The 899,734-nt window shown below is 48.9% G+C and carries 957 protein-coding genes, 12 tRNA genes, 30 pseudogenes and 4 riboswitches (1 of these 1003 running past the window's edge); of the genes and pseudogenes, 502 read left to right on the plus strand and 497 right to left on the minus strand.

Going from position 1 to position 899,734, the window contains the following annotated elements; all coding sequences use genetic code 11:
* Positions 1-50: 50 nt before the first annotated feature.
* Positions 51-413, minus strand: coding sequence for a Spy/CpxP family protein refolding chaperone (locus JVX88_RS44030; RefSeq protein ID WP_225931544.1), 363 nt, complete (start codon positions 411-413; stop codon positions 51-53).
* Between the two features lie 30 nt (positions 414-443).
* On the opposite strand from JVX88_RS44030, the gene JVX88_RS12010 reads away from it, so the two are divergent.
* From JVX88_RS12010 to JVX88_RS12020, 3 genes are all read left to right on the plus strand, one after another.
* Complete coding sequence (locus JVX88_RS12010) at positions 444-623, plus strand: hypothetical protein (protein ID WP_211629135.1); 180 nt, start codon at positions 444-446, stop codon at positions 621-623.
* Between the two features lie 98 nt (positions 624-721).
* Positions 722-1,417 (plus strand): response regulator transcription factor, encoded by a 696-nt coding sequence (locus tag JVX88_RS12015; RefSeq protein WP_211627514.1) that lies wholly within the window; start codon positions 722-724, stop codon positions 1,415-1,417.
* Positions 1,414-2,784 carry an ATP-binding protein gene (locus JVX88_RS12020; RefSeq protein WP_211627515.1) on the plus strand — a complete coding sequence of 457 codons (1,371 nt, stop codon included), beginning with the start codon at positions 1,414-1,416 and terminating at the stop codon, positions 2,782-2,784. The genes JVX88_RS12015 and JVX88_RS12020 overlap by 4 nt, the downstream gene beginning before the upstream one ends.
* Here the strand turns inward: JVX88_RS12020 and JVX88_RS12025 are convergent.
* The gene (locus tag JVX88_RS12025; RefSeq protein WP_211627516.1) at positions 2,781-3,149 is read right to left on the minus strand and encodes a hypothetical protein; all 369 of its coding nucleotides are present in this window, start codon (positions 3,147-3,149) and stop codon (positions 2,781-2,783) included. The genes JVX88_RS12020 and JVX88_RS12025 overlap by 4 nt on opposite strands.
* A 101-nt stretch (positions 3,150-3,250) precedes the next feature.
* On the minus strand, positions 3,251-3,892 hold the full coding sequence (locus JVX88_RS12030; protein WP_225931545.1) for a lysophospholipid acyltransferase family protein: 642 nt from the start codon (positions 3,890-3,892) through the stop codon (positions 3,251-3,253).
* A gap of 337 nt (positions 3,893-4,229) precedes the next feature.
* Between JVX88_RS12030 and lepB the strand changes: the two genes are divergently transcribed.
* The gene (gene lepB / locus JVX88_RS12035; RefSeq protein ID WP_211627518.1) at positions 4,230-5,099 is read left to right on the plus strand and encodes a signal peptidase I; all 870 of its coding nucleotides are present in this window, start codon (positions 4,230-4,232) and stop codon (positions 5,097-5,099) included.
* Between the two features lie 16 nt (positions 5,100-5,115).
* Complete coding sequence (locus tag JVX88_RS12040; protein WP_211627519.1) at positions 5,116-6,009, plus strand: pseudouridine-5'-phosphate glycosidase; 894 nt, start codon at positions 5,116-5,118, stop codon at positions 6,007-6,009.
* 17 nt (positions 6,010-6,026) lie between these two features.
* On the opposite strand, the gene JVX88_RS12045 is transcribed toward JVX88_RS12040, so the two are convergent.
* Both JVX88_RS12045 and ruvC read right to left on the minus strand, forming a co-directional pair.
* Entirely contained in the window at positions 6,027-6,782 is a 756-nt protein-coding gene (locus tag JVX88_RS12045; RefSeq protein WP_211627520.1) for a hypothetical protein, read from the minus strand.
* Positions 6,783-6,789: 7 nt separating this feature from the next.
* Positions 6,790-7,296, minus strand: coding sequence for a crossover junction endodeoxyribonuclease RuvC (gene ruvC / locus JVX88_RS12050; RefSeq protein WP_211627521.1), 507 nt, complete (start codon positions 7,294-7,296; stop codon positions 6,790-6,792).
* A gap of 40 nt (positions 7,297-7,336) precedes the next feature.
* Between ruvC and JVX88_RS38290 the strand changes: the two genes are divergently transcribed.
* The gene (locus tag JVX88_RS38290) at positions 7,337-8,368 is read left to right on the plus strand and encodes a hypothetical protein (protein WP_225931878.1); all 1,032 of its coding nucleotides are present in this window, start codon (positions 7,337-7,339) and stop codon (positions 8,366-8,368) included.
* A gap of 14 nt (positions 8,369-8,382) precedes the next feature.
* On the opposite strand, the pseudogene JVX88_RS44035 reads toward JVX88_RS38290, so the two are convergent.
* A pseudogene (locus tag JVX88_RS44035) lies at positions 8,383-8,466 on the minus strand (glutaredoxin domain-containing protein); the annotation flags it as partial.
* A gap of 103 nt (positions 8,467-8,569) precedes the next feature.
* Here JVX88_RS44035 and JVX88_RS44040 point away from each other — a divergent pair.
* On the plus strand, positions 8,570-8,899 hold the full coding sequence (locus tag JVX88_RS44040; protein WP_211627524.1) for a 2Fe-2S iron-sulfur cluster-binding protein: 330 nt from the start codon (positions 8,570-8,572) through the stop codon (positions 8,897-8,899).
* 18 nt (positions 8,900-8,917) lie between these two features.
* Here the strand turns inward: JVX88_RS44040 and JVX88_RS12070 are convergent.
* The 3 genes from JVX88_RS12070 to JVX88_RS12080 all read right to left on the minus strand — a co-directional run bounded on the left by JVX88_RS12070 (position 8,918) and on the right by JVX88_RS12080 (position 10,292).
* Positions 8,918-8,993, minus strand: a tRNA-Ala gene (locus JVX88_RS12070).
* An 85-nt stretch (positions 8,994-9,078) separates the two neighbouring features.
* Positions 9,079-9,861 (minus strand): enoyl-CoA hydratase/isomerase family protein, encoded by a 783-nt coding sequence (locus tag JVX88_RS12075; protein ID WP_211627525.1) that lies wholly within the window; start codon positions 9,859-9,861, stop codon positions 9,079-9,081.
* 53 nt (positions 9,862-9,914) lie between these two features.
* Entirely contained in the window at positions 9,915-10,292 is a 378-nt protein-coding gene (locus tag JVX88_RS12080) for a PilZ domain-containing protein (protein ID WP_211627526.1), read from the minus strand.
* A gap of 217 nt (positions 10,293-10,509) precedes the next feature.
* Here JVX88_RS12080 and trxB point away from each other — a divergent pair, with 217 nt between their 5' ends.
* On the plus strand, positions 10,510-11,514 hold the full coding sequence (gene trxB, locus JVX88_RS12085; RefSeq protein WP_211627527.1) for a thioredoxin-disulfide reductase: 1,005 nt from the start codon (positions 10,510-10,512) through the stop codon (positions 11,512-11,514).
* 73 nt (positions 11,515-11,587) lie between these two features.
* On the opposite strand, the gene JVX88_RS12090 is transcribed toward trxB, so the two are convergent.
* The gene (locus JVX88_RS12090) at positions 11,588-12,226 is read right to left on the minus strand and encodes a lipocalin family protein (protein WP_211627528.1); all 639 of its coding nucleotides are present in this window, start codon (positions 12,224-12,226) and stop codon (positions 11,588-11,590) included.
* Positions 12,227-12,271: 45 nt separating this feature from the next.
* Here JVX88_RS12090 and JVX88_RS44045 point away from each other — a divergent pair.
* Positions 12,272-12,412: pseudogene (locus JVX88_RS44045) on the plus strand (FmdB family zinc ribbon protein); the annotation flags it as partial.
* A gap of 26 nt (positions 12,413-12,438) precedes the next feature.
* Here JVX88_RS44045 and JVX88_RS12095 read toward each other — a convergent pair.
* Complete coding sequence (locus JVX88_RS12095; protein ID WP_211627529.1) at positions 12,439-14,010, minus strand: glycosyltransferase; 1,572 nt, start codon at positions 14,008-14,010, stop codon at positions 12,439-12,441.
* 76 nt (positions 14,011-14,086) lie between these two features.
* Positions 14,087-16,717 carry a glycosyltransferase gene (locus tag JVX88_RS12100; protein ID WP_211627530.1) on the minus strand — a complete coding sequence of 877 codons (2,631 nt, stop codon included), beginning with the start codon at positions 16,715-16,717 and terminating at the stop codon, positions 14,087-14,089.
* A 67-nt stretch (positions 16,718-16,784) separates the two neighbouring features.
* On the opposite strand from JVX88_RS12100, the gene JVX88_RS12105 reads away from it, so the two are divergent.
* The 8 genes from JVX88_RS12105 (at position 16,785) to JVX88_RS12140 (ending at position 23,316) form a co-directional block, all read left to right on the plus strand.
* Positions 16,785-17,399, plus strand: coding sequence for an iron-siderophore ABC transporter substrate-binding protein (locus tag JVX88_RS12105; protein WP_211627531.1), 615 nt, complete (start codon positions 16,785-16,787; stop codon positions 17,397-17,399).
* Between the two features lie 45 nt (positions 17,400-17,444).
* Positions 17,445-17,813, plus strand: a complete 369-nt coding sequence (locus JVX88_RS12110) for a DUF1636 family protein (protein ID WP_211627532.1) — start codon at positions 17,445-17,447, stop codon at positions 17,811-17,813.
* A gap of 53 nt (positions 17,814-17,866) precedes the next feature.
* The gene (locus tag JVX88_RS12115) at positions 17,867-18,148 is read left to right on the plus strand and encodes a hypothetical protein (RefSeq protein WP_211627533.1); all 282 of its coding nucleotides are present in this window, start codon (positions 17,867-17,869) and stop codon (positions 18,146-18,148) included.
* Positions 18,149-18,366: 218 nt separating this feature from the next.
* Entirely contained in the window at positions 18,367-18,687 is a 321-nt protein-coding gene (locus tag JVX88_RS12120) for a type II toxin-antitoxin system VapC family toxin (protein ID WP_263975588.1), read from the plus strand.
* 238 nt (positions 18,688-18,925) lie between these two features.
* Positions 18,926-19,819, plus strand: coding sequence for an ABC transporter transmembrane domain-containing protein (locus tag JVX88_RS40600; RefSeq protein ID WP_211627534.1), 894 nt, complete (start codon positions 18,926-18,928; stop codon positions 19,817-19,819).
* 1,002 nt (positions 19,820-20,821) lie between these two features.
* A complete protein-coding gene (locus tag JVX88_RS12130) occupies positions 20,822-21,004 on the plus strand; it encodes a hypothetical protein (RefSeq protein WP_211627535.1) in 183 nt (60 codons plus the stop codon).
* Positions 20,955-22,085 carry a class I adenylate-forming enzyme family protein gene (locus JVX88_RS12135; protein ID WP_211627536.1) on the plus strand — a complete coding sequence of 377 codons (1,131 nt, stop codon included), beginning with the start codon at positions 20,955-20,957 and terminating at the stop codon, positions 22,083-22,085. Before JVX88_RS12130 ends, JVX88_RS12135 begins: the two co-directional genes overlap by 50 nt.
* A 64-nt stretch (positions 22,086-22,149) precedes the next feature.
* Positions 22,150-23,316, plus strand: a complete 1,167-nt coding sequence (locus JVX88_RS12140; RefSeq protein WP_211627537.1) for an inositol-3-phosphate synthase — start codon at positions 22,150-22,152, stop codon at positions 23,314-23,316.
* On the opposite strand, the gene JVX88_RS12145 is transcribed toward JVX88_RS12140, so the two are convergent.
* The gene (locus tag JVX88_RS12145) at positions 23,305-24,207 is read right to left on the minus strand and encodes a tetratricopeptide repeat protein (protein WP_211627538.1); all 903 of its coding nucleotides are present in this window, start codon (positions 24,205-24,207) and stop codon (positions 23,305-23,307) included. The genes JVX88_RS12140 and JVX88_RS12145 overlap by 12 nt on opposite strands.
* Positions 24,208-24,301: 94 nt before the next feature.
* Here JVX88_RS12145 and JVX88_RS12150 point away from each other — a divergent pair, with 94 nt between their 5' ends.
* Entirely contained in the window at positions 24,302-25,183 is an 882-nt protein-coding gene (locus tag JVX88_RS12150) for a hypothetical protein (protein WP_211627539.1), read from the plus strand.
* 1,479 nt (positions 25,184-26,662) lie between these two features.
* On the opposite strand, the gene JVX88_RS12155 is transcribed toward JVX88_RS12150, so the two are convergent.
* Both JVX88_RS12155 and JVX88_RS12160 read right to left on the minus strand, forming a co-directional pair.
* Positions 26,663-27,613, minus strand: a complete 951-nt coding sequence (locus tag JVX88_RS12155) for a hypothetical protein (RefSeq protein WP_211627540.1) — start codon at positions 27,611-27,613, stop codon at positions 26,663-26,665.
* Positions 27,614-27,628: 15 nt separating this feature from the next.
* On the minus strand, positions 27,629-28,498 hold the full coding sequence (locus JVX88_RS12160) for a S8 family serine peptidase (protein ID WP_211627541.1): 870 nt from the start codon (positions 28,496-28,498) through the stop codon (positions 27,629-27,631).
* 564 nt (positions 28,499-29,062) lie between these two features.
* On the opposite strand from JVX88_RS12160, the gene JVX88_RS38315 reads away from it, so the two are divergent.
* The 5 genes from JVX88_RS38315 (at position 29,063) to cofH (ending at position 35,280) form a co-directional block, all read left to right on the plus strand.
* Positions 29,063-29,281, plus strand: a complete 219-nt coding sequence (locus JVX88_RS38315) for a phage integrase N-terminal SAM-like domain-containing protein (protein ID WP_263975589.1) — start codon at positions 29,063-29,065, stop codon at positions 29,279-29,281.
* A 142-nt stretch (positions 29,282-29,423) separates the two neighbouring features.
* Positions 29,424-32,459 (plus strand): SDR family NAD(P)-dependent oxidoreductase, encoded by a 3,036-nt coding sequence (locus JVX88_RS12170; protein ID WP_211627543.1) that lies wholly within the window; start codon positions 29,424-29,426, stop codon positions 32,457-32,459.
* Between the two features lie 71 nt (positions 32,460-32,530).
* The gene (locus JVX88_RS12175; RefSeq protein WP_211627544.1) at positions 32,531-33,544 is read left to right on the plus strand and encodes a hypothetical protein; all 1,014 of its coding nucleotides are present in this window, start codon (positions 32,531-32,533) and stop codon (positions 33,542-33,544) included.
* A 70-nt stretch (positions 33,545-33,614) separates the two neighbouring features.
* On the plus strand, positions 33,615-33,881 hold the full coding sequence (locus tag JVX88_RS12180) for a hypothetical protein (protein WP_211627545.1): 267 nt from the start codon (positions 33,615-33,617) through the stop codon (positions 33,879-33,881).
* A 211-nt stretch (positions 33,882-34,092) separates the two neighbouring features.
* Positions 34,093-35,280, plus strand: coding sequence for a 7,8-didemethyl-8-hydroxy-5-deazariboflavin synthase subunit CofH (cofH, locus tag JVX88_RS12185; RefSeq protein WP_211627546.1), 1,188 nt, complete (start codon positions 34,093-34,095; stop codon positions 35,278-35,280).
* Between the two features lie 625 nt (positions 35,281-35,905).
* On the opposite strand, the gene JVX88_RS12190 is transcribed toward cofH, so the two are convergent.
* The 3 genes from JVX88_RS12190 to JVX88_RS12200 form a co-directional block, all read right to left on the minus strand.
* The gene (locus JVX88_RS12190) at positions 35,906-36,352 is read right to left on the minus strand and encodes a GNAT family N-acetyltransferase (protein ID WP_225931392.1); all 447 of its coding nucleotides are present in this window, start codon (positions 36,350-36,352) and stop codon (positions 35,906-35,908) included.
* A 306-nt stretch (positions 36,353-36,658) separates the two neighbouring features.
* The gene (locus JVX88_RS12195) at positions 36,659-37,177 is read right to left on the minus strand and encodes a hypothetical protein (RefSeq protein ID WP_211627547.1); all 519 of its coding nucleotides are present in this window, start codon (positions 37,175-37,177) and stop codon (positions 36,659-36,661) included.
* A 532-nt stretch (positions 37,178-37,709) separates the two neighbouring features.
* Positions 37,710-38,006, minus strand: a complete 297-nt coding sequence (locus tag JVX88_RS12200) for a hypothetical protein (RefSeq protein ID WP_211627548.1) — start codon at positions 38,004-38,006, stop codon at positions 37,710-37,712.
* Between the two features lie 162 nt (positions 38,007-38,168).
* On the opposite strand from JVX88_RS12200, the gene lpxC reads away from it, so the two are divergent.
* The 6 genes from lpxC (at position 38,169) to JVX88_RS12230 (ending at position 46,048) form a co-directional block, all read left to right on the plus strand.
* Complete coding sequence (gene lpxC, locus JVX88_RS12205; RefSeq protein ID WP_211627549.1) at positions 38,169-39,020, plus strand: UDP-3-O-acyl-N-acetylglucosamine deacetylase; 852 nt, start codon at positions 38,169-38,171, stop codon at positions 39,018-39,020.
* A 131-nt stretch (positions 39,021-39,151) separates the two neighbouring features.
* A complete protein-coding gene (locus JVX88_RS12210) occupies positions 39,152-39,694 on the plus strand; it encodes an SRPBCC family protein (RefSeq protein WP_211627550.1) in 543 nt (180 codons plus the stop codon).
* A 127-nt stretch (positions 39,695-39,821) separates the two neighbouring features.
* A complete protein-coding gene (locus JVX88_RS12215) occupies positions 39,822-40,259 on the plus strand; it encodes a hypothetical protein (RefSeq protein WP_211627551.1) in 438 nt (145 codons plus the stop codon).
* Between the two features lie 86 nt (positions 40,260-40,345).
* Complete coding sequence (locus tag JVX88_RS12220) at positions 40,346-41,992, plus strand: Re/Si-specific NAD(P)(+) transhydrogenase subunit alpha (RefSeq protein ID WP_225931393.1); 1,647 nt, start codon at positions 40,346-40,348, stop codon at positions 41,990-41,992.
* Positions 41,959-42,270, plus strand: coding sequence for an exo-beta-N-acetylmuramidase NamZ domain-containing protein (locus JVX88_RS12225; protein ID WP_263975507.1), 312 nt, complete (start codon positions 41,959-41,961; stop codon positions 42,268-42,270). The genes JVX88_RS12220 and JVX88_RS12225 overlap by 34 nt, the downstream gene beginning before the upstream one ends.
* 211 nt (positions 42,271-42,481) lie before the next feature.
* Positions 42,482-46,048 (plus strand): TonB-dependent receptor, encoded by a 3,567-nt coding sequence (locus JVX88_RS12230; protein WP_211627552.1) that lies wholly within the window; start codon positions 42,482-42,484, stop codon positions 46,046-46,048.
* Positions 46,049-46,059: 11 nt separating this feature from the next.
* Here the strand turns inward: JVX88_RS12230 and JVX88_RS12235 are convergent, their stop codons facing one another.
* Positions 46,060-46,911, minus strand: coding sequence for a M48 family metallopeptidase (locus JVX88_RS12235; RefSeq protein WP_211627553.1), 852 nt, complete (start codon positions 46,909-46,911; stop codon positions 46,060-46,062).
* A gap of 747 nt (positions 46,912-47,658) precedes the next feature.
* Between JVX88_RS12235 and pstS the strand changes: the two genes are divergently transcribed.
* From pstS to JVX88_RS12255, 4 genes are read left to right on the plus strand one after another with little or no spacing between them, the layout of a single operon-like run.
* Positions 47,659-48,681, plus strand: coding sequence for a phosphate ABC transporter substrate-binding protein PstS (pstS, locus tag JVX88_RS12240; RefSeq protein ID WP_211627554.1), 1,023 nt, complete (start codon positions 47,659-47,661; stop codon positions 48,679-48,681).
* A gap of 24 nt (positions 48,682-48,705) precedes the next feature.
* Positions 48,706-49,635, plus strand: coding sequence for a phosphate ABC transporter permease subunit PstC (pstC, locus tag JVX88_RS12245; protein ID WP_211627555.1), 930 nt, complete (start codon positions 48,706-48,708; stop codon positions 49,633-49,635).
* A gap of 11 nt (positions 49,636-49,646) precedes the next feature.
* The gene (gene pstA / locus JVX88_RS12250) at positions 49,647-50,318 is read left to right on the plus strand and encodes a phosphate ABC transporter permease PstA (RefSeq protein ID WP_211627556.1); all 672 of its coding nucleotides are present in this window, start codon (positions 49,647-49,649) and stop codon (positions 50,316-50,318) included.
* Complete coding sequence (locus tag JVX88_RS12255; RefSeq protein ID WP_211627557.1) at positions 50,315-51,037, plus strand: S46 family peptidase; 723 nt, start codon at positions 50,315-50,317, stop codon at positions 51,035-51,037. The genes pstA and JVX88_RS12255 overlap by 4 nt, the downstream gene beginning before the upstream one ends.
* A gap of 98 nt (positions 51,038-51,135) precedes the next feature.
* On the opposite strand, the gene JVX88_RS12260 is transcribed toward JVX88_RS12255, so the two are convergent.
* The 3 genes from JVX88_RS12260 to JVX88_RS12270 form a co-directional block, all read right to left on the minus strand.
* A complete protein-coding gene (locus JVX88_RS12260) occupies positions 51,136-51,591 on the minus strand; it encodes a bacterioferritin (protein ID WP_211627558.1) in 456 nt (151 codons plus the stop codon).
* Between the two features lie 21 nt (positions 51,592-51,612).
* Positions 51,613-53,595: a hypothetical protein gene (locus JVX88_RS12265; RefSeq protein WP_211627559.1), complete on the minus strand. Its 1,983-nt coding sequence runs from the start codon at positions 53,593-53,595 to the stop codon at positions 51,613-51,615.
* A gap of 105 nt (positions 53,596-53,700) precedes the next feature.
* Positions 53,701-54,405 (minus strand): lipoyl synthase, encoded by a 705-nt coding sequence (locus tag JVX88_RS12270; RefSeq protein WP_211627560.1) that lies wholly within the window; start codon positions 54,403-54,405, stop codon positions 53,701-53,703.
* Here JVX88_RS12270 and JVX88_RS12275 point away from each other — a divergent pair.
* A complete protein-coding gene (locus JVX88_RS12275) occupies positions 54,376-55,374 on the plus strand; it encodes an ABC transporter permease (protein WP_211627561.1) in 999 nt (332 codons plus the stop codon). The genes JVX88_RS12270 and JVX88_RS12275 overlap by 30 nt on opposite strands.
* Here the strand turns inward: JVX88_RS12275 and JVX88_RS12280 are convergent.
* The gene (locus tag JVX88_RS12280) at positions 55,365-56,225 is read right to left on the minus strand and encodes a lysophospholipid acyltransferase family protein (RefSeq protein WP_211627562.1); all 861 of its coding nucleotides are present in this window, start codon (positions 56,223-56,225) and stop codon (positions 55,365-55,367) included. The genes JVX88_RS12275 and JVX88_RS12280 overlap by 10 nt on opposite strands.
* A 329-nt stretch (positions 56,226-56,554) precedes the next feature.
* Here JVX88_RS12280 and JVX88_RS12285 point away from each other — a divergent pair, with 329 nt between their 5' ends.
* From JVX88_RS12285 to aroF, 3 genes are read left to right on the plus strand one after another with little or no spacing between them, the layout of a single operon-like run.
* Positions 56,555-56,848, plus strand: a complete 294-nt coding sequence (locus JVX88_RS12285; RefSeq protein ID WP_211627563.1) for a chorismate mutase — start codon at positions 56,555-56,557, stop codon at positions 56,846-56,848.
* Positions 56,845-57,408: a prephenate dehydratase domain-containing protein gene (locus JVX88_RS12290; protein WP_211627564.1), complete on the plus strand. Its 564-nt coding sequence runs from the start codon at positions 56,845-56,847 to the stop codon at positions 57,406-57,408. The genes JVX88_RS12285 and JVX88_RS12290 overlap by 4 nt, the downstream gene beginning before the upstream one ends.
* Positions 57,398-58,279, plus strand: coding sequence for a 3-deoxy-7-phosphoheptulonate synthase (aroF, locus tag JVX88_RS12295; RefSeq protein ID WP_211627565.1), 882 nt, complete (start codon positions 57,398-57,400; stop codon positions 58,277-58,279). Before JVX88_RS12290 ends, aroF begins: the two co-directional genes overlap by 11 nt.
* Positions 58,280-58,357: 78 nt before the next feature.
* Here the strand turns inward: aroF and JVX88_RS12300 are convergent, their stop codons facing one another.
* Entirely contained in the window at positions 58,358-58,621 is a 264-nt protein-coding gene (locus tag JVX88_RS12300) for a biotin/lipoyl-containing protein (RefSeq protein ID WP_211627566.1), read from the minus strand.
* Positions 58,622-58,657: 36 nt separating this feature from the next.
* Between JVX88_RS12300 and JVX88_RS12305 the strand changes: the two genes are divergently transcribed.
* A complete protein-coding gene (locus tag JVX88_RS12305; protein ID WP_211627567.1) occupies positions 58,658-59,059 on the plus strand; it encodes a hypothetical protein in 402 nt (133 codons plus the stop codon).
* Positions 59,060-59,178: 119 nt separating this feature from the next.
* Here the strand turns inward: JVX88_RS12305 and JVX88_RS12310 are convergent, their stop codons facing one another.
* Positions 59,179-60,066, minus strand: coding sequence for a pirin family protein (locus tag JVX88_RS12310; protein ID WP_211627568.1), 888 nt, complete (start codon positions 60,064-60,066; stop codon positions 59,179-59,181).
* A 400-nt stretch (positions 60,067-60,466) separates the two neighbouring features.
* Here JVX88_RS12310 and JVX88_RS12315 point away from each other — a divergent pair, with 400 nt between their 5' ends.
* Positions 60,467-60,667: a hypothetical protein gene (locus tag JVX88_RS12315; RefSeq protein WP_211627569.1), complete on the plus strand. Its 201-nt coding sequence runs from the start codon at positions 60,467-60,469 to the stop codon at positions 60,665-60,667.
* A gap of 292 nt (positions 60,668-60,959) precedes the next feature.
* Here the strand turns inward: JVX88_RS12315 and JVX88_RS12320 are convergent, their stop codons facing one another.
* A complete protein-coding gene (locus JVX88_RS12320; RefSeq protein ID WP_263975508.1) occupies positions 60,960-62,669 on the minus strand; it encodes a dynamin family protein in 1,710 nt (569 codons plus the stop codon).
* Positions 62,670-62,693: 24 nt separating this feature from the next.
* On the opposite strand from JVX88_RS12320, the gene JVX88_RS40605 reads away from it, so the two are divergent.
* Positions 62,694-62,819, plus strand: coding sequence for a hypothetical protein (locus JVX88_RS40605; RefSeq protein WP_263975509.1), 126 nt, complete (start codon positions 62,694-62,696; stop codon positions 62,817-62,819).
* A gap of 22 nt (positions 62,820-62,841) precedes the next feature.
* Here JVX88_RS40605 and JVX88_RS12325 read toward each other — a convergent pair whose 3' ends face one another.
* Both JVX88_RS12325 and JVX88_RS12330 read right to left on the minus strand, forming a co-directional pair.
* A complete protein-coding gene (locus JVX88_RS12325; protein WP_211627570.1) occupies positions 62,842-63,543 on the minus strand; it encodes a glycoside hydrolase family protein in 702 nt (233 codons plus the stop codon).
* A 23-nt stretch (positions 63,544-63,566) separates the two neighbouring features.
* The gene (locus JVX88_RS12330; RefSeq protein ID WP_211627571.1) at positions 63,567-64,226 is read right to left on the minus strand and encodes an SDR family oxidoreductase; all 660 of its coding nucleotides are present in this window, start codon (positions 64,224-64,226) and stop codon (positions 63,567-63,569) included.
* Positions 64,227-64,659: 433 nt separating this feature from the next.
* On the opposite strand from JVX88_RS12330, the gene JVX88_RS12335 reads away from it, so the two are divergent.
* Entirely contained in the window at positions 64,660-65,421 is a 762-nt protein-coding gene (locus JVX88_RS12335; protein ID WP_211627572.1) for a DUF1997 domain-containing protein, read from the plus strand.
* 199 nt (positions 65,422-65,620) lie between these two features.
* Here the strand turns inward: JVX88_RS12335 and JVX88_RS12340 are convergent, their stop codons facing one another.
* On the minus strand, positions 65,621-66,181 hold the full coding sequence (locus JVX88_RS12340) for a CAP domain-containing protein (RefSeq protein ID WP_225931394.1): 561 nt from the start codon (positions 66,179-66,181) through the stop codon (positions 65,621-65,623).
* A gap of 517 nt (positions 66,182-66,698) precedes the next feature.
* Positions 66,699-66,905 (minus strand): SBBP repeat-containing protein, encoded by a 207-nt coding sequence (locus JVX88_RS12345; protein ID WP_211627573.1) that lies wholly within the window; start codon positions 66,903-66,905, stop codon positions 66,699-66,701.
* Here JVX88_RS12345 and JVX88_RS12350 point away from each other — a divergent pair.
* A complete protein-coding gene (locus JVX88_RS12350; RefSeq protein ID WP_211627574.1) occupies positions 66,890-67,483 on the plus strand; it encodes a hypothetical protein in 594 nt (197 codons plus the stop codon). The two genes, JVX88_RS12345 and JVX88_RS12350, sit on opposite strands and share 16 nt — an antisense overlap.
* Positions 67,484-67,591: 108 nt before the next feature.
* Here the strand turns inward: JVX88_RS12350 and JVX88_RS12355 are convergent, their stop codons facing one another.
* Entirely contained in the window at positions 67,592-67,798 is a 207-nt protein-coding gene (locus JVX88_RS12355) for a type II toxin-antitoxin system RelE family toxin (protein WP_211627575.1), read from the minus strand.
* A gap of 50 nt (positions 67,799-67,848) precedes the next feature.
* Positions 67,849-68,106 (minus strand): hypothetical protein, encoded by a 258-nt coding sequence (locus JVX88_RS12360; protein ID WP_211627576.1) that lies wholly within the window; start codon positions 68,104-68,106, stop codon positions 67,849-67,851.
* Between the two features lie 37 nt (positions 68,107-68,143).
* Here JVX88_RS12360 and JVX88_RS12365 point away from each other — a divergent pair, with 37 nt between their 5' ends.
* Together JVX88_RS12365 and JVX88_RS12370 are read left to right on the plus strand one after the other, a co-directional pair.
* Entirely contained in the window at positions 68,144-68,611 is a 468-nt protein-coding gene (locus JVX88_RS12365; protein WP_211627577.1) for a tyrosine-type recombinase/integrase, read from the plus strand.
* A gap of 308 nt (positions 68,612-68,919) precedes the next feature.
* Positions 68,920-69,228, plus strand: coding sequence for a DUF4031 domain-containing protein (locus tag JVX88_RS12370; protein ID WP_211627578.1), 309 nt, complete (start codon positions 68,920-68,922; stop codon positions 69,226-69,228).
* Positions 69,229-69,274: 46 nt separating this feature from the next.
* Here the strand turns inward: JVX88_RS12370 and JVX88_RS12375 are convergent, their stop codons facing one another.
* The gene (locus JVX88_RS12375; protein WP_211627579.1) at positions 69,275-69,502 is read right to left on the minus strand and encodes a hypothetical protein; all 228 of its coding nucleotides are present in this window, start codon (positions 69,500-69,502) and stop codon (positions 69,275-69,277) included.
* Positions 69,503-69,740: 238 nt separating this feature from the next.
* On the opposite strand from JVX88_RS12375, the gene JVX88_RS12380 reads away from it, so the two are divergent.
* Both JVX88_RS12380 and JVX88_RS12385 read left to right on the plus strand, forming a co-directional pair.
* Complete coding sequence (locus JVX88_RS12380; protein ID WP_211627580.1) at positions 69,741-70,511, plus strand: tryptophan-rich sensory protein; 771 nt, start codon at positions 69,741-69,743, stop codon at positions 70,509-70,511.
* Between the two features lie 24 nt (positions 70,512-70,535).
* On the plus strand, positions 70,536-71,105 hold the full coding sequence (locus JVX88_RS12385; RefSeq protein ID WP_211627581.1) for a type I 3-dehydroquinate dehydratase: 570 nt from the start codon (positions 70,536-70,538) through the stop codon (positions 71,103-71,105).
* Between the two features lie 143 nt (positions 71,106-71,248).
* Here JVX88_RS12385 and JVX88_RS12390 read toward each other — a convergent pair whose 3' ends face one another.
* The 3 genes from JVX88_RS12390 to JVX88_RS12400 all read right to left on the minus strand — a co-directional run bounded on the left by JVX88_RS12390 (position 71,249) and on the right by JVX88_RS12400 (position 73,107).
* On the minus strand, positions 71,249-71,779 hold the full coding sequence (locus tag JVX88_RS12390; protein WP_211627582.1) for a peptidoglycan-binding domain-containing protein: 531 nt from the start codon (positions 71,777-71,779) through the stop codon (positions 71,249-71,251).
* Between the two features lie 241 nt (positions 71,780-72,020).
* Positions 72,021-72,413 carry a tetratricopeptide repeat protein gene (locus tag JVX88_RS12395; RefSeq protein ID WP_211627583.1) on the minus strand — a complete coding sequence of 131 codons (393 nt, stop codon included), beginning with the start codon at positions 72,411-72,413 and terminating at the stop codon, positions 72,021-72,023.
* A gap of 277 nt (positions 72,414-72,690) precedes the next feature.
* Positions 72,691-73,107, minus strand: coding sequence for a phage holin family protein (locus JVX88_RS12400; RefSeq protein WP_211627584.1), 417 nt, complete (start codon positions 73,105-73,107; stop codon positions 72,691-72,693).
* An 825-nt stretch (positions 73,108-73,932) separates the two neighbouring features.
* Between JVX88_RS12400 and JVX88_RS12405 the strand changes: the two genes are divergently transcribed.
* Complete coding sequence (locus JVX88_RS12405; protein WP_211627585.1) at positions 73,933-74,118, plus strand: YqaE/Pmp3 family membrane protein; 186 nt, start codon at positions 73,933-73,935, stop codon at positions 74,116-74,118.
* Positions 74,119-74,277: 159 nt separating this feature from the next.
* Here JVX88_RS12405 and JVX88_RS12410 read toward each other — a convergent pair whose 3' ends face one another.
* A complete protein-coding gene (locus JVX88_RS12410; RefSeq protein ID WP_211627586.1) occupies positions 74,278-75,021 on the minus strand; it encodes a hypothetical protein in 744 nt (247 codons plus the stop codon).
* A 13-nt stretch (positions 75,022-75,034) separates the two neighbouring features.
* Here JVX88_RS12410 and JVX88_RS12415 point away from each other — a divergent pair, with 13 nt between their 5' ends.
* From JVX88_RS12415 to JVX88_RS12435, 5 genes are all read left to right on the plus strand, one after another.
* Positions 75,035-75,922 (plus strand): hypothetical protein, encoded by an 888-nt coding sequence (locus JVX88_RS12415; protein ID WP_211627587.1) that lies wholly within the window; start codon positions 75,035-75,037, stop codon positions 75,920-75,922.
* A 467-nt stretch (positions 75,923-76,389) separates the two neighbouring features.
* Positions 76,390-76,953, plus strand: coding sequence for a hypothetical protein (locus tag JVX88_RS12420; RefSeq protein ID WP_211627588.1), 564 nt, complete (start codon positions 76,390-76,392; stop codon positions 76,951-76,953).
* Between the two features lie 7 nt (positions 76,954-76,960).
* Complete coding sequence (locus JVX88_RS12425; RefSeq protein ID WP_211627589.1) at positions 76,961-77,608, plus strand: cupin domain-containing protein; 648 nt, start codon at positions 76,961-76,963, stop codon at positions 77,606-77,608.
* Between the two features lie 23 nt (positions 77,609-77,631).
* Positions 77,632-78,432, plus strand: coding sequence for an SDR family oxidoreductase (locus tag JVX88_RS12430; RefSeq protein ID WP_211627590.1), 801 nt, complete (start codon positions 77,632-77,634; stop codon positions 78,430-78,432).
* 21 nt (positions 78,433-78,453) lie between these two features.
* Positions 78,454-79,155 (plus strand): fatty acid desaturase, encoded by a 702-nt coding sequence (locus tag JVX88_RS12435; RefSeq protein WP_211627591.1) that lies wholly within the window; start codon positions 78,454-78,456, stop codon positions 79,153-79,155.
* A 64-nt stretch (positions 79,156-79,219) separates the two neighbouring features.
* On the opposite strand, the gene JVX88_RS12440 is transcribed toward JVX88_RS12435, so the two are convergent.
* Positions 79,220-80,131, minus strand: a complete 912-nt coding sequence (locus tag JVX88_RS12440; protein WP_211627592.1) for an RNA-guided endonuclease InsQ/TnpB family protein — start codon at positions 80,129-80,131, stop codon at positions 79,220-79,222.
* Between the two features lie 13 nt (positions 80,132-80,144).
* Here JVX88_RS12440 and JVX88_RS12445 point away from each other — a divergent pair, with 13 nt between their 5' ends.
* The 8 genes from JVX88_RS12445 to JVX88_RS12480 all read left to right on the plus strand — a co-directional run bounded on the left by JVX88_RS12445 (position 80,145) and on the right by JVX88_RS12480 (position 87,615).
* Positions 80,145-80,429 carry a hypothetical protein gene (locus JVX88_RS12445; RefSeq protein ID WP_211627593.1) on the plus strand — a complete coding sequence of 95 codons (285 nt, stop codon included), beginning with the start codon at positions 80,145-80,147 and terminating at the stop codon, positions 80,427-80,429.
* Positions 80,430-80,510: 81 nt separating this feature from the next.
* Entirely contained in the window at positions 80,511-81,623 is a 1,113-nt protein-coding gene (locus JVX88_RS12450) for a GUN4 domain-containing protein (RefSeq protein WP_211627594.1), read from the plus strand.
* Positions 81,624-82,660: 1,037 nt separating this feature from the next.
* The gene (locus tag JVX88_RS12455; RefSeq protein ID WP_211627595.1) at positions 82,661-82,987 is read left to right on the plus strand and encodes a hypothetical protein; all 327 of its coding nucleotides are present in this window, start codon (positions 82,661-82,663) and stop codon (positions 82,985-82,987) included.
* Positions 82,988-84,309: 1,322 nt separating this feature from the next.
* A complete protein-coding gene (locus tag JVX88_RS12460) occupies positions 84,310-85,413 on the plus strand; it encodes a response regulator (protein ID WP_211627596.1) in 1,104 nt (367 codons plus the stop codon).
* A gap of 169 nt (positions 85,414-85,582) precedes the next feature.
* Positions 85,583-85,945 (plus strand): response regulator transcription factor, encoded by a 363-nt coding sequence (locus JVX88_RS12465; protein WP_211627597.1) that lies wholly within the window; start codon positions 85,583-85,585, stop codon positions 85,943-85,945.
* Positions 85,946-86,041: 96 nt separating this feature from the next.
* Complete coding sequence (locus tag JVX88_RS12470; protein ID WP_036000632.1) at positions 86,042-86,554, plus strand: chemotaxis protein CheW; 513 nt, start codon at positions 86,042-86,044, stop codon at positions 86,552-86,554.
* Between the two features lie 60 nt (positions 86,555-86,614).
* Complete coding sequence (locus JVX88_RS12475) at positions 86,615-87,364, plus strand: hypothetical protein (protein ID WP_211627598.1); 750 nt, start codon at positions 86,615-86,617, stop codon at positions 87,362-87,364.
* Positions 87,364-87,615 carry a hypothetical protein gene (locus JVX88_RS12480; RefSeq protein WP_263975510.1) on the plus strand — a complete coding sequence of 84 codons (252 nt, stop codon included), beginning with the start codon at positions 87,364-87,366 and terminating at the stop codon, positions 87,613-87,615. Before JVX88_RS12475 ends, JVX88_RS12480 begins: the two co-directional genes overlap by 1 nt.
* Before the next feature lie 23 nt (positions 87,616-87,638).
* On the opposite strand, the gene JVX88_RS12485 is transcribed toward JVX88_RS12480, so the two are convergent.
* On the minus strand, positions 87,639-88,925 hold the full coding sequence (locus JVX88_RS12485; protein WP_211627599.1) for a calcium-binding protein: 1,287 nt from the start codon (positions 88,923-88,925) through the stop codon (positions 87,639-87,641).
* 551 nt (positions 88,926-89,476) lie between these two features.
* Between JVX88_RS12485 and JVX88_RS12490 the strand changes: the two genes are divergently transcribed.
* The 4 genes and pseudogenes from JVX88_RS12490 to JVX88_RS44050 all read left to right on the plus strand — a co-directional run bounded on the left by JVX88_RS12490 (position 89,477) and on the right by JVX88_RS44050 (position 95,582).
* Entirely contained in the window at positions 89,477-90,082 is a 606-nt protein-coding gene (locus JVX88_RS12490) for a hypothetical protein (protein WP_211627600.1), read from the plus strand.
* Positions 90,083-90,311: 229 nt separating this feature from the next.
* Entirely contained in the window at positions 90,312-90,686 is a 375-nt protein-coding gene (locus tag JVX88_RS12495) for a radical SAM protein (RefSeq protein WP_211627601.1), read from the plus strand.
* Positions 90,687-91,170: 484 nt separating this feature from the next.
* Positions 91,171-91,416, plus strand: a pseudogene (locus JVX88_RS12500) (phycocyanin subunit beta); the annotation flags it as partial.
* On the plus strand, positions 91,413-95,582 hold the full coding sequence (locus tag JVX88_RS44050) for a GAF domain-containing protein (protein ID WP_211627602.1): 4,170 nt from the start codon (positions 91,413-91,415) through the stop codon (positions 95,580-95,582). The pseudogene JVX88_RS12500 and the gene JVX88_RS44050, both read left to right, overlap by 4 nt.
* Here the strand turns inward: JVX88_RS44050 and JVX88_RS12510 are convergent.
* A complete protein-coding gene (locus tag JVX88_RS12510; RefSeq protein WP_211627603.1) occupies positions 95,479-96,099 on the minus strand; it encodes a DUF5118 domain-containing protein in 621 nt (206 codons plus the stop codon). The genes JVX88_RS44050 and JVX88_RS12510 overlap by 104 nt on opposite strands.
* Before the next feature lie 237 nt (positions 96,100-96,336).
* Complete coding sequence (gene xth, locus JVX88_RS12515; protein WP_211627604.1) at positions 96,337-97,107, minus strand: exodeoxyribonuclease III; 771 nt, start codon at positions 97,105-97,107, stop codon at positions 96,337-96,339.
* A 225-nt stretch (positions 97,108-97,332) separates the two neighbouring features.
* Between xth and preA the strand changes: the two genes are divergently transcribed.
* From preA to JVX88_RS12530, 3 genes are all read left to right on the plus strand, one after another.
* On the plus strand, positions 97,333-98,580 hold the full coding sequence (gene preA / locus JVX88_RS12520; protein WP_211627605.1) for an NAD-dependent dihydropyrimidine dehydrogenase subunit PreA: 1,248 nt from the start codon (positions 97,333-97,335) through the stop codon (positions 98,578-98,580).
* Complete coding sequence (locus JVX88_RS12525; RefSeq protein ID WP_211627606.1) at positions 98,577-98,774, plus strand: hypothetical protein; 198 nt, start codon at positions 98,577-98,579, stop codon at positions 98,772-98,774. The genes preA and JVX88_RS12525 overlap by 4 nt, the downstream gene beginning before the upstream one ends.
* A 102-nt stretch (positions 98,775-98,876) precedes the next feature.
* On the plus strand, positions 98,877-99,074 hold the full coding sequence (locus JVX88_RS12530) for a hypothetical protein (RefSeq protein ID WP_211627607.1): 198 nt from the start codon (positions 98,877-98,879) through the stop codon (positions 99,072-99,074).
* 1 nt (position 99,075) lies between these two features.
* Here the strand turns inward: JVX88_RS12530 and JVX88_RS12535 are convergent.
* Positions 99,076-99,558: pseudogene (locus tag JVX88_RS12535) on the minus strand (phosphotransferase); the annotation flags it as partial.
* 48 nt (positions 99,559-99,606) lie between these two features.
* On the opposite strand from JVX88_RS12535, the gene JVX88_RS12540 reads away from it, so the two are divergent.
* From JVX88_RS12540 to JVX88_RS12550, 3 genes and pseudogenes are all read left to right on the plus strand, one after another.
* Entirely contained in the window at positions 99,607-101,820 is a 2,214-nt protein-coding gene (locus JVX88_RS12540) for a hypothetical protein (protein WP_211627609.1), read from the plus strand.
* 67 nt (positions 101,821-101,887) lie between these two features.
* Positions 101,888-102,397 (plus strand): hypothetical protein, encoded by a 510-nt coding sequence (locus JVX88_RS12545; RefSeq protein ID WP_211627610.1) that lies wholly within the window; start codon positions 101,888-101,890, stop codon positions 102,395-102,397.
* Positions 102,398-102,507: 110 nt separating this feature from the next.
* Positions 102,508-103,241, plus strand: a pseudogene (locus JVX88_RS12550) (IS1 family transposase).
* A 110-nt stretch (positions 103,242-103,351) separates the two neighbouring features.
* Here JVX88_RS12550 and JVX88_RS12555 read toward each other — a convergent pair.
* On the minus strand, positions 103,352-103,651 hold the full coding sequence (locus JVX88_RS12555) for a hypothetical protein (RefSeq protein WP_211627611.1): 300 nt from the start codon (positions 103,649-103,651) through the stop codon (positions 103,352-103,354).
* On the minus strand, positions 103,651-104,637 hold the full coding sequence (locus tag JVX88_RS12560) for a FecR domain-containing protein (protein ID WP_211627612.1): 987 nt from the start codon (positions 104,635-104,637) through the stop codon (positions 103,651-103,653). Before JVX88_RS12560 ends, JVX88_RS12555 begins: the two co-directional genes overlap by 1 nt.
* A gap of 189 nt (positions 104,638-104,826) precedes the next feature.
* On the opposite strand from JVX88_RS12560, the gene JVX88_RS12565 reads away from it, so the two are divergent.
* Positions 104,827-105,084, plus strand: a complete 258-nt coding sequence (locus JVX88_RS12565) for a hypothetical protein (RefSeq protein WP_211627613.1) — start codon at positions 104,827-104,829, stop codon at positions 105,082-105,084.
* 77 nt (positions 105,085-105,161) lie between these two features.
* Here the strand turns inward: JVX88_RS12565 and JVX88_RS12570 are convergent, their stop codons facing one another.
* From JVX88_RS12570 to JVX88_RS12605, 8 genes are all read right to left on the minus strand, one after another.
* A complete protein-coding gene (locus JVX88_RS12570; RefSeq protein ID WP_211627614.1) occupies positions 105,162-106,454 on the minus strand; it encodes a PP2C family protein-serine/threonine phosphatase in 1,293 nt (430 codons plus the stop codon).
* Entirely contained in the window at positions 106,454-107,065 is a 612-nt protein-coding gene (locus JVX88_RS12575; RefSeq protein WP_211627615.1) for an ImmA/IrrE family metallo-endopeptidase, read from the minus strand. Before JVX88_RS12575 ends, JVX88_RS12570 begins: the two co-directional genes overlap by 1 nt.
* 72 nt (positions 107,066-107,137) lie before the next feature.
* Positions 107,138-107,659 carry a NuoI/complex I 23 kDa subunit family protein gene (locus tag JVX88_RS12580; protein WP_211627616.1) on the minus strand — a complete coding sequence of 174 codons (522 nt, stop codon included), beginning with the start codon at positions 107,657-107,659 and terminating at the stop codon, positions 107,138-107,140.
* 146 nt (positions 107,660-107,805) lie between these two features.
* Positions 107,806-108,087 (minus strand): phycobilisome linker polypeptide, encoded by a 282-nt coding sequence (locus JVX88_RS12585; protein ID WP_035998680.1) that lies wholly within the window; start codon positions 108,085-108,087, stop codon positions 107,806-107,808.
* Positions 108,088-108,313: 226 nt separating this feature from the next.
* Complete coding sequence (locus JVX88_RS12590) at positions 108,314-109,183, minus strand: phycobilisome linker polypeptide (protein WP_211627617.1); 870 nt, start codon at positions 109,181-109,183, stop codon at positions 108,314-108,316.
* A gap of 47 nt (positions 109,184-109,230) precedes the next feature.
* Positions 109,231-110,049, minus strand: coding sequence for a phycobilisome linker polypeptide (locus JVX88_RS12595; RefSeq protein WP_035998686.1), 819 nt, complete (start codon positions 110,047-110,049; stop codon positions 109,231-109,233).
* Positions 110,050-110,174: 125 nt separating this feature from the next.
* Entirely contained in the window at positions 110,175-110,663 is a 489-nt protein-coding gene (gene cpcA, locus JVX88_RS12600) for a phycocyanin subunit alpha (RefSeq protein ID WP_035998689.1), read from the minus strand.
* Between the two features lie 131 nt (positions 110,664-110,794).
* Positions 110,795-111,313 (minus strand): phycocyanin subunit beta, encoded by a 519-nt coding sequence (locus tag JVX88_RS12605; protein WP_035998691.1) that lies wholly within the window; start codon positions 111,311-111,313, stop codon positions 110,795-110,797.
* Between the two features lie 674 nt (positions 111,314-111,987).
* Here JVX88_RS12605 and JVX88_RS12610 point away from each other — a divergent pair.
* The 7 genes from JVX88_RS12610 (at position 111,988) to JVX88_RS12640 (ending at position 119,906) form a co-directional block, all read left to right on the plus strand.
* Positions 111,988-113,955, plus strand: a complete 1,968-nt coding sequence (locus JVX88_RS12610; RefSeq protein ID WP_211627618.1) for a polysaccharide biosynthesis protein — start codon at positions 111,988-111,990, stop codon at positions 113,953-113,955.
* A gap of 30 nt (positions 113,956-113,985) precedes the next feature.
* Complete coding sequence (locus JVX88_RS12615) at positions 113,986-115,188, plus strand: pyridoxal phosphate-dependent aminotransferase (protein ID WP_211627619.1); 1,203 nt, start codon at positions 113,986-113,988, stop codon at positions 115,186-115,188.
* Between the two features lie 142 nt (positions 115,189-115,330).
* Positions 115,331-115,867 carry a S1C family serine protease gene (locus tag JVX88_RS12620; protein WP_211627620.1) on the plus strand — a complete coding sequence of 179 codons (537 nt, stop codon included), beginning with the start codon at positions 115,331-115,333 and terminating at the stop codon, positions 115,865-115,867.
* Positions 115,839-117,119, plus strand: a complete 1,281-nt coding sequence (locus JVX88_RS12625; protein WP_211627621.1) for a hypothetical protein — start codon at positions 115,839-115,841, stop codon at positions 117,117-117,119. The genes JVX88_RS12620 and JVX88_RS12625 overlap by 29 nt, the downstream gene beginning before the upstream one ends.
* 15 nt (positions 117,120-117,134) lie before the next feature.
* Positions 117,135-117,593, plus strand: a complete 459-nt coding sequence (locus JVX88_RS12630; protein ID WP_211627622.1) for a hypothetical protein — start codon at positions 117,135-117,137, stop codon at positions 117,591-117,593.
* Positions 117,594-117,677: 84 nt separating this feature from the next.
* A complete protein-coding gene (locus tag JVX88_RS12635) occupies positions 117,678-118,715 on the plus strand; it encodes a DUF6745 domain-containing protein (RefSeq protein WP_211627623.1) in 1,038 nt (345 codons plus the stop codon).
* A 72-nt stretch (positions 118,716-118,787) separates the two neighbouring features.
* Complete coding sequence (locus JVX88_RS12640) at positions 118,788-119,906, plus strand: hypothetical protein (RefSeq protein ID WP_211627624.1); 1,119 nt, start codon at positions 118,788-118,790, stop codon at positions 119,904-119,906.
* Here JVX88_RS12640 and lptC read toward each other — a convergent pair.
* The 11 genes from lptC to JVX88_RS12695 form a co-directional block, all read right to left on the minus strand.
* Complete coding sequence (gene lptC / locus JVX88_RS12645; protein ID WP_211627625.1) at positions 119,824-121,479, minus strand: LPS export ABC transporter periplasmic protein LptC; 1,656 nt, start codon at positions 121,477-121,479, stop codon at positions 119,824-119,826. The two genes, JVX88_RS12640 and lptC, sit on opposite strands and share 83 nt — an antisense overlap.
* A 60-nt stretch (positions 121,480-121,539) precedes the next feature.
* Positions 121,540-123,243: a single-stranded-DNA-specific exonuclease RecJ gene (gene recJ, locus JVX88_RS12650; protein WP_211627626.1), complete on the minus strand. Its 1,704-nt coding sequence runs from the start codon at positions 123,241-123,243 to the stop codon at positions 121,540-121,542.
* A gap of 10 nt (positions 123,244-123,253) precedes the next feature.
* The gene (locus JVX88_RS12655) at positions 123,254-124,198 is read right to left on the minus strand and encodes an undecaprenyl-diphosphate phosphatase (protein WP_211627627.1); all 945 of its coding nucleotides are present in this window, start codon (positions 124,196-124,198) and stop codon (positions 123,254-123,256) included.
* Positions 124,198-125,913, minus strand: a complete 1,716-nt coding sequence (locus JVX88_RS12660; protein WP_211627628.1) for a carbamoyltransferase — start codon at positions 125,911-125,913, stop codon at positions 124,198-124,200. Before JVX88_RS12660 ends, JVX88_RS12655 begins: the two co-directional genes overlap by 1 nt.
* Positions 125,914-125,925: 12 nt before the next feature.
* The gene (locus JVX88_RS12665) at positions 125,926-127,038 is read right to left on the minus strand and encodes an SDR family NAD(P)-dependent oxidoreductase (protein ID WP_211627629.1); all 1,113 of its coding nucleotides are present in this window, start codon (positions 127,036-127,038) and stop codon (positions 125,926-125,928) included.
* 34 nt (positions 127,039-127,072) lie between these two features.
* Positions 127,073-127,894, minus strand: coding sequence for a glycosyltransferase family 4 protein (locus JVX88_RS12670; protein WP_211627630.1), 822 nt, complete (start codon positions 127,892-127,894; stop codon positions 127,073-127,075).
* Positions 127,872-128,834: a cytosine permease gene (gene codB / locus JVX88_RS12675; protein WP_211627631.1), complete on the minus strand. Its 963-nt coding sequence runs from the start codon at positions 128,832-128,834 to the stop codon at positions 127,872-127,874. The genes JVX88_RS12670 and codB overlap by 23 nt, the downstream gene beginning before the upstream one ends.
* Before the next feature lie 293 nt (positions 128,835-129,127).
* A complete protein-coding gene (locus JVX88_RS12680; protein WP_211627632.1) occupies positions 129,128-129,496 on the minus strand; it encodes a PleD family two-component system response regulator in 369 nt (122 codons plus the stop codon).
* Between the two features lie 186 nt (positions 129,497-129,682).
* Complete coding sequence (locus JVX88_RS12685; protein WP_211627633.1) at positions 129,683-130,606, minus strand: SPFH domain-containing protein; 924 nt, start codon at positions 130,604-130,606, stop codon at positions 129,683-129,685.
* 57 nt (positions 130,607-130,663) lie between these two features.
* Positions 130,664-131,137, minus strand: a complete 474-nt coding sequence (locus tag JVX88_RS12690; RefSeq protein WP_211627634.1) for an NfeD family protein — start codon at positions 131,135-131,137, stop codon at positions 130,664-130,666.
* Positions 131,138-131,314: 177 nt separating this feature from the next.
* A complete protein-coding gene (locus JVX88_RS12695) occupies positions 131,315-132,352 on the minus strand; it encodes an SDR family NAD(P)-dependent oxidoreductase (protein ID WP_211627635.1) in 1,038 nt (345 codons plus the stop codon).
* A 41-nt stretch (positions 132,353-132,393) separates the two neighbouring features.
* Between JVX88_RS12695 and JVX88_RS12700 the strand changes: the two genes are divergently transcribed.
* The 3 genes from JVX88_RS12700 (at position 132,394) to speB (ending at position 135,747) form a co-directional block, all read left to right on the plus strand.
* Positions 132,394-134,397 (plus strand): AMP-binding protein, encoded by a 2,004-nt coding sequence (locus tag JVX88_RS12700; protein ID WP_211627636.1) that lies wholly within the window; start codon positions 132,394-132,396, stop codon positions 134,395-134,397.
* Between the two features lie 20 nt (positions 134,398-134,417).
* Positions 134,418-134,717 carry a hypothetical protein gene (locus tag JVX88_RS12705; protein ID WP_211627637.1) on the plus strand — a complete coding sequence of 100 codons (300 nt, stop codon included), beginning with the start codon at positions 134,418-134,420 and terminating at the stop codon, positions 134,715-134,717.
* A 121-nt stretch (positions 134,718-134,838) separates the two neighbouring features.
* Positions 134,839-135,747, plus strand: coding sequence for an agmatinase (gene speB / locus JVX88_RS12710; protein WP_211627638.1), 909 nt, complete (start codon positions 134,839-134,841; stop codon positions 135,745-135,747).
* 463 nt (positions 135,748-136,210) lie between these two features.
* On the opposite strand, the gene JVX88_RS12715 is transcribed toward speB, so the two are convergent.
* The 13 genes from JVX88_RS12715 to JVX88_RS12775 all read right to left on the minus strand — a co-directional run bounded on the left by JVX88_RS12715 (position 136,211) and on the right by JVX88_RS12775 (position 143,825).
* Complete coding sequence (locus JVX88_RS12715) at positions 136,211-136,438, minus strand: type II toxin-antitoxin system HicA family toxin (protein WP_211627639.1); 228 nt, start codon at positions 136,436-136,438, stop codon at positions 136,211-136,213.
* Entirely contained in the window at positions 136,431-136,640 is a 210-nt protein-coding gene (locus tag JVX88_RS12720; RefSeq protein WP_211627640.1) for a type II toxin-antitoxin system HicB family antitoxin, read from the minus strand. Before JVX88_RS12720 ends, JVX88_RS12715 begins: the two co-directional genes overlap by 8 nt.
* A gap of 177 nt (positions 136,641-136,817) precedes the next feature.
* Positions 136,818-136,925, minus strand: a complete 108-nt coding sequence (locus JVX88_RS44055; RefSeq protein ID WP_211627641.1) for a PTPA-CTERM sorting domain-containing protein — start codon at positions 136,923-136,925, stop codon at positions 136,818-136,820.
* Between the two features lie 68 nt (positions 136,926-136,993).
* Positions 136,994-137,392, minus strand: a complete 399-nt coding sequence (locus JVX88_RS12730) for a clan AA aspartic protease (RefSeq protein WP_263975511.1) — start codon at positions 137,390-137,392, stop codon at positions 136,994-136,996.
* Positions 137,365-137,640, minus strand: a complete 276-nt coding sequence (locus JVX88_RS12735) for a hypothetical protein (RefSeq protein WP_211627642.1) — start codon at positions 137,638-137,640, stop codon at positions 137,365-137,367. The genes JVX88_RS12730 and JVX88_RS12735 overlap by 28 nt, the downstream gene beginning before the upstream one ends.
* A gap of 143 nt (positions 137,641-137,783) precedes the next feature.
* Complete coding sequence (locus tag JVX88_RS12740) at positions 137,784-138,842, minus strand: catalase family protein (RefSeq protein WP_211627643.1); 1,059 nt, start codon at positions 138,840-138,842, stop codon at positions 137,784-137,786.
* Between the two features lie 11 nt (positions 138,843-138,853).
* On the minus strand, positions 138,854-139,414 hold the full coding sequence (locus tag JVX88_RS12745) for a hypothetical protein (RefSeq protein ID WP_211627644.1): 561 nt from the start codon (positions 139,412-139,414) through the stop codon (positions 138,854-138,856).
* 12 nt (positions 139,415-139,426) lie between these two features.
* Complete coding sequence (locus JVX88_RS12750) at positions 139,427-139,897, minus strand: hypothetical protein (RefSeq protein WP_211627645.1); 471 nt, start codon at positions 139,895-139,897, stop codon at positions 139,427-139,429.
* Positions 139,854-140,900, minus strand: a complete 1,047-nt coding sequence (locus JVX88_RS12755; protein WP_211627646.1) for a DNA topoisomerase — start codon at positions 140,898-140,900, stop codon at positions 139,854-139,856. The genes JVX88_RS12750 and JVX88_RS12755 overlap by 44 nt, the downstream gene beginning before the upstream one ends.
* Before the next feature lie 4 nt (positions 140,901-140,904).
* Complete coding sequence (locus JVX88_RS12760) at positions 140,905-141,672, minus strand: YkgJ family cysteine cluster protein (protein ID WP_211627647.1); 768 nt, start codon at positions 141,670-141,672, stop codon at positions 140,905-140,907.
* A 141-nt stretch (positions 141,673-141,813) separates the two neighbouring features.
* Positions 141,814-142,941 carry a DNA-processing protein DprA gene (dprA, locus tag JVX88_RS12765; protein WP_211627648.1) on the minus strand — a complete coding sequence of 376 codons (1,128 nt, stop codon included), beginning with the start codon at positions 142,939-142,941 and terminating at the stop codon, positions 141,814-141,816.
* 7 nt (positions 142,942-142,948) lie between these two features.
* A tRNA-Sec gene (locus tag JVX88_RS12770) sits at positions 142,949-143,048 on the minus strand.
* Positions 143,049-143,054: 6 nt separating this feature from the next.
* Positions 143,055-143,825 carry a M20/M25/M40 family metallo-hydrolase gene (locus tag JVX88_RS12775; RefSeq protein ID WP_211627649.1) on the minus strand — a complete coding sequence of 257 codons (771 nt, stop codon included), beginning with the start codon at positions 143,823-143,825 and terminating at the stop codon, positions 143,055-143,057.
* Here JVX88_RS12775 and JVX88_RS44060 point away from each other — a divergent pair.
* The gene (locus tag JVX88_RS44060) at positions 143,805-144,002 is read left to right on the plus strand and encodes a universal stress protein (protein ID WP_225931558.1); all 198 of its coding nucleotides are present in this window, start codon (positions 143,805-143,807) and stop codon (positions 144,000-144,002) included. The genes JVX88_RS12775 and JVX88_RS44060 overlap by 21 nt on opposite strands.
* Before the next feature lie 69 nt (positions 144,003-144,071).
* Here the strand turns inward: JVX88_RS44060 and mnmE are convergent, their stop codons facing one another.
* The 3 genes from mnmE to yidC all read right to left on the minus strand — a co-directional run bounded on the left by mnmE (position 144,072) and on the right by yidC (position 148,369).
* Positions 144,072-145,478, minus strand: coding sequence for a tRNA uridine-5-carboxymethylaminomethyl(34) synthesis GTPase MnmE (gene mnmE, locus JVX88_RS12785; protein ID WP_211627650.1), 1,407 nt, complete (start codon positions 145,476-145,478; stop codon positions 144,072-144,074).
* Between the two features lie 86 nt (positions 145,479-145,564).
* On the minus strand, positions 145,565-146,014 hold the full coding sequence (locus JVX88_RS12790) for a protein jag (RefSeq protein ID WP_211627651.1): 450 nt from the start codon (positions 146,012-146,014) through the stop codon (positions 145,565-145,567).
* A 42-nt stretch (positions 146,015-146,056) separates the two neighbouring features.
* Complete coding sequence (gene yidC, locus JVX88_RS12795) at positions 146,057-148,369, minus strand: membrane protein insertase YidC (RefSeq protein ID WP_211627652.1); 2,313 nt, start codon at positions 148,367-148,369, stop codon at positions 146,057-146,059.
* A 192-nt stretch (positions 148,370-148,561) separates the two neighbouring features.
* Here yidC and prmC point away from each other — a divergent pair, with 192 nt between their 5' ends.
* Positions 148,562-149,482, plus strand: coding sequence for a peptide chain release factor N(5)-glutamine methyltransferase (gene prmC, locus JVX88_RS12800; protein ID WP_211627653.1), 921 nt, complete (start codon positions 148,562-148,564; stop codon positions 149,480-149,482).
* Between the two features lie 13 nt (positions 149,483-149,495).
* On the opposite strand, the gene JVX88_RS12805 is transcribed toward prmC, so the two are convergent.
* The 4 genes from JVX88_RS12805 to JVX88_RS12820 all read right to left on the minus strand — a co-directional run bounded on the left by JVX88_RS12805 (position 149,496) and on the right by JVX88_RS12820 (position 153,732).
* Positions 149,496-150,248, minus strand: a complete 753-nt coding sequence (locus JVX88_RS12805; protein WP_211627654.1) for a phycocyanobilin:ferredoxin oxidoreductase — start codon at positions 150,246-150,248, stop codon at positions 149,496-149,498.
* Positions 150,249-150,342: 94 nt separating this feature from the next.
* Positions 150,343-151,779: a response regulator gene (locus JVX88_RS12810; RefSeq protein WP_225931397.1), complete on the minus strand. Its 1,437-nt coding sequence runs from the start codon at positions 151,777-151,779 to the stop codon at positions 150,343-150,345.
* Complete coding sequence (locus JVX88_RS12815) at positions 151,754-152,344, minus strand: hypothetical protein (protein ID WP_211627656.1); 591 nt, start codon at positions 152,342-152,344, stop codon at positions 151,754-151,756. The genes JVX88_RS12810 and JVX88_RS12815 overlap by 26 nt, the downstream gene beginning before the upstream one ends.
* Complete coding sequence (locus tag JVX88_RS12820; protein ID WP_211627657.1) at positions 152,308-153,732, minus strand: tetratricopeptide repeat protein; 1,425 nt, start codon at positions 153,730-153,732, stop codon at positions 152,308-152,310. The genes JVX88_RS12815 and JVX88_RS12820 overlap by 37 nt, the downstream gene beginning before the upstream one ends.
* Before the next feature lie 132 nt (positions 153,733-153,864).
* Here JVX88_RS12820 and JVX88_RS12825 point away from each other — a divergent pair, with 132 nt between their 5' ends.
* Positions 153,865-154,131, plus strand: coding sequence for a hypothetical protein (locus tag JVX88_RS12825; RefSeq protein ID WP_211627658.1), 267 nt, complete (start codon positions 153,865-153,867; stop codon positions 154,129-154,131).
* Entirely contained in the window at positions 154,128-154,526 is a 399-nt protein-coding gene (locus tag JVX88_RS12830; protein WP_211627659.1) for a type II toxin-antitoxin system VapC family toxin, read from the plus strand. The genes JVX88_RS12825 and JVX88_RS12830 overlap by 4 nt, the downstream gene beginning before the upstream one ends.
* A gap of 182 nt (positions 154,527-154,708) precedes the next feature.
* Here JVX88_RS12830 and JVX88_RS12835 read toward each other — a convergent pair whose 3' ends face one another.
* The 3 genes from JVX88_RS12835 to JVX88_RS12840 form a co-directional block, all read right to left on the minus strand.
* Positions 154,709-154,915: a hypothetical protein gene (locus JVX88_RS12835; RefSeq protein ID WP_211627660.1), complete on the minus strand. Its 207-nt coding sequence runs from the start codon at positions 154,913-154,915 to the stop codon at positions 154,709-154,711.
* Positions 154,912-155,043, minus strand: coding sequence for a hypothetical protein (locus tag JVX88_RS40610; RefSeq protein ID WP_263975513.1), 132 nt, complete (start codon positions 155,041-155,043; stop codon positions 154,912-154,914). Before JVX88_RS40610 ends, JVX88_RS12835 begins: the two co-directional genes overlap by 4 nt.
* Positions 155,044-155,494: 451 nt before the next feature.
* Positions 155,495-155,788: a Uma2 family endonuclease gene (locus JVX88_RS12840; protein ID WP_211627661.1), complete on the minus strand. Its 294-nt coding sequence runs from the start codon at positions 155,786-155,788 to the stop codon at positions 155,495-155,497.
* On the opposite strand from JVX88_RS12840, the gene JVX88_RS12845 reads away from it, so the two are divergent.
* The 6 genes from JVX88_RS12845 to JVX88_RS12870 all read left to right on the plus strand — a co-directional run bounded on the left by JVX88_RS12845 (position 155,758) and on the right by JVX88_RS12870 (position 161,253).
* A complete protein-coding gene (locus JVX88_RS12845) occupies positions 155,758-156,423 on the plus strand; it encodes a glycosyltransferase family 9 protein (RefSeq protein WP_263975514.1) in 666 nt (221 codons plus the stop codon). The genes JVX88_RS12840 and JVX88_RS12845 overlap by 31 nt on opposite strands.
* Positions 156,424-156,425: 2 nt before the next feature.
* Entirely contained in the window at positions 156,426-156,974 is a 549-nt protein-coding gene (locus tag JVX88_RS12850; protein WP_211627662.1) for a methyltransferase family protein, read from the plus strand.
* A gap of 1 nt (position 156,975) precedes the next feature.
* Positions 156,976-157,800: a DUF3108 domain-containing protein gene (locus JVX88_RS12855; protein WP_211627663.1), complete on the plus strand. Its 825-nt coding sequence runs from the start codon at positions 156,976-156,978 to the stop codon at positions 157,798-157,800.
* A gap of 101 nt (positions 157,801-157,901) precedes the next feature.
* Positions 157,902-158,942: a DUF4912 domain-containing protein gene (locus JVX88_RS12860; RefSeq protein WP_211627664.1), complete on the plus strand. Its 1,041-nt coding sequence runs from the start codon at positions 157,902-157,904 to the stop codon at positions 158,940-158,942.
* Between the two features lie 91 nt (positions 158,943-159,033).
* Positions 159,034-160,572: a hypothetical protein gene (locus JVX88_RS12865; RefSeq protein WP_211627665.1), complete on the plus strand. Its 1,539-nt coding sequence runs from the start codon at positions 159,034-159,036 to the stop codon at positions 160,570-160,572.
* 6 nt (positions 160,573-160,578) lie between these two features.
* The gene (locus tag JVX88_RS12870) at positions 160,579-161,253 is read left to right on the plus strand and encodes a phytanoyl-CoA dioxygenase family protein (RefSeq protein WP_211627666.1); all 675 of its coding nucleotides are present in this window, start codon (positions 160,579-160,581) and stop codon (positions 161,251-161,253) included.
* Between the two features lie 5 nt (positions 161,254-161,258).
* Here JVX88_RS12870 and lysA read toward each other — a convergent pair whose 3' ends face one another.
* Both lysA and JVX88_RS12880 read right to left on the minus strand, forming a co-directional pair.
* Positions 161,259-162,662, minus strand: a complete 1,404-nt coding sequence (lysA, locus tag JVX88_RS12875; RefSeq protein ID WP_211627667.1) for a diaminopimelate decarboxylase — start codon at positions 162,660-162,662, stop codon at positions 161,259-161,261.
* Complete coding sequence (locus tag JVX88_RS12880) at positions 162,662-163,591, minus strand: glycoside hydrolase family 3 C-terminal domain-containing protein (protein ID WP_315875340.1); 930 nt, start codon at positions 163,589-163,591, stop codon at positions 162,662-162,664. Before JVX88_RS12880 ends, lysA begins: the two co-directional genes overlap by 1 nt.
* Here JVX88_RS12880 and JVX88_RS44065 point away from each other — a divergent pair.
* Positions 163,547-163,780, plus strand: coding sequence for an ATP-binding protein (locus tag JVX88_RS44065; RefSeq protein WP_211627669.1), 234 nt, complete (start codon positions 163,547-163,549; stop codon positions 163,778-163,780). The two genes, JVX88_RS12880 and JVX88_RS44065, sit on opposite strands and share 45 nt — an antisense overlap.
* 39 nt (positions 163,781-163,819) lie before the next feature.
* A complete protein-coding gene (locus tag JVX88_RS12890; RefSeq protein ID WP_225931398.1) occupies positions 163,820-164,344 on the plus strand; it encodes a DsbA family protein in 525 nt (174 codons plus the stop codon).
* 525 nt (positions 164,345-164,869) lie between these two features.
* On the opposite strand, the gene JVX88_RS12895 is transcribed toward JVX88_RS12890, so the two are convergent.
* The 3 genes from JVX88_RS12895 to JVX88_RS12905 form a co-directional block, all read right to left on the minus strand.
* Positions 164,870-165,307, minus strand: coding sequence for a hypothetical protein (locus JVX88_RS12895; protein WP_211627670.1), 438 nt, complete (start codon positions 165,305-165,307; stop codon positions 164,870-164,872).
* Positions 165,308-165,510: 203 nt separating this feature from the next.
* Complete coding sequence (locus JVX88_RS12900) at positions 165,511-166,272, minus strand: DUF928 domain-containing protein (RefSeq protein WP_211627671.1); 762 nt, start codon at positions 166,270-166,272, stop codon at positions 165,511-165,513.
* Between the two features lie 197 nt (positions 166,273-166,469).
* Positions 166,470-167,000 (minus strand): hypothetical protein, encoded by a 531-nt coding sequence (locus JVX88_RS12905; protein WP_317134628.1) that lies wholly within the window; start codon positions 166,998-167,000, stop codon positions 166,470-166,472.
* Between the two features lie 682 nt (positions 167,001-167,682).
* Between JVX88_RS12905 and JVX88_RS12910 the strand changes: the two genes are divergently transcribed.
* The 4 genes from JVX88_RS12910 to JVX88_RS12925 all read left to right on the plus strand — a co-directional run bounded on the left by JVX88_RS12910 (position 167,683) and on the right by JVX88_RS12925 (position 170,634).
* Positions 167,683-168,672, plus strand: coding sequence for an LOG family protein (locus JVX88_RS12910; protein ID WP_263975515.1), 990 nt, complete (start codon positions 167,683-167,685; stop codon positions 168,670-168,672).
* A gap of 162 nt (positions 168,673-168,834) precedes the next feature.
* A complete protein-coding gene (locus tag JVX88_RS12915; protein ID WP_211627673.1) occupies positions 168,835-169,848 on the plus strand; it encodes an ATP-binding cassette domain-containing protein in 1,014 nt (337 codons plus the stop codon).
* 163 nt (positions 169,849-170,011) lie between these two features.
* Positions 170,012-170,254, plus strand: a complete 243-nt coding sequence (locus JVX88_RS12920; RefSeq protein ID WP_211627674.1) for a hypothetical protein — start codon at positions 170,012-170,014, stop codon at positions 170,252-170,254.
* A gap of 239 nt (positions 170,255-170,493) precedes the next feature.
* Entirely contained in the window at positions 170,494-170,634 is a 141-nt protein-coding gene (locus JVX88_RS12925; RefSeq protein ID WP_211627675.1) for a hypothetical protein, read from the plus strand.
* A 186-nt stretch (positions 170,635-170,820) separates the two neighbouring features.
* Here JVX88_RS12925 and JVX88_RS12930 read toward each other — a convergent pair whose 3' ends face one another.
* The 9 genes from JVX88_RS12930 to JVX88_RS12970 all read right to left on the minus strand — a co-directional run bounded on the left by JVX88_RS12930 (position 170,821) and on the right by JVX88_RS12970 (position 175,103).
* Positions 170,821-171,360 carry an HAD-IA family hydrolase gene (locus tag JVX88_RS12930; RefSeq protein ID WP_263975516.1) on the minus strand — a complete coding sequence of 180 codons (540 nt, stop codon included), beginning with the start codon at positions 171,358-171,360 and terminating at the stop codon, positions 170,821-170,823.
* A 65-nt stretch (positions 171,361-171,425) separates the two neighbouring features.
* A complete protein-coding gene (locus JVX88_RS12935) occupies positions 171,426-171,878 on the minus strand; it encodes an FG-GAP repeat domain-containing protein (RefSeq protein ID WP_211627676.1) in 453 nt (150 codons plus the stop codon).
* Between the two features lie 253 nt (positions 171,879-172,131).
* Complete coding sequence (locus JVX88_RS12940; RefSeq protein WP_211627677.1) at positions 172,132-172,536, minus strand: hypothetical protein; 405 nt, start codon at positions 172,534-172,536, stop codon at positions 172,132-172,134.
* A gap of 89 nt (positions 172,537-172,625) precedes the next feature.
* Positions 172,626-173,297 (minus strand): alpha/beta fold hydrolase, encoded by a 672-nt coding sequence (locus JVX88_RS12945; protein WP_211627678.1) that lies wholly within the window; start codon positions 173,295-173,297, stop codon positions 172,626-172,628.
* A gap of 153 nt (positions 173,298-173,450) precedes the next feature.
* The gene (locus tag JVX88_RS40615) at positions 173,451-173,639 is read right to left on the minus strand and encodes a hypothetical protein (protein WP_211627679.1); all 189 of its coding nucleotides are present in this window, start codon (positions 173,637-173,639) and stop codon (positions 173,451-173,453) included.
* Between the two features lie 63 nt (positions 173,640-173,702).
* On the minus strand, positions 173,703-174,077 hold the full coding sequence (locus JVX88_RS12955) for a type II toxin-antitoxin system VapC family toxin (protein WP_211627680.1): 375 nt from the start codon (positions 174,075-174,077) through the stop codon (positions 173,703-173,705).
* Positions 174,068-174,271, minus strand: a complete 204-nt coding sequence (locus tag JVX88_RS12960) for a hypothetical protein (RefSeq protein WP_211627681.1) — start codon at positions 174,269-174,271, stop codon at positions 174,068-174,070. The genes JVX88_RS12955 and JVX88_RS12960 overlap by 10 nt, the downstream gene beginning before the upstream one ends.
* Before the next feature lie 131 nt (positions 174,272-174,402).
* Complete coding sequence (locus JVX88_RS12965) at positions 174,403-174,762, minus strand: PTPA-CTERM sorting domain-containing protein (protein WP_211627682.1); 360 nt, start codon at positions 174,760-174,762, stop codon at positions 174,403-174,405.
* Positions 174,723-175,103 carry a hypothetical protein gene (locus JVX88_RS12970; RefSeq protein WP_211627683.1) on the minus strand — a complete coding sequence of 127 codons (381 nt, stop codon included), beginning with the start codon at positions 175,101-175,103 and terminating at the stop codon, positions 174,723-174,725. Before JVX88_RS12970 ends, JVX88_RS12965 begins: the two co-directional genes overlap by 40 nt.
* Positions 175,104-175,355: 252 nt before the next feature.
* Between JVX88_RS12970 and JVX88_RS12975 the strand changes: the two genes are divergently transcribed.
* The 5 genes from JVX88_RS12975 to JVX88_RS12995 all read left to right on the plus strand — a co-directional run bounded on the left by JVX88_RS12975 (position 175,356) and on the right by JVX88_RS12995 (position 179,838).
* Positions 175,356-175,904, plus strand: coding sequence for an SDR family NAD(P)-dependent oxidoreductase (locus tag JVX88_RS12975; protein ID WP_263975517.1), 549 nt, complete (start codon positions 175,356-175,358; stop codon positions 175,902-175,904).
* Between the two features lie 117 nt (positions 175,905-176,021).
* Positions 176,022-176,525, plus strand: coding sequence for a DM13 domain-containing protein (locus JVX88_RS12980; protein ID WP_225931399.1), 504 nt, complete (start codon positions 176,022-176,024; stop codon positions 176,523-176,525).
* Between the two features lie 50 nt (positions 176,526-176,575).
* Positions 176,576-177,874, plus strand: coding sequence for an ergothioneine biosynthesis protein EgtB (gene egtB, locus JVX88_RS12985; protein WP_263975518.1), 1,299 nt, complete (start codon positions 176,576-176,578; stop codon positions 177,872-177,874).
* 19 nt (positions 177,875-177,893) lie between these two features.
* Positions 177,894-178,880: an L-histidine N(alpha)-methyltransferase gene (egtD, locus tag JVX88_RS12990; RefSeq protein ID WP_211627684.1), complete on the plus strand. Its 987-nt coding sequence runs from the start codon at positions 177,894-177,896 to the stop codon at positions 178,878-178,880.
* Between the two features lie 127 nt (positions 178,881-179,007).
* Positions 179,008-179,838: a Uma2 family endonuclease gene (locus tag JVX88_RS12995; protein ID WP_315875328.1), complete on the plus strand. Its 831-nt coding sequence runs from the start codon at positions 179,008-179,010 to the stop codon at positions 179,836-179,838.
* A gap of 89 nt (positions 179,839-179,927) precedes the next feature.
* Here the strand turns inward: JVX88_RS12995 and JVX88_RS13000 are convergent, their stop codons facing one another.
* Entirely contained in the window at positions 179,928-181,373 is a 1,446-nt protein-coding gene (locus JVX88_RS13000; protein ID WP_211627685.1) for an amidohydrolase, read from the minus strand.
* A gap of 780 nt (positions 181,374-182,153) precedes the next feature.
* On the opposite strand from JVX88_RS13000, the gene JVX88_RS13005 reads away from it, so the two are divergent.
* A complete protein-coding gene (locus JVX88_RS13005; RefSeq protein WP_211627686.1) occupies positions 182,154-183,167 on the plus strand; it encodes a linear amide C-N hydrolase in 1,014 nt (337 codons plus the stop codon).
* On the opposite strand, the gene JVX88_RS13010 is transcribed toward JVX88_RS13005, so the two are convergent.
* A complete protein-coding gene (locus JVX88_RS13010; protein WP_211627687.1) occupies positions 183,054-183,566 on the minus strand; it encodes a response regulator in 513 nt (170 codons plus the stop codon). The genes JVX88_RS13005 and JVX88_RS13010 overlap by 114 nt on opposite strands.
* Positions 183,567-183,602: 36 nt before the next feature.
* Entirely contained in the window at positions 183,603-187,007 is a 3,405-nt protein-coding gene (locus tag JVX88_RS13015; protein ID WP_211627688.1) for a PAS domain S-box protein, read from the minus strand.
* 62 nt (positions 187,008-187,069) lie between these two features.
* Here JVX88_RS13015 and JVX88_RS13020 point away from each other — a divergent pair, with 62 nt between their 5' ends.
* On the plus strand, positions 187,070-188,788 hold the full coding sequence (locus tag JVX88_RS13020) for an AAA family ATPase (RefSeq protein WP_211627689.1): 1,719 nt from the start codon (positions 187,070-187,072) through the stop codon (positions 188,786-188,788).
* A 76-nt stretch (positions 188,789-188,864) separates the two neighbouring features.
* Here JVX88_RS13020 and JVX88_RS13025 read toward each other — a convergent pair whose 3' ends face one another.
* From JVX88_RS13025 to JVX88_RS13035, 3 genes are all read right to left on the minus strand, one after another.
* Positions 188,865-189,161, minus strand: a complete 297-nt coding sequence (locus JVX88_RS13025) for a hypothetical protein (RefSeq protein WP_211627690.1) — start codon at positions 189,159-189,161, stop codon at positions 188,865-188,867.
* Between the two features lie 211 nt (positions 189,162-189,372).
* Positions 189,373-190,782, minus strand: coding sequence for a serine hydrolase domain-containing protein (locus tag JVX88_RS13030; protein ID WP_211627691.1), 1,410 nt, complete (start codon positions 190,780-190,782; stop codon positions 189,373-189,375).
* Positions 190,783-190,941: 159 nt separating this feature from the next.
* On the minus strand, positions 190,942-192,108 hold the full coding sequence (locus tag JVX88_RS13035) for an ABC transporter substrate-binding protein (protein ID WP_211627692.1): 1,167 nt from the start codon (positions 192,106-192,108) through the stop codon (positions 190,942-190,944).
* A 142-nt stretch (positions 192,109-192,250) separates the two neighbouring features.
* Here JVX88_RS13035 and JVX88_RS13040 point away from each other — a divergent pair, with 142 nt between their 5' ends.
* Positions 192,251-193,177, plus strand: coding sequence for an ABC transporter permease (locus JVX88_RS13040; protein WP_211627693.1), 927 nt, complete (start codon positions 192,251-192,253; stop codon positions 193,175-193,177).
* A 19-nt stretch (positions 193,178-193,196) separates the two neighbouring features.
* Positions 193,197-194,252, plus strand: coding sequence for an ABC transporter permease (locus JVX88_RS13045; RefSeq protein ID WP_211627694.1), 1,056 nt, complete (start codon positions 193,197-193,199; stop codon positions 194,250-194,252).
* A gap of 22 nt (positions 194,253-194,274) precedes the next feature.
* Here JVX88_RS13045 and JVX88_RS13050 read toward each other — a convergent pair whose 3' ends face one another.
* Complete coding sequence (locus JVX88_RS13050) at positions 194,275-194,787, minus strand: hypothetical protein (protein ID WP_211627695.1); 513 nt, start codon at positions 194,785-194,787, stop codon at positions 194,275-194,277.
* A gap of 50 nt (positions 194,788-194,837) precedes the next feature.
* Between JVX88_RS13050 and JVX88_RS13055 the strand changes: the two genes are divergently transcribed.
* The 3 genes from JVX88_RS13055 to JVX88_RS13065 all read left to right on the plus strand — a co-directional run bounded on the left by JVX88_RS13055 (position 194,838) and on the right by JVX88_RS13065 (position 198,721).
* Positions 194,838-196,718, plus strand: coding sequence for a WD40/YVTN/BNR-like repeat-containing protein (locus JVX88_RS13055; protein WP_211627696.1), 1,881 nt, complete (start codon positions 194,838-194,840; stop codon positions 196,716-196,718).
* A 114-nt stretch (positions 196,719-196,832) separates the two neighbouring features.
* Positions 196,833-198,512, plus strand: coding sequence for a bacillithiol biosynthesis cysteine-adding enzyme BshC (gene bshC / locus JVX88_RS13060; RefSeq protein ID WP_211627697.1), 1,680 nt, complete (start codon positions 196,833-196,835; stop codon positions 198,510-198,512).
* Positions 198,513-198,514: 2 nt separating this feature from the next.
* Positions 198,515-198,721, plus strand: coding sequence for an ATP-binding protein (locus JVX88_RS13065; protein WP_211627698.1), 207 nt, complete (start codon positions 198,515-198,517; stop codon positions 198,719-198,721).
* Between the two features lie 352 nt (positions 198,722-199,073).
* Here the strand turns inward: JVX88_RS13065 and JVX88_RS13070 are convergent, their stop codons facing one another.
* The 5 genes and pseudogenes from JVX88_RS13070 to JVX88_RS44075 form a co-directional block, all read right to left on the minus strand.
* Positions 199,074-199,514 (minus strand): type II toxin-antitoxin system VapC family toxin, encoded by a 441-nt coding sequence (locus JVX88_RS13070; protein ID WP_211627699.1) that lies wholly within the window; start codon positions 199,512-199,514, stop codon positions 199,074-199,076.
* Entirely contained in the window at positions 199,502-199,741 is a 240-nt protein-coding gene (locus JVX88_RS13075; RefSeq protein WP_211627700.1) for a hypothetical protein, read from the minus strand. Before JVX88_RS13075 ends, JVX88_RS13070 begins: the two co-directional genes overlap by 13 nt.
* 30 nt (positions 199,742-199,771) lie before the next feature.
* Positions 199,772-200,137 carry a WD40 repeat domain-containing protein gene (locus JVX88_RS13080; RefSeq protein WP_211628689.1) on the minus strand — a complete coding sequence of 122 codons (366 nt, stop codon included), beginning with the start codon at positions 200,135-200,137 and terminating at the stop codon, positions 199,772-199,774.
* A gap of 33 nt (positions 200,138-200,170) precedes the next feature.
* Positions 200,171-200,284 (minus strand): annotated as a pseudogene (locus tag JVX88_RS44070) (hypothetical protein); the annotation flags it as partial.
* The gene (locus tag JVX88_RS44075; protein ID WP_410503760.1) at positions 200,251-200,376 is read right to left on the minus strand and encodes a WD40 repeat domain-containing protein; all 126 of its coding nucleotides are present in this window, start codon (positions 200,374-200,376) and stop codon (positions 200,251-200,253) included. The pseudogene JVX88_RS44070 and the gene JVX88_RS44075, both read right to left, overlap by 34 nt.
* A 68-nt stretch (positions 200,377-200,444) precedes the next feature.
* Between JVX88_RS44075 and JVX88_RS13090 the strand changes: the two genes are divergently transcribed.
* Both JVX88_RS13090 and JVX88_RS13095 read left to right on the plus strand, forming a co-directional pair.
* Positions 200,445-201,506 carry an IS4 family transposase gene (locus JVX88_RS13090; RefSeq protein WP_211628690.1) on the plus strand — a complete coding sequence of 354 codons (1,062 nt, stop codon included), beginning with the start codon at positions 200,445-200,447 and terminating at the stop codon, positions 201,504-201,506.
* Between the two features lie 103 nt (positions 201,507-201,609).
* The gene (locus JVX88_RS13095; protein ID WP_225931400.1) at positions 201,610-202,617 is read left to right on the plus strand and encodes a YeiH family protein; all 1,008 of its coding nucleotides are present in this window, start codon (positions 201,610-201,612) and stop codon (positions 202,615-202,617) included.
* On the opposite strand, the gene JVX88_RS13100 is transcribed toward JVX88_RS13095, so the two are convergent.
* The 6 genes from JVX88_RS13100 to JVX88_RS13125 all read right to left on the minus strand — a co-directional run bounded on the left by JVX88_RS13100 (position 202,549) and on the right by JVX88_RS13125 (position 213,312).
* A complete protein-coding gene (locus tag JVX88_RS13100; RefSeq protein ID WP_317134629.1) occupies positions 202,549-203,028 on the minus strand; it encodes a hypothetical protein in 480 nt (159 codons plus the stop codon). The genes JVX88_RS13095 and JVX88_RS13100 overlap by 69 nt on opposite strands.
* Positions 203,029-203,097: 69 nt before the next feature.
* Positions 203,098-204,828 carry an ABC-F family ATP-binding cassette domain-containing protein gene (locus tag JVX88_RS13105; RefSeq protein ID WP_211627702.1) on the minus strand — a complete coding sequence of 577 codons (1,731 nt, stop codon included), beginning with the start codon at positions 204,826-204,828 and terminating at the stop codon, positions 203,098-203,100.
* A 1,494-nt stretch (positions 204,829-206,322) separates the two neighbouring features.
* Positions 206,323-209,907 carry a HEAT repeat domain-containing protein gene (locus tag JVX88_RS13110; protein WP_211627703.1) on the minus strand — a complete coding sequence of 1,195 codons (3,585 nt, stop codon included), beginning with the start codon at positions 209,905-209,907 and terminating at the stop codon, positions 206,323-206,325.
* A 390-nt stretch (positions 209,908-210,297) separates the two neighbouring features.
* Positions 210,298-211,434 (minus strand): hypothetical protein, encoded by a 1,137-nt coding sequence (locus tag JVX88_RS13115; protein WP_211627704.1) that lies wholly within the window; start codon positions 211,432-211,434, stop codon positions 210,298-210,300.
* Positions 211,435-211,466: 32 nt separating this feature from the next.
* Complete coding sequence (locus tag JVX88_RS13120; protein ID WP_211627705.1) at positions 211,467-212,261, minus strand: hypothetical protein; 795 nt, start codon at positions 212,259-212,261, stop codon at positions 211,467-211,469.
* A gap of 184 nt (positions 212,262-212,445) precedes the next feature.
* Positions 212,446-213,312, minus strand: a complete 867-nt coding sequence (locus JVX88_RS13125) for a lytic transglycosylase domain-containing protein (RefSeq protein WP_211627706.1) — start codon at positions 213,310-213,312, stop codon at positions 212,446-212,448.
* A 140-nt stretch (positions 213,313-213,452) separates the two neighbouring features.
* Here JVX88_RS13125 and JVX88_RS13130 point away from each other — a divergent pair, with 140 nt between their 5' ends.
* The 3 genes from JVX88_RS13130 (at position 213,453) to JVX88_RS13140 (ending at position 215,169) form a co-directional block, all read left to right on the plus strand.
* A complete protein-coding gene (locus tag JVX88_RS13130; RefSeq protein ID WP_211627707.1) occupies positions 213,453-213,794 on the plus strand; it encodes a hypothetical protein in 342 nt (113 codons plus the stop codon).
* A gap of 10 nt (positions 213,795-213,804) precedes the next feature.
* The gene (locus JVX88_RS13135) at positions 213,805-214,131 is read left to right on the plus strand and encodes a hypothetical protein (RefSeq protein ID WP_211627708.1); all 327 of its coding nucleotides are present in this window, start codon (positions 213,805-213,807) and stop codon (positions 214,129-214,131) included.
* A gap of 96 nt (positions 214,132-214,227) precedes the next feature.
* Complete coding sequence (locus tag JVX88_RS13140) at positions 214,228-215,169, plus strand: response regulator (protein WP_211627709.1); 942 nt, start codon at positions 214,228-214,230, stop codon at positions 215,167-215,169.
* 6 nt (positions 215,170-215,175) lie between these two features.
* Here the strand turns inward: JVX88_RS13140 and JVX88_RS13145 are convergent, their stop codons facing one another.
* From JVX88_RS13145 to gatB, 3 genes are read right to left on the minus strand one after another with little or no spacing between them, the layout of a single operon-like run.
* Positions 215,176-215,925 carry an SDR family oxidoreductase gene (locus tag JVX88_RS13145; protein ID WP_211627710.1) on the minus strand — a complete coding sequence of 250 codons (750 nt, stop codon included), beginning with the start codon at positions 215,923-215,925 and terminating at the stop codon, positions 215,176-215,178.
* Between the two features lie 14 nt (positions 215,926-215,939).
* Positions 215,940-216,914, minus strand: coding sequence for a hypothetical protein (locus tag JVX88_RS13150; RefSeq protein WP_211627711.1), 975 nt, complete (start codon positions 216,912-216,914; stop codon positions 215,940-215,942).
* A 13-nt stretch (positions 216,915-216,927) separates the two neighbouring features.
* Positions 216,928-218,097 carry an Asp-tRNA(Asn)/Glu-tRNA(Gln) amidotransferase subunit GatB gene (gene gatB, locus JVX88_RS13155; protein WP_211627712.1) on the minus strand — a complete coding sequence of 390 codons (1,170 nt, stop codon included), beginning with the start codon at positions 218,095-218,097 and terminating at the stop codon, positions 216,928-216,930.
* 142 nt (positions 218,098-218,239) lie between these two features.
* Here gatB and ychF point away from each other — a divergent pair, with 142 nt between their 5' ends.
* The 6 genes from ychF to JVX88_RS13185 all read left to right on the plus strand — a co-directional run bounded on the left by ychF (position 218,240) and on the right by JVX88_RS13185 (position 224,377).
* On the plus strand, positions 218,240-219,343 hold the full coding sequence (gene ychF, locus JVX88_RS13160; RefSeq protein WP_410503784.1) for a redox-regulated ATPase YchF: 1,104 nt from the start codon (positions 218,240-218,242) through the stop codon (positions 219,341-219,343).
* A 68-nt stretch (positions 219,344-219,411) separates the two neighbouring features.
* Positions 219,412-219,849, plus strand: a complete 438-nt coding sequence (locus JVX88_RS13165) for a hypothetical protein (RefSeq protein ID WP_211627714.1) — start codon at positions 219,412-219,414, stop codon at positions 219,847-219,849.
* Between the two features lie 100 nt (positions 219,850-219,949).
* Entirely contained in the window at positions 219,950-220,345 is a 396-nt protein-coding gene (locus JVX88_RS13170) for a hypothetical protein (protein ID WP_211627715.1), read from the plus strand.
* Between the two features lie 67 nt (positions 220,346-220,412).
* A complete protein-coding gene (locus tag JVX88_RS13175) occupies positions 220,413-221,312 on the plus strand; it encodes a TlpA family protein disulfide reductase (protein WP_211627716.1) in 900 nt (299 codons plus the stop codon).
* Positions 221,313-221,483: 171 nt separating this feature from the next.
* Complete coding sequence (locus JVX88_RS13180; protein WP_211627717.1) at positions 221,484-221,870, plus strand: hypothetical protein; 387 nt, start codon at positions 221,484-221,486, stop codon at positions 221,868-221,870.
* Positions 221,871-221,935: 65 nt separating this feature from the next.
* The gene (locus JVX88_RS13185) at positions 221,936-224,377 is read left to right on the plus strand and encodes a right-handed parallel beta-helix repeat-containing protein (RefSeq protein ID WP_211627718.1); all 2,442 of its coding nucleotides are present in this window, start codon (positions 221,936-221,938) and stop codon (positions 224,375-224,377) included.
* 194 nt (positions 224,378-224,571) lie between these two features.
* On the opposite strand, the gene JVX88_RS13190 is transcribed toward JVX88_RS13185, so the two are convergent.
* Complete coding sequence (locus JVX88_RS13190; RefSeq protein WP_211627719.1) at positions 224,572-224,766, minus strand: hypothetical protein; 195 nt, start codon at positions 224,764-224,766, stop codon at positions 224,572-224,574.
* Positions 224,767-224,951: 185 nt separating this feature from the next.
* On the opposite strand from JVX88_RS13190, the gene JVX88_RS13195 reads away from it, so the two are divergent.
* The 5 genes from JVX88_RS13195 to JVX88_RS13215 all read left to right on the plus strand — a co-directional run bounded on the left by JVX88_RS13195 (position 224,952) and on the right by JVX88_RS13215 (position 228,635).
* Complete coding sequence (locus JVX88_RS13195; protein WP_211627720.1) at positions 224,952-225,110, plus strand: hypothetical protein; 159 nt, start codon at positions 224,952-224,954, stop codon at positions 225,108-225,110.
* A gap of 27 nt (positions 225,111-225,137) precedes the next feature.
* Positions 225,138-225,662 (plus strand): carboxypeptidase-like regulatory domain-containing protein, encoded by a 525-nt coding sequence (locus tag JVX88_RS13200; protein ID WP_211627721.1) that lies wholly within the window; start codon positions 225,138-225,140, stop codon positions 225,660-225,662.
* 119 nt (positions 225,663-225,781) lie between these two features.
* Positions 225,782-226,714, plus strand: coding sequence for an SLC13 family permease (locus JVX88_RS13205; RefSeq protein ID WP_211627722.1), 933 nt, complete (start codon positions 225,782-225,784; stop codon positions 226,712-226,714).
* A 124-nt stretch (positions 226,715-226,838) separates the two neighbouring features.
* On the plus strand, positions 226,839-227,903 hold the full coding sequence (locus tag JVX88_RS13210; RefSeq protein ID WP_211627723.1) for a ParA family protein: 1,065 nt from the start codon (positions 226,839-226,841) through the stop codon (positions 227,901-227,903).
* Between the two features lie 120 nt (positions 227,904-228,023).
* Positions 228,024-228,635, plus strand: coding sequence for a HEPN domain-containing protein (locus tag JVX88_RS13215; protein ID WP_263975519.1), 612 nt, complete (start codon positions 228,024-228,026; stop codon positions 228,633-228,635).
* Positions 228,636-228,711: 76 nt separating this feature from the next.
* On the opposite strand, the gene JVX88_RS43035 is transcribed toward JVX88_RS13215, so the two are convergent.
* The 3 genes from JVX88_RS43035 to JVX88_RS13230 form a co-directional block, all read right to left on the minus strand.
* Positions 228,712-230,187 (minus strand): DUF4335 domain-containing protein, encoded by a 1,476-nt coding sequence (locus tag JVX88_RS43035; RefSeq protein WP_225931401.1) that lies wholly within the window; start codon positions 230,185-230,187, stop codon positions 228,712-228,714.
* Entirely contained in the window at positions 230,184-230,816 is a 633-nt protein-coding gene (locus JVX88_RS13225) for a DUF3038 domain-containing protein (RefSeq protein ID WP_317134630.1), read from the minus strand. Before JVX88_RS13225 ends, JVX88_RS43035 begins: the two co-directional genes overlap by 4 nt.
* Positions 230,817-231,068: 252 nt before the next feature.
* Positions 231,069-231,353: a DUF427 domain-containing protein gene (locus tag JVX88_RS13230; RefSeq protein ID WP_211627724.1), complete on the minus strand. Its 285-nt coding sequence runs from the start codon at positions 231,351-231,353 to the stop codon at positions 231,069-231,071.
* Positions 231,354-231,821: 468 nt separating this feature from the next.
* Between JVX88_RS13230 and JVX88_RS13235 the strand changes: the two genes are divergently transcribed.
* The 6 genes from JVX88_RS13235 (at position 231,822) to JVX88_RS13260 (ending at position 237,350) form a co-directional block, all read left to right on the plus strand.
* Positions 231,822-233,537: an AMP-binding protein gene (locus tag JVX88_RS13235; protein WP_211627725.1), complete on the plus strand. Its 1,716-nt coding sequence runs from the start codon at positions 231,822-231,824 to the stop codon at positions 233,535-233,537.
* A 34-nt stretch (positions 233,538-233,571) separates the two neighbouring features.
* Positions 233,572-233,886: a hypothetical protein gene (locus JVX88_RS13240; RefSeq protein WP_263975520.1), complete on the plus strand. Its 315-nt coding sequence runs from the start codon at positions 233,572-233,574 to the stop codon at positions 233,884-233,886.
* 19 nt (positions 233,887-233,905) lie between these two features.
* Entirely contained in the window at positions 233,906-234,640 is a 735-nt protein-coding gene (murQ, locus tag JVX88_RS13245) for an N-acetylmuramic acid 6-phosphate etherase (RefSeq protein ID WP_211627726.1), read from the plus strand.
* 114 nt (positions 234,641-234,754) lie between these two features.
* Positions 234,755-234,976: a hypothetical protein gene (locus tag JVX88_RS13250; protein WP_211627727.1), complete on the plus strand. Its 222-nt coding sequence runs from the start codon at positions 234,755-234,757 to the stop codon at positions 234,974-234,976.
* 6 nt (positions 234,977-234,982) lie between these two features.
* A complete protein-coding gene (locus JVX88_RS13255; RefSeq protein WP_211627728.1) occupies positions 234,983-236,473 on the plus strand; it encodes a sodium:solute symporter in 1,491 nt (496 codons plus the stop codon).
* Positions 236,457-237,350: a glycoside hydrolase family 3 protein gene (locus JVX88_RS13260; protein WP_211627729.1), complete on the plus strand. Its 894-nt coding sequence runs from the start codon at positions 236,457-236,459 to the stop codon at positions 237,348-237,350. Before JVX88_RS13255 ends, JVX88_RS13260 begins: the two co-directional genes overlap by 17 nt.
* Here JVX88_RS13260 and selA read toward each other — a convergent pair.
* Positions 237,297-238,454 (minus strand): L-seryl-tRNA(Sec) selenium transferase, encoded by a 1,158-nt coding sequence (gene selA, locus JVX88_RS13265; protein WP_211627730.1) that lies wholly within the window; start codon positions 238,452-238,454, stop codon positions 237,297-237,299. The two genes, JVX88_RS13260 and selA, sit on opposite strands and share 54 nt — an antisense overlap.
* A 137-nt stretch (positions 238,455-238,591) precedes the next feature.
* Here selA and JVX88_RS13270 point away from each other — a divergent pair, with 137 nt between their 5' ends.
* Complete coding sequence (locus tag JVX88_RS13270; RefSeq protein ID WP_211627731.1) at positions 238,592-238,912, plus strand: hypothetical protein; 321 nt, start codon at positions 238,592-238,594, stop codon at positions 238,910-238,912.
* Positions 238,913-239,028: 116 nt separating this feature from the next.
* On the opposite strand, the gene JVX88_RS13275 is transcribed toward JVX88_RS13270, so the two are convergent.
* Positions 239,029-239,241: a cold shock domain-containing protein gene (locus tag JVX88_RS13275; protein WP_211627732.1), complete on the minus strand. Its 213-nt coding sequence runs from the start codon at positions 239,239-239,241 to the stop codon at positions 239,029-239,031.
* Between the two features lie 346 nt (positions 239,242-239,587).
* Between JVX88_RS13275 and JVX88_RS13280 the strand changes: the two genes are divergently transcribed.
* Together JVX88_RS13280 and JVX88_RS13285 are read left to right on the plus strand one after the other, a co-directional pair.
* On the plus strand, positions 239,588-240,370 hold the full coding sequence (locus JVX88_RS13280) for a tryptophan 2,3-dioxygenase (protein ID WP_211627733.1): 783 nt from the start codon (positions 239,588-239,590) through the stop codon (positions 240,368-240,370).
* A 46-nt stretch (positions 240,371-240,416) separates the two neighbouring features.
* Positions 240,417-241,244, plus strand: coding sequence for a metallophosphoesterase (locus JVX88_RS13285; RefSeq protein ID WP_211627734.1), 828 nt, complete (start codon positions 240,417-240,419; stop codon positions 241,242-241,244).
* A 130-nt stretch (positions 241,245-241,374) separates the two neighbouring features.
* On the opposite strand, the gene JVX88_RS13290 is transcribed toward JVX88_RS13285, so the two are convergent.
* The 3 genes from JVX88_RS13290 to JVX88_RS13300 form a co-directional block, all read right to left on the minus strand.
* Complete coding sequence (locus tag JVX88_RS13290; protein ID WP_211627735.1) at positions 241,375-243,300, minus strand: S8 family serine peptidase; 1,926 nt, start codon at positions 243,298-243,300, stop codon at positions 241,375-241,377.
* An 82-nt stretch (positions 243,301-243,382) separates the two neighbouring features.
* Positions 243,383-244,975: a peptidase domain-containing ABC transporter gene (locus JVX88_RS13295; protein ID WP_263975521.1), complete on the minus strand. Its 1,593-nt coding sequence runs from the start codon at positions 244,973-244,975 to the stop codon at positions 243,383-243,385.
* Entirely contained in the window at positions 244,899-248,516 is a 3,618-nt protein-coding gene (locus JVX88_RS13300; RefSeq protein WP_211627737.1) for an ATP-binding protein, read from the minus strand. Before JVX88_RS13300 ends, JVX88_RS13295 begins: the two co-directional genes overlap by 77 nt.
* A gap of 202 nt (positions 248,517-248,718) precedes the next feature.
* Between JVX88_RS13300 and cas6 the strand changes: the two genes are divergently transcribed.
* Positions 248,719-249,762: a CRISPR-associated endoribonuclease Cas6 gene (gene cas6, locus JVX88_RS13305; RefSeq protein WP_211627738.1), complete on the plus strand. Its 1,044-nt coding sequence runs from the start codon at positions 248,719-248,721 to the stop codon at positions 249,760-249,762.
* A 110-nt stretch (positions 249,763-249,872) separates the two neighbouring features.
* On the opposite strand, the gene JVX88_RS13310 is transcribed toward cas6, so the two are convergent.
* The 6 genes from JVX88_RS13310 to JVX88_RS13335 are packed head-to-tail and all read right to left on the minus strand — an operon-like array spanning position 249,873 to position 252,514.
* A complete protein-coding gene (locus JVX88_RS13310; protein WP_211627739.1) occupies positions 249,873-250,835 on the minus strand; it encodes an MFS transporter in 963 nt (320 codons plus the stop codon).
* Positions 250,836-250,845: 10 nt separating this feature from the next.
* Positions 250,846-251,250, minus strand: a complete 405-nt coding sequence (locus JVX88_RS13315; RefSeq protein ID WP_211627740.1) for an IucA/IucC family C-terminal-domain containing protein — start codon at positions 251,248-251,250, stop codon at positions 250,846-250,848.
* Complete coding sequence (locus JVX88_RS13320) at positions 251,211-251,705, minus strand: hypothetical protein (RefSeq protein WP_211627741.1); 495 nt, start codon at positions 251,703-251,705, stop codon at positions 251,211-251,213. Before JVX88_RS13320 ends, JVX88_RS13315 begins: the two co-directional genes overlap by 40 nt.
* A 21-nt stretch (positions 251,706-251,726) precedes the next feature.
* Positions 251,727-251,885, minus strand: coding sequence for a hypothetical protein (locus tag JVX88_RS13325; RefSeq protein ID WP_211627742.1), 159 nt, complete (start codon positions 251,883-251,885; stop codon positions 251,727-251,729).
* Positions 251,830-252,051 carry a TonB-dependent receptor domain-containing protein gene (locus tag JVX88_RS44080; protein WP_211628695.1) on the minus strand — a complete coding sequence of 74 codons (222 nt, stop codon included), beginning with the start codon at positions 252,049-252,051 and terminating at the stop codon, positions 251,830-251,832. The genes JVX88_RS13325 and JVX88_RS44080 overlap by 56 nt, the downstream gene beginning before the upstream one ends.
* Positions 252,038-252,514: a TonB-dependent siderophore receptor gene (locus JVX88_RS13335; protein ID WP_225931403.1), complete on the minus strand. Its 477-nt coding sequence runs from the start codon at positions 252,512-252,514 to the stop codon at positions 252,038-252,040. Before JVX88_RS13335 ends, JVX88_RS44080 begins: the two co-directional genes overlap by 14 nt.
* 5 nt (positions 252,515-252,519) lie before the next feature.
* Here JVX88_RS13335 and JVX88_RS13340 point away from each other — a divergent pair, with 5 nt between their 5' ends.
* The 3 genes from JVX88_RS13340 to hemW are packed head-to-tail and all read left to right on the plus strand — an operon-like array spanning position 252,520 to position 256,117.
* Entirely contained in the window at positions 252,520-253,317 is a 798-nt protein-coding gene (locus JVX88_RS13340) for an AIR synthase related protein (protein ID WP_211627744.1), read from the plus strand.
* A 34-nt stretch (positions 253,318-253,351) separates the two neighbouring features.
* On the plus strand, positions 253,352-254,917 hold the full coding sequence (locus tag JVX88_RS13345) for an AbgT family transporter (protein WP_211627745.1): 1,566 nt from the start codon (positions 253,352-253,354) through the stop codon (positions 254,915-254,917).
* 27 nt (positions 254,918-254,944) lie between these two features.
* Positions 254,945-256,117 carry a radical SAM family heme chaperone HemW gene (hemW, locus tag JVX88_RS13350; protein ID WP_211627746.1) on the plus strand — a complete coding sequence of 391 codons (1,173 nt, stop codon included), beginning with the start codon at positions 254,945-254,947 and terminating at the stop codon, positions 256,115-256,117.
* On the opposite strand, the gene JVX88_RS13355 is transcribed toward hemW, so the two are convergent.
* From JVX88_RS13355 to hetZ, 3 genes are read right to left on the minus strand one after another with little or no spacing between them, the layout of a single operon-like run.
* Positions 256,114-256,251 carry a hypothetical protein gene (locus JVX88_RS13355; protein WP_211627747.1) on the minus strand — a complete coding sequence of 46 codons (138 nt, stop codon included), beginning with the start codon at positions 256,249-256,251 and terminating at the stop codon, positions 256,114-256,116. The genes hemW and JVX88_RS13355 overlap by 4 nt on opposite strands.
* Positions 256,227-256,802: a hypothetical protein gene (locus tag JVX88_RS13360; RefSeq protein ID WP_211627748.1), complete on the minus strand. Its 576-nt coding sequence runs from the start codon at positions 256,800-256,802 to the stop codon at positions 256,227-256,229. Before JVX88_RS13360 ends, JVX88_RS13355 begins: the two co-directional genes overlap by 25 nt.
* Positions 256,795-257,931, minus strand: a complete 1,137-nt coding sequence (gene hetZ / locus JVX88_RS13365; RefSeq protein ID WP_211627749.1) for a heterocyst differentiation protein HetZ — start codon at positions 257,929-257,931, stop codon at positions 256,795-256,797. Before hetZ ends, JVX88_RS13360 begins: the two co-directional genes overlap by 8 nt.
* A gap of 785 nt (positions 257,932-258,716) precedes the next feature.
* Between hetZ and JVX88_RS13370 the strand changes: the two genes are divergently transcribed.
* The gene (locus tag JVX88_RS13370; protein WP_211627750.1) at positions 258,717-259,184 is read left to right on the plus strand and encodes a hypothetical protein; all 468 of its coding nucleotides are present in this window, start codon (positions 258,717-258,719) and stop codon (positions 259,182-259,184) included.
* 28 nt (positions 259,185-259,212) lie between these two features.
* Here the strand turns inward: JVX88_RS13370 and sds are convergent, their stop codons facing one another.
* From sds to rpsR, 12 genes and pseudogenes are all read right to left on the minus strand, one after another.
* Positions 259,213-260,343, minus strand: a complete 1,131-nt coding sequence (gene sds, locus JVX88_RS43040; protein WP_225931563.1) for a solanesyl diphosphate synthase — start codon at positions 260,341-260,343, stop codon at positions 259,213-259,215.
* A 54-nt stretch (positions 260,344-260,397) separates the two neighbouring features.
* Positions 260,398-260,616 (minus strand): annotated as a pseudogene (locus tag JVX88_RS44085) (ACT domain-containing protein); the annotation flags it as partial.
* Positions 260,617-260,726: 110 nt separating this feature from the next.
* Complete coding sequence (locus JVX88_RS13380; RefSeq protein WP_211627752.1) at positions 260,727-262,256, minus strand: fused MFS/spermidine synthase; 1,530 nt, start codon at positions 262,254-262,256, stop codon at positions 260,727-260,729.
* Positions 262,257-262,328: 72 nt separating this feature from the next.
* Positions 262,329-263,318: a branched-chain amino acid transaminase gene (locus tag JVX88_RS13385; protein WP_225931405.1), complete on the minus strand. Its 990-nt coding sequence runs from the start codon at positions 263,316-263,318 to the stop codon at positions 262,329-262,331.
* A 223-nt stretch (positions 263,319-263,541) separates the two neighbouring features.
* Positions 263,542-263,832, minus strand: a complete 291-nt coding sequence (locus JVX88_RS13390; protein ID WP_211627753.1) for a hypothetical protein — start codon at positions 263,830-263,832, stop codon at positions 263,542-263,544.
* A 148-nt stretch (positions 263,833-263,980) separates the two neighbouring features.
* The gene (locus JVX88_RS13395; protein WP_211627754.1) at positions 263,981-264,517 is read right to left on the minus strand and encodes a cofactor assembly of complex C subunit B; all 537 of its coding nucleotides are present in this window, start codon (positions 264,515-264,517) and stop codon (positions 263,981-263,983) included.
* Between the two features lie 98 nt (positions 264,518-264,615).
* Positions 264,616-264,978, minus strand: a complete 363-nt coding sequence (locus tag JVX88_RS13400) for a PadR family transcriptional regulator (RefSeq protein WP_036005564.1) — start codon at positions 264,976-264,978, stop codon at positions 264,616-264,618.
* A gap of 685 nt (positions 264,979-265,663) precedes the next feature.
* Entirely contained in the window at positions 265,664-266,320 is a 657-nt protein-coding gene (locus tag JVX88_RS13405) for a response regulator (RefSeq protein ID WP_211627755.1), read from the minus strand.
* 124 nt (positions 266,321-266,444) lie between these two features.
* Positions 266,445-267,185, minus strand: a complete 741-nt coding sequence (locus JVX88_RS13410; protein ID WP_211627756.1) for a DUF554 domain-containing protein — start codon at positions 267,183-267,185, stop codon at positions 266,445-266,447.
* A 202-nt stretch (positions 267,186-267,387) separates the two neighbouring features.
* Positions 267,388-267,630, minus strand: a complete 243-nt coding sequence (psaC, locus tag JVX88_RS13415; protein ID WP_211627757.1) for a photosystem I iron-sulfur center protein PsaC — start codon at positions 267,628-267,630, stop codon at positions 267,388-267,390.
* Between the two features lie 46 nt (positions 267,631-267,676).
* On the minus strand, positions 267,677-269,719 hold the full coding sequence (locus JVX88_RS13420) for a ribonuclease catalytic domain-containing protein (protein WP_211627758.1): 2,043 nt from the start codon (positions 269,717-269,719) through the stop codon (positions 267,677-267,679).
* Positions 269,720-269,858: 139 nt separating this feature from the next.
* The gene (rpsR, locus tag JVX88_RS13425; protein ID WP_036006058.1) at positions 269,859-270,074 is read right to left on the minus strand and encodes a 30S ribosomal protein S18; all 216 of its coding nucleotides are present in this window, start codon (positions 270,072-270,074) and stop codon (positions 269,859-269,861) included.
* Between the two features lie 95 nt (positions 270,075-270,169).
* Here rpsR and JVX88_RS40625 point away from each other — a divergent pair, with 95 nt between their 5' ends.
* A complete protein-coding gene (locus JVX88_RS40625) occupies positions 270,170-270,295 on the plus strand; it encodes a hypothetical protein (protein ID WP_263975706.1) in 126 nt (41 codons plus the stop codon).
* Here JVX88_RS40625 and rpmG read toward each other — a convergent pair.
* Positions 270,233-270,421, minus strand: coding sequence for a 50S ribosomal protein L33 (rpmG, locus tag JVX88_RS13430; protein ID WP_072009781.1), 189 nt, complete (start codon positions 270,419-270,421; stop codon positions 270,233-270,235). The two genes, JVX88_RS40625 and rpmG, sit on opposite strands and share 63 nt — an antisense overlap.
* 251 nt (positions 270,422-270,672) lie before the next feature.
* Between rpmG and JVX88_RS13435 the strand changes: the two genes are divergently transcribed.
* A tRNA-Val gene (locus JVX88_RS13435) sits at positions 270,673-270,745 on the plus strand.
* A 301-nt stretch (positions 270,746-271,046) separates the two neighbouring features.
* On the opposite strand, the gene JVX88_RS13440 is transcribed toward JVX88_RS13435, so the two are convergent.
* Positions 271,047-271,316, minus strand: a complete 270-nt coding sequence (locus JVX88_RS13440; protein WP_211627759.1) for a hypothetical protein — start codon at positions 271,314-271,316, stop codon at positions 271,047-271,049.
* Positions 271,317-271,337: 21 nt separating this feature from the next.
* Between JVX88_RS13440 and JVX88_RS13445 the strand changes: the two genes are divergently transcribed.
* Positions 271,338-271,868 carry a prolyl oligopeptidase family serine peptidase gene (locus tag JVX88_RS13445; RefSeq protein ID WP_317134631.1) on the plus strand — a complete coding sequence of 177 codons (531 nt, stop codon included), beginning with the start codon at positions 271,338-271,340 and terminating at the stop codon, positions 271,866-271,868.
* Between the two features lie 66 nt (positions 271,869-271,934).
* Here JVX88_RS13445 and JVX88_RS13450 read toward each other — a convergent pair whose 3' ends face one another.
* From JVX88_RS13450 to JVX88_RS13475, 6 genes are all read right to left on the minus strand, one after another.
* A complete protein-coding gene (locus tag JVX88_RS13450; protein WP_211627760.1) occupies positions 271,935-273,458 on the minus strand; it encodes a DUF3108 domain-containing protein in 1,524 nt (507 codons plus the stop codon).
* Entirely contained in the window at positions 273,458-274,204 is a 747-nt protein-coding gene (pyrF, locus tag JVX88_RS13455) for an orotidine-5'-phosphate decarboxylase (protein ID WP_211627761.1), read from the minus strand. Before pyrF ends, JVX88_RS13450 begins: the two co-directional genes overlap by 1 nt.
* A gap of 31 nt (positions 274,205-274,235) precedes the next feature.
* Complete coding sequence (locus JVX88_RS13460) at positions 274,236-274,523, minus strand: hypothetical protein (RefSeq protein ID WP_211627762.1); 288 nt, start codon at positions 274,521-274,523, stop codon at positions 274,236-274,238.
* A 15-nt stretch (positions 274,524-274,538) separates the two neighbouring features.
* Complete coding sequence (locus JVX88_RS13465) at positions 274,539-275,003, minus strand: hypothetical protein (RefSeq protein WP_211627763.1); 465 nt, start codon at positions 275,001-275,003, stop codon at positions 274,539-274,541.
* Positions 275,004-275,050: 47 nt separating this feature from the next.
* Entirely contained in the window at positions 275,051-275,461 is a 411-nt protein-coding gene (locus tag JVX88_RS13470) for an adenosine-specific kinase (RefSeq protein ID WP_211627764.1), read from the minus strand.
* Between the two features lie 371 nt (positions 275,462-275,832).
* On the minus strand, positions 275,833-276,198 hold the full coding sequence (locus JVX88_RS13475) for a hypothetical protein (RefSeq protein WP_211627765.1): 366 nt from the start codon (positions 276,196-276,198) through the stop codon (positions 275,833-275,835).
* A 768-nt stretch (positions 276,199-276,966) separates the two neighbouring features.
* Here JVX88_RS13475 and JVX88_RS13480 point away from each other — a divergent pair.
* Positions 276,967-278,601: pseudogene (locus JVX88_RS13480) on the plus strand (DUF4347 domain-containing protein); the annotation flags it as partial.
* A 149-nt stretch (positions 278,602-278,750) separates the two neighbouring features.
* On the opposite strand, the gene JVX88_RS38340 reads toward JVX88_RS13480, so the two are convergent.
* From JVX88_RS38340 to JVX88_RS13495, 3 genes are read right to left on the minus strand one after another with little or no spacing between them, the layout of a single operon-like run.
* Positions 278,751-279,335, minus strand: a complete 585-nt coding sequence (locus tag JVX88_RS38340) for an LpxD N-terminal domain-containing protein (protein ID WP_225931406.1) — start codon at positions 279,333-279,335, stop codon at positions 278,751-278,753.
* 48 nt (positions 279,336-279,383) lie between these two features.
* Positions 279,384-279,662 carry a hypothetical protein gene (locus JVX88_RS13490; protein WP_211627767.1) on the minus strand — a complete coding sequence of 93 codons (279 nt, stop codon included), beginning with the start codon at positions 279,660-279,662 and terminating at the stop codon, positions 279,384-279,386.
* A 58-nt stretch (positions 279,663-279,720) separates the two neighbouring features.
* Complete coding sequence (locus JVX88_RS13495) at positions 279,721-280,626, minus strand: DMT family transporter (RefSeq protein WP_211627768.1); 906 nt, start codon at positions 280,624-280,626, stop codon at positions 279,721-279,723.
* An 87-nt stretch (positions 280,627-280,713) separates the two neighbouring features.
* Here JVX88_RS13495 and JVX88_RS13500 point away from each other — a divergent pair, with 87 nt between their 5' ends.
* Together JVX88_RS13500 and JVX88_RS13505 are read left to right on the plus strand one after the other, a co-directional pair.
* Positions 280,714-282,219 (plus strand): tetratricopeptide repeat protein, encoded by a 1,506-nt coding sequence (locus JVX88_RS13500; protein WP_211627769.1) that lies wholly within the window; start codon positions 280,714-280,716, stop codon positions 282,217-282,219.
* Between the two features lie 185 nt (positions 282,220-282,404).
* Positions 282,405-283,007 carry an RNA-guided endonuclease InsQ/TnpB family protein gene (locus JVX88_RS13505; protein WP_211627770.1) on the plus strand — a complete coding sequence of 201 codons (603 nt, stop codon included), beginning with the start codon at positions 282,405-282,407 and terminating at the stop codon, positions 283,005-283,007.
* A 53-nt stretch (positions 283,008-283,060) separates the two neighbouring features.
* On the opposite strand, the gene JVX88_RS41890 is transcribed toward JVX88_RS13505, so the two are convergent.
* On the minus strand, positions 283,061-284,545 hold the full coding sequence (locus JVX88_RS41890; RefSeq protein ID WP_211627771.1) for a calcium-binding protein: 1,485 nt from the start codon (positions 284,543-284,545) through the stop codon (positions 283,061-283,063).
* Positions 284,546-284,841: 296 nt separating this feature from the next.
* On the minus strand, positions 284,842-286,389 hold the full coding sequence (locus JVX88_RS13515; RefSeq protein WP_211627772.1) for a hypothetical protein: 1,548 nt from the start codon (positions 286,387-286,389) through the stop codon (positions 284,842-284,844).
* 34 nt (positions 286,390-286,423) lie between these two features.
* Here JVX88_RS13515 and JVX88_RS13520 point away from each other — a divergent pair, with 34 nt between their 5' ends.
* The 7 genes from JVX88_RS13520 to JVX88_RS13550 all read left to right on the plus strand — a co-directional run bounded on the left by JVX88_RS13520 (position 286,424) and on the right by JVX88_RS13550 (position 293,740).
* Positions 286,424-286,582, plus strand: coding sequence for a hypothetical protein (locus tag JVX88_RS13520; RefSeq protein ID WP_211627773.1), 159 nt, complete (start codon positions 286,424-286,426; stop codon positions 286,580-286,582).
* Positions 286,579-287,664, plus strand: coding sequence for an AAA family ATPase (locus JVX88_RS13525; protein ID WP_211627774.1), 1,086 nt, complete (start codon positions 286,579-286,581; stop codon positions 287,662-287,664). Before JVX88_RS13520 ends, JVX88_RS13525 begins: the two co-directional genes overlap by 4 nt.
* Positions 287,661-288,425 (plus strand): hypothetical protein, encoded by a 765-nt coding sequence (locus JVX88_RS13530; RefSeq protein ID WP_211627775.1) that lies wholly within the window; start codon positions 287,661-287,663, stop codon positions 288,423-288,425. The genes JVX88_RS13525 and JVX88_RS13530 overlap by 4 nt, the downstream gene beginning before the upstream one ends.
* Positions 288,426-288,445: 20 nt before the next feature.
* Positions 288,446-290,050, plus strand: coding sequence for a type IV secretory system conjugative DNA transfer family protein (locus JVX88_RS13535; protein WP_211627776.1), 1,605 nt, complete (start codon positions 288,446-288,448; stop codon positions 290,048-290,050).
* Complete coding sequence (locus tag JVX88_RS13540) at positions 289,972-291,450, plus strand: TonB-dependent siderophore receptor (RefSeq protein ID WP_211628698.1); 1,479 nt, start codon at positions 289,972-289,974, stop codon at positions 291,448-291,450. Before JVX88_RS13535 ends, JVX88_RS13540 begins: the two co-directional genes overlap by 79 nt.
* A 23-nt stretch (positions 291,451-291,473) precedes the next feature.
* Entirely contained in the window at positions 291,474-292,538 is a 1,065-nt protein-coding gene (locus JVX88_RS13545; protein WP_211627777.1) for an ABC transporter substrate-binding protein, read from the plus strand.
* A 224-nt stretch (positions 292,539-292,762) separates the two neighbouring features.
* On the plus strand, positions 292,763-293,740 hold the full coding sequence (locus tag JVX88_RS13550; RefSeq protein ID WP_211627778.1) for an ABC transporter ATP-binding protein: 978 nt from the start codon (positions 292,763-292,765) through the stop codon (positions 293,738-293,740).
* Here JVX88_RS13550 and JVX88_RS13555 read toward each other — a convergent pair.
* The 5 genes from JVX88_RS13555 to JVX88_RS13575 are packed head-to-tail and all read right to left on the minus strand — an operon-like array spanning position 293,676 to position 296,717.
* On the minus strand, positions 293,676-294,002 hold the full coding sequence (locus JVX88_RS13555; RefSeq protein ID WP_211627779.1) for an MBL fold metallo-hydrolase: 327 nt from the start codon (positions 294,000-294,002) through the stop codon (positions 293,676-293,678). The genes JVX88_RS13550 and JVX88_RS13555 overlap by 65 nt on opposite strands.
* The gene (locus JVX88_RS13560) at positions 293,999-294,784 is read right to left on the minus strand and encodes an SDR family NAD(P)-dependent oxidoreductase (RefSeq protein ID WP_211627780.1); all 786 of its coding nucleotides are present in this window, start codon (positions 294,782-294,784) and stop codon (positions 293,999-294,001) included. Before JVX88_RS13560 ends, JVX88_RS13555 begins: the two co-directional genes overlap by 4 nt.
* Positions 294,781-295,320 carry a hypothetical protein gene (locus tag JVX88_RS13565; protein ID WP_211627781.1) on the minus strand — a complete coding sequence of 180 codons (540 nt, stop codon included), beginning with the start codon at positions 295,318-295,320 and terminating at the stop codon, positions 294,781-294,783. Before JVX88_RS13565 ends, JVX88_RS13560 begins: the two co-directional genes overlap by 4 nt.
* Before the next feature lie 6 nt (positions 295,321-295,326).
* The gene (locus tag JVX88_RS13570) at positions 295,327-296,181 is read right to left on the minus strand and encodes an alpha/beta fold hydrolase (protein WP_211627782.1); all 855 of its coding nucleotides are present in this window, start codon (positions 296,179-296,181) and stop codon (positions 295,327-295,329) included.
* The gene (locus tag JVX88_RS13575) at positions 296,178-296,717 is read right to left on the minus strand and encodes a GNAT family N-acetyltransferase (protein WP_211627783.1); all 540 of its coding nucleotides are present in this window, start codon (positions 296,715-296,717) and stop codon (positions 296,178-296,180) included. Before JVX88_RS13575 ends, JVX88_RS13570 begins: the two co-directional genes overlap by 4 nt.
* A 117-nt stretch (positions 296,718-296,834) precedes the next feature.
* Between JVX88_RS13575 and JVX88_RS13580 the strand changes: the two genes are divergently transcribed.
* Positions 296,835-297,584 (plus strand): Kelch repeat-containing protein, encoded by a 750-nt coding sequence (locus JVX88_RS13580; RefSeq protein ID WP_211627784.1) that lies wholly within the window; start codon positions 296,835-296,837, stop codon positions 297,582-297,584.
* Positions 297,585-297,825: 241 nt separating this feature from the next.
* On the opposite strand, the gene JVX88_RS13585 is transcribed toward JVX88_RS13580, so the two are convergent.
* The 3 genes from JVX88_RS13585 to nikA all read right to left on the minus strand — a co-directional run bounded on the left by JVX88_RS13585 (position 297,826) and on the right by nikA (position 302,306).
* On the minus strand, positions 297,826-299,502 hold the full coding sequence (locus tag JVX88_RS13585; RefSeq protein WP_211627785.1) for a GspE/PulE family protein: 1,677 nt from the start codon (positions 299,500-299,502) through the stop codon (positions 297,826-297,828).
* A gap of 16 nt (positions 299,503-299,518) precedes the next feature.
* Positions 299,519-300,760, minus strand: a complete 1,242-nt coding sequence (locus tag JVX88_RS13590) for a type II secretion system F family protein (protein WP_211627786.1) — start codon at positions 300,758-300,760, stop codon at positions 299,519-299,521.
* Positions 300,761-301,046: 286 nt separating this feature from the next.
* The gene (gene nikA / locus JVX88_RS13595) at positions 301,047-302,306 is read right to left on the minus strand and encodes a nickel ABC transporter substrate-binding protein (protein WP_211627787.1); all 1,260 of its coding nucleotides are present in this window, start codon (positions 302,304-302,306) and stop codon (positions 301,047-301,049) included.
* 490 nt (positions 302,307-302,796) lie between these two features.
* Between nikA and JVX88_RS13600 the strand changes: the two genes are divergently transcribed.
* Positions 302,797-303,753, plus strand: a complete 957-nt coding sequence (locus tag JVX88_RS13600; RefSeq protein ID WP_211627788.1) for a ribulose bisphosphate carboxylase small subunit — start codon at positions 302,797-302,799, stop codon at positions 303,751-303,753.
* On the opposite strand, the gene JVX88_RS13605 is transcribed toward JVX88_RS13600, so the two are convergent.
* On the minus strand, positions 303,745-304,749 hold the full coding sequence (locus JVX88_RS13605; protein ID WP_317134632.1) for an ABC transporter ATP-binding protein: 1,005 nt from the start codon (positions 304,747-304,749) through the stop codon (positions 303,745-303,747). The two genes, JVX88_RS13600 and JVX88_RS13605, sit on opposite strands and share 9 nt — an antisense overlap.
* Positions 304,750-304,822: 73 nt before the next feature.
* On the opposite strand from JVX88_RS13605, the gene JVX88_RS13610 reads away from it, so the two are divergent.
* Complete coding sequence (locus tag JVX88_RS13610) at positions 304,823-305,125, plus strand: hypothetical protein (RefSeq protein WP_317134659.1); 303 nt, start codon at positions 304,823-304,825, stop codon at positions 305,123-305,125.
* 15 nt (positions 305,126-305,140) lie between these two features.
* Here JVX88_RS13610 and JVX88_RS13615 read toward each other — a convergent pair whose 3' ends face one another.
* Positions 305,141-306,043 (minus strand): cell division protein FtsX, encoded by a 903-nt coding sequence (locus JVX88_RS13615; RefSeq protein ID WP_211627789.1) that lies wholly within the window; start codon positions 306,041-306,043, stop codon positions 305,141-305,143.
* Positions 306,044-306,453: 410 nt separating this feature from the next.
* Here JVX88_RS13615 and JVX88_RS13620 point away from each other — a divergent pair, with 410 nt between their 5' ends.
* The 4 genes from JVX88_RS13620 (at position 306,454) to JVX88_RS13640 (ending at position 312,214) form a co-directional block, all read left to right on the plus strand.
* On the plus strand, positions 306,454-307,344 hold the full coding sequence (locus JVX88_RS13620; protein WP_211627790.1) for a PEP-CTERM sorting domain-containing protein: 891 nt from the start codon (positions 306,454-306,456) through the stop codon (positions 307,342-307,344).
* Between the two features lie 475 nt (positions 307,345-307,819).
* Positions 307,820-308,581, plus strand: a complete 762-nt coding sequence (locus tag JVX88_RS13625; RefSeq protein WP_211627791.1) for a class I SAM-dependent rRNA methyltransferase — start codon at positions 307,820-307,822, stop codon at positions 308,579-308,581.
* Positions 308,582-308,732: 151 nt separating this feature from the next.
* The gene (locus tag JVX88_RS13635; protein WP_211627793.1) at positions 308,733-309,848 is read left to right on the plus strand and encodes an FtsW/RodA/SpoVE family cell cycle protein; all 1,116 of its coding nucleotides are present in this window, start codon (positions 308,733-308,735) and stop codon (positions 309,846-309,848) included.
* A gap of 8 nt (positions 309,849-309,856) precedes the next feature.
* Positions 309,857-312,214 carry a penicillin-binding protein 1A gene (locus tag JVX88_RS13640; RefSeq protein WP_211627794.1) on the plus strand — a complete coding sequence of 786 codons (2,358 nt, stop codon included), beginning with the start codon at positions 309,857-309,859 and terminating at the stop codon, positions 312,212-312,214.
* 122 nt (positions 312,215-312,336) lie between these two features.
* Here JVX88_RS13640 and JVX88_RS13645 read toward each other — a convergent pair whose 3' ends face one another.
* Positions 312,337-313,374: a hemerythrin domain-containing protein gene (locus JVX88_RS13645; RefSeq protein WP_211627795.1), complete on the minus strand. Its 1,038-nt coding sequence runs from the start codon at positions 313,372-313,374 to the stop codon at positions 312,337-312,339.
* Between the two features lie 224 nt (positions 313,375-313,598).
* On the opposite strand from JVX88_RS13645, the gene JVX88_RS38355 reads away from it, so the two are divergent.
* The 3 genes from JVX88_RS38355 (at position 313,599) to JVX88_RS13660 (ending at position 317,187) form a co-directional block, all read left to right on the plus strand.
* A complete protein-coding gene (locus JVX88_RS38355) occupies positions 313,599-313,907 on the plus strand; it encodes a chlorophyll a/b-binding protein (protein ID WP_225931407.1) in 309 nt (102 codons plus the stop codon).
* 65 nt (positions 313,908-313,972) lie between these two features.
* Complete coding sequence (crtO, locus tag JVX88_RS13655; protein WP_211627796.1) at positions 313,973-315,676, plus strand: beta-carotene ketolase CrtO; 1,704 nt, start codon at positions 313,973-313,975, stop codon at positions 315,674-315,676.
* 152 nt (positions 315,677-315,828) lie between these two features.
* The gene (locus JVX88_RS13660) at positions 315,829-317,187 is read left to right on the plus strand and encodes an AAA-like domain-containing protein (protein ID WP_211627797.1); all 1,359 of its coding nucleotides are present in this window, start codon (positions 315,829-315,831) and stop codon (positions 317,185-317,187) included.
* A 26-nt stretch (positions 317,188-317,213) separates the two neighbouring features.
* Here the strand turns inward: JVX88_RS13660 and JVX88_RS13665 are convergent, their stop codons facing one another.
* The 3 genes from JVX88_RS13665 to cyoE all read right to left on the minus strand — a co-directional run bounded on the left by JVX88_RS13665 (position 317,214) and on the right by cyoE (position 320,852).
* Positions 317,214-318,071, minus strand: a complete 858-nt coding sequence (locus JVX88_RS13665) for an SDH family Clp fold serine proteinase (protein ID WP_211627798.1) — start codon at positions 318,069-318,071, stop codon at positions 317,214-317,216.
* A 1,414-nt stretch (positions 318,072-319,485) separates the two neighbouring features.
* A complete protein-coding gene (locus JVX88_RS13670; RefSeq protein ID WP_211627799.1) occupies positions 319,486-319,947 on the minus strand; it encodes a hypothetical protein in 462 nt (153 codons plus the stop codon).
* A 5-nt stretch (positions 319,948-319,952) separates the two neighbouring features.
* Positions 319,953-320,852, minus strand: coding sequence for a heme o synthase (cyoE, locus tag JVX88_RS13675; protein WP_211627800.1), 900 nt, complete (start codon positions 320,850-320,852; stop codon positions 319,953-319,955).
* Positions 320,853-321,058: 206 nt separating this feature from the next.
* Between cyoE and JVX88_RS13680 the strand changes: the two genes are divergently transcribed.
* Both JVX88_RS13680 and JVX88_RS13685 read left to right on the plus strand, forming a co-directional pair.
* Complete coding sequence (locus tag JVX88_RS13680; protein ID WP_211627801.1) at positions 321,059-322,588, plus strand: cytochrome c biogenesis protein ResB; 1,530 nt, start codon at positions 321,059-321,061, stop codon at positions 322,586-322,588.
* Positions 322,589-322,602: 14 nt separating this feature from the next.
* Positions 322,603-323,202: a hypothetical protein gene (locus JVX88_RS13685; RefSeq protein WP_211627802.1), complete on the plus strand. Its 600-nt coding sequence runs from the start codon at positions 322,603-322,605 to the stop codon at positions 323,200-323,202.
* Here JVX88_RS13685 and JVX88_RS13690 read toward each other — a convergent pair.
* Positions 323,132-323,986, minus strand: coding sequence for an aldehyde dehydrogenase family protein (locus tag JVX88_RS13690; protein ID WP_263975522.1), 855 nt, complete (start codon positions 323,984-323,986; stop codon positions 323,132-323,134). The genes JVX88_RS13685 and JVX88_RS13690 overlap by 71 nt on opposite strands.
* A gap of 1,036 nt (positions 323,987-325,022) precedes the next feature.
* On the opposite strand from JVX88_RS13690, the gene JVX88_RS13695 reads away from it, so the two are divergent.
* The 3 genes from JVX88_RS13695 (at position 325,023) to JVX88_RS13705 (ending at position 329,162) form a co-directional block, all read left to right on the plus strand.
* The gene (locus JVX88_RS13695) at positions 325,023-326,720 is read left to right on the plus strand and encodes a SulP family inorganic anion transporter (protein ID WP_211627803.1); all 1,698 of its coding nucleotides are present in this window, start codon (positions 325,023-325,025) and stop codon (positions 326,718-326,720) included.
* A gap of 75 nt (positions 326,721-326,795) precedes the next feature.
* A complete protein-coding gene (locus JVX88_RS13700; protein ID WP_211627804.1) occupies positions 326,796-328,253 on the plus strand; it encodes a family 10 glycosylhydrolase in 1,458 nt (485 codons plus the stop codon).
* 120 nt (positions 328,254-328,373) lie between these two features.
* Positions 328,374-329,162, plus strand: a complete 789-nt coding sequence (locus tag JVX88_RS13705; protein WP_211627805.1) for an HpsJ family protein — start codon at positions 328,374-328,376, stop codon at positions 329,160-329,162.
* Between the two features lie 44 nt (positions 329,163-329,206).
* On the opposite strand, the gene JVX88_RS13710 is transcribed toward JVX88_RS13705, so the two are convergent.
* Complete coding sequence (locus JVX88_RS13710) at positions 329,207-331,069, minus strand: RelA/SpoT family protein (RefSeq protein ID WP_211627806.1); 1,863 nt, start codon at positions 331,067-331,069, stop codon at positions 329,207-329,209.
* A gap of 892 nt (positions 331,070-331,961) precedes the next feature.
* Here JVX88_RS13710 and JVX88_RS13715 point away from each other — a divergent pair.
* Positions 331,962-333,632 carry a hypothetical protein gene (locus tag JVX88_RS13715; protein WP_211627807.1) on the plus strand — a complete coding sequence of 557 codons (1,671 nt, stop codon included), beginning with the start codon at positions 331,962-331,964 and terminating at the stop codon, positions 333,630-333,632.
* Between the two features lie 40 nt (positions 333,633-333,672).
* On the opposite strand, the gene JVX88_RS13720 is transcribed toward JVX88_RS13715, so the two are convergent.
* The 4 genes from JVX88_RS13720 to JVX88_RS13735 all read right to left on the minus strand — a co-directional run bounded on the left by JVX88_RS13720 (position 333,673) and on the right by JVX88_RS13735 (position 338,609).
* Positions 333,673-334,134, minus strand: a complete 462-nt coding sequence (locus JVX88_RS13720) for a S1C family serine protease (RefSeq protein WP_211627808.1) — start codon at positions 334,132-334,134, stop codon at positions 333,673-333,675.
* 20 nt (positions 334,135-334,154) lie between these two features.
* On the minus strand, positions 334,155-335,105 hold the full coding sequence (locus JVX88_RS13725) for a diguanylate cyclase domain-containing protein (RefSeq protein ID WP_211627809.1): 951 nt from the start codon (positions 335,103-335,105) through the stop codon (positions 334,155-334,157).
* A gap of 80 nt (positions 335,106-335,185) precedes the next feature.
* On the minus strand, positions 335,186-337,786 hold the full coding sequence (locus tag JVX88_RS13730; RefSeq protein ID WP_211627810.1) for an ATP-binding protein: 2,601 nt from the start codon (positions 337,784-337,786) through the stop codon (positions 335,186-335,188).
* Complete coding sequence (locus JVX88_RS13735; RefSeq protein WP_211627811.1) at positions 337,773-338,609, minus strand: biotin--[acetyl-CoA-carboxylase] ligase; 837 nt, start codon at positions 338,607-338,609, stop codon at positions 337,773-337,775. Before JVX88_RS13735 ends, JVX88_RS13730 begins: the two co-directional genes overlap by 14 nt.
* Before the next feature lie 220 nt (positions 338,610-338,829).
* Here JVX88_RS13735 and pgeF point away from each other — a divergent pair, with 220 nt between their 5' ends.
* Entirely contained in the window at positions 338,830-339,711 is an 882-nt protein-coding gene (gene pgeF, locus JVX88_RS13740; RefSeq protein ID WP_211627812.1) for a peptidoglycan editing factor PgeF, read from the plus strand.
* A 16-nt stretch (positions 339,712-339,727) separates the two neighbouring features.
* Here the strand turns inward: pgeF and JVX88_RS13745 are convergent, their stop codons facing one another.
* A complete protein-coding gene (locus tag JVX88_RS13745) occupies positions 339,728-340,771 on the minus strand; it encodes a dihydroorotase (protein ID WP_263975523.1) in 1,044 nt (347 codons plus the stop codon).
* Complete coding sequence (locus tag JVX88_RS43045; protein ID WP_263975524.1) at positions 340,744-341,055, minus strand: hypothetical protein; 312 nt, start codon at positions 341,053-341,055, stop codon at positions 340,744-340,746. The genes JVX88_RS13745 and JVX88_RS43045 overlap by 28 nt, the downstream gene beginning before the upstream one ends.
* Before the next feature lie 484 nt (positions 341,056-341,539).
* Between JVX88_RS43045 and JVX88_RS13750 the strand changes: the two genes are divergently transcribed.
* Together JVX88_RS13750 and JVX88_RS13755 are read left to right on the plus strand one after the other, a co-directional pair.
* Positions 341,540-341,719, plus strand: coding sequence for a hypothetical protein (locus JVX88_RS13750; protein WP_211627813.1), 180 nt, complete (start codon positions 341,540-341,542; stop codon positions 341,717-341,719).
* A 28-nt stretch (positions 341,720-341,747) separates the two neighbouring features.
* A complete protein-coding gene (locus tag JVX88_RS13755; RefSeq protein WP_211627814.1) occupies positions 341,748-342,332 on the plus strand; it encodes a GTP-binding protein in 585 nt (194 codons plus the stop codon).
* Between the two features lie 218 nt (positions 342,333-342,550).
* Here the strand turns inward: JVX88_RS13755 and JVX88_RS13760 are convergent, their stop codons facing one another.
* Positions 342,551-343,147, minus strand: a complete 597-nt coding sequence (locus JVX88_RS13760) for an OsmC family protein (RefSeq protein WP_211627815.1) — start codon at positions 343,145-343,147, stop codon at positions 342,551-342,553.
* Positions 343,148-343,168: 21 nt separating this feature from the next.
* On the opposite strand from JVX88_RS13760, the gene JVX88_RS13765 reads away from it, so the two are divergent.
* Positions 343,169-343,624 carry a PD40 domain-containing protein gene (locus JVX88_RS13765; RefSeq protein ID WP_211627816.1) on the plus strand — a complete coding sequence of 152 codons (456 nt, stop codon included), beginning with the start codon at positions 343,169-343,171 and terminating at the stop codon, positions 343,622-343,624.
* Between the two features lie 92 nt (positions 343,625-343,716).
* Complete coding sequence (locus JVX88_RS13770; RefSeq protein WP_211627817.1) at positions 343,717-344,268, plus strand: PD40 domain-containing protein; 552 nt, start codon at positions 343,717-343,719, stop codon at positions 344,266-344,268.
* A 146-nt stretch (positions 344,269-344,414) separates the two neighbouring features.
* Here JVX88_RS13770 and JVX88_RS13775 read toward each other — a convergent pair.
* The 12 genes and pseudogenes from JVX88_RS13775 to JVX88_RS13825 all read right to left on the minus strand — a co-directional run bounded on the left by JVX88_RS13775 (position 344,415) and on the right by JVX88_RS13825 (position 349,221).
* Positions 344,415-344,491, minus strand: a tRNA-Asp gene (locus JVX88_RS13775).
* Positions 344,492-344,580: 89 nt separating this feature from the next.
* Positions 344,581-344,656: transfer RNA gene (locus tag JVX88_RS13780), tRNA-Val, on the minus strand.
* Between the two features lie 178 nt (positions 344,657-344,834).
* Positions 344,835-345,122 (minus strand): FG-GAP repeat domain-containing protein, encoded by a 288-nt coding sequence (locus tag JVX88_RS44090; protein ID WP_410503762.1) that lies wholly within the window; start codon positions 345,120-345,122, stop codon positions 344,835-344,837.
* A gap of 149 nt (positions 345,123-345,271) precedes the next feature.
* Positions 345,272-345,721 (minus strand): hypothetical protein, encoded by a 450-nt coding sequence (locus JVX88_RS13790; protein ID WP_211627819.1) that lies wholly within the window; start codon positions 345,719-345,721, stop codon positions 345,272-345,274.
* A 195-nt stretch (positions 345,722-345,916) separates the two neighbouring features.
* Positions 345,917-346,216 carry a hypothetical protein gene (locus JVX88_RS13795; protein ID WP_211627820.1) on the minus strand — a complete coding sequence of 100 codons (300 nt, stop codon included), beginning with the start codon at positions 346,214-346,216 and terminating at the stop codon, positions 345,917-345,919.
* Positions 346,217-346,413: 197 nt separating this feature from the next.
* Positions 346,414-346,824, minus strand: coding sequence for a hypothetical protein (locus tag JVX88_RS13800; protein WP_211627821.1), 411 nt, complete (start codon positions 346,822-346,824; stop codon positions 346,414-346,416).
* Between the two features lie 56 nt (positions 346,825-346,880).
* Positions 346,881-347,363 (minus strand): hypothetical protein, encoded by a 483-nt coding sequence (locus tag JVX88_RS13805; RefSeq protein WP_211627822.1) that lies wholly within the window; start codon positions 347,361-347,363, stop codon positions 346,881-346,883.
* Positions 347,364-347,387: 24 nt separating this feature from the next.
* Positions 347,388-347,696, minus strand: coding sequence for a hypothetical protein (locus JVX88_RS13810; RefSeq protein ID WP_225931408.1), 309 nt, complete (start codon positions 347,694-347,696; stop codon positions 347,388-347,390).
* Positions 347,697-347,816: 120 nt separating this feature from the next.
* Positions 347,817-347,939: pseudogene (locus tag JVX88_RS44095) on the minus strand (hypothetical protein); the annotation flags it as partial.
* Entirely contained in the window at positions 347,940-348,281 is a 342-nt protein-coding gene (locus JVX88_RS13815; RefSeq protein WP_211627825.1) for a hypothetical protein, read from the minus strand. It lies immediately after the preceding pseudogene.
* A gap of 18 nt (positions 348,282-348,299) precedes the next feature.
* Entirely contained in the window at positions 348,300-348,572 is a 273-nt protein-coding gene (locus JVX88_RS13820) for a hypothetical protein (RefSeq protein ID WP_211627827.1), read from the minus strand.
* 139 nt (positions 348,573-348,711) lie between these two features.
* The gene (locus JVX88_RS13825) at positions 348,712-349,221 is read right to left on the minus strand and encodes a hypothetical protein (RefSeq protein ID WP_211627829.1); all 510 of its coding nucleotides are present in this window, start codon (positions 349,219-349,221) and stop codon (positions 348,712-348,714) included.
* 40 nt (positions 349,222-349,261) lie between these two features.
* Here JVX88_RS13825 and JVX88_RS13830 point away from each other — a divergent pair, with 40 nt between their 5' ends.
* Positions 349,262-349,732 carry a DoxX family membrane protein gene (locus JVX88_RS13830; protein ID WP_211627831.1) on the plus strand — a complete coding sequence of 157 codons (471 nt, stop codon included), beginning with the start codon at positions 349,262-349,264 and terminating at the stop codon, positions 349,730-349,732.
* On the opposite strand, the gene JVX88_RS13835 is transcribed toward JVX88_RS13830, so the two are convergent.
* Entirely contained in the window at positions 349,710-350,768 is a 1,059-nt protein-coding gene (locus JVX88_RS13835; RefSeq protein ID WP_211627833.1) for a TolB family protein, read from the minus strand. The two genes, JVX88_RS13830 and JVX88_RS13835, sit on opposite strands and share 23 nt — an antisense overlap.
* 133 nt (positions 350,769-350,901) lie before the next feature.
* Between JVX88_RS13835 and JVX88_RS13840 the strand changes: the two genes are divergently transcribed.
* Both JVX88_RS13840 and JVX88_RS13845 read left to right on the plus strand, forming a co-directional pair.
* A complete protein-coding gene (locus JVX88_RS13840) occupies positions 350,902-351,741 on the plus strand; it encodes a ferritin-like domain-containing protein (protein WP_211627835.1) in 840 nt (279 codons plus the stop codon).
* A gap of 131 nt (positions 351,742-351,872) precedes the next feature.
* Entirely contained in the window at positions 351,873-352,307 is a 435-nt protein-coding gene (locus tag JVX88_RS13845; protein ID WP_211627837.1) for a Fur family transcriptional regulator, read from the plus strand.
* Positions 352,308-352,348: 41 nt separating this feature from the next.
* Here JVX88_RS13845 and JVX88_RS38365 read toward each other — a convergent pair whose 3' ends face one another.
* Positions 352,349-352,495 (minus strand): hypothetical protein, encoded by a 147-nt coding sequence (locus JVX88_RS38365; protein ID WP_225931879.1) that lies wholly within the window; start codon positions 352,493-352,495, stop codon positions 352,349-352,351.
* Here JVX88_RS38365 and JVX88_RS13850 point away from each other — a divergent pair.
* Positions 352,481-352,648, plus strand: a complete 168-nt coding sequence (locus tag JVX88_RS13850; protein ID WP_263975525.1) for an Lrp/AsnC ligand binding domain-containing protein — start codon at positions 352,481-352,483, stop codon at positions 352,646-352,648. The genes JVX88_RS38365 and JVX88_RS13850 overlap by 15 nt on opposite strands.
* Positions 352,649-352,773: 125 nt before the next feature.
* Here JVX88_RS13850 and JVX88_RS13855 read toward each other — a convergent pair whose 3' ends face one another.
* The 4 genes from JVX88_RS13855 to JVX88_RS13870 form a co-directional block, all read right to left on the minus strand.
* Complete coding sequence (locus JVX88_RS13855; RefSeq protein ID WP_211627840.1) at positions 352,774-354,012, minus strand: site-specific DNA-methyltransferase; 1,239 nt, start codon at positions 354,010-354,012, stop codon at positions 352,774-352,776.
* The gene (locus tag JVX88_RS13860; protein WP_211627841.1) at positions 353,990-354,772 is read right to left on the minus strand and encodes a hypothetical protein; all 783 of its coding nucleotides are present in this window, start codon (positions 354,770-354,772) and stop codon (positions 353,990-353,992) included. The genes JVX88_RS13855 and JVX88_RS13860 overlap by 23 nt, the downstream gene beginning before the upstream one ends.
* Positions 354,773-355,080: 308 nt before the next feature.
* Positions 355,081-355,476, minus strand: a complete 396-nt coding sequence (locus tag JVX88_RS13865) for a DUF1801 domain-containing protein (RefSeq protein ID WP_211627842.1) — start codon at positions 355,474-355,476, stop codon at positions 355,081-355,083.
* Complete coding sequence (locus JVX88_RS13870) at positions 355,463-355,894, minus strand: cupin domain-containing protein (RefSeq protein WP_211627844.1); 432 nt, start codon at positions 355,892-355,894, stop codon at positions 355,463-355,465. The genes JVX88_RS13865 and JVX88_RS13870 overlap by 14 nt, the downstream gene beginning before the upstream one ends.
* 495 nt (positions 355,895-356,389) lie before the next feature.
* Between JVX88_RS13870 and JVX88_RS13875 the strand changes: the two genes are divergently transcribed.
* From JVX88_RS13875 to JVX88_RS13895, 5 genes are all read left to right on the plus strand, one after another.
* Positions 356,390-357,007: a hypothetical protein gene (locus JVX88_RS13875; protein ID WP_211627845.1), complete on the plus strand. Its 618-nt coding sequence runs from the start codon at positions 356,390-356,392 to the stop codon at positions 357,005-357,007.
* 203 nt (positions 357,008-357,210) lie between these two features.
* Positions 357,211-357,891: a NucA/NucB deoxyribonuclease domain-containing protein gene (locus JVX88_RS13880; RefSeq protein WP_211627846.1), complete on the plus strand. Its 681-nt coding sequence runs from the start codon at positions 357,211-357,213 to the stop codon at positions 357,889-357,891.
* A 73-nt stretch (positions 357,892-357,964) separates the two neighbouring features.
* Entirely contained in the window at positions 357,965-358,489 is a 525-nt protein-coding gene (gene comJ / locus JVX88_RS13885) for a competence protein ComJ (protein WP_211627848.1), read from the plus strand.
* Between the two features lie 37 nt (positions 358,490-358,526).
* A complete protein-coding gene (locus tag JVX88_RS13890; protein WP_211627849.1) occupies positions 358,527-359,366 on the plus strand; it encodes a hypothetical protein in 840 nt (279 codons plus the stop codon).
* A 53-nt stretch (positions 359,367-359,419) separates the two neighbouring features.
* Positions 359,420-359,626, plus strand: coding sequence for a hypothetical protein (locus JVX88_RS13895; protein ID WP_211627851.1), 207 nt, complete (start codon positions 359,420-359,422; stop codon positions 359,624-359,626).
* On the opposite strand, the gene JVX88_RS13900 is transcribed toward JVX88_RS13895, so the two are convergent.
* A complete protein-coding gene (locus tag JVX88_RS13900) occupies positions 359,604-360,674 on the minus strand; it encodes an NCS2 family permease (RefSeq protein WP_263975526.1) in 1,071 nt (356 codons plus the stop codon). The two genes, JVX88_RS13895 and JVX88_RS13900, sit on opposite strands and share 23 nt — an antisense overlap.
* Before the next feature lie 471 nt (positions 360,675-361,145).
* On the opposite strand from JVX88_RS13900, the gene JVX88_RS13905 reads away from it, so the two are divergent.
* A complete protein-coding gene (locus JVX88_RS13905; protein WP_225931410.1) occupies positions 361,146-361,934 on the plus strand; it encodes a hypothetical protein in 789 nt (262 codons plus the stop codon).
* A gap of 219 nt (positions 361,935-362,153) precedes the next feature.
* Here the strand turns inward: JVX88_RS13905 and JVX88_RS13910 are convergent.
* From JVX88_RS13910 to JVX88_RS13920, 3 genes are all read right to left on the minus strand, one after another.
* Positions 362,154-362,245, minus strand: a tRNA-Ser gene (locus JVX88_RS13910).
* A 128-nt stretch (positions 362,246-362,373) separates the two neighbouring features.
* Positions 362,374-362,844 carry a response regulator gene (locus JVX88_RS13915; RefSeq protein ID WP_211627853.1) on the minus strand — a complete coding sequence of 157 codons (471 nt, stop codon included), beginning with the start codon at positions 362,842-362,844 and terminating at the stop codon, positions 362,374-362,376.
* Between the two features lie 73 nt (positions 362,845-362,917).
* On the minus strand, positions 362,918-363,238 hold the full coding sequence (locus JVX88_RS13920; RefSeq protein ID WP_211627854.1) for a hypothetical protein: 321 nt from the start codon (positions 363,236-363,238) through the stop codon (positions 362,918-362,920).
* Here JVX88_RS13920 and JVX88_RS13925 point away from each other — a divergent pair.
* Together JVX88_RS13925 and JVX88_RS13930 are read left to right on the plus strand one after the other, a co-directional pair.
* Complete coding sequence (locus JVX88_RS13925; protein WP_211627856.1) at positions 363,237-363,419, plus strand: DUF4278 domain-containing protein; 183 nt, start codon at positions 363,237-363,239, stop codon at positions 363,417-363,419. The two genes, JVX88_RS13920 and JVX88_RS13925, sit on opposite strands and share 2 nt — an antisense overlap.
* A 258-nt stretch (positions 363,420-363,677) precedes the next feature.
* Positions 363,678-364,124 (plus strand): hypothetical protein, encoded by a 447-nt coding sequence (locus tag JVX88_RS13930; protein ID WP_211627858.1) that lies wholly within the window; start codon positions 363,678-363,680, stop codon positions 364,122-364,124.
* A 33-nt stretch (positions 364,125-364,157) separates the two neighbouring features.
* Here JVX88_RS13930 and JVX88_RS13935 read toward each other — a convergent pair whose 3' ends face one another.
* The gene (locus tag JVX88_RS13935) at positions 364,158-364,427 is read right to left on the minus strand and encodes an HNH endonuclease (RefSeq protein ID WP_211627859.1); all 270 of its coding nucleotides are present in this window, start codon (positions 364,425-364,427) and stop codon (positions 364,158-364,160) included.
* Positions 364,428-364,965: 538 nt separating this feature from the next.
* Between JVX88_RS13935 and JVX88_RS13940 the strand changes: the two genes are divergently transcribed.
* The 3 genes and pseudogenes from JVX88_RS13940 to JVX88_RS13950 all read left to right on the plus strand — a co-directional run.
* Complete coding sequence (locus tag JVX88_RS13940) at positions 364,966-365,091, plus strand: DUF29 family protein (RefSeq protein WP_317134633.1); 126 nt, start codon at positions 364,966-364,968, stop codon at positions 365,089-365,091.
* A gap of 141 nt (positions 365,092-365,232) precedes the next feature.
* Positions 365,233-366,213, plus strand: a complete 981-nt coding sequence (gene hemB / locus JVX88_RS13945; protein ID WP_211627861.1) for a porphobilinogen synthase — start codon at positions 365,233-365,235, stop codon at positions 366,211-366,213.
* A 336-nt stretch (positions 366,214-366,549) separates the two neighbouring features.
* Positions 366,550-366,840 (plus strand): annotated as a pseudogene (locus JVX88_RS13950) (ATP-binding cassette domain-containing protein); the annotation flags it as partial.
* On the opposite strand, the gene JVX88_RS38370 reads toward JVX88_RS13950, so the two are convergent.
* On the minus strand, positions 366,807-367,325 hold the full coding sequence (locus JVX88_RS38370) for an FKBP-type peptidyl-prolyl cis-trans isomerase (RefSeq protein ID WP_225931411.1): 519 nt from the start codon (positions 367,323-367,325) through the stop codon (positions 366,807-366,809). The pseudogene JVX88_RS13950 and the gene JVX88_RS38370 sit on opposite strands and share 34 nt — an antisense overlap.
* A gap of 134 nt (positions 367,326-367,459) precedes the next feature.
* Complete coding sequence (locus JVX88_RS13955) at positions 367,460-367,783, minus strand: phasin family protein (RefSeq protein WP_211627865.1); 324 nt, start codon at positions 367,781-367,783, stop codon at positions 367,460-367,462.
* 266 nt (positions 367,784-368,049) lie between these two features.
* Between JVX88_RS13955 and JVX88_RS13960 the strand changes: the two genes are divergently transcribed.
* Both JVX88_RS13960 and JVX88_RS13965 read left to right on the plus strand, forming a co-directional pair.
* Positions 368,050-368,364, plus strand: a complete 315-nt coding sequence (locus JVX88_RS13960) for a TIGR03792 family protein (RefSeq protein ID WP_211627867.1) — start codon at positions 368,050-368,052, stop codon at positions 368,362-368,364.
* 66 nt (positions 368,365-368,430) lie between these two features.
* The gene (locus JVX88_RS13965) at positions 368,431-368,790 is read left to right on the plus strand and encodes a zinc ribbon domain-containing protein (RefSeq protein ID WP_211627869.1); all 360 of its coding nucleotides are present in this window, start codon (positions 368,431-368,433) and stop codon (positions 368,788-368,790) included.
* Here JVX88_RS13965 and JVX88_RS13970 read toward each other — a convergent pair.
* Positions 368,759-370,300, minus strand: coding sequence for an alpha/beta hydrolase (locus JVX88_RS13970; RefSeq protein WP_211627870.1), 1,542 nt, complete (start codon positions 370,298-370,300; stop codon positions 368,759-368,761). The genes JVX88_RS13965 and JVX88_RS13970 overlap by 32 nt on opposite strands.
* Before the next feature lie 20 nt (positions 370,301-370,320).
* Positions 370,321-370,425 (minus strand): annotated as a pseudogene (locus JVX88_RS44100) (helix-turn-helix domain-containing protein); the annotation flags it as partial.
* 71 nt (positions 370,426-370,496) lie between these two features.
* Here JVX88_RS44100 and JVX88_RS13980 point away from each other — a divergent pair.
* From JVX88_RS13980 to JVX88_RS14055, 16 genes are all read left to right on the plus strand, one after another.
* Entirely contained in the window at positions 370,497-370,733 is a 237-nt protein-coding gene (locus tag JVX88_RS13980) for a hypothetical protein (protein ID WP_211627873.1), read from the plus strand.
* Between the two features lie 98 nt (positions 370,734-370,831).
* Positions 370,832-371,917 (plus strand): 6-phosphofructokinase, encoded by a 1,086-nt coding sequence (locus JVX88_RS13985; protein WP_211627875.1) that lies wholly within the window; start codon positions 370,832-370,834, stop codon positions 371,915-371,917.
* Between the two features lie 10 nt (positions 371,918-371,927).
* A complete protein-coding gene (gene greA, locus JVX88_RS13990) occupies positions 371,928-372,398 on the plus strand; it encodes a transcription elongation factor GreA (RefSeq protein WP_211627877.1) in 471 nt (156 codons plus the stop codon).
* A gap of 180 nt (positions 372,399-372,578) precedes the next feature.
* Positions 372,579-373,232, plus strand: coding sequence for a CDP-alcohol phosphatidyltransferase family protein (locus JVX88_RS13995; protein WP_211627878.1), 654 nt, complete (start codon positions 372,579-372,581; stop codon positions 373,230-373,232).
* Positions 373,229-373,657, plus strand: a complete 429-nt coding sequence (locus JVX88_RS14000; RefSeq protein WP_211627880.1) for a hypothetical protein — start codon at positions 373,229-373,231, stop codon at positions 373,655-373,657. Before JVX88_RS13995 ends, JVX88_RS14000 begins: the two co-directional genes overlap by 4 nt.
* 2 nt (positions 373,658-373,659) lie before the next feature.
* Positions 373,660-373,950 (plus strand): DUF3592 domain-containing protein, encoded by a 291-nt coding sequence (locus JVX88_RS14005; protein ID WP_211627881.1) that lies wholly within the window; start codon positions 373,660-373,662, stop codon positions 373,948-373,950.
* A 149-nt stretch (positions 373,951-374,099) separates the two neighbouring features.
* On the plus strand, positions 374,100-374,762 hold the full coding sequence (locus tag JVX88_RS14010) for an AtpZ/AtpI family protein (RefSeq protein WP_211627883.1): 663 nt from the start codon (positions 374,100-374,102) through the stop codon (positions 374,760-374,762).
* Positions 374,763-374,798: 36 nt separating this feature from the next.
* Positions 374,799-375,218 carry an ATP synthase subunit I gene (locus JVX88_RS14015; protein ID WP_211627884.1) on the plus strand — a complete coding sequence of 140 codons (420 nt, stop codon included), beginning with the start codon at positions 374,799-374,801 and terminating at the stop codon, positions 375,216-375,218.
* Between the two features lie 38 nt (positions 375,219-375,256).
* Positions 375,257-376,159 (plus strand): F0F1 ATP synthase subunit A, encoded by a 903-nt coding sequence (locus tag JVX88_RS14020; protein WP_211627886.1) that lies wholly within the window; start codon positions 375,257-375,259, stop codon positions 376,157-376,159.
* A 232-nt stretch (positions 376,160-376,391) separates the two neighbouring features.
* A complete protein-coding gene (locus tag JVX88_RS14025; protein ID WP_315875329.1) occupies positions 376,392-376,703 on the plus strand; it encodes an ATP synthase F0 subunit C in 312 nt (103 codons plus the stop codon).
* Positions 376,704-376,840: 137 nt separating this feature from the next.
* Positions 376,841-377,656: a serine/threonine protein kinase gene (locus tag JVX88_RS14030; RefSeq protein ID WP_211627887.1), complete on the plus strand. Its 816-nt coding sequence runs from the start codon at positions 376,841-376,843 to the stop codon at positions 377,654-377,656.
* A gap of 1 nt (position 377,657) precedes the next feature.
* Complete coding sequence (gene sigJ / locus JVX88_RS14035) at positions 377,658-378,407, plus strand: RNA polymerase sigma factor SigJ (protein ID WP_211627889.1); 750 nt, start codon at positions 377,658-377,660, stop codon at positions 378,405-378,407.
* Positions 378,400-379,278: a helix-turn-helix transcriptional regulator gene (locus JVX88_RS14040; RefSeq protein ID WP_211627891.1), complete on the plus strand. Its 879-nt coding sequence runs from the start codon at positions 378,400-378,402 to the stop codon at positions 379,276-379,278. The genes sigJ and JVX88_RS14040 overlap by 8 nt, the downstream gene beginning before the upstream one ends.
* 100 nt (positions 379,279-379,378) lie before the next feature.
* Entirely contained in the window at positions 379,379-379,990 is a 612-nt protein-coding gene (locus JVX88_RS14045) for an FMN-dependent NADH-azoreductase (protein WP_211627893.1), read from the plus strand.
* Between the two features lie 17 nt (positions 379,991-380,007).
* Positions 380,008-380,424 (plus strand): nuclear transport factor 2 family protein, encoded by a 417-nt coding sequence (locus JVX88_RS14050; RefSeq protein ID WP_211627895.1) that lies wholly within the window; start codon positions 380,008-380,010, stop codon positions 380,422-380,424.
* A gap of 154 nt (positions 380,425-380,578) precedes the next feature.
* Positions 380,579-381,319: an SDR family oxidoreductase gene (locus tag JVX88_RS14055; protein WP_225931412.1), complete on the plus strand. Its 741-nt coding sequence runs from the start codon at positions 380,579-380,581 to the stop codon at positions 381,317-381,319.
* On the opposite strand, the gene JVX88_RS14060 is transcribed toward JVX88_RS14055, so the two are convergent.
* Positions 381,202-381,831 (minus strand): M14 family zinc carboxypeptidase, encoded by a 630-nt coding sequence (locus JVX88_RS14060; RefSeq protein WP_225931413.1) that lies wholly within the window; start codon positions 381,829-381,831, stop codon positions 381,202-381,204. The two genes, JVX88_RS14055 and JVX88_RS14060, sit on opposite strands and share 118 nt — an antisense overlap.
* Positions 381,832-382,367: 536 nt before the next feature.
* Between JVX88_RS14060 and JVX88_RS14065 the strand changes: the two genes are divergently transcribed.
* From JVX88_RS14065 to JVX88_RS14075, 3 genes are all read left to right on the plus strand, one after another.
* Entirely contained in the window at positions 382,368-383,075 is a 708-nt protein-coding gene (locus tag JVX88_RS14065; RefSeq protein ID WP_036002687.1) for a response regulator transcription factor, read from the plus strand.
* A gap of 41 nt (positions 383,076-383,116) precedes the next feature.
* The gene (locus tag JVX88_RS14070) at positions 383,117-383,761 is read left to right on the plus strand and encodes an ABC transporter permease (RefSeq protein WP_211627897.1); all 645 of its coding nucleotides are present in this window, start codon (positions 383,117-383,119) and stop codon (positions 383,759-383,761) included.
* Positions 383,762-383,897: 136 nt separating this feature from the next.
* Positions 383,898-384,812 carry a GAF domain-containing protein gene (locus JVX88_RS14075; protein ID WP_211627898.1) on the plus strand — a complete coding sequence of 305 codons (915 nt, stop codon included), beginning with the start codon at positions 383,898-383,900 and terminating at the stop codon, positions 384,810-384,812.
* A gap of 105 nt (positions 384,813-384,917) precedes the next feature.
* Here the strand turns inward: JVX88_RS14075 and JVX88_RS14080 are convergent, their stop codons facing one another.
* Together JVX88_RS14080 and JVX88_RS40635 are read right to left on the minus strand one after the other, a co-directional pair.
* Complete coding sequence (locus JVX88_RS14080; RefSeq protein WP_211627900.1) at positions 384,918-385,340, minus strand: hypothetical protein; 423 nt, start codon at positions 385,338-385,340, stop codon at positions 384,918-384,920.
* Positions 385,341-385,399: 59 nt separating this feature from the next.
* Entirely contained in the window at positions 385,400-385,528 is a 129-nt protein-coding gene (locus tag JVX88_RS40635) for a hypothetical protein (protein WP_263975527.1), read from the minus strand.
* A 187-nt stretch (positions 385,529-385,715) separates the two neighbouring features.
* Between JVX88_RS40635 and JVX88_RS14085 the strand changes: the two genes are divergently transcribed.
* From JVX88_RS14085 to JVX88_RS14130, 9 genes and pseudogenes are all read left to right on the plus strand, one after another.
* Positions 385,716-386,756 carry a class I fructose-bisphosphate aldolase gene (locus JVX88_RS14085; protein ID WP_211627902.1) on the plus strand — a complete coding sequence of 347 codons (1,041 nt, stop codon included), beginning with the start codon at positions 385,716-385,718 and terminating at the stop codon, positions 386,754-386,756.
* A gap of 268 nt (positions 386,757-387,024) precedes the next feature.
* Positions 387,025-387,351 carry a hypothetical protein gene (locus JVX88_RS14090; RefSeq protein WP_211627904.1) on the plus strand — a complete coding sequence of 109 codons (327 nt, stop codon included), beginning with the start codon at positions 387,025-387,027 and terminating at the stop codon, positions 387,349-387,351.
* Between the two features lie 12 nt (positions 387,352-387,363).
* Positions 387,364-387,897, plus strand: coding sequence for a tetratricopeptide repeat protein (locus tag JVX88_RS14095; RefSeq protein ID WP_211627905.1), 534 nt, complete (start codon positions 387,364-387,366; stop codon positions 387,895-387,897).
* Positions 387,898-387,943: 46 nt separating this feature from the next.
* The gene (locus tag JVX88_RS14100) at positions 387,944-388,441 is read left to right on the plus strand and encodes a superoxide dismutase (protein ID WP_211627907.1); all 498 of its coding nucleotides are present in this window, start codon (positions 387,944-387,946) and stop codon (positions 388,439-388,441) included.
* A gap of 530 nt (positions 388,442-388,971) precedes the next feature.
* Entirely contained in the window at positions 388,972-391,968 is a 2,997-nt protein-coding gene (locus JVX88_RS14105; RefSeq protein WP_211627908.1) for a PAS domain S-box protein, read from the plus strand.
* Positions 391,962-392,543: pseudogene (locus JVX88_RS14110) on the plus strand (IS1 family transposase); the annotation flags it as partial. The gene JVX88_RS14105 and the pseudogene JVX88_RS14110, both read left to right, overlap by 7 nt.
* 97 nt (positions 392,544-392,640) lie before the next feature.
* Positions 392,641-393,132: a M24 family metallopeptidase gene (locus JVX88_RS14120; RefSeq protein ID WP_263975590.1), complete on the plus strand. Its 492-nt coding sequence runs from the start codon at positions 392,641-392,643 to the stop codon at positions 393,130-393,132.
* Between the two features lie 2 nt (positions 393,133-393,134).
* On the plus strand, positions 393,135-394,211 hold the full coding sequence (gene galK / locus JVX88_RS14125; protein ID WP_211627913.1) for a galactokinase: 1,077 nt from the start codon (positions 393,135-393,137) through the stop codon (positions 394,209-394,211).
* Positions 394,212-394,321: 110 nt separating this feature from the next.
* Positions 394,322-395,218 (plus strand): hypothetical protein, encoded by an 897-nt coding sequence (locus JVX88_RS14130; protein ID WP_211627915.1) that lies wholly within the window; start codon positions 394,322-394,324, stop codon positions 395,216-395,218.
* Between the two features lie 54 nt (positions 395,219-395,272).
* Here the strand turns inward: JVX88_RS14130 and JVX88_RS14135 are convergent, their stop codons facing one another.
* A complete protein-coding gene (locus JVX88_RS14135; RefSeq protein ID WP_263975528.1) occupies positions 395,273-395,536 on the minus strand; it encodes a Crp/Fnr family transcriptional regulator in 264 nt (87 codons plus the stop codon).
* A gap of 7 nt (positions 395,537-395,543) precedes the next feature.
* On the opposite strand from JVX88_RS14135, the gene JVX88_RS14140 reads away from it, so the two are divergent.
* Entirely contained in the window at positions 395,544-395,957 is a 414-nt protein-coding gene (locus tag JVX88_RS14140) for a zinc-binding dehydrogenase (protein WP_225931568.1), read from the plus strand.
* Positions 395,958-395,971: 14 nt separating this feature from the next.
* A complete protein-coding gene (locus JVX88_RS14145) occupies positions 395,972-396,274 on the plus strand; it encodes an AraC family transcriptional regulator ligand-binding domain-containing protein (protein ID WP_211627917.1) in 303 nt (100 codons plus the stop codon).
* A 267-nt stretch (positions 396,275-396,541) separates the two neighbouring features.
* Here the strand turns inward: JVX88_RS14145 and JVX88_RS14150 are convergent, their stop codons facing one another.
* From JVX88_RS14150 to JVX88_RS14170, 5 genes are all read right to left on the minus strand, one after another.
* A complete protein-coding gene (locus JVX88_RS14150) occupies positions 396,542-397,051 on the minus strand; it encodes an IS110 family transposase (protein ID WP_211627919.1) in 510 nt (169 codons plus the stop codon).
* 203 nt (positions 397,052-397,254) lie between these two features.
* Positions 397,255-397,413: a hypothetical protein gene (locus JVX88_RS14155; RefSeq protein WP_211627920.1), complete on the minus strand. Its 159-nt coding sequence runs from the start codon at positions 397,411-397,413 to the stop codon at positions 397,255-397,257.
* Positions 397,362-397,484, minus strand: coding sequence for a hypothetical protein (locus JVX88_RS44105; RefSeq protein ID WP_410503763.1), 123 nt, complete (start codon positions 397,482-397,484; stop codon positions 397,362-397,364). Before JVX88_RS44105 ends, JVX88_RS14155 begins: the two co-directional genes overlap by 52 nt.
* Positions 397,485-397,560: 76 nt before the next feature.
* Positions 397,561-398,703 (minus strand): Tc toxin subunit A, encoded by a 1,143-nt coding sequence (locus tag JVX88_RS14165; RefSeq protein WP_211627921.1) that lies wholly within the window; start codon positions 398,701-398,703, stop codon positions 397,561-397,563.
* Positions 398,700-399,143 carry a peptidoglycan-binding domain-containing protein gene (locus tag JVX88_RS14170; protein ID WP_211627923.1) on the minus strand — a complete coding sequence of 148 codons (444 nt, stop codon included), beginning with the start codon at positions 399,141-399,143 and terminating at the stop codon, positions 398,700-398,702. The genes JVX88_RS14165 and JVX88_RS14170 overlap by 4 nt, the downstream gene beginning before the upstream one ends.
* 152 nt (positions 399,144-399,295) lie before the next feature.
* Between JVX88_RS14170 and cpeB the strand changes: the two genes are divergently transcribed.
* The 7 genes from cpeB (at position 399,296) to JVX88_RS14205 (ending at position 407,778) form a co-directional block, all read left to right on the plus strand.
* The gene (cpeB, locus tag JVX88_RS14175) at positions 399,296-399,850 is read left to right on the plus strand and encodes a C-phycoerythrin subunit beta (protein ID WP_211628708.1); all 555 of its coding nucleotides are present in this window, start codon (positions 399,296-399,298) and stop codon (positions 399,848-399,850) included.
* A 64-nt stretch (positions 399,851-399,914) separates the two neighbouring features.
* Positions 399,915-400,409, plus strand: a complete 495-nt coding sequence (cpeA, locus tag JVX88_RS14180) for a C-phycoerythrin subunit alpha (RefSeq protein WP_036009800.1) — start codon at positions 399,915-399,917, stop codon at positions 400,407-400,409.
* A 273-nt stretch (positions 400,410-400,682) separates the two neighbouring features.
* Positions 400,683-401,981: a HEAT repeat domain-containing protein gene (locus tag JVX88_RS14185; RefSeq protein WP_211627924.1), complete on the plus strand. Its 1,299-nt coding sequence runs from the start codon at positions 400,683-400,685 to the stop codon at positions 401,979-401,981.
* Positions 401,982-402,083: 102 nt separating this feature from the next.
* The gene (locus tag JVX88_RS14190) at positions 402,084-402,731 is read left to right on the plus strand and encodes a HEAT repeat domain-containing protein (protein ID WP_211627926.1); all 648 of its coding nucleotides are present in this window, start codon (positions 402,084-402,086) and stop codon (positions 402,729-402,731) included.
* Positions 402,689-405,730: a hypothetical protein gene (locus tag JVX88_RS14195; RefSeq protein ID WP_410503785.1), complete on the plus strand. Its 3,042-nt coding sequence runs from the start codon at positions 402,689-402,691 to the stop codon at positions 405,728-405,730. The genes JVX88_RS14190 and JVX88_RS14195 overlap by 43 nt, the downstream gene beginning before the upstream one ends.
* A 126-nt stretch (positions 405,731-405,856) precedes the next feature.
* Positions 405,857-406,294 carry a glycosyltransferase family 4 protein gene (locus JVX88_RS14200; protein ID WP_211627930.1) on the plus strand — a complete coding sequence of 146 codons (438 nt, stop codon included), beginning with the start codon at positions 405,857-405,859 and terminating at the stop codon, positions 406,292-406,294.
* Positions 406,270-407,778 (plus strand): glycosyltransferase, encoded by a 1,509-nt coding sequence (locus JVX88_RS14205; protein WP_211627932.1) that lies wholly within the window; start codon positions 406,270-406,272, stop codon positions 407,776-407,778. Before JVX88_RS14200 ends, JVX88_RS14205 begins: the two co-directional genes overlap by 25 nt.
* Before the next feature lie 234 nt (positions 407,779-408,012).
* Here JVX88_RS14205 and JVX88_RS14210 read toward each other — a convergent pair whose 3' ends face one another.
* A complete protein-coding gene (locus JVX88_RS14210; RefSeq protein ID WP_211627934.1) occupies positions 408,013-408,900 on the minus strand; it encodes a sulfotransferase in 888 nt (295 codons plus the stop codon).
* A gap of 45 nt (positions 408,901-408,945) precedes the next feature.
* Between JVX88_RS14210 and JVX88_RS14215 the strand changes: the two genes are divergently transcribed.
* The gene (locus tag JVX88_RS14215; protein ID WP_211627935.1) at positions 408,946-409,533 is read left to right on the plus strand and encodes a L,D-transpeptidase; all 588 of its coding nucleotides are present in this window, start codon (positions 408,946-408,948) and stop codon (positions 409,531-409,533) included.
* Between the two features lie 237 nt (positions 409,534-409,770).
* Here JVX88_RS14215 and JVX88_RS14220 read toward each other — a convergent pair whose 3' ends face one another.
* The 5 genes and pseudogenes from JVX88_RS14220 to metE form a co-directional block, all read right to left on the minus strand.
* Positions 409,771-410,112, minus strand: coding sequence for a hypothetical protein (locus tag JVX88_RS14220; protein WP_211627937.1), 342 nt, complete (start codon positions 410,110-410,112; stop codon positions 409,771-409,773).
* On the minus strand, positions 410,109-411,263 hold the full coding sequence (locus tag JVX88_RS14225; protein ID WP_263975591.1) for a fatty acid desaturase: 1,155 nt from the start codon (positions 411,261-411,263) through the stop codon (positions 410,109-410,111). The genes JVX88_RS14220 and JVX88_RS14225 overlap by 4 nt, the downstream gene beginning before the upstream one ends.
* 201 nt (positions 411,264-411,464) lie before the next feature.
* Positions 411,465-411,920, minus strand: a complete 456-nt coding sequence (locus JVX88_RS14230) for a hypothetical protein (RefSeq protein WP_211627941.1) — start codon at positions 411,918-411,920, stop codon at positions 411,465-411,467.
* Positions 411,913-412,371 carry a hypothetical protein gene (locus tag JVX88_RS14235; RefSeq protein WP_211627942.1) on the minus strand — a complete coding sequence of 153 codons (459 nt, stop codon included), beginning with the start codon at positions 412,369-412,371 and terminating at the stop codon, positions 411,913-411,915. The genes JVX88_RS14230 and JVX88_RS14235 overlap by 8 nt, the downstream gene beginning before the upstream one ends.
* Positions 412,358-413,326 (minus strand): annotated as a pseudogene (gene metE, locus JVX88_RS14240) (5-methyltetrahydropteroyltriglutamate--homocysteine S-methyltransferase); the annotation flags it as partial. The gene JVX88_RS14235 and the pseudogene metE, both read right to left, overlap by 14 nt.
* A 229-nt stretch (positions 413,327-413,555) precedes the next feature.
* Here metE and JVX88_RS14245 point away from each other — a divergent pair.
* The 4 genes from JVX88_RS14245 (at position 413,556) to JVX88_RS14260 (ending at position 416,124) form a co-directional block, all read left to right on the plus strand.
* A complete protein-coding gene (locus JVX88_RS14245; protein WP_211627944.1) occupies positions 413,556-414,173 on the plus strand; it encodes a type I restriction endonuclease in 618 nt (205 codons plus the stop codon).
* Between the two features lie 45 nt (positions 414,174-414,218).
* Positions 414,219-414,788, plus strand: a complete 570-nt coding sequence (locus JVX88_RS14250) for a Uma2 family endonuclease (protein ID WP_211627946.1) — start codon at positions 414,219-414,221, stop codon at positions 414,786-414,788.
* Between the two features lie 27 nt (positions 414,789-414,815).
* Complete coding sequence (locus JVX88_RS14255; protein ID WP_211627948.1) at positions 414,816-415,253, plus strand: hypothetical protein; 438 nt, start codon at positions 414,816-414,818, stop codon at positions 415,251-415,253.
* Positions 415,254-415,644: 391 nt separating this feature from the next.
* A complete protein-coding gene (locus JVX88_RS14260) occupies positions 415,645-416,124 on the plus strand; it encodes a restriction endonuclease subunit R (RefSeq protein WP_263975530.1) in 480 nt (159 codons plus the stop codon).
* Positions 416,125-416,257: 133 nt separating this feature from the next.
* On the opposite strand, the gene JVX88_RS14265 is transcribed toward JVX88_RS14260, so the two are convergent.
* From JVX88_RS14265 to JVX88_RS14275, 3 genes are all read right to left on the minus strand, one after another.
* Positions 416,258-416,755, minus strand: coding sequence for a molybdenum cofactor biosynthesis protein MoaE (locus JVX88_RS14265; RefSeq protein ID WP_211627952.1), 498 nt, complete (start codon positions 416,753-416,755; stop codon positions 416,258-416,260).
* A 126-nt stretch (positions 416,756-416,881) separates the two neighbouring features.
* Positions 416,882-417,928 (minus strand): lipopolysaccharide heptosyltransferase II, encoded by a 1,047-nt coding sequence (waaF, locus tag JVX88_RS14270; protein WP_211627954.1) that lies wholly within the window; start codon positions 417,926-417,928, stop codon positions 416,882-416,884.
* Between the two features lie 343 nt (positions 417,929-418,271).
* Positions 418,272-419,321, minus strand: coding sequence for a RimK family alpha-L-glutamate ligase (locus tag JVX88_RS14275; RefSeq protein ID WP_211627956.1), 1,050 nt, complete (start codon positions 419,319-419,321; stop codon positions 418,272-418,274).
* 280 nt (positions 419,322-419,601) lie between these two features.
* On the opposite strand from JVX88_RS14275, the gene JVX88_RS14280 reads away from it, so the two are divergent.
* Positions 419,602-420,462 (plus strand): type IV pilus twitching motility protein PilT, encoded by an 861-nt coding sequence (locus tag JVX88_RS14280; RefSeq protein WP_211627958.1) that lies wholly within the window; start codon positions 419,602-419,604, stop codon positions 420,460-420,462.
* Positions 420,463-420,525: 63 nt separating this feature from the next.
* Positions 420,526-421,020 (plus strand): GNAT family N-acetyltransferase, encoded by a 495-nt coding sequence (locus JVX88_RS14285; RefSeq protein ID WP_211627959.1) that lies wholly within the window; start codon positions 420,526-420,528, stop codon positions 421,018-421,020.
* Here the strand turns inward: JVX88_RS14285 and JVX88_RS14290 are convergent.
* From JVX88_RS14290 to JVX88_RS14325, 8 genes are all read right to left on the minus strand, one after another.
* The gene (locus tag JVX88_RS14290) at positions 421,010-421,204 is read right to left on the minus strand and encodes a hypothetical protein (protein ID WP_211627961.1); all 195 of its coding nucleotides are present in this window, start codon (positions 421,202-421,204) and stop codon (positions 421,010-421,012) included. The genes JVX88_RS14285 and JVX88_RS14290 overlap by 11 nt on opposite strands.
* Positions 421,205-421,218: 14 nt before the next feature.
* On the minus strand, positions 421,219-422,013 hold the full coding sequence (locus JVX88_RS14295; RefSeq protein WP_211627962.1) for a hypothetical protein: 795 nt from the start codon (positions 422,011-422,013) through the stop codon (positions 421,219-421,221).
* A gap of 111 nt (positions 422,014-422,124) precedes the next feature.
* Positions 422,125-422,715, minus strand: a complete 591-nt coding sequence (locus tag JVX88_RS14300; RefSeq protein WP_211627963.1) for a class I SAM-dependent methyltransferase — start codon at positions 422,713-422,715, stop codon at positions 422,125-422,127.
* Between the two features lie 6 nt (positions 422,716-422,721).
* Complete coding sequence (locus tag JVX88_RS14305; RefSeq protein WP_211627965.1) at positions 422,722-424,215, minus strand: topoisomerase DNA-binding C4 zinc finger domain-containing protein; 1,494 nt, start codon at positions 424,213-424,215, stop codon at positions 422,722-422,724.
* On the minus strand, positions 424,212-424,733 hold the full coding sequence (locus JVX88_RS14310) for a hypothetical protein (RefSeq protein WP_211627966.1): 522 nt from the start codon (positions 424,731-424,733) through the stop codon (positions 424,212-424,214). The genes JVX88_RS14305 and JVX88_RS14310 overlap by 4 nt, the downstream gene beginning before the upstream one ends.
* Before the next feature lie 123 nt (positions 424,734-424,856).
* Positions 424,857-425,348, minus strand: a complete 492-nt coding sequence (locus JVX88_RS14315) for a hypothetical protein (RefSeq protein WP_211627968.1) — start codon at positions 425,346-425,348, stop codon at positions 424,857-424,859.
* A gap of 246 nt (positions 425,349-425,594) precedes the next feature.
* Positions 425,595-426,812 carry a cytochrome P450 gene (locus JVX88_RS14320; RefSeq protein WP_211627970.1) on the minus strand — a complete coding sequence of 406 codons (1,218 nt, stop codon included), beginning with the start codon at positions 426,810-426,812 and terminating at the stop codon, positions 425,595-425,597.
* Positions 426,813-427,037: 225 nt separating this feature from the next.
* Complete coding sequence (locus JVX88_RS14325) at positions 427,038-427,538, minus strand: amidohydrolase family protein (RefSeq protein ID WP_211627972.1); 501 nt, start codon at positions 427,536-427,538, stop codon at positions 427,038-427,040.
* 458 nt (positions 427,539-427,996) lie between these two features.
* Between JVX88_RS14325 and JVX88_RS14330 the strand changes: the two genes are divergently transcribed.
* From JVX88_RS14330 to JVX88_RS14340, 3 genes are read left to right on the plus strand one after another with little or no spacing between them, the layout of a single operon-like run.
* Entirely contained in the window at positions 427,997-429,217 is a 1,221-nt protein-coding gene (locus JVX88_RS14330) for a M16 family metallopeptidase (RefSeq protein ID WP_211627973.1), read from the plus strand.
* Positions 429,214-429,942 (plus strand): bifunctional demethylmenaquinone methyltransferase/2-methoxy-6-polyprenyl-1,4-benzoquinol methylase UbiE, encoded by a 729-nt coding sequence (ubiE, locus tag JVX88_RS14335; RefSeq protein ID WP_211627975.1) that lies wholly within the window; start codon positions 429,214-429,216, stop codon positions 429,940-429,942. Before JVX88_RS14330 ends, ubiE begins: the two co-directional genes overlap by 4 nt.
* Before the next feature lie 60 nt (positions 429,943-430,002).
* Positions 430,003-430,983, plus strand: a complete 981-nt coding sequence (locus JVX88_RS14340; protein ID WP_211627977.1) for an ABC transporter permease — start codon at positions 430,003-430,005, stop codon at positions 430,981-430,983.
* 89 nt (positions 430,984-431,072) lie between these two features.
* On the opposite strand, the gene JVX88_RS14345 is transcribed toward JVX88_RS14340, so the two are convergent.
* On the minus strand, positions 431,073-431,570 hold the full coding sequence (locus JVX88_RS14345; protein WP_211627979.1) for a precorrin-6A/cobalt-precorrin-6A reductase: 498 nt from the start codon (positions 431,568-431,570) through the stop codon (positions 431,073-431,075).
* A gap of 197 nt (positions 431,571-431,767) precedes the next feature.
* On the opposite strand from JVX88_RS14345, the gene JVX88_RS14350 reads away from it, so the two are divergent.
* Complete coding sequence (locus JVX88_RS14350; RefSeq protein ID WP_211627980.1) at positions 431,768-432,400, plus strand: Uma2 family endonuclease; 633 nt, start codon at positions 431,768-431,770, stop codon at positions 432,398-432,400.
* 108 nt (positions 432,401-432,508) lie between these two features.
* Here JVX88_RS14350 and JVX88_RS14355 read toward each other — a convergent pair whose 3' ends face one another.
* From JVX88_RS14355 to JVX88_RS40640, 4 genes are all read right to left on the minus strand, one after another.
* On the minus strand, positions 432,509-434,590 hold the full coding sequence (locus JVX88_RS14355) for a cobaltochelatase subunit CobN (protein ID WP_317134634.1): 2,082 nt from the start codon (positions 434,588-434,590) through the stop codon (positions 432,509-432,511).
* Entirely contained in the window at positions 434,574-434,960 is a 387-nt protein-coding gene (locus JVX88_RS14360; protein WP_410503765.1) for a sigma-70 family RNA polymerase sigma factor, read from the minus strand. The genes JVX88_RS14355 and JVX88_RS14360 overlap by 17 nt, the downstream gene beginning before the upstream one ends.
* Positions 434,961-435,519: 559 nt before the next feature.
* Positions 435,520-436,344 carry a photosystem II manganese-stabilizing polypeptide gene (locus tag JVX88_RS14365; protein WP_211627982.1) on the minus strand — a complete coding sequence of 275 codons (825 nt, stop codon included), beginning with the start codon at positions 436,342-436,344 and terminating at the stop codon, positions 435,520-435,522.
* 483 nt (positions 436,345-436,827) lie between these two features.
* Entirely contained in the window at positions 436,828-437,079 is a 252-nt protein-coding gene (locus JVX88_RS40640; RefSeq protein WP_211627984.1) for a hypothetical protein, read from the minus strand.
* A gap of 151 nt (positions 437,080-437,230) precedes the next feature.
* Between JVX88_RS40640 and clpP the strand changes: the two genes are divergently transcribed.
* Complete coding sequence (gene clpP / locus JVX88_RS14375; protein ID WP_035997205.1) at positions 437,231-437,842, plus strand: ATP-dependent Clp endopeptidase proteolytic subunit ClpP; 612 nt, start codon at positions 437,231-437,233, stop codon at positions 437,840-437,842.
* A 112-nt stretch (positions 437,843-437,954) separates the two neighbouring features.
* Here the strand turns inward: clpP and JVX88_RS43050 are convergent, their stop codons facing one another.
* The 4 genes from JVX88_RS43050 to JVX88_RS14395 all read right to left on the minus strand — a co-directional run bounded on the left by JVX88_RS43050 (position 437,955) and on the right by JVX88_RS14395 (position 440,031).
* The gene (locus JVX88_RS43050; RefSeq protein ID WP_211627986.1) at positions 437,955-438,401 is read right to left on the minus strand and encodes a hypothetical protein; all 447 of its coding nucleotides are present in this window, start codon (positions 438,399-438,401) and stop codon (positions 437,955-437,957) included.
* A 33-nt stretch (positions 438,402-438,434) separates the two neighbouring features.
* Positions 438,435-438,779, minus strand: coding sequence for a hypothetical protein (locus JVX88_RS14385; protein ID WP_211627988.1), 345 nt, complete (start codon positions 438,777-438,779; stop codon positions 438,435-438,437).
* A 186-nt stretch (positions 438,780-438,965) separates the two neighbouring features.
* Positions 438,966-439,038: transfer RNA gene (locus JVX88_RS14390), tRNA-Ala, on the minus strand.
* Positions 439,039-439,053: 15 nt separating this feature from the next.
* Positions 439,054-440,031 (minus strand): alpha/beta fold hydrolase, encoded by a 978-nt coding sequence (locus JVX88_RS14395; protein WP_263975531.1) that lies wholly within the window; start codon positions 440,029-440,031, stop codon positions 439,054-439,056.
* 1,117 nt (positions 440,032-441,148) lie between these two features.
* Between JVX88_RS14395 and JVX88_RS14400 the strand changes: the two genes are divergently transcribed.
* Positions 441,149-441,922 carry a hypothetical protein gene (locus JVX88_RS14400; RefSeq protein ID WP_211627989.1) on the plus strand — a complete coding sequence of 258 codons (774 nt, stop codon included), beginning with the start codon at positions 441,149-441,151 and terminating at the stop codon, positions 441,920-441,922.
* Here JVX88_RS14400 and JVX88_RS14405 read toward each other — a convergent pair.
* On the minus strand, positions 441,912-442,586 hold the full coding sequence (locus JVX88_RS14405) for an ABC transporter ATP-binding protein (RefSeq protein WP_211627991.1): 675 nt from the start codon (positions 442,584-442,586) through the stop codon (positions 441,912-441,914). The genes JVX88_RS14400 and JVX88_RS14405 overlap by 11 nt on opposite strands.
* A 161-nt stretch (positions 442,587-442,747) precedes the next feature.
* On the opposite strand from JVX88_RS14405, the gene JVX88_RS14410 reads away from it, so the two are divergent.
* From JVX88_RS14410 to JVX88_RS14420, 3 genes are all read left to right on the plus strand, one after another.
* Entirely contained in the window at positions 442,748-443,449 is a 702-nt protein-coding gene (locus JVX88_RS14410) for an arylesterase (RefSeq protein ID WP_211627993.1), read from the plus strand.
* A gap of 22 nt (positions 443,450-443,471) precedes the next feature.
* Positions 443,472-444,179, plus strand: a complete 708-nt coding sequence (locus tag JVX88_RS14415; protein WP_211627994.1) for a hypothetical protein — start codon at positions 443,472-443,474, stop codon at positions 444,177-444,179.
* A gap of 68 nt (positions 444,180-444,247) precedes the next feature.
* Positions 444,248-445,252, plus strand: a complete 1,005-nt coding sequence (locus JVX88_RS14420) for a threonine synthase (RefSeq protein ID WP_211627996.1) — start codon at positions 444,248-444,250, stop codon at positions 445,250-445,252.
* A 336-nt stretch (positions 445,253-445,588) separates the two neighbouring features.
* On the opposite strand, the gene JVX88_RS14425 is transcribed toward JVX88_RS14420, so the two are convergent.
* Positions 445,589-446,635 carry a rod shape-determining protein gene (locus JVX88_RS14425; RefSeq protein WP_263975532.1) on the minus strand — a complete coding sequence of 349 codons (1,047 nt, stop codon included), beginning with the start codon at positions 446,633-446,635 and terminating at the stop codon, positions 445,589-445,591.
* A gap of 976 nt (positions 446,636-447,611) precedes the next feature.
* Between JVX88_RS14425 and JVX88_RS14430 the strand changes: the two genes are divergently transcribed.
* On the plus strand, positions 447,612-448,409 hold the full coding sequence (locus tag JVX88_RS14430; RefSeq protein WP_211627998.1) for a RecB family exonuclease: 798 nt from the start codon (positions 447,612-447,614) through the stop codon (positions 448,407-448,409).
* Between the two features lie 115 nt (positions 448,410-448,524).
* Here JVX88_RS14430 and JVX88_RS14435 read toward each other — a convergent pair whose 3' ends face one another.
* The 5 genes from JVX88_RS14435 to JVX88_RS14455 form a co-directional block, all read right to left on the minus strand.
* Complete coding sequence (locus JVX88_RS14435; RefSeq protein ID WP_317134635.1) at positions 448,525-449,829, minus strand: Ppx/GppA phosphatase family protein; 1,305 nt, start codon at positions 449,827-449,829, stop codon at positions 448,525-448,527.
* A gap of 349 nt (positions 449,830-450,178) precedes the next feature.
* Entirely contained in the window at positions 450,179-450,700 is a 522-nt protein-coding gene (locus JVX88_RS14440) for a hypothetical protein (protein WP_211628000.1), read from the minus strand.
* A gap of 14 nt (positions 450,701-450,714) precedes the next feature.
* Positions 450,715-450,972 (minus strand): hypothetical protein, encoded by a 258-nt coding sequence (locus JVX88_RS14445; protein ID WP_211628001.1) that lies wholly within the window; start codon positions 450,970-450,972, stop codon positions 450,715-450,717.
* 227 nt (positions 450,973-451,199) lie between these two features.
* Positions 451,200-451,391, minus strand: coding sequence for a hypothetical protein (locus tag JVX88_RS14450; RefSeq protein ID WP_035996814.1), 192 nt, complete (start codon positions 451,389-451,391; stop codon positions 451,200-451,202).
* A 265-nt stretch (positions 451,392-451,656) separates the two neighbouring features.
* Positions 451,657-452,082, minus strand: a complete 426-nt coding sequence (locus JVX88_RS14455; protein ID WP_211628003.1) for a tetratricopeptide repeat protein — start codon at positions 452,080-452,082, stop codon at positions 451,657-451,659.
* Positions 452,083-452,219: 137 nt separating this feature from the next.
* On the opposite strand from JVX88_RS14455, the gene JVX88_RS14460 reads away from it, so the two are divergent.
* The 6 genes and pseudogenes from JVX88_RS14460 to JVX88_RS14480 all read left to right on the plus strand — a co-directional run.
* A complete protein-coding gene (locus JVX88_RS14460; RefSeq protein WP_211628005.1) occupies positions 452,220-452,867 on the plus strand; it encodes a cupredoxin domain-containing protein in 648 nt (215 codons plus the stop codon).
* Between the two features lie 97 nt (positions 452,868-452,964).
* Positions 452,965-453,381, plus strand: coding sequence for a heavy metal-responsive transcriptional regulator (locus tag JVX88_RS14465; RefSeq protein ID WP_263975533.1), 417 nt, complete (start codon positions 452,965-452,967; stop codon positions 453,379-453,381).
* Between the two features lie 395 nt (positions 453,382-453,776).
* Positions 453,777-454,292, plus strand: a complete 516-nt coding sequence (gene fldA, locus JVX88_RS14470; RefSeq protein ID WP_211628712.1) for a flavodoxin FldA — start codon at positions 453,777-453,779, stop codon at positions 454,290-454,292.
* A gap of 99 nt (positions 454,293-454,391) precedes the next feature.
* Entirely contained in the window at positions 454,392-454,763 is a 372-nt protein-coding gene (locus tag JVX88_RS43055) for a glutaredoxin family protein (RefSeq protein ID WP_263975534.1), read from the plus strand.
* 2 nt (positions 454,764-454,765) lie between these two features.
* On the plus strand, positions 454,766-454,966 hold the full coding sequence (locus JVX88_RS43060; protein WP_263975535.1) for a hypothetical protein: 201 nt from the start codon (positions 454,766-454,768) through the stop codon (positions 454,964-454,966).
* A 269-nt stretch (positions 454,967-455,235) separates the two neighbouring features.
* Positions 455,236-455,745: pseudogene (locus JVX88_RS14480) on the plus strand (efflux RND transporter permease subunit); the annotation flags it as partial.
* Here JVX88_RS14480 and lepA read toward each other — a convergent pair.
* Entirely contained in the window at positions 455,744-457,408 is a 1,665-nt protein-coding gene (gene lepA / locus JVX88_RS14485; RefSeq protein WP_211628006.1) for a translation elongation factor 4, read from the minus strand. The pseudogene JVX88_RS14480 and the gene lepA overlap by 2 nt on opposite strands.
* Positions 457,409-457,643: 235 nt before the next feature.
* On the opposite strand from lepA, the gene JVX88_RS14490 reads away from it, so the two are divergent.
* The 3 genes from JVX88_RS14490 to JVX88_RS14500 all read left to right on the plus strand — a co-directional run bounded on the left by JVX88_RS14490 (position 457,644) and on the right by JVX88_RS14500 (position 459,367).
* On the plus strand, positions 457,644-458,078 hold the full coding sequence (locus JVX88_RS14490) for a YtxH domain-containing protein (RefSeq protein ID WP_211628008.1): 435 nt from the start codon (positions 457,644-457,646) through the stop codon (positions 458,076-458,078).
* A gap of 12 nt (positions 458,079-458,090) precedes the next feature.
* Positions 458,091-458,630 (plus strand): hypothetical protein, encoded by a 540-nt coding sequence (locus JVX88_RS14495; RefSeq protein WP_211628010.1) that lies wholly within the window; start codon positions 458,091-458,093, stop codon positions 458,628-458,630.
* A 173-nt stretch (positions 458,631-458,803) separates the two neighbouring features.
* A complete protein-coding gene (locus JVX88_RS14500) occupies positions 458,804-459,367 on the plus strand; it encodes a thiamine pyrophosphate-dependent enzyme (protein ID WP_211628012.1) in 564 nt (187 codons plus the stop codon).
* Positions 459,368-459,378: 11 nt separating this feature from the next.
* On the opposite strand, the pseudogene JVX88_RS44110 reads toward JVX88_RS14500, so the two are convergent.
* Positions 459,379-459,450: pseudogene (locus JVX88_RS44110) on the minus strand (thiol-disulfide oxidoreductase); the annotation flags it as partial.
* Between the two features lie 62 nt (positions 459,451-459,512).
* Between JVX88_RS44110 and ada the strand changes: the two are divergent.
* The 4 genes from ada (at position 459,513) to JVX88_RS14525 (ending at position 464,254) form a co-directional block, all read left to right on the plus strand.
* Positions 459,513-460,550 carry a bifunctional DNA-binding transcriptional regulator/O6-methylguanine-DNA methyltransferase Ada gene (ada, locus tag JVX88_RS14510; RefSeq protein ID WP_211628016.1) on the plus strand — a complete coding sequence of 346 codons (1,038 nt, stop codon included), beginning with the start codon at positions 459,513-459,515 and terminating at the stop codon, positions 460,548-460,550.
* 2 nt (positions 460,551-460,552) lie between these two features.
* Positions 460,553-461,032, plus strand: coding sequence for a DUF1203 domain-containing protein (locus tag JVX88_RS14515; protein WP_225931415.1), 480 nt, complete (start codon positions 460,553-460,555; stop codon positions 461,030-461,032).
* A gap of 156 nt (positions 461,033-461,188) precedes the next feature.
* Positions 461,189-462,922 carry an amidohydrolase family protein gene (locus JVX88_RS43065; RefSeq protein WP_211628020.1) on the plus strand — a complete coding sequence of 578 codons (1,734 nt, stop codon included), beginning with the start codon at positions 461,189-461,191 and terminating at the stop codon, positions 462,920-462,922.
* Positions 462,923-464,071: 1,149 nt separating this feature from the next.
* Positions 464,072-464,254, plus strand: coding sequence for a CsbD family protein (locus JVX88_RS14525; protein ID WP_211628022.1), 183 nt, complete (start codon positions 464,072-464,074; stop codon positions 464,252-464,254).
* Between the two features lie 139 nt (positions 464,255-464,393).
* On the opposite strand, the gene JVX88_RS14530 is transcribed toward JVX88_RS14525, so the two are convergent.
* Positions 464,394-464,576 (minus strand): hypothetical protein, encoded by a 183-nt coding sequence (locus JVX88_RS14530; protein WP_211628024.1) that lies wholly within the window; start codon positions 464,574-464,576, stop codon positions 464,394-464,396.
* Between the two features lie 86 nt (positions 464,577-464,662).
* On the opposite strand from JVX88_RS14530, the gene JVX88_RS14535 reads away from it, so the two are divergent.
* Positions 464,663-465,013 (plus strand): hypothetical protein, encoded by a 351-nt coding sequence (locus JVX88_RS14535; protein ID WP_211628026.1) that lies wholly within the window; start codon positions 464,663-464,665, stop codon positions 465,011-465,013.
* A 341-nt stretch (positions 465,014-465,354) separates the two neighbouring features.
* On the opposite strand, the gene JVX88_RS14540 is transcribed toward JVX88_RS14535, so the two are convergent.
* Positions 465,355-465,549, minus strand: coding sequence for a YqaE/Pmp3 family membrane protein (locus JVX88_RS14540; RefSeq protein ID WP_317134636.1), 195 nt, complete (start codon positions 465,547-465,549; stop codon positions 465,355-465,357).
* 87 nt (positions 465,550-465,636) lie between these two features.
* Complete coding sequence (locus tag JVX88_RS14545; protein WP_211628028.1) at positions 465,637-466,212, minus strand: hypothetical protein; 576 nt, start codon at positions 466,210-466,212, stop codon at positions 465,637-465,639.
* 199 nt (positions 466,213-466,411) lie between these two features.
* Between JVX88_RS14545 and JVX88_RS14550 the strand changes: the two genes are divergently transcribed.
* From JVX88_RS14550 to JVX88_RS14565, 4 genes are all read left to right on the plus strand, one after another.
* Positions 466,412-468,955 carry a TonB-dependent siderophore receptor gene (locus tag JVX88_RS14550; protein ID WP_211628030.1) on the plus strand — a complete coding sequence of 848 codons (2,544 nt, stop codon included), beginning with the start codon at positions 466,412-466,414 and terminating at the stop codon, positions 468,953-468,955.
* Positions 468,956-468,969: 14 nt separating this feature from the next.
* Positions 468,970-469,929, plus strand: coding sequence for an iron-siderophore ABC transporter substrate-binding protein (locus JVX88_RS14555; RefSeq protein WP_211628031.1), 960 nt, complete (start codon positions 468,970-468,972; stop codon positions 469,927-469,929).
* Positions 469,930-470,075: 146 nt separating this feature from the next.
* Entirely contained in the window at positions 470,076-471,374 is a 1,299-nt protein-coding gene (locus JVX88_RS14560; RefSeq protein WP_211628033.1) for a UDP-glucose dehydrogenase family protein, read from the plus strand.
* 48 nt (positions 471,375-471,422) lie between these two features.
* Entirely contained in the window at positions 471,423-472,367 is a 945-nt protein-coding gene (locus JVX88_RS14565) for an SDR family oxidoreductase (protein ID WP_211628035.1), read from the plus strand.
* Positions 472,368-472,378: 11 nt separating this feature from the next.
* Here the strand turns inward: JVX88_RS14565 and JVX88_RS14570 are convergent, their stop codons facing one another.
* The 4 genes from JVX88_RS14570 to JVX88_RS14585 all read right to left on the minus strand — a co-directional run bounded on the left by JVX88_RS14570 (position 472,379) and on the right by JVX88_RS14585 (position 476,096).
* The gene (locus tag JVX88_RS14570; RefSeq protein ID WP_211628037.1) at positions 472,379-473,098 is read right to left on the minus strand and encodes a hypothetical protein; all 720 of its coding nucleotides are present in this window, start codon (positions 473,096-473,098) and stop codon (positions 472,379-472,381) included.
* 81 nt (positions 473,099-473,179) lie between these two features.
* Positions 473,180-473,605, minus strand: coding sequence for a hypothetical protein (locus JVX88_RS14575; RefSeq protein ID WP_211628039.1), 426 nt, complete (start codon positions 473,603-473,605; stop codon positions 473,180-473,182).
* Positions 473,606-473,679: 74 nt separating this feature from the next.
* Entirely contained in the window at positions 473,680-474,717 is a 1,038-nt protein-coding gene (locus tag JVX88_RS14580; protein ID WP_211628041.1) for an AraC family transcriptional regulator, read from the minus strand.
* Between the two features lie 368 nt (positions 474,718-475,085).
* Entirely contained in the window at positions 475,086-476,096 is a 1,011-nt protein-coding gene (locus tag JVX88_RS14585; RefSeq protein ID WP_211628043.1) for an AraC family transcriptional regulator, read from the minus strand.
* 631 nt (positions 476,097-476,727) lie between these two features.
* Between JVX88_RS14585 and JVX88_RS14590 the strand changes: the two genes are divergently transcribed.
* The 9 genes and pseudogenes from JVX88_RS14590 to JVX88_RS14625 all read left to right on the plus strand — a co-directional run.
* Positions 476,728-476,919, plus strand: coding sequence for a hypothetical protein (locus JVX88_RS14590; RefSeq protein ID WP_211628045.1), 192 nt, complete (start codon positions 476,728-476,730; stop codon positions 476,917-476,919).
* Positions 476,889-477,494: a LytR/AlgR family response regulator transcription factor gene (locus tag JVX88_RS14595; RefSeq protein ID WP_211628047.1), complete on the plus strand. Its 606-nt coding sequence runs from the start codon at positions 476,889-476,891 to the stop codon at positions 477,492-477,494. Before JVX88_RS14590 ends, JVX88_RS14595 begins: the two co-directional genes overlap by 31 nt.
* Before the next feature lie 125 nt (positions 477,495-477,619).
* Entirely contained in the window at positions 477,620-479,866 is a 2,247-nt protein-coding gene (locus tag JVX88_RS14600; RefSeq protein WP_211628049.1) for a TonB-dependent receptor, read from the plus strand.
* Positions 479,867-480,017: 151 nt separating this feature from the next.
* A complete protein-coding gene (locus JVX88_RS38420) occupies positions 480,018-480,464 on the plus strand; it encodes a dienelactone hydrolase family protein (RefSeq protein WP_225931416.1) in 447 nt (148 codons plus the stop codon).
* Positions 480,392-481,042: a magnesium/cobalt transporter CorA gene (corA, locus tag JVX88_RS14605; RefSeq protein WP_317134637.1), complete on the plus strand. Its 651-nt coding sequence runs from the start codon at positions 480,392-480,394 to the stop codon at positions 481,040-481,042. Before JVX88_RS38420 ends, corA begins: the two co-directional genes overlap by 73 nt.
* Positions 481,043-481,122: 80 nt before the next feature.
* Entirely contained in the window at positions 481,123-481,635 is a 513-nt protein-coding gene (locus JVX88_RS14610; RefSeq protein WP_211628051.1) for an adenine phosphoribosyltransferase, read from the plus strand.
* 67 nt (positions 481,636-481,702) lie between these two features.
* Positions 481,703-482,767, plus strand: a complete 1,065-nt coding sequence (locus JVX88_RS14615) for an ABC transporter permease (RefSeq protein ID WP_211628052.1) — start codon at positions 481,703-481,705, stop codon at positions 482,765-482,767.
* A gap of 280 nt (positions 482,768-483,047) precedes the next feature.
* On the plus strand, positions 483,048-483,293 hold the full coding sequence (acpP, locus tag JVX88_RS14620) for an acyl carrier protein (protein ID WP_035999303.1): 246 nt from the start codon (positions 483,048-483,050) through the stop codon (positions 483,291-483,293).
* Between the two features lie 161 nt (positions 483,294-483,454).
* A pseudogene (locus tag JVX88_RS14625) lies at positions 483,455-483,802 on the plus strand (beta-ketoacyl synthase N-terminal-like domain-containing protein); the annotation flags it as partial.
* 41 nt (positions 483,803-483,843) lie between these two features.
* Here JVX88_RS14625 and JVX88_RS43070 read toward each other — a convergent pair.
* Both JVX88_RS43070 and psbD read right to left on the minus strand, forming a co-directional pair.
* A pseudogene (locus JVX88_RS43070) lies at positions 483,844-484,206 on the minus strand (iron uptake porin); the annotation flags it as partial.
* Between the two features lie 1,072 nt (positions 484,207-485,278).
* Complete coding sequence (psbD, locus tag JVX88_RS14635; RefSeq protein ID WP_211628055.1) at positions 485,279-486,337, minus strand: photosystem II D2 protein (photosystem q(a) protein); 1,059 nt, start codon at positions 486,335-486,337, stop codon at positions 485,279-485,281.
* Positions 486,338-486,749: 412 nt separating this feature from the next.
* On the opposite strand from psbD, the gene JVX88_RS14640 reads away from it, so the two are divergent.
* Both JVX88_RS14640 and JVX88_RS14645 read left to right on the plus strand, forming a co-directional pair.
* On the plus strand, positions 486,750-487,322 hold the full coding sequence (locus JVX88_RS14640; RefSeq protein ID WP_211628057.1) for a photosystem I assembly protein Ycf4: 573 nt from the start codon (positions 486,750-486,752) through the stop codon (positions 487,320-487,322).
* 22 nt (positions 487,323-487,344) lie between these two features.
* Positions 487,345-487,818 (plus strand): hypothetical protein, encoded by a 474-nt coding sequence (locus tag JVX88_RS14645; protein ID WP_211628059.1) that lies wholly within the window; start codon positions 487,345-487,347, stop codon positions 487,816-487,818.
* Positions 487,819-487,956: 138 nt separating this feature from the next.
* Here JVX88_RS14645 and JVX88_RS14650 read toward each other — a convergent pair whose 3' ends face one another.
* The 4 genes from JVX88_RS14650 to JVX88_RS14665 form a co-directional block, all read right to left on the minus strand.
* A complete protein-coding gene (locus JVX88_RS14650) occupies positions 487,957-490,077 on the minus strand; it encodes a sodium-translocating pyrophosphatase (protein ID WP_211628060.1) in 2,121 nt (706 codons plus the stop codon).
* 334 nt (positions 490,078-490,411) lie between these two features.
* Positions 490,412-490,780, minus strand: a complete 369-nt coding sequence (locus JVX88_RS14655; RefSeq protein WP_211628061.1) for a hypothetical protein — start codon at positions 490,778-490,780, stop codon at positions 490,412-490,414.
* Positions 490,781-490,782: 2 nt separating this feature from the next.
* The gene (locus JVX88_RS14660; RefSeq protein ID WP_211629136.1) at positions 490,783-490,962 is read right to left on the minus strand and encodes a hypothetical protein; all 180 of its coding nucleotides are present in this window, start codon (positions 490,960-490,962) and stop codon (positions 490,783-490,785) included.
* Positions 490,963-491,290: 328 nt separating this feature from the next.
* Positions 491,291-492,571 (minus strand): LuxR C-terminal-related transcriptional regulator, encoded by a 1,281-nt coding sequence (locus JVX88_RS14665; RefSeq protein ID WP_263975537.1) that lies wholly within the window; start codon positions 492,569-492,571, stop codon positions 491,291-491,293.
* A 575-nt stretch (positions 492,572-493,146) separates the two neighbouring features.
* On the opposite strand from JVX88_RS14665, the gene JVX88_RS14670 reads away from it, so the two are divergent.
* Entirely contained in the window at positions 493,147-494,391 is a 1,245-nt protein-coding gene (locus JVX88_RS14670) for a response regulator (RefSeq protein ID WP_211628062.1), read from the plus strand.
* On the opposite strand, the gene JVX88_RS14675 is transcribed toward JVX88_RS14670, so the two are convergent.
* Positions 494,381-495,394, minus strand: coding sequence for a phosphoribulokinase (locus tag JVX88_RS14675; RefSeq protein WP_211628063.1), 1,014 nt, complete (start codon positions 495,392-495,394; stop codon positions 494,381-494,383). The genes JVX88_RS14670 and JVX88_RS14675 overlap by 11 nt on opposite strands.
* A gap of 775 nt (positions 495,395-496,169) precedes the next feature.
* Here JVX88_RS14675 and petH point away from each other — a divergent pair.
* Positions 496,170-497,393: a ferredoxin--NADP reductase gene (gene petH / locus JVX88_RS14680; protein ID WP_211628064.1), complete on the plus strand. Its 1,224-nt coding sequence runs from the start codon at positions 496,170-496,172 to the stop codon at positions 497,391-497,393.
* Positions 497,394-497,455: 62 nt separating this feature from the next.
* Here petH and JVX88_RS14685 read toward each other — a convergent pair whose 3' ends face one another.
* The 5 genes from JVX88_RS14685 to JVX88_RS14705 form a co-directional block, all read right to left on the minus strand.
* Positions 497,456-497,671: a histidine phosphatase family protein gene (locus JVX88_RS14685; protein WP_211628065.1), complete on the minus strand. Its 216-nt coding sequence runs from the start codon at positions 497,669-497,671 to the stop codon at positions 497,456-497,458.
* 34 nt (positions 497,672-497,705) lie between these two features.
* Positions 497,706-498,584: a glycosyltransferase gene (locus JVX88_RS14690; RefSeq protein ID WP_211628066.1), complete on the minus strand. Its 879-nt coding sequence runs from the start codon at positions 498,582-498,584 to the stop codon at positions 497,706-497,708.
* A gap of 129 nt (positions 498,585-498,713) precedes the next feature.
* A complete protein-coding gene (locus tag JVX88_RS14695; RefSeq protein ID WP_211628067.1) occupies positions 498,714-499,691 on the minus strand; it encodes a glycosyltransferase in 978 nt (325 codons plus the stop codon).
* Positions 499,654-500,241, minus strand: coding sequence for a hypothetical protein (locus tag JVX88_RS14700; protein ID WP_211628068.1), 588 nt, complete (start codon positions 500,239-500,241; stop codon positions 499,654-499,656). Before JVX88_RS14700 ends, JVX88_RS14695 begins: the two co-directional genes overlap by 38 nt.
* Complete coding sequence (locus JVX88_RS14705; RefSeq protein ID WP_211628069.1) at positions 500,231-501,172, minus strand: glycosyltransferase family 9 protein; 942 nt, start codon at positions 501,170-501,172, stop codon at positions 500,231-500,233. Before JVX88_RS14705 ends, JVX88_RS14700 begins: the two co-directional genes overlap by 11 nt.
* Positions 501,173-501,189: 17 nt before the next feature.
* Here JVX88_RS14705 and JVX88_RS44115 point away from each other — a divergent pair, with 17 nt between their 5' ends.
* Positions 501,190-501,648 (plus strand): VanZ family protein, encoded by a 459-nt coding sequence (locus JVX88_RS44115; protein WP_410503786.1) that lies wholly within the window; start codon positions 501,190-501,192, stop codon positions 501,646-501,648.
* On the opposite strand, the gene JVX88_RS14710 is transcribed toward JVX88_RS44115, so the two are convergent.
* Complete coding sequence (locus tag JVX88_RS14710; RefSeq protein WP_211628070.1) at positions 501,593-502,351, minus strand: TIGR03915 family putative DNA repair protein; 759 nt, start codon at positions 502,349-502,351, stop codon at positions 501,593-501,595. The genes JVX88_RS44115 and JVX88_RS14710 overlap by 56 nt on opposite strands.
* A gap of 2 nt (positions 502,352-502,353) precedes the next feature.
* Positions 502,354-503,628, minus strand: coding sequence for a putative DNA modification/repair radical SAM protein (locus JVX88_RS14715; RefSeq protein WP_211628071.1), 1,275 nt, complete (start codon positions 503,626-503,628; stop codon positions 502,354-502,356).
* Between the two features lie 168 nt (positions 503,629-503,796).
* Here JVX88_RS14715 and JVX88_RS14720 point away from each other — a divergent pair, with 168 nt between their 5' ends.
* A complete protein-coding gene (locus JVX88_RS14720; protein WP_211628072.1) occupies positions 503,797-505,077 on the plus strand; it encodes an SPFH domain-containing protein in 1,281 nt (426 codons plus the stop codon).
* Positions 505,078-505,159: 82 nt separating this feature from the next.
* On the opposite strand, the gene JVX88_RS14725 is transcribed toward JVX88_RS14720, so the two are convergent.
* From JVX88_RS14725 to JVX88_RS14750, 6 genes are all read right to left on the minus strand, one after another.
* Entirely contained in the window at positions 505,160-505,615 is a 456-nt protein-coding gene (locus JVX88_RS14725) for a hypothetical protein (RefSeq protein WP_211628073.1), read from the minus strand.
* Positions 505,616-506,113: 498 nt separating this feature from the next.
* On the minus strand, positions 506,114-507,610 hold the full coding sequence (locus tag JVX88_RS14730; protein WP_211628074.1) for an FHA domain-containing protein: 1,497 nt from the start codon (positions 507,608-507,610) through the stop codon (positions 506,114-506,116).
* Positions 507,611-507,676: 66 nt separating this feature from the next.
* Positions 507,677-508,225: a hypothetical protein gene (locus JVX88_RS43075; protein ID WP_211629137.1), complete on the minus strand. Its 549-nt coding sequence runs from the start codon at positions 508,223-508,225 to the stop codon at positions 507,677-507,679.
* 36 nt (positions 508,226-508,261) lie between these two features.
* Positions 508,262-508,765, minus strand: coding sequence for a DNA recombination-mediator protein A (locus JVX88_RS14740; RefSeq protein WP_035997154.1), 504 nt, complete (start codon positions 508,763-508,765; stop codon positions 508,262-508,264).
* Positions 508,766-508,858: 93 nt separating this feature from the next.
* Positions 508,859-509,575: an FHA domain-containing protein gene (locus tag JVX88_RS14745; RefSeq protein WP_211628075.1), complete on the minus strand. Its 717-nt coding sequence runs from the start codon at positions 509,573-509,575 to the stop codon at positions 508,859-508,861.
* A 570-nt stretch (positions 509,576-510,145) separates the two neighbouring features.
* Positions 510,146-511,021 carry an alpha/beta fold hydrolase gene (locus JVX88_RS14750; protein WP_211628076.1) on the minus strand — a complete coding sequence of 292 codons (876 nt, stop codon included), beginning with the start codon at positions 511,019-511,021 and terminating at the stop codon, positions 510,146-510,148.
* Between the two features lie 263 nt (positions 511,022-511,284).
* Between JVX88_RS14750 and JVX88_RS14755 the strand changes: the two genes are divergently transcribed.
* The 3 genes from JVX88_RS14755 to JVX88_RS14765 all read left to right on the plus strand — a co-directional run bounded on the left by JVX88_RS14755 (position 511,285) and on the right by JVX88_RS14765 (position 515,202).
* Complete coding sequence (locus JVX88_RS14755) at positions 511,285-511,527, plus strand: FAD-dependent oxidoreductase (protein WP_317134638.1); 243 nt, start codon at positions 511,285-511,287, stop codon at positions 511,525-511,527.
* On the plus strand, positions 511,524-513,050 hold the full coding sequence (locus JVX88_RS14760) for a TonB-dependent receptor (protein ID WP_211628077.1): 1,527 nt from the start codon (positions 511,524-511,526) through the stop codon (positions 513,048-513,050). Before JVX88_RS14755 ends, JVX88_RS14760 begins: the two co-directional genes overlap by 4 nt.
* Positions 513,051-513,303: 253 nt before the next feature.
* Positions 513,304-515,202, plus strand: a complete 1,899-nt coding sequence (locus JVX88_RS14765; protein ID WP_211628078.1) for a hypothetical protein — start codon at positions 513,304-513,306, stop codon at positions 515,200-515,202.
* Positions 515,203-515,280: 78 nt separating this feature from the next.
* Here JVX88_RS14765 and JVX88_RS14770 read toward each other — a convergent pair whose 3' ends face one another.
* The 4 genes from JVX88_RS14770 to JVX88_RS14785 all read right to left on the minus strand — a co-directional run bounded on the left by JVX88_RS14770 (position 515,281) and on the right by JVX88_RS14785 (position 518,589).
* On the minus strand, positions 515,281-516,879 hold the full coding sequence (locus JVX88_RS14770) for a hypothetical protein (protein ID WP_211628079.1): 1,599 nt from the start codon (positions 516,877-516,879) through the stop codon (positions 515,281-515,283).
* Between the two features lie 237 nt (positions 516,880-517,116).
* Complete coding sequence (egtD, locus tag JVX88_RS14775; protein WP_211628080.1) at positions 517,117-518,085, minus strand: L-histidine N(alpha)-methyltransferase; 969 nt, start codon at positions 518,083-518,085, stop codon at positions 517,117-517,119.
* Between the two features lie 62 nt (positions 518,086-518,147).
* A complete protein-coding gene (locus tag JVX88_RS14780) occupies positions 518,148-518,372 on the minus strand; it encodes an SUMF1/EgtB/PvdO family nonheme iron enzyme (RefSeq protein ID WP_211628081.1) in 225 nt (74 codons plus the stop codon).
* On the minus strand, positions 518,317-518,589 hold the full coding sequence (locus JVX88_RS14785) for a hypothetical protein (RefSeq protein ID WP_211629138.1): 273 nt from the start codon (positions 518,587-518,589) through the stop codon (positions 518,317-518,319). Before JVX88_RS14785 ends, JVX88_RS14780 begins: the two co-directional genes overlap by 56 nt.
* A gap of 37 nt (positions 518,590-518,626) precedes the next feature.
* On the opposite strand from JVX88_RS14785, the gene JVX88_RS14790 reads away from it, so the two are divergent.
* Complete coding sequence (locus tag JVX88_RS14790; RefSeq protein WP_263975538.1) at positions 518,627-519,859, plus strand: glycosyltransferase family 4 protein; 1,233 nt, start codon at positions 518,627-518,629, stop codon at positions 519,857-519,859.
* Positions 519,860-520,100: 241 nt separating this feature from the next.
* Here JVX88_RS14790 and JVX88_RS14795 read toward each other — a convergent pair whose 3' ends face one another.
* Together JVX88_RS14795 and JVX88_RS14800 are read right to left on the minus strand one after the other, a co-directional pair.
* A complete protein-coding gene (locus JVX88_RS14795; protein ID WP_211628082.1) occupies positions 520,101-520,322 on the minus strand; it encodes a DUF4327 family protein in 222 nt (73 codons plus the stop codon).
* 106 nt (positions 520,323-520,428) lie between these two features.
* Entirely contained in the window at positions 520,429-520,971 is a 543-nt protein-coding gene (locus tag JVX88_RS14800; RefSeq protein ID WP_211628083.1) for a PadR family transcriptional regulator, read from the minus strand.
* Positions 520,972-521,337: 366 nt separating this feature from the next.
* Here JVX88_RS14800 and JVX88_RS14805 point away from each other — a divergent pair, with 366 nt between their 5' ends.
* The 5 genes from JVX88_RS14805 (at position 521,338) to JVX88_RS14825 (ending at position 525,292) form a co-directional block, all read left to right on the plus strand.
* Entirely contained in the window at positions 521,338-521,751 is a 414-nt protein-coding gene (locus tag JVX88_RS14805) for a hypothetical protein (protein ID WP_211628084.1), read from the plus strand.
* Positions 521,752-521,811: 60 nt separating this feature from the next.
* Positions 521,812-524,133 (plus strand): 3-hydroxyacyl-CoA dehydrogenase/enoyl-CoA hydratase family protein, encoded by a 2,322-nt coding sequence (locus tag JVX88_RS14810; protein WP_211628085.1) that lies wholly within the window; start codon positions 521,812-521,814, stop codon positions 524,131-524,133.
* A gap of 77 nt (positions 524,134-524,210) precedes the next feature.
* Entirely contained in the window at positions 524,211-524,387 is a 177-nt protein-coding gene (locus JVX88_RS14815) for a hypothetical protein (protein ID WP_211628086.1), read from the plus strand.
* Entirely contained in the window at positions 524,380-524,928 is a 549-nt protein-coding gene (locus JVX88_RS14820) for a DinB family protein (protein WP_211628087.1), read from the plus strand. Before JVX88_RS14815 ends, JVX88_RS14820 begins: the two co-directional genes overlap by 8 nt.
* A 4-nt stretch (positions 524,929-524,932) precedes the next feature.
* Complete coding sequence (locus tag JVX88_RS14825; protein WP_211628088.1) at positions 524,933-525,292, plus strand: DNA-3-methyladenine glycosylase I; 360 nt, start codon at positions 524,933-524,935, stop codon at positions 525,290-525,292.
* On the opposite strand, the gene JVX88_RS14830 is transcribed toward JVX88_RS14825, so the two are convergent.
* From JVX88_RS14830 to JVX88_RS14845, 4 genes are all read right to left on the minus strand, one after another.
* Positions 525,198-526,673, minus strand: a complete 1,476-nt coding sequence (locus JVX88_RS14830; RefSeq protein WP_211628089.1) for an AAA family ATPase — start codon at positions 526,671-526,673, stop codon at positions 525,198-525,200. The two genes, JVX88_RS14825 and JVX88_RS14830, sit on opposite strands and share 95 nt — an antisense overlap.
* Positions 526,674-526,954: 281 nt before the next feature.
* Positions 526,955-527,305 (minus strand): hypothetical protein, encoded by a 351-nt coding sequence (locus tag JVX88_RS14835; protein ID WP_211628090.1) that lies wholly within the window; start codon positions 527,303-527,305, stop codon positions 526,955-526,957.
* 612 nt (positions 527,306-527,917) lie between these two features.
* The gene (locus JVX88_RS14840) at positions 527,918-528,622 is read right to left on the minus strand and encodes a glycosyltransferase family 4 protein (protein ID WP_211628091.1); all 705 of its coding nucleotides are present in this window, start codon (positions 528,620-528,622) and stop codon (positions 527,918-527,920) included.
* Between the two features lie 14 nt (positions 528,623-528,636).
* Positions 528,637-529,314 (minus strand): alcohol dehydrogenase catalytic domain-containing protein, encoded by a 678-nt coding sequence (locus JVX88_RS14845; protein ID WP_211628092.1) that lies wholly within the window; start codon positions 529,312-529,314, stop codon positions 528,637-528,639.
* Positions 529,315-529,417: 103 nt separating this feature from the next.
* On the opposite strand from JVX88_RS14845, the gene JVX88_RS14850 reads away from it, so the two are divergent.
* The 3 genes from JVX88_RS14850 to JVX88_RS14860 all read left to right on the plus strand — a co-directional run bounded on the left by JVX88_RS14850 (position 529,418) and on the right by JVX88_RS14860 (position 531,054).
* Positions 529,418-529,972: a hypothetical protein gene (locus JVX88_RS14850; protein WP_211628093.1), complete on the plus strand. Its 555-nt coding sequence runs from the start codon at positions 529,418-529,420 to the stop codon at positions 529,970-529,972.
* 14 nt (positions 529,973-529,986) lie between these two features.
* A complete protein-coding gene (locus JVX88_RS14855) occupies positions 529,987-530,355 on the plus strand; it encodes a hypothetical protein (RefSeq protein WP_211628094.1) in 369 nt (122 codons plus the stop codon).
* Between the two features lie 78 nt (positions 530,356-530,433).
* Entirely contained in the window at positions 530,434-531,054 is a 621-nt protein-coding gene (locus JVX88_RS14860; RefSeq protein WP_211628095.1) for a hypothetical protein, read from the plus strand.
* Between the two features lie 90 nt (positions 531,055-531,144).
* Here the strand turns inward: JVX88_RS14860 and JVX88_RS43080 are convergent, their stop codons facing one another.
* The 4 genes from JVX88_RS43080 to JVX88_RS14880 all read right to left on the minus strand — a co-directional run bounded on the left by JVX88_RS43080 (position 531,145) and on the right by JVX88_RS14880 (position 534,392).
* On the minus strand, positions 531,145-532,788 hold the full coding sequence (locus tag JVX88_RS43080; protein ID WP_211628096.1) for a serine hydroxymethyltransferase: 1,644 nt from the start codon (positions 532,786-532,788) through the stop codon (positions 531,145-531,147).
* Between the two features lie 80 nt (positions 532,789-532,868).
* Entirely contained in the window at positions 532,869-533,300 is a 432-nt protein-coding gene (locus tag JVX88_RS14870) for a VOC family protein (protein ID WP_211628097.1), read from the minus strand.
* 53 nt (positions 533,301-533,353) lie between these two features.
* Entirely contained in the window at positions 533,354-533,956 is a 603-nt protein-coding gene (locus JVX88_RS14875) for a YdeI/OmpD-associated family protein (RefSeq protein WP_211628098.1), read from the minus strand.
* Positions 533,957-533,996: 40 nt separating this feature from the next.
* Positions 533,997-534,392, minus strand: coding sequence for a secondary thiamine-phosphate synthase enzyme YjbQ (locus JVX88_RS14880; protein WP_211628099.1), 396 nt, complete (start codon positions 534,390-534,392; stop codon positions 533,997-533,999).
* Positions 534,393-534,489: 97 nt separating this feature from the next.
* Here JVX88_RS14880 and JVX88_RS14885 point away from each other — a divergent pair, with 97 nt between their 5' ends.
* From JVX88_RS14885 to JVX88_RS14905, 5 genes are all read left to right on the plus strand, one after another.
* On the plus strand, positions 534,490-535,497 hold the full coding sequence (locus tag JVX88_RS14885) for a hypothetical protein (RefSeq protein ID WP_211628100.1): 1,008 nt from the start codon (positions 534,490-534,492) through the stop codon (positions 535,495-535,497).
* Between the two features lie 57 nt (positions 535,498-535,554).
* A riboswitch (guanidine-I (ykkC/yxkD leader) is annotated at positions 535,555-535,696 on the minus strand.
* 354 nt (positions 535,697-536,050) lie between these two features.
* The gene (locus JVX88_RS14890; protein WP_211628101.1) at positions 536,051-536,725 is read left to right on the plus strand and encodes a type I restriction endonuclease subunit R; all 675 of its coding nucleotides are present in this window, start codon (positions 536,051-536,053) and stop codon (positions 536,723-536,725) included.
* 100 nt (positions 536,726-536,825) lie between these two features.
* Positions 536,826-537,458 carry an acetoacetate decarboxylase family protein gene (locus JVX88_RS14895; protein ID WP_211628102.1) on the plus strand — a complete coding sequence of 211 codons (633 nt, stop codon included), beginning with the start codon at positions 536,826-536,828 and terminating at the stop codon, positions 537,456-537,458.
* Between the two features lie 125 nt (positions 537,459-537,583).
* A complete protein-coding gene (gene hpxZ / locus JVX88_RS14900) occupies positions 537,584-537,958 on the plus strand; it encodes an oxalurate catabolism protein HpxZ (RefSeq protein WP_211628103.1) in 375 nt (124 codons plus the stop codon).
* A 228-nt stretch (positions 537,959-538,186) separates the two neighbouring features.
* On the plus strand, positions 538,187-538,903 hold the full coding sequence (locus JVX88_RS14905; protein ID WP_211628104.1) for a hypothetical protein: 717 nt from the start codon (positions 538,187-538,189) through the stop codon (positions 538,901-538,903).
* 52 nt (positions 538,904-538,955) lie between these two features.
* Here the strand turns inward: JVX88_RS14905 and JVX88_RS14910 are convergent, their stop codons facing one another.
* Positions 538,956-540,680: a lysine--tRNA ligase gene (locus JVX88_RS14910; protein ID WP_225931417.1), complete on the minus strand. Its 1,725-nt coding sequence runs from the start codon at positions 540,678-540,680 to the stop codon at positions 538,956-538,958.
* Positions 540,681-540,707: 27 nt separating this feature from the next.
* Between JVX88_RS14910 and JVX88_RS14915 the strand changes: the two genes are divergently transcribed.
* Positions 540,708-542,309: a CarD family transcriptional regulator gene (locus JVX88_RS14915; RefSeq protein ID WP_211628105.1), complete on the plus strand. Its 1,602-nt coding sequence runs from the start codon at positions 540,708-540,710 to the stop codon at positions 542,307-542,309.
* Between the two features lie 96 nt (positions 542,310-542,405).
* On the opposite strand, the gene JVX88_RS14920 is transcribed toward JVX88_RS14915, so the two are convergent.
* Both JVX88_RS14920 and JVX88_RS14925 read right to left on the minus strand, forming a co-directional pair.
* Positions 542,406-542,479: transfer RNA gene (locus JVX88_RS14920), tRNA-Arg, on the minus strand.
* Positions 542,480-542,549: 70 nt separating this feature from the next.
* Positions 542,550-543,560, minus strand: a complete 1,011-nt coding sequence (locus JVX88_RS14925) for a glycosyltransferase family 8 protein (RefSeq protein WP_211628106.1) — start codon at positions 543,558-543,560, stop codon at positions 542,550-542,552.
* 535 nt (positions 543,561-544,095) lie between these two features.
* Here JVX88_RS14925 and JVX88_RS14930 point away from each other — a divergent pair.
* Together JVX88_RS14930 and JVX88_RS14935 are read left to right on the plus strand one after the other, a co-directional pair.
* Positions 544,096-545,112, plus strand: a complete 1,017-nt coding sequence (locus JVX88_RS14930) for a glycosyltransferase family 2 protein (RefSeq protein WP_211628107.1) — start codon at positions 544,096-544,098, stop codon at positions 545,110-545,112.
* Positions 545,113-545,134: 22 nt separating this feature from the next.
* Positions 545,135-545,725 carry a hypothetical protein gene (locus JVX88_RS14935; protein WP_211628108.1) on the plus strand — a complete coding sequence of 197 codons (591 nt, stop codon included), beginning with the start codon at positions 545,135-545,137 and terminating at the stop codon, positions 545,723-545,725.
* Here the strand turns inward: JVX88_RS14935 and JVX88_RS14940 are convergent.
* Positions 545,649-545,960, minus strand: coding sequence for a hypothetical protein (locus JVX88_RS14940; RefSeq protein ID WP_211628109.1), 312 nt, complete (start codon positions 545,958-545,960; stop codon positions 545,649-545,651). The two genes, JVX88_RS14935 and JVX88_RS14940, sit on opposite strands and share 77 nt — an antisense overlap.
* Before the next feature lie 281 nt (positions 545,961-546,241).
* On the opposite strand from JVX88_RS14940, the gene htpG reads away from it, so the two are divergent.
* From htpG to JVX88_RS14955, 3 genes are all read left to right on the plus strand, one after another.
* The gene (gene htpG, locus JVX88_RS14945) at positions 546,242-548,239 is read left to right on the plus strand and encodes a molecular chaperone HtpG (RefSeq protein WP_211628110.1); all 1,998 of its coding nucleotides are present in this window, start codon (positions 546,242-546,244) and stop codon (positions 548,237-548,239) included.
* 610 nt (positions 548,240-548,849) lie between these two features.
* Positions 548,850-549,122 (plus strand): calcium-binding protein, encoded by a 273-nt coding sequence (locus JVX88_RS14950; RefSeq protein WP_211628111.1) that lies wholly within the window; start codon positions 548,850-548,852, stop codon positions 549,120-549,122.
* Positions 549,119-549,442: a hypothetical protein gene (locus tag JVX88_RS14955; protein ID WP_263975539.1), complete on the plus strand. Its 324-nt coding sequence runs from the start codon at positions 549,119-549,121 to the stop codon at positions 549,440-549,442. Before JVX88_RS14950 ends, JVX88_RS14955 begins: the two co-directional genes overlap by 4 nt.
* Positions 549,443-549,529: 87 nt before the next feature.
* Here the strand turns inward: JVX88_RS14955 and JVX88_RS14960 are convergent, their stop codons facing one another.
* Both JVX88_RS14960 and JVX88_RS14965 read right to left on the minus strand, forming a co-directional pair.
* The gene (locus JVX88_RS14960) at positions 549,530-549,694 is read right to left on the minus strand and encodes a hypothetical protein (RefSeq protein WP_211628112.1); all 165 of its coding nucleotides are present in this window, start codon (positions 549,692-549,694) and stop codon (positions 549,530-549,532) included.
* A gap of 537 nt (positions 549,695-550,231) precedes the next feature.
* Positions 550,232-551,215, minus strand: coding sequence for a homogentisate phytyltransferase (locus JVX88_RS14965; RefSeq protein ID WP_211628113.1), 984 nt, complete (start codon positions 551,213-551,215; stop codon positions 550,232-550,234).
* A gap of 237 nt (positions 551,216-551,452) precedes the next feature.
* On the opposite strand from JVX88_RS14965, the gene JVX88_RS14970 reads away from it, so the two are divergent.
* Positions 551,453-551,833, plus strand: a complete 381-nt coding sequence (locus JVX88_RS14970) for a hypothetical protein (RefSeq protein WP_317134639.1) — start codon at positions 551,453-551,455, stop codon at positions 551,831-551,833.
* 42 nt (positions 551,834-551,875) lie between these two features.
* Here JVX88_RS14970 and JVX88_RS14975 read toward each other — a convergent pair whose 3' ends face one another.
* Positions 551,876-552,490, minus strand: a complete 615-nt coding sequence (locus JVX88_RS14975) for a methyltransferase domain-containing protein (protein WP_410503766.1) — start codon at positions 552,488-552,490, stop codon at positions 551,876-551,878.
* 54 nt (positions 552,491-552,544) lie between these two features.
* Between JVX88_RS14975 and JVX88_RS41945 the strand changes: the two genes are divergently transcribed.
* Genes JVX88_RS41945 through JVX88_RS43085 form a run of 4 tightly spaced genes read left to right on the plus strand, consistent with a single transcriptional unit; the run spans position 552,545 to position 553,552 of the window.
* Entirely contained in the window at positions 552,545-552,682 is a 138-nt protein-coding gene (locus JVX88_RS41945; RefSeq protein ID WP_225931418.1) for a GTP-binding protein, read from the plus strand.
* Positions 552,679-553,197 (plus strand): CobW family GTP-binding protein, encoded by a 519-nt coding sequence (locus tag JVX88_RS14980; RefSeq protein WP_225931419.1) that lies wholly within the window; start codon positions 552,679-552,681, stop codon positions 553,195-553,197. Before JVX88_RS41945 ends, JVX88_RS14980 begins: the two co-directional genes overlap by 4 nt.
* Positions 553,198-553,202: 5 nt before the next feature.
* Positions 553,203-553,460: a phosphoribosyl-AMP cyclohydrolase gene (locus JVX88_RS14985; RefSeq protein ID WP_317134640.1), complete on the plus strand. Its 258-nt coding sequence runs from the start codon at positions 553,203-553,205 to the stop codon at positions 553,458-553,460.
* Positions 553,439-553,552 carry a phosphoribosyl-AMP cyclohydrolase gene (locus JVX88_RS43085; RefSeq protein ID WP_317134641.1) on the plus strand — a complete coding sequence of 38 codons (114 nt, stop codon included), beginning with the start codon at positions 553,439-553,441 and terminating at the stop codon, positions 553,550-553,552. Before JVX88_RS14985 ends, JVX88_RS43085 begins: the two co-directional genes overlap by 22 nt.
* Positions 553,553-553,595: 43 nt before the next feature.
* Here the strand turns inward: JVX88_RS43085 and JVX88_RS44120 are convergent, their stop codons facing one another.
* The 3 genes from JVX88_RS44120 to JVX88_RS15000 form a co-directional block, all read right to left on the minus strand.
* Positions 553,596-553,835 (minus strand): ABC transporter substrate-binding protein, encoded by a 240-nt coding sequence (locus JVX88_RS44120; protein ID WP_410503767.1) that lies wholly within the window; start codon positions 553,833-553,835, stop codon positions 553,596-553,598.
* A complete protein-coding gene (locus tag JVX88_RS14995) occupies positions 553,819-554,028 on the minus strand; it encodes a hypothetical protein (protein WP_211628117.1) in 210 nt (69 codons plus the stop codon). The genes JVX88_RS44120 and JVX88_RS14995 overlap by 17 nt, the downstream gene beginning before the upstream one ends.
* Positions 554,029-554,121: 93 nt before the next feature.
* Complete coding sequence (locus JVX88_RS15000) at positions 554,122-554,964, minus strand: class I SAM-dependent methyltransferase (protein WP_211628118.1); 843 nt, start codon at positions 554,962-554,964, stop codon at positions 554,122-554,124.
* Between the two features lie 89 nt (positions 554,965-555,053).
* Between JVX88_RS15000 and JVX88_RS38440 the strand changes: the two genes are divergently transcribed.
* Together JVX88_RS38440 and JVX88_RS38445 are read left to right on the plus strand one after the other, a co-directional pair.
* Positions 555,054-555,929: an AraC family transcriptional regulator gene (locus JVX88_RS38440; RefSeq protein WP_225931420.1), complete on the plus strand. Its 876-nt coding sequence runs from the start codon at positions 555,054-555,056 to the stop codon at positions 555,927-555,929.
* Positions 555,845-556,114 carry a cupin domain-containing protein gene (locus JVX88_RS38445; protein WP_225931584.1) on the plus strand — a complete coding sequence of 90 codons (270 nt, stop codon included), beginning with the start codon at positions 555,845-555,847 and terminating at the stop codon, positions 556,112-556,114. Before JVX88_RS38440 ends, JVX88_RS38445 begins: the two co-directional genes overlap by 85 nt.
* 115 nt (positions 556,115-556,229) lie before the next feature.
* Here JVX88_RS38445 and JVX88_RS15010 read toward each other — a convergent pair whose 3' ends face one another.
* A complete protein-coding gene (locus tag JVX88_RS15010) occupies positions 556,230-556,706 on the minus strand; it encodes an acyl-CoA thioesterase (RefSeq protein ID WP_263975540.1) in 477 nt (158 codons plus the stop codon).
* A 289-nt stretch (positions 556,707-556,995) separates the two neighbouring features.
* Between JVX88_RS15010 and JVX88_RS15015 the strand changes: the two genes are divergently transcribed.
* Positions 556,996-557,835: a universal stress protein gene (locus JVX88_RS15015; protein ID WP_211628119.1), complete on the plus strand. Its 840-nt coding sequence runs from the start codon at positions 556,996-556,998 to the stop codon at positions 557,833-557,835.
* 149 nt (positions 557,836-557,984) lie between these two features.
* On the opposite strand, the gene psbM is transcribed toward JVX88_RS15015, so the two are convergent.
* Positions 557,985-558,092 (minus strand): photosystem II reaction center protein PsbM, encoded by a 108-nt coding sequence (gene psbM / locus JVX88_RS15020; RefSeq protein WP_036002266.1) that lies wholly within the window; start codon positions 558,090-558,092, stop codon positions 557,985-557,987.
* Positions 558,093-558,174: 82 nt separating this feature from the next.
* Positions 558,175-558,600 (minus strand): 2Fe-2S iron-sulfur cluster-binding protein, encoded by a 426-nt coding sequence (locus JVX88_RS15025; RefSeq protein ID WP_211628120.1) that lies wholly within the window; start codon positions 558,598-558,600, stop codon positions 558,175-558,177.
* Positions 558,601-558,844: 244 nt separating this feature from the next.
* On the opposite strand from JVX88_RS15025, the pseudogene JVX88_RS15030 reads away from it, so the two are divergent.
* A pseudogene (locus JVX88_RS15030) lies at positions 558,845-559,201 on the plus strand (photosystem II chlorophyll-binding protein CP47); the annotation flags it as partial.
* On the opposite strand, the gene JVX88_RS15035 reads toward JVX88_RS15030, so the two are convergent.
* The gene (locus JVX88_RS15035) at positions 559,163-559,636 is read right to left on the minus strand and encodes a PD40 domain-containing protein (RefSeq protein WP_211628121.1); all 474 of its coding nucleotides are present in this window, start codon (positions 559,634-559,636) and stop codon (positions 559,163-559,165) included. The pseudogene JVX88_RS15030 and the gene JVX88_RS15035 sit on opposite strands and share 39 nt — an antisense overlap.
* Before the next feature lie 182 nt (positions 559,637-559,818).
* Between JVX88_RS15035 and JVX88_RS15040 the strand changes: the two genes are divergently transcribed.
* Positions 559,819-561,552, plus strand: coding sequence for a S41 family peptidase (locus JVX88_RS15040; protein WP_211628122.1), 1,734 nt, complete (start codon positions 559,819-559,821; stop codon positions 561,550-561,552).
* A 100-nt stretch (positions 561,553-561,652) separates the two neighbouring features.
* Here JVX88_RS15040 and JVX88_RS15045 read toward each other — a convergent pair whose 3' ends face one another.
* Entirely contained in the window at positions 561,653-561,817 is a 165-nt protein-coding gene (locus JVX88_RS15045) for a hypothetical protein (RefSeq protein ID WP_211628123.1), read from the minus strand.
* 54 nt (positions 561,818-561,871) lie between these two features.
* Positions 561,872-562,612: a M28 family peptidase gene (locus JVX88_RS15050; RefSeq protein WP_211628124.1), complete on the minus strand. Its 741-nt coding sequence runs from the start codon at positions 562,610-562,612 to the stop codon at positions 561,872-561,874.
* On the opposite strand from JVX88_RS15050, the gene JVX88_RS15055 reads away from it, so the two are divergent.
* The gene (locus JVX88_RS15055; protein ID WP_211628125.1) at positions 562,613-562,750 is read left to right on the plus strand and encodes a hypothetical protein; all 138 of its coding nucleotides are present in this window, start codon (positions 562,613-562,615) and stop codon (positions 562,748-562,750) included.
* A gap of 530 nt (positions 562,751-563,280) precedes the next feature.
* Entirely contained in the window at positions 563,281-564,618 is a 1,338-nt protein-coding gene (locus tag JVX88_RS15060; protein WP_211628126.1) for a ferric reductase-like transmembrane domain-containing protein, read from the plus strand.
* A gap of 554 nt (positions 564,619-565,172) precedes the next feature.
* Here JVX88_RS15060 and JVX88_RS15065 read toward each other — a convergent pair.
* Entirely contained in the window at positions 565,173-565,376 is a 204-nt protein-coding gene (locus tag JVX88_RS15065) for a hypothetical protein (RefSeq protein WP_211628127.1), read from the minus strand.
* 168 nt (positions 565,377-565,544) lie between these two features.
* Between JVX88_RS15065 and JVX88_RS15070 the strand changes: the two genes are divergently transcribed.
* The 3 genes from JVX88_RS15070 to JVX88_RS15080 all read left to right on the plus strand — a co-directional run bounded on the left by JVX88_RS15070 (position 565,545) and on the right by JVX88_RS15080 (position 568,149).
* Complete coding sequence (locus tag JVX88_RS15070; RefSeq protein WP_211628128.1) at positions 565,545-565,988, plus strand: magnesium transporter MgtE N-terminal domain-containing protein; 444 nt, start codon at positions 565,545-565,547, stop codon at positions 565,986-565,988.
* Between the two features lie 190 nt (positions 565,989-566,178).
* Positions 566,179-567,234, plus strand: a complete 1,056-nt coding sequence (locus JVX88_RS15075) for an ABC transporter substrate-binding protein (RefSeq protein ID WP_211628129.1) — start codon at positions 566,179-566,181, stop codon at positions 567,232-567,234.
* 42 nt (positions 567,235-567,276) lie between these two features.
* On the plus strand, positions 567,277-568,149 hold the full coding sequence (locus JVX88_RS15080) for an ABC transporter permease (protein ID WP_211628130.1): 873 nt from the start codon (positions 567,277-567,279) through the stop codon (positions 568,147-568,149).
* Positions 568,150-568,408: 259 nt separating this feature from the next.
* Here the strand turns inward: JVX88_RS15080 and JVX88_RS15085 are convergent, their stop codons facing one another.
* Complete coding sequence (locus JVX88_RS15085; RefSeq protein WP_211628131.1) at positions 568,409-568,798, minus strand: hypothetical protein; 390 nt, start codon at positions 568,796-568,798, stop codon at positions 568,409-568,411.
* Between the two features lie 332 nt (positions 568,799-569,130).
* Between JVX88_RS15085 and JVX88_RS15090 the strand changes: the two genes are divergently transcribed.
* The 4 genes from JVX88_RS15090 to JVX88_RS15105 all read left to right on the plus strand — a co-directional run bounded on the left by JVX88_RS15090 (position 569,131) and on the right by JVX88_RS15105 (position 573,085).
* The gene (locus JVX88_RS15090) at positions 569,131-569,313 is read left to right on the plus strand and encodes a hypothetical protein (protein ID WP_211628132.1); all 183 of its coding nucleotides are present in this window, start codon (positions 569,131-569,133) and stop codon (positions 569,311-569,313) included.
* Between the two features lie 579 nt (positions 569,314-569,892).
* Positions 569,893-571,422: a sensor histidine kinase gene (locus JVX88_RS15095; protein ID WP_211628133.1), complete on the plus strand. Its 1,530-nt coding sequence runs from the start codon at positions 569,893-569,895 to the stop codon at positions 571,420-571,422.
* 53 nt (positions 571,423-571,475) lie between these two features.
* Positions 571,476-572,717, plus strand: coding sequence for a histidine kinase dimerization/phospho-acceptor domain-containing protein (locus JVX88_RS15100; RefSeq protein ID WP_211628134.1), 1,242 nt, complete (start codon positions 571,476-571,478; stop codon positions 572,715-572,717).
* Positions 572,718-573,008: 291 nt separating this feature from the next.
* Positions 573,009-573,085 (plus strand) — tRNA-Met (locus JVX88_RS15105).
* Positions 573,086-573,276: 191 nt separating this feature from the next.
* Here JVX88_RS15105 and JVX88_RS15110 read toward each other — a convergent pair.
* Entirely contained in the window at positions 573,277-574,260 is a 984-nt protein-coding gene (locus JVX88_RS15110) for a glycosyltransferase family A protein (RefSeq protein ID WP_211628135.1), read from the minus strand.
* 341 nt (positions 574,261-574,601) lie between these two features.
* On the opposite strand from JVX88_RS15110, the gene JVX88_RS15115 reads away from it, so the two are divergent.
* The 8 genes and pseudogenes from JVX88_RS15115 to JVX88_RS15150 all read left to right on the plus strand — a co-directional run bounded on the left by JVX88_RS15115 (position 574,602) and on the right by JVX88_RS15150 (position 582,080).
* The gene (locus JVX88_RS15115; protein WP_211628136.1) at positions 574,602-576,068 is read left to right on the plus strand and encodes a YcjF family protein; all 1,467 of its coding nucleotides are present in this window, start codon (positions 574,602-574,604) and stop codon (positions 576,066-576,068) included.
* Positions 576,017-577,405, plus strand: a complete 1,389-nt coding sequence (locus tag JVX88_RS15120; protein ID WP_211628137.1) for an alpha/beta fold hydrolase — start codon at positions 576,017-576,019, stop codon at positions 577,403-577,405. The genes JVX88_RS15115 and JVX88_RS15120 overlap by 52 nt, the downstream gene beginning before the upstream one ends.
* A gap of 72 nt (positions 577,406-577,477) precedes the next feature.
* Positions 577,478-579,277, plus strand: a complete 1,800-nt coding sequence (locus tag JVX88_RS15125) for an ABC transporter ATP-binding protein (RefSeq protein ID WP_211628138.1) — start codon at positions 577,478-577,480, stop codon at positions 579,275-579,277.
* 45 nt (positions 579,278-579,322) lie between these two features.
* Positions 579,323-580,042, plus strand: a pseudogene (psaB, locus tag JVX88_RS15130) (photosystem I chlorophyll a apoprotein A2); the annotation flags it as partial.
* Between the two features lie 232 nt (positions 580,043-580,274).
* The gene (locus tag JVX88_RS15135; protein ID WP_211628139.1) at positions 580,275-580,844 is read left to right on the plus strand and encodes a photosystem I reaction center subunit XI; all 570 of its coding nucleotides are present in this window, start codon (positions 580,275-580,277) and stop codon (positions 580,842-580,844) included.
* A 277-nt stretch (positions 580,845-581,121) separates the two neighbouring features.
* Complete coding sequence (psaI, locus tag JVX88_RS15140; protein ID WP_211628140.1) at positions 581,122-581,289, plus strand: photosystem I reaction center subunit VIII; 168 nt, start codon at positions 581,122-581,124, stop codon at positions 581,287-581,289.
* Between the two features lie 38 nt (positions 581,290-581,327).
* Positions 581,328-581,822, plus strand: a complete 495-nt coding sequence (locus tag JVX88_RS15145) for a Photosystem I reaction center subunit III (protein WP_263975542.1) — start codon at positions 581,328-581,330, stop codon at positions 581,820-581,822.
* Between the two features lie 117 nt (positions 581,823-581,939).
* Positions 581,940-582,080 (plus strand): photosystem I reaction center subunit IX, encoded by a 141-nt coding sequence (locus JVX88_RS15150; RefSeq protein ID WP_211628141.1) that lies wholly within the window; start codon positions 581,940-581,942, stop codon positions 582,078-582,080.
* A 118-nt stretch (positions 582,081-582,198) separates the two neighbouring features.
* Here the strand turns inward: JVX88_RS15150 and JVX88_RS15155 are convergent.
* Positions 582,199-582,672: pseudogene (locus JVX88_RS15155) on the minus strand (oligopeptide/dipeptide ABC transporter ATP-binding protein); the annotation flags it as partial.
* A gap of 629 nt (positions 582,673-583,301) precedes the next feature.
* Here JVX88_RS15155 and JVX88_RS15160 point away from each other — a divergent pair.
* The 3 genes from JVX88_RS15160 to JVX88_RS15170 all read left to right on the plus strand — a co-directional run bounded on the left by JVX88_RS15160 (position 583,302) and on the right by JVX88_RS15170 (position 585,942).
* Positions 583,302-584,624, plus strand: coding sequence for a HEAT repeat domain-containing protein (locus JVX88_RS15160; protein WP_211628142.1), 1,323 nt, complete (start codon positions 583,302-583,304; stop codon positions 584,622-584,624).
* Between the two features lie 284 nt (positions 584,625-584,908).
* Positions 584,909-585,199: a heme-dependent oxidative N-demethylase subunit alpha family protein gene (locus JVX88_RS15165; RefSeq protein WP_211628143.1), complete on the plus strand. Its 291-nt coding sequence runs from the start codon at positions 584,909-584,911 to the stop codon at positions 585,197-585,199.
* 80 nt (positions 585,200-585,279) lie between these two features.
* The gene (locus tag JVX88_RS15170; protein WP_211628144.1) at positions 585,280-585,942 is read left to right on the plus strand and encodes a DUF938 domain-containing protein; all 663 of its coding nucleotides are present in this window, start codon (positions 585,280-585,282) and stop codon (positions 585,940-585,942) included.
* A 51-nt stretch (positions 585,943-585,993) separates the two neighbouring features.
* Here the strand turns inward: JVX88_RS15170 and rnc are convergent, their stop codons facing one another.
* The 4 genes from rnc to JVX88_RS15190 form a co-directional block, all read right to left on the minus strand.
* Entirely contained in the window at positions 585,994-586,503 is a 510-nt protein-coding gene (gene rnc / locus JVX88_RS15175) for a ribonuclease III (protein WP_211628145.1), read from the minus strand.
* Positions 586,504-586,617: 114 nt separating this feature from the next.
* A complete protein-coding gene (locus JVX88_RS15180) occupies positions 586,618-587,799 on the minus strand; it encodes a hypothetical protein (RefSeq protein ID WP_211628146.1) in 1,182 nt (393 codons plus the stop codon).
* A gap of 298 nt (positions 587,800-588,097) precedes the next feature.
* On the minus strand, positions 588,098-589,243 hold the full coding sequence (locus JVX88_RS15185; protein ID WP_211628147.1) for a penicillin-binding transpeptidase domain-containing protein: 1,146 nt from the start codon (positions 589,241-589,243) through the stop codon (positions 588,098-588,100).
* A 91-nt stretch (positions 589,244-589,334) separates the two neighbouring features.
* A complete protein-coding gene (locus JVX88_RS15190; protein ID WP_211628148.1) occupies positions 589,335-590,810 on the minus strand; it encodes a M14 metallopeptidase family protein in 1,476 nt (491 codons plus the stop codon).
* Between JVX88_RS15190 and JVX88_RS15195 the strand changes: the two genes are divergently transcribed.
* On the plus strand, positions 590,799-591,596 hold the full coding sequence (locus JVX88_RS15195; protein WP_211628149.1) for a lysophospholipid acyltransferase family protein: 798 nt from the start codon (positions 590,799-590,801) through the stop codon (positions 591,594-591,596). The two genes, JVX88_RS15190 and JVX88_RS15195, sit on opposite strands and share 12 nt — an antisense overlap.
* Before the next feature lie 47 nt (positions 591,597-591,643).
* Here JVX88_RS15195 and JVX88_RS15200 read toward each other — a convergent pair whose 3' ends face one another.
* The 4 genes from JVX88_RS15200 to JVX88_RS15215 all read right to left on the minus strand — a co-directional run bounded on the left by JVX88_RS15200 (position 591,644) and on the right by JVX88_RS15215 (position 595,674).
* Positions 591,644-592,591, minus strand: a complete 948-nt coding sequence (locus JVX88_RS15200; protein WP_211628150.1) for a hypothetical protein — start codon at positions 592,589-592,591, stop codon at positions 591,644-591,646.
* Positions 592,581-593,216, minus strand: coding sequence for a GTP cyclohydrolase I FolE (gene folE, locus JVX88_RS15205; RefSeq protein WP_263975543.1), 636 nt, complete (start codon positions 593,214-593,216; stop codon positions 592,581-592,583). The genes JVX88_RS15200 and folE overlap by 11 nt, the downstream gene beginning before the upstream one ends.
* Positions 593,217-593,317: 101 nt before the next feature.
* The gene (locus tag JVX88_RS15210; RefSeq protein WP_211628151.1) at positions 593,318-594,040 is read right to left on the minus strand and encodes an SDR family oxidoreductase; all 723 of its coding nucleotides are present in this window, start codon (positions 594,038-594,040) and stop codon (positions 593,318-593,320) included.
* Positions 594,041-594,690: 650 nt separating this feature from the next.
* A complete protein-coding gene (locus JVX88_RS15215; protein ID WP_036004328.1) occupies positions 594,691-595,674 on the minus strand; it encodes an acetyl-CoA carboxylase carboxyltransferase subunit alpha in 984 nt (327 codons plus the stop codon).
* A gap of 333 nt (positions 595,675-596,007) precedes the next feature.
* Between JVX88_RS15215 and JVX88_RS15220 the strand changes: the two genes are divergently transcribed.
* The 11 genes from JVX88_RS15220 to JVX88_RS15270 all read left to right on the plus strand — a co-directional run bounded on the left by JVX88_RS15220 (position 596,008) and on the right by JVX88_RS15270 (position 602,906).
* Positions 596,008-597,375, plus strand: coding sequence for an RHS repeat domain-containing protein (locus tag JVX88_RS15220; protein WP_211628152.1), 1,368 nt, complete (start codon positions 596,008-596,010; stop codon positions 597,373-597,375).
* 61 nt (positions 597,376-597,436) lie between these two features.
* On the plus strand, positions 597,437-598,006 hold the full coding sequence (locus JVX88_RS15225; RefSeq protein WP_211628153.1) for a hypothetical protein: 570 nt from the start codon (positions 597,437-597,439) through the stop codon (positions 598,004-598,006).
* A 63-nt stretch (positions 598,007-598,069) separates the two neighbouring features.
* Positions 598,070-598,321 carry a hypothetical protein gene (locus JVX88_RS15230; RefSeq protein WP_211628154.1) on the plus strand — a complete coding sequence of 84 codons (252 nt, stop codon included), beginning with the start codon at positions 598,070-598,072 and terminating at the stop codon, positions 598,319-598,321.
* Between the two features lie 200 nt (positions 598,322-598,521).
* Complete coding sequence (locus tag JVX88_RS43090; RefSeq protein WP_211628155.1) at positions 598,522-598,653, plus strand: type II toxin-antitoxin system RelE/ParE family toxin; 132 nt, start codon at positions 598,522-598,524, stop codon at positions 598,651-598,653.
* 16 nt (positions 598,654-598,669) lie between these two features.
* Entirely contained in the window at positions 598,670-598,981 is a 312-nt protein-coding gene (locus JVX88_RS15240) for a HigA family addiction module antitoxin (RefSeq protein WP_211628156.1), read from the plus strand.
* 79 nt (positions 598,982-599,060) lie between these two features.
* Positions 599,061-599,366: a hypothetical protein gene (locus JVX88_RS15245; RefSeq protein ID WP_211628157.1), complete on the plus strand. Its 306-nt coding sequence runs from the start codon at positions 599,061-599,063 to the stop codon at positions 599,364-599,366.
* 338 nt (positions 599,367-599,704) lie between these two features.
* Positions 599,705-600,082, plus strand: a complete 378-nt coding sequence (locus tag JVX88_RS15250) for a hypothetical protein (protein ID WP_211628158.1) — start codon at positions 599,705-599,707, stop codon at positions 600,080-600,082.
* Between the two features lie 246 nt (positions 600,083-600,328).
* Positions 600,329-600,601, plus strand: coding sequence for a hypothetical protein (locus tag JVX88_RS15255; RefSeq protein ID WP_211628159.1), 273 nt, complete (start codon positions 600,329-600,331; stop codon positions 600,599-600,601).
* A 105-nt stretch (positions 600,602-600,706) separates the two neighbouring features.
* On the plus strand, positions 600,707-601,189 hold the full coding sequence (locus JVX88_RS15260) for a hypothetical protein (protein ID WP_211628160.1): 483 nt from the start codon (positions 600,707-600,709) through the stop codon (positions 601,187-601,189).
* A 160-nt stretch (positions 601,190-601,349) separates the two neighbouring features.
* Positions 601,350-602,357, plus strand: a complete 1,008-nt coding sequence (locus JVX88_RS15265) for a CHAT domain-containing protein (protein ID WP_211628161.1) — start codon at positions 601,350-601,352, stop codon at positions 602,355-602,357.
* 261 nt (positions 602,358-602,618) lie between these two features.
* Complete coding sequence (locus JVX88_RS15270) at positions 602,619-602,906, plus strand: hypothetical protein (protein ID WP_211628162.1); 288 nt, start codon at positions 602,619-602,621, stop codon at positions 602,904-602,906.
* A 43-nt stretch (positions 602,907-602,949) separates the two neighbouring features.
* On the opposite strand, the gene JVX88_RS15275 is transcribed toward JVX88_RS15270, so the two are convergent.
* Positions 602,950-603,195, minus strand: coding sequence for a hypothetical protein (locus JVX88_RS15275; protein ID WP_211628163.1), 246 nt, complete (start codon positions 603,193-603,195; stop codon positions 602,950-602,952).
* A 170-nt stretch (positions 603,196-603,365) separates the two neighbouring features.
* Positions 603,366-605,990 (minus strand): ATP-binding protein, encoded by a 2,625-nt coding sequence (locus JVX88_RS15280; RefSeq protein ID WP_211628164.1) that lies wholly within the window; start codon positions 605,988-605,990, stop codon positions 603,366-603,368.
* Between the two features lie 143 nt (positions 605,991-606,133).
* Positions 606,134-606,326, plus strand: a riboswitch (cobalamin riboswitch).
* Between the two features lie 36 nt (positions 606,327-606,362).
* Between JVX88_RS15280 and JVX88_RS15285 the strand changes: the two genes are divergently transcribed.
* From JVX88_RS15285 to JVX88_RS15295, 3 genes are all read left to right on the plus strand, one after another.
* The gene (locus JVX88_RS15285; protein WP_317134643.1) at positions 606,363-607,484 is read left to right on the plus strand and encodes a sirohydrochlorin chelatase; all 1,122 of its coding nucleotides are present in this window, start codon (positions 606,363-606,365) and stop codon (positions 607,482-607,484) included.
* A gap of 174 nt (positions 607,485-607,658) precedes the next feature.
* The gene (gene sipA, locus JVX88_RS15290; protein ID WP_211628165.1) at positions 607,659-607,886 is read left to right on the plus strand and encodes a regulatory protein SipA; all 228 of its coding nucleotides are present in this window, start codon (positions 607,659-607,661) and stop codon (positions 607,884-607,886) included.
* A gap of 201 nt (positions 607,887-608,087) precedes the next feature.
* Positions 608,088-608,942: a M48 family metalloprotease gene (locus tag JVX88_RS15295; RefSeq protein WP_211628166.1), complete on the plus strand. Its 855-nt coding sequence runs from the start codon at positions 608,088-608,090 to the stop codon at positions 608,940-608,942.
* 14 nt (positions 608,943-608,956) lie between these two features.
* Here JVX88_RS15295 and JVX88_RS15300 read toward each other — a convergent pair whose 3' ends face one another.
* Together JVX88_RS15300 and JVX88_RS15305 are read right to left on the minus strand one after the other, a co-directional pair.
* Positions 608,957-609,319 carry a carotenoid oxygenase family protein gene (locus JVX88_RS15300; RefSeq protein ID WP_211628167.1) on the minus strand — a complete coding sequence of 121 codons (363 nt, stop codon included), beginning with the start codon at positions 609,317-609,319 and terminating at the stop codon, positions 608,957-608,959.
* Positions 609,249-609,545: a cupin domain-containing protein gene (locus tag JVX88_RS15305; RefSeq protein ID WP_211628168.1), complete on the minus strand. Its 297-nt coding sequence runs from the start codon at positions 609,543-609,545 to the stop codon at positions 609,249-609,251. The genes JVX88_RS15300 and JVX88_RS15305 overlap by 71 nt, the downstream gene beginning before the upstream one ends.
* Before the next feature lie 104 nt (positions 609,546-609,649).
* Here JVX88_RS15305 and JVX88_RS15310 point away from each other — a divergent pair, with 104 nt between their 5' ends.
* Both JVX88_RS15310 and JVX88_RS38460 read left to right on the plus strand, forming a co-directional pair.
* Positions 609,650-612,643, plus strand: a complete 2,994-nt coding sequence (locus tag JVX88_RS15310) for a sensor histidine kinase (protein WP_211628169.1) — start codon at positions 609,650-609,652, stop codon at positions 612,641-612,643.
* Positions 612,549-615,998, plus strand: coding sequence for a type I polyketide synthase (locus JVX88_RS38460; protein ID WP_225931589.1), 3,450 nt, complete (start codon positions 612,549-612,551; stop codon positions 615,996-615,998). Before JVX88_RS15310 ends, JVX88_RS38460 begins: the two co-directional genes overlap by 95 nt.
* Here the strand turns inward: JVX88_RS38460 and JVX88_RS15330 are convergent.
* The 4 genes from JVX88_RS15330 to JVX88_RS15345 all read right to left on the minus strand — a co-directional run bounded on the left by JVX88_RS15330 (position 615,892) and on the right by JVX88_RS15345 (position 620,254).
* Positions 615,892-616,317, minus strand: a complete 426-nt coding sequence (locus JVX88_RS15330; protein ID WP_211628170.1) for a glycosyltransferase family 2 protein — start codon at positions 616,315-616,317, stop codon at positions 615,892-615,894. The two genes, JVX88_RS38460 and JVX88_RS15330, sit on opposite strands and share 107 nt — an antisense overlap.
* Before the next feature lie 231 nt (positions 616,318-616,548).
* Entirely contained in the window at positions 616,549-617,766 is a 1,218-nt protein-coding gene (locus JVX88_RS15335) for a glycosyltransferase (RefSeq protein WP_211628171.1), read from the minus strand.
* Positions 617,767-617,939: 173 nt separating this feature from the next.
* A complete protein-coding gene (gene argC / locus JVX88_RS15340; protein WP_211628172.1) occupies positions 617,940-618,998 on the minus strand; it encodes an N-acetyl-gamma-glutamyl-phosphate reductase in 1,059 nt (352 codons plus the stop codon).
* A gap of 506 nt (positions 618,999-619,504) precedes the next feature.
* Entirely contained in the window at positions 619,505-620,254 is a 750-nt protein-coding gene (locus JVX88_RS15345; RefSeq protein ID WP_211628173.1) for an aspartate/glutamate racemase family protein, read from the minus strand.
* A gap of 1,064 nt (positions 620,255-621,318) precedes the next feature.
* Here JVX88_RS15345 and JVX88_RS15350 point away from each other — a divergent pair.
* From JVX88_RS15350 to JVX88_RS15360, 3 genes are all read left to right on the plus strand, one after another.
* The gene (locus tag JVX88_RS15350; protein WP_211628174.1) at positions 621,319-622,557 is read left to right on the plus strand and encodes an FG-GAP repeat domain-containing protein; all 1,239 of its coding nucleotides are present in this window, start codon (positions 621,319-621,321) and stop codon (positions 622,555-622,557) included.
* 179 nt (positions 622,558-622,736) lie between these two features.
* Positions 622,737-623,825 (plus strand): acyltransferase family protein, encoded by a 1,089-nt coding sequence (locus JVX88_RS15355; RefSeq protein WP_211628175.1) that lies wholly within the window; start codon positions 622,737-622,739, stop codon positions 623,823-623,825.
* Positions 623,826-623,832: 7 nt separating this feature from the next.
* Entirely contained in the window at positions 623,833-625,272 is a 1,440-nt protein-coding gene (locus JVX88_RS15360) for a 2-succinylbenzoate--CoA ligase (protein WP_211628176.1), read from the plus strand.
* On the opposite strand, the gene JVX88_RS15365 is transcribed toward JVX88_RS15360, so the two are convergent.
* Together JVX88_RS15365 and JVX88_RS15370 are read right to left on the minus strand one after the other, a co-directional pair.
* The gene (locus JVX88_RS15365; protein WP_211628177.1) at positions 625,205-625,726 is read right to left on the minus strand and encodes an OsmC family protein; all 522 of its coding nucleotides are present in this window, start codon (positions 625,724-625,726) and stop codon (positions 625,205-625,207) included. The two genes, JVX88_RS15360 and JVX88_RS15365, sit on opposite strands and share 68 nt — an antisense overlap.
* Positions 625,723-625,956: a hypothetical protein gene (locus JVX88_RS15370; protein WP_211628178.1), complete on the minus strand. Its 234-nt coding sequence runs from the start codon at positions 625,954-625,956 to the stop codon at positions 625,723-625,725. Before JVX88_RS15370 ends, JVX88_RS15365 begins: the two co-directional genes overlap by 4 nt.
* 53 nt (positions 625,957-626,009) lie before the next feature.
* On the opposite strand from JVX88_RS15370, the gene JVX88_RS15375 reads away from it, so the two are divergent.
* Genes JVX88_RS15375 through JVX88_RS15385 form a run of 3 tightly spaced genes read left to right on the plus strand, consistent with a single transcriptional unit; the run spans position 626,010 to position 628,907 of the window.
* Complete coding sequence (locus JVX88_RS15375; protein ID WP_211628179.1) at positions 626,010-626,537, plus strand: hypothetical protein; 528 nt, start codon at positions 626,010-626,012, stop codon at positions 626,535-626,537.
* A 47-nt stretch (positions 626,538-626,584) separates the two neighbouring features.
* A complete protein-coding gene (locus JVX88_RS15380; protein WP_211628180.1) occupies positions 626,585-627,397 on the plus strand; it encodes a hypothetical protein in 813 nt (270 codons plus the stop codon).
* Between the two features lie 4 nt (positions 627,398-627,401).
* Positions 627,402-628,907, plus strand: coding sequence for a hypothetical protein (locus JVX88_RS15385; RefSeq protein WP_211628181.1), 1,506 nt, complete (start codon positions 627,402-627,404; stop codon positions 628,905-628,907).
* On the opposite strand, the gene JVX88_RS15390 is transcribed toward JVX88_RS15385, so the two are convergent.
* Complete coding sequence (locus JVX88_RS15390) at positions 628,908-629,201, minus strand: PDZ domain-containing protein (RefSeq protein WP_211629139.1); 294 nt, start codon at positions 629,199-629,201, stop codon at positions 628,908-628,910. It abuts the gene before it with no gap.
* Here JVX88_RS15390 and JVX88_RS15395 point away from each other — a divergent pair.
* Positions 629,145-630,059, plus strand: coding sequence for an inorganic phosphate transporter (locus JVX88_RS15395; protein WP_211628182.1), 915 nt, complete (start codon positions 629,145-629,147; stop codon positions 630,057-630,059). The genes JVX88_RS15390 and JVX88_RS15395 overlap by 57 nt on opposite strands.
* Before the next feature lie 42 nt (positions 630,060-630,101).
* Here the strand turns inward: JVX88_RS15395 and JVX88_RS15400 are convergent, their stop codons facing one another.
* Entirely contained in the window at positions 630,102-630,743 is a 642-nt protein-coding gene (locus JVX88_RS15400; protein ID WP_211628183.1) for a GUN4 domain-containing protein, read from the minus strand.
* A 513-nt stretch (positions 630,744-631,256) separates the two neighbouring features.
* Between JVX88_RS15400 and JVX88_RS40685 the strand changes: the two genes are divergently transcribed.
* Together JVX88_RS40685 and JVX88_RS15410 are read left to right on the plus strand one after the other, a co-directional pair.
* On the plus strand, positions 631,257-633,275 hold the full coding sequence (locus JVX88_RS40685) for a GAF domain-containing protein (protein ID WP_211628184.1): 2,019 nt from the start codon (positions 631,257-631,259) through the stop codon (positions 633,273-633,275).
* Between the two features lie 229 nt (positions 633,276-633,504).
* The gene (locus JVX88_RS15410) at positions 633,505-633,690 is read left to right on the plus strand and encodes a hypothetical protein (protein ID WP_211628185.1); all 186 of its coding nucleotides are present in this window, start codon (positions 633,505-633,507) and stop codon (positions 633,688-633,690) included.
* 64 nt (positions 633,691-633,754) lie between these two features.
* On the opposite strand, the gene JVX88_RS15415 is transcribed toward JVX88_RS15410, so the two are convergent.
* Positions 633,755-634,219 (minus strand): CYTH domain-containing protein, encoded by a 465-nt coding sequence (locus JVX88_RS15415; protein WP_211628186.1) that lies wholly within the window; start codon positions 634,217-634,219, stop codon positions 633,755-633,757.
* Positions 634,220-634,268: 49 nt separating this feature from the next.
* On the opposite strand from JVX88_RS15415, the gene JVX88_RS15420 reads away from it, so the two are divergent.
* Positions 634,269-634,451: a hypothetical protein gene (locus tag JVX88_RS15420; RefSeq protein WP_211628187.1), complete on the plus strand. Its 183-nt coding sequence runs from the start codon at positions 634,269-634,271 to the stop codon at positions 634,449-634,451.
* On the opposite strand, the gene JVX88_RS15425 is transcribed toward JVX88_RS15420, so the two are convergent.
* Both JVX88_RS15425 and JVX88_RS15430 read right to left on the minus strand, forming a co-directional pair.
* Positions 634,421-634,738: a hypothetical protein gene (locus JVX88_RS15425; RefSeq protein ID WP_035997605.1), complete on the minus strand. Its 318-nt coding sequence runs from the start codon at positions 634,736-634,738 to the stop codon at positions 634,421-634,423. The genes JVX88_RS15420 and JVX88_RS15425 overlap by 31 nt on opposite strands.
* A gap of 226 nt (positions 634,739-634,964) precedes the next feature.
* Entirely contained in the window at positions 634,965-635,699 is a 735-nt protein-coding gene (locus JVX88_RS15430) for a PhzF family phenazine biosynthesis protein (RefSeq protein ID WP_263975544.1), read from the minus strand.
* Here JVX88_RS15430 and JVX88_RS15435 point away from each other — a divergent pair.
* Positions 635,698-636,270, plus strand: coding sequence for a WD40 repeat domain-containing protein (locus JVX88_RS15435; protein WP_211628189.1), 573 nt, complete (start codon positions 635,698-635,700; stop codon positions 636,268-636,270). The genes JVX88_RS15430 and JVX88_RS15435 overlap by 2 nt on opposite strands.
* A gap of 46 nt (positions 636,271-636,316) precedes the next feature.
* On the opposite strand, the gene JVX88_RS15440 is transcribed toward JVX88_RS15435, so the two are convergent.
* The gene (locus tag JVX88_RS15440) at positions 636,317-636,565 is read right to left on the minus strand and encodes a hypothetical protein (RefSeq protein ID WP_211628190.1); all 249 of its coding nucleotides are present in this window, start codon (positions 636,563-636,565) and stop codon (positions 636,317-636,319) included.
* A gap of 302 nt (positions 636,566-636,867) precedes the next feature.
* Here JVX88_RS15440 and JVX88_RS15445 point away from each other — a divergent pair, with 302 nt between their 5' ends.
* Positions 636,868-637,782, plus strand: coding sequence for a transposase (locus tag JVX88_RS15445; protein ID WP_225931423.1), 915 nt, complete (start codon positions 636,868-636,870; stop codon positions 637,780-637,782).
* Between the two features lie 216 nt (positions 637,783-637,998).
* On the opposite strand, the gene JVX88_RS15450 is transcribed toward JVX88_RS15445, so the two are convergent.
* The 7 genes from JVX88_RS15450 to JVX88_RS15480 all read right to left on the minus strand — a co-directional run bounded on the left by JVX88_RS15450 (position 637,999) and on the right by JVX88_RS15480 (position 642,296).
* A complete protein-coding gene (locus tag JVX88_RS15450; protein ID WP_211628191.1) occupies positions 637,999-638,880 on the minus strand; it encodes an aspartoacylase in 882 nt (293 codons plus the stop codon).
* Positions 638,881-638,999: 119 nt separating this feature from the next.
* Complete coding sequence (locus JVX88_RS15455; RefSeq protein WP_211628192.1) at positions 639,000-639,710, minus strand: S8 family serine peptidase; 711 nt, start codon at positions 639,708-639,710, stop codon at positions 639,000-639,002.
* Between the two features lie 175 nt (positions 639,711-639,885).
* Positions 639,886-639,961 (minus strand) — tRNA-His (locus JVX88_RS15460).
* 61 nt (positions 639,962-640,022) lie between these two features.
* Positions 640,023-640,096: transfer RNA gene (locus tag JVX88_RS15465), tRNA-Arg, on the minus strand.
* Positions 640,097-640,245: 149 nt separating this feature from the next.
* A complete protein-coding gene (gene cmk / locus JVX88_RS15470) occupies positions 640,246-640,923 on the minus strand; it encodes a (d)CMP kinase (protein WP_211628193.1) in 678 nt (225 codons plus the stop codon).
* A gap of 60 nt (positions 640,924-640,983) precedes the next feature.
* The gene (locus JVX88_RS15475) at positions 640,984-641,331 is read right to left on the minus strand and encodes an MmcQ/YjbR family DNA-binding protein (protein ID WP_211628194.1); all 348 of its coding nucleotides are present in this window, start codon (positions 641,329-641,331) and stop codon (positions 640,984-640,986) included.
* 68 nt (positions 641,332-641,399) lie between these two features.
* Positions 641,400-642,296 carry a threonine aldolase family protein gene (locus JVX88_RS15480; protein WP_211628195.1) on the minus strand — a complete coding sequence of 299 codons (897 nt, stop codon included), beginning with the start codon at positions 642,294-642,296 and terminating at the stop codon, positions 641,400-641,402.
* Between JVX88_RS15480 and JVX88_RS15485 the strand changes: the two genes are divergently transcribed.
* On the plus strand, positions 642,275-642,433 hold the full coding sequence (locus tag JVX88_RS15485) for a S16 family serine protease (protein ID WP_211628196.1): 159 nt from the start codon (positions 642,275-642,277) through the stop codon (positions 642,431-642,433). The genes JVX88_RS15480 and JVX88_RS15485 overlap by 22 nt on opposite strands.
* 76 nt (positions 642,434-642,509) lie before the next feature.
* Here JVX88_RS15485 and JVX88_RS15490 read toward each other — a convergent pair whose 3' ends face one another.
* Positions 642,510-645,029 (minus strand): LPS-assembly protein LptD, encoded by a 2,520-nt coding sequence (locus tag JVX88_RS15490; RefSeq protein ID WP_211628197.1) that lies wholly within the window; start codon positions 645,027-645,029, stop codon positions 642,510-642,512.
* Between the two features lie 100 nt (positions 645,030-645,129).
* Between JVX88_RS15490 and JVX88_RS15495 the strand changes: the two genes are divergently transcribed.
* The gene (locus tag JVX88_RS15495) at positions 645,130-645,714 is read left to right on the plus strand and encodes a sigma-54-dependent transcriptional regulator (RefSeq protein WP_211628198.1); all 585 of its coding nucleotides are present in this window, start codon (positions 645,130-645,132) and stop codon (positions 645,712-645,714) included.
* On the opposite strand, the gene JVX88_RS15500 is transcribed toward JVX88_RS15495, so the two are convergent.
* The 8 genes from JVX88_RS15500 to JVX88_RS15535 all read right to left on the minus strand — a co-directional run bounded on the left by JVX88_RS15500 (position 645,672) and on the right by JVX88_RS15535 (position 649,294).
* The gene (locus tag JVX88_RS15500) at positions 645,672-646,037 is read right to left on the minus strand and encodes a clan AA aspartic protease (protein ID WP_211628199.1); all 366 of its coding nucleotides are present in this window, start codon (positions 646,035-646,037) and stop codon (positions 645,672-645,674) included. The two genes, JVX88_RS15495 and JVX88_RS15500, sit on opposite strands and share 43 nt — an antisense overlap.
* Positions 646,015-646,305, minus strand: coding sequence for a hypothetical protein (locus JVX88_RS15505; RefSeq protein WP_211628200.1), 291 nt, complete (start codon positions 646,303-646,305; stop codon positions 646,015-646,017). Before JVX88_RS15505 ends, JVX88_RS15500 begins: the two co-directional genes overlap by 23 nt.
* A 386-nt stretch (positions 646,306-646,691) precedes the next feature.
* Positions 646,692-647,006 carry a hypothetical protein gene (locus tag JVX88_RS15510; RefSeq protein WP_211628201.1) on the minus strand — a complete coding sequence of 105 codons (315 nt, stop codon included), beginning with the start codon at positions 647,004-647,006 and terminating at the stop codon, positions 646,692-646,694.
* A gap of 175 nt (positions 647,007-647,181) precedes the next feature.
* Positions 647,182-647,589: a hypothetical protein gene (locus JVX88_RS15515; RefSeq protein WP_211628202.1), complete on the minus strand. Its 408-nt coding sequence runs from the start codon at positions 647,587-647,589 to the stop codon at positions 647,182-647,184.
* Positions 647,590-647,592: 3 nt separating this feature from the next.
* The gene (locus JVX88_RS15520) at positions 647,593-647,808 is read right to left on the minus strand and encodes a hypothetical protein (protein WP_211628203.1); all 216 of its coding nucleotides are present in this window, start codon (positions 647,806-647,808) and stop codon (positions 647,593-647,595) included.
* Between the two features lie 106 nt (positions 647,809-647,914).
* Entirely contained in the window at positions 647,915-648,427 is a 513-nt protein-coding gene (locus tag JVX88_RS15525) for a DUF4145 domain-containing protein (RefSeq protein WP_211628204.1), read from the minus strand.
* A complete protein-coding gene (locus tag JVX88_RS15530) occupies positions 648,420-648,800 on the minus strand; it encodes a hypothetical protein (protein ID WP_211628205.1) in 381 nt (126 codons plus the stop codon). The genes JVX88_RS15525 and JVX88_RS15530 overlap by 8 nt, the downstream gene beginning before the upstream one ends.
* Positions 648,788-649,294 carry a hypothetical protein gene (locus JVX88_RS15535; RefSeq protein WP_211628206.1) on the minus strand — a complete coding sequence of 169 codons (507 nt, stop codon included), beginning with the start codon at positions 649,292-649,294 and terminating at the stop codon, positions 648,788-648,790. The genes JVX88_RS15530 and JVX88_RS15535 overlap by 13 nt, the downstream gene beginning before the upstream one ends.
* Positions 649,295-649,791: 497 nt before the next feature.
* Here JVX88_RS15535 and JVX88_RS15540 point away from each other — a divergent pair, with 497 nt between their 5' ends.
* The 3 genes from JVX88_RS15540 (at position 649,792) to JVX88_RS15550 (ending at position 651,176) form a co-directional block, all read left to right on the plus strand.
* A complete protein-coding gene (locus JVX88_RS15540) occupies positions 649,792-650,136 on the plus strand; it encodes a DUF2493 domain-containing protein (RefSeq protein WP_211628207.1) in 345 nt (114 codons plus the stop codon).
* A gap of 122 nt (positions 650,137-650,258) precedes the next feature.
* Positions 650,259-650,669, plus strand: coding sequence for a single-stranded DNA-binding protein (locus JVX88_RS15545; protein ID WP_211628208.1), 411 nt, complete (start codon positions 650,259-650,261; stop codon positions 650,667-650,669).
* 12 nt (positions 650,670-650,681) lie between these two features.
* A complete protein-coding gene (locus JVX88_RS15550; RefSeq protein ID WP_211628209.1) occupies positions 650,682-651,176 on the plus strand; it encodes a hypothetical protein in 495 nt (164 codons plus the stop codon).
* An 807-nt stretch (positions 651,177-651,983) separates the two neighbouring features.
* Here JVX88_RS15550 and JVX88_RS15555 read toward each other — a convergent pair.
* From JVX88_RS15555 to JVX88_RS40700, 5 genes and pseudogenes are all read right to left on the minus strand, one after another.
* Positions 651,984-653,885: a M14 family zinc carboxypeptidase gene (locus JVX88_RS15555; RefSeq protein ID WP_211628210.1), complete on the minus strand. Its 1,902-nt coding sequence runs from the start codon at positions 653,883-653,885 to the stop codon at positions 651,984-651,986.
* A gap of 202 nt (positions 653,886-654,087) precedes the next feature.
* A complete protein-coding gene (locus JVX88_RS40690; protein WP_263975545.1) occupies positions 654,088-654,213 on the minus strand; it encodes a hypothetical protein in 126 nt (41 codons plus the stop codon).
* 16 nt (positions 654,214-654,229) lie between these two features.
* On the minus strand, positions 654,230-654,652 hold the full coding sequence (locus JVX88_RS15560; RefSeq protein ID WP_211628211.1) for a hypothetical protein: 423 nt from the start codon (positions 654,650-654,652) through the stop codon (positions 654,230-654,232).
* A 438-nt stretch (positions 654,653-655,090) separates the two neighbouring features.
* A complete protein-coding gene (locus JVX88_RS40695) occupies positions 655,091-655,357 on the minus strand; it encodes a hypothetical protein (RefSeq protein ID WP_263975592.1) in 267 nt (88 codons plus the stop codon).
* Positions 655,349-655,738 (minus strand): annotated as a pseudogene (locus JVX88_RS40700) (serine--tRNA ligase); the annotation flags it as partial. The pseudogene JVX88_RS40700 and the gene JVX88_RS40695, both read right to left, overlap by 9 nt.
* Before the next feature lie 547 nt (positions 655,739-656,285).
* Between JVX88_RS40700 and JVX88_RS15570 the strand changes: the two are divergent.
* On the plus strand, positions 656,286-657,158 hold the full coding sequence (locus JVX88_RS15570) for a PEP-CTERM sorting domain-containing protein (RefSeq protein WP_211628213.1): 873 nt from the start codon (positions 656,286-656,288) through the stop codon (positions 657,156-657,158).
* A 150-nt stretch (positions 657,159-657,308) separates the two neighbouring features.
* Positions 657,309-657,974, plus strand: a complete 666-nt coding sequence (locus tag JVX88_RS15575) for a class I SAM-dependent methyltransferase (protein ID WP_211628214.1) — start codon at positions 657,309-657,311, stop codon at positions 657,972-657,974.
* A 25-nt stretch (positions 657,975-657,999) separates the two neighbouring features.
* On the opposite strand, the gene JVX88_RS15580 is transcribed toward JVX88_RS15575, so the two are convergent.
* The 6 genes and pseudogenes from JVX88_RS15580 to JVX88_RS15605 form a co-directional block, all read right to left on the minus strand.
* Positions 658,000-658,557, minus strand: coding sequence for a transporter associated domain-containing protein (locus tag JVX88_RS15580; protein ID WP_263975546.1), 558 nt, complete (start codon positions 658,555-658,557; stop codon positions 658,000-658,002).
* 5 nt (positions 658,558-658,562) lie between these two features.
* A complete protein-coding gene (locus JVX88_RS15585; protein WP_211628215.1) occupies positions 658,563-659,555 on the minus strand; it encodes a class I SAM-dependent methyltransferase in 993 nt (330 codons plus the stop codon).
* Positions 659,556-659,560: 5 nt separating this feature from the next.
* Positions 659,561-661,006: an oligosaccharide flippase family protein gene (locus tag JVX88_RS15590; protein WP_211628216.1), complete on the minus strand. Its 1,446-nt coding sequence runs from the start codon at positions 661,004-661,006 to the stop codon at positions 659,561-659,563.
* 93 nt (positions 661,007-661,099) lie between these two features.
* Positions 661,100-661,792: pseudogene (locus JVX88_RS15595) on the minus strand (hypothetical protein); the annotation flags it as partial.
* A 47-nt stretch (positions 661,793-661,839) separates the two neighbouring features.
* Positions 661,840-662,076, minus strand: coding sequence for an inositol monophosphatase family protein (locus JVX88_RS15600; RefSeq protein ID WP_211628217.1), 237 nt, complete (start codon positions 662,074-662,076; stop codon positions 661,840-661,842).
* Positions 662,077-662,093: 17 nt separating this feature from the next.
* Positions 662,094-662,462, minus strand: coding sequence for a 2Fe-2S iron-sulfur cluster-binding protein (locus JVX88_RS15605; protein WP_035999470.1), 369 nt, complete (start codon positions 662,460-662,462; stop codon positions 662,094-662,096).
* 206 nt (positions 662,463-662,668) lie between these two features.
* Here JVX88_RS15605 and JVX88_RS15610 point away from each other — a divergent pair.
* The 3 genes from JVX88_RS15610 to JVX88_RS15620 all read left to right on the plus strand — a co-directional run bounded on the left by JVX88_RS15610 (position 662,669) and on the right by JVX88_RS15620 (position 663,854).
* A tRNA-Cys gene (locus tag JVX88_RS15610) sits at positions 662,669-662,740 on the plus strand.
* Between the two features lie 471 nt (positions 662,741-663,211).
* Positions 663,212-663,517, plus strand: coding sequence for a hypothetical protein (locus JVX88_RS15615; protein WP_211628218.1), 306 nt, complete (start codon positions 663,212-663,214; stop codon positions 663,515-663,517).
* 70 nt (positions 663,518-663,587) lie between these two features.
* Positions 663,588-663,854: a DUF4926 domain-containing protein gene (locus JVX88_RS15620; RefSeq protein WP_211628219.1), complete on the plus strand. Its 267-nt coding sequence runs from the start codon at positions 663,588-663,590 to the stop codon at positions 663,852-663,854.
* Positions 663,855-663,907: 53 nt separating this feature from the next.
* On the opposite strand, the gene JVX88_RS15625 is transcribed toward JVX88_RS15620, so the two are convergent.
* From JVX88_RS15625 to JVX88_RS15640, 4 genes are all read right to left on the minus strand, one after another.
* On the minus strand, positions 663,908-664,576 hold the full coding sequence (locus tag JVX88_RS15625) for a Uma2 family endonuclease (RefSeq protein ID WP_211628220.1): 669 nt from the start codon (positions 664,574-664,576) through the stop codon (positions 663,908-663,910).
* A 53-nt stretch (positions 664,577-664,629) separates the two neighbouring features.
* The gene (locus JVX88_RS15630) at positions 664,630-665,085 is read right to left on the minus strand and encodes a Uma2 family endonuclease (protein ID WP_225931425.1); all 456 of its coding nucleotides are present in this window, start codon (positions 665,083-665,085) and stop codon (positions 664,630-664,632) included.
* Positions 665,039-666,160 (minus strand): alpha-amylase, encoded by a 1,122-nt coding sequence (locus tag JVX88_RS15635; RefSeq protein WP_263975547.1) that lies wholly within the window; start codon positions 666,158-666,160, stop codon positions 665,039-665,041. The genes JVX88_RS15630 and JVX88_RS15635 overlap by 47 nt, the downstream gene beginning before the upstream one ends.
* A gap of 294 nt (positions 666,161-666,454) precedes the next feature.
* Positions 666,455-667,165, minus strand: a complete 711-nt coding sequence (locus JVX88_RS15640) for a DUF1003 domain-containing protein (RefSeq protein ID WP_211628221.1) — start codon at positions 667,163-667,165, stop codon at positions 666,455-666,457.
* A gap of 291 nt (positions 667,166-667,456) precedes the next feature.
* On the opposite strand from JVX88_RS15640, the gene JVX88_RS15645 reads away from it, so the two are divergent.
* The gene (locus JVX88_RS15645; protein ID WP_211628222.1) at positions 667,457-668,440 is read left to right on the plus strand and encodes a tetratricopeptide repeat protein; all 984 of its coding nucleotides are present in this window, start codon (positions 667,457-667,459) and stop codon (positions 668,438-668,440) included.
* On the opposite strand, the gene JVX88_RS15650 is transcribed toward JVX88_RS15645, so the two are convergent.
* The 5 genes from JVX88_RS15650 to JVX88_RS15670 form a co-directional block, all read right to left on the minus strand.
* The gene (locus JVX88_RS15650; protein WP_211628223.1) at positions 668,417-669,883 is read right to left on the minus strand and encodes a basic amino acid/polyamine antiporter; all 1,467 of its coding nucleotides are present in this window, start codon (positions 669,881-669,883) and stop codon (positions 668,417-668,419) included. The genes JVX88_RS15645 and JVX88_RS15650 overlap by 24 nt on opposite strands.
* Positions 669,884-669,951: 68 nt before the next feature.
* Complete coding sequence (locus JVX88_RS15655; protein WP_211628224.1) at positions 669,952-670,446, minus strand: DUF1269 domain-containing protein; 495 nt, start codon at positions 670,444-670,446, stop codon at positions 669,952-669,954.
* Positions 670,447-670,527: 81 nt separating this feature from the next.
* Positions 670,528-670,917, minus strand: a complete 390-nt coding sequence (locus tag JVX88_RS15660; RefSeq protein ID WP_211628225.1) for a response regulator — start codon at positions 670,915-670,917, stop codon at positions 670,528-670,530.
* Between the two features lie 444 nt (positions 670,918-671,361).
* Positions 671,362-672,156, minus strand: a complete 795-nt coding sequence (locus tag JVX88_RS43095) for an ATP-binding protein (RefSeq protein ID WP_263975548.1) — start codon at positions 672,154-672,156, stop codon at positions 671,362-671,364.
* A gap of 12 nt (positions 672,157-672,168) precedes the next feature.
* Positions 672,169-672,660 carry a hypothetical protein gene (locus tag JVX88_RS15670; RefSeq protein ID WP_211628226.1) on the minus strand — a complete coding sequence of 164 codons (492 nt, stop codon included), beginning with the start codon at positions 672,658-672,660 and terminating at the stop codon, positions 672,169-672,171.
* Between the two features lie 164 nt (positions 672,661-672,824).
* Here JVX88_RS15670 and JVX88_RS15675 point away from each other — a divergent pair, with 164 nt between their 5' ends.
* The 6 genes from JVX88_RS15675 (at position 672,825) to JVX88_RS15700 (ending at position 680,363) form a co-directional block, all read left to right on the plus strand.
* Positions 672,825-674,501 (plus strand): alpha-amylase, encoded by a 1,677-nt coding sequence (locus tag JVX88_RS15675; RefSeq protein ID WP_211628227.1) that lies wholly within the window; start codon positions 672,825-672,827, stop codon positions 674,499-674,501.
* 814 nt (positions 674,502-675,315) lie between these two features.
* Positions 675,316-675,942 carry a hypothetical protein gene (locus JVX88_RS15680; protein WP_211628228.1) on the plus strand — a complete coding sequence of 209 codons (627 nt, stop codon included), beginning with the start codon at positions 675,316-675,318 and terminating at the stop codon, positions 675,940-675,942.
* Positions 675,943-676,134: 192 nt separating this feature from the next.
* Entirely contained in the window at positions 676,135-677,220 is a 1,086-nt protein-coding gene (locus tag JVX88_RS15685; protein WP_211628229.1) for a hypothetical protein, read from the plus strand.
* A gap of 819 nt (positions 677,221-678,039) precedes the next feature.
* Positions 678,040-678,285, plus strand: a complete 246-nt coding sequence (locus JVX88_RS15690) for a hypothetical protein (RefSeq protein WP_211628230.1) — start codon at positions 678,040-678,042, stop codon at positions 678,283-678,285.
* 248 nt (positions 678,286-678,533) lie between these two features.
* A complete protein-coding gene (locus tag JVX88_RS15695; protein WP_211628231.1) occupies positions 678,534-679,430 on the plus strand; it encodes a carbohydrate ABC transporter permease in 897 nt (298 codons plus the stop codon).
* Positions 679,431-679,532: 102 nt separating this feature from the next.
* Positions 679,533-680,363: a carbohydrate ABC transporter permease gene (locus tag JVX88_RS15700; protein WP_211628232.1), complete on the plus strand. Its 831-nt coding sequence runs from the start codon at positions 679,533-679,535 to the stop codon at positions 680,361-680,363.
* Positions 680,364-680,396: 33 nt separating this feature from the next.
* Here JVX88_RS15700 and JVX88_RS15705 read toward each other — a convergent pair whose 3' ends face one another.
* Both JVX88_RS15705 and JVX88_RS15710 read right to left on the minus strand, forming a co-directional pair.
* Positions 680,397-681,260, minus strand: a complete 864-nt coding sequence (locus JVX88_RS15705) for an extracellular solute-binding protein (RefSeq protein WP_211628728.1) — start codon at positions 681,258-681,260, stop codon at positions 680,397-680,399.
* On the minus strand, positions 681,149-682,024 hold the full coding sequence (locus JVX88_RS15710; RefSeq protein WP_211628233.1) for a calcium-binding protein: 876 nt from the start codon (positions 682,022-682,024) through the stop codon (positions 681,149-681,151). The genes JVX88_RS15705 and JVX88_RS15710 overlap by 112 nt, the downstream gene beginning before the upstream one ends.
* Between JVX88_RS15710 and JVX88_RS15715 the strand changes: the two genes are divergently transcribed.
* Both JVX88_RS15715 and JVX88_RS15720 read left to right on the plus strand, forming a co-directional pair.
* The gene (locus tag JVX88_RS15715) at positions 682,005-682,382 is read left to right on the plus strand and encodes a hypothetical protein (RefSeq protein WP_211628234.1); all 378 of its coding nucleotides are present in this window, start codon (positions 682,005-682,007) and stop codon (positions 682,380-682,382) included. The two genes, JVX88_RS15710 and JVX88_RS15715, sit on opposite strands and share 20 nt — an antisense overlap.
* A gap of 336 nt (positions 682,383-682,718) precedes the next feature.
* Positions 682,719-684,497, plus strand: a complete 1,779-nt coding sequence (locus JVX88_RS15720; protein WP_211628235.1) for a beta-propeller fold lactonase family protein — start codon at positions 682,719-682,721, stop codon at positions 684,495-684,497.
* Between the two features lie 65 nt (positions 684,498-684,562).
* Here the strand turns inward: JVX88_RS15720 and JVX88_RS15725 are convergent, their stop codons facing one another.
* Both JVX88_RS15725 and JVX88_RS15730 read right to left on the minus strand, forming a co-directional pair.
* Positions 684,563-685,717, minus strand: coding sequence for an IscS subfamily cysteine desulfurase (locus JVX88_RS15725; protein WP_211628236.1), 1,155 nt, complete (start codon positions 685,715-685,717; stop codon positions 684,563-684,565).
* 45 nt (positions 685,718-685,762) lie between these two features.
* Complete coding sequence (locus JVX88_RS15730) at positions 685,763-686,254, minus strand: hypothetical protein (RefSeq protein WP_211628237.1); 492 nt, start codon at positions 686,252-686,254, stop codon at positions 685,763-685,765.
* Positions 686,255-686,560: 306 nt separating this feature from the next.
* Between JVX88_RS15730 and JVX88_RS15735 the strand changes: the two genes are divergently transcribed.
* The 4 genes from JVX88_RS15735 (at position 686,561) to JVX88_RS15750 (ending at position 690,105) form a co-directional block, all read left to right on the plus strand.
* Positions 686,561-687,583 carry a FecR domain-containing protein gene (locus JVX88_RS15735; RefSeq protein WP_225931426.1) on the plus strand — a complete coding sequence of 341 codons (1,023 nt, stop codon included), beginning with the start codon at positions 686,561-686,563 and terminating at the stop codon, positions 687,581-687,583.
* Positions 687,564-688,862, plus strand: coding sequence for a histidine--tRNA ligase (gene hisS / locus JVX88_RS15740; protein WP_211628238.1), 1,299 nt, complete (start codon positions 687,564-687,566; stop codon positions 688,860-688,862). The genes JVX88_RS15735 and hisS overlap by 20 nt, the downstream gene beginning before the upstream one ends.
* Before the next feature lie 130 nt (positions 688,863-688,992).
* Positions 688,993-689,265, plus strand: a complete 273-nt coding sequence (locus JVX88_RS15745) for a hypothetical protein (RefSeq protein WP_211628239.1) — start codon at positions 688,993-688,995, stop codon at positions 689,263-689,265.
* Between the two features lie 642 nt (positions 689,266-689,907).
* On the plus strand, positions 689,908-690,105 hold the full coding sequence (locus tag JVX88_RS15750) for an NblA/ycf18 family protein (RefSeq protein ID WP_035999342.1): 198 nt from the start codon (positions 689,908-689,910) through the stop codon (positions 690,103-690,105).
* 660 nt (positions 690,106-690,765) lie between these two features.
* Here JVX88_RS15750 and JVX88_RS15755 read toward each other — a convergent pair.
* The 8 genes from JVX88_RS15755 to cimA all read right to left on the minus strand — a co-directional run bounded on the left by JVX88_RS15755 (position 690,766) and on the right by cimA (position 697,380).
* Positions 690,766-691,830 carry a hypothetical protein gene (locus JVX88_RS15755; RefSeq protein WP_211628240.1) on the minus strand — a complete coding sequence of 355 codons (1,065 nt, stop codon included), beginning with the start codon at positions 691,828-691,830 and terminating at the stop codon, positions 690,766-690,768.
* Between the two features lie 18 nt (positions 691,831-691,848).
* Positions 691,849-692,343, minus strand: a complete 495-nt coding sequence (locus tag JVX88_RS15760; protein ID WP_315875331.1) for a type II secretion system protein — start codon at positions 692,341-692,343, stop codon at positions 691,849-691,851.
* Positions 692,344-693,030 (minus strand): type II secretion system protein, encoded by a 687-nt coding sequence (locus JVX88_RS15765; RefSeq protein WP_211628242.1) that lies wholly within the window; start codon positions 693,028-693,030, stop codon positions 692,344-692,346. It abuts the gene before it with no gap.
* Positions 693,031-694,086 (minus strand): hypothetical protein, encoded by a 1,056-nt coding sequence (locus JVX88_RS15770; RefSeq protein ID WP_263975549.1) that lies wholly within the window; start codon positions 694,084-694,086, stop codon positions 693,031-693,033.
* Positions 694,070-694,270 carry a hypothetical protein gene (locus JVX88_RS15775; protein WP_211628243.1) on the minus strand — a complete coding sequence of 67 codons (201 nt, stop codon included), beginning with the start codon at positions 694,268-694,270 and terminating at the stop codon, positions 694,070-694,072. Before JVX88_RS15775 ends, JVX88_RS15770 begins: the two co-directional genes overlap by 17 nt.
* Before the next feature lie 126 nt (positions 694,271-694,396).
* Positions 694,397-695,023 carry a Uma2 family endonuclease gene (locus JVX88_RS15780; protein WP_211628244.1) on the minus strand — a complete coding sequence of 209 codons (627 nt, stop codon included), beginning with the start codon at positions 695,021-695,023 and terminating at the stop codon, positions 694,397-694,399.
* Between the two features lie 423 nt (positions 695,024-695,446).
* On the minus strand, positions 695,447-695,995 hold the full coding sequence (locus JVX88_RS15785) for a KGG domain-containing protein (protein ID WP_211628245.1): 549 nt from the start codon (positions 695,993-695,995) through the stop codon (positions 695,447-695,449).
* Between the two features lie 212 nt (positions 695,996-696,207).
* A complete protein-coding gene (gene cimA / locus JVX88_RS15790) occupies positions 696,208-697,380 on the minus strand; it encodes a citramalate synthase (protein ID WP_211628246.1) in 1,173 nt (390 codons plus the stop codon).
* Between cimA and JVX88_RS15795 the strand changes: the two genes are divergently transcribed.
* On the plus strand, positions 697,368-698,651 hold the full coding sequence (locus tag JVX88_RS15795) for a hypothetical protein (protein ID WP_263975550.1): 1,284 nt from the start codon (positions 697,368-697,370) through the stop codon (positions 698,649-698,651). The genes cimA and JVX88_RS15795 overlap by 13 nt on opposite strands.
* Before the next feature lie 27 nt (positions 698,652-698,678).
* On the opposite strand, the gene JVX88_RS15800 is transcribed toward JVX88_RS15795, so the two are convergent.
* From JVX88_RS15800 to JVX88_RS15810, 3 genes are all read right to left on the minus strand, one after another.
* Positions 698,679-699,482: a Uma2 family endonuclease gene (locus JVX88_RS15800; protein WP_211628247.1), complete on the minus strand. Its 804-nt coding sequence runs from the start codon at positions 699,480-699,482 to the stop codon at positions 698,679-698,681.
* A 107-nt stretch (positions 699,483-699,589) separates the two neighbouring features.
* Entirely contained in the window at positions 699,590-699,832 is a 243-nt protein-coding gene (locus JVX88_RS15805) for a hypothetical protein (protein WP_211628248.1), read from the minus strand.
* A gap of 135 nt (positions 699,833-699,967) precedes the next feature.
* On the minus strand, positions 699,968-700,561 hold the full coding sequence (locus JVX88_RS15810) for a ribonuclease H-like domain-containing protein (protein WP_263975551.1): 594 nt from the start codon (positions 700,559-700,561) through the stop codon (positions 699,968-699,970).
* A 348-nt stretch (positions 700,562-700,909) separates the two neighbouring features.
* Here JVX88_RS15810 and JVX88_RS15815 point away from each other — a divergent pair, with 348 nt between their 5' ends.
* Complete coding sequence (locus tag JVX88_RS15815; protein ID WP_211628250.1) at positions 700,910-701,560, plus strand: DUF924 family protein; 651 nt, start codon at positions 700,910-700,912, stop codon at positions 701,558-701,560.
* A 723-nt stretch (positions 701,561-702,283) separates the two neighbouring features.
* On the plus strand, positions 702,284-703,414 hold the full coding sequence (locus JVX88_RS15820) for a glycoside hydrolase family 5 protein (RefSeq protein WP_211628251.1): 1,131 nt from the start codon (positions 702,284-702,286) through the stop codon (positions 703,412-703,414).
* Between the two features lie 235 nt (positions 703,415-703,649).
* On the opposite strand, the gene JVX88_RS41965 is transcribed toward JVX88_RS15820, so the two are convergent.
* On the minus strand, positions 703,650-703,787 hold the full coding sequence (locus JVX88_RS41965) for a carbohydrate porin (protein WP_211628732.1): 138 nt from the start codon (positions 703,785-703,787) through the stop codon (positions 703,650-703,652).
* On the opposite strand from JVX88_RS41965, the gene JVX88_RS15830 reads away from it, so the two are divergent.
* Positions 703,786-704,112, plus strand: coding sequence for a CAP domain-containing protein (locus JVX88_RS15830; protein WP_211628252.1), 327 nt, complete (start codon positions 703,786-703,788; stop codon positions 704,110-704,112). The two genes, JVX88_RS41965 and JVX88_RS15830, sit on opposite strands and share 2 nt — an antisense overlap.
* Positions 704,113-704,434: 322 nt before the next feature.
* On the opposite strand, the gene JVX88_RS15835 is transcribed toward JVX88_RS15830, so the two are convergent.
* The 4 genes from JVX88_RS15835 to JVX88_RS15850 form a co-directional block, all read right to left on the minus strand.
* On the minus strand, positions 704,435-704,686 hold the full coding sequence (locus tag JVX88_RS15835; protein ID WP_211628253.1) for a hypothetical protein: 252 nt from the start codon (positions 704,684-704,686) through the stop codon (positions 704,435-704,437).
* A gap of 129 nt (positions 704,687-704,815) precedes the next feature.
* The gene (locus JVX88_RS15840) at positions 704,816-705,685 is read right to left on the minus strand and encodes a DUF2911 domain-containing protein (protein ID WP_211628254.1); all 870 of its coding nucleotides are present in this window, start codon (positions 705,683-705,685) and stop codon (positions 704,816-704,818) included.
* Complete coding sequence (locus tag JVX88_RS15845; RefSeq protein ID WP_211628255.1) at positions 705,682-706,167, minus strand: hypothetical protein; 486 nt, start codon at positions 706,165-706,167, stop codon at positions 705,682-705,684. Before JVX88_RS15845 ends, JVX88_RS15840 begins: the two co-directional genes overlap by 4 nt.
* 7 nt (positions 706,168-706,174) lie before the next feature.
* Positions 706,175-706,987, minus strand: a complete 813-nt coding sequence (locus JVX88_RS15850) for a hypothetical protein (RefSeq protein WP_211628256.1) — start codon at positions 706,985-706,987, stop codon at positions 706,175-706,177.
* Here JVX88_RS15850 and glgP point away from each other — a divergent pair.
* From glgP to JVX88_RS44125, 6 genes and pseudogenes are all read left to right on the plus strand, one after another.
* Entirely contained in the window at positions 706,962-708,074 is a 1,113-nt protein-coding gene (gene glgP, locus JVX88_RS15855; protein WP_211628257.1) for an alpha-glucan family phosphorylase, read from the plus strand. The two genes, JVX88_RS15850 and glgP, sit on opposite strands and share 26 nt — an antisense overlap.
* Positions 708,067-708,816, plus strand: coding sequence for a hypothetical protein (locus JVX88_RS15860; protein ID WP_211628258.1), 750 nt, complete (start codon positions 708,067-708,069; stop codon positions 708,814-708,816). The genes glgP and JVX88_RS15860 overlap by 8 nt, the downstream gene beginning before the upstream one ends.
* A complete protein-coding gene (locus JVX88_RS15865) occupies positions 708,809-709,192 on the plus strand; it encodes a monothiol bacilliredoxin BrxC family protein (RefSeq protein WP_211628259.1) in 384 nt (127 codons plus the stop codon). The genes JVX88_RS15860 and JVX88_RS15865 overlap by 8 nt, the downstream gene beginning before the upstream one ends.
* Complete coding sequence (locus tag JVX88_RS15870) at positions 709,189-709,485, plus strand: DUF971 domain-containing protein (protein WP_211628260.1); 297 nt, start codon at positions 709,189-709,191, stop codon at positions 709,483-709,485. Before JVX88_RS15865 ends, JVX88_RS15870 begins: the two co-directional genes overlap by 4 nt.
* Before the next feature lie 37 nt (positions 709,486-709,522).
* Positions 709,523-709,795 (plus strand): hypothetical protein, encoded by a 273-nt coding sequence (locus JVX88_RS15875; RefSeq protein ID WP_211628261.1) that lies wholly within the window; start codon positions 709,523-709,525, stop codon positions 709,793-709,795.
* 56 nt (positions 709,796-709,851) lie between these two features.
* A pseudogene (locus JVX88_RS44125) lies at positions 709,852-710,142 on the plus strand (DUF6335 family protein); the annotation flags it as partial.
* Between the two features lie 16 nt (positions 710,143-710,158).
* On the opposite strand, the gene JVX88_RS15880 reads toward JVX88_RS44125, so the two are convergent.
* Together JVX88_RS15880 and JVX88_RS15885 are read right to left on the minus strand one after the other, a co-directional pair.
* The gene (locus JVX88_RS15880) at positions 710,159-711,640 is read right to left on the minus strand and encodes a hypothetical protein (protein WP_211628262.1); all 1,482 of its coding nucleotides are present in this window, start codon (positions 711,638-711,640) and stop codon (positions 710,159-710,161) included.
* Between the two features lie 9 nt (positions 711,641-711,649).
* Positions 711,650-713,335 carry a GGDEF domain-containing protein gene (locus tag JVX88_RS15885; RefSeq protein ID WP_211628263.1) on the minus strand — a complete coding sequence of 562 codons (1,686 nt, stop codon included), beginning with the start codon at positions 713,333-713,335 and terminating at the stop codon, positions 711,650-711,652.
* A 136-nt stretch (positions 713,336-713,471) separates the two neighbouring features.
* Here JVX88_RS15885 and JVX88_RS15890 point away from each other — a divergent pair, with 136 nt between their 5' ends.
* Genes JVX88_RS15890 through JVX88_RS15900 form a run of 3 tightly spaced genes read left to right on the plus strand, consistent with a single transcriptional unit; the run spans position 713,472 to position 715,816 of the window.
* Complete coding sequence (locus tag JVX88_RS15890) at positions 713,472-713,921, plus strand: hypothetical protein (protein WP_211628264.1); 450 nt, start codon at positions 713,472-713,474, stop codon at positions 713,919-713,921.
* An 11-nt stretch (positions 713,922-713,932) separates the two neighbouring features.
* Positions 713,933-714,454 (plus strand): DUF4190 domain-containing protein, encoded by a 522-nt coding sequence (locus JVX88_RS15895; RefSeq protein WP_211628265.1) that lies wholly within the window; start codon positions 713,933-713,935, stop codon positions 714,452-714,454.
* A gap of 48 nt (positions 714,455-714,502) precedes the next feature.
* Positions 714,503-715,816: an FHA domain-containing serine/threonine-protein kinase gene (locus JVX88_RS15900; RefSeq protein ID WP_211628266.1), complete on the plus strand. Its 1,314-nt coding sequence runs from the start codon at positions 714,503-714,505 to the stop codon at positions 715,814-715,816.
* On the opposite strand, the gene JVX88_RS44130 is transcribed toward JVX88_RS15900, so the two are convergent.
* From JVX88_RS44130 to JVX88_RS15915, 3 genes are read right to left on the minus strand one after another with little or no spacing between them, the layout of a single operon-like run.
* On the minus strand, positions 715,790-717,379 hold the full coding sequence (locus tag JVX88_RS44130; RefSeq protein WP_211628267.1) for a GTP-binding protein: 1,590 nt from the start codon (positions 717,377-717,379) through the stop codon (positions 715,790-715,792). The genes JVX88_RS15900 and JVX88_RS44130 overlap by 27 nt on opposite strands.
* A 15-nt stretch (positions 717,380-717,394) precedes the next feature.
* Complete coding sequence (locus JVX88_RS15910) at positions 717,395-718,441, minus strand: CobW family GTP-binding protein (protein ID WP_211628268.1); 1,047 nt, start codon at positions 718,439-718,441, stop codon at positions 717,395-717,397.
* A gap of 9 nt (positions 718,442-718,450) precedes the next feature.
* Positions 718,451-718,900, minus strand: coding sequence for a SufE family protein (locus tag JVX88_RS15915; RefSeq protein WP_211628269.1), 450 nt, complete (start codon positions 718,898-718,900; stop codon positions 718,451-718,453).
* Positions 718,901-719,108: 208 nt separating this feature from the next.
* Positions 719,109-719,254: riboswitch (cobalamin riboswitch) on the plus strand.
* Positions 719,255-719,505: 251 nt separating this feature from the next.
* Here JVX88_RS15915 and JVX88_RS15920 point away from each other — a divergent pair.
* Positions 719,506-720,468: a sensor histidine kinase gene (locus JVX88_RS15920; RefSeq protein ID WP_211628270.1), complete on the plus strand. Its 963-nt coding sequence runs from the start codon at positions 719,506-719,508 to the stop codon at positions 720,466-720,468.
* Here the strand turns inward: JVX88_RS15920 and hpsP are convergent.
* On the minus strand, positions 720,465-721,670 hold the full coding sequence (hpsP, locus tag JVX88_RS15925; RefSeq protein WP_211628271.1) for a hormogonium polysaccharide biosynthesis glycosyltransferase HpsP: 1,206 nt from the start codon (positions 721,668-721,670) through the stop codon (positions 720,465-720,467). The genes JVX88_RS15920 and hpsP overlap by 4 nt on opposite strands.
* Before the next feature lie 343 nt (positions 721,671-722,013).
* Here hpsP and JVX88_RS15930 point away from each other — a divergent pair, with 343 nt between their 5' ends.
* Entirely contained in the window at positions 722,014-722,352 is a 339-nt protein-coding gene (locus tag JVX88_RS15930) for a PRC-barrel domain-containing protein (protein WP_211628272.1), read from the plus strand.
* Positions 722,353-722,374: 22 nt separating this feature from the next.
* On the opposite strand, the gene JVX88_RS15935 is transcribed toward JVX88_RS15930, so the two are convergent.
* Positions 722,375-722,929: a hypothetical protein gene (locus JVX88_RS15935; protein WP_263975552.1), complete on the minus strand. Its 555-nt coding sequence runs from the start codon at positions 722,927-722,929 to the stop codon at positions 722,375-722,377.
* A gap of 175 nt (positions 722,930-723,104) precedes the next feature.
* On the opposite strand from JVX88_RS15935, the gene JVX88_RS15940 reads away from it, so the two are divergent.
* From JVX88_RS15940 to JVX88_RS15960, 5 genes are all read left to right on the plus strand, one after another.
* On the plus strand, positions 723,105-723,746 hold the full coding sequence (locus tag JVX88_RS15940) for an acyltransferase (protein WP_211628273.1): 642 nt from the start codon (positions 723,105-723,107) through the stop codon (positions 723,744-723,746).
* Positions 723,697-724,461, plus strand: coding sequence for a hypothetical protein (locus JVX88_RS15945; RefSeq protein ID WP_211628274.1), 765 nt, complete (start codon positions 723,697-723,699; stop codon positions 724,459-724,461). The genes JVX88_RS15940 and JVX88_RS15945 overlap by 50 nt, the downstream gene beginning before the upstream one ends.
* A 329-nt stretch (positions 724,462-724,790) precedes the next feature.
* Complete coding sequence (locus JVX88_RS15950; RefSeq protein WP_211628275.1) at positions 724,791-726,212, plus strand: polysaccharide pyruvyl transferase family protein; 1,422 nt, start codon at positions 724,791-724,793, stop codon at positions 726,210-726,212.
* Between the two features lie 25 nt (positions 726,213-726,237).
* Positions 726,238-727,041: a hypothetical protein gene (locus JVX88_RS15955; RefSeq protein ID WP_211628276.1), complete on the plus strand. Its 804-nt coding sequence runs from the start codon at positions 726,238-726,240 to the stop codon at positions 727,039-727,041.
* Between the two features lie 9 nt (positions 727,042-727,050).
* Positions 727,051-729,078 carry an ATP-binding protein gene (locus JVX88_RS15960; RefSeq protein ID WP_211628277.1) on the plus strand — a complete coding sequence of 676 codons (2,028 nt, stop codon included), beginning with the start codon at positions 727,051-727,053 and terminating at the stop codon, positions 729,076-729,078.
* A gap of 8 nt (positions 729,079-729,086) precedes the next feature.
* Here the strand turns inward: JVX88_RS15960 and JVX88_RS15965 are convergent, their stop codons facing one another.
* Entirely contained in the window at positions 729,087-729,308 is a 222-nt protein-coding gene (locus JVX88_RS15965) for a hypothetical protein (RefSeq protein WP_263975553.1), read from the minus strand.
* Positions 729,309-729,340: 32 nt separating this feature from the next.
* Here JVX88_RS15965 and JVX88_RS15970 point away from each other — a divergent pair, with 32 nt between their 5' ends.
* The gene (locus JVX88_RS15970) at positions 729,341-729,445 is read left to right on the plus strand and encodes a 4Fe-4S binding protein (RefSeq protein ID WP_263975554.1); all 105 of its coding nucleotides are present in this window, start codon (positions 729,341-729,343) and stop codon (positions 729,443-729,445) included.
* Positions 729,406-730,077, plus strand: a complete 672-nt coding sequence (locus JVX88_RS15975; RefSeq protein ID WP_263975555.1) for a class I SAM-dependent methyltransferase — start codon at positions 729,406-729,408, stop codon at positions 730,075-730,077. Before JVX88_RS15970 ends, JVX88_RS15975 begins: the two co-directional genes overlap by 40 nt.
* Before the next feature lie 206 nt (positions 730,078-730,283).
* On the opposite strand, the gene JVX88_RS15980 is transcribed toward JVX88_RS15975, so the two are convergent.
* Positions 730,284-730,499 (minus strand): molybdopterin-binding protein, encoded by a 216-nt coding sequence (locus tag JVX88_RS15980; protein WP_211628278.1) that lies wholly within the window; start codon positions 730,497-730,499, stop codon positions 730,284-730,286.
* 674 nt (positions 730,500-731,173) lie between these two features.
* Here JVX88_RS15980 and modA point away from each other — a divergent pair.
* The 4 genes from modA (at position 731,174) to JVX88_RS16000 (ending at position 735,058) form a co-directional block, all read left to right on the plus strand.
* The gene (modA, locus tag JVX88_RS15985) at positions 731,174-731,980 is read left to right on the plus strand and encodes a molybdate ABC transporter substrate-binding protein (RefSeq protein WP_211628279.1); all 807 of its coding nucleotides are present in this window, start codon (positions 731,174-731,176) and stop codon (positions 731,978-731,980) included.
* A gap of 10 nt (positions 731,981-731,990) precedes the next feature.
* The gene (modB, locus tag JVX88_RS15990) at positions 731,991-732,524 is read left to right on the plus strand and encodes a molybdate ABC transporter permease subunit (protein WP_211628280.1); all 534 of its coding nucleotides are present in this window, start codon (positions 731,991-731,993) and stop codon (positions 732,522-732,524) included.
* Entirely contained in the window at positions 732,503-733,420 is a 918-nt protein-coding gene (locus tag JVX88_RS15995; RefSeq protein WP_410503769.1) for a hypothetical protein, read from the plus strand. Before modB ends, JVX88_RS15995 begins: the two co-directional genes overlap by 22 nt.
* A 153-nt stretch (positions 733,421-733,573) precedes the next feature.
* Positions 733,574-735,058, plus strand: coding sequence for a Fic family protein (locus JVX88_RS16000; protein WP_225931429.1), 1,485 nt, complete (start codon positions 733,574-733,576; stop codon positions 735,056-735,058).
* A gap of 163 nt (positions 735,059-735,221) precedes the next feature.
* Here JVX88_RS16000 and JVX88_RS16005 read toward each other — a convergent pair whose 3' ends face one another.
* Both JVX88_RS16005 and JVX88_RS16010 read right to left on the minus strand, forming a co-directional pair.
* Positions 735,222-735,683: a hypothetical protein gene (locus tag JVX88_RS16005; RefSeq protein WP_211629140.1), complete on the minus strand. Its 462-nt coding sequence runs from the start codon at positions 735,681-735,683 to the stop codon at positions 735,222-735,224.
* A complete protein-coding gene (locus JVX88_RS16010; protein WP_263975556.1) occupies positions 735,634-736,332 on the minus strand; it encodes a hypothetical protein in 699 nt (232 codons plus the stop codon). Before JVX88_RS16010 ends, JVX88_RS16005 begins: the two co-directional genes overlap by 50 nt.
* 236 nt (positions 736,333-736,568) lie before the next feature.
* Between JVX88_RS16010 and JVX88_RS16015 the strand changes: the two genes are divergently transcribed.
* From JVX88_RS16015 to JVX88_RS16040, 6 genes are all read left to right on the plus strand, one after another.
* Positions 736,569-737,411, plus strand: a complete 843-nt coding sequence (locus JVX88_RS16015; protein ID WP_263975557.1) for a Crp/Fnr family transcriptional regulator — start codon at positions 736,569-736,571, stop codon at positions 737,409-737,411.
* A 173-nt stretch (positions 737,412-737,584) separates the two neighbouring features.
* Positions 737,585-738,151, plus strand: a complete 567-nt coding sequence (locus tag JVX88_RS16020) for a Uma2 family endonuclease (protein WP_211628281.1) — start codon at positions 737,585-737,587, stop codon at positions 738,149-738,151.
* 473 nt (positions 738,152-738,624) lie between these two features.
* Entirely contained in the window at positions 738,625-738,867 is a 243-nt protein-coding gene (locus tag JVX88_RS16025) for a hypothetical protein (protein WP_211628282.1), read from the plus strand.
* A 310-nt stretch (positions 738,868-739,177) separates the two neighbouring features.
* Positions 739,178-741,004 carry a type IV-A pilus assembly ATPase PilB gene (pilB, locus tag JVX88_RS16030; RefSeq protein WP_211628283.1) on the plus strand — a complete coding sequence of 609 codons (1,827 nt, stop codon included), beginning with the start codon at positions 739,178-739,180 and terminating at the stop codon, positions 741,002-741,004.
* A 16-nt stretch (positions 741,005-741,020) separates the two neighbouring features.
* Positions 741,021-741,848, plus strand: a complete 828-nt coding sequence (locus JVX88_RS16035; protein WP_211628284.1) for a hypothetical protein — start codon at positions 741,021-741,023, stop codon at positions 741,846-741,848.
* A gap of 224 nt (positions 741,849-742,072) precedes the next feature.
* On the plus strand, positions 742,073-743,044 hold the full coding sequence (locus JVX88_RS16040) for an NAD-dependent epimerase/dehydratase family protein (protein ID WP_211628285.1): 972 nt from the start codon (positions 742,073-742,075) through the stop codon (positions 743,042-743,044).
* On the opposite strand, the gene JVX88_RS16045 is transcribed toward JVX88_RS16040, so the two are convergent.
* From JVX88_RS16045 to JVX88_RS16055, 3 genes are all read right to left on the minus strand, one after another.
* Complete coding sequence (locus JVX88_RS16045; protein ID WP_225931430.1) at positions 743,041-743,841, minus strand: ABC transporter ATP-binding protein; 801 nt, start codon at positions 743,839-743,841, stop codon at positions 743,041-743,043. The two genes, JVX88_RS16040 and JVX88_RS16045, sit on opposite strands and share 4 nt — an antisense overlap.
* Positions 743,842-744,267: 426 nt before the next feature.
* Positions 744,268-745,092, minus strand: coding sequence for an FtsX-like permease family protein (locus tag JVX88_RS16050; protein ID WP_211628286.1), 825 nt, complete (start codon positions 745,090-745,092; stop codon positions 744,268-744,270).
* Positions 745,093-745,117: 25 nt separating this feature from the next.
* A complete protein-coding gene (locus JVX88_RS16055) occupies positions 745,118-746,119 on the minus strand; it encodes a CCA tRNA nucleotidyltransferase (RefSeq protein ID WP_225931431.1) in 1,002 nt (333 codons plus the stop codon).
* A gap of 508 nt (positions 746,120-746,627) precedes the next feature.
* On the opposite strand from JVX88_RS16055, the gene JVX88_RS16060 reads away from it, so the two are divergent.
* The 5 genes from JVX88_RS16060 to JVX88_RS16080 all read left to right on the plus strand — a co-directional run bounded on the left by JVX88_RS16060 (position 746,628) and on the right by JVX88_RS16080 (position 751,517).
* Positions 746,628-746,876: a Ycf34 family protein gene (locus tag JVX88_RS16060; RefSeq protein WP_036004406.1), complete on the plus strand. Its 249-nt coding sequence runs from the start codon at positions 746,628-746,630 to the stop codon at positions 746,874-746,876.
* Between the two features lie 239 nt (positions 746,877-747,115).
* The gene (locus JVX88_RS16065; RefSeq protein WP_211628287.1) at positions 747,116-748,888 is read left to right on the plus strand and encodes a protein kinase domain-containing protein; all 1,773 of its coding nucleotides are present in this window, start codon (positions 747,116-747,118) and stop codon (positions 748,886-748,888) included.
* A gap of 110 nt (positions 748,889-748,998) precedes the next feature.
* Positions 748,999-749,922: a class I SAM-dependent methyltransferase gene (locus tag JVX88_RS16070; RefSeq protein WP_211628288.1), complete on the plus strand. Its 924-nt coding sequence runs from the start codon at positions 748,999-749,001 to the stop codon at positions 749,920-749,922.
* A 28-nt stretch (positions 749,923-749,950) separates the two neighbouring features.
* Positions 749,951-750,538 (plus strand): YdcF family protein, encoded by a 588-nt coding sequence (locus JVX88_RS16075; RefSeq protein ID WP_225931432.1) that lies wholly within the window; start codon positions 749,951-749,953, stop codon positions 750,536-750,538.
* A 415-nt stretch (positions 750,539-750,953) separates the two neighbouring features.
* Entirely contained in the window at positions 750,954-751,517 is a 564-nt protein-coding gene (locus JVX88_RS16080) for a hypothetical protein (protein ID WP_211628290.1), read from the plus strand.
* Here JVX88_RS16080 and JVX88_RS16085 read toward each other — a convergent pair.
* The 7 genes and pseudogenes from JVX88_RS16085 to psbB all read right to left on the minus strand — a co-directional run.
* Positions 751,419-753,932 carry a PAS domain S-box protein gene (locus JVX88_RS16085; RefSeq protein ID WP_211628291.1) on the minus strand — a complete coding sequence of 838 codons (2,514 nt, stop codon included), beginning with the start codon at positions 753,930-753,932 and terminating at the stop codon, positions 751,419-751,421. The two genes, JVX88_RS16080 and JVX88_RS16085, sit on opposite strands and share 99 nt — an antisense overlap.
* 33 nt (positions 753,933-753,965) lie before the next feature.
* A complete protein-coding gene (locus JVX88_RS16090) occupies positions 753,966-754,124 on the minus strand; it encodes a hypothetical protein (RefSeq protein WP_211628292.1) in 159 nt (52 codons plus the stop codon).
* Positions 754,125-754,300: 176 nt separating this feature from the next.
* The gene (locus JVX88_RS16095) at positions 754,301-754,552 is read right to left on the minus strand and encodes a L,D-transpeptidase (RefSeq protein WP_225931433.1); all 252 of its coding nucleotides are present in this window, start codon (positions 754,550-754,552) and stop codon (positions 754,301-754,303) included.
* The gene (locus tag JVX88_RS16100; protein ID WP_317134644.1) at positions 754,512-755,255 is read right to left on the minus strand and encodes a S1 RNA-binding domain-containing protein; all 744 of its coding nucleotides are present in this window, start codon (positions 755,253-755,255) and stop codon (positions 754,512-754,514) included. Before JVX88_RS16100 ends, JVX88_RS16095 begins: the two co-directional genes overlap by 41 nt.
* A 309-nt stretch (positions 755,256-755,564) precedes the next feature.
* The gene (nrdR, locus tag JVX88_RS16105) at positions 755,565-756,137 is read right to left on the minus strand and encodes a transcriptional regulator NrdR (protein WP_211628294.1); all 573 of its coding nucleotides are present in this window, start codon (positions 756,135-756,137) and stop codon (positions 755,565-755,567) included.
* A 271-nt stretch (positions 756,138-756,408) separates the two neighbouring features.
* Positions 756,409-756,507, minus strand: a complete 99-nt coding sequence (locus JVX88_RS16110) for a photosystem II reaction center protein T (protein WP_036002272.1) — start codon at positions 756,505-756,507, stop codon at positions 756,409-756,411.
* A gap of 119 nt (positions 756,508-756,626) precedes the next feature.
* Positions 756,627-757,703: pseudogene (psbB, locus tag JVX88_RS16115) on the minus strand (photosystem II chlorophyll-binding protein CP47); the annotation flags it as partial.
* A 4-nt stretch (positions 757,704-757,707) separates the two neighbouring features.
* Here psbB and JVX88_RS16120 point away from each other — a divergent pair.
* Positions 757,708-757,953 (plus strand): annotated as a pseudogene (locus JVX88_RS16120) (transposase); the annotation flags it as partial.
* A gap of 68 nt (positions 757,954-758,021) precedes the next feature.
* On the opposite strand, the gene JVX88_RS16125 reads toward JVX88_RS16120, so the two are convergent.
* The 3 genes from JVX88_RS16125 to JVX88_RS16135 all read right to left on the minus strand — a co-directional run bounded on the left by JVX88_RS16125 (position 758,022) and on the right by JVX88_RS16135 (position 763,841).
* Positions 758,022-759,542, minus strand: coding sequence for a DUF1802 family protein (locus tag JVX88_RS16125; RefSeq protein WP_211628296.1), 1,521 nt, complete (start codon positions 759,540-759,542; stop codon positions 758,022-758,024).
* Entirely contained in the window at positions 759,535-761,586 is a 2,052-nt protein-coding gene (locus JVX88_RS43100; RefSeq protein WP_211628297.1) for a phosphoenolpyruvate carboxykinase (ATP), read from the minus strand. Before JVX88_RS43100 ends, JVX88_RS16125 begins: the two co-directional genes overlap by 8 nt.
* A 587-nt stretch (positions 761,587-762,173) precedes the next feature.
* Complete coding sequence (locus JVX88_RS16135; protein WP_211628298.1) at positions 762,174-763,841, minus strand: LCP family protein; 1,668 nt, start codon at positions 763,839-763,841, stop codon at positions 762,174-762,176.
* An 872-nt stretch (positions 763,842-764,713) separates the two neighbouring features.
* Between JVX88_RS16135 and JVX88_RS16140 the strand changes: the two genes are divergently transcribed.
* The 7 genes from JVX88_RS16140 to JVX88_RS16170 all read left to right on the plus strand — a co-directional run bounded on the left by JVX88_RS16140 (position 764,714) and on the right by JVX88_RS16170 (position 770,365).
* The gene (locus JVX88_RS16140; protein WP_211628299.1) at positions 764,714-765,418 is read left to right on the plus strand and encodes a rhomboid family intramembrane serine protease; all 705 of its coding nucleotides are present in this window, start codon (positions 764,714-764,716) and stop codon (positions 765,416-765,418) included.
* Between the two features lie 273 nt (positions 765,419-765,691).
* Positions 765,692-766,360 carry a hypothetical protein gene (locus tag JVX88_RS16145; protein WP_211628300.1) on the plus strand — a complete coding sequence of 223 codons (669 nt, stop codon included), beginning with the start codon at positions 765,692-765,694 and terminating at the stop codon, positions 766,358-766,360.
* A gap of 108 nt (positions 766,361-766,468) precedes the next feature.
* Positions 766,469-767,101, plus strand: coding sequence for an alpha/beta fold hydrolase (locus JVX88_RS16150; protein ID WP_211628301.1), 633 nt, complete (start codon positions 766,469-766,471; stop codon positions 767,099-767,101).
* A gap of 127 nt (positions 767,102-767,228) precedes the next feature.
* A complete protein-coding gene (locus JVX88_RS16155; RefSeq protein ID WP_211628302.1) occupies positions 767,229-768,236 on the plus strand; it encodes an RAMP superfamily CRISPR-associated protein in 1,008 nt (335 codons plus the stop codon).
* A complete protein-coding gene (locus JVX88_RS16160) occupies positions 768,233-768,718 on the plus strand; it encodes a hypothetical protein (RefSeq protein ID WP_211628303.1) in 486 nt (161 codons plus the stop codon). Before JVX88_RS16155 ends, JVX88_RS16160 begins: the two co-directional genes overlap by 4 nt.
* Entirely contained in the window at positions 768,711-769,784 is a 1,074-nt protein-coding gene (locus JVX88_RS16165; protein ID WP_211628304.1) for an RAMP superfamily CRISPR-associated protein, read from the plus strand. The genes JVX88_RS16160 and JVX88_RS16165 overlap by 8 nt, the downstream gene beginning before the upstream one ends.
* A gap of 2 nt (positions 769,785-769,786) precedes the next feature.
* Positions 769,787-770,365: a dienelactone hydrolase family protein gene (locus JVX88_RS16170; protein WP_211628305.1), complete on the plus strand. Its 579-nt coding sequence runs from the start codon at positions 769,787-769,789 to the stop codon at positions 770,363-770,365.
* Positions 770,366-770,391: 26 nt separating this feature from the next.
* On the opposite strand, the gene JVX88_RS16175 is transcribed toward JVX88_RS16170, so the two are convergent.
* Positions 770,392-771,327, minus strand: coding sequence for a carbohydrate kinase family protein (locus JVX88_RS16175; RefSeq protein ID WP_211628306.1), 936 nt, complete (start codon positions 771,325-771,327; stop codon positions 770,392-770,394).
* A gap of 144 nt (positions 771,328-771,471) precedes the next feature.
* On the opposite strand from JVX88_RS16175, the gene JVX88_RS16180 reads away from it, so the two are divergent.
* Complete coding sequence (locus tag JVX88_RS16180; protein WP_211628307.1) at positions 771,472-771,669, plus strand: hypothetical protein; 198 nt, start codon at positions 771,472-771,474, stop codon at positions 771,667-771,669.
* Positions 771,670-771,722: 53 nt separating this feature from the next.
* Here JVX88_RS16180 and queF read toward each other — a convergent pair whose 3' ends face one another.
* Positions 771,723-772,133, minus strand: coding sequence for a preQ(1) synthase (queF, locus tag JVX88_RS16185; protein WP_211628308.1), 411 nt, complete (start codon positions 772,131-772,133; stop codon positions 771,723-771,725).
* A gap of 1 nt (position 772,134) precedes the next feature.
* Positions 772,135-772,962, minus strand: a complete 828-nt coding sequence (locus tag JVX88_RS16190) for a PolC-type DNA polymerase III (RefSeq protein ID WP_211628309.1) — start codon at positions 772,960-772,962, stop codon at positions 772,135-772,137.
* Positions 772,963-773,099: 137 nt separating this feature from the next.
* Between JVX88_RS16190 and JVX88_RS44135 the strand changes: the two genes are divergently transcribed.
* Entirely contained in the window at positions 773,100-773,342 is a 243-nt protein-coding gene (locus JVX88_RS44135; RefSeq protein WP_211628310.1) for a GatB/YqeY domain-containing protein, read from the plus strand.
* Here the strand turns inward: JVX88_RS44135 and JVX88_RS16200 are convergent.
* Positions 773,262-774,341 (minus strand): hypothetical protein, encoded by a 1,080-nt coding sequence (locus tag JVX88_RS16200; RefSeq protein ID WP_211628311.1) that lies wholly within the window; start codon positions 774,339-774,341, stop codon positions 773,262-773,264. The two genes, JVX88_RS44135 and JVX88_RS16200, sit on opposite strands and share 81 nt — an antisense overlap.
* A 712-nt stretch (positions 774,342-775,053) precedes the next feature.
* Here JVX88_RS16200 and JVX88_RS16205 point away from each other — a divergent pair.
* The 3 genes from JVX88_RS16205 (at position 775,054) to JVX88_RS16215 (ending at position 776,416) form a co-directional block, all read left to right on the plus strand.
* Complete coding sequence (locus tag JVX88_RS16205; RefSeq protein ID WP_211628312.1) at positions 775,054-775,398, plus strand: hypothetical protein; 345 nt, start codon at positions 775,054-775,056, stop codon at positions 775,396-775,398.
* A gap of 309 nt (positions 775,399-775,707) precedes the next feature.
* Positions 775,708-776,013 (plus strand): hypothetical protein, encoded by a 306-nt coding sequence (locus JVX88_RS16210; RefSeq protein ID WP_211628313.1) that lies wholly within the window; start codon positions 775,708-775,710, stop codon positions 776,011-776,013.
* A gap of 43 nt (positions 776,014-776,056) precedes the next feature.
* Positions 776,057-776,416, plus strand: coding sequence for a DUF4359 domain-containing protein (locus tag JVX88_RS16215; RefSeq protein WP_211628314.1), 360 nt, complete (start codon positions 776,057-776,059; stop codon positions 776,414-776,416).
* Between the two features lie 25 nt (positions 776,417-776,441).
* Here JVX88_RS16215 and JVX88_RS16220 read toward each other — a convergent pair whose 3' ends face one another.
* The gene (locus JVX88_RS16220; protein WP_211628315.1) at positions 776,442-777,431 is read right to left on the minus strand and encodes a D-alanyl-D-alanine carboxypeptidase; all 990 of its coding nucleotides are present in this window, start codon (positions 777,429-777,431) and stop codon (positions 776,442-776,444) included.
* Positions 777,432-777,738: 307 nt separating this feature from the next.
* Here JVX88_RS16220 and JVX88_RS16225 point away from each other — a divergent pair, with 307 nt between their 5' ends.
* Positions 777,739-778,404 carry a hypothetical protein gene (locus JVX88_RS16225; protein ID WP_211628316.1) on the plus strand — a complete coding sequence of 222 codons (666 nt, stop codon included), beginning with the start codon at positions 777,739-777,741 and terminating at the stop codon, positions 778,402-778,404.
* A gap of 48 nt (positions 778,405-778,452) precedes the next feature.
* Positions 778,453-779,577 (plus strand): retropepsin-like aspartic protease, encoded by a 1,125-nt coding sequence (locus JVX88_RS16230; protein WP_211628317.1) that lies wholly within the window; start codon positions 778,453-778,455, stop codon positions 779,575-779,577.
* Between the two features lie 319 nt (positions 779,578-779,896).
* On the opposite strand, the gene JVX88_RS16235 is transcribed toward JVX88_RS16230, so the two are convergent.
* From JVX88_RS16235 to JVX88_RS40725, 3 genes are all read right to left on the minus strand, one after another.
* Positions 779,897-781,525, minus strand: coding sequence for a GWxTD domain-containing protein (locus JVX88_RS16235; RefSeq protein WP_211628318.1), 1,629 nt, complete (start codon positions 781,523-781,525; stop codon positions 779,897-779,899).
* A gap of 128 nt (positions 781,526-781,653) precedes the next feature.
* Positions 781,654-782,667: a twin-arginine translocase subunit TatC gene (tatC, locus tag JVX88_RS40720; RefSeq protein ID WP_211628319.1), complete on the minus strand. Its 1,014-nt coding sequence runs from the start codon at positions 782,665-782,667 to the stop codon at positions 781,654-781,656.
* Positions 782,654-783,337 carry an MFS transporter gene (locus JVX88_RS40725; RefSeq protein ID WP_211628320.1) on the minus strand — a complete coding sequence of 228 codons (684 nt, stop codon included), beginning with the start codon at positions 783,335-783,337 and terminating at the stop codon, positions 782,654-782,656. The genes tatC and JVX88_RS40725 overlap by 14 nt, the downstream gene beginning before the upstream one ends.
* Positions 783,338-783,476: 139 nt before the next feature.
* On the opposite strand from JVX88_RS40725, the gene JVX88_RS44140 reads away from it, so the two are divergent.
* On the plus strand, positions 783,477-783,596 hold the full coding sequence (locus JVX88_RS44140) for a VOC family protein (protein ID WP_410503770.1): 120 nt from the start codon (positions 783,477-783,479) through the stop codon (positions 783,594-783,596).
* Positions 783,574-783,894, plus strand: a complete 321-nt coding sequence (locus JVX88_RS16250; protein WP_410503771.1) for a VOC family protein — start codon at positions 783,574-783,576, stop codon at positions 783,892-783,894. Before JVX88_RS44140 ends, JVX88_RS16250 begins: the two co-directional genes overlap by 23 nt.
* Positions 783,895-783,914: 20 nt before the next feature.
* Here JVX88_RS16250 and JVX88_RS16255 read toward each other — a convergent pair whose 3' ends face one another.
* The 7 genes from JVX88_RS16255 to JVX88_RS16285 form a co-directional block, all read right to left on the minus strand.
* Positions 783,915-785,723, minus strand: a complete 1,809-nt coding sequence (locus tag JVX88_RS16255; RefSeq protein WP_211628322.1) for a calcium-binding protein — start codon at positions 785,721-785,723, stop codon at positions 783,915-783,917.
* On the minus strand, positions 785,702-787,405 hold the full coding sequence (gene pta, locus JVX88_RS16260; RefSeq protein ID WP_211628323.1) for a phosphate acetyltransferase: 1,704 nt from the start codon (positions 787,403-787,405) through the stop codon (positions 785,702-785,704). Before pta ends, JVX88_RS16255 begins: the two co-directional genes overlap by 22 nt.
* 116 nt (positions 787,406-787,521) lie before the next feature.
* Positions 787,522-787,989 carry a rhodanese-like domain-containing protein gene (locus JVX88_RS16265; RefSeq protein ID WP_211628324.1) on the minus strand — a complete coding sequence of 156 codons (468 nt, stop codon included), beginning with the start codon at positions 787,987-787,989 and terminating at the stop codon, positions 787,522-787,524.
* Positions 787,990-788,111: 122 nt separating this feature from the next.
* On the minus strand, positions 788,112-788,633 hold the full coding sequence (locus JVX88_RS16270) for a type IV pilin-like G/H family protein (RefSeq protein ID WP_211628325.1): 522 nt from the start codon (positions 788,631-788,633) through the stop codon (positions 788,112-788,114).
* A gap of 200 nt (positions 788,634-788,833) precedes the next feature.
* A complete protein-coding gene (locus JVX88_RS16275; RefSeq protein WP_211628326.1) occupies positions 788,834-789,604 on the minus strand; it encodes a hypothetical protein in 771 nt (256 codons plus the stop codon).
* A 788-nt stretch (positions 789,605-790,392) separates the two neighbouring features.
* A complete protein-coding gene (locus JVX88_RS16280) occupies positions 790,393-791,130 on the minus strand; it encodes a peptidoglycan-binding domain-containing protein (RefSeq protein ID WP_211628327.1) in 738 nt (245 codons plus the stop codon).
* Between the two features lie 806 nt (positions 791,131-791,936).
* Positions 791,937-793,031, minus strand: a complete 1,095-nt coding sequence (locus tag JVX88_RS16285; protein ID WP_211628328.1) for a PQQ-binding-like beta-propeller repeat protein — start codon at positions 793,029-793,031, stop codon at positions 791,937-791,939.
* On the opposite strand from JVX88_RS16285, the gene JVX88_RS16290 reads away from it, so the two are divergent.
* Both JVX88_RS16290 and JVX88_RS16295 read left to right on the plus strand, forming a co-directional pair.
* Complete coding sequence (locus tag JVX88_RS16290; RefSeq protein ID WP_211628329.1) at positions 793,020-793,892, plus strand: helix-turn-helix transcriptional regulator; 873 nt, start codon at positions 793,020-793,022, stop codon at positions 793,890-793,892. The genes JVX88_RS16285 and JVX88_RS16290 overlap by 12 nt on opposite strands.
* A 353-nt stretch (positions 793,893-794,245) precedes the next feature.
* Positions 794,246-794,917 carry a GAP family protein gene (locus tag JVX88_RS16295; RefSeq protein WP_211628330.1) on the plus strand — a complete coding sequence of 224 codons (672 nt, stop codon included), beginning with the start codon at positions 794,246-794,248 and terminating at the stop codon, positions 794,915-794,917.
* 64 nt (positions 794,918-794,981) lie between these two features.
* On the opposite strand, the gene JVX88_RS16300 is transcribed toward JVX88_RS16295, so the two are convergent.
* Positions 794,982-795,419 (minus strand): toprim domain-containing protein, encoded by a 438-nt coding sequence (locus tag JVX88_RS16300; protein ID WP_317134645.1) that lies wholly within the window; start codon positions 795,417-795,419, stop codon positions 794,982-794,984.
* A 421-nt stretch (positions 795,420-795,840) separates the two neighbouring features.
* On the opposite strand from JVX88_RS16300, the gene JVX88_RS16305 reads away from it, so the two are divergent.
* Entirely contained in the window at positions 795,841-797,421 is a 1,581-nt protein-coding gene (locus JVX88_RS16305) for an NAD(P)H-quinone oxidoreductase subunit N (RefSeq protein WP_036000437.1), read from the plus strand.
* A 118-nt stretch (positions 797,422-797,539) separates the two neighbouring features.
* Here JVX88_RS16305 and JVX88_RS16310 read toward each other — a convergent pair.
* Positions 797,540-798,136 (minus strand): annotated as a pseudogene (locus tag JVX88_RS16310) (thiazole synthase); the annotation flags it as partial.
* A 2,393-nt stretch (positions 798,137-800,529) separates the two neighbouring features.
* Between JVX88_RS16310 and JVX88_RS16315 the strand changes: the two are divergent.
* Positions 800,530-801,321, plus strand: a complete 792-nt coding sequence (locus JVX88_RS16315) for a beta-ketoacyl synthase N-terminal-like domain-containing protein (RefSeq protein ID WP_211628331.1) — start codon at positions 800,530-800,532, stop codon at positions 801,319-801,321.
* A 139-nt stretch (positions 801,322-801,460) separates the two neighbouring features.
* On the opposite strand, the gene JVX88_RS16320 is transcribed toward JVX88_RS16315, so the two are convergent.
* The 4 genes from JVX88_RS16320 to JVX88_RS16335 all read right to left on the minus strand — a co-directional run bounded on the left by JVX88_RS16320 (position 801,461) and on the right by JVX88_RS16335 (position 804,087).
* On the minus strand, positions 801,461-801,820 hold the full coding sequence (locus tag JVX88_RS16320) for a slr1659 superfamily regulator (protein WP_211628332.1): 360 nt from the start codon (positions 801,818-801,820) through the stop codon (positions 801,461-801,463).
* A 64-nt stretch (positions 801,821-801,884) separates the two neighbouring features.
* The gene (locus JVX88_RS16325) at positions 801,885-802,478 is read right to left on the minus strand and encodes a slr1658 superfamily regulator (RefSeq protein ID WP_211628333.1); all 594 of its coding nucleotides are present in this window, start codon (positions 802,476-802,478) and stop codon (positions 801,885-801,887) included.
* 17 nt (positions 802,479-802,495) lie between these two features.
* Positions 802,496-803,713, minus strand: a complete 1,218-nt coding sequence (locus JVX88_RS16330; protein ID WP_211628334.1) for a PP2C family protein-serine/threonine phosphatase — start codon at positions 803,711-803,713, stop codon at positions 802,496-802,498.
* Between the two features lie 23 nt (positions 803,714-803,736).
* Positions 803,737-804,087 carry a PAS domain S-box protein gene (locus JVX88_RS16335; protein WP_211628335.1) on the minus strand — a complete coding sequence of 117 codons (351 nt, stop codon included), beginning with the start codon at positions 804,085-804,087 and terminating at the stop codon, positions 803,737-803,739.
* Positions 804,088-804,292: 205 nt separating this feature from the next.
* Here JVX88_RS16335 and JVX88_RS16340 point away from each other — a divergent pair, with 205 nt between their 5' ends.
* The 3 genes from JVX88_RS16340 (at position 804,293) to JVX88_RS16350 (ending at position 805,827) form a co-directional block, all read left to right on the plus strand.
* A complete protein-coding gene (locus JVX88_RS16340; protein ID WP_317134647.1) occupies positions 804,293-804,601 on the plus strand; it encodes an ATP-binding protein in 309 nt (102 codons plus the stop codon).
* Positions 804,598-805,266 (plus strand): response regulator transcription factor, encoded by a 669-nt coding sequence (locus JVX88_RS16345; protein ID WP_036000604.1) that lies wholly within the window; start codon positions 804,598-804,600, stop codon positions 805,264-805,266. The genes JVX88_RS16340 and JVX88_RS16345 overlap by 4 nt, the downstream gene beginning before the upstream one ends.
* A 192-nt stretch (positions 805,267-805,458) precedes the next feature.
* Positions 805,459-805,827, plus strand: a complete 369-nt coding sequence (locus tag JVX88_RS16350; RefSeq protein ID WP_211628336.1) for a response regulator transcription factor — start codon at positions 805,459-805,461, stop codon at positions 805,825-805,827.
* 15 nt (positions 805,828-805,842) lie between these two features.
* On the opposite strand, the gene JVX88_RS16355 is transcribed toward JVX88_RS16350, so the two are convergent.
* A complete protein-coding gene (locus tag JVX88_RS16355; protein WP_263975558.1) occupies positions 805,843-807,405 on the minus strand; it encodes a response regulator in 1,563 nt (520 codons plus the stop codon).
* Positions 807,406-807,415: 10 nt separating this feature from the next.
* On the opposite strand from JVX88_RS16355, the gene JVX88_RS16360 reads away from it, so the two are divergent.
* The gene (locus JVX88_RS16360; protein ID WP_211628741.1) at positions 807,416-808,342 is read left to right on the plus strand and encodes a 5-(carboxyamino)imidazole ribonucleotide synthase; all 927 of its coding nucleotides are present in this window, start codon (positions 807,416-807,418) and stop codon (positions 808,340-808,342) included.
* A gap of 2 nt (positions 808,343-808,344) precedes the next feature.
* Here the strand turns inward: JVX88_RS16360 and JVX88_RS16365 are convergent, their stop codons facing one another.
* Genes JVX88_RS16365 through JVX88_RS16375 form a run of 3 tightly spaced genes read right to left on the minus strand, consistent with a single transcriptional unit; the run spans position 808,345 to position 812,827 of the window.
* Entirely contained in the window at positions 808,345-810,048 is a 1,704-nt protein-coding gene (locus JVX88_RS16365) for a M1 family metallopeptidase (protein ID WP_211628337.1), read from the minus strand.
* Positions 810,049-810,078: 30 nt separating this feature from the next.
* A complete protein-coding gene (locus JVX88_RS16370) occupies positions 810,079-812,223 on the minus strand; it encodes a protein kinase domain-containing protein (protein ID WP_211628338.1) in 2,145 nt (714 codons plus the stop codon).
* Positions 812,224-812,245: 22 nt separating this feature from the next.
* Entirely contained in the window at positions 812,246-812,827 is a 582-nt protein-coding gene (locus tag JVX88_RS16375; protein WP_211628743.1) for an FHA domain-containing protein, read from the minus strand.
* Between the two features lie 448 nt (positions 812,828-813,275).
* Between JVX88_RS16375 and JVX88_RS44145 the strand changes: the two are divergent.
* Positions 813,276-813,374, plus strand: a pseudogene (locus JVX88_RS44145) (biotin/lipoyl-binding protein); the annotation flags it as partial.
* Between the two features lie 92 nt (positions 813,375-813,466).
* Here the strand turns inward: JVX88_RS44145 and JVX88_RS44150 are convergent.
* From JVX88_RS44150 to JVX88_RS16400, 5 genes are all read right to left on the minus strand, one after another.
* Entirely contained in the window at positions 813,467-813,778 is a 312-nt protein-coding gene (locus JVX88_RS44150) for a prolipoprotein diacylglyceryl transferase family protein (protein WP_211628744.1), read from the minus strand.
* 3 nt (positions 813,779-813,781) lie between these two features.
* Positions 813,782-814,255, minus strand: a complete 474-nt coding sequence (gene lspA / locus JVX88_RS44155; RefSeq protein ID WP_225931597.1) for a signal peptidase II — start codon at positions 814,253-814,255, stop codon at positions 813,782-813,784.
* 59 nt (positions 814,256-814,314) lie between these two features.
* Positions 814,315-814,758 carry a nuclear transport factor 2 family protein gene (locus JVX88_RS16390; RefSeq protein ID WP_211628340.1) on the minus strand — a complete coding sequence of 148 codons (444 nt, stop codon included), beginning with the start codon at positions 814,756-814,758 and terminating at the stop codon, positions 814,315-814,317.
* A gap of 189 nt (positions 814,759-814,947) precedes the next feature.
* Positions 814,948-815,376, minus strand: coding sequence for a hypothetical protein (locus JVX88_RS16395; protein WP_211628341.1), 429 nt, complete (start codon positions 815,374-815,376; stop codon positions 814,948-814,950).
* Positions 815,377-815,478: 102 nt separating this feature from the next.
* Complete coding sequence (locus JVX88_RS16400) at positions 815,479-816,393, minus strand: phenylalanine 4-monooxygenase (protein WP_211628342.1); 915 nt, start codon at positions 816,391-816,393, stop codon at positions 815,479-815,481.
* Between the two features lie 114 nt (positions 816,394-816,507).
* On the opposite strand from JVX88_RS16400, the gene JVX88_RS44160 reads away from it, so the two are divergent.
* Complete coding sequence (locus tag JVX88_RS44160; protein ID WP_211628343.1) at positions 816,508-816,642, plus strand: AsnC family protein; 135 nt, start codon at positions 816,508-816,510, stop codon at positions 816,640-816,642.
* Here the strand turns inward: JVX88_RS44160 and JVX88_RS40735 are convergent.
* Positions 816,598-817,593 carry a GumC family protein gene (locus tag JVX88_RS40735; RefSeq protein ID WP_211628344.1) on the minus strand — a complete coding sequence of 332 codons (996 nt, stop codon included), beginning with the start codon at positions 817,591-817,593 and terminating at the stop codon, positions 816,598-816,600. The two genes, JVX88_RS44160 and JVX88_RS40735, sit on opposite strands and share 45 nt — an antisense overlap.
* A gap of 50 nt (positions 817,594-817,643) precedes the next feature.
* Positions 817,644-818,747 carry a glycosyltransferase gene (locus JVX88_RS16415; protein ID WP_211628345.1) on the minus strand — a complete coding sequence of 368 codons (1,104 nt, stop codon included), beginning with the start codon at positions 818,745-818,747 and terminating at the stop codon, positions 817,644-817,646.
* A gap of 1,076 nt (positions 818,748-819,823) precedes the next feature.
* Between JVX88_RS16415 and JVX88_RS16420 the strand changes: the two genes are divergently transcribed.
* From JVX88_RS16420 to JVX88_RS16455, 9 genes are all read left to right on the plus strand, one after another.
* Complete coding sequence (locus JVX88_RS16420) at positions 819,824-820,849, plus strand: hypothetical protein (RefSeq protein WP_211628346.1); 1,026 nt, start codon at positions 819,824-819,826, stop codon at positions 820,847-820,849.
* A gap of 2 nt (positions 820,850-820,851) precedes the next feature.
* Complete coding sequence (locus JVX88_RS16425; protein WP_211628347.1) at positions 820,852-821,052, plus strand: hypothetical protein; 201 nt, start codon at positions 820,852-820,854, stop codon at positions 821,050-821,052.
* A 113-nt stretch (positions 821,053-821,165) separates the two neighbouring features.
* Complete coding sequence (locus JVX88_RS16430) at positions 821,166-821,414, plus strand: hypothetical protein (protein ID WP_211628348.1); 249 nt, start codon at positions 821,166-821,168, stop codon at positions 821,412-821,414.
* A 50-nt stretch (positions 821,415-821,464) separates the two neighbouring features.
* Positions 821,465-821,776, plus strand: coding sequence for a hypothetical protein (locus tag JVX88_RS16435; protein ID WP_211628349.1), 312 nt, complete (start codon positions 821,465-821,467; stop codon positions 821,774-821,776).
* A 6-nt stretch (positions 821,777-821,782) separates the two neighbouring features.
* Entirely contained in the window at positions 821,783-822,112 is a 330-nt protein-coding gene (locus JVX88_RS16440; protein ID WP_211628350.1) for a hypothetical protein, read from the plus strand.
* Positions 822,109-822,885, plus strand: coding sequence for a hypothetical protein (locus tag JVX88_RS16445; RefSeq protein ID WP_211628351.1), 777 nt, complete (start codon positions 822,109-822,111; stop codon positions 822,883-822,885). Before JVX88_RS16440 ends, JVX88_RS16445 begins: the two co-directional genes overlap by 4 nt.
* 37 nt (positions 822,886-822,922) lie before the next feature.
* Positions 822,923-824,965, plus strand: coding sequence for a CRISPR-associated helicase Cas3' (cas3, locus tag JVX88_RS16450; protein WP_225931599.1), 2,043 nt, complete (start codon positions 822,923-822,925; stop codon positions 824,963-824,965).
* Positions 824,966-825,880 (plus strand): type I-E CRISPR-associated protein Cse1/CasA, encoded by a 915-nt coding sequence (gene casA / locus JVX88_RS38525; protein WP_225931434.1) that lies wholly within the window; start codon positions 824,966-824,968, stop codon positions 825,878-825,880.
* Positions 825,867-826,160, plus strand: a complete 294-nt coding sequence (locus JVX88_RS16455; RefSeq protein ID WP_263975560.1) for a HEAT repeat domain-containing protein — start codon at positions 825,867-825,869, stop codon at positions 826,158-826,160. The genes casA and JVX88_RS16455 overlap by 14 nt, the downstream gene beginning before the upstream one ends.
* A 14-nt stretch (positions 826,161-826,174) precedes the next feature.
* On the opposite strand, the gene JVX88_RS16460 is transcribed toward JVX88_RS16455, so the two are convergent.
* Positions 826,175-826,576, minus strand: a complete 402-nt coding sequence (locus tag JVX88_RS16460; protein ID WP_211628354.1) for a fasciclin domain-containing protein — start codon at positions 826,574-826,576, stop codon at positions 826,175-826,177.
* A 544-nt stretch (positions 826,577-827,120) separates the two neighbouring features.
* On the opposite strand from JVX88_RS16460, the gene JVX88_RS16465 reads away from it, so the two are divergent.
* The 3 genes from JVX88_RS16465 to arsH are packed head-to-tail and all read left to right on the plus strand — an operon-like array spanning position 827,121 to position 829,804.
* Positions 827,121-828,128: a LysR family transcriptional regulator gene (locus tag JVX88_RS16465; protein ID WP_211628355.1), complete on the plus strand. Its 1,008-nt coding sequence runs from the start codon at positions 827,121-827,123 to the stop codon at positions 828,126-828,128.
* Between the two features lie 7 nt (positions 828,129-828,135).
* A complete protein-coding gene (locus tag JVX88_RS16470; RefSeq protein WP_211628356.1) occupies positions 828,136-829,131 on the plus strand; it encodes a glycosyltransferase in 996 nt (331 codons plus the stop codon).
* A gap of 4 nt (positions 829,132-829,135) precedes the next feature.
* The gene (gene arsH, locus JVX88_RS16475) at positions 829,136-829,804 is read left to right on the plus strand and encodes an arsenical resistance protein ArsH (RefSeq protein ID WP_211628357.1); all 669 of its coding nucleotides are present in this window, start codon (positions 829,136-829,138) and stop codon (positions 829,802-829,804) included.
* Positions 829,805-829,873: 69 nt separating this feature from the next.
* Here arsH and JVX88_RS16480 read toward each other — a convergent pair whose 3' ends face one another.
* Positions 829,874-830,521, minus strand: a complete 648-nt coding sequence (locus tag JVX88_RS16480) for a Uma2 family endonuclease (protein WP_211628358.1) — start codon at positions 830,519-830,521, stop codon at positions 829,874-829,876.
* A gap of 115 nt (positions 830,522-830,636) precedes the next feature.
* The gene (locus JVX88_RS16485; protein WP_211628359.1) at positions 830,637-831,908 is read right to left on the minus strand and encodes a URC4/urg3 family protein; all 1,272 of its coding nucleotides are present in this window, start codon (positions 831,906-831,908) and stop codon (positions 830,637-830,639) included.
* 195 nt (positions 831,909-832,103) lie between these two features.
* Between JVX88_RS16485 and JVX88_RS16490 the strand changes: the two genes are divergently transcribed.
* Positions 832,104-832,982 (plus strand): metallophosphoesterase, encoded by an 879-nt coding sequence (locus tag JVX88_RS16490; protein ID WP_211628360.1) that lies wholly within the window; start codon positions 832,104-832,106, stop codon positions 832,980-832,982.
* A gap of 49 nt (positions 832,983-833,031) precedes the next feature.
* Here JVX88_RS16490 and JVX88_RS16495 read toward each other — a convergent pair whose 3' ends face one another.
* The gene (locus JVX88_RS16495) at positions 833,032-834,312 is read right to left on the minus strand and encodes an ectonucleotide pyrophosphatase/phosphodiesterase (protein ID WP_211628361.1); all 1,281 of its coding nucleotides are present in this window, start codon (positions 834,310-834,312) and stop codon (positions 833,032-833,034) included.
* Between the two features lie 22 nt (positions 834,313-834,334).
* Complete coding sequence (locus JVX88_RS16500) at positions 834,335-834,955, minus strand: SOS response-associated peptidase (RefSeq protein ID WP_211628362.1); 621 nt, start codon at positions 834,953-834,955, stop codon at positions 834,335-834,337.
* 140 nt (positions 834,956-835,095) lie between these two features.
* Here JVX88_RS16500 and JVX88_RS16505 point away from each other — a divergent pair, with 140 nt between their 5' ends.
* The 4 genes from JVX88_RS16505 to JVX88_RS16520 all read left to right on the plus strand — a co-directional run bounded on the left by JVX88_RS16505 (position 835,096) and on the right by JVX88_RS16520 (position 839,152).
* Entirely contained in the window at positions 835,096-835,725 is a 630-nt protein-coding gene (locus JVX88_RS16505; RefSeq protein WP_211628363.1) for a hypothetical protein, read from the plus strand.
* A gap of 924 nt (positions 835,726-836,649) precedes the next feature.
* Entirely contained in the window at positions 836,650-838,146 is a 1,497-nt protein-coding gene (locus JVX88_RS16510) for a hypothetical protein (protein ID WP_211628364.1), read from the plus strand.
* Complete coding sequence (locus JVX88_RS16515) at positions 838,121-838,444, plus strand: hypothetical protein (RefSeq protein ID WP_211628365.1); 324 nt, start codon at positions 838,121-838,123, stop codon at positions 838,442-838,444. Before JVX88_RS16510 ends, JVX88_RS16515 begins: the two co-directional genes overlap by 26 nt.
* Before the next feature lie 69 nt (positions 838,445-838,513).
* Entirely contained in the window at positions 838,514-839,152 is a 639-nt protein-coding gene (locus JVX88_RS16520) for a ribonuclease HII (protein ID WP_211628366.1), read from the plus strand.
* Between the two features lie 167 nt (positions 839,153-839,319).
* Here JVX88_RS16520 and JVX88_RS16525 read toward each other — a convergent pair whose 3' ends face one another.
* Complete coding sequence (locus tag JVX88_RS16525) at positions 839,320-839,925, minus strand: DUF1997 domain-containing protein (RefSeq protein ID WP_211628367.1); 606 nt, start codon at positions 839,923-839,925, stop codon at positions 839,320-839,322.
* A gap of 277 nt (positions 839,926-840,202) precedes the next feature.
* On the opposite strand from JVX88_RS16525, the gene pheA reads away from it, so the two are divergent.
* The 3 genes from pheA (at position 840,203) to JVX88_RS16540 (ending at position 842,835) form a co-directional block, all read left to right on the plus strand.
* A complete protein-coding gene (gene pheA / locus JVX88_RS16530) occupies positions 840,203-841,093 on the plus strand; it encodes a prephenate dehydratase (RefSeq protein WP_211628368.1) in 891 nt (296 codons plus the stop codon).
* A gap of 101 nt (positions 841,094-841,194) precedes the next feature.
* Positions 841,195-841,974 (plus strand): ABC transporter permease, encoded by a 780-nt coding sequence (locus tag JVX88_RS16535; protein WP_317134648.1) that lies wholly within the window; start codon positions 841,195-841,197, stop codon positions 841,972-841,974.
* 42 nt (positions 841,975-842,016) lie between these two features.
* Positions 842,017-842,835 (plus strand): ABC transporter permease, encoded by an 819-nt coding sequence (locus JVX88_RS16540; RefSeq protein WP_317134649.1) that lies wholly within the window; start codon positions 842,017-842,019, stop codon positions 842,833-842,835.
* Positions 842,836-842,946: 111 nt separating this feature from the next.
* Here JVX88_RS16540 and JVX88_RS16545 read toward each other — a convergent pair whose 3' ends face one another.
* From JVX88_RS16545 to JVX88_RS16555, 3 genes are all read right to left on the minus strand, one after another.
* Positions 842,947-843,465 (minus strand): photosystem I reaction center subunit XI, encoded by a 519-nt coding sequence (locus tag JVX88_RS16545; protein ID WP_036003610.1) that lies wholly within the window; start codon positions 843,463-843,465, stop codon positions 842,947-842,949.
* A 63-nt stretch (positions 843,466-843,528) separates the two neighbouring features.
* On the minus strand, positions 843,529-843,645 hold the full coding sequence (psaI, locus tag JVX88_RS16550; RefSeq protein ID WP_036003613.1) for a photosystem I reaction center subunit VIII: 117 nt from the start codon (positions 843,643-843,645) through the stop codon (positions 843,529-843,531).
* Positions 843,646-843,766: 121 nt separating this feature from the next.
* Positions 843,767-844,219, minus strand: coding sequence for a hypothetical protein (locus tag JVX88_RS16555; RefSeq protein ID WP_211628370.1), 453 nt, complete (start codon positions 844,217-844,219; stop codon positions 843,767-843,769).
* 198 nt (positions 844,220-844,417) lie between these two features.
* On the opposite strand from JVX88_RS16555, the gene JVX88_RS16560 reads away from it, so the two are divergent.
* The 6 genes from JVX88_RS16560 (at position 844,418) to purN (ending at position 848,220) form a co-directional block, all read left to right on the plus strand.
* Positions 844,418-844,747 carry a hypothetical protein gene (locus JVX88_RS16560; RefSeq protein ID WP_211628371.1) on the plus strand — a complete coding sequence of 110 codons (330 nt, stop codon included), beginning with the start codon at positions 844,418-844,420 and terminating at the stop codon, positions 844,745-844,747.
* 142 nt (positions 844,748-844,889) lie between these two features.
* Entirely contained in the window at positions 844,890-845,699 is an 810-nt protein-coding gene (locus JVX88_RS16565) for a Uma2 family endonuclease (RefSeq protein WP_211628372.1), read from the plus strand.
* A 254-nt stretch (positions 845,700-845,953) separates the two neighbouring features.
* Positions 845,954-846,721 (plus strand): sterol desaturase family protein, encoded by a 768-nt coding sequence (locus tag JVX88_RS16570; RefSeq protein ID WP_211628373.1) that lies wholly within the window; start codon positions 845,954-845,956, stop codon positions 846,719-846,721.
* A gap of 205 nt (positions 846,722-846,926) precedes the next feature.
* Positions 846,927-847,169: a hypothetical protein gene (locus tag JVX88_RS16575; protein WP_211628374.1), complete on the plus strand. Its 243-nt coding sequence runs from the start codon at positions 846,927-846,929 to the stop codon at positions 847,167-847,169.
* Positions 847,170-847,291: 122 nt separating this feature from the next.
* Positions 847,292-847,624, plus strand: coding sequence for an AIR synthase-related protein (locus JVX88_RS16580; protein WP_225931435.1), 333 nt, complete (start codon positions 847,292-847,294; stop codon positions 847,622-847,624).
* Between the two features lie 14 nt (positions 847,625-847,638).
* The gene (purN, locus tag JVX88_RS16585) at positions 847,639-848,220 is read left to right on the plus strand and encodes a phosphoribosylglycinamide formyltransferase (RefSeq protein ID WP_211628375.1); all 582 of its coding nucleotides are present in this window, start codon (positions 847,639-847,641) and stop codon (positions 848,218-848,220) included.
* Positions 848,221-848,286: 66 nt separating this feature from the next.
* Here purN and JVX88_RS16590 read toward each other — a convergent pair whose 3' ends face one another.
* On the minus strand, positions 848,287-849,126 hold the full coding sequence (locus tag JVX88_RS16590) for a DUF5694 domain-containing protein (protein ID WP_211628376.1): 840 nt from the start codon (positions 849,124-849,126) through the stop codon (positions 848,287-848,289).
* Between the two features lie 250 nt (positions 849,127-849,376).
* Here JVX88_RS16590 and rpmH point away from each other — a divergent pair, with 250 nt between their 5' ends.
* From rpmH to yidD, 3 genes and pseudogenes are all read left to right on the plus strand, one after another.
* Positions 849,377-849,523 (plus strand): 50S ribosomal protein L34, encoded by a 147-nt coding sequence (gene rpmH, locus JVX88_RS16595; protein WP_211628747.1) that lies wholly within the window; start codon positions 849,377-849,379, stop codon positions 849,521-849,523.
* Between the two features lie 20 nt (positions 849,524-849,543).
* Positions 849,544-849,885, plus strand: a pseudogene (gene rnpA, locus JVX88_RS38535) (ribonuclease P protein component); the annotation flags it as partial.
* A gap of 89 nt (positions 849,886-849,974) precedes the next feature.
* Positions 849,975-850,184 carry a membrane protein insertion efficiency factor YidD gene (yidD, locus tag JVX88_RS16600; RefSeq protein WP_211628377.1) on the plus strand — a complete coding sequence of 70 codons (210 nt, stop codon included), beginning with the start codon at positions 849,975-849,977 and terminating at the stop codon, positions 850,182-850,184.
* On the opposite strand, the gene JVX88_RS16605 is transcribed toward yidD, so the two are convergent.
* On the minus strand, positions 850,177-850,716 hold the full coding sequence (locus JVX88_RS16605; RefSeq protein ID WP_211628378.1) for a hypothetical protein: 540 nt from the start codon (positions 850,714-850,716) through the stop codon (positions 850,177-850,179). The two genes, yidD and JVX88_RS16605, sit on opposite strands and share 8 nt — an antisense overlap.
* 123 nt (positions 850,717-850,839) lie before the next feature.
* Positions 850,840-851,304 carry a hypothetical protein gene (locus tag JVX88_RS16610; protein ID WP_211628379.1) on the minus strand — a complete coding sequence of 155 codons (465 nt, stop codon included), beginning with the start codon at positions 851,302-851,304 and terminating at the stop codon, positions 850,840-850,842.
* Between the two features lie 427 nt (positions 851,305-851,731).
* On the opposite strand from JVX88_RS16610, the gene JVX88_RS16615 reads away from it, so the two are divergent.
* The 5 genes from JVX88_RS16615 (at position 851,732) to JVX88_RS16635 (ending at position 856,107) form a co-directional block, all read left to right on the plus strand.
* The gene (locus JVX88_RS16615; RefSeq protein WP_211628380.1) at positions 851,732-852,553 is read left to right on the plus strand and encodes an ABC transporter ATP-binding protein; all 822 of its coding nucleotides are present in this window, start codon (positions 851,732-851,734) and stop codon (positions 852,551-852,553) included.
* A 105-nt stretch (positions 852,554-852,658) separates the two neighbouring features.
* Entirely contained in the window at positions 852,659-853,390 is a 732-nt protein-coding gene (locus tag JVX88_RS16620; protein WP_211628381.1) for an ABC transporter permease, read from the plus strand.
* On the plus strand, positions 853,323-854,345 hold the full coding sequence (locus JVX88_RS16625) for an ABC transporter ATP-binding protein (protein WP_211628382.1): 1,023 nt from the start codon (positions 853,323-853,325) through the stop codon (positions 854,343-854,345). Before JVX88_RS16620 ends, JVX88_RS16625 begins: the two co-directional genes overlap by 68 nt.
* Positions 854,338-855,102: a TylF/MycF/NovP-related O-methyltransferase gene (locus tag JVX88_RS16630; protein WP_211628383.1), complete on the plus strand. Its 765-nt coding sequence runs from the start codon at positions 854,338-854,340 to the stop codon at positions 855,100-855,102. Before JVX88_RS16625 ends, JVX88_RS16630 begins: the two co-directional genes overlap by 8 nt.
* Before the next feature lie 57 nt (positions 855,103-855,159).
* On the plus strand, positions 855,160-856,107 hold the full coding sequence (locus tag JVX88_RS16635; protein WP_211628384.1) for a class I SAM-dependent methyltransferase: 948 nt from the start codon (positions 855,160-855,162) through the stop codon (positions 856,105-856,107).
* 18 nt (positions 856,108-856,125) lie between these two features.
* Here JVX88_RS16635 and JVX88_RS16640 read toward each other — a convergent pair whose 3' ends face one another.
* Positions 856,126-856,440 (minus strand): hypothetical protein, encoded by a 315-nt coding sequence (locus tag JVX88_RS16640; protein WP_211628385.1) that lies wholly within the window; start codon positions 856,438-856,440, stop codon positions 856,126-856,128.
* On the opposite strand from JVX88_RS16640, the gene devC reads away from it, so the two are divergent.
* Together devC and JVX88_RS16650 are read left to right on the plus strand one after the other, a co-directional pair.
* On the plus strand, positions 856,423-857,496 hold the full coding sequence (gene devC / locus JVX88_RS16645; RefSeq protein ID WP_211628386.1) for an ABC transporter permease DevC: 1,074 nt from the start codon (positions 856,423-856,425) through the stop codon (positions 857,494-857,496). The genes JVX88_RS16640 and devC overlap by 18 nt on opposite strands.
* A 9-nt stretch (positions 857,497-857,505) precedes the next feature.
* The gene (locus JVX88_RS16650) at positions 857,506-858,204 is read left to right on the plus strand and encodes a DevA family ABC transporter ATP-binding protein (RefSeq protein WP_211628387.1); all 699 of its coding nucleotides are present in this window, start codon (positions 857,506-857,508) and stop codon (positions 858,202-858,204) included.
* A gap of 23 nt (positions 858,205-858,227) precedes the next feature.
* Here JVX88_RS16650 and JVX88_RS16655 read toward each other — a convergent pair whose 3' ends face one another.
* Entirely contained in the window at positions 858,228-859,445 is a 1,218-nt protein-coding gene (locus JVX88_RS16655) for an ABC1 kinase family protein (protein ID WP_225931602.1), read from the minus strand.
* A gap of 14 nt (positions 859,446-859,459) precedes the next feature.
* Here JVX88_RS16655 and JVX88_RS16660 point away from each other — a divergent pair, with 14 nt between their 5' ends.
* Positions 859,460-859,891 carry a serine hydrolase domain-containing protein gene (locus JVX88_RS16660; protein WP_410503788.1) on the plus strand — a complete coding sequence of 144 codons (432 nt, stop codon included), beginning with the start codon at positions 859,460-859,462 and terminating at the stop codon, positions 859,889-859,891.
* A 121-nt stretch (positions 859,892-860,012) separates the two neighbouring features.
* Positions 860,013-860,429 carry a hypothetical protein gene (locus JVX88_RS16665; RefSeq protein ID WP_211628389.1) on the plus strand — a complete coding sequence of 139 codons (417 nt, stop codon included), beginning with the start codon at positions 860,013-860,015 and terminating at the stop codon, positions 860,427-860,429.
* A gap of 94 nt (positions 860,430-860,523) precedes the next feature.
* On the opposite strand, the gene JVX88_RS16670 is transcribed toward JVX88_RS16665, so the two are convergent.
* From JVX88_RS16670 to JVX88_RS16680, 3 genes are all read right to left on the minus strand, one after another.
* A complete protein-coding gene (locus tag JVX88_RS16670; protein ID WP_211628390.1) occupies positions 860,524-861,222 on the minus strand; it encodes a response regulator transcription factor in 699 nt (232 codons plus the stop codon).
* Positions 861,203-862,108, minus strand: a complete 906-nt coding sequence (locus JVX88_RS16675; RefSeq protein WP_211628391.1) for a sensor histidine kinase — start codon at positions 862,106-862,108, stop codon at positions 861,203-861,205. Before JVX88_RS16675 ends, JVX88_RS16670 begins: the two co-directional genes overlap by 20 nt.
* Before the next feature lie 86 nt (positions 862,109-862,194).
* A complete protein-coding gene (locus JVX88_RS16680; RefSeq protein ID WP_211628392.1) occupies positions 862,195-862,494 on the minus strand; it encodes a fatty acid desaturase in 300 nt (99 codons plus the stop codon).
* Between the two features lie 111 nt (positions 862,495-862,605).
* On the opposite strand from JVX88_RS16680, the pseudogene JVX88_RS16685 reads away from it, so the two are divergent.
* The 4 genes and pseudogenes from JVX88_RS16685 to JVX88_RS16700 form a co-directional block, all read left to right on the plus strand.
* Positions 862,606-862,878: pseudogene (locus JVX88_RS16685) on the plus strand (BMC domain-containing protein); the annotation flags it as partial.
* Between the two features lie 177 nt (positions 862,879-863,055).
* Complete coding sequence (locus tag JVX88_RS16690; RefSeq protein ID WP_211628394.1) at positions 863,056-864,801, plus strand: aldehyde dehydrogenase family protein; 1,746 nt, start codon at positions 863,056-863,058, stop codon at positions 864,799-864,801.
* A gap of 3 nt (positions 864,802-864,804) precedes the next feature.
* Entirely contained in the window at positions 864,805-865,449 is a 645-nt protein-coding gene (locus tag JVX88_RS16695; protein ID WP_211628395.1) for a vWA domain-containing protein, read from the plus strand.
* 44 nt (positions 865,450-865,493) lie between these two features.
* On the plus strand, positions 865,494-866,096 hold the full coding sequence (locus JVX88_RS16700) for a tetraacyldisaccharide 4'-kinase (RefSeq protein WP_211628396.1): 603 nt from the start codon (positions 865,494-865,496) through the stop codon (positions 866,094-866,096).
* A 114-nt stretch (positions 866,097-866,210) separates the two neighbouring features.
* Here the strand turns inward: JVX88_RS16700 and JVX88_RS16705 are convergent, their stop codons facing one another.
* The 9 genes from JVX88_RS16705 to JVX88_RS16745 all read right to left on the minus strand — a co-directional run bounded on the left by JVX88_RS16705 (position 866,211) and on the right by JVX88_RS16745 (position 875,204).
* Positions 866,211-867,431 carry an AI-2E family transporter gene (locus JVX88_RS16705; protein ID WP_211628397.1) on the minus strand — a complete coding sequence of 407 codons (1,221 nt, stop codon included), beginning with the start codon at positions 867,429-867,431 and terminating at the stop codon, positions 866,211-866,213.
* Between the two features lie 33 nt (positions 867,432-867,464).
* Positions 867,465-867,911, minus strand: coding sequence for a hypothetical protein (locus JVX88_RS16710; RefSeq protein WP_211628398.1), 447 nt, complete (start codon positions 867,909-867,911; stop codon positions 867,465-867,467).
* Positions 867,908-868,504 carry a hypothetical protein gene (locus tag JVX88_RS16715; RefSeq protein WP_211628399.1) on the minus strand — a complete coding sequence of 199 codons (597 nt, stop codon included), beginning with the start codon at positions 868,502-868,504 and terminating at the stop codon, positions 867,908-867,910. Before JVX88_RS16715 ends, JVX88_RS16710 begins: the two co-directional genes overlap by 4 nt.
* Positions 868,505-868,764: 260 nt before the next feature.
* Positions 868,765-869,160, minus strand: a complete 396-nt coding sequence (locus JVX88_RS16720) for a DUF1636 family protein (protein WP_211628400.1) — start codon at positions 869,158-869,160, stop codon at positions 868,765-868,767.
* A 498-nt stretch (positions 869,161-869,658) separates the two neighbouring features.
* Positions 869,659-869,808: riboswitch (cobalamin riboswitch) on the minus strand.
* A gap of 91 nt (positions 869,809-869,899) precedes the next feature.
* Positions 869,900-870,619 (minus strand): EcsC family protein, encoded by a 720-nt coding sequence (locus JVX88_RS16725; protein ID WP_211628401.1) that lies wholly within the window; start codon positions 870,617-870,619, stop codon positions 869,900-869,902.
* Positions 870,620-870,752: 133 nt separating this feature from the next.
* The gene (locus JVX88_RS16730) at positions 870,753-871,364 is read right to left on the minus strand and encodes a hypothetical protein (protein ID WP_211628402.1); all 612 of its coding nucleotides are present in this window, start codon (positions 871,362-871,364) and stop codon (positions 870,753-870,755) included.
* A gap of 62 nt (positions 871,365-871,426) precedes the next feature.
* Complete coding sequence (locus tag JVX88_RS16735; RefSeq protein WP_211629141.1) at positions 871,427-872,326, minus strand: HAD family hydrolase; 900 nt, start codon at positions 872,324-872,326, stop codon at positions 871,427-871,429.
* Positions 872,327-872,698: 372 nt separating this feature from the next.
* On the minus strand, positions 872,699-874,420 hold the full coding sequence (locus tag JVX88_RS16740) for a GspE/PulE family protein (protein ID WP_225931436.1): 1,722 nt from the start codon (positions 874,418-874,420) through the stop codon (positions 872,699-872,701).
* 205 nt (positions 874,421-874,625) lie between these two features.
* Positions 874,626-875,204 (minus strand): hypothetical protein, encoded by a 579-nt coding sequence (locus JVX88_RS16745; RefSeq protein ID WP_211628403.1) that lies wholly within the window; start codon positions 875,202-875,204, stop codon positions 874,626-874,628.
* A 1,026-nt stretch (positions 875,205-876,230) separates the two neighbouring features.
* On the opposite strand from JVX88_RS16745, the gene hetR reads away from it, so the two are divergent.
* Positions 876,231-877,130, plus strand: coding sequence for a heterocyst differentiation master regulator HetR (gene hetR / locus JVX88_RS16750; RefSeq protein ID WP_211628404.1), 900 nt, complete (start codon positions 876,231-876,233; stop codon positions 877,128-877,130).
* Between the two features lie 540 nt (positions 877,131-877,670).
* Here the strand turns inward: hetR and JVX88_RS16755 are convergent.
* Together JVX88_RS16755 and JVX88_RS16760 are read right to left on the minus strand one after the other, a co-directional pair.
* The gene (locus tag JVX88_RS16755; RefSeq protein WP_225931437.1) at positions 877,671-877,985 is read right to left on the minus strand and encodes a hypothetical protein; all 315 of its coding nucleotides are present in this window, start codon (positions 877,983-877,985) and stop codon (positions 877,671-877,673) included.
* A gap of 48 nt (positions 877,986-878,033) precedes the next feature.
* Positions 878,034-878,618 carry a hypothetical protein gene (locus JVX88_RS16760; RefSeq protein ID WP_211628406.1) on the minus strand — a complete coding sequence of 195 codons (585 nt, stop codon included), beginning with the start codon at positions 878,616-878,618 and terminating at the stop codon, positions 878,034-878,036.
* Positions 878,619-878,952: 334 nt separating this feature from the next.
* Between JVX88_RS16760 and JVX88_RS16765 the strand changes: the two genes are divergently transcribed.
* Positions 878,953-879,237, plus strand: a complete 285-nt coding sequence (locus JVX88_RS16765) for a hypothetical protein (protein WP_211628407.1) — start codon at positions 878,953-878,955, stop codon at positions 879,235-879,237.
* Between the two features lie 79 nt (positions 879,238-879,316).
* On the opposite strand, the gene JVX88_RS16770 is transcribed toward JVX88_RS16765, so the two are convergent.
* Both JVX88_RS16770 and JVX88_RS16775 read right to left on the minus strand, forming a co-directional pair.
* Positions 879,317-880,120, minus strand: a complete 804-nt coding sequence (locus JVX88_RS16770) for a hypothetical protein (RefSeq protein ID WP_211628408.1) — start codon at positions 880,118-880,120, stop codon at positions 879,317-879,319.
* A complete protein-coding gene (locus JVX88_RS16775; RefSeq protein WP_211628409.1) occupies positions 880,117-880,683 on the minus strand; it encodes an AAA family ATPase in 567 nt (188 codons plus the stop codon). Before JVX88_RS16775 ends, JVX88_RS16770 begins: the two co-directional genes overlap by 4 nt.
* Before the next feature lie 14 nt (positions 880,684-880,697).
* Between JVX88_RS16775 and rho the strand changes: the two are divergent.
* Positions 880,698-881,801: pseudogene (rho, locus tag JVX88_RS16780) on the plus strand (transcription termination factor Rho); the annotation flags it as partial.
* An 85-nt stretch (positions 881,802-881,886) separates the two neighbouring features.
* Positions 881,887-883,311, plus strand: a complete 1,425-nt coding sequence (locus JVX88_RS16785) for a glycogen synthase (protein WP_211628411.1) — start codon at positions 881,887-881,889, stop codon at positions 883,309-883,311.
* A 288-nt stretch (positions 883,312-883,599) separates the two neighbouring features.
* On the opposite strand, the gene JVX88_RS16790 is transcribed toward JVX88_RS16785, so the two are convergent.
* A complete protein-coding gene (locus JVX88_RS16790; protein ID WP_211628412.1) occupies positions 883,600-883,749 on the minus strand; it encodes a hypothetical protein in 150 nt (49 codons plus the stop codon).
* The gene (locus tag JVX88_RS16795; protein WP_211628413.1) at positions 883,746-884,456 is read right to left on the minus strand and encodes an NYN domain-containing protein; all 711 of its coding nucleotides are present in this window, start codon (positions 884,454-884,456) and stop codon (positions 883,746-883,748) included. The genes JVX88_RS16790 and JVX88_RS16795 overlap by 4 nt, the downstream gene beginning before the upstream one ends.
* A gap of 268 nt (positions 884,457-884,724) precedes the next feature.
* Between JVX88_RS16795 and JVX88_RS16800 the strand changes: the two genes are divergently transcribed.
* The 5 genes from JVX88_RS16800 to JVX88_RS16820 are packed head-to-tail and all read left to right on the plus strand — an operon-like array spanning position 884,725 to position 887,412.
* Positions 884,725-885,738: a hypothetical protein gene (locus tag JVX88_RS16800; protein WP_211628414.1), complete on the plus strand. Its 1,014-nt coding sequence runs from the start codon at positions 884,725-884,727 to the stop codon at positions 885,736-885,738.
* Positions 885,735-886,604, plus strand: coding sequence for a 23S rRNA (guanosine(2251)-2'-O)-methyltransferase RlmB (gene rlmB / locus JVX88_RS16805; protein WP_211628415.1), 870 nt, complete (start codon positions 885,735-885,737; stop codon positions 886,602-886,604). Before JVX88_RS16800 ends, rlmB begins: the two co-directional genes overlap by 4 nt.
* A gap of 2 nt (positions 886,605-886,606) precedes the next feature.
* Positions 886,607-886,750, plus strand: a complete 144-nt coding sequence (locus JVX88_RS44165) for a zinc-ribbon domain-containing protein (RefSeq protein ID WP_211628416.1) — start codon at positions 886,607-886,609, stop codon at positions 886,748-886,750.
* A 50-nt stretch (positions 886,751-886,800) separates the two neighbouring features.
* The gene (locus JVX88_RS16815) at positions 886,801-887,031 is read left to right on the plus strand and encodes a hypothetical protein (RefSeq protein WP_211628417.1); all 231 of its coding nucleotides are present in this window, start codon (positions 886,801-886,803) and stop codon (positions 887,029-887,031) included.
* 3 nt (positions 887,032-887,034) lie between these two features.
* Positions 887,035-887,412 carry a DUF1636 family protein gene (locus JVX88_RS16820; RefSeq protein WP_211628418.1) on the plus strand — a complete coding sequence of 126 codons (378 nt, stop codon included), beginning with the start codon at positions 887,035-887,037 and terminating at the stop codon, positions 887,410-887,412.
* A 184-nt stretch (positions 887,413-887,596) separates the two neighbouring features.
* Here the strand turns inward: JVX88_RS16820 and JVX88_RS16825 are convergent, their stop codons facing one another.
* From JVX88_RS16825 to JVX88_RS16840, 4 genes are read right to left on the minus strand one after another with little or no spacing between them, the layout of a single operon-like run.
* Positions 887,597-887,875: a type II toxin-antitoxin system VapC family toxin gene (locus JVX88_RS16825; RefSeq protein ID WP_211628419.1), complete on the minus strand. Its 279-nt coding sequence runs from the start codon at positions 887,873-887,875 to the stop codon at positions 887,597-887,599.
* A gap of 3 nt (positions 887,876-887,878) precedes the next feature.
* Complete coding sequence (locus JVX88_RS16830) at positions 887,879-888,253, minus strand: DUF2281 domain-containing protein (RefSeq protein WP_211628420.1); 375 nt, start codon at positions 888,251-888,253, stop codon at positions 887,879-887,881.
* Between the two features lie 60 nt (positions 888,254-888,313).
* On the minus strand, positions 888,314-888,544 hold the full coding sequence (locus tag JVX88_RS16835) for a hypothetical protein (RefSeq protein WP_211628421.1): 231 nt from the start codon (positions 888,542-888,544) through the stop codon (positions 888,314-888,316).
* Positions 888,541-888,741 carry a type II toxin-antitoxin system VapB family antitoxin gene (locus JVX88_RS16840; RefSeq protein WP_211628422.1) on the minus strand — a complete coding sequence of 67 codons (201 nt, stop codon included), beginning with the start codon at positions 888,739-888,741 and terminating at the stop codon, positions 888,541-888,543. Before JVX88_RS16840 ends, JVX88_RS16835 begins: the two co-directional genes overlap by 4 nt.
* Positions 888,742-889,122: 381 nt before the next feature.
* Here JVX88_RS16840 and JVX88_RS16845 point away from each other — a divergent pair, with 381 nt between their 5' ends.
* The 3 genes from JVX88_RS16845 (at position 889,123) to JVX88_RS16855 (ending at position 891,160) form a co-directional block, all read left to right on the plus strand.
* Positions 889,123-889,965, plus strand: a complete 843-nt coding sequence (locus tag JVX88_RS16845; RefSeq protein WP_211628423.1) for an ABC transporter transmembrane domain-containing protein — start codon at positions 889,123-889,125, stop codon at positions 889,963-889,965.
* Positions 889,871-890,611, plus strand: coding sequence for an AraC family transcriptional regulator (locus JVX88_RS16850; protein WP_211628424.1), 741 nt, complete (start codon positions 889,871-889,873; stop codon positions 890,609-890,611). The genes JVX88_RS16845 and JVX88_RS16850 overlap by 95 nt, the downstream gene beginning before the upstream one ends.
* 84 nt (positions 890,612-890,695) lie before the next feature.
* A complete protein-coding gene (locus JVX88_RS16855) occupies positions 890,696-891,160 on the plus strand; it encodes a VOC family protein (protein WP_211628425.1) in 465 nt (154 codons plus the stop codon).
* A gap of 87 nt (positions 891,161-891,247) precedes the next feature.
* On the opposite strand, the gene JVX88_RS16860 is transcribed toward JVX88_RS16855, so the two are convergent.
* Both JVX88_RS16860 and JVX88_RS16865 read right to left on the minus strand, forming a co-directional pair.
* Positions 891,248-892,336, minus strand: a complete 1,089-nt coding sequence (locus JVX88_RS16860) for a VWA domain-containing protein (protein WP_211628426.1) — start codon at positions 892,334-892,336, stop codon at positions 891,248-891,250.
* Between the two features lie 22 nt (positions 892,337-892,358).
* Positions 892,359-892,832, minus strand: coding sequence for a hypothetical protein (locus tag JVX88_RS16865; protein WP_211628427.1), 474 nt, complete (start codon positions 892,830-892,832; stop codon positions 892,359-892,361).
* Positions 892,833-894,382: 1,550 nt separating this feature from the next.
* Here JVX88_RS16865 and JVX88_RS16870 point away from each other — a divergent pair.
* Entirely contained in the window at positions 894,383-895,474 is a 1,092-nt protein-coding gene (locus JVX88_RS16870; RefSeq protein ID WP_211628428.1) for an ABC exporter membrane fusion protein, read from the plus strand.
* Positions 895,475-895,573: 99 nt separating this feature from the next.
* Positions 895,574-895,777 (plus strand): hypothetical protein, encoded by a 204-nt coding sequence (locus JVX88_RS16875; protein ID WP_211628429.1) that lies wholly within the window; start codon positions 895,574-895,576, stop codon positions 895,775-895,777.
* Positions 895,778-896,418: 641 nt separating this feature from the next.
* On the opposite strand, the gene JVX88_RS16880 is transcribed toward JVX88_RS16875, so the two are convergent.
* From JVX88_RS16880 to JVX88_RS16895, 4 genes are all read right to left on the minus strand, one after another.
* Positions 896,419-897,138 carry a dienelactone hydrolase family protein gene (locus JVX88_RS16880; RefSeq protein ID WP_211628430.1) on the minus strand — a complete coding sequence of 240 codons (720 nt, stop codon included), beginning with the start codon at positions 897,136-897,138 and terminating at the stop codon, positions 896,419-896,421.
* 65 nt (positions 897,139-897,203) lie between these two features.
* Positions 897,204-897,938, minus strand: a complete 735-nt coding sequence (locus tag JVX88_RS16885; protein ID WP_211628431.1) for a hypothetical protein — start codon at positions 897,936-897,938, stop codon at positions 897,204-897,206.
* 203 nt (positions 897,939-898,141) lie between these two features.
* Positions 898,142-898,621: a DUF3291 domain-containing protein gene (locus tag JVX88_RS16890; protein ID WP_225931438.1), complete on the minus strand. Its 480-nt coding sequence runs from the start codon at positions 898,619-898,621 to the stop codon at positions 898,142-898,144.
* Positions 898,622-898,764: 143 nt separating this feature from the next.
* A protein-coding gene (locus JVX88_RS16895; RefSeq protein ID WP_211628433.1) for an AAA-like domain-containing protein crosses the window boundary here: on the minus strand, positions 898,765-899,734 show its 3' portion. Its footprint extends 575 nt past the window's final position; only the last 970 of its 1,545 coding nucleotides appear in the window; the start codon falls outside the window, past its right edge; its stop codon occupies positions 898,765-898,767.

The following is an 899,734-nucleotide window of genomic DNA, read 5'->3' on the forward strand; positions in this document are numbered from 1 at the left end:
GCCCGGTGAAGCTGCTCACCGGACCATTTCCCCCTTGTTTTGTGCCGAACTTAAAGCTCGCCACCACTCTCGGACTTGAAGCCCGATCGCTTTCCTCGACGTTCTTTCATTCGCTCCTGTCTTTTCTCTTTCATTGCAGCAAGCTTAGTTTTTTGCTCATCAGTAAGGATCGACATCATCTGGGTCATCGATGCTTCACGATGAGCTTTCATCTGTTCGCGTATCGGAGCTGCTTCAGCGCGGATAGCGGCAAGCGTTGCCTCGTCAGCTCCGGCTTTACGTGCCTCCATAAATTTCTGGCGATTTTGTTTCATCGCTTCCATCAATGGCTGAATTGTGGGCTTTGATCCTTCGCTCATTGCCTTTATCTGTGCTTTCTGATCTTCCGTCAGATCAAGTCCGCGGAATATCATCCCGCCTTTTCGGTGCTTCTTTCCTAAGCGGTGTTTACCCTCTTTGTCCCATCTCTTTCCTGTTTCATCGTCTGTGGTTTGGGCGATCGCTACGAACGCACCGATCCACACAACGGCCACAGCAAGTATCGCTACAACGAATTTTTTCATCTTTTTCTCCTATTGCTCTATCAAATATTCTACGGACTTGTCCGCTATCGTATACTTTGACGCTGCGGACTTTGAACCAGCCCTATTTGTTTTGTGAAGTTCTGTAAAGAAATGTAAAACACAGCGCGCCTCATCTCGATCTGACGTAGAATGATATTGTGAGCGACACGAAAGTATTGATCATTGATGATGACGAGGAGCTTTGCGAGCTCGTGTCCGAATATTTAAGCGTTGAAGGTTTCGAGGTAAGTGCAGTTCATGATGGTGAGGCGGGGCTTTCAAAAGCAAGAACAGGGAATTATGATCTTGCGATTCTAGATGTAATGATGCCGAAGCTCAATGGTTTTGATGTTTTGAGAAATCTTCGTGAAACATCAATGCTGCCCGTTTTGATGTTAACAGCCCGCGGTGATGATATGGAACGGATCGTCGGACTCGAGATCGGCGCGGATGATTACCTGCCGAAGCCATTCAATCCGCGTGAGCTGGTTGCCAGGATCCGTGCGATACTTCGACGCGCCAACGGTGAGGGGACTGATACTGGTCTTCCTGAAAAGCTCATCGTTGATGATCTTGAGATCTCGGCCTCATCTCGGTCAGTAAAACTTGACGGACGTGATGTTGTGCTTACGTCGCTTGAGTTTGACCTGTTGGCAGCTCTTGCTCGTCAAGCCGGAAATGTTGTGAAGAAAGAAGACCTCAGCGAAACCGTACTGGAGCGCGAACTGTCGCCTTATGATCGCTCATTGGATATGCATATCTCCAATTTGAGAAAGAAGCTAGGCCTGCATGAAGACGGCAGCGAACGTATTAAAACGGTCAGGTCGGTCGGATATATTTACACTGTGAAATGAACCTTTTTTTAAAGATATTCCTTTGGTTTCTTGCCGCGATCGGCCTAATGATCGGGGTAATGTTATTTCTGAACTGGACCGTCCAAACGGAGCCGGTGGTAAGCCGCTGGAGGGTTTCAATTACGAATCAAACCGTTACTTATGCCGAGACTGCGACCCAGATCTATCGTGCGGAAGGCGAAGCCGGATTGAACGAGTTCCTGGAACGTATTAGACGCCCCGCCACTATCGGCGAAGTCGATCTTATCGGCGAGAACGGAAAGGTTTATCTCTCGCAGGGGGTCAATGCTGATAATTACAAAGATCTGGTAGTAAAGGCTCTTGCAACCGATGCGGTTGTCATAGAAACCCTTCAGGAGACTGCGCTATCAGCTCGCCAGCTAACGCTTTCTGATGGAAATCGGTATGTGTTGATAATTCGTTGGGAGCGTCCTCGGATCACACCATTCTTCGGAGAATCGCCGCTTAGATACTTGAGATATGCAGGGCTGCTATTGACCGCTCTTTTGCTATGTTGGCTGCTGGCTCGATACCTGTCGTCGCCGATAGGTAAACTGCGCCAAGCAACTCAAAGACTTGCCGACGGGGACCTTTCGACGCGCGTTGCTTCGAAGGTTGGAAATCGAAGAGATGAGATCTCCGCCCTTGCAGAGGACTTTGACGTAATGGCGGAACGGATCGAGGGATTGATCGATTCTCAAAAACGACTTTCGCGTGATATATCCCACGAATTGCGCTCACCGCTATCGCGTTTGGGTGTTGCCCTGGAGATAGCAAAGAAAAAGGCAGGCGCGGACGCAAAACCTCTTCTGGACAGGATAGAGAATGAATCGGTGCGGTTGAACGAAATGATCTCGCGGCTCTTGACCCTTTCAAAGCTTGAAACAGGAACACGAGATTTCGATCGGGGCGAGATGAACCTCAGATCGCTTGTCGAGCAGGTGGTTGCGGACGCGGATTTCGAGGCTAACGCCAAAGGAAGGTCTGTAAAGCTGGTTCATGCGGACGATTGCCGCATGGTTGGCAGCGAAGGACTTATACAAAGCGCCGTAGAGAATGTTCTTCGAAATGCGGTTCGCTATACGCGGGAGGGAACATCGGTAACAGTCTCGCTAATAAGAAACAATGGAAATGCTACCGTTCGAATACAAGACCACGGGGGCGGAGTGCCGGAAAATGAACTAGCGAATCTATTCCGCCCTTTCTATCGAGTTGGTGAGGCCCGTGACCGTAGCAGCGGTGGAACAGGTCTTGGTCTTGCGATCGCTGAACAGGCTATCCGAGCCCATGAGGGCAGCATAACAGCTAGGAATGAAGGCGACGGACTATTGGTCGATATTAGTTTAGCCTGTAAAGACAATAATTAATCGGATCGGCCACGGCGTGCATCTGCGAATGATTTGACGCCTAACAGAACGAATGCAAGGCAAATAACTCCCATCAAGAGTTGGGAAAGAAATGCCGCTCCGAATTCAATTGTCCCAAGTCTTGGGCCAAGCCGCACTGCTACTGCAATAAACCCGAGCAATGCGACCGCAACCGCAGCGTGCATAAGGTGCTTACGCAGTCCTTCGTTAGAATTTGCAACATGGCCGAGGACCATCAGCACGAGCCCGAAGAATGCCGGGATCAGAGCCGTTATGCTGGCATTTCCCGAATACATTCCGAAACCATATCCGATGATCCCGAGCAAGATCAGGATCCTTCCAAATAAGATCGCTGTAGATGGCATATGCCAATTCTATTTTCATTCGAATGATATCTGCAAGCACTGATCAAGACTTTACATCAATAAATAAAAATCTAAGTGGTCTTTGAACTAAGGTACCTATGTCAGGACCGGAGTTCAGTGACCATTCTTGCAATGTGATCGCGCAGCTCTTTGGTTATCTGAGCATATCTTTCATCTTCAGATGTCGCCGTGGATGAGGTGCTACTCGGGTAGATCGGCTCGCCGAAGCGGATCTTTACTTTGCCGGGACGGATGCGCCAACTTTTGCGCGCCCAAATTTTGTGAAGTCCATCGATCGCGACTGGAAGTATAGGAAGATCGAGTTCACTTGCGAGAATGGCGGCTCCTTTCTTGAACTCGTGGAGATTTCCGTCAAATGCACGCTCGCCTTCGGGATATATATTGAGGATCTTGCCAGACTTGAGTCCGATGGAGCCGGCTTTCATGGCACGCATCAGCTGTGTGTCCTGGTCGATCGGGACAACCCGAAGCATTTTAGCGACGAATCCCATCACACGGCCCTCAAAGAACATCTTTGCCCCTACGTGGAAGAAATTGTGAAAGATTGGCCATGGATAGGTAGTACAAAGCACGAATGGATCAAGAAAACTCTGGTGATTCGGACAAATAAGGAATGGTTTTGTCTGATTTCCTTCAGCAAATGCCACCGCCGTGAGGTTCTCCTGCCCACTTACCTCAAGTCGCATAAAGGGCTTGCAAAACAGCAGACCAAAGCTCTTCATCACTGCGAACGAAAAGGCCTCAAAGAGCGGTCTATGTTTGATTATCGCGTCCATCTCTGGGATCCCGTCGGCATTACGGACTATCTTCGACCAATTAAGGTCAGCAGTCGGGACAAAGGCATCACCTTTATCTGAGGTCAGGCTCCGTCCGATGACTGTCGCATTGACGAGGTTGATCGCATCTCGAATAGTAAGAGTCGATGCCGCTTGTTCGTGCCGAAGGATGCGGACGCTCGCTTAAATCCGCTGAAATGGATGCGGCGGAGCTAGCATTGAAGATACTAGCGAACGCGCCAATTCGCGCCGCAAAACCCTAATCTGTTATATTTATCCACTTATGGGCAATGATGCCGCGGAAAAGGTTCCGCAGGAAGAGACAACTTCGAAAGTTGCTGACGAGCAAGAGAAAAAGCCGAAAGGTCCGCCGAAATCGGTTTTTCGTGAGTACTTCGAATCGTTCACAGTTACGTTGGTGATGGCTATTTTCGGGATGACATTCATCATCCAAGCCGTTACCGTACCGACCGGTTCGATGCAGAATACTATCTTGGTTGGTGATTACCTCTTAGTTAATAAGTTCATATTTTCTCCGGGCGGCAATCCACTGCCATTTCTACCGATGCGCGATATCGAACGCGGCGACATCATCGTTTTCAAATATCCGGGAAATGCGGTCGATCCGGAATCAGACCGCGATCGTGGGCTTGTCAAATATCAGATAAATTATGTAAAGCGGGTGATCGGCCTGCCGGGAGAAAAGGTCGAGTTCCGCGACAATCAGGTGTTCATCAACGATCAACCGCTGCCGGAACACCGTGTTATCGGAGACCCTCCGCGTGGTGACCGCGGGCAATCGGCACTAACTACCACAGAGTTTGAAGAGCGCACGCCGGAAGACAAATGGACGGTTTACTATTCGCGTTCAACGATGCGGACTGTCGAATCGGGCGGCAAGCTGAGATTGGATCATCTGAACTTTGGTGTTGAGGGCAAACCTATGATCGTTCCGCCTAATAGCTTTTTCGTGATGGGCGATAGCCGAGACCAGAGCGATGATGGTCGCGGATGGGGATTCGTCCCGCGCGACTTGATAATTGGAAGGGCCATGTTTGTTTACTGGTCGTGTGATCGCGGAGCCTCTAATGGCAGCATGGTTGGCTGTATCACGCATCCTCGGCTTGACCGCATCGGAAAGTTTGTTAAATAGCGCACGATCAGCTTTGATGAAGATCACTTTCAGTGAAGAGGTATCAGGAGCGATCCATTTCGATTCACCGATCGTCGCTCTTGAATCGACCGTGATCGCCCACGGACTTCCTTATCCTCAGAACATAGAAACGGCCTACAAGATGGAGCGGATCGTCCGTGAACTCGGAGCGGTGCCTGCAATGACGGCGATCTTCGATGGGGAAATATATGTTGGGCTTGGCGAATCGCAGATCGAGCGGCTCGCAACTGGCAAAGATATCTCAAAGGTCTCTGTCCGCGACCTTCCAGTGGTTACAGCAAGAAGAATGACCGGGGCTACAACCGTAGCTTCAACGTCTTTGATCGCCTTTAGAGCCGGCATCAGGGTCTTTGCGACTGGAGGGATTGGCGGAGTTCATCGTGGCAATGGCAACGATATTTCGGCAGATCTTCCTATACTTGCGTCAACTCCGATCGCTGTAGTTTGCTCAGGAGCCAAGTCTGTGTTAGATCTTCCTGCTACGCGCGAATGGCTTGAAACGTACGGAATAACAGTGCTTGGATATAGATGCGATGAGATGCCGGCTTTCTATACTCAAAAAAGTGGATTGCCTGTCGATCAGCGTGTTGAAACCTCAAAGGAGGTAGTAAAGATCGTTGAAGCACGCAGTGAGATGGGTATGAACCAAGCTGTATTGGTCACCGTTCCGGTGCCTGAAAAACATGCACTCTCTGCAGCCGAGGTTGATCGGGCTCTAGCCGAGGCGCTCCAATCTGCTGATCAAAACGGTCTATGGGGCCGCGACGTAACTCCGTTTCTTCTTGCGGAACTGGCCGAGCGAACCGAAGGTCGTACCCTTCAGGCAAATATATCGCTTCTGGAAAATAATGCCCGCGTCGCTGCTGAGATAGCAAAAAAATTAGATTGAATCTCGCCTTTTCACTTTTATTTTTCTGCTAAGGCCGACATCTTCTGGCTAAGTGTTCCGAGACGTTCAGCAGCCTCCGATGCTTCAGGAGCGGAAGAATATTTCTCGGTGATCTCTCTCCATGCTGTGCCATTGTAGTGAAATCTTCGAGTTGATGGGTTGAAAAGAAAAGTGATCCCGAGACGGCGGTAACGATCAAGGCTTACAAAGTTCAGAAAATAACTATGCGGCGGAGCCCCGCTCGCGGCCATTTGCCGGCGATCCAGTCTATTATTCGCATCTCGCGAGAGACGCGATGCGGTGTCCTCGAGAGCATCGCCAAACAATAGCAGAATTGCAGGCTTCAAACGGGAGTTCGGATACATCCGGAAAAAATGTACGGCGGCTTCTATTTGTTCGAAACCGCTTAATGCCTGTACCAGCCGAGCCAAGCGTTCCTCATCTTCAGGTCTCCGTTCGCTGAAAACCGCGTCTGCCTGGACCCAGCCCTCGGCTGGCGGAACGGCAACAACCCTAAAGAATCGAACCCCGTCTGCTTCCTTTACGCCTACGATGCGCACTTTTCGGCCGCGACGCATTCTCTGTATCGCATCTGCATAAAGGCTTGGTTCGCGTCGCAGCAATGAGATGGTCTCGTCCATTACGATAGCTGTATGCGAACTATTCTGCACAAGAGCAGTTCGACCTGTCGGGACTTTTACTGCTCGGCGCTGGGATTCTGCTTCGACTACAAAGAGAGCCAAGAGTAGGAGAACAAAAGTGATGGATTTCATATAGAGATCAAGATCCGCCAATGGCATTTTTGATGCGCTCGGCTGTCCCCGCATGGTGAAAATGGCAAATAGCGATCGCAAGAGCATCGGCGGCATCGTGAGGCTTTGGCACCGAAGAAAGACGTAAGAGTATCTTTACCATCTCTCCAACCTGATGCTTTTCGGCGTTGCCATAACCGACAACGGTCTGCTTTATCAACCGGGGCGAATATTCTGCGATATCAATAAGGCTTAGCTCTGCCGCGAGCAAGACAACACCGCGAACTTGCCCGAGCTTCAAGGCAACCTGTGCATTCGCGGCATAAAAGGCTTCTTCCAACGAAAGAAAATCAGGCCGATATGTATCAATAACTTCCGTAACACCATTGAATACTCGGGCTAGGCGCTTAGAGAAAACGTCTTTAGGGCTTGAACGCACGACTCCAAATTCGACGGCCTGATATCGAGATCCGTCGCCTTCTACAATACCCCAACCGAGCGTCTCGCTGCCGGGATCGATTCCTAAAACACGCATCGTCAATCACTTAGGAACGGAACGCCAAGAAAGATAACCGATGATCGGACAAGAACGCAAGTGTATACCCTATCAAGAGCTGAAATTTGTAAAAAGCTCCCTCAACGCTTATGATTTTGTATTTGCTGACCCGACAGCGCGCTTTGCAATGAACGTTCAACCCACGGCAGCCCAACCGCTCGAATCAGTACGCATCCTGATGGAGGAAGTGATCGATTACGCTGGTCTCTTTCCGCCTTCGCAGCTTTCAATGCAGGAAGCAGTTCTAAATTTTGCTACATATCGGATGAGCAATCATGGTTGGATGCTTGGACGCTTTGTTGTACAGGCAGCAAGGCTTGAGGAATTTATGGATCATGCCGGAGATTTTATTTCTCGTGACGGCAAGAGCGATTGGCGGCTAAGCGTTATCGCAGGCGAGGATATAAACCAGACGGTTCGCCAGATACGTGAATTCTCCCGAGTCCACACCAAAGGTGTAAAAATAGATATGCTTGAGGTTAAGGCCTCGACCGCCTCAAAGATTGAGAATACCATTAGCGGCGTGCCTGATGGAATAACAACCTATTTTGAGATCGCTGCCGGAGCATCGTTCGTAGATCTAGTAACAACGCTTGCGATGAAGCGACAGCGTGCAAAGATCCGTACCGGAGGCGTAGTCGCCGAGGATTTCCCGAAAAGCCGTGAGGTCATCAGGTTCGTAAGGACGTGTCTTGCGGCAAATGTTCCGTTTAAGGCGACTGCGGGTCTGCATCATCCCATCCGCTGCTATAAACCGCTGACCTATGCTGCAGATGCTCCGCAAGGTACGATGCATGGCTTTCTGAACGTACTTTTGATGACTGCATTTGCACGTGAAAGCTATCGTGCGTCTCTTCTGGAAGAGTTGATGGAAGAAGAGTTTGAAGAGGCGTTTACATTTGACGAACGTGGTGTGAAATGGCGTTCAGACCACTTTCTTTCAAGTTCCCAACTTGCCTTGGTCAGGCATAAAGGTATGAACTCATTTGGCTCCTGCTCGTCGCCTCCCGTCATCGCAAGCATCTCTCGCTGTCTGGCTAGGTCGTTCTGAGCATCATATTCCACGAACGTGATCCCATTCGCGTTATAATGGTCGCGTGCCTGCTGACAATAAGGACAGCCGGGTTTTACATACATCACGATAGCCATCTTTGGTCTGCCCCCCCTTTTTTCCTCTTGAGTTTAACGATTATCGCCGATACTTTAAACTTAGCACATAGGTCGGCCAATTCCCGCGCCGCTTCGGCAAACTATGGAACACCACGAGATCTTCGAGCCATATCAAAAACTGGTCAGCATTATTATCGATGATAAGGAATGTCTGGTACCTGAGAATAACTCGATCCTAAGATGTTTACAGTATTTAGATATGGAAGGCGTATCCGACGCGGAGCTTTGCTGGAACGGCGATTGTATGGATTGTATGGTATCCATAACTGACGGCAATTCAACAAAACAGACTCTCGCATGCCGTACTGAGATCCGGCCGGGCTCCATCCTTACAAACATTAGTGAAAAGATCTGCTTTAGATCAGGGAAAACTCGAGTAAAGATCTTATCTGATGATATCGAAACAAAGTGAAGTGCTTTACGTGAAGTTTGGTGGAGACGAGGGGGATCGAACCCCTGACCTCATGAATGCCATTCATGCGCTCTCCCAGCTGAGCTACGTCCCCATCTTGACGGGTGGCCGCCTCGGAAATGGCATATTGCCATTCATCCGAAACTAAGTATTATCCATTTTCAAATATGCCTTGTCCACTAACGGCCCTTGAATTCAGGCTTTCTTTTTTCAAGGAATGCGGAAACGCCCTCTTTCTTGTCTTCGGTCGAAAAACATATCGCAAAAAGGTCCACCTCGCGCCGCAAACCTTCATCAAGATCAGAACGCGATGCGAATTTGACCGCTTCCTTGCATAACTGAAGTGCTATAGGTGCTTTGTCTGCTATCTTTTCGGCGAGCTTCATCGTTTCAGCTTCGAGTTGGTCGGCAGGATAAACGTGGTTCACAAGCCCGAACCGAAGAGCGTCTTCAGCGCCGATCATATCACCTAACAAGATCATTTCCATCGCCCGCCCCTCGCCGATAAGCCGCGTCAAACGCTGCGTGCCGCCGCCGCCGGGCATAATGCCGAGATTAATCTCAGGTTGTGAGAATCTTGCATTCTCGCTGCATATCCGCAGGTCACAGGCCAATGCCAGTTCATTTCCGCCGCCAAGGCAAAATCCATTGACCATTGCGATGACCGGCTTGGGGAAAGAATCGATGGAATTAAAAAGCGTTCTGTCGAAAAAGGTCGCACGTTGGCTTACCGGCGTTTTGCCCTCAAATTCAGATATATCCGCACCCGCTATGAATGCTTTTTCACCTGAGCCGGTTATTACGAGAACACGAACACTTTCGTCATTCTTCAACATATCAAGAGCAGCCACGCCCTCGCGATGTACGGCGCTGTTCAGAGCATTCAGTTTTTCAGGCCGGTCGATCGTAAGTATCGCCACCCGACCGCGCTTTTCAATGCTTATCGTTTCAAATTCGGACATATTTATAGGCAAGGCGTTCTGGGCCGCCGATACACTTATTGTAGATAGATTGATTATTCTGAGTGTCCTTCCGCAACGTTGTCATCAGCGATCCAGGCGACGAACAGCCGAAGCCAATTGTCCTTTGATTCGACTATCGAAACACCTACACGCGACGTCCCATAGCTCGCCGGCGAGATTCGGACAACACGCGCTTTTGCCTCGACCGGAACACCATCCGGCCGATGTGAGCGGATATACAACGTCTCGCCGACCTCGATCGACTGATTCAGTTGAAAAAGCGCGCCAAGCGTTGAGATATCGTCCGTCTCCGTCGGTTCGCTCCATGCGGCACCGTCATCGGTCCTACCTGAAACAACTATCGGCAAGCGCAATGCCATACGCAAGGCAAATCGCTTTTCCTCGAATTGAGGTTGTGTAGAGGGCAACATTTTGTCTTCAGAGACGTGAGCGCAAAAATTCTCCGCATATTCTAGCACGGAGTTTTACCGGAAAGCCAAGCGATATTTGCTCAAGTTTAATGAATAAAAGCTCTTCTCCGCGGGATCATACAAAAGCCGAGCCACCTTGATCTTGCCCGCAGATTGGTAGGAAGGCTATTAGGCTATACAATTAAGAGCATAGGCAAAATGAATGCCGAACATGGTAATGAAAGAGATAAAAAGACGCGTAGTGATCCTGGGTTCAGGCCCCGCCGGCTTGACCGCCGCTATTTATGCATCGCGAGCACAGCTCGAACCGCTGGTTATTGATGGGCCACAGCCTGGTGGTCAATTGACGATCACGACCGATGTAGAGAATTATCCAGGCTTTGCCGAGGGAATAATGGGCCCGGCACTTATGGATCAATTCCGCGCTCAGGCTCTCAGATTCGGGACTGAGATCATAAATGTGTGGATCGACCGCGTCGATCTTTCCAAACGGCCATTTACGCTTTTTGGAAAAGAGAGCGAGGTTTCTGAAGAAATATCAACGGTCATCTATTGCGACGCATTGATAATATCCACCGGAGCCTCGGCCAAATGGCTGGGTATTCCGGGCGAAGCTCCTATGCCCGAAGGGCTCGGCGGCAACGGTGTATCAGCATGTGCCACGTGTGATGGATTCTTCTTTCGCGGCAAACCGATCGTCGTTGTCGGCGGCGGTGATACGGCGATGGAAGAAGCTCTTTTCCTGACCAAGTTTGCATCAAAGGTCGATCTTGTTCATCGCCGCGACGAGTTCCGGGCGTCAAAGATAATGGCCGAGCGCGTGTTGGCTCACGAAAAGATCAATGTCATCTGGAACACTGAAGTAAAGGCGATAAACGGCACCGCGGAAGAAGGGGTTACCAGCGTTTCGCTTTATAACAATCTAAGCGGTGAAACCTTCGAGCATCCGACAAACGGTGTGTTTGTGGCGATCGGACATAAACCGAACACCGATCTTTTCAAAGGATTGCTTGAGATGGATGATGTTGGTTATCTGATCACCGAAGGCCGCACGATGAAGACCAACATTCCCGGCGTGTTCGCCTGCGGCGATGCCCAGGACTCCTATTACCGCCAGGCAGTTACAGCGGCAGGCACAGGCTGTATGGCTGCTATTGACGCAGAGCGTTTTCTTGCAGAACACAGTGATGAGGCCGAACTCAAGACCGCGACAAATTACTAGAATTTGATGTTGTTCGGCACGAGATAGGCCCTGCGGTAAGAGGCAGGGCCATTTCAGTTTCTGTTTCTATTCGTTATTCGCCGGAGGCCATACCTTGGGGCGTACGTACAACCCTATCCGGTTCAAAACCCATACCTCTCGCACGTTCAAGCAGCCCATTGTAGAGACTCTCGTCCATTGTTGGCGTTCTACTTAGGATCCAGAAATAATCACGCCCCGGTTCACCGATCATCGAATATTCATAGTTCGGGCCTAACTCCAAAACCCAATAGTCGCCCCAAACGAATGGGAAAAAGGAAATAACGGCCGGAGCGAACCTAACTTTAAGCTTCGCGTTCGTCTGTTTATCCGCGATCTTTGCCTTCCCCTTTGCACGGTCCGTCTTACCATTACTCTTTAGACATTCGTTTATGACAGTTATTCCGCCGCCGCTCGTCAACGTGTAATTGGCCGTTACGTTTCCCACACACTGCTTCTGAAACCGGTTCGGATATCTTGCGATCTCGTACCACTTGCCCGCATAACGCTGCAGGTCCAGCGACGGGACCGTCGGAAGGTTGTTGTTCCGGGACTGTGCATTCAAGCCCATCGAAAAGCCTGCCATCACGATAATCATCAAAATTATTCGGGTAGTTATGCTCATCATATATACAGATCGAACGCTCAAAACTTGCGGAACTCGATCGCTAATGAGTTCGAAAAGCGGTTGCATACGGTTTCGCCTAGAAGGTAAAATTCTGTAAAGAGACAGGAAATTATGCCTATCTACGAATATAAATGCGCCGATTGCGGCACACATTTAGAAAAACGTCAGAACGTGTCTGACGAACCGCTGAAGGTCTGCGAAAGCTGCGGCGGCAGGCTGGAAAAACAGTGGTCATTATCGGGATTTCAGTTCAAGGGCGCCGGCTGGTACGTTACAGATTATTCCAACAAGTCATCGTCCGAGAGATCGACTCCGTCTGCCGACACTTCGAAAAATGGCAGCAGCGAATCAACCTCTTCGACCGAAACCGCTACCTCATACAGCGCATCAGGAGTGATGATATCGTCGTGATCTAAGAAGGTTACAAATTCTCCTGTTGCCAAGGTAAGGGCAGAATTAGAGCAGGCTGAAATATGTCCATTCGTTGAGCGAAACAGAAGTTTAATTCGAGAATCTTGGGCTGCGTACTCCTCTAAAATCGAGCGAACATGCGCCTGTGTTGATTGATCATCGGCAATACAAAGTTCCCAGTAGGGATAAATTTGATTCAAAACTGACTGAAGCGCCTCGCGTAGATAAGGTTCTGGGGTGTTGTAAACAGGTAAGATGATGCTAATCAGCGGCTTGTAACTGAAATCTGCAACAGCTTTTGCCATTTGCCACAAATCGTTGGCGTTAGGTGAATTTTCCCTCAACCACTGGGCATAAACATCATCGTCGCATGGATAAATACTACAGTTGTGTTGATAGAACTGTTCACCATAATTGACAATACCATTCAGTCGCGTAACAACTTCGGCAGAACCGGGTTGCAACTGTAGCGCTAGGCGATAAAAAACGACTGCTTCAACCAAACATTGCAGTTCTTTATTCAACAGATGATAATTTTCTATATTTTTTTGAATCAAGTGAATTAAACAATTGCTGCTTGGCTTATCACTTGAAGAACATTGTTGTAGATAATGATGAGGATTGAATAAAGCAGAGTATAATTCTATCGTTTTCTGTTGAATTGACTGTGAGGCGGGACTTTCAGTAGCCAAAAGGCAATCATAGCTATAGTGTCTTCCGGAGAGCTTACCTTGATTTAGAAAATGTTCGGTCGCTTTATACTGCTTGTACTTGTGGTCAGAAAACTTTATTTGTAGATCAGGATTCAAACTCAGGTAGACGTTGAAATCGAATTTGCTGGGTAAGTCGATTTGTTTTTGCTGTAGAAAGCGAACTAACTCTGCTTCAGACGCAAATCGCCCTTCTAGCTGACCAACTGTCAACCAATGCTCATAGGCTATTTCAGAAGTTGTTAAATAAGTCAAGTCGTCGTTGTACTCTAAGTAAAACTTCCAATCAAAATAAGTTTGATATGGTCTTCCTTCGGCTTTCCCATACTGTAAGAAATGCTCGATTAGTTTAAATTCCGTGTACTGATTCTTCGCAAATTGCTTTTGTAGATCAGGGTTGAGAATCCAATATTTTTCAGCATCAAAGTCCTCAGGTAAGGATAATTTTTTCAATTTGAACTGAGCTTCCAATGCTTCTTGATTCGGTAGTCGTCCCTCAAACTGTCCGAAGACGATCCAGTGCTCAAGCGCTTCCTTGGAATTGGATAGATGGCTTAGATCGTCATAGTAGCCACAATAGAATTGCCAATCGAATTTATCTGCAAGTTGCTCGACCTGTTTCCAGAAGTTCTCCAGATCAGCTAAATCTAAAAAATTGACAGTCGTTCTCAGCGAAGCAACACTAGCTCGAAGTTTGTTCATTATCTGAGAATCAAAGCCTAAGCTCATAGGATGCTCCCCTACTTCATCAGTGGCAGATAATTTGGCTAAATTGTTTTATCTGTTGCATCGAATCATTGCTTAACTACTCAAGCCTCAAGCTATAATCTTCTCGCTTCAAAGTTAGATGGGGACTATAGCATGGGTCTTGCAATAGCAGATGCTTCCATCGTTTGTGCATTGTCGCTATTTCTTGCCTGAAACGGTGCTGTTTTTCTAATGTATCCTCTAGCCCTCGGCTTTTAGATTCATGATGATAAAGCTGAACATGGGGAAGATAGATATTTTGGTATCCCAACTGTTTAATTCGTAGGCACAAATCAACATCATTGAAGGCAACAGCCAGCGTTTCATCAAATCCTTCAACTTGCTCGAAGAGGCTGCGACGGCACATAATACAAGCAGCAGTCAGAGCGGAATAATTGTTAACAGAGGCAATCTGGGAGAAATAGCCGGGATGATCGGCAGAGAAATATTTATGACTATGTCCTGCAATCCCACCAATACCAAGAATCACCCCTGCATGTTGAATCGTATGATCTGGATAGAGTAGTTGCGTTCCAACTACACCGATTGATGGCCGTTGCACCTGTTCTACCATTGCTTCGATCCAGTCATCAGTAATTACTTCAGTGTCATTATTCAAAAATAAGAGATAGTCTCCTCTAGCTTTAGAGAATGCATAATTGTTGAGCTTGGAGTAGTTGAACGGAATATTAAGAGAATAGCAGACGAATCGTTCTGGTTCATATCGTTTCCATCGATTAATAACGTTGAACGTAGACAATTCATCACTGCCATTGTCAATCAAAATCACTTCATAATTTGGATAATTGCTCTTTTGAAAAATCGATTGTAGGCAGCGATCGAGCATTTCTGCATGATTACGAGTTGGAATAATGATGCTGACAGGTCTGTAGTCGGTAATTTGATATCTAACAATATACACACCTGGAAACTCTGGCTGGGTAATTACTGCTCTGGCCAGCTCTCCTCTTCGGCTACAGGCATTCAAGATGGCGCGTTTCGCGGCAAGCTCTGCATAGGATTTAACCGTTTGATCGCTGGCTGTTGAAGATGAGTGCATCCGCCAGTGATATAGCACTTTAGGAATATGAAAGATATGATTCGTTTGTTCAGTCAGACGCAACACCAGATCATAATCCTGGCTGCCTTCATAACCAACCCGGAATCCACCTACACGCTCTACCAAATGGCGGCGATACAGCCCCAAATGGCAGGTATACATGCGGGAAAGGAAGGAATCGGGACACCAATCAGGTTTGAAGAACGGATGGGTACGATGGCCTTGCGAATCTAGTTTGTCCTCATCCGAGTAGATCATATCTGCCTCAGGATGTTGATTCAACAAAGCAACCATTTCGTAAAGTGCTTCCGGCGCTAATACATCATCGTGATCGAGGAGGGCAATATATTCGCCTTCTGCTTGAGATAGGGCCGTGTTAGAAGCAGCAGAGATATGGCCGTTCTGATCCCGAAAAGCGACTTTGATGCGCGAATCCTGGGAGGCATAGCTGTTGAGGATAGCCCGGACATGCGATTCGGATGAGGCGTCATCAGCAATGCACAATTCCCAATTCTGATAAACCTGATCAAGCACCGATTGTATGGCAGCCTGCAAAAATGGCTCTGGCGTGTTGTAGACCGGCATTAGAATGCTGATCAGCGGCTGGTAGGTGAAAGTGACCGCGACCTCTGCCATGCGCCGCAGATCTGCTGCAGTGGGGTTGTGCTGCTCTAACCAACGCTCATAGTCGGCATCATTACTAATTCGAGGCTGGCGGACCTGTTCCTGCTGCTGCAAAATTTGCTTGAGCTTAGCGATAATTTCGGCATTATCAGGCTGGAGTTGGCGAGCAATTTGACAGCAAACCAGCGCCTCATCCAAACGGTCATGAATTAGCAAGGACTCCGTTAAGCCCAAGTACAATTCGACAGCATCGGGTTGCAGCTCCAACGCTTTGTGATAGTTTTCTGGCTCATGGGGCTGTTGCTGAATCGCCTGCCGATAAAACCTGAGGGCACTGGCGCGATCGTCAGCAGCACGTTGTTGCAGCGCATGGGCTAGCCGGGCTGGAACATGGGGTAAGTCGGGCTGTAGTTTCAGGGCCATGCGGTAGCTTTCAATGGCAGCATCCCACGCTTCTAGGTGCGACCAAGCCTCGCCCAAGTTAAAATGCGACCAAGCAAAATTGGGATTGAGGGTAATAGCCGTGGTATAAGCGTTTGCGGCTTGCTGCCACTGTTCCAACTGAAGTAAGACATCTCCCAAGTTGTTGTGTGACCAAGCAAAATTTGGATCCAACACAATCGCTTGTTGATAGGCATCTACAGCGTCAAACCAACGGTGTAGCCGACTGAAAACATCGCCTAACTGGTGCCAGTTCTGGGCTGAAGGCTGGAGTGACACGAGTCGTTGGCTATACTCCGAAGCATCTTGCCATTGTTCGAGTTGGATGCAGCATTGCTGTAACCCAGCCATTGCTTCAACGTGATCAGAAACGGTCTGCACCACATGCTGATAACACAGCAGCGCATCTTGCCATTGTTCAAGATCGCTGAAGGCATCTCCTAGCTGAAGGCAGAGTTGGTGATTCTGCGTCTGGTGCAGCGCTTGGCGGTAGTAGCTAAGGGCAATTTTAGTGTGCCCTTGCTGAGACAGAACCTGACCCAGGCCAAAAGCGGCCTCAGCCAAGGTTGGTTGCGTTTGGAGGGAACCAAAAAAGATTCTATCTTAAAGTTTGACTAAAACTGTCTAGACAATGGGGTACACCTCACAACCCAACTTGGAAAAAATTCTCTCCCTCAAACCTGACCTCATTTTGGGGCTTACTGAAGCTGAGAGAGTTTACCAGCAGCTTACGCAAATTGCTCCTACTATTCTATTTAACTTTGAAAGCAGCAGGCAGTGGAAAGATATCCTGATGCATAATGCAGAAACGTTGGGTAGGACAGATCCCGCAACTGGGCTAATGGCGGCTTATAGCGATCGTTTGGAAAACCTCAAAACGCAAATAAATTCTCGATCTCAACCGCTTGAAGTTTCTGTGATTCGGATTTATCCCAATACTATCTCAATTTATACCAGCGACAGCTTTATCGGTTCGATCCTGGATGATGCTGGATTGGCTCGTCCATCCGTACAAAATCAGCTTGGACAGCTAGATGTTTCCAAAGAAACTCTCCACCTTGCCGATGGCGACGTTATTTTTCTGTGGAGCAGTGAGTTGGGGCAAGTTCAGCAAGAGGTGCAAACTAAATTGCCAAACTTAAAGCCGATCCACTTTGGCAGCGGCTTAATGCTTTTCAGCAAGGACAGGTTTATGAAGTGCCCAGTTATTGGATTGGCTCCAGCATCCTTACGGCTAATGCTGTGATTGGTGACTTGTTCAAATATTTAGTAGAGAGATAGTTTAATACTCATGTCAAGACACATCTTATTCGTCTGTAAATCCTGCAACTCCGTCCACTCAGATGACATTGATTACGAGAAAGCTGACGGAGCTAATTTACTCAATCAATTGCTGAATTTACATCAAGATTGGATGCATCGAGATGCGTTAGAGATTCGCGAAGTTGGTTGTTTCTGGACTTGCTCACGTCCTTGTTCAATTGCCTTTTCTGCCCCAGACAAAGCCACCTACCTGTTCACCAAAGTTCCTGCTACTGAGGCAGAAGCCTTGCTTCAGTTTGGTCAACTCTACCTCGCCAGCAAAGACGGCAATATTCCCTGGAAACAGTTTCCAGAGAGTTTACAATCAATGGAGGTAGCTAAAGTTCCGCCAGTATAGAAAGCCGCGAGTATTGTGTCAGGTTAACTTTCAGGAATAGGAGAAACTTAAGGATGAGAACCATAGAAACCATCGCTACAGTTAACCCTGAAGGCAAGCTAACAATTGAATTGGCATCAGACTTGCCACCCGGCACTCATCAGGTCGTCATCGTGATTGATGAGAAATTAACAGCTCAAACAGAACAGGCTACTGAGGAACCTGGAGGACAACCAGAGATACTCAAAAATGCTTGGACGGTTTTACGTGCCCAGGCTGGTAGCATAGAGATGCCAGAAGACTGGTCAAAAGAGCATGATCACTACCTTTACGGGACTCCGAAGCGAGAGCCTTGATCAATGAATAAAGTACGTTTGTTCCTTGATACAGTCTTTATTCAAGCTCTCTATAATTCCCGAGACCAGTACCATGCTAAGGCACTAGCTCTATTGCCTAATACCAATTACATGTGAAGCTGCATAGAATTTACCCCACCGCCTACGGCACCTCCCCTTGGTAAGGGGAGGTTGGGAGGGGTCTGATAATAAGCCGCTTCACAAAAAATTGGTATAAGATTGAAGCCGCAACTGAAGTTTGGGTTACAGAAGCTATTTTGATTGAAGTAGGCAATGGGCTGAGCGCAGTCAATCGAGCAGGAGCCGTTGAATTCATTCAGTCGTGTTATCAAACTCCCAATATTCATGTAGTACCGGTCAATACAGCATTGTTAGAGCGAGCATTACGACTTTACGGTACTCGTGCTGACAAAACTTGGGGTTTAACAGACTGTATTTCGTTTGTAGTCATGCAAGAGCAAAATCTAACTGAAGCAGTCACTGCTGATGAACACTTCGTGCAGGCAGGCTATCGGGCATTGTTACTCATAAATAATTAACCAGTACTCAACCTTCATTTTGCTGCCAGCTTACGCCTTCTAAGACCACGCGCTGTTCTGCTGGTAAGGGATGCGCTAAAACTTGAGGTGCCATAAGCATTGAGCGATTCAAATAGCTACAGGCTTTGATTCTACATCCTGCAATTAGAAGAACTGAAATCTTAAAACAAACTCGATTCGCTTGAAAATCCTGCTGCAAACGTAGCCCTGTTCCAATTTGGCAAATATTATCTCAGCCATGAATATCCCTTTCAAACAGTATGGCTATCTGCTAGCAAATTATCTCAAACCTCAAACAGTCCGCGTCGCTTGGCTCACTATTACCTTGCTCGGCAGCATTGGGTTGCAAGTCCTCAGCCCCCAAATTCTCGGTTACTTTGTTGACACCGCGACTGCCGGAGGTTCCCAGTCAGCTTTGTTTGGAGCAGCCTTTCTATTTATGATCGTCGCATTGGCGACTCAGGGCTTAGCCGTTGCCGCCACTTACTTTAGTGAAAACGTTGCTTGGACTGCCACCAATGAACTACGGGCTGACCTAGCTGAACACTGTCTCAATCTTGATTTATCCTTTCACAAATCCATTACTCCGGGTGAATTAGTGGAGCGAATCGACGGGGATGTGAACGCCCTTTCGCGGTTCTTCTCCCAATTTATGATCGACGTACTGGGCAATATGATTCTGCTGTTCGGTGTACTGGTTGCTCTGTTCTGGGAAAACTGGCTCGCAGGTTTTAGCATGACCCTGTATGCCCTGACCGCCCTAATGGTCTTGATGCGGCTGATTGAACATGCTGTAGATAAGTTGCTGGAGGGACGCACGGGAATCATTATCGCTCATCGTTTAGAAACAGTACAGCGAACTGATCAAATCATGATTTTAGAAAACGGTCAGACGATTGAATATAACAAGCGCGAGAACCTATCTAAGAACCCTGATTCCTATTTCTCTCAGTTGTTAAAAACTGCTTTATCGAAAGAACAAATGACAAATGACCAATACAAAAACAAAAGAAATCTCTGTCTGGAAACTACTCTGGCAGATGCTGCTCTATGGCACCCCCCGCCGCTTTCCAGACCGCCCTCCATCAAGCTGTTTTTGAGCAAGACTTGGTTGCCATTCCGGATAGATTAGAGACTGTCATTCTTGCAGTGAAAGAAAGCAGGGAAAGTGGGGGAGGGGGAGTAGACAAGGAAACGTCATCCCCTACTACCCGTCGTAACTGGATGCCAACCTGCTTAATTGTGTCTCACCGTTGTTCAGTTTTGCAGCAAGCCGACCATATCATTGTGCTAGAAAACGGCAGAGTTGAGGCTGAAGGAAGATTTGATGAACTAATTCAGACTTATACCGATATACAGTTGTGATGATAAAACCTTGACCTCATAGTTTGTGAATCAAAAGATAAATCTTCTCTGTATTAAAGATAATTAGGCGATAAGCTGAAGATCTGGCCATCGGCAAGCTGGTAGCGTTGGCGAAGCCTCTCGAAACGAGAATCGCCGTTAAAACAATAACTCAACTGCCGTAAGCGATCGCCCTCGATCTGTAGCACCTTCAGACAAGGTAAAGGTTGTCCCCAATCTTCTCCCACCTGAATCAAGGGTTTATTCGTTGAAGGGAAAACTAGAGTAAATAAGTTAGAGAATGGCTGAAAAGACAGAAAAGACCTCAAACAGATCCTGCCTCCTAAGTTTGAAGAGTTCTGGAATGGAAGTCCTAGAATAAACCCTAACGGGTATCCCAGAAAAGCTAGCTAATCCAGTAGCTTTATCACTTCTCAGTCATCCTCTTATTTACATCTTTATTTAACTTTTGAGCGTTCTCAGCCGAAAACTTATCCTGATTGTAAATACCTCGGCATAATTAAAAACCAGATTCAAAACCCTGCGCCGCGGGCGGCGCAGGGTTTTGGGTTTTATGTTTAATTATGCTCACCTACTTATCTAACTTAAGATCAGCTAGAAATGCTGCTGATTCTCGATCATCCATGCAGTATTTCCTGAATTCCTCTTGTTGATTATGAGGAACAACTATAGTTCTACAGCTATAGTTCTGCAGGAAGATGTATTAGCAGCCGCAATAGTGTAATAAAAGTTAAATTAATTCTAATAGCAGCTTATTGTAGGTAAACCTATGCAAATCGGTTCTCGCTACCTCGGCAATCGTCAGTGCGCGTTTACGGTTTGGGCACCCCAGCTCAAGCAGGTTGCAGTTCGTCTTGTGGCTCCCGAAGACAAGCTGATTCCGCTCCAGCAGGATGCTTTCCTTGCCACCCTCCGGTTCGGACGGTTTTCACGCCGACGTTTCAACAGATGACGACGCCATCATCATTTACACATCGGGAACCACCGGAAAACCGAAAGGTTGCCTGCTCACGCACGGGAACATCATCGCGAACGCACGCCAGATCGCGGACTGGATGGGCTTTGGCCCCACTGACCGCTTATTGACAATGATGCCTCTGTTTCACATGAACGCAGTTTCCGTAACGACGATGTCCGCTCTGTATGCGGGCGGCTCGACCGTCGTGTCGCCGAAATTCTCCGCCTCGCGGTTTTGGAGCATTATTGAAAAATACCAGATAACCTCGTTTGGCTCGGTCGCTACGATGCTTTCTATGTTGCTGAGCGGTCAGCAGTCAGCAAGCATAGATCAGCCGGCGGCTCCATCACCTGCCTCTCGGCCCTCGTCCCTTCGTTTTGCTATGTGCGGCTCTGCTCCGGTGCCGGTCGAGGTCCTGAGAAAATTCGAAGAAACTTTCGGCGTGCTCGTTATCGAAGGCTACGGCCTTTCTGAATCGACTTGCCGCTCGACTTTCAATCCGCCAAACAAGAACCGCCGCCCCGGCTCTTGCGGGCTGCCGATCGGAAATGAGATGAAGATTGTCGATGATGATGATAACGAAGTCGCGACGGGCGAGCTCGGCGAGATCGTGCTTCGCGGCCCGAATATATTCAAGGGCTATTTCAAAAACCCCGAGGCAACCGCAGAAGCGTTTCGCGGCGGTTGGTTTCACACCGGCGACATCGGTTATCGCGATGCGGACGGCTTCTATTACATCGCTGACAGAAAATCAGACATGATAATCCGCGGCGGAGAAAACATCTATCCCCGCGAGATCGACGACGTGCTGTATCGTCATCCCGCGGTCGAACACGCGGCGGTCATCGGCATACCTGATGAACTGTACGGCGAAGAGGTCGCGGCCTTCATCGTCCTGAAAGCCGGATCTACTGCTGAAAAAGGTGAGATGATCGATTTCTGCAAACAGCATCTGGCGGACTACAAATGCCCCAAAAGTGTTTACTTTGTTGAAAGCATTCCGAAGGGCCCGACAGGCAAGCTCCTGAAACGAGAATTGGCAAGATCCGTAAGACCCAATTTGCCAGATGTGTAAATAAAGCTTATAGCTTTAAGCAAGCTATAAACTAGAGTGTAAAATTGTCTTGTAATTAACAAGAATGAACAGAAAATTAGGTATAGCAGTCGTGGGGATAGGCGGAGCGGTCGGAACGACGATGGCCGCAGGGATCGAACTGCTTAAAAAGGGACTAATCGGGGCGGATGGGCTTCCGCTTGGCGGGAGTTCCGACATTGGGTTAGCGGAATACACCGACATTAGCTTTGCCGGCTGGGATCTATTCCCTGATGACCTCGCTAGAGCTGCGGAGGGCCACGGGGTTCTCAGCTACAAACAACATCGTGCCGTTGAAGAGGAACTATCAAGTATCAAACCCTGGCGGGCTATCGGCGATGAGCGTTATCTCTCGCTTATCGAAGGATATAACAAGATAGACTGGAAAGGTCACCGTGCAACGATCGAACAGCTCCGGCGGGATCTTGCAGGTTTCAAAGAAAACTGTGACTCAGTTGTCGTCATAAACCTCGCCTCAACAGAGAAACTGATCGCCGACAGCAAGGACGACTTTGATACTCTCGCCGAATTTGAAAAGGCATTGGACGAGAATTCGCCAACCATTTCTCCGGCAATGTTATATGCGTATGCCGCGATCTCTGAAGGCGTACCCTATGGCAACTTTACGCCGTCGGTTTCTGCCGACATTCCGGCTTTGATCGAATTCGCAGAGCAGCAAAATGTTCCAATCGCCGGTAAGGACGGCAAGACCGGACAAACATTTATCAAGACAGTGCTCGCACCGGCACTCAGGAGCCGTGCGCTTCATATCGATGGATGGTACTCGACGAATATTCTTGGGAACCGCGACGGCCTCGCGCTTTCAAATGAAGAATCGCTTGCCTCGAAGGTAAAGACAAAGAGTTCTGTGCTTGATGATATGTTGGGTTATGAGGTCGAAGACCACATCGTTGATATACGCTATTACCGGCCCCGCGGCGATAACAAAGAAGCTTGGGATAATATTGACATCCGCGGATTTCTCGGGCAGACGATGCAGATAAAGGTGAATTTCCTATGTAAGGATTCGATCCTTGCAGCACCGCTCGCCATCGAGATCGCGCGTTGTTTGGATTTTGCAAAGGCAGGCGGGGAGGGTGGCATTCAGGAGCAGCTATCCATTTTCTTTAAGCTTCCAATGACCAAAAGAGAAAAACCCGAACATGCCTTTCACAAGCAGGAAGAACTGCTGCTCGAATGGTTATCTCGCTAGGTCGGTTTCGGCCGCGATATAGCCAAAGCTCGCCCATTGATCTCCTTGAAGGATCTTGCGAAATGTGGCAATAGCCTTTTCCCGATCACCGTTATACAGGAAATAGTTTCCGATGCCATAGCCAAGCGATGCTGAACCAAGTGTGTTAGCATCACCGCGAATGGTTGCGAGCAGATATTCGGCTTTAACTTCGCCTTTGTTTAGTTTCAGGAGTTTCAAATAATCCGTATTCTCGATCAATTCGAGATTGGTGTTGAATGATTTCAGCATCTTTTCCGCGTCCTTTTTCTTGCCGGCGCGCCGAAGCGTCATATAGTGCCAGTAGGTCGTTGCAACGCGCATATCATTGTTCTTTGAGACCTTTTGGCATTCCTCGTACGCTCTTATCGCGTTCGAAAGGTCGCCTTTCAGATAATACGCCAGCCCAATGTGATACCAGATATTTGATTGCAGCGTGCTGGTTGGTATATTCTTCGCGTTCGGCAAGCCGTCCGGCTCCACCTCATCCGGTTTGCCCTTTACCAGAGCCGCGGCCTTTTCAAAGTCTTTGATCGCATCGTCGAAACATCGAATGGTTATGTAGCGATGCCCCCGATGCCGATAAAGCCTTGCATCATTGGGATGCAAGACGATCCCGCTCGAAAATATCCGGATCGCGTTCTTGTACTCACCGAGATACGCAGTTCGGCGGCCAAGCCAGATAATCGAATCGGCATCGTTAGGCTTATCTAGATGAACTTTCTCGGCCTCGGCAAGCTTTGTTAAGTAAACCTTTCGCGTTTCTTCCGACATCGTCGGAGGGACGACCTTTGCGGCGTCCAAACAAGGCTGGGCCGCGGCCGATGAGAAAAAACAGAGCGCAACAAAGGCGAAAGAAATGATGATCTTCATATTCGACCATTCTACTTTGAATCTACGTCAGGCACGAATCCACTACAGGCGTACGAGCCGTAACTTATGCTAATTTATCCCAATGCAGAATTCGATGACTTATTCGCTTCCTATTGACCTCGAAAATGAGTTGAATGCCACTTCCGAACAATGGCATTCCGATAATCGCACGGCACGCATCTGGCAAAAAGATGCGACCATCTGGACCAATCGTGGTGAGGACAAATGGCTTGGTTGGCTAGATATCATCGGCCGCGAGATAGAAGAGATCGATAAATATATCGCACTGCGGAACGACATTGAACAGTCGGGTTTCAAAGATATCTTGTTAATGGGAATGGGCGGCTCTTCGCTTTGTCCGGAGGTCTTGGCGAAGACGTTCGAGATCAAGAATTTCCACATTCTTGATTCGACGGTCCCCGCACAGGTCAAAGCGGTAGAAGATCGGCTAGATCTTACAGAGACTCTCTTTATCGTAGCCAGCAAGTCCGGATCAACGCTCGAGCCTAATTGTTTCAAGCAGTATTTCTTCGATCGTGTTGCGCAGATAAGCGATAAGCCGGGCAGACAATTCATAGCGATAACAGATCCGAGATCGAAGATGGAACAGGTCGCTCGCGAAGACGGCTTCAGGCATATCATTTTTGGCGAGCCAACAGTTGGCGGTCGTTTTTCTGCTTTGTCGCCGTTCGGAATGACGGCCGCGGCCGTTATGGGTTTGGATGTACGACAGCTTCTTGAGCGTGCGAACATGATGGCGGAACTATGCCGCAACGAAGCTCCGTTTAATAATCCCGGAGCTTTGCTTGGTCTAATACTCGGTCTTTGCCACAAAGCCGGTCGCGACAAATTGACCATACTGGCTTCGCCGTCGGTTTATGATCTTGGCTCATGGATGGAACAGCTTGTCGCAGAATCGACCGGCAAGAACGGTGTTGCAATAGCATTAAAAGCAAATTCAGTTTTGGTGGCTTGATAGAGCTTTCAGCTTTATAGGATGCATCGTTCCCAGCAATCCGAGCAATTTTGCGGTAAAGACACTTGACCAAGATACGTTCTACTAGCGAGTGCAGGATTCACCTTAATCACATCACAAGTAACTCTAGAATCTGAGTAACGAATGCAAGGGGAGCAATTTTCGAGACTGAGATAGGATGGGTTCGGAACTACCCCTCCACTCAATTGTTGCCCAATAACCAGCCCGCTTCCTGAAAATGCGTCCTTCGTCGTCATTGCATAGTGTCTTCTCAATTCATTAAGAGACACTTCAGCGGTAAATCCTGGCATGTTCATAATTTATACCTTCAATTATTTTCAGATTTAATAAAGGAGTCACACAATCCCTGTACACTCGCAATGGAGAAAATCATCTGAGCAGCAACAAACCGACACCTCACCACCGAACTCGTAATACTCGCAGGATACTGACAACACTACTTGCCTATTTACAAGCAAATTGCTTTGTGTACAGTAGTAACGCTCATTAGTTCTATAAAGCGATTCTTCAGCGGTAAATCCTGGCATAGCCATAGGGCAATCTTCTTCCATGTATTAAATTCAAGGGTCATGCTAGGGCGATACCTTCTTGACCAAATACGGAAAATCTTTAGTTACATCCGCATCTATTCATTTCATTTGCATACGCATGTGCCACTTTCATCTACATCCATTAGCATTCGAGGTGGGCAAGTAAACATAGCATTACAGTTATCCACACCTCCTAAACCAGGATAATATGTTGGAGGCTCTGGAGAACCACCCCCTCCCGGAGGAGGATTAGGCTGATCTGGGTATTTACACGCACATTCCGGCCAAGAGCCATACCCAACTAAGCCAGGAGGGCATATAGCTTCGCTCTCACAAGTAGGACTTACGGGTATTTCTGGGGGAGGACAATGGCAGTCTGGAAAATTTCCTGTGCTTTGACTTCCATCAGGACACGTAATGCTTTCGCACACATCCTGCTGAAGCCTTATGTTCCCGTGAATGACCACAACGCTGCTTGAAATTGTGTGGCGATAATGTGATCGAGTCCTATATAGTGATGATGCGGCAGTAAACTCTGGTATTCGGTTCATTTTACGATCTCGTTTTTAATTCGTGCAAAACGCGTCATTGTTAATTTTGATTGGACTTGAATCTAGTGACAATACCCTTCTTATCTCGCTAGAAACAGCTTGGATATATAAGGCTGTGACTAGCAAATTTTAAACCAGCCGCATTTCCAGCTTATTCCGCCATTCACCCCGATCATGGGGTAACATCTATATCGCCAGCACAATGGAATGAAAGGTGTGTTCGAGAACAGAACTTGTGCTGGATATACAAAATCATTAGCATGGGCGCTCTGAATAGCTGCGCTGTAAAGATTGCTCATCTCATAAAAAGATGATTCTGCGGTGAATCCTGGCATGTTCATGTTAATTACCTCCCTATTTCTTTAGAGTTAGATAGGTTAACGATCGTAGTAAGGCGACATCTTGGTAACGAGGAATGGGAACTCCTCAGTCACATCTACGCGAACAAAATGTTTCTCAGTTACATCAGTGCTGCGGTTAGTGTAGACAAAGATGACATCGACGATTTTGCGTGTACTGCTGAGACGTGAGGGACGTGCCTCTACTCGTGTTAATGAACAACTCCGCCCATGAGCTTCGGCTGTCATATCGTAGATTCTGGGGTAGCGAACTGCTAAATAATTCAAAGCGCGATGCTCATCTGTAGCACCTGCGTTATCAGCCATTTGCATAATGCGATTGAATACTTCATCACAGGTTTGTGTGAACTGTGCTTCATCAGTCGTCTCTGCGCGAGGGATGGAACTGATTAGAGCATTACGATCGAAGGAATAAATCTGATCGAACACTACGATCGGTAACATCAAACCGTTGCACAGTTCTGGTGGCGCGATAGGTCCTCGCATCCCAATAACAATGTCCACATCTAAAGGACTGGGTGCAGGACGAACCGCTTCCACCAGTAGATCTAAGTCCGCAGAATCGCGTGGAACCAGAATGTAAGTCTCCAGTCCTTCAATAGTCAGTACCCAGCACAGTTGACGCACAAGATAGCGGTTTCGTCGCTCAGACAGGACTGTGTGAAGCGCCTCTCGGTCGGTCTGCCCAGCAGTTTCTGATCTTCCCGTAGCCTGGGCAAATTCCTTCTCCACCGATTGCTTGGGAAAGCGCCAATCAATTTTACCCAGTGCATAGACATAGAAAGGTGGGGAATGAGAATTTGAAGCCCCCCCGCACGTAGGACATGGTTCAGCCCCTGATTGAGGAACAAGCGTTGCTTTTGTGAAACGTTCGATAGGTGGGGCATACACCGAGGATGTCTGCGAAGCGATCGCGGGTGGGTCGCTAACCTCTATAGACTGGTTAATCGAAGATTCTGTTTGCTCCATACAATTATTTCTCCTTCAAGATTTTTTACCGCAAGAACTGGACTTAGCCATAACCTGATATGCTGCCCAAGCATCCAACAAAGGGGGAACAACGGTAGCTCGTCGAAGTCCATTGCTTTGAGTGACAGCGAGTTTTATCTCAGCCGCCGCTGCGGTTGGAAATTCTGACCACAACAGCGCGATCGCACCCGTGACGAAAGGAACAGCAAAGCTTGTCCCACTTAACGTTAGTGTTTTATCTTGAGTTCCCAGGCTGGTAATCTGATCTCCGGGAGCACTGAGTCCCCTTCTACCGATGGAGTTTCCTAAGTTGGAGTAATGAATCGGTTTTCCTTTCAAATCACAAGCTACAACTGGAATCACCCAGGGATGGCGGGTAATGGCAGAACTGCCCAGCGTTCCCTGATTTCCTGATGCAGCAACAGCAATAACACCACGTTGTAAAGCATAGTCCAATGCTTCCTGTAGCTCTCGCTCACCTTGCAAGGAGGGTTGGGCGATCGCCACGCTCATATTGAGTACCCGTGCGCCTGCATCAACGCTCTCAATGATTGCTGTGGCTAAGTCTGTCGGAGATGCACTGGGCATCTGCTCATTTCCAAGAGTCGTCTCGGCAAAAATAGGACGCACTAACAAGGTGCAATTGGAACAGATTGCTGGAGCTAGGGAAGTTCTCTTCCCACACAAGATACCTGCTACAAATGTTCCATGTATACAGGCAGCACTGCTAGCTTGCACGCATTGACTGTTTCGTCCCCCAGAAATCTCACGAATATTTGACTCTGCGAGTTCGCCATGTGTCTGAAGAACAGCACCATCAATTAACCCCACTACGACTTCAGGTCTACCACTAGTGAGTTTCATCAAGGGTGTGAGCTTGGTCAAATCTAGGGGATTCATTTCATGATTCTACAGATGTGCTTTTCAGTAATTATTTCTTGGCATCAAATATTAATGATCTCAACAGCTTGCCTTTGGAAAACTAAATCCGAACAGAGGGACTAAAGCTACTGCCTCACAGATAACCTAGAGGGTTAACTATTACTTAGACTGCTTTCTCCCCCCTTACTCTGCCTAACACCCCCAAATGAGGTGATTAGCCAGATCTTGAGTTGAATATCGCCTCCACTGAGGGTGTTAGGCTGAAGATTGCCTGTATAACGACCCTAAATGGGATGTTATCCAGACCTGAATCAGGCTATCTCCCTCTATCGGGGTGTTATGCAACACCGAGGCTGCCTATCTTGCCCAAATCGGCTAGTTAGCCAGATCTTAGTCTGCATAATAGCCCTGTTGCAGGGTGTTATGCAGACGGTTTCAGAAAATCTTCATTATTTCCACGGAGTGTTGAATGTAATTTTAGTACATATGCTCTAGCTTTACATCTTTACACTGGCCCTGGACTCCCGCCCCAAACAGCTGCTTGACCAAGTTCGAGACGCCATCCGACTGAAGCATTATTCCTATCGAACGGAGCCATCCTACCTGAGCTGGACTCGACGGTATATCCTCTTCCACAACAGAAGACACCCCAACGAAATGGGCGCTGAAGACATTGCAGCCGTTCTCACGTCCTTGGCAGGGGAGAGAAACGTTGCCGCTTCTACTCAAAACCAGGCGCTTAGTGCTTTGCTGTTTTTGTACCGCCATGTGCTGCATCAAGACTGAGAATTCTCATCAAACACAGTACGGGCAAAACGTTCCCGCTACTTGCCAACTGTGCTCACCGTGAGATCTGCCCCAGGTCGAACTCGAAACCCTAGCGGAACTCCGCACCTTCAACCAGGTGATCGCGCTGCTCGAATCTCAAATGCAAACGCAGCTCGTGAATGGGTCGGCTTCGGTGGCTGCGCAGATTGCCGCTCCCAATCATCCTGCGAGTGTGGCAGTGAATTTGAAATCGAAGGCTGTCTACCGGGACGATACTTCAACCCCTAACCTACCAAATGAGGCTGACCTGCGCCAGTCGTTGCTAAGAATCATCAGCGAGAAAACCGGGTATCCGCTGAATGCAGTCAACCTGGACATGGACATCGAAGCGGATTTAGGCATCGACTCAATCAAGCGAGTCGAGATTTTGGGAGCGGTCCAGGACTTGTATCCCGATCTGCCCCAGGTCGAACTCGAAACCCTAGCGGAACTCCGCACCTTCAACCAGGCAATTACCTTACTCAGACCAGCGGATTCCATACCTGAGCAATCTGCGCCCGCAGAATCTGGGCCTGACCAATCCGCAGCCAAACCAGCTAAGGTAGGAATTCAGGCAGAAGCGCAAGTAGAAACCGCGCCAAAAGCCAAAATGGACCCTCTTCAGAGAGAAGCAAACCATAGTATTAAACGTCGAGCCGTCCAGCTGCAATTTCTGCCAAAACCAGATTGGATCGAGCGAACACCACCGCCGGGTGCAGTCACCTTATTGACCGATAATGGCTCGCCTCTGACGGTTCAATTAGCCGAAGCGCTACAGGCGAAGGGTTGGAAGGTAGTAGTTCTGCGTTTTCCTAATTCGTTGGTTAAACGCCAGGTGATGTTGCCTAAAGCGATTGAGCGGGTTTCCTTGTCGAGTTTGACGGCAGATCATCTCTGCCAGCAGGTGAAGAAGATCGAGGCACGTTACGGTGCCATTGCTGTCTTGATTCACCTTGATCCCAGTGCTAATCTGGCCAATATCAACCAGGATAACCAGGCAAAGCAGCCGTGTACCATTCGAATAACGACTTGCCTACAGCAGGTTTTCCTGCTTGCCAAATATTTGCAGCCCTCACTGACCCAAGCTGCTGCTGCAGGCTTTGCTGGCTTCTTTACGGTGACGCATCTGGATGGAGAACTAGGACTATCCCCAACCGCTGAATTCCACCCCGTGAATGCTGGCTTGCTGGGTTTAACCAAATCCCTCAGCCGTGAATGGGACCAAGTGATGTGCCGCAGCATTGACCTTAGCCCTGAATTAACAACTGAGCAAATGACCGCAGCCATCCTGGCTGAGCTACATGATCCCAACCGGCTGTTAGCAGAAGTAGGCTATAGCATCCAGGGACGGTCAACTCTAGTTTGTCAACAGCTGGATTCACTTGACTTAACTGACTCAACTATCGAGTGGAACAATCGCTCAAATACTGGCTGCAATCTTGACCCAGATACAATTTTTCTGGTTAGCGGCGGTGCAAAAGGGATTACGGCTGAATGTGTGATTAAGCTAGCCCAAACCTATAGCTGCCAATTTGTTTTGCTAGGCCGCTCACCCCTGACTGCTGAGCCAGACTGGGCTAAAGGGTATACGGGGGCTGCGCTGAAGCAGCAAATTATGCAGCACCTGACCATTGCTGGAAAAGCTGCCACGCCAGTTGAAATTCAGCCTATTTTCCAGCAGATTGAAGCTCAGCGAGCAATCACCGAAACACTGCAAGCTATTGAGCAAGCTGGAGGACGAGCAGAGTACATCAGTGTAGATATTACCGACTCAGTAGCTCTACAAAATGAATTACAAGCGGCGCTAGGGGCGAAAATCAACGCAGTAAAAGGTGTCATTCACGGTGCTGGGAACCTAGCCGATAAACGAATTGAAAAGAAGACATTGCAGGATTTTACAACTGTCTTTGATGTCAAAGTTCAAGGGTTAGAGAATTTATTGCGGTGTGTCCCGGTTGAGCAATTGGAGTATCTCGTCTTATTTTCCTCAGTAGTTGGCTTCTATGGCAACGCTGGCCAAACCGACTATGCCGCCGCTAATGAAGTTCTAAACAAAACTGCCCATTTGGTTCAACAAAACCACCCCGGCTGCCATGTAGTGGCGTTCAACTGGGGACCGTGGGAAAACGGCATGGTGACACCAGAACTAAAGCGGTTATTTGCACAGCACAAGGTTAAAACCATCTCAGTTGAGCAGGGTACAGCGCACTTCATTGCGGAATTGACCCATAATCAAACAGCCGCTAAAGCGACTCAGATAGTAATCGGGGGGCCACTCCCACGACCGCCCCAGCAACCCAATTCTGGTCTCAAAACCTATCAAATTCAGCGCCGTTTAGCTGTAGCTGATAACCCCTTCTTGCTGGATCACATGATCCAGCAGCACCCGGTTCTACCAGCCACCTGCGCTATGGCTTGGATGGCAAACGCCTGTGAACAGCTCTACCCAGGCTACAAATTCTTCAAACAAACTGATTTCAAGGTGTTAAAGGGCATCATTTTGGACCCAGTAGAAGTAGGTAACTACACGCTTGAACTAGAAGAGGTAGAAAAACAGCCAGAGGCTATTCAGTGCCTTGCCAAAATCCGCAGCCACCAGAACGGCAGAGAACGATATCATTTTCGGACCCATTTAACTCTGGTGCGGCAATTACCCGATGCTCCTCTACACCGCTGCTTCAACCTGAGTCTAGGTGCGGCAATGCTGCCAGATACCGCTATCTACAGCAGCACTTCCGGCCTATTTCACGGACCCGCATTTCAAGGTATCCAACGGGTGTTAAACTTCAGTCCAGATCACATCACCGTTGAATGTAGATTGCCCAACTTCAGTAATCACTACTATGGTCAATTCCCCGTTCAATCACTCAATCCTTACATCGCCGATGTTCAATTACAGCCACTGCTACTCTGGACCCAACATTTTCACCAACAGGGGTGTCTTCCTTCTGAAGCAGCCGACTATGAACAATTTGCTGAAATTGTATTCGATCAGCCGTTTTATGTTTCAGCCCAGATTATCAGTAAAAATCGGACTGCTGTAATTGCTAACATGGTCACTCATGATCGGGATGGACGAGTTTATTCCCGTTTGTTTGGGGCCAAAGGCGTGATTCTGCCTCTAGCTAAACTGCTGGCCCTGTCTGAGCATCAGTAACAGCCAAGGAGGTTCAGACTGTTTAATCAGGTTTCACTACCGTTTAATACCGTGAAGGATGGATGTGAAGAGTGCAGTACATTAGACAGAACTTAAAACAGGATCAATCTTTCGGCTCACTGGCCATCATCGGTATGGGTATTAGCTGGCGTGGATGCAGCTTAGATGAATTTGAGCATAGGATTTACCAAGGGCGGCTCAGCTCAAATCTTGCCGATGGTGATTTGTGCTTGCCCAGTAGTGACTTGAGCCATCTACCTTCAGGGTTGATCGAGGCGTTATGCAACGCCCAACTGCCACCCAGCACACCCGTTGCGATAGTATCCAATCTCGGCGATACCAGCTGGATCAAACAGGTCAATTCGTCGATCATACTTCAGCAAACTCTTCCTGCCACTACCCTGTTGGAGCAGCTAGAAATAGCCCAGGTGCTGTTGTCTGAGGCTATCGAGGTGGTGCTATTGGGAGCGGTTGGCAACGGCAGTGCTGCGATTGTACTTACAACACTAGAGACAGCTCAACGGATACAAAGCCGGATTTACGCCACCATTAACGCAGCTAGTTTAGTTCAATTTACGTCTGCATCCAAATTGGCTCTATCTGAGGCGATCACTCAATCCTGTCAACAATCTCTGGCACAAGCAAACATTACAGCCGCAGCGGTGGGCTACCTTGAACTGTGGCATAGCGGTCTACCTGACGAAGCCGCAGCAGAAACCGCCAGCTTACTGGATGTCTACAAAGCCAATGAAGGCGATCTAACCTGCGCAGTTGGTACAGTTCGCGTCAACCCAGAAGCATCGCCGATCACACCGATTGCTAGCCTGATTAAAACTGCGCTCTGTTTGTATTACCGTTACATTCCGGCCATGCCGCAGTTGGCTTCCTCCTATCTAGACGCTTGGCAAGCTAGCTGCTTCTACACGCCTGTGTACTCGCGACCTTGGTTTGTGACTGTTGGTGCTAAACGGCGCTATGCGGCAATCAACCTTCTGGAAGCCAATCAAGCTGGACATCTGATTCTTACAGAGGCTCCCTCACCAGAATCTCTAGAATTATCGTCTTTTCCCCCTACTCCCAAATGAACCTTGCTGAAGTTTTATCAGCAGAACCAACCAGAGCGGCTTTTGTTTAGGGCGGAAGGCATGCACGATTGTGTCCGCTGGTGTGCCAGCTCGTCGAGCCACTAAGCGGTTGCGATACGGCTCCGCTGCTAGTGGTTCCGGGCCGGGCATCTGGCTAAGGGATTTGACTGGACGACTAACTGGCTGGTTGACTGGCTGGCTGACTGAATGCCTAGCCAGAGACGTGGGTTTGGATGAAGCAGGTCGGTTTGGATCACCAAATCGGGAGGCAGCCATAGATTGGGACTCTCACAAAGTCTGTTGTTCGTTTGGTAGTCTTGCCGCTGGGGGCCGCTAGGGATAGTACCCACGCAAATCTTACTGCTTTTTTGAAATTGCAGCTTCAATCCTTCCGCAGGAGTATAAGCAGTATAAAGGGGATGCACCGAATTGACACAGCTACCGCCAAAAAGTTCTTGTCGAATTCATGCTCTGAGCTTCTTATCAGCCAATGGAATTCGCGTCATCATAATGAGAGACATTGAGAAACATCAAGTGAGGCTGGGGCTGTGACCCAATCAACCATTCGTTCGCTAGCTTCTGTTGATAGGGTACTCAATCGTGCCCTAGCTGGAGAGGACTTATCTGAGGCCGAAGGAGAGCTGCTGCTTCAGCAACAGGATCCAGGCGCGATTGCTGCCATTCGAGCTGTCGCAGACCAACTACGCCAACGGCAAGTCGGTGAGGTCGTCACTTATGTGATCAACCGCAACATCAATTTCACCAACATTTGCGAACAGCATTGCAGCTTTTGTGCCTTTCGGCGGGATGCAGGACAGGCAGGTGCTTACTGGCTCGATGAATCTACGATTTTGGCAAAAACGGCTGAAGCGGTCCAGCAAGCAGCCACAGAAATTTGTATGCAGGGTGGGTTAAACCCCCAGGCTAAGCGGAATGGCAGTACGTTAGCCTATTATGCTCAGCTCGTGCAAACGATCAAATCTGCCTTTCCTCAGCTTCATCTACACGCCTTTTCGCCCCAGGAAGTGCAGTTTATCGCCAGAGAAGATCAGCTCAGCTATGCCGAAGTAATTGCGGCGTTACAACAGGCGGGTGTTGGGTCGATGCCGGGAACGGCTGCCGAGGTGCTGGATGATCAGGTGCGCAAAATCCTTTGCCCTGAGAAAATCAATACGGCAACCTGGCTAGAGATTGTTAGCACGGCTCATCGGTTGGGCATGCCCAGCACTAGCACACTGCTCTCTGGCCACATCGAAACATCAGCTCAGCAGATGCGGCACCTTGGTTGGTTGCGCACGCTTCAACAACAGGCGATCGAGCAGCAATATCCGGCACGCTTCACCGAATTTATTGTGTTGCCGTTTGTGGGACAGGACGCTCCCAAACCGCTGCGGCATCGGGTGGGCAGAGACCAGCCCGTGTTGGCAGATGCCCTACTGCTGATGGCTGTCGCCCGCATTTTTCTAGGCAATTGGATTGTCAACCATCAGCCTAGCTGGGTGAAGTTGGGCCTAGCAGGAGCAACCACGGCGCTGACCTGGGGCTGTAATGACATTGGCGGCACCTTAATGGAAGAACACATTACAACGATGGCTGGGGCGCAAGGGGGAACCTGTCGTACAGTTGGTGAACTCCGGTCTGCCATTCAGTCCCTGGGACGACCAGCTCAGCAGCGGGACACGCTTTATCAATGGGTTAATCAAAATGGGTTAATCAATGGGTTGGATAGACAGTAATACCCAGACGCTACACCAAACCTACTTCACCAGATATTCGAGTGAGTGGCACGCCTTCCTATCTGCTAATTCGGAAAGCAGGTTGGGCATTTCCTGCCAGCAATGCGGACAAAACCAGTAGATAGACCCACCGTGCCTAGTATGACGCAACATCGGCTCGGAACAGCAGGGGCAACAATTGTCAATGTTCATACGGGTTTTAAAGGTAAATTTCTCGAAATCGTTCTCAAGCGAATTTCTCAAGCAATTTGTTCCTGTTTCGATTAAGTATTGAACTGCCGCTTCTCGCGATTCTAGGAATCAGCCGTCTTCCTAAGCTGTGATCCTGAACTATGAAAAACTTTAATAAAAGTTGAGTTTCTAATAAACAGAATACAAAAATAATTATTAAAATCAATCCGCACTGATACCTATCTCTAAAGGTGTAGATGAAGCCAAACGACATAAGGTGAAGGGCAAAAAACTTTGCAGAGGGAAATTTTAAATCGCCTTTATTGGCTTTAATCGCTTGCGTTGGTTAGCTTTAAAGCCATTAGCCTTATTTTTTTAAGGTAGCCAGCAAAAAGTAATCTAGACAACAGCAAAAACGTCGTGAATCAGGTGCGGTTGACTATTCTTTGTAAACTCATTGCAACGCAGGATGGGATCTTCTCATTTCAATGTGCAAAATGTCGGCTTCATAAAAAGCTTCACCCTGCTGCTGAAAGCCCAGCTTTTGATAAAACGCCGCTGCATGGCTTTGGGCATGAACTTTACTCTCTGGCATATTCTGCTGATCTAGAAAACCAATGGCAGTTGCCATAATCTGCTTGCCGATTCCCTGCCCTCGATAGGCCGATAACACCGCAACTCGTTCAATCTTGGCAAGCTGGTCTGTTAAGTAGCGAATCCGAGCAGTGCCGATTGGCTTTTGGTCAAGATAGGCAACAATATGCTGGGACGTTTCATCGAGTCCATCAAAGTCAAGGGTTGGATCAACGCCCTGCTCAACCTGAAACACAACTTGACGAATGGCTTTAATATCAGTCGCTGCTTCAGAGTAGGACAGTACTTTGAGAACAATTGAAGACATTAACGGAATAAGAATCAGAAATAGATCCAATAAGAGCTAGAAATAAACTGTGGCAAATGGAAGAGCAGGCTGATTTACGCAACTCTAAATATGAAATTCTAAGCGCTGTGGCTCGCAAAGCAGCAACTGCTTGAATAGTAGCCGCGTTCTACATAGATAAAACCCGCCTGAGCGGGCTACTCAACCAACATAATAGTGGACGAAGCTCGACTGGATTACAGTGTGGTGATTATTTCAGAAACATAGCCTCGCGTCTATAATCACCATCAACAAATAGTTCAACAAATAGTTCGTCAGACTGTCTCACTAGCGACTGTGATCAGCCTTACAGGTAGAGAGTACACGCTGATCAATTTCGCTGAGTTGAGGTAACCGCTGATAGCCTTCCAAACCGACTGGTGCAGCAGTTTCGTTGCCGGCAGACGCCACATCGCCTGTAGATGCTAGTGCCACAGCGTAGGGATGGCGAGTTTGCTCGTAGCTGTCGATCACGGTCAGCGCCAGTTGGTCAGCCTGTACGGTGCCATAGAAACAATCAAACGAGGAGTTGGGCATATAAAAGCCACCTACGACTTCGCCTTGGCTTACCTCAAACACAATATACTCAGAGCCAACTGTGTTAGGTTCGGCTGATTGCCCATACAGATAAACACCGTCTGCCAGACTGGGGCGCTCGGCCGAATTGGCGGCTTCTGAACTTTGAACGGGGGCAGGGACGCCAACGGCGACCAAACCCGCGGCGACAAATAGCCCTGCAATCGGCTTGTGAAGCTGCTTGACTAGAGTACGCCACGGCAGGGATGCACGCTGATTAGATTTCAACACCGTAGTTTCCTCCTTTTTCTAGTAATTTTGCTAAAAATTAATTGATTAAACCGTTAAACAGACAAAAACTGCTGATATCTACCTTCACTCTACCGGAGAGGTTGTTTCCACCTATCCCTTGCAGGAAAGACTTTACACTCCCGTGTAATATATCGTTGCAATCATGTTTGTTGTCTCGGCGTTGCTGGTACTTGGTCGGGAACTAGTCGGGGAACCACAGGGCGACAATCTAGGACTACAAAAGCAATTCACCTGATTCCAGAAAGTTGTTGATTTTTTGCAACTCTTCGAGAAAAGAAACTTACTCAAACTAGAGTGCCGTCCACACTTCGCTCAGAGTACTGGATTTAGCCATCGGTGCGCATCACCCCTTAGTCTCACCCAATCGGTTGACCCTCAGACAGATACCAGCCTCGGCAAACGAGTAGAGCTTTCTATCAAAAAGGGGGGGACAGAGCAATACCAAAACTAAAAAAGCGGGGCATGGTCTTCCACGCCCCACCCATCGTGCTTTCGGCTAATCATTGGTTAATCAGCAGAATTTGCCTACTCGGGAAACTTCCATCCATGCACTTTGGTTCATAACTTTTGGGTGATAAAGCCCCGGCAGGTCGCCCTTGATCGGGACATCAAGATTCTTCAGACGCGGATCATTGATAAAATCCACAAGTTTGAGCCGCTCGAGACCTCGAAGGTGCTCGATCGGCACATAATCGAGAACCTTCTGAATATGCTCTTCAGCACCTTTCGGAAGGTCGATTGTCGAGTTGTTCTCGATCCTAATCTTTGTAGATCTTGCGGTCTTCTGTCCCGCGGTTTGAATTGCCATATCGTCTTTTAATTGTAAAGCGTAAATAGCGAATAGTAAATTATGCGACATTTCGGTGGCAGTAATGCAACAGCCAAGCTAAATAACCTCCCTGGATCGCCTTTTTTTATTTACTTTTTGCCGCTAATGTTTCGGCATATCTTTTGATATGGATGCTGTTCGATGAACCAAACTACGATCGCGAACCCCGTAGATGTGAAAGGTGTTGGCCTGCATACTGGCGTAGAGGTCAATCTACAACTCAAACCTGCGCCGGAGAATACCGGCTATATCTTTGTCCGCACCGATCTTGATGATTTCGAGATCCCGGCATCGGTAGAGTATGTTTCCCATTGCAGTTACGCGACCACACTGATGCGACGCGGCGTTGTACTTTCGACTTGCGAACATTTGCTTTCGGCTCTTCGTGGATTCGGGATCGACAACTGTTTTATCGAGCTAGACAACATTGAGATCCCGATCCTCGATGGCTCCAGCGAAAACTGGGTGGAACTTCTTGCAAATTCAGGCCTCCAGGAACTGCATGCCCCGAGACGTATCTTGAAAGTAGTCGAACGTGTCGAATACGAGGATAATGGCCGTAAAATGTCAGTTGAACCTTCTGAGAAATTCGAGATCGAATGCGTAATTGATTTTCCGCATCCATTCATTAAAAGGCAGGCATTCCATTTTGTGCTGGAAAATGGGTCGTTCGGCCAACAGATCGCGTCAGCACGGACGTTCGGTTTTGAGCATGAGATAGAAATGCTGCGAAAGGCAAATCTTGCTCTGGGTGGCTCGCTGGATAATGCAATTGTTTTGACAAAAGAGGGTATGCTGAACGAAACCCCGCTACGGTTTGATGATGAATTCGTTCGCCATAAGATACTCGATATTATCGGTGATGTCGCACTTCTCGGGATGCCGCTCAAGGGAAAGATCATTGCTGAGAAAAGCGGGCACGCCGTCCACGCCGCATGGATGAGTAAGCTATTAAAAACCGAATCTGCGTGGGAAATAGTCGAGGCTCCATAGGCAGCGGTATATTACTGTAAGATAATCAGTACGCACATTTTGATAAAAATACTCGCCTTCTCCCTCATATTGCCTGTATCGTTCTTTTATCATAATATTCCCGTTGAAATATTTCCCGCCGGAGAATTCTAATGTTTAAGAAGATCTTGATCGCACTTGGCGGCCTCTTATTACTCTTCGTCGTTGGTCTGACATTTGCAATTCTTTTGGCACCGACAGAGTTTGCAGTCGAACGAGAGATCGTCATCAATAAACCGCGTTCAGAGGTTTTCGAATACGTGCGAAAACTAAGAAATCAGAATGAGTGGGGGCCGTGGTTCAAGCGAGAGCCGACAATGCATCAAGAATTTCGCGGAACTGATGGAGAGCCGGGCTTTACTGTAGGGTGGAAGAGCGAACTTGAATCTGGCGTCGGGGAACAAGAGATCAAACATATTGTAGAAAACGAACGAATTGAGACAGAACTTCGATTCAAAGATCCATTTGAATCTAATTCCGATTCGTACATCATCACAGAAGCAGTCGATGAGGATCGGACCAAGGTCAAATGGGGTATGAAAGGATCAATGCCGCGCCCTTTTAACGTATTCGGGCTGGTAATGAACATCGAATCGGCAATCGGTAAAGACTATGAAGAAGGACTTGCCAGCTTAAAGTCAATTCTTGAAAAATAAATTGAGTTGGAATATGATTTGCTCGATATTGCTGTAATTCGCCCCTGATATTTTCGACAATTTATCTGACCCGATCTTTGGGCATTGCACTAATAAAATGCTCTCACAGGCAGGAGGTGATATGGCAATGTTAGTCAAAATTGGTTTCTTGACCGCTTTGTTGCTTCTGTCCGCAACGGCCAGTTCCTTTGCACAGGACAAGCCGGTATTCACGGATTATAGAGGCGTTACGATCGGAATGTCCGCCGCGGATGCAAGGGCAAAGCTCGGAAAAGCAAAAGATCAATCCGATACCGAAGACTACTTTGAGTTCGCAAATGATGAATCGGCACGTCTGCTTTATGATGGCGCAAAGAAGGTAAGGGCGATCTCCATCACATACGATGCTAAAGATGCCGCCACGCCAACCCCGATGGCAATTTTCGGAAAGGACGCCGAGCGACGGGCTGACGGTGGCATCATGAAGCGGGTGGAATATCCGAAAAGCGGTGTTTGGATCAGTTATGTGAGGACCGGTGGGAATGAGCCAATAGTCATTGTTACTGTCCAGAAAATGCTGGAATAGCTCTGATCGGTTTCCGCCCAAAAAACATATGAGCCTATCGATAAGTTAGATTGAAGGGCCATGCAGTGCGCGGCCTTTCATTTTTTATGTCCAAATATATGGAAGAAACAAACGGCCTGCAGGTAGGCGTACCAAAGGAGATATTTCCCGGCGAGAAGCGTGTGGCGGCAACACCCGCAACGGTATTGAAGCTTAAGAAGCTTGGTTTCAATGTTGCTGTAGAATCTGGAGCTGGAGCCGCGATCGATGCTTCAGATGCTGAATATAAAGAGGCCGGGGCTAAAATAACGCCGACCGCCGCCGAGCTCTGGTCTGGTTCGGACATCGTAGTAAAGGTGCGTCCCCCTGAGTCCTCAGAGACTGAACTGATCCGTGAAGAAGGCTGGCTGATAGGTTTTATCTGGCCGGCACAAAATCGCGACATCCTGGACAAGCTTGCAAAGAAAAAAGCTACGGTCTTTGCAATGGACTCAGTACCGCGGATCACCCGTGCTCAGAAAATGGACACGCTCTCAGCAATGGCAAACATTGCAGGCTATCGTGCCGTTGTTGAGGCAGCGAACCATTTTCCCCGCTTCTTTACCGGGCAAATAACTGCCGCCGGCAAGATCGATCCTGCCAAGGTTCTCGTGATCGGTGCGGGGGTTGCGGGGCTTTCGGCCATCGGAGCCGCAAGGGGCTTGGGAGCGATCGTTCGTGCCTTTGACCCGCGTTCGGCGACGAAAGACCAGGTTGCTTCAATGGGGGCCGAGTTTCTTGAGTTAGACATTAAAGAAGAAGGCGAGGGCAAGGGCGGCTATGCAAAAGAAATGTCCGATGCATTTCTGAAAGCCGAAATGGCTCTTTTTGCTCAACAGGCAATGCAGGTAGATATAATCATCACCACTGCTCTTATCCCCGGAAAACCTGCACCAAAGCTCATCACACAGGGAATGGTCGAATCGATGAAGCCGGGCTCGGTGATCGTAGATCTTGCAGCCGAGCAAGGTGGGAATTGCGTACTGACCGAACCCGGTAAAGTTGTTACGCACAAGGGCGTTACCATAATCGGATATACCGATCTGCCATCGCGAATGGCGTCGATGTCGTCGCAGCTGTACGGTGCATGCATAACGGCATTTCTTGAGGAACTTAGTATTGGCAACGGAGCAGAAAAAGAAAATGGAGCTGCACACTTCGATCTCGATCTCGAAAATGAGGTGATCCGTGGCGCTATCGTTTTGGATAAAGGTAAGATGCTCTGGCCCGCGCCGGTCAAGGAACAGCCGCCGCCACCCGAACCGGGTGGGAGTGTGAAGGAAGCTGCGATTGTTAAGACTGCTTCTGCGAGTCACGGAGCCGATGACGGAAAGGGCGTTAGCCCGTGGGTACTGATTGCGATAGGTTTAGTTCTTCTCGGGCTCGGATATTTCGTCCCGGATTCTAAACTCTCACATTTTACTGTATTTATGCTTGCTGTGTTCGTCGGTTGGCAGGTGATCTGGAACGTAAAACCAGCTCTTCATACGCCGCTTATGTCCGTCACCAACGCAATCAGCGGAATTATCCTCGTTGGCGGAATGCTCCAGCTTTCAGGCGAGTTTAACATTACAACAATACTCGGAGCCATCGCCGTACTCATTGCCACGATCAATATTTCGGGTGGATTTCTTGTGGACAGCGGCTGGCGAAACATCTCAACGAGCGAAATCTGCCGGGCGTGCGGTTCGTGCCGATCAGGTTCAAGCCAGTAGCCTCTGTTTTTAAGGACGAACAGCTCGGCGGAGTAAACATAGTGATCACCGACCGCAGGGCGTTCCGGTCTGTCCGAACAGGAATCGAGATCGCAACTGCATTACGACTTCTTTATCCTAATGAATGGCAGTCGGATCGTTATGCGCGCTTGTTGGTCAATCAGGATGTGCTTGGCCGTCTTAAGGCCGGTCTGAGTGCTGAACTGATAGAGGCTTCATGGCAGAAGGAGCTGGAGAATTTCAAAGATCGCTGGGCATTATATTTGCTTTACAAGTAGTTCAAAGCTTTTAACACTACAAAGACATTAAACATAGCTGTAGCAAGATATTCATTTTCAAGAAGTTATAAGAAGATGCAGCTTTTTTGCGAGAGAATCGATAATGAAAATTTGGAAAAAATTCCAAAAACGTAAATATTTCTTATGGCAATTTAAGGATTCTTGGAGATTTAAATGCTAAAAGCTACTAGCTAATAAAGGAAGGACGAAGATGAAAACCTCAACGCTTAGATTCATTTTTACGGGCATTTCATTTCTATCACTGCTGGTTCTTTCGGTGACCGGTCAGGAGATCACGGGAACTATCGTTGGATCCGTTCGGGATGCCACAGGAGCTGCCGTCGCTGGAGCGACAGTCACTATAAGTGATCCATCAAAGAACAACATTGTTGTTCGCACGGTGTCAACCAACAGCAATGGTGAGTTTACGGCTCCGAATTTAACCGTAAGTACATACGCAGTAACGGTAGAGGCTCCGAATTTCAAAAAGCTCGTCAAAACGGACATCAAATTAGATGTCGGTCAGCGTCGTTCGGTCGATGTAACACTCGAAGCGGGGAACATCGATGAGGTCGTAACCGTTGAAGCAGATCCTATAGCTGTAGATCTTACATCATCGACCAGCGGCACGGTTATCAGCGGCGATCAGGTTCGGGAACTTTCAATCAATAATCGCAACTTCGTTCAGCTTGTGACGCTTGCTCCAGGTGTAACAAATGATCTTTCAGACCAAGTTTATGTTGGAACTACTAATCCAAGCGGCCAGGCGAACATTGTCCAGATCGCCGTCAACGGGGCACGTTCCAGCCAAAACACCTTCACTGTCGATGGTGCGGACGTGACCGACCGAGGCTCGAACCTGACCATACAGGCATATCCGAGCGTAGATTCTATAGGAGAATTCAGGGTTCTGCGCTCGCTTTATCCGGCTGAGTCAGGTCGTAGTGGCGGTGGTCAGGTCAACATAGTCACCCGTAGTGGGACGGCGAAGTTTAGAGGCAGTATCTTCGAGTTCATTCGTAATGAGGCTTTCAATGCGAATAACGTTGAGATAAATAACCTGACGAATCCCCCGCTCGGACGTGATTCGAATGGTAAAGCTAAGAGGACTCCTTTTCGATATAACAACTATGGCTGGACGATCGGCGGACCGGTATACTTCCTGAGATTCGGTGATGTTGAACCTGGAGCGAGTGTTTTCAAAAGATACGACCGGACATTTTTCTTCTTCTCACAGGAGTGGCGTGACGATCGCCGATCTTCGACGTTGCAGTCAACTGTCCCAAACCAGAATCAGCGGAATGCGTTTTTCACAGTTCCGATATGTCTTCAGGCAACTGGCACTACCTGTACTCAGGTGCTCCCGGCTAATAGCACGCTTCAGAACATCAACCCGGTTGCTCAGCAATACCTGACATTCATTTACAATAAGCTTCCGCTTCCTAATTCCGGTACCAATACACTCTTTGCCCCTGCTGCCGGTATAGCGGAATTTCGTCAGGAGGTAATAAAAGTAGACCACTCATTCAACGACAAGGTCTCGATGTATTACCGGTTTCAGCGAGACAGTATCCCTACGGTTGATGCTAATGCTCTATTTTCATCAGGTTCTGGGTTGCCTGGAGTTTCAACCACCGCGACTGATTCACCTGGTCGTACACACACGGCCCAAGTGACGTGGGCAGCTACTCCTAAATTCATAATCGAGGGACGCTATACCTTTGGATACGGGGGAATCCTTAGCAAGAATGTAGGTCTGATAGCCCTTGCTAACTCGCCGATCACGCCGCCGCTCGCATATCAAAATGAACGTGACCGCGTTCCTACCATAAGTGGTAATGGGTTTAGCGCCCTTCAAGGCTTTGGGCCATATGATAATTTTTCATGGAAAGGCAATCTTTCCGGTTCCATCACTTGGGTCGTCGGCGACCATACGATGAAGTTCGGAGCGGTATACTCTAAGTATCGTAAAAATGAGAATGCCCTTGCAGGTAATAACGAGGGTATTTTCTCAGGCTTTAACACGCCCGGCGGCACAGCCAATGTGATAGCTCCAGGAGGCAATGCAACTCAGCAATTGTGGGCAAATTTCCTTATGGGGACCAACGTTACCTTCACACAGGCCAGCTTCGATTACACCGCAGATCTTAGACAGAAGACCTTTGAGGCTTTTGCACAGGATGAATGGCGTATTCGCCGTAATCTTACTTTCTATTACGGTGTTCGCTATTCATTTTTCGGGGCTCCGTGGGATAAAAATGGCAGATTGAGTAACTTCATTCCTGAACTCTATAATAGAGCTAATGCACCGCTTGTAACGGGTGCCGGTAACAGAGTGCCAGGAACTGGCAATTTCTGTGAAGGACTTATCGTTAATTCACAAAACACAGTTCCTTTCCCTAACTGTAATCCTACCACCTCTCCATATGGGAAGTTTGTTGTTGACGTCCCCAAAACTGATTTTGCACCACGTGTAGGACTTGCGTGGGATCCATTTGGTGATGGCCGGACAGCGGTTCGCACCGGATACGGAATTTATCACGAACAGATCCTTAACGGTATATTCCTGCAGAATATTGGCACGAACCCGCCATATCAGCAGACCTGTCAAGTAGTAGGCACACGTCTGGATAATCCGGTTCCTAATGGATGTGCGGTTATAGCTACTAATACGGTCGCAAGCGTGCGTGCCGTACAGGACGATTGGATGACGCCATATATGCAGCATTGGTCCTTTGACATCCAACGTCAGCTTATGCGGAGAACATTCCTTTCAGTTGGTTATTATGGGTCAAAGGGCACCCACTTGATTGGGGGCTACGGAGCAAACTCTTTACGTCCAGGGCAAGCCCTTAACAGTCTTTGTGCTCAAGGGGCCTCGACAACTCCTACCGTTCCTTGCCAGAATCCAGGGCAGGCATTTCTTTCGACTGCGGACTCATTGATCCTTGACCAGATACGTCCCTATCGAGGATACCGATCAGTAACTATTATTGAACCGCGATATAACTCGAATTACCACAGTATGCAAGTTTCTGCGCAGCATCGCCTAAGCGGTTCTTCCCAGATCAATCTTGCTTACACGTGGGGAAAGAATCTTTCGGATAACCGAACTGACCGGTCAAATGCTCCACAAAATTCCTATGACACCGCATCAGAAAAAGGACGGGCTAACCTTGATCGCCGCCATGTGTTGACGATCAACTACGTTTACGAACTCCCGTTCTATCGAGCTCAGCGTGGCTTCACAGGAAAGGTGTTGGGCGGATGGCAGATCTCAGGCATTATGACCTATCAAACAGGTCTTGGGTTTACGCCAACGGTCTCTAATTTTGACCCTGCTGGTCTGGGGATCATTCCAACCGCTCTTACCGTTGGGCGGCCGAATCTTTTATGCAATCCGAATCAAGGTGGTCCAAAGAACCAATTGCAGTGGTTCAATACCTCCTGTTTTCAGGTCACGCCGATAAACAACAATTCCCCTCACGTTAACGTGCCGGGAACCGCGGGTATTAACATAATTGAAGGCCCTTCAACAAAGCGTGTTGATTTCACGCTGTCGAAGATGATCAGTTTTTCGGAGCGGTTCCGACTTCAACTTCGAGGAGAGGCCTTTAATGTTTTCAATACCACGAATCCTCGGGGTCTCAGCACCGTAGTATGGAGCGCTACAACTCAGCCGGTTTCACAGGGTGGGAATGGAAGCTCCACATTCGGCCAGGTTATTTCCTGGCGCGATCCACGAATAATGCAATTTGGGGCAAAGTTCTTCTTCTAGGCTGGTCGCACTCAGGACTGCCCGCGTTTGCTCTGTAGCGACGCGGGCACACTCTGAAACTCTCGCGTAATTTTGATCGGCTCCGGCGAGACCCTGAGGCGGGCTGCTTCCTGATTTATACGCTGAAAGCGGTTTCCAGGATCGGGATGGCTGCTCAGCCATTCAGGTGCACGTCCTCCACCCTGTGCTGCGATGGTCTGGAACATATTCGCGAGATCGCGCGGATCATAACCTGCCGCCGCCATTATCTGAGCACCCAAGATGTCTGCTTGTGTCTCGTACTCGCGGCTGTACTTTGTCTGCCAGGCAGTCGCAGCTATTGCTCCGGCCTGTGCTCCCGCTTGTCCGCCGAGGATCGCTCCTCCAAGGATCAGACCAATGGTCCCAAGTTGGTTCTGCCAACTGCCTTGCTTCGTTGCCTGTGCCGTGGCGTGCCTAAGCGCAACGTGGCTGATCTCGTGCGCCATAACACCTGCCATCTCACCCTCATTCCGGGCGGCCTCTATCATTCCGCGGTTCACGTACATCGGACCGCCGGGCAATGCAAAGGCATTTATGTCGCTTGCATTGACCACCTTGAAATTGTATCGAAACTGAGGCTGCCGAAATCTGACCGGGATGTTCGCAACTAAGCGAGCCCCGACGTCCTGCACATAATCATTCGAAATCCGGTCGTTAAGGACCGGGAATACCTTTTCGATCTCCGTTGAATACTGCTGTCCTATCTGAACATCTCTCTGAACCTCATATCGGTTCCTAGGCATGTTTACAGTTGTTTGGCTCAGTGCGAGCGTAGGCACCAAAGCCATCGAAACAGCCACCAACGAGGCGTAAAATTTCTTTTTAAGACAAAACTCTCCCATCTGTCCCTCCTTATATGTTTTGATCGTTATAAATAGCAGGATGCGGGCATATGATAGCCGACATCGCGGCCAAGGGGAAGGGCGAAATTAAGATGAGACCGAAAGCTAAGCAGTTCGCTCAAAAGTAAGGTTGCGTAGGGGCAAACGATCACATCGCGCAAGTATCTCTAGCAAAATAACAACCTAATGAGATGTTTGGTGAACAGATGAATGGGAGTACAGTTCTTCTTCCAAGTGAACTGATTCGGTGAGTGATTCCAGCGAGGTTTGTATACGCCCGATAAGTTCTACTATTTCCGATCTCGCTAGTCGATCGCGAAACCCCCCATTCATTACTAGTGCAACCGCAAGGTCGCTACCAAGGTCATTGATGACGTCCATAAACAGATCAGGATCCAGAATGGTCCAGTAAACCGAGTTAGAGAACCTACATCTTTGGCGAAACAAATAGCCTATTACTGCTGTGTTACCTTGATGTTAACGATATGTTAATTTTTTCGAGCGTATGATTTTTCCGTTCCGAGTTTTAAGTATAATTTAATCCCAAATGTGCACCATTTTACTATAATCACGGAGATAGGCAGCCAGTACGGTAACGGATTCAAATAGATACCAACAAGGTGCGGATCAGGCTATCGACATGCCGCCGGAGAACAATTAATGAAATATCACTTTAATATTAGAATCGCGGGTCTAATCCTGACCTGTATTTTTGTTTTCGTTTCCTTTTCATGTAGCGGCCAGAAAATGGGTTCTGATGCGAACGGGGTTGCAGGCGGCGGTGTTAAACTTCAAGGCTCAGGCTCAACATTCGTTAAGCCATTAATGGACAAATGGACAAGTGAATACGGAAAGATCAACCAATCTATACGGATCGATTACACTGGCACCGGCTCAGGTGCAGGTATCAAGGCGATCCAGAGTCAGACTGCTGACTTCGGTGGTACTGACGCAGCTATGACCGACGACGAGCTTAAACAAGCTGTCGGCGGAGAGATAGTTCATGTTCCCGTCGTTCTCGGGGCCGTTGTTCTGACCTATAATCTCCCGGATCTAAAAGAACCTTTGAAACTCACACCCCAACTCATATCGGATATTTATCTTGGCAAGGTCAAGCGTTGGGACGCAGAAGAGATAAAGAAAGAGAATCCTGAGCTTTCATTACCCGCTTCTGCCATAACTCCGGTATTCCGTGCCGATGGCAGCGGCACTTCTGATGTGTTCACGGATTTTCTTTCTAAGACCGTTCCTGAGTGGAAGGAAAAGGTTGGAAGAACCAAAAATCCCCAGTTGCCGCAAGGCATCGGGATCGGAGGCAAAGGTAACGAAGGTGTAATGGGACAGGTCAAGAATACTCCGAACACGATCGGATACGTAGAATTGACCTTTGCGAAAGCTAATAATCTCCCGACCGCACTAGTTAGGAACTCTGCTGGAAAGTTCATCGAACCGAATAGCGACACCGTCTCATATGCAGCGGAGGGAATGACCGCGAAAATGCCGGAGGATCTGCGGTTTGAGATAACTAATGCGGATGGCGAAGAAGCATATCCGATCTCTGGCATCGTTTACATTCTTGCTTATAAAGACCAGAAAGATATGGCGAAAGGCAAGGCTCTGGCCGATTTTCTTTGGTGGGCTATCCATGACGGGGAGCGGTACGTCCGCGATCTGCACTACGCACCTATTCCGAAAGCTTTGGTTGCAAAGACCGAAGCGAAGATCGGCTTGCTAAACCATAACGGAACTCCGCTGAGACAGCAGCAGTGATCCACGGAAATCTATTACAAACGCGTGGCACAAACAGGAGCCCTAGGCGATAAAATATTCCGCACCGGCCTTTTGGTTGCAGCGACCAGCATTTTGCTATTGGTCGCGGCGATCCTGTTCATGATGGTCCAGAATTCAATGCCGACGATCAGGAAGTTTGGTATCGGTTTTCTTTTCGGGACCGAGTGGGTGCCTGCCCAGGAGGTGTTCGGTGCTCTTCCTTTTATTTACGGGACGGTGGTCTCATCGCTCATCGCGCTTCTGATCGCCGTACCCATTTCACTCGGGATCGCTGTATTTCTTACCGAACAAGCCCCCAAGAAAGTGGCTCGCCCTATAGCTTTTATGGTCGAGCTTCTTGCGGCGATCCCGTCAGTAGTTTATGGGCTCTGGGGCATTTTTGTACTTGCGCCTTTCATTAGGAATTATCTCGGGCCGCCGCTTCAGGAATATCTTGGCTGGTTGCCGTTGTTTCAGGGAAGGTTGACCGGAATTGGAATGCTTACCGGTGGAATTATTCTCGCAATAATGGTTACACCGATCATTACCGCGGTTGTTCGCGACGTTCTGGAAGCGGTCCCGACAACTCAACGCGAAGCCGCACTTGCCCTCGGAGCAACAAAGTGGGAAACAACGATGATCGTACTAGGAAATGCTGCCTCCGGCATCGCTGGAGCTGTAGTTTTGGGGCTTGGCCGGGCTATTGGGGAAACGATGGCGGTAACAATGGTTATCGGCAATTCGCCGCAGATATCGGCCTCGCTTTTCGAGCCTGCATATACGATCGCATCGGTTTTGGCAGCGAATTTCGCTGATGCTACGGATGAGATCTATCTAAGTTCGCTTGTTGAAATGGGACTGGTCTTATTTTTGGTTACGATCGTTATCAACGCGCTGGCGAAGTTGATGATAATGAGCGTTGCGCGAAAGACGAACGCGGCGAAGCACGTATAGAATTTGGCTTTATGGAGACAACTCAGGGAAATATTCACAGGAAGCGTGTGGTTATAAACGCCGTGATGACGTCGCTGACGGCGATATGCGCATTGGCTGCGACCGCGATCCTGCTTGTTATTCTGGGTTATATCGCGACTAAAGGAATAACCTCGATAAACCTTGAGTTTTTGATAGACACACCGAAGCCGGTTGGCGAGGGGGGCGGGATCGGTAACGCGATCGTCGGGTCAGCAATGATGACGCTTCTGGCATCTATCATCGGTTTGCCGATCGGGATCGCCGCTGGTGTTTATCTAGCCGAGTATGGGAATAATTGGTATGGAAATACCATTCGTTTTGTTGCCGATACCCTCATCGGTGTCCCCTCGATAATCGTCGGGATCTTTATCTACACGCTCGTAGTTGTTCCGATGGGACGACAATCGGGCCTCGCGGGTGGTTTGGCATTGGCTGTAATAATGATACCGATCGTGGCGAGAACTACTGAGGAGATGATCAAGCTCGTGCCAAATTCGATGCGGGAAGGTGCACTTGCTTTAGGTGCTCCGCAGTGGCGAGTTTCCTGGAACATCGTATTACCCGCTGCGGCTTCGGGTATCGCAACTGGTGCGATGTTGGCTATCGCAAGCTTCCCACAGATCAGAAATTCGATGGGGCGGAGAATCTTTTTGGCTCAATGAGCGGTGCACAGCGCAGGGCAGCAGAGGCCGCATTTGCAGAAAATATAGCTGAAGGGAATTATTGGAAAGCGGAAACCGTCGCGGCGCTTTATGGTCCGCAGACGATGGATTTCCGCCCGGAACGCGATAATGTCCGGGCATTTGCTGCGGCCCTAGCCAAGGCTAAGGCAGAGGCAAATCTGCGTGCTTCGGAGTTTGCTTCAAAGATCGATCGGCTCAGGTTGCTCTATATGCAGGGAATGGCGGAGATGAAAGGGAAGCGGCCCTATCCCGATGCAAACTCAAGTCTTCGCTTCTCATACGGCAACATCAAGGGATATAGCCCAAGAGAAGCAGAGTACCGCTCGCCGTTTACGACGATCAAAGGGATGATCGAAAAAGATACAGGCGTGAATCCATTTGATATGCCGCAGAAGTTGAAGGATCTTCAGGCCGCGAAGGATTTTGGCCGCTTCGGGTCAGGGGACAGCGTGGTCGTCAACTTCATTTCCACCAATGACATCATCGGCGGTAATTCCGGAAGCCCCGTGCTTAACGGAAACGGCGAACAGGTCGGGCTGGTGTTCGACGGTAATTATGAGGGACTCGGGAATGATTTTTACTACGATCCTGATATGAACCGTTCGATCTCTGTCGATATTCGGTTCGTTCTTTTTGTCACGGAAAAGTTCGGCAATGCCGGCTGGATATTGAACGAGCTAAAATTGGTCGGTAAATGATTTGCCGTAAACGTAGGAGAAAAATGCTGTCCAAGAGTTGGGTCTTGGACAGCATTTTTAACTTAATTCATAAGGCGGTCTTAAAATTTTCAAGCCGATCATTCACTGAATGGCTCTATCTCACCAGGTTTTCGAAGCATCTTGTTCACTTCGTCAAGGTGTGTTTCTTCAAGCAGGATCATCTCGCGGGCATACTCTTCGAGAGTAACATTCTTGCCTTCGACGAGCTTCAGCAGGTCATAATATGCGGCTAGTGTTGTCGATTCCTGTTCCAGGCTTTCGCGAAGAATGTCGCCGATGTCGTGCTTTTCGGTCTCGAGCAAAGCTCCGATCTTCAAGGAAGGATGCCCGCCGAGCATCGTTACGAACTCACCCGCCCGTTTCGCGTGAGCAAGGCTTTCGTTCGCATTACCGTCAAGCCACGAAACGATCGGTATGCGGTTGTAACCAAAAACCATCAGGCTGTAATGCGTGTAACGAACCACTCCGGCCAATTCCAATTCCAAAATGTTGTTAAGGATCTTAATTACACCTTCTTTTTCGGTTTCGTTCATATGCTAGATCTTATTCAATATCTATTTGTTGAAGGCAGGCCCCAGGATCTCCCTTAATTTCCGTAAATTCATATCAGCCATTGCAGCATGTCCCATTGCAGTAGGATGCATCACACTTGAACGATCATCTTTGAACAAAAAATCAATTGTGAATCTCCAGAGTTTTTCACGTTGATCTGATATAAGTTTTGAATCGAGCGGTAATCTTACCCAGCGTGCCCTGGATCCATATGGCTTGTAATCATATGGCATATATTTACCCAAAGCGAATTCAACATTACCTTTTGGTCGAAAGGCATTCCACTCATATTCTTTTCGCTGCGGCATTATCATTCTATCATTTTGATTGGTGTTCGGCCCCTGACTGGAGCAAAATCCGTGGCGGTTGAATACATTTTCTGTATCTTTAGCAATTGACCATCCCAGCTTGTTACCGTCTTCCCTCAATATGTCTCCAGCTTTTTGTTGAAATCTAATTAGTGGGATAAAAAGATCATTGTAAATTTTCTCCGTTCGACTACCGCGACGTTGGTCGCGATTAAATGGCATCGTAAACTCATCACGATCAACTTTGCAGACTTTCCCATCTTCGTTCATTAAGATATTGGGGTATGCCATCAAAACAATCCGATCACAAGGTGAGCCCTTTTCACAGCCGGAGATATTTAATGAGTATTCTTCGAAAATGGCTTGGTGAAGAGAGGAATAATTCTTTTTCAACATCGGTTGATATTTAGTTTCAAAGGTTGCCACTCCTGGTTTTTTTGTCTGACTCAGCTTGTGAGCAAGCCATCGGGTTTTTCCTGAAAGCACAATATCTGCCACATACTTGGAGAATTCAAGATCATTGCCTCCTGTGCTGAGCAATAACACATCTATTTGTCTATCACCAATTGCTTCTTTAACTGCCTTTAATTGGAGTGTAATTTTTTTTGTCCTATTAATATCTGTGGCCAGCATTTGCTCTTGAGCAGACTGTTCATTGTTTTTTAGATGGATGTTATCTGTGGTGGCACCCGAACAAGCGTAGGAGACAAAGGTGACGGCTTGTTTAGGATTGATCAAGGCCATATGCAATGCTGTTTTGAATTGATATGAATACATTGATCTGTGACATCGCCGGTCTAACCACTCTACGTTTGCAGGCTTGCCGTGATTGTCCGGGTCGAACAAGTCACGTCTTGGTAAGCGACGCCATTTCCAGAACCAGAAAAAATCACGATCTGATTGATTTAACATAAACTGTGCTGGGCGATCTGGATTGCCTTCTCCTGAGGCAAATGAATCCCCAATGCCGACTACAAGTTTCTCTGACGATCTAATTGGTCCGGTTTCCAAACGGCCTAAGTCTGGGTGATCGAAAACCAGGGTGAAATCGACTTCAGGGGTTTGTTCAAACTCTATGCACGGAACTCCCGCATATTCATGGGGACATTTCATATATGAGTCCTGAGGGAGCTGCAATCGATTTCTGATCCAGATACCGGACGAGGGGTCAATATTACTGACCCCTTGTACCCACGCACGTATAGCCCTCGTAGGGGGAACTTGGGGATAACCTAAACATTTATCAGTACTGATAAAGTTTAGCGAGGAGGAGTCCCAGCAGGTGTTATTCTTATAAGAATTGATGGAAAGATCCGCGAACCAACCAAGATATGGCAATTTCTTCTTTAACTCACAAATATTTTTAGACTTAGGAGCCTCAACTGTATTAATGCAGTCAGTGTATTCAAGGTTTCGTCTTTGATCTACCCTCTCTTCGTGTATTCTCTGTAATTCTTGCTCCAATGCCAATGCGGTTCTTTCTCCGGGTATTGCCCTGAATGTCTTGAGTAATTCAAGAATTTTTTCATCATTGGTAATAAAAGGAAAAGGGTTGACTAGCTCCCACTCAATCTGAGGCTGTGCTAAAGCAGATGAGGAGCAGAGCAATGTAATGGCGACTACGGGATAAAGAAGATAAAAGGAGAGTGCATGATTGTAAGATCTATGGGAGTTCATAAGCAATCACGTGACACCAGGAGCTTAAACCACAATGATGTAAATGTCTATAAGAATCTTGGTTGAGAGATCCGAGCCGCTCACCGCGAATCTAAACAACATTTTCTAATCAATTATTGCTTGCTCTCTGGCGTGATATGACGAGCGTGTCAGCGGCGATGATTCCACGTGTTTGAAGCCCATCGCCTCGCCGATCTTCTTCCATTCGGCAAACTCTTCGGGCGTTACATACCGTTCAACGGGAAGACGCTTTTCGTAGGGCTGCAAGTACTGACCGATGGTCATAATATCGCACGAGACCTTGCGAAGGTCGCGCATGAGATCGACAACTTCCTCAAAGGTCTCGCCAAGCCCGGCCATGATGCCGCTCTTTGTCAACATTGTCGGCATTTGAGAATCGCGAAACCTAGCCGCCCGCTCCAGCAGTTCCATTGATTGATCGTATTTCGCATCGGGCCTCACGCGACGATAGAGCCGGGCTATGGTCTCTGTGTTGTGATTCAGAACATCCGGCCGGGCATTAAGGACGTTATTTAACGCGGTCTCGTCGCCGTTGAAATCCGGTATAAGCACCTCTACCTTGCAGCCGGGATTAAGCTCGCGGACCTTCAGGATCGTCTCAGCCCAGTGCATTGAGCCGCCGTCGGGCAGGTCGTCACGGTTCACAGATGTGATAACCGCATGAGCAAGCTCCAAATGTCGAACCGCCTCCGCCACATGTGTCGGCTCCATCGGATCCAGATCCATAGGCTTGCCTTTGTTGACCGCGCAGAAACCGCAATGGCGCGTACAGGTATCGCCGCCGAGCATAAAAGTGGCGGTCTTGTCCGTCCAGAACTATTTATGCGGGCTGCCGGTTCTATCGGAATGGGGGGAAGCGAACCTTTTCGTCTGCCGGTAGAGGTTGCCAAGGAAGTGGCCAAGGTTGAAGGAGTTCGCCTCGCTGTCGGCATTGGGCAAAACTCGGTCGATGCCTCGGATAACAATACAGGAAAGCGTTTGATCGACGGTGTGGACTTCCCTCAATACTCAGCGATAGCCGGCCTGCGGCTTATTGAAGGCAGGATCTTTGCTGAGAATAGCGATGAGATCCTGATAGATACCGCCTTCCAGCGACAGAAGGACCTTAAGCTCGGCGATACGATCAACATTTACGATCGCCCTTTTACCGTTGTCGGCACATATGAGCCCGCCTCCGGTGCTCGAATAAAATTGCCGCTGTCAACTATGCAGACCCAGCTCGGCAGCGATGGGAAAATATCATCTATCCTTATCGCATTGGAACCAGGCGTATCTACCGACCAGATCGGGCCGCTGCTCCAAGAGAGATTTCCTGATACACAATTGATAAGAACCGAAGATCTTGAAGAGCTGTATATGGCGGGTTTCCCTGCTTTGAATGTTTTCCTAAATGTCTTCATTGGCATCGCTGCCGTGGTTAGTGCTCTCGTTATATTGCTGACGATGTACACGACAGTAACCGAACGGACCCGGCAGATCGGAATAATGAAATCACTTGGGATGAGCAACCCAGCGATAGGTTTGGTCATTACGAAGGAAGCCCTCTTGATCAGTTTCTTCGGGATCATTGTTGGTGTTCTTCTGACCTTAGCGGCGCGTTACGGATTGAACCTTATAACCACTCTCGAGGTTGAAATCAGTCTGACGGTATTGTTGATCGTACTTGTCGTTGGGCTGATCGGTGGTGCATTGGGTGCTCTTTACCCTGCGCTGCGAGCGGCAAGATTAGACGCGGTGGAAGCCCTAAGCTATGAATGATTACTGCCAAATTCGGCACGGTCCTCTTCAGCAAGTTCTTTTATCTTTTCCATCAAATGATCTGCTATCTCTTTATGCGTACGGATCCTGTCAGGCCGTTCGAAATGATCTGAAAGATCAAGCATTTTCCCAAAGCGAATGCGGATCTTTTCTCCGCCTGTCCAGTTCCCTAGCACCTGCTTCGGTAAATGATTCCCGAGCCCGGCGATGAATACCGGCACCACCTGAGGTCGTGCAGAATAGACGATCTTCCCGATACCCGGCTGAGCTGGGAGAAGCGAATACACGTCATCATCGAGATTCCGTTTTCCTTCAGGGTGAAATCCAATAATATGTCCACTTCCCTCTGAGCAAATGCGTATCACTTCACGAAGAGAGAACTTGTCGAACTCGCGCTTATCAGCCTGTTTCTCTTCTCTAAAGAACGGCGGATACATTGACCACCATCCCATTATAAAATTGACAAACCAACCTGCCGGATTTGTATAGAAGAACTTTGCCCGTACCGGGAAAAAGAGTCTCATCGGACGTTTTGTTCTGCGAAAAAGAACACTCGAAACCGTGTACATATCGAAGAACGAACGATGATTCGCAACCAGAAGCAAGGGACGTTCAGGATCGGTGCTCTCAACATTCTCTATCCCATACACATTCATTAAATTGTAGGTGGCGAGATAGATCCAGAGCGAACCGATGTACCGCTGACAGGCAGTCCAAATCGATTTCCAGGCACCGGAATTCATCGAACGAGTGAGGCTGAATCCGATCCGCTCAGTTGTATTGAGCACCAAAAATTCATTTGGTAATGGCCGAAGTAACTCCTTATTTTTAGGCAGTTCTAGCTTTTGCATCTTGATCAAAAAATCGACGTTCTGAGATCACGCACCAGCGAAAAAGAGATGGTAACATCTGCTACACGAATGAATAAAATCATTCCGTGATAGAAAGCCGTGAAATTAGGGGTTGACAAATTAGCGCCAGTAATGTTTCTCTATTAGCGGCGAGTTCATTAGCCAAATGCAATAATGCAGTCAAACACTTTTCGCAACTTTAGCTTCTATTTCTTTACCTTTCCGGTGAAGCGGCTAAAGTTCGGTCTGTAACCTTTTAACAGAACAATAACGAATCTTGAAAGCCGCGACACGCACATTGTCGCGGCTTTCTTCTTTTACCGGGGTTTATGAATTTAGATCATTGCAGGAGATCGATCGACGATATCGACGTACAATTGCTTGCTTTACTTAATCGACGGGCGGACCTCTCAAAACAGATCGGTCGGTTGAAGCTTGACCTTGGGCTCCCGATCGTTGACCTTGATCGAGAGGACCAGATCATCTCCGCCGTCAGGCGAGACAATCCCGGTGATATCTCGGACGAGGCAGCGGTGCGAATATTTCGCTCGATACTTAACGAATCACGTCTGCTTCAGTTGACCGAGGTGGGAGACACTAACGTCACGGAGGTCTTGTTGTGAGCAAGGTTGCAATACAGGGGATTCGCGGCTCGTATAGCCACGAAGCAAAAGACCTCCTTGTAGACAAAGCCTCCGAGCTGATCGAGTGCGTAGGTTTCGAGTCGGTATTTGATTCTCTACTTAACGGTGATGCAGATCTTGCGGTAATTCCGGTCGAGAACAAGATAATCGGAAAGATCGAGCCTCCTTCGAGCTTGATCCATTTCGGAAAGTTTCGCGTTCTCAACGCTCTGTTCCTGCGGGTCGATCATGTTCTTGTTGGAGTACCTGGTTCGGACCTTAACAACATCAACACGGTTTGTTCGCATATTGCGGCTTTGGAGCAATGCCGACGTTTTCTTACTCATCATTCCGGTTGGACGAGTGTTGCCTGTGCTGACACTGCGCTCAGCATACACGATGTGGTCAAAAGCAAAGATTTTAAAAAAGCCGCCATTGGAAGCCGGAGAGCCGCGGCGATGTACGGAGCAGAAATACTCGCCGAAAACATCTCCGATGACAACGATAACTGGACAAAATTCTATTTGATAAAAACCGAGGAACTACGAAATGCACGATAGCAGAGCACCTGAAAAGATCAAGGACGGAATAATATCTTTGACCAGAACAATGGAACACGACCACTCACCGACGAAGACGGTTTGGGTTCGCGATGTTCCGATCGGTGGTGAGCTTGCTGTTATCATTGCCGGCCCCTGTTCTGTGGAATCCGAGGAACAGATCGTTTCGACCGCACAAGCAGTGAAGCGATTCGGAGCTGCAATTCTTCGGGGTGGAGCGTTCAAGCCCCGAACTTCGCCGCATGATTTCCAAGGTCTTGGCGAAGATGGTTTGATCCTTTTGAAAAAAGCGGGTGATATATGTGGCCTGCCGATCGTTACTGAGGTAATGAGTGAAAGCGATATCGAACTGATCGCTGCGACGGCAGATATGGTCCAGATCGGCGCACGCAATATGCAAAACTTTGCTTTACTCAAAAAAGTTGCAAAGATCGATCGTCCGGTGCTGTTGAAACGGGGCCTCGCAGCAACTGTCAATGAATGGCTACTGGCGGCAGAGTATCTGTTGAACGGCGGCAATGAAAATGTTGTCTTGTGCGAACGCGGTATCAGGACGTTCGACACTTCTCTGCGAAATACTTTGGATATTGCGGCGGTCGCGTTGGCAAAAGAATTAACCCATCTACCGATAATCGTTGACCCGTCTCATGCTACCGGTAAACGCTCTTTGATAGGTGCGTGTGCGCGGGCCGCCATTGCAGTCGGTGCGGACGGCATTGTCGTCGAAGTCCATCCAGAACCCGAAAAGGCTTTTTCAGATGGGCCGCAGTCTGTTACATTCGATGGATTCGCAGAAATGATGTCCGGCCTGGCCCGCCCTTTGAAAGGCCTTTTCACACATTCACAAGCTCAAAGTTTTCCTACGGGTTAGTGATTAAGGCGAACTGACGAGCGATCGGCAGTTCTGGAATTTGCCATATGTTCTTCTGAAATAACAGCCTGGCAAAGTTCACTCGATGACAGCGAGAATATCGCCGGCAGCAACGGTGGAGCCTTCGGCGACGCTAATAGTCTTTACAGTGCCGTTTTTTGGCGACCTCATCTCGTTCTGCATTTTCATTGCCTCAACCACCAAAATGCCGTCGCCTTTTTTTACTTCGTCACCTTCGGCAACTATAACGCGAACGACCTTTCCGGGCATCGCGGTCTTTAGCTCTACAACACCGTCGGCGACGGCTGCCATGCACCCGCCCGCCTGATCGTAGTCGGCCATGCCGCATGTTTGCTCAATCCCACCTATGGTCAAGCCATGACGGTAGCAGCTCTGGAAGCCAAAATCGTCGATCAATTTTTCCAGCGCCATTCAATCGATAGCCTCGCTCAGCAGACCCATGCGCTGCAAAAGCGGCTAGCAACCGCCCATCAAGAGGCTTGGTCAGCAGCAACCAATATGGACTACCGGTACCACAGTGTCCCCAATAAACCAACCGATACAGTCACGCGGTTTGCGAACTGGTACTGGGACCAGCTGCTGGAATTAGTTGTCGATCGGGCCGGAGTGCATCACACCTTTCTGGAAGTGTTGCACCTGCTCAAACCCTCGATAGCGCTGTTTCACCCGGCGATTTTGGCTCAAGTCCTGTGGCATGATTTTCGCAAGCGATGGCAACGGTCAGTACCCCAGCAAGAATCCACCATCTCTACTTTGTAGCGGATAGTAACGGATAGTAGCGGATAGAGGGATAGCCCATTATTGGTTGAATATCAAATTAGCTATGTCAGATTACCGCAGTGTCCAGCAGTGCGGTTAAACCGAATCATTGATGCGACTTAAGGAAAATAAGGATTGGCTTCAGTGACCGTTTCCGGCAGGGGAATGAATTCGGTTTCGCCTGGAACAGCAGCAAAGTGGCCATTGCGCCAGTCCGCTTTAGCTTGGGCAATCCGTTCGGGGCGGCTGGAAACAAAATTCCACCATTTATAGCGAGGCCCTAAGGGTTCCCCACCAATCACCACGCAGCGAGCCGAGGAGGACGACGCAAGCACCACTTCACCGGGTTCAAGAATGGCAAGCCGATATGGCTCCAGTGGTTCACCATCGACACTCAATCCGGGCGTAACTCCATATACAGCTCGTTCTGAATAGTCAGCAGGAATCGTAAACTGAGCATTAGCAGATAGCACAATATCAAGGTAAATAATCGATGAAAATACCTTTACCGGTGACGTGTAGCCTGACATTCGCCCAGCGATTAGCTTAACCGTTACGCCATTCTCTTCCCAAGTAGGCATCGTCTCCGCCGGATAGTGCGTAAACCAGGGAGCGGTTTCTTCATGCTCAGCCGGCAGAGCTACCCAGGTCTGGATGCCGTGAATTGTGGCTTCATTGTGCCGATCTGCGTCGGGCGAGCGTTCAGAGTGGACAATTCCGCTGCCCGCTGTCATCCAGTTCACGGCACCGGGTCGAATTTCCTGCACCGTACCCAAACTATCCCGATGCATCAGCGCTCCCTCAAACAGGTACGTTACTGTGGCCAAATTGATGTGAGGATGCGGTCGCACATCGATTCCTTGGCCAGCGGGCAGATGCGATGGTCCCAACTGATCAAAAAAGATAAACGGACCCACCATCTGGCGATTGGGATAGGGTAAACTGCGGCGGGCAACGAACCCACCCAAGTCTTTAATTTCGGGTTCGATCAGCTGGAGGATAGGCATAGCGTTAAGAACAACTGCTAAGAAGTAATATACACGGGTCGCAGTCATTTCAGACCTATGTGGCTTTGTTGCATTGCAGTTTTCAACAATTGCTCACAATTGCCTTCAGTACGCTTGTGTTTCCCAGAGCTTTGATTTATGCTTTGCTGTACTAGTTCTTCTCGGTCCCGGCAGAAGGCTAGGCTGCCCGCTCAAGGCGACTAACCGGGGCGCTGACCCAGAAGTGCTACCAACACTTAAGGATCAGCTCACCTGACTTCCTGTCACCAGCAGGAAGCAAGGCTGTGTTGATTGTACTGTAAAGTGCAGCTTCCAGCCTCGCTTGATGCAAACAGCAGTCAGGGCATTCTGCCTTGAGCGATTTCTTCAACGAAATCTAATCAAGCGAGGCTAAACCAAAATGACTACTGAGTTTAACGAACTGCTCGACGCAGGTGATTGTGCTGGTGTGCAAATTTGGATTATCGGCACCAGAGAGCAGCTGATCCACCAGATCAACGAGTTCTACGTCAAGCGGATTGCCACCGACCGCAGCCGCTTCACACCCCTGATTCCCGCTCCCTTTGGCCGAGACAAATACATGACGATGTTGATCAGGTAGGAGAAGAAGTCGGGGGTCAGGAGTCAGGGGCAGAGGGGTGTTTCCTCGTTCCTGCGGTGCAGGCGCGGCTGGAATCTTCGACTGCCGGCTTCTGGCTAACGATGATGGCAAAATCGATTGAAATGATCGCGATACGTTCGCGATACGTTGGGGACAAAGTTGGGGACAAAGCATTTGCTGATAGATCGATATACTTGCGCTCTAGATGATTTAGCAAATGCTTTGTCCCTACGGCCCTGCTGGTCAATCAACCAGATTTAACAAATATTCTGACTCCTGACTCCTACATCTATTACGCCGCACTCACCAACGGCATCGGTTGCCCGATTAAATAATCGTAGGCATCCTCTACTTCATGTAGTTGAGTTAGCACCGTGTTATCCAGCAGATTTAGACGACGCTCTTCCGCCTGTTGGTTAATTTCGTGGTCTTCTTTCTGCCGCACCAGTTCATCCAGTTCCGCCTTACGGGATTGAATATCTTCATTCATCCGCTTGACGACTTCTTGCTGATAGGTGTCAAAACATTCCTTGACGGCTTGGTACACCTGGAATGACTGCTCTTGAGCAATTTGGGGCAGTAGCTTGATCAGTTCTGCCTTCATGGTTTCCACTACCTTGCGGCGAGCCATTTCAGCTGAGAAACTGCCCAGGCTCAGACCGGCTAAGGCCATGCCTACAGGTCCCAGAAACACGCCCGTTACAGCATACAGCATCGAGGTCAGCAGCACCGCACCGCTAAAGTTAAGCAGAATTTGCTTCCAGTTAAACACACCCGTACCCGCCATCGCGATCGTCCCCACATCGCCGGTGGTGAGCGCGTACAGACCCACCGCCCACTTGGCCCAGCGAGGCGAGGTATCTTCGGCACTCAGGTTGGCGTTGGGAATCACCTTCTGGCCGGTGAGTTTTTCGGTGATCCGATCAGTGACTTGGGTATAGGATTCGCCATACTGGGTCGCGCTTTTGGCTAAGTCGAGAAAACTGGCATCCAACTGCTGCTGGGCGGTCAGACTCCAGGCGGCAATTTTGTCCAACAAATATTTCTCAAACGCTAGACGCAGAGATGCCTCGAACTCTTGCCGTTTGCCCTTTTGCAAAAAGTCGAAGAACTTTAGCTCTGGCTGATAGCGGCTAAAATCGACTTCAAAGCTAGAGGCTAACTCTGGTAGGTAGGTGCGGAACGAGTTGGAAATAGCGCTTGCCTGCCGCTCACCCACAATCCGAATCTCGTCCTTGAACTGGTCGCGGATGGTGACGAGCTGATCAAATTCGGGCTGCACCGAGCGAATTTTTTGCCGCAGGTCTTGAACGCTTTCGCTCAGCAGGGGAATACGGCGATCGCAAGCTTCATGCACAGTACGGTAGGCTTGGCGAGCCATCAACTTGGCCTGCCGCAATTCAGAAATGGCTCGCTCCTTGGTTAAAAAGTGATTCAGCGCGGTGATGAATTCCGAGAAGCCTGTACCATCCAGTGACTCATGCTTTAATCGTTGCCGCAACGCATTCAGCGAAGAAATTTCAAACACGCGATCGTCATAGCGGTCTTCTCCTTCTACCTGACAGTAAGGTGTCAGATTCGTTCTGAAGACTTGTCGCACCCGTTCTTCTGCTTCATGCAAAGCAGCATAGTCATTTGGATCAATCAAGCGATTCTGGATTTCGTCCCAGTGGTTAATCAAGAAGAATACGGACAAGCCCCGATCTTTAATATAGTTCTCTAGATAGCGCTGTTCGCCTAACGTATACGGTTGCGTAGCGCTGAGCACAAACAGAATCGCATGGCAGTTGTTGATATACCCCAGCGTCAACTGATTGCGCTGTTCGGTGTCGTTCAATCCTGGACTGTCGATGATCTGCACGCCCTTTTCCAGTAGGGTGAGCGGATATTGCACCTCGGCATAGGCCACATCGGGAAAGGCAGAAATTCCTTGCTCTTGCAGCGTTTTGGCCACTTCTGGCGGAATCGTGTACCGTTGCTTGAAGCTGTCAAAATCCAGCAATTCGGGTGCTCGCCCATCTTTGAAATGAACGGTGACCTGCTTGTCTTGCCCATAGATCCGGGTGAAGTGCTGGAAAATCTAGCTGAGGTAATGGCCACTGCCGAAAGCCGAGCTGAGAAAGCCCGCGATTCCCTAGAGAAATCAGTTTAAGCCGGTTTAAGCCGGTTGGTACCTAGCCTGTCCGCAGTTCTTCTTCCAGAATTTGGTGATAGATTTGCGGCAGTAAGTCGGTCATGCTGTTCGGTTCAATCCCATAGCCAAGACTGGTCCAGGTGGGAGATAAAATTGCCAACACCTCCTCTAACTGGCCTTGTCGCAGCAATGCAGCCAGATCCACTCCCCAAGCCTGCGAATCACTGAGCCAGCGATACACGACTTGATCCTGAAATTCTGGTGCAAAACTAAACTGCCGCGAGAACCAAAATCCAGACGGTTGGGGATGATACTTGGCGGCTTGTTCTAGCCAAGTGGTGGTGATGAACTGATAGCGTCCAGCTGCCGTAGTGCAGTTGCCAATATTAGGACCAGCCACAATGGGTATACACAGATCAGGATGGCGGCTGAGGTCGCTGATATGGTCACCACCGTACAGGATCGAGTAGGGACGGGGACTATTGGATTCTGCCGCCGAAATCGTTCGCATTAAGGCTCGGATGTGGGGGTCGCCTCCCTGCATCACCAATGGAGCTGGCTGAAAATCCCAAACCGGATCGGTGGGCGGAGTTGGTTTAGAAAGCAAGAGATGTCCAACCGTGAGGGTGACGCCAATTGCCAGTAGGGTTGGAATCAGGCGCTGATAGGTTGGCTTCGGAGTCTTTAACGGCTGGCTGACCTCAGTTGAGGCTTGGGTTGGAGGATGCGCGTCGAAATTCACTCGTGCAAGGGTAAAACAGAAACTTATGCCACATTAGCAAATAGCGTCTCAAATGGTTGGACTGTGGCATCAGGTTTAGCAATGATTTCCACAATTTTGTTGCGCGCTGCCGGTTGAAACAAGCTCTCAACGCAAACTTGCGCCACTTTGGTGCGTGGAATACTGCCATCAAATAAACTATCTGCTTTTGCCATCACAATTGCATCCGAGTTGTCTTCATTTTTCAAGCCGCCAGGACGCACAATCGTGTAGGTGAGGCCGCTGTTTTGCAGATACTCTTCAGCTCGCTTCTTCCAAACCAAAATCAACCAAAACAGATTTAACGGATGGAAAAGCTGGGAGGTACAGAGAGAAGAAACCATGACGAAATGCTCAAGGCCGTTTGCTTTCGCTGCATCTACCAGATTTTTCGTGCCTTCGTAATCCACCTTGTAGGGGCCGGTTGGGTCAAAGCTAGGGGCCGCTCCAGTGGCCGAGATCAGCACTGTACTATCGCCCATAGCGGCTCGGAGACTGTCTGGCTGCAACACATCTCCCACCACCAAATTGACCCCGGGCGGCAACACCTGGGCAGCTTTTTCTCGATCCCGCACCAAGGCAGACACCGGAATACCCCGTTGGACTAGTTCTTTGACAATCCGTCGTCCGGTTTCGCCTGTAGCTCCTGCAACAAATGCTTTCATCGTGATTTCCCCTGAACTCAAAACGATTTGATCATTTTCATTATTGGGCCACATCGTTCTAAGGCCCACTCTTCAGCTTACATCGCAGACAAAGCGCTCTAATCTGGCTACAGCCGGATCTCCGTGAATCGACCGGCTTCGAGGCAAGCTTCGGTAGACCTTCGATTCGACTTTCCGTAGATTAATCATGGCTAGCTTCACGACAATAAGGCTATGCTGAGCAAGTTGAGCACCATACTGCTATTTACACTCTCACGCTTGGGCACTTATAACTATCGATAGCAGTCTAAGGGTTTCGGCGTATCCATTTCTTCAAATGAGAATGGCTAGAATTAAGTGTTCCTTTTTGGATGTTCGGTTAGGATATCCATAAGGTGAGTCGCTGAGCAACCATTGCAGAAACCATTGCAGGAAATTGCAGGAAAGTCTATTTATGCAGGCAAATTCGGCTGAACAGTACTCCCCTGAAACCACTCCCGCCATTTTGGGCGCGTCTTCTGGTGTGATTGAAAGTGCTGCTTTGGAAGGATATACCCACGACAACATTCACGGCGAGCAGAAACCTTTCTGCTTTCACGGCTCGTTTGCGAGCTGTATGGAAATGTATGCAGATGCTGCAAAGGTAGCTAGCTATTTAGATGCGCATCGGGCTTGGTTCCCTCGCTGTGCCCAACCCATGAGCACCGAATCGATTGGGGAAAACGGCTATGCTTTAACCATTGGTCGCTATGGCTCTTTTGGCTACGAAGTCGAACCCAAAATTGGGTTGCACCTGTTGCCGCAAGACCACGGTGTTTATCGGATCCAGACCATTCCTGTTCCCAATTACCATCCGCCTGGCTATGAGGTTGATTTTCAAGCGGCCCTGCAACTGGTGGAAACTGCACCGGATGCTGCTCTGATCTCAAGTTTTAAACGGGCTAACTTGGTTCAACCTGAGCACATTACCCATGTTGAATGGGAACTAGATCTAAAGGTTGTAATTCAGTTTCCCCGCTTCATTCACGCCTTGCCCAAATCACTAGTGCAAAATACGGGTGATCGGTTGCTGAATCAAATTGTGCGGCAAGTTTCGCGGCGTCTCACCCAAAAGGTTCAGGAAGATTTCCATACCACGACTGGGGCCGCTTTTCCCAAAAAACATCGCCGTTTACACTGGCAGCGAGATCAGGAAACACCCCTAGAGGATACCTAAACGATCTCTAAGAGATACCTAAAGTGATATCTAAAATGACGTTATAACTGACCTGAGCGCCGTTAATCGGTGAAGCTGATGCCAGTAAGATCAAAATAATATTCAAAATAAAGGGTGGAGTGGTCCACCCTCTTTTTGTTGGAAAGTTTGTTGAAAAGCTTGTTGAAAAGCATTAAACTTCCTGCATGAATTTCTGATTCTAAACAGGCGCACCGAGCACCTGAGTCCAGTAGTAGTTCCAATTTTCATTACCGCTGTCGCTGGCCAAGAAGTAGTAGCCAATTCCGATTTCCGTTACATCTGGATTAAGCAAGTTAGCGCGATGCCCGTTGCTATTGATCCAGCCCTGCACCACCTCAGTAGCGGTTTGATAGCCAGCGGCAATATTCTCAGCGACAACAGACCAACCGTAGCCCGTAGCAGTCACTCGTTGAGCAACCGACGAGCCATCAACTCCAGTGTGGCTGACAAAATCCTGGAAAGCCATATTCTCCGAATGGGTTTGGGCAGCCCTACTTAACCGACTATTTAGAGTAACAGGCGCGAGGCCGTTTTGCTGCCGAAAGTTATTTGTTAGGCTAACAATCTGATTAATGATGCTGGCAATAGAAACTGTTGCAGGAGAGGAAATGCTGGTTGTGCTGCCAGTTGGAATGCTTGGAGTCGTTGTCAGGTTGAACCGGTAATTGCTTGCTCCTGATCCTGTTTTGCCGACCTGAACAAAATAGGTTCCAGCGACTGCATTGGGAACGTTGATCAAATTATTATTTCCAGATCGAATTTTAGTTCGCTTGAGAATTTCATTGTTATCTATAATGCCATTCTGGTTCTGATCGCGAATCAGATTAATCTCAACACCACGACCTGTACTTCTAAATCTGAGATTCAAATGCTGTGGACTATTTAGCTTAAAACTAAACAAATCGATTCGGTTACTGGCACTGACTCGGTTGCGGATCGGTTGATTGCTAGAAATCGCTGTTGCTCCACTGAGACTGCGGCCTAGTAAATGATTTGGCATGTTTCTCTATGATTAAGGGCTGGTTAGAGGACGTGTTGTAGTTCTAGTAAGCAAAAGTGACCTTCCAACAGTCATCCTAGAATCTACTGAGATTGACTCAGACATAAAACCGATACGGACAGAGAACAGTATCGAGCACAAAATTTCTCAGGGATAGCTACTTGGCAAGCACTGTAGCTCCAAGGTTTGATCAACACTTGATCGACAGGAATCGCACAGAGCCATATTGATTGCCTTATAGGGCTAGCTTCAACTGCTAGCTGTATTTCGCTAACCAAACATCGTAGTTTCCTTGATTTTGACTGCCGCTAGTTGGGAAGGTTCCCTGGGTTTGGCCACTGACATACAGCGTACCAGAACTGTCAGTAACAATTGCATAAGCTTCATCGTCTTGGGGTGTGCCCAGTTGAGCCGTGCACTCAAGCCGGAACTCCGCTCGGAGTTCGTGTGCTGTCGAATTCACGCATCGATCCCAGCTTGCTTGCTCCGATCGACGCCGGATTAACGAAAGCATTTAACATAGCTCGGGCCGCTCCGAATAATTACTTGAACGTTCAAACTCACACGCAGTTTACGGTCGGGTTATGGCCGCGGTCGGGTAAGTGTATAAATCCTGGATTTCTTATTCGTGCTGACGGGTCGCCGTGGGACGGTACGGAATTTGATAAAGATCCTAAGCCGAACAAAGTTCTTCTTTGCATTGCCGGGATTGCCGGGCAGTACGGTGCAAACTCCGGCGGCGATCCAACCGGAACTTACGGAATGCTGGTTGTTGACGATCTTTCGATAATGGACACGATCATCTGGTTTGAAGCCGAGCACGAAATTCTTCTTGGCGTTGATCTCAACCGCTGGCTCGCAACTGCCGGTGTGCATTCTCATCCGATCATGGGCTACGGCAACGAAGCGGCAGCTTTGAGAACGGCTAGTGACCTGCGGGAGGCGATTACTTTTGTTGCGGTGGATCTGCCAGTGGCGATCGACGTGAGCGACGGACTGCTAATCTCAAAACAAAAGTTCTGCATCGCTCTAACAAAATAGTTCTTCTTAATCCCCTCAAAATCCTGCAAATACAAAAACGGGCGAATATAATTGCCCGTTTCCTCTTGAATTAGTTCGGCAAAACAACGGCAAAACTAAAAGCGGTATTTAATATGTAGATTCGTTCCGTCTTTTCACTTCAAGTATGGTTACAACTAAAAGTTTGTCGGCGATCTGGTAGATGATTCGATAGTCGCCGACGCGAACTCGGTAGAAGTTAGGAAAGCCGGTAAGCTGCAAATATCCGTGCGGTCGAGGATTGGTCGCGAGGCCGTCAATAGTTTTTTGAATTCGCTTCTGCTGGGTACGTGGCAACTTCTTGAATTACCTGCGGGTCAGCGGAGCTAACTTGATCGTGTATGTGCTCATAGGCCAAGTTCAGCCTTTACGTCTTCCCACTTATAGGATTTGCCGGTTCGCCGCATCTCGGCTAATGCACGTTGAGCGGAAAGTCCGTCCTGGATATCTTCCATTTGCTGACGTGTTATTTTCTTTGGCGGATTCTTTCTTACGCGAACGGCGGCGGTTTCAAGGGCCGAGATCAATAGCTCGGCCTGCTCCGCGTCTTCGATTATAAAGCGGCGTGTCTTGCGATTTGGAATGTCAATAATTATTTGTCCCATAACAATCAAATTATAGCATCGGGCGTGTCGAGAATTTATGTTTCCCCGAACGTACACGCCGGATTGTTCTCTCACTGCAAATAAGGTCTCTGGCGATGTCGCTGATCTCTTTGCCCTCGCGAAGCATATCTTCGGCCGCTTTCTAAAAATCGAGTCCGCGAACTCCAAAACTCTGAAAAGCCGATTGGTTCCATTGTCCGAACGTGCCGCTGAAACGCTGGCAGAACTTTGGCAAAACTCAAGGCGGCGTGAATCTGATCTTGTATTTGGCGGGTCACTTTTCAAGAAAGCGTTCAACGGTGCGTGTGTTCAGGCAAAGCTGAAAGATGTTCACTTTCACGATCTCCGGCACACAGCGATAACACGCTGGCTCGAAAAAGGAATCTCACCGGCTCTCGCAATGAAAGCCTCGGGCCATTCACAAATGAAAACGTTCCTTCGATATGTTAATCAGTCCGAAACGTCCGTCGCAGAGTTCGCTCGGGCTATCTCAAAGGCCGCATGATGTGTGCTATCATATTCCTTAAAAATCACGCCAAGTCTCTCCACGATGCTTAAACGTGCGGCCTTTTTCTTCAAATTCGTGGCCTCTTAAATGGCCTCATCGTTTCGGAAATCCCTGCGACGCGTCGTATAGTGTTGCAAGCAACACGCCCGGCGACCATAAATATACGCCGCTTTTACCGGGGTTTGAACAATTCTGCCTCGCCGCGAATCCCACGGCTCATTATTCATACGCGTGGGGTCAGAAGTTCGGATCTTCTAGTTGGCACCACCTTCCGGCACCGTGTTTTGCGGTGCTTGTGATTTTAAATGGCTGTTTATGTTGACAAACTAAGCGACTGGGGCTGGCGGCACGGTCTTTCTTGCCACATGATCGCTGATTCGGTCAGCGAACTGATGGAGTTCGCTGTAATGATCGGTCTCAGGCCCGAATGGTTCCAGCCCAAAAGCTCCCCCCATTTTGACCTTACTCAGGAAGCTCGCGAAGAAGCGGTGCGAAGAGGAGCGGTAGAACTGGAAAGAAGGGAATTTGTCGGCAAACTGCGTGAAATTAGGCGGAGAAGACTGGAACTGCCTTCCATTGCTTCGGATTTACGATCGAATAAAAAAACGGTCTGATAGATCAGACCATTTTTTATTTGCTAAAGTTGCCTTTAAGGCCTTATTAACCAAGATCTTCCATTCTTACAACGATCGCTGCTGCCACATCAGGCCTCTTTGGCCTATCATCGCCTTTTGGAGGTTTAGGCTGCGGTTTCCCCGGTTCGACCTTTGGCGGCTCCTGCTTCGGAGGCCTATCCTGGCCCGGTGGTTTATCGCGCTGCGCAGAAGCCGATAGGCTTAGGCCAGCGACCAATAACATCATAAATATCAATTTCTTTAACACGTTCATCTCAATAATTCCTCTTCCAAAAAACTAACGCATCTGGGGAAGAGGGAAAGTGCGTCGCTTTTAGTCAAGCAATCAGGGTGCCATTGCCGAGATTTTGACGCTACCTAAGCAGTTCTGGTTGTTTTGGTTCCTTCGGGCGAAAAGATTGGCTTACAATTCTTTACGATTTACGTAATTGTTATACGAAATGGTGAATTTTACAAGTTTTTGCACCGGGATGCTGTTAAAATGATTTAACATGGATGCAAATACATCTGGGCAAGAAAGGACCGTAGCCATACTCGTCGCCGCTGCGGCAATAATAACCATCGGTTTCAACTGGCTTGCAACCACAGGCAGGGTTGGCGGAGTTACGCCTGCGGAGATCTCCGACAAATACCAAACCCTCGTTACGCCGGCCGGTTATGCGTTCTCCATCTGGAGCCTGATCTATCTGGGGATCATTGCATTCAGCATCTATCAGTTTGGTTCGAACATCAACGAACGTGTCCGTTCGATTCGATGGCTGTTTATTGCTAGCTGTCTTTTAAATTGTGGCTGGATCTACTTTTGGCACCACGATCAGATCGCGGTGTGTCTTGTCCTGATCGCGACCCTTGCCGTTTGCTTATTTCTCATTGCCCTCAGACTCCGCGAAACCGATAACCTGAAGGAGTTCTGGTTTGCGAAAGCTCCATTCAGCATTTATTTCGGTTGGGTCACCGCAGCGACCCTCGTCAACTTCGCCATATTGCTTGTAAGTCGCCAGATCGAGGTCGGGATTTGGTTGTCGGTTGCATTGATCGCTATCGCCGGTGCATTTGGCCTGATAATTCGCGTCAGCCTACGCAATTATATCTATCCGCTTGCGATCGCCTGGGCCGTAACAGCCATTGCCGTAAAACAAAGCGGTGAAACCGCGATCGTGGTTACTGCGGCGATCGTGGTGGTCGCATGCCTTATTGCTGCTTTAAGTTTTGTCGTGGGTCTTCCGTCATCTTCGGATCAAAATCAACGAGCATCAAGCTGATCATATTACTATCTTTTAAAACGTATGAAAGAGGGAAAGCTCTGCATCTCTATTTGTGCTAATTCAGCCGAGGAACTGCACGAGAAGATCCGGCGAGCAGACATTCTTGCCGACGTGGTCGAAGTTCGGTTTGATTGCCTGAGGCCTGATGAGGTTACGCATGCCCTGAGATCTCTTCCGAGTATCCCAGGCCGTTACCTGATAACCTATCGGCCGAGCGAGGAAGGCGGGAAACGCGCTCTTTCAAAGTCAGAACGGATAAAGTTTTGGACATTGGCCGGTCAAATTTTGGAAGGAACTGATGTACTTGTCGATCTAGAGTTCGATCTCAATTCTGCCTTTGGATTCCCGTCTGATCGAATTATTAGATCCGAACATTATTTTCAGGGTTTGCCGGAGCAAGCTCTGATCCGCAATGAGGCTCTCACAGATCCGTCGGCAGCGATCTTGAAGGTTTTCTGCCAGGTCAATACGGTCGATTACAGTTTTATAAACGGTCGAAAAGTTGTGGATCGGGGACGAATAACCACAATTGAACTAGAACCGTTGGTGGAAGAACACAATAAATTAGCAGCTCAACTGATCCATAGTTGATCCACCTAAAGTTAATCCACCTAAAGTTAATCCACCTACAGCGTTCATAAATAGGTTGTGAACAAGGGGGTGTGGGGGCTTCGGCAGGGGTGGACCTGCACCCCGTTCAAACTCAAGAAAGGATGGCTGTAAAGTTAATCCATCTAACGCTTAGGTTTGGCAACTCTAGAAAATAGGGAATTGGACTTGGGTCGGACCGGAACTTTTTTATTACACAGCAATGCCCATGTGACAGCATCCACGATGCCGTCGTCTCGCAAATGGTGCTGACGCTGAAACGCAAGCACAGCGGCCTTCGTTTCTGCGTCATACATGCCGTTCCGCTGCACCCGATAGCCATTCACCTGCAGCAGGCCCTGTAGCTCATAAACATCTGCTCCTGCATAGCCTTGACGCAGGGTTCGTGCTCCAGGCTTAACTGTTGCCATCAGGGTGCTCCAGGTCTCAGGTCCCACTACTCCATCAATCCGCAACCTATGCCGTCGTTGGAAGGTTTTAACGGCTACTTCGGTACGCCAACCAAAATCGCCATCCACTCGTAGGCTGAAGCCATGGGCGTTGAGCAGTTCTTGCATCCGCGCCACGTTGGGTCCCACATCCCAGGGATAAAGAACGGGTGGGGCAGAAGGAGCACCACTGGACTGGTGAGGTAAATCGGAGAGATGGCTGTCCATAATCGGCAGAGGAGCACCACAATACTGCTTCTTTTAGCATAATCCTAAGCAGTCAACCGCTAAGCAAAGCACTTCTTCTGTCTTTTGCCAATTACCTTTTGCCAATCGTCTTTTGTCAATCAGGGTACTTCCTAGAACCCGTTACCCCTTGCCTGAAACCCATAGTGCGGACATCTGGTTCGCTGATAGGCGAGATGCCTACCCTGTGTTTGATGCTAATTTGACTTATCTACTCAGATTCTCAAACTGAGACTAGCTTTTGCTTCAACCAAATGTCTTCTCTGGCGTGCAAATAGCGCGGATCAGGATGGATGGTGATAGCCCGCTCATAGGATTCCAACGCGTTGCCGTAGGCCATCATTTCAGCCAGCAGCAGTCCTCGGTTAAACCAGGCTTGGTGGTAGTCAGGCCGCAGGGCTACGGCTTTATCATAGGAGGCCAAAGCCTCGGCATAGCGCTTCAGGCCGCACAGAGCGTTACCACGATTATTCCAAGCAGAACAATAGGTAGGGTCGAGAGCAATGGCTTGATCAAAGGCTGCTACTGCATCGGCAAATTGCTCTGCTTCACAAAGGCTGCACCCTTTACCATGCCAAAAGTCTGAAGAATTCGGATCGTGATCGAGAGCCATCATTGTATTAATCCTCGGTAATCGATGAAATTGGTTGGTACAACTCCATTGTGAATTGCTTCAAACTAAAGCAGGGGGCGGATTTTCACCCCATGAAAGTTCGGTTGAATACCGGGAAGAAATTTAGATGGAAACTAGTTGAATATAGAGTATATAAAATCACCATGCTGTAGGACAATCACAAGCAAAAAAACGATCCCCGTAGGAATCGTCTAACACAAGTCTCTTGAACTGAAGAATTTGCTGAAGTATCTGCTGAAGTATCTGCTGAAACTATCACTCAGCTTGCCTTTTCCACGTTTTGCTCAGGCTCCAGCGTTGTGCTAGCTGTGCCACCGCCCAAAATGCCAAATCCTTTTTCAGTGAAATACTTGTTGAGCAGTGTACTGACAAGAGAGAGCACAATGGGACCAAGCAAAATCGCCACAATACCTCGGACCGCAAATCCGGGCACCAAAACTGAAGCCAGCCAGAAGCAGATTCCGTTGACGACCAGAGAAAACAAACCCAGCGTCAGGATAGTGATAGGGAGCGACAAGAAAGCCAAAACGGGTCTAATCAACCCATTCACCAAGCCGATCGAAACGCCCGCCAGCATAGCCGCCACAAATGAATTAATGTCAACACCTGGAACAATCAGATCGACAATCAGAAGGCTTAGAGCCGTCACCAAAATTGTTAAAAAATATCCGAGCATTGTAATCTCCTTTACTGAATTGAATACTGAATTGAAGCACGGACCGAAACCATCAGGTTGTGAATTTGACCAAATGATCGGATCAGAGCAAGCCGTTTATATCCAGTTCCAAGTTCTTTCGATAGTGTGTGTAGCTGCTTAGCAGATGATTGGGCGTTTTGCCTACTAATCTATCAATTGGTTTATCCGAGTCGTTAGTTGGCCTATCGATAGTCTTGACTACAGATCCAACTACTGCTCTAACCACAGATCTAATTATTATTTGATCTACTCATTCAGCTACCGATTGCTCTGTTTACAATCTATGCCACTAATCTATTTGATTTAGTAAAAAATTACCAGAAAAATTTAGGATTGAGTGTTTACGCCAACTGTAGAGGCATGGTACTTTAATTTTGACAAAGGCAATTGGTACGAGTACTTTTGTACGAACTTGACGAAAGTTTGTGCAACGTTTTAGCACTGGCTGCCTTTAAGGTGAGTTGATAGATTTGGTTCTGTGTCGATCGATTTGTATCGATCTGTATCAATAGCTTGGTGTAGGTAAAAACGGTTTTTCCGGTCTGCTGGAGGCTCAACAAGCGAGTAGTTGAGCAGCTATCAAGCTCTAGCGTTTTGGAAGTTAAAGCGCTCTCTCGGCAGTTTTTTCGGTTACTTTGCTTGCTATCGATCCAAAAGCTCGTCAGAGTTTTTGAATTTCAAGACCCTGAGGGGATTTCTGGATAGGCTTTTAGTTGAACGGCTGTAGAAATATCAGCAAGATTGTTGAGAAATGAACGATTAGTAGGTAAAAGTGGTTAATAGGTGAATAGCTAGGTGATTCATATGAAATTTACACGAATTCTACTCGGTATTCTCTTGCCACCCGTTGGGGTTTATTTGACCTTTGGATTCGGCACCACATTGCTGATCAATATTCTGTTAACCCTACTGGGTTGGCTGCCTGGTAGCATTCACGCGCTATGGGCGATTCTGAAGCACGAAGAGCAAGCCAATCAAGCTTCTGGCTGATCTGGAGCTTCATCGGAGCAGGCCATTCCGGGCTTGCTCGCGCAGTCCTCAACCAATGAAAAAAGCTGCCCTAGGGCAGCCGATAGAATTATTGCGCTAGTTCAAGCAGGCGTTAGGTGTCCGATCAGCAAAGCCTGCTGAGGTTCCTTCAGCGTCAGCCTAATTTCTGGCCGTTTGCCACAGGTCTTTCAGAGATTGCTTGATCTTTTGCTCCTTCTGAGCAATGCTAGCGCCTGTTTCGCCCATTTTGATTTGCAGCTCAGATTGCTTCTGCTCTACCCAGCTTGTTCCGCGTTCTGCATCTTGGGCTTTGGTGTTTTCGTACCAAACCTTGGCCTTAGCCATGTCCTGCTGAAACTCTTGCTTAAATGTTTCGTAGCGTACACCATAGCGGCCTGTCAGTTTTGCATCCAGCATCGCCAGCTTTTGTTTCACTGAAGCACTGACAGAGGCATAGGTTTCACTCTCCTGAATCGTCCGCAACAGCCGCTCGGCCAGTGTTTTTAGTGAATCAGCAAAGGAACCGACTTGATGTTGGGTGGTTTCTTCGTTTGCAACTGCAGTCGGTACAATCGGCGCTTCGTTCATCTGAGCTGCTGACTCAACGATTTCAACGACTGGTTCAGCAACTGGTTCAACAACTGGTTCAACAACTGGCTCAACAGATTGAGCAAAGCTTACAGGGGTCGTCTTCAGGCTCGGCTCTACCGAGAGTGGTTCCATTGTGGCTTCTAGGCTGGGCGATACCTGATTGATTGACGGCTGAACCTCTACAACCACGTCGGCGGCATTTGCTTCCGGCGTTGCTACCAGGTTCTCGTCATCATCATCGATTTTTACTTCTACCGGTGCAGAAACTGGCTGCATCGTCTCGTTTTGCTCAGCTTGGTGCTTTTCTTTCAAATTGCTAATTACAGTGCCGGTTGATTCTTTAGCAGCCGAGGCTAAGCAACTCCAGGCTAACCACAACACCATTGCTGGCGTCTATAGCTCGCTGACTGACTCTGGCTATCTGACGGCGCAACGTGGCAAGGGTACCTTTGTGGCCGATACACTCTGTGTGCAAAACCTGATTAAAAATAACCAACATTATGTGCTGCTGCGGCAAGCGTTTACTGCCGCTCAAGAAATCAACGTATCGCCTGCTGAATTTGCGGGGGCGGCCTATGCTCAGGCGGTGCTGATTTCCAGTTCTCAGTCTAATTCGCTGCAATTAGTGTTTGTTGAAGAGCAATCTCCCTCTGGGCTTGAGCTTTATCAGATGGTTCAAGCCGAGGTAGGTTTACCCATTGCCTTTGCTGGCTGGGCTGATGTCATTGCCCAACAGCCTGAAGTGATGAGTCAATTACGCTCAGCCGATCTGGTGATTACAACCACCACCTACGCGGCGTCAATGACTCAGATGAGCGGGTTGGGTCAGCCTCAGGAAATTGTGGCCTTAGCAGTCCGTCCCAGTGTTGAATTGCTTACTCAAGCTTCGTCCTTACCCCAGGATGCTCAACTGCTGATCATCGGTTGTGATCAGGCTGAAGCTAAGCGGCTCAAGCACATGCTACAAGAAGCGGGCATTGCTCATATTCAGATACAAACGGCGGACCTTGAACAGAGCCAGCGACATCCCAAACAGCTAGACCAGTTTGATGCCCTTTGTTGTTCTCCAGCAGTTCAGTTGCAACTCCAAACGACAAAGAGGAAGATGACAAAAAGGATACGTCATCCCCATCTAAGTGTATTCAGTTTCAGGGTTGATCCAACTCATCTACTGGTTTTGAAAGCTAGGCTTAACTCAATTCGGTCGAATTGACCGATGACTTGAGGTTTGCAGTCAGCAGTTCTACGAGTGATCGCTCATTTAGATTGAAGACTCGGTAGCGTTGTCTACAGCAAAAACTGGTGGGATTCCTTGCTGGATTGCTCAATGGTCCGTCATAATCCAATTTCAGAGGTTTGCTCAGTAATAGCAGCAATCATAATATTGGAGATTTCATCTCTACTGGTGAATGGAAACAAAAGTTCCCATTCAAATTTACTATCGTATAATTTTTTACTCTTGCCTTACACACCCTTCTTTCTACGCTCCATAGCAAATTAGACAACAGCCATCAAAAAAATTGAAACCAGTTGACTAATATTAAAATACCAATATACTAGTATTAGATAGATCACTTGTAATGAAGTCCAAAGAAGCTGCGCCTATTGTAAGTGAAACCAATCATTTGCAATGTAGTTCTTCAAGCGGTTTCTAAAATTGAACTCCATTGAGGTCATCCAATGCAAAATTCAACTTGTCCATTAGTTGTAGTAGGCGGTACTTTAGGTCCAAGAGGAAGTAGTAGTGAAGAAGCTCTAAACTTTGCTAGCAAGCATTTCCTTCAGGAGTCGATCGTAAAGATTGAACTTTACGATACCTTCGAAGCATTGAAAGAAGCTCTTTTGAAATATGAGGTTCAAGTGGCAGTAGTACCGCATGCCTATGAAAAAATAAACTATTTCTACATGAATCCATACATAAGAATGATTGATGTCTTCAAGTTTCCAACTCCTGTCTATGGGCTAGCAAAGAAAAAGGGCGCTGAATTCTCGCTCAAACAAGCTAGGATTGTTACACATCCTGCACCTTTCCCTTTACTACCAAGGCTTTTACCTAAATACAACTGTGATGAACTAGACGTTAATTTTGTTAGCTCTACTAGTGCAGCAGCTTTGATGGTGAAAACAGGTTTAGCTGATCTAGCTCTTACTAACGAAAACGCCGTTAAAGAATACGGGTTGGAGTTTGTGTCAATCTACGGACCAATTGCTATGAGTTGGACTATTTTTGAGCGAAAGAACTAATAAATCTATGTCAATTTTTTTTCCTACTCCGCGAAAAGAAGAGTTAAGTCCTGGTGTGAACTCGTTGATTTTCGACTGTGGAAGCACAACTGTTTTAGTCTCCTCAATTGCTCCTGGAGCTAAACTAGATTCGCATCAACATCAGCAATGTCAAATTGGAATGTCTCTTAATGGCCAGTTTGAAATTGATATTGCTGGACAAAGAAAACTTCTAAAACCTCTTCAAGATGCATATATTGCTGGTTCAAATGTCCTACATGGTGCTATTAATCTTTCAAATCAGGAAGTCTTAGGACTAGACATAAAATGCTTTCATTCTAAAGTAGATGGAAGTAAGTTTCTTGAACTATGCGATGAGAAAGACTTGAAAACTGGAATTTCTTTTTCATTCTTCAACGGACTTTGGTTTGAAATAATGATTGCCAAAATTCCACCAGGAGGGGTAATGCATAAACATCATCATAGACAAACACAAATTGGTGTAGCTTGTCGAGGAAAATACATAATGTCTGTGGGTGGAGAGGAAGAGGAGTTTGAATTTGGCAAGGTTTATTATTCTCCTCCCAATGTTCCTCATGGAGCATACAATCCCTTTTCGCAAGAAGCTCTTTCAGTCAATATCTTCTTTCCACCTCGTTATCATAGGTTTTCCTAACACCAATTGCTTAAAAGGTTAAAATGGACTTATTTTTGACTAACAAAGTTGCTTTAGTTACAGGTGCAAGTGCCGGTATTGGTAAAGCTGTAGCCCAAGAATTAGCAAGGGAAGGCTGCCGTCTAGTTCTCTGTGCTCGTAACCAAAAACCACTTGAAGAAGTATCTCAGCTTATCTCGACGAAATTTCATAATAGTGAAGTAATTACGGTTTGTGCCGATGCCCAAAATGGGCAGGACTCCTTTAGGATTGTAGAGGGGGCTCTTAGAAGATTTGGCGAAATTAATATACTAATCAATAATACGGAAGGATCTCCTTTTTATTTAGCTGATCCAGAAAATATTTCAGAAGATGAGTGGCATAATATCCTGACAGGAAAACTGCTTGGTTATATCAGAATGACCAACCTTGTCTTACCTATAATGAAGAAAAAAAATTGGGGAAGAATTATCAATTTAGTTGGTTTATCAGGGAAAGAACCTTCTGTAGAACTCTTAAAGACAGGCGTCGTCAATGCTGGTTTGATGAACTTTACAAAAGCCGTCGCAAAGTACTCCGCCGAATACAACATTTTGATTAATTCCATTAACCCAGGATTTATTGAAACATCTAGGTTTAAGCAATTTGTTGAAATTCAAGCTGAGCAGTTGAAGGAGCCATCAAGTATAGTCGAGAAAAAGCTTGCAAACAAAATTCCTGCACGTCGTCCTGGTTGTGCAAGTGAAGTGGCTAGTCTAATAGCGTTCCTTGCTTCAGAGCGAGCGAGCTATATTACCGGTACAACAATTCCAGTCGATGGTGGGCTATCGACCTCTGTATTTTAACGAAATCTACCAGAGAAAATAATGATGTTGATGGATTTTTCAGAGACAGAAAAATTTAAAAATCACAATGAGTTAGTAGGAGCGACGAACTCTATCTTTTCAGATCCTGACGGCAGTCGTCTTAATATCCGGGAAAAGCTTTGGCTCCTAACTAATTCATTGCCTTCCCCTATACACAGCCTAATCCAGTCGTATTTAGATTGGCTAACAGGAAAGCCTTGTCAAAAACCTTTATGGAGTAGTAATCCATGCTTAGAGCTTTTTTTTGGTATTTTAGAACTTTTTCTAGGTATAACTCTTTGGTTATTTGTAAGCTTTTATGAGCGTGGTTTATTTCTAATGCCACTCTCCTGGTTTCTAACTGTCGCGAGCTATGCGCAATTCCGTGAAATAGCTCATCATTGTGCTCATAACCGCTTTAGTCAGCAGAAGAAAGTGAATTACTGGATAGGAACTTTGATTACATCTGTAATTCAGATTACAGAGTTCAATTTATTTAGGGATTACCACAATACTCAACACCACCATCCTGAGAAACTGGCAACAATGGAACATGATCCTGCAAACAAACCTTATCTGGTATACACCCTTCAGTTCAAGCTTGGAATGGAAAAAGAAGCATATTGGAGCCGACTTTGGCTAACTATGGCTTCGCCGAAATTTCACATTCAAACTCTGCTTGAGCGCCTAAAAGGCAGTTTAATGGAATCTTCCCATATTTAGTCTCAGTTTACAAGAAGTGTCAGATTAAGTCTTGACTATTACATTAATTCGTGGGATTCTTGGTTCAGCGAGCCAACTTGTCTGTACCAGTTTCCTGATTCAGATAGAGGTCGTTCTCTCCCCAAGCGTTAATTCCGGTATGCCCTACCGTACTCAATCCCTTCTTTAAGATATTGATAGCTGCATTGTGATCTCGGTCTTGCACATGTCTGCATTGAAGACAAATATGCGTCCGAGTCGAGAGCGACTTCTTCACAACTGCGCCACAGTTTGAGCAGTTTTGGCTGGTATAGTGCGGCTTAACCGCAACGGTTGCCACGCCAAACACTTTGCCAAAATACTCAATCCAGCGACGGAACTCGCCCCAAGCTGCATCCGAAATGGACTTAGCCAGATGCCGATTCTTGACCATATTGCGAATCTGCAAGTCTTCCAACACCACGAGGTCTGCCGACTTCACCACGCACCTTGCTGTCTTCACAGCAAAGTCTCTACGCTGGCGTTGCACTTTCAGATGCGCCCTACCCAACTGTTTTACTGCTTTCCTCCTGTTTTTAGACCGTTTTTGTTTTTTGCTGACTTTGCGCTGCATCCGTTTGAGGCGCTTTTCCGACTTCCGCAAGTGGCGCGGATTCTCAACGGTACTGCCATCAGAATCAGTCAAAAAGTAGTTCAGTCCGACATCCAAACCCACTGTCCGTTTGGTGGGTTCCTGCTGCTCAGAACGCTCTACGTCCAAGACAAACTGGACATAGTAGCCATCAGAGCGCCGTACCACCCGTACCCTGTTTATCTGTGCAACCTGATAAAAGTTGAGGTCACGGGTTCCCTTAAGCTTGAAACTGCCAGCCTTAAACCCGTCCGTGAAACTGATTCGCTGACGGTCACTGGAAAGCTTCCAACCTGTGGTTTTGTACTCGACACTGGCGCGGGTCTGGTACTTCTTAAACTTGGGATACCCCTTCTTTCCGGGCATAGGCTTCTTACAGTTGTCAAAGAATCTATATCCCAGGGCTAAAGCACCTGGGCTTTACGCTCAACCTTGTAACGATCGGTTAACGGGTGGTCGAGGCAAAGACGTGCTGAGGGGAGGCGCAGATGCCGACATCTTTGTGATCAACTCGTTCAGAGGCGCAGATAAGATTCTGGACTATAAAGACGGCACAGATAAGTTCTCATTGGATGGCGTTCGGTTTGGCAGTCTCAGCTTTACTCAACGGAACAACAATGTCTTAATTAGCCAGGGTAACAAAGTCCTGGTTGAACTCATTTAACTATGCTCACCTACTTAGACGAATTTAGAGATTAAACTTTTTCCACTTTTCAGTTACGCGCCAGTTTGGAGGTGCTTGCTCATGCCTAAGTTGCGAATCCTGAAGCCAATCCTGAAGCCGTTAAGCTGTGCCTTAACGATCGCCCTAGTCACAACGACGATGCCGCCCGTGGCTGCCCAAACTAATTCCTACCATATCAACTGCCAAACGATGATTTCTCTAAGCCAGGGAGCCAGGTTAACCTACCGAATTTCAGGTAGCCTGCCAGAGACCACTGCGGCGGAAACACCTCAAAACCCGATTGGAACATCTATGACGCTAACGGTACAGTGGCGAGATCAGAATGGTCGTGTTCAAACGTTGCTCAATGGGTCTTTGCTGAGGAATTACGAGCAGTTGGCTCCCGATGCTGACTATTCTCAATTACCCTTTGAAGGAACGTTTCGCGGTCAGCCCAACAATGGCGATCGCCTATACGGAACACCCGCTTCAGTACATGGACTCTACGTCAGTTTGCGTTCCACTAGCAGACAGGCCCAGCAGATGCAGATTGTCCACTACGTGCGCCCTAATGAGTACGTGCGCTCAACGATAGGCACTTGCCAGACTGAGAATGACGATCTCGATGCAGCGATTGACGAGCAGTTGGCAGTGTTACAAGAACAACTTCAAGCTGGAGACTGGGCTGCTGCCGATCGAGAAACCCGGCGATTGCTTGCCCCAGAGTCGGCCTTACTGCCACCGTTTGATCCAGCATTGGTGCAGCCAGAGCTGATTCGTGCCGTTGATCAGATGTGGCTAACGGCCAGCAACAGACGATTTGGACTCAGTGTTCAGTTGCGTTTTTGGCAAGAAGCACTGGCCGCTCACCCTAATAATAGGGAAGCAGCTGTCAATGTCTTTCGCGATCGCGTAGGTTGGAAACTCGCTTCTCCCCGCACTGGGGTCGACTTCATCAGCAGTGACTGGCTGAATGAATCAGAGCTGACCTACTCCTTACAGGCCCCAGAGGGACATTTGCCCTGGGCTGGTGTGTCGGATGAGGTGGTGCGATCGGTTGCTGTTCCACCGCCAGAGGTTCATTGTGGCAGTTGCACTGTCGATGCCATGCAGCTACGAAACGAACGCTTCTATACCTACATTCCTCAATTGATGGAACGGGTGGAGTCGTCCTTAAGCTTACCAACATACTAAACTTCAAGATCGTTCCAGATGCTGCGCCAGAGGATAACTGTTGAGCAGCAGATCGGGTTACTCAAGTTTTTGACTGCATGATAGCGGACGGAAGAAAGCTTCGTGCGATCGCAGTTTTTGTTTCAGATTCAACGGCTAACGATATGATACGTGAAGAAGTGATAGCAAAGGTTGCGCGAGCAGCATGGGATGCATGGAGCAAATAGGCACAGAACAGTACTTTAATCTGTTTCGGGTTGAATTCCCCGCCCCTTGGGGCGTTCGTATTTGATCACGTGAACCTGAATACCCCACTGCAAGCAGCGAGGTGAGTTTATTTCGTCTGGCATCGTCTCGGTCAATGCTTATGCCCTAGTAAACGGGCTGACTTATCCATTGTTGTTCAAAGTCTTTAAGCCTCGTCATCGACTGGCATGGCTACCAGCAAGGACTATCGCATCGTCAAAGCGAGCAACGCTGGATTCGCGAAATCCTCTTCGGCAAATCTCGTAAGGTGCGGTTGTTCCAAATTACCAAAGGGGAAATTCCAGACCCTTATGGCAGTAGTTGGTATATCATGAGCAACCTCAGAGGTAAGGTGCAGCGAGAACTAGCTGGTCTATACAGTCTACGAAATTGGGTTGAGTATGGTTTCAAGCAAGTCAAAAATGAGTTAGGGTGGGCAGATTTCCGCCTGGAAGAGTGCGCTCAACAACTTACGTTTGGTCATCCAGCCTTACATCTTCTATTGTTTGCTTGTCCCTTGGTTAGAGGCATTTTCGATTCCAGGATTGAAGCGTGGTTTCTTCCGATTAAGGATACACGTGAATTGTTTTCGAGGTTCTCCAAAGCTTTCTCAGACCATTGCAGCCTAATAATCAAGGAAATTTTTCTACTGCTAGATTAACAAAAGAAGGATTAGCTGTGTTTTCCATCCCTGCGTTAGAAGCTGGATTTGAGCAACTGACGCACAAGATGAATCAGTTTGTTTGTCCACTGGTACATCGGTTGAATCGACCACTCATTTTCTCATCTGCTTAGAGTGATAAAAGAGGGTTATGCTGGGTGTTCAGCCTACAGAATTAATGCAAAAGTTGCTGCTTACCGTTGAACAAGCATTTACGCTCACAGGTCGTGGTGTCATTGTTGCACCTGAAATTCCTGTTGACCAGGCTCCAGCAACACTACCAAGCTCAGTGACGCTCAAACGACCTGATGGTACAACTGTCACTACCAAGGCTGCTTTTCATATTGCACATATTCAAACTCGATCCGTTGAACACACTTTAGAAATCCTCAGAAACCCATGTTACACCTGCCTATTAAAGGATATTGATGAAGCTGCTGTTCCGGTTGGAACAGAAATATGGATTGACATAATATAAAACGCTAAGAGTACAAGGAATAGCTCTCAACAGACAAAGCGTTATGTTTCAAGCAACCGAACATTTTCACATTGTCAGAAACAGCGAGATTTTGAGCTAATTGATCCACGAGTTCGGTAAGCATGAAATTAGATTTGCTTGATGAGTACTTATGCTTGCTGAAAATCTAATTGCTCAGGAGCTGGCTCCGCACACATCTCTCGTACTTGTGGATGGGGGCGATGGACTTGAACCGGGAAGTTCCAGAGGCAATCTTTTGTACTTCATTAGCCTGGAAAAGGCTGTAAATCCTCAATTTACTTTTCAATAGCTGTCGTTCCTTTTTCTGAGAGCCTGCTGCGGAAAGACCGCGTCTAGAGTAACCTTGGTGCAGTTGATTCGCTGTTTCCGTGCGGCAAGCAGAATGAGGGGTGATTTCATCAAGTCAGGAGTGCTGAATTAACGATACGAGGAAGTAATATGTATAAAATCAAACTCAAATTCTAATTGCTTCTAATTGTTTTGCACACAAATGCGATTGTTTGATGGTTTTTTAAAACTTCAATGTATTTCTTTTTACAGCTTAACTGGGCACGTAAAGCGATAATTATTTTATGTATCAACTTTATCGGTTTACTGAGTGTCCGCCTTGTCCTGCTTCGCACTTTAGTGAAAATCATCTCATCTTTATGGTTTAAGGGTTGATCTTTAACGAATAGGGGATCATTTGGTTAACCCATCTGATAGGCTTATTTATAGATAGAAAAGTAACTGCTCAAAACTGACCGATCGAAAACCGATCGAGACTTCAATCCCGGCCACTGGGGATGCACTACTCAACGATGATTCAACCTATCCTTGCAACTTAATTCTGTCAATAACTGGGTGAATTAGGGGCGTCTTGGTAATCTATAAATTGTGGTTTGGTTTCTCCAATCTTTTCTACTTTGCTTGTTTCCTGCTTTGCTTACGATCTGTTTAGGCTAATTGCCTAGATAGTTTGGCCAACCCATTCTGCCCGGTAATGCTAAAAGTTGCTGATTCCCTGCTTAAAAAGATTCTAAATGCATTTCTCGTAGGGAACTTAAAGATAAACTTTAGGTCTTCTAATGTGTTGTAACTTTTCTTCAAGCATTCTCGCTTTGCTAGAGTTTGTTTGTCAAGAATAGTGAAGCAAAGTTCTTGATTTCATTCTTAACTCTAGGAAGCTTGATTCCTGCTTCTATCAACAGGGTGCACTACTGACTCACTATACTTGCTAGGCCACTACTGAATTTCAAAGCAGAGGTTAGCTTGATAGCAGTTTTCAAACGGGATCGAGTCGTGTGCATACGGAGTACTCAATGAATACAATTCCTAAGGTGACTTACAGACCTGTACAAAAATTGCATCCACTCAGTTTGTTAGCTCAATTTATTAGCCGTGCATCTGACGGTTGTTTGCAGATTACCAGTGGCGGCAGTTCCTGGTTTATCTATTTAGAACAAGGCAAGCTCGTTTATGCTTCCGATTTGCTGGATCCGTTTGGACGCTTGGATCGCCATCTGCGACGGATGAGTTTACAAGCCCCCAGTTTGGTAAGCGCGGTACGAGTTCAGGTGCGTCTGATGTTTGAGACTCTCACGACTGAACAGCCTACCCCAAACAACGATTACCGTGCAATTTGTTGGTTGGTGGAACAGCAGCATCTCACCCCTGAGCAAGCCGCCGCTCTGATTGAAACCATGGCCCGCGAAGTGATTGAAGCATTTTTGCCAGTCCAGTCGGGCAGTTACGAATTTGTGGAAGAGGATCTGTTAGCCGAATTTCCCAAGTTTTGCCAACTCGATCTGCGGGCGCTAGTAGAGGAGTGTCAATCCCAGATTCGGCGGCGGCAAGCTTCGGTGGCTATTCCGATTTCAGAGCGACCTCTATCCGACCGTCTGAATCTGACAGCCAATATGGCGGCAAACATGACACCATTGCCTAAGCCATTTCAGCAGCCAGCGGAAACAAACTCCATCGAGTTGCCTGCTGCCCCGGCTCCAACGAATCAGGCTCCATCTCCGCAACCATCCCACTCCGTTTCAACATCTCACGCTAAAACCTACACGATTGCTTGCATTGATGATAGCCCCACAGTTCTACAAGCCATTAACTCCTTTTTAGATGACAAGAGCTTTTCGGTGGTGTTGATTAGCGATCCGGTCAAGGCATTGATGCAAATTATCCGCAGCAAGCCCGATTTGATTCTGCTGGATGTGACCATGCCCAACCTGGATGGCTATGAATTGTGCTCCCTTCTGCGTAAACATCCCAGCTTTAGAGGTACGCCAATCATCATGGTCACTGGCAATACGGGCTTTATCGATCGAGCCAAGGCTAGGTTGGTTGGGGCTTCAGGTTATCTCACCAAGCCGTTCACTCAGTCTGATTTGATCAAGATGGTCTTTAAGCACTTGAGTTAGGTTGCTGGTTTGAGTCTACTTTCACGTTGTCGCCTACTATTAGCAGAACGAAGCTAGACCAGAAATGTTAGCACAATGGCGCTAATGGAACACCAATTGCGGTGACTATAAAGGTGACTACAAAATCAATGTGTTCATTTACCAAGTGCGAAAAGGACAATAGAGATTCATGGGAACTGTTCTGATTGTTGAAGACACACCTTCGGAAATGGAACTGATGAGCTACTATCTGCGTGAGGGTGGATATGTAGTGATTAGCGCTGGAACAGGAAAAGAGGCAATCAATAAAGCAATTGCCCAAAAACCAGATGTGATTTTGACCGATGTGGTTATGCCTGGGATGAGTGGCTTTGAGCTGTGTCGTAGCTTAAAAAAACATCCTGAGACTGAAAACGTTCCCATTGTGATTTGTACTTCTAAGAATCTAGAGATTGATCGGCTTTGGGGCATGAAGCAAGGAGCAGATGCCTACATCACAAACCCTTTCACTCGCGAACAGTTGATCCGTGTCGTGAAATCGGTGGCTGGCTAGAGAACAGGTTAGAGAAATCAGGCTCAAAATTAGGCTCAAAATTAGGCTCAAAATTAGGCTCAAAATCAAGCTCAAAATTAGGCTAGTAGGCAGCATATGGATGCAGCAATTGCTTTACCCGATCGATTGACTAAACCTATTGGAGACGCCTACCTAAAGTTTCACTTAAATGGGCAAACTCCGGCTGTGTTCCCGATGCGCTCAGTGCAAGAGGCAGTTGTGTTGCCAACTCGCCGCTTATCGCCGATGCCCAATATGCCCCCGGCCATGATGGGGCTGATGAATCGCCGCAGCCGGGTACTTTGGGTGGTGGATCTAGCTCAGTTGCTGGGAATATCTGCGCTTGATTTAAATGCCCAGCATTACACGCTGATCTTGATTCAAATTGGCGCTGTACCTCTGGCGCTGGCCGTACAGCAAGTAGACGGAATGATTCGACTAGCCACCGATGAGATTCAATCGCCGGTTGGGCAAGTGAGTGCGGCACTCGTGCCCTATTTGCGAGGCTGTGCCCTTCAGCAGCAGGAGCAAAAATCTGAAATTCTGCTGGTTTTAGATGCAGAGGCCGTCGTGCAAGCGCCGATTCTTCGTCATCCTTCAACTATTTAATTTTCATTTGCCTACGCAGTTCTATTTGATTCTGTTTTTCGCGCAGCAAGGATTCTCTCGATGACTATTCAACCTTCTCGCTCTGTATCTAGCCAATCTACCCCGCGCCAATTGCCACTGGACACACAGACTATCACAACCGACTCAATCTCTGATGCACCATTGCATTCTTCTAGTCAGGCTGTAGAACCAACAGAAAATGCAGTGTTACCTGTGCGGAGTACTCATCCCGAACCGGGGCAAACTCCTCAACCTATCCTGTCGGCAAGTTCGTCCCCCCTGTTGCATTGGTTTCATAATCTGCCGATTCGGCGGAAGCAGTTGCTAGCCTTGTTTGCATCTGAAGCTATTTCAGTGGTGGGGCTAGTGGGCGTGGGTTCCTGGCTAATCGTCAATGCAGGACGGGCGCAGTTGGTCGATCAGTCCAGATCCGAGGTTGCAGTCAACGAAATCGCTTACAACGTCAAGATCAACCAAATGGGCTTTGGCTTCCGCGGCCAATCTGAAAATGCGGCTATTATTCAAGCTGCGAAGGAATATGCAGAGTCTCGCTCGGTTAATTCAACGCTACAAGCTCAGGTGAGAGAAATCCTCAACAATGAAGTGTCCGCTCGTAATATTGAATACGCCACGCTGGTCGGAACCGATCTACGCATTATTGCTAATGCCAACGCCAATCGAGCCGGACAAAAATTTGATCCGCAAGGGTTAGTTGGAACGGTCATGAACAACCCGCGCCAGATCAAAACTAGCGCCATTGTGAGCTGGGCAGAGCCTTTTTGTGGACGCGACCGAAAGCCACGAGTGTAGTGGAAACCCAGGTATTTGCGGCCTTTCAAGAGTATCTGAATGCCTATTTAGACTTGGTGGAGCAGGCCGAACCGGTGAGTGATCCGGTGCAGTTGCAGGCGATTGAGGCGGCGCAGTTGCGTTATTTACGCTATCGGGCTGAGAAAGATCCGGCGCGCGGTATGTTCACCCGCTTTTATGGCCCCGACTGGACCGAGGAATATATTCACGGGTTTTTGTTTGATTTAGAGCGGCAGTTGGTAAGGCGCTGAAGCGGTCAGAGGGTCGGCGGCGGTTAGGCGATCATGACAATCTGGGTCGGATCGAGGCTAGGTTTGGTGGTGAGGGTGGCCAGTGAGAAATTAATCGTAGCCCGCACGGTGTCGGTGCCTTCACCCGCATTCTCGATAATCCGGTCGGTGACGGCATCGAGGATGTAGATATCATTGTCGTTGCCGCCGCTCAGTTCATCGGTTCCTGTGCCGCCATCGAGCGTGTCGTTGCCGCTGCCACCTTCAAGGCGGTCGGTGCCGGCTGCGCCTGAGAGTGTGTTGTCTTGAGCGTTGCCGGTGATGCGATTGGCGAGGGCATTGCCGCTGCCGCTGATGGCAGTTCCGGTCAGGACGAGATGCTCAACCTGTGCCAATGGGCTGAGTGAGAAATTGAGACTGGCAAAGATGGAATCGATGCCTTCATTGGCGTCCTCGATAACGATATCACCAGTTTCCTCAACATAATAATTATCGTTGCCTGCACCACCCCTCAAAGTATCGTTGCCATTATTACCATTGAGAGTATCATCACCCGCACCGCCATTGAGCGCATCGTTCCCAGCGCCGCCGTTGAGGATATCATGGTCGTCGTTGCCTGAGAGTGTATCGTTTCCTAATCCACCTACTAGAACATCATGACCTGCTTCACCTATCAGTAAGTTATCAAACTCGTTTCCTATCAGTTGATTATCAAACTCATTTCCTGTTCCACTCAGAGCAGCACTTTTTCCTGCTTGAAGCACCAGGTTCTCAACACCTGGTAATAAATCGAGAGAGTAGCTAATAGAAGCGAAGACTTGGTCTGTTCCTTCTTCAATCGCCTCATTTACCTCGTCATCTAAATGATCTATATAGTAGATGTCATCTCTTGTTCCTCCACTTAGAGAATCAGCCTCTAATCCCCCAATCAAAGTATCATTTCCTTCTCCTCCAAGGATTGTGTCGTTTCCTATATCGCCGCTTAAAACGTCATCACCGGTACCTCCCTCTATATAGTCATCCCCCTCATTTCCATAAATCTCATCATTTCCGTCATCGCCGAATAAAAAGTCATTACTGCTTGTAGTAGTAGAAGTAGTTGTACCATTCTGTCCATAGAGGATGTCATTTTCAGACCCACCAAGAACTAAATCGTCGCCATCTCCACCATACAATTCATCATTTCCATTGTTGCCTTCAAGAGAATCATCCCCTGAATATCCATAAAGGCGATCATTTCCATTCGTGCCTCCAGATAGAGAATCATCATCAGTTGCTCCGTGTAAATCGTCGTCAGCGTCGGTACCAAAAAGATAGATTCCTTCAGCCATAGATGAATCAGTAGTTATCAATTAGCAAAAGACTGGATGTTTAATTTAGAGCAGCAATCTCTACAGATGATTGCTAAAGAGACGTTGCTCGATGAGGAAGAAACGTTGTAAATCCTTGTAGCTCTAGCTCCAGAACTTGTAGAACTTACAGAACATAAGCCTAGGACGGCAAAGTTGTAGTCATCTGCAAATACTAGATAAATAACAATTTAAACTTGAAAAGATTTGGATGAAAACTACATTCGGTGAATGGATGAATAACTCATTGAAACATGTGTATTTTATGAAATCCTATTGAATTAGTAAAATATGCTGTTGTTCAGTAATGTTCAGTGATATCGGCTTAAATTTAAAGTAAAAGTAATCAACAGAATTTCAGTTCTTGGATTTGGAACCCTGTTGTATTTGCAGAATCGACTTGTTAAAATTTTGTTAAGGTGATAAGAGCTGAATAGAAACTTGGTGATTAAAAGGTGAAAAAATACGTAGATTTTCTGGGCCAATAAACAAGTTTTTCACTTACAAATTTTCAATAGGAGTAAACTCAACCAATGACATTGAACGGAACCAATCAAGCCAATTTTGTGGATGTCAACGGCATTCATTTTGAAACCGTAGTGCCGCAGCGAAACATAACGCTGCCAGCGAGGGGTTCCAAGACGCAGGTGCGATTTGACTTTGGCATTCGCATTACTAACCATACCCCTGAGATGCAGCGGTTTCTATTATTCTTTATCCGTCCCCAATTTCTGTACGCGGATGGAACTCCAGTGTGGGCACCGATGGGCGCCAACTATAATCAGGTTTGTGTGCCTAGCTTGCTAGATTTCCAGGCATTAGAGCCTGGACAGCATCTCATCGTCTCCATGCATGGCAGTTTTCATCGCCGCCGCAATCAGGTGTGGTTTTACTTCTTGGCTAAGGATGGTGGTAGTCGAGATTGGGGCAGTTTTGATTCAGGTGAATACTTGATTCAAGTGCTATATGAAAATCGCTATGCTACTTGGGAGGGTGTTGTATTCTCAAACGAGCATGGTGAATTTGCGCCTAGTGAAAAGTGTCCAGACTCGCTGCGTTCCAGGGTGGATTTTATGAGCATTGAGAATGTGTGGGTGGGTGAAGTGGCGACTCCACTGGTTGAATTCAATCTCAATTGAGCTGAACTGAAATTCACGTAAGTTGATGATTTGTTTAAACAATAGTCCGGACAGTTTTTTGGACGGTTCCACAAGGCTTTCAGGGCTTACCTTGCCGGGATTGAGCTATTTTTTCAAAGTTAGCTTTACTCCTGACTTTGAAAATAAAACTCCATCCACGATGGAATCAGGGTTTGAGCCTCGAAATCTGCTCAAAATCTATCCGGAGTATTGTTTAACGTGTGAAGTTATGCAATCGTTACCTCGAAACCTATGGTTTGAGCCAACCAATACCTGTAATGCTAAATGCCCACTTTGTCCCACTGGATCTGGACCGTTATCTCGTTCTCCGGCATGTCTTGATATTGGGTTCTATAAACGAGTGATTGATGAGGTTCAACCTAGAACGGTTCATTTTTGGAATTATGGCGAACCGTTTCTACATCCTCATATCTTTGAAATGTTTCGCTATGCCGCTGATTGCGGGGCCGTGACCTATGCCAGTACCAATGGGTTTGTTTTTTATAAACTCGATCCGGCCTTGCGCGCCATTCTAGCCGTCAGCCAACCCGGTCAACTCTGGATGCCACAGCGGCTTGGCCCGTTTGTTGTGATTGTGCGCTGAGACCCATGCCTTCCAGCTCGACTGAATGCGGCGTGCGGCAACGCTGGCTCGATGACCAATTTGATGCCTGGGTGCAGACCTAACTGCGCGACCTGATCAGCAAAGCAGCCATCCACCTGATTTGAACGATGGCACATTTGTCAAAATTCGTAACAAACAATTGATCCAACTACATAGTATAAAAAAGAAGGTGGAAGGCACCCAATGCCAGGATTCATTTGCGTGAACCGGCGTTGAGTGGCCAATCCAGTCCTCATAAGAAACCGAATGCGGCTCCCCTGTTTTTCAGAAAACCTGGCTTGTTGCAATGATTTGTAACAAACTGGGCTGAAAAATGAGGTTGTGAGACGCAGGCTGATGGGGAAACGTGTTCGTGCGTAGAGGCCCCTCAGTAGTACTCATCAGGTTAGAACCCAACCGTAACTGAGCTTGATTCAGTTTTCAATTGGACCTCACTCAACCAAACAGATAGGAGATTGAGTTTATGTTAGATGCGTTTGCTAAGGTTGTTTCCCAGGCTGATGCACGGGGTGAATACCTCAGTTCTTCTCAATTAGATGCCCTCAGCGCGATGGTTGCCGATGGTAACAAGCGGATGGACATCGTGAACCGCATCACCAGCAATGCCTCCACGATTGTGGCGAATGCGGCGCGCAGCCTGTTTGATGAGCAGCCTCAGCTGATTGCTCCGGGTGGCAATGCCTACACCAACCGGCGGATGGCGGCGTGTCACCAGCTCATCCCTTAATATTGACGCTGAAGGACCTGAAGCAAGCTGGGGCAACCATCAACACAATTACGCTAACACCGCTGACAATTCAGGATACCAATCGCTTAGTTGCAGATACACTTCATTGTTCCACAGAGCGTGCCCAGCCCTTAACCGAATTGATTGATCGCAAAACCCAAGGTAATCCTTTTTTTACAACCCAGTTTCTTAAGGCGTTATATGAAGAAGGACACATTACCTTTAATCGCGAGCAACGCTACTGGGAATGCGATATGACCCAGGTGAATGCGCTATCCCTCACCGACGACGTGGTGGAGTTTATGGCGCAGCGCTTGCAGAAATTGGCCCCCGAAACTCAACAAGTTCTGCAATTAGCGGCTTGTATTGGCAATCAGTTCGACTTAGCGACGCTAGCCATTGTCTCAGAACAGTCGCCAACCCAGATTGTTGCCCTATTGTGGGAAGCATTGCAGGACGGCTTGATTGTGCCAACCAGTCAGCTCTACAAGTTTTTTCAGGCGGAAGATCCGGATCTGGCTAACCCCCAGAGTTCGATCAATCCCACCTATCGGTTTTTGCACGACCGCGTTCAGCAGGCGGCCTATTCCCTGATTCCAGAACCACAAAAGCAGACCACTCATCTCAGAATTGGCCAGCGATTGCTGCGTGATACGCCTGAAGCCAAACGAGAGGAGCGGGTATTTGTAATTGTCAATCAGCTCAACATTGGGCGTGACTTGATTGACCAACCCAATGAACGTACCAACTTAGCTCGATTGAACCTCATGGCAGGTCGAAAAGCGAAGATTTCTACGGCCTATCATGCGGCATTCACCTATTTGTCGGTTGGGATTGATTTACTGGCACCGGATCAATGGCAAACCGAGTATCCACTGCTGTTAGCCCTGCATCAGTTAGCAACAGAAGTTGCCTTTCTCAAAACAGAGTTTACCCAGATGGAACAATGGGCAGCAACGGTGCTGCAACAGGCAAAAACGCTGCTAGAAACCATCAAAATTCGTGAAATTCAAATCCAGTTCTATCAGGCCAATCACCAATTAGAGCAGGCGGTTTGGCTAGCACTAGAGGTGCTGCAACAATTGGGCGTAACGCTTCCTAAACAACCCGACGCAGCAGCGATTCAATCGGCTTCAGCAGCGCTCCAGGCACGTTTGGCAGGCCAATCGATCGAGGGTTTGATCGATCTGCCGCAGATGACCAAGCCAGAAATTCTCGCAGCGATGCGTCTGCTCTCCTGCATGAGTTCATCGGCCTACATTGCGGTTCCCCAACTCTTTCCCCTGATCATTCTCAAAGCAATTGAATTGTCGATTACCTACGGAAATGCACCAGCCTCTGCTCTAGCCTATGCCGACTATGGCGTTACCCTCTGTGGGGTGGTGGGCGATATTGCCACAGGGTATGAATTCGGTAATTTAGCGCTGCAACTTTTGCAGAAAAGCTCTGATCCGACCTATAAAGCGAGTACCCTGACCGTCGTGAATGGCAGCATTCGCCATTGGCAAGACCCGCTAGCCGCAACCCTGACTCCGTTGATCGAGGCTTATACCAGCGGCTTGGAAACCGGAGATGTGGAATTTGCCGCCTTAGCCGCCCACATGTATTGCTATCACGCCTATCTGGTTGGGCGGGAATTGCCAGAGGTGGCCCAGGATTTGCAGACCTACAGCGAGGCGATTGCTCACCTGCAACAAAAAACCATTCTTTACTTTAATCAGATCTACTGGCAAACGGTGCTCAACCTGATGGGGCAAGCCGAGAATCCCTGCTGCTTAGTGGGTAGCGCTTACGATGAACATCAGATGCTGCCACTGCATCTCCAGGGAAACAATCACACTCTGTTGTTCTATTTCTATTTCAACAAGGCGAATCTACTGTATTTGTTTCAGGACTATACCCAAGCGATTGCCCAGATAGCCCGCGCTCGGCAGTCTCTGCATGGTGTAACCTCAAGGCCGCTGGTGCCGCTGTTTTATGTCTACGAGTCACTGATTTTATTAGCCGACTATGCGGAACAACCGGAGATAGACCAACAGCAACGGTTGGCCCAAGTCGTTGCTAACCAGGAACAAATCCAGCGTCACGCCCAGTATGCTCCGGTCAATTATTTGCACAAGCTACATCTGGTCAAGGCAGAACAGGCCAGAGTTTTGGGTCATAGGGCAGCAGCGATTGACCTCTATGATTGCGCCATTGCCGCTGCTAAAGCAAATGGCTACCTGCAAGAGGAAGCGCTAGCCAACGAACTGGCAGCCAAATTCTATCTGGACTGGGGTAAAGTTGGCCTTGCGGCTGACTATATGCAAGCGGCCTACTATGGCTATGCCCGCTGGGGTGCCAAAGCCAAAATTCAAGACCTGGAGCACCGCCATCCCCATCTGCTCGCGCCGATTTTGCAGCAGCAGCGCATGCCGCTATCAGCCACTGAAACCATGTTTGCCGCAGAAACGCTGTCTCGCCTGACGCTTGCCGGGACTCAATCTGCGTCCTCTGGCGGTATCAGTGATTCCGATAGCCTCGACTTGGCAAGCGTTCTGAAAGCCTCGCAAACCCTCTCTAGCGAAATTGAACTCGCTCAACTGCTGACCACATTGCTGCACACTGCTCTGGAAAACGCTGGAGCTGACAAAGGAGCCTTGATATTGCCACGGGAAGACCAATGGTACGTAGAAGCCGTCGCTAGCCTCAATCATTCAGCCCAAGTGCAATCCACTCTCCTACCGGACAGCCACGAGGTTCCTCAGTCCCTGATCAACAGCGTAAAGCGGAGCCTCAAGCCCGTTATCGTCATCGATGCGGTTATCCATCCCACCCTGGCAACCGATGCCTATGTCGTGCGGCAGCAGCCCAAAAGTATGCTTTGTACGCCAATTTTGCAGCGGGGCGAACTAGTTGCGATTTTGTATCTAGAGAACCAGGCTACGGTTGGAGCCTTTACCAACAATCGGGTGGAAGTGCTGAATGTCCTCTGTGCCCAAGCTGCCATCTCCCTCGAAAATGCTAGGCTCTATTCTCGGGTCCAAGACAGCCAACGCCAGCTAGCGACCCTGTTAAGCAACCTACCCGGCATGGCCTACTCCTGTGCTAACGATGCCGACTGGACGATGAAATTTGTTAGTGAAGGATGCTTCACTCTCACAGGCTACCGGCCAGATGAACTGATCCATAATCGCTGTATATCTTATGGGGCATTGATTTGTTCCGATTATGTAAAACTTGTGAATACAGCGGTGCAAACTGCTTTGGCGCAACGCTGCCCATTCCAGATCACCTACCAGATACGCACTAAGACAGGATCAGAGAAATGGGTATGGGAACAGGGATGTGGAGTCTTTGACGCCAATGGCAATTTCTTGAGTATTGAAGGGTTAGTTCTGGATATTAGCGATCGGAAAGCGGCTGAGGCTATCAGCCTACAAAAATCGCAAGCTCTAGAGCAGGCACTTCAGGATTTGCAAAGCACTCAGCTTCAGCTAGTGCAAAACGAAAAGATGGCCTCGCTGGGAAACTTAGTTGCTGGGGTGGCTCATGAGATTAACAATCCGGTTGGCTTCCTCAACGGCAGCATCAACAATGCCAAAGACTATGTACAAGATTTACTTTCCCATCTGCAACTGTATCAGCAGCACTATCCCCAAGCTGTAGCCTCCATTCAAGACCACGCCGAACAGATTGACCTGGACTTTTTGGCCGCAGATCTGCCCAAGCTTCTAGATTCCATGCAGGCAGCGATTGATCGGATTAAAACGATCAGCACCAGTCTGCGCACCTTTTCCCGTGCCGATACCGAACACAAAGTCGCAGCTAACTTGCATGAAGGGATCGATAGCGCTTTGCTGATTCTCAAATATCGCCTCAAAGCCAACGAGCAGCGCCCAGCGATTCAGATCATTCAAGATTATGGAGAGTTGCCGCTAATTGAATGCTTCCCTGGTCAACTGAATCAGGTATTCATGAACGTTATAGCAAACGCCATTGATATGTTTGATGAACTGGCGCAACAATCCTCGTTTGCCGAACTAGCAGCCAAACCCCAAGCCATCACGATCCAAACCGCGCTATCCTCTCGATGTAGGAGCGCGATGCATCGAGCGTGTTTGCATTCAATCGCTGACGCGCGCTTATCTCAAGCAGATCGGTCGTGAATAATCTTCCGATATCGATAACGGCTGAGGCATTGTCAGGCCCCCAAGCCGCTACCGGGAAAGACATCAGGATAGTGTCGTTGTTTGCGTTGCTTACTGCTTCAGCAATAGGAAGGTTCGGATCCGCAACGATGCTGTAATTCACATTTCGCAACAGCACGCGGTTATCTATCAATTCCCATCTGACGACTCTGCGTCCGAGTGCCTGGCCGCCATGCCCGACGCCAAGTGTGGTCCGAGCGATCTGTGAGACCCAGAGAAACTCTTTGCCAAATTCGGACTTAGGTATCTCGTAATAATATCGGTCCTTTATCTGGTGGACCGTAAAGATCCCTTTTTTCGTTTTTGCGTCTTTTGTTATCACCCTATCGTAAGGCTGCGGGTCTTGTGATCCTCCCGGCATTCCCGGACGCTGCGGAGTCCCGGCTGGATCAGGTGTGGGGTCCTGCGCAAACGACGCCGCGCCCATTGCGATCGAAAACGCGATGGCCATGAAAAGAACTATCGTCTTTCTCATTCTTTATCTCCTGATTATTTTTGCTTTAGATCGAGGGCCGAGATCTCGCGGTGAGAGTTCACTTGATCCGGTGTAATGTCGATTTGAGAACGATTATCATTCAGAAATCCCGAGTTGGCAATGGAAAATGCCCGAAAAAGCGGGCGTTTGCTTGTAAGGTTTTGTAAAGAAAAACAAGAGCAAACTTTAATGGAAGAATTCTCCAGGGTTAATGATCAATCTTTTAACTGCGATGTATCAATACGAAAAATCAGCAATTACCGGTGCGTGATCGCTAGGTTTTTCAAGATCGCGGGTTGATCTGTCGATAACGCAGTCGGTACATTTTTCGGCAAGTGATGGTGATGTCCAAATATAGTCGATCCGAAGGCCGCGGTTTCGCTGCCAGGCTCCCTCGCGGTAATTCCACCACGAGAATTCCTGCGAATCGGGATGAAGTTCGCGGAAAAGGTCGCGAAAGCCCCATTGCTTTACGTAATACATCGCTGCTCGCTCGGTCTTGGTAAAGTGCAATTTACCTTCCCAATGCGGGACGCTCCAAACGTCTATCTCGTCCATCGCAACGTTGAAATCGCCGCATAGAAGTACGTCTTTGTTCGTCTCGCAGGTTTCGTCAAAGAAATGTCTTAGCCGCTGCAGCCATTCCAGTTTGAATGTGAATTTGTCGGTGCCGAGTTCAGTGCCATTTGGCACATAGGTATTCACTATCCGGACGCCGTTGATCGTTGCGGCGATCAATCGTTTCGGCGATTCGTCATCGTCGTCTGCAAAGCCCTTCTGCACTTCCGCGATCGGAAACTTCGAAAGTATGGCAACGCCGTTGTAGGATTTCTGCCCGAAGAAGGCCGTTTCATAACCTGCCTCATTCAACGCGGCAAAAGGAAAATTTTCATCAACGCATTTCGTTTCCTGCAGGCAAACAACATCTGGGCGGGCACGCTCAAGCCAGTTTAGCAACTGAGGCATTCGGACGTTTATCGAATTTACGTTCCAAGTTACAACTTTCATAATGATATTTAATATTATCTACAAACCTCAGGTAACCACTTGTTTCAAACGTAATGTTCTAAAATTATACTGATGGAAATCAAGTATGTATTAAGATCATGTAAAAAGACTTGTATCCTTGCAATCATCATATTTTAATGGGCAACGTATATAATCTCTAAACTAAGTTGTGAACTGTGTTTGGTCTTCCCTGGCTTTATGCTTTGTTCTGTGTAGAATTTCCTTGTGGCTGATCTAGGTATCAATTTTGCTGGTATTGAGTCGCCAAATCCGTTCTGGTTGGCGAGTGCACCGCCGACGAACATGGGTTCGATGATCGAGCGCGCGTTTGACGCGGGCTGGGGTGGTGCTGTTTGGAAGACGCTCGGCGAGCCGATCGTGAACGTCTCGTCGAGGCTTGCATCTATCGACCACGGTGCGATGCGGATGATCGGACTCAATAACATTGAGCTGATCACCGACAGGCCGCTTGAGGTAAACCTGAAAGAGGTTTACCAGTGTAAGAAAAAATATCCGAACAATGCCGTGATAGTCTCGCTGATGGTGGAATCGAAGCGGGAAGCTTGGCATGAGATCGTCAAACGCACACAGGACACGGGCTGCGATGGATTTGAGCTTAACTTCGGATGCCCGCACGGAATGAGCGAACGCGGCATGGGCTCGGCAATGGGCCAGGTACCGGAATATACGTGCATGGTAACCGAGTGGGTAAAAGAGGTTGCAGAGATTCCTGTAATAGTGAAGCTCACCCCGAATGTTACGAACATCGTTCCGCCGGCAAAGGCAGCGATGAAAGGCGGAGCCGACGCAGTTTCGCTGATCAACACGATCAATTCGATAATGGGCGTCGATCTGGAGACAATGATCCCGCATCCGAACGTCAACGGTAAGGCTGCGCACGGTGGCTATTGCGGACCTGCGGTCAAACCGATCGCTCTCAATATGGTGTCGGAACTCGCCCGTGATCCGGAGTTCAATATTCCGATCAGCGGCATCGGCGGCATATCAACGTGGCGTGATGCGGTCGAGTTTATGCTGCTCGGTGCAGGCAATGTACAGGTTTGCACGGCCGTGATGCACTACGGTTACCGTATCGTAGAGGACATGATCGATGGGCTGAACTCATACCTAGATGAGAAAGGCTTCGCATCGGTCAACGACATCATTGGGAAGTCGGTCGATCGCGTGACCGATTGGGGCGACCTCGACCTCAACTACGTCGTAAAGGCCCACGTTAACGAAGAGCACTGTATCCGCTGCAACCTCTGTTACATTGCTTGCGAGGACGGCGCTCATCAATCATTCGAATTCGTCGAATCTAATGGACACCGATATCCGCGTGTGATAGAGGAAGAATGTGTCGGTTGCAACCTCTGCGCACTTGTTTGCCCGTCACCCGGCGCCATAGAGATGCAACGCCGCGACGATGGAACGAATCCGCAAACTTGGCGGGAACGGACAAGCGGGCAATGAACGATAAGCGGGCAATGTTGGTCCATTTTCTCGCAGCTTTGGCGTATAGAACGCAGAAGGCGGTTCGCGATGCTCCGTCAGATTTTGGTGATCTTGCCTTAGGAAATCTCGCTCGAACACCGAAAGAGCTTGTATGCCATATGACAAGCGTCGTGGGCTATGCCGCCACGTTCTTTACGGGCGGAACATTTTAGCCCGAGCCGCTCGCGACTCTAGATGAAGAAGTTGTTCGATTTCATTCGACCCTCGAACGCTTATCTAAACACATCTCAGACGGCGACGCCTTTCTCGATATAATGACCGAGGAAAAAATGCTGCAGGGTCCGCTTGCCGATGCAATGACGCACGCCGGGCAACTCGCGATGCTGCGCCGGATTCACGGTGCTCCGGTCCCGCCTGAGAATTTCATTTACGCTGAAATCGACGCTGCAAATCTTACTACCGACCAGCCTGAGCCTGTTCGTCCGGATGAGGAATGGAAGGAGCGACTTTAGATCAGATGGCTCCGCGTTCGAGTGCAGAATTTGAGATCCGGCCAAGTACGGCGACGAACCGATTAAAATTTGCGAAGCGTTGATCTTTGGTCATGCCTTTAACGAATCGGGCATATATTTGCTGAGCTATCACGGCGATCTTGAATGTTCCAAAGACGTAGTAGAAAAGCATATCCGGCACGGCGATGTTGCGTGCCGCTGAATACATCTCGACCAATTGCCGGCGCGTGACGTTTTCCATCAGCACTCGCGGATTGAACGGCATGTTCATCATCTCTTCGCCAAACTCGGGTGACATCCAATAGCCTAGCGTAGTCCCGAGGTCCATCAATGGGTCGCCAATCGTTACCATTTCCCAATCAAGAACGGCAATAATGCGGGTCAGGTCGTCCGGGTCGAGCATGATGTTGTCAAACTTATAATCGTTGTGAATTAGCGACGCACCAGATTCCGCGGGAATGTTCTCGCCGAGCCAAGACATCGCTGCCTCAAGTTCGGTGTGGTAGCTAGCTCATCAACTTCAGAAGAACTCTTGCAAACCAGTATTGACTGGGCTAAAGAGATTCACGCGCGGTTATGTCCAGAGTCGCCGGTTGCGGTGCTGCGGTTCCGCGAGATTCGCCGCTTAGCTAGCGAGACAGATCCATTTGCTGCACCCATTATCACAAGCTACAGCTATCAAATTATCAGCAACTTGGCTACCACCGAACTGCCTCTAAAGCGCGTGTTCCAACTGCGATCCCAGCTACCCCAGTTGCGGTTTAGTGAAGGCCAATGGGGGGGCACTAGCTTACCGTCCCAGCTCCAACCGTTTGAGGTGGCGCCGCCCCAAACCATTGGAGTGCAACCCATCTACTTGACGGAAAGACCGGGTCAGGGAACCTGGCCGTGGGGACTGAGCAGCTTAAGGGTCAGCGTTCGCCATGCGGCGCAAGGAGTGACGGGTGGGTTAGATGCCACGAGCAACCGCACCCTCTGGTGGCAGGCTCCCCAATATACCGTGCAGTACCGTACCAACGCGAATGGAGTAACCGCAGGACTTCCCAATCTGTTCAGAGCCAGAGCCATCAGCAGCCTGCTCCCCACTGCCCTGAAACCCCAACTGCCGGCTATGGATATGACGGAAATTTTCGCGATCAGGACAGAAACAGTTGATCAGAAGACTGTGGTAAAGTCTAAGGCTGAGAGCCATTGGCAGGCCGTTTTACCCAGCATGATGCGCTATTTGCTGATCGCCGATCGCCCTGGTGTTTTCTTCAACCTTCGCAATCAACTCTTACGTCAAGGTGATCTCAATCCTGTCGGCACAACGCCAGATTCTTTACAAAATTCTGCTGAAAATTTCTCAAATCATTCTGTCTTTGTCTCAGGCAGTGTTCCTGTACAGCACCGCATGCCCCGTCCGGTACTTCTGCCTCCTAACCCTGAACGAGGTCGTCCAGACTCCTTGGCGCTACAGCCCTGGGCAAGTTACTTTCAACCCACACAGACAGTATGGGTTGAAGCTTCTCCCGCCGATGAAGCCTTCCTTGCAGCAGATTTAATTCAGAACAAACCAGCTCGCGGGTTGCGGCTGCGGCTGACAGAGCCTAGCAGTGGTGTAATTCCTGCCAACTGGGACGGATACGTGAAGTTCAAATTAGCCAGCTATCGCGGAGCCGGAAATCAACCAACTCAGCTTGTAGACTGGGAGGTCAGCGAAATGTCTGCGGTGGTTGGGAACCAAACCTTTACCTTTGCGCTCGTACAAACTATCGTGACTCGCCTGAACTGGGAACTGGAATTCAGGACCAGCAATCTGCCAGCCTTAAAAGATCAGTTAGCGCTGCTGGCGGCTGGCTCTACGCTCTCCATCCAAGCTCGCGTTAGGCCAAAACCTGACGCAAATGGTTTAGACGATGGGTTCCAACAATCCCTTTCCTTTGCTTTGAGGCTGACCAGCGACCGCACCCTCCCCCTGCCGCTAAGACCTCAGTTTCTTCAGTTTGAAGACCCTGAATATAATCGTCAGCTCGCTTCCCCTACGGCTCATAGCTCCACCCAAATCACGGTCCCTAGCCAAGGAGGATTGACCAAACTGATCAGCCTGCGGCTCGCCACGGACCGCAGAGAATATAATCCCGACACTCTGCTGACTTGGCGTTACGACTGGGCCGATCCGGAACCGAATCCAGCGTTCAAGCCTGAGCAAATCGATGCTATGTTTCAAGCGCGAACGTTGCAGATTAAACGCATTCGCAAGGGCGTCGAGGCTTTGTTATCCCTCCCCAGCGGTTTGCCAACTAATCTGAATACTGGCCTGAATACTGGCGTGCCTTACCAGCTTTCCCTATCCCAGTTAACCCAGAGCACTTCGGGAACAACGCCCGCTGCCTCCGCGGTTCTGCAACCAAACGATATACTCCAACTGACGCTACAACTTTTTCAAGATGCGAACGCAACGCAACTCAGCCATGTCTTGGTCCTAGCGGTCAACATTGTGGCAAACCCGGTGCAGCCAGTGCCCAATGCTGCCTACGGTCTCCTGCGTCAGAATCTTGATGGGTCAGTAGAATGTGTTCGCTTCGCTTGGGGCGTAATGCCCGACCGTGTTGATTTAGTGAACCCGAATGATCTCAAAACTGAGGTAGTAAGACGGCGTGCCCTTTTCCGCTGGATCGACACTAAACGCCCCCAGCACAATATTAAATACGAAGTTCAAAAGATCACCCAAACTGGTTCAACAGACTGTAAACTATCCTTCTAATGGCTCATTTACTGAGCTGTTCCTGGTGTGACTCCTTAGATCCGGCAAGATTCGCTCATCAAGGCAAATGAACGAAACAACGAGACGATTCCTATTTGTGCTTCTGTTCGCTGTGGTTTTCTTTCAAACTGGAGCGCATATTAGTCAGGCATTTGTAAACTATCCCGCCTGGGAATTCATCAGTGCTGAAAGTTTTCCAGCCTATCATCGGGTGATGACTAGTGGAGCACTCCGAGTTTTGTTGTTGCCCCGGGTGATCGAATTGGCGCTAGCGGTTGTCGTTCTCTGGTTCTGTCCCCGTGTGCTCAAACGCTGGATGCTGGTATTGGCGATTGCGCTGGCCCTATGGGCATTTCTCTCCACTGTATTCATTCAGCTGCCGATTCATCGCCAGCTTGGTGCGCTAGGCAATCAACCAGAGCTGCTGGCCCAACTGAGAGCCACCGATTGGCTGCGCCAGATCCCAGAGTTACTGAGAGCGGCTCTCTATGTTTGGATGATGTCCTTTGTTGTGCGTCCACAGGTGAAAGCTGGAGTCACAGAGCCTGAAACCTATGACTACAAAGAAACTGCCTAACATAATCCCTGGGACGGAAGTAATGGTGTTAAGTACCTCGGCATAATTAAAAACCAGGTAGTGCTCAAGATGTAATGATGGAGAGGTAGAGACTTTGCTGTTTTCTCACTATGCCTACCTGCCCCATCTGTGCATCCGCTAAAACGGTCAAGAACGGTCGCATCCACAATGGTAAACAACGATTCAAATGCCACGACTGTGGACGACAGTTCATTGAACAACCCACTAAAAAAGTCGTTGAGCAAGCCACACGGGACCTGTACGCCTTCGGCGGGGCGTAGCCCTATGACCGATTACTGTTAGAACGCATCTCTTTAGCTGGTATTGCCCGTGCAGTCCAAGTTTCTGAACAATGGCTGCAAACCTACGTCAACGAGAAATAGGCGAAGGTGCCCCGGCAAGTGCAGGTGACACCTAAAAAAAGGGGAGGTTAACGATTCAATGCGATGAGTTGTGGTCGTTTGTGGACAACAAGGGGAACAAGCAGTGGGTCTGGTTAGCGCTTGATGCCAATACTGGTGAGATTGTGGGTGTTTACATTGGCGCACGCAATGAAGCTGCTGCTCGCAAATTATGGCAATCTTTGCCTCCCCTCTATCGGCAATGTGCGATTGCCTACACCGATTTTTGGGCAGCGTACGCAGCAGTTCTACCCAGCAAGCGGCATCGAGCCGTGGGTAAAGAGACTGGAAGAACCAGCTATATTGAGCGATTCAACAACACATTGAGACAACGGGTATCTCGCCTCGTGCGCAAAACCTTGTCCTTCTCCAAATCCTTAGAGAATCACATTGGTGCGATTTGGTATTTCATCCATCACTACAATGCATCATTACTTGTGTAGCACTACCGTTTCTCCTTAGTTGGTGAGTAGTTGATAAGCAAAAAAACTAAAACCAATCGGTCTAAGTTGAGCCAAAAATGAGCTGTCTTTGAGCAGTGCAATTGTAGAATCTACTGCACTTTGCGGGTTTTGAGAGTGATTAGAGCTGCATTCTGTTCGCCAATCTGTTGCTCTAGCTGCGTGATCCGATCTCGCAGAGGAGCCATCATGGTCTCCACTTCGGTTTCTGAATAGCGAATCGGAATATGTTGTGGACAGTTTTCACTGATTGCGTCCACATGAAAGAGAATAACCCGCTCCACTTTGGCCGCATAACCTGGAACTTGCAGTTGTTGACTCAGCTCAGATGCACCTTCAATCAATTCGGCTCTGCCCCAAATTTTGATCCGTTTGCGATGGCGGTAGTCCATCAGAATGGCTGACGATTTACCGTACGTCCGCGATAACGCGGCTCCTCTATCGTCTCGCCGGGGCCGGTCGGAGTTGTAGGCCGTGGGCCGCCCGCTACCGGCGGATAGTAAACTATCGGCGGAAGCCTATACCAACCTATGTAACGGCCGTATCCAAAACCGTAAGGCGATGACCAGCCCCAACCAAACGGCAAGAAACAATATGAATTGCGGAATGGATCGAAAACCCAAAGGCCGAACGAGGAATACATATCCCACACGCCATAATTGAACGAACTCAGAAGCGAAGTGCGCATCCCGTTTCGGTCAAGCGAGGCCACCATTCTTGCAAGCTCCCTCGATCGGGATCTGCTCCAATTATCGAGGTCATCCGTATCGTCGCGGTCAAACTTAGCAACCACGAACTCATTTCCATTACTGCTCGATTCCCTTCCGCCCTTTAGTTTTTGGCCATCGACGTGTCCGGCCCGTGCCTGTCCACGCCGCACCGAGAACGTACTCTTACCTTCAACAACATCGATCCGATAAACACCCGAATCGACGATAACAAAAGAGGCATCCGGGCCGTTCACGTTCACCAAAAAATCATTGCTCGCAAAAACCTCAAATACCGCACTGCCCTTGTGGACGTTTACGGTCAGGTTCTCCAGCGAAGTGGATTCGAACTCAAAAGATGTGTTACCGCCGACTCGAAGATAGGAGCCAGGATTCAGCAATATCTCTGCCTTTCCATCGGCTGAGGTAGTTACCTTTTGCCCGACCTTAATATCATCTCCCTTGACAAGTCGCCCGACCCGACCTGCATCAGATTCAAAAATGACCTCACCTTCAACGACGTTCACTGCTCCGGCTTCAGCAGAAACGACGTATTTCGTCGTTCCGGCAGAAGGAGCCTTGGACCTATCTTGGGCAAAATTAGGAATTGCTGCTCCAAAGAGAAGAAGTGCGGTCAGGGCGACTACACGATTTAATATTGAAGATCTCATATTCTGGCTCCTCGGGAAGAGTAAGGTAACTAAATCTTAATCGAAGTCCGCAAATAACACAATTTATTTACGTCTTTCAGATGGATAGGACAACGCAAATGGTTGTCAAAAATTTCCGAACAACCAATTGTCGATCCCTCTAATCAAAGAGTTTGAGTTTGGCTACGCAGTTAGTCGGTAATATCAGAAATGGCCACTTACAGAGACCCAAATAAATGTTTCGCACCGCTTGAGGTAATCGAACGGCTGTTGGAGATCAGGAAAGAATTGGGGTTCTCGGAAAAACTTTATCTCCTCCACTCTAACGAGCTGACCGACCATCTGGATTCATTCGGATTTGATATTTATGCTTTTTCGACTCGAAATGATCGCCTAAATTATGGTGACTATCGGGCTCCTGTGGTGCCGGGCGGGGACACGCACCATCTTTCCGACATCGCCCATTAGATTACCGACAAAAGTTTCACAATCAACTGAAGGAATGCGGAAGGTGATCGAGTTTTGATACCTTCCGTTTTTTACATCTATTTCGCTTTGACAATGAATATCGTACCGTCATCGTCGAGGTATTTTCTTTGAGTGAACTCAGATACATCGTTTCGGATCTCAGAGATCATTTCCTTTGCTGTCAGGTCTTTCGCCGCCAAAACACATTGAGCAAAACGCTCTCGTCCGTATTCTTCGCCAGCCTCGTTGGTCGATTCTGTAATGCCGTCCGTATAGATCACGAGAATCTCGCCTGAATTGCGAAATCTTGCAAAATGCTGATGGTAACGTGCGTCGCGAAACATCCCGAGCGGAAGATCACCGAACTCGATTATCTCTACCGAGCCGTCAGCACGGATCATCATTAGCGGATTATGCCCGGCATTTGAGAACACGAATGTCCGATTGCTGCAATCTAAGATGCCGTAAACAGCCGTGATGAATTGGTGATCCTCGACCGAATCCCAGAGAAGATTATTTACCTTTGACATCGCTATGTGCGGCGCATAGCCCTCCTGAACACCGGCACGCAGAGACGCTCGTAGGAATGACATCAAGAGAGCAGCCGGGATCCCCTTTCCGACCGCGTCAGCCACTACGATACCGAGCTGATCGTCGAATATCTTTACCCAATCATAGTAATCACCTGAAACTTCTTCCGTGGGAAAGATATAGGCGCTTATATCAAAACCATCGACATTCGGGTCATGATCGGGCAATAGTTCCAGTTGGACCTGACGCGCGATCTCCAGCTGGGCCTCGATGCGTTTTTTCTCGACCGCCTGCTGATGCAGTTCTACCTTTTCGATAATGATCGCGACCTGCGAGGTCAACAGTTGAAGTACTGAAAGGTCATCTTCGGTATAGGCCGCCAGGTCGTCGCTTTCAAGGTCAAATGCACCTATCACGCGGTCATTCGATATTATCGGTGCGACCATTTCTGAACGCGTCCGTGCGCGGGCCTTGAAATATCTCGGATCCTTGCTAACATCATCGGAAATTATTGGCTTCCCGGTCTGTGCGACCCGGCCGAGAAAACCTTCGCCAAGCTTTAACCGCGGTTCGATCAACTCAAAGCTGATATCGTATCCGCGTATCACCCGCGATTTGAAGATATAAGGATCGCCTTCATTATTAGTTTCGATGAGATATATACCCGCAGCATCGTAAGGCAAGAGCGTACCAAGCGTATCCATCACCTGATTCAGCACTTCGTCCAGATCAAGCGAACGGCTGATCTTCTTGGTGATGTCCAACAACATCCGGAGCTTATCAACCGTCGAAAGCTCTGGACGATGGATTGTAAGATTTGGTTGGACCTGGTCGTTCATTATTGTGGTCGTAGTACGTTTTCCTGATAGGCCGGCCAAAGCCGGGAGATCTTGATACGATATTCTACAAGAGCCCGGCTGACACGGTAATGACGCGCTATCTCATTAACCGTTTTACCAGACAAAACAAACCTTCGAAGGGCTGAATAGGGCACAAGGGCCGCAGCCCCCGTTCCGTATGCTTCGTCTTCTATTTCTCGATCATATTCCCGGGCAACTATCTTGCCTTCTTTGTTCGGAACCTTCACATCCAAGCGGCTAGGCTTGTGACCGAGAAAAACGTGGGCAACCTCTTCCATTAACGTCGCATTTTGCCGATTTCGGCCATGCGTCGGGTTAAGAATTATCAGCTTGCGTCCATCCGGAAGCTTCATGGAAGCGGCCCCGCCGGACCAGTCATCTTTGCCGATGCCAAGCAAATGACCCCGAGTTTCATCGGAAAGCTGATCGATAGCCTCGAACGGAACAACAAGCAGCTTTGCGTAGAATGCGAGCCTGAAAGGGTCTAGCCGCTCTGTATCGTTCTTAAGTCCGGCGAATTCTCTCAACCCCTGAGCCCGGATCTCACGGGAACGCCCTTTCTGAGTCGGCGGGACCTCGTCTGAATCCATCACTAATGCAAAAACCCGCAATGTTGCGGGCCTATAGGAAAAATCATTTCTGCCCGGTCAAAAAGCGACCGCTTAGACGACCTTGAATTCAGAATCGACATCTTCATCCGAGAGAGCCACTCTGTAGTTCTTAGATTGCTTCTGTTTCGTGATCAAAAGATCATCCTTTGTCTTGAGAAGGTCAGCCCGATTATAAACAGAGATCTCAAAATTATAGCCGTGGGTAATGGCGTCTTTTGGGCAGGCCTCAACACAGAATCCGCAAAAGATGCAGCGTCCGTAATCGATGTTATAGACCTTTGCGTAACGCTCGTCGCGGCCGATCCGGTCGGCATAGGGACGCGGATCAGTCTCAGCCTCAATGTAAATGCAATCCGACGGACACGCAGCGGCGCACAAATAACACGCCACGCATTTTTCCTTCCCTGCCTCGTCGACATGAAGCAAATGTTGGCCGCGATAACGCGGTTGGACCGTAACCGGAACATCAGGATATTGAACCGTCCATTTCTCACGCGGGATCTCAGAAAGTGTGCGCTTCATCCCTTTTAGGACGGCCGTGGTAGAACGAATTACTTCAGAGATTATAGACATCTATCAACGAGAAAATGATCAAACTAGGAAAAACGGTAGGCTAACAGACCGATATTCATATTCTACGCCGAAGGCGCATCCCCGTAAGGGTTATGGGGATTTAGGGGGAGCAAACCCAAGCCTAGAGAGTCAAACGAATTCAACTTCTACTGCTCCCCTTCCGGGTTGCTGCTAGACGCGGTATCTACCCCGCTCGTTGCATCAGCCGGACGAATCGCAACAATTTTGCCGCCCATCCGTGTAATCCGCTGCATTTCCTGATTCATGCGATTGTAAGGAACTTGAATAAAAATACTGCTGCTGGTACGCATTGCATAGTTATTTTTATCGGTCTGATCGTTTTGGCGTAAGCCAGTCACCTCATAGACAAAAACGCGATTCTCAGCTGACGAGGAAGACGGGTTTGTTAATACGGATTGTCCCAACATGGTGATCAGTCTCCATCAAGAATTCATCCAGGTTGATACGAAATTGGCGTTGCTGGCAGGAGATTGGAACTGTGGGGTCACGAGCAAGATACCCTTATGAATCTTTAGCTGATTCAGCTCAGGAAAACATCCAGCCTCTATCCTCAAAAGCACCAATATCTTCAGCAACGCCCTATGTTTGATTACAGCTTAAGCCGAAGCTCAATATACGCAGAACTGTCCCTGCCTAGTGGGCCAGCGTTACACTCGCAACCTTGCCTCCCATCTTGTTAATCTGCTGGAGGGTGCTGGAGAGCTGCTCATAAGGCACAATAAATTCCCGGTTGCTGCGGCGCACCTTGGGATATCTCGGCAGACTGATGCCAGCCCACTCAATGCGGTACAACCGCTCTGAAGTGCCCGGTACGGCGCTACCAAACACCCGATTGGGTACGACACTTCGCTTAGATGGCAGATAGGCAAAGCCCTCACTGCCACCCGAAGGCGCAACCACGGCTGAAGCACTATTGCGAGCCAGTTCTGCGGCCAACCGAGGTGACGTACCCCCGATCTGCGCCCGGTCGCTATTGGCATAGCCGCGATAAAGGCGGAACATGCGGGTAAAGCCGACGGTTTTTTGCCCGGTTTGGGTTGCAAAACCGCGATAGTAGGGCACGATGGAATCGCCAAAATTCATCTCGTACTCTTCCGAGTCGATGTAGGAATCGATGTCGGCCTCGAAGCCTTCGTTTTGGTAACGGTCGAGGTGCTCGATCACTTCCGCTTCGTCGTAAGGAGCACGACCCAACAAGTGCTTAATGTTTAGCTCGATCACCCGCGTCTGGAAGTGAGGATAGAGGAATTTGCGCTTATAGAGTTCCGATTTAGCAACGGCTCGCACAAATTCCCGCACGGTTAGCTGCCCATTCTTGAGCAGCGACTCCAGACTCGTCAGGCGTTCTGATTCCATCAGGTAATCGTTGCCTAGCACCTGCCGATAAACAGCATTAATGACAGTCTTAGCATCCTCCGGCGACCAGTTTGGCCGCAGCTCAACTGGCCTCGTTTCAGTGAAGCCACTTGTTCCCAAACGGGATGCTCCGGTTGTAATTGCCACAGATGATTCTCCTTCAATAGAGTCCGATCAATCAGATTCGATGAGTATTAGGCTGGGGAGATGTCAACCACGCGGCTGCCTCGTTGGTTCAAGCGCTGGAGCGTAGGAGAAAGCTGCTCGTAGCTCACCAGAAACTCACTGGTACTGCGCCGAATTTGAGGGGTGCGTCCGCTAGCGGCTTGAGTGACTCGCACCCGGAAGAGTTGACCGCGATTGCCCCGATTTGTGCTCGCCAACCCTTTGCCAAACCCAGGGGTTCTAACCGGCGTTGCCGAATTCAGAGCTAGTTCCTGAGTCAGTGCGCCAGCCTTGTTTTTACCCTGGGAGCGGTCACTGTTGGCATAGCCCCGGTAGAGCTGGAACATGCGGTTGAAACCAACCGTTTTTTGGCCGCGCTGGGTTTCAAAGCCGCGATAGTGGGGCACAATCGATTCGCCAAAATTTTCTTGATATTCGATGGAATCAATGTAGGAATCAATTTCAGCTTCGTATCCCTGCTGCTGATACAGATTGACATGGGCAGCAATTTCCGCCTCGTCGTAAGGGGCACGGCCCAGCAGATGTTTATAGTTCAACTCAATAAAACGAACTTGGGGAGTCGAATAGAAAAACTTTTTCCGATAGAGTTCAGATTGAGCCAAAGCCCGAACAAAATCCCGCACGCTGATACTGCCCCGACGCAGCAGTGACTCTGCACTCGTCAACCGCTCCGACTCCATCACATGATCATTGCCAAACACCTGCCGATAGGCAGCATTGATCACGGTTTGGACATCATCTTCGCTCCAATTTGCCCGCAGTTCTACTGGTGGAGTGTCAATAAACGGCTCCACGCCAAGCTGCCGAGCTGCCATAGTACTTGTCATCGCTCAGATCCTCAATTGCAATTAGAGAAACAGGAGAAAACAATGCCAGGACAACAGCCTAATACACGCCGCACGCGCTACACGCCGCACGCGCATTATGCCGCTGTCCTGGAGGCAAAAGAGCCTTAGCTCAGAGCATTGATGGCATAGTCAATGTAGGAATTGGCTTCTACCGCTGGGTCGCCAGACAAGCCGTGGTTCGCTTTGATGTACTTCAGAGCTTCCACATACCAGCTCGGAGACAGATCAAAGGTGCGGTTGATTTCAGCCAAACCGGAGATCAGGTAATCATCCATTGGACCCGTGCTGCCTGCAACTAGACAGTAGGTGATCATGCGGATGTAGTAGCCGATGTCCCGCACACACTTGGCACGGCCCGTGTTGCTGGATGCATAGTTGGAGCCTTGCATTTGCGTGGTGTAGGGGAACTTCTGATACACCGCGTTAGCAGCGCCTTCAGCCAAGCTTTGCGCTTTAGAGCTGAGAGATTTTGCAGCATCTAGGCTAGCCGTAGCTTGACGCATGCGACCAAACGCGACCTGAAGTTCAGCCGAGCTGAGGAAACGGCCTTGAGAATCTGCGGTTGCGACTGCCTCTGTTAAAGGAGTTTTCATACTGGATGACCTCTCAATAAGTGTGGAAAAGTGTGCAAAGTGTAAGCGTTGATGCTTGATTAGATAGAGTCGCCCTATTCACAATTAGGCAAACCCTAAACAAGTAAGCGACAAAACGAGCAACGAGCGCATTAAGCAACAGCCGCAGCAGCCCGATCAAAGTAGCCGCCCAGCTCAGACATTAGGGAGCTGCAATCGCCACGAGTTACACCATTGGGGTCGTTAGCAATCGCAATGGCTGCATCCTTCATTTTTTGTACGCCAACAGCCACCGAAGCACCGGGCACACCTAGAGCCAGGTAGGTCTCGCGCAACCCATTCAGGCAGCGATCATCGAGGACGCTAGCATCGCCAGTAAAGGCCGCGTAGGTGACATAGCGCAAAATGATTTCCATGTCGCGCAAGCAAGCCGCCATCCGCCGGTTGGTGTAAGCATTACCGCCCGGAGCGATCAGCTGAGATTGCTCAGCAAACAGAGCACGAGCTGCATCGGCCACGATCTTGGAGGAATTGGAGGTGATACGGTTAACCACATCCAAGCGCTTGCTGCCTTCAGCAACCATGTTCTTCAGGGCATCAATTTGCGAATCACTGATGAATTCGCCGCGAGCATCCGCTTGAGCAACCACTTTAGTGAAAGCGTCTAGCATTCTAGTTATCTCCTAATCATTGACTTGAGTTTGGATTGGCTCAAAGCCTACGTGATTGATTTCGTTTGTCCGCCATCATTTCGACCAGAGATTGACACACGAATCTGTGCGATTTAATAAACCGTCGCAGTATCGGCGTCAGGAACAGATTCATTGAGCTATGTTCGTTTAGCTACATCTGAACTATCTCTGATCAGTCAAACTATTTGGCGAGGCAAACAATCCCAACGAGTGTCCGGACCTCACCCTACGGTCATCTCAATGGAGTATTTCAAATCGATCATCTTAATGGCGTTCGAGTGAGTTTTTAAGAATCCTGACCCCCGACCTAAACAGCCCGGAGGCCAGTTGCTTTTGGACCACCATCGATTAAAGCAACCTGTTTGTGCAAACTTTGTGCAATTTTAGCAGCATTAAATCACAATCTGGTTAAGAAATGTTGAGAGCGCCGCAAACTCTCTCAGCGTCGACAAAATTGTCGCGAGCGTTAATAATGAAATGGAGCGGAAAAACATCTTAAAATACCTCTTTGAAACCGTAACCTTTAGAATAAACCACAAACAATTCTGATTCAATCACTTATTGATTTCGTTGCACGCGTGCGATAATTTGAGGGAAAGCCCCATTCGTACACGATTTCCAGAAGCGAGGCCCGAGCCGGGGCATTGTCCTGAATGAAAGAACGAGAATCGATCAGCGAATTTTTCTGGTTCCTGCGAAGGCCTGCGCAGTTTCTGGCCGATGTGTGCGTACTTTCGGCGGCCTTCTTGCTCTCCTATCTGCCCGCGATCAATGTTCAATTGGGCGAATACTATATCGAGAACGCAGTTCGGCAGCTTCCTTTCGTTGTTCTGGTGCAGTTCTCCGCGCTTTTTCTAGTCGGCGGCTATTCCATCTTATGGCGATACGTGAGCATCGAGGACATAAAGGTCTTCATAAAGGCGGCGGCGGTAGCGACAACCGTGCTCGTAGCGGTGCGGTTCTTGCCGATACTGGTCGAATACAACATTTGGCAGGTGCCTGTTTCGGTTATCTTTATAGACGCCGTTCTGGGATTTGGTGGGATGCTGGCGATCCGCGTTCTGCGCCGTTTTGTTTATGAGCTCGGCGATGACCGCCGCATTCTTCGCGGCAGGCGAATGCCCGAACGCAAGGCTGCTTTGCTTGTGGGAGCCGGGCGGATCGGGGCCACGATAGCAAAGGAGGTAAGCGGACGGCGTGATGCTGAGTTGGACATACGCGGTTTTGTTGATGATGATCCTAGAAAAAAGGGCGGGAGCGTAAGCGGCATAAAGGTTCTCGGCTCGACCAATCTGTTACCCAAGTTTGTCGATGAACTGGACATAAAGCAGGTGGTTATCGCGATCGATGATGCTCGCGGCAAGGATATTCGCCGGATAGTAAATATTTGCGGTTCGATCCCAGTGCGTGCTCAGATAGTTCCGAGCCTTAATGAAATCGCCCATGGGCGCGTATCTGTTAGCAGAATTCGTGACGTTGAGATAGATGACCTTCTCGGCAGAGAACCGGTAAAGCTCGACACCGGAAATCTCGAAACATTCCTTTCCGACAAGACAATAATGGTAACAGGTGCGGGCGGTTCGATCGGGTCGGAACTTATCCGGCAGATAGCCACCTACCAACCTCGAAAGCTTTTGCTGATCGAGCGAGCCGAGTTCCTGCTTTTTCAGATCGAGCGCGAGATACGCAAGAAACATCACTCTATGGAGATCATTCCGCTGATCGCTGATATTTGCGATAGGCCGCGGATGAGGGAAATATTCGCTCGGTACCGCCCGGATGTGGTGTTCCACGCAGCTGCGCATAAGCACGTCCCGCTCATGGAAACCAATGTCTGTGAAGCGATCAAGAATAATGTTTTCGGTACAAAACTGACTGCGGAACTTGCGGGAGAATTCGACGCGTCCAAGTTTGTGCTCGTTTCAACGGACAAGGCGGTAAACCCAACTTCCGTAATGGGCTCATCGAAACGGCTTGCGGAGATCGTTGCTCAACAGCTCAATGGGCGATACAACACCGCGTTCGTTGCGGTGCGATTCGGCAATGTGCTGGGTTCGGCGGGTTCGGTCGTACCGATCTTCAAAGAACAGATCGAAGCAGGCGGGCCGGTCACGGTTACCGATCCGAAGATGACCCGCTATTTTATGACCATTCCTGAAGCCTCGCAGCTTGTGATGCAGGCCGGAGCGCTTGGGCTCGGCGGTGAGATCTTCATACTTGATATGGGTCAGCCGGTAAAGATACTTGACCTGGCCGAAGATATGATCAGACTTTCAGGCCTTGTGCCGTATGATGATATAGACATCGTATTTACAGGCATCAGGCCTGGCGAAAAGCTGTTTGAAGAGTTAGAGATAACAGGTGAGGACCTTGAAAAGACACGTCACCCGCAGATATTCATCGGTAAGATCGCAACGTATTCTGACAAAAAGGTCTCAGCAATGATCGAGCGGCTGTCGGCATCATTAGAAAATGGGAATGATGATGATCTGCGAGATGTGATCAGGGAGTTTGTGCCCGAATCACAGATATCGGTAAGAAAGACGGGAAAACACTCTGAACAAATTGCTAAAACACAAAAGCCGCTCACCCGTTCGGCTGACCTCCAAACGGCTGAATAGTAAGTCAAGGAAATGCGGCACTGAAGATCTATGTTTCACCCAAAATTCTCAAAAAGCCGGATCTCATCAAAGGCCGGTTCGTTCACGGAATCGGTTATTCGGGAAATGTCTCGGGAAGCAGCGAAATACGGCGCAGTAAATCTGGGCCAGGGCTTTCCGGATTGGTCAGCACCTGAAGAAATAAAGCAGCGTGCGATAGAGGCTATCGCTGATGATCATAATCAATACGCTATAACATGGGGCGTAAAGAGCTTTCGCGAGGCCATCGCAGCGAAGACGAAATGGTTTCTGGGAATGGAGGTCGATCCGGAAGCTGAGATCACTGTAACGTGCGGTTCGACCGAAGGAATGATCGCCGCGATGTTGGCGACCGTTGACCGCGAAGAAGAGGTCATCGTGTTTGAACCGTTCTATGAGAATTATGCGCCGGACGCTATCTTGTCAGACGCAAAACCAGTGCATGTGCCGCTTTACCGCACAGATAAAGGATTTGTATTTGACCGCGAGGAGCTCCGCAAGGCATTCAATGAACGAACAAAGGCAATAATCATCTGCAACCCGAACAACCCGACAGGCAAGGTCTTCACGCGCGAGGAATTGGAGTTCATCGCCGGGCTGTGCCAGGAGTTTGATGCGATTTGCTTTACCGACGAGATCTACGAGCATATAACGTTTGACGATGCCGAAGGTAACGCAAGGGAGCATGTCTGCATGGCAACGCTGCCAGGAATGCGTGAGCGGACCGTCGTGGTCAATTCGCTTTCAAAAACCTATTCGGTCACCGGCTGGCGAGTCGGCTGGTGTATTGCCCCGCCGGATATAACCTCCGCTATACGTAAGGTTCACGATTTTCTGACCGTCGGCGCGGCAAATCCGCTGCAGCATGCCGGCGCATTCGCTTTGCAATTTCCCGAGAGCTATTACGAAGAGGTCCGTTTGGAGTATCAGCGTAAACGAGACTACATCGTCCCCGTCTTACAGAATGCTGGCTTTAAATGCGATATGCCCGAAGGCGCATATTACGTTATGACCGATATTTCAGATTTCGGGTTTGCGAACGACATCGAATTTACAAAACACCTGATCCGTGAGGTCGGAGTTGCAGTGGTTCCCGGGTCTTCCTTTTATCATCGTCCGGAGATGGGCTCTCACATGGTAAGATTTTGTTTTTGCAAGAAGGATGAGACGCTCGAAGCCGCGGCGGAGAGATTAGATCGGCTGCGATATCAATGATCGACCGATGGTATTTTCAGCGCCAGAGCCCACGACGTCTAAAATTGGCAACCAAAATACTCCCCTTGCGCAACCAAATATCTGACCCAAACGTCATTGATACATAGGCGAAGGCCAATAATATCTTATTTGGAGGTATTTTATGATGGCTAAGGCATTAGCTTTTGTTTTATCAATTTCTGTTTTTGGCATTGCGGCGATCGCACAGACACCGGAACCGAGGCAGCGGATAGAGCCGCGTGTGTTCTCATGGACGTTCGGTTCGACGGGCGGCTATCTGGGTATCGAAATGGCAGAGATCTCGAATGAGAACTTAGGCAAATTCGGTCTTTCGGCGGTTCGCGGTGTCGGTGTTGAGAAAGTTTCAGCGGATTCGCCGGCCGAACGTGCCGGTATCCTTGCCGGTGACGTGATCGTGCGCGTAAATGGGGAAGAAGTTACAAGCACCCAAAAGCTTAGTAGGATGATCGGCGAGATCGCTCCGGACCATACGGCAAGAATAACCGTGCTTCGCGGAGGATCGGAGCGCGAGCTCAGTGTAACGATCGGCAAACGTCCGGCACCGAAATTTGATGAAGCCGGAGCCTTTGGTCGGCTTGAGGACCTTTGGAAGAACGAAGGCCGCCCGGAGGCAGCCCCACCAAGCTCAAGTGCTCAGTGCGCTGCTGGAGTTGGGTAAAGCCTATGCCCTGCTTGACCCGATTGCTACGACCACTGAAGCCGATGAACCACTCAATTTCTTCCTCGACACCCTCTGGCAGAACCAGAATGAGGCGGCCATCGTGAAGGGAACCGCAGAACTTAAGAATTTTTTGGAGGAATCGGCATCACTGAGTAGCTTCGAGGAACCACTGCAATTGTTAAAATTTCAAAAACAGTTATTAAAGGCAGTTGGATCAGGTGTAGAACTACAACAGGAAAAGCAAGATGTCAGGTTTCTCAATGCTTTGATGAACTTAGGAAGTGCTTATGCTGATTTGAATCCAGATGAAACAATAGCAGGAGCAGAATCGCTCAATTTCTTCCTTGATACACTAGGGAATGCTCAAGACGAAGTTGAAATACAGCAGGGAATTGGAGAATTTACAACGTTCTTTGCAGGATTGGACAATTTTGATCGTTCTATAGGCTGGTTAGAAGATGGCTACAAACTCCTGAATAGCATTAAGCAGGCAAATCTTTCTCAAAGCGAATTCAATTTACCTCAATGGCAAGTTGGACCACAAGATGACCCATTTCGTTATCAAAGCCCAGTTCTCAGTGCATTCGCTCAACTTTTCCCAAATCGTATCGATACAGCAGGCTATCAGCTTCTGTGCCATTGGTTATATGGAAAGGGCGAACCCGTATATATAAGCAACAACCCTTTTTGGACGGACTACATGACACGTGAAAATCAATATACAAACCCAGCAGGTGAACGACAACCTTTTCTACCTACTGTTAGAGAAAGAGTAATGGAGCTTGCCATGATTCATGCCTCTAATTCAATCAGTGCCATCTCTGATACGATTCGCCCACTTAATCTTGCAAATGGCTTTGCGCCAATTGGATACATGTATCTACACGGTGTTGCACCCGAACTACGCATTTTTGGAACTGCTGTAAAAGAACAGTACAGTGAGATAGATCCTGAAAACAACTTCAAAGTTACACTCAATCTTTCATTCACCTGGGTAGATGATATCGATCCTAATAGCCAGTACGGCTTTAAAGAATGGTTTGCTTCACAAGTTGTTGGACGTGCGCTTGCAGCAATTGATTCAGGACCCGCTTTAGATCGAGGACAACCAGTTCCTCCAACTATTAATCCTCAGGATTATCACATAGAGATCCAGTGGACATCTGAAATAATTTATGAAAAGAGAGGTGGAGTAGAGGCATTTTATGGATGGCCTTTCACTACAAACGAAGGCTTTACTCCTTTATAAGTCAGAAGGTTGGGCATGATGAGAAAATCAACAAAATCTGTTTTGACAGTGATCACATTACTCGTACTTTCAATAGGAGCAGGGGTTGTAATAGGGTATTTAGAGTCTGAGGACGAAATCACCAAAATTCTTGGAGTACAGCTTCCTGAATCGGCAACTGAAGTAGACTACAAAATCTCTCGTGGATGGGATGGTCCTAGTTTGTTTTTATGTGCAAGAATGTCTAAACCAGAGTTTTTGGGATACATTGAGGAAATTCGTGCCAAAAAACAATCTGAAGGGAAACTTGTAAAACAGCAGTATCGACAATCTGCAACATCAGAATTTTCACATTCAAAGTTTTTGGGTTTAAGTTGTTGGTTTGCCACACCTGCCAGGAATCAGGATACATATATACTGTTTTCACCTAAGAATTATTTCATGGTGATCAGATATCAGAATGGAACCATGTTTGTTGCATTCAGCAGTCAGTAAATTGCTTGACAAACGCATGGAGCAGACTCATTTGAGTTGAGGTTAGAGTAGTGCAGACAGAAATAAATGTGTAGTTGCTGACATATGAAGTACCTACTAAGAGCACTTCAAAGATTTGGTATGAATCAGAATAGTCCCTCAAGAAAACTTACTCCTGAACAAGAAGCTTTGTCTATCGCCTATCACAAAAAGTGGTTTGATCTAGAGTATTCAACTGAACCAACTCACTTCAAGGAAATTGAAGAATCAGTTAATCTAGCTTATAGGGCTTTAGATAAACAGAATCCCAAAATTGTCTTCTGTAAAAGTCCATATCAAGCTATCAGAGAATTGGATGAATGGAAAAATCAACCCATGATTCCACTGATGAGCTTAGGATGGCAACTGAGAAGCCAACTCCCACGAGCCGGACAAATGGGGGTAAAACGGAGGGAAAGAGCAGTACATCCAGAAGGACATTTGGGTGCTCAGTTAAGATTTGCTTTAATCAGACGACTTGGTGATCAAATGGCAGATGCAATTACTACCAGTGCTTGGTTTGGGTATACGAGCTGGTTTGATTTTTGCATTTCTGTTCTAAACTACCCTTGCGACTTACAAGCATGGAAAGCAATTCGGTCAATAGTCAGATATTGTGGCTTCATATTTCCGTTTGAAACTGCTTGTCTTATTATCGATCGTCCTACAAGCTTTTCACTTGATGAATTAGAACGTTTCCATGCCGATTCCAAACCTGCTGTCACTTATGCTGATGGGTTTAGTTTATATTTCTATCACGGTATAGGATTACCAGAAGAATACGGACAGTTGCCTACCCAAGAATGGAGAACACAGTGGCTATTTCAGGAACATGATCCTCAAGTTCGACGGGCATTACTACACGTAATCGGTTATGAGAAAATCTCTAAAGATTTACAAGTTATTGAAATAGACACCTTCAATGAATACAGCTTGCTAAAACTTGAGAATACTAATGATGTTCCTGTCCCTTTGCCAATTCTTTTGCTTAAGTACATTAATTCTGATACAGAAAAGATTCAAATTGTTGAAGCTCCATTACATAGTAGAACTGTTCATGAAGCTATAATTTGGGTGAACAAAAACTGGTTCGTTGAAACTTAGAAGTAGTTACATAGAGGCTACTCTCCTTTAGGTTAATGCTGTTCGCCTTCATTCAAGTTCATCCACAACCTGGTGCAAGCAGCCACGAATGTCGAATCACTGTCCGATGAGGCAGTGCTGGATGCCCAATTCCTGAGAGAACTGGCAGCGTTTGGCTTTGAATATGCCAAGCTCAATCCTACTGTCCTTGAGTCAGCAACTGAGAACGGAACTGAGGCATTCCTGGCCACCCTATGGCAGAGTGACTCCACACAGGCTGAGTCAGTAGCCATGCGACAAGCGACGGGAAAACTGAGTGGATTCTTTGAAACACTGGACACGAACCAGCAACGAGTGAAACTACTGGAGTTTAAGAAGCAGGTACTCCAGTTCGCCAAACAACTCCCTCCCGATTTCCAGTTGCCCACCAACGATTCTAAAGTGGTCAGTGCACTGGTCGAGCTAGGCGGGGCTTATGCTGCTTTGCAACTTGTAACAGAAGCGCCTTCAGCAGAGGATTCCGGTTTCTTCCTCAATACCCTCTTTTTAGCAGGCAACATTGAACAGGCAACTCAAGAGTTTAGAGATTTTCTCAAGGCTGCTAATGAATTTACGGGATACCGGCCAAGTATTACCTTCTCAGCCGTAAATGGAGAAATCTTTTGGAACCACACACTTGACCAGTTTGACAGATATGTGCCTAATGACTATCCAACCAATTTTGTGGTGTACCGAAATGGAGTAGCAACGGACGATCGCTTCGCTTCAATTAAGATTCAACGTGCTGATGGCAGAGAAGAAATTTATCCAGGCGACCAACTCTTTCGGCTTTACATCAAGCCTGAACCTCAAATCACGGATGCGGATCAGGTTCATCTCCAAGCCAATGAGGTAGCTCTCTATGTTGGAGATACTGTCTTCGTTGAGGATCGCACAATTCTTGGACCACTAGAGCAAATTGTTCCCGTTCGGCGAATTTTTGAAGTATTCAAACTTGTAGACCGTGCAATTGTAGGACAAACAAAAGCCCTATGGGAGCAAATTAACAATAACAAGTGGTTGACAGGAGTTTTGTTCACCACTTTTGCAGGAGCACAGTTGACACCTGCGGGTCCTGTGCTCAATGCGCTCATGGTTCTAATAGGCGGGTTTCAGGCTGGCTATGGCGTTCTACGGCTATCGTGGGCGTCCTTATGGTTCGCGTTTTTGTGAATGCATCGCAAACCTTAACGTTGTTCCCTGTTTGAAAGAACTCACAATCGAATCTTGGGGCATATGTGATCGACTTGTAGTTCTCGCGAGCGGCGTTCAATGGCTCAACAAGCAACTCGGCATTACCGACAGCCTCGGCACGGGCAATGAATTTCCCGTCCGGATGAAATATGGTTTTTACGCTATCTGCAGCAACCGTCTTTGCGGAGGCTGAAGGAGAACTATTCGGCACATCAAGCCGCAGCGTCGTTCTGCCGTCGGTATTCGCTCCTTCGATACCGCCAGATGCCTTCATTGTCAAACTGATCGCTCGAAGGGCAGAGATGGTCGCTTTCGAATAACTCGTCGAAGCCGTCGGCACCAAGACCGCAACCGGAGACCCGGACGCTTTCGCTGTGGAGATCGCACCGGTCCTCCCGAAATCTGCCGTCAGCTCTGCTCCCCTAACTGTTGCCGTCCGCTCATCACTAACATCGGTCAGTTCCGCTGAACCAACAGCTTTTGCATTCCTTAATTTTCTATCAGGGAAAAATTCAGCCGTGAGCGTGTTACCGCGAACTGAAGAAACACCGTTCTTCACCGAGGCATTACCTTCGGAAATTGCCTTACCGGCAGTACGAAGATAATCGACCCTATCGCCCGCGATCTGAGTCTTAGCATCGGTCGAGAATCTTTCGACGAGAGCACTGGTTCTCAAATAAAAACCATCGTGAACAACGTCATGCTTGGCGTATTCAGCTCGGACATTCGCCTCAGGCTTTCCGTTCCGAACCAGATCGATCGATACGTTCTGAAATAGCTCGATCATTCTTACATCTCGCTTTGAGTTCTCAAGCGGTGTTAATTGAATATTTACAAGCCCAGCCTTTATGGTCGAGGTTTCCAGCTCTGAGCCATTCCGGTTAATGAAACTACCGGCAACAGAACCATTCAGTTTTATAACTTCGTTCGCCTGATCGTAACCACCCGCTTCGGATGTTACTTTTGAGATCGTGATCTTCCCATTTGGGCTCTGATCCACCATAGATAGAGCAACGTCGCCAAGAAGATCGATCTTTCTTTCGGAAAGTTTAACAATCGCACTTGCCGCGCTTCCCTCAATATTGCCGCGGTTGAACCTTATCTTCTCTTCCGCTTCAGCAGTATCGATCCCACGTTTGTATGTGAACTGTTCCGTGTTTGCCTTCAGCCCATCCCGAGAGGTCATTTCAACATTACCGGCAAAATAAACTGTGAAGTCCTTGCTCTCGTGCGGTACATAAACACTCTTCTGCGCAGTTATTGAATCGAACGTGCCGTCGGGCGCAAAGACCTGAAGAAAGATATTCTCAAATTCTTGATGTTGGTCGTCGAAAGTCGTGGCCTTGTCCGCCTTTATATAAAATTTGACGACGTCACCTTCTATTTCTTTGCGTTCATAACCTTCGACAACGGCTGTTACTTTGTCGGAAAGATTCGCGGGAAATCCCCTCATTCGAAATTCCGGCTCCTTTTGCGAAAGGAAAGAGATACCAATAATTAGAATAACTGCGATACCGATCGCGACCGTACCGTATCGAAAAAACTTAGGCAACCATAGCTGCCAAGGTTTGATTGTTCTTTTGTCGGTGCTGGTTTCGGCCATTTAACTAGACTAATTATCTGCTCTTAGATCACTTACAACAAGTTGTAACCGTGTATTACCCTGCCATGAATTCGCTTCAAGCGTGTACGCGACTTCGATGCCGACACCCTCGGTTAAAGTTTGCCCCTCTGATCGTTCGACGCCGTCCCACCAAACAGCTTCCAATCGTCTGTTATCGGCATCTATCAGATTCAAGCGCAGATGCTTCTGTTTCATCACAAATGGCTCACTACGGAGACGAAGTCCTTTGGTAACAAAGACCGGTCTCGGATTACCGGCACCAAATGGTTCCAGACGTGATAATTCCTGAACAATCTCAAGCCCCAGTGTCCCGGAGCTGACTGGGGCGTCAATTGTCAGCTTTGGTAAGAGTTGTTGTGAGGACAAAGAATTTAAGGCGTGGCGATTAAGCTCTGTCCGAAGTTTGCCTATATTTTCGGTCGGCAACTGCATCCCGGCAGCCATAGAGTGGCCACCAAACTGATCAAATATCCCCGAACAGGATACCAATGCTTCAACGATATTATATTCGGGTATGCTCCGCGCACTGCCATATGCAACCCCGTTCTCCGCAGAGAGAACAATTGTCGGACGATAGAACTTCTCGGCAAGTTTCGAGGCGGCCAGACCGATCACACCACGATGCCAGCCCTCGCCCGCAACAACTATTACGTTGCGCTCGGTTGTTCTTTCGTATTCATCGATCGCCTGCTCTGTGATTCTCTGCTGCATTTGCTGCCGCTCACGATTGCGTGAATCCAACACTCGCGCTATTCTCCTTGCCTCATTGAAATCTTCTGATTCAAATAGCTCCACAACGTGGCTGGCAACGTCCATTCTCCCTGCGGCATTTATTCGCGGAGCAATTCGAAAGCCTATATGGTTCGCCGTCATTTCCGACGTGCAATCAGTGATCTCCATTAAGGCTCGCAGTCCTTGATTCTTGGTGTTCAGGATCTCACGAAGACCGAGCGATACGATAACTCGATTTTCACCCTTGAGCCGCATTATATCCGCGATCGTTCCCATCGCTGCGATCTCCATTAGCGAAGGGATCATTTCGGTGCGCCCAAACTCAGCCAGCAGTGCATGCGCGAGTTTTAGTGCAACGCCGACGCCCGCGAGGTCTTTATCGGGATATTTGCAATCTGCTTGGTTCGGATTCACCACTGCGACCGCTTTCGGAATACCAGCCGGGTCTGAAAGATGATGATCCGTGATAATGAAATCAAATCCATTCGCTGCGGCCCATTCCATCGGCTCAAAACTTCTGATGCCGCAGTCAACGGAGATCCCTAAAGTACAGCCTCTCGCCTTAGCTGATTCCAGCGCGGGAATATTGATCCCATAACCTTCTGTAAAGCGATTCGGTATGTGATATTCGCTTGGAATACCGAGTTCTCGAAAGACCCTTCGAAGCAGTACCGTACCTGTCGTCCCGTCAACATCGTAGTCACCCCACACCAATACTTTTTCACCATGTTCGCGTGCCTTCATCAACCTGGCCACGGCCTGGCGCATTCCTGTAAGTCGATAGGGGTCGTGCATTTGCTCGATCGATGGATTCAAAAATTGAAACGCTTCCTCAGCCGATGAAAAGCCTCTGGATATAAGCAATGCCGCTGTTAGCGGTTGAATTTTTAGATCACACGAGAGCCGATCCACGGCCTCGCGATCATGCTTAAGTCTTACCCAATGCTTTTGGATCGGCATTAATATTTAGTTAGACATTAACAACAGGATCAAGGACACCGCGCCAAAGCAGAAGCAGGAGCGCGATACCTAGAATAACGCGGTAGATAATAAATATCGCCGTAGAGTTTTTCCGAAGAAATGCAAGAAGAAACCAGATCGAAAGATAACCGACAATACCCGACACGATCGTGGATACCAAAAGTGGTAATGCACTTTCAGCAGGAATTATCCTCCATGCTTCACGCAACTGAAGCAGCCCGGCGGCCGTGATCGCCGGTATCGATAAGAGAAAAGAGAATCGCGCCGCCGCCTCGCGTTTCTGACCCGCAAACAACCCACCCATTATTGTCGATCCGGAACGACTCGCTCCCGGCATCAGTGCCAATACCTGAGCAAAACCTACGACAATGGCGTCAAGAATCCCAAAATTCTCAATTTCTCGGGTGCCTCTGCCCGAACGCTCGTACCATTTGCTTACCATTTCCGCGAGTGCAAGTAACAAACCTACCCCGATGAGCATTAGTGAGATTATCCAAAGATTCTTTGTGCCGGGACCTTCGATCTGCTCCTTAAGGACAAGGCCGACTGTGCCGATGGGTATCGACCCCAAAATGATCAGCCAACCTAACCAGGTTTCGGTTGACATCCATTGCTCATACCAATTCTTCGCCATTCCCCAGCCGCCAAGATAGCCTGAAGCGTCTTCATCGCCGAAGAGGTCCTTAAGACCCCAGCCGTAAAGAATTATCCCCATCCAGATCCGCAAAGAATAAGCCCAGAAGAAAATATTCACCTGAAATTCACTGTCCGGATCGTCAGTTCGCCGACCCAGTGCAAACCCGGCAATTCCCCCAAGCAACAACATCAACGGAACTGCGATCAATTCTGTCGCTTCGTAGGCGAAGAAATAGGCGCTCTGCAATAGCATCGCAAAGAACGTAAGCAGAAACACCAATTTACCAAGGCCGATCATTAGGAGTTTGCTTCGCGAAGAACTAAATTATTCTCCATAACCAACGCATCAAAGTTTGCGTTATTGAAAGTCTTTATTGCGTCCTGCGGTGTACAAACGATGGGTTCCTGAACATTGAAAGAAGTGTTCAATAGCATCGGGATCCCGGTGATCTTTTTGAACTCATTTATCAAGCTCCAATAGCGCGGGTTTGTTTCGCGACTTACCATCTGCGGGCGTGCAGTTCCGTCAACATGAACTACTGCCGGTATCTTTGCTTTATATTCGTCCGCGACCTCGATCACCGTTATCATAAATGGGTCGTGGTGCTCAACACCAAAAACCTCGAGGCCGTGCTCTTCATGCATTGACGGGGCCAGCGGACGGAACCATTCGCGGAGTTTCACCTTGTGGTTCAAGATCTCGCGCATATCGCCGCGTCGCGGATCGGCGAGAAAGCTGCGTGCGCCCAACGCTCGCGGACCAAGTTCCATCCGACCATTGAACCAGCCGATTATCGCACCCTCTGAGATCATCTTAGCAACACGCGGCAAAAGCTCTTCATCCGGCAATGTTTCGTACTTCAAACCGGCTTTATTCAAAGCTGTCTGGCATTCTCCATTCGTAAAGCCGGGGCCGTAATAGGCGTGATTCATTACGAAATCGCGTGGCTTCCCAAGCAATTGATGCCAGACATAATATGCCGCACCGAGCGAACAGCCCGCATCGCCCGCAGCGGGCTGGACAAAAAATCGCTTGAACGGGGTCTCGTGAAAGATCCGTCCGTTCATCACCGAATTGAAAGCAACGCCGCCGGCCATACAAAGGTTTTCTTCGCCGGTCATCTCGTAGATCTTGTTAACAAGATAAATTGCCGTGTCCTCAAGCGCCTTTTGTGCAGAGCAGGCGATGTCCCAGTGGTGCTCGGTCAGCTCCTCACCGGGTTTTCGTCCGGGCCCAAGCTCTTTAACGATCGCTTCGGGGAATTGATAATGCTTTGCCAGGTGATGATCCAGAACCTTTATGTTGAACTTAAAGTCGCCCCTGCCGTTCGTCGTCAGCACTTTCTCACGAAAAAAATCGTAATACTTCGGCTTGCCATAAGCGGCAAGCCCCATTACCTTCCATTCGTCTCCGGCAAACATATCAAAGCCGATGAAGTTGGTTACGGCCGAATAGAATTGACCGAGACTGTGCGGCAGTTTTATGCGCTTCAGGATCTGAAGCTTATTGCCCTTGCCTTGGCAAAAGAGCGTGGTCGTATCCTCGCCGGTTCCGTCCCACGTCAGTATTGCGGCGGAATCAAATGGCGAAACGAAAAATGCCGAGGCGGCATGGGTCTGGTGATGCTCCAGATAGTGAAACTTGAAATCGCCGGGGCCAAAATGCTCGCGTAATCGTTTCGGATGCTTGAACATTCCAAGATAGCTGTCACTTACCTGAGCAATCCCTCGGTCCGCGCGAGCCTTGAACATCGCCGGCGAGATCAGCCCGGCCTTTAGCGCCTGCATAGCCTTATGCCGAAGTATCCACGGCTTCCAATAATGCCCGACATGCTCAACCTTGGCGAGCGTTATTCCCGCCTGTTTCAAACAAAATTCGATCGCCTTGTAAGGGAAACCTGCGTGATGTTTTTTTCGCGAGAAGCGCTCCTCTTCGACCGACGCGATCAATTGTCCGTCCTTAATGATCGCCGCCGCAGAATCGCCAAGAGTTGTAAGCCCTAATATGTACATAAATCCAGACTGCTACTTCACCAAACTATGTGCGGCGAGTTCAGCAGTTGCGGCCTGCACCTTGTCATCTGCTTCCTGTTCGGAGACCCACGCCAGCAATTCCTCCAGACCGGTTTCGAGCGTAACCTTCGGCTCGTAGCCAAGTAAAGCCTTTGCCTTCGAGATATCAGAAACGCAATGTCGGATGTCGCCTTCCCGGTATTTGCCGACGATCTCCGGTTTGATATCTTTACCGAGCCCCTTTGCAAGCAATTCTGCTATCTCTTTGACAGAGGTCGCGCGTCCCGTGCCGACATTGACGGCCTGATAATCTGCATCGTCGCTTTCAAGTGCGAGTAGATTCGCCTGAACTATATCCGAGACGTGAACAAAGTCACGCGATTGAAGGCCATCCTCAAAGATCATCGGCGCTTGATCGTTCATCAGCCGCGACGAGAATATCGCACAAACGCCGGTGTATGGGTTCGAAAGAGCCTGCCGCGTGCCATAGACATTAAAATATCTAAACGCCACGGTGGGTATTTTGTAGGCTCTGCCGACCGCCAGACAATACTGTTCCTGGTCTTGCTTAGAAACGGCGTAAACCGATGTCGGGAAAAGCGGCTTTTCTTCGGTAGTGCCGATCGGTTCCAATTCGATGTCTCCGGCACGTAACTCCCATTCGTGCGCCGCAAGCTGTTCATCCGAGCGAAGCTGCGGGTTGACGGTTTCGCCGGTCGCTGGATTCCGATACGCACCTTCGCCATAGATCGACATCGACGAGGCAACGATCAGTTTTTGAAACTGATCTTTTCGGTTGATCATCTCTTCAAGCAAAACCGCTGTACCAAGATCGTTCGCCTTTACATACCGCACGATCTCATACATAGATTGCCCAACCCCGACCTCGGCCGCTTGATGATAGACCACTTCGATACCGTCCAGAGCCTTCGCCACTGCATCTGCATCACAAACGTCGGCACGAATAAACTCCGCTTCAGGGTTCAGGTGCTCCGGAATCTTGCCGCCTATATGCACCTGCTCAACGATTGAATCTAAGATCCGAACTGTATGCCCGCGCTCGACCAGCGCATCAACCAAATGCGACCCAATAAACCCGGCCCCGCCGGTTACTAATATTTTCATCGAATTCATAAGTGGACAAAAGGGTATGATAACGCTAATTGCGGGTGTTTTCCTCTATAGCTGTGCGAAAAACTTTAAGTACGCGGGGAACCTGTGAAATAGCGGAATATCCGGTTTCGACCGTCCACCGCCCGGCCATGCCAATTTTCTGCCGGAGTTCGGGTGAATGGAGCAGAAGTTTAAGCTTTTCTATCCATTCATCTTTTGAATCTGCCAGATAACCGTTCTCGCCATCTTGAATGATCGTAGAGTTTACACCTACGGGTGAGCAGATCGTAGGAATTCCCAGCGCCATATATTGCAAAGCTTTCAGTCCGCATTTTCCGCGGCTCCAATCTTCATCGGGTAATGGCATCAGGCCAATATCAATTTTCTGAAGATCTTCTATCTCTGAATCAGACCGCCATTGGATCGCCTCAGTTTCAACACCGGGCAGATCGTATTCAGGCGTTCCAATTACGCGAAGCTTGAACTTTTCGGTCTTCACAAGCTCCTGCAAGACACCGCGGATAGTGTCCAGATGCTGGACCGTGCTAAAGCTTCCGCTCCAGCCTATGGTCAGAGTTTCAGGTTCAACATCGCGAACAGGTGGCAGGTATGTTTCGGTATCGATCGTGGTCGGGATTATGGTAACGTTCCGATTTTCTTTAAGGGCATAGTCCGCCAGATACTGATTCCCGGCAATCACATGTGTCGAAAGACGGCAGATCGTGGCAGTTTTTCCGGGAAATTTCAGATAGCTCAAGTAACCGTTCGAAGGGCTTTTGTACGCCACAAAGACCGCATCGTCAAAATCAAAGACCATCGGCACGCCGGAGGCCGCGATACGCCGCTCAAACCATGCAGGCCCGAGCAAAGGCGTGACGCTTGGTGGTGCGGAAGAAGTTTGTTCCGGCAACCGAAAAAGCGTAGATGGTATTGTCCTGGGTGGTCCAGACGTTCAGAATTAGCAAAACCAGACCGAGGAATAGCAAGCCTTGCTGCGCCATCGCCTGAATCAGGTCATTGGTGCCGTAGACCAGGGTGCAAAATGCGCCAGTAAAAACCAGCAGACCATTGATAAAGAAAAAGGCCAGCAGCGTACTCCAAACGGCATTCTTGCCCGAATCAGCAAAGCGGCTCCAGTTGGTCGATTGGGTGCCGCCCGAGATAAATGTCCCGATCACAATTGCCAAAGCCGCACCAAAGGACAGCTCTTGAGTGGGTTGAAGCGCAGTCAAATCGCCCGCATCTCGAAACCCTATTGACAGACTAATCACAATCAGCACCAGCATCGCTGGGACGGCCAAACGGCTGAGCCAATCCATTGCAGTGTAGCCAATGTAGGCTGTAACGCAAAATCCATAGGTGGCCAGCACAATCAGCAGCCACGACCAGTTTTGGGGCAGGCCCAACAGATTGATCAAGGCGTCTGCTACAAATGCATTGGTCACCGCATACCAGCCGATTTGGGTAAAGCCCAGGATAAAGTCCACCCAGCGCGAGCCGATGTTGCCAAAACTAAACCGCGACATCAGTACCGTCGTCAGGCCGCTCTTGTAGGCGATGTAGCCCAGCATGGCGCAATAGGCACCCAGTAGGCCATTACCAATCAAAACGATCCAAAGCAGATTGGTGAAATTAAACGCTGGACCGATTTTGCCGCCCGCGATTAGTGTAGTCGAAACTAGCGCGAACCCCATCAGCAAAGGAGCCAGCGACCAGATCGGCTTACGAGCTGTCAAGGGAACGGCAGAAAGGGGAAAGTCTTGAGACGCTTGGGTAGAATCTATCGTCTCCAGCTTTGTCACGCTCATAGGGGATTTGCCCTCACCACACTAGTTAAGTAAATGGATAAATAACGCAGATACAGCGTTCATAAATAGGTTGTGAACAAGGGGGTGTGTGGGCGAAGCCCCCACGCAGGGGTGGAACCCCTGCACCCCGTTCAAACTCAAGAAAGGATGGCTGTAGTAACGAAGCCAACATAGTCTCAAGTTGAGACAGTATCAAATAAGTATCAAATAAGGGGCAGCTGAAGGTGAATCGCCAACAGTTGCCCCTTTTTTAACCGAGTTTTTTATGAGCTTTGTTGAACATGGCTGGGAAATCATTTGGTATGCAAAAGCTGCTTCACAGTCTTCAGCATTTCCCCAGGTTGAAACGGCTTTGTAATATAGGCATCAGCTCCCTGCTTCATACCCCAGTAACGATCAAACTCTTGGTCCTTGGTAGAACAAATCAAAATAGGAATATTTTGAGCAACCGGATCATTCTTAATCCAGCGGCATAATTCATAGCCGTTCATTTCCGGCATTACTAAGTCAGTGATAACGAGATCAGGGGCCTTGGTCTGAATTTTGACTTTGGCTTCCAAACCATTGGCTGCTTCAACTACGGTCAACCCTCCCTGCTTCAACAGCTCTGAGAGCATTTGTCGGACGGTTTGACTGTCATCGACCACCAAAACTGTACTCATAGCATTTTGCTCATCTCAGAAATTCTGAAACAGGGAAGCGGGAAATTAGCTTGGCAAGAGATCACAGACAGGAGTTGCAATAGCCGCAAAGCGGAGTACGGATAGGCTGTAATCTAGCTGCTTGATCTACATTCTTTCTTTAGCAGTATTCCCAGAACTCAATCCATTTGCCGCAATTGGCAAGGACTATTCGGCTTGACCATTGGTATCACCAGTTTCTTCAGCTTTGGGGGTTTGTCTAAAGGCAGCAGGCGGATAATCAACCAATCGATCGCGCAGCAGCGCATCAATGTTTTCTGTAATGTCGCGCGGGTTCATGAAAATCACTTTAGAGTTGTCGCTTTGCCCCAACTGCAAGTTGGCATCAACGTAGCGCTGCATGACCAAATAGCGCAAAATATCTTGGGGATCGGCTTGGGTTGGCATCGCGTCAGCAATTCGCCTGACTGACTCAGCCATCGCTTCTGCCTGCTTAATCGCCGCTTGACGATCACCTTCTGCCTCAGCAATCGCTGCTTCCCGTTTGCCTTCTGCCTCAGCAATCGCCGCTCGTTTTTTACTCAGGGCAGCCCGCTCACTCTCAAGCGACTTTTGTAAGTCCTCGTTTTTGATTTTGATGTCTTGAATTTCAACGCGAGTCACCTTAACTCCCCACGGCTCTGTGGCATCATCCAGACTTTCCAACAAGGCTCTGTTGATTTCTTCACGAGAGGAATAGGTTCTTTGCAGATCCATCTCGCCAATTTTAGAACGCAAAGTTGTCCCCACCAGGTTCTTTAACGCTGTGCTGACATCATCGATTTCGTAGTAAGCAGAGTACAGATCAATGATGCGCCAGAAAATTACCGTATCAATAGTCAGGGTTACACTATCGTTAGTGATCACATCGCTCGGTTCAATGTCCAAGATCCGTTCTCGCGTGTTGGCTTCGATAACTACTTCATCGATGATAGGCAGAACACCAAAATTCAAACCTGGCGTTAATTTGCGGTGATAGCGGCCCAATCGTTCGACCAATGCCTCATTGCCCTGGTTCACCCGTCTCACAGAACCAACGGTTGCACCAACGACGGTTAACACAACTGCAAAAACCCATACCAATGTATTCATTGTCTTGTTTCCCTCTCCAGGCGGCGGCTATTTGAGTAGTTTCTAGAGATTAGCCAGTTAAGTCACTGTGTCGTAAGGTTCGTCCGTAAAATCAAGCGGTAAAACAATTAGCGTTAGCCCATGCCTACCCACTACCTGCACAGTCTGCCCACTGGCAATGCTGACGTCTGATACTTGACAGCGAGCCTTCCAGAGCGCGCCTTCATAGGACACCCAGCCCACACCGCCTTTGGGGATCATTTCGGAGACAACGGCTTCTGTATCGGGCAGTTCCTCTTTTGTGGGCAAAGGCACCATTCCCCGCAACACGATAGTTAAAGCAATTGAGAGAATACCCCAAAGCACAATTTGTAAAGCCACTGAAGAAACCGAAAGGGCCGCAATCGCCGTAATGATTGCCGCAATCCCCAACGATGCCACCGTTGGCTCTCCAACCACTACTCCGAGCAAGATAAAAATAAAACCAAGAATAATCCAGAGATTGAAACTGGGCGGACTGGGAACATTAGCAGCAACTTGTAGCAAATTCACGGCAGATCCCACCCTTAGATAAGCTATTAAATGTTAAGTTAAATGACGTTAAATAGACGGAGAAACCGATGTTGGGTTCTGTTTCAAATTTAGCGAAAGAAAGCAAAAATATGCCTCCTTGATGTGAGGCTAGTAGACAAAAATCTTCTCTTTGAAATATGGCTACAGCAATTCTGCCTAGTGATCAACTGAATCTCTTACTGCTGCCTTACGCCGCCATCTGAAGAATTGATTTGCGGCTAGTGGGACTCCACCCGGTAGGATAAACATGACCAGCGGCAACCCACCTAGCAAACAATTGAGCTTGTTGTAGCAAACGCCCTGCTGAGACTCGGCTTTGCCTTTGGCAAGGGTGCTAGAAATGAGCTGTTCCATTGGTAGAGCCGCCATTCTCAAACGTTGGGGAAAGTTGGGCGGCAGTTGGGAATTTAGCCTCAGCTTCAGCTCTGTTGACGAAAAGGACTGAGCATAAGCAGCCGTTAGAAAAGGAGCATAGCGATTAGCTTCGGGCGTTAGCTGCTGCACGAATGCCAAGCTAACTCCTCGTAAAAGTTGTCTGAGTGCTTCTGTTTCCTGTTCTGGACGTTCCCGAATAAAAAGGCTCTGGGTAAAGACATGGTTGAGATTGGCTGGATCACCTACACTTAGGTGGGTTCCGCCAATCGCTGTTAGCAAAAACTTGGAACCTTTGAGTTGTGTGAACGGCAAAAATTGCTGACTGACAGCGGGCGTAATGGTGTCATCAGTGCCTGCCAGCACCGACTTCAAATTCGTATTGAGCACGCGGTTCCACGTATCTTCGGTCATCTCCTCGATCGGCGCACCTTCCCAGATACCGGCGTTAAGCACGAGCAGATCGATGCCGCCGAATTCTTCAACCGTGCGTTTCGCCACCTCCGCCGCGGCCGAATACTGCGAGACATCGCCTTGCACTGCTATCGCCCGCACGCCTTTTTCTCCACAAAGCCGCACGGTCTCATCTGCCTCGGAGTGGTTCTGCAAATAATTGACAACGACATTTGCACCGCCCTCCGCAAGCCGAATCGCCGTCGCCCGCCCGACGCCCCGTGAAGCACCTGTAACAATAGCGGTTTTTCCGGCGAAAATCTCGCTTGGCAGATTTATGTGTGGTTCCGGCACGGTCATTGTACACATTTTGCCACGAATTGCAGGATCAACACGAATGTAAGAGAATTTTACATCGTATCTCGGCATTTCATTCGCCTTTTTTGTGTGATTCGCGAGCGTCACCTATTATGAACGACCAAAACCTCCTTGAAAACCAGCCCATCGCTTGGACGCCGACGCCGGACGTCATAGAACGAGCGCAGCTCACGAAGTTCATGCGCCAAGTCGGCGTGTCAACGTGGGACCAGCTTTACGAATTCTCGATCCGCGACGTGGAGCGGTTTACGGAAGAGGTCCTGAAATTCCTCGACATCAAATTCGACCCGCCTTACGAAAAGCTGATCGACACATCAAACGGCGTCGAGATGCCGTCGTGGCTCTCCGGTGCCGGTCTCAACATCACCGAGATGTGCCTCGACCGCTGGCAGACGGACGATATGAAAGATCAGCCCGCGGTGATCTGGGAGGGTGAATCGGGGCTATCAGAGAGTGTGACATACGCAGATCTCCATGACTACGTCGTTCAAGTCTCTGAAAGTTTGACAAAAGCTGGTTTCGGAAAAGGCGATGCGATCGGGATCCATATGCCGATGATACCTGAGACGATAAACGCACTGCTTGCCATCAATCGAATAGGTGCAATAGCAGTTCCTGTCTTCTCCGGATATGGTGTTGAAGCTATATCAAGCAGGCTCAAGGCCGTTGGAGCAAAAGCACTTTTTACCACTGAGGCATTCCCGAGACGTGGGCGAATGGTGAATGCCATTCAAACGGCAATAGAAGCAGTGTCACATTGTCAAACCATTCAAAAAGTTTACGTCACAAGCTGCTCAGAAAATTTCGACATCAAGGCAATTACAAACGATGAAAGATTTACGTCGTTTTACGACCTATTTTCTGGCCTAACCGAGCCTTCGCTTTCTAAAACCTCCGCCGAAGCCCCGCTCATCATCCTCTACACCTCCGGCACGACCGGTAAGCCGAAAGGCATTGCGCACACACATGCAAGTTTTCCGATCAAGGCGGCGCAGGATATGGCGTTTGGGACGGATGTCGGACGCGGCACGCGCATCTGCTGGTACACGGACATCGGCTGGATGATGGGGCCGTGGCTGATCTACGGTGCGCTAATAAATGGCGCGACTATCTGCATCTACGACGGTGCACCCGATTACCCAACGCCGGATCGTATGTGGGAATTCTGCGCGAAACATAAGGTAGAGGTGCTCGGCATTTCCCCGACGCTTGTTCGTTCGCTTGCAACGCACGGCGAAGATCTGCCGAAAAAGCACGATCTCTCGTCCCTAAGAGCGTTCGCATCCACCGGCGAACCTTGGAATCCGGCGCCATGGTGGTGGCTGTTTGAAAAGGTCGGAAATTCAAAGCTGCCGATCATCAATTATTCAGGCGGGACCGAGATCGCCGGCGGCATTCTGATGGGCAATCCGCTGCTGCCGCAAAAGCCGTGTTCGTTCCCCGCTCCGTGTCCGGGAATGGATGTAGATATTCTCGACGAGGACGGTAATTCTGTCGAGGCCTGCAAGGTCGGCGAGCTTGTAATAAAACAGCCGTGGATCGGAATGGCACGCGGATTTTGGCAGGAAAAAGAACGCTATCTCGACACATACTGGCGGCGTTTCAAAGACATCTGGGTTCACGGCGATTTTGCGATGCGCGACAAAGACGGCCACTGGTTCATCCTCGGTCGGTCGGACGACACGCTAAAGGTCGCCGGCAAACGCGTCGGCCCCGCCGAGGTCGAATCGCTGCTCGTCGCTCATCCTCTGGTCACCGAAGCCGCTGTGATCGGCGTTCCCGACGAGGTAAAAGGCACAGCGATGGTTGCTTTTGTCGTCGGATCGCAGGGAGCCTTGCCGGCAGATGAGAAAGATGCGGACAAGCTGTCTGCGTTCCGGCAGGAACTGAAAGCCCTTGTCGCGAAAGATATGGGCAAACCGCTGGCGCCGTCGAAAATTCATTTTGTCTTTGCATTACCAAAGACACGAAACGCGAAAGTGATGCGACGCGTTATCCGAGCGGCTTACCTCGGTGAAGATCCCGGAGATCTATCGGCACTCGAAGACCCAAAAGCCGTTGAGGCAATTTCTAAAGCTGCAGAGAATAACAATTAGAACCCAAAAGGAGAACGACAATGCAGTTCTCATTTACAATTCCCGGCGAACCACAGACCAACGTTGTTATCGACCGCGACGGATTTACCGGCCGATTCACCTGCACAGAAAATGGTCGAATCCATGACATAGCCAGCGTTTTGAATCCATTCACTCATTTCAATCTAAAACTTGAAAAGGTTTACGAGCTAGCCGTCGGAGACAATGCTCAACATCGGCTTACGATCAAGCATACTCGCCCGCTGCTGTTTGCGGGTTTTCGGCCGCATCGTTTTCAGGTTTGGGTTGATGGACAATTCTTCATCGATCACACTGGATAAGTCTCCAATCGGTCACAACCAGCTCGGTGAATATCAAAGTAGCCAGCCAAGCCCCGGGATTCCTCCAAGCTCTCCCTTTAAAAACTTGAAAATCTCCGAACAAACGGCAACACTTAACATTATGAGTGAATCAGCAAACTTGCCGATGAATTTCGGCGGTATAGATGAGGACAAATTCTCTTCCTTTGATGCTTCCCAAGTATTGATCTGGCCTGTTTCATACGAAGGAACGGTCTCGTATGGCACTGGTACGGAACAAGGAGCAATGGCGATCATTGACGCCTCACGCAACATGGAACTATATGACGAGGAGACGGACACGGAAACCTATAAGATAGGCATCCACACGCTTGAAGAATTCACACCTCGTGAAACGCCGGAAGCGATGATGACCGGACTCTATGAACGAACAAAGGAATTACTGGATCACAACAAATTCATCTGTATGATTGGAGGCGAACATTCGGTCTCCGGCCCGGTGATAAAAGCTCACGCGGAAAAATATCACGACCTTTCGGTGCTTCAGATCGATGCACATGCCGACCTTCGTGACACCTACGATGGGACCCCGCATTCTCACGCCTCCATAATGGCCCGCGTCGTAAAGGATCTTCGCATTCCATCGGTGCAGGTGGGAATACGCTCGATATCGGCAGAGGAAGCACGCCTTATCAAGTCCGGGATCCCCACCCGTATCTTCTGGGCTCGGGATATCGCCGGCAAGACGGATTGGATCGATGACGCTATTGACGGACTCTCTGACAGCGTTTATCTGACCATCGATATTGACGGACTGGATCCGAGTATCGTCCCAACGACCGGAACACCCGAACCGGGCGGGCTTGGTTGGTACGAAACCCTAACGTTGATCAGGAAACTCGCGGAGAAGAAACGGATCGTTGGAATGGATCTTGTTGAATATTCATATTCAGAGAATTTTGATTCTCCGGCATTTCTATGTGCGAAATTGATCTACCGATCGCTTTCATATATTTTCGGCGGAACGCTTCCTAAAGTCGCAGAGTCGTAATAGGCGTAACGAACTTTAGCCCCGATCAAAACGTATGAAATGAAGATTTAAATCGCTTTTTTGTTGCGATAGAATCACGATTAAAGTATTTCTGGAGTTATGACGATGTTTTCGAGAGCTTCTTTGACCTTGGTAAATGAGCAACGTCTGTTCTGTTCGATGGCATAGCTGTGTAATCGCCTCTCGTTGAGGAGTGAGGCTGATAGAAAATCTGATTTTAGGGCTTTGTGCAAAAGTAAAATACCTTGGGGTGTATCGCAATCGTCGCCCAATATATCCGCTGGGATTTAACAATATCTTTCTATTTGGGTTTCCATACAATTTGCGATCGCTTTGCTAGTAAACCCGCTAACCGTTCAGATTTGCAAGGACAGCCAAATTGTCCTGAACACAACCAGAGATTGAGGCATGACGCCTTTCTTAAGCCACTTGAATTGAGCAGCAGCGATTGCAAGACATAAAATTACAAATTCTCGATGAATTCTTCTGGTGTAACTTGAGCTTGTTTGAGGATGCCGCTCAATGTGCCAACCTTCAACTCGCGATGCACTGGAACAACGCACCCAACCTCACCATCCGGCGTTCTCTTTTTCATCACAACATGACTACCTGTTTGGCGAACCTGCTCAAAGCCCAGACGTTCCAATACCCGAATTGCTTCTCTGCTAGAGATTCGGGGCAACTTAGGCATAGTTGACCTCAATACTGGTGACAAATCTAGGGGAGGTTTCTGGCACAGGAAATTCCTCCAGATATAGCCGCGTTGCTTCTTTCAAGCCTGCAATCGCCTGCTCGATTGTTTCCCCTTGATCGACGGTGCCAATCTCTGGGCATTCAGCGATGTAAAGGTCATCTTCCTTGTAAAGAATGACTGTAACGCTACGGCTTTTCATCGTGATTGAACCCTAAAGTTTCTTCTACTCAGCATAGCATCCTTGTTCTTTGATGGTGAAGAAGGCAGAGGTGGGAGATACACCCTTGAGGAACGGTTTTGTCAGCAAATAGATGTTCAATCGCTCGTTTGCCAAATGAGCTAAATCAGACAGAGCAATCGAACCTAACCAGTAGTTCTAACCTTCTGCCGTTTCCACAGTCTCTTGTCTCTGATTTTGTTTTCGCTTCCGCAGTGCCGCCATGCCTAGACCGACTAAGCCTGGAAGTACAGTGGGTGTTGGCATGGGTGTTCCAGAAGGTGGAATAGATCCATTAATGATTACGCTAGTTTGATGTTAGACTGCACCGCTCATTATCTGGGCAAGGCTTTGATTGTTACAGTGCCATTGCTGATTGTTTGAATACAAACCTCGTACCCGTACAATAGCCCTACACCAAGCAATGAGCCTGCGTCTGATTCATTGATTTTGATTGTTCTAAATTCCCCATCCCAAATTATGGTGGCTGAGTATACATCAAACGTTTGGGTGCTTCCATCGCCAAGAACGCCCTCTTCGCTACCACGCCAAGGAAGGTTTAGCGCTGCAATTGTAGATGGTGGTAAAGTTAGATACCCTGTATACCCTGTATCAATCACTGCATCAACAACAATCCGTTGCGTTGCCAAATTACCCACAACGACACGAAGCATTGCTTCACCGTTTACATTCACAACTCCAGTCATCATGCTTTTTCTGACAGCCCACGCCATCCGAAACGATGGACTCCACGGTGTCCAATGCGAATGAACCAAGTTTGGGCATCAGGGCATCTCTCTAACAGGCGATCGGAGGCAACTAAGGTATCATCAGCGACTTCAAATGCCCCTGTTTCGACGTCAATTGCCACAATTTTCCCAAAGTTGTTTGGCTCGACCTGTTGGCGAATCTGAGACTCATAGAGTTCTTTGCCGCGTCGGGCTAATTCTTCTTTAGGATACCGTCGTTGACGAATTGCCATAGAGTAGCCTTGTTAAGATTTGAACTGTTCCATTTTAGCTTGAAGAGAGGATCGACGGCTGTTTCTCCTTTGCTTCATGCCTTTATGGTGAAGGATTGGTGGTTCTGTTTGCACCTTTTCTGCATCAAATTGAACGAACTGGTTTACGGATCTAACAAACGCGGTGTAAACGAATCAGGAGACGGTTCTTTAGTAATCATCTCCATATCCTGATGTCGCTGCTCAGCAGTCGCTTGATAGACTGCTTTGCGAGCGCGGTTGATGCTCCCCAAAGGCTGATGTTCTGGCAACGAATGCCAGGGTGTAAACGACAGCCCTTCGCCAAACGCAAACTGCTCCGGTGTATCGAAAACTTGACGAGGAATCCGAATCGTGGCGACTTTTTGTAGTGGCGTATCCTGCTCAAGCCATTCCACAGTTGGATCTTCAATTGGCATTTTGTCAGGATCGGTTTGAAGCTGAATCAAAAAGTCAAACGTTGCATCCTGTGCCATCAGAGCATCTGCCATCGCTGCCCGCAGATAATCAGGTGTAGTGCCGACTGCTCCAGCAATTTGACTCGTTGGTCTAGCTGAAAACTTAATCGCAGTTTCGCCAAACCGATAGGGCGTGGTACTCCAATATTGTGTGGCTAACAGATTCTGGATCTGCTTCTTCTGAAACGACTGTGTGATCTTTGCTGCCTGCGGATGAGTCGCGAAAAACGCAGCCTGTTTCCCTGTTGCCACAGCCGCGAAGAACGCAGCAAAATCTGAGGCGTTGCGAATGAAAAACACTGGATGGTCTACCATTAAAAAATCCTGCGTCTGGGCAGTTTTCTCAGTTTCCAAAACTTTATCACCTGCAATATTCATCAGCTTGATCGCCATGCCGTGCAAGCCTGGTTGGGTATCATCTGATCCTCTGGCATTTGAGAAGCGAATCCAGGCTGGATAGGTTTTTCCAGGTTCTTTGAACAAACCCACTCGCAAACTCTCTGGCAAATCTGGTGCAACCGTAAACTCTGCCCATACCGTTCCATGCCCTTTCGGATGCTGGCCCCGCAGTTTTGGCGGCTGCAATTGTTTACTGATCTCGACGATTTTGGCAATGGCTACTGACTGGTCTGGCTCAACTACAGAATTTGCTTCTGCAAAAGCTGGTTGGATAAACAGCAAGCTGATATGTAAAACTATAACGAATGCAGCTAGCAAGTTAGTCATTATCTGCATATTTAATTTCCTTCATCTTTTGGGATAGGTTGCTTCACCTGCTCTTTCAGCTTCTCATACTCGCTCAAAACTTTTTCGAGGCTAGCAATCGATTGCTCAATCCTTTCTAAGTGCTCTGGTGCTGTTCCTTCTGGCTCTTCGGTGGACGCTCTCAACCGCAGCGATTTGACGCGTTCCAGAAGCTTTAGCTCTTGTTCAGGAAGCTTATCGATATTCAGATCGAGTAGCAAATTCTGCCCATCGGCAACGAGCTTGCGATAGAATTTTGACCGACTTTCCAAGGGATAGGCAAACAGAATTGCTTGAACTGTAGCGGAGGCTGCGGCAAATCCGGCGGCTAGTTTGACTCTGTCGTTAATCCCATACAAGGTAGAGATTAAACCCAGCAAGATTCCTGTTAGAGCCAAAGTGCTGCCCAGAATTTGGTTGAAGTATTTTAAGCGACGATATTCAGTAATGGCGGCTTGAAGTTGCTCGCTGAGTTTTAGAGATTCAGTATGTGATGCCGTGGAAACTTGTATTCGATCGCTAGGGTTTTGCGAGTGAGTAGAAGATAGGGTCATGTTAGTCATTCTCTAAGCCCTAACTTGCTCAATCAGCCTGATGAGATGTGTTGCCAGCTTATCTTTACGGTACAGTTCTTGCATAATCGAAATTGGTTCTCGATAAAGATCGTCACTCTCAAAAATTCGCTCCCATTTGAGTGCTTGCACAGGCTGCACGCCTGCCGTCTGCATAACCTGCAAAAACTCGTGAGCAATCAATCCTTGCGTAATTGCAGAAGGATGTACTCCGTCCAAGCTAAAAATTCCGCCCTGCTTGAGTTGCCCGCGCTGATCAGCGTGATAGTATTTTGTGTTGACGCTCGGATAACGGAACTTAAAATAGTCTGGGAACCGATAAGTGGGTTTACCGTTGTTGCGCTTATACGCCAGTTCGGAAAAGCGTTGAGAGACATCTACCAAGTGATAGCGCTGTTGTCCATGCTGGCTGTTCTTCTGCTCAATACTTTTCGCCGTATTCTTTCCCGATAAACCCGCGGACATTTTCCAGCGCGGCATCGGAAACGCGTGTTGAGTCGGTCCGCATATAAGTTATCAAACCGACGGCTCCTTCGCTGCCAAGCTCTATTCCTTCATACAAACGTTGAGCTGTGGCCATCGTCTTCTTGACGGAGAACCCCAGTTTCCGAGCTGCGTCCTGCTGAAGTTTTGAGGTGATGAAGGGCGGCGTAGCATTTCGTTTTCGCTCTTTTGTGGCAACTGATCCTACGATGAACTTTTCTTTTTCGGCCTCGGCAAGTATCGCATCGGAATCCTCTTTAGTTTTTACATGGATCTCAGACGGTTTCAGATCCTCATCAAATTTTCCGAGCTTTACCGTCTTGTCGTCGATCTTGTTCAGCTTTGCATCAAAATTGGGTGGCAAAGCCGCCGAAAGATTAGCTACCAAAGACCAATACTCCGTTTTAACAAACGCCTCGATCTCGCGTTCGCGCTCAACGACAAGCCTAACGGCCACAGTCTGCACGCGACCCGCCGAAAGCCTACCGCCAATTGTTTTCCAAAGTATCGGCGAGACTTTGTAACCCACTAATCGATCGAGCACACGTCGGGCTTGCTGTGCATTTACAAGATTTTCATCAACCTGTTTTGGCTCTTTGAAGGCGTCCTTTATCGCATTCTTCGTTATCTCATTGAACATCACGCGAAATACCTGCTGCTTTCCGTTCTTCGGAACGATCTCCTCAGCTAAATGCTGGCAGATCGCTTCGCCTTCACGATCAGGATCGGCGGCAAGATAGATCGCCTCGCTGGACTTGGCGGCTTTCTTCAGTTCGGAAACTATTTTCTTGTTTCCACGCTTCTTGGTATCAGGTATCACCTCATAGGTCGTCGCGAAATTGTTCTCAACGTCAACCCCAAGATCCTTTGGAGGCAGGTCCTTTATGTGGCCGATTGAGGCCATAACCTTATATTCTGAACCTAAATATTTATTGATCGTCTTTGCCTTTGCCGGCGATTCTACGATCACAAGATTTTTCGACATATAATTACCAACCCGCTTGTTCTTCTATCCTTTTCCTTGCCTCATCCATCGTTAGTCCCAGCAGATCGCCTTCGAACCATTTCTCTTTTCCGTACTCGAATGTATGTATCTCGATGGGGGTCTCATCGTTCAAGAAACACCATATCGTAAGCAACTCTCCAAATGTTTGCTCCGCTTCACCTTCGGCAGAAATAGACATTCGCTCAACATGACCACTTGAGACTATCGAAACATCCTCGATCACCATAGGGTGCGGTCTTGATAGCAGCTTTTCCCGGAACACCTTTGCTTCTTCCTCAGAAAGCTGGCCTTCGATCCCGTACATCCGACGATATTCGTGGCATCGGTCGCTCCCCGCATCGAAATCATGGCACAGCGACGGACGATCATTATAGATCCTGCATCCGATCGGTCCCCCAAGCTCACCCTCCAAATTTGCACAACGCCCATTTTCTGCCCTCGGCAAGACCCGGTCGATCACTATCTCTTCATCCGCATCGTCGAGGAGAATATCGACATAAGCCGGGACACTCTCAGATTCTGAGTAGGTTATCGGTACGATCAGAGCAAACGCACAACAAACTCCGCACGATGTGCAATCAGGAATCTGATGAGCGAGTTCGATCGTTACGCTTTCCTCCAGCTTTTTCGACAAAAGCTCCAACGGAAGCTGCGGAGGCAGGATCGCCTTCTTCTTGCCTGCGTCCATTTCGAGTATCCGCGAATTGAAATCACGCTTTCTGATACGTTCGATCTGTACAAGCTCCGCCATCTGAAATTTTAAAGATCCGAAAAAAATAGCCAGACGCATTCGAGCGGCTGACATTTACGACTTCTAACACCAATTATCGGGCGCTGTCAATGCGAGGCTAGAACATACATTATTTCGTCAAAATTGCAAAATTGGATATAGCTACGCTCGGCGAGCGTAGAATTTTCCCGGAAGAACGCGGATAAGGTCTCGGATGTCCAGGCTGACCAAAGCCGCATTCAGATCACCGAACGAAAGTCCGCTTTTTTCAAGCAGAGTATCAATATGAGTTTCTTCATCGGTTGAAAGCAGGCCCCACAGATGGCCCTCATTGGTGTTCAATCCGGCAGGCATGAGTTCAGGCTGTTTCACTTTTTTGGAAGTGGATTCTTCGTCTATCTTCGGCGGAAGAATTTCGGCCGCTACCTCGCTGGGAAGTTCCGCCACAACATCCTGCCATTGCTGCACGAGCTTTGCACCGGCCTTGATTAAATAATTTGTTCCAAAGGACTTGCCAGATGTGATGTTTCCGGGAACGGCCATCACCTCACGGTTCTGTTCCATTGCAAGCCGTGCTGTTATAAGAGATCCGCTTCGCTCGGAGGCTTCAACGATCAGCACGCCGTAACTCAAGCCGCTGATGATACGATTTCGATACGGGAAATTCTCCGGTATTGGCGGCGTTCCTAGCGGGAACTGTGAGACCACCGCACCTCCTTTTTCAACTATCTCATCCACCAGCTTTTTGTTCTCTTTGGGATACACGGAATCTATCCCGGTTCCCATTACAGCAATCGTCCTTCCGCCGGCTTCGAGAGCTCCGCGGTGAGCAGCAGTGTCAATACCGCGTGCGAGCCCAGAAACAATACAGATACCGCGCGACGCAAGGTCTCGTGCAAGCATTTCTGAGGCATTTTTGCCATACGTCGAACACATACGCGAACCGATAACACCAACACACGGTGCATCGAAGCACGCCCGCCAATCTCCTTTTACATAAAGAGTTATAGGTGGATCAGCGATCTCTCTTAAAAGGGTTGGATAGCTTCCGTCATCAAGGACCAAAATGTCGCCGCCAAGACGCTTTACATTCTCATACTCCTCAAGAGCCTTCTCGGCAAACTCTCGCCTCATCAGACTCTCTATCGTTTCCGGTTTTATCCGCAATGACTCAAGCTCAGCTCTTCGCGCCTGAAATACACCGTCAGGCGAACCGAAACGTGCAATCAGCTTTGCAGCAACCGCAGGCCCGACACCGGGAGTCATATTGAGCGCGATCCAAGTCTTCATATCGATTTGGCGGAGGCGTGTGGGAGTCGAACCCACCTGAGCGTCACTTTCGCGCGCTCACAAACGGTTTTGAAGACCGCGCCCATCACCGGACAGGATGCGCCTCCGGATCATTATGTTTTAAGGAACAGTGTTATCAGCGTTGCCCGCTTTGCGATGTCACTAATAAGAATATGCTCATCTAAGGTATGTGCGCCGTCCCCGGCGATGCCGAGTCCATCCAGCACTGGAATGCCGAGTGCTCCGACGAAGTTTCCATCCGACGCACCGCCCACTTGTGTTTCGCCTAATTCGTAGTCGAACGATTCGGCGATGCCGAGAGCTTTTTCATAGAGAGCGACAACAGCTGTTGTTCGCTCCATCGGCGGGCGGTTTATTCCGCCTGTAACCTCTATCGAAACGCGTTCATCCACAGACTTGAGAGACCTTATCACTAGGTCAATACGTTCAGCTTCGGCCATCGAACCGAAACGAACATCGACGGTGCATTCAGCGTGTTCCGGAATAACGTTAGTTGTTGTGCCGCCGCTTGCGGTACAGACATTGACGGTCGTGCCAATAGCAGTATCGTTCAATGATTGAAGACGCTCGATCTGGCGGGCAATTTCGAGGATAGCGCTCGCCCCTTTTTCCGGTTCCAGGCCGGCATGTGCTGGAACGCCATGCGCGCGTATCGTGTACATTCCGGTACCTTTGCGACCGGTCTTAACGCTGCCGTTCGCTGACGGCTCAAAAACAAGACACGCTTCTGCTAACGCCGCTTCGCGTTCAACATATTCGCGTCCTGTGTAGCTTCCAACCTCCTCATCGCAGGAAAGCAGAATATTGATCGGCCGAGCGGGCTGAATACCGTTCAACGCAAAATAGCGAAATGCCTCGATCATCAAAATGACGCAAAGAGCTCACTTGTCGAACATGCGGAGACCTGGAATGCCGATTCTATCTTCGTTGGAGCGAATGCGTTTGCGGGAAGATTGGAAAGATTCATTGTCGGCAGCACCTCTGCAGCGGTTGCCGCACGCGCGCACTGCTCAGTAGAGGTTGTCCGGTCACAGCACTGACTATGGGGATCTATTGCTTGGTGAGTTTCCCCTTCACTCTGAACCGAACGTTCATACGTCTCTTTCTGCTTACTTTCCGATGCAGAAGGTCGAGAAGATCCGCGTCAGCATATCTTCCGTCGTTGTTTCGCCGGTTATCTCGCCAAGATACCGCAGAGCATTGTGCAGGCCAACAAGAATGATCTCCTCGCTATGGGCCGAATTTAGTGCGTCCATCGCGTCTCCGATCTCTGCTGCGGCGCGCATCAAAAGATCGTGATGACGCGCGTCAGTAACCAGAAACCCGTCCGTTCCAGATGATCCAACAAGAAACGGGTCGACGATCGAATCCATTAGTTCGTCCAATCCAGAGCCAGTCTTCGCTGAGATGCCAAGGATAAGGACTTCTACCGCTGGGGCTGTAATTCCCGAGGCAACATGAAGTATTGATCGGGTGGATCCCATCAGCTCTCGGAGTGTTTCGTTTTCTATCTTGTCGATCTTATTGATCAGCACTTGATAATTCTGCTCTTTAACGCTTAACAGTAATTCCCTATCATCATCGGTCAATCCTTCCGCGGCATCGAACATTACCAGAATAAGGTCTGAATCTGCCAGCGTTCGGCGGGCACGCTCAACGCCGATCTTCTCCACCGCATCTTCTGTCTCTCGTAATCCAGCAGTATCAATAAGTGATATCGGGACATTTTTTATCACCAGACGTTCGTGAAGCTGATCACGCGTTGTGCCCGGAATATCCGTAACGATCGCTCTTTCTGAACCAAGCAGGGCATTGAAAAGGCTGGATTTCCCGACGTTCGGGCGACCTACCAGTGCGACTTTCAATCCATCGCGTATCAAGCGCCCCGCGCGAAAAGTACCTGCAAGCGATGATATTCGTGTTCTCAAGCTGCCAAGCCGCCCGCGCATCTCATCAGTTTCCGTTTCGGGCAGATCGTCTTCAACAAACTCCAGCGACGATTCAAGAACCACTATCACATCCAGCAGTTCATCCTTTACCGGCTGTAGCTGAAATGAGAATTCGCCCCGCATCTGCCGGACAGAGGTCCTTGCCGCTGCCAAGGTTTGTGCGTTGATCAGGTCTCTTACCGCCTCTGCTTCAGAAAGATCGAGCTTGCCGTTGGCGACAGCGCGAAGGGAGAATTCTCCCGGTGTGGCAAGTCTGGCTCCGAGCTCAAGACAGGTGTCAAGTACCTGGCGAAGAACCACTGGCGAACCATGGCAGCTTATCTCCACCACATCTTCGCCGGTAAATGACGCAGGGGCTTTGAAATAGGTAATTACCGCTTCGTCTAAGATTCCGCCGCTTTTTGGATCGAACAACTCCATTAGCTGCGCTGTACGAGGCCGGATCTCGATCGCTTGCTTGCTTGTAAGGCCTGCGAGCATCAAAAGCGCATCTGCTCCGCTGATCCGTACGACGCCGATACCACTCCGCCCGACCGGTGTTGCAAGTGCTGCGATGGTATCTGCCATAGTTATATTTCACCACAGAGCGCAAAAAGAGCACATAGCCATCTCGGCTGCTCTGTGCTCTGTGCTTTGTGTTTATTCCGGAAAACCTACTTTAAACGAACCTGTAATCGGCGTTCGCGTCCCATTCCTACCGATTCGGTATCAAGATCTTCTTCTTTCTGGATGGTCAGATGGATTATCCGACGCTCTGTCGAATTTAGGACGCCGAACGTAAATGGCCGACCTGTCTTTCTTACTTGGTCGCCGGCAAATCTTGCCATTGCCTGAAGTTCCGATTTACGTGTTTGCCTAAATCCATCCGCGTCGCAGATAAACCTATGCTCTCTTTCCAGTCCGCGACCGAATGCCTGGAAAAGAATTGTTTCAAACGCATCTAGCATCTCGCCGTTCTCGGCAAGCGCATAAGCAGTGTCCTTACCGCTGAGGTTGAGGAGACAGCCCTCCTCGATCCAGCGGGAGGTAACCTCAAGATCAAAGCCTGCTTGGGCGATGATCTCGGTCAAAAGCTCTTCTGCATTTTTACATACTTCGTTCATACCATTACGATAGGTCAGTCATTGATCCTATAAGGCACCGATCTATGACGCGCTTTGCTTTGCCTTGCCTTTAACTTTTTTGGCGTTCTTCGGTACTGTGTCAACAACCTCAGCTGCTGGCGGCTCATCGGTCTTATTTAATCTGTTTATCACCATTTGTTGAGCAAAGCTGACTATATTTCCGAAGAACCAATATAGCAAGAGGCCTGACGGTGCCGTCCACATTATCCAAAGCATCATTATCGGCATCAGCCAGGTCATCATCTTCTGCTGCATTTGCTGCTCAGGCGTAACGGCCGGACCGGTCGGCGTGAACTTCATCGCCAGGACCATCGATATGGCAAATCCGAATTCAAGCAGGTGCCAGGGGTCTGCCGCCGAAAGATCGGGCAGCCAAAGAAATGATGCCTGTCGAGCGTCAAGCGAAATGGTGATCGCAGTGTAAAACGCTATGAGAAGTGGGAATTGCAGCAACATAGGAAGAAACCCGCCGATAGGTAGCGCATCCTTGGTCATCCTAAGCTGTTCCATCTGCAATTCGCGCATTCGTGGATCATCCATCGGAATGCCTTTCTTCTGCAGGGCTTTTATCTTGTCCTGCAGTTCCTTCATCTTCGGTGCGTTAGACGCAGCCTTTTTGAAGGATTTTGATTGCTTCCATCTGAGCGGGAAAAGCAGCGAATAGAAAAGGAACGTAAAGACGATGATCGCAACTCCGTAATTATTGAACACGGTGTTCAAATAATGCAGTGCGTGGAGTATCGGGATAGATATCGGCTTTATGAACCATCGTAGGAACCAATAATTGCTGAAATTTATCAGGTTTACGAAGTTCAGTTCGCGGCCCGTTTCTTTGTTTAGCTCGGCAGAAAGTGCGTTGAGCGTATTGTAATCCTTCGTGCCGGTATATATCTTTGTTAACGAACCGTCCGCGGTGATCGGGACTAGGGCCGTAACCAAATGTCGCGTTTCTTTCGTCTCGGGACTGCGCAACACCCAACTGAAGATGCTTTTGTAATACGGCTGGGTCTCTACCTCATATTTTTCGGCAACCAGCTCAAGCCCCTGGCCCTGGACGGCTGGGATCGCAGTCATCGCAAAATATGAGTCGCTTACACCGGCCCAATCTACCGTACCCGGAACGCTTATCGACGCTTTCTCCCCGTTCTTATATTCGAATGAATAATATCCCTGCTTACGAACGATGTCGCCGTTGATAGCGGCAACTGCTTCCGATTCGATCTGATAGAACGTGTGATGATTTATCGCGTGGTCGCCAATGCTGGCTCCGATAGCAAGCCGAGCGTTCGGGAGCGGTTGTCCGTTTTGCCTCAGATCGATCGCCAGGTCAGCCAGATAACTATTTCCGCGGAACAAAAACTTTTTCTTTACTTCGAGCCCATTCTCGCCCACTAAAACAAACTCGATCTCGCGCGTTTCGTTGGCATTCAGTATGATCTCGTCTTCCTGAGCAGATACCTGATAATTCCGTTCGTTAGCAAAATTATTGGTATTAGCATCCGGGGTGATCAGCCGGAACGGAACATCTCTCGGCGTTTGTTCAAGTGCTTTCTTTGAGATGAGCTGAAGCGGCTTCTTCTCCGATGCAGTCGAGCCATCGGCATAGATCGGATAATCTGCACTCGGCGAAACGTTTCTTAAAAGTATCCAGCTGACAGCGACCGCACCTTTCGAATCCAAGGTTACCTCATACAGTGGAGACTTTATGGTTATCTGCCGGTTCGGGGTCGTGTCCGGTGTTGCCGCCGTCTGTTCTGTCCGCTGAAACCGGGCTGGGGTGGTGTGGCTCAAAATAGCCCAATCGCTGGCTAAGTAGACGCCGCACTCGGTCAAGGCCGCATTCAGCAATTTTTGTTGGAGCACAAGCCGCTTTGTCCAGGTGCTCAAATTACTTTGCCTGGGATCAAAGCTCTGGACTATCTTGACAGCCAACGGCTGATGGCGTAGCGTGGCAGGGGCAGGGGAACCTAGCGCATCATTGCAAGGTTGGAGCGGATCGACATCGTCCAGGACATAGGGCAGTAGATCCTGGCAGCTAAACTGGCCTTGGGTGGCAAAGCGACGTTCTAAATTCAAACAAATTTGCGGAATCTGCTGCGAGACAAAGCAGCGCAGACAGGCTGTGGCTAATCGAGCGGATTGGTCCCGTTCACCACCTTCCCGCATGATTGCAACGAGCTGACGTTGGATCAGCAGATCGGGCAACTCCTCAGCTTCTAGCAAGTCGGGAAACTGCTGGTGAAAAAACGCCTGGGCAACCAGAATTTCCTGCCGTTTCAGCTTCCCAGACCCCTCTAGCCGCACATGGGTCCAGTATCTCCAAGCCGTTCCCATCCTTACCTCCAACCCCTCGTTTGAAGTACGATAGCGCTAGCGCGCCAGACAATCATGATCTTGTTGATCCTACGGCTCATACGCAACTCTAGCCCTATTCTCAAGCATCGTTTTGACTTAGCTGCAACGAATGCAGCAGGTATGCAGTTGACGCTCAAGCCGCCCCTTCCGCCCTCAACCTAGTCCGCACTCATGGCTGATTCTCCTTCCAGACCGACCCACACCATCTCTGGGCCAGTGCTCTATCACTGGCGCAAACAGGCTCAAGCTCAGGCGATTGCAGCCGAGGTTCCGGTAGTAGAAGTGGATTGGTTGCTACAAGCCCTAACTGACCTAGATCGGCTGACCCTGCGGCTAGAAACCTTCCAGACCAAACCCGAAATCATCCTGGCTTGCTCCCCTACCGATCTAGACCAGCTCTGGCAACGCCGACTTCAGCAGCGAATTCCTGTGCAATATTTGGCTGGTTGTGTTCCCTGGCGACAGTTCTCCCTTACCGTTTCGCCAGCAGTGCTGATTCCCCGTCCCGAAACCGAGCTGTTGATTGATTTAGCACTGGCAGCGGTTGAGCAGTCTGCATGGGCTGAGCCGCGACAGGGGCACTGGGCTGATTTAGGAACTGGCAGCGGGGCGATTGCGCTGGGTTTGGCCGATGCCTTTCCCCAGGCTAGGATTCATGCCGTCGAGACCAGTGCTGCGGCGCTAGCGATTGCCCAACAGAATGCCGATCAGTTCGGTATGGCATCCCGCATTCAGTTTTATCAAGGCTCCTGGTTTGCCCCGCTCCAGCCCCTGCGCGGCCAACTCAGCGGTGTGGTTTCCAATCCGCCCTACATCCCCCGTGGCCAAATTGCTGACCTCCAGCCGGAAGTCACCCGGCATGAACCGCATCTCGCCCTTGACGGCGGCGAAGATGGCCTAGATTGCGTCCGCCAGTTGATTACTGATGCACCAACTTACCTGCAATCGGGTGGAATTTGGCTCGTTGAACTGATGGCGGGCCAAGCCAAAACCGTAGCGACGCTGCTGCAAGCCCAGGGCGACTACCAATCCATTGCTATTCACCCTGATTTGGCAGGGGTGGAGCGATTCGTGCTCGCCTACCGGCGCTGAAGGATTGGGTTCATCAAACCGCAACGCAGTCAAACAGCATGGTTGTCATATAGCGCTCGGCCCATTCGGTACCAAAGGATTTCTCCAGCACGCGGCGCGTTTTATCATTCTGCCGCTGCATGGTGCAATAGCGCTGCTGGCCAGCTAGAACCTTAGATACCTCAGTCGAAGCCTGCAACGGGGTGGCGGTGCTAGCAATTTGGCAGTGAATCGTCAAAAAAGTCAGCACCCGGTCCAGAAACGCCGCTTCTTCCTCGGCTGTCACCGGACGCACAAACAAACAAAACTCCGAGAAAATATCGCCCCAGGCCGGCAAGCCACGCGGTTGAGAAAACTGGAGCGGCGATAGCTCAGCCAACTGAGCCTGGTAGACCGCTGGCAAAGAGCGATCGGCACTCACCGGAGATAGATCCGCAATGGCGGCGCTAATGGCGGCCTTTTCTCCCCGACTGCCGACAATATCTGCCCCAAAAATCGGCAGGGCATAGGCTGGGTTGGGAAACATAACGCAGTGGAGAATATCCAATCCCTTGCCCACTTGAGCTAGCTCTAGATGCAATTTGCGAAACTGAGGCGTTTGGTAGCAGTGGTTTTCAATCACCAACCGCTCGCCTTCTAGATATCCTTCAACGTATCCCAGATCGTCGGGCACCTGGTAAGGAGATAAATCTAAATACTGTTGCCAAATTCGTTCAATTCCATTCGCCAGCTTTTGAATCAAAGCATGCTGTTGATTGCGCAGAGGGGGATTGAGAGAATTTGACATAGCGTCCTACCAGGCTAAATATTCCTTATCTTAAGATTCGCCTATGGCTCGTGCAAAATGTGTGCACATCCTATTCTACGATCCCGAGGTCAGATCAACTGGCCCAAGCTCGCATTCGTCGCAGTCGATTCAGAATTCGGTTGGCTAAGTCAGTCGCCCGCACAGGCTTGCACAAATAGTCATCAGCCCCTACCGTAAAGGCTTGATTTTGAGTCGCCGCATCGTCAAAAACGCTGACAAACACTACGGGTAGCCGCTGCCAGTGGGGATCATCCCTTAGCATTTGGCAAAGCTCCAAACCATTGAACTGGGGCATGTTCACATCCAGCACCAAAACATCTGGGCAAACTGTCCGCAGTACCGTCCAAAATTGCTGCACATCCGCCAAGGTCGTCACTTTAAACCCCCAGGGATTTAGGAGTTTGGGCAGGGTACATAACCAGTCCTGGTCATCATCAACGATCATGACTTTGGTGGCGGAGGCGGTGTGAGATTTTTCGTTAGCAGGAGATTTGGGCGACTGGGCGGGAGACTGCTTTGAGGATGGTTGAGAGAGAATTGCATCAGTGTTCTGGATAGCCTGCTGGAGACTGACAATCAAGGTTTCTGCCTGAGCCACTTGAGCAGGGGCGAGGTCAGCACTGAATAGAGATTCCAACTGACGTGCCCTATCTACCGTGTCCTTGAGGCCAAAAATTCCCAATGTGCCGATCAGCTTGTGAGCCACTTGATAGGCCTGCTGTTGCTCCGCTTGACTCAGGAATTTGGCTCTAGCAAGGGGAGGGGCTGACGTTAGCGCCTGCACCATCTGCAACAGATCTGCTAGCTGGCTGAGGCATTTGGGCTTGGTGGTGAGCCAGGTACGATTTAAAAATTCTGCATACTGGGCCTGCTGTTGGATCTGCTCTACTTCTTGATTTGAGTCAGTGCTGGGCAGGTTCGCAGCGGCAGGTTCGGTCTGGGATGAGCCTGTGTTTTGCGAGCGGAGCGGCAGTTTCGATTCAGGTAAAGCATCTAGCGCCTTCAGGTAATAGCCGCGTCCGTGCATCGTGCTGATGAAATCAGATGGAGCGCCCGCTGCCACCAGTTTATGCCGCAATCGTCGAATATGGGAGCGCACCGTGGCTTCAGCCGGGAACTCTTCCGACGACCAGAGTCGATCCAAAATTTCGTCGCTACAGAGCACCTGCTGACTATGGCGCAGCAACAGTTCCAACAAGTCATATTCTTTAGTCGTGAGGGTGAGGGGCTGATTGTTGTAGGTGACTTCGCAGGTGCTAGGATTGAGCAGCAAATCGCCCCAGGCTAGGATGGGTAGTGGGTTAGCGCTGCCTCGTCGCAGTAGGGCACGGATGCGGGCGATCAGCTCTGCCGGATCAAACGGTTTCACCACATAGTCATCGGCTCCGGCATTCAGTCCTTCCACTTTGGCGGTGCTACTGTCTTGGGAGGTCAACAGCAAAATCAGCATGGTGTAGCCCTCGGCCCGAAACCGCTGGCAACTATTACAATTTAGCCTCTTCCGGTTCACTACCAGGACGGATTCCAGAACGCTCAACCTCGCTCAGAAATTGCTTGGCGGCTGGTTCAATTACCTTTCGTCCGGGAAGGGTATAGGTTGTCATTTCTCCTTGGTGAGGCACGACCCAAAGGTAACTTTGCTGTTCGCCGATCGCGTATTGCAACAATACGGTGTCATCATCAAGAACGTCTCGCTGAATTTGATCGAGCGTTAGGGGCGTTGGATAGCGGATCGCTGCGTATGCCGGATCTTTTGCTTTGATTTGTGGTTCAACGTTGTCTTTGAGTTCTCGTTCGAGCTGTTGATATTCCTGTTGATGTTGTTCTCGAATCTCGTCAGTTTGAGTAGTCTGAATTAGATTTTCGCGTGCAAAAAGTTGTGCTTCTAGTTCTCGCTTTCGTTCATACAATGCTTTCAGTTCAGGATCTTCAGTTGCTTGAGTTGAATCAATGTTGGATTCTGCGAGGAGTTCGATCAGGGTGCGGGCGCGGGATTGTTCGCTGGTTTCAAAAGCTTCCTTTTCTCGTCCTAACTGCATCAGCAGGTCGGTTTTGAATTTGTATGGATTTTGCACTGTAGCAAAATACGAAGTGCGAAGGTTTTCACTGCTGACTTTAGTGCGAAGATCTTCAAAAATCGTGATAGCTGCGTTGATGTATTCGAGTGCTGCATGAGCTTGTCGAGATAATAGTAGATAATACCAATGCTGTTGAGCGTGATAGCTTCCCCAGCTCGATTACTCACTGCACGTCTCAATGACAGTGATCGGTTAAGATGGTCTAGGGCTTTCTGCCCATCTCCTAACTCAATGTAAATGTCGCCAATACCAGTGAGTGCGGCAGCTTCTCCATCTCGATCATCCAAAGCTTGGAACATTCGTAGTGCTTGGTTGTAGTAAGTTAAAGATTGCTGATTGTCTTTCAAATCACTATAAACAGCACCAATATTATTCAATGTCCTGGCTTCTTCATTTTGGTTGTTCATAATGCGGTGCAATCGCAATGCTTGATTAAAATAGTTCAGCGCCTGCTCGTTGTTTCTCAAGCTACCGTAGACCGAGCCAATATTGTTAAGTGTAATAGCTTCTCCACCTTGATCTCCTGTAGCACGGCGCAATGACAGTGCCTCATAGTAGTAATCTAATGCTCGCTCACTGTCCCCTAGATCGTTGTAAACCATACCAATATTGTTAAGTGTGGCAGCTTCTCTGCGACGATTACCCGTAGCACGAATTGAAGCTAATGCTTGATCGAAATAGTTTAGAGCGTTCTGCTTATCTCCTAAGCTAATATATAGAGCTGCAACATTATTGAATATTGCAGCTTTAATGCCATTGTCACTTATGTCGGGAATCAAAGATAATGCTTCGTTGAGAGACTCTAAAGCATTCTGCTTGTCTCCTAATTCAGTATAGATGTTGCCAATATTGCCAAGTATTAAAGCTTCTAGAAAACTCTCAGCACGAGATAGTGGCAGAGCTCGTCCGTAGTAGCTTAGAGCTTGATATTTGTTACCCAAGTTACTATAGATGCTGCCAATACTATTGAGCGTAAAAGCTTCTAGGGACTGCTCATTCATAGCATGAAACAATGGCAGTACTCGATTGTAGTAATCCAAAGCTTCCTGCCACGCGCCCAAGTCATAGTAGACTATGCCAATCATGAAGAGAGACAAAGCTTCTAATCCTGGGTTTTCTGCATTCTTAAACAACTCCTGCGCCTGCTGAAATACATCAACTGCAAGCTTTAAAGATTCTTCACTTCCTTGTTTATGTAGTTGTACACCTTCTCTAAATAATCGCTCGGCTTCAGCATCACTCTGCTCCACGATCGCTCCATTCTCCGCCGCCTGATCACCCTGCGCCTGCACCACGCCCGCTTCAGCAAACAGAATGACTCCCAGCAGCAACGCCAAAATTCGCTTCAGCCATTTTCGCCACCGCTTTAGCTTACGATTGCCCATTACTCCAGCCCCAGAACGCCAACTGAGAGCATTCTAAATCGAGCGACTAGCTTAGAAAAGCGGGTTCTCAAAAGCGTAACGATGGGGCAAGATGGATAAGCTACAATCGGGATCAAAGCATTAAACTCATCCATGTCATCCCTCAACCTTTCACTGCCAGAACCCATTGCAGAAGCGCTAGTTGCCTACGGCCGCGATCGAGGTATTGAATCTCCTGCTGAGGTCGTGCAGGCTGCACTAGAAGCCTTTTTGCTACAGCAAGGATATCTGGCATCTAGTCCGCCCAAAAGAGTGCGCCTCACACCATGCTCTCAAGGCAGTGGCTTCAAAGATACCTCAGCTAATCATGACGCGATTTTGGCTGAAGCAATCTTTGTCCAAAGTTTTCCGCAGGAATGAGAAAAATTCTGGCTGATACAGGTCCACTCTACGCCGCCCTTGACCCTGATGATCAGTACCACGAACGGGCGCAAGCAGAATACAACCAGTTTGAGATCGAGCAAATTGCCATCATTATTCCAATTCCAGTCTATCTAGAAACCTACAGCTTGCTGCTCTATCGACTCGGTAATGCTCAGGCGATCGCGTTTGCTAGAGAATGCCTTGAAGCAGATTGCTTGCTCAACCCTTCACTTAACGATTACCAGACGGCTTTGAATCAAGCCAGTCAATTTACAGATCAAAGAATCACTTTGACCGATGCGACAACCGCCATATTGTCCAAAGCGCTTAATTTATCCGTTTGGACTTACGATTTCCATTTCGATGTTATGCGTGTTCCTGTATGGCGATAAGTGGATATTCTGACCATCAAAACCCACTAGCATTCCAGAGTTTAGGATGTCTGAACAAACAGAAATACGATCGATTCAGAAATGGTAATACTCGTAGGAATAAGCAGGATACGTGAAACTATCCTGAACCGATCGATTAGGAATATTGTGTTTGAATGATTGATTGAAGGCATCCAGAAGCATTAGCTTTGTTGGTTCATCAGCCTGACAATCTCTTGGGCAAGATTTTTACTCCACAAGCTGTCAAAGGGACAAAGGATCTGTCGGTTCTCTGGAGAAATCCACATCAAAGCATCCTCTACGTCGGAGATACGATAAGCCTCATTCAGGAGAATGGACGTCAGCAAGCGATTGACGACAATGGCCTGTTCATCGGTGAGCACAATCATAGGTGACCTCTTTTCTCAGCTTTAGACAAAATCACCAGCGCTTTATCGATATCTCGGATTTTGATGCTACGCAAGGCGGTAAGGATTGCCTTCAAGATCACCACCTCATCATCGGACAAAGTAACCATAGATATTACCTCAAATAGTACAAATGTTTACCGGAGTACATCACATATTCCGGTTGCAGTCTCTATGATATGCGAAAATTTACCGGATTACTCCGGTAAGTTCAAAAATGTCTCCTACAAGCAAAGATAAGCAGGAAATCAGAGTAACGATTGATAAAGACACCTATAGGCTATTGAAGAAGCTTGCGGGTGTCATGGAGAGCAGTATGAATAGACTTATGAATCATGCTTTAGATAGATTTCTAGAAAGCGATGATATTCAAGAGGTGATCAATCGCCACAGTCTAGAAGATAGAGAGGACTAAGGCGAGTGAAGTTGATCGGTTAGATGCTGCGAAAATTCTCGCTTTCCACTACTTCAACCTCAGAACGCTATTTTTCAACATTCTAGAGCTATCGATCAAATTAGAGAGAATTCTAGAATTGATGAACGCGATTGGCTTGTTGCGCTTCAAAAATCCAGTTCAGCAAACAATTCAGCAACGGGTAGTTCAAAGCCCGGAATTACTTCTTCACCGGATAGGGTATCGGTCACTTTCAACAAGCGATCGGGTTGGGGCTGACGATAAACCAAAATCGACTGCTCATCTGGATTAATCACCCACGCCAAGCGACAGCCGCTAGCAAAATATTCCACTAATTTTTCATGAATTTCCTCGAAAGCGTTGGGGCTTCTCACGACCTCATCTTCGAGAACCGGCAAGCCGTATCTTTTTGAATCGTACAGTAAAGATACAAGAAACATCTCACGTGATAACGAAGAATCTCGTACTAGCAGAAGGCGTTTTCGGGCCGTTCCCGAAGGATGGGACAATCGAATTCCCGATCTTTACAGACAAAGAACACAAAGCCGAGGCCGATCGCCTTTTTGAGAACTGCGGTGGTGATATCGCCCTGCTGAACCCTGCAGGTGGTTGGGTGACAAAGCTCTGGCATGCTGAAAAGTACGGGCTATTGGCTGACCGCATCTGGGAAGACCTTGGCTTACGTCCGGTAATAGTTACAGGCCCGGCAGAAACGGAAATAGCCAAACGCGTGCTAGCGGCAAGCCGTTCGGGAAAGGTTATAGCAGCCGAACCAACGCTAAAGGGTTTTTACGAACTTGCGAAGCGTGCACGGATCTACATTGGTGGAGATACCGGTCCGACTCACATAGCGGTCGCTGCCGGAACGCCGATCGTGGGTATCTTTGGCCCAACTGAATGGTGGAGAAACGGAAGTCCCAACAAAGCAGATATTTGTGTTGAAAGACTTGATATCGAATGCCGGATCGACTGCCATCGAAGGACGTGTTCAAATTGGATTTGTATGGACATCACGCCGGAGACGGTTCTTAGAGCGGTTGCTGAGAGGCTCCGACCGACCAGCACTGTGGCTTGAAGATGGCTTCAAAAGGAAAGAAATTTTTACAGCGTTATCGCGTTTTTGCGGGCTTCGTCTTCGCGTTTCTATACATTTGGTTCGCGCGGCCAACCTGGACGACGCTTGCCGTTGGCATTTCAGTCGCCGTTATTGGCTTGGCGATCCGGGCTTGGGCTTGCGGACATATACAAAAGGTTCGCGAATTGGACACAAGCGGGCCATACGCTCATACGAGGAATCCGCTATATCTGGGGACGTTCTTCATAGTTACAGGGTTTGGCATCGTATCGGCGGTCTGGTGGATCGCCCTGCTTTCGGTCATCTTTTATCTGAGCATCTATTTTCCCGTAATGAACGTCGAAGCAGAAGAGCTTGAATCATGGTTGGGAGAGGAATACCGGGAATATGCACAGAATGTCCCGCTTTTTGTTCCTCGCTTATCTGCCTGGAAAAAGCAGGCGCGCAAGTTTGATTTTAAGTTATACTTGAAACACCGCGAGTACAATGCCGCAATTGGCACAATGCTGGTCGCGATATTGTTAGCCACTAAGATGGTCTATTTTGATTGATATGCTTTTTCGTTCGTTTTTTATCGGCGTTCTTGGCTTATATATTGCGGTAGCCGCTGTACCCACATCGGCTCAGCCTAGTGCTTCACCAAAGCTTCCGTTTGAGGTTGGAGAAACGCTCACTTACGAAGGAAAGCTTAGCAAGGTAATACAGGGTATTTCCGTCGCCGAAATGACCTTCACGGTAAAAGAAAGATCGCCGGAAGGGCAATTCCGTATTCGTGCAGACGCCCGTTCGAAAGGAACGTTGGTCAGGCTTTTTGGATTCAGCTTTCTTCAGACGTTCGATTCCACGATGCTTGCTTCCGATCTTCGTGCTCTAAAGACGGTGAAGCACGATGTCCAGCGTAAACGTATTCGTAACAGCGAGGCGATATTTGATTACTCCGATCGACGGGTAGTTTATACAGAGACTGACCCTGATGACCCAATGCGGCCGCCGCGTATGATCGCCTCCGAATTGAATGGCGGTACATACGATATTGTCTCCGGTATCTATCACCTTAGGACGCTGCCGCTTGCTGTCGGCAAGACGTTCGAGATACCCGTAAGCGATTCGGGATTGGTTTACAAGGTTCCCGTACGTGTAACGGGACGCGATCGGCAGAAGACTGAGATCGGGCGTATTTGGTGCTATAGGGTCGAGCCGATGGTTTTCGGGGACGGACGAATGCTTGAGCGAAAGGGCTCGATGATCATCTGGATCAGCGACGATGAGCGCCGTATCCCGGTTCGCTCGCAAGTCAAAACCTCATTTGGCAAGATCGAGATAAAGATACAATCGGTTGCCGGCAACGGGAAAACATCAAATGTTGCAAAGAATTGACAGCATTCTTTGCATACTTTTCACTCACAAGCCTTTGTAACTTCCCATAAAACCCCGCATAATTAATCTTTATTTAATTTTCTTGATTTAAGCTTGTGATCATGACAACGCGTATTAGAAAAGACATTTTGGATGCAGATGTACTGACCGTCTCGTCGGGTGAGGCAGTCCATACCGGTGCTGAGATAGAAGAGATCACCGAACGGATCGCAGCGGCGCTAAACGAGAACGAGCCTGTGATGGAAGCGGATCCGCTCGCAGGGATGACGCCCGTCTTTCGGGAACTTGCGTTGCCGAAATTGCCGCAGCTTAAGCGCGAGAACCGCGCTCGACTGCAGATGCAGACCCCGAACCGTCTTTATTTTTATTGGTCGCTAAAGAACAATCCGTATCAGATATTACATCGGGTATTTGGGCAGAATACTGGTAGCTATACTTTGATCTTAAAGCTGATAAATACTACTCGCGACCGCGAAGAACTTCACGCTATCGATGCCGAAGGTAATTGGTGGTTTAACGTCGAACCGGATTCAACCTATCGGGCTGAGATCGGCTTTTATGCACCGAACCGGCCATATTTCCGGGCACTTTATTCCAACGAGGTAACGACACCAAGAAAAGGGCCCAGTTCGCGTGTTGCGACCGAAGCAGATTGGCGGATACCATCTCAGAAATTCGCCGAGGTGTTGGACGTTTCGGGATTCAAGCAGGACGCATTCAATGTAGCGATAGCAGGAGACAATGCGGAAACGGCGCGTGATGCATCATTTTTTGCGGTCGCACGACTCGTTGACAGGCCGGCAAGTGAATTCGAAGACTTCGATGCTAATGATATTCTCAATGCGCTTACCCTGCTTGCCGGTGGTGCCACGCTCGAAGACCTCCGCTTTCACATCAGCGAACAGCTATTTGCCGTGTTGCAAAGTGCCATCGATCGTATCACACGGGAGAACGCCCTTGCGGCCTTGAAGAGCGAGTTTGACATCGACGATGAAGATCTGGTCGAAGAGCAGGAAGAAGTTGGCCCGGCAGTATTTGGTTCAAGCCTGGTCAATTTCCCAAAGCGATCGCGAACGCGTGAGCGCAGATATGATCGGATTGATAAGTTTGGTCCGATCAGTTCATCTGCGGTCGTAAGGTAGTTTCTTCCGTATATTGAGAAGGATGTGCGGGATGAATAGGATATTTCCGATGTCTTGTTTATCCTGAACATCCTGTTTTCTTTTTTTGCCTATGCCAGTTGGATATTTCAGCCTGATCCTGCATGCTCACCTGCCGTTTGTCAGGCATCCGGAATACCCTGAGTTCTTGGAGGAAGACTGGCTTTACGAAGCGATAACCGAGGTCTATCTTCCGCTCATATTTATTTTTCAGAACCTTCATGATGCAGATGCTAAACCACGGCTGGCGATGAATGTCTCGCCGCCGCTATGCGAAATGCTTGCAGACCCGCTTTTGCAAGAACGCTATACACGGCACATCGAGAATCTGCTCGAACTTGCCCGCAAAGAGCTTCACCGTGTGCAAAAGGAAGCTCCGGATTTCATCGAAGCCGCTGAAATGTATGTAAATAACTTATCGGCATCACTGGATCTTTGGAATAACCGATATGGACGCAATCTTATAAATGCTTTTCGTGAGCTGCAGGACGAAGGTGTGTTAGAGATAATTACCTGCTGCGCGACGCATGGGTTTTTGCCGCTCATCTCGACAGTGGAGGCTCGCCGTGCGCAAATTGCCATCGCGGTCACAAATTACAAGAAGCACTTTGGGCGGCAGCCGCGGGGAATTTGGCTGGCGGAATGTGCGTATGAACCCGGCATCGAAGACTTTCTGAAAGAATACGAAATTGAATATTTAGAACACGATGAGGAACAGATTCGTTCGTATATTGAGATCGGGAACCTGTATCTTCGCGCCGAACGTAAAGACCGCGCGATCGAAACTTTTTCAAAGGCGCAAGATCTGACCGAGGTTTTGGACAATGTTCACCGCGATGCATTTTTCGGCGGGATCTCGGTCGGGTTTCTGATCGCCGGAAGCCAAGATCTTTCCGACCGGGCATTAGACCTTGTTGCCGATAAGACTCAGATCGCAAACGCGCTGTTCGGCCACGCACGTCATTTTTGGCAAAGCGAACAAAAAGAAGATGCCTTTGAAGCGCTCGATGAGGCTTATGATGTGCTTCGTTCGCAAAAGGATACTGAGACGCGCAACAGCCGCGAACGGTACGCTCTGTTTGGTTCGATTGCCGCGCAATTTGCGGGTTTTGGAAAAGGTGAACGGGGCATAGAGATCGCCGAGCGCATCGAGGACGATGAATATTCGATGACCGCTCTGACGCAGGTTGCACAGGTTCTGATGCAGCAGGATTCGCAAGAACTCGCACGGCAAGCCTTAAGCGCGATCGCCGATGAAGGCCAGCGGGTTTTTGCTTTGATAGAAATGTCCGACGCCGCGAAACGCGAAGGCCGCACCGAACAGGCCGTCGAGCTTTTGAATGAAGCCGCCGCCCACACTGAAGATATTCCGCAACTTTCTCTTCGTGCTAACGCTCTGAACGGCATCGCAGACAGGGCGGCATCGACCGAGCAGGACGATCTGCTTGAAAGTTCCGTCGAGCAGCTCTTTAAAACTATCTCGCAAATGAAAGGCCGCCTGTTGCAGTCCAAAGCACTTGTTCTGATGGCGGCCCTTGTCAAGAAGCATGAGCTTGAGCTAAGCGAATCCGAATTCGAAAGGCTTCGTGGAATCATTTCTACAGCGACTTAACAGGGAATGAAGGAACAGTTTGAACGGGACGGGTTTTCTATTGTCGAAGGCATAATTGAGTCTCAAGAATGCGGTGATTTGATCAAGCAGTTGAATCGGTTGGCCAAAAACAGGAGCCGGGCCGGGATCCGTAACCTAATGGCTGTTCCTCAAGTTGCCATGTTGGCCCACGACCGCAGATTGATCGAACTTACAGAGAAGATCTTCGGGCAGGAAATGACTCCATTCAAGGCCACTTTGTTTGAAAAATCAGGGAAAGCGAATTGGCTTGTGGCGTGGCATCAGGATACTGCGATTCCAGTCGAGAAATCGATAACTGGAAACGGCTGGGGACCTGCATCGATCAAGGAAGGAATCACATTCGTCCACGCTCCCGAATCAGTCCTTTCGAAGATCATTGCCATTCGTATTCATCTGGATGCCTCAACCGATATTAATGGCCCTCTACGAGTAATCCCAGGATCGCATAAACTTCGGCATTCTGATGACGAACTTGGCCGTATCTCAGCAACAAGAAACCAAGAGATATGTACGGTAGGCAAGGGTGGAGTCATAGCAATGAGCCCGCTGTTGGTTCACGCTTCGTCCAAATGCAATACCGACGTGCCGCGAAGAGTTTTGCACATTGAATATGCCGCGTCGCTGGTTATTGCAAGGGATGTAAATCTTGCGATAGCTTGAGTAGATCACAGGTCGTTACCGATGAGGTCTTCGAAGGTGTCGCGGCGGCGGATGAGTTCGGCGGTACCATCCGTTTTCGTCAGGACGACCGGCGGAAGAAACCGGGCATTGTATTGCGAAGCCTGTGCAAGCGAATAGGCACCACAATTGAGCAACGCGAGCACCTCGCCGGGTTCGACATTTTCGGGCAAGAGCCGGTGGTCCGGAAGCCTTCCTTCTCCTTCAATATCAAAATATACATCGCCGCCATCGCAGAGCGGGCCGGCAAGTTTGTAGGGCGTCTCGTGCGGCTCGCCGGCACGCTCGGCGGAGATGAGATGGTAATACCATTTGTATGTCTCCATTGAGAGCAGGATGTTGAAGCCTGCGTCGGTCAGGAGCCAACGGTCGCTCGTCAGTCGCCGGTCGTCAGTTGGCCGTTGCTTTGCATTACGAACGGTTGTAAGACAGATGGCGGCGTCGGCGATGATCGAGCGGCCGGGTTCGAGAAGGAGTGTTATGCCTTCGAGCAATTCGATCGCGTTTTCGGCTTCGGCCTTTTTGCGGACCTCGGCCCATGCGGTTCGCATTGCCTCGGCGGGTTCGAAATCGGCGGCAAACATCTTGCGTTGTTCGGCAGGGAATTCACTTGTATGAGAGCCATCGCGGAGATAATTTACCGGAAACCCGCCGCCGAGATTGATATGCCGCAGGCGGATGCCGGTTTCGCGATGAATGCGGAGCAGGGACTCGAACATCTCATCAAATGCCTGTGTGTAAACCATAGGCGAAGGGTTTTGCGACCCAACGTGAAGATGAATACCGTTGAGATTTATGTATTCGGAATCCTTATACTTCGCAAAGGCTCCGAAGGCTTCGTCGGGCATCATCCCGAATTTCGAGGTTAGCAATGCAGTTTGCAGGCCGGAGTGCGTCGCAGACTCGATCTCGGGCACGAGCCGCAGGCTAACGTTGGCTTTTTTGCCGAGCCGCTTGGCCGTTTCATCGATCAGCGAAAGCTCGTAAAGCGAATCGACCTGGATCGCATAAACGCCATTTTCGATCGCGAGTTCGATCTCCCAGCCCTCTTTGCTCAGGCCGTTGAAGTTCAGTTGGTCGCCGCGGAAACCGGCCTTCAATGCTTTCCAAAGTTCGCCGCCTGAATTGACCTCAAGGTCGCATCCCGCGTCCCGCACCGCACGGAGCACACCGAGCGTGGACATCGCCTTTGCCGCATAGCAGAGCTTGAACGCACAGCCGACATTCTCGCCGACCTTTTGCAGACGCTCGATGTTGTGCCTAATGCGTGGTTCGCTGTAAACAAAAAGCGGCGTGCCGTATTCGTATGCCAATGCGACAGCATCATGGCCGTCAATATGAAGCCGGTCTTCGCAGACCGAAAGGAAATCTTTTATTTGCCAGGAAGACATTAAGGGGTACCTCCCTGAGCTATTCGGATGTCGGGGGCAGTTATCGTAACCAAGTAAGGAAACCCTTCACAGCATGGTGAGTCAGCCGTGCCTTCATCAGCAAAGCGATAAATGATGGTTAGTGTTTTGGATCCACTTCGATCGTCGATCTGAAATGTGGAGCCCTTAGCGGCATTCACTGCTGCCTGTCGCAACAGCGGGTGACCTGAGATCGCGGTAGCGTCGCTGACCATGCCGCTTTCATCGATCAAGACGTTTACCGTAACGTCACTCCTCGCCCGAACAGCTAAGGCCGCAGGCGGAAAATTGGGCTTTGGAAGGGCAATCGGTTTAGGTAAGTTGAGCGATGCATTGAAGCCGCGTGGGTGTAGGCCCGGGAGCGAGATGGGTAGTTTTCCGGTGAACTGCTGTTGTCCAAGCAGGCCGCGGGCCGCTGCTCTCTGTAGGCTTGGCATATCGCCGTAAGCGACGACGTACGTTTTCATCTCGGGGAACGAAGAGAGTATGTATGGATTCCCGAACGCGATGCCGACCACTTTCTTACCCGAGGCAAGTGCCTCTCGAAGAATTGCGGCACCGTTCTCAGGTATGCCAACGCTGTTGGCGGCACCCGAGCGAACGCGACCGTAGAGCCCGACTATGACCGTATCGGCTTCGTTAACCGCTTTGCGTGCGGCATCGGTCTGCTGCTGAAGCGAATTTTCCTGCAAATAGCTTTGTGAAAAACGCAGGCCGCCGGACCGGAGTGCACCGGCAAAAGGTGCCATCGTGCCCGGCCCATCAAAACCATTCGAAATGCCAAGCACGGCGATCTTCTTTGACCGATCGAGTGGCAACACGCTCGCTTCGTGCCTTACTAACGTTATGGCTTTTTCGGCTATCTCGTGGCTGAGCTTTGTCGATTCAGGGCTGCTGACGATGCGATCTATTTGGTCGTAATCGCGGCTTTAGGGCATCATCCAGTTACAACCAAATCTTCTGGTCATGGATTAGGACTGATGATTGTGAGAGAAATTATTGCTGCCCATGCTGGAACAGTCGAGATCCAATCTTCCAAACAACAAGGTACTACTGTTTGTGTCAGGTTGCCGCTTGTTCAAACGGTCAGTAAGCAGTGATTTTTGCATTTCCCTTTTATCAATAGTTTCGGAGTTCTAGTGAATATACTTATTTTCCCTGTGAGCAGCCGCGATCATATGCAGGGATCGTTAACGGCACCGATCACACTCGTCCAATATGGGGACTATCAATGTCCCCACTGCGCTGAAGCTTACCTAATTATTCAAGCATTGCAGCAGCAGTTAGGCGAACAATTATGCTTTGTGTATCGGCATTTTCCCTGCCATGATATTCATCCAGATGCTCAACATGCAGCAGAAGCGGCAGAAGCAGCAGGGAGCCAAGATAGGTTTTGGCAGATGCATGACTGTCTGTATAGAAATTACCAGGCGCTCAGTAATGGTCACTTAGTTGAATATGCGAGTGGACTCGATTTAGATATTAATCAATTCCTCAGAGAAGTTACAGGAGATATGCATGTGAATCGGATCCAGCATGACCTGCAAAGCGGTAAGGCAAGCGGCGTGTCAACAACTCCTGCTTTCTTTATTAATAACTATCGCTACAATGGCTCATTGACTCAAGATGCTCTCTTAACTGCAATCGAACTGGTTAAACAATGACGTTTGTGAATTATGTAACGCACGACAAATAGATACACTTACCACTCTCATGTTGACTTCATCGTTTAGCCAGGTACAGCCATCCTTTCTTGAGTTTGAACGGGGTGCAGGGGTGGAACCCCTGCGTGGGGGCTTCGCCCCCACACCCCCTTGTTCACAACCTATTTATGAACGCTGTAGATGTGATGTCAAATAGATGGCAGTGGCTAAAGCAGGTATTTGAGATGGTCAAAATAAAGTGATGAGGATTTTATATCTTTGTATATAAGGATCTGTAAACTTTAGGTGCCGTTTTGCTGCTGAGGTTGTCCGCGCTCACATGCGGGGCAAGTCTGTAAATTTTTTGTGTTTGTCTACGGCAGTGCCTATTGCTGAAGCACAAGCTAATTAAGAACGTACACTCAAGTGTACTAAAATTTGGAGTAGATTCAGGACTAGGAAGCGTCGAGTAATGCGGTTGACTGCATTCACGCAACCTAGTCCAATGCTTATCTACTAATCTGGATCACAGGTAGAGCGACATCATTAGCTGCCGAAGGCATCCTTGATATTATCAACTGCGCTTTCAACTGCGTTCTTGCTTTTGTCTACAGCCCTTTGAGTCCGAGCGGCATCTTCTTCAGCCCGCTTCTGAATGAGAGCGGCATCTTTCCTAGCTCTACGCTCAAAGAAACCACCTTCTTCATCGGCTTGATCCACACGCCGAGCGTTTTGCTTGGCAGTTCGTTCAACCTTGTCGGCAGTATCGCGAATAAAGCCTTTGGCTCGTCCAGCATCTTCTCTGACTTTGCCCTGCACTTGATCGCCCGCGTTTGCTGCGATTAAGGTTGCTGATGGTGCAGCGATTGCGGTAGGGGTGAAAGCTCCCTGCCAAACAAAACCTAGCGTAATTACAAATAGCATTAAGATTGCCATCCACCGCCCTACAACCGCAAGCCGCTTTCTAAAGTGATTCAGTTTCATAGAATACAATCTCCATCGGATTTAACATCCTATTTCTACTTCATCTGATACAACGGCTAAATCGTACCTGGGACGGAGGTTTGTCCTGGTTATCACATCAATTGAATTCTGACCCAAGACAGATTACGCATGAGGCATTAGTTGCTGAATAGATATATTTCTGGGTGAACGAATGCTAAGAAATTATTGGGAGCATTGGCAACCTATTGGAAGTGCTGTTGGGCATCAACTACCTGTCGGAGGCGATCACTATGCTCACGATTGGTGGTAGCTTCTGCCTGAATCAAATCGTTTAATAGCGCTCGCTGGAGTTCTTGTGCGGCGGATGTGTTGATATTGATGGCTGTGCTAATGGCGTCGTACCATAACCCTGCTTCGGCATAGAGCCTGGCTTGCGCTAGTGGATCGGCAGTGCCGGTGAGAGCTGAATTAGGGGTAGGAGCAGCATCGGCGACTTTCAGAAAAGCACTGGTAACGATAGCACTAGAAGGATGATTGGGGTTGCATAGCAGAGCCACAATCCAGGTGTAGGTCTGTCCTGGTCGCAGCCCTGGCTGATCGGTTGGCAAGGACAAGGACATCATTCCAGGCTGGCTTTCTAGAACGGTGCTGTAAACTAAACGAGAATTGTTACCAGTACCGTATTCGTATAGGTAAAACTCGATGGGTCGCGGTTCAGAATTGGGAACGAACCAGGATACAGTTGGATGAGTAGATTGGGTTTGACCTACATGACCCTGAGGTGCAAGGGCCGTTAGAGTGACAGTTTCGTCTCCGCTACAGCCACCTCGATGACCTGTAGTTGTGGTGTTGTCGGGCGGTCGTTCATCTTGAGGAGGTGTGTATTGCGCCAAGGTAGGAGAGGCCAGCAGCAACGATAAACCAATCAGTACAAGCTGACCAGCTCTGACTTTGAAAAACTGAGTAGGGCAAACTCTAACCGAACAGAATTTGGCAGGATGCATGATTACCTTCTAGATTGGGGGATATTCTCTATTTTCTAGCCTACCGGAAAGACAGTGCCAAGCTTTTAGAGAGCCTATAGGCTTATCCTTGCCTCAATCTAAGGCATCTACTGGTGTATGGGTTTGCTTAATTCTGCTGATTTGCTTGCCGAAATCAGCTCGATCGATTGCAGAATCCTGCAACTTGGCCGCAGGTGCTATACCGAGGTTACTTTTGTTTCACTCGGTTCAGCATAGCCTTGCAGGTTCTCTGGTTCAAACTGACGCAGCACGCGAGTCGCTCGCTCAGTTAGTTCTTCGCTGCCTTTCACCACAATCAAATACTTGCCAGCATTGAGTCGATTGCGATAGGACAATGCATCACCACTGCCGACGAGCAGCCCGGTGCCCCCGCCAACAAAGTAGGCTCCCAGACCACCTGCAATTGCTCCTAGAATGCCGCCGAGCAAATGATTGCCAAAAGCACCAATCGCTGGTAACAATTTGATACCCGTTAAAACATTAAAGGCATATCCTGCCACAAATCCAAATGGGATGAGCCAGGAAAAGCGAGCTTGACCAGTTTTGATTTGTTGGTTGGGGTTGATCAGGCCATATTCATCAGCACTTTTGTAGCCATTGCCTAGAATGTCAATTTGATTGTTTGACATACCTTCGTTCTCTAAGGCTGAGTAAGCAGCTTCTGCCTGGATGCGATCGGGTAAAACAGCGACTAGATAATGCATCATTTCACCTCAGTTAATAATTGGGATTGATAATTGCGATTAGTGAATTAGAATCGAGTGAGGGTTGCAGGAGTAGCATGATCACTCCAACAACGATGAACGATAAAGTGACCCAAACTAGAACCAAACTTAATTGCATATGTATCCCCTGTTGATGGCTAATCGTGTCTTCCTAAGCAAACTGGGAGAGGCTATGGAACTCATTGAAACGGTTTTCCTCTTGACCTTAGATTGACTATCTCTATCTGTCCTCTTGCTAAAGACAGCTTTTGAATGCAATTAAGAGGTCGTTAATCTGATTAAACGGTAGATGCAGTGCGAGCATCTTGCCCGCGCCAGCGAGACTTGGCACTGCGGAGCACCATCGCCCTCCGGGCGGTGCGGAGCACCATCGAGATGTGTACACGGTAGCCCAGCATTGGGGGCCTAGGGGGCCTATCATAGCCGAATTCAGCAACGCTTCTTTGTTAATTCGTTAATTCGGTAAAAAACTGTTGGCACTAACCCAGCCCTAAACCCAGGTTTAAGCAGTGGATTGGCACTTCAGCCCCTCTCAACTGGCCCCAAATCTCGATAGAATATACTACTGCCCATCGATAGAAAATTCATGACCCTATTCCCTTCCTCCTCTTCCTTGTCATCTCTTCAGGCAGAGATTAGCGAGTTGTTGAGTCAGTTGCCCACGATGAAACATGGAGCGCTGATCCAGCAGGCATTAACAACTCTGGTTCGTATGGCCGAGGTGGAGGGAGATCGACTTGACTGGAAGATTCTAGCCTCTTCCTTGCAGGATATGGAGCAAGCCTTTCGGGTTTTCTATCCCTACCGGCATGTCCGCAAAATCGCGATTTTTGGCTCGGCCCGGATTCGACGCGATACGCTGGAATATCAAATGGCCGTGGACTTCGCCAAATGCGTCACCGCCCAAGGGTTTATGGTGATTACGGGGGGTGGTCCTGGCATTATGCAGGCCGGAAATGAAGGGGCTGGCATCGACAAATCCTTTGGCTTAAATATTCGGTTACCGTTTGAGCAAGGCTCCAACCCATTTATTGAAGGCGATCCCAAGCTGATCAATTTCAAATATTTCTTCACCCGCAAGCTGTTTTTCTTGCGAGAGAGCGATGCGCTGGCTCTATTTCCCGGTGGCTTTGGCACCCAGGATGAGGCGTTTGAGTGCTTGACGCTGATGCAAACCGGCAAATCCGACCTCCTGCCCCTAGTATTAATCGATCCGCCCGGTACCAGCTACTGGCAAGGCTGGGAATCCCATGTGCGGGAACATTTGCTCAAGCCCGGCCTGATCAGCGCTGATGATCTGCACCTCTATACGATTACTGACCGGGTGGATGTTGCCTGTGAAGCCATCGCTGGCTTCTATCGTGTGTTTCACTCTAGTCGCTATGTCGGCAATCGCTTGGTGATTCGCCTCAACTTAGAACTGTCCGATGCCGATGTCGAGTATTTAAATCAAAACTTTAGCGACATTTTGATCCAGGGCCGGATTGAAAAAACTACTGCTCTGCCCCAAGAAGTTGGTAGCGAAACCGAACACCTGCCCCGTCTTGTCATGTATTTTAACCAGCGCGACCTAGGCCGACTCTATCAAATGCTGCGCGTGATCAATCAATTCGGTTTAGATGCCCCCGAAAGCAAGCATCCGGAACAGAAGTAACCCTAAGTAAGAGGTTAAAGACACAACAAGTGAGATATGTAGGGTGTGTGTTGATATTGAGTCCGGTTAGTCAGCCATCGCTTTGTAGGGGCAATTTGCCAACCGCCTTTGTGGTGTGAATGATTTTAATGCAGGGCATTTAGTTGGGTTTGATATTTCCCCATGTCTATCATCACGGTCGAAAACCTTAGCAAAATCTATCCTGTAGCGGTGAAAGAGCCAGGGCTGGCGGGAACTCTACTGCATTTTTTTAAGCGTACTTACCGTGCAGTACCGGCAGTGCAGTCAGTTTCGTTTCAAATTGAAGCAGGAGAAGTGGTCGGTTTTCTAGGACCGAATGGGGCAGGCAAAACTACAACGCTGAAAATGTTGACTGGATTGATCCATCCCTCAACGGGGCAAGTGCAGGTGGCAGGGCATGTGCCGTTTCGACGAGAGGCCGCCTTTCTGCAAAAGATCACGCTGGTGATGGGGCAAAAGCAGCAGTTGCTCTGGGATTTACCAGCGCTCGATTCTCTGCGGATCAATGCTGCTGTGTATGACATTCCCGACAGTGAGTTTCGCCAGCGGGTTGGGGAGTTGAGCGACATGCTGGCCCTCAGCGATAAATTGAATCAGCCGGTGCGCAAGCTGTCATTGGGAGAACGGATGAAGGCAGAGCTATTGGCCGCGCTGATTCATCGCCCCAAAGTGCTGTTTTTGGACGAGCCGACTTTGGGCTTAGATGTCAATGCTCAGGTCAGCGTGCGGGAATTTCTGAGGCAGTATAACCAGCTCTATGGCGCTACGGTTTTGTTAACGAGTCACTACATGGCGGACATTACGGCTCTCTGTAAGCGGGTTTTGGTCATCTATGCCGGTCAACTGATTTACGATGGCAGCCTGGATGGGCTGTTAGAGCGCTTTGCCCCTTGCCGCGAAATCACCGTTGAGCTAGCCGAAGACCAACCCATCGCCGATCTGCAATCCTTTGGAGAAGTGAAAGAAGCTGCTGGCCGAATGGTGCGTTTTATCGTACCTCAGGAGGATTTGACCCAGACCATTGCGCGGCTGCTGGCAAAGTTAGAAATTGTTGACCTGACGGTGACTGATCCACCCATTGAAGAGGTGATTGGTCAGGTATTCCGAGCTGGCACAGCCTTAGATAGCTCAGGATTCAGCGGGTCTACACATTGAGATAGAGGATTTTCGAAAAAAACATCTATCTTAAGATGGTGTTCATAATCTTTTTAAAGTTTTCCGGTTAGGGACCGATCCAGCGTGTAAAGTTGAAAGACAGTTGGCCATGTCACTAACTGATCAAACCGATAGCAAAAATCGACGGCAAAGGACTTGAGCAATGCAAACGAATTTCGTTTCTTTCTATTTGCTGACAGCCGGGCTGTTCTTCGGAATTCTGCTCGCCGCCTTTTGGCTAGATGGTTCGACATCAAAGCGACACAAACTGTCGTGGATGATCGTTTTAGTGGGTGCCCTTTTCTGGGGAGTTGTTTTACCGTTAGCTGTGCTTGAGCGTTCCCGCAAGCTGTTCAGACACCAAGTCGTAGCGGCAAGACCGAGCCAGGTAGGTCGCCTCAGTTAAAAGCTTCTAAAGTTCTCACAATAAAAAATAGCAGGAAAAATAGCAGACAGAAGGGGGGTGTGAACAGGCAGCCCCTTTCTTGTTGAAAGCTATGGCGATAATCAGAAAGCACGAATCCGCGAAACTACGGCAGGGTTTCTACCTATCTTCATCGGAACTTTATATCGCTCCCAGAAGTCTCTTGATATAGTTTCCAGTAATCTAAAGCTAGAGAGAAATACCCCATCAAGGAGGCTTCGATGAAATCCCAGCTTACTGACGCTCTAGCACCCCGGCCCTATTCGGATGAAATGCCCGCTTGGGTGAGCGAAATGGGTTTGGAGTGGCTGTACGAACTGCTGTCTTCCTTCAGCCGCAGCAAAACGGCCCATCTGATTTAGCTGGCTTCGTGTAGGAATGGCAGAGATGGAGCTGTGCTCTACTGATTTGTAGCCATTTTCTAGCCATGATTTGTAGTCTGTCTGTATTTTGTTTGTATAAAGTTATTTTTGCGATTATTCTTCTAATCTCCCAACTATGCTGCATTCAAGTGTCCGCTTATTAAAGGCTATGTGCTTAGATGCTGCCTAATTGATTAACTGCTGAATCTGGTTTAAATCAAGCTGCTCTACATTATTCAGGACTATTTTTGCTTCTACTCGCTTTAGATTCGCGGCATAGGTCTGGGCATAGTCTGCCGACTGCTGAGCATGGGGAGGGAGAATACCAACGCCAATCCAAGTCCGCTCTGGCTGTAGGTCTCTAGCTCGCTGTACTGTTTGTAAATCCGCAACCGTGTCTCCGGCATAGATCACTGGAACTGCTGCTTCAAGCTGGTTTTGCTTTTCTATTTGTTCCACAGTCATAAAAAGCCCGGTTGGATCCGGCTTGCCGGGTGCATCTTCCATTGCTACTAGAATCGGCTCCTGTAGGCCCAAACGACGCTGCAAGATGTAGGCAGCCGATCCCTTTGTTGCGCCGCTAAAGAAACCCCAGCGAACATTGGCCTGAGTCAATTGGTCCAGGTAAGAGGGCTGGATCAGCAGCGGCTCATGGCAAATATAGCCAGTCCAGTGGTCTGGATTATCGGGGTCAGGGCCACGGTAGCGGCTCTGAAAAAACGCCACAATTGCGTTGTAGTCGAGGGCGAGGTGGGAGCGAGTTTGGCCTTGTGCTTCAAAGTAGCGATAGATCAGCTCTTGAGAGGCTTCCCAATCAAATCTAGCTTCCCGTCACGATTCACATCTGCGCTGGCGATGGTTCGTACCGTGACTGGGTTAATTAGGGTTGGAGAATGAGGATTGGGAGGAGGACTGAAAGGCAGCACAAAAGTCCCAGGTGGTAGTCTTTGGACAAACTGTTGATACTGCCGAGTCTGTTCCTCTATAGTTTGCTGAAACTGTTGATAAAGCGGATTTGGTGCAGTTTGCTCTAATGCATAATTTTGCGCTGCTCCAAATTGGCCGGTCCCATTGCCCAACAGTACCGAAACACCTGTTTTGCCACTAGTGTTGGGTGAAGCGCTGAAATTATCAAAGTTTGTCACCAAATCTAGATTGCCGTCTCCATTTAGATCAGCAGTGATGACAGTAGTTGGATTGTTTCCGGTTGGAAGATTAGTGGAAGGGCTGAATTCAACAGGCATAAAGACCTTTATAAGATTGATAACAAAGCAGGATATGAGGACAGTTCTTGAGCATGTTATTTGAAAGTTGCTCAGTCATACCCCATGAAAACTGATTTACAAGAAATAAATTCAGTCATACTCCAGGTCAACCGGAGGATAATATAAAAAGTTACAGAACCTTTAAACCAATCGTTTCAAATTCAGTTTATTGGTTTCTCAGCTTATGATTGTTGACCGTTTGCATTCTCATTCTGAATCAAAACAGCATCATTCAAATAGTTTCTGTCAGCACACCAACAATAATCTTCCAGCTGCCGTCTACCTTACGCATCGTATAGTTTAGATTAAAACATTCAAGAAGTGTTTCTTCGGTATCATTTTTGCACTGCTTGAGCCGAATCACCTTTCCAGTTACAATTGCGGTATCGTCGCTAAGCTGTTGAACAGCTAATGATTCGGCATAACTGCGAGTAAAACAACGCCGTTTCAAGTCTTTCATTGCCTGCTTAAAGCCAAAGCAACCGACGACTGGATTACTAATTACAGCAACTTTCCCAGGTGAAATTAGCATAGCTGGAAAATGAAAGAAAGGTAGAACCTTCCTGGGTTGAAGCGCTTGAAACGCCTCTGCATATTGCTCAAAGGTCTTTTGAATCAAAGCTGTTTCGTCTATCATGATTAATGCTCCAAAAAATTGATGAGGGTGGTTGCTACGACATCCGGATGGCTAAAACAAAAAGCATGAGCGGCATCTTTGACGATTTCCTATTTAGCACCTGGAATTTTTTCAGTCAAAATATCGCTGTTCTGCGGGAGAATGACGCGATCGCGATCTCCAGTGATCACGAGTGTCGGAGCGGTGATTTTGCTCAACAAATCGCAGGTATCGTGACTGTTCATAGCAGAGAATTGACGGATTAACCCTCCTCCTTTGCTGTGAAATGGCATCGTCGTTTGTAGAAATGCTGCCAATTCAGTTTGATGCTGCTGAATAAACTCTGGCATAAATAACAGCTCTAGAACGTTACCGTTAAATAAGTCGCTGAACGCTCCTGGTTGGCTACAGGCTCCTCCCGCCATTGTGCAGCCGAGAATCAGCTTGTTCAATTTATTAGGATAATTAAGGGCAAAATGTTGAGCAATCATGCCGCCCATGCTGATTCCAAACACATGCGCCTTAGATTCACCTAAAGCATCGAGCAATCCTGCGGCATCGGCGGCCATTTGAGCCAACGTATAGGCGCAGGATGATTGACTGGTTTCTCCTGCATCGCGGTTGTCGAACAAAATCACTTTGTAGTGCTGCGCGAGGAGTTCGGGGAGTTGGGTGCCCCAATCTAGCAGGCTGAAGCTGAGACCCATGATCAGCAGCAGGGGTTCGCCTGTGCCTTGGATTTGGTAGTTGATGTCTATATCGCCGACGGTGATTTTAGGCATATTGCTTCACAGTAAGTACAAACAACTATTTTCAAATACAACTTAAAACTTACGGGATCACTTCCGGTGCTCCGTTTCCGCAGAGCAGTTATTCCTAGGTCGGCTAAGCTTGGGCGCTAGCACTCTCTTTTGTTACGCTAAATAGAAAGCAGTTCAGCCGTTGTAACGTTTATCAAAGGAAAAATCCTCTATGAAGTGGCGAGTCGTGCTGGAGCCAGAGCCGGAGACTGAAGATTGGGCAGTGTGGTGTCCAGAGCTACCAGGTTGCTCTTCAGCCGGAGAAACCGAGAAGAAGCGCTCAGGAACATTCAGAGGCAATCGCACTTTATCTTGAACCTGCACCCGGACAATTGCTGCATTTTGGAAACCTTGGATTCTAGAGATTCTCTGTTTCTTGAACCTGATTTATTGAATCTGAACAGCATTCACACTAATTTCTGTGATTCTATTCAATTGGACGTCGTTACTCAATAAAATGGCGTTGACTGATAATACCGAGGCACAAACTATTGCATCCGGTAACTTTAATCGATATTTTTTGCGGAGCGCAATTGTCATTTGTTTCACCGCTTCGTCAATACCAATGACCGTAACTTGAGATAGGAACTGATGAATCGCCAACGTCTCCGCTTCAGGGATTGTTGGGTAGGAAAGCATCTCTATTTCGCTGATAACGGACAAATAAACCTCACCCACAGGCAAAGGATTTGCAAGTCGTCCACCCAAAAGATACAAAGCCACATTAGTATCGAGGACATACCGCATTATCTCTATGTCCATTCATCGCGAATTCGCTGCTGAAACTCAAGCGGATCTTCTTGCAGTTGCAGGATGCCGCTGAATGGGTTAAGGTCAACCACTTGAGCCGACTGACGATTACTTTCTTCGGTTAATTGCGCCTTTAACCAAAGCTGTTCCTCTTGCGGAAGTGCCAAGATCAATTGTTTGATTGATTCGACAAGCTGAATATTCATCGCGATCGCTGGTTTGAGAGCAATAGCTTGATCATACTTCTTCCACAGAGTGTTGTCGCCTAATTGCCCTTGATGAGATCCGATCGCCCTTTCTCAAAACAAGTCAGAGCGATCGAACACAACCAACCGTTCTAAACTTCTGCCGTTTCTGCCACCTCTTGCCCCTGATTCTCTTTCCGCTTCCGCAGTGCCGCCATGCCTAGACCGACTAAGCCTGGAAGGAGAGCGGGTGTGGGAACCGCTGTCGGTGCAGGTGTTGCGCCAGAGAACCTGACAGGGCTGTAGCTGTACGCATCAAATGAGGAGATGCTAGTGTTGGAGTCGTAGCCGCCGTAAATTCGTGAGTAGTTGGAGTCAAAGGAAGTGCCGTAGTAGTCAACCCCTGAATTGTTGTAGGTGTAGAAGTAGTTGCCTGGGTCGTAGGCATAGAGGTGTGTTTGCTCATAATCGGTTAGCCCATATCTGCCGAAGTGGATTGCCAGCGATACCACTGGATATGACCGTGACCATTGCTCAAATAGCTGGGATCAAACGTGTGGCTGTAGCTGCCAGAGTTTAACACCAGACTGAGCAGGGATGTCTGTCTAGTCTTAGAGTTGTAGTAACCAGAATATGAATAGTCAGACTCAGTGATACTATCGCTGTCGTAGGTGTAATCAGCGGTGAAGGTATCCCCCACGTTCAATCCACCTGCGCCATCGTAGTCCCAGTCCCAAATGCCGCTAACCGAGCCACTGACAATGTTTAGGGCTTGAGCGGGGGTTGCACTAGCTCCAATTGCCAGAACTGCACCAAAAGCAGCGAAAAGTGAAGCCTGTTTGAGATTGAACATGAATTGAAACTCCTAAAGAGGTGAATGTGTTGTTATAGGTAGGCAACACCTGTTCTGCCCGTTGGCATAGCTGTGTAGTCGCCTCTGGTTGAGGTGTGAGGCTGACGGTAGTTTCGAGAAATCTAATCACTATTAGCTGTTGTCCCGCCCGCGAATAAATTGTGGGCTAGTAGGGGAAGTACGCTAAAGCGCACTGAAGACTGGAGAAATGCATTGAGTTTGCTTTTGCGTTGAGCGGGCTTTGTTCGTAGTATGGCGGAGAGCATTGCGCATTTTGGTCAGTTGGATATCCTGGTAAACAATGCTGGAATCGAAAAACATGCGCCGTTTGAAACCGTCACGGAAGCGGATTACGAGGCGGTGATGAATGTAAACCTGAAAGGCGTGTTCTTTGCAACGCAGGCGTTTGTTAACCATCTGGTGGCGACGCAGCGAACGGGCAAAGTGATCAATATTAGTTCGGTGCATGAGGAACTGCCTTTTCCTAATTTCACAGCCTATTGCGCTAGTAAGGGCGGGATGAAAATGTTGACTCGCAATCTCGCGGTGGAACTGGGACCGCTGGGCATCACGATCAACAATGTGGCACCGGGGGCAATTGAAACACCAATTAATACGAAGCTGTTGAACGATCCGGAAAAGCTGGGTGCCTTGCTGCATAACATTCCGCTGGGGCGGTTGGGGCAGCCTCAGGATGTGGCGGCTCTGGTGGAGTTTCTGGCGTCATCGGATGCGGATTACATCACGGGTTCCACTTTCTTTGTGGATGGTGGGCTGCTCTGGAATTATCAGGAACAGTAGAAGGAAGAAATATGAGCTATCTGGGTTTGATCAGCTAGCCCGCGAATAATAGCTTTCATGTGCAGTTTTGGGTTTACGAGTCGGTAATCACTGAGTTGAATGAATAAGGTAATGATCATGAAGCGGAACCTTTTTGGCATGCTGGCAATTACAGCTTTTCTGATGGTTAGCTGTGCTGAGCCAAGGTCTACTAACGTTGAATCACCCGCTGTTGAATCACCTGCGCCATCGGTCGGGGATGTCGGTCAAGCATCTCCTGCAACCGAACTAACTACGAAATCGGGCACCTTTGTGGCTGGAGAACACCCGACGACGGGAACGGTTCGGGTTGGGGCTGAGAATGGGCAGCAATTTATTGAACTGGGGGAGGATTTCAAAACGTCTGAGATGGGTCCTGATCTGGTGGTGATTCTGCATCAGGATGCGGATGTGCTCGGTTCAACTCAGCCACCGGCCTATGCGCTGACGGCAGATAGCTATGTGGTGATCGCGCCACTGCAACAGTTTCAGGGAGCGCAGCGGTATGAAATTCCTGCCAACGTCAACTTGTCTGACTATGCTTCGGCGGCGATCTGGTGCCGTAGATTTAATGCAACGTTTGGTGCGGCTACGCTCCGCTAGATGTATAGTAGACACGGCAGTCCTTACGTTTTTTGGAAGGAATCGCGAATATGAATGGTCGTCCTACTGAGGATAAGACTCAATCTATGATTTTGTCGAATTTCGCATTGCAGCAAGAAACACGGCTGCTGATTGAGCAGTATCAACAGGTGCGACAGTTGAGTGAACAAATTTGCCAACCTCTGGCCATCGAGGATTATGTGATCCAGAGTATGGCGGATGTGAGTCCGCCGAAATGGCATTTGGCCCATACTAGCTGGTTTTTTGAAACTTTTTTGCTGGTGCCCTATCTGCCGGGTTATCAGGTTTTTCACCCTCAGTATGGCTATTTGTTTAATTCCTATTACGAGGCGGTGGGACAGCGGCATCCTCGACCGCAGCGGGGGTTACTGTCGCGGCCAACGGTAGCAGAGGTTTATCGGTATCGAGCCTATGTGGATGATGGGATGCGAGTGCTGCTTTCCTCGTCTTTGGATCCGACGTTAGAGGCTTTGATCCAGTTGGGGCTGCATCATGAGCAGCAACATCAGGAATTGTTAGTCACAGACATTAAGCATATCCTAGCGCTGAATCCGCTGCGTTCTGCCTACCGTTTAGATTTGCCTGCGTCGCCTGTTCCTGGCTCTACTAAAGAGCATTGGCTAGACTATCCGGGTGGGTTGTATTCTATTGGTTACGCGGGCAACGAATTTGCCTTTGATAATGAATCTCCCCAGCATTCGGTTTATCTGCAAGATTACTGGCTGGCAGCGCAGCTGGTGACGAATGGTGAGTACCTGGAATTTATGCAGGCAGGAGGTTACAGCAAGCCGGAACACTGGCTCTCGGAGGGTTGGGCGACGGTGCAGGCGGCTCAGTGGCAGGCTCCGTTGTATTGGGAGCCGATCGACGGTGAGTGGTGGATGATGACGCTGGCGGGAATGCGTCCAGTTAATCTGGATGAGCCGGTGTGTCACGTCAGTTTTTATGAGGCGGATGCCTTTGCGCGCTGGCGGGGGAAACGCTTGCCAACCGAAGCGGAGTGGGAAGTGGCAACGGCGGGAGTTGCGGTGCAGGGTAACTTTCTGGAAACCGGATATCTGCATCCGATTGCGGCTCAGGGACTGACTCGACCTGACCAATTGTTTGGCGATGTTTGGGAGTGGACGCAGAGTGCCTATTTGCCCTATCCGGGATTTCAGCCGGCGGCGGGCGCGGTTGGGGAGTATAACGGCAAGTTTATGTGCAATCAAATGGTGCTGCGGGGCGGCTCCTGTGCCACGCCTCCTAACCACATTCGTTCAACCTATCGCAACTTCTTTCCGCCTGCGGCTCGCTGGCAGTTTAGTGGCATTCGCCTCGCTGGTTAACCTATTACTATCAAACACCATGACAGCAACGCTCAATCTCAAGTCTCCTGTTGTGCTCTACGATCTGCATCCACCGCTGGATGATTTTCGAGCCGAAGTTTTGCAGGGATTGCGTCAACCTCAAAAAACCTTTCCGCCTAAATTTCTCTATGACAAGCGGGGAGCTGAATTGTTCGATGCGATTTGTACGCTGGATGAATACTACTTGACTCGCACTGAGATTTCGATTTTACAGGACAATGCTGAAGCAATTGCTATGCTGATCGGGGATGGGGCATTGATTGAATTTGGCAGTGGCAGTAGTCAGAAGGTGCGGATTCTGCTGGATGCCATGCCGCAATTGGCAACTTATCTGGGATTGGATATTTCTAAGCAGCATTTGCAGGAGTCCTGCAATCGCTTGGTTGCTGATTATCCAGGCTTGGAGGCGATTGCTGTTTGCACCGACTACACTCAGCCGATTGCCTTACCCGATATTCCGACGCTGCGGCATAAACACAAGGTTGGTTTCTTTCCTGGTTCTTCAATTGGCAATTTGGAACCGGCTGAAGTGGTGCAGTTTCTGCGTAATGTCTCATTGCTGCTAGAACCGCATGGCGATCTGCTGATTGGGGTGGATCTGAAAAAGAGCAAGGAGATTCTGGAACCTGCTTATGATGATTCTCTGGGGATTTCAGCCGCCTTTGCTCTAAATGCGCTAGTGCGAATGAACCGGGAACTGTGCAGTGATTTCGATTTGAACAATTTCACCTATACTGCCGTCTATAATCCGATTGGCCGAATTGAGATGTACATTGTTAGCCTTAAGGATCAAACGATTCGCTTAGGCGATCAGGAAATCGGATTTTGTGCGGGTGAGAGGCTGCGGACAGAGCATTCCTATAAGTACACGGTTGCAGAATTTCAGGGGCTGGCGGCGACGGCTGGATATCATACTAAATCGGTGTGGACGGATCCAGAGAATCTGTTTAGCTTGCATTATCTTGGAACAACCACCCTACCGTAAGGGCGAAGCATTGGCGAAATGAATTCAGGGCGTGGCTACAGAGCGTCTGACGCCAATGCTTCGTCCCTACCAGAACGGTGGCTAATTAACCAAACTTGATATCATCCATCAACTTTTTTTACCTCTTATGATCTCTACTTCATTTCCTCAATCGTTAACTATAGCTCGGTTACAACTTCATTACGCGATTCAACCAATTGCGGCAGTGGGTGCGGCCCTGGCGGTGCCTCAGCCGGATGGTAGTCAGGCTAGCCTCTACTGGGATGCCCAACTCCAGAGTTTTGTCGGAAATCTGATCCAGGCGCAGCAGGCGTTTCGAGTAGGGCTTGATCCGGTGAAGCTGGTATTGCGGGTGCTGGATGGGCAGGGAGGCACCGTTGCTTCTGTACCTATGACGATTGCAGTGCCCTATCCTCTAAACTTGGATCAGTTCTTAAAGTTGCCTTATATAGAGGATTCACCAGCTTGGGAGTTTATCAATGGAGAGGCGATTCAGAAGCCAATGCCCGGAGGCAAGCACAGCCGTTTGCAGTTACGGTTAGCGACAGTTATCAATGCATCAGGTTCGCGCTATGAAGCGTTTCCGGAATTGAGATGCACGTTTGGTGGTCGCTCAATTGTGCCTGACCTAAGCGTGGTAAGTAGCAATCGTATCCCAGTTGATCAAAATGGCGACATTAGCAGTGCAGGCATTGAGTTTGCGCCAGAGTGGGTGATTGAGATTCTGTCGCCCGATCAGAGTCAGACCAAGGTGACGCGCAAGATTTTACATAGCCTCCGGCATGGCAGCCATTTGGGCTGGCTGATCGATCCAGAAGAACGGGTGGTGCTGCTGTATCGTCCCAATAGTTTGCCAGAAGAGTGGGACGGTGACGCTTTGCTGCCTTGCCTGCCGGAGATTGACTTAGAACTGACAGTCGAGCAAATGCTTGCTTGGTTGAAAGTAAGAGGTCAGTGATGTCGCCCACGACAAGCAAACTGAACATCCACAGCTCGTGAGCATCGCCGAACGACCCATCTACTCACATTCACTGCTCTCACCAGTATCTACTTTTGCAAAAATTCCATTGTCATCACCGTGGCTATCTTGGTTCCAAGCGGGATGGCATTCAGATCCACTTGAAAGTTGGGGTTGTGGTTGGAGAACGGCACTAGCTTGCCTTCAGCTTGGGCTTGGGCAAACAGAGCAGGTTCCGCCACACCCACCTGGAGAAAACCAAACTGAATAGTTTCATTATCACCCTTGAGCAAATGAACATCTTCTGAGCCTGTGGTGGCTGGAAAGTCAGTGAGTATTCTGTTCGCTCCAAGTAGATTTGCCAGTCGAGGGTTGATCCGATCGATCACCGCTGCGTCATTGACTAGGGGAGTCGTGCTGCCTTTCTCTGAGAGGGTCGGCAGTTTATCGGCAGGCATACCATAGGCGTGCGCCAGCGATTCATTTACTGAGCGAATTCCGTTGACTAGCGTTTCTTTGACTGCGGGATTGAACCAGCGCAAATTGATTTTGAGCTGCGATTCCTCTGGGATTACATTGGCGGTTTCTCCTGCTTGAATCGACCCCACCGTAATCACTGCCGCTTCTTGGGGGTCAATCGCCCGTGCCACGATGGCTTGATACTGGGTGATCGCGAAAGCGCTCATCAAAATTGGATCTTTGGCCAGGTGCGGAGAAGACCCATGCCCTCCAACACCCTTAATCACGGCATCAAGATGGGCACTGCCTGCCATTCGCGTTCCTGGTGCGCTGACAACCACCCCTGTTGGCCCAGGAGCCGTATGCATGCCCAACAGATAATCGGGAACCGGCACACCGTGCGTGGTGTAAAGCCCATCCGCGACCATCGCTTTCGCACCCCTGACGCCTTCTTCTGCCGGTTGCGCCACCAAAACCAGGGTTCCGTTCCAGTCGGATTTCAACTCTACCATCGCCTTTGCTAGCCCCAGTAACCAGATGGTATGGGCATCGTGACCACAGGCATGCATCACCGGCACCTCCTCGCCATCGTCATTCACCGCCCGCGTCGTGCTGGCATAGGGCAATCCGGTGGTTTCTTCCACGGGCAGTGCGTCCATATCGGCGCGGTACATCAGGGTTGGACCGTCACCATTGCGCAGAATTCCCACCACGCCCGTTTGAGCAATGCCGGTTTTGACCTCGTAGCCCAGTGCCCGCAGTTCCTTGGCGACAATCTCTGCCGTGCGGGTTTCCATGAATGCCAACTCTGGATTCTGGTGGATGTCTTTGAAGAGATTGATCAGCCGATTGCCATCCTGATCAATCACAGACAGCAGGCGATCAAAATAAGCTGGTTTCTCGGCTGGTGTACCCGTAAATGTTTGTTGCGCTTGGGCTGCTGGTGAAGCGATGAAAGGAATGGCAATGAAGAGGCATAAACTACTGATGATTGCCCCCAGCATTAGCATCACTCGCCGCTTTAGTCCTGGTTTGCGAATGGAACTTTTATGAATAAAACTGCGAAAGGGGATCATATTTTATGCTCGGCGCTGATAGTGTCGGGGAGAAAAGGATATAAGCCAATTTTGTTGACTCAAATCTGAGGCAAACCAGGGGAAAAGTCAATTGTAAGCTGGTATTGCTGGAGTAATAGCATTAATATTACTGGAATTACTACAAAATTTTATTGAGCCGCATAAATTAGTCGTTTCTCGAAGCGGCTGCAAAGCCCACTACTACCCCCTTGCAAATCTACCTGACAAAAACTATGAGCAAAAAGCGTCGTTGAATGGGAGTATGAATTGCCCCTCTAGCTCCTCAATGCTGGGGATGAACTAATCTTTCAAAGTCCTCCAGCATATAGCCCTAACGGGCATCCCAGAAAGGGTGATTATAGCCCTGCGGTCATCCCAGAAAAGGGGGCTGCCAACCTGACAGCAACTCCATGATTCATTCCGCTATTCAGCAACGCCAAGCAAAAAACTATGAGCCAATTGATCAGGCCGTTCGATCTGTGGCTTGATTCATCAGTCAATCTCAGTGATATATTATGGCGATATTGTGGCGGTGGATTGTGGCGGTGGATTGTGGCGGTTACGACAACGCCTTTCCCAGCAATGCATTCCACGGCCTTGACTCGTTGTGAGCTAGAAAACAGTGAACTAGGAAACATACTCTACAGCAAAATCTGACAAGAACTTCGCAGTGTATGTTTTGGCTCTCTAACGCTATACCATCGCATAATTGTGTTATACCATAACATAATTCCTGTTGTATTCTGAATCTAATCCCTGTTTATGCTCACATCAAAGCTCATGTTCAGATTAAAGCAGCTTATTTCTTGGGTAACAAGTCTTTTCTTCGCCCTGAGTCTGTTGCCTGCTTCTGCCCATGCCTGCACTCGGTTCGTCTACCGGGGCGCTGAGGGTCGGGTGATTACCGCGAGGTCGATGGATTGGAGATGGGATAGCGGTACGAACATCTGGGTGTTGCCGCGAGGAGTTGAACGTGACGGTCGAGCGGGTCCAAACTCGCTGAAGTGGACGGCGAAATATGGCAGCGTGATTGCGTCAGCTTACGATATCTCGACCACAGACGGCATGAATGAGGCTGGGTTGGTCGCCAACCTGCTGTGGCTTGCCGATTCAGTTTTTCCAGAACCGGATGCCACCACCCCCACGCTGTCGCTCTCGCTCTGGGCGCAGTTCATGCTCGATAATTTTGCCACCGTTGCCGAAGCGGTGAATTATGTGAGGCAGAATGAATTTCTGGTTTTAACCGGAGAAGTGCCAGGACAAAACCGCTTGGCGGCCCTGCATCTATCGCTATCCGATGCTACTGGCGACAGCGCCATTCTGGAATATGTGAACGGTGAACTAACGATTCACCACAGTCCAGAGTATCAGGTGATGACGAACGAGCCAACCTATGATCAACAGCTAGCGCTAGCCTCCTACTGGAGCCAGATTGGCGGCAGAGCCATGCTGCCCGGCACCAATCGCGCCTCGGATCGCTTTGTGCGCGCCCAGTATTACATCAATGCGATTCCGGAAACCGCCGATCGCCGCACCGTCTTAGCTAGTATCTTTAGCATTATCCGTAATACCTCTGTGCCCTACGGGATTAGCACACCAGAGCAGCCGCAAATTTCTTCGACGCGCTGGCGGGTGGTGGCTGACCACAAAGATCGAGCCTATTACTTTGAGTCAGCTGTCTCACCGAATATATTCTGGGTTGAGTTTGACAAGCTTGATTTCTCGCCTCAGGCAGGTGTCCGCACCCTGCAACTCGGACCAGACCAATCCAATCTCTTCTCTGGGGAGGAATAAACCGACTTGCTTGATCACTTCAACAAACTCATGGAAATCAATGGGTTTGACGACATAGGCATTAGTGCCCAGCTCGTAGCAGTGAAACAAATCGGGTTCTTCTTGGGATGAAGTTAACACGACCACTGGAATCAGCCGAAGCATGGGATCGGCTTTGAGGGCAGAAAGCACTTCAATACCATCAATTTTAGGCAGTTTGAGGTCGAGTAGAATCACAATCGGGTTTCCCTCCAGCCGCAGCCGAAATACACCACGTCGGTACAAATAATCTAGGGCCTCTTCACCATCTCGCACCACTACTACTTCATTGGCTAAGGCATTCTCTGATAAGGCTGTTAAAATCAATTCCACATCATAAGCACTATCCTCGATTAATAGAATACGTTGCAACTCAGTCATATTCTGTTCTAGCTCTATGTTCAATTTTGAGGCTTCCTATCTATCGTTCGTTCTCTGCTCCATTTGCAGTTCTACTTTCTGAACAGCCAGTTGCTCTGCCGTTGATTCGATTGGCTCTGCTGTTAATTTTACTGTTGATTCCAGCTCTGTTATCTGACTTGGCTTCACGGCCAATTTAGGCAACGAAATATAGAAGGTGGCTCCGCCATCAACCATGCCTTCAGCCCAAGTCCGTCCTCCATGTCGATGAATAATGCGACGAACATTAGCTAAACCAATTCCCGTACCTTCGTAGTTGGGATCACTGTGCAACCTCTGAAAAATACCAAACAGCTTGTGAGCATATTGCATATTAAACCCAATCCCATTGTCTCGCACGAACAGCACATTTTCTTGATCTGTACTGCTGCTGCCAATCTGAATCTCTGCCACAGCACGAGAGCGCGTATACTTGAGGGCATTTTCTAGCAAATTGCGCATCACAAGCCGCAGCATCGCCGGATCGCCCTGCACGATGGGTAACGGTTCAATTTGCCAGTGAATTTGTCGCTGAACCGTCTCTGGTTCCAACTCGCGGCAAACTTCCTGCACAAGCTGGTTCATATCAACTTGGAGCCAACGCATTTCGCTGCGTCCCATGCGGGAAAAGGCTAGCAGATCGTCAATTAAGATCCCGGCTTGGCGAGTGGTGTCGGCGATGATCGTGAAATAGCGCTGACTTGTCGTATCCAGCGTATTGGGATCCAGCCGTTTCCGCAGCAGGTCTACGAATCCAGCAATGTGGCGCAGTGGCGCTCGCAAATCATGGGAGACGGAATAGGAGAAGGATTCCAGTTCCTTGTTGGCAGCTTCGAGTTGGGCTGTACGCTCCTTCACCCGCAATTCTAAGATCTCATTTAACCGCTGCATGTCGGCTTCGGCTTGTTTGCGGTCGTGGATATCGACACAGGAACCAATGTAGCCACAAAAGTCGCCTTCTAGGGTAAAGCGCGGTACCCCAATATCCAGAATCCAGCGGTATTCGCCATCGAATCGGCGCAGGCGATACTCTATCTCAAACGGCTGGCAGGCATCAAAGGCATTGACGTAAGTGTCTAAACAGCGTTGCAGATCCTCTGGGTGCACCCCCTCGATCCAGCCATTCCCCATTTCTTGTTTTAGGCTGCGTCCGGTAAAGTTCAACCAACCGGCATTGAAATAGTTGCAGAGCTTGTCGGGTCCCGCCATCCAAACCAGCATTGGAGAGATATCGGTTAAATGGCGAAAGCGAGCTTCACTTTCCCGCAAAGCCGCTTCAGCCTGTTTGCGCTCATGCACATCATTGATGGTGCCAACCCATTCTCGAATCGTGCCATCCGGATTGAGGATCGGGACGGCGCGGGCTTCAAAATAGCGATATTGCTCAGAAGCGGTATGCCAAATTCGCCCCTCCACCTCATAGATCTGCCGTGAAACTAGCGCCTGTTGCCAGCATTGCTGAATTCGTTCCCGATCCTCTGGATGTAAAGCAGCGGTCCAGCCCCAATCTCGGTATTCCGCAAAAGTTTGGCCCGTATAGGCTTCCCAGAGCGGTTGGCGTGTTACAAAGCGTCCATCACCATCGGTTGTCCACACCACAGAAGTGAGAGCCATCACCAGCGAGCGGTAGCGTTCTTCACTACGCTGCACTGCCATCTCAGCCTGCTTGCGAGCGCTCAGATCTAAGACATAGCAGATGGCGGTATTGGTATCATCGGCCAAGAGGGCACCGCCTACTAACACTGGCACCCGCCGACCGTCTTTGCGAAAATATTCCTTCTCCCAAGCTGTAAAAACTCCTCGTTGCCGCAGATCAACCAGCGCCCGCTGATCTTGAGGCCAATATTCTGGAGGCGTCATATCTCGCCAGCGGATTTCACCGGCCACTAACTCAGCTCGCGTGTAGCCTACTAGGTCTAAAAAGGCTTCGTTCGCGTGCGTGATGTTACCCTGGAAGTCAGCAAAAACAATGCCGATGGTATTGGAATCAAACAACCGTCTAAACCGGGCTTCGCTTCGACGCAGCTTTTGTTCGAGCTGTTTGCGGCGGGTCACATCATGAGCCACAGCATAGATCAGCCCATCTTCCAGCACCGGCACACTCACCCAATCCAGCCAGCGGTAGGTGCCATCTTTGCAGCGGTAGCGGTTTTCAAAATGAATAGCTTGCTCTCCCTGAGCCAATTGTTCCATTGCCGCCAGGGTTGCGACCCGGTCCTCCGGGTGAACAAAGTCGATAAACGGCTGGTTGAGCAATTCGGTTTCGCTGTAACCCAGAATTCGTTCAAACGCTGGGTTGAGTCGCCTAAAATGGCCGTTCAATTCAGCGATGCAAAGTAGATCCAGCGAAAGGCTAAAAAACCGATCTCGTTCTAGTTCAACTTGTTTACGCTCAGTGATATCTTCAGCAACACCGCTGACGTAGCGCACAGTTTTCGATTCATCGTAAACCGGATAGCCGCGATCGCGAATCCAGCGAATGCTACCATCAGGGCAAATAATCCGAAACTCTTCGTTGTAGCCGCCGGTTAATTCGCATTCAAACAAGCGAGTTTCTACCCGCTGCCGATCCTCTGGATGAATCGCCTCTAGCCATTCAAGCCAGTTCGCCTTGATTGCCTCTAACGAACGACCCCAGATCGATTCAAACTGAGGACTAACATAAACGCATTGTGCGTTAGTCAGATCGGCCATCCAAAATACATCGTTACTGCTCTCTGTAATTTGGCGAACGCGCCATTCACTTTCACGTAATTCGGCCTCTACTTGACGCCGTGCTGCTTCGAGCTTGCGCCGCTTCAAGTCGTTACAGTTCAGAATACTAGCGCTGATGCCAACCAAAATTGCCTGCACAATGATCAACAGCAGGACCAGCAGCGACATAGCAAATCCAGAGTCGTAATAGTTGGCCCGATAGCCTTGCACAATCAGCCAGCCCAAAATCACCGGCAGCAGGATCGCAGCCGGCAGCAATTGCCTCGCAACGATTCCGCCATCCAGGTCGGTCGTAAAGATGCGGATAATACCGTGGGTCGGATAGAGGGCTAGGATACCGCAACCCAAAATCACAAACGTAATGGCTGTGTGAAATGCAATTGAGGTAGTACGGGTGCTGATCTGATATAAGACTGGTACATCATAGGCAAATCCAACTAGGGCCTGTAGCGTTACCCCCAAGGCGATCAAGGTCAACAACTGCCCCCAGCCAATTCGCTTCAGATTAGGTTTGTTGGTAGATAGGTTGAGAAAGCATGGATTCAGCAATAGCAGCGCTGTTCCCATCAAGCTGAAGTTGAGGGCTGTATTCACTCCCATGCGTCCTGGATGACTAGTCGCGGCTGTAATCTGATCAGCAAACAGCAGTTGGTCAATGCCCCAGTTCCAGCCAAATGCATACTGACTCAGTGTTAAAACACCCAGCAAAACAGCGAGGAAGGAGCAGATTAAGCTGATAGTAGACAGCCGCCGCCTTGGAAAGTTTTACTGTGGAACTTGTTGCGCGTGCACGCGAAGGAAACATCGATCCTCTTGTTGGTCGAGAGAAAGAGATAGAACGAACGATCCAGGTGCTCTGTCGGCGAAAAAAGAACAATCCGCTTTATGTTGGTGAGCCGGGCGTAGGAAAGACCGCGATAGCCGAGGGACTTGCATTGAAGATCAGCAATGCAGAAGTTCCGGATATCCTTGCCAATGCAAAGATATTTGCCCTCGATATGGGTGCTGTACTTGCCGGGACTCGATACCGAGGCGATTTTGAACAGCGATTTAAGGCGATAATCAATGACCTAAAAAAAGAATCAAACGCAATACTCTTCATAGATGAGATCCATACGGTTGTCGGGGCCGGCTCTGTTTCTGGGGGATCAATGGACGCCTCGAATATCCTAAAACCGGCACTCGCGGCAGGAGAACTCCGATGCATAGGCTCAACAACACATGCAGAATATAAAGCCGCGTTTGATCGAGACCGCGCTCTAGCTCGACGTTTTCAACGGATCGACATAAATGAACCGACGATCGATGAAACCCATAAGATACTTAAGGGCCTTAAAAAGTTTTATGAAGATCATCACGGCGTAACATATTCGGATGAATCTTTACGGACTGCCTCTGAGCTCGCAGGGAAATACATAAATGACCGATTCTTGCCTGACAAGGCGATAGATGTTATCGACGAGGTAGGAGCAAGCGTTAAGCTTTTGCCTGAATCGAAACGTCCGAAACGCATCTCTACTCAGATGGTAGAGAACACCATTGCGCGTATGGCAAAGGTTCCGCCTAAGACGGTGGTCTCGGATGAAAAAGAACGTCTGAAAACACTCCGGGACGATCTTAAAAAGCATATATTTGGACAAGATGAGGCGATCGACAAGATCGTAGATGCCATACAGATATCGCGCGCCGGATTAGGGCACGAGACGAAACCTGTCGGTTCGTTTCTATTTTCCGGTCCGACCGGTGTAGGAAAGACTGAGGTTTCGAAGCAACTTGCCGAACAGCTGGGGATCGAATTCATTCGCTTTGATATGAGCGAATATGCTGAAGCTCATACGGTTTCCCGATTGATCGGAGCACCTCCCGGATATGTCGGCTTTGACCAAGGCGGTTTACTTACTGATGCGATAATGCGCACGCCACACGCCGTTCTTGTTCTTGACGAGATCGAAAAGGCTCACCCCAATCTTTTCAATCTTCTGCTTCAAGTTATGGACAGCGCAACGCTGACCGATAATAACGGAAAGAGAGCGGACTTTCGAAACGTGATACTGATAATGACGACGAATGCGGGAGCCCGTGAGCTCTCTAGCGGCGGTGTTGGATTCAGGAACGCTGCGGAAACAAAGGGGAGTGCAAAAGGCGCTATAGAACGAACATTTACTCCAGAATTTCGCAATAGGCTTGATGCGTGGGTCGCATTCAAACCGTTGGATCTGGACGTGATCAAACTGATCGTAGATAAATTCATACGTGAATTGAACGGACAGCTTGCTGAGAAACGCGTGAACGTAATACTTAGCGATGAGGTGAGGAAGTGGATGGCAAGAAATGGGTTCGATCCACGCTATGGTGCGCGACCAATGGCTAGATTGATACATGAAAAGATCAAAAAGCCATTGGCGAACGAGATACTTTTCGGTCAACTTTCAAACGGTGGAACTGCGGAAGTAGTTATAGTCCGTGATGATATCGAACTAAAGTACTGACTATATCCCAATGCAAAAAGTTAAAGGCCCGGGGAGAACTCCTCGGGCCTTTAACTTTTGTGAAAAACAGCCGAAACTATTTTTTCTTTGCTGCCGGTTTCTTTGCTGCAGGCTTTTTAGCCGCTGCTTTTTTTGGAGCTGCTTTCTTGGCCGGAGCTGCTTTCTTGGCCGGAGCCGCTTTCTTTGCAGCCGTCGCCTTCTTAGCAGGAGCTGCCTTCTTAGCTGCCGGTTTCTTTGCTGCGGGCTTCTTCGCCGCAGCTTTCTTGGCCGGAGCTGCCTTCTTCGGCGCGGCCTTCTTGGCCGGAGCCGCCTTCTTCGGTGCTGCTGCTTTCTTTGCAGGAGCCTTCTTTGCTGTTGATTTAGTTGCTGCCATAGTTTTCCTTTTTTCTCAAAGTTGGTTTCTAGTGGTAGAGCATAGTAACCGCCTAATAACGTATCACAATTTTATTAATTTGTGTAAAGTTTTTCTTTAAGTTTTACGATGTATTTGTAAGAAAAATAGAGCGCTTACCTATGTCGCTATAGCGTTGCATAGATTGCGCAGAAGGAAATAAATGATATCAAGATATGATACTAGAAATAGACTATCGTATTTCTTCTTCCTCAGGAGTCATCTCACCGATCTTGCCGTTGGAGTCGAATGTTATACGCCATAACACAAGGTGAGTGTGAGTGGCCGTAAGAAATCGAAAAACCTCCCTATTTTCAACACTTTCGCGTCCTGCAAATCGAACATAAACGATATCACCATACGATACTAATCGAGAACGAAGACGCTTCGAACGCTCTGACATAACTGTTCGAACTAATTCGGGCGTTGCCGTATCACCAGGGTGCCCATCCTTAAGATAGTTTTCCAGGATCTGTTTGACTCGGGAGATCTGCTCAGGTTCTGCACCATCGGCCGCAAAAATATTTTTTAGAGAAAGTGAAGAAATTTCCAGTTTCGCAACTGATGACGCGATCAAAGAGCCCATTCCGAGCTCTCCAAGGTTTGTTAGTGCAATGACGGTTACACCTTTCTCCGGGTATCGGAATAAAGCGGCGCCGAAACCCGCGGTCTGCCCAGTGTGTCCAATGATCTTATTTCCACGAAGTTCAGAGATGCGCCAGCCAAATCCGTAAAGCGATCGGCTGCCGTCATTGAATGTGAATGGAGTCCACATTGTGGCTTTACTTTGCTCGTTGAAGATCTGATCGTTATGCAACGCCGCTTCCCATTTTGCAAGATCACGAATGGTCGAAACGATCGATCCGGCACCTATCAGGTCTGTGAGATTTCCGTCGCGTCCAATGTATCCATCATTGACCCACTCGTAACCCGTGGCACGGCCTCGAATGATGTGTCGCGGGTCGCGATCACCCGTCCGTTCCATCCCTAATGGCCTGAAGATCCTTTCATTTAAAAAATCCATATAACGTTTGTCGCTTCTCGCTTCGATAATGTAGGCCAGAAGATTGAATCCGCTATTGCTGTATGAGCTTTTCTCGCCGGGGATGAATTCCAACGGGTATTCGGAAAGCTGCTTTATGAATTGTTCCGCGGTCAAGCGTTTTGATAGCTCGAAGCCGGTCAGGCCAGTGTAGTTTCTGATCCCGGACGAGTGTGTTAGCAGATGGCGGACCGTTACATTTTCCCAAGCTGGAGGTGTGTTTGGGAGATATTGAGAGATTCTTGCATCAAGTTGGATCTTTCCATCCTGAACTAGGAGCATAATGGCTCCAGCAGTGATCTGCTTTGATACCGAGCCGATCTCGAAGACGGTTTGTTCGGTTACCGGCACCTGAAATTCGAGACTGGCTAGCCCATATGTTCTGACCCTCTCAGGTTTGCCATTCTTTATAACAGCGACCGCTGCTCCAGGTATGTTTCTTTCTTTCATCAGGCGGCGAACAACGTTATCCATTTCATCCGCATAAACAGACGAACCCAAAATGAATAACGTGAGGATAAAAAGGACAAACGAGCGAAGCATTGTAAGCAATGTGTTCATAACAGTTATGGTGTGATTCAAATACGTGGTGCGTTACGGATTTGTTTCGAGCGAAGGATGAGATGGACATTCGGCAAAGCGCTTTTTAAACTCAAGAAGATGTCTGAACACGCATCGGGCAAATCGTCATTTGCAGAATTGGCGACACGGCTGAGCCGATTATCTGAGATCATACGGTACTGCCGGAAGCTCCGGATCAAGCCATTTCCGGTTACCGGCCGGCACAAAACCATAGACCGGCGTTGCAAGTCCCTGAAGTGTTGTCGTGGCGATCGAATCGCGATCGACCGCATGCGAAATGGCGCGGCGAAAACGTTTGTCAGCGAACCATTTATATTTCGGCTTATCGTTGAGCTGTTCGCCGGCAGCATTTTTTGGATTAAGGTTGAACCAAAAATGGTCATTTGCAAGCCCCGGACCTAGGTCGAAACCCTGCACGGGCCCGTCGGAATTCTTTAGAGCCGCGTAATCCGTGCTTCGTATCCGGTCAAAGATGTCGATCTCGCCTAGATTCAATCGGCTGAATGCATTGTTTGCATCGGGCACAACCTCGATCACCAATTGGTCAAGATATGGCAGCGGATTGCCTGCGGCGTCCTTGCGCCAATAATGCGGATTTCGCTTTAGCACTACCCGCTCACCCGGAACTGACCTTTCGACCATGAACGGGCCGCTCGTTACGATAGATGCCGGATCTGAATCTATCTTCCAGGCTTCGGCCAGTTTTCCGGAATTCAGGGCTTCTTCTAATGCGTGCTTTGGCAGAACTACAAGATTATCAAGGAAATTCGTGAACGCAGCGACACGTTCCGGCAATGTTAGGCGCAGCTCGCGCTCGTTAACGGCGTTTGCCGTTATCTGCTTGCCATTGACCAAAAATGCCGGACCGAATACCGGCGACTTTGTCCTTTCGTCGTAAAGGCATTTCAGCGTGAATGCTGCATCTTCGGCAGTGATCGGTCTGCCGTCGGAGAACTTTATGCCTTCACGAAGCTTTACCGTTACGGTAACGCCGTCATCCGCTATCTCCCATGATTCGGCTAGGGCCGGCTCAATCTCCTGCTTTTCGTGGTTAAAGGCAGCAAGCCGGCTGCCGATCAGATAGACGGTCGCTATCACCGTGGGTTCATCGTCGGCCATAAGGTAATTGAACGATTTCGGCTGCGATGAAACGCGATGTACGACTTTGCCGCCCTGCTTTCCGACCACTCGCTCAAATTTTCCGCGGCGGCCAGTTTCGCCCGTTTGCGTACCAGTTCCGTTGCAGGCCTGAAGTAACAATGCCGCGATCATCAGCAGGCCAAACGACAAAAGCTTCTTTAGCATATTCTTGACTCCGGAAATATGATCTCAGCCAGGATCGTGAGGTAATGGCGGCTGACTTGCCGAAGTGTATTTGCTTTTGTGTTGCAAATCAATCGACGATAACTGAGAATATCCGCAGATTTCCCGCCCGATACTTATCGATGTGCTGAAATTCGTTTTAAGAAAGCTTGCCCAGGGCGTGGCGACGGTCATCATCGTCGCAGGTATAACCTTCGCTCTGCTTTCAGCCGCCGGCGGAGATGCGTTCACGGCGCTTCGCGATAATCCGCAAGTCTCCGAGCGGACGATCGAAGAATTACGTCGCGTTTACGGCCTTGACCGTCCCCTTCCGGTGCGTTTTGCTTCTTGGATCTCCGGGGCGGTGTTGGGCAAGCTCGGCGAATCCATCGTGTTCCGAGTGCCGGTTTCCACTTTGGTTGCGGCGCGACTTTTGAACACATTCTATTTGGCTGCGGTGTCTGTGATGATCGCCTTATTCTTTGCCGTAATGATCAGCATTCTGGCGGCAAGATATCCGAAGGGTTGGGTTTTTTGGACTGTCGAGGCAGTGGTTCTGCTGACTATCTCAACCCCGCGTATCGTGTTGTCGCTGCTTGCGCTTCTTCTGATAGCTTCGGCCGCGGGGACGAGATTCGCGATCGGCGGCGGTTCGATCGCTATGTTCCTTCTTACGGCTCTTGCACTTGCCATTCCCCTAATAGGCGTTTTTGTTGCCCAGACAAACGAGCAGCTTCAACTTGCGATGAAAGAGGATTTTGTGAAGCTTGCCCGGGCGAAAGGCCTTTCGGAATGGGTCGTAATTGCAAAACATGCATTCCGTGCGGCCGTGAATCCATTGATAGCGCTGACGGGCACATCGATAGGGGCGCTTCTGGGTGGTTCGGTGATCGTAGAGGCAATACTCGGCTGGCCGGGCATCGGGTCGCTAGCCGTAGCAGCGGTCAAAGGCCGCGATGTTCCGCTTGTGATGGGCGTGGTCCTGATCGCAAGCTTGGCCGTCTGGCTTGGGAATGCGCTCGCCGAGGTAGCTCAGCTATACAACGACAAGCGGCTCGCACCCGATCGTTGAAAGTATTTTGGTCATCAGGATGAGACATCGGATCATTCGATCATTGCAGAATGGACGCACGGCCACCGGCGCCGCGATGATCGGTCTTGTTCTGATAGCAACGATCTTTGCTGAATTCATTGCTCCTTATGATCCGAAAGAGCAGATACGAAGCGAACCGATGTCCCCGCGCGTCAAGCTGCGGTTCATTACGGACGAGGGAAAATTTAGACTTCGGCCATTTATTTATCCGCAGAAGCTGGCAGATCCGCTAATGCTTCGTTACGAAGATGACAGGACCAGGACATATCCCGTCGGATTCTTCGTTCGCGGTTATCGCTACAAATTGCTCGGCCTTCTCGAAAGCGATATCCATCTAGCTGGCGTGGTCTCAAATGAACCGAACCCACCGCGACTATCGCTTCTTGGGACAGATGCACTCGGCCGTGACAGATTCTCACGGCTTTTGTTCGCGATCCGGTTTTCGATGATCGTTGCGGTGCTCGGTGCGCTGCTTGCCTGCATCATCGGGATCGCTGTCGGCATCTTTAGCGGGTATGCAGGGAAAAAGACGGACGCCTTGCTGATGAGCGCCGCCGATACGACACTTTCGCTACCGACGCTTATCGTCATTTTGGCCGCCAGAGCCGCCTTTCCTCCGGAACTTCCTCCCGCTGCTGCCGCTTTCTTGCTAGTTACGATCTTTGCAGCGATCGGTTGGGCAGAGATCGCGCGGCTTTCGCGCGCGCTTGTGGTTTCAACTCGTGAGCGCGAATTCGTGCTCGCTGCCCGTGCAACAGGTCTTTCGGAAGGCAGAATACTTTTCCGCCATATTCTTCCGAATATCGCCGCTCCGCTGATAACACAGGCGACGCTGATCGTTCCATTTCTACTGATAGCAGAGGCGTCACTTTCATTTCTTGGGGTCGGCATCCAAGAACCTGATCCAAGCATCGGCAATATGCTGGCAGCAGCAGCAGACCTTACTCACTTGAAGAACTTGCCCTTTGAGGTGCTCTCACCGGCGGCAGTTCTTTTCCTTATCACACTTGGAATTAGGCTTCTGGCCGATGGGTCGAAACGAACTGCATCGTAAAGCAGATAGGTGTAGCGTAATATCATAGTGCGGGAAGCCAGTAATCGCGCCCGCCATCGCTCGTCTTTTTGAGGCCCAGCGAAGAAAGCTCACTTTCGCTTACGCCAAGAAATGTAAAATGGGGAAGATCTGATACTACAGTCTGATACCATCCGTGCTTTGCAAGTAATGCACGGACGGTGCGATCGTTGTGTTCCTCAACATCAAGAGCAAGCAAAGATAAATGCTGCGAGGTTCCGGGTGGAGCAACCGAATATATTATCGATTTCGAAAGATCCTTCGCAAAGAAAATACCCTGTTCCTCAAGCCGAAATATCTCCGGCACTTGGTCAAATGGCGAGAGCCCGCGAATACGGTCGGCTTCCCCTTTTGTGATCCTTCCTTTACCGGTCCAATGGACAAGACCGGGCTCAACGCGGCTCTTCCACAGTTCGACCGTTCCGGAATAATTCCTGCGTGCGGCATCGCTTCCCCGGGGTGTGATCCGCTTTCCCTGTCCCCGGGCGTCATCGAGCGCTTTTTTCAATGCTGCCATTGCCGGCGCCTGCAGCTCTATGGTTATGCCGCTGATAGTTTCTGAACTGATTGCTTGTCAATCTTGACCAACCAGGGCTTATCCTTGACGACATCCTGGTTGATCGCTCAGATTCAAACCGGATCTTCGCCGCCGGAAATCGTGGCAATGGTGCGGGTGGTTTCTTTTATTCGAAGGATGGCGGAAGGACGTGGACGGCCGTAAAAGAACTTGCCGATCAATCGGTGCATTCCCTGACGCAAGCCGAATTCGATCCAAAAGTAGTGTTGGTTGGTACGACCATCGGTGTATGGCGTTCTAATGATTCCGGGGAGACCTTTGAAAGGGTGCAGTCGCCGTCAATGCCAATAAACGTGAATTCGATGGCAGTGGACCCGCGAAACCTCAGCACCATTTATGCTGGCACATGGTATCGCCCATATAAATCGACCGATGCGGGGCAAAGTTGGCGTCTCATCAAGAATGGTATGATCGACGATTCCGACGTCTTTGCTATCTCTATAAACACACGCGACCCAAACCATATTTTTGCGTCGGCCTGCAGCGGTATCTATGAGTCAACAAATGGCGGCGAGCAGTGGAGGAAGATCCAAGGAATTCCCTCTACCTCGCGCCGAACACGCGATATATTAATTCACCCCAGTGACCCGAGCCGCGTTTTCGCGGCAACAACCGAAGGCTTCTGGATGTCCGCTAACGGCGGAAAGACTTGGAGCATGACGACCCAGCGAAATCTTGAGATCAATTCGATCGCCGTACATCCGGATGCTCCGAATCGTGTGATCATTGGCACGAACAATTACGGCGTGATGATATCTAACGATGGCGGGCGAAGCTTTGCGCAAAGCAATAATAACTTTACCAGCCGTTTTACTTATTCGATCACGGCGGATGTATCACGGCCTGACCGGCTCTACGCAACGACAAAGAATACTTCTTCGAGCGGCGGCTTTGTTTATCTCAGTAACGATGCTGGCCGAAGCTGGACGCAAGTCCGCGGACTCGATATAAATCGCCACGCCGCATTTGCAATTCTTCAGGATCGAACGAATGAGGACATTATGTATCTTGGTACTAATGTCGGAATGTTCATCTCTCGGGATCGCGGCGTTTCATGGACACTTTTAACGCCGCCACGCGCTGCGGCTCCGGCCCGCCGAATGACGCCGGCTCAGCGAAGAGCCGCGGAGGCGGCGGCAAAACGGGCTGCATCCGCAGGACCGATCACAGTTCCCGCATTAGGTGAGAGGATCAAGGTCCTTGCTCATACAAATGATGAAAGGAATGGGATCCTGGCTGGAACCGACAAAGGCATCTATAGAACTTATGATCCGTCAAAGGGCTGGGAGAAATTGACGATCACCGGTGACCTTGATGCGAATATCCTGGCAATCCACACCTCCGATGATATGCCGGGGACCATCTGGGCAGGAACCTCACGCTCAGGCGTGATTGTTTCAAAAGATAATGGAAAAACCTGGGAAAAAACTGGCAGCTCGCCGGATAATATTCCGATCAGTTCCATTGCATCTGATCCCAAACGCCCAAACTATATCTACGTTGGAACGATCCATTCCCTATATGTCAGCCGCGATGGCGGACGCACATGGGAACGTCGCGGCGGAAATCTGCCGCTCGGCAATTACACGAGTATTCTGATCAATCCAAACAATACTGATGAGATATTCGTTTCAAGTGCTCTGGAGAATGACGGTGGCATCTTTCATTCCGACAATGCCGGCCGCACGTGGAAACGGTTCGATTCACGCTCTATGACCCTTCCCAGCCGACGCGTCTGGTCGTTGGTGTTTGATCCCTCTGACCCGAATCGAATGTTTGCAGGATCACACTCCTCAGGAGTTTACGTCATCAATCGTAAACAGGAGATTGCCAAGGACGATCGAACGTCCGGTAAACCCACCGGAAATTAAGCCATTTTACTAGGACTTTAAAGGATCGGCGGCCTATTGTCGGGCCGCTTTTTTGTCATTTGTTCCGAAGACCGCCGAACAATATAATTGAAAAGTACCCGGAGTGGATATCGAATGAACGAAGGTGCCTGCCGCACGATCGGCCAAAACGCGGATCAAATTCATCAGCAGATCCCATTCTCAAAGATTCCGGGGCAATCTCGAATATTTCTAGACTATCTTTCCTCGGGCGGAAACACCTCAGAGTTTTTTCCCACAGATGTGGCCTCGCTCGATCGGATTTCTTCGTTTGCTCGTGAAGTTCTCGACCGGTTCCCTGCCCATCGCGCGGAGCTATGCGATATTTTAGTGGATCAAAATCGACGATTCGGTTCGAGCCAAGCAGCATTGTCAAACATTGATCGTCTTCGCGATGTTGATTGTGTGGCTGTTTTGACCGGACAACAGGCCGGCATCTTCGGTGGGCCGCTTTATATGCTTTACAAAGCCCTGACGGCAATCAAGATCGCTGCGGCTTTGGAACAGCAAGGGATAAAGGCCGTTCCCGTCTTCTGGGCTGCAACGGAAGACCACGACTTTGACGAGATAAGCATTGCCCACGGAATAACAGAAAAAGGTGAGTTATTTGAAACAAAGATAGATGTTGATCCTGCTGACGCGGGTAGATCAGTTGGGAATATCCCAATTCCTACAGAGTTTAAAAAGGTCGTTGCCGAACATTTATCACGACTTGGCCAAACTGCATTTTCTCCGGCGATTGAAAAGATCATAGCCGAGTGCTGGCAACCGGGACGAACTTATGGGGATGCCTTTTGTCGTTTCGTGGCCGATCTTCTTTCGGATCTCGGACTTATTATTGTTGAACCTTTGGATAAACGCCTCCGAACTCTTGCTTCGCCGATCATCGAAAGAACGGTCGAGAAAATTGATAAAATTATTACTTCGCTGTTGCAACGAAATGAATCTCTAACTGCGGCAGGCTATCATTCTCAGGTTCTGGTCACTAAAGGATCAGTGCCTTTTTTCATATTTGACGAGGAGGGACATCGCCGCGGCCTTAAGCGAGAGGAAAGCGGTATGTTTCGTCTCGCGGGCTCTAAAGAGAACATCACATCCGATCAATTGCTCAAGATCGCATCTGAGCAGCCGGAAATTTTCAGTCCGAACGCATTGCTTCGACCGGTAGTGCAGGATAGTCTTTTCCCGACAGTCTGCTATGTCGGCGGCGCCGCTGAGATCGCCTACTTTGCGCAGAACAGTGTTATCTATCAACTACTCGACCGTCCCACAACACCTATATTTCACCGACAGAGTCTGACTCTTATCGAGTCCAGGCATCTGCGCGCTATCCAACGATATGGCATCGAGTTTTGCGATCTCTTCGACGGATATGACCAGATGATGCAAAAGCTTATAGCGACATTTGTCAATCCGCTGGCTTCGCAACGGTTCATTGAGGCCGAAGATAAAATTAACTACGAACTCGATCGGTTAGACTCTGAAATAGCTAAGATCGACCCAACGCTGTCCGCCAATCTGGCTAATCGTCGCCGAAAGATCAATTACCATATCCATGCTCTTCAGAAAAAGTTTTACCGTGTCCAAGGCGAGAAGGATAAGACACTCGACCGCAGGCTACGTGCACTTTTCTCTGAACTTTATCCCAAGAACGGTCTTCAGGAACGCACTTTGGGCATAGATACATTCATAAACCGGCATGGATTGGCGTTAATAACCGAAATATACTCCAGCATCAATGTTGAAGGGCGCGACCATTTATTCCTCCATATTTGATTATGAACAAGATCAGGGTCTTGCCAGACACGCTTGCGAATCAGATCGCCGCCGGTGAGGTGGTCGAGCGGCCTGCATCCGTGGTCAAGGAATTGATCGAAAATTCGATCGATGCCGGAGCTGGCAGGATCAGGGTAGAGATCGAACTTGGCGGGCGCCGGCTTATGCTGGTATCGGACGATGGCGAAGGAATGGGTCGGGACCGCTGACTAAAATTGAGAGCAAACGCTTCATGATCGATCCCCCACTTGGCGATTAGGAGCGCCATTGGAAGCAGGAATCCCCGAACCAATTGAACTAATCAATAAACTGCAAATTACCACTAGGACCATAGAAACCTGGAGTTTGAGTGGGCTGCTTTCGTAAGATACCACTTGTTGTCATCTAACAGGCACCACTTTCCCATTTACGGCTATATTTGCCTGCGGGTTGAAAACGCATTGAGCACAAAACCATCTTAATTTTCTTCTCGATAAACCTTTCGCGTACAGCGAAGCTGGCTCTGCTGCGCTTAAGCCTTTAACTTCAGTGATGTTCAGATTTTCGTAGGGATAACCGCGTTTATGCATTCAAGACCTCCTTCAGTACGACAATTGATAATCCTGTAGCAGTTCGCAAATCCGCATCATTGGTCAGGAATAAGGTATGTCTGATACCTAGAGCAGTCGCGGCATGAATCGCATCCGGAGTTTTGAGATTGTTAGTAGCCCTTAATTGAGCAGCTAACCTCAGGATAGATTCACGGATAGGGAAAAGTGTTACCTGAAAGGAAAGAAACTGCTCGTAAGCGTTAATTAGAACAGTGTTATTTGTCCTCAACGGAATAACAAGACATTCCCAAAGCAACAGTTCACTATTAATGAGTTGAACGCTTCCTGCTTGAAGTTTCTCCCAAACAGGTATGAGAAGCGGCCAATAATCGGGATGGCGTTCAATGCTGTAGATGACAGGAGCGGTATCAAGGTAAATGATCGCATCGTCAGGCACATTTAGCTGTCCCATGCCTCTTTCTCCCTCTGTAGATCGCGATCAATTTCTTCAGGGGTTCTGAATGGCCCTTGCCGATGAACTTCTTCAAAAAATGCTAGGACATTTTGTTTTGAAATTTGCGGTTTTTCAGGCAGCAGAACAATCACTTCGACATCTTCGCCAATCTCACCTTCAGGAATCTGGATCTCAATTCTGTTTCCAGGCAAAACTTTTGTTGTAATCCTTAATGCTGGTTGCATACTTGTCTCCTAGTTTTACGTTTTTTATTTTCAATCTTCCACCGCCCCCAACGCTTTTAACGAGGCTTTCTCTGCTGCGGTTAAGCCTTTGACCCCAGTGATGTTCATACCTTCGTAGGGACGATCGACTTTGAGAGTCTTAAGACAATCACCTGTATGAACGTTCCAAAGCTTTATTGTATTATCCGCGCTATCACTGGCAATAGTGTTCTCATCATAGCTAATAGCAACTGAAAATATATAGCTTGTATGCCCTTGAAAGAGCCGTAAGCATTGTCCAGTTTTAGCATCCCAGAGTTGTAAAACGCCGTCTGAACTGCCAGTGACAACAGTTTGATCATTCGGGCTGAATACGATTGACGATATACGGTAATTAAGTTCTTCAAAGGTATTCAAACATTGACCAGTGGCAGTACACCATAGTTTCACTCTTCTATCATTACTACCACTAGCAAGAAACTTGCTGGTTGAGCTAATTGAAATTGATCTGACCGAAGAGTTATGCCCCTCTAGTATCTGTAAACATTTCTTTGTGGTAACAATCTTATTTTTGTATCTGCACTAGCACTTGCAAGAATCTTTTCATTAGGGCTAAAGCAGATAGAATGTATAGCTTTTGTCTTAGTACCGGACAAAAGCTTGCAAAAGGAGTAGGAATGAGGGTTTCATGAGAATTACCACATTCTTGAGCCACGAAACCCTCATGCATCAGGTTACTCTAATTCGTAATACTTTGCAGCCCCATCTAGGCTGGCATGGTGCTAGAGTCGCTTTTCTCGCACTCTTCCTAGTCGCGCTTTTCCGGGTCAGAACCGTTAACTTTGCTGAACTTGCTGTGGCTTTTGTGGGCAAAGCCAAAACCGAGTCAAATCTTAAACGCCTCCATCGCTTTTTTGCTGACTTTGAGCTGAACTATCTCACCATTGCCAAGCTGGTCGTGGCCCTCATGGGCATCCCTCAACCTTGGACGCTCTCTATTGACCGTACTACCTGGGAGTATGGCGACTGCTGCCACAATATCCTGATGCTGGGCGTTGTCTACAAAGGTGTCTCTTTCCCTTTGTTTTGGTGGATGCTGGATAAAAAGGGCAACTCTAATACTGATGAGCGCATTGACCTATTGGGCGAGTTCTTCTTGGCCTTCCCAGCAGTGGAGGTCGCAGACTTGAGCGCAGACCGAGAGTTTCTAGGAGAGGAGTGGTTTGAGTATCTGCTGGAGCATTCCAAGCTGTCCTTCCGCATCCGCATCCGCGAGAGTGACAAACTTGACGATGGCAAGAAGTGTCTCAAGGCCAAGGTAGTGTTCTCGACCTTGGGGATAGGGGAGCAGGTGGTGTTGAGCAAGCCCCGTAAACTGTGGGGACATTGGCTGTATGTGGCAGCCTTGCGACTCGAAAGTGGAGATTTGCTGATAGTGGTCAGCAACCGTCAAGCTAAGCGAGCGATTGCAGATTATGGCAAAAGGTGGTCAATAGAAACGTTGTTTGGCTGCTTAAAGACCAGAGGGTTTTGTTTAGAATCGACGCATCTGGTCGAGCCAGAGCGATTGTCACGGATGATAGCGCTGTTAACGATAGGGTTGTGTTGGGCGTTCAGGACAGGGGAATGGTTGGCAGCAGAGAAGCCGATAGAGGTGAAGAAGCATGGGCGAAAAGCCAGAAGTATATTTCGCTATGGACTTGACTACCTTCGCAGGGTGCTATTGAACTTAGAAGAGCATGAAACTAAGCTATTGCAAGCTTTACAGTTTTTGTCCAGTACTTAACTGGCAACCAAACCTCGTTCTGAACAATTCCATAGGAATCGACATGAAAATGTTATTCAGGTCAAACCTGAGACGATCACTGTTCCCTACAATTCTTCTCAACTTGAGAAATCAGACGATTGCCCTGCTTCCGGGTCTGATGCTAACGGCATTAATTGCTGCTTTTTCCTTGTCGATCGAACATACACTCAAGCTTACCTTTCTCAATCCATTACTGATTGCCGTTTTTCTAGGCATGGCAATTCAAAATTGTTTTGGTATTCCCACCTATTTCCGCCCTGGAATCCACTTCTCCATGAAACGAATTCTGCGGCTAGCGGTGATCTTGCTGGGTCTCAAACTCAGTTTGACTGAGGTGTTGGCGGTTGGTCCAGTCGGATTGATGATTGTGATTTCTAGCAGCGTCAGTACCTTTTACTTAACCTGCTGGTTGGGGCGATGTCTGCACATCAACCGTAAATTAACCCACCTGATTGCTGCTGGAACTTCGATTTGTGGTGCCTCAGCCGTGGTGGCTACCAACTCCGTAATAGACAGTTCCGAGGAAGATATGGCCTATGCCATCACCACTATTACCGGATTTGGCACCTGTGCTATGCTGCTATACCCCTGGGTTCCTGCCTTATTTCAAATCAGTCCCCAAGCTTTTGGGATTTGGTGCGGAGCCTCGATTCATGAAGTAGCGCAAGTAATTGCCGCAGGATTTCAAAACGGGATCGTCAGCGGCGAATTCGCCACAATTACAAAGTTATCACGGGTATTGCTCCTGATTCCGATCGTTGGTTTCCTGGGTTGGGAGAATCAATATTCCAGCTTGCATTCTAATAAGACAAATCGGTCTAACGTCCCTGTTCCCTGGTTTGTCGTATTTTTTGGTTTATTAGTATGCGTTAATAGTCTCAATCTTGTATCTGAAAGTATAAAATCTCTTATACTTTCAGTTAATCAATTTCTTCTCTGTCTGTCGCTTGCTGCTATGGGACTAGAGACAACGTTGAATCGACTAGCAAAAATTGGCCTTAAGCCTATCTATCTGGCAGCCCTATCCTGGCTCTTTCTCTCTCTTTCCAGTCTGCTGATGACTAGGGTGGGAGTGAACGCCGCCTTCTGAACACAGCCCGATTAGATGCAGCTTGCCATTCCGTTGTCGCACTTCCTGGCAGATCTGTAACAGGGCCGAGTTACTCAGTAGGGTGCCATCTTCTACGGCGTCAGTAATGCGCACCAGTTCTTGCGGCACAACTCGCCCTGCGCCGAGGTTGAGGTGGCCCACCTCCGAGTTGCCCATTTGCCCCTCTGGTAAGCCCACACTTTTAGCGGAGGCTCGGATGAGGGTCTTAGGATAAGCAGCCCAGAGGCTATCCATGACGGGGGTATTGGCAACCGCAATGGCATTACCGTTGGTTTCCTCTCGATAACCCCATCCATCCAAGATGATCAGTACGACCGGAGAAATTGGCACCTGTGCCATATGTTGAGTAGCCCTTCGATTCAGCAATTTCTCAGCAATAATATCATTCAAACTTTCGATTTGAGTACTTCAAAACCGAAGTATTAATACCAAAACTGATTAATCTTTTCTATCGCTTTACTAAGATGAAACTTTTATCTTTCTAGTTTCCTGTTTTTGCTTTTGCTTCTCTCGTTGCTTGGCTTTCTTCTCAGCAGCTTTGGCACGTTTTTCTGCCTCAATTGCTTCTAGCCTAACCCGCTCTTTTTCCTCTTCAACTTTTTCGAGGAAATAGTGATAGTCGCCGCGATAGAGCCACAGTTCTCCATCTCGAATTTCAACAATTTTATTGGCAACCTGGGAAATAAAATAGCGGTCATGGGATACCACAATAGCGGTGCCGTCATAATTCTGTAAAGCCTCTTCCAGCATCTCTTTGGCCGGAATATCTAAATGGTTGGTTGGCTCGTCGAGAATCAGAAAATTGGCTGGACGCAGCAGCATTTTGGCCAGTGCTAAACGAGCCTTTTCGCCACCGCTGAGGGTACTAACTGTTTTGAAAACGGTATCTTCGCTGAACAAAAATCTTCCTAGTAACGTGCGAACTTCTTCGTTCTTCCAATCAGGAACTTCGTCATGGATAGTTGCCATAACGGTTTTTGTTAAATCCAAAGCTTCGGCTTGATTCTGTTCAAAATAGCCGGGGATTACGTTATGATCCCCTAACTTAACCACGCCTTCAGTCGGCGTTTCGATCCCCATGATCAGCCGCAGCAGGGTGGACTTACCGGCTCCATTCGGCCCCACAATGGCAATCCGATCCCCGCGCTCGATCAACAGGTTCGCACCCAGAAACAAAATATTATCGTCGTAGATATGGGTCAGATCCTTGATTTGAACCACCTCTCGACCACTGCGGGGAGAAGGCGGAAACTGAAACCGGAGGGCTTTAACGCTGCCAATTGGCGCATCAATGCGTTCGATTTTTTCTAGCTGCTTTTCACGGCTTTTCGCTTGGGTGCTGCGAGTCGCGCTGGCTCGAAACCGATCGACAAAAGCTTGCTGCTTTTCCAACTCCTTTTGTTGACGCTCGTAGGCGCTGAGCTGAGCAGCTTGGTTTTCGGCCTTTTGCTCCAGATAAGCGCTGTAGTTTCCTAGGTAGGTAGTGGAGATACCCCGCTCAGTTTCCACAATTTGGGTGCAGAGCCGGTCCAGAAACTCTCGGTCATGGGAAACAATCACCATCGGCGTGCTGAGTCCCTTCAGGTAGGTTTCCAGCCATTCGATGGTTTCTAGATCCAGATGGTTGGTGGGTTCGTCCAGCAGCAGTAGATCGGGTGATTGCAGCAGAATTTTGCCCAGGCCCATCCGGATCTGCCAGCCGCCACTAAACGACTCTACCAAGCGATCCCCGTCGTCTAGGCTAAAGCCCAATTCGGGCAAAATCTTTTCGATCCGCGCTTCTAGACCATAGCCATCGAGTGCTTCAAACTGACGTTGCAACCGGTCGAGTTGATGGATCAGGTCATCTAATTCCTCTGGAGCCGCAGACTGCATTTGGTGCTGCACCTGTGCTAAGCCTTCATGCACTTCGTTTGCCGCTTTAAAGGCCCGCCACAGTTCATCCCGCACTGTGCGCTGGGGATCAACATCAAACTCCTGGGACAGATAGGCAATATTTAAGCTACTGGGTCGAATCACCTCACCCGACGAAGGCTCTTCGTCGCCGGTAATGATTTTGAGTTGGGTAGACTTCCCGGCCCCATTCACGCCCACCAGGCCAATTCGGTCGCCGGGTTTTACCTCCCAGTTGACATCCTTGAGCACCTCACCTGTCGGGTAAATTTTACTAATGTGTTCTAGCCGCAGCATGAAGTCACCTTGAACGCCAGTAAGTGTGAGCCTGAATTAGTGAAACGGTCAGTAATCAGTCGAAGAACCAGAATCACTTGAAAAACCAGATGAAGCCGAAACTCTGCCAGCCAGAATCGGGGTAGGAGCAATCTGAGTCTACCAGTTCAACCGTAACAAAAATTTAATCATCTTCTCCAGACCCAGAGCGGCTGAAGGAATGTAAAGAAAAATAACAGCTTCTCATAACAGCAGAGCTTGAGCTGCTCAAAGCAGCCCTGAGCGGCAAGTGGTGTGGGTTGATGGATTGGAGAAGATGTCTCGGAGAATCAGCGTTTGGGAGATCAAGCCTGGGAAGCCAGACCTGGGACAGCAGACCTGGGAAAGCAGACCTGGGAAAGCAGACTTGGGACAGACGTTGGTTACAGAGCTATGCTGATTTCATGATCGAGGCACAAGGTTAAGAGAATGCAAAGCCGAGATGCAAAATTTTCCGGATTAAGCCTAGTTCGCTGCGTATGATCTGGTCAGATGCGAATCAAACGTAAGCCCGGTCTAACATAGGTTCGGTTAAACCAGATTTGGTTAGATTCCAGTCTAGTCAAACTGCTACTTAGATAGCGCTCTAGACAGCCTTAGCAGTCCTCAAGTCCAGCGGCCCCAAGACTGAGTCACTGTCCTATCTGGCTGCAATCCTGATTTTTCTCTTGCTTTCTGCTTCTAACTCTTTCCCCCAGGGATTTGTCTCCAGAGAATGGATCGGTACCCCGACCTGTAATTTTACGGAACTGAAAGTTAATGTTTCCGTGAAGATACTGACCTACTCAGTAATTTCTACCTTTTGCCTTAGCCCCAGTTTGATCGAAACATTTAGATACATTCCTTAAACCAGCGCGTTTCTCAGTTCCTCAGTTGTGACTAGCCATTGTGACTGCTCATGACTGCGGCGAGGACGTTCAATCAACCATCTACACTATCTACTTCAGCTATTTTTAGCTACTTCATCCATAAGATACGCCAGATACGCCATTACTGCCATCAGGGTGCAAGGAGGGAATGCGGTGAGTCAATCGCTGCGGCAGGGATTAATTTGGGTCAATTCAATTGAAGAGGCAGCAGAGATCAGTCGGGCATTGGTAGAAAACGGTTGTGCTCTGGGCTGGCAATGGGTTGATTCATTCGAAACGCTTTCCCTAGCCCTAGCGAATCAAAAATGGGACCTGCTGATTACATTTGATTCCCTTCCCACTCAGCAAACATCGGCCCTGACGGAACTCTTGCAGCAGGTAGGAAGCTTACCAGTATTAGTGTTGCCTAGTCGTCAAATTGCCACTCCAGAGTTAATCACATTAGTAAAATCAACCCTGAACGTGACAACTCCCATGGATTCCAAAGCGGCAAATTTAACGGCTTTAATCGAGCACACGCTGGATGCGGTTTGGTCGGTCAATCACCAGTACGAATTAATTGTCTGGAACTCGGCCTGCCAACAGCAATTTGCGAAAGCGTATAACCTCAACTTGTGCCCTGGCCTAAATTTGATAACCTGTTTGCCGGTGGCACAACAGCCCCGCTGGAAAGACTGTTATGATCGCGCCTTGGCCGGAGAGCGATTTGCGATCGAGCTGCATTTTGATGTGCCTGATTTACCGGCAGATCAGAATATCTTGGCCGGTGAATCCTGGGTCCGGACTCGGGGCCATATTCGTTTATATGGTCAGGACTGCTGTAATCTAGGTCGCCAAGCAGGAATCGATTGACCGTCGGTATATAAACGATCGGCATCTTTTCGCTATCTTCACCCAGGTCGATCGCGTATTCACGGCCGGTCTGAAGATTCAAACGCACTAGCGTCGGCGAGTAATATTGGTTGTATTTAGTAACGACAGTCCAGCGTCCGTTCTCAGAAATGACCGGTTCTTCATAATGGCCGCTCTTGATCTTTGTAATCCGCCCTGCCTGCACACGATAAAGTCCTTCTTCGTCGGCGCGTATCTCGAGCGCGCCGGCAACTGATTTCCAGCGTTCAAAGCGGGCTGGCACGCTCAGCGTGTCTCTAAATGGAGGCAATCCGACATCAGTTGGAGCGGCAACCGATGACGTTAATCCGCTGTCGGCAAATCCAAACCAGCCAAGGCCCTCAAACTGCCGCTTTCGGATCATCTCGGTCCTTATTTGCCACGGCGTAGGGGCGTCGTCCGAAGGCTCGTCTGGTTTATCATCTTCTTCGATGGCGGAGGTCATTTTTGCCAGCTCGTTTTCGATCTCCTTGTCAACACGTTCGCGGACAGACCTATTCATAACAAAAATGCGGATGTCATCGCCCTTCTTCCAAACGGTTTCGACGCTGAGGCCCTCATTGGCGTACAGAACCTCCAGCCCGGGAAGTTCCTTTGATGCTTCGTATTTAAGGGAAAGCTTACCTTCTGCCAATTGGGCGAAATACTGATCCAGCCCTTTGAAGAATTCGGGCATTCTGTTGGCCTTGACGAAAACCCGGCGCCCGCCCTGGCGTCCCAGCATCAGCAGCTGGCGTGATTCACATCCGATCGGGCAGGCAAGGAACGGCGGCAGTTCATCAACGCGATATCGCGTCAGGTAGTTCCTGAGATGATCGAATTCTTCCTGCGTTATCGCACGTTCTCGATACCTGGACGCATCTTCTTGAACCGCGAAAGTTATGCGGTCCGCATAGATCCGGAGATAGTAGGCCCCGTAGTTGTAAACACCGAGAAGTTTCTCGTCATCAAGTACTTCTTTTCGGAGTTTTTCCTCGACCGAAGAGAAATCCTCGGCGGCCGCTGCGGAGCTCGCATAGTAAGAAGAAGCGTAATAGGGGCTGACTGATGAAAATACACGATTCAATGCATCGGTCCATGGATTACCGACGGGTTTAGAAGCGAATAACGTGGTAGCACCGGTGATCCGTGCGCTATTCGGATACAGGGCGTATATCGCCGTCCTTGCTTCTTTTGAGTCCTCCGACTCAAGGTATCGCTCTGCCGCTTCGGCAAGACGCTTATCCGATGACTTCAGCAAAGGTGCTACCTGACTGACCGATAACGGCAAACGCAGCAAGCGTGCGCAGGCAAGCATAGCGGTTACGGCGACCCGGTTATCGCCCGAAAGAAGCGAGGCCATTTCATTCGTGTCCTCAAGCAAACAGCCGGCTATCCCGATACCCATCGCACTGCCCGAACGAAGGTCATAAATGTCGCTAGGCTGCTGCTCTCGAATCACAGCACGTTCGCCGAGCAGCTTTAGGATCTCGTTCCCATCAGCGATCCCGTTCTTAAGATCACGAAGATGAAATGAGTATATTGCGGGTCCTTTCCAACCCAGCGTAAGCTGCTGCATCGCACTTGCGACCTTTGGTTCGGGCCTTCTGAGAGTCCCAACCCGGTCCACCACTGCACGAACAAGCTCCTCGCTTACGGATTCCATCTGCGACAGATGGAGTCCTAACATCACTCTAAGACCAGATTCGCCAGACAATTCCGGAGGCACGGAAAACGACCCCGCACTGGCATTAGTATTGGCAGAATGGAACGAACTAACCGGCAGGTCCAATAGCTCGGCATTTCGTGCTGCGGCTTCGATCCCTGTAACCTGCTCTTCTATAGTGAAACCACCGGAAGCATAGAGGGCTCTCAGGACGGTTCCCTGCTCCCAATCCTCGGTTGTGTTCAACAGTCTGCGTAATGCCGGGATCGCGCGGGCATCCGCCTGTTTTACGAGTGCCGCCAATGCTGAATATCTGAACGGGAAGCGGTCGTAGTCTTCGTCATCATCCGCAACCGCTGGATTCACGGCATTTACATTCGCCGCCGAAGACGTTGTCCTTGCCGAGTTAGCCACCGTATTAGCCGCCATTGTGGCCGTGCCCATGATCCCGCCGGAACTCTGCCGCTTTTGTTCATTCAACAGGTGGATAAGCCCCGGCACGCTATCCGGTACCTTCAATTCGGTGAGCGCCCGTACCACCTCTCCGCGGCCATCATTTTCAGGAATGTTTACCCAATCAGGATCGGTCAGCCATGGAAGCAGGGCACGGATAGCCTCCTCATTCCTTTCATATCGCAAACTAACAAGCAGATTGCGTGCAGCGGCATTGCGGGTGGTCTTGTCGCCGCCGGCGACAAGTTCTATCATTCGGTCGCGATATTTATCCGGTGGCGAAACTTGAATTATTGTAGAAAGGCCCGTATAAGTGCTTCCGTTTATTCTTAGGTCAGCAAGTGTTTCGTCCCCAAGCAGCGAAAAATACCATTCATCGCGGCCGGGCCATTCAGCTTCGCCGACAAGCGCATCCAAGGCAAGATCACGCATTGCCGGGGTCGCGTTTCGGTCCTCAACGACTGCTTTCAGCTCATCCCGATATCGATCTGCATCCGAGATCGAGCTTCCAGAAAGCGCATTCCGATAAAGTGCCCACGCTGCGCCAACGCGCACAACGCCATTCGTATCCATATACGCACGTTCAACTATAGGCTTTGCGCGTTCCCAATCTTGCCTCGCAAGAGCAAGCATTTCCCAGTGGTTCCGGACATATTCCCCGGTCGGTCCATACCTGGCAGCCTTCGCCTCAAGCTCGTCTATAAATCGAGAACTGTTATATGTAAGCCAGTTTCTGACTTGCAATAGGTCATCCGGATCTGACTCTCCGCTGCGGATCGCCGCGTCATATGCATCGCTGACGATACGGGTGCCCTCAGCATCATTCCGGAATACGTTCATCATTCTAAATGCCGTATCGTGATCCTTTCGTGCCTCGCCCAATAATCTGGCCATTACTCGCGGCGATGGCTTTGGGAAAAACGCTAGTTCGTTAGTGGTCGCGGAGAGATACTGCCGCTCCCAATAATCAAGCAGATCGTCGATCGGAGCATTCTCTGCGGGCGGACGCTTAGGATCGTAAAATTCAGGCGCCCTGATTCCGCCTGAAAGCGTAACCGCCGGATTGGGCGGCGGCGGCGCCGGAAGATTCAAAAGAAAATCGATGGCGTCGGGTTCGGATGCCGAAGTGGAGTAACCCAGAAAAACCGAAGCGATCACCAACAAACCGAAACACAGCGAAACAGCAGAAAGAGTTCGCTTCATTCTAAGCACCTCCGAACTATGTTATCTGAACCTGCCCTTTGATAACTGATATTGGCTGAAATTGCAACAACATTCGTCAAGATAACTAATCGCAGATCTGACGCCGCTCAACTGGATAATGGCATAAAGAAAAATCAAACGAATACCTGGCCGAACGGCGCTAAACCATTCGGATCGGTACGATCTGTCACATCATTTTTGGTGTAAATGTAACGACCAAACCTCTGGAGATTTGCACTCACACTCGAGGCAATCAAAAAAAGAGACCGCCCGTTAAGACAGTCTCCAGCGAGGAAAAATGCCTGAGTATTTATGGTCAACGAGTTACCAACTTGCCCTCAACGTCAAGTATCACGACCTCCCCTAGGTTCAGTTCGCGAATTCCGGCCTCTATCTTCGAAAGATCTCCGACGAGCAACAGGGACGTTCCGACTCGATATATTGAGCATCCAGCGGGGTCGTTTGAATGCTGTTCCCGCCCGCATCAACTGTTTGTACCTGAAGTTCGGGCGAACCGGGAACAAGTCTCAGGTTCGATGCGGTAACATTGCGTATCGCGAAAACGACGAGCCGCGTTTCCGAATCGAGTTCATTGATACGCGAGGCAGCTAGTTCAAGGCCTTGCTGAGGCTTTGACCATGCACCCAGGTTCTTTTTTGGATCTCGTATGGCCTCGGCAAGCTTCTTGTTGGCAAGGGATGATATTGCGGATTCGGACATTTTCCGTCCCCTCTTCTCCTTTGTTCCTCCTGCTCGGTTCAAGTTCGCATAGGCCGACTGGATCGGATGCTCGACGGAAGCAAGCGTTTCTGGAACCTTTTCGTTTTCCGGCACAGGGCTAGAACCGACCAGTTTCGAGACGGCTCTTGAACTCAATGGTGGTGCAGCAGGGTTTTCGCCGCCGAGATCGTAAGCCAGCCCTGCGGTTCTTCTTGCTAAGATCACAGCCTCGCGGTCATATGTGATAACACATCGGTGAGCGTTCTTTCTCACATCGGCGACTGGTATGAACTCAAGTATCAGCACAAGCCCGGACCGCATCTGAAGGCTTATCGCGGCAGCTGTCGAGCCGTCACGCGAAGGCAGGAATGATTCTCCCGGATAGACGGTGATCGACCGGTCGGTCTCTTTTGTCGGGGAATGAAAGACTGAAGCAAATTTCGGATTACCTTCGTGGATGTAATAAATGCCGTCCGCCGCCGGGAATTCAATGATCGAAACCGCGTTCTGCGCCAGCCCGAGGCGTATTACGGTTGGCTGTTTGGGATTGACCGTCACGCTGGCCTCGCCCGACAGATAATCGGGTTCGGCCAGATTGACGATCTCGACCGGAGCCGCTTGCGGAGACAGGAGTTGCTTAGCAGGAGCTTCGACAGCCGGCTTGGGGAAAAGTCTAGGTTTGTTCGTTCTGATCGCCTTTTGTTTACCTACAGTAGGACGTGACTGAGCCGCTGATGTTGACCATCCGCAAAAGATGATCGCCGGAAGTAGTGCGGCAAGTGCGAGTTTCGAAAGTTGAATGTTCATAAGATTGTTAAGCGTTTATTCCATTTGAAAGATCATTGATTCTGTTCTGGATCCGCCGAAGTTGACATAGTCTCCTGCTCGGCTTCATCCGCGATGAGTGTAATTGGGGAGACGGATTTACCGTTCACGGGCTCAACCCTGAACCGCAGGATCGTGAATCCGGTTCTGAGATTGTTGTCGTTCCTTACCGGCGAAGACGGGCTGTCCTTGAGCAGGAACTTGCACTTAAGCTGCACCGATTCTTCGACGTCCTGCCCGGCGGCCTTTCGGCGTATCTTTCGAATACCGATAGCTCGGAGCACATAAGGATCGTTCTCATCAACGGTCAGGTCCTGGAGTTCCCATGACGAGTTGACGCTTTCGACCTTTTCGGCCGCCAGCACGCCGTTCTGTTTAAGACGTCCCGCCATTGCGATCGAGAGATCCGGATCGAGCATTCGCAAAAGCTTGTTCACCTGTGCTTCGCGGGTGGACTGCTCGACTTCATACAACGCGGTCAGGAATTCTTTTACGAGATACTTCTTATCCGTGTTTGTCGTCGTATCGGGCGCGATACTTACCGTCTCCGTCGAACCGTAGTCGCGATTGTTGAGTTCAATGACTCGCCCCGACGACTTATCGATCACGATCCGATCAGCTTTTCTTAATGAAAGGAATATATTGATCCCGACGCTAAGAGTGAGGATGATCAGAAGGACCCATACCGCTTTGAAAAGCGATGAGATCGTCAATATGTCTTCGGGATCGCGAGCTAAATAAAGCGGCGAACGGGAAATATCTGCCGCACTATCAGATACGTTTGATTCGAGGGTTTTGTCTTTCATCATTATTTCAGGCGGCGTTTAATGTGGTCGCCCCGCGTTTTGTCTTTTTTGCAAAAGCAATGCCAGAGCGAGATCGGAGAAAATTACGGGCTTTCGCGTTGATCCTGCCTTCGTCTGGAGTGAAATCAAGCCGACTGGTGCGGCATCAAGCCAGCGAGAATCAAGAATGAACCAGGTATTGCTCTATTCAGGGTTTGCTGATTCCGGCGAAAGTCGACCTCGCTTTCTGAGAAGGAAGGCCTCGAACCTCGGGTGATATTATGACCGGCCCGCCCCGGTCGATCGGCCGCAAGTTGTCTTGCCCGCCGTTATCGACGAGAAAACGGCTGCCTGTGCGAGGATCATAGAGTACTGTCATTGCCGGTGTACTCGCGGTATCGTTTTCATCTGAAGCATCTTTCTTCAGTGGTTTTGTTCGACTAGTCGCGTAGGTCTCGATCTCGGTTTCATTCCAAACTCCGCGAAGCCGGCCTTGCTGCTTTAGCCAGCGATGTACCTTTACGCCATGCGAAATATAGTTGATCGTTTCGCGATAGGGCGGAACTCCGCCCGGCGTTCGTCGTCCCGTAGAATTTATCAGCTTGTCTTTTGAACGGATCGTCCTGCCGTGAAGATACGCTAAAACAGTGCCTTCGCCTGCATTATAGGCAGCAAGAACAGACTCCAGTTGCCAGTTGAAAAGTCCACCAAGATACTTCACATACCTTGCCGCCGCATAGATCGAGGCTTTCGGCTCATACGGATCTGCAAGTCCAAACCGCGAGGCAGTTGCCGGTATGAACTGCATCAACCCCTGTGCGTTTTTAGGACTCGTCAGCCACGGCCGGAATCGCGTCTCGTTATAGGCAATGGCCCACAGGATAAGCGGATCGACGCCCTCTTTTCGCGCGGCATCGGCTATCGTCCGCTCGAATAGTGCGGCTCGTGAAAATACATCCATCTTCGAAAGAGATGTCCTTGTGTATGTCGAGCGGGATTGAGATGAGATCGCAAGCGGACATATGAGAAGTCCGAACAGCAGAAGAACAGCAACGATGTGATTTTGTTTTCGCATGAAGCGGGGCGTTCGCAAGCGATGTGCCAACACACTCTTCACGTAAACGGCACGAGCCTTGCAGAGCGTGTCGAGTCATTGACGGTCACTAGGTTTATGACGAGGGGCCGTCAAGAGAACTTATTTCTGCGAGGACAAGTATGAAGAAACTGATCAAAACGATAAGAACGGCAGTTACCGGATTCGCACCGGTTGCCGCGATGCTGCTGTTTTCAACCGCGTTGTTTGCCCAGGGGCCGATCTTTACCGGCGATGCGAGCAACCTCTCGAACATCATCCGTGAAGCACTAAAACTGATGGCAATAATTCTCTTTTGCCTTGGTGCGGTTGGTGTCGCATGGGCCATCTACAACAAGATGACCGGGAAGGAATGGGGAAACCAGGCCTTCGGTTCCCTTCTCTCGTTCGCCTTCGGAACTATCGTAGCCGTCTTCTGGCAGCTTGCTCAGGGTCGTGCAGTTGGAATCGATACAAATTTCTAAAGGAGGACACATGAGACGACGAGCGACACGGCCTAATGTCTTTCGCGGCCTAAAGAGATTCGGGGTTTACTCGACCGACTGGAAGTACATCCTCATCCCGACCGGGGTGGCATATCTGCTTCCGTTCGTGTTCGGCCTTTGGTTCGGATACGTGCCGCTTGGGTTTCCCCTTGGTTTATTTACGTTCCTGGTATTGCTTGGAACCCTCAACTACTTACGCCTGAGCAAACCCGAGTGCTGGCTGTCTCACAAGTTCGATGCCGAGACGGACAGGCGAGCAGCATTTCGGGCTCCTCTGAATTCGGAATTGGAAACAACAGACTGGATTCGCGACTAAGGAAACAAAACAAATGGATACAGCAAATCTTTCTTTCGCACAGGTTGCGACAACTCTTTTCGGCAGTTTTCTGTTTTCAAAGCCGGTATCGGATCATTGGGCGGTACGATCGATGTAGAAACCACGCCGCAGCTCGGCACTCGATTCGTTATCAACCTTCCCTTGCGTCCTTTGACGCTCGCGGTCGCAGTTGTAGAAGTGACCGGTAATAAGGTCGGGATCCCGGCTGGCTTCATAAGTGAGGTGGTCAGTTCATCTGACTACGACATTCGGCTTCGCGAGGGCGAATTGAGATTCATATCACTTCTTAAAGACATTCCGGCTCTGGATCTTTCAAATGCCGGCAGCACCGATTACGATCAAAAAGCCATAGAGGAAAGAACAGCACTCATTGCCTTGATCCGGGATGAGGAATGGGCGCTGATCGTTGACAGATATCTAGGAACTGAGGAGATGTTCATCGATCTCGCAGAATTGCGAACCGGAGATTCGGATACGCTTTTTGCTACTGCGCATCCCTCGAACGGCTCAACCCTTCCAATTGTGAACATTGACTCGATCATCCGCACACGCGATATTACCCAAATAGTGCAGGGTCGGGGACTGGAGACATATTCGGATCGCTCCACAGATATTCTTATAGTTGACGATAGCCCTAGCGCGCGCCGAAAACTTATATCGGCACTCTCGAATTCAGAATGGAGTCTTAAGGAAGCCTGCAACGGCCAGGAGGCAGTGAAGCTTTTGGAGGGCGGCCTGACCCCGCGGTTGATCCTGTCAGATGTAGAGATGCCTGAACTTAATGGGTTTGAGCTCACAAGCTGGCTGCGGGCATCCGATCGATTCTCTGTGGTCCCGATCGTGATCGTCTCATCTCGTGCCGATGAAAAACATCGTTCCTTTGCCTCAAAGATCGGAGCAAATCGCTATCTGGTCAAGCCCTTCGAGACAGAGGAATTGAAGAAGATCATTAGGGATCTGATTTCTCGCGTTCAACCGGGCGTGGTCGAGTACGAGATTGATGAAGAGAAGTTCTAATGATGGTCAGAAGCGGCGCGGTGGCTTAGAAGGTCGGATCTCAACTTTACTCGGCAAAGCACGTTCTGGCATTTGTAAAAGATCTATGACGACCCGCGCGATATCCGCGGGCTGCAGCTGCCACATTTTCTCTTGATTCGGCACATCGCCGCCGAATGCAGTATTTACGCTGCCCGGACAGATATAACTGACCTTGATATTATCGTGACGAACCTCTTGCATCAGCGCCTCGGTAAATCCATTAAGAGCAAATTTCGAGGCATTGTAAGCTGCCATCTTCGGATGGGCATTCTGCCCCGCAAGGGAGGAAATGTTGATAATATATCCGCCACCGCGCTCTTTCATTAAAGGAATGGCATATCGACACGCGTAGAAAACGCCAAAGAGATTTGTCTCCAAAGTTTGCCTAAACTCTTCACCGGACATCTCATCTACCGTCTTCCCAAAGTATCCGACGCCGGCATTGTTTATTAGGATATCCAGACCGCCCATCCTTCTTGAGCTTTCATCAAGCAACATCCGCACCTGGTCCTCACTACGGACATCGCATAGTTCTGATTCGAGCAACCCATGAACGGCAAGACGTTCGGAAGCGTCCTTAAGGTCACGCTTGTTGCGGCCACAGATCATCACGCGTGAACCTTCACCTAATAGGCTTTCCGCTATCGCGAAGCCTATACCTTTAGTGCCGCCCGTTACGACAGCAACTTTATCCGTCAGCTCCATAGGAATTCTGTTGAACCGTATGATTCCCAAACCGCTTGCGTGCGTTAGCGGATATCGGACATTTTTTCATTTCTGGTAAAATTGATAAGCGGGCTTTTCTTTCGGGCAAGTTCTTTCCAAACAATGGTAAGGCTGCCGTTCGCATCCTCCCGAACAACACGGAACGCAATGAGGACGTCGTATCGTTTATCCTGCCTGATCAGCCAGAAGCCTTCAAGCTCCTTGATGTTGGGGTCCTTTTCAGGGTCGATCCTTGATTCAAGATTGTTCTCGTTCCTGTAGGCAACGATCCTGAGGGCATAGGTCGTTCCAAGATTTGCATCAACATTGTTGCTGTATGTCCGCCCTCCGGCCTGAATGCCCGAAACCATCTCTTTCACTTGGTCTGAGGCTCCTCGGTGTGTCACTTTAGGCTCAAAGGAATTTAGGAACTCGACTCCTTGGGTATGAAGTCCAACGCTCTCAATTGGCATACTGCCAAGTTCCGTCATTATCAACAATGAAAAAAATCCATCAGCAAAGAATGAGCCGTTAATATAATGAATATCAGGTGTTGACGAACCTGGTCTGAACGTGTTGCTCGAACCGCCCGGGACGTGGTCTTGACAGTGGCCATCAACCCTTACTACTCTCCATTCATCGCACTCTGAAGCAGGAAAGATCCGGAATATCCCGGTTCGCGGCTGTTTTAAAAAGTCTTTATACTCTGCTTTTACATCCGGCGAAGGCTCCATCATTTGGGCAAAGCGTCGGCGATCCTTCTCGCTGATCTCAAAGCGATCGTTCGAGAGGCCAGACGTATCAGCCCGTGCTGTCTGCTCCATCCTGCGCATCTCCGAGATCCGCTGACCTTCGAGTGTGCGCTGGATCTGAACTTGCCGATATGAATCTTGATCGGGATTCCCGGCAGCTCTTCTTAGAGCTGGAGGGAGGCTCTGAGTTTGTGAAATGACAGTTGGAGGATCAAAGGCTACTATACTATACAAAAGCACGCCTGCTGCAGTGAACGACCTTAACATTGGATTACCCCCCTCAAAGCTTCAGCTTTGTTTGAAGAAGATCTCGTACGATCTGCGGATTGGCTTTACCTTCAGAGGCCTTCATAACCTGGCCTACAAAAAAACCAAACAATTTATCATTTCCGTTCCTGTAAGCGGTTACCTGATTCTCGTTATTTTCTATTACTTCGTCAACAAATTTTTCGATCGCGGCAGGATCGGAGATCTGTTCCATCCCCTTTTCAGCGATCACTTCTGCTGCAGGTTTACCCGTTGCGAACATCTCGGAAAAAACCTCTTTAGCCTGATTGTTATTGATCTTTCCCTGTTCGACAGTAACTATGAGTTCGGCGAGGTCCTCAGCCGTTGTTAGGCTTTCCGCCGCGGTCTTACCTGAATTGTTCAATTCTCGCGTAAACTCGCCGAGTACCCAATTTGCAGCAAGCTTCGGATTTGCTGAGATACGGGCAGCGGTCTCAAAATACTCAGCAAGGCCGCGATCTCCCACCAATTGTGAGGCATCTGAATAATTCAACCCGTATGTCGCTATGAATCGATCGCGCATCGTGTCCGGAAGTTCCGGCATCGCAGCCTTTACACGATCAATGAACTCGACCGACACTTCCAAGGGCTGAAGATCGGGCTCGGGAAAATAGCGATAATCATGAGCGTCCTCTTTTGACCTCATGATCCTTGTTTCTTGTTTTTGCTCATCCCAAAGGCGGGTTTCCTGACTAACTCCTTCACCCGATTCGTGTGCTGCGATCTGGCGTTCGATCTCAAACTCGATCGCTTTCTGCATGAACCGCACAGAATTCAAGTTCTTTAGTTCGACTTTGTTATTAAAACCTGTCTCGCCGATCCTTCGCACCGAAACATTGGCCTCACATCGGAGATTTCCCTTCTCCATATCGGCATCGCTGGCCCCGACCCACTGCAATACCCGGCGGACATGATTCACATAATCATATGCCTGCCATGATGTGCGGAAGTCTGGCTTTGTAACTATTTCACCAAGCGGCGTTCCGGCACGATTCAGATCAATATAAGAATACTTGTCGGTATCGGGAAGGCCTTCGTGCACATTCTTCCCGGCATCTTCTTCCAAGTGCATCCGCTCAATGCCGATGGTCATCGGCTTCCATTCTTTCGCGTGCCCGTGATCATCCCGTTCGGCGGTCATAGCAGCTTTCGCCCGCGGCATAAGTCTGACTCCTCCTTGATGGAATGCTCACTCAAGGCTAGGCATTGTCCTCGCCTTTTTTGTACGGCAGATTTTAGTTTCTGTATGTTCCTTGTAGAATCTAAGATTTGTCGTCCGGCTTAAAACGCGGACGGATGTGAAAATTATGCTCAAAGCCGGTATAGTCGGATTGCCGAACGTCGGGAAATCCACACTTTTTAATGCACTGACCGCACAGGAAGCCGCGCTTGCGGCCAATTATCCTTTTGCGACTATCGAGCCGAACGTTGGCGTCGTGGCCGTTCCGGATGAACGCTTGGCTGTTTTGCAAAAATTGCACAAGGCGCAAAAGGTCGTTCCCGCAACGGTTGAATTCGTTGACATTGCCGGTCTGGTTCGCGGAGCTTCAAAAGGGGAAGGTCTCGGCAATCAGTTCCTCGCAAATATCCGTGAAACGCACGCGGTGATCCAGGTCGTACGATGTTTTGAGGACGAGAACATTGTCCACGTAGAAGGCTCTGTCGATCCTGTTCGCGACATTGAGACGATACAGATCGAGCTTGCTCTTGCCGACCTTGCGTCTATTGAAAAGCGCAGAGACAAGGCCGGACGTTCCGCAAAATCCGGCGATAAAGAGGCCACCCGCGAACTCGATATCATCGAAAAGTTGCTGCCCGTGCTTGAAGAAGGACGCCCTGTTCGTTCGGCATCGCTTTCGGATGAGGATCGGGAGATAGTGAATAAGTGGTTCTTGCTGACAACAAAGCCTACCATCTATGCCGCAAACGTTGATGAGACCACACTCGCCGATCCGGCTTCGGATCCACACGTGCAGAAAGTAATGCAGCACGCTGCCAAGGAGAATGCCGATATCGTGCCGATCTGTGCAAAACTTGAGGCGGAGCTTGTGGCCCTTGACGAAACCGAGCGCAGCGAATATCTAAAAGATCTCGGACTTGAATCGAGCGGCGTAGATAAAATGATCAAGGCCGCTTACCATATGCTCGGCCTTATGAGCTTTTTGACCGCCGGCGAGAAGGAAGTTCGGGCATGGACTATCCCGATCGGGACGAAAGCTCCTCAAGCAGCAGGTGAGATACACACCGACATCGAACGTGGATTTATTCGTGCTGAGATCGTCTCTTATGAAGACCTTGTCGCGTCCGGCTCACGAAAGGCAGCCGCTGAAAAAGGCCTCGCCCGCTTGGAAGGCAAAGAGTACATTATGCAGGAAGGCGACGTCGTCGATTTTCGGTTCAATGTATGACAATATGATGATATACTTGTTTCTTGGTTCGGGGCCTCATATTTCACAGCACTGATGGGATCGTCGCCATGTTTGAAGCCCGCACAATAGCATTAAAGCTTGTCTCGATCTTTTTGATCGCGTTCGTTTGTTTGAACGGAATCGGTGCACTTTGTGTGGCGTATTGTCAAGCATTTGAAAGCGAGCAGCAAGCCACTGCCCCTCACTGCCCGAGGGGTGAGGCAATGGAAATTCACAGAGAAGCCTCGACCGAAGATCTCTCATCATCATTTGCAGCACACAGCGAGCGCTTGGACTGTTGTCCGCTCACGGTCACGTTTGTTTCCGCCCCATCAGTATCGAAATTCGAGATCCAACCTATATCCTTCGTTCTGGCGTCTGCACCATCGCCTACACAAAGTCCAGAAATTAGCCGCCGGTCATTATATTTCGGAAGGGTTTTATATCGTGGCCCTCCGCTCGACCGTCGCGTAGAAAGAATAAAGCTCCGCGTGCTCCTGATCTAGACCTTCCCTTCTAAGCTTTTTTGGATGGCCGCCTTGGCGGCTTTTGGGATTCGTTTATATCGCCTGGCACAATACTAAGCCAGGCAAGGAGTAAAACATAATGAAACATAGAACACTTTTCCTCCTCACCGCAATAGCGACGCTGCTCTTAGCGATCGCTGCGTTTGCCTACAACCAGTCCACATCTCCGGTCGTGACCGAACGCTCTTCTTGCTGCAAGAACAGCGATTCATGTCCGATGAGGTCGAAGATGAAACACGACGGTTCTGCCGACTATAACAAGAAAGACCACGCGGAAAAAGATAGCCATAGTTGCTGTGGAGATTCTTGTCCGATGAAAGCTAAGGACGGCAAGAGTCATGAGGCTAAGGATTGCTGTAGTGATTCTTGCCCACTGAAGAAAAAGGAAGGCGCCGCCACAATATCCGCAACCGATTACAAAAACTGTTGTGATGATTGCGCGTGCTGCAAGGGCAAATCGGATACGGATGTCTGATCTGGCGCATCTTAATCGTTTTTTGTTTTCATGGGAGCTTCCTAAAGGGAGTTCCCATCTGCTGAATATGCGATATATCTCATTTCTTTTTTTGATGGTGTTGATCGCTGGCATCACAGTCGCTCAGGACCGCACGACCGTCAAACTTAAAGGCCAAGTCGTCTGTTCCGTTTGCTGGTTCGAAGCTCCAGACCGCAAGAAAACCAAGTACGGCAATGCCGCGGACATTCAGTGCGCAGTAGATTGTTCCGAAGAAGGTGTGCCGCAGGCCCTCGCGGTCGAGGATGAAAAGGGTTTCACACTTTATGAGCTTGAGCCTGGGGCTTTCAAACCCAACGGTAAAGATTTCTTAGATCTCGTCCCTAAATTTGTTGAGGTTGAGGGTACAGTTCGGATTGCCAAGGATAAGCGCATACTTTCCGTAAACTCACTAAAGATCTTGGATGAAACACCTGCGAAACCAATTCCAGTCTCTGACGACGCGGTGCTTTCCCTAAAAGATCTGACCGGTTCCGTGCAATCGCTTGAGAATTATCGCGGCCGCATCGTCGTATTGAACTTTTGGGCCACATGGTGCGAGCCCTGTCGAAAGGAAATGCCAGATCTTTCGGCAATACAGAATGATTATGCGGCTCTCGGTGTTCAGGTGATCGGTGCCGCCGGGGATGAGCTTGCAGATTCCGCGAAGGTATTAAGATTCATCCGCGAAGTAAAGGTGAATTTCCCGGTCTGGGTTGGCGCAACGACTGATGATATGGTCCGATTCGGGGTTGGGGAGGTCCTTCCAGCAACAGTGATCATCGATAAGAATGGAAAGATCGTTTGGCGCGAGATCGGAATGATCAAACCTGACGTTTTACGCAAAGAGCTGGATAAACTCCTGCTACCACAGGTGGCAAAAGCAGAGGAAACTGCAAAACAGGCTGTAAAAGAGCTAACAAAGAATGCCTCGCTCGTCCCTGCCTGACCTGTCTGACCGGGCGAGGGCCAGGCTGTCCGGGGGACGGCCGATAACCCCAAAAGATTCACCGCCGGACTGCGGCTGCTGACCGGACAGGTCGATCGAGCCGCGGTACGCGCAACGTTCATTTATCGCCTACATCCACAGTTTCACATCGGTATTGAGTACAATCCAAAGGTGAACGAGGCCCATCCGCTGGTAACGTTCATTCCTATTACTGAGACCGTAAATCGCCCTGCGCTGATCCTGGGGATCAGCAGCGACCGTATCGGAACCCCTCGCGGAAGCTCTTCATTTTATGCAACATTAAGTAAGGACCTCCAACATTGGACCGGTTTGCCCATCGCACCTTACGGCGGGCTTGTTTACGGAACTCACGAAAAGCGTTTTCGGACAATAGGCGGCCTGAACATACGCTTTCGTGAGGATCTGACATCGCTAATTCAGTTCGATGGTGTAAAGGTGCATCCCGGCATAACATACACTTTTAACCAAACACACGCAATTACATTCCTGATGATCCGCGGAAAGAGTCCGGGTTTTACATACACGTTCTCATTCTGAACGTAAACTGTGAATGGCTTGCAAATTATAGGCTTCTAGGCGAAAATTGAGTTCTTGACTATGGCGTGGGCGATTTTATCAAAAGTTCCAAACATACGTCGGAAATCGCACTTTTGACCGATGACGGAAGACTTCATTTATTTGAAAAGGAAGAAGATAATTCGTTTGGAAGTTCTCGCATAATTGATCTTGGTGCGGCGATCGGCTCGGAGAGTTCCACAAGCGAGCGTAAACCAATAATGCTGACAGCGAGGGTCTCGGCTCGGCCAGTCGACACACTGATCATCGGATCAAATAGCCGTATCCATCTTCTCACAAGTGACTTCATAGGCCCACAAAATGGATCTGAAACGGCCGATCTTGCATCACAGGCATTCGGACTCCAAGCCTCGCTTGATGCAAAACAGGATTTGAACGCTATCTTACCTATGCGTTTGAACGTGGACGCACTGAGCGACCTTGTGATCCTGGAAGACGGTTCAGCAACACCCGCAATAATTCAAACTGAGCCCATGGCGACTTATGTTGTAAATTCGCCTCTCATCGATCCGGACGCAAATCCTGGTGATGGTTTTTGTCTTACGTTCAACGGCGGCTGTACTCTTCGCGCTGCGATCGAAGAGGCAAACAACCAACCGGGATCACACACGATCAACTTTGACATAGATGTTGAAGGGGTACCAACCACTAGTGGTCCCGGAATAGGGATATTCTCTCCGGTCGTTATTGATGGCACTACACAGCTGGCTGGCCTCGTCGAGATCTCTGGCAACGCTGGTGTACCTGCAAACTTATTTACGGGATCCCAGACGGACAATTGTGTATTTCGGGGGCTTGTGATGAACGGAATAGGGCCGAACTACTACATGAATCCACAGGGTCGGAATAATATCATCGAGGGCAACCTCATCGGAACAGATGCAGCCAACGAGAACGTAATAGGGAACGGCGGCGTAGGGCTGTCGATAAGCAGTGATCTCGGTGGGGCCACCCAAGGTGCAAGTATAACCTTTAATACCATTGCCGGTAACGGAAGTCACGGTTTATTGGTAAGCAACGGAAGCAATTTAAATATTCAGGGAAACTACGTAGGCGCTAGCCCAAAGAACAGCGAGAGCTTTGGCAATAAGGGTGACGGCATTCGTCTTGAGAATGCTCCGATGGATAATAACGTTAGTTTCAATCGTATAAGGTCCAACGGAGGAACAGGAATAAATTTGGCTACTACCAGCCAATTCGATCTAAATAATGTCTTCAGTTACAACGAGATATCCGACAACGGCGGTCTGGGGATAGATCTCGGCGGTGACGGAGTTACAGGTAATGACCTCTGTGATATTGACACCGGAACTAATGCCCTGCAGAATTTCCCCATCATCTCAACCGCAACTCGCATCGGGAACAACATTCGCGTAGTCGGTAGCTTTAATAGCGTTCCGAACGCCAACTATAACCTCAGTTTCTATGCCAATCAGACAGCGGATCCAACAGGTTATGGCGAAGGACAAACGTGGCTTGGCGATTTGAGCATTAATGTACCTGCAAGCTGCCAAACCAACTTCACCGTAATGGTCCCGAACAACATGCAATCAGGACGTTGCGTATCTGCGACCGCGATCGACGACGACGGTAATACTTCCGAGTTTTCAAATTGTGTGCGTATCAGGAACACGCCAAATAGCTTCGATGGTGACGGCCTCACCGATGTCGCGATCTATCGGCCCTCAGTTGGGCAATGGTGGTTCCTGAGAAGCTCTGACGGAAGCGTTTTTGCTGCTGAATTCGGCACATCAACTGACCGAATAACACCGGGAGACTGGACCGGAGACGGAGTTGCTGATATGGCGTTGTGGCGTCCTTCGACCGGTGAATGGTTCGTGGTTCGCTCAGAAGATTTTTCATTCTTTGCGTTCCCATTTGGTTCGAACGGTGACATCCCAACACCGGCCGATTATGACGGTGACGGCATATTCGATCCGACCGTGTTTCGCCCATCCGCCGCTCTTTGGTTTGTTCTGCGTTCAAGCGACGGCAACGTTGAGATTTCGCAATTCGGAAGTTCAGGAGACAAGCCGGTCGTCGCAGATTACGACGGTGATGGACGGGACGACATCGCCATTTTTCGTCCTGGTCCTGGAGAATGGTGGTACCGACGAAGCTCGGACAATACAGTAACTGCACTTCAGTTCGGGCTCTCAACGGACCTACCTGTGCAGGGCGACTATACCGGCGACGGAAAGGCGGACATTGCTCTCTGGCGGCCTTCGATAGGTTTCTGGTATGTCCTTAGATCTGAAGATAACTCTTTCTTTGGCTTCCCATGGGGCTCGAACGGCGACATCCCGGCACCGGCAGACTATGACGGGGACGGAAGGTTTGACCCGGCCGTTTTTCGCCCAGCGACCACGACCTGGTTTATCGATCGAACAACTGCAGGAACATCGATATTCAATTTCGGTTCAACGGGTGACAAGCCAGTACCGAGTGCTTATATTCCGATGCCTTGAACAAGATCGATGCTCACGGCTATCTGGGGTGTAATACTGTCAGCGGTTTTTAATCGTCCGTTTGCATCTGCCTCATCAGGTTTAAGGCATATTGCTCGCTACAATACCATAACCAACACCTGGACGGCGTTAGGCAACAACGGATTGAATGATTTCGCCAGAGGATTCGTTTTTCTGGTAATTAATTGAACTTATCACGGCGGCTTTTTCCAAACAGGCGATCCGCGTTCGATCGAGATCGCTCGCAACGTAACGGGAAGCGCCAGGTCAGACAACCAGGTATTTATAGCCGGCAATTTTCTGCTTGCCAACGGAACCGCAAATAAAAATTTTGCGATGTTGTATATGTAGGTGTGGAAAGAGAATGCGGCAACAACCGATTGGCACACCAGCTCGAATTGGGAAACAGAAGCGTTCCTGCTGTCAACTCGAAGGCTGTGATTCCTATAGATTCGGGCAATGTTCAGATGAATTCGGGGGATGTAGTTTTGAATGATCTGATACTGAACGGCGGAACCCGACCATCGGCGCAGGTAGCACGCTGACCATCACAAATTGCCTGCAGAAAGGAATTATGGGCGTGGATGAATCGAGTTTTATTCAATCGACTCTTGTTCGCTGTGTCGCTCCGAATGAGACCTTTAACTTTGAGGTCGGCACGCCAAACGGCTATTCGCCCGTTGCGATAAAAGGCGTCTCCGGCGAGGGAAATGTCTTGATAAAAGCCAGCTAGGGCGCGTATTCAGAACCGGCGAAAGGCTTGCCCGAAAACCGTGCGGGGCGTTGGTGGCAGATCGAAAATCCCGGCGGCGGGGTTACCTTAGCAGATCTCTATTTCGGCTACCAAGATTCGGACTATATCGGCGTTGAGCCAAACTTCTCGGCATATAGAATTTCCTCCGGTACTGCGGAACTCTTAAAAAGCTCAAGAAGTAAATCTGCAAATTTTGTTGAGGTCTTAAATGTTACAAACTTCTCGAACTGGACGCTTGCGGACGTGGCAGCACCTGTAACGAGCGTTTCTGTCGGCGGCCGGATCACAACAGCCGACGGGCAAGCCATTCGAAATGTAGGTGTAACCATCACTGATATATCTGGGGTCGCCCCGACCGTTCGCACGAACACATTCGGCTATTACCGGTTTGACGGGGTTCGGGTTGGCGTATCGTATGATTTCACGGTAAGCAACAACCGCTACGTGTTCGACCCGTCGTCTAGCACTGTCTTTGTAACAGACGAGATCGCACATCTTGATGGGATCGGAGAGGAATTTGAATTCAAGTGAACTGCCGGATGTGGGCGTTGCTTGCCGTATGCTGATCCCGTCGTATCCTGTTCGTGCCAGGGGAGTTTACCATAACCCCTTCGTTCAAGACCGAGCCAAGTGTTTAACTCTTTTGGCGGGTGATTCATCCCTTTGGCATTCTGGTAGTGCTCACCTTTGGTAGTGGCTTGCTCTCTACTGTCTTTCTAAATGACACGATTGCGATTGTATTCACACCTTTGACCTTAACGTTGGCTCAAACCTTGGGTGTAAATCCGATTCCTTATTTGCTAGCTTTGGCCGCTGCGACCAATATAGGCTCCGTGGCCACCATTAACGGTAATCCTCAAAATATTTTAATTGGTTCATTCTCGAATATCTCCTATCTCAGTTTCACTCAAGCGTTAGCTCCTGTGGCCCTGATTAGTTTAGTTGTACAGCTGATATTATTGTGGCTGCTGTATCCAGAGATTCGTTCTCTCAAACCTCGTGAGAGCTGTCCCCTAATTCGTCCCCGAATCTATAAACCTCTGTTCATTAAATCGATTGTAATTACCGTTGCGCTGCTGATCGCTTTTGTAGTTGGTGTACCCTTGGCAGAAGCTGCATTTGTAGCAGCAGCATTGTTATTGATTACCCGCAGACTTAAACCACAGCGCATTTTGCGGCGAGTTGAGTGGGATTTGCTAGTGATGTTTTCGGGGCTATTCATCTTGACCCGCTGCACTCAGGAGTTAAATCTACTGCAATGGTTTAGCGGCTGGACTAATTCCTCTTTTGGTTTGGTCACAGTGACAACGGTTTTGTCCAATCTGATCTCGAATGTGCCGGCAGTGCTGCTGCTAAAGCCGTTGATCCAACCCGATGATGCCCAATCCTGGCTGCTGCTAGCGATGAGTTCTACCCTGGCGGGCAACCTCACTCTATTTGGCGCGGTGGCAAATTTGATTATGGCAGAAGCTGCAGGAGCAATGGGATACCGTCTTTCGTTCGCTGATCACCTTCGATTCGGCTTACCCTTAACGTTGATTACAATCGGGATTGGCTATGGTTGGATTGTTGGGTTGTTCTAGGCTATGCGATAGTGATATTGAGGAGTATTTCAAATTTTACAGGGAAGTTCTTCTATCGATAAAGCCAATATAACTTCAAGCTATACTGAGAACTAAAGTTAGGGAATTGGAGGCAGCAAGTACAATGGTTCAAAAAATAGCTCTCTTCAATCACAAAGGTGGAGTCAGTAAAACCACTACCACATTTAACCTGGGTTGGATGCTGGCCTCAAAAGGGAAAAGGATGATTCTCGTAGATGCTGACCCTCAATGTAACCTGACTGGTGTGGCTTTGGGAGAAGAAACAGAGAATGATGAAGACAGAATAGCAGCAATTTACAACACCCATTCAAATATTAAATCAGGTCTGGCACCAGCTTTTGAGTCCCAACCAAGAGCGATTGAGGCAGTAGACTGTATTCCGCTAGAAGGCCAAGAGCGACTATTTCTCCTGCCTGGTCACGTTGGTTTTGCAGAATATGAGGTCACGCTAGGCATTGCCCAGGAGTTGAGTGGTTCAATTCAGGCTCTCAAAAATTTACCAGGCTCTATTACGGATTTGTTAGAAAAAACGGCCCAAAAGTTTGATGCAGATTATATTCTGATTGATATGAGTCCTAGCTTAGGAGCAATCAATCAAAATATCTTGATGACTAGTGATTTTTTCATTGTTCCTACTACTGCTGATTTCTTTTCGGTAATGGCAATTGACTCCTTGGCTAAAGTTTTACCGAAATGGCATGCCTGGGCAAAGATGGCTAGTTCACTTCAGATTCTTAGAGAGGCTGCGTATCCATTCCCCGATATTACATTGCGCTTCCTAGGAATTATCGTGCAAAACTTTCGGATTATTCGTGGCAAGGAAACTGCTGCTTTTGAGACCTGGATTGAAAAAATTAAGCAAGATGTTTCCTCTAAACTGGTTCCAGTTTTACGTCAGAACGATATGCTGCTGCCTGAGCGGCTCTATGCCGAACAAGGCATTGATAGCAATTTCTGTCTAACGAAAATTTCCAACTTCAATAGCCTCATTGCCCTCTCCCAAAAGCATCAAACTCCCATTTATGCTCTCACTGCTGAGCAATTAGGGCAAACAGGAGTAGTGCTCCAGAAGAACCAGGCAAAGCAAGCTGAGTTTCATCAAACATTTTCAGACTTAGCAGATAAGATTATTGGGTTAACGTCTGCTACCTATGCTGTCAGCGCTTGATCAATTCCGAATCAGCATTGCTCGTGTACGAGATCTGATTTCTATTCATAACTCTGTTAAGGCTCAGTCTACTTCTGCCTTGGATTTATCAGACATTTTGAAGCTGCTCTAGTATTGGCTGTGAGTGCTTTAGATTACTATGTTCATGAGGTTGTAACCCTAGGAATGCTGGAGATCTATAGAGGGCAGCGCTCTGAACCTAATCCTCCACCCAATAGTGCTCAATCCGCATTCTCTCGATTTCAAGTTTCATTGGGAGGCGCGAGACAAGACAGATTGACAGCAATGAATATTGCTACTTGGCTAGAAAATGAGATTCAACAAAGTCAAGGTTTCTCGTTCTTGCAGCAGTCTCACACAGTCTCGGCTTTGCTCCCGGTTATAGCAAGTGGTGTTTTGAACAGGCTTAACAATACCTCTTGGTTGGAAGATGAGATCCGAGAACGCCTTGGATATCAGAGCTTTCAACAGCCTGACAAAATCGCTGATGCTATTAGGCTGATTTCAGATAAGAAACTGTGGGATGCAGTTGCTACGAGATTAGGTAAATCTGCGAAAGATGTGAAGCAACAACTTAGTGCAATAGTTGACCGGAGGAACAAAATTGCTCATGAAGCTGATATAGATCCTACATTTGGTATCGGCAGCCGTTGGTACATTGATGAAGCCTTAGTAAGCGATGCAGTTGACTTTATTGAGCAGGTTGTCGAAAGCATTCACGATACCCTTTAAGCAATCGGTAAATAATATGGGGGGAGAGTGATAGAGTCGAACCATGTTCCCTCTATCACTCTCCCTCTCCATCAATTTAACGAACCACATTCAGCTCCAAACGCTCTGGCTGTTCTGGCTGCTCGGATCGCAAAATGTTGCTCAGAATTGACTCTGGCCGCTGCTGGTGTTTCCAGGCAAAGGCATGCCGGAAGGCGGCCTCCTGACACGCCTGTAGCTCTCGGAACCCGATGATGTCGTGGGTTAGCAGCGTCTCATACTCGAACGGCAAGCGGACATTGTGCAAGCCGGCGTTGTCGGTACAGATGGCGATGTCTACTCCAGCTTCAAAACAGCGATCGAACACCACTTTAAGCTGATGCAGATTTTGCAGCGTGCCGGTTTTGAGATAGGTAGTCGGGCAAACTTCCAAACATTGGCCCTGCTTCGCTACCTGCGGTAACAGTTCGGGGTGCTTTAACGGAATTTGAATCCCGTGACCGATGCGCATCAGGTAGGGCAGCAGTTCGGGATGGCAGCCATCCGGTGTTTCATACAAATGGCCGGTAGTGTTGATACCGAGCGAGCGAGCATAGCTGTACAGTTCGATGTATTCATCCATCCGCGCCCCATAGTGATTGTCGCCTCCAGCTAGATCAATGCCGCAGACATACTGGGGCATTTGGGCAGCCAGATCGACAATGGCCCGATTCACCTCATAAGGCAGGCGTGTATGCATACAGAGAATTTGGCTGGTTACAATCGGGTATTCCCCCACATGACTGGCCTTACCCACCACTTCCACAATGCTCTGCATCAGTTCGATGCGCTCGGACTGGCTCAGATGCTCTGGGGTGCGCAGATAGGGTGTATAGCGCAATTCCAGATAGGCCAAATTCTCAAACACATAAGCGCCCCGCATCAGCCGGAAAATAAAATAGGGCAGCGTTTCGGTGGTCTGCACTTTTTCGACGAGCGTGTGCAGTTCCAGATATTCATCCAGCGTGTTGCGCGGACGGGTATAGAACAGCAGGGCCGCGGCAGCCGCCAAGCCAGTTACCCCAATGGCCGCTGGAGCAGCTCGTTTGGCAATGGGTTCCTGCGAAACGACATAGCGTCTAGACAGCGGCTCTAACTTGGGAGCAAGGTCAGGTAAGGTTTGGGCATCAGCAACCATCTGGTCGATCGCTTCTACCAAGTCAAAGAACTGCACAGTGGTTAGATCGATTGCTTGAACCTCTGCTGGCTCTGCTTCTGGCTGCACGGTGAGACGGTGCAGATTATCGCCTACCTGCTCAATCTGCACCAATCCGGTCTGCTGGCGGCGATCGCGGTGGATCAGGTGGCGAATGCCGCTCAGATAGCCTTGGGCATAGTCACTCACCGCTAGCACCAAGCTGTCTAAAAACGCTCGTCCTCCGGTCAGGGGCATTTTCTGCCCAGCCAAATGACATTCCACGTTCGTCACCATCGACAGCAGCGGGCGTCCGCTTGTGGTCGTAGCCGTCTCGCTGCTCAACCCCTGCAAAACCAGCTTGCAGTTTGGCAGGCTGTACTGGCGCTGTATCGTCATTCCACTTCTCCATCAAACAAACTGCTCCAGAGCCGCTGCACACCCGCTGTGCCAGTACAAAACAAAAGCTGACTCAGCAGTTCTAACGCTAACTCGTTCAATTTTTCATCACTGCTGTAAGCAATCACACCGGCTCGTTTGGGATTCATTCTGGCCCGAAAGTGAGCACGGAACCGCTCCAGGTAATTGGATAGCCGCAGGTGATGATCAGGAGAAAGCTGCTTTTCCAGTAACTGGTCGTAAACCATTAGCAATTGACGAATCAGCACCGTCAGCCGTCTGGCCCGATGACAGATGATCACAACCAGCGCCTTGGCTTCTTTAAAGCTGAGCGGACGCCGCTGATTATTACGCCGCAGGGAATTGGTGGCCCGGATCCGCCAGAGCGTGACTCGATTATCGATAATATCTTGCAGCCCCAACTCTTTGACATCTGAGAGAAATGCCTCGGAACCTCCCAACTCCAAAGCTTCGATGGCCAGCAGTAAAAAGTCGATTTGCTGACGAGTGCGGCGCGGACAGACGCCTTCTGACACTTTTGGATCGGGAAGGGTATCGAGCAAAATAGACACAGACTGAGTGGGCGGATGACTTACTTGCATGTCCCTCACAGGAAAAATCAGCAGCATTCTATCAAACTAACGGCCTGTTGCGAGTGAAGCGCAAGGGGGGGATCAGCCTGACCAGTCTCACATCCTAGCACTTCTCCGCCAAAACAAGCTGTGAGCGCCTGTTGCCGGTTTAGTATGCCCGCTTCTAGGCTAGCAAACTCATGCGTTGGTGCCTTTATGCTGCTTTGGAGGAGTCAGGAGTCAGGAGTCAGGAGTCAAAAACTATTCTGGCTTCTGAATTCTGCATTCTGTCTCCTGATTAAGAGATATTCACGCTTCTACCTTGACGCCGCGCCAGAAAGCTACATAGCCTTCAATCTTTTTAGCTGCATCTTTAGTCTGGGGATAGTACCAAGCCGCGTCTTGATTGACTTGGCCGTCTACCTCAATCGTGTAGTAGCTGGCAATCCCCTTCCAAGGACAGGTGGTGTGCGTGTCGCTGGGTTTGAAATATTCAGCGTGAATTGCATCAGGTGGAAAATAATAGTTACCCTCCACGATTTCGCAGCGGTCGCTTTCGGCCAATACGGCCCCATTCCAAACAGCTCTGGGCATGATGGTCTCCCTTACAGATATGACTTCATGAACATTACAAAGCTAAAACCATAATCTTTACAAAAGCTGATTTGTAAAAACACAGTTGAAACCAGGCAAATCAAACCAGACTCAGCAGGACAGATCATTTTCTGTCTCTAACCACTGATATTTTAAGCATCGACAGGCAAGGCTAAAAATAAAGAGAATTTATGCTTTTGGGGCGCTTCGATGTTAATTTTGCAGTAGTAGCTCAATCAGGAGCCTTGGGCAGCAGCCATTGTCACTTGCCTTCATCGCCTGTATCGTTCATACCGCATCGGACGGTTAACTGGACAAACGATTGCTAGACAAACGGTTGCCAGCGGTTGCCAGACAAACGGTTACTGGACGAACAGTAACTAGAGGAACTTTGATTTAACGATCAGCGGTTATCATTTCAAGCTTTATCATTCAGGCATTTCAAACAAAGCATTCAGGACATATCCTATGACTCTCACACGCGATCAGGCTTCTGGCACAACTCGACCCGATAGCAGAACCTATAGCCAGATTCAAGCCCTACCAGAAATTTGGGGAATCGTGGCCCAGCGTCCGGAGGTGGCTAATTTGGTGGCGCTATACGACCCCCACAGTCAGCCAGCGGTAAAGATCACCTTTGCCCAGCTCTATGAAACTATTCGCCAGTTTGCTGCGGGGTTACAGGCGCTGGGAGTCCAGCCAGGAGAGCATATCGCCCAGTTTTCGGACAACAGCCCCCGTTGGCTAATTGCCGATCAGGGAATTATGACCATTGGTGCGATCAACGCCGTGCGCGGCTCTCAGGCTGATCGAGAAGAGTTGCAGTTCATCCTGGAGCACAGTGACAGTATCGGTTTAGTGATTCAAGACCTAGAGACCCTGAACAAAGTGCGCGAGTATTTGCCGCCGCTGCCAATTCGGTTTGTGATTCTACTCACCGACGAAACGCCCCCGGATCTAGGCGAAATCACTACCTTCAACTTTAGCCAATTGCTCGATCTGGGAGCCAATCACCCACTTCAGCCCGTGCGCCCCAGCCGCGACAGTTTGGCAACCCTGATGTATACGTCGGGTACGTCGGGTCAACCCAAGGGGGTAATGCTAAGCCACCACAACCTGATCTCGCAAATTCTGGGTGCCTATGAAGTGGCCCAACCCCAACCCGGAGAGCGGGTTCTCAGTATTTTGCCGATCTGGCACTGCTACGAGCGCACCTTCGAATATTTTGTGCTGGCCTTTGGCTGCACTCAGGCTTATACCAACATCCGCTTTGTCAAAAAAGATATTAAAGACTTTAAGCCTCACTATATGGTAGGCGTGCCGCGCCTCTGGGAGTCGATTTATGACGGCATTCAAAAACAGCTCCGCGAACAGCCTGCCAGCAAACAGCGGTTGGCCCACTTTTTCCTAACTCAGAGCGACCGCTATATCAAAGCCCGACGCATTGTTCAGGGGCTGAGCTTAGAGAATCTACATCCATCTCTAGCAGAACGAGTTGTGGCTGCCTTGCAGTCGCTGGTGTTAGCTCCGCTGCATTGGGTCGGCGATCGGTTGGTTTACCGGAAGATTCGAGCCGGCGTGGGAGGTGCAGTTAAATTTCTGGTCAGCGGCGGTGGTTCGATTGCCGAACATCTAGAAGATTTCTTTGAAGTCGTAGGCATCACTATTTTGGGCGGCTATGGCTTAACCGAAACCTCACCAATTACCCATGTTCGTCGTCCTTGGCGCAACATTCGTGGTGCAGATGGACAACCCCTGCGCAATACCGAAACCCAAATTGTCGATCCAGAAACCCGCAGACCCCTACCACCCGAAAGGCAGGGTTTAGTAATGATTCGAGGCGATCAGGTAATGCTAGGCTACTACAAAAATCCGGAAGCCACGAAAAAAGCAATTAGTCCAGAAGGTTGGTTTGATACTGGCGATCTGGGCTGGGTATCGAACCAGGACGATCTGGTGATTACGGGTCGGGCCAAAGATACGATTGTGCTGACAAACGGTGAAAACATTGAACCCCAGCCGATCGAAGATGCCTGTTTACGCAGCCCCTACGTTGATCAGATCATGCTGGTCGGTCAAGATCAGAAAGTACTGGGAGCGCTGATTGTGCCGAACCTGGAAAGGTTAGAGAAATGCTTCGGGACCGGAAAATCTTATCGTTGCGATATACTCACCTCATGTTGATAATTCGCGCATTGCCGGATTCGCAAAGTTCGTGGTGGAAGCAGCATTGAATGGTGATGCTGTCGCGATTGATATAATCAAAGCCGCCGGATCTGAGCTTGGACTTGCAGCATTTGCTGTGATCAAAAAACTTGGCCTTAAGCGTAAAGAAGTGCCGATCGGCTGTGTTGGTAGCGTGTTCAAAGCCGGCGAACTGCTGACAAAACCAATGATTGACACTATACATACCATCGCCCCAAAAGCTTTTCTAACTGAACCGCTGATGCCGCCTGCACAGGCCGCTGCGATGATGGCATTGAGAAATGGAAACTTTGGAACGAATTGTAAAGGTCAGATCCGGCAGGCATAGCCTTGGATGCGTGTCATATATGCTTCCGATAACAGAACAAGAGAATCCAAACACCGCACGCATCGACGAAGTTTCGACGCTAGAAGCTCTTCGTTTGATCAACAATGAAGACAAATCCGTTGCTGAGGCGGTCCAACAAGTGCTGCCGCAGATCGCCGAGGCGACGGACGCGATAATTGAAAGATTGAAGAACGGTGGTCGGCTTTTTTATGCCGGAACCGGCACAAGCGGAAGACTCGGGGTACTAGATGCATCTGAGATCCCGCCCACCTATGGAGTTTCGTATGACTTGGTTCAAGGCATTATCGCAGGCGGTTACGACGCACTTTATAAAGCTTCGGAGGCAAGCGAGGACAACAAGGAAGCCGGTGCGGAAGACCTAATAGCACGCGGAGTAACAGCAGCAGACAGTGTAATTGGGCTGACAGCTTCGGGCCGCACGCCGTACACAATCGGCGCCGTTCGATATGCAAAGAGCATAGGCTGCTTTACAGCTTGCATCGCTTGCGTCCCGGATTCTGAGATAACGAACACTGTTGATATTGCTATAGTTCCAGTCGTCGGACCAGAAGTAATAACCGGATCCACACGCATGAAGGCTGGGACCGCTCAGAAGATGGTGCTGAACATGATCTCGACTGTTGCTATGATCCGACTCGGCTATGTAAAAGGCAACTTAATGACGCACCTGAAACCATCGAACGAAAAACTCAGAGAACGTTCGGATCGGATAAGAAGTCGTCTTGGAAAATAATTAAGCACATCATCTGCCCAATTTAATGAACGAACTCGATGCAGAGACCTTAAACCAACGCTCGAACTTGCGACCAAATGGGGCGAAAATTTCCGCAAGCCGATCGATGACCGGATGAAGGCACGATTTTCTGATCTGACGGAAGGTGACATCACCAAGGCAGACGGTCACGCTACAGAAGCGGAAAGCAGAATTTACACGCTGACAGAAATGGAAGAACTCGGCAAGATATCAGAAAGTGATATCATACGCTTCGCGGCCGAGGAATTTCCTTGGCTGGACGGCAACCACATCGGAAGACTAAAGATTATTGGAATGTATTACGCGCGGCTATAGAACAGAATGCAAACACTCGACCTCGTGATCATATTCGGCTATCTGATCGGTATCACGGCCTTTGGCATCTGGTATGCTGGTAGGCAGGAAACGACCGAAGATTATTTTGTCGGCAATCGCGACGTGCCGTGGTGGGCCATCGCGATGTCTATAGTTGCGACCGAAACGAGTACGATCACCTTTATCTCCGTGCCGGGCATTGCATTTGCAAAGGGGGGAAACTTCCAGTTTCTCCAACTTGTCTTCGGCTATATGCTCGGTCGTGTGGTCATCTCGCTGGTCTTTATCCCGCTTTATTTCAAAGGCGAACTTCAAACGGTCTATCAACTTCTCGGCGACCGTTTTGGAGGGAAGGTAAAGATGCTCGCTTCGGGCCTCTTCGTTATCATGCGGAATATTGCGGATGGAATTCGCCTATTGCTTACAGCCATAGTACTCGCCGCAGTATACACGGCCTTCGATCCGCAGACCTCTCAGGAGGTGATCATCATCGGCTCTATTCTTATCCTCGGCATTGTTATGATCATCTTCACCTTTTATGGTGGAATGGAAGCCGTTATCTGGATCGAGGTCGTTCAACTTATCATCTACATCGGTGGTGCAATCGCCGCAGCAGTAGTACTAGTCCAAAACATTGATGGAGGGATCAGCGGAGCGATCGCCGTTGGCCAGCAGTTCGATAAATTCAGCCTTTTCGACTTTACGCTCGACTTCACCAAGACCTACACATTCTGGGGCGGCGTGATCGGCGGCTGTTTCCTTACGATGTCAACACACGGCACCGACCAGTTCCTCGTGCAGCGGTATCTCTGTACCGATAAACCGCGTGCGGCGATCACTGCCTTGATGACCTCAGGTGCAGTTGTACTTGGCCAGTTCATCGGATTTCTGTTCATAGGCGTACTACTCTTTGCGTTCTATGCCCCATATAACATCACGGGTTACGATGCCGCGACCGGTGCATTTCCGTTCACGGGCGGCGACAAGGTCTTTCCCGATTTCATCACGCAGAAAATGCCGACCGGACTTTCCGGTTTGGTTGTTGCAGCGATCTTTGCTGCGGCCCTATCTTCTTCGCTCAATTCAATAGCCGCCACCGCGGTGAATGATATATACAAGCCCTACGCAAAGAATACATCTGAACGGCATCTAATGAAGGTCGCCGGAATACTCACGGTTATAGTCGGCATCGTACAGATATTGATTGCCGTCGGCCTGCGTAATGCAAACAACTCGGCTCTCAGCATGGCACTTTCTGTTGCCTCGCTGATAAATGGTCCGATACTCGGCGTATTCCTGGTCGGGGCATTTTTGAAAGGAGCCCGTGAGATACATGCACTTATGGGAATGCTCGCGAGCATTGCCGTAATGTTATACATATTACTAGGGACAAAGATCGCTTGGCCGTGGTATGCGCTTATTGGAAGCACTGTTACCGTCTCGGTCGCATTTATCGCAACTTTGATCATTAGAAAGAAAGATGAAATTCCTCACTAGTTTTTGCCTGCTGCTTTCATTTGTCCTGCCCCCGGTAACGCGTGCCGCCCCGCCGGACCAGTTCGCCGTTTCTCAGTTTGCCCCCTCGAAGAGGGACTGGGACTGGGCTGATAAAACGCTCAAGAAAATGACGGTTGACGAAAAGGTCGGGCAACTTGTCCACGTCGGCATCAATGCACGCTTCGCCCATCAGGAAAGCTCGTTCTTTAAGGAACTTCGACGCCACGTTATTGATAACAAGATTGGCGGTATCATATTTTTCGGTGCGCCCATATACGAAACCACGCACCTGGGCAACCGGATGCAGGAGGCCGCAAAGATTCCGCTCCTGATGTCTCTCGACGCCGAAACGGGCATCGGAATGCGTTTTCAGGACACGACGAACTTCCCTTGGGCAATGGCTGTAACGGCGACCGGCAATCCGGAATTCGCACGCCGAATGGGTGTGATCACGGGCCGTGAAGCACGAGCCATCGGCATTCAGCACGTTTATGCTCCGGTGCTTGACGTCAATAACAATGCTGCAAATCCGGTAATAAACGTCCGAAGCTTTGGTGAAGATCCGGAAGACGTTGCGAGGTTTGGCGTCGCCTTTGCCGAGGGCCTTCAATCACAAAAAGTCATAGCGACCGCAAAACATTTTCCTGGCCACGGTGATACGAACGTCGATTCACATCGCGGCCTACCGATCATTGACCTCCCGAAGTCGCGGCTTGACTCGCTCGAGCTCGTCCCGTTCAAACAAGCGATAGACGCTGGTATCGGTTCTATCATGGTCGCACACATCGCACTTCCGCAGATAGATAACGAACAGGTCAAGCCGCTAAAAGATTACCAAGGCGGCGACGCGCAAATCGACAAATTTGGAAATGAATGAACGAGTGCGCTCTGCAAGTTCGAGCGGGCTCATCGCAAACATTCTTAGTACAGGTATTTCTTCAAAATGTGTCCCTCGAAGGTAGGCCGCGAGCGTTGCGTCAAGGGCAGCGTAGGTCAATTTGTTAGCCCTAAGCGCCCTAAAAAGCGGGTCACGTCTAATGCGTTCTATCAGATCCCGTTTGCCCGCAATGATCCCGGCCTGCGGCCCGCCCAGCAGCTTATCACCGCTGAAAGTTACGACATCTGCTCCGCAGTCGATCACATTTGCAATGACGGGTTCATCTTCCAAGCCGAATCCCGAAAGGTCTATCAATGCCCCTGATCCCGCGTCCTCATAGAAAACCAAGTTGCGGGAATGAGCGAGTTCAGCAAGATCTCGTGTATGCGGTGCCATTGAAAAACCGATTATTTTGTAATTCGATGGGTGAACGCGAAGTATCGCGGCTGTTCGATCACTGATCACGCGTTCGTAATCAGTGAGTTTTGTCCGGTTGGTCGTGCCGACCTCACGAAGGATAGCTCCCGAGCGTTCAAGAATGTCCGGGATCCGGAAATCACCTCCGATCTCGACCAATTCACCCCGCGATACTATGACCTCACTGCTTTTTGCTATGACGGAAAGAACAAGATATGCCGCGGCAGCACAGTTGTTTACGATCGCCGAAGCTTCAGCTCCCGTGAGGCGACAGATAGAATCCTCAACACCGCCTCCCCGTCGCCCTCGCTGACCCGTGACGAGATCAAGTTCAACATTAGAATATGCTGAACTCTCATCCATAGCCTCTCGAGCTGCTTGGGAAAGCGGTGCTCGGCCAAGATTTGTATGAATGATCACACCGGTCGCATTTATGACTCGCTTTTGCTTCGCCAACTGCATGGTAATGAACGATCTCTCTAAAACTGTCGCGACCCGCGTGATCAATTCGGATCGAGAAGTTTTTCCTCCGCTTAGATCCATACTTCCGGCGCAGATATCGTTTCTTACTTCGCTTATCGCCTCGCGGACTAATCGTGTGAGTTGTTCCTTGCCAACCACTTCCGCTATCTTGATGGAACCTGAAAGGCTCAACATTTCGTCCACCGAAGGAAGCTCAGAAAGCATATTTTTGTCAGACGGTTTGGCTCTCATAGCAGTGCTCACATTCTATACGCATCAAGAAAAAGCTGGAAATTGTAATGGAAATCTGATTTACTTGAACAGCACATCTCTTCCGCCCCGCCGATGTGTTATTTAAGCATATGGCTTTACAGAAACGTGAAATTACAGGACGCGCAGCTTCCCGGGTTGAACAGTCAGCAACTATCGATATTGAACTTGGCCGTATAGAGGAAGCTATCCGAAGGCTAAAAATAGATTTCGATATCTACTTTAACGGAGCTGTCCCCCGTCCGCCGCTTGAGGCACGGGCGAGACTGGAATCACAGATCAAACGAATAAGTGATAACAGAATGCTCAGCTTTGCACAGAGATATCAGCTAAATTCGCTGATCGCTCGTTTTACTTCATATCGTGAACTGTGGCGCCGAACGTTAAAGGCACGCGGTGATGACCTGATATGAACTCTGAGCAGCAATTTGTCCGAAAACTGGAAAAGCGAGCCGACAGGATCGACTCGCTTTTTTTGAAAAACACGCCAGTTAACTACGCGGGAGAATTGCAACTGGCCAAATGAAAGTTAACCCGCAACCTTGACCACGTTCTCTGCCTGCGGCCCTTTCGGACCGTTGGTAACTTCAAACTCAACTTCCTGACCTTGGATAAGGGTCTTGTAGCCATCCCCGGTGATAGCAGAATAATGCACGAATATATCCTGCTCTCCCGGCTGTTCAATAAAACCGTAACCTTTTGCGTTGTTAAACCATTTGACCAGACCAACTGTTTTAGTCATACCTCGCAATTCCTCCTGGCCAACTATCAACTAGTTAGCACTACTCCTGTATTTCAAGTATTTAGTCACAGAAAATACACAACTGCCGCCATTCGGTCCGGACGGGAAAACTCGTAAGGCCGAATCATAATCCTAAGTGTGACAGATCAAGATAAAACAATCCTTAGTCCTTAAAACACAAGATTTAGCGGGTTTTTAAGTGTGTTTTTCGATTGACGAAAGAGAATTTACTCGGATTTACGGTGCGTGTCAAGAGTTTTTTTCGTGTTTTGCCCATATTTTCACCAAAAATTGACATATAACCGGCAATCGTCGATTATTGAGCCGTTCTTTGGTTCCATTACCTATGTCAAACGGATACGGCAAAGGCAAGCCGCTTTCATACAACAAATATTTAAAGGTTCGCGAGTTAATACAGCTGCAGGAAACGCTCTCTGAGCCGGCAAGCCACGACGAACTGCTTTTCATCATCATTCATCAAACGTATGAACTTTGGTTCAAGCAGTTGCTGCACGAATTGGATGCGTGTATCGGCTGGATCGACGAAGGAAGGCTGTTTCGGGCAAATCATTCGCTGCGTGCGGCGGTTTCGATAGAGAAGATACTCGTTACGCAGATACACATTCTGGAAACGATGGCACCAATAGGCTTTCTGGAATTTCGCGATAAACTCAATCCCGCGAGCGGCTTTCAATCGATGCAGTTTCGCGAGTTGGAATTTTCGTCCGGAGCAAAGGACGAGCGCATCCTCGAATCGTTCAAAGAGGACGAGTTTGCCTATGAAAGATTGAAAAAGCGCTTCATTTCGCCTTCGCTCGCTGATACTTTTTGGTCGCTGCTGCAAAGAAACGGTTTTGCAGTTGCAACAAATGAAGAACGAGTTGCCGCGATCGTCGAAATTCTCACGCACCCCGAAAAATACGCAGATATCTACAATATGCAGGACCTGCTGATCGAACACGATGAGCTGATAATATCGTGGCGTTACAATCATATTCAGATGGTGGAACGAATGCTCGGCATGAAACGCGGAACAGGCGGTTCGGACGGCGTCGGGTATCTGATGACAACGCTGAAGAAGAAGTTTTTCCCCGAACTCTGGGAAGCGCGTACGCATCTGACAATATAGGTTGCAGTTCCGAGTTTTTGATCCTTTGCATCCTTAGAACAAAATAATGCTCAATCGATTTGCTCTTGTTGTCGTTTTTGTTGGCCTTTTGTTTGCTGCAGCGTTCGGACAGAACCCCGATACTGTACGCGTTACATTCCTGCATCTGAACGACACGTATCAATTCACGCCCGTTGACGGCGGCAAACGCGGCGGGTTGGCTCGCGTGATGACGATCCGCAGGCAGACGCTGAAAGACAATCCGAACACGCTGATGACGCTCGGCGGCGACACACTATCGCCTTCGGTCGAGACGCGCACATACCGCGGCAAGCAGATGATCGACGCTTGGAACAAGGTCGGGCTGGATTACAGCGGGTTGGGAAATCACGAATTCGACATCAAGACGAATGAGCTGCTCGACCGGATAAAGGAATCGAATTTTACCTGGCTCGGGTCGAACGTGATCGACACGAAAACCGGCAAGATATTCGCCGATCTGCCGCCGTATGTGATACGCGAATTCGACGGCGTGAAGGTCGGTATATTCGGCCTTCTGCTTCCCGAGACAAAAGAGACATCGTCGATGGAGGCACATCTGAAGATAGCTGATTACTGCGAGACAGCCCGCGAAGTGATCGCAAAGATGCGTGCGGCCGGCGTGAATACCATCATCGGTTTGACGCATATGTTCATGGCGCAGGACAAACGCCTCGCACAATGCGCACCCGGCATCGACCTGATACTCGGCGGCCACGAACACACGCTGCTGCAGTCATGGGGCACTGCCCCTGCACCCCGTTTTTCGTACTTCACTAGCCTGAAAAAGGCTGTAAACGATACATGTGGAACAAATCGTTTACTTCTGCAGCTATGTATTTCTGGTAGATTTTAGAAAATGCACTATCTCGGTGAATTTCGGCAAGTAGCTTCAGAAGTAGGTTGGCAATGAATGTTCAATTTACTCATTAATAGCTAGGTAAACACTATTGCCAATAGACACGATTAACAGCGGAGAATCAAATCTAGGCAATTACAGCGATATCGGCACGAGACAACGCTGTTTTGGGTGCCAGTTCGGCAAATAGGGTTTGCTTACGCCCACCGATTCCATCTGAGTCATAGAACAAGTCGCCATCTTTGGCATCATAGATAAACTGGGACTGCTTACCCGTTGCCCGCGAGCCGAGCGTGAATTGCTTCTTGGAAAGGTTGCCAAGCTTCAACCTGCCGCCAAATCCGCGAGCTGAAACCAGAATCTGATCATCTTGAGTCGCTTTGAAATCAGCAATTCGATCTACACCTTTGCCGAGGGTATTGAAGACAAACTGATCCGCATCCAGACCGCCCCGCAGCGTATCTCTGCCTTCACCACCCGCCAGCCTGTCATTTCCCAAACCACCGATGAGGCTATCATTGTCGGTATCTCCGAATAGCCGATCATCTCCCAGATCGCCGACCAGTAGATCTGCGCCAGTTTTGCCATGCAGTTCATCGTTACCGTCACCGCCAGAGAGCTGATTTTTGGCGTTGTTTCCTTGAATTAAATTGTCAAAACCATTTCCGGTACCGTTGATGGCTTCATTTCCATCCAAATCTAAATTCTCCAGATTCTCGCTCAATGTATAGCTGGCAGAAGCCGTTACAGTATCTTTCCCGCCATTTACGACTTCAATAATCGTATCGGCATTGCTGTCTACGACATATAAATCATCACCATCGCCGCCGGACATTGCATCGTTACCAAGAGCACCATTGATTGTATCATTGCCCCTACCGCCAATAAGCGTATCATCGCCATTATTACCAAGCAATTCATCATTGCCATCAAAGCCAGCCATATAGTCGTTGCCAACCGTTCCAGCTAATCGGTCGCCCTGACTCGTTGGCAAAATTCCACCTGTTGCTTTAGTGGTCAAAATTCCTTCGCCCAATCCGTACATATCAATGCGGCGATATACACCATTCGTTTGCTCGTCTTTTACCTCCGCACCTGTTGTTTTCATCAAATCGGTCAATTCCTGCACCGTCAGCTTGCGGTTCATCTCCCGCACAGCCAACTCTTGAGCCAAGGCAACAACGCCAGTGATTTGAGGCGCGGCAAAGCTGGTACCATTGGTAGATTTTGTTCCACCACCATAGGTGCCAACTGTAATATCTTGTCCGGGAGCAAGAATATCGGTCAGGATTGGATGACGTTGAGAGATATTGGTAAGTTGATCGTTTCTATCTACTGCTCCGACACTAATAGTGTAGGGAGCTGCTGCGTTATTCATTACACCTGGCTGACCTTGGAAGTCTTGAAAACCGTTCCCAGATGCAGCAATCACAGGAATATTTAGCGCAGCCAGTTGTTCAATTTGTTGAGCATATTCAAGACTACTATCCTCTTGACTGAGATTACCACCACCAAATGACATGTTTACAGCAGTGATATTTAACTGAGCAGCATTCTTGACAACCCATTCTAAAGCCTGTTTAACATCTTCACCCAGTGCATTGTCCCCATTATCGGGAAAAACTTTTAGATGGATGATATTAGTTCCTGGTGCAGTAGTAGCCACAACACCAGAAACAGCAGTTCCATGATCGATGAACTCGTGAGAAATTGGATGTCCAACTCCGGGAGAAATATCCTCATTTCCAGAAAAATCACCCGAAAATTTTTCAGGATCTTCGGGATTTTTAGGTTCGCTGGGGTCATTGGGGTACTTGAACCGATCAGCAACTCCATCTCCGTTATTATCGGGTCCGAAGAAGGGATGCTTTAAATTAATTCCATCATCAATTACAACGATGGTTGAATTTTTACCATCAATTCCAGAAAACAAGCTGCTGGTGCGAAACTTATCGAGGTTGACCTGAGAAATTGAGGGAGTGGTAGACATGATTACATCCTTTTGGTAGATAAGTGGACTTTTGTTTGCCTTAGCTTTGACAAGCTGAGCCAATTTTTTACTCTATCGAGACATAGTTCTGAGATTTTTGAGAGTATGCAAATGTGAGGACTGCTGATATTCGATCTACAATTCACTACACCGAAGCCTGCTGCTTTTGATACAGCGCCCAATAGACACCCTTGCGTTCTAACAACTCGTCATGGCGTCCCTGTTCCACAATCACACCCTTCTCCAACACCAGAATCAAATCCGCCTGTCGCAATGGAGCAAAGCGATGCGCAATCATTAGCACCGTACGGTTACGGGTGACTTGGCGCAAATGGTGCAGCACTTTCTGTTCGGTTTCGGCATCGAGGGCAGAAGTTGCTTCGTCGAGAATCAAAATCGGCGCATCGGAGAGAAACAAGCGTGAAAGCGCCAACCGCTGTCGTTGTCCGCCGGATAAGCCCGTACCGCGTTCGCCAATGTGGGTTTGATAGCCTTTGGGCAGTTCGCTAATGAAGTCGTGGGCTGCCGCTAGACGAGCCGCTTGCATCACTTGCTCTAGCGTAATTTCGGAATTGCTGAAGATGATGTTGTCGAATACAGTCCCGTCAAACAGAAAGTCATCTTGCAGCACAATGCCCATTTGCTGACGTAGGGAAGTCAGATTCGCGCCTTTGATATCGAAACCATCGAGCAGAATCCGCCCTTTTTCCGGTTGGTAGAGCCGTTGCAGCAGCTTCGACAGCGTACTTTTGCCAGAACCACTGCGGCCAACAATGCCGACAAACATACCGGGTTGAATCGTGAAAGACACGCCTTTGAGAGCGGGTTCAGGATTGGTGGGATAGCTGAATACGACCTGATCGAATGTGATTTGCCCTTTAGAGGGTTGAAGTACGAGTCCGGTTTCCGGTTCGGCTTCGGGATCGGTGTTGAGAATATCGCCAATCCGATCCACCGACAGCAACACCTGCTGGAAGTTTTGCCAGAGTTGCGCCAACCGCAGCAGCGGCCCAATCGCTCGTCCCGACAGCATCTGAAAGGCGACGAGTTGCCCAACTGTGAGATGTTGTTGGATTACTAGCGTGGCACCGAACCAGAGGACCAGCAGTTCGGAAAGATTGGTGAGCAGATCGCTTAAATGACTGTTGATGTTAGAGAGGGTAGAAGTGCGAAAGCTTTTGTTGACATAGCGGGCAAATAACCCTTCCCAACGTTCGCGGGCAGGCAGTTCAGCCGTGTGGGCTTTTAACGCATGGATGCCGCTGATTGCCTCCACCAGAAACGCCTGCGAATCGGCTCGACGATTAAACGATTCGTTTAACCATTCGCGTAATATAGGTGTACCAAACCAAATTAAGGCAACAAAGAACGGTAAAATGATTAGACTTACGCCGGTTAGCTTAATGCTATAGAACGCCATTAGCGCGATATAGACAACGACGAAGATACCATCTAAGACAACCGTTAAAGCTGTGCCGGTGAGAAACTGACGAATATTCTCTAATTCTTGCACACGGGCAATCGTGTCTCCCACACGACGGGATTCAAAGTAAGCCAGCGGCAGTTGCAGCAAATGGCGAAACATCTGGGCCGTCAGACTTAAGTCTAGTCTGCGAGCCGTATGGGTGAAGGTGAACAACCGCAACATGCCCAGACCGGCCTCAAAGAACGAGACAAACAGGCGCGTAGTAAAACGAATGCCCAATTGAAGCCACCAATCCTGCTCCACTGCTAGCATAGCGGTCCGCCAAGGCGGCATTTTCAACAGCAACGGCATAGTTGTGAAACAGGTAGTTGAGAATTGCGCGGGCTGTGTACACTCCAAACAGGGACTGATGGTTTTGTGCAGCTTGCAGCCTGGGCAGCATCACGGTTTCATCAAAGCTTTCGCCAATTAAACGACAGGGGTTCCTACTCTCGCCTTGAAGGTTTAGCGTCACCTGTCGCCAAAATCGGGCGTAATAAATTTGAAATTCTTGCTTTAGCTTCAGCAGTAAATTGACATATTGCAACTGAATCGAGTTCAACTGGTCCAGCGGCTCACCGCTAAAAAACAGATGGTTGCAGTAATTCATCGCAGCATAGCTGACATATTCAATATCACCTGCTTCCAAGCCAAGGTGAATCGCTTCTACCAGCGGAGCAAACGTTTCACGAATGTGCTCTTTTTGGTGTCGAATAAAGCACTCAAAAATTTGTACAATACTGCATTCTAATTCCTTGGCATCGAACTGCTCTGCGAGTTTTAGCGCAATTTGACCCGCAGCATAGGCTCGCTCTGGTGCATTGATAGTGCTACAAAACCAGCCATAGGCAATATAGGCAAAAGGCGCTAAGGCAGAATGACCATACTCAATGCACATCTGTAGCTGCATTAAAACAATCCAACGAAAGATTTCAGCTTGGGTTTGATAGGCAGTAGTAGTCACCGTATTCAAAACTCGCAGAGCTGCCAGCTTGACTGGATCAGTCATTAGAGGAATTTGGTCTAGTTCAGCTAGCTGCGGCAATCGAATTGAGAAATGATTTTGCTCTAATTGACTAACAATCGGTAGACCCAGCATCGACAGGGCTTCCATACCAGTATCGATTGCTTTCATCATTTCCAACTGAGCCATATAAAGCTGTATTTTTAGCTCATAGGCTTTAACCTTATCTAAGTTAGTAATCGAATATTGCTCAATTCCGTTCACTAGTTGTTCCGAGCGAGCATAATCAGTATTGAGATAGGCCACTTCAGCGGCTTCAGCATACAACGCCAGCGTTAGCTCATAGTCGCTTTGCCAACTATCTTGAGCTAGCAGCATAATACCTTGTTCCAGGTAGCTAAAAGCCGGCTCGTAGGCAGCAGCGGACTTAGCTTTTTGACCCGCGATCAGATTCAGTCGGGCCAGTTTTGTTTTTTCGGTTTGCTCAACCAGCAGCTCAGCTCCCTTGTTCAGAGAATTGACAATCTCGAAAATGGCCGCTTCTAGATCGGTGGGGGCAGTAGTTTGCAACAGCAGTTGCCCCACCCGTAAATGGGTAGCTGACCTGTGCGATTCGGGAATCAGGGAATAGGCCGCCTGCTGCACCCGGTCATGCAAAAACCGATAGGCGACACTGGTATCATCAAATCCAAAAGCGGCCAATTCACTGTCGGCAAACAACAGCGGAATTTTGTAGGTATTGTCGAAGGGTAAAATAAACCCATTCTCTAGAGCTGGCTGTAGCGTTTTTGCTAGCGATAACAGATTCATTTCACTCACTGTCGCTAGCCCCTGAATTGTGAAACGGTCGCCGACACAGGCTGCTAATTTAAGAACTGTCTGGGTCGGGGGCGGCAGTTTCTCGATATTGCTAGCCACCAATTCCACCACACTTTTATCGGCAATGTCGGTAGTTTGAATTGTTTGCAGATCCCACTGCCAGCGACCTTGAGCAAAATCAAACCTGATCAGCTCTTCCTGATAAAGCGTCCTTAAAAGCTGCTTGAGGAAAAAAGGATTACCTTGGGTTTTACTGAACAGTAGTTCCGCGAGTGGTTGATAGGCATTACTTAGAGAACTGCTTTGAAAACCAGCTTGTGAACTATCTTGAGAATCGCCTAAGGTATCTGCTAGTAACTGCTGTACATGGTTGAGGGCTAGGGGACGAATCACAATCTGGTTGACCACAGCTCCCGCCTGCTGAATTTCGGTCACGGTTTTGATCAACGGATGGACTGAATCCACTTCGTTGTCCCGGTAGGCTCCAATCAGCAGCAAATAACAACTATCTGGATGGGTCATCAGCAATTGGATCAACTTGAGCGAAGCTGAATCTGCCCACTGCAAATCATCCAGAAACAGCACCAGCGGGTGATCCGGCTGAGTGAACACCTGAATAAACGACAGAAACACCCGATTCAAGCGGTTCTGAGCTTCGGTCGCGCCTAGTTCAGGGACGGCAGGCTGGGGACCAATAATCAACTCCACTTCGGGAATCATGTCTATAATCACCTGCCCATTCGCTCCCAGAGCGGCTAGCAGCTTTTCTCGCCAACTCTGCAACCGAGCCGTACTCTCAGTCATGAGTTGCTGGATCAAGGATTGGAACGCTTGAATAAGAGAAGCATAGGGAATATTGCGTTTAAACTGATCGAACTTTCCAGAGATAAAATAGCCGCGATTCTGAGTAATCGGTTTATGAATCTCATTGACTAATGAAGATTTACCAATACCAGAATAACCAGTAATCAGCATCAGTTCAGATTGGGGAAAAGAAATAGAACTTGCCACCATCTGATTTCTAGAAGGTTGATTCGCTTTAGCTGCATGTCCCACAACCCGGTCAAACGCAGCCAATAACACGGCCACCTCGGCTTCGCGTCCGTAGAGCTTTTGCGGAATTAGAAATTGCGCCCGGCGGTCACGGGCACCTGGCACAAAGCAGGGAAGAGTATGGCTGGTTTTGAGATGACTAAGGCAACATTCTAGATCGGCTTTAAGTCCGGTAGCACTCTGGTAGCGATCTTCCGCATTTTTCGCCATCAGCTTGCTGATCACTTCTGCAAGCACCGCCGGAATGGCTGGATTCAAAACCTGGATCGAGACAGGCTGTCTGGCAATGTGACAATGCACTAGCTCCAGCGGATCATCCCCACTGAACGGCAGCTGGCCGGTCAGCATTTGATAGAAAGTGATGCCCAAGGAATAGAAATCACTGCGGTGATCCACAGAACGATTCATCCGCCCCGTTTGTTCCGGCGACATGTAGGCCAGGGTGCCTTCTAGTTGATCCGGATGCTTCAACTGAGGCAACTCTTTTCTGAGATGGGAGGCAATACTAAAATCGGTGAGTTTGATTTGTCCAGTGGTTGGATTAAAGATGATATTGGCCGGTTTGATATCCTTGTGGATAATCGCATGCTGATGCAATACCTCTAATGCTTGCGCCAATTGCACCGCCATCTCAAGCCATCGGATCAGAGCTGGTTGATCCACGGGTTGACCCGGTTGCTCTGCCAGCCAATGGTTCAACGAACGCCCACCAAAGTCCTCCAGCACCAAAACCATGCGATGCTGATGGGTTTCCAAACCGTAGGTTTTGACAATTTCTTCTAGGTCAAGGGATGCAGTAATTTGGTACTCATGCCTGAGGCGCGTCAACTGAGACAGGCTGGGATAGTCCGCTTTCAGCGTCTTTAAAATTACAGGCTGATGATGGGATTGAGACCAACCCCGATAGAGAATCGTCTCTGTTCCAACATGAACAACTTCGGTCAGGTGATAGCCTGGCAACAAGCAAGTATCCAGCATGACAACTCTTCCCCAAATTCCCTTCCCTATAGCATGCCCAAGCTAGGGCAGAGCCTCGCAAGTTTAACGCCTTGTCGCCAGGTTAATCAAGTCCAACCAGAGGAATAAGTTTGCTTATCTTGCCAATTCACAAAGAATTATTGGATTAAAGCTGATGTTGTTTAGCCATAATTCAGTCTTCCCAGTATTCGTTGGGGTTGTCTTGGAATTAGAACCCGCGTACACCTGTTCCCTGTATGCCCAATACACGATTGGCCTCCATGCTTGGTTTCTAGAGCAAGTGCGTCAATCCAACCCGGCCCTTTCAGCTATCCTGCATGATGAGCAGACCGAAAAAGCCTTTACCTTGTCCGGCTTAGAAGGGCCTCTTGTAGCCAAAGGTAAAGCGTTTCAAGTGCAGGCAGGAGAGCGCTATCGCTGGACGATCACCGCCCTATCGAAACCTGTGGTGCAATGGATGGCGCAATGGCTGAAAACCTTGCCCTCAACCGTAGAGTTGCGCAACGCTCCCCTGCACATCCGCCAGGTAGCTATCGCTCATCCGGCCACCAGCTATGCCAAACTTTGGGAAGCCGCCCGCTCGCTTTCCTCGACTGTCAGCCTCAGCTTTGTTTCCCCCACTAGCTTTCGCCGTCATGGGCATCACTTTCCCTTGCCTGTGCCCTACAACCTCTACCATAGTTACCTGAGACGCTGGAATCTCTTCTCTAAAATTCAGGTTGGTCCAGATGAATTTCTCGATTGGGTAGACCAATCAGTCTTGGTATTGCGGCATCAACTTGTGTCTACCAAAGTGGTGGCAGGCAAGAAAGGAGCAGTGACTGGATTTACTGGAGCCATCGAACTGGGGCTATCGCCAAAAGCCAGAGCCGACGATCAGCTTGTCCAATTATTTTACGCCCTCTCTTCGCTTGCGCCTTACTGCGGCACGGGTCACAAAACCACCTTTGGCTTAGGCCAAACTCGTTTGGGCTGGCAGTTGACTGAGCTTCCTGCAATTCCCTCGATGCAAACTTTATTAGTTGAACGAATTGCTGAATTAACAGCGCTATTTACTGCTCAGCGCAAACGCACTGGCGGCGATCGGGCTACCAACATCGCTGAAACCTGGGCAACGATTTTGGCACGGCGGGAATTCGGTGAATCATTACAAGTGATTGCCGACGATCTCGAAATTCCTTACGAAACCGTGAAAACCTATGCCAAGCGCGCCCGGCAAGAGCTTCACAATCATTTTCTTGAATAATGTTTGGCTAAAGCACTTCTACTATATAGTCTTTGCTGGTGACGATAGAAATATCTCATATCCTGCCTGATCCTAATCAAAAATAACGGCTCTAATTGAATCACTGCTAATTAAATACGCAGCGAGTGATACAAAGCGCTTCTACTGATCTTCACCGCAGCGTAATTCGGGCGTCGCTTTTGTATAAATGCAGTCAATCCCTCGCGCCCTTCAGCCAAGTTCGCACTCATGGCAATCTGCTGCCGTTCTGCCAACAGTTGTTCGGTCAAAGTGTTATTAAATCCTAGCGCAGAAAGAACGCTTCCTAAAACGACGGTATTGTTATTGGTGCGCGCTAAAACAACAGGCTCTAGTAGCGCTGCGTTGTCAAAGAAAATATAGCTGAGGGCAAAGAGTTGTAGAGCTATGAGACTGGGATACTGTAAAAGATAGCGAAACCCAAACGTCAACTCTTGCCAAGCTTTTTGAACTTCTTTGCCATCTTCCAGTTCCCCCCTCTCCGCTGCTCTGATCTGCGGTTGGGGAATATGGACGATTGCCAGTGTACTGACTGCAATGATGAATGTGATCAAGTCAACAATGAGAATACCGGAGAGGTGAATAACTGGATACAACGCACCCACCAAGGCAGGCGCGAATACACCTGAACCAAAGCCTTGAATGGATCCCATCGCGCCAATTCGGACGTAATGCTGCTTGGGAACAATCAATGCTTGAGACGCAGAAAAGGCAAGCCCTTGAATATAGCTAAAGAGTCCACTAATAGCTCCTACTAAATAGAGATGCCAAATCGCTAGCTCATCGATCAGAAACAGAAACAGAATCGCGATTGTGCAACAGCCAGCGATCGCATCTCCTAACATCATTAATCTTTTGCGGTTAAAGCGATCGACTAGCACTCCTGCAAAGATGGAAGCAACTAAAACCGAAATTTCGCTGAAGAAGGCGAGTAAGGAAATTGGCGTTGCTGTACCTGTCAGTTGCCATACCCACATGAGCAAGGCAAACCGGGTGATTTCAGAGCCAATCAAAGACACTGTTTGACTAATCCAGATCAGAGTATAGGTACGCATACAAGGTGTATCAAGTGACCTCAGCTAGCTCTGCTTTCAGCATGGCAATCCGCTCGTTCGGTTTGAGTAAAGGACAATTACTGCATTTAGTGATGTAGGGAGGAATGAACGCATACAGGCAACAGGTCGATCGCACTTCAATTTCATGGGGCAATCCTGGCTCATTCAAGGTTTCTCGTCTCATCAGGTTGTAGAGTGGATTACGAGCAGGCATTACAGGACTATGCGGCTGTTGTAGCAACGTTTGATAATCCACTTGAACGGCTTCTGAATCACTGCATTCCCTCAGCAGGTCATAGGTGGCTGAGCAGGTGTAAGCCGCATTGCCCCATAGGGTTTTCTCGGAAACGTTCGTGAGCGTATGAACGCGCTCGATTAAGATAGAAACGTTGTGTCGAAATAAACCTGTAAACACCAATGGTGAAGTTCGTCAACACTGTTCAAAATCTTTCCAGCGTAATGATCAGGGATTGAAAAGGGAAATCGGGGCGGATAGATTGCTGTATTTTCCAAATTGTGTAACCACAGCATTTTCAGCTCGCTCTCTTTGATGATAAAACTGGCGTTTTCAGCCGATGCATCTAGTCCGATTCCTGCTGATGTCATCATGATCAAAACACCAGGTAACACAATCCAGTGATACAGCTTGTTCGAGACTGCTGCCGCTACCCGTAAATCCTCAACTTTGTTTTCTTTGGCAGCCGCTTCGATCATGGCTGTGAGGCGGTTGGGTTGAAGATAATCTGTGGCAGAAATGATTTCGATCTCATCACCGGGTGGAGTAAAGCGCAATGATTGTGCCGTGTATTCGTCTAACTGAAAAGATGCAAATAGTTCATCTAAAAATTCTGGTTGTAGCATGTTTTTCATCCGTCTTACTCTGCATTACAATCAATTCTCTTCAATTAGATACTTGAACAAATCATCAAGAATGCGATTAGCTCCACCAATGTTGCGCTGAGCCACCCAAATAGCGTAACTGACGGGATATACTTTACCTTGCCTCACCACATTTAACATCGCTGGGTCGGCTTTGACTTGTAGTTTCAATGAAATCAAACCTACCGCCGATCAGCAGTTTCAAATTGTCCAGCAGCGTGATTTGATCTTGAAGATAAAGTCCCCAAGTTGTATCTTCGCCTTGAAAAAAGCTACCGCCCTCGTTTGCGGCGGCAATAGGGGCTACCGCTCCATAATCTGGCTCAAACAGATCGATTGAGGGAGTAGCGTCTGTCCCAGCAAAGAGGTCTTGGTAAAAGTTGCCGGGTGATGTAGTTCACCACACCACCTGGCTCGATCGCACCGTACAGTATCGAAGCAGGTCCCTTCAAAACTTCGATCCGTTCAATCGTATTAGCAGGTGGCGGAACTGTAAAATTCAAAACGTTGAAACCATTTCTGAGATAGGAATAGTTGGTAAATCCTCGAATGTTGAAGAAGTCTGCATAATCTCCAAATTCTCTCTGCACCGTTACGCCTGACACATTCCGCAAGGCATCAGATGTGCGGGTAATGGCTTGATCCTCAATCACCTGACGCGGCACAACTTGAATCGACTGTGGAATATCGCGTAACGGGGTATCGGTTCGGGTTGCTGTGGTGGCATTGGGTACGGTATATCCTTCTTCCGTTTGTTCACCCGTCACTACTACTTGAACACGCCGTTTCCGAAGCCGCACGAAATGTGGTTTGCGTTGGTGCCCGGCCGATCGCGGTGACAAACTGCCTGAATTTTGCCTCCCCTGAGCGCCCAGAGGTAATGCGTTCATTCTCAGACGTGATAGATGGTATGGCTGAGGCGTGCAACGCATTCGAAACACCTGTAGTGTCAGGTAACGTGTCTTTCTATAACGAGACGGATGGGAAAGGTATCCTGCCCACGCCGACGATAGGGATGGTTGGGCTGATCGAAGATACACGTAAGATGATCACCCAGGGCTTCAAGAATGAAGGAGACATTATTGCCTTGCTGGGCGTTACGGGCAATGATCTCTCAGTAAGCGAGTTTGCATACGCGGTTGCGGGAATATCTATCAACGCAATGATCGAGAGCGGGGCCTTGCCGCCGATCGATCTTGCATTTGAAGACAAGATCCATAAGGTCGTTCTAGCTCTTGCAGAAGCGATGCTCCTTAACTCCGCCCACGATTGCTCAGAGGGTGGTCTGGCAGTTGCGATCGCCGAAAGCTGTTTCTCATCACTCAACCGCGAGGCGATCGGGGCTGATATCAACCTTATATCGAACGGGCTTTCGTACGAAGCGACTTTATTCGCCGAATCCCCTTCTCGCATCGTGATCAGTTTTCCCCCGGATGATCTTGAGCGCGTTCACGAAATAGCCGCAGAAGTTCCCTTGTCTATTATCGGCACTGTGCGCGATGATGTTCTGAACATTTCTATTGATGGAGATGCGGTCGTATCCTCTCCCATTGCCGAACTCGAAATGATCTGGGAATCGGCGTTGGAAAACGAACTGACCTGACACCCGGGCACGTTCCGGTAATCTTCTTTTTAATATGGATAACAATCAGCCGGAACTGCCTCAAAACGAACGACCGGATACATTTTATTTCCGCATTCTTGACCGAATAGAACGGATCGGCAACAAGATCCCTAATCCGGCATTTCTATTCTTTTTGCTCGCAATTCTGGCTCTTGTTCTTTCCGCAATAGTTTCGTGGGCCGATCTTTCGGTTGTGCATCCGGGAACAAAAGAGACCATAAAAGCGGTAAATCTTCTGACCGTGGAAGGTCTGCATAAAATTCTCACAGGACTTATCACGAATTTCACGGGTTTTGCCCCGCTCGGAGTTGTGCTGGTCGGCATACTCGGCATCACCGTCGCCGAGGCAAGCGGCCTGATCTCCGCTGTGCTCCGCATTCTGGTTATGTCATCGCCGAAAAAACTTCTGACGGCGGTGGTTGTTTTTGCCGGAGTAATTTCCAATATGGCCAGTGACATTGGGTATGTGGTTTTGATACCGCTAGCCGCGCTGATGTTCTTGGCAATTGGGCGGCATCCTCTTGCAGGTCTTGCGGCCGCGTTTGCAGGCGTGTCAGGTGGATTTTCGGCCAATCTTATTCTTGCCCCAACCGATGCTTTGCTTGCCGGCTTAACGCAGGAGGCCGCCCGGATACTCGATCCAGGTTACGTTGTAACGCCGGCGGCGAATTATTACTTTCTGGCTGCCTCGGTAGTCCTTGTAACTGTGCTCGGCACATGGATCACTGAGAAGGTGGTAGCTCCCCGGCTCGGTGAATATAGAGGGGATGTATTACCCGAGAAGCTGGATCGGCTTAATGCAGATGAGAAACGCGGATTGCTTTATACGGGGATCGCGGTCGTGATCTTTGTAGGTCTCATTTTATGGGGCACTATTCCTGAAGACGGTTTTCTACGCGACCCTAAAACAGGTAGCCTTATCCGCTCGCCTTTCTTGACCGGCATAATAGCTGTTGTTTTCTTTGGCGGTGTTCTGTTCGGTGTAGTTTACGGTTTTGCATCGAAGAGCTTCCGCAAGATCGATGATGTTATACACGCAATGGAAGGCGGTATGCGGACAATGTCTGTTTACCTTGTGTTGGCATTTTTTGCCTCCCAGTTCGTTGCGTTTTTCAACTGGTCAAATTTGGGGATCATTTTGGCGGTCGAAGGTGCGGAACTTCTCCGTTCGCTCGAACTTAGCGGCATTACTTTGATCATCTCGTTTGTAATTCTTTCTATATTGCTGGACCTGTTCATCGGTTCGGCATCGGCAAAGTGGGCAGTAATGGCACCGGTCTTTGTCCCGATGCTGATGCTGCTCGGCTATTCGCCGGAACTGACGCAAGCCTGCTACCGCGTCGGTGACAGTGTTTGCAATATCATCACACCGTTGATGTCATATTTCCCGCTTATTGTCGCATTTGCACAGAAATACGATCCGAAAGCAGGTATCGGCACCATCATGTCAATGATGATCCCGTATTCGATCGTGTTCTTCATCGGTTGGACGCTATTCCTGGTTATTTGGTTTCTGTTCGAACTGCCGCTCGGCCCGGGCGCCGGGATATACTATCACTTTGAAAGCCCTGCACCGTGACAATGTCAAGAATGATATCCTGTTTTAATGACAGCCGGTGTCTATCTTCACATCCCATTCTGCAAGTCGCGGTGTTCTTACTGCGACTTTGCGACAGATGTGTATCGCGATTCGGGTGCCGTTGAGCGGTATGTGGACGCGCTTTGCCGCGAGATGCGGTCGGAACCGCCCGCGTTAGTGGGCGGCCAGTTCATTGATGCCTCGGCAGGCTCGGCGAACTGCCCCGCCTCTGACACAGTGGGTTCTGAAATAGATACCATCTACTTCGGCGGCGGCACGCCATCGCTGCTCGAACCCGCACAAATCGAAAAGATCATAAACTCCGTGTTCTCCGTGTTCTTTGCGGCAAACGAAGCTGAGATCACGATGGAAATGAATCCGGCGACCGTCACGCCGGAAAAGCTTGCAGCATTTCGCAAACTCGGTATCAACCGTGCAAGCTTTGGTGTTCAAACCTTCAATGACCGAGACCTGAAACTCCTTGCTCGCGGCCACGATGCCAAAGATGTAAAACAAACATATCGAATGCTCCGTGAAGCCTGTTTCGACAACATCAGTTTTGACCTGATCGCCGGATTACCGGGACAGACGATGGAAGATTGGAAACGGAATCTCGACGAAGCCATTTCGATGGAGCCAGAGCATCTATCGCTATACCTTCTTGAGATTCACGAATCCACGCCGCTCGCCGAACAAGTCCGCAGCGGCCGCCGAACACCGATCGATGAGGAACTTGCCGCTGAGATGTACGAAACAATGCTTGACCGTCTCGCGGTCGCAGGTTATGAACAATACGAGATATCGAACTTTGCAAAACCGGGTTTCGAATCGCGCCATAATACGAAATATTGGACAATGCAGCCGGTATATGGTTTTGGAGTTTCGGCCCATTCATTCGACGGCTATGAGCGTTATGCCAATGAACGCGATACAGCAAGATACGTGGAAATGATCGAAACTACTGGATCCGCGGAGACCTATCGTGAGCAAATAGATATCGCATCGGAAACAGCATTCCTTGGCCTTCGAATGAATCGCGGTATTGACATTATCGAATACAAGCGGAAGTTTGGTGTCGATCTAACAGAAAAAACTGCGAGTTTGGCGGAAAAAGGTCTCATCCAGCAGTTTTCAGGTCGATCTAGGCTTACAAGAAAGGGAATTCTTTACTCTAATGAGGTTTTTGCCGAATTCGTTTAGTTGAGCCTGATTATCCTGCCTTCAACCTTCGGAGCGATCGTCGAATTTGGCGACTTCTTAATGGCTTGTTCGAAGATCTCCGAATCTTTCGGTGCGTCCTCGGCTCTTACTAATATCGCAGCTTCCTTGAACATCGTGTAACCGTCGCCGCCGCGAGAGACCGGACGAGCTTCACTCCCTCGCGTAGCGAAGCAGTAGCCAGCTTACGACATTCGGCAAAGATTTGATCGAGGATGGGTTCTGGTAGGGCAATAGGTAGCCTGAGCGCTTGCAATTGCGTAGCCCAGAACGAGGTGGACATGGCTTCAGCACCCATCAGGTCGGGCTGTTCAGACTCGTAGTCCCATAGTCTGGATTCCCAGGGGAATAAGGGTGGGTTGCGCTCAATTTCCGCTCGCAGGCGGCGCTTAATAATGGCATAAAAACGATCTTGCACAGCAGGTATTTCTCCGAGTTCTAACGATGAAATGTCCTCAGTAAAAACGGCACTCGATTCAGGCTGGTCGGCCCCTATAGCCTCCACTTCTGAATCCAGTGGATCAGTGTGAGGCTGCAAATCCACTGTCCCGGACTCTTCCGAACCCGCAGTTGGGCTGGAGTTTTTCCCTGATGGCGCTGTAGCCGGGTCTGGTTCTTGCAATAGCCAAGCCAAAAACTGATTTATGGCTTCTGCGTCTTTATTCATCGGTTAATGCACCTGCTCCGGATATTAAATTGTTGCGAATTTCCCAAGCTTGTTCAAGTAACTTGGTCCATTGTTTTTGCACTTGGGTGGGAGTGCAGCTTAAAATCTGAGCAATCGCCTTGTCATCCATTCCTTTTTGCTTAAGTTGGAGCAGCTCCTGCTGCTGAGGCGTAATGTTGGTTTGGAACATTTGCCATTCTTGCGGTGTTAGGCCCAGATTGCGCTCCAAATCTGCTTCTAACCACTGATGAACCAGCTCCCAGTTATGGGATAGTGCAAATCGAATCAGATGATACTTAAACCGCTGCTGCAAATAGTCGCGCTGGCGGGGCGTTAGGCCCAGAATCGCTTCAATCTCATTCGCGGGTAGATCCTGGAGCCGCAGGGCAAAGTAGTCCGCACAGTCCTGCTGCTGTCGTTCCTCCAGATAGCGCATCAGTTCCTTGATCACCTTCTTGCGCAGGGTGTCTTCGGGTAGCTCTGGCTCTTGGGCCATCATCTGTTCCCGCACTTGCGGCAGTGAAACCGCACTCCGATTCTCCCCTTCTCCACCCCCCTCGGCGGCTTGTTCGATATCCACCATTGTTTCAGGGGGCTGCTGCTGCGAAAACGTCTGTGCTCGTAGAATAATCAACTGCTGGCTGCGGCGACCCGGTAGGGGAATGCGACGTTTGCCATAGCGTTCGGTGAATGCCATATACTCTGCCAGCTCTAGCAGGGTACGGGGCCGATACGTGGGTGGCAACTGATTTTCCCGCCGGAAGGCGTTCAAGGATTCGATATAAAACCCTTGTAAAAAATCTTCAATCAGCGTTAGGCGAGCCTGATAGCTGGACTGCACTTGGGGCGGCGTAATGTAGCGATAAACCACCGCACTGAGACCACTATGCAATTCCACCCGTCCGCGATGGGAGCCGAGCTGATGATACTTCAAGCACTGCTTTAACCGATGACGCGCTAAGCTGATAGACCAAGCTTCAATATCTCCTGAGGCTTGAATACGCTGACTTTCCGAGCAAATGCGGTCCACTTCCTCGGTAATGCGAGTAGCGACTTCCCGACATTTCTGCTCAGAAGAGTGAGTAGACTGCTTAAGCTCGCCCAATATGAGCTGAAAAACCGCCTCCACGCTTCTTTCGCTTGCCTCCCCCTGATGGTCGTGTTGGCTACAAACCTAGCATACCTGACAGTGACCGACGCTTAATGAATACATCATTCATCAAACCCTCGTAAATTCCCGGAGTTTGGCGCAGAAAAATTGACCAAAAATTTGCATTTGATCGGGAACTTCATATCAGATTGAGCAGCAATGGCAGAATTGCCAGAGTGTTGCTTTTGTCAGCGTTGAACGGCTAGAGCCTTCTGATTAGCTGAAGTCAATCGCGCTCAACGATTAAGAGCCTATCCGAAAATCCCGAAAGGATTTTGAAATGCAAAAACTCTGACGGGTTTACTGACTTGCAGCCAGAGAAATTGGGTAGGTAGTAAGCAGACCAACCAGGTTATTTCAGGCTCTACAGTGCTAGTGCCTTGCCGACGATGGGCTAGATGTCCGCACTCGATTTACCTAAAGTATTTACCTAAAGTTTGGTTGACTTACGGATGATCCCTGTTTAAGATGCCCAAAATTGGAGTAAATCTAACAAGAAATCAACCGATTAAGTAGGTGAGCATAATTAAACCTAAAACCCAAAACCCTGCGCCGCCCGCGCAGCGGGCGGCGCAGGGTTTTGGATCTGGTTTTTTAATTATGCCGAGGTACTTAGACTGGTAAGTGAGCTGTTTAAGAAGGCCGCAGGTCAACCATAAATAATTTCCAAAGTGAATTAGCCGGTTTGCCGTTTTACTGAATTTCACTTGAATCATTCAACAATTGTTTATTAACTTGTTTATTAACTGCCTATTGGATGACTGATGACTATCGACGAGCAAATCCAGCAACTGATTGAGCAAGCCCCTCTCTATGGAGCTAAAACGGATGAGATCCAATTGATTGCTCCTGTATTCAAAGCGGTTGCTAGTCAGCTTCAGTATTCGCAGTATTACATTTTGCAGAATCTGGAGCAGAACTGGGTGATGACAACCCTAAAGCACCGGACTCAGCCGAATGTCACTAAAAATGTGGTCTATGCCTACCCATCGCTGAATGCCGTCAAGACCAGTGTTGCCACCGAGGATCCACAAATTATGGCGCTGCCGGTTCCGGTGATTCAGATTTTGTTTCAGCTGCTGGCAATGGAACCTGTTGATAGCGTTATTTTCTTTGGGCCAGTTGTCGATCAAACGGGCACTGAGGTGAGCCGGCAAGGGTTACGCCAGTCCATCGAACAGTATGTCCAATCTCTACGCGGCCGGTCTAGTTTGCCACCAGATATTGCCTGATTGGTATGAGTATGGGCTGGTATGAGAATTAATACAGTCGGCTCAATACGTAGTCAGCTAACTCAATCAAGGCTTGTCGTGATTCCGATGGTGACAGATCAGATAGGTGTTGAACCGCCTGCTGAGCATGATGGGCAGCTAACTCACGGGAACGTTCAATGCCCCGACTGTCTTCAATCAAAGCAAGAGCCTGTTCCAAATCTCCTTCGTGGGCAAATTCACGCTCGATCAGCTTTTCGAGGTAGGGTTTTTCTTCTAGAGCGTATAGGGCCGGAGCCGTTAGATTGCCGCTCTTTAAATCTGAACCGGCAGGTTTGCCGAGTGCCTCACTAGAGCCAGTGAAATCTAAAATGTCATCCACTATCTGAAATGCTAGCCCGATATGGCGACCATAGCTGTAGAGATGCTGGGCCTGCTCTGCCGAGACGCCGCTCAGCAATCCTGCTGCTTTAGAGCTGTTAGCAATTAAAGAAGCGGTTTTGTAATAGCTTTTCTCCAAATACGCCTCGATTGATAAGCTAGCATCAAATCGATTTAGACCCTGCTGAATTTCGCCTTCTGCCAGATCCATGATCACCTCAGACAGCAGCTTGACTACGGCCAAGTTATCAAGGTTAGCCAGATACCAGGACGATTGGGCAAACAGAAAATCACCTGCCAGAACCGCAACCCGATTTCCAAAGCTGCTGTGAACCGTTGGTACTCCCCGCCGTAACTCTGCTTCATCAATCACATCATCATGAACTAAGCTAGCCGTATGGATCATCTCTGTAATTTCGGCTAGGCGACGATGTTTGGCAGTAATTTCCTGATTTGGCATTGTGGCTCGCGAGAGCAAAAACACAATTGCTGGCCTCAGCCGTTTTCCACCTGCCCCAAGAAACGCATCGACGCCGCCAAATTCTTTGAAAAGCTGGGCCTTGCCTTCCATCACGGGCATTGCCGCGGCCGGGCCAATATCGCCAAGCCCCAGAACTGCTGTGCCATCTGTAACGACCGCAACTGTATTCTTTTTTATTGTTAGGTTGAATACTTTTTCCGGGTCTTTATGTATAGCTTCGCAAACACGAGCGACGCCCGGAGTATAGGCCATCGAAAGGTCTGAACGGGTTTTTAGCGGGACCTTTGAGACCATCTCTATCTTCCCGCCCAAATGCATCAGAAAAGTTCGGTCTGAAACATTAACTATCTCAACGCCGTCGATCACTTTGACCGCCTCAACTATTTCTTCGTCCTGAGATTCGCTGGATGCATTTACTGTAATGTCGCGGACAAGAAAATCCCTTCCTGCACTTACGATATCGATACCTTCAATATCGCCGCCGGCTCGGCCGATCGCGGTTGTGATCTCGCCGAGTTTTCCGGGTTTGTTGTGGATGCGAACTCTAAGGGTCAGGCTGTAACTTGCGTTGGGTGTTGCGGTATTATTCATTGTAAATACTGCTCTAGATCAGATCACTGAGCTAATGATCTGATGTAAAACGTAAACAAAAAGTATGACCAATTCGAAAGCGATGAGCAAGGCGTGAAATTCCAGCGAGTCTATCGTAAAGAATTAGCAATTGAGGCAAAGCGTTCAACAGGAGCGAGTTCATCGGTTAGGATCTGAACGTCAAATACTTCGCCCGGATCGGTTTTAGTTGAAAGGAGCCCCTCAAATTCAATATTGCTGTTAGTTGGGAAACTTTTATCATTCCGACAGGATTGTTTGCAGGCGACGATGATCAGATTTTGCTGTACATTGTCAGCGGCTTCGGGCCGGACCTTGTAAACCTGGACCTCTGCAAAGACTTGGCGGTATGTTGCAAGTTGCGATCTGAAGAAAAGGGCAGAGGGCCCGCTTAACGCAGAACCAAGGTTGAAAATGACCACGCCATCCTCGGCGATCGCTCGGCGCATTTTTCGTACGGCTTCGATGGTAGTCAATTGAAAAGGTACTGAGAACAATGAGCCAAAAGCATCCATCAAGATAGCATTGTATTCTCCGTCCCGTGCAGAGTTAAGCACCATTCTTCCATCACGATGAATGATAGTCATTCGCGGATCATCTATGAGGCCAAAATATTGTCTTGCTGCCACGGTCATTCCGGGATCGATCTCCGCAACATCGATATGCGAATCTGGAAAGTTTCGCAAAAATACTTGCGGATAGGAATAACCTGCGCCCCCGATCATCAAGACCCGTTGAAGTCCGGGGACAAAATAACCGACCAGGTCATAGTATTTTGTGTAATCAAGTGCAAGCTCAATACTGTCAATATATCTTGCTGATTGAATGTAGGTCGGATCTGTAGCGAGGGCTATCAGCTTACGCCCTGTAGATGTCTCCGTTGCTTCGAAAACACGGACCCGACTGTATTGAGTATCAATGTCGGCAATGAGATTCGTGCTCCTTAAGAGATAGGTATATCCCTCACTCGTCAATAGACCGGTGGCGAAAATGGCCACTACACTCAACCAACGCCGAACTATAGACACGCCCCCAAGGTATCCGCCCATTAATAACAATGTCGCCGCCAACAAATAAAGCGTTCGGACCGAGCCGACAAAAGGTATGAAGAAAAATCCTGCGGAGAATGTACCTACGATGCTGCCGATCGTGGAGAGCGCATACAGTCGTCCAACTGCCGATCCAGTCTCTGCCAGATCCGCGATCCTAAGCTTTGTCGCGTATGGGATTACAAACCCGAGCGCAACACTTGCCGGAGCGAAAAGGACTAGAGCTGCCACGATCGAACGGACTTCGTCGTTAACAGGCGTGGTGGCAATAGCAGATAATGCGATGTCCTTTATCAAGATCGTTACAGATATCAAACCGCCGGATACAAAGATCGCTGACGCCAATACGCCGACATTCGGTCGTCTGTCGGCAATTCGGCCGCCAAGCCAATAGCCAAGACTTAATGCCCCCAAGATGACCCCGATCAATCCAGTCCAGATATAAGTCGATGTTCCTATGTATGGAGCAAGTATCCGCGATCCGACGATCTCATAGGTCATTACGACCGCCCCACAAACAAACACGGCCAGCTCTATTGGCCAGCCGATCGGTTTTTCATTCGTGTTTTTCATTCCAGCACATAGAAATGCCCTGTTGGGTGGACGAACTCCAACAGGGCTATTGAGTTCAGTTAGCTGCGTCTATCACGCGACTGCCGTTTTTTTTTCACCGGTATCATGAACGAATGTAAGCCAATCGGCATTATTCGGCGCCGGACGCCGCGCATCAATTATCGCAAAGAATTCGTCCTGAATAGCCTTTGTTAGCTCGCCGCGTTTTCCGCTGCCGATCGATATACGATCTACCGAACGTATAGGTGAGATCTCGGCAGCAGTTCCTGTAAAGAAAAGCTCATCTGCGAGATAAAGTGCTGAACGCTGGATGGTTGTTTCAATCACCTCAATGCCCATTTCGCGCGCGATCTGGACCACAGAATCACGGGTAATCCCTGGCAGTATCGAAGCACCGAGCGGAGGAGTATAGAGTTTTCCGCCATTTACTATGAAAATATTCTCACCGGAACCTTCGGAAACGTAACCGCGGTCATCAAGAGCAATACCTTCCGCAAAACCGCCTAGCTTTGCTTCCATCTTGATAAGCTGGGAATTCATATAATTCGCACCTGCCTTCGCCATTGCGGGCATTGAATTTGAAGTGATGCGGTTCCAGCTCGAGACACAAACGTCGATACCGTTTTCCAAAGCCTCTTCACCAAGATATTTACCCCATTGCCACATCGCTATGTAGGTATGGATCGGATTTAGCATCCCGAAAACCCCAAAAGACGGGTTTTCTTCATCCAGTCCGCGAAAAATCACGGGGCGAATGTAGCAGGAATCCAGGCCGCTTTCACGTATCAAATTCACTGTGGCCTCGCATACTTCTTCGACCGAGAACTTCGGCTCCATACGATAGATCTTTGCGGAATTCATTAATCGTCGAATATGTTCCTTCAATCGAAAAACAGCAGAACCTCTGGACGTGTTGTAACAACGGATGCCCTCAAAAACGCTCGAACCGTAATTTACAACGTGCGACATTACGTGGATGCGAGCATCATTCCAATCAATAAGCTCACCATTCTTCCAAACTTTTGGGGCTATTTTCATTGTTGCTACGTCTTTTTCTGCCATAGTATTTATCTCCTTTTCGTATGAATACTTATCTACTGAAATAGTTAAAAAGCTAAGAAATTTGGGTTGCTAATAGTAGCTGGTCGACATAGTCGGGTGCGGCCGTGACAAGTTTTAGGTTAATACATTGCCATTAAGAGCGCAAACATTAACAGGAGTTATGAATTCATAACTCCTGTTAATAAAAACCGAGAACCGCTTCCGTGTTTAACTATTCTCAATGTCAAAGAATAAAGATCCGCGATGTAGTATCGTCGAGCCGCGACGAGAAAATGTTACCTCCAACGTTAACCTCCACGACAAGCGGGACGTCACCGGCTCCGTCAGAGAGCGGCGGAAGAAGGAAATCTATGGTATAGACGCCCGGTTCTTCGGCCGTTGCACCCGTAAGAACTCGATTTCCGAAGATAATAAAGCTACCTATCCTGACATTGATATTGGAGGAAGGAATGTCTTGAATACCTGTCAGTTTTATTCTTAATACTGTATCCGTGCGTCGTCCGCCGCGGATCAAGCTGCTTTACTCAATGCCTTGTCTAGCTATCGGCAGCAGCTCGACCAAATTATTCAAGAGATTGAACAAAGCAACTGGGCGGCTTTGGAGCAGCGCCTCAGCTTTACACAAGCAGAAAGGACGAAATATGAATTCTAACCACTCTTCTCTAATCAGCTTCCATCAACTTCAACCCCAGTGATTGCCGCAGTTCGGCCACTTCGTCCCGGTGGGCTGTGACTGTTAAAAGACTCTGGGGAGACGGTTGTTCGCTGAGAAATTCAACCTGTAGCGCCACCTTTTCCGGACGGCCCGCTCTGCGCCAATAAAACACGCCCGCCGCTGGAGCCAGCAGGAGCAGCAGGGGTAGGAACCGGCTCGCCGAGGGAAACAACAGCGACAGCACGAGGGCCAGACAAAGGATGCCAACCGCTGCCAACAGGCTTAAGAATATGGCTAGGAATAGACTGGGACGCACCGTTCCCTCATAGACGACCTGATTAGTTGTAGCATCCACCGAAATTAGCCGGTACGCCCGCCCGGAAAAGTATTGCTGCAGTCGCTCCAGTAACGGTTCTCCCTGCTGTTCAGCCAACAGTTTGGCCACCTCAGTCCGGTCCTTGGCCGAGGCACGAATAAAGAAAAACAAACCTACTGACAGAAGCACTGTCAACAGAGCAGTAGAAATCAAAACAGACGTTTGCATCGGGCAAGGCAGGGCTAGAGGTCTTCTACTTCCATCCTAGCGACAACTGACCTCATCGCTCGAAACTTGCTCTCTGAGATTGCTCTCTGAGATTGCTTTCAGGGATGGGTTGCTGGCACTGGGCGACCCACATATCCCTGCCACAACTGCGCCAATTCTTCAGCTTGCTGATGCCAATCTGGGCAGATTTGATACATTCGACGTGGCCGCCCCCGGCCCTCGACTTTCTTCCAGTAGCCCGTGATCGCGTTTGCGTCTTCCAAAAATTTGAGAGCACTGTAGAGAACCGTATCCGATAAGCGGTAGTTGGGGTACTCTTGCTCTAATAAGTTGATCAACTCTGTACCGTAGGAATCTTTACGCAACAGCACGGCAAGGACATAGCAAACTGCCAATTCCTTATTTAGGTAAAACGGGGGCGGATTGCGAAAAAACTGATAAATATCGTCAAAAGTAGTCATAATCGCTCATCTAACCCAGTATATAGATCAACACTGGCAGTTTTCCTGATATCACTTCTCTTCTATAGACCCGACAACTAGGGTCACTCACCTCTAATACCGTAATCTACGTTGCTCCGAGCCTTGAAAGGGCATGAGATTGCTATGATCTCATCCGCTATGTAGGCGAGTACTCAAACGAGTCGGGCTGCAAAGGGCTTTTGCCCCTGATGCGCGTCTAGGAACTAGAGCGATGCACCAGCATGGATCGAGGCAAGGCAACTTGCAAAAGGACTGGATCTGGTCAGTAGGCCACCTCGATCAATAACCTTAGCCTAGTGGAATTGTCTGCTCTAGCCTAAGCAGGGAAACAGCTCAGCAGCGATGAAGCCGACAACGCGAATTCATTGAAACAAGCTGAGCGACACCTGAATCTAGAGCAGATTGCTTGCTGCCAGATAATAATAAATTGTAGTCAGTTGGCAGGGAGTTTGTCTGTTTAGTTGAGCAACTAAATCTGCCGAAATATTGTTAAAACTAGCATTATTGGCCTCTACAGACCGGCCACTTTCTCTCTAAGGAGAAAAGACAACCTCTACCAATAGCGTTGACGCTAGCAAAAGCTGCAAGAAATTGCTATTTGCAGAGATGAGCGCCGTTTCATAAAACTTAATGGTTGACAGGTCGGAGAATTAGCTAAAGCGCGTTACACCAAGCCGGCTCGCAGTGCTACTACCGCTGCCTGCACCCGATCATCCACGGCCAGTTTGTTCATGATGCCGCGCACATGGGTTTTGACTGTGTTGGGACTGAGGTAGAGTGCCGCCGCAATCTCGGGATTGCTTAACCCTTCCACCATCAGTTTCAAGACCTCTAATTCTCGCTGCGAAAGTTGACCAACCACGTTTGCCTCAGCAGTGGCTGTAGGTTTAAGGTGGTCCATCACCTTTCGAGCTACCTGTGGATCCAGATAGCTGGCTCCTTCGTAGGCTGCATGAATAGCCGTCAGTAGGCGATCCACGCTGGTTCCTTTTACGCAGTAAGCATCGGCACCGCTGGAGAGGGCAGCAATCACTTCATTCTCGGTCGTGTGGGACGTCAGCACGACGACTCGCACATCGGGCTGCTTGGCCTTAATTTGCTGAGTGGCTTCAATTCCATCCTGACGGGGTAGGCCAATGTCCATCACAATTACGTCGGGCTGCAGCGTTTGGGCCGCCTCTACGGCAGTGTAACCATCATCTGCTTGTCCAATCACGGTGATATCTGTCGCGCTCGACAGGGACTGCTCTAAGCCGAGCTGCATCATCGGGTCATCTTCAACAATCAACACCCGGATCGGGGCAGCAGAAGACATAGACATCGAGCTGGCTCCTTCTAGCGCTGGTTTGCTTCGCTATGAAATTGTACCTGTTCCTATGGGATTAAATCGTCTGTGATCTGGCTCAAATCTTGGGTTAACGCGGTTTGCAGAAAGTCTTAAGGATTTATCCGACGCGGCTCGTCAGCCAAGCAAGGAGTGGAGCAAGGAGCAGGGCGGGTAGAAAGGAGGCGACTCGCACTCGTGCTACTTCCAGCAGGTTCAGGCCCAATCCTAGAATCATTAACCCACCCACGCCAGTGATCAATAGAACAGCCGGTGAAGATGCCGGATCCGCCAGATTTTGGGCTAGCAGTCCTGCCGCCAAGGAAACTCCGCCCTGATACAGCAGCACTACTAAAATCGAGAAGCCGACCCCAATCCCGAAACTACTCGTGAGTGCAATCGCCGCCAATCCATCCATCACGGCTTTTAGCAACAGCAGCGTGTTATCGCCAGTTAAGCCATTATTGAGGCTGCCAATCAAAGTCATTGGCCCGACGCAAAACAGCAGGCTGGCGGCCATAAAGCCTTCGGTAAAACTGCCCTTGCCCTTAAATCGACGTTTCAGCCAATTACCTAGCGCTTCTAATCGCTCTTCCAAGCGCCACCATTCGCCCAACAGCCCACCCAAAACAATTGCCAGCAGCGCCAGAATGACCCCATCAATGCGGCTTTCAACCGTGTTGACGCTACCGGCCATACTCAGTCCCACGAATAGCGTGATCAGCCCCAAGCCTTGGGTAATAATCTGCTGCATCTTCAGGGGCAGGCGTCCCCGCAGTACTAATCCCAGCCCGGTTCCCAGCAAAACGGTAGCAACGTTGATCCAGGTTCCACTGGTTTTTGTCCAAAAATCAAGACTCATGAGGGTTTGAAGCTTAACACTACTGCTGTAGCAGCACCATAGTACAACTCATGTAGCCTACCTCGATAGGACCGTTTGCAACAGAACCAATTGCCACCAGTCTTGATAGAACCGCAATTGGCCATGAAAAAAGGGGGTCTTTCCCCCAAAGAGACTAGACTTAGATGTATCTAGAAACGCAGGCAGAAGCAAATGCAAGCATTTAGTAAGCCAGACCCATGCTGCGGGTTGTTTCTGCGCCTAAATACACCCGGATGCTGAGAAAATCTGTAGGACAAGCCGTTTCACACCGCTTGCAGCCCACACAGTCTTCCGTGCGGGGAGAGGAGGCGATCTGACCGGCCTTACAGCCATCCCAGGGAACCATCTCTAAAACGTCTGTAGGACAAGCCCGGGTGAACAAGGGGGTGTGGGGGTTCCACCCCCACACCCCGTTCAAACTCAAGAAAGGATGGCTGTAAAGAAGATCTACGGTTCTAAAAATCTATGGTTCAGTTAAGGGCAGCTTGCTCTAGCGAGCGAGTCAACTCTGTGAACTGAATAATGTCCTGGCGCGGATCCACATAGGTCACTTTGATCGCAATCCGCTCACCCAACTCGACTGGGCGGCTAAACCGCATCGCCATTTCTAAGCCCAAGTCTTCTATCAACACCAAGCCCAGATTCTCGTGTTCTCTCAGCCAGCGCAACATCAAAGCATGCCAAACTTCGGTAGAGTGGCGGCGTAAATACTCTAGACTCCAATAGCGGTTGGTTTGCCGCTCTACAAGTGTCGCTTCGTAAGTGGGGTTGCTGACGGCCTGAATCAGCTCCTGGGTCGCTTCTACCGAGAAAGGCAGTGGCTCGCCGCGCAGATGGGCCTTTAGCTGGAAATGGGCTAACAGATCGGCATAGCGCCGGATTGGCGACGTCACCTGAGTATAGGTATCTAGACCCAAACTCGCGTGGCGGCTTGGCGTAATGCTGACTTCACTGCGGGGCATGCAGCGACGGATGGCACAGTCCCGCACGGGTCCGGGCTGCAGCTTCAACAGCTCTTCTTCAGAAGGCAGTTCGGGCTGAGACTGGCCCCGGAAGGGCAACGGCAACTGATGGGCTTCGCCGTAGCGTCCGGCTACTTCTCCGGCTAAAATCATCATTTCAGCGACCATTGTGCGTGCCATCGAGTCGTCTAAAACCGAGATGATGATTTCGTCTTCCTCAACTTTGATCGAGGATTCTGGCATGTGGATACTGATTGCGCCTTGAGATTGACGCCACCTTGAGCGTCGCTGTGCCGATTGGGCAATTGCCTCTAACTCTGGCTCTGCGGCAATGCCCAACTCCAGCATTTCATCGACATCGTTGTAGGTGAGGCGATAGGTAGGCTTGACCAAGCTGGCCCGAATTTGATAGTCCGCTACGGCTCCGTCCGAATCCAGAATTACACCAAAGCTGAGGGCTGTACACACATTGCCCTGATTCAAACTCATTGGCCCGGTTGCCAGTTCGGACGGAAACATCGGCACCATGCCGGTTGGCAAATATAGGGTTGTGCAGCGCCGCCGGGCTTCCAGATCCAGCTCATCGCCGGGACACAACCAACGAGTTGGGTCGGCAATGTGAATCCAGAGCCGCTGCTGCCCGTCTGGCAGGAATTCAATACTCAGGCCATCGTCAATTTCGCGAGTGCTTTCGTCATCAACGGTATAGACCTTGAGATGGGTCAGGTCTAGACGCTCGCAGTCGGGATCGGGCGGCGGAGAAATCAGGCGGCGTTGAGCCATGTCTACAACCCTACTAGAAAACTGAGTGGGAATCTGACTGCGCCGCAAGAACACGTTTTCATGAGGATTCCAGAGTTGGAGATCCACCAAAAGCTGAAAAGCGGCTTGAGCGGTCTCCGGTCGGCCTAGGGCAATGAGAGTTTCTAGGGCAGGTCCTCGATGATTGGCCTCATCCCCAAAAACGGCAAATTTCTCCAGCGCTTCCAGACGAGGGCGATCGCTACACTGCCATTCTACCTGTTCTCCTTGAATTGCTTGTTGCACCCGCGTCAGAAAGCCCTGCCATTCCAACAATCTCTGGGCTTCTAAATCGGACTGGTGCTTGAGTTCTGCTACCTGTGCAGCTGGGCGCGGCTCATACCGGTCCCCTTTCTGCTTAAAATACAGCCTATCCTCCGACAGCAAATAATAGGCGGCATAGCAAAGCGCAGGCCGTTGATCCGAGAACAACAATAATGCCATTGCTGCTGGGTCAACCGATTCGCCCTCTTCAATCAGGATTTCCCAAGCCACTTCCAAACTTGCTGGATCGAGGTAGGGCTGAATTTCTTGCCAGAACTGAGCAATCTCTGTTGGCTTGTAAGTCTGGCCCGTGACCATGTAGGTGATCTGTCGAGGATGCAGCGTATGAGCCTGACCTCGCTCATCCAGAACAACCCAGTGCTTCTTACCTTCTGGTCGATCAACGACTGCTAGGCGACGCTGACGCGACTTGTCCGCTGCACTGTCGCCTTGTAATCGAAATTCAACTAAAGTTCCCTTCTCCATGGAAGTGTGCCAGTTGGGCTAGGGGTAATAGTGAGCGCCAATCATTCAGCGCTAATCTCAGTATCTCGCTGACTCAGTAGCTTTGGGAGCTATGCAGGAGTTATAGATGCAGTTTGCCCTATCCCACTACCCTACAGCACTAGCCTTCGCGATTGATGAAGGGCAATAGGGCCAGAATTCGGGCACGCTTGATGGCCTGGGTCAGATCTCGCTGCTGCTTGGCCGTTAGACCAGTAATCCGGCGAGGCAAAATCTTACCACGTTCGGTAATGAATTTACGCAGTAAATCAACGTCTTTGTAGTCAATCGGTTCACCAGGCTTAATTGGAGATACGCGGCGACGAAAGTAAGTCATGAATCTCGATCCTAGAATCCTACATTAGCAAGTTTTACGAAGTAGTCAGTGGTCGCAGTTTAACAACCACCAGGCGCAACTTAAGCTCATCCCTAATGGAAGTTCTTCAAGTTCGCTTGATTGTTGCCGTAGGCCAGATTGCCGTAGGCTACCTGGGGCTATTTAATCTCTTTGTGGACAGTGTGCTTATTGCAATGCGGGCAGAACTTCTTCAGCTCTAACCGATTGGTCGTTGTCCGACGGTTCTTAGTAGTGGTGTAGCGCGATACACCAGGAGAACGCTTGTCCGGGTTGGTGCGGCACTCAGTGCACTCTAGCGTGATAATGATCCGGTTGCCCTTAGCCATAGCTCAAAAATTTCAGTTGGCGACAATTAAACACAATCTCCTATTATTTCACACGCTTCTCGAGATCTGCAAGGTTTGGGACGACCTTCGATAGAGATGGGCTAGGGAGATGGTCTGGATAGCTTCTCATCCAACACTAGTTGAACACCGGTTGAATTGCCATCCTGGAGAATTGCTGGGTTTTGCTAACCAGTGGTGGCAAAGTCCGATTTATCTGCTACTATTGTTAATCGTGCATGATGCACGTCTTCGGGCGGTTAGCTCAGTTGGTAGAGCGCCTGCCTTACAAGCAGGATGTCACTGGTTCGAGTCCAGTACTGCCCATTGGTGCCAGGGAACAGATTACAGGGAACAGATTACCCGGATGGCCTTATTTGCTGGGATGGGTAATCCAATTCCTGAGTATTCATGCAGTCTACACAGCATCAGGCTAACGTCGAGGACATGCAGAATAGCCTACCGCCTGTGGGCATGAGTGCTGTCGCTCTAATGGCTGCCTCAGAAATCTAATGCTTCTTGAATGACACTTCTTATGTCTTTATCAGATCTTATGTCTTTATCAGAAGGACGACCTTCAAACTGCTCATGGCTGTAAATCCACAGAGGTCTAATTCTCCTGGTTTCTTCATTCACATAAGTACATCAGCCTGATTTGTCCAGAAGCCCCTTGAGCAATCCTGAAAGCAATTTTATGGAATGTCCAACCTTCAGGTAGTCTTACCTTGCCCGGTAGCGGCTCTTCAAGAGAATTGGAGGGATAGGGATGATCAAGTAATTCTTCTAAAATATTTGCGACTGCATCCATAAGTGCAGATCTGTGGACCTTGCTGAGCTTTTTGAAAGACCGCTTAAAGTTGTCAGTTTCTTCAAGTGAAAAGCGATTCGAGCCAACCACGTACCTCTCCTCGAGCAAAACGTGTTCGATGATTTTATCGCGGCTGCCGAGTTCTTGATCGCGAATAAATATACCAGCACGCCAAAACTCGCCATTCAAGGCGGTTCAAACGGCGGGTTGCTTGTAGGCGCAGTGCTCAATCAACGGCCAGACCTATTCGGTGCTGCCCTACCCGCCGTCGGTGTTATGGATATGGTTAGATTCACTGAATTCACTGTAGGCGCTTTTTGGAAATCCGACTACGGCGACCCAAAGAAACCCGAAGAATTCAAGGCACTTTATGCATACTCACCGCTGCACAACATAAAGCAGGGAGTAAAATATCCGGCAACGTTGGTAACAACTGCCGACACGGACGATCGTGTTTTTCCGGCACATAGCTTCAAATATGCCGCGGCGTTGCAAGAAGCTCAGGGTGGCGATAAGCCGATCTTGATCCGGATCGAAACAAAGGCGGGCCACGGTGCAGGCAAGCCCATCTCGAAACAAATCGAGGAACAAACCGACATCTTCGGATTCCTTGTCAAGGAACTTGGGATGAAGCTTAAGTGATCTGTTTGACATTATTGAAAATGCTGTAAGGCCCGGGCTCGCTGCTCGGGCCTTCTTTTGCGGAAACTAACGAGGGATAACTACAGATGTGCGCTCAAATTCGAGAATATACTGTCCGAGTTGGAGCCGAAGCGGCAATCGGCGAGCGTCCCGGCTGATCCATAATTTCGGCTGAAGCTGATCTAGCGTCGGGTCGCCTGTAGTGATATTCGCCTGATAGGCTGGGACTTTTGTCCCGTCACCCAATGCGATCTCCACCTCGGACGGCCGTAATACAAAGATAAGCGGGCGTCCGCTCCAAAAGACTGCAACACGCGTATCATTAACCGGGTCCGTCGGGTCGGTACTTGGCGAAAGCTTGAACGACCTTGCAGCGTAAAGCAGGGAAAGGATGCTGTGGGTCCCGACCGGGACTTCTACCTGTGTGCCGCCGGCTGTTACCTTGCTGGCTCCCGTGTCAAAGACCGCAGATTGGCTAAAGCTTGAAAGAGCTCCCGTAAAGACTGATTCAAACGTAAGCGGGAAAAGCGTTACCGGATCGACTCGTGCCGAAATTCGATCATTGACCGCTACAGGAGCACCGGGCATCGCCATCGTAACATTCGCTGTAAGCAAAAGTGTGTCGGAGTTGTTGAAACGGCGGCGTTCGCGGGCATGGACCTCGATCCGACCTACCACCTGCGGTCCGCTCATCAAACGATATTCTAGTTTTTCACCGAGTACGAACGGAAGATCTTGTGATAAAGGTTGGTCGTTCACATATCTATCCGGAGTCGGTGTCGGGACGGGGGTTGGCGTCGGAACAGGAGTTTGCACTGGAGTTGGCGTTGGAAGCGGGTCAGGGGAAGGAGCAAGCACCTGAATGCTCGACGCAGCCGCCCTAAATTCGTCGCTGACGGTTCTCACACTTATCTTTACCGGGACCCGACTGCCGGTCTCGTCGAAATTTATCCTGACAGATCGAATTCCAAACTCCTGAAAATACTGGCTCTGCACCTCTACGATCGATGTTACGAACTCACCCGCCCGTGTAGATACGGTCTCGGTGCCAGTCTGCTGAAAACTCACGGAAAAACTTCGCGTACCGTCAACAAGCGTCGTCGCCCCGCTATTTCCCGTACTACGAATGTGATAGATGAGGGAAAGAACGTCGAAACCAGAAGCAGGGTCTGAAAGGTAATTCCCTACGGTATCAATGGGAAGTCCTGATGACAGTGTAGAACGCTTGATGTACAACGGCTGACCGCTTTCGGCAGCAACGAACGAAACAAATGCTTCATCGATCAGGTTCTGAGCGCTATAAAGTCCCGTGGTCCTGAAGCGTCCGTTAAGTTCAACGGCATCACGGCCGTTCAAGCGGCCACGCGAAACTACGTTTATCTCAGCAAACCCCGCATTCTCATAACGCTCAGTTGAAATGTTGTACGTTACACGCTCGCCGATCCGGAAAGGAGTTGTCGGCAACTCTCTTTGTGCGAAAACTGAGAGAATCCCAAACGAAAGCATTAAAAGCGACCCAGCCGTCCCGATCATTAGCCGGAGGCCGATCACTTTGCTTTGTAAGCTGAGGAAAGTTAGGAATCGCTTCATTAAAGAGGTCTTTTGATGCTGTCTATTATGTGCTCCAATGCCTTCGCCCTATCCGCGGAAGCGGTTATCGGCCGACCTATAACTACGTGATCGGCTCCGGCGGCAAGCGCATCAACCGGAGTAGTTACACGCTTTTGATCGTCAATTGTTCCCGTTCCGGGGCGAATACCCGGAGCAACGATCAAGAACGGATCATCGATCGTCTGCCGTATGATAACCGATTCACGCGCCGATGCAACAACCCCGTCAAGGCCCGCTTCTTTCGCCATTCGGGAGAGCCTGACGACCTGATCTTTGACGGGCGTTTCGATCCCGATCTCTTTAAGGTCATCGGCATCGGAGCTGGTGAGTACCGTTACAGCGATAATATTCGGTCTGGTGAGCTTCTCACGTTCGACCGCTTCGTTCACCTCATCTAATGAACGCCTCATCATTTCGATGCCGCCGCTTGCGTGCAGGTTGAACATCCAAACCCCAAGTCGCGCCGCCTCAACTGATGCCTTTGCGACTGTATTTGGAATATCGTGGAATTTCAGGTCAAGAAAAACGCGGCAGCCTGTCTCTACCAAACGTGAAACAAAAGCTGGCCCGCTGTTAGTAAACAATTGAAGTCCGACCTTAAAGGCCACGCCAAAGCTTCGACAGTCATCGATTATGTCGAATGCTTCTTCACCGCTTTCAACATCGAGTGCAACTATGATCCTCGATGCCGGATCGGGATCGGACGCTTCCTGAGCTGGTCTCATTTCAGATCTTCCGGGAAAAGTAAGTTTACTATCAATCGAGGTCGAGCGGATTGCGAAACGGTTCATCTTTGGAAGAACCGGCCTTTTTCAAAGCTTCCTGAAACTTTTCTTCAAGCAGGCGTTCGCGGTCTTTCATCGACGACATCTCTTGGGCAAAAAGCTGATCGCGCAGTTCAGATTGTTTTTTTAGTTCTGACTGCAGTTCCTCAAATGAGCCGAGTGCCTGCTTCTTCTCTTCAAATGACACAATTGCACCGGTCTGCGCATCAACGGAGATCGATGCTTCACAACATGGACATATGATCGCAAACTTATCCATCTAACTGATCCTGTCTTAAGGCTTTCCTTTCATTGCTTCTTCTTTGGCAGCCTCTTTCTCCGGGTTCACCGCCGGAGCCGGCATCTTTTTCGGTCCAAGACCGGCCGCGTCAAGAAATGTCACTGCCGCATCATAACGAACCGACCGGATCTTATCAGGATCGGCCGGAAGCACTCGCCCATCCCTAAGATATACTTTGACGGTCTGTTTCTTGGGTTCGATTATTTTCTCAACCTTTAGAAGCTGAGGATGGTTTTTGAATGTGCGGATCTCTCGAGCTACATCGGTAAGCTCAGACCTGTATTCTGAGTCTTCAGGAGCCGTCATATTCGTCGGCGAAACTCGCTTACCGTTTCCCATTGTCGGATCCGTGACCGCTCGGGTATCAGAACCGTTCGCGTTGGCCCCATTTGCAGCGTTCGCATTCCAATCCACGTTGGGCACATTTACCATTACGTTCTGTGAAGCATTTGCATTCACATTGGAGCTAATGGCTGCATTCTCATTAACAGACGAGGACGAACATCCTAGAAAAGCAACACAAAGACCACAAGAATGCCCCTGCCTTGAGCCGTCTCGGCAACAATCACTTCAACCGGATTGGCCGTGGCGCAATAGATCGTACATACTTCCGGACATTGCTTGATCGCGTTGAGGAAATTAATCGGATACGCTTCTTTTAGAAGAATAACAAAACTGTGCCCCGCCGCAATCGCTTTCGCATTCTGAATAGCAGCCTCTTGCAGACTCGGCTCGTTGCCCACGACTCGAATCAAACAGGGGCCGGATGCCTCACAAAACGCAATGCCAAATTTGACATAAGCCGACGTGCCGACCATGATCTCGTATAGGTCTTCAATGGTTTTAATAAAGTGGGTTTGACCTAAAATCAGGTTACACTCGGCAGGAAGCGTGAGGGCCACTGACTGGAGTTCCATAGCTTTCCCCTCATGTCGTAGAACTCAATGTAGAACTCAATGTAGAACTCAATGTAGAACTCAGGGCAGAACTCAATCCAAGACAGCGCTTGTGAGTCTATTGTCCTTGATCTGCCTGCTTCATCTCTAATCTCTACACATTTTTTGACGATTGTCCTTGATCTGCCTGCTTCATCTCTAATCTCTACACATTTTTTGACGATTGGTCGCTTGCGCTGTCGCAACCAACGCAGCTTCTAGCCCTTAGCTTAATCGAGAATGGAGCAATCGATCAGACACCTGCTTCTATGCGTGCTATGGTAATCAAAAAGACCCTCCTTAAGATTGAGGGCCTAGACTGAGTTCTATGTATAGACAGGATTATTAGCCGATTAACGAGAGCCTAACGGATCGCGTTCGTATGCCTTTTGAGTTTCCCGTTCAGGATCGTACCCTTCGGTGAGTTCATCTAAGTTAAGCTTCTCGTTCACTGCTTCACCCAAAGATTGCGGTTTGTCGTTCTGCTCATGTATAGATGAAGCTCTGCTCTGCCATTCACGCCGTTGTGCCTTTAGCTCCTCAATGTTCTGGCCTGCAACTGGCTCTGTAATTCCTGGTACTGCAGCGGGGCTTTCAGAACGCTCAGGTATGGCCGAGACAGCAGTAGGAGCCAAACTCAGAAGTATGACTACGCTCAGGCACAGCAGGGTCAACAGTTTAGCAGCCGATTTGAACCAACGAGATAGATTAATTGCCATAATTTTACCTTCAAATGGATTGTAGTGAATGAATCGCATCCTGATTATTCAAAAGATGCCAAGTAAGTTAATTTCTGTATTGCATGTGTGAATTGGAATTGAACCGATTGAACTAGGCTCTTCCGCTGAGGCTCTTTCGCTGACAACGCAAGCAACCCTAGCCCATAGAATTTGATTTCACCAACCCTACAATTTCAGTAGCCTAAACCAAAGCCACCAATCCCACGTCTTCCGCAGGATAGAAAGAGTTGAACAACCTTCCGAGCGATTTGCTGCATTACAGCGTTTTTCACTCATGTGAAGGATAGGGAGGTTTGGGGGCTTCGTCCCCACGTAGAGGCACTGCCCTTGTACTCCGTTTTTCGTACTTCACTAGCCTGAAAAAAGGCTGTAACTCGAAATTCATCGTAAATGAAGCTTCCTGGCTTGAAGCCGACCGATCTCAAGAATGAGATAAAGGCACAAATTGATGTCGTGAAACTACGGAGATTTTACATTTTCAATTTCCATTTAGTTCTGAAATAACACGGTTTCTATAACTGACAGTTGATTTACAACCAATTCTTTTTAACGAAGCTGTTATTTTTTATGCCTGAATTTGGAAACCTAGATCAGTAGGCAATCAGAAGCTTTTCTGGCAAGGAATATCCGTTGGGGTGACTTGTAGCCTTGGCATTTTGCGGCTGTGGTTGCTTGCACTGGCAATTGCGCTGTCTTTGTTTGGGTGTGTCTACGATGATCCCATTTTTCGAATCAGGTGATATAACCATGTCTTCTTTCAAAGCTTCTACCTTAGTTTTTATTGATCCAACGGTTCAGGCTTACCAGCATTTAATCAGCGGCCTGGAACATGATACCGCAGCAATTGTATTAGACCGCAACCAGGATGGCATTGAGCAAATCACGCACGCCATTCGCCAACGAGGGCAGATCGAAAGTATTCATCTTGTTTCGCATGGGGAAGCAGGGGCCGTATATCTAGGTTCAGCCTGTTTGAATGGACAGACGATCCGTCGCTATGCCCAACTTTTGCAAACCTGGAGCAATCACCTGACTGCCGATGCAGAGATTCTGCTCTATGGCTGTAGGGTAGCCGCCCAGTCAGTGGGAAGAACCCTGGTACGGCAATTGAGTCAGCTCACCGGAGCAGCGGTAGCCGCGTCTACCCAACTGACGGGTAGTGCAGCTCTGGGCGGCAACTGGGAGTTTGAAGTCCAAATCGGTCATGTCAAGTCCGGGGCTATCTTCAGCAACGCAGCAAGGGATACCTATGCGTATACGCTGGCACCCGATGCCATTCCTAACCTGCTCTACACGATCAATAACGGCAAAATCTTCTTCACTAGTATCGAAACGGGCGGCACCGTCACGCCTACGAGCTTGACCACAGGAAATGTCATTCCTAACACATTGGCGTTTAATACATTCGCCATTGCCAGAGATCCACTTTCACCCAACCAGTTAATCTACTATGTATCCAGCAGTTCTAACCGCTTAGGAAGCTGGGATCCGATTACGGGGGATGCGGTTGATCTGGGAGCCATTGCAGGCGCAACGCTGCAAGGTACGGCGCGGATGGCGTTTCGGAACAATGGGCAACTTTACGTTTTGAGGGGCAATCAGCTTTACACGATTAGCACCGGCACTAATCTAGGCGCGGGTAATTCCGCTGCGGTAGGAACGGCCAGCTTGGTTGCGACGATCAGCGGTCTGCCGGCTGGCAATAGTGGAGACATGGCCTTTGATCCAGCCAACCCAGATATTCTGTATATTACCGGATCCGAAACATCAGGTCTCTACAAAGTCACCTTCACGGGAGCAACCCCTTCAGCCGCAACGCTCGTTGGCACGATGGTAAGCTCTTCACCGGGCTTAGCGTTTGGACCCGATGGCAATCTCTATGGCAGCAGCAGCAAAAATCTAATTCGGATCAACACCAGCGATGCTAGTACAACTCTAGTCGCCGCCGTAGGCACTGACATTAGTGATTTTGCCACACTGCCGATCCTATCACCCGATGTCGATTTGAGTGTCAGCATCACCGACTCGCGAACCACCGCCACAACGGGAGATGCCATTACCTATACCATTACCGTCACCAACACTAGCGGCTACAATGTCAGGGGCGTCTCGGTCCGCAGCAGCTTTACAAACTCGAATCTCAGCGGTACGCCCAACTGGTCAGCCGCCAATGCGTCAGGTGTTTCGTTCCCGACTACGGCAGATCAAACGGGTAGCGGGAATCTGAATGCAAAGGTGAATTTAGCAGCAGGTACGAGTGTTACCTATACGGTGACAGGCTTAACGGTCTCTGGCTCACCGGGCAACATCATTTTGACTACGGTGACTGTGTCTCCGCCCGAAGGTTTGACCGATATCACCACCAATCCCGGCCCGAATACGGCTACTGACACCACATCGATCCCTGGTGCAGACACAACTCCACCAATTGTAACGGTCAATCCCCGCATCACAGCCGACAATACGCCGGATTTAACCGGAACGGTAGACGATCCCGCTGCTAGGGTGTTTATCACCGTCAACGGCACGACCTATGAAGCGACTAATAAGGGAGACGGCACCTGGTTCCTAGCTGGCTCGAACATTGCTCCTATGACAACACCGGCATGCAGGATCACATTATCTCCGATCGTACACCCATCTTCGATGGACACGTTGGGATGAAAGATACAGCTTTCACCGATAGAGACGTTATCGCCGACCTTAACGCCTGCATGAAGAATGGTGTTGTTCCCGAGACGTGCACTATCGCCGACCACGCAAAAGGGCCCAATAGAAACAAGTTCGCCGAGGTACGCAGTTGGCGAGATAACAGACGAAGGATGTATCTTAGGATCCCGATGTTTTTCGGAATTTAGCCACCCACCAATGATCGCAAAGGCAAGCTTCGGATTCCTTACACGAATGTAAGAGATGTTATCGAACAAAGGAGCATCTATATGTTTCTCAGAGATCACTACGCACGAAGCGTTCGTCGATGGCAAAGGACCATCTTTTTCATAGAAGGCGAGCTGGCCGCTCTGTGCGGAGAAGAAGTCAGCAATGCTTTCAACATCGATGTCGGGGTCTCCAAGCAAGTTGCCCTTTACCAGTTTGGCAATATCACGGACTTTCATCCGTTTCAATTTATATCTTTATTCGGAAAATGTCAGGCAGAAAGCTGATCACGCCGCACGCTCGGCGGTATCAATGGCCGTTTGGAGGAAAATATCCAATCCCTGAAGGTCAATAGACTCTCTCATTTCGAGTCGAAGAAGAGTCGGGGCTGAGTCGCTGTCAAGCAGGTCGAGATCTGCGAGGTCGATCGTGATAGGCCGATCTGAAGATGCACGAATATCGTCAACGATCCTCTCAAGCAAGATCGCATCGTCTAGCAAAAGCTGTCCTTCTATGCGAAGGAATATCCGGCCGTCTTCCTCAGTTTGGATAATATTCGTAGGCATTGAACTTAATGACGCATTAAATACGTTTCGGGTTACAGAAAGTTTCAGCGTGTTATTTTTAAGTGTTCGGAGCAGGGCCAGCTTTTTTAGTCGTCAAATAAACTCCAATGAATACCATTACTGCAGCAAATAGAAAACGGAGATCGATCGATTCTCCGAGGAAATATGCCGCGAGCAGAAATCCTATAACAGGTTGAAGGTAAATAAAAACTGCAACGGTCGATGCATTTACGTTTGCAAGCGCGTATGCATTCAGCAAATACGGCCCGGCGGTCGCCACGACCGCAATATATAGCACTAACAACCAGATAAACGATGAAACAGCCGAGATCTCTACGCTGTAGATGGACACAAGCCCCAGCGGCACACAAATGATCGAGGCAAAAATGAAGACCCACATCATCGAACGAAAGGCGCCATTTCGTGTAATGATCTCCTTCGAAGTTGCGACATAGATGCCGTAAGAGAGAGAGTTTACGATGATAAGAAGGTCACCGATAGTTGTTTCGGATGAGAACGACGCGTTTCTCGGATCGATGAGGACAATGACGCCTGCCGCGGCCAGGACAATGCCAAGGGTCTTGATAAGCCGAAGCCGTTCGGTACCAATCACAGCACCGATCGCTATAGTGAAAATAGGTATTGTGACGGCGAGCAGTGAGGTGTTCGATGCTTTTGTCAGCGAGAGCCCGCCGATGAAGAGAAGCTGATTGAACGTAACGCCAAAGAGGCTTAAGATCGCTAAACGAGCATAATCGTCTTTTTCCTTCAGCCATAAACGACCTCGAAAATACTGGATAATGAAAAGGACCAATGCGGTTATTCCAACCCGAAATCCGACCAGCGCTACCGCCGGAAGCACTGCGAGTACGACCTTGCCGATAACCGGCAGCGAACCGAACAATACCTGAACGCCGATAAGCGCGGCAAACGGGCCAAGGTTAGAAACTTTTTCCTTTTCCAATTGGGAAAATTGCCTTATCCTGTCTCTGCTGTAAGCTATCGGAAAAATACCGACTTAGCAAACATAACTCGCCTTGGAAGCCTAAGTATGAATAGCTTTATAAAGGTTATCGCGATCCTATCTGCTGTATTGATGTTTCAATCTTCATTGATCGTGGGTTTGGCGCAGTCTGGCCCGCTCACATTTGAAGAGCTTTTGAGAACGCTGAGAGATTCACAACTTGGCCCCTCTACAGCAAGCCGTATCGCGCAGAAAAAGGTCGAGGAGCGTGGACTTAAAGACGAAATCGATGACGAACAGATGGCTCAGCTTCGGGATGCGGGAGCCGATGACCAATTGGTCGAGACGATCGCATTATCACTTTGCGATAAGTTCACAACGCTTGCCGAAGAATGTGACGAAGCCGACGAGAATTGCAAGATAGCCTACTTGGACAAGGCTTTGTTATACCATCCGAGCGACAAAGGCGTTTATATAGACCGGGCAAGCTCCTACTACAGATCGAAGAATTATGAGTTTGCTCTGAACGATCTAAACCGTGTTCTTGAGATGGATCCAAAGCATACCAGGGCTCTTTTCAACAGGGCACTGGTTTATGACGGTCAAGGCGAATATCAGAACGCGATCAACGACCTTACTTTGGCTATCGAGATCGATCCAAAAGACAGTAGTGCCTATTTCAATCGGGCAATGGCCTATCAATCGCTTGGTGACCTCGATTCAGCGATCAAGGACTTTTCCAAATACATTGAATTGGATCCAAAGCAGCCTGACGGGTACGACCGCCGAGGACAAGCGTACCTTGAAAAAGATCTGGACAAGAAGGCTCTTGAGGATTTTGAACGAGCGCTAAAGATCGATCCAAAGTATGCCGATGCATTAGTAGGACGCGGCCGCGTGAACCTTTTCAGAAAGCGGTTTCAGCAGGCTATTAAAGAATTTGATGCGGCGCTAAAGATCGATGAAAAAAGCACGTATGCGTTGCATAACCGAGCATTGGCATATGAACAATTGAAAGATCTGCCCCGTGCGATCGCCGATCTTAGCCGAGTTATAGAGATAGATCCTGACGATATAGATGCTCTGTTAGACCGATCCAGATTGTTTGAGGAAAGGGAAGAATGGGCGGCGGCCCTGAGCGATTACACACGGCTTATTAGACTCAACAGCAAGCGGGCGGATCTTCGTTTATTCCGCGCGCGGATCCACCTTAAATCCTCAGACTATGAACGGGCGATCTTTGATTATACGAAGGCGATCGAATTGGACCCGGAACTTACCGATGCCTATTTTGAACGGGGCGGGATCTTCATAGATCTTGAGGATTTCAGAGCGGCATTAAAGGACTATGACCGATTCATTGAATTGGAGCCGAAGGACAGTAATGCATTTCATAACCGAGCCTTGATCTATTTTAATCTTGGAGATCTTCAGCGAGCGGTTGCCGATGCCACCGAAGCTATCCGTTTGAATAAAGAGCATATCAACGCATATTTGATTAGGGCGGAGGCCTATGAAGGGCTTGGCGAAGAAGACAAGGCCACCTCCGATCGTAAGACCGTAGAAAATCTCCGCAAAAAATTGGATAAGTGACAAATGTCCGCATCATTTAATAGTTTTTTCGACCGGAAACCATTGAGTTCCCCTAGTCCCACAATTGCAAGAACGGTCAAAAAGTCGCTTTTGCCGACCTCTACAGTGCAAAATATCTTCTTTAAGATCGTCGGAGAAATATGCTGGATATTCCGGCGATGTGCAGTTAGAAAGAGGTAAACACTATGTCATTCAGGATATACGTCTCCGGGTCAAACGGCTTTCGGTATGAACGAAATAATTGTGCCGATGATGATGTTTTTGAGGCTGCTGCGGTCATCTCCGCATTGAATGCTTCAGGCCCTTCTGTTGGCCACGCCAAAATTGCTAGAGTCAGAGCAGACTTTCATCACAAGCTATCCCGCAAGATAGTCAACGAAAACCAAGTGATTGTGGTGGAAGATCTAGCGGTTAAGACCATGGTGAAAAACCACACCCTCGCTCAAGCAATCAGCGATGTCGGCTGGGGACAGTTTTGCACTCTGCTCAAATACAAAGCTGAGTTTGAGGGCAAGATTTATCTGGAGATTGGGCGATTCTTCCCGTCTTCCCATCTTTGCTCAAACGCCCTGCTACCGCTGGAGAAGATGGATCTTTCCATTCGCTCGTTTGTTTGTCCTCACTGTCAGGAACGGCACGACAGGGATATCAACGCAGCGATCAACATCAGAAATGAAGGCTTGCGGATATTGGACTCAGGAAGTGGGTCTACTGCTCTAGGACGCGATGTCAGACCAAAGGGAGGAAGGCGCAAGTCTACCCTCTCCGAGGCTGTCGCGGTTGACTAGAGAAGCCCGCGCTGTAGCGTAGCTCAGCGTCGGGTACTTCACGTAGCGACAAATCAGGCTACCACAGAGAAATTCCTGGCTGTCAAATTCAGGCCATCCGTCAGCAACGCAAACTGGCCTCCATTGCCAAATCCGTTTCTCGCACCGTTCTCGTTGTAGATCAACGCGCCAGATTTTTCGTTGTAGACAATCAGCGCATCGCTGCGGCGAGCCTGCCTCAGATTTTCTACCGATTCAAACGAGAGCTGCTTGACTTTTGTGAAGGTGGTGCGATCAATTTGGATCTTGTCTTGCCTGATATTAAAGTCGGTGACTTGATCCACGCCGATCAAAGCACGGTTGAAAGTCTGACCGATGCCGAAGCCAAAGGTATCTTTGCCACCACCGCCGGTGAGCGTATCGAAGCCAGCACCACCTACCAGGATGTCATCACCGTCTAAACCTTCGAGCGCATCGTCGCCAGCATTTCCGGCCAGTGAGTTATTGGCATCGTCGCCAAGCAAGACATCGTCGAGTGCGGTGCCGCTAACATTGAGGAATCCAGCCGGCAATGTTCGGATCAGGGGGCTACCGGGAAAATCAATGCTAAGGGTGTTTTCTGCTAAATCAACTGCCAGCGGGGCATTGACTCCAGTTGCATCGATGTTGGGTGTGGTTGTGGTTAATCCAGCTACAGCGCCATTGAAACCGTAGATGATGTAGTTGGGCAGTTGAGCTGTAACGGTTTCTCCAGGACCGAAGCCACTGCGAAAAATGCCTAAATCGGAAATACCATCTCCGTTGTAATCACCACTCGATTCAAAGTCAGATGCGCCCAAACGGGTATTCACTCCGGTGCCGTTGATCACCAAACCGTTGATGCTGTTAATTGCTCCGACATCAACTGTGGCTGCAAATTCATTGCGCTTACCATAGAGCACATAGAGTTGTCCGGCTTGGGCTTGACCATTGGGTGAGGCAATGGGATTGGCCAGCACAATATCGCTGACGCCATCATTGTTGAGATCGCTACTGCTGTAGAAGTAGCCGCCGGTAATGGTAAAGCCGTTGGTACCGTTCAGATTGCTCGTATCTAGAGTAGGCGTGTAGCCAGTTTTGCGTCCAAAGATAACCTGCACCACCGCCGGAGCTGAGACTTCACCGGATCCGGGAACTTGAGCGTTGGCAGGGGAGTAGCTGATGATCAAATCATTGATGCCGTCGCCATTCACATCGCCGGGTGAATTCACTGCCGCTTCGATAAACGGGGGGAATTGATTGTTTGGATCTGGCGTTCTGGGCAGATTGATCGCAAAGCCGTTGGCCCCATTCAGGTTGGCAGGATTGAAGGTAGAAGAGGCGGAATAGGTGGGCGTGCCAAACAGAATATAAGCCTTACCAGTCTGGCCTGGAGGATTGTTGGTATCCGTGACAAGAAAATCGCTGATCTGATCGCCATTGATGTCACCGAAGGGTCTTAACGCTCTATTGGTATCAGTAAACAGCGTCGTACCATTTGTCCCATTGAGGCCAGATAGGTTGATGGGGGAAGTAACCATTAAAGCTCCTCTGTTGTTAAGTTGATAGCGCGAATCAGCAGGGAAAACCAGAGCAGCTAGCTTTCCTAAACTGCTCTAGCAAAACCAATCCGACAAAATTTAGGTCTGCAACGGCTACTGATCGTCTTAGGAGTAGACGATGGCAAAAACAGCCTGGATGGAGTGTAAGTCATTCAACTGAGTGCAGGCTGTAGTGCTCAGCTTGTAGGCGTAACACCACAGAATACAAATCCAGCGCAGACCTGTTCCAGGGTTCCCAGCATTTGCAAATTGCTACCAGGGATACTAAACAAACTTCAAAGCGTCATCGGGGCAATGGGTTCTATCTCTGGGTCATAGCCACCAATTTGATTAGTCCGCAGCACCCAAACCGAGGCATCGAACTGCAAAAAGATGCGCACGACCGTATCGCTAGCTAACCGGGGCAGGAGAGTGCGCCAGCTTCCCAACCCCGCTTTGAGGTTGCGCAAGGGGCTATCTTCTAGGGTGCAGCCTAGGGTGTATTCGTTTTTCTGCCAGTCGGAACGGGGAGCACCCAAGGGTTGCAGTTCCCGCTGTAGGGCATTGATCAACTCCACCAACCGCTGATAGCGGCTTGCCTGTTGCGAACTCGACAACCAATTTTGCAGCGACACCGCATCGGCTTCGATCGCCCGCTCCAAACTGTTGAGGCTGGCAAACAGCGCTTGGTTGGAATCCTGCGAGCAGTTATTGGCGATGCCAACATAGGTGCCGCCGGTGCCATCGCCAATCCGGTAGCGGGCCGTCATCACCTGCAAGTGACGCAGCATCAGATTCAGGGGCGAGCTTTTGTAGCCGTAGATCTCAAAATCCTCGGTAAAGGCGTCCAGCTTCACCAGCAAGTCACAGACCGGACGCACCCCTGCCCAACCAAACTGCCGATCGCCCAGATAGCGTGACCAGTGCAGTGTTCCCGCAACGATGCCATCGGTGTTGTGGGTGTAGACCTGGTAGTACTGAATTTCAAACCGCAGTTCGTGCGTGAGCGGATCGCGCACCACGGTGGCTAAGCCATAGGCAAAATGGCCAAAAAACAAAGGTGTCGCCGCTGCGGGTTCCCGTTTCTGGCCGCCAATGCCGCCATAGGTATGCAGCACCAAGGCGCGGGTACCCTCTGGCCAAGCGTCGATTGCTTGTTGCTGCTTTAACTCTTGCAACTCTTGCAACTCTTGCGCATCCAGCTCTGGTGCATTTAGCTCTGGACTCAAGAGCACCGAACTGATCTGGCCTTTCTTGGCCTTGATGTTGGCCCAAGTCTGCTTCCGGATATAGCGGTAGGCTGGCTTGTAGCCGAAAATCACCTGATCGGGCTGGAGCCACAGCAGCGACCGGGGCGCGTAGGATTGCACCACAAATAGACCCGCCGCATCCTTGGCCCCATAGATGTACCAACCCATTTCGTTGAGGGGAGACTGCTCTAGAGCGCGGGTGGTAGAAGGAAAACAGCCGTTTTGATCGGCGATCACGGGCGGCAGGCGGACAATTTCTGTTCCACCATCGAACTGATCCGTGGTGGGATTAAAATGCTCGACGCGAAACTGATCGCTGCCCGCAATTGGCTGGAGGAATCGTACTAAGCCATAGTAGCGTCCGGTAATTTGTACGGGTTGATTGACGATCCGCAGGGTGGTACCATCTTCGACCTGCACCTCGCCGTCCAGCATCACGATCAGGTCATCGGTGGGATGGGCACGGGGTTCCGGTATAGAGGGACGACGACGGAAACTCACCAGCCAATGGTCACGTTTTTTCAGCAGCTTGAAAGAAACGGCATCCACAGTTTTGGGATCGATCGGAGCTATCCGGTCCGGCAGTACCGTCATCTTGTCGGAACCGATCCGCAGAGGTTCGGAGTCGATGTCCGAAGACCTTTCGGATGCGCTATTGAAGAATGGTAAGGATAACACTTTTATCGAGGTCGCGGCGGGAGCAAACGGATATGTTCTTGTGACCACTCTGCCTGAGAACGCATCCAACACCCCAAAAAAAGTTGGGCCGGAGGCCGGCGGCAAATGATACGTCACGACCTGAATCGACCTCAGATAGATCCTAGAAGTGTCGTTCTCGAAGGGCGGGAACGTGAACTATTTGAATTGATCGCTGCGACGGGTTATGTCCCGGACGATCAAAATTTCTCGGATTTCTGCGAGAGCCTCCAGTCAGGCCGGGCATGGCTCGTCTCGGGTACGCGGGGAAGCGGTAAAACCGCTTTTCCGGAAGCCCTCGCTTCGGCCTGCAATCTGACAATGTGTGTTGTCGCAGGTCGAGACGGCCTCAAACAGGAAGAGATCCTGTACGACTGGGATCGCGAGGAACAGGAGGTTTGGATGCAAGAGAATCTGACAATTGCAAAGGCCTTGCCAGAAGAACAACAATCGGCCTTTCTTGAACGGGCTCGCAAAAAGAAGTGGCAGAGAGAATTCCTTATTCTTGGCGAGGTCGGGGCAGCGTATGATCTGGCGGCAAAAGCGGCCAGTTTAAAAACTCCGCCACCTGTGCTCCTGCTTGATGAAAGCGACAAATTCGGTGCAAGCATCGAGGACTCATTGCTTATGCCGCTTGAGCGTGGGCTGATCTACATCCCGAGATACGAAGGAGGCTCTATCGGTATATCGGATTGGCAGTCTCGTCCTATCGTAATAACAACATCTAACGATCTCAGGCATAAGCTAAGTTCTCCGTTCATTTCGAGACATATTTTTAGCCGGTTTGCTACGCCGTCGCTTACGAAGGAGCTTGAAATACTCTCGGCACGGAACGCAAAAGCCACCTCCGCCCAGCTCGCTCTTTCAATAAAGCTGCTCGATGCGGTTCGGGGAGTCGCCGGTATGGAAGATCACCCCAGCTTACGGGAATCTATCGATGTCACGGGCGCTTTTATAAGGAGTTCTATCGAATCACTTGACGAGACTTTACTCTCACGCTTTTTCTGCTATTTCGTAAAAACCGGAGAAGCCCGAGAACTTCTAAACATACAGATCGACTATCTGCTTGCGATGACCAGCTCTTTCCACCCGGAAGTGGATACATGGCTCGCAAGCCGCGATCCCGAATGGGCAAAGCGATGGGCCCATTTTATTACCGCAGAAGGACAATGAACATAAGGGCGAGGAAGAATAAGAAAGAAAAGACAGACTCCCTAACCGGCAGGTTGGGACGCGTCTCCGCCCTCGTGCGATCCGAGGCGTTGATAATCGCTGCGCTGATCGTCGGCGTGTATTTTGTCTCGCGATCGGTCATCACTTCTCGCGATCCCGTCCAGGTCAGGTTCGTTGATAACGGCTCTGACCACCAAAAGCAGGGCGCGTCAATTTTCGGCTTTCCATCCGGGACCGGATTCTCGGGGAAGGCAATCGAAGCGGGGGCGCGTTTGAGAGAAGCGGGGGCTTTGGGTGTGGCTGTTTCGCTTTCGGCATTTGCGACATTTTCGGCAACTGGGAACCCGCCGGCGACAACAGAGAGCGTTCTCCGCGATCTTGTGAACCGCAGACTTCTTCCGCCCGGGATCGGGATCGATGGGCTGTCGCTCCAATCCGAATTGAGTCTGATCAGTTTCAGATACATACGAGAACCATTTTCATTCGAGATAGTGTCGCTCCCAAAAGACGAATCAAAAGGCCCGGCCCTGCTGCTGAAATTCCCTCTACCACCAGGTGAGCCAAACTCGGTAGTGTATTTTCAATCTTCAAACGTAAGCCCGGAACGAATTCCGGCGCCTTTTAGCACGACTGAACAGTTGGCAGCGGCCGGATGGAATATCAGGCATTGGCGGGGAGATGCTCTGCCGCTCGATGAATCGGTTCTCCACGATCTGCGGGAGCAAGATGCGTGGTTGAAGGCGCAAAACCAGAGTAAGTGAATCATAAGTGAGTCAAAGGTATGTTTTCGCGTGAATGGATCGAAAAACTTGACGCGTCATTCGGCATCCCCCGAAAGGCAAATGAACAATACCTGCCTTCGTACAATGCCTTCTGGCATTGGGCTGCCGATATCGGAAGAGGCGTATTCTTCGTGTTCCTCGGACTGATCGGTGCGGCGCTAAGCCTTTTCGCCGGGTGGCTTTTTGGAGAACCGGGCCTCATCAATCTTGCATTCTGGGCGATGGCATTTGTCTGCATTGCCGGTGGGTTCGTAGATGCATACTCGCTGCTTTGGGATTATCGCGTCAGGCGAATGAGCACGGCTCACGGGTCGGCTCGCTGGGCGAAGGCAGCCGATCTTGTCCGATGCGGTATGATGAATAGGATTCGGGGTTTACCCCTTCCCGCAAATGCTCTTCCGATCGCCAAAGCCTTTCGAGGCCGAGACGTGTTTCTTCCGCCAAATCAATGGTTAAGACACTTCGTGATGTTCGGCCCAACCGGTTCGGGCAAGTCAAAGACATTCTTTATTTCGATGATACGGGCAGTACTCGGAAACTCTTCAACGCTCGTTTACGATCCGAAGGGCGAGCTATACGCACAAACGGCCGGTTCAGCCAGACGCCTTTTTCGTCTTGATCTCAATGACCCTGCGAAAAGCGATCGATGGAACTTTGTTCCAAAGTGCCGAAACGACCCTGCGTTTGCCTGCCAGGTCGCAGGAATGATGATCGGGATCGAGAGCCGACGTAAGACAAATGCCGATCCGTTCTGGGGAGACGCCGAACAGATCGCCCTGACCGCGATCCTTCTGCATATAGCAGAGGTTTACCGAGAGAAGGCGATTCCTGCTTTCGCCGCCGACTTTCTTCTCTCGCTGGGAGAAGACGGTAACGATGCTTTCGCAAAGGCCATGGAAGGTTCGCCAAGCCTTTATGCGAAACAGGCGTATTTGGCATTCCGTCAGGCTCCTGTTCAAACACGAGGTTCGATTCTTATCGGCCTTTACAACAAGCTCCGGCCTTTCACCCTCGCACCCGCTCGCATGGTAACGATGCCGCCGACAGATGAAGAGAAAGAAGCCGGATGTCGACAGATCGACTTCTCCGAGCTCCGCAAACCGGGTACCGCAATTTATCTTGTCGTCTCGGAAGGAGCCGCCGACATCTATAAGGAATTCATAGCGACATTCTTAGGACAGGCCGTTATGGAGATGAGACTAGACGGCCTGAACGAACCGGATTATCCTTGCTTCGTCCTTATCGACGAGGCCTATCAACTCAACGTCGCCGAGGTGAAACGTATCTCCGGTATCGGCCGCGGCCGCGGCGTCGGGCTTGGCCTCGGATATCAGGATCTTCCACAGATGTACGACCAGTACGGCCGCGAAAGAGCGAACGCGATCCTTGGTACGATCATGACAAAGATATTCCTGCCCGGCCTTGACGATGTGACGGCCGAATATGCTTCGAAGCAGCTTGGGGACACAACCATCTTCTCAAAGACGTTTCAGGATTTCCCCGGCAAGAAACACGACAACACACGATACGCGGTGGGGGAGGCTTTCAAGATCTTGCCTATCCAGAAAATACTACAGTTGCCCCTTCACTTACTTTCAGGTTAGGAGAGCGGACAAATCTGAATCTTTTCTATGAGTACAGTAGGTACTATGCAAATCCTACTATTTATGATGTTCCGCTTCTCAGCGATGGTAACTTACCACCTGCGAGTCTTTCGCCTACTTATTTTGCGTTAGTTGATTTTGCAAGTCATAGATTCGGCTACGGGCTGAATCATGAACTTAATGATAGCTGGCAGATTCGCAATAATCTTGCCATCAATTTGTCGTCTTCTGAGCGACGTGAAACCTATTATGCAGATATTCTGAATGACCGTACTTTAACTGACTATAGATTTTTTGGAGGCGATTACGAAGATAACAGTTATTTTGGGCTGCTCGATTTGGTTGGCAGGTTTAGAACTGGTTCAATTTCTCATCAGCTTGTAGCAGGGTTTGATTTTAACCGTTACATTATCAGTAATGGAGTCTTCGATGAGGGAACCAGTTTGCCTAATCTAGATATATTTGACCCGGATTACAATGTCAGCCTACCCGAATCACCAGAAGATGTACCTTTTACATTCCGACAAACTAACCAATCATATGGGTTTTATCTTCAGGATCAGGTTACCTTTAGTAACAATCTGAAACTTTTAATTGGTGGTCGCTATGATTGGATATCTAATAATTCTGAAGCTTTTGGTGATGGGATCAATAGCCCGGTTCAAAATGACAGTGCCTTCAGCCCTCGGATTGGTTTAGTGTATCAGCCCAGCCAAAATGTTTCACTCTACACTAGCTACAGCCAATCATTCCGCCCAACTACAGGACGCAATTCAGATAATGATGCATTTGAACCAACTAGGGGAACTCAGTATGAGGTCGGTATCAGGACTGAGTTTTTAGAAGGTAAACTTTCAGCTAATCTGGCTGCCTACAGTCTTACGAGATCAAATGTGCTGACCCCTGCTCTCGATCCCGATCTAGCTAGGCAGGGCTTTCAAGTTCAAACTGGAGAGCAAAGAAGCCGGGGCATTGAGTTGGACATTGGAGGTGAAATCTTGCCGGGTTGGAATGTGGTTGCTTCTTATGCTTACACTGACGCAGTAGTCACTGAAGACAATTCCATTCCTGAAGGCAATCGACTAATAAACGTGCCCGAAAATCAAGCTAGCCTTTGGACAACCTACACAATTCAGGAAGGAGATTTGAAAGGGTTGGGATTTGGATTAGGAGTATTTTATGTGGGTGAGCGACAGGGCGATCTAGCAAACACATTTCAACTCGATGACTACTTTCGGACTGATGCAGCAATCTACTACCGTCGAGGTAGATTTAATGCAGCAGTTAATGTTCGCAATCTTCTCAATGTAGATTATGTTAGCGCAGCTAACTTCGGTAGACTCTATGTGCAAAGAGGTGCACCATTCACCATTACTGGTTCAATTAGTTGGGAATTCTAGGTTAGGAGAGAACACTCTTTGCAATGAGGAAGAAAGCGCCCCATAAAATTACTTTGTTTCTACTCTTTTTAACGGCTATTTCCGTTTTTACGATCCCTGCTTGCAGCAGTAAGTCGCTGTGGCTTCAGTCAGACAGAATGAATTCAACAACTGGACAAGCAGAGCAGTCAAGCCCTGCACAGAAACCAGCAGCAACAAAAGTCGTGAGCCATGCTTTAGGTCAAGCTGAAATTCCACTTCACCCCCAACGAATTGTTGTATTAGACGGTAGTTTCCTGCTTGATCCGTTATTAGCAATAGGCATAAAGCCAGTGGGTGCTGCTACCTGTCCTTACTGCATTAAGTCGGATACGCTCAATCAGTTTGTTGCTGATATTCCACTGGTGGGTCATTGGGAGCAACCATCTTTAGAGAAAATTCTCAGTCTCAAACCTGATTTAATTGTGGGCCATATCTGGCAGAAGCAATACTATACGCTCCTATCTGCCATCGCACCTACGGTGATGATAGACACGGATAGTGAAGTCGATTTTAAGAAAAACTTGAAATATTTAGCTGCAATCCTGGATAGGAGTGATCGAGCTGAGGAAATTTTGGCTGAGTACAATCAGCGAATTCAAAAATTTCGGCAACAGCTAGGTGAAAAGCTGAAAACCAAGACGGTATCTGTTCTTCATCTTTATGGGTCAGACCCAACAGTTCATGTTTATGGATCAGATTTTGCTCCATATGGCCAGGTCATGATCGATGCAGGTATACCACTCATCCCTGCGTATAAAAAGCTCAAAGGTTACTTAGAAGTGAGCCTTGAAGCTTTACCTGAGTGGGATGCTGATATTCTGTTCATTGATGTACTCCGTGAAACAGATTCCGAGAAACTTAAATCACTATCGTTCTTGAAACAACCGATTTGGTCAACATTAAAAGCTGTGCAAAATGACCGAGTCTATGCAGTGAGTTGGTCTAGTACTGTTGTCGGTCCGATCACAGCTAATCAATTGATTGATGACCTTTATCGTTACTTTGCCAATATGTCTGATCTTGGCTTAAATCACGCTCCTACTCTACCGGGAAGGCAAACCCCATAAAGAGGCTACGTACACGCTGCGCGAACAAATCGATACGCTGTGATCGTTGCCACGATCTCTCAGGCAATAGCTCAAAAACCAGAGACGAAGACCCGTGAAACAGTTTGGAAAAATTGAATCGCATCGCATGAATCTGATAGTGAGTGCTGTGGTTAAACCCGCGCCATATTAAACTACAGAATAGTGTATTTTTCTGCAAAACCTATCATCTCCGCGTGCGACCAATGGCAACCCGTTCTGCTCATCCCCTCCTGCGTCTGCTCCGCTATGCCAAACCCTACCAACCGCAAATCTGGGGCGCGATTGCCTGCTCCATCTTCCGCACGTTGTTTGACTTAGCTCCTCCCTATCTGATTGGCGTTGCCGTTGATGTGGTGATTGAGCAAGAAGGCTCCCTGCTGGCACGACTTGGGATTCAAAATACTCTGACTCAGTTGTTGGTGCTGTCACTGCTGACGATTGTCACCTGGGGCTTAGAATCGCTGAGTCAATATGGAGCCGATAAACTCTGGCGCAACTTGGCTCAGACGATGCAGCATGAACTGCGCGTTGATACCTACAATCACCTTCAGGAGTTAGAGCTAGCCTACTTTGAAGACCGCAGTAGCGGCACGCTGCTGTCGATTCTTAACGATGACATTAATCAGCTAGAGCGGTTTCTCAACTTTGGCGCTCAGGATATCCTCGGCTTCTTCACCCGCGTGTTTGCCGTAGGCTTCAGTTTTGTGCTGCTGGCTCCTGGAATTGCCTGGTTAGCAATGCTGCCGATTCCTTTAATTCTATGGGGTACGTTCGCGTTTCAGTCCCGCTTGGCTCCTCGCTATGATGCGGTACGCGATCAGGCTGGGCTGATTAACAATCGCCTTGCCAATAACCTCTCTGGGATTGCCACGATTAAGAGTTTCACCGCCGAAGCCTACGAACGTGAACGAGTCTACCAGGAAAGCAATGCCTACCGGCACAGTAACCAACGAGCGATTGCTCTGAGTGTGGCCTTTCAGCCCATGCTGCGGTTTTTCATTCTGCTGGGGTTTGTGCTGACGCTGTACTTGGGCGGGCGGGAAGTGCTGAATGGTCGCTTGAGTGTGGGCACCTACGGCTTTATGGTGTTCATTGTGCAGGACCTGCTGTGGCCCTTTACGGAGCTGAGCGACGACGTTTGGCTGATTCGCTATCGCCGTTGCCTCCATTTCGGCGGGTAGCATAATATGCATCTTCAGTATCACGCGAAATGTAAACCGGGCACGTTACATGACGAAGAAGCACCCTCAGTCCACCAGCATGATCGCTGTGTTCATGCGTGATCACAATACCGTGCAAGTCTTCCGGTGCAATGTGAAGCAGCGACAATCGTCGGAGGGTTTCCCGGGCACTTAAACCAGCGTCGACAAGGACATTGGTTCGGTCGGTCGAGATCAGGACGGAGTTGCCCGTAGATCCGCTGCCAAGTACTGAAAATCTCATTTATCTCCCTGATACCGGCCGCGAAGGCCCTTTGCAACGACGCGAGTTATGAGCCAGTTTGGCACGAAATTCGATGCAGATGCCACGACCCAGTTCGTCCATCCGGAAACGATCTTCGCCCGACGGCCATTTAAAGCATTCATTGCGGTTTCCACAACCTGTTCAGCGTTTTCCTGGCCCTTGACCTTCAAGGCGCGTTCTATGTTTGAGGCTTCAAAAAAATTTGTCTTGGTCGAGCCAGGGCATAGTGCGAGAATCTGGATGCCGAATCGTCTATTTTCCTCGGCTATCGCCTCTGAGAACGATGTTACGAAAGCTTTTGTGGCTGCATACGTGGCCATGAAAGGGACTGGCTGAAAGCTTGCAGCCGATGAAACATTGATAATGGTGCCGTGTTTCCGTTCACGCATCGGGGCAAGAAAAAGATGCGTGAGACCCACAAGCGTACGCACGTTCAGATCAATCATCTCAAGTTCACGATCTAAAGGGAGAGTCGCGAAGTCACCCATAGAACCGAATCCTGCATTGTTTATCAGTAGGCCAACTGACGAGCCTATCGAAGCAACTTTGGAGAAAACTTCTTGTTCCGATCCGGACTTCGTTAGGTCTGCACCGATCCATTGAGCTTTGATGGAATGTGCATCGACCAGCTCTTGACAGATCGAACGAAGCTTATCCTCCGAACGAGCAACAAGGATAAGGTCATAACCATCGCGCGCAAGACGGCGGGCAAATGCTTCACCGATGCCGCTGGAGGCTCCCGTTATCAAAGCGGTTGTCATATCGTGTCCAGATCGTCTTCTGCAGTTGGCGAGAACGAATAGTAAATTGAGAACAAAATGCCGGAAACAATTGTTAGGGTACCTATCGTCCGTATGGCTCCCGCAACCAACTTTGTCTGTCCAAGCAAACCAAGCCGATCAAGCATATAATTCCAATCATGAAAACTGCCTTCACTTCCGGTCAGCCCGCTTGTAAGAACAAGCTGCATATTCACCGCGTCCGCGGCATATACGTAAACATTCAAGATACTCTGCCCGAGCCACAAAAGAACTATCGACGCTGAATAATATTTGCCGTGCCAGAAAAAATATACGACAAAAGCCGCGGGCATTATCACCTGGAAGATCGAACCGCCGGCGACCATCATAAATTCGCCGAACGGACGAAAGAGAAGATGTCCGGTCTCATGTATAGGAAGATCGACCAGATCAAGAAAGCTGCCTTGCATCGGTGTCGCCGCGACCCATACAAAGTATGCCGAAAGCAGAAGCGCAAATCCGAGCCTAAGATAGCTTGGTTGATATTGTTCGGTCATTCAAGATCAAAGCAGTTTCCGACGCATTACAAAACCTTTGAGCTGACCATTGAACAAGGCTGGTTGTTCTATCATCAGAAAATGACTAACGCCGTCCCAGATATGGAATTCAAGATCGGGAGCCACCGCCCGGTACTTCTCTTCTACCGCATCGCCCATTGCTGGCGAGCGGGCCAGCCATGTCATCACGGGAACGTTGATCTTGTCCTTTTCCCAAATTGACATTTCACCCATTCCATCCATCGCGCTCAATGCTACGTGTTCCGGCGTTAATAGCATCCTGGAGCGGATCCACTTCCTCAACTCTGCGTCCTTTACCGGAGCAAGCATCCCATCAATGAAGTTTGGGGCATTTTTTACGTAATCAGCCCTTATCGGTGCAAAGAACTTCTCAAAAGCCTCTTTGGTAAGATAAGGTTCGACCACACCGTCCACTATAACCAACGCAAGAGTTTTTCCCTGATACCGACGATAGAATTGCCGAATAACGGGTGTGCCCATACTGTGGCCAACAAGAACTGCTGATTCGACACCTGCCGTTTCGAGAACCCTGTTCACCGCCCGAGCAAAATGGTCCATTGTGTAATCGAGGCGCGGTTTATCACTAAGCCCGTGTCCCGGAAGATCGACCACAATAACGCGATACTGAGGAAACGCTCGATAGCTTTCCTTCCAGAATTCGGCATCGCACGTCCATCCGTGTACAAAAACAAGAGCCTTTTTCTGCTTCGTGTCCCCGATATCGTAATAATGGATAGCGTTCCCGTCCAACATCGCCCAACGCGGTGGCGGAACTTCAGCAAATACAGCTCGGGCGAGAAGCACTGTCACTATCAAGAAAAAGATCTTAGTGGGCTTCATAGCTCTCCGTTAATTCTAAAGAATTCATTTTTAGATATCGAATAGAAAGCGCATTCCTCGTCGTAATGCAGGTCGTTCTTTTCAAACTTCATCCCGATCTTTTCCATAATGTGCCTAGAGGCTGCGTTATCGACATTTGCAACGGCGACTATTCGTTCGAGCCCTTTTTCGGTAAAGCCGAAATTCATCCATCCTATCGCGACCTCCGTTCCCAGCCCCTTGCCCCACTGTGCCTTGACAAGGCTGTATCCAACTTCAATATCGTCAGTGTCAATAAGGGGCTGTAAACCGGCAGTTCCGATCATCTCGTCCGTTTCTTTCAGGAACATCGGACACATCCCAAAGCCGAATTTTTCAACGCACGAAATGTAAAATTGGATGCGTTTGGTCAATGCCTCTGGATTCTGCATCCTCGTCCCGCCAAGATAGCGGTTAACTTCAGGATCAGAACGCTGTTCGATAAGCAATGGCAGGTCGCTTTCGACAAATGGCCGGAACCAGGTGCGTTCTGTTTCCAGTATCGGATGTAACGTCATAGAAAAAGCGTGTCAGGTTCAGCCGCCGGGCGGTGTATTGAATTTATAAGTGAAAGACTGCTCTGAAGATTATCGCAGAACGGTGGCAAAACATTCAATTACCAAGGAGATCAAACTATGTACGCACTCCTCCTTTTCCAACTCTTAGCGCTTTTGACTACCGGATGTGGGACAAATTATGACGAGAGAGATGAATCTCCCCATCCAAAAAACTCTCTCCAGTTGGTCGGCGAACTCAAAACCGGACGGGCAGCTCACGCGGCCGTTCTGCTCGAGAATGGGAAAGTTCTTGTCACGGGTGGATTTGGGCAGGATCAGAAAGCGCTCGATAGCGCCGAACTTTTTGATCCGGGATCAAAAACTTTTGCCCAGGCCTCCGATATGAATACAGCTCGCTCGGGGCATACCGCCACCCTTTTGCATGACGGACGTGTTTTGATCGCCGGCGGCTTTAATGTTTCCTATTTAGATTCCGCTGAGATCTATGACCCGGAAACGGCCCAGTTCAAGCCAACATCAAGAATGACTGTTGCACGAAACGGCCATACGGCGACCGTGTTAGATGACGGCAGGGTTCTGTTGGTCGGCGGGACGAGTACCGGTTGGAGCTTCTTGGCTGATGCCGAGATATTTGATCCAAAGACTGATACATTCTACAAGACCGGAAATATGACCGCCGCTCGCGTAAAATTTATCGTGTTCTCACCATATTTCCATTCACCGAGCCACGCGGACAATGCCGGGTTCGCACTCGCTTCGATGAACCGAAAACTATCAGTCCTAACCCAGCCAACCGTTGCAGATCCCTTAACCGGCGTGTACCAGACGCAAGAAAAATTGCCACGCGATCTTGAAACAAGCACTTGATCGCCCGGCAGCAAATATGCCTTTGATCTGCATCGCTCGTTACCCGGACAATCTGACTCATCGTCATTGTAGAAGTAGATCCGGGTATTCTTAGCACCTTTGGCAGTGCCGACACTGAAAGCTTCCGCATCGACAGTGAAAACTCCGGGGCGGCACCAATTCTCAGGATTCCCGTCCACTTGAGCGAACACAGTTCCGCTTATACCCAATCCAAGCAATACACACAGGAAAAGTGATCTCATCATCTAACCTCCTCAACGAACGTAACCCGATTTATTTCGTGAAGTGTCGTAACACCAGAAAAAACCTTCTTTATCGCTGATTCGCGAAGACTCGAAAGACCTTCTTTCTGGGCTTGTCGCCGTATCTCTGAACCAGGACGCCGCTCAATGATCATTTCGCGAATGGAATCAGACATATCCAAGAGTTCGTGAATCGCCGAACGGCCTCTATAACCAGTGTGATTGCAAGCATCGCAGCCGACGTTTCTGAAAAACACTCGTTCCTTGACATCCTCAGACCGTAACCCCGATTCAAACAACTCCTCATCGCCTGGCTGATATTGGCGCTTGCATACAGGACAAAGAAGCCGCACAAGACGCTGAGCAAGCACGCAGTTCAAGGAAGAGACAAAATTATATGGCTCAACACCCATATTCAGAAAACGCCCAATCACGTCAATAACGTTGTTCGCGTGGACCGTGGTGAAGACTAGATGCCCGGTCAATGCCGATTGTATAGCGATCTGTGCAGTTTCCTCGTCTCTGATCTCACCGACCATTATCTTATCGGGATCGTGCCGAAGAATAGAACGAAGACCGCGGGCGAACGTGAGCCCTTTCTTCTCATTCACAGGGATCTGCATTATCCCCTGAAGTTGGTACTCCACCGGATCTTCGATCGTTATTATCTTGTCCTCGTCATTTCGGATCTCGTTCAATGCCCCATAAAGGGTTGTTGTCTTACCTGAACCGGTCGGGCCGGTTACCAGTACCATTCCATAAGGTTCCTTAATATAAATACGAAACCTGCGCAGATCATCTGCATCAAATCCAACAACATCAAGTGACAGATTCTTGAATTCTTCCGATATTTGTTCCTTATCGAGGATACGGATAACACAGTTTTCACCGAATGCGGACGGGAGGATAGAGACACGAAAGTCGACAGTACGGCCCTTATAGCGAACCCGAAAACGCCCGTCCTGTGGGATGCGCCGTTCGGCGATGTCGAGCTCCGACATCACCTTGATACGTGAGATAAGTGTTTGGTGATAAGCAATATCGATAGGATCAACCTTCGAGTAAAGGGCTCCATCTATACGGAATTTGACCCGGACATCACGATCTCCCGCTTCGATATGTATGTCCGATGCCCTGGATTCCATCGCGTTGTAAACGATCGTGTCGACGAGTTTAATTATCGGCGACATTTCACTGTCTGTTGCAAGCCGGTCTAAATCGAGAACTTCATCTCCCTGATCTGTTTCTTTGACCAATGAGATCTTAAAACCCGAAGCCGCCTCTTGGAGGACACGTTGCGTAGCATCACCGCGCTTTAGCACAACATCTATCGCCCCCTGCGTAGCGATGTAAGGCACGATCCGAACATTTAGAGCATTCTCCATCTCGTCAAGCCGATCCAGATTTGTCGGATCCGCCATGGCTGCGTGGAGCTCGTTCCCTTCCCTCTTGAGTGGTACAAAATGATTTCGCAACATCATTTCTACCGGGATCTTCGCTAGCTCTTCGTAATCGATCGGAGATTCTGCATCGGGCGGCAAAAGATCGATATAAGGAAGCCGATATCGTTTTGCTAATTGCTTGGCTTCAACCACCTCAGGTGGCTCATTCTCGATAAAATCCGAGATCTCTATCTTAGGAGACGAGATATTTGTAGTTACTGTCTGTTCGTTCATCACTGCTCTTTCTGCTCTATCCGCGGCGTCCGCCCATTGGACCGCTGGAGATTGTGTCTATGATCGGCAAATAGATCGCCAATAGGATCACAAGAATGACTGCCGCCATTATAACGAGGATAACTGGTTCAAGGAGCGTCGTCAGTTGCTCCAGTTTAACCTCTGCCTCAGCATCATAGAAGATGGCCACCTCTTCAAGCATTTCACGCAAACTCCCTGAACGCTCGCCGATGCCGATCATATCGAGGCCGAGATCAGGAATCCAACCTGCTTTCTCAATAGAATCGGTGAAGCCGCGACCCTCGCGAATAAGTGGAAGTACTGCTTGGCTCCGCCGCCGCAGTTCAAGATTATTGATCGCCTGAGAGGCAACATCCCACGAATCTGGGACCGTTATCCCTCCGGCAAGCAGTGTTGCGATAGACCTAGCCAGTTGGGCCGTCGCCATTTGACGGATCAAAACGCCAACAATTGGCAGCTTCAATAGGAATCGATGTAGAACTGATCGCCCGCTTTCAGTGCGCAGCCACACGTAGAGAGCAAATCCCAGTATTAGCAAAAGCGGGAAAAGCCAGATCGCATTCGATGACACAAAGTTCGAAACGGCCAGTACCGCCAGCGTTATTGTCGGCAAGCCACGGTTCGCACTTAACCCCCGGAACAGTGTGGACATCTGAGGGATTATATAAAGCGTGAGAAAAGCGACCATTATTACCGCTGCAACCATCAAGAAGATCGGATAAGCTAGAGCTCCTCTAAGCTTCCGGGCAATACCCACGCTTCTTCGCAGATATTCCACATACCTTTGCAGGACATCATCGAGGGCTCCGCTCTTCTCTCCGGAATAAATAGAGGCAGTATATATCCTTGGGAAAACACCTTGAGCTTCGAATGCTTCGGAAAGAGACGCTCCGCTTTTAATACGCTCCTCAACGTCGGCCAGAATAACTCGAAGGGTCGAAGAGGTCGATCGTGCTTTTAAGAGCTCAATTGCTTGAAGAAGAGGAATTCCTGCCCTTAACAATGCAGACAGCTGCTGATTGAATAGCAAGAAGTCGGATTGCTTGATCCTTCCTTTTCCGCCGGTCGCGGTAAAAGGAAGCACAGAAGCCAAGCCGCCGGAGGCTGACGAGATCGAAAAGACCTTAAAACCTTCTCGCTCAAGAGCCTGCCTGGCCTCATCCGCCGCCGATGCCTCGATAACGCGAGTGACTATATCTCCGGACGGCGTTCCGAGTCTACAAATGAACTCTGACATAGTTTACTTGGAAAAGACAGGCGATGGTCAGATGCGAGATTGTTTAACTTTACACCTGTCAAACAATTATAACACGCCGCACAAGCCCAAATGTTCCCCAGAACGAAACTGTATTTCGCCGGCCGCCGAAACAACTATTACGTGCTTAGCTGCATCTCAAAATTATCTTGCGGATTACTGCACGTTTTCTTACTATCTTATAATCTGACCATCGATGGAGCGAATTATGTCGAGAATCGGTTGGGGTAAATTGGCCGAATCATCGTTCCGGCTTAGAGGTTGTGGGCTACTGATTTTTTGCCTTGTTTTTGTGGTAAACGGATTTGCCCAGACCCCGGACCCCACAGCAGACTGCTTTCAGGTCAGCCTGAACCGCTTCAGCGATCGCCCTATCTACATTGTTTCCCCCACTGAAGGACAAATCGAGCGTTAAGGGTTGACCGTCTTTCTGGCGAATCGCTTGTCCTGCGGGCTGTTGCCATCCAGCTTCATCCAGCAAGGCTTTAGCTTGATCCACATCGTAGGCATAGGGTTGCAAGCCGATATTGGCATAGGGCACTTCGGTTGAAAAATAGGTGTCAGCTTTTTGTTCCGTGTCGTAGAAGATGGCAGAAACAATCGCATCTTTATTGACGCTGTGCTGAATTGCCTGCCGCACCTTCAAGTCTGCTGTCGCACCTCGATTGGAATTGATGGCGATCGCTCGCGTATTCAACGGTGGCGATACCTCGGCCGTATACTCACCCGAATCGCGTAATTGCTTGAATGAATCCAAACTGATTTCACCGTTACCGTAAATCAAGTCAATTTCTTTGTTTTCAAACGCCAGCACCCGCGTTTCGCCATCGGGAATAATTTTGACCGTCACCTGCTCGACGGCAGGTTTGTTGCCCCAATAGTTTTCGTTGCGCTTGAACACAGCCTGAGCATCCTTCTGGTAATCGGCTAACACCCAGGGACCCGTACCGATCGGAGCTTTGATGCCTTCCGCGGTCGTGCCGCTATCAGGAAACGCTTTGGGCGACAGGAAACGAACCGGGCGAATCAACGTTAATTCTTGCAGAGCGGGATAATAGGGCGTTTTCAGGTACATCTGCAAGGTGCGATCGCCCTGAGCTTCTACGCGATCGATCGCCTCAATCAGCCCCAACCAGTCATGTTCTTCGCGGTTTTGCAACACCTGATCAAAGTTGGCTTTGGCAGCCACCGCATCAAATGGAGTGCCATCTGAAAACTGGACACCCTCACGCAGGTGGAACGTAATCAATTTGCCGTCTGGCGACACTTCCCAGCTTTTTGCCAGTGCGGGCTGAATTTCGCCGCCGCGATCGTAGCTGACCAGCGGTTCATAAATTAAATCCTGAGCAAACATCTGGCTGGGATTGTACAGGTGCGGATTGAGCGGCCCAATATCCTGCGACCAGGAGAACGTCAGCGTTGGATTTGTAGAGGTCTGAGATTGAGTGTTGAGCTGGGCACAGCTTGGTAGGATGATTACGGCGGCAACCGCGATCGCCAGGAGTGCACGCAGAAAGTTTTTTCTCATGAGTAAAGTCATTGCTAAATGGTCGTTTCACTTTCACCTTGGATCAGGGAATTGATTGACTCTAGGAAATCAAATTCGTTTTACTTCACCCGTTGCATACCAACCTCATCGGGGTCAAACATTACTACCTGAATTAGGGACAAAACAATGCGGAGGGGAGGGATAAGACGGTGAATCAGAGCAAAGTTTTATCCTTTTTTAAGGCATACCTTCTACCAGGAGAAATTATGAAGCTGAAACGGTTATTGATGCTAGCGAGTTTGTCCATCTGGTTGATCAATTAAAGTAACGCCCATCGCTTGCAGTTCATTGCGGATCAGATAGCCAGATCACCATCCGGCTCAAGGGTTGTGAACGGTTCTTTGCGGCGAGTCAAGGTGTTGTAAATCAGTAGCGTCATGGCTAATGGGCAAAATCAGATTGGGGAATTGGGTTTCTAGGATTGCTCCTTTTCAAGTATCATTAAAATGATAATCATTCTCATATTAGCATGGACAGCTACCATATCCCGGCACCGCCGACCCCCTGGTCACAGCAACTTGTTGAACCCGCGATCGATCCCAGTGTTTACATCCATCCATTGACCAATGTGATTGGGGATGTTCGTATTGGCTCACAGGTGCATATTGCGCCAGGGGTTTCAATTCGTGCCGATGAGGGAATGCCGTTTTACATCGGAGCCAATGTCAATATTCAGGATGGGGCAGTCATTCACGGATTAGAGCAAGGGCGAGTCACCGGGGATGATGGTGAACCTTACTCCGTGTGGATCAGTGACAATGCCTCCATTACCCACATGGCACTGATTCACGGGCCTGCCTATGTGGGCAAGGGGTGTTTTATTGGGTTCCGTTCCACCGTGTTTAATGCCCGTGTGGGCGATGGCTGTATTGTCATGTCCCATGCCTTGATTGAGAATGTAGAAGTTCCCGCAGGGAAATACATTGCCTCTGGTTCAGTGATTATCCATCAGCAGCAAGCCGATCGCTTACCTGATGTCCAGGAAACCGATTCAGCGTTTGCCCGTCATGTCGTCAGCATCAATCAAAAGCTCCGTCAGGGCTATCTCTGCGCTGAAGATCAGGTCTGCATTGCCAGCATTCGCAATGAACCCAACGGACTCGCTACCGTTCAGTCTAGTTCTGGCAATGGTCATCATCCACCCTCGCGCCTGGATTCTAAAACGATCGCTTGGATTCGAGATGTGTTGAGCCACAAATTTTATATTGGAGTGGAACAGGCAGATACGCGACGGTTTCGGGCAAATTCCTGGTCAGATTGTGAGGTGATTAAAACGACTCAGGAGAAGGACGCGATCGCCACAGTAGCACAACTTCTACAACGTTATCCACATCAGTATGTGCGTCTGTTTGGCATCAATCCTAAGACTCGTCAACGCAATCGTGAATTACTGGTTCAGCATCCTGACGCCCTTCAATCAGCGTAGAGTTGACGAAAGTCCTGACTGTACAGACCACAGGTTTGCATAAACTCCATTCAGAGACAGCAGTTCTTCATGCGTACCCCGTTCCACAATTTGACCTTGATCCATCACGTAGATGCAGCTTGCATGGCGAATGGTGGATAATCGATGGGCGATCGCAATCGTCGTTCTATTTTGGGTAATCACCTGGAGTGATTTCTGAATCGCCGCTTCGGTTTCATTGTCCACCGCAGAGGTAGCTTCATCCAAAATCAAAATCGGGGGGTCTTTGAGGATGGCACGGGCGATCGCGAGTCGCTGTCGTTGTCCTCCAGAAAGTTTTTGACCTCGTTCTCCCACAATTGTGTCGTAGCCCTGGGGCAACTGCTCAATAAACTCATGGGCTTCGGCTAATTTTGCCGCTTGAATGATCTGTTCATGAGTGACATCGAAACTGCCGTAGCGAATGTTTTCCGCTATGGTGCCGTGAAATAAAAACACATCCTGACTCACCCAACCAATACACTGTCGTAAGTCCAGTAAATTAAGCTCTCGAATATCAACGTTGTCAATTAGAATGCGCCCATTTTGCACTTCGTAGAACCGCAGCAAGAGCTTGACGAGTGTACTTTTACCCGACCCCGTCGCACCAACAATACCAATTATTTTACCAGCAGGAACATGAAGGGAAAGCTGTTTGAGTACAGGATTGCGACCGTTGTAGGCAAAGGTAATGTTGTCAAATTGGACTTCGCCTTGAACGGTTTTGAGTGGTAGTGAGCGATCGCCATGCGGAATCGCAACCGGAGTATCCAGCAAACCCATCACACGACGAACAGAAGCCATCGCCCGCTGATACTCATCCATGATTTCGCTCAACTCGGTGAAGGGCCACAGCAAATTTTGCACAATGAACACCATAAAACCGTAAATGCCGACGCTGAGATTCCCTTGAAGGACTTCCCGACCACCCAAATAGAGGGTCAGGACAAATCCCAGAAGGATGAGGAATCGTAGCACAGGTTGAAAGGCAACACTGAGGGCGATCGCCCTTTGATTCCCACGCCGATATGCCTCACTTTCGTACTGGGAACTGCATCAAGCCGGTTGGGCACATAGCTTTGAAGTTTGGCAGGGCGATGAGCTAGCAGGCGGCATTTTGGGAATCGTGATTGGCGGAGCGTTTATTGGCGAATCTATGTTTTATCGGATCCCAGATGGATCGAAGGTGGCAATGGTGAAACTGGTGGAATGGCTGCGGGCGCGTCAGTTTATTTTGTTTGATGCCCAAATGACCAACCCTCATCTGGAACGGTTTGGCGCTTTCATCGTCTCCCAACGAGACTATCAGCGATTGCTCCGGCAAGCTCTACAATGCAACTGTTCGTTTTTGTAGAAAGCGGCCTATCTTTTACCGAACCGCAAACTTACGCACAGCCAACAAGCTGCCCAGCAGCCCGACCGAACAACCTAACCCCAGGAGTGACAGCGGCAGGAGCCAACTCTGCTGAGAACTGAGCCGCATGGTGATTTTGAGAAACTGGATGAATTCTGACTGCTGAGCCAACAGGCTAGCAATAAACTGCTGCACGCCAGTGATCAGCCCCCAGGCAATAAATGCGCCGACAATTCCCAAAACCAAGCCCTGCAAAATAAACGGCAGGTAGATCCAGGTTGTCGTAGCCCCCACAAGCTGCATTACCTCAATCTCGTGCCGCCGAGCCATCACAATCAGGCGAATCGTGGTAGTAATCACGGCAATCGCAGTCAGCGACAGAACGACAATCATTCCGAAGCTGAGCCAATTTAAGCCTTGATTCAGTTGACTAATCCGCTGCACTGCCTCATCGACATACAGCACTTGGTCAACTCCCTGCATTGCCTGGAGTTTCTGCGCTAGAGATGGAACGGCTTCTGCATCCTTGGCCTTTACTTTTAATTCATCGACAAGCGGATTTCCGTTTAACTGCTCGGTAGCGCCTTGAATATCTGCTAGCCCCATGTCTCGTAACAGGGCTGACCAAGCGGCTTCTTTAGTAACAGTTGTGACGGAGGCTACTTCCGGCATGGCCTCTACACTAGATCCCAAATCTGCGGCCTGAATGCCCGTATCCAGGTAAACTGACACTTCTAGTTGACTGCCAAACTGCGTCAGCAGACCTTCCAATTGCCAAGACGCCTGCAAGCTAATGCCGAACAAAAACAGCAAAACCGTTACGGTGCTTACCGCCGCCCAGTTCATCCATCCGCCTCGTTTTAGCCCAATCAGGGTTTCGCGGAGAAGATAGTCCGATTTGGTTAAAACTTGCAGCACGCCTGCAACTCCTCAGCTCTTAGCGACACGCGACTCGAAACATCCGACACTCAACCAGAGTGCCGGCAGTCAATCTGCCTGGAATTATAATCTTGTTCGGGCAAATCGTTGGAAAAACTGGCTCAACCAAATGGCTCAATTGCTGCTAAGTCTCACCCAGCGGAAAATTTTCAGCCTACTTGCTTCCCCGGTAAATTGCGGACCTATTTGAGTCGTTTCCATTGGCTGATTAGGTAGCGTTCAGCGTTTTCAAATCATTCCTTTATCAATCTAGGCTGACCAGCTCATACAAAATTCATCATTTTTTGAGTTGAACCACCGAGGAGGTTTTTTAGCCACATTGAGCAGCATGGAAAGTAGCAGCAAACCGACTACTTAAACTTAGCTTTACAAATCTGGAGTTCTTGATTATGCAACTCGGTCTCATCTGGAAAGCGATCCTCAGCACTACTGCTTTTTCTACCCTTTGTTTGTTAACCACTGGACAACAAGCTCAAGCCGCTAGTTGGAAATACTCCATCGACTCTTTTAGGGACGGAACAGAAGCGTCGGTGATTGGAGACAAGAGCCAGTTTGAGTTTTATGGCATGGCCTACAAGCAGACGCGCGATAAGCTTTACTTCGCATTCAACTCTAATCTGTCGCTCGATGGCTATCAGTACAAAAGTGCATTGAACGGCAAAATCAGCTACGGCGATTTGTTCTTAAATTTTGCTGATACAACCAGCTTTGATAAAGCTAACGGCAAGCTGTACGGCATCCGGTTTGATCAGACGAACGATACCCGCTTTGTCAGTGGCAGTGGCAAAAAGAAAAAAGTAGAAGACCCAAAGTTGGGCCTCTATGAATCAGTTACTGCAACCAGTGTCACAACTCGCAATGTCGGCTACAGTAGCCTTCAGCAGCACACCAACACGGTCAACAAACAGCTTAAAGGCCATGCGTCCTATGGTGATCTAGCCGCTGACACTCAGTATTTTGACAGCAGCAAAGCTGCCTTTACCTCAATGGCATCGGGTAGTTTCCTAGGCGCAATCGAGAAAATTGCTGATTTCAGCAAGTTGGGGTTAAATTTCGCCCAGTTTAACGCCAAGGGCACCTACACCTTCGGGTTTAGCGTTGATAAAAAGCTGTTACCCAATGGCAAATTCATGGCCAGTCTGTTTGCAGAGTGCGGCAATGATGGCATGGTGCTGGCTGGTGAATTAAAAGATGTTCCCGAACCGTCGCTGATGGCAGGATTGGTGACAGTTGGTTTGCTAGCTGCAAGTAGCCGCCGCCGCCAACCGACCCAAGCTTAAAGACAGCAGAGAGCTACAGGCAACTGTAAACCTCAAGCAATCATGAAACCTTAAGCAATCATAAATCTTAAGCGCTAAGCGACAGACCACAAATCTGAACACTAGATACTAGCTTAGGCAGGACTTGGATCAACTGAATCTAACTCCTGCCTTTGGGTGTTTCAGCAGGTGAACGAAAACAAGCGCGGAGAGGGAGAAAAGGCGTAGTTTCAGAATTAGAACGTATTCGAGGGACTACACCCATGAAACTAGAAACCATTATCGCTGAACGAGTGAGCCAGCTAAAGTTGTTTGCCGCTTGTTACTTGAGCAACTCTAGTCGATGGCATGATTTCTGGTACAAAAATCCCGCTGCTGCCTGACCGCGCTTTTTTTCGTTCACCCAATAAACACAGACTCAGCAAGCGATAGCAAGTTGCTACTGTAGGATGAAGTAGCCATCTGCTGTATTGCCGCCGATTTTTGCTGGTTTTCTATGTCTATTCCTCGCGTTGTTCTACATAAACACAAAGCTGATGCCGTCAAACGGTTTCATCCCTGGATTTTCTCCGGTGCAATCAAGCAAACCGAAGGCGAACTGCGGGAAGGAGCAGTGGTTGACGTGTATAGCCATGCAGGAGAGTTTTTGGCAACTGGTCACTACGGAACAGGCACGATTGCTGTCAAAATTTTTGCTTTTGCACCTGTTACCGATTTAGAACAGCTATTCCTAGAAAAACTGCATACCGCCTATCAACTCCGGCAGCAGCTCGGTTTAGTCAACAGTCCCACCACCAACTGCTATCGCTTGATTAATGCAGAAGGCGACGGATTTCCTGGCTTAATCATCGACTGGTATAACGGTGTCGCAGTCATGCAGGCCCATTCGATTGGCATGTACGAGCAGCGCGCGGTTTTGGTCAGGGGTTTACAGCAGATCTATGGTGCAGCACTAAAAGCGGTTTACGACAAAAGCGCCTCGCTGTTGTTTCGCCATGCGGCCTCTCAGGATGCTTCTAGGCGGGACCAGTACTTACTAGGCGAATCTGGCCCATTAGAGGTGATGGAATTTGGACATCGCTTTTTAGTTGATTGGGAGACGGGGCAAAAAACTGGCTTTTTCCTCGATCAGCGCGAGCATCGAGCCTTGTTAGCCCACTATGCCAAAGATCAGAAAGACCGCGCAGGATGGGGAGGCGAAGTCCGGCAAAAAAGACCATGCGTGGATAGTTACATTTGCGCCCGCCTATCAACCTGAGATAGCGGTCATCGGGCTTATTGAAAACGTAGGGTTCGGTGGCGCACACGCAGGACCCGCCGTCCGCGGAGTTTACGAAGCTTATATGGCAAAGCGAGCACCGCAACCCGTGAACAATGATGAGGTCTCACGCCGCTGATCGGCGAAACAAATGGTAGCGATAATCGACAAACGTGACCTTAGAGACTTTGATTGGCTGACTTCATTCCTGGCCATCGCCATCGCGTCGTTTGGTATCTGGCAGATCTACAATGCACAGCCTGGTGAGGGTTATTGGTCCAAACAAATCATCGGCCTCGCGATCGCGCTCTTCGCTTTTATTGTCGTTGCTCTTAGCGATTTCCGGAGAATAATTGAGTTCGCACCTTTCTTTTATGGTGGTGCGCTTTTGCTGCTTTTCTTGGTCTTAACACCTCTTGGCGTCGAGGTAAATGGCCAGCGGGCGTGGCTCTGGCTTCCGCTGATCGGACAATTTCAACCTTCTGAATTTGCAAAGATCCCTACTGTTTTAATGCTCGCCCGTTACTTCGGAGCACGAAAACCAGGCTCGTTACGACTAAAAGAGGCCCTGATCGGAACGGCAATACTCGCCGGGCCGGTCGGGCTGATTATGCTGGAGCCGGATGCGGGTCAAGCCATCACATATTTTCCTATACTTGCCGCGGTGTTCTTTCTTTCGGCCATTAAGATCCGTTACGTTGTTTTGGCTTTTGTAGCCGCGGCGGTTTTGATCCCATCATCATATATGATCGGCGTTCAGACCGGTGTCATAAAGCGATATCAACAAGAACGGATAATGGCGATCATAGATCCGGAGAATGCTGACCCTCGCGGATATGGTTATCACACAGTTCAATCGATGATCACCGTGGGAAAAGGCGGTCTTGCGGGTATCTCTGATAGCGAAACTTCGCAGAGCGTTTTGAAGTTCCTTCCGGAACCACACACGGACTTCATTTTTGCCGTAACTGCAGAGAATACGGGCTTTATTGGCTGCATATCGCTACTGTTGGCATATGCCTTACTGCTTTCAAGATTAATTGCCGGAGCCCGTGAGGCTAACGAGCGTTCCGGAATGCTTGTTATAATGTCCATTGCCACCGCAATGGCATTCCAGATATTTATAAATATTGGAATGACCCTGGGTTTTTTGCCCGTCATCGGCGTTCCGCTGCCGTTGATGAGCGCGGGGCTTTCGGCAATACTCTCGACGTTCATCGCGATCGGCTTTGCCGTAAGCATAAGAATGCGTCGATTTGTTAATTAAGAGGTCTTATGGCTCGTGAAAAGCGTATAGTTGAACGTGAGGTAAGAAGTGTTGAGCGGAAAGCTGGCTGGGGTGCTCGTATCGCATGGTCATTGGTCGCTCTCCTTTTGGCAGGTGCCGCAGGAACGTTGACCGGCCTGCTAGCTTCCTATTACCTGAACAATTCGCGATACTCTGTCGAGGTATCGGCCCTGGCAAGCTATCGTCCGCCGCAGGTTACGACGATCTACGCTGATGACGGAGAAACAGTACTGGCGGAATTTGCCATTGAAAAACGCATACCGATACGGGAGCAGGATATCCCACAAAAGGTGGAAGACGCGCTCATAGCGATCGAGGATTTTCGCTATTATGATCATATTGGCATCGATCCCTACCGTATTCTGGGCGTAGTTTACAAGAACCTGACCTCCGGAACTGTCGAAGGTGCATCCACCATTACACAGCAGCTCGCTAAGAATCTTTTTCTATATAAGGACCAGACATATTCACGAAAAGTTAATGAATGGATGGTCGCTCTACAGATCGAACGCTTCTACACAAAACGTCAGATACTTGAAATGTATATGAACTATGTGTTCCTTGGCGCAGGGGCATATGGTTTTGAGGCTGGCTCGCGAACATATTTCGGTAAATCTCTAAAAGATCTGAACCTAGAGGAAGCTGCTCTCCTTGCCGCTATACCGAAATCGCCGGAGTATTCGCCGACCCGCAATTTACAGCGAGCTGAGATACGGCGAAACATCGTGCTGGATCAAATGGCCAAGTATTTTCCGGAGCGATATTCTCTCGCTGAGGTCGAGGCGGCAAAAGCTCGTCCCATCAAACTTGCCGACACAGCATATTACCAGGCACTTCCAAAATCGACCGCTTGGGATTATCCGGTCGAAGAGATACGCAAATATCTTGAGGATCGTTACACCACGCGGGTTGCGCAAGGTGGATTAAAGGTTTATTCAACAATAAATGTAGAGGCTCAGAAGATAGCGACAAAAGTGATCCGCGAAAAACTGCGTGCCTTTGACCGCGGTAGGCGTTGGCGCTCGGATTATCAGAATATTCTTGTCGATCCGGACGGTGAGCCGCTCACGGATCCAAAAGATATTGAGAAAACTTTGAATGCCTTCAAGCATGCCGATTGGTACGGCGACGAGTACGAAGAAGGTGAATACATAAAGGGGCTTGTTATGAAGGCAAACTCCGCGACTGACCAGGTTGGCATCCGTTTCGGCAGATACAAGGCAGTAGTCGGGCGCGGTAATATGGGTCGAAGCGGCAAAAGGCCGACCGAAGAATTGAAACCCGGCTTCCTTGCGGAGTTCCTTGTTAAAAAAGTCGATAACGCCAACAAATCTCTAGAAGTAGAGCTGTCGCAGGTTCCTGAGATACAGGCCTCGATCGTTTCTATCAATGTCAAGAATGGTGAGATCGTTGCAATGGTAGGCGGCTATGATTTCCACACCAGCAAGTTCAATAATGCCACACAGGGTTTACGCCAGACCGGATCTGCGTACAAGCCATACATATATGCCGCAGCGGTCGAAGATGGCATGACGCCGGATATGCTTGTCAGCGGTGCCCCGATCAAACGTGGCGGTTGGCAGCCATCAAATTATGACGGCTCGACAAGCCATCCTAATGTCCCGATGAAGGTAGCGCTTGCTAAATCTTACAATCTCGCCGCAGTTCATTTGCTTGAACAGGTTGGCATACAGGCCGGAGCGCAAATGGTTCGTCGGTTTGGAATAACCCAGCCGATGGCCCCAAGTCTTCCCTCCGCGCTCGGAGCATCTGAAGCTTCGTTGCTTGAAATGACCGCTGCTTACGGAGCATTTCCAAACAAGGGTGTCCGCGTTCAGCCGCATCTTATCCGAAAGGTTTACAGTCGTGATGGCACCCTGCTTGAAGAATTTGACGGCTCAAGTTCAAAGGTGATGAGCGAATACGTAGCTCTTACAATGGTCGATATGATGCGCGGTGTTACCTCCGGAGGTGGTACGGCCAGCGGTGCGAATGCCGCCGGGCATCCGCTTGCGGGCAAGACCGGCACCGTGAACAACCATACTGACGTCTGGTTCATTGGCTATACACCGGGATATTCGACAGGTGTATGGATGGGAAATCCGCTTAGGAAAGAATCTCTGGGACGCGGAATGACCGGCGGAGGCACGGCACTTCCGATATTCAATGGCTTTATGTCCCAATTTATGAAGGACAAGCCGCGAGAAAACTTCCCGGCCGTTCCGCCGATGCCCGCGGAGATACGCGCCCGAATGGAACGGAACAAGCGTGAGGAGCTTGAAAAACTAGCCCGTGCGGATCTTGCAGCCGCCAAGACCTCGGATGGAACAACCACACTATCGTAAGGGCGAAGCATTTGCGTCAGAAGCTCTGTAGCTATGCCTTGGATTCATTTCGCAAATGCTTCGCCCTGACTATGGCTAATTAACCAGACTTGAGATAACTCGCTTTGGTGCGAAGCTCTAGCCTATTTCATCGTTGCTGCTAAACGCTCTTGTAGCTTGGCTTTGGCTGCTTTGAATTCGGTTGCGAGCCGCTCTTTTTGCTCATCGCTACAGTTATTGCGGATGGCAGCAAACATAGTGCTTTCTTCCTGACGCACGTGATCCATCACTGCATCCTTCAGGCGCTTGACCTGCTGCTTGAACTCGGAAGACGACGGACTCATTGCTTTGATAGAATCCAGCATCAACTTCATTTCGGCTTGCTCGTCATACAGCTCCTGAGTATCGCTTTCGCCATAGAAGGAACGAACGGCTGGATACACTACTTGCTCTTCGGCCTCAGCATGGACCGTTAGATCCTTGTAGATTTGACCGAAGTATTCCTGGATCTTTTGCGGATTATCGCTGCCTTCGATCTGCGCAAACAGCATGTTTACTTTCTGGTGATCCATGCGGATGACATCTTGAATATTCATTTCATCATCCGTGCGGCTAACCACGCTACCGGCCACACCGGACAGAGCGGCTACGGCATCTTGAACTCGTGCCCACAGCCCTTGCTCGGCCTCTTTACCGGTGAGTTCACGCACGCCAATAACCTCTAAAACCCCCTTCAGTTGTTCTTGGTGAGCGCGGTTCTCAAAGTTGACTGTATTCAGCGGCGTAATGGCAGCTTCTACATCAGCCCCGACAACTTGGGCGGCTTTGTGGATCAGCAACCCACTCATCGTCTGGCCATGCTTGAGCAGTTCATGTTGGGCGAACTTTTCATACAGCGACAACTCCGAACCCTGCATCAACCGCTTGACGCTCTTGACCATTTCCTGGGTGGTAGACTTGGGTTCACCCTTAACGCCATACTGAACGATCACCGTTTCGAGAATGCCCATATTCTTCCGGTCATCCTCTAGCATGTCTTGCAGACGCTGACGAATTTCTTCATCATTACATGCTGACATCAACGTTTGCTCATTCTCCATTAGCAGTGCCTGAATCTCTTTCATGTCTGCTAACTTTGAAGCGATAGCTATCCGCTTGGCGTCATCTAAACTGGTTACCATTGCTAGTTCTCCCTCAAAAGATTGTTGCTCTATGCACAACTGCTTTCACGGTGACATAGCCAAATTCCCCACTCATCTCTCGTGAGGCGGATCTGGCTACAGAGGCTGCCTAAAGGTAGAGCACCAAACAACCGTTGCTTTTGCTGACTTCTGTCTAAAGAGAGAGTACCAAGGTTACAAATTGTTATTACTGTGTAAAAGTGCAGAGTATCCTGGTTCCTCTTATGGAGAGTCTTTCCTCAGAAAATTCACCAGCCAATTCGCTAGTATTCAATTCTGCTTCTGCTTCTATCGATTCTATCACCCTGTTTAACTCAGAGGTATCTGAATATTTTTCTGCTGCGCCTTCTAGCACTTCTGCTTCAGACCAATCTGTTCAGTCTGATTGTTTGGAAGAGCTTCAGTCTGATCGACCCAATCGGAATGCGTTCGTATTCGGATTCACGCCGCAGGCAGAGCTGTGGAATGGTCGATTGGCAATGCTGGCAATTTCTACTTTTCTGATCCTGAGGGTGATGGAAGTTAATTTGTAGCTTTTTAGTTCCTATTCAAATTCATAGAGATTTATACCTCTTTATCACTTCCACTGGAGTCATCTATGCAAGCATTTGATGTTGTCATGATTGGGGCAGGCCACAATGGATTGACCTGTGCCGCGTATTTGCTCAAGGCAGGCTACAGTGTGCTGCTGCTAGAGAAACGATCCGTTCCCGGAGGCGGTGCAACTACGGAAGAACTGTTGCCCGACGAAGCTCCTGGTTTCAGGTTTAACCGCTGTGCTATCGACCACGAGTTTATCCACTTAGGTCCGGTTGTAGAGGAACTGGAGTTAAGCAAGTATGGCTTGGAGTATCTTTTCTGCGATCCGGTAGTATTTTGCCCTCATCCCGACGGCAAGTATTTTTTGGCTCACCAGTCGGTAGAAAAAACTTGCGCTGAAATTGCTCGGTTCAACACACGAGATGCTGAGAAATACGCTGAATTTATTGACTTTTGGCAGCGCCTACTCAAAGGGATGATCCCGATTTTTAACGCGCCGCCCAAATCGATCGTTGATATTCTAGGCAATTACGATTTTGAGAAAATTAGGGATCTATTTTCGGTCCTGGGTGCACCCAACAAAACGCTGGATTTGATTCGCACCCTCTTGACTAGCGCCGAGGATATGCTCAACGAGTATTTTGACTCGGAATTTCTCAAAGCCCCCTTGGCTCGTCTGGCTTCCGAGATGGGAGCACAGCCTAGCCAGAAGAACTTGGCAATTGGGGCAATCATGATGGCAATGCGGCATAATCCGGGCATGGCCAGACCTCGTGGCGGCACAGGTGCTCTGACTCAGGCGCTGTTGAACTTGGTGAAAAGCTTGGGAGGACAAATCCTGACCGACCAAACGGTCGAAAAAATTCTGATCGATAATGGTCGGGCTGTGGGTGTGCGGGTCGCTGGCGGGCAGGAATATCGAGCCACTAAAGGCGTGATTTCTAACATTGATGCTAAGCGAGTATTTTTGCAGCTAATGGATAAGTCCGAACTGGATCAGGCCGATCCAGAGCTGCGGGAACGGTTGGAGCGACGCATTGTGAATAACAATGAAACGATCTTGAAAATTGACTGTGCCCTGTCTGAAGCACCTCGATTTGAACATCATCAGCATCAGGATGATTACCTGATCGGTTCGGTTTTGATTGCCGATTCGTTTAAACAGGTGGAGTTGGCCCATAGTGAACCCAGCATTGGTCGCATTCCCGACGCCGATCCCTCGTTCTATGCGGTTGTCCCCACCATGCTCGATCCATCGATGGCTCCTGCGGGCCAGCACACGCTTTGGATCGAATTCTTTGCGCCTTACCAAATTGAGCCAGAGCAAATCGATCCGCAAAATCCAGGCTTGAAAGGCACGGGTTGGACCGATGACCTGAAGCATAAGGTCGCCGATCGGGTGATTGATAAGTTGGCCGAGTATGCTCCTAACCTGAAGCAGTCGATTATTGCTCGCCATGTCGAAAGTCCAGCAGAACTGGGCGAGCGCTTGGGGGCTTACAAAGGCAACTACTATCACATTGATATGACGCTAGAGCAAATGGTGTTCTTCCGTCCGTTGCCAGAACTAGCCAATTACAAAACGCCAATCGAAGGGCTATACCTGACGGGAGCTGGCACCCACCCCGGTGGTTCAATTTCCGGTATGCCGGGTCGTAACTGTGCCCGTGTATTTCTGCATACTCAGGAGCCTGTCGCACAGAAAATTAAGGAAGTACGCGATTCGGTTCTCTCCACGGTAGAATCTGTCTTTAAGGGATAGTGGTTTCTACCTTAATTAGGAGTGAGGCGCAGTGTGGAACCTGTAAGATCAAGTCGTACCGATAGGTATGGATAGATCTATTTCTGCAGGTGTACCCCTATGCCTCATTTTCGTTTGATGATTCTCTTGCCGTCAAGAGTTAGGAGGAAGCGTTGTCACAAGTCTTGATTTTGGGAGGACAAGGTAGAATTCGGAACTACCAAGATATGTCGCAAGATTGCAGCTATGGCACAACTTACATTAAAGAAGTTGGCTCCCAACTCTGGCAGGATCTTTCAAAAGCAACGGGTGAAAAGGTAACTAAAAAGAATTTGCATCTTGTTTTGCGACAAGACAAACGCCATTTAGCGGAATTTAACCAAGAAACCATTCGTAAGACGCAAGGAACTGTCGGTGAATCCGTCGCAGCATCTGGAGCCGTACCTGCAGCAACACCTGCGACTGAATCAAACCTCAGAGCCTTCTTGGAATTCCCTTCGGGACTGGTACCAGCAAATTCTCCCTTCTATGTTGCTCGTCCTCCTATCGAAGAACTGGCGCTAGCAGAAATCACCCAACCGGGCTGTGCCCTGCGAATTAGAGCGCCCCGCCAAATGGGAAAAAGCTCACTGCTGACCCAGATTCTGACTCACGCGGCGGTACAAGGCTGTCGGTCCGTTTATATCGACTTTCAGCAGGCAGATAAGGCGGTGTTTGAGTCGCTGGATCGGCTACTGCGTTGGCTTTGTATAAATGTCAGCAGGAAGCTGGATCTGAATCCAGCCCTTGCAGCCTATTGGGATGAAAGTATGGGCAGCAAAGTCAGCTGTAGTGTGTATTTTGAAGCTTATTTGCTAGAGCAAATTCAGTCGCCAATTGTGCTGGGGTTAGACGAAGTGAACCGGATTTTTGATTATCCCACTGTAGCTGATGATGTTTTGTCGATGCTGCGCTATTGGCACGAGCAGGCTAAACAAGAGACGATTTGGCGTAAGCTGCGCTTCATTGTTGTTCAAAGAACGGAAGTGTATACCTCGGCTGATTTTCAGCAATCCCCCTTTGATGTAGGGCTAGCACTGACTTTATCTGCCTTTACACTGGAGCAGGTGCAGGATCTGGCATTGCGATATGGGTTGCTGTGGGCATCGGAGATTGATAGCCCGCAATTAGTTGGCCTCGACCAACTGCTAGGAGGACACCCCTACTTAACCAACTTGGCGTTTTATCATCTGCGTCGTGGTGTGCTCACCCTAGAGCAACTGTTGGATACTGCTGCAGAACCCAGCGGCATTTATGGTCAATATCTACGAGACCATTTGGCCATTGTGCAAAATGAACCGGCTCTGGTGCTAGCCATGCAGCAAGTGCTCAACTCCGACATAGGAGTTCGCTTGGAGACCCTTAAGGTCGCCTACCAACTCGAAAGCTTGGGATTAATCCAGCTAAATGGCACACTGGCAAAACCAAGCTGTGAGCTTTACCGCCTTTATTTTAAAAAGCACTTGGCTGATTGTTCTGTGCCTTGTGCTTAGCAGATTGAAAGATAGGATGCAAGCCACTACTTGGTGTCTGCGACTTCGGGTAAGGGCCGTGGCTGATAGGGCATGGGAATGTATTGAACCGAGGGGCGTCCGGTCATTGGTTGAGGATACAGCTCCATGAGATTATAGATTTCTAGAGGCAGTCCTACCGTAATCGGCAAACCCAATTCCTTGGCTTCTTCAACTAGGATGGGATAGTCGTGGGTGACTCGGCCTGTGGTCAACGCCTCAATAATCCGGTCAATATTTTCTGGATTAATTTTCTGCTGCGGCACCTCATCCTCCAGCAAAGCACGCACAAACCGCTGCACCTGTCGAATTGCTTTGCGGGCAATATCGGCTGTGATCAGAGTCTGGTCATCAATATCACCCACGGGTTTATCTTCCACCACCCGCAGCACGCTAGCCGCTGGCGTATTGCCAAGCTGAGGATCGACTGGACCCAAGACAGCATTTTCATCCATGACGATTTCGTCGGCTGCCATGGCTAGCATGGTGCCGCCACTCATCGCATAGTGGGGAATAAATACAGTCACTTTGGCGCGGTGACGCAGCAAGGCTCTGGCAATCTGTTCGGTAGCAAGCACTAGCCCGCCCGGAGTATGCAGAATCAAATCAATCGGCACGTCGGGGGGCGTCAGGCGGATGGCCCGCAGCACCTGTTCGGAATCCTCAATATTGATAAAGCGAGAGAGGGGAATCCCCAACAGGCTAATGGATTCTTGGCGGTGAATCATCAGGATCACCCGGCTGCCGCGCTGTTGCTCCAAGGCTCGAATGGCTGCCAGCCGACGAGATTCTACGATCCGCCGCTGAATGACCGGCTGCAACGAAGAAATGAGAATGAAGATCCCAAACAGGTCAAAAAAGCTCATGCAGACTCCTTCCCGATTCGGCACATCAAAGGTGATTAATGGTAACCAACACCCTGAAGTAGGAAAATGATGACCTTCAGGTGCCAGATCTGCCAATCATTAAAGCGGACAGACCGCCAAACAAAAACTACCTAAAGAGGAATCATACAGGGGTTTTTAGCTGAAAGCGAGGGGAAGGCAAGCCAGTTGTCAGTTCCTGCAACGTAGGCTCACTTAGGCTGTATCTCAAGTTTTGCTTGGTCGGTCTAGTAAAGTTGGGAACTTGTACTGATTGTTCAACATAAGGCTAAACATACAGCAATTTATCTGATAAGCCTATATGTTAGACAGCTTATGAAGCAACTATTCGAACGTTTATCCGCTCAATTCTATCCTTTTCGTTCCTTTAGCAATTCTTAGAATCGTAATTCAATCTGTTAACTCGTAAAGATCATAACGTAGGCTCCGTCAGGTAATGGTTAAGCTATCAGCAGGAGTACCTTCGGCTAAACCCTTATCTTCCTATACTTCGGTAGCTTTACAGATTCTGATGCTATTGAATTGAATCAAATTTCAGTAAGTTCACCATGAAAACGTTTAATGGCTAATCTGGGAGTATCAAGTGGCTAAAGCCTTTTGAATCCATCTTTTCAGCCAATAAAAGCAGCTAAAATCGTGCAGACCTTGAAGAAACTTTAAGCAATTTCGACGTAGCTTCACCAGAACTTTACAGTGCTATTTGTTACAAGTTTGAATAATGTATTTAGTATAGTTACGGGATATCACCGTCCTACTTAGTAGTATTTTGTCTTAGTTGTGTTCTCCTGTGTAGTGTTTTGCGAGAATTACCAGTTTTGAGCGGATGGACGATGAAAAACCAAATCGCAGATCAGACTAGTAGGGCAAATTCCTCAAACCAAGTCTGCTCAGCCGGTTAATCCAATGATTTGGCGCTCCTGTAGTCCTAACGTTCTGCCGGTGGCGAGTCAGATGGTTGCGCTCTGCGCACAGAACGCGCAGGCATTCGATCAATGGATTAATTGGGCTGTCTTGCTTTAGGTGGACTTACTGAAGCTGAGCAATCTTGGCGCTATTGACTAGATGGTGAGCCAGCTTTGAACAGGCTGGTAATTTAGCCCTGCCCATTTTGCTTTTGTTTTTCTGATTCTAGCTTTTCTGATTCTAATTTTTCTGATTCTTTTTTCTGATTTTGGTGTTTCTGCTTAGATCTGTCTGCCTGCTGGAGGGAGGCATCTATCCTGCTAGCGCACCCATTTCTGTGACTGAACTTGCTGTCGGTTCAGGGTGGGTTAAGAAGTGCCACACTTCTGCGCCAGTTTTGTTTTATCTAGCCCAATCCCTTAGCTCGAACAATCAAAGGAACTCATGTTGAAACCAACCCGAATTGCCGATACGGCTTCAGCCAATCAATTGATTAAGCTATGGGCAGCTCGATATATGCCCGATTTATCGGTTCTGCCGGCTGATTAGGGTAATTTCCCTTCTCGATCGCCGATCTGCCGAGGCTGTAAGCAATGCTGCTCAGGACGATCAGTGCCGTGCTTACCCATATCGGCATCGGAAGGGTAAAAGGCCGCCACTCCAGCACATTATTTGTTGAAATAACGACATACGCACCAATGAGGCCGCCGAAGGTCATAAGCACAACTAACAGGAGAAACCAAGTTACGACCTTTGCCTTGTCCGGAGTCGTTTGCTCTTCATTGTCCTTCGGTATTTCTTGCCCTTTTTCTTTCCAAGGGCCATCATCTTCCGAACCGCCTCCGCCTTTTCCTCTACCATTGTTACCGTTCGGCGGATCGCCGGAGCCGATGCTTAGGATCGGCTTTCGTCTTATCTTTTCCGGTTCTAGTGTATCGATCGTTCCAATCTTCATAGATCTCAAGCTCCGAGCACCAAGAGAAGAAAATATACCGGCAAATACACTATCGAGACCAGGATAAGTTTTCGGTATAGTCTATCGGTTCGCGATCTTGTCGCTCTGACCGTCTCAACAAGATACCAAATACCCAGGATCAAAGCTCCAATCAGAAAAACGTATCCACCCAGTCCGATCAGGTAGGGCGCTAGCGAAAGTGGAAGAAGAGCGGAGGCAAAAAGTATCATCTGCCGTGCCGTCGCATTGCCTGAGTTTTCTACCACTGGAAGCATCTTGATCCCAGCCCGGGCGTAATCATCTTTATAAAGCAAAGCGATCGCAAGAAAATGCGGATACTGCCAAAAAACCATCACACCGAAAAGTATCCAGCCACCGAGCGATACTTCCCCTGATGCCGCGGCCCAGCCGAGCAAAGGCGGCATAGCTCCGGGAACGGCACCGATCGCAGTAGAATAAGGCGTTCTTACTTTAAGCGGAGTATAGATAAGTACGTATCCTACTATCACCACCAGACCTAGCAGTGCAGTAAGCTGATTCACGAATACAAGCAAATAAAATTCGGCCAATATGCAAAGTGCCAGACCGAACAGAAAAGCCTGTGTAGCAGAAAGCCTTCCTGAAGGGATCGGGCGATCTTGTGTTCTTAACATCAATGCATCAGTTTCGCGTTCCATCCATTGATTAAGGGATGCAACCCCGAATGCCAGAAGCAGGATGCCCAGCATAGAATGAAAGAAAAGAGGCAGGTCAAACCGCCCCGCAGACCCAATATAGAATGCTGCGGCGGCAGTAAGAACAAGAGTGATCGCGATCCGAGGCTTAGTGAGCTCGACAAAGGCCTCCAACCGTTCCCGGAGCGTCAACGGCTCTGTTTGTTGTAGTTCAGTTGCCGCATCGATCATAATTGATTCAGTGCCCAGAATACCTTCCCCAAGTGCATACTCCAAACTTTTTAGATAACAAGGTGCTTCTATCTTTTAGAAGTTTGCCTAATTTTTCAGCGGATGACATTTAAGTTTGTCTAAGTTATTTTAATTATATACCAATGTCAGCACTAGAGCAGACAATTCAAAATGAAAAGGTTCGAAGCACATCGCATAGAAGTCTGGTGGAACGTTTTATCGGGTTGATAAGTTCTGTTAGATTCGGTGTTGTTCTGTTGTGTGTTCTGGTCTTTCTTTCGATGATCGGGATGCTCATCGTTCAACAGAACGTGAATGGCTTCGATGCATATTTTGCTTCGCTTACGCCAGCTGAGAAGGCCGTTTACGGTGCACTTGGGTTTTTCGATATATATCATACCTGGTATTTCAATCTGCTTCTCCTGATACTTTCACTGAACATAGTTCTCGCCTCGATCGACCGTTTCCCATCAGCGTGGAGCTACATAACCGATCCAAAACGTGTATCAACACCAGAATGGCTTAAGGGGTTAAAGCTGAATGAAACGATACAGGTACAAAATCTCGATCGCGCTGAGGTTGTTGAACGGATCTGCAGATCATTAAGTTCTAATGGTTTTACCCCGCGCGTGACGGAATCCGAATCGATCGCATATCCGACCGATGAACAAGGACGCAAAGATTTTTCTCGAACCATAAAGCAGCGGTCCACAACCATCTTTGGCGAACGCGGGAAATGGAACCGAATTGGTGCATATCTGGTTCATGTGGCCCTTCTAACGCTTTTTCTTGGGCATTTTGTCGCGAATATCACAGGGTTTGATGCTGACGTTCAGATGATCCCGGGTGATGTATCCGACAAGATCCAGATGATCAGCATAGATCTGGACAAGCGTGAGAAATACGACGTTCAACTGCCGTTCACACTGGCGTGTACGGACATAGAACAAAAGTTAATCGACCCACGTGAAGGGATCGGCGTTGCAAACACCCTTGATTGGCGAACCCAGATACGGATCGATGATCCGGAATACGGTACGACATTCGCGGACGTCTCAATGAACAACCCATTTAGCTATCGAGGCTTTCGCTTCTTTCAGGCAGAGGCATCACGAATGGGAAGTGCAAGATCTATTGATCTTGACGTACGATCAGAAATAAGCGGAACCACACATCGACTCACGATCCCTAGGCTTGGCAATGCCACGCTTCCGGACGGCACGCTTGTGGAATACGACGAATTTTTGCCCGATTTTACCTTCAATGCGGAAGGAAAGCCGGACACACGCTCCGGCGATTACAACAATCCGGCTGCGGTACTAAGCGTTACTCCTCCTGCAGGCGAAAGACAGCGTGTCTTCGCATTTGAAAGCGGCAAAGCCGAAAACATTCCTGTCGGAGCACCAAAAGCTGGATATCTTTGGCGTATCTCCGGCTATGAAAAGGTTCCATTCGCTCATGTTCTTTCGATAAAGTACGATCCCTATAGTGGAGCCTTCATTGCTTGGTATTTCGGGGGATTCGGGCTGATATTAGCTCTTTGTTTTGTCTTTTTCTTTTCACATCGCCGTGTGTGGGCTACTCTGCAATCAGAAGAAAATGGCAAATTCATTGTTACTTTGGGCGGAGATGCAAATCGTAACCTAAGTGCTTTTGAAAGCTCATTTGTAAAGATCACAGAATCTATAAAGACAGAATTTGGTTTGTTTACAGGACATTCCAGGATTGAAAACTAAATAAGGTGTGAATTATGGCCAAAGAGATCTATGAATCAGAACTAGGACAGTCACAGTTTTCCTCATACCTTCCCGCTATTTTTGCTCTTGCAGGCTCTTTCGTTATTCTTGCCGGACGTTTATATTTCGGCGAGCGATTTATGACTGACGGCTCGCTGATGATGCTTGCCCTTGCCTGCTACATACTCGCTGCGCTTTTTCAGTTGACAAATCTTTATGCCCCCTCTGAGATGGCGCGCAAGATCGGGCTTTGGGGGGCCGCCCTCGGTGTGATGTTCAATCTTGCGAGTTGGCTTGTTCGCTGGGTCGCGGCCTATGACCGCGAGATCGCGATCTTGCGTGATGCTGGCAGCACCGAGACTCCGTGGGTTTTCAGATATGTTCCGTTTGCCAATCTTTATGACCTCAGCCTTGCATTTGCATTCGGGGCCGGGATCGCAACGCTTTTGATGTCGCGAAGACGCAACTTCCAAGTGCTGGCTGCCTTCAGCCTGCCGCTTGCAGCATTGATCCTTACGCTTGCACGCTTTATCGGAGGTGAATTCATCGATCTTCCCCCTGTTCTTGATTCTTATTGGCGGCCGATACACGTAGGCGTTGCAGCGTTGAGCTAGCGCCCCCCTGGCACTGCACCCGTTTGCCGTTGGCCGCCGCCCGGCTGTAGATATAGCGAGCGACTGGTGTGGACCCAACAAAGCTAATCGCCCGAATGGCTGGATGGTCCAAGATGGCATCGACGGTTTCTTTCGCTCCGTTTACCAGATTGATCACGCCAGGAGGCAGGCCAAGCCGATCGATCAACTGAAACACCGATTGCATGGTCAGCGGCACTTTCTCAGAGGGTTTAACAATGTAGGTATTGCCGCAGGCCAGCGCATAGGGCATAAACCAAAACGGAATCATTCCCGGAAAGTTAAACGGCGCAATCACGGCTGCCACACCCAGAGGTTGGCGAATCATAAACTCATCGATGCCGCTGGCAATGTCTTCTAGATTCGTGCCCTGCATCATCATCGGAATTCCGCAGGCAATCTCGACATTTTCAATCGCTCGGCGCATTTCGCCCCGTGACTCGTCCAGGGTTTTGCCGCACTCGATCGTGATAATGCTAGCTAGTTCCTCAAACTGGTCCTCCATCAGCATTTTCAGCCGAAACAGGTACTGCACTCGCTGTGTGGCAGGGGTGCGTCGCCAGGTCAGAAACGCCATTTGAGCCGCTTCAGCCGCGCGATTTAGTTCTTCAGCCGTAGAAAGCGGTACTTTAGCCAAAATCTCAGCGGTTGCGGGGTTCACCACATCCAGATATTCACCCGCACTGGAGTAGCACCACTGACCGTTGATGTAGTTTTGCAGGATGGGAAGGGTAGATTGGGTCATGCGAAAGGACAAAATGGACATCGGCACCCAAGCTAAGGCAGCCGCTTAACAACTGTGGACATCGTTTTCACCAGTCTAGCGCCACGTGTGCAGTTGCATACACCGATTTCTAGCAGCGTATGCGGCGGTGTTTCCAAGCAATCGCTATCAGGCTATGGACAAAGGGACTGGGCGAACCAGCTACGCTGTTCGCGCTAGCGTTGCAAAGCAAAACGACAACACACCTTACGCCTGCAAGTTTTTGACTAATGCAGAAAACGTTGTCGTTTTCCAAATCTCTGGAGAATTACATTGGCACAATTTGGTATTTCATTCATCACTTCGATCTATTTGAGGGCTATTTGAGAATAGATTCCCCGATCCTTGGGGCGTTCATATTCGGTCATGTGAACCGAAATCCCCCGCCGCAAGCGGCAAGGTGAGTTTATTGCATCATCACCTTTTAATACCACTCTGATGTTTATTCAGTTATTTATTTAACAATCATTAAATAGACCATTAAGAGTCTATCCAAAGATCCTTTCGGGGTTTTGAACTTCAAAAACTCTGACGAGTTTACTGACTTCCAGTCAGAGAAATCGGATAGATACAGCGGTTTTCACTCATGTGAGGTATAGGGGGTGTGGGGGCACTGCACCCCGTTTTTCGTACTTCACTAGCCTGAAAAAAGCTGTAGTAGGCAGGGCTGCTGAACCAGGAATGAATTTTTAGAATTTCAGATTCCCTTCAGTCCTCTGAATCCCGTGACTTTTAAATCGAACGGGAATTGTAGGCAATCAGCAACCGATACCCCACAACCAGTAACCCACAGCCAATGACTGAAATAATTCGCCAAATCGTTCTTCATCATTCTTAACAAACTTAGCGAGGCCCGCAGAGACCATCATGCAGATTTATAAGCAGAAGTTCAACCAGAGATAAGAAATTTAGTTGGACTTATCTACTTGCGCAGCATTACAACCTTCCACTAATATCAATTTACTTCTATCAATGAGGGCGTTGATATAGAGTTTTATCGATAAAACGCATCATTCATCTGTCTACTTAACCTATCTCAATGGCAATAACAAATCGCATCCATTTTAGAAATTTGCGCGGCGACATTTTCGGAGGCGTCACTGCTGCAATTGTTTCATTGCCGTTAGCCCTTGCTTTCGGTGTGGCCTCTGGTGCTGGTCCGGTTGCCGGTTTGTATGGAGCTGTTTGCGTCGGCTTCTTTGCAGCTCTATTCGGCGGTACACCTACTCTGATTTCGGAACCGACCGGACCGATGACGGTGGTCATGACAGCTATTGTTAGTTCTCTGACCGCGAGTAATCCAGAGAACGGACTGGCAATGGCCTTCACGGTCGTGATGTTGGCCGGGATTTTTCAAATCCTGTTTGGGGCGTTTCGCCTAGGTAAATACGTTACCTTGATGCCCTACAGCGTCATCTCCGGCTTCATGTCTGGGATTGGCGTAATTCTGATCATCTTGCAGATTGCGCCATTCCTCGGCCAAAAAGCGCCTAAGGGAGGTGTACTAGGCACGGTTATGGCGTTGCCAGAATTGCTGTCTAACATCAATCCGGTAGCCGCCATCTTGGGTGCCCTAACCCTGGCAATCATTTTCTTGATGCCGTCCAAGCTGAAGCGTTACGCTCCGCCCCAGTTGGTCGCATTGATTGTCGGTACGCTAGTTTCGGTCTATGCCTTCCCCAATGCCGATATTCCTCGGATTGGCGAAATTCCGATGGGTTTGCCCACGATCCAACTACCAACCTTCAGCCCTGGTCAAATGACGCTGATGCTAGTGGATGGGGCCATGCTGGGGATGCTGGGCTGTATTGATACGCTGCTGACTGCCGTTATCGCTGACAGCTTGACCCGCACCGAGCATAATTCCAACAAAGAGCTGATTGGCCAAGGGATTGGCAACTTAGTTTCGGGGTTGTGCGGTGGTTTACCCGGTGCCGGTGCCACGATGGGTACGGTAGTAAATATTCAAACGGGTGCAAAATCGGCGCTGTCGGGTTTAACGCGGGCCGTCATTTTGCTGCTAGTGGTTCTGTGGGCTGCTGGCCTGACCCAAAATATTCCGATGGCGGTGCTGGCCGGAATTGCCCTCAAGGTAGGGATTGATATTCTGGACTGGAGTTTCTTGAAACGGGCACATGTGGTGTCTTGGAAAGGAACACTGATCATGTATGGCGTCCTGTTCCTGACCGTATTTGTGGACCTAATTGTGGCTGTGGGTGTGGGTGTGTTTATCGCCAACATCCTTACGATCGAGCGTCTGAGTGAAATGCAGTCCCAGACCGTCAAGGCGATCAGCGATGCCGATGATGACATTCCCCTATCTGCTGAAGACAAGCAGCTACTGGATCAGGGCCGGGGCCGGGTGCTGTTGTTCTATCTGAGTGGCCCAATGATCTTCGGTGTTTCTAAGGCAATCGCTCGCACCCACAACGCGGTTAGCGATATCGACGCCCTAGTTCTCGACCTGAGCGATGTACCCCTACTGGGTGTCACCGTCTCGCTAGAAATTGAGAACGTGATCAAAGATGCCATTGACAAGGGCTGCCAGGTTTACATTGTCGGAGCCACGGGCAAGGTACACCGCCGCTTGGAGCGACTGGGTGTTTTTCAACGGGTCCCGACAGATCACATGCTAAACAGCCGTACCGAAGCATTGCGGCTGGCCGTTGCTAGCAGCAGTGAGCAGATGGTTTTGAGCCAGCCTCCCGTCCAGCATGGCGGTTTAGAGCCAGCATAAATTCGATTAGAGGATTGGGCTAGAGGCTAACTAGCTTGGCCCAACTGGAGATGCAGATTTGGAGAATAAGTATCTATGAATTTAATTGCACCTGTTTTTGAGGGACTGCCCTCACCAATGTTTCCGCCCCTGCTGGCTACCGCGGCTCAAACCAATGCCTACTGTCAGCTCAGTGCCGAGGAAATTACCCAGACGAGTGCGGTGCATCAACTGGCCCTGCAAGGAGATCAGGCAGCCCAACAGCGCTACCAAGCTTTAGTCCGGCAACATGCAGAGCAGTTACAGCGGTGTCGTAGTCAAACTTGGCCACAGAAACAGGCCATTTGGCTGCGGCTCTATCCCTGTGATGCGGTGGATGGAGTGCTAGAAGAAGTACTGGACCGCATTGTCAGCCGTGGTTACAACGAGGTATTTCTGGAGGTGTTCTACAACGGTCAGGTGTTGCTTCCAGCAGCCCAAAACTCGACCCGCTGGCCCTCGGTGCTGCGCACTCCTGGCTATGAGACCAGAGATCTGCTAGCTGAGGCGGTGAGGCTGGGCCGGGAACGCGGGCTGAAGGGCTATGCTTGGATGTTTACATTAAATTTTGGCTACAGCTACAGTCAGAGTTTGGAAACCCAGTCTGTGTTGGCTCGTAATGGCCAGGGAGCCACAAGTCTCACCTCCCGTGCTCCAGAAGCAGATGGTACCACCGTGAACGCGGACGAATTGTTTATTGATCCCTACCATCCTCAGGCCAAGCAAGATTACGCCCAACTCCTGCAAGCCATTCTGCAACGGCAGCCAGATGGCGTTTTGTTTGACTATATTCGCTATCCCAAAGGAACTGGCTCTGCTTCAGTGGCCAGTCGGGTGCAGGATCTCTGGATCTACGGAACCGCAGCCCAGCAGGCCCTCTACCAGCGTGCCCTGAACCAAAAAGGCATGGAACTAATTCAGCGGTTTTTGACCAAGGGCCACGTTAACTCCACCGATTGGTCCGATCTCGCCGCCCGCTACCCCACGGAGCCAATTCCCCTCTGGCAAGGACTCACCCCAGTCAGTGATGCCCCTATTAGCCATTGGCAAAACGAACTTTGGCGGCTGACTGTAGCCCATGCCATCCAGGGTGTACTTGATTTTCTAGCAATGGCGACTGCATCGGTACAGCAGCGGGGGCTTAAAGCTGGTGCTGTGTTTTTTCCAGAGGCCAACCAAACCGTTGGGCAACAGGGCTATGATTCGCGCCTACAAGCCTGGGAGCGCTTTCCTCATACAATCGACTGGCACCCAATGGCCTATGCAACCTGTGCCGATGCTAGCTGCATTGTTGCTCAGATTCAGCGAGTTGCCGCTCAAGCTCCGTCAGGCACCCAAATTCAGCCTGCCCTAGCCGGCTCTTGGGGGCAAACTCTCAACCAGCATCCCCCTCTGGAGCAGCAAATGCAGGCGATTCGGCAAGCATTTCCCCAACTTCAGGCCGTCAGCCACTTTGCCTTCTCCTGGCAAGAACCCGCATTTGATCACAATCGCAAATTCTGTCAGCTTCGTTAGGGATTCCTGCTATGGTGTTGGATGGCTTCCATCGTCGGGCACCCTACAAAGTGTCCGTCTTTTCCCGATCTAATCCTGATCCAAACCTGATCCAAACCTGACCTCAAGTTTTTCCTCGCCATGAAAACAGGCAGCTTTTTCTCCCAGTCCTACAGTGCTCTGATTCTGAAGATCACTGGTCTGATCCTGATTCTAGGAACCCTGTTAGACTACATTGTCTTAGCCGTACCGCCTAATTTCTTAGATAGTGAGTGGTTGGCAAATTTGATCAACGAATGGGTTTCGAGAGCCACCGTTCCCATCCTAGGATTGGCGTTGCTGTTTCTAGGCGTGTGGTTTGACCGCGATTCAGAATCTGGCCTCAAGGGTTTCCCCAAGCTGGCTCTTGGTTTATCAGCTCTGCTGGGAGTGATATTTCTGCTTTTAGCACCACTCTACTTCAATAGCAGCCGCTTAATGAGTGCTGCTCAAACCCGACAAATTAATCAGCAGACAGCCCAAGCCGAACAGCAGCTCAACAACCTGCTAGAGCAGCAGCGTGCCCGTGTTGATGCAATTGTTTCTAACGAAAACCAGTTGGCTCAGTTACAGCAACGGCTTGATAGTCTGGATTTACCTGAAGACCAGCAGGCGCAGTTGCAGCAAATTAGAACCACCCTCGAGAAGGTGAAATCCGATCCTAAAGCGCTGGATCAGGAGGTTGCTAAGGCCCGGACGGAAGGTATGAATCAAATCCAACAGAAGCAAGCCGAGGCGTTAGGCGAGCTACAGACAAAAATGCGGCGAGATCGGCTGCACACAACCCTCTCCAGCCTGGTCTTTGCGGCAGGCTACCTGGTGATTGCTTGGGCTGGCCTAGGAAGCAGCAGATCAAAAGCGCCCAAAGCGAAAAAACGGCAAGCACGCTAAAGTAATCCTAATCAAGCTACTTGGCTGCTCAACTACTTGACTGCTCAACCACCCGGCTGTTCATCCACCTGACTAATTCGGCGCAACTGCAAGACATCGCTCATCTTGCGGATTTGGGTGAAGATGCGCTCAAGCTGTTCGTGGTCGATAATGTCAATTCCTAAATTAATCACCGCTGTTTGTCCGGGAAAGGTTTTTACCTGCGCACTGCGCACATTAATGTTGTAGTCACTCAAACGCGACAGAATATCTTTCAAAACACCAACGCGGTCAATAACTTCGATTTGTACTTGTACCGGATAGGTCTGGGGACGAGAGCTACCTTCAGTCGTGTTCCAACTCACCGGGATCAAGCGCTCTCCAGGGACATTTTCGGTATTGCTACACCCCTGGCGATGGATCGAAATGCCGCGACCGCCCATTGTGACTACACCAATAATCGATTCTCCCGGTACAGGATTGCAGCACCCGGCCAAGCTGTAGAGCAACCCCTCTACTCCTACGATGGGAGACGTTTTGCTCCGCGCTACTGGCTGTACTGGGGTATTGCTTGTGGCTGGATGGAGCAGAGTATTTGTACTCTCTTCTTTGGGAACCGCCACAATCGGTTGGCGGGCCTTGATGGCCTCACGCAGTCGGTTCAATACCAGATTTAGCGTGACTTCGCCGTAGCCCAAAGCTGCCAATAAATCCTCTGGGGATTGATAGTTACAGCGTTCAGCGGTAGCCTGCATTGGCTCAGACTTCAGCAACGCTTCAAAGCCCCGTTTGCCCAGTTCTTTCTCTAGCAACTCTCGACCGCGCAAAATGTTGGCATCCCGATGGGACCGCTTGTACCACTGGCGGATGCGGTTTTTAGCACCAGGAGTAACGGCAAAATTGAGCCAGTCCAGGCTGGGATGAGAATTCTTTTGGGTGATAATTTCAACAATGTCACCGTTTTTGAGCGGCGTGTCCAAAGTTACCATCCGGTCATTCACTTTTGCTCCAGCACAGTGATTGCCCACTTCCGTGTGGATGCGATAGGCAAAATCGATTGGAGTTGATCCTTGGGCCAGCGCAATCACATCACCGCCCGGTGTGAAGACATAAACATCATCATCAAACAGATTGCCCTTAACGCTTTCCAGGTATTCCTGGGCATCCTTTAGATCGTTTTGCCATTCCAGTAACTGCCGCAACCAGGTAAATTTCTCGTCGTCGGTGGATAGTTTGGTGTAGCTATTGCCAGCTTCCTTGTACTTCCAGTGGGCCGCAATTCCATACTCAGCGACATGGTGCATCTCCAGCGTCCGAATTTGCACCTCTAGCGGTCGGCCCGTATTGCCGATCACAACGGTATGCAGCGATTGATAGCCGCGATTGAGTTGGGAACGCAATTTGGAGGCAAAGCCTCCATCCTTGGTGCGGGTATAACCCAGCCGTTCCAGCAAATCATTCGAGCGAAATGAAACTATCGGACCGTTGCCCTGTTGAGCCGCCAGTTTGTAGAGATAGAGCACAATCGACACTTGACGCGGATTCAGGAAGGTGAGCAGTGCCATAAACAACCGCTGGATTTTGCGGTCCTGAATCTTTTCTAGACCTTTGCTAATGCCTTGGTCGGTACAGGCTTGCAAATCGAGCTTTGCGTACTGCGCCTTCAACTCTTCCCACTCCTCCGCCGAAAGGTTTTCCAACGGCACTCGGCGAATCACCGCGACTTCGCTAGTTTCCTTGCTATCCGCCTCAACCTGCATTTCCAGATAATAGCCTTCTTCATCCGAGCGCAGAATGGGCAGATGCACATCGGGATTCTTGATGGAAGCGGCAGCTCGCGGCAACACCATCAAAAGCTGACCATCAACAGGAAAGGCAAATTTTTCGGCACTAGGACTAGAGGCTTTGAGCTTTAAAGCGCTTTGCATAGGAACGATCAAATCGGACGGCAAGACTACTACAGCAGGTATTAAGCCGCTTCGAGCAGTCCCAACGAACCGCTTTTGAGCTGACTCTATCTGTAGTGCTCTGATCCTACAGCACTTTTTGCAAACCCACACATCTAGTTGTCTAACAGAAATATTTTTTCCTATACGCTACATCTAGCGTCTGATCCTGTAACTCCGGCGGATGTTTTGATCGCTTGATCCTGTAACTCCGGCGGATGGTTTTAGCCTATAACTCGCCCGGATGACTTCGGCTTAGCCTGTAACTCCGGCGTTGATTTTTGTGTCAGGGAACGCAAGATCCTGGATCAAGTTCAATCCGGAGCAGAAAGCAACTCATCATACCCCACTGCACAGAAAGCTGGCCTCGTTCTGACCTGTAACTCTAGCGGATTACCCAGCCTCAGCCCGTAACTCCGGCGGATGATTTGCACCTGTAACTCCGGCGAAGAATCAGGCTGTTACTCCGGCGTATTGTTCGTCAGGAACGGTTGAGATCAAAAATTTTCGGTGCTAACCTCTCATCAATTCTGATTAAGTCTGATCAAGCTTGCGCTAGGAGGTGGTTGATTTCGCTAATTCTGGGTTCGTTGAGTCCGTCCTGCCTTGAGATTGTTGGAACTGCTGGGATTGAAGATTGGCGGACTTGAGATCGTTGAAACGCAATAAAAAACCCTCTGGCCTCCCTACCACAGTTAGCTAAAGGGTTTCTGAGTTGGTTGTACCTCACTTGAGTGGGTGAGGTTTGGATTGTTATGTCTGAAAATTCTAGCAACTTTTTCGGCTCTGGTATAGGGCCGCTAGTTTTGTTTCGATTAATTAGGGGGTTTAGCAGAGCAGCGTACCCCTCTTCAGAAACTGGAGGTAGAGTGGGATGTTCCTAGCCTCACCTCCAGAACCTTGTCTGGTCAAAGAGAGCAATCAGGCTTTCTTTGATTTATTTCCACATCGGTTTGATTACATTTACGCACCCCATCCGGAACCGGGAACGAAACCGCATTGGCAAACCGAAAGCCGCCATCCCCTAACGAATCGTCTGTTAAATCAAAGTAGCTATCTCTATGGCGTTCGTTTTGGTGTAAAAACGCGGTATTGCTTACTGGATATCGATGCTGGCAGCCCTTATCACCCAGATCGGGACGGGTTCGCGGTGCAGCGAATTCTGGGTGTGCTGGAACCACTGGGCCTGACTCGCTCTCTAATCTGTACGTCTAGCTATAGCGGTGGCTTACATATTTACTTTCCGTTTCAGTCAGCTCAAAAAACCTGGGAATTGGGAGCAACCCTCACCATTTTGCTAGAGAATGCTGGCTTTAGCGTAAAACCAGGTTGTCTAGAAGTCTTTCCTAATCATAGAAGCCCAAACCCCCAAGGAAAACCAAGTTTATTTAATGCCCATCGGCTGCCGCTACAGATGGGGTCATACTTATTAAATCAGGACTTTGAACCTGTTTGGACGGATCGCTTCAACTTTGTGCAGCAATGGCAAAGCAGCCAAGAGCACAACGAAATTCCACCCCGACTGCTCAGCCGGATTCTCAAGCAGAACCAACGCAAGCGGTACCAGATATCCGGCAAGGCCGCTAAGTTCCTCAACGATCTGAATGCGGAGATCGAATTAGGTTGGACGGACTACGGGCAGACTAACTATTTGCTCGGACGGATTGCCATGCGAACTTACATCTTCCACCATGTCTTGGAAGGCAGTACGCCCTTGATTGGACAATCACTCGTTGATGAAATTGTAGCTGTTGCCAGGTCACTTCCCGGATATCAAGAATGGTGTCAGCATCAACATCAGATCGAACATAGAGCCGCAGAGTGGGCAAGATGTGTGGAAAATAGCCACTACTTTCCCTACGGTACCGGTTCTTGTATTAATAATGCTCAGCATCAACGGAGTGCAGAACCATCCGGATCACAGCAATCCCTAAACTGGAATCAACAACGATCTGAGAATACAAAAGAACGGATCAGACAGGCTATTGCCGATCTACTCAATCAGAACATTCTACCAACTCAAGCTACAGCAAGATTTAAAGCACTAACCCGGTATGGAATCGGAGGAGCTTCCCTGTATCGCTACAAAGATCTATGGCATCCAAACTTTCTAGTTGCTCCAGAAGATCAAGATTTTATTAACAACCCTTTAAATCCATCTGACCAATATACCCAACTAGAACCAGTCCAGTCCGATCAACATTCTTCAAACTTATTAGCTGTACTAGATGGTAATTCAGCGCAGTCAGTGGATTCTAGCGATCAAGCAGTAGAAGATTTTGGGATCAACGATGGTAATACCACAGTTGATGCGGGTTTTGATTGTTCTACTCACGGAAGTGCTGATGCTGATGCAAGTTATTGGCATAGTTGTCAGCATAGTTGTCAGCATAGTCATTGGAGCAAACGGGTGCTTCCTCAGCTAGAAACTGAGCAGTTACTCCTTTCAGGTAATTCAAGCCGGATCCTAGATGCTGAATGGTGGTTCCAGTCTGGGCAACGGCTTGGCTGGTTGTTTAGAGGCTTTCCTTTAAAGCCACCCTAGCTCTGCACCTTTGCTCTGTTAACTTTTACTCCGTTAACTTTTACTCCATTAACCTTGGCAAATACTTCTGAACAACAGGAACCGAAATTGAGGCGGTAGTGGCGTCAGCGGGCATCGAAGGGTTAATTTCGGTGTTGATGCCAATCACCTCGCCGGTCTGATTTACAAGTGGTCCGCCTGAATTACCGGGATGTACTTCGGTGTTGGTGAGCAAAATGCCATCCCGGGTGATCCGTTTCAGTTCGCCTTTGGTGATGACTTCGGCCCGTCCGTAGGGTGCGCCAATGGCCCAAACGGGTTCGCCTTCTTGGGGCCGATCTTCGGCAAAGCGAGCTGGTGTCAGATTACTGGCACCTTCAATTTGTACTAGCGCCAGATCGTAATGAATGCCAGCATTGCGGCTACCTGTAGCAACCACGTAGGCAGGCAATTCCCGCTCGTCGGACAGACGCACGACCCAGCGGTCACCTCCATTGCGTACAACATGGCTATTCGTCAGCACCAAACCGGATGAGTTGAGAATTACACCTGAACCAATCTGTCGGCAGCCATAATCGCCGTAGCTGGCGTGCAGATAAAATCTGGAATTTGGCTCCAGATTCCCAGGCTCACGGTTAGGTAGGGGCTAATAAACGAGCAGTCGTGGGGGATTTTCAGCTCAGAAATTCTAGCCTGAATGCGTTTAGCCATCAGGATGGCCTGATAAATATCAGTTTGGGGCAACACAATTGCAAATTCTTCGCCGCCGTAGCGAGCGACCAAGTCGCCAGCCTGCAGAGTTTGATGAATCGCCTGAGCGACCTGCTGCAAACAGCTATCTCCCGCATGATGGCCATAGTGGTCGTTGTAGGCTTTAAAGCAATCCACATCGCAGAGGATCAACGAGAGATAGGTCTGATCGCGATGGGCCTGCCGCCACTCGACCGACAGGTACTCATCGAACCGGCGACGGTTGGAAATTTGGGTGAGGCTGTCTAACGAAGCAAGACGTTCTAGCTCTAGGTTGGCTTGCCGCAGCGCTTGCTCAATCCGCTGGCGCTCCTGAATTTCCTGCTGCAACCGCTGGTTTTGCTCGATTAGCTGTTGCCGCTGGCGTTGAATCGTCAGTTGGCCATGAATCCGGGCTAACACTTCTGCGGTATGAAATGGTTTGGTAATGTAGTCAACCCCGCCGGCTGCAAAGGCAGCCATCCGATCGTCAATTTCGTTGAGGGCACTGAGGAAAATAATCGGAATATCTTGAGTGACTGGATTGGCCTTGAGCTGAGCACAAACCTCATAACCGCTAACTTCCGGCATACGAATGTCTAGCAAAATCAAATCAGGCGGTTCAATTTGCACGGTTTGAAGAGCAATCTGGCCGCCCCGCGCTTTGCGCACCTCGTAACCATGGCTTTTAAGGAGGCTGGTCAAGACAAGTAAGTTATCGACTCGGTCGTCCACAATCAGAATTGTGGCTACATCATCAGCCATCCAGTAGGCTCCCCGTCCCAACGAATTGTGCCAGATTCCTAATTATCTAGGTGATTTCAGGTGATTATGCTAGGTGATAATTAGAACCTATCCTGATTAGAGTACCCGTGAAGCAGTTGCAGAATCATCTCAAACTGGAATTTCTGAGCATGGGTGTAGAGTTTATCGGCTAAGGCGCTGTGGCTAGTCGGAATTTGTTCGAGTAGCTCAATCACCTGTTCATCTCGACAGCGAATCGCCGCGTGATAGAGTTGGTCCCGCCAGTGGGACGGCATGAAGTCGAGAGATGCTGAGCGGTGCCGGCTCGGTATCCCAGCAGGCATTCGCTGCGGTATTGAGGGAACAGGTGGTAGCACTTCAGGTGCTGCTGCTTCGGTATAGTGATAGCGTAACTCCAACTGCTGAGCGATCACCTCATACAGCTCGCTAGTTTGGAACGGTTTACCTAGGAAGCCATTACAGCCTGCGGCCAGGGCTTCTTGCCGGTCTTTTTCCAACACGCTAGCCGAGAGGGCAATAATCCGAGACAACCGGGGATTAGGGGTCGTCTTGGGAGCAGCTTCGAGTTGGCGAATTTTTTGGGCCGCGATCAAGCCGTTCATCGTTGGCATGTAGATATCGAGCAGAATTAAATCAGGCTGCCACTGTTGCCACAAGCGGATTGCTTCTTCTCCGTTGGTCGCTTCGCGTAGCTCCAGCCGCAGCACAGTCAACATGCGCATCAGCAATTCTCGATTTTCGGCTTGGTCATCCACGATCAGAATGCGGTAGAGGGGATGTCCAGGAGCTAAACCCGTGATTTGACGATGGCTAGACCGATCAGCCTCCGGGCGATGCAGAACACTATCACTTTCCGAGAGCGCAGCCTCATCGGGTAAAGGCTTGGTGTCGATAGGGCAAAGGGGTAAACTAACCGTGAAGGTACTCCCTTGGCCAGGGCGGCTGTAAACTGCGATAGTTCCGCCCATCAGTTCAATAAATTTGTGGCTGATGGTCAACCCCAAGCCAGTTCCCTCTGGAGCAATTTTGCCATTGCTGGACTGTTCAAAGGCATCAAAGATGCGGTCCAACTCCTCTGCTGGAATGCCAATGCCTGTATCGGATACTTCAAAACTCAGCCATTGAGAATGGTTGGGAATCACCGATACTCTAAGGGTCACGCCGCCTTTTTCGGTGAACTTAATGCCATTGCTCATCAAATTGATCAGCACTTGTCGCAGTTTATTGGCATCTCCGACAACTTGCTGAGGTACATCGGGAGCGCTGATCACCTGTAACTGGAGTCCTTTCGCTTCGGCCTGTTGCCGCAGGATACTGTCAATGGTTTCTAGCAGTTCGCTCAGGTTGAAGTTGATTTCCACCAAATCTACTCGTCCCGCTTCGATTTTGGACAAATCCAGCACATTGTTGATCAAGCTGAGTAAATGTTCGCCACTGCGGTTAATGATCCGCAGATTGTGCTGCTGTTCTGGCGTAGTGCGCGGGTCTACACACATGATTTGAGCAAACCCCAGGATGGCGTTGAGGGGGGTGCGCAACTCGTGGCTCATATTGGCTAGAAATGCGCTTTTGGCGTGATTGGCAGCTTCAGCAGCCTGTTTAGCCCGTTCCAGTTCCAGGTTGGTGCGAGTCAGTTCAACAGTGCGTTCGGCAATCCGGGCTTCTAAAATCCGGTTATAGTCGGCTAGCAGCTTTTCAGCTTGTTTGCGCTCGCTAATGTCCTGAAATGCAAGGATGGCATAGTTCACCCCGCCGCTAGCATCAAAGACTGGCGTTGCTCGCACCTCCAAGGGAACCGTGCGGTCGGCTAGATGAATTTCGATATCTTCTACGGTAATGTTTTCTCCACGCAGAGCGCGGGTTGAGGGCAGTTGGTCGGGTGGATAGAGGCGGTTGGCCCCCAGGCTAGTTTGGTAAAAGTGCTTTAGCGTTTGCATTGCCAGATTGGGCTTGAAAGTCTGCCCGAGCAGGTGCTGGGCCGTCTGATTCATGTAGCTGATGCTGCCGCTCGGTTCAACCACACAAATGCCCACCGGAATCGCCTCCAGAAATTTAGCGAGCTGCTGTTGCTCCCGATGCAACGCATCAAACGAAAGTTGAAGCTGGGCTGCCATTTGGTTAAACGAATTGGCTAACTCTCCGACTTCATCGGCTCGGTGAATCGCAATCGGCTGTTTCCACTGCCCTTTGGCTATTTGCTTGGCAGCTCGATTTAACTTGCGGATTGGAGCGATCACCCAGCGAGCAGTCATGACACTAACCGTAATGGCAACCAGCATGGCAACAGCACAGAGCAGAAAGGTTGTGCGCGTGTTGGCATAGATTTGGGTCATGAAATCTGACTCGGGTACCACTTCCATCAGCACCCAATCCAACCCGAACCCGTCTTGCCAAGGCATTATCTGCACAAAATGGGGGGCACCCTCAAGGGTGAACTTGAGCTGTTGGGGTTGGTCAATTTGGTCTAACCCCCCGAACTGCTGGATCACATGGCTGACCGTTGAGCGCATGAGCGGATTGTCACTCTCTAGAGCAGGCACCCGCTGGAGCCGCTGATTCACAATGCTGTAAGTGGGTTGTGGGGTAGAACTTGCCACCAAAACGCCGGTCGGCTCCAAAATAAAAATTTGGCCTGATTTAGCAATTTTGAGCTGTTTGAGAAAGCGTTCAATATCGTTCAAATACAGATCGACTGCTGCTACGCCCCCGAGACCGCTCCTGCAATGCTCCATGTGGAGAAACCCCAATTACGGTTCCGCGCCTTCCATCAATCGTGACGGCTTGGCCCAAATTAATCAATAGGCTCTGGTAATTCACCATGAGGGCATCAATTCCCTGTTGGCAGTAGGTGCTATAGCCCCGGAGCAAACCCGCAATAGTGACGGCAGCCAGCTCTTCTAAAGACTGAATTGGCGATTGCCTTGGTGAGTCCAATCTGGACAGAATTGTCTGTAGGTTAATTCCGCTGGGCGGTACTGGGTTTTGCCAGTTGATCCCGACTCCAATGACTGCTTGGCGGAGACGCTGTTGGCTGATTCGCGTTTCCGTTAGAATGCCGCCTAGTTTACCCCCCTCAAAAACCAGATCATTCAGCCATTTGATCCCCACTGGAATGCCCTGTTGTCGAAGGGCAGCGGCAAGTCCCCACGCGCTACACAGGGTTAAATGGGGTCCGCAATCCACCGGAAGATTGGGAGTGAATCCAAGCGATAGGTACAGTCCACCGAGAGGGGAACTCCATTGGTGGCCTCGCTGGCCCCGTCCTGCCGTTTGCTGAAGGGCAATTACAACTGTCACATCAGGATCATCAAGCACATCGGGCTGTTCGTCTTCCTGCTGCAACCGTTCCCAGGCGACCTGATTAGTAGAAGTAGCTGTTTCCACCAGATGCAGGTGAGCCGGAACCGCCGCCAAAAGCGTTGCGTCAGGGCAGATGGCAACACCCAGCGTGGCTAGGGCCGTTTCTAAGCGGGAGCGATCAAATGTCATAGCTGGATTTGACATTGGGTGCGGTCGCGGACGTTTGTGAACCTGCTGAGCAGTCTGCTGAGCAGTCATATATGCAAAGCGACTTCTCCAAGCAGGGCTAAAAGCAGAGCTAAATTACCACAAGGCCGTCTGTGTGAACTCCGCTAAGTGAGTAGATGGGGTGAATTGTGTCTAATTATTAACCGAGGCGGTAAGCTTTGGAAAGCAGCATGCAATTTGATTAAACCTTAGAACTATGCATACTTGGCACTGGCATACCTGGCAAGGCGCTTCCTACTTAACCTGTAGTTTGCTCAAAGATTGGGCACATGGCTTTTTGACCCAGCAGTTCTGGTCTTGTCCACCAGAGGCGTTAGTGGAAATGCTTCGGCCAGCGGCTCAGGTGTATCGCGTTAAACAGGTGCATGGCGACCGGGTGCTCAACGCTTCGGCTCTAGAACCGATGAACCGTCCATCTAGTCCGCTGGAAAAACCTCTTGAAACCCCGACTCAAAATCTCACTGCATCTACTGATCCCGTGTTGCCAGAAGCAGACGGGCTGTTTACCACCGATGCGAATCAGGCGATTTGGGTTTGTACCGCCGACTGCACACCTGTTCTGATTGGCGATATCGCCACCGGACAGGTTGCCGCCGTTCATGCGGGATGGCGTGGTACGGCTGCCGCGATCGTGCCCAAGGCAATTGAGCAACTGCAAGCTCAGGGGAGCCAAATTCAGGATTTACGAATCGCAATGGGGCCAGCTATTGCCGGAGAGGTATATCAGGTTTCTACAACCGTTGCCGCTCAAGTGGGCGCAACCATACTGCCCGATACCGGACAGCCAGATCCGGTAAACTCACAGGCAGCACTTACAGATGCTGAAGAGATTCTGGCCCGACTGCGGCAATTACCCAACTCCCCCATACTCGACGATCCCCAACCAGGACGAGCACGACTTGATGTCCGTCGAGTCAACGCCATGCAGCTTGAGCAACTCGGTATTGAACCCGATCAGGTGGCCATTGCGCCTTACTGCACCTATCAGAACCCAGAGCTGTTTTTCTCCTATCGGCGTCAGCCCCAGAAAAAAGTGCAGTGGTCTGGTATTGTCAGCGGCGGTTCGGATGATGTATGAACGGCGATTGTATCCATTACTCTTTGAACGTTAAGGCTCGCCCGCGCACGTCAGTGTGAAGTTTGCCGTATTCGTAGACCACCTGGCCGCCCACAATTGTTACCATAGCCCAGCCGGTCAGCTCCCATCCTTCGAACGGACTCCAGCCGCATTTGGTTTGTAATTCTTCGCGACGCACCGGACGGTAAGTATTCAGATCGACCAACACTAGATCGGCGTCATATCCGGGGGCGATTCGGCCTTTGTTGGGGATGCGGTAGGCTTCAGCCACGGCAGTGGACATCCAGTGGGCAACTTGGGGGACGGTGCAGCGGCCCTGCATGGCCTGGGTGAGCATCAACGCCATTGAGGTTTCTACTCCTGGCATTCCAGAAGGAGTGTTGGGGTAGCCTTGGGCCTTTTCTTCCAGCGTGTGGGGAGCGTGATCGGTGGCGATGAAGTCAATTACTCCATCGAGTAGCGCCTGCCAGAGGACTTCGTTGTCATGGGGCGAGCGTAGCGGCGGATTCATTTGGGCTAGGGGACCAATCGTTTCGTAAGCACTGGTGTTGAGCAGCAAGTGCTGAGGCGTCACTTCGGCCGTTACCCAAGCGGGTTTGTCTTGCCGGAGTAAGTCGGCTTCTTCAGCAGTGGACATGTGCAGGATGTGCAAGCGACGCTGGTACTTTTTCGAGAGTTTGAGCGCCAGTTGGGTGGCCTGCAAAGCGGCTTGGTTGTCCTGGATTTGGGAATGAATGGCCGGATCGGTAATGCCAGCAAACTGCTGACGGCGCTGCAAAATCCGGTCCTGGTCTTCCGCGTGGACCGCAATTAACCGATTGCCGTGGGCAAAGATTTCTTCCAATACCGGTTCCCGATCGATCAAGAGTGGGCCGTGCATTGATCCCATAAAAATCTTGATGCCGCAAACTGGCTTGGCTTGCAGCAGTTCAGCCAGATTATCTCCGGTGGCCCCAATAAAAAAGCCATAGTTGACTAGGGATTTTTCGGCAGCGCGGCGCAGTTTGTCGTCTAGAGCCGCCTGATTGGTCGTTAAAGGGCGTGTATTGGGCATTTCCAAGAAGGAGGTGATTCCACCCCTGGCACAGGCACAGCTGGCGGTGAACAGGTCTCTTTGTGTTCCAATCCGGGTTCGCGGAAATGCACCTGTGGATCGATCATTCCGGGCAACAAAGTCAAGCCTGTTGCGTCAATTTCTCTGACGTCTGGGGCGGGGTCGGCAATCTCTGGTGCGACTTGTAGGATCGTGTGGTCGCGGGTCTGGACATCGCCCAGTAGGAAGGTACCATCGGGTAACAAAATTCTGGCGCCACGAATCAGCAGCGATGAAGGAGAAGCAGTCATAGTAGGTTTAAGGTACAAAGCGTTACATTGGGTTTAGCCCATCGGGTTTGAGCGGTTGGCAGCACCGCTGGTCGCATCTCGAACGGTGTGGCTTCAGCCAGAAGCGCAGCCAAGACCAATTCAGTACCAACTCAGCCAAATCATCATGCGTCTCATGCAATGGTCGCAGTTAGCGGATCTCCAGTTAGAATTCATTAAGTCTACAAGTCTTTAAAGTCTACGACAGCAAGTCTATGGCAGCAGAGGTTGCATGAACGGTTTGATGTTGCATTCTTTGATACATTAGCGATCCATCAGCGCGATGCTTTCACTTTAGACTACTGTTTACTTTTGTCTAACCCAAATCTTTGTCTGCCCAAATCAAGGGGCATTTGTCCGAACCCATGCCAACGAATCCAAATCCAGATTTTTCTTCGTTTTTCCGGCGGTCGTTCACGAGGGCGAACGCGAAAGCATATTCATCAGTGTTATTGGACGCAGCCTTTTGGTAGTTGTTTTTGACGAACGCTCTACGGTCGGACTTGTAAAACTACGGACGAAACGTGCAAGCTATGAAGTAGCGGCCTCGCTTGAAGAAGCTTCCAGGGCGAATGCCGCATTCGTTGCCTCAGAGAATGTTTTCTCTGAGATAACGGACGAAGATATTGACAGCCTTTTTAGTTAGTGTTTATCAGAATTCCCCAGGCAAGAAGATGACCTTTATCAATTACGCATCGCGAGAGATAAACTGCAAGATCGTTTATTACGGTCCCGGCCTATGCGGGAAGACGACGAATCTTCAGCACATCTATGATTCGACGGCCCCGCAGGCAAAAGGCAAGTTGATCAGCCTTGCGACCGAGACGGACAGAACGCTGTTTTTCGATTTTATGCCATTGGAGCTTGGGACGGTCAGAGGTTTCAAGACGCGCTTCCATCTTTACACGGTTCCGGGACAGGTTTATTACGATGCTTCGCGAAAGCTTATTCTTAAGGGCGTTGACGGCGTTGTTTTCGTCGCGGACAGCCAGGAAGAGCGAATGGATGCGAACATCGAATCATTGTATAACCTAGAAGAGAATCTGGCTGCTCAAGGTTATGACCTGAATCAGCTTCCCTACGTTCTTCAATTGAACAAGCGCGACCTGCCCAATGTTGTTCCGATAGACGAATTGGTACAGGAACTCAGGAAGAAGGATGAGCCGGTTTTCGAGGCGGTGGCAATGGACGGTACCGGCGTTTTCGATACATTGAAAGCCGTCGCAAAGCAGGTGCTAACCGAACTCAGAAAGGGCTAAAAGTCAAAAGGTTTTGTTCGTAAAAAGCCGCCGAGAATGTCTTCTCGACGGCTTTCAGTTTACCTTCCCCTTGTTCGAAAATCGGAGTGTGACATGCAGGCCAGAGAGACAGGAGATCAAGTGCCTACATGTTCCCGACCTTATGGCCTACATCTGGATTTTCGAGCAAGAGAATGTTTCGGATTCAGTCACTTTAGGATTTTTTCGCCTATTTCAGATCAAGCGAGGGTGACCGCAACCGGAACACTTCGCGAGACTACGTCAAAAACCGGAGAACGCTGCTGCGCGACTTTCACTATTTCTTCGATCTGTTCGCGTCCGGCATCTGCATCCACTTTGAACTCGATCTGTATGGCGTCATATCCATTTCGTATCGATGGATCCATTCCAAGAAAGCCTCGAAGGTCCAGGTGTCCCGCACAGGTCGATTCGACCCCGTTTATCGAAATGCCCTTGGCGGACGCATGATAAACAAGGCTGGTCGTCAGGCATCCTGCCAGAGCGGCAAGCAGATACTCGACCGGATTAGCTCCGGTGTCTTCTCCGAGTAGTATCGCGGGTTCATCTTTCCTGAAAACAAATGGTGTCGCGCGATCAAAACTCTGGCACGCCCCGTCATAATCATTGATGACGGTCTCGTTTTGTCCGCCACTTATCCATTTGTTAGAGGCCCGAAAAGTAAAAATTGCGATCTCGGCGTTCTCACTGATCGCATCTATAGTGTTGAAAGGTTCAGTTAGATTGACGCCGTTAATGACCTTTTGTTGCTGTGGAATAAGGCGACCCTCGGCCGCCTTGCGTTTTGGGACTAACAAAAGACCGGACCGACCTGCTCGATGCGGTCTAATTCATTAGGTGCTACCGCTCCCAAGGTTTCGAGGAACTTCGGATGCGTGATCCCGGTTCCCAAATACGTCCAGCGGTTTGCCTGGTATTACTTCGCAAGTGCTGAGGCTCCGCCGATAAGCTTTGCGGATCTTTCTCTCACCAAGCTTTCTCGTTCGAACAATGTCGCTTTTGCGGCGATCTCGCCGGATGGGCGCTCGGTCGCATACGTAACTTATGAAGAGAATGGCGACCGAGCCTTATGGCTTTGGAGGGTAAGCGATGCTAATTCACTTCAAATTGTCCCGCCCCAACAACTCGAATATTGGGACTGCCCGACATTCAGTAGTGACGGGGAATTCGTTTATTTTATAACCGCTTACCACTCTGCCACACATGGGACCATGTATCGCGTTCCGACGCTCGGCGGTCAGCCGCGCAAGGTCGTGAAAGGGTTAACCATTTAGGCAACTTCTCGCCGGATGGGCGCAGGATACTTTTCGTAAGATATGGGGCTTTTGATCCAAATCGTTCGATCAACATTGAGGATGCGAAGCTGATGTCGGCGAATGCAGCCGATGGAAGCAATGAGCAGGTCCATAAGATTGTTCAGGGCGAAGCCGTGATCCGAGAACCGCGCTTCTCCAGCGACGGCAGAACCATCTACTTCGTAAGGCGGGATCTCGACGATGGCGTCGAAAATTGGTCAATGATTGTATTTGATCCGCTAACCTCCAGTGAATCTGTGTTGATCAGGCAGCGTGAACGCATCGGCGAGCTTGCGGTGCTCCACGACCGCAGCGCTCTTTTGACGAATGCGACCGATCCTATATCTAATCGTCGCCAGCTATTTTATGTCGCTTTGCCGAACGGAAAGGTTACGCGCATTACCAACGACATAAAAACTTATATCGGCGTTAGTATCGATCGGGCAAGTAAGACAATCGTTACCGCACAGCGGACGGAAGAGGCTCGTGTCTTCGTAGGCGATTCGGACGATATGTTCTCGATGTCGGCTTTCTCGCGTGATGGTAAGCGGTTTGCGGTTATCCGGGGTCGTGTGATGACAGATGCCGTTATGCTATATTCAGTATCAGGCTCCGATCGCTAGTGATCCACCGACGATCCTTATAAAGGACATACTTATCGACCCTTACTGGAGAACGATGTAGGTCAACTGACAGGGCTGCAAAGAGATAATACCGATAGGCGGAAAATGAAAAAACCGGACAATTTTGGTCCGGTTTTTATTCTTAGTGGCGGGGCCGACGGGGCTCGAACCCGCGACCTCCAACGTGACAGGCTGGCGTTCTAACCAACTGAACTACGACCCCGCAATCGACTTCGGATTTATGACATTGGATCTTGCTTCAAAACAAAGTATTGCAGCTTCGATCCGCCTTCCCAAATCCGCGATCGGATCTGGTGGGCACGAAGGGACTCGAACCCCTAACTTCCTCCTTGTAAGAGAGGCTGTCTACCAATTGACATACATGCCCGATCTCGAAAACTTTTCAAACAGCTGAAGACGCACGCCGTGCTGTAAACAACCGCTCGCCTTTCTAAAAGGCGAACCTAAATCCTACGAAATCGCTGTCGCCGGTGTCAAGTAAACGCATAAAAATGCCCCGGATATGCCTTTAGGACACTACCGGGGCTTAATGGAAAGGAGGGTTCCTATCTAACAAAAGCAGCGGGGACGGGTTTATCACCCGCAGAGCCGAAGTTTACTATTTCGGTGCCTGAGGTGGAGCGTTGGATGAACCAGGTACCGGTCGAAGGACGGAAGACCGTGGCGTCGAACTTGCCGTCGCCGTCGTAGTCGCCGGGTGCGGGGATGTCGCCGTTGGCCCCGAAGGGGAAGCCGAAGAAGCTGAAGTCCTCGCTCCTGAGCACGAACCAGTTGCCGTTAGAGGGCCGCCAGAAGGCTATGTCCGCCTTGCCGTCGCCGGTATTATTGCTCATACCAATAGCCTTAAATAGATTTAAGTAGCCCCATCAAAAAATTGATAGTTACTTTGATTTCCAATTAACGTTTCATCGTTGCTCACCAACAAACGGTTTACACCAATCTCTAAATGATTGTTCTACAAAAACAAAGTCAAGGATATGACTCACTTGACTCCTGAAAGATTCAGGATTGCGTAAGCAATATTTCTCCACCACCATATGTACTGATCAGCAGCAATGCTTGCATTATAAGTAATCAAATTCGCTACATTTAAGCCTGGACAATATCTAAATTCAACATTTGCTTGCTCTGCAACTACAGAAGCCTTTATCGTTAGAGCGCCATCATTAAGAAAAGCAGCATGTTTATAAGGCTCCTTGGACAAGAGGAGTTCCTCTAGATGTAAGTATGCCTCTAGCCAATGCACTACATCATCGTCCACGAACAAGTAAATTCCCTCGCTAAATTGCTCAATTAGCGCCCCATTGAGTAGCATTTTTTCGTATCCCATATCCAACAATCTATTCTTCACTATGCGGAGATCTAAACTCCCAAGAATTTGAGTTGGCCGAGATGTATAATTAGCGTTTAAGTGAGCTGTTTTCAAGTTCATCTGTCAATTCTCTACAGTGTTGGAGCAAGGTTATGATAATCGGGATGCTCAGGTCCAATTGGAAATGTGTGAAGCCCGTCTGATTTCCGAATTACTATGGCTCTATCAGCAGGATCTATAATGTATCGCTGACTAGGTGGAGTACCCATAGGTGGATACTCATCATATGCCCTTACAATTCCACCCGCTCCTTCCTCATTGTTCTACCGAGTTTACCTCTTTCAAAAGTAGTTTCATATTGTGAATAGTCTCATGAACTAAGTTTCTACTTTCAAAATTCAAGCTAGTTTCCCCGCGATCCAGCGCAGCTGCATAAACCTGTTCCAGGCTCCACCATTCGCCTCGAAAGGCATCTACCCATTCTTTCCTATTGTCTTCGATGCCATCCAGTATGGTTTGGAGACTGTCAATTAGATTGCCAAGCGGTAGTTTTTCTGCTTCAAACTCTCCAATGTACTTCTCTATGAGTTTATATGAGTCCTTAAAACTACTCATTTTACCTCCTTTGGCGATCTCTTCTCTAATTTCAAATTCATCGCATCCTTAACGTTGATCCAGTGTTTAATGATTTATAATCTTGGCTGCAAAGATGTAGCTGCATAATTAATCTTCAAATGCATCCCTGACTTGAATTACTGTAAATTCTGGGATTGAAGCAATCTTTGAACTCGGTTAATTGCTTCTGAGTACTTCTAGTGACGCATTGCCTCTTGTGCTGCGCTTCTGATAGCCGGGTTATCGGAGTTCAAGTACTTCTCAATTAATGCAACCTTGTTAGGTAAATTTGATTCACCTATAATGAGTAGTGCGTGAACTAAACTTCCTGGCATTAGACGAGGTAACATTTTTGCAGATACATTTGCTATTAGATCAGTATACTTATCTTGAAAAAAGACAATACCAAGTAAGTTGAAAATACTCTCAACGACTGCATCTTCTTGTACTGAATCCTCTTCGAGAAATCTAACTAACTCTGAAACAACGGTATGTTGTTCATCATCTGATAGGCTCTCATATTCCAGCAAAGTAGATAGGTCATCAATGGGTAGATCTCTACTTTGAGTAGTTATGTCTTTTATCTTATTCAAGATTTCTCTTGCCATTTCTTTATTTCTTTCATTGAATCAGTGATTCACATAAAATTCACCTTGAGTTCCTTTTACTGATACTCAACATCTTCCCATTCTCCCCATTCATCTTTTCGCCAACCTAAAGCTTGCCATTGTCCCCGCCCATTCACCTGTTTGAGAAAAGCAAACTCAAGCAAGCTTTCACCCGTACTGAGATGAAGCCGTTTTCCGCTCTTGGGATCAAACAGAAATAATGTGAGTGATACCTGAAAAATGTCTTTAACCATATTGTTCTCCTGAAGAGACCCGACCATACCGCCACCCATAACAGCCGACCAATTAGGAGCTAAGTAGAGTTGTTTTTCGCTTCTGGACCATATCCATTGACTAAATGATGGTGATTTTGTGTTCTTAATGCTTAAGTAAGGTTCAGTTTCGCGTTCAAACTCTTCGCCAATAAACGTTTGAAAATCGTTTAGTAACTCGTTAATGATAGTCTGCCAATTTTCTTGAGAGTAAGCATTTTCTTGCTCTCCTATACTCCAAAGTTTTTGTTCAAGATCTGAATTCATCCTTTTCCTCCTTGCCACAACAATCTACCCTTGAATCTCGACATAATTTGGGTCGTCTGCCCATTTACTAGGGTTGACGAAGCTTCCGGGAAACACTCTGCCTCCTGGTCTTATAGCAACTCCACTTTGTCCATAAGCGGTAATGACGCGAGTAGGATCATCGTCCTGAGTAATCACTACATCTCCATTCCTGTAGAAAATTGTAACTTGTCGTCCATTTTCATTAACTCCAATAAACACACGCTCTGGATTATTGATAATGTCGGCTTGAATTGCTTCAGGTATCCGATGTTTACTTGTTGCATGCCCTGCCTGTCCAGAAGGACCCGGCAATGCACCTCGTATATCATTTTCTGAAATCGTCGGTCTATTTTGGATGTTCAAGGCGTGAGAAAGGGCTTCTTGATCCGTCAGTGGGCGTTGAATATCATAGAATGTTCCGCCGCAAGTGTTATGAACAAGAACACCAACGCTAGAGACGAAGTAAGTATGCAACGCCTCAACTTCAAAGTTATAAACGGCAAATGGCCCTACTTGTTGTTTGATGGTTGAGACTAGGCTGCCATTGTTGTGAATCTATTCCTGTTCCCTTTCTTGGATTGATTCAAACCAAACTATGTCACCTATATTAGGCTCTTTCCCTCCTTCTTCCCATACACGTTTAATGTAATTAAGAATCTCTTCAGAACTTAAGTTCCAAACTTCAAATTCTCCATTCTTAAATGCACCAACCCGAATTAGTCCAGCTTTCAACAGTGTTTCTACAACTTGTAACGTTCCACGTTGAATTTCTAGAGGATCTGTTTCTTTATAAATTTCACGAAATTGCCAAATTATGGACCATAAGCCTACATAGTCCTCAAGGGTCTCAGCTACAACTGACTCACAAACTGAATTGATTACTATGTCCGACAACATTAATTTACTCCTCATTTCTCAAGGATTGAACTTGATCTTTCTAATAGGTATACCTGGAATATTTATATCTATTGTAGCGATTGTATTTGGACTGCGTGTTGCCTCAGTTCTGATTGAAACGTAACCTCCATCAGGACGAATAATTTGCAAGCCAGGGTATCCTGGATTATTTTTTACAGTTCCACCTTGGGTTAAAGAATCAAATAATCGCAGAGCATCATCTACTCCTCCCTGAATCTCTCGTATACTAGACTGACTCCCTTGAAGTCCAATAGGGTTTCCACCAGGCATTAGAATGTCAGACGCATTGGGAGAGCAGTTGGCATTATGAACTAAAATCCGAAGGTGAGTAATGAAGTAAGTGTGAAGCTCCTCAACCTTGATGTTGTAAACCGTAGTTTTCTCCCGCCTCGCTTGCGTTGCCTTAACCTCAAAAATTGTTCTGTCGCTTGAGATTAATACATCGCCGGTCGAGAACGCGAACCGGCAGATCAACAACGTTTTCTAGCGGCTTTCCAAGCGCAACGGGAACGTCAGTACTTGCAAAATGCGGCTTGCCGATCTCTGCTTCAAAAACGTAATGACCGGGCGGGGCGTCATTGATCATGCGAAAGGTTTTAATGCCGCTTCGGGTCTTGAGCCGCATAGCAGGGGCATTCCAGATCTTCTTGAAATAGGCGAACGAAACTGCGCAGCGAGTGCCGTTTCCAGAGAAGCCGGCGATGCTCCCGTCCGGATTGACGATCTCGCAGAAAAGATCAGAGTCCGTATCGTAACCAGGTTCGATGACGGCAATTCCGTCGGCACCGGCGCCTGTATGACGGTTGCAAATGTCGATTGCCAGACTGGAAAGATCTGTTGCGTCCGGGATCGCGGAACGTTCGATCACAATGTAGTCATTTCCAAAACCGTGGAACTTGCAAAAAGGTATGGATGCCATTCGATTTGAATATCGATGAATTTGAACTTAAATTCAAGCTATGGCTCCATTGATCATTTTGCTGTCGGTATTTGGCGTGCTTTTATTGTTGGATAGAACGCTGCTTGGCGGCAGGATCGGCATCTCGCTTATCGGTCGGGCGGCGATGTCCGCGATGCTCTTAGCGACGGGAATCTCGCACTTTACGAATCCTGAACCGATGGTAGCGATGATGCCGTCGTCTATGCCGGCAAAGCTGGAAATGGTTTATTTTACGGGAGTTTGCGAACTCCTTGCGGTGGCCGGACTCTTGTGGAATAAGACCGCGAAACTGACGGCGATAATGCTGATGATCTTCTTTATTGCGGTGCTTCCGGCAAATGTAATTGGCAGTCTAAAGGCGGTCGAATTTGGCGGAATGCAATACGGCCCGTGGTATTTGCTGTTTCGCATTCCGCTGCAATTATTCTTTATTTGCTGGGTCTGGTATTTCGGGATTCGCCGAAATTCTACTTCACCCAATCCGCAATAAAAACATTCGTGTCGCCGGGTGTCGCGGCGTTCCGGTTTGACGCAAAGACGAGTTTTTTACCATCCGGAGAGAACATTGGAAATCCGTCAAAGGTCTCATTGAACGTGATCCGCTCAAGCCCCGTCCCGTCCACATTTATCACCGCAAGGTCGAAATTCGGCTGGCGGCGTCGGCCGGGCGTTTTTACATCGAAGTGATCGGTCGAAAAGATTATCGCCTTTCCATCGGGCGTAAAGAATGGAGCAAAGCTTGCGGCTGCCAGATTCGTTACCTGCCGCTTGTTGCTGCCGTCGGCATTCATCACCCAAACCTCAAAAATATTCGGTTCGATAAGATCCCTTGCGAGGAAATCTTTATACCGCTTCAATTCGGCCTCATTCTTTGGATAATACGCTCGGTAAACTATCTGCTTGCCGTCCGGCGAAAAGAATGCACCTCCGTTGTAGCCTACCTCGTTCGTGAGCCGCTTGACGTTTTTGCCATTGATATCCATCGTATAGATATCAAGGTCGCCGTCACGGGTCGAAGTAAACACGATCGTCTTTCCGTCGGGGGATATCGTTGCCTCCGCATCATACGCGTTGTTGTTCGTCAACGCCTTTACATTAGTGCCGTCAGCATTGGCTACATAGATCTCGTATGTCGGATAGACCGGCCAAAGATAACCCTGAGAACGATCTGGGGTTGGCGGGCATTCATCACCACCCGATTTTGTAGATGAATATACGATCTTTTTCCCGTTCTTATGAAAATAACCGCACGTAACGCGCCCTTTTCCGCTCGAGACCTGCTTTAGGCCCGAGCCGTCGATGTTCATTGTGTAAAGACGGTCGCAGCCGTGGCCGTCGCGCTTCGATTGGAAGATGAGCTTCTTGCCGTCGAATGAAAAGTACGCCTCGGCATTCTCGCCGCCAAACGTAAGCTGTTTGATATTTGCGAGCCGTCGTTCGCCTTCAATCCAAAGCGACTGGGAAAATGCGGTCGTAGAAACGAATTGAGCTATAATCAACAAAGAAAAAAAGGAAAGTTTTGCCATAGTCATTAGGTTAGCATCTGAGAAACAATGCCAATGAATCTCATCACATTAGAATATCGAATTAAATACTGTAAATAAATTGATGGCATATCTTTGGGATATGTTGCTTTGGGCTACTCCTATAAATCTGACAATGATCTTCGAAACAAAACAAGAAGTCCTAGCTTGGTACGACCGGCAGGAACGATCGCTGACCGACGAATTCATCGGGAATATTGAATGGGACGAAGTGCGCCGATACCCATTCGATGACAGGCTGATCCCGGTACTTCTTTATATGCGCGATGTCGAAACGCTGACCGATATGTATTGGCAGGAACTTAGACGGACGCCCACGGGCCGTGATCCAGTCATTTCAAAGTTTATGGAGCGCTGGGGTATTGAGGAAGTTACCCACGGAGAGGTTCTAAATCAGTTCTTGAATGAGCTAGGATACAAAACGGGCCGCGATTGGAAAACACAGATAAGGCGTAACGTTTCAAAGATCTACCACATTAATACCTATCTGCTTACCTCGCTGACAAACCTCATCGGCCATCGATTTACGGCCACTCATATGACCTTTGGTGCTGTTCACGAAATGACGACCGCGCAAGCTTATAGAAGGATGATCGAGATCGCGGATCATCCGGTACTGACTAAGATATTGAAAGGTATAATTCGTGAGGAATCAGCTCATACGCAGTTCTATTGGAGCGTTGCGCGATTGGAGATGCGAAAGAATGATATCGCCCAGAAGCTGGCTAGAAAAGTTGTAGAGAATTTCTACTATCCGGTCGGCCAGGGTTCGCTTGCCAAGAGCCGAACGAAGCACGTTGTTTCAATCCTCTTTGGAGCGGACGAGGCATTGGCAAGCCTAGATAAAACCGTAACCCAACGAATTCAACAGCTTCCCGGCTTTGAAGGGGTTACAAAAGTGACGGAAAAGATCGGTGAGGTCGCCGGGAGTAAGATGCCCGCACCTGAGTGTTAGACCTGCAAGTAGATCAATAAAGGAAACCCCCACATACCCTGAGAATATCGTTAGGGCGCAGTATTTAATCTGAAGGTATTTGACACGATTTATAAATAGAATTATTCTAATCCAAAATCGCAGAGGGTATTGTGAGTATAAAAGAGCACGGCGGTTCGGGAATGACGAAACAGCGAGAAGCTGTTCTGCAGGTGATCCTTGATTCTGAGGAGCATCTGAACGCGAACGAAGTTTTTGACAACGCGCGCAAGTTGCTTCCAACGATCTCTTTCGCGACTGTTTACAATTCGCTCCGATACCTCAAGAACGCAGGCCTGATCAACGAGATCAGATTCGGTAACAATGCCACACTTTATGACCGCAATCTTATGCGGCACGATCATGCTATTTGTCAGGACTGCGGAAAGCTCGTTGATCTTGAGTTAGAGATACCAGAGAAATTTCTTAACGAGGCGGCCAAACGCTCGCATTTCAAGCCAGAATCGATAGAGTTTACACTGCGTGGTTCGTGCCCTGATTGTGTGGATCGGTACAAACAGGAACAAGCAATCATTAATGATCAATAAATTCAAAAGGAGATGACTATGGGAAACTTTGAAAAAGAAAATCAGGGGGAGGCATTAGAAATAAATGACTCAACACGACAAAGGTCGGACTGCCGATCACCGCGTTCGTCCGTATGAGCATCACGGGCGTCGATTACAGCCACATCATCGAGGTAGCGCAGGAATCGAATGAGGTGCTCGAATGCCACCGCGGCACCGGCGGCGATTCGTTCATCATGAAGATTGCCGTCTCATCGGTCGAGCACCTTCAGGAAGTTATCGACCGCCTCACACCCTACGGCATCACGACAACAACCATCGTCCTGTCATCACCCGTGCGGAAGCGGATCATTAAGTTATAAATGTTAATGTTTCGTGAAGCAGACTGGGGTCGTAAAGCCTTCTTCAAACTAGACCACGTATTGGCAGTGATAAATTTTAACGTTTTGCCGCCTGCCGCAGGTGGGGATTTCGGAGCACTTCACTGTCAACCAAGCACAACTGTTGATAGAAATATTGCACTTGATTTAACCACGTCAGCCCCCATTGCGGCAAACGACTGTTGGGTGCTGTGCTTCTTTACTGTCAATAGTTTATAGTCTGATTTTGAAATAAATAAATCGCTTTCCACGCTGTCTAATTTTTGAATAATTGCCTTTATTGCTTCGTCTGATTGGTCAATACCTATCCATTGTCTGCCATTTGTCTGTGCAGCTTTTAGTGTCGTTCCTGAACCAGCAAAACAGTCAAGTACGATACTGTTTTCATTAGAAGAAGTTTTTACAATCAAGTCCAACAAGTCAGGATTTTTCTCTGTCGGATAAACAGGATATTGTGGGTCTTTAAATTCCCATATATCTTGTACTCGTTTACCTTCTTGCTGGTCTAAATAAATTTTCTTTCTCGGATTACCATTGTCGCTCCACTCAATTAAACCGTCCTTGTCCCACTGCTCCAAAATGGCTACATCGCTTCTCCAATGTCTGCCCGGTGGTGGTAGAATGCCTTTAAATGCTTGTGAAGTTTTGCCGTTTTGGGTTTCTCCGGGTGCGTGAAGCGGAATAGTTGTATATCGTCTGCCGTCCTTATCTATTTTAGGAAACAGTTTGATTTTATCTTCTTCTGTGTATGGTGTTTTCGGCTCGTTCCAAATTAAGTTCTCAGATTTTGAGTAGAATAAAATCAGGTCTTTAATGTTGCCATAACCTTTACGGGTAAAGTTTTTAGGATTGCATTTTATTCGTGTAATGTCGTTACGAAAATTTTCAACTCCGAAAATCTCGTCCATTATCACTTTTACATAATGACCGATTTTGTAGTCTATGTGTAAATAAATAGAACCTTTATCAGAGAGTAACATTTTTAAAAGCACTAAACGCTCACGAATAAACTCAATGAAGTCAAAACCTTTCAATGTGTCTGTGTAAGCAACTGTTCCATTTGAACTATTGCTAATCGTGTTTGCTCTGCCGTCAGTAATTGTAAAAGTGTTGTTTGTAGCAAAAGGCGGGTCTATGTAAATGAGGTCAATTTTACCTTTGAGATTGTGTTTAGTAACTAACTGTTTTAATGCAATCAGATTATTTGCTTGTATAAGTAAATTGGGATTGTCGCTTGAATTGATTTGCTCCAATTCAATGTCAGGAATGCTGTTGAAAATTTCCTGTTCAGTTTTTTTATTTTGATAATGTAGCTGCACAGTTTTATAGTTGGTATAAAAATTCACGCAGCACCAAACTGCTCACAATATTCAGGTCTTTGTATTTTGTGGTTATGTCCTTATACATTTTGTTTTTACCTTTAATATATAAGACACCATCTAGAATGGCAATTTTTATTGCCTTTACATTTTTTGCTTGTACCGTGCTAATAGCATCATTGAACTGTGCATTTTGGTGTCCACCAAAGTCTGTCAAAAATTTTGCTTCGCCAATAACATACTTGCCATTGAAACGACCAATAAAATCAAGTCCTTTGCTGTGTTTGTAGTTTAACTCATTATAGGCAAAATCCATCAATTGTTTGTCGCTTCCGTTGAGAATTGCGTCTTTTTTATTTTTTGTGAATTCATCAAAGGAAACAGGTTGAATACCTAATGCTTTGGTATTTAGCCAGCGTCTGAAAAAAGGTCCGATTTGTCTATTGGTTTCTTTGGGCTCGCAACAACGCTCAAAAATTTTATCAAGTCCCATTTCGTAAAGTCGTCCGCAAATACGGTTGATTGTTTTCGGGTTTCTTTCAATCGAGGAAGGGTCTCGTTTAAGATATGCTATGTAACTGTCTTTGATTGGAAACAAGTCAAGTTTCAGAAGTTCTTTGATTAAAGCGTCATTATTTTTCTTTTTGAAGGCTGTTTCAATGTTTGCCCAACGCTCATTGTTTATTTCTCTAATGCCTTCTGGAATAGTCGGATATACTTGAAAAAGGTCGTCAAGATATGACCTTTGATTTGCGTATTCTATGCTTAATTTTGTCCAGTAATTCATGTTTCAAATGTAGTCAAAAAAGTCGTTAGTTCTCTCGTTAGTTCAATGTTGCACTGTCGGTCAATAGCATTGCCACCAACGGTTTGCCGCTTGCCGCAATGGGGGATTTTTAGCACAAAAGTTCAAACGAAGAACTGCACTTGAACCTACCACAAAACTGTAATACGAAGCATTAAACCCGCCTTTACGCCACACCGCATTTGGGCGCTGTGCTTCTTTTGTGTATGGCGTTTTCGCCCGTTCCATATTAAGTTATCAGATTTTGAGTAGGATAAAATACGGAATGTCTTCTGTCTATAAAGACAAGCCTATTTCAATCGTTCCAACCTGCCTTTTCGCTTGATGAGATTTTTGTAGTCCCATTGGATCTCATTGGACTTCTTGAGCCAGCGTCGCAGGTCGCGTGCGTTGATCTGGTTGGCGGAGGTGAAGGTAACGGAGGCGTCTTTGAATTTGCCGGTGCCGGGTTTTAGGTCGGGCTCGTCGAAGTCGGCACCGCTCCAGAACATGAGCCTGATGCCTGCTTTCAGTTTGCTGTAACCAACGATCGGATTGCCGTCGAGAAACCAAACGGGATGGCGGTGCCAGATCTTGTTCTCGGCTTTCGAAAGACTGCTGTCGATCTCAGCCGCCAGCCGGTCGCAGATCTTGCGTTCCGCCGGCGACTGAGCGTTGTTGTATTCGAGGACGTCAGGGTTTGGCATCGATCTTCTTAGCCTTTCGCTTTTCGGTCATTTTGCCGTCAAATTCCTCTTCGTTCGCTTCGGCCTCTTCTTTGGTCTTGCGGACGATCTGGTCCTTATGGTGCGGCGGTGAGTATATGGTGTATATCTTCAGCTCTTCGGTCGCAGAAGTGTTGATAACGTTGTGTCTGGCACCCGCAGGAATGACGACCGCATCGCCGTCCTTGACCGTGTAGTTATTGTCGTCGATCTCGACGCGGCCGCGGCCGCCCTCAAAACGCACGAACTGGTCATTTTCTTCGTGAGTCTCAGCACCGATCTCCTCTTTCGGCTTCAGGCTCATTAGCACCAGCTGGCTGTACGCCGACGTGTAAAGCACTTTGCGAAAATTCTTGTTCTTAATTGTCTCTCTTTCTATGTTTGATTTATAGCCTTTCATGATTCCTCCTTGAAATTTGCAATGATCCGAAATAACTCGTTCCCGTCGGCCTCGTTTATAATGCGGTCGGCCAATCGCTCAGTATTCAGTTTGTATTCGGGATCATTATACAGTTCGTATCCGTAAAAACAATCGGCTCTTAGAGGGAGTGTAGTTTTAGGAGTACCTTGATCAGAAGAAACATAAAAATTTTTTGGGAAGGATATTTTTTTGTAGGTACAAAAACTAACGTAATTCAATTGGGGCTTGAGAAGGAAAATTGGCTTACAGAATTGAGAATGGTGGGAATTCTAAAAGAACCTCAGTTACAGATGCCTTCTTCTCTTGGAAATGTACCTATATTTCTAACCATTTTTAAGGTGTCTGGACTCTTGCTCATGCTTATCTTCTGGGTACTGCGCCCTGAGATTAGTAACTGGAACAGATGAAAAAATATGGTGATATTGCTTAGAGCTGAAAGCAATTGAATTAACTTCAGAGCCACAGCCACCCGCCGTGCCGGTGCTCGATGCGTTGTTGGAGTTGGGTAAAGCCTATGCCCTGCTTGACCCAGTTGCCACGATTACTGAAGGTGATGAACCGCTCAATTGCTTTCTGGATACTTTGTGGCAGGCTCAGGATCAAGCGGCCCTGAAGAAGGGCGCGGACGAGTTCAAGGCGTTTCTCAAGCGCACTAATTCACTGAGTCTACCACGGTTGAAGTTTCAGATCCATTTGTTGAAGGCTGTGAAGTCAGCAACTATCCTACAAGAGCAAATTCACAATCCTAAATTCCTGAGTGCGGTTGTTAAGCTGGGTGGAGCTTATGCAGCGTTGAATCCGTCTCCCGTCACTCCAGAAAACGAGCCACCGAACTGCTTCCTCTACACACTCTGGCAGGCTCAAAATGCAGCAGACATTCAGAAAGGAGCTGATGAACTGTCTTCCTCTGTTGTCAAGATCAGTAACGATGTCCAGTTGATTGATTACCAAGCGAAGTTGCTCACAGCACTCAAGATGGTGCCCGCTTTTGAAAACGCTTTGAGTGATCCATCGTTTGTGGATTCCATTCTTGATTTAGCAACAGATTATGTACGCTTCAAAGAGGCTTCCACAAATACTGAGACAAAATAGAAGAAGACAGCTTCCTTTTCGATGTCTGGAACGCAACCGATGAATTCGGCTTAAAGCGGACTGCCAACAATTTTGTTATTCCTGCTGATAGCACTTTCAACGACGAGAAGCTTAAGCTTTATGATGCCCTTGCTAATCGTCGAGGCAGAGGAACCAGCAGCTATAATTACGACAGCATCCGCCGCCCTCACAGTGCAACCGTAGTGGCAAATCCTGTTACCGCTTTCTTGATTGATACCGAGCAAGATGATGGAGATGCCGTTGCTCTCAGTGTCAATGGCACCGACTTAGGCATTTCTATTCCCATCTCTAGTCGTCCGGTTGGCATTCCTCTAACCTTATCTCACGGTTCTAACCTGATTACTGTAACGGCATTGCGGACAGGCAGCACTGGACCGACTACGGTTGGGATATTCTTCTCGATTACTCAAAGCGATCCGGTGGCTCATCCGTATGGTTATTCTCACAGACTCAACCTGCAAGCAGGCTCTTCGTTTGATTTTACAGTTGGGTTTCCCCAAGTGCCGGTAGATGCGAGACGGTATCCCAACATTGCAGAACATGTGGTAGATGCATGGAGCTATGGATATCCGAGAATACTAACAATTGACCGGAACAAGCAACGTCTTGACCAGCGACGCGATGAATCTCAAACCAGATACTACGACAATCCTGCTAATCCTGATCCGTTACCTGGACAAGATTTGGATGAGTATCCACCCGCTATGTTTGTCGAGAATTATGGTAGGGCGCATGTGAGACCAATCAATGAGTCCCAGAACCGAGGAGCAGGATCCGTAATAGGGCGACTGCTTGAACCCTATAGTGATGGGGATAAAGTTGAGATCATCACTAATTATGACGAGCTATTTGGCAATCGCTAGAAGTGTCTCAGAAGATCACCCGCTATCCTGCCTAAACGCTACTCAGATGTTCATCTGCTTCTTGAATTGAACCATGAAACTGCTTGCATCATTCCAATTAAGTGCTTTATACAATCAAGTTGCCGTTTTTGATCCCAGCCTTGAGTGTCCTTACAATGACTGGCTGCCCCAACATGCCGCTCAAGGCTTTACTTGGCGACCAGGGAGTGTATCCTTTGGAACACTGACTCAAAGTAGCCGAGTCAAAATTGAGGTATGGCTAGCTGATCACGCTAGTATTCAAGAGGATACAATTCGCGCCATCGTAGTGCCTTTTTCGGTTGGTTCCTCTGGCACTGTCGCCATTCAAAGTGTGATTGATCAACCCGGTAGCAGCCTAGTCTCAATTCCTGAAGGCAACTATGCGCTTGTGTTTGAAACTGGCGTGAGAGCAGAATACAGGCAGGATCCAGCCTATCAAGGCAGAAAAGCCGCCTTACTGCCAACTTGGTGCCGTTTGACGTTCATTCCTCAGGAATCGGTTCAACCTGAAATCTTACGAGCCGATGAGCGGTTGTCGCCTACCTATCCCCTGCTGATGCAAGCAGAACCCGCTTGAGGAGGCTGATGCTGAATGAACCAACGTTGTCATCACTATGACTGAAACAACTCAAGAATTTAAACCTGTACTCGAAGAGCGTACTTTCATTTCTGAACGCTTGGCTCGATCTGAACCATCACGTGAACAAGTCATGTTTAATGTTGCTAACATTCTGTGTCGCGAACTCTCAATCACATTGCAATATGATTGGCAGACAGAACAAAAGGTCAAATTAACTAAAGCTGGAGTCTCAAAATGGTTGGCAAATCTTGATAAGCTGAGAGAGTTTGATCCTGACTGTGTTTACGGTTTATTGGATCATCTCTCTAACCCAAAAGTTATCTTCTATTGGTCGCAGATTCCGTCTCGCCGTCCTGAACGAGAAGAACTTCGCTGTAGACTGTCCCACGACATTCCTTTAGAACCGTTATTGAACATCTTCTCTAAGGTCAGTCTCTATTTCCAGGCTGATTACAGCTACATGTACAACCTGACCCTGCGTAATCTACATAATCGTGCCATGCGGGGGTATGAACGTGCACTAGCTAGAAGACCCCCAGAGGAGCATCAATACATTCTTAAACCTGCTCCTTATGAGGGCGTTACAGATAACTTACCTCCGCTGTTATTTGGTAGTGAATTCGACCGCCTACGGGTGCCCGATGGGGTTTGGTGGATCAACTACTGGTCGCCGTTACAGGTGGACACGGTTGGCGTTGACCGCATCAGAACCGCTAACTGGGCACGATTGATTGAATTACCGAATGGTGGTATGACGCTGGCTGTGACTGAAGACGCCTTCGATGTCACTAATCCAGCTCATATGGCCAGGCTCGCAGAGATTGTCGAACATCTCCAACTCAGACAGCTACAGGAGCACTATCGCATTCATTAAGCATGAGGTGTCAAGCCATTCATCTTTGTGGGAATTCTAGTTTAGTGATCTAGATGGGCAACCGTAATATTCAAAAGCTGACGTTTAACATGAGTGAAATGGAGCGTCCTAGTCAAGCCTCTCAGTACCTTCACAATCTGCACAGCATGCTTGCAATTGCTGGCATTGATCCGGCGGATGCATCACTTTTAGGGGCAGTGTTGGCGTTAGCTGAAGCCTATTTAAGTCTCGCTCCCTCTATAACTTCCAATACTGAGTAGTTGTAACCGTTGATGTTCCTAAAACCGCACCAGCGGTTGTAGCAATGGCATCAGCAAATAGGGCTTGGTTAGCACGCGGCAATTCACCATTCTCGTCAATGTAGCCAGCTTGGGTGCCTACGCCCGCTAAGGTGCCGATTGTGTCAAACATGTCAACAAACAGAAACACCAGCATCACGGCCACAAAGTCGATGAAATTACCAGCATTAATGCCGCCCAAGCCGACGAAAGCTTGACCAAACAGGTGCGAAGGAAACGCCGGAATCTCGGCAATACCTTTGGGCGGAGTCGCAACTCCAAAGATCCAACCCAACAGTGCTGTACCCCCAATCCCCCAAAGCAAAGCTCCCTTGACGCGACGAATCATCAAAAACGCCGTCAGAAAAATACCGACCGTAGCCAGGACAGTTGAGGGTTGACGAAAGCTGCCAAAATCGGTTTTCGTCACTTCGTTGGCAATAATTAATCCCGCTCCTCCGGTTTCAGTTGACCCCGATAGCCCAATATAGGCCAGAAACAAGCCAATACCGACGGTAGTGGCCGCCTTAATGGCAGTAGGAACTGCCGTGATCAGATGGCGACGAATATCAGTCACCGTCAAGGCAATAAAAATCAACCCTTCGATTAAAACAGCGGCCAAGGCGACCCGCCAGTCGATTCCTAGCCCCAGCACCACCGAGTAGGCAAAAAACGCATTCATCCCCATGCCGGGAGCTAGCGCAAACGGATATTTAGCCAGTAAACCCATTGTGAGGGTGCCAATTGCCGAGGCCACACCGGTCACAATCACTAGCTCTCGAAACAGGTCTCTAGGAGCATTGAGAAAAACCGCATCAGACATGATCAACGGATGCACTACTAAAATGTAGGCCATCGTCATAAACGTGGTTACACCCGCTAGAATTTCAGTACGGAAATTCGTTCGGTAAGAATCAAATCGAAAGTAGCGGGCGACTGCCGCTTGCCAGCCTGTGTAAGATGGAGGTGGATCCGAGCCAGGACGTTCGAGATCTAGGTCATTCATCCCATGTTCAGTGCTTTCACTCATTCCCCAACGGTCTCCAAAAGAAAAATAAAAATAACAGTTTGGTAAGCCATTCCAGAAATGTGACAAGATATCGTGGCTTAGATAAGTGAGCTGGTTCAGTACTCTATATAACATTTCTGTCCTAATCAGGTCTGTGCCAGTCTGGGTAGCTCGATTATCCTTAGACAAACAGAGATTTTGCTGGATAGGTGGGTGCAGTAGAAGCAAGCTTCTAGAGCGCAATTAGAGCAATTAGAGCAATTAGCTGAGCAATTGAACCGCTATAGAGCACGCCAATCAACGATAGCGAAATCAATATATTGCAATTGATTGCAACTTAATTTGAAATTCGGTTTGACTTGCAGTTTAGAATAGTTTTGTAAGCGTTGTATGTAATTGGAAAATTATTTTGAATTTATTATTTTATATAAAGTTGTTAGCCAATCTATAAATTTAATTTTAGCTGTACTGAACGAGAGGACGAACAGGAAAATGGCTATCTGGGAAAGCATCAGGACTTTGATCAAAGGCAGAGATATTGCCAATATCAAGTCCATCAATGATAGTCTTATAGCCAGTTTGGCAGCCACTGCAGACAAAACCGCTGAGCTGGCATCTCTGTCTCCTATAAATGAGTCTATTCCCACTGCTAGTTTGGTGATTGAGCACATTGTTCCCAGGGGCAAGGGATTGGAGTTTCGCTGGTGGCATAGCAAGCTGACCCGAGCTGCAAGTCGGCATCAAGGCTATCTCCGCACCGACCTATGCGCGCCTATCAAAGGTTCACAGCTCAAGTGGTACTCAATTCTTCATTTTGACTCGCCAGAAAATTTGAACCGCTGGTTGAAGTCGCAAGAGCGCGACAAGCTGATCGAATCAGGACGCAAGATCTTTAAAACCTATCAGTTCAAGTCCTTTAGTACTGGTCTGGAGGGATGGTTTTCTCACCAAACGGGTTCAGAGCAGTTCGGGTTGGGTCCACCTGCTTGGAAACAAAACTTGGCGGTGATTTTGGCGCTTTATCCGGTGGTGATGCTGCAAGGGTTGCTGTTTAGCGAACTAGGAATAATGCAGGATTGGCATCCAGCCAGTTCCATGTTGGTCAATAATTTGATCACCTCATCGATCCTGACTTGGATAGTCATGCCGTTTGTAACGCGATTGATGAATTTCTGGTTGCAGCCTGCTCATCAACCCATGCCTCCTAAAACTAATCTCTTGGGGACAGCAATAATTGCGAGTTCTCTGGGGTTGGCACTGGTATTGTTTAATGTGATGTGAGGTGCTCAGAGCAGAATAGCTACTAGGGCGTGTTTTAAAACCCTAAAACCCTGGTCTGATCCCCCCTAGCCTCTTGAAAAAGGGGGGAACCGTAGGCGGAACCTGTGGGTTGCACATACCAAACACGGCTTGAAGATTCCCCTTTGTTTTGTCAACCCAGGGATTTTACCAACCCAAGGCGACCCTGGAGGCTAAACCAGTAAAACCTAAGCTAAAGAACGGAGAGGGAGGGATTCGAACCCTCGGTACGGACTTTCGAACCGTACAACAGATTAGCAATCTGCCGCTTTCGACCACTCAGCCACCTCTCCAGGTGATAAGGCTTCATCATGATAGCAGATCTTTCCCCCTAGGTCGCAACCCCTTAGCTGCAAGTGTTGTTGCAAGTTGTGAACTACTTTGGTCAATCCTGCTGAGTTTGAGCATTTGATTATTAATCCTATTGCCCCAGTGCCCTAAGTTGATTAAGGGCTTGCTGAAGCTGAGATTCACACTCTTCTAGCTGTTGACGTAATTGATAAATGGTTAGCTGCGTTTTTACCTTGATGAGAACCTCGTCCAAATGGAAAGGTTTGGGAATGTAATCGATTCCCCCGACTTGGAAAGCTTTGACTTTGTCGGCTAGCTCATCCGCGGCGCTGAGAAAAATCACCGGGATCGCACAGGTAGATGGATTTGCTTTCAAACTGCTACAAATCTCATAGCCATTCATATCGGCCATTTTGATGTCCAGCAGAATCAGATCGGGTGCTAGTGCCTCAATTGCCCGTAGTGCCATTCTGCCTGTAGTAGCTTTGCGAACGTTATAGCCCTGTCTAACCAACAGATCCGACAGTAAACGGATGTTATCTCGAACGTCATCGACAATCAAAATATCAAATTTCTGGTTTTCCTCTAGTGCAGCGTCCATAGGGCACGGTTGATGGGGCAATTAATTTTGTTGTTTGCATGATTTATTCAGCTGATTGAGAAGCCATCAGATTCTAGCCGTGGTTTTGCCCAAGCTGAGCTACGACAGCAGCAATTTTGTCGAATTCAAACTCGTCTGTCAAAGTCTTGAGAATTTTAGCTAAAGTATCTTGGGGCTTCGGAATTTCCTGAATCAATTTGGTGATCCACAAGTCATTGCCTTGGAGAGCTGCCTGGTGTAGCTGATGAATCCAAGGCTCTGGCATGAAGCGCAGCATTGTCGGCTCGAGCTGATCGGAATAGGAACTTGAGACGAAGGCATCCCCTGTTTCAGAACCTTCAGCATAGAGATAGTCCACACCAAGCTGTTGAGCGAGTTTTTCAAACACAGTCATGAAACTGTCCTATCGCGGTTTGTCCTACGAAGTTAGCTCTTCTGTTATTGAAACGATTGAATCTGATGTACATGCTCAGCATCGCGGTTCAACCTATCCGCTGCGTCATCCCGTCAACCAGACAGGAGTTCAAGTTCCGGTTGTTCTAAGATTTCGTGGCAATTCCTATCTTAAATTCTAACAATTCTTAAACTTGCGCTAGCAGCCATCCAACTAGTGAACACATTCAACGGCAATATAGACGCTAGCCATCATATCTAAATCGACATAGAACACAGTTGCAACTCAAAGGAGATCAATCAATGTAACAGGCTGCCATATCCTCCCCCGCATAGCACAAAATCTAGCAGAATGAGATATGTACATGAAGCAGAACAAACCTATTTATTAATTTCCTGCCTTCTTGTATAATCTCATTTCTGCTATTTAAACAGCCCATATGAAACTTCCCCTAGCCGCTGCCGCTCTCTGCTTTGCCACCCTCCTGCCAACTGCCGTTTTGCCTATCTCTGCCGAGCGCAGCTTTGGTTTTGAAGTAGCCCAATCTGCTGCTGAGGCCATAGGGAAAATCAATCCAAATCGCCCGGTGCAAATCGAGGTTGTGAATGCAGGCGACGCTCCAATTACCTGTATGCTGACCCAACCCGCTTCAGCCGAACGGCGAGTTCCGCCAGGTGGTAAGACTACCTTTGGCAGCACCAGAACCAATTACTTGCCTTTACCCATCAACTTTCTGGCATACCCGGATCGAGATAATATCGGCATTAGCTCCTATGTTTTTGTTGAAGGGAACGTAGTGAAGATTGTGATTGGAGAGCAGATTAGTCAAATATCCGGTGATATTAGTCTAAATATTAACGAGGATGGTAGTATTTTTCTTTTCTGATTCTGCTTTCAACTCGTATTAACTCTGTAGCCGTTAGCGAACCTTGACCCGTTTATTCGTATCTTGTTTTTTGATCCAGGTTAAGAATCTCACCATATCCGGCTGTTGCTTCAGTTTCTCTAAAGTGTTCAACTCTGTTGCCAACAGACGATTGGCAAACAAACTGTGGATCTGTCGGTGACAGGCCGAACAAATATCAATCGTTTCACCGGGATCGAGTTTTTTACGCTTAGTGTACTGTCTTGGAACTAGATGGTGAACAGTGGTTTGATTGCAATCACGGTCACAAAGTTGACATTGCATTGAGCAAATTAGTGGCACTTTCCACTCTCACCCTAGCACTTTTTGCAAATCTCGACAGCGGAAACTGGAGGATAGGACATGACCCAGAACGTTATCCTCCAGAAGTTTTTTGACCCTCTGCGCTGCTTGGGTTGGCCCAGGCGCAACCAAAGGGAAATAAGAGAGGTCGGAGCGCACGAGTTCCGAACATGCGCTGCTCGTGTAGCGGGGTGAGCTTTACTGCAATTGCCCAATCGCCTGCAAATGTGGTTGCCAATCGACGGCTTGGTTAACCCACAGCTTATCCGACACCTGTGAAGCGTAATCAACGCAATACGGTTCTCGTATCGCTTACTCTCGTATCGCTTACTCTCGTATCGCTTACTCTCGTATCGCTTACTCTCGTATCGCTTACTCTCGTATCGCTTACTCTCGTATCACTTGCTATTGCCAATCACCTTTTGGACTCGTAAAAATTAGCTGAACTATATAGATACTACAAACATACTACAGAAATGTCAAGATCCTGAAGGTTGAACCTCCATAGCCATCAGGAATTGTGCATGACAGGATTAAGCATCTGGATATTATCAATTTGGTGGAGGAAATCGAGTCTTTGGGGAAACAACAGCGTCAGGAACTCAGAAACCGATTAGGCATTTACGCAAGACTTCTTAACAAATAGACGCTTTGGACAACGACGGGCAATGAGATGATAGTAAACGTGCGGTCGGCTAGGCCGTGCGGGTTATGGCCGAGCTGTCCAGGGCCATAGGGAACCCATTGTTGAATCAATCGTTCTTATTCGCAGTTTTAGTAGAATCCTATGTTTCCGACCCATCGCCCTCGTCGTCTGCGTAGCCATCCCCAGCTTCGTCGGATGGTGCAAGAAAATGTGCTAACTACCAATGATTTGATTTACCCGCTGTTTGCTGTTCCGGGCGAGGGAATTGCCAAGGAAGTCAAATCGATGCCGGGTGTCTACCAGCTTTCGATCGACAAAATCGTGGAAGAAGCCAAAGAAGTCTATGGTCTGGGGATTCCGGCGATTATCCTGTTTGGGATTCCGGCAGATAAAGATGTCGATGCGACTGGCGCTTGGCACGACCACGGGATTGTGCAACAGGCCACGACTGCTGTGAAAGAAGCGGTCCCCGACCTGATTGTGATTGTAGACACCTGCCTCTGTGAGTACACCTCCCACGGTCACTGTGGCTATCTGGAGGTGGGCGACTTGACTGGACGAGTGCTGAACGACCCAACTCTGGAGCTGCTGAAGAAGACCGCCGTCTCTCAAGCCAAGGCTGGTGCTGATATCATTGCCCCGTCTGGCATGATGGATGGGTTTGTGCAGGCGATTCGGCAAGGGTTAGATAGCGCTGGCTTCCAGGATTTGCCGATCATGTCCTATGCAGCAAAATATGCCTCAGCTTACTATGGTCCGTTCCGGGATGCGGCAGAATCTGCGCCTCAGTTTGGTGACCGCCGCACCTATCAAATGGACCCAGCCAATGGTCAGGAAGCCCTGAAAGAAATCGAGCTGGATATTGCCGAAGGGGCAGACATGCTAATGGTGAAGCCCGCTCTGGCCTATATGGACATCATCTGGCGCGTCAAGCAAGCAACCCATCTGCCGGTCGCCGCCTACAACGTCTCAGGCGAATACTCGATGATCAAGGCAGCCGCCCTGAATGGCTGGGTGGATGAGCAGCGCGTTGTCCTGGAAACCCTGATCGGCTTTAAACGGGCCGGGGCAGACCTGATCCTCACCTATCATGCTAAAGATGCCGCTCGCTGGCTAGCTTAAAAGCATTGATTTGAGAATAGAAGTCAGGAGTCAGAATGGTTTCTATCTGCTGTGCGGGCAGGATTGTTTGCTGATAGGTCCATTCACCATTACCTTGTTGCTAGCTCCAGTCCTGACTCCTAACTCCTGACTCCTAACTCCTGACTCCTAACTCCTGACTCCTGACTCCTAATTCCTCCTCCTCACTTCAACTGCCCCACACTTGCTAGAATTGCTGACATTCAATGCCGAATCAGCTCGTTTAACCCTATTTCAAGAATCGTGGCGCAGGTTGTTTTAGAAAACATCTACAAAAGCTTCCCGCAGCGGCAAAAGCGGACGCAAACGGCTGGAGTGATTGAACCGGCTAGCGACCCGGCAACGGTAAGCGTGCTGCGACGCATCAATCTAACCGTACATGACGGCGAGTTTATGGTGCTGGTCGGTCCATCGGGTTGTGGCAAGAGTACCCTGCTGCGGTTGATTGCGGGTCTGGAAACGCTGACCGGAGGCAATATCTGGGTGGGGGAACGGCTGGTCAATGATCTGCCGCCGAAGCAACGCGATATTGCAATGGTGTTTCAAAGCTACGCGCTGTATCCCCACATGACGGTCTACGAAAACCTGGCCTTTGGGTTACGGCGAAGACCGCCTACCTTCATGCTGCTGAGTCCTTCGTCCCAACCCTTGATTACTCGACCTTTTCCGATCGGAAATTCAAACGGCTGGCCTCGGTCGCGCGAGCTATCAAACTTGCGTCCATCTTCTAGCGTGCCAGTGTAATGCACACGCACAGTTTGTCCCGTTTCAGGCATCGGTCCGGTTCCTTCCACCACATCAATGTACTGGAGTCCCGATGGCGTGGTGACAATCGATTGATCGGATTGATCGGCGTTTTGATTTTCTTCAGTCATGAGATCGGTTGCATCTGTACTAGAGGGACTGGTGGCTTGAGCCAGCAGTTGGGATGGGTCGGTTGCTGACGGTGCAACTGCCGAGGTTTGATCTGCCATCGGCTGAATAGTTGCCTGCGGTGCCGCAACGGCTTCTTGCCCCCGTCCCGTGAACTGAGCCACGACAAGCACCACGACGCAGACCAGCATGACGCCAAAGCTGATAAGAATTTCCCGCAAAATCAATCCTCCTGTTGCCTTCTGTTGTTCCTGCTGGATTTTTTGCCAAATTGTGCCAAACAGTTGGCTAAATGGCGGGTCTTAACCCAATCCCCAGTGTACTGCTTACGTGGTCTCAGCAAGATGAAAAAACGTTAGCGCCACAGCTTATTTTCCAGATCGCGCACCTGCCGCTCCAATCGATCCAGCCGCCCGCGCAGTTCATCCATTTCGTTTTGCCGGGGCACACCCAGATCCTGCAAAACATTGCGCAACTGCCGCTGAAATTGGGACTCCCAGTTGCCTTGTTCCGATTTAAGCTGCTGCATCAAGTCGTTGATGAAGGAACTGGCCTGCTCTGGATCGAGTTTCCCTTCCCTCACCCACTGGTCGCTCACTTCGCGCAATCGGTCTGCCACCAGTGAGGTCGTCCCAATTCCAATCATCAGCAATTGCTTGAGCAGATTGTTGCTATCCATGTTTAATTCCTAATCATCTGCCTGAGGAGAGTAGCCAGACCCAACCCACCCTATCCATGATCGATGCTGGGATAAAGTCCGGCTGTCTCCAACCTACAGCTTTATTCTGGCAAATTTGCTTACTATTGCAGCGCGATTTTGATTCGGACTGCCGCACTCTACCCAGAGTAATCTCCGCCTGATTTCTGGTGCAAATTCGGTTTAATCAAGATAGGCCGCCTTTACAGGGCTGTAGTTTACAAGATGGTAATTTGCGAGGGCAGCGTATGGAAATTGAATGGCTGAAAGTGCGAGTCGCTCCAGAGTTGCGAGAACAATACGTGCAGAAGGATGCCGAAATTTGGACAACTTTTCTCTCTAAGTATCCGGGATTTCTGAATAAAGAAGTTTGGATCAGTCCTGACAATTTGGCCGAGGTGATTTTAGTGATTCACTGGGCCAGCTTAGACGACTGGAAAGCGATTCCGGCTGTTGAGCTAGAGCGGGTAGAAGCCCAGTTTAAGCAAGCCATGGGCAATACCTATACGATTGTGGAATCTGCCCGCTATCAGGTGCGCAAGCAGTTCCCAGCCCAGGATTGAACCACGCCCGATCAGGGCTTAGGCTAGGATCAAAGCAATTACAACCCATGACCAGAATTCCCGACCATGCCCACCTGCCCGCGCTGCCACCAATCGATTGACTCGCAGGCCGTTACCTGCCCCTATTGCCGCACGGCCTTAAAAGCCTATGGGCATCCCGGAATTCCCCTATACCGAGCGGAGGGCGAAACCTATCTCTGCGATACCTGCACCTATCACGAAGACGATACCTGCAACTATCCGCAGCGCCCCTATGCCAAAGAATGTATGCTTTACCACAATCGGCTTCAGCCCACGGTAACTGCGCCGCGTCGAGGGGCCTATCGGACTCACAAGTTTCCCCTATCCTGGCGAGGCAACGAAGGTTGGTGGGTGCTGCTGGGTCTAGTGGCCGTTAGTTTGATGATTGCTCTATCAAACTCTTGAGATCTCTCGAAATCTCGCCAGATTCTGGTTCACTTGGCAATTCATTGTCTGGAAGCTGGCAGTCGCAAATTTCAGCCGCAATCGTCCGCTGCACATTCTCTAACCAATCCGCAATCCGATCGGTGACTTGGCCTAAATCCTGCTGCAGCGTTCGGCGCGTAAACTGTACGGCCCGCAGGAGCACCACCCCATCCACATAGATCTGCTGCGTTGGAAATCGTTGCAAAAATTCGATTGCAGAAATGCGATTGTCATCCGCCGCCGAGAGCAGCAGGGCCGAACGCAGAGCTGGGATATCGGCTTGCTGAGAAGACGTATGCAGCACATCGCTGATCCGAAACAGAACATATTCTCCTAACAAACTGCTCAAGGCTCGATCGACCAAACGAAAATCGACCGTCACCTGCTGATTCAAGATCGACCGCACATTCACCGGATCAAGGTCGGCAATGTCTAAATACGCCTGGAGTGTTTTGGAGGCTTCACCTGTTTCGGCAAACTGAGACAGCTCGGCTACAGAAATGGAACGCCCAAACGGACCGAATCGAAACACCAAGCGTTTATCATGGGCAGTTTGGTAATCGGGTATATCTCCAGGAATATTTCTTAATCTGTACTCGGCAATGCTATTACGATAATTCAATTGCCTGTTCTGCAATAGCATTGAGAAACCTAAATCAGTACCATTCTGATCACCAGGAATTGATTCACCAGATGACTGAGTCAACCATTCCAGAGCGAGCAAGACGGAAAGCAGCGCTTGTCCATTTTCACCCCAGTCTTGAAGGTCAGCTTGGGTGTGCAGAAGCTGGAGATTGGGGCCGCAGTTGAACGAGCGGGAAGATGAGGGAGATGAGGCGGCGGTTAGGATTGCTGCTGCTGGGGCGGGGCATTCGCAGAACCAGTCGTGGATCAGTTGGCGCGATTGCAATAAGGGCTGGAGGCGCTCTAGATAAAGACTAATGTCGTTAAAAATTTGCTCGAGGTTGAGCAGATCAACCCGCACGGTGGTTTCTGGGTAGACTTCTAGCAGCCGCATAATGGTGAGGCCGGGCCTGTTGATGCTAGCCTCAATCAACGCTTGACGCAGAACCGGATAGTTAGCTTCGCCGGATGGTTCTCCGACCAACTTGTTGATCTGATACAGGATGAACTGAGCATTGCGGGAAATTTCTTGATCGCCGCTGGGGGCAAATCGCAAGGGTAACACCCTGGCAAAGATCTGACGGCCAAACGCCTCACGCGTTGGGATTTGCTGAATTAGCGCTTGCAGCTCAGGCGTTGCTTCTCCACCCTCAACAAAAGTTTGCAGCTCAGTGAGGGAAACCGTAGCCCGTTGGTCGGCATATTGCACAATGACGGTCTGCGCCGCGTTGGCAGGCTTGCTACAGTAAAGACAGGCACTTATAGCGCACAGTCCACTCAACAGCAGGTATGGCCTTCCCCGCCGCTTTTGTAGAAGCTTTTGGAACAACTGAACCGGATTGGGCAAGGGTTGAATTGCTGCCATGCTAACTCGCGACTGAGTGGCTATCCTTGGGGCTGTTCTTCTGGAGTATAGACTAGCAAGTCACCCGGTTGGCAGTTGAGCGCTTGGCATAGCCGCACTAAGGTATCCATTTCCAGACGGGCAGGTGGATTGTGTTTAGAATCATCAGAGAAATCTTCCTGCTAATGCGTTTCAGATAAACGATCGACTTTTTGAAGTGTTCCGTAACTTTGCTCTAGCGGACAAGGCAAACAACCTGACAACTGAAATAATCAATAATGAAGCAGACTATGTTCGTATGCGTCTTAGACAAGAGCTTGCCTCCGCAAGCTATTCGAATGAAGCATCTGCTCAGGTGCTGCTAGAGGTTGATCCACAGGTCCTAAAGGCGATCGAGGTAATGGGCGAATCGGGGAAGCTTGCAGAAAGAAACATTGCCCTTAATCGTTGGTGACACTAGCTTGTCCTTGAGTGATCCGAGCCATTTCTGATCGGCGCTGATTTCTTCGTCATCACACCTTAAGCTAATATAGTTTCAAGTCCTAGTCTCATATGTACAAGCAGATAGGAATTTTGACGGGTGGCGGTGATGCGCCCGGATTGAATGCCGTTATTCGGGCGGTCGTGCGGACCGCTGTGGGTGAGTTCGGTATGAAGGTTACCGGGATCGAAGACAGTTTTGAGGGCATTCTCGGTGAAACTCACACTATGAGTCTCACGCCGAAAACGGTAAGCGGCATACTTCCTCGAGGGGGAACGATACTCGGAACTCGGAATCGCGGTAGCTTTGCGCAGATGATCGACGGAAAGCCGTTCTTTCCGGAATTGCCAATATCAGAGGCTTTGGCGAATTTAGATATTCTGGGAATCGAGGCCCTGATCGTGCTTGGCGGAGAAGGCACGCTTGCGATCGCTGAGCAATTTCACAAACGCGGTTTCCCGATAATCGGTGTTCCGAAGACCATAGATAATGACCTTGCAGCAACTGAATTGACATTTGGTTTTATGACGGCGATCGATGTTGCGACCGAAGCCCTAGATCGTTTGCATACGACGGCTGCTTCGCATGATCGGGTTATGGTCCTAGAGGTGATGGGGCGGAATACGGGTTGGATAGCTCTCCACGCCGGGCTTGCCGGCAGCGCCGATATCATCTTGATCCCTGAGATCCCATTTTCCTTTGAGTCCGTAGCTGAGAAGGTGCTTGCCCGGGAGCGGGCCGGTTCGCGCTTTACGAATATCGTGGTTGCTGAGGGGGCTACTGAAGTCGGCGGCGAAGAGATCTACTCTGACACGCAGAATCTTCGTCTAGGAGGTGTGGGAGAGCATGTTACCCGCGAGGTAGGGAGACTGACCGGCAAAGAATCGCGTTGCGTTGTGCTCGGACATCTTCAAAGAGGCGGAAGCCCAAACGCTTTTGATAGAATGTTGGGTACGAATTTTGGTGCTTGTGCGGTACGCGCACTTGTAAGCGGCGAGACCGGAAAAATGGTCGCGCTTCAGGCGGGCACGATAGTAACGGTGCCGCTTTCGGAAGCTTGCGCTAATACAAAGACCGTTCCAGTTGACGGACAGTTGGTTAGAAGCGCTCGAGACATAGGTATTTCGTTCGGAGCACCGCTCGAAGGAAAAGGTTGAACTTTTGGATATGGAAGAAGTAAGGAAAAAGCTACAGGATGAATTGGACGCACTTGAAGAAGAGCTTCATTTTTTGTTGCCTAAAGAGATACAAAAGGCACGCGAATTTGGCGACCTTAGAGAAAATGCCGAGTACAAGGCCGCGCTCGAGCGTCAGTCGATCGTTCAGGCTCGCATAATGCAGATAAGGCAGCGCATTAGCGAGGTTGAATCCATCGATATTTCTAAATTGCCGACCGATCGTGTCGCATATGGCTCGCGCGTGGTGCTTTTCGATGTCGAGAAAGAAGAAAAAGTGATCTATAAGCTTGTAACTTCTGAAGAAAGCGATCCTGAGAATGGCCAGATATCGACAGTCTCACCTATCGGGCAAGCCCTGATGGGAAAAGAAGAGGGCGACGAAGTACGGGTAAAAACACCAAATGGTTTCCGAACATTTGAGATCAGCCGACTGACAACGATCCATGAAGAAGTTGGCTGAAAGATCGGCCAGTGCAAAGACCGAGATAAAAACGGATCTGAAGATTTCGGTTTCGCGAGTCAAAGGCGTACGAATGGAAGTTTAAATTACCGGAAGCTTTTGTGATCGAGCCATATAACCTAAAATATTGACCAAACCGGCAGTGCCTTTCGTCGATCGGAAGGCACTTGCATTAAGCAGATGAAGCCTTTGAACCTAGGGGCCGCGATCAGCCGCGGTGCAATGGCCATAATTGGTGCGATGGTCAAAAGCCTTGCAGCCGCGGGGGTCCATCCGAATGTCCTGACGACGGTCGGGGTTCTGATCAACATCTTTTGTGGCGTCCTGTTCGGTATGGGCGAATTTTTCTGGGCGGGAATTGTACTGATCGGAGCGAATCTATTCGATATGCTCGATGGCAACGTAGCCCGGCTTACGGGAAACGTAACCCGTTTCGGTGGCTTTCTTGATTCGACGCTGGATCGCCTTTCGGACATGGTCGTGTTCCTCGGCATTATTACGTTCTATGCAAGCAATACGCCCCAGCGCTCTCTGCTGAATGTTGTACTAGCGGGGGTTGCGATGATGGCCTCTGTGATGGTCAGCTACACAACCGCACGTTCTGAGGCATTTGGTGTTAAGGCGAATGTTGGATTTCTTCAAAGGCCGGAACGTGTAGTGCTTCTGGTCATTGGGGCACTTTCTACATGGGATTGGAATTCCGACGTTTGGTGGTTTAACCGTATGCCGCAGGTGCTTTGGGTTTTGGCAGTAGGTTCCGTCTGGACTCTAGTTCATCGAATGTATTTTATTTGGAAAGAGTTTCGAAGGATGGAAGGGGCAAGGGGAATATGATCGAATGGTTCCAGGAGATCTGGTCCGGTTTGACTTGGGGCACAATCGCTTTAGGGGCGGGCCTTTTCGTGGGCTCCTTGACCCTGAGTTTTATCTCCATAGCGATCGTTCTTGTAAAAATACCGGCGAATTATTTTAGTTCACACTACCAAGAGGATTTTATGCCGGACAGCCCGTGGATAGTGCGATGGGGAGCAGTGATCGCAAAGAACATTTTTGGCGTTTTCTTGATATTGCTTGGTATTGTGCTATCGTTGCCCGGTGTGCCGGGGCAGGGCATACTCACCATTCTTTTGGGGTTGATAATGCTGGACATTCCGGGAAAGCGTCCGCTCGAAGCTCGGATCATAAAGAGGCCTGCAGTATTTGAAGCGGCAAATCGGCTGCGGGCTCGATTCGGCAAGGCTCCGCTAGTAGTAGATTGAACATGGGATTACTGGGAATCTTTAAGAGAAAAAGTAAGGAAGACCCTGAAGTTATACGTCGCCGGTTCTTAAAGGAAAATGGACGTATAACAGACGGCCGAATAATCGATACTGACATCACACCTAGTGGCCGGGAGGTCGTTTTCTATGTTTATACGCTGAATGGTGTTGATTTCGAATCCTCTGAGCTGTTGACCGAGGAGCAGGCCAGAGAACCACTAAAGTACGCCCCCGGAGCAAAGATCGGCGTACGCTATGACCCAAGAAATCAGGGAAATTCTATGCTTGAATAGGTTATTTTGAAGCTTTTCGGCCCAATCCGGATCTGTTTTTTGATTGAAACTAAATGTTTTCAAAGATATTGATCGCAAATAGAGGTATTGGTGACAAATCCGGAGATTCAGGATAAATTGTTCCTGCTACTAGGAGCAGTCAGGGTCGAATGATAAAGAATCTTTTGGATGCGGACGAGAATGACGACGCCTCTGTTTCCGGGGGAAAGTCCGACCTTGCCCGAAACTCTTCCATCCTTGATCTTGGACCAGATCTAGTTACTGCAAAGTCCGTGGAGGTACTCGATCCTTTCGCTATAACGGATCACCATATTCAGAACACGCCGGTTTCGCCATCTGCATCGTCCCTTCAAGGTGAGCCTACATTGACCAGAGATTCGGCTCCATCAGCTACCGACGTGCAAACTCCTGATGATTTATTTCTTCCAACAGTCGCCGAGACTGTTAGAATGTCCGGACTTGCTTGGACTGCCGGGATCATGTTTTTCGGCTCGGTCGGCTTCATGCTAGTACTCGGCTGGCTTGTAGATACTCTTTTGGGAAGTTCACCGTGGGGAATCGTTGGCGGCATCATTCTGGGGTCCATAATCGGCTTCGTTCAGCTTGTTCGTATAAACACGCAGATCCTCAATACACGTAATTCGGCACGGCCGCGTTCGCTCTTGGATCAAGCCGGCTTGTCTGAAAACGCAGAAGCAGATCGTCCAAACATTACCAACCCGACAGAATTAGTGCCATCACCGGCTGCCGGCGATGATCCCTCGGACAATTCTAGCGAGAAGGATGCTGACGAATTCCTCAAGCCGCTTTGAATTTGAGCGGAAAGCCTAGTAAACTTTTAGGTTTGAATGAACGGCGGAAACGGGCATAAGACGAGTGCCGATGTAATGCCGCCGTCGCACGGCCGTATCCTTGTGATCATGGCGATCCTCGGTCTCGTAGCGGGCATCGCGGCGGCGGGGCTTCACTCGTTGCCGTATGGTTTGGCGATCCTGTGTGGGACAGCGGTCGCTTTTGTAAATTATTACTGGCTAAAGACATCGCTGCGAAAGATATTTGCCGACGCACGCGAGGGAGAACGGCCGAGGGTCTCAGCTTTGCGGTATGCGACGCGATATCTTGTATTGGGATCCCTCATCGCATTGGTTTACGCTACGGGCTTGCTGCCGATCGTGCCCTTTATTCTAGGGATCGCTGGTTTTGGCTTTGCAACCGTAGTTGATGGAATTATCAGAATTTTAACCGGACCATCCGGAAACACAGAATAATGATCAGTCGGAATTGTCCCGGCTAAAGAGAATTTAAGATGCTTTTATTTGCAGGAGACGGCGGACATCACACCCCACTAATAGTCGAATTCGTCAACCATTACCTTGGCGAGCCGATCTACAATTTTCAATTAAACTACACCAAGCCGATCTGGGATAAATTCTTTGCGAATTTCGGCACCGATGCAGAAACCGTCTTCGGCGTGCCGTATTCACCGGAGAATGCTATCCCTTGGTACACGGTGATGTTCTTTATAGCGTGTGGGCTTTCGGTATTGGTTATCTGGCTATTAAAAGGAAAACTTTCTGAAGACGACCCGACCGGTGGTCAAATGACGCTAGAGGCAGGATTTCTTGCACTAAAGGACCTGATAATCAGCGTTGTCGGATACCATGGATTTAGATATTTTCCAGTCGTTGCCACATTTGCGGTGCTGGTGCTTATCTCCAATCTAATGGCGACCTTCCCGCTTTTCATGGCCCCGACCGCTTCCGTTAACGTAACGTTCGCGCTCGGTATCGCCTCTTTTGTTTATTACAACTATGTTGGCATCAGCGAGAATGGCTTTCTGAAACATATTGGCCATCTTGCCGGTCCGCGGCTGCCGCTGATCGTCGGTATTTTCATTACGCCCCTGATATTTTCGATAGAGCTTATCAGTAATATGATCCGGCCGATGACATTAGGTGTGCGGCTCTTTGCGAATATGTTTGCGGATGAACAGATATATCTTTCGATAACGAATCTGGCTCCTCCGTACACACAGATATTGATCCCGGCGTTCCTTTTGGTCATCGCAGTATTTGTATCGTTCGTGCAGACGCTTGTGTTCACGCTTCTATCGATGATCTATATCAGCGAGGTTACGCATCCTGACGATCATCACGATGATGAACACTCAGATGCCTCTCATACAGAGGTTGCGCCTGCAACGGCTTAATGTAGGGTTTGCTCTAAAGTTTTCGGGCCTTTGCCCGATGTGAGGCGGAGATCATCCGCTAGGCTATTTGAACCGATAAAGCGGCTTGTGTTTTATAGCAACTATGCCCGCACGCTACAGGCGGCCTGACTCCAACGAGAGTAGAAATCAGGCAATACCGGAAGCGAGGCGAAATAATACCACGACGCAAGAAGCGGCATCGGTTCTCCATTAAGAAAAACAGGAGAATAAAATGAACAAATTGAAATACTTCGCTTATTCCACGCTGGCACTCGCTTTGATGGCTTTGCCGGCAATGGCACAAGGTGCGGCCGATAATGATTCGACCGTGTCTTCATACAAGGCGATCGCCGCCGGTATAGGTTTCGGTCTCGCGGCCGGCCTTGCAGGAATTGGCCAGGGACTTGTTGGTTCAAAGGCGGCTGAGGGAGCAGCCCGCAATCCCGGAGCGGCAGGCTCAGTTCAGACGATAATGATCATCGCACTTGCTCTTATCGAATCGCTCGTACTGTTTGCTCTGGTTATCGTCTTCGCGAAGCTCTAATCGGCTTCTTGAAGTTCAAATGCGGGCCGCGTCTTCTTGGACCTTAGGCCCGCGTTTTCTATTTATTTCCGGAATACGTCAAGTGGCCCTTAATAGTTGCTGCAACCATTCGCATCCGGTTTCGTTCTAAAATCTATATGGAACGGCAATTTATTGGAAAGCTCATTGCGGAGAAGTACAGGCTTGACTCGCTCATTAAACGGAATGGCATAACGGAGCTTTATTCTGCCACGCACCGTCTAATGGATAAACCTTTTGCCGTAAAGGTACTGGCCGATCCGAACGTCTCCGAAACGGAAAGAGACCGATTCTTTGCCATCGCAAAAGCAGAATCCGCTGCTTCGTCGCTCGGGCTCCCGAAGGTGATCGATTTTGGGACGGATTCGAACGGGATCGATCATTGTGTTTATGAAGCGATTTCCGGTGAAACGCTGCGTTCCGTGATAGAACATGATGGCCAGTTTCCGTCGCACACCGTTATCAACATCGGTCGTCAAATTGCCGGCGCACTTTCCTCGGCCCACTCCGCCGGACTCATTCACGGAGACCTTTCTTCGGAAAACATTCTTCTGTCAAACAAAGACGATGGTTCGATAGCGGCCACCATTATCGGTCTCGGATCAGATAACCCGATGCTTCAGGATTTCGGCTCGATGGAGCCAAGAGATTTGGCATACCTAGCGCCGGAGCTTTGCTCGGGTGCGGAATCAGGAGACGAGCGTTCCGATATTTATTCGGTCGGCGTGCTACTTTACGAGATGATTGCCGGTCAGCCGCCCTTTGAAGGAGCGAAGCCGACAGACGTGATGCTGAAGCATATTGAGGAAATGCCGGCACCGCTCTCGGCATATCGCCGAGATGTTCCCGAAGGCCTCGAACCGATTATATTAAAAGCTCTGGCGAAAGACCCTGAGATGCGTCAGGCATCGTTGGCAGCAGACGTCCCAAACTAGTGTGCAATCGCCCAAAAACTATTTAGCGACTACAATCACGCGCCTCTGCATCGATCACTTGCGCTCTGCTCGGGTGCGTCGCGAACAGTATGTCGGACCCTGGCTTCCAGAACCACTGCTAACCCAACAGGATCCGGCCACAGAGGTGGAGTTAGCCGATTCACTCTCAATGGCGTTTTTGGTGATGCTGGAACGATTATCGCCAATCGAGCGGGCTGTATTCCTTCTGCGCGAAGTGTTTGAGTATGACTATCCGGAGATTGCTCAAATTGTGGGTAAGAGCGCTGAGAACTGTCGACAGATTTTACGACGCTCGCGCCAACATCTTGCCGCTGAACAGCCTCGCTTTCCTGTTTTACCCCAACAACAAGAACAGATCACCCGCCAATTTCTCGAAGCTTCTACCCAGGGGAATTTGCAAGGGCTACTGTCACTTTTGGCGAAGGATGTCACCTTCTGGTCCGATGGTGGAGGTCGAGTTGCTGCTGCCTTAAAACCGTTGCAGGGGGCAATGAAAATCGCTCGATTTTTGCTTGCCATCCAGTGTAAATTCCCGCCCGTCATCTGCGCTCAAATTGTCGAAATCAACGGTTTACCTGGCGTCCTCATTCGTAGCGGAAGTGACATTCATAGTGTGATGACATTTGAGATTAACGAGGGCTATATTAAAACTATCTATAGCGTGCGGAATCCAGAGAAACTGAAACGGCTGAGTCAGGATGTAACAGTGAGTTATAGAAATCGTGACTAATCCTGCACAAAATAAACTACCTTTGATTCTTCCTCGATTGCCAATCTTGGTGAGTGACGATTTGAGCTGGAAAAACATTGGTTTTGCTCACTTTCAGCAACCGCCCTGGAACGTGCCGGAGTTTGTATCGTCTCGGCATATTCTTTGTCTCAATGCAGGTAAGCCCGTGAGATTGAAGCAGGTTGTGGATGGCGAGCGTAAGGTGGTTGACTCAATTCCAGGAGATTTAGCAATTTATCCTGCTGCTCTATGTCAACAGTTTTCCTGGGATAGTGAAGCGGAGTTCTTCAATCTGTTTCTAGAGCCATCATTTGTCACGCAGGTAGGCTATGACTTGTTTGGCAGCGATCGTTTAGAACTGGTTCCTCAGCTAGGAATACTCTCTGATCCGCTGATTTATCAAATTAGTTTAGCGCTAAAAACTTCTTTGGAAACCGATGGGATGAATAGCCAACTTTATGCAGATGCCATCGCTCAGGCGTTAGTTGTCCATCTTCTGGCTCGATATTCAAATCATTCACGTCAGATTAAACCGATTGCAGGTGGTTTTACTCAAGCGCAATGGAAACAAATTGTTGATTTCATTCATGCGAATCTGGATAGAAATATTCACTTAGCTGAGCTGGCAGAACTTGTACAATTCAGTCCCTACCATTTTGCACACCTATTTAAGCAATCAACCCATGTATCTCCACATCAGTATCTTATTCGTTGTCGAATTGAACGAGCTAAACAACTGATGGCGATAGGTAATTTGTCGCTCGCAGAAGTTGCTCAGACGGTTGGTTTTGCTAGTCAAGGACATTTCACCTACCATTTCAAACGGCTTGTAGGCGTGACTCCAAAAGAGTTTCTGCGACGCGTACCTTAGCAGAAACCGCAAGAACGTTGAAAATAATCGCAAGAATCTTGAAGAGACGCATTGGAGTATTGCCGCATACTGAATCCATAAGCTGATTGAAGGTTTGCTTATGAGACGTATTCTTCACATTGATGCGAGCTATAGCGGTGAAAAATCGGTATCACGAGCGTTGTCTCAAATATTCATCACGGCTTGGCAGAAGTTTCACCCTGAAGCCTTGATTCTCTACCGAGATTTAGGGCGTTTTCCAGTTCCCTATATTAATAAAAACTGGATTGCAGCCATTCATTCACCACCTGAAACTCACACGCCGGAGATGATTCAAGCTTTGGAGGTATCTAATCCATTGCTGGAAGAGTTTTTGTCAGTTGATTGCTACGTCTTTGGAATACCCATGTATGGCTTTACAATCCCGGCAACGCTTAAAGCCTATCTTGAACATTTGATTCGCATTGGCTGTACTTACGAAGTAGATGAAGCCGGAGTTCGAGGACTCGTTCACGGCAAAAAAGCTCTGTTTATCACTAGTCGTGGCGGCAACTATTCGTCGGGTTCCCCCTTTGGTGAAGATCATCAAGAACCATACCTGCGAACCATTTTTGGATCGTTTGGAATTCAGGATGTTGAATTTGTCAATGTCAATAATCTAGTCTTAGGTGACCGAGAGAAATCTATGGTAGCGGCTCAAGCCAGGCTTCAAACCTTAGCGGCTCATTGGTAAAACTGGAGGAAGATCTGATGTCACAGGAAAATCTAGAAACGATTCGTTGCCTCTTTCAAGCTGTCGAAAATCGAGATGTTGCCGGCGTGCTTGCCGCTTACGCTCCCGAGATTGTCATCCGCGATGCCGCATCATTGCCCTATGGAGGTATCCATCACGGTCTGGAAGGAGCAAAACACCATGTTGAAATTGCAGCGCAAACCTGGGACCATCTCCAACCTGAAGCTGCTAGAAAGATGAATGGCGTTTTTCTGGATGCAGGCGAGTATGTGGTTGTGCTTTGGCGGTTGAAAGGACTGGAGTCCCATAGCGGCAGAACGCTTGATTTGCCAGTGGTCAGTATCTACAGAATGCGAGATAAGAAAATTATTGAATCCCAAATGTTTTACTCGGATACGACTACGATTGTGGAGTTCCTGACAGGTAGGTCTTGAGCCTGGATGTGGGCATTGGAGTTGGCACGATATTGCCGCACCGATAAACTATCGGTTAGAACTTGCTTAATGGCACAACCATCGCTATAAACTCTATCCATTTATACTAGATGCAGAGAACGCATTGTTGATTTGAGCAGCGGAGCGGAGGCTAATGGAACGAGTACTAGTAACGGGTGCAACCGGCGGAGTCGGGCAATTGGTGGTCGCCAAACTATTAGAGCAGGGCTACACCGTGCGTGCCCTCACCCGCAGTGCCGACAAGGCGAAGCAAATGTTTCAGGACCAAGTTGAGATTGCCCTCGGCGATACCCGCGATCCACAGATGCTGCCAACTGCGCTGCAAGACATCACCTACCTGATCTGCTGCACCGGCACCACAGCCTTTCCTTCGGCCAAATGGGGTTTCCAGTTTGATTCAAAGCTGAATCCCCTACAGCAACTCTGGACTTGGGGCAAGGTGTTTACAGATGCCAACTATCGTCAGGCCAAGGCTACTAACAGCCCTCAGCAGGTGGATGCCGAAGGAGTACAGCACCTTGTAGCGGCGGCTCCTAGAACCCTGAAGCGTTTTGTGTTTATTTCATCTTGTGGCGTTGAGCGGAAAGATAAACCGCCCTATAACTTGCTGAATGCCTTTGGTGTCTTGGATGCCAAACAGCAAGGGGAAACGGCCATTATCCAATCGGGACTGCCCTATACGATTATCCGTCCCGGTCGGTTGATTGACGGTCCCTTTACGTCGTCTGATCTCAATACTTTGCTGAAAGCTTCTACTCAAGGCAAGCTAGGCGTTGTGATTGTGGGGTTGGCATTCTTTTGCCAGGGGTTACCGGCCTCGGCCAGCTTGCGTCCATCGGGATTGACAATCGGCACGATGCGAATATCAAAATAATCGAGCAGCCAGGTGGCTTCCGGCGCAACGCCGTAGCTAGCCACTAGAAATTCAGCAAACCGGGTGGCCAATTCTGTGGTGACATAGTCTTGCCCATGAATCGCGGCCTGAAGCAAGAATACGGGTTTGGGTTGGTCTGCCGCCGGTCGGCCTAACTGCAAGGCGAAAATATCATAGCCAGGCGCTTCGTTGTTGCTGACCTTGTTGTAGCTATCACCAATATCAACCCAAGTCGCCAAATCCGGATTGTCAGCAGCAAGCTGGGCCAAGCTAGCATAGGTGGCTTCAACGGTGCGGTAGCTGTCAAACTTAGCAATGGTGGAACCGGCGATAGTGGAACCAGCGATAGTGGAACCGGTTTCGCTTGAACTCGCTAGAGTCGGTTGATCACTAGAAACGCGCAATGGGCTAGCTGGACTAGCCGGGTTACTAGAATCAGAGGGTAGATCAGAGGGTAAATCAGACCGTGAATCAAACAGTAAATCAGACAATAAATTAGACAAGTCAGACATAGTTACTATCAACAGGGGTAGGAGAAAGTGGACCCAGAGAACCGAAAAGGATCTAAGCCTAAATCAAGCCCAAATCAAGCCGAATTAAGCCCCAGAACTTCCACTGAGCAATTTGGCTAAACGATTTGGACTCAATGATTTGAGTTCAATGATCGGGACTCAATGATTTGGGCCGAATGATTTGGACTAAGAGGCCGAACCAATCGAGCTGATTGCAGGTCCACTCAAGGAACCAAAATTTAAACAGCAATTAAAGCAACAGAGTCTCAATAGGAAACAGCAGTAAAGCAACGAATGCATCCCCTAACCTCAGTAAAATGCGTCATCTGCTACTTATTTGTCAAGATTTTATTAAATCTGACCCAGCCCAGTTTGGATCAGGTCGCATTGGTCGGATCCATTGGCCCGAGCAATTGGCCCGAGCAATTGGCCCGAGCAATTGGCCCGAGCAATTGGCCCGAGCAATTGGCCAGATCCAACAGATGCATGACACTCGTATGTCACTATAGACTTGGATTTCTGAAAGCAGACAAGTCATGCAAATCTTGATCGTGGAAGACGAAGCTGAAATTGCTCAGCTGATCCAGCTCTACTTAGAAAAAGAAGGCTTCACCTGTCGCACCTGTCGCGATGGCGTGACGGCGCTGCAAATTTTTCAAGAACAACAGCCCGATCTGATTATTCTCGATTTGATGATTCCGGGCTTAGATGGCCTAGAAGTCTGTGCTCGCATTCGCCAGAAACCTGGCAACAAGGATCCATTTATCTTGATGCTGACTGCCAAAGGGGAAGAGATTGACCGGATTATTGGCCTCTCAACCGGAGCCGATGACTACCTGGTCAAGCCGTTTAGCCCACGTGAGTTGGTGGCGCGAGTCCGTGCCCTACTGCGCCGCACCCTCCGCCAAGGTGGACAGAGCCGTGTGTTTCAAACACCCCATTTTGCAGTGGATGTGGATCAGCGGGTGGCTCACCGGCAGCTCGATGGCCAAGATTCCGAAACGCTGGACCTGACAACGCTAGAGTTCGATTTACTGACTACCTTTCTCAGCTATCCTGGACGGGTCTGGAATCGGACCCAGCTGATCGAGCGGCTGTGGGGCAGCGATTTCTATGGCGATGAGCGCGTAGTGGATACCCATGTGGCCCGGCTACGCAAAAAAATCGAACCCGATCCGGCCAATCCCACCTTTGTCAAAACCGTGATTGGGGTGGGGTATAAATTTGAAGACGCATTAGTTTGAGCCAATTCTTTCAGCTACTTCTCTCAGCCACTTTTCAGCCGATGGATGTATTTATCCGCGCCTACGAGCACGCAGCCAGCAATTTCAATCCCTTACTGACAGCCCTACAGCAGCATCTGGTTCTCGTCCTCGTGCCGCTGGCGATTGGGCTAGTAGTGGGGTTGCCATTGGGCCTATGGAGTGCTCGCTCCCGTACAGCAGCAACGGTCTTGATTAACGGGTTTAACGGCCTGCGGGTAATTCCCAGCCTAGTGGTTCTGTTCGTTTTTGTTTCGGTGCCGTACTTCGGCTTGAATGTGCGTTCGGCGATTGTGGCCCTGACCCTGCTAGTGATGCCGCCAATTCTAATCAACACCGATGTTGCCTTCCGCAGCATTGATCCGATGATTCGAGAGGCAGCCTATGGCATGGGTATGAGTAAAAGGCAAGTCCTCCGCTCGATCGAGGTACCGCTAGCTTTGCCGGTTGTAATCACAGGCATCAAAATCGCAACGATCGAGGTGATTGCTAGCGCAACCTTAGCCGCCTTCATTGGAGCGGGCGGCTTGGGCCGATTCATTGTGCTGGGCTTTGCGCAGTACGATCCGGCTATTTTGCTGGTGGGAGCTATTCCGGTAGCGCTGTTGGCGGTGCTGGCAGAAATTGTCCTCGGTCAGCTGCAGCGGGCGGTACAACCTCCTCAATAATGGCCTCAATAATGGCCTCAATAATGGGCCAGCAATTGGGTATTTTAGATTGCGCCTTTGCCAACACCATTTCACTCAAGAAACCACCAAAGCGTAGAATCAATGATTGATCGCAAAGCTCAGCATGCCAGGTTTTATGTCCCTTGCCATATATCTCAACATACTCGATGAGGTATTGCGTCAGTTCAAGTACAGCCAAGACGAATTGCAGCGGACCTATGGGTTTGGCAATCGTCTACAGAGCATTGCTGACAAAGTCCGCGATAGCTTAGACGAAGCCCAAATTCTGCAAACCGCTGTGCAGGAGTTGGCGATTGGGCTGGAAGTTGATAGTTGCGATACTGGCATTTACGATTTGCAGCACGGTACCTCAACCGTTGCCTATGAATATGTGGCAGGGCAGGTGCTACCTGTGCAGGGGTTGGTGGTTTCAATGCTGGATTACCCTGAGGTCTACAGTCAGTTGTTACAGGGGCAATATGTTCACGGCTGCTGGTATCCACTCGATCAAAAGTTTCACAATGTACGGCGGATTTCAGGGCACTTCGCTGCTTTAGTTCATCCCATCATCGATAATCAGCAGGTAATTGGCGATTTATGGCTCTACCGCGTCGGAGCAGAAGGGTTTGAACCCGAAGAAGTTTGGCTGGTGCAGCAGGTTGCCACCCAATGTGCAATTGCGATTCGGCAGGCTCGGCTTTATCAAGCTGCTCAGGCCCAGGTAACAGAGCTAGCTCGGCTGAATCGCCTCAAGGATGATTTTCTCACTACGATCTCTCAGGAATTGCGGACGCCAAGTGCCACGATCGCCACAGCGGCACAAATGCTAGAGCTGGAATTACAGCGCCTTGGGGTTGAGCTGGCAGCCAATCCTGGCCTCCAGTGCTACTTGACGGTATTGCAACAGGAAAGCCAGCAGGAAATCATCTTAATTGACAATCTGCTGGCCCTCACCCGCATTGAGTCTGAAACCGAACCCTTGGTTTTGACGACCATTGACCCGCACATTTGGGTGGCTGATGTGCTCGAACCCTTTGCTGACTATGATTGAATTAATTGAATCGATTGAATTACTAGCCAGTATAGGTAAGATAAACTGGTGATTCTATGAGCTAGCTCATACTCAACATTCTCTGCTGCCGGATGGCTCCTTCGCTTAGCTCCGCACAGCCGAATTGAATAGACGAACCACCTGCCGACAAATTTGTTTGAGCTGGGTTTGGGCTTTGGGTAATGGTACTGCCAGTCCCCAGAATTCCTCAGCCTGACTGGTTGCAAATCGCCACTGCTGCCCCATATGATCATGACCAGACAGCTCAACTGCGGCAATTCGAGAGCGCTGTGCATCAGGCAAACGAATTTGCATCAAAATACTGGAACTTTGGCAAGTAAAGCTCCGCCCCGGAAAGTGAAACCCCAAATCAATTGAATTGGGATCATCAAACTTTTGCGTTTCAGCATTGTTCAACCAAGGACTGAAATCAACCGCCAAATCTGGAAATTCAAATCGCACCACATTAACTACTGTGGCGATTTTACTGACGATCTCAATGTTAGTTGCCTGTTCGGAGGCATTCATAGCGGTTACTCCTTAGCGATCAAAAGACGAATAATGAATAGCTCTGAAACAAAAATCACCTAGAGCTGATTGGATTGCTCAAGCTCATGGCTGATGCGGTCTTGCATTGCTTGATAGGTTTCTTGCCAGCGATCCCGCCAAATAGCGCGCACTTTATCAAGGTCGATACTCGATTGTGACCGAGTCACCTTCCGAAACTGCAAAGTAGCCAAATACTTTATCATCCTAAACTGCTTTCCTAAACTGCTTGAGAAGCTTCAACCTCTTGCCTCTACTGCGAATCAGGTGAATTTCAAAAATAACTTGCCGATATTATAGACTTATTGAGAAATAGTTGCAATAATAATTTTGTTGTCTCACGAAAGAGTGAACGAGATGAGTATATATGCAGATGAGATGCGACAAACAGCCCAGGCGATGGTAGCCCCTGGTAAAGGTATTCTAGCGATGGACGAAAGCAATGCCACCTGCAACAAGCGATTTGCCAAACTGGGGATTCCAACAACCGAAGAGCGGCGTCGAGCTTATCGGGAGTTAATCCTAACAACTCCCAATTTGAGTGAGTTTATTAGTGGTGCCATTCTCTACGATGAAACAATTCGCCAGTCATCCCAGGCAGGCGTGCCCTTCACCCAGGTCATGCAGAATGCAGGGATGATTGTCGGTATCAAGGTTGATACGGGCGCAAAAGATCTGGCAGCTTGTCCCGGTGAGAAAATAACTGAAGGGCTAGATGGACTGCGCGAGCGAATTGCCGAGTACTATCAGATGGGCGCACGATTTGCCAAATGGCGGGCCGTGATTACGATTGGCGAACCTATCCCTAGCCCGACCTGCATCGAAACCAATGCCCATGCTCTGGCTAGATACGCCGCCCTATGTCAGGAAGGGGGACTTGTGCCGATTGTTGAACCCGAAGTGCTGATCGATGGCAATCATTCTATCGAACGCTGCTATGACGTAACTGATCAAACGCTGCAAGCCGTATTTACCCAACTGCGGCTACAAAAAGTGGCCTTTGACCAGATGATCCTCAAGCCCAGTATGGTGATTTCTGGCCTAGAGTGTTCGGTACAAGCCACGGTTGATCAGGTCGCAGAGATGACGATTCAAGTGCTGCGCAATAACGTTCCGGCCTCTGTTCCTGGTATTGCGTTTCTCTCTGGTGGGCAGAGTAATCAGCGCTCAACTGAACATCTCAATACAATGAATGCCAAATATGGTGCGCTGTGTCCCTGGCGCGTTACCTTCTCCTATGCACGAGCAATTCAGCAGCCTGCGCTTGAGCATTGGGCCGGTAATGATGCCAACATTCCAGCTGCTCAACAGTTGCTTTATCATCGCGCCAAGCTGAATGGAGCTGCCAGTTTAGGAAAATACGATCCAGCAATGGAAAAACAGACGGTGCTGGTTTAACTGCCAGTGCAGATCTATTTCAAGGCAAGGAGTCAGGCTTAGCTAAATCTGATTCCTCTGTTTTTGAAGTGAACTCCTCATCTATACCTGACTATGCCAACTTGTCCTTGCTGCTCCGATAATCTACTCCGCCATGTGCGCGATTCCAGGGTGTACTGGTTTTGCCTGACCTGCCATCAGGAGATGCCCCCCTTTGAGGCATTGATGCAAGCCCATCAGCGAGATATACCGCTCACTCACCGTTCTAAATACCACTCTGGCTAAAACTATGATTCACAGTTTTTATTTTGGCATAGCGCTCACTGATAAAGCTGTTCTTTGCCCAATTACTCTATCAACCTTGTTGATTGGATTCATCTGGGCTGTTGTTGTTGCGTTACGCGACGGCATTGCACGACTGCAAAAATTGCATCGTATTCCGTGTGATCGCTGCGTCTACTTTACGGGTTGCCATTACCTGAAATGTACGGTTCATCCCCACAGAGCGCTGACTGAAGAAGCCGGTGACTGCCTCGACTTTGAGCCTGCTCCTGCCCGCAAGCCATTCTACAAGTCTAAAAAACGCTGGCTGAAAACTCGTTCTATTCAATCCTAGGGGCTATCCAGTATGGACGCTGATCAATCCTCCTATGCAGTCCGCGAAGCGAATTGGCGGCTCTGTACCAGAGCAGGCAACCAGGAAATGCAGCAGCACCGTTATGCCGAGGCTCAGCGAATTTATAAGCAGGCATTGGCAATTGCTGAGTCGCTGTTGGCAGAAGCTAAGTTTAATCCCAAACATCCCGATGCCATTCATCCTTATGTGGTGTCCCACAATAATCTAGTAGATGTTTATGTCAGTTTGAACCAGATTGGATTGGCAGAAACAACGTTGCAACAGGTATATACAACAGTAGTTGCTATGATGAACAATCAAAGCCTATCCAGTAAACTACGGTTGGAATCGTTCAAAGCATTAAAGATCGTTGCTTCTGAAATGTATCGCTTCTACCGCGATCTCAACCAGATCACGAAAGCAGAAGCACTCTTTGCTCAGATTACTCAGCAAGCGCAATCGTTCCTAGCAGAATTTGACTTTACCAGTCTAGAAGAATTACAACCCGATCAGTCAGTTCACTCACGCTACAGCTTACCAGACTGAAGGTAGATTCACAGGTGTCCATTTAGCCTAACAGAGGAGAAACCTCATGCCATTTGAACTACAACCCCTCCCTTATGCTGAAGATGCTCTAGAGCCGTATATCGACGCCCAGACGATGCGAATTCACCATGACTTTCATCACGGTGGCTATGTCAATAATTTGAACAAAGCGCTGGAGTCCTATCCAGATTTACAGAACCGTTCAATTGACGATTTAATTCGCAATTTACATACCTTACCTGAAGGCGTTCGCACGGCAGTTCGTAATCAGGGGGGTGGTCATTTCAATCATTCGATCTTCTGGTCAATTATGGCTCCCAATGCTGGCGGTGAACCCACGGGAGCGATTGCAACGGTAATCAACGATGTGTTCGGCAACTTTGAGAACTTCAAAACCCAATTCAACGACGCGGGTGCGAAGCACTTTGGTAGCGGTTTTGTTTGGCTGGTTCGCACGGCTGACAACAAGTTCGAGATTATCAGCCAACCTAGTCGGCAACCTCTCCCTGATCAACAGTCTGAAAACGATTGTACGCCTCAGTAACCAGCGCCTGAACGAAATGGGAAGGCGGCAAATGCCCTGTTGATATCGCTGAAGAAATGCCCAACTCGCCGGCTGGGATGCGCGTATTCATAGCTTGCTCCTTTGCCTGTTGTTATCCTCAAGCCTCTTCGCATGCACTAGAACATTAGAGCCTAGAACAGTAGAACCTAGAGCAGTAGATAAATGGATTGGAGAACAAGGGGATAACAGCCGTTATTTTCAAAGCATTTTTAAGGTAATTTATTGGCTAAACAGTATTTTAGAACAAGAAGATATGAAACTCATATGAGAGACTGTTTGTAAATGAATTTCAAGAGACTAGAATCGGCTCTCTATCTGATCCTCCCTCACCCTCCTACCCTAACCTACGGTGTCCACACAAGTCGAAGATCCGACTGCTGTTCCAGCCTAACGATTCTCGGAGTTGGAAACTGCGTTTAGAATGCAGATTAAGATCAAGTTACTGCTCTCAGCACCTCTCAGTACCTTCTTAGCACCTTCTTAGCACCTCTCAGCACCAAACTGCCTGCATGTCTCTGCCAAAGCTGCCAAAGCTGTTTCCTTTGACTATCCATGTGCCTCTGCGTTGGGCCTTGACGGTGCCGTTTGTGCTATCGACTGTTGGAGCCACGGCGCTGGTGGGGTATCTATCGTATCGGAGCGGGCAGAAAGCGGTAGACAACTTGAGGCACCAGTTGGTTTTAGGTATTAATGACCGGGTGACGCAGGAACTCAAAACCTATCTGCAGACACCGCTGTTGATTAATCGGTTGAATGTTGATGCTGCCAACCAAGGGCAGATCGATCTCCAGGACATCCCTGCGCTCGAAGCGGCTTTATTTAATCGGTTGCAGCAGTTTGATCAACAGGTTTCGGCGGTTCTGTTTGCCAATCCAGAAGGGCTATTTCGCCTAGTGGACCGATTACCCAATTTGTATCTAGTGGCGGCTAACGCTTCTCGCCCCGATCAGATCCTGGTTTATCAGCTAGACAGTCAGGGCAAACGGGGGGAGCTAGTTACTACCTTGAAGGGGTTGGATGTTCGCCGCGACCGGCCTTGGTATAAGCGAGCGGTTAGAACTGGTCAACCCGGTTGGAGCCCAATTTCCCAGTATGGCTCGACGAAACTATTGACATTAGATGCATCCCATCCGATTTATGATCCGGCCACCAAGCAACTGTTGGGCGTGTTTGCTGTTCATCTCCGCCTAGACTATCTGAGTGAATTTCTGCACCGCTTGCCTATCAGTCGCTCTGGCCGAGTCTTGATTATGGATCAGCAGGGTAATCTTGTCGCCACGTCCACTCAAGAAGCACCCTATCAGTTCAAGTCGGGTACTGGCTATCATCAGCAGTTTCGGCAGCTCAAAATTTACGAAAGTCAGGATGGCTTGATCCAATCGCTGGGGCAGTATTTACGCGAGCATACCAGTATTTCGGAACCGCCTGTGAAATCGCCTGTGAAATCGCCGCAAGGGCGAGTATCGGCTCCAAGTCCCGCTCCGACTCAGGAACTAGCTCCCGATGCAGTTCAAGAACTCGACTTTTATCACAATGGGGAACGACTATTCGTTGAGATTATGCCATTTCAGGACCAGCACGGGCTGAGTTGGCAGATTGTCACTGTGATTCCCCAGTCTCATTTCCTAGCAGAAATTCAGCATAACGCCCGCACCACGGCGCTCTTGTGTCTACTGACGCTGGCTGGGGCAATTGGTGTGGGACTCTGGGCCGCCAACTGGTTCATCTCCCACTTTGCCCAACTGAATCGAGCCAGCCAAGAACTCGCTGCTGGCAATCTGAAACAACGCTTACCCACCAACAGCCCCATCGCAGAATTAAACGGTCTGGCGCAGACGTTTAATCAAATGGCGGATCAGCTGCAACAGTCCTTCGAGCGGATCCGCACAGCCCTAGAGGAGTCTGAGGAAAAATTCACTACCATTTTCCGCACCAGCCCCGATCCAATCGCAATTGCTAGTTTGGCGGAAGGGCAGTTCTTAGACGTTAACGACAGCCTGATCGAGTTCTTTGGCTATTCCCGTAGCGAAATGATTGGTTGTACAGCCACGGAACTGAATTTTTGGCACGATTTGGCGCAGCGAGACCAGTGCCGCAGTTTGCTCTATCAGCAAGGCAGTGCACAAAACCTGGAAGTGCAGCTTTGCCTTAAGTCAGGTGAAGTCCGAACGGTTTTGTTGTCTGCTGGTGTGCAAACTCTGGACGGACAAGAGTGTGTAATTGTGATGCATCGGGACATTAGCGATCGCAAAGCAGCTGAACTGGCCCAGAGGCGGTATGAGCGAATTGTCTCTGCCACCACCGATGCCGTTTCCCTAGTCGATCGCCAGTATCGTTACCAGATTGTCAACCAAACGTACTTAGACTGGAATCAGAAATCCTACAGCGAAATTGTGGGCTATACCGTTGATGAACTAGTGGGAACGGACATCTTTAGAACCGTGGTTCAACCCTACCTCGATCGCTGTCTGGCCGGAGAAACGATTCAATATCACGAGTGGTTTGAGTTTCCGACCCTAGGGCGGCAATTTGTTAGCGTGACCTATGCTCCCTATCTAGAGGCCGATCAGACGATTTCTGGGGTTGTGGTGAGTGTACGCAACATCACCCAGCTTAAACAGGCAGAAGAAGCACTGCGTCAGAGTGAAGAACGGTTTCGAGAGATTGCTCAAACTATCAATCAGATATTCTTTGTGCAGGCAGCAACCACCGGAGAGTATCTCTATATCAGCCCAGCCTACGAAAAGATTTGGGAACGTTCCTGTGAAAGTCTCTATCAAGATGCCAGTTCCTGGTTAGACATCATCCACCCAGACGATCGGGCAGCGGTACTAGAATCGCTCGATTTCCTGGTTGAACAGGGCACTGTGCGAGTTCAACGAGACTATCGAATTATTCAAGCAAACGGTGCGATTCGCTGGATTTCGGCGCAAATTTTTCCAGTTTGCGACCAAGCCGGACAGCCATCGCACTACATTGGGCTAGTCGAAGACATTACAGAACGTAAACAGGCAGAAGAGGCACTGCAAGAACGAGAAGCAATGCTGCGGGCAATTGGCGACAATTTGCCCAAAGGATTTATCTATCAGCGGGTTTACGAACCGGGGAAAGGCTCCTACTACTCCTATATCAGTGCCGGGATTGAGCGGTTGCTAGGTCTAAAACCGGAGGCCGTGATCGAGAATCCTGAGCTGATCCGCAGTATAGGCTTTGATGAAGATCTGGCGATTGCCGATCGGGTGGTGCAGGAGTCGCTGCAAAATCTGTCGTCAGTTGAACTCCAAATGCGGAACCGCACCGCCGAGGGCAAAATCCAATGGTCCTCGATTCGCTCAACGCCTCGCCGGATAGAGGATGGCCGCATCGTTTGGGACGGCATCGAAGTTGATATTACTGACCTGAAGCAAACCGAGGCCGCCCTGCGGGCCAGTGAAGCCCTGTTTCGAGGCGCGTTTGACAATGCCCCGATTGGGATTTCACTGGTTTCGCTGACGGGTCAGCCATGATTGACCGCTTGCTGTTAGAGAAAATTCCTTTGGCAGGCATCGCCCGTGTGCTCAAGGTGTCCCAATCGTGGTTGCAACAGTACGTCAATGACTGCTACGACAAGGTGCTCCGCAGCGTGCAGGTGACTGCCAAACCCAAAGCAGCGTTAAGTGTGCAAAGGGATGAATTATGGTCATTTGTCAATGATAAAGGAAACAAGCAGTGGGTTTGGCTGGCGTTGGATGTGAAGACCCGTGAGATTGTCGGTTGTCATATTGGCGATCGCTCTGCCGACTCTGCTTTTGCGCTATGGCAATCGATGCCAGGAGTGTATCGGCAATGTGCTGTGATTTATACCGACCCTTGGGAGGCATATCAGGCAGTCCTACCCAGTAAACGTCACTATGCCGTTGATAAAGCAACAGGGTTGACCAATTAGATTGAACGATTCAATCACACGTTACGACAACGAGTCTCTCGGTTCGTGCGACGAACGTTGTCCTTTTCTAAGAACCTCGATAATCACATTGGAGCGATTTGGAATTTCATCCATTACTACAACGAACAGATTCGCTTGGAGCTATTCAGCAGTTAAGAGGGTTCTAATTCTCTCTGTCCTTTACTAAAAAAGACTACCACTTCAGTTAATGCGGCAAGCATGAGAAAAACGCCTGCCTCTCTATCGCCATCCGATTCCGACCCAGGAGCCGCTGGGCCGCGTTGCCATGCTGGTCTTCTGTGCGCGGGGCAATGGCTTGTACGCCAATCTCACCCGATTTGTGTGTTTTGGCTCCCTGACGCCAGTTGAGGCCGATCTGCATCATCAGGTACAGCAAATAGAGGCAGCATGTCTGAATCAGGCGCGGCCTGGAACTGGGTTGAGTCAGGTGTATGAGGTGTTGGCTCAGGCTTACCAGGAATTGGGCTATCCGGATGCGATTCAAGAACATCATCAAGGTGGCACGACTGGCTATTTATCACGCGAAGTGATCGCCACTCCCACCTGCTCAGAGATCCTGACGGCCAATATGGCAATGGCCTGGAATCCCAGTTTGGCCGGAGCTAAAATCGAAGACACGTTTGTGCTGTTGGCGGATGGCAGCCTGGAGAATCTCACCTTTGATCCGACTTGGCCTGCTGCCGAAATTGCCGGACGTTTGCGACCGCTACCTCTGGAGCGCTAATCATGGATTTTCAGCAAATTTTTAATGACTCCCCTGAGGTATGGGCCAGTGCTCCCGGACGAGTCAACCTGCTGGGCGAGCACACCGACTACAACGATGGCTTTGTGTTGCCAACCGCCATTCCCCAACAAACCACGGTGTATATCGGCATTAGCCCCAACCCGCGTCACCACTTCTACTCAGTTGAACTAGCGGCACAGGTGGATGTAGCTCCCAACAATCCGGTTTCCTCTGGCTTTGGCCGCTACATTTTCGGCTGCATTCAGGTGTTAGAAAAATTGGGTCATAAGGTGCCGCCGCTGAATGTTCTAGTCACCTCTACGGTCCCGATCGGATCTGGCTTATCGAGCAGTGCGGCTTTGGAAATTGCGACGCTGAAAGCGCTGCGATCGCTGCTGGAGTTGGATCTCGATCCGGTGCAGTTGGCGCAACTGGGGCAACAGGCTGAGATTGAGTATGCAGGCGTGCAGTGCGGCATCATGGATCAGATGGCGGCCAGCCTAGCAGATACCAAGCATCTACTGTTTCTCGATACGCGCACGCTGGAACGGCAGCTGTTGCCCTTACCGGCAGAGAGCGAGATTCTGGTGATCGACAGCGGCATTCCTCGCACCCTAGCTGACAGTGGCTACAATCAGCGCCGAGCCGAATGCGAAGCCGCCGCTCAGATCCTAAAGGTTCCAGCCCTGAGAGATGTCACGGATGTCAAACAGGTGGAAACTTTACCCTCGCCGCTGCAACAACGCGCCCGCCATGTAATTACCGAAAATAACCGCGTTCTAGAGGCGAGCAAGGGCGTTTCGGCCCAGCGCTTTGGCGAATTGATGAATGCCTCGCATCAAAGTTTGCGGGATGATTACGAAGTGTCGGTTGCCGGTCTCGATCATCTGGTAGACCTGCTGCAAAATACACCTGCTGTTTGGGGTGCAAGGCTGACGGGTGCGGGATTTGGCGGAGCTTGTGTGGCGCTGGTAAAACAGGGTGAAGCGAACACAATTGGTCAGACCGTCCTAAAGCAATACAATGCGGATCATCAGACTGAATATCAAGGACGAATGCTGGTTCCAGACGAGTTGTAGACCGATCAGACAACCGGATTCTGAACGGAATACCTCTATAATTGAGGAAAGTTTGGAAAAGTGGGTAAATGAAGCTGAAAATCTCCAGCTTAGAGACAAGCACAACCCAGATGAGATTGCGTAGCGCATCAACTCTCGCCTCCTACAATCTGATGAACCCAATTCCCCAACCCAAGGCAGGCTATCGCCCCCAAGCCGAAGATACTTCCGTAGAAGCAGACGTAGCATACTACTACTTCCTGCGCCAGAAGCCATTGACAGAGCGCATCAAACTAACTCAAAACCTGATGCGAATGGCAAAGCATTTAGCGATTGCTTCCGTGCAGCGGCAATATCCTAATGATTCAATCCAGGCAGTTCAACTGCGCGCCAGTCACCGAATCCTGGCGGATAAGTATACGTCAGCTTTTATTCCTGGAGGAACATTAGTGGAATGGCAACAGCAAGATGCTCTAACCCTGACGCAGCGGTTACATCCACAGTTTGAGAAACTAGGCATCGCTTACTACCTGGGTGGTGGATTGGCGGCAGCGATCTGGGGAGAACCGCGAGTGACACAAGATGCTGATATTATTGTTCAGTTTCAGTCAGACCAACTGGATCGGCTGATTAGTACTTTAGAGGCTGAAGGATTCTACTGTCCGCCTGCTGATGTAGAGGAAGTACGGCTGGGCGTTGGTAAAACGATTTCGATTACGCATACTCAAACGCTGGATAATGCGGACTTAATCGCCATGAGCGACGAGCCATTTGAACGCTCGCAGATGAGTAGACGAATGTTGATCGAGGATTTGGGCGCTCCCTTCTGGGTCTGTACGGCTGAAGATATTATTTTGCAAAAACTACTCTGGAGTCAGCGCAGTCGATCTGAGCAGCAATGGCGGCAAGTGTTAGGGATTCTGAAGGCGCAAGCCACCGTTTTAGACTATGATTACCTGTCTCGCTGGGCAGACCAGATCGGCCAAGTAGAGCGACTTACACAAGCTTTCCTAGAAGCGGGAATTTAAAAATCACGCTGGTTTTGTAGCCATTCTGAAAATTATTGCAGCCAAGCAAAACCCCTATTTACCACCAATCAGGCGATCAAACTCTGCGGCAATCATGCGGTAGCATTCACAGGCTGAAGACTCTAAACCGTCTCGGTCAAGAATTGTCATTTTGCCTCGTTTGTAGCTGATGAACCCTGCTCTTTGAATCGTGGAAGCTACCACGCTGACACCCGCACGACGCACACCCAGCATTTGGGCAATAAACTCCTGGGTCAGCGGAAACTGATCTTCTCCGACGCGGTCATGGGTCATCAGCATCCAGCGGCAAGCGCGCACGAAAAAGATAGATAAGGTGCGATCGCTCGGTGCCGATCATGTCATTGATTACACTCAAGTCGATATCACCCAAAGCGGCATCAATTACGACCTGATTCTGGATGCGGCTGCCTATCGTTCCGTCTTTAACTATTTCTCTATTTTGAAACCGGGTGGAACCTATGTTTTGGTTGGGGGTTCCACTGCCCACTTTTTTCAGATTTTACTCTTCGGGTCTTTGATTTCGAAGTTCAGTCGCCGCAGAGTCACCGCATTGGCCTCTACTCCCAATCAATCTGATCTCCAAATCTTGAAGGATTGGCTTACAACAGGGACGATCGCACCCCTAATTGACCACACGTATTCCTTGATCGATCTGCCTTCTGCTGTTTGCAAACTCGAACAAAGACAGGTAACTGGAAAAGTCGTTGTTCGGGTTTAACAGAGGATTGATCGATGCAAGAAAAAACTTTCTCTGGCTATCTTACCCGTAGCGTGATTCAGTTTGCAGCTCATCAGGGATTGGATGTCGAGGAACTTTGTTTTAAGGTTGGGCTTGATCCAATCGTCCTGACAACACCGGATCAACGCATTCTGGCTTCCGTCCATTATGCGGTATGGCGCGAGGTCGTCAAACAAACGGGTGATGAGAATTTGGGCCTCCATTTTGGGGAAGCATTTAATGTAGGCAATTATGGAATCGTTGGGTACGTTGCGTCATTCGTCGCAGTACCATTGCTCGTCGCATTGAGCAAATGACCACCTCTGGTATTGCCTTGACCGAAGACCCAGGGATTGTTGAACCGATGCAGTGATTAGTGCAAACCTTCGTTGCATCCAAACTCCAAGTAAAATGCTCTGCCCATTGCTGAGTCCGAGGATGAAATAAAGGCACAACTTCACCTGTGAGTGGGTCTTCCACCTCTATCAAGTCAGACTTGTACTCATTATTTGGCTAACTCGGTAGGGTTACGTTCTGCGGCAACAATCGCACGGATAATCTTCATTCCGGTTGCCCCTGTGATATCAGAGACGACAGTTTGCGGTTGCATATTCATGAACGTCAGCGCTTTTTGCATGGGTTGATGCGCTGCTGCGTAGTCTAAATGCCGTTCTCGCAGTCGCAGATAGGACCGCAGGGCAGCAACTCTCGACTGGGGCGAAACTGGCTCGCAACAGTCCACAAGCATGAAGGCGCTGCAACCACTGAGCATCATTGACATCGGTTTTGCGTCCTGGCCCATTGCGTGATTCTCGTGGATTCACCAGCACCACGTCGAGTCCTCGCTCCTCGAGAATTTCATAGAGGGGCACCCAGTATACGCCGGTTGACTCCATTGCCACGGTTGTCACACCCAGCTCAATCAACCACTCTGCCATGCGATGCAACTCAGCACTGTAAGACTCAAAGGTACGAACTGCCTCAGCAGCAATCCCAAGCGGTACGGCCACAACATGAAAGCGAGAGCCGATATCAATTCCTGCTGCAAACTGATGCACCACAGGTAGTCCTGTTTGTCCAGATTGACCTGACATCGATAGACCTCCACGAGAGGAAAGGGAGAGAGATCGGACGGGAACTCGGTATCAATCACTTTCCTAAACGGGGTCGTATAGAACGCCACCAATATTGAGTCCGCAGCTTTCCCTGGGCCATGTTTTTTTACGGGGGAACACCTCCAAAAGGCCGACGGCCACTGTCCGGATACTCGATAGTGTAATCCCTTTTGTTTCTCGTCCTATGGGACGTGACGAGTCACGAAGGCGGTTTTTTGGATGTCTCGCTCCATCTGCAAGCGTTTGTTATCTCGGCGCAGTCGGGCTAGCTCTTGACGTTCTTCGGTGGTCAGAGGACCATTGGGTGTTGCTGCTCGGTCAATCTGGGCTTGTTTGACCAATTGCGCAACGCACTCTCAGTCAGTCCCATTTCCTTGGCAATTTGGCTGATGGATTTACCTGATTGAGTCACGATCCTGACGGCTACTGACCTACGGTCAGAGAAACGGCTTTTTGCTCTGGGGTGAATTGGCGGCGGGGTTTAGTACTCATGGATCGATTCTCCTTGGTTTTCGACTCTTCGAGAATGTCCACTTTTTTGGGGTAAGCTCAATTTGTCGATCAACGCTCGTAAGCTGCAAATATTCATTGGCGATTGCACTGTCTTCTAGAAGGGCGCGGCGATCGCCAATAAAAAAGGTCTCCATCACCTGATAACGTTGAACACCCAGGTGGTCTAGATAAGCACGGGCTTTCTCTGTCCACAGATCAAAGGGCAGGGTAAAGGGATAGACCTGCTTTCGGAGAAGGTCGTAGGCTCCAGCATTTAGATATTGGGGATTGGCACTTAATTCTTCGGGAGTACCTGTGGTCTGGAGGCTGCGAGTGGTGACCTGGAGCGTGTTGGCTTCTTTCTGAATTTTGTAGGTGTAAGCGGTTTCAAGAATATCCCAGGATTTCCCCTTTTCTCGCTCGATGATGGTTGCATAGTCTGAGAGCTGCAACGCATTCAATGCTGTTTTTAGGGCTGGGGACAGTTTGCGATCGTTGAGGTCGGTTTCCAGTACCGGGGTAGCTGGAATAGTGAACGGGGTAAAGGGTCCGAAGGGCGCGATGGCATTCTCTAAGACTTCGTTGACTAGATCGACGTAGGGGACGAGGGTGCTGGTGTTCTGGCAGGATAGTTCGATCTCTCCAATATCTGGACGACGCTGGAATAGAACCTGTAGGGGGTTGTGCCCTGCTGAGTTGGCGGGACGATTTTTCAGATAAGCAAGGATATCGACCAGGTAGGCGGCTGGGCTGTACACGGAACGGCAGTGTTCACAGTCGCATAGATCCAGGGAATTGAATAAACTGTTCCAGTTTGGAATTCCAAAAACGTCGTAAGGGGCAGGTCGAGTGGCATAGGGGTCACTGTTGGCTGTACCATATCGAACTAGCATTCCGATTGCCATCGATGCATTAATTTCAGCCTGGTTATAGATTTCCTGTGCTCTTGACACACTGCCCAGATCTTTGCCCACTTGCCCCACAAATTCCTCCTGGGTCATTTGGATGATGTTGAATCCAGAGTATATGTCCTTGTTCAACGGCACCTGCATTTCTTGGTAGCGAGGTGTGATTTTGAAAACTCGCTGCATCTGCTGAAGTTGTTGTCCCAGGGCTTCCCGGTTTACCACACCATTCATGGCGGTGTCGTTTTCCAGGTAAGTATCGAGGATTGCCTCTCTGAACTCAAATTCTGGATTATTGGCGAAGAAGGTGAGCAGATCAGTTTTGTCGAAGGCTCGAACCGTTGCACCAACAAGTAACCGACCATCTGCCTGACGAATTTCGCCTTTGACGATGAAGCGGGTAAATTATCTAATTTCTGGATATCGAAGACAGCTTGTTGTGTGGTTTCTCCAAAAAAACTTTGGTTAAATTCATCGTCTCGAATGAAGCGATTCAGTTGACGTAGTTCGGTTTGAAGGAGTTTGACATCCTCGCCTTGCATGTCTCTGGATAGTTCGCGTCCTTGCCGTTTCATTGGGTTCTCCTGGGGGTTCGGTTTGAAGGGTTGACTTCTCCAAAATTGGAGGTTGACCCGCTCACGGGCTACACCTGCCTGCTCGGTTGGCCGCTGCATCAGATCGCTCGCCAGACAGATTTAATTATTAAGGATTGTTACTTTGTTTTTCATAACTGAGACGGCGGTTGAGGTCGTCTTTTATGGTCATTAGTGTCTTGTTCCAGCAACAAGCACCCGTTTTTACAGACTACTATTTTAAGGAGAGCGAAATGCTTGACGCTTTTTCTAGAGCTGTTGTCGCAGCCGATGCCAGCACGTCTGTTGTATCAGATATCAGTGCATTAAGAAAGTTTGTGGCCGAAGGAAACCGTCGTCTGGATGCAGTGAATGCGATTGCGTCGAACGCGAGCTGCATGGTCTCGGATGCGGTAGCCGGCATGATCTGTGAAAACCAAGGCTTGATCCAAGCGGGCGGCAACTGCTATCCCAACCGGCGGATGGCGGCCTGCCTGCGCGATGCCGAAATCATTTTGCGCTATGTCACCTATGCGCTGTTGGCGGGCGATGCCTCGGTGCTTGACGATCGCTGCCTCAACGGGTTGAAAGAAACCTATGCGGCGCTTGGCGTGCCCACCACCTCCACGGTGCGGGCGGTGCAAATCATGAAAGCGCAAGCCGCTGCTCACATTCAAGACACCCCCAGCGAGCAATTTGCCGGTGCCAAACTGCGCAAGATGGGCACTCCCGTGGTTGAGGATCGCTGCGCCAGCTTGGTGGCCGAAGCCTCGAGCTACTTTGATCGCGTGATTTCGGCCCTCAGCTAGGTCGCTTTGGATTTCGATTCCTCAAACCACAATCCATACTCGAAACTATTGGGAGATTCAAGACATGAAATCTGTTGTTACCACCGTGATTGCAGCGGCTGATGCAGCCGGACGGTTTCCGAGCACCTCGGATCTCGAATCGGTTCAGGGTTCGATCCAACGGGCAGCGGCTCGCCTAGAAGCCGCAGAAAAGCTGGCCAACAACCTCGATAACGTCGCTCGGGAAGCTTATGATGCCTGCATCAAGAAGTATCCCTACCTGAACAATGCGGGTGAAGCCAACTCCACCGACACCTTCAAAGCCAAGTGTCTGCGTGACATCAAGCACTACATGCGCCTGATTCAATACTGCTTGGTGGTTGGCGGGACCGGTCCGCTCGATGAGTGGGGCATTGCCGGCCAGAAGGAAGTCTACCGTGCCCTCGGTCTGCCCACCGCGCCCTATGTCGAAGCCCTCAGCTTCGCGCGCAACCGGGGCTGTGCTCCGCGCGATATGTCGGCTCAAGCTCTGACCGAGTACAACGCCCTGCTCGACTACGCCATCAACTCGCTGTCCTAGTTACCGCCGTGCGACCTGAGCGGATTACAGGGTAGCTGACCCAACCGACCTGGAGGGTCTGAGCGCTTGGCTTTGCCGCTTGACGGTGCAGCCGTGGCTCAGACTCTCCAGGTTTGTTGTTGTCTGGAGGGGGCTGCCGCTCTATCTACAGCCTGAATTATCCAACTGTTATTCTAGATTTAGTGCATTACGTCATTATTCAGGTCATTCGTCAAGCCATTCATCGAGCGATCGGTGAATTCATGGCTGAATCAGCCAGGTTTTTTATCAATCATGGATAAACGCTTTTTTCAACTATTTGATCTCAGCGAAGAGCGGGCGATTGCCGTTTTAGATACGCCTCACGATCAAGTTGGGGAAGCGGATTCGCGCTACATTGCCGCCTCGCATTTAGTGCATTTCCCCAGCGAGCGTGCCATCGCCGCCTTGATGCGGGCCGTGCAGCAACCCGATCCCGCCCTGCAAAATCGGATCGTGCGACGCAAAGCCGTCGAAACGCTGGGACGGCTCCAGGCGACGGCCGCCCTGCCGCTGATTCATGCCTGTTTGCACGACGAGGATGGTTATCTGGTCGAGAATGCCGCTTGGGCGATTGGCGAAATTGGCACCCAGGATCCGCAGATCTTAGCCGACCTGACCCAATTGCTCGACCAACCGGGGCAAACCTATCGCGTGATTATTCACACCCTGGCCAAGCTGAATTACACGCCAGCTCTGGCTCAGATTCAGCGCTTTGTCACCGATGCTGACCCGCTGATCGCCAGTGCCGCCATCACCGCCGTTTGCCGCCTCACGGGCGACTATCAGAGGATGCCGCAGGTGGTGGCGCTGTTGCAGCATGCCAATGTTTTAGCACGACGCTTATCGATTCAGGATTTGATTGACGCCCGCTATTACGACGCGATTCCGGCGATTGCGCGCTGTCCGGTCTCGATTGTGTTTCGCTTGCGCGGCATGCGCCTGTTGGCTGAGGCCGGCTTGCCCACCGGGACGCTTTCGTTTACCCAGATTCAGCCCCACCTCGAACAAGTGCTGCGCGATCATCCCCAGGATTTGCAGTTGGTGCATGCCTATGATCAGCCGCCCAGCCTCGCGTTTCTGATCCGCGAGTTATACGAAACCGACTTTGGGCGGTGCTACCTGGCGGTGCAGACCATCCTGGAGCAGTATGCCGAGGAGGCTCCCGCCGCTTTGTTTGCCACCTATGCCGACGAAGCCCACAGCGACTATGGCGCCCATTTTCATGTGATCAAGCTGTTTGGCTGGCTGCGGCATGCCCCCGCCTATGACCTGCTGATCACCGCCTTGCACAACCCGCAACCCCAATTCCAGAAATCCCGTGCCGCCGCCGCGATTGCGCTCGCCGAACTGGGTGATTCACGGGCAATTGGCGAACTCCACCGCTGCCTCGATACCCCCATCTGGGACCTCAAATATGCCGTACTGATGGCGCTGGACCAGTTGGGCGATCCCAGCGGCTATACCCACGTGAGCGACCAGGATGATTGGATCATTCAAGCCAAAGCTCAGACCAGGCTCAGATCGACTCAACCTACCGTCCCGGCAAATTGACTTCAATCTGGCTCTGCCGCGTCTGACCTTTAGCCGTGTTATTTGTCCCCCACTGATATGCACGAATCTCTCTACTAATCGACCACTCATATATCCACTTCTATGTCTACCGAAGAATTATTTCAACAGCTCCAACATCCCAATCCCCATCTGCGCGACGAGGCGATGTGGCAGTTAGTCGACCAGCGAGACGAGACCACGATTCCTCGGTTGATGGGCATTCTCGATCAAGCTGATACAACCTATCGACGAGCGGCGGTCAAAGCCTTAGGCGCGATTGGCGTGGATGCCGTGCCACCCCTGGTCGAGGCGCTGCTCCACAGCGAGAATGTCACCGTGCGGGGCAGTGCCGCCAAAGCCTTGGCCCAAGTCGCCCTCAACTATCCAGAACAGCCGTTTCCGGAGACGGGCATCGCCGGCTTGCAAACCGCCCTCCACGATCCCAATCCGGTCGTGCATATCGCCGCGGTCATGGCTTTAGGCGAAATTGGCACCCCCGAGGTGGTCGAGGTGTTGATTCAGGCGCTGCGCACGAGTGACAATCCCGCCTTGGGCGTGTCGATTGTCAATGCCTTAGCGTCGATTGGCGATCATCGCGGCGTCGAAGTGCTGCAAGACCTGATTCAAAATGAAACGACCGACTCCTATGTGCGCGAAACGGCAACCAGCGCCCTGTCTCGACTACCGCAACGAGCAGCGGTGCCGGTATCTTCACTTTTACCTCACTTGAGCCGGGCGAATATCGTGTAACGGCCAGCGGCGGCGGCTTTGGTGAGCAAACTCTGATCGTTCAGGTCCAGGTCGGACGAACGACGGACGCGAACTTCACTCTTGGTGCGGGCGATGTCGCTGCTGAAGTGACAGTGACCGCTGAAGGTGTTCAAACCACGGCTGTTAGCTCGGACGCGGTCCTAAGCGAAACAGCAATTACAAACCTTCCGATCAATGGCCGCCGGTTCCAGGATTTCGCGACATTGACGCCGACCGCGCAGATCGATACCGAACGCAACCAGATCTCGCTATCTGGTCAGCGAGGCATCAATGCCACGATCAACGTTGACGGAACCGATTACAATCAGCCATTCTTTGGCGGCATCCGCGGTGGTGAGCGTTCAAACTTTGCTCCAACGATCCCACAGGAATCGATCAGAGAATTCAACGTTGTTGCTGCCGGCTACAACGCGGAATTTGGCCGTTCATCCGGCGGTGTTGTTAACGTTGTAACGAAAAGCGGCACAAACAATCTTCGTGGTTCTGCTTTCTTCCTTATCCGCCCGGACAACTTTTCGATCAATCATAACTTCGTTAAGCGATTGGAAGAGGTTAACAATCTTGATATCACCGCAGCTCCAACCCAGACGCAATGGGGCGGTTCGATCGGCGGCCCGATCATCAAGAACAAACTGCGATATTTCGGATCCTACGAACAGCAGCGTTTTACGGCCGATCGCGTGGTTCTTTTCAGTGGCCTTGATACTATAGCTGTCACGCCCGCAATACAACAGGCGGTCACCTACTTCCGCTCACTCGAAACCCCGTATGAGCTTACTAACGACGGGCAGGCTGCGCTCGGGCGGATCGATTGGACCATAAACAACATTCACAACGCCAATTTCCGGTTTAGCTGGAACGACAATAAGGGATTGAACAGCGTCGCCGTTGGAGATGTGGGAACGCTCTTCAATCCCGTGGCAAACGCTGCTCTTTCGAACGAAGGAACAGAGATCGATAAGAACTACGTTTTCGTTTCGCAGCTTAACTCGGTGTTTGGTTCAAGCTATGTAAATGACTTCCGGTTCCAGTTCGCTCGCGGAGAACGCCCGCGTGAAGCAAATGCACTTACGCCACTCGTTAACGTTGCGAACGTTGGTCTATACGGAACCCGTAGCTTCCTTCCGACCACGCAGTTCGACGAACGCTTCCAGTTCATCGATGGATTCTCGATCACGAAGGGCAACCATAATATAAAGATAGGCGGCGAATTCAGCGATATCTTCGTTGATCAAAAATTTGGTTTTAACCAGTTCGGCTCTTACACATTCAGTGGAGGAGCGATCTCTGCATTGCAGCAACTTTCGCTCGATCCTAACGATCCGAACGACCGCCGTTTCGATGCGAATACATTCTACACTCAACAGATCGGCAACTTGCTTGCTGCGTTCCGTATCCGTGAGCTTGCATTCTACGGCCAGGATTCTTGGCGTATTACCCCGAAATTCACCTTGAACTTTGGGCTTCGTGCTGAAAAGCAATTCAATCCTAGCCCGGAACTCGGAAACGATACGATTATAAATCTGGTCCGTAATGCGTCGTTCCCGCTTCTTGGTGGACGCAGTATCGATCCAGGGTTCATTCCGGATAGTGAATGGCAGTGGGGGCCGAGACTCGGATTTGCCTGGGACGTCGAGGGTAACGGAAAGTCCGTTTTCCGCGCATTCAGCGGTATGTATTATGCACGCACACCAGCCCTTTTGATCGCTGGTCCGGTAAATAATTTCCGCATTCCTCCGGGCGACGTTACGATTCAGCTACCGTTCTCAACGACGACGCTTTCGGCACAAACGACCGCCGGCCAAAACGCTTACAACACGTTCTTGACCAACAATCCTTCGTATGTTGCATATATGGGCACGTTCGGCATTGCCTGCCCGCAGGTTGCGACACCTACGGCGGCTCGTGCCTGTATCCCGAACACCGTCTTCCGGCAATTCTTCTTTGCCGGTGTGAACCCGAACACGACCACGCTCGATAATCTTCCGACGCTGACTTCGCAGCAGCTTCAGACGATCGCTGGTGCACTTGGGCTTGGTATCGCTCCGGCCATCGGAGCGAACGTATTCGCAATGAACCCGGATTACAAGAACCCGCGTTCATTCCAGTTCGGTTTTGGCTATGAGCGGGAAATTGCTCGCGGTTTGGTGCTTGGAGCTGATTACAGTCATGTCCGTACAACTCAGCTTCAGCGCAACTTCGACATCAACCTTCCGGTTCCGGTTCCGACCGGTCCGGTGGCACGTCCGGTATTCAACCGAAACAATCGTCCTGTACCGCAGCTGGGCCGCATCGTTTTACGTGATTCCGGTGCTTCGTCGAGATTCCAGTCCGTTACCTTCAGGATGCGTCTTCTCCGAAAGTGGACGAATATGAACGCCTACTACACATATTCGTTGAGCGAATCGGATGATGACAACGAACGAAATGCGACAGGACTCTTCTACGAGAATGCCTATGATCTACGTCCGGAATGGGGGCGAGCGCGTCTTGATCGTCCGCATCAGTTCGTTGCGAACCCGATATTCTTCCTTCCTTATGGTTTTGAGGTCTCAAGTGCCATCAGGTTGCGATCGGGTGTTCCCGTTGATGCCGTCGTCGGTTCGGATCTAAATGCCGATTCGAACAACAATGACCGTCCGTATATTGGTGCCGGTGTTCCCTTCCGAAGGAATGCGTTCCGCCAGAATAGTGAATACGGTGTTGATGTCCGCGGGCAGAAGGGATTTGGTTTTGGCGAGCGTCGCAGATTGGTGCTTTCGGCTGAGATATTCAATCTGTTCAATAATTCGAATATCCAATTCGCTGGAGCACAAACCAACTACTGCGCGGCGACCAACGATCAGTCTTGTGGATTGAACGGTGCAACAAATCCAACCTTCCTTAAGCTGCGTGACAGTAATGGAAATTTGATAACGTCAAACTTCACCCGGACCGCTGTCTTCCAGATGCAGTTCGGTGTTCGCTTCTACTTCTAGCCAACGGCTGAAATAGAACATCATATCGGCACGCTCGTTCATCGGGCGTGCCTTTTACTTTGAGCTTTTTGTCTCCTATTTCCGATGCCAACTTAACCTGATTTTAGTATCATCAAGGGAACCCCGATGCGTATTTTGCAAATATCTTCGGCTCGAACATTCGGCGGCGGCGAGCGGCATGTTGTTGATCTATGCCGCGGGCTTCAGTCGCGCGGGCACGACGTATTTGCCGCATTACGTCCAACAAGCGAATGGAAAGATAGGCTCAGCTTTCTTCCTGCAGGCCATTTGATAGAGGTTTCTATCAGAAATTCGATCGGTGTGTTCAGCGCGATCCGAATGGCGGATTTTATCCGAGAGAACGATATTCAGATAGTTCATGCCCACGTTGCCCGTGATTACATTCCCGCAAGCATTGCCTGTATGGCCGCCCGCTCAGTACGCTTTGTTCTGACCCGACATGTGATGTTTCCGTTAAAGCCATTTAATCGCTTCGTTGGTGTCCGGATAGCTTTCTCACCCGTATGTATACTTGTCATTTGGGCACTTATCGACGTACTCTGATTGATCAGATAAGTGGCTTCCGGCTAGGGTATGAAGGTAGTCAAGACTACGATCTGGTTCTGCGACTTACAGAAAAAACAGATAAAATTTTTCACATTCCCAAAATTCTCTACCACTGGCGGATACATTCTGCCTCTACAGCTAGCGGCGCTATGGCAAAACCTTACGCCTATGAAGCAGCTATCAGATCAATCAAAGATGCCTTACAGCGTCGAGGTGAAGCAGGGCAGGTTATTGAACATTCTCAATTCCCAGGTCGATTCACAATTCGCTATGAAATTCGCCAAGCTGGTTTAATCAGTATTATTATACTGGCTAAGTATCCATCTCACTTAAAGCACTGTCTTCAATCGATCTTTACCAGAACTACCTATTCCAACTATGAAGTAATTGCAGTTACCCATAGCGGCAATGAATCAGAGCTATTTGATATATTTTCAGATTGGCAGAATCAACATCCTGAGCGCTTTCGTTCTCGTCTTCTTGAAGGTTCTTCTAATGACTCTTCTATCAAAAATTTTGCTGCGACCCAAGCCAAAGGCGAATATCTTTTGTTTCTGAGTGAGAGCACCGAAATTATCACCTCAGATTGGCTTGAAGCGATGGTCGAGCAGGCTCAAAGACCTTCTGTTGGCGCAGTAGGGGCACTATTACTCTATCCAGACAACTCCATCCAACATGCAGGGGTTGTCTTGGGAGTGCAAGGTGTTGCTAGCCACAGCCATCGTCATTTCCCAAAAGGTGCGCCTGGCTACTTTGGTCAACTCGTTACAGCCAATAACTATTCGGCTGTCACAGGAGCTTGTTTGATGTGTCGCCGGGATGTATTTGATCGAGCAGGGGGGTTTGATGAGCAGCTTTCTATTGCCTACAATGATGTCGATTTATGCCTAAAGATGTTGCAGCAGGGCTATCGTAATGTTCATCTGCCATATGTAGAGTTATATCACTATAATTCTGAAAATCAAGAATATAATGATTCGAGAGCAGCTAGCCTTCTACAGCAACGATGGCAGGAGCATATTCAGTCTGATCCTTGCTACAGTTCTCATTTAACACGGGAAGCAGAAGATTATGGAATCCGGATCAACAGCAATACGTTGATTGAAGTTTTAACAGTCAACTATTTTGAATCATCTCTTTCTGATCTAATTTGGGGCTTTTCAATCGATAGCATTCAACTAGGAGCAAGCTATAAAAATTTTCTACTTTTTCGCGGTTGGGTTCTAGGCAAATGGTCTCCTGTTACTGCTATCGAAATTGTTAGGGATCGGCAGGTTATCCACTCTATTCCTATTAATAATTTGCGCCCTGATATCAAACGGCTTTATCCAGACGTTCCTAAGGCTGAACGCAGCGGTTTCATGAGGCTAGTTGGAGTTGCGAACATGCCAACTATTACCCAACTCTCACTGAGAGCAGCATTAGAGAACGAAGCCCGGCTCCCCTTGGGTCATTTGCAAATACGTCTAGGCGTTGAATGAGTTGAAGTTGAATGAATTCACAATGTTAATAGACTTGTTGGGTAATAAGCTCGGAAATCCTTGAAACCCGCTTCTGGTAGGCGTTTCGGCGATTTTCATCCAAAATCCTTGAAACCCAGTCTGCATAAGCATTTCAGCGATTTTCTCTTTATTTCCCAACAAGTCTAATGTTGTTGAATTAGGAAGCTCTTGAAGTGTACTCCTTCCTGTTCTCGTTTTTAGGTGGTTTGTAACCTATGCCAACCAATGGTCTAAGTTTCTGCCGGTATAATCGGCCAAAAAGCGAATTCCTGAGTAATAAAAGCTAATACAGCTTTTGTACACACAAGATTCTAAAGGGTAAGTAACACCTTTTAGTGAAGAGCGGCTCAAAACAGAATCGGGAATTTGCGCAAAAAAATCTGCTTCAACACCAATCACAGAACAGCACTTATCCAAAATATCGCGATAGTGATTTGTTAAATCTTCAAAGAAGAGAATATGTAGTTGCGAAGGCGGAAATACCGCAAGCCAGTTCTGAATAATTACATCATAGCGGCCCAGATCAGCTGTTTTACCTGTTGTAATGGCCTGTATGGTTCTCTCGTCACTTAGGCTAGCTAAATCCAGATTGTGATATTGATAGGTCATTTTGATGGCTGACCACGCTCTCTGAATTGGATTTCTCACCATCAGGAATAACTGCACGTCCGGATGGTGTTTTCTCAGATTTCGGATCTGCTCTACCGGCATGATGGCATACTCAGGCGTCATGTCGCCGCAGACGTAACCACAAAGATCAATAACTGGCCCATGCATGGCGGCATGGTAGATACTCCGGTGAACATCACTGAGGTAGAACCGATGATTCCAATGGTTCCCCTCCTTTCCGACTGGAAAATAAATCCGAGGATGCATTTTCAGCTTGTCGAACAGCCAGGTTGTACCACACTTTTGGGAACCAATCACTACGAAATCAAGCATGATTTTAGTATAAGCTTTACAGTCACTCTGATTGGAATTCACCCCATAGTTGTACCAGGCAATCACAATTCCAGCACAGATCAAGACAGCAAATTTAAAGGTTTTAGGCTTCAACTGAGTGCGGTTTTCATTTTTATAAATAAAATTGTATAGAGCCACTAGCTCAACGCCGCCATTGGTGTAGTAGTTGTGTAGGAGTCGTTGATGTTTCTTAAATTTGGTTCTGGGTTTGCCAAACTGCCGAGTCTGATCCAAAACTTCAGTTTTGTGCTTTGTGCTGTTTCCGTTTGGCTCATCTCTAGTCAAGCCACTTATGCTCAGTCTGTCGAAATAACCTTGGAGAACAGCGGTGCTGATGCTTCTCTGGCTGCCGCTTCCAACAATTCTGAGTGGATAGAAGCTTGGGTAAACGATTTGAAGCAGTCTAATCAGCGCTGGATTCAGGTGAATCTAGCCGAGCAGCGTCTGACAGCATGGGAAGGAAACACCCCTGTGTTTTCGATCGCTGTTTCTACAGGGCGGGCTTCAGATGCCACTCCAACTGGGGTTTATGCCATTGAAACCAAATATCGCGGCGCTCGCATGCAGGGTGAGAGTCAGGGTAAACAATACGACATCCCTGATGTTCCCTACACGATGTATTTCTCAGGCAGCTATGCGATTCACGGAGCCTACTGGCATGATAGCTTTGGCGATCCGGTCAGCAGTGGTTGCATCAATGTTCCAGTTGAGGGAGCTGCGTGGCTATTTGATTGGGCCAATATGGGTACCCCAGTTGTTGTTCAAGACTGATACATATTAAACCCACTTCTCGCTGGAAAGTCGTCTCTTAGTTCTGTCGTTGGTTCAGTGCACTCCTGGATCAAACGGCAGTTTTTTATACTCAGATATCAGCAGACACAAATCGAGCCGCGGATTAACTTTTGCGCTTTTTGCGAGGTTTCATATTTTCCAATGATTCAGAAGCAGCTTGTTCTAGTAAGCGCAGCAAGTCTATATCGCTTTGCTGATTAACTGTCTGTTGGTTGATCACGTCCTTGCGTGATCGCCAGAGCGATCGGCATACAAATGGTGCATGCGGTGATAACCCACCCAACCTTTGACACCGCCTTGCCCTGCCAGAGTGCCGCAGAGAATCAGGAAATATTCCAGCCATTTGGGAGCCTTGAAACTGCGATGGGTTGCCAGTCGATGAAAGCCGAGGGAAATGCCCAAACCGATCGTCAGCCAGTGGAGAAACAACGCCACTCCAACGGCTGTCCAACTGAAATTAGCCGGGAAAACTGCAAATAATACTCCTAAATGAAGTGCAACTGTGGATAAGATCACGTTCCAACGAGGGCGAGGTAAGGTCAAAGCTGTATGAGTCAAGCGGTCTCTCCCGATTCAAATTTATTATTTTTGCCCGTTGCCGTGTCTGTTTCCCCTCTGTCTACAAGGTTGGAGGCTGGATTTGTCATCGCTTCGGTTTCCTGACGCAAGGATGCGATCGACACTAAACGGTCTGAGTCTGCATCCCACAGAAGAAATTGGGCACAGTCAAATAGATCTCCGATTCGCAGGGTCTTGACATCCGAGAGCAGGTGACTATTTTCCCGATGACAAGCAGCGAGATGATAATTGGGAATTCTTTCGGAGAGATGATGAATGTTGTGATAGCCGATATCGGCACTAAACCATCTGAGAATGGTGGGTAATTCTAAATAACTGCTGCCCTGAACTGCTCCTAAAACATAGTCCCAGCCTGTTGTTTTGTGAGCATAAGACCCCTCAAAAATATGCTGGACAAAAAAGACCCAGATGAAGATCGTTGCAGAACAACTGAGGGTGATCGAGTAAATACTCCAAAACAGTCCAACTCCCCATAGATGGCTCAGAAAAATCCAGCCGCCAATGACACAAATATTGTTCAACAGGAGATCCCAAAATTCAGCAGCCGACTGCCAGTGTTTTGACTGATGAGTAGATATCGTTTGCGCTAAGTTAAATTCCGGATCTTGCCTCAGGGCAGTAAATACATGATGGATGAAATCATAAATTCCCATAATCAACATGAATCTGGGCTTGATGACCAGGTAGAAAAAACCACCTGGAATTCCCATTAATGGATATCGTAGGACTTCGTACAGCCTTTGATTGAACGGATCGAGACGAGAAAACTCCTCGGTAGATAAGAAATCTGCAACACCCCGATACCGCTCCCAGTCGCCATTGGTTTTGTGATGGTAGGCATGATCTCTGGACCACCCATATTGGGGCATTGCATTAATTACACCCAGGAGGAATCCAACAATGCGGTTCGCTCGTTTTGATCGGAAGAGAGAATAGTGTCCACAATCATGCATCAAAGAAAAACAGCGCAGTGAAAAGAGAATCAGCAGCACCATGATTGGGGGTAGCAGCCACAGAGAAATAGACGCTGCTTGCACAGCCACAATCCATAAAAGAACATAAGGGACAATGGTATTGAGAATTTGATACGTTGCTCGCAGGTTGCTGCTTTTGATGTATGGAGTCAACACAAAGTCAGCTTTTTTGAGCGTATCCGATGGTTTTAGTTGACGAGAAAATTCATGTTTGACAAAGGGATGAACCGCTGTTGGGATCTGTCCAGAGCGATTCAGGTAGTGTTTGAGCATAATAGGTTTCAGTTCAGGGATACGTCGAGATGAGGGGAGAACTGAGCGTCTCGTTCCAAAATGCTGCGCGATCGCCCATCAAGATTACGACACAACATTCTTCTGCAATGCACAAACAGCAGGCTGAAACTCCTCCCAGGTTTTACACACTTGCTCGTAACATTGGGGTGGGGTGATGGGTAAATCTTTCAGGTAAAAAAACGTCACCTGATTGAAAGACTCTAGCAAGAACACTAATCCTGTCGTTGGATCATAAGAATCTACTGCTTCCAGGATGTGGGCATTCATAAAATGGTGACGCAGAATCACCGTATCAGGAGCCGCTAACCAGGCGTTTAGAAAGGCAGCCAGACGCGATCGCTGAATAAAGTAGGTTTTGAAGGATTCCCCTGCAATGCCAACTTTCGGAGAATTGGTGCTACAAATGATGGCACCGCGTTCACCCCCCAGATAGCCTGCCCAGGCGTTATAACCGATCGCCAACAAATTGGTAGCAATAAACTCTTGCTGCCAGTCCAGACAGTTGGGAGCTTCACTCATGGACACCTCCTTGGGGGATTAAATCGGGCTGAAATTCTATCCAACGTCGTTGCACTTGTTCGTAACAGTTGGCTGGGGAAATCGCCAGGTTTTGTAGCAGGTTGATATCAACGGCACCGTTACCAATGATCAGGACGACGATCGCTTGAGTCGGGTCATAGGTGGCGATCGATTCCAACAAGGCGGTCACAATTCCTTTCTCTAGTTCCAGTGCTTGCATATACTGTGTGACTTGAACGTGAGGAATAAATACCTGATGGAACATCAGCCTATCGATGTGCCAATCAATCGTAGGAGGGATAGCATCCACAACATCGCAGACCACCATGCCCCGTCCCTGGTTTGCGTAACCAATCCATGCCGTGTATCCGATAGTCAAGAGATGGTGATGAATAAAGCGGTTCTGCCAGTAGTCAGAGCATCCTTGCCAGAGATCATTAGGGATTTGCATCGATTTCCCCCCGCAACACCTTTGCTGCTGCCACCATATTTTTTAGAGCGGGAATCACTTCCTCCCAGCGGCGTGTTTTCAGTCCACAATCGGGATTTACCCAGATTTGCCGCAACGGTAAATTATGAATACCTGCCTGCAATTGCTGCACCAGTTGTTCAGTCGTAGGCACCACCGGACTATGAATGTCATACACCCCATTGCCGATTTGGTGGGAATAGCCTGCCTCAGTGACCTCCTGCAACGTGCGATTATTGCTACGGCTATTTTCAATCGAAATCACATCCGCATCCAAACGTTCAATCTCTTGGATGATGTCGCCAAACTCGCAGTAGCACATGTGGGTATGAACTTGCGTCTGCGGTTGGGCGATCGCCGTTGCCAGTCGAAACGCATCCACTGCCCAGGAAAGATACTCATTCCAGCGTTCCAGCTTCAGCGGCAAGCCTTCTCGTAAAGCGGGTTCATCCACCTGGATTACCTGTGCACCAGCGGTCTCTAAATCTGCAACTTCTTCGCGTAATGCCAGGGCGATCTGGAATGCCTGTTCCTGACGAGAAATATCACTACGCGGAAATGACCAGTTGAGAATGGTGATGGGGCCTGTGAGCATTCCTTTGACAGGTTTTGCAGTCAATGCCTGCGCCACCTGAAACTCTCGCACAGTCATGGGTTGGGGACGCGCTACATCACCATAAATAATTGGGGGACGTACATAGCGACTGCCATAGCTTTGCACCCAACCGTTTTCAGTAAAGGCAAAGCCAGCCAGTTGTTGACCAAAGTATTCCACCATATCGGTGCGCTCAAACTCACCATGCACCAGCACATCAATGCCGATGTCTTCCTGAAGTTTGATGCACTCAGCAATCGCAGCATCGATCGCTGCCTGATAGTCTGCTTCTGTCAGTTCGCCTCGCTTATATTTCACCCGTAGTTGCCGTACTTCGGAGGTCTGGGGAAAAGACTACCGCTATCCACTACGACAGTCAGCGATCGATCAGCTTAACCGCCAGTTAAGGAGCGGCATTGGTGATCAGCAGTTAGCTGAACTTGTCGTGGCACTTTACCTGGATGAGCGTCTCTGCCTGATTCATGAAGAGGCTAGCATAAGGGAACCTCAGATCATTTGCTCCATGGGCTTGTTTGCAGGAAAGCAGAAGTAGGGAAAGGAGGTTTAAGCAATGGTACAAACGATTCAGGCAGCAGACGTAACATTAGAGGATTTAGAGGAAAAATTTGGATTGAGGCTAGTTCGAGATTCACACTTCTCTCCGGAGTGGATGAGTGGAACTGAGCAAATCACCGATGCTGAGAAAGCGACACTTGATCGAGTTCAAGCAAATTTTTTAACGTTACTCAAACGACCTCCAATTCTGGGAAACAGCGTCAAGATGGTAGTACTGTCGCCATTACTCGATCTGGCAGGGTTTTATCAACATCCTTATCGAATTGAGACTGAGACTAGTATTGAAGTTGAAATGAAGGATGAGGAGATCGTATTTCGAGGCCGGATCGACGTTTTGGTATTGAATGTCCGCGTATGGATTTTGGTGATTGAAGCTAAGCATGCTAACTTTGATATTCAAGTTGCGGTTCCTCAGTCCCTTGCCTATATGCTAGGAAGTCCAGAGGTGCAGTTGCCCAGCTTCGGATTTTTGACCAATGGACATACCTTCATCTTTCTGAAGCTGATCCGCCAACCCACTCCACAGTACGCCAATTCTCGCTTGTTTTCTCTAATTAATCCTGGCAATGAAATTAATCCTGGCATGAGCTATATGAAGTGCTGGGAATTTTGAAACGAATTGGCGCAGAAGTTTCTAAATGAATTTGGGAGCAAACTAATGGTTTTAGCATCATCTTCGACAACACTCTCGCTGGAAGATTTTTTAAAGCTGCCTGAAACAAAACCTGCCAGCGAATACATTGAGGGTCGGATTTATCAAAAACCTATGCCACAGGGAAAACACAGCACACTTCAAGGACGATTTACAGGTGAGGTCAATCACCGTGGACTGCTTCATCGAACGGTTTATGCGTTTCCAGAACTGCGCTGCACCTTTGCTGGACGCTCCATCGTTCCAGATATTTCCGTCTTCACCTGGGAACGGATTCCACGCAATGAGAGCGGTGAAGTTGAGAATACATTTAGAACTTATCCTGACTGGGTGATTGAAATTCTTTCGCCCGACCAACGCATCACACGAGTGATTAACAACATCCTATTCTGCCTCAACAATGGCACTAGCTTGGGCTGGTTGGTTGATCCAGAGGAGAAAAATGTGATCATTTTTCAGCCGGGGCAGCAGCCAATTGGCAGAGAAGAACCGGACGATCGCCTGCTGATGCTGTCAATATTAGAGGATTGGCAATTAACGGTTGAAGGGCTGTTTAATTGGCTTAATTTACCGTAAATTTTCCCTTTCCCTGTTCTTTTCTCTTTGTCTTTCTCTATCATGCCGCTCAACTTCCAGAACGCTCGGAATCTGCTATACGAGTTTCGCCTGCGCAACCTATTTATCGATGAGTTGGGATGGTCGCAGCCGTCTAGTTCCCGTTCTGAACCGTTGGAGATTGAAGGGCAAATCTACACTCGCACTCGGATTGCAGAAATGTCAGGAGTGCCCGTGTTTGAGATTACAGCAACGGATGGCGATATTGCGACGGCAGACACGCGATTGGAGATTTACAAGGCGATTGCCCAGCAATTTGCTGAAAACTTGCTGATTTTTATCGACCAAAACCGAACACGATCGCTCTGGTATTGGGCAAAACGAGAAGGCGCAAAAATTTACCCGCGCACTGAAACCTATTTGAAGGAACAGCCTGCTGACTTGATTCTGAGCAAGATTGGTGGGCTGAGGATCGAGCTGAAGTAGATTTAGTCAGCAAACATGCCGTCGAGACGAGCCACAACTGGATTCGACGCAAAGAAATTCTTGATACAGCCCAGGTGATTTATGTCGCGAGATGCAGCAACTAGCTGAACTCGTTGTAGCCCTCTACCTCGATGAACGTCTCTGTCTGGTTCAGGAAGAAGCTAGCATAAGGGAACCCCAGATTATTTGTTCGATGGGGCTTTTTCAGGAACCAAGAGATAGAAATGGGGGAGGATAGGCAGTGGTAAAGGCGATTCAAGCCAAACTGGTTAAACTGTCTGATTTGAAGCATAAATTCGGACTAACGCTGGTTCGCGATCCCCTGTTTTTTCCAGAGTGGTCAGATGTATCGACAGACGTAAGTGAGTTAGAGAAATTTTGGCTCGATCGGGTGCAAGCTAATTTTTCATCATTGATGGAAAATCCACCCATTCTAGAAAATGGTGTCAAAATGCTGGTTCTTTCGCCCTTACTTGATCTAGCAGGTTTTTATCAACCTCCCTATCGGCTTGAAACAAAAACCAGTATGGAAATTGAGGCAGAAGACGAAGGCGAAATCATTCGAGGTCGAATTGATGCTCTGATACTGCGAGAAAAGTTTTGGTTAGTCGTGATTGAGTCCAAACAAAGTGATTTTGCAGTCACAAAAGCTGTGCCGCAGACATTAACCTATATGTTGGGCAGCCCCAATCCAGAACGGGCAACTTTTGGCATGATCACGAATGGTAATGATTTTCTTTTTTTGAAATTGATTCAACAACCGGCTCCACAATATGCCAATTCTCGCTTGTTTTCTCTCATTAATCCTGGGAATGAGCTATATGAAGTGCTGGGAATTTTGAAACGAATTGGCGCAGAAATTTCTAAGTAAAGGAGAAACGCGATGATTTCAGTACCGTCTTCTACGCTTTCACTAAAAGAATTTTTACTAACGGTTGAGGCAATGTTTGGTTGTCTCAGTTTATCGTGAACCAAAGAATATATGTCGCGAAATAACGAGAATCTCAGCAAGCTTCTGAGGACTGTTCACAGGCCCCAATACTGACCCAACTGGTTGAACCATCGGCCCAATGTTCTTTCTTCCAGATCGGGGCTTGGTGCTTCAAGGTATCAATGGCATACTTACAGGCGGCAAAGGCTTCCGAACGGTGGGGACAGCCAACCGCGACTAGGACGCTGATTTCGCCGATTTGTAATTTTCCGGTGCGGTGGTGAATCACCACATGCGTCACATCCGGCCAGGTTTGGCGAATCTCAGCCGCAATTTGTTGAAACACCGCGATTGCCATTGGCTCATAGGCTTGATACTCCAGGGCTACAACTGCTTTACCGTCCGTGTTGTCCCGCACCATGCCGCTCATCACCACCACTGCTCCATTGGCTGGATCATCGGCTCGCCGGTATGCTTCATCTAGCGAGAGGGGTGCAAAGGTAATCGCAAAATGATCGCCGCTGTGGAGTGGCGCTGGACGGATGATAGTAGACGATACAGCCGAGTCCATAAACCTAGCATTCCAGAACTTTTCTTTCTCTATTGTGCGGGATGGTCGGGAAAGCAAGGGTAGTTTTTGGCAATTCTGCCCTGATTCGATATCACTCTCGACAAATGGCTAGGTTAGATGGCTCGGTTATACTGGCAGCGGATCGCTGAGCCGTAAAGCGGCCGCATCGAATACTCGTTCGACCGAAACTCCCGTCATACATCTATGGTCGATCGGACAATCGCGCAACATACACGGCGCGCAATCTACGGGTTGACGGATGACGGTGGCGAATGGACCGAACGGCCGAGTAGTTAAGTCGTTTGTCGGCCCGAATATTACTATTGTCGGCGTTCCCGCAGCAGTAGCCACATGAGCCAAGCCCATATCGTTGGAAATGAAAAGATCGGCAACGGAAAGCATTGCAGCAACTTCGTCAAGTCCCGTTCGGCCAGTGAGATCTAGTGGGGCATATCTCGCACGATCAACTATGCTCGCAGAAATATCCACCTCACCTTTTGCACCAACCATAACGACATTTGTGCTCAGTTCCTTGTGCAGCCTATCTGAAAGTTCAGCGAATCGTTCGGCAGGCCAGCGTTTGGCTCGCGAATTCGTCGAACCGGGCCCGAGTAGTATTGTTTTTCGCGTAAGGTCGAGCCCAGTATCCGCTAGAGAGAGCCTTGCCGCCTGTTGACGTTCTTGGCTGATATCCAGTCGCCCATCGGGTTCTTCTGCCGAGACGGTGTTTGTTTCAAGGAGACGTTTTTCTGCTTCGCGAACAAGTTCTAGATAATAGAAGACCTCGTGCCTGCGGCCTTTCCATTCAGGAACCGGAATGGGATCGGTCAGCAAAAGCCCTCGAAGATCTTTATTGAAACCGATGCGGCGGGGAATTCGTGCAAGTCGTGTTACTAGGGCAGATTCAAAAGAGTTCGTAAACAGTATTGCCGCGTCAAATGCCTCGCGGCGCAGGGAATCCGCTTCATCAATGGTCGGTTTCAATCTGCGAGGTTTTTTGTCAAACGTAATTATCTCATCGACAAAATCGGCATCACGAAAGATAGCTTCGGCCCAGGGTCTTGTCCAAAGCGTCAGGTGGGCATCGGGAAACACGCGGTTCAATTCACGCAGGGCGGGAATTGTCATCACGGCATCGCCGATCCAATTTGTACCGCGTACAAGTATCTTCATGGTGGCTGGTCAACTGACTCTTGGTTGATATGATACGCGATGGGCCACAGCAATAGCTACGCTTCGCCAGGTATCAGGCATTGTCTATTCCGGAATGTTAGTTCGTTTGGTCCGTTCGATAATAATGGGTTTTCTTGAATTATCGGAGAAGCGGACTGTCATCTTCATTGTGACGATAAAAGACAAGACAAAAGGTTTGCTTGCCAGCGTGCAGATATTCTTGTTAAGTATTAAGTAAATGACCAATAAGGGTCGCAGATATCGAGATATATGGTAATAAAGGACGTGAGCGATGAACTCACGTCCTCCTGGTTAAAGTCTGACAGGAATAGTTTTGAGATCGTCACTTTGCGGCTTTTGGGGGTTTTATTTTGTTTGCCTTTGATCTTACGGGCGATTTCGCTTTCAGGGTCGCTGGTTTTGCAGACTTTGAAGTTACTTTCGCAGCAGTTTTCGCAGGCGGGTTCAACATCGCGGTCCAACGGTATTCCGGGATTTCGATCTCGCCTTCAAGCTTTTTGAGGATGAAGTCGGTCATATTCTCAACGATCCAGTTGTGGTTGTATTCGCCAACCGATGCGAGTTCTGCATCCGGTGCCGGGTTCATAAAGTCGATGGCATAGGGAATGCCGTCCTTTATCGCAAATTCGACCGTGTTCAGGTCGTATCCAAGTGCCTTACAGATCGTGATAACGTCTTGCTCAACTCGCTTATGTAGCTCAGGAGTCAGGTAGTTCTCGATGGTCACATACTGCATTCCGCTAAGATACGGCTTCGACGGGTCGTACGGCATAATGAGCACCTTCTCCTGTCCTACACAGTAACAGCGGACAAACTGATCGTATTCGATGCCTTCCTGCAGCGTCATACAGAGCGTGCCGGATTGATTGTATTCCGACCAGAGCTCTTCAAGCGAATTAATCTTTGAAACATTCTTCCAACCGCCACCGTCGTGGGGTTTAAGGAAAGCCGGAAAGCCTATATAATCGACAATACCTTCCCAGTCGATCGGAAACTCTAGATTACGGAGAGACTCGCTTGTGATGTCCTTGATATAAGCATGCTGTGGAAGGAGGACCGTCTTTGGGATCGCCACACCGATCTTTGCAGCAAGACTGTAATTGAAGAATTTGTCGTCCGCCGACCACCAGAACGGATTGTTTATTATGTAGGTTCCCTCAAGAGCCATCCGTTTCAGCATTGCTCGATAATAAGGAACTTCATGCGAGATTCTGTCGATGATGATATCGTATCTCTTCGGTTCATCCAGCCGGATCCCGCCGACCGTTACCATTTCGGCAACGACCTTGCCCTCGCCTTTCTCATTGATGCTTTTGATTATCGATTCGGGAAACGTTTGTTCACGCCCCACTAAAATTCCTACTCGTCTCATATATTTATGTTATTTCAAACCTCAGTAATTAAGAATAGTAAATGCGTTGTCGCCGAAACGGCCAAAAAGATCGATTGATTAGATTCTTAATTCTAGTTTATGAAGAAATCTCCGGCAAGCGGGACGTTGTAACATCCTTATTGAATGTTAAAGGTATTCTCGGTCGTGTATGGATTAAATTTTGTTGCCATATTATGATCATACATAGTAATCTTCTAAAAGCGGCTCAATTCGGCCGTCCCATTCTTAAATCTCTCTAAATTCTTGTTCTAGATCTGCGATGCAAAACATAATAGCGACTCCGCCTATCGGAAATGCGGTTCCGAACGGCTCTGTTTCTCTTTCGACAACTGCAGCGACATTGCCGCAAAATGTCCAATCGTTTCATGCGGTTCTGAAAATGATGCTTGATGTCGATCCACGCGTAAGCGATCTTATCTTTTCTCCCGGACGTCCGCCGCAAGTAGAACTATCGGGGGACCTAGAAGGAGTTCCGATTAGAGGACTGGAGCTGTTGAAACCGCCGCAGATCAAATTATTTGCGGAGATAATGCTTGCAGGGAATGGGCAAGCGTCAGAACAGTTTGAAAAGAAGGGGTCTGCCGACATTTCGTATGGGGTGCCGGGACTTTGCCGTTTTCGCGTGAATATCTTTAAGCAGCGAGGGTCACATGCGATAGTAATGCGTGTTATCCCTACGACACCACCTAACTGGCAAGACCTTGACCTTCCAAAAGCCGTAATGAATTCCGCGGAGTTAAAGAACGGCCTTGTGCTTGTTACAGGCCCGACCGGCTCAGGAAAATCAACAACGCTTGCGGCGATCATCGCCCTGATGAATCAAACAAAGAAGTATCACATCGTAACGATCGAAGATCCGATCGAGTTCATTCATGACCACAAATTGTGTACCATCCACCAACGTGAACTGCACTCAGACACGCCTGATTTTGCACTGGCCCTACGTGCAGCACTCCGTCAGGCCCCGAAAGTGATCCTAGTCGGTGAGATGCGGGACCGCGAGACGATCGAGGTCGCAATGGAAGCTGCGGAAACCGGCCACCTGGTACTTTCAACGCTTCACACGATCGATGCGGCAAAGACGATCGACCGTATAATCGGCGTTTCTTTATTATTTTAGTTTTGATAATTAAGGATTTCAAAATTTTTTCTAAGATTTAATGCAGATTTAATACCCGAACATATGGTTGAGATCAGAGAGGCCGAAAACGAACACGACGTAAAACTTGTGGCAGAGCTGTTTCGTGAATACGAACGATGGATTGATATGGACCTTTGTTTTCAGAGCTTTGAAGAAGAACTTGCTTCGCTCCCGGGTAAATATTCGCCGCCGGATGGAAGACTTTTCGTCGCATTTGTTAATGAAACACCGGTGGGTTGTATTGCACTGCGCAAGCTTGAAGAGGGCATCTGCGAGATGAAGCGGCTTTACCTTAATGAGAGCGCACGCGGACTAGGTATTGGCAGATCGCTGATCGAAAAACTGATAACGGTGGCACGAGAGATCGGCTATAAGAGAATGCGGCTTGACACATTTCCGCCAAAAATGGGAAAAGCAGTAAGCTTATATGAAGCGTACGGCTTTCGCCCGATCCCGTCTTACTACGATAATCCGCACGACGGCGTTCTTTATATGGAACTTGAGCTCGATCAGTCTGCGTCTGTATCTATTTCTTAACAAATGCCAAGATGCCGCCGATCATCCCCGTTATTCCGACGATCAACCTTACGAATATCATCACCCAGTCCAAGGTATACGTCTCGCTGGGCATTTGCGGTGGATTTATGATCGAATAAACGAACCATCCGAGCATAACGATCCCCAAGAAGAGCAGAATTGTTCCCTTCAAATAATTGTTCATAGGTCGTTAGCGGCTTAAACGCCTTTCCCAAAACTGCCGCCATATTCTGTCGGCGGCGGCGGAGTGTTATATGTTATAGGGCCGGGTGCTGCCGAAGGGAAGACCTGTCGATAAGCAAATGCGAAAGAGGCTGTAACAAGAGGCAACACGAATAACCAACCGATGCAAAGTGCCAAAACACCAGCAATTAGCATAAGCCAGACAAGGATCGCGAGTACGACAACGCCAAACACGTTCGACCATGCAGCTCTTGCACTTAGCTTAAGAGCATCGACCGGACCAATGTTGTGTTCCATTACCAGCGGTATCGCAAAAACGAATGAAATAGCCCAAACTAGCGAAAATATCGCATAAACAAAAATAAATATCAGATATGCGGCAAGAAATCCGCCAACAATAGCGACCTCCGTCGCCGATTCCTGGTAAAAGTTGCCGCCGCGTGTGCCTTGCTGCCCAAGCTGTATCAGCGTGCTGGTAACATTCGTAAATAGGTCAAATATCTGGTAGATGATTCCCGGCACGGATTGGACAAGCCCGACCGCAAGCGTAGCTCCGAATTTCTCGAAGCCTTTGAACATCATTCCGAAATCGACCGGTTCGCCGCGCATATCGCGGAGCATGACATAATAAACGCCGCCCATCACCGGCCCGACAAGAAAAAACGAAATGCAGAAAAGGCAGGAATAAATCACCGCCGCAAGCAACGCGATCCCAAGATACATTCCGTAGTTCGGCTTTACCAAGTTCCATCCGTTGCTGATGCAGCCCGTCGGATCGATAACGCCTTTGTAATATTGGATATTTGTCACGCTACAAAGAACTCCTGTTTTCAGGGGTTAGGATTCGGCCTTCAATTCAACATCTGACAGCGAATGGTTCGTGTTCATATCTCTTAGGACCATTTATGTCCCGAAGATAAATTATTTGGGCTGATCGGATCTCCAAGTAAGCACATAAGCAGGCGGGATATTGTTTACGATAAGCTGGCTGCGTTTTGAACGTCCGTAGCGGTCTCTCATAAACTCGCGGAGCTTTATAGCCGACGGGAAATAGTATCCGTGTGCATACTGGAAGGTCCGGAAGGTGCATCCGTGATCCATGAACATAGCGACCTGCTGTAGTATTTTTTCACCAACTTCATTCGGCAGTGAAACAAAAGGTAAACAGCAAATGATCGTTCCAACTTTCCCAAGGCCGGAGCGGCGATGTATTTCTACCGCCTCCTGCGCATTACCTCTAACGATCCGAAGATCTGGATAATGCCGCCGAAGATGCTTTACCAAGCCACCGTCAAGTTCTATTCCCAGGTACGAACGGTCGTCCGGAACTATTTGTTCAATAAACTTAGTTATTGCTCCCGTGCCGACGCCCAGTTCAAGAACGATTTTGTCCTCGGAGGGTTTTATACCCTCAAGCATCTTACGGGCAAGATCTGGGGAGCTAGGCGCAATTGAGCCCACCTTGGCCGGATTCTTCAGGAACGCATGTAGGAATTCTATACTTTCGTTCATCCGAGACTATGCTTCAAGAGAAGCGGCCTCCGCGGGGGTATCTGAACTGCTTTCGGGATTGCCGACAGCCATTTTATAATCACAATCCTCGTTTTTGCAATAAAGGAACGTCCCGTCCTTTTTGGTCGTTTTTTGCAGCAGGATCGGCGAGGAACACTTCGGGCAAGGCCCCGTAACCGGTCGATCCCAATATACCTCGTCGCATTTAGGATAGTTCGCACATCCGTAAAACACCTTTCCGCGTCGGCTCTTCTTTACCGCTATATCGCCGCCATCCTTAGGACACTTCACTCCCTCAACGACGTCTCGTTTAACGTAATCACACTTCGGATAGTTCGAACAACTTATGAATTCACCGAATCGTCCCTGCCTTCTGACAAGATTCGCCCCGTCTTTGGGACATATCTCATCAAGCGGAACCGGCGGGGCAGCGGGTTTTTGGTCGCCCTTCGCGATCTTCCTAATATTCCTGCACTCCGGATAGCCTGTACAGCCGTAGAACGAACCGAATCGCCCTTTCTTCAGAGCCATTTCCTTGCCGCAGAGCTCGCACGGCGGTATCTCTTCGACCTCTTCGTCTGTCGATGTCTCACCACCGGCTTCAGTTCGTTTGCTTCCGACCTCGCGCGTATTCTTGCATTCAGGATAATTCTCGCATGCAAGGAACTGCCCGAACCTTCCGAATTTTATTACCATTCCGGAGCCGCATTTTTCACATATCTCATCGGTCGGAATAGAGGTTTTCTTTTTGTTCTTTATTGATTCCGCCGCGACCTCAAGATCCTTTGAGAATTTGTCATAGAATCCTTTTAGGGCGTTTCGCCAATCAAGCTTTCCGTCTTCGATATCATCAAGGGCGAGTTCCATTCGCGCGGTGTATTCTGCATTGAATATGTCGTCGAAACTCTCTATCAGAAGATCATTTACCGTCGTACCAAGCGGTGTAGGATGAAAACGGCCCTCGATCTTCTCTACATACTCGCGCTCCTGGATCGTTGTCATTATCGCAGCATATGTTGATGGACGGCCGATGCCTTTTTCCTCAAGTGCCTTTACAAGCGAGGCCTCGGAATATCGCGGCGGCGGCTCCGTAAAATGCTGGTTTGGGGTAAGCGAGTTTAGCAGAAGTTCTTCGCCCGGCTTTACCATCGGAAGATTGCGTTCCTCGTCGTCTTCATCTTCGGTCTCCTGAACGCCGCGAGATTCCTGATAGACCTTCAAGAACCCATCAAATTTCTGAACAGAGCCCGAGGCACGAAACATAAACCGGCCGGCTTCTATCTCTTCACTCTGCAATGATTGCCATCGGAATGACTGTTCTGGTAGATTTTGCTCTAGCCACTCTTTTAATGGCAGGGCCTCTACTCCGGGCACCGTCAGCACCACCAGTGGAGCAGATTCATTCACCAAACTTTGGTTGAACTGGATAAAATCGTTCCAGTGATGCTTTCTCGCCAGTATATTCAGTTCGTTTATCGATAACGGTAAAACATCGTTCATGATTCTTCCTCAAGCCATGTAAAGAAGTCAGGTGTCAAGGCACGAAATAGGGGGAGCAGGCTGGAGCCGATGTAGGTTTCTAAAACCTCCAGGCAAGCTTTACGGGTGCTGCTGTTGCTCGGAGTTGCCGTAAAGAAATCAATCGCCAGCGTATCCAAAAAATTCACTAAGGTGTTCATGCCCGCTTCCCGTTCGGCTACACTGAGCGGGGGAATATCAACCTGCACCAGTTCCCATTCCTGATCGGGAGCGAAAGAATAGGCTTTTTGTAGTGCGTAGAGCATCAGGCGTCCGCTGGTTGCGCTGATCATCCACCAACGGTCTGGAGGAGCAACCTGCAGTGGGGTTTGGGGGTGTCGTAGGGCTGGTGCCGCAAATCCTGCATAGCCTGGATCCCCTAGTCGTTTTGTCGGTAGAGGCAGTGAGACAAAGTGTTCGATGGGAATCTCATATTGACGTAGGTAGTGGGTATGCAAACGACGCTGAATTTCTGAGTACGATAAAAAATCAGTGGCCATGCTGATGCTTCCTCTCGATGCCTGTGATATGAAAACAACTATTAAAATCCGCAATCTCACCGCTGTAGGCAGCCTGTAATGGTTCCGGCTATACAATTAGACAAATTAGACAAATTAGACAAATTAGACAAGGTTTGTCACGATACCCAAACCGCCACGATTTTCCCAAGACTGTTGCCAAGTGTTTACGTCAACAAAACGACCCGCTGCTCCACTGCCACTATCGTTGATGAAAAAACCGAGTAAATCTGCGGTCTGGGGATCTCTAGCTACACCAGTCACAGTGACAGCGTGATTGGCCTGACCGAATTCAAACGCCTCAGGTGCATTCCACAGCACACCTCCATTCACTCCGACAATGACCTTCTCTCCTGCCTCGATATAGCTGGCTAAGTCTTCGCAGTTGAGTAAAATCTTGGCCTCTGCCGGTACACCAAAATCGTTGAGAATACGGACCTGCTCCATTTGAGTCGTTCCTCCCTGCACATCAGGCGTTCCTTCGATAGTACACAATTGATTCCGCATGGCGTAACTGACCAGATCAGTTTCTGTTACTTGATATCCTAATTGCCGCAAAACATCTTCTACCGAAACCAGTCCACAGGTTCCTTGCATACCAAACGGATTATCTCCTTGTTGATGAAATCCCTCAGTGGCACTCCTGGGATCTCCGAAGACTACGGCCTCATGTCCATTTGGGAGGATTTCTAAGCAACCTTCTGCAGGTTTAACTTCTAGAGGTAAAAGAACTTCTCTACTCTCCCTTGGAAAGTTCCAGTCATTCATTGGCTTTTCTCGTAGGAAAGGGGTTAATGCTAAAAGACATCACCGATCCCTAATTCTTTCTCGACTTCATCAGCTTCACGCTGTCAATTGCAGAGGAAGCTGGACCGGACCAGACAAAAACGGATTAGATGACCACCGCAAAGGCGGCTGATTCGCTAGCTGGAAATGGGGAAAAGATTGGAGTAATTGCCTTAAAACAGCCTGGGTAGCTAGAGAACTTAACGCCGCTCCTAAGCAATAATGAACTCCCATCCCGAACGCTAGATGTGGGTTAGACTTGCGATCAAGATCAAATTCTGCTGCTCTCTCAAAGATACTCTCGTCGCGGTTGGCCGAACCAATCCAGACAATCACTTCTTGACCTGCGTGCAGGATAGCCCGATCGATCTCAACATTACAGGTTGGAACCCGCGAAACCCCTTGAACTGGAGAGGTATATCGCAGTACTTCCTCCAAGAATGGCTTGAGCAGTCCTAAATCGCAGCTCAACTTGTCTCGCACTTCCTCATGCTGCAAAAGACAAAGAACGGAATTGGCAACGAGTTGAGCTGTTGTGTCTTGAGACGCTACTAAAATCAAGACGACGAACTCGATAATTTCTTGCTCATTGAGCGGCGCTGAATCGAGGCGGGTTTGAATGATGGCACTTAAAACATCGTCTCCAGGCTGGTGGAATTTTTCGTCGATTTTTGATCGCAGGTAAATATCGAAATCGGCTGACCAAAGCTCGGAGAACAGACTCGTGTACTGCTGCCTAGTCCGGGAGTGGGTTTTTCTCAGACTCCACCATTGCCTAATTTGTGGCCATTCCGCTTCTGGGAAACCCAGCAACATCAGAGCACAAGTGAGCGCTAGTGGAGAAGCAACATGCTCTACAATGTCACAGTAATCGCGATCAGCGGATTGTTCAAAGCATTTCTGAACAAACGTATCAATAAAACCAGTAAAACGGGCAAGGAATGATGGCGTAAAAAAGGGCTGAACACGTCCACGCAGAGCTGTATGAATCGGAGGATCTTTATGTAAAATGCTGAGATGCAGATCCTTATGCAAAAAGCGAGGAAACCGCACGCGGGAAAGATCCGAAGAAAAATGAGCGGTGTCTGTGAGAATTCTGCGTGCAGTTGCATAGTCGTAGACGGCCCAGACATCCAAGCGCTGATCATAAACCCGTGGGCTAACACGCCGCATGAATGCATAGAAAGCAGATAGCTGCTGTTGGTGCTTGACGGGCGGGAAAGCACTGGGTTTGAATTTATTAGACTGTAATTTTTCCATTGTGGTCAATTTCACGTTCGTGCTCACCTCCTGGGCTGTGCAATTTCGAAATGCTTCATTGCTTACAGCGTTTTTCACTCATGTGAGGTACAGGGGGTGTGGGGGCGAAGCCCCCACGCAGGGGCACTGCCCCTGCACCCCGTTTTTCGTACTTCACTAGCCTGAAAAAGGGTGTAGATTGACTAGATAGATGCTCAAGATAGCTTTTGAGCTACACGAGAATTAAACCAGAAATACGCCTTAGCTATGCCACAAATCATCTAACTCCGCATAGTCGGGTAAGGTAGGATCGATGGGTTTACCATCGCGGAGCACAATCCGGTCATGCTGAGAACGGGCTAGCAGTTCACTCCAGTAGCGGGACTTGAACAGAATTAAGTCGGCAGGTAGTCCGATCCCAATTCGTCCACAGCTCGGGAGCTGCATCAGGTTTGCTGGAATCGTCGTCACGCTCTGACACCAATTGCTGTAGGGCGCGTCGAGTTGGGCGATTCGCACGGCTTGGGTAAACACCTCCCAACCATCGTGGTCGCCATAGGCATAGAACGGATCCCGGCAGTTATCGCTAGCAAAGGCGACCGGAATTCCGAATTGCTTTAGCTCATGAACTAACGTCACACCTCGCCAGCGAGGAGTTTGGGTTTTGAATTGCGCGAGGTGTGCCAACTGTTCACCCGATAAAGCTTGCATAAACTGCTGCGAGACCATCTGATTTCGGTCTTGCAGATACAAATTGCACATCGGCAACAGAAGGTAAAACGTTCAGCAAACCCCTCTTCACACGAGCTGCAATACTTCAATATCTTTCCCATTCTTTTCAGACCCTCACGAGTATCCGCCGTTCGAGCGGCCAATTTCCCAATACTATATACTATAATGCCGGGCCGCAGATGTTAAGCCTTTTCATTGCGATCAGACGGCGACGCAAACTCCCCCTCGCACGTTCATTTCTCATAGATGCACCCAAAATCCCGTACGATGCCCGTCTTGAAGAAGTAATTTTGGCATAAAACATCCTTTGTAATATCGGGCGCGGCTGAGATCTAGTAATGAATACCTTCGACAACGCCCTTCTAGAAAAACGCAACTAAAACCTGTAACATTCTTAGTTGAATCGAATATTTGCAATGAAAAGATCAATGAATGTCTCACGAATCTGCGTGGTAACGGCACTGGTTGCGGTTTTTATAGGAAATGCAGTGTCGCAGACAAGGGCTCCCAGAATAGAAACATTATTGAACGGGCTAAAGGTCTTCATCTTACAAGATCCGCAAGCCGAGCTTGTTACCGCCAAGCTTCGTGTTAATGCGGGTGCTGCATTTGACCAGCAGGGCAAAGAGGGCACGATGAAAATGCTTGCGGAATCGATCTTTTTGACAGACGAAGCCCGGCGGTATTTTGTTGATGACCTGGACGGCTCGTTCGCCGTAGAGACAAATTACGATTTTATTCAGCTTAGCGTTTCCGGGCGTAGGGCGGCGATGATAGATCTGCTCGAAACGCTTGCCAATGCGGTAACCGAGCCGCAGATAGACAAGGATACAACGGAAGCGGTTCGCTCCCGTGTTAAAAAGGAGCTAGCCGCAAAGATGGCAGATCCCGTTTACATAGCTGATAGTGCGACAGCCGAACGATTATTCGGCACGTTCCCTTATGGCCGTCCGATCCTCGGCACAAATGAATCACTTACAAAGATTGACTTCGCCGACCTTAGATTTGCCAAAAGCAGATTCTTCGGCGCGGACAATGCAGTTTTGACGATCCGGGGAAACATTGATGCGGCCGAAGCATACCGTGCTGTTCGGCGTTTCTTTGGAGCGTGGTTGAAATCTGACCGCCGAGTCCCCGCTACCTTTCGTCAGCCGGATAGCCCAGATACGAGTTTGTTAGTTAAGAACATTTCCTCGGATTCGGGAGCTGAGGTTCGTCATGCCGTCCGCGGCACGTCGCGTTCTGCTCAAGACTTCGCCGCGATGGATATCCTTGCCAAGGTGTTGGATTCTCGTTTGAAAGCACACGTGGCTAAGGTCGCGAACGCATCAGGCTCCGTCCGAAATGAAGCTCATCTGCTTCCCGGACAAATGGTATTCGTGGTCTCAGGTATCGGAACGGATGCAAAAGTAAAACTATATCCGGGAGGCAACAGCGTGGATGGCACCGCCCTAATTGCCACGCTTCTTTCATCACCAATTTCCGCAGATGAATTGCTTACGGCGAAGAATAAGGTGCTAGCCGCTTTTGATTCCGGAAGCCCTGATGAGCTTTGGCTAGATACTGAAACATATAAGCTCCCGGCTCCGAGTATGCAGCGGGATCGCATCGCATCGGCCGATCTTGCAGCCGTTCAAAAACTTGCGGATTCCATAAAACAACGACCAGCCGTAAGCCTTTGGATGGTAAAGGGGATCGGATCGAATTGAACGCACTTTCGGAACAAAGGAAGATAAAGAGCGAAGAAGAGCATTCGCATGCAGTCCGCGCGATGTTTTCGGGCATTGCTTGGCGTTATGACCTGCTGAATCATTTACTTTCTGCGAATATCGACAAGCGTTGGCGGCGAAAGGTAAGGGAAATTCTTACAGTAACGCTTTCCAAAGAGAATGCTAAAGTGCTTGACGTCGCGTGCGGGACGGGCGATCTTTCTATTGAATTAAGTTCTGGTGCAAGAGCCGCAGTCATTGGAACGGATTTCTGCCGCCCGATGCTCTCAGTGGCACAAACCAAGAACGCCAAGATCCCATGGATAGAGGCCGATGCATTGAGACTATCATTCCCCGACGAAACGTTTGACGCAGTAACTATTGCATTCGGACTTAGAAATCTGGCGAGTGTTGAAAGCGGATTGAACGAATTTCATCGGATACTAAAAACCGGCGGGCAGTTGGTCATTTTGGAGTTTTCCGCTCCAGTCGTTCCGGGATTTCGGAAGTTGTTCGATCTTTATTTTTCCCACGTACTTCCCAGAATAGGCGGCCTTATTAGCGGCGAACGCGATGCATACGAGTATTTGCCGGATTCCGTATCTAAGTTTCCGGACCAAAAAGCCCTCGTCGAGCTGATGACAGAGTCCGGTTTCCAGAACGTTACTTTTAAGAATCTAACCGGCGGTATAGCAGCCATCCACACAGGCCAGAAAGAACCGTAAGAGGTTTTACCTAATCAAGTTGCCGTTGCCAACGAAAAATAACAAAATAAACCCGTTAGGATGAAGCATACTTTTCTAAATATTGCTCGTCAGCTCGGATTGATGCTTCTTGTCATTTGGACCGTAGTATCACTAGTAACCTTACTGATCGAACTGGTCCCTGGCACACCTGCGACTGCTATCCTTGGCGAAACGGCAACGCAAGAGCAAATAGACAGTTTCAACCAAAAACACGGGCTGGATAAGCCTGCATTTTTCTTCTCTTTCAACTTTGAGGACGGCTTTGCCTGGAATGGTGCGGATAACCGTTACCTGGATTATTTCAGGGGACTTTTTGTCGGCGATCTAGGCAGGTCGTTTCGTACGGATCGCCCTGTCCTCAATATGATAACGGAACGCTATCCAGCTACAATAAAACTGGCAATAGCTTCAATGCTTGTTGCAATAGGCATAGCCATTCCGTTAGGGGTTCTGGCCGGTACTCACAAAGGAGGGATAATTGATAACCTGGCTTCCTTCATCGCTTTGCTGGGCATATCGTTGCCAACTTTTGTGATTGGGCCGTTTTTGGTCTATATATTTGCGGTCAAGCTGCGGTGGTTCTCACCGACAGGCTCTCTCTATCCTGAAGATATCGTATTGCCCGCAGTAACCCTCGGAGCCGCACTTTCAGCGATACTTACCAGAATGGTGCGCTCAAGTGTGATCGAGGAGCTCGGGGAAGATTATGTGCGAACCGCGAGGGCGAAGGGCCTTAGCGAAAGGGTTGTTGTGTACAAGCACGTCCTCAAGAACGGCCTTATTCCGGTAGTAACGATTCTTGGCCTTCAGCTTGGCGTTTTGCTTGCGGGTTCGATCATCACTGAGAAAATATTTAGTTGGCAGGGACTAGGACTGCTGCTGCTGGAGGATGGAATCGCCAAGCGCGACTATCGGCTAGTGCAGGGGGGTGTTCTTGTGATCAGCGTAACTTATATTCTTGCGAATGCCTTGACCGATCTTGTTTATCGCTGGCTTGATCCAAGGATCAGGCTCACTTGAGTAGCTTGAAGATTGATTCTAATAGAAGCGCAAATAATCGATACTAGTGAATAGGCTGACGTACATCGGGATCGGGATCGCCGCCATGGTCATTTTCGTGGCAGAGAGGGCAAGATGCGGGCAAATAAACAGGCTTGCTGTTGCCAGGGTGCGAATAAGGGCAGCGATCGGTAGCCCACAGTCAGCAACACTCGCTGATTCACCAGTCGGTCTGTACTCAGCAACGCTGCAACGCTGTCAAAATACTCGATGCTTGGTTTAATCGCTGAATCTGTAGCAGCATTCACTGTCGGACGCTCGTAGCGCAAGTAGGGAATTTGATAGCGCTCAGAAACAGAAATGGCAAGCTGGGAAATGTCTACTGCAAAGGGATGGGACGCATCCAGGATCCGGTCAATCTGGTATTGCTGCAAGAAGATGGGAATCTGCTCGATCGAAAGCTTACCTACCCAGATGGGCATGGATGCTGGATAGAGCGAACGGGCCGATTCACTGACAACCGTTACCACACAGGGCAGATGCAATGCCATCATTGCTTTAGCTAATTCTGCGCTTTCTTGCGTGCCGCCAATCAACCAAGTCGTCATGTGATTATCTCAAGCGGCGATCAAAATTACATTCATAATCTATCATTCCTATACCATCTGCTGCTCTCGCTTCATCCAAGCTGATTCATGCCTTTAATGAAACAGCAACGCAATGCGGCAGGTATTGCAAACAGTACAGTATTGCAAACAGTACAATAGAGCAAGCTGCTCTCATCCACTGCTTCAGGCTAAATCTCATGCAAATCCTGATCACACCCACACAACTTGATCTCCCTGCGGGCACTATCATTCGGGTTCCGGCAACTTGGCAAGAGTATCAGACGCTCGCTGACCAGCGTGGGGATGGATCAATTCCTCGCATGAAATACTGTAATGGAGAGTTATTTCTGATGGTGCCGTTACCGGAGCATGGCAAAGATGCTAGTTTGATTGCTGACCTAACCAAAGTTTTGTTAGATGCTCAAGGGCTGGAGTATGACTCTTTCACACCGATTACTATGACACTGCCAGAATCAGGCGGCATTGAACCGGACTACTGTTTTTACATTCAAAGTTTGGATCAAGTCAGAGGCAAAAAACGAATCGATTGGCAGGTTGATCCACCTCCTGATTTGGTTTTAGAAATTGACGTTACCAACTACAGCAACGTGAATGATTACTTACCTTATCAAGTGCCGGAGGTGTGGATGTTTAAGGGCAACAGTCTCAACATTTATATACTCGACGGTAACGCCTATCGCCTCACACAAGCCAGCCGCTATTTCCCAACCCTTCAGCTTCAGACTATCGTGGATCAATACCGGCGGGTTGCTTACGAGCAAAGCAGCAGTCAGGCAATACGACAATTGAGACAACGGTTTCCTAGTTGAGGGAAATGTAACTGATCTGATTTATAGCACGCGATGGCTATTGGGAGTTCGCTATATGCTTTGGCAAACACATTGCGATCCTGCATGAACCGATCTAAAACTGCTAATCTACATTGCCACACCTTCCAATTCTTCATCTGCTATCTCGTACAATTGCCGTAATCGCTCTAGTTTTTCTTGATCCGGATGCCAAAATCCGCGTCCATGAGCTTCTAACATTCTGCCAACAATATTCCGAAATGCTTCTGGATTAGCTTTACGCAGTTTCTCGGCCATCGCCGGATCGAGAGCATAGGTATCTGCGGCTTGGTCGTAGACCCAGTTATCTTTAAAGTCTGTTGTACCAGCCCAGCCAATCATCGCCGTCATTCGCTGCGAGATCTCATAAGCTCCTCCCGCTCCCTGAGCTACCATTGCTTCAGCCCATTTGGGATTGAGTAGTTTAGTGCGGTATTCCATCCGCAGCAGGTCTTCGAGTTTGCGGGGAGTGGTGTCGTTGGAAAAACTTTCGACAAAGCTAGCCGTCACCTTTTTGCCGCGCTGCATCTCTGCCGCTTTTTTTAGACCGCCGGTATTGGCGTAGTATTCCTGAATGTCGGTCAGGCCATATTCTACCGAATCAATTTGCTGCACGATGCGTTCGGTAGTTTTGAGCAAAGTATTTAAAACCTCTGGACGCGCCTGCCCTTTGTCCTTTCTGCCATAGCTAAAGGTATTGCGGCCCTGCCAGGTTTGGCCCAGTTCATCACCTGATTCCCAGTTAGCATCCACAACTCGATCGTTCACTAGCGAGCCAAAGTCGCCTGCCGGATTAGAGAACAGACGAGCTGAGGCATTCTCAACTCCCTGAGCCTGAAGCGTCAACGCATGTTTGCGAATAAAGTTCAGATCCTCTGCTTCATCGGCGGTTGCGGCCCGTTGGAATAAATCATCTAATAACTCAATAATATTACCAAAACTATCCCTGAAGATTCCCGATAGATTCGCAATCACATCAATCCGTGGATGATCGATCTCGGTCAAGGGCTTTAGCTCATAGCGCACAATTCGCCCTGTCCCTTCTTTCACGGGTTCTGCACCAACTAATTCTAGCAGGATGCCCAGGGATTCACCTTTGGTTTTAATCGCATCTAGCCCCCATAACATCACGGCGACCGTTTCTGGAAAGGTGCCCTGCTCTCGCAAATGCTGGTCGATAATTTTACGGGCGATCTCGCGCCCCCGTTCATAGGCTGCCGCAGAAGGCATTCGGTAGGGGTCCAAAGCATGAATATTACGTCCGGTTGGCAAAACGCCTGGACCGTCGCGCAGCAGATCGCCTCCTGGTGCAGGCGGAATATACTCGCCGTTTAAACCACGCAGCAAATTGGTTAGTTCATCGGTAGTTTGCTGGAGCAAGGTACGAATTAGAATAGCCTCATTGATGCGATCTGATAGTTCTGGATCAATCTGTCGGCTCGGTTCGGTGGGCAACGCCTGAGCATGATAGTGAGCTAATGCGGTAGGCAAATCAGCTCCGTTGACGATATCGGTAATCACCGTTTCGGGTAGCGTATCACCCAAATAAGCCTGCAAATACTGCCGCAGAGATTCGCTATCAGGCGGTTCGCCCAAAACATGCAGTCCGGCAGAGAAGAGGCGATTTTCTAAGACCTGCAAGTAGTCGTAGAGCTGCACTAGATAATTTTGAAACGCCTGGTTACTGAAAAGCCGTGCATTTTCGGGGGTGAATTCAATGCCCAATCGTTTGGCTTCAGCAAAGGGGCAGTCTGCTTCCAGGCCAGTATCGAGGATTTTTTTGCAAATCGCTTCTTTCAGCAGGTAATTCTTTTCTGGATCTTCGCGATATTCGCTGATTAATTCCCGCAAGGCCACCAGCTCTTTGTACAGCCCAGCTCGACCATAGGGCGGCACATTATAGGAAATCAGCGTACCATAGCCACGCCGCTTGGCCAGGATGGATTCGGATGGGTTGTTGGCGGCATAGAGATATAAATTCGGCACGTTGCCCAGCAAAATATCTGACCAGGAATAGCCCGTATTGCCCAGCGGAGAACCGGGCAGCCATTCCACCGTACCATGCATACCGAAGTGAATCACCGCATCGGCTCCAAATTCGTTTTGCAGCCATTTATAGAAGGCGGCGTACTGAGGATGGGGCGTTAAATCACGCTCAAACATCAACCGCATCGGATCGCCGGCTAATCCCAACGGTGGCTGTACCCCGATGCCATCGGCGAGGAATACGAACCGGTGAGCCTTTGTCGCGCAGATAGTGCTGAATTTCGCCGCGAATGTAGGGAATGGCAAACGAACTAAAGGCGTGGCCCTTGGCAATATCAAACCGTTCAATCGCCCGAATTAACCCCATGCAGCCTACTTGCAGCAAATCCTCGTAGCTTTCAGTACATTGGTTGACCCAATGGTGAGCTTCTTTTCGTACCAAGCCGAGATTGAGCTGCACTAGTCGATTGCGAAGCTCTGCCGAAGGAAATTGATAATATTCCCGCAACAGTTCCAGGCTTTCGCTTTTGAGTTCATTAGCGGCTGAAGTGTGCATGACGAAATTCGGGTAGATGAAGCAAGATAGAATGGCTCACTAAGATTGCGTAGCATTTCAAACGGTGCTGCATCGGTTAGACTGCTTAAATCGAATTTGGGCAGCCCGTCAGTAGGCTAGTGGATAAAAAACAAACTGCGGCTTTTATGCCTCATATTCGACTGACCTGCGTTCGACTTGGCAAGTCAAAGCTAGCAACTTGTGAGACTAACGCAATAAAGCAAAGAGTTCAGGATTTGTATTGCCAACGTATTCCGTCTGCCGAAGTATCAACAACTGCATATTCACTGAATCCCAGATTAGGGCTTCCAAGATTTCTGAGGTAAAGCACGGACTAAAAATTTACCAATATTTCACATCATGTTTGGAAAATATTATATGGAGGTAGAAATTTAGCTAATTAGCAATCAAAATTGACAATTAAAAATTGCCAACTTTAAATTGGGGCAAAACAAAAAAGAGGGATATGTGATCCCTCTATTAATGATGATCCGAGTAATTTCAGAGCAAACATGCTAAAAGATTCCAGTTTTACTGATAATCCCTCAACAGGTTTGGGTTAGGAAGGCTCGACCCGGCCATAGAACAAGCCCCGAATCTTCACGTCAACCGGCGCTTTACTTCCCATGTCGGTATCCGAGGGTTGAATGCTTTCAAATGTACCTGCAACCTCACCCGTGGCGCTATTGACTTTAGCAACCTGTAACGAAATCCGCCCTGTACCTGTATCAAATCGCTTCAGGTTTTCCTTCAGGATTTCCTCGCTATCGGCACGCGACGGTAGAGCAACCGCATTATCATAGCCAGCAGTCAAACCACGACCCTTCGGATCTAAGAAGTTGGAAGTGCGGTAGGAAGGCACTCTGAATTCACCCTCAAAGTCAGTAGAGGTGTTAATGCCTTCAAAGCCCGGTTGGGTTTTAGCAACTAGGTCTTTAACAGTAAATAGGAAAGGTACCAGTTCACCATTGGGCAGCTTCACGGTGATTGGCTGGAAGTCGAACCCTTCTTCTTCAATAAAGGTCATGCTACCATCCGCATTAAACTCCAATCTACCTTTCACCTGATCCAGCGAAGACGTTTTGCGAGTCATAGGCTTCCCAGCAATGAACTCAGCCTCTCGCCGTTTATTGGTCGATTCTTCCTTCACAAAGTAATTGGTTGGCTCCAAACATAGCTCTTTCAGAACATAGGTTTCGCCTCGTTCTAGAGGAATGGAGCCCCGTCGAGTGTCCTCCAATTGAGGGCAAGTGTTAGCTAAGCCTGTTCCCCGCACTTGCTCATAGGTGAGTGCAGTGGTTGCATTTGCTGGGCCTTCACTGCAAGCGGTCAGCAGACCAAAACAAAGAGCTAGAAAGGCAACAATTAAAGCGCGATACCTCATGGTCAACCTCTAGTATCTAATGTAAAAACCCTACCAGTGTCATGTTATAAAGTGTCGATCTGGCAAGCTGGAAAACTAGCGTCCCGACAGGCCAGTGGGTCATGCTGCAAGCTTTAGGCCAGCCTTGACGACTAAACTCAGCTACCACAATAGTGAGCCAGGTATTTGCTTAGGTGCATTAACCTAGTGAATCTTCAGCCTTCCCGCATCGAACTCGATTAAGCCCTAAGTCAACCTTGCTCCAGTAAACCTTGCTCGAATGTCAGCGCGGCATGGCTCAATGATGACTCCATACTGAATTCTACAAGACCTTGTTGCTCTTTTATCTCGATTCGCCAATTCCATATCCCAGATGACAGTTGACTTGGACGTTACGCTAAAGAATGAGCAATGAACGATCACTTGTGAGGAGCGCAATAGACAGCATGGATGAATCGGTAGGACTAGACTCGAAAAAATTTAAGGCAGACTTGGAAGCAATTGCTAGTTTGGTTCAAATGGTTGCTCAGCAGCATCAGGGGCAAAGTACAGAGCTGCTAGCAATTCTGCGATTGTTGGAACAACTGCATCAGGAAATTCGGGACAGTCTTTTTCAGGAGTCATTACCTGATAATCGGCAAGCGCTTTACGCTCTGTTGCGCGATATTGAGACAAGTGGAGGATGGCCTTATATTCATCGAATGAAGCTGCAAGCATTTCTCTCTTATTTGTCTGACCAGTCTGCTGTTGAATCACCTGCTGTTGAATCAGATTGATGAGGCATCACCGCAATCATGATGTTCATCCGCAAAACACAAACCAGCATCAGGATCGGATATCCCACCAAACCTAAACCCGGAAATCGCTAAAATTGAAGAACTTAAGGGAAATACAGAGAGAAGACTGCATGATTCCTACCGTTATTGAACAATCGGGACGTGGCGAAAGAGCGTTCGACATCTATTCCCGCTTACTGCGCGAACGCATCATCTTTTTATCAGAAGCGGTTGATTTTGATATGGCCAACCGGATTGTGGCGCAGATGCTGTTTTTGGAAGCTGAGGATCCAGAAAAGGATATTTACCTCTACATCAATTCACCCGGTGGCGTGATTACGGCAGGGTTGGGCATTTACGATACGATGAATCACATTCGTCCCGATGTTTGCACCGTCTGCTATGGATTGGCAGCAAGTATGGGAGCCTTTTTGCTCAGTGCGGGTGCCAAGGGCAAACGAATGAGCCTGCCCCATTCTCGCATCATGATTCACCAGCCGTCAGGTGGAGCACAGGGTCAAGCAGCCGATATCGAAATTCAAGCGCGGGAGATTCTCTATCTCAAGCGGCAGCTGAATGAAAGTTTAGCCAAACACACAGGTCAGCCCTTAGAGCGCATCGAGCGTGATACGGACCGTGACTTTTTCATGTCGGCTCAAGAAGCGATGGAGTACGGTTTGATCGATCAGGTAATCGACCGCAGCTCGGTTGGCAGCCGCCCCGAGATGGCTGCTGCCAAGTAGTTGGCAACTAGCTGGTCGCAAATGGTTCTAGATATGTGGGGGGCAGCATGAGCGGCCCCTTTTTGTCTTTTGCTGTTATTTCTGAGAATCGAGTGTGTTAGAACAAAACCTGCTAGAAGGGAGTCTGCAACGGTGACGGTTGTCCCTCCAAGTAGTGGAGAAAATCGAGCAGTTCGGCATCATCTAGTTCTTGGCGTGACCGTTTGCCATAGGTGCGTTTGAGGTATTCCCGACCTTGCTCCGTGCTCCAACCCAACCGTTTCATTTCAATTCCGATTTTCATGATTTCTTCAGAACGGTCTGAGGTATTCTGCGGCGGTGGCACCATGGACTCATCTGCTTGCAAATATTCAGGCTTTTTCTTGTCGGTTTTGGGTTTGCGAAATCGTTTTCTGACGGTTGGATAGCGAATGCGACGAGAATGGGGTTGTCCCGGAGTCCAACCTGGTGACTGTCCACGGGGTTTGGGTGCAGGGGCAGGTGTTCCAATCACCACTAAAACTTGTGCAAAAGCATTGGCTGTCCGACCTGGCGAGAGATTGGGTAAGGATTTCTGCATCGCCTTGTCCTCATGTCACAGGGTTCGCTCCACTCATGGGGGGTGCTGGGTGTTCATAGGTGCGTTCTCGTAGGGTTTCCGCTTGCAACCTGGCCTCTGCCGGGTGGTCTCCGGCTCACACGATCCGCTCGTCCTACGGGGCATCTGCTCCAGGTACAATCCCATCAATTCCCCTCGTGGCGGCTTGCTATCTTGCAGGGATTCATACAAACTCGACCACTGCTGTCGAAACACGGGGGATAAAGAGAGTTCAGCAACCGAGTCAACACTTCGGCTAACCAACACCGCATCCATCAGGTCAAACAGGGACTCTTTGCCATTACCCATCAGGCCTACAGCCTGATGTCGAAAGGTTCGAAGCTGGTCAAAATGACTCATAGTCAAGTGATTTGATACGTCCTTGACTATTAAGCGACCAGGTAAGCGACCAGGTAAGCGACCAGGTCGTTCGGTCTGGCCGCTTTTCTTAGCCTTTTAGTCTAAACGTCAGTTATTACCTATGACAAATAGTGTGTCACTGTACTACTGGTGTCTATTAGTTAACTGATGACATCAAAGGACAGATGGAGAGTAGGAGATTCGAACTCCTGGCCTTCGCGGTGCGATCGCGACGCGCTACCAACTGCGCTAACTCCCCGTAGCGTCAACTATTCTAGCACTGAGTTAGTCGAGCTAGAGCATCATAAATCAGGCCAGTGGTCACGGCAGGTAGCTCTAGCTGAGGCGTCAGTCCCACATCATCGAGCAGGGTAAAGATTTGAATTGCCCGTGGGTTGAGATCAGCCAACTGTTGACCGAGTTCGGCAGAGGTAAATTGCGCTTGTTTGCCCCACAGCACAGCAGTTGGAACTGTCAGTTGGGGAATGTAGGCTGCTAGATCAAAACAAAGGTCACCCCGGACAAAGGAGATAGCGCTGTAGTCAGCACCGGGCTGTTGGGCTGAGGCGAGGTAGGCATCCACCATTTCTTGCGAAACTCGATTGGCGCGAGCAAACTGTTTGGTTTCCAGAAAATTGCGGATCCCCAATCGCGTGGCGATCATCGTATCGTAGATCAGCCGATCGAGTACGGGTAGACTGACTAGTTGGGAGAAGAAATTGCGGTAAGGCCGACCGAAATCAGCCAATCCGGCTGGGGCTACCAGAAACATGGCCTTGACCAATTCTGGACGAGCAACGGCAATCCGCACCATCAGAGCAGCGGTGAGCGAAGAAGCCACCACCATTGTTGCCGTACCGCACACTTTCTCGATAAATTCAACGATTGTAGTGACATAATCCTGAATTTGGTAACTACGGGCCAAATGCTGCGAACGCCCCCAGCCGATCAGGTCTGGTGCCAGCACCTGATATTCTGGCACAAAGGCTGGATAGACGTGAGACCATTCATAGGCCGAAGAGCCACCGCCAAAACCATGAAGAAATACCAGCGTTGGCCGATGATCCGATAAATCTGGACCAGGTGAGGGCAGGGGGGCTGCTTCGCCATTGGTTACTTTCGCACTGGCTGCTTTCGCAGTGTAATAGACCAACGTACCAAGGCTGGTTGAGATCGAAGATTGACAGAAGCCTGCTGGCTGGAGCATACGAAACGAGCGGGGGTTGATATATGAAGATACTGACGGCAGCATGATCTGAGCGCTAGCACTACAGCCTGAAAAACAGCCTGTATAAAAACCTGGCTTGATACTACTGCACAGTTTATGGTTGTGGCCCAGGGTTTACCGAATTGTGTCGCGGTTTGAAGCCATGAGTGGGAAGTAATCACTCTGGGCTAATCACACTATAATCTCACTCCAGAATCTCACTCCAGCTGAATCATGCCTTGGCGAAGGCATCGCCTGAGGTGGGTGGTGTTTAACATTACGATAAGAACTATAAGATTGCGGATACGCCATGATACAGCCAAAGCAGTGAAGCGGATCAATTTTGATAGCTATGAATTGACTGATCTATAGCTAGAACATAGACACACTAGAGCTTATCCTGATGTGTTTCCAAGCGATAGTTTGTTAACCTATCTGCAATCTATCGGCAACCGCGAGTTAAAAACTGTATTATTTTTGCACTCATGCTTGCAAAGATGATGATAATGGCTACATGGGCGCATTTCAAATCTCTGCATAAATACGAAAGCCTAATTGATCTTTGCATTGCTTGCAAGATTGGGTATAAACTGCAGCTTTGCGCCAGCAGATCTGCAAACCAGGTTGGGCTGTTGTGGTGTAGCTTTCCACCAACGATGGGGAAGTTGTCTTTGAGATAGGCAGAGTAGCTGAGTGGCTGGCTAGTACGATAGCTGAGCAATAGAGCAGCAAACCAGTAACCCAAACGGGTACCCTAAACCGGCAACAAAGTAAACCAATTTACCCTTCTCCTGGCTATGGAATGAATGCGCAATTAGTGCGCTTCTACCAGGGTTTCATTTTTTGAGCCACCCATCGATTGCTGCATTCAGTGAGCCGCGAAGTTTTCGCATGAGAAGCTGATAAAAATACTGACCTGCGGTCAGAAAAATCAGTTGAGCCAGTTCTGTCCTAGAGCTAGATTGGGCGAATCAGGGGCTTAACCTCTCTTTACATTTTTCCATAAATCCTCTCTGATCTTAAGGTTCGACTCATGTTGTTGACTCGGTCGTCCTCCGTGCGCAGATGCGCACACTGCGGGGCACCTACAGAGTTTCGCTGAGAGCCAATTTATGGTCTACGTGTTCCCTTTGCTGACCCATGACATGAACTTGGGGGTTGTATGTCAAATTCCATCAGGGTTTCCGCTCACAATCCAGCCATTGAGCTAGCGGAGCCACCGTCCGCCGTCCGCGAATGCACACGATGCCAAGCAGCTACATTCAACCAGTTTTCTCGACTGGATCTCAACACAGAGAGCGGTGACCTCACGGTTGCCTCGATCTGTGTCCGGTTGGATCTAGAAGATCTGACCTGTTTCTCCGTTGTTGAGCGGCAGTATGAATCGTGGGGAGTGTTGTTTCAAAATGCGATTGCGATTCGTCCATCCAATCCGGCCTTCTCGCCCCAGGCGGGCTTGATGCTGCTGTTGGGTGCGCCGGAAAGCGGGTGCATCGAAGCCACATTTTTGCGGCCCGTGCAGTATGTCAGCAGTTTCATCATCAGCTCTCGCCGCACGGTGATGAGTGCCTTTAATCGACATAATCAACTAATTGGCCAAACCGAAAGCCAAGCTAATTCCCGCTGGGGACGCTGTATGAATCAACGCCTCAGCCTCAGCGGCAGCAACATTCACAAAGTAACTCTCTGTAGCTTCAATGGTGAATTGACGGAAAGATCCGCGGGTGAAAAATCCGATGTTGAAACGATCTCAAGGTCCGCCGTCATCAAAGCCCGTGCATCGGCTCCGACCGCAGCATTAAGATTTTGGATAAGTGAGCGAAGCGCAACCACGGAGCCGACGCCGAGGGCAATACAAAGAAAAAAGAATAGTAGCCGGCGCCAGGATGAGCGGATCTCGCGAAGAGTAAGATTTAAGATAAAATTCATTCGGTGAAAGTGTCGCTTATCACGCGTCCGTCGCGGAGAACGACCTGCCGTTCCGCTTTTGCCGCGAGCTGAGCATCATGCGTTACCAGGACTAACGTAACCTTATTTCTTTCGTGCAGGCCGGTCATTAGTTCGAAAATATGCTGGCCGTTCTTTGAATCAAGATTTCCGGTCGGCTCATCCGCCAAAAGTATTTTAGGATCATTCGCGAATGCCCGTGCGATGGCTACGCGTTGCTGCTCGCCGCCGGAGAGCTCTGATGGATAGTGATGGCCGCGGCTTGAAAGCCCTACATCTTCGAGCAATTCCGCAGCCCGCTCCTTTGCATTCGTAATTCCACGGATCTCCATTGGGATCAAAATGTTCTCCTTGGCCGTCAAGCTCGGGATCAGATGAAACGACTGGAATACAAAGCCGATCTTTTCGCTGCGGATATCGGCAAGCCGGTCCTCATCCTTTGCCGTGATCTCGTCTTTGTCTATCCATATCTTTCCCGAACTTGGTGAATCGAGGCCCGCGATCAGTCCAAGCAGGGTTGATTTTCCACTTCCGGAAGCACCGGTCAACGCAACGAACTGGCCGTCAGGAAACTCTAAGGTAACGTCCGAAAGGATCGTAAGATCCTCTGTTCCGGATCGGACGGTTTTTGTGATGCTGTCTATTCTTATCATTATTCGTGATACTTGCGCTGAACTATCAGCAGATAGATCATCGGGTCAAGGACTTCTCCGCATTCGCTCAAATTGTCCAGGAACTTGAGAATTCACATCAAACAGGTTCCAATAGGATTGCATCTATTTCATAGCAAAACAATTAGCATAAACATTGCACGATGCCCCAATTGACCAGATTATCGATCATCTTAAGCCTCTTTGCTGCCGTTTTCTTAGGTTCGGCGTGCAGGGCGTCCGAGTTCGCAGGAAAGAAATACGATGTTGACCGACCATTGGTTCTGCCGGAAACCGGCGCTGCGAAGCCGAAGATAATTGCATTCGGCGATAGTCTCACTGCCGGATTCGGACTTGCCGAAACTGAGTCCTACCCTTATTTGCTGCAGCAGCGGCTAAAAGCCGAAGGCTTTAACTACGAGGTAGTCAATGCTGGGGTTTCCGGGGATACAAGCTTGGGCGGTGCTGAGCGGATCGATTGGGTGCTTGAACAGCCGAACATCGCGATCCTGATACTTGAACTTGGGGCGAACGACCTGCTCCGCGGAGTACCTGTCTCTCGGATGAAGGAGAATCTGGACCAGATAATCCGGAAAGCAAAGGCAAAGAACGTAAAAGTACTTTTATGCGGTATGGTCGCCCCGCCTTCAATGGGAAACGACTATCAGCAAGAATATTCTCGGGCATTTCCTGATCTGGCAAGCGAGCATAAAGTTGCGTACCTGCCGTTCGTGCTTGAGGGGATCGCACTTAAGCCCGAACTGAATCAGGCCGACGGCATTCATCCGAACGCCGAAGGCACACGAATAATGGTGGAGAATATCTATAAGGAGTTGAAGCCGCTGCTTTCAAACAATCAGCCATAAAAACAGCAAGGGTATGAAATTTATGAATGGCGGTGTTATCGTAGTCGCGTTTACTCTGTTTATTTTTTTCGGAGTCGTCTCTCCGGCAAATTTGGCAGCACAGGACACGGTTCCGATCGAAAAGGAAGCAACGAACGGAAAAACCTCTTCCGGTTCAGATAACAAGGACTCATCGGTCGTGGCAAACAGCTCTGATGATGCCGATTCCAACATTAGAAAGCCGCAAAATAACTGGTATTCTCGGCCAACACCGAACGAGAGAAGAAAGCGTTATATTAACAGCGTCGTAGGCCCGGTTGCGTTGATCCGTTATGCCACGGTCTCCGGTGTGCTCACGGCGCGGAACGCTCCGAAAGAATGGGGCGGAAAGATCGATGGTTTTGGAAAAAGATTCGCATCAAACTTGGGAGAAAGCGTTATCTCCAATACTGTAAAATATGGCTTGGATGAAGTCTTGGAGGTTGACAGCCGCTTCTATCTAAGCCGAGATCGAAGCGTGTCGGCACGCTTTCGAAATGCCATCTTTTCTACCGTCACAGCTAGAAACAAGGAAGGTAAACGAGTCTTCGGTCTTCCGAAGTTAGCTGGAAACCTTGCCGGTAATGTAATCTCCGCGACCACCTGGTATCCTGAACGCTACGGACTAAGCCATGGTTTGAAAGGTTCCGCAATAAATTTGGCTGTCGATGCCGGTGTTGGCCTATTTCGTGAGTTCGTCTGGAAAAAGTGAGATCCTGACCCAGCGTCAGAACAATTTTTTGGTTTGATCTCGGACTGGATCTGGTTCGGGAGTAGTGTATGTTCGTTACGCACTTAGAATGTTCGCTTTGTAAAAGATCGCATGATGCGGAACTTATCCAGGGTCTTTGTATCGAATGCGGAAAGCCGCTATTTGTTTTATATGACCTTGACCGTGCTGCCGCCGAGCTGAAAAAGGAAAACCTCCGAAACAGAAAAAACTCTCTCTGGCGATACCAGGAGATTTTGCCGATAATCAAAGCGAACAACATTATCTCATTTGGTGAAGGCTGGACGCCTTTGCTCCGCTCGGAGCGTCTTGCTTCTAGCCTGCCGATAAAGACAAGACTGTTTATCAAAGATGAAGGACAGAACCCAACACAAAGTTTCAAGGCCCGCGGGATGACAGCAGCGATCTCGCGTGCTAAGGAGCTCGGCGTCACCAAGGTCGCTGTTCCCTCTGCCGGAAATGCCGCCGGTGCGATGGCGGCATATGCGGCACAGGCAGGAATGGAAGCATATATCTTTATGCCCTCGGATACGCCTCGTGCCAACGTAATAGAATGCCAACAAATGGGGGCTAAGGTAACGTTGATCGATGGACTGATAACAGACTGCGGAAAGATCGTAGCCGAACGAAAGGAAGCCGAAGGATGGTTCGACGTTTCAACGTTAAAGGAACCGTATCGTGTCGAAGGTAAAAAGACGATGGGTTACGAACTCGCCGAACAGCTCGGATGGGAATTGCCGGATGTGATCATCTATCCTACCGGCGGCGGTACTGGCCTGATCGGAATGTGGAAAGCTTTCGATGAGATGGAACAAATGGGATGGATCGGAAGCAAGCGCCCGCGTATGGTAAGCGTGCAGTCTGAGACCTGCGCACCGATCGTGCATGCATTTCATAATGGCGATCGCTTTGCACAAGAATTCGAGAACGCATCTACGGTCGCGTCCGGACTACGTGTTCCGAAGGCGATCGGAGATTTTTTGATACTTGATGCACTGCGGGCATCCGGTGGTACTGCCATAGCGGTCTCGCTGTTTGACAAAGGGTTGAGCTAAGCCACGGTAAACCTCATAAATTAACCCACCCTGAGTTTGCCGAATCAACCAAGCACTACCCAAGGCTAAACCAATCAGCCCTAGCCTGATGCCATTTCGATCCCACCAGCGACGTACTGCGTACATTGAGTTCCGTAGGGTGCTCTATCTAAATCACGAACAAAGCTGCGGCCAGTCGCCAAGGTAACACGGCAGCCACAACCAGTCCTATTACCTATCCCAACCTACCCCAAGGCCAGCTCTAGTTCAAGCGCTAAATTTCCGAGATAAGCAATCCTACTTATTGCCTACATTCAGAAAAGAAAAGCTGAGCAATGGCGCAATCGATTGAATGGGTTAGAAGTTGCGTGAGCGCCCGCTGAATACCCGCTCTAGTTGCTTAAAGTTCTCTAGGACTCGCCCAGTACCGAGCACCACACAGCTCAATGGATCGGCAGCCACATGTACCACAATACCGGTTTCGTGGCTAATCAGGGTATCCAGCCCCCGTAGCAGTGCCCCACCCCCAGCTAGCATAATGCCGCGATCGATAATATCAGCCGCCAGTTCAGGAGGTGTACGTTCCAGCGTGCGCTTGACGGCTTCAATAATCACCGACAGCGGTTCTGCCATCGCTTCGCGAATTTCTGGCCCCTTCACAGTCACGGTTCGGGGTAAGCCCGACAGCAGGTGTAGGCCGCGCACATCCATGATGGCATCGTCATCGTCATCCATTGGATAGGCCGAGCCAACCATGATCTTAATTTCTTCAGCAGTGCGTTCCCCAATCACCAGGTTGTGCACCTTCTTCATGTAGTTGAGGATGGCCTCGCTTAGCTCATCACCGGCTACCCGGACCGATTCACTCAAGACCGTGCCCTGTAAGCTGAGGACCGCCACTTCAGTCGTCCCGCCACCGATGTCGATAATCATATTACCGGTCGGTTCAGCAACCGGCAAACCAGCCCCAATTGCAGCTGCTACAGGTTCGTCAATCAGGTAAACATCGCGAGCGCCAGCCTGAGATGCCGCTTCCATAACAGCTCGACGCTCAACGCCCGTAACCCCGCTGGGAATACCAATCACGATCCGAGGCGCAATCAGCCCAGTACGACCCTCATGAACGCGCTGAATGAAGTGTTTCAGCATCAGTTCCGCCGTATCAAAGTCGGCAATCACACCATCTCGGAGAGGGCGCAATGCAACTACGTTGCCGGGGGTTCGTCCCAGCATTTTCTTAGCATCTTCGCCAACAGCCAAGGGCACTTTGTCTTCCTGGTCAATAGCAACAACGGAAGGCTCCTGCAACACAATGCCCTTACCAGACACATAGACTAGTGTGTTGGCAGTGCCAAGGTCGATGCCCATGTCACGTGAGAATGAGAAGCGATTGAAGAAACCCACTAGCTTTCTAAGCCCCCAAATTTAGCTGCTTTCAACTTGCGACTAGACTATAACAACTTATAACAATCCAGCGCGATCCACGTGCGAATCTACAGAATCTACAACTAACAAAATTACAGGTGGATCCTAATATGTTTTTGGATCTGAGTCTAGTCACCTTAGAAAAATCAGATTACCATCAAATGCACCCGCCAACGCTAGCAACCTATTCAGTTCAAGGTGGCAAAATCAGGATAAACCACTGAACCAGCTCACAAACCAGAATGCAATGGAATGACTGCATCTTGCTGGATTCATGCTGACGACTCTATTGCTGAATCGAACCTATATGGCCAATGTTTCAATTGAATTTATAGCATTCAGGCTACCTGCGCAACCCTACCGCCATTTAAATTAACGCTTTTCAATTAACGCTTTAATAAATGCACGCGATGTGCAACTTACTTAAAACCCCGATCGGTGCTGCATCGCCCTCATCCCCTGCCCTTCTCCCAACCTTGGGAGAAGGGGGTAAGAATTTGCTCAAACTCCCTCCTCTCCTAGCTTTGGGAGAGGAGGGCTGGGGAGGTGAGGGCAAATATAGTTGCACATGGCGTTAAATTTCAACCTTTTCATGCCATTTTCATGCCATTTTTTATGCCACTATCTCAGCTTGCGATACACTAATGCGATTTATTGGGTGGGATGGAGACCTAATAAAATTCTCTCTTAGCAGAATTTCAGCTCCGTCACGCTATATATAGGAAGAACTAATGAAAAATATGTGGTCGAATTCCACATCTAGTGCCATTATAGTAGCGTCATGCCCGACAGACCGCACCCGTAGACAGTAATCTCGCTGTTTGCGGGTGCTACCTACCTCTTCTGGATTGATCAGCGCTGAGAACGAAGGGCAGACTTTTTCTGAAATAAATTCTAAGGCTCAGATTTGCCAAGCGTTGGCTCTTTATAAGCGATTAAAGCTATTGAGAGGTTTATGTCTTATACCCTATCCGCAGCTAAGCTGCAGACCTATCATCGCTGCCCCCGCGCCTACTATTTCCGCTACGAACGCCGATTAGATGGGTCTGGTTTTTATGGTTCACCAGCCTTGGGAACTTCGCTGCACCAAGCATTGGCCCAGATCTACCAAGATTGGCACTACCAGGATCCAGTGCCTCGGCTCGATTGGATCGAATATTGTTGGAATCAGCAAATTGGTGACCTGACTTCCAATCAGATTGCGGAAGGGCGGGCAATTTTGCGGCGTTATTACTATTCGTTTATTGCTAGCCAGTCAGCGATGCGGCGTCCATTAGCCGTAGAAGGCCGGATTCAGGGCTGTTTACAGGTGGAAAACCTGGAGTTTGTTTTGTCCGGTCGGTATGACCGGTTGGATTACTGCGGCGATGGATTGGAGCTGATCGACTATAAATCAGCCAAAGAGATTGAAACCATTGAGCCAGACGAAATTGATTTGCAGATCGGACTATATTATCTCGCTCTGGAGCAGCGCTATCAGCGCAGTCTAAAGCAGCTTAGTTTGCTGTACCTGCGCACCGGTGAGAAATTTAGCTACACAGCAACCCCAGACCATCGACAGCGCGTTGAGCAGGTGATCAGCGAATTAGCGGTTGAATTACGACGCGACCGCCGTTGGTTGCCTGTACCTGGAGGCCAATGTGACCGCTGTGCCTATGCCCGCTACTGCCCTGCGATGCGGCAAGAGCCAGAGCCATTACCCGAAGCTGCTCGTCCGGAACCGGGATTGCAGCTTGTACTCAGCCTTAACTAATCTTTCTCAACGAGTCTTGAGTGCTTCTAGGAGGGATCTTGGCACCCTGGCGATCGGGGGCCAGACCGTGCCATACTCGGGGCAACTTGCCTGAGGGCGCTGGTATGAGACCAGCCTATCCTATGGCAGCAACCATAGATTCTTTGAGAGCTTTTTCGAGATTGGCTGCATGGCTGAGCAGATACTGAGAGTCATTAAAGATACGTTCTTTAAACTTCGTCCAGAGCAGACGTCTACCTTGGCGGCCCAGGAGCTGCATGCAGTGACGGCTGGAAGCACGTTCCCAATTCAGTCCTATGCCTACGCTGATGTGAACGGAACCTTCCAAGGTCATATCAAGTTTGCGAAATCGCAGTCGATCCTCGATCAGCCCGTGGGTCAGCATCCAGTCCACAACAATGCCTTCCCGCAGTGCGCGTTCGCAGATCGTAATCTCCTCTAAGCCCAGTAAGGTCATCGCCTCTTGCAAAATCAACGCCCCTGCCACAATAATTTCCGAGCGGCGATCTGACATGCCTGGAATGGCGGCTCGTTCGCTGTAGTTGAGTTTGCGCAAACGGTTAGTAATCTCTCGCAAGTCTTTGAGACTGAACTGATAGCCATTCAGCGGCGACGGAATCAGTCCCAACTTTTCGCGGGCATGAATGGCGGCCAGAGTTTCAATGGTGCCAGAAGTACCTACCAAGCGAGGTTGTTCGCCAAGTTGTACCTGAGCGCTTAATTCCTCCACTGACCGCTCTAGCATACCCCGCACATAGGCTTGCAGGTAATTGAATTCGCTGTTGCTGATTGGATCCGTATGCACTAGCTCTGCTGTCAGCCGCACTGCGCCAATTTTGGTACTGCTGAGGGTGCGGGGTTCGTGACCGTCTCCTAAGATCAGCTCAGTTGAACCGCCGCCAATATCGATAATCACATGAGGCTGGTTGTTAAACTCCATTCCCGACAGCACACCCAAGTAGATGCGCCGCGCCTCTTCCTGCCCCGAAATTAGGTCAATGATTAAGCCCAGCTCCTTTTCCACCTCATGCAGAAACGTCTGACCATTGGGTGCTTCCCGCACCGCACTGGTGGCCGTGGCAACAATTTCTTCCGCATTGAGGGTCTTGGCAATTTCCTGACAGCGGCGTAACGCAACAATTGCTCGCTCCATGGCTTCTGGAGTCAACCGTCCTGTTTGCGGTTCCCGGTCCCCCAACCGCACCGTAGCTTTCTCGCGGGCAATAATGGTAAAAGCTGGAATTGCCGGTTCAACCTTGACGACCGCCATGTGGATCGAGTTGGTGCCTACGTCAATTGCGGCTAAAATTCGGTCCTGTTTTGGAGTAGGTAGTGGGGCGAGTCGCGATTCCTCGCCTTTAAACAGTAGATCAATCATGCTCGATGCAGGAGAAAAACAAAGGACTGGAGATGCTCGCATTTATGTCTCCACTCCCACACTGAAAATGGAGCAATGGATAAACAAATGTCGCCTGCTTCAACCGCATAGCCGGTCTTGAATTAAGATTCAACGGTTGTCAGTTGTTGGAATTGAACTGTGAACAGAACGGACTGTGAACAGAACAGGCAGTTCAGGAACTTCTAAAACAATTGCTTAAATTTTATCGCGACAAAGCAACATCCCAACCGCTGCCTGCAAAATGTGACATTCGGTGAAAGAATGCTGGGCGAACTTGGTGGATGCTAAGTCAAGGGATGCTAACTAAAGGCAATCAGGTTAAAGCAATCGGTTAAAGCAATCGGCTAAAGCAATCGAATTCTTTGTCCGGTTAGTTGAGGTAAACCTGCCCTCCCTGATCGATGTAAACCGAAGTCCGATCGGTAGCAAAGTCGGGTGTTTCTCGCACTCGCATCACTAACGTGCCTCTGGGTGAATTGGGATGCAGCGTCACCTGCAGAAAGCCATTGTCAGCCCGGCGGAATGTAAATGTGGTTGGTACGCTCAGCCGTTCCAGCGTCATTTCCGAGCGGCCTGGCAGGGTGCGAAACTGCGTGTCTCCAATCACCTGATAGTCAATCGGTGAGCCAGTTTCGTTGATAAATCGGATATTGACGCGGTTATTAACCGGCGTTACAGAGGTATAGGGGATTTGTACCCCGGTGAAGCCCGTGTTCGGATCGGACTGAGCAATGGCAGGCGCAGGAGCCGGGGTGGCGGCAGGTAAGGCCCAGCTTAGATTGTTGCCCAGGCAACCTACCAACGTCACCCCACTCAGGCCCAACAGCCAAGATCTACGGAACCCACGAAATAGTTGCAGCTTACGAACGTTAGACAAAGGGAGAAGAGTCATAAATGTTTGAATTGTCAAGAATTATTGAGTTTATTAGAACCAAAACGCCGACTCAGCCAGCCCAGAATGCCGCTCAACAGCGCCCCTGCCATCAAAATTCCGATTGCAGGAGTAAAAACAGGCTCCCATAATTGATACCAAAGATCCAGCCCTAAAGGTAAATTAAACGCATGACCAATCAGGGCAATGGCTAACCAGAAAAAGCTAAATAGAACTAGAAAAATGTTGGCTACAAGCGCGAGATTCAGCCACTCTAGCAATTTGTCTTTCATAGATTTTCAATTTCTAAAACGTATTAACTTGGATAGGTAGTAAATTCAAAAATCATGGAGTAGTGTGACTGGCAATTCAGCCCCCTGAAACAACGTTGTGGCCGCATTATTTTGTTCAGGAATAGTTTAGCAAAATCAACAGTCAAAAAAATATGGCTGTATCTCGCAGGGGAGACAGCCACATTTGTAGAAGCAGTATTCGAAACTCTAAATCGAGTCAATTCGGATTAGCTTTCAATCAGTTCCTCCGAGACTTCCTCTAAGTTGTCTGGATCTACGTAGTGGCATGTGGCGTCATCAACACAAATCAGTGCCCAACCGGACTGATCAACACCCATAAACTTATATAAACCTTGCTCAATGAAAAAGCCTTTGTGATTCCGGGTCTCTGGTTTCACTTCGACGTTATTACCATTCATAGTTCCCAGCTCCTTGATCTTAAAAGAAGTTGATTTGAGTCATCAGGATGACTAATCTCGAACTTCACCAAATCTTATCATTAGATTTTCGATTCTTTTGTTAATAATCTTAAGCAATGATTAAGGCATCTATATACATTCGGAATTCCCGTTATGATTAAGTTTCTTTAAATAAAAAATCCAGCCTAAAACATCTGAGGCCGGATAGCTTGATTTAGCGTACTCTAGATTTAAGATTTATAATTTTTGATGAGAGAAAACTGGGCTAGCCTTCAAAAAGCCAGCTTTTAACCCGCTGCAAACTCTTCCAATCAGGTTTTTTGCTTAATCCATCTTCAAAATTCTGCTCAACTTCCTGACGCAATTCTGGAACTGCCATCACCAACTGACCGGCCACTTCTACATGCTGTCTGACGCCTTTTTGAGCGGTTTCCAGCATTGCCATTGCTAAATTAATCCGAGCCTGCGGATCTTGCGGGTTGAGCTTCACCGCTCTCTGTGCGGCTTTGTAAGCCTGGGATGGCTTGTTGTCCAACAGATAAAGCCAAGCCAAACAAGTCCAGGCAGAGCTACTCTTTGGCGTCCGGTCACAAACTTCTTTGAATAGGGGAATTAGGGATGCTGGATCCTCACCCGCCCGATAGCGTTCAAGCCCTTGATCAAATAATGCTTCAACTGTCGTTTCTGTCATGTGCCGTCTTTAATTCAATTGCCCAGTGGTCTAGCATAGCAAACTTGGCATCTGCTAAAGCCGATAACCTACCAAACCAAATTCGCTAAAACAGCGGGCAGACTGAACTGACCCGCCGTCAAAAAATTTCAAACTAATTGAACCAATTGCCCAGCCGCGCTTCTGCTCAGGCCGAGAAGGACTTACCGCAGCCGCAGGAAGAAGTACGATTTCCTGACTTCCGCATCGCGCAAGAGCTACCGCTCAATCAAGTCACCCCGATCGAGTTTACCCCTGAAAAACCGGGTAAATATGAATTCACCTGCGGCATGAATATGTTCCGAGGTGTGGTAGAAGTACAGTCTGCAAATGGAGATACAGCGCCCGCGATCGCTCCTATTCCTCAACCCATCTATATTGAGCCAAACGCTCATCCCACTGCCCATTCGACGGCTCCAGCCCCTAGTGTTGCAGCAACGATGACACCAGCACAGATTCAAGAGGCAACTGTGACCGTTGCTAAAGGGTATCAACCTAAGCGAGTGATTGTTGAAGCAGGACACCCGGTTCGCTTGCATTTCGATCGCCAGAATCCCAGCAGTTGCTATGACCAATTACTGATTCCAGAGTTTGCCATTGCAGTGAACCTCCCTCTTGATCAAACCACAACGGTGGAATTTACACCGGAACAGCCGGGTGAATATGAATTCATGTGTGGCATGAACATGAATCGGGGTGTGATTGAAGTGCGGGACTCTAATAGCTCCAGTAATGGAAAGGCTACTGCTCAAGCTTCAAATTATTAGCAGTGAGAGACGATCACCCTGCAACTCCCTCTTGACTCTCTAGTCAACTAGAGTGTTTAGGATAAAGGAAAGAACCTGAAAGGAGGATGTAATCAGTATGTTGTTGGTTCAAGATGCTCCCAAATTGATTGGTTCAGTGTCCAAAACAAGCGGTCTGCCAATCAAAACAATTCGGTATTACGAAGAGCTAGGCTTGCTGAAAACAACCGGGAGAACTGAAGGTGGATATCGGTTGTTCGATTCAGATGTATTTTCTCGATTGAGCTTCATCAAGCGTGCTCAAGGACTAGGATTAAGTCTGTCGGAGATTAAAGAATTTCTAGATGTTTACGATCAAGGTGATCTACCCTGTGATCACATCAAGGTAAAGCTGGAGGATAAATTGGAGGCGATCGAACAGCAAATCCAGCAACTGCAAATTCTCAAACAAGAGCTAAAGGGATTGTTATCAGGTTGGGAAACAATTCCTGAACATCCTGAAGAAACTATTTGTCCAATTATTCAACAAGCTTAGGCTGGTTTAGGCTGTAGGGAGAATGGAGAAAAGTAGAAGAGGTTTTCTTCTACTGGCAGATTCCTCATGTTGCTCAAGTGTGGTTGATTTATCGCTTCAGAAATTTCATTTATCTGCTTGACTCTCCAACCAACTAGAGACCCTAATGTGAATGTAGCTTAGAAAGCAGCAATGTATAGACGGTATCCAAATACGATTTCACTTGAGTCAAAAGCTAAGTGACTAGCACCGAAACTCAAGTGTTTGGAACTGAAATTACACTAGCGATCGCTCTGCTCAACTTATGGATTTAATCACTTTAAAGGTTTGTCGTCTGTTATCGGTGATGTTGATTGCTGATAGGGATTTTTCACAATCGCTAATTAAATTGTTTCAACAGTTTCTTGGAGGTAATGATGGCTAAGATTGGTTTATTCTACGGAACTCAAACAAGCAATACGCAGACTGCGGCTGAACTCATTCAAAAAGAGTTTGGTGGTGATAGCGTGGTAGCACTACAGGATATCTCACAAACAGAACCAAGCGACTTTGATGAGTATCAGTACATCATCATTGCTTGCCCAACTTGGAATGTGGGTGAGATGCAAAGCGACTGGGAAAGTTTCTACGATGATGAACTGGATAACATTGACTTCAGTGGTAAGAAGGTAGCTTACTTTGGTGAAGGCGATCAAATCGGCTATCCCGACACCTTTCAAGATGCAATGGGAATGCTGGAAGAAAAGATTTCCGAACTGGGTGGTGAAACAGTTGGCTACTGGTCTACGGAAGGATATGAATTCAGTGATTCTAAAGCGCTTCGTGACGGTAAGTTTGTCGGTCTTGCACTTGATGAAGATAACCAATCCGAACTCACTGAAGAACGCATCAAGACTTGGGTAGCTCAACTCAAAACTGAATTTGGGCTGTAGCTGACTGGTTAGAAATAATCAGAAAAATGGCTTGGCTCTCCAATTGACTGCATATCTTACGGTGATTAACCGTTGAGCCTAATCGACAGGAGGTAAATTGTGACTGTGTTGAATCGGGATACAAATACGACTGCTACAAATACAACTGCTATCGTTTATCGAATGTCTATGCCTGAGCATGAGTGTCCTTGGGGGCTGCGTGCCATCAAACTGCTTCAGGAGCAAGGGATAGAATTCGAGGATGTCAAACTCCGATCGCGTGAAGCAGTCGATCAGTTCAAAGCAAAGTACGGTGTTGCCACCACTCCTCAAATTTTCTTTGGTGACGAGCGGATTGGGGGTTACACAGATTTGGCGGAACGGTTAAAAGTAGAAGCAGAGAAAACCGAATATTCCTATACTCCAGTCGTTGCTGTCTTCTCGACGGCTGGGCTGATGGCACTTGCCACATCGCTGACGTTGATAAGCTAGCGTTGAATTGCGCCTGTGTGGGTGGTAACTCTAAAGCACCGCTGGGTGTCGTCAGTTTTGCTGAGAACGCAATCATGGCAGTGATGGGTGGAATGCTGACCTTTTCCTCATTGTCAGAGGCAAATATTCAGCCCCTGCAAAGTCTAGAAGCATTACCTCCAGCGGTGGTGCAGCTACAAGAAGGAAATCGTGAAGCTAGATGAGCAGGAGTACTGGTTCCCACGACTGCCGTCACCCGCTTAGGTGGAGAAGCCTTTGTCTATGTCGTTGAATCATCTGAATCAGGAAGCGTTGCCCGATAGCGACTGATTGAACTTGGCAACCTTGAGGGCAACAGCTATCAAGTGCTGGATGGACTCAAACCAGGGGAAAGAATTGTGGTTTCAGGAATACTCGCGTTGCAGGATGGTGCCACCATTGCCCCTGAATTCTGAACTCTAATTGTCATGCCTTCTCATCTTCTAGAATCGCTATGTTTACAGACTTCTTCATCAAGCGACCGGTCTTCGCCATTGTTTGTGCTTTGGTTGTTCTAGTGGTTGGATTAGTCAGCCTGCCCACCCTACCCGTCGAGCAATATCCGGACATCAGCCCAGTCCAAATCACGGTGACTGCAAACTATGTGGGGGCTAGTGCTCAAGTGGTGGAAGACACCGTGACGACTGTATTAGAGCGACAGATTAACGGTATCGAAGGCATGAGGTACATGAGTTCGACCAGCAGTAATGATGGCACCAGCACGATCGTCATTACATTTGAGCAAGGGCATGACATTGATGTTGCTGCTTCGGATGTGCAGAACCGAGTTCTACAAGCCCAATCCCAATTGCCAGAAGTAGTGCAGCAAACGGGCGTTTCGGTCTCGAAGCAATCCAGTGGAATTGTCTTAGCAATGGCACTCTACAGCGAGGACGATCGCTATGATGATATTTTTATCAGCAACTATGCCGATCTATATGTCCTAGATCCACTTCGACGCATTAAGGGTGTTGGTAACATTCTTGCCTTTGGCGAACGTCGCTATGCGATGCGGATTTGGCTATGGCAGCCTGTATCGGCACTTCAAATAGCTGGCGGGGTATCAGCTCTTTCATCTTTGCCGTGAGCAGGCGTCCCTTTGCCTGTGCAGTATCAGAATGCAGTATCAGCGAAAGCGCATCCACTGGTTCACCGGAAACCAGGATATCCAGCTTTACCAACTTTGATTCCTTATAGCCCGAAAGGTGGTAATCAAGTGAGGCATAACCGCGCGAAACGGATTTCAGGCGGTCATAGAAATCCAGCACTATCTCATTCAGCGGCAGCTCATAGACAAGCATTACGCGGTCTTTCGTAACGTATTCAAATTTCTTCTGCACACCGCGCTTCTCATCCAGCAGTGGAAGTATGCCGCCGAGATAGGAATCGTTGGTCAAAATGGTCGCCTCGATGAATGGTTCCTCGATCTTTGCGATGCGGCCGGTATCGGGCATTTGCGACGGGCTGTCGATCTCGTGCACCTCGCCATCGGTCGTTGTAACGCGATAGCGGACGCCCGGTGCGGTGGTTATCAGGTCAAGGTTGAATTCCCGCTCAAGCCGCTCCTGGATTATCTCCATATGAAGCAGCCCAAGAAATCCGCAGCGGAAGCCAAAACCGAGCGCGGTTGAGGATTCCGGCTCGTAAAAGAAAGAAGCATCGTTTAGCCGCAGTTTGTCCATCGCGTCGCGAAGGTCTTCGTATTGTGCGGAATCAGTTGGATAAAGCCCGGCAAATACCATCGGCTTTACTTCCTGAAATCCCGGAAACGGCTCTTTAGTCGGATTCGCGGCTTCAGTTATCGTATCGCCGATCTGCACGTCGGCAACTGTCTTTATGGACGCAGTAAGGAATCCGACCTCACCCGGCCCCAGTTCGCCGATTGGCGTCGCTTTAGGGCGATTTACCCCAACGGTCTCGATCAAATACTCACGGCCGGTATTGAAAAACTTGATCTTGGTGCCCTTCTTGATCGTGCCGTCAATGACCCGGAAAAGAACGATAACGCCGCGATAACTGTCATACCAGCTATCGAATATCAGGGCTTTAAGCCGTGCGGTGCGGTCGCCTTTTGGCGGTGGTATCTTTGCGATTATCGCTTCAAGCACTTCATCAACGCCGGCTCCGGTCTTCGCTGATGTCAGCACGGCCTCGCTCGCGTCGAGCCCAACAATGTTCTCTATCTGTTCCTTGATGCGTTCAGGCTCTGCTGAGGGCAGGTCTATCTTATTGAGTACCGGCACAAGCTCAAGGTCATTCTCGATTGCGAGGTAAGTGTTGGCAAGGGTCTGTGCCTCAACGCCCTGGGAGGCGTCAACAACAAGCAGTGCGCCTTCGCATGCGGAAAGCGAACGCGAGACCTCATAGGAAAAATCTACGTGTCCCGGCGTATCGATCAGATTCAGTACATAATCTTTTCCATCCTTAGCCTTATAGTCCAAACGGACCGCATGCGCCTTTATAGTGATGCCGCGTTCGCGCTCGAGATCCATATCGTCCAAGAGCTGGTCTTCCATCTCGCGTTCCGCAACCGCACCCGTCAATTGCAGAATACGGTCGGCAAGCGTAGATTTGCCGTGGTCGATATGGGCTATGATCGAAAAGTTCCTGATCTGGTTCGGATCCATACAAAAGTGCCTAAAGGGCAATCTTCTAAAATAACAAACCCTTTGCCTTTTCGCATATTTCGGGGCACATTTTGCCGTATGCGGGGCCGAGGTTTTCCGTCAATTTGAGGATGATTCGCTTTTCCTGCGATCGGCGATAGAATTATATTGCTCTAAATGTATGAAGGTTGGTATAGTTATTGCACCCTTATCAAATTGCTTGAAATTATGTATCATTTGAATACAGGAGAAGTTTATGAGAGACAATTACGATAGAGAAGACGCACACGTATCGACGAAATTGACCTATTTGCTCATCGGCGGCGGCATCGGCGCAATCATCGCCCTGCTTTTCGCACCGAAATCCGGCGTTGAGCTTCGCGGTGATATCGCCGATGCAACACGCAAGGGGATCGAGAAAGGAAAAGAGACCGCGGCACACCTGCAAGAGGTTGCGGAGGAATACTATGAGGTCTCGCGTGAGAAGGCCGCCGAGTATTACCATCAGGCCCAGGAAAAGGCCGGTGAACTCGGTGAAAAAGCACGCGCTGCCGCCGCAAGGACCGCGAATCCGTTCACTGCCGCGGTTGAAGCGGGCAAGGAGGCCTACGTTGCTGAAAAGCGAAAGACGGAAGCCAAGGCCATTAGCGAAGGCCGCCCGAGCTATCCGGTAAAAGACGAAAAGAACTAAACGATACGATACATGAATGCATCTGACCCACAATTCTGGATGATGATCGCCTCGATCATTATCGCAGTATGTTTTGTAGCCATGGCAATAGCGATCATCGCTATAGCGGTGATCGTTCGCCGTGTTGTCGGAACGGTCCGAAGGATCGAGGAGCGCGTAGAACCTCTGCTTACCAAGGTTGATGCTATCAGTGTGCAGGGGAAAGAGATGTCGGTCCACTTCACAGAAGTTTCGGCCAATCTTTCTACCGCGACCAAACACCTTGCCGAATCAACCGAATTAATAAAAGATGAGGTTGCGGAATTGCGCTCGATCGTCAATTCAACCGCTCTGGTCGCCCGCGACAAGGTAGAATTGGTAAGCAACACCATCGACCGGACGCATATGCAGGTAACTGACACTACCGAATTCGTCCAGCGCAAGATAGTCGAACCGGCGCGCGAGATCGCGGCAATAATGGCAGGCGTGAAGAAAGGGCTTGAGGTGCTTTTTGCTCCAGCCCCAAAACAGATAGATCGCGTTTATGTAGAAGAAGACCTGTTCATCGGATAATGAATGGGTAACGATCTCGTTCTTAGCCTCGGTTCGCCGAGGCTTTTTGTTTTCGCGACACGACCCTGAGCGGTCGGTGCCCTACTGAGCGAAATTGCCCGTATCCAGCTGGTTTGTTATTCTGATTAGTTACTAACACTATAATAGATCGCTATTAAAAGGATATATTTCTAATGCCGACTTCTGAAAAAAAGAGCAGTTCGAAAGCTGAGAAACGCGATGTAAACGGAAAAGCCGCCGCCATGGCTCCTGCCGAGGAAAAGTATCACGGACTTTCACCTGAAACACTTGTCGAGATGTATCGCACGATGTATATGTCGCGAAAGATTGACGACAAAGAGATACAGCTGAAGGGCCAGAACAAGATCTTTTTCCAGATCTCCGGTGCAGGCCACGAGGCATTGCTCGTCGGAGCGGCAAAGGCGATGAAGCCCGGCTACGACTGGTTTTTCCCATATTACCGCGACCGCGCATTGATGCTCGGGCTGGGCATGACGGCGCAGGAAATGCTGTATTCATCGGTCGGTGCTGAGATAGATCCGAATTCGCACGGCCGCCAGATGCCTTCGCACTGGGGACACAAAGACCTGAACGTCCCTTCGCAGTCTTCATGCACGGGAACGCAGGCCCTTCATTCCGTAGGTGCGGCTGAGGCGAGTTATCGAGCGTCGCTGGTGCCGGAGCTGCAAGACAAGGTAACGCCGATCTCGGACTGTAGCGGAGCAAATTTAAAATAACCGGCCTTATCTTGCTTGATCACGAAATTCACCGAGGCATTGCAAAAATTACACACACCATCAAATAGCACGATCGCTCCCATAGAAAAATTCTACCGCAATTTTCGGATAGATTTCAGATCCTAGTGCGGATAAACTCCAAGAAATGCAAATGGAGTTATATTGGCAAGCGGTAAAGAGAAATGATGCACGCTTTGACGGCATTTTTTATCTAGGCGTAAAAACCACTGGGATCTACTGCAAGCCTTCGTGTCGAGCACGAACTCCGAAGCGTGAGAACGTCGAGTTTTTCCCGACACCGGAATCTGCAGAACAGGTTGGTCTCAGGGCTTGTTTACGATGTAGGCCTCGAGACATAAACATCGTTGATCCCCATATTGTGAAGCTAATCAGGGCCAGCGAGCTGCTAGATGGTTGGGAGGCTCCCAACCTGAAACTGCTTGCGGCCGAACTTGATGTAAGTCCGTTTCACCTTCAAAAGAGCTTCAAGGAGATATTTGGTGTTAGCCCGAAGAAATATTACGAGTTAAAAAGAATGGAACGATTCAAAAGAGAACTAAAAAGCGGCAGTGATGTCACGACTGCGATGTACGAAGCAGGATTTGGGTCGAGTAGCAGGCTCTATGGAAAAGCCGCCGAAAACCTTGGAATGACCCCGGCCGAGTACAAAAAAGGCGGAAAGGGAGTAAAGATAAACTACACGATCCCCGACTGCGAGCTTGGCCGCATACTCGTCGCCCGTACGATCAAGGGCCTTTGCAATGTGGCGTTCGCTGATGATGACGAGGAGCTCATAAACAACTTGAACCAAGAATTCCCGAATGCGGAGATCGTAAAAGATGCAAAGGTCCTCAAAGCTTTTGTCGATGAGATTTTGAAGCATCTTTCGGGCAAAGAGAATCGGCTCGATCTCCCGCTCGACATTCAGGCGACCGCTTTCCAAATGCGTGTTTGGGACATTTTGCGAAAGATCCCTTACGGTGAAACGGTCACCTATTCACAGCTTGCTGAAGAGCTTGGCGATAAGAAAAAGGTCCGGGCCGTAGCTCAAGCGTGCGCAAGAAATCGCATCGCAGTAGTAATTCCTTGCCATCGCGTGGTTGGGAAGGACGGTTCATTAAGTGGTTATCGCTGGGGTGTTGAACGGAAGCGTAAGCTGTTAGAGGCCGAAAAAAACCTTTAGAAATGGGATATACAAATCGTACGTATAAAGTGGTAGCGATACCTGAGAGTATATCTATCGGGGTTCGTCAAACGTTAATTTCACCACAATACAAAAGCCTTGCTGCAATTGTGAGCGTGGCCAACGGATATGGCCCATGCCGGAGCTGTCTCAGGGGGTTTGACCAAGGAAATGATCGCCGGATATATCTCACATACAATCCATTCGACGGCTTGTCATCTATACCCGATCCCGGGCCGATATTCATACATGAAGATAATTGTGAACGGTTCATCGGAGACGGATTCCCACCAGATATACTTGAACTTCCAATACTTTTAGAGGCGTTTTCGAACGAGAGCCGCTTGGTATCACGAGAAGTTATGGATCCTCTGTCGGTTGACGCTCAATTAGCGGACCTTTTCGATGATAACGAAGTCGTGTTCATAAATCTTCGAAACGCTGATGCCGGGTGCTTTATTGCACGGGTAGAGCGATCGTAGTCGATATCGAGCTGGACCTAGTTTTATTCGTAAGATTTTGTAAAGGCTTCAGAATGCTTAGCGAGCTAGCTTTGCGTTCTGAAACTTTTCCTTTATCCTCTCCGTAGATTCACAAAGAAGTTCCATTTTTCTAATTTTTACAATCTGATTATGCGAATGAAGCTCGTTCTGTACGCTTTTGCGGCCATCGGCCTTCTTTTCCCTCTCATCGTCTCCGCGCAATCAACAGCGATCACGAATGCCCGGATCGTTACCGTTTCTGGTGCAGTAATCGAGCGCGGGACGATCGTTATCCGTGAAGGATTGATCGAGGCGGTCGGCCCAAGTGTTCGTGTACCGGCAGACGCGGTGACGATAGACGGTAACGGTTTGACGGTCTATCCGGGATTTATCGATTCGCTTACAAATCTCGGCCTTGCAGCTAGACCTGCGGCACAGCAAGGAGGTGGTGGCCCAGGGGCCGCTGCTGCCGCTGCAGCACAGGCAAGCCCTTCCAATTCAAATTATCCTGCAGGCTTTCGTCCTGAGTATTCGGTTGCGGAAGAATTGCGAGCTGGTGAGGGACAATTTGATTCGGTAAGGAATGCCGGATTTACTTCCGCATTGACCACCGGCCGCGAACGGATCTTCAACGGCCGATCGGCATTCATTAATCTTGCGGGTGAAAGCGTCTCGGAGATGACAGTCAAGGATCCCGTCGCTTTACACATTACGTTCAGCACCATTCCCGGACAGTATCCGGGCTCTTTACTTGGCACCTTCTCCGCATTGCGACAGATATTCAATGACGCACGACGCCATGACGAGATGCTAAAGATGTACGCCGCAAATCCCCGCGGGATGCGTCGTCCAGCGGCAGACCGTTCGCTTGAGGCCGTCATCCCCGTCATCAATCGTCAGATGCCGGTCATATTCTCAGCGAATTCGACGAATGAGATACAAAGGGCCCTCGACTTAGCGAAAGAATATAATTTGAAGGCGATCATTGCCGGAGGACAGGAAGCGGATAAATTCATCGACCGTCTGAAGGCTCAGGACGTGCCGGTGCTTCTTTCCCTGAACTTCCCGAGACGCACCGCCGCTGCATCGCCCGAAGCCGATCCGGAGAATTTAGAAACCCTCCGTTTTAGAGCGAATGTCCCGAAGGTGGCAGGCAAACTGGGTGCTGGCGGTGTTAAGTTTGCGTTCCAAAGCGGAGGGCTTGCGAACCAGAATGACTTCCTTGCCAATGCGATCAAGTCAACGGAGAACGGACTGTCTCGCGATGCGGCACTTCGAGCTATGACGCTTGGAGCGGCCGAGATCTTTGGAGTATCGGACAGGCTTGGCTCAATAGATGCCGGTAAGATCGCAAATCTCACCGTTGTTCGCGGCGACCTTTTCGGTAATGATAAACGCGTTACACATGTATTTGTTGACGGAAAAATGTTTGAGGTAAAAGCTCCTGAAGCCGGACGGGGCCCGGGTGCAGGAAGGGGGCCGGGCGGCCAAGGAGGACCAGGTACGGCAGGGCCTGCTGCTGGAACAACTTCAAATTTTGGCGGAACCTATTCGATCACGATACAAGCCCCGGGGCAGCCATTGACGGGCACGCTGAACATAACCCAATCCGGCAACTCCATCACCGGCACTATGGTGACAGACCTTGGCACCACACAGATCCGTGACGGACGAACAACAGCCAATGGATTCAGCTTTGCTGGTTCAGTTAACTTTGGCGGCCAATCGATCGATTTCACTGTGCAGCTGACCGTTTCCGGCAATCAGGTAAGTGGCACGATCGATTCGCCGCAAGGAACACTTCCGATCACCGGGACCAAGCGGTTTGGGCCGAATCCAGACGCAGCTTCGTTGAATGATGACTCCGTTGCGCTCTTCGGTGCAGTATAGTTTGCCCTTGTAATCCTCATAGATTTGGCGTTGGGGATAGTTAGGCATTCCTGTCACAACCCGTACATCATGACCTCTAGCTACTAACCCTTCAGCTAGCTCGGTCATCAGCGGTGCAATACCAATGGGTTCAGGATGATAATTGTAGGAATAAATCAAAATGCGCATAGGTCAAGAAGTCTTGAGAAGAGAACGAAGCAACTAAAAACAGCCGGTCGGATCAGGGATATTTCCTTTGCTCCCTCTAATGTTTTGCATTCAATTTCCACCAGATAAAATGCACCTTTATTGATAGGAAAAGATGAAAGGGCAGTAGAAATGCATGACAAAATTGACTGATTGCCAGCCGATTAGAGCAGAATCAAAAGGTGCAGGTTTTCGTTTTTTGAAATCTCTTAGACAGCCTGTTTGCTTTTGCTCAGCTAATATCCAGCGATTTCATTACTTCAGGCGTAATAATTCTCGGCAAACAACGCCCACCGTAGGAACACGGCATTTATTTCTAAGAAAATAGTGGGGAAATTGAGGTAAATTTTTTCTAAATTAAGCAAGAAGTTTGATTTTTATTATTAGGTGAAATGACGGAAATTTGAATTTTAACTAATCATTCGAACTTGATTAAAACTAGCATTGTCAAATCAAAAATTTAAAATCGAAGCCCGAGTTTTTACCGACTAAATGTTGCTACCGTAAGAAGTTTCACGGAGCCTAATTTAGCTTGAATTTAAACTGGCTTAATCTATCTCGATAAAACCACGGTAAAACCAGCCTATAGTCCTCCTCAATCGTCGCTAGATTTGCTGAGGAGGCAAGGCTCAAGGATAGGAGCTAATTTTGCCGAAAGGCTGTGTCTAAGCGTGCTTAAACGCCCAGCACCATCACTGCTAATTCCTACAATGTCTAAGTAGGTGAGCATAATTAAACATAAAACCCAAAACCCTGCGCTGCCCGCGCAGGGTTTTGAATCTGGTTTTTAATTATGCCGAGGTACTTACCTCTGTGATTTGGGATTCTAAGTAATTCGGAATTTTAAGCCTTAGGGTAAACTGCTGATCTACCGCGTGAGGGATTGTTTAAACAGCATCACTCGCTACATTGAAAGTATTGCACTTTACTAATGTAGTTTACCGTTTATAACACGAGGTAATTATGAGCGCAGAAGATAAAGCAAAAGCAACTGCCAAGAACGTTGAAGGTAAAGTTCAGGAAGCTGCTGGAAACGTGACTGGTGATCCAGAAACCAAAGCTGAAGGTAAGGCCAAGCAAGCCGAAGCCGAAGTGCGTCATTCAGTCGAGAACGTAAAAGATAAAGTCAAGAAAGCAATTGACTAGGTTAATTGCAATTCCGATTGTCATTCTTAGGAGTCAACGGAATGACGAGCGCGCGAAGTACATAAGTGAAAACTGAATTTCCTAGTCTAGGTAGCTTCTGCCTAGACTTTCTGGTGTTTGAGTAAGTAGGTGAGCATAATTAAACATAAAACCCAAAACCCTGCGCCGCCCGCGCAGCGGGCGGCGCAGGGTTTTGAATCTGGTTTTTAATTATGCCGAGGTCCTTATCCGACCACCCGTCATAAATATTAGTAAATCCAGATGTCATTCTAAGTCCAGAAGTAGAGACCAAAGGATAGAGAAGCTGTATTTTTCTTAACATAGATCTCTAACTCCTGATAGACGAAGCAAATCAGGTTTAAGGAGATGATGAGCGTATAACATTGCAGAATTTGGGATGTATAAACTATGAGCACACACGAAGATGTTTCTGTAGATACTTATGACGCTCACATTGTTCCGGCAGAAACCGCAGCTCGGAAAGAACGTGAAGGTGAAGCGTTTAAGCATACTCCTCACCAAGCTGAAGACGAAAGTTTAGACACATCTGCTGGCTACACAGTTGACAAAGAAGGGTTGGTGAACAACTTTGCAATTGAACCGGAAATGTATGTCAATGAACCGGGTGATCTGCGCCAGGAAGAGGAAGAACTCAAAGCAGAACGTGCTCAAGAAATATCCGAAGTGAACGATACTGATAAGCAGGGCGAATTGACCGAAGACCGCGACAGTCGTGGTAAAGGCACAGGCATTATCTAATCTCAACTCTTCTCAATCTTTTAGGTTGATTTCGCTTGACTGATTGGGTTTATAGCTTGGATTACACAGTAGCTGCGGGGTAAAGTTAGACTTTACCCCTTTTTAGGGTCAAGAAACCCCAATATTGGCAATTCACTGGCGCGCCCTCGACGCACAATCTAGGGAATTGCCAGTAATGAAACTGCTAAAAAACTGTTGCAACCTAAAACAGGTGGATAGATATACCCACCTGCTCGACAAACAAGATTGCTATTAGATTGTTGCTATCGTTGGATTAAGTTCTCGTTCAAACCAAGCACATAAGTTTCGCCATCTAGGCTTAATACGTTTGAGTTAGCGCTCTAGAGTTGACGATTTAGTTGCTGTTCATGCTTCATGATTGCCCAAACAGCATGGATGCTGCCTGGGAGCCATCCCAACAACGTCAGCAGCAGATTGATGATGAACGTGGGACCCAACCCAAATGTGAGAAAAACTCCTAGGGGAGGAACAAGAATGGCAAGTAGGATGCGTAGTAGATTCATAGCACTTCCCATGTTGTAGGTGACATTGTTTCATTCTCTAAAACTTCTGCTGAAATGACCTCCCCCAAAGGAATTAATACGGTTTGCTTGCTATTTTGTTCACTGTTTCAGGATGCATTTAGCTCTCAGCACTCGAAATCCGTCTCTTTGAACTGAGCAGGCGGCTGGAATTTGCGACAAAGCTGGAACTACCCCCGCTGCAAGCTGGGCTTTGATTGGCTGGGTCTCGACAGGAAATTGGGCAAATAGTTGAGTCAGATAGGATTTGGGATTGTTAAAGTCAGGCTGGAAGGATTTTTGATCCAATAACCAAAAATCTACGTCATAGCGATTGATAAACGCTTTTACCTGGTTTAGATCGGGGCTGTATTGGGCTTGAACAGTATCGAGCAACCTCTGGCTAAGCTGCTGAAAGTACTGGGGATGATAGGGCAGTAGATAGCCTTCGCCACCCGCCAGTAGCGACCGCTGGGAAAAGGTAGGAATTTGATTTGCTTCTTCGCTCAGCGAGGCAATTACAACATCTTTCGGTTGATTGGCAAAGAATCGATAAAGGCTAGGCGCATCGCCTGTCACGTAGCCCGTCACTGGAAAGGGAGCATGGTCGATCTTCAAACTGTAGGGATAGAACCCCAGGGTGGCAGCGAGTAGGGCCGTCAGGCCAGTGGCTAGCATTGGCTTTCTAGACAGACACCATTGAAACAGCCTATCCCACAAGATTACTAGCGTTATGCCTGCGGCTAAAGCAAGTAAAATCCGAAAGCTATGTTCAGTATAACGATTCGGTAAATGCAATCGAAACGCTAGAACATGGGCAATCAGGAATAGTCCAATTATTGTCTCAGTTGCAGCCCTGGAAATAGGCTTGCCTGCGGTGGCACAGGACGAAATTGAGCCGGTTGATCCGCATGTAGGGTTGGGTGATGCAGAGGGGCAATTTGGTGACCTAAATTCGAGGTTCTCCCCTGCGCCTGTGCGCTCTTCTGAACCAGTTCAACTGAGTGAGATTGACCAACCCGCTACGACCATTGAGGACTGGGTTGCCCAAATCGAAGCCTCGCTGGTCCAGATTACCAATGTTCGGGTAGAAACGACGGAAGCGGGATTGCAGGTGATTTTGGAAACGGCAGGCGGTTCCCTTGAAGTACCGGAAACTCGATCGGTCGGCAATGCGCTGATTGCAGATATTCCCAATGCCACGATTGCTGAGGAGTTTTCTCAGGCAGAGCCGATCGAAGGGATTGCACTGGTGAGTGTGACGAGTTTACCGGGCGATCGTGTGCGGGTAGCGATTACGGGAACCGATGCACCACCAGTGGCAGAAATCACGTCAGACACTCAAGAATTAACGTTTGCGGTGACGCTGGGAAATGCGAATACGGTAACGGAAGAAGACGCGATTCAGGTGGTGGTAACGGGTGAGCAAGATGATGATTACTATGTGCCGAATACCAGTGTGGGAACAAGAACGGATACTCCTCTGCGAGATATTCCCCAATCAATTCTGGTGATACCGCAGCAGGTGCTCGAAGATCGTCAAGTCAGGAGCATTACAGAAGGATTGGAAAACGCTGCTGGTGTCACCTCGATTGCCAATCCTGCTGGAAGTCGAGATTATTTCACAATCCGAGGTTTTGAGAATTACGGTAACTTTCTTGTCAATGGCATTCCTGATCCGCAGATTCCTAATGATTCCAGTTTTATCAACGTGGAACGGTTAGAACTGTTGAGGGGACCTGCTTCCGTTTTGTATGGTGAAACTGGATTTAGCGGGATCGGTGGTACTATCAATGTTGTCACTCGGCAACCATTGGATTACCCGTTTTATGAAGTGAGCGCAACTGCTGGCAGTTACAGCGATTATCAGGGAGCAATTGATTTCTCTGGGCCGTTGAATGATTCTGAAACAGTTCTCTACCGTTTGATCGCTGCCTATCGCAACTTTGACAGTTTTCTAGATTTTGATGAAGGAAGTGCCATTGCCATTGCTCCTAGCTTGGCGCTCAGACTAGGACCAAACACCGACTTCATCCTAGAAGGAGATGTCAACATCTTGGAGCGCAATGGACAGTTACCTCAAGGACAACCTGCTGTAGGCACGGTACTACCAAATCCAAATGGGGAAATCGACCGCAGTTTCAACTCAGCAGGACCTCAGCCAAATAACCTAACCATTATGGGCAGAGTTGGATATCGCCTAGAGCATCGTTTCAATGACAACTGGAGCCTGCGTAACGCCTTCCGTTATCTGTTCGCTGACGATAATGAAAACGATGGAGAACCTATCATCTTTAATAGTAGCTTTGCTGACGATAACCGCACTATCAATCGCAGGTTTCTGATTGGCAGTCAATACTACAACACCTATTATCTCAATACTGACCTACTGGGTACATTTAGCACGGGTGCCATTCAGCATCGGCTTCTATTGGGCTTCAGTCTGGATCGAGATACGTCCAATCTCGATAATGAAATTGGTGACGCTGCTCCGGTAGATGCCTTTAACCCAGTTTTCGATCAAACCGTTGATCCAACTGGGAATCTTACCACCGATCGCTTTACGACTAGAGATACGCTTGGTGTTTATGTACAAGACCAGATTACCATTTTGGAGAATCTCAAACTGTTGTTAGGGGGGCGGGTTGATCTGTTTGAGGAAACTACAGACAATCGACTTACGAATGAAGAAACCAATCAATCCGATACGGCATTTAGTCCACGAGTCGGAATTGTCTATCAACCGATTCCTCCGATTTCCCTCTATGCTGGTTTTGCCCAATCGTTTGCACCGACGATTGGCTTTGCTGAGAATGGAGATGCATTCCAGCCAGAACGAGGAACCCAGTATGAGGTGGGCATCAAGGCAGATATCAACGAGCAACTTTCAGCAAACCTTGCTTTTTACGATTTAACTCGCTCGAATGTTACGACGCCTAATCCGGAGAATCCAACGTTTTCAGTTCAAACTGGGAAACAAAGAAGCCAAGGTATTGAATTGGACATCAGCGGTGAGATTCTACCAGGATGGAACATTATCGGGGGCTATGCCTACACCAATGCTAGAGTCACAGAAGACAATGCAATTCCGGAGGGAAACCGGTTGTTTTCTGCTCCAGAACACTCGTTTAATTTATGGACAACCTACAGAATCCAAGACGGCGATTTGCAAGGTCTAGGGTTTGGTTTGGGCTTGTACTATGTGGGTGAGAGATGGGCGGATAATGCCAATACGGCAGAGTTACCCAGTTTCTTCCGTACCGATGCCGCAATTTTTTATGAGCGCGATCGATTTCGTGCCGCCCTCAATTTTCGCAATTTGTTCGATGTGGAATACTACACGAGTAATTTTGGCTCTAGCGACTTTGTGAATCGGGGTCTCCCTTTCACTCTCCAAGGAACAATTTCCTGGCAATTTTAAGGTATTAGCTCATCATGAGAATTTCTTTGCGCCGCCTTACTAGCTTCCTTTTTTTAGGACTTCTCACCTTAATGGTGATCGGAGCCTGTAATGCTGGCTCAACCCCTGAAGTTGACAAAGTAGCTTCTACCGAAAACTGCCGGATGATTCAACATGTAGCCGGAGAAACCTGTGTTCCGAACAATCCTCAGCGCATCGTGATGCTTAGAGAAGACGCTTTTATCAATGGGTTGGAATTAGGGGTTCAGTCTATAGCGACCGTTTCAGCTCCAGGGTTTCCGTTCCCAAAATATCTACAAGGTAAAGTGGATAGAGTGGAATCAGTTGGAGGATACGGTTCTCCAAATTTGGAGAAAATGTTGAGCCTTCGCCCAGATTTAATTGTGGCTGACTCTTATTACTCACAAGACCTCTACAGTCAGCTATCTCAGATTGCGCCGACCGTTGTATTAAACGTGCCTTTTCCTCCACCTCCTTGGAAGGAACAATTAGAGGAACTGGCTCAGGTATTAGGTAAAGAAGAAGCTGGCAAACAATTAATTAATGAATATTGGCAACGGGTTGAAAAACTGAAGCAGGCACTGGGTGATCGTCGTCAAACATTAGAGGTATCCATTGCTAATACTTCCTCAGAGTATGGTATTTGGTCTTACGGCGAGAAGCATCCCTCCGGATCAGTTCTGAAAGACATTGGTTTACAACGTCCCGAATCCCAACGAGGAGATTTCTTTTACATCGAAAACATATCTGTAGAGAAATTGCCTGATATCGATGGAGATGTCCTTTTCTTTGTGTCTGGGGAAAGGGAGGATGACAAAAAGGCATTGGAGACGCTAAAACAAAGCCCTTTATGGGCGCAACTCGGCGTTGTTCAGCGGGGGCAAGTTTACCTTGTGGGAAGGCATTGGCATAGCTCGGATATTCTGGCAACTACGATCGGTGGTGGAACGATAATCGTCAGCCCGGTTCGTTAATTTCCTTGATCCCCAGCTTCTCTTAGGTTGCATCAACTACGGGTCATGTTGCTAAAATATGACCCGTATATTTTTGTTCTGATTGTGAAATTATTTACAAGCAGTTTGCTTGATATTCTTATATAAGTGAGCATTAGTAGATTTTTATGCATATTGCAGTTATCGGCACTGGCTACGTTGGACTCGTAAGCGGTGCCTGTTTTGCAGAGTTTGGCGTGGATGTCACCTGTGTGGACGTCGATTCCTTGAAGATTGAGAAACTTAACAATGGCGAGATTCCGATCTATGAACCAGGATTGGACCAACTTGTAGATAAGAACGTTCGTGATGGCAGGCTGCATTTCACCACCGACATTGCCTCAGCCGTGAAACAGGCAAAGGTTGTGTTCCTTGCGGTCGGCACTCCACCAAAGGAAGATGGCTCGCCAGATATGAGCTATTATCAGCAGGCAGCTCTCGATGTGGCACGAGCGATGAATGGCTACAAGGTCCTTGTTACCAAATCGACCGTTCCGATCGGAACTGGCAACTGGTTGCGCAAATTTGTAAGCGAGAACCTTGCTGTAGAAACCGACTTCGGGGTTGCATCAAATCCGGAGTTCCTTCGAGAAGGAGCCGCGATCGACGACTTTATGCGGCCCGACCGCGTCGTCATCGGCAGCAATGAACCGCAGGCGATCGAGATAATGAAGGAGCTTTACAGGCCCCTTTATTTGATAGAAACACCTATCGTGATCACATCGCTCGAAGCCGCGGAGCTTATCAAATATGCCGCGAATGCGTTTCTTGCAACAAAGATAACCTTCATTAACGAAATAGCAAATCTTTGTGATGCGATCGGATGTGATGTTCACGATGTTGCCAGAGGAATGGGGATGGACAACCGCATTGGCAGAAAATTCCTTCACCCCGGACCGGGCTATGGCGGCTCCTGCTTCCCCAAGGACACGCGAGCACTGACAACAGTGGCCGACCAGTTTGGTGTTGAGACTCTTATAGTCGATGCCGTTATTGAGGCAAACGATCGCCAGCGTGATGCAATGATCCCTAAAATCGAAAAGCTTGTCGGTGGTCTTTCTGGAAAACAGATCGGTATGCTCGGGCTTTCTTTCAAGCCCGAAACTGATGATATGCGCGAATCCCCAGCAATTGACATTGCACACAAGCTGATCGAAAAAGGAGCCTCGGTCAAAGCATTCGATCCGGTCGCAATGGATGAAGCGAAGCATTTTATCAATGGCATCGATTATGCCTCTGACGAATACGAGGCAATAGACGGTGCGGATGCTATTGTCATCGTTACAGAGTGGAATCAATTTAGGGCTCTCGACATGGAGAGAGTTAAAGGTTTACTTAGATCACCGAAGATAGCTGACCTTCGAAACATCTATGAACCTGAGGATATGCGAGCCTTAGGTTTTGAGTATGTCGGGGTTGGCCGATAGTCGCCAACTTTTCCCAAGCTAGGACTTTGGGGATTGTCAACTAACAAAATGAGAGCACTTGTAACCGGCGGCGCCGGATTTATCGGTTCGAATCTTGTAGATGAATTGATCCGTAAAGGCGCCGCCGTCAGAGTTATCGATAACTTTGTAACTGGTTTTCGAGAAAACCTCGACGAGATATCGGGAGATCTGGATGTCATCGAGGCGGACCTGAATGACACAAATGCTTTGAAGCTCGCATTAGACGGCGTGGATGTGATATTTCATCAAGCCGCACTGCCAAGCGTACCAAGGTCGGTTAACGATCCTTCAGAGACACACGCTGCCTGTGTAAACGCAACATTCTCACTGCTCTGCGCTGCAAAGGATGCTGGCATCCGGCGCGTGGTTTACGCTGCTTCTAGCTCCGCCTATGGTGATCAACAAGTACTGCCGAAAGTAGAAACAATGGCCCCAGATCCGCTCTCGCCTTACGCCGCGGCAAAACTTGCAGGCGAGTATTATTGTCGTGTCTTCAGTAAGGTTTATGGTATGGAGTGTACCTCGCTGCGTTACTTTAATGTCTTTGGGCCAAGACAGAATCCTTCATCGCAGTACTCAGGAGTGATCTCACGTTTTATCGACGCATTGATGAAAGGACATCGACCGACCATTTTTGGTGATGGTGAACAAACACGCGACTTCACTTTTGTTGCGAACGTTGTTGCGGCTAACATTTCCGCTGCGACAAGTTCCGGCTGTGCGGGGGAAACTATTAACGTTGCAAATGGCGAGCGTGTTTCGCTAAACGAGCTGTTGGATGTGTTGAAAAAGATCACAGGGCGTGAATCTGTAAGCGCCGAATTTCGAGAGGCTCGTAAGGGTGACGTCCGGCATTCTCAGGCAGACAATCGAAAAGCCCGTGAGCTGATCGGTTACGAAAAGCTGGTCGGGCTTGAAGAAGGACTTCGGGAAACTATCGAGTGGTGGAAGACCAGTCGCTTTGCCAAATAGATCCGCGATATTCAATTAACCGCAGCAAAAACGTCGTCATCCAACTTTGAATTGACTCTTATATCTCTAGCCCTGAAATTCGCATAGACCGTAAACTGAGCAAGGTCAAATCGTTGAACATAGCGTTCCGGCACGAAAACTCCTTCAACTTCTTTTAATCTATCGATCTCGACCGTGGTGGTTACTGATCGGCCATCAATAGTATAAGTGGCTTCATACGATCTGACACGATTTGTCTTCGGATCGATAATGAAATCAGTAAAATAACCTTCTGGTGATGTCATCCGAAAGCCCGTCCGTTTCCGCTTATCTTCGGGCAAGGATGTAACAATAAATCCGACCTTTCCTAGGTTCGGCAAAAGAGTTAGTCCAAGCCGGTTGACCGGAGGAAGAGAGAATCCTCCAGGAGCAGTAGATGTAGTGCGTTCGCCATCAAATACCTGTTTGAGAGGCTGAAATGGGTTGTTTAGTTCAAACCTATATCGTTCTCCCGATAAAACCGTAACAAAGGTTGCAGGGATGGCCTGAGGAAGATTTGAAGCCGTAATATCTACAGATCCACTTACAAAAAGCGAGCTCATATCCCTGAACTTGTCGCCACCATGAGCCTCTATGACCTTACGGGCAAGTTCTTGTTCAGCGGCAAATCGGGTCGCAGGATCATTTCCCTGTCCGAGTGCGCAGAGACAAAAAGCAAAGATCGAAAATATAAGAGTTGAGTAACGTCCCATTTTCATAGCACCAATATAGTATCAAGAAAGGGCGAACATTCCATAGAACATTCGCCCGATCCTACCACGACAAAACGGGGCTTACCAGCTAAACCTAGCCGAGAGTTCAACGCGTCGGTTAGTTGAACCGCCGCCACCACCAAAGCCGCCGCCGCCGAAACCTCCGAACGATCCGCCTATAGATGTGAACTGTCCAAATCGGCTGGAAGCAAGATTACCCACAGGAGGATTGTAGTTAACGTTGTTAAAAAGATTGTTAACGCTAACGCCAATATTAAGGTTGTACAGATTCCAGCGTAGCCGACTACTAACCATCGGTGTGACTACCGTATTGTTGCGCTCCAGATTCCGATCGGTGCCAATGTTAGTGCTGACATTAATCTCTTGCCGAATGGCATAAATCCGCATGCCGACGATCGCATCAAACACAAGTGGTCCCAGTTCAAACTCGGTGGCAGCGTTGGTTGAGTTTGCTGCTACACGATAGCCATTGAACGAGTGACTCAATTTTTGCCCTAGTCTCTGTGCCAGTTTTGGTCTGCACTAATTCTCTAGTTGGCAGAAGTTATCTGAACATAACGTTACATCTTCCAGCGCAAGTGTCGAAATTCAGTGGGAGATAGGCCTGTCCAGCGTTTGAACGCTCGCGTGAAGTTAGCGGCATCGGTATAACCCAGTTCAGATGCGATGTTTACTAATTTGATGTCTGGATCGAGCAATAAACGCAGAGATTGCTCAAAGCGAACCTGATCGAGTAAGCGAGAATAGGTTAAATCTAAGTCATGAAGCTGACGTTGAAAGGTGCGCACACTCATCCCAGCCAGCTCTGCCGCTACCTGAATATCGGTTTGCTGTTCTCGTAACAAAGGTGCGATCACTTGTCGAATCGAACCCGAAAAGCTGGTTGCAGGAGCCGATGAGTGCAACAGTTCATAGTCTTTGTATCGTTGAATATCCTGGTGATTGCCTTTGTTTTGAAGCGGCAAACTCAGGAGCGATCGTGGAAAAACAATCGCCGTGGCAGGCTGCTCAAAGTGGATTTTTGCGTTTGCTAAGGGTTCAAAGCTTTTTAATCCAGGGGCATGTTGAGTTTTAAAGTGAACTTCTGTGGGCCGCCATTGTTGTCCTGCCGCCATCCGAATTAAATTAATGCTCAGCATGACAGAGAAATGATCCGCATGTTGAAGTCCTGCATCCAGTCCATGTACAAAATTGCGGCAGAGCCACACTCGCTCTCCCTGCTCCTCTAGCCAATACCATTCGCCGGAGGTGTAGGTAGGAATCATGTGGATGCCTTTATTGATAGCATCGTGCAGGGTCAGCGATTGGCAAAGTAGCCGTCCGTAGGCTCCCAGATCTGCAATTTGGGTTCGTTGACCCACCAGTAGCCCAAAATACTCACACCCTGCTTCGTAAGCTGCTTTGGCATAGAACTCAATCACCTGCTTGAACGGAAGTAATGATTCAGTCTTGTGCAGTGCCGATGGAGGCAATTTTGCGTTGACCAGCAGGTGTTGCGTTGGGGAACCAATTTCCTCTAGGAATGTGACAAAGCCTTTCAGGACATTAGCTCGAATCAGTGGAATGTGCGGTGTGCCTGTTTTTGTGCTGACGTTCATAGGAGCGCGATGGATGGGACACAGGGCAGAACAACCGGGAAAACACACTCTCACAGAGTTTTCTAGAATGCGGGACCTTGTATTGGTCCGCGGCATTCAAAACTCTGAAGACACTTTAGAAGAGCTTCAGAACCAAGATACTAAATGTTTTATAACAAGATACTAAATGTTTTATAAATGGAGATATCTCTTAGTGTCTTGTCAATATACGCCATCTTACTATAGTGAAAAAAGTATATTGTATCCCCAGTCTTTAGGAATAAATAACTTAAGCTTAAAGAACGAGGAGCATGCAAAACTTCACACTGTGTGCAAGCGTGTAAATTAGTAAAAGACTATGGTTGTTAGCTCTAGCTTTAGTTGGCAGACTAACGAGTTACATGCAAGCGCCGAAATTCGCGCGGAGAAGTCCCCGTCCATCGTTTAAAGGCTCGTGTAAAATTCGCAGCATCGGTATAGCCCAGGTCTAAAGCAATATCGATCAGTTGGATACCTGGATCATTCAGCAATTCGATCGCTCGATCGAAGCGTACCTGTTCTACGAGATGAGAATAGTTAAGATTTGCTTCTGCCAGTCGTCGTTGAAAACTACGGACGCTGATTCCTGTTGCTTCTGCCGCAATGTGAATATCAGGATAGCCGTCCTGCAACATAGATTGCAGCAATTGACGCAATGAACCCGCAAAGCTTGGGGATGGAGCGGTTGTTTGCAAGTGATGGTAACAGTCCTGCGAAGACGACAGTTGAGATACTGACGGGCGTAGCGGCTGGCTCAGGAGCGATTTGGGGATGGCGATTGCATCGGTGGGGTGATTGAAGTGAAGCGGTATATTTGCGAATGCTTCAATCTCAGTTAATTTCTTTGAATAACCTGAGTTGAGACGTAGTTCTAAAGGTTGCCAAGCTTCCCCTGCTGCAAGCTGAACCGCTTTGAGGTGAAGGAGCACTGCGTACAGCCGTGCCTGTCGGTGTTGTATGGTAGGTGGAAAGGTGAAGTGGTGGTGTAGCCAGACCCGATCGTCTGCTTCCTCTATCCAGACTCGTTCGGTGGAATTGACTGAAGGAATTGCCCGTTCGAGCGTTTGCAGCAGGTCGTATAGGGTGAGTGATTGGTGAATCAGATGCCCAATCAGCCCCAGATCAGCAATTTGGGTTTGCTGGGCCACGACTATTCCGAGTAGTTCCATTTTTTCGAGCTGAGCAGCGTGTTCGACAAAGTCAAATGCTTGATATAAGGGCATTAATGCGTCTGGATGATCCAGCGCTAAAATAGGCAACCTTGCCCGCTCTAGGAGTCGATCGGTTGGACTACCCAGTTGATTGAGGAAATTTAGAAAAGGTAAAAATGTACTGACCCGACAAAGAGGAATCGCATTCATAAAAATCAAAATTAGCCTAAACACCAACTGACAACTCAGTTGGCAATATGGAATGAATTATGTTCTTTTAAGTACCTCGGCATAATTAAAAACCTGATTCAAAACTCTGCGCCGCCCGCGCAGGGTTTTGGGTTTTATGTTTAATTATGCTCACCTACTTAGTTGATGTTCTTTGGGTTGATCGGGTTGATCCTAATGTGATGTAGTTGCCGTGAAAATCCAGCATAAATATAGATAATGGCTAGAGCCAGTAATGACTGCTCTTTTCAGCTAAAGTGTTACGAACTGAATCCCCAAACAGCCTTGATACTACCACATTTGTCAGAGATTTGGCATGAAATGACAAGACTTTCAATCATGAGCCAGCAATGATGAAAGATGCATTCACGCGAATAACTTTAATGAGATTAACAATCATAAGCAACATAATGACAATGTATTGATACTCTTTGATGCTTATCCGTTTAATCATCGATTAGGCTAATTTTTTCGGCTTGGCACAAAATGACAAGAAACTTTCTGCTGATTAATCAACCCATATCAAGCTCTACGATATCTCGGCAACTATGCTGCACTCGCTTCATTACCTGACCTCTACCATTCTCTGTTCTGTTTTTTCAGGAATTTAACAATGTCTCAGAGCAATTCTATTCAACGTCAGATTTTGCCGATTCCAGATCAAGTTCACTTCGGGCTGACCACCTACGATGCGAAGAACCCAGATACCCACTATCCTCCCATTCGCGATCTGCGACCACCAGCGGATGCGCCCAACGTCCTGATGACATTCAGATGCCAAAGCTTGCCGGCATTGATGTGGTAAAGACTTTGACTCGCGCCGAAACTCCATTGGTCGCGTTCATTACCGCATTTGATGAGCATGCGATCCAAGCGTTCGAACTGAATGCGGTGGATTATTTGCTTAAACCGGTGGAGCGTGCCCGACTGACAGAGACGATAAACAGGGCTGCCGAACGGCTTGAGCACTCCGATTGGCGTGAAAGCTCGGTAACAAGACTGAATTCAGCTATTGAGACATTTGAGGCTATCGGTAAAGAACGGCCCCTAATGCGGATACCCGTCAAGGAAAAGGATTCGATTCGTTTAATACCATGCGAATCGGTTGCATCCGTTACGGCCGATGGCGAGCTTTTGCATATCTACACAATCGACAACAAACGATACACGATCAACTTTCGTCTAAAGGATCTCGAAACCCGACTAGATCCACGAACATTCGTACGCGTTTCACGGAGCGCGATCGTCAACTTGGATCAGGTCAGCCACTTCTCCACGCTGCCTGGGGGCACGTATTCCATTGCGATGGTTTCCGGCCCCGAAATAACCACAAGCAGACTTCGTTCGCGCGAGATACGTAATCATTTGCTCAAATTATGACCAGCCATTGACCATATATTGTCCGAAAAAGACAGATCATTTAAAACCAAGATCACCGATGAGTAGGTGCGCTATCCTGTAGAATCGTTTACTTTCGACAGATACATAGAACCTATCAACCGATTATGAAATTGCTCAACATTTTCTTCCTTCTTATATTTTTCTGCTTAGGAGCCTTTGCACAATCCGGAACAATCTCCGGCAGAGTCACCTTTGGGACCAGCGGCGTTCCGCTTCATGATGCGCGGGTTCAGGTGCCTCAACTTGGCCGAACTACCCAAACTGATACTGATGGGCGTTACACTCTAGATAATGTGCCCCCGGGACGATACACGATGATCGTTCATATAGATGGATTTTCGGACGCAACAAGAACAGTTACGGTCGGAGGCGAGGCAGCGCTTAACGTCGATTTTCAGCTCGAGATACTCGCGCTTCGCGAACAAGTCACTGTAACGGCGACGGGCAGCGAAGTCTCCGTTTTTGACTCCTTCCAAACAGTTACATCCGTCGGTTCGACCCGTATTACTGAAAAGGCATCGACTTCGATCGGTGATGTACTTGAAAATGAGGCCGGAATGGCAAAAAGAAGTTTTGGGCCCGGCTCATCACGTCCGATCATACGGGGATTTGATGGGGACCGGGTGCTGGTGCTGAGCGATGGTGTAAGACTTGGGTCTGTAGGTTCCCAATCCGGCGACCACGGAGAGCCTATTGATCCGCTTTCGGCAGAAAGGATCGAAGTATTGAAGGGCCCGGCAACGCTTCTATATGGAAGTAACGCCATTGGTGGTGTAGTGAATGTTGTAAGCCATCACGATAACGAACCGCATGCTGGATGGCGTGGCTTTTTCACAACGGTCGGAAGCACGGCTGACAGGCAGGCCGGAGCATCCGGCGGAGCAGAATACGGCTACAAGAATTGGTTGGTAAGGGGAAGTTTTGGAGCACAACGTACCGGCGATTACAGCACGCCGATCGGCCGTATTCCCAATTCTGCGTCGAGATCGACCTCGGGTTCATTTGGCACCGGATACTACAGCGACAAGGGATTCTTTGGCGGAACATACAGCTTTGATATTCGCCGTTATGGCGTGCCTTTCGCAGCTCTTTTTGAGGAGCATGGTAAAAAGAAGTTAGGAGAGGATGAGCTCCCGGATGTTGATGAAGACATTGATCTCAGGTTACGCCGCCACAATCTTCGTTTTAATGGCGGATTTCGAAACCTGACCGGCCCTTTCCTGAGCGGCGTTACTTATAACATCGATTACACTGACTATCGCCATAAAGAAATAGAGATCGAGGACGGTATCGAAGAGATCGGCACCGTATTCGACAACAAGATCTTTTCCTATCGCTCAGTCTTCGAACAGCAAAAATATGGCCGTTTGACCGGAAGATTTGGATTTGAAGGCCTTAGCCGTGATTATAAGATCACCGGTGAGGAACAATTGATCGACGGCAAGGTCAAGCACAATTCTTTCTCTGTGTTTGCGCTCGAGGAATTGAATTTTGACCGTGTAAAACTGCAGTTTGGCGGCCGCATAGAGAACAATCGTTATCGGCCCGAAGATGCCGATCTTCGTGATCGCAGTTTCACCGGATTTTCAGGTGGAGCGGGCATAAATGTCGGCCTTTGGCAGGGGGGGGCGTTCGTTGCCAATTTTACACATTCGAATCGAGCACCGGCGCTCGAGGAGCTCTACAACAACGGTCCACACATCGGGAATGTTACTTATGAGATCGGCAATGATGATCTTCGCCGCGAAACCTCGAATGGCATCGACGTGTCTCTGCGCCACAGCTCCCGCCGGTTCAATTTCTTTGGCGACGTCTATTTTTATCGGGTCAACAACTTTGTTTTCCTTGCTCCGCAAGATGAGGACGGCGACGGCGACGTCGATATTGAGGACGGCCTCCCAGTTGCTAGGTTCGAGCAGGAAGATGCTCGCTATGTTGGTGTAGAACTTAATGCTGACGGTTGGTTCAATCAGTATGTCGGAATGTTCGCGAGTTTTGATTATGTCCGGGCGAAACTTACTGACGGCGACCTGAACATCCCTAGGATCCCTCCTGCACGCGGGAGGATCGGCCTTGATCTTCGATATCGCGGCCTGAGCGTGCGGCCGGAGGGTGTTTTCGTCGCAAAACAGAACAAGGTTTTCCCACTCGAGACTCCGACCGACGGATATAGCCTTTTTAACGTTGCAGGTTCGTACACGATCGCCGGACAGCACACTGCACACATTTTCAGCGTGAATGCATACAATTTGACGAACAAACTTTATCGAAATCACACGAACTTTATTAAGGATATTCTTCCGGAAATAGGGCGTGGGATCCGATTTGGCTATACAGTACGGTTCTTCTAGAGCTCAATTTCTTGATCTTTCTGCACGTTCGGAGTTATCCGAACGTGCATTTTTCTTTTGCGCCGTAGCGGAACAATAGGTCATGTCCCATTTGATGAATATATGATCTGAAATCTATAATTCTTCAAAATCACTTCCAACAAAGACCGATATGAAAAATGAAACTATCAATTTTACGACGGAAAATGGCGATACCACGGCGTTTGTAGTACTTCCCGAGAAAAGCAATGGTAAAGCTGTTTTGGTCATCCAGGAATGGTGGGGTCTTAATGACCATGTTAAAGACATTGCCGGCCGATACGCATCGGAAGGCTTTACAGCAATTGCACCGGATCTCTATCGCGGGGAGCTTGCGACCAATGCCGAAGATGCTTCAAAGATGATGCATAATCTGGCTCTTGACGATGGCATCGCAACGATAAAGGCTGCCATCAAGGCCGCCTCGGAAAAATATCAATTCGAGACGTTTGGGATCACCGGCTACTGCATGGGCGGCACCTGCCGGATTATGATTGCTTTGGTCCGGTGCGGGAACGAATTCGGCTCGCCAAGGGCACGATTCGGCAGCATGGAGCGGATTACCTGGCCTATGCCTTGATTGACGCCATTATCGATGGCTTCTTTCCGGTTTTAGAAGAATATGGTGAAGCGCTGGAAGAACTGGAAAACGAAGTGGTCGAAAGTCCGACGCACCAGAGTTTGGAAAAAATCCACCGGATTCGGCGCGAGCTATTGGCCCTACGGCGGGCGATCTGGCCCCAGCGCGATGCAATTAACAGCCTGATTCGCGATTGCCATGATTTGATCAGCGACGAGGTGCGGGTGTATCTACGCGACTGCTACGACCATACGGTGCAGGTGATTGACATGGTGGAAACCTATCGGGAAGTGGCATCTAGCTTGATGGATGTGTATGTTTCCTCGGTGGGCAACCGCATGAACGAGGTAATGAAGACTCTGACGATTGTTTCGACTATTTTTATTCCGCTTACTTTTGTTGCCGGACTCTATGGCATGAACTTCAATCCAGATTCCTCACCCTGGAATATGCCGGAGCTGGAATGGTACTGGGGCTATCCGGCCTGTTTATTGCTGATGCTGGGGATTACGCTGGCACTTGTGCTGTACTTCAAACGGCGCGGCTGGTTTGAGAATTTTTCGGGTATTAAGGATTAGCCCTGAAGAGATGTAAAACCTGAGCCAGAAAAACCTGATAGGATGGCTAGGACATTGCTACCCCTGTCAACTCCCCTGCTATGGACTTAAAGGCTCTAATTCGCGAAATTCCTGATTTTCCCAAACCTGGCATTCTGTTTCGAGATATCACGACCCTACTGCGCAATCCAGAAGGGCTACGCTACACCATCGATAACATGGCCGAGAAATGCAGCGATTTAGCCCCTAATTACATCATTGGGATGGAATCTCGCGGCTTTATTTTTGGGGCACCTCTAGCCTATAAGCTCAATGTTGGCTTTGTGCCGGTACGCAAACCCGGCAAATTGCCTGCCGCCGTGCATGCAGCAGAATATGAGTTGGAATATGGTACTGATCGGCTGGAAATGCATCAGGACGCGCTTCATCCTGGCTGTCGTGCTTTGATTGTGGACGATTTGATTGCTACAGGTGGTACGGCTGCTGCTACCGCTAAACTGGTAGAACAAACGGGCTGTGAGTTAGTCGGATTCGGCTTTATCATCGAACTAACCGGGTTAGAAGGCCGCAAAGCGCTGCCCGATCTGCCGGTGATTACCCTGGTCCAGTACTAAGGTAAACTTCCACCGAATTTTCCTAATACCAGTCTGTTCCAGTCAACTGTTGCTTCCGATTGCGCCTATGACTTCTACGCCAGATTTGTCAGTGCAGCAGCGTTTTCAAGCGTTGACTAGCAGGTTGGTTGAATGGCTCACAAGCGACACCTTTAGCTATATTGTCAAACGGCTAGCTCAGGCTTTGTTGACGCTGCTTTTAGCCTCGGCCCTCAGCTTTTTTATTATTCAGCTCGCTCCGGGCAATTATCTCGATACTTTGCGCCAAAATCCTCAGATTTCAGAGGAGACGATCAAACGGCTGCAAACTCAGTTTGGCTTAGATAAGCCAGCCATCGAGCAGTATTTTCTCTGGTTGCGGCAAGTGATTACCAAGGGAGATTTTGGCGTCAGTTTTGCCTATGCCCAGCGGCCTGTGACTGCTCTGCTGTGGGAGCGAGTTCCGGCGACACTGCTGCTGTCGGTGGCTTCGTTGATTGTTACCTGGACGATTGCGATTCCGCTGGGGGTGATTGGAGCCGTGCATCAAAACCGCGCCATCGACCGATTTCTGCGGGTAATTAGCTATCTGGGGCAGGGCTTCCCAACCCTGATCACAGGCTTACTGCTGCTGTTTTTTGCCCAGCTCACGTCACCGCTGTTTCCGGTAGGCGGGATGACTAGTATCGATCACGCTGACCTCACCTGGTTTGGCAAAATTGTCGATATCCTCTGGCATATGATTCTGCCGACGCTGGCTCTCAGCATTACGGGGTTCGCCGGGTTGCAGCGGATTACACGCGGCGAGCTGCTGGATGTGCTACGGCAAGATTACATTCAAACCGCTCGTGCCAAGGGGCTGCCGGAAAATCGGGTCATCTATGTCCACGCGCTGCGAAATGCAGTCAACCCTCTGATTACCCTGGTCGGGTTTGAATTTGCCAGTCTGCTCAGCGGTTCCTTTATCGCCGAATACTATTTCAACTGGCCGGGGTTAGGACGGTTGATTCTACAAGCGATGCAGGCACAAGATCTCTATTTGGTAATGGCCAGTCTGATGATGGGAGCGGTGATGCTGATTCTGGGCAATCTACTAGCCGATTTAGCTCTAAAAGCAGTGGATCCAAGAATTAAGCTCTCAGAGATGAATTAAGCAGCAGTCTAAACATTTGAAACACCAATCCTAATGACTCAATTTCCTTGATTTCCAGTCGTTGGCTCTGATTAGCCTAGGCGTTTTTGCTTATGCTCTAGTTTTCTAGGCGTCAATCCGATCTCGCTTTGCAGTAAGATGAAGAGATGCCCAATTGAACAATTTGCCAACAAGTTCAGTGCTCGACACGGTTCGATACATCTGGTTTGAGCTAAGGCGTTAATTGGGATTTTGTGCTTATATAGATAGCTGCTGCATCGAGGTGTAGGAAAAAACTGGTATGAGTCAAGAAGAGATTTACGATCGGGTTAAGAAAATTGTGGCGGAGCAGTTGAGCGTTGACCCCAACGAGGTGAAGCCAGAAGCTAGTTTCGCCAACGACTTGGGCGCAGATTCCCTGGATACGGTGGAATTGGTAATGGCGCTAGAAGAAGAATTTGACATCGAAATTCCAGATGAAGCAGCGGAGGGCATTGCCACGGTTCAGGCAGCGGTGGACTATATCCAAGACAAGGTAGCTGCCTAGCCTATCATCAGCGGTTAGATATGAGGGATTAGAGACTGAGATAGCTTTTCGACAATGCAATCTCCAACGCTTTCCGAATAGGCTTGCTCGTCCTAGTCCCTGTTTAACATTGATTTGATATCTTTGCTATTGTTCCGGGTGCGAAACCCTAGAAAGCCGTCATGACAAGTTCTGAGTTAAAGCGGGTTGTTGTTACTGGGCTGGGTGCAATCACGCCAATTGGTAATACCCTGGCCGAATACTGGGAAGGACTGATCAGCGGTCGCAACGGGATCGCTGAGATTACCCTATTTGACCCGTCTAAGCACGATTGCCGCATTGCTGGTGAGGTGAAGAATTTTGATCCTCATCTGTATTTGGAGCGCAAAGAAGCCAAGCGGATGGATCGGTTCGCCCAGTTTGGGGTGTCTGCCAGTAAGCAAGCCTTGGCTGATGCCGAATTCGTGATCAATGACCTGAACGCTGAGCAAGTTGGGGTGGTGATTGGCACGGGGATTGGCGGCCTCAAAGTAATGGAAGAACAGCAGGAGATCTACCTGAATCGCGGCCCAGAAAACTCTTCTTGCAGACGCTGCAGGGTAGCTAGGTCTTCCTTGGTAGCCAAGTCGGCGGTGCTGGCTGCAATCAGTTCACTGATCCGATCCAAGCAAGCATTCATACCGGCAGCGAACTCGAAACGGGTCATGGCCCGTTGACCGCGATAGGTACCATCGGGGTAACCTGCAATACAGCCATAGCGCTCAACCAGAGACTGAAGGGCTTGATAGGCCCAGTCGGTGGGTTGAACGTCGGAAAGCTGGGTAATGGAAGTAACCTGAGACTGAGAGTTGCTGCCTTCGCTGCCATACTGCATGATCTGGTCGAGCGAAGAGACAGAGGTATTGGCTTCGGGGGCAGCTTGAGCCACTTGCACCGGAGCTTGAGTCGGGGCTACAGCAGCCGGAGCCGGAGCAAGAGCATCAGCAGGCTGTGCTTCACTAACTGCCACCTCATTGGTCGCCTCAACAGGCTGTTCAGCCACCTGAGTTGCAGAGGGCAGTTCTGTAATCAGAGACGCAGAAGCAGGAACCTCAGCCGAAGCAATTTCAGTTGCTACAGGAGCTTCAACTTTGAGCGCATCAGCTGAAATCTGCACCTCAGATAGCAGAGCATCAGCTTCGTTGACAGACTGGCTAACAGATTGGGTCTCTGCTGCCATTGCAGAAGAAGAAACAATTAAAGCTGCACCTACAAGAGCAGGCGTAGCTAACACAGAGTTCCACAGAACTTTGGATAGCATTTTAGAGTCCTCACACCTAACTTCAAGGGACTTAGAAGTCTACAGTAGCATTCTAAGCATGACGGTTTTGAATAATCAAGGAAGGTTAACAAAAATCTCATGCAAACTACTGCTTCAATCTTCAATCTTGATACGTGATTAGTTTTCCCAGACATTCCTAAAACTATCCGCTCCCGCCGGGAGTGATTCAGGTTAACCTTGCACACTTTAGGAAGCGAGAGCGGTCTAGTAGGGTCTTCAGGTTGAAACTAGACTGCCGGAAGGATCTCTAGCTGAATCTAGCCTCTCTAACAAGCAAAGCTCCCAAAGGGATAGCTCAACAGTTAGAGAACAGCTCCGGCACACAGCCAGCTTACTTCAACCTGATGACCCACGCATTTACTACTATCTTGCATGGGCATCACCTCCTTGTTGCCTGAAAGGTCACATTCTCAAGGGTTTGAAGTTAGACAAATCGCGCCGTGGCGACTGCTTCATTTAGAGTAACATACTGCTCCTGATTCGGGTAGCAGAATTAGCAAGAGAAATCAGAATGCTGAGTATCAGTAATTGATGCGATTGATGCGATTGATGCAATTGATGCGATCGATGTTTCAGTAAAAAAGCCCCTGCATCAGCAGAGGCTCTAAAATGAATTGCCATCAGATCAATACTCAGCCAAACTAGCGGCTAGCGATCTGGAGTAACAATTACATTGGAGTAATCATTACAGCGCATTACCGCGAGGCAGAACTTCCTCAGGGAATACAAAACGTTCATGAGGCTGATCTTGAGGAGCCATCCAGGCCCGGATGCCCTCGTTCAGCAAGATGTTCTTCGTGTAGAAGGTCTCAAACTCCGGGTCCTCCGCTGCACGAATCTCCTGCGACACAAAGTCATATGCCCGCAGGTTCAGCGCTAACCCCACAATCCCAATGCTCGCCATCCACAAGCCCGTCACCGGCACAAACAACATGAAGAAGTGCAGCCACCGCTTGTTGGAAAAGGCAATCCCAAAGATCTGCGACCAGAACCGATTGGCTGTCACCATCGAGTAGGTCTCTTCACTCTGGGTCGGGTTGAAGGCCCGGAAGGTGTTGGCCTTGTCCCCATCCTCATACAGCGTGTTCTCCACCGTCGCTCCATGAATCGCACACAGCAGGGCACCGCCCAGAATGCCGGCAACCCCCATCATGTGGAACGGGTTGAGCGTGAAGTTGTGGAACCCTTGGATGAACAAGATGAAGCGGAATATCGCCGCTACTCCGAAGCTGGGCGCAAAAAACCAGCCCGACTGCCCCAACGGGTACATCAGAAACACACTGACAAACACCGCAATCGGACCCGAGAAGGCCAAGGCGTTGTAGGGGCGGATGCCCACAAGCCGAGCAATCTCGAACTGCCGCAGCATGAAGCCGATTAAGCCAAACGCCCCATGCAGCGCCACAAAGGTCCACAAGCCGCCGAGTTGGCACCAGCGCGTGAAGTCCCACTGCGCTTCCGGTCCCCACAAAAACAACAGCGAGTGGCCCAAGGAGTTGGCCGGTGTGGATACGGCAGCTGTCAGGAAGTTGCAGCCCTCCAGGTAGGAGGACGCGATGCCGTGGGTGTACCAGGAGGTGACAAAGGTGGTGCCGGTCAGCCAGCCGCCGAGCGCAAGGTAGGCGCAGGGAAACAGCAGGATGCCGGACCAGCCGACGAAGACGAAACGGTCGCGCTTGAGCCAGTCATCGAGGACGTCGAACCATCCTCGCTCTGCTCGCGCTCTCCCCATTGCTATGGTCATTTCATATCCTCTTAATATGACAATGCATCCTCAGTTACCGAACGTCTTTAAGAAACTCGTTCAGCTAAGAGGGAAACCAACCTTGAAGTTGACGCTAATCGGAATATGGATCAATCAACCGATATCAAAATCAGTAGACCTTGTCCACATCCCCTCTCTAAGCACCCAGAATAAATACCTATCAAGGTTTGCTGAGAGAGGAGTTAACGTTTCTATATGATAGGGAGATATGAAAATTTTTACAATCTGACATGTACTGTTCTTATCAAATGCTTGCCTATTGCAGTTTCTAATCATTCCAGATGCTGCAAACCCGCGTTTGGCTCTCCTGGAGGGCAAACCCTAAAATTAGAATCTGTGGCGTTTACGCTTGTGTGCTTTTGTAAATTTTGTAAACTGGTCGTTTTCATCTATGGCTGTACCGCTCGCCTCGAAACCGGATAATAAATTAGTTTTGCGTCAATCCGTCTTGGGGGCACGTCGTCCTAGCAACTATTTTTGGGCGGCGGCCACGACGCTTGGAGGAGTTGGCTTTCTGCTGTCGAGTCTTTCCAGCTATTTCAAAGTCAATTTACTACCGTTCTCGGACCCTACCCAGTTGGTCTTCATTCCGCAAGGTGTAGCCATGGGGTTCTATGGTATAGCAGGAACCCTACTGGCGCTGTACCTGTGGCTAATCATTGCCTGGGATGTGGGCGGTGGCTATAACGAGTTCAACCGCGAGACCGGCCAACTCACAATTTTTCGCTGGGGATTTCCAGGCAAGAATCGCAAAATCGAAGTGACGCATCCACTAACTGACGTGCAGTCGATTCGGGTGGAAATTCGAGAAGGGCTAAATCCACGGCGAGCGCTGTACTTGCGCATCAAAGGCAAAGGCGACATTCCCCTGACGCGTGTCGGGCAGCCGATTGCCCTTTCAGAATTAGAAAATCAGGGCGCAGAATTAGCCCGGTTTCTAGCCGTTCCCTTAGAAGGGTTGTAGAGGGAACGCCGGTTTAGATGTCGTGTGTATCGGAAAGATCGCGTCGATCTATGATTCGCTCGGCGTGACCGAAGATCTCGTTGCAAAGAACAATGACCAAACCATCGACCAGACAATCAATGCATTAAACGCTGATTCTAATGGACTTATCTTTAGTAATCTGGTCGATTTCGATATGCTTTTCGGCCACCGGCGCGACCCCGAAGGCTATGCGAAAGCTCTGGAACACTTTGACGCTCGTATGCCCGAGATCTTAGACGCGATGAAGGACGGCGATCTGCTCATCATTACCGCCGACCACGGTAACGATCCGACGTTTCCCGGCAGTGACCACACACGGGAGTTTGTCCCGCTGCTGGTTTACGGCAAGAATGCGAAACCCGGTGAGAACCTCGGTACCCGCGGTTCGCTGGCGGACATCGGGCAGACTATCGCCGACAACTTCGGCCTCATGCTCCCCGCCGGTAAGAGCTTTCTGGAAGAGATCGCAAAGTAAAAAGATCAATAGCTTTGACGTTCTATTGATATACGGATACTGGCGAAAATAGGCGTGAGCGCGATGATCGCTGATGGTGGGAAATAAAAAAGCCCAACCTTGTGGGCGGGCTTTTATATAGTGCGTTAAAGACGCGTGTTATGAACCAATGCCAAAAATGTATGGAGCGATCACCAGCGAAACGATCGACATAAGCTTGATAAGGATGTTCATTGACGGACCCGATGTATCCTTGAACGGATCTCCGACCGTGTCGCCAGTAACAGAAGATTTGTGCGGCTCTGAGCCTTTGTAGTACATCTCGCCGTTGATCTCGACACCTTTTTCAAATGACTTTTTGGCGTTGTCCCAGGCTCCGCCGGCATTGTTCTGGAAAATTCCCATCAGCACACCGGAAACGGTAACACCTGCAAGCAAGCCACCGAGTACCTCCGGCCCAAAGGTAAAACCAACGATGACGGGCGTGATCAGGGCTATCGCCCCTGGGGCGATCATCTGTCTGATCGAGGCGTTCGTAGAGATCTCAACACATTTCTCATATTCAGGCTTGGCCTTGTATTCCATAATGCCCGGGATCTCACGGAACTGGCGGCGAACTTCGTTGACCATATCCATTGCTGCCTTGCCAACTGCCTGTATGCAAAGAGCTGAGAAAATGAACGGGATCATTCCGCCGATAAAGAGTCCGCCAAGGACCGGAGCCTTGTAGATATCGATCCGGTCAATACCTGCGATACCAACAAATGCTGCGAAAAGTGCAAGGGCCGTTAAGGCTGCGGAGGCGATAGCAAAACCTTTACCGGTCGCAGCTGTCGTGTTACCAACAGCGTCAAGGATGTCGGTACGGCCGCGAACCTCAGCGGGAAGCTGGCTCATTTCAGCGATGCCGCCGGCATTGTCAGCGATCGGTCCGAAGGCATCGATCGCTAATTGCATTGCCGTAGTTGCCATCATTCCGGATGCTGCGATCGCGACGCCATAGAGGCCTGCGAAGTAGTAGGAAATGACTATACCTGCAGCTAGTGTGATGATCGGAATGACGGTCGATTTCATGCCCACGGCAAGGCCCGCGATTATGTTCGTCGCGTGGCCGGTTGAAGATTGCTGCACGATCGAATCCACCGGCTTTTTGCCCATCGCTGTGTAATACTCGGTAGCATAGCTCATTATTGCTCCGACGATCGTGCCGACAACGATGGAATAGAAAACTCCCCATTTGTCGAAGGATTGCGAGCGAAGCGTAAGCTGCCCGTCCGGGAGTATCCACATCACGGCAACGAAAGATGCCGCGACCGTCAGAAGCATTGCCGACCAATTGCCGATATTAAGAGCGTTTTGAACGCTTGAATTCTCATCGCTGATACGGATGAAGAGCATACCGACGACCGAGAAGACGATGCCAAGTCCGCCGATGACCATCGGAAGCAGGATCGGTGCCAGCCCGCCGAGCGAATCCCGCGACGTGATCTCCTGTCCGAGCACCATCGTTGCTAAGATGGTTGCAACATATGAACCGAAAAGGTCAGCGCCCATACCGGCGACATCGCCGACGTTATCGCCGACATTGTCCGCAATAGTTGCCGGATTACGTACGTCATCTTCAGGGATTCCTGCCTCGACCTTGCCGACAAGGTCGGCGCCAACATCAGCCGCTTTTGTGTAAATTCCGCCGCCGACACGGGCGAAAAGTGCGATCGATTCTGCACCTAATGAAAAACCGGTAAGCACTTCTATAGCCGTTTTTATCTGGTTCGGCCCGAGTCCTGCAAAAATGGCCAGAAATACGATGAACAATCCGCCGAGGCCAAGAATTGCAAGTCCTGCGACGCCCAGACCCATTACCGCTCCGCCGGTGAACGAAACGGCAAGGGCCTGCTTAAGGCTTGTCCGGGCGGCTTGCGTAGTTCGGACGTTCGCTTTTGTAGCGACCTTCATTCCGATGTATCCGGCGGTTGCGGAAAAGACCGCACCTATCAGGAACGCAATGGCAATCAGCCAATGCGAATGGATCTCACGTCCGCCGATCTCGTGGATCGTGCCAGAATATGCAAGCAGAGCGGCCGTGATCAAAGCAAAAATGCTCAGTATTTTCCATTCGGCTTTTAGGAATGCCATTGCGCCATTGGCGATGTGGCCGGCGAGCTCCCTCATATTCTCGTCGCCGGCATCCTGCTTGCTGACCCAAGCGGATTTGTACGCCGTAACCAGCAATCCAAAAAGCCCCAATGCGGGTACCAGATAGATAACGTATTCGTTCATATACTTTTATAGTTGTTTGGGCATGTTCGCGAGCCAGAATCCAGCGGGCTTGCGCCGTGCCCGAATTAGGAGTTTCTTAACTTTCGGGTATTACCAAAATCATTGATTATCCGATAAAAATTGCCCATTAACAAACGGCGTTGGGCAAAAATCGAAGTTGTCAACAGAACTAAAAAGTGTAGAGCATTGATCAGATTCGTGAACATTTCGGCATAGCCTGAAAGATTCTGAGGTCAGTCGAAATACCTGACCTCAGTGCAATAAGACCAGACACCGAAGAATCCACCCGAAGAAGCGAATGGGGGAATATCTGTGAAACAAAGGCCTACATAGCCTAATCGCACCGCCATTGGTTGTTGATGCGTTTTGCGAAGGCCCCGTCGCGGCCGGCAGTGCCTTGTGTGCAGACGCCGGTGTTCGACGGGCGACAGTCTTTACAGTAAACGAACGCTCCATCTGATATACGGGGCATTCCCTGTGCGCCGCGGGCCCATTGTTCGATGTCGCGGAACGTAATGTTAGGATCCATTTGAAGAACGCCATCCTGGATCGCGACGGTATATCCAAAAAAGTTCGGGAAGCCTTCTATCTGGTTAGCTCCAGAACCTTCGCCGAGTTGGCCGGTGCGGAACATCACGCGGCCGCCGCTGATGCCAGGCTGCGAGACCAGCCGGCCCGCTTTATCTCGGCAAGTTCCAGGCATTATCAGGCTGTCGTGGCAGCTTGCAGTAAATTCACCAAGCCAATCGATCCTTCAAAAGCAACCGTATGGAACGTCACCAATGCTTTTTCGCCTGGTTCCGCCTTGATGTCGGGAAATACCTTCTCCTCGTAATCGACAAAAAAATCACCCGGTTGATGCGCAGGAGCTGTTACTTCAGGCATAAAAATTTCCTCATTCCAAGAGTTATTCCAATCAGTTTGGAGGTGAGTTCAGCTCAACCTAGACAATAAACCTACCAGAGACTAAACACAATTAACAGGAGTTAACAGAAACTTTATTGCCGGTTGAGAAGTGAGATTCACGGAATTGGATCGGGGCTAAGCATCGAGGCTAAGCATCGAGACTAAGCACTGTATGTGCAGCATAAAAAACAAGCCGATCAACTTCTTGTAGCTATCGCTACAGATCATTAGAATCTGGCTTTATTGACAGAATCAGTATCTACAAATAGTAACCAATAATGCAGTTTTGGCAACATCCCCTGTTCATTTAGACAGGTAACCCTCGATCCAGCCAGCCTCGGATCACGGCCTGATAAAGGGCCTGACAGCGAGTTTGGACCTGAAGTTTGGCAATTGCGTTATTGATGTGAAATTTGACCGTGCGTTCGCTAATGTGGAGCTGATCGGCAATGTCGCGATCGCGAAACCCGGCGGCCAGCAGCAGCAACATCTCCTGCTCGCGGTCTGACAAGGGCGAAGTTTGGGAGCGCGAATCTGGATACGGCAATGTCAGCAGCACTTGCAGCATTGCTTGATTGGCTCCACTCAGCGTCTGCAGTGTGCCTCCCAAACAGGCGCTAGCCAAGCGTAATTCATCGAAAATGGCTGCAATCCAGTCCTGTAAGGTTCTAGATGCAGGCTCTTTAACCGGCAAGCTGGCGTTTGAACCGATATCTGGGATGACCATTGCATCGAGTAGAACCTGGGTTGACTCATACATCAAACGGCAATGACTGCACTGTAACTTGCTGAGAATTTCACCAGTTCGCAGCAGCAGCACATTTAGCGACATAGGCAGTAAACGCTCGGTTCCCACTAGACAGAATCGAGATTGGGGTAAAAGAGTTGCCATTTGTTCTGATAAAGGCAGAACAACGACTGATGAATTGATTGAAGACTGCTGTTCTCGCTGATGCGCCAATGCACTATCGAGGGCGACTGTAACAGTTGCACATAGATACTGTAATACTTCTAGGAATTCTGGCGACAACGGTCGATGACTAAAAACAGCCAATACTCCTACAACACGATCGCCTACAGCCAGCGGATATCCGGCAAAGCCCGTAATCTGCTCAGCGATGGCCCATTCTCGATCTTTTACCCACGGTTCTTCTGCTAAATGATTGCTCAGAAATGGAATCCGATTTTGGGCAATTTTACCCACCTTAAAGGCTCCCATCGGCACCCTAGAGAATGAACCATTCGTATGGGTGTACAGTCCCGAAGAGGCAACCAAACGCAGAGCGGTTTGATCGGCTTCTACTAACCAGATGCGGGCAAAGGCACAGTCAAAGACGCTGATCATTTGATCGGTGACTTGTTTAGCGATCACAGTTGGGTCCAAACAGCCACTAAAGGCTTGAGCCATTTGACTCACCTGTTGGAGATCCATCAGCAAGCGCAGCGAGTTGGAAGATGCAGAACTGTTGAATGCCATTGCTGTTATTAAGTGCTGTTGCCAGTTGCTGTTCACCAGACATGCTACCTTTATACAGAATAGGCTGCCTGCTTTCATATCTGTATCCGCCATCACTAAGTACCTCGGCATAATTAAAAACTAGATTCAAAACCCTGCGCGGGCGGCGAAGCCCTGCGTGGGGGCGAAGCCCCCACACCCCCTTGTTCACAACCTATTTATGAACGCTGTACTTAGATAAAGTTAGATAACAGATAAAGTTAGATAACGCGATGGGCAGGTGATGACTGCTTGACAACTTGGCGTTGCTGAATGGTGATATAAAACCGCGAGCAAGATGATCGCACTATTAAGCAACAATCCGGACAATGTGAGCAGCTCGCTCACGTTCCTTATCAGGCAATCATTTGCCGATTCAGCAATGCTACGGCAACTCCTGCGCAGCTCCCGCAGGGTAGGCACAGCTACACAGACAGAGCACAGGCTTATTAGCTAACCGTTGGCTGAGCGAGGATCAGAGGATTTATTTGCAGCTGAACCGCAACTAAACTGCAATCAAATTAACAACACTTCAAAATTGATTGCAAAACATGACAAATTGCTTGGTCCATTAACAGGAAGCTAGAATAAATTTCTATGCTGATGATGTCTCGATCGACTGGGCTGTCAGGTGATACTACGATTAACCCTTCCGTGAACAGACAGCCATGAAAATTCTGATCATCGAAGACGATAAGTTGACCACTGAAGCGTTGGTTGCCACACTGAGTAACCAGAACTATACCGTTGAAGTAGCCACTGATGGAGAAGCCGGATGGAACTTGGCAGAAGCCTTTGACTATGACCTGATCCTACTGGACGTATCGCTTCCCAAACTCGATGGCATCAGCCTCTGCCAACAGTTGCGCTCCCATGGCTATCAGATGCCAATCCTGCTGTTAACGGCCCGCAGCAGCGGCCACGATAAAGCGATTGGGCTAGATGCAGGGGCCGATGACTATGTGGTCAAACCTTTTGATCCAGAAGAGTTAACTGCCCGGATTCGAGCTTTACTGCGGCGCAACCAGACAGCAGTTCAGGCCGTATTGGAGTGGGGGGAACTACGCCTGAATCCGGAAAGCTGTGAAGTCATCTATGGGACGCAGCCGGTGTCTCTAACGGCAAAGGAATACGCCTTACTGGAATTGTTCTTGCGCCACAGTCGGCGCGTATTTAGCTGTGGAGCTATTCTGGAAAACCTCTGGTCGTTTACCGAAATTCCCAGTGATGAGGCGGTGAGAACCCATATCAAAGGATTGCGGCAAAAGCTGAAGGCGGTCGGTGCTCCAGCAGATTTGATCGAGACGGTTTATGGGATCGGCTATCGCCTCAAGCCGCTAACCGAAGTGAACGCAGTAAATGCAGCCAATTCCAAACCCAAGCAGCATTCCCAACAGCCTAGATCACATCTGGCTGACTCGTCTGACCAGCAGCCCCTCACGAGTGCAGAACAAATTGGGCAGCAAACTCAAGCCGCGATCGCCATAGTGTGGCAGAAATACCAACCGCGCGTGAACGAACAGGTAGATGGGTTGGAACAGGCAGTGACAGCCTTACAGAATCAAACCTTGAATCCGGAATTACGGCAGCAGGCGGAACACGAGGCCCATTCCCTGGCTGGTTCGCTTGGCACTTTTGGCTTTGCTCAAGCTTCCCAACTAGCCCGCATGCTTGAGCAACAGTTGCAAGAGATTGAACACCTCAGAGCTGACCAAATTCCCCAACTGCAACAGCAAATCGTAGCCTTGCGGCAGGAAATTGCCGGAACGAATCAGAGTGCTGCGGCTCGTGAACATGCAGAGTCTGTCAATCAAAACTTAAAACTCAAAACTATTAAAAAAGAGGTAAAAAAGAGGGGCATTGTTGTGCAACACCCCTGTTTGAATTCATTGTTGAGTCGGTCTAGTTGCTGACGGCTTTGGCCGCTAGTTTGGCTTCACCGCCGACTAGGCGTTCGTAGGTAGCGCGCATTTTTAGACCAACCAAGACTTGGAACAGGCCGGTACCGTTGGTGGAGCCAGGATATTCTTTGTGCTTCAGCAGCAGCTCGGTCATTTCACCGTAGTATTTGGTGGAGGTGTTGCTGAGGTGGCTTTCGATGTAGATCATTTCTTCGAGGCGATCGAATTGGCCGTCTACTTCCAGGATCGATACGCTGTTGCCGTAGTAGGTATCGGGGCCATAGAACATGCGGATACCCGGATAGGAGCAGGTCAGCTTGCGTCCGCAGGGAATCCAGTCAATCGTCGATCCTTCGTCGAACAGGTAGACTGGCTCGAAGCCTTCCACACCATCTTTTTGCACCAACCGCACTCGCAGTACCTTCCGCTCGGTGTCGTTGGGAATTAGCTTGGTGGGCAGCACCTGAATCACCGCATCGGCGTACTGCTTTTGCACATCGATGTAGGCATTGAAGTCGGGGCGGCGAGATTCGATTTGCGCCAAAACATCTTCGTAGGTGTGACCCCGCTCGGCCATGTCGCGCTGGATCTTCCAGGCAATTTTCACCTCATCATCGATGTCGAGGTAAACGCTGAAATCCAACAGCGAGCGGACGCGCTCATCGTACATCGGATGCAGACCCTCGATTACCACAATCGGCGTGGGCACAATCCGCTCTGGTGGATCGATAGTGCCGGTTTCGTGGTTGTAGATCGGCTTCATAACTTCCTGACCTGACTTGAGCGCTTTCACTTGCTCGTACATCAGATCAAAATTATTGGCCTTGGGGTTGAGTGCGGTGACGCCTACCTCCTTGCGCTGCTTACGATCCAGACTGTGGTAGTCGTCTAAGCAGATAACAGTCATCAACTCTTCACCAAACAAATCGGCAAGGCGGCGAAGAAAGGTTGACTTACCGCATCCGGAGTCTCCGGCAACACCGATCAAGACCACACGGTCTGGCTTACTGGTCATAGGGTTCCTCTATGGTCTAAAACAACTGCATCAATATGAATTTAAACTTTTAAGAAAACGGTTCCTCTGGTTGGAGGTTCCTCATAACTAGCCGCTACAACTAGCTGCTTGCTTGCCTAGAGAACTCAGCGCTGCTAAAAGCCGCAATCTTAAGCAGCCCGAGCAGGATTAAAAGCAACCTGGAACAGGTCGCCAATCATCCAGTCCGGGTCGCAACCTACTCCAAAACCAGATAGGTATTTAATCCTATCCGTTACTTGGAATTCTACCAAAACGTGATCCCCACTACAAGGTAGGGCTGGAAATTACTTTGGCGATCCCCACTTTATGCTAAAGGCAAGAGGGGCCAGAAGTGAAGCGTTGAGAATTGGGAGTTTAGGAGTCAAAATACAGGAGCCAGAAGTCAGAATATTTGCTTTGCTTATAGGTGTGATAAATAACAAAATGGGTTGTTTTTGTATGATTGGATACTACAACTCTGAAATCAATCTAAAAATGGATTGCTTTTGACAGTCTTGCCGTTAAAGTCCTGAGTATGGTGATGCAGGGGTATGGGGTCAGACCATTATTAAATCTGACCTCCTTGGTGTGTTTGAGGAAGACTTTGGCAATGCTACGCTAGTACACACTAGTCTAAGGAAACGAGCTAGAGCTGGGCTAGAGCTAAGCCAAGGCTAAGCCAAAGCCAAGCGAAGGCATCGTTGATCTAGGCATGGTGTGGTGAAAATGGCGCTTTGCGCCAAATTAATAGGGTTAGGAGAAGAATCGATTAGCAATGTACAATCCAAGCGCAGCGGGTGGTGTTGCCAGCACAGCTTATGGTAGCCGCCTTTTCATCTATGAAGTAGAGGGTCTACGCCAAAACGGAGAAACTGACAAAATGGGCTACCCGATTCGTCGGAGTGGCAACCTGTTTATTACGGTGCCTTACTCCCGCATGAATCAGGAAATGCAGCGAATCGCTCGCCTCGGTGGCAGGATTGTCAGTATTCGCCCATACGATGGCACTAGCGCCAGCAACGGTCAGGTTTCCTCCCGCACTGAACCCCAACCTGTTCAGTCAGCAGAGGCAAGTAAACCCATGACTCAAGCGAAAGAAAAACCAGCAAAGCGGACTGATGTTCCTGTCAACATCTACCGACCAAATAATCCCTACATCGGCAAGTGTCTGTCCAACGAAGAGCTTGTAGGTGAAGGCGGCATTGGCACGGTGCGTCACCTCAAGTTCGATATCTCGGGAGGTGATCTGCGCTATCTAGAGGGTCAGAGCATTGGCATTATTCCAGATGGCACTGATGCCAACGGCAAACCCCACAAGATTCGTCTGTACTCGATTGCCTCAACGCGCCACGGCGACGATGTGGATGATAAAACCGTTTCTCTTTGCGTGCGTCAGTTAGAGTACAAGCATCCTGAAACCGGCGAAACCGTCTACGGGGTCTGCTCCACCTTCCTGTGCAATCTGGAAAAGGATGCGGATGTCAAGATCACGGGACCCGTTGGGAAGGAAATGCTGCTACCCGATGATCCAGAAGCTAACATTATCATGATGGCAACCGGAACGGGCATTGCGCCTTTCCGGGCCTACCTCTGGCGCATGTTCAAAGATGCCGAAAAAGCAGCCAATCCTGACTATCAGTTCAAGGGCTTTGCCTGGTTGATTTTTGGTATTCCCACCACACCCAACATTCTCTATAAAGAGGAGTTGGAAGAATTGCAAGGCAAGTACCCCGACAACTTCCGCCTCACCTACGCCATCAGCCGCGAGCAGCAAAACTCAGAGGGCGGCAGAATGTACATTCAGCATCGGGTAGCAGAACATGCGGATGAGATCTGGAACCTGGTGAAGCAGGAGAAAACTCATACCTACATCTGCGGTTTGAAGGGCATGGAAGACGGCATCGATGAGGCAATGGCAACCGCCGCCGCCAAAGAAGGCATTACCTGGAAGGAGTATCAGCGCTCGATCAAGGAACGCTGGCACGTGGAAACTTACTAGAAATTGCCAAGCCAAATTTAGCTCAATTCATTGCCAGGGGACGGTGTTCTCCTGGTTTTTTGTTAGACAAACGTTCGCATCGAGTAGGGTAAATGTCCCGTATCGTTGTGGGAAATCAGAACGGTTTGATTGTCTTCTTTGATCAAAATTTCACTAATTCCACAGTTGTGATGATCTAGATTCGCCCAGACTTCCGGTGAAATTTCCATAGCTCGACAGGCGAGATAACGAATCAGATTACCGTGGCAGACGATGATTTCATGTTGTTCTGTATTCATAGATTCAGAAGACGCAGACCCAGAAGACACCGATTCAGAAGTCTCTGCCTCGTGCAGCCACACCTGACTCCTGAGCAATTGCGCTTAAGCGGCCAATTTCAGGTGTCAGCGCTGGATCGGGCGTATCGGCTTCACCACCCACGATCAGGAGCCGCGCCGCCAAGGATTGCTGCTTCAGCAGATAGGCAAAGGCCCGAATCACGTTGTCCACTCCTTTGCGCGGCACCATGCGACCAAGCTGGAGAATCAGGAACTCATCGGTAGACAATCCCAGCGTCAGGCGGGCATGGGCTTTATTGATCGCCCAGAACTCAACCGTATCAAACCCGCAGGGAATGACGCGAATGCGATTTGGGTTGGCGTGGTACAGCCGCAACAGATCGTCTCGGTCTTGCGGGCACTCGGCAATCAGGGAATCGGCTTCCTGCACAATCCGGTCCTCGATCGCAAACCGCTCATCGGGGAACTGATCGGCATCGCCTTGGTGCAAGCGTCGCACTCGTCCCAGGGCATGAAACGTGACGACAAACGGGATTTTCAGCAACCGTTTAATATCTGCTGCTACAAGAGCAGACATCCAAAAGTTAGCGTGAATTAGATCATACATCGTATTTTGACGGCACCAATCCAACACAAATGCCGTAAACTCATTGATGTAGGGCAACAGCTTTTCTTTCGGCAAATTAATCGGTGGACCAGCAGGCACATGAATGACACGCACACCCTGCTGCCATTCCACGACATCAGGCAGATGCTGATGATCGCGCCGCGTAAACACATCAACCTGGTAGCCAATGGCCGCTAAATGTTTTGATAATTGGCCCACATAGACATTTTGGCCGCCGCTATCTACGCCACCAAAGATACCGAGGGGCGTGGCGTGTTCACTGATAAGAGCAATACGTTTAGTCATGATTGAGGAGGAAGGTAGGAAAATGGGGAAGATGGGGGAGATGGGGAAGGGTACAGTTTGCTTCTGATTCGGTTTCTCCTTTCTGAAGGGGTCAGAGGGGATCTTCAACTTGCATATTTGCTCGAGGTGTTAGGAGCAGGACGTGAGGCTCAGTGGTGAAGTACTAAGGGCGATGGCTTGTTCAAAGGCATTCTGCCAGTCTTGTACAAATCGCTGAATATTGAACCGTGCTTTAGCATCTGCTTTAGCCTGTTGACCTAATCGTTTTGCTAAATCAGGATCCGCAATTAATTCCTGCATGAATTGAATTAGGGCATCAACATTGGTATTAACGTAACCCGATACATGATTTTGAATCACCGTTGTCAGTTCAGTAGTCGCGAGTCCCACAATCGGTAGGCCCAGCATCATGGCCTCGCAGACAGCTAGACCCAAGCTGGTGTAACGCACTGGATGAAAGAAAAACCGATAGCGCGATTGAAAGGCAGCTAACTGGGCATGGGGAATTTCGCCTAGGCCACCGAGGGATGTCGCATCCATGCCGACGAGATCCAGCGGTACTTGCTGACAGGCAGCCTGAAACACATCCGATCCCAGTCGCCGTCCCCGCGTACGCAACCCGTTAGCCACCACCAAACCCCGCGCCAAGTCGCCGCTGTATTCAATATCCTCTGGTACAATCACGCCATGCTCAATCACGCACGTTGGGGTGCGGTTGCTGTCCCACATCAGGCGATTGAAATGGGTAACATGTACGAGTAGAAGATTGGGATCATCAACGACATGCTGAGTATCGGTTGGATGTTGACGCGGCGGATCATGTTCTAGATACAATCGCGGTAACTGTCGCTGCGCCTCAGACAAAATCTCGTATTGATCGATTTCATAATTACGGCGCGATTGAAATAGAATGCAGTCGAACGATTGATGGCGCACATCGTCAGCCGCAATGTCGTGCACATTATCGCCCCAAGCAAAGCCGCCTAAGCGCCCACCATAGCCCTCTGGTTTACTGGGTTTAACCGGCAGATAAAACTCGTGGGGAGCTTGAGTTAGATAATAAAGGTAGCTACCGTGGACATGCCAGGTGAGAATTCGTAACCGCATGGTTTAGTACAGAAGGTTGAAAGTTGGATTCAGCGTTGCTTTGGTTCGAGGAAACACACAGGTCGATAGCATTTACAAGATGCAGGTGATAATTAACAGCAGACACCGGATCGAGGGGAGGAGTAACGCAACACGAGAGCACATTGCCGCCGAACTCCCGCGACTGACCGATCCGAATCGGAATTGCGGCTAGGTAACAGAGGTACGCCATTGTGTAGGGCGATTGATCGGATTCCGTAAAAATAATTGCGGCATCGAAACTATAGTGACGTACCGTTTCAATCAACTGAGTCAAACAGGCTGTAGCCAAAGGAGTAGACCGATCGCAAGTCAGGTTGAATAGTTTCCATTCAACATTCAAATCCACATCTATAGCTACATCTGCATCAACCACATCTGCATTAGCGGCTACAGCATTAGCAAGCAGCACTATCTCAGTTTGGGGCAGAGCTTGGCGCAAGGCTTGCAGAGCCGGTGCAACCTGATCCTCTAACCCTGCTCCGGGAAGGCAACACAACAACCGCTGCATTGTCTGCCAATCAGGACGCATAGGCTATCTCCTGGTGTAGTAAGTCTCTAGCTTCTGCTAAAGTGGCCTCTACTGAGCAGCAACCCGTTCGACTCATCGTGTCATTGCTTGCCGCGAGTTGGATCACCCGATGTCGCTTCTGGTCTAGAGGTGCCCAACGGTGGGGATCTGAATCAGAAAAGAGCACTACGCTTTTGACCTGTAGGGCTGCCGCGAGATGGGAAATACCCGTATCGTTGCAAATTAGCAGTCGAGATTGTTTTAGCAAAACGGCTAGGGCACCGAGGCTAGTTTGTCCAGCTAGGTCGATACTGGGAAACTGCATTGTGCGAGCTACAGATTGGGTCAGGCCAACCTCAGCATTCGTGCCGGTCAGCACAATCTGAAAACCCTGAGCAGCTAGAGCATCAGCTACGGCAGCAAAACCTTGAGCAGACCAGCATTTGGTTTGCATACTCGCGCCCGGATGAATGCAGACGTAGTTTCGGATCTGGAGTTCATAGGCCGATACAATTGCTTTACACTCATGCCAATCGGTTTGCCAAATCGGAAATTCCAAATTATCTCCCTGTAAGGGAATGCCTAAAAACTCCAGCAGACGTAAGTGTCGCCAAATTTCTGGTTCCCGCTCTGGATAAGCTAAGAACCATTGGGGATCGGGACAGGGCTGTTCTACTGGGAAAAAGCCCGCCGTTTGTTTTGCTCCTAACAGCGTTGTAAAGCTATTGATCATTAACCCACTACCATGCATTTGCAAGGCTAGATCGAAATTGAGCTGCTGCATTTGCGCCAGAAACGATACTGTTTTCTGAGGAGAAACCGGCGCTTCTGGAATCCCAGGATAGCCCGGAAATTGTAGCCAATTCTGAATGTAGCAATACCGCTGCACGAGATCAGCTGTTTCCGGCAACCCGATCCAGGTCAATTGCGCTTGCGGCAGCGCCCGTTTCACGCTATGCGCCACTTTTCATTTGGATCGGGGTCATCTTTTATCTGTCAAGCCAAGCAGGGGCTGCAAGCGAAACTTCGCGTTTCCTAGGCCCTTTAATTCAATATTTTTTTCCGGAAATGCTGCCTGAATCGCGACAAATGATTCACGCTATCATTCGCAAATCAGCTCATTTTTTCGAATATGCGGTGCTGGCCGCCTTGGTGATCAGGGCCTTTTCACTTTCCTCTCTCTCAAAATTACGCAAAAATCGATTTGTTTTGGCCATTATATTTTCTGGCATCATCGCCTCTATAGATGAGTTCAATCAGAGCCTCAACCCCGCCCGCACCGGTCTCGTTACGGATGTTTTATTAGACCTATCAGGTGCCATATTTGCCACTCTTTTGGTCTACAGCTTCTACCGATTTAGATATCCGTATGCTAATCATCACGATCCGATGCCAGGCCACTCGCCTCCTCGATCAACTCTGGAATGAGTCGTGATTCCGGCAAGGTCGGCCAGTGACGAACAGGAAATTCTCTCTTCATCGCCTTTTCCTTAAGTCGAAACGGATTGAAGATGGAGCGATAATATGTCAGCCAATAGTCCTCAAATGCATCCTCCTGCGGGGTCTGGTCACGAGCTACCCCAGATGAGAACGTAAGTTTCTTTAAGTCCCAATGAGCACAACCCTTTGGGGTTAGTATCGAAAACCTCATTGAACCGAAACGACGTGCAAAAAACGGTGTTGCCAGTTCGACCGTCCAATGATCAGGACAGTGCCAAGCTACGAATATATCGTCAACTCCACATTTTACTGACCGAAAACGGACGAAAGCATGAAATTTATGTATATCCCGGTTGACCGATTTTCTCATAAGGTAGGCTTCCCGAACATCCGAGTCCGAGGCAAACTCAAGAAGATCGGGTTCGCCATGCTTGATGCGGTACATTATCCGATAAAGCAATGGCCAACGAGCAGGATCATTAAAGCACGCTACGATAGCAGCCAACTCCATGAAGCGTTTGGGCACGAGAATCCGTGTCGGTGACGTTTGAGACTCCAATTCAGCTCCAAATAATGACATCTGCCCGCTATTGCTCCAGACAACGTTCCTTGGTTCAATGCCGCTCGCGATCAGGCTCCGAACTGCATTAGACCACTCATCAAAGTTCTTTGGTTCCGCAATAGTGATCATTACTAAATCTCCCCGGCGATGACAGTCAACGGCGACGGCGTCAGATCGAATAATGAAAGCTGATGATTAGGATGCTTTGCCTCAAATTGCGTCTCCAGCCGCTCGCTATCCAGTTCGAGAACAAACGCATTGTGGTCGGCGGTTTTGATAAACCATTTCGCTCGATTCATACTTATTCGCAGTCGCACCAGATCTTCGAACCGCACTTGTCTGTGACGCCGCATCTTGATTATGCGATCGACATTTTTTACGCCAATTCCCGGCACGCGTAACATCATCGAGCGTGAGGCCCGGTTGACATCAACAGGAAACATCTCGCGATGTTTCAATGCCCATGCAAGCTTCGGATCTTTTTCAAGGTCTAAATTTCCATCGTCCAGTGTTGCAATGATCTCGTCTGCAGAAAATCCATAGTGACGAACCAACCAATCGGCTTCGTATAGCCGATGTTCGCGTATTGTAGGAACAAGCGTTTTCGATAATTGCGGATCTGTAAAATGAGCAGGCGAGAATGCAGAATAGTAAACTCGCCGCAGACGGTATTCCCTGTATAGCGATTCAGCTTTAATCAATATGGAGCTGTCCTTTGTGGCCGTAGCTCCAACGACGATCTGTGTCGATTGGCCACCAGGAACAAAAGGAGATGAATGTTTCTGATGTTTTGCCGCGTCCCTGGATTCGTCGATCTTATGCCTGATCGTCTTCATCGTGCGCTCTGTCTCGACAAGTGTCTTGTCGGGAGCCAGCATATCGAGGTCTGATTGTAGCGGCATTTCGATATTCGCACTCAACCTATCAGCGTAAATACCTGCTTGTTGCAACAGTTCAGCTGAGGCTCCAGGCGCTGCTTTTAAGTGTATATATCCGCCGAAATTTTCTTCTTCGCGAAGCTTTCTTGCCACTTCGATCAGCAATTCCATAGTATGATCTGCATTGCGGATAATACCTGAGCTTAAAAAAAGTCCTTCAATATAATTTCGCTTGTAAAAATTTATCGTCAGATCGACGATCTCTTGCGGTCTGAACCTTGCTCGTCTGATATCAGACGAGCGTCTGTTAACGCAATAAGAGCAATCCCATATACAGATATTAGTCAGCAGCAATTTCAACAGTGAGATACAGCGACCATCCGGCGTATAGCTGTGACAGATTCCCATGCCCTCAGTGTTTCCGGTACCCTTTTCCTTGCGTTTACGATACGATCCGCTTGACGCACACGAGACGTCATACTTTGCCGCATCTGCTAATATTTCTAACTTTGTTCTCAAGTCGATCATTGGCTTTGATCTTAATAAATAATTGAGCTTGATACAACGTATCATCTATGCAACTTTTCAGTCAATTGGATTTATACACCCATTCACCTAAAACCGCAATTCATTTCCGTTTATGGCAACTTTATATGGTATTTTATCGTTAGCTAATTACAGTGAGGATTTGAATAAATGAGCATAATGGACAAGATCAAGGAAGCCGCGATGAACCAATTCATTGAGGTCATCGAATGGTTGGATGAATCGCAAAACACCCTGCTTTACCGGTTTCCGGTCTATCAGCAGGAGATCAAGAACGGAGCTCAGCTTATCGTACGCGAATCGCAGGCCGCGGTCTTTGTTTTTGAAGGTCAGGTGGCTGATGTCTTCACACCCGGCCGATACACCGTAGAGGGCGGGAACACTCCGATCTTGTCAAAGCTTGGGGCTTGGAAATATGGATTCAATTCGCCTATCAAGGCTGAGGTCTATTTCGTTAACACCAAGCAATTTACAGATATGAAGTGGGGCACGTCAAATCCGATAATGCTTCGTGATAACGATTTCGGTATCGTCCGTTTGCGGGCATTTGGTGCATACAGTATGCGTGTCGCGGATCCTTCGGCATTCATACGCGAGGTAGCAGGAACGAATGCTCATTTTCAGACTGAAGATATCGATACTCAATTGAAGCGTGCGATCGTAACGGAGTTTTCCGACGCGCTTGGCGAAATGAAGATCCCTGCTCTTGATCTTGCCGCTCAGTATAAGGAGCTCGGCGACGCGATCCGCCAAAAGATCAATGTCGATTTTTCAAGCTATGGCTTAGAAGTAACGAAGTTCTATGTTGAGAATGTAAGCCTTCCGCCCGAAGTCGAAGCCGCAATGGACAAGCGTGCCTCGATGGGGGCTCTTGGCAACGTTCAGACATACGCACAATTCCAGGCGGCAGATGCCCTACGCGACGCGGCACAAAACGAAGGCGGCGGCGCCGGACTCGGTGCCGGGGTGCAACCGCATCACCAGCATTCCGAGCGAATCGCACTTGTTGATATAGTTGATGATTTGTTTGAACAGTTAGGCTATGACGTACCTGCTACATTCTATTGGACATTTCTACATCCTTTACAACGGGCAAATCTGTTCGAAGTGCGTTCGTTCCGCTTTAGTGAACAGGATCTAGCAGTAGCCAGACAGTTTGATGCAATTTTGCATGGTGGCTATGTTTCGATGCTGCGTCGATTGATTGATAGCGTATCTAGCCGTCATGGATATTTTATTGAACATGGCTGCGGTTGCGAAAATCATTTAGCAAAGCTGAAACCCTGTGATTCTTCGTTTAACTACAGCATTCCAGAAGAGGCGAGGCGGAAAACCTTACGGGCATTTTTCTGGAGTGTGATGGAAGAGTATCTGCTGTTTGAACAGCGCTCGGCCACTCGGTTAGTCTATGCCAGCGATAGTGAAGTTTAGCCATTAGAATTTCTCCAAACATGGTTGGCTGAAACAGAATTGAGGGGTGGGGGATTTCTCCCCCATCTGAGGGTGCAGCCCCCTACACCCCCATTTTTGTAAAAGTTCTCATAGATGAATAGATAGATGATTCGACAGGCAATTCTCTGTTAACTCCGTTTGTGGGACAAATATCGCCTTGATTTTTGTAAGTCATCCAAGGAGTGCTATTTCGATAGGCTAAGGAACCTTGATCAGTAACGCAAATCGCAACAGACGCATTTTCATCGGGTCCTCGAAATAGAGTTGCCATATCTTCATGGTTGCCTCCTAGATCATATTGATCGCATGTAATTGTTTCTTCAACGACTATGAATACCTTTCCTACCTGCTGACAGCGGCGCTGTAGAGCTAAAAGTTCTGCTTTAATCAGATTGAAACACGCTTCAGGAGGTAGCTCTTTTGCAGATTGTAGTGCAGCCTGGATTCTTTGCCGTAGCTCTTGTTTAATTTGTTCTCGAGGATTCTGCTTTGGGGAGTTTTGTGAGTTGGTGTACATTGCTTTTGCACCATTGGATAAACTTTAGCTCGAACGTCTGACATATTCTCAGGTGAATAGTGCGAGTCTGGAGGTTTCCTAGCTAAGCTCTCGCCAACCAGATGATATTGGAAACATGGTCGAGATTGTCTAGAGAGCGCGAGAAAGTCGGTAGAAAGACAGTCGTTGTATCTTTGTGCAGCGTATTTCTAAAGTTCTCTTAGATTTTACCGTTTCTATCTCTGCTGCATAACTCTATCTTACTAGATAATTCAAATATTTGGAACTAACTTGAAAGAATTTTGGTTCTAATTAATTTTTGATTGAGGTGATTACGGAAGAAGAGTGGCATTGCTGCCCTCACCCCAGCCCTCTTCCCAAATGAGCTACGGTGTATACACAAATTCTGGCTGAGGTATCGCAACCCCAGAAAAGGGGGCTGAGAGGACTTGTGTATAGACAGTAGCCCAAAAGGAGAGGGAACGGATCTCCTGTTCCCTTCTCTGTCTGCTGAATTGCTTATGCTTCAACGGTTAAACCTTCTACAGGGCAAGCAATGCACGCCAAAGCATAACCCGCTTCTTGATCCGCTTGGGAAAGGGCTGTGGGCTGTAAGTCATATCGAACCTCGCCTTTACAGGTGAACACTTTACAAACACCACAGGCTCCCATCCGGCAATGGTGGCGAATATCAACTCCGACTTGTTCTGCTAATTCTAGAATTGAAGTATGACCGTCTATTGCCACCTTTTTGTTTGACTGTGAGAAATGTACAGCGGAATTATCAACTGCTTGAGGGCGCATCATGGTGAACTTCTCTAGCGCTTTATCTCTAAAGCCATCTGTGCTAACTTTACTGGCCTCTGGGTTTAGCAATCCACCACCGAAGCTTTCTTCCCGATAGTTTTTCATAGGGAAGTTGATGGATTCTAGAATCTCTTTGATATTTTGAGTGAATGGTTCTGAGCCACAACTATAGACAAATCTCTCCAGCAGATCAGGCACAACCAAATGCAGCATTGCTTTTGAAATCCGTCCTGTTAGTCCCATCCAGGGATTGCGGCTATTAGGACGAGTGATGGTGACTGCCAGATGAAAATTCGGCATTTGGGCCGCCATTGTTTCCAGTTCTGCCCGAAACGGAATGTTTTCTGGAGTCTGGGCGCTGTACAGAAACACAACATCGCAGTCTACCATGGCATCATGAATCCATCTGGCCATCGACATCATAGGAGCAATGCCGCTGCCACCCGAAATCAACAGCAGTTTAGGGTGTAGTTCTGGAAAGCAGGTGAATTGACCGGTTGCTCCACCAATTAGCTTGAGCGAATCCCCCACCCCAAAGGAGTCATGGAACCAATTGGAAACAAACCCAACTGGTAAATCAGGACGCTCGGCTGGATGAGAAACTCGCTTCACCGTTAGTCCTAAGTAATAGGGCCGAGTTGGGGAAGTGGAAATGGAGTAAGAGCGAATAACCGCCTTACCATTGATTTTGGCTTCTAAATTGACAAACTGTCCAGGCTTGTAGTTGAACAGAATCGGTGGGTCTGCCAGAAAGTAAAAGGATTTAATATCTGGCGTTTCGTCAACAATCCGACAGCATCGCACAGTCAGATCTTCACTAGTCCAATGGTGTTCCTGCGGCAGCACAATAATCTGAGGAACTGGTTCTAACTCAGCAGGTGCGAGAAATGGAGGTGATAACTCTTCGATATGGAGAAATACATCTCCAATCTGTAACAGATCACCTAGCTTCAGTGGATACTTCTCATCCACAAGAACTTTCTCGCCGTTGAGTATGGAACCGCATGTGCTACCCATATCTGTGAAGTAATAGATATCGTCTTGGTAGGATATCCTGCCGTGTAAACGACTGACTTCAGGGTTAACCAAAACTAGGTCAGATGTGATATTACGTCCAATAATCCATTCTACTTGTCCAAGATAACACTGGTCCAGAGTGTGGATCTGGAAATCCTTCTGTTCAAAGTTGACTGAGCGGATCTTCAGCATGGTGGTTTGCTCCTCCAATGAAAGCGTCTTGTGGGATATACCGTCGGCTCTTTGTTCAGTTGTGGTTTAATTGCGCCGTTTCCGCGTGTTTGGTGATGGCTTAGAATGGGCTGTGGTTGGGTGAGAAACTTGGGCATCGACCTGTTTGGCTGCTGTAATGGCTAGTGTTTTAGCGTCATGAACTTGAGCGGGTGATTGCCGGGCATAGGCTGAAATTAAAACTTCTGGATGAGATGCCGCGATTGCTTCAATGGCTGTGAAGTGGTCGGCATCTTTAACCTGTAGCTCCTGGCGCAGCTTTCTACAGAAGTCGAGGCTACCTGAAACGTCGGTCAGATTTTGTTCTAATAAGTCCTGCACAATGCCTGCATAGACTTCTAGCCGTAATTTTTGACTAAATTCTGGCAAAACTTTGACTAGAGTGTAAACTTCATCAGCCGACAGCCATGTTGCTCGTTGGGCATAGGCCGGCAGCTTGTCAAACAAAGCTCGCGGAGCAGCAATGTCATAGCCCGCCTTAACTCGCCCATAGGCTACCACGGGAAAAGGCACATAAATTAGTACGGCTGCTGCAACAATACCATAGAGTAGGAGAGCAGAAGTTGGAAGCTGCATAAGGAGGGGCTAGAAAGCCACGAACAACAATCATAGTTAATCGAAATAAAACAGCGTTACAACTTTGCGCTGCTCCTCCGCATCTTGACAGGTCTTCAGTAGCGTTTGGCTATCGTGGAACGCGAAGCAAATGAGCTGTTGACAGCGAGAGATAATCTCCTGGTTACAAATAGCGCTGGCTTCAGCAAGCGATAAATGATCGTTTTCTGGGTTCTCCACTAAATGGATCACCTGTTCAAGCTGCTCGCGTGATTCTCTCGGCTGACGCTCTAAACTCTGGGGCAAGATCACCGTTAATAGGTTTGGATCAGCCCGCATAGCACCTCGGATGGCGGCAGAATTGGTTCCTGTTGCACCAGAGGTTAAAAGATGATTGCCCGACAGCACCAAGGCGTAGCTCATTAGCTCGATCAAATGCTGATGGGTGATAGGGACGTGACGAGATCCTAGCAGAGCAATGCGCTTAGATCCAGTTTGCTGAATCGCTGCTAGCTCCTGCAAAAACTCATCGACTTTAGGCAGATCTACAGATTGACTCAAAGACTAAAAAACTATACATCAACGAACGACCACGCTATTGTAGCAGGTGTCAGGGATGAACGATAGAAGTCTTTAGTCGTATCAAAATAAGAGCTATTCCGAGTCACCTAAACGCAAAAAGCCCGAGGTTTCATGGTATAGGTCTAAAGTTGGAATACTGTCTTCTTCCACATCTTCGGCCTGTTCGCTCACGACCTGCACTGCGATGCCTACTTCAGAAGCAGTTGCTTGGGCTGCAGCCTGATGGTGGGCAAGGCGACTGACAACTTCCGACGGTAGTGGTTCCAGGGTTTTCGTGGATTGGCAGAGGAAGAAGGTGAAGGCCACACTGCCTAGTCGCACCTGGTCTCCATCCCTAAGCAATACCTGGCGAACTAGTTCACCGTTGACAAAGGAATGGTTGCGGCTGCCCAAATCAATTAGGTAAAAGCCTTGATGCGGCACATACCTGATGGCAGCATGGCAACGGGAGAGCCGGATGTCTTGAATCGAGATAAACGAACGACGCGGATCCCGTCCGATAATCCAGGTCTGCTGAGGTTGCATCAAAGCCTGCGTTTTACCCTGCATCAGATTGGTCACCAGGTATCCCTGTTCGTCAGACATAAACCCTTGCACATAGGCCGAAGTCATACCTACTGAGGTGCTGCTTGAGTTTTCCAGATCCAAAATCTCATCCAGCAGCCCACGGTGATGTTCATAGAGCTTTTGAAATACCTGGTACAACTTCAAGCGCTCTTGAAGTTCTGCGTACTCGCTCATATTGACCAGGGAGGAAGTGTATGCTGCCAATTCATTTCGATTTGCCATACCAAGACAGTCCTAGATTGTTTCCGACGGAGTGAGAAGATAGATGCTGCCAAAAGACTGTGTGCAGGTTGTGTGCAAGTTGTGAATTCGGTAGAACTTTTGAATGGTCTCTAGCAGGTAGAATACCTCCACAGTGACGAGATCATCGATTATTTAGAGCCATCAGCCTTTAGAGCAACTGGTGTCTAGAGCAACGCGCAACGTAAAGACGTTTTTGTCTAAAAACTGTTTGCCTAAAAGCTAATTGCCTAATGCCAACTAGCCAGTAATCTAACCAGTATTAGGACGATGTGCGCCCTGCTCGTGAATCTACTGAGGGTGGATCTAGGAAAATACGAGGTCTGAAGTGGGCGTACTTAATGCCCAGCCTACAATCGATCGAGTTTTGGCCTTTTGATGTCAACCTTGGCAAATGCTGGATTGGCCTCTGATAGCATCAACTGATCGACAGGAACACGCAGCCATTGTGGCAGTCTTCCTAACCAACATAATTTTCCAAATCCCAGCTTAGGGTGTCCACTTAAGCAAAATAACCGCAAAATTACGGGAAATTTCGGAGAGACCTAACTACTAGGACTTAAAGAAATCTAATAATTCCCGGTTGACGGTTTGGGGCACTTCCTGTTGGATCCAATGGCCGCAGTGACGCAAAAGCTTGAGATTGAAGGAAGCAGAGACCAGCCGGTCCATGCGCTCGGTTAATTTTTGGCTAAAAAGAAAGTCCTCTTCGCCCCAAAGCACTAAAGTGGGAACGGTAATCGGCGTGGGCGAGTGCCCCCAATTAGCCAACCAGGTTTGAGGTGAAAGGAACTGGCGGTAATAATTCAGCACTGCCGATAGGACACCGGGTTTTTCTAATGCTGCCTGGTAAATCTCCGTATCTTTGGTGGTAAACGCGCCTTTACGGATAGCCTGCCCCTGAAACAAACCTTTGACGATACCCGGCAGATTTTGGCGAATCAACCACTCAGGCAGCGCAGGAACTTGCAAGGCCAGTAAATACCAGCTGCGGCGCAACTGATCCACGTTGCCGATCATCTCCTGCATCAACTGCTGCGGATGGGGAGCATTGAGGATGACAAGGCGATCGAGCAGATGGGGAAATTTGTGAGCGAGGTGCCAAGCAATGGTACCGCCCCAATCGTGCCCAACAATATGGGCCTGAGTATAGCCAAGGCGTTCGATTAAACCGCGAATATCACCGCTGAGGGTATCTAGGTCGTAGCCAGTTGCAGGTTTATCAGAGTCGTTATAGCCCCGCAAATCAGGCACCACGACTTTAAAGTGCTTTGCCAAGGCCGGAATTTGATGACGCCAGGAATACCAAAACTCAGGAAAGCCATGCAAAAGCACAACCAGTTCGCCTTCCCCCTGAGTTACGCAGTGCAAGCGAATGTTGTTCGTTTCAATAAAGTGATGTTGCCAACCAAGACTAGTTGCGGTCATAGAATGATGTGAGAGTTGCCAGAAAATGTAGAGCCTACAGACAGTAATTGCGAAACTAGCAATTTTAGTGAAGCGAGGTCGTTTTGCGGCGCTGCTAAACTGCATTGCTTAAACTTCGAAGCTTCAACGTCAAGATACCCAGCTACCGGATGTGACTTGTCCTACTGCACCCTAATTAACCAGCATAGCTAGATTTAGTGAACTCCAGGGTAGAGTCATTTTATATCCCTCATTCCTTTAAAATATGTAAAGGTTTTTTAGAATTGGGTTTGGACATGCGCGTTGCGATCGTTGGGGCAGGATTGGCAGGATTGGGTGCGGCTGTAGAACTGGCAGACGCAGGACATGCGGTTGAAATTTACGAGACTCGTTCATTTGTGGGCGGCAAAGTAGGAAGCTGGGTTGATGCAGATGGGAACCACATCGAGATGGGGCTGCATGTCTTCTTCAACAACTACTACAACCTGTTTGCTCTGTCTTTCGGGTTGGCACTTCACGGCTTTTGAAACAGGTTCGTTCCGCAACGGACGGTTCATTCGTAGCAAAGATCCTTCCAGGAAAATACACGATCCTTGCTGTTGCTGAAGGTTATAATCCAGTACGGCTCGCTGAGGTCGAGCTTGATCGGGCTTCTCTTGCGAATTACGGATTCCGATTAGAACGTGCGGGCGGCGGAAACACGCTTCCTGAGAAACGCTCTGACCGTAATAATCCAAAATGGAATGTTCGTGCAGGAGCCTTGGCTCGGTCGATCTATCAGAACGTCGAAGGCGACTTGGATCGGTCGGTTGGTGAACCAGGCGTCGAAGATGTGATCGAACCGGCGGAGCCACGTTCGGGCCAGAGAAAAGATTCCGTGATGTCCGTTGCGGAAACCTTCGTCGTGTCTACACCTGAAGGGCCATACGCCGGTTTGAACTATGCCACAAAATTTGCCGTCAATAATAATATTAACGTTGTCCTGGCCGCACAGACCGGCATCGGAAGAAATGCACCTTTAAGGCTTGAAGGACAATTTGACCTTCGCCCAGGTCCGGATCACCGCATCCGGCTTCGAGCAGCTTACGGGAAGATCGGACGTTTTATTCAAGGCAATAATTCCGAGACACTTGGCCAACTCTCATTTCAGGCGACTGACGAATGGCGTGTCCGTGAGGGCATAGTCTTGGTTTATGGTCTGGATTATTCAAGACTGATCGGTGCAGGAGATTCTTTCTCACTCAATCCGCGCATCGGATTTCAATATGACCTCGGTCCTAAGACGCGGCTACGTTCAGCGTTTACCTCAACAACCGAGAACCGATCCTGGTCACACGCAATAGAATTAGAAGATGCTCAGGTCTTTTTCAGAGAGCCCGCTTCGATCGCTGATGTGGCGGTAGAGAATGGCGAGCCCGTTCTGAACAGAAGCAATCGACTTGAATTTGGCGTTGAGCGTGTGATCGATAACCGCTCAAGTGTTGAATTAAACGCATTTTTTGATACGACCTTTGCTCGCGGCGTCGCGTTTTCGGCTATCGGATCGGCTGGTCAGAACTCAGCCGTAAAAGACTTCACCGGAAACCAGCAGGGAGAAAGCCAAGGCATAAGAGTTGTTTATTCACGACGGTTAAATGGACTATTCAGCACGGGTGCTGGATACAGCTTCGGCAACGGCCAGCGTGTCTCAGATCAAGCGATATCTTCACCTGAAAGCCTTTTCGAAAGCGATTTGTTTCACACGGTGTTTGGCCGTTTTGACGTGGACCTTGTCTCCGGCACAAGCATACGCACCGTCTTCCGCTTCTCTCCACAGGCGACCGTTTTTGCGATCGATCCGTTTCAAGGGCGCTTGGCGATATACGATCCGGGGCTCAGCGTCTTGGTAACACAAAGCTTGCCGACACTTGGTTTGCCCTTGAGAGCAGAGGCGATCCTTGACGCGCGAAACTTGCTCGATTCTACGATCGGGGTCACCAACGAAGAGGGCGGCCTTCGCTTGAGCCATTTCCGCCGGAGCGTAAAGGGAAGCATCCTTGTTAGGTTTTAGGCTTTTCGATCCTTCCGGTATATCGATATATCAATCAAGGTCGCGGCTTGGAGCGTTTCTAAGCCGCGATTTTCTATACGAAAAATCGGATTATTCAACAAAATTTTGAATTCAGATCATACAGGATCCGAAGCCAAATTTTGTAAACTATTGAGCGTTATGCAGTTAATCTAGGCCTTGTGGCTTATCGAGCGTCCGTAATGATGGAACACGGTTTGCCTTTCTGAAGGTTTGGCCAAATTCGCCCTAAGCAATGACCGGTAAGGTCCTTACAAGTTGGAGCCTGATCTGGCTATTGATCGCAGTCCTTCTCGTTGTGGGAGGAGCGCTGAACCTTTCCCAGCGCGCAAGCGGTACGATGCCGCCAACAGACGGTGTTCTTTGGGTACAACGAGCTGACGGAATCTATGCGGAGAAGGTTCTGCCCGGCTACGCTGCGTCGCGAGCCGGTATTTCTCAGGGCGACAGGCTTTTGTCAATAAGCATTGATGGTGTTCAGGCGGATGAGGTTATATCGACGCGGGACATTCCAATGTATCTGGAAGCGGCAGGTGTCGGCGGCAATCTTACTTACTACTTCGAAAAGCGAGCGTATTCCTTCTCTGATAATCGTTATTTTGCTGACCTTACTAACCTTGATCCTTTTCCTCGTTGGACGCCTTCGATCGTATTTCTGTCATTCGTAGGCATTGTCTGGCTCGCAATCGGCCTTTTTGTGTTGTTCAAACAAGGAAGCCGTTCGCCGTTCGTTCTGCATTTTGCCTCTCTGTGTCTGGCAGCGTTTGTTTTTCATCTTTATCGGCCGGTGCATGCCGGACAGGATTTTGACCTTGTTGTTCAGATACTGGACGACGCCGCTTTCGCTTTCTTTGTCCCGCTTTTTGTCCATTTTTGTTTGCGGTATCCGGTCAGGAGTGATGTGTTTGGAGAAAAACGCTGGCGTACATTGTTGATCTATGTCCCGGCCACGCTTCTAACGCTCGCCTCGCTTGCGGCAACGCTGCTTCCGCTTGTGCCACACAGTGGTTTTTCAAACTTTCTAGGTGAAACTACCGCCGCCTACAAGTTCTGGCCGCGATTCAGCCTCGCGATCCTCATTCATTTTGTTGTAGGTGTCGGCATCGGCTCGGGAATTCTCGTGTGGCGGTTCTTGACCAATAGACAGGCCATTGTTCGGCAGAGGCTGAAATGGGCGATGTGGGGAACAATCGTCTCGGTCCTGCCGATAATTGCTTACCAGACAGCCATCAGGTTCATTTATCTTCCCGAGGATACTCTTATTGTAGCCTTGACGACTCTGCCGCTGGCTCTGATCCCACTTAGCTTTGGGCATTCAGTTGTCAGATACCGCCTAATGGATGTTGATGTGGTCGTCAAGCGAGCGGCAGTCTTTGCTATGACCACGGTGGCAGTCGCATTGATGATCGGCGCTGTAGCGCTTGGGCTTGTTTTCCTTGTAAGGATCGATGGAGATCTTTCGGGCACTGAGATAACTCTGAGAGTTCTGATAGCGGTCGTCGCTATGGCTGTGATCGTGCTTTTAAGCGAACCGCTCAAGAACTTCTTGCAGGAAAGGGCCAATCGAATGTTTTATGGCGAGCGATATGATCTTCGTCGCGGTCTTCTGGACTTTGGCAAAACCTTGTCAGCAACAACTGCGATGACCCCACTGCTTGATTCGCTTACTGAGCGGCTGATCCAAGTACTTGATGTGGAAAAGGTCGCCATCTTTATGGAAGATTCGAAAGCCAAAGGCAGATTCGTTGTCGCTCGTTCAGTCGGTTTGAGTGAAGAATACATTGTGCCTTCCGATTTCCGCCAGATGATCCGCCAGAAGTCAGCAGAGAAAGGTGTTGTGCGTGCAGACGAATTCGAGTTTCAGGACGAATACAAACGCCGCCGCCCGGCCGGTGAGATCTTTGAGGATCTGAATCGGAACGCCGGGAAGCAATTCGCACCGGAGATAGTTTCGGCCTTCTATCGAGCATTCTTGAAAGAACTAAGCGGCGAGACGACCGAAAAGCGGTTCCGTAAACTTCTCGGCAGAGAATATCTGGAAACCGAAGGCCTTTTTTCAGTATTAAGAAAAAATCTAAATGAACTTGGTGGGGTTACAAATATCCGAATTCCCAGATTCGGGGCCGGTAACTAGGCGTCTCGTAGAGCAGAGCCGAAAACATACCGTTCCCGGCTCTATTGTGTAAGTTTCAGATGGTGAAAAATTTACGGTTTATTTTCTGGACCGAAATGCCTTTGCCATCGTGGCTGTTTGTTTAAGGGCATCTTCCAGAAATACATCAATAGCTTTTTCAGCTTCTCGTATTCCCTCATCGATAACCTCAGTTGCCAGTTTATCATGACCCTTTTTGAGTAATCGCTCCCCCTTTTTTTGGTCATCAGGCAATTTTGATGCAATCACATTAATGACCGATCCAAATATCACCCGTCTAATATTTTGCACTGGAAGGAGAGATCGCTCGCTTCCTCGAACAACTTCTCCATTGAGTTCTTTCCGGAATGCTCTTAAGTGGTTGGCAAGAGATGCTGCTGATCTGCTAGAAAAAAGCATTTCATCAACCATTTCTTCCATTGTTCCCGGACCGAAAAGACGATTTGCTGTGTCTTCGGCAACAGAGCCTATGCTTACCAGGATATCCCAGGGACAAGGATGGGGTTCGGGTAATCTCAGTTCAAGCATCTCAAAATCAAATCTGATAGTGGAAAGAACCACAAATGGCCAGCAACGACGTCTGTTTCTCGGAGCAAGCCAGCGTGCGGTATTACGAAAATAAGTTTTTATTTTCTCATATTCTGGTGTTGGGGTTAGAGGTGTGCCGCTGTACAAACCTCTGCGAGGGGTCATGGTTGTCGGGTCAAGTCCGGCTCCTGATCCATTAAGGTTTATATTCACAAAATGGTGCCAAGTTGCATCACAAACTATTCTTCCAACATTTGCCATGTCCCCATCATAAACCGATATCGCGCCGAAACACCTTGGCTTCACAGGAGGTTTCGTTCCGGTTGCTGTTGGTGCCCCGCTATTGATGAAACGTCCGGCAGAAATGGAAACAGCTGCGACCTGCGGAGCAATACGTCCACCCCCGCTGGTAGGTGATGGCCACTCCTCTACTCCTGCAAATGTACCTGCAACAGGGGTTGGGGCAAGACATTCGCTTTCGTGCGGATGATCAGGCAGGTAATCGACCGCACCGGAGGGATGTCTTAAGATCGGATGCACACTCCACGTAGAGGCGGCAAAGTCCGAACCTCCGTTTGAAAAAAATACCGGATAGATCCGTTGTGGGATCGCATCTGATTGATCCTGGAATTGCTTAAGATTATCTGGTCCGGATTCAAGCACTGTATCTAGCCGCTCAGGGGTTGCCATTGGGATCGATGACCAGTTTCGCATAAAACGGACGCGCGGAATATTGGCTCCCATTCCAGCACCGATCGTGCTGTGATCACCTGTTGCAAAGACTCCCCCACCACTTTGCATAAATTGGGCGATACGATTCTTTTCAGAATCGGCAAGGGCTGCAGTGCTGAAACCAAATAGCCAGATCTGATCAAAGTTGTTGGTATTAACATTGGATGAAAAAGTGAAATTACCCGGAATTGTTACCGGGCCAACACCACTTCGATGAGCGGTTGAGACGGTATGTCCTGCAGATTGTATGATCGAAACGAATTCAGAAAGTCCGAACCCACCGGTTCCAAAATCCAGCGAGCCATCCGTAACCATGAGTATCTTTTGGGGACAAGGAAACGCCCAGATGAGCTCAAGAAACCTATTTCCTTTTATTCTGGATATGTCTATGTCAAACATCTTAACCTCCGTTAAATGCGCTGAGTGGAAAGGTGGAGGGGGCGTAAGTTCCCTGACTTGCAAAGGCAGCGCATTCCTTTATTAGGGACACTTTACGACTCCATTTACTAAACTAAATAGGTAGTCCCGATCGCAAAACGATCCACGGTCGATCGGGGGACCTAATTATTCGATGGATAGACGCTAACAGAAATCAAAATTGCGTAGGTGTGCAAAATTTTATGAGACAAGCGCAAATCAGAGAGGTTTCCATAACGCATTAGTATAGAAATCCTCATTGTTGAGAAACTCGGTTTCGATGAGAAAACCGCTTTTAGTGGCGAGTTCTTCGATCATTGCTGCTGTGTATTTTTGGGAGATCTCCATAAAGATCGCTTCCCATTGATCGAATTCGAATGATCGACCAAGGGCCGCGATATTGACGGTCTGCTTCTCGCGGCTTATAAGAAAACTGCGGGCGGCGCACTCGACCGGGCGGTATTGTGCGTAATGGGAAAATTTTGAGATGTCGAAATCCCCACCGAGCTCGCGATTTATTCGGGTCAGGAGATTTAGGTTGAAAGCGGCTGTAACCCCCTGTTTATCATCATATGCGGCGATGATGACCCGCGGATCCTTTTGCATATCAAAACCAACAAATAGCCGATCGTTATCATTCATTACGCTACGAAGGCTGCGGAAGAATTCAAGAGCCTTTTCCTGCTGAAAGTTACCTATGTTGGAACCAAGGAACATCAATACCTTACGGCGAGAGCTGGTATTCTTTAATGAACTCAGAACATTGAAATAGTCGCCCGTATGCGGTGTTATGGTTAGGTCAGGAAAGAGAGTTTCGAACCGCGCCTTGAGTGCGTCATTGGCTTCTTGTGAAATATCGATCGGGCAATAGGTAAGATCAACTTGGGCCTTTAGAAAATACTCGATAAGGACCGCAGTCTTGGCTCCATCTCCGGCACCAAGTTCAATAAGGTCAAGGCCATCAGCGCCATCAGTAAAGGCCTTAAGAATTCCTTCTTTTTGCTCTTCAAATATCTTCATCTCAGCCCGAGTCGGATAATATTCAGGGAGCTTCATTATTTCCATGAAAAGCCTAGATCCTTCATCGTCATAAAAATATCGTGAAGACAGCCGCTTTGGGGTGGCAGATAGTCCAGCGAGAACGTCCTCGGCAAATTCTGTGAGCTCTGGAGTCTGATGAGAGATCATAGGAAATATTATGGTAGGCTCGGTTGCCGAATGTTTAGCGCATGGATTTCAACTATACAAGCTTATTTAACAAGACGAATACCCGTGAACTGCCAACGCAGATGCGGATGAAAAAAGTTACGATAAGTTGGTCGGCTATGTCCTTGCGGGGTTGCGATAGAAGCACCGCGTAGCACCATTTGGTTTATCATGAACTTGCCATTATATTCACCGACAGCCCCGGCTGCTTTACTAAAACCGGGGTAAGGAAGATAAGCCGAAGCGGTCCATTCCCAGCGTTTGCCCAATTACGTGAACGCAACCGTAAATTTCTGGCCGTTGAGCCAAAGCCAGATCGGGCAGCCGCACCGGAAACCGCCAATTTATCTCCCGCTCATCTATCTCCTCATTCGTCCCCATCCTCAGGCAATCCACCTGCTGCCGCTGTCGCTCGTGCCAGTGGAGCAGCCCAGACCACCCCCAAAGCAGCCGGCTTCCAATCCAAATCTCTGCAACCGAAAGCAAAAGGCTTCCAATCCAAATCAAAATCTAAAAAAAAACGTTGAATCGAATTACCAAAAATCAGGCGAAGCGGATTCTGCTGCTGCATCCCAACTTCCCGGCCCAGTTTCGCCATTTGGCCAAAGCGTTAGCCGAACGCCCAAATTACCAAGTGGTGTTTGGGACTGCCTGTAAAGAAGGTCAAATTTCAGGGATTCATAAGGCTGTTTACAGCCCCGCTCGCGATGTATCCGATAATATTCACAGTTATGTAGAACCTTTAGAAGCAGCAGTATTACAGGGACAGGCAGCTTATCGCATGGCTCAGGACCTGTGGGTCGAAGGATTCATTCCTGATGTAATCTATGGTCACTCGGGTTGGGGGCCAACCCTATTCATGAAGGATATTTTCCCATCCGCTAAACTCCTCTGCTATTTCGAGTGGTTTTACCATGCTCACGGCTCCGATTGTAATTTTGATCCAGCCTACTCATTGAGTGCCGATGACGAAGCGCGAGTGCGAGTCAGAAATGCTCCGATTTTGCTCGATTTATCCGCCTGCGACCAAGGACTCTCTCCCACCCATTGGCAACGCCAGCAGTTTCCCAGCGAGTTTCACCCTAAGTTGACCGTGCTACATGATGGCATCGATACTCATTTTTTCCGTCCGCATCCGGGAGTGACTCTGGTATTACCTCGACTGGATTTGGATCTGAGCCATGTAGACGAGTTAGTCACCTATGTGGCGCGAGGCATGGAACCTTATCGCGGCTTTCCGCAGTTTATCGAGGCAGTGGCTTTGCTTCAGCAGCAGCGACCTCAATGCCATGTTGTGATTGTGGGGGAAGATCGGGTTGCCTACAGCCCACCTCGCTCGGATGGCAAAACTTATAAACAATATATGTTAGAGACTGTACTACTCGATCTCGATCGTATTCACTTTACTGATAGTATTCCATATTCAGAGCATCTCCAAGTCCTGCAAGCCTCCTCGGTGCATGTTTATCTGACCTATCCGTTCGTTCTATCCTGGTCCATGCTGGAGGCGATGTCCACCGGCTGTTTAGTGGTGGCGTCCGATACACCTCCCGTCAGAGAAGTAATCCAGGATGGATTCAATGGCTTGTTGGTTGATTTCTTTTCACCAGAGCAGATTGTCGAGCGGATTATTGAAGTTCTCGATCATCCTACCCGTATGGCTGAGATCAGAAGCCAAGCGCGGCGGACTATCCTGGAACGTTACGACCTCAATCTCCTGTTGCCACAGCAGATCAAATGGCTCAATGGCGTGTAGGAGTACTTCTGGTTCTGTTGCCAGCTATGCCTCGTTGCGATAGGCTCTGGGCGTCTTGCCAATCAGCTGGCGAAACTGGCTAGTATAAAACCCAATTGGTTGAGTTCAATAGTCTAGCCCAATTGTACTGGCTCACCCAGCACGCTGACCGAACGACCAGGCAACTGATCAACCAGGAAACTGACCGCGAACGCTTTCTCGGTGGAATTTGCTGGTTGTCACTTGTATCAATTACTCCAAATTAATCCTCATACCAGGTTTCGCATCCGATCAAATCTAGAATTTGATCTCGCAACAAAAAATCGTATCGTTCCAACTCACATTCAATTGCGTCCCACTCAGAGGCCGGAAAGTGGCGGCACAGTGCATAGATTGGCTGTTTGCGGTCAATCACACCCTGACGCACCAGCTCACAAGCTTCATCCCGAATGGCATCTAGCGAATAGCGCACCTTTTGCAGCATGATTTCATCACCTCAGAAAACACCAAGCCCATTGATTGCCATCTTTAAGATTAGGGAAAGAACGTGAGGAAGTTGTGAGGACACTAGTTGGGTCTGCTACTCGCGGCTATGGTTGGGATTGGCTTTGCAAGGTTGCGATCGCATCTTGAAGCCAATTGACATAGGTTTTCTCGCGACGGGTGACCAGATCCAAAACTAAATGATGCAATTGCTGCTGTCGTTCAGTTGAATTCTCTGCTGCTGGGATAACGACAGCCTCACATTCGGCTAGCTTCTTCTGACGGACTGTTAACTCCTGTTCCAACAGTTGAATAATCGCTAGATTCGGTATCTGGGCTGCAAAGTAAAGCTGCACGAGCAGAGGTTCTCGCACAATAGGGGGGATCTGATGGGATTGGAGCCATTGCCGGAGTTCGGTGTCACCCGCTTCAGTGATCCGATAAACTTTGCGATTGGGTCGGTCGTGCTGAATCTCCACAGTGCAACTCACCCAACCCTGTGCCTCTAACCGATCTAAAGTGCGATAAATCTGGGCCTGATCGGCTTGCCAGAGGTGGGCAATGCAATCGTTAAAGCACTCGGTTTTGAGGTCGTACCCAGTTCGCTGCTGCTGTTGCAATAGGCCAAGAATCACGTAGGGAAGAGACATAGACGCAAAAGATAAATAATTAGATACAAATCATCAAGATTTCGAGAATAGGGCTGAATGATATCAGCCAGGAGTGCAGTTCAACATAGTAGTTAGGTATACAAGTCAAGTTATATCAGTCGCGCATACAGACGGTTTACCGTACCTGAGCGGACGACAAACCCTACTCGTGCAGCGACTCTTTCTTTATGCTACTATATGATTAATCATACATAGGACAAAGCATATATATGCCGCTCAAGCTGTGAGTTTCCGTTGCTGTAACTCGCCTCACTGCACAAAATCGCTACACTTGCCTCATTATCCACTCGCGTTCTGATCAGGCCCTCAATCCATTGCAACCATCGTAAGAGGATAGACCCACCCATGCTTAACACACTGCAACATCGCATCCATCAGCATCAACGCTTAGCAAATTTACGGCTAAAATTGCTGCGACTTCACAAACTGCTGCTAGAAACGGAACGGATTGCCTACGAGCAGCGGCAAGGCAAGGTGTCGAGAGGTGAACTGCTGCAATTGGTGATCAATCATGATCAGTTTGCGTGGCTGCATCGACTTTCGGAACTGATTGTGCAGATCGACGAATTGCTGCAAGCCGATGAACCCGTAACTTCTGAAACAATGGACATGCTGTTCAGCGATATCTCGATTTTGCTGACGCCAAGTGAGTTAGGTGATGATTTCGCCAGCAAGTATGATGCCGCCCTCCAGCATAGCCCGGATGTGGTGTTGGCCCATGCCGATGTGATGGCATTGCTTGCCTCTAGCGGCTTCTAATCTAACTTTTGATAGACGCGTTCCAAAAATCATCGGTGCTTGAAACTGAACGGAATTCCGGTGCTTTTATTGGACATCGCGCCGCAGGAACTTACGCCCGATGAGGTATCTAAAGGCCTGATGCTGGAATCGCCGCAAGTTCGCAACCGGATCGTTAATTCGCTGTTTGAGGCCGCAAAAAAATTGAAACCCGCACCGTTCATGCTCGCCTCGAACGCCAAGCTGATCACACTCGGCAATTTCACCGACGATATGCCGAACATCGCTGAATGTGATCTTATCATTGAAGCGGTCGTTGAGCGGTTGGATATCAAGCACAAAGTGTTTGCCGAGGTCGAAAAATACCGCAAGCCTGCTTCGTTCATCGCTACGAATACAAGCGGCATTCCCATTGCCTCGATCGCGGAGCCTTTTTCCGAAGACTTTAAAAAGCATTTCGTCGGGATCCATTTTTTTAATCCGCCGCGGTATATGAAGTTGGTAGAGCTTATCCCGACGCAGTGGACCGACGGAGTGATGGCCTGCAAGTTATCTGGATTTCTTGATGAAAGGCTTGGCAAAGGAGTTGTGCCGGCAAAAGACCGTCCGAACTTTATCGCGAACCGCATCGGAACGTTTGGAATGATGGCGACCGTCCATGAAATGCTCGCAATGGGTTTCACGCCGACCGAAGTTGATCAAATGACCGGAAAAGCTATCGGCCATGCCTCTTCGGCGACGTTCAGGACGAGCGACCTTGTCGGACTTGATGTTCTTGCTCACGTCAACACAAATCTTTATCCGGCTATTCCGGACGATGAGGACCGCGACGTGTTCCAAATTCCCGATGTCATCAATACGATGCTTGAAAAGAAGCTTCTCGGCGACAAGACCAAAGGCGGATTCTTCAAGAAATCGACCGACTCGGAAGGTAAAAGAGTCATCCTCGAACTGGATCTGAAGAGCTTTGAATACAAACCGCAGGAAAAGACAAAATTTCCGTCGCTGGAAGCAGCCAAAGCGATCGAGGATCAAGCAGAGCGGATCAATAAATTGGTCTGGGGTGATGACCGCGTTGCCGAATTCCTTTGGAAGACGATGTCGCGTACCTTCCGTTACTCCGCTAACAGAATTCCGGAGATCGCCAACACAATAGTCGAGATCGACAACGCCATCAAATGGGGGTTTGGGTGGACTATCGGTGTTTTCGAAAGCTGGGACGCGGTCGGGCTTCGGAAGTCCGTCGAGCGGATGAAGGCCGAAGGACAAAAAGTGCCGGAGAACGTGGAAAAGATGCTCGCATCTGGCGCCGATACCTTTTACCGGAATGAGAATGGACAGCAACTTTATTACGATCTAGTCGCAGGCGAATACAAGCCGATCCCGGCGCGTCCGGGTGTTATGGTTCTAAAGTCGGTAAAGGACCGTACCGGCGTCATCAAATCGAATCCCGGAGCTTCGCTTATAGACATCGGTGATGGTGTCGCTTGTCTGGAATTTCACTCAAAGATGAACTCGATCGGCGGAGATACGGTCTCGATGATGAACTACGCTATTGATGAGGTCGAGAAGAATCATACAGGGCTTGTCATCGGCAATCAGGGAGGGAATTTCTCAGCCGGTGCGAATCTGATGCTGTTGCTTCTTGCCGCACAGGAAGAGGAGTGGGATGACATCAATCTAATGGTTGCGGCGCTGCAAAAAGCGGTGATGCGCCTTAGATACTCGGCAAAACCTGTAGTAACTGCTCCATACGGACTTACTTTGGGCGGCGGCTGCGAGATCGCAATGCACGGTGATCGTGTGAGAGCCGCTGCGGAAACCTACATCGGTTTGGTAGAAGTAGGTGTCGGTGTGATCCCGGCCGGCGGCGGAACAAAAGAAATGACAATGCGGGCAATGGATGCGGCCCAGCATGTTCCGGATGCGGATCCGCTCGTATTTCTGAAGAAGACGTTCGAGATGATCGGAATGGGCAAGGTGGCCACATCTGCACAAGAAGCCCGAGCTTGGGGCTTTTTCCGTGACATCGATTCCATCTCGATGAATGGCGACCGCTTGATAGCCGATGCAAAGCAGGAAGTGCTTAACCTTTCCGCATCAGGCTATGTTCCGCCCGTACCGCGTGAGGACATTTACGTAATGGGTGAAGCGGGCCTTGCGGCCATGAAGCTTGCACTGCATATGATGAAGCAGGGCGGATTTATCTCCGAACACGATCAGCTCATCGGGCAGAAGCTGGCGAAGATAATGTGCGGCGGCGATATGAACCACGCGTCGTACGTTTCTGAACAGTACCTGCTCGATCTTGAACGCGAGGCTTTTGTTTCGCTCTGCGGCGAGCGAAAGACGCAGGAAAGGATCGCGGCGATGCTGAAAACGGGAAAACCGTTGAGGAATTAGTATGAGGAACCAACTTCGGCTTAACCAACTATCAGATGAGGTATTCGAATGGTATTTGGGATATTAAGAGGCAATTGATGCCACTGATCTTGAGAAGTACGGACGATCATTTTGTGCTCGAAGCACTGAATATTTTTAATCGACATGACGGTGAGAAGATCACTTGTCCTGCTGTCGCGATCACTGAAAGGAACAGTGAAGGTTATGTTAAGTCGATCCGTGTCTTTATAGACATCAATCCACTGTATGCTTAGTCCACGCGAGGTCGTGAGAGATCTGCATAACATCAGGGACGACGTGAGATCGGCATTCGGTCTGTTGTCGGAAGAGCAGCTGAACTGGAAACCCGCGGCGGACAGTTGGAGCGTTGCTCAGTGTCTTGATCATCTGATCTTGACGAACGAGCAGATGTTGGTACCGCTAGAGAAGAAACTCTTGGGAGAGGGGAATACATTCTGGGAAAATTGGTCACCGTTGACAGGATTCTTTGGCGGTTTCCTACTAAAGAGCATGCGTGAGGACCAGAAAAAGTTCAAAGCTCCGTCGGATTCGATCGTGCCGCCGAGCGAACTGCCAGCCGATATTGTTGAGCGGTTAGTCGCGAACCTGGAAAGGGTCGCTGAGAAGATAACGGCATCGGAAAAACTGGACCGGAATAAGACCGTCATCACATCGCCCTTTATGGGATTGATGACGTATAGACTGTCCGATGCATTCGACATAATCGCCGAACATTGCAAGCGGCATATCCGCCAGGCAAAACGTGTCACGCTCGACGTAAATTTTCCGAATTGATCCTATGAAACGCTGCACATGGGCATCGAATGAGCTGAACATCCCATATCATGACGCCGAGTGGGGAGTGCCGGTGCACGACGACCGTTTGTTGTTTGAATTCTTGATCCTTGAGGGAGCTCAGGCAGGTCTGAGTTGGGATACGGTGCTTGCAAAGCGGGAGAATTATCGCAAGGCTTTTGATGATTTCGATCCTGAAAAGGTCGCTCGCTATAGCGACGCAAAGCAAGCAAAGCTCCTACAGAACGAAGGTATCATACGCAACCGGCTTAAGATCGCCTCGGCGGTTCGCAATGCAAAAGCGTGCCTCTCAGGGCTGTCACCTGCTCGCTCATGGTCTTGGAAAGCGGTAGGGTCGCCTTAATGGCCGCAATGATATCGAGTTGAGTGAACTCTCGCTCTTGGGCGAATGCTTCGTACATCGCTGCAATCAGGGCCTGTTCAATTTCCGCTCCCGAAAAACCATCACAAATGCTAACTAACTGATCCAGATCGAAACGAGCAATGTCGCGACGCCGCTTCGAGAGGTGGATCTTAAAGATTTCCTTGCGCTCCTCGGCATTGGGCAGATCGACAAAGAAGATTTCATCAAATCGACCTTTGCGGAGGAATTCACCCGGCAACCGCTCGACCCGGTTGGCCGTCGCCATCACAAATACGGGCGAGGTTTTCTCCTGCATCCAGGTAAGGAAAGAACCAAAGATCCGGCTGGAGGTGCCACCATCGGAATCCGCAGAGCCAACGCTGCCAGCAAAAGCTTTATCAATTTCATCGATGAATAGAATCGCCGGGGAAATTGATTCCGCTGTCTTCAGCGCGTTACGCAAGTTGGCTTCTGACCGTCCAACCATGGAACCATCATAAACACGGCCCATATCCAGGCGCATCAACGGTAGGCCCCATAGGCGGGCTGTTGTTTTAGCAATCAGCGATTTACCACAGCCTGGGACACCTAGAATCAGCATCCCCTTAGGTTGGGGTAGACCGTATTCCCGCGCTCGTTCGGTAAAGGCGTTAGAGCGCTGTCTTAACCAATGCTTCAGCTCCTCTAGACCGCCAACTGAATCCAGAGTTTCGTCCTCTTCAATGTACTCTAGAATGCCGTTACGACGAATCAACTGCTTCTTCTCAGAGAGGACGATTTCCACCTCGGCTTCGGTGAGGCGACCTGCCATTACCTGGGCCTTGCGATACACTTTCTCAGCTTCATCTCGCGTTAAACCCAAGGCAGCCTTCAGCAATTTCTCGCGAGTTTCCGTAGAAGGGCGACGCATCCGGTTTTGCTCGATCTGTTGAGTCAACACCTGGTTTAACTCAGCCATGTCAGGCAACGCATAATCTAGAACCGCGATCTCTTTTTCTAACTCGATCGGCACTTCTAGAACCGGAGACATCAAAATAATCGTTTTGTGGGTATCCTTAAAGCTGGCAACCGCATCCCGTAGCCACCGAATCACATCCGGAGCCATCATGGGGTGCAGGTCCTTAAAGATGTAAATGCCAGGTTCACGCTGCCGAATTACCCATTCAATCGCTGGTTGCGGCGAAACTGTGTTATGCTGAGTCACGTTGCGCGGCTGACCATACTCAACAATACCGTGGGTCACCGTCCAGATAAAGACTCGACGTTGAGGTTTTGTCTGAGCAATTGTTGCAATCGTCTGCTCAGCTCGCTCTTCCTCAGAGGTAACGAGATAGATCAGAGGGTATTGAGCCTGAACGAGAATACTAAGCTCTTCTTTCATGATCGGTAAATCCAATTGAGAGACGGTGCTGCTAATACAAAAGCTCAATATTGGTATAGGGTACGAGGTACTGGTAATTTTGTTCAGCTAAGTACCAGTAGCAAGCACCTACTATTCAATTTGCTAGATGAAACCTACTCTACAAGAGTCGATTGATTGAGTAACCCGGCTGTAACTTATCCTGAAACTTATCCTGATATGTGCTGGTTCACAGCAGCTTAAGTAATTGTCCGTAAACAAGTTTCGCTTAGCTAACGTTTAGCATGCTCTATCCGCCAGAACTAGCAGGGAACCAACTCCCCCTCGTCGTGCTGATCTGGATTCGAACAACCCTCCTGTACCCGTGCAACCGAAGCATCATCGTCAAGAACAGTAGATTGCTCTTGAAGAGAAACCATCTCTCCCTCACGCACTACAAGCGAAGTCGAACAGCTAGGACAGTTGTAAACCCGATGCACTTGCCCGTGATTCGCGTCATCTACCTCATCAACTACCTCCGGGTGCTCCAGATAGAAAATAATTGCCCGCTCTGCAATGGCTGACATGGGTTGTAAATCGACTGCTGAGCGAACCTTTAGCTGGCGGTGTAGCTCTGGAGGAAGATATAGGGTAACTTTGTGCTTGTCTTGCATAGAACGACTATGTGATTAATACCCGGGTATGCATGACAGGATAATCTGCTTTTTCGGGGGCTGTCAAGACAGCAGAACGGTATGACAGCATGATTGTTACACTTATTTACAAAACGGAGTAAACCTACGAAAACGCTGCAGATTAATCATGCTAAGGATAGAGGTTTGCTTTTGAAAAACGAGTCGGAAAACGGTTGCAGCTTGGTCTAGGCAGCCCGATTAATTGACACAGCGCTATGAATTGAGACTGTCACTGTTTAATAAGTTTAATGAGTGGCTGCTCAGTATCTGAGCAATTGTTTTTAAGTAAGTCAACCTGATTAAGCAGTAGATGCAGTGCAGGGTATCTTGCCCGGGCTAGCGAGATGCTTGCACTATGAATCCTCAAATTAATCTGAATATGTTGATCTACTTGTTGATCTACTTACAGCCTTTTGCAGGCTGGTGAAGTACGAAAAACGGGGTGCAGGGCACTCCCCTGCGTGGGGGCGAAGCCCCCACACCCCCCATACCTTACATGAGTGAAAAAGGCTGTAGATGCTACAGATGGCTCCCAACAGACTAGAACCTAGAACACTGATTCTAATCAACCCCTAATCTTATGTGGCGCTCTTACACTGGCGTACTGGAGTAGAGGCGGTGCTGCTGTAGAACCTGGGTATAGAGTTCTTCGAGGCGAGTGATGTTGCGACTGAGCGTATAGCGATCCAGCACTCGCTGACGGGCTTTGCGCCCCAACAGAGCTGTCAATTCGGGGTGATCCTGGCAAAGGGGTAAGAGGGTGCGCAGTTGGGCAGAAACTCGTTGCGTGGTTAAAACAATTCCGGCTCCTGCTTCCAGAACTTCACCATCGGCTCCGGCATCGGTGGCAATACAGGCGAGACCACAGCTCATTGCCTCTAGGAGAGAAAGCGACAGTCCTTCCACTAGAGAAGGCAAGATGAACACATCAGCCCCGCGCAGAAGCTGAATGCGCTCTTGTTCATCTGCCACGAAGCCTAACCAAATGACGCCTTGTTCTTCTCCGTAAGTACTCATCAAGGCGGGCAGTAGCGGTCCACTGCCCACAATCACCAGCTTGCTTTGTTCACCCATTTCGGCCTGTTTCCAAGCTCGTAGCAGCGATTCGACATTCTTCTCAACCGCGATCCGTCCCTGGTAGACAAAAATCCGCTGGGCGTTTAGTTCGGTCTTCAGTTTAGACAGACCAGGAGAATACTTGTCGGGATCGACCCCGTTGGGAATTACGGCGATGCGGGTCTTCGGTACCCCAAATCGGACTAGCAAATCCTGCTGAATTTGAGAAAAGACAATCACACGGTCGTAGTTGGCTAGGAACGGTGCATAGACTCCTCGATCACGACATCGAACTGTTCATTATTTTCAAACTCATCCTTTACCTTGAACGTCCTGATGCCGCGCTTATCCGCAAGTTGTAATTTTGATGCGTGTTTTCCTATAAGAGTTACTTGTGTAGATATTTTTGCAAGGACGAATGAGCACAGAAGACCAAGTTTTCCGTCACCAATGACCGCGATTTTTTCTGTTTCGCCTAGCTGGATCCGCTCGGTAATGCCGAGTGCGGCTGCCAGCGGTTCAACAAACACGGCTTCGCGGTCGGTTATCTCACCGGGTAAGACCAGGAGGTTCTCTAATGGAAGCGAAAGGAATTCGGCGTGAGCTCCGTCGCGGCCTTTAATTCCCAGAACGGTCCGGTCGGGGCAGTGCCTTGGGTCGCCGGAAACACACAGATGACATCTGCCGCAACCAGCATTGATCTCGCCAACTACCCGCTTTCCGATCAGATCCGGACTGTCTTCTGAATATTCAACAACGCCAACAAACTCATGACCGAGAGTGCCGAAAAATCCGGAATATCCACGTGTGATCTCCAGGTCGGTGCTGCAAATGCCGGAGGCCGTCACACGGATAAGTACTTCTCCATTCGGCTTTGGCGTATCAACGCGGTTAAGACCTAGGCCGTTTCTAGTGTTTTGAAGGGCTAACATCTCTTACCTGAAAATTTACAAACTTTTACCAACAAAATATACTTTAGCAATGTTTCTAAAGGCATCCAGATTTTCAAGATCGATATTTCGCATTTTGTCATTAATGGCCTTGTTGGCCGTGACTGCGTTGGCTATTGCCTCCTGTTCTGATCCTGGCAGCGCAGGAAAGTTAACCGGAACACCAGCGGGTTCGCCGACCGATGGCTACAAGAAACTTTATTCTGCAGTTAAGTCAAAGGATACGGAAGCCATCAAAGCGGCGATGACCCAGAAGTCTCTGGATTTTGCAGGAACTGTCGCCGCACAGCAAAAGAAGGAGATCGCGGAAGTTCTTGCTAACGGATTTACCGCCACCACGTTTGCAGAACGGTTACCGCAAATACGTGACGAACGCATAGAAGGTGAGATGGGAGCTGTAGAGGTTTGGAACGAAAAAGATAAGCGATGGGAGGATCTGCCATTCATATTCGAGAACGGTGAATGGAAGCTGGCCATCGGCGATCTATGGGCCAACACCTTTCGCTCGCCAGGAAAGGGAAGGGCACAAAAAGAAGCTGAGGCCGCTAATGTATTGAATGGAAATACTATGCAGCCGCTGCAAGCGAATATAAATGGGAATTTCCAAAGTGCTCCGCGTCCGGCTCCGCGAGAAAAGTAAGTGCTTCATCAAATATGACCGGCACTGACCTAACTGAACTCGTAATACAATACGAAAAGCATGGATGGCGTCTTCGGCGAATAGTTTCGACGGACACTCTGGGTCCTGACATATTGCGAGAAATAGAAGCGTTTGGAGACGACATTTATGTTAGCCTGTCTGTGGTTGACGGGGCGTGGTTCTCTCGCCGATCGGGAGAACGATCCGAAACATGGGAGTTGAGGCGTCTTGGAGGCTCTCCTCTCGCGATGCTGGCACGAATCGAACCCCATTCCGATCCGGGCGGGATCGAGAAAATACTCCGAGAGATCGAAGAAAAAATGAGCCACAAAACGAAATCAGTTTTTTCGACGGATGCTAAAGTATCGCCGACCTCTGCATGAATCATTCACTAGCCTTTCTTCATCTTAACGAAATGCTTGACATCGCAGCGATGCAATAGCAAACTTTAATTGTTGAAAATGATGATCAAAGATCTCGGGCCGAGAGTTGAAAAGGTTTGGAAAGGCTTGCGGCCAATGACAAAGAATATGCTGGTCGGTGCACTTCGCTCGGGCAGTAATCCTTCAGAAAACACCGCCCCTGCCAAATTTTCATATGATACTCACGCTGACTGGGAATTGAGCAGATTGTTGTCGGCACTAGACGAGCAAGCCGGAGCTAGGACCTCCAAAAGGAGCCTTAAGAATAAGGCTGAGATCGATCGGCTCGCCGAAATGTGTGCAAACGTGCTTGAATCGCAAAGCGGTGCTGCGGAGGTCTTCATTCAGCTTGCCACCCGGGCAATAAATCGAAATGATTATCGAAAACTGGATGAACTCTCGAATCGCTTGACATCCCAATATTCAGCTGCAGAGATAGCCGAGATCGTGCGCCAGACAGAGCTCCCACAGATCCGGGCCATTGCCGCGGAAACACTTACTATGCTGCCGATAGAGTATTTGGCGGCACTTCTTGAGGATCCGCTTTATTCAGAAATAGCGGCTAATGCCTTGGAACAGCTTGCGTACGAATATGACTCGGAAGATGCTCGTGAGGTTCTAGATACCTATGTCGGAACGGAGTACATCCGCGGCGATTAGGTCTTGGCCAACAGAATTAACAAAAGGGCACGTGCATTGATCACCTAGTGCCCTTTGTCATTTATGCCGGCAGTGTTGGAACCGGCGTTGTCAGCTTCCTGTATTAGCCTCACTGGCATTCCTCTTTAGCCTATTTGGATACATCGGAAATCGTGCCGTAAGTTGTGCCACTTCACGGCGAATACGAGTCTTAACCTCATCTGAATCCGGAGAGTGGATAACCTCGGCGATCCAGTTGCCGATCGATTTCATTTCATCCTCCTTCATTCCGCGAGTGGTTAAAGCGGGCGTACCTATGCGAATGCCGGAGGCGACAAAAGGCTTCTGAGTATCGAATGGGATAGTGTTTTTATTAACCGTTATATGAACTTCGTCAAGGGCCTTTTCGGCTTCTTTTCCGGTGATGCCTTTGCCATCAAGGTAAACATCGACAAGCATCAGGTGATTGTCTGTCCCACCTGAAACGATACGAAGCCCGGCGTTAGCGAGTGTGTCAGCAAGAATTTTGGCATTGACTATTACTTGTTGCTGATACTCTTTGAAATCAGGACGGAGGGCTTCACCGAACGCGACGGCTTTTGCGGCGATGATATGGACAAGGGGGCCTCCCTGAATGCCCGGGAATACACGGCGATCTAGGTCTTTTGCAAATTCTTCTCTGCACATTGCAAGCCCCGCCCGCGGCCCGCGAAGTGTCTTGTGCGTTGTGGTCGTAACGAACTCGCAATGCGGGACGGGTGAAGGATGGAGGCCGACGGCGACAAGTCCGGCAATGTGGGCGATGTCTGCCATCACCATTGCTCCAACCGACCGGGCGATCTCGCCGATACGTTCGAAGTCTATGGTCCGTGGATAAGCGGAAGCTCCGCAGATGAGCAATTTAGGACGGCTTTCTTCGGCGATCCTTTGCAGGTCAGCATAATTTATCTGCTCGGTCTCCCGATCTACACCGTAATCGGCAACTTTATAGTTCAAGCCTGAAAAATTAAGCGGATGGCCGTGTGTTAAATGGCCACCGTGCGAGAACGTAGAATAAAGTTTAGGCGAATTTATCAATTCATCGGCCGCCAGGATATTTACCACGCCTTTTCCGCCGAGCGTCTGCATAAAATCCTCGAGCCGGACGGCCGGCTCACCGAAAAAGGTATGCCCGCCCTGCTGTTCCAATTGCAGAAGTCCACGCTGTATCGCACCGACCGATGCCTTTGAGACATTGCCGTATTGCGTCGTAAACTCGCTTGCATTTTCGGCCACGAACATCAGCATCTGCTGCAGGTCTTTGAGATCGAGCAACAGCAACCCGTTCTCATCGGCGATCTTGAATGCCAGCGTCAGAACGCCTTCTTGGGTTTCGTTCAATTGAAGGATCCGAGATATCAACAGCGGCCCCATTTCTGAAATGGTCGCACGCAGCGGGTGGCCTTCTTTGCCGAAAACGTCCCAGAACGTTACTGGACTTCCTTCGAACACCGCATCGGGAAAACCAAGCTGCGTCAGACGCTCGCCGACCTTTCCGGTCATCGAGCCTGCCTGGCTGATGCCGCTCAGGTCACCTTTTATATCCGCCACAAAGACAGGCACACCAAGTTGGCTGAAACCTTCAGCAAGCTTCTGCAGCGTTACCGTTTTTCCGGTTCCTGTGGCGCCGGTCACAACGCCATGGCGGTTCGCCATCTGCGGTAATAGTTTGAATTCGCTCTCGTCCCGTTTCGCTACTAAGATCGGTTCTGCCATATTTAGAATATACGTTAAATGTTATGGACGGACTAAGGCTATCCGTCCGCCTAAAATTTGTCTTTTTATCGGAACTGATATTAAGCCGCCGCCGAAGCATCCGCTTCGTTTGGGGCGTCGCAATTGACCATCCAATTGATGCCAAATCTATCGGTCAGCATTCCGAACGCCTCAGCCCAAAAGGTCTTATCCAGCGGCATTGTTACCGTTCCTCCCTCTGAGAGTTTGTCGAAATACTCCCGAGCTTTGGCAACATCGTTCAAGCCGATCGCAAGAGAAAAATTGCTACCCGGTGTTGCCGGATGCGATGGCGGAGAATCGCTTGCCATAATGAATGAGTCTCCGACCTTCAATGTGCAATGCATTATGGCATTGTCATTGCCCATTCCTGACATTGGTGATTCGCCGTAACGCTGGATAAAGATCAATTCTCCGCCAAGAGCATCTCGGTAAAAATTTATCGCCTCTTCGCAATTGCCGTTAAAGCTTAGGTATGGCTTGATTCCCAACATAGTTTCCTCCTATTTGGTTCCCAAATGAACCGTGGTTGTGATATTGACCCTGCTCATCGTTTTTTTTCATACTTCCAATTCCGCCTTTTGCCTTCCATCAGCCATTCGATGGTTGTTGCGAGCCGTTTTTCGCGGGTCGCATCGGTCTTTGCATCTGTGATCCATTCGATGTATTCACGTTTGCAGCTCGGCGGAAATTTTTCGAAGGTCGCCGCAGCTTTCTTATTCTTTTTGAGCTCACCGGCAAGTATATCCGGCACTACTATCTCGGCTTTCGGCTTCGCTTTTCTCTCGACCTTGATCCCTTTTTCATTCAGCTCCATGGCCTTGTGAATGAGCGAAATGATCACCTTGTCCGATGGCAGATCTTTAAGCGAGTTGATCTTGCCGAACGAACCCATTGCGGTCTTCTCCTTTGGAAACGCGTCCGATTCGATCAGGCTCTGCTTCCAAAACATAAATGCACAGTGGGCCTTAAATGAGGCCATGCCGCACAGGATCCCTTTGTATTCGAAAGCGGGCATCGACCATTTGAGCGTCTCACTCACGTCCGGGCAAGCCTGATGCACAAGGGAGCGAAGATGCTCAAGTATCGGCCTTGCAAAATCTTCAGATTCTTCTATGTATTCGTCAACACGCGGGTCGATCTTTGGCATGCCGTTAATATACTTCAAAACACCTGCCGTGTCAGTATATTTAGATTATCTTCATTAAGACCTTCCTTTCCCTTGCCCCATCGAACTCACACAGGTAAATTCCCTGCCAACGGCCAAGGCACAACCGTCCCTTCTCAAACGGCACCGTAACACTCGAACCGACAAGCGATGATTTGATGTGCGCGTCCGAATTGTGTTCGAAGTGTTTGAAGTAGGGATCGAACTGTGGGATCAGACGATCCAGAAAGCCGAGCATATCGCCCTGCACGTCCGGATCTGTGTTTTCGTTGATGGTCAAACCGCAGGTCGTGTGCTGTGTAAAAAGAACACATACACCCTCATCCTTTCCTGAGCGGCGAACGATCGCCCCTGCTCGGTCGGTTATATTGATCATCTCTTCTCGCTTCGAGCTCTTTATAAATAGCGTTTCGGTCATCCGTATCCGATCTCAACTTTTAAGCCGGGTTCACTGGCCCGTCCGATTCCTGTTAAACTAATTTACATCAATTCAATTCGTAAAGGGGGAACTAATAGTGAAATTCTCTTTGGCCGCACGCCTAATTCTTCTGATCATTACATTTACAGCAGCCATTTCAGCCCAGAACCGTTTCGAAGGCTATTCATTCGTGCTCGAGGCAGATGAATCCGGTGTTTGCCCTGTTCGTTATCTTCCGGGCGCAAGCGGAGGAAATTCCGTCGAGGTTTTCATCGCCGGCACCGGTCAGCGTCAGAACGCCGCCGGTCTTACCGCTTGTGATGGAGCCGGAGCGAACGCCAACAATGTTCTGACGAACGGCGTCGGCAAATGGTGTTTTCAAGGGCCCGAGCCAATGTATGAGATACGGCTTAAGAATGGCGACACGTATCTTTGGTATCCAACGACAAAGGAATCCGGTTTCTTCAATGTAAAGGATTTCCGGCCCGTAACACGCTCCGGAAGCGAATACGTTTTCACCGAACCCGCAGACCATACAGCCACTATAAGAAATGCTCTTTACTTTATTGCATCACGACAGGGCGGAACGCTTCGCTTTCCCGAGGGCGATTATATTGTCGGAACTCTGGACGGCAACCGCCGTGACCCGCGCTTCCGCGCCCTGACTCTGCCCTCCGGCGTCGTCATTGAAGGTGCGAGCGCTCGTATATCAACACCTTCAACGCTTCTCCCAAACAACAAAAGCGCAAGCCGCATCCGGCTGCGTAACGATAACCAGGCCATATTTCGCATCGGCGGATGCACATCAAATATCACGATCCAGAATCTGGAACTAGTCGGCAATGAAGCTCTCCAGGCCGAGGCACAACGAAGCGTAGCGAATACCTATGCGATCGAAGGCTTTGGGAAATGGTCGATAGATCCGGCGACCCGGGCCCAATTGACGAATACCAGTATGGTGTTCAAGTTCAGCAACCTGACCATACAGGGTTTCGACCGCGGCATCTATGTGCACAATGCCGGCGGCGACAACTGCAACCCGTCGCTCCAAGCTTGCGGCGAATGGCAATTTGACCACCTGAAAGTAGAACATATCTTTTTGTGAAAGCGAGAATCATAAAGAGAAACCCGGAAGAAACCAGTTGGGTTAATCAACTGACGTTCCTCCCGGGCTTTTCTCCCGCCGTGTGGCTAGCGATTGCTTCAATCTGAAAAACTTGCGCCTAAACACTAGCCTGCCTCTCTCGGACCAACCATTCAGCTTAATGGAGATCAACCGAATCGGAACCCTAGAGGCAATAAATTGTTGAACATAAACTCAGTGATACCAACGGAATCCAATCAAAGATGTATCAGGAGCTACGAAACGCTGTTTTTCTATTGGTAACAGAAGTTTAAGTTGCTTGTCTTAACCCTTAGCAGGGTGAGCGTAATTCTCCTAATTGTCGTCAGATTGAATAGAGTAGTCGTAAGATCTCGTGTTTGCTGATACCGAGAACTATGGACAGAACTAAGTACCTCGGCATAATTAAAAACCAGATTCAAAACCCTGCCGGCGTAGCGGGCGGCGCAGGGTTTTGGGTTTTATGTTTAATTATGCTCACCTACTTATGGTATGGGCAGTGCAACGTGGTATCGCCATTGGGAGACGTAGGAATGTGACTCAGACGACAGCAGTTACCAAGGCAATTCTAAGTTTCCGGGATGTGGAAGCAAAGCTCAATTTGCGGCGGAGTACCGATCCCCACCTGTTTTACGAGTGGAAAGAAAGCCTCCCGGAGCTATCCAACTCCGAAAAGATATCTCTGGAACGACTTTCCACCCGGTATCTCCGTTACCTAGAAGAAGGAGAAATTAACGAAGGAACGCTAAATATCATTCTGCTGTCTCCTTTATTGGATGCTCTGGGGCTATGCGATCCGCCCTATCGCATTCGGGGAGAAGCCTGGGTCGAAGTGCAAACCGCCGTCGATGCTGAAGAAGGGGTGATGACGCTGGAAGGGCGGATTGATGCACTGACCCTCCAGCAGCAGTTTTGGCTCGTCATCATTGAGGGGAAACGCGGGGGGTTCAATGTCTTGCAAGCAGTGCCACAGACCTTAGCATATATGACAGCGACCCCCGATCCTGATCATCCCGTCTTTGGCTTGGTGACAAATGGGTATGACTATTTGTTTGTGAAGCTGGTGAGGCACGATTGGCATGAGTTTGCCTTATCTCATAACTTCACGCTGCTATCAGATGAGCAGAGCAATCTGTTTCGCGTGGCGCGGGTGCTAAAGCATCTAGTTAGCATTGCTGGAACCAATAGGGGCAACGGAAGGGCGGCATGAGAGATCAAGATTCTAGCCTGCATTAATTCAATGTCAACCTCAGATAGAGGCAGGCTGCTACCGAGGCTAGGAAACTAAAAGAGAGTACCTGCAAAGCACCATGTCCTATCCTTCTGCGCCTTGGCACCTAAAGGGATTCTCCCTACAAACACTGCATCTTCTCGATATTGAGCGAGTGCGTCCCGTGATTCCGTCTGAGCTGAATATCGTTTCGGTACTGCCCGGAAAAACCGTGGGTGGAGTTTATATCGCGTCCTATGGTGCCGGTTCAACGATGCCGTACAACGAGTTGATTGTCGTGAGTGCGCTGCTGCATTGGCAGGGCAAAGTAGGAGCCTGGATTTCTCATATCTATGTGGATCATCCTGATTCGGTGGTTGGAGGGCGAGAAATTTGGGGCTTACCGAAACAGCTAGCCCAATTTACCTGGAATGTCGGTAAGATGCCATCGGTTCAGGTCAACCATAGTGGGCAGACCCTCTGTACCCTGAGCAGCAGTTGGCAACTTCCAGGCTGGCCGCAGCCAGTTTCGGGGACTGTGTTTAGCTTGCAACACACTCAACTGTTGCAGTTTACCGGACAAGGCACGTTGCAGTTGCAGTTGGCTGGGGTAGATTTGACCATTGATTCCACAAGCCCTCTAGCAGAGCTGAATTTAGGCCGCCCCTGGCTTGGGTTTTACAGTAATTCGCTGGATTTAATCGTCAATCCGCCCATACCCGTGCACAAATAACCAACCGAACTGGTTCTAAAGTTTCTAAAAATGGCGCATAATTGCTGCATGAAATAGTCCTGTATGAGCTATGGCAGTAGCGTACAGGGTATTTTCATATACAGTGTTTTATGCGTTAACAAACTATGTCAGAAATCAATCTACCCGCAGTGGTCGCTGAAGTAAAATCTGCCTTCGAACGCTATGAGGCTGCCCTTGTCAGTAACGATGTCGCTGTATTAGATGAATTGTTCTGGTCAAGTCCTCATACTGTTCGCTATGGCGTCACCGAAAATCTCTATGGCTATGAGGCGATTGCCGCATTTCGCTCGGCCCGTGCCCCAGCAGGGCTAGCCCGGACTCTCAGCAATACCATAATCACCACCTATGGCACTGATTTTGCAACGGTTAACACCGAGTTTCAGCGTTCTGGGCAATCGGGGCGACAAAGCCAAACCTGGTTACGCACAGATCAGGGCTGGCGGGTTGTTTCTGCCCATGTGTCGCTGTTGGCGAATTAGGTTGGTGATTTCTTAGGATGCAGCAAACTGCCAATTCTAGTCTAGCAATCTCGCTATCCCCGTTGCCATCCTCTCTGGCTCTCCTGCCCTTCCATTCTCCCTAATCACAGAATAGTCTACTAATTCGTTCACCTTTTGTAGCTTTGTCTGTATTTCTGTAAACTTACACGGAACAGGTAGATCTGCCTTTGTAGAAAGGGAATATCCGCTACTACGAGGATGAGGACGATGCGTTTCGGGCAGATAATCGCGGGATTGGGAATCGGAGTTGGCTTAACCGCAGGTGCGTTGGGAGGATGGACTGCATTCCAGCAATGGCAGAATCAGGCACCCCAGCCGATTAATTACAGTAATGCCAGCCAGCCAGTTCCTCAACCTGAACGGGCCGTTCCCGCGCGCCAACCGGCACCCATTGTAGCCCTCAGCCAAGCCGAGAATGATTATCTCTACGATCTGTCCCAGGCGCTACAGTCGGTGGAGCATCGCCGCCTCACGGATGCCGAACGGTTGGCGATTGGGCGGCAAATTGCGGGCTGGTTACAAACGGGCAGCCGCTATTGGGATGTGCGCTCTCAGTTTGATCAGGTTTATAAAACGGCAGTAGCAGGTGACTATGCCTACAACCGAGATGTGTATATCAAGTTTGCCACCGAGCGATTGGCTCCTGGGTTTGTATCGACCCTGACTCCACCCCAGCCAGAACCGCAGGTGATCCTAAAAACCAGAACCGAATATGTTGAATCTCCAGGCCGGACTAAGGTGATTAAGGTCCCAGAACCGTTCCCCGTACCCGTACCCTATCCAGTTCCTGGCGGTGGCTCATCCCATGTGCCGGATTATCCGGATCATCCTGGCCATCCCGGTCATCCCGGTCATCCTGACTATCCGGGTCATCCTGAAGAACCCAGTCACCCCAGCCACCCCGGTGATCCTGAGGAACCCTGATCCATGATAAGCCGAAGACGTTTCTCTCGAGTTGCGATCAAATTTCCAATATCTAGTTTTCTGAAGTTTTAGTTTCGGATGCCTGCTGAGCCTTTTCGGGCCGCATATGGGGAAAGAGTATCACGTCGCGGATCGAGTGTTTGTTTGTAACAAGCATGGTTAGGCGGTCGATGCCGATACCGATACCGGCCGCCGGCGGCATTCCGTAGCTGAGGGCTCTAATGTAGTCTTCGTCCAAGACCATCGCCTCTTCGTCGCCGCGTTCACGTTTGCCCATTTGATCAACAAACCGTTCGTATTGCTCACGCGGATCGTTAAGCTCGCTAAAACCGTTCGCAACCTCCATCCCGTTAATGAACAATTCGAACCGCTCCGCGATGTTTGGATTCTCCGGCGAAGCCTTCGAAAGCGGTGAGACGGACTTTGGGAAATCAATGATGAAGGTTGGTTGAATAAGCGTGTGCTCAACGTCATTCTCAAAGCGTTCGAGTAGATCGGAGCCGCCCCCCTCAGCAGTACCAACAGCCTCCAACATAGAGATACGGCGGAAGGCAGAGAAATCTATCTGATCTCCTTCATATTCGACCACTAAACCACCTGTCGCTTTTCTGACGCTCTCCTGGATCAGCTTTTCGCAAAAGTCCATCATGCCATTCACATCCATGTAGGCACAGTAGAATTCGAGCATTGTGAATTCGGGGTTATGCTTGTACGAGATGCCTTCGTTGCGGAAGTTGCGGTTGAGCTCATAAACCTTTTCGAAGCCGCCGACGACCAGCCGCTTTAGATAAAGCTCAGGTGCGATGCGCGCGTAAAGATCTATGTCAAGAGCATTATGGTGCGTCTTGAAAGGCTTGGCTGCGGCTCCGGTCGCCTTTGGAGTCAACATCGGCGTTTCAACCTCGATGTAGCCGTGGTCTTCCAAAAAGCCCCGGATCGAAGAGATAAGTTTTGCACGGCGCTCAAAAACCTCACGCGTGGTCAGCCCATCATGCTCAACCTGCAGGCTAGAAGCGATCAGGTCTGCATAACGCTGCCGCTGGCGTATCTCCGGGTCAGCGATGCCGTGCACCTTGTCCGGCATAGGAAGCATTGCCTTGGCAAGAAATTGCAGCTTCTCAACGTGGATCGAGACCTCTCCGGTATTCGTTACGAACAAATACCCTTCCGCGCCGATAAAATCACCGTGATCCAGCAACTGCCATACATTCCACGAGTTCGGAAAGTCGAGCAGTTCCTGCCTGTCATTGTGAATTACGCTGAAAGCACCTTTCTTGCAGTAGATCTGGAGCTTTGAAATGCCGTCCGTCAAGTGAACAAAATTTCCGCGGATCGGCGTTGTCAACCGTCCCGCGATCCGCACTCTTCCGGCAGTCTTTAGCTCTTCATTAAACGCATCTTTCTTTTCGGCAGGCGGGCGTTCGCCCTCTTTCAGTTCGGCCTTGATCTCGGCCATCTGTTCTTCGATCCTCACGACCAAACTGAAAGACTTTATAGCTGAAATGGTATCTTCACCGTCCGTTATCATCGAACGCGTGAATTTGTTCGGATATACATTACCAACCAGCTCACGCAGCTTCTCTAAATGCTCACGGCGAGCTTCGACCTGATCGTTAGGCTCGATGATCTGTTCAAATGAGGAAATGTCCATGTTTTCTCGCTTTGCGGAAGCATTGATTATAGAAAACCCCTTCGGACACAGCAAACTTCTCACCGATGTGGCAAAATTGAAATATCCATAGGAAACGCGCGTGGTGGAAGCAATCAGCCCCGCCAAAAATGTTTTCTATGGCTATCTGCGTTTATGCAAACCGGTAAGGAAGTAGGATGGTTATTTGAAGACGCGGCCCGCGCTGTCGCTGAAGGCGAACGTCTGATCACGCTCAGTGGACTGACCTCTGCGTCAAGCAAAGCTTTTGTTCTGGCCGCATTGTATCATCAGACAAGGAAGCGTTTCGCGATCGTTACCGATACCAACACATCTGCTGAAGAATTGCGTCGCGACATCGCTTTTTTTATTGATCGCAGGAACGCGGCCGCCTCGCTGCCGGCATTTGAGACCGACATTCATTCCGGTCTCTCACCGCACGCCGAAACCCTCGAGATGCGTGCTTTGACGCTGCACCATTTGCGATCCGGTTCTGTCGGGCTTCTCACACTTCCTATCCGTTCCTTATTGACGCGCTTACCATCCGCGGACGAGATCGAAAAGCTCTCGATCCGGCTAGAAATTGATTCGGAAACGGACCCGGAGCTATTAACAAAGCGTCTGATCGCGGCCGGCTATGTCAGTGAAGAACCTATAGCGAATGTAGGTCAGTTCTCACTTCGCGGAGGCATAGTTGATGTTTGGCCGCCTGGCGATGATCTTCCAGTGCGCATCGAATTCTTTGGTGACACGGTCGATTCGATCCGTGAATTCGATCCCGGAACTCAGCTTTCAAACCGCACGGTTCGTTCCGTCGATATTGCACCGATGCGCGAATATTCCGTAACCGCAGACGATATGCGTCTTTGGAGCGAATATGCGAAAGAGGCTTTTTCGGACGGGTCATTCGCTCGAGCCCTGAAAGACAGGACGGATTTTGCCGATGCGGGAGAAACATTCGGCGGGTGGGAATTCTTGCTGCCTATGATCCGGCCACTTGGCGGTTCCGTCTTCGATCTGATCGAAGATGCGATTTTCGTCATCGATGAGCCGACCGTGGTCGAAGAAAATGCTCGGATCTTTTTTGAGGACGCGCAAAGGCGGTATCACCAGAATGCCGAACTTGGCCAGATAGGAATACCGCCCTCTTCGCTTTATCTCGAACCGACAGAGCTGCGTGCACATCTTCACAGATCACGCACGCGGATCGACCTACGTGCGCTAGGATGTGCCGCCGCCAACACCGATGAAGAACTCTCGATCGATGCCGCTGGCACTTCAGATGAACGTGCGCCGCTTTTCCTTTTTTCGACGGCAGAGAAAGGGTTTGAGTTCGAGATAACCTCTCGACCAACAAGAAATTTTGGCGGACGGCTTGCAGAATTTGCCGGACATATAAGATCTTCGGTTCCGCATCTTGATAACCGTTTTGTAATGCGTTCAAGCGGAATGGCAGAAAGGATGGAGGAGATCTTCAGAGAATATGACATGAGCGTCGATCACGACGCGATAATTATCGGCGATCTCTCATCCGGTTTTGAACTTCCGGCTCAAGCCCTTGCATACATCACCGAATCCGATATTTTTGGCGAAGACCTGGGTTCGAAGCCGCGTCCGAAAGAACAAAGGCAGCGTCGCTCCAAGCTAAATGCCTTTGTCTCGGATTTTCGCGATCTAAAGCCCGGCGATCATGTTGTTCATATCGACCACGGTCTCGGACGATTTGAAGGACTTCAGACGATATCCTCGCATGCATAAAACCAACTAAAAAGCTAACCAATAAAAAGGGAGCAAGATATACGTCTGCTCCTCACCCATTTTCGCTCTCTATTCTCTTGTTCTCTCTACACTAGACGGGCTAGGAGGGATTCGAACCCCCGACACCGTGGTCCGTAGCCACGTGCTCTAGTCCACTGAGCTACAAGCCCTCGCTCACGAATTCATATCCTAGCACACCGCTTTTGAAACTGGCAAGTTCTGAAATCAACAAGCCCAGGGTTAGCACCATGGGCCGAGGCGATGCAGTCCCCGCTTCACTTTACCGACATCCTTCTGAGCTTTGCGGGCCACTCCTCGCCACCAAGTATCTCGCCAACCAGACCAAGCAGTTTGGTCGAGGTAGGCATAAAATAAGCCAGTCGCCGGATGCTGGCAGCCGCTTCGCCAGGGTTTGGGAGCATTGGTATAGTGAATAATGAGCGGGTTATTCTTCAATAATTCATACTGCGTCTGGTCATAGGGGCTATCTTGCCAAGACTCATAGGTGTATATTCGCGGCATTTGATTCCAACGTGGATCAAGTTCTCCCCAATTTCCGGCAAAGACAGCGTTTAACCCGTCCTGATCGGCGTCTCGAATATATTCACGATTTCGTTTACTGTACTCAATTACTTTCATTCCGATGTTCTCTACTCGCCATTTCTTGAGATTGACAACTAACAGGCCGGAGTTAAAGTATTTTTGATTGGGATTCAACCCCAACTCACGATAGTTACTCAACCCTACTGCCATTGACACTAATGGCTGATTATCGTCTAGCACAGCAAGCACGTAATGCTCTCCCAGATCCATTTGCCACAGCCCTGTTAGATCACCTTGCACAATCATGTCACAGTCTAAATAAATGGCTTTGTTGAGGTGGCTAGGCAACACTTGGGGCATTAACAAACGATAATAGGCAGTTCGGGTTAAGTAACGAGTCACCGACAGGTCTTGAAACAACGCCGGCTCCGGTTGAGTCCAATTGATTTCGAGTTGCTTAAACTGACGCAGGGAATTTACAACCTTTTGCTGGGTTGCTGGCCAAATGCCTCCATCCAGAATATAGAGCAGCAGCTTTTGCTGGTTGTTTTTTAAATTGCTCAAAGCCGAATAAACCATCACCGTCATCGGCATGGCGTAATTTTCATCGGCAGCGCAAACTAGCACAATGGGTTGACTCTGAGTGCTGATACTGGTTGGGTTCTCAGGACTGAATGTAGCCTGATTCGGTTCCATTTGTTTGGTCATAACCATCTCCTTTAGAGAAGGTGTGTCAAGGGTAAATACATAGAAAAACGATTACTCCAGGTTTGGGACAAAGAAATCAGCAAGAGGCGAGAATGAGAACGGATGAAGTGAAGACTAGTTCTCGAACGTAGTGGCTTTTTAGAGGAAGGTCTCTAGAATCAGCCAATGTTCGTCAGAATATATCTTTTTAAGAAGGAATGACAGAACTTAAATATAAAAATTTGCCGATAGATAGATGCTATAAGAAGAGAGCAGGTTTATGGCTTCTCAATATTTTGTGCTGGTGCTTCATCATTGCTTCATATAACGACTAGTAATTTGTAGAAATTTGCCGATCAAGGATGGTGAACAAGGAGTAAACTTTATTAGAATTCTGGGGGCAGGAACTTAAACCATTGTCTAGATTTTTACAAATCAATTGTTTCCTTCCCGATACATTGGCTTAGTCCTGCCCTTCACCGTTATGGCTAGCTTTGGTGTGACTGAGCGTGTGCCTGACCTAACGTGCTGATCAATATTGGGGTGACTACCATTCATGGAAAAACTTCTTTCAATTTGCATTCCTACCTTTAATCGCGCTCAGATGCTAGATCGGCAGCTTGCGTGGTTACTCCAAGAAGTAAACGAGCTTGGCGCAGACTGCGAAATCCTCGTGTCGGATAATTGTTCGCAGGATGAAACGCCTGCGGTAATCAAAAAATGGCAATCGGCCAGCCCCGTTGTGTTTCGTACGAACCGCCATCCAGAAAATTTGGGGTGGATGCGGAACTTTGCCTACTGTCTTAATGCTGCTACAGGACGCTATACCTGGATTTTGGGAGATGATGACAAGGTTGATGATGGGACAGTTGCTCTAGTCGTTTCGACGCTTAAAACTAGGACTGATCTTTCGCTGTTGTACCTCAACTTCTGCGAGCGCAATGTTACAACAGGCTATTTCAGTCCAGAACCTTGGCTCAAGCGGGTTGAAGACGATATCAATCTACCCGATAGCAAAGCAGTTTTTCAGAAACACATCCAAGAAAATATTGGTAGCGTGATTTTTATTAGCGCCACGATTTTTCGGACGCAGTTTGGGCGAGAAGCATATCAGTCGTGGCAAGAGAGTTTACAGAACTGGGGTGGGTTAGCTTACTGGAACGGTTATTGTGCCACCAAAGGCAATGTTTTAGTCACGGAAAAGACCTTTGTAGAATGTACAACTGGCGTCAGCTATTGGCAAAAAGACCCAAAAGCTTGGTTCAAAATTCGCTACTTCGATATTCCTGAGCTCTACAGTAAGCTCTATCAAATTGGCTATCCTCGCCAGTTTTGTCAAAAAATGATGCTACACATGGCTGAAGAGGATTTTATTAGCCGAAACGTGCTGAACAACCTAAAGTATTATCTTTGGTGCTTCTGGAAAGCGCCCCGCTGGTCCAGTCGAGTTGTGGCTGCCTATATCAGCTTCTTGCTGAGCTGCACCCTGGGTAGGAATACCGCTATAAAACTGGCAGAAGTACGAATGCCCGGATTCAGCAGCACAGCTAAAGAACTTGTAGATTCTCAGTAGCGTAATTGAGCGAGATGCAACGATGTTAGCAAATGTACAGAAAAAGCTAGAGCGCAAAGCAGCCCAAGTTGCCCAAATTCCGGCTGAAATTGCCTATTATCTCCAACTGAAACAGCATGCTCGCCACTTGCCAACACTCGATGCGCTTGGTCAGCGGGCGGTAGCTGCCTGCAAACGGGAAGGAGTATTTATCACCTCGCTGGACGAATTGGGATTTGCCTCATCAGCGGCAATGCTCCAGGCAGCCAGACATTACCTCGATGTCATGGAGAGTATCCGCCCCAAACAAACGTTTGCAAATGATCATGCCAACCAACCGCCCCAATTGCTTCCTCCCCACATTTTCACAGTGACTGATCTGACCGAGTTTGCGAACTGGGGTCAGGAATCGCGGTTGCTCAGCATGGTGGAAAACTACATTGGGCTACCCATAGCATTTCAGGGCATACATCTGCGGCGCGACTTTGCCAATCCTTCCCCGGTAACAACCGAATTTTGGCACCAAGACCTGGAAGATCGGCGCATGCTGAAAACAATTATTTATTTGACCGATGTAGAAGAAAAAGACGGCCCGTTTGAGTACATTCCTCGCTTTGAACCAGGGAATTTGTGACCTGATGGTGCTCCAACTCGTCGAGCCGCCCTTCCTCAAACCACTCATCCACTAGCTTCATCAAGCTACTGGCAGCCACATCGCGATCAATCAGCTCCATCAGTAAGACTAAGGCCGCCTGGGCATTCGGGAAGAACTGAATCTCAATCCGACCCACGAGTTGGTGATGCCAAATCCCAACCCAGCCTTGTTCTGTCTCCACCGCTTCAATGACGTACCCCAGGTAGTAGTTCATAGGGCTTCCACCTCACTCGGTTGTGCTATAAGCTTAGCTGGCCGGCTATACATGTCGCCTCTACCGGAAGAGCAACTGTAGGGAAATCCGATCTCGCGTGGGACTCAGCCTTTCTGCTTAAAATGGATAGCAATCTGGTACTTGTGGCACAAATCTTGTGGCGCGAATCAACGCTGGTGGAGCATAGGCCAACCCATACTTTCCAACCTAGAAGTTTGGGTAAGCGATGCTTGAGTGATGAGAATTGACCGCAAACTGTCCTTCTATCTTGAAACAGACGTATGACAACGATTCTGGAACAGGGCAATATTTCTATCCATACTGAAAATATCTTCCCGATTATCAAAAAATGGCTCTATTCCGATCACGAAATCTTTCTGCGAGAGCTGATTTCTAACGCCGTAGACGCGATTCAAAAACTGCGAATGGTGTCTCGGTCGGGAGAGTACAATGGCGAGATCGGCGAACCGGAAATTGTGATTACGATCGACAAGGAGAACAAGAAGCTGTCGGTCTCGGATACGGGCATTGGCATGACCGCCGATGAAGTGAAGAAGTATATCAACCAAGTTGCCTTTTCCAGCGCTGAGGAATTTGTCGAAAAGTATAAGAACAGCAGCGATCAGCAAATTATTGGTCACTTTGGTCTGGGCTTCTACTCGTCGTTCATGGTGGCATCGCGGGTTGAAATTGACACTCTGTCCTACAAAGAAGGTGCTCAAGCAGTGCACTGGTCTTGCGATGGCTCGACCCAGTTTGAATTGAGCGACTCGGAACGCTCCAGCGTGGGCACCACCGTCACCCTCACCCTGATGGAAGAAGAGCAGGAGTACCTGGAATCCTACCGGATCAACCAGTTGGTGAAAAAATACTGCGACTTCATGCCCTTCCCGATCAAGTTGGATGGGGAGCAGATTAACCGCCAGAAAGCACCCTGGAAGGAGTCGCCCAGTAGCCTCAGCCAGGAGGATTATCTAGAGTTCTATCGCTACCTCTATCCATTCCAGGAAGACCCGCTGCTGTGGGTCCACTTGAACACCGACTATCCCTTCGTGGTCAACGGCATTCTCTACTTCCCCAAGCTGAAGCCAGACGTAGATGTCACTAAGGGCCAAATCAAGCTGTTCTGCAATCAGGTGTTCGTCAGCGACAACTGCGAAGAGGTGATCCCCCGCTTTTTGCTGCCTTTGCGGGGCGTCATTGACAGTACCGACATCCCGCTCAACGTTTCCCGCAGCTTTTTACAAAACGGCCGCACGGTTCGCAAGATCGCTGATTACATCGCTAAAAAGGTCGGCGATCGGTTAAAGGAACTCTACCGCGACGACCGGGCGCAGTATATCCGCTGCTGGCAAGACCTCGGCACCTTTGTCAAGTTCGGCTCGATGAACGACGACAAATTTAAGAAGCAGGTCGAGGATATTCTAATTTTCCGCACCACGGCTGACTTGAGCGCACCACCGGCTACAGATGCGCCAGCAGTAGAAGTCCAGTCTGGGGAAGGCGATGTCTGGCAAGAGGTGTCTGCTCCCAGCAACCAGTCGGAACAAAGCAACGTCCTGAATGGCAAGTCCTACACAACGCTGAAGGAATATTTAGAGCGCAACAAAGCCAGCCACGAAAACCGGGTCTATTACTGCACCGATGAGGCTTCCCAAGCGACCTATATCGAGCTGCACAAGAGCCGGGGTCTGGAAGTGCTGTTCATGGATTCCTTTATCGACTCCCATTTCATCAGCTTCCTAGAGCGGGAGTACCCAGATGTGAAATTCTCGCGGGTGGATGCCGATTTGGATGAGGCGCTGATCGACAAAGACAAGCCCAGCGAAATTGTGGACCCCAACACCAACAAGACCCGCAGCGAACTGATCAAGGAGCTGTTTGAAAAAGCGCTGAACAAGCCGAAGCTGACGATCCGCACCGAAGCGCTCAAGGCCGATAACGCCGAAGCTACCCCGCCCGCAATGGTGCTGCTGCCCGAAGTTCTACGCCGCATGCGCGAAATGAATGCCCTGCTGACTCAGCAAGCCGTTGAGTTTCCGGAAGAGCACACGCTGCTGGTAAACACCTCCCATCCCCTGATTCAAAACCTGGTCAGCATCAGTCAGGGTAGCATTATTCAAGCAGACGGCCAGTCGCCCTCGGCAGAACTAGCCAACTTGATCTGTCAGCATGTCTATGATTTGGCGCTGATGGCCCAGAAGGGCTTTGATGCAGACGGCATGAAGGCGTTTGTGGAACGCTCGAATCAGGTTCTGACTCGCTTAACCGCGAACTAAGACATGCAGCCCCAGAACTAACTAGAACTAACTACACAGCTCCCTGCTCTCCTGCACGGGGGCTTTTTTGCTTAAATTTGCGTTTGCCCAGACAAATCCTCAGCGGGCCTTCAAGAAATACAAAATGATCGGGTTTCGGCTGCGCTCAATCCTCTTCTTGGTGCGCTCAACTCTCTTCTTGGGCGCTCAACCCGCTTCCTTCAAGGCAGGTGATCGAGCATTGAGCGTAGTCGAAATGCGTCTCCCAATTTACTCCACCTACTTCAGTTGAATTGCTCAAAGTCTGACAAGCTTCATGAAAAAATTAAGGAATCTTGCCGTAATTTTTCTTACTTAGTGCTAATTTGCACTCAGGGATGTATCAATTTGCTTCAGTGAGTAATCGTGATGGCTAGAGCCGTCTTACCACTGGGCAGGGTAATCATTGGTTCAGGCAATAAACAAAAATCAACCTACACCGGAGGACAGGCATCCTGCTCACTACGGACAAGCTGTCCGCATCATGGGTTGCCAAATCATTTGGTTGCCCTACCTAAATCAATGACCAATAACTAATTCCAATCAATTTAACTGCAATTTTTCACTATCTTTTCTCAGGAGAGGATTTATCATGAATCCGCTGTTAATGCTGCTGCTAGGTACAGCTTCGTTGATTCAATTTGCCGGAAACGATACTATCAGTGGCACTGATGGCGATGATACGCTGAACGGCGGTTTAGGTAACGATACAGTCTACGGTGGCAATGGAAATGACAAGCTGGGCGATGTATTCCTGGATGTTGGTAATGATGTCTATTTTGGTGGCGATGGTAATGACATTGTTTTGGGTGGTCCAGGACTTGATGTCCTCAATATGAGCCGTTTGGTGCCCTCGATGAAATGACCCGCAGCAAGCTCAACAGCGACTTGCTCGATCTGTGGCGACAAAAGCAATGGACCGTTGTGTTCGTTACTCACAATATTTACGAAGCGGTTTATTTGTCGAATCGCGTCGTGGTGATGGCGGCACGTCCAGGGCGAGTAGTGGCGGATGTGGCGATTGAGGCTGCCTATCCCCGCACTGAGGAGTTTCGCACTTCGCCGCTGTTTAACGAATACTGTCGCCAGATTTCTCATTCCCTGGCCCAAGCCGTTAAGTCTTCACCGGAAGAGACACCCGACACTTGTGCTGACGCTATGACCGATGTATTTCACGTGGCGTGATGGCCTGTAGGGGCGAAGCATGTGCTGATAAGTCTGTTTAATTGTGCATAGACTACTTAGCACATGCTTTGCCCCTACCTATCGAAATCAATACCGCACCAGGACCGGAACGCATTCGTCAACCTTAAACCAGCGCTTGCGGCCTTTTTGCACTTTGACCAATACCCGCCCTTTTGCCCGCATGGGAGCAGGAATCACCGTACCATTCCGACCATCGGGAAGCCTAACAAGAGTACCTGGAACAATAGACATAGGTGCTTATCAAGTGAGAATGAGAGTAAGGAAAGAAAGGAAAGAAATGAATCCAGCAGAGACACCCAGCATCACAGCCAGCCAAGCTGCTTTGCCAGTTTTTTAGAGTCTTAAGAAAATCTAAACCTATTCAGAAGCTTAGCTGATCGTTGCTTTTATTAAAGCCCGTTCAACATTTCTTCGTCAGATTCTTTATTTATGAGGAGATCAATTTTTTGTCTCTTAGGCTCAAATCCTTTGCCTGCCTATAGTTTGTCAATTCATCGTCTACTGGTTTCGCTTAGAAAATCATTGCGTTTTGCAAAGATAAACTTAGATATAAGCTGATGATGCCTATGAACACGAAGTAGCTTCCTGCATGTCACCATTGCGGTCTAGAGGCGTCGAGTTCAGAACCGCTAGCATTCGATAATTTTGCAACTCATCCCGATTTAGCTGGCAAGAAAGTTTAGTTGGCAAGAAAGTTAATTAGCGGGAAAGGTGAGCGGTTGGAGTCGCTAACACCTCTCCCCTCAGGCAATGTTCTCAATTCCAGCTTCATCCGTGCAGTAAACAAGCCAGTGGAAACAGCAAATACTCCAAGAAAAACAGCTTCCAGATGAACTGGTAAAAGCGGGCCACCTCGGATTTAGATTGCAGATCAACCCTCATACTGCGCCACCAGAGCAGCATCAGCAGCAGGGCATGGCTTGTCACTAAGAATACCGGATTGACGCCTGTTAAGAAGAATCCGGCGGCGATCATACCCAGATAGCAAAGCGTCAGCACCAGTCGGGCCAGCTTAAACACCGCAGCGGCTCCCAGACGAATCGTGAAGGTACTGATGTGATAGCGGCGGTCGCCCTCAATGTCGGGAATGTCTTTGAAAATGGCAATCGCGAAGGTAAAGACCAGTACAAACAGCGTTAGCGCCCAAACGGTGGCTGGAATACCAAAATTCCCGCCGAGCTGCTGGTTAAAGTGTAAAAACAAGCCCAGATTCACAATCGCACCCCGCACCGAAAAGATGCAGAGCGCGGCCCAGATGGGAAACCGCTTCAGGCGAATCGGTGGCAGGGAATAGGCCGTACCAATCAACACACTCGCCCAGACGGTAGCCACCAGAAACTGACCTTGCAGAGCCGAGAGCACAAGCGCCAAGCTGCCGGTGATCAAGACAATTGTCCATCCTTGCTGGCGGGAAAATTCGCCGGAGGCGAGCGGTAGATGGGGTTTGTTGACCCGGTCAATCGCCACATCTTCGAGCTGGTTTAAGCCAACGATGTAGATATTGCCACATAGACAGGTGAACAATGCTCCCAAGCCAGCCCAAACGAGCACCCAGAGGCTGACCTGATTACCCCGACTTTCGGCCCAAGCGATCAAGGCCAGTCCCAAGACGCTCAAACTGGTCCCGATGATTGTATGAGGGCGAGAAAACTTCCAAAACGCATAGAGCCACGGAAAGCGACGCTGAATTAGATTGGCTGGTGAAGCGTGATTGGGCGCAAGCGAAGGCTGAGACGACGAAAATTGGCTCATAGCAAATCTATTTAAGGTTTTCGGGTTGATCTTAGTGGTTTATGGTAAGAACAGCGCAAGTAAAAGCACATCCACCGGATTGCCCATCATCCTCGTAGAGCCGTTTTGTTAAAACGTCTTTGAAAAGCCGGAACCCTACGTTGGGATAATTTAGACGATTTGAGGGGATTTGTTTAGGGCGATTTGATAGTACCAGGAGGTAAAAATTCAGTGGGCCAGTATGAACGGTTGATTTTAATGGCAGAAGACGAACTCACCCAATACAGCACCGATGCCCGCAAAATCGAAAAGCTGCGGCAAAAAATTGGCCTCTCGGTCAGTGCGGCTGAACAAAAACAAATTAAAGCCCAGTTGCAGGCTGAGCTACCCGATGGCGGCTTAGCCAAACTGGTGGAAACCCAGCGGCAGACAATGGCTTTACCGTTTTGGGGCATTGCGGGCTTGGGCCTGTTGTTGGGGATTTCCTTTATGCAGCCGGTTGACTTTCTTGCCACTATTGTCGGCACAGCGCTGGCCATTGCGATTCAAAAATGGGGCTGGAAGCTAGAAGCCAAGCGGCTCGTGCTGAAAACTCTGGAGGATATCGAGGAGCGCGTCCGCAACCCGGCCAACGCCTAAATCACAAATAAACTTGGTTTGGCATTCGGTGAGCTAACCCTTTTAGGACTTAGTGGCGCTCAGAACCCCAAATTTGACTAGACCCTGCTGATAGCCTCGGCTCATTAACCCCAGCGATAGGGCTGCTTGAATCGTTGTCCAGCCGGATTGAATCAGTCCCACAATTGTGGTTGGATTCAAGGCAGAATCGATCACCACGTTCCAAAAGGGAGCTACCGCCTCTGACCAGTCAGCCGTGCGAATAGACTGAAACCCGATTGTTTGAGCAATTTCCCCATACTCGGGCAATGAGATCACGTAGGGGAGACAGTAGACATCGTAGATTTTCTGCAAATGCTGCTGTTCGTCTGGGGTAAGGGGTTGGGAGTCGATGGGTCGATGACACCAGGTTGCCATCAACAGGGTGCCGCCTGGCTGCAAGACACGGTAGCACTCCTGCAAGAACTGTGCTTTATCCGGCATATGTTCGCCGCTTTCCAACGACCAGACCAAATCAAAGGCAGCATCGGGAAACGGCATCACCAAGGCATCGGCCACCTGAAACGTGACGCGATTCGCCAAATCCGCTGCAGCTGCTCGTTCCCGCGCTCGCTGCGCCTGGACTGGACTGAGGGTAATTCCGGCAGCACAAATACCTTGATTCCTACAACCCCCCACGCCGGCTCCCTTTTTCTGCTTCCTACCACTTCCTACTCCCCACTCCCTCAAATTATGTCTAATCACTCAAGTGCTGATACCAAACTCCCTGTCACTATCATCACTGGCTTCTTAGGTAGTGGTAAAACAACGCTATTGAACTATATTTTGCATTTACGCCTGCCAAACATTACAATAGTGGCGCGGCGATGAACCAGATCCTTTATGGGGATATCATTCTGCTCAATAAAACCGATTTAGTGTCTGAAGCCAAGGCAAAAGAGTTAGAAGATTATCTCTGTTCTGTGAAAGAGCGCGCTCGGATCTTGCGATCGCAACACGGTAAAGTACCGCTTTCTCTAATTCTTGATATCAATCTTTCGACAATTGATGGTTCTCTGGACTCTGGGACACAACTAAACCAGAATGCCCAGCACTTAAACAATGATGGATTCATGTCCGTATCCTTTCAAAGCGATCGTCCCATTGCTTTGAAGAAATTTCAGCAGTTTTTGGATTATCAACTTCCTGATAATGTGTTTCGGGCAAAAGGGGTGCTCTGGTTTGCCGAAAGTCCGAAACGACATTTGTTTCAACTCAGCGGCAAGCGGTTTACCATTGATAATAGTGAATGGACGGCTGCACCCAAGAATCAAATGGTATTGATTGGGCGTAAATTGGATGCCCTCTTTTTGATTCAAACGTTGAATAATTGTTTAACCCAATAGTGACGATGAATCAAACTCTTTTATGGATAGAACAACTCAGGTTAAACGATCAGGGGTTGATTCCGACGATCGCTCAAGATTATCTGGATAATACCGTTTTGATGATGGCATGGATGAGCCGTGAATCGATTCAACGAACCTTAGAAACTGGGGAGGCACACTACTGGAGCCGTTCCCGTAGCGAATTGTGGCATAAAGGTGCAACGTCTGGACATGTTCAAAAAGTCAAAAAGTCAAAGCGATGTACTACGACTGTGATGTAGATACCCTTTTGCTGAAAATTGAACAGGTGGGTGATGCTGCCTGTCATACTGGAGCTAGAAGTTGTTTCTTTAAAACGGTTCAGCGATTGTAAATGTGAGAAAGGTGTTCAGGATAAATGATGGGCATGAGTTGATTCAGCATGACCTGCATGATGCTTGTGCCATTGCCAGCCAGAAAGGGTCTACCTCATAAACTTGACCCATTTGCACTGCTTTCAGTCGTTTCCAACGTGGCTGGTTTGCGAGTTGCTGGGAGAGTGGTGCGATTGAGGGCGGGTAGGTTTGCACAAAGATGACATCAGGATTGATCTGGAGAATATGATCGAGTGAAACCGTCATCAAGCCCGGTTCCATTCGTTTACCCGCAGGTTCCATCCAGGGGGAATGAGTAAGCTTCAGGATGACCCGCAATGCCTTGGGAGAGATAACCGATCGGTTCTAAACCGAGTTCAACTAAGATATCAATTCCGGTTGCGGTCAGGCATAAAATTCGTTCAGCAGGTTTGCTCAAGCGAATTTCGGTGTTTGTGGCATCAATCGCTCGATAGGGTTCTCTTGTGACTGTCATAGTTTCCAACAAAGTAAGCGTCACGCCCTGCTTGTCTGACCCCTCCCAACCTCCCCTTAGTAAGGGGAGGTGCCGCAGGCGGTGGGGTTATCTCTAATTTTCAATTTGTAGCCGCACAATTCGACCAGAGTTTTTGAACAGTGCTAATGGAATGGATGGGAACAGTTGTGCCACAATGCGCCAAACGATTGGTAATCGTTGGGGATAATCGAGAAACTGAGCCAGATAGAACTCTTCGCTTTTCAGTTTGATCTGCGGACTCCAGGTTTCCAGTTCTTTGGAATGATCGATTCCCCATTTGAACTCTGCATTGGTCTTTGAGACGGTATCGTGTTCCTTACTACTTTGAGAACGCTTGCGACTGATGACATCAAATAGGACTTCAACAGGGGCAAAGCGAGTTTCAATGTGTTGAAGCAGTGTCCGATTGTCTGCTTCTGATAGGTACATTGAAACGCCTTCATAGAGAATCAGCATCGGTTGGTTGGCTTCTCGCTGAATCGCATCCATCCAGGTGAAGTCCAGCATTGATTTGGCAATGAAGCGATAGCGATCATTCTCCTGAAAGAACTTGCGTCGCAGAGCAATCACCTCTGGAAAATCGACTTCATACCAGCGCACTTCACCGTTATCCACCCGCGAGAAGCGGGTACATAACCCAGCACCAAGGTTGATAATCACCGCACTCGGATGAGTTTCGAGGAAGTTCTGCACAATCCGATCGATCGCTCTGACCCGAATCACGCAGCCCAATTGCGATCCCCAACCTTTCTCATATTTGCTGAAGTCATAATCTAAGCTCTTGGCAATCTCAACCGCTTTAGGATCGCACAAAATCGGGTCTGGACGTTGAGTTTCAATGGCACGGGCGTAGAGGGTGATCGTCAGCGTTTCTGCAACACCTGTGAGTTGGTTCGTGGGTTCTCGAAGTTGCATGGTGAGAAGCTCCTGGAATGAGGGGAGTGTGGTAGTATTATTGAAAATAGTTCTCATTTAGGTCAATCTTCGATCGATTCAGCCCTACCATGACGCTTATCCTCAACCAATCAGACTGGGACGAACTGCACCAGCAGGCTCCCATCACCTGTCCTGACAACCTGGTATTGGATGAGTTTGAGAAACTGAAAGGCATACCGGAGATTCTGGGACGGGGATACAGTCGCGGCATGGAGCTATCGCCTGGGGTGTGGTTGAACTTCTGCGACTGTGAGTATCACCGGGACTTCATTCATAAAACACCCGATCACGATCATCCCATTCAAATTTCGATCTTTCCGTCATGCCGCTTTGATTGCGATATCCATCCCGGACTGGGTGGTTCCAGGAGCTATTTCTCAGGCAGCGGCATTTCACCGGGCTATGTAGAACGGTATCGGTCAGGGCAGCGGTTGACGTGTATCAACGTGGAGATTTTGCCGGATCTGCTGGACTCGTTTTTAATCAACGATCGCCAGCGGCAGTCTGAGCCGGTGAAGCAGTTGTTTAAGGGAGAGGATTGGAAGGTTGCGTTTTACCCGACGGTGACTCCTGCTATCCGCTCGATCGCGCAACAGATGTGGGATGCGCCGTATCGCGGTGAGTTAAAACGGATGTATCTCCAGGCAAAGGTGATGGAACTGCTGGTGATTTACCTTGACTTAATTTCGGATAACTCAGAACAATCTCATGTACAGGGACTCAAACCAGAAACGATCGAGCGGCTACATCATGCCAAGAACATTTTAGACACGCAATTAGAGAATCCGCCCTCTATCCTGGAATTAGCGCAGCAGGTGGGGGTGAGCGATCGCACCTTGCAACGGGGCGGATTGTACGGATTCCAGCAGGCAAAGCCAACGAACGCCATCGCCATGCCCACGAGACCTTATTTTACATTCTTGAAGGCAGTGGTACGGTGCTAATTGACGAGGCTGCAATTGAGGTAACTGCCGGAGATGCGGTGTTTATTCCCCGTTGGTGCATTCATCAATCGCGCAACACGGGAACTGATGAAATGGTAATTTTAGCTGTCACCGATTTTGGTCTGACTTCTAAGCTGTTAGGAAACTATGACCAAAAAACTCGCATGAAGGTGCTGTCAACTTAGGTTGGTATTCCCTGAACTGGTTTTCAGGTCTTATTTCGTGAGCTGTTTTGTTAGAGGTAGCCGTAGTTTACTCTCGACCCATCGTTGCTGTCGTCTGCAGCGGTGGGTTGTTGCTTTAATTAGAGAGTCTGGTGAGAGCTTCTAGGATAGCTACAGGCAACCGCCGCACAATCTTGCCACTCTGGCTCTCTATCACCACTAACGTCACTTGGGCTGTAACATACAATTCCTGACCATCAAGTGACTGGATCTGATAATCCCAGTGGATCCGCACCCCTTTCATTCCTAGCATTCTAGTTCTAACTACCACTGAGGCTCCCATCTTCAAAGGGCGGTGATAACGAATTGTCAGTTCCACTACAGGTAACTCATATCCCGTTGCTACCCAATCGGCATAATTGACTCCAATCGATCGCAAACACTCGACCCGCGCCTCTTCCAACCAGGTGATATAAGTGCCGTGCCACACTACACCAGAACAGTCAGTATGATGAACCTGAACCCGCACCGGATACTCAAACCAGTTTTCAACGGGTTGAACTAGATGATCAGCATTTGCGGAAATCTGCGTTTGCATGAAATCACGATTCAAAACCTTCTTCCTCACTTTACCGAGAAAGGGCCCATCCTATTGCCAAATGACTTTAGGTATCCTCCAGCTGTAATTGAGCTGTAATTGAGCTGTAATTGAAACGATAGTTTGCAACTAGTGTTTCGGCATTTTGGCTGTCATACACTGAATCTTGAGCCATTCACCGTTCAGCGAGCGATAACCAGCTGCCACCGAACGGCAGAATGTTGGTTGCTGGCGCAAGTTTGCTGGCCCAGTCGCTTGCACTACACGACGCTAAGCCGTAAAACACAGAGATTTAGGAGTCCCTATGATAGAAAACATTTTGCTCGCCCTCTCCGGCACCGGCCAAACACGAGACATGCTGAAGATGCTGATGGATATTCCCATGTTTCAGCGTGCTTCAGTTACAGTCCTCCATGTTGTTCCGCCCCAAGTAACAGCAGACGGCATGACCGAAAAGCTGGAAGAAGGAGGAAAGATGCTGGCTCAGGCGGTTCAGGATTTGGATCTGGAACCGACTCGGATTAACCCCATGCTGCAACAGGGCGATCCCAAAGATATAGTGTGTCGAGTCGCAGAACAGATCGATACGGATCTGATCATTATGGGGTCGCGTGGCCTCAAGCGGATTCAATCGATTCTAGAAAACTCAGTAAGCCAGTATGTGTTCCAACTCTCGTCCCGGCCCATGCTGTTGGTTAAAGATGACATTTATGTCAAGAAAATCAATCGGATTATGGTGGCTCTGGACAAATCTGAGTCGGCTCAGCAGTGTCTCAAACTAGCCCTGGCTCTAGCCCGCGACATCAAGGGCGGACAACTCATCCTAGTTCATACCAATCCCGACCTGAAAATCAAACCTGGTGAGATTGCAGCTAACCCGAACGAGGATCCGGTCTTGATTCCAGCTATTAATGAAGCCAAAAAGTTGGGCATTAACTACAAGTGCGTTGCTCCGGAAGGCAAACCGGGCGAGCGGATCTGCCAAGTTGCCGAAGATCTGAATGTAGATTTACTCATCCTTGGCTCACCCGATCGCCGACCCTCGATCGCCAAAGGACTTCCCGATCTAGACCGCTTGCTCGGTCAATCCCTTTCTGACTATGTGCGAGTCTATGCCAACTGCCCAGTTTTACTGGTGCGGTAGATGATAGCTACAAGCATGATAGCCACAAGCAACAGCTTTTCCTAGGTTCCGCAGCAACAGCAAAAGCGCCAGAGTCACTAACTACGACTCGGCGCTTTCTACTATCAAAACCTAACAACAATCACAAATGCGCAGACGCAAAGTGAAACTTATTTCGCCTCGCGGCTGGCCGTCTGGATGTAAAGAATCAGCAGGAAAACAGAAGGAACCAACACAAATAAAACGGTGGCAACAAATCCTAGATCATTAACTTCCATTCGAGTCCGCCTCTACAACAACAGCTTTTAAAACTATAGGACAAGCATACACCTCAAGCTCAATCAAAACGAGTGATGAGGCTTACTTACCTGGCTTTGTTTCCACGCTGACTGGACCATAGACAAGCGTTTGACAAGCCAAACGACAGTTATTGGGGCGTTTCTTGAGCTTGCGATTTTCTACCTCGGTGCGAGGAGAAAGATTTTCCATACCTTCGGTAATGGCAACGACACAGGTTCCGCATTGACCATAGCCACCACAGTTCATTAACTTACCGGTAAAGGTATACAGATCAATGCCGTTCTCCAGTGCCTTAAACCGGAGGTTGGCTCCACTGGCCGCAACCACTTCTCGATCTTCTTTAACAAACTTAATATTTGCTGACAAAAAGGCTGGTTTCTGGGTATCCGTCTCAGGAACAGCGGTACCGGCCTGCTCCAATGGCGAATTTTCTGGGTTCTGGGCATCCGAAACCGCGGTTGCTTGTTCTTCAGAGCCTGTCTGCATAGCGCTTGCAATCCCCTCTCACTCTGGTTACACTTCTTTATACACTTTCATTTTTACAAGCTTATTGTCAAACTGTCTAAAGAATTGGTTTGCTCAGAGCTACCAAGCTTTATTGGCCTGGAGCATGGGCGACAGTGGGCAATCGCTGCTGTACGGTGTCCCCTAATCTGGTAGGCTTACCAGTATTAAGCACCTTAATAAAAAGCTGAAGGAAGCGTTGAAACGTATAGGAGGAGCGTAGTCGATGGGACTACCCTGGTATCGAGTACACACAGTCGTCCTCAACGATCCAGGACGATTGATTGCTGTACACCTTATGCACACTGCTCTCGTGGCAGGTTGGGCTGGCTCGATGGCGTTGTATGAGCTGGCAATTTTTGATCCAAGTGACCCTGTCCTGAACCCAATGTGGCGTCAGGGCATGTTCGTTTTACCCTTCATGGCCCGCCTGGGTGTCACCGGATCTTGGGGTGGGTGGAGTGTCACAGGCGAAACCGGCGTTGATCCTGGATTCTGGTCATTTGAAGGGGTGGCTGCCGCTCACATCATTCTGTCTGGTTTGCTATTCTTGGCGGCCTGCTGGCACTGGGTGTATTGGGAAAAGCCTTGCGATCGGAAGCGACCAAGAATCACGCAGGCTTCTAAAGAAAATCTTCCCGTCGCGAGTCCAGCCGTAAACCTGATTATCATAGCCCCAACGCGGAGCAAGCGGTCCTCGCGACGGGTAAAAGGTAAGCTGCCGCGGTTCACCGCCGCCAGCCGGCATCACATAGACCTGCTCATCACCATCGTATTGTCCGGTGAAGGCGATCCAACGTCCATCAGGGGAAAATTTCGGAAATGTCTCAACTCCCGGGTGTGCCGTTAACCTAACGGCAGTTCCTCCGTTGGCGGCTGTCGTCCACAGATCACCGCCGTAACTAAATACGACACGGTCGCCGTGTATATCGGGAAATCGTAGCAGTTTGGTCTGTGCAAAGACTGAGGAAGTAAAAACAAAAATAGCTGCGACAAAAAAAAGATTGCGAATGGGCATCAAAATTCCTCCGAAATTTATCCAAATGACGTGCTCGTGAAAGTTTAATCGATTTTGAAGCATCGAGAAAGTTAGCCTACGGACCACTTGCCCCAAGCAACTATTTTCATCGCGATTTCCTCAAAGGAGTGTTATCATCTTTATGAACAACGTTTGCCCTTGATTCTGCCAGGAGAAGTTTAGTGTTGACCAAGCGATATACTCACATTCTTTCGTTTTTCTTACTTGTTTTACTCTCAGTCCCTGGTCTTTCGCAGGGACAAACGACCGCCCGTCGTCAGACTACGGCCCCGTCGCAATCGCCCGCGAATGAAAAACGTGTAACAGGCGATACCATCACAGCTGAGGTTTCGGAAGCTTTGGGCATCATCGAATCCAACTACTTTTCAGGTAAGAAGATCGATTACAACATCGTCATAAAATCGTCCATAGATGGAATGCTCCACGCACTTGATCCGCATTCAAACTATTTTGATGCAAAGGAGTTCGAACAGTTCCGTACTGATCAGCGATCGCAATATTTTGGCATCGGAGCTACCATCGGAGATCTCACGGATCCGAATGGAAAGATGATCGGGACCTATATCCGGGCTACCTTCGAAGGAGCACCAGCACACAAAGCAGGACTGATGTATGGCGACAAGATCATTTCGGTTAACGGCGAATCGATGCTTGGGAAGTCATACGTTGAGGTTCGCAACTCACTCCGCGGCCCACGTGGAACGCTCGCTAAGATAGTGATCGAACGACACGCGACCGGTAAGCGCGAGACCATCGACATAATTCGCGACGCTGTCTGGCAGCCTTCGATCCAGGAAGCATATATGATCCGTCCCGGCATTGGCTATATTGCAATGACTGGCGGATTCAACCAGACCACTTCGGAAGAATTTCGACGGGCGATGCGCGACCTGAAAGCAAAAGGAATGACGCAGCTTGTCATTGACCTGAAAGATAATGGTGGTGGCCTTGTTCGCGAAGCATACCGCGTTGCTAACACATTCCTTTCGCGCGGCCAATTGATCTTTACCCAGAAAGGAAGAATAGAAGGTGTTACTGAACCTTATTACGCAGATAACCCAAATCCCGAGACGATGCCTCTTGTGGTGCTGATAAATAGAAACTCAGCATCTGCTTCTGAGATACTTGCTGGAGCCCTACAGGATCATGATCGTGCATTGATCGTCGGCGAGACATCGTTCGGAAAAGGTCTTGTTCAAAATCCGTTCCTGCTCGATTACGGCTCGATGCTTTTGTTGACTATCGCAAAATATGAAACGCCCTCGGGCCGTGCGATCCAACGCGATTACTCAGACGGCAATCTTTATAATTACTATACAGGTAACAATGGACCGAACGGCGGCCAGGGCTCTGAACAACAAAAGGGTCCCGCAGCTCTCACGGATGGCGGACGAGTTGTTTATTCCGGCGGCGGGATCAAACCAGATGTTGAGATAAAACCTGATACGATCCCGATAGAACAGGCCCGAATACTTCAAAAATTGAATAACCCGATCTTTGCGTTTGCGTTGGATCTTGCATACGGAAAAGTGCCTGGACAAGAGGCATATAAGGTCGATCGGCCGATTAGATTTGCGTATGATCTAAAGCCGGAGGATTATCCAATAACCGAAAGTCTGTTTGCTGCATTTCGTGATTTTGCGGTAAAGAATTACAAATATACCCCGGCGCAGATAGACAAGGAACGAAAGTTCATCGAACGCACACTTAGGGCTGAGCTGGTTACCGCTGCTTACGGAATGACTACTTCGTTCCAGGTATTCAATGAGCAAAACACCCAGCTTCAAAAAGCCATTGACCTGCTGCCGCAGGCTCGGAAATTAGCCCAGGACAGCCAGAAGAATCGAGCGGCTGCAGCATCGGCAGTCAAAACGAATACATCGAATGAACGCTAAGGCCATTCTTAGTGTTACCAAGAAGAAAGTAAAAGGCCCTGCAAGTTAATGCAGGGCCTTTAAATTGTTTATCTTCAGCTCGAAAGACTATTACGCACCACTATAAAAGCGAGCTCACCAAATAATACAGTCCATAGACCACGCCACCTGCAACAAGTAGAAGAATGATCGCAACACCAGCCACGATTATCTTAAAATTTCGATACCGTTTCGGATCTGGCGGCGATAGCTGATTCTGAGGAAAATATGGTGGTGGTCGGTTCATAGGCTTAGGTTACAAGTTTGATAGTCAAGGTTCAAGGTCAGCGATGTAAAGCGTTTATCTGGGAAGCGGCTCTTCCAAATTCGCAAGGCCGTAAGCCAGCACAGCCATCAGTGCTCCTAATTCTTTTAATTCTCTCGGATCGACCTTATCGAGGGTGTCAGCCGCAGTATGGTGGTAATTAAAATAAGTTTGTGTATTGAACCACGGTGCAAATGAAGGAACGCCTTGCTGTGTCAGCGGCCCGATGTCGGCACCAACCCCGCCTTCCTGCCGCGTCATTGCCGCTCCTTGCGAACGCAGGATCTGCGATATCGGATCAAGATAACGAGCTAGTTCTGACTTTCCTGCGAACAAGATCCCGATCGGGTGAGACGCCCCAAGGTCACTTTCGATCGCCGCAAAATGATTTGCTAAATTATTTCGCTCGGCTTCTAAATATCCGGTCCCGCCCCGCAATCCATTCTCCTCATTCGCATATGCGATCACGCGTATCGTCCGCTTTGGTTTGATGTCGAGCTTGTTGAGTAGATATGGCACTTGCATCGCGACTGCCACACCTGTCGCATCATCTAGGGCACCAGTTCCAAGATCCCACGAATCCAAATGGCCGGAGACAATCACTATCTCATCAGGTTTTTCAGAGCCTTTCAGATCTGCGATCACGTTGTGATTCACTGCATCGGGAAACGTTTTCGGCGTCAGCACAAGTCGAATGCTGGTCCTTCCCTGCCGAGCAAGATATGCGATCACAAAGCCATTGCTTTGAAACAGGCGATCGAAGGCAGTGTAAATCACATGTGGACTGTTTCAGCTCTCCAGCTCCATCCCCACAGTATTATCGTTTGTGATGAAGACGCGACGCTGGAGTTGAAGGTGAAGACCGTGAAGTATTTCAAAGAGTTGGAACACGATAGTCCCACCCTAAGTAGGTGAGCATAATTAAACATAAAACCCAAAACCCTGCGCAGCGGGCGCTGCAGGGTTTTGAATCTGGTTTTTAATTATGCCGAGGTACTTATTAAAGGAAATCCTAACTAAAACAGTTGGGGGAGAACGCTATGAGCACAGGTCTAGCTTCTAGCCGACATACGTTAGAACCACTGCGTTCGAATCACCGCTTGACCCAAGCCTATACCCAACAAGCTACGTCTGATTCAGCAGAATCCGTTGCAAATCAAATACCAGCCCGGAACTCAGAAATTTGGTTGCTGCTAGCGTTGATTGCTTTCATATTCTTCTTGTTGAAGTTTTTACATGCTTTGAAAGCGGAACCGCAGATTGGTAAACCTGAACCACCCCTAACCCTATTTCAAAAAACTCCCTGTTTATCCTGTCATTACTTTGCCAACAATAGTTATTTGAAATGTGCAGTCTGCCCTACAGATGTTCTCACAACACGAGCAATCCACTGCTCTGACTACTGCCCAAGATACAAACGTGTCTAACCGAATGGGAGGACTGGGATGAGAAGATTGTTAATGCGTAGTCCAATTGCCGTTGCTTTGTTCTGGATTGGGGCGTATTTGCTGGTCACGCTGCTGCCGCTGTTGATCTTGCTGATTTACCCCCCTCCAGGCGGACGGGGATTTTGGGTTGAATTTTCGGTTGCGCTTGGATTCATTGGCTTAGCCATGATGGCGCTTCAGTTTGTGATTACGGCGCGGATTAATCGGATTGAAGCTTCCTATGGGATTGATATTCTGCTACAATTCCACCGCTTTACCTCCCTGGTGGCATTTTTCATGGTGCTGGTTCATCCGGTAATGCTATTTGTGGTGCAGCCCGAGACAAGACAACTGCTGAATTTTATCGAAGCGCCGTGGCGGGCTAGGATGGCCATACTGGGCACGCTTGCCTTCATCATCCTCGTCGTCACCACAATTTGGCGCAAGGCACTCCGCATCCCCTATGAACCGTGGCGCACCTCACATACGATCCTCTCGGTGTTAGCAGTTGGATTAGGGGTTGGGCATGCCATTGGTGTCGGTAACTATTTGGGCTTGTTTTGGAAAGGCATCCTCTGGGGCGCGATGGCCCTGATCGCTCTGTGGTTAATCATCTATGTGCGGCTGATTAAACCTTGGATGATGACGAAAAAGCCTTATCTAGTCGAAGCGGTGATTCCCCAACAGGGTGACGTTTGGACGTTAGCGCTGCGTCCTTGGGGCCACGAAGGTTTCTGTTTTCAACCCGGTCAATTTGCTTGGCTGACGTTGGATATCACCCCGTTTAGTATGCGAGAACATCCCTTTTCAATGTCGTCTAGCGGTGAACATCCAGAACGCATCGAGTTTGGCATCAAAGCACTGGGAGATTTTACTAGCACGATCAAAGAAGTACCGCCAGGAACCAAAGCATATTTAGACGGTCCCTATGGCGTATTCACGACCGATCGCTATCAAGATGCAGCTGGATTTGTGCTAATTGCAGGCGGCATCGGGATTACTCCAATGATGAGCATGTTAGTTACCGCAGCAGAACGAAAAGACGATCGCCCCTTTCTGTTGATCTACGCCAGTAAAACCTGGGACGACATCACCTATCGAGAAGAGTTAGAGGATTTAAAAGATAAGCTCGATCTGACTCTGATTCATGTTTTACGGGAACCTCCAGAGAAATGGGCCGGTGAAAAAGGCTACGTAGACAAAGAACTACTGATGCGCTACATTCCCAAGCATCGAGGCTCACGACAATACTTCATCTGTGCTGCTCCCAAAATGATGAATCAGGTAGAACGCGCTTTACACAATTTGGACGTGCCGGTTACTAACGTTCACATGGAGCACTTCAACCTAGCTTAAAGGCTCACAGCTCTCCTATACCTAGCCACCTGTTCGGCGATGCTCACGAGCCGCATCCACTCATTCACCCAAGTATTATGCGCTACAGTATCATGCTTCAACTCGTTGGACTGATTACCTTGGTCCTACTTGGTACAGCCGCTTTCTTCGCCTGGTTACAAAACCGCCCCGCCTCTAACCCAGACATAACTGAGATAGAAGTTTTTCCTAATTTAAAGTCAGGAGATAGGAGACAGAAGATAGATGTTCTATCACACTCGGTTGATTAGCTGAAGTAGGGGCAAAGTATTTGTCCAACAGTCTAAGTAGGTGAGCATAATTAAACCTAAAACCCAAAACCCTGCGCCGCCCGCTGCGCGGGGTTTTGGATCTGGTTTTTTAATTATGCCGAGGTACTTAGAACGCAATCCTACAAATTTATCAACAAATACTGAGTGCAAAGCACATGTTACGTGCAGTTCGCTTCTCCCAAAATCAAGAAGCATTCTGGCTCGTAACTCCTGACTCCTGTTTCTGTCTCCTATCTTCAAAACCAACACAGCCATCCCTGCCAATTAATTTCGCGGTTGAGCCAATTTCTCGACCGAATCAGATAATTGCTCTAGGGCTTCAGTTTGCCGTTCAATCAGCTTGGTTTGTTTTTGCAGCTCTTCGGTTTGGCTAGATTGGGAAAGGGCATCGCTGGTATGGGGAATAAAGAACTCACAGCTTGTTAGCAGCACAGAGGTAAGGATGACTAATAGCAGCAGGTAGCGCATAGGATGAGTGCTCCAAGATTAAGACCAGAATAAAACAAAATAAAAAACGGTTAAGGTTTTCGTTCAACTTGGCATACTTTGATTATTCTTACTTCTATCCAAAGATGGGTATCTTCCATTAAGCTAGTAATTCCGTTAAGCTACTAATGACGTAGAATCTATAGCGCTATGACTTCTCGTTCCTCTGCTGCCTCATCTAGTGTTTCCCGCTCTGAGTTGCGTCAGCTAGTAAGGTTACAGCTCCAGGCGTTGTTAGAACAAGAGAATCTTTCAGGCGCTAAAGCGCTGCTGGTTCCGGTTCTACCAGTGGATATTGCTGAGGTGATTACGGAACTCCCTGAGGACATGCAGGCCCTCGCCTTTCGATTGCTTTCTAAAGATGAGGCGATTGAGGTATTTGAGTATCTAGACTCCAATACTCAACAGGCTTTGCTGGGCGAGTTCAAGCGGCAAGAGTTTCTCAACGTCGTTGATCAAATGTCGCCTGACGATCGGGCCAGATTGTTCGATGAGTTACCCGCTAAGGTGGTGCGGCGGTTGCTCGAACAACGTTACCTGTCAATCGTCCACTGCTTCTGCCTGCTTCTGCCTGATCCTTACGGAAATCTATGATTCCGCTCCTGCTTCTAAACCCGAACGATAGACTGAATGGAAACAGACTGAATGGGGCAGTTTTTGTGCTGCGAAACACCCTTCCAATTTGCGTGATTGTTTACGCTAATGACCTATGAATTTCCGATCTGATCTGCTAGTTAAAAATTCAATCAAAAAGCCAATCAGAAATCTAGTCAGACCGTTTGCTATGGGGCATCCTTTACTCGCTGTGTTGCTGATCGGTTGCTTCAGTTTGGCTGCGCTTTGGCTCCCGGCTCGACCTGCGGCAGCGGCAGGCTGCACGCTCACGGCCATTGTTTGGGAAGGTTATACTGATCCCTCGTTTACTAAATCCTTTGAAGAACAAACGGGCTGTACGGTAAAAGCTACCTATGCTGGCTCCAGCGATGAGATGTTTGCCAAGTTCCGGGCTGGCGGTGGACGCACTTACGATATTATCTCGGCCTCTGGTGACATTACTGAGCGACTCTACAAAGCTGGCTTAGTCCGTCCTATCGATACCGACAAGCTGCAAAATTATAGTTCGGTATTCCAGTCGTTTCAGGGTGGCAAGTGGAATACGTTCGATGGCAAACCCTACGGGGTTACATTTGCCTGGGGACCGAATGTTTTGGTTTATGACACTAAAGCCGTTAAGTCTAAGCCGCAATCCTGGGATATTTTGTTTGACCCAGTCTACGCTGGCAAAATTTCCCTGCCCGATAACCCGATGACCATTGCCGATGTAGCCCTTTGGCTAGGTAAGAGCGATCCCTACGATCTGACGACTGCCGATCTGGCCGAGGTGAAACAAACGTTGCTGGAACTGCGCCCCAACATTCGTAAATTCTGGACCACGGCTGGAGAACTCGCCAACCTGTTTCAGTCGGGTGAAATTGTCTTGGCTCATGCTTGGCCACTCACCTATACTCAGCTCAGTGAAGCCGGATTTCCGATCGGTTCGGTCAGTCCTAAAGGTAAGCTGACTGGTTGGACGGATTCCTGGATGATTTCTAAAAACTCGCGCAATCCCGAAGTGGCCTATCAGTGGATTGACTATATCCTCAGCGGTGCCGGCCAAAAGGGCGTAATTGAGGTGACGGGTTATTCGGGAGCGACAACCCTGGGAGCCGAGGCTGTGGGCGAAGCACGCGCCCATGAACTATTCATGGATGATCTGTCTCTGCACTCTCAGATCAATATGTGGCAGAGCGTCAAGAATTATGATCAATGGGTGCAGCTCTGGAACGAAATTCGCAGTTAGGCTCGGCTGAGCATCCTGGCATCCTTTCTCTTCTTCCTCGGTATGAGTGTCACCGAATTAGCGCAGCGTCGTGCTCCGGCTCCAGTGGGGCTATATGCAACTCTCCTGCCACCCCTGCTATGGATGACGCTGCTTTATTTTGTGCCGCTGGCTCTGCTGATGTCCTACAGCGTTTGGCGCTTGGAAGCGTTCGATATCGTCAAGGAATTTAGCCTGACGAATTTCAAAACCATTTTTACCAATAGTGCCTACCGCACGGTCATAGGCCGCACCGTGTTAACCGCCTTGGGTGTGACGCTGATTGATATTTTGATTGCGGTCCCGCTGGGCTATTTTATTGGCCGCTATAGTGGCCGCTATCGTTCCCTGCTGACTCTGCTGGTGATTTTGCCGCTGTGGTCTAGCTACTTAGTGCGGGTGTTTGCTTGGAAAATCATTTTGGGTTACAACGGGGTGCTCAATAATGCTCTAATTCTGCTGGGCATCCTGTCAGAACCCAGTCAAATCTTCCTCTACAATCAGTTCTCGACCACGCTGACGTTTGTGCATATCTGGTTGCCGTTCATGATTTTGCCGGTGAGTACTGCCTTTGAACGGTTGCCGCACAATTTGCTGGAGGCATCTGCCGATCTGAATGCTTACCCTTGGACGACATTTCGTCGCATTGTCTTGCCTTTGGTGACTCCAGGTATCCTGGCGGGATCCATTAGCGTATTCTCGTTGACTATGGGAGATTTTATTACGCCGAGTCTGGTGGGCAGCCCAAACGGCATTATGCTCGGTAACGTGATTTCTTCCCAATTCGGAGTGTCCTACAATTGGCCGCTGGGTGCTGCCTTCGCCCTGATCGTAATGCTAATTGTCTTTTCGGGCTTAGCCCTAGTGGTGCAACGTGGTGGCCTCGATAGTCTTTGAGTTCAGTGTTTGAGTTATCCAATCCAAATCAAGTGCAGAGCAGGAGACCTCTTCTATCACAGCTCGCTGGCCCTGTAGAAAAAATGATGTAGAGTCAACAAATAAAAATAAAAAAGGGAGTGTCAACACGACCCACTCCCACACCACATTTAATTCACTCCTAGAGCATTGCTCTTTGATTAGCTGTCTGAGCAGCTCACGATCGACTAGAGACCAATCATTCAATCAAACCAAAACTGGAGACCTTAATAGGTCAGCGTTAGCTTTCAGTTTCAGTGTACTCGGGAAAATAAGTCGGCCAGTTTTCGCGATCGGATTCGGGAACAGTATAGCGAATTGGGTTGCCACAAGCGGGGGTGTTCTGGTTAAACCGGCAAACCCAGTTGCCCTTCCCCAACTCTTGATCAACTCTAGGAGGCTCTGTGCAAACTGGGCCAGGGTTGTTCTTGCAAGCCCAGCCGCCCTCTTCAGCCGTGCCAATTTCCCGTGGAGGATTCTCGCACTGAGGGTCCAGACTGTTCCGGCAGGCAAATGTGCCAGGTTCACGTTCGTAGTAGATTGCTTCTGCCTTGGGAGCAAAGGCAATTGGTGCGAGCAGAATACCAACTCCGGCAATGCTCGCTGACAAAGGCAATAGTTTTTTAATCATTGCTTTGGGTGTCAGGGATACCATGATCTATTAGTGGACTAAATTAGCTACATGATTAGCTACATGAAGCTAGTCAAAATCTAACGTCAGATAGCGTGGTCTGTAATGGTGGTTTTACTTAAATTCCTTAAGGTGAGTGTATTTTTTAAACTTAGCGAATGCCCAATCTACGTAGATTACTCAATCTATGACCTTGATTTCACTGACTTTTCAGTAAAACAGTGTCAGGGTTTTCCACAGTTGACCTAGATTATTTTGATGCTTCTAGTTCTAGCTTGCCTGTAGCCTAATAAAAAAATTCTGCTAACAGCAGAATGCCCATAGCGGATTCTATGACTAATGAAGTAAACAGCCGAGTCAACCCTACTCAAGTCAACCCTCCAGTCTCACCTCGGAAACCTGCTCAACCCTGGCTATTGGCGGTTTGGGCCGTGGCTGTCTATGCTTTTCTCTATTTGCCCATTGTTGTCCTAATCGTGATCAGGACTCGCAATCCGCTTCGCCAAAGGGACTGAACAATTCAGCCGTTTCTCGGTCCATTGGGGGTTCCTCTTTGCCCAGGGGCTTGGGGTCGCATTCCATTATCGGAGGCGATGGTCAGCAACGGAAACTGGTCTACCCAATCAGCAAGAAGTTTTCATAAAACGGCCATCCCGAATTAAGCAAGAATAATGAATATCGCTGGAACTTTGATCAGGAGAATTTTAGTCGTGATCTCTAGTTGAATTCGAAACTAGATCTGGGTTTGGTGATTTGGTTGAGGAGCCGGAGGTTAGGAGCCAGGAGCCAGGAGTCAGAGCCAGGAGTCGGCAGTTGAGAATCAGGAGCCGGGAGTTGGGAGTTAGGAGTCGGGGGTCAAGAAGTCTTCTAGCTTTGAGCTTTTGACTTACATTTTCGTAACTGATCTAGGATTGCTATATATTGGCTGAATGATTCAGTTGAGAACGATGTCAGCTTTGATCGTGTGTTTGGTGCATTTGTAATGAATTTTGTCCTGTTTAGACCATGAATTAAGACTATACATTAGAGACCACAAAACAGTTGAGAAATGCGGTATAGCAACTGGATTGAATCGTTTTACCGCCTGTAGTGCCATGCCTCCTTCTCTTAATTTAGGCCGCCGCATGAATCCTTACACGCTGCCAGCTGACCAGGTCGCTGCCGATCCACCGACCCAAATTCATCCCAACTGGCGTCTGCTGTTGCGGGAAACTCGAACGCGGATCTGGATGTGGTATATCGGGCTGATTGTACTGTTCATCGGGCTATTGACTCCTGTGACCTATCGCATCGTGTCGGAACAGGTGAATCAACGCCTGCGAGAGGAAGTTGTGGAAGAAGTGGCTGAATTTCGGCAGGAGTTGGCGACGGCTCAGATCCGCAACACTGAGCAACTGCGCCGCTTCATGCTTGACTATCTCCAAACCGAGCCGATTGAAGAAGATCAGTACTTTATTGCCATTTTGCAACAGCAATTTCTTCAGGCTAGTCCAGTAGAACTACCAGAGGCAATGCAGCCTGGCTCTGAGTTAATGGAAATTTGGCAGACATTGCAACAGCCAACTCATGGCGAGCAGTCGGTACGGGATCCAGCGGTGATTCGGGTGATCTATTACGCTGAGCCAATCGAAATTGCAGGCGTACTTCAGGGTACCTTCCTCTCGGCTTACATTGCGGCTGATGAGCATCGTGAAGTGCGAGCCACCATGAGAACCGTGATTTTGGTGAAGCTGACCATTTTGCTGATTGCCTCTTTGATTGCCTGGTTAGTTTGTGGGCGGGTGCTGCGCCCGCTGCGAACAATGGCCCGGACGGCTCGTAGTATCAGCGAATCAGATCTGTCGAGACGGCTGCAAGTCGAAGGCAATGACGAACTGGCAGAGGTGGCTAAAACCTTCAATGAAATGATGGACCGCTTGCAGGGAGCCTTTACCGGCCAGCAGCAATTTATCAACGACGTTAGCCATGAGCTGCGTACACCCATCACCATCATCGAGGGCCATCTGGAGCTGATGGGAGATGACCCCGTCGAGCAGCAAGAAACCCTCGCCTTAGTTGCCGATGAACTGGACCGGATGAAACGGTTTGTCAACGACCTGTTGCTGTTAGCCAAAGCCGATCAGCCCGATTTTTTGCGGCCTGAAGTGGTGGAACTGGGAACCTTCCTAGATGAACTGCACAGCAAAGCCAAGGTGCTAGCTGTCTGCGAGTGCAGCTTAGCAATCGAGCCAGAAATCGCCACTCAGCAGGTGTATCTTGACCGGCAGCGCATCACCCAGGCGGTGCTGAATCTGGTTAATAATGCGGTGCAGCATACGCCGATCGATGGAAGGATTACCCTGGGAGCCACGATCGCTGAGGCTAAACTGCGCTTGTGGGTCCGCGATACGGGCACTGGCATTGCCCTAGCCGATCAGCAGCGGATTTTTCAACGATTCATTCGCCTTTCTGGCCCACAGCGTTCTGAAGGGGCAGGATTAGGATTGGCGATTGTGCAGGCGATTGTGCAGGCGTGCAATGGGCATGTAGAGTTAGATAGTCAAGTCGGTCGGGGGTCTACCTTTACCCTAGTTCTGCCCCTACTGACCTGTGGTCAAAGAAATCAGTCGCCCCAATCTAGTTAGATCAGTTTAGATCCGATAGTTAGATCCGATAGTTAGATAGGAAGGGTACTACCGTGACTGCCATCCCTAGTGCAACCCAGCCTCGATCAACCTCGCGTTCTTGGTGGCAGCAGGTTTTGGGTGCAACTCGGACTCGGATTTTGATAGTGTATCTGCTGCTGCTGCTGCTGCTATCAGGGATAGCGACACCGATTTTTCTGCTGCTGTTTCTCGCCAGCGTCGATAACCGGGTGCGAGAGGATTTGGCCGAAGAAATGGAAAGCTTTCAAGATACCTATGCTCTGTGGGAACAGCAGCCCGCTCAGTCTGTTGGCGAGCTAAAGCAGTTTGTTGTCGATTTTCTAGCCAGACGAGTCCCGGAAGATGACAATTACCTGATCTTCACGATCGAGGGTGAGTATTATCAGGCGAATCCCAGAGTCTTGCCAGACGTGATTCAACCTGGTTCCACCCTGATGAATTACTGGGCTAACCTGACTGCACCTGCTCAGGGTGAGCGAGCCTCCTCCGATCCAGAAATTGGCAATATTTTGTATTTGGCCCAGCCGCTTGAGTTAGATGGCGAAGTGCGAGGGGTTTTTATCAGCGTCCACACCACAGCAGGGGAACGGCAGGAAGCGCTGGCTGGCGCAACCATTTTCTTTCAGGTAGCGGCTGGCGTGGTGCTGGGAGCCTTTGCCCTCGCCTGGGTGGTAACTGGCAAATTATTAGCACCCGTGCAGAAATTAGCCGTCACTGCCCGCTCGGTGAGCGAATCAGATTTAACTCAGCGTCTTCCAGTCAAGGGAACGGGAGAAATTGCCGACCTGACCCATACGTTCAACGAAATGCTCGACCGGCTGCAGTCGGCTTTTATGGCCCAGCAGAATTTTATCAACGATGCGGGCCATGAATTGCGCACCCCTTTGACGGTGATTCGTGGCCACCTGGAGCTATTGGATACAGAATCGGAAGAACAGCAAGAAACTCTCAACCTGGTGATCGATGAGCTAGATCGGATGAATCGCTTTGTGAATGATCTGATCCTGCTGGTCCGGGCTGAACAGCCCAACTTCTTGCAGCTTGAAACAATTGACATTCCCAGCTTCATCGAAGAAGTGTTTGCCAAAATTCAACCCCTGGGCGATCGCAATTGGCGGCTGACGATTCGAGGTACGGGGCAGATGAGAGGCGATCGGCAGCGGTTAACCGGAGCCTTGATTAACCTAGCGAACCGGGCCGCTTTTTTTATGCTTCACAACCAATTCCGTCCCTGTCCCCATCAAACCGGTGAGGATCTGGTGGGCGGACTGTAAAGTTGCGGTGGCTAATGTTTCCGCAGTCTAAATCGGGCGGTGGAGACGGAATACAAACCGTAGGATAGGACGAATCACAATCTTGCGCTTGAGTAGTGGCGGAAACTCCCACAACGGTGAGTAGAGCAACGGTCAATAAACCGGTCAACAACAGGTACCGCATAGCCAAGGTAAATCGATAGAATCTATTAGCAATATTCTGTCAGTCGTTGCTAGATCCGCCCACTTTGAAAAAAGTTTCAATTTAAGTTGTCAGTTTCGGAAGTCCTTCGCTATATTAGGAAAGGTCATCGCGGGGTAGAGCAGTCTGGTAGCTCGTCGGGCTCATAACCCGAAGGTCAGTGGTTCAAATCCGCTCCCCGCCACCAAGTGTTGAATGAGTCCCTGTGTTCAGTGATGGATGCAGGGACTCATCATATTTAGACGTTTGGGCAACTCCAGAGTTGAGCAATCAAGCGTTTCAGTCAATCTCGTAATACCCTCAAACAGAATTTTGTTATTGTTGTTACTCGATGCAACAGCCCTTATGTGATGTAGGTAATGGGGCTAATTTGAAACGTCACCAGTACCGATGCTTCAGCTTCCAGGCTAGATGGCCAAATTCCTCGTTTCGGATGCCTAACACTGACAGCAAATAGCAGTAGCAATACACCAAAAACTGCGCTACTTGATAAATAGAAATTGGCGGTTTCAAATGAGGTGGATTGAACTGGGGAGCAAAATCGCTGCGGCTCACCTGATGGAGATAGGCAAGAAACCAGTTTGGGTGAGTCGTTGCTAGTTTCAACACCATTGTTTTAGCCAGGTCTCCGCCACCAAAAATTGAGCGCATACAGTAATCGAGGCGGCGTTGTGCATATTCGGCCATAATGGTCCGTTTGCGGCAAGCAATCCAATAGCTCTTGTCGCGATCACGGGGAGTCTCACCCGATCGAACCACTGGCTTCTCCGTTAATCGGGTATAACCCTTGGCTTCTCCAACTTCTGGTGTTGTCTCATACCAATTCGTTAGGGCTGTTGCAGCTACATAAACATCGTCTGCAATGACGCCATTTGGGATATAAATATTACGAGCAATTTCACCGCGAATGGCATAACATTTCCCGTCAATAAAATGATGATTTGTGATTTCGCCTCGTTTGTTGAGGACTTTACCTCCGCAAATTCGGCATTCCAGATGAGTAATCAGCGTCTGAAGCAGCTCTTCTAGCCCGGTAGGCTGCACCAAGACCACATCTGCATCAAGGCAAATATAGTAATCGGCGACATCTGCGGCTTGATGGATGAAGTGATTCCACGCAGCGCATTTATCTGCGATCGGGAGTTCAATAACCTGGCTCTTGATCGGATTTTTAAGCTGGTCAAATTCTGCTAGCTTAGCTCTTGCCATCGCTGCCATCTGGTCTTGCGAGCCGTTGGAAATGACGATGATTTCCAAAGCGTAGGCTTGCTGAAGCAGCGTTTGCAGTTGCAGCGAGTTTAGCAGATGGGCGATACCATATTCCTCGTTGTAACCAAGGATGCCGATTGAAACTTTCTTCACTGCTGGTCTCCTTAATAATTCGACCTCTAGCCCGGTCAGCAACTCAAGTCGATAACTACATAGACCTGCCGTAGTCCAAATTCGAGCCTTTTTGTAGAAGCAGTGATTCAGCTGTATCTCCAATCTAGGCAGGTTCGAGCCTCTAGCCCTACCGCCCTAGATAGATTTCTCTTAGCAATTCTTAACAAGACAAATGTTGTCGAGCTTACATTAGTAATCCGGTTTAATCAGGTCTACTCACGCCCTGCAGTAGAGATTTCAACCAAAAAATGGGGGGCTTTTAGGCAAGTGAAAGCGGTAGAGATTCACTAAGATAGAGTTGCACGAGTTGGTGAGGCACGATGAGTTTTGATCTGTGGCGACGCCCGATTTTGATTGGCGGACTGGGATTAACGGCAGGCGCATGGTTGCTGCATGGAATCGATCCAGCAGTGATGCATTTTGGTAGCACAGCCGTTTGGGGTGCAATTGCTGTGGGATCGGGAATTTGGTGGTTAAAATCCCAGACGCCGAAGTCGCTTCAGCCTGAACCAGTCCGGTTGCAACTGATTGACCGCACCTTGGTCGAACAAGCGTTTACAACAGTTGAGGCACGTTTGACTCAGTTGCAGCAAGAGTTGGCGACGACCGATGCAGATCCAACTCTCCAGCCATTGCAGCATCAGTTCGCTGCGCTGAAAGCTCAACTCAATCGTCAAGAATTACAGCTTGCGGTTCTGGGCAGTCGGGCTGTGGGTAAAACGACCCTGGTAAACGCATTAAACCTGGATGCTTCTCAATCTGAGACCTCTACAGAACTGGCAGAAACGACGCTACGGCCCGAAGAAGCTTTGACCCAGGATGTGGTGAACGCAGATTTAGTGTTGTTTGTGGTCACTGGCGACCTGACGGATTCCGAATATCAAACCGTGCAGCAGTTAGTCCAGAATCACCACCGGGTGCTGCTGGTCTTCAACAAGCAAGATCAATATTTGCCCGCCGATCGGCCTGTGATTTTGCAACAGTTGCGTCAGCGTCTACAGGATCTAATTCCGGCAGAAGATCTACTGGCGGTAACGGCCCAACCAGCTCCGGTGAAGGTGCGGCAGCATCAGGCCGATGGCACCGTGCAAGAGCGGATCGAGCAACCTCAGCCGGATCTAGACGCTCTACAAGAACGATTGGTCACCGTGCTGACAACCCAAACTGAATCGCTGATTCTAGCCACGACCTATCGGCAAACTCAGGCTTTGACTGCGACAGTACAAACCCAGCTCAATCAGGTGCGCCGACTGCGAGCTTTGCCGGTGATCGAACAATATCAGTGGATTGCCGCTGCCGCCGCCTTTGCTAACCCAGTTCCAAGTTTGGATCTGTTGGCAACCGCGTCGATTAATGCCCAGATGATTGTGGATTTGGGCGCGCTCTATCAGCAACCCTTCTCGCTAGACCAGGCTAAAAATGTTACAGGTAGCCTAGCTAGCCAGATGGTGAAATTGGGCTTAGTCGAGATGGCAAGTCAGGCGATTACACCCCTACTCAAGAGCCATGCCCTCACCTATGTAGCAGGTGGTACGCTGCAAGGCATCAGTGCCGCCTATCTAACACGACTGGCAGGCTTGAGCTTGGTGGAATATTTCGAGGAGCAAAGCCAAGCAACCGAAGCGGCCTCTGGTTTCAAACTAGAGCGCCTAACCCAAAAACTGAAGCAGGTGTTCCAAGAAAACCAACGGACAGCCCTGACCTGCCTAACGATGAGTCTATCGTTGCCTATGTTGTGTTTCATCCCGATCAATCCGCTTCCACTGCGGAACTACGGAACCACCTGAGACACAAGCTGCCCATCCTAATGGTGCCGTCCTGCTTTATTGTGGTTGATGCCATTCCATTGACGGTTGAAGGGTGGGTTGATTTAGAACGGCTGCCCTTTCCCAATCAGCGTCCTCCACTGACGCTTCCAATTGCCATCTTCCACAATGATTTAGAGCAGAAGTTAATGGCAATCTGGCAGAATCTGTTCAATCTTTCTACGATCGACATCCAAGACAATTTTTTCGATCTAGGCGGCGATTCTCTACTGGCGGTGCGGCTGTTTGCCCGGATTGAACAAGAATTTGGCAAGAAGTTACCCTTGTCTGTGTTGCTCCAATCACCGACAATCAAGCAGTTGGCAGTCCTACTCAGCCAGGAAGATATCGGAGATGTTTGGTCACCATTGGTTGTTATTCAAGCCGGTAATCCGTCGAAGCCCCCTCTGTTTTGTATCCATGGCATGGGATTTAATGTCTTGATCTATCGAAACCTGGCAGCTAATTTAGACCCTGAACAGCCTGTTTATGGACTCCAAGCACGAGGGTTAGATGGAGATAAAGATCGCATCAGCGATCGATTAGAAGAGATTGCAGCAGACTACATTAAACAAGTTCAAACCGTTCAACCGCACGGACCGTATCGGTTAGCTGGGTTATCAAATGGTGGCAATATTGCTCTAGAGATGGCACAGCAATTTTTGGCTCAAGGACAGGAGGTTGCACTTGTTGCCATGTTTGACACGTTTGGACCTGATAGCATCCAACTCCTCCCCTCTTTACCACGATTTTTATCATCCCTGAAATATCTGGCACGCTTTGGTCTCCACCGGTTCGTCTGGAAATCTTTACAAAATCCCACAGTGGCGCTAACTGAAATCCAGAAAATGGCTAGTCTAGTCAGAAGTGCAGCACGAGATTTGCCAATTGATGAAGCTACTGAAAAATTGCGTAAAGCTCAGCAGAGCAAAAGGCCCGATTCGCAACCAGTGCGTCAATTAAATTTGGTTGAACATTGGATGGACTGGTTCAGTCAACGTGTTCTCGAGCATTCACCTTGGGCGTTTTTACCGAAGCATTTACTAAAAGATGTAGGAGGTTCCCTATCAGAAACAATCAAAGAGATGGAAGAGACATATAGTAAAATCCAGGCAGTCTACCAACCGTCTGCTTATCCTGGAAAAATTGTTTTGTTTCGGGCCAGTGAATCTCCGCCAGGTTATCAGCTAGATCCGCTGTTAGGTTGGGGTGACATTGCCCAGGATGGTGTTGAAATCCATATCATTCCAGGAAACCACACCTCTATTCTGGAGTCTAAAGCCTTAGCAAAGAAAATAGACTCTTACCTCAATAGATGAGAGATTACTTTACTCTCGTTTTACAGCAGAGAACGAGATGGTTAAGTAGGTTGTTTAATTGAAATATCACTAATGATTGAATTTCTACGTCGTGCGTTGTACGTTTTACAGGGAAAGCGAAAAGAATTAGTCATCTTAATGGGACTTTTTCTATTTGTTTCGTTTCTGGAAGCATTTGGAACAGGTATGATTGGTCCGTTCATGACGTTGGCAACAAATCCTGAATCTGCTCTGGAGAATCCTTGGCTTCGTACAATCTATGAGACTTTAAATCTTAGCTCACCGTCTCAGATGATTTGGGTTACAGGAACGGCTGTTATTGCTTTGTTCTACCTGAAAACGTTTTTGAGTTTCAGCACTCAAAAATATATCTTTGAGTTTGGCTTCAATCAGCAGGCTGAATTGTCATGTCGGTTGATGCGGACCTATTTGGCTGCACCCTATACATTTCACCTCAGTCGCAACAGCGCAATTCTGATTCAAAACATTGTCAATGAAGCAGACCGATTTGCAAATGGTTTAATGATGCCCTTGCTGAATGCTGTTTCGAATGTCGCTGTCATCTGTGCTCTGGTGATCTTGCTAGTCATCACAAATGCAGCAGCTACTTTCACTATTGCCGGCATTCTGCTGATAAGTATTCTAGTTTATCGCGGCACTAGGGAAAAGTTTTCTTATCTAGGCAAAGAAGTTTCTGAGTCTCGCTCAGAAATGATTCGAATGATTAATCAGGGATTAGGCGGCATCAAGGAAACCACGGTTATTGGTTGTGGAGAAACCTTTGAGAAGCGACTTGAGGAACAAGCGATGAGATATGGCCGTAGTGTCAGCTTAGCCGTCGCCTTGCAAACTTTACCACGCTATATAATTGAGGCATTTTTAATTACTTTCTTGATTCTCTTCACATTCGCTTTCATCCTAATGAATCAAGGAAATTCGCAAAATTTGAGTTCAGTATTAGGTATCTTTGCTCTAGCGTCAATTCGTTTACTCCCAGCAGCTTCAGGTTTGCTAGGTGTAGTCACAAACATTAAGTACAGTTCCTATACCTTAGATAAGTTGTATTTGGATCTAAAAGAACTGGAGGCTCCAGATAGAGATTTAAGGAAGCACCACTTAATAGATTCAAAGCTTGAGAAGCAGACCTTATCGTTTCAAAATTCGATTACTTTGGACAATGTGTCTTATACCTATCCAAATTCTCAGCGCAAATCTCTGGATAACGTTAACCTGACAATTCGCAAGGGAGAATCTATTGGTCTAATTGGTAGGTCTGGTGCTGGCAAGACAACCTTGGTTGATGTCATCCTTGGTTTACTCACTCCCGAAGGCGGAGATATTCAAGTAGATGGTAATTCCATATACACCAACTTACGACTCTGGCAGAATATAATTGGGTATGTGCCTCAATCCATTTTTTTAACGGATGAAACTTTAGAGCGAAACATTGCTTTTGGTGTCCCAGATCACTTGATCGATCCAATTAAGTTGGAAAAGGCGATTCAGTCTGCACAATTGTCCGAGCTAGTTGAGCAACTTCCCGACGGAATTAAAACGGTGGTAGGCGAGCGAGGGGTTCTCTTATCTGGAGGACAACGTCAACGAGTTGGAATCGCTCGCGCCCTCTATCATGAACGAGAAATTTTAGTGTTCGACGAGGCAACGGCTGCTTTGGATAATGAGACCGAAAGTTTAGTGACTGAGGCGATCAAGTCATTGAGTGGTGTAAAGACAATGATTATTATTGCTCACCGTCTTTCAACGATCAAGCATTGCACTCGCATTTATGCCCTCGAAAAAGGGCAAGTTGTCAAATCAGGTAGCTATCAGCAAGTTGTGTTGGCAGAAGAGACTGCAAGCTCTGAGGTTTGAAACTGTTTGCAAAAACTGGATCGAAGGCAGAGGTTTATTTCTTAACCCGGCTGGTTAGATGCGATCAACACCGGCACCAACTCGCTTTTCCTGACGATTGGCCCTGGCGATTTCTACGTCCACCATGCGATTGCCTTGGGATTACATGTCACAACCCTGATCCTCGTCAAAGGTGCACTGGATGCCCGTGGCTCCAAACTGATGCCCGACAAGAAAGACTTCGGCTATTCCTTCCCCTGTGACGGACCTGGACGCGGCGGCACCTGCGATATCTCAGCCTGGGATTCATTTTATCTCGCCATGTTCTGGATGCTGAATACGCTCGGCTGGGTGACTTTCTACTGGCACTGGAAGCATCTCACCATCTGGCAGGGCAATGTAGCGCAGTTCAACGAAAGCTCCACCTATCTGATGGGCTGGTTCCGCGACTACCTCTGGCTGAATTCGGCCCAGTTGATTAACGGCTACAACCCCTATGGCATGAATGCCTTAGCCGTCTGGTCCTGGATGTTCCTGTTTGGCCATTTGGCTTGGGCTGTTAGCTTTATGTTCCTGATTACCTGGCGGGGCTATTGGCAAGAGCTGATTGAAACGCTGATGTGGGCGCATGAAAATACACCCTTGTCCTTTGGCTATCCCAAAGACAAACCTGTGGCGCTCTCTATCGTTCAGGCTCGTTTAGTCGGCTTGACTCACTTTACGGTCGGCTATATTGCCACCTACGGAGCCTTCCTAATTGCTTCCACGGCGAGTCAGTTTGGCTAGCAACGCCACTCATTTAAGTTTTGAGTTTTGAGTTGGAAGACATGATTAACTGACCTCTTCAAACTCAAACCCTCTAAAGCTTGAGACTCTCCTCGTCTCAGGAGTCCTGGTCAAGAAGTAGTGATCAGGACTTTCCCCCAATCATCCCTCTTAGTGGTTAATACGCTTTTCCGTATTCAGTTCAAAAAACTTCATCATTTGATTCATTTGAATATTCAACAGGTCAAGTAACATGGCTACTCAAGTCTCTTCTCCTGCTGCTGCCTATGCAGGTGATGATCCGATCCAGCCGGATCACCGCGATATCTGGCGAGCCAATCTTTCCACTCCAATCAATGACTCTCCCCTTGTCAAAGCCTACTTGCGCAACTTACCGGCCTACCGTCCGGGACTATCTCCCTTTATGCGCGGGCTAGAGATTGGCATGGCGCATGGCTATTTTTTGGTTGGACCTGAAGTGGTAGTTGGTCCGCTGCGGGAAACTGCCCATGGCGCAAATCTAAGTGGTTTGATTACTGCAATCTACATTACCGTTTCAGCCTGTCTAGGAATTTCTATTTTCGCGCTAGCCACATTTCAGGGCGATCCGAGAGGAGCCTATAACTCCCATTCTAAGGATGATCTGAGGCCACTGCGCAAAAAAGAAGACTGGTTTCAGCTTGGTAGTGGGGTGCTGCTTGGCTCGATGGGTGGTGCGGTTTTTGCCTATCTGCTGCTAGAAAACTTCAGCGACCTCGATTCGATTCTGCGCGGTGGTGTCAATGTCAGTCAGGTGCTATTCCCTTGGTTGGGATTAAGCTGAGCACTGATGCGTTACTAAGTAGTAATACATCACCGTCACTGAATTATCAGTAGATCGGAAATGAATTTATTTTGGTCACTAGACTTGGGTTCGTTCGCGCAGCGTGTGATAGCACAATCCCCCTAAATCTATGTGGGGATGCGCCTTCGGCGTAGATGAAGGGGGACTTCAAACCAGGGTTGCACAGTTCCCCCCTTTTATAAGGGGGGTAGGGGGGATCTCAACAAGATTTGCGATCTACTGACTATCAATCATCAAACTCAAGTGAGGCATAACGATGGAAACCAATTTAACTGAACTTACTGGTGCCTATGCTGGGGCATGGCTACCTTGGATCATGATTCCGTTGATATTTTATATCTTGCCATTTCCCGTCTTCGCGCTGGTGTTTCTGTGGATTGAGCGGGAAAACGTTGACCAGGAAACTGGCGAGCAGGAAACCTGACGCCAATTCCATTAACAGGAGAAATAGAAGGAGAACTGATGATGCGTCTGCTGCGTATTTTATTGATACCGATCTTCGTCCTAATTATTTGGTTTAGCACTGTTCCTAACGCAGTGGCTATGAATACCACCTTGATTCCTTGTAAGGATTCTCCGACATTCCAAAAGCGCCAAAACAGCGCCCCCGACAACTACTACTACACCCGCCCCTTCGAGATTTACTCTTCAGAATTGCTGTGTGGCCCTGATGGCTTGCCCCACTTGCCCCTCGACCGGCTGGATCGGGCTGTAGATGTCGCGATTCCGATTGGGATTTTCCTCTATGTAGCCGGATTTATTGGCTGGTCAGGTCGAGCCTATTTACGTGCATCCAACAAGGCCAAAAATCCAGAGGTGCTAGAAATTTTCATCAGTATTCCTTTGGCAATTCAAGCTTTGAGCCAGGGACTGCTTTGGCCTATGTTTGCCCTCAAGGAATTCTTCAGTGGAGAGCTAGTGGCCGATGATGAGTCACTTTCGGTTTCTCCACGCTAAAGCCTGCCCGCTTTGCAATTTACTTGCGAGTAAGGCAAAAATGCAGCACATGAACCAATCTACTGAGCCTAATTCTTCAGCTCCAATTTCTGTGTTTACTATTCAGGAGTCAGCATTATGCAGTATCTACTCAAGTATCTCACTATGGCTCCAGTGATAGCCATTCTCACTTTCGTAGCAGTCTGGATCTTATTTATTCAATTGAATTATTTGTTCCCTGGCTTACAATATGGTACTTACTTTCACTCAGTTCCTTGAATCCAGTTTTTGAATTTCAGTCCTCTACTCAAACCTTAATCTAATCCTTCTCTAGAACGGCTGTGATTAAGGAGACGACTTAGTCTTCGGTATGGTGAATTTTTTACCATACCGAATTTTATTTTTGGTCATCAACCAAATGACAGGCCACATAATGTCGGCCTCCAGTATCTTTAAATAGCGGTTCTGGCTCTTGCCGACAGCGGTCAATGGCCATTGGGCAACGGGTATGAAAGCGGCAGCCTTGGGGCGGATTGGTTGGGCTAGGCAGATCTCCTTGTAAAACAATGCGCTGACGGGTTGCCTCTAGATCGGGATCGGGAATTGGCACGGCAGACAGCAGAGCTTGAGTGTAGGGATGGAGAGGATCATTGTACAAAGTATCTCGATTCGCCAACTCAACAATTTTTCCCAGATACATCACGGCAATGCGATCGGAAATGTGGCGAATTACGCTCAAGTCATGGGCAATGAACAAATAGGTTAATCCAAACTGCTGCTGTAATGCCTGCATGAGGTTAATCACCTGGGCTTGAACTGAGACATCGAGAGCTGCAATTGGTTCATCACACACGATGAAATCTGGACCAATTTGTGAACGCTGTAATGTAAGTTAGATGTAGAAATATGGCTGGATACCCACTTAATTTCTGTAGTTAGACTAGCGATTTTCCAAATGCAAATTGGAAGAAATTATTAAAAATAGTTTTGCGTTTCAGCAGCTCTCAGCAAACTATGGCTGTTCCGGCTAAACTTTATCGACATAGCTCGAAGGCACTGCAACTCGATTCTCTCAACCGAATTAGCTCCGGCCTGGGAAACTTGTAGACAAAATGCTCTGCTGCGCAGACTGAATTCGGATAGTGCTGCTGCTTTTCGCTTCAGCAAAATAGGCCAAGCTGAAATAGGGGAATTTCGTATCTAAAACTACCAAATATTAATAACTATGAATATCTTGACGTTTCAACATGCAAAAACTGCATAAAGTCCTCGCTTTTCACTCAAGCTTGTCTGACTTGGGGTGGTTTTAGAGGTGAGATCAAAGTAGACTCAGCTGTGAGCAGACCTCTGCAATTGGGTGTAGCATCATGCAGCGTCATGCAGCAGTGGCAGCATATGGATGCCCCATAAATGCCCGGTAGAGATGCCCGATAAACACCCGATAGATACCCAATAGACGCCCAATTTTCTTCGGACTGGCCTCTGATTAATTCCACATCGATGAATAAACTAACGCATATAGACAAACCAGCGAATACAGCTGCGGATATGCCATCAGGCATCCCTGCAAGCATTGAATGTTCGGCATCGCTGACAGCCGTGTTGCATAGCCTACAAACCGGAGATTTTCAGAGTCGTTGGGAGGCTGCTAAACTAATTCCGACCTTTGGAGAAGCGGCGATTTTACCTTTACTAGAACTGCTGCAACAGGTCCAAGCAGGGGGTGATTCTTCCGATGATGACGACGATGATGATGACGATGACGATTGGCAATTGCTTTGGTTTATCGCTCGGATTCTAGGACAGTTTCAGCATCCGTTGGCTATTAGTGCGTTGGTTGAAATTTTGTTCACAACTGACGACACCGAAACGCTGACGATGGCGGCGATGACCTTGGCCACAATCGGACCGGCGGCGATCCCACCCCTGAGCGAGCTACTGGCTCGGCCCTCTAGTCGCTTGATTGCGGTGCAGGCGTTGGCTCAAATTCAGCATCCAAATGCCATTCCTGCCTTACTCAGTGTGATGGAGGATGTCAATCCGCAGGTGCGGGCAGCAGCCATGGAAGCACTGAGTCACTTTCGCAGTTCGGCAATCACAGCTATGCTAGTGGCGGCCTTACGCGATCCGAATGTGCCCGTGCGACGCGCTGCCGTCGTTGCCTTAGGCATTCAGGCTGAGGCAGAATCGCCAGTTGAGTTAGTCGAGCATTTAACTCCGCTGCTGTGGGACCTGAATCTGGAAGTCTGTCGGCAAACAGCAATCGCGCTGGGACGAATCGGCACAGAAGCGGCAATTCACGTGTTGGATCGGGTCTTGCAGTCGCCCCATACCCCAGTTGAGCTGCAAATGGAAGTAGCGCGTGCCTTGGCCTGGATCGATTCGGCCCTAGCCTTGCGGCCACTGAAGACTTACCTAATCCAAACTGCATCTTCTGGCTCAGATTCGCTGATTTTGGCTCAAGAAATTGTGGCGGTTTTAGGGCGAGTGGAATCACCCGAGTCGCGCTCGATGGCGTTGGAAATTCTGCTGAGTCTACTTCATACCGCTCATCCAATCTCCCAAATTTCCTCCGGCAAGCAGCAAATTGCCCTCAGTTTAGGTCAGCTCCAGGATGCTAGTGCTATTGATGCTTTGATTTCTATGCTGAGTGATGCCAACACGAGCGTGCAGTTTCATGTGATTGCGGCGCTGAAGCAACTTGCCGCGCACGGAGCCTATGACCGTCTGCAAACCTTACTAGCTTCAGATGCAGTGCCCGCTGACCTGAAAGCTGGAATTGCTAATGCACTACGAGAATGGCAGATTCATACGGAGCTGTAGGGTGGTGAATGGATTGGAGAGACAGGAGCATTGCTGTGGAATGAGTGGATTAAGCTGGCGAAAGTAGATTCCAACAGCCTGGGTGAGAAGACACGATGCCAACTCCAGCTACCTCAATGGACCGTCCTTCTACTGACAGCTTTGCGATCGAGCAGCTTTATCCCTATCTCCTACCATTCGTTCAACCAAAAATTCTGCTTTGATTCATCTGACTAAGTAGGTGAGCATAATTAAACATAAAACCCAAAACCCTGCGCGGGCGGCGCAGCGGGCGGCGCAGGGTTTTGAACCTGGTTTTTAATTATGCCGAGGTACTTATTACTGCTCAAAATGCTGGTGAGCAGCTTTGGTTGCGTATAGAGCGCCAAACGCCACGTCGCTTATCGGTCAGCGATGGCATTCTATTTACAATTCGCACCTCTATTTATCCGTTGGTTGAAATCGTTGCCTATCCGACTGTGGCAGGTAATTTAGCCGCTATACTTCGGCAGATGCCATCAGAGATGCAGCAATATACGAGCATTTTGCCATTTCGGAATGTCCTATTAAATTATCTAGAATCGATTGGCTCCTGATTGAGTAGACATCTTCTGACCGACAATAGAGAATAGACTCCTGCTTTCAATCAACTTCGATAGGGTTTGATAGACGTTGCATGAATCTTGACGCCAGACAATATGCACCCGCCACAGAGCGCAACCGCGAGCCGATCCTAAATGTGCTGCTCCAGGTGTTACCGCCAGCTACTGTGCCAGCCACCGTACTAGAAATTGCCAGCGGCACCGGCGAACATGCGGTCTTTTTTGCCCCTCGCCTTGCTCCTCGCAATTGGATTACTTCTGATCCCAACCCAGAGGCACGAGCCAGCATTGTCGCATGGCAGAACCATTTTCCAGCGCCTCACCTGTTTGGGCCAATTGCGCTCGATGTGCATGACGCAGTTTGGAGCGTCGAGCAGCCCAACTTACCAGAGTCACTGGCTAACCTTGACCTCAACCGAGCACCCATCCGAGCAATTGTCGCAATCAATATGATTCACATCGCTCCCTGGTCCGCCTGTTTAGGCTTGATGGCCGGTGCCCAGCGGATTTTGCCAGCGGGCGGCATTCTCTATCTGTATGGCCCGTTCATGCAAAGTGGTGAACATACAGCTCCCAGCAACGCGGCCTTCGACCAAAGCCTACGAGCGCGAGATCCGCAATGGGGTGTGCGCAACCTAGAAGATGTGATTGCCGTTGCCAAAGACCATCAGCTTGCGTTCGTCCAAACCTACGCGATGCCGGCCAATAATCTTTCGGTAGTGTTTCAACGGCAGTAGACGGGAGAAGTCTGTTCAGAATTCTGTGTCAATCCGATTTATCTGGCTTCGTCACTTCCTGTCGAGCAATTCCTGAAGTCTGGATTTATGGTCAGCAACACGATCGGGTGCGATACGCTTCAGCTCCGGGCGGAATAGACGGACAATAAAGCTTCTGGCTTCAATATAACCGCCGTCGATGAATACCGCACCTATTACGGCTTCCAGCGCATCCGCGAGAATAGCGGGCTTCTCACGTCCGCCTGAGGCTTCCTCGCCGCGGCCTAGGCCAATGAAATCACCCAAGCCTATACTCGATGCGATCGAAGCCAGGGTCGGCATACTTACCAGCCTGTGCTTCATTTGGGTAAGCTCACCCTCGGCGGCGTCTGGAAACTCTGTGAACAGATGTTCAGCTATTGCAAGCCCGAGAACAGAGTCGCCGAGAAATTCTAGCGATTCATTATCTGATTCGGAACGGCGGTTTTCATGTGTCCAGGAACGATGCGTAAGCGCACGCTCAAGAAGATCGATGTTTCGGAAGCGGTATCCAATAATGCTTTCAAGTTTTGCGGCATTCATCAGGTTCAATTTGATTCTATCCGCCAATGTTGGCGAAAGAAAACCGGACGCCGCAAAAGCGGAGCCCGGTTCTCGATCGATCGGCCTTACCGATCAGGTTGGAAAATCAATGACCTATGGACGCGAAACATTGGCCGTCGTGCCATTACCACCGGCGGGTGCTGCTGAAGTTGTCGTTTCAGCTTCGTCTTCGACCGGTGTTACCTCTGAAAGCGGATTTGGCATCGGCTTTGAAGTAGCAGTCGTGAGCCAATTATCAAGGCCATCTGACTTCTCAAAGCGGCTCTTGTATATCTCCTGGATCGTCCTGTAGAGATTATCACGATACTGTTTCTCCGCTGGCGTTGTGTTCTTGGCGAACTTGTGAGCACGGCCAAGAGCATCGAGGGTACGCTCCTCGTAGGCCTTGTATAAAGCTTCCTTTGGCCTGATCATATCGTAAAGCTCTTTCTGCCTTTCAGGATTCTCATTTGCCTTTTGGAGCCGTGTAAGCTCTGCATCTAGAGGCTCGATCTCCTTACCGATCCTTTGAGCTTCATCCGAATAGTAGGACGCGATAGAAGCATAGATACCTGGCTCCGACTTGAACCGATCGGAGGTTTGGATCAGCTCATAGTAATAGGGCAACGCAGCTTTCTTGTCTTTCTTCCCTTGATAGTGCAGGTATCCAAGAACGTATGTCATTTGATCAACCGCCTCTTTACGGGTGAAAGAAAGATGAAATGCACCGGCTTCGAGTTCTCCATTAGTACGCTTCTTGGTGAATTCACAACTAGTGTTCTTTGCACAATCAAGAGCGACTTTTGCATAGCGGAGGGATTCGTCAACGTTTGCAAAATTACCTTTTATCGCCTCATCCAAGCCGATGCCGCCCATTACCATGATCACGTTCGCATTGCCCGGATCGATCTCAAGGATCTTTCTGCCAACGGAATAGACCTGTGATGCATTCGTGGCTTTAATCGCGGCATCGAATTCACCAAAAAGCTTGTCGAGCTCGATCTCCTTGCGGAGCTGAGGTATTCGCTTCGTTAGCCGTTCGATCCACGGTTTGATGTAATCGACCTGCTGTTTAAGGTCTTCGCAATTGCCATACTTTTCAAGAAAAACCTTTCCTGAATCCAGAGCGATCTGGAGCTTGTCCGGATCTTTTGCCTGGAAGTTCTGCGTAAATTTTGTGTAGTGTTCGGTCTGGCCTTCAACGTCATCACATTGAGCAACGGCCATTCCCGAACCCATCAGAACGAATGCTGCAGAGAGCATCCCTAAACCCAAAACCTTCGTAAATTTCCTCATTTTGTAACTTCCTCCAACCTGATAGTAAAACCTGCAAATTCCTCTGCGTCTTCCTCACCCGTGCATATGCACGTCGGGTGAACTTTCTGATGAAACGCTCGATGAAATAGTTGCAGCATTTCCGGCCCACCGATGCGCCAAAAATGGTCGATCCTGGAAAAATCGGAAAGTTAAATAATCACGTAATTCGCGTCAATGTGTCAAGCTATATCTGGCAAAGACCTGCAAAAACCAAAGCCGCCTTCCGGCATTGGCGGTAAGGCGGCTCTTACAGAGTATGGAATTGTCCAAACAATACCTATCGATCGTTCGGGATCACTCGCGGTCGGGAATTTTGAGCAGGCTTCTTTTGATCTACAGCCGCATCATCTTTCTTATACGGTATCACAACGGGCGGGAAAACAGGTTTTGATTGCGATGTTTTTGTGACAGTCTTTTTGTTCGGATCTGCGGTGGCATTTGTGGGTCGCGAGCTGCTACCGGCAACCACTATCCTTCGCCCCTCTTCTATTTTAGTTTCGGCCTCGGGAGCGTCCTCATCCTCCTCATCACCGTCAACTGCTGCTACCGAGTTTGAAAATAGCGGATTCACCGGACGGTTTCGTATCTGTTTCAGTGCCAGACTTTTTACCGGGTCTCTGGAAATATCACCTGCAAGAGCCTTATAGACCTCCCCCGCTATCCCGGCTGCGATCCTGCCCCGTTCACCCTGACCGCGGGTAATAACTACCACCGCATATTTGGGATCCTCGACCGGCGCAACGGACGCAAAAAGCCCGACCCATGTGCCTTTCCCGATACAGGAGCCTGTTTTTCCGGCAACGCCCATTCCGGCATCTACACCGCGACGCGCCGTTCCGTATTCTGCGGCTCCGATCATTCCAGGGATAACGCCTTGAACACTCCTATCCGGAAGTTCGATCTTTCCTTTGACGGTCGGCTTGAGCGAGGCACGCTCGACTCTCGAATTCGACATCTTCGGCACGATCCGTTCCCCGCCGTTTGCTATTGCGGTTACCATTACTGCAAGCTGGAGCGGCGTTACCTCAAAATCATCGGCATGTGAATATATTCGTGGGTTATTGTTCCCGAACGGCAATCGTCCCGGATTCTCACCGGGAACGTTGATTCCCGTAGGCTGACCGAGGCCCAGACGACGAGCATATTCGATCATCTTCTCGTTTCCAAGATTTGCACCTACACGCTGGAAATAAGGGTTATTAGAACGTGCGAGAGCGTCGTCCAGGTCCATTCCCCCGCCGCTACCGGTCAAATGCCCATCTCCATTTATCAACCCTTCGTTTATACCCGCAACACCGGTAACCAGCTTGATAGTTGAACACGGCTTAAAGCCATGACGAACTGCCCAATCTTGGTTGACCATCGTAACTATACGACCGCTTTTCGCGTCCATTACAACCACCGTTCCCGCACGTGAACCCAAGGCATTCACCGCCGCCTGACGGACACGGAGATCCTCACCTTCTGTATTATCTTTTAATATATTGGCCGCGGTCTCTTCTTTCAGGCCATTCTCAAAGGAGGCTTAGGACATTTCGCTTCTGCGGTTGGTCCGTAAATATCAAAAAGCTCCCGAGCGGAATTTCGTGAAACTCTTCTTCCGGAGAGTGCTTCACCCAAAGTTCGTGCGTCATTTCGTGGACCTCGATCCCTTGCCAACGCAGTATTTCAAGGAAACGACTGATCGCTTCGGTATTCGGCTGTCCGGCGATCAGAACAAATGCTTTCGGGACGCTTCCGTCAAGCATTAGATCCTTCTTGTTCAATTGATAGAAATTCTCAAGATATCGTCGGCGGAATTTTGCGGCCATTTGGAGAAGGGCGCGCGACGCAACTATCTCTATCTGGTTGATATCTGCCGGACTCCACACGCCGCCTTCCCATGGATCAGGATGTGATATCACATTCTCGAGCGGTGAATTTAGCCCACGTGCCGGCCGCGTCCGCTGCAACTGCTCTTTTGTGATCGTTACAGGAGACATTAGTTCGGCGCTCGCTGCTTCGGACAAGATGCCGATCGAGTTGTGATAATACGGTGCCGAGCGAAAGCCGCCGTGCCACCACATATCGAACGTCGTGTTCGTCGCAATTCCCTTAATGTTCTTAGCCTGAAGGTCTGCGGCCATCTTGTAACCGATGAGTCCGACCTCACGGACGATAGAAGGTGCGATGCGTGGATTTGGCGGATCATAGAACGGCGGTATCACGAATCTGGGCCCGGTCTGTCCCATTTGATGAACGTCGAAAACTATCTGCGGAAACCATTCCTGCCAATAAAGTTTGGTGATCGCCTGTGTTTCTTTTAGGTTCAGCATAAACCAATCGCGATTGTTGTCGTGCCCGGCGTAGTGGTGATAAAGTTCGGGCGGGACCGTGCCCTCGCTCTTTGTCCCGAGCGTTTTTCGATACCAACTCGCAACGATATCTATCCCCTCCGGATTCGACGACGGAATAAGCAGCAATATAGTGTTCTCTAAAATTTCTTTCGTCTCGACGTCGTCCGAGGTCGCAAGTTCGTAAGCGAGGTTCATCGACATCTGTGAACCGACGATCTCATTCGAATGGATCGAACATGAAATTGATACGATCGTCTTGCCGTTGTCTAATATCGTCGAGGCCTGATCATAGATGCCGCCTTCGGGGATTCGGCGCGGATCGGCAAGTTTCTGATTCATTTCCCTGTAACGGTCTAGGTTCTTGATATTCTCCTCTGAAGAAATAAACGCCACTATCATGGGACGGCCAAGCGTTGTTTTTCCGAATTCTTGCACCTTTACTTTTCCGCTACCGGCATCGAGTTTTGTAAAGTAATCGCGTATCTGCGTCCAATCGGCGATCGTACGGTCATCAGCCGGTGTAAATCCTAATACCGAGCGAGGACTTGGCGGCTGTGCGACAATTGAAGCTGAAACAAGTAAAATCGTTCCGCAGAAAAGAATTAAAGAGAATAGTAGAGACCTACGGCCAAGCGAAGAATTATGTTTGATCATGAGCAATCGGAGACCGCCTTAGCGATAAGGGAGAACAAGAAATTGACGTTTCCTGTTCACGAGTCTAACAAATCGCGCTTTTCAGGCAAACTTCGCTATTGGTGGTGTTGGGCCGTCGCCGGAGTGCTTCTGCTGATCGTCGGCATCCCTTCATTGATAGTTTTGGGACTGATAAACAAAAAAATGTGGATATATCCCATCGCTCGGTGGGGTGGGGACCTTTGGCTCTCGGCATGCGGAGCAAAGGTCAAAGTAAGCGGCCTTGAGCATCTTCCTGACGAGGAATCGTTTGTATTCATTTCTAACCACAGATCATATTTAGATACTGCGACGCTTTTCTTCTACACCGGAAAAAAGATAGGGCTTGTTGCCAAGAAAGAGCTATTAAAGGTTCCTGTACTAGGTCAAGGCATGCACTATGTGAACATCTTTGCTATTGATAGATCGAACCCGGAGAAGGCAAGGAAGTCGATGGAAAAAGCGAGGAGGGTAATGGAAAGCGGATCTTCGTTCGGCGTATTTGCTGAAGGGACGCGGGCAATGCCCGGCGAACTTCTGCCCTTCAAAAAGGGAGCATTTCATCTGGCGATGCAAACAAATTCCAGGATCGTCCCGGTCGCGATCAGGAATACTGACTGGATGATGGGAAAGAAACAGGGAGTTGCATATCCGGGAATCATTGAGATGGTTTTATTATCGCCTGTTGAGACCGCAGGACGCGAACTGATGGATATTCTCGTTGAAACTCGCGGAGCTATAGCAAGGGAACTTCAGCTGAAAAACTAATTGGGGGCTTGAACGATAATAAGAGGTCAGCCAGAAAACCGGATCACCTATGGTTTACTTGGTGTCGGACTTGGTTTGGGATCATCGGAAAAATCCTCATCTTCGATGACACGGACATCTGTTCGGCCAAGTTTGTAATTCTCATATTTGACGCGCAATCGCATTTTCACGGCATAGCCATTTCCGAACACAAGCTCATCATTTCCGACCGTGAGAACCGGGAACCAATATTTGCCGTCGATATTATCGCGCCAAGTTTCGACCACCGGATACTTGTTGTTCTTTGTTTCCGGAACACCTTTCCCCTTCGACTTAACGATCATCAGATCCTGATCATCTATCCATATCCGTCCAAGGAAAAGCCGCTGCCCTCTCTTTGGGTCAGGCATCACCTTCGGTTCGACGTCGAACACGTAAAGATCTAATTCATCTATCTTTTCTTTGCCTAAGAATGTGAACTTGTAAAACGGAATATTTTTCGGCTCTAGAGCAAATGGATTTACCCCGCCAAGGTCTTCGATGTCTTCGGGTGTAATTGATATTTCTGTAAGCGTTGGAACAGGAAAATATGTGATACGCTCGAAGCGGCGCCCGTCCTGGGAAAATGTCATAAAAGAGTCGCGACGATAAACACCAGTAACCTGGCCCCCCATACCTATTGTTTGGATGGTCGCGCTTCGATCAAATACGTAGTTGCTTAGGGCCTCGCGGAATAGACCTTCGTTCTCGGTCATTTTCTTGAGGATCCGATCGATCTCTGTTTGGTTGAGCTGTAATGGTCTGAGCGAAGGCGACTGGGAAATGCCTTCAACTGCTAGTGCTGAAATGAAAATAAAGATAAAAAGTGCCTTCACAAAAGATCGCATTCCGATCAAACCTAACTTCACATTCATCTTCATCTCCGCAATAGGATGCCCTCGCATAGCAAAAAGTTCACCCGTACCACATCGATGCTGAAAAATTTCGTAACCTGAACGCTTCTTTCTACCAGTCATCAAATTCATCCGGCTGCTGTCCTGCAACGATCTCGGCAGCGTATTCCCACACCTTTTTTTTCCAGGAGCGAACACCTTCAGGAATTGCTTCGGCCACTTGACGCGTGAGCCGCTCTTGCACCTGCAAACGACGGGAGTACATTTCCACAATTCGAGCCAGTTTGCTCAACCCAACTACTTTTTGATTGGGAATGTAAGCTACATGCGCCTTACCCATAAAGGGCAACATGTGATGTTCACAGAGGCTGAACACATCAATATCGCGCACCAGCACCATTTCGTTGTGGCCTTCATCGAAAATCGCACCGTTGATCAATTCCTCTAGGGATTGGTTATAGCCACTGGTGAGGAATCGCATCGCTTCTGCTACTCGCTTAGGAGTCTTCAACAGCCCCTCCCGGTCGGGATCTTCTCCCACATTCAGCAACATGGTGCGAACCGCGTTTGTTAGCTCCTCGTTGGCATTTTCAGGTACCGGATGAGGTTTAGCCTCACGCCCTTGCTTGGTGATGCGGTCGGGACGAACCGGCACTTTAGCGCCGAGATTAGACGAGTCAGTTGTTACATCAGGAAGTGTCATAGGAGAGGATGTACCGTTGATTCCGTTAGAAGAAGCGATAGTCATAATATCTCTAGGGTGAAACGACTGAAAGAGTAAGCAAACGAGTAGAAGGGGCCATCGCCCAGCTCAACAGTTGCACTTCAGGCTGCACGTTAAATTGCACCTCAAAGTGCACCGGCACTAGGCATCACGGTCAATTCTTCGATCACAGCTCCCGGAGGCAACAATGCAGTGTGCAAGATAGTCTGAGCCACTGTCTCAGGGGTTAACATCCGAGAGCGATCGAAATTAGCCTGAACCGTTTCGGTATCCCAAATGGGAGTATTTACCGCACCGGGACAGAGTGTAACCACACGAATGCCGTGGGCACGTTCTTCCGCCGCCAGGGTTTTGGAGAGGGAAATCAAGCCTGCTTTACTAACGTTGTAGGCTCCCCACCCTGGAAACGCCTGATAGCCTGCAATCGAGGCAATGTTGATAATGGTTCCCTGCTGCTGCTGACGCATGGTTGGCAGCACTGCCTGAATGCACTGAAAGACGCTGGTAAGGTTGAGGGCCAGTACCTGTTGCCAGTCAGTCAGCGAAGTAGAGAGCAGATCGCCGGTGTAGCCCATGCCAGCATTGTTGACCAGGATATCAATTGGAAATTGGCTCACAATTGACTCAATTTGCGGTCTCACCTGCTCAACCAGTGCTAGATCAACCGCAAATAGTTGAACATCCACATTAAGCGGGGCAATCTCAGCAGCGACTTCAGCTAGGGCTTGATGGGAACGACTGACCAACACCAGATCGATCCCAGCCTTTGCAAAGGCAAGTGCAGTAGCTTTGCCGATTCCACGGCTTGCACCTGTGATCAGGGCACGGTGATGCATTAAAGAAGTCATGAGACCTTTCCAATTGCCAAGTTCAGCAGGAGTAGAAAATTAGGGGAAAGCAGCACAAAAGACGGGCTGAAGTTTGCATCATCGAGCTAGAGAGCATCCATGCAGCCTCATCAAGGCTCAAAAAACATCAGCGGTTAAAATCCTTAAAGCCGTACAAACAGGCTATCCAACCAGGTTAAAGCGGCAATCAATGATCAGGACGCTTTTTCAAATTACAAAACCGTTAAGTCGAAAAATTCAAAAAATGAGAGAAGTGTAAAAAAATGTAACTAGACTGATTATAACATCGCCGATAGCGTCTCTCGCATTTACAAAAATTGTAGAATTTGAGGGTTTGCACTGATTACAATCGAAAATTCTTGATTGTTCAGGCTACGCTCAGCTCCATGAGGATTTGACTCCTGTTTAGTTAGGGATGCTCAACTCAACGCTCAACTCAGCGGGTCAACCTGGTTTGTTAGATCCAACGCTTATTAGATCCTACAGTGCTAGCAATTTATTGACAGCGAGGCAGATGACCGCACTTGATCTGGCGTACTGATTGAGAAGCCACTGCGCTGATCGGTCTTTCTGTAGCAGGCAAGATGATTGCGCTCAGATCGACTTATTTGGTGAGTACTTATTTGGTCAGTAATGCGGTCCACTCGAAACTATACGGCAATTTGATTGAACATGCCCATTTTACGGAATTTTTGGTAGCGCCAGTCCTTAAGCTGCTGTCGTGTCATGCGAGTCAGTTCGGCCAGGTTTTCTAGTAAGGCTTGTTTCAGAGTAGCTGCCGCTTGCAGTGGATCAGAATGGGCACCTCCAACTGGTTCTGGCAGAATTTGGTCAAGAATACCCAAGCCCTTTAAATCGGTAGCAGTAATTTTGAGCGCTTCTGCTGCTTGAGCTGCTTTGGCCTGATCGCGCCAGAGAATAGAGGCACACGCTTCTGGGCTAGCAACGGTGTAGACCGAATGCTCAAACATCATCAGCCGGTCGCCCACACCAATCCCTAAAGCCCCACCCGAACCGCCTTCTCCAATCACAGTGCAAAGGATAGGAACTTCTAGACGAAACATTTCGCGTAGGTTATAGGCAATCGCCTCACCCTGCCCCAAGCGCTCTGCTTCTACACCGGCATAGGCTCCGGGAGTATCAATAAATGTGATGATTGGCATCCCAAACCGATTGGCGTGATCCATCAACCGCATTGCCTTACGATAACCACCCGGAGAAGCCATTCCAAAATTACGCCGCACATTATCTTTGGTATCGCGCCCTTTTTGGTGGCCCAAAATCACCACCGGTCGGCCTGCTAAGCGGGCAACGCCACCTACTAGAGCCAAGTCGTCTACTCCGGTGCTGCGATCGCCGTGTAGCTCAAACCATTCATCGGTAATAGCCTGAATGTAATCTAGGGTGCTGGGCCGCCGGGGATGCCGAGCCACCTGTAAACGCTGAGACGGAGTCAGACTAGCAAAAATTTCTTGCCGCAATTGCACTGCTCGAGTTTCTAGCTGACGAATTTGGTCGGATACATCGACATCATTTTCTTCCGCCAATTCCCGAATTTGGCTAATGCGGGCATCTAATTCGGCCAGGGGTTTTTCAAAATCTAGAAGAATGGGCTTGCGATCGGAGTTTGTCATGGTGAGTGGGGAATCAGCAGGCACAGGAATGCCAGAGTGAAGTAGACAGTAGCCAATAGCAATGGGTACTGAATTTGCGTGAATTGCAACTAATGTTACAACTAGCTGGCACCAGCTTTGCGCTAGAGGCTTTGCACTAGAGAGTATTTTAGCCTACCGTCCTGCTTAATCTACACTCCGGTTACCAGCGGCTCCAGTTGCCCAGGTAACGATCCTCCCCAAGTTCTAGATGACGGTCTCTCTGCCTGAATCAACATGCCTGAATCAACATTCGTTTAGATCCACTGCCACAGACTCAACTTCGATTGGCACTCGCACGGTAAACATAACCGAATGGCAACGGGCCAAGGCTGGACATATGATGCGGCGGGAAATGTAATTACTGATGGTGAGGGCCGGCAGTTCTCGTACGACGCCGAGAACAAGCAGAGGGAGGTGAAAGACTCGTTAAACCAGACGATCGGTCAATATTTCTTTGACGGTGACGGCAAGCGTGTCGAGAAGATAGTTCCCGGAACTGGCGAGGTCACGATCTTTGTTTACGACGCAGGTGGCAAACTGATCGGCGAATATTCAACCATAGTCGAGACCCAAGCTCCGAAGGTCAAGTATCTAACCAACGACCATCTTGCCTCGCCGCGGATAAACACTGACCAGAACGGCCTCGTCACCTCCCGAACCGATTACATGCCTTACGGCGAAGAGATTATCGCCCTCGGCAACCGCACCACAAACGAAAACTACGTCGAAGATGATGTGAGACAGGGCTTCACCGGGTACGAAAACGACGCCGAAACTGAGCTGAATTATGCGATAGCGAGGATGCAGAATCCGAGTCTTGGGCGATTTCACTCCCCCGATCCTCTCTATTTCCAGGAAACGATGGTGCTGGATCCGCAGCTGTTTAACTTATTTGTTTACGTAAAGAATAATCCCGTTCGGCTAATTGATCCGACTGGAGAATCTGTAAGAGTTCGAGGACAGAATACGATCGCCGAATTTCAAGAGATGGTTGGCGGTGAAGAAGAATTTGAGAGATACTTCATACTGGACGGCGATTATATATTGCTGCGAGATGGAGTAGACCTGAGTGAAGCAAATGAGGGAGTTCGTTTTCTAGCAGGACTCGTAGAAGCGCCGGAAATGTATCTTTTCTACCACGGAAACGATTTCGGAGAGATCGCTGACCTGTTTGACGGTGCATTTAACGATAAAGGCAAGCTTACGAGATATGGACAAGACCTTAAAAGGAAATTTGAGGGAAGGACAAGGGGGCAACGGCCACACATTGGTAGCATCGTAGCTGTTTATGGAAGGCCAAGCGGAATTCAACCGGGGTCGATAAACGGAACTCCTTTATTCGCGATAATTGCCGTAAACTCTGACATACCCATAATTCAGACGGGTATTGGCACAGGGGATTCCCGAAATCGGATGCTTGAGAGCTTTTCCGACGGTGGCGGTATAATTGCGCCTTCAGCGCAAGCTAGCGGAATATTTCAGAGGGTAAGCGCCGCGAGCTACTTTATACATGAGGGAGCGGAGGCCCAGACTTTTAAGCGGATCGGTTTCGTGGACTTTCGAGGAAAACCTAATTACAGAAGAGCCCATAGCGAAGCGATGAGAATTGAAGCTCGTATCCGTGAGGCAATTGAACTTACCGGCGGATTTGCAGGCGGCGCCGTAGCAAGAGAACAGTAACATGTTTGAGACCGAAGAAAAGAGTCGCGATTGAAAACGGATTGCGCGGAGGAAGAACGTTATGTACGGAAGAAGTATAGTCAGGATATTTGTGGTCGGACTTTTGCTCTGCACAATTTGCATGAACGGATCCGGTCAGGACAACAAAGAAATATGGGTGACAAAGGTACAAGCCCAAACCCACAACCGTCTTCTGATCACACTTTGGGTTGAAAATTGGGAAATAAGGGTTGACCAAGATCTGCCGATTCGAATATCGATCAGAAATAATGGAAGCGAGGCGGTCTATTTTGTAAGAAAAGAAGATTCTCAGATAATCAATGATCGCGGTGATGTGCTTATCGCATCTCCCGTACCTATCCCGGAGGATAAAGGAAAGAAATACGATTTTTCATTTCACAAGATCAGACCGGGTGAAGAACATTCAGGCCAATTTGTGATTCCACACAAGTTATTTCAAGAGGAGTATGACCTTAACATTAAAACGGGACTCGGTTTTGTAAATGACATAACTGGTCTTGATCGGAACCTAAAATATGGCGATGACCCGGATGAGCTGCGTGGCATTTTATTTCGCCGCATTGAAGTTGTTGCGGTCGGGGAATTGCGAGTTTTTGTGCGTCAGGACTAGTTTGAAGTAAGAAGCCCTTAGCTACTTTGCTGGATCGGAATAGAAAAGAAAGGTTCGAGACTCATGACAAGACAGGGTTACACTTTTGACCCGTCCGGCAACACGACCTTTCCCGATCGGAACTGCACCGAGGCGATCTGCAACCCGACGATCTCGACCTCGAATAATCGGCTGAGTTCAACTGGCTACTCGTCTGACATCTCGGGCAACACAACCGAAGATGCCCAAGGCCGCATATTTATCTACGATGCCGAGAATAAACAGATCGAGGTCCGCGACAGCCAGCAGAACATCATCGGCCAGTACCGCTACTGATGTATAGGTCAAGGGGAAAAAGGGGATTTTTGGAAAAAAGATCTCCCGCACCGTAAAAAAAGAGAAAGAAAGAGTTGTAGTAGTAGTTTTTGGGGTTGAGTGTGGGCGCGGATCATCGTGCCGCCGGGTAGTGCGGCGGTTGGTATTGGATGAGGTTTTCAAAGCCCTGAAAGTTTTACTTTCCGGCTTCGAGATCGCCGGTGAGCAGGCTCGAAGCCCTGAAAGCCGATCGCGAAGGCCAGTATAGCATCCGCATAAACGATCAGTACCGTATCTGTTTTGAATGGACAGCTAACGGAGCCGGCAGCGTCGAGATCGTTGATTATCACTGAGCCGAGGAGAGTAAATATGATCAGGATACCAACCAATAGAAGGGCGACCTATCCGGGAGAAGTGCTTATAAAGGACTTCCTTGAGCCGTTGGGATTGACGCAAAAGGCTCTGGCTGATGCATTAGGTGTTCCATTTCAGCGCGTGAATGAGATCGTTGCGGGCAAACGCGGCATTACGCCGAGCACAGCACTGCGTCTTGCAAAGTTCTTTGGCAATTCGCCTGCGTTCTGGCTCAATTTGCAGATGCGCGTTGATCTGCAAGCTGCGTTCGCCAGCGAAGCAGACGCTCTTCGCAATATAAAGCGCGCACCGCAGCTCATGGCGTGACCCTCAAACGAATTGAGATCCCCAAAATGGCCTCCGGCAGCGAACAACCGTCTTCGTGTATGATGCATCTGCGAAACTAGTGGCGGAGTATTCAACTCAAGTTGAACCTCAAACAACCGCCAAAACCAGCTATTTGACAAATGATCACTTGGGCTCGCCGAGAATAACAACCGACCAGTTCGGCCAAACAATCTCCCGCCGCGACTTCATGCCGTTTGGTGTGGTGCATGGGAAGATCTTGGGCGGAGAACACGGAACATCAGATGTTCATATTCAGGTTCGCGGTTTGATGCTTATTCCCAACGCCGTTTTACCGGGATGTTGCACCGGCGTTGGGACTATTAAACCAGAACAGGAAAAATGCTGGCTTTTGAATTTTGGCTGATTACCTCAGTACCAGAAGTTAGAAGATGGTTGGAATGTTGGCTTTTGATTTCGTAATCGCAGCAACGCTCTGTGCTGTCACGACTTATGCTATCAAGTCCTTGAATAAAGTCAACGCAAAATCTGCTCAAGCCATAACTATACTGGAGCAGAGCATGCTATAGGATTTTACTAGCGCAGCCAAGCAGGTACTGAAACAGCAAGTAAGTTTACTTAAACAGCCCCTATCTTGCAGCTAGCTCCCCGTGTCTCTGTGGCCGTGTCTCTGTGGCTGGAATTGAACACAAAGATGCAATTGATTTACTGATCATCTCGTAATCGATTTAGTTCTTGACTCACATGCTTACAGATAATCAAAACAGACGCGATCTAGAACTAAACGAGCACCAGGTCAAAGACCTCAACCGTCGGCTCGGCATTCTCGATCACAAGTGCTCAGCCCTACTGGAACTGTCTTCGGTGGTTTTGGCTCTGAATATTATTCCAGCCGTGAGCGGTAATCTGAGTGATGTGGGCAGCCTCTTGAGCGCTATTATTTCGGTCACGTTTTTAGTTAGCAGTTTGCTGTCGCTATTTGTTCTGTGGATCGACTGGCAACCCACAGAACAGGTGGTTGAGTTTCGCACTTCAATTTATCGGTTTTGTATTTTTCTCACCGCGATTGGCCTAACGGCGATTGCCGCCCTGATGTTGAACTCGCTGCATATACTGGGCTAGCCTCTGAGGCGGCGAAAATTCTACCTAAAGATAGGAAAAACTAATCCTAAACTCATGCAGGGGAGAGATGATTTATAATAATAAAGCAAGCAAACTGTAGCATAGGGCACAGCAAAAGATTCGGACATGCTAGTCGCATTTTTCTGGCAGCTTGGCTGATGGATAGACGCGTGCGGCAGCATGGTGACAGGTTTGAACGTGCCTCCTTGCCATCTAGAAACAAAGAACTAGAAGAGGAGGTTCATCATGAATTCATTAGATCAAGGTTCGATCCTGGATTGTCAGTGGCAGCGGTACCGGCAACTGGAGCTGCTGCCAGAGTCGGTTCCTAATCCTTATCTGGAAAATACCTTTGGGCTGGGCTGGCTGTGGCGTGGATTTGTTAAAGCGTTGGTCGATGAATTAATTGAAGAGCAGCAGGTGGAATACCTGAATCGCTGTTGGTCGTTGGATGAGTTTGGCGAGGCTGAAGCTTCCCCTCCCCATTCGCTGCAACGCCTCTGGAAACTGATGAGCTGAGGATGGGTGACAGCAACAATTTGCAACAGGTGTCGTAAAGGTTTTGACAAGCTCTTAACCGAACTCGGGAAGTATAATTCGGATGAATGAACTATAAATCTTCCCATGACAAACATCGATGACCTGTTGCAAGAATTGTCCATGCTTCCTGAAGACGAGCTAGAAGCTCAATTGGGTCTGCGAGCACAAACCATTGGTGAAGAAGCAACACGAGGAGCAGCAGAAGCAGCTGCTATTACGTCGATTGATCCGAATACAGCCGTTCCTCGGGGCATTGTGGATGACGCTTTGGCAGCCGGTCAGCGTCTGTTCGACTGGATTAATCCGGCGGCCTATAAGATGCTCTGTACGCCGTTGGGAGGCGACGGTTCGGATGAAACCATGCAGCAACTCGTAAAGCTGCTCGACGAAGATCTGGAGAAAAATATTGCCAAAGCAGCGGGAATGTTGGCTCCGTTTTTGACGGCCAATTTGGGTTTGGCTCCAGCTGTGGCGGCTCTGGTTTCAACCCTGATTATCAAACGAGTTGCCAAGGGTGCTTCTAAATTTGCCTGCGAGTCGTGGCAAAAAACTTTGCCGGCCGCTTGAGCCTTCGATTTGACTCGCTTGCAAGCAATCTGCAATCTTGCTTAAAAGGGGCCGTCTATTGGGTGAATTGCTGCTACGATGCTTTTAATCTATTCACCCTATCCTATAGACAAATTTATACGTAACGTTCCTAGCCCTCAATGATTGCAGGATAATAGCGATGCAAGTCATCAAGATTTTAGCGCTGAGAGCCAATCCAACGAATATGGAAGCTCTGCGTCTAGATGAAGAAATCCGAGGGCTGAAAGCTGAGCTAGAACGAGCAACCTACCGCGATCGGGTCGAGTTGATCAGTGAGGGGGCGGTGCGGGTCGAGGATTTGTCGAAAGCCATATTGAAACACAAGCCTAATATTGTACATTTCTCAGGCCATGGAGCGGGTGGGGATGGGTTAGTTCTAGAAAATGAGGCCGGCATGATGCAGTTGGTTGCTACCGCAGCGTTGAGCCGTCTGTTTCAATGGGGCAGAAGCACGATCAAGTGTGTGGTGCTAAATGCTTGCTATTCCCAAGTTCAAGCTGAGGCAATTCACCAGCAAATTGATTGTGTAGTTGGCATGAGCAGCGTGATCGGCGATCGGGCCGCGATTCAGTTTGCAGCTAAATTCTATCAAGCGTTAGTAGAAGGGGAATCCTTTCAATCTGCCTACGAGTATGCCTGTACTGCATTGGAGCTAGCAGGCAGCAACGAGTCTACCACGCCAAAATTACTGAATCGAATCGAGGGGTCTGATCCGCTAGGGTTTGCAACAACTACACCAACTCAACCGAGTCAAATGGCTGAACCGCAACCTCGTGCTCAACAGTCGCAATCGATTGGCAATGTCACAATCAGCGGCAATCATAACCCGTTTAATGTGATCCAGGCAGGGAGCCATGTTAGCTTGGACCAAAGCAGCGGCAGTAGCGGCAATCGTGACTTGCAGGCCGCATTGGACTTGTTAATAAAACTCAAGCAAGAGATCGCGATTACAGATATCCTCAGTACGTTCGCTAAAAGGGATAATGAGGCAAAAATTACTATGCTTCAAAATGAACTACAAAAGCCAAACCCTGATCAGGGCTTTGTGAACGAGGTGGTTGATGCGCTCAAGCAAGGATTAGGTCAAGTGTCGTCGTTGGTTAGTCTGGTGACGCAAATAGTGAAGCGATTGGAAAAGCTAGCGTGAGTTTACTGTAGATTGACATAATCACAGCACAATCAGAGGATAGCATGAATCCAGGCAATCCGGCTAATCAACAGAACGACCAGCAGAACGAGCAGCGACAGTCTGTTGACGATGTTCGAGTGCAAGGAGATGATAACATTTTCAATGTTATTCAGGGACAGTTTGTTACCCTCAATCAAACTAGAATTATTCAAATTGCGGCTGAGCAGATTAAAACACAGCCGTTGATTATTACGTCACCCTATAAAGGATTAAAAAAGTTTGAGCCTGAAGATAAGGATCGATTCTTTGGTCGCGATGGGACACCTGAGCCGCGATCTGCTGACATTGGGCAATCTGGCTAAAGATACAGCACTGTCTCAGGTGACGCAAGCACTCTACCTGATTCTGCCTGACTTGGCCCGACTCGACTGGAAAAATCAGGCGGTCTACGGCATAGAGCTGATGCCTTCACCCCTAGAGCTAGCTGGCCACGCGGCATATGGAATGATTTACACTGCACTGTTGCTAGCTATTGCGACGTTTATCTTCTCGCGGCGGCAGTTTTAAAGCAATTTCGCTCATTCCCCTAGCGGAGGGGTATCTATTGTCCTTAATTTTCTAAACGTTCCAAGATGCGGCGATTTTCGCTTTGCAAGCCTCTAACTTCAGATTGTATTTCGGCAATGGTGGCTTGCATTTGAGCAAATGCTTCCAGAACCTGCATCTGCACATTTGCCATTCGATCGACCGCCTGCATTGTGATGCCAAGCTGCTGCGTATTGTCGTTAGTTCGTTCAACCAGTTGTTCCAAGATTCGCTCGATCCGGTCTAATCGGTCAGGTAGTGAAGTGGTCATCTTTTCTTTCTACTATTTTTTCTCTCTGCTATTTTCTCTCTGCTATCCGCTCTGCTGCATGGCACCAAACTGCATATCATCATTCTGTTGAAGTAATATACAGATTGTCAAGGCATGCGCCATTTTAGATAACAATGGTTAATATCTAGATGAGAATGCATCTGAGAAAGTCAAGAAGATAGCTGCAACGCCGGGCTGTCCTGCGACGAAGCAGGTATCGTGGTCAATGGAATTACAATTACGAACTCCGTTCCTTTGCCAAGTTCAGAATTAACCTCGATGCGTCCGTTGTGCTGTTCCACGATTGCATAGCAGATCGACATTCCCAGCCCAGTTCCTTTACCTACCGGCTTTGTGGTGAAAAAGGGATCATACAACCGTTGTTGCACCTCTTTTGACATTCCCGTGCCGTTATCCGCAATGCAAACCATGACTTCCTTGCCGTGCATACCATTCACAAGCTTGGTCTGAACCCGAATTGTTGGCGTTGGAGAGTTCTCCACAGCATCGATTGCATTGCTGAGAATATTCATGAACACTTGATTGAGCTGACTCGCATAGCAGGTAACTTCGGGCAAGTCTCCATATTCTTTAACAAGAACAATCTCTGGGCGATCAACTTTGGCTTTCAAGTGATGCTGCAAAATCAGCAGCGTGCTTTCAATTCCCTCATGGATATTCACAGGTTTCATCTCGGCTTCATCCAAGCGCGAGAAGTTTCGTAAGGAGAGGACAATCTTTCGAATCCGATCAGACCCTACCTTCATTGAGTGGATTAACTTCTGGGTATCCTCCTGTAAGAAGCTCAACCCCGTGGTTTCAAGTTTGGCTTGAATCGCAGCTACTGGCTGGGGATAGTGAGTTTGGTAGAGGGCAATCAGCTCGAATAGGTCCTGAAAATAGGTCTCAGCATGGTTAACATTGCCGTAAATAAAGTTGACGGGGTTATTAATTTCATGCGCAATACCCGCCACCATCTTGCCCAGCGATGACATTTTTTCAGCTTGAATTAACTGAATTTGGGTCGATTGCAATTTCTCCAATGTTTCCGTCAGATGTTGGTTCTTGTTGTGTAACTCCTGGGTCCGCTGTTCAACTTTCTGTTCCAGTGTGTTGTAGAGTAAAGCGTTTTGCAACGAGATCGCGGCCTGTGCCATCAGCAGTTGCAGTACCTCTACCTGATCGCTCGTAAAGGCTCCCGGAGTCAAATTATTTTCCAGATACAGAATGCCAATCAACCGGCCCTGGTTATGAATCGGTGTACACAAAGCGCTCTTGGGTTGGTGGGCCAGGACATAGGGATCGGCGGAGAAAGGGGCTTCGATGCGAACATCATCGATAATCAGCGTTTCGGCGGTGCGAGCCACATAATTCAGCATCGATTCTGGCACCACTTGACTGGATTCCACTGCCATAGCCGATCGTAACGTTGGTGCAACCTGATCCCCCGACTGAGCGGCAACCACCCACTGCTCGTCTTGGCGCAACATCAGCACGCTCTTCTGTGCTCCAGCATTTTCAATCACCACCCCCATCAACTTAGATAACAGTTGATCGAGTTGAATTTCGCTGGAAAGGGCTTGAGATGCCTTAATCACGGTAGTCCAATCTAATGCTTTAGAACCACCCAGGCTGTTGTAGGCAGAACTAGAGCCGGTAGAGCTGAGGGTAACTCGTCTAAGCGGCATTCGTTCAGGCTGCGGTGCCGTGATCAGCAGGGTGGGATAGTCTTGCTCCAGTCGGACTACTTTTGTCTTGGCGCCCCAGCGAACATAGGCGTAGTAAGCATCGGTCAAATAGACCTGAGCGATCTTGGCTTTGCCCCATTCCAGGTAGAATTTGCCCGCAAGTTCATTGGCTAGCGCTTCTTCCTGGTAATAGGCATGAGTGGCTGCACCCGCAATCGCCTGATCATAATGCTCTATTGCCAGCGTTGGTTGTCCCAAAACGCGATATTGTTCTGCGGCAATCAGATGGACTTTGTGCAGAAAATTCATCGGTGCGGCGTTTGCCCATTGCTGCATCTTTGCCTGGTTACTCTGCACTTTTTCTAAAATTGCGGACTGCTCCAGTGCGGTTGCATCAGGATAACTCGCCAATCTAGCCAGTGAATCGTAGAAATAAAATGCCGGAATGAAATACAAGCCCGTCACACCGTCAATATATTGCTCGGCTATTGTTGCATAGTGAACGGCCTGCTGAATTTCCCCAAACAAGTAGCTGATAATCAGTTTATTGAAATAAACCTGATAGATCGCGTACCGATCATCCGCCTGTTGATGCAACAGCAACGAGGATGTTTCATCATACGCCTCTCCGACCAAATGAGCCGGATTCTCTGGCGATTCCAGCAAGTTTAATACAGCCTGTCGATAAATTTCGTGATAGGTCAGTGTGTTAATTTGCTTGATTTGAGTCAATGCCGCACTGTAGGTCGCGAATTGTCCTGCGAGCTGATTCAGTTCTTGCCCGCAAAAGTAGGCATACTCGTTGTGGTGCAGAATGCAATAGGCGGCATACTCAATATCCCCCACTGCCAGACCATTGTGATACGCCTCCAAAAGCGGCCCAAGCGAACCGGATAGGAGTTGCTGCCAGTGCGTGATCATCCCATAGACAATCGTAAAGGTTTTCGGCTTCAGGGTTGTGGCATCGAGTTGCTCCAACAACTGAATCGCTAACTGGCCAAAGCGATAGGCGGTTTGCGTATCCCCTTGGGTAGCGAGTAACAGCCCATAGTTTGCGTAGGCGAAGGCAGACCAGGCTGAATTGCCATCACCGGTGATTGCTCGCATCCTTTCGGATGGTGCTCCGTCCACTCCGCCTCAGTTTCAAGCTTTTCCTCAGCCGTCCGTTCGGCCAACCTTACCACCGTCGAGCCGCTCCAAAACCAATATCCGCTGGTAAGTATCCCCTCCCCAGGTATGTTTAGCTACAGGCGATGAGATAAGATAGCGGAGCAAACGTGAACAGTAGCTTGAGCGGGAAAGTTTGGTGTAATGCCAACGCTGTGCCGCAACTGTGAGAAAAGTTTTAGGTTCTAAGTTTTAAGTTCTAAGTTTAGTCATTCAAAACTTAAAACTCAAAACTTTTTTAAGCCAGAACACCGTCTTGCTGCTTTTTCACTCTATTTCCTGCGTCGCACAGGGAAGGAGTCCGCTCTCTCCATGACTTTTACCAATAGTAATCATTTGATTCAGGTCTCCCCAGCTGACACCTTGCCGTTCATGCCAGCATCGAGTCAATCGGTGATCCTGCCACCACTGCCGCTCCAGCGTCCTGTCCTGTTGATTGGGCACGGGAGTCGGGATCTAGAAGGACGTCAAGGTCTGCTCGATTTTGCCACCGCCTATCAAGCGCTCGATTCGTCCCGTCCGGTAATTCCCTGCTTCTTGGAGCTAACCGAACCCACGATTCAGCAGGGAGTTGACCAATGCGTTGAGCTGGGCTACACCGATTTATCGGCACTGCCAATTCTGCTGTTCGCGGCTCGCCATAACAAGTTTGATGTTACGAACGAACTAGATCGCGCCCGCCTGCGCCATCCACAAGTGAAATTTCACTATGGTCGCCACTTTGGCATCACTCCTGCCTTATTAGACCTGTGGCGCACGCGGCTGGAGGAATTAGACCGCCCAGAGTGGAACCCTAGAGGCATCGGCCGGCAAGATACGGTGCTGCTGTTTGTGGGGCGTGGTTCCAGCGATCCGGATGCCAATGGCGATGTGTTCAAAATGGCGCGTATGCTCTGGGAAGGCAGCGGCTACCACACTGTGGAAACCTGTTTTATAGGGATTACCCACCCCCGATTGGAGGAAGGTTTCCGTCGCGCTCGGCTATACGAACCAAAGCGAATTATTGTCCTGCCCTACTTCCTGTTTACAGGAGCGCTCGTCAAGAAAATCTTCATGATTACAGCAGAGCAGCAGGAGTTATACCCAGACATCTCAATGGTTTACCTACCGGAAATGGGGCTGCATCCCCAGCTATTTCAGGTATTGCGGGAACGCGAAATCGAAACCCAGCTTGGGCAGGTGCAGATGAACTGCGAAATGTGCAAGTTCCGTCTAGCTGCCGTTGGTCAGGGTGGCCATCACCATCATGACCACGCGCACGACCATGCGCATCACCACGACCACTCCGATAGCCCGCACTCCCACAGCCACGGCCCTTCTCATGGTGATCACCATGCCCACAGTCATGACCACGCGCACAGTCATGACCATCCAGCCAGCGACCCCTACGCTGAGCCAGAGCAATATCATCAACGCATCTGGCAAGTACCGTAAGAAACCGTAAGAAAAGTTTTGAGTTTTGAGTTGGCATGTGGCGTACTTCGCTCTGTCTGCCACCGAGACATTTGTGAGCATTTTTGTAAGCGTTGTAGGATCTGAATGTAGGTGCTAACCAGTTTGGTTCACTGACCTCCTCATTGACCTAACTCAAAACTCAAACCTTTCACTATGACTGATGCTAAAGAATTTAATGTGGGCGATCGGGTGCGAGTGATTGCGCTGCCTGCCTATGTCAAAACGGCTGAACCGATGCCGATGCTGCGTCCACCCAACGTGATTCAATTGGGCGAAGAGGGAGTGGTGCTAGATCGGCGTCCGGGTGGGTTTTGGGGCGTGCGGTTTGCCAAAGGCGCGTTTCTGATGGACAGTCAGTACATTGAAGCTGTTAGCAACTAGACCAAGCCCAGAACAAGATCAAGCCCAGAAAAAGATCAAGCCCAGAAAAAGACCAATTCAGCCACAGCAGGTAAGCAAATCCGTACTACCAGGATCGTGCGTTTCACTGTTGTATTCAGGCCATAGCCGATACAATTCAGATAACTATCAATTTGCCGCATCTGGATAGTTTAATACGGTATTCACTGGGGTTATCGGTATATGAATCAAGCTAAAACCGTTGCGCTATTAGGGTTACTGAGTGGGCTGCTGATTGCACTGGGCTACTGGATCGGGGGATCCAGCGGTGCGCTGATTGGGTTGATCATCGCAGCAGTGACCAATTTCGTCTCCTGGTACTCTTCAGACAAAATTGCTTTGGCGGCCTATCGTGCTCAGCCACTGAGTCAGGCACAAGCGCCCGAACTGTATGCAATGGTGGAGCGCCTATCCCAACGGGCTGGTCTACCGATGCCGCGTCTATATGTGGTGCCATCCATGGGAGCCAACGCCTTCGCTACCGGACGCAATCCGCAAAATGCTGCCGTGGCCGTGACGCAGGGCATTGTCAACCTACTGCCAGCCGATGAACTCGAAGCCGTGATTGCCCATGAACTGAGCCACATCAAAAATCGCGATACCCTAACCCAGGCCGTAGCTGCGACCGTGGCTGGAGCGATTTCCTATCTGGCCCAGGTGATGCAGTTCGGCATGATGTTTGGCGGAGGACGAAATCGGGAGGGCGGCAATCCGTTTGGCATGTTGTTTGCGATCATCCTGGCTCCGTTGGCGGCTTCCGTAATTCAAATGGCGATTTCACGGACGCGGGAGTTTGAGGCCGATGCGGGAGCAGCCCGTTTGACTGGAAATCCCCGCGCTTTAGCCAGAGCCTTACAGCGGCTAGAAGCGGGTGCTCGTCAAATGCCGATGCAGGCAAATCCAGCTTTTGAACCGCTGTTGATCATCAATCCGTTTTCCGGTCAGTTTTTGGCCAACCTATTTGCTACCCATCCGTCTACAGAAGCTCGGATTCAAAATCTACTGCGGGTAGAACAGGAATTGGGAATCAGCGCTTAATCGACTCGTCAAGCCTATCGATGCAGGTAGGACCAAGACGACGCAATCGGATCAAAATACTGACCGTGAAAATCGAACGGCAGGTGATAAGGCAACTGGACCCGCGCCATTTCATCCCAAGAGTGAGCATTCAAGATTAACAGGAACGAGTTCTGAGTTTGGCTGTCTAGTCCAACTGATAAAATCACTCCTTCATCCTCGGTTGCCGCATCGGGGACTGCTACAAACACGGGTTCACCAGGATAACAGTCAGATTGATGCCAGATCTGAGCGTTTCGGTTCTGGACATCAACCTTGACGAGTTGATCAATAAAGTAACCTGATTGCGAACACCCAACGCCTGTGATACGTATCAGGCGGCATAAAATCTCTGTCACCCGGCCCTAACTCAAATGTTCCGCTTCCCGCAACCGTAAGCTCAAGGCGTCCGGAGATAACCCAATGCGACTGGAATGTTTCGTGTTTGTGAGGTCCGTAAAAGGTACCGGGATGGTCTGCCCATTGAAATACGGAATAACCTTCCATTATCATTCGGAGGCGAAGCATCGCGGCATTAGGGGCAGCAACCTCCGTCCATCTTTCGATCCGATATTCTGATGACATAGCAGCGACCTTGTTGTATTGGGCCGATGTGTTATCGGTAAACCCATTGACACAAATTCCGGGCTCTAAGATAATCTCTTAACTCAAAACCTCCGGCCCATTCTATGACATCCTTTGAGATTGTGAAAACGCTTCGCATCACCGCCCTGTCGCTCGCAATGTTTTGCGGACAGATCGCGGCTAACGATATCCTCGATATCGCGTCGCCGGCTTTTAAGATCTTTACCGATGAGAGCGGGCTCCCATCTAATTCAGTAATGACCATAGATCGCGACGCCGTCGGAAGAACATGGGTCGGAACTCAGGATGGTGCGGCATATTTCAACGGCCACCATTGGATCGTGGTAAATATGCCCGATCGCAACATCTCGAACTACATCTACGATATCCTTCACAGTTCGGACGAAAGCACTTGGTTCGCGACCGACGGCAACGGCGTGCATCGTCTTAGCAACGGCGTTTGGACAAGCTTCGGCCCTGAAAACGGGTTGACAGGCAATTTTGGACGCGTTCTCCTGGAAACTTCCGATGGAAGTATCTGGGCCGGGACCCGCGACGGTTTGTTCCGATTCGATGGCGTTAAATGGACGCGTATCGAACTTGGCAGTGAGACCGGTCGCAGCCGCATCCGTTCAATGATCAGAACGAATGACCAGAACGGAGAGACGGTTTGGGCGGGAACGTATGGCGGGCTTGTACGGATCAAGAATGGCGAGACCAAGGTTTTTGATACATCGAACGGAATGCCGCATAACACAGTATTTGCTCTGTTCGATGCATCAGAATATGACGGGACGCCGAGAATCCTAGCGGGCACGGACGGAGGACTTGTTTCGATCAGCGGCGATACGATCGAAAAAGCGGTTGGCCCGGAACAGCTCGAGAAAGGCATTCGAAGCATTGCCGTCTCACGTGGGTTCAATGATGAGAAGATCCTTTGGGTCGGGACTGATGGGAATGGACTTCTAGCTCTGGAAAAAGGCCGGTGGCAAACCTATGACCGAAAACGCGGGCTGCCAGGCGACACCGTTTTCGCGATAGCCGATGCAAACGTCGGAGACGGCTCCGTATGGATATCTTCACTCGGCCACGGGATCGCACGGCTGGAACGCGGCAATTGGCACACCCTCTCTGAATCACATGGCCTTGCTAAACGAGTTGTTTTTTCGACGACCGAATTTGCCGACGGATATTGGTTCGCTACGTTCGGCTCCGGGCTTTCAAACCTGGCTAACAGCAAATGGACAACAGCCAATGATCGCAACGGTCTTCCGAGCAATTTCATTTACAGTCTTTCTCGTACAAGCGCCGATGGCGGTCAAAAATTGATTGCCGGCACTGAGAACGGCGTTGTTGAGCTGGTGGGCAGCGGATGGAAGCCCTATCGCTGGCCAGAACTAAGAACGGAAACGTGGGCATTTCAAGAGAGAAATGTGAACGGCCGATCTATACTACGCGTCGGCACATCACGCGGGCTTGTGGAATTCGCTGACGGTGCCACAGCCGTCTTTAATTCGAAGAACGGATTGCCGGATGATCGCGTACGCGACATCGTTGAAACTATCGATGCACAGGGCAGGGCCGAGCTTTGGGTCGGAACCTATGGAGGCGGCGTCGCTCGCAGATCCGAGGGTAACTGGTCAGCGATCGACGTAAACTCGGGCCTTCCAAGCAATCGCGTTCTCGCATTGCTCGAACATACGATCGCCGGCCGGAAAAAGTTGTTGGTCGGCACAAGCGGCGGGATCGCGGTAATGGATCTAGAGGACGCGGCTTCGCCAATAGCCGTGATCGATACCGAGAACACACCTGGGCTTTTGAACAATTACATCCTGGATCTTGTGGAGGACAAGAAAGGTCGGCTATATGCTCTAACGAATCGAGGTGTCGCAAGATTTACGCAGGCCGATGATGGCTCGGGCAAGTTCGACGTTCTGACATTCACTACGGAAGACGGGCTGCCAAGCAATGAATGCGTATCGGGTTCAGCTTTCATTGACAGCAAAGGACGGCTTTTTGTCGGAACCGTAGAAGGTGTAGCAATCCTTGATCTTGAGAAAGAGATCAATGAGAGCGAGCCGCGAACTTTGTTGATAGAGAGTATTTCCGTCGCGGGTCAGGAGCGAAGCGATCTGGCAGGCACAGAACTCAATTATTCTGATAATAATATCAGATTCGGCTACGCCTTACTTTCCGATTTTCGTGAGCACGCAACACGATACAAGACACAGCTTACCGGATTCGAAGACAAGCCGTCCGAATGGACAAGCGAGCCGATGCGCGAATTCTCTTATCTCCCGGCCGGCACCTATGAGTTTCGCGTTTGGGCAAAAGATCATCTGGGAAACATTTCGACCGCACCTGCTGTCCTGTTCAGTGTTCGGCCCGCCTGGTGGCAGACGTGGTGGGCAATGCTTCTGTATCTTCTGGCCGTCGCAGCGATAGTTTCGTTCATTGCATATCTGATCTACCGGAACCGCCTAAACCGGGTAATGGAGATAGAAAGAGTCCGAGCCCGGATCGCGACCGACCTGCACGATGATATCGGTGCTAGTCTTTCGCAGATCGCGATCCTCAGCGAGGTAACGGCACAAAAGCTGCGGACGGGTAAACAGGTTGAAACGAAGCCGCTTGCCGACATTGCTGAGACCTCTCGCGACCTGATGAATTCGATGAGCGATATTGTTTGGGCGATAAATCCCCAACGAGACCACCTGATCGACCTTGTGCAGCGAATGCGGCGATTTGCGATCGAAGTAGTATCAGCGAAAGATATCCGACTCGAATTCAACGCCCCCGAGGCCAATCTTGGCGGACGGCTCGACCTGGATACACGTCGTCAGATCTACCTCATATTCAAAGAAGCTGTGAATAATTGCTCAAAGCACGCAAATTGCGACAAGCTGAAGGTGAACATTAGCCGAAAAGGAAATGTTTTTGAGATGACGATATCAGACAATGGGACGGGCTTCGCCGCAGACACTAATTGCAGCGGAAACGGCCTTGCAAGTATGCGCCAACGAGCGGAAAGCGTCGGCGGCGACCTGGTCCTCGTTAGTCGCTGTCCATCTTGCCTGTCAGAGCTTACACAGCGGTGAATCGAGTCTGGCTTTAGCCGGTGGCGTCAATCTGATTTTGGCTCCTGAAGTCACGATCGTATTATCTCAGGCACAGATGATGGCGAGCGATGGCCGCTGTCGCACGTTTGACGCGGCTGCTAATGGTTATGTGCGTGGCGAAGGCTGTGGCGTGATTGTGCTGAAGCGCCTCACCGATGCTCAGCGAGACGGAGACCGAATCTTAGCCTTAATTCGGGGATCTGCAATTAACCAGGATGGTCGCAGCAATGGCCTCACGGCTCCAAATGGTTTATCTCAGCAGTCCTTGTTGCGGCAAGCCTTAGGCAATGCGGCTGTATCGCCAGACCAAATAAGCTATGTGGAACTACACGGCACGGGTACGGCGCTGGGAGATCCGATCGAAGCAGAAGCTTTGGGTGCGGTATTAGGGCAGGGACGAACTACAGCGCAGCGTTGCGCCGTCGGCTCGGTCAAAACAAATATTGGTCATTTAGAAGCAGCAGCGGGCATTGCCGGATTGATCAAAGTCGTGTTGGCACTCCAGCATCGACAGTTGCCGCCTAGCCTCCACTTTCAATCTCCTAATCCCTATATCCCACTGGACCGATTGCCACTCAAAGTCCAGCAAACGCTGGAGGAGTGGACTCCGGATCTGCGCTTAGCAGGCGTCAGTTCGTTTGGGTTTGGTGGCACGAATGCCCATGTAATTTTGCAAGCAGCCCCAACGGATGCAAACCATCGGCCTACTGATACTACTGCGACCCATCCAGCCACTAATTTAACCTATCTTCTCCCGCTTTCAGCCCGCAGTCCTGAGGCGCTCCGGTCACTGGCTCAGTTCTATCAGACGTTCCTCACCACCCACGCTGAGGTAAATTTCGAGCAAATTTGCTGCACCGCCAGCACCAAACGTAGTCACCACGATTATCGCTTGGCCTTAGTCTGCCGCGATCGCGATCAAGCCTGCACCCAACTCCAGGCATTCTTGGCCGCCGAATCCAGCAGTGGACTTGCAACCGGACAACGGCAACGCAATTATCGCCCCAGACTAGTCTTTGTTTGCTCTGGGCAGGGATCACAGTGGCTGGGAATGGGACGGCAGCTCTGGCAATGGCCGATTAGTCAGGATGTTTTACAGCAGTGCGACCAGTTGCTGCAAGCACACACGAATCAGTCGCTGCTAGCCCTGTTGCAACGAGAAGACCCCGACTGGCTCCACAATACGGCCCAAGTGCAGCCCGCTCTCTTTGCCCTCCAGGTTGCCCTCGCAGCTCTGTGGCGCTCTTGGGGAATTCAGCCAGATGCCGTTGTTGGGCATAGCCTCGGAGAAGTGACAGCCGCTTGTGTTGCCGGAGCCTTGAGCTTAGAGGACGGCGTGCAGATTGTGATTCACCGGAGTCGCCTGATGCAGCAAGCGAGTGGTCGAGGCAGCATGGCCGCCGTTGAGCTATCGGTTGCTGAAGCCGAGTCGCTCATTGCTCCCTATCCGCATCGCTTAGAGATTGCGGCAATCAATAGCCCGACATCGCTGGTATTGTCTGGCGATCGAGAACCATTAACAGCCGTGCTGAGGCAACTGAACGATCGGCAAATTTTCTATCGGATGTTGCCAGTTGATTGTGCCTTCCATAGTTTCCAAATGCAGCCATTCCAGGAGCAGCTGATTCAAGCACTGCAAGGAATTTGTCCTCGGAAAAGTAGCATATCTATGATCTCAACGGTGACTGGCAAACCAATCACTGGCGAAGCATTGACACCAGAGTATTGGGCCAAGAATATGCGAGAGCCAGTGAACTTTGCAGCTACTATGAATACGTTAGCCAAATCAAAATACAATACATTCATTGAAATTAATACTCACTCAATTCTAACTACAAATATCTATCAGTGTTTACAACATATCAGTTATCCATTAACAATTATCTCATCTCTACAAAAACAAAAAGATGAACAACATAGTTTATTAGTTTCTCTTGGCAAATTATATACATCTGGTTACCCAGTTCAATGGCAATGCATTTATCCCGCAAAACAGCCAATGGTTGACTTGCCCACTTATCCGTGGCAGCGACAGCGATATTGGCTAAACCAAACGGCATCGATTAAACGAACCGAGCGACGAATTCAATCTGTAACATCAGAAGCTAGATTAACTAACGCAGATGAAAACATCATAGCCTCTACCTTTGAACCAGCCGATTGGAGAATCACCCGTCAACAACTTCTGGCCACTGCTACAGCCGACCGCCAACCTGCCCTCGAAACCTATCTGAGTCATTTACTGTCCCAAGTGCTGGGCATTGCCAGTAGTCAACTCGATCCAGAACAGCCCCTGGTTAGTCTGGGATTAGACTCGATTGTAGGGATGGAGCTAGTGAATCGAATTCAGGCCGATCTAGAGGTGAAAGTTCCTCTAGACTACTTTGCCGGTCTTACCATCAGCCAATTTGTCACTCAGGTTTTGCTGCTGGTTGAGAAGACCGAGCAACCGATCGAGAAGTCTAAGGAGAAAAAGGTCAACCCTGAACCTGGATCTGCCGCTTCCAAAAGCGTATGGATTCATCACTTGCAGCCTAATTCCCAAGCTGCACTGCGCCTATTCTGCCTACCTTATGCCGGTGCAGGAGCCTCTCTGTTTCGAGCTTGGCAGGAGCACGTCTCCAGTTCGATCGAACTTTGTCCGATTCAGTTGCCAGGCCGAGAGGAACGGCTCGGAGAACCTCCTGTGACCCGCTTACCGGCCTTAGTAGAACAGTTAGTTCCCCAGCTTCAACCCTACCTTGACAAACCGTTTGCCGTGTTTGGTCACAGCTTAGGAGCCTTGATCGGCTTTGAGCTGACGCGCGAACTCCGACGGCAAAACCACCCCCTGCCTGTTTGTCTATTTGTCTCTGGCTGCCGTGCACCCCAAATCCCTGATTTCACCCGCCCGGTTCATCGCCTACCCGATCAGCAGTTTGTAGCCGCACTGAAGCAATACAATGGTCTGTCTGACGATCTTCTACAGCACCCAGAAGTATTGCAATTCTTTCTGCCGATTCTACGGGCCGATTTTGCCATCTGGGAAACCTACTTCTATAAAACTGAAAACCCGTTGTCTATGCCAATTTTGGCATTTGGCGGTGAGACCGATCCGAAGGTGAGCCGTACCGAGCTAGAAGCTTGGCAAACCCAAACCCAAACGCAGTTCTCATCTATTTTCTTGCCTGGCGATCATTTCTTTATTCGTCAGCATATAGCTACGATTGCAGTTAATGTCACCAAAGCTATTTATGAAGCCGTCCGCACACAATTGCGAGTTGGGGGTTGCGCCTCAGAGCCGCCAACGCCTTGTCGATCCAATCGGGCAGCAGCTCACAGTCACCATCAATAAACTGGACATACTCGATCTGAGGGAAATGGTCGATCAGATAGCGGAATCCCGTATTGCGCCCGCGCGCCATAGTAAAAGGAACCGACATATCCAGCTCAATTGCGTGCACACCTAAGGACCGAGCCATTTCCACGCTGCCGTCAGTTGACCCCGAATCAACATAGACAATCGGCATTCCCGCCGGAAGCTGGGCTAGCAGCGACTTGAGGCAACGCACGAGCCGTTCCCCCTCGTTCCGCCCAATGGCAACGACGCCAATTTGGTTGATCGACTGGCCTCCGTGGCTACTCTTCCCTACCGGGTTTACAGTTTCACTCATAGGATTGGTTCATATCAGCACCTGATGCCATGATCACAAGATTGGTAGTGACCGTGTTGCTAGTGACCGTTAGTGACCACATCATACAAATTAATCGGTTCCAGAACTGGGCCTGAAATCTAACCTGGAGGTTTCACGGAAGCTTAATGCCGGTCTAGATAGAATCCACCAAACATCAAGAACAGATAAACTTTTCCAGGTTATTCGTTCGAGTTCAGCATTTCAGTTCAGCTATGCTTGTGCCAGTTGCACCGAAGTTTCACTGATTGGCTGCTGTTTATATAGTCCAGAAGTCAGTCGGTGCTGATAGAGCCACTGCTGGTTTTCTGGCGTAGCGTTGACCCAGCGCGCCAAGAGATCGCCCATTTTGACTGGTAGTTGGAGTTGGTGCCAGGTGGCGGCAGTGGCTTCTGAAATCTGGCTGTAGAGCGCTGCATCGCTGAATATAGCTTCGATCTGGTTAGCCATGGCCTGCGGCTGACCGGCTGGGAATAGCATCGCATTGACTCGATGCCGCAACTGGCGGACAAACATGGGATGATCCGAAGCTACGATTGGAGTGCGCGAGCACAGCGCTTCATAAATCGTCAGAGGAAATCCTTCTGGATAGGCGTGACGACTTGGAACTAATACCAGATCCGCCGAACGCATCAGCGGAATAATGGATTTGTTGTCCACCAAGCCCAAAAATTCAACTGCATCAGTGATGTTCAGGGTGACTGCTTTCTGTTGGAACACCTCCAGATCGCCCTCGCCAGCCAGTTTCAGAGTAACCGGGACGTTCTTGGAGCGCAGCAGGGCCACGGCTTCCAACGCATCTCCTACGCCTTTGGCCTCTGCGATCAACCCCACATACACCAAGGTGCGGGGTTCATTATCTGTAGATAGGGTTTTAGCGGAGAAAGCATCGGGTGTCAGCGGGTAGGGCCAATCCCAAGGAATGATCTTGTTTGGGTTAACGCCAATCGAACGCAGCGACTCCGAGGCAGTGATGCCGTGGTTTGCTACCCACTGAATCTGGGGATGGTTCAAGGCTCTCACGAGCTGAAAATTACGCAAGCGCTGACGCCAGTTTTTACTATTGAAGGAATCGGCCAAGCAGGTGATGGTGGGAACCTGACGCTTGATAGCCCAGTTGAGAATTTCGCGGCTGGGAATGTTGAGAACCAGATGGGTAGGCTGATAGGCTTCGATCTGCTGGATGATAGTCTTAAAGTCAACCGGATGCTGGCAGCCGGCTCCAATCGCCCGCACGCCATTCGGCAGCTTTTCGTTGTAGGGAGACTCAGTGATGCAGCATAGCACCGCCACTTCTTCAGCAAAGGGAGTCAGATCTGCCACCGAGTTTACTGAATACTTTTGAGCGTGATAGGTCTCACCTTGGCCAGCGGCAAATCGATACACGGCTTCCCGGTAGTCGCCTGCATACTGCACGATGATGATTCGCATTTCAATCAACTCCAGTCGCTGCCTTTCGAGTCTAAGCAAAAATGCTGGCAACTTGGAGTGATCTCAGCCAGAATTCTTGGCTTTTTCATCCGAATATTAAACTTCTCCAAGATTCTGCCAATTTCCAGAACCGAAGCAGCGGACTTTGAATACAGCCGATTAATTTTATTGATCTAGGGATAGAAGCTGAGTTTGGGTAAGCCAAGCGTTTCCTCCCAGCCCATCATCAGGTTCAAACACTGAATTGCTTGACCTGCCTGCCCTTTCATCAAGTTATCGATAGCCGCCATCACAATCACTCGGTCAGTACGCGGATCGACTTCAATGCCGATGTAGCACAGGTTTGTTCCCTGTACCCACTTAGTTTGAGGGTAGGTACCGCTGGGTAGAATTTTGACCCAAGGCGAAGAGCGGTAGAACGCTTGGAAAATCGTAATCAAATCGTCTCGGACTAGGCCGGGATCGCGCAGGGTGGCATAGACGGTTGCCAAAATGCCCCGAATCATCGGAATCAGGTGCGGCGTAAATTGAATCATTACCTCGTGCCCTGCCAGATCGCTGCATACTTGCTCGATCTCGGGCGTGTGACGATGACGAGCCACGTTATAGGCAGCCACAGACTGGTCGGCTTCAGCCAACAGCATATTCACAGCTGCTTTTCGTCCGGCACCAGACAGTCCTGTTTTTGAGTCAATAATTGCCGTTTCGGGAATGATCAGCCCTTGCTTTAGCAGCGGAGATAGCGCTAAGAGGCTAGCCGTGCAATGGCAACCCGGACAGCCCACGAGCTGAGCTTCGCTAATCCGGTCGCGGTAGAGTTCGGGCAAGCCATAGACAGCGGTTTCGGCAACGATGTGATCGGTGCGCTCTTTACCATACCAAGCTTCGTAGGTTTCTAGATTGGTGAAGCGATAATCGGCAGACAGATCCAGCACCTTACAGCCTTTGGCAAGCAAAGCAGGGGCCATGTCACAGGCCAAGCCGTTCGGCAAGGAAAGAAACACAACCTGGCAACGATCGCCAATGGCCTCCAGATCAATGGCTTCGATCGTCAATTTGACCTGATTGCCCAAGTGGGGATAGAGATCGCTAAAGGACTTGCCAGCGCTACTCTCACCGCCCAAGTAGACTAGCTCTAGATTGGGATGGTCTTGCAGAAGGCGCACAAGCTGTACACCTCCATAGCCAGAGGCTCCCACAATCCCTACTGGCACACGTCCTGAATCACCCATGATGCCTTACCGTTCCATGCTCTTAGTAGAAATACAATAAAGTAACTCGACCAACTACGTCTATTAAGAAAACTGCATTCTAATCTAAACTTTTGCCCTAAGGCGTATCAAACATTGCCCCAAGCACCATTGCCCAAAACCTCTGTTCAAAAACCAAGTTCAAAAACCAACGTCAAAGCCAGCAGTTAACTTAGGTAGGCTGCTCAAAATTGCTCAAACTCAGCAAAAGAAACAGATGTGGAGCCGTCTGCTGGTGCGCTCTAGGTGGGGGGTTGATTTCAATAGAAGACTGCATGGTCGATTCCTCCAAGAAGAGGGAGCCAGAGCTGACGAGGATCTATCAGCTCTATGACTTGTTTAGGCACAACTCAGCCTATTTATGCACTTCAAGGCTTGGCTGGTAAGAACAATGGTGATGCAACGACTCATAATCTAAACATTGCTGTCAGCAAAGCAAGGATCGCACCAACAGAAAGCAGGAATCTATCAAAACTATGCGGCGCTGGTTAGCAAAACGGCGGTTGCATATGTTCAGGAAAACCCTTGATCGGTTTGATCCCCGGAAATTGGTAGGTCAGCGCCTTACTCGTTTGCTTCTTCAGCCCAACCAAGGCTTCTGCCAGCTTCACCGCCGCTGCTACTGCATCAATCACTGGAACTTCCAAACGCTGTTCCAATTCCACATCTAATCGACTCATCCCTGCACAGCCTAGGCAGAGGGCTTCCGCCTTGTCTTCAGTGATAGCCAGTCGTCCAACCTGCTCTAGCGCGTCAATTGTCGCTTGGCGAGCCGTCTCTGTTTCGATGACTGCCAGTCCAGTTGTGCGGATCGAAACACAGCGATGGGCAAAGCCAGCCTTATAAATCGTCTTTTCAATAATATCCAGCGTGCGATGCTGCGTCGTTACTACCCCCCAGCGGGCCGCCAGCATATTCGCTACATACATACTGGCTTCCGCAATCCCAATCACTGGCTTGGTCGTAATTTCGCGAGCCGCCTCCAGCCCTGGATCTCCCCAGCAGGCAATCACAAAGGCATCAAAATCATTGTTAGCCAGGATAATTTGTTCCAGAATGCCCGGAATTGCCAAATACTCATCGTAGTAGCACTCCAACGATTGAGGGCCAGCTTTGGGCTGTGTCGTCACCACCTCAGTTCCAGGGAAACAGGCGGCCTGTGCGGATTCATCAATCCCCTGAGTCATCGGCTCAAATGTGTTGCCGTTAATTACATTAATTCGAATGGGACGCTGCATAGGATACTCAAAATCAGTTGGTGGCGCTATTGATTATCAGCCACTATATAGCAGTCTTCAATGAATTGTGAATATCTGCTGAAGGAGCCGGACTAGGGGTTACTAATCGCTGAATCAGTTGCTCAGAACCTGCTCAGATCAGCTGACTAGTCTGTCCAGAGCTTATCTTTGAATTTTGTCGCCATACTGAGGCTACTGATTTAGAAAATTACAGCGTTCATAAATAGGTTGTGAACAAGGGGGTGCAGGGGCAGTGCCCCTGCATCCCGTTCAAACTCAAGAAAGGATGGCTGTAAATTACCACAATAACTGTGTCTACGGAACATTCACAATCTACTTGTCTAATATTTACAGTCTGCTTCCGGATAGGCAATTTCACACTTATCCTTTGTCGCAGTTGACTATATTCTGACAATTTAATAACCCTGTCCTGACTTTGGTATGACTGTGGCATGACTCCTAATTAACTAAAACGAGGCTAGATTGATTTTAACCACCTGCATGAAAGCGCTTCGCATTTCAAATCAGGTGCACCGAATCAATGCATCAAGAATCAATGCATCAAGAATCAATGTATCAAGAATCAATGCATCAAGTCGCTTGCAAAAGCAGCACTTGCGGGCAAGAGCCAGTAATCAGGAGCTAGCATTTCCATTGCCAGTATTTACTGGTGATTTACTAATTAATTAAGTACCTCGGCATAATTAAAAACCAGATTCAAAACCCTGTGCGGGCGGCGCAGCGGGCGGCGCAGGGTTTTGGGTTTTATGTTTAATTATGCTCACCTACTTAGCAATTTAGTTTCTCTGTCGTTCTAAATGTATCTCCACGACGAACTAATTGCATGAGGACTTAATTGCAATTCAAGCTCTGAAATCTACCTGTAAGGAGTTTAGGGCCGGATTGTTTTGCTGATTCTACCCAGCTAATTCACTAATCCATTCAAGTCAGACAACGGCTCTGCTGCTTGCTCCTGCTCTGGAATGGCACGCAATTTTTTCATGCACTCAAACTTAATGAATATGCTAAGCCACCTACAATCTGGACAGGCTAACAATTGGCCTGTGCATCAACAAATTAATCGGTACTTTAATTTAGACTCTAAAATTCCTAAGTGCTCGTTAGGAACAAACCTGAAATCACATTTTGCTCGAAGTCGCGCCGAAAATGGAAATACTTTAGGCAAGCTAACGTCTATTTCTAGTGAAACGTCTCTGAACTTATCAAAACTAGGCTTTGGCAGACATCAAAGGCAACGAATTAGTGCCCGTAAACAGACAAGCCAACGAATCTACGGGTGCTGTGGCTGTCAATCCTGCTTAAGCCAAGGCGACCTCTCCCCTAACTTAGATAGAGCGATCAGCAACACAACTGGATTCGAGTCGTCTCCATTTCCTCTCAAACAGGGCTGGTTATACGATCTGGGGGTTGTAGATACTAATAACGACAATATTTTAGATGTTTTTACCACCAATCACAATGCCACCGAGAACCTGCTGCTGGGTAGCCCATCTGGCAGCTTTACTGATGTTTTATCTCAATGGAATCTGGATCAAGACCGCAAGTTTCCTGGATTTGGAGACTTTAATTATACGCCGCCGTCCCACCTCAAAGGATTCCATATCTATCGCCGCATGGATAATGAATTGCATCTCCGGTTACAGCAAGGCAGTAAACCGATTCAGGGTGAAATTGTGCTTCCCTCACCCAGGACTCGTAAATCCAATATCCAGATTATGAGCCGACATCAAGCCAATGTCCAGCTCAAACACTTCCCCTGGCAACAGGGACGACGAACCCGGATCCGATTCAAAATTCGTCCGAATGGACACTTGGTATTAAACACCAGATTTTCGGAGACAAATTACTCGTTTAAGCTGGAGAAACCATTACAGCTACAGCAGGTATATGTGGGCGGGCGACAAATTCATCCCAAAAATCACCAATTTAAATTACAGTTGCGCGATCGACACAGTATGGCTTGGGCTGATTATCAAGGCGATAACCGCATGGATGTATTTATGACTAGAGGAGGATTACGTGGCCAAATTCTCAAATTTCCCAGTGCCAGTCAACCCAAAGACGAATTTTTCACCAGCATAGGCAATGGCCGATTTAAAGATCGCGCCGCTCAGCTTGGGTTCGAGAAGCAGGGATGCCGTGCTCGTAAAATTGCCTGGGTTGACTTCAATCAGGACAATCGGCTCGACTTGTATATTGCAGGACTAAAAAGCCCCAATCAACTGTTTCAGCAGCAATTGAAGAAATTGCTATTGAAAAAACAGCAAAATTGCAACAGATGATTGGTTTTTATGGCAATAACTGGTACTTTTATAGCCGTAACCCTTGCAATCAGTAATGACCAGTCGTTCACTCTATTTGCTACTGCTCAAAGTTCCTGAATTTAGCATAGCTAATCCAATGTTTGTCTTGGTTCATATTTCATCTTGCTCAAATTTTGCTAACCCTGAGGCACATGATTATGACCAAGCCAACTAGCAGCCAGCCAATTGTGTCTGGAACTGGAGCTATCAATACCCGCAAGAGCTTATCAGAAACTCTATTTTTTATTAGAGGTTTGGCGATATTTTCTGTTGTCGTTGGCCATGTGATTGGAGATAGAACGGCAGGAATTCGCCAACTCTACTTACCTGATCTTTGGCAGCTTCGAGATCTGCATGACTTCATCTACTCGTTTCACATCCCCATCTTCTTCATCCTCTCTGGTGCTGCTTTTATCTTGTTTAGTAGCAGCACCAGCAGTTTTTTCAGCTTTGCCAAGAATCGCGCTAATCGTTTGCTGATTCCTTTGTTGTGCTGGGCACCTCTGCACTCTCTGCTCTGGTACTTTGAGGCGGGCCGCCCATTTTCTTGGCGGGAAAGCTTGACTGCAATTTTTTCTCCTAACTTGATTTTTTGGCTCTGGCAGTTGTTTCTTGTTTCAATTGTTTCCTACCTAGCTCTGAGAATACTGCCGACTTCCATCTACTTTGCCCTATCCATTCTGCTGTTTGGACTTTCATTTTGGCTCAAGGGTAGCCTAGCAGACTTTTTCTATTTCAACTGGTTTTACGTCAGTGGGATTTTGATTGGCTTGCGAATCAACCATCGAACAACGCTGCCACTCGTGCGATTCTCTCCTCTCTGGCTATTAGCGGCAGCCGGGTTGATCTTTGTTGGTATGGTGGCTATCTATTTTTATACTCCCGTTGCCTATCCTAATATCATCAGAGCCATTAACGGTTCAATTGGATTTTTAGGCATGTATTGCATCGCCATTTTCAGTTATCTAATTACAGCCCATCGCTCACGAAATCGTTTGCATTATCTTCTGGTGAGTATGAGGCGCTTTATTCTACATTTAGGCAAACTGAGCATGACTATTTATGTCATGCATATGTTCTTCAGTACTATTGCCAGAGTTGTATTGATGGGATGGAACATAACAGAACCATCCATACAGCTTGCGTTCGGCATTTTGATAGCAACACTTGGCCCACTTGCTATTGATGCGTTACTGCGTCCTCGATCTAGGCTGTACCTGTATACAATTGGCGAAGCAAGCAATTGAGAAGTTTATGCCCCTGTTGTCTTATCTAAACCAGCGTGCCCAAGACTGGCTAATCGGTATTGATCCAGTCACATTGCTAGCACTGACAACCCAACGGTTGGAGCAAATCCACCAACACTCAACGACACCATACCCGACCATTCTTTTAGCTGAGGCTGACCCGATCCAATTCCTAGCCGGATTTATCGCTGCCTGCTCCAGCGACTGTCCTGTGTTTCTCGGCAATCCCAACTGGGCCGAAGCCGAATGGCAGCAGGTATTCAGCTTAGTGCGCCCCGATCTGATTTTTGGGAACGGACTTTCCCGCTCCCCCACCTTCTCCAACTTCCCCATCTTCCTTAATCCTCCTACCCCCGGTCGGAACATGATCCCTACCAGCGGTTCCTCAGGCAAAATTCGCTTTGCCATTCACACCTTAGAAACATTGGCCGCAGCGATCCAAGGATTTCAGGCTTTTTTTGAGGTGGAGCAAATTCATGCGTTTTGCGTTTTGCCGCTCTATCATGTCAGTGGTTTAATGCAGGTTTTACGTTCCCTGCTGACGGGTGGACGGTTGGTAATTTTGCCGTTCAAGCAATTAGAACATTCATTGACTCAGCCTGCTATTCATTCATCTACCCTACTTCAATCGATTCCCAGCCTAGCTCAATCATTTGATTCCGAACCGTTTTTTCTATCGCTGGTGCCGACGCAGTTGCAGCGCTTGCTTCAGAATCCGGTCGCCGTTGACTGGTTACAGCAGTTTCCCACTATCTTTGTGGGAGGAGCACCGGCATGGCCAGAGTTACTGACTATCGCACAGCAGCAGCAACTTCCTCTAGCTCCAACCTACGGCATGACGGAAACAGCAGCCCAGATCGCCACCTTGAAGCCAGACCAGTTTTTGCAGGGAATGACTGGCTGTGGTCAAATTCTGCCCCATGCGCAGGTTCAGATTAAAGACGCCGCATCGCCTGCTGACGTAGGACTGATTACAATTCAAGCCAAATCCTTAATGCTGGGTTACTTCCCGGACGCCACTCAGCCCAAACAATTCTGGACCGACGACTTGGGCTACTTAGACACGCAGGGAATTTTGCATGTTGTAGGGCGAAACAGCCAAAAAATTATTACAGGTGGAGAAAATGTTTTTGCGACTGAGATAGAAGCCGCCATTCGAGCGACGGGTCTGGTGAACGATGTGTGCGTAGTTGGCATGCCCGATCAGACGTGGGGAGAGGTTGTAACAGCAGTGTATGTTCCTAGTTCAGCAGCCGTATCGCAGTTTGAGCTGAAAGCTGCTCTAGCACCCCGACTCAGTTCATTCAAACATCCGAAACAGTGGATTGCAGTTGCTACGTTGCCGCGCAATGCCCAAGGAAAGATGAATTCTGAACATCTCAAGCAAATTCTCGAATCATATCAAACTCCATATCCTCATCAATCTCCGAATCAACAGCATGGGTAACTAGCGGTTCATGTCGTACTGGAAACGCAACTGAATTGGCAATAAAGCAAATCTCATGGGCTTCTTGATGAAGGGTTCGCGCTTTTTCTAGATCATCTCCGGGTTCAATCGTGACACGAGGATGCAGCATCACTTCGGTAAAGCGGACTTTTCCCTGCTCCGACGCCATCTGTCCCATCACTTCGTCCACATAGGAAACCACCCGAATGCCAGCCCGGGCACACAGCGCCAGATAACTCAGCATATGGCAAGCCGATAGGGAAGAAACCAGTAACTCTTCTGGATTATGCAGGGCTGGGTTACCGCGAAAAGCCGCATCGGCAGAGCCAACAATACAAAGCTTGCCATCAATTGCCACAATATACTCACGCGAGTAGGACTCATAGGACGTCGTAGCTCCTTTGCTAGCACCAGTCCAAATCGTTGTTGCTCGATAGATATGTTCTCCGGTCATTCTGGATTGCCTCTAATCATCCAAAACAGCAAATTGACGTTTAAGTATATGATTTCTGGAGAAAAGAAAAACAATTTTCTGCAAAGGACCTGGATGGGAGTTCCGCCAGCGGTCGTGCCACCATCTTCGTTGAATTCATAGGTGCCGATCCATTGCTTTTGTGCCGAAACGATCGCGGTAAGACTGAAACAAAGAAAGATGATTGCGAACGATCTTCTGGTCCGATGCATAGATAAGATAAGCAAAGAAAGTGTATTCTGTAAACGACATTTGAAGTATAGCAATGAACGAAAAGTATATCCAGATTTTGGGAATGGCTGTTTCGGCTATCTACTTTGCTTTCATTGTTTTCCTTTATGCTGCTGAGCCCCGCTCGCTAGAGGAGCTTACCGTAAAGGCACGCGAAACTCTCGACACGGCGGTAACGAAGGGAACCATTATAACCGGCACTTACTCTATCGACAGCCAACTCTTCCAGCAGGGCGTAAACGATTTCCGGCAGGATAATTTTATCGCGGCAAGAGACGCTTTCATGCGAGCAGACCCCGAACGTCGTGATGCCGACGTGCAGTTCTATATCGCATATAGCTTTTACCGGCAAGGCTGGGGTAGATTCTCGAATGATGATGTATTGTTCCGGAACTCGATCGAGACTCTCGACCGAGTTATCATTCTCGACCCTAATTTCCGCTCTAAAGACACCGATCTAAAACTTAGAACACCTGCGGAGCTCCGCGCAGAGCTTGACGAAGGCCTAAGAATTACGGCAGATGACTTTAATCCGATGCGGCTGTTGCGCGAACGAAAATAGACCGGCTGCCAATTGCATTTTCGACTGAGATATAGCATATCGAGCAAATGAAAGAGGGAGTTGACGTAGAAAACGAAAGAAAGATCATCGAAAGCCAGGAGTCTGTTTTGGAAGAGCTTGTCGATGGTGCCGGCGATCATAAGAACGCCCTCGACGCTCCAATAACACGCCATGTAGCCCCCCAAAACGAGAACCTGACTCAGAGATATTATGGCCGATATTTTCTGATCCCGGCGATCTTTCTTACGGTCGCTCTTCTCGGCGGGATGCGTCTTGGCTCGATAGATGGATCATTCATTTTTCTGAAACCGTCTTTATTGTGCCTTGTCTTTGCGTCGATCATGATGGTCCTGTTTTTCCGGACGGGACTTATTCGTTTGGATGGTTGGTTGAATGAAACTTTTACAATGCGGATGAACGCCGCGAACTCGGTAGTGCTGTTTTCTCTTTTCGCCGGAACGACTCAATTGTTCAATTCGCTAATACCGGAACAAGGTTTGCCGTTCTGGATCATTTCATTTTGCTTTTTCTGGACACTTTGGAACAACCTTTTCGCAGATTTCGACACCAAAAGACTTCTTCGCTCGCTTGGTGCCCTTTTTGGTCTGGCATTTGTTGTTAAATATCTGGTCTTGGCGAATCTGGCGGCACCTGCTGATCGAAATTGGTTACGTGGCATTCTGGAGTCGCCCGGAAAACAGGCTATGACGTGGCTATTGGACATTCCGCAATTTTCAGCTGCAACTGGTTATATTCAATTTTTCGCTGTGATACTTTTCCTTGTCGGACTTTATCTGCTGCCAACATCAGCCGATGTTTTGCAAGTTTCAATACCTTCGCGAAGCCGGCACAATAGATAATTTTATGAGGTTCAACCTTCTTGTCATCGTTATCGTCGCGCTTTTCTCAACGGCCTATGCCCAATCGCCGTCGTCCGTTATTTCAAGGGCCGAAAAGGCCCTCGGAGGGAAAAAGGCCATTCAATCTGCGTCAGTTTGGAAAGCCACCGGAATTATCACTGATCCATCAGACGGTAAGACCGGGAGGTTTGTGATCCAGGCAGCTATGCCGAATTTTTACCATATTGCTTATGACATTGACGGATTTGAGTATGAGGCAGGATATAACGGACGGTCCGGCTGGGAGCGTGATTCACGCAATGGGCTAAGAACATTGACCGGGCGCGAAAGCCTGGAAATGCAGGCCGAGGCAGGCTATCGGGCTTCCCTTTGGCTCAACTATAAACAAGAACGTGCAAAGCTCGCCGCCGCCTCCCGAAGCAGTGTTGTCGGAGCTCCGGCGAACGTACTGCTCTTGAACTCGCCAAAGGGGACAGCGATCCGTATTCACTTCGATGCATCGACAGGACTCCCGATCCGTGATGAGATAGTCGGAGAAAATGGGAATCGTGTTTTTACATACGCTGATTTTCGCCAAACCGGCCGCGTCCTCCGGCCATACAGTATGACAATGTCCACTGGGGACGAGACGTTTCAGATCGCGATCGACCAATACGAAACGCTGCCGCGGCTCGACCGTGCCGCCTTCGATTTCCCGAAAAACACTGGTGAACCGCTTCCGGATATCTCTGAGTTGCTCAAACAGCTTCAGGAAAACGAAGATCGTGTTGAAGACCTGCTTGAGACCTACTCTTATACTCAACGAAATACACGAAGAGAATTGGGAAAGGACGGTGTATTGCGCGAGGTCGGCTCGGAGACCTACCAGCTTTCATTTTACAAAGGCTATCGAATCAGGCGTTTAGTAGAAAAGAACGGGCGTCCGCTGACCGAACGCGAACAGCTTAGCGAAGACCGTGAAGTTGAAAAACGTGTTGCTGAGATCGAAAAGCAGATCGCTCGAGAAGAAAAGCGGTCGGCTTCCGGCCCACCATCCGAAAATGGACAACGCGTTTCCATAGCCGAAGTTCTTCGGGCTTCCAGGCTTATAAACCCACGAAGGGGGCGCTTTCGCGGCCGCGAAGTGATCGTGTTTGATTTTGAGCCAAACCCGTCCTTCGACTATAAAAATGCCAAAAGTATGCTGAAGTTCTTCGGCAAGACTGCCGGGGTGATGTGGATCGATGAGAAAGACAAGCAGGTTGCACGCCTTGAGGCATACCTCGCCGACAGTTTCAACGTAGGCGGAGGCGTTCTTGCAAAACTGCGGAGAGGTGCGACCTTTGTGCTCGAGCAGGAGCGTGTCAACGACGAGATATGGCTTCCATCTTCGGCCGATATAAATCTTTCGGTTAGAGTTCTGCTTTTTGGCGGTGTCAATGTAAATCAGGTGGTGAGGTCTTACGACTATCGAAAATTCGCCACAGAGGTTACCGATGCAGCGGTGAGCCCGGACGCGAAAAAGCCATGATCATGGCCTGATCAGGCGAATATCTTTTTGTTGGTTGTCGCGTTTGACGGTGATCGAATCAGCGATCCGTCCGCTCTCTATCGTCTGCGCAGAACCTACATTCCGCTCGCCTATTGAAACTATCACATCACCTTTCTGTATCCCGGACCGCTCCGCGATACTTCCGCCGGCAAGCCCCTTAACTTCCCACCTGCCGCCTTCTAGTGCGAAAAACCGCCGCCCCTCTGGGTTCGAGGTTTGCTGATTCTCACCTGCACCGGCGTTAGTTTTGCCCACGGCTCGAACGATGGTCAAAAAGGCATAGGGTTGATCATGCTAATTCTGGTCGGCATTTTGCCAGGACTCTATGCCTTAAATCTGAATCTAACTTCCGAGTCAATCAGCCAGCTCACGTTCTCTGCGCAAACCATCGTTAATCAACTCGAACAAATCGAACAGGATCATTTATATGAGATCAACTATTTGCCGGTAGACAACTCGCAGATCGCAGCTAATGAACAGGCAACGAACGAGTTGTCTCGCTTCTTGAAAACGAGTGCAGATATTAGCGAGATTACACTAACAGCCTTGGCCGTAAAAGAAAGGAAAATTACTGAAATGCTCGCTGGAGCTAGTTTGACTGGACTTTCTACTCCACAGCGAGCGCAGCTTCGCAGCGATGTTTACCTGATCTCAAGCACGCTGGAAAAACTGGATCGGCTCCACCAACTGCCAATTGCTTTAGATACCGACATCGTGCAAACCCATCGCTGTCAGTTGGCTAGTTTGACTCAGTTCATTCCGATCTGGGTCAAGGTTGCAGTCGCGATCGCCTTGGGAATTGGAACGATGGTGGGTTGGAAGCGGATTGTGGTTACAGTCGGCGAGCGGATCGGCAAAGAGCACCTCACCTACGCCCAGGGAGCCTCAGCCGAACTCGTGGCGATGGGTACAATCATCGCAGCTGATCAGTTAGGTCTGCCGGTGAGCACAACCCACGTCCTTTCCTCTGGGGTTGCAGGTACAATGACGGCGAACGGATCGGGATTGCAAATCACAACAGTGCGCAACATTCTGCTGGCCTGGATATTGACCCTACCGGTTTGCATCGGGCTAGGTGGAGCCACCTTTGCGGCAGGTTTGGCCGTGGTGCATCTGCTTGGTTTTGAGTAGCTGACAGAGTATCAGGCGTGAATTGAATCTTTGCTGCTCATCCTACAGTCCACAAGTCAACAGCCGATTAAAGAAATAGTTGGTCATTTTAGAACCAAAGGGTGAGTTCCACCAGCGAGAAGGATGACAGCCAAGGGGTGCACTCAGCGTATAGTCTAAATCGTCGCATTTAATCCATTTTTCGTTAGCACGCCACCCAACCCGTTCACCGAATCGTTCAATCATCGTTCGATCTTGAGCAATGGTAGTTTCTAGGGATCCACCCGCCTCTTGATAGATTTTAATTTGCACACTAAAGCCAAACTTACCCTGACTGTGGGTCTGCCAGAGATTATCAATCACTCGCAGATTACTACAGGGAAACTGCCGCATATCGTCAGGTGTAATATCTTCCAGGTTAGGTTCACCCGTCACGGCCTGAATCACGCGAATGGTTTCCCAATCAGCTTCCCGAAAATCCCCTGCGGCTAGCAGTTCCTGTAGCTTTTGGTAGCGCTGCACATCGGTCACCAGCATCAAGCTATTTTCTGAGCGAGTTAACCGATCGCTGATGGCAGTGAGAATTTGACCAAACTGTTGTAGCTGGGTTTCAATCGCAGTGAGCCGCGTCATTAGCTCAGATGCTTGGAATTCAGATGCTTGGAATTCAGAGGTCTGGGGTTCAGGTTGTTGCAGGTCAGACATGACTTACCTCAGGGTGGAGAGCAGCAAATGCTTTGCCTAATCATGCCACAGAAACTCAACTCTGGTTTGTAGCCTGGGTTGTGGCATGATTGGTGGCCTGTTGCCCTGAATTGGATTACCTAAAAAACCGCATTAACACCCATGCTTTCTGGTGCTTCAGCAATTTGACTTACTTTGTACTGAAATTTTTCCGTAAAATTGTGGAATTCTTAAGATCGAAAACTGATGAGGCAGTGAACAATAGAACTTAACCTCCCTGTTTCTAGCATTTATTGCCTCATGGGCCGCTAACGGTTCGGAATAGGTGGTGCAAATTGTCAATCGAACCGTTAGCCTTCACGCAGTTTGAGTTACGCAGTTTGAGTTACGCAGTTTGAGTTAAAGAGATCGCAGATCAGCCATCCATGCCCCCCTGTATCCACCGAGGTCCAGCTGAGAATTTGTTCATTCTTTCGGGTAGTGCCCCGAAACGGCCATCGTGATCTAAATCGTGATCTAACAAGTAACGTAACAATGGATCAGTTGCAGAAAGCTGAGCAGACTTACCACCTCCTTGATTTAATGCCGATTGGAGCCTGTGTGCTGGATTCGGACTATCGCGTTTTGTTTTGGAACGCTTGTCTGGAGCAGTGGACTAATCTCCCAAGAACAAAAATCATTGGGCACGGCATTGGCTCCTATTTTCCGGTTTTTAATCAGCCCGAATATCAGGCACTATTGCAATCTATCTTCCTAGGACAGAAAACCAAACTGTCGCTCAAGCAGCTTCTGCCGTTATTTTTGCCCCATCTTGCTGTTACCCATCAGTGTCAAATCACGATCACAGCTGTACCATCTCCCCAAAGTGAAGGCTATGAGGCGTTACTCTCCATTCAAGCTGTAGCGGTTTCTAGTTCAGCGGATGAGCAACCCATCCCTGCAGGGAGTCCAGCAACCCCTAATCCAGTCACCCCCTTTGCTAATCTACCTTCAGAAAATAGCTGTGAAGCTGAGCAGGCTGCTGATTCTCGTTCTGCCGGATCTTTAGTGCAGCAACTGCGACGCCGCACCCATCTGCTCGAACAAATTACTGCCGCTATGCGCCAGAGTTTGGATACGCAGAAAATTTTCCAAATGACGGTGACTCAGATTGGTCGGGCCTTTGAGGTGAATCGCTGCCTGATCCACAGCTACACCAGTAACCCCGCACCCCAGTTAAGCGTAATTAGCGAGTATGTGGAACCGGGCTATGACGCTACTTGTAACTTGCAGATTCCCGTTGCAAATAATACCTATGTCGCCAGACTGTTAGCGGGCGATCAGGCGATTGCCTCAGCAGATGTCACCACCGAACCCCTGCTGCACGGCATGGTTCAGGTCTGCCATCGCTATCGAATTCGCTCGCTGCTAGCCGTTCGTACCTCCTATCAAGGGGAAGCCAATGGAGTAATCAGTTTGCAGCAATGCCATCGAGTCCGCCACTGGACTGCGGATGAAGTGGATTTACTGGAAGCGGTTGCAGCTCAAGTTGGCGTTGTGATTGCCCAGGCCCGATTGTTGGACCAAGAACGGCGGCAGCGGCAGGAACTGACGTTGAAAAATGCGGCGCTGGAACAGGCTCGCTGGGAAGCGGAAGCATCCAACCAGGCCAAAAGCAACTTCCTCGCCACGATGAGTCATGAAATCCGCACCTTTGCCGGTACACCAGGGACCGGACGAGGATTAGCGGCCCGGTGTTTTGCGGAACTGCTGCTGGCTCGTGATCCCAGAGAGGAAATTTCTCCTACACTGCGGCAGCGAATTCAGCAGGGTAATCATCCCGATTTGCTCTGGGTGGAGCCAACCTATTTGCATCAAGGCAAATTGATCTCAGCTGCAGAAGCAGCCGAATTAGGAATCAAACGCCGCACTCCGCCGGAAATTCGCATCGACCAGATTCGGGAAGTCTCCCGATTTTTGAGTCGTCCACCGCTAGAAGCTCCCCGTTCAGTCGTGGTATTGGAACAGGCCGACAGTATGACCGAAGCAGCCGCCAATAGTTTGCTCAAAACGCTAGAGGAACCCGGAGCAGCCACGCTGATTTTGATTGCTCCTAGTCCCGACTCGCTGCTGCCTACCCTGGTGTCCCGCTGTCAGCGAATTCCATTTCAGCGCCTGGATCAATCTGCAATGGGGCAAATTTTGCGGCAGACCGGTCAGACCGAACTCCTAGAGCATCCAGAAATTTTGGCCTTGGCGCAGGGCAGTCCGGGTGAAGCGATTACCCACTGGCACTACCTGCAAAATGTACCGCCAGAACTGCTGGAGCAGCTTATCCATCTGCCCACTTCACTCCGCAGCATCCTGGAACTCGCCCGCCAAGTAGACCAAACGTTAGAGCCAGACACGCAGCTTTGGTTACTGGACTACTTGCAACATTGCTACTGGCAACGAGGCCAATCCGCTCGCCTGCCGCTGCTGGAGAATGCCCGTCGCTATCTGCGCCGATATGTGCAGCCACGCCTAGTATGGGAGGTGTCGCTGCTGCAAATCAGCCAAGCGGGAAGCACGTGATCCACGACCCCCGAACCGTTTGTTGCGAACTATTTGTTGTGAACCATTGGTAGCCAACTATTTTGTAAGCACTGGTAGCTCGGAACAGTAATTCTGTTGGCTGACGGAACTTTGTTATCAAATACAGCCCTAGGCAGAGACTGGGATTGGGGCTGATTGCCTAAATTAATGTTTACGTCAAACTTTTAATTGATAGCACTCAGTACTTAGTTAGAAGGAGCACTCGGCCATGAAATCTTCTGTAAAGCCTTCATCTATCACGCTTCCAATGGCAACTAGCTCGATGATGGGTCAATTTGAAGTGGTGCAATTTCAATCAGTGGCAGAGGCAGACCGCGCGATTGCTCAATATTACGGAGCTGGTCCCCAATTTGCCACCACATTTCGGGGATGGCAGATGAATCTAGGGCACTAATTCTCTAGCCTATTCCATAGCCTATTCCATACCAACCAGCGCTGCTTGGGGAGATGATTCTGGACTACCAGCGGCTAAATGGGTGCTTAGCCAGGTTGGCATTGAAGTAGCGCGGATCGTGAGACACTTCTTCGCCAATCCAAGCTGGTAAATCTAGCAATTGATCGGCGTTAGTCAACTCTACTTCGGCTATGATCAGCCCTTGATTTTCGCCACCAAATTCGTCAATCTCCCAAAGCACGCCCTGCCAGGGAATGCGATAGCGGATCTTCTCGATCAGAGGCTGCTGGCAAAGAGTATCGAGCAATTCGGTTGCATCCTTGAGGGGAATGGCATACTCATACTCGGCTCGGCTGATGCCCTGGGTGGCTCCCTTGATGGTTAAATAGCCCTGATCGTCTGCTACTCGGACTCGCACAGTGCATTCTGGACTTGCGGCCAGATAGCCTTGCCGATACACTACTCCTGTCGCCAACTGTCGCCACTCCTGTCCTTGGACCAGAAACTTGCGCTCGATTTCAGTTGCCATTGTTGGTTTGCCCCATCTACCGGTTCTATCCCCTGTTAGCACCGTAGCCATGACCATCACCGAACCCACCACGATGCTCACGGACTACGTCCTTGCAGGGATTGCTTTTATTTTGGCAGGGTTTCTTCGGGTGGGGTGGCGCAGGCAGCAACGGTCAGTTTGCGCCTGGACGGCGGCTTTTCTATTTGTCCCGACGCAGCCCTATGGTTCTGGGGTGATACTTTCGCGGTGAATTTCGGTGCCGTTGACAGTACCGAGCTGCTGCCGCACATCGTCGATGGCTTCGTTGAGCTGGGCAATTTTGTCTTCTAACCCGCGTCGCGCCACTTCGATGCTTTGTTCGGATGAGGCTTTTAGCTGCCGTTTCTTGACGGGTTTTGCGCCTGATCGCTGGTCCGAATCCAGCTTAGGTTCAGCCTGGAGGCGGGAGGCGGCTAAGGTGCCAATTACCCCACCGACAACGCCACCCACAACGGTGCCCAACAAAAATCCGCCCAAAAAATTTCCTTGTTGACTCATAAGGTTTTACCGATTGCTTTTACCGATTGCGTGTTTGCCAATTTCTACAGTCGTGAATTGGTTAAATCTACTCCTAACAATTCTTCAGATTCCAGCGTTGCTTCTATTCTCGGTGCTATTCTCGATGCTTTTGCTTTTAGTTCAAAACGTATCTGTACCTATCTGTATAGTGCTCCTGCTTGCGGGTTGAAACGATTCTTGTGCTGATGCCGAATTAAATTCGGACTTAAATTCGAACTGCCTGACCCGTAACCACAATTCCCCCTTGCTCAGGAATCGTGACGATTAGTCGACTGGGGCGACCCATCGCTTCTCCCTGGCGAATCAAGATTGTGGTTGGCCCTTTGATTAGTTTAGCCTCTCGCAAATAGCCGCCAAGGGCCGCTGCTGCCGCACCCGTAGCTGGGTCTTCCACCACTCCGCCAACTGGAAACGGATTGCGCGCATGGAAAACTGTAGGACTCTCACGCCACACTATCTGTAGGGTAGTGAGATCCTCACGCAGCATCAGCGCCTTGAGGGTGGCAAAATCATAGTCTAGATTGGCTAAGCGGTTGGCATCAGCTATCGCTAACACTAAATGCCATGCCCCGGCGTAGGCTTTAGCGGGAGGAATTGATCGGTCCAAGTCGGGATGTTGCCACTTCAAAGCGGCAAGCACCTCAGTCACAAGCGCATCCGATGCGAGGCTAAAGGTTGGTTCCACCGAAGTCAGCGATGCCTCATAGTAACCGTCTCGTTGGCAGACGTTCACAGATACTGTTCCCACGGCTGTGGCCAAGCGATAGATGCCCTCACCCTGGTTTTCACCCAGCACGGCTCCAGTTGCAATCGTGGCGTGGCCGCAAAAAGAGACTTCTGCTTCTGGGCTATAGTAACGAACGATGCGATCCAGGCCGCTAGCAGGGGCAACAAAGGCCGTTTCTGAGAAGCCGACCTCAGCAGCAATGCGTTGCATCATGTCAGGTTCTGAGGATAAGACCGTCCGCATCTGGAATCTGAACACCAATCAGAGCCGGGTCCTCTCCGAGCATATCGATACAGTTTACTCGGTGGCGCTGAGTCCAGATGGTCGCACGATCGCTAGCGCTAGTGCCGATAAAACAATTCGGCTATGGGATGCCAAGACCGGCGAACTGCTGCGCACCTTGGGTGAACCGGGCGGGCATCGTGATGTGGTCAGTGCGGTGGCCTTTAGTCCCGATGGTCAAATGCTGGTGAGCGCAGGTTGGGATGGATTTGTCAAGCTCTGGAATACTTCAACTGGACAGTTGCTACAAACCTTTGAAGGCCATACTGATCGTGTGGTTACGGTAGCCTTTATCGACCCACAAATGATTGCTAGCGCTGGCTTCGACCGTACCGTCAAAATTTGGTCTACTGCAGGTGGCCATACCACCCAGACCATCTCGGCCCACAGCGATCAGGTGCTTGCCTTAGCTAGTGTTGCCAAACGTCCTCCGAACGGTGCGGGACACCAACAGACTCTTGCCAGCAGCAGCAGCGATACCACCATCAAGATCTGGCGCTGATGCAGTTGTTCTCATTTGGCAATTTTAGATTTTTCAAACTTGTACATTAGCTCACATGGCGTAATAGCGCTGCTAACTGTTGTAGTTCCGCTTGCATAGCCTCAGGACTCTCCACCTGAATTCCTTGAACCTTCAGGCGAGTAATCATCCGCTGAAGCTGAGTTAGCGTGGGCGGGCTACAGGGTTTGCCCAATCCAATTCGCTGCTGTAGGCGATCGGCACGGTACACCAGCCAATAGACAGCCAACAGTTGACAGGCGCGGTCTAGGTCGCTGCGATTGAGTTTGCTAGACAACAAACGGTACACTCGCTGAGCAGATGCCTGATTCAGAATTGCCCAATCGGTAGAGAAGCGGTTTACTGATAATTTAGTGGGGCTAGGGGGATTGCTAGGGGGGACATGTTTGAGTTTTGAGTTTTGAGTTTTGGTGGTGCAGCCTGCGCGGAGCGCATATGCTATCCATTCATTAGGATAGTGATGGAGTGGTTTTTGCAAGGTTTCAGTACAAAATTTGTCCCAATAAGAATAGACTTAATCGGAAATAATATAATTCTAGGAAGTCAAGGGGTTTCTTGCTCGAAGAGAGACTAGTTGCCATGTTGAACTACGGTGCCATTGCTAACAAACCTCATGTATTTCAAAGTTTGACTGGCCTCAAAATCGAGGAATTTCAACAACTGCTGCCTCGCTTTGAGCAAGCCTGGAACGAATACGTTGAGAATCACCACATTCAAGGCAAAATTAGACAAAGACGCTATGGAGGAGGGCGCAAAAGCCAACTGGAGAGCAGAGAAGACAAACTGCTGTTTGTTTTGGTGTACTTCCGTCTTTATCCCACTCAAGCAGTGCAAGGCTTCCTGTTTGGCCTTGGACAACCGCAAGCGCATGAATGGGTGCATAAACTGAGTGCGGTGCTCAATGCTGCCTTGGGCTACGAAAAACAACTGCCCGAACGAGAACCGCATCGGCTCGAAGCAGTGTTGCGGCAGTATCCGAGTCTGGAGTTCATCATCGACGGCACTGAGCGTCGGATCAATCGCCCTAAAGATAAAGATGACCAGAACCAGTACTACAGTGGCAAGCAGAAGGGGCATACGGTCAAAAACAATGTGATTAGCCATCGTCGAGGTAAAGTCGTATTTTTGAGTGACACCTACGAGGGCAAGAAGCATGACAAAGCCATTTGTGATGAAGAGGACTACCAGTTTCCCCCAAAGAGTAAGCTGTGGAAAGATACAGGATTTCAAGGATATGAACCAAAGGGAGTAACAACGCTTCAACCGAAGAAGAAACCGCGAAACGGAGCACTAACCGAGGCAGAGAAACAACGAAATCGAGCAATATCAAGCGAGCGAGTAGAGATTGAGCATCAGATTGGTGGCATCAAGCGCTGCAAGATTGTGGTGGACAAGTTTAGGAATCGAACAGCCCATTATGTGGATGATGTGATGGAAACAGCGTGTGGATTGCATAACTTTCGTCTGACCTATCGCCAGTTGGCAACAGCTTAGGTTGAAATCAAGCAAAATCCTCCGCTCTTCCTTCAACGGCTCTTATTTCCGATTAAGTCTATTCTCTTTAGCTAGCTTTCGGCTAAAGGGGAGAACAGCATTAGGGTCATCAAGAGAAAATTGTTGAACCCGTCGGTATACTTCTTCAAATTGCGATTTATTCATTGTTTACTTCTCACTCTACGGTGTCTCTTTGCTGTCTCAAGCCTTTTTAATTCAAACAATGACCTGTGCTTTCTTGGTCAAGCACATAGCAATCCCTTTTTCGTAGTAGGCGGCCTCATTGATAAACACTGGATAAACCACTGATGTGCCGCTATAGTTTATGGTTTCTCCTTCAAACGTTAAAAACATTGCATCACCTGGATGAAGCGCTTCATAATCTTTAAATTGAAGCTGCGGATGAATCATAGCCTGAATCTCTCCATGCTCATTTCTGGGATAGTCGATCGCCTCTAGGTAACGGTATAGCGTCAGCGAACGGTCCGGAAGCGTAACTTCGTTGCGGTTGTACTGTTCTAGGTAATCCAAAATAATATGAATTAGAGTCTCAGTTTTCTGAAACAAATCTGCATTTAGAACATTTTGGGCAACCGGACCTATCTCAAGGCAAAAGCCAAACTTAGCGAGCGATCGCAGCGCATCCTGCTCTCGCCCAGAGCAACTCGTGCTGTAAATTTTGACCGATGAATGGATCTGCTGAAGGTAGGTGGCTAGCTGTAGAGTGAATGCGTTTTCTTCATCGATAATCAACGTCAAACCCGAATTGCTAGTCGTACTGTGCATATCTAGAATCACATCTACGGGAGCACTGCTGTCAGAACCGAGCATCTGACTTATTTCTTTCGCTCGTCGATCCTCATAGTTAGCTAGGGCTTGATTTTGGAGGCGATCGCGCTCGAAGCTTCGATTCAAATCTCGATCAATGTAGCGCAGTCCAGCCGCAACGGCTTGAGGATTTGCTAAAAGCACCTGAGTAGAAAAGCTAGAGCGCCGCACATGATCGGGACACAACTTAAATTTTTTGATCAACTGCACCCCGGTCCTTTCATTTCCGTGGGTTCCTCCTACAATTGCGACTCGCTTGACTGTACTCATATAAACAGACGGGCTACTTACCAGCAGATTGACGGCTTCAGTAATTATCAAACCACAACCCAGTATTGTATAATCATCATAATCATCAAAATAATATGACTAATGTGTCATGACCCTCTTTAATTGTAGGCGTTTATCAGCATTGCGGAGGTGGTGTCGTTCGCTGCTTGGCTGAATATCTTTATCGCCATCAGCCGCACATTCCAGTTAACGCCAACAACACCGAGAGCATTATTGCCCACGGCTCCGATAGTTCCGCCGACGTGCGTGCCGTGGCCGTGTTCGTCCGTAGGATCGCTGTCGTTATATCGGAAATCCCATCCGTGAACGTCATCGATAAAGCCGTTGCCGTCATCGTCAACGCCGTTGTTTGGTATCTCGCCGCTATTGGTCCAGATGTTCGCCGCAAGGTCTTCGTGTGTCAGACGCATACCGGTATCGATATTCGCAACGACCACGTTCGGGCTTCCGGTAGTTATGTCCCAAGCGGCCGGAGCGGAGATCATCGGCAATCCCCACATACCCACAGTTCCCCATTGCGGATCGTTCGGGACGACCTGCAACCGATAGAAGAAGTTCGGCTGAACGTGTAAAACGCCGTCAAGTGTTCTGAACTCTGCGATCGCGGCCTCAACCTCCTTTCCGCCATGAAGTCGGACGCGAAGCCAATCTGTCCCGCGCAATTCCTCAACGATCTCCGCCGCCAATGCAGCAAAGCTTCGCACCGCCGAAGCCCGTGCATCAGGCGAGATCTTTACGAGCACCTCATCGCGCACAAATATCTCTTGCTTTTCCGAGCCGGCCGCTTGCAAAGGCAGAACGAATGCCATAGCGACAACAACAAAAATTAGAATTCTGACAGTATCCGACCTCATAAAGCGAATAAATCCAGTATTTATATATGCGGCGAGCCGATCGGGACAAAAATTGTTCCAGATAGTATAAACTTTTTCTTATGCGGAAGGATAGGCTTTTCGGGAAATGGTAGGAAGGCAATTCAATTTCTGGGGCGGCTAGTGGGATTCGAACCCACGACATCCAGAACCACAATCTGGCGTTCTAACCCCTGAACTATAGCCGCCATGGCAATTTTGCGTCTCGGAGCGAGGACCTTTCCCGACCCCGGTTCCGATTTCGATATTCGCCCCCGGCAGGATTCGAACCTGCGACCTACGGCTTAGAAGGCCGGTGCTCTATCCAGCTGAGCTACGGGAGCATAACAAAGAGCAAACGAAATGTTACCGATTGAAGGCAGCTTAGTCAAACAATTTCCATAGGTAGGATGCCGCGAGGGACGTGATTCCCAATATAATGAGCCCCAAATGAAATAGAAGGACAAACATCACTTCCTGTTCAAATGTAAACTTAAGCCGCCGCACCCTTCTTTTCACGAACTTTTGACATCATTTGTTCAAAAACTTCAGTCAGATCAAGATCTGAGGTATCGATAACTTCAGCTTCATCAGAAATGGTCAGTGGCGAATCGCTGCGTGAAACGTCACGCTGGTCGCGTTCATTGATCTCGGCAAGAGTTTTCTCGTAGGTTGAGATGTGGCCTTTTGCCTTATCCTCTTCATAACGGCGACGCGCCCGTGCCTCCGGCTTGGCGGTGAGAAAGAATTTTACGTCTGCATTGGGAAAGACAACGCTACCGATGTCACGACCTTCGAGAACGCAGCCGTTAGGCGAGCTTTCACCGATCGACCGCTGAAGTTCGACCATTCGGCGGCGGACATCAGAGATCGTCGAAACGACCGAAGCTGCCTGTGCAACCTTGAGCGTCCGTATCTCGGACGAAACATCCTCGCCATCTAGCAAGACGCGAAGTGCGTCAGGCTCGCCCTCGAGCGCGATCTCCGCGCCTTGCACGATCCGGCTGACTGCCCTCGCATCGTCGAGTGAGACATTTTGCCTGATCGCAGCGAGTGCACCGGCCCGATACATCGCACCGGTGTCGAGATAAAGAAGGCCAAGCTCCTTTGCGAGCATCTTGCCGAGCGTCGATTTTCCGGCGCCCGAAGGCCCGTCGATAGCGATTATCATCTTTTGCAATAGATCCGCCTCAGTTTATTCTTGACCATAGAAACCAATAATGCAGAGATTCTAGCGGAATCCTCGCCTTATCTTTGGCGGTAGTTTATCAAAAACCATTTGGTAAGACTCCCCGATCAGCTGTTTCAGAACCTCGGCAGATAATGCATCCGGCCTTTGAATTGCCACCCAGTGATAGCGAGCAACGTACGGGGCCGGGATAATACCGTCTATTTCGATAAGCTCAGCAAATCTTTCCGGCGTGCATTTGAAAGAAAACTGACGAGGAGCCAAGGTCTCGAGACCGGTAACGCAATACATCTTTCCTCCAACGCAAAAGCAGAGGTCCTTTCCCCACTTCACGTCTTCGGTCGTATAAGGAAGCGAGAGGCAGAATTTCCTAAGTTCATCTATTTCCATCTGAGCCAAGCTTCTCTTAGTCTAATTGCTAATCATCCGAAACCACATCGATCTCAGAATTTCGAGCATCAACTAAGAATTTCCCTAAGCCGGTCGATCGCTGTCTCGATATCTGATCCAGATACATCGCAATGAGTTACCATTCGTATCGCCGGCCCGAAGGGAATTGCTAGAATGCTTTTTTCTTTCAATCGCGCACAAATGTCAGCAGAGGTCTTGCCAGTTCCGGTAACGTCGAATAGTACTATGTTCGTCACCACCCGTTCGACATCTATCTTGATACCGCGGATCTCTGCGAGGCCTTTGGCAAGCCGGCGTGCATTTGCGTGGTCTTCGTGTAGCCGCTTTGGTGACTCTTCAAGCGCAACTAAGCCAGCGGCGGCAAGTATCCCTGCTTGCCGCATCCCGCCGCCGAAACGCTTACGCCAGACGCGCGCCTCTTTTATAAAGTCTCGAGAGCCTATTAGCATTGAACCGACCGGTGCGCCGAGAGCTTTTGATAAACAGAACTGTACGGAATCGCAATTTCGAGCGAGTTCGGCGACGGGCGTATCTAACGCAACAGAGGCGTTAAATATGCGAGCACCGTCCAAATGGACAGGGATGCCTTTCGAATGCGATCTTTCGCAGATATCGGCACAATGTTCGGCGGTCATCACACTGCCGCCTGCGAAATTGTGGGTATTTTCAAGGCATATCAAACCTGTCGGACACGAATAATACGGCTGATCGATATGAAGCACGGGTTCGATCTCTTCCCATTTCAGATGCCCGCTGCCGTCCGCACTTTTTACTGTGCGGAACATCACGCCCGAAGCGACCGCCGGCGTTCCCATCTCGTAATTGTATATGTGTCCGCGTTCTTCGATGATCACCTCATCGCCGGGACGCGTGTGGAGCTTAACGGCGATCTGATTGCCCATCGAACCCGTAGGGACAAAAAGTGCGGCCTCTCTTTCCGGCACAAAATCGCCGCGACGTTGACGACCTTTCTACTGAAGTAACCCGTGGAATGAAGTTCTATTTTGTTGAACACATCTCCGAGGTGCTTGCGATCGCATTGCGTTCGGCAAACTCGAAGAGCAAGGCAGCAAAGAACTGAAAGTTTGAAGATCTTTATGTGGCAACAGACTGGCTGCCCAAAACATCCCGGAGAACGCGTTTCGTGCAGGGGGAATTTATCGAATTCCCTGTCCAAATTGTTCGGTCCCAAAGCTCCCGATGCCGTTCAAGCGGAATGAGAAAACGAAGCGGTTCTCGTTTCTTGCTCCAACGTTGAATGAATAGTACTGAAGCGCGAGCGAACAGCAGTCATAGGCGTAGCCCAGCGTATAAAGCGAGCTTATAAGCGGCGATAGCTTGGTTGCACGTCGATTCTCGAAATCAAAGAAAACAGAAGCTCCTCCGTAAAGACCACGATCCCGATCGCCGAGGAATACTGACGGACTCCACTGCGAACCTCGAAGGGTTCCCGCTTCCTTACCCCGCTCATCCGCATATTGTTGTAATGTCGGTACAAGCGTAACTGCCCGGGTGTAATAGAACGTCTGAAAAAGCTTTATAAGCGGCCGGTCGTAACCGATGGTCGCAGTTACGGCACGGAGCCCGTCGCCCTGAAATCCGACATCGGCCCGTGTATTGACAAATATAGTACGCTGCGGACGATACGTCATATCTATATTGAGCGGCGAGAAACGCCTTGGTACGCCGCCAAACGTGTAGAATGACAGGGCAGTCATCGGGGCGATCTGATTCCGCTGCCCCGGAACAAGAGCTCCACCAAATCGTTTATCGAAGAAATACTTGCCACGCACTGTCAAATTGAATATCTCATATGGTTGAACGGTAAGCTCTGATGTACGGGCTGATTCTTGCCCCTCGCCGCTTTGAGCTGAGAGCTTGGAGCGTGCTTCGTCAGTAACTGCCTCGGCATAACGCCTGGTGTAGATCCGATTCATCAATCCGAATTCGATCTCGTTCGTATCCGTTACAGTATCCGCTGCGTCAAAACGGATAATACGTCGGAAGTCCTTTATTCCTGTGATATATCGGTAAGTGGCATACGGTTCGATAACGTGACGAAATCGAAAAGAATTATTTGAGCCGTAATAATTCCTCGCTAACGCAACGGGACGAACGTCTAGCTCAAATTCGCCGTATTTTCGGATCAGCGAAGTTCCAACGACCTGCCGCATATCGTTAAACGAATTTGAGTAATACGTGATCCGCCCACCCGCCGCCGCAGTTACATTAAAGTATTTGCCGCTTAAGGGAAGTATCAACTGCGGTTGAAAATCAAGCCTCTGCCCGATCGCTGGCGATACAACCGGTTCGCTTCCGGTCTGCTGAAAATACAAAGCCGCATTGTCGGCCCTCTCTCTTCTTGATACACCCTCAACGCTCGCTCTGAAAGTAAAATAAACAGGACGCAGGAAGGAGAGCATGGTGGGGCGTTTATCGAAATTGACGCTCGGTAGATTTCGGGTTTTTATGGTCACGTTTGGAATAGTTATAGTTTGCGACCGCGCCAGAAGATTCAGTGTAAAACTATCCCAGCTTTTTGTAACGAAAGCCTGCGAAACCTCGATCGGAGAGATTATTTGCTGAATGCCGTCAGAGAATACCTGCCTGAAGGCGAGGTTCGAAGTTATCCTTACGTCGGCCGCTGCAGTAAATCCATTAGGAAAGAAATGGACACCATCAGCATAGACCATCGTCCCGCCTTGGTCAGGGTAGTCAGGACTCGCTTTCTTTCCAAGTATTCTGTCCTCGACGGCATAAAAACCAAAGTTAAAAAACGAACGTGAATTGGCCCGCGAGCGAAAATCGAGTCCATAGCCGATGCCGCGGGATGTATAAAGATCGCCGCGGAATGTTACATCCGCAGAACGGCCTAGAGTTTGATAGTAAGCCCCCGATAATCTGAGGCCTTTGTTGCGGGAATAACCGACGGTCGGCGTCAAAAAGCCGCTTGCGCGATCTTGTTGCTTTATAGGTATCGAAGCGAATGGCAATGCGACAATAGGGACATCCTTTACACGGAATTTCGCACCTTTTAGGCGTACACGGTCGTTCGCCTTCACCCTCGCCTCGTCCGCCGTGAACGACCACTTGGGCACTGCTTCGTCACACGCAGTGAACTTGCCTTTTGTGATGACTACCTCATCCAACGAGACCCGTTCAACACGTTCCGCAATGAAATAGATCACCGTCCCATCATCGGTCTGGTTTGTGAAACCCGTTGAATCCTCAAACACCCCAAGCTTCGTGCGCAGATTCCAAACGCCGCGTGCCCCTGTGATCCGCTGATCATCTCCCTGATCGAATACCACACTGCCTTCGGCCTCCATTCGATCTTCAGCTTCGTAAAGCGTGATCTTGTCTGCCTGCAGCCGATAAATTCCATACCTGGCATCAACATTATCTAAATAAACTATGACGCGCTTCCCTTCCTCGCCTTCGGCTGTTACTGAGCCTGAATAGATCACAAGCTCGCCGTCGCCGCCTTCGGGTTCGAATGTGGGCCGCGCTGGCTTGGGCGGCCGGATAGTTTGCTCAGCAGATACCGGATCAATATTCGGAGTATCGGTTATCGGATTGGCGACCTGGCGATCGACCGGATTTGTTTGTTGTGCAATGACGCGTTGTTGGCAGAGTAGTACCGCGACAAAGACTATGAGAAAGGAAACAACGCGCATTGAACCACCAAAGCTATGGATTCGATGCTATCACGAATCCAAGTCAACATTAAAGCCTTATGCTACACTGATTTATCAGACCAGTTCGAAAACCATTTTGATGAAAAGGCGGATTCTTATAGCTGAGGATGAAGAATTGATGCGGGCGATACTTCGCCGCCTGTTCGAAGGTGAAGGTTTCGAGGTTTCAGCGGCAGACAGCGCAGAAAACGCGATAAAAGCCCTCGCCGAACAGAGCTTCGATGTTGTGATAACCGATATCAAAATGGCCGGGATGACCGGGATCGATCTATTGGATCGGATCAAAACTCTTGATGAATACGCAATGGTGATAATCATCACGGCTTTTTCGTCCGTGGAAACTGCCGTCGCTGCATTACGCAAAGGAGCATATGATTATGTAACCAAACCTTTCGTTAACGAAGAGCTCCTGCAAACGGTCAATAACGCATTAACGCAACGCCAATTATTCCTAGAAAATAGATCGCTGCGCCGCGAGCTAGACCGACATTTCAATGTTTCTGAGTTCGTCGGAGAAAGCGAAGATAAGCGGCGGCAGATAACCTTTGCATCACAACCAGGATCTTTCGTCCGTCCGCTTCATCGACTTGTTAGCCTGCGTTGCTACCTACCGACTAACCCCTACAACTCATCGATCGTCACCAACCCACCCTCTGTAAACTGAATCACCAATTCTTGCTCATCCAGCAGAGCAGTTCCAATCAAAGGTCGTCGCCCTGTAGCAAATACACGAACATCCCGTTCGGCTCCATCCCAAAAAATTGTTGCTTGATGGACGGGCAAGACGACCGAACTGTTATCCGCTAGGTTTGCGGGCAAATTGTATAAAAACGGAAGCCTTAGCAAGTTTACTGCTTCTGGCGGTAAGCAAAGGTGATCCGTAAAGCCTGTGTCGATGACAAACTCAATCGGGAAAGTTGAGCCATTCGCCAAGAGAAATGTCAACGAGACGATCGCATGTCTATCAGTTACCGTACCGGAAATCACTGCTCACCCGCTCCATTACACCGCCAAAAGAAGCCGCCACATTGTAGCCGATGCGGATACCAAAGAGTCTTGCATACAGAGACTTCGCCTGAAGGTTTTTAGCGGCTTGTAGCCCAGTTTCATCGACTTCATAGTCACCTGTCTCAATATTGATGATGACCATTTTGCCAATGTTTTTCTCTGTCTCAACCTTTTGACGAATTCCGCTCTCGTAGATTTGGTAGGCACGTTTCGCTACCTCTTCGCCGCTTAACAAGATCGCTTGCATAGGTTGGCTCCCGATCGCTACGCTGCTTCTTTAGACTTCTCCATAGTATCTTACAAACTCAACAGGGTGGGCAACACCCACCCTACTTGCTAATCATTGCGAGCTTTGTCAATAATGTGCGTCGTAGTTATGACCACAATTTCCACACACCTGATCACTCCCCTGGTAAGCTTGGCAAGAACATTTTGAACACTGCCCGTATTTGCATACTACCCAAGCGTTCTCTTGCGAACCCAGCAGTAAACGTTGAACGTCAGTGTTAATACTCAGTCTAGACAAACGCGAGGTTGAACGATGATATTGTACTTTTCCGTCTTGAGTTACTGTTGACATGGTATGCGTCTCCTACCAATAGTTGCAGTTTAGAGCTTCTGTAGTAGAAGCTACTAGTGTTCGTCTAAAATTCTCTCTTGAGGATGTTGACAGACCGAGCAGATCCACTTGTTTGATACATCTTTATTCAAAGAAAGTTTGCTAGCACCATTGATGACGGTCATCAATAGCCCAGATGTACCTATGCTTAACCTTTTAAGCCACTGAGGATAAGAATTCCACAGACCAGATCTGACATCTTCGGGGTGCTTCTTAAAATAATCATCCATCACATCTGCGAATCCCTGCCCGTCAGTCCAACTGAGTTTTACGTGTTCTGTCACTTTTTTGCAGTCACTACAAAACAGATTCTTGGATGATGTTGACATGTCAATAGCTCCTTGCACATTTGCATATTTTCAGTCGCTTCATGTGAAAACCAAATAGTTGCTTCAGAGCCAACTGAAGCAGGCTAACGGTTCGCTTCACCCGCCGCAAACACCCTCTTGAACTTAACGAAAAGACTTGAAACGGTCGGGTGCAAGCGGATTGTTAGCTGGCTGGCTACGGCGATTTCGGTTTGACTTCAAACTCCATTTTGGAGCGGTAGAAGCAAACATCAAATTCAAGAAAGAAATTCGTCTGCCCCAGAATCAAAGGCATATTTGGACGCTTCACCCATGCAAAGAGTAATTCAGTTGGTGGAAATTCTCCAATTCGGGCGATCGCTGCGAAGGGCATCGCTGGCTGATTGCTGAGATTGCCCGCTAATTGAATGATGGCTCTGCGATCGTCCCAAATTTCTCCTAACTCCAATCCAAATTCGTAAGGTAAGACATTCACCGTGGCTCCGCTATCCACTAAACCAACCGCTTGAATCCTCTGATTCTCTCGATGCAGCAATAATGGAAGTCTTGGTAGGCTATCAAACTCATTTTGGGCTGAACTGTTGGTTGAGTAGTTAAATCGCATACATTACTGCTGATCTGCATCTAATCGGTTGAAAGCATCCATTAAAGCCGCTCCTGCTCCAAAGCAGTTGTAGGGAGTGGGTAGCTCATAGGTCTTGAAGGGTTCTAAAGGCGCAATGTCTTCGGTCATCTCTAAATCCTCAGCTAAAATTCGGATCAGCTTTAGTTTTTCCAATGCAGAAAGTTTCCGTGCGGCAGGAAGCACTTCCGAGAACGACATATCACATGACCCTTTTTACTAAGATTTCACGTTCCCATTTTACTCGATCCAGCATCGCTCAGAATTTAGACCATATCGTCATATCGATGTGCCCCAAAGTTGGAAGTCATTTTAATCCTGCCAAATAAATCAACTCTTGCACAACAACTCTAAGATCGGATGCAATTTTCTCTATGTCACTTCGATGTGCAACAAAGCGGCGGCTGTGTGCTGAACGATCACCTACATCTTTAAGTTTAGGAAGGGCTTGTTTTGTGTTTCTACCCAAATTCCAAGCAGGTTCATTTAGGGTAGCGGTTATTAGATCTCTTAAGAAAAGGAAGTCCCCATTGTTCTGAATTTTGTTAGCAATTCCATGTTTCTCAAAAGCTTCTATGATAAGTGTTTCAACAAGTCGCCGTATCATTACAGCACAAGCATCATACCATCCATGCTCGTACGCACCATTAATTTGATAAGCGATCTTCTCTATATATCCTCTAGTATTTCTTACTAAAGAGTGTGCTAGAACTTGTTCGCTTTCAGGTAGTAAACCCTCTTCAGGTGGTTGGCTGCGTCGAGGAATTTCTTGTTGGATCGTTTTAGCCATGCTCAAGGCAAACTTTGCTAAATCATTCATTACTAGAATGCTGATAGAGGTGCTTAGATATGCTTTCAAAAATTTTGTCTATCTGTTCAAACGAGGCATCAGAAGAAATGTGGATCTGAAGATCGATGTGTAGAGATGGGCTACTAAAAGAGCTTGTTGGTCTTGTAAATTCTTGGCTCTGAGTGATAGGTTTATTTTCTCTTGGAGGGGAAGCACTATCGTCATTATCTACAGGTGAAGTTGTTGCAGAGATAGAAACCGTATTACTCGAAGGTGCAGACGCTTTAAGGTCTATGTAGTTTGCGCCTGCTACCTGCTTGAGCAGTTGTGCTTGTTGTGCATTTTCTCTCAAAATTTTTACAGCACTCAGCGATCGCTCTCTTGGAAGTCCTAAATGTGCCAAAACGTTTCCAGCGATGTTGTCATCAGGAAACTTCGAGTGGTTGCGAAAAGGGCCTCCCGCTGAGGTTCCGTCAAGTAAAAGGTCCGGTTCGGTTCGTAAGAGAGCAGAAATTCCTGATCATAGCCGACCGGGGTTCGTTCCGCGACATCTTGGGATACGTACTCCAGGAGGGCCCTCGACTCCGGGGAAAGTTCCATTTTGGTAAAGGGAATACCCTCCTCCCCGGACGATTCCTTGGTTTTCTCAGGTGCGAAATTCTCTGTTGTTTCGCCCCTTTGCTCGAAGAGAACGTAGCTACGGGCAGGCCCACGGCCTTGCGCGATTATCAGCCTACGATCTTCCAGTGAGCGCAGGGCCCGGCGAATCGCTCTACGTTCTGTTTCGTTGAGTTCGGCTATTCCTCTTGCTTTCGCGATCGAGCGAACGCTGACCTCCGAGACGTCGTTCAGCAATCTCAAAATAAAATCCTCGATCTCAACCTTCTTTGTCGGCACACTTCTCCTTTTGATAGATAGAATCCATTTTCGTCTGTCCTATCCGAGCCTTTCCAGAATATTATACATCGAATCCGCCTCAAGAACAACGCTATTGGGACAGAAACTGTCCCTATCGAGTAATAAAGGGACAAACTCCGTCCGTATTAGATCTGGTGGGACAATATCTGTCCCAGTACAAATTCGATCGCTGACATCAGTGTCTTAAACCATTAACCCGTGCCCGTTGTTCGCGGAACCGTTACGTTGGGCTGCGACAATATCACTTGTCGGCTCAGAGCTTCCCTCCTTAAGTCCATCCAGCTCTCTTCTTCATTGTTCTGCACGTTTTAACCCGGGATCGAGTGAACGGCTCGCTTCGCTCTCACCAATTCCATATTAAATCAACCCGTTGATACTCGAACAAGACCGAAAAACAAAGCTGCCGACACGCCACGAATCGACGGCTCTTGCAAGGTGTCGTTTCGGATCAAGATCGATAGAAGAAGGAGAAATGTATGAAAGTTTTGATTTGCGGCAGCCGTGGCATCAACGATCCGGCTGTGGTCGCTCAAGCGGTGGAGAAGAGCGGAATAAAGCCGACGCACATAGTTTCGGGCGGAGCACGCGGGGTCGATACCCTTGCACGATCTTATGCTCAATCCAGAGGCATCGAGTTCACGGAATATGTTGCGGACTGGGACAGATACGGAAAACGAGCGGGATTCATGCGGAACTGTGTAATGGTTGGTGTGGCAGATGCAGTAATCGCAGTCTGGGACGGCGAAAGCCCGGGCACAAGGCATTCGATCGATTACGCGACTTCGCAGGAGAAACAGGTCTTTGTATTAAGACCTGAATAAACAGGGCGGTTGGCATATAGCAGCCCGAAGCTTGCTCACACCGGTGACAGGCAGGGATGGTTTGGGCGTCGAATCGGCGCCCAAAGAACTTCAAACAAACGAATTTAAAGGAGAACAGAACAATGGCAGCAAATATTTCGATCATCGGAAATCTCGGAAAGGCACCGGAAACAAAGATCAGCGACAACGGAACGCTGATGGCCAGCTTTTCGATAGCCTCGAACACTTTCAGAAACACTTCGGAAGGCAAGGAGCAGAAAACGGACTGGTTCCGTGTTATCGCTTTTGGCAAGCAGGCGGAGACGCTTGCACGATACGTCAAAAAGGGTACGGGTCTGGCAGTTCAGGGGCGGCTCTCGTTTAATCCCTGGCTTGACCGCAACGGCGATCCGCAGGCCGGAGCGGATATCATCCTCCAGGAGTTTCAGTTCCTTCCGGGCGGACGACGCGATGACGCCGGAGACATCGGAGCGGTTTCTGAATATGTACCTGAGGGAGTGCAGGAGATCGCACAGCAGGCAGCGGCTTATTGATCCCTCTCATCAATGAGCCATCAACGGCCCTTCACCAACGGTCCGTCGCACTTGAGCGATGGGATGATCTCATCCTCAATGTGCGGCGGTCCGTCCTCTCAAGCCGGACATATGAGATACAAGGTCATAAGAATGCGGTTCATCACCCGCGATTATGTTCGTGCGAACCGTAACAAGCTGTTCCTCTTTGGCGACAATCTGGAGCAACGCGGATTTGGCGGGCAGGCGGCGGCGATGCGTGGTGAGCCGAACGCCATCGGGATCCCGACAAAAAGGAGTCCTAGCTATGCAGAGGCTGCGTTCTTTACCGATAACGAGTTCGAGCAAAACAAGGCCGCGATCGATCTTGCTTTCGCAAGGATTGCCAAGGCGGTCTCGAATTCGACCCGAGTAATCGTTATACCCTCGGACGGACTCGGAACCGGCCGTGCCGAGTTGGCCAAACGGGCACCCCGTACATTTGCGTATCTGCAAAGCCGGCTTACGGAGCTTTCCGATCTCTCATAACCGAGAACCTTTCCTCTGATCCCACTTGTCTCATTTGTAACTTGAGAGGGATTTTTAAGCCTGAAACGAGTGATTTTCTTAACCTGGGCACGGGAAGCGCTGCCCATAATCACGCGTTTCTCCGGTTCGAAAGGGCCGGTCAAAAAGAGAGGGATAAATGGCTGTACAACTTAATATCGAACAACTTAGAAACTTCGCACCGCAGAGTCCTATACTGGCGTTCTCGCCGATCGATACGGGTTCTCCGATGCAGGACTGGTGCGCACATCTCGGACGAAATCCGCTCCGGCGTAGAGAGCTTGAAGAGTTTGCGATACTTGGCGATGTTGTTGTCAGGATCGCGGATGAACTCGAAACGGAACCGCTTGACCGGGTAAAGATCATGTCGCTCGAATACGCGATGCGGGTGCTTGGCGACGAATGCGATGCCCGCGAGTTTGTTCGCTGCGTAAAAGCGATCGCAAGCCCCGATGCCGGACAACTCGAATTCGGACAGATAGCTGCATACTACTATGGCGAGATCCGCCGGCGCGGAACGGCGGAAGTCCTCAATGAGATGGGGCTGTTGGGTATGGAGATGACGGCAGTAACGAGTACGATCGCAGACCGTGAGATATCAGTAGAGGAGTTACGCACTGTAGAGCAGAGACTGACGGTTGCCGACCAGCGCAGGGTTCAGGAAGCCGCAAAGAACCGCCGGCCGCTACCGCCGCGAACACCGAACTTTGACGATGAAATGGCTGCTGTCCTACTCCGTGTCGGGCGGCAAAAGGCCAGCAGGGTGATCAACGATGACTTTGCCGCTTTTTATCTAGAAGACGGTGACAAATCGATCGAGGATATGGATCGCGATTTTCTTACTTTCGAGAACCTCGAGCAATATGACGAGAACGGCATCGTGGGGCTAACGATGAATGGATTCCTCCCCGCTGCGTTTAATTGACGGGTCGCAACATTCACTCGGTGTCCCCCCTGAAGCAACCGTATGATCATCGGGCCTGTGGAATCGGTCTCATAGGGGATTATGTATGCAACAGAAGCACGTCCGCTTACCGAACCGCGTTTCGCCTGGGCGATATACGCGTCAGTAACCGGTGAACCCGGCGGCGTTCCCGTATCGCTTGTCCAGTAAGCATCTAGTCCGAAGGCAAGAGGCAGCGACCAAGCGGTAATGTCGTAAAATCCGTAATCTTCTTTTGGCTGGCCTTTACCGCGCATCTGATTACGACGGAAACGAGCCATATTGTCGTCAACAAATGCTTTATCTTGCGGCGTATCCTGTTCCATTATCGTTTTGATAAAGAGTCGCTGCGGTTGGTTAAGATCAATGATGTATGAACCGGCGGGAAAGCTGCGCGATGCAGGCTTCGCATTCTTTTCCATGTAGGTTCGTGCTGTCGCTGACGTGAATGGTTGAGACGCGACGTTCACTTCAACCTTTGACCTGCGCAGTATTTCCACTAGCTCTGCTGCTTTCACGCGGTCTCTGTCCGGCGTGATGATTATTCTCTTTAGTTCCGCGCGTGCATGATCCGCAAGAGCCTTGACACGAAATGCGTAGTAATCCTTTAGACGACCTTCGCGATTCGCGGCAGTTGTTTCGAGCGTTGTCATCGATGCGACATAGTGCTTCGCGATCGAGGAACGAAGCGTCACAATGGTCCCGTCATCGCGGGTCCAGCGAAGCCCTTTGAATCCGCCTCCGTCCGTTTCATAGGTCATTGCGATCGCTCCGTTAAGAGCCGGATACATATCCCAATAGCCGGGATAGAAGGCATCAAAAACATCACGAACGTAATATTCCCAGCGGTTTGCATCAAAGGCTCGAGCATTCGCCCGACCAAAAATATCCTGCCACCGATTCGTTTCCGGCTGCGGCAAGTTCGGATTTATTGGAAGGGCAACGGGCGGAAAGAAGAATTGCGATGTTTGTCCGTGATGGTCAACGGCAACCTGAGGGTTCCACTCCAAATAAGCGGCTTGCATATTCCGCGATTCTTTTTGCGTAAGTGCAAGCGTGTCCCGATTTAGGTCAAAGCGATAACGATTATATCTTCCAAAAATGCTCCAAGGCTCCCGGTGCTCGTAAGACATCCGGTGGGGATCGCCCATTGCTACGGAGTTATACCAGGTGACGAATCGCTCGTGACCGTCAGGGTTTTCACCTGTGAGGATAAGCGTGACCGTATTTTTTAAGATCTCTTGTGTGGCCGGTTCATCGGATGCCGCAAGCTGGTACATTACCTGCATAAAGGCCTCGAACGAGGAGGATTCGTTTCCGTGGATGGTGTAAGCCATCCACGCTATGGCGGGTGTCGAGGCCGCGATCGAATTTGCTTCCGATTGCGGCGTTCGCGGATCAGACAAACGGGCGATATTTGCGCGTATCTGATCTATTCGCGAGATATTCTCAGGCGACGAGATCGCGACGAGATACTGCATACGGTTCTCGTTGGTAGTGCCGATCTCGTAGATCTTTACCCGATCAGGCGCAGAACGCTGGATGGCGTTCATGACCTGTTCCATCTGCGCATAGGTTGTGTGCTGTTCGCCGACATCGTAACGGAGAATGCTCTGCGGCCTTGGAACGTTCTCGCGATACGGCCCGCGAGTGTAAAAGTCAAACTTTGGCTCGGGTTCTTGGGCATAGGAGAATATTCCAAAGAATATTAGTGCGATTATTGTAAAGAGAATGTGCTCTGCTTTCATTATTGAGTTCCAGTCTGTGGAATTGATGAAAAACTTTCTCTAAATCTTAATCTTACAAGGCTTAAACGTAAAATCACTCCTAATGTTTTGGATTTTGGCGTCTGATTACATAATCCTTAAGGTAAGAATATTGCGTGCTAAGGAACAGAAAGCTGGTTAAGATTATCCTTGACCCGCTCCTTTGTGTTGGGTTGATTGACGTTTACTTGCCCTCTTCCTTTAAGTCGTTGACCGTAACCCCTTCAGCACTGAGTTCAGCGACTATCTGGCGATAGTTCCGGTCACCTAATTTAACTACCGCAAAGTCATTTTCTGTTTGTATTACCATCCAATGTTTTTCTTCTTTACGAAGAGGAACGGTATCGCACAATGAATCCAACCAATAAGGCAGTCGCGATAGCGCCGCCGCCAGAAAACATCGGTTTCTTGGCATATGAATAGTCAACGTTCTTTATTTCGCTATAGGCAAATTCCTTCGATGATCCCTTGTAATTTTGTTTGTCTGGCTCCAACCTGACCGTTGAATCCCCAAAAGTGATCTCAGCGTCTGTCTCCACGGATTTTTTACCTTCAGTTACGACAAGTTCAACGGCATAGACCGACGAAGCTGCGCTAACGCAACCGGCGTTGATGTAATGATCAATCCTGTTATAAGCAGACAAGCGATAATTTTCATAATGTTCGTGTCCTTTTGAGATATTGATTCGATATCGTTGGATCAGGTCTGGATACCCAAGCCCAAAGTCTTCTATTAAAGTTTCCTCCAAGACCGCTTTACGACTTCGAGCTTTCGTGAGGCGCATTAAATCATTAAATCTAAGCCAAATTTAGTGATAATGGCTTTTCTAAAACATACCCACCTGATTTGAATACAAAGCAAATATTCACTCTGATCCGATGTGTAGAGTTTCTCCGCGGATCAATGCTTGCATCTAGCCACATATCATAATCACCGTCATTCATTGAGAAGCGATCAAGTGACCTCAAAATGTGTTTAGCAAGATCATCCGCGAGCGAGGCTAGGGAAGTTGTCTCGCCGGCGGGGAGCACGGCTTCAAATCGGCGGTCGAATATGCGACAAAAGTATCGATGAGCGATCCACGAGCCTGAACATCACCAACTATGTTATTCCTGATACCGGGTCAAATTGAGCGAGGGTGTTAGAGTGCTTGAAAGTGTAATAATGGTACGGACGGCGCAGGTTCTCATCTGTTAATCGCAAGTATCTCATCGAACGCCGAACGATTGCCGATCCTACGCCGCGTCAATTCATCGAGCATTTCATCAGTCGAGTAAAACTTCATTCGTTTCGCAATAAGCGTCAGGATCTTTTGATTAGCATAAGGGAGTCTCGTTGTCCGTCCGACCGTAAGGCGAAGGGCGTGATCCAATGATGACAGAAACTTATAACCGGCTTTTAACTCCGTGAATTGATGTTCAGAGATCGATCCGCCAGCGGCTAACCGTTTGATTTCAACGTTTTCTTCCTCGTCTTTGCCGAGAGGCGTGGTTTCGCTGGGTAAGTTGGGAATCGTCAGCATCAGCGCTTCCAACTGCGCCTTCAACTCCTTCTCCTGCGGCTCTAGTTCGCTCAACTGCGCCTTCACCTGGTTGCCCTCGTCCCGTAATGCCTGAATTTCCGGGTCATCTTTTCCGCCCGATTTGATTTTTTGACCCACCAACTTGCCGATCTCGTTGCTGCGGGCTTGGAGCTGGGAGCGATTCACCTCTAGCTGCCGCTGCTGTTGATCGAGTTGCAGAATTTGCTGAATCGGTTCGCTATAGTCGCTGCGGCGGTTCAAACGGGCAAGGAACTGGTCTGGATTTTCCCGGAGTTGTTTAAGGTCAATCACGGTAGTTTTCTCTGACTGAATTTGCTGAATCGTACTGAATCTAATTTACTGATTTACTTGGCTAGAGTTCCGAGTTACCAATCGGACTGCCAATACATCAGGATAACCTTTCTTGTGAAATTTGCTGAGCAGGTAGGCGTTCGTTCCTATAGCTCAGGATTGCTATAAACTTGCTTTTCTGGAAGCCACTTAAGTAAGGTTAGCTAGGTAAAGCCAAGGATAAAACAAACCAAAACTCAGCACTTTTTAAGAGCATGAGCTAGTGAGACCACAGACTGGTAGGCTACATCTTTATGAACAGAGTTTGGGGATTATGTGTTTTCAATAAAATTCAGTCATGAAAACATTAAGGCTTGTTCATCAAAAGTCGAGTTTTAGCTTGAGTCTGTTGAAATACTACAGAGTTTTCTACTAATTTCTATCTGTCAATAAAATTCGTGTTTTCTCAAGGATTAACAACAAAAAATCCGTGATTTTTCTCGCTTGTTTCTGTTTGACTCCACACCATAATGCGAATTGTCAGACGACTTGAACATGAGGGGAAAACATGAGATATGCTCGCAATACTCTCTTTTCTGCCACGCTAGCTACGATTGCTACGATTACGTTTGCCGGCTCTGCTGAAGCAATTTCTTTTAAGATTACTAAGGGCATTGCCAATCCATTTACGGGTGCAACGAATGAGGGTGCTTATTCGGATTTTGCTGGTATGAAAGGTACAACCACGATTGATTTTAATTCGGGCTTTGGCAATCAGGGTGATAAGTCGGTTGTAGCAGCAAAAGATAAAAAGGGAAATGCCTTAGTCACCTATCACTTTGAAAAGGGACTGGGAACCAGCAGTGGTCAAACCGGCGTTTATGCTGACAAATGGGCACCTGCTGGATGGGAAGCAACGACCACTCCCAAGTCAAATGATTCCGTGAATTACATCAAGGATGAAGCCGGCAAGGTGATTGGTGAGTCGGTCTACAACGGCTCCAAGTATCTGGCTGTGTTCAGCGGCAATATGATGCGCATCACCTTTGCCAAAACCATGAACTACTTCGGCATTAACTGGGGTGCGATCAGCAGTGGTAATACCTTCTCCTTTTTCCGCAACGGTCAGGAAGTTAAAACCTTCACCACGGCGGATGTCGATCCAGTTGCGCCGATTCGGGCGAGCTGGCAGAACGGGGGTGAAGGCAGTGGTTATCTCCACTTTTACTCCAATAGCAAGGATGACATTTTTGATGAGATTCGCATTACTCAAGCCGGTGGCGGCGGTTTTGAGACCGACAACCACTCGTTCCGCGCCGGTAGAGATGGCTTCGACTTTGACAATCCTGAGGACGTTCCCGAACCCGCAATGACGCTGGGGCTAGTGGCAGTCGGCAGTGCATTTCTACTGAAACAGAGCCGCAAAAAGGAACTGGCTTAGCTTCTGATTCTTCTCAATCAATTTCAAATCAGGATTCAGAGGGTGGGCACTGCCCATCCTTTTTCGTTGTTTGGTTTTGCTATTCGATTGATTAGGATGGGAGCAGACCAACTTTTGGCAATCGTTGCCAGCTTCAATTCGTTATTCCAAATGTCGGACAAGACTTTTCTTGATGCCTCCCTCTACCAGTACTTACTCTCGGTTTCGCTGCGGGAGCCAGAGGTTTTACAACAACTGCGGCAAGAGACGGCTAACCATCCGATGAGCCAGATGCAGATTGCTCCTGAACAGGGACAATTCATGATGATGCTGGTCCAGTTAATGGGCGCTAAGAAGGCTCTAGAGGTCGGTGTCTTCACCGGCTACAGTTCGCTAGCGGTGGCCCTGGCTTTACCTGCTGACGGCAAACTGATCGCCTGTGACGTGAGTGAGGATTATACTGCCGTCGCTCAGCGCTATTGGCAGCGAGCCGGTGTTGCCGACAAAATCGATCTGCGGATTGCGCCAGCTCTCGAAACGCTCGATTCGTTGTTAGCTGATGGACAGGCCAACAGTTTTGACTTTGCCTTCATCGACGCTGACAAAAGCAACTATCCAGGCTACTACGAGCGCGCCCTCCAGCTCGTGCGTCCGGGCGGTTTGATTGTCATTGACAATGTGCTGTGGTCTGGACGGGTGGCTGATCCGGAAGTTCAAGATAACCGCACTCAAGCGATCCGCGCTTTTAACCGAGCGCTACATCAAGATGAGCGCATTTTTCCGTGCATGATCGCGATTGCCGACGGCCTGACGCTAGCTCTGAAAAGGTCGGCTTGAATTGCTGAAATTCCGCTAATCCTGGTTAAATTCCACTGCCCAACTCCTCGCTATTCAGATTAGATTTTGGCGGCACTACTAGCACCTTATCAACCCGGTTGCCGTCCATATCCATCACTTCAAATCGAAATCCTTCCCACTCGAAATGGTCCGACGATTTGGGGATTTGTCCCAGTTGGGTAATCACAAACCCGCCCAGCGTCTGGTAATTGCCACGATCCTCACCGGGTAGCTCATCCAGATCCAGCAGGTCTTTGATTTCCTCAACCGAGAGCATACCATCCAGCAGCCAAGAGCCGTCCTCTCGTCGGATAATCTGTTCTTCAGGCGGGTTATCGGCAAAGGGTACATCGCCAATGATCACCTCCATCACATCATTCAGCGTTACCATGCCTTGAATCACACCGTACTCGTCCACGATCATGGCGATATGGGTCCCCGACTGCTTAAATCGTTCCAGCACCTTCAGCGCCGGGGTGCTCTCTGGTAAAAACAACGGCTGTCGTAGCAAAGTTGCCAAATCAATTGGTTCACCGGAAAGGCTACGGGTCAGGACATCAGTGACATGTACCACGCCAAGCACATTATCTAGAGTTTCTTGACAGACGGGGAATCGACTATGGCGGCTCCCAGGAAGATGTTGTCTCGGAACAGTAAGAGCCGCTTCAGGAGTTTGCTCAGCGATCGCTGCAGTTTGCGCTGGGGAACCAAGCCCAACAGGGACTCTATCACTAACAGCAGTTGCAGATAAACCTCACCTACTTTGATCATCTGCGCCTCTTGATGCAGGTGCAGCTTGGCAAATAGCCGCCGAAACTTGAGGGGAATGGAGGCATAGACTTGGCGATAGCCAGCCGCCTGCAATTGCTTCAGTAATTCAGCATAGGTATACTCCTTCAAATGCATGCCCCTGGAGACGTTGTAGTTGAAAACGGAGGAAACATCGTGGGGTCCTGTGTAACAGTGGGGCGTCGTGAAAATATAGCGGCCTTGCGGTTTGAGAATCTTGTAACAGCCTTTGAAATGGGCGTTCAGGTCATCTGGGTGGAGATGCTCAATCACCTGACTGGAGATCACCACATCGTAACGGCCACCCGGTTCAAATCGTTCTAAATGAACGCCATCGGACTGGCCCCATTGAATATTGGCAGCTGGATTGTTCAGATGCTTTTGCCCCCGTTCCCTGGTAATTTCGGTCCCTTTACAGTCAAAACCACAGCTGGCCAAATACTGAATCAACTGTCCCTGCCCTGACCCGATCTCATAAACAGTTTGAGGTGGTGCACCAATCGTTTTAGCCCAGGTTGCGTAGTCTTCTGTGGCATCGTCTTGACCTTGGCGAGCCCGATTCAGCCACTCCAGCTCTTGGTAGAGCCGCGTATAGGAGTTTTCAAACACCTGCCAGCGGTTTTCTAGCGTTGAGTTGAGCAGTTCTTTGGTCAACTGTTTTTCTAATTCCCAGTGGGCCAGCACCATCTGTTCGCTAATATCAAAATTGTCTGTAATGCCGTAATTCTGCTTGTACCGTTCGACTAATTGTTTTCCTCTTGGCTCCATGGCAATCTCCGTTGCAAAAGTCATCTCATTTACGATTTCTGGTATTTTGTCAACAGTTTGGCTAACACTATGTTGGGTCCTCCCAGTAAATGGATGCCCATACCAATGACCAACAAACTATAGAGACCGGTGGCCATTGCCGCCTTCAATAAAACATCTTGTTCTAACTGCTGTAGTCCCACAAATACGAGCAACATAAATCCTCCTATGAACAGGGGACGCCGTATCACTGCCCATAAATTGACCTGGAATAGACGAACATGAACCGAATAGGCAAATTGACTCAGGCTGATCGAAGCGGTGATTGCGGGTGTTAATGCTGCGCCAATCAGTTGATAGCGGGAAATGAGAACAATGCTGATTATGCCACCAATCAAGGCATTAACAATGACTTCGCGCAGGTTGATTCGCTCCAGACCACCGGCCACCAACGCCTGACTCAAGGGCGAACACAGTGCAATCACAATCAATGAGATAGCCATTAAGCTCAGAGGAATGCTGGTATCGGCAAATTCACGATTTTGATAGATCAGAGCCAACAGCTCTTTACCGATGAAGAATAAGCCAATCACGTAGGGCACGGCAAGACACAGGGACACTTCCAGCAGCTGCTCAACCGGACGCCGCAGGCCGCTTCCACCTGAACTTGCCGCCTTGGAAAGTCTCGGAAAAACGGCATTGAGGACTCCTTGATTGACAATGTCAAATGGCATCATAAATTGCAAAATACCGCCAAATAACCCCACAAGTGCTTCGCTACCAAATACTGACAAGATCAAAAGCTGCCGCCGAGAGTTGAGCACATCAATCGCAAATAGCGCCAAAAATGTTCGGACTGAGCCTGTTGTCTGACGTATAAACTGCCAGTTGACTCGCCAATTCGGCTGCACCAGCCTCAACACTAAGACCCACTCGATTAATAGAATTAGAGTCTCTGAGAGCACAAAGATCAGAGCAATTTGGTTGATTTGCAACCCCAACTCCATCGCCCAAATAATGCTTCCGACTCGCAGGATGTAAATGGGAACAGTGCTGATAGCGATCAGATGCATCTTCTCCTGAGCCTGCATAATTGCCTCAGGAATGTTGGAGAGCGAGAAGGGAATAATCGCTAGACCAATAATATAACAAACTGTCGATGTTTCATTACTATAGGGAAACAAAAAAACGGTTATGCATAATAGAATATAACCAATTAAACTGGCGACCAGCTGTAAAAGGGTGCCACTAACCAGGCAAATAGGGGCATCAGAGGGATTGCGCGAAAGTTCACGAATAAACAGTGTTCTGAACCCTTGAGCGATAATGCTCATGAAAATGAAATAGTAAGTGAATCCAATCAGGTATTGTCCTAACGCTTGTGAACCAAGCGAGCGAGCAATTGCTGCCGTAATCACGAAGCTAGTTACGCCTTGAGTGAGGCGTCCGAGGATTACAGAAAAAGAGTTTCCAATGAGTTGGCGTTGCCCTGGCATATAATGCTGAGCCTGGATAGGTTGATAGGTAGGAAGAGTGGGTGCAAAACGAGATGGCTGTACAGCCAGTTGCAGAGGTATTAGCTCTGATGGTCATGCTTGCATTTTCTGGCGACGTGGCAACATTTCAAATGCCGTCTCATTTCTGAAGACAAAATATTGGATTCTTCGTTCTAGGATGGCAGGCAGTTGATTTAGCAGGTGTGCAAAGCCAGTAGGATTTCTGAGTAGAGCAGCCAAGGCTGCTAGCAGACGACCTTGCTTGAGGGGTTGCACGATGCGATAATAAGCTCGAATACGCTCAAAATTTGCCAACTGTTGGGCTAAAGCGTCTACCAGTTCTGGGAATTGCTGGGTTACTGCTTGCTGCATAAAGTCGGCGGTTTTGCGGCAGCACTCCTCTAACCAAGGAAGCCGATCACTCCTCACGGAAGACCCTAGACGAGAGCGATAGAAATAGTATGGCTCCGGCACCAAAATAAAGTTTGCACCATGCACAAAGCATTCCATATCGATCCAAAAATCATAGGCAGAAGTCATAGTTTCGTCGTACTGGATGCTGTGCTGCAAGAGAAATTCTCGTCTAAATAGGGGCTTAGTTAACCCAAGATGCAGCCCTCGCTGGCCGTAGACATCCGTTTTGACGAAGAAGACAGGATCAATTCGACAGACGTGAGGGATTGTTTCACCGCTTTCGCTCAGCAGCGTACTCCAAGGAGTAGGTTCCCCATCACGAATCAGAAATAGGTCATCTACAATCACATCAGCACTTTGGGCATTAGCAACCTGGACTAACCGCTCTAATCGCTCTGGCGCATACCAATCGTCTGAATCTAAAACAGCAACCCCGACTCTTCTGCCAACACCCCATGCTCTGGGAAATGCCGCCGAATTACTGCCAAAACCGCCGCTTCTGCCGCCTGGTCGGCCTCTGTCAGCAAATCTCCGGGCCGCCCCTTCTCAACCGCCTCGACCTTACCAGCATAAGCCTGCAACACTCCGCCCCCGGCCAGAGCCGCTTCGGTGGCAATATCTAGAAAACGCTGAAGTTCGTGAGCAGCAGGAAGCATGAAAATTTTCTACAGATTTACTCCTCATCCAACGGCAAGCCCTGCCGCACCTTGCCTTTGCCGAAGTGGCGGCCAAACTGGAGTTCGTACACTTCGTCTTCGTCCTGAGTTTCCACTGCCAGATCGGAGCAGGCATAGCTGACGCATAGAAGTGCGTAGCCAGCATCGCGCAGTTTGGGCGATAGCCCCATTGCTTCGGGCTGGTCAATTTTACCCGACAGCACGCGCACCGCGCAGGTTGTACAAGCCCCATTCCGACAGGCAAACGGCAGCTCTACCCCCTGACTTTCGGCACTGTGCAGAACATAGCGGTCGTCGGGAACCTGGATGACATGGTGCGTCGCTTTTTGGCGATTGTGAATTTGAACCGTATAAACCTGCGTCATTGCGTTTTATCGAGCTACTTCTAACTCAAACTTTTAGTTACTCAAATTACTTAAACAGCCCAAAGCCTATAATAGAACCTTGAGGAGCCTGATTTGAGCCGCTCAGTGGAAAAACTCAATAATTTTAGCTAGATGAAATTGCTGTCGTTGCTATCTTGAGTGATATAATTGGCAAGATGCATTCGTACTTTTGCGTTACTTAGGGCGGCGGCATAGCCAAGTGGTAAGGCAGAGGTCTGCAAAACCTCCATTCCCCAGTTCGAATCTGGGTGCCGCCTTTTTCTGTACGTTTGCATGATAAACGTGTCGCTATTTGCGCGATCATGTCGCTGAGGTCATATTTTAGATCTTTTTGCACGTTAATATCGCAAAATTATCGCAGTGCATTTCAGTGCATTTCTTTCTGTAGAACCTGAACGAAGCCCTTAAAGGTTTATCCTGTAAGGCTTTCAAAAGTGAATCTTGATCAAACTGAATAGCTATCTGCTTTACAAAGCAAAATCCGCTCAAGCGGTAGACCTAAGCGCTGGGTAGCTATAAATTTAGCTTGAGTATTGTTATTTTTGGCTTTTGCAGAGGTTTGCAGACCCCTGCCTCTTTCATTCTTCTCGATAAGTCAATTGTAGCGAGATTATTTTGCTTTACGCCTATTGGGCTTTGCAATAGTGTTTATCAGAGGTTGAGATAGGAGACATATGTGCTCTTCATTCCATCTCATGCCGATTAGGTACTGCTGTCAGAAGCAACCTATGAAGAACTGTTATCTCGACTGGTTCTTTCATTCCATCCCAAGCCAAACTCAGCATTGCAACTCCTTAGAGGACAACAGTTCTAGTTTAGGCTTCTTCTGCTTCAACAGCATGGAGTTTGGGGTGCCGGAGTTGGAAGTGCCGGAGATGGAGCAGTTTGCTCAGAAGGTGCCGGGGTTGGAGGAGAAATGGAAGCGACGGGTAAAGGATAGCCGTGAGTTTGGGGTGTTTGATTTTATCTTCACCAACCCGCCCTTTGGAGCGAAGATTCCGATTAGCAACCTACGATCTGGGGCACTGTTGTGAGGAAGCAGCCATGATGGAGCCAGCACTCTTTGATATGGTGGAATTGCTGAAGGATCTGCCAGAGTAGGGATTGCGGGCAGGTAGCCGGGGGGCGATCGTGGAGTGCTACCCGGAGCAATCCTATGAGGTGGAGTTCACTGACCCGGAGGGGGAAATCCTGGCAATGGTAGCGCTGGCTCCGTCCCAATTTATCGTGGTGTGGAAGGCAGAAACGAAGACTTGGGTTTCTGTGGCAGAACAGATTGAGGCGATGGTGGCTCGTTTGACGGATGACACTCGTCAGGAAGTATTAGATTTTGCCCATTTCTTGTACGAGCGATGCTTGTCACCCCGCTAGCAGTTTGAGGTGTCGCGCATTGCCAATGATTTGCCCTTTGAAGAGGAGTAGCCTTAGCCGAGAGAATTGACGAATGCCTTGTGTTCTGGGCTAGCAATTCCGGCTTGAAGGATGCGCAGCACTTCGGCGAGATCGCCAGCAACAAAGGCTTCACTCGCCAGCCATAAACCGGGAAATTGCCGGCTGCAAAGAATGCCGGACGCATTGGCAGTAAGCGATCGATATTCTCCAGCTTCCAGGTAAAACCAATCAATCTGCTGACTGTAGGTGCGCCAGACGATATATTCCTGAATTCCATTGCGGCGATAGACTCGCAGCTTGTCATGCAGATCATAGGAGGCACTGCTGGCAGCCACTTCAACAATCAACTCAGGGGAGCCTTCGATGTAGTCATCTTCACTAATCCACGATCGCCCACCCTCTTTTAGCCGCAACACTGCATCCGGTTGGGGTTCGTTATCGGCATCCAGGCGGACAGTGGGATTATCGTAGAGTTCGATGCCCGGAGTGACCGCTTTGTAAGTCCACAGCCAGCCCATCACGTCGCCGTGCGGTTTTCCATGAGCCTGGGCACGTAACGGGGATGCCACGTAAACCACTCCTTCGATTAATTCAGCTTTCTTAAGGTCGGGCATCGCGTGATAACGCCGCTCAAATTCGGCACGGCTCAAGCGATCGCCGCTCTCTAGAGGAGGAATTTTGATCAGTCGTTCCGTCGTCATGCTGGAAGGGTTAGGCTATCCGGGCGGTCTATGGTTATTTTAACAGGGAGATTTTAACTGCCTTGCTCTCGGCAGAATTGGCGCACTGCCCGCACAACGGTTAAATCAGTCCCGGTTTTACGAAGCTGGAGCCATTGGTTGAGTTGATCAGTCTGGACGATCGCAAAGGCTCGACTGGTTAGCGCATCGACGTATACCCCGCCTTCGAGCCGTTTGATTTTAATGGTGTCTCCCTGGTAGAGCCAGACTTCGGGAACGCCCATTGCTTGATAAATGCTGAGTTTGCTGTCCGATCGATTGGCGATATCGACTTCGAGTGCCAGGTCGGGCGGTAGGTCGCTGGGAATGGTTTCACCCAAGCCCTGCCCTGCCTGAGCATTCTGAATGTAGAAGCAGCTATCGGGTTCTACGCCCTTGCTGAGACTGGGACGATTCATCGTCATAGAACCCAGGTCATTGAAGTCAAAGCCCAACTCTTCGGTGAGGGTCAGGGCGATCGCTGCCAGCACCCGGTTGACGGAGAATCAAAGCATAGGCCAATGGTTTAAACCAGGGTTCTACCACCGATTCCAGCGATTGGAGGGGTTGAGAGTCGTGGTTATCGACCAGCGTTACGGCCAGAGCGGGCTGCTGTTGTACCAGCGTATTGTCGAAGATCTGACGCATATCGTAGTCATTGCCTGATTGACTGGCAACGTGAAAATTGTAGTGGAGTGGGGCGTCAAATAGCGTCACCCTACCTTTGGTGGTTTCGATGAAGCTGTGCAGGGCTTCCACATCGTAGGACCAGTACTCGCCTACGGCAAACAGATCGCGCTTAGCATAGTCACTGACGTGATCCAGCCATTCCCGGAAAAAATCAGCCGCTACATGCTTGACCGCATCGAATCGGAACCCATCCACGCCGGTTGTATCAACATACCATTCACCCCAGTATTTCAGCTCGGCGCAAACTTCAGGGTGATCCATGTCCAGATCGCAACCCATTAGATAATCAAAGTTACCTTTTTCCAGGTCAACATTATTATCAAAATCCTTCCCTTTTAATAAGTAAATGGCGTCCTCCGACTCGTTATAGACGTTGTAATCAATAGCATCAAAATGCCACCAGTGCCATTCCATTGTCGAGTATTTGCCTTGACGCCCTGGAAAAGTAAAATGGGTCCAGGCTTTGATCTTTTGGTACTCTCCAATCGTTTCGTTGCGGTTCTCTGGATGGAATGGTGTGGCCTCAGCTTCTTCCTGCGCATCTGCTCCTAATTTGTGATTAAAAACCACATCGGCATAGACGCGGATCCCAGCCTTTTGAGCGGCTTTAATAGCTCGCAAATACTCTTCTTTAGTGCCGTATTTGGTGCGCACTGAGCCTTTCTGGTCAAATTCGCCCAGGTCAAACAGGTCATAGACACCATAGCCTACATCACTGCCGCCGCCGGTGCCTTTGTAGGCTGGCGGTAGCCACACTGACGTAACCCCAACTTTTGCTAATTCTTCCGCAGATTCAGCGAGCTGATTCCACAAGCTACCATCGTCAGGACAGTACCAGTGAAAGTACTGCATCATCACGCCATTCGTTTCGGACATATTCGCTTACTCCAGAGTAAAGTAGAAGTTGTTACTTGCGATTGTGATAATACGGGAAATAAGTCGTCAGGAGCATCTATCCTGCTACAGAGCCAATCTCCTTCTAAAGACAGAGGACAAATGGCTAGGCTCTATCGATTTGCTGCTGAAAACCTGATCGGGCTGCTTTTCGAGGCAAGACAATTTCACTACAGCTTTAATTTAAATCGTTCTATAGCTTGGTGTAGCTAGACATACCTTGACTGTATAATGCACAACATTAAAAGTTTGATGATTAAGTGAAAGGAGGAATTGCTAGATGGCTTCTTCTGCATGCCCACACTGATCAACAGGATCAATCCCATCTAACTCAAGCTCTCCTAGTTTAGGTGCTCCAGATTCAGATTCAGTCGAGACATCTGGCGTGAGTTCTCGCGCTAAGTTTTCTTGTAGGGCGTTCAGAACGGCAATCGGATCGGCCGCTTCCTGCATTACTTCAGCTTCTGGATCATAGCGGTCGGCAACATCAGGGAGATCGGCCCGCAGTTCTTCTAGAAGCGAGATAATTTTGGCAATCTTTTGTTCCGAAAGCAGGTTCATCTGCAGCATCAGTTGGGTACGCTGTTCAGCAAAGTTTTCCTGCCGAGTTTGCCGCACCAGCACCCCGGTTGAAATCAGCAAGGCCGCTGCGTCTAGTCCGTGCCCTGCCCAGGTAAAAGGTGGTAAGTCCAGTGGGAGTGCCTGCTCAAAAATCGTGTCTAGTACCCAGATAGCCAGAACCAACAATAGACTATACAAAAAGATCGGTTTTCCAAAGAAGGTAGCAATATTCTCTAAAATTCGCTCATGCGTCGGAATCTCTCTCGCTTCTTGAGTATGCAGCGCAATAATAGCTTCAATATTTTTAGTGACTGGATCAGGGAGAGGAGCCGTTAGAATCCGCTTACGATCTGATTTTGCCTGTGGCTCGGTATCGTTTAGTGCAATATGATCTGGCTTGGTTTTATTGGTCTGTTTGTTATTCATATTGAAAAGTTTTATGATATTACTAACTGTACGCTAACTGTAATCGCCAACCTACTTATAATTTAGTATCTACTATTCAACTCTCTAACTACTTCAATTCCGCTCTAAACTATACCAGCGAGAATTGCAATAAATCATGACTCTGGCGATAGAAATTGAGATCCTAGCTTGACTCAAATTGGTGCAAGATCTGGACCTTCAAGATCTGGGTCAAAGTACTCTTGATTTCCCTTTCAGGGCATACTTGATTTCAATTGGGTCAAACAAGCTGATGGCTGAATTAAGTGACAAATGGTTCCTTCCGATCTTCCACTCCAGTTACAAGCAGAAAGCTATTTATCGCAACAGCAGTACGCCCAGGCTGCGGCCTGCTATGAGCAGCTAATCGAACTGCATCCAGCTCAACCGTCTCTGTACTGGCAGTTGGGGCTAGCCTATCTGCTCGATGGACAAGAGGCTGAAGCCCAGCTAACCTGGTCGCTGGTGATGGCCGAGGCAGAAACTCCAGAGCAGCAGGCAGCATGGATCTGCGAACTAGTCGAACTACTTCAGCAAGCAGCCCACCAGCAGGAAAAAATTGACCGTCCTACCGTTGCTTGGGCACTACGGCAACACATTCGCGAGTTGGCTCCCCACCAGGCCGACAATTCACTACACTTGCTGCGGCAACTGTTGCAGGCCGGACAATTTACCCCTGAACGCATTGCTGATCTGGAACTGGTTGCTCAACTTCAGGTATCTCAGGTTGATTTTGATTTGCTGTTGGCTGTGCTTCAGCCAATCCTTGGCCAGTTTCCAGACCATCCGCAGGTGTGGGAATTGGTCGTTAGCAGTTTAGCGCAGGCCCACACCGCAGCTCAAATCCGGGATTTAGGCGATCTGCTACTGACCACCTCCCATCAGTTATTTACCTTGTTTGCGGATCCGGTTCTGTCTCGTCGTTATGCCGAGCTTTGTCTGCAATTAGATCCGCATCGGCCCAATCCTTTATGGCGGCTGGCTACCATTGCTCAGTTTGCAGCAGCATACGAACAGGGCATCGAGTTTGCCCAACAGGCGTATAGGGTTTCGACCACACTGCGAGACAAGCTGATCAGCCAAGCCTTGTTGCTGCGGGGGCTACTGTTTGCCGGAGCTGCATGGGCAGAGACAAAAGCAGCGCTCGAAGCATCTGCTAATAAATCTGGATGCTTGCGCTCTAAACTCTTTAGCGAATGCATTGCCTTTACAATAGGGCAGCCATTCCGCAAATTAAATAGCAATCAGTCCAGTTGATAACCCGTAGATAGCAGACAGAGCAGCGATGGCAATGATGGTGAAAAAGAACCATTCCCAAGACTTAAACACATTCAGATTCTGTTCTCGACGCGCCATAAAGAACAAAATCGTGCCGGGAGCTAGAATCAGACCCGACAGCAGCAGATTATCGAGGCCACCCGCATATAGCATCAAAACAGCATAGGCCGTGGCGATTGCTGCAATTACTAACTCACGGGTACGGTTACGCGAATTTCGCTCATAGGTTTCGCCGCTCCAGGCTAGTTTTAACCCAAACGCCGCTACCAGTAAATAGGGAATTAGCGTCATAGCACTCGTTAACTCTAATGCCAATTCAAATGCCTGTTGCGCAAACAGCGTCACAATCAAAAAGCTCTGAACCACAATATTGGTCAGCCAGAGTGACCGCGATGGCACTTTTTGGACATTCTCATGATTCAAGAAATTGGGCATTAGGCGAGCTTTGGCTGCCATGAACGGCACCTCCGCAGCAAACAGCGACCAGGCCAGATAAGCACCCAATACTGAAATCAGCAACCCAATACTGATGAATATGTTACCCCAACGGCCCACAACCGTTTCCAGCGCACCTGCCATCGAGGGATTACGCAGGGCAGCAATGTCGGCTCTGGGGAGAATGGCGTAGGGCAATACGGTTACCAGAACCAGTAAACAGAGCACGCCCACAAATCCCAATATCGTCGCCACACCCACATCGGATCGCTTTTCGGCATAGCGGGAATAGACACTCGCGCCTTCAATCCCGATAAACACAAATACGGTGACTAGCATCGTACTGCGTACTTGGCTGAACAGCGACTCCTCATAGCCCTGACCGGCTGACCAGTTGGCCGCAAATAACTCTGGATTAAAGTTGAACAGCAGAATCAGAATAAAGATAACGATGGGAACGATTTTGGCAATGGTAACAATTGTATTCAACCCGGTGGCCTGCTTAATTCCCCGCAGGATCATGAAATGAAAGGCCCACAGAATAATCGAAGCAACAATCACAGCTTGAATCGTGTTACCATCTCCAAACACCGGAAAGAATTCGCCCAGCGTTGATTTGATCAGCACAAAGTAAGAGACGTTCCCGACACAGGTGCTCGTCCAGAAAGCCAGTGCCGCCAGGAATCCTAAATAATTGCCAAATCCGGCCTTGGCATAGGCGAAAACGCCTGAATCCAGATCGGGCTTACGTTCTGCCAGAAATTGAAACACAAAGGCCAGCATCAGCATGCCAACCCCAGCAATCACCCAGGCAATCAACGCACCCATAATTCCCGTCGCTCGACCAAATGCGGCAGGCAAGGTAAAGATCCCGGCACCCACCATCGAGCCGACAACGAGAGCAATCAACGAATTTAGGGGCAGGGTTTGTTTCCCTTGAGTCGGGCTAAACTCCTGGTCCAATGTTGTACCGTAATCAGATGTCATGCTACCTCCAATGATGTTGTGCAACGATGGCACCAACTAGCTCGCATGTGAACGATCTAGCTGTGCTTCTACACCTCTGCACCGAAGTCTTCTCGCAGCTTGGCTTCCTGCTCGGCAGATAAATTGGATTGAATTAATTCCCCTTTTTCCTCAGCGGTAAAGGCTGCTTCCACTTTATCGAGCGTCACCTGACCGGTTAGCAAGAACAGAGCCGAGGTTCCTTCGGTAACTTTACTTTGAACCTGTTTAATAAAATCATCGTTGATGCCATAGTCGGTAAACTTGCCGGTGATCGCCCCCGCTGTGGCCCCGACCACTAGTCCCAACAGCGGCACAAAAAACAGCAGCCCAAACAGCATGCCCCAAAAGGCACCACCCAGGGCACCTGCCCCTACCGTATTCATGGCCTGATAGGTTTTGGGACGACCGCGTCCCTGCGGCCATGAAACAATCGCAGCATCCAGCACCTGAATCAACTGCTGCTTTTGCAGACTTTCCAGTTTGGACAGTGCCTTATCCGCACCATCAACGGTGTTGAATTTCCAGACTGTTAAGGTTGACATGCTTTTCTCCTAATCGATTAATAAGGGTGTAATCCTTCCAAGCCAGACTCCAGATCATAAGCAAAAGAATTGCTAGAATCGCTATGAGTTCTTATTATTCCAACCCAGCAAACCAGAGATCTGAGTTGATACAATCGAAGGATTGAATGGTTTTGTGATTGCTCCAGCAAAGCCCATTTGAGAGAGCTGGTCTGGCGTAAACCAGTTGGCTCTGGCACTAATCAGCAGAATCGGAATAGATTGAGCGGTTGAAAGCCGCTTTAATTGCTCAATGAATATTAGCGCATCTACTTCAAACGTAGACGTATCTAGCAAAATTGCATCTGGATGAATGGTCTCGCATAGATCTACGCCTTCTCGAATTGAACTGGATAGCGTAACCCTCCAGCCACCAAACTCACTGAGGCAAGTATGCAGAATCTCGCGGATACTGGCTTCATGCTCAATCAGCAAAACTGTTTTAGTAGACATGAACATCGTCCCTCTATCCTTAAAAAGGGGACAACTTTCACCTGAGCAAAGTTCTCGGCGATTGTTTAGAAACTTCTCTGGGAAGCTGTTTGGATATCTCAACCCAATAACAATTGAGAACTACAGCCATCCTTTCTTGAGTTTGAACGGAGTGCAGGGGTGGACCCCCTGCGTGAGGGCGAAGCCCCCACACCCCCTTGTTCACAACCTATTTATGAACGCTGTACGATAGCTGAGGCACGAACAACATGGGGAAAGGGACAATCATTTGGTGTGACTCCTGGAGAATTTGAAGTAACCGTACTTTGCAACCACAAACTTGCTGACTTCAGAATCAGCGTTGAGCCGAACAGAACGACCAAAAAGCAGCTAAACTTCAGTATTTTTTAGATTAGGACAAAAAGATAGGAAACTCATATGAACGAAAAATTTATGGACACATGTTCAGTGGCTTTCCTGGTTTAGCGGTAAGGTAAAGTAAAAGGCGCTGCCCTCACCCAGACTACTTTCTGCCCAGATCTGGCCACCGTGCTGCTGCACAATCTTTCTACAAATAGCCAACCCCAAGCCCGTTCCGCCCTTTTTGCGAGAATCAGATACATCCACCTGCTGAAACTGTTCAAAAATGATATCCAGCTTTTCACCGGCAAATACGAGGGCAATCACTCCCAGCCAAGCCAGATCCAACAGCACCCGCAGCAACTCTGGCAAATGGTTGTGCCAGCCCAGCACCGCTAACTGAACGGGTCGTAGAGACAGAGCCACCAGCACAAACAGCAGAATCATGCCCAGCAAAGCTGCAATTAGTCCCAACGCTTGAGCGGTTGGGCTAGGGGAGTGTGGTTCCGGGGAGGTGTTAGCGCTCGAACTGGGTTCTGAATTAACGCTAGCGAGCGCGGTTGCAGCAGGAACCGCCTGAGAAAATTCGGGTTTAGCGGATTGCGGTCTCGTTGATGCAGGTTTAGCAGATTCGGGTCGAGGCGCAGATCCCGTTGGCGTCGCGGGAGTGGGAACTCGCTGGCGGAGGGCCGTTCGTAACCACAGTTCAGCAGATTGCTCAAACGCTTGCCGGGCCGATCGAAGCTGTTCTGCGGCCAGAATTGGCGAAGACGGCCCCAACCCCGCTTTGATCAGTTGCACCAGTTCTTCTCGACTTTGGACCAGTTTGACGCCAGCCACCCAATCAGCCACCGATTTACCGAACTTAGCAATCGGCTGACCGATCGTGTGTTCCAGCACCTGCTTGACTGCCTAACCAAAGGCCACATAGCCAACTGCCTCTGCAATGCCCATCTGGGTCACTGCGCTCAACCCCACCACCATCGCCAGCAAATGCCAGACCGATAGCAGTGACAAAATCGGCTCACCTAGATAGGGCAAAGCTCCCAAAAAGCCAAACAGCAGCGGCGCATAGCTCAATCCCAGCACCTTCACTAGCGTCAGAAACGACACCGACACCGACCACGGCAACTGGCAGATCAGCCAAGTGCTGAACACAAGAAACAAAAAACCAAACGTATATAAAACCGCGCTAATCAGCAAGCTGAAGACAAACCGGATAGGCTTAACCCGGTTGACAAACAGAACAATAATTTGACCAATTGCCAACGATAGTTGGGCCAGCAGCACAGTCAGCAGCGCTCCGGTAAGACCGCGGGGAATGGCATCCGTTTCCTTAAACACCTCTGCATTCAGCCCAAAGACTCCGCCGAATAGCTCCCACGGCATTGTAGTATCCATCATTTCCCCCCATTCGCTGCTGCTGGTCTCTAGAGCACGACTATAGCGATCCTATATCAGTTGCGGGAATGGCTGACTCCTACTTTGGCATAACGTTACCCTGCGAACTCCAGCCATCAGCTACTCTGGTGTAAAGTCTTTAGTGCAATGTATGATTCCCTAAACCTATGGCTAATGTATTTCAACAGTTACAGCAGCGGTTTCAATCCTTAGGGAAAGAGCTGAGCCCCCAAGTGCTAGAAGCAGCCAAAACGTCTTTGCAAACTTGGCTGGATGAGAACTACCCAGACCTAGTCGCGCGCAAAGCCTCTGCTGAATTCAATGGCACCATGATGCAGTGGTTTCACTGGTATATTGCACCCGATGGCAATCACTGGAATGAATTAAAACAAACGGCTAAGGATCTGGCGAAGGCTGGATTTACAGCTCTCTGGCTGCCGCCTGCCTGCAAAGCGAATGGTGGTGGATATGATGTTGGTTACGGTATCTATGATTTATTCGATCTGGGCGAGTTTGATCAAAAGGGAACGGTGCGGACGAAGTACGGCACAAAAGCGGAGTATGCAGCCGCAGTTCAGGCAGCGCGTCAGGCTGGGTTGCAGATCTACGCCGATGTTGTTTTCAATCACAAGATGGGCGGCGATGCTGAGGAAGAATTTGAAGCAATTCCATTTGATCCGAATGACCGCAATCGTCCTTTGGGGGAACCGCGCAATATCAAATCCTGGACTCGGTTTGACTTTCCTGGACGCGGTGATAAATATTCCAGCATGAAATGGCGCTGGTGGCACTTCGATTCGGTCGATTACAACAGCTACGATCCAGGCTACCGAGCCGTTTACCGCATGAAGGATAAAAACTTTGAGGATAAAGTCGATCTGCGGTTGGGCAACTATGACTACCTGATGGGCTGCGACCTCGATGTCAACCACCCAGAAGTGCGCGGCGAACTGAAATATTGGGGCGAGTGGCTGATGGATACAGTCGGAGTGGATGGATTCCGCCTAGACGCGATCAAGCATATTCAGGGCGATTTCTTTACCGACTGGCTAGGTCATCTAGAACATAGAGCACAACGCGATCTGTTCTGTGTGGGTGAATATTGGACGGAAGATTTTGGTACTTTGAGCTGGTACATTGGCAATACTGGCGGTCAGCTCAATCTATTTGACGTGCCGCTGCACTACAATTTTCATCGAGCCAGTAAGGCCGGCGGCTACTATGATATGCGCAGCATTTTAGATAATACCTTGATGAAACACCTGCCCCTATTTGCCGTGACGCTGGTAGACAACCACGACACCCAGCCGCTGCAAGCTCTGGAATCAATGGTGGAATCTTGGTTTAAGCCGCTGGCCTATGCGATTATTCTGCTGCGGGCTGAAGGCTATCCTTGTGTATTCTATGCAGATTATTACGGTGCTCATTACCGAGATAAGGGACGGGATGGCAACGAGTATGAAATTTGGATGGACTCGCACAAGTGGATCATCGACCGGCTGCTGTTTGCCCGTAAGCATTTCGCCTATGGTCCCCAATATGACTACTTTGACCATCCCGATGTAATTGGCTGGACGCGCCTGGGTTCCGAACAGCATCCCAGAGCAATGGCGGTGATTATGAGCGACGGACCGGGAGGCAGCAAATGGATGGAAGTAGGTAAACCCAATGCCACCTTCTACGACCTGACGGAGCACATTAAACAGCCAATTCAAACCAATCAGCACGGCTGGGGCGAGTTTCGCTGTAACGGAGGATCGGTTTCCGTCTGGGTGGAACAACAAACGTTGCAGTCTCTGCTGTCGGAACTGGTTTCACCGTTTGGGATTGCCATGATTGACTAACGCCAGGATTTGGTAACGATCTTCCCTTCATTCTTCTCCAGAAACCAGAAATAGGGAGATCGTTTTGTCTTGTCTTGTCTTGTTTTGTCTTGTTTTGTCTTGGTAGAAGTAACCTGCCAAATGGATCTGTCAAACGAACACGGCTGCCCTACCAGGCGCAACTGTGCCATTTTGTCTGTTATGCTTTCAAAATGACTCCTCAATCAAATCTATGACCAGTCAGATTCAACGCTCAATCAGCTTAAAGACCATCGTTGCCTACAAAGTGTTCGTTGTTTTTAGCCTAACGCCACCGGGCAGAACTCGCTGAAGCAGAGATCAGAGAATCTAGACCGACAGGTTCTGGAGAAAAGAACGACAGAGATCACGATGTATCCCCTCAAGCCAGGGCTGGTGCTGGTAATGGTCAACATTTCACCTACAGAGGAAATGACGGTAGATTCATAAATCTCACTCAAGCGAGAGGAGTCAATGCACAAGGAGAAGGGGGCATCTATGAATGGATCACCCAACTTGGTGATAATGGCGTAGAACGGACGCATGAACGCTTTATTTCAGGTGGAAGGATCACCGGTTTTCCAAATCAAAATCCTAGGAATCTTCGTGGTAGTGGAAGCTATCGTAACTTTCTCCGCTCGATGAATCCTAGCAATGATGGCACTGAGCCTGATATTAGAAAAAATCCAGATGATGATTCCTGGGGAATCGATGATTCTTCAGAATTTTGAGTTGATGATATGGTCGATCCTCAATTTACACAAATTCTAGTCGATAGCTCAAGCTATTTGTTTTTTACATTCGTGAGCACAGAACAATGATTACACAAAGAAAGCTCCCTGATTTTCAAAATTCATTGCTCAGTTCTCAACTAAATACAACCCTCTACAGTTCTCCATTTGACCAGCGCCTCGGACCAACTTCGACACCCAGCAGTCTGGAAACCAACTATGCTTCGGGGATTCGTCCGGCTGGAATTGACGTTGGTGCTGCTGGCTCTTCAGATGGCAAGAAGGAATTATCAAAAAACACGGCAAACCCAAAACTCAGTAGTAAACCCGCACCTGCTCCTCAACCAAGTCCTATGGCTGCTAGCATGGTGCGCCGAGACCAAGCGATTGCTAGAAACTATGAACCAACGCTTCCCCAGAACTCTGTACCCACACCACCTCCCGCACCCACTTCAACACCGCTCCCAACTCCTACCAAACCGGAAACGGCTAATCGTCTAGAGCGCCGAGACGTAACTGCTGCTGCTAATCGTCGGTCGCTTCCATCTGATCCAAATCCGGAGATTAAAATGAACCTACGTCACGGGTCTGCTGATGCTACCGAAGCGGGAACACCCAATCTACGCGGTATGTCCTCCAATGCAGTGGACGGATGGAACCGAGCGGCTCAGCGTCGTAGAGAGGTCATTTCTGATCTTCGCCGCCCTATTTAGCCCTCACAGGAGTCTCCAAATTCGCAGCAAAATAGCAGTTGGCTCAATCGTTCCCTTAACAGTGTCAGAAATGGTATCAATAATGCCACTAGTACTGTCAACGAAGCATGGCGAGACACCAGCGAGTTCTTAGATCGAAACTATCAAACAATTTCAAACGTGGGTCACACCGCCCTAGAAGTAGCAAGAGTTGTGCCAGTTTTTGGAGCTGTACCTGATTTGATTAATGCAGGCTGGTATGCAGCAGAAGGTAGAGAAACAGAAGCGGCTCTTTCATTGGTGGGAGCAGTTCCTTTTGCAGGGGATGCAACAACCGTTGCTCGTTTGGGTGCAAGATACGGAGACGATGTTGTTCAAGGTGCTGCGAATCTTCTCAGAGATGCTCAACGGACTCAAGATATTGCCAGCATTCCAGATGCGGTGAATGGAACAGTTCAAGGTGCTACCGATGCCGTAACCCAATTCGCTCAGGGCAACTATTTACAGGCAGGTCTCTCATTGGCGAATGGGGGTCTTTCAGCTACTGGGATTCGCTTTGGGGTGAGTTCAGCAACTAGCTCGGCCAGATTCCCAGCCACCTCAACCCGTAACCCCAATCGTTCCGCCCCCACTGAACAACCTCAACCTGTTAGCTCTGCTCCTTCGGAATCTGGTTTAGGAAACCGTAGACCTGCTTCTAGCAACCGTGAAGTGCCGCCAAGTTCATCGGGCAACACACACACTCCTGAATCAGCAACTAGTGCACCACTTGCTACTGGTGGTTCTGGCGGATCGGGCAACGATAGAGTGCCCCCTCAGGTTGGTGGTAGCGGCAGAGGCAATTCTGACGATGAATCTCGCCTTACTGGTGCAAGAGATGTTTTGCAAGGCATCAACAATGGTACTATCACAAGTCATCGTGATTTGACACAAAGATTGGAAAGCGAGGGATGGATTGTCGTGCGTGGACAATTACCGGGAGCTTCTTCGGTTAATTCTATTTGGACCAATCCAACCCGGACTGAAAGTGTACGCATCAGGCCAAGCGTCAGAGAAGGTGATGCTCCATATATTGTGCATGGATACGATGGGCCATCCGGGGGAGTGTTCAATGTCCTCAGAAATCAGCTTGATAATCAGCAGCAGTGGCACGCTCCATCTCGCAGAAGACCTGGAGAATTAGGAGCATCACTACCCGATGAGCACCTAATGGATGCGGATGGTAATACCACTCGTAGCGGTACAACCGAAACCTATGAGCGGAGCAATCCAGACGTGCATTTTCCCCTTGCTGATTGAGTTGGTGAGATGACTTGCCAAGTAGGTCAACCCAATTTAAACGGTAGATAGAGTGCGGGCATCTTGCCCTCGCCAGCGAGACGCTGGCAATCCGGATCTTCAAATTAATCATGTTGATCTGCTAAAAAACAAGCTTCAGGGTGATGGTGCTTAAAAAGTGTCTTGAAAGAACTGCATGATCCAAACAACAGTAGAACTACTGCTTAATAGAGAGAATAAGGCCACCTGAGCACATTTACTCTTTACAACAAAGAGGACAAAAGAATGAAAACCGACAAGCCATTCAGGAAAGCATTCATCTGTGCTGGTATTCACTGCTTATTAATAATTATCATTGCGATAATTTATACTGCTAAGACCTCGAATTCTGCCAATCCTCCATTTGAGGGGAAACTCGAATACGTTTTTGTTAGCTGTTTCTATTCGGCTCTGATTACTGGTTCATGGGCAAGATTCAGCCATTCATCTTGGTCCTGGGTGAGATTTACAGCCACTTATCTGCCCATCTTCTGGATCGTAAATTTAGTTAATCAGTGTTCAGGCTAAGCGAAGTGAACAGAGCCGACATTCCATTGCTCTTAGCAGTCTGATGAACCGAATGTCGTTCTCCTAATTCTAAAGGTCCTCTTTTCAAGTACCACCCCAAATTTGCAAAACAACTGAGGTTTTCAAGTATGAAACGTTTTATTTTCGTTACAATTAGCACAGCAATTGCATTAGGTGCGGCATTTCCTTCAGCATTTGCCTTTGAATCCACGTTGCCCACATCACCAACTCACCACACAACGCTGATTACGAAAGCAGCTTGCTTCAATTGATTTGCATCAGGACTTAGTTGGTCTGGATGGTGATAATTCAACCCTCTCCGGCGTGGAGTTACGAGACCCTATCTCTGTGGATGGAGTAGCCACAACTCAAACCATTCCAATTAATCTAGCCAATCAAGTGCTATATAAGCTGACGCAGTTTCCTCAATTCAGCAGTGCTCAAGTTCAGCTAATTTTTTCTGATCCCGAACTGCAAGCCCAATACCAACGCTGGCTAACCGAGCGCAAAATGCCCTAACACCTAACAATAGTTCGAACTCGCTCTGAGTCCCAGACCGGCCTTCTGACTCCGGCATTACTGAACGGCACATAGGACGGCTTTGGTGACAGATATGGGCGGAACGTTCACACTATCAGGATTATGACGAAGGAATGTCAGCATCGTGCTCGCGAAAGCATAGCTTTTCTCAGCAACGCTCTGCCTCCTGCCAGGCAAAATTGAGGCAAAATTGAGCTACAGCATCTCAAATTTGTCCTGAAATTGCCATGCTGATCAAGCTCAAGGCCAACGATAGCGAAAAGGTTAGTGGCTATCTGTTTTTAACACCCGCCCTGTTAGTGTTGGGTGTGTTTATGGTGCTGCCGATTTTCTATACGCTCTTTCTCTGCTTTCATAAAGTGCAGCTTTTGGGAGAAATAAGCTATGAATTTGTCGGCTGGCGAAATTTCGCGCGGCTGCTGCAAGACCATCGCTTTTGGATTGCGCTTAGGAATACAGCAGAATACGTGATTATCGTGGTGCCGCTCCAAACCATCTTAGCTTTGCTGCTAGCAGTCACACTCAATTCTGGCATCAAAGGGCAAAATGGATGGCGAGTAATTTATTTTTTACCCACGGTCACGGCCTCTGCGGTGTTGACCTTAATTTTTATGTGGATCTACAACACAAATGGTTTATTGAATCAAGTCTTAGCCGCAATGGGCTTGCCCACCTACAATTGGCTTCGCGATCCCGAAGTTGCCCTCAAAGGCATCATGCTTATGAATATTTGGTCCACTGCACCGCTTTATATGGTGATTTATTTGGCGGCTCTTCAAGAAATTCCGCGCTCGCTCTACGAAGCTGCCCAAATTGATGGAGCCAGCGCCTGGGAGCAGTTTAGATACATCACGCTACCCTTGCTGAAACCAGTCACTTTTTTCATCGTCACAATGGGCGTAATCGGTACATTCCAACTGTTTGATCAGGCTTACATTTTCTCCAATGGCTCCGGTGGTCCTAACAATTCTACGTTAACGATAGTGCTATTGATCTACCAGTATGTCTTTCGAGATATGCAGTTGGGCTATGCGGCTGTGGTTACGATTGCATTAATGCTGCTGATTATTCTAGCTACAATTTTGCAACGACAGTTGTTCAAAAGCAATCAAGATTCTGTTTAGTTCTAATGACTTAGCCTTAATGACTTATCGCTAACAAGCGTTTATCCATTAATGTCATAGAAATAAAGTTATAAATTCACTCAACATTAGCTTTGAACAATTATGAACACGCAGTCAATCTGGATTAAAGGGTTGCTCTACAGTTCGCTAACAGTGTATGCAATTATTACACTTATGCCTTTTCTTTGGGCATTATCTGCGTCATTCAAACCACTTTCAGAAATTATTAGCGGTGAAATCAATTTTATTCCTGAGCAATTTACCTTGGAGAATTATCGCCAGGTATTCCTACAAGAACCATTATTTTTGCGCTGGTTACTCAATAGTCTAATCATTGCCGCTAGCGTGACGCTGCTCAATCTAATCTTCAACTCGATGGCGGGGTATGCCTTGGCGCGGTTGCGGTTTCCCGGACGTCAGTTTTGGTTTTTTCTGATTTTAGCCATACTGGCTGTACCAATCCAGGTCACGCTAATTCCTACGTTTCTGATTCTCAAAGCTTTAGGCTGGCTGAATTCCTATCAGGGGATGATTGCGCCGGTCATGGTCAATGCCACGTTCATCTTTCTGATGCGGCAGTTTTTCGTCAGCTTTCCGCACGAACTAGAAGAGGCGGCAGCACTCGATGGTTTGGGCCAATTTGCTACCTTTTGGCATATTGTCTTGCCACTAGCGAAACCAGCCTTAGCGACTCAAGCGATTCTAGTGTTTATGGCAAGCTGGAACAACTTTCTGCTACCGCTTGTGATCTTGTTCGACCCAGAGATGTTTACCCTACCGTTAGGATTAAACACTTTCAAAGGTAACTACATCAGTTACTGGAACTACATCATGGCCGCATCAATGATCTTTACCCTACCTGTGCTGGGTCTTTATGCATTCTTCAACCGCTACCTGATTGAAGGCATCACTTCTACAGGTGGGAAAGGCTAACCATCGGGCCAAAAGCTTGAATCAAACAGACTGTCATGACGCTTCTGCGGCTCGAATCTGGGCATTGGCCTCTTGCTGTGCTTGCTCTAGAGCTTGCCGTAAGGGCTGTTGCCCCAACATTGCGCTTAAAAACTGATTGTTAAACGAATTCATTACCGCACTGGGATAGGAGCCAATCTGCCAGGGAGTGGCGTAATTGACTCCGGCAACCAAAGCGGAGCGCAGTGGGTCACGGTCATACTGCAATTGGGCTGCGACTGATCTGCGCGTGGGCAACGCAAAGCCGCTGCTAGTCCAGGACTTCATGCCTTGCTTCCCAGTTAAATAGGCGATCAATTGCCAAGCTTCGGCTTTGTGCTGGCTCTGGCGGTTCATCACATAGGCCACTGTGTATACCATTGTGCCGGGCTGCTGGTTCAGGGTTGGAACTTCTGCCGTGGCAAAGGCCAAGTCGGGAAATGTGTCTTGCAAAAACGGAATCGCCCAGTTACCCTCGATCACCATTGCAGCCTTGCCCTGCCCAAACTGCTCGCTGCCCGAACTGCTGCCCACATCTGCTGGCTGTACAAAACTTCCCTGCGACTGGTATGGGTTCACAATTTGGGCTAACCCCTGAGCGGCGGCCTCAGAGCCATAGGCGGCATAGCCGTTGGCATCCACCATCTCACCCCCATAGGCGCGGATCATGTAGCCTAGCCGCGGTAGTTCAGCCATTACTCCAAAGCCGTATTGATCAATGCGGCCATCCTGGTTGCGGTCAATCGTGAGCTGTTTGGCTAGTGTGATCAGTTCATCCCAGGTGCTGGGAGGTTGCTGAATCCCAGCGTCGGTAAAGGCTTGCTGATTGTAGAAAAGCGCCAGCGTCGAGTAGTCTTTTGACTGTCGTTTGGCAAAAATTTGACTGTCGTAGACTGGAAAGAGCCGATAGCTGGAATGGTTGGTACCGTAGGGCTTGACGGACTGGGTGTGGGATTTGGGCTAGGCTGAGGAGTGGGAGCAGGAGCCACTGGCGTTGGCATCATGTTCCAGAAATCGCGGATGTCGATCTGGCTGCTCTGGATATTTTTCAGAATGGCCAAATATTCACCAGTCTGTTTGTTTTGAATCAAGGTGTTGCCAGCCTGTTGACCCGTGCCTTGCAAAATTACTAAATCCTCGAATTTCAGGGTAGTTAGCTCTAGGAAGTCTTCGCCATCCTTAAAGTCGGTGATTTCGGCAGCATTTCTGAGCTGGGCTGCCCCCACCGCTAGCACAAACCGATCGCGTCCGGTCCCGCCTGTCAGCTTGTCGCGGCCACCCTGCCCGTTCAGCCGATCATCCCCGCTGCCGCCCACTAACTGATCAGCATCTCTACCACCTAAGAGCTGGTCCTGTCCAGCTTCTCCATTCAGAGTATTGCGTCCCGAGCCACCGCTCAGCAAGTCGTTACCCGTACCACCCAGCAGCCGATCGTCGCCTAGCTCCCCAAACAGTTGGTCATTTCCGCCAAACCCTTTGAGTACATCATCACCAGCTCGTCCTCGGACAACATCGGCACCGGCTCGTCCCAGCAGTAGATTATTCTGGCGATTACCCGACAAACTCCGTCCCCGTAAGGAACCGCGCAGTAGATCTGAGCCTGCTAGTGAGCGAGATTGGGGTTTGTTTAGGCCAACCTGCATTGGATTAGATGGGGAAGATGGGGAAGATGGGGGAGCATTGGAATCGAGACGGGGGCCGCGCTTGAAGGTGAGGGATGTGGATGAGCTGGTGTTTGGCTCAGAGGTGGTGGATTTAACGGCAGTGGAGCAATTGGTGGAAGTGGGGCAGTTGCGTTCAATTGGAGCGGCGATTACCTATTTACAAACCTACGAACTGGATGGACAACGCTCCCTGGCGGAGCTGATTGAGGCATTGATGGCAACCCTTGCGGCAGGACTAGATCAATTGACGCCCTACCCTCAGGGAGACTTGGCGATGTTTCGACCGTTGGAGTTGGCCGCCGTGATCAATCGATTGCGGTCATTGGAGGTGCAGTAGGCCGCAGGGTTTGCAGCCTGTCCCTATGCTGAAGCGTCTAAGGCGAAATTTCCGAAAATCTTCGGATTTTTGGGCTTAGACCACAAGTGCAAGTAAAAGAAATCACAGAAGTTACTGAAGGCGTTCTTTACTAGCCCGGCCTAGTTTAAGGCAGTGGTGTGGGCTTGGCATCCGCACTTTCTATGAACCCTTGGCTGATTTCTCTGTTTTTTTAGAAAGGCGGCACAGTGTCATGGTCGTTTTGATCCTTGCAGTTGGTTCGTCTGAGAGCAACAACAGGGTGCCAGTTTTTATACCACGAGTCAGGCCACAGTAGTTTAGGATCAGTCTACCAATATGCCACAGAATCACCTCACGTTTGTTGAATTCCTCAAAGATGGTACTGCACCCGTCGATGGTTTGAATACTGCGAATGCTGTACTGCTCAGTCCAGATGGTAAATTTGTCTACGCTACGGGAGGCGGTAACGATGACGCAGTTACTGTCTTCGCGCGGGATACACAGACAGGTAACCTCACCTTTGTTGAGACATTGAAGGATACTACAGCAGGTGCGGGGAATAGACTAAACGGAGCATCTGGCTTAGCGATGAGTCCAGATGGTACAACTGTTTATGTTGCAGGTACTGATGATAATGCAATTTCAGTCTTCTCGCGCAATGCCCAAACCGGCCGACTTACCTTTGTCGAGACAATTGTTGATGGTACAAACCTAGTGGCTGTATCTGGTATCGCAGTCAGTTCCGATGGCAACTTTGTCTATGCTGTATCGGGTGGCAGTAGTGACGCCATCACCGTCTTTTCACGCAACGGCAGCAATGGTAAGCTTACCCTAGTTGAAGCATTAAAGAACGGTACCAATGGCATCACCAATTTTGACAACCCTTCGAGGCTGGTACTAAGTCCCGATGGCAACCATGTGTATGTCACGACTAGTAATGCTCTGGCGATCTTCTCACGCAACAGCAACGATGGGAAACTTACCTTTGTTCGGACGTTGAGGAGCGGTAGTAATAACATCACAAACATGGGCAGTCCAACCGGAGTGACAATTAGCTCTGATGGAAACCATGTTTATGTAACGGCAGGTGGCAACAGCGATGCAATCGTTGTTTTTTCGCGCAATTCCAGCACGGGTGAACTGACCTTTGTGGAGTCGCTGAAGGACACCACTATGCTAGATGGAGCCGCTAGGGTCATCCTGAGTCCCGATGGCAGCTATGTGTATGTGACCAGCACTGACAGCGACACAATTGTTGTATACTCTCGCAATTCCACTACAGGCAAACTCACCTTTGAGCAACTTTTAAAGGATGGTGAAGATGGTATTGATGGTCTAGATGGTGCACGGGGCATCACCGTCAGTGCCGATGGCAAGTATATTTATGCCACTGGCTCTGTAGATAATGCGATTGCTGTACTCACCACCGCACCACCGCCCGATGTCACCGCACCGACCATTATTCTCTACACGCCTGATACCAACGGCACCGATGTTGAGCCTACTAGCAACTTAGAAATTGAGTTCAATGAAGCCGTTAAGAAGGGCAGCGGTAACATTGTGATCAAAAACAGCAACGGCAACGTTGTCGAAACGATTGACATTACTAGCAACGCTGTCACCATTACTGATAGAACCGTAAAGATAGACCCAGTTGGTTTTCTGCCCAAAGGCAACACTTACTATGTCGAGATTGATGCAACTGCCATCACCGATTTGGCCGGAAATGCCTTTGCTGGCATCACGGGTTCAAGCACCTGGAGTTTTTCAACCGTTGCACCAGATCAATCAGGGCCGACGATCGTTGAACTCAATCCAGATCCAGATACCTTCAATGTGCCGGTGGGCAAGAATCTAATCATCACCTTTGATGAAGCGATCCAAAAAGGTACCGGCAAAATTTATATCAAGAAAGAGGATGGCACGGTTGCCGAGGAAATTGATGTAACCTCTAACTTGGTCACAATCAATAACAACATATTTACAGCAACAATCAATCCTGCCAACGATCTAGAAGAGAACGTATTCTACTACGTTGAAGTTGATTTCGGTGCCTTCAAAGACTTGGATGGCAATGATTTCGCAGTGCTGCCAAAGATGCGTTACAGGCTTTAGGCTTGATTGACAGCGACTAAAGTGGTGGCTACATAGCCTAGACAAAACCCGCCTTCGCAGGTTACTCAAACCGATGCGCGGAGGAACTGCACTGTGTCGATAAACCCAGCGGCAACCCGGTCAATTTCCTCTTCTGTATTGAAGCGACCGATGCCGAATCGTACAGAAGCAAAAGCGAGTTCGGGGGTAACCCCCAGCGCAGCCAACACATGGGACGGCTCCGTCTTAGCCGAAGTACAGGCCGAACCCGAAGAGACTGCCACAAATGGCTGCAATCCCAGGAGCAATGCTTGTCCATCCACTCCAGCCACGCTGACATTCAGATTGCCGGCTAAGCGCTGGGTTAGATGCCCGTTGAGCTGAACCCCGTCTAGCGTTTCCAACTGCTGCCAGAGGCGATTGCGCAGTGTGCGAATTCGTTGGGTTTCGGCCTTCAGTTCTGTTAACCCCAGTTCGACGGCCTTGGCGAAACCAACAATTTGGGGTGTGTAAAGGGTGCCCGACCGCATCCCTCGCTCATGGCCGCCGCCGTGGAGTTGGGCCGCTAGCTTCACTCTGGGCTGTTTTCGCCGCACGTACAGTGCCCCAATTCCTTTTGGCCCGTACACTTTATGAGCCGTAAGTGACATCAGATCAATCTGCATGGCTTCTACATCCAATGGGAGCTTGCCAATAGCTTGGGCTGCATCAGTGTGAAACAAAATACCGTGCTGGTGGCAAATCGCCCCAATTTCAGCCAGGGGTTGCAGCACGCCGATCTCGTTGTTGGCAGCCATGACCGACACCAAAATCGTTTCTGGGCGGAGTGTCTTTTCCAACTGCTCCAGATCCACCAACCCATCCGGCTGAACTGGTAAAACTGTCACGTCAAATCCCAGGCTTTGAAGATAGCGACAGGGATCGAGCACAGCTCGGTGTTCGGTTGCCAGGGTAATCAAGTGCCGCCCTTGGCTGAAGTAGGATTCGGCCACGCCTTTGATTGCCAGATTATTGGCCTCGGTAGCTCCGCTGGTAAAGATAATTTCTTCCGGACTAGCCTGGATAGCGGCGGCTAAACTTTCTCTAGCCTGCTGTACTGCTGCCTCAGCTTCCCACCCATATAAGTGAGTGACGCTAGCCGGATTCCCGAAGTGCTGGCTGAAATAGGGCAGCATGACTTCTAACACCCGTGGATCGACCGGCGTGGTAGCGTGACAGTCTAAATAGATCGGACGGTGCATGGTGGTCAGCCGATAGTCAACCAAAATAAAAGACTAGCGAGGGGGCTAGCGAGGGGTAAATATTTGAGCGGTGCGTTCGCAGTAACGATTGATGGCTGGCACAAGGGTTTCTTCGGCGGCTGTTGCGGTTTGTAGAGCGGTGAAAGCCTGTTCTCCGGCTGCTCGGTCTTGCTGATTAGCGGCCTCGACCAGATCTCGAATGGCACGGCTGACGCCTTCATACATCGTGACGAATTGGTCCCGGAATTTCAGCAACTCGCTGTCAGTCAAGCTTAATGCCTGCATTTCCTCAATGGCCTGGTCGGCAATGTTGGCCGTGTCTAGCAGATCTTGAATCGAGTCCGAGGAAGGGTTTTGCGAAAGCTGCTGGGCAGCATCGGTGGCGCGATTGGCAACCTGAATCAGCTGATCACACTGGGAGATCGTGGTAGGAGCGGTGGGCGCAATGGGGGATTGAGCTAAGGCAATGGGTGGCCTGCCCCAAACCAAAATAATCGCAACGATACAAATTCCCACAGCTCGAAAAAGCATTGCCATAGCTAACCTTGTTACCCAATGATAGATAGGATGAATTGCTGGAGCGGCGCTAATCTAGCTGCAGTTTGCTGCCCTAGACGAGTTGCCTGACTCCATACTACCGACAGAATTGGCCTAACCGTGGATTGAGTGAACGAAACTAGCTGCACAGGCCGCATTATGATCCCGCTGGGGTTGCTGCTCAAATACTCTGGTGGTTGCATCCACACAGTCTGTTCAAGATTATGCTGTATCAGGCTTTGATATGGTGGTGAATAGGTTTTGGTATAGATTTGTTTGGCATAGGTTTTTAGAGGAGTGGGGGTAGTGCTTCAGAAGGCAGATGGATGGTTTAGCTTATTGCAACAGCTATGGCAGCAGTCGGTGAAACAATCAGCTATAAAACACCTAGTTCTAAAACAATTAGTCCTAAAACGGCTGAGGTCGGCGAAACGAGCAAAAGCTCAAACCATGCTGCTAACTAAGCATCCAACCAGGCATCCAACTAAACTTCATATTGCTTGGTTCGCGCTGGCTCTGATGGCCACCCTGCTTTTTGCTAGTTTTACCGCACCTACTGCAGCCGAGACTGTGACCGTGCGGGTGAATCGTTGGTTAGCGATCCGGCAGTTAAGTGGCGATGTTACCTACTTGCGGGGTGCAACTTCACGACGGGCGCGAGTGGGAGATCGGTTACAGCGGGTGGGAGATGGGCTTTCGACTGGCATGGAGTCTTCAGCCAGCTTAGAGGTGGACACGCGGATTGGGACAGTTGAGGTTGGTGAATCGACTAAACTACAGGTGCAATCCCTCGAAGTGACCGAAACAGATGGACATATTACGCGGCTGCGAGTCGATCAGGGACGGGTGCGGCTCCAGATCCGTCAGTTTACTAATCCTGACTCGCGCTTAGAAATCGAAACCCCAGCCGGAATTAGCGGAGTACGCGGTACCGAATTTGGCGTTAATGTTTTTCCAGACGGCAAAATGGGAGTTGCTACCCTAGAAGGCAGTGTTCTCACTTCGGCGCAAGCCCAGGATGTGGAAGTGCCAGCCGGGTTTCAAAATATTACAATTCCGGGTGAGCCGCCCTCGCTGCCGGTTCCGTTTACTAACGAACCGCGCTTGGACTATCAGATTGAACGGATTATTCGTCGTGGCATTCGACGGATTCAGTTTACTGGACAAGTCGATCCAACCAGTTCAGTATTGATTCAAGGACAGCCACAACTGATTGATCGCGATGGACGGTTTAACCTGTTTTTTCCTGCCCCATCCAGACTACGACTGACGGTCACCGTCATTACGCCGTTAGGTCAAGAGCAAACCTATGAATTGCAACTTATCTAAATGGGGATGGCGATTATTACCGGGAAGCTTATCAGCGCTGTCAATGGGGCTCCTGTTGAAGCTGGGAGCCTTTCAGCCGCTGGAGCAATTGGGTTATCAAGCATTATTTCAGCCGATTTTTGAACAGACCGAGCTGTTTGCCAGGGGAATTGGTGAAGCCACCGATGTGGTGGGCAAGGAGATGTACACCTTTATCGACAAGGGTGAGCGGTCCGTAACTTTGCGACCTGAAGGCACAGCGGGCGTTGTGCGGGCCTATATCGAAAACGGTCTCCATGTCAAAGGGGTGCAGCGGTTGTGGTACCTGGGGCCAATGTTTCGCTACGAAAACGTGCAGGCTGGACGACAGCGGCAGTTTCACCAGTTGGGCTGTGAGGTGTTGGGCAGTGCCGACCCCCGTGCCGATGTGGAAGTGATCGCCCTAGCGATGGATCTGCTGGCTGAGTTGGGTCTAAAGGATCTGCGGTTGGATCTGAATTCCGTGGGTGATCCCGCCGACCGGCAGCAGTATCGCCAAGCGCTGGTGGAGTATCTTACGCCCTACAAAGATGCGCTCGATCCCGATTCGCAAAATCGCCTCAGCCGCAATCCAATGCGGATTCTCGACAGCAAAAATGCCGAGACGAAAAAAATTATCCAGGACGCTCCTAAAATTTGGGATTATTTAGCTCTAGAGTCGCGACGACGGTTTGACCAGGTGCAGCAGCAATTGACCGACCTCAACATCGCCTATACGCTCAACCCCTGCTTAGTCCGCGGCTTAGACTACTACACCCACACCGCGTTCGAGATTGTGGCCGAAACCGGGCTAGGGGCACAGAATGCCGTCGGCGGCGGTGGGCGCTACGACGGGTTGGTCAGCGAATTAGGTGGGCCAGAAACCCCAGCTGTGGGTTGGGCAATGGGATTAGAACGACTGCTGCTGTTGCTGCAACAGTTGACCAGCACTCCAGCTGTAGAGCTTGATTTTTATGTGGTTTCGCGGGGTGAACAGGCCGAAGCGCAGGCACTCCAACTAGCCCAAACCTTACGACGCGCCGGATTTGCCGTGGAGCTAGATTTGAGTGCCAGTGCCTTTGGTAAACAATTTAAGCGAGCAGACCGCAGTGGGGCAGTAGCTTGCCTAATCCTAGGAGACAATGAGGCTGCTAATGGCACTGTACAGTTAAATTGGCTAGGCAGCGGTGACCAGGAGGCTCTTACCCAAACCGACCTGCTGGCAACGGTTGAAACGTTACGCCACCGGCTTAAACATAGTCGGGCCACTATGCCTAACTAGAGGATTTTGGGGCAAGCCAGTTGGGAAACCGCCACATGTTCTGAGGTTAGCATTGCCGAATTCAATAGAATCAAAACTGAGATTTATTGTGTCTTACTGTAGAATACCTGTGTGGTGTGAATAAGTAAAAATGACTACGCAAGTTTTGATGTCTAAGCAAGCAGTTCTGTCTGAAATCACTGTATCTACTGTCGCTGATAGGAATAATCACTCTCAAACGAAAGGATCTGCGGCTGCTCAATCTCGTCAGTTGCCCTATCAGGCCAATCACCAAGTTGAATTACTCCATCTGCAAGCAGAGACTGAAGCTCTACTCCAGCACTTAAAAATGCTCAAGCAGCAAAAATCGGTTGCAGATTTATCAAATATGGAAATCGAAACTGTTGTGATCGCATCTTGCTGAGATTGAGCTTGGCAGGAACAACGATAATCCTTCTTAATCAGAATTTGTTTGTGCTTCACGTTGCTCAAGCTAGCGTGAATTCAATTCAAAATGGCTCAACAATAGATTCCAAATTTCTCATTCAATCAATCAGAACTTTTAATCAGTTAGAAATTTCCTGCTGTAGACGGTTGTACTAGACAGCAGGATTTTCTTTTTCTGTTAAAAGAGATACGTTTTCACTCCCTTTTTTATCAACGAAAAGTATCAATTTTATCTGTTCCTATCTCAGTATGACTGGTTAGAAAGTTGCTGAGCCGAGCCTGGGCAACGGCTGCAACTCAGCTGTAGATAGGAGTTCAGCTCTTCATTCACAACTGCTCTACAGAAAATTCACGATCACTAAATCGGATAAAGTTCTAGGTGAACATTCTGCCGCCCTGTAAGTTGCTAGAACTACCTCAACCGAAATGAGTACCCATGAAGGGGGTGGTCACTTTGTCAAACGATTGTTATCTTTTGTAATACGAAGGGAAATTTGATCACCTAGCGGGAACGCTAGAGGCCAATTGTTTCCCACTCGTGTAATCAACTTAAGCTCGCTTAGTTTTGGTTACTGTTTGATTCCATCGTTTTCCATTGTTACCGAACAGGAGTAATGTTATGGACCGACCAATTGAACTTTCGCTAGAGCAACAGTTCAGCCTACGTTCGTTTGAAACGCAGGTAGAGAAGATGAATCTCGAACAGGCTCAGGACTTTCTGGTGAAGCTGTATGAGCAAATGATGCTGCGCGAGACCATGTACAAGCATTTCCTCAAGCACGAGTGGGGATTGGAGCCTCGCCCTCAGTTTGAGTAAGCTGCTGCTGTAGTGGGCGACCTCCCTCTCTTGCCCTGTTCTAGGCAAGGAAAAGGGCTGGGGATGCTGGGGCGTCAACTCTGCATGAACGGCTGCATTTTGGATAGATCATATTTTGGTAAGCGTTCTGACGCCTACGAAGACTGGAAAGCAATTGCTCAAGTATTGACCAGTTTTACGATGGCTGGTTCTGAAAAATCTGGGCCTTCTGGCAAGTATTCAGATGGCGCGACGATAACTAGGTTTTTCAGTAATGCTCTCTCACAATTAATAATCTGATTGACTAAATAATCTGATTAACAATCCAATAAGCAACCACAGAGTCGCGGCAGTTTGGCCGGAGACAATTGACCGGGGAAACAATTGACCGGGGAAACAATTGACCGGAAATAATTTCTCAAGACGGCTTCTCAAGCTGATCACAGCCTTGATGATGGCCTCCAGAACAGGAGCCGGGAGAAAACGGAAATTTGGACCATTCCATGGAATTTATGGCTAACCCTGGCAGAGAATGGCTGAGAGTGGTAGGGTTAGGAGGAAATGAACTCGACTCCAAACGTCTATTGGATCTATGTTTCAGCGCCTTTTGATCTGTACTAGCCTGTCGGATGGGTTGCAACGCTTGGTTCACTTTGTGCCGAGCCTAGCATCGGGTGGGATTCAACACATCACGTTTCTACATGTGTTACCCGTCGATGGCAGAGGAATTCCCAGAGTTGATGAAGCGAAGGTGCAACAGGTCAAAGAACAATTATCGGTTGCAAAGGCGGATGTGCCCTCTGGTGTAGAAGTCGAGGTCGAGGTGCAGGCTGGAAGTCCAGCAGGTGCAGCAATTTCGTCAAGGTCTAGCGAACTCATCGGAAGGTTTAGTCCGATATCGTCGGCACGAAGAATGGTGAGCACCCGACCAAAAGCATCTGTTGCGATCTCGGCAATACGGGCGGGCGAAAAACCCTTTCCTACGAGCAGAAGGCGCTCAAGAGATCGTCCCGATGCACTATCAGCGAAGCGGTCATTATAAAACATCAGTAAGCGGAAAAGCTCATCCTCCCGCTCCTTGTCGCCACACGTTACCGAACGCACGACGAATGGCTCGCTTCCCTTCAGCATTATTGCAGTAAATCCATCCCACTGAGAGCTGATCAAGAGCGAATCACCAGACGACCCATTCATGAGCCAACTTGTCTCTGATATCGCACGAGGCAGTATAAGTCCGCAATTCCATCGAAATTGCTCAAAAATGGTCTCGTATTCATCGATGACCGATAGTTTTACCGCGGTAGCAAAATAGCGGGCCCTACCCTCGCTATCGGGTGAAATCGGTTGACGAGTGATCCGAAGCTGTGCGGCAGGAGCCCCGAATGTCTGCTCGGCTTTCCAATCGAAGATCTCTTCACTTTCGCGTTTTGATGTGGCCGATGCGTCCAACGTGATAATAGCCGTACGTGCGGTTCCGCTGGGCAATGATACTGACCAACGCTTGCGTGCCAGCAGCCCCGCGGACGTGACCGCTTCTTCAAGTAGAAAGCGAAACTGTGTTGGCTCTTGGATATTTCGCTCAAGAAAACTTGGATTGAGAAGCTTAGTTGGCATCTCGACAGATGCAGCCTGTTTTATACTGAACTGGCCGCCAAGCCCGCGCTGAAGAGCGACTGCAGTGACCGAATCGCGCTCGATTCCAATGGCAGCCTTTGGGAACTTTGGTTCGGTTAGAAAGGATAGCATCAAAATTTCAAAAACTTCCTAATAAGTATCGCCATTATAAGGATTACCATCGCTGTCTCGGCCAGTAGCTAGGCTTTTGACATCAACAAGCCCCTGTTCTCCATCGGGAGACATCGGATCGGTCCCGAATTTTTCATCCCATTCGGCTTTTTCAAGGATCGGGTCGATGGGAACTTCGCGTAGATATCTGGCTTCGACCAACGCATTTATCGATTGCGGCAAACGCCCTTTGTCCGCGGTATATTGTTCAATAGCCCGACGCATTTGCCAGAGATTCTCTTTAAGTACGGTTTCCTTGGCGTGCTGAACCGTTCTTTGATACACAGGAACCGCTACCGACAGTAAGATGATCAGGACGAACATCGCGATCATCAATTCGAACAAAGAGAAACCTTTGCTATTAATCCCTTTTATGATACGAACCCTTCGCATTGAGCGCGAGCAGACAGTACGGAAGCAAAATTGCTCCGTTTTTATAAGCTCGAATTCTCTATATCCGTCGATCATATCCATTTACCAGTCACTGTATCGTTCGCCATTAAGTGCGGTCTCATCCGATGAGGAACGGACGTCGAATACGTTGACGCCATCCCAACTCCCGCTGTCCGCAGATTGATATGACGACCGGAGGCGCCAATCTGCTTTCCCCGTCATAGGATCCTCGGGTAATCGACTAAGGTAATGCTTAATTACGTCTTCGACGCCGGTATTGATCTCGGTTGCCTGTCGCGATCCCTGGTTGATGCCGCTTCCGCCCGTCAAATTTATACCACGCGGCTTGACCCGCACTCCATCGACCAGAGTTTCAAGATCGGGTGGATACCTATCAAGGTTTTCTGAATCAAAGATCGTACAATCGTCTATCACTACGCGCGACCGCGGATCGGTCGGTACGTTCATTGCACCTCGTCCCGGAGCGGTCGGATTCGTCGTCGTAACTGATCCCTGCGGACACGCACCGATCGCATCTCGCTTGAATTCATCAATGGCCCCGCGGATCTGCCGAAGTGTTTCGCGAAGCCGAAGTTCGCGTTGACGCTTTGCCGCGTTTTGAGCAAGTGGTATGGAGCCAAGCACGAGTATAGCAAGCACCGACATCGTAACGACCAGCTCGAAAAGCGTATAGCCGCTTAGGCCAGATTCTGGCCGATTAACCTCGCCATGCTTTAACTCAATGACCTTGTTACTCAATTGCAGCATTTAAAACGAAACCGTAAAGTTCTTTCCTTCCGGCGTAAGGAAATTCAAAGCATCCTTTTCAAACCCAAGTTCGATCTTCCCATCTCTAAGAGCCTCAACATCGATGAACGCAAGGATCCCCGTGCGGTTCAAAGCCGCTCCTTGCGGCATCGCCAAAGAAACGAACATCTTTCCGTTCTGATTCAGGAACGGAGTTGCAGGGCTGTTCGCGAGGGCAGGACCAAAAACATCACCGAACGAGACCGAGAGGACTGCCAATTTTTCCTTGTCGAATTTTACTCCGAGCATTGCCGAGCGGAAATCCGCAGACGCATTTACCATCACTGCCAAAGTAGCTTTCTCACCAGCCTTCAGCGTGGGAAGTGACGGCGGCAACTGGATCTCTGCGGTCAGCCGGTTCGCCGAGGAAGTCGTTTCTGGAATCAAGGCATTCTGGGAGTCACTTTTAGGTTTAGTATTGACTACATCTGATGTCGCTGCAACATCGAGCTGACGTATCGATGAATCGATCGGCCTTAGCTCAACTGACGGATTACTTGCTGTGACCGGTGTTTCCGGAGCAGGTGCCGGCGACTTAACAACTGCCTGGCTATCCTCCGCGGTGCGTACGTACTCGGGGGTAGATGGCTGATCCGGCAACTGAATCGAGGCAGAGCTCGGCAAACGCCGGACGGAAGCAAGATATTCGTCGCGCTCTTCCTGCAATATCATAGCTTCAAGCGAGCCGCTGGTTGGAACAGCAATACTTCCTGTGGGACGCTCGACCTCATCTTCCGGCAATATTGCGGGAGCCCGAATAACGCGAGGAGTGACCGCGATGACGATATCTACCTGACGATTATCACGTGTAGGCGCTGTGAACAGCCTGCCAAGCACCGGTATCAAGCCCAAAAGCGGAAGTCCCGAGCGTCCCCGGCTTTCAACGTCCTGTGCAACACTTGCCAACAGCAGTGTTCGATTGTTCTGCACGCGGGCTGTCCCTTTTATAGAACGCTCAGAGAAGATCGGGTTGTTGTCCGTCCCCCCGGCGACGACGTCCTTAGATTCGATTTCCATCGCCACCTGCACATCCTGATTCGGAAAAACAATGGGCTTGAATTTTAGCGTAAGGGAACAACAGACCTTGAATGGTTACCAACCAAGTAATCCGATGATTCATGACCTCGCTTTCATGCATCAACATCGAGCAAATGATTTCAGCCCATTTTTCTGCTTGTTGGTCGGATTGCTGAAAACTCATCTGAAAATATATCTTCTACCAAAAACTTGCAGCATAACGCCTCAAATCAGCGGCAGCAGATAATCTTGAACTCGGAACCAACGGCTCTCGACCGTCCGCTGCGTTTGAATTGTTGTGCCGCGATCATTACCTACCAGCCCTCAACACTTGTTCCGCCGTTAGTCTCAACTCTGGGAAGGTTGGAGAGACGATAATCTCATTGCCTCGAAGCTGCTGAATTTCATACTCTCCACCTACTAGCGTACAGATAGAAAGCGTGGGTTGTTTGGGCTTCCCGATGTGTCGAGTACCCCCCAATCCTGCGTAGTCTGCAATCCAATATTCGGGGATACCTAAAGCTGCGTAGTCTTCGACCTTACGGGCATAATCGTTTTGCCAGTTGCTACTCACAACTTCCGCCACCAATTTAATCGAACTGCCCAGAGTCAGGATCGACTGGTCAGACCAAAGTAGTTCCTTGCTAAGTTCATCTCGATCAACCACTGCAACATCAGGTCGGAATGCTGTCATACCAACATCAGAAGGGCGCAATAGTCCTCGTTGAAGGACAAACCAAGGTAAGCCTGTTCCGTCGATCTGGACACAGATCTTTGCGGTGATGAAGGCTGCAACTTCTTCATGCTGACCTGTTGGTTCCAAGTCGAACACCTCTCCATCAATCAGTTCATAGCGGTTATTACCACCATAGCGGGTAAGAAACTCGTCAAAGCTGAGCGGCTTCTGTTGTATGAGTTGGTTGATCGCAAGGGTCATAGGTCAACTTAGCCTAATCGATGCCTTCAGTCTACCAAATTGGATGTTTGATGAATGTACGACGAATCAAGCCTTTGATTGCTTTGTCTCAAAATGTTGGCAGATAAGCTTTTGACTACGCCCCAACCGAGGTGCGATAAGAACAATGAGAGTAAATTTCTGGTGTCTTAGCTTAGTTGAAAGGCAGCTCTGCTCCTACAAAAATCCACGGTCAACCTACGGTCAGCGAAGATGCTCCAAAGCGTTTTACAACTACTAAACAATAGAGGCGGAGGAAAAAATAGAGGCGGAGGAAAAGAGTCATGCAATCGAGTAAGGCAGTTAAAACCGTGGGAATTTTTCTACCAGTCAAGCCTGCATTAACTTATTGCATCACTACTTATCCTCAGCCTAAGAAATTAAACTAAAACGACCGAATGGAAGTTACTCTGCTTCCTGCTGTTCCAACGATTTGCCGGCTTTGTTCAGAGATTTGCCCAACTTATGCAGTTTGGTTTTGTAGCCGCGCTGAGCATTGTTCGCATATTCGTCGGTTTGGTGGCCCAGTTGGGTCAGGGCTTCAGCAATCGCTTCAGGCTTGGATTTGCTGCTAGAGAGCACTTTCTTGAGTTGCTTCAGGCTTTTACCGATTTCCTTTAATTCGGCATCACCAGAATCATTCAGGATCTCGTGCCACTGATCGATGATTTCGATGCCTTCTTCTGGATCGAGATCGGTCAGCTCAGCTTCGTCAAGAATGTCCAGCAGCTCATCTAGTTCTTCACCTTCGTCTTCGATTTCATCGGTGATTTCATCAGTGGCTGCATCTTCGGCATCATTATCTTTGGCATCATTATCTTTGGCATTCGGTTCGTCGCCTTTATGGGAGGTGCGTCCACCCTTACTGGCGATTTCCCGCTGCTTTTCTGGGTCCATTGATGCAAAGCCTTGCTTGCCTTTATTGGCTTGGTTATTGGCTTGTTTTGAAGTCATCGTACTTATTCCTTGAATCTGGAAAAACAGGTACGACGATTAGCTTAAAAAGCCGGATTTCAAAAACCCTCTTCCCAAAGAGGAAACATCAAGCTGTAACAAGCTCAGACATTGGAGGGAGGTAATTCGCAAAATTTTGAAAACCCTCTGCCCCCTGATGGAATCGAGAAGGAATCGAACAGCCAGCTTCAGATTCGCTGAACTCGACATGCTCAACTAGAAGCAAGGGCTGCCTTTGCCTGATTTTGCACTTGGCTTTGCAACAGTAGACCATATTCCAGCCCTTCAACTACTGCCTGATAGGATGCTTCGATGATATTGCAGGAAACGCCTACAGTCGTCCAGCGTTGATGACCGTTGCTCGATTCGATTAACACTCGCGTTTTAGCGGAGGTGCCTGCCGTGCCGTCCAAAATCCGCACCTTATAGTCAGTCAGGTGGAAGGTGGCAATTTCGGGATATTCATTCATCAGAGCCTTCCGCAGGGCTGCATCTAGGGCGGATACTGGACCATTCCCCTCGGCTGCTTCTAAAATATCCTTGCCGTTCACGTTGACTTTGATCGTAGCAACCGCCTGGCTGCCTTGGCGGGCATCGTCCCGCAGCATGTCGCAGTAAACATGGAAGTCTTTGATGGCAAAAAACTGCTGGCGTTGACCGAGGGCTTCCCGCATCAGTAACTCAAAGCTAGCTTCAGCCGCCTCGAACTGATAGCCCTGGTTTTCCAACATCTTCAGGTGCTGCAAAATTTGCCGACAGGCCGGGTCCTGCTTGTCTAGATTAATCCCAAAACTGCGAGCCTTGGCTAGCACATTACTCAGCCCAGCCTGGTCAGAAATCACAATCCGGCGGGTGTTGCCGACTAACTCTGGTTGAATATGCTCGTAGGTAAGCGGGTTGCGTTCAACTGCACTGACATGGATCCCCCCCTTATGGGCAAAAGCTGACAGCCCGACAAAGGGAGCATGATCGTCCGGAGCCAGATTCACCACCTCGCTGATCAATCGGCTCGATTCGGCCAGTTGAGTAAGCTGCTGCGGTTCGACACAGGTGTAGCCCAACTTGAGCTGCAAATTTGGAATCAGCGTACACAAATTAGCATTGCCGCAGCGTTCCCCATAGCCGTTGATTGTGCCTTGCACCATGCGTGCCCCTTCCATTACCGCCGCCATTGCATTCGCCACTGCTGTACCGGAATCGTTGTGGGTGTGAATGCCAAGGTAAAGAGAGTTGGGAGTTGGGAGTTTTAAGTTTTGGGTTGGGTTGAATTCAGAACTTAAAACTGAGAACTCAAAACTGTTCATCACGTGGCGGACGATGGCTTGCACTTCGTGGGGCAGGGTGCCGCCGTTGGTGTCGCAGAGGACTTTTGTTGTCGATTGCATTACTGTTTAATGCTGTTTTGGTGTTCCTCTCGTTAATAGAAAATCTATTTACAAGAATTCCCAAAACTCAAATTGCTGCACCGAAAACTATTTTGATCAGCGGCGGCAAAATGACTAAGGCGCTTCAGTTAGCACGCTCATTTCATGCGGCTGGGCATCGAGTCATTCTGGTGGAAACACACAAGTATTGGCTGACCGGACATCGATTTTCTAAAGCAGTGAGCCGCTTTTACACGGTACCCACACCCCAGGATAGTGCTGATGCCTATACTCAAGCGCTTTTAGAAATTGTGCAGCGAGAACAGGTTGATGTCTATGTGCCGGTTTGTAGCCCCGTCGCCAGCTATTATGATGCGTTGGTAAAAGCCGCTCTATCGCCCTATTGCGAAGTATTTCACACCGATGCAGAAACGGTGAAAGCCCTCGATGACAAATACAGCTTCAATCAACTGGCGCAATCGCTTAGTTTATCTGTTCCCAAGTCGTTCTACATCACTGCACCAGAACAAGTATTACAGTTCGACTTTTCTCAAGAGACACACTCCTATATTCTCAAAAGCATTGCCTATAACTCGATTTATCGGTTGAACTTGACTCGTTTACCCTGCCCTTCCTACGAGGATATGAAAGCGTTTGTCTATAGTTTGCCAATCAGCTCAGAAAATCCTTGGATCATGCAAGAGTTTGTTGCTGGACAGGAGTTTTGTACCCACAGTACAGTGCGAAACGGCGAATTGCGCTTGCACTGTTGCTGCGAATCTTCTGCCTTTCAGGTCAATTATCGGCATGTGGAGAATCCGGCGATTCTGGATTGGGTACGGCAGTTTGTCAAAGGACTAAACCTAACCGGACAGTTCTCGTTCGATTTTATCCAAACCGCAGATGGTGCGGTCTACGCGATTGAATGCAATCCCCGCACTCATTCTGCAATTACGATGTTTTATAATCATCCTGGTGTGGCAGATGCCTATCTGGATACCGTTCCTCTGCCAGAACCGATGCAGCCTTTACCTACTAGCAAACCTACCTATTGGCTGTATCACGAACTGTGGCGCTTCACGGAAATTCGTTCACTCTCTGATCTACGCACTCGTCTACAAACTCTCTTCCAGGGCACCGACGCAATTTACCAAATTCACGATCCGCTACCGTTCTTGATGGTGCACCACTGGCAAATTCCGCTGTTGCTCCTGAAAAATCTAGAGCAGATGAAAGGCTGGGTACGCATTGATTTTAATATTGGCAAACTAGTCGAGCTAGGTGGAGATTAACTCAGCTAATTTCCACTAACTTCCACGCTACAGGTCTGGATCAACACCCATGGCCCGCAGTCGTTCTGCCAGCCTAGCAGCTCGTTGTTCTGCTGATTCGGCTCGTTGTTCTGCTGATTCAGCTCGTTGTTCTGCTAGCTCTGCCCGCTCTTGGCCTGTCAACAGCAGATTGCCTTCCAGATCCCACCAGCGCAGCCAAGCCTGAGTTTGGTTCAGATAAGTCCCCTGCCAAATACCAATCTCTACTTCTAGAGGCGGAATCGGATAGTGACCTCGCTGGTTGGGTATCATGCGTTCATAATAAGCACCAACGAGCTGGTACATTTCTAATTCATTGTGGTTGATCAGAAAGATGCCGTAGTAGGGAATGTGAATAATTTGTTCATAAACCCAAAACTTGCCGGGTTTACTGCCTGTTCCTTCAACACGGAAGACCGGGGTTTGGTCCCGCTCTTGGCTGCCATCACCCGACGCGAATTCCAGAGCAATTGTGGGGGAAATATGTTCACGCCAGATCACATAGGAGCGGCGGATCTGTCCGTCTAACTTAGGCGGCACATTCGGCACATAGAACCAATCCGGTGCTTCGGCACCCTTTTCTGGGGGATCTGTTTCTCGCCAGTAAATGCCACAATCTTGACCGATCGCATACTGCCCGTCCGGATGCAGTCGCTCTAAAATTGGGTTGAGCGAATCTGTCAAAATCAGGCTTTGAGGATGTTCTTGAAAATTTTTCACAAACGAACCATCTGACTCTGGAAGCTGCGTATGGTCAGGAAATGGAGGCGGCAGATCAGTTTCTAATGAGGTTTGAGCAAGGATTTCAGTCATATCGGCTTGGTTTTGCTCAATTTCTGATTGGCTCTAGCATAGCGCAGTTTTCCATTCCCCAGATTGGGTTCGATCTAGAGGTTCAATGTGCAGGCTCAATCTATAGATCAGAGAACCAGATCAGAAAACCGATAGCGGATTGAAATCCTTCTCGACTTGACGCTGACAGGTTCGTAGCGAATCACAGCTTTGTCAGCGTACCAGTCTCCTTCCCAGATTAAACTTACTTGATTGTGAATCGTTTCAACTCGATAGGGTTGGGCATTGGCAAGTAGCGCAATCTTAGCTTCTCCATCTAGCTTGCCAGAAAGGTGAATCCGCAGAGCATAAATATTGCCTTGATTCGCCACCTTCTGAAACGTATCTCTTCTGATTTCTGAACGTCGTTAATACTTTTTTTCAGAATTGAAAAAACACAAGCCGCAAATAAGTTTGCGAGAATAAAAATACTAGAAACTAGTACGAATTTATTAATGAAAAATTTATTAATGCTCAAAAATTCCCTGATATTGCAGTAAATCAAGCGATACAATTGTCGGTAAACATTGAAAACACTGCTGAGCCAGTTCCCAGCGTCCTTCTCGCTGCAGCATATCGGTAAGTTTGAGGCGAATATCTAGTAGATAGCGCACATCGTTAGCGGCATAGCGCAGTTGTTCGTCTGAGAGGTTAGCTGCATTGCCCCAGTCAGAGCTTTGGGCTGTTTTATCCAGCTCAACCTGCTCTAGCTCTTGCACCACATCCTTGAGGCCATGCTTGGGACTGTAGGTGCGGGCTAGCTTACTGGCAATTTTGGTGCAAAAAACTGGGTTGACGTGAATACCGAGGTGATAGCGCAGCGTAGCTAGATCGAAGCGGGCAAAGTGGAAGACTTTTAAAACCGAATCTGTTTCGAGTAGACGCTTGAGGTTGGGAGCGGCTGCTTGGCCCTTGGCAATGCGTAATGCGGTGACATGTCCTGCCGGATCACAAAGCTGCACCAGACATAACCGATCGCGCTGTGGTAGAAGCCCCATTGTTTCGGTATCGACAGCGATCGCCTCTGCTTGCAGATAGCCCGCTAAAATGTCTGCTGGCAAATCCTGATCGCACACTTAAAGACGCTTGGCTGGTGATTAAATACCAATTGGAACTCTAAACAGCCATTTAAAAAGTACTGAAAGAAAAATTAAGGTGTACTCCGTTTTCTCTTCATAGCTTTGCCACCAAAACTTCTGACCTTTTCAGACCGACATTCTAGTTAAAACTGTTTATCTTAACTAAATATAGTCGTTACCACGACAGTTAGGACAGAGATAGTGTTGTGGACCCGCTTCGCGCCCACAACAATGTCCTATCTCTTCTGGCAAACCCTATAGATGATCGTGACTGCAATCATCTCGCAGTGGGTAGCTTTCCAGTGTTCTGTTTGTAGTTGAGCTAAACTAATGCATTACATCGAAAACGACTCGGTCTTGATCTTTGAAGATGTGCTTCAGATTTGGTTTCCCCAGTTGCCAGAAAAGAATCCAGCTGCCTTAGTTCGCCAGTGGCAATGGTGGTTTCAAGGCGGCGGAGATGCTGAAATCATCCAGCAGTTTTCGCCGTTGCTGGAATGTGCTATTCGAGGTGAGCTAGACGCTTGGTCACACGCACCTCGGTCGCGATTGGCTCTGATCCTCGTCCTCGACCAATTTTCACGCACCATTTATCGGGGAACGGCTCAGGCATTCGCTCAGGATGCAAAAGCTTGTGCGCTGGCACTAGAAGGCATTAAAGTTGGTGATTACGCAGCTCTTAATACGCCCTGGGAGAAGACATTCTTCTTCTTGCCGCTGGGACATTCCGAAGATTTGAGCAATTTGGAACTCGTGACCAAACTGGCAAACGACCTAGTGCAGGAAGCCTCTCACGACTATCGAGCTTTGCTAAAATTCTCTGCAGAACAAGCCCATCGGCATCGCGATGTCGTTGCTCGATTTGGTCGTCATCCCCATCGCAATCAGATATTAGGACGACTCTCTACTCCCGATGAACTCCAGTATCTTGCCACAGAGCAGCTCGTTCATACGCGATCGCTCCCGCCGCATCTATCGTAATTTCTTTCTAAGTAGGTGAGCATAATTAAACCTAAAACCCAAAACCCTGCGCTGCCTGCTGCGCTGCCCGCGCAGGGTTTTGAATCTGGTTTTTAATTATGCCGAGGTACTTACAGCATTCACAAATTGGTTGTGAACCCCTGCACCCCGTTCAGATCCTACAAAGGATTACTGTAGTTCTTGAACCTATCAGGGCACCTCTCATCGTCGCTGGTGTCAGCCGCTGACAACCTGAGATGTAGCGCTACATCACCAGTCATCATCAATGTGATGAAATCATCAATGTGATGAGACAACCATTATTAACATATTCTTGAGCAAAGTCACAAGATCAGTTATCATGGGACGGCGACTGAGACAAATGCATTGCTGCATTCAGAAGATTTTGCTGCAAATTTGAGTATCGTTACCTAATGTATTGCAATGTGAGTATCACAAACGTGAGTACCAAAAACGTGAGTACCAAAAACGTGAGTATTGCAAAGCGACATCATCACCCCTTGCTCTAGTATCGACCGAAACGGGGGTTGCACAATCATGCAGTACATCTCCGAGAGCTATCTTATCCTGTCTAGGGAGCTTTGACCGAACGGTACGGGCAACGTAAAAACCTGAATATTGCTTCTGAATAAACTCAAGTAACAAAATCATTGCACTGTAACTCTGAGTGAGTATGGGTAGGGTAATAACTGATAACTAGCTCTATTTTTAAAAGAGGTACCTATGCAATCTAAAACTATCGCTAAAGGCGTCAACCTGGGTAATTGGCTTGTGCTGGAAAAGTGGATGAGTCCAGAACTCTTTATTCTAGAGGATGGAACAACTGTAGAAGACGATTATCAGCTAGTTAGAGCGCTAAGCGAGACCGTAAAGCGTGAACGCTATAAGCTGCACCGCGACTCCTACATCACCGATCGAGACTTTGCTTACTTAGCGGCAAGGGGCATCGACTTCGTGCGGATTCCAATTCCCTTCTACATCTTTGGCGACTATGAGCCATACATCGGATGCATTGACTACCTCGACAAGGCGTTCAAATGGGCAGAGCGATATAATCTTCAGATCTTAATCGACTTGCACACCGTACCAGATAGCCAGAACGGGTTCGATAATGGTGGCATTTGTGGGGTCTGCAAGTTTCATAAAAACCCAGAGCATGTTGAGTTCGCGTTGACTGTGCTCGAACGACTGGCAGCCCGATATCGGGACAACAAAAATCTTTGGGGCATCGAGGTGCTGAATGAGCCGATCTCTCCAGAATTGTGGGATCTGGTTGATGTACCAAAGCGATATCCAGCCGTAGATAAAGCCTATGCCGCAGGATCAGAAGCCGTACCCACGGATTTCCTCAAACGCTTTTACAGGCAAGCCTACTCAAGGATTCGGGCGCAGGCAGACGACGTGACAGTCGTATTCCATGACGGCTTCCGTATCAAGGAATGGATCGAGTTTTTCAAAGAACCGGACTTCAAGAATATCATCGTGGATATGCACCTATACCTCATGACATTCGCATTGAAGTACGGAGATGGTGAGCTTGAGGACCACTTGGCGTACATCAAGAACGAAATGGGTGGTACTGTGACAGAGATGTCCCAATATTTTCCAGTCTTAGTCGGGGAGTGGAGCATCGACACGGCATCGAGGAAGGCTGCGACAACGCTGGCTGGCAAAGAGAGAGATGACTACTATCGAAAAGTTGCTGACGCGCACTTTCAGGCTTGGCAGCACGCAACGGCATGGTGTTACTGGAGTTACAAGTGTCTTGGCGATGAAGCCAAGTTCGATATTTGGGATATGGGCAAGGCGATCGAGCTAGGACTGCTTCCGCATGACTTGTCGCAGCTTCAGTAGATTGCAAATCATGCAATTCTGGGGGACTTCCGAACCTAAGTTGGTCTGAATCATGGAGACAATTGGCCTAACGTTGACTCAACGTCTCCCAATTCATTTTCGCTCTACTGAGATTAGAAATTAAACTCACCCCGCTGCTTGCAGCGGGGTATTCCGGTTCACGTGATCAAATACGAACGCCCCAAGGGGCGGGGAATTCAACCCGAAACAGATTAAACGATTAGAAATTAAACGATTAGAAATTAAACGTTGTTCGTAGAACTGCAATCACTGTATCGTCATTGCGATTGTCCTGATTTGGTGCCGTCAGCCAAATAACACCAGGAGTGAGGGAAATATTGGGGGTTAGCTGCCAGCGATAAAACCCTTCGATGGATGAGAACGTTGCTAAAGTTGCACGGCTTCACGTTCGCAACATGGTAACCGAGGGTTTTTTTGGACATAAAGGTGTTGACGGTTCAACAGTGGACGGGCGTGCTGAGATTTTTGGTATCATTGATTGGTCCGCCATCGCCGAGAACATCGCTTTTGTAAAAAGCAGGACGGATCCGGCACGCAGCGTGGTGGAGAAATGGCTTTCCTCTCCTCCACATCGTCGAAATATCCTCGGATCACATTGGACGAGCTCTGCAGTAGCTGTCGGGGTCTCCGATGACGGCTCACTATATTTTGCACAAGTTTTTCTTTCCAACCGTTGAAACAGTAAGCTATTCAAATCACCACAATCGAGAACCTAAGGCATTAGAACTATCTTTTAGTTCGCTATGACGAAAGGTTTCCGTCTTGCTTGCATATTCAAATGCCAAGCGGAGTGCGTCGGAAAGTCTGTCTATCTCAGCTTTTCGCCCTCTGATTCAACTGTTGTACGCAAAACCCCAGATGTGGACAGGAATACGCTGACAAATTTGCTGGTGGAAGGGAAGTGCCGCATTACTTGTTAAGAATCTGCCCCGTTGTTCCTATGTTATTAAATGTATTTTATCAGAGTAAGTATGTTCCGAGATTGCCGGAGTCAGGAGGTTAATATTCAATGATCTCTGCTGAAAGTATGTTGTCTTCGGTAAGATCAAGGCCTGCGACAGAAAGCTTTTCGATAAGTACCTCAAGCATTTCTGGATCGACGGTAATGGTCTTCTGAGTACACCAGCCCAGATCTTTTTCATAGATCGAGAGTCTTATGACTGCCGAGCCATTTTCTGTGGCAACATCGATCTTTTTCTGTCCCGTACGTATCTCTGAAGTCGTGGTAATATTATCGTCGTTACTTAACATGTTGTAAATAGTAAATAGAAAGTGAAAATCACTTTCAATAATGATCTTATTGCAAAAATATCATCCCGTCAAATTCTTAGACGCAGGATATGACGGGATGAGGACTCGATGTATTCGCGTCAAGAAATACTACATTTTGGCCTTCCACTCAGCCACCGTAGTCCGAATGAGATCAAGGAAATTCGGATTGGCTGGTGGGGTCGCTGCTGGGCCCATTTCAAGGGCTTTTTCACCCAACCTAACAGCTTCGCGATAATTTCCTTTTTCCGCCATCAGACGGGCTTTGGTGTAGTTATTCGAAAAAGTCTCACGTGCCGCGATCGAGGCGTCGATATTGGTCAATGCCTCGTCGAGATGGTCCTTAAGCTTGAATGTCGCAACGTAGTTTGCAAATTGATTGAGCAACGGAACACGCTCAGCTCCTGTCTTGCCCGCGAGTCCTTCACGGATCTGAGACAGTATCCGGCCGTGTATGTTGCCGATGCCGATCCTGAACGGAACCTGCACATTCTCCCAGATCAAATAAACATCCACACCATCAGGATCGACTTTACCGAAAGTGTATGTTAGCGATTCTGTGAATAGAGCCTTTTCTATACTTGATCTCACCCGAAGTGCATCTTTAGCCGCATCGTAGCTGAAACTGCCCCACTGTCCGTCGTCTTTATTGAAGATCAAGGTCCATTCGCGGCTCTCGGGTATTACGTGAAAGCTGTATTTACCAGCCGGCAGCGGCTGTCCATTAACGGTTACATCACGTGAGAATTCAAACAAAGTGGCCTCGTTCGCACCGGCACGCCAGACTTTACCATACGGCACAAGACCATCCCAGATCTTACGGCCTTTGACGTTTGGGCGATGGTAAACGACCCGGATCGTTGCATCGCCGACCGTCTGTACAACTTCCTGTCTCTGGCTTTCACGGGGCAATTGGACCTGAGCCGCGATGCCTATCGAGAATAACGAAACAACGACTGCAAATTTTATGATATTTTTCATTTTTCCAATCTCTCCTTTGCACGATCAATGAAAATGCGGATCATTTCCGTAACTCGCTTACTCATCTCATTGCTTATCAAGGTCTCCCCCGCAAGGCCTGCAAGCATATGTAGATCGCGGGAACTCTTTCGCCGTAGCTCCACCATCTGCGAAAAACGAACGAGCGTAACATTCTTCGCTTTTTCATAAAAATCTGCCGAAATACGGAGAAAGTTCTGCGTCTCCGCCCGAATCGGGAACCATTCGATGCGGTCTTCGGTCTTCTCGGCAAGCTCTACGGCAAAGTTTTGCATCATCTTGCCGACGACCGGCAGCTCGGCTTGGATCTTCCAGTGAGCAACGCCTTTCGCGTCCAGGTGAATGCTAGCGACGCCGGGCATAAGTTCAGCTATGTTCCCGAGGTCGGCAAAGAAATCCCGGACCTTTTCTACATTCGATCTAAGTTCTATATTGTCGCTGAAAACGGCCTTTACTGTGAACATAACTTGATCAGATCCCTCCGTTAAGCACGACTGCATTGAAGAACGGACGTGTTGTCGAGCGGAAGATCCCTCTGAAAAATGGTTCTTCCGCAAAAAGAGTGACCCGTCCACTGCCGATCGACTCATCGATGAGGTAGGAAGTTCCTTTCAAAAGGCGTTCCGTGTTTCCTTCCCAAACAAAGCCGGAAATGGTGAGCGGTTTATCACCCTTGCTGTCGAAGATCAATGCGTTAGTGCCTTCCTTAGAATATCTGAAGAAATAACCGCTAGCCAAAAGGACCGGCATCTCTGAATGGGTTACTCCATAGGTCAGACGATTTGTACGATCGACCGATGCACGCATTATTGAGCCCGGAAGCGGGACGGGTACTTTATTCGCATCGGCCGAAGGCGATGCGATCAGAGGAAGCGCCGGAGCGATACCATCGTCCTTATCAGTTTTCCAGTCGGTAGGATCCTTCGGAGTCTCTGTAGGTTTAGGATCTTCGGCCTTATCTTTTTCATTGTCGTCATCGCTGCCGACCATACGCGTTGAGGAAAGCCCGACATCTTTTAATGCGGCAAAAACCGATGCACCACGAACAGTTATGATGATGCCGCCATTTTGTGCCCATTCTTTAAGGGTTGACACACCACCCGAGCCGAAAGCGCTCATATATCGACCGGGGGAGCCGTTCGGGAGTATTAAAACGTTGTAGTCCTTCAATACGCCGCTGCGGATAGCGGCTGCCGAGAATGCGCTGAATTTCACACCATAACGATCGAGCGTCCACCAGATCGAGCCATATGACGTAATGTCAACAGCATCGTCGGCCAACATAGCGATTTTCGGCCGGGTCGATCCAAATGATGAGAACGAGCTGTTCGGGATGACGCCATTTGCTCTACGTATGTCCCGTTCGGCAAACGGGGTCGCGAAAAAGCACGGCGAGGTCTCGCGAGAGCTTTGGCGAGCGATGTTCCCAGCAAATCAACCCGTACCGATCACCTACGTGACCAATGGTGTTCACGCTCCTACCTGGATCGCTCCAGCGTTTCAGAATTTATACAAGAATGAGATCGGAGCCGATTGGAAACACCTGTTGTCAGATCCCGATGCTTGGAAAGGAGCAGTCGCCCAAATTCCCTTACCGCGGATCTGGCAAACGCATCAGGTGCTTAAAGATCTGTTGGTCGCATTCATTCGGCAGCGAACCCAAAAAAGCGATACCGGGACAAAGGACACAATAAATGAACGCTCGGACACGAATCGACTTTTGGACCCGAATGCTCTCACCATAGGTTTTGCGAGACGCGTCGCCCAGTATAAACGCTGGAATCTTATTCTCTTCGATCGTGAAAGACTGCTCCGGCTTGTCAATAACGACACTCAGCCAGTGCAGTTCGTCTTTGCTGGCAAGGCCCATCCGCAGGACAGAACGGCGAAACAGATACTTCAGGAGCTGATGTCCATCGATGGCGATTCCTCTTGGCAGCAGCGCGCCGTTTTTATTGAGGATTATGATCAGGAGGTAGCTCGATATCTTGTTCAGGGAGTGGATGTGTGGATGAATGTTCCGCGTCGGCCTTTTGAAGCAAGTGGAACTAGCGGGATGAAGGCCGCGATGAACGGTGTGCTTAATCTCTCAATACTTGATGGTTGGTGGGTTGAAGGATATAACGGCCGTAACGGGTTTGCAGTCGGGGATATGCGTGATTTTGATAGTGACGATGAGATCGATGCCATAGAATCCGATGCACTTTATTCACTTCTTGAGAACGAGATTGTCCCGAAATTCTATGATCGCGGCGACGATGGCATCTCAGTCGATTGGGTGGCAATGATGAAAGAAGCTATCGCAACGTTAACACCGCAATTCTCAAGCGACCGGATGGTTCGTGATTATTTTGAAAAGATCTATGGCTGATCTTTCGATCACTTCCGATATGGAGATGAGAACAGGAAACATACGCGCGATCGAATGCTACCGAGAGGCGTGGCAGCTACTAAAGCCGGTTTATTGGCAGGTTCTCGGCGTTGTTTTCGTTGGAATGCTGATCGGCGGCGCGTTCTCGATCCTGCTTGGGCCGATGATGTGCGGTATCTACCTCGTGCTATTTGATGTACATGAGGGACGGTCACCCTCATTCGATCGTCTTTTCAAAGGGTTCCAATTCTTTCTTCCGTCTTTCCTTCTCGTTTTGATAATAATGCTCCCTGTTATCGTAATGATCGCCCTCATCTACCTTCCTATTATCGCGATGACACTTGCCGGGGAGAGAATGGACGAATCGCAGCTTTGGGCATTCTTGGGCACAACACTGGCAATTGAGGCAATTTTCATCGTCATTATGACCTGCTTTCACACCCTCCTTCTTTTTGCGTTTCCGCTGATCGTTGATAAAGGGATGGGGGTTATCCAGGCAATAAAATGGAGCTCAAAGGGAGTTTGGAGGAATCTGAGCGGCGTTGCATCGCTTTTTGGTGTCGGGATGATAGTTTCCTTGGCAGGAATGCTGCTATTCTGTATCGGTATCTATTTGGTGATGCCGCTGATACTTGCAGCGACCGTTGCCGCATATAGAAGGGTATTTCCCGCCAACCGGATCGATCCGGAATCCGGACCTCCACCACCGACAGCGTATTTTACCGAGCAATTCAATGGTTGAACGATTTAAAGACATTTGCAGTGTCGAAGAACTGGACAGGCTTTTCGAATTCACAGAAGATCGACCCATTATCCTCTTCAAACACAGCAATGCTTGCGGGACAAGCGCATACATTCAGGAGAAACTTTCGGGTTTGGACGCTGTGATCCACCGCGTCATAGTCCAGCGCCACCGAGATGTTTCGGATGAGATAGCACGCCGAACCCAAACCATTCACCATACTCCTCAGGTGATCATTCTTCGATCGAACAAACTGATCTATTCGGCCTCACATTACTCGATCTCATCGGACGACATCGCCGCCCACCTGGGAACGGATCGAGGCACAGATGAACAGGACATTTTTAATACAAAAAGCGATAATCTGACTATATGACCGAACCCGCCCAGATCATCGAAGAAAGTGACTCGGAAATAACCATCGTTTGGCCCGATGGATCTGAAACTCGGTATTCAGCAACTGGGCTGCGTCGGAAATGTCCTTGTGCCGGCTGTATCGACGAATGGACCGGAAAGAAATTGCTTGCTGACGATGATATCCCCGATGGACTTACTTTCGACCAGATAAGTATCGTCGGACGTTATGCTCTAAATTTTCACTTTTCAGACGGCCACGATACTGGCATCTTCAGCTTTCAATACATGCGAGGATTGAATGAGGGAGATTGATTCAAGGCATCCATCCCAATGATGTAAAATAATTTCGATGCAGGAACGCGATATTTTCGATGAACGCCAAGAGTTAAAAAAGGCGAGCTTTGCGTGCCCATTTTGCCGTCAACGCAATGATTATGATGTCCGCTGGATGAAACGCACCAAAAAGAAACAGCCTCCCCGCGGCATTGCCGAACACGAGCGGGCCCGGTTTGAAAAATCACGGGATTATATGGTTCGCATTGATGATCAGTTGATGTGTAAGAATATGCGCTGCCGCAAGCGCTTTGAGATCCCTACCTCACAATCTGTCGTTTTTATCTAGTTTTTGCTACGCAATTTGTGTTATGCTTTCTGCACCCCAAACAAGGAGCAGATGAGATGCCGTCCAATCGTCTAGAATTTTACGGCAATGAGCCGCTTCCGGATGAAGAGATAGTAGAATTTATCGAGCAGGAGATCTCTCTTGCACCGCAAGCGCCATCTGAGCTTTACCAGCGTCTCGCCGAACATAATTCTTCTTCACCTGCAGATTCCGGCGGCGACATAGATGCAAACTGGGAGGAGGTGAATTCTTCTGGTTCGGAAGCTGTCTTCGGACATAACCCCACACCTGATCAATCGGATGTAGAACAGAATGCACATGCGATGGGGATAGATTTTGAGGATAACGAGCCGCTTGATTTCATCAGAAAGCTTGGAAAACGCGATCGTAAACGCTTTGAATTAGAAACTTACCGATCTCTTTGCTTATTGAATCCAGGTTGCCGGCAAAGATCACCGAGGGCAGTTCTACCGAGTCTGCGTCTTTTGCAAGTTCAGCTATGATCTCTTCTTTCGCACGGCCTTTGTATCTAATGTTGAATAGTTGTTGGTCAAACAGTGCCTTCGGCATCGATCTGCGGCCAAACTTTTCTATCAGCCCACGTAGCCCAAGAGCTGAACCATTACGGTAGTGTTCGGACAACAATTGCGGCGCACGTCTGACCGCCGCAGCAAGCATAGTAGTGAACACTACTGAATGCTCTTCTTTTTTATTTGATCTGCGTCCCTGCGCCTGAAAGAGATCAGCCAAAAGCGGATCAGCATCCGGCACGCGAAGTTCACCGCCGGAAAACTCGACGACCTCTGATCCATAAAGTCGGTTCGCAATATCAAAGAGCCTTTCCTCAGAAATCCCTGTGGAATATGACAGTGAAGCTATGGGAGCGGCGGCTGTATTCTGAATGCCAAGGTCGCCAAACAATTCCTTTACTTTGATCTCCTCGCGCATATCTTTGCATGCGTACCCGATCTCTCGTTCGAACCAGCGTCCGATCGCTCCGGTAAAGATCTCCTCCAGGTAGGCGCGCTGTATCAGTGGGAATCCGGAAAGTGTTCCATCAAATTGTTTCGCTCTCTTCAACAGCGACGAAATAAAACCGGGACGATCTCCGATCTGAATTGCCACGAGATCTAGCAAAGCATCATCAAGCTTCAGATCGATCGTCTCAGCCGAAAGGCTTACGCCATCGCGAACGCTTTCGAAAGTTGGTGAAGAAAGCGAGAGCCGCTCACCGTCAAATCTTGAAAGATATCGGCGGCGGCCTGCGGCAATAACGGGGAACTCCGCGCGTTCCGCGACGCGAAAGAGACATCGTACGAATTCATCACCGCCATCAATACTGCTGCTTAAGTGCAGGTCGTCAAAGATCAGTAACGGCCGCAGACCTGATGAGGCGGAGAGCATCGGAACGCTCAGACAGCGCTCAATAGATGTTGGATCAATGGCAGACTCTTCCTCTATTCTCTCCGCAGCCTGTTTTATCCAAGAAATATCGGTGGCCGGAGCCAATCCAAGAATTTCGTTAAATCCGGGCGATGTTTTACTAAATATTGGGTCGCTTCGCCGATAGGCGATCGTCTGTGCCAAGAACTCGTATGCAAATCGCTTAGCCGCAAGGACTGAACTTTCGCCATGTCTAAGCGAAAAATAAACCGGTAATGGTGCATCCGCTCTGAGAAACAGACCTTCTGCAAAATGAAGCAGCAACGTGGAAGCCCCGGAATTCGGCGTGCTTTCAAGCAGAAGCAGTCCGCTATCCCCAGGTGCAAAGTTTTCAAGACGGGTAATAACATCGGCACGAACATTCGGCCCATTTGATTTCCCTTGTGAACTTCTCTTCTGCACGGCAGACATTTAATTGATCTTATCCCTGAATGATTTGCCTAGCAGTTCATAGATCTGCACGCCGTTTCGCCCCAATTCCTTCGCCTCGTATAGGGCGAGGTCGGCTGCGTCGATCCAATCTTTCGGTGACTCGAACTCGGTGCTGTACCCGGCAAGGCCGAGACTAATGGTTACCCTGCGATACGGGAAATGGGTATGCTCTATCCGGGAACGAATGCGTTCTGCAATAGTAGCGGCCTCATCCGGGCTAGTTCGCGGCAGTAAGATCGCGAACTCCTCACCGCCAAAGCGAGCCGCCACGTCGTCTGCTCGAAGCGTATCCTTCATTGCACCGGCGAGCATCTTTAAAGCTAGATCACCGGCAGCATGGCCAAAGCTGTCGTTATAGGATTTGAAATGGTCCACGTCGATCATCATCAGCGTGATCGGCGCACGATGGCGACGAGCCCGGTTCATCTCCTCCTGAAGTCGTTCATCCAGGTATCGGCGGTTCAGAAGACCGGTCAGTGGATCAGTAACTGAAAGCTGCTCAAACTCACCGGCGCGGTCCTTTAGAGTTGTCCGATCGATCGCCACAGCGATCTGTGGTGCGATGGTCTGCAATAATTCGAGGTCACGCTCGCCGAACGAATCACCACCGGCACGATCTGTAAAGTTCATCACGGCAAGGCGGCGATCCCCGATCAGGATCGGAAAGCTAATGAAAGAGTTCGACCTGTATCGCCACTCGCTCGGTGCCAAAGCGATCCCTTCCTTACGAATGTCGGAAACAACGACCGGATCACCTTGCTCAAGCGCGTGCACTGCGATCCTGGAGCCAACACTTCCGAGACTTTTCAGATCGGTTGCTGCCCCGATCGATGCCGTTGCATATAGATCGTCAGATTTCTCGCCGCGCAGAAGCAAGGACGCACGCTGAGCTTGCAGCAGCTCGGCTGAGATCTGCATTACGTGCGTTAGAAAATCGTCCTTGTCGATCTGCTTCAGGCTTTCGACAAATCGTTTCACACCCTTTGCGACCCAATCCCTTCGGGATACCTCATCACGAAGCCGTAATATCTCTAATTGCGGGCCGATACCCTTCGCGAATCGCACAAGTTCATTTTCGACCTCACCGTTTATTTTGTTTCCGGCTACGGCAAATGCTCCGCGAATCTCTGAGCCCACGGTTACCGGAAATAGCGAGAGCCTCGTCGGCGAGCCGGGCGACCGGAAGTCATTTCGCTGGCGAAGCTTTACACAGCGTTTGGCCTTGATCGCCGCTTCAAGCCTTTCGTTCTCGACCGGGATCGAGATCCGGACGGTTTTCTCTTCGAGCCGTCCGAACGACGTAGTAGCGACCAGCGCGTCGCCCCGTCGCTCAAGCCAAACCAATGAATCGAATTCATAAATGTCGGCAAGAAACTGCAGGATCGCTTTACAGGCCTCAGAATACTCAAGTTTTGTGAGCGACCCGAGCAGTGATCTCAACCGTGAAGCTTCAGGTCCAATGCGGCTCTGATCATTTGTTTGAGGCTTGACGGGACCATGCACTTGTTCCGATCTGGTACTGAATTCTTCGACACGCCTCGAAATTTCGTCCTTGATTTCGGTTTCCGGTTTTGACGAAAGGTCCAGAAGGTCGCTCTCGTGCTTAACAATAAAACGTCCAAGTCGTTCGATAGCAGAATATATACCGGAATCTGAACCGGACATTAGGACGTTCTCGAAGAACTCGGTCGGACGGAAGCGGCTCCATTCGCCGCTGATCGCCTTTTAAAAGGCGGATCTTTCTCAATGGGAAACGACCTCCACTCATGGAACGGTTACATTTTCCGGCGGTGAGCTGTTCATGACCTCTGCCCGCGCCCGCTATTATTACGCGATGTGCGCCGCTCCGGATTTCAAAACGGAAGATTCTGCCGTTCGCGTAACTGTTAGAAACGTAAATGGTACAGCATCAGATCTTGGTTATGGGCTTATTTTTCATAGTGATCCAAAGCCACTTGTAAAAGGTTACGCATTCCTAATAGATACGGCTAGGAAACGCTATCGTGTCGTTCGGCATGAACCTAACAAAGAGCATAACGTGGTTGCATGGACTGATTCGAGCGCGATAAATGGCGGCTCGGAGGCGAATAAACTCGAGGTGCGGCACAAGAACGATATCAACGAGATATATGTGAATGATACTTTGCTTACGTCGATCCGCAATGTTTACGGACACAAAGGCGGTGTCGCGGGATTGTATGCGGCAGATGGTATCAGGATCGGGTTCAAAGATCTGGAGATCGTGAAGTAAGTCCGCCCGATATGAAGACTTGTCCTAAATGCGGTCAGTCCTACACCGATGCAAATATAAATTTTTGCTTGAATGACGGCGAGCTCTTGTCGCGTCTAAGCGAGTCCTCGGATCTCTTTAATGAGCCGCCAACCATTTTCGCTGACGATTCCCCGCCTACCGTCATAATGGGATCAGCTCGCGAAACGCGTGACAATTGGCAGCCTGCTGCGCCCATCGTACCTTATCAAGAAAACCAAACCTATCGCCCACCGATCGATAGGGTTGCGATCCCGGGTTTTCCTCAAGCTCGTAATCACACCTTGCCAACAATTTCGATGATCCTGGCAATTTCTTCGATCCTGCTTGTGTGTTGCGCTGGAGGAATATGGCTTGGTGTTCCAGCGGCGATCATCGGATTTATTGGAATGAGAAACGCTGATGATAAGCCACAACTATATGGCGGACGGGGAATGGCTCTCGGCGGCATGATTATTGGGATCATCACGTTTTTCCTATCCTTGGTCTTTCTTTTGTTCGGTTCTATTTCCTGATATATGGACAAGTAGCGTAGCCGACGTAAATCTTCTATACTCAAACCGATGCGTGTAACGTTGCTTGTTGTCGCGGGACCACAAACGGGACGCCAATTTACATTTGACCAACACGACACGTTCATGATCGGCCGGAGCGAGGACGCACATTTCTGTCTTCCGCATGACCGATTTTTTTCGCGCCATCACTGCATTCTTGAGATCGCGCCACCTCAGTGCTTTCTTCGTGATCTAGGTTCGACGAACGGAACTTTCGTAAATGGCATTCGCGTGGAGACCGCGCACTTGAAACACGGCGATCGACTTCAGGGGGGAGAAACTGTCCTGGAAGTTCGAGTTGAGAGTGATATGGCAAATGCCGGATCGTCCGGTATTCCGTCGATCGAAAAGACGGAGCCTTCGATAATCACGGTTGCCTGTCTCAATTGCGGTGTCCCGTCAAAGGCGGAAGCATCACGACCGGACGCAAAGCTAACATATGTTTGCGATGATTGCAGAGAAAAACTACGGAAGAATCCACAGCCGATACCGAATTATCAAATGATCCGGGTTCTGGGGCAAGGCGGTATGGGTAGTGTGATGTTGGCACGCGCCGTTAGCGATGGCCGTGCGGTCGCAATAAAAACTCTTTTGCCGGAAGTCGCGGTTAGCGATCAATCCTTAAAGCGTTTTATGCGCGAGATCGAGGTGGCTGCGTCTCTCCAACATCCGAATATTGTCAGCTATATTGAACACGGAACACACAACGGTATTGTTTACCTTGTAACGGAGTATATCAGCGGGATGGATGCCGGGAGATTAGCGAAGAAGCGCGGAGGAAGACTAAATTACCAAGAGGTTGTTAAGATAATAGAGCAGACACTTGCTGCTCTTGAGTTCGCACATACGAAGGGATTCGTCCATAGAGATATAAAGGAACAGAACATACTAGTTGACGGCAACTTTCCTAAATACGTGGCCAAGCTGACTGATTTTGGTCTATCAAAGAGCTATAAGCAAAGCGGTTTAAGCGGAGTTACTATGGTCGGTGATGTCGCTGGAACGATCGCTTATATGCCTCCCGAGCAGGTCCGCGATTTTAAGGAGGTCAGACCGCCTTCTGATATTTATGCGGTCGGTATGACCGCTTATAGTCTGCTCACCGGTGCACATGCGCTGGATATCGGACCGAAAGCCGGAATATCTGAAACTGTAAAAGCCATTTTCGAGAAACCGATAGTCCCGATCAGCCGACGGGTTCCGGACGTCCCGCTCCGTATTGCGGCGGTTTTTGAAACTGCTTTGGCAAAACAGGTCGATCTTCGTTGGCGAACCGCGGGCGAAATGCGTGAGGCATTACTCAGAGCCGCTTCCAGTGTTTGACCCGTATCTGTCTAGTTGGCCTGCTGCAGTCAATACACCTAACAAAACCCATAGATGTCGGGCATTTTCGAAAGATCCGATAAATCCCTGTGCCAGAAATGCTCCGATAAATACTGCTGCTAAGGGAGAAAAGGGATTCTTATCGCGGATAAGTCTTACACTTTTAGATGCAAAGTGAACGGTGAGCCAAATAATTGCGATAAGTCCAAGGAGACCCGCCTGAGCTGCAACATTTAGCCAGGTGTTATGAGCATCGGTTAATATAGCTCCTCGTCCCGAAGCCGATTGATAGTAAACACTTGCTACCCCTAGCCCAAGCCCCTTTCCTGTGAAAGGATATTCAAGAAAAGTTCTAAAGGAATCGTACCAGGTCAGCGCTCTTGGTCCGAGAGAATAAAACGTGCGTGATCCATCTGAATTGACTATCGCTGAACTTATGTCCCAAGGTGGATAGGCGGAAATTAATACAGACGAGATAGCTATAAAAAGGCCGAGGTAAACGAATATCAAACTTGATCGCGGGAGCGAATTTGGTATTTTCGTGCAGTAAAGAAGTACACATAAAGAAAGAATAAATCCGCCCAAACCTGGTGTGAGTGTGAAAATGGCCGCTAAGTTGATCAGCAATACGGCCAAGATCAAATATGGCGAACGAGGGTTCGCTCGAAACAATATAAACGCCATCCCCAAAGCAACAGTCAGGTAATTGCAAAGCATTGCCGGGTAGAGGAATGTGGATTGGATCCGTGGATAATTTCCTGACGGAAGGGAGCCTATGCAATAACCCTGAGGGTGATGGGCGTGATCGTGATGGTCATCATGAGCGTGGTGATCATGGTCATGATGATGCGCTTCGTGTGAGTGATCCTGCTGGGTTTGTTCAATCTCTTCCTGCACGAGATTGGCATAGGCTTCTGGGTTGTTATAGCCCACATCTAAAAGCAGTGGCAGCGGTACTTTTCCATGCTGACTGTGCAGGATTCTGGCACCTTCTTTGACCGTATGAATATAAGCTTCCAGGTTTTGGATCTGGTCTGGATCTGCCAAATCAGTCTTATTCAAAATCGTGACATCCCCATAGGCAATCTGCTTGAATGCCGCTTCGCTGTCGAAATGATCGGGGGTAAAAGTCTCAGAATCGACGACGGTGACGATCGAATCTAACCGGGTCAGGTCGCGCAATTCTGTACCCAAGAAGGTCAAAATAATCGGCAGTGGATCGGCAACACCCGTCGTTTCGATCACCATGTAATCGACCTGATCGTCCCGCTCCAGCACGTTATAAACCGCATCCACCAGTCCATCATTAATCGTGCAACAGATGCAGCCATTACTGAGTTCCACCATGTCTTCATCCATCGCCACCAGTAATTGGCTATCAATGTTAATGTCACCAAACTCATTCACCAAGATCGCAACCTTTAGATCCTGACGATTGTTCAAAATGTGGTTGAGTAACGTGGTTTTACCACTGCCGAGAAATCCCGTGATAATCGTGACAGGCATTCCTCGTTTGGGAATGTCCAGGGTGCTGGGAGTGGGAAGAGTTGTTGTGTTGGTCATATCCAATTCCTCAAATTAAATCGCAATACATTCAATCAACTGTGCTTTGATTAATTCAGCATTTAAGTTTCGCCCGATGAATACTAACTGATTATGCTTGGGTAACTGCGATCGATTCTCTTTCAGAGACATTGCATGAACGCTTTTCATGTCGCATCGTTTACCACTCAGTTGCAAAACATAGCGTAGTTGGCTGCCCTGAAACCAGACAATTCCCTTGGCGCGGTAAACATCAGGAGATAGATGATGCAGGAAGTTTTGAAATTTGGGTAAGTCGAAGGGACACTGGCGCAGTTGCTCTGGAAGCGATTCGCTTTCAAATGACACCGCTACAAACCCATCATTTTCTAAATGATGAGAATGTCTATGGTCATGATGCTCATGAGTTGGCTGGGATGAGTTGATGTAGGTACTGGCATCATTAAATCCAATATCCAAAATTAACGGCAGTGGCACCTCCCCATATTGGGTCGAGATGATTCGAGCGCCTGGCTTAATCGAGCGAATATAATCTTCCAACCCATCCACGATTTGAGGAGAAACCAGATCGGTCTTATTTAAGAGAATGATGTCCCCAAAGATGAGTTGGTTGAGTGCGGCTTCACTGTCATAATGACTGGGTGTAAAGGACTCAGCATCGATGACCGTCAGTACTGAATCCAGTCGCGTGACATCTCGCAATTCTGTACTGATAAAGCTCAACATGATCGGCAAAGGATCAGCAATTCCGGTGGTTTCAACCACAATGTAATCAACTGAGTCATGGCGATCGACCATTTCATACACAGTATCAACCAGGCTTTGATTGATGGTGCAACAAATACAGCCATTGCCCAGTTGCACCATGTTTTCATCTACAGAAACTAGCAGTTGTGAATCGATATCAATGTCACCAAACTCATTCACAATTACAGCAATCTTTAACTCATGGCGATTGTTCAGAATATGATTGAGCAGCGTGGTTTTGCCGCTGCCCAAAAAGCCTGTGATGATGGTAACGGGCATGACACGCTGAGGGACATTCACCGATTCTGGATAAACTTGCATGACTGGGTTGGACATAATGACTCCTTAAGTTTGCAAGTAAGTCTCAGCCAGATGATAGACCAGTGCTTTCCGTTGCATGGTTTGAAAAATATTGTAAAAACCATTGGCACGAGAAGGAGTCAGGCTGATATCCAGCCCAGTTCGCTGAATGAAATCGGGCTTTAACTGGATGATTTCTGCGGGAGCTAACCCGTTCAATCCTTCAACCAACAGCCCCACTAATCCCTTGGTTAGTTGAGCGTCGGAATCGCCCTGAAAGATCACCTTGCCCTGCTCCAAACTGGCAGTTACATACACTTGAGACACACAACCAGGAACTTTATGTTCTGCCACCTTTTGCTCATCGGGAAATGGCGGCAGGCGCTTGGCAAAGCAAAGCAAGTACTCATAGCGCCGCTTCGGTTCCGTAATCTGTTGGAACCGCTGGACAATTCGCTCAAGGGAGGCAGGCAAGGGTTGGGAGACAGGCGGCATACTGTTCTAGCAGCAAGCTATCCATAAAAATGATAATCATTCTCATTATATAGGAAGTGGGTGAAAAACTGAAGCAATTCTTCGCAAGCGATACCACCCCTGCGGTTGATCTACTTCCTGTATGGTACTGAGGCACACTGCTATGAGCAGTTCGCTGATTTAACTAAACCTGAAATTCAGAATGTGTCATAACACCCTGATTGTGTTATGGTTTAGTTACTCATTCGGTTCTGGTGGGGAGCAGCCATCAGACGCAAGGGGGAAAGTGCAGTGCGAATCTGCCGCTGTCCCGCAGCTGTGAGGAGAGACGCAACTCTCTGAGTCAGAATGCCCGCCGAGTTGTCAACCCGTTACATAAACATCTGCGAGGTACGGATGATGAAAACTTCAAGTTTTTGCAATTGGCTTTCTGCCAGAATTTTAAGGTTGTAGCGTTCTGAGTTGAACGAGAGGATAACATCTGGCGAGGCTATCTGAGTAGAGATAGCCTGTCGTTGTGCTGGTATTTGTGGCTAGCGTCCTCAAGATGTTTGGTTATGGACTGTTTCCAATCTGGGGACAGCTAATCTTTCATGTTTATCTACAGAATTTAGAACGCTACAGCTATGACTATTCAAACTGCAACGCTGGGGTATCCCCGCATTGGTAGAAATCGTGAGGTTAAAAAGGCATTAGAAGCCTTTTGGAGCAGTAAATCTGATGCCGAAAGCTTGCTGCAAACGGTTCGAGACGTTGAATTTGCGAACTGGAAAACACAACTCGAAGCCGGGATTGATCGCATTGGTATTGGAGATACCACCCTCTACGATCATGTGTTGGATTGGACAGTTCGGCTTGGCTTAATCCCAGAGCGCTTTCAATCTCTCACTGGACTCGATCAAAAGCTAGAAGACATGAATGAATTACAGGATGTTTTTCTACATGCGATTGCCCATGATTTACGGACAACGATTATGGGAACGCTGATGGTTTTGAAAAATTTCCAGCAACATCCAGGTGATGAAATTTCGATTCCTCGCTCCTTGCTAGAGCGAATGACCCAATCGGGCGAAACCCAGCTCTGTAAGTTGAATGCCCTGCTCGAAGCTTACACCAATCGTACCGAAGGAGTAGTACTCCAGCCAGAGCCGATGCAAGTACAGGAACTGCTGCAAACGGTCGCGACCGACCTCAAACCGTTACTGGAGCGCAACCAAGCCACGCTAGAGCTGGCACTAGACAAGTTGCCTCCAGTGATGGCAGATGGGGAACAGCTTAGACGAGTGTTCCAGCAACTCTTGCTCAATGCGGTGAAGCACAATCTGCCTGGAGTGCACATTACAGTTGAGGTCAAACCAGAACCGCAGTGGTTGCGTTTTATTGTGGCAGACAATGGCAAAGGGATTAGTCAGTCGCAGCGAGAACGGCTGTTTGATCTCAAACTGGGCGCAGGACCAGATCGGCAGTTGACGGGTATCGGCGTTGGTCTCTGCCTCTGTCAACAAATCATCACGGCTCATGGCGGCAAGATTGGTGTAGAAAGCGAAGTGGGCCACGGCTCGCGCTTTTGGTTCACCCTGCCACGCTAGCGGGCGCACTGGGAACGATCCAAAACAGATTTGTAAACTTGAATCATCTGTTGTCCGATCGCCTGCCAGCTATAATGCGTCAGGGCGTGGGTTTGGGCGTTGGCTCCCCGCTCGATCCGACTAGCTGGATCAGCGAGAGCAAATCTCAACTGCTGGATTAAGAAATCAACCTCACAGGTACAGATCCAGCCCGCTTCAGCTTGCGCAATCTCCTGCCAAATATGAACCTGATCGGAAACAATCACAGGCACTCCTGCGGCCATTGCCTCTGCTACTGCAATGCCAAAATTTTCGTAATAGGACGGCAACACAAACAAATCGGCTGCCTGCAAGAGCTGGGCCTTAGCAGCTCCAGTCACAAAGCCAGTCATGGTAGTACAGTGTGCTAAAGGCGAAGCCTGAATCTGGGCACGAATCTGATTCTCATAGTTTGGATCCTGTGGATTGGCCCCTGCTAATACGAAATGAAACTCCACTCCTTCTGCCAATAGCTGCACCAATGCTGGTAGCAACAGATCTAACCCCTTCTTTGGATCAATGCGCGACATGAACAAAACTAGTGGCTGATCTAGGGGCAGACCCAACTGTGAGCGGATCTGGTTCTTCTGGATAGGTTCGGCTATATTTGGCAGCTCGACGCCCAAAGGCAGCACAACGTCACGGGTTACGGTGCCGAACCGTTCAGATACCTTTGCTTCCTGATCGCTAGTAAAATGCACTGCTGCTGCTCCTGCTAGATTGGGGCGTTCTATCAGAGCTGCATAAAGTCGTTTGAGCTGTTTTTTCTTTTGTAAGTCGGCTGGATCAAGGGTGCCTAAGGGCCGCAGAATATAAGGCAATTTCTTCCAACGAGCGATTGCCGCTGCTGCACTACTAACTGGTGAGAATAAGGCATGAATATGAGCGATATCATATTCGTGAGCATGGTTAGCAAGCCAGTTTAGTAAAAGCGGCGAAAACTTATAGCGACGAAATGGTGAACAGCGAAAATAACGAATCCGATACCCATCTTGGAGTACCGCTCGATCGAGCGGCACATTGAGTGGAGCCTGGCCCGTATCGCCGTTGGCATCAGTGGTCAGAATAGTCACATCAATGGCTTGTGCTGCCAGACTTTTTGATAGCCCCAATACCATTTGGCTGGGGCCACCGTAGACCAAAGATAGGGATGGAACAATTTGCAGAACTCGCAATGATTTCATAGATAAAGTTAAAGCAATAAAGGCAGGATAAGGTCACGATAAAGTCACGATAAAGTCACGAGAAACATTTCAAGGGTCATGGCTTAGTCTGAATACGTGCAGCCTGAATACGTTCACTCCAAATATGTAAGGTGTTACCAAGCTAACTACTGCCAAAGGAGTAGTGGCTCTCCGACCTTTTGAGTGATGATTTTTGAGACATAGCCGGGGTAAGGTTTTAGTAAAGTGCAACATTACTGCACTGGACTGCACTGGACTGCACTGGACTAGGCATGGAGTAGAGCCTATCGAAATTGAATCTGCTGTCTGACAATCACATTGAAGATATTTTGAGGTACATGTTATGGCTTTGAAAACAATTGATGAATATGATCTGAATTCAAATCGTCAGCCGGGTAGCTACAGAATTAGCGGATTTGGCGTGTATTCTGACTTAATAGCTGGCATGTTGGCTAGCAAAACCGAAGAAAAGATTGGTACTGTAACCAATGCGTTGGTGGATGACATGGGTCAAATTCAGTACATCGTGGTTGATCTAGGAACCAATCCTTCGGGCAGAGAAGTTCTGCTTTCGGCAGACCGGGCACGAATTGACCAAGACCAGCGTCGCGTATATGCTACGGGTCTAAGTAAAGAGCAGGCTGAGCAATTGCCGGCCTACAATGCGCAAATGCAGTACTAACTTGAACTGACACTAGCACCCCTTACATATCGCCGACCATTTGGTCGAGTTGAGTATAGCGCTGGCCGTCATTCCATAGCGAACTCAGCAAGGTTTTGACGGCTGCCAAACAACCTAGAATATAAAAGATAGCGCGACTAATGATACTAAGCGGCGAGCCACTTTTACAGCAAGGTGGATGCCCCAAAACCTGGCAATCGAATAAGTCAGTGGATAAACGCAAAAATTGAGTAGGGGTCAAATTTTTTAGGCCCATCAAGAAGTTGTTGTGATAGAACGTGATTTGGTATTTGAAGGAGCGCGTACTAATATCGTGGCAACCTCCTGATTCTTCGCCCAAATGAACCAGATGGGCTGTTGGGTCATACCAAATTTTGTAACCGGTTTTGCGGATGCGCAAGCAAAAGTCAGATTCTTCGCGGACTGCGCTGCCTTGAAAGCGTTCGTCAAACCAGAGACTGTGCTGTTCAAACAGAGCGCGCCGAAACGACATATTGCAGCCCCTTGCTGTTAGTACCTGCTGTGGTTTGATGGTATGAACCAGATTTAGGCTGTACCAAGCGGTACCCGGATCCATTGCTTCGGGTGGCAAATCTTCAATAATTAAATTCAGGTGTTGTTTAGGAGGCTGTATTGCCCAGTTTACAATAATTCCAGGAGTATTTACCTTACATAGGTAATTAATAGGCTTCGTAGATCTGATTCAAATTTGAACAGTTCAGCATGAATTAGAAAGGGTTGGTTCAGATTCCATGTCTATAGTAAAGCGTATATGTCGTCGATTATTATTAACAACTCAATATTGGTGGCTATGGACCTGGTTCAAATTAACCGAACCACCCCGTATCTTAATCTATCATTCTGAGATCAATAAACGCTTGCTATCGGCATTCGGTGCTCAAATTGGCAAAACGAATGTGCGGATTTTTGGACCTGTGACATTGAATTGGAAAGAGCCAACCTTTCACAATCTCACAATTGAGGATGACTGCGTGCTCAATGGTCATAATTTCATTGATTTATATGAAAGGATTACTCTGGAGAAAGGAGTCAATTTAGGACCAGGCGTTGTAATCATGACCCATAACTCCTATGATACAAACTCCTTTCTTAACGAATCCTTGGCACATACGATTGGTAAAAAACCGGTTCATATTAAAGCAGGTGCCAGCATCAAAGCAAAGTCTTTAATTGTACATGGTGTAACCGTTGGTGAAAGTGCAGTAGTCGCAGGGGGTGCTGTTGTTAATCGAGATGTTGAACCCTATCACTTTGTTGTAGGTATTCCTGCGAAAACTAAACGAATTCTCAAAAGCCAATCTGAACAAAGGAAAGTAGAGAGCAATGAAGAAGTCGAAAGTACTAGTTTTCTCTATAGCCCTAATCGGCTATGACCAGATCTTCCAACACTGTATTGATTCCCATCGAGCCTACTGTCGAAAGTATGGTTACGATTATGTATTGATCGATAAATTTCCTGGAATTCCAGACAAGGAAGAGGCAACATGGTTGAAAATTGTCCTAATGATTGAAGCTCTCAAGAGCAGTTACGATTGGGTATTTTTTGTAGATTCAGATTGTGAAATTCGCAATCATACCCCCAGACTTGAAGAGATTCAAGTCATAAACAAATATATCTATTTGGCACCTGGCCATTCTGGATATATTAATGCTGGTATTTTAATCGCAAAATCCTCAAGCGAAGCAATTCATTATTTCGAGAAGGTATTAGATAGTGCCCAACAGGAAATCCCAGAATTATCAATCGTAGATTGGGGCGATAATCCCTATATTATCCATCATGCCAAAGAAAATCCTGATATCTATTTGTTAACTCATGATTGGAATAATAACACGAATCTAGATTCCCAAAGTTACATCTTTCACTACAGTAGCGGCACTTTTCGAGCTTTTTATTTGGAAAAGTACGCCAGTCGAATTTCTCAAACAAAAGGAAAGATTTTACGCAAGATCTACAACACATATTTACGAAATTTTCCCAAGCGCAATACCTTTCGATCCCGTATGGATGATTATAGAGACTTCTATACATCTCGCTATGCTGCGTTTCAAAAACAGACAAGCACTGCCGGAGTATCTGTTTCATGAATACTTTAGTCAAGTTGCCTAAGCCAGCAGGGCATAGAGTTCGGTACGTTGCAAAACCATCTTTTCTACAGTTGAGAGTTGATGAAATCTGCACTACGGAGGGTAAGTTTGGTAATATTTGGCAGTTGTGGATGGTCGATCCAACGAAGTGCGATTGGCTCCCTGATAGTCTGTCAAGTTCCTTATTTACAGAAATTCAAACGGTTGAGATTTGCAGTCAATCAACTTTACCGCATCCTCATCTAGGACACTGGGTCAGTAGCTTATGTGAAAACCTATCCAGGTTAAACAGAATTGATCTAGCAATACCCGTTTTAGACACTGATCGCGTGATCGACCGCATTATCCAAATTGGATCGATCGCCAAAGCCCATAAACTTCATTTTACTGTCAGACTCAGTTTATTAGATCTGGAACATAATTTCAGTGAATTGAACCGAAAGAATAGCGTCAATTTAGTCAAGCTTCAGCCTCTGATTAGGATACTCAACTTTATTCAAAGCTGTGAATTTATTACAGATTCAAAGCTAGAATGCACCATCAATCAAGCAACGGTTTATCAGTTGCATGAATGGTTGGAGTTTGCTATCAATCACAATATTCCAATTGTTTATAAGTTAGGAGTTCCTCACCAAGTCGCTGAAGCCAATTTGCCAGTCGAACCTGATACATTTGCATTTGAACAGATCTACCATTTGGTCATCTTTCTAGAAAATTTGATCCGCTATTACGAAACCTCGGCAACGCAACTTCAGTTTTACCAATCCCTGATAGGCCAACTGATCGATCATAAACCTCGTAGTGTCGGGTGCAAGTGGCAGTCTGGAGGTGTAACGCTTTCTGCTACAGGTGAACTACGGTACTGTGCAATTGCCAGCAAATCACTGGGATCTACTCTGAAGCAAGACTCTGTAAGCCTATATGAAACCCATCAGGAGCATTGGTACCAGATTCTGCAAACAGCCTGTCATTCCTGTAGGCAGGATTGTATTCTGCCTGGAGCAACGAAAACTGTATCTAAAGTGTCTAAAATATCGTTCCGGACTCTGTTCAAGCAAGTTAGCCTGCTCAGTCAAATGAAATCATCGAAGCTGCTGAAGCCCTTGAAGACATTAAGATTACAGGTTGGCTTCCAGAAACACTTGCAAACTCTAGGGGTATATTCGAGCATTTCTTCTCCTCCAAAGGTGGCGATGCATTTTCCGGATGCACGTTCTAGTAAACGGAAGGTATTAATTTGTGGCTGGTATGGCACTGAAACTCTGGGAGATAAGGCAATTCTAGGAGGTGTGCTCCAAGCCCTACAGGAAGCGATAGGAGAAGTTGAGTTCCATCTGGTAGCAATTGAGGTCTACATTTCCCAGATGACCATTCGGCAAATGCCTGAATTGCAGGGCTGTGTTTTGCACTCTCTAAGCGAAGGGTTGGAGATCGTTCAGTCAATGGACCTGGTTGTCTTTGGCGGCGGACCCTTAATGGCAATTGGAGCAATGGCTGAAATTATGGCTTTTTTCCAACGAGCAGTCGTGGCAAATATCCCAACTATGTTAACTGGGTGTGGTGTGGGTCCATTGGGTGCTAATTTTCTCAATCAGGCAATCCGCCATGTATTATTGCACTCGTCCTATCGGATTTATCGAGATCAAAAGTCATTAGAAAACGCTCGAGCGCTGGGAGTAGAAATATTGTTTGGAGGCAATCACACCCTCTACAAGAATACAAAACTTAAATCATATTCATTTAAACGATAACTCACCGACAGCCTTAGGCGAGTTAATGATTTATTTAGGTGTCGATAGTTTGCATAAGCTCAGCCCAATGATTCGGTTGAATGAAGATGATAATGCCGTAATCAGTCCAAGTTGGATCCAAGTCTATCGGGAGATATCAGAATGGGCCATCCTCTTTAATATTATCCGCAAAACGCAATTTGGCTCAGATACTCTAATTGTCTTTGATGGATTACTCCGAAGCAAGGTATTTACTGGTGCTCTCTTCCATCAACTACTGGTTGGGCTACAAGAAGCTATTCAAGAACATGCGCGTCGATATAGACGCAAAATTTACCTGGTAGGTCTTGCGAAGCATAGCAAAGTTTTGTCTCGCTATCGGCTTGCTATGTCATTAGAGGATGTGATGACTGCCAATTATCCTTGCTATGTAGAAATTCCTCGCGATATTGAAACTAAAGCTTATGTATGGCCAGAATATGCCCGCGGAGAAGACTCTGAGGTAGAGGGTAAAGAAGAAAACAAGTTTGTTGGCGGAAAGATGTTTTTCGTCAAGTTTGGTAAGAGTCCCCATGACCCAGTCTGGCCTGTTGATGTCTTTGAACCACAGACTCAAGATGCTGCTGCTGTAATGGGTTATTTGCTGGCTGATGCAGAAAATGGGTTTCCTGTGCCTTTTTACCCACTCTGTCTACAAAAAGCTCATGAAAATGCTGCGCTAGTAGACTTCGACTTTGATGTTCTGCAAGATGAAATTTTTGACGGTATCCGCAAGTTACTTGGGAAAGATAGTGATGTTCTAGATGCAGCCCGTTTTCAAGATACCGATCCCTCGCAACGTCGATATTAGGAAACTTCTATGAGTCAAGTTGCACTTTTCCCCAAGCATAAAATTGTTGGTGTTTTCAGAGGTTTTAGTGAAGGAGGTTTAGAATTTCATGCAGATTTGGTTTTGCCTTATAAAAGCGAATTTCAAAGCATCCCAATGCATGGACAATTTTTGCTCGTTCAGTTGGAAACAGAAAATGAAGCTGTTCTAGGTCGCATTACATCATTATCTTCAGCCGGGAAACTTGCTTCTGGCGTTGGGGAAGAGTTCAATATAAGAGCGCTACAAGAGGATCGGCCTGTTCCTGAGGATTTGCGGGAAAAATATTTGAAGTACCAAATCGATATTCGCGTACTCGGCATACTCCGACTTAGCGCTAACAAAATTTCCTTTATTCCTTCTCATCGCAGGCTACCTCATGTCGGCAGTCCTGTAGCATTCCTCGATGATGCGGTTCTTAGAGAAATCGTGGGACATAATGATTCTGGATCTCCTATTGGACATTATGCACTAGGAGAATTTATTTACTGTGGTAATAGCAAAGCTGCCCAAATAGAAGCGGCAATGCAAGTAAAATCACCAGAGGTTCAGGTTAAATTTCCAATTCGTAATTTAGTATCACGACGCTCATTCATCTTTGCAAGAGCTGGGTTTGGTAAATCCAATTTAAACAAGCTTTTATTCTCGGCATTGTATGAAGTAACACCAACCGTAGAGAAGCGAAAAAAAAGAGAAGTTCCAGTTGGTACAATTCTCTTTGATCCTGATGGAGAATATTTCTGGCCAGACGATAAAGGAAGACCGGGTTTGTGCGACGTACCCCACCTTCAAGATAAACTGGTTGTCTTTACGAATCGGAAAGGACCAAGCGAATTTTATAACTGTTTTGTTGCAGGTGGAATTAAGCTCGACATCAGAACACTTCGACCAGCAGATGTCATTTCTCTGTCAGTTAGCCCAGAACAACAGAACCAGCAAAATATTGCTAAGCTAAAAGGCTTAAAGCCAAATGAATGGATTCAGCTTGTCGATTTAATTGATCGAGACGGCAATGGAGCTGATCTTGACAAAATTAAAGGACTTCTTAAATTGGAGAAACTACAGGATGCAGAAGCATTGGCGGCCCGTAGCAATATGACAAAAATTGTGAGGGGTTTGCATAGTAAGGAAAGCCGATTGATGGACATGCTTCTCTACGCCCTAGAACAAGGCAAGTTGTGCATAATCGACATTTCCCAGATGAGAGGTCAGCAAGGTTTAATTCTGTCTGGTATTATTCTTAGAAAAATATTTGATCATAATCAAGAACAGTTTACTGAAGCCGAACCTAAAACAATTCCTGTCTTAGCGGTGATTGAAGAAGCTCAGAGTGTGTTAAATGAGCGCGCAGCGGGTGCTGAACCTTACATTGAATGGGTTAAGGAAGGACGTAAATATGATCTAGGTTCTGTCTTGATTACGCAGCAACCAGGTAGTATTCCGAATGAAATTTTAAGCCAAGGGGATAACTGGTTCGTATTCCACTTGCTTTCTGCGGCTGATCTTAGAAATATCAAAAACGCTAATTCCCACTTCAGTGACGATATTTTGAGCGGCCTCTTGAACGAACCAATCCCTGGACAGGGAATTTTCTGGAGTTCGTCCAGCGGCAAACCTTATCCTGTAGGAGTGCGAGTTTTATCCTTTGAGAAAATCTACGAGATGTTAGATCATGAATATAGCCGTCCAAGAGTACAAACATTCGCCGAAATACTTCGAGAGCAATATTTGCCTGTACATCCGACAACGGGAGAAGTCGATCAGCTCGTAATCTTACGGTGTGCAATTATTAAGCAGCTTCGGGAAGATGAATCTTTTATGAGCAAGATGCGTGATCCTAATATAGGTGTAAAAGGGGGCGAATTAAGTGAAAAGATACGTAATGCGCTCCCTGATAATACTTTTGAAGTGGAACAGGTCGCTAGAGATCTATTTAAGCCTGTTTTAAATGAATTGTTCGGTGAAGATGGCTGGGAATGGTTTCCTGACAGATCAAAACGAATTAGGTGTAAATCCTAGAGTTAAATTTATTCAACTCGTTGCAGTGGCGTGATCTTGGGGTCAATGATTTTCCGCCCCAAACTAGGAAACTTAATCGCCAGACAGATCTTGTTACCCGCGCCGAAAATATGCGTCACTTCGCCTGCACCAAAGGCTCGGTGAATCACCCGGTCACCCACACTCCAGTCATCAGCATGGGTATTGGGCAGGCTAGAAGTCTGCTTGGCTTCGCGAATTGATTGAGTCATACGTTTAAGATGACGAAATTGAACGCAAAGTGATGACGATTGCGAATGCAGATAATTGCATCGGCTGTGAAGCTTGTGCTAGAGTCTGTCCTAAAAATTGTCAAACCCATACCGAGTTGGCACTAGCTGGCATATGACCCCATCCACCCATCCTACCCGACATAACTGGACAGCTTATTACGAAGCAGTAGAAGGCCGTCCACCACGCGAAACGCTGCTCAAGGCTCTCGCTAATTTTGAGGCAGAGCCAAGCGGTAATACCACTCAGCCTCGATTGGCCGTTGATCTGGGCTGTGGAGACGGACGGGATACCATAGAGCTGCTACGACGAGGTTGGCGAGTACTGGCGATCGATGCGGAGCAAAAGGCATTTGAGCGGATGCTGAGTCGTTCCGATCTCCAGCCAAGTTGGCGGCACCAACTGCGAACCCAACTGATGCGCTTTGAAACGCTGGCCCTCCCGATTGGGCTGGATCTGATCAACGCCAGCTTTTGTCTGCCCTTTTGTCCACCGGCTAATTTTCCCCATCTCTGGCAAACGATTGTGGCAGCGCTGAACCCCGAAGGTCGGTTTTGCGGACAGCTATTTGGTGACCGGGATTCATGGGTTCAGTTCCCGAATCGCAGCCATCAAACTCGCGAACAAATCATCGCCCTACTACAGCCGTTTGAGGTGGAATGGTTAGACGAAGAGGATCATCCCGGCGTCACGGCAATAGGCGAAGAAAAGCACTGGCATATTTTTCACATCGTGGCACGGAAGCAATAATGCCCAAACAGAAATAGCTTCTAAGTAGGTGAGCATAATTAAACATAAAACCCAAAACCCTGCGCCGCCCGCGCAGGGTTTTGAATCTGGTTTTTAATTATGCCGAGGTACTTAATCCAAGGCATTATCTGCGACTGGCATTCCTTCTAGCTATCCCCATTGGCTTGTTAGGAGACTTGATTGACTTGGGAGGCGCTGAGTTTCGTCTACCCGTTCTCGCAGGCCACCATTACATCACTGGCTTTCACGACAGCATAGGCTGCTTTGCCAACACTCAATCCCAACCGTTCAGCCGAAGCTTTGGTAATGATCGCAGTAATTTCAACGCCAGGTGCTACCTCCAACACCACTTCCGTATTCACAGCTCCAACGTCAATCGTTTTGATTGTGCCTTTTAAAGCATTGCGAGCGCTAATTTCCATATCCTATTCCTTACTTAATTTGAGAAAAATCTACTGTTTGATTCAAGAGAAATCTATATTACTTGTAGCCTTCAATAACACTCTAGCAAAAAAACACAAACTTTTAACCCCATCAATCACCATATATTTTCAAATCAATTTTAAAGTATTCTTAAGTTCATTATTTTTGTACCTTTAAATACGTTTTGCGATTGATACTATGTTCACAATCTAAAAGATGGCAGCTAAAAGGATATGTAAACAGTTTCAGTCGATCGGAAATGGATTTGTTTTGATCCCTAAACTTGGGTTTGTTCGCGCAGTGTGTGCATCGCACAATCCCCCTAAATCCCTGCGGGAATGCGCCTTCGGCGTAGACTAAGAGGGACTTCAAGCCACGGTTGGCTTGGTTCCCCCCTTCGGTAAGCTACGGTGTCCACACAAGTCGAAGATTCCCCCTAGCCCTCTAGGGGGGATCTCAACATGATTTGCGATCTACTGGGACTGACTATTGCTAGTAAAACAATTTCTCTAGAAAACAATCTCTTCAAGACAGAATTTCGAGTTCGATTCCTGATGAATACCCGGTAAGCTTGTGCAAAGAGTGCCCAATTAGCCAAAAATCATTTTATTCTAGCTAAGCTGCTAATCAAAGTCGCCACTTCGTTCTAACCCACTCTACTATCTCAAGTCCCATGAAACGTAAACAGGTTCTTGCTTTTTTAGGCGGTTTGCTGATTGCCCTGACCGGATCGCTTGGTTGCAGTACGGTTGCTCCGGTTCCTACCAGTGATCAATCTACGCAATCTACAACACTTTTGATTGCTGCCGCTGCTAGCCTTCAGAATGCGCTAGAGGAGATCGATCCAATATTTGAAGCCACCAACCCTGGCATTACAGTCAGCTATACCTTTGCCGCCTCCGGTCCGCTGCAACAGCAAATCGAACAAGGTGCGCCTGTAGATGTGTTTATTTCCGCCGCAACCAAGCAAATGGATGCGCTCCAAACCAAGGATTTGATCTTCAGCGAGACTCGTCGTAACCTCCTGACTAATCAATTAGTGCTAGTCGTACCCCAAAATTCCCGCTTGCAACTGACCAGCTTCCAACAGTTGACCGATCCAAATATCAAGAAAATTTCGGTGGGTGAACCGCGCAGTGTTCCTGCTGGACAATATGCCGAAGAATTATTCAATAACGCAGGCATCCTCGATCAATTACGTACAAAATTCGTCTATGGCAACTCGGTTCGTAGCGTTTTAGGCACCGTAGAGAGCGGCAATGCCGATGCAGGCATAGTCTACGCCACCGATGCCAAAAGCTCAAACCGAGTCAAATCCGCTCTCACCGCTACTGCCACCCTCCATACGCCCATTGTTTATCCAATCGCGGTGATCAAAGCTAGCCCCAATCAACAGGCAGCCCGTGCCTACGCTCAGTTTCTAAGCAGCAAACAATCACACGCTATCTTCGAGAAGTACGGTTTCGGCATTGCTCCCTGAGGTTGATATTATGCCTGCGGATTTATCCCCCCTCTGGATTTCTCTCAAAACGGCTGGGCTGGCCACCTTGATCACATTCCTGGCGGGCACAGCGGCTGCCTACTGGATGCTGGGATACCGAGGCCGCTGGAAATCAATCATCGAAGCCATTCTGATTGCGCCGCTAATTTTACCGCCTACGGTCGTAGGGTTTCTGCTGCTGCTGCTGTTTGGCAAAAATGGACCGTTCGGACAATTGATGCAGCAATTTGACTTTACCATTATCTTTACCTGGTATGCTGCCGTTGTAGCTGCATTCGTGGTTTCGTTCCCGTTGATGTATAAAACCGCATTAGGAGCATTTGAACAAATTGATCCCAGCCTTCTGCAAGTCGCCCGGACGCTAGGAGCACCCGAAGCGCGAGTTGTAAGACAGATTCTTTTACCGTTGGCAGTACCCGGACTCTTAGCTGGAGTTACCCTAGCGTTTGCGCGGGCCTTAGGCGAGTTTGGCGCTACCTTGATGAATCAGTGGAAATCAAGGTGGTTGAGCCGGATGGAGTGATCACCGAATATCAACTCACTCCAGGCCAAAACCTGATGGTAATCGACGGACAGGATGTCAACGCTGGAGAAGCCCTCACCGATGGTCCCGCTAATCCACACGAAATTCTGGAGGTCTTCTTCGACTATCACCGGGGTGAAGGCATGCCAGATGCTGAGTCGGCCCTGCGCAGCTTGCAGGCGGTCCAGACTTTCCTAGTGAACGAAGTCCAGTCGGTGTACCAATCCCAGGGCATCGAGATCTCCGACAAACATATTGAAGTGATTGTACGGCAGATGACCTCGAAGGGCCGAATTGATGATGGCGGTGATACCACAATGCTACCGGGTGAATTAGTCGAGCTACGCCAGATCGAACAGGTGAATGAAGCCATGTCGATTACCGGCGGTGCTCCGGCTCAATACACTCCGGTGCTGCTGGGGATCACCAAAGCCTCGCTCAACACCGACAGCTTCATCTCGGCAGCCAGCTTCCAGGAGACGACTCGTGTTCTTACCGAAGCAGCAATCGAAGGCAAGTCCGACTGGTTGCGCGGCCTGAAGGAAAACGTGATCATCGGACGCTTGATTCCTGCCGGTACTGGCTTCAACACCTACGAAGACACAGCTGCCGTGGAACCTGACGCGAGCGACTATCCGGGCTTTGAAGAGGAGATGGGCGGCTTAGATGACATCGTGGTGGATGATCGCACAGCCCGCACCTATGAGCGCGAAGCTGGCTTTGACGTGTTCCCGCCGATCGGTAGCCGCAACAATGGCGGCTTCGGTGACTTTGGGGCCAGCTACGGTATGCGTGCCAACGATGAAGATGATCCGTTCTCGCCGATTCTCGATGATGGCGACGAGTACGAAGCTGATGACGTGGATGAGGATGAAGATGAGGATGATGAAGAATAATCTATTCGTTCATTCTCAGCTCGTTTAATCTAATCACAGTTCCTCCTCTGCTAGGGTAAAACCATCAGGGGAGGAATTTTTTATATGCGGGCGAGGAGAAACGGTCTGTGTTCAGCATTGTTACAATATCCAAGTACCGGTGTGGACATGCTCATGCTGTGGCAACCAATAGAAGACTTACCGTTGAACTGGGAAAATCTGGCAAGTTCTGAGTTACCACCTCTAGTTACTGTTTGGAATGAGCAGGCAGATCGATTGCGTCAATCTGGTGAATTTCAAGCGTTCAATCAGAAATTACGGCGAGAAATAGCAATTGAAACTGGAATCATTGAGCGTTTGTACACAATAGATCGGGGTATTACTCGTTTATTGATCGAACAAGGAATCAATGAGGCATTAATTCCTCATGGAGCTACAGATCGCCCGGTCAAGCAGGTTATTTCTCTGATTAAAGATCAAGAAGCTGCAATTGAAGGGTTATTTGATTTTGTAGGTGGACAAAGAACACTGTCAACTTCGTACATAAAGCAGCTACATCAGCTTTTGACTCAAAGCCAAGACAGTACGGAAGCCCTTAATCCAATCACTGGACAGGTAATGCGCGTTCCTTTAATTAAAGGTGATTGGAAGCGGCAACCTAACAATCCTCTGCGACCAGATGGTTCAGTTCATGAGTATTGTCCTCCTGAGCAAGTTGCATCTGAAATGGACAGATTGATTACCTTGCATCATCAGCATCGCGATCAAAAAGTTCCTCCTGAAATTGAGTCTGCGTGGTTACATCATCGGTTTACGCAGATTCATCCGTTTCAGGATGGTAACGGTCGCGTTGCTCGTTGTTTGGCTAGTTTAGTATTCATTCAAGCTAGTTGGTTTCCTTTAGTTCTTACCCGTGATGATCGAGCAGTTTATATTGCAGCTTTGGAAGAGGCAGACCAAGGCAATCTATCCAGCTTGATTAATCTATTCGCGAAAAGCCAGAAGCAAGCTTTCCTCAGAAGTCTTGGTTTATCAGAGCAGGTTTTATCAGAGGCACGACGAACTCAAGTCATTATTTCTTCTATCACTGAAAAGCTAAAACAAAATCAATCTGCATCCATTCAAGAACGATGCAAGAAGGTTGAGAGCTTCGCCTCAATCTTATTTGACATAGCTTATAAGCGCTTACAGGAGGTTGCTGATGAAATCAGATCATCTGTCCAGGATTTCGTCGATGATAGTCAGATTTTTACGATCTACGCTCCTGCCGGTGATCCTCGCTCATATTATCATCGTTACCAAGTAGTGGAAACGGCTAAACAGTTAGGATACTTTGCAAACCTCCGAAACTATCACACTTGGATCCAACTGGTTATTAATGTAGAAACATCAACCACTCTTTTGCTTTCATTTCATGTTCTTGGACATGAGTATCGGGGCTTACTTGTATGTACTGCCTGTGCTTACCATAGAGATAGGGACGATTCCGAAGAAGGTGAACGCAATATCAATAGTATTATCAGTGATGTTCAAGCTTTAACAGATTCTCCATTTCAATTCTCTTATGCAGATGAAGAAGAGAATTTAGTAGGGCGTTTTAAGCAATGGCTAGAAGATGTAATTCTGACTGGTTTAGAGTATTGGAATAAGAGTATTTAGCAGACAATCCACACAGTTTTTGTTCATTGCGCTATGAACATGCGAGTATCGGCATTCATGTATCTTTACTGGCGGATTTACGAACAAATCGATGAAGCCACTGCAAAGCAAGATCTCTACAAAATCTGGATGCCTAATTTAACCTGGCAATAGTTATTGTAGTTTATGGATCAGGTGTTGCAGCAGCATCGGTAGTTGAACGGGCTAAACCGTTTTCAGAGATTGCAGGGACAGAACCGTTTGGAGAAATGTCGGCATAGGCTGGAGTATCGTCAACGGGTGCAGCTTCGGCTGGAGCAGATTTGGTTGGATGCTTAAGCTGCGTGATCAGTTTCGCTTCGCTCGTTTGGGCAACAAAGTGGGGGTAGATGATAGTTTCAAACAAGTCTTTGATTTTTTGGTTGCCTCGCGACTTAGCAATTACAACTACCTCTTCATAATCCTGTTCTACCGAGTGTTTCCGTCTCCTTGAACGCTCTGGTTCTGGATACTGGTAAGTTGCAAATTCAGCTGCAGAAAGCCAAGTCGAGTGCAGCGTTGCGCCCAGATTTAGCGGTTGTTCAGGGCTGTGCAGTTTACAAAGCGGACCTTGGGGGAAAGTTGGCGGTGTAGGAAAAGGGCGCATTGGGACGATTAGCGGATGCAGCCCAGGCCGTCCAGGCGAAGAAGGCAGTGACATCTCGGATCTCGGTTTGGTCGGTAAACCAATTGCTGGGGATCGAATGGATTGACGATCCCTGAGAAAGTAAGGTTCGGTAATCGTCAAAGACCTGTTGGAGTCCCTGAATTTGTGCTGGGGTCAAGGTCAGGGAGCCAGTATCAGCGTTGTAGCGATTGGTCTTAAATTCACGCTTGACTTTCACCTGGAGGGCAGCGCGATCGACTTCTGACAAGGCTTCTAGATCGTTTTGATCAAAACTTGGATCACTGTTGTACAACACGCCAGCCGTGGCCAAGCCCCAGCGATGCAACACATCTGCTGTCCAGTCGGGAGCCAGATAACTCCCATGCCCCCAGACACTGCCAATGTGTTGTCCGCCTCTTGCCAGATAGGTTTCCTGCCCCGATTGGATATTGTCCTGAGTCAGAATAATTTCTTGCTGTGGTGATACAACTGTTGCCGGAATCGGGGGCGCGTTTTTATAAATGGCCGCACCTGCCGAAATTAAAACAGTAAAGGTGACCAAGCAAATCAGCACCAGCCACGCCGGAAGGCTGAACTGCCAAGGGCGCTCACGAACAGTCACCGCAATATCAAAAGTTGGATTTGCCATAAGTGCAGTTTCAGTAGCTTATCAATGACGATGGAATCAATCGCAGAGAGTCTCGATGGAATGATTCTCAGAACTTAAGGGCAGGATTGCATGTACCTGCTCCCACAATCTAAGTGACTCATCTCAAGGGTAGGCGAACCCAGGTTCGGAACGCTTTGACTTAAGTCAAAACAGTCCTTGAAAGATTCTTAATTTTGGGGCAACATTGAATTTTTTAAATAAAAACAAAGTTTTATATGCAAATCTCACAAAAATCAACTCTTCAAACAGGTGCTCAATGTTCCAAACTTAAAATAGTTTCCAGATCGAGTGGAAGTTGCGATCAAAATGAAGAGATGGTAGGTGAATTTGAGCTAAGCAGTTGGTTGCAGAGAACGCTGGTTTTTCAGGGTTTATCAAGATCGCAACTGGTTTCCATCGTTCAGATTGCTCAGTTGCAATCCCTCAACAAAGGGGAACTACTTTTCAAGCAGGGCAGTGAAGCCACGGGCTTTTTTGTTGTTAAAAGTGGACGTGTAAAAGTCTTTCAAGTATCGCCCACGGGCAAAGAACAAATTCTCAATATTTTTGAGTCTGGAGAAAACTTTGCCGAAGTTGCTGCCTTAGATGGAAAACCCTTTCCTGCCTCAGCTGCCACATTGGAACCCACAGAGTTGATCTTTTTCCCACGCAAGGCATTTCTGGACTTGCTGCATCAGCATCCTGATATTGCGATCAATATGCTGATCAGTCTTTCACAACACTTGCGACATCTCACTGGCGTAATTGAAGATTTATCGTTTAAGGATGTACCGCAACGATTAGCCACTTATTTACTCAAGTTGAGCCGTTCAAGCATAGGTGAATCCTCTACCCGCTCTCATCCCACCACTCATCCCACCAATGTTGTGACACTCGATTTGACCAAAAGCCAACTGGCTTCGGCTTTGGGAACCATTCCGGCAACTCTTTCTAGAGCCTTTTATTACCTCAGCAGTGAAGGATTAATTGCAGTTAATGGTTCACAAATTGAATTATTGGATCGCGATCGCTTACAGGAGTTAAGCGATCCGACGAAACAAGATTGTTCTCCTTCCTAAAAAGAACTTGATAGGACTCAATGCCCGCTTTCGAAGTGCCTTAGTAATGGCTTTATTGAGGCTGTTTTCAAGATGAGGGAGTTTGCGATGATTCTCTCGGAGACGCTGTGTATCCATTTGGCTGGGATCACACGAGGTGATTTATGATCAAATGAAGAAGGGCAAGAGGTTCTATGCAGTCCAAAATCACCAATTCAGTTCGCTGGACAATTGCTGATCTAACGATCTTTGAAGGCGATCGCGCCAATCGCTACGAAATCATTGATGGGGAATTGTTTGTAACCAGAGCGCCGGATTGGAAGCATCAGGAAGTGTGTGGCAGAATCATTACGCGGTTGAATTTTTGGTCTGATGAAACCAATTTAGGAAGAGCCGCCATCAATCCTAGCATTATTTTCTCAGAATCAGATAATGTCATTCCCGATGTCGTTTGGGCAAGTCACGAACGCCTAGAGCGATTGCTCGATGATGCAGGTCATCTCACGGCGGCCCCTGAACTCGTGGTTGAGGTGCTGTCTCCAGGGAAACCGAACGAAAGACGAGACCGAGAAGCAAAGCTAAAGTTATATTCTGTCCGGGGAGTGCTGGAATATTGGATTGTGAATTTTAGGGAACAAAGCGTTGAAGTGTATCGCCGTGAGAACGCAATGCTGAAACTCGTCGCAACACTTTATTCTCAAGATGAAATTACCAGCTCAATTTTGCCTGGTTTTAGCTGTTTGGTGAGTAAATTGTTTTAGGTCAACAACTCTAAGCTCTTGAATCCGATCGCTGGCAGAGTGAATTGGCAACGTATACGCTGTGCAATTGCTCAAGTTGCCCCATAAACAGGTGCTTCTAATCTCCGGAAATGAGTGGCATTGAGCTGTTGATCGATAAGGAGCTGCTCAACAATCCCTGATTGGTAGGTGCTGCGCACAGGCTTCGCCTCTTCCCCCTTTATTGAAGGGAGGTTAGGGGGAATCTTCGACTTGTGTGGACACCGTAGACCGCTTGCGGCGGGAATTTCGGTTCACATGACCGAATACGAACGCCCAAAGGCCGGGGAATCTAACCCCAAATAGATTGAACCCATGAATTCAAAACGGAACCCCTGCTCAACGAGAAGGCTAGGGTTTGGAAATTGTTTGCAAATTATGACAATTACCGGGATCGGTTGAAAATTGCGAGTTTGAATAGATGTAGTTTCGAGTTTACGCTGAGCTAAACAATCATGGCACGTAAAATTAGGCATCGCACTGGCCGAGGCACCAAGAATCGCTACGATGGTCGGCTGGATTATGGTCTGCCAGCTCCGTGGAACTTGAACGAAAATAATCTCTATGTTGCTGATGCAGACATTCTAGCTACGGTGGGTGATGCCGACACCGCCATTCCGCTGCAAATTCGCGATGATGGTGATCCACGAAACGAACTTTCGGTACTCCAAAATGCCGAGATCCCATTTGAGGCCTGAATCTAGCCTAGAGTTTCTATATTTTCCAACGATCTCCGTCGTTTAATGAACGGCCTTCTTTTTGTGAGGTGAATTGTATTAGTCTAGCCGCATATAGAGTCTGCAAAATAACCTTCCGTGCAGTTCAGTCAGAATGACCGAAGCTCAGCCAGAACTTAGTCAGAAAGAATTACTTGACACAAAGTCTTCAAACTAATATCATTGTGTTTCAACGGTGTTTAGCATCGTTGTTACACCCTCGCTTTCGAACGAAACTCGTCAAATTCCCAAGTCCCGATAATTGGGAAAGGGAGTCTCTCTTAAAAACAAAATGTCATCTAAATTAGGGGAAATTCTTGTCCGCGAAAATCTTGTTACCCCACAACAACTGCGCGAGGCGATGGAATATCAACGCACCAGTGGCGGTCGCCTTGGTGCAAATTTGGTAAAGCTCGGCATTATTTCTGATGATGTCATTACTGCAGTCCTGTCCCGCCAATATGGCGTGGCTTCCATAAATCTCGATCTCTTCCAGATCGAACCAAGCGTCATAAAGCTGATCTCTCAGGAAGTTGCTCTCAAGTACACGGTGCTTCCGGTGTCCAGGAGCGGGGCTACACTGAAACTCGCGATGGCCGATCCGACGAACGTCTTCGCGATGGACGACATAAAGTTCATGACCGGACTGAATGTTGAGCCGGTCATTGCTTCTGAAGCGTCGATCCAAATGTCGATCGGTAAATATTACAGCGGTTCAACTGAGATCGATATATTTGACGCTGCCTTTGCGTTCGAGCCGGATAAATCGACATCGAGAAAGAGCAGGAATGGCTCAAAAACCGTAAAGGCAGACGTTGGGCTGTCCGATTCAGATCTGGATGTTTCCCTGGAAACCTTTGATTTTGCACATAGCGATGGCGAGGAACTTGAGGTCATCGACAATAACGAGGAGATCGACCTTGCCACTCTTACCAAAGAGAGCCAAGGTGCTCCGGTTGTCCGGCTTGTGAACGTCCTTATGGTTGACAGTCTTCGTCGTGGAGCATCAGACATCCACGTCGAACCTTATGAAAAAGACTTCAGGATCCGCTTTCGTATCGACGGCGTTCTTTATGATGTTATGCATCCGCCAATGAAACTGCGAGACCCGTTGATATCACGTCTCAAAATAATGTCGAAGCTGGACATTTCTGAAAAGCGGTTGCCGCAGGACGGACGCATCAAGATAAAGGTCAAGGTTGACGACCGTTCGAGAGAGTTAGACTTTCGTGTTTCGACCCTTCCGACACTGTTTGGAGAGAAGGTCGTACTTCGTCTTCTTGATAAAGAGAAGCTGATGCTTGATATGACAAGACTCGGTTTTGAACCGGAAAGTCTTGCAAAGTTTCAACGGAACATTGCCAATCCCTATGGAATGGTCCTTGTAACTGGGCCAACCGGGTCCGGAAAAACGAACACCCTATATTCGGCTCTTCAGTCGCTTAATACGCCTGAGACCAATATCATGACGGCCGAGGACCCTGTCGAATTCAATCTTGAAGGCATCAACCAAGTGCAGATGAAGGAACAGATCGGTCTGAACTTTGCGGCCGCACTCAGATCATTCCTTCGTCAAGACCCGAACATCATTCTCGTCGGTGAGATACGTGACTTCGAAACGGCTGAGATCGCTATCAAAGCAGCACTGACCGGCCACCTGGTGCTTTCAACGCTTCATACTAATGATGCCCCTTCAACTATCTCTCGTCTGGTCAATATGGGCATCGAGCCGTTTCTGGTCGCGACGAGCGTTAATTTGATCCAAGCTCAAAGGCTGATCCGCAGAATATGCAATAACTGCAAGGAGGAGGTACATGTTCCTCCAGAGGGTCTTGTTGAGATCGGTTTTGATATAGAAGAGGCCTCAACTTTGACTTTATACAAAGGTCGTGGATGCGAGGCATGTCTCAACACCGGTTACAGAGGACGGGTCGGACTTTACGAGGTTATGGAAGTTACAGACGAACTTAGGGAGTTGATCATAATTGGTGCGAGCTCTATGGAGCTCCGTAAAAAAGCCATCGAACTGGGAATGATCACGCTTCGCGAATCCGGACTTTACAAGATCAGGGAGGGTATTACGACGATCGAGGAGGTCGTCAAGGAAACGGTGCTCTAGCACACACGGAGGAAATATGGTAAGGGCAATCGCTTTGTCAATCGCATTACTTGTAGGCGTCGGCACACTAATACCGCTTGCGACGGAATATGCTGAAGCCGGAACTAAGAAGACTCGAAAGTACAAGAAAAAGAAAGTTCGAACCTGGCGCGGTGTCAAGCCTTATTCAAAGCGGTGGTGGCAGCTTTATCGAGCGCAGGAGCGTCGGAAAAAGGCTCGCCGAGAGGCTATCGCTCGGCGACAGAGGTCTCTTCGCCTTCGACAGTTGCGTTTAGCGCGTGCACGCCAAGCCGCCGAAGCACGCGAGCGAGTAATTGCTGCAGCACCTGCTCCTAAGGCTCCTGTCGCGAAACGCTCAGTCGTAATGCCCTCTGGAGAGTCTGCTCCGAAGTCGTGGCAGGCGGATTCAGCGAACCCGTCAGAGGTGCGTTTCAAGGTCGATAACGGCCGCGGAGGTGATGCCGGATCAGCCGCGATCACGGTCGTCGGACCAGCAATGGGTGAGACCGTTACATCCGGACGTAATCGTACAGTCGGCGGCGTTGCGACGACGTCTCTCCGACGCGAGGTCATCAATCAAATGATCCGTGAGAATGGCTGGGTGGTAAATGATTACCAGAAAGAGATCGGTGGAAAACCGGTTTATGTGGTCGTTGCTCAATCACAGGCACCGGGCGGCCGCGTTCAGTCAAGAATGTTCTATTTCACCGAATCTAACGGACGTATCTACAGCGTTGCGACAAATTCATCAGCCGAAACCGCTGAAAAGGTCGCTGAAGAGACCGAGAAAGTTATCCGATCGCTACAGTCTCCGGGTCGCGTTCAGCAAGCTTCAAGAGACTGATCCTTTCCGATATCAGGTCTAGGCGGCGTGAGGATCCCTTCAGAACGCCGCCTGCCTCCTGCCTAATATTATGAGCTACGAACAGCACGAGAACATTGCATCCCAGATAACCTTGCCGGAACTCTTGACTTCACTAGCCTGAAAAAGGCTGTAAGCTACAGAACTACGTGCTGTGCACAGGTTCCGCCACCAAAACTTAAAACTCAAGACTGTCAAAACTGCCTATGAAAGCACTTGTAACAGGCGCAAATGGTTTTACCGGCTCCCATCTGGTCAAACGGCTGGAACAGCGAGGCGATACGGTAGTGGCGCTGGTGAGAAAATCGAGCGATTTGTCGCGATTGGCGGGCACTAACGCTCAGTTGGTTTACGGCGACATTACCGATCAACAGGCTCTGGCAACCGCAGTGGCTGGAGTAGATTGGGTGTTTCATACGGCGGCCTATGTGGAATTGGGCCTAGTCGATGCGGCACTGATGGAACGGGTGAATGTAGAAGGTACCCGGCAAGTGCTAGAAGCTGCCTTGGCAGCCGGAATTCGCAAAATGGTGTATTGCAGCACGATTGGCGTCTATGGCGACACGCAAGGGCGAGTTGTGGACGAATCCTTCCAGCGGCAGCAAAAAGACTTCTCCTCGGCCTACGATTCGACCAAGTACCAGGCGCAGCAATTAGTCGATCAGTTTGCGGCTGAGGGATTGCCGGTAGTCAGCGTCATGCCATCCGGTATTTTTGGTCCCGATGATCCCCACTTTGGTCCGGTGCTGAAAGCCTTTCTGAAAGGCCGACTGAAGTTATGGGCGGGCGGCAGGCGGATTACCGGGATTGTGCATGTCGATGATTTGGTCGAAGCAATGCTGCTAGCAGCAGAAAAGGCCAATCCTGGATCGCACTACATCATTTCTGCCGGCGATATGAGCACGCGCGAAATGTTTGAGTTTCTCAGCCGAGAAACTGGCATCCCAGTACCGAAGGAAGTACCCGAACCGTTGGTGCGCCTAGCTGGTAATCTTCTCGATCCGATTGGACGCCTGTTCTCCTGGCAGCCGCCCCTCAGTCGCGAGCGGGTGCACTATGTTTACGATCGCTGTGTTCGTGTCAGCGGCAATAAGGCCCGGAATGAATTGGGCTGGCAGCCCCGATCGGTGGAGCAAACCCTGCGCGATGTGGTAAGCGGGATTTTGGAAGGACCCTAGGCTCCTACAGTCGCCCCACCTAACCGCGTCGATTGCAACATGCCATCCTCGATATAAGCCACCCGATCGGCTTCTTCAACAATCCGTGAGTCGTGGGTCACCATTACAACGGTACGGCCCTGCTCTTTAGCCAAACGGCGCAATAGGGCCACTACCGCCTGACCACTGCGAGAATCGAGGGCAGCAGTTGGCTCGTCAGCCATGATGAAGTGAGGATCGCCAGCTAAGGCGCGGGCAATGGCCACTCGCTGCTTTTGACCACCAGAGAGGTCGCGGGGCAGGTTGTTGGCTTTGCTTTCTAGTTCCACCTGCTCTAGCAGCCGCATCGCCTCTTGTCGAGCTGCCCGTCCCTTCACGCCCTTCATTTCGATTGCCACCACGATATTTTCCAGGGCGGTCAATGCCGGAAACAAATTAAATTCCTGGAAGATGAAGCCGATGTTCTTTAAGCGAAAGCGAGCAAGCTGGGAACGTGACATGCGGGTCAAATCCTGTCCCAGTAGACAAACGCTTCCTGTCGTTGGAGTCAAAATACCTCCCAAAATTGACAGCAATGTAGTTTTACCGGAACCGGAGGGTCCCATCAGGAGCTGAATGTCACCCCGGTATACATCGAGGTCGATATTTTTGAGCGCCTGAAATCGCTGGGTCCCACTTTGGAAAACCATTTCCACCCCTCTGGCGACAATGGCTCTGGCCCCGGCCTTAATCGAGTCAACCGATGCATCAGCACCCTGATTCAAGACTGTATGGGATTCTGTTAGGTTGATTTGGAAGTTAATTGGCGTAGCAGTCATTGGTCGTATTGGGTAGGTAAATCTTTTCCGCTATGGAAACTTATGTTTGATGACCCTTACTTTATGCAGTATGCGAGTTTTTGATAGGGATGGTTGTTAATCTGGCACAGTCCTCAATCTGGCACAGCCTATCAATTGTGAGGTTTGAGAACTTATCCTGAACCGGAGTTTGGCTCAGTTGTGCATCTGGCACATTACGAATCTGTCACAGAAGAGATGCCAATCCTCAGGGTAGATTCACCAGAGGCCAATCAAAATTCGGATGAAGTAACGAAATTGACGGCTCTTTTATCATTCTTTCAAAATTGCTGGTTTTTACACAGGCTGGAGATAAAGTATTCATGCTGTTTTGGCTCAACAGTTTTCTACAGACACCGAAAAATTACGGAGAACTCACATGGATTGGCACTGGTTAGATGCCATCAATCAGGACTTAAACACAATCGCTGGATCCACACGAGTAATCTTCTGAATTGCAAACATTGCTGACCCCACACACATAAAGATCGTCAACCCCAAAACTCCAGCCGCCGTCAGCGGTGTGATCAAGATCATGATGCCTTGGGTTTGAAATGTCCAGGCTCCTAAACCCAGGCACAGCGCCAAACTTGGTAGATAGCCCAGTAGGCCCATCCAAAGCGCCTGACGAATAATGATGCCGTAAACCACTTTGTCAGACACGCCCATTGCTTTGAGAGTAGCAAACTCTTTCATATGGTCGGATACCGACGAATAAAGAATTTGTCCCACAATTACGACGCCAACAATCACGCCGACGGTAGCGCCCAGCCCCAAAATAAAGCCAACCCCCGTGCGTCGCACCCAAAAGCTGCGCGTTCGGCTGGCCATTTCCGCCTGCGTTACGGCCAGAGTGCCCGGTAAGGCTTGCTCTAACCGCTGCTTCAACGCCTGTATATCCTCCCCTGGTTTTGCCCGCACCAAGATGTAACTAATCGGGTCGGTAGCCGTGAGGGGCGTTGGTTGCGACGAAGCCGGATTGGCATCGGGTGATTTTTGGTAGACGTTCGTGCAGCTAAACTCACCATTCTGTAAGCGGCAGTTCAGGCTAGCTGTTAAACCGCTGGTCGAAAAGGCTTTGGCGTTTTCAATTGAGGTGAATAGATAAGGACTCGATGTAATCGACTGGGACGCTTGAGTTAGCCCCACCAGCTTTAGCCCCAAGGAGCCAAGCGTGGCCGTATCATTGACTTGCTGTATCCCTAAACTGTCTAAAGTGGACTCATCTACCATGACGGTAAAGGGCTGCTTTAAGTTGCTAACACTGCCGGCACATCACCGCCAACACAGCCTGAATCTCTGCTCGACTGTACTTCAACCGCCAGAGTTCCTGTTCAGCCATTTCGGGATCAGGGGCTAGTAGACTCGTTAGCTTCGCCACCTTGAGCCAACTGCGAGTACTTCCCGAAACCCGCTGCTGATCCCGCAGCCACCCCGACAACTCCAACCCCGACTGCGTCGAACCCAGCCGTTCCGCAGCCTGATCCACCGCCGCCACCCGCTCTAATCCCTCAGCCGTGGCATGGGGCAACCAAGCGGCCAGTAAGCCATCTTGCCAGGCCAACTTCAGGAATGGGGTGCTGCTCGCTGAACCCAGCAAATAGCTCAACTCAGACTGCACCCGCTCTGCCGCCACAAACTGAAGCAACCCCGCAAGCTGTTGAATTGTTTTTCGCGTCTTGTATTCGATCGTGAACCCAAGTTGGGCAGCTTGTCGATAGGCTCGCAATAACCGCAACGGGTCTTCCTTGAGGTTTTCCAGACGCACCATGCGAATCAGACGCAGTTGCAGATCGCTATACCCATGCAGTGGGTCAATCACCTGAGCTGTATGGGGATCATAGGCAATTGCGTTGACGGTAAAATCGCGATGCTCTAGATCTTCCTCTAGCGAAAATCCCACCTGTTGAGCAAAATCAACCGTAGCGCGCTCAAACACCACCCGGGCAATCCGCCGCTCTGCGTCTAGCAATACAAAGCCGGCCCGATAGTGATTGGCAATCATCTTAGCGGTATGCACCGCTGCTTCGGGCAATACAAAATCCAAATCCAGATACTCCGCCTGCCGTCCCAGCAAGGCATCTCGCACATTTCCACCTACCAAATAGGCCGCAGGAGGCAACCACTCCAAACCAAAAGGCCAAGTTTGAGGAGACAGGGCCGAGGCTTCCAGCTGCCGCGGCTGATTGTTCTGGCCAACGGTCAGTTTGAATTCTGCTTGGTCTGACCGAAGGTCAGTAGAAAGTTCTGTACGCTTCAAAAACAATTTAATTCAATCCGTTAACAATATCGTTCTGCCCCGCTGGAGGCCGGAAGTATAGCTGATTTCTGGAAGTCAGTAGGGAATCTCAGTCATGTTCAATCTGCTGGCAGCCCATAGGCTTTGGCTTCAAGTTTTGGTGGCGTAACCTGTATAGAGTTGTAATTTCAAGTTTTGAGCAGTTTTGAGTGACTTGTTGCAGTTTCTCAGCTTAGGCTTAAGTTTGTCAGCCCCGAATGATCAGCAATCTCTTCAAATTGTGAGCATAAAAGCTCTGGTTGAAATTGGCGTTAAATCCTCAAGAATGACTGAACCTTATCTTTACCTTTTGACTCCTGACTCCTGGCTCCTCGGCCACCTTCACAATCCATCTAGAACCACCCTACCTACACCTTTCATTTTGCAACATCCCTTCCATAGTCGACTCCAGATCCAGCAAACTTGAGCTAGAGTATCAGAAAAGCACCCACAAATCCCAATCGCTGCTGAATCTGTGGAGGAATTCACCATGTGTATTTGTGTGAATTGTCATTATGTCGATCGCTGCACCACCTATCATGCAGTCGAACACCAGCACCAGCAGCCTCATTTGACAGATTCTCCCGATTTTGAGGCGACGGAGCCGACCATCAACGTTAATATTCGCCACAAAGACGACATTATTGAAATGGAGTGGGATGTGGTAGGCTGTCTCAGCTTTAAAGCAGAAATGGGCAAGTGGTCGCGGTTGCGTCCGGGTGAACTAGTGCCGACCTGATGCTGCCGTGGCTCTAGACGATTTGAAATCACTCATTGGTTATCTCAACTGGGTTTATCTCAATTTGAGGTAAATTTGCTTTCAGTATTTAGACCTTTTTGGGCAAACTTTTTACCAGCAGGTCGGTTTGGCCTGTTGTTTAGGATAGGTAAAGCAGGACAGGAGTAGATTTGGCCATGATTTGGCATCTCCTGCTAGCATCCTGACTACCTCTGGCCTCAACCCCGGTCTCCTAGCTGATGATTGTTTGCCTCGATCCAACCTGTACCAAGCCTGTCAATCCAGATGATGCCGTCTTTTGTCAAACCTGTGGTCATCCACTACAGTTGGGCGATCGATTTCAGGCGGTGAAGCTCATCGGGCAGGGAGGATTTGGCCGCACTTTCCTAGCAATTGATCGGGCGAATGATCAGACTATTCAGCAGGCTGATAACACATTGATAAATCGGGATCAGCTCGATCAAGGTGGGATTGATGGCTGGAGCGAAGATATTGCAGCAACACGAAACATCCAGACTAGAGATGCAAAGGTACAGTCAGGGTTTTGTATTATCAAGCAGCTTTTGCCGCTGCAAAACAATCTGCGTGAGAGCACTCGCCTATTTCAGCAGGAGGCCGCGCAACTCGCTAAATTAGGGCAGCACCCACAAATTCCTAAGCTGTTAACCCACATTGAGCAGGAAACAGCGCTTTACCTAGTGCAGGAATATGTTGCCGGCCAGAATCTGGAGCAGGTGTTGGCAACTCAGGGCGTGTTCAGTGAGGCTCAAATTCGCAAGCTGCTCGCCGATCTGCTGCCGGTGCTGCGCTTTATTCACAGCCAGCAGGTGGTCCATCGAGATATCAAACCTGCTAATATCATCTGGCCAAGCCAAGGCGAACGCTTCGTTTTAGTTGACTTTGGAGCCGCCAAGTCTCTCAGCGAAACGGTCCTTACCCAGACCGGAACAACGATCGGCAGCGCCGGCTATGCAGCACCTGAGCAAGCAATGGGTAAGGCTACATTTGCCAGTGACCTCTATAGTTTGGGCGTCACCTGCGTTCATTTGCTGACAGGAGTACATCCATTCGACTTGTATTCGATTAGTGAGGATCGCTGGGTTTGGCGACAATATCTGACCCAACCGATCAGTCTGGAGTTGCGTCGAGTATTGGATAAGCTACTGCAACGGGCCACCAGCCAACGCTACGACACCGCTACAGCCGTTCTCCAAGATTTGCGTCTAGAAGCAACCGTGCAGGCGTCGCCGTCAGTGTCGGTCACGGGAGTGTCGGTCACGGGAGGTGGGTCTACGGCCTCGTTGTCTCGTCCATTGGTGGAGGCATGGCGCTGCGTGCAAACTTTGACGGGGCATCAGGGAGAAATCACAGCTCTCGCCGTGAGTCCGGACGGTGAATTAATTGCCAGTTCGCATCAATTGTCCCTCAAGGCAAATAGCGCATCTGTACTAGTGAAAGATGTGAGATCACTGATATCCGAGATCACCGGATTGCAGCAGCTCTTACCTGACGCCGAACTTTATGCGGGTGGCATCAGTTTGATGAACGAAGGCTGCTACCTCAACCCCCATCTCGATAATTCCCATGATAAAAGTCGGACTCATTATCGCGTTCTGAATCTGCTTTATTATGTCACTCCCGATTGGCAAGAATCGTATGGCGGCAACTTAGAACTTTGGGATCAGGGACTAAAGCACCCTTGTCGCACAATCTACAGCAAATTCAATCGATTGGTGATTATGGCCACCAACAAAACCTCCTGGCATTCTGTCAGTAAAATACGCTATGCTGGGCGACGCTGCTGTATCAACAACTATTACTTCTCTCCCCAATCCCCCGATGCACAGGACTATACCCATGTCACCTCCTTTCGAGGACGGCCAGACGAAAAGCTAAAAGATACTGTTCTTCGAATCGATACGCTATTGCGTAACTTGGCTCCTAGGTCACTCAAAAACTTAATCCGCAAGCCCCAATACTATAAGAAACAACAGTCAATACAGGATCAGTAATATAGAATAAGCAATAGAGTGTGTTTTTCGGATAGATTTGGCTAGAGTAGTAGTTATTCAATGGAACAGGGGGCATGCCTCTTGACAACTAAATTATTACTAGCTTCCTAATGTATACTCAATCAACGGAGCCTCTGACTCAATACATCACACCCCAAGCAAAAGCATGCTCTTATTTCGATAACAATATTCTTGCTTTTCCTATTTCACGTAATACATTCTCTTTAAAGGCAAATAGATACTATTTTGGACACCCTAAGTGGAGTCGCAACTATCTTGCAGCCTGTCATCAAAATAGTACTTTTAAAGAACGCTGGAAAACAGCTATTGATAGTTGGCAGGACCAAATTGTAGTTGATATTGGCTGTGGTCCTGGCAACATTTATCGAGCGCTGCGCGATCACCTTGGTAAACCTCGTCTATTGATTGGTATCGATATTTCTCCAGGTGGGTTGCAAATTGCTCAAGAGCTTGGCTATACACCAATATTGGCTGATGCTCATCACCTCCCCTTTGTAGATGGCTTTGCAGATGTAGTCACACTAAATGCAGCACTGCACCACTGTGATGATATGGATCAAGTATTGCGGGAGGCTGCTCGCCTTGTAAAACCTAGAGGGCTGCTAGTTACCGATCATGATCCACAGCGAACCGCCTGGAAAGACGGCCCTTTTGCTCGATGGATTTGGAATGCACGCTTGCCACTTTACCGTTGGACCAAGCGAGGCGGCCATGCAACAATCGAAGAGCAATATTGGAGTACCGCAACTGAGGTTCACCATAAACCGGGCGATGGAGTTACCACTGATTTCTTTCATCGAAATCTTGATCCTTTAGGATTTGCAGTGAAGTGTTATCCCCATAGTGGGGGCGGCACTGAGGTATTACAGGGAAATTATGGCCGTCCACAACCCAAAATGCAATTAGTACAATGGCTGACTGGGATTGACTCAAGCTTGCCAGAAGCAGCATTGTTATTAATGTGTGTAGCACGTAAGCAAATAGTATATCAGCAGGATGAAGCGTCAACATAAATGGATTGTCGGTCTACTGAGCTTAGCAATGGTTGGAATCTTTGGCATGATCCCGGCACGATTAGCTATTGCCTACTTCCACTCACCTCACCCTGAGGCAATTCTGGTATTAGGTGGCAATCCTGATCGAGAGGCAGCAGCAGCGCAACTGGCAAATCAGTATCCAGAATTAGATATTTGGGTATCAAGCGGTGAACTGCCTCAAAACGCCAGAGCAATTTTTGCAACAGCAGGCATCTCAATGCAACGACTTCACCTCGACTATCGAGCCACAGATACCGTCACCAATTTCACAACGTTAGTTCCTAAGTTGAAGCAGAACCAAATTCAACATATTTTTTTAGTAACCTCCGATTTTCACATGCCTCGTGCTCAGGCAATCGCCACGGTAGTGTTGGGAAGCCAAGGAATTGCATTTACATCGGTACCCGTACCATCCGACAATCCTCCAGAGGCAAAGCTCCGAATTGCTAGAGATGTGGGGCGCTCGGTACTATGGCTGGCTACAGGTAGAACAGGTGCGACTATAGGAAGTTGTATCGATTCTGAGAATGTCAAAAATATAGAGAATTGTAGATTTTTGAACAGGTTTTTTTTGCAATCACGATGGAGTTAGCTGTTTCACTCAGCACTTTAAATTATATGAGGCTCTTCGTGTAAACCTGTATTTCTTGTATTCCAAAAGACCTCAGTTTAATTACAGGTCAATATTTTAGAGCAACTACGTACAGCCATTCATGACACTGAATCACTTAGAGCAGCGCGAATAGCTCATGATAGTACAAGGCCTTCAATCAATATTTTATTTGGGGTTTAAAGTCGTTTGAAGTTGTAGTAAACCTCAGGGTAAATACTGGAACTATCGACAACCAAGTATTATGCTACTCAGTAGTCATCCAGAATTGAGGGTACTTAAACATAACCCTGACAATATTCAATAAATCTGCAAGCTTTGTAGCATTGATTTCTGGGTTTGAACTTCAGGGTACTCCTGCCATTCATTCACACATATTCTCAGGAGTAATAAGTTCATGATCGCTAGAACAGCTTTTAAGCAATTCGCTTACGGCTTAGCTTCTGTTGCTATCCTTGGTCTAGGTTTCACTGCAGAGGCTCGTGCTGCTGCCATTATTGACAATGGTACTATTCAACTGGGTGTTGATGATTTTGGCCAACTTAACATTCCTGGACCTCCGGCAGCAGTCGGAACTACCAGTGTCGGGTTGCGTTTTCTACCAACTAACAATGAGGCAACTGCAGCAGGCTGTCTCTGTGAGGGCTGGGGTGTTGCCGACAACCTCAGCAGCGTTGCAGCTTGGGCAAATAATTCCAGCGGGTCGGCGAACCTTATTCTCAAGTCCTTTAGCTCAACCGCAGATTCAGCAACTTCTATAGTAGCCAATACGACTGGAATCTTTGAGGTAACGCACAAATATATACCAGATGCCAGAACTCCGTATCTCTACCGTGCTGAGGTTACGATCAAGAATACCGGTTCAGACGCTATGCTGCAAGCGGCCTGCATCACCGGAGACTGCTCCAACATCGGGTGCAAACTGGGTATGAATCTGAATCGACTTGGCGTCTGCTGCTAGTCGTACCGTTTCCATGGCGGCTTGAATCGTGGCGACTAAGTCAACTGGCTTGGGTTCTAAACTCAACTTGCCGCGCAGAATGCGGGAGACGTCCAGCAGGTCGTTAATCAGTTGGGCTTGCATCTGGGCGTTGCGTTCGATGACTTCGATCGCCCGCTCGGTCTTTTGGGCATCCAACTGACCCGAGCGGAGCAGCTTAGCCCAGCCGACGATGGGGTTGAGGGGAGCGCGCAGTTCGTGGGAGACGACGGCCAGGAACTCGTCCTTGATGCGGTTGGCGGCTTCGGCGGCTTCACGGGCGGCTTGTGCTTGCTGTAAAATACGTTCACGATCGCGTTCAGACTGAACGCGATCAGTGACATTCAGCACCAGCGATAGCACCGAGATCATGCGTCCTGCTTCATCCCTTAAGCTGGAGTTGTACCACTCACAGTGAATGACATCGCCCTGCTTGGTGTAGTTGCGGTTGTAGGAGAAGACATAGGCTTCTGCGTCCATCAATCGCTTTGATACTTGTGCAACCTGTTCGACATCGTCCTCAAACACGAGCTGTAGGTCGAAGATGAACCTGCCCAGCACTTCATCGGCAGACCAGCCAAAGATTGACTCTGCTGCGCCAGACCAGCGGGTGATCCGCAGTTCTCCATCCCACTCAATCACGGCCATCGGGGTATTTTCCACATGGAAGTTGAGTTTTTGCAGCGCTTGCCGCAGGGTCTCTTCGGACTGCTTGCGCTCGGTAATATCTTGAAAGACAGTTACTGCGGAAATGAGTTGTCCCTGACTGTTGAAGACCGGCGCTGAACTGGTGCTAATGAAGATGCGGCTGCCGTCGGAGTAGCGGAGTTCCATTTCCTCGTGGATAACCACCTCGCCGGTATGCAGCGATCGCACGAGAGGATACTCGTTAGCGGCGTAGGGTTGTCCGTCTAAATCATAGGCTTGGAATGGTACCTGCAGCTCATACTGCTCTAGCTCATGATTCAGCTCATAGGCATGCTGCAAAATTTGATCGGCCTGTTCATTCGACAGTACTAGCTGACCAGACACTGCATCGGCAATCATCACGCCCTCTGGCATTTGGCGCAGCACCGCTTCAAACTGAGCACGTTCATCTGCCAGGGTTTGCAACAGGCGCTCTCTTTCAGCTTCAACCTGTTTGCGCTCCGTGATATCCAGGGATGTTATCCCAACGCCGATCACCTCTCCGTCAGGAAGACATACCGGAAAATAATTGATTAGGCCATACCGCGTCAGATTAACAGGATGAGTAACTCCGACCACTTCCTGATTCAGCAACGGAGTTTTAGTCTGCATCACCTGTTCCAGAATTGGCTCAATCGTAGGTGCCCACTGGGGCAATACTTCTCTAAGGGTGCGGCCTAGATGATCGCTTAAGGGAATGCCGTTAGTAGCTGCTAAGGCATCATTGGCATAGATGTAGCGCCAATTGCGATCAAAAAACGCTATGCCAACGGGTGAACTAGCAATAAAGGCATTGAGAATAGTTTCACTCTGGCGTAGTGCCGTTTCGATCTGTTTGCGTTCAGTAATGTCTCGAATCAGCCAACGCGCGCCAATCCACTGGCCTTGAGCATCATGGATCGCAGTGGCAGTAATGGCAACTGGAATCAGGCTGCGTTCCAGCGATTCTAAGCCAAGTTCAATAGTGTGTAGCTGAGGCTGCTGTCCCAACTCATCCAGTAGCTTTTGGAAAGCCCGATAGTCTGACTCAGTAATGTAAAGCCTCAATGGGACACCGATCAGCTGGCTAGGATTACAACCCATCAACTCGGCGGCGGCCCAATTTGCCTCTTGAATAACGCCCGCTATATCCGTGATCACATAGCCGTCGGGAGCGAAATTGAACAGGTCCTGATAGCGCTGGCGCTCTGCTGCAATTGCTTCCTGGGCCATTGCCAACTGCTCGTTCTGTTGGCGCAGTTCCTCTTCAGTAATTTGGATCTCCTCCAGAGCGGCTTTCAAGTCTTCGTTTGCCTGTTCTAGCTGCAACGCTTGCTCCGTCTGTTGGCGTTCGCGGTGTGCTTCAGATTCCCGCAAGGCTCGCTGCACGCAGGGCACCAACCGCTCTAATCGCTGCTTGAGCACATAGTCTGTCGCGCCCTGTTTGATGGTTTCAACTGCCAATTCTTCACCCAAACTGCCGGAGAGGACAATCAAGGGCACATTAGGACACAACCTAGAGGCAAGGTCTAGGGCCGCAAGCCCACCAAAGTTGGGCTGCAGGTAATCTGCCAGAATCAGGTCAAATGCGTTGGCTTCTAGGGCTGAAACAAACTGAGAGTGAGTGGTTACCCACAGCAGTTTACAGTCAATGCCGCCATTTTTTAACGTGGACTTAACTATTTCTGCATCTGATGAATCATCTGCGAGCAAGAGAAACTGGAATGTCATTGACGTTCCTCCTACCGAGATTTAGGCGGAGATTCAGGTGAATAAGCTCGTCGCAGCCTCATTGGTGTCAAACGTACTTCGCCAATAGGTCTTCACCGTGCCCATCTGGTGCAATAGCCATTCGATCTGCTTCAAGGCGACTGGCAAAGGAGTGGTGTGACCGTTCTCCCACCAATTCACACTCTGAAACAAAACCCCAGCTGCTTATTTATATAGAGCTTTGCCTGGTGTAGTAGCGGTTAAACTATACCAGATGTTACAAGTAGCCCTCTATCCGCCGAAAGAGGTACTTAGCAAGGTGTGTGGGCAGGGATATGAGGATAAGCAGGTCTTGCTAGATTGGACCTGCCAACCTAACCTGAGCCTATCTAAGGCTCCACCGTTACCAGTGTTCCTGGTTCTACCCACTCAAACATTTCGCGGATATGCTCATTTAGCATTCGCACACAGCCATGAGAAGCCGCCTGCCCTACCGACTCTCGGTTAGGAGTGCCGTGGAAGCCAATATCGTTTTGGCCATCGGTCCAAAACGCAATCCAGCGCTCCCCTAGAGGATTATTGGCCCCTGGAGGCAGCACTTCACCTGTAAATGGATTCGTCCAGCCCGGATTGCGCAGCATCGCAATCACCCGAAAGGTCATGGGAAATTTCAGAAATGTGCAGCAGACCGCTAACACCGCCAATATCAATAAAGGCACCATAAGGTTTCAACCCACGAACCGTACCAATCACTACTTCGCCTACCTCTAGGCGGTTCATCTTCCGCTCAACCAGAGCACGACGATGGCTCAGAACTAGACGGTTGCGGTCTTCATCCACCTCTAGAAACTTGAGCGGTAGCTCTTCTCCAACCAAATCTTCTTTCGGCTTCCGGGTGCTGATATGCGAGCCAGGAATGAATCCCCGTAGCCCTTCAATTCGGACTAGTGCGCCGCCTCGGTTCGTGGCAAAGACCGCAGAGCGAACGGTGGCATCTTCAGCCTGGAGTTGACGCACTCGCTCCCATGCACGCATGTACTCAATCCGACGGATCGAAAGCGTCAGCTGTCCATCTTCATTTTCATCGGTAAGAATGAAAAACTCACGGGTCTCGTTGGACTGGAGGACCTCCTCAGGACTGTCAATTCGATTAATGGACATTTCCTGAATTGGAATGTAAGCTGCTGTTTTAGCACCGATGTCAATCAGAGCGCCCCTCGGCTCGATGCTAAACACGGTTCCAGCAACAACTTGCCCAGGGCTGTAGTGGTAATCATACTTGTCGAGGAGAGCAGCAAAATCCTCGTGAGTAAAGCCAATATCTATTACTTCCTGATTGACCATGCGATGTGTTTCCTGGTGTTTGTCTCCGTGATGAATGTAAGTGGTCTAAGGCATGAAAGCAATTGGATAAGCGAACACCATCTATCCAAATGAACTTAAGCCAACAGTAGAAGCCTGTTCCAGAAGGCCTGTAGCCCCGAAAGATTAGACCATAGGAAAACTATCATAGCTTAATTTTCTCAATCAGCCCACTCCTACCGCTAGAAAGTTTCCCGCATTTCTAGGCGTTCCAATGGTGGGTTGAACTTAGTTATTTTGCCTTACGTCAATACAACCAATGAACAGCTCAGCAACAACGCTTTGATAGCTTTAAGAATGACTCATAGATGAAGTTTCCAACTCTTCCTCAGGTTCAGTTGCAGTTGCAGAAGGATCGAGTTCAGAGGATGTATCTTCGTTAGGAGATAACATGGTCACATCGGACTGCTCGCTTGAACTTTGTAAGTGATTCAAGGTTTCAATAAAATCACGAATCCCCTTGAACTGGCGATGCACTGAGGCGAAACGAATATAGGCTACTTCATTCAAGCCTTGCAAATGTTTGAGAACTAGTTCACCAATTTCTGTACTCGATACTTCACGAGCAGAACGCTGTTGCAGCTCGGCTTCAATCTCATCGACAATGCCCTCTAGTTTGGAGTGGGCAAGCCCTGTTTTTTCACAAGCGGTAACAATGCCTCTCAGCAGCTTGGAACGGTCGAAGGACTCTCGTTCGCCGCTTTTCTTCAGAACGACAACTGGAACAAACTCAATTCGTTCGTAGGTGGTGAAGCGCCGACCACACCTTAAACATTCTCGGCGGCGTCTAACGCTGTGCCCGGATTCCGCTGAACGCGATTCTAAAACCCGATTGTCCGGAAACTGACAAAATGGGCATCGCATAGCAAATGTCCTCCGGGAAACTAACCTGATAAGAGACGGAATTCAAGTGATACCTCTGGCATCCAATGTCATCATACTGCAATTGCCTATGCAAAAACCTGAGCAGTCCAATTATTTTAATCTGACTAGGGAATTAATCAGATTAAAGGATTGCTCAGGTTCAAATAGAGTCAAGACCGCATCCCATCTAAATGTTGCCTTTGAGGAGATCGGACTTGACCTCGCAACTCTTAGTTTTGTCGTTCTTATTTGATTGGTTTTTAATGGTGCCCTAGTCTCTGCTGATGCGAGGCGGTTCGCGGAATGCAATTGCAAAGAACAGAACACCCAGCGCCAGCGTTAGAACCAGAACGTATGCAACAACTTCCATAGTTTGACTTCTCCTAACTATTCAGCCAATTGACCTACTGCTTTGCCCTAGAAATAGATTTAGCAGACGTCGCAAAATCGATCTGCCAACGATCTGCTAAACCCTATTCTTTTTAAATTCTAAACGGGTTGCTTACGACGAGTAGACTTGTCTCCAACTTTTTGGAAATAGCCCCACTCGACTTGCTCTTCTGACAGGTCTGGATCGATACCCGCAAACACGTCGCGGAATAGAGTTCTAGAACCATGCCAGATATGTCCGAAGAAGAACAGTAGCGCAAAACAAGCATGTCCAAAGGTGAACCAACCCCGAGGACTGGTGCGGAATACACCATCAGAGTTGAGGGTTTCAGTATCGAACTCAAACGCTTCACCGAGCTGGGCTTTCCGCGCATACCGCTTGACCACAGCCGGATCGGTAAAGGTTTGGCCATCCAAGGCACCACCGTAGAAGCTAGCGGTTACACCCACTTGCTCAAAGCTATACTTCGACTCGGCTCGGCGAAACGGGATATCAGCCCGAACAATGCCATCCTTATCAGTCAGCACGACTGGGAAGGTCTCAAAGAAGTTCGGCATCCGACGCACGAACAACTCGCGCCCTTCCGCATCCTTGAACACCACATGACCCAACCATTCCTGAGCGATGCCATCGCCCTTGACCATTGGACCAGTTCGGAATAGACCGCCTTTAGCGGGGTTGTTGCCAATATAGTCATAGAAGGCGAGTTTATCCGGAATAGACGCCCATGCCTCAGACGGACTGGCTCCATCGGCGATATTAGCCTGAACTCGACGCTGAATTTCCTGCTGGTAATAGCCGCTATCCCACTGGTAACGGGTTGGACCAAACAGTTCGACTGGTGTCGTTGCGCTGCCGTACCACATCGTTCCGGCTACCACAAAGGCAGCAAAGAACACGGCTGCGATACTGCTAGACAGCACGGTCTCAATGTTCCCCATCCGCAGAGCGCGGTAGAGGCGTTCTGGTGGACGAACCGTTAAGTGGAACAGACCGGCAATAATGCCAACAATACCAGCCGCGATATGGTGAGCGACAACTCCGCCTGGGTTATAGGGATCGAATCCTTCCGGTCCCCAGGCAGGCGCTACGGGTTGAACACTGCCCGTCAATCCGTAGGCATCGGATACCCACATACCAGGCCCAAATAGCCCGGTCAGATGGAATGCTCCAAAAATTTTTCCTCCAGAGATTCGTCGGGTGATGTATACCACCAATGCCATCGAATCGCTAAATATGTGTTTACGCAAGGTGACACGCAATCATCGCATCTTTGCCAATGACGAGGCTGCTTTGAAGGTGGTCTATTTGGCAATTGAGAACATTTCTAAGAAATGGACGATGCCGATTCGAGAGTGGAAACCTGCTCTCAATCGCTTTGCCATCGAGTTTGAAGATAGATTCCCTAAAGAGATTATCCTTTGACACAAAAGAATTGACAGATCCGTGCAAAGTCAAAAGCTGGATTGACACACAACTCTGAACAGACCCCGTTACTCAACCAAAGGATTTAGATCGCGGAGAAAATAAAAACGATCACTGTTAATGCCACTGACCTTAATTCGCCCTAGATAACCTGCAAGCGGTGAAGAAAGTTCTATCAAGTATTCATATACAGTTTGGTTATCTAGAACAGCCCCATCAATTTGAGCAAAAGAAGCATTGTATTGAACTCGAATCTCCGTAACCTCAAACTGTTTTTTATCTAGTTCAACAACAGCTAACAGTTTAACGGCCTCAACTATATGGGAACGAATTTTAAGGCTTTTCTCTAAATTATCAACGTACTGGTTTAGCTTCGTATCAGCTTCTCCACCAAACGGTGACTTTTCCAAAACAGGCTTTAACTCTAGAAGATCAACAGCACTTGGATACTTTACCTTAAATTCTACGAGGCGTTGTAGGGTTTCGGGTCTAATTATGTTCATTTGATGAGTTACAGCAGTTAGTTCTGCATCTTGTGTTAGTTCCCCAGCGGCAACAATCATTTTGATGCAAGGATCGTAATCTTCTTGAAGATGATTTTTACCCAACTGAAGCAGTTGCCCCGGAGTTTTACTAGGAATTTTTTCGCTCTTAGTCGCCTTACATTCTCCAACAACTGGAAAAGGTGCGTCACAGTAAAAATCAATACCACCTGCTCCACCCGTTGCTTCTGGATCAAGGCTTGCTTTCATGTTATCGCGAGAGTTGGAGAAGCCAAGCTTAATCAGACTTTTTCGAACTAATTTCTCAAACTGATGTCCATCCGAGGAATTACCCACCTCTGCAATTGTTTTAATCCAATGTAAATCTGGATCAATCGGATCAATGATTGTTTCCGGAATGTTGCTCCATCCGAGAAAAGTGCTAATGTCTTCTGCCAATACTTTGGCTTCTGGTTTAACTTTTGCTAGTTGAGCTACAGCACTGTGTAATTCTTCTAACTCAAGATAAGGTGACGGTTTTAATTCTTCAAGGTGCTGCTTGCGCTGTAAGAAAACAGCCTCATCCAATACCGGCAGAAGCTGAGTAACTCTCAAAGGCTTACAGAATTCCTGACCTAAAGCAGGCAAACCTACAAATTTACCTAGTTTTTCAGGCGGAATGCACTCTTGAGAAACTTCGATTGGTTCTGGCATTCGATAAACACGCAGAAAGGCTAAAAACAAGCTTTGTCTCTGCTTAAACGCCTCTCTAAGTGGCTCTTTGGCCCAGATAGTTAAACTAGACAGGGCATCTACCTGTTCCACATCATACAGCAACTTACAGGATTCACATTTTGCCCATGCTTCAATTTTAATCTGCTGGGATTGTTGCTGAGATACGGCGTCAATCAATGGAAAAATGTGTTGCCGATACTGTTGATAAACAGACAAACCATCATTTATCTCTGTGCAAGGATAGAGAGCAAACACCCATTCCTTCTGTACAGAAATCTTTGGAATCACTGCTATCAGTCGCCCTTGCAGTAAAGCAGCAACATCAACGGATGGTAGACATAAAACCCTGTCTAGTAGAACTGAATCAAGCATGTGCTAATTCTTTTAGAGCGTCTGTATCTTCTTCCTCGAAATTATTGACTAGATCGGCTTGAACCTCAGGTTCATCTTGAAGATCAGCAGGGATTTGATAAGATGGGTCGCTCAGAATCTCTTTAAGTAAAGGATTGTGAATTCCCAGCCAATACTTTGCTCCTTGCTGCCTGATGAAATTGAAGATTTCTGCTTCTGTTACTTTGTAATCTGACTCGCGTTTGCGATAAACCGAAAGCATCGCCATTAAGGGCTTGATCTCGTTTTCTTTCAGCTCAACAAACTCACCGCCTGATTGAACCAATGGTTGAAGATAAGTATTCCGGAGGTGAGCACTCAGTGGCTTGTCTTTTGATCGAACTAAGCAACCGCGAGTTAAATCAAAGTTGTTCTTCTGGTCAAGTAATCTCTTAAATCCGGCTCCAAGCGCTTTGCCGCCATCGTGCTGTAAAACAGCAACACCAATACTGACTTGCCGACCATTCTCTTGACCCAGAATTTTAAAGTTCAGGTATTCATCTTTCTTACCGCGCTTACCAACACCAGTTGTAACCTCTTCTAACTTGACACCTTCGACTACTTCACCAAGAATCGTCTCAAATCCAAAACACAAGGCATCAGCTAAAAGATGATTGTCATCTAGCGAGTTTCTAATATCAACACTCAACTCGTTAGTGAAGGCTAGCTCAACTGGGTCAACTTCGGGAGGTGGAGACACTTCTCCGTCATCAATTTGTGGAGGTTTACAGTGTTCCCGGCACCATTTTAATACTTCTCGTACAGTTGGTTTTTCCCGACCAATAGCTCGAAGCTGTCCTTCTTCAAAAGGATAAACAGGATGAGGAGGAATTAAATTTCTTGAATCGTAGAATTCCCTAAGAAAGAAGGCAACGAGTTCAACCGTAGAGTCGCTATCCAAATATTTCAACTCATAAGGCTGGCCCTGAGCTGTTATTTTGCTTATGATACCGCCAACACCAGAAAACTCTTTCTTAATTCGATCATTCCAGGTACCAGGCACCATAACGCTAAGAATGACACCACGATGTAAGTTCTCAAATAGCTCCTTGACAAAGCTAGCTACGATTAAGGATATATGAAGGCCATGATCATTAAATACTAGATCATCTAATTCATCGAAACAGATCACAAGCTCGTTGTAATAGCTAATAAGAGCTAGAATTTCAAGAACTGCATCAAATGATTGTTTTTGCTCCGGTAGCCTCAGATCATTTGCCTTAAATTGAGCAAGTGCTTTGCCCGCTAGCCAGTTTGTTGCGTAGGGAGCTTCACCCCGCTTGGTCATGTGGTAGTTGAGCAACGAGAACACCGATTTTTTGATTTCTCCAGCATAGCGAGAGCCGCCGATTAGCACGATTCTTTTTGAGAGATGCAGAATGATAAATGCTTCGCTGTGTAGACCATCGAGTTCAGGATTTCCCTGTAAGCCGGGTAGGGCAATTACCGTAAAGTCGGGTCGGTACTGCTGCAATTCTGGAGCAGAAGGGCGCAGAAAGAGTTGATGAGCAAACAGGTTTTGGAACGCAAATTCATTGATCACCCGCACACCAAAGCGGTAGTTGGGATCGGCTCCGGCGTAACCATCGAAGACATAGAGATCTCGTCCTGCTACATAGGTTAGTGCTCGCTGGTAGAGCCGCTCAAACGTAGCTTCTGAAATGGGCACGTTGTGTTGATTCCAATCCACTTCGGCGCTGACAGTGGGATCATTGACAATAAACCGGTCCTTAGGTGAACGTCCCGTATATTTACCAGTTTCTACACAGAGGGCACCGCTATTGCTAAGTTGGCCTTCGCCGCGTCGCAACGCATGCTCTACCAAGGCAGGCACCGCCAGATTACGATACACCTGCCCCAGATTTTTCATTCCCAGTGCTAGCAAACTGCCAGAGACGGACGGATCTATCCCCAAGTTGGTAGGATTGCTAACGGAATCGCTACCAGCCAATTCATCCTTCAGCCGAGATGACACCGATGCGGCACGAGACTGGGAATGATTCACTCGCGGATTGAGAGCTGTCATGCTTAAAACCTCCAATGGCTACAATCTCCCACGGTTGGGCAATAGACCTCTTGCAGGTGTCCTCTGGGGCAATAGGACGTTCAGATCAGTTCAGATTAGTTGCAGATCAAATTACAGATCAGATTAAGCGGTGCGTATTTCAGAAAAGCAGAAGTCTGATGAAGGGAGTGAAATTGAAGAGTGAAATTGAACGACACAAGCAGAATTACAAATTAAGGTAGTCTCGAATGATAGACCAAACAATAGCCTGATTACAGTCTACGCATATACTCTAGAGAATTCTTCAGGCCATATTGCTGACATAGCCTAAATTGCACAGCCTGTAACGAACCGCTCAAATCAAACCAGCCAGAATCAAATCATTTGAGTAGATTGAGTCAAACAATTTGAATTTGAGCCAGCTTAAGCGACTCAACCAGTAGCTCAACCAGGCTAATCGTGTCAGCCCATCAATCTAAAAACACCTCTCCGTACATTCTAAAGCGTTCAAATTTGCGCTAGGGCAATTGACATAAAATGCAATCTATGTTCCAGAGTGCTCTGGGCAATGCAGTATGAATGCTTCATTCTTCTTCACGTTCACCGCTTCACTGGGCCATCGGTAATGGTTCAGATTCAGAAGATTGAAGTTCGGGGGATGCAGTCGGAATGGGTGCTGGACTATCTGCTGCGGGGGATTCTGGCACAGCAGGCTGAGGCGGGGGGAGAATTGGTTCTACGGCGTCGATGGGCGCTGGACCGGCAGACCCGGACGATGGAGCAATAGTAGCTTCATCGAATGCGGCCGGAGTTTCAGGAGAACTTGCAGGCAGCGGTGTGGGTTCAGACTCAGGTATTCCTAATTCATTGGCCGGGGCTAGCACAGGTGCAGTCGGTGGTTCAGTGGCAGCAAGGGCATCGTTCCCTAAGCGAATCGTAATGTCTGAATCAAGGCTGCCGGTGCTTTCAACTAGCACCTCACCGTATCCCAGGGATTGTTGAATCGCATGTGCCTTGTCAGCATCCCCTTGTTGGGCAATGATACGAGTCACGGCTAATGGTTCAGACCAGGGTTGATCCACAAAAATATCGCCGTATCCCTGACTGCCCAGAGAGTTGATCAGCTTTTCCACAACTCCAGCCTCATTAGTACTGTCCTGAATCGCAATTGTCAGGTGATCGGAAGCCTCGGGGGGAGCAAAATTAGCTACTGCCACACCAAAGTATTGCCGCACCATAGCCTCAATTTGGGACTGATTGGGCAACCAGTAACTCGCGGCAAATTCACTGCCGGAAAAACTGCCAGGTAGCATCAGCATCTGCATGTTAGAGCGATCGATCTGGGAAGCAAAGCCAGCTAACGCAATCAGTTCTTCCACACTCAGGTTGGTATCTAAATTGGACTGCACCACTGAGAGAATCTGGGGCAGCCGAGCTAAGGTAGACGGTTTGAGGGCCTGTTCTCGCATGGCTCGCAGAAACATTTGCTGCCGCTGCACCCGGCCAATATCGCCATAGGCATCATAGCGAAACCGCAAAAACTGAACTGCCTGAGCGCCATTCAGATGCTGTTCTCCCTGCTTCAGGTTGATATAGAGGTGCTGACTGTCATCCTGGTATTTCATGTCCTGCGGCACATAGACCGTGATGCCACCCAGCGCGTCGATCAGTTTTTCCACACCCAATACATTGATGCGCACATAGCGATCGATACCCACACCGCCCAGCAAATCACTCGTAGAGCGAGCGGCCAACGCCGGACCACCCAACACGTTTGCCTCGTTGATTTTCGTCACGCCAGCGCCATCGATGTAGGTCCGGGTATCGCGCGGGACCGACAGGACTACAAGCTGTTGATTGGCTGGATTAAACCGCAGCAGCAGCATACTGTCGGTCAAGCCTTTGAGGGAGTTGATCGTCGCGTGATAGCCCAAGCCTTGGGCTTCCGGTGGCGGATCATCCACATCTGTAGCCAACACCTTGACGCCCAAAACCAGGATGTTTACCGGGCGGGTTAGCTGCGGCAAGCGGAAATTCATGCCGGTCGAGATGTCCTTCTTGTTGAACACCTCGGATTCTTCTGCTGTTAGCTCGGTCTGCATTAGAGGAGTACCGGCAATAGCAACGGCTAGGAGTGCACCTGCTGAAGCAGATAGGGCGGCCACACCGCAGAGTCCCAGTCCTAACCCCAACCAGCGCCACTTTCTAGAGCGACTAGAATGTTGCGGCGAAGCTGAAGGACTGGAGAAGGAGCTACGACTATTAGTAGTGGACACGAACTTCCTCACACGCTAGATATAGAGGTGGAACCTGAGTCAATTTAATATAGTCGCTTTAACAGCAAAATTCACTAGTTTTCCCACCTTGACAGAAAATTATTTAGTAGCACCCTCATCAATGGTGCAATAATCATCGCTCCAATAATCACAGCCGTACTGTTAGTCAGGAGGCCAAAGGTAGCAATAGCACAGGAAGCTACAATCAGCACAATATAGGAGGAATCTAGTGTTGATTCAGCTAGCAGCTCAGCCTGAAGCTTTTCCAGTTGAATGGGTGTTGTTGCTCTTTGCCTAAAGTGGCGAAATCGCGCTCGAATATTATTCACCAACTATTTCCCTCCTACGTTGAAACTCTGTAGATAATAGTTTAAAAATTAATTCAGCTCAAAGTTATCTAGTATTTAGAGTATTGGTATCAGCTGCCCTTTAGAACACTGAAAGTGCTGATTCATTTATTCTGATTGGGTTCCCAATTTGATTCGTCTTTCTATCTAGAATCATGCTAATCAAGGATTGATTAACTATCCAACTGTTTACCCTCAGCCATCATAGATGGGCAGTAACTTTTCTAAGCCTCTCCGCTGGTCTACAAATCAATTCAGCAAGGGTGCAAATCAACTTGAATCAATATCTCTCTTTCTATAGAGGTTAAACTGAGCAGGATTTACTAGCCAGCGTACTTTTGAGTAACATTCTCGGTGACCTACCCACCCATCAACCTAGACTGCAGCTGTTATGGGAAAGCCTGGCAGTATAGAATTAGGCAATTACAATGGCAAGAGACTGATAGATTTGGGTCCAAATCAGCGGTCAGCCGCTTTAATAGCTGAAGGTAAACGAGTCTCTGTTGTGAACAAGGAAGGATAATAGTGGTTCCTCTTACCGATAACAATCCCACCCAAACTACTCCGTATGTAGTTTATCTGCTGATTCTGGTTAATGTTTTAGTATTTTTGTACCAACTTAGTCTGCCGGTGGCGGAGCTAGAACAGTTCTTTTTCCGCCATGCTGTAGTCCCTAAGGACCTAACGGTTGCCTTCAACAGCGGTGACACAAGCTTGCTGTTGCCAGAACTAATGACCTTGTTCACCTCACAGTTTTTACATGGCGGTATTTTGCATATCGCGGGTAACATGCTGTTTCTGGCCATATTCGGCAACAACATCGAAGATAAGATGGGCCACTTCAGATTCTTGCTCTTTTATCTCATCTGCGGCGCTCTGGCAGCATTATCCCACTGGTTCTTTTCAATGGATTCAACAATTCCTTCACTAGGGGCGAGTGGCGCGATTGCTGGTGTTTTGGGAGCATACATTTTGCGATTTCCAAAAGCAAAAATTACCACCTTAGTGCCCTTGGGCTTCTTTTTCTTCACTGTCCGCATACCGGCCATTTTCTTTTTAGGCTTCTGGTTTTTTCAGCAGGCGTTTTTTAGTGTTGCTAGTTTGAACGTGCCTACTAATGTGAATGCAGAAGGAGGGGTTGCCTATTGGGCACACGCTGGTGGATTTGTGTTTGGCATGTTGCTAGCACCGCTGTTTGGGCTATTTTCTCGAGACCGATACGCTTCTTGAAACGTTTCCGTCGCCTAATTTGTATATCTAAAAGAGTATATCCAGGGAGAAACTATACATCATTGATTATTTGATTCTACACCCAATCTACGTTCCACTCTATATTGAGATGGATGTATCGGTTAATAGAAATTCTGCCTAAAGCGCGATGTACTTGGGGAAATAAAAGAAAAATATAAAAATGTAGCAAATGATGCATTTTGGCCTTTTAGTCTTTCAGGCAAAGCAAAGGCCACTGGAATTGTTAGTTTTTATATTCTCTAGTTTCTACCAATGCTAAGTTTACCGTCCGATACACCCCACCATGCCAGCCTCATTTTTGAGTCGATTGTGCCAAAGGAGCAGGCTACGGCATTCCAATCCTGGCATTCCAGACTAAGACAAACTGCCCGTCAGTTTCGAGGCTATATTCGCACCGACCTCTGTCCACCCGTTAATGCCCATCAGCTCAAGTGGTATTCGATTATGCACTTTGAGTCCCCTGAGCATTTGCAGGATTGGTTGGAGTCGGATACACGAGAAGCGCTGTTGTTAGAAGGCCAGCAATTTTTTGAAACCTATCAATTCAAATCATTTGAAACCGGGCTAGAAGGTTGGTTTTCGCGCCAAAAAAACTCCGATCAGGTGGGGCTGGGAGCACCGGCCTGGAAGCAAAATTTAGCAGTAATTCTCGGCCTATACCCAACGGTGATGGTGCAAACGCTGCTATTTGCCAAACTGGGCATCATGCAGGATTGGTCGCTGGCTAGCGCGATGCTTATCAACAATGTTATCTCCAGTTCGATTCTCACCTGGACCGTAATGCCGTTTGTCACAAAGACGATCCAGTTCTGGCTCCAACCTGCCCATCAGCCAACCTCAAGTCGAAGCGACCTCATGGTTACAGGTGCGATTACACTATCGTTAATAGTAATGATGATGGTCTTCAACCAGATTCAATAATCTAAACGTTATCTTCCACTAATCTTCAAAACGACTCGGCTCCTGTTGGATTACTATTGAGAGCAGCTATTCAACTCAATCAGTACCCTAATTGCGATCCACAGGTCTATGTCGTCCCAAACGCCAGAGTTTATTTTGTTTGTGCAGCATGGCTGGGCGGATGATAATCGAGCAATGCTCAATCTCGCTAGCCAATTGGCCGCCGATAACGCTTTAATTGTTGCCCCAGATCTGGGCTTTGTTCAAACCTGGCTGCGGATTGAACCGTTGATCCAAATGGTGGAAAAAGTCGCCTTTCAGCAACTTCAGACCTATCCAGAGGCACCCCTGCGGATTGTCGGCCACTCGATGGGAGGTTTGATTTGGATCGAACTGCTACATCGGCATCGAAACTGGTGGCCACGAGTGCATTCGCTAGTTTTGGTGGGGTCGCCTGTGGGTGGAGCCGATTTAGGCCGCATTCTAGATCCATTCGGTGTTGGCCTAGGAATCGCAGCGGATTTGGGCTGTAATCGCAAACCAATGGCCACCGAAATTGCGGCGGTGATTCCCACTTTAGCAATTGCCGGTGACATAGACGGGGGCAGTGACGGCACGGTTACAGTCAACTGCACTCGCTTCGCCTACGTCCATTACGTTTCCATTCCCGAATCCCATGCAGCCCTGAGAGACCACCCAGCCGTGGCCGCCCTGATTCGCAATTTTTGGGATGATTTCACCATCGGCATTCACACGCAATAAAATTTTCTACCCCATTCAAGATCTGGATCGCCTTTTTGCTGCGGTGAACTATGTTTTTCAACAGTGTGAATTGCAGCTAGACCAGAAGATTGCAGCATAAACCCTTCAGTCTAATTTTCTCGATTATATGCACAAACGACTCGTTAATCACTGCACAATCGAACTCTCCATCATCCCGAACGGACCCATCTTGATCAAGTCGGGTAAAGAAGGGGCAGATCCGACAAAGCCTGATATGGAGTTTGTCGAAACCTATCACCAAGGAGGGCGATCGGTTTATCTACCGGGAAGCTCATTAAAGGGAGCCATTCGTGCCCATGCAGAAAGGATTGTCAGAACAGTGGGTAGTGAGCAGCGTAAGCAAGATGATTATCAGCATCTTTGGGCAAGCAATCCTCTTCAACTCAACGACTATGACTATCTCAAAAACTATTCAGAAACTCACGATATTTATAAAACTCACAATATTTATAAATGGTCATCGTTTACAGACCAGATGTTTGGCAGTACCGCCATCGCTAGCCGAATTCGGATCGAAGATGCTTATCCTGATCCTGAAGCAGAAAACGATCCAAACAGAAAACTGAAACTTGAAGAACGGAATGGAGTTGCGATTGATCGCGTGTTTGGATCAGTTGCCGTGGGTCCCTTCAATTACCAAGTTTGCACTAGGGGAGAATTTTGTACCAAAATCCACTTGAAAAACTTTACTCTGGCGCAACTGGGATTGGTTGGATTAGTGCTACGCGATCTAAATGATGGTTGGTTTGGTTTAGGTTTTGCCAAATCGCGGGGCCTGGGGACAGTCCAGGTAAAACTAAAAACGGCTACGGTGCAATATCCAGGCTGTGTGTTGGGTGAAGACAACCGAATTCACCGTCTTGGTAGTTCACAACGTTGGGAACCGACGACATTACTCGGCGCAGGTGCCTTCTTTGACGAGAGCAAGGATGAGGAAAAGAAAGAACGTGAGGCATATGGATTCCTGTCAAACGATCTGCAATCTGAACTGTCTGTTACAGCTGAGGCAATGGAGCTGGGATTTGGTGTGCAGCTAATTTGGCAGGGAAAGGAGCAAGTCAAAGATTTGTTTATGAGAGCTGTTAAAGCTTGGAGTGGGAGAGTCGCCAGATGAGGAATGGATTTGTCGGGGTAAGGCGAAACTTGTCCCTTGAGGTCTTGCAAACGCTGGTAGGCGATCAACGAATAGCAATTGCCCCCAGCTACTATTTCCTGCGCTGGCCTCATCGCATTAGCGGCATTCAGATGAAGTTACCAGAGGAGTTTCCCAGCCCAGAAGGACAGCTATTCAATGCAGAACTAGAACTGCGATGGAAGTACCAGAAATCGGGCTATGAGGTGTTGCTGTTGAGTCAATCACCACCTAGCTCCGAGTTAGAGTTTTCATCGGTTCCCGGCGAGTGGGAATGGTGCGATCGCCATGCTCATTTTTATGCTGTCGATGAAACTAAATTCCCAAAAGGGTTTACCTATCAGGGTGTGAACGGAGAGATTATCTCCCCCAAAGCAATTCCTGTGAAGCAGAGATATTTTCGAGATACTCAAACCGCAACGATTCACTTTGTCGCGCTTACAGTGGGCAACGACCATGACTAGAACTCCGCCGCCTAGACCGCAACGCCCTTCTAATTCGCCATCTTATACACGTGGCGGAATGGGTGATGAGGTTGCACCAAAGCCCTACGAACTGATTCCTTTCCCCAAAAAACGTCCAACCCTAGACGCTCCAGCCGGACATCACCAGTATTTGCCCGATCGTCTGCATGGCACTTTGTTTCTGACGCTCACGGTCAAAACTGCTTTGCATGTTTCAACTGGCGTTGTTGTCATGGGTAGCGATATTGGCAACAATCGAATTCCCTTGATCAAAACAATGGTGCAAGACAATGACCAAAAGCTCTCGATTCAAGGCAGTTCACTCAAGGGCTGTATTCGCTCAGTCTATGAGGCGATTACGAATAGCACGCTAGCAGTGGTTACTTCTAAATACAGAAGCCAGATCCCGACAGAGCGGTTGCCTTGTCGGAAAAAAGAAGAGCTGTGTCCAGCTAGTCGAGTCTTTGGGGCATTAGATTGGCAGGGATTGGTTGACTTCAACGATGCAACGTGCCAAAGCACAGGTTTTACTACTGGATTCATGCCATCCCTTTATCGTCCTCGACCCGATCAACGACGAGCTTATTTCGCGCAAGGCAAAATTGCAGGTCGCAAGTTCTACTACCACACGATTAGAGCCATTGATAAAAAACAAAATCAGGGAATTCCGGTGCAGCAGGCGGCAAAAGAATATACTTTCGCGACAGAGCTACACTTCATGAATTTGCAGGCAGCAGAATTGGGGACTTTACTGGTTACGCTAGGACAAGATCCTAAATACCCGATCGCACTAAAAGTTGGTGGCGGCAAACCGATCGGCATGGGGACGATGACTGTTGCAGTGAATGCAATCGATCGAGTAGAGGGAATCCAAGACCTGCGCGATCGCTATTCTGTCTATACACCTCCAGCGTCAGATCATCTGATTGGAGAAGCGTTGCAACAATTCATGCAGCAGCAGATCCAAGCAGCTCATGCTGAGTTGATTGAAGCACCTCAATTGAATGCCTTGCTGGAAGTGCTCCGTTACCCCACCGATCGTGAACCTCCCGCTGGCATGTACTAATCATGACAATAACTGACGTTTCCACCGAACTCCTAACGGATACTGAATGGCAGATTGCTCATGCGATTGCCCAAGATTTAGCTCGAACCGAGACAGATGTAAATGAATTGGGTAAGGCGATTGCTTATCTGCGTCATGCCATAAAACAAAATCCGTTAGATGCTGGATCACGGTTTTTCAAGTATCTCAAGATGCTTGTTAGCAATGGTAAGCAAATTGGACATAGCGGCAAAACCCTTGGTTATTACCGCAATATCGACAAAGCCTGTAGCCAGCATTTGCGACAAGCAGAGGCAGAGGCTGAAACAATGCTGCAAATTCTCGGATGGGCTGCTCGATTAATGCGCTACTACCGGGTTACGCCGATCGGTGAAATTAGTGAATCTACTTCTGAAGTACAGGTAGCTCCTGTCGTAACAGAGCTGAAAGAGGCGGCGGCAAAATACGAACTGCCGCTAACGTCGGTTGAATACGATGCGGACCACGCATTTTTCAATAATACACGACCGGAAGTTTACGATGCATCGGCGGCGCAAGATGCCTGGTCACAAGCCGTTGGCTTTTTCAAAGAAAATCTTTAATGACCTGAATACTCCCACCTTTCGTGTCATTCTCTTACAAACTCAAGTAATTCAGATTCGGTCGGAAGCGCGGTCCGGGCTCCGACCGAACGGCACTTTAGCGCAGCAACAGCATTTGCCATCTCAGCCGATCGTTCGATGGACTCTCCCTTCAACAAACCGTAAAGTATCCCAACCCGAAACGCGTCGCCGGCACCGGTCGTGTCCCTACATCCTCCTGGAACCGAATAACCTTTGGTCGTTATGAATTCGCCCGATGAATATAGCAGCGAACCGGCGGAGCCGAGCGTTACGCCCACCACGCCGCTGCCAAATCGCTCAGCTATCGATAGAAGTGCCAAATGTATGTCGTCTGTCTCGGCAAGTTTTGTGGGGACATTCTCTGAAAAGATAAGGATGTCCGCCAGCGGGAGTAACTGTTCTATGCCTTCAAAAAGGTTATCAATATCGGTTGATACAACGGCCGATGCCTGTTTCGCCGCAGCGGCCATCACAACCGCCGCGTCAACATCATGCGGCGTCAGATGCAGGGCTCGGCATTTATATGCTGCAGCGATCGGCGCGTCAGCCTTCGTATAACTTAAGCCAACGTCGCGATCCCAGATCACCGTTCGCTCACCGTTGCGTTCATCTATTACGATGAAGGCGATCTGGTTTCGTGCCCCATCAATCCTTTCCGCGAATCGAAGATCAACGTTCTCCGATCGAAGAGTTTCCATTCCAAATGCTCCTTCCTCATCCGATCCAAATCTGCCAGCGTAGGCGGTGTGGAGACCGAGGCGGCTTAGCCCCACCATCGTAGAAGCGACCTCGCCACCGGCCAGCTTGTGGTGTCCGGAGAGCTTGATCTTTCCGCTGAACTGAGGATACTCCGGCACGATGATCAGGTGATCGACGGCATTGGTTCCAAAACCAACCACGTCGAATTCTTTTGTAGGATCAAGTTTGAAAGGAAATCGCATTTAAGAGGTCGATCAAAAAAATCTTTACGATTTTGTGCGTTTTTCGATCTGAATTCCTTGCGCAAGCAACGGATTCAGGTTTAGATTGTTATTGTTCTAGTAAGCTTCCATACAAATTTATTCGATTTCCGGGGAAAACATAAAATGCCAACAGCAATTTGTCCAGAGTGTGATGAAGAGGTCTATGTCGATGCCGACTCGGAACAGGGCGACATAGTTGTTTGTGATGAATGCGGTTCCGATCTTGTGGTCGTTGGGCTGGATCCTATCGAACTTGATCTTCGTTCCGAAGAGGAAGACGACTACTACGACGAAGATGAAGAATACGACGATTACGACTAGTTCGTTAGCTCATCGCCTCACAAGATAACCGATAAAAGAAGTCTTAAGTCAAACTATTCGTGTTTTGCATAGCTTGCGCTGACGATGGTTTTGATATTTCCCCGAACGTGGAAATCGCCTTCGATCTCTACCTTCAACGGGTCGCAGGCTTTCACGAAATCTTCCAGGATTATATTAACCACGTGCTCATGGAAGACCTTTACATTCCGAAACGAATTGACATAAAGCTTCAAGCTCTTTAGTTCAATACATCTCTCGTTCGGGACATATCGAAGGCGGATCGTTGCGAAATCAGGAAAATCGGAGAACGGGCAGATCGCGGTGAATTCTGGGATCTCAAAATCTACCCAGATCTCTTTGCCGGGGAATTCATAGCTGAAAGTGTCGAGCGGGTAAAGTCCCATTTCCCCTCTTGGGGTTGACTCGATCGGGAGTTGCTGCAGGTTTTCGGGTTGAAGTTCCATATCATTTATACACGGCACGCCGTAGTTTTCTGGTCGTAAGTCGCCGGGCCGATCCTACATCCTTGATACCAAGTTCTGCCAGCCGAGGCAATAAGTTCAAAAGAATATGGGCTGTCGCAAGAGCATCATCGCTTGCTCGGTGGTGATTCTCAAGCTTGATCTCAAAATGTCTAGCGACGGTGTTCAGCTTATGGTTCTCGATCTCAGGCAGTAATCGGCGCGAAAGCTGAACGGTACATAAGGCCGGGTTCGCCAACCGATAATCGGGATAAACCTGACCGATCTCGAAATTAAGAAATCCAAGATCAAACCTGACATTATGCGCGACCAATACGGAATCACCTATGAATTCAAGCAATTCATCGGAGACATCCCGGAATATTGGTGAGCCGGTAACCATCTCATCTGTAATACCGGTCAATGAGGTTATAAACGACGGGATCGGCATCTCAGGATCGATCAGGGTGTGAAAACTATCAGTTACACAACCGCCCGCAATACGATATGCTCCGATCTCGGTTATGCGGCCAGGTGGTGCTTTCGCTCCTGTGGTTTCGAGGTCAATGACCACAAAACTCGACGACGAAAGATCCAACGAATCGTGATCAAAGCTTAATAATTCAAGTGTGTCCTCATTAAGGGTTAACCTGGGATCTCGGTTTGCAATGTCCTGTACGAGCAAGTTTGCAAGCTGGCGTTCCGGCCTTCTTATCTTCATCACGCGATCCACAACCTTAACAGAAGTCGCGCGTCCGCCGACAGATCGAAGAAAATCGATCGTCGCATTGACGAGATATGATTCGGATACAAGATTCGGCGACGGCAGCATTGCAGATTAAATTTTAGCGGTTAAACCCGAAACTGCAACAGGATCAGCTTAATAGACTGGATCGGTTTACCTCGAAAAAATAATGCCAAGCTCGGCCTTTCCTTGTAACTTCTTTGCACCGAAACTAAACTTTTCCCATGGGACTTTATGAACAGATAATCTCTGACCTTACCGAATCGCTCAAAGCACAGGATACAGAAAGGACGTCAACGCTAAGAATGGTGAAGGCAGCGCTGATGAATCGGAAGATCGAAAAGGGTTCCGAGCTATCAGATGAAGAGATCCAGAAAGCTCTGATCTCACTGGTCAAACAACGACGGGATTCGATAGAGCAGTATGAGACTGCGGGACGAAAAGAGCTTGCCGAATTCGTCGGTTAAAATTTCATTTTCAACAACCGAACGAGCCAAGCGTTTCACAAATTGCGGCGTCAGGTATTCTGCATACTTTTGTTGAATTTCCTTCTTTAGCTTATTTCCCAAGAAAAACTCCGCCTGCTTGATTCCGGCTTGAAATTCAATTCGGCTAATTTCTCGCTCGACTTTCTCCACCAAATCATCAGTTTTTTCTTGTTTGCGTTTATCCCCTGACTCATTGAAATACGGATTGATCAGGTGAATTACGGTCTCTCGGATCAAATCCTTAGCTATGCTTTTTCGGTCACCATCATGAGGAAACAAAGTTTCAGTTTCCAGGGTAGGCAGCAGCGATGATTGCTGTAAAAAGCTTGTATAGAGCTGTACCGCATTTTCAAACTGCATGCCTTTAATTGGATCGGTTGCATCTTCAAATAGGCGTTGAAGCAAGACTTCGGCAGGATGAACGGGCAGATCTAGGGTTTCTCGTTCGGTGATTGAGAGCTGAAAGAACTTTTGCAAAGCCCGCAATTTTTCGGCGCGAGTGAGAATGCGTGGTACTTTCCGGTCGGTTACCGAAAGTTGCTTGCGGTGAGTCTGGAGAGAAGTCAATATTTTGATTAATTTACCCAAGGTTAATCCTGGTACAGGCTCTTTCTCTTTTTTTTCATGGGCATAGTAGGTTTCATAGAGTACAGAACGAAGCACCCGACGAATGAAAATTCGTTCAACGCCCCACTGTTTGGCAAGGCTGCTTTCGTTGGGCGTCGGAACTTCAGCACTATCTTTTTCTTTACTATCTTTACTATCTTTACTATCTTTACTGCCTGTCTCTTTTCTGGTTTTGCCGCGCCTGCTGATTGACAAATCTAGATCGCTGAGGCTGAGTAGATATTCATACACAGCTTTATCTCGATTTTGGTCGTCTTGATCACGCCGTCCGTGGTCGAGTTCTATTTCTGAATTTGCCTGAATACTAGCTGCTTCTTGAGCTTGAGAAGCTGGTTTCGCCTGGTTCTGCATAAACGCCTCATGGTTTTTAGTGAACAGCAAGCAGCAATATTAATGCAATCTAAGTGAACAAAATGTACAGAACGAAAGCCTATTTATGATTGAATTTGTTCTGTAGGAGAATCAGTATAACAGTTTGAGTCCGAAATGAACGATTTTGCCTGATTTATTTACCACGCTGCCCAATTTTTGAGTTGAAAGAGGCAATTTTGTAACATAGATGACGTTTTATTAGAATCGTTACTGCAACATTATAAGATGTACAGTAAGTTTGGTAGACTTTGAACAGATAGATAGAGTGTCTCTGAAATTTTATGATATTCTAGGGTTAAGCTGAAGTGAAAGCTAGTCTAATGGGTGGTTATCAACCCTACTGCTTTGCTCGTTTGTTTCCACTGTTACTTTCAGGACTTTTGCCAACTGAAATGTTGTAGAAAGCGTGATGCATTCACCAGTTTGGCCCAATGTATTTACAGAGCGTATTCACAGGTTGTTTCCGGCAGTTCAACCTTAATTACACGATATACACCAAGTTACTCTACTGTCTGAGGAGCAGGACAGGCTCACCATTTCGTTCACCGGTAATTTACTAACAAACCACCCATGCGTTGACTGACTCTACCTAGTATGAATCTAGTATGAATCTAGAATGAGCGCTGTCCTGAGATGGTTTAGCTACTTTAGTTCAGCAACTGATTCGCTTTAGCAATTAAGGACATCTTCGATGAAGCATTTTTTAGATTTGCCGCATTTGATTCAAACTCACCCGGAACGATTTCGATTGGAACTGACGTATCAGCATCCAGCAACGTTGTCTGGAGCAGAAGCGTCATCAAGCCCGATGGAACTGAGTGTGAAAATTCCTCCTGATCTTTTGCTTGTACTGGGCATGCAACTCGATATTTGTTTGACCTCTGGGTTTGGTGAGTTCCAGATTGTGACGGATCGATCGCAGAAACAGAAGGTACGGCTGCTGATGAAAGCCGGCAGAAGCTACAACGTTTATATTCCTGATCAAGATCTCGCACCTATTGTTTGTTGGCTGCAGCAGGTTCAACAATACCTCTAAGTACCTCGGCATAATTAAAAACCAGATTCAAAACCCTGCGCCGCCCGCGCAGCAGGCGGCGCAGGGTTTTGGGTTTTATGTTTAATTATGCTCACCTACTTAGTACATTAAGAAAAAATCTGCTGAAATTGAAGCTGCAATCCAGATTGCGAGAGATTGGTACAACTCGTCTATACCTATAAATCAATCGATTAGGCCGTTTGATGCATGTGAGTTGCACAAGCCGGTGGAGGTGGTAAATGCCATTTCTTCCGGCTATTTTATTACCGTTTTGCCCATTGCCAATCCCATTCTTACTTGAGATGACCTATGAGACCTCCCACACGCGAAATGTTTCTACGAGGTATTCCAGCCACTGTGATCAAGCAAATTGCCGTGTTTGCACCAGGACGGATTAGATCCCAAGGCCGTGACTATCCAGCTCGACTCCATGAACTGATCTGTCATGCCACGTTGCAGATGGGCCAGCCAGTGCTAATTATTGGGCGAGAGAACATCACGATGATTGTGATTCCAATGCATTGCATTCTTTGGGAACAATACCTAACTGATTATTTTGGCCTCTTCCTCAATGACTCAGATGTACAACAGATCCAACGCTACGAGAATTTTTAGGAAATGATGTTCTGATCAATTTAGCTACTTTAGGAGTATCAAAATGCCACGACTTATTCCAGTTTCAGCCTTGTTTTTTACTGGCCTATTTTCGCTACTAGCAGCTACGAACCCAGACAAGCAGGAGTATGCAGAACATCTAGTCTGGACGTTTCAAACCACAACTTGTCAACAGGTGCAGCAGCCTCCGGCGATGCATATTGCCTGTTCAACCATTAGCCTTTTGCCAACCGATCAGGCTGCTAAGCTTATCGCTAGCTACAGCCAGCAGCAGAACTTTGTTTTCTTCAGCCTCTATACAACAAACTTTTTGGGGTTGCAGCATCGCAGTATCGGGGTTGGCAAGATGTTTGTGTCCCAACTTGAACTTCATAGCCAGCAAAGCTTGCTGGCCGTGAGATGACCTGAGATGACCTGCTTATTTCAAGCTAACGCATCGCTCCGGCAGTTACGCGATTTATACCGAGCCCGCTAGAGGTCTGGATGTGAAATTCCTGCGGCGTGGTTCCGGTGTTCTGCCTCACGATGTTAGCTACGCCCCACGCACCGCCGACCATATCACCGAGACGATGCGAAAGTTCGTTATTGGAATAGCTCATCATTGCCTTTAGTATCTCGCGCATCGGAGCCGATTCGTGCGTGAAAAGCCCTTTCGCATTCGTTGGCAAAGCATGAACGTAAACAGAGCCTGTGAACGAAACGCTCGGGATACCTGTATAGAGCGTAAGTCTGCCCGAATGAATAAGATAATTCGACCATGATCGCGACGCCGCAGCGCTGCGTTTCGTCGCATCCATCGTAGAAAGCAATGTTTTTGCAGAAACGATCGGGGAGGAGGAGTAGTTCATCGAAAAATTGTCAGTAACGACAAGGTCTCCTTCAACGAACCTTATCCCCATTCGGTTTAGTTCTTGTGCGAGAGCTACGCCGTGTTCAAATACGAAAACCGGATCGCGGCCGGAAACATAAAGGTTCCCGACAAGCTTCTGATTTGCTTGGTCATAAGCTCCATCCGTCCAGACCATAGTCGGAAAACGATAATCCGGACCAAAAGTTTTCAGTATTGCATACGTGGTCGCCACCTTTACGTTGGATGCAGGATTCAACGCTATATTTGAATTGCTTTCAACCACCAGATTGCCGTCAAGCGATTCGACAAGCACTCCCGAATTCCCCGGGATCGGGATGTCGCGGAGGACCGAGAACGACGTGCGAACGCTTGATGTAGCGGCCGCGGGTTCGACTGCCTCTGCCGAACTGGTTCTTTTGACTAATGGGGTTGCCGTCGGAACAGGTTCGTCCCGATGTACATTGATCTGCTGCAGCATCGGCCTGACCGTGCCGTCAGATTGGGCCGCAACGCCGCCGCTCATCAAAATAACGACGAAAAGTCCACGAACAAAATTTTTAAATCCCATTGAACTCATCGTTTTCTTAATTCGGTGGTGATCGTGAGGTTGGCGGCTTGGTAGAAACAAGCGGCAAAACACAGTATAACACAACCTATGTCCGATCTGCCAAATGGTGTTTGGGAAGGGTGTACCCGAAACACTCAGCAGCTTTGATGCAAAACTTCTGCCGGAACGATGCAAAAATCATATCGGGTGATTATCGCTCTCATCAACCCGACTTATGTATCTTAACAAACGCCTAAAAAGGCATTCAAGTTCCCAATTTTATTGACACTCTGCCGCAACGGGACTAGAATTTACTTCCGTCCTCTGCGTGAATAGTACGAAGGCCGATCCAGTAACAATCGAACTTATTCGCAGAACTCACGCGGAACGACGCGATGAGATAAGAGCTCGTTTGGCCGAATTTGCCGCAGTTTGGAAATACGGCACTGACGATGATCTTTGGGAAGAAATGGTGTTTTGCTTTTTTACCGGCGGCTGTTCTGCTCGAATGGGGCTGAATTCGCTGGAATCGGTAAAGCCGCTGTTGAAAAACGGGACTCGTGAAGCTATCACGAAAGCTCTTGTCGGGAAACATCGGTATCCGAATGCCCGATCGCGATACGTAGTGGAATCCCGAAGATTTCTTGAGAGCCACTGTGGAATGCGGCTTAGAGAAGCGCTTTTGTCTTTTGGATCCGATCTGGCTCGCCGCGATTGGTTGGCGAAAGAGAAGGGCATCAAGGGACTTGGGTACAAGGAAGCAAGCCATTTCCTGCGAAACATCGGTTTTCGTGGTTTCGGCATCTTAGATAAACACGTATTGAATTGTTTGGCAGAACTCGGCATCATTTCCGATGTTAAGCCGCCGAACAACAGAATGCGGTATCTTGATATCGAACAGCGGCTATTAGAATTTTCGCAAAAGATCGGGATCGATCCGGATGAGATGGACCTTGTCTTTTGGTCAATGAAGACCGGGAAGATCCTAAAATGATCCCGTTCGAAAGTCTCTGGCTCAGCGGTTCCTCAGGAGGTTGCAGTTATGGGGGAAAGAATAATCCGGTTTCTGCTAGGACAAGGTAGCGGATCACGGCCCAGTGTTGTTTCGCTCTTCTTGTTACTCTCACTTGTATTTGCCGCATCTTCAGCGGCTTTGGCTGAGGATAACGACCCGAACGATCCTGAATCCACCAAAAGAATGATCCGCCAAGCGGATCGGATGTTTCGCCAGGCAAGCTATGAGAGCGCCGCGAAGATCCTGCGAAATATCGTGGCAGCGGACCCCAATAATACAACTGCAAAACTCAGATTGGCGCACATAATGATCCGGCAGCGCAATGTGGTAGAAGGCTATGAGATGGCAATGCCGATCGCGCAGGCGAACCCACAGAATTCATACGCGCTGGCAGTGGTCGGCACCGCACTTCTTGCGGCCGGTCGATTCTCGCAGGCACGTCCGCTGTTCTTTCGTGCGATCCAGCTGAACAAACGGGAAGCTCTTGCCTGGTCCGGCTTCGGAATGATCGATTTCTATGAGAATCGTATAGAAGAGGGATTACTTAATCTTAAAGAAGCCGTCTTTCACGATCCTGACCATGCAGACTATATCTACGCCTTGGCTCAGGTTTCTGCACGGGCAGAAAGGTATCGTGACGCGGCAGACGCCTATGAGCGGTTTCTCGATGTTTCCAAGGAAACAGACGACGAACGCCGAGCCAGGATAAAAGGTCTGATCAATTTTCTAAGGTATTTGGGAAATCGTGTCTCACTTTACACCAGCACCGGGGCGGAGGCGACATCAGTACCTTTCCAGCTTGTAGGAAATCGGCCGATACTTCAGGTCCGAATAAATGGCAGAAGTGAACCGCTAAATTTTGTTCTTGATACCGGATCGGGCATATCTGTTCTCTCCGAAGAAACAGCTCGCCGACTAAAGGTAAACGCGATAACCCGCGGAGGGATGGCGAAGGGCATCGGCGGGGATGGGAGATTTGAGATAGTTTATGGATTTCTTCGTGAACTAAGGATCGGCGATGCTCAAGTCAAGAACGTGCCGGTGTACATACGAAAATTCCATGCGCGCAACCAGCAGATCGACGGCTATTTGGGACTTTCCGTAATCTCAAAATTTCTGACAACGGTCGATTACGGAGCCCGACCATTTTAGCGATACGTGCGGTCAAGCATCATTATCTCTACAAAACACTAAGTTCGTTAGTTCATTTGGCGCAAACGATGAATGCCTAACAGCGCTCTAAATTACTAATGCCGCCATCTGCAAAACGTTACGAATTTCCCTGATCAAAAGTTTATTTCTTGAGAACACCTAAATCGGTGGATAAATCCCGGGGTGCGATTCGTGAAAACTATAGCCGAAATCGGTTGAATTGTCATTTCATGCAGGCTGGCGACCGAATAGACCAAATGAATACGGCCCGTGAACAAGCGAACACGGGCCGGTTGAATTATCTACGATCCGTGTTAGATCACGGTTCAATGCGGAATCTGCCTTTATTCTCGATCACCTGGCCGCCGACCCGATCTTTGGTCAAGACCATCAGTTCGTATTCACCGTTCTCGAGATTGTCGGTCGGCAAAAGCCTTGCGAGCGTAAGGCGCTGGCCCGAATCGCTCAGCCCCGACCAATCTTCCGCCTGCCGCATTATCTCTGTGTTGCCTTTCTTTAGAACGTATTCGACGTCAACCGCCGGACGAAGGGTCGTCTGGTCGATGCCGGCATTGTAAACCTGGAGGTAAAGGCCGACCTGTTGTCCGCGCTTGTATCGTCCGGCAAGATTGGGGATAACCTTAGCATTGCCGATCACGAATGCACCGCCTATGTCGCGCTCGGTGGTCTCACGCAATGTTGAGGCAAGGATCAGCGAGGAAGTGGATAGCTTCTTGTCGTCGTAACGAGGAACTGTAAAACCCTGATTGACAATTCCGCGATTGCCGGTCCCTACGTCGCGAACAACTACGTCAACCTTGTATGTTCCCGGCGTCATCGCTATTGCCTTTTGATAGATCGACTTTCTTTCACGGGCCTCGGCAAGCTCTTCGCGGGTCGCATAGGTAGTTACCGCATCCTCGAAGATTCCGGACCGCTTTCCGGAAACGGCTGTGATGCGTCCGAAGATGTTGAGCCGAGCCGCTTCAATGCCACTGCCATCGCCCTGGAACTGCAACTCCTTATTGTCGGTCTGAACGGTGAAGGTTACGATCACGCGATCATCAGACTGACGGAAGAAATCTACCCGAAGATCAAAATTCAGTGGGTTACGATCTTCCAGAACATCGCTGCCTGCAAGTCCCGCAAGATCACCGAATTTTACCTGCGGCGGCCGCTGAAGATTTGCGATTATCTCCATTCGCCGGAAGGGCATATCCTGCTCACGCATAAAGCGCTGATTGGCATTTACTCCGCTGATGCGGTCCGCACGATTCTCAAGGCCAAGCTGCTCATTGAGCGTCTGTCCGCCGCCGGGAACGAAGAGAAGTGCATCTTTTTCGTTAGCGTTTCGGGCGATGCGGTATTCACCGGTCCCGGTAGGATCTACGAACTCTATCTCAATACCGTCGCCCACGCCTTCAAGATGCCTGTAAAACCAGATCTCAAAGGGATATGTCGAGGTTGTTCCTCCGCCTTCCCACGATGGACGGTCATAAGAACCACCCGCCGGATGCGATTCGATCGAATCCGGCTTGCCCCAAGCGATATAGATCCGGCCGCGATCGGTCTTCCATCCCGGGATCCCCGAAGTGAACCGTTCATTAGCGTAGGCGATCCTTTCGTAATATTCTTCGCGATACTCATTCTCTTCGGTATCGGGATTCGGGTCACGCCGACGCCAAAAATTCTCTATGAAATTCTCGCGCTCTTCGTCTGTCTGGAGCGCCATGAACGCGCGTCGCTCATCTTTGGTAATGATGTAAGCAACGTCCTGATTTATCCAACGCTTGTATGCTTCCTTAAGTTCGGGACGAACATTTCGGGCCTTATCACTGATATCCTGTGTCGGCGTCGGCTGCTGCCGCTGGGCATACGTCTCCAAGGCCCCAGCCAGGAAAAAGGCCGCAACTAGAATAACTCCGGGTAAGAAAACGGTTTTTGACATAATCGCTTAACTCCTTCGATCAAGTCGCCGTACTGTGGCAAATCGTATAAATAGGCGCAATCAAAGATTTTAGAGGGTAATCTGCAATACTTCAAGATGCTTTTTGGCGATATTCGGGTTGCCTTTGCTCACCCAGCAGAAGGCGAAGACTCTCGCTTCCGTCCGAATATCCATGCGATGCATATTGAAAATAGATAGAGGACCATCATCGGCGCCGCGAAAAGCATCATGTTCGGGATATCTCCAGTCGGAGAAACGAATGCGGCCACTATCAAGATCACAACAAGCGACACCTTCCAGCTTTTTATAAGAAATGATGCCGAGACGAGCCCGATGCGTGAAAGCACATACGTAACCGCAGGCATCTGAAAAATGAAACCCATCGCAAGGAGGACGATCGTAACAAAATCCAGGTAATCACTAGCGCGTAGCATTGGACGGAAATCTTCCGCAAGTCCCAGAAGATAGCCAAGTGCCGGAGGAAGAAGAATGTAATAGGCGAATGCCGCCCCGAGCACGAAGGAAACCGTAGAAAGAAAGATGAATGGCGTAACGTACGTCCGTTCGTGACGGTATAATGCAGGCGAAATAAAGGCCCAGATCTGCCAGAGAAGGAAAGGAACGGATAGGGCAATGGCGGAATAGAGCGAGACCGTAACATACAGCGTGAATGATTCTGGAGCGGTCGTAACAATAAGCCGTTCATCGGCTCCTTCGGCGATCTGTTTTCCTGAAAGATCCGCGGGAAGAAGAACGCCTTTTGGAATGACCGCATTCCCGGTTATCAACGGCTCATCCGTGTAGATCCCGATATTGCCCTCGCTGTCCGCCGCGACAACCGCGGCGACGGAAGTACCGGGCTGGACAACGCCGGAGCCGAGTTTCGTAACACGGTCAAAAACGTAACGGCCGCGGTCTCCAGGTTGTAATAAAGTAAGTGGAAAGGTTGCTTCATCCCCAGTCAAACCTTTTATCGGCACCTCGCGCCGCACTGCCTCTGCCAACGCTTCGCGAACAGGGATAGAAAGAAAATTGTAGATCGCTCCGGAAGCGAACCAACAGATAACAAAAGCCACGACGACGATCAGGATCGAATTTATAAGCCGCCGGCGAAGCTCGTCCAAATGTTCAAGGAACGACATCTGTTACCGACCATTCGCTGCTCGCCTCAACACGCGACTCACTGATCCACCAAGCTACCACAGAGATGATCAGCGGAAAGGTGGCTGTAATGCCGAACACCGTGCGGTTGCTGAAGTGTTCGAGCAAAAAGCCACTGAAGTAGGCCGTCATTAATCCCCCTAATGCCGTAGCGCCCCAGCAAATAGATTGCAGGGAACCGGCTTCCTGCACCGATTCCTGCCGGGCACGCTCGACCACCAGCGAGTCTACAATCACATCACTGAAGGCGACCGACAATGAACCGAGGGCAATCGCAATGGTTGCGGCCCAGGCCGTATGCACAACCGTCGCCAGCATCACCCAGGCCAAGGTGCCGAGTAGCCCCGACAAAATCAAGTAGGGACGCCTGCGGTAGCCCAGAATCGGCAACCCATCGGAGATGAACCCAAATAAGGGCTTGATCATCCAGGGTAAAGCTGCTATCCCCATAAAGGCCGACACTTGAGCCGGACTCAGCCCCAACTCATCCTTGAGGAAAAAGCTCACGGCCAGCCGTGCCAGCCCCAAAATGCCTTGAACAAAGTAAACCAGCAAAATGGCGGCCAACTCTGGACTGAGTTTATGCCCAAACAAGAGCCTCTCGCTTAGAAGATGTTTGGCTTTCGTATAACCGGGAAGTCCACTGATCATCTAGATGAGATGTTAAGAAATATCAACTGCCTTCTATGATAGCCTTCTCGGTTTTTCTGTCTAGGTTGGCCTGATGCTGGATTGCTGATTTCGAGCAAATGTACTAGTCTTGTTTCAATGATTGCGGCGAGGCTCCACTATGGTTCAGTTTGCTTACACCATTCTCTATGTCAAGGATGTCCCCCAAGCTGTTGCGTTTTACCACAAAGCGTTCGGGTTGCAGGAAAGCGTTCGGGTTGCAGGCGCGGTTTGTGCATGAGAGTGGGCAGTATGCGGAGCTGGAAACGGGTAGCACTACCCTTGCCTTCGCGACTAACGACCTAGCCAAGTCTAATCTGCCGCAAGGGTTTGTCGAAAATAGTTTGTCTCAACCACCGGCTGGAATCGAGGTGGGATTTGTCACAGCGGATGTACCCAGTGCGTTTGCTCAGGCAATTGAGGCTGGCGCAGTCACTGTTGCCGAACCAAAAGTTAAACCCTGGGGACAAACGGTTGCCTATGTGCGAGATCTAGACGGAATTCTGGTCGAACTTTGCAGCCCGCTGGGGGTGGAATAAAAATATCTGCCAGTGCCCACTCACGTGACAAAATCGCTAGGCGCATAGGTAATCTGGCTAGCCAGCACGTTTTTGAGCACAGCAAGTGGCTGACTACCGGATGTGATGACCGTATCCAAGCCCTGCTGTTGGAATTGCAGCAAATTGGGGTCAATATTGCTATCCAAAGAAAGCAAGTCGATACCGTCCTGGAAATCCTTGATTACGGTCGTGCCACTCTTGAATTGCAGAAAGAAAATATCGGCACCGGGGCCACCCGTGAGCTGATCATTGCCGTTGCCAGCGACCAAAAAATCGTCGCCTTTGCCACCATCCAGCTTGTCGTTGCCCTCGCCGCCTTCTAGATAGTCAGCATCGGCTTCGCCAAACAGCCGCTCGTTCCCGTTACCGCCCTGCAGCAAATCGTTGCCCGCTCGGCCCGATAAAACGTCGTTGCCTCGCAAGCCGGTAATCTCGTCGCTGCCGCCGGTGCCATCTAGCCGATCATCTTGATTGGTGCCGCGAATTTCCTTGCCGGAGCGAGACGCGGGGACAAAATCTGCCGGATAGGAAATCGTTCTCGCCTCAATCCCCAATAAGACCGCCAACTCAATGCCTTTCCAGGAAACGACCGTATTGCTGCCTTCTTGGACAATGCGCAGGTGTTGTGGTTCGACCCCAGCCGATAAACCGAGTACATCTACCCCATCTTCAAAGTCGGTGATCAGGGTACTGCCCGGTTTAATCCGCAGCACAAAGGTATCAGCCCCCCGACCGCCCGTCAGCCGATCATTGCCGTTGCCGCCATCTAGCGTGTCACGGTTAGCTCCACCCAACAGGATGTCATTATCGCCACCGCCTTCCAGCACATCATCGCCCAAGCCACCTTCCAGAATGTCATTGCCCCGAAAGCCTTTGAGCAAATCGTTGCCGCGTAGCCCTAAGAGTCGGTCATTGCCGCTGTTGCCCTGTAGCGTGTTGTCGAACCGATCGCCGCGAATTGTGCGTCGAGAGGTAGTGAAGCGGGACTGAATGTCCTGGTTGTTCCTTGAGAGGGAATCGTCCTGCCACGCCACGACATAGTCTGCTGTAGGCGAAACTGCAATGGCCGGGAGAGATTGGTCATTGGCCTCTTCCCGGTTGACCTGAAATTCGCCGCCGAGCCGCCTACCGTTTTCGGCAAACCGCCGCCCAAAAATGCCAGCCCCATCTCCGTCCTGGTTTTCGCTGGCCCACACGACGGTGAAGTTGCCGCCTGCATCGACCCCGACGGCTGGCGTGGTTTGATCGCCGCGAGTGGTTTGGTTGACGCGAAACTCATGGCCTAGCGGATTGCCGCTGGCGCTATAGCGTTGGGCATAGATGCCATAGCCATCCTGGTCAGAACCGCGGCTGTCGCTCTGCCATGCCACGACGAAATCCCCGTTGTCATCGATTGCTACAGATGGGTTGAGCTGGTTATCTCTGGTCTCGGTATTGACCTGAAACTCAATCCCAACTGGGTTGCCAATGTTGTTATAACGCTGACCAAAGATGCCGGTACCGCTGCCATCCTGCCGTTCGCTAACCCAGATGACGACAAAATCCCCCTGCGCATTCATGGCGACCACCGGCGCGGTTTGGTCGTTTTCGGTGCGGGTGTTGATGCGAAACTCGTTGCCAATCAGTGCTCCGCTGCGGTCAAACCGCTGTCCTACAATGCCCGCGCCGTCATCATCACGTCCAGTAGTGTTATTGTCCTGATCATCGCTTTGATAAACTACGACAAAATTGCCGCTGCCATCGATAGCTACATCCGGGTTGTTCTGATCCTGGAGCGTGCTGCGATTCACCCGAAACTCTGACCCCAAGCGCTGACCTCTGGCATCGAACCGCTGAGCAAATACATCCTGCCCTGCTGCGGATTGGGATCGGGATTCACGGCACAATCACCGTAGACCAGCACCCGGTCTTCTAAACACATAAAGAACACGCTAGAGACAATCGATACACCAGGTTGGGTACGAATGAATTCCAATGCCGGTCGGATTGTATGAGCCGTAGTATGAACCGAACCGGACACCATCCCGTCTGCTATGCCCTTATAAACCATCATCGTTCCAAAGTAACTAGCGTCTTTCATGATGTCATGGGCATAATCTTCCGTGATTCCTTTGTGTTTTCGTAATTCATAATAGGTATTGCTATATTCTTCTTGCCATTCCGAAGTAAGCGGATTGATAATATTCGCCTGCTCCAGCTTCAACCCCAAAGCATCGATGCGGGTGCGAATTTCCTGTTCATCGCCCAGTAAGGTAATGTTCACCACGCCGCGCCGCAGTAGGATCTCACTGGCTCGCAAAATTCGCTCTTCGCTGCCCTCAGGCAAAACAATATGCTGCCGCGATGCCTTCGCCCGTTCCACCAGCTCATACTCAAACATGATCGGCGTGATCCGCGTCGAACGAGAGACGGCAATTCGTTCCGCCAATCTTGCTGTATCCACATGGGCCTCAAACAATCCCAAAGCAGAAGCAATCTTACGGGCATTGTGGGGCGTAATCTCGGCGCGCACTTCGTTGATTTGGGTGGCAGTCTGGTAGGTATCGCTGGTGACGCTCAGAATCGGAGCGGTCCACCGCGTTCCCTGAATCAATTGCTGAATTCGCGGATCGAGATTCAGCCCACCCGTCAGCACCATGCCCGCCACATTCGGAGATTGATTCGAGAGCGTAGACGCCAAGCAGCCCAAAATCACATCCGAGCGGTCGCCAGGAGTAATCACTAAGCTGCCCTCCTGAAGCCGTCCCAGAAAATTGGGCAACTGCATAGCGGCGGCTTTGACAGTCATGACTTCGTGATTCAGGCGTTCCGCATCTCCATGAATCAGCTTGGCATCCACTGCTTTGGCGATTTCGGCAATGGTCGGCTTAGACAGCATTGCGTCATCGGGCAGAACAAAAATGGGATCGGCAAAGGTCCAGTTGACCTGCAAGGCTGCTTTCACCTGTTCTAACTGATCGGGCACAACTCGGTTGATGATCGTAGCCACCATTGCGCACCCTTCCTGAAGAAAAGCTTCTCGTTCGGTGAGTACGGTATTGACCACCTGTTCAGGTGTTTTGTTGGCACCGCTAGCAACCAGCAGAATTGGCGCAGCTAAATGATTGGCAGCTCGGCTATCAAAGTTATCCACAAAGGCTGAATCGATATAGCTGGAGTCAATCCCTTCGCAAACCACAAAATCACACTGCTGTTCTAAATGCTTATATGCCGCAATTATTTGTTGCAAGAGTTGACCATACTGCCCAGCCGCGATCAACTGTCGCACTTCCTCATCCATCAAGGCATAATGAGCTTCGTAAGGGCAATTTTGCGGATAACGGCCACGCACCAATTCAATATCGTTGTCTTGCTCCATACCACTATGGATCACCGGACGAAAAAATCCCAGGCGATGGACCCGTTTCGATAGCAGTTCCATAATCCCGAGCACTACTAGCGCCTTGCCGCTGCCCGGTTCCAGTCCTACGATATACAGATTTTTGAGCATGCTGTTTTCCCGTTTTGCTGATTCTGCTTGGATAAACTCGGCCTTTCCAAACACTCTACGCCTCCGCCAGTACCCTAGCGCAGAATCGATCGTCCTGAGTGTATCGAGTAACGCAATTAACTACCGCAACTCATGCAGTGTAATTCCGGCTTCAGCAGCGTTCCCCAGCGGGCGTTGTAAGGATGCACCTGCTGTACGACTTTTCCATCGCGATACACCGGATAGCCCGCATTCGCCCAAGCAAAGATCGAGCCGTCCAGATTCCATACCTGACGGTAGCCCATCTGCTGCAATTGGTTTGCCGCTTTGGCCGAGCGATAGCCCACCGAACAGTAGGTGACAATCGGCGTGTCCTGCGACCATCCCCGGTTGGGCAATTCCTCCAGGTTCTCCGGAGCTAGAATTGCGTTGGGTAAGTGGCTGATGCCGTACTCTTCTGGGGTTCGGGTATCGAGAAGGAGCGGCTGGGGTGATTGCTGTAACCAGTTGGCCAATTCAGAAATCGAGATCTGCTGCACTTGGGGAAACCGAGCCGAGATCAGGGTTTTAACTGCGGTCCAGCTCATGATTTGGAGTAATCCCATCCTTGCTGCTCCTAAAACTCACTCAAAATCACCCTACCAAAGCAAAAGACTACCAGATGCCTGTTGCTGATCTGGTAGCCTCAATGGAAGTAAATTTAGGTATTGCCGTTGCAGGCCCAAATCTATTTGGGGCAGTTGGTTACAGAAGTAACACCAGCGACAGCAGGATAGTTACCATCACCTTTGGGATTGACACAAAGTACTGCGATGGTTGTAGAGTTACCAGCAGAATCCTTAGCGGTAAACACCCGACCAGAAACACCTTTAAGGGTATTACCTTTGGTAGCGTTAGGATCACCGATTGCTTCAGCAGAAGCGTTCGCGCCAGTGGTCACGGTACCTACTTTGTAGTCATAAAATTCGGTGTTTTTGGGAATACCCAACTCAAGCTGCTCGGTGGTGGTGGCGAACTGGCCTTTTTCCAGGAAGTAAGCTTGCTGACCCCGATTCATCGAACCCACATAGGTGGTTGCTTCAGACTGACGGGCTTTGTTGGCTTGGTTGAGGAAAGAGGGCAGCGCAATCGCAGCCAGAATACCGATAATGATGATAACGACCAGCAGCTCAATCAGAGTAAAACCTTCGTTGTCTTTTTTCTTGCTGAGCAGATGCTGCAGAAACTTGGCTTTTAGTTCGGATTTCATAGGTGGAAATGTCTCCTTGAGTTGCGGGATACTGATTTCTAACTCCTGGGTATAACTTGCCCATCTTGGTTTCGTTTCATATCACCAGGGGAGAATTTTTTTCTAAGGGCGTTCTAGCAGCACATACAGGAATGCATCCAAGCGATTTAGCAACTCTCTCACAGCTTGAAACGCTGTTGTAGCAGTGGTGGGTTCCAGCGTCACCGGATCGACCGGACGGATTTGGCGAAGTCACTGCGCGCACTCGGTGCAATACCTGCATTAAAGTGCGCCTGTTGCGGCAACACTACTACTTCACCCATAGGCCCTAAATGATTTGCGTCGTTAGTTGGATAGTAGGAAACTTGACCAACACCAGCATGACCAGAGGATTCAGCAGAGCAGTTGCACGGATTCTGAGAATAGTCTTGCCCATAGCTGTAGCTGTAGTAGTTGGAGTAATCGTTGCCGTAGTGGTTCGAGTAACCCTGACTGTAGTGATCGGAGTAATCTTGGCTGTAGTAGTCCGAGTAGTCTTGGCTGTAGTAGTCGGAATCGGAACTGACGGCAGAATCGGATTGCGGACCAGAACAGGATGGGTGGCAGTTTGAAGGAGGATGAATCGGGCGGGAGATCGGGCGACAGCAAATTGAGGACGACACTACTGGTTTCACGACGACCGGACGCACCACAATCGGCCGCACTACGACTGGACGCACCACAATCGGGCGAGAAACAACCGGTTGACAACAAACGGAGGACACAGGGCGCACCACGACTGGAATACAGCAGTTAGAGGAAACCGAGGAAGAACCAGTAGCGGAGGCCGGGTCGGCAGCTAATATCCCACCCACTAAAACCGCGCCTGTAATTCCAACGACGCTAGCCGCTGCTTTTCCAGAGAGTTTTATATCCTTCACCTCAAAGTTTGAGCTTGATGACTCGAAATCTTCGTAATTTTGAGCTAACTGAAGATAGGCCAACGTCTCCATATCGGTTTCTCTCCTCAAAATGCGAGCAAGGGTAAGTTGAATTGATGCAATCTATTCCAATAATTGAGCTAGAGAGCCAAAGTTTTTGTTTAAAAAACAGTTCTCAGACTTATTATTGCACCGTTACAGAAAAAATAGTAACCCTCCAGGTCAGACAAAGAGAACTTTCCACCTCCTCAACTGTGTTTCCAGGAATTACAGCCTGGAACACACCCCACAGGTAGAGCCTGCTGAAATTTTTTCCTCGGAAAGCTGCTAGATATAGAATTTTCAAATCGTGATCCTGATCAATTAAATTTAGTAAATTGCAGCTTCTATCCAGATGATTCTGAATAGTTGATACCAGAAAACTTTGAAATAGCAGAAATTGCTTAAACCTTAGGAATCGAGTTCAGAAAATAAGTACAGGAAAATGAGGTAAAGCTATCAACTCACCTCTAACCAAAACAATTGATTAGAGCTAATACCAATTTTTTGTGAAGCGGCTTATTATCAGACCCCTCCCAACCTCCCCTTGGTAAGGGGAGGTGCCGTAGGCGGTGGGGTAAATTCTATGCAGCTTCACATGTAATTGGTATAAGCCTTACCTCACTATTGAGCCAGGTAGATGCGAAGATCAAAGCCTCAATCAAAGCAATTGAAATAACTAGTTCATAAATTCGCTCTATTTCCTGGATCGGATAAAGCTGTGAGAGCAATGCCACCCCCACAGCCAGTTTTTCAGTTTAGACTTGACAAATTGAGAACGATCTGTTGAAATACCAGCCTAGATGACTCGATTACTACCCCTAGTAGAGTCCTAAAGCGCTGGCAGTGGCTGGGCCTACAATGCCATCAGGTACCAGCCCTACGGCGTGTTGGAAGGCAACAACGGCACCTTGAGTTTCCGGACCGAAGACACCATCAACCGCCACGTGGAAACCAGCGTAGTTCAGCGCGACCTGAATGTCGTAGGTGCTGTAGCCGTAGGAAACGCCGCAGTAGTCATCGCAGCCGCCATAGCCGCCGCCATAGCCATAGTCATAGCCGTAACTAACTGGATAACCTCCGCCGCAGTAGTCGCCACAACCGCCGCCATAGCCATGGCCATAGCCATAGTCGTAGCTAACCGGATAATAGTCATCCTTGCAGTAGTCGTAGCAAGAGTCGTGCTTGGGATAGCTGACGCCGCAGTAGTCGTAGCAGCCGTGGCTGACAGGATAGCCGCCGCCGCAGTAGTGGTCGTAGCAATTGTCCTTATAGGACTTGAAGGAGACGTCGTAGGTCTGGTAGGACGTCACTAGGTAGCCGCCACCAACGAAGGTAGGTCCACAGTAGTCACCGCAGCCATAGTCATGGCTATAGCCATGAGCCTGAGCTGGAGCATCGGTTGCCACGCCTACAGCAATGGCAGCCCCTGCAACTCCCAAAAGCGTTCCTGTCACCTTGCCCGACATTCTAATTGCATTCAAAGCCTCAAGCGTTAGCTCCTTATCCTCAAGATTTTCGTGTTCTTGAGTCACTTGGAGATAAGCAAGTGATTCCATAGGTTTCTTCTCCTCAAATAGTGGGTAACGTTTCCATATTGAAACTGCTCATCGATCGCTGATCAAACTATGCAGTTTAGATAGTTCACACTCTGCTCTTGAAAATCCAAGTGTTTTATACCCGACAGACCAATTCAGTTAGAAAATCAGAGCAGTTGTGAGTAGTTTTATGGAAAAACAGAGAATAGAAGATTGATTTTTCTCTGCTGCTTCAAATTTAGCATGATTAAATCTGAAGTAGATCAAAAAAATCAACATTTGTGGTCTAACTCGCTTCAAATCTTGCTAATTACGCTAAATCTAGGAGCCAAAAATCTAGCGAGAGAAATAGTTGCAATCATTGAAGCGACACAATTGCTGTGAAGTAAAACTACCAATCACGCCCTGAGCAATTCTTCAGGAAAATAGCTAGTAGCTAACAGAAAATTTTCAATCCCTAAACTCAGCTAGCTCTACTTTAGATTGCTGTATAGATACCTGAATGCGAACAAAATTGCTGCGCTAATTCACTGCGCCTTACCAGTTCATTTATTCAAAGTGAATCAATAGAGCAATTTAGCTAAAGCCAGTAATTGAGGTAGGCAAAATGCAACTTCAGTGCCAGCTAGCCATTCAAGAATTTTTCGTAGCTTTACCACAGCCCGACCATTCTGAAACCTTAAGCAGTGAATCAATAGCGGCGTCAGCGATCTCACATATGACTTGAATATGCGTAATGGCATAGCCCTTTTGACAAACCTAGAAGAAGCTTCGGACAAACACTCTGCCAATCCTAGATTGGCATCACTGAGGCTCAACCGAATTTTCTATCTCAGGCAGGGTCTCTCTCTGGGCCACGGTCTGGCTACCTCATTACCAGTTGCCGGATCGTACACCTTGAAGAAGCCATTGCTGTAACCTACGGCCAGTAACCCGTTCAGTAATACTGAGGGTGCAGATGCATTTCTGGGTTCCCTATCCGTTTTCCGCCAGATTTCTTGCAGACAGGAACCACTGCGACGATAGGCAACTAGATTCTGCTCGTTATCATCCACAATAATTAAAGGCTGATTGGCATGGGGAGGACGATCCAGGATAGCAACTGGGGGGTGGGGCCAGCCTACATTTTTCGGCAAAGGGACGGGCGGCAGTCCAGAGACATCAAACTCAATGCAGGATAGACGCACACAATCCCAAATCTTGCCCAGGACGTCAGCAAAAAATCCCCTGATATCGGGTCCAACACCAATTACTGCATTCGAGCGCTCAGAGGCGCTGAGATAGTAGCGCCCAACTCCAGTGCCTGACTGGTCAACCACAGCGACATAGCGGTTGGCTTGATTTGAGTAGGTATAAAGAACTGGAACAAAAACGTAGAGGGTTTGACCGTCGCTCCATGTCTTGGGAGCTGCACTGGTGAAACCGCCTTGACCGTTGATTTCCGGGAAAGTATGAGTCCAGCGGAGATTACCACTCGCATCGTAGCTGTGTAAGTAACTTTGCAGCACTCGGCGTTCAATCCCACCTCTGCCACCTCGATGATCTCGAACGATGGCCGCAAAGGTTCCAATTACATAAAGGTTCCCATCCTGGCCTACGGAGGGAGAGGCCATGATCCGTTCCCCTCGTCGGGGCAGGGTGCGCCTCCAGCGGAGAGTGCCATTGGAATTGAATGCTGATAATTCGCCATTCATATTGCCGATATACACAGTTCCATCCGTACCCACCACGGGAGAGGCGTGGAGTACAGGCCCAACTTCGATTGACCAAGCTGGTTGACGCGCTGGAGAGGTTCGGAGGGCAACAAAGCCTGAGTTGGCCCCATCGGCATGAAATTGCGGCCACGCATAAGCAGCAGGTGTCGCACTGCCTATCACCATTTCTATGAACATCCCCTGGCCAGACACTATGTGGAAACCCATGATGCCAGTGCTCACAAAATATCCGATTTCCTCAGTAGAGCGGAATTGCACCAGTTAGAGGGTTTGTATCATGGCTTCTTACGCCTAGTTGATGCAGAAGAGCAGATGATTGTAGTATTGCCAATCGCATCGACAGAGATTCCATTTCAAAATACTACAGATACCGTTACAGATATTGTGATTGCCCTGCATCGCCCCAAACAGAATTTTTCTGAACGCGATCGTCTGGTTCTGAATCTACTGCGCCCCCATTTGCTCCAAGCTTACAAAAACGCTAGCGTCTTCAGCCAAATGCAGCAAGAACTAACCCAACTGCATCGCATGAAGGAGCAATTGGGGATGATTACCCTATCGATCAACGGTAATGTCCAGACCATGACGCAAAAAGCCTGGGCGATGCTGACCCACTATTTCCAAGACTCATGGACCCAGGGATTTCACTTGCCTGAACTGTTACAGCATTGGGTCAAGTATCAAATCTCGTCCACTCGCAACGATGTAACGCAACTCCATCCACCCCTACAAATTGCACAAGAAACGAAGTGCTTAATCGTGCGCCTGATCTGCGATCGCCCTCAAGAACAATATGTTCTGATGCTAGAAGAACAGCCATCTAACTGGTTTTCACCAAAAGTATTGGAAATGCTTGGGTTAACGAAACGGGAGGCTGAAGTCCTATTTTGGGGTGCTAACGACAAAAGCACTAAAGAAATTGCTTCTATTCTCGGATGCCGTGAGAAAACGGTTGAAAAACACTTTGAACACATCTATGAGAAGTTCGGCGTTCAAACTAGAATGGCAGCAACCATGAAAGCTCTAAGTAATTTAGGAATCATTCATTCGATAAATTCCCAAATCTAACCTAGCATTAAGCTTCGGCTGTCCTCACCCCTATGCATAGATTGCAATAAATAGGCCACAAGCAAAAACTACACTAATTTCTCTGGGCTGCGTCTAGTGGGCGACAGAGATCTGAATAGATATTCACACCAATCTATGCGAGAATTTTATCCTATCTACCTACAGCATTACCACATATGCTCTTTTACGTCCTGTTGACATGCATTTTGCTATTTAGGATGCCGTAGGTTTCGTGCCCGGTTGGGTTGGCAGTGAATTGCCATACCCACGAAGAAGGGGCACTGGCCGACCTGCTGCTGGTCAACATACTGGTCAATTGACTGTATCGATACTCTGAGCAAAGCACAGCAATTATGAACATTTTTTGGGATCTTTTACCGATGATCTTGGGGACGGCTTTGGCCCCCGCCTGGATCATCATCGTTCTGCTGATTTTACGGAGCGACAATGGCTTAGTGAAGGCAACCGCATTTGTCGCTGGGACAACCATCGTGCGACTGTTACAGGGCCTGATTTTTGGCCATATCTTCCGCAGCTCAGAGGTGGGTGAAGCAGGCAGCGGCCCCTCTGTAATTGTTTCGGTACTGCTAGCGGTGCTGGGGATTTTACTGCTGATCTCAGCGGTCAAAAAACTGCTGAAGGAGGATGACCTTGATGCCCCTCCTCCCAAGTGGATGAGCCGCTTCGATCGAGCCACCGCCCTTTCTCTATTAGGATTGGGCGCCCTGAGCACGTTGATCGCACCTAAGCTATGGGTGTTCACCCTCTCGGCCATTGGAGTTATTAGTAGTGCTGACTTCAACCCTAGCGAAGAGTTTCAAACGTTCCTCCTCTACACCCTGATTGCACAAGCGCTGATCATTCTGCCGCTGGTGATCTATGCGGTTACCCCTCGTCAGTCCGCCAGTCTGCTCCAGTCTGCTTCGGATTGGCTGATGCGATATAACAGTCAGATTACCATCATCGTTTCCTTCATCTTTGGCAGCTTTTTTCTCTGGAAAGGAATTTCGGGACTTTTCTTGTAATGCAAGCGGATGATCCATTGACCAGCTCAACAATCTGCGATTATCGAAGCCGAATTCCAGGAACTTAGGCAGAAACAAGCTTGGAAATGGAAAAATCTACTGAGGGCGAAGAACTTATTGAACGGTGGCATTCGTGAAACACCATGCGTTTGATCGGCACTTTGGGCTGAAGCACTTGCAGCAGATGCCAGCTAATGCTCTCGCCCTCGCGGTCTTCGTCCGTCGCCAGCACCAGTTCATCCGCGTTCTTAAGGGCATCCTTCAGCGCCTTGACGACTTTCTTTTTATCTTGCGGAATCACATAGAGCGGCTCAAAGTCTTCCTCTATGTTGACGCCAATTTTGGCCCATTCTTCCGCTTTGACACTGGCTGGAATTTCACTGGCAGATTGAGGCAAATCCCTGACATGGCCCATCGAAGCCTCGACCTGGTACCCAGCAGGCAGGTAGTTACGGATGGTGCGAGCTTTCGTGGGAGATTCAACAATAACAAGGCTAGGCATGGGTCAATCGCGTTCTAGGACTCGAATGGCTAACAAGGCGAACTCCAACTTAACGAGAGATTTGCTCGATCTGCAAGTGGACCGTGATCGGTCGAACGGTGGGTCGGAGGTTTGCCCCTGGATCGGGTGGAGGAAAGAAACAGTTTTGATCAGTTTTGATCAGTCTCCTTCTTTTTTATCTCCTACTTATAGTTAATATCAGCAGAACCAAAGATTGATCCTGGAATTGTAGTCAGAATTCAACTCAGATTCAGGGAATGGAAACGGTATGATCCTCTATAAAGGATTTTTAACGATCTGGGAGGTTGGAAGGAGCTTGGCAATTTGTAAACAATTCGTAACCAATTGGTGAGCCAACCGTCACTTCCTCTACTCTAAGCGTGAATCTCCGATCTGCTTGCACTCAACCTGCCTAACGCTTATGGATTTTGCCAATCTTGCTGCTCAGTTGAATGCCGGAACCATCCTGCCAGAAGGGGTTGTGATTGTAACCCTGCTGGTGGTTCTGGTTGGTGATCTGATTGTAGGGCGTGCTTCGGCTCGCTGGACACCCTATGTCACCATTGCTGGACTTTTAGCCGCCGTGGTGGCCCTCTACTTTCAGTGGGATAGCAACCCCATTTCCTTTTTGGGCGCGTTTAATGGCGACGCTCTTAGTATTGTTTTTCGCGGCATCATCGCTCTATCGGCGGCAGTGACCACCCTCATCACCGTGCGCTATGTCGAACAGTCGGGAACGTCACTAGCAGAGTTTTTGGTGATTCTGATGACCGCGACGCTAGGCGGGATGTTCCTATCAGGCTCAGACGAGCTAGTGATGATCTTCGTCTCCCTGGAAACCCTCAGTATCTCCTCCTACCTACTGACGGGCTATATGAAGCGCGATCCCCGTTCCAACGAGGCTGCCCTGAAGTACTTGTTGATTGGAGCGGCAAGCTCAGCAATTTTCCTCTACGGTGTTTCCTTGCTGTACGGCTTGTCGGGCGGAGAAACCCACCTCAGCCGCATTACTGCTGACATTATCAGCAACTCAGGTGATCAATCCATCGGAGCGGTGATTGCGCTGGTGTTCGTAATCGCCGGAATTGCCTTCAAGATTGCCGCTGTCCCCTTCCACCAGTGGACGCCGGATGTGTACGAAGGCTCGCCAACCCCGGTTGTGGCCTTTTTATCCGTCGGCTCTAAGGCCGCTGGTTTCGCTCTGGCGATTCGTCTCTTGGTAACGGCGTTCCCCACCGTGTCGGAGCAGTGGCACTTTGTGCTGACGGCACTGGCCCTGCTGAGTATGGTGCTGGGCAATGTGGTGGCGCTGGCTCAGACCAGCATGAAGCGGATGTTGGCCTATTCCTCGATTGCGCAAGCAGGCTTTGTGATGATCGGGTTGGTGATTGGCACCGAGGCAGGCTATGCCAGCATGGTGTTCTATTTGATGGTGTATTTGTTCATGAACCTGGGCGGTTTTGCCTGCGTGATCCTGTTTACCCTCCGAACTGGGACCGACGAGATCAGTGAATACAGCGGCTTGTACCAGAAAGACCCGCTGCTGACGCTCTGTCTCAGCCTGTGTCTACTTTCCTTGGGCGGCATTCCACCCCTAGCAGGCTTCTTTGGCAAAATCTATCTATTCTGGGCTGGTTGGCAAGCGGGCGCTTACACGCTAGTGCTGGTGGGACTGCTGACAAGCGTTGTATCGATTTACTACTACATCCGCGTCGTCAAGATGATGGTGGTGAAGGAACCAGAAGAAATGTCAAACGCGGTGAAAAACTACCCGGAAGTACGCTGGACGTTACCGGGCATGCGTCCCTTGCAGGTGGGGCTGATTATTTGTCTGGTGGCTACTACCTTTGCTGGCATCCTCTCGAATCCGCTGTTTGCCCTCGCGAATGGCTCAGTGGCGCAAACCGAGTTCCTGAAGTCGGCGATCGTGCCCGTACCCACTGCCCGGCCTGTGGCGCTGCAAAGTGCAGCAGTCCAAACAGCTCCAGAGCTAACCCCTTAGCTGTGGCAATAATTCATAAACTTCAATAAACGTGAGGCAGGTTTAGAGACCTGCCTTTTTTGGCAATTTGAGCAGCAATTTTGCCGCCTAGACGACCCCGCTAGATGACCCCACGCGCCTAGCTTGTGATCGTTCCAGTCAGGGGTGAACTGGCGCTCGCGTAGTCTTTGATCGGGATTCTGCCGGCTAGGTAAGCCATGCGTCCGGCCAGGGTGGCCAGTCCCATCGCTTGGGCCATCATGGCCGGGTCTTGAGCTTGAGCGATTGCGGTATTGATCAATAAGGCATCAGCTCCCATTTCCATCGCCAGCGCCGCTTCGCTGGGTGTGCCAATGCCGGCATCAACTACAACTGGAATCTGGGCGTTTTCAATAATAATTTGGATATTTGCCGTGTTGCGGATGCCCTGCCCAGAGCCAATTGGCGAACCTAACGGCATCACCGTGGCGCATCCGGCCTCTTCTAGGCGTTTGGCCAGCAGCGGATCGGCGTTGATATAGGGCAAGACCGCAAAACCTTCCTTCACCAACTGCTCTGCTGCTTCTAGCGTGCCAATCGGGTCGGGCAGCAGGTATTTGGCGTCTGGAATCACTTCTAGCTTGACGAAATTATTGTCTTCCTGCCCCAGCAGCTTTGCCATTTCCCGTCCCAAGCGCGCCACCCGCACGGCTTCTTCAGCAGTTTTGCAGCCGGCAGTGTTGGGCAACATCCAGAATGCTCTGACTACTGACCCCGATCCGTTCACCTTGACTGCTTCTGCACTCCAGTCCAACTGCCTTTTGCCATCAATGTAGTCCAAGTAAGTAGTCCAAGTAATCCGATCAAAGATTTGTGCAGCGGCTCAAAACTACACATAATCCTGCGCAAACATCACCCCTCAAAACATCCTGCTAAAATTCTGCCAACGTTTTCCACGAAGTACTTTTGCAAAACTCTTTTCCAAAGCCTTTTTTAAAGTCTTAATTCTCAAAAAGTGTCAAAAAGCTGCACAGCAGGTCGAAAAAAGACGATTGCTCCCACTCATCCCTGATAGCTTGAGAAACGGCTGTGGCTCATCACTAACAGCTCAAAACTAACCGTACAAGACAAATTGCACACACCGATCTGGTGCAATATCCAGCGTAATACCTTAGTAATTCAAGGTAATTCAAGACTCGTATGACTGAAAATCTATAGCTGAGGTCTTTAATCCAATACATCTACATCATTGTGATGTAGATTGGCAACCAGCACCCATATCAAATTTATCCGGGCCTAGTTCTAAATGCAATCTTTCCTCCTAACAGTACCGCAATATAGGCAGAACTTCCTAACCTCAGGTTGGTGTATTAGCTATCAATCACTAATCGAAACTATCGGAACTGATGCTCTATAGCTTGACCCACCTCAACTTATGCACTGCGGCAATAGTTTGCCCGTGCTGACAAAATCACGAAATCTTCAGAAAAAAGGGCAAACTTTTCCGGATCCTCATGAAATCTTGTGGAAGAGAGCATGTAGGTCAAACACAATCACCGAAAATAGCACTGCCGAAGCCTGGTAAAGACAAACTGGGCCGTGCAAAATTAGGCGAGTAAGTTAATGGCCGTAATCTCGATGCCAACTCAGTATCCACAACTCCTTCACCACCAATAGCCCAGGGCACTCAAGGCAACTAGCTACAGGACAAATGAGTCTACGGTAACCGGAGCACAGAACACACAAGCCAAAAGAAAAAACTCGAAACGCGAATCAGACCAAACCATAAAACCGCTACACCCGAGCCGAGATTGTTTCCACTCAAACGAGTTCTACCCAAAACGAGCATTCAATGTCAACCTATTTGGCTTCTGTAATCCTGGGTACAAAATAGGGAATCATACGGAAACTTTAAACATAAGTTACGGCAATTTTTTCGACCGGCCGTTGCGATAGAAATTTTTCATCTCAAATTGTTCACAAGTGATACAAAGTGCGAAGCCGCTCGACCAACTGGGAACAAAACCCAGATTTCTACGTCACAGGCCACCTGCTTTCACCCTGAAGCTAACAATTTTTCTCTCGCCGTCAAATAACTGAGCTTGTAAGTGAAAATACGGATAAACGAAGGTGTCAAAAATTCATGATTGCCGCAATACGAATTTGCTGATCTTCCTATTTAAGTCAGGGACGCAATGTAAAATGTATATGAAGTTCAGTGCATTCGCTTGAACTTGCAAGGGTCTTAGGTATATCTGGTAGTTGTGGATTCACGTATGACGTCTGCTCACCCAGAGGGGCAATGCTTACTTAGCGCAGTGGCATCTGTATCCTGATGAGAGCTTCTGCTGTTCTGATTCGATTTCATGTAGTTTGTTCCATTGTTTGATGATTCTAGAGCTGGAGGTGCGGTGGTGGGTTTATGAGTTGAGTTGGTTCGCATTTTCAGGTAGATGTGTCTGATGCGATGTTGCCCGGTACGGCTTTAGTCCGATACGATTCGCCTTTGCTTTGTAGATCGATTTCGGTTACGTTAGTCGCGGTAGGTTATCTGGGCGCTGCTAAGGTTTTAATCAGGTTTTTAACGTACTTCCGCTTCCTACACCCAAGTTTGATTGCTTATTTTTCTCACTCCGAGTTTTGAGATCCAGGGTTTTCAGGCATCCATTTAAGACTTGATCAATGGGTTGAGGTTCCGGCACTTTCAGCTAAGGCTGAAAGTATGCTTTAACTTATGTCAAGGTTTTCTAACAATATAGATTTTCATGGGTAAGGGAGTCTGTGGTTCAGTTGTTGGTGAGATGTAGCATTGGTGCTACTGATTTAACAGGGTTTTGCGATAAAGCTATTATCCGCACATTGCTGCACATTGCTGATTTCGCTTGCGGACGTCTTTTCCACACAGGAGCATCTGTTGTTTACTGGATGACTTGTCTAGGCATACACATACGTTACCTAGATTATTGAAGTCGATGTAGCTCAGGATGTTGTAAGGTTTGCAGCTTTTGCTGATTTGAGTTTGAGCGAGGATTAGTTGAGATCTTCGTGACCGATTGGCAGATTTGCCTGAGCATCGTTCAGCATATGTTCGTCAGGTTTTAGCTGCTATGTGTTCTATGTTCACTTTTTTGGCGATGGTAAAAATGAGCTATGTCCGCTCACAAGGTTGCTGCTGCTTTAGTGCAGCTACAAGAGGAGCTTGAAGCTGTTGAGAGGATCGTGATGCAGACTATTCAGGGAAGAGAAAAATTGATGTCAGATAAATCTGAAAAATCGTTACAGACCAGTCAGCTCAATGAGCGATTACGCGACAATCCGGTTGCCATTATTGGTATGGCAGCAATCTTCCCAGAAGCTCAGAACCTTCATGAATACTGGGAGAATATTCTTCATGAGGTGGACTGCATCAAGGATGTTCCTCCATCCTACTGGGATGTTGATGCCTACTATGATCCCGACCCGAAAGCAAGAGACAAAACCTACTGCAAGCGGGGCGGCTTCATTCCAGAGATTGACTTTAATCCGGTTGAATTTGGATTGCCGCCCAATCTAGTTGAGATGACTGACGTATCCCAATTGCTCTCTCTTGTAATTGCTAAGCGAGCAATGGAAAATGCGGGCTACGGGCAGTCGCGAGAGTTTGATCGCAGCAAGATTGGCGTCATTCTTGGTTCATCGGTCGGCAAGCAGTTGACAACACCACTGGGTGCTAGGATGCATGCCCCTCTGTGGGAACGGGTCTTAAAGAACTGTGGCCTACCTGAGGCAGACATTCAGCGAATTGTCGAGAAGTTCAAGGCTGCTTACCTAGAGTGGAGTGAAGATGTTTTTCCTGGCATGCTGTGGCGGCGGCCGTCACCTTATCAACCTGCTGCAGATAGCTGGTCATCTGCTCGTTTTTTTCGTAGATTTGATTTTCTAGGCTGGTGGAATGTTCGGTGATCGTCTCCACTAAGATTTCCAGATCGGCATTTTCAGCCTGCAACTCTTCCAGCTGCATCTGTAGCTGTTCAATTTGTTGCAGTAGCTCTTCTCTGGACGGTGACATAGGCTGATTGATTCGCGTAAAAATTAATAGTAACTATGGCGCTTCCAACTCAAGCTGAAGTGTTGGCATCAGCCGCTGCAGATTCTGCAGTGACTTTTCCTGCCACGGTACCTCCTCTGATCCTCTGACAATTACTTGCACCGTATTCTTCTTCCGCATGCCAATCACAAACTTAGACAGCATATTGATTCCAGAGCTATTGAGAAAATTTAATGCTTTTAGATCTAGAGTGATTGAGGTATCAGCCTGTTCGCTGGCCTGATTAAGCAAATCGGCAATTGGCTGATAGTCGGCCATGCCGCTCAACCGCAGGGACCCTTGAAAATAGATGGTCGCCACTGTGTGATCGTAAACAACGTTGTAATTTTCTCCTTGCACCTCTTGAGTCACCATCGATATTGCAGCTCCTATAACCAAGTTCAAAGCAATTAAAAACGGGAATGAACGCAATTTCTTACTAAACCGCAAGCTGAACCATTGTCGTAACCATCAAAATGGCAGGATCTTCTGGAGCAGGCTCAAACTTCCAGCCGAGCTTAGCAGCATGATCGGTGATCATGGTTAATATCCCTACCATTGACACTGTGTCTGCTTCACTCTCGGCGCTTCTCTCCAGCTGTTGCAAATAGAGTTCGGCGGGATCGGATTCACTCAGAGTTTGAATAAACTGCTTGAATTTGTTCATCGCTGTTTCTGAAAGACTGTTGGTAGTATATAGAATTACAGTCACTTCTGGTTCATTGAGTAAATGCATGCCGAACTGAATTGGATAGTCGGTATAGTTGAACTTCATCGCATTCTCTAACAGTTCGTTTGCCACATAGCTAACGGCACTTTTGATTTCTGCCTGCTTGCGACGGGCGCTAGAGCTATCGCTGACAGCCGGGAAAAACGTGGTTAAATAATCGGCTGCGAAATCGGCTGATAGGCCGTTGTTACGCCAGCGTTGCTGAATCGATACCGAGCTAGGCGAAAAGTTGATTTGCAAAAACTCCTGCTTTTTGGTAGCGGAGACTAGTTTGAAGTCGCCATAGATTTCAACTTCGTTCATAATAACCATCTTCCTTCCTATTTTTGCTTCAGCACCAGCAATGTAATATCATCAAAAATCTTTTGCTCATCAATATGGTGATGCACATCGGCAATTACCCGCTGTTTGATCTCCTCAGCAGTCATCTGCCAGTTCTGGGCCACGGTGCCACAAAGTCGTTCGATACCATACTGTTCGCCTGCCAAATTTTCTGCCTCCGTGATGCCATCGGTATACAACACAATCCCATCTCCCGATTCCAAACGAATCGAGGCATGACTAATAAACGGAGCAATCGCATCATCTAACCCGATCGGAAAACCCAGATTTTTAGTATTGATGCGCTCGATGGCACCATTGGCACGCACAATCAACGTTTCTTCATGCTGACCGCTAATACTGAGCTGATGGTCGGCATAGTTCAAAATCGCCAAGGTCAAACTGCGATCCGAGTTCATTCGCTGGATGTTTTGATAAATCGCTCGATTGAGCGTATCTAAAAACTTGACGGGATCGGCTTCTCGCATCTCTGATAAGGTTCTCACCGCGGTTTGGGTCATCACCATCAGAATGCCACTTTCCAATCCATGTCCGGTCACATCGCCAATCCCGATTGTAATCACCTCATCGCATTGCAACACATCATAATAATCGCCGCCTACTTCGTCCGCTGGCTCCATAAATCCGGCAATATCCAACGACGCAATCGCCGCCAGTTCTTCTGATCGGGGCAGAATCATTTGCTGAAGTTTGCGAGTCACATCAAGTTCAGCACTCATCCGCAAATTCTCAGCTTCTAATTTCCGATTCAACGCGGTGATTTCTTGATTTGCCAGGATCAAGGTTTCTTCCATCCGCTTACGCTCGGTAACATCCCGAATGGTGAGCACGGCTGCCCTTTCGCCGGTCTTGAACTCCAGACAAGCCCCAGAAATTTCTAGAATTAAGGGCTGATCAACCTGCTGAAACTCATACTCGGTGGTTCTGTAGGCGTTTTGTAAGACGGCAACGACCGGATGATTGACTGGTGTCACCATGTCTCCTTGACGGGTGAGGGGCAGCAACTCTAGAAGGCTATTGCCCAAAATGGCAATGTGCAGCTTGTCAACCAACTGATCAAAGCGAGTATTGCACCACTGAATCGTTGCATCTTCGCCTGTCCAGACAATCGCCTCATCAATCGAGCCTAGCGCCAGCTCCATTTTCCCCAACGTTGCCCGTAGCTCCCTGACGATGATCGCTAAATCACGTTCCATGACTCACTGCCCTCCCGCAAGCTTCACCGATCTAAAGGCCGTAACGTCGCGCCAAACCACCAGGTTCCTTCTAGCTGCTCGGCGATCAGCCAGTGCTCTGACCAAACTGCACGACCATCTTTGGTAATTACTTTGGCATTGATTGGGTGGTCAAGAATATTCGACTTTTCAGTCATTGAGAAGCGAGAAAAGCCTAAGTTGTGAGCATCATGAAAACTAGCAGGAATCACATCGAGTAAGGTTTTGCCAATCAATTCGGTATCCCAAAGATAGGTTTCTTGAAAACATTGATTGATATAGGTAATAAACCCCTGCTCATCGACTACAATGACAGGAACCTGCGTTTCTTGTTTAAGCTGCTCGATCGTCTTCATATCTGAGTGGACGGGTTGATGGTGAAGAATGCTGAGAGCAGTTTATCAGCAGTTCTTCCATATTTGGCAAAAGCACAGAAACTCTTCAAGGTTTAAATAAAATCGCTTGGAGATTAGGCATACCTGGGAAAGCAGCAACCTGCCCTAAACCAAGGCGATCCTCAGTCATGTTGATAATTATTTAGTTTCCAGTATTTTTTATTGCTTGCTGAATCTCCTTGAAACCGATCGAATTGAACTGGGTGTTAGTTTATATCGTAATGAGGTCCGCTTTTGGGTCAGCGATACGGGTGAAGGTATTGCCCTAGAAGATCAGGAGCGAATTTTTGCTCGCTTTGCGCGAGCCAGCAGCCGGTTTCGCCGTTCTGAAGGCTCGGGATTGGGCTTGGCGATTGTGCGGGCAATTGTGGAAGCCCACGGCGGGCGAGTGGAATTGAACAGCAGCGTGGGAATAGGGTCTACGTTCACGCTGGTCTTACCGTTAGAACCACCGAAGGAGCAATTGTCTACATGAGTCATATTCTGATTGTGGAAGATGAACCGCGCATTAGCGCTTTTGTTGAAAAAGGGCTGCAAGCCAATGGGTTCACTACAACGGTGATTCAGGACGGTGACGGTGCTATCGGTCTAGCGCTAGACGGCGATTTTGATTTGATCATCCTAGACTTGGGGCTACCTGATAAAGATGGGCTAATGGTGCTAGAAGAAATGCGAGGGCAGGGAATTCAGACACCAGTGATCATTCTGACGGCACGGGATGACATTCACGACAAAGTCAGTGGGTTTGAACTGGGAGCCGATGATTACATCACCAAGCCGTTCCGGTTTGAGGAACTGCTGGTCCGAATTCGGGCCAGGTTACGCTCGGCTCCGGTTGCCCAATCTCAAGCAGATATGCAGATCACATTTGGAGAGATTGTTCTTGATCTGCGAACACGGCGGGTGCGGGTGAACAATCGCCCAGTTGATCTATCGGCGCGTGAGTTTACCTTGGCAGAAATCTTTTTACGCCACCCAGGACAGGTGCTGAGCCGGCAGCAGCTGCTAGACCGTGTTTGGGGCTATGACTATGATCCTGGTTCTAACATTGTGGATGTTTACGTAGGCTATTTACGCAAGAAGCTAGGCAACGACTTGATCGAAACTGTGCGCGGTATGGGGTATCGTTTGCGGGCATGAATTTCTGCAATCTTGCAGTCTTGGAAATTGGCGAATCAGTTAGGGGAGTAGATACCGTTTACGTGAAACATCCTAGCTAGTAGACGAATGTTTCATGAGAATTTTCTCATGAAACATTCATTCTAAATTCATTTCTATATTGCAAAATTTCTTTCTGCTTGCTTGAATGCGCTCTAATCTAATCAATTACGCATGTGCCGGATTCTAATTGCCGAAGACGAGCCGCGCATTGCGGCCTTTATCGAAAAGGGGTTGCGAAAGCATGGTTACCAAACAGTTGTGGTTCATAGCGGCATTCAGGTGGTAGAAGTGGCACAAGCAGTTGAATTTGATCTGCTTTTACTCGATTTAGGGTTGCCGGGTAAAGACGGTTGGACAGTCCTCCAGGAACTGCGACAGCAGTTGCCCCATTTTCTGAGCGTTATTATCGTCACGGCACGGGATGATATTCAAGATCGGCTGATTAGCCTTGATTTTGGCGTAACTGACTACATTACCAAACCTTTTCGATTTACAGAACTACTGGCTCGGGTTGAAGCAAAATTAGGCAAGGCTCAATAGCATCAGTGAGCACGCCTATCGACTGTAGAGCCAGACCCGCAGCAGCGAGAGGAGTTGTTCGGTATCAACTGGTTTAGTGATGTAGTCGGATGCACCAGCTTCCAAGCATTTTTCTCGGTCGCCCTGCATTGCTTTAGCCGTAAGGGCAATGATAGGCAGCGTCTGAAAGTGAGACTGCTGACGAATAGTGCGCGTTGTTTCATAGCCATCCATTTCGGGCATCATCACATCCATTAGAATAGCATCAACATCTGGGTTCGCTTCGAGCTGCTGAATTCCATCTCGACCATTTTCTGCATAGATGACTTCCATTTGATATTTTTCTAGTAGACTAGTTAGTGCAAAAATATTTCTAACGTCATCATCTACGATCAATACTTTCTTGTTCGCTAGGATTGGATCATTGTGGCGCAATTGTTCCAGTATTTGCTGTTTAGGCTGGGGTAGATTAGATTGGACCCGGTGGAGAAACAGGGTTGTTTCATCGAGCAGCCGTTCGGGCGAACGCACATCTTTGACAATGATTGTTTCGGCGAAACGTCGTAATTCGGTTTCTTCCTGACGGCTCAACTCTTTACCGGTGTAGACAATAATCGGTAGATTGGTGAGCTGGGGATCCTGCTTAATTCGATTTAGCAACTCAAAGCCGTTCATATCTGGTAGGCCAAGGTCTAGCACTGCACAGTCAAATGATTGAGATTTCAGCAGCTCCAGAGCTTCTGCACCATTGTGGGCTGACGTACTTTTAACATCTCCGTTACCAATCAGCTCAATGATACTCTGAGCTTGTACCGGGTCATCTTCAATGACCAAAAGCTGTTTGACTGGACGTTCTACGAACCCTTTGATTTTATTTAACGCCTGCGTAATTGCTTCTGCTGAAACTGGCTTTTGCAAATAGGCGATTGCCCCTAATTGCAAACCCCGTTGCTGCTCTTCGTCTACTGAAAGAATATGCACTGGGACATGACGAGTGCTGGAATCATGCTTGAGCCGATCCAAAATCGTCCAGCCATCGGTATCAGGCAGGCGAATGTCCAGCATGATAGCCGTGGGTTGAAATTCCTGCGCTAATACCAATCCTGCTCCACCTTGAGTAGAGACCAGCACCTTAAAACCTTGGTTTCGGGCCATATCTACCAGAATGCGAGCAAAGTTGAGGTCATCTTCAATAATCAGCAGCACTTTGTCGTTCGCTTGGATCTGATCGCGATCATCGGGTAGAGCTAGAGGAGCCGGCGGCAGCACAGCGGGGCGTTGAGCGGATGCAGTTGCCTGCTCCTGGTTTTTGGGGCCTGCATCCTGGAGGCGAACGGTGGAGTGGTTGGACTGCAATGGTAAGTAAAGTGTAAAAGTACTGCCCTGTCCTAGTTGGCTTGTCAGTTCAATGTGACCACCGAGGAGTTGAGCTAGTTCGCGACTAATCGATAGCCCTAGGCCGGTACCGCCATACTTGCGGCTAGTTGTGCCATCTGCCTGCTGAAACGCTTCAAAAATCACCTTTTGTTTCTCCGGCGCAATGCCAATGCCTGTATCTTGAACTGCGAAGGCTACCGCCGGCTGCGAATTTGCTCGCAATGTTGATGTTCTGACGTTCGAGTTTGAAAATGTTCCGGCTGCAACGATTGAAGCTGCGGCCCAATTCGTGGAGGTGCATCCGAAATGCTCTGTCCTACATACTACGCAAAACCGGCTTCGGGAGAAAACATTTCTATCTAACAATGGCTTTCCGGTTACGCCTTTTCGCCACATTAGTTCATTAGATGACCTGTATCCTGCGACCACCGAGTTCGGTTTTCCTTGTGTCCTGAAAACTGCGGGCTTTGGGTATGATGGCAAAGGCCAATCCAAGATCGATCAACCCAATGACATCGAGTCGGCATTTGCGGCAATGAGCGGCAGCCAAGCCATTTTGGAAGCATTTGTTGATTTTCAGAAAGAGGTATCTGTCGTTTGCGCTCGGGGAGCTGATGGCGAATTTGTTCATTACGGCGTGATCGAGAACGTACACAGAAATCACATTCTCGATCTGTCCTTTGCTCCGGGCAGCGTTTCTGCAGCGGTTAGAGATGATGCGGCTGAGATCACCCGCAATATAGCGGAAACCTTTGGTTACGTAGGCACGATGTGCGTCGAATTCTTTCTCACGCAAGATGATCGGCTTCTGGTTAATGAGATAGCACCGCGGCCGCATAATTCGGGACATCTCACATTTGGCCCTTGCGTCACCTCGCAATTTGAACAACAGGTCCGGGCCGTGTGCGGATTGCCGCTTGGTTCGACCGAATTTTACAAGCCGGCGGCAATGGCAAATCTCCTCGGTGATCTTTGGGAAAGCGGCGAACCAAACTGGATAGCAGCCTTATCAAAACCAAATGTCCAACTTCATATCTACGGAAAATCTGCACCAAGGAACGGACGTAAAATGGGGCATATAACTGCAACTGCCGATTCTGCTAAGGAGGCTTCAAAGCTGGTTCGGTCGGCACGAAATTCGCTCACACAAACAGGTTGACCTTATTGGGCTCTAAGTATCCAGCCTTTGGGATCAATGACGGGAACTTCTCCCGAATAACCGACCACAGCCCGACCTTTCTTCATTTCAACCCTCTCAGTCTTTCCATTTATTTGAATTTCTATCGGCATTGGAAATGGGAGATCCATCGGGGCTTCCCATCTCAATTCCATCCAAGATTCCGTCTTGCCATCCTTAAAGGAGCTTGTGAGCAACTGTTCTAATTTAGGAAGTTTCGGCTGGCGAAGATACACCTCAAAGAACCAGTCGAGTTCTATTCCCGACTCGTGTTCTGCAATGGTAAGGAGATCATCAGTGTTTACAAGACGAGTTTGGCGGCCGTCTGTGAGCTGTTCCATCTCACGCGTCGGATAAGCCATTCGCCGCAGTGTCCGAAAAAAAGCATCATCGCCGATCAAATATCGCAATGTGTGCATAATGACGGCGCCCTTGCCATAAATGTCTCCGTCACTTTGAACATAGTCCGGCGCGGCCAGATATACCTGATATGCGAATTTGGGTTCACGCGGAGCGACCGGCTGGATATTCCGCGTTCGCGACGCACGCTGTTTCATCGCAGCAAAATACGCATCCTTTTTCCCAAGATGCTCCAAGTAAAGCGTGTCCATAAAAGATTGTATACCCTCATGGATCCAAAAATCTCGCCAATCACTTGCCGTAACCAGATTTGCCCACCATTCGTGCCCAAGCTCATGAAGCTGCAACCAGTCGAACCCGTCTGAGTTATATTGGAATTTATTGCCGTAGGCGAGCATCGTTGAATGCTCCATTCCAAGATGCGGGGTTTCGGCAATTCCAAGCTTTATCCCGCGAAATGGGAATGGTCCGTTGTATTTCTCATAAAACTGTACGTATTTTTTCGTTTCGGCTATCAGTTTCGCTCCTTTCTCATAACTTTCGGGCAAGATATAAAATTCGATCGGGATACTGTCACCCGCCGCGCTCTTCATTGAATCCTTAATAACACGATATGGCGCAGCGTTAAATACGATCGAATAATTCGGGATCGGGTTCGTCATTACCCAATTATATGTTGAGCTCCCGTCTGCATTCTTCCTAACTTCCTCCAATCTGCCGGGCCCGGCCACAACAAGTGGATCTGGAACGGTGACTCTAAGTGCAGCTCGGTTTGCTTTATCAGACGGATGATCTTTGACCGGAAAATACAGGTCTGCCCCATCGTTCTGCAACGCAACTGATATCCAATCGGCACCGCTGGGTGTTTTCTCCCACATAAAACCGCCAACCCAGGGAGGGCGCGGAGCAATACGAGGTTTGCCGGAATAGGTGATTATGGTTTCGAGATTCTCGCCGGGCTGTTTCGTCACCAGGAAATGGACCCATATCTTACCGTCCCTGTGTTCATAACGGAGTGGTCCCTGGCGGCCGCCAACATCTCCATATACGCTGTCGATCGTGAATGTATCATCAAGGTGGAGCACGATAATATTTGTCGGAATAACGACTTTTGCCGTCATAACAGTTGTGCCCTTTATTGATCGTTCATTTGGATCGGCCTTAATTGAGACGTCATAGGTTTGAACATCATATACTGCTTGTTCAAACATCAGATGCCCTCCGGTTTCCGACGGGCGCACGCCTAATTCTCGTTGTGCAGCTACGGGCAGCAATAACGAAAGCACGACAACTACGAGCGAAATACAGTGGTAGCGATCAAAGATCATTTTTCCTCACCTCGGATCTACATTCTCAGTCTAGCCGATAACCGTTCGCCGTACAGCAACCTTTGCGATACGGTCCTGCAACACTTTGAAGCCAATTCCAGGATCTTCGGGTGCAGTAATGGTACCTTCACCGGATACTTCCACTGCTGGTTCGATCACGTCTTCATGCCAATATCTTTTTGAAGCTGAAACATCGCCCGGCATCGTATATCCGGCTAAAGTCGATATTGCAATGTTGTGCGCCCGGCCTATACCGGACTCAAGCATTCCACCGCACCAAACCGGAATACCGTTCTCCCGACAAACGCGCTCTACTTCTATGGACTGTGCGTGGCCCCCGACCCTGCCATTCTTTAGGTTAATGATCTTCCCAGATCTTAACTCAATGGCCTTTCGAGCATCCTCCGGCGATCTGATCGGCTCCTCGGCGGCGCTGGAATGTCGAGCCGAGGCATTGTATTCCACAGACCGCATCAATATCAGCTCGATCTGGTCAGAAAGCCGCGGGTTTATCTGTCTTGGGCGTGGATTCTTTTGAAAATCAAAGATTAAAAGTGGGTTGCTCTGCGGGTCGGCACCGGTCAAAAGATGGAACATTGTCGATCCGAGGCTGTAAATATCCGACCGCGGTTCAACGTTTCCACTAAATAGCTCTGGAGGAGCGTATCCCATGGTGCCCACCGCCGTAACGCCTTTTTCCTCTTTTTGGCTTATCGAACGCGCAATACCGAAGTCAATAAGCATTACCCGCCCCGAATTGCCATCGATCATTATGTTTGATGGCTTAAGATCCCGATACACTATTGTTGAGGGCTGATTATGCAGATAATCAAGAACGTCCGTGATCTGTATCGCCCAATCCACTACGGTCTTTTCATCTATCTTGCCTTCTGGAGCGGCCCGCAGCCGAGACGCGAGATCACCACCGGAAATATATTTCATTACCAGGTAAAATCGGCATTCCTGTTCGTCATAGAAATAGTCAAAGATGGTCGGGATCGAAGGATGATCCAACGTGGACAAAATCATTGATTCACGCTTGAAATCGGCGATCGCTTTTTCCTGTTGGTCTTCTTCGATGTGGGCCTGAACCATTTCCTTGACCGCGCGAAGGACGCCGCCCAGATTATTGTCGCTGGCCAGATAGACCGCTCCCATCCCCCCTCCGCCGATCTTTCGAATTATTTCGTAACGGGAGTTGAGGATAGTTCCTTCGGAAAGCGGCTTCAGCTTTGTGGACTTTCGTCCATCGGTATCGGTTAATCCAATATTCGGTGTGGTTTGCGGCTTTTGTTCTGATTCTTTTCCTTGTGCGGTATCATCTGCCAAATTCACTGATTGATCGGAATAAGTACCTATACGGGTAGCAATATCATCCTGAGCGAATGGATTTTGGCCTTCGATAATGCGGACCGAGTCAAACATCGCTCGGGCAGCGAACGAATCCTCCATTCCGAGGTCTACTGACGGCATAGAGATCATCTTTTCTTCCGGTTCAGTAGGAGCGACGTCAAGGTTAAGCCCATCATCCTTCCTCTCTTCATCCGTTACGTCGTATTCGGTGTGTTGATACTGATCTTCAGGCGTTGACGCGGATGATGATGTGTCAACCGAATCGGCGTCGCTTGCTTCCTCTAGAGGCATTCCAATCATGGTTGCCTCGTATTCACTTGGGTCGTCAGAACCCTCAGCAAATATCTCTGCATCGGCCGATTCGTACTCTGAGGTTGACCGCAGATGGACATTTCCGCTCGTGTTTGGTGCATCGGAAAGTATCGCTGGAGGCGGTACCTCTATTGAAGAAGCACTTTGCCCGATGGTCGTGTCGATCTGGTCATCGGCGACCGATGTCACCACCGGTTGATCTACATCGTCCGATCGCTCTGCGTCACTTTTAACTTCTTCAGCAACGGCAATATTACCTGCAGCCTCGGACGCCTCTGCTACGGTCGATCGTACAGAAGCGGCCGGTTCTACGGCTTCACCAGCAAGTCCTAGAGCCTCCTCAGGCGTCATCATTATCGTGCTTTCAAGCTCATCTTCGGCAACAGTCGGTTCGGGAATAGCTTCCGGAATGGAGACCATCGGTTCTGCCGCGGGCAGGCTGAGCCCACAGAACGGACAGAAAACATCATTTTCAGCGACCTCAGAGCCGCATTCGTTACAGCTGCGCATTTGAATAACTACCGCGACGACACTATCTGATCTTAAACCTTAGGAATGTTTTTCCAACGATAATTTCATCTCCATCCGAGAGCAACTGTGGAGCTCCCGGAAGAAGACGCCTGCCCCGATTAACAAACGTGCCGTTTGTTGATCCCAGATCCTCGATGTAATAAGCTCCGTCCCTTTTGATGATACGTGCATGACGCCTTGATATTTTCGCGTCCGGATCGAAAGCATCCAGATCAATATCGGGAAATATTCCGTTATCCGCATCCCAGCGTCCGATGTTCGATTCGTCCCCGGCAAGCTCAAATTCCGTATTCGCTGCTTCACCGCGCTCGATCACGAGACGCGGAGTGCGTATCTCCGGTATCTCTAGCGGTGCCGATGGTGCATTATCCGACGAGGCCCCATTTTCAGCGACCGGTGGTACACCGATCGATGTAACCTGAGACGAGAGTACATTACTCACGGGAGAAAGCGGACGATTTTCTGCGCTAACTTGCTCGCGTTGCTCAGGTACTGAAACCTCCTCCAATAGACGCGTCCCGCATTCATTGCAAAAACGCGAAGTGTCTGGCGTTTGGTTGCCGCAGTTCGGACAATTCTTCATCGTAAGGCTTTTATATCGGGCTATTTCAACGAATGAAATATATGGTTAGTTTACAGATAATTCAAGGCTTCGTAAATCGTAAACCTACACGGGTGTATCGTCAATCGTCCTCGTACCCTAACTCTTTGTTATCGCTCAGTTTTTTGAAACAATGAAAAGACTGGTGTCGTATAACGGGCTTGACTCGGATCGTCTGCTGTTCTTAGTTGCAGAACTTACGAAATCACGGAATCTCTTTTACGCGAGGTAATCATTAACGATGGCAATGAGCCGAAAGAAAAAGATCATTATTGGTGCGATAGCAGCCGCACTCCTGATCACGGTCGTTGTGGGTGGCATTTTAGCGACGAGAAAGGATGTGCCTGAAGTAACTACGGTAAAGATAACGATGCGGCCCGAACTCCGTTCAACCGTAACATCTTCCGGCGAAGTGAGACCGATACAGTTTATGAATCTCACGAGTGAGGTCCAGGGGCGCATTGAAGAGATCTATGTAAAGGAAGGCCAAAAGGTGGAAAAAGGGGCCCCGCTGGTCCGGCTAGACCCAAATCAGTTTGAATCCAGCACCGATGCACAGCTTGCCGCCTTTCAGTCCGCACAGAATGAGGTCAATGTTTCACAGTCGCAGGTAACCGCAGCTCAGAATAACCTCGCGCAAACCCAGCAGCAGCTTGCAGCTGCACAGGTTGCGGTCGATACAGCTCGGCAACAGGTGGTTGCTGCAAATGAAAATAATGAGACGTTCGGGTCGACAAAGAACATCAGGATCTTTGATCCCAATAAGCCGCCAAGCAGTGTCCAAAGGCCGAGATCGTATATCCGGTCCCTCGGCAATCCATCGCGCGTCGCCAACCGCGAAGCCGCATATAACGCGATCAGCATACCGCCGGCAAGCCAAAGGCCGTATGCCGTTATAGGAAAATCACCAATGCGGAAAAGCTCTGGATACATCTATCAATTTTGTATCTCGGATTTCTGGTTTTGGATAACTTCAGGCGAAGCACTCTTCTTCGATAAAAACATGTCAAGGATTAAAAGCCCAGCACCGGTCACGATCGCCATATCAGCAACGTTAAACGTCGGATAATGCCACGAACCGAATTGGACATCAATGAAATCAACTACGAAGCCGAGCCGAATCCGGTCGGTTACGTTTCCGGCGATTCCGGCCAGTAAGAGGGCCAGAGATCCGAGGATACGATCATCTGATCGCGGTGTTCTCCAGAAAAAATAAAGTACCAATATGCCCGCAACAATGGCCACAGCCGAAAGTCCCCAACGGCCCGGATCGCCATAATCATCAAGCATTGAGAATGCGACGCCCGTGTTCTGAGCATAAGCAAAATTAAGGAATCCCGGAATGACGGCAATGTCTTCGCCGAAACGCAAACGCTTTACCGCCCAGGCCTTTGTGGTCTGGTCGATCATAAAAACCCCGCCGGTTATAGCGAGGTAGCCGAGTTTCCATAGAAGATCTGTCTTATTCACTATTGTGGTTTCGGCTCCGCAAAGAAGGTCTTATTTACTATCTTCCATTCACCGTCGATCTTTAGCAAGGTCATAAAGTCAACCAACTTCACGGAAGGATAATCTAGCACTATTCGGGCTACTGCCGCATTACCGACAATGTCAATCATTTCGATCCTTCGGCGATCCTTGCGCTTATCCTCATCAGCGGCCGGTTTTCCCGTAAATGCACGCTTAATGAAGGCATCAAAACTCTCGCTGGTGAACTTTCCATCGCGGATCCACGTCATGTTGCCTTCGGTATGAAATGCCTTCCGGGCATATTCCGGATTGCCAGTTGCGTGGGCTAACAAATAGTTCTCGAGGGGGATGGTTACCAAGGCACGTTCATCAGACTGCGCAGACAACGTAGAATGTAAGGAGGCAAGAACAAAGCAAAAGAAAACGATACGAAGTGGTCTCATATAATGCTCTCCAGTGTAACTAAAGATAAAATATAAATACGCCGAAGAGCATTTCGCGGTTTCATTTGGATTGTGTCATTCAACGCAAGGGAAGATGGCTTTTGGAGCCTAGTGGATGAACGCCAGAACGAACCAAACGATATAAAGCGTTCGGAAGATCATAATGTTAGACACCAAAAACGCCGTGAGCTATTCCGGGAATGGAAATATCGCACGCGGGGCTTTGTACTGCGAATCCCAGTCGAGCCAACAAACATCTGTGCAGCCAATTGCATAAGTAACGACTCGCCATCTGCCACCCGTCTTCCGCAAAAGGCCAAAGAAATTGTGATCATACGCATCCCCGTATCCGGCAAATTTAGTGCCTCTCAGGTCGGGGTCGCCGCCATCAGGGCGTTTTGGAGATCCGCCTATGAATGCCCAACTTCCGTTAGACTTGAACTCACCGACTACAAAAACGATCTTCTGCTTAAAATCTTTCTCAACCGGCACACGCAAAGCTGCCAGTATCGCCTTTCTTTCTTCAGACCCGTTCGCAGGAGTGTAAACCGATTGGGCCGCCACGCTGATGCCAAAGCTCAGAACGAAAACAGAAATCAACATTGTCTTGAACGTCATAATATAATTGCCCCTTTTTCAGAATATGATATCGGGTCTAGTCGCCAATATGGTAGTCGAGAGGTCTAGATGAAACCGGCAATCTTAGACCGAGCGCGAATGTTAATTATTCGCCGCAATAGATTCAATGTACTTCCGCGTTACTTCCTTTAGCTCGGCATACGAAGGGATCACGTATAGAACGGGCTGCATATCACTATAAGTGTATTCGTGGTTGATGACCTCTTCAAGGTCAAACGGTCGGCGTTCTACTTTGTCGGAAAATGCATGTTCGAGCTCACCGTAACTGGAAAGCAACCCGGCGCCATAGGCCTTGATATCACCTTCGTGTTCGACCAGGCCAAACTCGACCGTAAACCAATAGAGCCTCCCGAGTTCCTCGATCTGTGCATCGGTCGCTATGCGAGCTCCGTGGCCAATGAATTGCGAAAAATCGGCAAAATTGGGGTTTGTGAACATCGGGATATGGCCGATCGCTTCGTGAACAATGTCCGGTTCGGGGGTGTATTCGGGCCGCGAATGATGCCGAATGTATTGGGTGGAGAGCATAGTGCGCCACGAAAGCCAGCTCAGGAAAGCACGTGTATCAACAAGACCTTCGATCGGAGCCAGCCGAAAATTCGTCAGCTCTTTCAGCCGTCGATTCATCTCGCTTAGCTGAGGAATACGCTCGATCGAAATACCAAGATCGCTCTTTGCTCGCAGATAAAAAGGCGAAGCGTGCTTCTGATGAAGTTCTTCCAGACGCGTCGCCACATGCCGCCAGATCGCCTGCTCCTGTTCGTTGTAGTCAACGTCCGTTATCTCGCCTGTCTCGCGAAATCTCTTGGCAAGACTAGCGATATAATCGCGCCGCTCCCGATATTCCGGGTCACTTGCTCCGGGATGGTCAAGGTCAAGCTCCTCTATATCCTCAAACGGCATATCGCGGAATTCAGGCAGATCGGCGTCAGTGATATGAAAATTGTCGAGTGGGAAATCACTTTCGGCGGCGGTTTGTACAATCTCTGTAAGCATTGGTTGCGCGGCTCCATTCATACGGTACGATGCCGGTAGAAAACGAAGGGTTATCCTTGAATAAAATATTCTAATGCAAAAGAAGTATTTCTTGAATATGTTACCTAAGTTTCGATGCCTGATTGGATTTACATTATTAGTTTGTTTGGCGAAAAAGCCTTATTATATAAAGTAGGGCTGATGATCGACGAGATAGACCGCAAGTTACTCAAAGAACTCCAGACGGACGCACGCACCAGCTGCTCCTAATACTCGTCCCATTTCCTGTTGTAATAACTCTAGCTGTTTCTGTCGCCGTTCCTGAAGCGATTTGATACGCGGCGTGATGTCTGTGTAAATTACCTGATTTTGGGCCAGCTCCAGTTCAGTTTTCTGAAGCTCGTTGAGCAATTCTTGATAACGGGTTGATTGGCTCAGCCGAGAGGCAATCAGGGCATTGCGAGGCGACAGAGCGAGCTGCTGCTGCAAACTGGCATACTTTGCTTGAGCATCCCGATATTCAGCCTGCACCTCGCGTTGATCCTGCAAAACTTTCTCTAGTGCTTCTGCAACAGTGGTTGCTTGCTCCTCTGGATCGATCAGGTTTTGATTTTGCCGAAATCGCTCTAACTGCTGCTGAGAGCTTGATAGTTCTTGCCGCAGCATTTCCAGCTGTTCATTGATTAGCGCTAGCCCTTTATCCAACCGCAGCTTTTGCTGCTTTAAATTGTAGTCCTGATAGATCTCCTGAATTGCTTCTAGCATCCGCTGAGTTTTGATATCGTCGTTATCGGTATAAACCACCTCGACAATTTTAGTTTCAACTTTACCTTCTTCTAATAGGGAGATCGTCAGGTTTTCCCTAATCTCCTTGATAGTTAAATCTGGATACGTACCCTTTAATCGCTCCAGTGCCTGTTCCATAAACTGATAGCTGCGTATCAAATTCAATTGAGTGGCATAGTCTACTTCATCCTGACGATCTGTTCGGTATGTATTACGTTCGTTGTTCCGCTTCAGTCCTAATTGGTAGTTTGGCTCGACTAAAAGCTGCATTGAGCTGCGATAGGTAGGTTTGGAGAATAAGGTGATCAGCATTGAGGTACCCACTATTAGCCCAAATGTTCCAACTAACCAGAGACTGCGTCGCCACAGCACTGCAAACAGTTGCCCGTAGCTAAGCTCATCATTAGCCGCAGATTTAAGAGGGTCTACAGTCACAAAAACCTCGTTTGCCTGATTGGATTCCGATAATCTACGATGTTGGCCTTTCAGGCTGGGGTCAGGGTGGCCCCAACGCCCAGATCCTCGAGCACTTGTTCAACCCGCTGAAAGAATACCTCCTCGGTAAAGTTATTTAGGGCATGGTCGCGAATCTTGCCATAGTCCCACTCAGTTCGGCTCGCTGCTAGCAGAGCGGCTTGGACTGCATCGGGTGTTTGGCGTTTGAAGAAGATGCCGGTTACACTAGGCCGTTGGGTATCTAGAACACCGCCTGCCCCAAAGCAAATCACCGGAGTACCGCTGAAGTTGGCTTCTATTGGAACTAGACCGTAATCCTCGAGAGCGGCCACCACGACTCCACTGGCTTGAGCCATTAAGCTGGCTCGTTCTGCATCACTCACATGACCTAAAAATTTGACATTTTCCAGGGCGATCGCTTCTAACCGTTTGCGCTCTGGTCCATCACCAGTAATCAACAGGGGCCAACCTAACCAGTTGAATGCTTCAATAATAATGTCAATCCGTTTATAGCTAAGTAATCTAGAAGACACAAGATAAAAATCTTGCTTGCGATCGGAAAAGAAGAAGCGACTGTTATCGATTGGATAATTGATTACGATTGCCTGTTTACCGTAAATTGAATGGATTCGACGGGCGACGGTAGTAGAGTTGGCAATATAAAGATCGGGTTCCTGAGCATATTTGACATCTAATTTTTTCAAGTGGCGAAACACACTGTTGATCATGGGATAAAGTCGTTGATACTCACGGTATCCCTGAAGATAGACCTGAGTATCCCATAAAAAGCGGGTGACGTTATGACAAAAGCAGACATGTATTGCATCCGGACGTTTCCTCACGGCTTTGGCAAAACTGGATGTACTGCTGAGAATCAGATCATAGTTCTGCAAATCGATGGCACGGAAAGCAGGGTAATAGAGGGGAGCTAATAGCCGGAAGTATTTACTAGAACCGGGAATGCTTTGCAAACTTGTGGTATGAACCGGACGTGCTCCCAAATCAACCGTTGCTTGGGGATTATACAGCGATGTGAATACATCAGCCTGAGGAAATCGCTTACACAACAGCTCAAATACCCGTTCGGCACCGCCACGCTGCGTTAAGTAATCATGAACCAGTGCAACTTTCATAGATTGTCCTACTGTATGTTCATAAGAACTCAGGTGAAAAATATGGAAACAGAAAACTATGCTTCAGTTGATGCCAAGAAGCATCACGTGGCTCAGTTCCAGCTTTACGATCTGCAAAGCGCTCGTTGCATAACGATTCGCTTAAACAAGCTGCAAAATATCAGCCTATTTTGGATATTTAAATCTATTTGTCAAATTATTCCTAGATCGACTGATAGGTGCTGTTGTGTAACTGGTTACGAAGCAAAAACAAACAGAGAACACTTCTAATTACACCTATCTATAGTCCCAGCCATATATAACTACAGGACTGAAGCTATGGGATCAGAACTTGGAAGCCAGACACGAATTTATAGTTGAGTGACGTCGAGTAGATATCCTGATGCAATCAGAGAGACTCCAGCCCGACTTCTTACTCTAGCTAGGAACCCAGCTCTGCTATGGAGCAGTTCATTCGCAGAAGAAGCAAGTAGAAAGCAAAGCTATAGAACGATAAGACAATGAGCACAAGAACAGGTCTCGTCCCAAAATTCGTCTAGCACTCAGAGCAACCACTTCCTCAAGTGCAACCGCTTGAAAGCCTTGCACGGAGCGCTTAGCTCAAATAGAAGCAATGAGCTAGCCTGACAGACCTTGAGAAGTAACATTTTTGAAGCTCCTGAACCGCACCTTCTGAGAATTAGACAACTAAAAATCGGTCAAAACCTTGCACTCTCTCGTTCCGGGCATCAACAGTGGATTCAGTACGACTAGCTAAACCAAGGATAGAAGTCAGTATCACATACTGCTCTAGGTAGCGCTATACCCAATTATAAAGTTTATATGAACTTAATGTAAAGTTGCTATAAAGAAGCGTCCTATCCTGGAACATTATTTTTGGTCTAAATGTATGAAAACCTTAAAATCGCTGGAGCTGATCGAGTTTGGCTTCAGAAACGTGAGATGGTGCTGCATGACGCTGCGAACCGCAAAACCTCACGACTAACTTCACCCTGCTACCGCCCAACTCAACCGAAGAATCGAGCTTCACCGCTCAGCAAAGCAACAACACTTGGACTCTGGATCTCAAACTCAAATTGGACACTCAAACCGCCCAGCGAATCTACAACATTCTCGGTGGCGATCGTTGGCAATTTGACGCCAACAATCAACCCACGACTACCCCAACCGAAGACCCCGGATCTTCAATTATTCAACTCAGCCGTGAGCTATTAAGCGAATCAACTCAAACCAACCTAGACTTAACTGGAAATTTGCTCTTAGCACTCCTAAGGGCGCAAGTGGAAGCAGTTGCCAAGATCGGCCTCGGCGTTGACCTAGGGTTTAGCTTTGCGGACATCATTCTAGGCCGGGAATTGTTTGGGCGAGTGCTCACCACCGCTGAACTGGTCGATAAAATTATTTCAATCCTTAACGGTCTCAAAGACCTGTTTAACATCGGAGAAAACGGTGAACCGCCCCAAGTTAAGGATATTCAAAAGCTGCTAGAGGACATCAAAGACTGTACCTGCTTTACCGGCAATGGCGAATATTTACTCGGCTGTCCTGGAGACAAAGAGCGGACAATCGTTCCTTACAGCGGAGAAGGAATTGAATTAATTTACAGACAGCTCGAAGGTCTAGCGAGAATTGTCAACCAAACTCGCAATCAAACCTGTGAGATTGACGCGATAGCCGCCGTTCCTGAGCACTGGCAACTACGCCCCGAAGCCCAGCGCCCCCAGCTCGTCATCTTTTATGCTGAAAAGCTAGAAAATGGTGCAATTGGCCGCACTCGCTGGCCCCTTACTATTCCCCACTACACCGGATCGAGAAACCCCAAATTCCCTGACTATCGTAAAGGACAATGGGAAGGCATTTTAACCTTACGAGATAACTCAAAATTGATTGTCAATGCTTCCTCAAAATATGAGGCTGAGAGAGTTATTAGAGCAATGAAAAAGTACATTAATTCTGATTATCTAGTAAACTCTTTCGTTAAAGTTGGTGAACGTAAAGGACAACCTCTAAAACGAGTAGAGGTTACTCCTGTGACCGCTCGGTATTTTTCAACTGGTCAAATGGATATGAAGCCGAATTGGATGACAAGATTTCGTAAATAGAAATGTCAAAGTATATCAGTTTGTGGACTAAAAGTCGGTCGTTTAGGGGAACGACTGAGCACTTAATCCCACTCAAGGATTGGGCTAAACAAAATCACCTCTCGGCCTCTGGTGCTCGCTACTGGATTGCTCGACGTCGCGTCAAGGCATGGAAATGGGGCGGCCAGTGGTACCTGGATCGGCGGGTTAAGCTACCGCGCTAGCCGGCCTGCTTAGGGCTTAAGGCCCGTGAGCCAACCTTCGCTTGAAAGCGTTATTCTGGCTGGCTTTACGGGCTTGCTGAGATCAGCAAATTTTACTTTAAGGACGTGAGACTATGGCAGCCGCCGTAAATTTGACTTCAACCACGATGGAAGGGCAGCTTATTGAACTGATCCAAGCTGCCAACGCCTATGAGCGGTCTCTCCCAGAGGACCAAAACGAAGAGCGCTACTCGCTGGCGCTAGATCTGGATGCCAATCCGCCGCAGGTCACGTTAAGTGCCACCGTCAACGTCAGCGTCACCAACGGTGCGTCTGGCTTGACGATCAGTGCTCAGAACTACCCCGCTCCCCCCACTCCCTAACGGTTAATCCCTCCGTTCTCACTCGTTAACCTGATAGGAAGTAAACAACAATGGCACAGACAATCTATTACATCCAAGTCGAAGGCGCAAAAATCGCCTGGCGAGCCGATGACAGCAAATACAAAGGGATCCTCTCGACGATTGGCGCTAAAAAAGCCGGCAAAAACGAGAAGGGTCTGGTGTTTGGGGTTAACCAACCGCGCCTGCCGCGTCTGCGGATCAACTACAAAGACGGGGACGGGGCCAAGATCTTTTGTTCACCCGATAAGACCAAAGACTGCACCTTTGGCAATAAGCTACGCGGCAAGAAGTCGAATGGCAAAACCATCGAGTCGGCTAGCTTTATTGGCGTTCGGACCTAACCCCTGATGCCTTGGCGATTTCGCACGCTACGCATCATTCGACGGCTGGAGCAAACCTTTCCAGAGTTTTACACGGGCGACCAAATTGCGGTGCAGGTAGGGCGAGGGGTTTCAGCTCCAGCCACCTGGTTTCGGGGCGGCTGGGTGGCCATTGAGTATCAAGAGCCTAATGTGGGCAGAGTCGTGTTAGCGCCCAACACGCTGGTTACTTTGGCGGAGCGCTGCGTGATCCAGGTGCCTCCGGTCGTGGTCCGACCCTACAAAGTGCGTTATACCGCTCTCACTTGGCTAGTGAGGGCCAAGCTAGAAATTCGGATTTGGGAATTTCGGGAATGACCTGGACCCTGCTAGTCGATCAAACCTACACGCTCTCTGGCGGTCAGCAGTATGGGGAGTCTAAAGTCACCCTGTACGATGTCACGGGCCGCCAGTTAGTAGTTTATGCCAACAATCCCAATGCTCAGTCTGACTGGACACGGGCCGGACGGGTATTTCTCAACCGCTCGTTTGACCTTAGCTTGCCCGATCCGGTTGACGCCAGAAGCGCTCCCTATGAACTGTGGCTGACGACCTACACCGTAATCGAGGTACCTCCTGTCTTTGGGGCGTCCTATCAGGTGGAACTGCTGTTTCTGTCTTGGCACGCTCAGATGGAACTGCAAGTTTGGCAAAGCTTTGAGTCGATTGGCCCCCAACCGGGTGAATTTAAAGACCTGGCCTTTAATGTGGGCAGCGGTGGCTGGACTGACGATAACGGCTACTACTGGGTGGTGGCAGCGGGTGGGACCATTGGCGCGGCTGGCTCTGGTGCTAACTTGACCGGCCCTCACCTCGAACGCCTCTATAAAAGGCTCTGGCCTCACTACCCAGTAGCCAACAAGGGCAGCAGCGCCAATGCTGATTGGATTGCGGGTAAGGCGCTGACGCTGCCTGATCTACGCGGTCGCACACGAATCACGGCCGGTCAAGGCCCTAGCTTGACCAACCGCACGATTGCCCAGGTGCTAGGTCGGCTGGGACAATTGGCCGCGTTCGACCGAGCACAAGGAGTTTCACGAGCTTTTCAGCTTTATCAAAGACAAACGCGACCTACAGCAAAAGGCCATTGAAATTACCAAGGGCGTTGACGCTCCGGGTGTTTTTGTTATCGAGGCCCCGATGGGTGAAGGCAAAACGGAGGCAGCAATGTATCTGGCGGATGCGCTGAATGCCAAGCTAGGCACACGCGGCATCTATTTCGCATTGCCAACTATGACAACGAGCGATCAGATGTTTGGCCGCGTGGCGGAGTTTCTGCGAGGGCGTTTCAGCGACACCGACGATTTCGTCAACCTGATGCTGCAGCACGGCCACGCGTCGCTTTCGGATGAATTCGCTGATAATGTCAAGAACTTTCGCAATGTTCAGGAAAACCTGAAAAACCTTTACCCCGACGGCGAATCTCAGCTGGACATTGCGAATGTCGCCGCAGCCGAATGGTTCACTTACAGAAAACGTGGACTGCTGGCTCCGTTCGGCGTCGGCACGATCGATCAAATTTTGTTTGCAGCTTTGCAGACGAAACACGTGTTTGTGCGGCTGTTTGGCCTCTCGCATAGAACAATAATCATCGACGAGGTTCATGCCTATGATGCGTATATGACTACGCTGCTTGAGCGTCTGCTCGAGTGGCTTGCGGCCCTCGGTTCCCCCGTCATCATACTGAGCGCAACGCTGCCCAAAGACCGGCGAAGTGCTTTGATAAAGGCATACCTGAAAGGCTGCGGGCAACTCGGAAAGAATGAGATACCGACCGCAACCGGAGATACTGATGAATATCCGCGAATTTCGTATGCATTGGCCACCGATACGGAAAAATCGTTCGTCGTCCGCCAGCTAGAGACGTCACCCGAAAATGCCCGCACATTGCAGATCGAATGGAAGGACGACGGATCATTTGTCGAAGAACTAAAAACAAAACTCGCAAACGGTGGCTGCGCGGCCATCATTTGCAACACAGTGGGTCGCGCGCAGGAAATTTACGATCAGCTAAAGGCTGACAGTTTCTTCTCGGACAATGCGAGCGATGGAAAGCCAAAGCTCGACTTGCTGCACGCACGCTATCGTTTCATCGACAGGCAGGAACGCGAAAAACGTGCATTGCTGCGATTCGGCAAGGCCGGCTCGAAGGTTCCTTTTACCGAGAACGGCAAAAAAGTCGAGCACGAGGTTGCGCGGCCGGATATAGCGGTGCTTGTTTCGACACAGATCATCGAACAATCGCTCGATCTTGATTTCGATCTAATGATCAGCGAGATTGCTCCCGTCGATCTGTTATTGCAGCGTTCGGGCCGGCTGCAACGCCACAACCGCGAATCTGAGAACGTAGCCAAAGATCTGAAACGCCCGCCTGCTTTCCGTGATCCCGCGACCGGAGGCAAATCGCCGACGCTTTGGATTTTGAAACCACCGCTCGATGAGAACGGCGATCTGAAGATCATCGCCGAAGGTAAACAGAAGGGCATGCCCGATTTCGGCACGAGCGGCCTGATCTACGACAAACACATCCTGCTGCGAACTTGGCTGATGCTGCGAGAGCGCAATTTGATCAACATCCCGGCAGACGTCGAAAACCTGATCGAAGCTGTATATGGACAAAACGATCTATCGAACGATGTCTCTGACGTCGAGATTGAGCTTCTGACCGCAACAAGGCAGCAGTTTGATGCGGAGTTGACGACCGACCAAGATCAGGCTCGGAACCGCTATATCAATCACCCGCGCTATAGCGGTGAACTCGCCGACCTGCTGCAACAAGCGCGCGAAGAGGAAGCGCCTGAACTTCATCCGCACAGTCAGGCAATGACGAGGCTTGTCGAACCTTCGGTGCAGGTCGTCTGCCTGTGGAAACGCGACGGGGTTATTTTTCTGGACAAAGATTTTCAAAAAATGCTTGATCTCCAGTCAGAACAGAGGCCGCCGCGAGATAGTGAAAAACGGTTGGTGCTGAATTCGGTCGGCATCTCGACGAAGGCGGTTGTTTTTGATTTTTTCAAGGAGGAATCGCCGAAGGGGTGGCAGCGTTCGCCGCTGCTGAGGCGGCACCGTGTTCTGTTGTTTGGGCCGGACGGAAAATGCGAAAAGTTCGGCCGCACATTCGAACTGCACCCTGAAAAAGGGCTGCTAATTTACAAAGAGGAGGAAAACTGAATGCCACAATTCGACCTAAGAAAAGAACCGTGGATACCTTGCGCAACCGCACACGGTATCTATGAAAAGTCGCTCGTCGATGTGCTGACAGAAGCGCACACGATCCGCGAGCTTATCGGCGATTCGCCGCCGGTAACCATCGCACTTCATCGCCTGCTGCTCGCAATATTGCACCGCATCTATCGCGGTCCACAGGACACCGATGAATGGGGAACGCTGTATTCTGGCGGTTTATTCGATGCGGACAAAATCAAAGAATACTTCAACGAATTCGCTGACCGGTTCGACCTGTTTCATGAAACCTATCCTTTCTATCAGACAACATCCGTCCGCGACAAAGTGAAAGATGGTGCGGTTATCAAGCTGTATTTCCATAGCAGCAACAACGCAACGCTTTTTGACCACACCTCGGTTTTCAGCCCTAAGGTGTTGACGCCGGCTGAAGCAGCCCGGCTTCTGGTGATGATCCAGGCATTCGATACCGGCGGCCAGATCACTGGCGACAACGGAGCGGATTCGGCAAAATCGGCACCATTGATCCAATCTGCGGTCGCACTGATCCGCGGCGAAAGTCTGTTTGAGACACTGATGTTCAATCTGCATCGCTACTGCGGTGAAGATGCAGCTCCCTTCGAATTTGATGAGAACAAAGACCAGCCTGCATGGGAACGCGATACGCCGACCATTCGCGGCAGCCGTTTGCCCGATGGCCCGATCGATCTCCTAACGTGGCAATCTCGGCGTGTGCTGCTTGAGCCGGAACAGGATGAGAATGGCAACCTCATCGTCCGCCGATCCGCCGCCCTCGCAGGTTATTCCTTTCCTGACGGCATGGAAATTCATACCAAGGAAACGATGCAGGCCTTTGCAAAAAGTAAGGACGGCAGAATTTTCTGCACAAATGGCCGATGTTAGCTATGACGTAATTATTTCAACGCTTCCACCCCTGATTGAAGGACTGAGGCGCGATCCAGTGGCGGCGGTTCGCAGCAATTGTGCCTGGTCGATTGGTCAACTCTGCCGGGAACTGCCTTCTAATGTGGTCTACGCCAAAGCTATTGATGCCTTGATCGAAGCGTTTGCCGAAGATCCGGAAATGGGCGTGCGAGAAGATGCTAAAACAGCAGTCCTGAAGGTGGGTGATACCCGAGGACTGCAAGTAATCGAGGAGCTAGAACTAGAAGGGTGGCAATAGGAGACGCGAGCGCTTTACCCCATCAAAATCACCCGATCAATCACATGAATTACACCGTTGTCGGCCTCAATATCGGCTGCCACTACCGTCGCGTTTTTCACCTCGAAGCCATCTTTGCAGCTGATAGGAATAGGCGACCCCTCAATCGAAGTGACCGTACCTAGCTTAGCCAAATCCTCCTTCCTCAACTTGCCTGCTACCACATGAAAAGTGAGGATGCGAGTCAACTGAGGAATGTTCTGCACCAGGGTGGTAACGGTACCTGGAGGTAGCTTGGCAAATGCCTCATCATTGGGAGCAAAAACAGTGAACGGGCCTGGACTTTTTAGGGTTTCTACCAACCCAGCTGCTTGAACAGCCGTTACTAAGGTTGTGAAGGATCCTGCACCTACTGCAATATCTACAATATCAGCCATAGATTTCAGTCAATACTCTACCGATACTCTACCTAAACTGCAAAAAAAGCGCTGCATAGAGAAAAATTGCGCTGGTGCAAGCCGTTGTTACTACCGACTGATGCAGGAATTGGGAATTTAGGTGCTACCTGAACCCAACACAATTTCTCTAAATTCTATGCAACGCTTACTGGAAGGGAACTCATGTAGTTGCCATTAACCATATCATATCCCCGAATAATATAGATGAAAATCTCTAGTTCTGATATCTGTGATAGACTTGATTCTATTAATTAAACATCCCGGCTGAGAATCCCCGGCTGGAAAACGGGTAGGACTGGCAGGGCTAGATATACAGAACTGCGGGTTAACCCGACAACTTTGTTCAATACGCTTAATAAAATATAGACTTCCCTTATTTTGTTCAACTGATTGTTGCGATCACCTCATTGCATTTCCTTGCCTGAAATAACCTTGTTCAGGGCCAGTTCCTGAATACCTGATCTGGCTTCACCGTTTTTTGTTAAATCCCCTATCCATTGAATAAATAAAGGAGAATAGGCCGTTGATTCACGCGACCTTGCACCAGCTAAAAGTTTTCGAGGCAACTGCCCGTCACGGTAGCTTCACTAGAGCTGCCGAAGAATTGTTTTTGACCCAGCCAACGGTGTCGATGCAGGTAAAGCAGTTGACAAAAGCCATCGGCCTGTCTCTGTTTGAGCAAGTCGGTAAACGGCTCTATCTGACCGATGCCGGACGCGAGCTATATTCAACCTGTCAAGAAATTTTCCAGCGGTTAGACCAGCTTGAAATGACCGTTGCCGATCTCAAAGGGATGAAGCAAGGCAAACTGCGGCTAGCGGTGATTACAACCACAAAATACTTCATGCCGCGTTTGCTGGGGCCGTTTTGCCAGCGCTATCCTGGAATTGACGTATCCCTCACCGTCACGAACCACGAGCGGGTGATTGACCGCCTGAATAACAACCAGGATGACCTGTATGTGATGAGCCAGTTGCCGGACAACATGGACATCAAGTCTCGCCCATTCTTGGAAAATCCTCTGGTTGTTGTGGCCCCACTTGATCATCCTTTAGCTGGAGAAAAACAAATTTCCCTGAAACGGCTGGCTGAAGAGTCCTTCATTATGCGTGAACCTGGTTCGGGTACCCGTGGTGCCTTTCAAAAACTTTTGGATGCACAAAAGCTGAGTGTGAAGGTACGATTAGAATTGGGTAGCAATGAGGCCATTAAGCAGGCCGTGGCAGGCGGATTGGGTTTATCGGTGTTATCTCGTCATACGCTGATGCCAGAAGCCGCCAACAGTGATCTGACCATTCTAGATGTGGAAGGCTTTCCCATTTCCCGGCAGTGGTATGTGGTGCATCTAGCTGGCAAACAACTTTCTGTCGTTGCCAATACGTTCTTGGAATATCTCTGCGACGCGGCAGAAAAGCTCTCTGGTGGGTTTGCTGGCGTTTCCGACTGGGCTAAATATCGGGAATTGAAAGATGAGCTGCCATCGCTAGAATTGCCAGAGGAGCAGCAAAAAGACGTTGTGATGCAAGGATGATAGGTTCATGAGCCAACCGCAGGTGAGTGTGATCATTCCCACCTACAATTGCGCGCGTTACCTGCCAGAAGCGATTGATAGCGTTTTGGCTCAGACCTATCAAGATTTTGAAATTATCGTCATTGATGATGGTTCAACCGATGATACGGCTGGGGTTTTGCAGTCTTATGGAGACCGAGTGCGAGCCGTACAGCAGCAAAATCAAGGCGTGGCGTTAGCCCGTAATCATGGCATTCGTCTGGCTCAAGGCGAGTGGGTTGCCTTTTTAGATGCGGATGATGTGCTGTTACCGCACAAGCTAGAGGCTCAGCTCGAGTTAGCCCACGCTAACCCAGAGTTGGGCATGATTCATAGCGGCTGGCAGCGAGTTGATAGTCAAGGTCGGCTGCTGATGGTTGTAGAACCGTGGCATCAGGTACCTGAATTAACGCTAGAGAGTTGGCTCAGATGGAAGCCTGTGTTGCCAAGCGCCATGCTGTTTCGCCGCTACTGGCTGGAGCAAGCCGGTGGATTTGATCCACGTTTTCCTCCGGCTGAAGATACAGAATTGGTGCTGCGGCTAGCCTTACTGGGTTGTCAGGCGACGTGGTTACCCCAAGTCACAGTGAACTACCGGCAGCATGAATCCAGCGCCATGCATAAGGGCCTACCGCAAGCCAAATCCCTCGCTGCCGTCATTGACCATTTTTTCGCCCAACCCAACCTGCCGGAGCATATTCGCTGGTTAGAGAATCAAACGCGCTACAACACCCTGGTGTGGATTGCCTGGTATTTGCACTACACCGATCACCCCACTGAAATGGTGGAACACCAGCTCGGGAACGCTGTGGCAGTTCATTGCACCAGCGGCAGACGCCGGACCGGAACGGTGCTGGCTGCCTACCTGATCCAATCTGGCTACTCCTATGAGGATGCGATGCAGACCATCCTGCTGGTTAACCCAAATGTAGAACTGCGCGAGGCTCAAACTGAGTTTTTGCAAGACTTGGCGGAAAGAAGCTAAATCTATGACGAACTTTGATCACCCACCCAGAATCTTGTTTTTGTATGGTTCCTTGCGGGAACGCTCCTACAGTCGCTTGTTAGCGGAAGAGGCCGCTCGCATCATTGCGGAATTTGGCGCAGAGGTCAAGTTCTTTGATCCGCGTGAACTTCCGATTTATGGTAGCGTGCCCGATACCCATCCCAAAGTACAAGAGCTGCGGGCCTTGAGTCAGTGGTCGGAGGGACAAGTGTGGGCCAGTCCCGAAATGCATGGCAACATCACCGGGATTATGAAAAACCAGATTGACTGGATTCCGCTGAGTATTGGAGCTGTACGACCGACACAGGGAAGAACGCTGGCCGTTATGCAGGTGAGTGGAGGATCACAATCGTTCAATGCAGTGAATACCTTGCGCATATTGGGTCGCTGGATGCGAATGGTCACGATTCCAAATCAGTCTTCGGTTGCTAAAGCTTATCAAGAATTTAACGAAGATGGAACGATGAAACCATCGAGCTATCGAGATCGGGTAGTTGATGTGATGGAAGAACTCTACAAATTTACCTTACTGTTGCGCGACAAGGTAGATTATTTAACCGATCGCTACAGTGAACGCAAGGAGAAAGGACTTGAAGAAAGTATGAGCGAGATTGGCAAAGCGATCAATGGTGTTCATCTAGAAAGAATGTAATCTAGGGTGTGCTCGTATCTTGGAACGCTTCCAGTTAGGAGAGTTTTAATCTCTTTGACAATCGCTGCTTTAGCCTTCTGACTGAAACTGGGTCAATAACCAGGCTCCTACCTGAGATTGATCGGTTGCTCGACTGCGACGCAGTGCTTCTTCTATAAGGGCAATCGTTAACCCTGGTAGAACTTGCGATTCTTGAATTCGCCGACTGCCCTGATCGGCAATGGCATAGGCAAGAACCTGAGCATTCTGCACATCCAAGACCCAATATTCATCCACGCCCAGCTCTTCATACAGTGCTCGTTTCGTACCAACATCGTCCAGCAATGAAGTCTTGGCAACCTCAATCACTAGATTTGGAGCAGGATATCGATCCAAATCGACAATTCCTGTACTCGATGGGATGGCTTGAGCGCGCTCACGAAGGTAATAGGACACATCCGGCTGACAGTCTTGCACGCCTGTTTTACGCAATGTTGTGGTATCTAGTCCCGTTGCTGGAATTCCCTTAAGTGTAGTGAACAGATTCACTACAAAAATAATGATCACATGATCCTTGCCATGCTCAAAACTGACTGGTAACATCTCGATCCGCATGTGTCCTTTGTAGTAATCCCCCTTGGCCTGCTCATAAATGGGATCTGCAATGAGGCGAATGTACCCGTCCCAGGAGGCAACAGTCCAGGTATCGGTGAATGGTCTGGTTTGTAAATTACTCATTTCACACTACCGCTTCACATCATTTGATTTCATTGTATCCAGGTTGATAGATAGGGGTATTAACCCGAGACCAACTCATCTACCCTATCAACAAGTTCCACATCAAGCGTATGCCTTAAAACACCGTTCCATCACTCACGATGCGAATTGGTGGCTCACCATTGGGTCTCAGGGAAGCAGCGATGCGGCGCCCTGCCGCCCAAGTGCCACCTTCCAACACTTTGGCTAAGGGTAATTCTGCCGCAGTTAGGTTTTGCCTTTGGCGGATGGTTGCGGCAATCTGGTCAAGCAGCACAACGGTTAGCGCCCGCCATTCTACGATTACCTCTGAGCTGGGGGCATGGGGTTCACTGAGGACAATAGCCTGTTTAGGTTGCAGTAGACCGAGATCAAGGCAGAGACCACCGTTGCGGTATTCAGCTAAGCCGGTGAGCTGATCCAGATCGGTAATTTCCAACCCTAGATCCTGCAAAGGTTCTAGCAGCGAGTAAGTGAGCCACTGGGACAGCTTGTGAAACGGTACGAGTTGCGAACCCAAGTCCGGATTTGGTGAACCAGAATTTGGCAAACCAGAGTGCCGCCAAACATCACCCAGGTTCACTCCTGCAAGCGTGGTTCGTCCCGGCCAAATCTCGCTGAAGCCCAACAGCACCGCCTCGAATACGGTATGAGCCGGAAGCTTGCCCTGTGGCGCTTGGAGCAGCAAGTAGTCCACCAAGCCACCCGGACGCCCAAGTTCACCAAACAATTCTGGAGAGCGAGCCAGAACACGACCGAGCTGCTGCATTAACTGCAAGCGGCCCTCCAAGCCCACTAAGGAATTTGCTGCTGTGACCTGAAAGCCGTTTGCCAAGGTTTCTAAGGTCAACTGCTGCAGTCCCACCGCATCGCCTCGAAGCTGGTCTGGCTGGCTAGCAAAACCGACGTCCAAAAACAGATGATAGCTGGCAACCGCTAATCCTTCCGAACGCTGAAAGGTTTGTCCAGTTTCGGTTTCTCTATAGGTCCAGGTAGCACCTGCACCCGCATCTAGCAGCACACTCATCACCGCCAGATCGAATTTAACTCTAGCCTGCTCCAGGGATGGTAGGTGAGCCAGCTTCTGATCCAGTTGGGCCAATCGATCCACCCCCCCCGCCTGAAAATGCCGCCAGCGGCTATGGAACGGCACCTGCCAATCTGGATAATTGGTTTGAATCTCTTGCGTCACATAATCCGCCACCGATCCCAGCCGCTCTAGATCACAGCGAAAATAAGCCAACCGATCCTGCAAACAGAGTTCAAACAACTGGCCGCACCGCTCCCGAATCGCCTCAGTAGAGCGCAGATAACGAACTGCCGCCTGCTCCAGCGTCAGGTTCGATATCCCAGAATCAAAATGACCCATACCTATCCTGCTAATACTAGTGCTCAGTTTTGAGGTTTGAGGTTTATAGCTAGCTTCCGCGTAGCAGTGTTTTGGTGGCGTAGCCTGTACGACATCCCTTTTCGATTCAGGGTGCCGCCGGAGATAAACGTAATAACTCTTCGTTCGCTTGATCAATGATGATGGAAGCTTTGGTCTGATCAGGAATGTCCATAAATGACTGGCCGTTTACAAATAATTCTTGCAGGATGCCTATTACTGATTGGCCTTCTTACTTATAGCTATTTCGTTGAACCCAACCGGCTAGTGATCAATAAGCAAGAAATAAGCTTAAAGCGGCTTGACCCGGCTTTTGAGGGTCTCCGGATCGCTGCAATTTCAGATATTCACGGTGGTTCGAACGGTGCTTCTGATCGCAACCTTGAGCGGCTCGTTGAGTCTGTAAATTCGCTTGAGCCTGACATCATTGTGTTGTTGGGCGATTACATCTCACACTTTCGTCAGGGTGAACGGCCGCCAATGGAGATAGAAGCGGTAGCAAATTATCTAGCGCCGCTTAAAGCCAAATATGGCGTTTTTGCTGTGTTAGGCAATCACGATGGCGTTTATGGGAATGATCGAATTGCAAATGCTCTTACCTCAAAGGGTATTAGAGTTTTGCAGAATGAGATCGCATCTGTTGACCACAATGGACGAACCCTTAGACTGCTAGGTCTAAATGATCATATGCAGTTCATCGAATGGCGTTTTTATGATGAACAGATCCGCCGTGTACTCGCGGCTGACGGAAGGGAAGGAGATATCATCGTTCTACAGCACAGCCCTGATGTATTCCGTTTGGTAAAACACTTTGATCTGCCGGGCAAGGACCACAGGCTAATGATCGCTGGGCATTCTCACGGCGGACAGGTGTGGTTCCCAATAATCGGTTCGCCGCTTGTGCCTTCATCATACGGACAACGGTATCGCATGGGGCATATACGTGAAGAGGGAAAAGATCTTTTTGTTACGACAGGCATTGGAACAAGCGTATTGCCGTTTCGGTTCCTTGTTCCGCCGGAGATCGCATTACTAAAACTAGTTCGCGAAGAATGACCGTTATGAGCTTCTGAATAAGGATACGAGTCCCACCAGACCGCGTCCTCTACCGCAATACGGAACGGATACGTTTGAATTTCCCGTCATTTTTTGAGGGGCGTATTTCTAAGATTCTGCAGATCAACTCATAAACATCGACCGATTCAAACGGTTCTGAAATAAAATTCCGCTTAAAGCGCGGCCCATGACCGACAAATGTTGCCCGCATCGACACTAAATCATTATCGTAGCCGTGAGCGCCACGGACAGCATCTAAACGACCTTCACGTTCGGCACGCTCAAAACGTTGCCGCGTTGTTATGACCGTCCCCTCAGTCGGTATCACGACAAGCGGCGCAATGCGTTTATTCTTGCCAAATTTGAATCTGCGCGGAAATTCATGTCTTCGGTATATGAATGCATTTTTCGGCAACTTCGCTTTAATGGCTCTATAGATAACGTCTTCTCTTCCCGGTTTGGGAAATATTTGGGTGAATTCTCCTACCCAGAAAATGCGTTCTGCGTCATTTGTGTCGAACATTTCATCCAGTACTATAGCGTCGCGCATCCTGTAAGGAGCCATTCCGTGGTCTGATGTAATGATGATGTTGACCTTATCGGCAATTCCTCGAAGAGAAAGTCCATCCATCAACCTTTTTATCATCTGATCGATCGCAATAACGGCTGCTTTAGTTTCCGGCGAATCAGGACCGAAGCCATGGCCCGCATCATCTACATCCGAAAAATATATAGTAAGTATGGTCGGACGTTCAGCTTGTGGCAGGTCAAGCCAACTGAGCAGAGTATCAACACGTTCTGTATTAGATACATTTCCATCGTACTGTTTCCAGTATTTCGGCTGCATTCCTCCGATAGCGGTTTCTGTACCGGGCCAGAAGAATGATGCGGCGATCTGCCCCTGTTTCTGAACGGTATTCCAAATTGGTTCGCCGCCCCACCAAAGTGGGTCCTGAACAGCATTGCGATCCGAGAGTCCGAACACCGCGTTTCGCTCGACGTCGAACATATTGTTTTCGACCATTCCGTGGTTATCTGGGTATAGGCCGGTTGCGATTGTGTAGTGCGCTGGAAATGTCTTTGTCGGATAAGGAGGCTTCATCCATTTTGCACGAACGCCATTCCTCGCCAATTCGTTCAGCGTAAATGGTTTGTGGATCTCAAAGTAATCGGCTCGGAATCCGTCGATAGAAATGAGCAGGACCGTAGGCTTGAGATCATCGATCTCCCGTTGAGCACTAACTGCCAAGCTAAGGACCAAGAGAATTGAAAAGAGAGCGATATTAATTGTTACCGAATTTTGGCTATATCGTTTGTATTGCTGATTCATAATTAGTTCCTCAATGAAACTCTCATTCCTCGATGGCCTTCGCATGTGTTTCTTCATTTCTCAATGGCTGCATCATACGTTGCAGTTCATAGAGAGCGGTCGTCTGATCGATCCATTTTTCGTGATCTTCTTGACGGATCACTACCGCCTGCCGCTGTTTCGAATTATGGATCTCACGGAAGATATCATTTGGATGTGTAGTTAAAATTGCCGCACAACGACGACGTTCGCCGTTTATTTCACATTCGCGAGCAATACCCGCAAATGCAAACAAAGGCTCGTCAAACCATATTTCAAACTTCTTCTTAGACTTATCAGGTTGTTGCTGCCATTCATAGAGACTGGAAGCTGGTATGAGAACGCGGTCGTTCTGGAATGAGCCCCGAAACATCCCAACTTTTCGGACGTTCTCAGCCTTGGCGTTTATAGCGCTTACTATCTTTCCGTCCCACGTCCTGTCACGGATCGTCCAGTGAACGGTTTCAGCCTTGCGATACTTATTGAAGACGAGAATATCAGTGCCCGGAAAGATCTCTCCTCTGTCAAAAGGACTGTTAAGATCAAAATATTCGTCATCATCCAGCCACGGAAATGCCCGTTGTAGCTCTGTACGGTTAGTGGCCAATTTATAACGCCCACACATAGGAGTTTTGCTCTTTCAGACCGAATATACCGTCTCTGATCACGTAATATGCTAATATCGGAACAATCTGATTATATCTTCCCGCTGCCGATGAGAACAAAGTTTTATCCTAACACTAGAGATTTTCATAAGGTGCAATCGTGATTAGAACAAAAATAGTTGAGTTGTCTACGATAGAGGCAGCAGCGTACCGCCAGAAGCTCCGGGATGGAAAATCAGGGATTGTCATTTTGCGCTATGACACATCCCAACCCGGACTAGCCTCAGTCAATAGACGGACAGGCACCCCCGAACCGTCGGCGAATACCAATCTGGAGATATTTCCGATCGAAGCCTTTCAAGAGGCGATCGAATTGACCTCTGGTATGCCCTATTCTCGACGGGGAGCCGTGAAACTCAGTGGGAATCAGGCAGCAGTTGATACGGAAGAAGAGACGCCAGAAGAACTGGCTACCGTGAGTAGTGCCGAGTACGAAGCGGTCGTAAAAGCCTACACAAACAAAAAGGGTGAACTGTCCTACGAACTCTTGAATAAAGATTTTATTCAGTTCGCGAAGTCGAGCAAGATTGTTGCCGATATGGTTGCCAGTCGAGCCTCAATGGACGAGATCCGAGACTATGTGGTTAGAATCAAGCTGGGGTTGCTGACGGACAACAGAGAACTCACGCCGGCTCAGGCTAGAGGGATAGTCGAAATGCTGGATGAGGTGAGTCCGCGCTATGTTTTTCGAGAACTCAATGACGAAATCATCAGAATGCTGAGTCGATAACAATAAACCTGCCCAATAGGTAGTGTAGTGGGGCATGAGAAATCCCTGCCCCGCTCCGACCGGCTGTCTCTGCTACCGCGTAATTTGGCTTAGCAGAGTAGACGGTAAAACCCAGAAAAATATTAAACACGCAGAACTAGATAAAACTTGAATCAAAGCTTGCAACAACCAAAAAATCGATTCGCTGCATTAACTGAGAAGATTCCTGTGAATTTTCTCGTCTTCCATGCTCACAACAAAATTCTTCGCCGGATCTTCGATTCACCGAATGTCTTTTTTATGTCAGCCGTTCCTTTCTGAGCAGAAGACAAGCAAAACATACTGAGTAGATTTTGCTCTCTAAACTTAGGTCCTATCTAATTTCAGATGCCAAACCAGATGCCGAGCAGAACTATAGTTCCAGAATACAATACAATGATGTAATACAGCTAATCACAATAAATATTTTTAATAAAAATCGCTGATATATTTTATATGTGCTTGGAAACAAATATAAAGTTGTGATATCGTTCTTGTGATTCAAAGCCTTTGGAAAACCTGGGTGGCAACTTGAGCAGCTTGGCAGGTGCTGAAGCTCAACTCATTGGTAAATTGATTGACAAAATCTCCAAGGTTCTGCTTTCCTTATAGGCTGGAAAGTGTCAGTATAGGTTAATGAGATACATATAGATATTGGTTTTACGCTGTATGACCTAATTGCATCGACGATCTTTAATCAAACGAAAATCTAAATAACCTAAATATAAGTAAGTTGTATCAGCCTATCTTTTTGTCATGAGTATCATCAACTTGGCGACTTTGCCCACCATCAAGCAAGAGGAATCAAGTTCAAAAATTGTCCTTGAGACGAGAGAAAGCATTGGACCTATTCAAATCGATTGCCTTAATCAAGTAAACCCAACCTCTAAAAAATATTGGAGTAGATTGGATTACCTATTTTTGAAGCCGTTTGGGTTATACGCAAGCAGCATTCTATCAATCGCGATTGTCCTTTCAGGGTTGCCTGCACGGGCAGAAGAACACTCTCCTATTCTGCATGCTTCTCACCCCCCCACTTCTGAGTTTGATTCCCTACTCAATTCAGAGCCTCCACCGGATTCTTTATCAGAGTTTTCAAGTCAGAACTTCAGGATTGCAACTATTGGTGAGGTTGCTTTTGAGAAGATTACCTTTCAAGCCGAGCCGGATCGCGCTGCCGTAGAAGGTTTTGCTATATCAGAAGCAGAAGGCCCTATTTACCTGGCGCACCCCCCGAAACAGGCTAACTATCAGCCTGTTGAACTCCTCACTGAATCTCCTGCGCCTGTTTCTATTGAACCCAGCTCTCCGCCCAATTCTGTTCAAGTTGATGAGCTTGAACCTCCTGGCTCTGCTGTTGAGTTAACCACTCATGAGACTACGAAGCAGTCCTTTCCTTCCGATCCTCTTGCTCAAGACGAACCGGCTACCCAACCTGTCGAAACTGAATCATTTGACCCTTCACCCAGCAATCGCTGGCAATTTTCAGTCGAACCTTATTTCTATCTTCCTTTTGACGTTAACGCAGATATAACCGTAGATGGCCGCAGTACATCTCTTGATTTAGGATTAGACGATATTTTAGACCTTGATCAAGTCTTTGATGCGGGCCTGCGGTTAGAAGCGCAGCACAACCGCTGGGGGTTCATTCTAGATGGTTTCTATGTTTATGGTGAGGATAGTAGAAGGTTAGGAGGGACATTTGCTGCTGGAAGTCTACTCCAGTTTGCTCGACAGGTTGCCCCTGGAAGAGTGGAACAGTTTGTCCAACAGTTTAACCCTGAAAGACTACAACAGTTTATCCAACGGTTTGATCCCGAACAAATCCAAGAAATTGTAGGGAGTGGACGCCAGATTGGATTGAATACCCCTGTCCGAGTATCTGCTAGTGGCGATGTGTCGGTTCGCCAGATCACCGTGGATGCCGCAGTATCCTATCGGGTAGTGGATACAGCCTTGGATAAGTCACCGGAAGAAATAGTTTATCCTCGTTTCCTATTTGCCCCCATCCTAGGCGTGCGAACCAACTTTTTGCGGCAAACCATTGAAGTAGACACTATCCGGATCGAAAACCTGCCGATTGCAGATGACGTACTGCCGCCCATCAACCGCACCTTTCGCTACTCTAAAACTCTGGTCTCACCTTTAGTTGGAGCAGAATTTGGGTTAGGACTGTCTGAGCGTTGGATGCTTGGATTGCGGAGCGATGTATCTGGATTCAACATCGGTGCCGATGAAAACTGGACCTGGAATCTGCTAGCTAGTGTGCAATACCGCCTCTCTCGTCTCGCATCCCTGCGGCTAGCCTATCACTTCAGCAGTTTTGACTTCGAGGATGGAGAAGGATTCGCACGCGCTAAATTAGGTATACGTCAAAATGATTGCGATTACGGCCCCCGGTGAGTCTCCTCGATCTGACTATCAGTTGGCTGCTGCCCAAACTGGACAAGCCGCTGAATCTGCTCTAACCAATGATGCCGAAGGTGATTTCGACTACGATGGAGACTCGGATGACCTAGAGGCAGAAATGGCAGTCAATGACGAATTGGATACCGCTGATATGGCCGAGACTGGGAACGGCTCTGGGTTTACGGCACCCACACTAGCGAATTCCGCACCCGGCGGCTTTAATCCTGCTGAAGTTGGAATCGACCCCAGCAGACGGCGGCGGCGGCGGCGGTCTTCAACCTCAGGTGGGTGATTCAGCCTGTGTTCTGAGATTTCTGAGACAAGGCAATGATAGGACAATGACAATGGGGAATCTGCCACGATGCAGCAGTTGAGTTTGTCGTTGAATGATTCGTCTGATTTATTCGGGCATCCGTGTTTTGAGAGCGAATTAGTTGCGGGTGTGGATGAAGTAGGACGAGGCGCGCTATTCGGTCCGGTGGTGGCTGCGGCGGTGATTTTGCCCAGAACGGCTTTGGCTCCACTCCAGCAGGCTGGTGTTACAGACAGTAAACAGCTCTCGCCACTTCAACGTCAAACTCTCGCTGCTCAGATTCAAGCCGTTGCCCTCGACTATAAAATTGGACTGGCATCAGTATGGGAAATCGATCGCATTAATATCCTGCAAGCTTCGTTACTAGCAATGCGACGCGCCGTTCGTCGCCTTCAGCCCCAGCCGCAGTTCTGTTTAATCGATGGGAACCAACGGATACCTAACTTAGAGATGGCGCAACAGACTATTGTTCAGGGCGATCGGCAGTCGCTTGTAATTGCGTCAGCTAGCATTATTGCCAAGGTTTGGCGCGACCAACTAGTCGTTCGTTTAGCAGCTCGCTATCCTGGCTATGATTTGGCCACAAACAAAGGGTATGGTACCCCTAAACATCGGCAAGCCCTTCAGCAGTTAGGAGTTTCCCGCCAACATCGCCGCTCCTTCAGCCCCTGCCGTTCGGATAGTTGAGGCTAATCAATACCTAGAGTCAAGTGCCTATAGCTTGAAACAACAAGCAGATTTTCAAAGACACTGATTGTCCTTTTGCTCAGCAACCCGCGAAGGCGGGTTTTGTCTTATGTAGGCGGTTTTCTAATATTAGGTGCTGCTTCTAACCGCCAGCCTTCGTTAGCGACCTAGAGGGCTGAACCATTAGGCGATAGCAAAGCCGATTGATCAATCCCAATTCCTAGCGTTTGAGGCGATGCTTCGCTTTGGGCAGCTACCCAGAGACAGTAATCTGACAAAAGTTGGTGAACCAACCGCTGTTTGATGGTTAACAAAACACTGCGCAACAATCCGTTGCCTGTTGTTTCTACCAAAGGCCGAGGTGTCAACGATAGAGGGGGAGGTAAATCAACTTCTACCTGGAGGTCAGCCCGCCCTTTTAGATAAGTTTTGGCTGCTTGTTGCACAGGAGACAATTGCCCCATTAGGTTCAAATGGAAGCGCCGATTGATATACTCAATCCCGCGAATTTCGCAGCCAATTGAACGCAGATGGATAGTTCCATCCGATTCTGACCAAATTCTTAGATCAACCGTAGGCTGCAAACTCAATGTCATAAAATGGAGCGGTCGCATTTTGAAGCGAAAGCAATCATCGCCCAATAGCTCAACTTGAGTTGGGTCAATCAAAGCATGGACTAGACGCTGCGGCTGACGCAGGTAATGCTGAATCGGAATCGGCTGTTCGGGGACGGCGATCTCAACCGATTGCACAGCGGAGAAGCGAACATTCATATCAGTTAATCAAGGATAATCAAGGAGCTTTGAGTAGCTGCTGTCAAAGTGTTTAAATAAATTTTACAATTTCTCCCAGAAAACAACCTTGACCTTAGAGAGTATAGTTCTCTAGGCGCTCACTTTCTGAGTAAAGTTCACTGATTGTTGCATTCTTTTACACTGCATCATTCCTTTACACTACTTAAAAGCTGTATCTGCGAGCAATTGGTCGCCAGCAGTTGCAGCCTCACTCCCCGCTACTCCCTACTGTTTTGAAATTTATAAGACCGACTCTATGGCTACATCAATCGCCCATCTCGGCCCGTCAGGAACTTATGCTGAAAGTGCAGCTCTGGCCTGTGCCCAGCTTTTTAGCGCTAAAACCGGCGAAGAGTATATTCTTTGCCCCTATCCCAGTATTATCCAAACCATTTACGCAGTTGCAAACCAGCAGACTCGTCTAGGTGTTGTTCCGGTTGAAAATTCGATTGAAGGCGGTGTGGGGGCTACCTTGGATACGCTATGGCAGCTCGATGCGCTCCAAATTCAGCAAGCTTTAGTCTTACCGATTTCTCACGCTTTGCTCTCTTGCGCTGGTAGCCTAGGTACAATTCAAACGGTCTATTCTCATCCACAGGCACTAGCTCAATGTCAGGGGTGGTTGACTAAGTATTTACCGACAGCCCAACTGATTCCAACCAATTCCACCACCGAAGCACTGCAATTTTTGAATCAGAGTTCTACGATTGCCGCTATTGCCCCTCAACGAGCGGCCCAGCTCTATGATCTGCCAGTTCTGGCCTATCCGATCAACGACCATCCAGATAATTGCACCCGCTTTTGGGTGTTAAGTCTGGACAGTTCCTCAATCGGTAGTCATACCTCATTAGCTTTTAGCATTCCAGCCAACGTGCCGGGTGCGCTTGTCAAAACGCTACAGGTATTTGCCAAACGCGATCTCAACCTCAGTCGGATTGAATCCCGTCCAACCAAACGATCGCTGGGCGATTATCTCTTTTTTGTAGACATTGAAGCCAGCTTGCAATCCGATGCAGTGCAATCAGCGTTGCTAGAACTACAGCATGAGACCGAAAGCCTGAAGGTGTTTGGCAGCTATACAATTCAAACCGTTGACCTATTGTCGTTGTTTGCGTCCAGCAGCAAGGCTGAAGCTAGAAAATCATAAGTCACATTTATGTAAAAGCATCCTTCAGCGCAGCACGAGCAGCTAGATGATTGCGAGTTGTAGTCAGAATCTCAGCTTCCCTTTCTCTACTGCTTCTGTTGGTGTTTCCGACGCTGTTAATTCTAGAACTAAGCCTGATTCCAGGATTTCGCTTGGGGCAGCCAGCCGGAGCCTATGGCCTGGGCAACTATCTGGAGATTTTTCAACCCGTCTATTTTCAGGTGGTGCTGCGGTCGCTGTTCTTTGCGGTTGGCTCCACGCTTCTCTGCCTGCTGCTGGGCTTCCCAGTTGCCTATTGGATTGCGATTAAAGCCCCTAGGCGCTGGCGCAACTTACTGCTGGTTAGCTTTATTCTGCCGCTGTGGACCTCTTCGCTACTGCGGGCCTATGCCTGGATCACGATTCTGCGACCGAGCGGCTTGCTCAACTCGCTGCTGGGAGTGTTTGGCTTACCCGGGCAGGATTGGCTGAATCGTAGTCCAGCCGTGTTTATTGGCATGGCCTACAGTTTTTTGCCCTACATGGTACTGATTCTCTATGCCTCGTTGGAGAGGCTGGATCGGCGATTGCTAGAGGCCGCGGCTGATTTGGGAGCTACTCCCCAGCAGTCGTTTTGGAAAATTACCGTACCCCAGACGCTACCTGGGATTGCCGCCGGAGGGTTACTGGTGTTTATTGCCAGCCTGGGCGATTTTGTGGTGCCCGAATTGCTGGGCGGTGCGTCTAGCATGACGGTTTCCCGCTTGATCTACAACCAGTTTTTAGGCGCGACTCGCAATTGGGGCTTTGGTTCTAGTCTCAGCATGATCTTGATTTTGGCTGTTAGTATCGCGATCGCACTATTGCTAAAGTATGGCGATCGCAGCTCGGCTCAATCTTAAACTCACAACCCTAGAATTTTCCCATTACCCAAGGAGCGTGATGTGACTTATCTGCCTTCTCCACCCCGCTCAAAGCGTTCCTTTTCCTGGCAGTTCGGAATCACCCTGCTGATGTACGGCTTTATGTATATCCCGATTTTAGTGCTGGCGTTTTACAGCTTTAATGCTTCGCGCTTTAGCTCTACTTGGGGTGGATTTAGCCTGCGCTGGTACAGCAGCCTGTTGAATGATTCTCGCATTCTCTCAGCCTTGGGCGATAGTTTGAAGGTGGCCGTTTGCGCCGTGGTGATTTCGGCAGTATTAGGCACGATGATGGCCGTTGGGCTTGCCAAGTATCGGTTTCCGGGCAAGGGACTGTACCGGGGTGTCTCCTACCTGCCGCTGATTATTCCCGACATTGCAATTGCGGTGGCGACGCTGGTGTTTTTGGTGTCGATTGGGGCCTCTTTGAGCCTCTGGACGATTATCGCCGCCCATATCGTCTTCTGCCTCGCCTACATTGCCGTTGTGGTCTCGACTCGGCTGACTGGGCTTAATCCCCATCTAGAAGAAGCTGCTCTTGATCTGGGAGCAACGCCATTTCAAGCCTTTCTGAAGGTGCTGTTGCCTGAACTGATGCCTGCGATCTTTTCCGGCTGTCTGCTCGCCTTTGTCCTTAGTATGGATGACCTGCTGATTGCTAGCTTCACTGCTGGTGGGGGAGCCAACACGCTGCCGATGGAAATCTTCAGCCGCGTCCGGACTGGTGTGAAGCCGGATATCAATGCCCTCAGCGTGATTTTGATTCTGTTTTCCGGTTTTTTGGCTTTCCTGTCGGAATACATCCGCTTTAAGAGCGAGCAGCGTCGGCTGAGACAGTAGCCCCATTCAGCAAGTTCATTTAACAAAGTTCATTTAACAAAAAAGGCACGATCAGCGAATGATCATGCCGGTGAATTTGGAGTTTTATGTCAGAAGCTTGGTGCTCAAACGTTAGCCAACCATATTGCCAAAGGTTTGCAACACGCCCGACTTAAACACCTCATAGATGATGTAGGCAAAAGCTGCACCGCCAATACCACCAATCAGGAAGCTGCCGGCAAATTCACTCCAGCCCTCGGAGTGCTCTAGGCTAGCTGGAGGATTGGGATTAGTCACCGTGCCGATCGGCTTCTTGGGATTTGAACCCGCATACAGCGACAAACAGACGGTGAGAATCACCACGAGAATCACCGCTTCAATTAACCCTACAACATCCGAGACGCCAGTATTGCGAAACTGACTGGTGTAGGCAAAGGGGCCAAACAGTAGATAGCCGTGGGCCATGCCAACTTCCAAGCCGCGCCGCTGTGGGGACAAGCCCTTACGGTAAGCCGGCAGATTGTTGATCAGTGCCTTTGTAAAATCAGACGAATTGATCGGGGTAGCGAGATTCCCTACTTGGGGATCGCCAGCAGCACTCACCACTTCCTTGTTAGCTTGTGCCTGTACGCCTGAAGGCAAGTTTTGCATCTTGATTTATCTCCTCTCCAAAAGCGATTTATCTATGATTGGATGAAATGGTTTGAAATGGGCTTAAATGCCGCTAGGATCTTCCCGCTCGATATAGATGAACAAAAACGCCATGACGACTGCGGGAAATACCCAGCCGATGATAGGAACAAAAATGGAAGGCAAAAAAGAAGCTGCCATTAGTTCGACTCTCCTGGTTGAAACAACGAACCTTAGAGCCAAATTTACTGTGAATTGGCACCAAATGCCTGACTGCTAAGAAATTTTAACAACTGTGATCTTTACTCAAGTTGATTAGCAATTAAATCTCCAGCCCGTCGAGGGAAAGCGGCGACAAATCTGGCGGCACGATCGGGCGCGTCAGGGTGACTTTGTCACTTTCTCGCTGGGTGGCGATCTCCACCGCAATCGCTTCGAACTGCACTTTGATGCAGCCGGGCGGCACGATTACCTCAGTCCGAGCCATCTGATTACCAAACCCGTCGGGTAGAAAATCAATAATCCAGCGCGGTGTGCCGATCAGTTCTCGCGTTTGCCGGTCTCGCAGCCAGAGCTTGACATACACCCTAGCCTCCAAACTGGGCAGCTTCACCGTAACAACAAAAGGCCGCCCGGCAATCATGTCTCCGGTAGGCAGCTGTAGACGGGGTGTTGGAATTGGTTCATCCTCAGGCAGCACCGGTCCCAATGGCGTTTCTGGTTCGGGAGTTGCATCCCCTGGGTAGGTTGGTCCTACTCGCTCATCCTCGACCACAATTTCCTGCGCCGTGTTGATTCTGCTGCTCTAGGAACTAGCAGAAATCTGCCTTGGTCGGAGCCGGTTCAAATTGACGACCCGTTTGAAGGCAGCTTTGTCGGTGTATTTGACCGTAACTACTTTTACGATCGTTTTCTCAACACCACCGCTCGTATTGAGGTCCAGAGCCTTTGGAGTCCGCAATCGGTACGGTTTTTGTTAGTCGCCCGTGATCAAGATTGCTTGAGTCGGCCTTTTCATTCTGGCTTCTCTTTTGATTTAGGTTGTTCCGAGTTTAATCGTGCTCGCCCTCTCACTAGTCTGTTCATTAAAATTAACGATCAGGTGTTTCAAGTTTCTGGGCAAAACAGCACCTTCCCAATCAGCGAGGAGTTGGCTGAGGCGTTACAAAATGCACCAGAGGGCAATATCAGTATTCGCCTGATTACAGAAAGTGGTGAAACGATTGACAGTGAAATTGGCCAAGGAACGGTCGAAGCCTGGAAAACTGTATACGCGCCTCAAGCTAGGGCAATGATTGAGTAAGATCACAGCACAGCGACTCAGGGAGATTTTGCTACTGCTTGCGTAAATTTAGCATCATGTAGTAAGCAGTATGCGCTGGGCAAGACTTCTCTGGAGGGTTTCCCATCTATATAATTGAAAAAACTTGCTGGAGGTACGAGCCATGCTTCCGGAGACCACCTTGAATCCTCAGACTGACGAGTCATTGGACTGGGAAGCCCCATCCCCTCCAACTGATTTGATTTTTGATGATGGAGAACCCTTGGAAAGTAATCGACATCGCATTGCCATGAATGTGCTGATCCGCTCAGCACAGCAAGCACTTTTATCCCGACCCGATAGTTTCGTAGGCGGCAATATGTTTGTCTACTACAGCCGCAACCAAGCTATGAACCGCGACTTTAGAGGCCCCGACTTTTTTGCTGTATTAGGGGTAGAAGCGAATCGAGAGCGACAAGGTTGGGTCGTTTGGGAAGAAGCCGGTCGCTATCCCGATGTGATTATCGAACTGCTTTCTCCTAGCACTGCTGCCGTTGACCGGGGAGTCAAAAAGGACCTCTACGAGCAAGTTTTCCGCACGCCCGACTATTTTGTCTTTGATCCCTTCGCTCCTACTTCCTTGGCAGGCTGGCGACTCGATTTAGCTAGAGGCTATCAACCCCTAGCCCCCAACCATCGTGGTTGGCTCTGGTGCGAAACTCTAGGTCTATGGCTGGGCACTTGGGAAGGGGCAATTGATCGGGAACCGGCATCTGGAAGTTGTCTATGGCTGCGGTTTTACACTCCTGAGGGGGAGCTAGTGCTACTCCCAGAGGAAGCTGCTCAGCAGCGGGCTGAACAGGAAAAACAGCGGGCTGAGCAAGAAAAGCAGCGGGCTGAGCAAGAAAAGCAGCGGGCTGAGCAAGAAAAGCAGCGGGCTGAGCGCTTAGCTACAAAGTTACAGGAACTAGGAGTTGACCCATCAACTCTGTAAATTCTTCTTGCAATCCTCAAGTAGAAAAGACGCTTACCCATAACGTCGAGAGCACTGGGTTGTAAGTGATCTTCAACTTTGGGCTGGATTAACATCACCCTGTAGGTGGTCAAAAATTCCTTTAGATTTTTGTATCCTTCTACTAAGGTAAAAGGGTTTAACATAAGGTGAGACCCTGATGGATCAACTTGTCGTGTTAAGTCTTGTTCCTTACGCCGAAGGAGCTAACAGATCAGGAGTAGCAAGGAGATTGAATGATAGATCACTCATTTGGGTTCTACGGCATTGCTTTTTTTGCAATTATTTTATTGCGCTATTTTCTAATAGCAGGAGGAACATACTTATTCTTTTATTCACCATTCAGCCAAGTTTTTATTGATCACCCTTTGCAGTATCAATCTCCAACCTGGCAATCAATTTGGCATGATATTAAACTTTCTGTTCTATCAGCCGGAATATTTGCATTGGCAGCAGCATTTATCATGTCAGGATATAGTTGGGGCATTACTCGATTGTATAGTTATCCTCAACAATATGGATTTTGGTATTTAGGAATCAGTTATATAGCTGTATTAATACTTCAAGATACTTATTTCTATTTTACCCATCGATTATTTCACCATCGCTTACTATTTTCTTGGTTGCATCGAGGTCATCACTGTTCACGTCATCCTACCCCGTGGACTTCGTTTGCGTTTGACTCTTTAGAGGCTGTTACTCAATGCCTGTTTCTGATTGGAATTGTCTTTATTATTCCACTTCACCTGATTACTTTAATTGCCGTACTTGTTACGATGACGGTATGGGCAGTGGTAAATCACCTGGGGATCGATCGGCTACCTCTATCGTTTCCCCATGGTTGGCTAGGCAGATGGTTCATTGGCCCGGCCCATCATTCGATTCACCACCTCAAATACAGAGTGCACTATGGTCTGTATTTTACCTTTTGGGATAAACTGCTGGGCACTCATGACCCTGATTACGAGGAGCAGATGCGCAATAGGGGTTGCCGTTTTCAGTGACTTGCAAATGTTATCAAACGCTGCCAAAGTCTTTGAATTTCTGGCTCACGAACTTGCCTGATAAATTTAAAAGGTTTCCAACGTAATCAGTAGCGGCTAGAGTATCTTTATCTGGGTCAATCTTCAGGGCATCGATTGAATTTGTATCACCCACAAGATTGCTTGCTATAAATCTCGCGCTGCCACGGCTTTGCCAGTAAGAGCCATGAGCATCGCTGACTCCTACGGCCATCGCTGCGTGGGTTTGACCAAAGGTTCTTGCAGTCTTCTCAGCAATATTGGCATCGGCCCAAATGTATCGATCTCGAAAGAGCAGATTTGGGGTGCTTTCTGTGCTCCCCGGACTGTGTTGGTATTTGAACAGCCAAACGAACGCATTTCAGGACCTGCCTTTGTCGAATCCTTCAGCCTGACGGTTGGGCAACTCTTCAGTTGGATAGAAGAATAGTCCACGCGAAGTTGCAGGGGAGGTCGCGGAGCTAGTACAGAATTATTGGCCAGCCCAATGGATAGCTGCAATTCTGGGCCTTGGGCCAAGATTCAAGTCTATGGCAGCTTGATTCATCGTTTTTGCCGCAGCTCGGTCCGCTGCTCGAAAGCGGGAAGATCAAAGGCCTTGCCCACATTACCGGCGGTGGATTCTTGGAGAATATCCCGCGAATTCTGCCGGAAGGCGTTGGTGTGGAGATAAACCGCGGCTCCTGGCACGAACCCCCGATCTTCGGAATGATGCAGCGGCTCGGCAACGTTGCGGACGAAGAGATGTTTCGCACATTCAACATCGGCATCGGAATGGTGGCTGTTTGTTCGACATCTGATGTAGAAAAATTGTCAGCAGAGCTTGCCGAAAGCCGCGTCATTGGCAAGGTCGTATCCGGATCAGGTTCGGTCAGTGTGATATAGAGCTCCTGAGAGTTATGAATATAGGAATCCTGATATCGGGCCGGGGGTCGAATATGGTGGCGATCATTGAAGCGGTGCAGAGTGGCGAGATACCGGCGTCGGAAGTTACCGTGGTGATAAGCGACAAGATAAGTGCTGGTGGGATAGAGAAAGCAAAAGAACGTGGTGTTGAGACATTAGTTATCGAACGCAAAGGCCGGACACGCGAGGAACACGATGCTGAGATCGTCGCAGCACTCAGGGAACGTGATGTTGAGCTTGTCTGTCTCGCGGGTTATATGCGGCTGCTGTCACCGCTTTTTGTAAAGGCGTTTCCTGACCGCATCGTGAATATTCACCCTAGTTTGCTGCCGGCATATCCGGGGCTGCATGTTCACGAGCGCGTAATTGCTGCCGGTGAGACCCGCTCCGGATGCACTGTGCATTTTGTCAACGAAGATCTCGACGCGGGACCTGTGATCCTTCAGCGGGAAGTCCCCGTTCTTCCAAACGACACGCCCGAATCTCTCGCCGCCCGAATACTTGAACAGGAGCATCATATCTATGTTGAGGCGATAAAGAGAATTGTAACAATGCAGGTCATCACACCACGCTAAAAAGATTCATTTAGCAATTTACAGGAAAGATGAGTTACCACTGTTATTTGTATTTACTAGGTCAAGCTAAGGTTTCGGCACATATTCATCCAGTTTGCGTAATCGAAAGGTCGGGTCTGCTTCAAAAGCCTGACGGAGCCAACCGAGATGTCCGGCACCAAATATAACAAGTATCCGTTCATCTGATCTTTCTGCAAGTTTCGTTACGTTGTTAAAAATGCGGAGATTTCGCCTGTACCATTCTGCCAGCAGGTCCGGTCCCGCGAAGTCGAATGGCTCGCCAAAATGCGCCAGTCGATAATAAAGGCCAACATCCCGGGCTACGTTCTGGTCAGAATTAATGAAACGCAGAGTTTCCAGAATAGAATGTGACCTTAGGAATTCCGTCTGTTGCTTGGCCATTGCTCCCCACCCGCCATTCATTATCTCATCAAGATCGACGGACCGGTCCGTTGCTTTAGCGTATTTTTGGAGCCGTGGAAATGGGAAATCACCATCGGCATCGCACGCGCATACAGAGCTGAGTCCGAGCATTTTTGCTAACCGCAATCCTATCTGGTCCACCTCATTTGCCGTTAGGGTATATTCGCCGGCAAGGTATTTTGTATATCGTTGGTCGAGACTCCGCTGAGAGGATTGTTCAACCGCGATCTTGGTGGGCTTAAACTTTTGGAGAACAGCCAGAACCTCTTCCATCTCCTTTTGTCGTTTTTGGGTAAGTACATCATCGACTTTAGTATTAAAGATATCCTGTCCGGGATTCGCCATATGGTAAACCCCGACCACTAAAACCTCAGGAATATCTGTTTCCTTTTTCGCCGGAACGTCTTTTTGTGCTGATATCTTTGCCAGAAAACAGAGCGTTACACAAATAAGTGCGAGAACCTTAAACGATGATAAGATCATTCAGTGATGCCACATAAAAATTGCTTGTAATTCGTAAAATATCTTAGTTTTAACCCAAAAGTTCGGGGCCGTACATAAATTAAACACCGATCATCTGTAAGCTATAACAAGATCTTCTTAGAAATTTTTAAGGGATGATCGTATGCCCTCTAAATCCGAGCTCGCAGCCCCACTAGCTTTTGACAGAAAGCGGGTATTTACCGTAAACTCTAAGTTTTCACTTTCGGGTGAATTTTGATGGAGAGCAATTATGCCGAAGAGAACGTTTCAACCAAACAACCGAAGACGCGCCAAAAAGCACGGCTTCAGGGCAAGGATGGCTACAAAGAACGGCCGCGCCGTTTTGAAGCGCCGCCGGGCCAAAGGCCGCAAGCGCCTGACGGTACAGCATTATTAAGGTTTACTTTACCGAAGGAAGCTCGGCTGCTAAAACGCGCCGAGTTTCTTCGCGTTTATGAACATGGTGCGCGCATCGAAGGCCGTTTTATGACGGTCTTTATTTTGCCCAATAAGCGTTCGATCCACAGGCTAGGCGTAACCGCAACAAGAAAGGCCATCGGCAAGGCCCATGATCGGAACAGGGCAAAGCGGCTGCTGCGGGAGGCGTTCAGATTGAGCCGGCAAGAGCTGGACAAGGTAAGCCATACGTATGACTGGGTGCTGAATGCACGACGCAGCTTGGTATTTGCAAAGCTAGAGAAACCGCTTGCTGAATTTCGGGACATAGTGCGCAGAGTGGGAATCAACAACGGCCTTTAACGTTTTTTGGCCATATAGTTTATCTAACGATACAGTTAATAAAAGGTTTTTGGGACGACCGCAAAAGATTCAACAGTTTGCTTGATACGATGAAGTTCCTCGTTCTGGATATTCTTAGCGTTTACAAGATGGTGGTCTCGCCGTTTCTGCCTCCGGCGTGCCGTTTTGAACCGACATGCTCTGAGTATATGCGGGAGGCCGTTGAACGATTCGGCGCGTTGAAGGGAACCTGGAAGGGCGTGAAGCGTATATTACGCTGTCAGCCATTTTGTAAAGGCGGACACGATCCGGTCAGGTGAGCTGCGATCTTTGATCGCGGGTCTCCGGTCGCGAATATCTATCATAGATGGAACAACAAGATAGACAGGGCCAATCGAGATTTTTGATGGCGGCGGTGCTTTCGATGATCGTCCTTTTCGGATGGTCGTATTTTTTCGCTCCGAACGTAGTATCAAATGAGCTACCCAGCAATTTACTTGCCGTTGCACTTGCCACAATGGTTTGACTTTGCTTTAAGCCCGTTAGCGAGTCTTGACCTTGTCGCGCTGCTTTCCCAGATTGTTGGTTGAGCTTTAACGGCGTGATCACCTGCTCGGTTGATATTCGGTTCTGTACGAGCAGGGCTTCAGTGTTACCAAAGTAATCGATGCGGTCTACTAAATTGGTTTGCCGATTGAGGTGGTTTTCCTTCTCTAGCTTTGCTTGCGAGAGCAGGGTCTGCTGACGAACGGTAGGAAAATAGGGGGAAGGAGTTGGATCGATTTCTGGCTGAGCTAATGGCTGTGATTGAACGCAAAAGGAAACGTTGCGATTACTAGAATTGTCAAACATGGAAATACCTAATGAAATCAATGATGGATCTCAGTTTTTTGAGGTGATACGAGTGGTAATACGAGTAGGCAGTCCTATAAGAACTGCTCTATTCAGAAAGAATTGAAGGGAAAACCCGCTCACCTAAAATTGGACTTCAAACAACCTGAGTTGACTGTTGGCACGGGTGGAATTCTCTAACGTAAACTGAAGCGAAATTGGATCAAAAACCAATCCCTCAGAATTACCAGAAGCTGAACAGTAGGGTTTATCTTGCCAAGCTACCGCAATCACACAGTCAAAATCGCTAATCTGCTCGACTTGAAGCGACATTGGTTCTCCTAAGCCAGAGGCATCCGTACTGATGTCTGCCTCTAACAGCGGTGTATCCAAACTCGTATTTAAAACCGTTTCTGGAGCCGCATCAGTGATAATTACTGACGGTGCTGGAACTGGCTTAGCAGCGGCTGGTTTAGCAACAAGACTGCCCAAGGTCGCGAAGGTCAATGTAGTGAGGGTAGTAGCTGCTGCTATTTCTAAACACAACAGCTCAAACTCGGCAAAACGAAACCGTGGAAAACCGGATTGCTGAATCGGTTGTTGGGACATGATTGAATCCTCTGAAGCTTGTGATTACCACAATAGAGAGACACAATCGTGAATACAGCAGGCTTCTCTGTAATCTTAGTTGCCAAATTAAAGCAACTGAACAACCGCAACCGGCAGGTTTAATTGCCGGAAACTGAAATATGATGAAACAGATACAGCGTTTTTCACTCATGTGAGGTGGAGGGGGTGGAGGCTTCGCCTTCACACAGGGGCAGTGCCCCTCTAAGCGTTTTGGCTGCTGCTATATTTTTGAAATACTGAAGAGTTCACGCTCAATGCTGTATTGAGATCGGTTTCGATATGTTAAACCTTCGAGACTATCTAGGAACAATCAAGCAGTTTGTATACTGCGATACAGAGTCACTTTCAGCCTTCACTGTATAGGGTGTACAGTTCATAAAAATTCTGCTGCTTCTGCTCGAAAATTATGGTTCAACATCAGCCGTCTGATCCTCCCATCGCCACCAGCACCATTCCTATTCTTGAATTTGATCAGGTTGGACTTGAGTATATGGTTGATGGTAAACCGAGGCGCATCATCGAAGCAATTTCTCTTGCTATTGAACCGGGGGAATTCGTTTCGTTTGTTGGCCCTAGCGGTTGTGGTAAAACGTCAATTTTGCGGATGATTTCGGGATTAGCACCCGCCCCGATTGGTGAAATTCGCTATCACGGCAGCAAAATTACAAAGCCCTTAAAAAGCGTTGGTATCGCCTTTCAAAGCCCGATTCTTTTAGCTTGGCGCAATATTCTTGACAATGTAATCTTACCGTTAGAGGTAGTCCAACCCTACAAACGCAATTTTAAGCAAAACAAAGCTCAATATATTAAAAGTGCAGAAGATTTGCTTAAAACTGTGGGACTGCAAGATTTCCAAAAGCAATTTCCCTGGCAGCTCTCTGGGGGTATGCGGCAACGGGCTTCGCTTTGTCGCGCTCTGATTCACCAACCCGAAATTTTGCTGCTGGACGAACCCTTTGGGGCACTCGATCCCTTCACTCGCGAAGAGATGTGGGGGATGCTCCAGGAACTGTGGATGCGGCTCAAGTGCACCTGCGTGTTAATTACCCACGATTTGCGAGAAGCCGTTTTCCTGTCCGATACGGTCTATGTGATGGCACCCCGCCCCAGCAGTATTATTTACAAGCTCAAGGTCAATTTGCCGCGTCCCACTACAACTGAAATGATGTTATCGGATCAGTTCAACCATTTGGTGACTGATCTACGACGCCATATTCACCGCAATTAATCTAACGGTTATGCTTTTGTCAAATTAATCTCGCCGAATTTTTCCCGATTTTACAACTCATTACAACTCAATTTATTCTTACGTTATTCCTCTTCAGCTAAAACCATGTCTCGACTTGAGAAACTGCTTCGTTCCAAATCCGCCGGGATTATCCTGCCCCTAATTGCTACGGTGCTTTTGTTTGTGCTGTGGGAGCTAGCAACCCATTTATTCAAAATTCCACCCTACAATCTACCTGCCCCTTCTGCCATTTATGCCGCTGCGATCAAGCAAAGTCAGGCACTAATTGAAAATGCATGGCAAACTCTGATTACTACCTTGGGCGGTTTTTTCTTAGGAATTATTGCAGGCGTCATCCTGGGGTTTATGATTGGCTATTCTCGCATCGCCTACTTGATTCTTTACCCGCTATTGGTAGGCTTCAACACAATTCCTAAAGTAGCACTCGTACCATTGTTTGCCCTCTGGTTTGGTATTGGTACTATTCCGGCTATCCTTACGGCATTTCTGCTCGCCTTTTTTCCAATTGCAGTTAATGTGGCTCTCGGTCTAGATACGGTTGAGCCAGAGGTGAAGGATATTTTGCGCTCGTTGGGAGCGAGCCAAGTTGAATTCTTTCAGAAAATCGGCTTCCCCCACACAATGCCCTATCTATTTGCCTCGTTGAAGGTAGCCGTTTCGTTCGCTTTCATTGGTTCAGTGATCTCAGAAACCGTTGCTTCTGACAGCGGGATTGGCTATCTGGTTGTTAGCGCCAGCTCTAATTTTGATGTGCCGCTTGCCTTTGCTGGTCTTCTGGTGCTTTCAGCTATGGGAGTGGGTCGGCAGCCTGCTTGAGGTCGGCACCGGATTCCATAACGAACTGACCGGGCGCGAGAACATCTATCTTAGCGGAGCAATTCTTGGGATGAGTCGGGCAGAGATAAACGGGAGATTTGATGAGATCGTAGCATTTTCAGAAATAGAAGAGTTCTTGGACACGCCCGTGAAACATTATTCCAGCGGTATGTATATGCGGCTTGCATTTTCAGTTGCAGCACACCTTGAACCGGAGATCTTGATGGTGGATGAAGTGCTCGCTGTTGGTGATATTGGTTTTCAGAGAAAATGTCTCGGGAAAATGTCAGAGGCGGGGCGTTCAGGCCGCACAGTGTTATTTGTTTCGCACGATATGCAGGCGATCTCTCGTATCTGCCATAGCGCTATATGGCTGAAAGACGGCCGTATAGAAAGAACGGGGAAAGCAGAAGACGTCGTAAGCGAATATCTTCATACTCAATCTAAAACCGGAGCTGAAAGGATCTGGAACGTTAACGAGATGCCGGGGAATGAGGCGGTGCGTCTTATGTCGGTGCGTATATGCGATGAAGCGGCGCAGTCTGTTTACTCCGTGGACATACGCCGGCCACTCGTTGTGGAGATAAAATATAAGGTGAATGTACCCGGAAAGGTAATGACGCCAAACTTCCAGCTTTACAATGAGGCAGGCGTTTGTGTCTTTGTTTCCTTCGATCAGGACCCGACGTGGAAAGAAGATCCGCGCGAACCTGGAGTTTATACCAGCAGGGCCACTATTCCGGGTAATTTTCTAGCCGAAGGCCATTTCTTCATTACTGTTGTGATCGCGACTTACGACCCGCCGAACGTGCATGTGAATGAAACTGAGGTTGTCGGGTTCCACGTCGTCGATCCGATCGAAGGAGACTCCGCCCGCGGGAATTTCGGCGGCAAGCTGCACGGGCTTGTTCGGCCCGTCCTGAAGTGGGAGACGGATCTGCAAAAAAATGGTTAAGGATCTGCTAAAAAGTGTTCTTCCCACGCGCATTGCCGATGCGCTTCGGGTTCTGCTGCACGGACACGAAAACCAGACTGATGAATTCACGTACGATCATGACGGACTGCGAACGATCCACAACTGCGATTTCATTTCCGATCCGCGATTCATACAAGCATATCGGGCCGGAAGATCGCTTGATTCATGGTTCGGTGGCGATGTTGAATGGCGCGTACACGTGCTTTTTTGGGCAGCAGTTCGGGGCATCGAATTGGAGGGCGATTTCGTCGAATGCGGCGTTCACCGAGGCGGCTTTTCAAAAGCGATAATTGAATACATCGGATTTGGAAAAAGGCAAGACAAAACGTTCTACCTGGTCGATAGCTTCGAAGGTATTGCCGAAGAACATCTTGTCGAAGCTGAGAAAGAAAAGAACCTGCTGGCATTCCCTTATCAGCACAATTACGAAGCTGTCCTGAATGCATTTGCCGAATATCAGAATGTTAAAGTTATAAAAGGCTGGGTACCGGAGATACTCAGCGAGGTCGATACGCGTGTCGCATTTCTATCGATAGATCTGAACAATGCACTACCCGAGATCGCCGCAGCCGAATACTTTTGGGAAAGATTGGTCAGCGGGGCAGCAATCGTCCTTGACGATTATGGATGGAAACAGCATTTTGTACAGAAACAGGCTTTTGATGAATTCGCTGCACGTAAAGGCGTTCCGATCCTCTCGCTCCCGACTGGGCAGGGTTTGATCATCAAACCCTGATGCATCGTTTTTACTTCGACCGTAGTGAAATGAAGCTTCGTTGATAAAGAGTTTCAAATGACGCGAAACGAAAAGTTCTTCCAATACATAAACCCCTCCGGCCGGGGGCTTGAGGTCGGGCCGGGGCCGTTCCCGATAGCTCCGAAGAAGGAAGGTTTCAATGTAGAGGTCATCGACTATGCGCCGAAAGATGAACTGCTCAGTAAATTTCAGGCCCATGGTGTTGAAACAACCGGTATAGAAGAAGTAGATCATTTATGGAACGGAGAGACCTATGCAGAATTGACCGGCGTTAAAGACCATTACGACTGGATAATTGCCTCGCATGTCATCGAACACGTACCGGACATCGTCGGCTTTCTAAATTCCTGTTCGGAGGTTTTGAATGGTCGCGGCGTCCTTTCGCTTGCTGTTCCGGACAAACGCTATTGTTTTGATCGTTTTCGTCCTGTGTCATCGCTTGCGCAGGTAATCGATAGCCATCTAGCGGGAAAAACAAAACATTCTATCGGCTCGATCACTGACTTTGAGCTCAATCAGGTCCTTAAAAACGGTCTGATCTCCTGGGACCGGTTTTCTACGGGAACCGATGGTTACGACTTCGCAAATCAACCGGAAAAGGTCGCTTCAGATCTGAGAGCCGACAACCCGACGTCAGAATATACTGATTGCCACGCCTGGTGCTTCACACCGAATTCATTCCGGTTGATGATAAACGATCTTTATGAACTCGGACTTATTGATCTGACCGAGATCGGTTTCTTCCCAACAGCCGGTAATGAGTTTTTTATTGCGCTCGGCAAGAATAGAGGAGATGCCGAATCGCGTCAGTCGCGGCTTGAACTCGCTCAAGCCGCCGAACGTGATCAGATCGAACACATTGCCGCCACAGAACTAATAGGAACCGGCCTGAAGAATTTGGTAGCGGATTTCGATTTTCGCATACGGCAAGCTGGCGGCAGAAGCCAATTACTCAGAAAACTTCTTGGAAGATCGAAGAAATAGGTGGTACTTTTTCTTTAGCTATTGTCGCGGGCTTAGATAAAAGCATGCCTGATCGCCCTTGCACTCTGCATTCAATTTCTCAGCACGTCGCTCCCATTCATCAAGTTCGGCTGTGCTGAAGATCGCTTTAGCGGTCTCAAAACCTGCCCTATTTTCATCTTTCTTTCCCGCTAGCGGCACATCATTCCTGTATAAAGTGCTTCCCCAAAATTGGAATCCCGTCGAATCATAAATGACCCCCTCGATCTTGTATCCACAATTTTCAGCCAGCTTCCTGAAACCGCGTTCTGTGTAAAGTATCAAATGCTGCTGTTTATGCAGCTCGGTTTTCAAGATGCATTGTTCAGTAGCGCAGTGAGAGTGCATCAAAAGCTAATTGGCGATCTTTTTTTAGTGAGTACTCAGTATAAAGCGCTGGTGGCTCCCCAAAGTTTTCCTAAAAGTCGGTTGTATCAAACCTTAGCATTTGATGGCGTTGAAGCGGTCAGCCCGGTTTACTTTCAGTTTGGCAAATTGAAAAACATCGAGACGGGGCAGAAATTCTCGATCTTCATGTTTGGGCTGGAGCCAGGAAGTCCTATCTTTGACCTTCCAGAGATCAACCGCAACCTAGATGTGTTGAAACAAGCCAGCACAGCATTATACGATCGACAATCTCGACCTGAATTTGGCCCAATTGCTGAACGGTTTGATGAGACAGGAGCGGTTAGCCTGGAAATTACACCATTCAATTCAATTAATACCGCCTACCGCTTGAATGTTAAAGGTGTATTTAGCCTTGGACCTTCCTTTGGGGTAGATGGTAATTTAATTACCAACCTAACCACTTTAATCAATATCTTCACAGATCGCAGTACTGAATCAATTGATATTGGTTTAGTCAAATTAAAACCTGGAGCTAACGTACAGCAGGTAAAGGCAAATTTAATTGCTCATCTACCGGATGATATTCAAGTTTTAACTCGCCAAGAATTTATTGGTATGGAACGAGCCTATTGGAATGAGCGCACACCAATTGGCTTTACGTTCAGATTAATGGTAACGATGGGCTTTATAGTTGGGATCGGAATTGCTTATCAAATTCTATATAGCAACATCTCCAGCTACATCACCGAGTATGCCACCCTTAAAGCAATCGGGTTTACTAACGGCTATTTGCTCATAACAGTGTTTCAGCAAGCAGTTATTTTGGCAGTGTTTAGCTATCTTCCAGGGATTGTGTTTTCTTCAAGGTTATTCAGTCTGGCGAGAGAAGCAACCCGTCTACCGATCAATATGAATGTGGATCAGAGCTTGCTGGTGCTGGTTTCAATTTTTCTAATGTGTTCAATCTCTGGGGTATTTGCCGTTCAGAAATTGCGCTCAGCCGACCCAGCCGATATTTTCTAAATCAATCCCATGCAAGTTGATAAAGTCACCTTACAAGAGCCAATCCTGAGAATCGAAAATCTGAACTTATATTTAGGGCGACGATCCCTGCGGCGACAAATTCTGTTTGATATCAATTTAGAGCTACAGCCCAGCGAAATTGTGATCATGACTGGACCGTCAGGGGCCGGGAAAACTAGTTTGCTGACGTTAATTGGCGGTTTGAGAACGGTGCGAGAAGGTAGCTTGCAGCTATTGGGTCAGGAGTTGGCTGGTGCTTCATCCCAAAAGCTGGTCAAGATTCGTCGCCAGATTGGTTACATCTTTCAAGGCCACAATTTGCTGCCGTTTCTCACCGCTCGTCAAAATGTACAAATGCCGTTTGAGCTGTACCGGGTCCCGTCTAGGCTGGCCCGTAAAGAGGCCGAAGCGATGCTGCAAGCCGTTAAGCTGGGCGATCGGATGAATTACTATCCGCAGCAGTTATCGATTGGGCAAAAGCAACGGGTCGCAATTGCCCGTGCGCTTGTTACTCACCCTCGTCTGATCTTAGCTGACGAACCCACCGCCTCTCTCGACAGTAAAACGGGGCGAGATGTGATCGAACTGATGCAGCGTCTAGCCAAAGATCAGGGTTCGGCAGTCCTGATGGTAACTCACGACAATCGTATCCTCGATATAGCTGACCGCATCATCTCGATGGAAGATGGCCGCTTATTATCTCAGTAAACTCCGTAGACTGAAATATTGGCTCAACGGTTGCCAGAACGCAGAATCGTCACAATTAACCACAGCCCTAACAGACTTGCTACGGCAAACAAAACATTGCTGACGATTTGTAATTGCGGTGTTTGTTGGCTAGCCGAAATAATTGCCGCACCGATAATTAGTGCACCCACTACTGTGCTAAACGAACGGCGATTGGCGCCATCGTCTAAGGTTTTACGCAGAGCATGGAGATCCTGTAGCGCTAAATTGAGCGTCAAGGTTTCAGAGGTGAGGCGATTTAGCAAGAAACCGACCTGACGCGGCGAGTCAAGCGAAAGCTGCTTAAATTCCAGCGCAGTCCGCAGGGCGGTTTGGGCCAAGTTATTACCGACTAGCTGCTGACGGAATAGATCGATCATCAAGGGACGCACTTCATCGATGATATTAATCGTCGGATCAAATTCCCGTCCGGCTCCCTCTAGGTTGGCGAGGGATTTGGTCAGTAAGCCGATGTTGCTAGGCCAGCGCAAGTTATTGCGGCGAGCGGCTTCGATGATCTGGCTAAATGCTTCACTGACATTTACGCTCGACAAATTTAGGTTATGATATCGCCGCAGCAATCGATCATAGTCAGCCTGCAATTGGGCCACATTGATCGGCTGGCTGATATCCATCGGCTCAGCTAACTGCAATGTCAATTGGGCACAGCGGTCTGGATCAAAATCGACAATAGCCAACACTAATTCCACCATGATCGACTGCATGCGGGGATTGAGAGTCCCCATCATGCCGCAGTCCAGAATGCCGAGCCGCCCGTCTGTTAGGTAAAACAAATTGCCGGGATGGGGATCTGCATGGAAAAAGCCATCCACTAGATATTGCTGTAAAAATACTCGAAAGGCGAGCGAGGTAAAGGTATGTCTGGCGGCCTGATCAGCTTCGGTTTGTCCAGTTGCCAACTGTGATTTGAGAATCGGCACCCCTTCAATCCACTCCAGCACCAAAATTTTGCGGTTTGACAAGTGGCGGTACACCTTGGGAACCACGATCTGCTCTGGATCAAACCAGCGACTGGTGCTGAGGTTCTGTCGGAGCCGCTCGGTGTAGTTGGCTTCTTGAGTAAAGTCCAGCTCATTGCGTAGTGAAGCACTAAATTCATCGGCTAAATCCACCACATTGTAGCGCTTGCCAAAGTCGGTGGCCGACAGCAAGCCAGCAATTTGCCGGAACAGAGCCATATCTTGGGCCACAACTGCCGCAATACCGGGTCGATGTTATTGCTAATCGGTCCGGCTCATATGTATTGAACGGCGACAAACTAACGAACGCACAGTCATTTCGAGCTCTGCGACCGAGCGGGGCTTTCTTTTCAAATCTAAAGGATATGGTCAGATTCGGGATTGCTCTGGAGAGTGACGGTCCCATAAAAAAGGCAACACTCGATAAGATGATGGCTGCATTCAAGTTAAATGACGGCACATCGGCACCGTATGGGCTTGGGTTTCAGGTCTCTAGGTTTAGAGGAAAAGATCGGAAAGGACACGGCGGCAGCCTTTCAGGATTTAGATCTGACTTCGCAATGTTTCCTGACGACGGACTAACTATAATTGTGCTCGCAAATCTTGAATCGGCCAATCCCGCGTTGATCGCGAATCTTATTGCTGATGTTTACATCGATTTTCCTCAGCCTGCAACACCGGTTCAATAAATGTCCGTTTAATGTAGGACTTAATGGCTGTGTTATACACGCTAAAACTTATTGACACCGGACATTGAAAAGTTATCTAATTTGACCTAGCAGCACACCTCACACTTCTGCTGCATCCGTTATGAATTCCGTTAAATGCAGAGCTTGCGGCCTGATCAATTTCGCCTCAGAAGACAACTGTAAGCGATGTGGTGGTGAACTCGCGATCTCCCTACATACGTCAACGGGCTCTACAAGTGGAACCAAAGGCATTACATTCGGTAAATTGGCATTCATCGCGGCGCTGGCAGTCGCTGGATACTTCTTTTACTCGACCTATTTTATGTCCTCATCCGATCCAGCTGAGCAGATGTCGAACTCGACGAGACTTTCCGATCTAAAGACCTCATCAGAGACCCGAGCAGAGCTTGATCGACAAAGATCACAGCGAGTAGCGAACGCCGTCGGAGCGGCTCCGGGTTTAAACGCACACGAAAATCGAACTCGCGAGACTGATCGCCTAATGAATCAGATCTCCAATTCTGCCGTTCAAAGATAGAATTCATAAAACAAAGCCTATTGATTGCAGCCTTGATTTAACATCGACTGCTAAAATTTTCAGTAGTTGTTGTAGGAATCAAATGAACAGATGATCAGGAATTGACGAATTTATAGCCGACGCCGCGGACAGTTCGGACAATACGCGGATTCGCGGGGTCGTCCTCAAGATATTTGCGGAGCCGGACGATGAAGTTATCGATCGCACGCGTGTCCGTATCTTCCTGAAGGCCCCAGACATCCTCTAAAATGGTCTTTCGCGAAACAGCTTCTCCTTCATGCTCGATAAGATATCGGAGCAGCTTTATTTCCATTAGGGTCATCTGGTGGACCCCATCTTTGGAAACAAGTTCTAGATTCTTAAGGTCGAGCGTCCTGCCATTTATCTTGTAGATCTCGGCGGTGCGGCCGGCCCCAAAACGCCGTTCAGCCCATTCGCTGCGGCGTATCAGTCCATTAACGCGGGCAAGAAATATATTTAGATCAAATGGTTTCGCCAGATAGTCATCGGCACCGGCGGCAAATCCTTCCAGCACATCTTCAGGACGCCCGCGTGCCGTAAGCATAAGCACCGGTGTGTGATCTGCCCGCTCGCGAAGTGTTTTCGCCACCTCAAACCCATCGATGTCGGGTAGCATCACATCAAGCACAATCACATCCAAGCCACCATCCTTCGCTATAGAAAGACCGCTTTCGCCATCGGCGGCAAGTTCTACCTCGAAACCCTCCGCTTCCAGATTGAAACGAAGCCCTTCGGCGATGTTCGCCTCATCCTCAATTAGCAGTATCTTCATATTCAGTCAGAGGCAAATGTATAGAGAATGTACTTCCGTGGCCGGTACCGCGGCTGTCCGCTTTTATTCGCCCGCCGTGGCGTTCAATTATGGACCGCACGATGAAAAGCCCCAGACCGGTTCCTTTTGCCCGAAGCTCGCCGCCCGCAACACGATGAAAGCGCTTGAATATACGCTTCAATTCTGACGAAGGTATGCCGATGCCGTTGTCCCGAATGACGATGGCTACGCGGCGGCCCATCGCTGTCGTGCTGATCCGAACTGATATTCTGCGATCATCACCCGAATACTTCACGGCATTATCAAGCAGATTTGTGAACGCGGTGCGAAGCTCTTCGGCATCACCGGAAACGTAAAGGCTTCTCTCAGGTAAGGACAGCTTTATAGTATTCTCATCCAGCTTATGGCTGGCAATGGTAGAAGCTGCGGCCTCCGCTATCAGCCCACCGATATCAACATCCGTTATGTGAAATTCGCGTCGCTTTTCCGTCAGCCGGCCAGCCTCGAGTATCTGTTCGACCGTCTTTAACAGTCGGTCGCTGTCTGCTAGCATTGCGTCATAAAATTCGGCCCGCTTCTCCTCGGGGACGTCCCGCGAACGCAGAGTTTCCAGGTATAGCTTTATCGAGGCGATCGGGGTCTTCAGCTCGTGGGTAACTGCATTTAAAAACGCATCATGCTTTTCGCTGCGGCGTATCTCGCGGACGAGAAAGATCGTATTAAGTATCAGGCCGGTAATTATCGCCGCAAAAAAGATGATGCCGATCACCAGGATAACGACCTCACGGAGATTCAAAAGTATCCAGCCGACATTCAGCGCAATGGCAAGCCCGGAAAGGCTTATCCCGAGCACCAGGAAGAATATGGCCGTCTTTCGTCGCCTCATCGCTTATGCTCTGAGTTTAAAACCAAACGGGCAAAAGTAAATCCCGGAGATACCTTTGCCCGCTGATATGTTCTGTCACCCGTCCGTCAGGCTGCATCCCCAACCGGATCCAGCTCCACTGCCTCAGGCTCGCGATATTCCTTTTTCTTGGTTGTCGCCTCACTAAAAGCGTAAAGATCTTTTGCAAGCCCGATCTTCCCAAGCAGATAGATCTGTATCCAATTAAGATCGAACTCATACCATTTGAGCCCGTGGCGTGCTGAGCGAGGATATGCGTGATGGTTATTGTGCCATCCTTCGCCAAACGTAAGCGCCGCGATCAGCGGATTGTTTCGCGAATCGTCGCGCGTCTCGAATCGTCGCGTGCCCCAAAGATGGGTCAACAATTAGGACTCGAAGACAACGTTGCTTGATTCTTACATTCTGTGCGTGATACGTTTAGGCACAGTTGGTTTGTTCAGTTACTTTTAATAATTAGGTCAAAGTGAGGTTTTGAAATGAGTTTAGAAGCACTCGGTATGGTTGAGACCAAAGGTTTCGTCGGCGCGGTCGAAGCCGCCGATGCGATGGTCAAGGCGGCCAATGTTCAACTTGTTGGTAAGGAATACATTGGTGCAGGTTATGTAACTATTTTTGTTCGTGGTGATGTTGGAGCGGTCAAAGCTGCCACTGATGCCGGTGCAGCTGCGGCTAGGAGAGTAGGGGAATTGATAAGTGTCCATGTGATACCTCGCCCTCACAATGAGGTCGAGCGTGTGATTCCTAAAGGTGGTCGGGTAGGTCTGAGCCCTGATGAAAAGGCCTTGAGGAGTGGTACCGATCGTCAGCTTGCTTCAGGTGAAGCTGGTTCCGCGATCTCCGCGAACGATCGGACCAAGAGCCGGTCCAAGTAGAGTTTTTTCACCGTAAAATTCCGCTGATCAACGTTAGATTTCCTAAGATAGACAATGGAGGATACGGAACTAGCAGCGCAACAGGAAGCTCGTGACGCGGTCGAGGCCTCTAACCGTGCTTACCTTACACTCGCGACGTTCGCACAAGATAAGATCGACTCGATATGCAGCGCAATGTCCACGGCTGCGCTTGCTAATGCCGTACGGCTCGGACGACTCGCCAATGAAGAAACGGGTTTTGGAAAAGCCGAAGATAAAGCTGAAAAGAATCGATTTGCCGCAGAAGATGTTTGGTCGTATTTTCGCGGACTTAGAACGGTCGGGGTAATCAAGGAAACGCCGGGTATCATCGAGATAGCGAGTCCGAGGGGCGTTGTTGCAGCGATAGTTCCGTCCACCAACCCTACTTCAACTGCGATCTTTAAGATCCTCATCGCGATCAAATCGCGTAACAGTATAGTTCTTTCACCTCACCCTTCGGCCACGCGATGTATCGCTGAAACTACTCGAATAATGAAGGATGCGGGGGTCGCAGCCGGACTACCTGTTGATGCGATCTATTGCCTTCAGAACCCCACGATTCAGGGAACTGAAGAGCTTATGCGTCATAAAAAGACAGCTGTCATCCTTGCGACAGGCGGGATCGGACTCGTTCGCGCCGCATATTCTTCTGGTAAGCCCGCATTTGGTGTTGGACCTGGTAACGTTCCAGTTTACGTTGAGAAAAGTGCTGACATTGATAAGGCTGCTGCAGATATCCTTACCGGAACTTGTTTTGATAACGGTACCATTTGTGCTTCTGAGCAGTCGGTTGTTGTCGAGTCGTCGATCGAGGACGAACTTCGTGAAGCCTTCAGGAGCAGAGGCGGCCACTTTCTTTCTTCAGATGAAGCAAAGGCTGTCGCGAGGGTGCTTGTTACAGAAAATCGAACATTGAACCCCGGAATTGTTGGAAAGTCTGCTGAATATATTGCAAACCTGGCAGGGATCAAGGTTCCGTCAGGGACTCGATGCTTGATCGCTGATTGTTATGGGGTCGGCCGTGATCACCCTTGGTCGATAGAAAAGCTTTCGCCTACTCTGGCCTTTTTTGTGGTTGACTCAATGGAGTCCGCAGCCGCCCGATGTAATGAGATACTTCACTTTGGTGGTATGGGTCATACCGCTGGGATGCACACGCGTGATCGTGCCGCTGCGATCAGATATGGTGAAATGATGCCTGCATCACGGGTCATAATCAATTCGCCGACAACTCACGGTGCGATCGGATTTTCAACCGATTTGCCCCCGTCGATGACGCTTGGATGCGGTTCATGGGGAGGAAATGTTACGTCCGACAATATATCACCGATACATTTATTGGACGTGAAACGTGTTGCATTTGAGACAAAACCGATAATTAAAACAACCCCTGCTGCAATTGCTCCGGAACAACAGGTTGTCCCAACTTTTGAAAGGCCGCGAGCTCTACCTGCGGCAAAGCGAGTCGCAATAGCCGCTATTGTTGATGAATTTCTGAAACGAAAGGCCGAGGAGCAACCTGATAAGGGTGCCCGAAGCCTTACCGAGAAAGAGTCCATGCCCGCGACCGAGTCTCCGGTAAAGACGGTTATTCACGAGCTACGACCGCAATCGCTAACAGAGAATGGTGAGCTGCGCGTGCCAGTTGCATTTGTCAGTGAATCAGACGTGCGAGACGCTCTCGATGAAGGAAAAAAGATCTACATAAACTCAAAGACCATTATTACTCCATCTGCAAAGGATCTAGGAGAAGAGAAGGAGGTGTTTTCTCGAGTCTAAAGCATGAAGAAACAATTTCCTTTATTTTTGCTCCTATTTTTTGCATTTACTTGCCATGCTGTCATAGCGCAATCAAATGATTCGATCAATAAGATATCTGATGAGCGGAGTTTCTCGGGTGGATTGGTTGTGGACACATCGGGAACAATGCGATTAAAGATGGATTTGGTGATCTCGATGTTAAGATCGTTCGTCGAGCTAAATGGAACCGATGACCAGGTTTTCCTTGTAACCTTTACCGATTCGGATAATATTAATATTCGCCAGGAGATGACCACGAACAAGGAGGAGCTGGAGGATGAGATCGAGAACATTTTTATTCAACCTGGCCGAACAGCGATAATTGATGCACTATGGGCCGCCGCCGATTACCTTGTCGACAGTAGTAAGAATGTACAAGGGAGGTACCTCATTCTGATCTCTGATGGAGACGAACGTGCCAGTCGAGTAAAGCTCCCGGATCTGGTTGCTAAGCTAAAGAATGAGAACATCGCGGTCTATATAATGGGAATCGCCGAACAAAAAGTTGAGACGAAGCTGCTCGATAAGATCGCGAAGGAATCTGGCGGCCGGCTTTTTGTCCCGCAAACGCGACCTGAAGTCTTAGAGACTGCTCAGCGGATCAGGCAGGAGATCAGGAGCAGATAACATAGAGCGAATGAACGAAGTGGAGGCCATCGAACGAACATGCGATGTTTGCGGTGTGGAAGTTCGCGACGGATCTCAACCCATACGGCGACGGCAGAATCTTCCCGGCGGGCAGTTTGCGCGAATCTTTAAGAGGTCTCTCGCGGGCCAATGCGATCGTACTGACGCGAATGAACCTTGTTTCCCGAGAGAAGGTTGACGCGATCAAGACAGGCCTTCGAAACATGAACAGCGATGCACCGATATTTGAACTGGAAACGCATCTGCATAAGATCACGAAACTCGAAGACTTTTTGGCGGACCGCCTCACGCCAGATAACGATGAAGATCGCCAAGCAGTTACGTCGGCTTTTGTCTTCTGCGGCCTAGGTAACCCGGAGAGTTTTTTGACTATGCTTAAGGAAGAGGGATTTAATGTCGTTGGCCATCGAAACTATGGCGACCATAAAGCCTACCGGCAATCGGACGCCATTGATCTTGGATCAAACGCTCAAGACTCCGGAGCGCGTTTTCTTTTGACCACTGCAAAGGACGCGGTGAAACTTGAAAAGATAAGATTTGATCTTCCCGTCTTCGTTGTCGAAACCACCCCGAAGATCAATGAAATGGATGCGTTTGTCAGGATAATTACTCCTTCTTATTCTTAGAGGGAGGCTCCTTTTTGTCGCCCCAATAAAAAGCACGAACGACCAACACGTAAACCAGAAGACAGATCAGCAAGAGTAAAACGAAAAAAATTACAAGCCAGGCAAGCGGGGACATCAGTAATTTTCCTCCGCAGTCGTCGAAGTCGTGTCCTGGCCTATTCCGTCAAAAAGCGTTCGCGTTCCGCGATGTTCAAGCACGTGCCGATAGATAACCGTAAAAAGTGCAACTAAAGGTATTGCGACGAATACGCCGGGAATACCGGCTACCTGTTCACCAGCCAAGACTGAAAGGATTATGAGCAGCGGATGCAGATGCAGTCCACCTCGGACAATTCGCGGATAAGTAACATAGTCGTGAAATATCCTGAGCGCGATAAGAAATATCGCTACATACAAGGCCCTCCACGGATCCTGTCCGAAAGCAGCTGTTGTTGTCGCAATAATGCCTATTGAAAGTGGGCCGAGCAGTGGGACAAATTCAAAAATGCCTGCTAATATGCCCAAAAGCAGGGCATATCTTAATCCAAGAAAGTAGAATCCGATCGTGCAAATAGTTCCGATCAGGACGCACGAGATCAGTTGCGCGCGTGTGTAGGCCGCAAGCGTTGAATTTATGTCCTGCATCACTGCATCCGCACGAACGCGCAAACGTCCGGCGGGGAAAAATCTTAATACCGCAAGCCTGATGGAGTTTATGTCCTTTAGCAAAAAAAACGTTAGAAACGGGACGACGACCAGAAACGGCATATACGTAACAGCATTTATAACCGCATTGCCGAATGCGGCTGTAACTTGCTGGCCGATCATAGCTGCCTGATCACTTATCCGTGATTGGAACTCTTCTGGGATACGAAGACGGTCGAATCGCCGATTCAGATCGTTCAGTGTCTGCCTTGCTGAAATCGCAAAGGCAGGCAGGCTCTCACCAAGCTCTTTCCCCTGCTGCACAACACGCGGTGCAATGTAAGAGATACCGGTGCCTAACAACCCGAAAACTAAAATGAATGCCAATACGATGGCCAGCGAACGCGGCATAACGCGTTCAAGTCCGCGCGATTTGAACGGCAGCCGGATAAGCTTTACCAATGGATCGATCAGATAGGCAAGAAAGATGGCGATAACCAAAAGGAAGAAAAGGTAGGTTAACGATGTGATGATCACCTCAAGCCGATTGGCGATGAAAAGAAGGATAAGCGTTACGACAACTATTCTGACAACAGCCCCGACCGAGGGCCATGAACTATCGATCAAAGGCCGTTTCGGACGCAACGTACCTTCTGGCACCGCTATCGTCGGCTCTTCTGAACTAATAGGTGATCCTTCCTTTTCGTCCATCTGTCTGCCCTCTATGCAATTACCTGGCAAATGCTACCGAACCCGATCCTCGTTCTTAAGATCTATTCCCGATGTTTGCTGTCCAACCGAAACATCCTGAACATCAAAACGCTGGCGGACCGCAGACAGGATCTCTGACGTTAGTACGAAGTTCGTACCAATGATCAACGCTTTGCCCTCGTCAGAGATCTCACGACGGTTAACCTCGCTTGGGATGTTGGCGGCAAGATACCGCTTATCATCGGCGTCGAATGGGCCGTCGTCTTTTCGACGGATCACGTAGATAGCCTCAAAGCCTGCGGTCCGCATTGATCCGAGATCAGTTTCAAAACTGGTTCTGGCCGGTTCTACTTTCTGTTCGAATACATTTGCGGGCGGATTTTCCTCGCCGGATCGGATTATGCGCTGATTCGGTCCGCACCCTGTAGAGCTAAAGGCTGCGATAAACGCAATTCCTAAGATAATATGCCTAAAGATCATTTAGGATCCTGGTTCTCGTCGTTAACGTCGGGATCTTCCACTGGGATATTAGCATTTGAGCGACGTTCCTCTTCATCAAGGATTCGTTTTTCTTCCTCGGTCTCCGGTTCGTCATCGACTGCCGGAGGCTGCCCTTTAATGGCTCTGATCCTCAAGATCCTTGCCTCATCGTCTTCGTAAACGATGTCCGCCCAGCCGGTATCAAGCAGTTTTGCGATCATCGTTTCATTCTCACGAGCATCCGCAAAAACATAGTTCGCACCGAAGCGATCACGGATCGCCGGCCCGGCCTCATCCATCTTCCCCTCGGTTATCTCCGTCAGCAACTTATACAGATCGGGATCTTTTGAGTAAAGATAATTCGGATCAAGCCCGTAAACATAGCTGTGCTTCTGGTTATAAAAGAACAGCTTCGGGAAATCGTCCCAATTCGCATTGAAGATACGTTCACCGGCCGGCATGTTTTCTTCTCCGCGGTCGTTAATTCCGGTCGCCCAGGCCATTGCCCGCTCGTAGCGGTCGTTTGCCTCATTTGCCGCGATCGTTCCCATCAGGCCGCCATGGTCGATGCCGAATCGCTGCAAACCGACCATACCGATCAGAAAATAGATGAAGAGAAAGCCACCGATAATCCAAACGGCCGCTTGTTATTGGCTTTTACGGGCACAGCGACCACCTAAGCGACGACCTACTAGTGAGGTTGCTAGTGTACCACTGCCGCTTGCTAGGGAATGTGGCTAGGGAAACGATCAGTCATTCAACCCAATGAGGTAAAGATAGTGCTAGTGCAGGCATCCTGCTCGTTTCCGGTGCGATGTTTGTAGGTAATAGAGCAACTTTTAGCTTGTTTAGGTCAACCGGGCGGTACCGGCGGTAATACTGCTACTAGTCCGCGTTTCATGGCGGCGGGCCGCTCTCCATAGGGAACATTGCCGGTTGGATGGTGAGTATATTGGCGACCAAACTGCATCAGCTCTGGAATTGATTGCTGAGGCGACAGGTCACTAAAGATGAAGGTCAGTTTCTCAGCTGCCGCAAATGCCACCACACAGGAGCGACTACAGACGCCCATACAGCGCACTGGTTGAATCTGAATGCGCTCATGCCAATCACAATCGTTTACTGCTGCCGTGATCTGGTTGAATAGCTGTTCACCCCCACTCAGTCCAGCACCATGCGATTCAGGCTGTGGCTGATTGGTTTTAGAAAATCGGCAAAGAGTGCAAACAAACAAAGTATGGTGAGTCATAGTTGATGATATTGAACAAACAAAACTGATAACTAGGTGTAATTTCTAATTGATTTTGGATTAATTTTGAGTTGATTTTCATTGCTGCATCAACTTGAACAATCCGAGTGGCTGGCTAGAGCTAATAACAGATCATCAAGCGGCGGATATCAAGCAAATTGTTAGCAATTTTTCGTTAGCGGCAGGCAGAATGCTTGTGCACACACGCAAGTGTATGCTGCTTGATTAGCTTGCATCGTCTAGGATTATAGATTCGTGAACTATGCTGAATAACTCATTTACCCATCGCGCTTTACTAATCGCAGCCAAATTTGTCAGCCCAAAAGCCGCCAGCAAGTAATCGCTCAATAGAGCACTGGCTCTATTACTCGTGGATTGGCGCAAAAAAAATCGGAAACGAGATGGTGCAGCGATGCCCTGGCCGTAAGACAGGCCAGATTTGAATTTTGTTACTAGCAAGTAAGGCAGAAGTCAAAATCATCTATACCTCGCAGATGAGAGACGGTGAATCAAATCGGCGGGCATTCTGACTGGGAAAGTTACTTGCACCTTCCTTCACAGCTGCGGGACAGTACCGGACTTGCACCAGATTTTCCCCCTTACGTCTGATGGCTGTTCCCCACCAGAGCCGATCTCAATGCAGTACCACCATACCACCAATGCGGGATAACGGGCATCTGAATTCACCAGGCTTTACGATTGCAATATACGATTGCAATAAATTTATTCGCTTTGCCTATCAAACCGGAGTATCAGAGTGACTGACTACATCCTCTGGTTTGGATTGAGCTGACTTGGCAAGGGCTGCTTGCTTCGCTTCATAAAACCGATAGGCAATTTGTCCCAAGGAGTAGATCAACACAGCGTTACTGGCAATCCCAATGCCCGCTCCAACCAGCGGAATCGCTTCAACCAAGCTCAACCCGGTCTTGAGCACGCCTGATCCCCCGGTGGATAAACCCCAAATCGCTAAAACTTCGCCGCGTCGGGTTGGCTCATGTAGCGAAAACCCGTATACTGCCGCAATTCGATAGACCATATCGGCCTGTAGAGCAGTTACCGCCGCAATATCAAGGGCCAACAGACTAATCGCAGCAGGCGGTATAACGTTCGTGACTAGACCAGCTCCAGCCGCCTTCATGGCAGTATCGGCAATAATCCGCTGTGCTAATTCACCAGAGGTTTCTAACGGATACTGTTGCCGCAGGGCTGCCACTTCCCGCTCCACCTTTTCCACGTTCACCTGTCCCAAGGCGGCCATCAACCAGTTGACACCCGGTACCTTTGTGGCGAATTGCACAACTGGATTTTCGGCAATCGGGGTAACAATCCGGCCCACAGTCTCGGTTCCCTGCTCCAGCATTTCCTGTAGCACCGGCATGATTGTGGTTTCGGCGGTGGTAGTTACCGCAGTCAGCATCTGGTTGAATTGGTCAATCGGATTGTTAGGGGTTGACATAGGGCAGATAGGAATTGGAAGAACGAAGTGGGACTACTCGATCATACCGTCCACTCTAGTGGAGATAGGCTCCAGTCCACGTCTACCTTTCGATGGTTCTCGCCATGCTTCTGGTGATAGCTCTCGTCAACAGCTACTCCAGTGCTGCCCGCAAGATCTGGAAGACGGCCTCTAGCTCATCGGGAATCACAAACAGCTTGATCCCTTGAATGATCAGCTTTCCTTGCCGATTAAGTTGTCCAAACTGCCAGATGTCGCCTGTGGTTACGGCTCCTAACACGGTCGGTTGGTCGTTTTCTAACCATTGATCGAGCGCAATTAACTCTACAGCTAGCTGAGTGAATCCTCTCGCTAAGTCAGCATTTTTGGCTTCCAGTACAATCACTTTTGAATTGCGGTAGAGATAATAGTCGAGTGACCCCTTGAGCACCTCACTAACATTCAGCGGATATTCGATTCGCACCTGTGCTCCTGTAACTTCAGCCGCTTCCAAGAGAATTGGCGCAATTAAAGTTTCCCGACGAGCCGTTTCGCTGGTCAAACTGACATAGGTAAGGCGCTGTTCTAGCTTGGCCTTGAGGAGTGGCAGTTGGGTGGTGGGAGCAGTAGACTGGGGCAGATGCAGCGGTGCTCGTTGGAGCCGATAGCCAAACTCAGCCAAGATATCATCTGGCTCATAGGGCAGCTCGAAATAGCTGCGAAAGGTGTAGGACTGACCTGGTTTAAGAATCGACTGCCGACTCATGCGGCCCTCCTGATTGGGAATATACAAGCTACTACAACTTTAATTGGTACAACAGTAGCCCTCTATATCGACGATTTGGAGCTACCAGGATCAAACACCACCAAAATCTGTAATCCGGGATTGAGCGTTCGTAGAGTTTGGGCATAGCTTTCGGCATCCGAGCGGCTTCGGCATCGAGCGAGGGTGCAGCGCTGCATTTTGGGCAACAGACGCACGACAACCCAAGGAGGCCGAATTCTCGAATCATCCGCAATCGCAGCTCGTTCGGCAGCCGTATTGTAGCCCCAGGTCGCTAAGAAGAGTTGAACATCCTCTAGATCGGCCAGTTGCTCCACGACTTGCAGCGTTTTCAGCCGGTCTTCCACAAACCAGAATACGGCAGAATCTGGTTGCTCAGCTTTGAGCTGGCGCAGAATCTGGTGTTTGGGTTGCTTCACTTCTTTGCCAAAGATGCGTAAGTTGGTCAAGTCAATCTCGTGCTGCTGCAAGAGCTGCTGAATGAATCGTCCTTCTTTGGTGCTGATGATGACCACTTGAATGGAGTTAAGCCAAAGCGTCAGTTGCCCTGCCACACCAGGATAGAGGTACTGCTCAGCCAGCCAGCTTGTCGGATCGGAGGCAATCCAGTGGTCACGAATGCCGTCTACTTCGGCAGCTAGGATGGCGGCACTGAGTCCTTCCTGCTTCAGCAACTGCTGGGCTAATTGGTCCCAGTCCTGCGCCATTTCGGTTTCGCTATAGCCGGTGAGCAAGGCCCGCAGCAACAGCGGCATTTCCCAACCCGTAGCAATTAAAGGCCGGACGCGATAAAACTGCTCTGCTAAACCAATTGGCGGAACTGGATCAGTGAGTTGCCAGAGGTGGCAGTAGGCGCGCCATGCCGTCTGGAAGTATTCCTTCATGCCGTCGCACAGCACGCCATCATAGTCGAGGGCTAGAACCGTAGGTGGGGGATTGACCATAGTTAACGCTATCGCTCGCTCACACTGTTTTAACCCTACCGTAATTTTTAGAATTTAATGGTGGGAGGGAAGACAGGAGTCAAGAGCCGAGGCCAGGAGCCAGAAAGAAAAGCCCTACATCCACATCCTGCTGCAACTGCTCGATACTGCTGTAAGAGAATATTTAATAAGCGGAGAGGCAACTGGTTCGAGATTACAAGCTCCTGCCCGCAACTGCAGAGACATTTCTCTATCTCACCATGCTCCGTATTATAGTGAGGCGATTAGCGCGAAACTTAACTTTCCAAAATGGGTCCAATACCCTCTCAGAGAGGAATCGTGTATTGAACAAACATTTGAGTTGGAAAGACAAGATCGATATTCCGCAAAGGTTTACACCACGCTGAGCGGCTTTGCAACTGAACGAGAACCATTCACAGATTGATAAAATGCGCTGTGAGGTAAAATTCGTCGCACTTCTTCTAGAGTGGTGATACCGCTAGTAACTTTAGCAACCGCGCCTAAACGAAACGAATAAAAGCGATCTTCGTTGAGATAGCGCCGTAGATGAGTAAGGCTACCTTCGTAGATGAGTTGGCGAATCGTATCATCGATATGGATCATTTCGATTACCGCTTCCCGGCCCTGATAGCCAGACTGAAAACAGTGGGAACATCCTCGGCCCTTGCGCCAGTTTTGCACGTAGGCGGATTCGAGCGGTAGTCCCAAAAACTTCAGTTCGGCGGTAGTGGGTCGATAGGGAGCGGCACAGTGAGGGCAGACTTTCCGCACCAGTCGTTGTGCCACAATGCCCAACAGCGCATCGCTGATCAAGCCCGGATCTGGTCCAATATCACGCAGGCGCGGAACGGCCCCGATTGCATCGTTCGTGTGGAGTGTGGTGAGCACTAGATGGCCGGTGAGAGCAGCCCGCACAGCCGTTTCAGCGGTTTCATGGTCGCGAATTTCGCCAACCATGATGATATCCGGATCTTGGCGCAAAATGGCCCTCAGTCCCGCCGCAAAGGTCATGCCAGCTGGTTCGTGCACCTGGGTTTGGGTGATGCCCGGCAGCACATATTCCACCGGATCTTCAACCGTGACAATATTTACCGATTCGGTGGCAATCGCCTGCAAGCTGGTATAAAGTGTACTGGTTTTGCCAGAGCCGGTTGGCCCCGTCAGGATCACCATACCCTGAGGTTGCTGTAGCCAGGATTCGTAAATGGCCAATGTTTGTTTAGAGAAGCCCAGATCCTGAATCGTGGCAAAGGAATTTTGTTGTCGCAATAGCCGCAGCACAACTTTTTCGCCCGGTTCGCCTTTACGGCAGCTCACGCAAGGCAGGGTACTGACGCGCAAATCCAGCCCCTGTTCCTGCTGATCAGCCATATATTTTTCGCCAATCCGACCATCTTGAGGGCGGCGGCTTTCGGCAATGTCCATATCGCTCATCACTTTCAAAGAAACGATGACTTTACGGCTGATATCGGGCGGCAGGGTGGTGATGTGACGCAGAATGCCATCGATGCGAAAGCGGACTCGCAGACCGTCAGGAGCAGGGGCTAGGTGAATGTCGCTGGCCCGGTTGCGCAGCGCACTCGAAATCAGGGCTTTAATCCGCTCGATTTGATTGTCCGCTTGCGATAAATATAGCTCGGCAACTTCACTGATATTTTCCCGCTCTAGTTCACCGGTTAGTGGATTTACCGTCACCGTGTTGGTAATTCGATCCATATCCAGCGATTGCAGACGGTGCCAGTAGGTATAGCTTTTCTCCGCGATTGGCAGCAGTTTGATTTCTGTATTCAGTTGGTCCTTCAACTGCTGCACTACTGGACCTGTCAGTGTCACCGGACTGCCCAGATAGTAACAGCCCTGCCACAGCAGCAAAGGCACGACCGGCGGCAGCGCTTCTCGCTTACTGAAGTGTCGCCAAAACCGATAGTTAACTTCTGGATCCAGCAACTCTAAGTTGACATGACCGTTTGAGCCAACCAGTAAGTCCAGCGCCTGTTCACAGGTAATTTGCTTCTGCTTTAGCTGCTGCCACGCAGTTTGGTTCATCAATTTTTCCGTTGAAAGATTCTCTGATTCGTTCGGCTTCTGATTCATTTGCATGATTCGTCCTACTATTTGTTCTATTTTTGGATAGAGTACAGTGCTCCTTTGTTGGATCTGAACGGGATGCAGGGGTTCCACCCCTGCGTGGGGGCAGTGCCCCCACCCCCTTCTGTTCACAATCAATTTGTGAACGCTGTAGCTGGTGAATGACTCAGTTTGGTTGCTGAATTAGATTGCCTAGTTGGATTGTCTAAGACTAGACCCGTGTAGTACCTGCCAATGAAGACTCTGGATCAACCCAGGTAGCCAGCGCACTCGCCCCAAAAAACCACTGGCGTAAGCCCACCACGCTTACCACGAGCGCCACCAACAGATAGACCGTAATTATGGCTGAACGAATTCGCGGCGAGCGCATGACTCGTGCCATCAGAAAAAACAGCAGGATGTACAGTGCTAGTTTGAAAAGTCCTTCCAACGCGGCGGAGCGAACCGGCGAGACGGCAGTTGCAACAACAGCAATTCCCCAGTAAAGTATCACTATTAGATGAATCGGTGTAATTACCGATCCTGGCTCAGCGTCATCTGAAAGGGTTAGCAATAACCAATAGCCGGCACAGGCCATGAGCAGCACCCCGATCAGGGCATTGGATACAAACGGTGCTAGTGAAAACACGAGCATCACCAATAGTCCGCCAAGCGGTTCTGCCCACTGCATCAACCAACTACCTTGACGCCAGGATCTCAGGGGGCCTACCAAATAGCGCAGATAACTGGAGCGAATCCATTGCTGTGCCGATAGATTGATCAGGGTTAAGTTCTGCCAGGTTGAAGTCATAACTTGAAACGAGGGCCAACAATTGGTCCAACATTATATCGACAATCAGTAAATCAACAATCCATAGTCCAGGTTAGCCGGAAAAGGGACAGTTGGTGAGTCGGTTGCTACTGCTTACCCGTATCACCTTTCTGCGCAATTTTGCACTTGGTCCAATTTTTTCCTGATTGAACAGCAAAGTTTCTGTATCACCAATTTAGATGACGTTGATACGGAAACCAATCATGCTTACACGAATCGTCGCTCTTTCGATTGATGCTTTTGCCGTGCCTACACGTCCTGCCTTAAACCGGGGTAGTGGGCGTTGATACAGTCAAATACTAGCTTTCCAATGGTTCCAATTCCCTGTTCTGCCACCTCCAAAGCCGAATGTCTCACCAGTCTACAGCTTTTCAAAGCATATCTGTTCAGTGACGCGGCTGTTTTTCTGATTAGCAGAATTCAGAAGTACGCAGAGTGCAGTTTCTCCCTTTCCTGCGCTCCATTGCTTCAAACCCGTTCTCTTAAGCGAGTTCTTCTATAGCGGCAAGGTGACAGTTGAGTTTTTAACCTATTTCAACCTAGCAGCAAGACGGGGTACATTTCAGTGTACCCCACACCAAAACCTGAATCAGGAGCTGAATTGGTCAAGCTAAGTCAAATCAATCGTCTCACCGGTCTGCGCTGTTTTTTATGATCCACTGCTTTGCTCCAAATTAAACTGCTAAGATTCAATTGCCCACACTCCTTTCACCCATCTTTCAGGTTTCGCTAGTTATTTTCGTTTAGAGCTTGATTTTGCCCTTGGATTTTTGGTCTCTGAAGTAAAATAGGAAGCGAGACTAGGAAGTGAAACAATGCTGCGTGAGCCGCGCTCAATCCATCGATATGCTGTGAATAGCCTGTTAATTCAGTTATCTACACGATTCCTTTATGTGGCTGCAAATATATAGTGAGGATATCTGAATTCATTGTTTGACAGTGAATTCCTCTTCTCTACAATAGTCCTCGGTAAAGTTCCCCCGTAACCTTTTCTTGAGTGCCGCAATGACGAATGATGTCGATCTGATTAAACGCCTAAGTCCCAGTGCGATCGATCAGATCATGATTTATCTTGCCTTTAGCGCGATGCGAATGGGTGGGCATCGGCATGGTGCTTTTTTAGATGCAGCGGCTACAGCTGCCAAATGTGCGATTTACATGACCTACCTAGAGCAGGATCAAAACCTGCGCATGACGGGTCATCTGCACCATATTGAGCCAAAGCGGGTCAAGGTAATCGTAGAAGAGGTGCGGCAGGCGCTAACCGAGGGTAAGTTGCTGAAAATGCTTGGCTCGCAGGAACCCAGCTATTTGATCGAGTTTCCCTATATCTGGTTGGAGCAGTATCCCTGGCAGCCGGGCCGCTCACGAGTGCCGGGAACCAGCTTGACGTTGGAAGAAAAGCGGCAAATCGAAGAAAAACTGCCGCCCAATCTACCCAACGCTCAACTGATCAATGCTTTTCAGCTGATGGACTTGATCGAGTATTTGCATGAGCAATCCCAGAGCACCCTACCACCCGACCGTCGCGCACCACTCAGTGAGGCTTTAGCCGAACACATTAAACGCCGTTTAATCTACTCAGGGACGATTACCCGCATCGATTCTCCCTGGAGTATCCCGCTATATGCATTGATGCGAGCCTCCTATGCTCCAGCAGATGAAGAAGAGCGGGCTTACACGATGATTGAGGACACAGCTCGTTTCTTCCGCATGATGAAGGATTGGTCGGAGCGGCGACCAGGAACCATTCGCATCCTGGAGGAACTTGACATTCCGGCTGATCAGATGGAAGACGCCTTGGAAGAACTAGATGAGATCATCCGAGCTTGGGCCGATCGACACCATCAAAAGGGCGGCAAAACAGTTGCGCTTCAGATGGTAGTGGGGCCTAAAGAAAGTTAGCCGCCTGAAAAAGTTGACTGCTTGTAGTTTCTTTAAGAACAGCTGCTGCGGTCTACAACAAGTTTTACTAAATCTAATTTACTAAATCTAAATAGATCTAAACAGACTTTAAAGTTTGGCTGCGAAGTGATGACACGCTGCGATCTTTTGCTACACTAGCGGACACTACTTTTACTGAATAGCATCTCTTGATATTCTTATTGCATTGGCTTTCTTCTGTAATTTGATCGATTGTGTAGATTTAAGCATATACGCATCAGCTTGTTCTAAATTGCACTCTGAGGGCGGCAGTTCATTGTTTAGATTAATGGTCCACAGTTCCAGAGCGGCAAGCTAGAAAGTGGGTTCTGTCTACTTAAATCTGTTAGGCCGGAAACAGTTAACCAAAACTGGTTAACTAAAGGCTAGCCAGCTCAAACTGGTCAACCTAAAGTGGTTAACCAAGCAATTGGCCTAGGGTTGGCTTTCTGCTAGGTTTAGGTCCTTTCAAAGGTGCTGGGCTAGTAGGGCCAAGTTTTTGGCAGCGTTAAGTCTTGACTATTACATATCAGGAAACTGTTGGTCGATTTGCTCGCAGATCTGATTGACTTCCTTGGCGAGTTTCTGGTGGGAATCTTCTATTTCTTCAGGCGACAGATATTTATTGCCAATCCGATCCGCTTCTAAGAATAGTTCTTCTAGAGGTAACTCTTCAAATCGATATTTTTCTAGAAAATCATTAATTGTTTCATATAGCCGAATCACATTGTCCCAACCTACATTGCGGTAGTTGTTCTGTTTCAACCACTGCTGATCGGCTAGTTTAAGCTGAAGCCGATTTTCTGAGTTTGCCCGCTGTACATCACGGTAACTCATGCCGTTATAAGTTCTTCGCTTGCTGCCCATGCAACTCTCTTCCTATTTTCAACCGAGTGTCCATTTAAATAGACGAATCAGGGCTTTCCGAATTTCGCTATCTTCGTACTTCAGCAATTCATTTGTGTCTCTAGCCAGCCTCAGCTTGATGGCGTCTACTATATTCTTGAGCGCTTTGTTATCTCGCTTAAGCTGGTCATTCGCTTCCACAAGAGTTGTATTCTCCGTGGTTAGAGATTCCACCTTATCGCTCAATTCGATGGTTTGAGAAGATAAAACTTTGACTTCAGTTTCTAATTGCTGCTTTTCTTGTTCTAACTGTTTTTTGCGCTTTTCCAAACTGACTTTCGAGGCTTCTAAAGCCTGGATTGATGCTTCTAATTCTGCATATTCAGAACTAAGAGTTTCCAATTTCCTTTCTGCCTGGCTGCGTCTTCTACCCAGAGCAGCATTATTGCGCCCTAATTCAGCATTTTTGCGAGAAAAAGATTCGACTAACTTAAGTGCACTTGGCTCACGCTCAAGCAAATCTAATAATCGTTCGCATTCTGCCTCACTTAATGGTTGGCTAACATTTTTATTGATGCCATACTTTTCCTTCAACGTATCTTGTAGCTCGCTCTTAGATACCATCCAACCATCTCCAAAAATTTTAGAAAGCTACCTTTCAGTTACAATCTTTCCCACTTCAAACTCACGAAATCGCTTACTCCAACCCAGCGATGCGGCCAGTAACATTCTTCTGGCTCCTGACTCCTGGCTCCTGAACAAACACCGCCAAATCAACAATTATTGACAAATCCCTGCCTACGCTTGTGCTAGCCAGATGTTTCCTTTATGCTGATTTTTGCCGGAGATTTCCGGTAGTTCCAAACAGGCTCAAGGCACGGAGCGCTGATTAGGAGTGCAGGCACACTGCCTAACCAGCTAACCTAACTTCCTGAAATAGGCAGGAGGCCAGGCTGTATTGATTATCAATCGCCTCGCTGATGCAAAACAAGTGGTTAGGGAACCACCTAGCCTTGAGCTTTTCTTCTATCACGAGGCAAATTCTATGACGACAGAGTTCAACGAACTGCTGCCTTCTTCGCCTGAGGATGCAGTTCAGATTTGGATTATTGGCAGCCGCGACCAGGTGATTCACAAAATGAACGAGTTCCATGTCAGGCGGTTGGTGCCCGATCGCGCTCGCTTTACGCCGCTGATTCCGGCTCCGGTTCCGGGTAAGGTGATGACGGTGCTGGTCTGCTAGCGTTGCCTGGGTTGGATTGCAATTCGGTTGCACTGGCTTACATAGCTGTTGCATCGAGTTGCAATTCGATTGCATATACTCACCCAAGCACAAACTCAAAATTTGTACGAATGGCCCAGCGTGCAGCAGCGCTGAATTCGGCATCATCTTGAATTGCCCGTTCCAGCAAATCTTTTGCCTTTTTTGCCTGCTCTTGAAATTTGTCGTCGTCAGGCCGGTCGGCGGCCAGTTTAATTACATTGTCTAGTTCCCTCAATAACTGCAACCGCTGGAGTCTAGCTCCAGGCAAAGAACGCTGGTTGAGCTTGAGTGAGTCAATCGTGGCTTGCCCTTTCTGACTGCCGTCGATGGCAAAGGCAATCTCGCCTCGAAAACCAATAAATGCTTCTGGATCCTCTTTACCTGGATCGATGAACAAAGGCTGCTCGCGCTCAATAGGTTGCTTGTGATCCGTGGCGCGTTCGGCGGGATTCTGGAGCGGAAATAGGTTTTGTTTATGGCGTTGGTTACAGGACGGACAGGAGAGATAAAGATTGTCCCATTCATAGGCAAGCCAGTAATAGCCCGGACGCTGCATGGGTTCGCCGAGCGCTTGTTTGTAGGCTTGTTTGGGTCGGAAATGTTCAACATCGCCATCAGTTCCAATCAGTCGTTCGCAGAAACAACATTTCTGGCGCTGGGCCACAATCAAGGCTTGCTTAACGCTTTCGTGAGCATAGATAGAGCTAGCGAATGAGAAAGTTTTCTTGCCAGACTGATAAGCCTCTGGATCACGCGAATAGGCAGCGGAATGAGCGCGCCGTTTGTTTTTCCCATCTTGGGCAAGCTTCTCTGGTACCGCATCTGGCTTGCGAATCCGAATCACCCAATGCCCTCCGCTCAAGAATTCTCCAACAACTGAGCTGCCCGACGAATAATATCCATTGCTTTGATGTTGTCTGGAGTTTCCGCCGTGGGTAAGGTGCCAATTTTCGCTTCTAGTTCTTGCAGTTCGGCTTTGTCGGCTTTGGTAAGTTTGGCTTTGGTCAGCAGTTCCCGCCTGCGGTTCAGCAAAGGTTCTAGTTCGGCAGGTCGAGCCGTGGGCAACTCAAATACACTCGTTAGCACCTGATCAACGCGCCAATTATCAATAATTTCCGGATTGTTGTCGATTACGACCCGATCACCTTCTCGCCGCAACAGCACAATGTTGGCATCCTTGGCGGCCTGAACGACTAGCGGGCTGTGGGCCGTGACAATAAATTGGGTATTTGGGAATCGTTCGGTCAAGAAGGTCATAATCATACGCTGCCATTTGGGATGCAGGTGCAGGTCGATCTCATCCACCAACACAATCGCTGGTTCCGCCAACGGATCACCACTGTCGGGATAGCGCCGAAACAGCTGCACGGCCAAATCCACCATCCAGGCAATCGCGGTCCGGTACCCCAATCCCAAGCTAGACAAAAAAGAGCGGCTTGATCTTTTCCGAAGGTGTGCTTGAGACGCTTCCGGATGGATTTGGTTTTTTGCGGGCTCCGGAATACAACTATCTTCCGGGCCCTGATGACATCTATGTAAGCCCGTCGCAGATACGCAAATTTGATCTTCGGACCGGCGACACGGTCTCGGGTCAGATCCGTCCGCCGAAAGAAGGCGAGCGTTATTTTGCCCTTATCAAGGTTGAGGCCATAAATTTCGAAGCGCCGGAGCAATCCCGCGAAAAGGTTTTCTTTGATAATCTAACACCGCTTTATCCGGATGAACAGCTCAAGATGGAGGTCGGGCCCGAGAATATAGCGGCTCGCGTGATCGATCTTGTTACGCCTATCGGAAAGGGGCAAAGGGCTTTGATCGTTGCTCCGCCGCGAACCGGTAAGACGATGCTTTTGCAAACGATCGCCAATTCGATCACGCAAAATCATCCCGAAACGACGCTCATCGTTCTGCTCATAGATGAGCGGCCGGAAGAGGTTACCGATATGCAGCGTTCGGTCAAGGGTGAGGTTATTTCCTCCACGTTTGACGAACCGCCGACACGTCACGTTCAGGTGGCGGATATGGTGATCGAGAAGGCAAAAAGGCTGGTCGAACACAAGCGTGATGTTGTGATCCTTCTAGATTCTATAACTCGGCTTGCCCGTGCTCACAACGCGGTCGTTCCGCCTTCTGGCAAAATCCTGTCCGGCGGGATTGATTCAAACGCTCTTCAGCGGCCAAAAAGGCTTTTCGGCCCGGCCCGGAATATCGAAGAGGGCGGCTCGCTTACGATAATCGCTACTGCTTTGATCGACACCGGTTCGCGAATGGACGATGTCATTTTTGAAGAGTTTAAGGGAACCGGTAACTCTGAGATCCATCTCGACCGGAGGCTTTCTGATAAGCGCCTGTTCCCGGCGATCGATCTGCAGCGTTCGGGGACTCGCAAGGAAGAGCTGCTTATCGATAAAGAGGACCTGAATCGCATCTGGGTAATGCGGCGCGTGCTTAATCCGCTCTCGCCGGTCGAACAGATGGAGGTCGTGCTAGAACGTCTTGGCAAGACGAAAACGAATGCCGAGTTCTTGGCTTCAATGCAGACCTGATCTTTCTGTGATGAAATGTGGCCGGTGGCCAGTGGTTTCGATGTGATCGCTTGACCGCTGACCTCCGGCCTTTGTTGACCTTTATATGCGTGTAGCAGTCATCTCCGCCGAGGCGGTGCCATACTCCAAAACAGGCGGCCTAGGTGATGTTGCGGGTGCCCTTCCAAAAGCCCTTAAGAACATCGGCATCGATTCTGTTCTGATCACGCCATGTTACTGGCAAACCAAGGGAGAATTTCTGTGGGAGACCGCTATCCGCGATCTTAATGTTGAATGGCGCGGCGGCATTTATCCGGCAAAGGCATTCTACAGCGAGGCGAACGGCTCTCCAACATTTCTCATTGACGCTCCATCCTTATTTCATCGCGATTCTATTTACGGTTACCTTGAGGATCATGAGCGGTTTGCCTTTTTTAACAAAGCTGCTCTTGTGCTTTTAAGGCGGATCGGACGCGCACCGGATATTGTTCACCTAAATGATTGGCATTGTGGCTTTGCAGCGGTTGAATTGGCTGAACGGCGACGATGGGACACGTTTTGGCAGCGTACGCGAACGGTCTTCTCGATCCATAATATGGCGTATCAGGGGGCTTTCGGTTTAGGCGAACTGTGGAAGCTCGGCTTTGGCTCTGGTTTTGCCCGGGATCGATTTTCGTTTGATGGGCACGCATCCGCGATGAAGGCGGGATTGGAAACTTCTGACACCCTTTCAACCGTTTCTCGAAGATACGGGTTTGAGATCCAAACTTCTGAATACGGTTACGGACTTGAATGGTTGACCAGAAAGCGTGCAGACAGGCTGATCGGTATCACCAACGGAGTTGATTATGAGGTCTGGAACCCGGCGACCGATCCTGAGCTTCCAGCCAACTACGACATTAATGATCTTTCCGGAAAACGTGAATGTAAACGCGCAATGCTGGAGCGGTTTTCCCTGCCGATCGATCTTGAACGGCCCGTACTCGCAAACATAACCCGACTTACGGCTCAGAAGGGGATCGATCTGATGATGCAGGTTGTCGGGGAGGTGCTTGCGGCTGGTGCTTACATTATTTCGCTTGGTTCAGGCGAGAAGAAGTATGAGGATTTTTGGCAGTCGTTGCGCGATCACGCTCCGAACCAGGTCGGCATCTATCGCGGCTACAGCGAACCGCTCGCACATCTGATCGAAGCCGGAGCCGATATGTTCATGATGCCTTCGAAGTTCGAACCGTGCGGATTGAATCAGATGTACAGCCTGCGTTACGGAACGGTGCCGATCGTTCGTGCTGTCGGCGGACTCGATGACACCGTCCAGAATTGGGATGCCGTTTCCCAGACCGGCAACGGATTCAAGTTCGGCCCTTATGCGGCTGATGCATTCCTCGAAAAGATCTACGAGGCTCTCTTTGCCTACGGCGATAAAGATTTGTGGCAAAAGATACAACACAATGGAATGTCGGTCGATAACTCCTGGGAAAACGCGGCACGAAAGTATGTGAGCCTTTATCGATGGACACTAGATAATTAGGCGGTCATGAGCTTTGCCGGATCAAGTCACAGATCTAAGCATAGAGGAGTAAAACCAAGATAGGAAGACCTGCATCATGGGGCCAAACGCTTCCCACGGATCGCAAGTTTTCGAGCGATGGAAACACCGTTTCTGCGTGTAAAGTTTCTTCCCACAAAATCTTCAATTTGATATAGAATCCTGTCTGGCCGAATCAAACAACGCTCTCATTAGGAGTGGATATGCAAATCGCTGGACATACGTTTTATGTTCTCCTTTCGTTTGTATTCTTTTTACTGTCTGTTGGATCTATTGCAGGCCAGATAGTGATACCGCCGGGAGTTTGCAAGGATCCAAGAGGCTGTGGGTCAACGCCAGGTCCGATCGGGCCGCCGCCCAAGACGCCCGACCAAGAACGGGCAATATCTCATTTGCCTCTTCGATCGAAAACAGTTTCATTGTTCGTCATCAACATCGACCCTGATGAAGCCGCCTGACCGCCGCTGATCCTCTATCGGGCTCCCGGCGATCGTTCGGGCATTTCGAGGTGACGTTTCTCGATTTGTTCGTGGAGTATCTGAAACCGCAATACCTTCAGGGGGAACGAAAGACGGTATCTCGAACTCTCCGGAATGAGTGATGTCCTTTCTAATAAGCTCGGAGATCTCACCAAGGTCAATGAAGAAATCCGCGACATCAATTAGCCTTGGGGCAGTATTTGAACGGAATCCGGCGACCTCAACACGACATCCCTTATAAGCTACCGCATTTATCGCATAGACGAAATCCTCATCCCCGGAGACCAGCACCGCAGTATCATATCTGCCGGCAAGGCTCAGCATATCAACGGCTATCTCAACATCAAGATTTGCCTTTCGCGTACCATCATAAAACGTTTTAAGCTCTTTTTGGATAACACGGAATCCATTTCTGCGCATCCAAAGCAGAAAGCCCTGTTGTCGCTCTGCCCCGGCATCTACACCTGTATAGAAAAACGCTCTGAGAAGCCTTCCGTCACCCAGAAGTATCCTTAAAAGCTTATTGTAATCGATGTCAATACTATGAAAGCGGGCAGCGTGAAAAAGGTTGTTTCCGTCAATGAAAACGGCAACCCTACCCCTGTGCCCGAATTTCCACGACGAAGTTGTGGTCGTGTCGAATTGCATTTTTAATGAACCCTCATTTAATTTACAGGTTCAGAGAGAAAGGAACGTCGGGAAAAATGGGAAAAGAACCGCGTTTTATGATGTTTGATCATTTCGTATGCAATGTCCAAGAATTAGCCAATTTTTTTAGATCGAATCAGGAAAATTATCGCATTATGATCATCAATAAACCTTTCTCAAAAAACCGTCTGGTCTAAGTTTGCTACGGCGTTTACGAATGGTCAAGCATAATTGTTTCGGACGTGTTAACATTTTCCGGGTTTAGAAGATGGCCACAGAAGATAAAGAAGTGTCGGTTTTGGAAGGTTTGGGTTCCGAAATTTGTATCCGTTCAGACGATATCGGATTCCTACCTGAAGAAATGCCATTATGTCCTAATTGCGCAAGACGAAATGCGCCGGGCAGAAGTAATTGTATCTATTGCGGAGAGGGTTTTCGAACAGGCGCGTCGGCTTACGATGCATCAAACGAAGAACTTGAGATATTTTCTGAGGTTCTGAATGGTTTCAATGTTGTTATCGGCCCACAGCGAAATAGTGTTTGGACAGATCAAAGAAATCGGCTCAAGATGCTTACAGGATTCGATCTTCAGATCGCGGATATTGCTGATCTCTCTCAGATAGCGTTACCTGTTGCTCGGTATTCCGTAGAGCATAAAGCCAAACAGATCGGAGACGAACTTTCGACGACGGGCTTGGAGGTGCGAATCGTATCGGACGCCTTATTGGAAGCCGCTCCGCCGATGCGAATACGCTGCATTGAGATCTTACCGAAGCAGATCCAATTTACTAATTTCAACACCGGACAAGTGTATCGGTTCCATCCTTCCGAAATAAAACTCATAGTAAGTGGGACGATTCGCGAGGAGCGGGTCCACGCAACGGTCAAGAAAAAAAGAAATCGCCCTGATAAGGTCGATAAACAAGAGAGCGTAAATTTGACCCCGATGATCGATCTCTACACGGCTCCCGACGTTGGTTTTAGGGTCAATACCAATGGATTTGACTTTTCGTGTTTAGGTGTAAACAAGGCGATGTTGGCAGCCGACAACATTGAACGCCTGTTGGTAATGCTAGGCGAGTTCTGTCCCGAAGCTCCTACCAATAACCACTTCGATGAAGTCACGGGGGTTTTATGTCAGGTATGGGATCTCGAATCTCATAAAGACCATCGGGGAGTACTTCGTATCGGGCTTGAGAACAAAGGCCGCACAACAGTAACATCTCGAAACAATCTGAGACAGTTCACGAAATATTCACGCCTTCAGGCTCGGTATATATGAAGAAGCGGCCACGAATGCGTTGGGAAGAGAAGGACAAAAAGTCGCCCGACAAAAAGATCAGAGATAATTTCAAGCAAACGGGGGTTTCCCGCCGTTTTGAGCCTGATGAGCAACCTGCCGGCTCTGGTTCGATAGTATATGGATCGGTGCCGGTCGCTGAACGACTTCGCTCTCGCCCACAATCGATACTTAGAATCCTATTGCTAGAAACAACTTCCGATCATCGCGTAAAAGATATCTTGGAGCTTGCACGTAGGAATGGAGTTATCGTTGAAAGAAAGAATCGGAGAAAGTTGGATGAGGTTTCCGGGCCGAATTCGAATCACCAGGGGATCGTCGCACTTGTTTCGGCAAAGGACTATGTTGACGCGGACGAGATCATCGAGAGCGCGGGTGAAGATAGTCTTTTTGTGATAATTGACGGCGTTGAAGATCCGCGGAACCTCGGAGCGATCATACGTAGTGCCGAATGTGCCGGTGCCGACGGTGTTTTCATACCGGAACGACGGGCCGCGGGTTTGACAGAGACGGTTGCGAAATCCTCCGCAGGAGCTGTGGAGCATATTCCGGTCGCGCGTGTTCAAAATCTGAACCGCTTGATAGATGAACTAAAAGAAAAGAACATCTGGGTTGTTGGAGCGGCCGGTGAAGCTGATACCGCATATACTGATTGGGATTGGAACCGTCCGACAGCTCTTGTATTGGGAAGCGAGGGGGATGGGTTGCATCGTCTTGTTGCCAAGAACTGCGATGTTCTGGTTAGAATACCAATGTACGGAAAGATCGGTTCCTTGAACGTTTCGGTTGCTGCAGGCGTAATCCTTTTTGAAGCACAGCGTCAAAGAGCTAATATAAAGGGAAGCTAATTATGTTTTGTCCAAAATGCGGAACGAAAAATCCTGAAGACGGCAAATTCTGTCGGAGTTGCGGTACCGACATCGGAAATGTTGCAAAAGTCTTGGATACAGGAGCCGCAAGCTCAATGGAAACCTTGATGATGTTGGCTTATTAGCCTCTCAGCATCTTATTACAGGAGATTTTCAAACGATCTCAGAAGAAATATTGCCAAAACTGGATAGTGAAGTCTTTTTTGTCGTGAACCTCGACACCGACAAGGAAACCAACATGAAGTATCAAGCAGCACTTGAACAACGTCCCTTATGGTCAGCACTTAAAGCTGTTCGGCTTGATCAAGTTTATCTAGTTGATCGCGCCACTTGGCATGGATATAGCATTTTTGCAGCTTATGCAGTACTGGATGATATTGAGAAATATTTAGTGAACGATTCTTAGCTCATGCCTAAACACACCCTCTTCATCTGCCAATCCTGCCATCACTCCTCCGAAGATCGCCCCAACCATCAACCTGCTGATGGCACACGTTTACTCGAACAACTCAACACATTAGGCACTGAACACATCCAGTCCAACGAGTTTGAAATTCAACCCGTCGGCTGCCTGTGGACGTGCGACAAACCCTGCGCCGTTGCCTTCTCCGCTCCCCACAAACCGACCTATCTGTTCACGACCTTGCCAACCGGTCAAACGGCTCCTGCCCTACTCCAGTTTGGCAAACGCTATCTCGATAGCAAGACTGGCGATATCCCCTGGAAGCAGTTTCCTGAAGCGTTGCAGTCAGTGAGTATTGCCAAGATTCCGGCAGTGGGTGAATGAGTGGATGGGGGATTAGGAAGGGGCGATCGCATAGTTGTAATGGTAGAGCGGTGAAGGAGGGCGATCGGAACGATCAGATATGCCAATGACGCAAAAATTATTGTCTGACTTATTACTTACTGCCACAACGTAATCGGAAGATGTTCACCAAACAATGCAAAATCACCAATTGTTTTCTCAATCTTCATGCATCTACAAAATAATCCGAAGTAATCCGATGAATTTGAACCTGCCCTAGCTCTGCTGCAAAAATTCCTTCTAAAAATCTTCTAGCTTCAGTAAATACCTCTCGTTTGAAAAGCAAAGTAATGACCTCATCCAAAACATAGTCACTGGTATGAATTGGAATATTACTGGAGCGCAAATTCTGAAAGACTTTGACAACAGCCTCGTGATAAGTATCTCGCCGATGTCCATACGCGACCCAGCCCCAAGTATCTACAAAAAACGATCGTGGTTTCATGATTTAAACGTCTTTGCCGTCGTACAACTCCTCATCAATATCTTCATTTGCGATCGGTTCCCCAGAAAGCATTCCTGCAACCGCAAGTAAAGGTTCCTCTGTAGAAAGCTCCTCATCTTTAAGGGTTTGCCAGGATAAAAACCGGGCAAAATCTAAAATTTCTTGGATTTTAGATTCTGGTAGCTTCTGAAGGGTGACAACAATTTGCTCAATTAAAGGACTCATGAACTTACCTCCATCACATATCCAAATATCGGTTATCCCAGGCAATTGCAAGATTTCCTCACTCCCTACTATTTTAGTGCGATCGCCCCTTGTCGTAGGCTGGGAAGAGGCAACAAAACCCAACAGTCCAAAACCTCTTAACGAGAAATTCACTCATCTCTCGGTCTATGCTAATAATGTAAAAATTATTGCCACAAATTAATCGGAAGATGTTCACCAAATCGCCAGTTCAAGGTTAGGAAATGCTCGTAAATACTCTCTCAAACGAACAAACTGTTCGACTTCTCGAATTCCTGACAGTACTTCTTGCCGAATCACACCCAACAGAGCAACTCTGTCATCGGCAATCAACTCACGCAACCTCAAAACCTGGAATCGCTCTTCCGGGGTTCGATTTCGTCGCAGAGCCAACGACCCAACAGAAGTATCAACAACAACCTTCATGCTCGTTGCCGTTGTTGCTTATAGTTATACCCTGGGTCATAGTCGATCGTGCTAAAAAGTTCCAAAACTTTCAATTGTTTACGCCGCTGCACATATTCTCGCAAAGCTGCTTCAACAACCGCTTTCTCTGGGCGGACATCGAACAGAGTCAACGCTTCCTGGATCAACATCTGATCAATTTCAAGATTCGTTGTCACTGGCTTGCATCTCCAATATTGACACTATCAAATTGGGCGTCTCTACTATTCTATATCTCTCTGCAAACCGATTTTACCTTTGTCTTTTACGGGCAATTCTCGACGAGACGGCAAAGCCGATCGAAACTAATTGAGAAGGGGCGATCGGGGTTTGTGGTGGAGGAAGGCGATCGCGCTTCTCCATAAAACATGATGAATCGCCCTACTACAAGCTCTGCTTTAACTGACTCGTTCAAGCCGTTCAGCCAGCCAAACCTTGACAAAAGTCAATGCCGTGCTTTTGCCGATTAGACTGGCTCTTTTGTGGATCAAACTCAAACTCCACATCCCTGCAAGCTGGCTCACCTTGTACAGGCTAGTATAGCCCTATCCCATCGAATCATGACTCAGGCTCCTTTGGTGCGTCTACTCCGCTATGCCAAACCCTATCAGGTGCAAATTTGGGGGGCAACGCTCTGCTCTATCTTTCGCACCTTATTTGATTTAGCTCCGCCTTATCTGATTGGCGTTGCGGTGGATGTGGTGGTTGAGCAAGAAGCCTCGTTAATTGCTCGCTTTGGCATTCAAGATCCGCTGACGCAGTTGTTGGTATTGTCATTGCTGACGATCGCCGTTTGGGGTTTAGAATCCCTCAGTCAATACGGAGCCGATAAACTCTGGCGCAACCTGGCTCAGACCCTCCAGCATGAACTGCGAGTCGATACCTACAATCATCTCCAAGAACTGGAACTGGCGTATTTTGAAGACCGCAGTACGGGAACGCTGTTATCAATTCTCAATGATGACATCAACCAGCTAGAGCGATTTCTCAACTTTGGTGCACAAGATCTGATCAGTTTTTTCACACGAGTATTCGCCGTTGGCATTAGTTTTGTATTCCTGGCTCCTGGGATTGCATGGCTTGCCATGTTGCCGATTCCGTTCATTTTGTGGGGAACGTTCACGTTCCAATCTCGGCTAGCTCCTCGGTATGACATGGTGCGCGACCAAGCAGGACTGATTATATTACGAAAGAGGTCGAAGCCCCGTCCGCTCCTTGGGGCTGGGTCGATAGTCCGTAAGTGTGATGAAGTATTTCACGATAGCCCCGCCCCGATCGCTCTCGCCGTATGTGCGAGCATTCTGGGTCTTGGAGGGAGAGGCATCTGCCGTCCAGCCTTATATCTATCGTGGTTATGCGGATGGGTTTTCCGAACTACTTTTCCATTACAACGGAGTATTTGAAGAGATTGTTGAAGCTGATCGGATCAGTTCTTATACCGCGGGGCTTCACGCACAGACCCGAAATGTCAGGCGTTTTGTCGTAGATCAGAATTTCGGCATTTTTGGTTGCACGCTTTTTCCTTATGCGATCCCTAAATTCTTTGGTTATCCGGCAAGCGACCTGACCGACCATGATCCCGACCTTATGACAATGCTCGGCCCCATAGGCAGCGAGCTGGAAGAACGGATGTTATATGCGCCGAACAATGCGGCACGTGCTCAATTGCTAATAGCTTTTTTGAATCACCGTCTTGATATTGACCGACGCGAACTCTCACCCGTTATAGCTTCGATCCGCCGGATGATCGATCTGCACGGTGTCGTTAACATAAGAACTCTTGCAAAAGATCAGTTTATGTCTGAGCGTACATTTGAACGAAAATTCAAGGAATTTTCTGGATTTCGTCCAAAGCTATTATCACGGATCCTGCGGTTCCAGGCAGCTATAAAGGAAGACACCAAATCTATCTCATTGACAGACATTGCTCTTAAATACGGCTATTACGATCAGTCGCATTTCATCAAAGATTTTCGGGAATTTACAGGCTATTCCCCAAAAGTCTATTTCGACGGTTTTGCAGAGGGGTCCGAGTTTCTGTCAATTTAAAGATTGTCGGTTTTTTCCAATACATTCCGGCCCAGTTCCTATACTCTTGCCTTGTTCTAATAAAAAACGATACGAGGTGAATAAATGTCCAACGCAACGAACCCGATCCCAAAAGGCTATGAGGGAATCATACCCTATATCACACTAAAGAACTGTGCTGAAGCTATTGAATTCTATAAACGAGCATTCGGAGCTGAAGAACTATTTCGTTTGTCAGGCGATGATAATAAGATCGGGCATGCTGAACTGAAGATCGGAAGTGGAATATTGATGGTCTCGGATGAATACGCCGATTTCGGTTGTTTTTCTCCCGAAACAATCGGTGGCACGCCGTTCACAATGATGGTCTATGTTGAAGACGTCGATGTATTTGCCGAGAATGCAGTTAAAGAAGGATTGAAGATCGTCCGCCCTATCGAAGAGCAGTTCTATGGAGATCGTTCTGGCCACTTTGAAGATCCTTTTGGCTATAAGTGGTGCTTTGCAACTCACAAGGAAGATCTTTCCGCGGAAGAAATGGAGAAGCGCGCTGCTGTATCAAAGGGCTAGACGGATCGGTCGCTCGCCGGCGTTTAAGGCAAATGAAAATGCCCGGGGATCAGGTCGCGGGCATTTTCGATGTGATCAAAATGAGGTTTATTTCTTCCCTGACTTTGCGAAATAGCCCTGGCGATGGGTCAGGCGGACCTTTTGCCGCTGAAGGTCTGGGTTGACCAATTTTATCTCGATGGTTCTGTATGAACCGTCCTGCGCGTTGTTGGTCGGTTCATATGCAAGCAGGTACTGCGAACGCATTTCTTCCTGGATCTGTTTGAATGCGTCACGAAGCTGCCGTTCATCGCGCGGGAAATATGCACGCCCGCCAGTCTGTTCGGAGACCTTTTCGAGCGTTCCCTTATCAACGCCGTAATAGAAATTATCACCGATGCCGATCGAATATATGATTGCCTCAGCACGCTGTGCTGCTTCGACGGCATCCCTCAATTTCTTGCGACCATAAGTATTGGCTCCATCTGAGAGCAAAATGATGGCCCGTCTGGTCCGTTCGGGAGCGGGGCCGAGGATGTCTTCCGAAGTTACCCAGATGGCATCCCAAATTGCGGTCGCGAGCATTGCTTCTTGATTGCGCCCGGAGATAGGCGGTGTTCCGGTCGCACCGAGCACACATCCTCCAATGTATCCCGCCGGAGCGTGAAACCGGACGTTATCCACCGCACGCATAAGCCGGGTAAGATTCGCCGACATTCCCTGTTCCAATACCGTTTCACCCGTGAACGAAAGGATCGCGACCTCATCACGATCAGGACGGATCACGGTCTCAAGAAAGGCCTTCGCTGCGGACTTTTGTTCGGGCAAGACCCTTTCCTGTGAGCAGCTTGTATCGATCAGGATCGCAAGGCTCAGCGGAAGATCGACCTGTCGGCTGAACGCAGTTATCTCTTGCTTGCGCCCATCTTCATAAAGTTCGATGTCTTCCTGTTTCAGGTTCAAAACAAGCCGTCGGTCCTTATCCTGAGCGGTAAAGAGAACATTGACCGCTTCGGTATCGATCTTAATTACATCGTCCTCCTCTTCTATCGGAGGCGTAGGCGTCGGCAGCGGCAGGTCGGCAGATGCGCGTACGTCAGTGCGAGCCGTGAAAAAAAGAAGGACCCCTGCTATCAGGGCCACAGCTAATAGAAAGAAATATCTGGTAATAGTGCTTTTCTTAACGATCAATTGCATCGCGTTCATTCCCCGCACCGTATCAGATGCTGTCGCGCACCGCCCGGTAGCTTGTCTTTGTTCTTATTTTGTATCTGTTCGCCTTTGTGCGGTCGCGGAGACGGACCTCGATCTTTCGCGTACGGCCATCGTAATTTTGATTCGCCGGCTGGTAAGTGATTATGTACTGGGTCCGTAATTCCTCAGAGATGCGTTTGAATGCACGTTCAAGCTCTAGCATATCTCCGGTAAAAAATGCCTGCCCGCCAGTCTGTTCGCAGAGCTGGGTCAGAAGCCTGTCGCCGCGATCCTTGACCGTACCGGCCTCAACGCCGGGTACGCTTCCAAGGAAGCCCGCCTTTGTTGAGATGCCAAAGATGGTAGTTTCTGTCCGCTGCGCGATATCTATCGCGTCCGCAAGCTCGGCGCGGCTAAAAGTATCAAAACGATTGAATGAACGCAATCTAAGCGATGTGAGTAACAGAGCGACAAAATTAAAGAATAGACTATTTTGCATCAACTAATCAGTCGCTGCAAACACAACACTCCAGCTTGAGGAAAGCACAGGATATGCGCAAACCCTAGCCTATGCCCTCCCTGAGGGTATCCAACTAATTCTTAAAATGAATCACAAACTTTGCGCCTAGCTCAGCCCCAACGCAATAGGCGCAGGTCTGAGTAATCACTAAACTGCTGCAAAAGCAGAACTCAGAAAGACGAACCGGAAACACGGATGAATTACCGCTAATCACTAGCTGGATCAATCAACAGCTAACAAATGTTAGCTCAACACATACTAGCTCAACCAAAAAGCTTTGCCAAGTTAAACCAAATAATTCAAAGACAGCTGCGTTTCAGCCCACAGATTCGTTGATGAGAAACTCGCTCAGCTCTGCAAGCTTTACTCTTCGAGTGTGCAATGAAGTTGAGATTAACAAACCTTTCCGTGAATAATCCCCTGAGGAGTGTATCTCATGAGGTCAAGATTAGTCAAGAAAAAACTACAAACGCAATAGTACGAACACGAATCTGTATTGATAGATACGGACTTGACTAAACTCTGCATCTGACTCCGGACCCATGCAGCTCATATAACTAAAATCAACTCTAAATAGGTTCATGGCACACCTGGGATCAACTAATTTTTAGAACCAATCTCAGATCTTCAGGAAACTTAATATAAACCTGAGTACGCCGATATGTACTCAAATAATAATAGCCAGATAAGAACGCACCCGTTTAGAGCTATAAATATATCTCTCTACAATTAGCTCTAGATTCAGATTAATCATGATCTTCCTGTAAGCTTAACGCCCATCAGGTACATACATTCTCCTGTATGTTTGAGCAGCACACGTCTTTTTTTATATTTTATAAAGAATTAGTGATTGTTTCCTTCTAGTACTGAGGGACCCTAGTCGAAATATTAAGAAAGTCTATAAGCTTTGATATTACATGGTGATATTCGGTTACGTTATTACATAGCTTTTGCCAAGCCTTTTTAAAACTGAATGCTTCTGAGAAGTGTAGTTGAAGCAATTGAAGAAAGAGCCAAAGGGTTGATCCAAAGGGCTGAAGGGTCACGTTCGATCAATTTACTTCTAGGTTAACCCAATTAGAATGGGTTGATGTCTGTTGAGTGGACATTGAGTCATGTTGAGTGGCAGCCACGTACTTTTTCACTCATTTTTATCTATTGATCCGGTAATCCAGGTGAGCTGATAGGAGTGAGTTGATAAATAGTTGTGCATCTCAGTTATTTCCATAGTGTGACTATCTCGTATTAGAAGGCTGATATCAAGCATGCTGCAATTTACCCAGGCTTTGCAGTTCATGCCTATTTTTAAGTGTAGCTATTAGGTCAATCAACCAGCTCATGTTAGTGATATCAGCGATATAGAACGGTAGCAATATGACTCTCCAGTGAGTTTGCTGCACAGTCACGTCATGCTGAATCTTGTATGGCTTAATCAGCAAGGAGATTGCAAATAGACATTAGAAAAGCCCCAGGTAGTTCTAGTCAAGTAGTTCTAGTCAATAAGTTTTAGCTGATCAGAGGTAAGAGTGGTGCAACAGCAAAAGCGATCGCTACTGAATTCGAGCTTTTTTTGGCTGCTTGTGATTAGCTTAGGTACAATAGCAGCTGGCCTTTTACAACCTCTCAGTTTTCGCTCCTCTTCCTCACCTCAGTCGCCGCTCTCTCCGGCAGCGCTAAATGAAACTGGTGAAGACAGCGCCAATCGAGTGGCAGTTGCCGCACTAGGACGCTTGCAGCCTCAAGGAGATGTAATTAACCTATCGGCCCCGACTTCGTTACACAATGCCCGGATTGAAAAGCTCCTGGTGCAAGAAGGGGATCAGGTCCAGACCGGAGAGGTGGTTGCTCAGCTAGATGGTTACACCATGCAGCAGGTAGCCGTGCAGCAGGCGAGGGATCGGATTGCCATTGCTCAGGCTCGCCTAGCGCAGGTAAAGGCAGGAGCCAAATCAGGAGAGATTGAGGCACAAAAAGCATCCATTGCCCGACTAGAAGCCGAACTGCAAAATGCCCAGCAAGAATTAGAGCGATATCGCGTGTTATATCAAGATGGAGCAGTTTCAGCGTCACTTTTAGATAGTAAACAGCTTGTGGTTAATACAACCCAGAAACAGCTTGATCAAGCGAAACAAACCTTGAGCAGCATTGCCGAAGTTCGCCCGGTAGACCTGCAACTGGCGCAGGCAGAACTGGAAAGCGCCATCACCAACCTCAAGCAAGCCGAAGCCGAACTTGAGTTAGAGTCGATTCGTGCTCCTAAAGCCGGACGTATTCTAAAGATCCATACGCAAGCAGGAGAAGTGATCGGGCCAGAGGGTGTGGTTGCCCTAGGTCAAACCGATCAAATGTATGCTGTAGCAGAAATTTATGAAACTGATATCAATAAAGTGCAAGTTGGCCAGCAGGCAGTTATAACCAGCCCGGCCTTACCCAGTCCGATCGCAGGAAGTGTGAGCGAAATTGGCTGGCAGGTGGACCGCCAAAGCGTATTCAATGTTAGCCCCAGCAGCGATACCGATCGCAGAGTGATTCAGGTAAAAATTCGCATTCATGGCTCTCAAATCGATCAAATTGTTGCACTGACTAATTTACAGGTGGAGGTAATGATACCCTTGCAATAATTTTCATCATCCCAATGCTTCAAGTTCCATGATTCTGAGGTTCGATGTTCCCAGTTCCAACGCTGAAAGCTCCCTATTTCAAGCCCCCATTGCAACTCCATGTTCAAACTGCCTCTGTTCTGGTTACAGCTGATTCGCCAGCGAGCACGCCTGATGGTGACACTGGCTGGAATTGCTTTTATCGCCATTTTGATGTTTGTCCAACTCGGTTTTCAAAAGGCGCTCTACTCTAGCGCTACCCAAGTGCATCAAAACCTGCAGGGTGATCTGTTTTTACTCAGCACTCAGTACAAATTGACTTGAGCAGTACATTTGCTGCTGCAATTAGCTGGCTTAATTCATCTTTTGTGAAGTTGGTAGAACTGCTGAGTTAATTAAGTGATAATCGCGCTGCTAAAAGTGGCATTCGAGTCAAATTCGCGTTTCTAGTTCACAGCCAAAAGTTTGAAAATATCCTGTTAGCGGATCATAGACCTCATAATACTCAGTGCCGTCCGATTCAGTTTTCTGAACAACTCTAGGCTGTGAGCGAGGTATCAAGAGATTAAATAAACTGTCCCAAAAACGAGTCCAAAATGAGTTTGTTTGCGTAAATTGGACTGGATTAAAGTGTGAGTTGAGCTGTACAACGTCGAAGTAGACGGTTCAGAATTGACAAGATAAATGTTTGACTAAACGTTGAAGTGTGAGATTGGATCAATGCTTTTCATGGGAATTTGTTCTATTAGGAAATGTGAAAGGATTTGTTCTAAACGGCAGCGCTAACAGAGACCTAATCAGCGCCACCGTTGCTGAGCGATTCTATGCAGTGATTGCGCTGTGCTCGAAGTTGACCTGAAACCGGGTATCACTCTTCGACTGACAAACTTGCAAAATGTAGTCGCCTGCACCATTAAGTGACAGAGATATTAACACTCTTTTTAACTGGCATCAGGAATGCATTATTAGACAGACTTTTTCAAATTTTTGTGGAAGAATTGTGTAAGCTCATGCCATGAGTCCTCGGCTGCTAAGCGATTATAGGAAGAACGCTCGTTGCAGAAAAAACCATGATCGGCATCAGGATAAACCTTCAATGTGTATTCTTTGCCAAGTGCCTTAAACCGAGATTCAATTTGCTGAATACGTTCGAGTGGAATGAATGGATCGATACCACCATGAAACAAATATATCGGCACCGCGATGTTGCTCATTGCCTCAATCCATTCGTCTAGAACCATTCCATAGAAAGGAGCCGCTGCCGCAATTTCGTCCGAAAATTTACAAGCAGTGAGAAAGGTCAGACCGCCGCCTAAGCAAAATCCAGTCACTCCGATCCGCTCTGGAAAAACATCGGGCTGTGACTTCACATAGGCGATCGCCGCTCTAATATCCTCCTCTACTGGCTTACCGAAATCGATGCGGTACATCATCGCCATGGCTTGCTCAACCTCGCCATATTCAAACTTGTTGTTGGGCAATTCACGATAGTAAAGATCCGGCGTGAGAACGACGTAGCCTTCGTTTGCAATACGAGCTGCCACATCTCGGATATGGGAAGTTAATCCAAATGCTTCCATGAGGAGAATTACGGCTGGTTTCTGTCCACCCTCAACAGACCGATACAAGAATGCAGGCATTTGTCCGTCGGGTGTAGAAATTACCACTGTCTCTTCAATTTGCATGTTGTCGCCCTCGTCTGTAGAAAAAGAGAAAAAGTATTTCTGGCGATCGCCCTACCCAGTTCAAATTAAGCAGCTGAGTGATCGAAGGTCACGCCAAACTGCGTATTACCACTGCTTTGGCAAACTTGCAGAATATAATCTCCTGCTCCTCTCAATCCAGTGATGGTGTCAAGGTTGCCTTTGAGGGTGCTTGTACCCTTAACCACGACTTCGTTCTGATCAACAGAGCCGTTGCCGTTGCGGTCTTGAACAACGCGAATGTTAGCATCGCCTTTTTGATTACCCAGTTCCCGCACTGCAATGTTGAGACTGGAATTTCCATCAAGCGTGAAGGCAAAGTTGTCGGCAGTATCTTGATCACTGATGCGATCGCGCCGCCGCAAATCCTGAGCGATCGTGCCCAGTTGAATCTCTGGCGTAGTCAGGGGATTAGCACTGCCCGGAGAGGATCGGCTAATCTTAAAGGTGTAGAACATGTTACTACCGCTAATGCCTTGCACTCTGGCAATAAAGTTACCCTTACCAAGTGACTTATTCAATGAGAGAAAAGTGGTACCAGTGGTTCCTGGTGACAAAAAGCTATCAACGTTGTCGAGTCTACCGTTGGCATTGTTGTCTCGAAAGAGCGCGAGCTGAGTACTTCCTCCGCTAAATGATGCTGATACATTCACGTTTGCAGTGGTGGTGCCTGTCCTAAACGCATAAGTGTCTTGCTGGGTTTGGAAAACACCCGGAAGAACGCCATTTTCCGTTTTCGGAGCTGCATCCAAAAAAATAAAACCAAGATTTTTTTCAACCATGAGTTTCTCCTTGAATGTGAAAAGTTAAATGAGTACTGAATTGCAAATTGCGAGACATAGATTCGATCGCTTCGCTCAATTCAGCAGGTTCGTTGCTTACATTTCAGAATAGAAATTGATGCTCTGTTTGTCGGTTTGAAAAAGTCGGATCAAAGGTCAGAAAAGGTCGGCTTGTAAAATTGGGAAATATCAGGTGCGACCGATTAGAGGTTGATCATTACAGGTGGCGGGTAAGGTTTAGCAAAGGTGAAACATTCGGGTGAATCCCCGTATAGGGCAAGTTGTTTCAGCTTTGCTTTTCCTGCCTCAACCGTGGGCAAACAATCAGTAGGAATCCACCATAGGGCAAGATGCTCACCTTGGTATCGTTCAAACCAGTTGCGACGACGGCTAAAAAATTCACCGTGCAAGGTTTTATAAACATAGTCCTTTAGCTGCTCTACGCTCTGCCAAACCGATAAATTAACCAGCATTTTTGGATCAGGGTAGGCTTGAATATCGGTTGCATTACCGGATGAACTTTGTAATCGCCAAACAAAACCGGGACTTCGATCGGCAACGGCATTAACTTCATCCAGCGCTGCTGCAAACTCAGACATGGTTGGATCGTCTAAAGGAGCTTTCATCAATGCAACATTGATTTGGGCGAGATGGTAGTTCTGTGAAGACAATTTTAACCTCATTTGGGCGACCTCAAATGATTTCTACGAAGAGTTCTAGAAGAGCTTGATATTTTTAGTATCGTGCGGTCTTGCTGAAGACTCCAGAGAGGATAAAGTAACTTATACCAATTACATGTGAAGCTGCATAGAATTTACTCCACTGCCTACGGCACCTCCCCTCCATCTGCAATCGGTTGCTGTTGGTAAGCTTTGAGCAAGTCCTGGCACAGCAGCTCGGTTAGAACAGGTTGGGAACCGACCCAGGTGCGAATCGCCCGAATTAGCTGAGAGGGTTGGCTGGTGATCTGGTTTAGCTTTGGCAAAAATGCCTTGAGAATCGGGATCACTTCCGGTTTTGCTTCGGAAATTTGTTCTAGGGTGCGGCTTGCTTCCAGGAAGTGTTGATCTTCTTCACTGAGTTCTGCTTTACTTAACCGTTGGCTCTCAGCCCAAGCTAGAGCGTCCTGCAGCGCTTGTCCATACAGCAGCCGTGATTCATCTGTGTAACCTGACTTGACCCAGGCTTTGATCGCTTCACTGTAGGGGCGCAGTTTTGCCAGCTCTTGCTCAATCCACTGTTGATTAAAAATCTCTTGATAGATTGGGTTATAAACCCGTAAAGCTCCCTCGCGTTCGATCACTAACCCCGATAGCTTCAGCTCCAGATGTTCCAAGTCTTCTCGATTCTCAATGATTTCCCCCTGCTCTAAAATTTGCTGATACAGGTTCAGCAGGTGGCTGGGCGACCGTCTACTTTTGAGAATGCGGTCACGAATTACACCAAAGTGGGCGGGTTGATCTTTCTGACTCCAGTTCTGAATAATTTCTGAACGCACCAGCGTATCAATAGCCGATTTTTCTTGACCGGCAATAATTTTACGCTGCTTTTTAGACACCAAATTACACAGCTTCTGGGTCAGAAACGGTTGGCCGCCGGTCCAATCCAAAATCTCCTTCAATACCCAATCTGGTCGATCTGCAACCGTGCCGATTCCAGATTCTAACGGTTTTGCTTCTGCTTGACTAAAACCGTAGAGCTTGATCTCTTGACCGATGTTAAAGGGGGTACAGTCTACGTTAGAAATGAGATCGTAAGGCGTTGCCACACCGATCAGTACAAAGGTCAGTCGTTCG

This window comes from Leptolyngbya sp. 7M (genome assembly GCF_018128485.1).

What these genes read in the sequence shown, in the direction of transcription:
- JVX88_RS12655 (WP_211627627.1), bottom strand. Translation starts at nt 124,198, where the DNA reads ATGATCGGCCTTGGTAAATTGGTGTTTCTGCTTACGTTCTTTGCGATG.
- JVX88_RS15190 (WP_211628148.1), bottom strand. Translation starts at nt 590,810, where the DNA reads ATGATCAAACATAATTCTTCGCTTGGCCGTAGGTCTCTACTATTCTCT.
- prmC (WP_211627653.1), top strand. Translation starts at nt 148,562, where the DNA reads ATGGCTGATTCTCCTTCCAGACCGACCCACACCATCTCTGGGCCAGTG.
- JVX88_RS12315 (WP_211627569.1), top strand. Translation starts at nt 60,467, where the DNA reads ATGACTACTGAGTTTAACGAACTGCTCGACGCAGGTGATTGTGCTGGT.
- hemW (WP_211627746.1), top strand. Translation starts at nt 254,945, where the DNA reads ATGACAGCCGGTGTCTATCTTCACATCCCATTCTGCAAGTCGCGGTGT.
- JVX88_RS44140 (WP_410503770.1), top strand. Translation starts at nt 783,477, where the DNA reads ATGGTTCAGTTTGCTTACACCATTCTCTATGTCAAGGATGTCCCCCAA.
- JVX88_RS12105 (WP_211627531.1), top strand. Translation starts at nt 16,785, where the DNA reads ATGGGGTACACCTCACAACCCAACTTGGAAAAAATTCTCTCCCTCAAA.
- JVX88_RS15305 (WP_211628168.1), bottom strand. Translation starts at nt 609,545, where the DNA reads ATGTCATCAGAATATCGGATCGAAAGATGGACGGAGGTTGCTGCCCCT.
- JVX88_RS14540 (WP_317134636.1), bottom strand. Translation starts at nt 465,549, where the DNA reads ATGGGAAGTGCTATGAATCTACTACGCATCCTACTTGCCATTCTTGTT.
- JVX88_RS43065 (WP_211628020.1), top strand. Translation starts at nt 461,189, where the DNA reads ATGAAGCTCGTTCTGTACGCTTTTGCGGCCATCGGCCTTCTTTTCCCT.
- JVX88_RS15890 (WP_211628264.1), top strand. Translation starts at nt 713,472, where the DNA reads ATGACCTCTGCCCGCGCCCGCTATTATTACGCGATGTGCGCCGCTCCG.
- JVX88_RS13770 (WP_211627817.1), top strand. Translation starts at nt 343,717, where the DNA reads ATGTCGGCGAATGCAGCCGATGGAAGCAATGAGCAGGTCCATAAGATT.
- lspA (WP_225931597.1), bottom strand. Translation starts at nt 814,255, where the DNA reads ATGATCGACCAGACCACAAAGGCCTGGGCGGTAAAGCGTTTGCGTTTC.
- JVX88_RS13270 (WP_211627731.1), top strand. Translation starts at nt 238,592, where the DNA reads ATGGCTTTACAGAAACGTGAAATTACAGGACGCGCAGCTTCCCGGGTT.
- JVX88_RS16720 (WP_211628400.1), bottom strand. Translation starts at nt 869,160, where the DNA reads ATGACTCACCATACTTTGTTTGTTTGCACTCTTTGCCGATTTTCTAAA.
- JVX88_RS15645 (WP_211628222.1), top strand. Translation starts at nt 667,457, where the DNA reads ATGGTTCCTTCCGATCTTCCACTCCAGTTACAAGCAGAAAGCTATTTA.
- JVX88_RS13280 (WP_211627733.1), top strand. Translation starts at nt 239,588, where the DNA reads ATGTCAAACGGATACGGCAAAGGCAAGCCGCTTTCATACAACAAATAT.
- JVX88_RS12790 (WP_211627651.1), bottom strand. Translation starts at nt 146,014, where the DNA reads ATGAACGAAGTATGTAAAAATGCAGAAGAGCTTTTGACCGAGATCATC.
- JVX88_RS14100 (WP_211627907.1), top strand. Translation starts at nt 387,944, where the DNA reads ATGCCATTTGAACTACAACCCCTCCCTTATGCTGAAGATGCTCTAGAG.
- JVX88_RS13450 (WP_211627760.1), bottom strand. Translation starts at nt 273,458, where the DNA reads ATGAAGCGATTCCTAACTTTCCTCAGCTTACAAAGCAAAGTGATCGGC.
- JVX88_RS12330 (WP_211627571.1), bottom strand. Translation starts at nt 64,226, where the DNA reads ATGAAAGCATTTGTTGCAGGAGCTACAGGCGAAACCGGACGACGGATT.
- JVX88_RS16575 (WP_211628374.1), top strand. Translation starts at nt 846,927, where the DNA reads ATGAGCATCGCTGACTCCTACGGCCATCGCTGCGTGGGTTTGACCAAA.
- JVX88_RS16795 (WP_211628413.1), bottom strand. Translation starts at nt 884,456, where the DNA reads ATGCAATTCGACACGACCACAACTTCGTCGTGGAAATTCGGGCACAGG.
- pstS (WP_211627554.1), top strand. Translation starts at nt 47,659, where the DNA reads ATGGGTTCTGATGCGAACGGGGTTGCAGGCGGCGGTGTTAAACTTCAA.
- JVX88_RS14610 (WP_211628051.1), top strand. Translation starts at nt 481,123, where the DNA reads ATGGACTTAAAGGCTCTAATTCGCGAAATTCCTGATTTTCCCAAACCT.
- JVX88_RS15240 (WP_211628156.1), top strand. Translation starts at nt 598,670, where the DNA reads ATGATCAGGATACCAACCAATAGAAGGGCGACCTATCCGGGAGAAGTG.
- tatC (WP_211628319.1), bottom strand. Translation starts at nt 782,667, where the DNA reads ATGTCGTTCCTTGAACATTTGGACGAGCTTCGCCGGCGGCTTATAAAT.
- JVX88_RS16605 (WP_211628378.1), bottom strand. Translation starts at nt 850,716, where the DNA reads ATGTTTGACAATTCTAGTAATCGCAACGTTTCCTTTTGCGTTCAATCA.
- JVX88_RS16285 (WP_211628328.1), bottom strand. Translation starts at nt 793,031, where the DNA reads ATGGGTTTCCACATAGTGTCTGGCCAGGGGATGTTCATAGAAATGGTG.
- JVX88_RS12460 (WP_211627596.1), top strand. Translation starts at nt 84,310, where the DNA reads ATGAATACAATTCCTAAGGTGACTTACAGACCTGTACAAAAATTGCAT.
- JVX88_RS12910 (WP_263975515.1), top strand. Translation starts at nt 167,683, where the DNA reads ATGAAACATGGAGCGCTGATCCAGCAGGCATTAACAACTCTGGTTCGT.
- JVX88_RS16545 (WP_036003610.1), bottom strand. Translation starts at nt 843,465, where the DNA reads ATGCAAAACTTGCCTTCAGGCGTACAGGCACAAGCTAACAAGGAAGTG.
- JVX88_RS12400 (WP_211627584.1), bottom strand. Translation starts at nt 73,107, where the DNA reads ATGCTCGGATATTTTTTAACAATTTTGGTGACGGCTCTAAGCCTTCTG.
- JVX88_RS14030 (WP_211627887.1), top strand. Translation starts at nt 376,841, where the DNA reads ATGGAACGGCAATTTATTGGAAAGCTCATTGCGGAGAAGTACAGGCTT.
- JVX88_RS13460 (WP_211627762.1), bottom strand. Translation starts at nt 274,523, where the DNA reads ATGGATAAGTTTGCGATCATATGTCCATGTTGTGAAGCATCGATCTCC.
- ruvC (WP_211627521.1), bottom strand. Translation starts at nt 7,296, where the DNA reads ATGCGTGTTTTAGGAATCGATCCCGGCAGCGAGACGCTCGGTTGGGGT.
- JVX88_RS12335 (WP_211627572.1), top strand. Translation starts at nt 64,660, where the DNA reads ATGCAGGCAAATTCGGCTGAACAGTACTCCCCTGAAACCACTCCCGCC.
- JVX88_RS43085 (WP_317134641.1), top strand. Translation starts at nt 553,439, where the DNA reads ATGTACTACGACTGTGATGTAGATACCCTTTTGCTGAAAATTGAACAG.
- JVX88_RS16170 (WP_211628305.1), top strand. Translation starts at nt 769,787, where the DNA reads ATGACAATAACTGACGTTTCCACCGAACTCCTAACGGATACTGAATGG.
- JVX88_RS12465 (WP_211627597.1), top strand. Translation starts at nt 85,583, where the DNA reads ATGGGAACTGTTCTGATTGTTGAAGACACACCTTCGGAAATGGAACTG.
- JVX88_RS13250 (WP_211627727.1), top strand. Translation starts at nt 234,755, where the DNA reads ATGAAGGCACGATTTTCTGATCTGACGGAAGGTGACATCACCAAGGCA.
- JVX88_RS14060 (WP_225931413.1), bottom strand. Translation starts at nt 381,831, where the DNA reads ATGTCTGACTTGTCTAATTTATTGTCTGATTTACTGTTTGATTCACGG.
- JVX88_RS15775 (WP_211628243.1), bottom strand. Translation starts at nt 694,270, where the DNA reads ATGAGTTTTCAGCAATCCGACCAACAAGCAGAAAAATGGGCTGAAATC.
- JVX88_RS16820 (WP_211628418.1), top strand. Translation starts at nt 887,035, where the DNA reads ATGCCTAAACACACCCTCTTCATCTGCCAATCCTGCCATCACTCCTCC.
- psbM (WP_036002266.1), bottom strand. Translation starts at nt 558,092, where the DNA reads ATGGAAGTTAATGATCTAGGATTTGTTGCCACCGTTTTATTTGTGTTG.
- JVX88_RS15370 (WP_211628178.1), bottom strand. Translation starts at nt 625,956, where the DNA reads ATGCATCGGACCAGAAGATCGTTCGCAATCATCTTTCTTTGTTTCAGT.
- JVX88_RS16060 (WP_036004406.1), top strand. Translation starts at nt 746,628, where the DNA reads ATGTGTATTTGTGTGAATTGTCATTATGTCGATCGCTGCACCACCTAT.
- JVX88_RS13590 (WP_211627786.1), bottom strand. Translation starts at nt 300,760, where the DNA reads ATGTCAGAGTTCATTTGTAGACTCGGAACGCCGTCCGGAGATATAGTC.
- petH (WP_211628064.1), top strand. Translation starts at nt 496,170, where the DNA reads ATGTACAATCCAAGCGCAGCGGGTGGTGTTGCCAGCACAGCTTATGGT.
- JVX88_RS13530 (WP_211627775.1), top strand. Translation starts at nt 287,661, where the DNA reads ATGAACATAAGGGCGAGGAAGAATAAGAAAGAAAAGACAGACTCCCTA.
- JVX88_RS13150 (WP_211627711.1), bottom strand. Translation starts at nt 216,914, where the DNA reads ATGTTAAGGTCGTTCACTGCAGCAGGCGTGCTTTTGTATAGTATAGTA.
- devC (WP_211628386.1), top strand. Translation starts at nt 856,423, where the DNA reads ATGCAGCTCGGTTTTCAAGATGCATTGTTCAGTAGCGCAGTGAGAGTG.
- xth (WP_211627604.1), bottom strand. Translation starts at nt 97,107, where the DNA reads ATGAAAGTTGTAACTTGGAACGTAAATTCGATAAACGTCCGAATGCCT.
- JVX88_RS15920 (WP_211628270.1), top strand. Translation starts at nt 719,506, where the DNA reads ATGACTATTCAAACTGCAACGCTGGGGTATCCCCGCATTGGTAGAAAT.
- JVX88_RS16345 (WP_036000604.1), top strand. Translation starts at nt 804,598, where the DNA reads ATGAGTCATATTCTGATTGTGGAAGATGAACCGCGCATTAGCGCTTTT.
- JVX88_RS12455 (WP_211627595.1), top strand. Translation starts at nt 82,661, where the DNA reads ATGCTGGGTGTTCAGCCTACAGAATTAATGCAAAAGTTGCTGCTTACC.
- JVX88_RS15725 (WP_211628236.1), bottom strand. Translation starts at nt 685,717, where the DNA reads ATGCACCGTCCGATCTATTTAGACTGTCACGCTACCACGCCGGTCGAT.
- JVX88_RS12565 (WP_211627613.1), top strand. Translation starts at nt 104,827, where the DNA reads ATGGCCACTTACAGAGACCCAAATAAATGTTTCGCACCGCTTGAGGTA.
- rlmB (WP_211628415.1), top strand. Translation starts at nt 885,735, where the DNA reads ATGAAGAAGCGGCCACGAATGCGTTGGGAAGAGAAGGACAAAAAGTCG.
- JVX88_RS14400 (WP_211627989.1), top strand. Translation starts at nt 441,149, where the DNA reads ATGTCAAATTCCATCAGGGTTTCCGCTCACAATCCAGCCATTGAGCTA.
- pilB (WP_211628283.1), top strand. Translation starts at nt 739,178, where the DNA reads ATGTCATCTAAATTAGGGGAAATTCTTGTCCGCGAAAATCTTGTTACC.
- hpsP (WP_211628271.1), bottom strand. Translation starts at nt 721,670, where the DNA reads ATGAAATCATTGCGAGTTCTGCAAATTGTTCCATCCCTATCTTTGGTC.
- JVX88_RS12695 (WP_211627635.1), bottom strand. Translation starts at nt 132,352, where the DNA reads ATGCCGAGATACGATGTAAAATTCTCTTACATTCGTGTTGATCCTGCA.
- JVX88_RS12555 (WP_211627611.1), bottom strand. Translation starts at nt 103,651, where the DNA reads ATGGACTACCGCCATCGCAAACGGATCAAAATTTGGGGCAGAGCCGAA.
- JVX88_RS13755 (WP_211627814.1), top strand. Translation starts at nt 341,748, where the DNA reads ATGACCTTTATCAATTACGCATCGCGAGAGATAAACTGCAAGATCGTT.
- JVX88_RS13970 (WP_211627870.1), bottom strand. Translation starts at nt 370,300, where the DNA reads ATGGCAGCAATTCAACCCTTGCCCAATCCGGTTCAGTTGTTCCAAAAG.
- JVX88_RS13195 (WP_211627720.1), top strand. Translation starts at nt 224,952, where the DNA reads ATGGGCGTGGATGAATCGAGTTTTATTCAATCGACTCTTGTTCGCTGT.
- JVX88_RS15680 (WP_211628228.1), top strand. Translation starts at nt 675,316, where the DNA reads ATGATTACACAAAGAAAGCTCCCTGATTTTCAAAATTCATTGCTCAGT.
- JVX88_RS16070 (WP_211628288.1), top strand. Translation starts at nt 748,999, where the DNA reads ATGTATACTCAATCAACGGAGCCTCTGACTCAATACATCACACCCCAA.
- JVX88_RS15710 (WP_211628233.1), bottom strand. Translation starts at nt 682,024, where the DNA reads ATGCAGGTTGGCCTAAACAAACCCCAATCTCGCTCACTAGCAGGCTCA.
- JVX88_RS12395 (WP_211627583.1), bottom strand. Translation starts at nt 72,413, where the DNA reads ATGATGGCTCTCGATCACGATCCGAATTCTTCAGACTTTTGGCATGGT.
- JVX88_RS15055 (WP_211628125.1), top strand. Translation starts at nt 562,613, where the DNA reads ATGTGGACTGTTTCAGCTCTCCAGCTCCATCCCCACAGTATTATCGTT.
- JVX88_RS15555 (WP_211628210.1), bottom strand. Translation starts at nt 653,885, where the DNA reads ATGAAAGCAGAGCACATTCTCTTTACAATAATCGCACTAATATTCTTT.
- JVX88_RS12275 (WP_211627561.1), top strand. Translation starts at nt 54,376, where the DNA reads ATGGCGCGTACAGGTATCGCCGCCGAGCATAAAAGTGGCGGTCTTGTC.
- JVX88_RS14570 (WP_211628037.1), bottom strand. Translation starts at nt 473,098, where the DNA reads ATGGGACGTTACTCAACTCTTATATTTTCGATCTTTGCTTTTTGTCTC.
- JVX88_RS14905 (WP_211628104.1), top strand. Translation starts at nt 538,187, where the DNA reads ATGCGTTTCGGGCAGATAATCGCGGGATTGGGAATCGGAGTTGGCTTA.
- JVX88_RS13235 (WP_211627725.1), top strand. Translation starts at nt 231,822, where the DNA reads ATGACTCTCACACGCGATCAGGCTTCTGGCACAACTCGACCCGATAGC.
- JVX88_RS38440 (WP_225931420.1), top strand. Translation starts at nt 555,054, where the DNA reads ATGACGCTTATCCTCAACCAATCAGACTGGGACGAACTGCACCAGCAG.
- JVX88_RS14340 (WP_211627977.1), top strand. Translation starts at nt 430,003, where the DNA reads ATGAAGCATACTTTTCTAAATATTGCTCGTCAGCTCGGATTGATGCTT.
- JVX88_RS14850 (WP_211628093.1), top strand. Translation starts at nt 529,418, where the DNA reads ATGGCCTTGTTGGCCGTGACTGCGTTGGCTATTGCCTCCTGTTCTGAT.
- JVX88_RS14585 (WP_211628043.1), bottom strand. Translation starts at nt 476,096, where the DNA reads ATGAATGCGATTCCTCTTTGTCGGGTCAGTACATTTTTACCTTTTCTA.
- JVX88_RS16180 (WP_211628307.1), top strand. Translation starts at nt 771,472, where the DNA reads ATGCCAACAGCAATTTGTCCAGAGTGTGATGAAGAGGTCTATGTCGAT.
- JVX88_RS13025 (WP_211627690.1), bottom strand. Translation starts at nt 189,161, where the DNA reads ATGGCAGCAACTAAATCAACAGCAAAGAAGGCTCCTGCAAAGAAAGCA.
- JVX88_RS13225 (WP_317134630.1), bottom strand. Translation starts at nt 230,816, where the DNA reads ATGCTGCTGATTTTTCCTGTGAGGGACATGCAAGTAAGTCATCCGCCC.
- JVX88_RS15650 (WP_211628223.1), bottom strand. Translation starts at nt 669,883, where the DNA reads ATGACATCTGATTACGGTACAACATTGGACCAGGAGTTTAGCCCGACT.
- JVX88_RS16445 (WP_211628351.1), top strand. Translation starts at nt 822,109, where the DNA reads ATGACCTGGACCCTGCTAGTCGATCAAACCTACACGCTCTCTGGCGGT.
- hpxZ (WP_211628103.1), top strand. Translation starts at nt 537,584, where the DNA reads ATGTCAGAAATCAATCTACCCGCAGTGGTCGCTGAAGTAAAATCTGCC.
- JVX88_RS14995 (WP_211628117.1), bottom strand. Translation starts at nt 554,028, where the DNA reads ATGACAGTCACAAGAGAACCCTATCGAGCGATTGATGCCACAAACACC.
- JVX88_RS15960 (WP_211628277.1), top strand. Translation starts at nt 727,051, where the DNA reads ATGAGTCAAGTTGCACTTTTCCCCAAGCATAAAATTGTTGGTGTTTTC.
- JVX88_RS16610 (WP_211628379.1), bottom strand. Translation starts at nt 851,304, where the DNA reads ATGTCCCAACAACCGATTCAGCAATCCGGTTTTCCACGGTTTCGTTTT.
- JVX88_RS15215 (WP_036004328.1), bottom strand. Translation starts at nt 595,674, where the DNA reads ATGACAAACTCCGATCGCAAGCCCATTCTTCTAGATTTTGAAAAACCC.
- purN (WP_211628375.1), top strand. Translation starts at nt 847,639, where the DNA reads ATGAATATAGGAATCCTGATATCGGGCCGGGGGTCGAATATGGTGGCG.
- JVX88_RS16825 (WP_211628419.1), bottom strand. Translation starts at nt 887,875, where the DNA reads ATGAAACCACGATCGTTTTTTGTAGATACTTGGGGCTGGGTCGCGTAT.
- lepA (WP_211628006.1), bottom strand. Translation starts at nt 457,408, where the DNA reads ATGGATCCGAACCAGATCAGGAACTTTTCGATCATAGCCCATATCGAC.
- JVX88_RS13525 (WP_211627774.1), top strand. Translation starts at nt 286,579, where the DNA reads ATGATACGTCACGACCTGAATCGACCTCAGATAGATCCTAGAAGTGTC.
- JVX88_RS14930 (WP_211628107.1), top strand. Translation starts at nt 544,096, where the DNA reads ATGGAAAAACTTCTTTCAATTTGCATTCCTACCTTTAATCGCGCTCAG.
- JVX88_RS12080 (WP_211627526.1), bottom strand. Translation starts at nt 10,292, where the DNA reads ATGTTGCCCTCTACACAACCTCAATTCGAGGAAAAGCGATTTGCCTTG.
- JVX88_RS41945 (WP_225931418.1), top strand. Translation starts at nt 552,545, where the DNA reads ATGTCTAATCACTCAAGTGCTGATACCAAACTCCCTGTCACTATCATC.
- JVX88_RS14830 (WP_211628089.1), bottom strand. Translation starts at nt 526,673, where the DNA reads ATGAAAGAAGAGCTTAGTATTCTCGTTCAGGCTCAATACCCTCTGATC.
- JVX88_RS16325 (WP_211628333.1), bottom strand. Translation starts at nt 802,478, where the DNA reads ATGAACGAAGTTGAAATCTATGGCGACTTCAAACTAGTCTCCGCTACC.
- JVX88_RS15760 (WP_315875331.1), bottom strand. Translation starts at nt 692,343, where the DNA reads ATGGATATGATCGACGGATATAGAGAATTCGAGCTTATAAAAACGGAG.
- JVX88_RS15600 (WP_211628217.1), bottom strand. Translation starts at nt 662,076, where the DNA reads ATGCTTCCTGCTGCTCACGAACTTCAGCGTTTTCTAGATATTGCCACC.
- cpcA (WP_035998689.1), bottom strand. Translation starts at nt 110,663, where the DNA reads ATGAAAACTCCTTTAACAGAGGCAGTCGCAACCGCAGATTCTCAAGGC.
- JVX88_RS15445 (WP_225931423.1), top strand. Translation starts at nt 636,868, where the DNA reads ATGTTGAACTACGGTGCCATTGCTAACAAACCTCATGTATTTCAAAGT.
- JVX88_RS14970 (WP_317134639.1), top strand. Translation starts at nt 551,453, where the DNA reads ATGGCAGAAGACGAACTCACCCAATACAGCACCGATGCCCGCAAAATC.
- JVX88_RS15635 (WP_263975547.1), bottom strand. Translation starts at nt 666,160, where the DNA reads ATGTCCGAAACGAATGGCGTGATGATGCAGTACTTTCACTGGTACTGT.
- casA (WP_225931434.1), top strand. Translation starts at nt 824,966, where the DNA reads ATGCCACAATTCGACCTAAGAAAAGAACCGTGGATACCTTGCGCAACC.
- JVX88_RS15965 (WP_263975553.1), bottom strand. Translation starts at nt 729,308, where the DNA reads ATGACTCAATCAATTCGCGAAGCCAAGCAGACTTCTAGCCTGCCCAAT.
- JVX88_RS13705 (WP_211627805.1), top strand. Translation starts at nt 328,374, where the DNA reads ATGAAAACAGGCAGCTTTTTCTCCCAGTCCTACAGTGCTCTGATTCTG.
- JVX88_RS16620 (WP_211628381.1), top strand. Translation starts at nt 852,659, where the DNA reads ATGTCTCGACTTGAGAAACTGCTTCGTTCCAAATCCGCCGGGATTATC.
- nikA (WP_211627787.1), bottom strand. Translation starts at nt 302,306, where the DNA reads ATGAGAAAAAACTTTCTGCGTGCACTCCTGGCGATCGCGGTTGCCGCC.
- JVX88_RS13355 (WP_211627747.1), bottom strand. Translation starts at nt 256,251, where the DNA reads ATGTTCAAGGAAGCTGCGATATTAGTAAGAGCCGAGGACGCACCGAAA.
- rpsR (WP_036006058.1), bottom strand. Translation starts at nt 270,074, where the DNA reads ATGACTTACTTTCGTCGCCGCGTATCTCCAATTAAGCCTGGTGAACCG.
- JVX88_RS16865 (WP_211628427.1), bottom strand. Translation starts at nt 892,832, where the DNA reads ATGCAAAATAGTCTATTCTTTAATTTTGTCGCTCTGTTACTCACATCG.
- JVX88_RS15755 (WP_211628240.1), bottom strand. Translation starts at nt 691,830, where the DNA reads ATGCTATCCTTTCTAACCGAACCAAAGTTCCCAAAGGCTGCCATTGGA.
- JVX88_RS12450 (WP_211627594.1), top strand. Translation starts at nt 80,511, where the DNA reads ATGCCTAAGTTGCGAATCCTGAAGCCAATCCTGAAGCCGTTAAGCTGT.
- pheA (WP_211628368.1), top strand. Translation starts at nt 840,203, where the DNA reads ATGGCTACATCAATCGCCCATCTCGGCCCGTCAGGAACTTATGCTGAA.
- JVX88_RS15025 (WP_211628120.1), bottom strand. Translation starts at nt 558,600, where the DNA reads ATGCAGACAGGCTCTGAAGAACAAGCAACCGCGGTTTCGGATGCCCAG.
- JVX88_RS16320 (WP_211628332.1), bottom strand. Translation starts at nt 801,820, where the DNA reads ATGGTGACTCAAGAGGTGCAAGGAGAAAATTACAACGTTGTTTACGAT.
- JVX88_RS13840 (WP_211627835.1), top strand. Translation starts at nt 350,902, where the DNA reads ATGATCTTCGAAACAAAACAAGAAGTCCTAGCTTGGTACGACCGGCAG.
- JVX88_RS14285 (WP_211627959.1), top strand. Translation starts at nt 420,526, where the DNA reads ATGGTTGAGATCAGAGAGGCCGAAAACGAACACGACGTAAAACTTGTG.
- JVX88_RS13825 (WP_211627829.1), bottom strand. Translation starts at nt 349,221, where the DNA reads ATGGCATCCATACCTTTTTGCAAGTTCCACGGTTTTGGAAATGACTAC.
- JVX88_RS13165 (WP_211627714.1), top strand. Translation starts at nt 219,412, where the DNA reads ATGTTTGAAGCCCGCACAATAGCATTAAAGCTTGTCTCGATCTTTTTG.
- gatB (WP_211627712.1), bottom strand. Translation starts at nt 218,097, where the DNA reads ATGCCGCGGGCGAAAGCTGCTATGACCGCCGAACGGGATGATCACGGG.
- JVX88_RS15335 (WP_211628171.1), bottom strand. Translation starts at nt 617,766, where the DNA reads ATGCGAATCATCATCGTGCAGTATGCAGGCGACTACCGGGAAGCCGTG.
- JVX88_RS13175 (WP_211627716.1), top strand. Translation starts at nt 220,413, where the DNA reads ATGCGATATATCTCATTTCTTTTTTTGATGGTGTTGATCGCTGGCATC.
- JVX88_RS13170 (WP_211627715.1), top strand. Translation starts at nt 219,950, where the DNA reads ATGAAACATAGAACACTTTTCCTCCTCACCGCAATAGCGACGCTGCTC.
- JVX88_RS15065 (WP_211628127.1), bottom strand. Translation starts at nt 565,376, where the DNA reads ATGCGCTACCTGCTGCTATTAGTCATCCTTACCTCTGTGCTGCTAACA.
- JVX88_RS16110 (WP_036002272.1), bottom strand. Translation starts at nt 756,507, where the DNA reads ATGGAAGTTGTTGCATACGTTCTGGTTCTAACGCTGGCGCTGGGTGTT.
- JVX88_RS13295 (WP_263975521.1), bottom strand. Translation starts at nt 244,975, where the DNA reads ATGCTAGCAGTGGAGCAGGATTGGTGGCTTCAATTGGGCATTCGTTTT.
- JVX88_RS12580 (WP_211627616.1), bottom strand. Translation starts at nt 107,659, where the DNA reads ATGTCTATAATCTCTGAAGTAATTCGTTCTACCACGGCCGTCCTAAAA.
- JVX88_RS15860 (WP_211628258.1), top strand. Translation starts at nt 708,067, where the DNA reads ATGGCTGATCTTTCGATCACTTCCGATATGGAGATGAGAACAGGAAAC.
- JVX88_RS13125 (WP_211627706.1), bottom strand. Translation starts at nt 213,312, where the DNA reads ATGCGAAAACAAAATCACATCGTTGCTGTTCTTCTGCTGTTCGGACTT.
- JVX88_RS13620 (WP_211627790.1), top strand. Translation starts at nt 306,454, where the DNA reads ATGCAACTCGGTCTCATCTGGAAAGCGATCCTCAGCACTACTGCTTTT.
- JVX88_RS15865 (WP_211628259.1), top strand. Translation starts at nt 708,809, where the DNA reads ATGGTTGAACGATTTAAAGACATTTGCAGTGTCGAAGAACTGGACAGG.
- JVX88_RS16390 (WP_211628340.1), bottom strand. Translation starts at nt 814,758, where the DNA reads ATGAGACCACTTCGTATCGTTTTCTTTTGCTTTGTTCTTGCCTCCTTA.
- JVX88_RS14465 (WP_263975533.1), top strand. Translation starts at nt 452,965, where the DNA reads ATGTTGTTGGTTCAAGATGCTCCCAAATTGATTGGTTCAGTGTCCAAA.
- JVX88_RS15075 (WP_211628129.1), top strand. Translation starts at nt 566,179, where the DNA reads ATGGGGCATCCTTTACTCGCTGTGTTGCTGATCGGTTGCTTCAGTTTG.
- JVX88_RS16625 (WP_211628382.1), top strand. Translation starts at nt 853,323, where the DNA reads ATGTGCCGCTTGCCTTTGCTGGTCTTCTGGTGCTTTCAGCTATGGGAG.
- JVX88_RS15260 (WP_211628160.1), top strand. Translation starts at nt 600,707, where the DNA reads ATGACAAACATCGATGACCTGTTGCAAGAATTGTCCATGCTTCCTGAA.
- JVX88_RS14385 (WP_211627988.1), bottom strand. Translation starts at nt 438,779, where the DNA reads ATGAGTCATTTTGACCAGCTTCGAACCTTTCGACATCAGGCTGTAGGC.
- JVX88_RS13075 (WP_211627700.1), bottom strand. Translation starts at nt 199,741, where the DNA reads ATGCAACCAGCATTAAGGATTACAACAAAAGTTTTGCCTGGAAACAGA.
- JVX88_RS14670 (WP_211628062.1), top strand. Translation starts at nt 493,147, where the DNA reads ATGAAAATTCTGATCATCGAAGACGATAAGTTGACCACTGAAGCGTTG.
- lpxC (WP_211627549.1), top strand. Translation starts at nt 38,169, where the DNA reads ATGAACCAAACTACGATCGCGAACCCCGTAGATGTGAAAGGTGTTGGC.
- JVX88_RS15355 (WP_211628175.1), top strand. Translation starts at nt 622,737, where the DNA reads ATGACCAAGCCAACTAGCAGCCAGCCAATTGTGTCTGGAACTGGAGCT.
- JVX88_RS13500 (WP_211627769.1), top strand. Translation starts at nt 280,714, where the DNA reads ATGAATAGCTTTATAAAGGTTATCGCGATCCTATCTGCTGTATTGATG.
- JVX88_RS14415 (WP_211627994.1), top strand. Translation starts at nt 443,472, where the DNA reads ATGAATGGCGGTGTTATCGTAGTCGCGTTTACTCTGTTTATTTTTTTC.
- JVX88_RS15910 (WP_211628268.1), bottom strand. Translation starts at nt 718,441, where the DNA reads ATGTCCAACCCAGTCATGCAAGTTTATCCAGAATCGGTGAATGTCCCT.
- JVX88_RS16125 (WP_211628296.1), bottom strand. Translation starts at nt 759,542, where the DNA reads ATGCTTGATTCAGTTCTACTAGACAGGGTTTTATGTCTACCATCCGTT.
- JVX88_RS12365 (WP_211627577.1), top strand. Translation starts at nt 68,144, where the DNA reads ATGTTTCCCCGAACGTACACGCCGGATTGTTCTCTCACTGCAAATAAG.
- JVX88_RS13300 (WP_211627737.1), bottom strand. Translation starts at nt 248,516, where the DNA reads ATGCTGGATACTTGCTTGTTGCCAGGCTATCACCTGACCGAAGTTGTT.
- JVX88_RS16435 (WP_211628349.1), top strand. Translation starts at nt 821,465, where the DNA reads ATGGCACAGACAATCTATTACATCCAAGTCGAAGGCGCAAAAATCGCC.
- JVX88_RS15060 (WP_211628126.1), top strand. Translation starts at nt 563,281, where the DNA reads ATGAGAAGATTGTTAATGCGTAGTCCAATTGCCGTTGCTTTGTTCTGG.
- JVX88_RS16570 (WP_211628373.1), top strand. Translation starts at nt 845,954, where the DNA reads ATGATAGATCACTCATTTGGGTTCTACGGCATTGCTTTTTTTGCAATT.
- JVX88_RS12775 (WP_211627649.1), bottom strand. Translation starts at nt 143,825, where the DNA reads ATGATCGAGGCATTTCGCTATTTTGCGTTGAACGGTATTCAGCCCGCT.
- JVX88_RS40610 (WP_263975513.1), bottom strand. Translation starts at nt 155,043, where the DNA reads ATGGTTACTTTGTCCGATGATGAGGTGGTGATCTTGAAGGCAATCCTT.
- JVX88_RS15870 (WP_211628260.1), top strand. Translation starts at nt 709,189, where the DNA reads ATGACCGAACCCGCCCAGATCATCGAAGAAAGTGACTCGGAAATAACC.
- JVX88_RS12960 (WP_211627681.1), bottom strand. Translation starts at nt 174,271, where the DNA reads ATGAATATTCAGCTTGTCGAATCAATCAAACAATTGATCTTGGCACTT.
- JVX88_RS16280 (WP_211628327.1), bottom strand. Translation starts at nt 791,130, where the DNA reads ATGGAATCACTTGCTTATCTCCAAGTGACTCAAGAACACGAAAATCTT.
- JVX88_RS14915 (WP_211628105.1), top strand. Translation starts at nt 540,708, where the DNA reads ATGCAAACCGGTAAGGAAGTAGGATGGTTATTTGAAGACGCGGCCCGC.
- JVX88_RS16005 (WP_211629140.1), bottom strand. Translation starts at nt 735,683, where the DNA reads ATGCGCCCTTTTCCTACACCGCCAACTTTCCCCCAAGGTCCGCTTTGT.
- JVX88_RS15515 (WP_211628202.1), bottom strand. Translation starts at nt 647,589, where the DNA reads ATGCGATTTAACTACTCAACCAACAGTTCAGCCCAAAATGAGTTTGAT.
- JVX88_RS15785 (WP_211628245.1), bottom strand. Translation starts at nt 695,995, where the DNA reads ATGACTTCAAAACAAGCCAATAACCAAGCCAATAAAGGCAAGCAAGGC.
- JVX88_RS12420 (WP_211627588.1), top strand. Translation starts at nt 76,390, where the DNA reads ATGCAAAATTCAACTTGTCCATTAGTTGTAGTAGGCGGTACTTTAGGT.
- JVX88_RS41890 (WP_211627771.1), bottom strand. Translation starts at nt 284,545, where the DNA reads ATGGTTACTTCCCCCATCAACCTATCTGGCCTCAATGGGACAAATGGT.
- JVX88_RS13645 (WP_211627795.1), bottom strand. Translation starts at nt 313,374, where the DNA reads ATGGTAACCAGTTTAGATGACGCCAAGCGGATAGCTATCGCTTCAAAG.
- JVX88_RS12115 (WP_211627533.1), top strand. Translation starts at nt 17,867, where the DNA reads ATGAGAACCATAGAAACCATCGCTACAGTTAACCCTGAAGGCAAGCTA.
- egtD (WP_211628080.1), bottom strand. Translation starts at nt 518,085, where the DNA reads ATGATCTCTCATCAGACTCCAGAGCTCACAGAATTTGCCGAGGACGTT.
- JVX88_RS15385 (WP_211628181.1), top strand. Translation starts at nt 627,402, where the DNA reads ATGAGGTTCAACCTTCTTGTCATCGTTATCGTCGCGCTTTTCTCAACG.
- JVX88_RS12530 (WP_211627607.1), top strand. Translation starts at nt 98,877, where the DNA reads ATGACCGAGGAAAAAATGCTGCAGGGTCCGCTTGCCGATGCAATGACG.
- JVX88_RS12305 (WP_211627567.1), top strand. Translation starts at nt 58,658, where the DNA reads ATGACGGTAGCAGCTCTGGAAGCCAAAATCGTCGATCAATTTTTCCAG.
- JVX88_RS14980 (WP_225931419.1), top strand. Translation starts at nt 552,679, where the DNA reads ATGAACCAGATCCTTTATGGGGATATCATTCTGCTCAATAAAACCGAT.
- JVX88_RS16015 (WP_263975557.1), top strand. Translation starts at nt 736,569, where the DNA reads ATGCAAATCTCACAAAAATCAACTCTTCAAACAGGTGCTCAATGTTCC.
- JVX88_RS14075 (WP_211627898.1), top strand. Translation starts at nt 383,898, where the DNA reads ATGTCCCTTGCCATATATCTCAACATACTCGATGAGGTATTGCGTCAG.
- JVX88_RS15430 (WP_263975544.1), bottom strand. Translation starts at nt 635,699, where the DNA reads ATGATGCAACGCATTGCTGCTGAGGTCGGCTTCTCAGAAACGGCCTTT.
- murQ (WP_211627726.1), top strand. Translation starts at nt 233,906, where the DNA reads ATGCTTCCGATAACAGAACAAGAGAATCCAAACACCGCACGCATCGAC.
- JVX88_RS14455 (WP_211628003.1), bottom strand. Translation starts at nt 452,082, where the DNA reads ATGACAGAAACGACAGTTGAAGCATTATTTGATCAAGGGCTTGAACGC.
- JVX88_RS12560 (WP_211627612.1), bottom strand. Translation starts at nt 104,637, where the DNA reads ATGAGATCTTCAATATTAAATCGTGTAGTCGCCCTGACCGCACTTCTT.
- JVX88_RS13960 (WP_211627867.1), top strand. Translation starts at nt 368,050, where the DNA reads ATGGAAATTGAATGGCTGAAAGTGCGAGTCGCTCCAGAGTTGCGAGAA.
- JVX88_RS15575 (WP_211628214.1), top strand. Translation starts at nt 657,309, where the DNA reads ATGTCGGACAAGACTTTTCTTGATGCCTCCCTCTACCAGTACTTACTC.
- JVX88_RS16790 (WP_211628412.1), bottom strand. Translation starts at nt 883,749, where the DNA reads ATGAAACTGTTTTCGATCGAAGAGGCAAATGAGATATTGCCCGTTCTT.
- JVX88_RS14590 (WP_211628045.1), top strand. Translation starts at nt 476,728, where the DNA reads ATGTCTCAGAGCAATTCTATTCAACGTCAGATTTTGCCGATTCCAGAT.
- yidC (WP_211627652.1), bottom strand. Translation starts at nt 148,369, where the DNA reads ATGGGAACGGCTTGGAGATACTGGACCCATGTGCGGCTAGAGGGGTCT.
- JVX88_RS16480 (WP_211628358.1), bottom strand. Translation starts at nt 830,521, where the DNA reads ATGAGTAATTTACAAACCAGACCATTCACCGATACCTGGACTGTTGCC.
- JVX88_RS12150 (WP_211627539.1), top strand. Translation starts at nt 24,302, where the DNA reads ATGACTTATTCGCTTCCTATTGACCTCGAAAATGAGTTGAATGCCACT.
- JVX88_RS12310 (WP_211627568.1), bottom strand. Translation starts at nt 60,066, where the DNA reads ATGCCTATCCTCCAGCTGATCGAACCCGAAATTAAAGACTTGGGTGGG.
- JVX88_RS13410 (WP_211627756.1), bottom strand. Translation starts at nt 267,185, where the DNA reads ATGAGTCTTGATTTTTGGACAAAAACCAGTGGAACCTGGATCAACGTT.
- crtO (WP_211627796.1), top strand. Translation starts at nt 313,973, where the DNA reads ATGCAAGCATTTGATGTTGTCATGATTGGGGCAGGCCACAATGGATTG.
- JVX88_RS16650 (WP_211628387.1), top strand. Translation starts at nt 857,506, where the DNA reads ATGCAAGTTGATAAAGTCACCTTACAAGAGCCAATCCTGAGAATCGAA.
- JVX88_RS40605 (WP_263975509.1), top strand. Translation starts at nt 62,694, where the DNA reads ATGAACGGTGACCTGCTTGTCTTGCCCATAGATCCGGGTGAAGTGCTG.
- JVX88_RS14185 (WP_211627924.1), top strand. Translation starts at nt 400,683, where the DNA reads ATGGATAAACGCTTTTTTCAACTATTTGATCTCAGCGAAGAGCGGGCG.
- JVX88_RS16715 (WP_211628399.1), bottom strand. Translation starts at nt 868,504, where the DNA reads ATGGTCGGTTTGCAGCGATTCGGCATCGACCATGGCGGCCTGATGGGA.
- JVX88_RS16860 (WP_211628426.1), bottom strand. Translation starts at nt 892,336, where the DNA reads ATGCAATTGATCGTTAAGAAAAGCACTATTACCAGATATTTCTTTCTA.
- JVX88_RS15085 (WP_211628131.1), bottom strand. Translation starts at nt 568,798, where the DNA reads ATGATTAAAAAACTATTGCCTTTGTCAGCGAGCATTGCCGGAGTTGGT.
- JVX88_RS15150 (WP_211628141.1), top strand. Translation starts at nt 581,940, where the DNA reads ATGCAGTATCTACTCAAGTATCTCACTATGGCTCCAGTGATAGCCATT.
- JVX88_RS16335 (WP_211628335.1), bottom strand. Translation starts at nt 804,087, where the DNA reads ATGAAGACGATCGAGCAGCTTAAACAAGAAACGCAGGTTCCTGTCATT.
- JVX88_RS13995 (WP_211627878.1), top strand. Translation starts at nt 372,579, where the DNA reads ATGAAGCCTTTGAACCTAGGGGCCGCGATCAGCCGCGGTGCAATGGCC.
- fldA (WP_211628712.1), top strand. Translation starts at nt 453,777, where the DNA reads ATGGCTAAGATTGGTTTATTCTACGGAACTCAAACAAGCAATACGCAG.
- JVX88_RS13985 (WP_211627875.1), top strand. Translation starts at nt 370,832, where the DNA reads ATGTACAAGCAGATAGGAATTTTGACGGGTGGCGGTGATGCGCCCGGA.
- JVX88_RS15510 (WP_211628201.1), bottom strand. Translation starts at nt 647,006, where the DNA reads ATGTCAACATCATCCAAGAATCTGTTTTGTAGTGACTGCAAAAAAGTG.
- JVX88_RS14440 (WP_211628000.1), bottom strand. Translation starts at nt 450,700, where the DNA reads ATGACTCTTCTCCCTTTGTCTAACGTTCGTAAGCTGCAACTATTTCGT.
- greA (WP_211627877.1), top strand. Translation starts at nt 371,928, where the DNA reads ATGGAAGAAGTAAGGAAAAAGCTACAGGATGAATTGGACGCACTTGAA.
- JVX88_RS12595 (WP_035998686.1), bottom strand. Translation starts at nt 110,049, where the DNA reads ATGACAAGTACTATGGCAGCTCGGCAGCTTGGCGTGGAGCCGTTTATT.
- JVX88_RS12835 (WP_211627660.1), bottom strand. Translation starts at nt 154,915, where the DNA reads ATGATTGTGCTCACCGATGAACAGGCCATTGTCGTCAATCGCTTGCTG.
- JVX88_RS12435 (WP_211627591.1), top strand. Translation starts at nt 78,454, where the DNA reads ATGATGTTGATGGATTTTTCAGAGACAGAAAAATTTAAAAATCACAAT.
- JVX88_RS44055 (WP_211627641.1), bottom strand. Translation starts at nt 136,925, where the DNA reads ATGCCAACACCCACTGTACTTCCAGGCTTAGTCGGTCTAGGCATGGCG.
- JVX88_RS12430 (WP_211627590.1), top strand. Translation starts at nt 77,632, where the DNA reads ATGGACTTATTTTTGACTAACAAAGTTGCTTTAGTTACAGGTGCAAGT.
- clpP (WP_035997205.1), top strand. Translation starts at nt 437,231, where the DNA reads ATGATTCCTACCGTTATTGAACAATCGGGACGTGGCGAAAGAGCGTTC.
- JVX88_RS12955 (WP_211627680.1), bottom strand. Translation starts at nt 174,077, where the DNA reads ATGGACATAGAGATAATGCGGTATGTCCTCGATACTAATGTGGCTTTG.
- JVX88_RS13010 (WP_211627687.1), bottom strand. Translation starts at nt 183,566, where the DNA reads ATGACTGAGTTGCAACGTATTCTATTAATCGAGGATAGTGCTTATGAT.
- JVX88_RS12825 (WP_211627658.1), top strand. Translation starts at nt 153,865, where the DNA reads ATGTCATCCCTCAACCTTTCACTGCCAGAACCCATTGCAGAAGCGCTA.
- psaI (WP_036003613.1), bottom strand. Translation starts at nt 843,645, where the DNA reads ATGGCAGCTTCTTTTTTGCCTTCCATTTTTGTTCCTATCATCGGCTGG.
- JVX88_RS15730 (WP_211628237.1), bottom strand. Translation starts at nt 686,254, where the DNA reads ATGGCAATGCTTTTTCGAGCTGTGGGAATTTGTATCGTTGCGATTATT.
- JVX88_RS12865 (WP_211627665.1), top strand. Translation starts at nt 159,034, where the DNA reads ATGCCAGTTGGATATTTCAGCCTGATCCTGCATGCTCACCTGCCGTTT.
- JVX88_RS15525 (WP_211628204.1), bottom strand. Translation starts at nt 648,427, where the DNA reads ATGAATGATTTAGCAAAGTTTGCCTTGAGCATGGCTAAAACGATCCAA.
- JVX88_RS16500 (WP_211628362.1), bottom strand. Translation starts at nt 834,955, where the DNA reads ATGTGTGGGCGTTATAAATTGGCCACTAACCGTACAGAGCTACAACGG.
- JVX88_RS15475 (WP_211628194.1), bottom strand. Translation starts at nt 641,331, where the DNA reads ATGGAAATAGATGAACTTAGGAAATTCTGCCTCTCGCTTCCTTATACG.
- JVX88_RS16375 (WP_211628743.1), bottom strand. Translation starts at nt 812,827, where the DNA reads ATGAAGAATTGTCCGAACTGCGGCAACCAAACGCCAGACACTTCGCGT.
- JVX88_RS14405 (WP_211627991.1), bottom strand. Translation starts at nt 442,586, where the DNA reads ATGATAAGAATAGACAGCATCACAAAAACCGTCCGATCCGGAACAGAG.
- JVX88_RS15670 (WP_211628226.1), bottom strand. Translation starts at nt 672,660, where the DNA reads ATGATGGATACTACAATGCCGTGGGAGCTATTCGGCGGAGTCTTTGGG.
- modA (WP_211628279.1), top strand. Translation starts at nt 731,174, where the DNA reads ATGAAACGTAAACAGGTTCTTGCTTTTTTAGGCGGTTTGCTGATTGCC.
- JVX88_RS16760 (WP_211628406.1), bottom strand. Translation starts at nt 878,618, where the DNA reads ATGGTATCTAAGAGCGAGCTACAAGATACGTTGAAGGAAAAGTATGGC.
- JVX88_RS14015 (WP_211627884.1), top strand. Translation starts at nt 374,799, where the DNA reads ATGAACGGCGGAAACGGGCATAAGACGAGTGCCGATGTAATGCCGCCG.
- JVX88_RS16010 (WP_263975556.1), bottom strand. Translation starts at nt 736,332, where the DNA reads ATGGCAAATCCAACTTTTGATATTGCGGTGACTGTTCGTGAGCGCCCT.
- JVX88_RS15820 (WP_211628251.1), top strand. Translation starts at nt 702,284, where the DNA reads ATGCAATCTAAAACTATCGCTAAAGGCGTCAACCTGGGTAATTGGCTT.
- JVX88_RS12970 (WP_211627683.1), bottom strand. Translation starts at nt 175,103, where the DNA reads ATGTTCAATCTCAAACAGGCTTCACTTTTCGCTGCTTTTGGTGCAGTT.
- JVX88_RS44130 (WP_211628267.1), bottom strand. Translation starts at nt 717,379, where the DNA reads ATGACCAACACAACAACTCTTCCCACTCCCAGCACCCTGGACATTCCC.
- JVX88_RS16455 (WP_263975560.1), top strand. Translation starts at nt 825,867, where the DNA reads ATGGCCGATGTTAGCTATGACGTAATTATTTCAACGCTTCCACCCCTG.
- JVX88_RS14430 (WP_211627998.1), top strand. Translation starts at nt 447,612, where the DNA reads ATGTCTTATACCCTATCCGCAGCTAAGCTGCAGACCTATCATCGCTGC.
- JVX88_RS13320 (WP_211627741.1), bottom strand. Translation starts at nt 251,705, where the DNA reads ATGAAAAACATGCTACAACCAGAATTTTTAGATGAACTATTTGCATCT.
- JVX88_RS14150 (WP_211627919.1), bottom strand. Translation starts at nt 397,051, where the DNA reads ATGTCAGGTCAATCTGGACAAACAGGACTACCTGTGGTGCATCAGTTT.
- JVX88_RS12440 (WP_211627592.1), bottom strand. Translation starts at nt 80,131, where the DNA reads ATGCCCGGAAAGAAGGGGTATCCCAAGTTTAAGAAGTACCAGACCCGC.
- JVX88_RS15015 (WP_211628119.1), top strand. Translation starts at nt 556,996, where the DNA reads ATGATAGAAAACATTTTGCTCGCCCTCTCCGGCACCGGCCAAACACGA.
- JVX88_RS12660 (WP_211627628.1), bottom strand. Translation starts at nt 125,913, where the DNA reads ATGTACATATTAGGGCTTACAACTCTTGGCGATTCTGCGGCGGCGATC.
- JVX88_RS14050 (WP_211627895.1), top strand. Translation starts at nt 380,008, where the DNA reads ATGTCACAGGAAAATCTAGAAACGATTCGTTGCCTCTTTCAAGCTGTC.
- JVX88_RS13000 (WP_211627685.1), bottom strand. Translation starts at nt 181,373, where the DNA reads ATGATCCCCTTTCGCAGTTTTATTCATAAAAGTTCCATTCGCAAACCA.
- JVX88_RS15815 (WP_211628250.1), top strand. Translation starts at nt 700,910, where the DNA reads ATGCATTACATCGAAAACGACTCGGTCTTGATCTTTGAAGATGTGCTT.
- JVX88_RS16615 (WP_211628380.1), top strand. Translation starts at nt 851,732, where the DNA reads ATGGTTCAACATCAGCCGTCTGATCCTCCCATCGCCACCAGCACCATT.
- JVX88_RS16730 (WP_211628402.1), bottom strand. Translation starts at nt 871,364, where the DNA reads ATGAGTCGGCAGTCGATTCTTAAACCAGGTCAGTCCTACACCTTTCGC.
- JVX88_RS16430 (WP_211628348.1), top strand. Translation starts at nt 821,166, where the DNA reads ATGGCAGCCGCCGTAAATTTGACTTCAACCACGATGGAAGGGCAGCTT.
- JVX88_RS15250 (WP_211628158.1), top strand. Translation starts at nt 599,705, where the DNA reads ATGCTTACAGATAATCAAAACAGACGCGATCTAGAACTAAACGAGCAC.
- JVX88_RS15840 (WP_211628254.1), bottom strand. Translation starts at nt 705,685, where the DNA reads ATGAAAAATATCATAAAATTTGCAGTCGTTGTTTCGTTATTCTCGATA.
- JVX88_RS14640 (WP_211628057.1), top strand. Translation starts at nt 486,750, where the DNA reads ATGGCTGTACCGCTCGCCTCGAAACCGGATAATAAATTAGTTTTGCGT.
- JVX88_RS13420 (WP_211627758.1), bottom strand. Translation starts at nt 269,719, where the DNA reads ATGGAGAAGGGAACTTTAGTTGAATTTCGATTACAAGGCGACAGTGCA.
- JVX88_RS14350 (WP_211627980.1), top strand. Translation starts at nt 431,768, where the DNA reads ATGCAAATCCTGATCACACCCACACAACTTGATCTCCCTGCGGGCACT.
- JVX88_RS12270 (WP_211627560.1), bottom strand. Translation starts at nt 54,405, where the DNA reads ATGCTCGGCGGCGATACCTGTACGCGCCATTGCGGTTTCTGCGCGGTC.
- JVX88_RS13800 (WP_211627821.1), bottom strand. Translation starts at nt 346,824, where the DNA reads ATGGCAAGAGAAATCTTGAATAAGATAAAAGACATAACTACTCAAAGT.
- JVX88_RS14020 (WP_211627886.1), top strand. Translation starts at nt 375,257, where the DNA reads ATGCTTTTATTTGCAGGAGACGGCGGACATCACACCCCACTAATAGTC.
- JVX88_RS16050 (WP_211628286.1), bottom strand. Translation starts at nt 745,092, where the DNA reads ATGGTAGATGAGTCCACTTTAGACAGTTTAGGGATACAGCAAGTCAAT.
- JVX88_RS13035 (WP_211627692.1), bottom strand. Translation starts at nt 192,108, where the DNA reads ATGCTAAAGAAGCTTTTGTCGTTTGGCCTGCTGATGATCGCGGCATTG.
- JVX88_RS16495 (WP_211628361.1), bottom strand. Translation starts at nt 834,312, where the DNA reads ATGAATCAGCAATACAAACGATATAGCCAAAATTCGGTAACAATTAAT.
- JVX88_RS38290 (WP_225931878.1), top strand. Translation starts at nt 7,337, where the DNA reads ATGATCGGACAAGAACGCAAGTGTATACCCTATCAAGAGCTGAAATTT.
- JVX88_RS14660 (WP_211629136.1), bottom strand. Translation starts at nt 490,962, where the DNA reads ATGCCTGAAGTAACAGCTCCTGCGCATCAACCGGGTGATTTTTTTGTC.
- htpG (WP_211628110.1), top strand. Translation starts at nt 546,242, where the DNA reads ATGACAACGATTCTGGAACAGGGCAATATTTCTATCCATACTGAAAAT.
- JVX88_RS14795 (WP_211628082.1), bottom strand. Translation starts at nt 520,322, where the DNA reads ATGCTGCAAAAGGTGCGCTATTCGCTAGATGCCATTCGGGATGAAGCT.
- JVX88_RS15310 (WP_211628169.1), top strand. Translation starts at nt 609,650, where the DNA reads ATGACATCCTTTGAGATTGTGAAAACGCTTCGCATCACCGCCCTGTCG.
- JVX88_RS14955 (WP_263975539.1), top strand. Translation starts at nt 549,119, where the DNA reads ATGACCCGCAGCAAGCTCAACAGCGACTTGCTCGATCTGTGGCGACAA.
- JVX88_RS43080 (WP_211628096.1), bottom strand. Translation starts at nt 532,788, where the DNA reads ATGGCAGAACCGATCTTAGTAGCGAAACGGGACGAGAGCGAATTCAAA.
- JVX88_RS14245 (WP_211627944.1), top strand. Translation starts at nt 413,556, where the DNA reads ATGGTACAAACGATTCAGGCAGCAGACGTAACATTAGAGGATTTAGAG.
- yidD (WP_211628377.1), top strand. Translation starts at nt 849,975, where the DNA reads ATGAAGTTCCTCGTTCTGGATATTCTTAGCGTTTACAAGATGGTGGTC.
- JVX88_RS15590 (WP_211628216.1), bottom strand. Translation starts at nt 661,006, where the DNA reads ATGCCAGGGCAACGCCAACTCATTGGAAACTCTTTTTCTGTAATCCTC.
- JVX88_RS13815 (WP_211627825.1), bottom strand. Translation starts at nt 348,281, where the DNA reads ATGTTGTCGGACATAGTAATCAATTCAGTTTGTGAGTCAGTTGTAGCT.
- JVX88_RS15750 (WP_035999342.1), top strand. Translation starts at nt 689,908, where the DNA reads ATGGACCGACCAATTGAACTTTCGCTAGAGCAACAGTTCAGCCTACGT.
- JVX88_RS12575 (WP_211627615.1), bottom strand. Translation starts at nt 107,065, where the DNA reads ATGGATTCAGACGAGGTCCCGCCGACTCAGAAAGGGCGTTCCCGTGAG.
- JVX88_RS15255 (WP_211628159.1), top strand. Translation starts at nt 600,329, where the DNA reads ATGAATTCATTAGATCAAGGTTCGATCCTGGATTGTCAGTGGCAGCGG.
- JVX88_RS15135 (WP_211628139.1), top strand. Translation starts at nt 580,275, where the DNA reads ATGGCTACTCAAGTCTCTTCTCCTGCTGCTGCCTATGCAGGTGATGAT.
- JVX88_RS14045 (WP_211627893.1), top strand. Translation starts at nt 379,379, where the DNA reads ATGAGACGTATTCTTCACATTGATGCGAGCTATAGCGGTGAAAAATCG.
- JVX88_RS43075 (WP_211629137.1), bottom strand. Translation starts at nt 508,225, where the DNA reads ATGCAGCTTCCAACTTCTGCTCTCCTACTCTATGGTATTGTTGCAGCA.
- dprA (WP_211627648.1), bottom strand. Translation starts at nt 142,941, where the DNA reads ATGAAGACTTGGATCGCGCTCAATATGACTCCCGGTGTCGGGCCTGCG.
- JVX88_RS16735 (WP_211629141.1), bottom strand. Translation starts at nt 872,326, where the DNA reads ATGGTCAATCCCCCACCTACGGTTCTAGCCCTCGACTATGATGGCGTG.
- queF (WP_211628308.1), bottom strand. Translation starts at nt 772,133, where the DNA reads ATGGAACTTCAACCCGAAAACCTGCAGCAACTCCCGATCGAGTCAACC.
- JVX88_RS12860 (WP_211627664.1), top strand. Translation starts at nt 157,902, where the DNA reads ATGACAACGCGTATTAGAAAAGACATTTTGGATGCAGATGTACTGACC.
- JVX88_RS15275 (WP_211628163.1), bottom strand. Translation starts at nt 603,195, where the DNA reads ATGACCACTTCACTACCTGACCGATTAGACCGGATCGAGCGAATCTTG.
- JVX88_RS16215 (WP_211628314.1), top strand. Translation starts at nt 776,057, where the DNA reads ATGCCACGACTTATTCCAGTTTCAGCCTTGTTTTTTACTGGCCTATTT.
- JVX88_RS16025 (WP_211628282.1), top strand. Translation starts at nt 738,625, where the DNA reads ATGGCACGTAAAATTAGGCATCGCACTGGCCGAGGCACCAAGAATCGC.
- JVX88_RS15835 (WP_211628253.1), bottom strand. Translation starts at nt 704,686, where the DNA reads ATGTTAAGTAACGACGATAATATTACCACGACTTCAGAGATACGTACG.
- JVX88_RS12585 (WP_035998680.1), bottom strand. Translation starts at nt 108,087, where the DNA reads ATGTTGGGACAATCCGTATTAACAAACCCGTCTTCCTCGTCAGCTGAG.
- JVX88_RS14070 (WP_211627897.1), top strand. Translation starts at nt 383,117, where the DNA reads ATGGATGTATTTATCCGCGCCTACGAGCACGCAGCCAGCAATTTCAAT.
- JVX88_RS15225 (WP_211628153.1), top strand. Translation starts at nt 597,437, where the DNA reads ATGTACGGAAGAAGTATAGTCAGGATATTTGTGGTCGGACTTTTGCTC.
- JVX88_RS12975 (WP_263975517.1), top strand. Translation starts at nt 175,356, where the DNA reads ATGGCGGAGAGCATTGCGCATTTTGGTCAGTTGGATATCCTGGTAAAC.
- JVX88_RS13580 (WP_211627784.1), top strand. Translation starts at nt 296,835, where the DNA reads ATGTACGCACTCCTCCTTTTCCAACTCTTAGCGCTTTTGACTACCGGA.
- JVX88_RS12390 (WP_211627582.1), bottom strand. Translation starts at nt 71,779, where the DNA reads ATGGACAGCCATCTCTCCGATTTACCTCACCAGTCCAGTGGTGCTCCT.
- JVX88_RS12545 (WP_211627610.1), top strand. Translation starts at nt 101,888, where the DNA reads ATGAACGAAACAACGAGACGATTCCTATTTGTGCTTCTGTTCGCTGTG.
- JVX88_RS12620 (WP_211627620.1), top strand. Translation starts at nt 115,331, where the DNA reads ATGATGGCTAAGGCATTAGCTTTTGTTTTATCAATTTCTGTTTTTGGC.
- JVX88_RS15505 (WP_211628200.1), bottom strand. Translation starts at nt 646,305, where the DNA reads ATGCAAGCGATCTTGTTAAGCGGCGAAGAGGTAGCGAAACGTGCCTAC.
- JVX88_RS43045 (WP_263975524.1), bottom strand. Translation starts at nt 341,055, where the DNA reads ATGACTGCTTCTCCTTCATCGCTGCTGATTCGTGGCGCCAGAATTTTG.
- JVX88_RS12470 (WP_036000632.1), top strand. Translation starts at nt 86,042, where the DNA reads ATGGATGCAGCAATTGCTTTACCCGATCGATTGACTAAACCTATTGGA.
- JVX88_RS15495 (WP_211628198.1), top strand. Translation starts at nt 645,130, where the DNA reads ATGAAAAGGCGGATTCTTATAGCTGAGGATGAAGAATTGATGCGGGCG.
- JVX88_RS14325 (WP_211627972.1), bottom strand. Translation starts at nt 427,538, where the DNA reads ATGTGCAATTTGTATCTGCAAGACCGAAATCAGATGGTCTCGCAGCAG.
- JVX88_RS14595 (WP_211628047.1), top strand. Translation starts at nt 476,889, where the DNA reads ATGCCAAAGCTTGCCGGCATTGATGTGGTAAAGACTTTGACTCGCGCC.
- nrdR (WP_211628294.1), bottom strand. Translation starts at nt 756,137, where the DNA reads ATGCGATGCCCATTTTGTCAGTTTCCGGACAATCGGGTTTTAGAATCG.
- JVX88_RS14490 (WP_211628008.1), top strand. Translation starts at nt 457,644, where the DNA reads ATGAGAGACAATTACGATAGAGAAGACGCACACGTATCGACGAAATTG.
- JVX88_RS15425 (WP_035997605.1), bottom strand. Translation starts at nt 634,738, where the DNA reads ATGAGTCAACAAGGAAATTTTTTGGGCGGATTTTTGTTGGGCACCGTT.
- JVX88_RS14055 (WP_225931412.1), top strand. Translation starts at nt 380,579, where the DNA reads ATGGAACGAGTACTAGTAACGGGTGCAACCGGCGGAGTCGGGCAATTG.
- JVX88_RS16525 (WP_211628367.1), bottom strand. Translation starts at nt 839,925, where the DNA reads ATGAATGTTCGCTTCTCCGCTGTGCAATCGGTTGAGATCGCCGTCCCC.
- JVX88_RS15080 (WP_211628130.1), top strand. Translation starts at nt 567,277, where the DNA reads ATGAGTGTCACCGAATTAGCGCAGCGTCGTGCTCCGGCTCCAGTGGGG.
- JVX88_RS15345 (WP_211628173.1), bottom strand. Translation starts at nt 620,254, where the DNA reads ATGCAGCGTCCCATTCGAATTAATGTAATTAACGGCAACACATTTGAG.
- JVX88_RS13050 (WP_211627695.1), bottom strand. Translation starts at nt 194,787, where the DNA reads ATGGCAGCATTGAAAAAAGCGCTCGATGACGCCCGGGGACAGGGAAAG.
- JVX88_RS16100 (WP_317134644.1), bottom strand. Translation starts at nt 755,255, where the DNA reads ATGGTCAATCAGGAAGTAATAGATATTGGCTTTACTCACGAGGATTTT.
- psaI (WP_211628140.1), top strand. Translation starts at nt 581,122, where the DNA reads ATGGAAACCAATTTAACTGAACTTACTGGTGCCTATGCTGGGGCATGG.
- JVX88_RS15700 (WP_211628232.1), top strand. Translation starts at nt 679,533, where the DNA reads ATGAACACGCAGTCAATCTGGATTAAAGGGTTGCTCTACAGTTCGCTA.
- JVX88_RS15145 (WP_263975542.1), top strand. Translation starts at nt 581,328, where the DNA reads ATGATGCGTCTGCTGCGTATTTTATTGATACCGATCTTCGTCCTAATT.
- JVX88_RS12745 (WP_211627644.1), bottom strand. Translation starts at nt 139,414, where the DNA reads ATGACCCTATCTTCTACTCACTCGCAAAACCCTAGCGATCGAATACAA.
- JVX88_RS14085 (WP_211627902.1), top strand. Translation starts at nt 385,716, where the DNA reads ATGAGTATATATGCAGATGAGATGCGACAAACAGCCCAGGCGATGGTA.
- JVX88_RS14250 (WP_211627946.1), top strand. Translation starts at nt 414,219, where the DNA reads ATGGTTTTAGCATCATCTTCGACAACACTCTCGCTGGAAGATTTTTTA.
- JVX88_RS44165 (WP_211628416.1), top strand. Translation starts at nt 886,607, where the DNA reads ATGTTTTGTCCAAAATGCGGAACGAAAAATCCTGAAGACGGCAAATTC.
- JVX88_RS14450 (WP_035996814.1), bottom strand. Translation starts at nt 451,391, where the DNA reads ATGAATGGTAATAACGTCGAAGTGAAACCAGAGACCCGGAATCACAAA.
- JVX88_RS12945 (WP_211627678.1), bottom strand. Translation starts at nt 173,297, where the DNA reads ATGCCTAAAATCACCGTCGGCGATATAGACATCAACTACCAAATCCAA.
- JVX88_RS15915 (WP_211628269.1), bottom strand. Translation starts at nt 718,900, where the DNA reads ATGCCGCCTGTCTCCCAACCCTTGCCTGCCTCCCTTGAGCGAATTGTC.
- JVX88_RS12805 (WP_211627654.1), bottom strand. Translation starts at nt 150,248, where the DNA reads ATGTCAAATTCTCTCAATCCCCCTCTGCGCAATCAACAGCATGCTTTG.
- JVX88_RS13955 (WP_211627865.1), bottom strand. Translation starts at nt 367,783, where the DNA reads ATGGATAGCAACAATCTGCTCAAGCAATTGCTGATGATTGGAATTGGG.
- pstA (WP_211627556.1), top strand. Translation starts at nt 49,647, where the DNA reads ATGGAGACAACTCAGGGAAATATTCACAGGAAGCGTGTGGTTATAAAC.
- JVX88_RS12915 (WP_211627673.1), top strand. Translation starts at nt 168,835, where the DNA reads ATGTCTATCATCACGGTCGAAAACCTTAGCAAAATCTATCCTGTAGCG.
- JVX88_RS15655 (WP_211628224.1), bottom strand. Translation starts at nt 670,446, where the DNA reads ATGTCAACCTTAACAGTCTGGAAATTCAACACCGTTGATGGTGCGGAT.
- JVX88_RS13360 (WP_211627748.1), bottom strand. Translation starts at nt 256,802, where the DNA reads ATGAATAAAGACGCAGAAGCCATAAATCAGTTTTTGGCTTGGCTATTG.
- JVX88_RS14360 (WP_410503765.1), bottom strand. Translation starts at nt 434,960, where the DNA reads ATGCACACTTCAGCCGCTAATGAACTCAAAAGCGAAAGCCTGGAACTG.
- JVX88_RS16160 (WP_211628303.1), top strand. Translation starts at nt 768,233, where the DNA reads ATGAGGAATGGATTTGTCGGGGTAAGGCGAAACTTGTCCCTTGAGGTC.
- JVX88_RS16710 (WP_211628398.1), bottom strand. Translation starts at nt 867,911, where the DNA reads ATGATCTTTAGGCATATTATCTTAGGAATTGCGTTTATCGCAGCCTTT.
- JVX88_RS15415 (WP_211628186.1), bottom strand. Translation starts at nt 634,219, where the DNA reads ATGGCAACTGAAATCGAGCGCAAGTTTCTGGTCCAAGGACAGGAGTGG.
- JVX88_RS16785 (WP_211628411.1), top strand. Translation starts at nt 881,887, where the DNA reads ATGCGTGTAGCAGTCATCTCCGCCGAGGCGGTGCCATACTCCAAAACA.
- JVX88_RS12025 (WP_211627516.1), bottom strand. Translation starts at nt 3,149, where the DNA reads ATGCCATCTACAGCGATCTTATTTGGAAGGATCCTGATCTTGCTCGGG.
- JVX88_RS14345 (WP_211627979.1), bottom strand. Translation starts at nt 431,570, where the DNA reads ATGACGACTTGGTTGATTGGCGGCACGCAAGAAAGCGCAGAATTAGCT.
- JVX88_RS14500 (WP_211628012.1), top strand. Translation starts at nt 458,804, where the DNA reads ATGCCGACTTCTGAAAAAAAGAGCAGTTCGAAAGCTGAGAAACGCGAT.
- JVX88_RS14715 (WP_211628071.1), bottom strand. Translation starts at nt 503,628, where the DNA reads ATGATCGACTTGAGAACAAAGTTAGAAATATTAGCAGATGCGGCAAAG.
- hisS (WP_211628238.1), top strand. Translation starts at nt 687,564, where the DNA reads ATGAATTGCAACTTATCTAAATGGGGATGGCGATTATTACCGGGAAGC.
- pta (WP_211628323.1), bottom strand. Translation starts at nt 787,405, where the DNA reads ATGCTCAAAAATCTGTATATCGTAGGACTGGAACCGGGCAGCGGCAAG.
- egtD (WP_211627684.1), top strand. Translation starts at nt 177,894, where the DNA reads ATGACAGCAACGCTCAATCTCAAGTCTCCTGTTGTGCTCTACGATCTG.
- JVX88_RS15830 (WP_211628252.1), top strand. Translation starts at nt 703,786, where the DNA reads ATGGATGAGAACGTTGCTAAAGTTGCACGGCTTCACGTTCGCAACATG.
- JVX88_RS14960 (WP_211628112.1), bottom strand. Translation starts at nt 549,694, where the DNA reads ATGTCTATTGTTCCAGGTACTCTTGTTAGGCTTCCCGATGGTCGGAAT.
- JVX88_RS16800 (WP_211628414.1), top strand. Translation starts at nt 884,725, where the DNA reads ATGGCCACAGAAGATAAAGAAGTGTCGGTTTTGGAAGGTTTGGGTTCC.
- JVX88_RS16155 (WP_211628302.1), top strand. Translation starts at nt 767,229, where the DNA reads ATGCACAAACGACTCGTTAATCACTGCACAATCGAACTCTCCATCATC.
- JVX88_RS15695 (WP_211628231.1), top strand. Translation starts at nt 678,534, where the DNA reads ATGCTGATCAAGCTCAAGGCCAACGATAGCGAAAAGGTTAGTGGCTAT.
- JVX88_RS14165 (WP_211627921.1), bottom strand. Translation starts at nt 398,703, where the DNA reads ATGAATGGTGTGGTAAACCGGGAAGCCCTGGGACAACAACTTCAGCAG.
- JVX88_RS44030 (WP_225931544.1), bottom strand. Translation starts at nt 413, where the DNA reads ATGATATTCCGCGGACTTGATCTGACGGAAGATCAGAAAGCACAGATA.
- JVX88_RS38420 (WP_225931416.1), top strand. Translation starts at nt 480,018, where the DNA reads ATGAAAAATGAAACTATCAATTTTACGACGGAAAATGGCGATACCACG.
- JVX88_RS14355 (WP_317134634.1), bottom strand. Translation starts at nt 434,590, where the DNA reads ATGCGGTTGATGTTTGAGCGTGATTTAACGCCCCATCCTCAGTACGCC.
- cpeA (WP_036009800.1), top strand. Translation starts at nt 399,915, where the DNA reads ATGAAATCTGTTGTTACCACCGTGATTGCAGCGGCTGATGCAGCCGGA.
- JVX88_RS14615 (WP_211628052.1), top strand. Translation starts at nt 481,703, where the DNA reads ATGACTTCTACGCCAGATTTGTCAGTGCAGCAGCGTTTTCAAGCGTTG.
- JVX88_RS15035 (WP_211628121.1), bottom strand. Translation starts at nt 559,636, where the DNA reads ATGCCCATTCGCAATCTTTTTTTTGTCGCAGCTATTTTTGTTTTTACT.
- JVX88_RS16845 (WP_211628423.1), top strand. Translation starts at nt 889,123, where the DNA reads ATGACTCAGGCTCCTTTGGTGCGTCTACTCCGCTATGCCAAACCCTAT.
- JVX88_RS12255 (WP_211627557.1), top strand. Translation starts at nt 50,315, where the DNA reads ATGAGCGGTGCACAGCGCAGGGCAGCAGAGGCCGCATTTGCAGAAAAT.
- JVX88_RS13835 (WP_211627833.1), bottom strand. Translation starts at nt 350,768, where the DNA reads ATGGCAAAACTTTCCTTTTTTTCTTTGTTGATTATAGCTCAATTCGTT.
- JVX88_RS12995 (WP_315875328.1), top strand. Translation starts at nt 179,008, where the DNA reads ATGATCTCTACTTCATTTCCTCAATCGTTAACTATAGCTCGGTTACAA.
- JVX88_RS14445 (WP_211628001.1), bottom strand. Translation starts at nt 450,972, where the DNA reads ATGAAAGACAAATTGCTAGAGTGGCTGAATCTCGCGCTTGTAGCCAAC.
- JVX88_RS16080 (WP_211628290.1), top strand. Translation starts at nt 750,954, where the DNA reads ATGATCGCTAGAACAGCTTTTAAGCAATTCGCTTACGGCTTAGCTTCT.
- JVX88_RS13790 (WP_211627819.1), bottom strand. Translation starts at nt 345,721, where the DNA reads ATGAACTTGAAAACAGCTCACTTAAACGCTAATTATACATCTCGGCCA.
- JVX88_RS15780 (WP_211628244.1), bottom strand. Translation starts at nt 695,023, where the DNA reads ATGACCCTTGCGATCAACCAACTCATACAACAGAAGCCGCTCAGCTTT.
- JVX88_RS12680 (WP_211627632.1), bottom strand. Translation starts at nt 129,496, where the DNA reads ATGAGTACAGTTTTGGTGGTCGATGACAGTCAAACCGTCCGACAAATG.
- JVX88_RS12200 (WP_211627548.1), bottom strand. Translation starts at nt 38,006, where the DNA reads ATGGCAATTCAAACCGCGGGACAGAAGACCGCAAGATCTACAAAGATT.
- JVX88_RS16415 (WP_211628345.1), bottom strand. Translation starts at nt 818,747, where the DNA reads ATGAAAGTTGCACTGGTTCATGATTACTTAACGCAGCGTGGCGGTGCC.
- JVX88_RS15435 (WP_211628189.1), top strand. Translation starts at nt 635,698, where the DNA reads ATGTCAGGTTCTGAGGATAAGACCGTCCGCATCTGGAATCTGAACACC.
- egtB (WP_263975518.1), top strand. Translation starts at nt 176,576, where the DNA reads ATGAATGGTCGTCCTACTGAGGATAAGACTCAATCTATGATTTTGTCG.
- JVX88_RS13640 (WP_211627794.1), top strand. Translation starts at nt 309,857, where the DNA reads ATGGCTCGTGAAAAGCGTATAGTTGAACGTGAGGTAAGAAGTGTTGAG.
- JVX88_RS15550 (WP_211628209.1), top strand. Translation starts at nt 650,682, where the DNA reads ATGAGCCATCAACGGCCCTTCACCAACGGTCCGTCGCACTTGAGCGAT.
- JVX88_RS14515 (WP_225931415.1), top strand. Translation starts at nt 460,553, where the DNA reads ATGGGATATACAAATCGTACGTATAAAGTGGTAGCGATACCTGAGAGT.
- JVX88_RS15195 (WP_211628149.1), top strand. Translation starts at nt 590,799, where the DNA reads ATGTTTGATCATGAGCAATCGGAGACCGCCTTAGCGATAAGGGAGAAC.
- JVX88_RS15875 (WP_211628261.1), top strand. Translation starts at nt 709,523, where the DNA reads ATGCAGGAACGCGATATTTTCGATGAACGCCAAGAGTTAAAAAAGGCG.
- JVX88_RS13805 (WP_211627822.1), bottom strand. Translation starts at nt 347,363, where the DNA reads ATGAATTCAGATCTTGAACAAAAACTTTGGAGTATAGGAGAGCAAGAA.
- JVX88_RS12235 (WP_211627553.1), bottom strand. Translation starts at nt 46,911, where the DNA reads ATGGGAGAGTTTTGTCTTAAAAAGAAATTTTACGCCTCGTTGGTGGCT.
- JVX88_RS16365 (WP_211628337.1), bottom strand. Translation starts at nt 810,048, where the DNA reads ATGATCTTTGATCGCTACCACTGTATTTCGCTCGTAGTTGTCGTGCTT.
- JVX88_RS44090 (WP_410503762.1), bottom strand. Translation starts at nt 345,122, where the DNA reads ATGAGCAATAATACCGGCGACGGCAAGGCGGACATAGCCTTCTGGCGG.
- JVX88_RS40685 (WP_211628184.1), top strand. Translation starts at nt 631,257, where the DNA reads ATGGATCAGTTGCAGAAAGCTGAGCAGACTTACCACCTCCTTGATTTA.
- JVX88_RS12610 (WP_211627618.1), top strand. Translation starts at nt 111,988, where the DNA reads ATGAAAGAACGAGAATCGATCAGCGAATTTTTCTGGTTCCTGCGAAGG.
- JVX88_RS16165 (WP_211628304.1), top strand. Translation starts at nt 768,711, where the DNA reads ATGACTAGAACTCCGCCGCCTAGACCGCAACGCCCTTCTAATTCGCCA.
- JVX88_RS15660 (WP_211628225.1), bottom strand. Translation starts at nt 670,917, where the DNA reads ATGTCTACTAAAACAGTTTTGCTGATTGAGCATGAAGCCAGTATCCGC.
- JVX88_RS12735 (WP_211627642.1), bottom strand. Translation starts at nt 137,640, where the DNA reads ATGGCAATTCGTCAACGACGGTATCCTAAAGAAGAATTAGCCCGACGC.
- JVX88_RS13830 (WP_211627831.1), top strand. Translation starts at nt 349,262, where the DNA reads ATGGCTCCATTGATCATTTTGCTGTCGGTATTTGGCGTGCTTTTATTG.
- JVX88_RS16315 (WP_211628331.1), top strand. Translation starts at nt 800,530, where the DNA reads ATGTCCGCTCACAAGGTTGCTGCTGCTTTAGTGCAGCTACAAGAGGAG.
- JVX88_RS15800 (WP_211628247.1), bottom strand. Translation starts at nt 699,482, where the DNA reads ATGACTGAAATCCTTGCTCAAACCTCATTAGAAACTGATCTGCCGCCT.
- JVX88_RS43050 (WP_211627986.1), bottom strand. Translation starts at nt 438,401, where the DNA reads ATGCAGAAATCCTTACCCAATCTCTCGCCAGGTCGGACAGCCAATGCT.
- JVX88_RS16515 (WP_211628365.1), top strand. Translation starts at nt 838,121, where the DNA reads ATGATTGCGATTACGGCCCCCGGTGAGTCTCCTCGATCTGACTATCAG.
- JVX88_RS12635 (WP_211627623.1), top strand. Translation starts at nt 117,678, where the DNA reads ATGAAGTACCTACTAAGAGCACTTCAAAGATTTGGTATGAATCAGAAT.
- JVX88_RS44040 (WP_211627524.1), top strand. Translation starts at nt 8,570, where the DNA reads ATGGAACACCACGAGATCTTCGAGCCATATCAAAAACTGGTCAGCATT.
- JVX88_RS16085 (WP_211628291.1), bottom strand. Translation starts at nt 753,932, where the DNA reads ATGACATTCCAGTTTCTCTTGCTCGCAGATGATTCATCAGATGCAGAA.
- JVX88_RS14395 (WP_263975531.1), bottom strand. Translation starts at nt 440,031, where the DNA reads ATGCTGCCGTCAGTATCTTCATATATCAACCCCCGCTCGTTTCGTATG.
- JVX88_RS40625 (WP_263975706.1), top strand. Translation starts at nt 270,170, where the DNA reads ATGGAAGTTCTTCAAGTTCGCTTGATTGTTGCCGTAGGCCAGATTGCC.
- JVX88_RS12665 (WP_211627629.1), bottom strand. Translation starts at nt 127,038, where the DNA reads ATGAAAATATTAGTAACCGGCGGGGCCGGGTTTATTGGGTCGCATTTG.
- JVX88_RS14555 (WP_211628031.1), top strand. Translation starts at nt 468,970, where the DNA reads ATGAGAATTTCTTTGCGCCGCCTTACTAGCTTCCTTTTTTTAGGACTT.
- JVX88_RS15605 (WP_035999470.1), bottom strand. Translation starts at nt 662,462, where the DNA reads ATGACGCAGGTTTATACGGTTCAAATTCACAATCGCCAAAAAGCGACG.
- JVX88_RS14265 (WP_211627952.1), bottom strand. Translation starts at nt 416,755, where the DNA reads ATGGACTCGGCTGTATCGTCTACTATCATCCGTCCAGCGCCACTCCAC.
- JVX88_RS14600 (WP_211628049.1), top strand. Translation starts at nt 477,620, where the DNA reads ATGAAATTGCTCAACATTTTCTTCCTTCTTATATTTTTCTGCTTAGGA.
- JVX88_RS16265 (WP_211628324.1), bottom strand. Translation starts at nt 787,989, where the DNA reads ATGGGATTACTCCAAATCATGAGCTGGACCGCAGTTAAAACCCTGATC.
- JVX88_RS12145 (WP_211627538.1), bottom strand. Translation starts at nt 24,207, where the DNA reads ATGAAGATCATCATTTCTTTCGCCTTTGTTGCGCTCTGTTTTTTCTCA.
- JVX88_RS12210 (WP_211627550.1), top strand. Translation starts at nt 39,152, where the DNA reads ATGTTTAAGAAGATCTTGATCGCACTTGGCGGCCTCTTATTACTCTTC.
- JVX88_RS13210 (WP_211627723.1), top strand. Translation starts at nt 226,839, where the DNA reads ATGGTTCAAAAAATAGCTCTCTTCAATCACAAAGGTGGAGTCAGTAAA.
- JVX88_RS15850 (WP_211628256.1), bottom strand. Translation starts at nt 706,987, where the DNA reads ATGTTGGCCGACGATGCTGTTGACATTACGTCATATGGCTCGATCTGG.
- glgP (WP_211628257.1), top strand. Translation starts at nt 706,962, where the DNA reads ATGTCAACAGCATCGTCGGCCAACATAGCGATTTTCGGCCGGGTCGAT.
- JVX88_RS15160 (WP_211628142.1), top strand. Translation starts at nt 583,302, where the DNA reads ATGAATAAACTAACGCATATAGACAAACCAGCGAATACAGCTGCGGAT.
- JVX88_RS15115 (WP_211628136.1), top strand. Translation starts at nt 574,602, where the DNA reads ATGAGTTTTGATCTGTGGCGACGCCCGATTTTGATTGGCGGACTGGGA.
- JVX88_RS14315 (WP_211627968.1), bottom strand. Translation starts at nt 425,348, where the DNA reads ATGCAAGGAACCTGTGGACTGGTTTCGGTAGAAGATGTTTTGCGGCAA.
- JVX88_RS13560 (WP_211627780.1), bottom strand. Translation starts at nt 294,784, where the DNA reads ATGACAACCGCTTTGATAACGGGAGCCTCCAGCGGCATCGGTGAAGCA.
- JVX88_RS12685 (WP_211627633.1), bottom strand. Translation starts at nt 130,606, where the DNA reads ATGAATACATTGGTATGGGTTTTTGCAGTTGTGTTAACCGTCGTTGGT.
- JVX88_RS14190 (WP_211627926.1), top strand. Translation starts at nt 402,084, where the DNA reads ATGTCTACCGAAGAATTATTTCAACAGCTCCAACATCCCAATCCCCAT.
- JVX88_RS12715 (WP_211627639.1), bottom strand. Translation starts at nt 136,438, where the DNA reads ATGCCTAAGTTGCCCCGAATCTCTAGCAGAGAAGCAATTCGGGTATTG.
- JVX88_RS12300 (WP_211627566.1), bottom strand. Translation starts at nt 58,621, where the DNA reads ATGGCCGACTACGATCAGGCGGGCGGGTGCATGGCAGCCGTCGCCGAC.
- JVX88_RS15845 (WP_211628255.1), bottom strand. Translation starts at nt 706,167, where the DNA reads ATGTTCACAGTAAAGGCCGTTTTCAGCGACAATATAGAACTTAGATCG.
- JVX88_RS15770 (WP_263975549.1), bottom strand. Translation starts at nt 694,086, where the DNA reads ATGGAAATCGAATCTAAGGACGTCGTCGCCGGGGGGACGGACAACAAC.
- JVX88_RS13670 (WP_211627799.1), bottom strand. Translation starts at nt 319,947, where the DNA reads ATGAAGATTGGAACGATCGATACACTAGAACCGGAAAAGATAAGACGA.
- JVX88_RS14800 (WP_211628083.1), bottom strand. Translation starts at nt 520,971, where the DNA reads ATGTCTCTTCCCTACGTGATTCTTGGCCTATTGCAACAGCAGCAGCGA.
- arsH (WP_211628357.1), top strand. Translation starts at nt 829,136, where the DNA reads ATGACGAACTTTGATCACCCACCCAGAATCTTGTTTTTGTATGGTTCC.
- JVX88_RS12030 (WP_225931545.1), bottom strand. Translation starts at nt 3,892, where the DNA reads ATGAAGAGCTTTGGTCTGCTGTTTTGCAAGCCCTTTATGCGACTTGAG.
- aroF (WP_211627565.1), top strand. Translation starts at nt 57,398, where the DNA reads ATGCACGATAGCAGAGCACCTGAAAAGATCAAGGACGGAATAATATCT.
- JVX88_RS13400 (WP_036005564.1), bottom strand. Translation starts at nt 264,978, where the DNA reads ATGACTACTTTTGACGATATTTATCAGTTTTTTCGCAATCCGCCCCCG.
- JVX88_RS15745 (WP_211628239.1), top strand. Translation starts at nt 688,993, where the DNA reads ATGACTACGCAAGTTTTGATGTCTAAGCAAGCAGTTCTGTCTGAAATC.
- JVX88_RS12375 (WP_211627579.1), bottom strand. Translation starts at nt 69,502, where the DNA reads ATGAACGTGTTAAAGAAATTGATATTTATGATGTTATTGGTCGCTGGC.
- JVX88_RS13130 (WP_211627707.1), top strand. Translation starts at nt 213,453, where the DNA reads ATGAAGAAACTGATCAAAACGATAAGAACGGCAGTTACCGGATTCGCA.
- JVX88_RS16330 (WP_211628334.1), bottom strand. Translation starts at nt 803,713, where the DNA reads ATGGAACGTGATTTAGCGATCATCGTCAGGGAGCTACGGGCAACGTTG.
- JVX88_RS13470 (WP_211627764.1), bottom strand. Translation starts at nt 275,461, where the DNA reads ATGGAACTCCAGTCAGTGGCCCTCACGCTTCCTGCCGAGTGTAACCTG.
- JVX88_RS12820 (WP_211627657.1), bottom strand. Translation starts at nt 153,732, where the DNA reads ATGGGCAATCGTAAGCTAAAGCGGTGGCGAAAATGGCTGAAGCGAATT.
- JVX88_RS14080 (WP_211627900.1), bottom strand. Translation starts at nt 385,340, where the DNA reads ATGAATGCCTCCGAACAGGCAACTAACATTGAGATCGTCAGTAAAATC.
- JVX88_RS14730 (WP_211628074.1), bottom strand. Translation starts at nt 507,610, where the DNA reads ATGCTGAAGATCCGCTCAGTCAACTTTGAACAGAAGGATTTCCAGATC.
- sds (WP_225931563.1), bottom strand. Translation starts at nt 260,343, where the DNA reads ATGCATTTGGGCGGGAAGATAGAGATGGTCTCAAAGGTCCCGCTAAAA.
- JVX88_RS15520 (WP_211628203.1), bottom strand. Translation starts at nt 647,808, where the DNA reads ATGTCGTTCTCGGAAGTGCTTCCTGCCGCACGGAAACTTTCTGCATTG.
- JVX88_RS16875 (WP_211628429.1), top strand. Translation starts at nt 895,574, where the DNA reads ATGTTCAAACTGCCTCTGTTCTGGTTACAGCTGATTCGCCAGCGAGCA.
- JVX88_RS15410 (WP_211628185.1), top strand. Translation starts at nt 633,505, where the DNA reads ATGAAATCTTCTGTAAAGCCTTCATCTATCACGCTTCCAATGGCAACT.
- JVX88_RS16755 (WP_225931437.1), bottom strand. Translation starts at nt 877,985, where the DNA reads ATGAGTTACCGTGATGTACAGCGGGCAAACTCAGAAAATCGGCTTCAG.
- JVX88_RS12570 (WP_211627614.1), bottom strand. Translation starts at nt 106,454, where the DNA reads ATGAACGACCAGGTCCAACCAAATCTTACAATCCATCGTCCAGAGCTT.
- JVX88_RS14655 (WP_211628061.1), bottom strand. Translation starts at nt 490,780, where the DNA reads ATGCCTGGAACTTGCCGAGATAAAGCGGGCCGGCTGGTCTCGCAGCCT.
- JVX88_RS12090 (WP_211627528.1), bottom strand. Translation starts at nt 12,226, where the DNA reads ATGCAACCGCTTTTCGAACTCATTAGCGATCGAGTTCCGCAAGTTTTG.
- JVX88_RS38340 (WP_225931406.1), bottom strand. Translation starts at nt 279,335, where the DNA reads ATGAAAGTCCGTGATATTGCCAAACTGGTAAAGGGCAACTTGCTTGGA.
- JVX88_RS15400 (WP_211628183.1), bottom strand. Translation starts at nt 630,743, where the DNA reads ATGTCTGACCTGCAACAACCTGAACCCCAGACCTCTGAATTCCAAGCA.
- JVX88_RS13260 (WP_211627729.1), top strand. Translation starts at nt 236,457, where the DNA reads ATGAAATTCCTCACTAGTTTTTGCCTGCTGCTTTCATTTGTCCTGCCC.
- JVX88_RS15365 (WP_211628177.1), bottom strand. Translation starts at nt 625,726, where the DNA reads ATGACCGGAGAACATATCTATCGAGCAACAACGATTTGGACTGGTGCT.
- JVX88_RS15375 (WP_211628179.1), top strand. Translation starts at nt 626,010, where the DNA reads ATGAACGAAAAGTATATCCAGATTTTGGGAATGGCTGTTTCGGCTATC.
- JVX88_RS14365 (WP_211627982.1), bottom strand. Translation starts at nt 436,344, where the DNA reads ATGAGGTATCGCGCTTTAATTGTTGCCTTTCTAGCTCTTTGTTTTGGT.
- JVX88_RS12110 (WP_211627532.1), top strand. Translation starts at nt 17,445, where the DNA reads ATGTCAAGACACATCTTATTCGTCTGTAAATCCTGCAACTCCGTCCAC.
- JVX88_RS13065 (WP_211627698.1), top strand. Translation starts at nt 198,515, where the DNA reads ATGAACAAGATCAGGGTCTTGCCAGACACGCTTGCGAATCAGATCGCC.
- JVX88_RS14095 (WP_211627905.1), top strand. Translation starts at nt 387,364, where the DNA reads ATGGACGCTGATCAATCCTCCTATGCAGTCCGCGAAGCGAATTGGCGG.
- JVX88_RS12755 (WP_211627646.1), bottom strand. Translation starts at nt 140,900, where the DNA reads ATGTCGAAAAATCTTGTGATCGTAGAATCGCCGGCAAAGGCAAAGACG.
- JVX88_RS43035 (WP_225931401.1), bottom strand. Translation starts at nt 230,187, where the DNA reads ATGACGATACAGCGCCAGTACAGCCTGCCAAACTGCAAGCTGGTTTTG.
- JVX88_RS16695 (WP_211628395.1), top strand. Translation starts at nt 864,805, where the DNA reads ATGAAGAAACAATTTCCTTTATTTTTGCTCCTATTTTTTGCATTTACT.
- JVX88_RS13520 (WP_211627773.1), top strand. Translation starts at nt 286,424, where the DNA reads ATGTCCGAAGACCTTTCGGATGCGCTATTGAAGAATGGTAAGGATAAC.
- JVX88_RS13925 (WP_211627856.1), top strand. Translation starts at nt 363,237, where the DNA reads ATGAAACTGTCCTATCGCGGTTTGTCCTACGAAGTTAGCTCTTCTGTT.
- JVX88_RS12425 (WP_211627589.1), top strand. Translation starts at nt 76,961, where the DNA reads ATGTCAATTTTTTTTCCTACTCCGCGAAAAGAAGAGTTAAGTCCTGGT.
- JVX88_RS13475 (WP_211627765.1), bottom strand. Translation starts at nt 276,198, where the DNA reads ATGGCAATTAATCTATCTCGTTGGTTCAAATCGGCTGCTAAACTGTTG.
- JVX88_RS13935 (WP_211627859.1), bottom strand. Translation starts at nt 364,427, where the DNA reads ATGCAATGTCAACTTTGTGACCGTGATTGCAATCAAACCACTGTTCAC.
- codB (WP_211627631.1), bottom strand. Translation starts at nt 128,834, where the DNA reads ATGAGCGTGACAAAGCTGGAGACGATAGATTCTACCCAAGCGTCTCAA.
- JVX88_RS13515 (WP_211627772.1), bottom strand. Translation starts at nt 286,389, where the DNA reads ATGACGGTACTGCCGGACCGGATAGCTCCGATCGATCCCAAAACTGTG.
- JVX88_RS14305 (WP_211627965.1), bottom strand. Translation starts at nt 424,215, where the DNA reads ATGAACGATGTTTTACCGTTATCGATAAACGAACTGAATATACTGGCG.
- JVX88_RS15540 (WP_211628207.1), top strand. Translation starts at nt 649,792, where the DNA reads ATGAAAGTTTTGATTTGCGGCAGCCGTGGCATCAACGATCCGGCTGTG.
- JVX88_RS14860 (WP_211628095.1), top strand. Translation starts at nt 530,434, where the DNA reads ATGATGATCAAAGATCTCGGGCCGAGAGTTGAAAAGGTTTGGAAAGGC.
- JVX88_RS12870 (WP_211627666.1), top strand. Translation starts at nt 160,579, where the DNA reads ATGAAGGAACAGTTTGAACGGGACGGGTTTTCTATTGTCGAAGGCATA.
- JVX88_RS14580 (WP_211628041.1), bottom strand. Translation starts at nt 474,717, where the DNA reads ATGAACGTCAGCACAAAAACAGGCACACCGCACATTCCACTGATTCGA.
- JVX88_RS13930 (WP_211627858.1), top strand. Translation starts at nt 363,678, where the DNA reads ATGAAACTTCCCCTAGCCGCTGCCGCTCTCTGCTTTGCCACCCTCCTG.
- JVX88_RS14690 (WP_211628066.1), bottom strand. Translation starts at nt 498,584, where the DNA reads ATGACTAAACGTATTGCTCTTATCAGTGAACACGCCACGCCCCTCGGT.
- JVX88_RS14665 (WP_263975537.1), bottom strand. Translation starts at nt 492,571, where the DNA reads ATGCCGAGGTACTTAGTGATGGCGGATACAGATATGAAAGCAGGCAGC.
- JVX88_RS15220 (WP_211628152.1), top strand. Translation starts at nt 596,008, where the DNA reads ATGGCAACGGGCCAAGGCTGGACATATGATGCGGCGGGAAATGTAATT.
- JVX88_RS15970 (WP_263975554.1), top strand. Translation starts at nt 729,341, where the DNA reads ATGACGATTGCGAATGCAGATAATTGCATCGGCTGTGAAGCTTGTGCT.
- JVX88_RS12850 (WP_211627662.1), top strand. Translation starts at nt 156,426, where the DNA reads ATGGCTTCAAAAGGAAAGAAATTTTTACAGCGTTATCGCGTTTTTGCG.
- JVX88_RS12760 (WP_211627647.1), bottom strand. Translation starts at nt 141,672, where the DNA reads ATGGCGGAGCTTGTACAGATCGAACGTATCAGAAAGCGTGATTTCAAT.
- JVX88_RS13550 (WP_211627778.1), top strand. Translation starts at nt 292,763, where the DNA reads ATGGCAACCCGTTCTGCTCATCCCCTCCTGCGTCTGCTCCGCTATGCC.
- JVX88_RS12485 (WP_211627599.1), bottom strand. Translation starts at nt 88,925, where the DNA reads ATGGCTGAAGGAATCTATCTTTTTGGTACCGACGCTGACGACGATTTA.
- JVX88_RS13285 (WP_211627734.1), top strand. Translation starts at nt 240,417, where the DNA reads ATGCTCAATCGATTTGCTCTTGTTGTCGTTTTTGTTGGCCTTTTGTTT.
- cpeB (WP_211628708.1), top strand. Translation starts at nt 399,296, where the DNA reads ATGCTTGACGCTTTTTCTAGAGCTGTTGTCGCAGCCGATGCCAGCACG.
- JVX88_RS12280 (WP_211627562.1), bottom strand. Translation starts at nt 56,225, where the DNA reads ATGCAAAAGCTAGAACTGCCTAAAAATAAGGAGTTACTTCGGCCATTA.
- JVX88_RS16065 (WP_211628287.1), top strand. Translation starts at nt 747,116, where the DNA reads ATGATTGTTTGCCTCGATCCAACCTGTACCAAGCCTGTCAATCCAGAT.
- JVX88_RS12740 (WP_211627643.1), bottom strand. Translation starts at nt 138,842, where the DNA reads ATGACTAACTTGCTAGCTGCATTCGTTATAGTTTTACATATCAGCTTG.
- JVX88_RS13870 (WP_211627844.1), bottom strand. Translation starts at nt 355,894, where the DNA reads ATGAAAGGCTATAAATCAAACATAGAAAGAGAGACAATTAAGAACAAG.
- JVX88_RS15045 (WP_211628123.1), bottom strand. Translation starts at nt 561,817, where the DNA reads ATGAACCGACCACCACCATATTTTCCTCAGAATCAGCTATCGCCGCCA.
- JVX88_RS14880 (WP_211628099.1), bottom strand. Translation starts at nt 534,392, where the DNA reads ATGACCGAAACGCTATTTATAAAGAGCTCGAAGCGAGAAGAGATGATC.
- JVX88_RS16400 (WP_211628342.1), bottom strand. Translation starts at nt 816,393, where the DNA reads ATGCTTACAGAGATTGTACAAACCGCCGCCGAAAGTGATTTCCCACTC.
- JVX88_RS16035 (WP_211628284.1), top strand. Translation starts at nt 741,021, where the DNA reads ATGGTAAGGGCAATCGCTTTGTCAATCGCATTACTTGTAGGCGTCGGC.
- JVX88_RS12360 (WP_211627576.1), bottom strand. Translation starts at nt 68,106, where the DNA reads ATGGGACAAATAATTATTGACATTCCAAATCGCAAGACACGCCGCTTT.
- JVX88_RS15935 (WP_263975552.1), bottom strand. Translation starts at nt 722,929, where the DNA reads ATGGATCCGGGTACCGCTTGGTACAGCCTAAATCTGGTTCATACCATC.
- JVX88_RS14230 (WP_211627941.1), bottom strand. Translation starts at nt 411,920, where the DNA reads ATGAGTGAAGCTCCCAACTGTCTGGACTGGCAGCAAGAGTTTATTGCT.
- JVX88_RS13275 (WP_211627732.1), bottom strand. Translation starts at nt 239,241, where the DNA reads ATGACTAAAACAGTTGGTCTGGTCAAATGGTTTAACAACGCAAAAGGT.
- JVX88_RS16665 (WP_211628389.1), top strand. Translation starts at nt 860,013, where the DNA reads ATGAATTCCGTTAAATGCAGAGCTTGCGGCCTGATCAATTTCGCCTCA.
- JVX88_RS16205 (WP_211628312.1), top strand. Translation starts at nt 775,054, where the DNA reads ATGAAGCATTTTTTAGATTTGCCGCATTTGATTCAAACTCACCCGGAA.
- JVX88_RS12720 (WP_211627640.1), bottom strand. Translation starts at nt 136,640, where the DNA reads ATGAAAAGCCGTAGCGTTACAGTCATTCTTTACAAGGAAGATGACCTT.
- comJ (WP_211627848.1), top strand. Translation starts at nt 357,965, where the DNA reads ATGAAACTGCTTGCATCATTCCAATTAAGTGCTTTATACAATCAAGTT.
- JVX88_RS13380 (WP_211627752.1), bottom strand. Translation starts at nt 262,256, where the DNA reads ATGAAAAACACGAATGAAAAACCGATCGGCTGGCCAATAGAGCTGGCC.
- JVX88_RS15285 (WP_317134643.1), top strand. Translation starts at nt 606,363, where the DNA reads ATGACTTTTACCAATAGTAATCATTTGATTCAGGTCTCCCCAGCTGAC.
- JVX88_RS12265 (WP_211627559.1), bottom strand. Translation starts at nt 53,595, where the DNA reads ATGAACTCCCATAGATCTTACAATCATGCACTCTCCTTTTATCTTCTT.
- JVX88_RS16670 (WP_211628390.1), bottom strand. Translation starts at nt 861,222, where the DNA reads ATGAAGATACTGCTAATTGAGGATGAGGCGAACATCGCCGAAGGGCTT.
- ada (WP_211628016.1), top strand. Translation starts at nt 459,513, where the DNA reads ATGCAAATGGAGTTATATTGGCAAGCGGTAAAGAGAAATGATGCACGC.
- JVX88_RS16590 (WP_211628376.1), bottom strand. Translation starts at nt 849,126, where the DNA reads ATGATCTTATCATCGTTTAAGGTTCTCGCACTTATTTGTGTAACGCTC.
- JVX88_RS14710 (WP_211628070.1), bottom strand. Translation starts at nt 502,351, where the DNA reads ATGATCACTATTGCGGAACCAAAGAACTTTGATGAGTGGTCTAATGCA.
- JVX88_RS14545 (WP_211628028.1), bottom strand. Translation starts at nt 466,212, where the DNA reads ATGCTAGCCACTGGCCTGACGGCCCTACTCGCTGCCACCCTGGGGTTC.
- JVX88_RS14145 (WP_211627917.1), top strand. Translation starts at nt 395,972, where the DNA reads ATGCAAGAAAAAACTTTCTCTGGCTATCTTACCCGTAGCGTGATTCAG.
- cyoE (WP_211627800.1), bottom strand. Translation starts at nt 320,852, where the DNA reads ATGATCGATGCGGCAACTGAACTACAACAAACAGAGCCGTTGACGCTC.
- JVX88_RS14560 (WP_211628033.1), top strand. Translation starts at nt 470,076, where the DNA reads ATGCATATTGCAGTTATCGGCACTGGCTACGTTGGACTCGTAAGCGGT.
- JVX88_RS13575 (WP_211627783.1), bottom strand. Translation starts at nt 296,717, where the DNA reads ATGACGTTACATCCGATACTGGAAACAGAACGCACCTGGTTCCGGCCA.
- JVX88_RS16885 (WP_211628431.1), bottom strand. Translation starts at nt 897,938, where the DNA reads ATGGTTGAAAAAAATCTTGGTTTTATTTTTTTGGATGCAGCTCCGAAA.
- rpmH (WP_211628747.1), top strand. Translation starts at nt 849,377, where the DNA reads ATGCCGAAGAGAACGTTTCAACCAAACAACCGAAGACGCGCCAAAAAG.
- JVX88_RS15615 (WP_211628218.1), top strand. Translation starts at nt 663,212, where the DNA reads ATGAAGAACTGTTATCTCGACTGGTTCTTTCATTCCATCCCAAGCCAA.
- JVX88_RS13090 (WP_211628690.1), top strand. Translation starts at nt 200,445, where the DNA reads ATGCATCAGGTTACTCTAATTCGTAATACTTTGCAGCCCCATCTAGGC.
- JVX88_RS14495 (WP_211628010.1), top strand. Translation starts at nt 458,091, where the DNA reads ATGAATGCATCTGACCCACAATTCTGGATGATGATCGCCTCGATCATT.
- JVX88_RS14290 (WP_211627961.1), bottom strand. Translation starts at nt 421,204, where the DNA reads ATGAACAATTATTTGAAGGGAACAATTCTGCTCTTCTTGGGGATCGTT.
- JVX88_RS13005 (WP_211627686.1), top strand. Translation starts at nt 182,154, where the DNA reads ATGTTCAGATTAAAGCAGCTTATTTCTTGGGTAACAAGTCTTTTCTTC.
- selA (WP_211627730.1), bottom strand. Translation starts at nt 238,454, where the DNA reads ATGCTTTCTGAGCTTCCTTCGGTGGACGAAATGTTGAGCCTTTCAGGT.
- JVX88_RS14170 (WP_211627923.1), bottom strand. Translation starts at nt 399,143, where the DNA reads ATGCAGCGGCCAACCGAGCAGGCAGGTGTAGCCCGTGAGCGGGTCAAC.
- JVX88_RS16230 (WP_211628317.1), top strand. Translation starts at nt 778,453, where the DNA reads ATGGGGGAAAGAATAATCCGGTTTCTGCTAGGACAAGGTAGCGGATCA.
- JVX88_RS13070 (WP_211627699.1), bottom strand. Translation starts at nt 199,514, where the DNA reads ATGGGACAGCTAAATGTGCCTGACGATGCGATCATTTACCTTGATACC.
- trxB (WP_211627527.1), top strand. Translation starts at nt 10,510, where the DNA reads ATGAAAGAGATAAAAAGACGCGTAGTGATCCTGGGTTCAGGCCCCGCC.
- JVX88_RS16150 (WP_211628301.1), top strand. Translation starts at nt 766,469, where the DNA reads ATGTCGTCCCAAACGCCAGAGTTTATTTTGTTTGTGCAGCATGGCTGG.
- JVX88_RS12040 (WP_211627519.1), top strand. Translation starts at nt 5,116, where the DNA reads ATGAAGATCACTTTCAGTGAAGAGGTATCAGGAGCGATCCATTTCGAT.
- JVX88_RS14565 (WP_211628035.1), top strand. Translation starts at nt 471,423, where the DNA reads ATGAGAGCACTTGTAACCGGCGGCGCCGGATTTATCGGTTCGAATCTT.
- JVX88_RS14985 (WP_317134640.1), top strand. Translation starts at nt 553,203, where the DNA reads ATGAATCAAACTCTTTTATGGATAGAACAACTCAGGTTAAACGATCAG.
- JVX88_RS14720 (WP_211628072.1), top strand. Translation starts at nt 503,797, where the DNA reads ATGAGCATAATGGACAAGATCAAGGAAGCCGCGATGAACCAATTCATT.
- JVX88_RS12260 (WP_211627558.1), bottom strand. Translation starts at nt 51,591, where the DNA reads ATGAACGAAACCGAAAAAGAAGGTGTAATTAAGATCCTTAACAACATT.
- JVX88_RS12385 (WP_211627581.1), top strand. Translation starts at nt 70,536, where the DNA reads ATGAAAGAGGGAAAGCTCTGCATCTCTATTTGTGCTAATTCAGCCGAG.
- JVX88_RS14765 (WP_211628078.1), top strand. Translation starts at nt 513,304, where the DNA reads ATGACCGGTAAGGTCCTTACAAGTTGGAGCCTGATCTGGCTATTGATC.
- JVX88_RS14025 (WP_315875329.1), top strand. Translation starts at nt 376,392, where the DNA reads ATGAACAAATTGAAATACTTCGCTTATTCCACGCTGGCACTCGCTTTG.
- acpP (WP_035999303.1), top strand. Translation starts at nt 483,048, where the DNA reads ATGAGTCAAGAAGAGATTTACGATCGGGTTAAGAAAATTGTGGCGGAG.
- JVX88_RS14200 (WP_211627930.1), top strand. Translation starts at nt 405,857, where the DNA reads ATGCGTATTTTGCAAATATCTTCGGCTCGAACATTCGGCGGCGGCGAG.
- hemB (WP_211627861.1), top strand. Translation starts at nt 365,233, where the DNA reads ATGTTTCCGACCCATCGCCCTCGTCGTCTGCGTAGCCATCCCCAGCTT.
- JVX88_RS15095 (WP_211628133.1), top strand. Translation starts at nt 569,893, where the DNA reads ATGCCTCCTTCTCTTAATTTAGGCCGCCGCATGAATCCTTACACGCTG.
- JVX88_RS40690 (WP_263975545.1), bottom strand. Translation starts at nt 654,213, where the DNA reads ATGGTAATACAAACAGAAAATGACTTTGCGGTAGTTAAATTAGGTGAC.
- JVX88_RS12630 (WP_211627622.1), top strand. Translation starts at nt 117,135, where the DNA reads ATGATGAGAAAATCAACAAAATCTGTTTTGACAGTGATCACATTACTC.
- JVX88_RS12190 (WP_225931392.1), bottom strand. Translation starts at nt 36,352, where the DNA reads ATGTCTTCAATTGTTCTCAAAGTACTGTCCTACTCTGAAGCAGCGACT.
- JVX88_RS13120 (WP_211627705.1), bottom strand. Translation starts at nt 212,261, where the DNA reads ATGATGAAAGACAAAACCCTCGAATCAAACGTATCTGATAGTGCGGCA.
- JVX88_RS12380 (WP_211627580.1), top strand. Translation starts at nt 69,741, where the DNA reads ATGGATGCAAATACATCTGGGCAAGAAAGGACCGTAGCCATACTCGTC.
- JVX88_RS14825 (WP_211628088.1), top strand. Translation starts at nt 524,933, where the DNA reads ATGAAACGCTGCACATGGGCATCGAATGAGCTGAACATCCCATATCAT.
- JVX88_RS13385 (WP_225931405.1), bottom strand. Translation starts at nt 263,318, where the DNA reads ATGGCAGAAAAAGACGTAGCAACAATGAAAATAGCCCCAAAAGTTTGG.
- JVX88_RS15900 (WP_211628266.1), top strand. Translation starts at nt 714,503, where the DNA reads ATGCGTGTAACGTTGCTTGTTGTCGCGGGACCACAAACGGGACGCCAA.
- JVX88_RS12170 (WP_211627543.1), top strand. Translation starts at nt 29,424, where the DNA reads ATGCAAACGCAGCTCGTGAATGGGTCGGCTTCGGTGGCTGCGCAGATT.
- JVX88_RS44150 (WP_211628744.1), bottom strand. Translation starts at nt 813,778, where the DNA reads ATGTATCCAGAGCTTTTCCGCATTGGTGATTTTCCTATAACGGCATAC.
- JVX88_RS13690 (WP_263975522.1), bottom strand. Translation starts at nt 323,986, where the DNA reads ATGTCCATTTTGTCCTTTCGCATGACCCAATCTACCCTTCCCATCCTG.
- JVX88_RS14310 (WP_211627966.1), bottom strand. Translation starts at nt 424,733, where the DNA reads ATGGCCACTGATTTTTTATCGTACTCAGAAATTCAGCGTCGTTTGCAT.
- JVX88_RS14130 (WP_211627915.1), top strand. Translation starts at nt 394,322, where the DNA reads ATGAGATTGCGTAGCGCATCAACTCTCGCCTCCTACAATCTGATGAAC.
- JVX88_RS16745 (WP_211628403.1), bottom strand. Translation starts at nt 875,204, where the DNA reads ATGACTTCAACCTGGCAGAACTTAACCCTGATCAATCTATCGGCACAG.
- JVX88_RS13535 (WP_211627776.1), top strand. Translation starts at nt 288,446, where the DNA reads ATGTTTTCGCGTGAATGGATCGAAAAACTTGACGCGTCATTCGGCATC.
- JVX88_RS15090 (WP_211628132.1), top strand. Translation starts at nt 569,131, where the DNA reads ATGACTAATGAAGTAAACAGCCGAGTCAACCCTACTCAAGTCAACCCT.
- JVX88_RS16275 (WP_211628326.1), bottom strand. Translation starts at nt 789,604, where the DNA reads ATGGAGACGTTGGCCTATCTTCAGTTAGCTCAAAATTACGAAGATTTC.
- JVX88_RS12495 (WP_211627601.1), top strand. Translation starts at nt 90,312, where the DNA reads ATGCAATCGTTACCTCGAAACCTATGGTTTGAGCCAACCAATACCTGT.
- JVX88_RS13820 (WP_211627827.1), bottom strand. Translation starts at nt 348,572, where the DNA reads ATGCCTGGTGGAAACCCTATTGGACTTCAAGGGAGTCAGTCTAGTATA.
- JVX88_RS12525 (WP_211627606.1), top strand. Translation starts at nt 98,577, where the DNA reads ATGAACGATAAGCGGGCAATGTTGGTCCATTTTCTCGCAGCTTTGGCG.
- JVX88_RS12285 (WP_211627563.1), top strand. Translation starts at nt 56,555, where the DNA reads ATGAATTTAGATCATTGCAGGAGATCGATCGACGATATCGACGTACAA.
- JVX88_RS16145 (WP_211628300.1), top strand. Translation starts at nt 765,692, where the DNA reads ATGCTAAGTTTACCGTCCGATACACCCCACCATGCCAGCCTCATTTTT.
- modB (WP_211628280.1), top strand. Translation starts at nt 731,991, where the DNA reads ATGCCTGCGGATTTATCCCCCCTCTGGATTTCTCTCAAAACGGCTGGG.
- JVX88_RS14010 (WP_211627883.1), top strand. Translation starts at nt 374,100, where the DNA reads ATGATAAAGAATCTTTTGGATGCGGACGAGAATGACGACGCCTCTGTT.
- JVX88_RS16040 (WP_211628285.1), top strand. Translation starts at nt 742,073, where the DNA reads ATGAAAGCACTTGTAACAGGCGCAAATGGTTTTACCGGCTCCCATCTG.
- JVX88_RS12840 (WP_211627661.1), bottom strand. Translation starts at nt 155,788, where the DNA reads ATGTTTCTTGTATCTTTACTGTACGATTCAAAAAGATACGGCTTGCCG.
- JVX88_RS14965 (WP_211628113.1), bottom strand. Translation starts at nt 551,215, where the DNA reads ATGAGCCAATTTTCGTCGTCTCAGCCTTCGCTTGCGCCCAATCACGCT.
- JVX88_RS16690 (WP_211628394.1), top strand. Translation starts at nt 863,056, where the DNA reads ATGGAGGATACGGAACTAGCAGCGCAACAGGAAGCTCGTGACGCGGTC.
- bshC (WP_211627697.1), top strand. Translation starts at nt 196,833, where the DNA reads ATGAACGAAGGTGCCTGCCGCACGATCGGCCAAAACGCGGATCAAATT.
- JVX88_RS16565 (WP_211628372.1), top strand. Translation starts at nt 844,890, where the DNA reads ATGCTTCCGGAGACCACCTTGAATCCTCAGACTGACGAGTCATTGGAC.
- JVX88_RS16630 (WP_211628383.1), top strand. Translation starts at nt 854,338, where the DNA reads ATGGTTAAGGATCTGCTAAAAAGTGTTCTTCCCACGCGCATTGCCGAT.
- JVX88_RS16220 (WP_211628315.1), bottom strand. Translation starts at nt 777,431, where the DNA reads ATGGGATTTAAAAATTTTGTTCGTGGACTTTTCGTCGTTATTTTGATG.
- JVX88_RS13105 (WP_211627702.1), bottom strand. Translation starts at nt 204,828, where the DNA reads ATGCTGCGGCTAGAACACATTAGTAAAATTTACCCGACAGGTGAGGTG.
- JVX88_RS44120 (WP_410503767.1), bottom strand. Translation starts at nt 553,835, where the DNA reads ATGGAACCTGCGGGTAAACGAATGGAACCGGGCTTGATGACGGTTTCA.
- JVX88_RS13345 (WP_211627745.1), top strand. Translation starts at nt 253,352, where the DNA reads ATGGATAACAATCAGCCGGAACTGCCTCAAAACGAACGACCGGATACA.
- JVX88_RS13920 (WP_211627854.1), bottom strand. Translation starts at nt 363,238, where the DNA reads ATGACTGTGTTTGAAAAACTCGCTCAACAGCTTGGTGTGGACTATCTC.
- JVX88_RS13915 (WP_211627853.1), bottom strand. Translation starts at nt 362,844, where the DNA reads ATGGACGCTGCACTAGAGGAAAACCAGAAATTTGATATTTTGATTGTC.
- JVX88_RS14770 (WP_211628079.1), bottom strand. Translation starts at nt 516,879, where the DNA reads ATGTTTGACATAGACATATCCAGAATAAAAGGAAATAGGTTTCTTGAG.
- JVX88_RS13135 (WP_211627708.1), top strand. Translation starts at nt 213,805, where the DNA reads ATGAGACGACGAGCGACACGGCCTAATGTCTTTCGCGGCCTAAAGAGA.
- JVX88_RS13255 (WP_211627728.1), top strand. Translation starts at nt 234,983, where the DNA reads ATGCAAACACTCGACCTCGTGATCATATTCGGCTATCTGATCGGTATC.
- JVX88_RS13405 (WP_211627755.1), bottom strand. Translation starts at nt 266,320, where the DNA reads ATGTCTATGTCTTCTGCTGCCCCGATCCGGGTGTTGATTGTTGAAGAT.
- JVX88_RS14935 (WP_211628108.1), top strand. Translation starts at nt 545,135, where the DNA reads ATGTTAGCAAATGTACAGAAAAAGCTAGAGCGCAAAGCAGCCCAAGTT.
- JVX88_RS14845 (WP_211628092.1), bottom strand. Translation starts at nt 529,314, where the DNA reads ATGTTAGCCCTTCAAAACACTAGAAACGGCCTAGGTCTTAACCGCGTT.
- JVX88_RS15295 (WP_211628166.1), top strand. Translation starts at nt 608,088, where the DNA reads ATGAATCAAGCTAAAACCGTTGCGCTATTAGGGTTACTGAGTGGGCTG.
- JVX88_RS14700 (WP_211628068.1), bottom strand. Translation starts at nt 500,241, where the DNA reads ATGCGTCCTGATTGGCAGACAATGCAGCGGTTGTTGTGTTGCCTTCCC.
- JVX88_RS16095 (WP_225931433.1), bottom strand. Translation starts at nt 754,552, where the DNA reads ATGCTGCGCAATCCGGGCTGGACGAATCCATTTACAGGTGAAGTGCTG.
- folE (WP_263975543.1), bottom strand. Translation starts at nt 593,216, where the DNA reads ATGACTATCGCTTCTTCTAACGGAATCAACGGTACATCCTCTCCTATG.
- cmk (WP_211628193.1), bottom strand. Translation starts at nt 640,923, where the DNA reads ATGATAATCGCTATCGACGGGCCTTCGGGCGCCGGAAAATCGACGCTC.
- JVX88_RS12895 (WP_211627670.1), bottom strand. Translation starts at nt 165,307, where the DNA reads ATGAAACTGAATCACTTTAGAAAGCGGCTTGCGGTTGTAGGGCGGTGG.
- JVX88_RS16370 (WP_211628338.1), bottom strand. Translation starts at nt 812,223, where the DNA reads ATGCGCAGCTGTAACGAATGCGGCTCTGAGGTCGCTGAAAATGATGTT.
- JVX88_RS16200 (WP_211628311.1), bottom strand. Translation starts at nt 774,341, where the DNA reads ATGCAGAACCAGGCGAAACCAGCTTCTCAAGCTCAAGAAGCAGCTAGT.
- JVX88_RS12605 (WP_035998691.1), bottom strand. Translation starts at nt 111,313, where the DNA reads ATGCTAGACGCTTTCACTAAAGTGGTTGCTCAAGCGGATGCTCGCGGC.
- JVX88_RS13890 (WP_211627849.1), top strand. Translation starts at nt 358,527, where the DNA reads ATGACTGAAACAACTCAAGAATTTAAACCTGTACTCGAAGAGCGTACT.
- JVX88_RS43100 (WP_211628297.1), bottom strand. Translation starts at nt 761,586, where the DNA reads ATGACAGCTCTCAATCCGCGAGTGAATCATTCCCAGTCTCGTGCCGCA.
- JVX88_RS16440 (WP_211628350.1), top strand. Translation starts at nt 821,783, where the DNA reads ATGCCTTGGCGATTTCGCACGCTACGCATCATTCGACGGCTGGAGCAA.
- JVX88_RS13795 (WP_211627820.1), bottom strand. Translation starts at nt 346,216, where the DNA reads ATGAGTAGTTTTAAGGACTCATATAAACTCATAGAGAAGTACATTGGA.
- JVX88_RS15545 (WP_211628208.1), top strand. Translation starts at nt 650,259, where the DNA reads ATGGCAGCAAATATTTCGATCATCGGAAATCTCGGAAAGGCACCGGAA.
- JVX88_RS44160 (WP_211628343.1), top strand. Translation starts at nt 816,508, where the DNA reads ATGCCTGATTGGATTTACATTATTAGTTTGTTTGGCGAAAAAGCCTTA.
- JVX88_RS15940 (WP_211628273.1), top strand. Translation starts at nt 723,105, where the DNA reads ATGTCTATAGTAAAGCGTATATGTCGTCGATTATTATTAACAACTCAA.
- JVX88_RS14650 (WP_211628060.1), bottom strand. Translation starts at nt 490,077, where the DNA reads ATGAACGAATACGTTATCTATCTGGTACCCGCATTGGGGCTTTTTGGA.
- JVX88_RS15420 (WP_211628187.1), top strand. Translation starts at nt 634,269, where the DNA reads ATGACCATCACCGAACCCACCACGATGCTCACGGACTACGTCCTTGCA.
- JVX88_RS16190 (WP_211628309.1), bottom strand. Translation starts at nt 772,962, where the DNA reads ATGCTGCCGTCGCCGAATCTTGTATCCGAATCATATCTCGTCAATGCG.
- JVX88_RS12370 (WP_211627578.1), top strand. Translation starts at nt 68,920, where the DNA reads ATGGCTGTTTATGTTGACAAACTAAGCGACTGGGGCTGGCGGCACGGT.
- JVX88_RS12490 (WP_211627600.1), top strand. Translation starts at nt 89,477, where the DNA reads ATGACATTGAACGGAACCAATCAAGCCAATTTTGTGGATGTCAACGGC.
- JVX88_RS15720 (WP_211628235.1), top strand. Translation starts at nt 682,719, where the DNA reads ATGCCACAGAATCACCTCACGTTTGTTGAATTCCTCAAAGATGGTACT.
- JVX88_RS14215 (WP_211627935.1), top strand. Translation starts at nt 408,946, where the DNA reads ATGTTTCTTAAATTTGGTTCTGGGTTTGCCAAACTGCCGAGTCTGATC.
- JVX88_RS16855 (WP_211628425.1), top strand. Translation starts at nt 890,696, where the DNA reads ATGTCCAACGCAACGAACCCGATCCCAAAAGGCTATGAGGGAATCATA.
- JVX88_RS15180 (WP_211628146.1), bottom strand. Translation starts at nt 587,799, where the DNA reads ATGAGGAAATTTACGAAGGTTTTGGGTTTAGGGATGCTCTCTGCAGCA.
- JVX88_RS40600 (WP_211627534.1), top strand. Translation starts at nt 18,926, where the DNA reads ATGAATATCCCTTTCAAACAGTATGGCTATCTGCTAGCAAATTATCTC.
- lepB (WP_211627518.1), top strand. Translation starts at nt 4,230, where the DNA reads ATGGGCAATGATGCCGCGGAAAAGGTTCCGCAGGAAGAGACAACTTCG.
- JVX88_RS13865 (WP_211627842.1), bottom strand. Translation starts at nt 355,476, where the DNA reads ATGCCAAACCCTGACGTCCTCGAATACAACAACGCTCAGTCGCCGGCG.
- JVX88_RS12155 (WP_211627540.1), bottom strand. Translation starts at nt 27,613, where the DNA reads ATGGAGCAAACAGAATCTTCGATTAACCAGTCTATAGAGGTTAGCGAC.
- JVX88_RS13555 (WP_211627779.1), bottom strand. Translation starts at nt 294,002, where the DNA reads ATGAGATTTTCAGTACTTGGCAGCGGATCTACGGGCAACTCCGTCCTG.
- JVX88_RS13045 (WP_211627694.1), top strand. Translation starts at nt 193,197, where the DNA reads ATGAGACATCGGATCATTCGATCATTGCAGAATGGACGCACGGCCACC.
- JVX88_RS16175 (WP_211628306.1), bottom strand. Translation starts at nt 771,327, where the DNA reads ATGCGATTTCCTTTCAAACTTGATCCTACAAAAGAATTCGACGTGGTT.
- JVX88_RS16880 (WP_211628430.1), bottom strand. Translation starts at nt 897,138, where the DNA reads ATGCAAATTGAAGAGACAGTGGTAATTTCTACACCCGACGGACAAATG.
- JVX88_RS14820 (WP_211628087.1), top strand. Translation starts at nt 524,380, where the DNA reads ATGCTTAGTCCACGCGAGGTCGTGAGAGATCTGCATAACATCAGGGAC.
- JVX88_RS13710 (WP_211627806.1), bottom strand. Translation starts at nt 331,069, where the DNA reads ATGCAAAGCGCTTTAAAGCTCAAAGCCTCTAGTCCTAGTGCCGAAAAA.
- lysA (WP_211627667.1), bottom strand. Translation starts at nt 162,662, where the DNA reads ATGTCTTCCTGGCAAATAAAAGATTTCCTTTCGGTCTGCGAAGACCGG.
- JVX88_RS13665 (WP_211627798.1), bottom strand. Translation starts at nt 318,071, where the DNA reads ATGAGCTTTTTTGACCTGTTTGGGATCTTCATTCTCATTTCTTCGTTG.
- JVX88_RS14530 (WP_211628024.1), bottom strand. Translation starts at nt 464,576, where the DNA reads ATGTTAAGAAAAATACAGCTTCTCTATCCTTTGGTCTCTACTTCTGGA.
- JVX88_RS13570 (WP_211627782.1), bottom strand. Translation starts at nt 296,181, where the DNA reads ATGAAGCCCACTAAGATCTTTTTCTTGATAGTGACAGTGCTTCTCGCC.
- JVX88_RS13685 (WP_211627802.1), top strand. Translation starts at nt 322,603, where the DNA reads ATGGCCAAAGAGATCTATGAATCAGAACTAGGACAGTCACAGTTTTCC.
- JVX88_RS13715 (WP_211627807.1), top strand. Translation starts at nt 331,962, where the DNA reads ATGTTCCTAGCCTCACCTCCAGAACCTTGTCTGGTCAAAGAGAGCAAT.
- JVX88_RS12095 (WP_211627529.1), bottom strand. Translation starts at nt 14,010, where the DNA reads ATGAGCTTAGGCTTTGATTCTCAGATAATGAACAAACTTCGAGCTAGT.
- pyrF (WP_211627761.1), bottom strand. Translation starts at nt 274,204, where the DNA reads ATGAGACCAGCTCAGGAAGCGTCCGATCCCGATCCGGCATCGAGGATC.
- JVX88_RS14275 (WP_211627956.1), bottom strand. Translation starts at nt 419,321, where the DNA reads ATGAGACGAGTAGGAATTTTAGTGGGGCGTGAACAAACGTTTCCCGAA.
- JVX88_RS15360 (WP_211628176.1), top strand. Translation starts at nt 623,833, where the DNA reads ATGCCCCTGTTGTCTTATCTAAACCAGCGTGCCCAAGACTGGCTAATC.
- JVX88_RS14950 (WP_211628111.1), top strand. Translation starts at nt 548,850, where the DNA reads ATGAATCCGCTGTTAATGCTGCTGCTAGGTACAGCTTCGTTGATTCAA.
- JVX88_RS15625 (WP_211628220.1), bottom strand. Translation starts at nt 664,576, where the DNA reads ATGACGACGGAACGACTGATCAAAATTCCTCCTCTAGAGAGCGGCGAT.
- JVX88_RS13765 (WP_211627816.1), top strand. Translation starts at nt 343,169, where the DNA reads ATGCGGTCTAATTCATTAGGTGCTACCGCTCCCAAGGTTTCGAGGAAC.
- JVX88_RS13545 (WP_211627777.1), top strand. Translation starts at nt 291,474, where the DNA reads ATGAGGAAGAAAGCGCCCCATAAAATTACTTTGTTTCTACTCTTTTTA.
- JVX88_RS15330 (WP_211628170.1), bottom strand. Translation starts at nt 616,317, where the DNA reads ATGAGTGAAACTGTAAACCCGGTAGGGAAGAGTAGCCACGGAGGCCAG.
- JVX88_RS14535 (WP_211628026.1), top strand. Translation starts at nt 464,663, where the DNA reads ATGAGCACACACGAAGATGTTTCTGTAGATACTTATGACGCTCACATT.
- JVX88_RS13725 (WP_211627809.1), bottom strand. Translation starts at nt 335,105, where the DNA reads ATGGCTGATGATGTAGCCACAATTCTGATTGTGGACGACCGAGTCGAT.
- JVX88_RS12980 (WP_225931399.1), top strand. Translation starts at nt 176,022, where the DNA reads ATGAAGCGGAACCTTTTTGGCATGCTGGCAATTACAGCTTTTCTGATG.
- JVX88_RS13115 (WP_211627704.1), bottom strand. Translation starts at nt 211,434, where the DNA reads ATGAACATTCAACTTTCGAAACTCGCACTTGCCGCACTACTTCCGGCG.
- JVX88_RS13370 (WP_211627750.1), top strand. Translation starts at nt 258,717, where the DNA reads ATGACTATCGACGAGCAAATCCAGCAACTGATTGAGCAAGCCCCTCTC.
- JVX88_RS15930 (WP_211628272.1), top strand. Translation starts at nt 722,014, where the DNA reads ATGGCTTTGAAAACAATTGATGAATATGATCTGAATTCAAATCGTCAG.
- JVX88_RS14065 (WP_036002687.1), top strand. Translation starts at nt 382,368, where the DNA reads ATGCAAATCTTGATCGTGGAAGACGAAGCTGAAATTGCTCAGCTGATC.
- JVX88_RS14105 (WP_211627908.1), top strand. Translation starts at nt 388,972, where the DNA reads ATGTCTCTGCCAAAGCTGCCAAAGCTGTTTCCTTTGACTATCCATGTG.
- JVX88_RS15070 (WP_211628128.1), top strand. Translation starts at nt 565,545, where the DNA reads ATGACTTCTCGTTCCTCTGCTGCCTCATCTAGTGTTTCCCGCTCTGAG.
- JVX88_RS16520 (WP_211628366.1), top strand. Translation starts at nt 838,514, where the DNA reads ATGCAGCAGTTGAGTTTGTCGTTGAATGATTCGTCTGATTTATTCGGG.
- JVX88_RS13860 (WP_211627841.1), bottom strand. Translation starts at nt 354,772, where the DNA reads ATGAATTACTGGACAAAATTAAGCATAGAATACGCAAATCAAAGGTCA.
- JVX88_RS12130 (WP_211627535.1), top strand. Translation starts at nt 20,822, where the DNA reads ATGCAAATCGGTTCTCGCTACCTCGGCAATCGTCAGTGCGCGTTTACG.
- JVX88_RS12045 (WP_211627520.1), bottom strand. Translation starts at nt 6,782, where the DNA reads ATGAAATCCATCACTTTTGTTCTCCTACTCTTGGCTCTCTTTGTAGTC.
- JVX88_RS14280 (WP_211627958.1), top strand. Translation starts at nt 419,602, where the DNA reads ATGCAAAACATAATAGCGACTCCGCCTATCGGAAATGCGGTTCCGAAC.
- JVX88_RS14695 (WP_211628067.1), bottom strand. Translation starts at nt 499,691, where the DNA reads ATGCGGTTACGAATTCTCACCTGGCATGTCCACGGTAGCTACCTTTAT.
- JVX88_RS15640 (WP_211628221.1), bottom strand. Translation starts at nt 667,165, where the DNA reads ATGAATAACAAACAGACCAATAAAACCAAGCCAGATCATATTGCACTA.
- JVX88_RS16490 (WP_211628360.1), top strand. Translation starts at nt 832,104, where the DNA reads ATGACTGGCCGTTTACAAATAATTCTTGCAGGATGCCTATTACTGATT.
- JVX88_RS15000 (WP_211628118.1), bottom strand. Translation starts at nt 554,964, where the DNA reads ATGCAACTTCGAGAACCCACGAACCAACTCACAGGTGTTGCAGAAACG.
- JVX88_RS12750 (WP_211627645.1), bottom strand. Translation starts at nt 139,897, where the DNA reads ATGTCCGCGGGTTTATCGGGAAAGAATACGGCGAAAAGTATTGAGCAG.
- JVX88_RS13735 (WP_211627811.1), bottom strand. Translation starts at nt 338,609, where the DNA reads ATGTCAAATCCAGCTATGACATTTGATCGCTCCCGCTTAGAAACGGCC.
- JVX88_RS12230 (WP_211627552.1), top strand. Translation starts at nt 42,482, where the DNA reads ATGAAAACCTCAACGCTTAGATTCATTTTTACGGGCATTTCATTTCTA.
- JVX88_RS14895 (WP_211628102.1), top strand. Translation starts at nt 536,826, where the DNA reads ATGTCCTATCCTTCTGCGCCTTGGCACCTAAAGGGATTCTCCCTACAA.
- hetR (WP_211628404.1), top strand. Translation starts at nt 876,231, where the DNA reads ATGACGAATGATGTCGATCTGATTAAACGCCTAAGTCCCAGTGCGATC.
- JVX88_RS14005 (WP_211627881.1), top strand. Translation starts at nt 373,660, where the DNA reads ATGGGATTACTGGGAATCTTTAAGAGAAAAAGTAAGGAAGACCCTGAA.
- JVX88_RS12510 (WP_211627603.1), bottom strand. Translation starts at nt 96,099, where the DNA reads ATGAGAAAGACGATAGTTCTTTTCATGGCCATCGCGTTTTCGATCGCA.
- JVX88_RS14435 (WP_317134635.1), bottom strand. Translation starts at nt 449,829, where the DNA reads ATGCGAGCATCTCCAGTCCTTTGTTTTTCTCCTGCATCGAGCATGATT.
- JVX88_RS15895 (WP_211628265.1), top strand. Translation starts at nt 713,933, where the DNA reads ATGAAGACTTGTCCTAAATGCGGTCAGTCCTACACCGATGCAAATATA.
- JVX88_RS13635 (WP_211627793.1), top strand. Translation starts at nt 308,733, where the DNA reads ATGGTAGCGATAATCGACAAACGTGACCTTAGAGACTTTGATTGGCTG.
- galK (WP_211627913.1), top strand. Translation starts at nt 393,135, where the DNA reads ATGGATTTTCAGCAAATTTTTAATGACTCCCCTGAGGTATGGGCCAGT.
- JVX88_RS14750 (WP_211628076.1), bottom strand. Translation starts at nt 511,021, where the DNA reads ATGACCGCAACTAGTCTTGGTTGGCAACATCACTTTATTGAAACGAAC.
- JVX88_RS13565 (WP_211627781.1), bottom strand. Translation starts at nt 295,320, where the DNA reads ATGACCGAACAATATCAACCAAGCTATCTTAGGCTCGGATTTGCGCTT.
- JVX88_RS13230 (WP_211627724.1), bottom strand. Translation starts at nt 231,353, where the DNA reads ATGCCCAGAGCTGTTTGGAATGGGGCCGTATTGGCCGAAAGCGACCGC.
- JVX88_RS15280 (WP_211628164.1), bottom strand. Translation starts at nt 605,990, where the DNA reads ATGCGAGCAATCACCGGTGATGGCAATTCAGCCTGGTCTGCCTTCGCC.
- JVX88_RS16890 (WP_225931438.1), bottom strand. Translation starts at nt 898,621, where the DNA reads ATGAGGTTAAAATTGTCTTCACAGAACTACCATCTCGCCCAAATCAAT.
- JVX88_RS16350 (WP_211628336.1), top strand. Translation starts at nt 805,459, where the DNA reads ATGTGCCGGATTCTAATTGCCGAAGACGAGCCGCGCATTGCGGCCTTT.
- JVX88_RS15490 (WP_211628197.1), bottom strand. Translation starts at nt 645,029, where the DNA reads ATGCGCGTTGTTTCCTTTCTCATAGTCTTTGTCGCGGTACTACTCTGC.
- JVX88_RS13625 (WP_211627791.1), top strand. Translation starts at nt 307,820, where the DNA reads ATGTCTATTCCTCGCGTTGTTCTACATAAACACAAAGCTGATGCCGTC.
- waaF (WP_211627954.1), bottom strand. Translation starts at nt 417,928, where the DNA reads ATGAAGATACTTGTACGCGGTACAAATTGGATCGGCGATGCCGTGATG.
- JVX88_RS12935 (WP_211627676.1), bottom strand. Translation starts at nt 171,878, where the DNA reads ATGCCTGTTGAATTCAGCCCTTCCACTAATCTTCCAACCGGAAACAAT.
- JVX88_RS13895 (WP_211627851.1), top strand. Translation starts at nt 359,420, where the DNA reads ATGGGCAACCGTAATATTCAAAAGCTGACGTTTAACATGAGTGAAATG.
- speB (WP_211627638.1), top strand. Translation starts at nt 134,839, where the DNA reads ATGAGTGAATCAGCAAACTTGCCGATGAATTTCGGCGGTATAGATGAG.
- JVX88_RS14675 (WP_211628063.1), bottom strand. Translation starts at nt 495,394, where the DNA reads ATGACCAGTAAGCCAGACCGTGTGGTCTTGATCGGTGTTGCCGGAGAC.
- JVX88_RS14805 (WP_211628084.1), top strand. Translation starts at nt 521,338, where the DNA reads ATGCTTAACACACTGCAACATCGCATCCATCAGCATCAACGCTTAGCA.
- JVX88_RS38355 (WP_225931407.1), top strand. Translation starts at nt 313,599, where the DNA reads ATGGAGAGTCTTTCCTCAGAAAATTCACCAGCCAATTCGCTAGTATTC.
- JVX88_RS12705 (WP_211627637.1), top strand. Translation starts at nt 134,418, where the DNA reads ATGCAGTTCTCATTTACAATTCCCGGCGAACCACAGACCAACGTTGTT.
- JVX88_RS16235 (WP_211628318.1), bottom strand. Translation starts at nt 781,525, where the DNA reads ATGTCAAAAACCGTTTTCTTACCCGGAGTTATTCTAGTTGCGGCCTTT.
- JVX88_RS16300 (WP_317134645.1), bottom strand. Translation starts at nt 795,419, where the DNA reads ATGCCTAGCCTTGTTATTGTTGAATCTCCCACGAAAGCTCGCACCATC.
- JVX88_RS14855 (WP_211628094.1), top strand. Translation starts at nt 529,987, where the DNA reads ATGACCGGCACTGACCTAACTGAACTCGTAATACAATACGAAAAGCAT.
- JVX88_RS12215 (WP_211627551.1), top strand. Translation starts at nt 39,822, where the DNA reads ATGTTAGTCAAAATTGGTTTCTTGACCGCTTTGTTGCTTCTGTCCGCA.
- JVX88_RS14725 (WP_211628073.1), bottom strand. Translation starts at nt 505,615, where the DNA reads ATGTACACCAACTCACAAAACTCCCCAAAGCAGAATCCTCGAGAACAA.
- JVX88_RS13905 (WP_225931410.1), top strand. Translation starts at nt 361,146, where the DNA reads ATGGCTATCTGGGAAAGCATCAGGACTTTGATCAAAGGCAGAGATATT.
- JVX88_RS13700 (WP_211627804.1), top strand. Translation starts at nt 326,796, where the DNA reads ATGAATTTAATTGCACCTGTTTTTGAGGGACTGCCCTCACCAATGTTT.
- JVX88_RS15955 (WP_211628276.1), top strand. Translation starts at nt 726,238, where the DNA reads ATGATTTATTTAGGTGTCGATAGTTTGCATAAGCTCAGCCCAATGATT.
- JVX88_RS13900 (WP_263975526.1), bottom strand. Translation starts at nt 360,674, where the DNA reads ATGAGTGAAAGCACTGAACATGGGATGAATGACCTAGATCTCGAACGT.
- sipA (WP_211628165.1), top strand. Translation starts at nt 607,659, where the DNA reads ATGACTGATGCTAAAGAATTTAATGTGGGCGATCGGGTGCGAGTGATT.
- JVX88_RS14870 (WP_211628097.1), bottom strand. Translation starts at nt 533,300, where the DNA reads ATGTTGGGAATCAAGCCATACCTAAGCTTTAACGGCAATTGCGAAGAG.
- JVX88_RS15765 (WP_211628242.1), bottom strand. Translation starts at nt 693,030, where the DNA reads ATGCTGCAATTGAGTAACAAGGTCATTGAGTTAAAGCATGGCGAGGTT.
- JVX88_RS13310 (WP_211627739.1), bottom strand. Translation starts at nt 250,835, where the DNA reads ATGCGTACCTATACTCTGATCTGGATTAGTCAAACAGTGTCTTTGATT.
- JVX88_RS13030 (WP_211627691.1), bottom strand. Translation starts at nt 190,782, where the DNA reads ATGAACACATTGCTTACAATGCTTCGCTCGTTTGTCCTTTTTATCCTC.
- JVX88_RS15380 (WP_211628180.1), top strand. Translation starts at nt 626,585, where the DNA reads ATGAAAGAGGGAGTTGACGTAGAAAACGAAAGAAAGATCATCGAAAGC.
- JVX88_RS40725 (WP_211628320.1), bottom strand. Translation starts at nt 783,337, where the DNA reads ATGATCAGTGGACTTCCCGGTTATACGAAAGCCAAACATCTTCTAAGC.
- JVX88_RS15945 (WP_211628274.1), top strand. Translation starts at nt 723,697, where the DNA reads ATGAAGAAGTCGAAAGTACTAGTTTTCTCTATAGCCCTAATCGGCTAT.
- JVX88_RS12830 (WP_211627659.1), top strand. Translation starts at nt 154,128, where the DNA reads ATGAGAAAAATTCTGGCTGATACAGGTCCACTCTACGCCGCCCTTGAC.
- JVX88_RS12700 (WP_211627636.1), top strand. Translation starts at nt 132,394, where the DNA reads ATGAACGACCAAAACCTCCTTGAAAACCAGCCCATCGCTTGGACGCCG.
- JVX88_RS12615 (WP_211627619.1), top strand. Translation starts at nt 113,986, where the DNA reads ATGTTTCACCCAAAATTCTCAAAAAGCCGGATCTCATCAAAGGCCGGT.
- argC (WP_211628172.1), bottom strand. Translation starts at nt 618,998, where the DNA reads ATGGGTGATTCAGGACGTGTGCCAGTAGGGATTGTGGGAGCCTCTGGC.
- JVX88_RS14410 (WP_211627993.1), top strand. Translation starts at nt 442,748, where the DNA reads ATGCCCCAATTGACCAGATTATCGATCATCTTAAGCCTCTTTGCTGCC.
- JVX88_RS16725 (WP_211628401.1), bottom strand. Translation starts at nt 870,619, where the DNA reads ATGTCAACCCCTAACAATCCGATTGACCAATTCAACCAGATGCTGACT.
- JVX88_RS12075 (WP_211627525.1), bottom strand. Translation starts at nt 9,861, where the DNA reads ATGTCCGAATTTGAAACGATAAGCATTGAAAAGCGCGGTCGGGTGGCG.
- JVX88_RS13600 (WP_211627788.1), top strand. Translation starts at nt 302,797, where the DNA reads ATGGACAGCTACCATATCCCGGCACCGCCGACCCCCTGGTCACAGCAA.
- JVX88_RS15980 (WP_211628278.1), bottom strand. Translation starts at nt 730,499, where the DNA reads ATGGAAATTAGCGCTCGCAATGCTTTAAAAGGCACAATCAAAACGATT.
- JVX88_RS16305 (WP_036000437.1), top strand. Translation starts at nt 795,841, where the DNA reads ATGGATTTTGCCAATCTTGCTGCTCAGTTGAATGCCGGAACCATCCTG.
- JVX88_RS14090 (WP_211627904.1), top strand. Translation starts at nt 387,025, where the DNA reads ATGATTCACAGTTTTTATTTTGGCATAGCGCTCACTGATAAAGCTGTT.
- JVX88_RS16045 (WP_225931430.1), bottom strand. Translation starts at nt 743,841, where the DNA reads ATGACTGCTACGCCAATTAACTTCCAAATCAACCTAACAGAATCCCAT.
- JVX88_RS16210 (WP_211628313.1), top strand. Translation starts at nt 775,708, where the DNA reads ATGAGACCTCCCACACGCGAAATGTTTCTACGAGGTATTCCAGCCACT.
- JVX88_RS14940 (WP_211628109.1), bottom strand. Translation starts at nt 545,960, where the DNA reads ATGAACTACTACCTGGGGTACGTCATTGAAGCGGTGGAGACAGAACAA.
- JVX88_RS12900 (WP_211627671.1), bottom strand. Translation starts at nt 166,272, where the DNA reads ATGCATCCTGCCAAATTCTGTTCGGTTAGAGTTTGCCCTACTCAGTTT.
- JVX88_RS15675 (WP_211628227.1), top strand. Translation starts at nt 672,825, where the DNA reads ATGGCTAATGTATTTCAACAGTTACAGCAGCGGTTTCAATCCTTAGGG.
- mnmE (WP_211627650.1), bottom strand. Translation starts at nt 145,478, where the DNA reads ATGGCAGATACCATCGCAGCACTTGCAACACCGGTCGGGCGGAGTGGT.
- JVX88_RS15450 (WP_211628191.1), bottom strand. Translation starts at nt 638,880, where the DNA reads ATGAGTACAGTCAAGCGAGTCGCAATTGTAGGAGGAACCCACGGAAAT.
- rpmG (WP_072009781.1), bottom strand. Translation starts at nt 270,421, where the DNA reads ATGGCTAAGGGCAACCGGATCATTATCACGCTAGAGTGCACTGAGTGC.
- JVX88_RS15125 (WP_211628138.1), top strand. Translation starts at nt 577,478, where the DNA reads ATGATTGAATTTCTACGTCGTGCGTTGTACGTTTTACAGGGAAAGCGA.
- JVX88_RS15885 (WP_211628263.1), bottom strand. Translation starts at nt 713,335, where the DNA reads ATGTCCGGTTCAGATTCCGGTATATATTCTGCTATCGAACGACTTGGA.
- JVX88_RS14925 (WP_211628106.1), bottom strand. Translation starts at nt 543,560, where the DNA reads ATGACCAAACAAATGGAACCGAATCAGGCTACATTCAGTCCTGAGAAC.
- JVX88_RS16485 (WP_211628359.1), bottom strand. Translation starts at nt 831,908, where the DNA reads ATGGGTCATTTTGATTCTGGGATATCGAACCTGACGCTGGAGCAGGCG.
- JVX88_RS12925 (WP_211627675.1), top strand. Translation starts at nt 170,494, where the DNA reads ATGAAATCCCAGCTTACTGACGCTCTAGCACCCCGGCCCTATTCGGAT.
- JVX88_RS15170 (WP_211628144.1), top strand. Translation starts at nt 585,280, where the DNA reads ATGAATCTTGACGCCAGACAATATGCACCCGCCACAGAGCGCAACCGC.
- JVX88_RS14685 (WP_211628065.1), bottom strand. Translation starts at nt 497,671, where the DNA reads ATGAATACAGAACAACATGAAATCATCGTCTGCCACGGTAATCTGATT.
- JVX88_RS16270 (WP_211628325.1), bottom strand. Translation starts at nt 788,633, where the DNA reads ATGAAATCCGAACTAAAAGCCAAGTTTCTGCAGCATCTGCTCAGCAAG.
- JVX88_RS16675 (WP_211628391.1), bottom strand. Translation starts at nt 862,108, where the DNA reads ATGAGGCGACGAAAGACGGCCATATTCTTCCTGGTGCTCGGGATAAGC.
- JVX88_RS16705 (WP_211628397.1), bottom strand. Translation starts at nt 867,431, where the DNA reads ATGGACGAAAAGGAAGGATCACCTATTAGTTCAGAAGAGCCGACGATA.
- JVX88_RS16000 (WP_225931429.1), top strand. Translation starts at nt 733,574, where the DNA reads ATGCTGTGGCAACCAATAGAAGACTTACCGTTGAACTGGGAAAATCTG.
- JVX88_RS12475 (WP_211627598.1), top strand. Translation starts at nt 86,615, where the DNA reads ATGACTATTCAACCTTCTCGCTCTGTATCTAGCCAATCTACCCCGCGC.
- psbD (WP_211628055.1), bottom strand. Translation starts at nt 486,337, where the DNA reads ATGACCATAGCAATGGGGAGAGCGCGAGCAGAGCGAGGATGGTTCGAC.
- JVX88_RS12905 (WP_317134628.1), bottom strand. Translation starts at nt 167,000, where the DNA reads ATGATGCATTATCTAGTCGCTGTTTTACCCGATCGCATCCAGGCAGAA.
- rnc (WP_211628145.1), bottom strand. Translation starts at nt 586,503, where the DNA reads ATGAATGCCGCAAAACTTGAAAGCATTATTGGATACCGCTTCCGAAAC.
- JVX88_RS14235 (WP_211627942.1), bottom strand. Translation starts at nt 412,371, where the DNA reads ATGCAAATCCCTAATGATCTCTGGCAAGGATGCTCTGACTACTGGCAG.
- JVX88_RS16835 (WP_211628421.1), bottom strand. Translation starts at nt 888,544, where the DNA reads ATGAAGGTTGTTGTTGATACTTCTGTTGGGTCGTTGGCTCTGCGACGA.
- JVX88_RS12140 (WP_211627537.1), top strand. Translation starts at nt 22,150, where the DNA reads ATGAACAGAAAATTAGGTATAGCAGTCGTGGGGATAGGCGGAGCGGTC.
- JVX88_RS15230 (WP_211628154.1), top strand. Translation starts at nt 598,070, where the DNA reads ATGACAAGACAGGGTTACACTTTTGACCCGTCCGGCAACACGACCTTT.
- JVX88_RS13585 (WP_211627785.1), bottom strand. Translation starts at nt 299,502, where the DNA reads ATGAACGAACAGACAGTAACTACAAATATCTCGTCTCCTAAGATAGAG.
- JVX88_RS15585 (WP_211628215.1), bottom strand. Translation starts at nt 659,555, where the DNA reads ATGACTTTTGCAACGGAGATTGCCATGGAGCCAAGAGGAAAACAATTA.
- JVX88_RS16700 (WP_211628396.1), top strand. Translation starts at nt 865,494, where the DNA reads ATGTTTGCGGTGTGGAAGTTCGCGACGGATCTCAACCCATACGGCGAC.
- JVX88_RS15455 (WP_211628192.1), bottom strand. Translation starts at nt 639,710, where the DNA reads ATGGCATTCGTTCTGCCTTTGCAAGCGGCCGGCTCGGAAAAGCAAGAG.
- JVX88_RS16635 (WP_211628384.1), top strand. Translation starts at nt 855,160, where the DNA reads ATGACGCGAAACGAAAAGTTCTTCCAATACATAAACCCCTCCGGCCGG.
- recJ (WP_211627626.1), bottom strand. Translation starts at nt 123,243, where the DNA reads ATGCCGATCCAAAAGCATTGGGTAAGACTTAAGCATGATCGCGAGGCC.
- JVX88_RS12730 (WP_263975511.1), bottom strand. Translation starts at nt 137,392, where the DNA reads ATGGCGTGGGCTGTCAGAAAAAGCATGATGACTGGAGTTGTGAATGTA.
- JVX88_RS15265 (WP_211628161.1), top strand. Translation starts at nt 601,350, where the DNA reads ATGCAAGTCATCAAGATTTTAGCGCTGAGAGCCAATCCAACGAATATG.
- JVX88_RS16460 (WP_211628354.1), bottom strand. Translation starts at nt 826,576, where the DNA reads ATGGCTGATATTGTAGATATTGCAGTAGGTGCAGGATCCTTCACAACC.
- JVX88_RS15200 (WP_211628150.1), bottom strand. Translation starts at nt 592,591, where the DNA reads ATGACTGGTAGAAAGAAGCGTTCAGGTTACGAAATTTTTCAGCATCGA.
- JVX88_RS12405 (WP_211627585.1), top strand. Translation starts at nt 73,933, where the DNA reads ATGAAATTTACACGAATTCTACTCGGTATTCTCTTGCCACCCGTTGGG.
- JVX88_RS13110 (WP_211627703.1), bottom strand. Translation starts at nt 209,907, where the DNA reads ATGAAGCGAACTCTTTCTGCTGTTTCGCTGTGTTTCGGTTTGTTGGTG.
- JVX88_RS16295 (WP_211628330.1), top strand. Translation starts at nt 794,246, where the DNA reads ATGAACATTTTTTGGGATCTTTTACCGATGATCTTGGGGACGGCTTTG.
- JVX88_RS12220 (WP_225931393.1), top strand. Translation starts at nt 40,346, where the DNA reads ATGTCCAAATATATGGAAGAAACAAACGGCCTGCAGGTAGGCGTACCA.
- JVX88_RS44135 (WP_211628310.1), top strand. Translation starts at nt 773,100, where the DNA reads ATGGGACTTTATGAACAGATAATCTCTGACCTTACCGAATCGCTCAAA.
- JVX88_RS16470 (WP_211628356.1), top strand. Translation starts at nt 828,136, where the DNA reads ATGAGCCAACCGCAGGTGAGTGTGATCATTCCCACCTACAATTGCGCG.
- JVX88_RS15570 (WP_211628213.1), top strand. Translation starts at nt 656,286, where the DNA reads ATGAGATATGCTCGCAATACTCTCTTTTCTGCCACGCTAGCTACGATT.
- pgeF (WP_211627812.1), top strand. Translation starts at nt 338,830, where the DNA reads ATGCATACTTGGCACTGGCATACCTGGCAAGGCGCTTCCTACTTAACC.
- JVX88_RS13695 (WP_211627803.1), top strand. Translation starts at nt 325,023, where the DNA reads ATGGCAATAACAAATCGCATCCATTTTAGAAATTTGCGCGGCGACATT.
- JVX88_RS14815 (WP_211628086.1), top strand. Translation starts at nt 524,211, where the DNA reads ATGCCACTGATCTTGAGAAGTACGGACGATCATTTTGTGCTCGAAGCA.
- JVX88_RS14300 (WP_211627963.1), bottom strand. Translation starts at nt 422,715, where the DNA reads ATGAACGAAAGTATAGAATTCCTACATGCGTTCCTGAAGAATCCGGCC.
- JVX88_RS14525 (WP_211628022.1), top strand. Translation starts at nt 464,072, where the DNA reads ATGAGCGCAGAAGATAAAGCAAAAGCAACTGCCAAGAACGTTGAAGGT.
- JVX88_RS16075 (WP_225931432.1), top strand. Translation starts at nt 749,951, where the DNA reads ATGGTTGGAATCTTTGGCATGATCCCGGCACGATTAGCTATTGCCTAC.
- JVX88_RS14000 (WP_211627880.1), top strand. Translation starts at nt 373,229, where the DNA reads ATGATCGAATGGTTCCAGGAGATCTGGTCCGGTTTGACTTGGGGCACA.
- JVX88_RS12020 (WP_211627515.1), top strand. Translation starts at nt 1,414, where the DNA reads ATGAACCTTTTTTTAAAGATATTCCTTTGGTTTCTTGCCGCGATCGGC.
- JVX88_RS14420 (WP_211627996.1), top strand. Translation starts at nt 444,248, where the DNA reads ATGTTCGTTACGCACTTAGAATGTTCGCTTTGTAAAAGATCGCATGAT.
- JVX88_RS12940 (WP_211627677.1), bottom strand. Translation starts at nt 172,536, where the DNA reads ATGATAGACGAAACAGCTTTGATTCAAAAGACCTTTGAGCAATATGCA.
- JVX88_RS13395 (WP_211627754.1), bottom strand. Translation starts at nt 264,517, where the DNA reads ATGCAAACGTCTGTTTTGATTTCTACTGCTCTGTTGACAGTGCTTCTG.
- JVX88_RS16395 (WP_211628341.1), bottom strand. Translation starts at nt 815,376, where the DNA reads ATGACGTTCAAGACAATGTTGATTTCTGTTTTCGTTCTGAGCTTTGGC.
- JVX88_RS16425 (WP_211628347.1), top strand. Translation starts at nt 820,852, where the DNA reads ATGTCAAAGTATATCAGTTTGTGGACTAAAAGTCGGTCGTTTAGGGGA.
- JVX88_RS13965 (WP_211627869.1), top strand. Translation starts at nt 368,431, where the DNA reads ATGCCCACCTGCCCGCGCTGCCACCAATCGATTGACTCGCAGGCCGTT.
- JVX88_RS14835 (WP_211628090.1), bottom strand. Translation starts at nt 527,305, where the DNA reads ATGCAAGACAAGCACAAAGTTACCCTATATCTTCCTCCAGAGCTACAC.
- cimA (WP_211628246.1), bottom strand. Translation starts at nt 697,380, where the DNA reads ATGCAATCGACAACAAAAGTCCTCTGCGACACCAACGGCGGCACCCTG.
- JVX88_RS12920 (WP_211627674.1), top strand. Translation starts at nt 170,012, where the DNA reads ATGCAAACGAATTTCGTTTCTTTCTATTTGCTGACAGCCGGGCTGTTC.
- JVX88_RS16020 (WP_211628281.1), top strand. Translation starts at nt 737,585, where the DNA reads ATGCAGTCCAAAATCACCAATTCAGTTCGCTGGACAATTGCTGATCTA.
- JVX88_RS15210 (WP_211628151.1), bottom strand. Translation starts at nt 594,040, where the DNA reads ATGACTTCTTTAATGCATCACCGTGCCCTGATCACAGGTGCAAGCCGT.
- JVX88_RS16740 (WP_225931436.1), bottom strand. Translation starts at nt 874,420, where the DNA reads ATGAATCAGAAGCCGAACGAATCAGAGAATCTTTCAACGGAAAAATTG.
- JVX88_RS13490 (WP_211627767.1), bottom strand. Translation starts at nt 279,662, where the DNA reads ATGCCTACGAATATTATCCAAACTGAGGAAGACGGCCGGATATTCCTT.
- JVX88_RS12855 (WP_211627663.1), top strand. Translation starts at nt 156,976, where the DNA reads ATGCTTTTTCGTTCGTTTTTTATCGGCGTTCTTGGCTTATATATTGCG.
- JVX88_RS14745 (WP_211628075.1), bottom strand. Translation starts at nt 509,575, where the DNA reads ATGGCAAATCGAAATGAATTGGCAGCATACACTTCCTCCCTGGTCAAT.
- JVX88_RS13505 (WP_211627770.1), top strand. Translation starts at nt 282,405, where the DNA reads ATGTCATTCAGGATATACGTCTCCGGGTCAAACGGCTTTCGGTATGAA.
- JVX88_RS14875 (WP_211628098.1), bottom strand. Translation starts at nt 533,956, where the DNA reads ATGCCAAAGATCGACCCGCGTGTTGACGAATACATAGAAGAATCTGAA.